The sequence below is a fragment of the Caulobacter sp. UC70_42 genome (assembly GCF_044056025.1).
In the GTDB taxonomy this organism is placed as follows: domain Bacteria; phylum Pseudomonadota; class Alphaproteobacteria; order Caulobacterales; family Caulobacteraceae; genus Caulobacter.
This window is the reverse complement of sequence record NZ_CP171994.1, coordinates 4115071-5010978: the sequence shown is the minus strand read 5'-3', so window position 1 is coordinate 5010978 and position 895908 is coordinate 4115071. Positions and strand designations below refer to the sequence as shown.

790 protein-coding genes, 10 tRNA genes and 117 pseudogenes (2 of these 917 cut by a window edge) are annotated in these 895908 nt (G+C 67.1%); 502 read left to right on the top strand and 415 right to left on the bottom strand.

From position 1 onward, the window contains the following. Positions 1 to 128, bottom strand: the start of a protein-coding gene (locus ACHMW8_RS25190) for a DegT/DnrJ/EryC1/StrS family aminotransferase (protein WP_395444148.1). The gene continues 1036 nt to the left of window position 1, outside the view; the window shows 128 of its 1164 coding nt (coding positions 1-128); its start codon is at positions 126 to 128; its stop codon lies off the left edge, out of view. Beyond that, the gene (locus ACHMW8_RS25185; RefSeq protein WP_395444147.1) at positions 118 to 1074 is read right to left on the bottom strand and encodes an NAD-dependent epimerase/dehydratase family protein; all 957 of its coding nucleotides are present in this window, start codon (positions 1072 to 1074) and stop codon (positions 118 to 120) included. Before ACHMW8_RS25185 ends, ACHMW8_RS25190 begins: the two co-directional genes overlap by 11 nt. Before the next feature lie 32 nt (positions 1075 to 1106). Between ACHMW8_RS25185 and ACHMW8_RS25180 the strand changes: the two genes are divergently transcribed. Next, on the top strand, positions 1107 to 2108 hold the full coding sequence (locus ACHMW8_RS25180) for a hypothetical protein (protein ID WP_395444146.1): 1002 nt from the start codon (positions 1107 to 1109) through the stop codon (positions 2106 to 2108). A gap of 95 nt (positions 2109 to 2203) precedes the next feature. Beyond that, the gene (locus ACHMW8_RS25175; RefSeq protein WP_395444145.1) at positions 2204 to 2746 is read left to right on the top strand and encodes a glycosyltransferase; all 543 of its coding nucleotides are present in this window, start codon (positions 2204 to 2206) and stop codon (positions 2744 to 2746) included. On the opposite strand, the gene ACHMW8_RS25170 is transcribed toward ACHMW8_RS25175, so the two are convergent. The 6 genes from ACHMW8_RS25170 to traA all read right to left on the bottom strand — a co-directional run bounded on the left by ACHMW8_RS25170 (position 2747) and on the right by traA (position 12085). After that, the gene (locus ACHMW8_RS25170) at positions 2747 to 3436 is read right to left on the bottom strand and encodes an acetyltransferase (protein WP_395444144.1); all 690 of its coding nucleotides are present in this window, start codon (positions 3434 to 3436) and stop codon (positions 2747 to 2749) included. It abuts the gene before it with no gap. Continuing rightward, entirely contained in the window at positions 3433 to 4272 is an 840-nt protein-coding gene (locus ACHMW8_RS25165; RefSeq protein WP_395444143.1) for a 3-keto-5-aminohexanoate cleavage protein, read from the bottom strand. Before ACHMW8_RS25165 ends, ACHMW8_RS25170 begins: the two co-directional genes overlap by 4 nt. Before the next feature lie 104 nt (positions 4273 to 4376). Further along, on the bottom strand, positions 4377 to 7592 hold the full coding sequence (locus ACHMW8_RS25160; RefSeq protein ID WP_395444142.1) for a hypothetical protein: 3216 nt from the start codon (positions 7590 to 7592) through the stop codon (positions 4377 to 4379). Positions 7593 to 8220: 628 nt separating this feature from the next. Next, a tRNA-Cys gene (locus ACHMW8_RS25155) sits at positions 8221 to 8294 on the bottom strand. Between the two features lie 245 nt (positions 8295 to 8539). Continuing rightward, a complete protein-coding gene (locus ACHMW8_RS25150; RefSeq protein WP_395444141.1) occupies positions 8540 to 9205 on the bottom strand; it encodes a DUF6118 family protein in 666 nt (221 codons plus the stop codon). Between the two features lie 9 nt (positions 9206 to 9214). Next, positions 9215 to 12085, bottom strand: a complete 2871-nt coding sequence (traA, locus tag ACHMW8_RS25145; protein ID WP_395444140.1) for a Ti-type conjugative transfer relaxase TraA — start codon at positions 12083 to 12085, stop codon at positions 9215 to 9217. 171 nt (positions 12086 to 12256) lie between these two features. Here traA and ACHMW8_RS25140 point away from each other — a divergent pair, with 171 nt between their 5' ends. Together ACHMW8_RS25140 and ACHMW8_RS25135 are read left to right on the top strand one after the other, a co-directional pair. Continuing rightward, positions 12257 to 12523, top strand: coding sequence for a conjugal transfer protein TraD (locus ACHMW8_RS25140; protein WP_395444139.1), 267 nt, complete (start codon positions 12257 to 12259; stop codon positions 12521 to 12523). A gap of 73 nt (positions 12524 to 12596) precedes the next feature. Continuing rightward, positions 12597 to 12827: a conjugal transfer protein TraD gene (locus ACHMW8_RS25135; RefSeq protein ID WP_395444138.1), complete on the top strand. Its 231-nt coding sequence runs from the start codon at positions 12597 to 12599 to the stop codon at positions 12825 to 12827. Between the two features lie 8 nt (positions 12828 to 12835). On the opposite strand, the gene ACHMW8_RS25130 is transcribed toward ACHMW8_RS25135, so the two are convergent. Further along, positions 12836 to 13276 carry a helix-turn-helix domain-containing protein gene (locus ACHMW8_RS25130; protein ID WP_395444137.1) on the bottom strand — a complete coding sequence of 147 codons (441 nt, stop codon included), beginning with the start codon at positions 13274 to 13276 and terminating at the stop codon, positions 12836 to 12838. A gap of 144 nt (positions 13277 to 13420) precedes the next feature. Here ACHMW8_RS25130 and ACHMW8_RS25125 point away from each other — a divergent pair, with 144 nt between their 5' ends. Beyond that, on the top strand, positions 13421 to 13669 hold the full coding sequence (locus ACHMW8_RS25125) for a hypothetical protein (protein WP_125159276.1): 249 nt from the start codon (positions 13421 to 13423) through the stop codon (positions 13667 to 13669). A gap of 290 nt (positions 13670 to 13959) precedes the next feature. Here ACHMW8_RS25125 and ACHMW8_RS25120 read toward each other — a convergent pair whose 3' ends face one another. Genes ACHMW8_RS25120 through ACHMW8_RS25105 form a run of 4 tightly spaced genes read right to left on the bottom strand, consistent with a single transcriptional unit; the run spans position 13960 to position 15392 of the window. Continuing rightward, positions 13960 to 14454 carry a hypothetical protein gene (locus ACHMW8_RS25120; RefSeq protein ID WP_395444136.1) on the bottom strand — a complete coding sequence of 165 codons (495 nt, stop codon included), beginning with the start codon at positions 14452 to 14454 and terminating at the stop codon, positions 13960 to 13962. After that, entirely contained in the window at positions 14444 to 14785 is a 342-nt protein-coding gene (locus tag ACHMW8_RS25115; RefSeq protein WP_395444135.1) for a sigma factor-like helix-turn-helix DNA-binding protein, read from the bottom strand. The genes ACHMW8_RS25120 and ACHMW8_RS25115 overlap by 11 nt, the downstream gene beginning before the upstream one ends. Next, complete coding sequence (locus ACHMW8_RS25110; protein ID WP_395444134.1) at positions 14785 to 15198, bottom strand: hypothetical protein; 414 nt, start codon at positions 15196 to 15198, stop codon at positions 14785 to 14787. Before ACHMW8_RS25110 ends, ACHMW8_RS25115 begins: the two co-directional genes overlap by 1 nt. A 41-nt stretch (positions 15199 to 15239) precedes the next feature. After that, positions 15240 to 15392 (bottom strand): hypothetical protein, encoded by a 153-nt coding sequence (locus ACHMW8_RS25105; protein ID WP_395444133.1) that lies wholly within the window; start codon positions 15390 to 15392, stop codon positions 15240 to 15242. Between the two features lie 15 nt (positions 15393 to 15407). Here ACHMW8_RS25105 and ACHMW8_RS25100 point away from each other — a divergent pair, with 15 nt between their 5' ends. The 3 genes from ACHMW8_RS25100 to ACHMW8_RS25090 all read left to right on the top strand — a co-directional run bounded on the left by ACHMW8_RS25100 (position 15408) and on the right by ACHMW8_RS25090 (position 16651). Then, positions 15408 to 16019, top strand: a complete 612-nt coding sequence (locus ACHMW8_RS25100; protein WP_395444132.1) for a hypothetical protein — start codon at positions 15408 to 15410, stop codon at positions 16017 to 16019. 201 nt (positions 16020 to 16220) lie between these two features. Continuing rightward, positions 16221 to 16421, top strand: coding sequence for an AlpA family phage regulatory protein (locus ACHMW8_RS25095; RefSeq protein ID WP_395444131.1), 201 nt, complete (start codon positions 16221 to 16223; stop codon positions 16419 to 16421). Further along, positions 16421 to 16651 carry a helix-turn-helix domain-containing protein gene (locus ACHMW8_RS25090; RefSeq protein ID WP_395444130.1) on the top strand — a complete coding sequence of 77 codons (231 nt, stop codon included), beginning with the start codon at positions 16421 to 16423 and terminating at the stop codon, positions 16649 to 16651. The genes ACHMW8_RS25095 and ACHMW8_RS25090 overlap by 1 nt, the downstream gene beginning before the upstream one ends. 38 nt (positions 16652 to 16689) lie before the next feature. On the opposite strand, the gene ACHMW8_RS25085 is transcribed toward ACHMW8_RS25090, so the two are convergent. The 6 genes from ACHMW8_RS25085 to ACHMW8_RS25060 all read right to left on the bottom strand — a co-directional run bounded on the left by ACHMW8_RS25085 (position 16690) and on the right by ACHMW8_RS25060 (position 21787). Then, positions 16690 to 18900 (bottom strand): hypothetical protein, encoded by a 2211-nt coding sequence (locus tag ACHMW8_RS25085; RefSeq protein WP_395444129.1) that lies wholly within the window; start codon positions 18898 to 18900, stop codon positions 16690 to 16692. Positions 18901 to 19315: 415 nt separating this feature from the next. Beyond that, entirely contained in the window at positions 19316 to 19552 is a 237-nt protein-coding gene (locus ACHMW8_RS25080; protein ID WP_395444128.1) for a type II toxin-antitoxin system RelE/ParE family toxin, read from the bottom strand. Positions 19553 to 19597: 45 nt separating this feature from the next. Further along, entirely contained in the window at positions 19598 to 19891 is a 294-nt protein-coding gene (locus ACHMW8_RS25075) for an antitoxin of toxin-antitoxin stability system (RefSeq protein ID WP_395444127.1), read from the bottom strand. A gap of 113 nt (positions 19892 to 20004) precedes the next feature. Then, positions 20005 to 20406 carry a type II toxin-antitoxin system VapC family toxin gene (locus tag ACHMW8_RS25070; protein ID WP_395444126.1) on the bottom strand — a complete coding sequence of 134 codons (402 nt, stop codon included), beginning with the start codon at positions 20404 to 20406 and terminating at the stop codon, positions 20005 to 20007. After that, the gene (vapB, locus tag ACHMW8_RS25065; RefSeq protein WP_395444125.1) at positions 20406 to 20627 is read right to left on the bottom strand and encodes a type II toxin-antitoxin system VapB family antitoxin; all 222 of its coding nucleotides are present in this window, start codon (positions 20625 to 20627) and stop codon (positions 20406 to 20408) included. The genes ACHMW8_RS25070 and vapB overlap by 1 nt, the downstream gene beginning before the upstream one ends. Positions 20628 to 20713: 86 nt before the next feature. Then, positions 20714 to 21787 (bottom strand): tyrosine-type recombinase/integrase, encoded by a 1074-nt coding sequence (locus ACHMW8_RS25060; RefSeq protein WP_395444124.1) that lies wholly within the window; start codon positions 21785 to 21787, stop codon positions 20714 to 20716. Between ACHMW8_RS25060 and ACHMW8_RS25055 the strand changes: the two genes are divergently transcribed. Both ACHMW8_RS25055 and ACHMW8_RS25050 read left to right on the top strand, forming a co-directional pair. Continuing rightward, positions 21759 to 22127 carry a helix-turn-helix domain-containing protein gene (locus ACHMW8_RS25055; protein ID WP_395446053.1) on the top strand — a complete coding sequence of 123 codons (369 nt, stop codon included), beginning with the start codon at positions 21759 to 21761 and terminating at the stop codon, positions 22125 to 22127. The genes ACHMW8_RS25060 and ACHMW8_RS25055 overlap by 29 nt on opposite strands. A 152-nt stretch (positions 22128 to 22279) precedes the next feature. Further along, the gene (locus ACHMW8_RS25050; RefSeq protein ID WP_395444123.1) at positions 22280 to 23509 is read left to right on the top strand and encodes an ATP-binding protein; all 1230 of its coding nucleotides are present in this window, start codon (positions 22280 to 22282) and stop codon (positions 23507 to 23509) included. A 1015-nt stretch (positions 23510 to 24524) separates the two neighbouring features. Here ACHMW8_RS25050 and ACHMW8_RS25045 read toward each other — a convergent pair. The 3 genes and pseudogenes from ACHMW8_RS25045 to ACHMW8_RS25035 all read right to left on the bottom strand — a co-directional run. Next, positions 24525 to 24824, bottom strand: a pseudogene (locus ACHMW8_RS25045) (IS3 family transposase); the annotation flags it as partial. A gap of 140 nt (positions 24825 to 24964) precedes the next feature. Next, complete coding sequence (locus ACHMW8_RS25040; protein ID WP_395444122.1) at positions 24965 to 26884, bottom strand: M61 family metallopeptidase; 1920 nt, start codon at positions 26882 to 26884, stop codon at positions 24965 to 24967. Between the two features lie 61 nt (positions 26885 to 26945). Continuing rightward, positions 26946 to 29759, bottom strand: coding sequence for a TonB-dependent receptor domain-containing protein (locus ACHMW8_RS25035; RefSeq protein WP_395444121.1), 2814 nt, complete (start codon positions 29757 to 29759; stop codon positions 26946 to 26948). A 305-nt stretch (positions 29760 to 30064) separates the two neighbouring features. Between ACHMW8_RS25035 and ACHMW8_RS25030 the strand changes: the two genes are divergently transcribed. The 6 genes from ACHMW8_RS25030 (at position 30065) to ACHMW8_RS25005 (ending at position 35056) form a co-directional block, all read left to right on the top strand. Continuing rightward, positions 30065 to 31048 (top strand): cyanophycinase, encoded by a 984-nt coding sequence (locus ACHMW8_RS25030; RefSeq protein ID WP_395444120.1) that lies wholly within the window; start codon positions 30065 to 30067, stop codon positions 31046 to 31048. 34 nt (positions 31049 to 31082) lie between these two features. Further along, entirely contained in the window at positions 31083 to 32099 is a 1017-nt protein-coding gene (locus ACHMW8_RS25025) for an isoaspartyl peptidase/L-asparaginase family protein (protein ID WP_395444119.1), read from the top strand. 26 nt (positions 32100 to 32125) lie between these two features. Beyond that, positions 32126 to 32575: an Lrp/AsnC family transcriptional regulator gene (locus ACHMW8_RS25020; RefSeq protein WP_125159260.1), complete on the top strand. Its 450-nt coding sequence runs from the start codon at positions 32126 to 32128 to the stop codon at positions 32573 to 32575. A gap of 101 nt (positions 32576 to 32676) precedes the next feature. Next, positions 32677 to 33030, top strand: coding sequence for an Lrp/AsnC ligand binding domain-containing protein (locus ACHMW8_RS25015; RefSeq protein WP_395444118.1), 354 nt, complete (start codon positions 32677 to 32679; stop codon positions 33028 to 33030). 14 nt (positions 33031 to 33044) lie between these two features. After that, the gene (locus ACHMW8_RS25010) at positions 33045 to 34070 is read left to right on the top strand and encodes a DUF1611 domain-containing protein (RefSeq protein ID WP_395444117.1); all 1026 of its coding nucleotides are present in this window, start codon (positions 33045 to 33047) and stop codon (positions 34068 to 34070) included. After that, positions 33989 to 35056 (top strand): dipeptide epimerase, encoded by a 1068-nt coding sequence (locus tag ACHMW8_RS25005; RefSeq protein WP_395444116.1) that lies wholly within the window; start codon positions 33989 to 33991, stop codon positions 35054 to 35056. Before ACHMW8_RS25010 ends, ACHMW8_RS25005 begins: the two co-directional genes overlap by 82 nt. Here the strand turns inward: ACHMW8_RS25005 and ACHMW8_RS25000 are convergent. After that, entirely contained in the window at positions 35053 to 35562 is a 510-nt protein-coding gene (locus tag ACHMW8_RS25000; protein ID WP_395444115.1) for an Lrp/AsnC family transcriptional regulator, read from the bottom strand. The genes ACHMW8_RS25005 and ACHMW8_RS25000 overlap by 4 nt on opposite strands. Before the next feature lie 165 nt (positions 35563 to 35727). Here ACHMW8_RS25000 and ACHMW8_RS24995 point away from each other — a divergent pair. From ACHMW8_RS24995 to alr, 3 genes and pseudogenes are all read left to right on the top strand, one after another. Beyond that, a pseudogene (locus ACHMW8_RS24995) lies at positions 35728 to 36450 on the top strand (amidohydrolase family protein); the annotation flags it as partial. Positions 36451 to 36535: 85 nt separating this feature from the next. Next, the gene (locus ACHMW8_RS24990; protein WP_395444114.1) at positions 36536 to 37264 is read left to right on the top strand and encodes an amidohydrolase family protein; all 729 of its coding nucleotides are present in this window, start codon (positions 36536 to 36538) and stop codon (positions 37262 to 37264) included. Positions 37265 to 37478: 214 nt separating this feature from the next. Next, a complete protein-coding gene (alr, locus tag ACHMW8_RS24985; RefSeq protein ID WP_395444113.1) occupies positions 37479 to 38711 on the top strand; it encodes an alanine racemase in 1233 nt (410 codons plus the stop codon). Positions 38712 to 38803: 92 nt separating this feature from the next. On the opposite strand, the gene ACHMW8_RS24980 is transcribed toward alr, so the two are convergent. From ACHMW8_RS24980 to ACHMW8_RS24955, 6 genes and pseudogenes are all read right to left on the bottom strand, one after another. Then, positions 38804 to 39493 carry a 2-oxoadipate dioxygenase/decarboxylase family protein gene (locus ACHMW8_RS24980; RefSeq protein WP_395446052.1) on the bottom strand — a complete coding sequence of 230 codons (690 nt, stop codon included), beginning with the start codon at positions 39491 to 39493 and terminating at the stop codon, positions 38804 to 38806. A 4-nt stretch (positions 39494 to 39497) separates the two neighbouring features. Further along, on the bottom strand, positions 39498 to 39821 hold the full coding sequence (locus ACHMW8_RS24975) for a hypothetical protein (RefSeq protein ID WP_395444112.1): 324 nt from the start codon (positions 39819 to 39821) through the stop codon (positions 39498 to 39500). A 12-nt stretch (positions 39822 to 39833) separates the two neighbouring features. Further along, positions 39834 to 41357, bottom strand: coding sequence for an aldehyde dehydrogenase family protein (locus tag ACHMW8_RS24970; RefSeq protein ID WP_395446051.1), 1524 nt, complete (start codon positions 41355 to 41357; stop codon positions 39834 to 39836). Next, positions 41354 to 41794 carry an FAD-linked oxidase C-terminal domain-containing protein gene (locus ACHMW8_RS24965; RefSeq protein ID WP_395446050.1) on the bottom strand — a complete coding sequence of 147 codons (441 nt, stop codon included), beginning with the start codon at positions 41792 to 41794 and terminating at the stop codon, positions 41354 to 41356. The genes ACHMW8_RS24970 and ACHMW8_RS24965 overlap by 4 nt, the downstream gene beginning before the upstream one ends. A 508-nt stretch (positions 41795 to 42302) precedes the next feature. Continuing rightward, positions 42303 to 42785, bottom strand: a pseudogene (locus ACHMW8_RS24960) (FAD-binding oxidoreductase); the annotation flags it as partial. Between the two features lies 1 nt (position 42786). After that, positions 42787 to 43887 carry a saccharopine dehydrogenase family protein gene (locus tag ACHMW8_RS24955; RefSeq protein WP_395444111.1) on the bottom strand — a complete coding sequence of 367 codons (1101 nt, stop codon included), beginning with the start codon at positions 43885 to 43887 and terminating at the stop codon, positions 42787 to 42789. Positions 43888 to 44007: 120 nt separating this feature from the next. On the opposite strand from ACHMW8_RS24955, the gene ACHMW8_RS24950 reads away from it, so the two are divergent. The 5 genes from ACHMW8_RS24950 (at position 44008) to ACHMW8_RS24930 (ending at position 50366) form a co-directional block, all read left to right on the top strand. Then, entirely contained in the window at positions 44008 to 44439 is a 432-nt protein-coding gene (locus ACHMW8_RS24950; protein WP_125159249.1) for an Lrp/AsnC family transcriptional regulator, read from the top strand. Positions 44440 to 44848: 409 nt separating this feature from the next. Then, a complete protein-coding gene (locus ACHMW8_RS24945) occupies positions 44849 to 46633 on the top strand; it encodes a methyl-accepting chemotaxis protein (RefSeq protein WP_125159248.1) in 1785 nt (594 codons plus the stop codon). Then, positions 46633 to 47088: a chemotaxis protein CheW gene (locus ACHMW8_RS24940; protein ID WP_125159247.1), complete on the top strand. Its 456-nt coding sequence runs from the start codon at positions 46633 to 46635 to the stop codon at positions 47086 to 47088. The genes ACHMW8_RS24945 and ACHMW8_RS24940 overlap by 1 nt, the downstream gene beginning before the upstream one ends. A 388-nt stretch (positions 47089 to 47476) precedes the next feature. After that, on the top strand, positions 47477 to 49876 hold the full coding sequence (locus tag ACHMW8_RS24935) for a TonB-dependent receptor plug domain-containing protein (RefSeq protein WP_395444110.1): 2400 nt from the start codon (positions 47477 to 47479) through the stop codon (positions 49874 to 49876). Then, entirely contained in the window at positions 49866 to 50366 is a 501-nt protein-coding gene (locus ACHMW8_RS24930) for a hypothetical protein (protein WP_395444109.1), read from the top strand. Before ACHMW8_RS24935 ends, ACHMW8_RS24930 begins: the two co-directional genes overlap by 11 nt. A gap of 166 nt (positions 50367 to 50532) precedes the next feature. Here the strand turns inward: ACHMW8_RS24930 and ACHMW8_RS24925 are convergent, their stop codons facing one another. Further along, complete coding sequence (locus ACHMW8_RS24925; protein ID WP_395444108.1) at positions 50533 to 51708, bottom strand: M28 family peptidase; 1176 nt, start codon at positions 51706 to 51708, stop codon at positions 50533 to 50535. 420 nt (positions 51709 to 52128) lie between these two features. Here ACHMW8_RS24925 and ACHMW8_RS24920 point away from each other — a divergent pair, with 420 nt between their 5' ends. The 4 genes from ACHMW8_RS24920 to ggt all read left to right on the top strand — a co-directional run bounded on the left by ACHMW8_RS24920 (position 52129) and on the right by ggt (position 58770). Then, positions 52129 to 52668: an RNA polymerase sigma factor gene (locus ACHMW8_RS24920; RefSeq protein ID WP_395444107.1), complete on the top strand. Its 540-nt coding sequence runs from the start codon at positions 52129 to 52131 to the stop codon at positions 52666 to 52668. Beyond that, entirely contained in the window at positions 52665 to 53678 is a 1014-nt protein-coding gene (locus ACHMW8_RS24915; protein WP_395444106.1) for a FecR family protein, read from the top strand. Before ACHMW8_RS24920 ends, ACHMW8_RS24915 begins: the two co-directional genes overlap by 4 nt. Positions 53679 to 53760: 82 nt before the next feature. Beyond that, a complete protein-coding gene (locus ACHMW8_RS24910) occupies positions 53761 to 56973 on the top strand; it encodes a TonB-dependent receptor (RefSeq protein ID WP_395444105.1) in 3213 nt (1070 codons plus the stop codon). A 111-nt stretch (positions 56974 to 57084) separates the two neighbouring features. Next, positions 57085 to 58770 (top strand): gamma-glutamyltransferase, encoded by a 1686-nt coding sequence (gene ggt / locus ACHMW8_RS24905; RefSeq protein WP_395444104.1) that lies wholly within the window; start codon positions 57085 to 57087, stop codon positions 58768 to 58770. Positions 58771 to 58855: 85 nt separating this feature from the next. Here the strand turns inward: ggt and ACHMW8_RS24900 are convergent. Then, positions 58856 to 59749 (bottom strand): annotated as a pseudogene (locus tag ACHMW8_RS24900) (beta-1,6-N-acetylglucosaminyltransferase); the annotation flags it as partial. Positions 59750 to 60466: 717 nt separating this feature from the next. Between ACHMW8_RS24900 and ACHMW8_RS24895 the strand changes: the two are divergent. Next, entirely contained in the window at positions 60467 to 60664 is a 198-nt protein-coding gene (locus ACHMW8_RS24895) for a hypothetical protein (protein ID WP_395446049.1), read from the top strand. An 86-nt stretch (positions 60665 to 60750) separates the two neighbouring features. Here the strand turns inward: ACHMW8_RS24895 and ACHMW8_RS24890 are convergent, their stop codons facing one another. Next, positions 60751 to 61215 (bottom strand): chemotaxis protein CheW, encoded by a 465-nt coding sequence (locus ACHMW8_RS24890; protein ID WP_395444103.1) that lies wholly within the window; start codon positions 61213 to 61215, stop codon positions 60751 to 60753. A gap of 24 nt (positions 61216 to 61239) precedes the next feature. Further along, entirely contained in the window at positions 61240 to 62748 is a 1509-nt protein-coding gene (locus ACHMW8_RS24885) for a methyl-accepting chemotaxis protein (protein ID WP_395444102.1), read from the bottom strand. 251 nt (positions 62749 to 62999) lie between these two features. Between ACHMW8_RS24885 and ACHMW8_RS24880 the strand changes: the two genes are divergently transcribed. The 8 genes and pseudogenes from ACHMW8_RS24880 to ACHMW8_RS24845 all read left to right on the top strand — a co-directional run bounded on the left by ACHMW8_RS24880 (position 63000) and on the right by ACHMW8_RS24845 (position 72609). After that, positions 63000 to 63386, top strand: coding sequence for a PAS domain-containing protein (locus ACHMW8_RS24880; RefSeq protein ID WP_158624746.1), 387 nt, complete (start codon positions 63000 to 63002; stop codon positions 63384 to 63386). 142 nt (positions 63387 to 63528) lie between these two features. Then, positions 63529 to 64800: a TetR family transcriptional regulator gene (locus tag ACHMW8_RS24875; protein WP_395444101.1), complete on the top strand. Its 1272-nt coding sequence runs from the start codon at positions 63529 to 63531 to the stop codon at positions 64798 to 64800. Between the two features lie 176 nt (positions 64801 to 64976). Then, positions 64977 to 67250 carry a TonB-dependent receptor gene (locus ACHMW8_RS24870; protein WP_395444100.1) on the top strand — a complete coding sequence of 758 codons (2274 nt, stop codon included), beginning with the start codon at positions 64977 to 64979 and terminating at the stop codon, positions 67248 to 67250. Positions 67251 to 67341: 91 nt separating this feature from the next. Next, a pseudogene (locus tag ACHMW8_RS24865) lies at positions 67342 to 68178 on the top strand (alkaline phosphatase D family protein); the annotation flags it as partial. A 91-nt stretch (positions 68179 to 68269) separates the two neighbouring features. After that, positions 68270 to 68950, top strand: coding sequence for an alkaline phosphatase D family protein (locus ACHMW8_RS24860; protein ID WP_395444099.1), 681 nt, complete (start codon positions 68270 to 68272; stop codon positions 68948 to 68950). Between the two features lie 8 nt (positions 68951 to 68958). Further along, positions 68959 to 70530 carry an alkaline phosphatase D family protein gene (locus ACHMW8_RS24855; protein ID WP_395444098.1) on the top strand — a complete coding sequence of 524 codons (1572 nt, stop codon included), beginning with the start codon at positions 68959 to 68961 and terminating at the stop codon, positions 70528 to 70530. A 78-nt stretch (positions 70531 to 70608) separates the two neighbouring features. Continuing rightward, the gene (locus tag ACHMW8_RS24850; protein WP_395444097.1) at positions 70609 to 71259 is read left to right on the top strand and encodes a TetR family transcriptional regulator; all 651 of its coding nucleotides are present in this window, start codon (positions 70609 to 70611) and stop codon (positions 71257 to 71259) included. A gap of 90 nt (positions 71260 to 71349) precedes the next feature. Next, complete coding sequence (locus ACHMW8_RS24845) at positions 71350 to 72609, top strand: acetyl-CoA C-acetyltransferase (RefSeq protein ID WP_395444096.1); 1260 nt, start codon at positions 71350 to 71352, stop codon at positions 72607 to 72609. Positions 72610 to 72716: 107 nt separating this feature from the next. On the opposite strand, the gene ACHMW8_RS24840 is transcribed toward ACHMW8_RS24845, so the two are convergent. The 3 genes and pseudogenes from ACHMW8_RS24840 to ACHMW8_RS24830 all read right to left on the bottom strand — a co-directional run bounded on the left by ACHMW8_RS24840 (position 72717) and on the right by ACHMW8_RS24830 (position 76700). Beyond that, positions 72717 to 73154 (bottom strand): MerR family transcriptional regulator, encoded by a 438-nt coding sequence (locus ACHMW8_RS24840; protein WP_395444095.1) that lies wholly within the window; start codon positions 73152 to 73154, stop codon positions 72717 to 72719. Continuing rightward, a pseudogene (locus ACHMW8_RS24835) lies at positions 73154 to 75152 on the bottom strand (acetyl-CoA carboxylase biotin carboxylase subunit). The gene ACHMW8_RS24840 and the pseudogene ACHMW8_RS24835 overlap by 1 nt, the downstream one beginning before the upstream one ends. 14 nt (positions 75153 to 75166) lie before the next feature. Further along, positions 75167 to 76700, bottom strand: a pseudogene (locus ACHMW8_RS24830) (acyl-CoA carboxylase subunit beta). Positions 76701 to 76885: 185 nt separating this feature from the next. On the opposite strand from ACHMW8_RS24830, the gene ACHMW8_RS24825 reads away from it, so the two are divergent. Next, positions 76886 to 78292 carry a short-chain fatty acyl-CoA regulator family protein gene (locus ACHMW8_RS24825; RefSeq protein ID WP_125157363.1) on the top strand — a complete coding sequence of 469 codons (1407 nt, stop codon included), beginning with the start codon at positions 76886 to 76888 and terminating at the stop codon, positions 78290 to 78292. Between the two features lie 77 nt (positions 78293 to 78369). Here the strand turns inward: ACHMW8_RS24825 and ACHMW8_RS24820 are convergent. The 4 genes and pseudogenes from ACHMW8_RS24820 to ACHMW8_RS24805 form a co-directional block, all read right to left on the bottom strand. Then, positions 78370 to 80615: pseudogene (locus ACHMW8_RS24820) on the bottom strand (TonB-dependent receptor domain-containing protein). Positions 80616 to 80712: 97 nt separating this feature from the next. Further along, complete coding sequence (locus ACHMW8_RS24815; RefSeq protein ID WP_125157365.1) at positions 80713 to 81237, bottom strand: DUF6702 family protein; 525 nt, start codon at positions 81235 to 81237, stop codon at positions 80713 to 80715. Continuing rightward, entirely contained in the window at positions 81234 to 83675 is a 2442-nt protein-coding gene (locus tag ACHMW8_RS24810; protein WP_395444094.1) for a M1 family metallopeptidase, read from the bottom strand. Before ACHMW8_RS24810 ends, ACHMW8_RS24815 begins: the two co-directional genes overlap by 4 nt. 83 nt (positions 83676 to 83758) lie before the next feature. Next, a complete protein-coding gene (locus ACHMW8_RS24805; protein ID WP_395444093.1) occupies positions 83759 to 85744 on the bottom strand; it encodes a TonB-dependent receptor in 1986 nt (661 codons plus the stop codon). A gap of 141 nt (positions 85745 to 85885) precedes the next feature. On the opposite strand from ACHMW8_RS24805, the gene ACHMW8_RS24800 reads away from it, so the two are divergent. Continuing rightward, the gene (locus ACHMW8_RS24800; RefSeq protein WP_395444092.1) at positions 85886 to 86947 is read left to right on the top strand and encodes a sterol desaturase family protein; all 1062 of its coding nucleotides are present in this window, start codon (positions 85886 to 85888) and stop codon (positions 86945 to 86947) included. Here the strand turns inward: ACHMW8_RS24800 and ACHMW8_RS24795 are convergent. Together ACHMW8_RS24795 and ACHMW8_RS24790 are read right to left on the bottom strand one after the other, a co-directional pair. Continuing rightward, positions 86944 to 87891 (bottom strand): UDP-glucuronic acid decarboxylase family protein, encoded by a 948-nt coding sequence (locus ACHMW8_RS24795; RefSeq protein ID WP_125157369.1) that lies wholly within the window; start codon positions 87889 to 87891, stop codon positions 86944 to 86946. The genes ACHMW8_RS24800 and ACHMW8_RS24795 overlap by 4 nt on opposite strands. Positions 87892 to 87953: 62 nt before the next feature. Then, the gene (locus tag ACHMW8_RS24790) at positions 87954 to 90263 is read right to left on the bottom strand and encodes an acyl-CoA dehydrogenase (RefSeq protein ID WP_395444091.1); all 2310 of its coding nucleotides are present in this window, start codon (positions 90261 to 90263) and stop codon (positions 87954 to 87956) included. A gap of 122 nt (positions 90264 to 90385) precedes the next feature. On the opposite strand from ACHMW8_RS24790, the pseudogene ACHMW8_RS24785 reads away from it, so the two are divergent. The 4 genes and pseudogenes from ACHMW8_RS24785 (at position 90386) to ACHMW8_RS24770 (ending at position 93871) form a co-directional block, all read left to right on the top strand. Beyond that, a pseudogene (locus tag ACHMW8_RS24785) lies at positions 90386 to 91367 on the top strand (ABC transporter ATP-binding protein). Between the two features lies 1 nt (position 91368). Beyond that, the gene (locus ACHMW8_RS24780; RefSeq protein ID WP_125157372.1) at positions 91369 to 92106 is read left to right on the top strand and encodes an ABC transporter permease; all 738 of its coding nucleotides are present in this window, start codon (positions 91369 to 91371) and stop codon (positions 92104 to 92106) included. A 2-nt stretch (positions 92107 to 92108) separates the two neighbouring features. After that, entirely contained in the window at positions 92109 to 93269 is a 1161-nt protein-coding gene (locus ACHMW8_RS24775) for a histidine kinase (protein WP_395446048.1), read from the top strand. Next, the gene (locus ACHMW8_RS24770; RefSeq protein ID WP_395444090.1) at positions 93266 to 93871 is read left to right on the top strand and encodes a response regulator transcription factor; all 606 of its coding nucleotides are present in this window, start codon (positions 93266 to 93268) and stop codon (positions 93869 to 93871) included. The genes ACHMW8_RS24775 and ACHMW8_RS24770 overlap by 4 nt, the downstream gene beginning before the upstream one ends. Here ACHMW8_RS24770 and ACHMW8_RS24765 read toward each other — a convergent pair. Both ACHMW8_RS24765 and ACHMW8_RS24760 read right to left on the bottom strand, forming a co-directional pair. Next, positions 93868 to 94809, bottom strand: coding sequence for a flippase-like domain-containing protein (locus ACHMW8_RS24765; protein WP_395444089.1), 942 nt, complete (start codon positions 94807 to 94809; stop codon positions 93868 to 93870). The genes ACHMW8_RS24770 and ACHMW8_RS24765 overlap by 4 nt on opposite strands. A 53-nt stretch (positions 94810 to 94862) precedes the next feature. Further along, positions 94863 to 96065, bottom strand: a complete 1203-nt coding sequence (locus ACHMW8_RS24760) for a glycosyltransferase family 1 protein (protein WP_233586606.1) — start codon at positions 96063 to 96065, stop codon at positions 94863 to 94865. A 353-nt stretch (positions 96066 to 96418) separates the two neighbouring features. Here ACHMW8_RS24760 and ACHMW8_RS24755 point away from each other — a divergent pair, with 353 nt between their 5' ends. Continuing rightward, a complete protein-coding gene (locus tag ACHMW8_RS24755; protein WP_125157376.1) occupies positions 96419 to 97183 on the top strand; it encodes an NTP transferase domain-containing protein in 765 nt (254 codons plus the stop codon). Here the strand turns inward: ACHMW8_RS24755 and ACHMW8_RS24750 are convergent. The 5 genes and pseudogenes from ACHMW8_RS24750 to ACHMW8_RS24730 all read right to left on the bottom strand — a co-directional run bounded on the left by ACHMW8_RS24750 (position 97180) and on the right by ACHMW8_RS24730 (position 101834). Further along, positions 97180 to 98064: a nucleotidyltransferase family protein gene (locus ACHMW8_RS24750; protein ID WP_395444088.1), complete on the bottom strand. Its 885-nt coding sequence runs from the start codon at positions 98062 to 98064 to the stop codon at positions 97180 to 97182. The genes ACHMW8_RS24755 and ACHMW8_RS24750 overlap by 4 nt on opposite strands. Next, positions 97968 to 99123: pseudogene (gene bcerS / locus ACHMW8_RS24745) on the bottom strand (ceramide synthase). Before bcerS ends, ACHMW8_RS24750 begins: the two are co-directional and overlap by 97 nt. Then, a pseudogene (locus tag ACHMW8_RS24740) lies at positions 99123 to 100183 on the bottom strand (LptF/LptG family permease). Before ACHMW8_RS24740 ends, bcerS begins: the two co-directional pseudogenes overlap by 1 nt. Continuing rightward, positions 100180 to 101400 (bottom strand): LptF/LptG family permease, encoded by a 1221-nt coding sequence (locus ACHMW8_RS24735; RefSeq protein WP_125157380.1) that lies wholly within the window; start codon positions 101398 to 101400, stop codon positions 100180 to 100182. The pseudogene ACHMW8_RS24740 and the gene ACHMW8_RS24735 overlap by 4 nt, the downstream one beginning before the upstream one ends. Further along, the gene (locus ACHMW8_RS24730; protein ID WP_395444087.1) at positions 101397 to 101834 is read right to left on the bottom strand and encodes an HIT family protein; all 438 of its coding nucleotides are present in this window, start codon (positions 101832 to 101834) and stop codon (positions 101397 to 101399) included. Before ACHMW8_RS24730 ends, ACHMW8_RS24735 begins: the two co-directional genes overlap by 4 nt. 62 nt (positions 101835 to 101896) lie before the next feature. Here ACHMW8_RS24730 and ACHMW8_RS24725 point away from each other — a divergent pair, with 62 nt between their 5' ends. Further along, the gene (locus tag ACHMW8_RS24725; RefSeq protein ID WP_395444086.1) at positions 101897 to 102394 is read left to right on the top strand and encodes a DUF2141 domain-containing protein; all 498 of its coding nucleotides are present in this window, start codon (positions 101897 to 101899) and stop codon (positions 102392 to 102394) included. Here the strand turns inward: ACHMW8_RS24725 and ACHMW8_RS24720 are convergent. After that, a complete protein-coding gene (locus ACHMW8_RS24720; RefSeq protein WP_395444085.1) occupies positions 102391 to 103305 on the bottom strand; it encodes a metallophosphoesterase family protein in 915 nt (304 codons plus the stop codon). The genes ACHMW8_RS24725 and ACHMW8_RS24720 overlap by 4 nt on opposite strands. Positions 103306 to 103394: 89 nt before the next feature. Here ACHMW8_RS24720 and ACHMW8_RS24715 point away from each other — a divergent pair. The 3 genes and pseudogenes from ACHMW8_RS24715 to ACHMW8_RS24705 all read left to right on the top strand — a co-directional run bounded on the left by ACHMW8_RS24715 (position 103395) and on the right by ACHMW8_RS24705 (position 106310). After that, a pseudogene (locus tag ACHMW8_RS24715) lies at positions 103395 to 104521 on the top strand (CDP-alcohol phosphatidyltransferase family protein). After that, complete coding sequence (locus ACHMW8_RS24710; RefSeq protein WP_125157385.1) at positions 104518 to 105432, top strand: diacylglycerol kinase family protein; 915 nt, start codon at positions 104518 to 104520, stop codon at positions 105430 to 105432. The pseudogene ACHMW8_RS24715 and the gene ACHMW8_RS24710 overlap by 4 nt, the downstream one beginning before the upstream one ends. Next, the gene (locus ACHMW8_RS24705; protein ID WP_395444084.1) at positions 105429 to 106310 is read left to right on the top strand and encodes a hypothetical protein; all 882 of its coding nucleotides are present in this window, start codon (positions 105429 to 105431) and stop codon (positions 106308 to 106310) included. The genes ACHMW8_RS24710 and ACHMW8_RS24705 overlap by 4 nt, the downstream gene beginning before the upstream one ends. A gap of 61 nt (positions 106311 to 106371) precedes the next feature. On the opposite strand, the gene spt is transcribed toward ACHMW8_RS24705, so the two are convergent. From spt to lptC, 7 genes and pseudogenes are all read right to left on the bottom strand, one after another. Then, positions 106372 to 107586 (bottom strand): serine palmitoyltransferase, encoded by a 1215-nt coding sequence (gene spt, locus ACHMW8_RS24700; RefSeq protein ID WP_125157387.1) that lies wholly within the window; start codon positions 107584 to 107586, stop codon positions 106372 to 106374. Positions 107587 to 107589: 3 nt separating this feature from the next. Continuing rightward, on the bottom strand, positions 107590 to 107841 hold the full coding sequence (locus ACHMW8_RS24695) for an acyl carrier protein (protein ID WP_013079816.1): 252 nt from the start codon (positions 107839 to 107841) through the stop codon (positions 107590 to 107592). A 77-nt stretch (positions 107842 to 107918) separates the two neighbouring features. Next, positions 107919 to 108862 (bottom strand): annotated as a pseudogene (cerR, locus tag ACHMW8_RS24690) (ceramide reductase). Next, positions 108855 to 110573, bottom strand: coding sequence for a fatty acyl-AMP ligase (locus tag ACHMW8_RS24685; RefSeq protein WP_395444083.1), 1719 nt, complete (start codon positions 110571 to 110573; stop codon positions 108855 to 108857). Before ACHMW8_RS24685 ends, cerR begins: the two are co-directional and overlap by 8 nt. Next, positions 110536 to 111915, bottom strand: coding sequence for a lipopolysaccharide biosynthesis protein (locus ACHMW8_RS24680; protein ID WP_395444082.1), 1380 nt, complete (start codon positions 111913 to 111915; stop codon positions 110536 to 110538). The genes ACHMW8_RS24685 and ACHMW8_RS24680 overlap by 38 nt, the downstream gene beginning before the upstream one ends. Then, entirely contained in the window at positions 111912 to 113039 is a 1128-nt protein-coding gene (locus tag ACHMW8_RS24675) for a glycerophosphotransferase (protein WP_395444081.1), read from the bottom strand. Before ACHMW8_RS24675 ends, ACHMW8_RS24680 begins: the two co-directional genes overlap by 4 nt. A gap of 1 nt (position 113040) precedes the next feature. After that, positions 113041 to 113673 carry an LPS export ABC transporter periplasmic protein LptC gene (lptC, locus tag ACHMW8_RS24670; RefSeq protein ID WP_395444080.1) on the bottom strand — a complete coding sequence of 211 codons (633 nt, stop codon included), beginning with the start codon at positions 113671 to 113673 and terminating at the stop codon, positions 113041 to 113043. Between the two features lie 266 nt (positions 113674 to 113939). Here lptC and ACHMW8_RS24665 point away from each other — a divergent pair, with 266 nt between their 5' ends. Beyond that, a complete protein-coding gene (locus ACHMW8_RS24665; RefSeq protein ID WP_395444079.1) occupies positions 113940 to 114224 on the top strand; it encodes a hypothetical protein in 285 nt (94 codons plus the stop codon). A 47-nt stretch (positions 114225 to 114271) separates the two neighbouring features. Here ACHMW8_RS24665 and ACHMW8_RS24660 read toward each other — a convergent pair whose 3' ends face one another. After that, positions 114272 to 115612 (bottom strand): DsbA family protein, encoded by a 1341-nt coding sequence (locus ACHMW8_RS24660; protein ID WP_395444078.1) that lies wholly within the window; start codon positions 115610 to 115612, stop codon positions 114272 to 114274. Positions 115613 to 115703: 91 nt separating this feature from the next. Between ACHMW8_RS24660 and ACHMW8_RS24655 the strand changes: the two genes are divergently transcribed. From ACHMW8_RS24655 to ACHMW8_RS24645, 3 genes and pseudogenes are all read left to right on the top strand, one after another. Then, the gene (locus tag ACHMW8_RS24655; RefSeq protein WP_395444077.1) at positions 115704 to 116537 is read left to right on the top strand and encodes a sulfatase-like hydrolase/transferase; all 834 of its coding nucleotides are present in this window, start codon (positions 115704 to 115706) and stop codon (positions 116535 to 116537) included. Positions 116538 to 116567: 30 nt separating this feature from the next. After that, positions 116568 to 117356: pseudogene (locus ACHMW8_RS24650) on the top strand (sulfatase-like hydrolase/transferase); the annotation flags it as partial. After that, positions 117344 to 118357, top strand: a complete 1014-nt coding sequence (locus ACHMW8_RS24645; protein WP_395444076.1) for a formylglycine-generating enzyme family protein — start codon at positions 117344 to 117346, stop codon at positions 118355 to 118357. The pseudogene ACHMW8_RS24650 and the gene ACHMW8_RS24645, both read left to right, overlap by 13 nt. On the opposite strand, the gene ACHMW8_RS24640 is transcribed toward ACHMW8_RS24645, so the two are convergent. After that, positions 118354 to 118770 carry a DUF1330 domain-containing protein gene (locus ACHMW8_RS24640; RefSeq protein WP_395444075.1) on the bottom strand — a complete coding sequence of 139 codons (417 nt, stop codon included), beginning with the start codon at positions 118768 to 118770 and terminating at the stop codon, positions 118354 to 118356. The genes ACHMW8_RS24645 and ACHMW8_RS24640 overlap by 4 nt on opposite strands. Continuing rightward, complete coding sequence (locus tag ACHMW8_RS24635) at positions 118767 to 119687, bottom strand: haloalkane dehalogenase (protein WP_395444074.1); 921 nt, start codon at positions 119685 to 119687, stop codon at positions 118767 to 118769. The genes ACHMW8_RS24640 and ACHMW8_RS24635 overlap by 4 nt, the downstream gene beginning before the upstream one ends. 89 nt (positions 119688 to 119776) lie before the next feature. Between ACHMW8_RS24635 and ACHMW8_RS24630 the strand changes: the two genes are divergently transcribed. From ACHMW8_RS24630 to egtB, 3 genes are all read left to right on the top strand, one after another. After that, positions 119777 to 120874, top strand: a complete 1098-nt coding sequence (locus ACHMW8_RS24630; protein WP_395444073.1) for an MBL fold metallo-hydrolase — start codon at positions 119777 to 119779, stop codon at positions 120872 to 120874. Positions 120875 to 120932: 58 nt separating this feature from the next. After that, entirely contained in the window at positions 120933 to 121562 is a 630-nt protein-coding gene (locus tag ACHMW8_RS24625; protein WP_125157398.1) for a TetR/AcrR family transcriptional regulator, read from the top strand. A 310-nt stretch (positions 121563 to 121872) separates the two neighbouring features. Further along, positions 121873 to 124038, top strand: coding sequence for an ergothioneine biosynthesis protein EgtB (gene egtB, locus ACHMW8_RS24620; protein WP_395444072.1), 2166 nt, complete (start codon positions 121873 to 121875; stop codon positions 124036 to 124038). A gap of 93 nt (positions 124039 to 124131) precedes the next feature. Here egtB and ACHMW8_RS24615 read toward each other — a convergent pair whose 3' ends face one another. Together ACHMW8_RS24615 and ACHMW8_RS24610 are read right to left on the bottom strand one after the other, a co-directional pair. Then, a complete protein-coding gene (locus tag ACHMW8_RS24615; protein ID WP_047413350.1) occupies positions 124132 to 124338 on the bottom strand; it encodes a general stress protein in 207 nt (68 codons plus the stop codon). A 40-nt stretch (positions 124339 to 124378) separates the two neighbouring features. Further along, a complete protein-coding gene (locus ACHMW8_RS24610) occupies positions 124379 to 124510 on the bottom strand; it encodes a hypothetical protein (protein ID WP_125157400.1) in 132 nt (43 codons plus the stop codon). 118 nt (positions 124511 to 124628) lie between these two features. Here ACHMW8_RS24610 and ACHMW8_RS24605 point away from each other — a divergent pair, with 118 nt between their 5' ends. Next, the gene (locus ACHMW8_RS24605) at positions 124629 to 125297 is read left to right on the top strand and encodes a DUF1345 domain-containing protein (RefSeq protein WP_125157401.1); all 669 of its coding nucleotides are present in this window, start codon (positions 124629 to 124631) and stop codon (positions 125295 to 125297) included. Here ACHMW8_RS24605 and ACHMW8_RS24600 read toward each other — a convergent pair. The 5 genes and pseudogenes from ACHMW8_RS24600 to ACHMW8_RS24580 form a co-directional block, all read right to left on the bottom strand. Further along, the gene (locus tag ACHMW8_RS24600; RefSeq protein WP_125157402.1) at positions 125294 to 126091 is read right to left on the bottom strand and encodes a hypothetical protein; all 798 of its coding nucleotides are present in this window, start codon (positions 126089 to 126091) and stop codon (positions 125294 to 125296) included. The genes ACHMW8_RS24605 and ACHMW8_RS24600 overlap by 4 nt on opposite strands. A 114-nt stretch (positions 126092 to 126205) precedes the next feature. Then, positions 126206 to 127627, bottom strand: a complete 1422-nt coding sequence (locus tag ACHMW8_RS24595; RefSeq protein ID WP_395444071.1) for an ATP-binding protein — start codon at positions 127625 to 127627, stop codon at positions 126206 to 126208. After that, positions 127624 to 128389 (bottom strand): annotated as a pseudogene (locus tag ACHMW8_RS24590) (response regulator). Before ACHMW8_RS24590 ends, ACHMW8_RS24595 begins: the two are co-directional and overlap by 4 nt. Before the next feature lie 166 nt (positions 128390 to 128555). Continuing rightward, positions 128556 to 129275, bottom strand: a complete 720-nt coding sequence (locus ACHMW8_RS24585; protein WP_125157405.1) for an MBL fold metallo-hydrolase — start codon at positions 129273 to 129275, stop codon at positions 128556 to 128558. Positions 129276 to 129350: 75 nt separating this feature from the next. Then, positions 129351 to 130967 (bottom strand): amino acid permease, encoded by a 1617-nt coding sequence (locus tag ACHMW8_RS24580; RefSeq protein ID WP_125157406.1) that lies wholly within the window; start codon positions 130965 to 130967, stop codon positions 129351 to 129353. A gap of 180 nt (positions 130968 to 131147) precedes the next feature. Here ACHMW8_RS24580 and hrpB point away from each other — a divergent pair. After that, positions 131148 to 133590 (top strand): annotated as a pseudogene (gene hrpB, locus ACHMW8_RS24575) (ATP-dependent helicase HrpB). Between the two features lie 118 nt (positions 133591 to 133708). Here hrpB and ACHMW8_RS24570 read toward each other — a convergent pair. From ACHMW8_RS24570 to ACHMW8_RS24560, 3 genes and pseudogenes are all read right to left on the bottom strand, one after another. Continuing rightward, positions 133709 to 134500, bottom strand: coding sequence for a TrmH family RNA methyltransferase (locus ACHMW8_RS24570; protein WP_395444070.1), 792 nt, complete (start codon positions 134498 to 134500; stop codon positions 133709 to 133711). A gap of 5 nt (positions 134501 to 134505) precedes the next feature. After that, positions 134506 to 135418, bottom strand: a pseudogene (locus ACHMW8_RS24565) (class I SAM-dependent methyltransferase). 17 nt (positions 135419 to 135435) lie between these two features. Next, positions 135436 to 135873, bottom strand: coding sequence for a hypothetical protein (locus ACHMW8_RS24560; RefSeq protein WP_395444069.1), 438 nt, complete (start codon positions 135871 to 135873; stop codon positions 135436 to 135438). 73 nt (positions 135874 to 135946) lie between these two features. Between ACHMW8_RS24560 and ACHMW8_RS24555 the strand changes: the two genes are divergently transcribed. Beyond that, on the top strand, positions 135947 to 137722 hold the full coding sequence (locus ACHMW8_RS24555) for a recombinase family protein (protein WP_395444068.1): 1776 nt from the start codon (positions 135947 to 135949) through the stop codon (positions 137720 to 137722). A gap of 413 nt (positions 137723 to 138135) precedes the next feature. On the opposite strand, the pseudogene ACHMW8_RS24550 reads toward ACHMW8_RS24555, so the two are convergent. After that, positions 138136 to 138536, bottom strand: a pseudogene (locus tag ACHMW8_RS24550) (MucR family transcriptional regulator); the annotation flags it as partial. 55 nt (positions 138537 to 138591) lie between these two features. On the opposite strand from ACHMW8_RS24550, the gene ACHMW8_RS24545 reads away from it, so the two are divergent. Further along, positions 138592 to 138834: a hypothetical protein gene (locus ACHMW8_RS24545; protein ID WP_395444067.1), complete on the top strand. Its 243-nt coding sequence runs from the start codon at positions 138592 to 138594 to the stop codon at positions 138832 to 138834. Between the two features lie 48 nt (positions 138835 to 138882). Continuing rightward, positions 138883 to 139227, top strand: coding sequence for a hypothetical protein (locus ACHMW8_RS24540; RefSeq protein ID WP_395444066.1), 345 nt, complete (start codon positions 138883 to 138885; stop codon positions 139225 to 139227). A 328-nt stretch (positions 139228 to 139555) separates the two neighbouring features. Here ACHMW8_RS24540 and ACHMW8_RS24535 read toward each other — a convergent pair whose 3' ends face one another. Continuing rightward, positions 139556 to 139852 (bottom strand): hypothetical protein, encoded by a 297-nt coding sequence (locus tag ACHMW8_RS24535; RefSeq protein WP_395444065.1) that lies wholly within the window; start codon positions 139850 to 139852, stop codon positions 139556 to 139558. 239 nt (positions 139853 to 140091) lie between these two features. Between ACHMW8_RS24535 and ACHMW8_RS24530 the strand changes: the two genes are divergently transcribed. After that, positions 140092 to 140658, top strand: coding sequence for a hypothetical protein (locus ACHMW8_RS24530; protein WP_395444064.1), 567 nt, complete (start codon positions 140092 to 140094; stop codon positions 140656 to 140658). Here the strand turns inward: ACHMW8_RS24530 and ACHMW8_RS24525 are convergent. The 16 genes from ACHMW8_RS24525 to ACHMW8_RS24450 all read right to left on the bottom strand — a co-directional run bounded on the left by ACHMW8_RS24525 (position 140655) and on the right by ACHMW8_RS24450 (position 157798). Further along, positions 140655 to 141689, bottom strand: a complete 1035-nt coding sequence (locus tag ACHMW8_RS24525) for a hypothetical protein (protein WP_395444063.1) — start codon at positions 141687 to 141689, stop codon at positions 140655 to 140657. The genes ACHMW8_RS24530 and ACHMW8_RS24525 overlap by 4 nt on opposite strands. Positions 141690 to 142386: 697 nt before the next feature. Further along, a complete protein-coding gene (locus tag ACHMW8_RS24520) occupies positions 142387 to 142914 on the bottom strand; it encodes a hypothetical protein (protein WP_395444062.1) in 528 nt (175 codons plus the stop codon). Between the two features lie 60 nt (positions 142915 to 142974). Further along, positions 142975 to 144146 (bottom strand): IS3 family transposase gene (locus ACHMW8_RS24515; protein WP_395443854.1). Its coding sequence is split into 2 segments (ribosomal slippage): positions 142975 to 143873 and positions 143873 to 144146, totalling 1173 coding nucleotides; the frame shifts between segments, so codons are not numbered across the junction. Beyond that, entirely contained in the window at positions 144094 to 145890 is a 1797-nt protein-coding gene (locus ACHMW8_RS24510; RefSeq protein ID WP_395444061.1) for a hypothetical protein, read from the bottom strand. The genes ACHMW8_RS24515 and ACHMW8_RS24510 overlap by 53 nt, the downstream gene beginning before the upstream one ends. Before the next feature lie 21 nt (positions 145891 to 145911). Beyond that, a complete protein-coding gene (locus ACHMW8_RS24505) occupies positions 145912 to 146142 on the bottom strand; it encodes a hypothetical protein (RefSeq protein WP_395444060.1) in 231 nt (76 codons plus the stop codon). A 1-nt stretch (position 146143) separates the two neighbouring features. Next, positions 146144 to 150043 (bottom strand): hypothetical protein, encoded by a 3900-nt coding sequence (locus ACHMW8_RS24500; protein WP_395444059.1) that lies wholly within the window; start codon positions 150041 to 150043, stop codon positions 146144 to 146146. Next, a complete protein-coding gene (locus ACHMW8_RS24495; RefSeq protein ID WP_395444058.1) occupies positions 150043 to 150486 on the bottom strand; it encodes a DUF6950 family protein in 444 nt (147 codons plus the stop codon). Before ACHMW8_RS24495 ends, ACHMW8_RS24500 begins: the two co-directional genes overlap by 1 nt. 32 nt (positions 150487 to 150518) lie before the next feature. Next, complete coding sequence (locus ACHMW8_RS24490) at positions 150519 to 151190, bottom strand: hypothetical protein (RefSeq protein ID WP_395444057.1); 672 nt, start codon at positions 151188 to 151190, stop codon at positions 150519 to 150521. Then, the gene (locus tag ACHMW8_RS24485; protein WP_395444056.1) at positions 151190 to 151774 is read right to left on the bottom strand and encodes a hypothetical protein; all 585 of its coding nucleotides are present in this window, start codon (positions 151772 to 151774) and stop codon (positions 151190 to 151192) included. The genes ACHMW8_RS24490 and ACHMW8_RS24485 overlap by 1 nt, the downstream gene beginning before the upstream one ends. Before the next feature lie 32 nt (positions 151775 to 151806). Then, a complete protein-coding gene (locus ACHMW8_RS24480) occupies positions 151807 to 154716 on the bottom strand; it encodes a tape measure protein (RefSeq protein ID WP_395444055.1) in 2910 nt (969 codons plus the stop codon). Between the two features lie 7 nt (positions 154717 to 154723). Beyond that, positions 154724 to 155377: a gene transfer agent family protein gene (locus tag ACHMW8_RS24475; RefSeq protein ID WP_395444054.1), complete on the bottom strand. Its 654-nt coding sequence runs from the start codon at positions 155375 to 155377 to the stop codon at positions 154724 to 154726. A 2-nt stretch (positions 155378 to 155379) separates the two neighbouring features. Then, positions 155380 to 155817, bottom strand: a complete 438-nt coding sequence (locus ACHMW8_RS24470) for a phage tail tube protein (protein ID WP_395444053.1) — start codon at positions 155815 to 155817, stop codon at positions 155380 to 155382. 48 nt (positions 155818 to 155865) lie between these two features. Continuing rightward, a complete protein-coding gene (locus tag ACHMW8_RS24465; protein WP_395444052.1) occupies positions 155866 to 156273 on the bottom strand; it encodes a DUF3168 domain-containing protein in 408 nt (135 codons plus the stop codon). Positions 156274 to 156276: 3 nt separating this feature from the next. Further along, on the bottom strand, positions 156277 to 156603 hold the full coding sequence (locus ACHMW8_RS24460; protein ID WP_395444051.1) for a hypothetical protein: 327 nt from the start codon (positions 156601 to 156603) through the stop codon (positions 156277 to 156279). A gap of 61 nt (positions 156604 to 156664) precedes the next feature. Then, the gene (locus ACHMW8_RS24455; RefSeq protein WP_395444050.1) at positions 156665 to 157015 is read right to left on the bottom strand and encodes a head-tail adaptor protein; all 351 of its coding nucleotides are present in this window, start codon (positions 157013 to 157015) and stop codon (positions 156665 to 156667) included. Between the two features lie 198 nt (positions 157016 to 157213). Then, a complete protein-coding gene (locus tag ACHMW8_RS24450; protein WP_395444049.1) occupies positions 157214 to 157798 on the bottom strand; it encodes a head-tail connector protein in 585 nt (194 codons plus the stop codon). Between the two features lie 36 nt (positions 157799 to 157834). Between ACHMW8_RS24450 and ACHMW8_RS24445 the strand changes: the two genes are divergently transcribed. Further along, entirely contained in the window at positions 157835 to 158278 is a 444-nt protein-coding gene (locus tag ACHMW8_RS24445) for a hypothetical protein (protein WP_395444048.1), read from the top strand. Between the two features lie 169 nt (positions 158279 to 158447). On the opposite strand, the gene ACHMW8_RS24440 is transcribed toward ACHMW8_RS24445, so the two are convergent. From ACHMW8_RS24440 to ACHMW8_RS24420, 5 genes are read right to left on the bottom strand one after another with little or no spacing between them, the layout of a single operon-like run. Then, positions 158448 to 159665, bottom strand: coding sequence for a phage major capsid protein (locus tag ACHMW8_RS24440; protein WP_395444047.1), 1218 nt, complete (start codon positions 159663 to 159665; stop codon positions 158448 to 158450). A gap of 54 nt (positions 159666 to 159719) precedes the next feature. After that, positions 159720 to 160490, bottom strand: coding sequence for an HK97 family phage prohead protease (locus ACHMW8_RS24435; protein ID WP_395444046.1), 771 nt, complete (start codon positions 160488 to 160490; stop codon positions 159720 to 159722). Continuing rightward, a complete protein-coding gene (locus tag ACHMW8_RS24430; protein ID WP_395444045.1) occupies positions 160487 to 161776 on the bottom strand; it encodes a phage portal protein in 1290 nt (429 codons plus the stop codon). Before ACHMW8_RS24430 ends, ACHMW8_RS24435 begins: the two co-directional genes overlap by 4 nt. Before the next feature lie 20 nt (positions 161777 to 161796). Continuing rightward, complete coding sequence (locus ACHMW8_RS24425) at positions 161797 to 163428, bottom strand: terminase large subunit (RefSeq protein WP_395444044.1); 1632 nt, start codon at positions 163426 to 163428, stop codon at positions 161797 to 161799. Between the two features lie 22 nt (positions 163429 to 163450). Then, entirely contained in the window at positions 163451 to 163777 is a 327-nt protein-coding gene (locus tag ACHMW8_RS24420; protein WP_395444043.1) for a phage terminase small subunit P27 family, read from the bottom strand. 264 nt (positions 163778 to 164041) lie between these two features. Here ACHMW8_RS24420 and ACHMW8_RS24415 point away from each other — a divergent pair, with 264 nt between their 5' ends. The 3 genes from ACHMW8_RS24415 to ACHMW8_RS24405 all read left to right on the top strand — a co-directional run bounded on the left by ACHMW8_RS24415 (position 164042) and on the right by ACHMW8_RS24405 (position 165755). Further along, positions 164042 to 164812 (top strand): hypothetical protein, encoded by a 771-nt coding sequence (locus ACHMW8_RS24415; RefSeq protein ID WP_395444042.1) that lies wholly within the window; start codon positions 164042 to 164044, stop codon positions 164810 to 164812. Between the two features lie 162 nt (positions 164813 to 164974). After that, complete coding sequence (locus ACHMW8_RS24410; RefSeq protein WP_395444041.1) at positions 164975 to 165415, top strand: hypothetical protein; 441 nt, start codon at positions 164975 to 164977, stop codon at positions 165413 to 165415. Continuing rightward, positions 165405 to 165755: a hypothetical protein gene (locus ACHMW8_RS24405; RefSeq protein ID WP_395444040.1), complete on the top strand. Its 351-nt coding sequence runs from the start codon at positions 165405 to 165407 to the stop codon at positions 165753 to 165755. Before ACHMW8_RS24410 ends, ACHMW8_RS24405 begins: the two co-directional genes overlap by 11 nt. Before the next feature lie 196 nt (positions 165756 to 165951). Here the strand turns inward: ACHMW8_RS24405 and ACHMW8_RS24400 are convergent, their stop codons facing one another. From ACHMW8_RS24400 to ACHMW8_RS24365, 8 genes are all read right to left on the bottom strand, one after another. Next, the gene (locus ACHMW8_RS24400) at positions 165952 to 166275 is read right to left on the bottom strand and encodes an HNH endonuclease signature motif containing protein (protein WP_395444039.1); all 324 of its coding nucleotides are present in this window, start codon (positions 166273 to 166275) and stop codon (positions 165952 to 165954) included. Between the two features lie 536 nt (positions 166276 to 166811). Beyond that, the gene (locus ACHMW8_RS24395; protein WP_395444038.1) at positions 166812 to 167555 is read right to left on the bottom strand and encodes a hypothetical protein; all 744 of its coding nucleotides are present in this window, start codon (positions 167553 to 167555) and stop codon (positions 166812 to 166814) included. A gap of 123 nt (positions 167556 to 167678) precedes the next feature. After that, the gene (locus ACHMW8_RS24390) at positions 167679 to 168176 is read right to left on the bottom strand and encodes a hypothetical protein (protein ID WP_395444037.1); all 498 of its coding nucleotides are present in this window, start codon (positions 168174 to 168176) and stop codon (positions 167679 to 167681) included. Continuing rightward, complete coding sequence (locus ACHMW8_RS24385) at positions 168176 to 168682, bottom strand: hypothetical protein (protein WP_395444036.1); 507 nt, start codon at positions 168680 to 168682, stop codon at positions 168176 to 168178. Before ACHMW8_RS24385 ends, ACHMW8_RS24390 begins: the two co-directional genes overlap by 1 nt. Before the next feature lie 60 nt (positions 168683 to 168742). Continuing rightward, positions 168743 to 168913 (bottom strand): hypothetical protein, encoded by a 171-nt coding sequence (locus ACHMW8_RS24380; RefSeq protein WP_395444035.1) that lies wholly within the window; start codon positions 168911 to 168913, stop codon positions 168743 to 168745. Then, positions 168910 to 169068, bottom strand: a complete 159-nt coding sequence (locus ACHMW8_RS24375; RefSeq protein ID WP_395444034.1) for a hypothetical protein — start codon at positions 169066 to 169068, stop codon at positions 168910 to 168912. Before ACHMW8_RS24375 ends, ACHMW8_RS24380 begins: the two co-directional genes overlap by 4 nt. A 400-nt stretch (positions 169069 to 169468) precedes the next feature. Further along, positions 169469 to 170050 (bottom strand): hypothetical protein, encoded by a 582-nt coding sequence (locus ACHMW8_RS24370; RefSeq protein ID WP_395444033.1) that lies wholly within the window; start codon positions 170048 to 170050, stop codon positions 169469 to 169471. Between the two features lie 87 nt (positions 170051 to 170137). Beyond that, positions 170138 to 170536: a hypothetical protein gene (locus tag ACHMW8_RS24365; RefSeq protein WP_395444032.1), complete on the bottom strand. Its 399-nt coding sequence runs from the start codon at positions 170534 to 170536 to the stop codon at positions 170138 to 170140. A 709-nt stretch (positions 170537 to 171245) separates the two neighbouring features. On the opposite strand from ACHMW8_RS24365, the gene ACHMW8_RS24360 reads away from it, so the two are divergent. The 3 genes from ACHMW8_RS24360 to ACHMW8_RS24350 all read left to right on the top strand — a co-directional run bounded on the left by ACHMW8_RS24360 (position 171246) and on the right by ACHMW8_RS24350 (position 173530). Next, positions 171246 to 171689 (top strand): surface-adhesin E family protein, encoded by a 444-nt coding sequence (locus ACHMW8_RS24360; RefSeq protein WP_395444031.1) that lies wholly within the window; start codon positions 171246 to 171248, stop codon positions 171687 to 171689. A gap of 5 nt (positions 171690 to 171694) precedes the next feature. Further along, positions 171695 to 172606 (top strand): restriction endonuclease, encoded by a 912-nt coding sequence (locus tag ACHMW8_RS24355; RefSeq protein WP_395444030.1) that lies wholly within the window; start codon positions 171695 to 171697, stop codon positions 172604 to 172606. A 135-nt stretch (positions 172607 to 172741) separates the two neighbouring features. Next, positions 172742 to 173530: a hypothetical protein gene (locus ACHMW8_RS24350; protein WP_395444029.1), complete on the top strand. Its 789-nt coding sequence runs from the start codon at positions 172742 to 172744 to the stop codon at positions 173528 to 173530. Between the two features lie 206 nt (positions 173531 to 173736). Here the strand turns inward: ACHMW8_RS24350 and ACHMW8_RS24345 are convergent, their stop codons facing one another. Next, a complete protein-coding gene (locus tag ACHMW8_RS24345) occupies positions 173737 to 173982 on the bottom strand; it encodes a hypothetical protein (protein ID WP_395444028.1) in 246 nt (81 codons plus the stop codon). A gap of 716 nt (positions 173983 to 174698) precedes the next feature. On the opposite strand from ACHMW8_RS24345, the gene ACHMW8_RS24340 reads away from it, so the two are divergent. Next, positions 174699 to 175223: a hypothetical protein gene (locus ACHMW8_RS24340; RefSeq protein WP_395444027.1), complete on the top strand. Its 525-nt coding sequence runs from the start codon at positions 174699 to 174701 to the stop codon at positions 175221 to 175223. Positions 175224 to 175393: 170 nt separating this feature from the next. Here ACHMW8_RS24340 and ACHMW8_RS24335 read toward each other — a convergent pair whose 3' ends face one another. Continuing rightward, positions 175394 to 175972: a D-Ala-D-Ala carboxypeptidase family metallohydrolase gene (locus tag ACHMW8_RS24335; RefSeq protein ID WP_395444026.1), complete on the bottom strand. Its 579-nt coding sequence runs from the start codon at positions 175970 to 175972 to the stop codon at positions 175394 to 175396. Between the two features lie 56 nt (positions 175973 to 176028). Between ACHMW8_RS24335 and ACHMW8_RS24330 the strand changes: the two genes are divergently transcribed. Beyond that, positions 176029 to 176331, top strand: coding sequence for a hypothetical protein (locus tag ACHMW8_RS24330; protein WP_395444025.1), 303 nt, complete (start codon positions 176029 to 176031; stop codon positions 176329 to 176331). Between the two features lie 127 nt (positions 176332 to 176458). Here ACHMW8_RS24330 and ACHMW8_RS24325 read toward each other — a convergent pair whose 3' ends face one another. Further along, positions 176459 to 176863, bottom strand: a complete 405-nt coding sequence (locus tag ACHMW8_RS24325) for a hypothetical protein (protein WP_395444024.1) — start codon at positions 176861 to 176863, stop codon at positions 176459 to 176461. Between the two features lie 179 nt (positions 176864 to 177042). Here ACHMW8_RS24325 and ACHMW8_RS24320 point away from each other — a divergent pair, with 179 nt between their 5' ends. Next, a complete protein-coding gene (locus ACHMW8_RS24320; RefSeq protein ID WP_395444023.1) occupies positions 177043 to 177306 on the top strand; it encodes a hypothetical protein in 264 nt (87 codons plus the stop codon). Here ACHMW8_RS24320 and ACHMW8_RS24315 read toward each other — a convergent pair. Then, a complete protein-coding gene (locus tag ACHMW8_RS24315) occupies positions 177303 to 177542 on the bottom strand; it encodes a hypothetical protein (RefSeq protein ID WP_395444022.1) in 240 nt (79 codons plus the stop codon). The two genes, ACHMW8_RS24320 and ACHMW8_RS24315, sit on opposite strands and share 4 nt — an antisense overlap. A 205-nt stretch (positions 177543 to 177747) precedes the next feature. Continuing rightward, positions 177748 to 178768 (bottom strand): annotated as a pseudogene (locus ACHMW8_RS24310) (glycosyltransferase); the annotation flags it as partial. A gap of 200 nt (positions 178769 to 178968) precedes the next feature. Between ACHMW8_RS24310 and ACHMW8_RS24305 the strand changes: the two are divergent. The 4 genes and pseudogenes from ACHMW8_RS24305 to ACHMW8_RS24290 all read left to right on the top strand — a co-directional run bounded on the left by ACHMW8_RS24305 (position 178969) and on the right by ACHMW8_RS24290 (position 182151). Beyond that, entirely contained in the window at positions 178969 to 179604 is a 636-nt protein-coding gene (locus tag ACHMW8_RS24305; RefSeq protein ID WP_125157413.1) for a TetR/AcrR family transcriptional regulator, read from the top strand. Between the two features lie 4 nt (positions 179605 to 179608). Beyond that, positions 179609 to 180416 (top strand): annotated as a pseudogene (locus ACHMW8_RS24300) (ABC transporter substrate-binding protein). Continuing rightward, positions 180359 to 181399 carry a FecCD family ABC transporter permease gene (locus ACHMW8_RS24295; RefSeq protein ID WP_395446047.1) on the top strand — a complete coding sequence of 347 codons (1041 nt, stop codon included), beginning with the start codon at positions 180359 to 180361 and terminating at the stop codon, positions 181397 to 181399. The pseudogene ACHMW8_RS24300 and the gene ACHMW8_RS24295 overlap by 58 nt, the downstream one beginning before the upstream one ends. After that, complete coding sequence (locus ACHMW8_RS24290; protein ID WP_395444021.1) at positions 181396 to 182151, top strand: ABC transporter ATP-binding protein; 756 nt, start codon at positions 181396 to 181398, stop codon at positions 182149 to 182151. The genes ACHMW8_RS24295 and ACHMW8_RS24290 overlap by 4 nt, the downstream gene beginning before the upstream one ends. On the opposite strand, the gene ACHMW8_RS24285 is transcribed toward ACHMW8_RS24290, so the two are convergent. After that, on the bottom strand, positions 182148 to 184250 hold the full coding sequence (locus ACHMW8_RS24285) for a transglycosylase SLT domain-containing protein (RefSeq protein ID WP_395444020.1): 2103 nt from the start codon (positions 184248 to 184250) through the stop codon (positions 182148 to 182150). The genes ACHMW8_RS24290 and ACHMW8_RS24285 overlap by 4 nt on opposite strands. A gap of 258 nt (positions 184251 to 184508) precedes the next feature. Between ACHMW8_RS24285 and dapA the strand changes: the two genes are divergently transcribed. Both dapA and smpB read left to right on the top strand, forming a co-directional pair. Next, entirely contained in the window at positions 184509 to 185393 is an 885-nt protein-coding gene (gene dapA, locus ACHMW8_RS24280; RefSeq protein ID WP_125157416.1) for a 4-hydroxy-tetrahydrodipicolinate synthase, read from the top strand. Then, on the top strand, positions 185393 to 185851 hold the full coding sequence (gene smpB, locus ACHMW8_RS24275; protein WP_125157417.1) for an SsrA-binding protein SmpB: 459 nt from the start codon (positions 185393 to 185395) through the stop codon (positions 185849 to 185851). Before dapA ends, smpB begins: the two co-directional genes overlap by 1 nt. Positions 185852 to 185920: 69 nt before the next feature. Here smpB and ACHMW8_RS24270 read toward each other — a convergent pair whose 3' ends face one another. The 5 genes from ACHMW8_RS24270 to ACHMW8_RS24250 form a co-directional block, all read right to left on the bottom strand. Continuing rightward, a complete protein-coding gene (locus ACHMW8_RS24270; RefSeq protein WP_125157418.1) occupies positions 185921 to 186037 on the bottom strand; it encodes a hypothetical protein in 117 nt (38 codons plus the stop codon). 227 nt (positions 186038 to 186264) lie between these two features. Then, a complete protein-coding gene (locus ACHMW8_RS24265; protein ID WP_125157419.1) occupies positions 186265 to 186459 on the bottom strand; it encodes a hypothetical protein in 195 nt (64 codons plus the stop codon). 161 nt (positions 186460 to 186620) lie between these two features. After that, complete coding sequence (locus ACHMW8_RS24260) at positions 186621 to 187619, bottom strand: DUF2891 domain-containing protein (RefSeq protein ID WP_395444019.1); 999 nt, start codon at positions 187617 to 187619, stop codon at positions 186621 to 186623. After that, positions 187616 to 188572, bottom strand: a complete 957-nt coding sequence (locus ACHMW8_RS24255; protein ID WP_395444018.1) for a DUF979 domain-containing protein — start codon at positions 188570 to 188572, stop codon at positions 187616 to 187618. Before ACHMW8_RS24255 ends, ACHMW8_RS24260 begins: the two co-directional genes overlap by 4 nt. Beyond that, the gene (locus ACHMW8_RS24250; protein ID WP_395444017.1) at positions 188569 to 189240 is read right to left on the bottom strand and encodes a DUF969 domain-containing protein; all 672 of its coding nucleotides are present in this window, start codon (positions 189238 to 189240) and stop codon (positions 188569 to 188571) included. Before ACHMW8_RS24250 ends, ACHMW8_RS24255 begins: the two co-directional genes overlap by 4 nt. Positions 189241 to 189387: 147 nt before the next feature. Between ACHMW8_RS24250 and ACHMW8_RS24245 the strand changes: the two genes are divergently transcribed. The 5 genes and pseudogenes from ACHMW8_RS24245 to ACHMW8_RS24225 all read left to right on the top strand — a co-directional run bounded on the left by ACHMW8_RS24245 (position 189388) and on the right by ACHMW8_RS24225 (position 197703). Continuing rightward, a complete protein-coding gene (locus ACHMW8_RS24245) occupies positions 189388 to 190164 on the top strand; it encodes a class II aldolase/adducin family protein (protein WP_125157423.1) in 777 nt (258 codons plus the stop codon). A gap of 98 nt (positions 190165 to 190262) precedes the next feature. Next, complete coding sequence (locus ACHMW8_RS24240) at positions 190263 to 190952, top strand: hypothetical protein (RefSeq protein WP_125157897.1); 690 nt, start codon at positions 190263 to 190265, stop codon at positions 190950 to 190952. A 114-nt stretch (positions 190953 to 191066) separates the two neighbouring features. After that, positions 191067 to 192180: pseudogene (locus tag ACHMW8_RS24235) on the top strand (efflux RND transporter periplasmic adaptor subunit). Next, positions 192180 to 195323, top strand: a complete 3144-nt coding sequence (locus ACHMW8_RS24230) for an efflux RND transporter permease subunit (RefSeq protein ID WP_125157424.1) — start codon at positions 192180 to 192182, stop codon at positions 195321 to 195323. The pseudogene ACHMW8_RS24235 and the gene ACHMW8_RS24230 overlap by 1 nt, the downstream one beginning before the upstream one ends. A 14-nt stretch (positions 195324 to 195337) precedes the next feature. Then, positions 195338 to 197703 (top strand): annotated as a pseudogene (locus ACHMW8_RS24225) (transketolase). On the opposite strand, the gene ACHMW8_RS24220 reads toward ACHMW8_RS24225, so the two are convergent. From ACHMW8_RS24220 to ACHMW8_RS24210, 3 genes are read right to left on the bottom strand one after another with little or no spacing between them, the layout of a single operon-like run. Beyond that, positions 197700 to 198089 carry a nuclear transport factor 2 family protein gene (locus tag ACHMW8_RS24220; RefSeq protein ID WP_395444016.1) on the bottom strand — a complete coding sequence of 130 codons (390 nt, stop codon included), beginning with the start codon at positions 198087 to 198089 and terminating at the stop codon, positions 197700 to 197702. The pseudogene ACHMW8_RS24225 and the gene ACHMW8_RS24220 overlap by 4 nt on opposite strands. Beyond that, positions 198086 to 198439: a nuclear transport factor 2 family protein gene (locus ACHMW8_RS24215; RefSeq protein ID WP_158624677.1), complete on the bottom strand. Its 354-nt coding sequence runs from the start codon at positions 198437 to 198439 to the stop codon at positions 198086 to 198088. Before ACHMW8_RS24215 ends, ACHMW8_RS24220 begins: the two co-directional genes overlap by 4 nt. A 32-nt stretch (positions 198440 to 198471) precedes the next feature. Further along, on the bottom strand, positions 198472 to 198981 hold the full coding sequence (locus tag ACHMW8_RS24210) for a c-type cytochrome (RefSeq protein ID WP_395444015.1): 510 nt from the start codon (positions 198979 to 198981) through the stop codon (positions 198472 to 198474). Positions 198982 to 199260: 279 nt separating this feature from the next. Between ACHMW8_RS24210 and ACHMW8_RS24205 the strand changes: the two genes are divergently transcribed. The 3 genes and pseudogenes from ACHMW8_RS24205 to ACHMW8_RS24195 all read left to right on the top strand — a co-directional run bounded on the left by ACHMW8_RS24205 (position 199261) and on the right by ACHMW8_RS24195 (position 200701). Beyond that, on the top strand, positions 199261 to 199758 hold the full coding sequence (locus ACHMW8_RS24205) for a GcrA family cell cycle regulator (RefSeq protein WP_125157429.1): 498 nt from the start codon (positions 199261 to 199263) through the stop codon (positions 199756 to 199758). Between the two features lie 65 nt (positions 199759 to 199823). Then, entirely contained in the window at positions 199824 to 200036 is a 213-nt protein-coding gene (locus tag ACHMW8_RS24200; protein ID WP_125157430.1) for a hypothetical protein, read from the top strand. Positions 200037 to 200172: 136 nt separating this feature from the next. Continuing rightward, positions 200173 to 200701, top strand: a pseudogene (locus ACHMW8_RS24195) (MarR family winged helix-turn-helix transcriptional regulator). Here ACHMW8_RS24195 and arfB read toward each other — a convergent pair. From arfB to ACHMW8_RS24175, 4 genes are all read right to left on the bottom strand, one after another. After that, positions 200698 to 201120 (bottom strand): alternative ribosome rescue aminoacyl-tRNA hydrolase ArfB, encoded by a 423-nt coding sequence (arfB, locus tag ACHMW8_RS24190; protein WP_395444014.1) that lies wholly within the window; start codon positions 201118 to 201120, stop codon positions 200698 to 200700. The pseudogene ACHMW8_RS24195 and the gene arfB sit on opposite strands and share 4 nt — an antisense overlap. Before the next feature lie 13 nt (positions 201121 to 201133). Further along, a complete protein-coding gene (locus ACHMW8_RS24185; RefSeq protein WP_125157433.1) occupies positions 201134 to 201595 on the bottom strand; it encodes a YaiI/YqxD family protein in 462 nt (153 codons plus the stop codon). 38 nt (positions 201596 to 201633) lie between these two features. Next, positions 201634 to 201708 (bottom strand) — tRNA-Thr (locus tag ACHMW8_RS24180). A gap of 61 nt (positions 201709 to 201769) precedes the next feature. Next, positions 201770 to 203293 carry an aldehyde dehydrogenase family protein gene (locus ACHMW8_RS24175; RefSeq protein WP_395444013.1) on the bottom strand — a complete coding sequence of 508 codons (1524 nt, stop codon included), beginning with the start codon at positions 203291 to 203293 and terminating at the stop codon, positions 201770 to 201772. Between the two features lie 96 nt (positions 203294 to 203389). On the opposite strand from ACHMW8_RS24175, the pseudogene folD reads away from it, so the two are divergent. The 3 genes and pseudogenes from folD to ACHMW8_RS24160 all read left to right on the top strand — a co-directional run bounded on the left by folD (position 203390) and on the right by ACHMW8_RS24160 (position 206064). Next, a pseudogene (folD, locus tag ACHMW8_RS24170) lies at positions 203390 to 204284 on the top strand (bifunctional methylenetetrahydrofolate dehydrogenase/methenyltetrahydrofolate cyclohydrolase FolD). Continuing rightward, a pseudogene (locus ACHMW8_RS24165) lies at positions 204284 to 204644 on the top strand (c-type cytochrome). Before folD ends, ACHMW8_RS24165 begins: the two co-directional pseudogenes overlap by 1 nt. A gap of 13 nt (positions 204645 to 204657) precedes the next feature. Continuing rightward, positions 204658 to 206064 (top strand): D-arabinono-1,4-lactone oxidase, encoded by a 1407-nt coding sequence (locus ACHMW8_RS24160; protein WP_395444012.1) that lies wholly within the window; start codon positions 204658 to 204660, stop codon positions 206062 to 206064. 57 nt (positions 206065 to 206121) lie between these two features. On the opposite strand, the gene ACHMW8_RS24155 is transcribed toward ACHMW8_RS24160, so the two are convergent. The 3 genes and pseudogenes from ACHMW8_RS24155 to ACHMW8_RS24145 form a co-directional block, all read right to left on the bottom strand. Continuing rightward, positions 206122 to 206610: an Hpt domain-containing protein gene (locus ACHMW8_RS24155; protein ID WP_125157438.1), complete on the bottom strand. Its 489-nt coding sequence runs from the start codon at positions 206608 to 206610 to the stop codon at positions 206122 to 206124. Positions 206611 to 206825: 215 nt separating this feature from the next. Continuing rightward, positions 206826 to 207608: an NAD kinase gene (locus tag ACHMW8_RS24150; protein ID WP_125157439.1), complete on the bottom strand. Its 783-nt coding sequence runs from the start codon at positions 207606 to 207608 to the stop codon at positions 206826 to 206828. A 56-nt stretch (positions 207609 to 207664) separates the two neighbouring features. After that, a pseudogene (locus ACHMW8_RS24145) lies at positions 207665 to 208754 on the bottom strand (DUF2336 domain-containing protein). 161 nt (positions 208755 to 208915) lie between these two features. On the opposite strand from ACHMW8_RS24145, the pseudogene glpK reads away from it, so the two are divergent. The 3 genes and pseudogenes from glpK to ACHMW8_RS24130 all read left to right on the top strand — a co-directional run bounded on the left by glpK (position 208916) and on the right by ACHMW8_RS24130 (position 212626). Further along, positions 208916 to 210405 (top strand): annotated as a pseudogene (glpK, locus tag ACHMW8_RS24140) (glycerol kinase GlpK). Between the two features lie 68 nt (positions 210406 to 210473). After that, positions 210474 to 211508: an SMP-30/gluconolactonase/LRE family protein gene (locus ACHMW8_RS24135; RefSeq protein ID WP_395444011.1), complete on the top strand. Its 1035-nt coding sequence runs from the start codon at positions 210474 to 210476 to the stop codon at positions 211506 to 211508. Beyond that, on the top strand, positions 211415 to 212626 hold the full coding sequence (locus ACHMW8_RS24130; RefSeq protein ID WP_395446046.1) for a Gfo/Idh/MocA family protein: 1212 nt from the start codon (positions 211415 to 211417) through the stop codon (positions 212624 to 212626). The genes ACHMW8_RS24135 and ACHMW8_RS24130 overlap by 94 nt, the downstream gene beginning before the upstream one ends. Here ACHMW8_RS24130 and ACHMW8_RS24125 read toward each other — a convergent pair. After that, positions 212623 to 213301, bottom strand: a pseudogene (locus tag ACHMW8_RS24125) (uracil-DNA glycosylase). The gene ACHMW8_RS24130 and the pseudogene ACHMW8_RS24125 overlap by 4 nt on opposite strands. Position 213302: 1 nt before the next feature. Continuing rightward, the gene (locus tag ACHMW8_RS24120; protein ID WP_125157445.1) at positions 213303 to 213899 is read right to left on the bottom strand and encodes an NYN domain-containing protein; all 597 of its coding nucleotides are present in this window, start codon (positions 213897 to 213899) and stop codon (positions 213303 to 213305) included. 48 nt (positions 213900 to 213947) lie between these two features. Here ACHMW8_RS24120 and folK point away from each other — a divergent pair. From folK to ACHMW8_RS24100, 4 genes and pseudogenes are all read left to right on the top strand, one after another. Then, positions 213948 to 214437: pseudogene (gene folK / locus ACHMW8_RS24115) on the top strand (2-amino-4-hydroxy-6-hydroxymethyldihydropteridine diphosphokinase). 134 nt (positions 214438 to 214571) lie between these two features. Further along, positions 214572 to 214931, top strand: coding sequence for a DNA-directed RNA polymerase subunit omega (gene rpoZ, locus ACHMW8_RS24110; protein WP_099577049.1), 360 nt, complete (start codon positions 214572 to 214574; stop codon positions 214929 to 214931). A 236-nt stretch (positions 214932 to 215167) separates the two neighbouring features. Then, positions 215168 to 217246 carry a bifunctional (p)ppGpp synthetase/guanosine-3',5'-bis(diphosphate) 3'-pyrophosphohydrolase gene (locus tag ACHMW8_RS24105; RefSeq protein WP_233586610.1) on the top strand — a complete coding sequence of 693 codons (2079 nt, stop codon included), beginning with the start codon at positions 215168 to 215170 and terminating at the stop codon, positions 217244 to 217246. A gap of 70 nt (positions 217247 to 217316) precedes the next feature. After that, a complete protein-coding gene (locus ACHMW8_RS24100) occupies positions 217317 to 218357 on the top strand; it encodes an alpha/beta hydrolase (protein WP_395444010.1) in 1041 nt (346 codons plus the stop codon). Here ACHMW8_RS24100 and ACHMW8_RS24095 read toward each other — a convergent pair. Continuing rightward, a pseudogene (locus ACHMW8_RS24095) lies at positions 218354 to 218763 on the bottom strand (NUDIX domain-containing protein). The gene ACHMW8_RS24100 and the pseudogene ACHMW8_RS24095 sit on opposite strands and share 4 nt — an antisense overlap. A gap of 81 nt (positions 218764 to 218844) precedes the next feature. Between ACHMW8_RS24095 and pyrE the strand changes: the two are divergent. After that, the gene (gene pyrE, locus ACHMW8_RS24090) at positions 218845 to 219426 is read left to right on the top strand and encodes an orotate phosphoribosyltransferase (protein WP_125157450.1); all 582 of its coding nucleotides are present in this window, start codon (positions 218845 to 218847) and stop codon (positions 219424 to 219426) included. A 6-nt stretch (positions 219427 to 219432) separates the two neighbouring features. On the opposite strand, the gene ACHMW8_RS24085 is transcribed toward pyrE, so the two are convergent. After that, positions 219433 to 221058, bottom strand: a complete 1626-nt coding sequence (locus ACHMW8_RS24085) for a M20 family metallopeptidase (RefSeq protein WP_395446045.1) — start codon at positions 221056 to 221058, stop codon at positions 219433 to 219435. A 162-nt stretch (positions 221059 to 221220) separates the two neighbouring features. Between ACHMW8_RS24085 and ACHMW8_RS24080 the strand changes: the two genes are divergently transcribed. The 10 genes and pseudogenes from ACHMW8_RS24080 (at position 221221) to ACHMW8_RS24035 (ending at position 231843) form a co-directional block, all read left to right on the top strand. Further along, on the top strand, positions 221221 to 222000 hold the full coding sequence (locus ACHMW8_RS24080) for a pyridoxine 5'-phosphate synthase (protein ID WP_395444009.1): 780 nt from the start codon (positions 221221 to 221223) through the stop codon (positions 221998 to 222000). A gap of 63 nt (positions 222001 to 222063) precedes the next feature. Next, on the top strand, positions 222064 to 222465 hold the full coding sequence (acpS, locus tag ACHMW8_RS24075; RefSeq protein ID WP_395444008.1) for a holo-ACP synthase: 402 nt from the start codon (positions 222064 to 222066) through the stop codon (positions 222463 to 222465). Positions 222466 to 222635: 170 nt separating this feature from the next. Continuing rightward, positions 222636 to 223481, top strand: coding sequence for a signal peptidase I (lepB, locus tag ACHMW8_RS24070; RefSeq protein ID WP_395444007.1), 846 nt, complete (start codon positions 222636 to 222638; stop codon positions 223479 to 223481). 9 nt (positions 223482 to 223490) lie between these two features. Next, a complete protein-coding gene (rnc, locus tag ACHMW8_RS24065) occupies positions 223491 to 224186 on the top strand; it encodes a ribonuclease III (protein ID WP_125157455.1) in 696 nt (231 codons plus the stop codon). 653 nt (positions 224187 to 224839) lie between these two features. Next, the gene (locus ACHMW8_RS24060) at positions 224840 to 225442 is read left to right on the top strand and encodes a DsbA family protein (protein ID WP_395444006.1); all 603 of its coding nucleotides are present in this window, start codon (positions 224840 to 224842) and stop codon (positions 225440 to 225442) included. A 49-nt stretch (positions 225443 to 225491) separates the two neighbouring features. Continuing rightward, positions 225492 to 226455, top strand: a pseudogene (era, locus tag ACHMW8_RS24055) (GTPase Era). After that, a complete protein-coding gene (locus tag ACHMW8_RS24050) occupies positions 226448 to 227299 on the top strand; it encodes an arylamine N-acetyltransferase (protein WP_395444005.1) in 852 nt (283 codons plus the stop codon). The pseudogene era and the gene ACHMW8_RS24050 overlap by 8 nt, the downstream one beginning before the upstream one ends. Then, the gene (gene recO, locus ACHMW8_RS24045) at positions 227296 to 228033 is read left to right on the top strand and encodes a DNA repair protein RecO (protein ID WP_199743468.1); all 738 of its coding nucleotides are present in this window, start codon (positions 227296 to 227298) and stop codon (positions 228031 to 228033) included. The genes ACHMW8_RS24050 and recO overlap by 4 nt, the downstream gene beginning before the upstream one ends. Positions 228034 to 228172: 139 nt before the next feature. After that, a complete protein-coding gene (gene parC, locus ACHMW8_RS24040) occupies positions 228173 to 230449 on the top strand; it encodes a DNA topoisomerase IV subunit A (RefSeq protein WP_395444004.1) in 2277 nt (758 codons plus the stop codon). Then, complete coding sequence (locus ACHMW8_RS24035; protein ID WP_395444003.1) at positions 230446 to 231843, top strand: serine hydrolase domain-containing protein; 1398 nt, start codon at positions 230446 to 230448, stop codon at positions 231841 to 231843. The genes parC and ACHMW8_RS24035 overlap by 4 nt, the downstream gene beginning before the upstream one ends. 70 nt (positions 231844 to 231913) lie before the next feature. Here the strand turns inward: ACHMW8_RS24035 and ACHMW8_RS24030 are convergent, their stop codons facing one another. Continuing rightward, a complete protein-coding gene (locus ACHMW8_RS24030; protein WP_395444002.1) occupies positions 231914 to 233020 on the bottom strand; it encodes a hypothetical protein in 1107 nt (368 codons plus the stop codon). Between the two features lie 534 nt (positions 233021 to 233554). Between ACHMW8_RS24030 and ACHMW8_RS24025 the strand changes: the two genes are divergently transcribed. Genes ACHMW8_RS24025 through ACHMW8_RS24010 form a run of 4 tightly spaced genes read left to right on the top strand, consistent with a single transcriptional unit; the run spans position 233555 to position 237600 of the window. Next, on the top strand, positions 233555 to 234877 hold the full coding sequence (locus tag ACHMW8_RS24025) for a serine hydrolase domain-containing protein (RefSeq protein WP_395444001.1): 1323 nt from the start codon (positions 233555 to 233557) through the stop codon (positions 234875 to 234877). 39 nt (positions 234878 to 234916) lie between these two features. Next, positions 234917 to 235879 (top strand): zinc-binding alcohol dehydrogenase family protein, encoded by a 963-nt coding sequence (locus ACHMW8_RS24020; protein ID WP_395444000.1) that lies wholly within the window; start codon positions 234917 to 234919, stop codon positions 235877 to 235879. A gap of 8 nt (positions 235880 to 235887) precedes the next feature. Continuing rightward, the gene (locus ACHMW8_RS24015) at positions 235888 to 236823 is read left to right on the top strand and encodes an NAD(P)H-dependent flavin oxidoreductase (RefSeq protein ID WP_395443999.1); all 936 of its coding nucleotides are present in this window, start codon (positions 235888 to 235890) and stop codon (positions 236821 to 236823) included. A 9-nt stretch (positions 236824 to 236832) separates the two neighbouring features. Beyond that, a complete protein-coding gene (locus ACHMW8_RS24010; RefSeq protein ID WP_395443998.1) occupies positions 236833 to 237600 on the top strand; it encodes an SDR family NAD(P)-dependent oxidoreductase in 768 nt (255 codons plus the stop codon). 139 nt (positions 237601 to 237739) lie between these two features. On the opposite strand, the gene ACHMW8_RS24005 is transcribed toward ACHMW8_RS24010, so the two are convergent. The 3 genes from ACHMW8_RS24005 to ACHMW8_RS23995 form a co-directional block, all read right to left on the bottom strand. Beyond that, entirely contained in the window at positions 237740 to 239164 is a 1425-nt protein-coding gene (locus ACHMW8_RS24005) for a methyl-accepting chemotaxis protein (RefSeq protein WP_395443997.1), read from the bottom strand. A gap of 218 nt (positions 239165 to 239382) precedes the next feature. Then, a complete protein-coding gene (locus ACHMW8_RS24000; RefSeq protein WP_395443996.1) occupies positions 239383 to 240222 on the bottom strand; it encodes an arginyltransferase in 840 nt (279 codons plus the stop codon). A gap of 101 nt (positions 240223 to 240323) precedes the next feature. Beyond that, positions 240324 to 241223 (bottom strand): flagellar motor protein MotB, encoded by a 900-nt coding sequence (locus tag ACHMW8_RS23995; RefSeq protein ID WP_125157467.1) that lies wholly within the window; start codon positions 241221 to 241223, stop codon positions 240324 to 240326. Positions 241224 to 241234: 11 nt separating this feature from the next. Here ACHMW8_RS23995 and ACHMW8_RS23990 point away from each other — a divergent pair, with 11 nt between their 5' ends. Next, the gene (locus ACHMW8_RS23990; RefSeq protein ID WP_395446044.1) at positions 241235 to 242191 is read left to right on the top strand and encodes an NAD(P)-dependent oxidoreductase; all 957 of its coding nucleotides are present in this window, start codon (positions 241235 to 241237) and stop codon (positions 242189 to 242191) included. Here the strand turns inward: ACHMW8_RS23990 and bioD are convergent. After that, positions 242180 to 242836, bottom strand: a complete 657-nt coding sequence (gene bioD, locus ACHMW8_RS23985; protein WP_395443995.1) for a dethiobiotin synthase — start codon at positions 242834 to 242836, stop codon at positions 242180 to 242182. The two genes, ACHMW8_RS23990 and bioD, sit on opposite strands and share 12 nt — an antisense overlap. Next, positions 242833 to 243976: pseudogene (bioF, locus tag ACHMW8_RS23980) on the bottom strand (8-amino-7-oxononanoate synthase). The gene bioD and the pseudogene bioF overlap by 4 nt, the downstream one beginning before the upstream one ends. A gap of 72 nt (positions 243977 to 244048) precedes the next feature. Here bioF and ACHMW8_RS23975 point away from each other — a divergent pair. Together ACHMW8_RS23975 and ACHMW8_RS23970 are read left to right on the top strand one after the other, a co-directional pair. After that, the gene (locus ACHMW8_RS23975) at positions 244049 to 245311 is read left to right on the top strand and encodes an adenosylmethionine--8-amino-7-oxononanoate transaminase (protein ID WP_395443994.1); all 1263 of its coding nucleotides are present in this window, start codon (positions 244049 to 244051) and stop codon (positions 245309 to 245311) included. Beyond that, positions 245308 to 246255 (top strand): annotated as a pseudogene (locus tag ACHMW8_RS23970) (DMT family transporter). The gene ACHMW8_RS23975 and the pseudogene ACHMW8_RS23970 overlap by 4 nt, the downstream one beginning before the upstream one ends. On the opposite strand, the gene ACHMW8_RS23965 reads toward ACHMW8_RS23970, so the two are convergent. Then, entirely contained in the window at positions 246245 to 246730 is a 486-nt protein-coding gene (locus ACHMW8_RS23965; RefSeq protein WP_395443993.1) for a hypothetical protein, read from the bottom strand. The pseudogene ACHMW8_RS23970 and the gene ACHMW8_RS23965 sit on opposite strands and share 11 nt — an antisense overlap. 43 nt (positions 246731 to 246773) lie before the next feature. Continuing rightward, positions 246774 to 247312: pseudogene (gene sodC, locus ACHMW8_RS23960) on the bottom strand (superoxide dismutase[Cu-Zn]). 124 nt (positions 247313 to 247436) lie between these two features. Between sodC and gyrA the strand changes: the two are divergent. The 6 genes and pseudogenes from gyrA (at position 247437) to ACHMW8_RS23930 (ending at position 253804) form a co-directional block, all read left to right on the top strand. After that, a pseudogene (gyrA, locus tag ACHMW8_RS23955) lies at positions 247437 to 250197 on the top strand (DNA gyrase subunit A). Between the two features lie 30 nt (positions 250198 to 250227). Next, positions 250228 to 250719 carry a pantetheine-phosphate adenylyltransferase gene (coaD, locus tag ACHMW8_RS23950; protein ID WP_125157476.1) on the top strand — a complete coding sequence of 164 codons (492 nt, stop codon included), beginning with the start codon at positions 250228 to 250230 and terminating at the stop codon, positions 250717 to 250719. A gap of 233 nt (positions 250720 to 250952) precedes the next feature. Beyond that, on the top strand, positions 250953 to 251453 hold the full coding sequence (locus tag ACHMW8_RS23945) for a glutathione S-transferase family protein (protein WP_395443992.1): 501 nt from the start codon (positions 250953 to 250955) through the stop codon (positions 251451 to 251453). A gap of 107 nt (positions 251454 to 251560) precedes the next feature. Continuing rightward, positions 251561 to 252391 carry a peptidylprolyl isomerase gene (locus ACHMW8_RS23940; protein ID WP_395443991.1) on the top strand — a complete coding sequence of 277 codons (831 nt, stop codon included), beginning with the start codon at positions 251561 to 251563 and terminating at the stop codon, positions 252389 to 252391. Between the two features lies 1 nt (position 252392). Next, positions 252393 to 253244, top strand: coding sequence for a peptidylprolyl isomerase (locus tag ACHMW8_RS23935; protein ID WP_395443990.1), 852 nt, complete (start codon positions 252393 to 252395; stop codon positions 253242 to 253244). Positions 253245 to 253336: 92 nt separating this feature from the next. Further along, positions 253337 to 253804 carry a peptidylprolyl isomerase gene (locus ACHMW8_RS23930; protein ID WP_125157480.1) on the top strand — a complete coding sequence of 156 codons (468 nt, stop codon included), beginning with the start codon at positions 253337 to 253339 and terminating at the stop codon, positions 253802 to 253804. A 53-nt stretch (positions 253805 to 253857) separates the two neighbouring features. On the opposite strand, the gene ACHMW8_RS23925 is transcribed toward ACHMW8_RS23930, so the two are convergent. Continuing rightward, on the bottom strand, positions 253858 to 254835 hold the full coding sequence (locus tag ACHMW8_RS23925; RefSeq protein WP_395443989.1) for an endonuclease/exonuclease/phosphatase family protein: 978 nt from the start codon (positions 254833 to 254835) through the stop codon (positions 253858 to 253860). A gap of 179 nt (positions 254836 to 255014) precedes the next feature. Between ACHMW8_RS23925 and queA the strand changes: the two genes are divergently transcribed. Continuing rightward, complete coding sequence (queA, locus tag ACHMW8_RS23920) at positions 255015 to 256112, top strand: tRNA preQ1(34) S-adenosylmethionine ribosyltransferase-isomerase QueA (RefSeq protein ID WP_395443988.1); 1098 nt, start codon at positions 255015 to 255017, stop codon at positions 256110 to 256112. A gap of 2 nt (positions 256113 to 256114) precedes the next feature. Continuing rightward, positions 256115 to 257230 (top strand): tRNA guanosine(34) transglycosylase Tgt, encoded by a 1116-nt coding sequence (gene tgt, locus ACHMW8_RS23915; RefSeq protein ID WP_395443987.1) that lies wholly within the window; start codon positions 256115 to 256117, stop codon positions 257228 to 257230. Here tgt and ACHMW8_RS23910 read toward each other — a convergent pair. Next, the gene (locus ACHMW8_RS23910; RefSeq protein WP_395443986.1) at positions 257227 to 257964 is read right to left on the bottom strand and encodes a hypothetical protein; all 738 of its coding nucleotides are present in this window, start codon (positions 257962 to 257964) and stop codon (positions 257227 to 257229) included. The genes tgt and ACHMW8_RS23910 overlap by 4 nt on opposite strands. 127 nt (positions 257965 to 258091) lie before the next feature. Here ACHMW8_RS23910 and ACHMW8_RS23905 point away from each other — a divergent pair. The 5 genes from ACHMW8_RS23905 to ACHMW8_RS23885 all read left to right on the top strand — a co-directional run bounded on the left by ACHMW8_RS23905 (position 258092) and on the right by ACHMW8_RS23885 (position 261655). Next, a tRNA-Lys gene (locus ACHMW8_RS23905) sits at positions 258092 to 258166 on the top strand. A 264-nt stretch (positions 258167 to 258430) separates the two neighbouring features. After that, on the top strand, positions 258431 to 259303 hold the full coding sequence (gene cysT / locus ACHMW8_RS23900) for a sulfate ABC transporter permease subunit CysT (RefSeq protein ID WP_125157901.1): 873 nt from the start codon (positions 258431 to 258433) through the stop codon (positions 259301 to 259303). Beyond that, complete coding sequence (gene cysW / locus ACHMW8_RS23895; protein WP_125157485.1) at positions 259303 to 260154, top strand: sulfate ABC transporter permease subunit CysW; 852 nt, start codon at positions 259303 to 259305, stop codon at positions 260152 to 260154. Before cysT ends, cysW begins: the two co-directional genes overlap by 1 nt. A 17-nt stretch (positions 260155 to 260171) precedes the next feature. Further along, a complete protein-coding gene (locus ACHMW8_RS23890; protein WP_125157486.1) occupies positions 260172 to 261191 on the top strand; it encodes a sulfate/molybdate ABC transporter ATP-binding protein in 1020 nt (339 codons plus the stop codon). A gap of 107 nt (positions 261192 to 261298) precedes the next feature. Next, a complete protein-coding gene (locus ACHMW8_RS23885) occupies positions 261299 to 261655 on the top strand; it encodes a PilZ domain-containing protein (RefSeq protein WP_125157487.1) in 357 nt (118 codons plus the stop codon). A gap of 4 nt (positions 261656 to 261659) precedes the next feature. Here the strand turns inward: ACHMW8_RS23885 and ACHMW8_RS23880 are convergent. From ACHMW8_RS23880 to ACHMW8_RS23870, 3 genes and pseudogenes are all read right to left on the bottom strand, one after another. Further along, positions 261660 to 262637, bottom strand: a pseudogene (locus ACHMW8_RS23880) (transglutaminase N-terminal domain-containing protein). 10 nt (positions 262638 to 262647) lie between these two features. Then, a complete protein-coding gene (locus tag ACHMW8_RS23875) occupies positions 262648 to 263595 on the bottom strand; it encodes an alpha-E domain-containing protein (protein ID WP_125157489.1) in 948 nt (315 codons plus the stop codon). Beyond that, complete coding sequence (locus ACHMW8_RS23870) at positions 263592 to 265115, bottom strand: circularly permuted type 2 ATP-grasp protein (protein WP_395443985.1); 1524 nt, start codon at positions 265113 to 265115, stop codon at positions 263592 to 263594. Before ACHMW8_RS23870 ends, ACHMW8_RS23875 begins: the two co-directional genes overlap by 4 nt. 260 nt (positions 265116 to 265375) lie before the next feature. Between ACHMW8_RS23870 and ACHMW8_RS23865 the strand changes: the two genes are divergently transcribed. The 7 genes and pseudogenes from ACHMW8_RS23865 to ACHMW8_RS23835 all read left to right on the top strand — a co-directional run bounded on the left by ACHMW8_RS23865 (position 265376) and on the right by ACHMW8_RS23835 (position 276997). Then, positions 265376 to 267160 carry an autotransporter assembly complex family protein gene (locus ACHMW8_RS23865; protein ID WP_125157491.1) on the top strand — a complete coding sequence of 595 codons (1785 nt, stop codon included), beginning with the start codon at positions 265376 to 265378 and terminating at the stop codon, positions 267158 to 267160. A 71-nt stretch (positions 267161 to 267231) separates the two neighbouring features. Beyond that, a pseudogene (locus ACHMW8_RS23860) lies at positions 267232 to 271363 on the top strand (translocation/assembly module TamB domain-containing protein). A gap of 102 nt (positions 271364 to 271465) precedes the next feature. Then, positions 271466 to 272710, top strand: a complete 1245-nt coding sequence (locus ACHMW8_RS23855) for a hydrolase (protein ID WP_395443984.1) — start codon at positions 271466 to 271468, stop codon at positions 272708 to 272710. Beyond that, positions 272711 to 273715: an arginine N-succinyltransferase gene (locus tag ACHMW8_RS23850; protein ID WP_125157494.1), complete on the top strand. Its 1005-nt coding sequence runs from the start codon at positions 272711 to 272713 to the stop codon at positions 273713 to 273715. Beyond that, positions 273712 to 275163: a succinylglutamate-semialdehyde dehydrogenase gene (astD, locus tag ACHMW8_RS23845; RefSeq protein WP_395443983.1), complete on the top strand. Its 1452-nt coding sequence runs from the start codon at positions 273712 to 273714 to the stop codon at positions 275161 to 275163. The genes ACHMW8_RS23850 and astD overlap by 4 nt, the downstream gene beginning before the upstream one ends. Continuing rightward, positions 275160 to 276500 (top strand): N-succinylarginine dihydrolase, encoded by a 1341-nt coding sequence (gene astB, locus ACHMW8_RS23840; RefSeq protein ID WP_395443982.1) that lies wholly within the window; start codon positions 275160 to 275162, stop codon positions 276498 to 276500. Before astD ends, astB begins: the two co-directional genes overlap by 4 nt. Next, a complete protein-coding gene (locus ACHMW8_RS23835) occupies positions 276497 to 276997 on the top strand; it encodes a GNAT family N-acetyltransferase (RefSeq protein WP_395443981.1) in 501 nt (166 codons plus the stop codon). Before astB ends, ACHMW8_RS23835 begins: the two co-directional genes overlap by 4 nt. Positions 276998 to 277155: 158 nt before the next feature. On the opposite strand, the gene ACHMW8_RS23830 is transcribed toward ACHMW8_RS23835, so the two are convergent. Next, on the bottom strand, positions 277156 to 277956 hold the full coding sequence (locus ACHMW8_RS23830; protein WP_395443980.1) for a LytTR family DNA-binding domain-containing protein: 801 nt from the start codon (positions 277954 to 277956) through the stop codon (positions 277156 to 277158). Positions 277957 to 278242: 286 nt separating this feature from the next. Between ACHMW8_RS23830 and ACHMW8_RS23825 the strand changes: the two genes are divergently transcribed. Further along, positions 278243 to 279310 carry an acyltransferase family protein gene (locus tag ACHMW8_RS23825; protein WP_395443979.1) on the top strand — a complete coding sequence of 356 codons (1068 nt, stop codon included), beginning with the start codon at positions 278243 to 278245 and terminating at the stop codon, positions 279308 to 279310. Here the strand turns inward: ACHMW8_RS23825 and phhA are convergent. Both phhA and hspQ read right to left on the bottom strand, forming a co-directional pair. Continuing rightward, positions 279265 to 280150, bottom strand: a pseudogene (gene phhA, locus ACHMW8_RS23820) (phenylalanine 4-monooxygenase). The gene ACHMW8_RS23825 and the pseudogene phhA sit on opposite strands and share 46 nt — an antisense overlap. Before the next feature lie 81 nt (positions 280151 to 280231). Beyond that, the gene (gene hspQ / locus ACHMW8_RS23815; RefSeq protein WP_125157501.1) at positions 280232 to 280561 is read right to left on the bottom strand and encodes a heat shock protein HspQ; all 330 of its coding nucleotides are present in this window, start codon (positions 280559 to 280561) and stop codon (positions 280232 to 280234) included. 163 nt (positions 280562 to 280724) lie between these two features. Between hspQ and ACHMW8_RS23810 the strand changes: the two genes are divergently transcribed. The 8 genes and pseudogenes from ACHMW8_RS23810 to ACHMW8_RS23775 all read left to right on the top strand — a co-directional run bounded on the left by ACHMW8_RS23810 (position 280725) and on the right by ACHMW8_RS23775 (position 290045). Further along, complete coding sequence (locus ACHMW8_RS23810) at positions 280725 to 281834, top strand: Ppx/GppA phosphatase family protein (protein ID WP_395443978.1); 1110 nt, start codon at positions 280725 to 280727, stop codon at positions 281832 to 281834. Then, a pseudogene (locus ACHMW8_RS23805) lies at positions 281831 to 282541 on the top strand (RlmE family RNA methyltransferase). The gene ACHMW8_RS23810 and the pseudogene ACHMW8_RS23805 overlap by 4 nt, the downstream one beginning before the upstream one ends. Further along, positions 282538 to 283584 (top strand): annotated as a pseudogene (locus ACHMW8_RS23800) (potassium channel family protein). The pseudogenes ACHMW8_RS23805 and ACHMW8_RS23800 overlap by 4 nt, the downstream one beginning before the upstream one ends. A 155-nt stretch (positions 283585 to 283739) precedes the next feature. Continuing rightward, positions 283740 to 285203, top strand: coding sequence for an IMP dehydrogenase (guaB, locus tag ACHMW8_RS23795; protein ID WP_125157505.1), 1464 nt, complete (start codon positions 283740 to 283742; stop codon positions 285201 to 285203). 3 nt (positions 285204 to 285206) lie between these two features. Continuing rightward, positions 285207 to 285602, top strand: a complete 396-nt coding sequence (locus tag ACHMW8_RS23790; protein ID WP_125157506.1) for an MAPEG family protein — start codon at positions 285207 to 285209, stop codon at positions 285600 to 285602. Continuing rightward, complete coding sequence (locus tag ACHMW8_RS23785) at positions 285602 to 286879, top strand: RsmB/NOP family class I SAM-dependent RNA methyltransferase (RefSeq protein ID WP_395443977.1); 1278 nt, start codon at positions 285602 to 285604, stop codon at positions 286877 to 286879. Before ACHMW8_RS23790 ends, ACHMW8_RS23785 begins: the two co-directional genes overlap by 1 nt. 30 nt (positions 286880 to 286909) lie before the next feature. After that, a complete protein-coding gene (gene guaA / locus ACHMW8_RS23780) occupies positions 286910 to 288472 on the top strand; it encodes a glutamine-hydrolyzing GMP synthase (protein WP_125157508.1) in 1563 nt (520 codons plus the stop codon). Positions 288473 to 288788: 316 nt separating this feature from the next. Beyond that, positions 288789 to 290045, top strand: a complete 1257-nt coding sequence (locus ACHMW8_RS23775) for a tyrosine-type recombinase/integrase (protein ID WP_395443976.1) — start codon at positions 288789 to 288791, stop codon at positions 290043 to 290045. A 221-nt stretch (positions 290046 to 290266) separates the two neighbouring features. Here the strand turns inward: ACHMW8_RS23775 and ACHMW8_RS23770 are convergent, their stop codons facing one another. The 7 genes from ACHMW8_RS23770 to ACHMW8_RS23740 form a co-directional block, all read right to left on the bottom strand. Continuing rightward, on the bottom strand, positions 290267 to 290566 hold the full coding sequence (locus tag ACHMW8_RS23770; protein WP_395443975.1) for a helix-turn-helix transcriptional regulator: 300 nt from the start codon (positions 290564 to 290566) through the stop codon (positions 290267 to 290269). 148 nt (positions 290567 to 290714) lie between these two features. After that, complete coding sequence (locus ACHMW8_RS23765; RefSeq protein ID WP_096054003.1) at positions 290715 to 290993, bottom strand: HU family DNA-binding protein; 279 nt, start codon at positions 290991 to 290993, stop codon at positions 290715 to 290717. Positions 290994 to 291096: 103 nt separating this feature from the next. Further along, the gene (locus tag ACHMW8_RS23760; RefSeq protein ID WP_395443974.1) at positions 291097 to 291516 is read right to left on the bottom strand and encodes a hypothetical protein; all 420 of its coding nucleotides are present in this window, start codon (positions 291514 to 291516) and stop codon (positions 291097 to 291099) included. Between the two features lie 188 nt (positions 291517 to 291704). Beyond that, the gene (locus ACHMW8_RS23755; protein ID WP_395443973.1) at positions 291705 to 291893 is read right to left on the bottom strand and encodes a hypothetical protein; all 189 of its coding nucleotides are present in this window, start codon (positions 291891 to 291893) and stop codon (positions 291705 to 291707) included. A 52-nt stretch (positions 291894 to 291945) separates the two neighbouring features. Further along, positions 291946 to 292593: an alpha-ketoglutarate-dependent dioxygenase AlkB gene (locus ACHMW8_RS23750; RefSeq protein WP_395443972.1), complete on the bottom strand. Its 648-nt coding sequence runs from the start codon at positions 292591 to 292593 to the stop codon at positions 291946 to 291948. Continuing rightward, positions 292590 to 292964 carry a hypothetical protein gene (locus ACHMW8_RS23745; RefSeq protein WP_395443971.1) on the bottom strand — a complete coding sequence of 125 codons (375 nt, stop codon included), beginning with the start codon at positions 292962 to 292964 and terminating at the stop codon, positions 292590 to 292592. Before ACHMW8_RS23745 ends, ACHMW8_RS23750 begins: the two co-directional genes overlap by 4 nt. Beyond that, a complete protein-coding gene (locus ACHMW8_RS23740; protein WP_395443970.1) occupies positions 292957 to 293277 on the bottom strand; it encodes a hypothetical protein in 321 nt (106 codons plus the stop codon). The genes ACHMW8_RS23745 and ACHMW8_RS23740 overlap by 8 nt, the downstream gene beginning before the upstream one ends. Before the next feature lie 159 nt (positions 293278 to 293436). Between ACHMW8_RS23740 and ACHMW8_RS23735 the strand changes: the two genes are divergently transcribed. Next, positions 293437 to 294537, top strand: a complete 1101-nt coding sequence (locus ACHMW8_RS23735; protein WP_395443969.1) for a hypothetical protein — start codon at positions 293437 to 293439, stop codon at positions 294535 to 294537. Positions 294538 to 294775: 238 nt separating this feature from the next. Here ACHMW8_RS23735 and ACHMW8_RS23730 read toward each other — a convergent pair whose 3' ends face one another. After that, positions 294776 to 295531, bottom strand: a complete 756-nt coding sequence (locus tag ACHMW8_RS23730) for a DNA-binding transcriptional regulator (RefSeq protein WP_096054009.1) — start codon at positions 295529 to 295531, stop codon at positions 294776 to 294778. Positions 295532 to 295904: 373 nt separating this feature from the next. Between ACHMW8_RS23730 and ACHMW8_RS23725 the strand changes: the two genes are divergently transcribed. The 3 genes from ACHMW8_RS23725 to ACHMW8_RS23715 all read left to right on the top strand — a co-directional run bounded on the left by ACHMW8_RS23725 (position 295905) and on the right by ACHMW8_RS23715 (position 299643). Then, entirely contained in the window at positions 295905 to 297011 is a 1107-nt protein-coding gene (locus tag ACHMW8_RS23725; protein WP_395443968.1) for an ArdC family protein, read from the top strand. Continuing rightward, on the top strand, positions 297008 to 297397 hold the full coding sequence (locus ACHMW8_RS23720) for a DUF2958 domain-containing protein (RefSeq protein ID WP_395443967.1): 390 nt from the start codon (positions 297008 to 297010) through the stop codon (positions 297395 to 297397). The genes ACHMW8_RS23725 and ACHMW8_RS23720 overlap by 4 nt, the downstream gene beginning before the upstream one ends. 140 nt (positions 297398 to 297537) lie before the next feature. After that, positions 297538 to 299643: a ParB/RepB/Spo0J family partition protein gene (locus ACHMW8_RS23715; RefSeq protein ID WP_395443966.1), complete on the top strand. Its 2106-nt coding sequence runs from the start codon at positions 297538 to 297540 to the stop codon at positions 299641 to 299643. 8 nt (positions 299644 to 299651) lie between these two features. On the opposite strand, the gene ACHMW8_RS23710 is transcribed toward ACHMW8_RS23715, so the two are convergent. Further along, complete coding sequence (locus ACHMW8_RS23710; protein ID WP_395443965.1) at positions 299652 to 299939, bottom strand: hypothetical protein; 288 nt, start codon at positions 299937 to 299939, stop codon at positions 299652 to 299654. Between the two features lie 261 nt (positions 299940 to 300200). Here ACHMW8_RS23710 and ACHMW8_RS23705 point away from each other — a divergent pair, with 261 nt between their 5' ends. Beyond that, entirely contained in the window at positions 300201 to 300527 is a 327-nt protein-coding gene (locus ACHMW8_RS23705) for a DUF736 family protein (RefSeq protein ID WP_096054013.1), read from the top strand. Between the two features lie 93 nt (positions 300528 to 300620). On the opposite strand, the gene ACHMW8_RS23700 is transcribed toward ACHMW8_RS23705, so the two are convergent. Then, the gene (locus ACHMW8_RS23700; protein WP_395443964.1) at positions 300621 to 300986 is read right to left on the bottom strand and encodes a hypothetical protein; all 366 of its coding nucleotides are present in this window, start codon (positions 300984 to 300986) and stop codon (positions 300621 to 300623) included. A 372-nt stretch (positions 300987 to 301358) separates the two neighbouring features. Here ACHMW8_RS23700 and ACHMW8_RS23695 point away from each other — a divergent pair, with 372 nt between their 5' ends. After that, positions 301359 to 301694, top strand: coding sequence for a DUF736 domain-containing protein (locus ACHMW8_RS23695; RefSeq protein WP_395443963.1), 336 nt, complete (start codon positions 301359 to 301361; stop codon positions 301692 to 301694). Positions 301695 to 301725: 31 nt separating this feature from the next. Here ACHMW8_RS23695 and ACHMW8_RS23690 read toward each other — a convergent pair whose 3' ends face one another. Beyond that, a complete protein-coding gene (locus ACHMW8_RS23690; protein WP_395443962.1) occupies positions 301726 to 302256 on the bottom strand; it encodes a helix-turn-helix domain-containing protein in 531 nt (176 codons plus the stop codon). Between the two features lie 323 nt (positions 302257 to 302579). Here ACHMW8_RS23690 and ACHMW8_RS23685 point away from each other — a divergent pair, with 323 nt between their 5' ends. The 3 genes from ACHMW8_RS23685 (at position 302580) to ACHMW8_RS23675 (ending at position 306100) form a co-directional block, all read left to right on the top strand. Continuing rightward, a complete protein-coding gene (locus ACHMW8_RS23685) occupies positions 302580 to 303137 on the top strand; it encodes a GntR family transcriptional regulator (protein WP_395443961.1) in 558 nt (185 codons plus the stop codon). 482 nt (positions 303138 to 303619) lie between these two features. Further along, positions 303620 to 304273: a lasso peptide biosynthesis B2 protein gene (locus ACHMW8_RS23680; RefSeq protein WP_395443960.1), complete on the top strand. Its 654-nt coding sequence runs from the start codon at positions 303620 to 303622 to the stop codon at positions 304271 to 304273. Next, positions 304274 to 306100 carry an asparagine synthase-related protein gene (locus ACHMW8_RS23675; protein WP_395443959.1) on the top strand — a complete coding sequence of 609 codons (1827 nt, stop codon included), beginning with the start codon at positions 304274 to 304276 and terminating at the stop codon, positions 306098 to 306100. On the opposite strand, the gene ACHMW8_RS23670 is transcribed toward ACHMW8_RS23675, so the two are convergent. The 5 genes from ACHMW8_RS23670 to ACHMW8_RS23650 form a co-directional block, all read right to left on the bottom strand. Next, on the bottom strand, positions 306097 to 306990 hold the full coding sequence (locus tag ACHMW8_RS23670) for an alpha/beta hydrolase family protein (protein ID WP_395443958.1): 894 nt from the start codon (positions 306988 to 306990) through the stop codon (positions 306097 to 306099). The two genes, ACHMW8_RS23675 and ACHMW8_RS23670, sit on opposite strands and share 4 nt — an antisense overlap. Then, positions 306941 to 308485, bottom strand: a complete 1545-nt coding sequence (locus ACHMW8_RS23665; protein ID WP_395443957.1) for a hypothetical protein — start codon at positions 308483 to 308485, stop codon at positions 306941 to 306943. The genes ACHMW8_RS23670 and ACHMW8_RS23665 overlap by 50 nt, the downstream gene beginning before the upstream one ends. Positions 308486 to 308524: 39 nt before the next feature. After that, the gene (locus ACHMW8_RS23660) at positions 308525 to 311533 is read right to left on the bottom strand and encodes a TonB-dependent receptor (RefSeq protein ID WP_395443956.1); all 3009 of its coding nucleotides are present in this window, start codon (positions 311531 to 311533) and stop codon (positions 308525 to 308527) included. A 141-nt stretch (positions 311534 to 311674) separates the two neighbouring features. Next, positions 311675 to 312673: a FecR family protein gene (locus tag ACHMW8_RS23655; RefSeq protein ID WP_395443955.1), complete on the bottom strand. Its 999-nt coding sequence runs from the start codon at positions 312671 to 312673 to the stop codon at positions 311675 to 311677. 13 nt (positions 312674 to 312686) lie between these two features. Next, complete coding sequence (locus ACHMW8_RS23650) at positions 312687 to 313190, bottom strand: RNA polymerase sigma factor (RefSeq protein ID WP_395443954.1); 504 nt, start codon at positions 313188 to 313190, stop codon at positions 312687 to 312689. A gap of 89 nt (positions 313191 to 313279) precedes the next feature. On the opposite strand from ACHMW8_RS23650, the gene ACHMW8_RS23645 reads away from it, so the two are divergent. From ACHMW8_RS23645 to ACHMW8_RS23615, 7 genes are all read left to right on the top strand, one after another. Beyond that, complete coding sequence (locus ACHMW8_RS23645) at positions 313280 to 313684, top strand: helix-turn-helix domain-containing protein (RefSeq protein WP_395446043.1); 405 nt, start codon at positions 313280 to 313282, stop codon at positions 313682 to 313684. Between the two features lie 168 nt (positions 313685 to 313852). Beyond that, the gene (locus tag ACHMW8_RS23640; RefSeq protein WP_395443953.1) at positions 313853 to 314077 is read left to right on the top strand and encodes a transcriptional regulator domain-containing protein; all 225 of its coding nucleotides are present in this window, start codon (positions 313853 to 313855) and stop codon (positions 314075 to 314077) included. A 40-nt stretch (positions 314078 to 314117) separates the two neighbouring features. After that, positions 314118 to 314492, top strand: a complete 375-nt coding sequence (locus ACHMW8_RS23635) for a hypothetical protein (RefSeq protein WP_395446085.1) — start codon at positions 314118 to 314120, stop codon at positions 314490 to 314492. Further along, a complete protein-coding gene (locus tag ACHMW8_RS23630) occupies positions 314422 to 314601 on the top strand; it encodes a DUF2285 domain-containing protein (protein ID WP_395443952.1) in 180 nt (59 codons plus the stop codon). Before ACHMW8_RS23635 ends, ACHMW8_RS23630 begins: the two co-directional genes overlap by 71 nt. A gap of 404 nt (positions 314602 to 315005) precedes the next feature. Beyond that, positions 315006 to 315485 carry a DUF2840 domain-containing protein gene (locus tag ACHMW8_RS23625; protein ID WP_395443951.1) on the top strand — a complete coding sequence of 160 codons (480 nt, stop codon included), beginning with the start codon at positions 315006 to 315008 and terminating at the stop codon, positions 315483 to 315485. After that, positions 315482 to 316000 carry a S26 family signal peptidase gene (locus tag ACHMW8_RS23620; protein WP_395443950.1) on the top strand — a complete coding sequence of 173 codons (519 nt, stop codon included), beginning with the start codon at positions 315482 to 315484 and terminating at the stop codon, positions 315998 to 316000. Before ACHMW8_RS23625 ends, ACHMW8_RS23620 begins: the two co-directional genes overlap by 4 nt. Further along, positions 315997 to 316827 carry a lytic transglycosylase domain-containing protein gene (locus tag ACHMW8_RS23615; RefSeq protein ID WP_395443949.1) on the top strand — a complete coding sequence of 277 codons (831 nt, stop codon included), beginning with the start codon at positions 315997 to 315999 and terminating at the stop codon, positions 316825 to 316827. The genes ACHMW8_RS23620 and ACHMW8_RS23615 overlap by 4 nt, the downstream gene beginning before the upstream one ends. 101 nt (positions 316828 to 316928) lie before the next feature. Here the strand turns inward: ACHMW8_RS23615 and tnpC (ACHMW8_RS23610) are convergent. From tnpC (ACHMW8_RS23610) to ACHMW8_RS23590, 5 genes and pseudogenes are all read right to left on the bottom strand, one after another. Beyond that, positions 316929 to 318455 (bottom strand): annotated as a pseudogene (gene tnpC / locus ACHMW8_RS23610) (IS66 family transposase). A 72-nt stretch (positions 318456 to 318527) separates the two neighbouring features. Then, positions 318528 to 318881: an IS66 family insertion sequence element accessory protein TnpB gene (gene tnpB / locus ACHMW8_RS23605; protein ID WP_395443819.1), complete on the bottom strand. Its 354-nt coding sequence runs from the start codon at positions 318879 to 318881 to the stop codon at positions 318528 to 318530. After that, positions 318878 to 319219, bottom strand: a pseudogene (locus tag ACHMW8_RS23600) (transposase); the annotation flags it as partial. The pseudogene ACHMW8_RS23600 and the gene tnpB (ACHMW8_RS23605), both read right to left, overlap by 4 nt. Before the next feature lie 171 nt (positions 319220 to 319390). Next, a pseudogene (tnpA, locus tag ACHMW8_RS23595) lies at positions 319391 to 319744 on the bottom strand (IS66 family insertion sequence element accessory protein TnpA); the annotation flags it as partial. A 211-nt stretch (positions 319745 to 319955) separates the two neighbouring features. After that, positions 319956 to 320390 carry a hypothetical protein gene (locus ACHMW8_RS23590; protein ID WP_395446084.1) on the bottom strand — a complete coding sequence of 145 codons (435 nt, stop codon included), beginning with the start codon at positions 320388 to 320390 and terminating at the stop codon, positions 319956 to 319958. Here ACHMW8_RS23590 and ACHMW8_RS23585 point away from each other — a divergent pair. From ACHMW8_RS23585 to ACHMW8_RS23570, 4 genes and pseudogenes are all read left to right on the top strand, one after another. Further along, a pseudogene (locus ACHMW8_RS23585) lies at positions 320322 to 320558 on the top strand (relaxase/mobilization nuclease domain-containing protein); the annotation flags it as partial. The gene ACHMW8_RS23590 and the pseudogene ACHMW8_RS23585 sit on opposite strands and share 69 nt — an antisense overlap. A gap of 178 nt (positions 320559 to 320736) precedes the next feature. Next, positions 320737 to 321651: pseudogene (locus ACHMW8_RS23580) on the top strand (DUF3363 domain-containing protein); the annotation flags it as partial. A 79-nt stretch (positions 321652 to 321730) separates the two neighbouring features. Beyond that, positions 321731 to 323701 (top strand): conjugal transfer protein TraG, encoded by a 1971-nt coding sequence (locus ACHMW8_RS23575; protein ID WP_395443948.1) that lies wholly within the window; start codon positions 321731 to 321733, stop codon positions 323699 to 323701. 48 nt (positions 323702 to 323749) lie between these two features. Next, on the top strand, positions 323750 to 324115 hold the full coding sequence (locus ACHMW8_RS23570) for a CopG family transcriptional regulator (protein WP_395443947.1): 366 nt from the start codon (positions 323750 to 323752) through the stop codon (positions 324113 to 324115). A gap of 113 nt (positions 324116 to 324228) precedes the next feature. Here ACHMW8_RS23570 and ACHMW8_RS23565 read toward each other — a convergent pair whose 3' ends face one another. The 8 genes from ACHMW8_RS23565 to ACHMW8_RS23530 form a co-directional block, all read right to left on the bottom strand. Further along, positions 324229 to 324666 carry a DUF6527 family protein gene (locus ACHMW8_RS23565; RefSeq protein WP_395443946.1) on the bottom strand — a complete coding sequence of 146 codons (438 nt, stop codon included), beginning with the start codon at positions 324664 to 324666 and terminating at the stop codon, positions 324229 to 324231. Beyond that, on the bottom strand, positions 324660 to 325325 hold the full coding sequence (locus tag ACHMW8_RS23560) for a ThiF family adenylyltransferase (protein ID WP_395443945.1): 666 nt from the start codon (positions 325323 to 325325) through the stop codon (positions 324660 to 324662). Before ACHMW8_RS23560 ends, ACHMW8_RS23565 begins: the two co-directional genes overlap by 7 nt. A 9-nt stretch (positions 325326 to 325334) precedes the next feature. Next, a complete protein-coding gene (locus ACHMW8_RS23555) occupies positions 325335 to 325838 on the bottom strand; it encodes a DUF6791 domain-containing protein (protein WP_395443944.1) in 504 nt (167 codons plus the stop codon). Continuing rightward, positions 325813 to 325977: a multiubiquitin domain-containing protein gene (locus tag ACHMW8_RS23550; RefSeq protein ID WP_395443943.1), complete on the bottom strand. Its 165-nt coding sequence runs from the start codon at positions 325975 to 325977 to the stop codon at positions 325813 to 325815. Before ACHMW8_RS23550 ends, ACHMW8_RS23555 begins: the two co-directional genes overlap by 26 nt. Then, positions 325923 to 326222, bottom strand: coding sequence for a hypothetical protein (locus tag ACHMW8_RS23545; RefSeq protein WP_395443942.1), 300 nt, complete (start codon positions 326220 to 326222; stop codon positions 325923 to 325925). The genes ACHMW8_RS23550 and ACHMW8_RS23545 overlap by 55 nt, the downstream gene beginning before the upstream one ends. 88 nt (positions 326223 to 326310) lie before the next feature. After that, complete coding sequence (locus ACHMW8_RS23540) at positions 326311 to 329706, bottom strand: UvrD-helicase domain-containing protein (RefSeq protein WP_395443941.1); 3396 nt, start codon at positions 329704 to 329706, stop codon at positions 326311 to 326313. Between the two features lies 1 nt (position 329707). Next, complete coding sequence (locus ACHMW8_RS23535) at positions 329708 to 330286, bottom strand: hypothetical protein (RefSeq protein WP_395443940.1); 579 nt, start codon at positions 330284 to 330286, stop codon at positions 329708 to 329710. Beyond that, positions 330283 to 331074, bottom strand: a complete 792-nt coding sequence (locus tag ACHMW8_RS23530) for a DNA-binding response regulator (RefSeq protein ID WP_395443939.1) — start codon at positions 331072 to 331074, stop codon at positions 330283 to 330285. Before ACHMW8_RS23530 ends, ACHMW8_RS23535 begins: the two co-directional genes overlap by 4 nt. A 520-nt stretch (positions 331075 to 331594) precedes the next feature. On the opposite strand from ACHMW8_RS23530, the pseudogene ACHMW8_RS23525 reads away from it, so the two are divergent. From ACHMW8_RS23525 to ACHMW8_RS23495, 7 genes and pseudogenes are all read left to right on the top strand, one after another. Next, a pseudogene (locus ACHMW8_RS23525) lies at positions 331595 to 331831 on the top strand (exonuclease SbcCD subunit D); the annotation flags it as partial. Positions 331832 to 331979: 148 nt separating this feature from the next. After that, positions 331980 to 332840, top strand: a complete 861-nt coding sequence (locus ACHMW8_RS23520) for an exonuclease SbcCD subunit D (protein WP_395443938.1) — start codon at positions 331980 to 331982, stop codon at positions 332838 to 332840. After that, positions 332837 to 335695, top strand: coding sequence for an AAA family ATPase (locus ACHMW8_RS23515; RefSeq protein ID WP_395443937.1), 2859 nt, complete (start codon positions 332837 to 332839; stop codon positions 335693 to 335695). The genes ACHMW8_RS23520 and ACHMW8_RS23515 overlap by 4 nt, the downstream gene beginning before the upstream one ends. Beyond that, positions 335685 to 336323, top strand: a complete 639-nt coding sequence (locus tag ACHMW8_RS23510; RefSeq protein ID WP_395443936.1) for an ATP-binding protein — start codon at positions 335685 to 335687, stop codon at positions 336321 to 336323. Before ACHMW8_RS23515 ends, ACHMW8_RS23510 begins: the two co-directional genes overlap by 11 nt. A gap of 12 nt (positions 336324 to 336335) precedes the next feature. Then, positions 336336 to 337382, top strand: a complete 1047-nt coding sequence (locus ACHMW8_RS23505) for a DUF4238 domain-containing protein (protein WP_395443935.1) — start codon at positions 336336 to 336338, stop codon at positions 337380 to 337382. 260 nt (positions 337383 to 337642) lie between these two features. Continuing rightward, entirely contained in the window at positions 337643 to 339094 is a 1452-nt protein-coding gene (locus ACHMW8_RS23500; RefSeq protein ID WP_395443934.1) for a helix-turn-helix domain-containing protein, read from the top strand. An 88-nt stretch (positions 339095 to 339182) separates the two neighbouring features. Next, entirely contained in the window at positions 339183 to 340109 is a 927-nt protein-coding gene (locus tag ACHMW8_RS23495; protein WP_395443933.1) for a hypothetical protein, read from the top strand. 255 nt (positions 340110 to 340364) lie between these two features. Here the strand turns inward: ACHMW8_RS23495 and ACHMW8_RS23490 are convergent, their stop codons facing one another. From ACHMW8_RS23490 to ACHMW8_RS23470, 5 genes and pseudogenes are all read right to left on the bottom strand, one after another. Then, positions 340365 to 340883 carry a pyridoxamine 5'-phosphate oxidase family protein gene (locus ACHMW8_RS23490; protein WP_395443932.1) on the bottom strand — a complete coding sequence of 173 codons (519 nt, stop codon included), beginning with the start codon at positions 340881 to 340883 and terminating at the stop codon, positions 340365 to 340367. A 10-nt stretch (positions 340884 to 340893) separates the two neighbouring features. Further along, positions 340894 to 343442: pseudogene (locus ACHMW8_RS23485) on the bottom strand (cation-translocating P-type ATPase). A 40-nt stretch (positions 343443 to 343482) separates the two neighbouring features. Continuing rightward, positions 343483 to 344331 carry a universal stress protein gene (locus ACHMW8_RS23480; protein ID WP_395443931.1) on the bottom strand — a complete coding sequence of 283 codons (849 nt, stop codon included), beginning with the start codon at positions 344329 to 344331 and terminating at the stop codon, positions 343483 to 343485. Between the two features lie 126 nt (positions 344332 to 344457). Further along, positions 344458 to 345015, bottom strand: a complete 558-nt coding sequence (locus ACHMW8_RS23475; RefSeq protein ID WP_395443930.1) for a cytochrome b/b6 domain-containing protein — start codon at positions 345013 to 345015, stop codon at positions 344458 to 344460. 286 nt (positions 345016 to 345301) lie between these two features. Then, positions 345302 to 345769 carry a ferritin family protein gene (locus ACHMW8_RS23470; protein WP_395443929.1) on the bottom strand — a complete coding sequence of 156 codons (468 nt, stop codon included), beginning with the start codon at positions 345767 to 345769 and terminating at the stop codon, positions 345302 to 345304. A 173-nt stretch (positions 345770 to 345942) separates the two neighbouring features. Between ACHMW8_RS23470 and ACHMW8_RS23465 the strand changes: the two genes are divergently transcribed. The 5 genes from ACHMW8_RS23465 (at position 345943) to ACHMW8_RS23445 (ending at position 349628) form a co-directional block, all read left to right on the top strand. After that, complete coding sequence (locus ACHMW8_RS23465; protein ID WP_395443928.1) at positions 345943 to 346221, top strand: PepSY domain-containing protein; 279 nt, start codon at positions 345943 to 345945, stop codon at positions 346219 to 346221. Between the two features lie 97 nt (positions 346222 to 346318). After that, entirely contained in the window at positions 346319 to 346843 is a 525-nt protein-coding gene (locus ACHMW8_RS23460) for a cytochrome b/b6 domain-containing protein (protein WP_395443927.1), read from the top strand. After that, positions 346824 to 347519 carry a response regulator transcription factor gene (locus ACHMW8_RS23455; RefSeq protein WP_395443926.1) on the top strand — a complete coding sequence of 232 codons (696 nt, stop codon included), beginning with the start codon at positions 346824 to 346826 and terminating at the stop codon, positions 347517 to 347519. Before ACHMW8_RS23460 ends, ACHMW8_RS23455 begins: the two co-directional genes overlap by 20 nt. Then, positions 347512 to 348936, top strand: coding sequence for a sensor histidine kinase (locus ACHMW8_RS23450; RefSeq protein WP_395443925.1), 1425 nt, complete (start codon positions 347512 to 347514; stop codon positions 348934 to 348936). Before ACHMW8_RS23455 ends, ACHMW8_RS23450 begins: the two co-directional genes overlap by 8 nt. After that, positions 348933 to 349628: a VIT family protein gene (locus ACHMW8_RS23445; RefSeq protein ID WP_395443924.1), complete on the top strand. Its 696-nt coding sequence runs from the start codon at positions 348933 to 348935 to the stop codon at positions 349626 to 349628. Before ACHMW8_RS23450 ends, ACHMW8_RS23445 begins: the two co-directional genes overlap by 4 nt. Before the next feature lie 23 nt (positions 349629 to 349651). Here ACHMW8_RS23445 and ACHMW8_RS23440 read toward each other — a convergent pair whose 3' ends face one another. The 8 genes from ACHMW8_RS23440 to ACHMW8_RS23405 all read right to left on the bottom strand — a co-directional run bounded on the left by ACHMW8_RS23440 (position 349652) and on the right by ACHMW8_RS23405 (position 357500). Beyond that, positions 349652 to 350296: an exopolysaccharide biosynthesis protein gene (locus ACHMW8_RS23440; RefSeq protein WP_395443923.1), complete on the bottom strand. Its 645-nt coding sequence runs from the start codon at positions 350294 to 350296 to the stop codon at positions 349652 to 349654. A 56-nt stretch (positions 350297 to 350352) separates the two neighbouring features. Further along, positions 350353 to 352653: a glycoside hydrolase family 65 protein gene (locus ACHMW8_RS23435; protein ID WP_395443922.1), complete on the bottom strand. Its 2301-nt coding sequence runs from the start codon at positions 352651 to 352653 to the stop codon at positions 350353 to 350355. Then, the gene (locus ACHMW8_RS23430) at positions 352650 to 353393 is read right to left on the bottom strand and encodes an HAD family hydrolase (protein WP_395443921.1); all 744 of its coding nucleotides are present in this window, start codon (positions 353391 to 353393) and stop codon (positions 352650 to 352652) included. Before ACHMW8_RS23430 ends, ACHMW8_RS23435 begins: the two co-directional genes overlap by 4 nt. A gap of 30 nt (positions 353394 to 353423) precedes the next feature. Then, positions 353424 to 353723: a hypothetical protein gene (locus ACHMW8_RS23425; RefSeq protein WP_395443920.1), complete on the bottom strand. Its 300-nt coding sequence runs from the start codon at positions 353721 to 353723 to the stop codon at positions 353424 to 353426. 619 nt (positions 353724 to 354342) lie between these two features. Next, complete coding sequence (locus tag ACHMW8_RS23420) at positions 354343 to 354729, bottom strand: DUF302 domain-containing protein (RefSeq protein ID WP_395443919.1); 387 nt, start codon at positions 354727 to 354729, stop codon at positions 354343 to 354345. Positions 354730 to 354758: 29 nt separating this feature from the next. Beyond that, a complete protein-coding gene (locus tag ACHMW8_RS23415) occupies positions 354759 to 355175 on the bottom strand; it encodes an OsmC family protein (RefSeq protein WP_395443918.1) in 417 nt (138 codons plus the stop codon). A gap of 324 nt (positions 355176 to 355499) precedes the next feature. Further along, complete coding sequence (locus tag ACHMW8_RS23410; RefSeq protein WP_395443917.1) at positions 355500 to 356282, bottom strand: phytanoyl-CoA dioxygenase family protein; 783 nt, start codon at positions 356280 to 356282, stop codon at positions 355500 to 355502. 327 nt (positions 356283 to 356609) lie between these two features. Further along, on the bottom strand, positions 356610 to 357500 hold the full coding sequence (locus ACHMW8_RS23405) for an FRG domain-containing protein (protein WP_395443916.1): 891 nt from the start codon (positions 357498 to 357500) through the stop codon (positions 356610 to 356612). Between the two features lie 360 nt (positions 357501 to 357860). Here ACHMW8_RS23405 and ACHMW8_RS23400 point away from each other — a divergent pair, with 360 nt between their 5' ends. Continuing rightward, complete coding sequence (locus ACHMW8_RS23400) at positions 357861 to 358364, top strand: hypothetical protein (protein ID WP_395443915.1); 504 nt, start codon at positions 357861 to 357863, stop codon at positions 358362 to 358364. 326 nt (positions 358365 to 358690) lie between these two features. Here ACHMW8_RS23400 and ACHMW8_RS23395 read toward each other — a convergent pair whose 3' ends face one another. After that, a complete protein-coding gene (locus ACHMW8_RS23395; protein ID WP_395443914.1) occupies positions 358691 to 359593 on the bottom strand; it encodes a LysR family transcriptional regulator in 903 nt (300 codons plus the stop codon). Positions 359594 to 359695: 102 nt separating this feature from the next. Here ACHMW8_RS23395 and ACHMW8_RS23390 point away from each other — a divergent pair, with 102 nt between their 5' ends. Both ACHMW8_RS23390 and ACHMW8_RS23385 read left to right on the top strand, forming a co-directional pair. After that, positions 359696 to 360433, top strand: coding sequence for an MFS transporter (locus ACHMW8_RS23390; protein ID WP_395443913.1), 738 nt, complete (start codon positions 359696 to 359698; stop codon positions 360431 to 360433). After that, positions 360384 to 360908, top strand: a complete 525-nt coding sequence (locus ACHMW8_RS23385; protein WP_395443912.1) for a hypothetical protein — start codon at positions 360384 to 360386, stop codon at positions 360906 to 360908. The genes ACHMW8_RS23390 and ACHMW8_RS23385 overlap by 50 nt, the downstream gene beginning before the upstream one ends. 14 nt (positions 360909 to 360922) lie before the next feature. Here the strand turns inward: ACHMW8_RS23385 and ACHMW8_RS23380 are convergent, their stop codons facing one another. Both ACHMW8_RS23380 and ACHMW8_RS23375 read right to left on the bottom strand, forming a co-directional pair. Beyond that, entirely contained in the window at positions 360923 to 361219 is a 297-nt protein-coding gene (locus ACHMW8_RS23380; RefSeq protein ID WP_395443911.1) for a hypothetical protein, read from the bottom strand. Between the two features lie 184 nt (positions 361220 to 361403). Beyond that, entirely contained in the window at positions 361404 to 362024 is a 621-nt protein-coding gene (locus ACHMW8_RS23375) for a TetR family transcriptional regulator (RefSeq protein WP_395443910.1), read from the bottom strand. 116 nt (positions 362025 to 362140) lie between these two features. Here ACHMW8_RS23375 and ACHMW8_RS23370 point away from each other — a divergent pair, with 116 nt between their 5' ends. The 6 genes from ACHMW8_RS23370 to ACHMW8_RS23345 all read left to right on the top strand — a co-directional run bounded on the left by ACHMW8_RS23370 (position 362141) and on the right by ACHMW8_RS23345 (position 367058). Beyond that, positions 362141 to 362527, top strand: a complete 387-nt coding sequence (locus tag ACHMW8_RS23370) for an NAD-dependent epimerase/dehydratase family protein (protein WP_395443909.1) — start codon at positions 362141 to 362143, stop codon at positions 362525 to 362527. After that, on the top strand, positions 362493 to 363122 hold the full coding sequence (locus tag ACHMW8_RS23365) for a hypothetical protein (protein WP_395443908.1): 630 nt from the start codon (positions 362493 to 362495) through the stop codon (positions 363120 to 363122). Before ACHMW8_RS23370 ends, ACHMW8_RS23365 begins: the two co-directional genes overlap by 35 nt. 174 nt (positions 363123 to 363296) lie before the next feature. After that, on the top strand, positions 363297 to 363923 hold the full coding sequence (locus ACHMW8_RS23360; RefSeq protein ID WP_395443907.1) for a site-specific integrase: 627 nt from the start codon (positions 363297 to 363299) through the stop codon (positions 363921 to 363923). A gap of 460 nt (positions 363924 to 364383) precedes the next feature. Further along, on the top strand, positions 364384 to 365616 hold the full coding sequence (locus ACHMW8_RS23355; RefSeq protein ID WP_395443906.1) for a DUF6119 family protein: 1233 nt from the start codon (positions 364384 to 364386) through the stop codon (positions 365614 to 365616). Beyond that, positions 365564 to 366166, top strand: coding sequence for a DUF6119 family protein (locus tag ACHMW8_RS23350; protein ID WP_395446042.1), 603 nt, complete (start codon positions 365564 to 365566; stop codon positions 366164 to 366166). Before ACHMW8_RS23355 ends, ACHMW8_RS23350 begins: the two co-directional genes overlap by 53 nt. Before the next feature lie 217 nt (positions 366167 to 366383). Next, positions 366384 to 367058 (top strand): hypothetical protein, encoded by a 675-nt coding sequence (locus ACHMW8_RS23345; protein ID WP_395443905.1) that lies wholly within the window; start codon positions 366384 to 366386, stop codon positions 367056 to 367058. Positions 367059 to 367175: 117 nt separating this feature from the next. Here the strand turns inward: ACHMW8_RS23345 and ACHMW8_RS23340 are convergent, their stop codons facing one another. Next, entirely contained in the window at positions 367176 to 367841 is a 666-nt protein-coding gene (locus ACHMW8_RS23340) for a hypothetical protein (RefSeq protein WP_395443904.1), read from the bottom strand. 191 nt (positions 367842 to 368032) lie between these two features. Between ACHMW8_RS23340 and ACHMW8_RS23335 the strand changes: the two are divergent. Together ACHMW8_RS23335 and ACHMW8_RS23330 are read left to right on the top strand one after the other, a co-directional pair. After that, positions 368033 to 368323, top strand: a pseudogene (locus tag ACHMW8_RS23335) (transcriptional regulator); the annotation flags it as partial. A 94-nt stretch (positions 368324 to 368417) separates the two neighbouring features. Next, positions 368418 to 370007 (top strand): hypothetical protein, encoded by a 1590-nt coding sequence (locus ACHMW8_RS23330; RefSeq protein WP_395446083.1) that lies wholly within the window; start codon positions 368418 to 368420, stop codon positions 370005 to 370007. Between the two features lie 155 nt (positions 370008 to 370162). On the opposite strand, the gene ACHMW8_RS23325 is transcribed toward ACHMW8_RS23330, so the two are convergent. Further along, positions 370163 to 370858 (bottom strand): superoxide dismutase, encoded by a 696-nt coding sequence (locus ACHMW8_RS23325; protein WP_395443903.1) that lies wholly within the window; start codon positions 370856 to 370858, stop codon positions 370163 to 370165. Between the two features lie 34 nt (positions 370859 to 370892). Continuing rightward, the gene (locus ACHMW8_RS23320) at positions 370893 to 371087 is read right to left on the bottom strand and encodes a hypothetical protein (protein ID WP_395443902.1); all 195 of its coding nucleotides are present in this window, start codon (positions 371085 to 371087) and stop codon (positions 370893 to 370895) included. Between the two features lie 35 nt (positions 371088 to 371122). On the opposite strand from ACHMW8_RS23320, the gene ACHMW8_RS23315 reads away from it, so the two are divergent. The 6 genes and pseudogenes from ACHMW8_RS23315 (at position 371123) to ACHMW8_RS23290 (ending at position 378824) form a co-directional block, all read left to right on the top strand. Further along, positions 371123 to 371398 (top strand): metal-sensing transcriptional repressor, encoded by a 276-nt coding sequence (locus tag ACHMW8_RS23315; RefSeq protein WP_395443901.1) that lies wholly within the window; start codon positions 371123 to 371125, stop codon positions 371396 to 371398. A gap of 7 nt (positions 371399 to 371405) precedes the next feature. Then, complete coding sequence (locus ACHMW8_RS23310; protein WP_395443900.1) at positions 371406 to 372524, top strand: nickel/cobalt efflux transporter; 1119 nt, start codon at positions 371406 to 371408, stop codon at positions 372522 to 372524. Between the two features lie 69 nt (positions 372525 to 372593). After that, positions 372594 to 373061, top strand: coding sequence for a hypothetical protein (locus ACHMW8_RS23305; protein ID WP_395443899.1), 468 nt, complete (start codon positions 372594 to 372596; stop codon positions 373059 to 373061). A 45-nt stretch (positions 373062 to 373106) separates the two neighbouring features. Next, positions 373107 to 374390 (top strand): TolC family protein, encoded by a 1284-nt coding sequence (locus tag ACHMW8_RS23300; RefSeq protein WP_395443898.1) that lies wholly within the window; start codon positions 373107 to 373109, stop codon positions 374388 to 374390. Next, positions 374387 to 375650 (top strand): annotated as a pseudogene (locus tag ACHMW8_RS23295) (efflux RND transporter periplasmic adaptor subunit). Before ACHMW8_RS23300 ends, ACHMW8_RS23295 begins: the two are co-directional and overlap by 4 nt. Positions 375651 to 375662: 12 nt before the next feature. Then, positions 375663 to 378824: pseudogene (locus tag ACHMW8_RS23290) on the top strand (efflux RND transporter permease subunit). Between the two features lie 695 nt (positions 378825 to 379519). Here the strand turns inward: ACHMW8_RS23290 and ACHMW8_RS23285 are convergent. Then, positions 379520 to 380066, bottom strand: a pseudogene (locus ACHMW8_RS23285) (MBL fold metallo-hydrolase); the annotation flags it as partial. A 73-nt stretch (positions 380067 to 380139) separates the two neighbouring features. Between ACHMW8_RS23285 and ACHMW8_RS23280 the strand changes: the two are divergent. The 5 genes from ACHMW8_RS23280 to lgt all read left to right on the top strand — a co-directional run bounded on the left by ACHMW8_RS23280 (position 380140) and on the right by lgt (position 383788). Beyond that, entirely contained in the window at positions 380140 to 380499 is a 360-nt protein-coding gene (locus ACHMW8_RS23280; protein ID WP_395443897.1) for an ArsR/SmtB family transcription factor, read from the top strand. Further along, positions 380468 to 381001, top strand: coding sequence for a rhodanese family protein (locus ACHMW8_RS23275; protein WP_395443896.1), 534 nt, complete (start codon positions 380468 to 380470; stop codon positions 380999 to 381001). Before ACHMW8_RS23280 ends, ACHMW8_RS23275 begins: the two co-directional genes overlap by 32 nt. Positions 381002 to 381005: 4 nt before the next feature. After that, entirely contained in the window at positions 381006 to 381776 is a 771-nt protein-coding gene (locus ACHMW8_RS23270) for a sulfite exporter TauE/SafE family protein (RefSeq protein WP_395443895.1), read from the top strand. A 738-nt stretch (positions 381777 to 382514) separates the two neighbouring features. Further along, on the top strand, positions 382515 to 382853 hold the full coding sequence (locus ACHMW8_RS23265; protein ID WP_395443894.1) for a hypothetical protein: 339 nt from the start codon (positions 382515 to 382517) through the stop codon (positions 382851 to 382853). Between the two features lie 101 nt (positions 382854 to 382954). After that, complete coding sequence (gene lgt / locus ACHMW8_RS23260; RefSeq protein WP_395443893.1) at positions 382955 to 383788, top strand: prolipoprotein diacylglyceryl transferase; 834 nt, start codon at positions 382955 to 382957, stop codon at positions 383786 to 383788. Between the two features lie 342 nt (positions 383789 to 384130). Here the strand turns inward: lgt and ACHMW8_RS23255 are convergent, their stop codons facing one another. Beyond that, positions 384131 to 384706 carry a hypothetical protein gene (locus ACHMW8_RS23255; protein ID WP_395443892.1) on the bottom strand — a complete coding sequence of 192 codons (576 nt, stop codon included), beginning with the start codon at positions 384704 to 384706 and terminating at the stop codon, positions 384131 to 384133. Between ACHMW8_RS23255 and ACHMW8_RS23250 the strand changes: the two genes are divergently transcribed. After that, on the top strand, positions 384696 to 385007 hold the full coding sequence (locus ACHMW8_RS23250; protein WP_395443891.1) for a winged helix-turn-helix domain-containing protein: 312 nt from the start codon (positions 384696 to 384698) through the stop codon (positions 385005 to 385007). The two genes, ACHMW8_RS23255 and ACHMW8_RS23250, sit on opposite strands and share 11 nt — an antisense overlap. 94 nt (positions 385008 to 385101) lie before the next feature. Here the strand turns inward: ACHMW8_RS23250 and ACHMW8_RS23245 are convergent, their stop codons facing one another. The 6 genes and pseudogenes from ACHMW8_RS23245 to ACHMW8_RS23220 all read right to left on the bottom strand — a co-directional run bounded on the left by ACHMW8_RS23245 (position 385102) and on the right by ACHMW8_RS23220 (position 390522). Further along, positions 385102 to 386862, bottom strand: coding sequence for a chloride channel protein (locus tag ACHMW8_RS23245; RefSeq protein WP_395443890.1), 1761 nt, complete (start codon positions 386860 to 386862; stop codon positions 385102 to 385104). Positions 386863 to 387384: 522 nt separating this feature from the next. After that, a complete protein-coding gene (locus ACHMW8_RS23240; protein ID WP_395443889.1) occupies positions 387385 to 387723 on the bottom strand; it encodes a hypothetical protein in 339 nt (112 codons plus the stop codon). Between the two features lie 10 nt (positions 387724 to 387733). Beyond that, positions 387734 to 388105 (bottom strand): TonB-dependent receptor domain-containing protein, encoded by a 372-nt coding sequence (locus ACHMW8_RS23235; protein ID WP_395446041.1) that lies wholly within the window; start codon positions 388103 to 388105, stop codon positions 387734 to 387736. Positions 388106 to 388226: 121 nt separating this feature from the next. Continuing rightward, positions 388227 to 388679 (bottom strand): annotated as a pseudogene (locus tag ACHMW8_RS23230) (TonB-dependent receptor); the annotation flags it as partial. Continuing rightward, positions 388627 to 389658: a TonB-dependent receptor plug domain-containing protein gene (locus ACHMW8_RS23225; protein WP_395446040.1), complete on the bottom strand. Its 1032-nt coding sequence runs from the start codon at positions 389656 to 389658 to the stop codon at positions 388627 to 388629. The gene ACHMW8_RS23225 and the pseudogene ACHMW8_RS23230, both read right to left, overlap by 53 nt. Before the next feature lie 321 nt (positions 389659 to 389979). Then, positions 389980 to 390522: a hypothetical protein gene (locus ACHMW8_RS23220; protein WP_395443888.1), complete on the bottom strand. Its 543-nt coding sequence runs from the start codon at positions 390520 to 390522 to the stop codon at positions 389980 to 389982. Positions 390523 to 390679: 157 nt separating this feature from the next. Between ACHMW8_RS23220 and ACHMW8_RS23215 the strand changes: the two genes are divergently transcribed. The 7 genes from ACHMW8_RS23215 (at position 390680) to pstB (ending at position 396461) form a co-directional block, all read left to right on the top strand. Beyond that, on the top strand, positions 390680 to 391159 hold the full coding sequence (locus ACHMW8_RS23215) for a DUF4118 domain-containing protein (RefSeq protein WP_395443887.1): 480 nt from the start codon (positions 390680 to 390682) through the stop codon (positions 391157 to 391159). A 16-nt stretch (positions 391160 to 391175) separates the two neighbouring features. Then, positions 391176 to 391673, top strand: a complete 498-nt coding sequence (locus tag ACHMW8_RS23210; RefSeq protein WP_395443886.1) for a hypothetical protein — start codon at positions 391176 to 391178, stop codon at positions 391671 to 391673. A 62-nt stretch (positions 391674 to 391735) separates the two neighbouring features. Further along, positions 391736 to 392635, top strand: coding sequence for a LysR family transcriptional regulator (locus ACHMW8_RS23205; protein ID WP_395443885.1), 900 nt, complete (start codon positions 391736 to 391738; stop codon positions 392633 to 392635). 92 nt (positions 392636 to 392727) lie between these two features. Beyond that, positions 392728 to 393771 (top strand): phosphate ABC transporter substrate-binding protein PstS, encoded by a 1044-nt coding sequence (pstS, locus tag ACHMW8_RS23200; RefSeq protein ID WP_395443884.1) that lies wholly within the window; start codon positions 392728 to 392730, stop codon positions 393769 to 393771. A 68-nt stretch (positions 393772 to 393839) separates the two neighbouring features. After that, positions 393840 to 394802, top strand: coding sequence for a phosphate ABC transporter permease subunit PstC (gene pstC, locus ACHMW8_RS23195; protein ID WP_395443883.1), 963 nt, complete (start codon positions 393840 to 393842; stop codon positions 394800 to 394802). 7 nt (positions 394803 to 394809) lie between these two features. Beyond that, positions 394810 to 395658, top strand: a complete 849-nt coding sequence (gene pstA, locus ACHMW8_RS23190) for a phosphate ABC transporter permease PstA (protein WP_395443882.1) — start codon at positions 394810 to 394812, stop codon at positions 395656 to 395658. Then, positions 395655 to 396461: a phosphate ABC transporter ATP-binding protein PstB gene (gene pstB, locus ACHMW8_RS23185; protein WP_395443881.1), complete on the top strand. Its 807-nt coding sequence runs from the start codon at positions 395655 to 395657 to the stop codon at positions 396459 to 396461. Before pstA ends, pstB begins: the two co-directional genes overlap by 4 nt. On the opposite strand, the gene ACHMW8_RS23180 is transcribed toward pstB, so the two are convergent. The 5 genes from ACHMW8_RS23180 to ACHMW8_RS23160 all read right to left on the bottom strand — a co-directional run bounded on the left by ACHMW8_RS23180 (position 396458) and on the right by ACHMW8_RS23160 (position 403062). Continuing rightward, on the bottom strand, positions 396458 to 398206 hold the full coding sequence (locus tag ACHMW8_RS23180; RefSeq protein WP_395443880.1) for a peptidoglycan D,D-transpeptidase FtsI family protein: 1749 nt from the start codon (positions 398204 to 398206) through the stop codon (positions 396458 to 396460). The genes pstB and ACHMW8_RS23180 overlap by 4 nt on opposite strands. 3 nt (positions 398207 to 398209) lie before the next feature. Then, positions 398210 to 399058: an alpha/beta fold hydrolase gene (locus ACHMW8_RS23175; RefSeq protein ID WP_395443879.1), complete on the bottom strand. Its 849-nt coding sequence runs from the start codon at positions 399056 to 399058 to the stop codon at positions 398210 to 398212. 203 nt (positions 399059 to 399261) lie between these two features. Beyond that, complete coding sequence (locus tag ACHMW8_RS23170; protein ID WP_395443878.1) at positions 399262 to 400491, bottom strand: D-alanyl-D-alanine carboxypeptidase; 1230 nt, start codon at positions 400489 to 400491, stop codon at positions 399262 to 399264. Positions 400492 to 400993: 502 nt separating this feature from the next. Beyond that, positions 400994 to 402340, bottom strand: a complete 1347-nt coding sequence (locus ACHMW8_RS23165; RefSeq protein ID WP_395443877.1) for an ATP-binding protein — start codon at positions 402338 to 402340, stop codon at positions 400994 to 400996. Between the two features lie 2 nt (positions 402341 to 402342). Further along, the gene (locus ACHMW8_RS23160) at positions 402343 to 403062 is read right to left on the bottom strand and encodes a response regulator (RefSeq protein ID WP_395443876.1); all 720 of its coding nucleotides are present in this window, start codon (positions 403060 to 403062) and stop codon (positions 402343 to 402345) included. Positions 403063 to 403217: 155 nt separating this feature from the next. Here ACHMW8_RS23160 and ACHMW8_RS23155 point away from each other — a divergent pair, with 155 nt between their 5' ends. The 3 genes from ACHMW8_RS23155 (at position 403218) to ACHMW8_RS23145 (ending at position 405054) form a co-directional block, all read left to right on the top strand. Next, entirely contained in the window at positions 403218 to 403625 is a 408-nt protein-coding gene (locus tag ACHMW8_RS23155; RefSeq protein ID WP_395443875.1) for a hypothetical protein, read from the top strand. Positions 403626 to 403828: 203 nt separating this feature from the next. After that, positions 403829 to 404122, top strand: coding sequence for an EF-hand domain-containing protein (locus tag ACHMW8_RS23150; RefSeq protein ID WP_395443874.1), 294 nt, complete (start codon positions 403829 to 403831; stop codon positions 404120 to 404122). Then, the gene (locus tag ACHMW8_RS23145) at positions 404119 to 405054 is read left to right on the top strand and encodes an alpha/beta hydrolase (protein ID WP_395443873.1); all 936 of its coding nucleotides are present in this window, start codon (positions 404119 to 404121) and stop codon (positions 405052 to 405054) included. The genes ACHMW8_RS23150 and ACHMW8_RS23145 overlap by 4 nt, the downstream gene beginning before the upstream one ends. 176 nt (positions 405055 to 405230) lie before the next feature. Here ACHMW8_RS23145 and ACHMW8_RS23140 read toward each other — a convergent pair whose 3' ends face one another. The 12 genes and pseudogenes from ACHMW8_RS23140 to ACHMW8_RS23085 form a co-directional block, all read right to left on the bottom strand. Further along, positions 405231 to 405878 (bottom strand): DsbA family oxidoreductase, encoded by a 648-nt coding sequence (locus ACHMW8_RS23140; protein ID WP_395443872.1) that lies wholly within the window; start codon positions 405876 to 405878, stop codon positions 405231 to 405233. 207 nt (positions 405879 to 406085) lie between these two features. Continuing rightward, on the bottom strand, positions 406086 to 406211 hold the full coding sequence (locus tag ACHMW8_RS23135; RefSeq protein ID WP_395443871.1) for a hypothetical protein: 126 nt from the start codon (positions 406209 to 406211) through the stop codon (positions 406086 to 406088). A 32-nt stretch (positions 406212 to 406243) separates the two neighbouring features. After that, the gene (locus ACHMW8_RS23130) at positions 406244 to 406570 is read right to left on the bottom strand and encodes a hypothetical protein (protein WP_395443870.1); all 327 of its coding nucleotides are present in this window, start codon (positions 406568 to 406570) and stop codon (positions 406244 to 406246) included. Then, the gene (locus tag ACHMW8_RS23125) at positions 406567 to 407340 is read right to left on the bottom strand and encodes an exodeoxyribonuclease III (protein ID WP_395443869.1); all 774 of its coding nucleotides are present in this window, start codon (positions 407338 to 407340) and stop codon (positions 406567 to 406569) included. Before ACHMW8_RS23125 ends, ACHMW8_RS23130 begins: the two co-directional genes overlap by 4 nt. Further along, a complete protein-coding gene (locus ACHMW8_RS23120) occupies positions 407337 to 407657 on the bottom strand; it encodes a DUF3606 domain-containing protein (RefSeq protein WP_395443868.1) in 321 nt (106 codons plus the stop codon). The genes ACHMW8_RS23125 and ACHMW8_RS23120 overlap by 4 nt, the downstream gene beginning before the upstream one ends. A gap of 638 nt (positions 407658 to 408295) precedes the next feature. After that, positions 408296 to 408880, bottom strand: coding sequence for an alpha-ketoglutarate-dependent dioxygenase AlkB (locus tag ACHMW8_RS23115; RefSeq protein WP_395443867.1), 585 nt, complete (start codon positions 408878 to 408880; stop codon positions 408296 to 408298). 8 nt (positions 408881 to 408888) lie between these two features. Next, the gene (locus ACHMW8_RS23110; protein ID WP_395443866.1) at positions 408889 to 412044 is read right to left on the bottom strand and encodes an error-prone DNA polymerase; all 3156 of its coding nucleotides are present in this window, start codon (positions 412042 to 412044) and stop codon (positions 408889 to 408891) included. Beyond that, complete coding sequence (locus tag ACHMW8_RS23105) at positions 412041 to 412292, bottom strand: DUF6504 family protein (protein ID WP_395443865.1); 252 nt, start codon at positions 412290 to 412292, stop codon at positions 412041 to 412043. Before ACHMW8_RS23105 ends, ACHMW8_RS23110 begins: the two co-directional genes overlap by 4 nt. Before the next feature lie 305 nt (positions 412293 to 412597). Beyond that, positions 412598 to 412786 (bottom strand): annotated as a pseudogene (locus ACHMW8_RS23100) (DNA polymerase Y family protein); the annotation flags it as partial. Next, the gene (locus tag ACHMW8_RS23095; RefSeq protein WP_395443864.1) at positions 412762 to 413424 is read right to left on the bottom strand and encodes a hypothetical protein; all 663 of its coding nucleotides are present in this window, start codon (positions 413422 to 413424) and stop codon (positions 412762 to 412764) included. The gene ACHMW8_RS23095 and the pseudogene ACHMW8_RS23100, both read right to left, overlap by 25 nt. Before the next feature lie 64 nt (positions 413425 to 413488). Next, positions 413489 to 413947 (bottom strand): ImuA family protein, encoded by a 459-nt coding sequence (locus ACHMW8_RS23090; RefSeq protein ID WP_395443863.1) that lies wholly within the window; start codon positions 413945 to 413947, stop codon positions 413489 to 413491. After that, entirely contained in the window at positions 413944 to 414189 is a 246-nt protein-coding gene (locus ACHMW8_RS23085) for a hypothetical protein (protein ID WP_395443862.1), read from the bottom strand. Before ACHMW8_RS23085 ends, ACHMW8_RS23090 begins: the two co-directional genes overlap by 4 nt. Positions 414190 to 414497: 308 nt before the next feature. On the opposite strand from ACHMW8_RS23085, the gene ACHMW8_RS23080 reads away from it, so the two are divergent. Beyond that, on the top strand, positions 414498 to 414710 hold the full coding sequence (locus ACHMW8_RS23080) for a hypothetical protein (protein WP_395443861.1): 213 nt from the start codon (positions 414498 to 414500) through the stop codon (positions 414708 to 414710). 205 nt (positions 414711 to 414915) lie between these two features. After that, on the top strand, positions 414916 to 415407 hold the full coding sequence (locus ACHMW8_RS23075) for a hypothetical protein (RefSeq protein ID WP_395443860.1): 492 nt from the start codon (positions 414916 to 414918) through the stop codon (positions 415405 to 415407). A 230-nt stretch (positions 415408 to 415637) separates the two neighbouring features. Here ACHMW8_RS23075 and ACHMW8_RS23070 read toward each other — a convergent pair whose 3' ends face one another. Then, complete coding sequence (locus ACHMW8_RS23070) at positions 415638 to 415808, bottom strand: DUF3885 domain-containing protein (RefSeq protein ID WP_395443859.1); 171 nt, start codon at positions 415806 to 415808, stop codon at positions 415638 to 415640. Between the two features lie 109 nt (positions 415809 to 415917). Here ACHMW8_RS23070 and ACHMW8_RS23065 point away from each other — a divergent pair, with 109 nt between their 5' ends. Continuing rightward, positions 415918 to 416946 carry an IS110 family transposase gene (locus ACHMW8_RS23065; RefSeq protein ID WP_395443856.1) on the top strand — a complete coding sequence of 343 codons (1029 nt, stop codon included), beginning with the start codon at positions 415918 to 415920 and terminating at the stop codon, positions 416944 to 416946. An 833-nt stretch (positions 416947 to 417779) separates the two neighbouring features. Here the strand turns inward: ACHMW8_RS23065 and dinB are convergent. Then, a complete protein-coding gene (gene dinB / locus ACHMW8_RS23060) occupies positions 417780 to 418850 on the bottom strand; it encodes a DNA polymerase IV (RefSeq protein ID WP_395443858.1) in 1071 nt (356 codons plus the stop codon). A 154-nt stretch (positions 418851 to 419004) separates the two neighbouring features. Between dinB and ACHMW8_RS23055 the strand changes: the two genes are divergently transcribed. Beyond that, positions 419005 to 419352, top strand: a complete 348-nt coding sequence (locus ACHMW8_RS23055; protein ID WP_395443857.1) for a hypothetical protein — start codon at positions 419005 to 419007, stop codon at positions 419350 to 419352. 408 nt (positions 419353 to 419760) lie between these two features. On the opposite strand, the gene ACHMW8_RS23050 is transcribed toward ACHMW8_RS23055, so the two are convergent. The 4 genes from ACHMW8_RS23050 to ACHMW8_RS23035 all read right to left on the bottom strand — a co-directional run bounded on the left by ACHMW8_RS23050 (position 419761) and on the right by ACHMW8_RS23035 (position 423606). Further along, positions 419761 to 420516 carry an SOS response-associated peptidase family protein gene (locus ACHMW8_RS23050; protein ID WP_395446039.1) on the bottom strand — a complete coding sequence of 252 codons (756 nt, stop codon included), beginning with the start codon at positions 420514 to 420516 and terminating at the stop codon, positions 419761 to 419763. Positions 420517 to 420785: 269 nt separating this feature from the next. After that, complete coding sequence (locus ACHMW8_RS23045; RefSeq protein WP_395443856.1) at positions 420786 to 421814, bottom strand: IS110 family transposase; 1029 nt, start codon at positions 421812 to 421814, stop codon at positions 420786 to 420788. A 348-nt stretch (positions 421815 to 422162) separates the two neighbouring features. Beyond that, complete coding sequence (locus ACHMW8_RS23040; protein WP_395443856.1) at positions 422163 to 423191, bottom strand: IS110 family transposase; 1029 nt, start codon at positions 423189 to 423191, stop codon at positions 422163 to 422165. Positions 423192 to 423345: 154 nt separating this feature from the next. Further along, complete coding sequence (locus ACHMW8_RS23035) at positions 423346 to 423606, bottom strand: hypothetical protein (RefSeq protein WP_395443855.1); 261 nt, start codon at positions 423604 to 423606, stop codon at positions 423346 to 423348. Positions 423607 to 423642: 36 nt separating this feature from the next. Here ACHMW8_RS23035 and ACHMW8_RS23030 point away from each other — a divergent pair. Further along, a protein-coding gene (locus ACHMW8_RS23030) for an IS3 family transposase (protein WP_395443854.1) occupies positions 423643 to 424814 on the top strand; the annotation gives its coding sequence in 2 pieces (ribosomal slippage) (positions 423643 to 423916 and positions 423916 to 424814; 1173 coding nt in all). A gap of 330 nt (positions 424815 to 425144) precedes the next feature. Here ACHMW8_RS23030 and ACHMW8_RS23025 read toward each other — a convergent pair. Then, positions 425145 to 425408 (bottom strand): DksA/TraR family C4-type zinc finger protein, encoded by a 264-nt coding sequence (locus ACHMW8_RS23025; RefSeq protein WP_395443853.1) that lies wholly within the window; start codon positions 425406 to 425408, stop codon positions 425145 to 425147. 203 nt (positions 425409 to 425611) lie between these two features. Between ACHMW8_RS23025 and ACHMW8_RS23020 the strand changes: the two genes are divergently transcribed. Continuing rightward, entirely contained in the window at positions 425612 to 425983 is a 372-nt protein-coding gene (locus ACHMW8_RS23020; RefSeq protein WP_395443852.1) for a hypothetical protein, read from the top strand. Here the strand turns inward: ACHMW8_RS23020 and ACHMW8_RS23015 are convergent. Beyond that, positions 425980 to 426156 carry a hypothetical protein gene (locus tag ACHMW8_RS23015; RefSeq protein ID WP_395443851.1) on the bottom strand — a complete coding sequence of 59 codons (177 nt, stop codon included), beginning with the start codon at positions 426154 to 426156 and terminating at the stop codon, positions 425980 to 425982. The genes ACHMW8_RS23020 and ACHMW8_RS23015 overlap by 4 nt on opposite strands. 68 nt (positions 426157 to 426224) lie before the next feature. After that, positions 426225 to 426629, bottom strand: a complete 405-nt coding sequence (locus ACHMW8_RS23010; protein ID WP_395443850.1) for a thermonuclease family protein — start codon at positions 426627 to 426629, stop codon at positions 426225 to 426227. Positions 426630 to 426934: 305 nt separating this feature from the next. Between ACHMW8_RS23010 and ACHMW8_RS23005 the strand changes: the two genes are divergently transcribed. From ACHMW8_RS23005 to ACHMW8_RS22995, 3 genes are all read left to right on the top strand, one after another. Beyond that, on the top strand, positions 426935 to 427981 hold the full coding sequence (locus ACHMW8_RS23005; protein ID WP_395443849.1) for an ArdC family protein: 1047 nt from the start codon (positions 426935 to 426937) through the stop codon (positions 427979 to 427981). Then, on the top strand, positions 427978 to 428415 hold the full coding sequence (locus ACHMW8_RS23000; protein ID WP_395443848.1) for a DUF2958 domain-containing protein: 438 nt from the start codon (positions 427978 to 427980) through the stop codon (positions 428413 to 428415). Before ACHMW8_RS23005 ends, ACHMW8_RS23000 begins: the two co-directional genes overlap by 4 nt. Positions 428416 to 428543: 128 nt before the next feature. Then, entirely contained in the window at positions 428544 to 430343 is a 1800-nt protein-coding gene (locus ACHMW8_RS22995; protein ID WP_395443847.1) for a ParB/RepB/Spo0J family partition protein, read from the top strand. A 263-nt stretch (positions 430344 to 430606) separates the two neighbouring features. Here the strand turns inward: ACHMW8_RS22995 and ACHMW8_RS22990 are convergent, their stop codons facing one another. The 4 genes and pseudogenes from ACHMW8_RS22990 to ACHMW8_RS22975 form a co-directional block, all read right to left on the bottom strand. Then, a complete protein-coding gene (locus ACHMW8_RS22990) occupies positions 430607 to 431896 on the bottom strand; it encodes an arsenic transporter (protein WP_395443846.1) in 1290 nt (429 codons plus the stop codon). Further along, entirely contained in the window at positions 431893 to 432306 is a 414-nt protein-coding gene (gene arsC / locus ACHMW8_RS22985) for an arsenate reductase (glutaredoxin) (RefSeq protein WP_395443845.1), read from the bottom strand. Before arsC ends, ACHMW8_RS22990 begins: the two co-directional genes overlap by 4 nt. Positions 432307 to 432337: 31 nt before the next feature. After that, complete coding sequence (locus tag ACHMW8_RS22980; protein WP_395443844.1) at positions 432338 to 432877, bottom strand: arsenate reductase ArsC; 540 nt, start codon at positions 432875 to 432877, stop codon at positions 432338 to 432340. Beyond that, positions 432874 to 433244 (bottom strand): annotated as a pseudogene (locus ACHMW8_RS22975) (ArsR/SmtB family transcription factor). Before ACHMW8_RS22975 ends, ACHMW8_RS22980 begins: the two are co-directional and overlap by 4 nt. Positions 433245 to 433300: 56 nt before the next feature. Between ACHMW8_RS22975 and arsH the strand changes: the two are divergent. After that, entirely contained in the window at positions 433301 to 434044 is a 744-nt protein-coding gene (arsH, locus tag ACHMW8_RS22970; RefSeq protein WP_395443843.1) for an arsenical resistance protein ArsH, read from the top strand. After that, complete coding sequence (locus tag ACHMW8_RS22965) at positions 434041 to 434550, top strand: arsinothricin resistance N-acetyltransferase ArsN1 family A (protein ID WP_395443842.1); 510 nt, start codon at positions 434041 to 434043, stop codon at positions 434548 to 434550. The genes arsH and ACHMW8_RS22965 overlap by 4 nt, the downstream gene beginning before the upstream one ends. 57 nt (positions 434551 to 434607) lie before the next feature. On the opposite strand, the gene ACHMW8_RS22960 is transcribed toward ACHMW8_RS22965, so the two are convergent. The 3 genes from ACHMW8_RS22960 to ACHMW8_RS22950 all read right to left on the bottom strand — a co-directional run bounded on the left by ACHMW8_RS22960 (position 434608) and on the right by ACHMW8_RS22950 (position 436022). Next, positions 434608 to 435168, bottom strand: coding sequence for a hypothetical protein (locus ACHMW8_RS22960; RefSeq protein WP_395443841.1), 561 nt, complete (start codon positions 435166 to 435168; stop codon positions 434608 to 434610). A 245-nt stretch (positions 435169 to 435413) separates the two neighbouring features. Next, positions 435414 to 435647 carry a hypothetical protein gene (locus ACHMW8_RS22955; protein WP_395443840.1) on the bottom strand — a complete coding sequence of 78 codons (234 nt, stop codon included), beginning with the start codon at positions 435645 to 435647 and terminating at the stop codon, positions 435414 to 435416. A 204-nt stretch (positions 435648 to 435851) separates the two neighbouring features. Then, positions 435852 to 436022 (bottom strand): hypothetical protein, encoded by a 171-nt coding sequence (locus ACHMW8_RS22950; RefSeq protein WP_395443839.1) that lies wholly within the window; start codon positions 436020 to 436022, stop codon positions 435852 to 435854. 420 nt (positions 436023 to 436442) lie between these two features. Here ACHMW8_RS22950 and ACHMW8_RS22945 point away from each other — a divergent pair, with 420 nt between their 5' ends. Continuing rightward, on the top strand, positions 436443 to 436766 hold the full coding sequence (locus ACHMW8_RS22945; RefSeq protein ID WP_395443838.1) for a DUF736 domain-containing protein: 324 nt from the start codon (positions 436443 to 436445) through the stop codon (positions 436764 to 436766). On the opposite strand, the gene ACHMW8_RS22940 is transcribed toward ACHMW8_RS22945, so the two are convergent. Together ACHMW8_RS22940 and ACHMW8_RS22935 are read right to left on the bottom strand one after the other, a co-directional pair. Then, the gene (locus tag ACHMW8_RS22940; protein ID WP_395443837.1) at positions 436763 to 436927 is read right to left on the bottom strand and encodes a hypothetical protein; all 165 of its coding nucleotides are present in this window, start codon (positions 436925 to 436927) and stop codon (positions 436763 to 436765) included. The genes ACHMW8_RS22945 and ACHMW8_RS22940 overlap by 4 nt on opposite strands. Before the next feature lie 67 nt (positions 436928 to 436994). Next, a complete protein-coding gene (locus ACHMW8_RS22935) occupies positions 436995 to 437357 on the bottom strand; it encodes a hypothetical protein (protein ID WP_395443836.1) in 363 nt (120 codons plus the stop codon). A 324-nt stretch (positions 437358 to 437681) separates the two neighbouring features. On the opposite strand from ACHMW8_RS22935, the gene ACHMW8_RS22930 reads away from it, so the two are divergent. Continuing rightward, entirely contained in the window at positions 437682 to 438026 is a 345-nt protein-coding gene (locus ACHMW8_RS22930; RefSeq protein ID WP_395443835.1) for a DUF736 domain-containing protein, read from the top strand. A 6-nt stretch (positions 438027 to 438032) separates the two neighbouring features. Here the strand turns inward: ACHMW8_RS22930 and ACHMW8_RS22925 are convergent, their stop codons facing one another. Then, positions 438033 to 438563: a helix-turn-helix domain-containing protein gene (locus tag ACHMW8_RS22925; RefSeq protein ID WP_395443834.1), complete on the bottom strand. Its 531-nt coding sequence runs from the start codon at positions 438561 to 438563 to the stop codon at positions 438033 to 438035. A gap of 418 nt (positions 438564 to 438981) precedes the next feature. On the opposite strand from ACHMW8_RS22925, the pseudogene ACHMW8_RS22920 reads away from it, so the two are divergent. Next, positions 438982 to 439078 (top strand): annotated as a pseudogene (locus ACHMW8_RS22920) (GntR family transcriptional regulator); the annotation flags it as partial. A gap of 1041 nt (positions 439079 to 440119) precedes the next feature. Here the strand turns inward: ACHMW8_RS22920 and ACHMW8_RS22915 are convergent. Then, the gene (locus ACHMW8_RS22915) at positions 440120 to 440299 is read right to left on the bottom strand and encodes a hypothetical protein (RefSeq protein WP_395443833.1); all 180 of its coding nucleotides are present in this window, start codon (positions 440297 to 440299) and stop codon (positions 440120 to 440122) included. A 60-nt stretch (positions 440300 to 440359) separates the two neighbouring features. On the opposite strand from ACHMW8_RS22915, the gene ACHMW8_RS22910 reads away from it, so the two are divergent. From ACHMW8_RS22910 to ACHMW8_RS22900, 3 genes are read left to right on the top strand one after another with little or no spacing between them, the layout of a single operon-like run. Then, a complete protein-coding gene (locus ACHMW8_RS22910) occupies positions 440360 to 440767 on the top strand; it encodes a lasso peptide biosynthesis B2 protein (protein ID WP_395443832.1) in 408 nt (135 codons plus the stop codon). A gap of 3 nt (positions 440768 to 440770) precedes the next feature. Continuing rightward, positions 440771 to 441322, top strand: coding sequence for a hypothetical protein (locus ACHMW8_RS22905; RefSeq protein ID WP_395443831.1), 552 nt, complete (start codon positions 440771 to 440773; stop codon positions 441320 to 441322). Next, positions 441319 to 442587, top strand: coding sequence for an asparagine synthase-related protein (locus ACHMW8_RS22900; protein ID WP_395443830.1), 1269 nt, complete (start codon positions 441319 to 441321; stop codon positions 442585 to 442587). The genes ACHMW8_RS22905 and ACHMW8_RS22900 overlap by 4 nt, the downstream gene beginning before the upstream one ends. Here ACHMW8_RS22900 and ACHMW8_RS22895 read toward each other — a convergent pair. The 5 genes and pseudogenes from ACHMW8_RS22895 to ACHMW8_RS22875 form a co-directional block, all read right to left on the bottom strand. Further along, positions 442512 to 444668 carry an alpha/beta hydrolase family protein gene (locus ACHMW8_RS22895; protein WP_395443829.1) on the bottom strand — a complete coding sequence of 719 codons (2157 nt, stop codon included), beginning with the start codon at positions 444666 to 444668 and terminating at the stop codon, positions 442512 to 442514. The two genes, ACHMW8_RS22900 and ACHMW8_RS22895, sit on opposite strands and share 76 nt — an antisense overlap. 330 nt (positions 444669 to 444998) lie before the next feature. Further along, entirely contained in the window at positions 444999 to 446132 is a 1134-nt protein-coding gene (locus ACHMW8_RS22890) for a TonB-dependent receptor domain-containing protein (RefSeq protein ID WP_395443828.1), read from the bottom strand. A 1120-nt stretch (positions 446133 to 447252) separates the two neighbouring features. After that, positions 447253 to 447807 (bottom strand): annotated as a pseudogene (locus ACHMW8_RS22885) (TonB-dependent receptor plug domain-containing protein); the annotation flags it as partial. Between the two features lie 323 nt (positions 447808 to 448130). Next, positions 448131 to 449129 carry a FecR family protein gene (locus ACHMW8_RS22880; RefSeq protein ID WP_395443827.1) on the bottom strand — a complete coding sequence of 333 codons (999 nt, stop codon included), beginning with the start codon at positions 449127 to 449129 and terminating at the stop codon, positions 448131 to 448133. A gap of 13 nt (positions 449130 to 449142) precedes the next feature. Then, positions 449143 to 449640 (bottom strand): RNA polymerase sigma factor, encoded by a 498-nt coding sequence (locus ACHMW8_RS22875; protein WP_395443826.1) that lies wholly within the window; start codon positions 449638 to 449640, stop codon positions 449143 to 449145. Between the two features lie 151 nt (positions 449641 to 449791). Here ACHMW8_RS22875 and ACHMW8_RS22870 point away from each other — a divergent pair, with 151 nt between their 5' ends. From ACHMW8_RS22870 to ACHMW8_RS22845, 6 genes and pseudogenes are all read left to right on the top strand, one after another. Next, complete coding sequence (locus ACHMW8_RS22870; RefSeq protein ID WP_395443825.1) at positions 449792 to 450130, top strand: helix-turn-helix domain-containing protein; 339 nt, start codon at positions 449792 to 449794, stop codon at positions 450128 to 450130. A 168-nt stretch (positions 450131 to 450298) separates the two neighbouring features. Further along, on the top strand, positions 450299 to 451042 hold the full coding sequence (locus ACHMW8_RS22865; RefSeq protein WP_395443824.1) for a DNA -binding domain-containing protein: 744 nt from the start codon (positions 450299 to 450301) through the stop codon (positions 451040 to 451042). A 44-nt stretch (positions 451043 to 451086) separates the two neighbouring features. After that, positions 451087 to 451452 (top strand): helix-turn-helix transcriptional regulator, encoded by a 366-nt coding sequence (locus tag ACHMW8_RS22860; RefSeq protein ID WP_395443823.1) that lies wholly within the window; start codon positions 451087 to 451089, stop codon positions 451450 to 451452. Next, positions 451442 to 451924, top strand: a complete 483-nt coding sequence (locus ACHMW8_RS22855; protein WP_395443822.1) for a DUF2840 domain-containing protein — start codon at positions 451442 to 451444, stop codon at positions 451922 to 451924. Before ACHMW8_RS22860 ends, ACHMW8_RS22855 begins: the two co-directional genes overlap by 11 nt. A gap of 32 nt (positions 451925 to 451956) precedes the next feature. After that, positions 451957 to 452439 (top strand): S26 family signal peptidase, encoded by a 483-nt coding sequence (locus ACHMW8_RS22850; protein WP_395443821.1) that lies wholly within the window; start codon positions 451957 to 451959, stop codon positions 452437 to 452439. Further along, a pseudogene (locus ACHMW8_RS22845) lies at positions 452436 to 453210 on the top strand (lytic transglycosylase domain-containing protein). The gene ACHMW8_RS22850 and the pseudogene ACHMW8_RS22845 overlap by 4 nt, the downstream one beginning before the upstream one ends. Positions 453211 to 453311: 101 nt before the next feature. Here the strand turns inward: ACHMW8_RS22845 and tnpC (ACHMW8_RS22840) are convergent. The 4 genes and pseudogenes from tnpC (ACHMW8_RS22840) to tnpA (ACHMW8_RS22825) form a co-directional block, all read right to left on the bottom strand. Next, positions 453312 to 454838 (bottom strand): IS66 family transposase, encoded by a 1527-nt coding sequence (gene tnpC / locus ACHMW8_RS22840; protein ID WP_395443820.1) that lies wholly within the window; start codon positions 454836 to 454838, stop codon positions 453312 to 453314. 72 nt (positions 454839 to 454910) lie between these two features. Beyond that, positions 454911 to 455264: an IS66 family insertion sequence element accessory protein TnpB gene (tnpB, locus tag ACHMW8_RS22835; RefSeq protein WP_395443819.1), complete on the bottom strand. Its 354-nt coding sequence runs from the start codon at positions 455262 to 455264 to the stop codon at positions 454911 to 454913. Then, a pseudogene (locus ACHMW8_RS22830) lies at positions 455261 to 455602 on the bottom strand (transposase); the annotation flags it as partial. The gene tnpB (ACHMW8_RS22835) and the pseudogene ACHMW8_RS22830, both read right to left, overlap by 4 nt. Positions 455603 to 455773: 171 nt before the next feature. Further along, positions 455774 to 456127: pseudogene (gene tnpA / locus ACHMW8_RS22825) on the bottom strand (IS66 family insertion sequence element accessory protein TnpA); the annotation flags it as partial. A gap of 252 nt (positions 456128 to 456379) precedes the next feature. On the opposite strand from tnpA (ACHMW8_RS22825), the gene ACHMW8_RS22820 reads away from it, so the two are divergent. From ACHMW8_RS22820 to ACHMW8_RS22810, 3 genes are read left to right on the top strand one after another with little or no spacing between them, the layout of a single operon-like run. Then, on the top strand, positions 456380 to 458092 hold the full coding sequence (locus ACHMW8_RS22820) for a relaxase/mobilization nuclease domain-containing protein (RefSeq protein WP_395443818.1): 1713 nt from the start codon (positions 456380 to 456382) through the stop codon (positions 458090 to 458092). A 12-nt stretch (positions 458093 to 458104) separates the two neighbouring features. After that, on the top strand, positions 458105 to 460072 hold the full coding sequence (locus tag ACHMW8_RS22815) for a conjugal transfer protein TraG (protein ID WP_395443817.1): 1968 nt from the start codon (positions 458105 to 458107) through the stop codon (positions 460070 to 460072). Further along, the gene (locus ACHMW8_RS22810) at positions 460069 to 460491 is read left to right on the top strand and encodes a ribbon-helix-helix protein, CopG family (RefSeq protein WP_395443816.1); all 423 of its coding nucleotides are present in this window, start codon (positions 460069 to 460071) and stop codon (positions 460489 to 460491) included. Before ACHMW8_RS22815 ends, ACHMW8_RS22810 begins: the two co-directional genes overlap by 4 nt. A gap of 23 nt (positions 460492 to 460514) precedes the next feature. Here the strand turns inward: ACHMW8_RS22810 and ACHMW8_RS22805 are convergent, their stop codons facing one another. The 7 genes from ACHMW8_RS22805 to ACHMW8_RS22775 form a co-directional block, all read right to left on the bottom strand. Next, positions 460515 to 461420 (bottom strand): NAD(P)/FAD-dependent oxidoreductase, encoded by a 906-nt coding sequence (locus ACHMW8_RS22805; RefSeq protein ID WP_395443815.1) that lies wholly within the window; start codon positions 461418 to 461420, stop codon positions 460515 to 460517. Next, positions 461413 to 461859: an RrF2 family transcriptional regulator gene (locus tag ACHMW8_RS22800; protein WP_395443814.1), complete on the bottom strand. Its 447-nt coding sequence runs from the start codon at positions 461857 to 461859 to the stop codon at positions 461413 to 461415. Before ACHMW8_RS22800 ends, ACHMW8_RS22805 begins: the two co-directional genes overlap by 8 nt. A gap of 306 nt (positions 461860 to 462165) precedes the next feature. Next, positions 462166 to 462942, bottom strand: a complete 777-nt coding sequence (locus ACHMW8_RS22795; protein WP_395443813.1) for an anti-sigma factor family protein — start codon at positions 462940 to 462942, stop codon at positions 462166 to 462168. Then, positions 462939 to 463466 (bottom strand): RNA polymerase sigma factor, encoded by a 528-nt coding sequence (locus ACHMW8_RS22790; RefSeq protein WP_395443812.1) that lies wholly within the window; start codon positions 463464 to 463466, stop codon positions 462939 to 462941. The genes ACHMW8_RS22795 and ACHMW8_RS22790 overlap by 4 nt, the downstream gene beginning before the upstream one ends. 20 nt (positions 463467 to 463486) lie before the next feature. After that, positions 463487 to 464935 carry a hypothetical protein gene (locus ACHMW8_RS22785; protein ID WP_395443811.1) on the bottom strand — a complete coding sequence of 483 codons (1449 nt, stop codon included), beginning with the start codon at positions 464933 to 464935 and terminating at the stop codon, positions 463487 to 463489. 1 nt (position 464936) lies between these two features. After that, entirely contained in the window at positions 464937 to 465341 is a 405-nt protein-coding gene (locus tag ACHMW8_RS22780) for a DUF305 domain-containing protein (protein ID WP_395443810.1), read from the bottom strand. Positions 465342 to 465649: 308 nt separating this feature from the next. Beyond that, positions 465650 to 466696, bottom strand: a complete 1047-nt coding sequence (locus tag ACHMW8_RS22775; RefSeq protein WP_395443809.1) for a YeiH family protein — start codon at positions 466694 to 466696, stop codon at positions 465650 to 465652. Positions 466697 to 466772: 76 nt separating this feature from the next. On the opposite strand from ACHMW8_RS22775, the gene ACHMW8_RS22770 reads away from it, so the two are divergent. The 10 genes and pseudogenes from ACHMW8_RS22770 to ACHMW8_RS22725 all read left to right on the top strand — a co-directional run bounded on the left by ACHMW8_RS22770 (position 466773) and on the right by ACHMW8_RS22725 (position 477134). Then, positions 466773 to 467648 (top strand): LysR substrate-binding domain-containing protein, encoded by an 876-nt coding sequence (locus tag ACHMW8_RS22770; protein WP_395443808.1) that lies wholly within the window; start codon positions 466773 to 466775, stop codon positions 467646 to 467648. A gap of 432 nt (positions 467649 to 468080) precedes the next feature. After that, positions 468081 to 469037 (top strand): P-type conjugative transfer ATPase TrbB, encoded by a 957-nt coding sequence (trbB, locus tag ACHMW8_RS22765; protein ID WP_395443807.1) that lies wholly within the window; start codon positions 468081 to 468083, stop codon positions 469035 to 469037. A 39-nt stretch (positions 469038 to 469076) separates the two neighbouring features. Next, positions 469077 to 469439, top strand: coding sequence for a TrbC/VirB2 family protein (locus ACHMW8_RS22760; protein WP_395443806.1), 363 nt, complete (start codon positions 469077 to 469079; stop codon positions 469437 to 469439). Continuing rightward, the gene (locus ACHMW8_RS22755; protein ID WP_395443805.1) at positions 469439 to 469705 is read left to right on the top strand and encodes a VirB3 family type IV secretion system protein; all 267 of its coding nucleotides are present in this window, start codon (positions 469439 to 469441) and stop codon (positions 469703 to 469705) included. Before ACHMW8_RS22760 ends, ACHMW8_RS22755 begins: the two co-directional genes overlap by 1 nt. A gap of 2 nt (positions 469706 to 469707) precedes the next feature. Next, positions 469708 to 472116, top strand: a pseudogene (gene trbE, locus ACHMW8_RS22750) (conjugal transfer protein TrbE); the annotation flags it as partial. A gap of 23 nt (positions 472117 to 472139) precedes the next feature. Beyond that, positions 472140 to 472845: pseudogene (trbJ, locus tag ACHMW8_RS22745) on the top strand (P-type conjugative transfer protein TrbJ). Between the two features lie 221 nt (positions 472846 to 473066). Further along, entirely contained in the window at positions 473067 to 474206 is a 1140-nt protein-coding gene (gene trbL / locus ACHMW8_RS22740; protein ID WP_395443804.1) for a P-type conjugative transfer protein TrbL, read from the top strand. 107 nt (positions 474207 to 474313) lie between these two features. Continuing rightward, positions 474314 to 475000, top strand: coding sequence for a conjugal transfer protein TrbF (trbF, locus tag ACHMW8_RS22735; RefSeq protein WP_395443803.1), 687 nt, complete (start codon positions 474314 to 474316; stop codon positions 474998 to 475000). A gap of 14 nt (positions 475001 to 475014) precedes the next feature. Beyond that, positions 475015 to 476913, top strand: a complete 1899-nt coding sequence (gene trbG / locus ACHMW8_RS22730; protein WP_395443802.1) for a P-type conjugative transfer protein TrbG — start codon at positions 475015 to 475017, stop codon at positions 476911 to 476913. Continuing rightward, entirely contained in the window at positions 476910 to 477134 is a 225-nt protein-coding gene (locus ACHMW8_RS22725) for a DUF2274 domain-containing protein (protein WP_395443801.1), read from the top strand. Before trbG (ACHMW8_RS22730) ends, ACHMW8_RS22725 begins: the two co-directional genes overlap by 4 nt. Positions 477135 to 477230: 96 nt before the next feature. Here ACHMW8_RS22725 and ACHMW8_RS22720 read toward each other — a convergent pair whose 3' ends face one another. Further along, positions 477231 to 477800, bottom strand: a complete 570-nt coding sequence (locus tag ACHMW8_RS22720; protein ID WP_395443800.1) for a hypothetical protein — start codon at positions 477798 to 477800, stop codon at positions 477231 to 477233. 92 nt (positions 477801 to 477892) lie between these two features. Further along, positions 477893 to 479092, bottom strand: coding sequence for an integrase (locus ACHMW8_RS22715; RefSeq protein ID WP_395443799.1), 1200 nt, complete (start codon positions 479090 to 479092; stop codon positions 477893 to 477895). Between ACHMW8_RS22715 and dusA the strand changes: the two genes are divergently transcribed. Then, positions 479042 to 480091 (top strand): tRNA dihydrouridine(20/20a) synthase DusA, encoded by a 1050-nt coding sequence (dusA, locus tag ACHMW8_RS22710; protein WP_395443798.1) that lies wholly within the window; start codon positions 479042 to 479044, stop codon positions 480089 to 480091. The two genes, ACHMW8_RS22715 and dusA, sit on opposite strands and share 51 nt — an antisense overlap. A gap of 15 nt (positions 480092 to 480106) precedes the next feature. On the opposite strand, the gene ACHMW8_RS22705 is transcribed toward dusA, so the two are convergent. Continuing rightward, positions 480107 to 480616 (bottom strand): TIGR02281 family clan AA aspartic protease, encoded by a 510-nt coding sequence (locus ACHMW8_RS22705; RefSeq protein WP_125158038.1) that lies wholly within the window; start codon positions 480614 to 480616, stop codon positions 480107 to 480109. A 337-nt stretch (positions 480617 to 480953) separates the two neighbouring features. Here ACHMW8_RS22705 and ACHMW8_RS22700 point away from each other — a divergent pair, with 337 nt between their 5' ends. Beyond that, positions 480954 to 481238, top strand: a complete 285-nt coding sequence (locus tag ACHMW8_RS22700; protein WP_395443797.1) for a hypothetical protein — start codon at positions 480954 to 480956, stop codon at positions 481236 to 481238. Between the two features lie 9 nt (positions 481239 to 481247). Here ACHMW8_RS22700 and ACHMW8_RS22695 read toward each other — a convergent pair whose 3' ends face one another. Continuing rightward, entirely contained in the window at positions 481248 to 481472 is a 225-nt protein-coding gene (locus tag ACHMW8_RS22695) for a DUF1289 domain-containing protein (protein WP_395446038.1), read from the bottom strand. A 105-nt stretch (positions 481473 to 481577) separates the two neighbouring features. Here ACHMW8_RS22695 and ACHMW8_RS22690 point away from each other — a divergent pair, with 105 nt between their 5' ends. The 5 genes and pseudogenes from ACHMW8_RS22690 (at position 481578) to ACHMW8_RS22670 (ending at position 485948) form a co-directional block, all read left to right on the top strand. Next, complete coding sequence (locus ACHMW8_RS22690; RefSeq protein ID WP_395443796.1) at positions 481578 to 482459, top strand: nicotinate-nucleotide--dimethylbenzimidazole phosphoribosyltransferase; 882 nt, start codon at positions 481578 to 481580, stop codon at positions 482457 to 482459. A 150-nt stretch (positions 482460 to 482609) separates the two neighbouring features. After that, positions 482610 to 483822, top strand: a pseudogene (locus tag ACHMW8_RS22685) (acyl-CoA dehydrogenase family protein); the annotation flags it as partial. Then, positions 483808 to 484290, top strand: coding sequence for an endonuclease domain-containing protein (locus ACHMW8_RS22680; protein WP_395446037.1), 483 nt, complete (start codon positions 483808 to 483810; stop codon positions 484288 to 484290). The pseudogene ACHMW8_RS22685 and the gene ACHMW8_RS22680, both read left to right, overlap by 15 nt. Positions 484291 to 484304: 14 nt before the next feature. Continuing rightward, positions 484305 to 485444 carry an acyl-CoA dehydrogenase family protein gene (locus tag ACHMW8_RS22675; protein ID WP_125158042.1) on the top strand — a complete coding sequence of 380 codons (1140 nt, stop codon included), beginning with the start codon at positions 484305 to 484307 and terminating at the stop codon, positions 485442 to 485444. Positions 485445 to 485810: 366 nt separating this feature from the next. Beyond that, entirely contained in the window at positions 485811 to 485948 is a 138-nt protein-coding gene (locus ACHMW8_RS22670) for a hypothetical protein (RefSeq protein WP_395446036.1), read from the top strand. 144 nt (positions 485949 to 486092) lie between these two features. On the opposite strand, the gene ACHMW8_RS22665 is transcribed toward ACHMW8_RS22670, so the two are convergent. Next, a complete protein-coding gene (locus ACHMW8_RS22665) occupies positions 486093 to 486407 on the bottom strand; it encodes a CC_3452 family protein (RefSeq protein WP_395443795.1) in 315 nt (104 codons plus the stop codon). Positions 486408 to 486507: 100 nt separating this feature from the next. Next, positions 486508 to 487116, bottom strand: a complete 609-nt coding sequence (locus tag ACHMW8_RS22660) for a TIGR00730 family Rossman fold protein (protein WP_395443794.1) — start codon at positions 487114 to 487116, stop codon at positions 486508 to 486510. 104 nt (positions 487117 to 487220) lie between these two features. On the opposite strand from ACHMW8_RS22660, the gene ACHMW8_RS22655 reads away from it, so the two are divergent. The 4 genes and pseudogenes from ACHMW8_RS22655 (at position 487221) to ACHMW8_RS22640 (ending at position 490344) form a co-directional block, all read left to right on the top strand. Continuing rightward, the gene (locus ACHMW8_RS22655; protein WP_395443793.1) at positions 487221 to 487643 is read left to right on the top strand and encodes a hypothetical protein; all 423 of its coding nucleotides are present in this window, start codon (positions 487221 to 487223) and stop codon (positions 487641 to 487643) included. A 173-nt stretch (positions 487644 to 487816) separates the two neighbouring features. Beyond that, a complete protein-coding gene (locus tag ACHMW8_RS22650) occupies positions 487817 to 487984 on the top strand; it encodes a hypothetical protein (protein ID WP_395443792.1) in 168 nt (55 codons plus the stop codon). Further along, a pseudogene (locus ACHMW8_RS22645) lies at positions 487915 to 489844 on the top strand (ABCB family ABC transporter ATP-binding protein/permease). The gene ACHMW8_RS22650 and the pseudogene ACHMW8_RS22645 overlap by 70 nt, the downstream one beginning before the upstream one ends. Positions 489845 to 489906: 62 nt before the next feature. Beyond that, positions 489907 to 490344 carry a VOC family protein gene (locus ACHMW8_RS22640; RefSeq protein ID WP_125158048.1) on the top strand — a complete coding sequence of 146 codons (438 nt, stop codon included), beginning with the start codon at positions 489907 to 489909 and terminating at the stop codon, positions 490342 to 490344. A 53-nt stretch (positions 490345 to 490397) separates the two neighbouring features. On the opposite strand, the gene ACHMW8_RS22635 is transcribed toward ACHMW8_RS22640, so the two are convergent. Further along, the gene (locus tag ACHMW8_RS22635; RefSeq protein WP_395443791.1) at positions 490398 to 490778 is read right to left on the bottom strand and encodes a hypothetical protein; all 381 of its coding nucleotides are present in this window, start codon (positions 490776 to 490778) and stop codon (positions 490398 to 490400) included. Positions 490779 to 490947: 169 nt separating this feature from the next. On the opposite strand from ACHMW8_RS22635, the gene ACHMW8_RS22630 reads away from it, so the two are divergent. The 3 genes from ACHMW8_RS22630 to ACHMW8_RS22620 all read left to right on the top strand — a co-directional run bounded on the left by ACHMW8_RS22630 (position 490948) and on the right by ACHMW8_RS22620 (position 492188). Beyond that, positions 490948 to 491652, top strand: coding sequence for a glutathione S-transferase N-terminal domain-containing protein (locus ACHMW8_RS22630; protein WP_395443790.1), 705 nt, complete (start codon positions 490948 to 490950; stop codon positions 491650 to 491652). Positions 491653 to 491881: 229 nt separating this feature from the next. Beyond that, a tRNA-Asn gene (locus tag ACHMW8_RS22625) sits at positions 491882 to 491956 on the top strand. Positions 491957 to 492113: 157 nt separating this feature from the next. Further along, a tRNA-Asn gene (locus ACHMW8_RS22620) sits at positions 492114 to 492188 on the top strand. Positions 492189 to 492273: 85 nt separating this feature from the next. Here ACHMW8_RS22620 and ACHMW8_RS22615 read toward each other — a convergent pair. The 3 genes and pseudogenes from ACHMW8_RS22615 to ACHMW8_RS22605 all read right to left on the bottom strand — a co-directional run bounded on the left by ACHMW8_RS22615 (position 492274) and on the right by ACHMW8_RS22605 (position 495807). Continuing rightward, the gene (locus ACHMW8_RS22615; RefSeq protein ID WP_125158051.1) at positions 492274 to 494436 is read right to left on the bottom strand and encodes an amylo-alpha-1,6-glucosidase; all 2163 of its coding nucleotides are present in this window, start codon (positions 494434 to 494436) and stop codon (positions 492274 to 492276) included. Positions 494437 to 494451: 15 nt separating this feature from the next. Continuing rightward, positions 494452 to 495526, bottom strand: a pseudogene (locus tag ACHMW8_RS22610) (glycosyltransferase family 4 protein). 101 nt (positions 495527 to 495627) lie between these two features. Further along, positions 495628 to 495807: a hypothetical protein gene (locus ACHMW8_RS22605; RefSeq protein WP_125158053.1), complete on the bottom strand. Its 180-nt coding sequence runs from the start codon at positions 495805 to 495807 to the stop codon at positions 495628 to 495630. A 294-nt stretch (positions 495808 to 496101) separates the two neighbouring features. On the opposite strand from ACHMW8_RS22605, the gene ACHMW8_RS22600 reads away from it, so the two are divergent. The 4 genes and pseudogenes from ACHMW8_RS22600 (at position 496102) to ACHMW8_RS22585 (ending at position 501759) form a co-directional block, all read left to right on the top strand. Continuing rightward, positions 496102 to 496674 carry a protein-L-isoaspartate O-methyltransferase gene (locus tag ACHMW8_RS22600; protein WP_395443789.1) on the top strand — a complete coding sequence of 191 codons (573 nt, stop codon included), beginning with the start codon at positions 496102 to 496104 and terminating at the stop codon, positions 496672 to 496674. Between the two features lie 128 nt (positions 496675 to 496802). Further along, positions 496803 to 498248: a TolC family outer membrane protein gene (locus ACHMW8_RS22595; protein WP_125158055.1), complete on the top strand. Its 1446-nt coding sequence runs from the start codon at positions 496803 to 496805 to the stop codon at positions 498246 to 498248. Between the two features lie 129 nt (positions 498249 to 498377). Continuing rightward, a complete protein-coding gene (locus tag ACHMW8_RS22590; RefSeq protein ID WP_395443788.1) occupies positions 498378 to 498911 on the top strand; it encodes a DUF2497 domain-containing protein in 534 nt (177 codons plus the stop codon). 125 nt (positions 498912 to 499036) lie between these two features. After that, positions 499037 to 501759 (top strand): annotated as a pseudogene (locus tag ACHMW8_RS22585) (valine--tRNA ligase). On the opposite strand, the gene ACHMW8_RS22580 reads toward ACHMW8_RS22585, so the two are convergent. Next, entirely contained in the window at positions 501756 to 502289 is a 534-nt protein-coding gene (locus ACHMW8_RS22580) for an HAD-IA family hydrolase (protein WP_395443787.1), read from the bottom strand. The pseudogene ACHMW8_RS22585 and the gene ACHMW8_RS22580 sit on opposite strands and share 4 nt — an antisense overlap. A 317-nt stretch (positions 502290 to 502606) precedes the next feature. Between ACHMW8_RS22580 and ACHMW8_RS22575 the strand changes: the two are divergent. Both ACHMW8_RS22575 and ACHMW8_RS22570 read left to right on the top strand, forming a co-directional pair. Then, a pseudogene (locus tag ACHMW8_RS22575) lies at positions 502607 to 504363 on the top strand (class I adenylate-forming enzyme family protein). A 19-nt stretch (positions 504364 to 504382) separates the two neighbouring features. Next, entirely contained in the window at positions 504383 to 504745 is a 363-nt protein-coding gene (locus tag ACHMW8_RS22570) for a DUF1801 domain-containing protein (RefSeq protein ID WP_395443786.1), read from the top strand. A gap of 15 nt (positions 504746 to 504760) precedes the next feature. Here ACHMW8_RS22570 and ACHMW8_RS22565 read toward each other — a convergent pair. After that, positions 504761 to 506249, bottom strand: a pseudogene (locus ACHMW8_RS22565) (amidase). Between the two features lie 147 nt (positions 506250 to 506396). On the opposite strand from ACHMW8_RS22565, the gene ACHMW8_RS22560 reads away from it, so the two are divergent. Continuing rightward, positions 506397 to 507128 (top strand): TlyA family RNA methyltransferase, encoded by a 732-nt coding sequence (locus tag ACHMW8_RS22560; protein ID WP_395443785.1) that lies wholly within the window; start codon positions 506397 to 506399, stop codon positions 507126 to 507128. A 77-nt stretch (positions 507129 to 507205) separates the two neighbouring features. On the opposite strand, the gene ACHMW8_RS22555 is transcribed toward ACHMW8_RS22560, so the two are convergent. Further along, entirely contained in the window at positions 507206 to 507835 is a 630-nt protein-coding gene (locus ACHMW8_RS22555; protein ID WP_395443784.1) for a hypothetical protein, read from the bottom strand. A 216-nt stretch (positions 507836 to 508051) separates the two neighbouring features. On the opposite strand from ACHMW8_RS22555, the gene ACHMW8_RS22550 reads away from it, so the two are divergent. The 5 genes and pseudogenes from ACHMW8_RS22550 to ACHMW8_RS22530 all read left to right on the top strand — a co-directional run bounded on the left by ACHMW8_RS22550 (position 508052) and on the right by ACHMW8_RS22530 (position 513152). After that, positions 508052 to 509299: a class I SAM-dependent RNA methyltransferase gene (locus ACHMW8_RS22550; RefSeq protein ID WP_395443783.1), complete on the top strand. Its 1248-nt coding sequence runs from the start codon at positions 508052 to 508054 to the stop codon at positions 509297 to 509299. 7 nt (positions 509300 to 509306) lie between these two features. Continuing rightward, positions 509307 to 510366: pseudogene (locus ACHMW8_RS22545) on the top strand (class I SAM-dependent methyltransferase). A 22-nt stretch (positions 510367 to 510388) separates the two neighbouring features. Then, positions 510389 to 511389, top strand: a pseudogene (locus ACHMW8_RS22540) (acyltransferase family protein). A 69-nt stretch (positions 511390 to 511458) separates the two neighbouring features. Further along, positions 511459 to 511839: a YciI family protein gene (locus ACHMW8_RS22535; protein ID WP_395443782.1), complete on the top strand. Its 381-nt coding sequence runs from the start codon at positions 511459 to 511461 to the stop codon at positions 511837 to 511839. Beyond that, positions 511836 to 513152: an RNA polymerase sigma factor gene (locus ACHMW8_RS22530; RefSeq protein WP_395443781.1), complete on the top strand. Its 1317-nt coding sequence runs from the start codon at positions 511836 to 511838 to the stop codon at positions 513150 to 513152. Before ACHMW8_RS22535 ends, ACHMW8_RS22530 begins: the two co-directional genes overlap by 4 nt. Here the strand turns inward: ACHMW8_RS22530 and ACHMW8_RS22525 are convergent, their stop codons facing one another. Next, positions 513153 to 513473 carry a hypothetical protein gene (locus ACHMW8_RS22525; protein WP_395443780.1) on the bottom strand — a complete coding sequence of 107 codons (321 nt, stop codon included), beginning with the start codon at positions 513471 to 513473 and terminating at the stop codon, positions 513153 to 513155. Further along, on the bottom strand, positions 513437 to 514381 hold the full coding sequence (locus ACHMW8_RS22520) for a hypothetical protein (protein WP_395443779.1): 945 nt from the start codon (positions 514379 to 514381) through the stop codon (positions 513437 to 513439). The genes ACHMW8_RS22525 and ACHMW8_RS22520 overlap by 37 nt, the downstream gene beginning before the upstream one ends. 139 nt (positions 514382 to 514520) lie before the next feature. Here ACHMW8_RS22520 and ACHMW8_RS22515 point away from each other — a divergent pair, with 139 nt between their 5' ends. Beyond that, entirely contained in the window at positions 514521 to 515603 is a 1083-nt protein-coding gene (locus ACHMW8_RS22515) for a PA0069 family radical SAM protein (RefSeq protein ID WP_395446035.1), read from the top strand. Positions 515604 to 515642: 39 nt separating this feature from the next. Next, positions 515643 to 516098, top strand: a complete 456-nt coding sequence (locus tag ACHMW8_RS22510; protein WP_125158070.1) for a cell wall biosynthesis glycosyltransferase — start codon at positions 515643 to 515645, stop codon at positions 516096 to 516098. Positions 516099 to 516148: 50 nt separating this feature from the next. On the opposite strand, the gene ACHMW8_RS22505 is transcribed toward ACHMW8_RS22510, so the two are convergent. Further along, positions 516149 to 517711, bottom strand: a complete 1563-nt coding sequence (locus ACHMW8_RS22505) for a lytic transglycosylase domain-containing protein (protein WP_395446034.1) — start codon at positions 517709 to 517711, stop codon at positions 516149 to 516151. Positions 517712 to 517840: 129 nt separating this feature from the next. Then, positions 517841 to 518662, bottom strand: a complete 822-nt coding sequence (locus ACHMW8_RS22500; protein ID WP_395443778.1) for a uracil-DNA glycosylase — start codon at positions 518660 to 518662, stop codon at positions 517841 to 517843. Positions 518663 to 518828: 166 nt separating this feature from the next. On the opposite strand from ACHMW8_RS22500, the pseudogene ACHMW8_RS22495 reads away from it, so the two are divergent. The 4 genes and pseudogenes from ACHMW8_RS22495 (at position 518829) to ACHMW8_RS22480 (ending at position 523934) form a co-directional block, all read left to right on the top strand. Continuing rightward, positions 518829 to 520503: pseudogene (locus ACHMW8_RS22495) on the top strand (electron transfer flavoprotein-ubiquinone oxidoreductase). A gap of 126 nt (positions 520504 to 520629) precedes the next feature. Further along, positions 520630 to 522360: pseudogene (locus ACHMW8_RS22490) on the top strand (tetratricopeptide repeat protein). A 41-nt stretch (positions 522361 to 522401) separates the two neighbouring features. Continuing rightward, the gene (locus ACHMW8_RS22485) at positions 522402 to 523274 is read left to right on the top strand and encodes a 4-(cytidine 5'-diphospho)-2-C-methyl-D-erythritol kinase (RefSeq protein ID WP_395443777.1); all 873 of its coding nucleotides are present in this window, start codon (positions 522402 to 522404) and stop codon (positions 523272 to 523274) included. A gap of 10 nt (positions 523275 to 523284) precedes the next feature. Continuing rightward, positions 523285 to 523934: pseudogene (locus ACHMW8_RS22480) on the top strand (peptidylprolyl isomerase). Here the strand turns inward: ACHMW8_RS22480 and ACHMW8_RS22475 are convergent. From ACHMW8_RS22475 to ACHMW8_RS22465, 3 genes and pseudogenes are all read right to left on the bottom strand, one after another. Further along, a complete protein-coding gene (locus tag ACHMW8_RS22475; protein WP_395443776.1) occupies positions 523931 to 524734 on the bottom strand; it encodes a lipid II flippase Amj family protein in 804 nt (267 codons plus the stop codon). The pseudogene ACHMW8_RS22480 and the gene ACHMW8_RS22475 overlap by 4 nt on opposite strands. A 105-nt stretch (positions 524735 to 524839) precedes the next feature. Beyond that, positions 524840 to 526369, bottom strand: a complete 1530-nt coding sequence (locus tag ACHMW8_RS22470) for an ammonium transporter (RefSeq protein WP_125158077.1) — start codon at positions 526367 to 526369, stop codon at positions 524840 to 524842. A gap of 26 nt (positions 526370 to 526395) precedes the next feature. Next, positions 526396 to 526735, bottom strand: a pseudogene (locus tag ACHMW8_RS22465) (P-II family nitrogen regulator). A gap of 324 nt (positions 526736 to 527059) precedes the next feature. On the opposite strand from ACHMW8_RS22465, the gene ACHMW8_RS22460 reads away from it, so the two are divergent. The 4 genes and pseudogenes from ACHMW8_RS22460 (at position 527060) to glyS (ending at position 531574) form a co-directional block, all read left to right on the top strand. Continuing rightward, positions 527060 to 527410 carry a DMT family protein gene (locus tag ACHMW8_RS22460; RefSeq protein WP_125158078.1) on the top strand — a complete coding sequence of 117 codons (351 nt, stop codon included), beginning with the start codon at positions 527060 to 527062 and terminating at the stop codon, positions 527408 to 527410. Positions 527411 to 527494: 84 nt separating this feature from the next. Further along, the gene (locus tag ACHMW8_RS22455; protein WP_395443775.1) at positions 527495 to 528397 is read left to right on the top strand and encodes a fasciclin domain-containing protein; all 903 of its coding nucleotides are present in this window, start codon (positions 527495 to 527497) and stop codon (positions 528395 to 528397) included. Positions 528398 to 528482: 85 nt separating this feature from the next. Then, positions 528483 to 529383: pseudogene (locus ACHMW8_RS22450) on the top strand (glycine--tRNA ligase subunit alpha). A gap of 6 nt (positions 529384 to 529389) precedes the next feature. Beyond that, positions 529390 to 531574: pseudogene (gene glyS / locus ACHMW8_RS22445) on the top strand (glycine--tRNA ligase subunit beta). Positions 531575 to 531629: 55 nt separating this feature from the next. Here the strand turns inward: glyS and ACHMW8_RS22440 are convergent. After that, positions 531630 to 532486: pseudogene (locus tag ACHMW8_RS22440) on the bottom strand (metal-dependent hydrolase). 73 nt (positions 532487 to 532559) lie between these two features. Between ACHMW8_RS22440 and ACHMW8_RS22435 the strand changes: the two are divergent. After that, positions 532560 to 533192, top strand: a complete 633-nt coding sequence (locus ACHMW8_RS22435) for a TetR/AcrR family transcriptional regulator (RefSeq protein WP_395443774.1) — start codon at positions 532560 to 532562, stop codon at positions 533190 to 533192. On the opposite strand, the gene ACHMW8_RS22430 is transcribed toward ACHMW8_RS22435, so the two are convergent. The 7 genes from ACHMW8_RS22430 to ACHMW8_RS22400 all read right to left on the bottom strand — a co-directional run bounded on the left by ACHMW8_RS22430 (position 533175) and on the right by ACHMW8_RS22400 (position 538777). Continuing rightward, on the bottom strand, positions 533175 to 533570 hold the full coding sequence (locus ACHMW8_RS22430; RefSeq protein ID WP_395446033.1) for an NUDIX domain-containing protein: 396 nt from the start codon (positions 533568 to 533570) through the stop codon (positions 533175 to 533177). The two genes, ACHMW8_RS22435 and ACHMW8_RS22430, sit on opposite strands and share 18 nt — an antisense overlap. A 47-nt stretch (positions 533571 to 533617) precedes the next feature. Then, a complete protein-coding gene (locus tag ACHMW8_RS22425; protein WP_395443773.1) occupies positions 533618 to 534718 on the bottom strand; it encodes a serine hydrolase domain-containing protein in 1101 nt (366 codons plus the stop codon). A 30-nt stretch (positions 534719 to 534748) separates the two neighbouring features. Beyond that, positions 534749 to 534925 (bottom strand): helix-turn-helix domain-containing protein, encoded by a 177-nt coding sequence (locus tag ACHMW8_RS22420; protein ID WP_395443772.1) that lies wholly within the window; start codon positions 534923 to 534925, stop codon positions 534749 to 534751. Then, positions 534925 to 535614 (bottom strand): AraC family transcriptional regulator, encoded by a 690-nt coding sequence (locus ACHMW8_RS22415; RefSeq protein WP_395443771.1) that lies wholly within the window; start codon positions 535612 to 535614, stop codon positions 534925 to 534927. The genes ACHMW8_RS22420 and ACHMW8_RS22415 overlap by 1 nt, the downstream gene beginning before the upstream one ends. Before the next feature lies 1 nt (position 535615). Then, positions 535616 to 536617 carry a porphobilinogen synthase gene (hemB, locus tag ACHMW8_RS22410; protein ID WP_395443770.1) on the bottom strand — a complete coding sequence of 334 codons (1002 nt, stop codon included), beginning with the start codon at positions 536615 to 536617 and terminating at the stop codon, positions 535616 to 535618. Between the two features lie 57 nt (positions 536618 to 536674). After that, positions 536675 to 538174, bottom strand: coding sequence for a flavin-containing monooxygenase (locus ACHMW8_RS22405; RefSeq protein ID WP_395443769.1), 1500 nt, complete (start codon positions 538172 to 538174; stop codon positions 536675 to 536677). Between the two features lie 138 nt (positions 538175 to 538312). After that, positions 538313 to 538777, bottom strand: coding sequence for a DUF2147 domain-containing protein (locus ACHMW8_RS22400; RefSeq protein WP_125158089.1), 465 nt, complete (start codon positions 538775 to 538777; stop codon positions 538313 to 538315). Between the two features lie 229 nt (positions 538778 to 539006). Between ACHMW8_RS22400 and ACHMW8_RS22395 the strand changes: the two genes are divergently transcribed. The 6 genes and pseudogenes from ACHMW8_RS22395 to hemA all read left to right on the top strand — a co-directional run bounded on the left by ACHMW8_RS22395 (position 539007) and on the right by hemA (position 545057). Then, positions 539007 to 540152, top strand: coding sequence for an isobutyryl-CoA dehydrogenase (locus ACHMW8_RS22395; protein ID WP_395443768.1), 1146 nt, complete (start codon positions 539007 to 539009; stop codon positions 540150 to 540152). 7 nt (positions 540153 to 540159) lie between these two features. Then, positions 540160 to 540760 (top strand): annotated as a pseudogene (locus ACHMW8_RS22390) (histidine phosphatase family protein). A 7-nt stretch (positions 540761 to 540767) separates the two neighbouring features. Next, positions 540768 to 541820 carry an enoyl-CoA hydratase/isomerase family protein gene (locus ACHMW8_RS22385; protein WP_395443767.1) on the top strand — a complete coding sequence of 351 codons (1053 nt, stop codon included), beginning with the start codon at positions 540768 to 540770 and terminating at the stop codon, positions 541818 to 541820. A gap of 56 nt (positions 541821 to 541876) precedes the next feature. Continuing rightward, on the top strand, positions 541877 to 542680 hold the full coding sequence (locus ACHMW8_RS22380; RefSeq protein WP_395443766.1) for a class I SAM-dependent methyltransferase: 804 nt from the start codon (positions 541877 to 541879) through the stop codon (positions 542678 to 542680). A 15-nt stretch (positions 542681 to 542695) separates the two neighbouring features. Then, complete coding sequence (gene mmsB / locus ACHMW8_RS22375) at positions 542696 to 543652, top strand: 3-hydroxyisobutyrate dehydrogenase (protein WP_395446032.1); 957 nt, start codon at positions 542696 to 542698, stop codon at positions 543650 to 543652. Between the two features lie 178 nt (positions 543653 to 543830). Further along, positions 543831 to 545057: a 5-aminolevulinate synthase gene (gene hemA, locus ACHMW8_RS22370; RefSeq protein ID WP_125158095.1), complete on the top strand. Its 1227-nt coding sequence runs from the start codon at positions 543831 to 543833 to the stop codon at positions 545055 to 545057. 185 nt (positions 545058 to 545242) lie between these two features. Here the strand turns inward: hemA and ACHMW8_RS22365 are convergent, their stop codons facing one another. Beyond that, complete coding sequence (locus ACHMW8_RS22365; protein ID WP_125158096.1) at positions 545243 to 545686, bottom strand: MucR family transcriptional regulator; 444 nt, start codon at positions 545684 to 545686, stop codon at positions 545243 to 545245. A gap of 165 nt (positions 545687 to 545851) precedes the next feature. Between ACHMW8_RS22365 and glyA the strand changes: the two genes are divergently transcribed. From glyA to ACHMW8_RS22330, 7 genes are all read left to right on the top strand, one after another. Next, positions 545852 to 547138 carry a serine hydroxymethyltransferase gene (gene glyA / locus ACHMW8_RS22360; RefSeq protein ID WP_395443765.1) on the top strand — a complete coding sequence of 429 codons (1287 nt, stop codon included), beginning with the start codon at positions 545852 to 545854 and terminating at the stop codon, positions 547136 to 547138. Positions 547139 to 547170: 32 nt separating this feature from the next. Continuing rightward, complete coding sequence (gene nrdR, locus ACHMW8_RS22355) at positions 547171 to 547644, top strand: transcriptional regulator NrdR (protein WP_125158098.1); 474 nt, start codon at positions 547171 to 547173, stop codon at positions 547642 to 547644. Positions 547645 to 547709: 65 nt separating this feature from the next. Beyond that, positions 547710 to 548174 carry a 6,7-dimethyl-8-ribityllumazine synthase gene (locus tag ACHMW8_RS22350; protein ID WP_125158099.1) on the top strand — a complete coding sequence of 155 codons (465 nt, stop codon included), beginning with the start codon at positions 547710 to 547712 and terminating at the stop codon, positions 548172 to 548174. Beyond that, positions 548171 to 548620 carry a transcription antitermination factor NusB gene (gene nusB, locus ACHMW8_RS22345; protein WP_125158100.1) on the top strand — a complete coding sequence of 150 codons (450 nt, stop codon included), beginning with the start codon at positions 548171 to 548173 and terminating at the stop codon, positions 548618 to 548620. The genes ACHMW8_RS22350 and nusB overlap by 4 nt, the downstream gene beginning before the upstream one ends. Continuing rightward, positions 548580 to 549641, top strand: a complete 1062-nt coding sequence (thiL, locus tag ACHMW8_RS22340) for a thiamine-phosphate kinase (RefSeq protein WP_125158101.1) — start codon at positions 548580 to 548582, stop codon at positions 549639 to 549641. The genes nusB and thiL overlap by 41 nt, the downstream gene beginning before the upstream one ends. Positions 549642 to 549694: 53 nt before the next feature. Next, positions 549695 to 550204 carry a flagellar basal body-associated FliL family protein gene (locus ACHMW8_RS22335; protein WP_125158102.1) on the top strand — a complete coding sequence of 170 codons (510 nt, stop codon included), beginning with the start codon at positions 549695 to 549697 and terminating at the stop codon, positions 550202 to 550204. 245 nt (positions 550205 to 550449) lie between these two features. After that, positions 550450 to 552585, top strand: a complete 2136-nt coding sequence (locus ACHMW8_RS22330; RefSeq protein ID WP_125158103.1) for a sodium-translocating pyrophosphatase — start codon at positions 550450 to 550452, stop codon at positions 552583 to 552585. A gap of 77 nt (positions 552586 to 552662) precedes the next feature. Here ACHMW8_RS22330 and ACHMW8_RS22325 read toward each other — a convergent pair whose 3' ends face one another. Further along, a complete protein-coding gene (locus ACHMW8_RS22325; RefSeq protein ID WP_199743510.1) occupies positions 552663 to 553196 on the bottom strand; it encodes a response regulator in 534 nt (177 codons plus the stop codon). 264 nt (positions 553197 to 553460) lie between these two features. Further along, positions 553461 to 553943, bottom strand: coding sequence for an outer membrane protein assembly factor BamE (locus tag ACHMW8_RS22320; protein WP_125158105.1), 483 nt, complete (start codon positions 553941 to 553943; stop codon positions 553461 to 553463). Between the two features lie 120 nt (positions 553944 to 554063). Between ACHMW8_RS22320 and ACHMW8_RS22315 the strand changes: the two genes are divergently transcribed. The 7 genes from ACHMW8_RS22315 to ACHMW8_RS22285 all read left to right on the top strand — a co-directional run bounded on the left by ACHMW8_RS22315 (position 554064) and on the right by ACHMW8_RS22285 (position 558329). Continuing rightward, positions 554064 to 554594, top strand: a complete 531-nt coding sequence (locus ACHMW8_RS22315; RefSeq protein WP_125158106.1) for a ubiquinol-cytochrome C chaperone family protein — start codon at positions 554064 to 554066, stop codon at positions 554592 to 554594. Then, positions 554579 to 555121: a DUF177 domain-containing protein gene (locus ACHMW8_RS22310; RefSeq protein ID WP_125158107.1), complete on the top strand. Its 543-nt coding sequence runs from the start codon at positions 554579 to 554581 to the stop codon at positions 555119 to 555121. The genes ACHMW8_RS22315 and ACHMW8_RS22310 overlap by 16 nt, the downstream gene beginning before the upstream one ends. An 87-nt stretch (positions 555122 to 555208) precedes the next feature. Then, positions 555209 to 556273: a phosphate acyltransferase PlsX gene (gene plsX / locus ACHMW8_RS22305; protein ID WP_395443764.1), complete on the top strand. Its 1065-nt coding sequence runs from the start codon at positions 555209 to 555211 to the stop codon at positions 556271 to 556273. Further along, positions 556270 to 557247 carry a beta-ketoacyl-ACP synthase III gene (locus tag ACHMW8_RS22300; RefSeq protein WP_125158109.1) on the top strand — a complete coding sequence of 326 codons (978 nt, stop codon included), beginning with the start codon at positions 556270 to 556272 and terminating at the stop codon, positions 557245 to 557247. Before plsX ends, ACHMW8_RS22300 begins: the two co-directional genes overlap by 4 nt. Before the next feature lie 199 nt (positions 557248 to 557446). Continuing rightward, positions 557447 to 557749, top strand: a complete 303-nt coding sequence (locus ACHMW8_RS22295; RefSeq protein WP_099578878.1) for an integration host factor subunit alpha — start codon at positions 557447 to 557449, stop codon at positions 557747 to 557749. A gap of 12 nt (positions 557750 to 557761) precedes the next feature. Further along, the gene (locus ACHMW8_RS22290) at positions 557762 to 558190 is read left to right on the top strand and encodes a MerR family transcriptional regulator (RefSeq protein WP_125158110.1); all 429 of its coding nucleotides are present in this window, start codon (positions 557762 to 557764) and stop codon (positions 558188 to 558190) included. A gap of 62 nt (positions 558191 to 558252) precedes the next feature. Next, positions 558253 to 558329, top strand: a tRNA-Pro gene (locus ACHMW8_RS22285). A 99-nt stretch (positions 558330 to 558428) separates the two neighbouring features. Here the strand turns inward: ACHMW8_RS22285 and ACHMW8_RS22280 are convergent. Both ACHMW8_RS22280 and ACHMW8_RS22275 read right to left on the bottom strand, forming a co-directional pair. Then, positions 558429 to 558668, bottom strand: a complete 240-nt coding sequence (locus ACHMW8_RS22280) for a DUF2842 domain-containing protein (protein ID WP_395446031.1) — start codon at positions 558666 to 558668, stop codon at positions 558429 to 558431. Positions 558669 to 558676: 8 nt separating this feature from the next. Continuing rightward, a complete protein-coding gene (locus ACHMW8_RS22275) occupies positions 558677 to 558928 on the bottom strand; it encodes a GlsB/YeaQ/YmgE family stress response membrane protein (RefSeq protein ID WP_125158111.1) in 252 nt (83 codons plus the stop codon). Positions 558929 to 559081: 153 nt separating this feature from the next. Between ACHMW8_RS22275 and ACHMW8_RS22270 the strand changes: the two are divergent. The 5 genes and pseudogenes from ACHMW8_RS22270 (at position 559082) to argC (ending at position 563939) form a co-directional block, all read left to right on the top strand. Then, a pseudogene (locus ACHMW8_RS22270) lies at positions 559082 to 560114 on the top strand (COX15/CtaA family protein). An 82-nt stretch (positions 560115 to 560196) separates the two neighbouring features. Beyond that, positions 560197 to 561741 (top strand): alkaline phosphatase, encoded by a 1545-nt coding sequence (locus ACHMW8_RS22265; RefSeq protein ID WP_395443763.1) that lies wholly within the window; start codon positions 560197 to 560199, stop codon positions 561739 to 561741. 182 nt (positions 561742 to 561923) lie between these two features. Further along, the gene (gene rplM, locus ACHMW8_RS22260; RefSeq protein ID WP_125158113.1) at positions 561924 to 562397 is read left to right on the top strand and encodes a 50S ribosomal protein L13; all 474 of its coding nucleotides are present in this window, start codon (positions 561924 to 561926) and stop codon (positions 562395 to 562397) included. Between the two features lie 3 nt (positions 562398 to 562400). Next, positions 562401 to 562874, top strand: coding sequence for a 30S ribosomal protein S9 (rpsI, locus tag ACHMW8_RS22255; RefSeq protein ID WP_125158114.1), 474 nt, complete (start codon positions 562401 to 562403; stop codon positions 562872 to 562874). Positions 562875 to 562985: 111 nt separating this feature from the next. Further along, positions 562986 to 563939 carry an N-acetyl-gamma-glutamyl-phosphate reductase gene (gene argC / locus ACHMW8_RS22250; protein WP_125158115.1) on the top strand — a complete coding sequence of 318 codons (954 nt, stop codon included), beginning with the start codon at positions 562986 to 562988 and terminating at the stop codon, positions 563937 to 563939. 6 nt (positions 563940 to 563945) lie between these two features. Here argC and ACHMW8_RS22245 read toward each other — a convergent pair whose 3' ends face one another. Together ACHMW8_RS22245 and ACHMW8_RS22240 are read right to left on the bottom strand one after the other, a co-directional pair. Beyond that, on the bottom strand, positions 563946 to 564578 hold the full coding sequence (locus ACHMW8_RS22245) for a DUF1287 domain-containing protein (RefSeq protein WP_125158116.1): 633 nt from the start codon (positions 564576 to 564578) through the stop codon (positions 563946 to 563948). A 101-nt stretch (positions 564579 to 564679) separates the two neighbouring features. Beyond that, positions 564680 to 566443: a class I poly(R)-hydroxyalkanoic acid synthase gene (locus tag ACHMW8_RS22240; protein WP_395446030.1), complete on the bottom strand. Its 1764-nt coding sequence runs from the start codon at positions 566441 to 566443 to the stop codon at positions 564680 to 564682. Positions 566444 to 566769: 326 nt separating this feature from the next. Here ACHMW8_RS22240 and ACHMW8_RS22235 point away from each other — a divergent pair, with 326 nt between their 5' ends. From ACHMW8_RS22235 to ACHMW8_RS22175, 13 genes and pseudogenes are all read left to right on the top strand, one after another. Next, positions 566770 to 567210 (top strand): hypothetical protein, encoded by a 441-nt coding sequence (locus ACHMW8_RS22235; protein WP_395443762.1) that lies wholly within the window; start codon positions 566770 to 566772, stop codon positions 567208 to 567210. Between the two features lie 109 nt (positions 567211 to 567319). Then, positions 567320 to 568540, top strand: a complete 1221-nt coding sequence (locus tag ACHMW8_RS22230; RefSeq protein WP_125158118.1) for an LL-diaminopimelate aminotransferase — start codon at positions 567320 to 567322, stop codon at positions 568538 to 568540. A 29-nt stretch (positions 568541 to 568569) separates the two neighbouring features. Further along, entirely contained in the window at positions 568570 to 569859 is a 1290-nt protein-coding gene (locus ACHMW8_RS22225; protein WP_395443761.1) for a homoserine dehydrogenase, read from the top strand. Between the two features lie 76 nt (positions 569860 to 569935). Continuing rightward, complete coding sequence (glpX, locus tag ACHMW8_RS22220) at positions 569936 to 570889, top strand: class II fructose-bisphosphatase (RefSeq protein ID WP_125158120.1); 954 nt, start codon at positions 569936 to 569938, stop codon at positions 570887 to 570889. Positions 570890 to 570951: 62 nt separating this feature from the next. Continuing rightward, positions 570952 to 571929: a class 1 fructose-bisphosphatase gene (locus ACHMW8_RS22215; RefSeq protein WP_125158121.1), complete on the top strand. Its 978-nt coding sequence runs from the start codon at positions 570952 to 570954 to the stop codon at positions 571927 to 571929. A 67-nt stretch (positions 571930 to 571996) separates the two neighbouring features. Continuing rightward, positions 571997 to 573827 (top strand): annotated as a pseudogene (gene recJ, locus ACHMW8_RS22210) (single-stranded-DNA-specific exonuclease RecJ). A gap of 134 nt (positions 573828 to 573961) precedes the next feature. Continuing rightward, positions 573962 to 574036, top strand: a tRNA-Glu gene (locus ACHMW8_RS22205). A gap of 45 nt (positions 574037 to 574081) precedes the next feature. Further along, positions 574082 to 574157, top strand: a tRNA-Glu gene (locus tag ACHMW8_RS22200). Between the two features lie 172 nt (positions 574158 to 574329). Beyond that, positions 574330 to 574919 (top strand): annotated as a pseudogene (cspD, locus tag ACHMW8_RS22195) (stationary phase survival cold shock domain protein CspD). Between the two features lie 120 nt (positions 574920 to 575039). Then, positions 575040 to 575468, top strand: coding sequence for a DUF192 domain-containing protein (locus ACHMW8_RS22190; protein WP_395446029.1), 429 nt, complete (start codon positions 575040 to 575042; stop codon positions 575466 to 575468). A gap of 65 nt (positions 575469 to 575533) precedes the next feature. Then, positions 575534 to 575610: transfer RNA gene (locus ACHMW8_RS22185), tRNA-Pro, on the top strand. Positions 575611 to 575650: 40 nt separating this feature from the next. Beyond that, on the top strand, positions 575651 to 575956 hold the full coding sequence (locus ACHMW8_RS22180) for an ETC complex I subunit (RefSeq protein WP_125158123.1): 306 nt from the start codon (positions 575651 to 575653) through the stop codon (positions 575954 to 575956). A 28-nt stretch (positions 575957 to 575984) separates the two neighbouring features. Further along, a tRNA-Arg gene (locus ACHMW8_RS22175) sits at positions 575985 to 576061 on the top strand. On the opposite strand, the gene ACHMW8_RS22170 is transcribed toward ACHMW8_RS22175, so the two are convergent. After that, positions 576020 to 577690, bottom strand: a complete 1671-nt coding sequence (locus ACHMW8_RS22170; RefSeq protein ID WP_395446028.1) for a recombinase family protein — start codon at positions 577688 to 577690, stop codon at positions 576020 to 576022. The genes ACHMW8_RS22175 and ACHMW8_RS22170 overlap by 42 nt on opposite strands. A gap of 373 nt (positions 577691 to 578063) precedes the next feature. On the opposite strand from ACHMW8_RS22170, the gene ACHMW8_RS22165 reads away from it, so the two are divergent. Further along, positions 578064 to 579056, top strand: a complete 993-nt coding sequence (locus tag ACHMW8_RS22165; protein WP_231737306.1) for a glycosyl hydrolase — start codon at positions 578064 to 578066, stop codon at positions 579054 to 579056. Here ACHMW8_RS22165 and ACHMW8_RS22160 read toward each other — a convergent pair. The 4 genes from ACHMW8_RS22160 to ACHMW8_RS22145 all read right to left on the bottom strand — a co-directional run bounded on the left by ACHMW8_RS22160 (position 579053) and on the right by ACHMW8_RS22145 (position 580975). Next, complete coding sequence (locus ACHMW8_RS22160) at positions 579053 to 579646, bottom strand: hypothetical protein (RefSeq protein ID WP_062093954.1); 594 nt, start codon at positions 579644 to 579646, stop codon at positions 579053 to 579055. The genes ACHMW8_RS22165 and ACHMW8_RS22160 overlap by 4 nt on opposite strands. 89 nt (positions 579647 to 579735) lie before the next feature. Beyond that, positions 579736 to 579939, bottom strand: a complete 204-nt coding sequence (locus ACHMW8_RS22155; RefSeq protein ID WP_062093955.1) for a hypothetical protein — start codon at positions 579937 to 579939, stop codon at positions 579736 to 579738. A gap of 240 nt (positions 579940 to 580179) precedes the next feature. Next, the gene (locus tag ACHMW8_RS22150) at positions 580180 to 580473 is read right to left on the bottom strand and encodes a hypothetical protein (RefSeq protein WP_062093956.1); all 294 of its coding nucleotides are present in this window, start codon (positions 580471 to 580473) and stop codon (positions 580180 to 580182) included. A gap of 106 nt (positions 580474 to 580579) precedes the next feature. Then, on the bottom strand, positions 580580 to 580975 hold the full coding sequence (locus ACHMW8_RS22145) for a hypothetical protein (RefSeq protein ID WP_395443760.1): 396 nt from the start codon (positions 580973 to 580975) through the stop codon (positions 580580 to 580582). 390 nt (positions 580976 to 581365) lie between these two features. Between ACHMW8_RS22145 and ACHMW8_RS22140 the strand changes: the two genes are divergently transcribed. From ACHMW8_RS22140 to ACHMW8_RS22125, 4 genes are all read left to right on the top strand, one after another. Next, entirely contained in the window at positions 581366 to 581740 is a 375-nt protein-coding gene (locus ACHMW8_RS22140) for an MmcQ/YjbR family DNA-binding protein (RefSeq protein WP_096033003.1), read from the top strand. A gap of 34 nt (positions 581741 to 581774) precedes the next feature. Continuing rightward, positions 581775 to 582893 (top strand): helix-turn-helix domain-containing protein, encoded by a 1119-nt coding sequence (locus tag ACHMW8_RS22135; protein ID WP_062094543.1) that lies wholly within the window; start codon positions 581775 to 581777, stop codon positions 582891 to 582893. 78 nt (positions 582894 to 582971) lie between these two features. After that, positions 582972 to 583283 (top strand): hypothetical protein, encoded by a 312-nt coding sequence (locus ACHMW8_RS22130; protein ID WP_125469919.1) that lies wholly within the window; start codon positions 582972 to 582974, stop codon positions 583281 to 583283. Between the two features lie 530 nt (positions 583284 to 583813). Then, complete coding sequence (locus ACHMW8_RS22125; protein WP_096034751.1) at positions 583814 to 584146, top strand: DUF3768 domain-containing protein; 333 nt, start codon at positions 583814 to 583816, stop codon at positions 584144 to 584146. Between the two features lie 138 nt (positions 584147 to 584284). On the opposite strand, the gene ACHMW8_RS22120 is transcribed toward ACHMW8_RS22125, so the two are convergent. Together ACHMW8_RS22120 and ACHMW8_RS22115 are read right to left on the bottom strand one after the other, a co-directional pair. Next, complete coding sequence (locus ACHMW8_RS22120; RefSeq protein ID WP_062093592.1) at positions 584285 to 585085, bottom strand: hypothetical protein; 801 nt, start codon at positions 585083 to 585085, stop codon at positions 584285 to 584287. Positions 585086 to 585087: 2 nt separating this feature from the next. Continuing rightward, positions 585088 to 585597: a helix-turn-helix domain-containing protein gene (locus ACHMW8_RS22115; RefSeq protein ID WP_062093593.1), complete on the bottom strand. Its 510-nt coding sequence runs from the start codon at positions 585595 to 585597 to the stop codon at positions 585088 to 585090. 339 nt (positions 585598 to 585936) lie between these two features. On the opposite strand from ACHMW8_RS22115, the gene ACHMW8_RS22110 reads away from it, so the two are divergent. Both ACHMW8_RS22110 and ACHMW8_RS22105 read left to right on the top strand, forming a co-directional pair. Next, positions 585937 to 586209, top strand: a complete 273-nt coding sequence (locus ACHMW8_RS22110) for a hypothetical protein (RefSeq protein ID WP_062093591.1) — start codon at positions 585937 to 585939, stop codon at positions 586207 to 586209. Positions 586210 to 586536: 327 nt separating this feature from the next. After that, a complete protein-coding gene (locus ACHMW8_RS22105) occupies positions 586537 to 588771 on the top strand; it encodes a ParB/RepB/Spo0J family partition protein (RefSeq protein ID WP_096033004.1) in 2235 nt (744 codons plus the stop codon). A 117-nt stretch (positions 588772 to 588888) separates the two neighbouring features. Here the strand turns inward: ACHMW8_RS22105 and ACHMW8_RS22100 are convergent, their stop codons facing one another. Further along, positions 588889 to 589308: a thermonuclease family protein gene (locus ACHMW8_RS22100; protein WP_096033005.1), complete on the bottom strand. Its 420-nt coding sequence runs from the start codon at positions 589306 to 589308 to the stop codon at positions 588889 to 588891. Positions 589309 to 589451: 143 nt separating this feature from the next. Here ACHMW8_RS22100 and ACHMW8_RS22095 point away from each other — a divergent pair, with 143 nt between their 5' ends. Both ACHMW8_RS22095 and ACHMW8_RS22090 read left to right on the top strand, forming a co-directional pair. Beyond that, positions 589452 to 589577: a hypothetical protein gene (locus ACHMW8_RS22095; RefSeq protein WP_272939022.1), complete on the top strand. Its 126-nt coding sequence runs from the start codon at positions 589452 to 589454 to the stop codon at positions 589575 to 589577. Between the two features lie 423 nt (positions 589578 to 590000). Next, positions 590001 to 590315 carry a DUF736 domain-containing protein gene (locus ACHMW8_RS22090; protein WP_096033006.1) on the top strand — a complete coding sequence of 105 codons (315 nt, stop codon included), beginning with the start codon at positions 590001 to 590003 and terminating at the stop codon, positions 590313 to 590315. 59 nt (positions 590316 to 590374) lie between these two features. Here the strand turns inward: ACHMW8_RS22090 and ACHMW8_RS22085 are convergent, their stop codons facing one another. Both ACHMW8_RS22085 and ACHMW8_RS22080 read right to left on the bottom strand, forming a co-directional pair. Next, on the bottom strand, positions 590375 to 591130 hold the full coding sequence (locus ACHMW8_RS22085) for a UPF0489 family protein (RefSeq protein ID WP_096033007.1): 756 nt from the start codon (positions 591128 to 591130) through the stop codon (positions 590375 to 590377). Beyond that, positions 591130 to 591492 (bottom strand): hypothetical protein, encoded by a 363-nt coding sequence (locus tag ACHMW8_RS22080; protein WP_096033008.1) that lies wholly within the window; start codon positions 591490 to 591492, stop codon positions 591130 to 591132. The genes ACHMW8_RS22085 and ACHMW8_RS22080 overlap by 1 nt, the downstream gene beginning before the upstream one ends. Before the next feature lie 345 nt (positions 591493 to 591837). On the opposite strand from ACHMW8_RS22080, the gene ACHMW8_RS22075 reads away from it, so the two are divergent. Beyond that, a complete protein-coding gene (locus ACHMW8_RS22075; protein WP_096033009.1) occupies positions 591838 to 592182 on the top strand; it encodes a DUF736 domain-containing protein in 345 nt (114 codons plus the stop codon). Here the strand turns inward: ACHMW8_RS22075 and ACHMW8_RS22070 are convergent. Then, positions 592179 to 592682 carry a helix-turn-helix transcriptional regulator gene (locus ACHMW8_RS22070; RefSeq protein ID WP_096033010.1) on the bottom strand — a complete coding sequence of 168 codons (504 nt, stop codon included), beginning with the start codon at positions 592680 to 592682 and terminating at the stop codon, positions 592179 to 592181. The genes ACHMW8_RS22075 and ACHMW8_RS22070 overlap by 4 nt on opposite strands. A 319-nt stretch (positions 592683 to 593001) precedes the next feature. Here ACHMW8_RS22070 and ACHMW8_RS22065 point away from each other — a divergent pair, with 319 nt between their 5' ends. The 4 genes from ACHMW8_RS22065 to ACHMW8_RS22050 all read left to right on the top strand — a co-directional run bounded on the left by ACHMW8_RS22065 (position 593002) and on the right by ACHMW8_RS22050 (position 596543). Continuing rightward, a complete protein-coding gene (locus tag ACHMW8_RS22065; protein WP_125469920.1) occupies positions 593002 to 593574 on the top strand; it encodes a GntR family transcriptional regulator in 573 nt (190 codons plus the stop codon). 287 nt (positions 593575 to 593861) lie between these two features. Continuing rightward, entirely contained in the window at positions 593862 to 594020 is a 159-nt protein-coding gene (locus ACHMW8_RS22060; protein ID WP_395443759.1) for a hypothetical protein, read from the top strand. A 50-nt stretch (positions 594021 to 594070) separates the two neighbouring features. Next, a complete protein-coding gene (locus ACHMW8_RS22055; protein ID WP_096033011.1) occupies positions 594071 to 594721 on the top strand; it encodes a lasso peptide biosynthesis B2 protein in 651 nt (216 codons plus the stop codon). 61 nt (positions 594722 to 594782) lie between these two features. Continuing rightward, positions 594783 to 596543 carry an asparagine synthase gene (locus ACHMW8_RS22050; RefSeq protein ID WP_164512725.1) on the top strand — a complete coding sequence of 587 codons (1761 nt, stop codon included), beginning with the start codon at positions 594783 to 594785 and terminating at the stop codon, positions 596541 to 596543. On the opposite strand, the gene ACHMW8_RS22045 is transcribed toward ACHMW8_RS22050, so the two are convergent. Further along, complete coding sequence (locus ACHMW8_RS22045) at positions 596456 to 597073, bottom strand: alpha/beta hydrolase family protein (protein WP_395446027.1); 618 nt, start codon at positions 597071 to 597073, stop codon at positions 596456 to 596458. The two genes, ACHMW8_RS22050 and ACHMW8_RS22045, sit on opposite strands and share 88 nt — an antisense overlap. Before the next feature lie 547 nt (positions 597074 to 597620). Here ACHMW8_RS22045 and ACHMW8_RS22040 point away from each other — a divergent pair. Next, complete coding sequence (locus ACHMW8_RS22040; protein ID WP_395443758.1) at positions 597621 to 598289, top strand: hypothetical protein; 669 nt, start codon at positions 597621 to 597623, stop codon at positions 598287 to 598289. A 626-nt stretch (positions 598290 to 598915) separates the two neighbouring features. Here ACHMW8_RS22040 and ACHMW8_RS22035 read toward each other — a convergent pair. The 3 genes from ACHMW8_RS22035 to ACHMW8_RS22025 all read right to left on the bottom strand — a co-directional run bounded on the left by ACHMW8_RS22035 (position 598916) and on the right by ACHMW8_RS22025 (position 603589). After that, positions 598916 to 601864, bottom strand: a complete 2949-nt coding sequence (locus ACHMW8_RS22035) for a TonB-dependent receptor (RefSeq protein WP_233279805.1) — start codon at positions 601862 to 601864, stop codon at positions 598916 to 598918. Positions 601865 to 602089: 225 nt separating this feature from the next. Continuing rightward, on the bottom strand, positions 602090 to 603076 hold the full coding sequence (locus ACHMW8_RS22030; protein ID WP_125469921.1) for a FecR family protein: 987 nt from the start codon (positions 603074 to 603076) through the stop codon (positions 602090 to 602092). A 6-nt stretch (positions 603077 to 603082) separates the two neighbouring features. Next, complete coding sequence (locus ACHMW8_RS22025) at positions 603083 to 603589, bottom strand: RNA polymerase sigma factor (protein WP_164512726.1); 507 nt, start codon at positions 603587 to 603589, stop codon at positions 603083 to 603085. A 146-nt stretch (positions 603590 to 603735) separates the two neighbouring features. Between ACHMW8_RS22025 and ACHMW8_RS22020 the strand changes: the two genes are divergently transcribed. From ACHMW8_RS22020 to ACHMW8_RS21995, 6 genes are all read left to right on the top strand, one after another. Then, positions 603736 to 604074, top strand: coding sequence for a helix-turn-helix domain-containing protein (locus ACHMW8_RS22020; protein WP_096033017.1), 339 nt, complete (start codon positions 603736 to 603738; stop codon positions 604072 to 604074). Positions 604075 to 604241: 167 nt separating this feature from the next. Next, on the top strand, positions 604242 to 604997 hold the full coding sequence (locus tag ACHMW8_RS22015) for a DUF2285 domain-containing protein (protein WP_233279806.1): 756 nt from the start codon (positions 604242 to 604244) through the stop codon (positions 604995 to 604997). A gap of 120 nt (positions 604998 to 605117) precedes the next feature. Further along, a complete protein-coding gene (locus ACHMW8_RS22010; protein ID WP_096033018.1) occupies positions 605118 to 605405 on the top strand; it encodes an AlpA family transcriptional regulator in 288 nt (95 codons plus the stop codon). Further along, a complete protein-coding gene (locus ACHMW8_RS22005) occupies positions 605402 to 605878 on the top strand; it encodes a DUF2840 domain-containing protein (RefSeq protein ID WP_096033019.1) in 477 nt (158 codons plus the stop codon). The genes ACHMW8_RS22010 and ACHMW8_RS22005 overlap by 4 nt, the downstream gene beginning before the upstream one ends. Further along, on the top strand, positions 605875 to 606387 hold the full coding sequence (locus tag ACHMW8_RS22000) for a S26 family signal peptidase (RefSeq protein ID WP_096033020.1): 513 nt from the start codon (positions 605875 to 605877) through the stop codon (positions 606385 to 606387). The genes ACHMW8_RS22005 and ACHMW8_RS22000 overlap by 4 nt, the downstream gene beginning before the upstream one ends. Before the next feature lies 1 nt (position 606388). Continuing rightward, positions 606389 to 607156 carry a lytic transglycosylase domain-containing protein gene (locus tag ACHMW8_RS21995; protein ID WP_205685772.1) on the top strand — a complete coding sequence of 256 codons (768 nt, stop codon included), beginning with the start codon at positions 606389 to 606391 and terminating at the stop codon, positions 607154 to 607156. Between the two features lie 20 nt (positions 607157 to 607176). Here ACHMW8_RS21995 and ACHMW8_RS21990 read toward each other — a convergent pair whose 3' ends face one another. From ACHMW8_RS21990 to tnpA (ACHMW8_RS21975), 4 genes are all read right to left on the bottom strand, one after another. After that, positions 607177 to 607383, bottom strand: a complete 207-nt coding sequence (locus ACHMW8_RS21990; protein ID WP_096033021.1) for a hypothetical protein — start codon at positions 607381 to 607383, stop codon at positions 607177 to 607179. A 65-nt stretch (positions 607384 to 607448) separates the two neighbouring features. Continuing rightward, a complete protein-coding gene (gene tnpC, locus ACHMW8_RS21985) occupies positions 607449 to 608975 on the bottom strand; it encodes an IS66 family transposase (RefSeq protein ID WP_062095310.1) in 1527 nt (508 codons plus the stop codon). Between the two features lie 72 nt (positions 608976 to 609047). After that, positions 609048 to 609401, bottom strand: a complete 354-nt coding sequence (gene tnpB / locus ACHMW8_RS21980; protein ID WP_062095312.1) for an IS66 family insertion sequence element accessory protein TnpB — start codon at positions 609399 to 609401, stop codon at positions 609048 to 609050. Beyond that, positions 609398 to 610264, bottom strand: a complete 867-nt coding sequence (gene tnpA, locus ACHMW8_RS21975) for an IS66 family insertion sequence element accessory protein TnpA (protein ID WP_062095314.1) — start codon at positions 610262 to 610264, stop codon at positions 609398 to 609400. The genes tnpB (ACHMW8_RS21980) and tnpA (ACHMW8_RS21975) overlap by 4 nt, the downstream gene beginning before the upstream one ends. Positions 610265 to 610515: 251 nt before the next feature. On the opposite strand from tnpA (ACHMW8_RS21975), the gene ACHMW8_RS21970 reads away from it, so the two are divergent. From ACHMW8_RS21970 to ACHMW8_RS21960, 3 genes and pseudogenes are all read left to right on the top strand, one after another. Beyond that, positions 610516 to 612216 (top strand): DUF3363 domain-containing protein, encoded by a 1701-nt coding sequence (locus ACHMW8_RS21970; RefSeq protein WP_096033022.1) that lies wholly within the window; start codon positions 610516 to 610518, stop codon positions 612214 to 612216. 16 nt (positions 612217 to 612232) lie between these two features. Then, a pseudogene (locus ACHMW8_RS21965) lies at positions 612233 to 614189 on the top strand (conjugal transfer protein TraG). Positions 614190 to 614196: 7 nt separating this feature from the next. Then, positions 614197 to 614604, top strand: coding sequence for a CopG family transcriptional regulator (locus ACHMW8_RS21960; protein WP_096033024.1), 408 nt, complete (start codon positions 614197 to 614199; stop codon positions 614602 to 614604). A gap of 44 nt (positions 614605 to 614648) precedes the next feature. Here the strand turns inward: ACHMW8_RS21960 and ACHMW8_RS21955 are convergent, their stop codons facing one another. From ACHMW8_RS21955 to ACHMW8_RS21945, 3 genes are read right to left on the bottom strand one after another with little or no spacing between them, the layout of a single operon-like run. Further along, a complete protein-coding gene (locus ACHMW8_RS21955; protein WP_395443757.1) occupies positions 614649 to 616268 on the bottom strand; it encodes a hypothetical protein in 1620 nt (539 codons plus the stop codon). 22 nt (positions 616269 to 616290) lie between these two features. After that, entirely contained in the window at positions 616291 to 617106 is an 816-nt protein-coding gene (locus ACHMW8_RS21950; protein WP_395443756.1) for an ATP-binding protein, read from the bottom strand. Further along, complete coding sequence (locus ACHMW8_RS21945; RefSeq protein ID WP_096033026.1) at positions 617103 to 617303, bottom strand: hypothetical protein; 201 nt, start codon at positions 617301 to 617303, stop codon at positions 617103 to 617105. The genes ACHMW8_RS21950 and ACHMW8_RS21945 overlap by 4 nt, the downstream gene beginning before the upstream one ends. 664 nt (positions 617304 to 617967) lie before the next feature. On the opposite strand from ACHMW8_RS21945, the gene ACHMW8_RS21940 reads away from it, so the two are divergent. The 24 genes and pseudogenes from ACHMW8_RS21940 to ACHMW8_RS21825 all read left to right on the top strand — a co-directional run bounded on the left by ACHMW8_RS21940 (position 617968) and on the right by ACHMW8_RS21825 (position 645803). After that, the gene (locus tag ACHMW8_RS21940) at positions 617968 to 619635 is read left to right on the top strand and encodes an AAA family ATPase (RefSeq protein WP_395443755.1); all 1668 of its coding nucleotides are present in this window, start codon (positions 617968 to 617970) and stop codon (positions 619633 to 619635) included. Then, positions 619632 to 620282 (top strand): 4Fe-4S single cluster domain-containing protein, encoded by a 651-nt coding sequence (locus tag ACHMW8_RS21935; RefSeq protein ID WP_096033027.1) that lies wholly within the window; start codon positions 619632 to 619634, stop codon positions 620280 to 620282. Before ACHMW8_RS21940 ends, ACHMW8_RS21935 begins: the two co-directional genes overlap by 4 nt. After that, positions 620279 to 626539, top strand: a complete 6261-nt coding sequence (locus ACHMW8_RS21930) for an AAA domain-containing protein (RefSeq protein WP_096033028.1) — start codon at positions 620279 to 620281, stop codon at positions 626537 to 626539. The genes ACHMW8_RS21935 and ACHMW8_RS21930 overlap by 4 nt, the downstream gene beginning before the upstream one ends. Beyond that, on the top strand, positions 626536 to 627891 hold the full coding sequence (locus ACHMW8_RS21925) for a hypothetical protein (protein WP_125469922.1): 1356 nt from the start codon (positions 626536 to 626538) through the stop codon (positions 627889 to 627891). Before ACHMW8_RS21930 ends, ACHMW8_RS21925 begins: the two co-directional genes overlap by 4 nt. Positions 627892 to 628222: 331 nt before the next feature. Next, positions 628223 to 629179: a P-type conjugative transfer ATPase TrbB gene (gene trbB, locus ACHMW8_RS21920; protein ID WP_096033030.1), complete on the top strand. Its 957-nt coding sequence runs from the start codon at positions 628223 to 628225 to the stop codon at positions 629177 to 629179. 87 nt (positions 629180 to 629266) lie between these two features. Continuing rightward, a complete protein-coding gene (locus ACHMW8_RS21915; protein ID WP_395446026.1) occupies positions 629267 to 629575 on the top strand; it encodes a TrbC/VirB2 family protein in 309 nt (102 codons plus the stop codon). Continuing rightward, positions 629575 to 629830 (top strand): annotated as a pseudogene (locus tag ACHMW8_RS21910) (VirB3 family type IV secretion system protein). The gene ACHMW8_RS21915 and the pseudogene ACHMW8_RS21910 overlap by 1 nt, the downstream one beginning before the upstream one ends. Before the next feature lie 3 nt (positions 629831 to 629833). After that, complete coding sequence (gene trbE, locus ACHMW8_RS21905) at positions 629834 to 632275, top strand: conjugal transfer protein TrbE (protein WP_096033032.1); 2442 nt, start codon at positions 629834 to 629836, stop codon at positions 632273 to 632275. After that, positions 632272 to 632975: pseudogene (trbJ, locus tag ACHMW8_RS21900) on the top strand (P-type conjugative transfer protein TrbJ). The gene trbE (ACHMW8_RS21905) and the pseudogene trbJ (ACHMW8_RS21900) overlap by 4 nt, the downstream one beginning before the upstream one ends. Continuing rightward, on the top strand, positions 632972 to 633202 hold the full coding sequence (gene trbK-alt / locus ACHMW8_RS21895) for a putative entry exclusion protein TrbK-alt (protein WP_096033034.1): 231 nt from the start codon (positions 632972 to 632974) through the stop codon (positions 633200 to 633202). The pseudogene trbJ (ACHMW8_RS21900) and the gene trbK-alt overlap by 4 nt, the downstream one beginning before the upstream one ends. Beyond that, positions 633199 to 634425: a P-type conjugative transfer protein TrbL gene (gene trbL / locus ACHMW8_RS21890; protein WP_096033035.1), complete on the top strand. Its 1227-nt coding sequence runs from the start codon at positions 633199 to 633201 to the stop codon at positions 634423 to 634425. Before trbK-alt ends, trbL (ACHMW8_RS21890) begins: the two co-directional genes overlap by 4 nt. 2 nt (positions 634426 to 634427) lie before the next feature. Further along, a complete protein-coding gene (gene trbF, locus ACHMW8_RS21885) occupies positions 634428 to 635114 on the top strand; it encodes a conjugal transfer protein TrbF (RefSeq protein ID WP_096033036.1) in 687 nt (228 codons plus the stop codon). Next, a complete protein-coding gene (gene trbG, locus ACHMW8_RS21880) occupies positions 635111 to 635872 on the top strand; it encodes a P-type conjugative transfer protein TrbG (RefSeq protein WP_096033037.1) in 762 nt (253 codons plus the stop codon). Before trbF (ACHMW8_RS21885) ends, trbG (ACHMW8_RS21880) begins: the two co-directional genes overlap by 4 nt. Then, positions 635869 to 636990 (top strand): TrbI/VirB10 family protein, encoded by a 1122-nt coding sequence (locus ACHMW8_RS21875; RefSeq protein ID WP_096033038.1) that lies wholly within the window; start codon positions 635869 to 635871, stop codon positions 636988 to 636990. Before trbG (ACHMW8_RS21880) ends, ACHMW8_RS21875 begins: the two co-directional genes overlap by 4 nt. Next, positions 636987 to 637208: a DUF2274 domain-containing protein gene (locus ACHMW8_RS21870; RefSeq protein ID WP_096033039.1), complete on the top strand. Its 222-nt coding sequence runs from the start codon at positions 636987 to 636989 to the stop codon at positions 637206 to 637208. The genes ACHMW8_RS21875 and ACHMW8_RS21870 overlap by 4 nt, the downstream gene beginning before the upstream one ends. Before the next feature lie 59 nt (positions 637209 to 637267). Then, the gene (locus tag ACHMW8_RS21865; protein WP_272939023.1) at positions 637268 to 637399 is read left to right on the top strand and encodes a hypothetical protein; all 132 of its coding nucleotides are present in this window, start codon (positions 637268 to 637270) and stop codon (positions 637397 to 637399) included. A 47-nt stretch (positions 637400 to 637446) separates the two neighbouring features. Beyond that, a complete protein-coding gene (locus tag ACHMW8_RS21860) occupies positions 637447 to 637815 on the top strand; it encodes a hypothetical protein (protein ID WP_125469923.1) in 369 nt (122 codons plus the stop codon). A 59-nt stretch (positions 637816 to 637874) separates the two neighbouring features. Then, on the top strand, positions 637875 to 639104 hold the full coding sequence (locus ACHMW8_RS21855) for a TolC family protein (protein WP_096033041.1): 1230 nt from the start codon (positions 637875 to 637877) through the stop codon (positions 639102 to 639104). Positions 639105 to 639115: 11 nt separating this feature from the next. After that, positions 639116 to 640294 carry an efflux RND transporter periplasmic adaptor subunit gene (locus ACHMW8_RS21850; RefSeq protein ID WP_096033042.1) on the top strand — a complete coding sequence of 393 codons (1179 nt, stop codon included), beginning with the start codon at positions 639116 to 639118 and terminating at the stop codon, positions 640292 to 640294. Continuing rightward, on the top strand, positions 640284 to 640703 hold the full coding sequence (locus ACHMW8_RS21845) for a hypothetical protein (protein ID WP_125469924.1): 420 nt from the start codon (positions 640284 to 640286) through the stop codon (positions 640701 to 640703). The genes ACHMW8_RS21850 and ACHMW8_RS21845 overlap by 11 nt, the downstream gene beginning before the upstream one ends. Next, positions 640700 to 643926 (top strand): annotated as a pseudogene (locus tag ACHMW8_RS21840) (efflux RND transporter permease subunit). The gene ACHMW8_RS21845 and the pseudogene ACHMW8_RS21840 overlap by 4 nt, the downstream one beginning before the upstream one ends. 10 nt (positions 643927 to 643936) lie before the next feature. Next, the gene (locus tag ACHMW8_RS21835; RefSeq protein WP_395443754.1) at positions 643937 to 644281 is read left to right on the top strand and encodes a DUF190 domain-containing protein; all 345 of its coding nucleotides are present in this window, start codon (positions 643937 to 643939) and stop codon (positions 644279 to 644281) included. A gap of 72 nt (positions 644282 to 644353) precedes the next feature. Next, a complete protein-coding gene (locus ACHMW8_RS21830; protein ID WP_062100017.1) occupies positions 644354 to 644830 on the top strand; it encodes an SRPBCC family protein in 477 nt (158 codons plus the stop codon). A gap of 79 nt (positions 644831 to 644909) precedes the next feature. After that, positions 644910 to 645803 (top strand): cation diffusion facilitator family transporter, encoded by an 894-nt coding sequence (locus ACHMW8_RS21825; RefSeq protein WP_062100016.1) that lies wholly within the window; start codon positions 644910 to 644912, stop codon positions 645801 to 645803. Positions 645804 to 645828: 25 nt separating this feature from the next. On the opposite strand, the gene ACHMW8_RS21820 is transcribed toward ACHMW8_RS21825, so the two are convergent. Both ACHMW8_RS21820 and ACHMW8_RS21815 read right to left on the bottom strand, forming a co-directional pair. Continuing rightward, the gene (locus ACHMW8_RS21820) at positions 645829 to 647763 is read right to left on the bottom strand and encodes a cytochrome c/FTR1 family iron permease (protein WP_096033045.1); all 1935 of its coding nucleotides are present in this window, start codon (positions 647761 to 647763) and stop codon (positions 645829 to 645831) included. 41 nt (positions 647764 to 647804) lie between these two features. Continuing rightward, positions 647805 to 648461: a cation transporter gene (locus tag ACHMW8_RS21815; RefSeq protein WP_062100000.1), complete on the bottom strand. Its 657-nt coding sequence runs from the start codon at positions 648459 to 648461 to the stop codon at positions 647805 to 647807. Positions 648462 to 648525: 64 nt separating this feature from the next. Between ACHMW8_RS21815 and ACHMW8_RS21810 the strand changes: the two genes are divergently transcribed. Then, positions 648526 to 648918, top strand: coding sequence for a helix-turn-helix domain-containing protein (locus ACHMW8_RS21810; RefSeq protein WP_062099999.1), 393 nt, complete (start codon positions 648526 to 648528; stop codon positions 648916 to 648918). Positions 648919 to 648925: 7 nt separating this feature from the next. On the opposite strand, the gene ACHMW8_RS21805 is transcribed toward ACHMW8_RS21810, so the two are convergent. Together ACHMW8_RS21805 and fliQ are read right to left on the bottom strand one after the other, a co-directional pair. After that, positions 648926 to 649618: a cytochrome c gene (locus tag ACHMW8_RS21805; protein ID WP_082749843.1), complete on the bottom strand. Its 693-nt coding sequence runs from the start codon at positions 649616 to 649618 to the stop codon at positions 648926 to 648928. Positions 649619 to 649694: 76 nt separating this feature from the next. Continuing rightward, entirely contained in the window at positions 649695 to 649958 is a 264-nt protein-coding gene (fliQ, locus tag ACHMW8_RS21800) for a flagellar biosynthesis protein FliQ (RefSeq protein ID WP_062099998.1), read from the bottom strand. A 316-nt stretch (positions 649959 to 650274) separates the two neighbouring features. Here fliQ and ACHMW8_RS21795 point away from each other — a divergent pair, with 316 nt between their 5' ends. From ACHMW8_RS21795 to ACHMW8_RS21765, 7 genes and pseudogenes are all read left to right on the top strand, one after another. Then, positions 650275 to 652386 carry a TonB-dependent receptor gene (locus tag ACHMW8_RS21795; protein ID WP_062099997.1) on the top strand — a complete coding sequence of 704 codons (2112 nt, stop codon included), beginning with the start codon at positions 650275 to 650277 and terminating at the stop codon, positions 652384 to 652386. Positions 652387 to 652470: 84 nt separating this feature from the next. Continuing rightward, the gene (locus ACHMW8_RS21790) at positions 652471 to 652941 is read left to right on the top strand and encodes a nuclear transport factor 2 family protein (protein WP_062099996.1); all 471 of its coding nucleotides are present in this window, start codon (positions 652471 to 652473) and stop codon (positions 652939 to 652941) included. 101 nt (positions 652942 to 653042) lie between these two features. Then, the gene (locus tag ACHMW8_RS21785; RefSeq protein WP_062099995.1) at positions 653043 to 653438 is read left to right on the top strand and encodes a response regulator; all 396 of its coding nucleotides are present in this window, start codon (positions 653043 to 653045) and stop codon (positions 653436 to 653438) included. Continuing rightward, a pseudogene (locus ACHMW8_RS21780) lies at positions 653435 to 655769 on the top strand (TonB-dependent receptor). The gene ACHMW8_RS21785 and the pseudogene ACHMW8_RS21780 overlap by 4 nt, the downstream one beginning before the upstream one ends. Positions 655770 to 655888: 119 nt before the next feature. After that, positions 655889 to 656080: pseudogene (locus ACHMW8_RS21775) on the top strand (response regulator); the annotation flags it as partial. A 280-nt stretch (positions 656081 to 656360) separates the two neighbouring features. After that, entirely contained in the window at positions 656361 to 656564 is a 204-nt protein-coding gene (locus ACHMW8_RS21770) for a winged helix-turn-helix domain-containing protein (RefSeq protein ID WP_395446025.1), read from the top strand. Continuing rightward, positions 656561 to 657916 (top strand): sensor histidine kinase, encoded by a 1356-nt coding sequence (locus ACHMW8_RS21765; RefSeq protein ID WP_395446024.1) that lies wholly within the window; start codon positions 656561 to 656563, stop codon positions 657914 to 657916. The genes ACHMW8_RS21770 and ACHMW8_RS21765 overlap by 4 nt, the downstream gene beginning before the upstream one ends. Here the strand turns inward: ACHMW8_RS21765 and ACHMW8_RS21760 are convergent. From ACHMW8_RS21760 to ACHMW8_RS21745, 4 genes and pseudogenes are all read right to left on the bottom strand, one after another. Beyond that, positions 657913 to 658527: pseudogene (locus ACHMW8_RS21760) on the bottom strand (cadmium resistance transporter). The gene ACHMW8_RS21765 and the pseudogene ACHMW8_RS21760 sit on opposite strands and share 4 nt — an antisense overlap. 54 nt (positions 658528 to 658581) lie before the next feature. Next, on the bottom strand, positions 658582 to 659700 hold the full coding sequence (locus tag ACHMW8_RS21755) for a glycosyltransferase (RefSeq protein WP_062099991.1): 1119 nt from the start codon (positions 659698 to 659700) through the stop codon (positions 658582 to 658584). Between the two features lie 21 nt (positions 659701 to 659721). Further along, positions 659722 to 660195 carry a DUF411 domain-containing protein gene (locus ACHMW8_RS21750; protein ID WP_062099990.1) on the bottom strand — a complete coding sequence of 158 codons (474 nt, stop codon included), beginning with the start codon at positions 660193 to 660195 and terminating at the stop codon, positions 659722 to 659724. Positions 660196 to 660208: 13 nt separating this feature from the next. After that, positions 660209 to 661381, bottom strand: coding sequence for an acyltransferase (locus tag ACHMW8_RS21745; RefSeq protein WP_062099989.1), 1173 nt, complete (start codon positions 661379 to 661381; stop codon positions 660209 to 660211). A gap of 186 nt (positions 661382 to 661567) precedes the next feature. On the opposite strand from ACHMW8_RS21745, the gene ACHMW8_RS21740 reads away from it, so the two are divergent. The 4 genes from ACHMW8_RS21740 (at position 661568) to ACHMW8_RS21725 (ending at position 663457) form a co-directional block, all read left to right on the top strand. Further along, a complete protein-coding gene (locus tag ACHMW8_RS21740; protein ID WP_062099988.1) occupies positions 661568 to 662032 on the top strand; it encodes a hypothetical protein in 465 nt (154 codons plus the stop codon). A 113-nt stretch (positions 662033 to 662145) separates the two neighbouring features. Next, positions 662146 to 662436 (top strand): hypothetical protein, encoded by a 291-nt coding sequence (locus ACHMW8_RS21735; RefSeq protein WP_062099987.1) that lies wholly within the window; start codon positions 662146 to 662148, stop codon positions 662434 to 662436. Positions 662437 to 662441: 5 nt separating this feature from the next. Beyond that, positions 662442 to 662873 (top strand): Spy/CpxP family protein refolding chaperone, encoded by a 432-nt coding sequence (locus ACHMW8_RS21730; protein WP_231737602.1) that lies wholly within the window; start codon positions 662442 to 662444, stop codon positions 662871 to 662873. A gap of 2 nt (positions 662874 to 662875) precedes the next feature. Continuing rightward, positions 662876 to 663457, top strand: a complete 582-nt coding sequence (locus ACHMW8_RS21725) for a sigma-70 family RNA polymerase sigma factor (RefSeq protein WP_337441947.1) — start codon at positions 662876 to 662878, stop codon at positions 663455 to 663457. Here the strand turns inward: ACHMW8_RS21725 and ACHMW8_RS21720 are convergent. Next, positions 663450 to 664694 (bottom strand): type II restriction endonuclease, encoded by a 1245-nt coding sequence (locus ACHMW8_RS21720; RefSeq protein ID WP_231737600.1) that lies wholly within the window; start codon positions 664692 to 664694, stop codon positions 663450 to 663452. The two genes, ACHMW8_RS21725 and ACHMW8_RS21720, sit on opposite strands and share 8 nt — an antisense overlap. Before the next feature lie 224 nt (positions 664695 to 664918). Between ACHMW8_RS21720 and ACHMW8_RS21715 the strand changes: the two genes are divergently transcribed. The 3 genes from ACHMW8_RS21715 to flgC all read left to right on the top strand — a co-directional run bounded on the left by ACHMW8_RS21715 (position 664919) and on the right by flgC (position 666916). Then, complete coding sequence (locus ACHMW8_RS21715; protein ID WP_062099983.1) at positions 664919 to 665827, top strand: NAD(P)/FAD-dependent oxidoreductase; 909 nt, start codon at positions 664919 to 664921, stop codon at positions 665825 to 665827. Positions 665828 to 665916: 89 nt separating this feature from the next. Continuing rightward, positions 665917 to 666408, top strand: coding sequence for a hypothetical protein (locus tag ACHMW8_RS21710; protein WP_062099982.1), 492 nt, complete (start codon positions 665917 to 665919; stop codon positions 666406 to 666408). A gap of 85 nt (positions 666409 to 666493) precedes the next feature. Continuing rightward, positions 666494 to 666916, top strand: a complete 423-nt coding sequence (flgC, locus tag ACHMW8_RS21705) for a flagellar basal body rod protein FlgC (protein ID WP_062099981.1) — start codon at positions 666494 to 666496, stop codon at positions 666914 to 666916. On the opposite strand, the gene cueR is transcribed toward flgC, so the two are convergent. Together cueR and ACHMW8_RS21695 are read right to left on the bottom strand one after the other, a co-directional pair. Further along, the gene (gene cueR, locus ACHMW8_RS21700; protein ID WP_062099980.1) at positions 666913 to 667362 is read right to left on the bottom strand and encodes a Cu(I)-responsive transcriptional regulator; all 450 of its coding nucleotides are present in this window, start codon (positions 667360 to 667362) and stop codon (positions 666913 to 666915) included. The two genes, flgC and cueR, sit on opposite strands and share 4 nt — an antisense overlap. Further along, positions 667359 to 669845 (bottom strand): heavy metal translocating P-type ATPase, encoded by a 2487-nt coding sequence (locus tag ACHMW8_RS21695; protein WP_062099979.1) that lies wholly within the window; start codon positions 669843 to 669845, stop codon positions 667359 to 667361. The genes cueR and ACHMW8_RS21695 overlap by 4 nt, the downstream gene beginning before the upstream one ends. A 160-nt stretch (positions 669846 to 670005) precedes the next feature. On the opposite strand from ACHMW8_RS21695, the gene ACHMW8_RS21690 reads away from it, so the two are divergent. After that, positions 670006 to 670260: a heavy-metal-associated domain-containing protein gene (locus tag ACHMW8_RS21690; RefSeq protein ID WP_062100005.1), complete on the top strand. Its 255-nt coding sequence runs from the start codon at positions 670006 to 670008 to the stop codon at positions 670258 to 670260. Positions 670261 to 670308: 48 nt separating this feature from the next. Here the strand turns inward: ACHMW8_RS21690 and ACHMW8_RS21685 are convergent. From ACHMW8_RS21685 to ACHMW8_RS21665, 5 genes and pseudogenes are all read right to left on the bottom strand, one after another. Continuing rightward, positions 670309 to 673433: pseudogene (locus ACHMW8_RS21685) on the bottom strand (efflux RND transporter permease subunit). Further along, positions 673430 to 674951, bottom strand: a pseudogene (locus ACHMW8_RS21680) (efflux RND transporter periplasmic adaptor subunit). The pseudogenes ACHMW8_RS21685 and ACHMW8_RS21680 overlap by 4 nt, the downstream one beginning before the upstream one ends. Further along, positions 674948 to 676174, bottom strand: coding sequence for a TolC family protein (locus ACHMW8_RS21675; protein WP_062099976.1), 1227 nt, complete (start codon positions 676172 to 676174; stop codon positions 674948 to 674950). The pseudogene ACHMW8_RS21680 and the gene ACHMW8_RS21675 overlap by 4 nt, the downstream one beginning before the upstream one ends. A gap of 78 nt (positions 676175 to 676252) precedes the next feature. Then, positions 676253 to 676513 (bottom strand): hypothetical protein, encoded by a 261-nt coding sequence (locus tag ACHMW8_RS21670; protein ID WP_062099975.1) that lies wholly within the window; start codon positions 676511 to 676513, stop codon positions 676253 to 676255. A gap of 84 nt (positions 676514 to 676597) precedes the next feature. Next, the gene (locus ACHMW8_RS21665) at positions 676598 to 677044 is read right to left on the bottom strand and encodes a hypothetical protein (RefSeq protein WP_096033048.1); all 447 of its coding nucleotides are present in this window, start codon (positions 677042 to 677044) and stop codon (positions 676598 to 676600) included. A gap of 84 nt (positions 677045 to 677128) precedes the next feature. Between ACHMW8_RS21665 and ACHMW8_RS21660 the strand changes: the two genes are divergently transcribed. The 8 genes from ACHMW8_RS21660 (at position 677129) to ACHMW8_RS21625 (ending at position 683896) form a co-directional block, all read left to right on the top strand. Beyond that, entirely contained in the window at positions 677129 to 677587 is a 459-nt protein-coding gene (locus ACHMW8_RS21660) for a DUF305 domain-containing protein (protein ID WP_062099973.1), read from the top strand. A 328-nt stretch (positions 677588 to 677915) separates the two neighbouring features. Next, positions 677916 to 678089: a hypothetical protein gene (locus ACHMW8_RS21655; protein ID WP_164512727.1), complete on the top strand. Its 174-nt coding sequence runs from the start codon at positions 677916 to 677918 to the stop codon at positions 678087 to 678089. Further along, complete coding sequence (locus ACHMW8_RS21650; protein WP_062099971.1) at positions 678089 to 678529, top strand: periplasmic heavy metal sensor; 441 nt, start codon at positions 678089 to 678091, stop codon at positions 678527 to 678529. The genes ACHMW8_RS21655 and ACHMW8_RS21650 overlap by 1 nt, the downstream gene beginning before the upstream one ends. Next, positions 678526 to 679098, top strand: coding sequence for an RNA polymerase sigma factor (locus ACHMW8_RS21645; RefSeq protein ID WP_062099970.1), 573 nt, complete (start codon positions 678526 to 678528; stop codon positions 679096 to 679098). Before ACHMW8_RS21650 ends, ACHMW8_RS21645 begins: the two co-directional genes overlap by 4 nt. A gap of 115 nt (positions 679099 to 679213) precedes the next feature. Continuing rightward, positions 679214 to 681094 carry a copper resistance system multicopper oxidase gene (locus ACHMW8_RS21640; protein WP_062099969.1) on the top strand — a complete coding sequence of 627 codons (1881 nt, stop codon included), beginning with the start codon at positions 679214 to 679216 and terminating at the stop codon, positions 681092 to 681094. Next, positions 681091 to 682362 carry a copper resistance protein B gene (locus ACHMW8_RS21635; RefSeq protein ID WP_062099968.1) on the top strand — a complete coding sequence of 424 codons (1272 nt, stop codon included), beginning with the start codon at positions 681091 to 681093 and terminating at the stop codon, positions 682360 to 682362. Before ACHMW8_RS21640 ends, ACHMW8_RS21635 begins: the two co-directional genes overlap by 4 nt. A 34-nt stretch (positions 682363 to 682396) precedes the next feature. Continuing rightward, a complete protein-coding gene (locus tag ACHMW8_RS21630) occupies positions 682397 to 682735 on the top strand; it encodes a copper-binding protein (protein WP_231737598.1) in 339 nt (112 codons plus the stop codon). A 57-nt stretch (positions 682736 to 682792) separates the two neighbouring features. Further along, on the top strand, positions 682793 to 683896 hold the full coding sequence (locus ACHMW8_RS21625) for an acyltransferase (protein WP_062099967.1): 1104 nt from the start codon (positions 682793 to 682795) through the stop codon (positions 683894 to 683896). Positions 683897 to 683923: 27 nt separating this feature from the next. Here ACHMW8_RS21625 and ACHMW8_RS21620 read toward each other — a convergent pair whose 3' ends face one another. From ACHMW8_RS21620 to ACHMW8_RS21575, 10 genes and pseudogenes are all read right to left on the bottom strand, one after another. After that, entirely contained in the window at positions 683924 to 684430 is a 507-nt protein-coding gene (locus ACHMW8_RS21620) for a cation transporter (protein ID WP_197425318.1), read from the bottom strand. Between the two features lie 318 nt (positions 684431 to 684748). Next, positions 684749 to 685678 carry a copper homeostasis membrane protein CopD gene (gene copD / locus ACHMW8_RS21615; RefSeq protein WP_062099966.1) on the bottom strand — a complete coding sequence of 310 codons (930 nt, stop codon included), beginning with the start codon at positions 685676 to 685678 and terminating at the stop codon, positions 684749 to 684751. A 2-nt stretch (positions 685679 to 685680) separates the two neighbouring features. Beyond that, the gene (copC, locus tag ACHMW8_RS21610; protein ID WP_395443753.1) at positions 685681 to 686040 is read right to left on the bottom strand and encodes a copper homeostasis periplasmic binding protein CopC; all 360 of its coding nucleotides are present in this window, start codon (positions 686038 to 686040) and stop codon (positions 685681 to 685683) included. Between the two features lie 116 nt (positions 686041 to 686156). Next, positions 686157 to 686909, bottom strand: a complete 753-nt coding sequence (gene hutC, locus ACHMW8_RS21605) for a histidine utilization repressor (RefSeq protein WP_062099964.1) — start codon at positions 686907 to 686909, stop codon at positions 686157 to 686159. Next, the gene (locus tag ACHMW8_RS21600; protein WP_062099963.1) at positions 686909 to 687625 is read right to left on the bottom strand and encodes a PepSY domain-containing protein; all 717 of its coding nucleotides are present in this window, start codon (positions 687623 to 687625) and stop codon (positions 686909 to 686911) included. The genes hutC and ACHMW8_RS21600 overlap by 1 nt, the downstream gene beginning before the upstream one ends. 4 nt (positions 687626 to 687629) lie before the next feature. Further along, positions 687630 to 688364: a hypothetical protein gene (locus ACHMW8_RS21595; RefSeq protein ID WP_395443752.1), complete on the bottom strand. Its 735-nt coding sequence runs from the start codon at positions 688362 to 688364 to the stop codon at positions 687630 to 687632. Positions 688365 to 688414: 50 nt separating this feature from the next. Further along, positions 688415 to 689125: a TonB-dependent receptor domain-containing protein gene (locus tag ACHMW8_RS21590; RefSeq protein WP_395443751.1), complete on the bottom strand. Its 711-nt coding sequence runs from the start codon at positions 689123 to 689125 to the stop codon at positions 688415 to 688417. Next, positions 689092 to 690936: a TonB-dependent receptor domain-containing protein gene (locus ACHMW8_RS21585; protein WP_395443750.1), complete on the bottom strand. Its 1845-nt coding sequence runs from the start codon at positions 690934 to 690936 to the stop codon at positions 689092 to 689094. The genes ACHMW8_RS21590 and ACHMW8_RS21585 overlap by 34 nt, the downstream gene beginning before the upstream one ends. A gap of 802 nt (positions 690937 to 691738) precedes the next feature. Beyond that, positions 691739 to 693827, bottom strand: a pseudogene (locus ACHMW8_RS21580) (copper-transporting P-type ATPase). A 215-nt stretch (positions 693828 to 694042) separates the two neighbouring features. Beyond that, positions 694043 to 694720: a hypothetical protein gene (locus ACHMW8_RS21575; RefSeq protein ID WP_062099959.1), complete on the bottom strand. Its 678-nt coding sequence runs from the start codon at positions 694718 to 694720 to the stop codon at positions 694043 to 694045. A gap of 461 nt (positions 694721 to 695181) precedes the next feature. Here ACHMW8_RS21575 and ACHMW8_RS21570 point away from each other — a divergent pair, with 461 nt between their 5' ends. The 8 genes and pseudogenes from ACHMW8_RS21570 to ACHMW8_RS21535 all read left to right on the top strand — a co-directional run bounded on the left by ACHMW8_RS21570 (position 695182) and on the right by ACHMW8_RS21535 (position 702433). Continuing rightward, positions 695182 to 695808, top strand: a complete 627-nt coding sequence (locus ACHMW8_RS21570) for a TonB-dependent receptor plug domain-containing protein (RefSeq protein ID WP_395443749.1) — start codon at positions 695182 to 695184, stop codon at positions 695806 to 695808. Between the two features lie 607 nt (positions 695809 to 696415). After that, positions 696416 to 697633 carry a TonB-dependent receptor domain-containing protein gene (locus tag ACHMW8_RS21565; protein ID WP_395443748.1) on the top strand — a complete coding sequence of 406 codons (1218 nt, stop codon included), beginning with the start codon at positions 696416 to 696418 and terminating at the stop codon, positions 697631 to 697633. Positions 697634 to 697658: 25 nt separating this feature from the next. Continuing rightward, on the top strand, positions 697659 to 698087 hold the full coding sequence (locus ACHMW8_RS21560) for a hypothetical protein (RefSeq protein ID WP_395443747.1): 429 nt from the start codon (positions 697659 to 697661) through the stop codon (positions 698085 to 698087). 34 nt (positions 698088 to 698121) lie between these two features. Next, positions 698122 to 698982 (top strand): DUF4198 domain-containing protein, encoded by an 861-nt coding sequence (locus tag ACHMW8_RS21555; RefSeq protein ID WP_395443746.1) that lies wholly within the window; start codon positions 698122 to 698124, stop codon positions 698980 to 698982. Between the two features lie 345 nt (positions 698983 to 699327). Next, a pseudogene (locus ACHMW8_RS21550) lies at positions 699328 to 699802 on the top strand (IS3 family transposase); the annotation flags it as partial. Positions 699803 to 699975: 173 nt separating this feature from the next. Then, positions 699976 to 700770, top strand: coding sequence for a VacJ family lipoprotein (locus tag ACHMW8_RS21545; protein WP_125158226.1), 795 nt, complete (start codon positions 699976 to 699978; stop codon positions 700768 to 700770). 6 nt (positions 700771 to 700776) lie between these two features. Beyond that, positions 700777 to 701448 carry a phospholipid-binding protein MlaC gene (locus ACHMW8_RS21540; protein ID WP_395443745.1) on the top strand — a complete coding sequence of 224 codons (672 nt, stop codon included), beginning with the start codon at positions 700777 to 700779 and terminating at the stop codon, positions 701446 to 701448. Then, on the top strand, positions 701384 to 702433 hold the full coding sequence (locus tag ACHMW8_RS21535) for a sensor histidine kinase (RefSeq protein WP_395443744.1): 1050 nt from the start codon (positions 701384 to 701386) through the stop codon (positions 702431 to 702433). Before ACHMW8_RS21540 ends, ACHMW8_RS21535 begins: the two co-directional genes overlap by 65 nt. Here the strand turns inward: ACHMW8_RS21535 and ACHMW8_RS21530 are convergent. The 7 genes and pseudogenes from ACHMW8_RS21530 to ACHMW8_RS21500 all read right to left on the bottom strand — a co-directional run bounded on the left by ACHMW8_RS21530 (position 702385) and on the right by ACHMW8_RS21500 (position 709813). Further along, positions 702385 to 703080 (bottom strand): response regulator transcription factor, encoded by a 696-nt coding sequence (locus ACHMW8_RS21530; protein ID WP_395443743.1) that lies wholly within the window; start codon positions 703078 to 703080, stop codon positions 702385 to 702387. The two genes, ACHMW8_RS21535 and ACHMW8_RS21530, sit on opposite strands and share 49 nt — an antisense overlap. 5 nt (positions 703081 to 703085) lie before the next feature. Then, on the bottom strand, positions 703086 to 703871 hold the full coding sequence (locus tag ACHMW8_RS21525) for a MipA/OmpV family protein (RefSeq protein WP_395443742.1): 786 nt from the start codon (positions 703869 to 703871) through the stop codon (positions 703086 to 703088). A 209-nt stretch (positions 703872 to 704080) separates the two neighbouring features. Beyond that, the gene (locus ACHMW8_RS21520) at positions 704081 to 704437 is read right to left on the bottom strand and encodes a hypothetical protein (RefSeq protein ID WP_125158231.1); all 357 of its coding nucleotides are present in this window, start codon (positions 704435 to 704437) and stop codon (positions 704081 to 704083) included. After that, positions 704434 to 704865, bottom strand: a complete 432-nt coding sequence (locus tag ACHMW8_RS21515; protein WP_395443741.1) for a TolC family protein — start codon at positions 704863 to 704865, stop codon at positions 704434 to 704436. Before ACHMW8_RS21515 ends, ACHMW8_RS21520 begins: the two co-directional genes overlap by 4 nt. Before the next feature lie 211 nt (positions 704866 to 705076). Beyond that, a pseudogene (locus tag ACHMW8_RS21510) lies at positions 705077 to 705691 on the bottom strand (TolC family protein); the annotation flags it as partial. 2 nt (positions 705692 to 705693) lie between these two features. After that, positions 705694 to 708774: an efflux RND transporter permease subunit gene (locus tag ACHMW8_RS21505; RefSeq protein ID WP_395443740.1), complete on the bottom strand. Its 3081-nt coding sequence runs from the start codon at positions 708772 to 708774 to the stop codon at positions 705694 to 705696. Position 708775: 1 nt separating this feature from the next. Further along, positions 708776 to 709813 (bottom strand): efflux RND transporter periplasmic adaptor subunit, encoded by a 1038-nt coding sequence (locus ACHMW8_RS21500; RefSeq protein WP_395443739.1) that lies wholly within the window; start codon positions 709811 to 709813, stop codon positions 708776 to 708778. Between the two features lie 148 nt (positions 709814 to 709961). Between ACHMW8_RS21500 and ACHMW8_RS21495 the strand changes: the two genes are divergently transcribed. The 14 genes from ACHMW8_RS21495 to ACHMW8_RS21430 all read left to right on the top strand — a co-directional run bounded on the left by ACHMW8_RS21495 (position 709962) and on the right by ACHMW8_RS21430 (position 724884). Further along, positions 709962 to 710615: a response regulator transcription factor gene (locus ACHMW8_RS21495; RefSeq protein WP_125158292.1), complete on the top strand. Its 654-nt coding sequence runs from the start codon at positions 709962 to 709964 to the stop codon at positions 710613 to 710615. Further along, positions 710615 to 711148 (top strand): hypothetical protein, encoded by a 534-nt coding sequence (locus tag ACHMW8_RS21490; protein ID WP_395443738.1) that lies wholly within the window; start codon positions 710615 to 710617, stop codon positions 711146 to 711148. The genes ACHMW8_RS21495 and ACHMW8_RS21490 overlap by 1 nt, the downstream gene beginning before the upstream one ends. Continuing rightward, positions 711091 to 711969: an ATP-binding protein gene (locus tag ACHMW8_RS21485; protein WP_395443737.1), complete on the top strand. Its 879-nt coding sequence runs from the start codon at positions 711091 to 711093 to the stop codon at positions 711967 to 711969. The genes ACHMW8_RS21490 and ACHMW8_RS21485 overlap by 58 nt, the downstream gene beginning before the upstream one ends. 150 nt (positions 711970 to 712119) lie before the next feature. Beyond that, complete coding sequence (locus ACHMW8_RS21480) at positions 712120 to 712593, top strand: Lrp/AsnC family transcriptional regulator (protein ID WP_395443736.1); 474 nt, start codon at positions 712120 to 712122, stop codon at positions 712591 to 712593. 144 nt (positions 712594 to 712737) lie between these two features. After that, positions 712738 to 714528: an amidohydrolase family protein gene (locus ACHMW8_RS21475; protein ID WP_395443735.1), complete on the top strand. Its 1791-nt coding sequence runs from the start codon at positions 712738 to 712740 to the stop codon at positions 714526 to 714528. Positions 714529 to 714969: 441 nt separating this feature from the next. Beyond that, complete coding sequence (locus ACHMW8_RS21470) at positions 714970 to 715281, top strand: TonB-dependent receptor plug domain-containing protein (RefSeq protein ID WP_395443734.1); 312 nt, start codon at positions 714970 to 714972, stop codon at positions 715279 to 715281. A gap of 90 nt (positions 715282 to 715371) precedes the next feature. Next, a complete protein-coding gene (locus ACHMW8_RS21465; RefSeq protein ID WP_395443733.1) occupies positions 715372 to 717918 on the top strand; it encodes a TonB-dependent receptor domain-containing protein in 2547 nt (848 codons plus the stop codon). Positions 717919 to 718123: 205 nt separating this feature from the next. Further along, a complete protein-coding gene (locus ACHMW8_RS21460) occupies positions 718124 to 719590 on the top strand; it encodes an amidohydrolase (protein ID WP_395443732.1) in 1467 nt (488 codons plus the stop codon). Then, positions 719587 to 720879 carry an amidohydrolase family protein gene (locus ACHMW8_RS21455; RefSeq protein ID WP_395443731.1) on the top strand — a complete coding sequence of 431 codons (1293 nt, stop codon included), beginning with the start codon at positions 719587 to 719589 and terminating at the stop codon, positions 720877 to 720879. Before ACHMW8_RS21460 ends, ACHMW8_RS21455 begins: the two co-directional genes overlap by 4 nt. A 338-nt stretch (positions 720880 to 721217) precedes the next feature. Next, positions 721218 to 721970 carry an amino acid ABC transporter substrate-binding protein gene (locus ACHMW8_RS21450; RefSeq protein WP_395443730.1) on the top strand — a complete coding sequence of 251 codons (753 nt, stop codon included), beginning with the start codon at positions 721218 to 721220 and terminating at the stop codon, positions 721968 to 721970. A gap of 20 nt (positions 721971 to 721990) precedes the next feature. Beyond that, a complete protein-coding gene (locus ACHMW8_RS21445) occupies positions 721991 to 722683 on the top strand; it encodes an ABC transporter permease subunit (RefSeq protein ID WP_395443729.1) in 693 nt (230 codons plus the stop codon). A 16-nt stretch (positions 722684 to 722699) separates the two neighbouring features. Then, positions 722700 to 723104, top strand: a complete 405-nt coding sequence (locus ACHMW8_RS21440; protein ID WP_395446023.1) for an ABC transporter permease subunit — start codon at positions 722700 to 722702, stop codon at positions 723102 to 723104. A 59-nt stretch (positions 723105 to 723163) separates the two neighbouring features. Continuing rightward, positions 723164 to 724150, top strand: a complete 987-nt coding sequence (locus tag ACHMW8_RS21435; RefSeq protein WP_395443728.1) for an amino acid ABC transporter permease — start codon at positions 723164 to 723166, stop codon at positions 724148 to 724150. 8 nt (positions 724151 to 724158) lie between these two features. After that, positions 724159 to 724884 carry an amino acid ABC transporter ATP-binding protein gene (locus ACHMW8_RS21430; protein ID WP_395446022.1) on the top strand — a complete coding sequence of 242 codons (726 nt, stop codon included), beginning with the start codon at positions 724159 to 724161 and terminating at the stop codon, positions 724882 to 724884. A 28-nt stretch (positions 724885 to 724912) separates the two neighbouring features. On the opposite strand, the gene ACHMW8_RS21425 is transcribed toward ACHMW8_RS21430, so the two are convergent. Next, positions 724913 to 725488 carry an RNA polymerase sigma factor gene (locus tag ACHMW8_RS21425; protein WP_395443727.1) on the bottom strand — a complete coding sequence of 192 codons (576 nt, stop codon included), beginning with the start codon at positions 725486 to 725488 and terminating at the stop codon, positions 724913 to 724915. A 643-nt stretch (positions 725489 to 726131) separates the two neighbouring features. Next, positions 726132 to 726338 carry a hypothetical protein gene (locus ACHMW8_RS21420; protein ID WP_395443726.1) on the bottom strand — a complete coding sequence of 69 codons (207 nt, stop codon included), beginning with the start codon at positions 726336 to 726338 and terminating at the stop codon, positions 726132 to 726134. A 56-nt stretch (positions 726339 to 726394) separates the two neighbouring features. Between ACHMW8_RS21420 and ACHMW8_RS21415 the strand changes: the two genes are divergently transcribed. Then, positions 726395 to 727234: a PLP-dependent cysteine synthase family protein gene (locus tag ACHMW8_RS21415; RefSeq protein WP_395443725.1), complete on the top strand. Its 840-nt coding sequence runs from the start codon at positions 726395 to 726397 to the stop codon at positions 727232 to 727234. Positions 727235 to 727471: 237 nt separating this feature from the next. Here ACHMW8_RS21415 and ACHMW8_RS21410 read toward each other — a convergent pair whose 3' ends face one another. Both ACHMW8_RS21410 and ACHMW8_RS21405 read right to left on the bottom strand, forming a co-directional pair. Then, positions 727472 to 728899, bottom strand: a complete 1428-nt coding sequence (locus ACHMW8_RS21410; RefSeq protein ID WP_395443724.1) for a Do family serine endopeptidase — start codon at positions 728897 to 728899, stop codon at positions 727472 to 727474. 188 nt (positions 728900 to 729087) lie between these two features. Continuing rightward, on the bottom strand, positions 729088 to 730503 hold the full coding sequence (locus ACHMW8_RS21405; protein WP_395443723.1) for a DUF2254 domain-containing protein: 1416 nt from the start codon (positions 730501 to 730503) through the stop codon (positions 729088 to 729090). Positions 730504 to 731119: 616 nt separating this feature from the next. Here ACHMW8_RS21405 and ACHMW8_RS21400 point away from each other — a divergent pair. Then, a complete protein-coding gene (locus ACHMW8_RS21400) occupies positions 731120 to 733270 on the top strand; it encodes a methyl-accepting chemotaxis protein (RefSeq protein ID WP_395443722.1) in 2151 nt (716 codons plus the stop codon). Positions 733271 to 733297: 27 nt separating this feature from the next. Here the strand turns inward: ACHMW8_RS21400 and ACHMW8_RS21395 are convergent, their stop codons facing one another. From ACHMW8_RS21395 to ACHMW8_RS21385, 3 genes and pseudogenes are all read right to left on the bottom strand, one after another. Then, the gene (locus ACHMW8_RS21395; RefSeq protein ID WP_395443721.1) at positions 733298 to 735064 is read right to left on the bottom strand and encodes a chloride channel protein; all 1767 of its coding nucleotides are present in this window, start codon (positions 735062 to 735064) and stop codon (positions 733298 to 733300) included. Positions 735065 to 735254: 190 nt separating this feature from the next. Continuing rightward, positions 735255 to 736007, bottom strand: coding sequence for a hypothetical protein (locus ACHMW8_RS21390; RefSeq protein ID WP_395443720.1), 753 nt, complete (start codon positions 736005 to 736007; stop codon positions 735255 to 735257). A gap of 8 nt (positions 736008 to 736015) precedes the next feature. After that, positions 736016 to 736961, bottom strand: a pseudogene (locus ACHMW8_RS21385) (MBL fold metallo-hydrolase). Positions 736962 to 737041: 80 nt separating this feature from the next. On the opposite strand from ACHMW8_RS21385, the gene ACHMW8_RS21380 reads away from it, so the two are divergent. Then, positions 737042 to 737815, top strand: coding sequence for a sulfite exporter TauE/SafE family protein (locus ACHMW8_RS21380; RefSeq protein WP_125158250.1), 774 nt, complete (start codon positions 737042 to 737044; stop codon positions 737813 to 737815). Positions 737816 to 737862: 47 nt separating this feature from the next. On the opposite strand, the gene ACHMW8_RS21375 is transcribed toward ACHMW8_RS21380, so the two are convergent. Beyond that, on the bottom strand, positions 737863 to 738792 hold the full coding sequence (locus tag ACHMW8_RS21375; protein ID WP_395443719.1) for a LysR family transcriptional regulator: 930 nt from the start codon (positions 738790 to 738792) through the stop codon (positions 737863 to 737865). 75 nt (positions 738793 to 738867) lie between these two features. Here ACHMW8_RS21375 and ACHMW8_RS21370 point away from each other — a divergent pair, with 75 nt between their 5' ends. Then, the gene (locus ACHMW8_RS21370; RefSeq protein WP_395443718.1) at positions 738868 to 739896 is read left to right on the top strand and encodes a YeiH family protein; all 1029 of its coding nucleotides are present in this window, start codon (positions 738868 to 738870) and stop codon (positions 739894 to 739896) included. On the opposite strand, the gene ACHMW8_RS21365 is transcribed toward ACHMW8_RS21370, so the two are convergent. The 3 genes from ACHMW8_RS21365 to ACHMW8_RS21355 form a co-directional block, all read right to left on the bottom strand. After that, positions 739883 to 741130, bottom strand: coding sequence for a mechanosensitive ion channel family protein (locus ACHMW8_RS21365; RefSeq protein WP_395443717.1), 1248 nt, complete (start codon positions 741128 to 741130; stop codon positions 739883 to 739885). The two genes, ACHMW8_RS21370 and ACHMW8_RS21365, sit on opposite strands and share 14 nt — an antisense overlap. Before the next feature lie 40 nt (positions 741131 to 741170). Then, positions 741171 to 741530: a hypothetical protein gene (locus ACHMW8_RS21360; RefSeq protein WP_395443716.1), complete on the bottom strand. Its 360-nt coding sequence runs from the start codon at positions 741528 to 741530 to the stop codon at positions 741171 to 741173. Between the two features lie 107 nt (positions 741531 to 741637). After that, the gene (locus tag ACHMW8_RS21355; RefSeq protein ID WP_395443715.1) at positions 741638 to 742933 is read right to left on the bottom strand and encodes an SLC13 family permease; all 1296 of its coding nucleotides are present in this window, start codon (positions 742931 to 742933) and stop codon (positions 741638 to 741640) included. Positions 742934 to 743026: 93 nt separating this feature from the next. On the opposite strand from ACHMW8_RS21355, the gene ACHMW8_RS21350 reads away from it, so the two are divergent. Next, positions 743027 to 743872: a hypothetical protein gene (locus tag ACHMW8_RS21350; RefSeq protein WP_125158256.1), complete on the top strand. Its 846-nt coding sequence runs from the start codon at positions 743027 to 743029 to the stop codon at positions 743870 to 743872. Positions 743873 to 743888: 16 nt separating this feature from the next. On the opposite strand, the gene ACHMW8_RS21345 is transcribed toward ACHMW8_RS21350, so the two are convergent. Continuing rightward, positions 743889 to 744386, bottom strand: a complete 498-nt coding sequence (locus tag ACHMW8_RS21345) for a MarR family transcriptional regulator (protein ID WP_233586768.1) — start codon at positions 744384 to 744386, stop codon at positions 743889 to 743891. 758 nt (positions 744387 to 745144) lie between these two features. Here ACHMW8_RS21345 and otsB point away from each other — a divergent pair. The 4 genes and pseudogenes from otsB to ACHMW8_RS21325 all read left to right on the top strand — a co-directional run. Beyond that, a pseudogene (gene otsB, locus ACHMW8_RS21340) lies at positions 745145 to 745843 on the top strand (trehalose-phosphatase); the annotation flags it as partial. 83 nt (positions 745844 to 745926) lie between these two features. Further along, positions 745927 to 747342 carry an alpha,alpha-trehalose-phosphate synthase (UDP-forming) gene (gene otsA, locus ACHMW8_RS21335; protein ID WP_395446021.1) on the top strand — a complete coding sequence of 472 codons (1416 nt, stop codon included), beginning with the start codon at positions 745927 to 745929 and terminating at the stop codon, positions 747340 to 747342. Positions 747343 to 747538: 196 nt separating this feature from the next. Continuing rightward, a complete protein-coding gene (locus ACHMW8_RS21330) occupies positions 747539 to 747835 on the top strand; it encodes a hypothetical protein (protein WP_395443714.1) in 297 nt (98 codons plus the stop codon). Between the two features lie 256 nt (positions 747836 to 748091). Then, positions 748092 to 749459, top strand: coding sequence for a chloride channel protein (locus tag ACHMW8_RS21325; protein WP_395443713.1), 1368 nt, complete (start codon positions 748092 to 748094; stop codon positions 749457 to 749459). Positions 749460 to 749472: 13 nt separating this feature from the next. On the opposite strand, the gene ACHMW8_RS21320 is transcribed toward ACHMW8_RS21325, so the two are convergent. Further along, positions 749473 to 751911: a membrane-bound PQQ-dependent dehydrogenase, glucose/quinate/shikimate family gene (locus ACHMW8_RS21320; RefSeq protein WP_395443712.1), complete on the bottom strand. Its 2439-nt coding sequence runs from the start codon at positions 751909 to 751911 to the stop codon at positions 749473 to 749475. A gap of 464 nt (positions 751912 to 752375) precedes the next feature. Here ACHMW8_RS21320 and nhaA point away from each other — a divergent pair, with 464 nt between their 5' ends. Next, on the top strand, positions 752376 to 753638 hold the full coding sequence (gene nhaA / locus ACHMW8_RS21315; RefSeq protein WP_395443711.1) for a Na+/H+ antiporter NhaA: 1263 nt from the start codon (positions 752376 to 752378) through the stop codon (positions 753636 to 753638). Positions 753639 to 753694: 56 nt separating this feature from the next. Next, positions 753695 to 754942 carry a cation:proton antiporter gene (locus tag ACHMW8_RS21310; RefSeq protein WP_395443710.1) on the top strand — a complete coding sequence of 416 codons (1248 nt, stop codon included), beginning with the start codon at positions 753695 to 753697 and terminating at the stop codon, positions 754940 to 754942. Positions 754943 to 755000: 58 nt separating this feature from the next. Here ACHMW8_RS21310 and ACHMW8_RS21305 read toward each other — a convergent pair whose 3' ends face one another. The 6 genes and pseudogenes from ACHMW8_RS21305 to ccoN (ACHMW8_RS21280) form a co-directional block, all read right to left on the bottom strand. Next, the gene (locus tag ACHMW8_RS21305) at positions 755001 to 755738 is read right to left on the bottom strand and encodes a hypothetical protein (RefSeq protein WP_395443709.1); all 738 of its coding nucleotides are present in this window, start codon (positions 755736 to 755738) and stop codon (positions 755001 to 755003) included. A 29-nt stretch (positions 755739 to 755767) separates the two neighbouring features. Beyond that, a pseudogene (gene ccoS / locus ACHMW8_RS21300) lies at positions 755768 to 755936 on the bottom strand (cbb3-type cytochrome oxidase assembly protein CcoS). Positions 755937 to 756034: 98 nt separating this feature from the next. Further along, positions 756035 to 756904, bottom strand: coding sequence for a cytochrome-c oxidase, cbb3-type subunit III (gene ccoP / locus ACHMW8_RS21295; RefSeq protein ID WP_395443683.1), 870 nt, complete (start codon positions 756902 to 756904; stop codon positions 756035 to 756037). Then, on the bottom strand, positions 756904 to 757071 hold the full coding sequence (locus ACHMW8_RS21290; protein ID WP_099578182.1) for a cbb3-type cytochrome c oxidase subunit 3: 168 nt from the start codon (positions 757069 to 757071) through the stop codon (positions 756904 to 756906). The genes ccoP (ACHMW8_RS21295) and ACHMW8_RS21290 overlap by 1 nt, the downstream gene beginning before the upstream one ends. Continuing rightward, positions 757068 to 757812: pseudogene (gene ccoO, locus ACHMW8_RS21285) on the bottom strand (cytochrome-c oxidase, cbb3-type subunit II). The gene ACHMW8_RS21290 and the pseudogene ccoO (ACHMW8_RS21285) overlap by 4 nt, the downstream one beginning before the upstream one ends. An 8-nt stretch (positions 757813 to 757820) precedes the next feature. Continuing rightward, on the bottom strand, positions 757821 to 759467 hold the full coding sequence (gene ccoN / locus ACHMW8_RS21280) for a cytochrome-c oxidase, cbb3-type subunit I (RefSeq protein ID WP_125159710.1): 1647 nt from the start codon (positions 759465 to 759467) through the stop codon (positions 757821 to 757823). Positions 759468 to 759856: 389 nt separating this feature from the next. Here ccoN (ACHMW8_RS21280) and ACHMW8_RS21275 point away from each other — a divergent pair, with 389 nt between their 5' ends. Then, positions 759857 to 760105 (top strand): hypothetical protein, encoded by a 249-nt coding sequence (locus ACHMW8_RS21275; RefSeq protein WP_158624755.1) that lies wholly within the window; start codon positions 759857 to 759859, stop codon positions 760103 to 760105. Here ACHMW8_RS21275 and ACHMW8_RS21270 read toward each other — a convergent pair. From ACHMW8_RS21270 to ACHMW8_RS21260, 3 genes and pseudogenes are all read right to left on the bottom strand, one after another. Further along, positions 760102 to 760437 carry a hypothetical protein gene (locus tag ACHMW8_RS21270; RefSeq protein WP_125159680.1) on the bottom strand — a complete coding sequence of 112 codons (336 nt, stop codon included), beginning with the start codon at positions 760435 to 760437 and terminating at the stop codon, positions 760102 to 760104. The two genes, ACHMW8_RS21275 and ACHMW8_RS21270, sit on opposite strands and share 4 nt — an antisense overlap. A 311-nt stretch (positions 760438 to 760748) precedes the next feature. Then, entirely contained in the window at positions 760749 to 761285 is a 537-nt protein-coding gene (locus ACHMW8_RS21265; protein WP_395443708.1) for a divalent metal cation transporter, read from the bottom strand. A 151-nt stretch (positions 761286 to 761436) separates the two neighbouring features. Continuing rightward, positions 761437 to 761877: pseudogene (locus tag ACHMW8_RS21260) on the bottom strand (divalent metal cation transporter); the annotation flags it as partial. 252 nt (positions 761878 to 762129) lie between these two features. On the opposite strand from ACHMW8_RS21260, the gene ACHMW8_RS21255 reads away from it, so the two are divergent. Beyond that, positions 762130 to 762576 (top strand): c-type cytochrome, encoded by a 447-nt coding sequence (locus ACHMW8_RS21255; protein ID WP_395443707.1) that lies wholly within the window; start codon positions 762130 to 762132, stop codon positions 762574 to 762576. Positions 762577 to 762795: 219 nt separating this feature from the next. After that, the gene (locus ACHMW8_RS21250; RefSeq protein ID WP_395443706.1) at positions 762796 to 763599 is read left to right on the top strand and encodes a universal stress protein; all 804 of its coding nucleotides are present in this window, start codon (positions 762796 to 762798) and stop codon (positions 763597 to 763599) included. A gap of 41 nt (positions 763600 to 763640) precedes the next feature. Here ACHMW8_RS21250 and ACHMW8_RS21245 read toward each other — a convergent pair whose 3' ends face one another. Beyond that, a complete protein-coding gene (locus ACHMW8_RS21245) occupies positions 763641 to 764498 on the bottom strand; it encodes a hypothetical protein (RefSeq protein WP_395443705.1) in 858 nt (285 codons plus the stop codon). Positions 764499 to 764769: 271 nt separating this feature from the next. Between ACHMW8_RS21245 and ACHMW8_RS21240 the strand changes: the two genes are divergently transcribed. After that, on the top strand, positions 764770 to 766941 hold the full coding sequence (locus ACHMW8_RS21240) for a copper-transporting P-type ATPase (protein WP_395443704.1): 2172 nt from the start codon (positions 764770 to 764772) through the stop codon (positions 766939 to 766941). A gap of 43 nt (positions 766942 to 766984) precedes the next feature. On the opposite strand, the gene ACHMW8_RS21235 is transcribed toward ACHMW8_RS21240, so the two are convergent. Next, positions 766985 to 769657, bottom strand: a complete 2673-nt coding sequence (locus ACHMW8_RS21235; RefSeq protein ID WP_395443703.1) for a GNAT family N-acetyltransferase — start codon at positions 769655 to 769657, stop codon at positions 766985 to 766987. A gap of 237 nt (positions 769658 to 769894) precedes the next feature. Here ACHMW8_RS21235 and ACHMW8_RS21230 point away from each other — a divergent pair, with 237 nt between their 5' ends. The 7 genes from ACHMW8_RS21230 to ACHMW8_RS21200 all read left to right on the top strand — a co-directional run bounded on the left by ACHMW8_RS21230 (position 769895) and on the right by ACHMW8_RS21200 (position 776167). Next, positions 769895 to 771535 carry a PAS domain S-box protein gene (locus ACHMW8_RS21230; RefSeq protein WP_395443702.1) on the top strand — a complete coding sequence of 547 codons (1641 nt, stop codon included), beginning with the start codon at positions 769895 to 769897 and terminating at the stop codon, positions 771533 to 771535. Continuing rightward, complete coding sequence (locus tag ACHMW8_RS21225) at positions 771532 to 771759, top strand: ATP-binding protein (protein ID WP_395443701.1); 228 nt, start codon at positions 771532 to 771534, stop codon at positions 771757 to 771759. Before ACHMW8_RS21230 ends, ACHMW8_RS21225 begins: the two co-directional genes overlap by 4 nt. After that, on the top strand, positions 771749 to 772372 hold the full coding sequence (locus ACHMW8_RS21220; RefSeq protein WP_125159687.1) for a response regulator transcription factor: 624 nt from the start codon (positions 771749 to 771751) through the stop codon (positions 772370 to 772372). Before ACHMW8_RS21225 ends, ACHMW8_RS21220 begins: the two co-directional genes overlap by 11 nt. Before the next feature lie 81 nt (positions 772373 to 772453). Then, the gene (locus ACHMW8_RS21215) at positions 772454 to 772873 is read left to right on the top strand and encodes a response regulator transcription factor (RefSeq protein ID WP_395443700.1); all 420 of its coding nucleotides are present in this window, start codon (positions 772454 to 772456) and stop codon (positions 772871 to 772873) included. Between the two features lie 160 nt (positions 772874 to 773033). Further along, positions 773034 to 774071, top strand: a complete 1038-nt coding sequence (gene adhP / locus ACHMW8_RS21210; protein WP_395443699.1) for an alcohol dehydrogenase AdhP — start codon at positions 773034 to 773036, stop codon at positions 774069 to 774071. Positions 774072 to 774275: 204 nt separating this feature from the next. Further along, positions 774276 to 774668, top strand: a complete 393-nt coding sequence (locus ACHMW8_RS21205; protein ID WP_395443698.1) for a c-type cytochrome — start codon at positions 774276 to 774278, stop codon at positions 774666 to 774668. 137 nt (positions 774669 to 774805) lie between these two features. Further along, a complete protein-coding gene (locus ACHMW8_RS21200; protein ID WP_395443697.1) occupies positions 774806 to 776167 on the top strand; it encodes a sensor histidine kinase in 1362 nt (453 codons plus the stop codon). A gap of 10 nt (positions 776168 to 776177) precedes the next feature. Here the strand turns inward: ACHMW8_RS21200 and ACHMW8_RS21195 are convergent, their stop codons facing one another. Together ACHMW8_RS21195 and ACHMW8_RS21190 are read right to left on the bottom strand one after the other, a co-directional pair. After that, positions 776178 to 776957 carry an LOG family protein gene (locus ACHMW8_RS21195; protein WP_395443696.1) on the bottom strand — a complete coding sequence of 260 codons (780 nt, stop codon included), beginning with the start codon at positions 776955 to 776957 and terminating at the stop codon, positions 776178 to 776180. Further along, entirely contained in the window at positions 776912 to 777562 is a 651-nt protein-coding gene (locus ACHMW8_RS21190) for an NAD(P)H-dependent oxidoreductase (RefSeq protein ID WP_395443695.1), read from the bottom strand. Before ACHMW8_RS21190 ends, ACHMW8_RS21195 begins: the two co-directional genes overlap by 46 nt. Positions 777563 to 777772: 210 nt before the next feature. On the opposite strand from ACHMW8_RS21190, the gene ACHMW8_RS21185 reads away from it, so the two are divergent. Then, positions 777773 to 778099: a hypothetical protein gene (locus ACHMW8_RS21185; RefSeq protein ID WP_125159693.1), complete on the top strand. Its 327-nt coding sequence runs from the start codon at positions 777773 to 777775 to the stop codon at positions 778097 to 778099. On the opposite strand, the gene ACHMW8_RS21180 is transcribed toward ACHMW8_RS21185, so the two are convergent. Both ACHMW8_RS21180 and ACHMW8_RS21175 read right to left on the bottom strand, forming a co-directional pair. Then, positions 778096 to 778572: an NUDIX domain-containing protein gene (locus tag ACHMW8_RS21180; protein ID WP_125159694.1), complete on the bottom strand. Its 477-nt coding sequence runs from the start codon at positions 778570 to 778572 to the stop codon at positions 778096 to 778098. The genes ACHMW8_RS21185 and ACHMW8_RS21180 overlap by 4 nt on opposite strands. Positions 778573 to 778649: 77 nt before the next feature. Then, on the bottom strand, positions 778650 to 779318 hold the full coding sequence (locus tag ACHMW8_RS21175) for a helix-turn-helix domain-containing protein (protein ID WP_125159695.1): 669 nt from the start codon (positions 779316 to 779318) through the stop codon (positions 778650 to 778652). A 234-nt stretch (positions 779319 to 779552) separates the two neighbouring features. Here ACHMW8_RS21175 and ACHMW8_RS21170 point away from each other — a divergent pair, with 234 nt between their 5' ends. The 6 genes from ACHMW8_RS21170 to ACHMW8_RS21145 all read left to right on the top strand — a co-directional run bounded on the left by ACHMW8_RS21170 (position 779553) and on the right by ACHMW8_RS21145 (position 782408). Next, complete coding sequence (locus ACHMW8_RS21170; protein ID WP_395443694.1) at positions 779553 to 780356, top strand: universal stress protein; 804 nt, start codon at positions 779553 to 779555, stop codon at positions 780354 to 780356. A 45-nt stretch (positions 780357 to 780401) separates the two neighbouring features. Beyond that, positions 780402 to 780890 carry a c-type cytochrome gene (locus tag ACHMW8_RS21165; RefSeq protein ID WP_395443693.1) on the top strand — a complete coding sequence of 163 codons (489 nt, stop codon included), beginning with the start codon at positions 780402 to 780404 and terminating at the stop codon, positions 780888 to 780890. Positions 780891 to 780962: 72 nt separating this feature from the next. Beyond that, the gene (locus ACHMW8_RS21160; protein ID WP_395443692.1) at positions 780963 to 781100 is read left to right on the top strand and encodes a hypothetical protein; all 138 of its coding nucleotides are present in this window, start codon (positions 780963 to 780965) and stop codon (positions 781098 to 781100) included. Then, positions 781097 to 781243, top strand: a complete 147-nt coding sequence (locus tag ACHMW8_RS21155) for a hypothetical protein (RefSeq protein ID WP_158624756.1) — start codon at positions 781097 to 781099, stop codon at positions 781241 to 781243. The genes ACHMW8_RS21160 and ACHMW8_RS21155 overlap by 4 nt, the downstream gene beginning before the upstream one ends. A gap of 11 nt (positions 781244 to 781254) precedes the next feature. Next, on the top strand, positions 781255 to 781812 hold the full coding sequence (locus ACHMW8_RS21150) for a hypothetical protein (protein WP_395443691.1): 558 nt from the start codon (positions 781255 to 781257) through the stop codon (positions 781810 to 781812). Positions 781813 to 781943: 131 nt separating this feature from the next. Beyond that, the gene (locus ACHMW8_RS21145; RefSeq protein WP_395443690.1) at positions 781944 to 782408 is read left to right on the top strand and encodes a hypothetical protein; all 465 of its coding nucleotides are present in this window, start codon (positions 781944 to 781946) and stop codon (positions 782406 to 782408) included. A gap of 24 nt (positions 782409 to 782432) precedes the next feature. Here ACHMW8_RS21145 and msrA read toward each other — a convergent pair whose 3' ends face one another. The 7 genes and pseudogenes from msrA to ACHMW8_RS21110 all read right to left on the bottom strand — a co-directional run bounded on the left by msrA (position 782433) and on the right by ACHMW8_RS21110 (position 788817). Next, on the bottom strand, positions 782433 to 782951 hold the full coding sequence (gene msrA, locus ACHMW8_RS21140) for a peptide-methionine (S)-S-oxide reductase MsrA (protein WP_125159699.1): 519 nt from the start codon (positions 782949 to 782951) through the stop codon (positions 782433 to 782435). A 142-nt stretch (positions 782952 to 783093) separates the two neighbouring features. Then, a complete protein-coding gene (locus ACHMW8_RS21135) occupies positions 783094 to 783753 on the bottom strand; it encodes a hypothetical protein (RefSeq protein WP_395446082.1) in 660 nt (219 codons plus the stop codon). 167 nt (positions 783754 to 783920) lie between these two features. Next, positions 783921 to 784091: pseudogene (locus tag ACHMW8_RS21130) on the bottom strand (hypothetical protein); the annotation flags it as partial. A gap of 198 nt (positions 784092 to 784289) precedes the next feature. After that, complete coding sequence (locus ACHMW8_RS21125) at positions 784290 to 786677, bottom strand: TonB-dependent receptor domain-containing protein (protein ID WP_395443689.1); 2388 nt, start codon at positions 786675 to 786677, stop codon at positions 784290 to 784292. A gap of 87 nt (positions 786678 to 786764) precedes the next feature. Next, entirely contained in the window at positions 786765 to 787721 is a 957-nt protein-coding gene (locus ACHMW8_RS21120) for a FecR family protein (protein WP_395443688.1), read from the bottom strand. Continuing rightward, positions 787690 to 788232: an RNA polymerase sigma factor gene (locus ACHMW8_RS21115; RefSeq protein WP_395443687.1), complete on the bottom strand. Its 543-nt coding sequence runs from the start codon at positions 788230 to 788232 to the stop codon at positions 787690 to 787692. Before ACHMW8_RS21115 ends, ACHMW8_RS21120 begins: the two co-directional genes overlap by 32 nt. Before the next feature lie 153 nt (positions 788233 to 788385). Next, positions 788386 to 788817 (bottom strand): sensor histidine kinase, encoded by a 432-nt coding sequence (locus tag ACHMW8_RS21110; protein ID WP_395443686.1) that lies wholly within the window; start codon positions 788815 to 788817, stop codon positions 788386 to 788388. Here ACHMW8_RS21110 and ACHMW8_RS21105 point away from each other — a divergent pair. Further along, entirely contained in the window at positions 788777 to 789910 is a 1134-nt protein-coding gene (locus ACHMW8_RS21105) for a hypothetical protein (RefSeq protein ID WP_395443685.1), read from the top strand. The two genes, ACHMW8_RS21110 and ACHMW8_RS21105, sit on opposite strands and share 41 nt — an antisense overlap. Here the strand turns inward: ACHMW8_RS21105 and ACHMW8_RS21100 are convergent. From ACHMW8_RS21100 to ACHMW8_RS21090, 3 genes are all read right to left on the bottom strand, one after another. Then, positions 789907 to 790314, bottom strand: coding sequence for a hypothetical protein (locus ACHMW8_RS21100; RefSeq protein ID WP_395443684.1), 408 nt, complete (start codon positions 790312 to 790314; stop codon positions 789907 to 789909). The genes ACHMW8_RS21105 and ACHMW8_RS21100 overlap by 4 nt on opposite strands. Then, entirely contained in the window at positions 790301 to 790984 is a 684-nt protein-coding gene (locus ACHMW8_RS21095) for a response regulator transcription factor (protein ID WP_125159705.1), read from the bottom strand. The genes ACHMW8_RS21100 and ACHMW8_RS21095 overlap by 14 nt, the downstream gene beginning before the upstream one ends. 230 nt (positions 790985 to 791214) lie before the next feature. Continuing rightward, a complete protein-coding gene (locus ACHMW8_RS21090; RefSeq protein ID WP_125159706.1) occupies positions 791215 to 791466 on the bottom strand; it encodes a hypothetical protein in 252 nt (83 codons plus the stop codon). A gap of 122 nt (positions 791467 to 791588) precedes the next feature. On the opposite strand from ACHMW8_RS21090, the gene ccoN (ACHMW8_RS21085) reads away from it, so the two are divergent. The 21 genes and pseudogenes from ccoN (ACHMW8_RS21085) (at position 791589) to ACHMW8_RS20985 (ending at position 818743) form a co-directional block, all read left to right on the top strand. Beyond that, positions 791589 to 793235, top strand: a complete 1647-nt coding sequence (ccoN, locus tag ACHMW8_RS21085; RefSeq protein WP_125159710.1) for a cytochrome-c oxidase, cbb3-type subunit I — start codon at positions 791589 to 791591, stop codon at positions 793233 to 793235. Between the two features lie 8 nt (positions 793236 to 793243). Continuing rightward, on the top strand, positions 793244 to 793987 hold the full coding sequence (ccoO, locus tag ACHMW8_RS21080; protein ID WP_125159711.1) for a cytochrome-c oxidase, cbb3-type subunit II: 744 nt from the start codon (positions 793244 to 793246) through the stop codon (positions 793985 to 793987). Continuing rightward, complete coding sequence (locus ACHMW8_RS21075; RefSeq protein WP_099578182.1) at positions 793984 to 794151, top strand: cbb3-type cytochrome c oxidase subunit 3; 168 nt, start codon at positions 793984 to 793986, stop codon at positions 794149 to 794151. The genes ccoO (ACHMW8_RS21080) and ACHMW8_RS21075 overlap by 4 nt, the downstream gene beginning before the upstream one ends. Then, entirely contained in the window at positions 794151 to 795020 is an 870-nt protein-coding gene (ccoP, locus tag ACHMW8_RS21070; protein WP_395443683.1) for a cytochrome-c oxidase, cbb3-type subunit III, read from the top strand. Before ACHMW8_RS21075 ends, ccoP (ACHMW8_RS21070) begins: the two co-directional genes overlap by 1 nt. A gap of 6 nt (positions 795021 to 795026) precedes the next feature. Further along, positions 795027 to 796519, top strand: a pseudogene (gene ccoG / locus ACHMW8_RS21065) (cytochrome c oxidase accessory protein CcoG). Continuing rightward, complete coding sequence (locus ACHMW8_RS21060) at positions 796516 to 797094, top strand: FixH family protein (RefSeq protein WP_395443682.1); 579 nt, start codon at positions 796516 to 796518, stop codon at positions 797092 to 797094. The pseudogene ccoG and the gene ACHMW8_RS21060 overlap by 4 nt, the downstream one beginning before the upstream one ends. Beyond that, a pseudogene (locus ACHMW8_RS21055) lies at positions 797018 to 799194 on the top strand (heavy metal translocating P-type ATPase). The gene ACHMW8_RS21060 and the pseudogene ACHMW8_RS21055 overlap by 77 nt, the downstream one beginning before the upstream one ends. Continuing rightward, the gene (ccoS, locus tag ACHMW8_RS21050) at positions 799191 to 799355 is read left to right on the top strand and encodes a cbb3-type cytochrome oxidase assembly protein CcoS (protein WP_125158300.1); all 165 of its coding nucleotides are present in this window, start codon (positions 799191 to 799193) and stop codon (positions 799353 to 799355) included. Before ACHMW8_RS21055 ends, ccoS (ACHMW8_RS21050) begins: the two are co-directional and overlap by 4 nt. A gap of 66 nt (positions 799356 to 799421) precedes the next feature. Further along, entirely contained in the window at positions 799422 to 800213 is a 792-nt protein-coding gene (locus ACHMW8_RS21045) for a helix-turn-helix domain-containing protein (RefSeq protein WP_125158301.1), read from the top strand. Next, positions 800210 to 801571, top strand: coding sequence for an oxygen-independent coproporphyrinogen III oxidase (hemN, locus tag ACHMW8_RS21040; RefSeq protein ID WP_395443681.1), 1362 nt, complete (start codon positions 800210 to 800212; stop codon positions 801569 to 801571). Before ACHMW8_RS21045 ends, hemN begins: the two co-directional genes overlap by 4 nt. 449 nt (positions 801572 to 802020) lie before the next feature. Beyond that, the gene (locus ACHMW8_RS21035) at positions 802021 to 803253 is read left to right on the top strand and encodes a TolC family protein (protein ID WP_395443680.1); all 1233 of its coding nucleotides are present in this window, start codon (positions 802021 to 802023) and stop codon (positions 803251 to 803253) included. After that, positions 803250 to 804398 (top strand): efflux RND transporter periplasmic adaptor subunit, encoded by a 1149-nt coding sequence (locus ACHMW8_RS21030; protein ID WP_395443679.1) that lies wholly within the window; start codon positions 803250 to 803252, stop codon positions 804396 to 804398. Before ACHMW8_RS21035 ends, ACHMW8_RS21030 begins: the two co-directional genes overlap by 4 nt. A 2-nt stretch (positions 804399 to 804400) precedes the next feature. After that, positions 804401 to 807572, top strand: a pseudogene (locus ACHMW8_RS21025) (efflux RND transporter permease subunit). Positions 807573 to 807646: 74 nt separating this feature from the next. Continuing rightward, positions 807647 to 808225 carry an ANTAR domain-containing response regulator gene (locus ACHMW8_RS21020; protein ID WP_395443678.1) on the top strand — a complete coding sequence of 193 codons (579 nt, stop codon included), beginning with the start codon at positions 807647 to 807649 and terminating at the stop codon, positions 808223 to 808225. Beyond that, complete coding sequence (locus ACHMW8_RS21015; protein ID WP_395443677.1) at positions 808222 to 809199, top strand: CmpA/NrtA family ABC transporter substrate-binding protein; 978 nt, start codon at positions 808222 to 808224, stop codon at positions 809197 to 809199. The genes ACHMW8_RS21020 and ACHMW8_RS21015 overlap by 4 nt, the downstream gene beginning before the upstream one ends. Positions 809200 to 809434: 235 nt before the next feature. Continuing rightward, positions 809435 to 810655, top strand: coding sequence for a NarK/NasA family nitrate transporter (locus tag ACHMW8_RS21010; RefSeq protein WP_125158308.1), 1221 nt, complete (start codon positions 809435 to 809437; stop codon positions 810653 to 810655). A gap of 30 nt (positions 810656 to 810685) precedes the next feature. Next, positions 810686 to 813152, top strand: a pseudogene (nirB, locus tag ACHMW8_RS21005) (nitrite reductase large subunit NirB). Continuing rightward, a pseudogene (gene nirD, locus ACHMW8_RS21000) lies at positions 813149 to 813500 on the top strand (nitrite reductase small subunit NirD). Before nirB ends, nirD begins: the two co-directional pseudogenes overlap by 4 nt. Before the next feature lie 4 nt (positions 813501 to 813504). Next, positions 813505 to 816186: pseudogene (locus ACHMW8_RS20995) on the top strand (molybdopterin-dependent oxidoreductase). Continuing rightward, positions 816176 to 816946: a uroporphyrinogen-III C-methyltransferase gene (gene cobA, locus ACHMW8_RS20990; protein ID WP_125158312.1), complete on the top strand. Its 771-nt coding sequence runs from the start codon at positions 816176 to 816178 to the stop codon at positions 816944 to 816946. The pseudogene ACHMW8_RS20995 and the gene cobA overlap by 11 nt, the downstream one beginning before the upstream one ends. Positions 816947 to 817067: 121 nt before the next feature. Continuing rightward, positions 817068 to 818743, top strand: a pseudogene (locus ACHMW8_RS20985) (alkaline phosphatase family protein). Between the two features lies 1 nt (position 818744). On the opposite strand, the pseudogene ACHMW8_RS20980 reads toward ACHMW8_RS20985, so the two are convergent. The 4 genes and pseudogenes from ACHMW8_RS20980 to ACHMW8_RS20965 all read right to left on the bottom strand — a co-directional run. Continuing rightward, positions 818745 to 820058 (bottom strand): annotated as a pseudogene (locus ACHMW8_RS20980) (sigma-54-dependent transcriptional regulator); the annotation flags it as partial. A gap of 32 nt (positions 820059 to 820090) precedes the next feature. Then, positions 820091 to 820423 (bottom strand): sensor histidine kinase, encoded by a 333-nt coding sequence (locus ACHMW8_RS20975; protein ID WP_395446020.1) that lies wholly within the window; start codon positions 820421 to 820423, stop codon positions 820091 to 820093. Positions 820424 to 820610: 187 nt separating this feature from the next. Continuing rightward, positions 820611 to 820787: pseudogene (locus ACHMW8_RS20970) on the bottom strand (hypothetical protein); the annotation flags it as partial. Positions 820788 to 821173: 386 nt separating this feature from the next. Continuing rightward, entirely contained in the window at positions 821174 to 821926 is a 753-nt protein-coding gene (locus tag ACHMW8_RS20965; RefSeq protein WP_395443676.1) for a cache domain-containing protein, read from the bottom strand. A gap of 231 nt (positions 821927 to 822157) precedes the next feature. Between ACHMW8_RS20965 and ACHMW8_RS20960 the strand changes: the two genes are divergently transcribed. The 6 genes from ACHMW8_RS20960 to ACHMW8_RS20935 all read left to right on the top strand — a co-directional run bounded on the left by ACHMW8_RS20960 (position 822158) and on the right by ACHMW8_RS20935 (position 828808). Next, positions 822158 to 823501 carry a dicarboxylate/amino acid:cation symporter gene (locus ACHMW8_RS20960; RefSeq protein WP_395443675.1) on the top strand — a complete coding sequence of 448 codons (1344 nt, stop codon included), beginning with the start codon at positions 822158 to 822160 and terminating at the stop codon, positions 823499 to 823501. Positions 823502 to 823559: 58 nt separating this feature from the next. Continuing rightward, positions 823560 to 824882 carry a TonB-dependent receptor gene (locus ACHMW8_RS20955; RefSeq protein WP_395443674.1) on the top strand — a complete coding sequence of 441 codons (1323 nt, stop codon included), beginning with the start codon at positions 823560 to 823562 and terminating at the stop codon, positions 824880 to 824882. Beyond that, positions 824779 to 826056 carry a TonB-dependent receptor domain-containing protein gene (locus tag ACHMW8_RS20950; RefSeq protein ID WP_395443673.1) on the top strand — a complete coding sequence of 426 codons (1278 nt, stop codon included), beginning with the start codon at positions 824779 to 824781 and terminating at the stop codon, positions 826054 to 826056. The genes ACHMW8_RS20955 and ACHMW8_RS20950 overlap by 104 nt, the downstream gene beginning before the upstream one ends. Before the next feature lie 654 nt (positions 826057 to 826710). Next, positions 826711 to 828054: a hypothetical protein gene (locus tag ACHMW8_RS20945; RefSeq protein WP_395443672.1), complete on the top strand. Its 1344-nt coding sequence runs from the start codon at positions 826711 to 826713 to the stop codon at positions 828052 to 828054. A gap of 128 nt (positions 828055 to 828182) precedes the next feature. Continuing rightward, positions 828183 to 828491, top strand: a complete 309-nt coding sequence (locus tag ACHMW8_RS20940) for a glutathione S-transferase N-terminal domain-containing protein (RefSeq protein ID WP_395443671.1) — start codon at positions 828183 to 828185, stop codon at positions 828489 to 828491. Further along, positions 828431 to 828808, top strand: coding sequence for a glutathione S-transferase family protein (locus ACHMW8_RS20935; protein WP_395443670.1), 378 nt, complete (start codon positions 828431 to 828433; stop codon positions 828806 to 828808). The genes ACHMW8_RS20940 and ACHMW8_RS20935 overlap by 61 nt, the downstream gene beginning before the upstream one ends. A gap of 5 nt (positions 828809 to 828813) precedes the next feature. Here the strand turns inward: ACHMW8_RS20935 and ACHMW8_RS20930 are convergent, their stop codons facing one another. After that, positions 828814 to 829833, bottom strand: coding sequence for a serine hydrolase domain-containing protein (locus ACHMW8_RS20930; protein WP_395443669.1), 1020 nt, complete (start codon positions 829831 to 829833; stop codon positions 828814 to 828816). A gap of 407 nt (positions 829834 to 830240) precedes the next feature. Here ACHMW8_RS20930 and ACHMW8_RS20925 point away from each other — a divergent pair, with 407 nt between their 5' ends. Both ACHMW8_RS20925 and ACHMW8_RS20920 read left to right on the top strand, forming a co-directional pair. After that, on the top strand, positions 830241 to 831524 hold the full coding sequence (locus ACHMW8_RS20925; RefSeq protein WP_158624730.1) for a M28 family peptidase: 1284 nt from the start codon (positions 830241 to 830243) through the stop codon (positions 831522 to 831524). Between the two features lie 108 nt (positions 831525 to 831632). Then, positions 831633 to 832331 carry an FABP family protein gene (locus tag ACHMW8_RS20920; protein WP_125158321.1) on the top strand — a complete coding sequence of 233 codons (699 nt, stop codon included), beginning with the start codon at positions 831633 to 831635 and terminating at the stop codon, positions 832329 to 832331. Positions 832332 to 832371: 40 nt separating this feature from the next. Here the strand turns inward: ACHMW8_RS20920 and ACHMW8_RS20915 are convergent, their stop codons facing one another. The 4 genes from ACHMW8_RS20915 to ACHMW8_RS20900 all read right to left on the bottom strand — a co-directional run bounded on the left by ACHMW8_RS20915 (position 832372) and on the right by ACHMW8_RS20900 (position 839853). Beyond that, positions 832372 to 832986 (bottom strand): FecR family protein, encoded by a 615-nt coding sequence (locus ACHMW8_RS20915; RefSeq protein WP_395443668.1) that lies wholly within the window; start codon positions 832984 to 832986, stop codon positions 832372 to 832374. A 356-nt stretch (positions 832987 to 833342) separates the two neighbouring features. After that, complete coding sequence (locus ACHMW8_RS20910) at positions 833343 to 833975, bottom strand: RNA polymerase sigma factor (protein ID WP_395443667.1); 633 nt, start codon at positions 833973 to 833975, stop codon at positions 833343 to 833345. Then, positions 833965 to 836886: a TonB-dependent receptor gene (locus tag ACHMW8_RS20905; protein ID WP_395443666.1), complete on the bottom strand. Its 2922-nt coding sequence runs from the start codon at positions 836884 to 836886 to the stop codon at positions 833965 to 833967. The genes ACHMW8_RS20910 and ACHMW8_RS20905 overlap by 11 nt, the downstream gene beginning before the upstream one ends. Before the next feature lie 252 nt (positions 836887 to 837138). After that, a complete protein-coding gene (locus ACHMW8_RS20900) occupies positions 837139 to 839853 on the bottom strand; it encodes a TonB-dependent receptor (protein WP_395443665.1) in 2715 nt (904 codons plus the stop codon). Between the two features lie 237 nt (positions 839854 to 840090). Here ACHMW8_RS20900 and ACHMW8_RS20895 point away from each other — a divergent pair, with 237 nt between their 5' ends. Then, positions 840091 to 841734 carry an NAD(P)/FAD-dependent oxidoreductase gene (locus ACHMW8_RS20895; RefSeq protein WP_395443664.1) on the top strand — a complete coding sequence of 548 codons (1644 nt, stop codon included), beginning with the start codon at positions 840091 to 840093 and terminating at the stop codon, positions 841732 to 841734. 23 nt (positions 841735 to 841757) lie between these two features. Here the strand turns inward: ACHMW8_RS20895 and ACHMW8_RS20890 are convergent, their stop codons facing one another. The 3 genes from ACHMW8_RS20890 to ACHMW8_RS20880 form a co-directional block, all read right to left on the bottom strand. Next, positions 841758 to 842837, bottom strand: coding sequence for an alkene reductase (locus ACHMW8_RS20890; protein ID WP_395443663.1), 1080 nt, complete (start codon positions 842835 to 842837; stop codon positions 841758 to 841760). Between the two features lie 124 nt (positions 842838 to 842961). Beyond that, the gene (locus ACHMW8_RS20885; protein WP_395443662.1) at positions 842962 to 844344 is read right to left on the bottom strand and encodes an FAD-containing oxidoreductase; all 1383 of its coding nucleotides are present in this window, start codon (positions 844342 to 844344) and stop codon (positions 842962 to 842964) included. Between the two features lie 2 nt (positions 844345 to 844346). Continuing rightward, positions 844347 to 844820, bottom strand: coding sequence for a DUF4126 family protein (locus ACHMW8_RS20880; protein WP_395443661.1), 474 nt, complete (start codon positions 844818 to 844820; stop codon positions 844347 to 844349). Positions 844821 to 845062: 242 nt separating this feature from the next. On the opposite strand from ACHMW8_RS20880, the gene ACHMW8_RS20875 reads away from it, so the two are divergent. Beyond that, positions 845063 to 845416 carry a GFA family protein gene (locus tag ACHMW8_RS20875; protein ID WP_395446019.1) on the top strand — a complete coding sequence of 118 codons (354 nt, stop codon included), beginning with the start codon at positions 845063 to 845065 and terminating at the stop codon, positions 845414 to 845416. On the opposite strand, the gene metC is transcribed toward ACHMW8_RS20875, so the two are convergent. Continuing rightward, positions 845413 to 846567 carry a cystathionine beta-lyase gene (gene metC / locus ACHMW8_RS20870; protein WP_395443660.1) on the bottom strand — a complete coding sequence of 385 codons (1155 nt, stop codon included), beginning with the start codon at positions 846565 to 846567 and terminating at the stop codon, positions 845413 to 845415. The genes ACHMW8_RS20875 and metC overlap by 4 nt on opposite strands. 42 nt (positions 846568 to 846609) lie before the next feature. Next, positions 846610 to 846687 (bottom strand): annotated as a pseudogene (locus ACHMW8_RS20865) (hypothetical protein); the annotation flags it as partial. A 218-nt stretch (positions 846688 to 846905) separates the two neighbouring features. Here ACHMW8_RS20865 and ACHMW8_RS20860 point away from each other — a divergent pair. Then, a complete protein-coding gene (locus ACHMW8_RS20860) occupies positions 846906 to 847214 on the top strand; it encodes a transporter substrate-binding domain-containing protein (protein ID WP_395443659.1) in 309 nt (102 codons plus the stop codon). Then, the gene (locus ACHMW8_RS20855; protein ID WP_395443658.1) at positions 847177 to 847812 is read left to right on the top strand and encodes a hypothetical protein; all 636 of its coding nucleotides are present in this window, start codon (positions 847177 to 847179) and stop codon (positions 847810 to 847812) included. The genes ACHMW8_RS20860 and ACHMW8_RS20855 overlap by 38 nt, the downstream gene beginning before the upstream one ends. Here the strand turns inward: ACHMW8_RS20855 and sseA are convergent. The 4 genes and pseudogenes from sseA to ACHMW8_RS20835 all read right to left on the bottom strand — a co-directional run bounded on the left by sseA (position 847809) and on the right by ACHMW8_RS20835 (position 852562). Next, complete coding sequence (gene sseA, locus ACHMW8_RS20850; protein WP_395443657.1) at positions 847809 to 848666, bottom strand: 3-mercaptopyruvate sulfurtransferase; 858 nt, start codon at positions 848664 to 848666, stop codon at positions 847809 to 847811. The genes ACHMW8_RS20855 and sseA overlap by 4 nt on opposite strands. 35 nt (positions 848667 to 848701) lie before the next feature. After that, a pseudogene (locus tag ACHMW8_RS20845) lies at positions 848702 to 849696 on the bottom strand (cysteine synthase A). Between the two features lie 147 nt (positions 849697 to 849843). Continuing rightward, positions 849844 to 851074, bottom strand: a pseudogene (locus ACHMW8_RS20840) (class I SAM-dependent methyltransferase). Positions 851075 to 851121: 47 nt separating this feature from the next. Next, positions 851122 to 852562, bottom strand: a pseudogene (locus ACHMW8_RS20835) (cryptochrome/photolyase family protein). A 96-nt stretch (positions 852563 to 852658) separates the two neighbouring features. On the opposite strand from ACHMW8_RS20835, the gene rfaD reads away from it, so the two are divergent. The 4 genes and pseudogenes from rfaD to ACHMW8_RS20815 all read left to right on the top strand — a co-directional run bounded on the left by rfaD (position 852659) and on the right by ACHMW8_RS20815 (position 857615). Next, on the top strand, positions 852659 to 853660 hold the full coding sequence (gene rfaD / locus ACHMW8_RS20830; protein WP_395443656.1) for an ADP-glyceromanno-heptose 6-epimerase: 1002 nt from the start codon (positions 852659 to 852661) through the stop codon (positions 853658 to 853660). Positions 853661 to 853746: 86 nt separating this feature from the next. Then, positions 853747 to 855212 (top strand): annotated as a pseudogene (locus ACHMW8_RS20825) (OB-fold domain-containing protein). Positions 855213 to 855223: 11 nt separating this feature from the next. Then, positions 855224 to 856426 (top strand): acetyl-CoA acetyltransferase, encoded by a 1203-nt coding sequence (locus ACHMW8_RS20820; protein ID WP_125158338.1) that lies wholly within the window; start codon positions 855224 to 855226, stop codon positions 856424 to 856426. 46 nt (positions 856427 to 856472) lie between these two features. After that, on the top strand, positions 856473 to 857615 hold the full coding sequence (locus tag ACHMW8_RS20815) for a DUF3089 domain-containing protein (protein ID WP_395443655.1): 1143 nt from the start codon (positions 856473 to 856475) through the stop codon (positions 857613 to 857615). Here the strand turns inward: ACHMW8_RS20815 and ACHMW8_RS20810 are convergent. Next, positions 857580 to 857960, bottom strand: coding sequence for a DUF6285 domain-containing protein (locus tag ACHMW8_RS20810; RefSeq protein ID WP_395443654.1), 381 nt, complete (start codon positions 857958 to 857960; stop codon positions 857580 to 857582). The two genes, ACHMW8_RS20815 and ACHMW8_RS20810, sit on opposite strands and share 36 nt — an antisense overlap. Then, entirely contained in the window at positions 857957 to 858688 is a 732-nt protein-coding gene (locus tag ACHMW8_RS20805) for a phosphotransferase family protein (RefSeq protein WP_395443653.1), read from the bottom strand. Before ACHMW8_RS20805 ends, ACHMW8_RS20810 begins: the two co-directional genes overlap by 4 nt. 354 nt (positions 858689 to 859042) lie before the next feature. On the opposite strand from ACHMW8_RS20805, the gene ACHMW8_RS20800 reads away from it, so the two are divergent. Continuing rightward, on the top strand, positions 859043 to 859987 hold the full coding sequence (locus ACHMW8_RS20800; protein ID WP_395443652.1) for a DUF808 domain-containing protein: 945 nt from the start codon (positions 859043 to 859045) through the stop codon (positions 859985 to 859987). A gap of 4 nt (positions 859988 to 859991) precedes the next feature. Here the strand turns inward: ACHMW8_RS20800 and recG are convergent. The 5 genes and pseudogenes from recG to tcyJ all read right to left on the bottom strand — a co-directional run bounded on the left by recG (position 859992) and on the right by tcyJ (position 864761). Then, a pseudogene (gene recG / locus ACHMW8_RS20795) lies at positions 859992 to 862089 on the bottom strand (ATP-dependent DNA helicase RecG). A 52-nt stretch (positions 862090 to 862141) separates the two neighbouring features. Beyond that, positions 862142 to 862444 (bottom strand): hypothetical protein, encoded by a 303-nt coding sequence (locus ACHMW8_RS20790; RefSeq protein ID WP_125158344.1) that lies wholly within the window; start codon positions 862442 to 862444, stop codon positions 862142 to 862144. Between the two features lie 131 nt (positions 862445 to 862575). Further along, positions 862576 to 863316: an amino acid ABC transporter ATP-binding protein gene (locus tag ACHMW8_RS20785; RefSeq protein WP_395443651.1), complete on the bottom strand. Its 741-nt coding sequence runs from the start codon at positions 863314 to 863316 to the stop codon at positions 862576 to 862578. Then, the gene (gene tcyL / locus ACHMW8_RS20780; protein WP_395443650.1) at positions 863313 to 863972 is read right to left on the bottom strand and encodes a cystine ABC transporter permease; all 660 of its coding nucleotides are present in this window, start codon (positions 863970 to 863972) and stop codon (positions 863313 to 863315) included. The genes ACHMW8_RS20785 and tcyL overlap by 4 nt, the downstream gene beginning before the upstream one ends. A gap of 3 nt (positions 863973 to 863975) precedes the next feature. Beyond that, positions 863976 to 864761: a cystine ABC transporter substrate-binding protein gene (gene tcyJ / locus ACHMW8_RS20775; RefSeq protein ID WP_395443649.1), complete on the bottom strand. Its 786-nt coding sequence runs from the start codon at positions 864759 to 864761 to the stop codon at positions 863976 to 863978. A 163-nt stretch (positions 864762 to 864924) separates the two neighbouring features. Between tcyJ and ACHMW8_RS20770 the strand changes: the two genes are divergently transcribed. Beyond that, a complete protein-coding gene (locus ACHMW8_RS20770; RefSeq protein WP_395443648.1) occupies positions 864925 to 866103 on the top strand; it encodes a M48 family metallopeptidase in 1179 nt (392 codons plus the stop codon). A 61-nt stretch (positions 866104 to 866164) separates the two neighbouring features. On the opposite strand, the gene ACHMW8_RS20765 is transcribed toward ACHMW8_RS20770, so the two are convergent. Further along, complete coding sequence (locus ACHMW8_RS20765) at positions 866165 to 867280, bottom strand: beta-ketoacyl-ACP synthase III (protein ID WP_395443647.1); 1116 nt, start codon at positions 867278 to 867280, stop codon at positions 866165 to 866167. A gap of 226 nt (positions 867281 to 867506) precedes the next feature. Here ACHMW8_RS20765 and ACHMW8_RS20760 point away from each other — a divergent pair, with 226 nt between their 5' ends. The 4 genes from ACHMW8_RS20760 (at position 867507) to ACHMW8_RS20745 (ending at position 870633) form a co-directional block, all read left to right on the top strand. Continuing rightward, the gene (locus tag ACHMW8_RS20760) at positions 867507 to 868040 is read left to right on the top strand and encodes a porin family protein (RefSeq protein ID WP_395443646.1); all 534 of its coding nucleotides are present in this window, start codon (positions 867507 to 867509) and stop codon (positions 868038 to 868040) included. A gap of 143 nt (positions 868041 to 868183) precedes the next feature. Beyond that, on the top strand, positions 868184 to 868567 hold the full coding sequence (locus ACHMW8_RS20755) for a hypothetical protein (RefSeq protein WP_395446018.1): 384 nt from the start codon (positions 868184 to 868186) through the stop codon (positions 868565 to 868567). Then, positions 868567 to 869484, top strand: a complete 918-nt coding sequence (locus ACHMW8_RS20750; RefSeq protein ID WP_395443645.1) for a sterol desaturase family protein — start codon at positions 868567 to 868569, stop codon at positions 869482 to 869484. The genes ACHMW8_RS20755 and ACHMW8_RS20750 overlap by 1 nt, the downstream gene beginning before the upstream one ends. A 69-nt stretch (positions 869485 to 869553) precedes the next feature. Then, a complete protein-coding gene (locus ACHMW8_RS20745) occupies positions 869554 to 870633 on the top strand; it encodes an alpha/beta hydrolase (protein ID WP_395443644.1) in 1080 nt (359 codons plus the stop codon). Here the strand turns inward: ACHMW8_RS20745 and ACHMW8_RS20740 are convergent. The 3 genes from ACHMW8_RS20740 to ACHMW8_RS20730 all read right to left on the bottom strand — a co-directional run bounded on the left by ACHMW8_RS20740 (position 870590) and on the right by ACHMW8_RS20730 (position 872782). Next, entirely contained in the window at positions 870590 to 871063 is a 474-nt protein-coding gene (locus ACHMW8_RS20740; RefSeq protein WP_395443643.1) for a hypothetical protein, read from the bottom strand. The genes ACHMW8_RS20745 and ACHMW8_RS20740 overlap by 44 nt on opposite strands. A gap of 83 nt (positions 871064 to 871146) precedes the next feature. Beyond that, positions 871147 to 872199: an NrtR DNA-binding winged helix domain-containing protein gene (locus tag ACHMW8_RS20735; RefSeq protein ID WP_395443642.1), complete on the bottom strand. Its 1053-nt coding sequence runs from the start codon at positions 872197 to 872199 to the stop codon at positions 871147 to 871149. Beyond that, positions 872138 to 872782, bottom strand: a complete 645-nt coding sequence (locus tag ACHMW8_RS20730) for a YfbR-like 5'-deoxynucleotidase (RefSeq protein WP_125158354.1) — start codon at positions 872780 to 872782, stop codon at positions 872138 to 872140. Before ACHMW8_RS20730 ends, ACHMW8_RS20735 begins: the two co-directional genes overlap by 62 nt. Before the next feature lie 105 nt (positions 872783 to 872887). On the opposite strand from ACHMW8_RS20730, the pseudogene ACHMW8_RS20725 reads away from it, so the two are divergent. Both ACHMW8_RS20725 and ACHMW8_RS20720 read left to right on the top strand, forming a co-directional pair. Beyond that, positions 872888 to 873701 (top strand): annotated as a pseudogene (locus tag ACHMW8_RS20725) (universal stress protein). A gap of 36 nt (positions 873702 to 873737) precedes the next feature. After that, entirely contained in the window at positions 873738 to 874115 is a 378-nt protein-coding gene (locus tag ACHMW8_RS20720; protein WP_395443641.1) for a hypothetical protein, read from the top strand. A gap of 6 nt (positions 874116 to 874121) precedes the next feature. Here ACHMW8_RS20720 and ACHMW8_RS20715 read toward each other — a convergent pair whose 3' ends face one another. The 5 genes from ACHMW8_RS20715 to ACHMW8_RS20695 form a co-directional block, all read right to left on the bottom strand. Continuing rightward, on the bottom strand, positions 874122 to 874952 hold the full coding sequence (locus ACHMW8_RS20715) for a hypothetical protein (protein WP_395443640.1): 831 nt from the start codon (positions 874950 to 874952) through the stop codon (positions 874122 to 874124). Between the two features lie 92 nt (positions 874953 to 875044). Continuing rightward, positions 875045 to 875914: a MoxR family ATPase gene (locus ACHMW8_RS20710; RefSeq protein ID WP_125158358.1), complete on the bottom strand. Its 870-nt coding sequence runs from the start codon at positions 875912 to 875914 to the stop codon at positions 875045 to 875047. 96 nt (positions 875915 to 876010) lie between these two features. Beyond that, on the bottom strand, positions 876011 to 876589 hold the full coding sequence (gene pseH, locus ACHMW8_RS20705; protein ID WP_233586871.1) for a UDP-4-amino-4,6-dideoxy-N-acetyl-beta-L-altrosamine N-acetyltransferase: 579 nt from the start codon (positions 876587 to 876589) through the stop codon (positions 876011 to 876013). Next, positions 876582 to 877301, bottom strand: coding sequence for a cytidylyltransferase domain-containing protein (locus ACHMW8_RS20700; protein ID WP_395443639.1), 720 nt, complete (start codon positions 877299 to 877301; stop codon positions 876582 to 876584). Before ACHMW8_RS20700 ends, pseH (ACHMW8_RS20705) begins: the two co-directional genes overlap by 8 nt. A 2-nt stretch (positions 877302 to 877303) precedes the next feature. Next, positions 877304 to 879094 (bottom strand): tetratricopeptide repeat protein, encoded by a 1791-nt coding sequence (locus ACHMW8_RS20695; protein WP_125158361.1) that lies wholly within the window; start codon positions 879092 to 879094, stop codon positions 877304 to 877306. A gap of 198 nt (positions 879095 to 879292) precedes the next feature. Here ACHMW8_RS20695 and flbT point away from each other — a divergent pair, with 198 nt between their 5' ends. The 12 genes and pseudogenes from flbT (at position 879293) to ACHMW8_RS20635 (ending at position 889993) form a co-directional block, all read left to right on the top strand. Beyond that, a complete protein-coding gene (flbT, locus tag ACHMW8_RS20690) occupies positions 879293 to 879718 on the top strand; it encodes a flagellar biosynthesis repressor FlbT (protein WP_125158362.1) in 426 nt (141 codons plus the stop codon). Beyond that, positions 879678 to 880040: a flagellar biosynthesis regulator FlaF gene (gene flaF, locus ACHMW8_RS20685; RefSeq protein WP_125158363.1), complete on the top strand. Its 363-nt coding sequence runs from the start codon at positions 879678 to 879680 to the stop codon at positions 880038 to 880040. The genes flbT and flaF overlap by 41 nt, the downstream gene beginning before the upstream one ends. Before the next feature lie 249 nt (positions 880041 to 880289). Beyond that, a pseudogene (locus tag ACHMW8_RS20680) lies at positions 880290 to 881115 on the top strand (flagellin). Between the two features lie 276 nt (positions 881116 to 881391). Next, positions 881392 to 882214 (top strand): annotated as a pseudogene (locus ACHMW8_RS20675) (flagellin). A gap of 110 nt (positions 882215 to 882324) precedes the next feature. Continuing rightward, a complete protein-coding gene (locus tag ACHMW8_RS20670; protein ID WP_395443638.1) occupies positions 882325 to 882672 on the top strand; it encodes a hypothetical protein in 348 nt (115 codons plus the stop codon). A gap of 176 nt (positions 882673 to 882848) precedes the next feature. Further along, the gene (locus ACHMW8_RS20665; RefSeq protein ID WP_125158367.1) at positions 882849 to 883685 is read left to right on the top strand and encodes a flagellin; all 837 of its coding nucleotides are present in this window, start codon (positions 882849 to 882851) and stop codon (positions 883683 to 883685) included. A 96-nt stretch (positions 883686 to 883781) separates the two neighbouring features. After that, positions 883782 to 884336: a UDP-4-amino-4,6-dideoxy-N-acetyl-beta-L-altrosamine N-acetyltransferase gene (gene pseH / locus ACHMW8_RS20660; protein WP_125158368.1), complete on the top strand. Its 555-nt coding sequence runs from the start codon at positions 883782 to 883784 to the stop codon at positions 884334 to 884336. A gap of 79 nt (positions 884337 to 884415) precedes the next feature. After that, positions 884416 to 887286, top strand: a complete 2871-nt coding sequence (locus tag ACHMW8_RS20655) for a hypothetical protein (RefSeq protein WP_395443637.1) — start codon at positions 884416 to 884418, stop codon at positions 887284 to 887286. Between the two features lie 59 nt (positions 887287 to 887345). Continuing rightward, positions 887346 to 888035, top strand: a complete 690-nt coding sequence (locus ACHMW8_RS20650; RefSeq protein ID WP_125158370.1) for a hypothetical protein — start codon at positions 887346 to 887348, stop codon at positions 888033 to 888035. Between the two features lie 20 nt (positions 888036 to 888055). Further along, entirely contained in the window at positions 888056 to 888448 is a 393-nt protein-coding gene (locus tag ACHMW8_RS20645) for a hypothetical protein (protein ID WP_125158371.1), read from the top strand. Between the two features lie 156 nt (positions 888449 to 888604). Beyond that, positions 888605 to 889120 (top strand): single-stranded DNA-binding protein, encoded by a 516-nt coding sequence (gene ssb, locus ACHMW8_RS20640; RefSeq protein ID WP_125158372.1) that lies wholly within the window; start codon positions 888605 to 888607, stop codon positions 889118 to 889120. 279 nt (positions 889121 to 889399) lie between these two features. Continuing rightward, positions 889400 to 889993 (top strand): hypothetical protein, encoded by a 594-nt coding sequence (locus tag ACHMW8_RS20635; protein WP_395443636.1) that lies wholly within the window; start codon positions 889400 to 889402, stop codon positions 889991 to 889993. Positions 889994 to 890352: 359 nt separating this feature from the next. Here ACHMW8_RS20635 and ACHMW8_RS20630 read toward each other — a convergent pair whose 3' ends face one another. After that, positions 890353 to 890889 carry a GNAT family N-acetyltransferase gene (locus ACHMW8_RS20630; protein ID WP_395443635.1) on the bottom strand — a complete coding sequence of 179 codons (537 nt, stop codon included), beginning with the start codon at positions 890887 to 890889 and terminating at the stop codon, positions 890353 to 890355. Positions 890890 to 891209: 320 nt separating this feature from the next. Here ACHMW8_RS20630 and ppdK point away from each other — a divergent pair. The 3 genes and pseudogenes from ppdK (at position 891210) to ACHMW8_RS20615 (ending at position 895467) form a co-directional block, all read left to right on the top strand. Then, a pseudogene (gene ppdK / locus ACHMW8_RS20625) lies at positions 891210 to 893896 on the top strand (pyruvate, phosphate dikinase). A gap of 186 nt (positions 893897 to 894082) precedes the next feature. Next, on the top strand, positions 894083 to 894541 hold the full coding sequence (locus tag ACHMW8_RS20620) for a heme-binding protein (RefSeq protein ID WP_395443634.1): 459 nt from the start codon (positions 894083 to 894085) through the stop codon (positions 894539 to 894541). An 11-nt stretch (positions 894542 to 894552) separates the two neighbouring features. Then, positions 894553 to 895467 (top strand): DUF4861 family protein, encoded by a 915-nt coding sequence (locus ACHMW8_RS20615; RefSeq protein ID WP_395443633.1) that lies wholly within the window; start codon positions 894553 to 894555, stop codon positions 895465 to 895467. A gap of 114 nt (positions 895468 to 895581) precedes the next feature. Here the strand turns inward: ACHMW8_RS20615 and wrbA are convergent, their stop codons facing one another. Then, positions 895582 to 895908: the 3' portion of an NAD(P)H:quinone oxidoreductase gene (gene wrbA, locus ACHMW8_RS20610; protein ID WP_125158377.1), read on the bottom strand. Its footprint extends 273 nt past the window's final position; 327 of the gene's 600 nt are visible here — the last part of the coding sequence; the start codon falls outside the window, past its right edge — the gene reads right to left on this strand; the stop codon is at positions 895582 to 895584.

The window sequence follows — 895908 nt, the reverse complement described above, 5'->3', positions numbered from 1 at the left end:
TCGAAGGCGCGCACTTGGCTGGCATTGGTCAGCCACCCCGAGCCAAGCAACTGGGCGACGGCGTCGAGGTCGAGATCCGGGAAGGTGGGCTGGGCCAGCCGCACGATCCGCTTGGGATCATCCGACATGGCTATGCTCTTGGCGCTGAACCTCGATCATAAGCGCCAAGCCGTCTTCCAGGGAGGTCCGTGGCGCCCAGCCGAAGTCGTCTCGCAACGCCTGGGTGTTGGGCTGCCGTCTCACGATGTCCTGGTAGCCATCATAGAGTTGGTCATAGGGAATGACATCGAGGCGCGAGGTGCTGCGGGCGAGGTGAATGATCTTGCGCGCCAGGTCCAGCACCGAGGTCTCTTCCTCCACGCCCACATTGTAGACGCCTCCCCGGTCCATGGGTGAGGTGATGATCGCCATCAGGGCCTCGACCACGTCGTCGACATAGCAGAAGCACCGCGTCTGGAGGCCGTCGCCGTGGATCACCAAGGGCTGGTCGGCCAGCGCCGCGGCGACGAACCCGTCCACCACGCGTCCGCGCAGGCCAGGCCCATAGGCGTTGAACAGGCGCACCACGGCGTATTTCAAACCAAGTTGTCGGCGCAGGGCGTCCAGATAGTGCTCGGCCGCCGCCTTGGCGCTGGAATAGCACCAACGCACGTTCGCAACCGGGCCAAGGATCCGATCGGCGTTCTCGCGCCAAGGCACGTTCGGATTGACGCCGTAGATCTCGGAGGTCGAGGCGAACAGAAGAGGGCGGTCGTGGCGCGCGCAGGCCTTGGCCACGTTGATGGACCCCAGCAGGTTGACGTCCATCGTTTCGAGCGGGTGGCTGCCGTAGCGCATGGGTTCAGCGATGCCGGCCAGATGGATCACGCGCTCGGCCTCGCCGATCAGCCGATCCGTCAGGGCGTCATCCAGGACGCTGCCCTGAACATAGACGAGCGCCGGATCGAACCCCGCGGGAGGGGCGGCGACGTCGAGGACCGTCACGGTCCATCCGACCTGCCGCATCTGCTCTACGAGGCGTCGACCGATGAACCCCGCTCCTCCGGTTACCAGCGCCTTCAAGAACGGACTCATTTCTCAGTGTTTACGGTCATTGGCTTATCAGCGTGGCGCTACGCCGTACAGCAAACGACGGTATCGAGGCTTTGGTGTTTGTCATCGGTGCGCTGGCGCCGGATAGATCAGGCATGGACGCAGACACGCGTGGGGAAAAGCTGCTGGGCGAGGCGTTCGATCGCGTGCGGCTGAGCCCGGAGGCCAGCGCCCCCTGGCATGGGCTTCTTCAGGCCTACGACGCCGTCGATGATCCCGCCCTTCGAGCACGCACGCAGAGAAAGGTCGCCGATCAAGCGCCCACAGACGGCGTCGCGGGTTTTCTGCGTGCGAGCTTCCTGAGCGGGCTTGAGGATGGCGACGCCTTCGCGGCAGAGGCCGGGGCGGCGCTCCAAGCCATTCGTCCCGTTGATCTGGACCGGCTGATGGCCTTCGCGGGCTATGAATGGGGGCGGGCGGTCGCGCGCGAAGGCGGCCGGGCGCGGTTCGCGCGGCGCCTCATCGCCACCCGATTGCCCGAACTCATGGTCCTGGCGGGTGAAGTCCTGACCGAAGACGCCGTGGACCTGCCGGTCAGGCCGATCGATGGCGTGAAGCGGGTGGCGCTGGTGACGCCTTTTCTCAGCTTCGCCGGCCATCCGCCGACGGTGCTGGCATTGAAGCAGGCCGGCCTGCTGCAGGCCGCCGGCTTGACCGTGAAGGCCTTCGCCTGCCAGGAGCCGTTGATTGCGGGAATGCGCGACTATCTGGGCAATCGCGGCGAAATCATCGCCGCGCCGCCGGATCTGCGGGACTTGGCCGCCCTGGCGCCGGCCGGGCTGACACTCAGCCTCGGTGACGCGGCGTTTCCCCTGCATCATCGCTGGCGCGAGACGTTGCGCGACATCGGCGAATTCGATCCGGATCTCATCCTGTTCGTCGGACTGTTTTCGCCCTTGATCGCGCCGCTGTACAAGGTTCGTCCCGTGCTGGGGCTGAGCATCCATGCCGTAACGCCGATGGCGCCGGTGGACGCCTGGCTGACCTCCGATCCGCATCTGGCGGATCGGGCCTGACGCCCTGGGGGAAAGCCCTGCCGCCAGCGTGGGGAATTCACCATCCCTTCCGGGTTTCGTTGAGGCCTCGCATCTGGTCCATCACGCGGGACCAGTTGGAGGTCGGACCAGACGACCTGGTCCTGGTCAGCGTCGGCGCCCGGCTCGACGCCGAGATCGGCGGCGAATGGGCCGCGCGCATGGTGGCCCTGATGGAAAGTCGGCCCGATATCGTCTGGGTGCTGGTCGGCGGCGGCGGCGCCTTGCCAAAGGCCCTGAGCGTTCTGCCCGAACACCGTATTCGCCGCGTCCCGCACCAGGACGACATCCGGGCTGTGCTTGCCTGCTGCGATGTCTTCGTCAATCCGGCCAGGCTGGGCGGCGGCTTCAGCGTGGCTGAGGCGATGGCCGAGGGGGTGGCGGTGTGCGCGCTGGCGGACTCGGACGGCGGCGACAAGCTGGGCGGCTATGCGGCTCGAGACCTGACCGCCTATTTCGAACAGCTTTCCGCTCTGCTGGACGATCCGGCGCGCCGGCGCGGCCTCGGGGTGTCTTTGCGCGCACGGTTCTTCGCGTCACTGGACCTGGATCGCTCGGGACCGTCGCTGGTGGCCGCTTGCCAGACGACACTCGATCGCTTCAGACAGAGAGTCGGCTGATCAGCCGGCGAGGGCGTCATTGGCCTTGAGGGTCTTGATGACCTTAGCCGGGATCCCGACCACCAACACATTCGGCGGAATATCGGACAGCGCCACGGCGCCGGCGCCGACGAAGGCGTTGTCGCCGATGATCACGCGCTCGATCACCGTCGCGCCGATGCCGATCGTGACGCCGCGCCCATAGACCGACAGGCCGCCGACATTGCTCCCGGGCTGAAGGCGCGAGAAAGCGCCGATCTGCGTGTCGTGCCCCACGGTGACGCCCCTGTTGATGAAGACGTGCGGGGCCAGGCGTGCGCCGGGTCCGATGACGCTGTTGGCGCCGACGAACACCCCGGGGCTCAGGCTTGCCAACGGCGAGACAAAGGCGGTGGGGTGGACCAGGGTCGCGAACGTCAGCCCGAAAAGACGTTCAAGCTTGCTGGCCAGCGCCGCGCGGGTGGGCGTCGTCGGGCCTAGGATATAAAGTTCGCCGTCCTGGGGCTGAAACTCGTCGAGATCCTCGACGCCCGGGTATTGGCCTAGGGGCGCGAGTGCGGCGATCCGCTCGGCGACGCTCTTGTCGCGCTCGCCGGTCTCTTCTGGCAGGTCGCGGACCACCTTGGCGATGTCGAGGCCATTGGCCAGAGCGCAGTCGAAGACGTCCGACAGAATGTTGCTGACGCCGAAGATCACCAGGCTCGGCTTCATGCGGCTCGTTCCAGATTCAGGCGCTTGCGCACCTGCGCCGGCGTGGCGATCGGTCGTCCGATGGCTGTAGCCACCGCCACGACGCGCTCGACCGTCTGGCTGTTGGTCGCCAACTGGGCGCGGTCGTCGTCCAGCCAGAGATTGTCTTCCAGTCCAACCCGAACCCCGTCGCCCATCATGACGCCCAGGCCATTAGCGCGGGTTTGGAAGCGTCCGATCCCGGCGAGGGACCAGACCGATTGCGGCGGCAGGTCCCGGACCAGGGTCCCGACATGGTTGAGATCCAGCTGCGCGCCAGACGGACTGCCCAGAAGGATGTTGAAGTAGAAGGGCGGCGCGATCAGGCCCTTGTCGATCAGGACCTTGGCGAAGTTGATCATGCCCAGGTCGAAGACCTCGAGCTCCGGCTTGACGCCGCGCTCCAGCATGATCCTGGCCAGCGCCATCACGGTGGCGGGCGGATTGATATTGGCTTCGCTGGCGAAGTTGATCGAGCCCAGGGTCAGGCTGGCCATGTCCGGTTTGGCGGGGCCTTCCAGGAAGAGGCTGGAGGCGCGTCGATCGATGTCGGGAGAGCGGCGGCCGCTGGTGGTGGTCACCACGACGATATCGGGGGCCTGCGCGCGGACCTGGGTGATGATCTCGGCGAAGATGGCGGGATCGTCACTGGCCGCGCCGTCCGCTCCGCGGGCGTGCAGGTGGGCCATGGAGGCGCCGAGCCGCGCGCAACGGCCGACATCGTCGGCGATGGCTTGCGGCGACAAGGGCAGGTGGGCCGACTGCGCCTGTGTGGAGGTCAGGCCGGTCGGCGCCAGATTGATAATTAAGGGCGTCATCAATCAGTGCCAGAGGCTTGAAATTGGGCGTTGGGAACCGCTTCAAAGGGAGCGCGGCGGGTCGAGGTTTTCGGCCCGCCGCGTCCAGCTTGAAGGCTCTGCGACTAGACCGTGAGGACGCCCGCGGCGAAGCTCGAGGTGGTCAGGCTTGGGCCACCGACCAGCTTGACCACGATGTCTATACCGGCATCGAACGTCGCGTTGGCGCTCGAGTCCTGAACGACGTAGGTATCGCCGCCGAACGTGAACCATTGCACGAGCGCCACACCGCTGCCGTCGCCGGCGGCGGCGGCGTCGAGATAGGCCGCCAGGCTGGCCTGACCGGTGACCTCAGCGCCCAGCGTCGTCGCAGTGGCGGCGCCGCCTTGAGCGGTGAGGCCCAGCTTGTCGCCGGTGCCGAAGCCGGTGATCGTCGTGAAGACCGTGTCACTGGCGACGTTGGCGGCCGTGACATTCACCACGTCATTGCCGGTACCCACATTGATCGTGTTCTGGCCGCCGTTCGCCGTGATGGTGTCGACGCCCGTGCCGCCGGTATAGGCGTTGTCGCCGAGGGCCGCGGCGAAGTTGACCGTGTTGGCGCCCGTGGTGGAGCCCTTGATCGTCGCGGAGCCGGCGAGGGCGCCTGACGTCCAGGAGAAGCCGCCCAGGGTGATGCCGCTGGCGTCGACCGTGGTCAGGGCCGTGCTGGTCGCCGTCAGAGTCAGGCCGGCGTTGCCGCTGGCGTTGATCGTCTGGACGGTGTTGCCCAGCCAGGTCACCGAGTCCTTAAACGACCCGGTGGGGGTGGTCTGGGTGTCAGCGGTGCTGACGTTGAGGATTTCGACACCGGTGGCGGTGATCCCGGTGGAGGCGAAGGAGACGCCAGCGGTCGAGCCGTCGGTCAGCTGCAGGTTGAAGGCGTCGGAACCGCCACCGAAGTTGCCGGCCCCGACCGTGTAGGCCGTGCCCGCGCCGTTCAGCACCAGGGTGTCACCCGACGAGAAGTTGTTGAGGGTCAGGCCGTTGCCACCGCTTGTGGTGACGTGATGGTAGGGACCGATGACAGCCAGATCGATCGTCTGGTTGGTCGAGCCGGTCAGGACCAGGCGCTCGAAGTTGGTGAAGGTGGTGGCGAAGACCCCCGAACCCGAGGCGGTAGCGGCCTGGGCGGCCGACATTTTCAGGACGTCTTGCGTGCCGCCGCCAGCATCAAAAGTGCCGCCGGTCACCGTCGGTACGGCGGTGATGTCCAGGCTGTCGTTGCCAAGGCCGAGGGTAAGGCCCTTGTTCGCCGCGGTTGCGGTGAGGACGACGGTGTCCACGCCCGAGCCGCCCGAGAAGGTGGCTTTGCTGGCGTCGATCGTCACGGTGTTGGCGCCGCTGGTGGCCGAGGCGTTCACCGAGGTGACGGTGGCGCCCGAGAGGTTGGCGGTGATGCCGGCGGCGCCGGTGACCGTCACCGTCTGCAGCGCGGTCGAGCCAGCCGTGCTGGTGAAGGTCAGCTTGCTGGACCCGCCGATGTTTAACGCAGTCATCCCACCGAAGGTGAGGTTGGCCAGAACCGAGTTCTCGCTCCCCGTCGTAACGTTCAGCGTGGTGTAGACGTCGGCGTCGTCCAGCGTGCCGCCGGTCGTGCCGCTGATGGTCAGGTTCAGCGTCTTGGTAAGATCGCCGCTGGCGAGGCTGCTGGAGTTGTCGATGATCAGGTTGCCGCTGGTGTGGGCGACGCTGAGGGACGACAGGGCGTTGTCTTGGATGCCGACGGTCGTGGCGCCATCGACGCTGATCGAGGTGATCGTGCTTTTGGTTGAGGCGCCGCTGCCATTCTTATCGATGATGGAGACGGTGTTGCCGTTGACGCCCGCCACTGAGCCGGAGGCGGTCGCCTTGGCGGGGTTGTGAACCGAGACCGACGTTGTCGTCGCGCCACCGTTGACCACGATCGTGCCGTAGGTTTGGGTGGTGGCGACAGCGTTGGTGGCGACCTGGGTGATGTCGACCGTCGTGCCGCCATTCACGGTAATGACGCCGGCGTTGCCTGTCACGCTCGACGTCCGGCTGACAACGATCGAACCCGTGGGCGCGACCGTGTTGCCAACCGTGACGTTACCGGTGGTCGCGCCGGTGGCCGTGATAGTGACGTTGCTCCCGCCGTCGACGGTGATGTTGCCGGAGGCCTGAGACGAGGCGGTGGTCGTGATCGCGACGCCGGCTGCGGCCGTGACGGTCGCTGCGCCGACGCTGGTCACGTTCAGAGCCGTGACGCCGGTCCAGGCGGCGGTGTTGGCCGTGACGCTATTGTCGCCTGTAACGTTGACGGTCTCGATCCCGGTCACCGTGACGACCGGCAGGGTCAGGGTCGCGCCGGCGCCACTGACGATGTTGAGGGTGTCGTTACCGGCGCCGCCGTTCAGGGTGTCGCCGGTGGTGAGCACCGCGAAGTGGCCGCCCAGGCCGTCGGCGTCATCGGCGTTGAAGGTGTCGTTGGCGGTCCCGCCGGCGAGGCTATCTGTGCCGGTTGTCAGCCGCAACGTGCGAGCCGAGTCCGCCGGGGCCGTGGGCGTCGTCGGGGTAAGCGGGACGTCTCGGTCGATCGCCTTGCCGGTGCCATGAGCGAACGTGTCGGCCGACGGCGCGTAGGTCTTGGTGATGTCGGTGCCGTAGACCGCCGTGCCCGTGGCCAGGGCGACCATGAAGTTGTCCGTGGCGGCGGCATAGAGCCCGATGTCCGCCTTGATCGCCGCGGCCATGACCAGGCCCGCCATCGCCGCTTTCACGGCCAGATCGATCTGGGTCGGCGTCGAGTTGGCGTTGATGACGCCGGCCGCGGCCACGGTCGCCTGGACGGCGGCCTTGGTGCTGATCAGGTAGGCGATGGCGGCGTCGACGTCGACGCCGGCCGTGGTGGCCATGGTCCGGCCGATAATGGTCTGATAGATCGAGGCGACATAGTCGGCGAAGCTCATCTCGCCATACTTGTTGGCGAACGCGAACGCGCCCTCTCCGACGACGCCCAAATTGGCGGCGAAATTAATGTAGCGGTTCTCGATATTGAAACCGCTGTAATAGGCGTCGTTGAGGTCGGTCGGATTGTAAGGTGAATTCACCAGGTAGCTCATGCCGACCTGAGTTGGGCTCCTGCCCGTGAAGAACTGGTAGCTCATTACGGCCAGAGCCGTGCTGTTGTCCGCGCCGTTGAGGATGTTGCTCAGGATCTGGCTGTCGCTGGCGCCGCCACCGGCCACGGCCATAAAGGTGGCGCGGACCTCTGGGGGCGGCACGACGCCCACATGAACGGCGGTATAAGCCTTAACGAGTTCCTCGGTCGTGTAGCTCATCTCGCCCTCCCAAGTTTTTCGGTTCGCCGTCGTCTCGGCGCACCTTTATGTTGCGCACTGTTACACCCGCCTGAACTTTTCAACAGCCTGATAAGTTTATTTCTCGCCCGCTGGTTGAGGCGAAATCGGGGATGGACACCGCGCAGCAAGTCCGCCCTCGCGGGTCGATCCATGCAGTATGAATGCGATTGCGTGGCCCAGCCGCTCACTATGGCGGGCTCGCGCCAGCACGGGGCTCATCGTATTGTGTCAAGACGCATCACATCGATCACTTGGCCTGGCGCGTGAGCGCGCTAAAGGCGCTCGATGGCGTCATTCTGGAGCGATCTTGAGGCGGTGGGCGTCCCGCAAGATGGCCCATGGGGCAAGCCGATGGCGGCGCCGTATGCGGTGGTCGTCTGGCCAGCGTCGTCGCGCCAAAGACGGTTCAGCGCGTTGGTGAAACGGGCCACGCAAGGGTGAACGAGACGGCGTCGCCCGTCGATCGATCCCGCTTGCCTGGCTCCAGGCCTCGATGAAGGCGCTTCAGGATAGGCCGAGTAACAGCCTTGAAAGGGGACTAACGCTGGTTGGCGAGCCGCAGGCGCATCTTGGTGAATACTGTAATCAAAAGTATTCGTGAGATATTTGGAGGCCCGGCCCGGAATCGAACCGGGGTGCACGGATTTGCAGTCCGCTGCGTAACCACTCCGCCACCGGGCCATCCGGGTCGACGACGCAAATCACGTCGGCGGGGAGGGCGTTCGATACAGGAGCGTCGGCGGGGCCGCAACTCAGAATTTCGCGCGATCGTCTCGTGGGCAAGGGGCGCCGAGCTCGATCGGTTGCTCAGCGCCTCCATCAGATGGGACTGATCATGCGCACCCCATAATTGCTACTTATCGTCATCGTTGTCAACCCGCTTAATTGCAGACTTTTGGTCCTCGGTGTCGCGGGGTGGCCCCGGCTCAGCGATGTCTCCGGTTCTCGGCTCCGCGCGAACCGAGCCTAGGCGCGCAACGCTCTTCGGCCCGCTCGTTGGTCTTGGCGGCGACCATCGCTTGCCAGCGCATCGGGTCCGCGACCTCCAGCATGCGCTCGCCGGCTGGCCAAGGGGCCATGCGGAGAACATGCGCCGCCATTTTTTCGGGCCAGGCCCACCGTTCCGGCGCGACCCGAGCCACCGCGCCAGGCAGCCAGGCGCCAAGAAGCAGGCCCGTGACAATCCCGGCGCAAGCTATCTGACCCAGGCGCCGGTTCTGATTGGTCAACAGGCGCGCGCCATCGATCCAACGCTCAAGATCGTTCGTCGCGCGGGCAAAGCGCTCCTGCGCCTGGTGCAAAGCCGCCCGGTCCTGCCGTCGAGCCGCTTCGCCCGCCGCCGCGATCCTTTGCGCCACTTCGGTAGGGCTCATCGCCAAGGCCGGGCTGACCAATATCTTCCCGAGCCGCCCGACGGCCAACGACACGCCTTTGGCAATTTCGCCGAGGGTTTCATTGTAGTCGGGCGCCGCCGCCCGCTCGGCCGCCAGACCTGCGATGGCGACATTGAGCAACGCCACCTCACGCCGAAGCGCCTCGAACGCTGCGACCGCCGGATCGGCCCGTTCTTCCGGTTCGACATCCTGATCCATCACCGTCTCCTACAAGCCAAGCCCACGGCCTCGGCCGAGGCCCAGGTATTGCGACAAGCCCTGACCCACGGTGCGCCCTATCTCGGAAGGCAGCCCAAGCTCGGCCCGTCGCCCGCGCAGCAGCGACTCCACCTGCGGATCGCGCGCCAGGCTCTTGGCCATCGCGCCCATGCTTTCCTTGACCTGCCGGGCGCCGGTCATGTCGCCTTCGAAGTGTAGTGCTGATCGCCGCCGCTCCAGGTCCTGCCAGCGTTCGACGAAGCGATCGGCGCGCAGACGCGGATCGGCGCGGACCTCGGCTTCAAGCTGCAGGACCCGGATCGCCCTTTGCGTACGGCCCGAAGCGGTCTCGCCGGCCAAGGCCGGGTCGCGGACATAGGCCCGCTCCAGATCCTTGGCCGCGTGCGGGCCGATCTTTGCCATCGCCTTGCGCGCCTGCTCCAGCGCCTGCCGCTGATGCGCGAGCACCGGCAAGCCGCGGTCGTGCATGCCCATGACGTCGCCCGCGGCGCGCGCATGGCGTTCGATCGCCCGGTTCTGGTCGAACTGACCGACCTCCCGGGCTGGCCCCGCCGGCTGACGCGCCGGACTGCTCGGCCTGAACCCGGCGAACATCCCGCGCTTGCGCTCCGGCGGCTCCTTGGGCCGCATCGACGTCGGCACATGAATGTCGCGCCGCTCGGCGAAATCGCTGGCCATGTCCTTGGCCCGCTCGCGCGATAGCACGCGGGTCAGCTTGCCAAGATCCTCAAACTCGTCGTGGCCGTAATGGATCTGGACGCTATCGCGATGGCGCGACAGGGCCACATAGGCGCCGTGCCGATCCATCCCCGGCGTGGCCAGCACGTGGGTGCGATCGACCGTGACGCCCTGGCTCTTGTGGATGGTGGCAGCATAGCCGTGATCGACCTGGGCGTAGTCCTTCAGGTCAAAGACGACAGATCGGCCCGCATCGAGCCGCACGGTCATTTGCGTGGGCGAGACCTGCTCGATCTCGCCGAGCATGCCGTTCTTCACGCCCAGCCCGCGATCGTTCTTCAAGAACATCAGTCGATCGCCGGTCGCGAACGACCGCTCGCCGCGCTCAGCCTTCACCGTCACGTCCTCGCCCAAGGCGCCGGCCTGACGCAACCGCTGGCGGGCGATCAGGTTGAGATCGCGCACCTCGTCATTGGTGTGGGTGAGGATGATCTGGCTCTTGCCGGGCTCGGCCACCCGCTCGCGGTCCCAACGCTCGACCAGATCCTCTCGCGCCTGGTCGCGGGTCTGCGCCGCATGGACCATGCCGCGCGCCTCGTAAGCTGCCAGGGCGTCGCCAGTCCGGCCCGTCGCCAGAAGCCGGGTGGCGTCGCGCTGCCAGTCATCATGCTGGCGGCGAACCTGGGTGATCTCGACATGGGAGTGACGCTCGGCGATCGACCGGAAGGCCGCGCCGGCCTCGATGGCCTGGAGCTGCTCGGGATCACCGACCAGCACCACCTTGGCCCCGGCCTTCTCGGCCGCCGACAACAGCCGCTCCATCTGCCGCGAGCCGATCATGCCGGCTTCGTCGATGACCAGCACGTCGCGCGCGTCGAGCAACTCGCGGTCTTTCGCCCACTGGTGCTCCAGGCTGGCGATGGTGCGCGAAGCGATGCCCGATCCACCCTCCAGGTTCTCGGCGGCGATGCCCGACAGCGACAGGCCCTGGACGCGATAGCCGGCGTCCTCCAAGGCCTCGCGCGCCACGCCCAGGAGCGCCGACTTGCCGGTGCCGGCGTAGCCGACGACGACGCCAAGATCCCGGCCCTCGGTGACGTGCTCGAACGCTGCCTTCTGTTCCCCGGAGAGGACGAGACCGCGCTGCTCGGCGCGCGCCAAGGCGCGACGCTGCTCCAGCTTACTGACGCCGTGCGCTCGGCGATCCGCCATCACTTCACCGGCGCGATGCAGCCGATCCTCGATGGCGATCATCTCGCGGCTGGTAAAGCGGTCCTGGCCGCGCCCGTCCTGGCCCAGCGCTACGATCTCGGGCGAGGTCTGCACCGCAATCATGGCGCGGTCGAACTGCTCCTTGCCGTCCGAATGTCGGTGGATGAACATCGCAAGATCGCGGCGGGTGAAGGTCGCCTGTTGCTTGGTGATGGCGTCCAGAGCAATGCGCGGATCGGCGATGATCCGCTCGCCATTGCCCCGCGCGATCTTGTGGTGCTCGTCGAGCCGATCGGCCTCCAGGCCCTCGTCAGCTCGACGTCCGGCGGCCGGTCCGATCTTGTGCTGCGGCTCAAGGTCGATGCCCTGGTGTTCCAGGCTTCGGCAGTCGATCCGCGCATCAATGTCGAGCTGGGCTAGCCGCTCGTTGACGTGGTCGGCCCACGCCTCCCGCCAGTGCTCGACCAGCTCGGTGCGGTTCCAATCGCGGACCTTGGCGCCGAAGCCGTCTTCGCCGACCTCGCGCCCAACCTCACGCATAGTCAGCATGACGTGGGCGTGGGGCTTGGCCAGGCCGTCCGGTCCGATGTCCCAATGCACATTGAGGTCGGCGACCATGCCGCGATCGACCATCTCGCGCTGCACGAAGTCGCGGGCCAGTTCAATCCCCTGGGCTTGGTCCATCTCGCGCGGAATGGCGAACTCGACCTCGCGGGAGAGCTGGGCGTCTTTGCGCTTCTCGCCGGCTTCGACCGCATTCCAAAGCGTCGCGCGGTCCGACAGATGCTCGGGCGCGCCGTCCGGCAATATGACTTCCGAATGGACGACGCCGCTCTTGTTGGTGAAGTCGTGGTCGCGATCCAGCCGCTCATCGTGCAGCCTCGAGGCCGAGCGATAGGCGGCCGAGGCCACGGCGCTGGCCCCGGTGGCGCGGCTGATGACTTTGACGCTGAAGTGGTAGATCGCCATGGCGACAGACCACTTACTGCCTTAAGCGCACGTCGGCACGACGTATAAGCGCGCCCTCCAAGATTAAAATCTCGGGAGGGACCGACCCGTCCCAGTGTGTTCCGGCGACATTACAGCATTCCGAGACCCGCTGTTTTATCCTGTGCGCATCCCGCCATCATGGAGACTGCGATGCGCAAACCTCGGGACTTTGATGCAGAACTGAAGACGCTGGAAGGCAAGGCCAGGACGCTGAAGGAGCGGAAGATCAAACAGCTCGGCGAATTGGTCATCGCTACCGGGGCCGACGCGCTGGATGTCGAGACCTTGGCGGGCGGGCTGCTTGGCCTGGTCGAGACGAAGGACGCGGCCCGCAAGGCGGAGTGGCGCAAACGCGGCGCGGGGTTCTTTCGCAGCGGCAGGGGTGAACCTCCGCGCGCTATTGGCGGCGACCAATGACGCGGCCCGGCGAACCACAGCGGCGCGACACAGGCTTGAGGCACAGCGGGCCAGGACGGATGCGCGGGCCTGGGTGGTGAAGCGGCGCGAGCGCACCCGCCACCTGATCGAGCTGGGCGGCCTGGTTCAGAAGGCCGGCCTCGTCGAGCTGACCCGCGACGATCGCGCCGCGCTCTACGGTGCATTCCTGACCCTGGCGATGATGCTACGGGGCGAAGATCGCGACCATACCCTGGCCCTCTGGCGGCGCGGCGGGAAGCGCGCGTTCGAGGCGGAGGCTCGCTCGGCCTTTGAAGACCGTTGAGCCTTGCCTCAGCCCTTTTCGCGGGTTTCGTCTTCGGCCATGGCGCGCACGAGATCGAGGACCTGGCGACGGACCCGGCCCCGGCCGATCTTCGGGAACATCTCGGCCAGTTCCAGGCCTTCGGGCGTGTTCAGGAACTCGGTGACGACGCGCTCGGCGGCGGCGCCGACCTCATCGACTTCGCTGGTCATGGGGTCGGGGAGTCCATCGAAGAAGTATGACACCGGGACCTGAAGCGTTTTGGCGATCTCATAGAGCTTGCTGGCGCTGACGCGATTGGCGCCGCGCTCGTACTTCTGAACCTGCTGGAAGGTGAGCCCCAGCGCACCCGCCAGCGCCTCCTGGCTGATACCCAGCATCTTGCGGCGCATCCGTACACGACCACCGACGTGGAGATCGACGACATTGGGCGTGCGGGTTTCAGGCGTATCGGTCACGAAAGTCTCCATCGCAGCGGTTGGCCGGCGAGGCGCCAACCGGAAAGGTTCTTGGCGGCGCAAGAAGATCCTGCGCGGTGGCTGTTCAAGGTCGTTCTCCAGTTACGCTAGCGCCCCTGGATTCGACGCCTTCGGATCAATCCGCCATGTTGAGGGATGCCCAAGTACGATCCCCTGTCGGGTCATCTGCGTCGCCAGCGTCAAGACGAACTCGAACTGACCTTCGCCGAGATCGAGCGCATCCTCGGCGCCATGCTCCCCAAGAGCGCGGCCCGCCAACAGTGGTGGGCCAACACCACCGATCCACACACCAGCCAAGTGCAGCGTAAGGCCTGGGGCGACGCTGGCTATGACGCCTTTCTTGTCACCGGTAAGGATCGCGTGCGCTTCAAGCGCGTGCGCTGAGCCGAACGCCCGGTCGGGCCTGTCCGCCGTGCCCCCGGACGGGAAGCCGCCGCCGACCTGCGCTCGGAGACAAGACGCCCTGGATCGCTTGGTGGAACAAGGGCCGGACGGGCTGGCGCGCGTCAAGGGGACGCCCTTCGGGCGTCTCGCGGAGCGACGGCGAAGCCGCCCTTGACCCGCACCATCCCGCCCGGCAGAGGCTCTCCAAGCGCTCCAGGGCGAGCACCGACCGTTGCGGTCCTGGCGCCCGCAGCTTGGGGTGGGCAAGACGGCCGCCGGGAGGGGCGCGGCTAGCGTTGGCAAACGGGCGCCCGGCAGTTTGGGCAGCGCGCGGTGCGCAGCTCGTCCATCGTCGCCTTGAAGAGGTCGTATCCGTCGCCCTGCTGATGGACCATGACTTGTAGCGCCACTTCCAGCTTGGCGGCGACGCCATGCATGTCGATGGCGCGCACAGCAGGAAGAGCCTCCAGCCACGCCTCGCGTTGCTCGAACAGCGGCTTTAGCTGCGCATCGATCGCGGCCATCTCTTCGGAGGGCAACATCTCTCCGCGCTCCTCTGGCGTCATGCGCTCCCATCGCTTCTGACGCACGAGGATTGCCTCCAGGTCCGACCAGCGCAGGCCAAGGCGATCGATCTCCGCGTCGAGCGCCATCCACTCAGCGCAGCGGGCGACGGCTGGGTCCGCGAGTGCGCCACCTCCGGCGCCGGCAGCGACCGGCGCGGCGCTGGCGGCGCCGATCACGACGCGCCGCGATACGGCGAAGGGGTCCTTGTCATCGGACATCGGGATGCTCCGCTTTGGACAGTTTGGATGGAGGACGGACACGCTCGATCAAGTCGACCGTGCGCGAGATCTCGAAGAGCGCGTCGGCCAAGTGCGTTTGGACGTCCGCGATGGAGAGATCGAGGTGGCGCGCGATCAGCGCGTAGTCGAGCGCCTTGATGTGGTTGAGCAGGAAGACGTCGCGCGTCTCGCGGCGAAGGCGTAGGACCGAATAGCTCATGACCTGCTGGCTTTCGTGCGGATCGAAGGTTCGGCCGCGCCACAGCCGGGGATGTCGGCAGCGCCACCACTGGCTGACGACAAACGGCCAAGGCAGGCGAAGGCGGGTCATCACGCTGCGCCTTCTCGACAATCATCCGCCTCGGCGGCCTCAACGACGGCGTCGATGAGCGCGCCGACAGTTTCGCAAGCCTCCACCCAACAGACCGATCTGATGGCGTGCGGCGACATCTCCGAGATGGCGTGGACGCTATAGTAAGGGCTGAGGCGCATGGCCAATTCGGGAAGCTTGGCGGGAGCGCCGATAAAGCCGGCGCGGCGCGCGAACCGCAGCGCTTTGACGAGATCGTGCCGGAGGTAGACGCGGTTCCAGTTGTCGCTGATCCCTCGGTCGAGCAGGTACGCTTTCAGCGCAAGTTCGATGGCGATGGCCAGGAAGTAGCGGCCGCCGTCGGGGTGGCGCGTCAGGATCGCCTCGGCCCCTTCGTGGAAGCCGGCCGCGTTACGGCGGAACGTACCCGCCAAGGGGCGGTCCGCGTCGTCGCGTCGTCGGGCAACACGGCGTGTCACTTGCCACCAGAGGATAAGGCCGCGAGGTCGCGGGCCGCGCGGGTGATCAGGCCGTGGGCTTGCGGATGGTCTTCCACGAAGATTAGGCGCGCCGCCACCGCCAGGTTGGCGACGACCGCCTCGATGCTCTTGGCTGGTTTCGGACGCATGGCCTTGAGGAGCGCGTGTCCCTCGACCTCCAGCAAATCGAGCCGCGCGTCGATCTCGGCGAGCCTAGCGCCCTCGGGGATTTCGGCCTGCTGGGCGGGCGTGAGTTTGTACCAGCTGTGGTGGGTGATCAGCCGGCCTTCCAGCGTGCCCCATTCAAGTTGAAGGCGGCGTTGTTCGGCGTCGATAGCGAGCCAGCGCCTACAGACCTGAATGGATCGATCTGGGAAACCGGGAACTTGGACTGGGCTAGGCGCCAACGGCGCTGCCGTTACTCCGGCGAGCATGCGTCGGCGAGAGACCTGGATATGCCCTCCACCGCCAGCCTGATCAGTTCGCGAACACCGAACGTGCATGGTTGCCTCCATAACCGATATCGCTTATATATAAGCGATATCGGTTATGTCAATTTTCCGACGATGACTGCTGTGATTGGGTTGGAAGGCCATGCGTCACCCGATAGGCATGAGCCTATGGGACGCCCCGCGCTTGGATTGAAGCAGACGACGGTCAGGTTGCCGGTGGAAACCGTGCGCCGTATCGAGGCGCTGCTAGGTCCTCACCAGCTTGCCGCCTTCATTCGCGAAGCCGTCGAGAACGAATTGCGGCGGCGCGAGGAGCGCAGCTAGTCCGGAACCCAGAACGAAATTGGCAGCGCCAAAGCGCAGCCAGCGTCATGCAGGTACGTTCTCACCTTCGCTAGAGGCGCCTAGGGCCTGTCTTTGTTTCCCAGAGTACGATCTGGCCCCGCGGGGCCTTGCCGCCAGCGGCGCGCGATCCAATTGTGGTCCATCGAATGCCTTCAGATCTCGTTCTGCGGAGCTAAAACGATGGCAGACCTCGACCGCATCGTCCGCCTCAAGACCGTGCTCGCGCGCACGGGCCTCAGTCGCTCAACGCTCTATCGGAAGATGGGCGAGGGCACCTTTCCTCGTCAGGTGCCGATCAGCGTCCACGGCGCCGGTTGGCGGGAGTTGGCGATCAACCTCTGGATCGCCGATCCGGCCGGATACCGGCCGGAGAAACTCTGATGAGCGCTTCTGATCATCCTCCTCCGCCACGAATGGCCTACCGCGTGCGCGAAGCCGCCGAGGTGTTGGCGATTAGCCGGAGCCGGTTCTACGAGCTCGTCGCGGCGGGCAAAATCCGGATTTTAAAGGAGGGCTCCAGAACCCTGGTGCGCCAAGCTGAGCTTGAGCGTTATTTGGATGATCTCGATGGTTCGTCACACGACAAGGGTCAAACGCTCAGTCGCCGGTGATATGTTCCGCCTGATCCTCGGACGGCTAGGCTTTGCGCTTAGCGCACCGGACGGGTCGTCTGGAAAAGGCTGAGCACCATGGCCGGCAGTCGGTTGGCGATCGACAACGCCTGTCCTAGCAAGCCCTGTTTGGCCTTGGCGGCTTCGAGACGCGCGGCCTCCTTGCCAAGGTCGGCGTCAATGAGACTGCCCAAGTTGATACGAGTCTGGTCGTAGATCTTGTCTTCCATCGCCTTGGCCGACGCGAACGCTTCGCTGCGGCCGGCGTAGTAGCGGGCCTGGACCAGCACGCGCGCCTTGGCAGCCTTGAGGGCCCTGAGCGCTTTGGCGGCCTGGTCGACTGTTGCGACCGAGGTCTTCTCCAACTGTAGGCCGGTAAGGCCCACGGTTCGCGTGTCCTTCTCGCGGATGGGCGTGCTGTCGCCGGTGATGCTGTCGAGGGTCTCGATCTTGGTCGCGATTTCCAGGCGCCGCGGGTCCTTTGCGAGCGGCGCGACCGTATTGCTAAATTGTCCGATCGTGATCGACTTGGTCTGCGAGGTACTCGGCGTGACGCCGTCCCAACCGCGCAGTTGGACTTCGTGGTTTTCCACGCTCGCCGCGCCGGCGGGGTCATGGGTGATCGCCGTGCGCGCCACGATCTCGGCTTGGCTGGCGCCGGACGCGACGTCGGGAATGCGAAAGTTGAAGGCTGACTGCGGAGCGGGAGCGTCCGACGAAAGGCCCGACAGACTTTTGCTGCCCAGCACCTGCTCGTGCCAGCCGCCAGCATCGTTCCATCGCAGCACGATGTCGGTATCGGCGTCATAGGTTTCGCCCGGAACGGTGCTTTGCGGCTGCAGCGTCCCGTAGACCCGGGCGCCGAGCTGGGCCGCTTCCAGGAACGACGAGGACGGATAGGTCGTGCCCGAGCCATTGACGGCCACTGTCGAGCCGGGCAGGACACTGGGGCCTCCAGCGCCGATCGTCGCGCCGCCGTCGTGTCGGGTGGTGACCTCTGCGCGAAGGCGGCCCACCGAGAAATCCTCGTTGGGCGCTGGATTGGGCAAGGTGATGCTGTAGGCCAGGTCCAGTGGCGGCGAAGCGGCGCCATAGGCGACAGAACTGGCGGCGACCGACGCCTTGTTGACCCAGGTCCCCAGCGAGGCGTCGAAGACGTCGTAGTAAATGGTCGCGTCGGCGCCCATCGCATCGATGCCAAGATCAAGGTCATCGAGCCGAAGTTTGCCGGAGATCACCGAGCCGGGTTCGGTGCCCCCGCTCACGGAAACCGAGGGGGTGGCGTCGTCGACGACCCTGATGACGCCAGCGCCGAGGTCATGAGCGACCTGAGCTTGAGGCGCGGCCGTCCAGTCGCGCTCGTTCCACTGAGTCAGAAGGTGAGGGACGCCCTCGGCCAGGAAGTCGCTGCGGGGGCCGCCATTGGCGACGAGGTCCTCCACCGGTTCTCCATCGGGAGAGGGATAGCGTCCAGAGTATTCCGCATAGATTTGGACGCTGGTGGCGGTGGTCGGGATGGAAGGCATCGTGGCCGTGGCGGCCGCGTCATAGATCGGCAGGCCTGGGCCCACGGTCGTAGAGGCCGGGATGGTGTGGCTGGCTAGAACCTGGTCGACGGGACCGCCGGCATCGAAGTACCGCAGCTTATAGGTGACCGTACCCTCGATCTTCTCGGACTGAAGACCAGAACCCGAAAAACCAAAATGGAGATCGATAGGGTCGCCCGCGACGGGCTCCTGATTTGTACGAAGCGGCGAACCCCATGAGATCGATTGCGCGTTCGTGGCATCCTCATAGACGGCGGGGCCATAGTCGAGGAAGTTGGACCCGTTGCTATTGAGCAGATTGATGCCGTCAAAAGTGGCTGAGCCGACGGTTCGATCAATCTGGCGCTTCAGCGCCTGGAACTGCTGATCGAGCGTAGCGCGCTGACGGTCCGACAGCGAGTTGTCCGCGGCCGCCAAGGCCAATTCGTTGAGCCGGTCGACGAGATCCGAGACTGCTTCTGTCGCCGCCAAAGTGACGTCGTTCAGGCCAATGGCATGATCGCGCGCACGACTGAGGGTTTCATACGAAGCCAGATCGCTCTTGGCGTGAACGGCCATCCCCCAAATGGCGCCGTCGTCCTTGGCCGAGGCGATATCAAGTCCTGTCGCCAATCGCTTCTGCACACTGTCCAACTCGCGCGCATTAGCGTTCAAAAGCTGAAGCGCCGCCTGCTGGTTGGTGTTGGTGTTAATCGAGACCATCTGCCGCCCGCACAACGTCCGCGAGAGCGCGCCCGTCGAATCAGCAAGGATCAGACCATCCAGGGTGGAGCTGGTCCACTCCGCGATGCCTGCAAATTGAGTGAAATTGCAGATGAGGGCGTCGGCTCTATCCCCGTGTTTGAGATATAACGCGTTGTTCCCGACACACTAGATTGTCAGTCTATGCCAGCCAGATGGCTTCGATGCCCAAGCAGATAGACGCCGCAAAGTCCCCTTGCCCCGAGGTCTTTACCTTTTAGTTCCCGCGATCTTGCGCGCTAAAGTGCATCGTCCTTTCCACCGTCGAGGCCTTGTTATCCATATCGTCATTCGGCCGCGCCTCGCGCCTTGGCTCGGGCGAGGGGGGCGTTCAGCGGTCCGATGGCGGGTGGGCCACGAAACTGATGCCGGCGATTTATCCACGCGGTGGCGGCCATTGCCGCGACGTATGGAGCAGCGCCAAGATCCACACGGTATCGCCCTCGACTTCATAGACGAGGCGATAGGAGTCATGGGGGAAGACTTCTCGCGTCCCCGCGACGAGGCCAGCCCGGCCCCTCATTGCGAATTCAGCAAGGGATGAGGCCGCCTCGGAAAACAGCTGATCCATGCGCAGGGCCGCCCGCGGGTTCTGAGCGGCGATATAGTCCATGATGTTCGAGGCGATCTAATCGGGCGGAAGCCGTCCAGCGGACGTTCATCTCTGCGCCTTAGCTGCCTTCTTCTCTAAGCCGAGGCGATGCGCCGCAAACTCCGCTTCGACTTCATCGTTTGACCAATCCAGGCCAGCGACGCGATCACGACGACCGGCTTCGACCTTGGCCCTCACGAAGGTTTCATGATCACGCGCTTGGCGTTGGCGTTGTACATAGTCGCGCATCAAATCACGCACGATCTGCGAGGCTGGCCGATGGGCGACCTGGGCTTCGGCGATGAAGGCGTCGCGCAACTCCGGCTCGAGCTTCATGGTGAACACGGCGTCCTTGCTCACGAGGCGATCTCCGGGCGGGTAATGAAAACGTATATACGTTGTCCACATGTCGAAAACCAGTCGTCCGCGCGCCTTGAAAGGCGCGTCTGGCTGGAATTCAATTGGACGCAAGCTCAGGTCAGCCAGTCCTCGCAGCGAAGGCCTTCCACGCGCTGGAACTCCGACAGATTGCCCGTGACGACGATCAGGCCGCGCGATCGTGCGTGGCCAGCGATCAGCACATCGTAGCCGCCGATCGGCTGGCCCATGCGTTCCAACGTCGCGCGGACATCAGCGGCGTGATCGGCGGCCGCGGCGTCGAAGGGCAGGACCTCCAGTTTCGCGCAAAAGCGCTCGACCTCTTGGCGGTTGTGCTCAGGGCGCGAGGATTTGGCCGCGCCGTGCAGCAGCTCGGTCAGGACCACCATAGAAATACACAAGGCGTCGGCGTTGAGATTGAAGCGCTCGCGCAAACCCGGCGGCCGATCCCTCAGGACGCGGATGCACAGGTTGGTGTCCAACAGATAGCGAAGCATTAGAAGGCCTCGCGCTCCGGGGCTTGCGGTTGATCGCGTTGGCCAAGGTCGACACCAGGCGCGGCGAAGAAGTCGTCCCACACCGCGTCTGATGGAACAATGACGCGACGATTGCCTTCTCGCAGCACCGTTACCGAGCGGACACCCTCAGGGAACGCCACGTCCTTTGGCAACCGAACGGCCTGGGTTCGGTTGGATTGAAACAGCGTGGTTTTCGTCATAGCGAAGCTCCGGATATACGCAGTGTATATCCCTGGCCAATGAAGTCCATCCTGTGCGGCCGCAGCGCCATCTTCGCGCCTGGCCATCAAGGCCCTTCCGGCAGCATGGCGACGCCGGCTGAAGATGGAAGGGGCAGAGGCGCGGGCGCGATCCGCCGCCGCGCCAGCGCCCTGGCGATCGCACCGCGATCGGCGTAGCGCTCCAGGCAGCCCAGGTTGCGAAAACTGTGCCCGGTGCAGAACGCGACCTCTTGCAGCGTCCAGCCGGCGGACAGCCGTTCGGTGACGAAGGTGCCGCGAAGATCGTGGAAGGTGAGATCGGTGATCCCGGCCTTGCGGCAATAGAAGCGCCAGGCGTTGCGAAATCCGCCATTCGAGGCCCAGGGCTGGCCATCCTGGCGCACGAGCACGAAGGCGCTGCAGCGAGGCGCCGTAGACAAGGCGCTGGCCAGCCTCGGCGTGATGGGGACGGCGACGTCCTGACGGGTCTTGGCCTGACGCAGACTGATCACATCGCCGTCGATGTCGCTCCAGCGCAGGGCCAGGAGATCGCTTTGCCGCTGCCCCGTCTCCAGCGCCATGATCATCGCCAGGCCAAGGCCCGGCGGCGCTGTGGCGACAAAGCGATCGACATCGTCCGGCTTCCAGACCTTGTAGCGACGATCACTGCGATAGAGCGGCGGAATGCCCGCGGCGCGATTGCGCTCGACGAGGCCGCGGCCCGCCGCCCAGCCGAGCAGGGCCTTGAGCACCTGGACGCCATAGTCGGCCCGGCGGGGGCTTTCGGCGCGGCGGTCGCGCCAGGCGAAGATCCGCTGGGCGGCGGACTTGTCGTCAAAGGCCGCCAGGGCCTCGCGGCCGAAGGCCAGGCGGATCCGCGCGAGCTGCTCGCGATAGTCGTCCTGGGTGCGGGCGGCCAGGCGCTTGAACTCCGGCGACTGCTGATAGCGCCAGATCAGATGAGCCAGGCTGTCGGCCTTGGGCTCGGCCCCGAGAAGGGCCTGATCGAGCCGGGCGGCGAAATCCCTGGCGTCCGGCGCGCCCAGGGGAATGTAGCGGCGGCCCCGCCGCAGATAGGCCTGGGCGAGGCCATCACCTTGGCGGGGGCGGGCGACGACCACGCCCTTGGGCATGGCGCTCGATCGGAAGGTCGCATTCATCCAGCAGCTCCAAATCGTCCTCTTGGCGCATGGATGCTACGTATCGTCATCATCGTCAATGCTACTTATTGTCTGTCGACGCAAAGTCATCATTTCCGAAGATGGCGCGATGAAAGCTTCGCCTTCCGCCCTTCGCCGCATCGTCGCTGACAACGTCCGCCGGCTTCGTCGAGATCTGGCGCTCAGTCAGGAGGATCTGGCCGGGCTGGCCCAGTTGCACCGAACCTATGTGGGAGCGATCGAGCGGGCCGAGCGCAACCTTTCGCTCGACAATATCGAGCGTTTGGCGCTGGCGCTGAAGGTGGAGCCGGCAAGTCTGCTGTCGAGCGCGGGGCGCTGATAGGCTTGAACACCCGCTGGGTTGTGCGCTGGCGGGCCGCAAGGGGTGAGCCCATGGTCCGTGCGAAAGGTCTGGCTGGAATTCAATTGGACGAAAGCGAAGTTTCAAATAGACCGTCTATGCCTTTCAATTATCCCAAATGAGTCTTTCAATTGGACCTGCTTCCTCGCCTTGCCGCCAACCGCGTTCGGGAAGCCCTGGCCGACACCCGCGTGGTGCTCCTGGCTGGTCCGCGCCAGTCGGGAAAGACCACCTTGGCCCAAGCCTTAGCGGGGGAAGGGCGCACCTATTTAACGTTGGATGACGCGACAACCCTGGCGGCGGCTCGGAGTGACCCGACCGGTCTCGTGCGGGGCCTTGAAACGGCGACCATCGACGAAGTTCAGCGCGCGCCGGATCTACTTTTGGCGATCAAGGAGGCTGTCGATCGGGACCGTCGACCCGGCAGGTTTCTGCTGACCGGCTCGGCCAATCTGATGACCTTGCCGCGCATCGCGGACTCTTTGGCCGGCCGGATGGAGACCATCCGCCTTTTGCCTTTGGCGCAGGCCGAAATCCACGGCGCGGTTCGACCAGGCTTTCTGACCGCGTTGTTTTCAGGACGCGTTCCAAGCGTCGGCGCGCCGCGCCTGGGAACGGATCTGGTCGAGACGGTTCTTGCCGGCGGCTATCCAGAGGCCTTGGCGCGGCGTAACTGGGCGCGCCGCCAGGATTGGCACCTCAACTATATCGAGGCGGTGATTGGACGGGACGTGCGCGATATCGCTCAGGTCGATCAGATGGATCGCATGCCTCGGCTCTTGCGGGCCCTTGCCGAGCATTCGGGCCAGTTGGTCAGCCACTCCGCGGTTGGCGCGGCGCTGAACCTCAATCATGTGACGACGCAGCGCTACACGGGCGTACTGGAGCAGCTGTTTCTGGTTCGCACTTTGCCGCCTTGGCGCAACAACGCGCTTAGTCGTCTCAGCAAGACGCCGAAGCTTCATTTTCTGGATTCAGGCCTCCTGGCCTCATTGCGGAATTTGACGCCTGAGCGGATCGCGGCCAATCGCACGCCGTTTGGCGCGGTGCTGGAAAGCTTCGTCTTCTCCGAGATCTTGAAGCTCACCTCATGGGATGAAGACCGCTACGTCCTCAGCCACTTTCGCGACAAGGCCATGGACGAGGTCGATATCGTGCTGGAAAATCGGGCCGGTCAAATCGTCGGATTGGAGATCAAGGCCTCTGGGACCGTACGCGCTGGCGATTTCAACGGCTTGCGCAAGCTGCGTGCGGCGGTCGGTGAGCGCTTTGCGTTTGGCGCGGTGCTTTACGACCATGATCAGCCGGTGCCTTTCGGCGAAGATTTGGCGGCTGTCCCGCTGTCGGCGCTTTGGGGGTGAGCCTGCGGGCGGAGCGCAACCTGTCGCTCGACAACATCGAGCGTCTGCCGCTGACCCTGAGGGGGGCGGGCGGTGCTGCTGTCTCCCGTTCGAGGGTAGAAAAAGGCCCGATTGAACGCGGCAAAATCGCCATGACCCGTCCAGGTCTGTCCGGCGTGATCGCTGCGCGACCACGCGCCGAGCGGGGGTCAAAGTGGGGGTTGAATTTTTAGGAAAAACGCTAAGTATTTGAAAGGCTTGCGGTCTGTCCGGCAAGTGCCCGGACTCCGTCTCCGCTGCGTAACCACTCCGCCACCGGGCCATCCGGGTCGACGACGCAAATCACGTCGGCGGGGAGGGCGTTCGATACAGGAGCCTCCAGGCGCTCGCAACTGTCAAATGCGGTTCAGCGCGGGCATAGGCCCTGCATCGTTATCGCCGTGGCATTGGAGCCTGTTCCGAGGTGGCGAAAGCAGGGAGAGGGCCGGCAGCACTCACTGAACGCCGCCGGCTAGGTGCTCGTCGGTGGGGTGACGAGAGGGGGGCGAAGGTATGTCGCGATGCGCCTTGAGGCAATGTTGATCACTTGAGCGCTTCAAGCTGCTGCGAGATTGGGGGATTACAGAGTTTGGTGCGGGCGGCCGGGATCGAACCGGCATAGCCTTGCGGCTGACGGATTTTCATACCACTTCGGCTTTCGCCGCCGCGGCGAGGCCGCGTTCGTGGTCTGGACTATCCCTTCGCCATGCCTCGACCGAGGTTTAGGCGCCGCCCGTCTAGTCTCTACACCTTCCCCCAAAAGGGGCTTGGCTCGGGATCGCCATTTCACAGGGTTCCCCGAATTTGAGCGGTTCTACGTCCTGGGTTTCCCCAAGCGCACTCAATCCTTGGCTTAAGTCCGTTGCGTCTACCAGTTCCGCCACGCCCGCTTAAAACCAACGCGAGCTATAGTCGGCCGGCCGCGGGGCGTCGAGCCTTTCGCGTGGCGCCGCCGGAGTGAACCGCCTCGGTTTTGACGGAGGCCTGATGGTTTGAGTCACGCCGCCATAGCGGAGAGCGTGAGCGCGGCATGGCCGGCGGCCTCGGCTTCGGCGGGCGGGATGTTGCCGATGGGCTCGAGGAGCCGGCGGCTGCTGCACCAGTCAACCCATTCGAGCGTGGCGTACTCGACGGCCTCTTAGGAGCGCCAAGGGCCGCGCCGGTGGATGACCTCCGCCTTGAGGCCGTTGATGATCCCGGCCAAGGCGTTGTCATAGCTGTCGCCGACGCTGCCGCCGGACGGCCCGATCCCGGCCTCGGCCAGCCGCTCGGCGTACTTGATACTGACGTATTGGGCGGATTCAACCGGTCGTCGCAACACCCTGATCGAGGAGGTTGCGACGACCGGTTGAATCCGCCTTGCGAGCCGCGCTGACCCTCGGCGGTCTGCTGGCCGCGTCGGACGTGTTCGGCGATGCGGGCGGCTGAAAGGCCCGTCTATCGGGGTGAGAGGATTTGCCCCAATCTGTCCGGTGTCTGTGTAAGGCGTTTCAGGCCCGGATACTTCAGGCCGAGGTGATAGGGAACTCGGACTAGGCGAACGCGGTCGTCGGCCTTGACGCTCAGCAGGATCGGTGATGCGCCTGGCTTGGCGGCGGCGGTGATCGCGGCCTTCAGGGCTTCGGGCGAGTAGGGTTTTCCCGCGACCTTGACGATCCGGGTTCCCGCGATGACGCCGGCCCGGTGGAGCGGGCCATCCCAGAGCGCTTCCTTGACCTGGCCGTCCCAGCCGATCTCCGCGCCCAAGGAGAAGGTCAGCAGGCTGGCCTCGGCGTCCTTCTCGTAGGCGGTGACATAGGCGGACGGCCGCGTCTCGAAGACCAGCCGCCAACCCGAGCGGGTAAGGCCGTCGAGCGGCGCGCGATCGTGTGCGTCCAGGCGGGCGTCGAGGAAGCCGGCCCAGTCGTAGGGCGCGACCGTGTTCAAGGCGGCCACGACGTCCTCGAAGTCATAGGTCGAAACGTTCATGTCGCCATCGTCCACGCCGAAGAAGGCGCGGGCGAAGTCGTCCAGCGACCTGGCGCCGTTGGTGCGCTCACGGATCAGGGTGTCGACGTCCAGCCAGAGGAGTTGGCCCTCCTCGTAATAGTCGAGCGCGCGCAGCCAGCTGGTCGAGCCCGTGCCGCCCGCCGAGTTCATGATGTAGGCGTTCGTCGTGTCCCGCAGGTTGCGCCAGCTGCGCCCCGGGGTGGCCTGGGCGTTGGCCGCGATCAGGGCCAGGCGCTGGCGCATCTGCTCGGGCGAATAGAGGCCCGACCGGGTCGCCAGGGTGTCGCCATAGTACTCGGTCAGGCCCTCATAGACCCAGAGCAGGCTGTTGCGCATCGGCGTGGTGTAGTCCGGCGTCCACAGGTCGGCCGGTCGGCGGTGCTTGCCGTTCCAGGCGTGGACATACTCGTGGGCCAGGATGTCCCGGCCGGTAAACGCCGTGTCCCAGGCCGTGAAATAGCCCGCCGAACTGTAGCCGTTCTCGCTGGACCTCTGATGTTCGGCGCCCAGATAGCCGACCGTGGGGTTCAGGCTGAGCAGAAAGTCGTAGTGATCGAAATTGCGCGCGCCGCCGAACAGCCTGTCCGCCTGCTGGACGAGGCGGCGATGGATCGCGACCTGGGCCGGGGTCGCCTTCAGATCCTTGGGCGCGTCGGCGAACACATTGAGCCGGACCGGGCGCGGCGATCCGGGATCGAGGTCGAAGCTGGCCTTGTGGCGGCCGGCGTAGACGGGCGAGTCCATCAGGGTTTCGAAGCTGGTGGCGGCGAACCGAGTCGTCGCGCCGGTGGTCTCCGCGCCGTCCAGGGCGGTGGCGAGGCTCCAGCCGGCGGGGACCGTCAGGGTCGGGCGGATGCGAATACGGCCGACCTCATAGCCGGCGGGATAGAGCGCGACGGCCGTCCATTTCAACAGGACCAGGTTCGGCGTCACCGCGATCCGCACCGGACCACCGGGCTGGGCCGTGGGCTGCTCCAGGCGGAGGGTCAGGGACTGGACCCCGGTCGGGACGTCCACGTGGAAGGCCGTCATCTCGACCGGATCGCGGCGCCAGGCCAGCCGCCGGCCGTCGTCGGCGGTGACCGTAAAGCCGCTCATCAGCACGATCTGGGCGCTGGGCGAATGCTCTCCGGGGATCCATTTGGGCAGGGACAGCACCAGCGGGCCAGGCGACACCGGAATGGTCTCGGTGACCTTGAACACCTTCCGCGTCGTATCACTGACGTCGACCTTCAGGTCGATGACGCCTGGATAGTCCACGGCCAGCGCCGCGGGGATAGGCGGCGAGGGCGAGGCGGGCCTGGGATCGCCCAGCGCCAATGACGCCGACATCGCCAGGCCCGCGGCCAATACTAGCTTCAGCATCATGCGGACGTCTCCACGCGAGAAGTCGCGGAGCGGCCGCACTGCGACCGCTCCGGTCCTGGCGTCACAGGCCGCTGGCGCCGCCGAACTTGTGGGTCAGCTGCAGGTAGTAGCTGCGTCCCGTCGAGGAGAACCACGAGGTGTCGTAGTACGGATACCCCGAATAGGTCGGATCGCGCGGCGGGTCCTTGTCCAGCAGGTTGTCGACGGCCAGGCTCAGACGCGTACGGTCGTTGATCTCGTACTGCACGGTGGCGTTGACCATGTAGGTCGCCTTGGTCCAGCCGTCCTCGGCGTAGTTGGGCACCCGGTCCAGGCGCTGGCCGTGCAGGCCGACGCTGAGGCCGTTGAGACGCCAGTTGATCGCCGCGCTGCTCTTGGTGCGCGGGATGTCGTAGCCGCTGTCGAAGGCCAGCTGGTTTTCGATGGGATCGCCCGGATACTGGCGGCTGGTGTGGTTGTGCACCCAGGTGTGGGCGATGCTGAAATCGAACGTACCCAGGCTGTCGGTCGGCCAGCGATAGTGGGCCGCCACGTCGATGCCGGTCGTCCGCTCGGTGGCGACATTGATCGGGTTGATCGTCACGGTGCTGATCGCGCCCGGATTGATGGCGGCGCTCAGCGGGTTGCGCTTCACGCGGGCCAGGGCGTCGACACAGGTCGGCGAGGTGATGCTGATGGCGGTGCCCGCCGAGGTCTGGCCGATCCGGCAGTCGGCTTCCTGCCGCAGGACGCTGTCCAGGCTCATGTCGAGCACGGCGTTGTTCAGCTGAACCCGGAAGTAGTCCACCGAGATGTCGAAGTTGCGGACCGGCGACCAGACCGCGCCGTAGTTGAACGACTTGGAGGTCTCCGGCTTCAGCTTGGCGTTGCCCAGGCGCACCTTGACCAGACCATCGTCGGCATAGCTGCAGTCTCCAATATCTTCGTCCGGCTCCTCGGTGCGGCAGCGGTAGTAGTCGGTGCCCGAGGGGTGGCTGATGCCTTCCTTGGCGAACACATAGTGCAGGTCGGGGGCGCGGAAGCCGGTGCCGTAGGCGCCCCGCAGCAGCAGGGTTTTCACCGGCCGCCACTCGACGCCGCCGTTATAGGTGAACTTGTCGATCGTGTTGCCGCCGTACTTGTAGCTGTCGTAGCGCCCGGCGGTGGACAGCTCGACGCTGCTCAGCAACGGCGCGCGGAACTCGTAGCCGACGCCCCAGTGGTCGCGGGAGCCCGAGCCGTCGGCGTCGCGCAGGCCGTAGTAGTAGTTGACCGTGGCTAGCGGATCGAGGCCCAGCTTGTAGGACTGATGGCCGTACTCGGCGACCGCGGCGAAGCCCACGGGGCCGGCGGGCAGGTGGAACAGTTCCGCCTGGTTGATCTGGAACGACACGCCCTGCTGACGCGCGACCGGCTTGTAGGTCGTGCGCGCGGTGATCGACTCGAACTCGGCCGTGGTCAGGGGCGTGTAGAGTTCGCGCGGGTCGGCGTTGAAGATCGGATAGCCGCTGTCGGCGTCGACGCCCAGCTGCGAGCCCAGGAAGAGCGCCGTGGCCTTCGAGGTCACCACCTTGGGCCAACTGATCGACGAGCGGTACTGGCTGAAATTGTAGAAGGCCTCGTAGTCCCAGCCGCCGCCCAGCGACCCCTTCACGCCCGGCGTGATGCTGAAGGTCTTGGAGACGTTCTTGATGAAGCCCTTGTTCAGTCCACCCATTTCCTCGGGCGTGAAGTTGCGGTGCCAGAGATCCAGCGCGCCGGTGAACTGGTTATAGAATATGCCGTCCTCGCTGCCGTTGGCGTCCTGGTACTCCCAGTTCAGGACGTCCTGGAACTGCCGGGTGCGGCTGTAGCCCGCCGAGATATCGGCGAAGAACGAGAGGGTGTCGCGCGGCGCGTAGTTCAGCGAGGCCACGACGTTGGCGCTCTTGCGCTCGCTGACGATCGTACCGTAACCGATCGAGCTGTAGCTGCCGCAATAGTAGCCGGGGCCGTAGTCGTCGAGATCGGCGTCATAGGCGCCCCAGCCGGGACGGCTGACATATTCGATGGACCCGCCGTTCAGCTTCGACAGCGCCTTGCAGGTGTTCGCGCCCGGATCGACATAGACGTCCTCCGACGGATCCATCCGCAGGAAGTCGCGACGGGCGATCGCCGTGCGGCTGCTGGGGCTGTCCTTGGTGCTGTCCTGGATATCGCGGTCATAGGCCCACATCGGGCGCTGATTGACGAACTCGCCGCCGATCACCAGGTCGAAGTTGTCCTTGGAATAGCCGCTCGAGATGTTGACGCGCTGGCTGGCGCCGCCGCCGTGCTCGTAGCCGCCGAGGGTCACGTCGACGGTTGTGCCGTCGACCTTCTTCTTCAGATTGAAGTTCACCACGCCCGAGATGGCGTCCGACCCGTAGACCGCCGAGGCGCTGCCGCTCAGCACTTCGATCCGGTCGATCATGCCCAGCGGGATCGACGAGGTGTCGGTGAAGGCGCTCTTGCCGTTGTAGGGCAGGGGGAAGTCGGCGATCCGACGACCGTTCACCAGCACCAGCGTGTGGTTGGGGCCCAGGCCGCGCAGGTCAACCTGCTGGGCGCCTGGGGTCCAGTCCATACCGCTGGACGACTGCTGGGTCTGGGTCTCGCCGCCGTTCTGGGTCAGCGAGCGCATGACGTCGGGGACGCTGTTGAAGCCCGCGGCCTTGATGCTGTCACTGGTGATGACCGTGACCGGGGCAGGGCCTTCCGTGGCGACTCGGGGAATGCGCGACCCCGTGACCACCAGCGCCTCGACGGCGTCGTCGTTCGCGCCGGCGGCCGGCGCGGTCTGGGCCATCGCCTGGCCGACGATCAAAAGGCCGGCCGCGCCCGCCAGCGCGCTGGCGCGAAGAAGCTGAGTCTTCATTGGTATTCCCCCTCTTTGTTGACGCCGACGGTCCTGTTTTGGGTGCTCCGCGCGCGGCGTTGCTGCGAGATTGAGCCCATTTGGATCGCGACTTTCCCAGATTGAAAGGCGGAAATGACAGATTGTCAAAATTTATGGACATATTGCTCGTAGCGTGCAGCAATTTGCCCGTCGCGCCTCGATAGTGGGCGGGATGACGATCCTGGGGGCGAAACGCCTCGCGGCGTGTCGCGAAAGCTGGCCGAGCGACTAGGCTCGGTTCGAACGGAGGAAGCCGGATGGTTCGATTTGCGCCCGCGATGGCCATGGTCGCGATGCTCATGGGCGTCGCCGCCGCGCAGGCGGCGACGCCGGCCGGTCCCGACGCCGTCGGCCCCGGCTACGAGTACTACGCCATCGGCGACGTGAACGCGCCGACGCCCGGCAAGACGGGGCCGTTGCTGGGCTTGTTCGGCGGCGGCGACTGGCCGGTCGAGGCTTTCCGGACCTTCGTCAAGCAGTCGGGCGGCGGTCACATCGTCGTGCTGCGCGCCCGCGGCGGCCGCGAGCTGCAGGACGAGATCTACAACGACGTCGGCGGCGCGGTCTCGGTCGAGACCCTGGTGATCCACAATGAAGACGCCGGCGAAGACCCCAAGCTGCTCGCCATCATAGCGCGCGCCGACGGCATCTTCTTCGGCGGCGGCGACCAGAGCAACTACGTGCGCGCCTGGAAGGGCACGGCGCTGAACAAGGCGCTGGACGCCCACGTCAAGGCGGGCAAGCCGATCGGCGGCACCAGCGCGGGCCTGGCGGTGCTGGGCGGCTATGTCTATGGCTGCCTGGATTCGATCAGCCTGACCTCGCCGGACGCGCTGAAGAACCCCACCGGGCCCAGCGTCACCCTGGTGCGCGACTTCCTGCACCTGCCGTATCTGTCCAAGGTCATCACCGACACCCACTTCGACAAGCGCGACCGCCAGGGGCGGCTGGTGACCTTCGTCGGGCGGCTGATCCAGGAGGAGAACGACACCACGATCACCGGTCTGGGCGTGGACGAGGCTGGCGCCATGCTGGTCGACGGGCAGGGCGTTGGCCGCTACTACGGCCCTGGCCATGCTTGGCTCGTGCGTCCGCTGAAGAAGCCGGCCACCATCATCGCCGGACAGCCGCTGACCTATACGTCGTTCCCGATCATCGGGCTGGGTCCTGACAGCACGCTCGACTTCAAGACCTTTGCTGTCACCAAGCCCGACTTCACCATCACCGCGCGCGTCGACAAGGGCGCGTTTGTCCGCAGCGACCGATAGTCCCGCCCAAATGTCCGTTACCACCGAGATCAAGATGACGCTTCAGACTCTCCGCCGCTTCACCGTTCTCGCCCTTTTCGGCGTCGCCCTTTCCACGCCGGCGCTGGCCGACGACGCGCCCAAATGGTCGCTGGCCGTGCACGGCGGCGCGGGCGTGCTCGAGCGCGGAGAGCTGACGCCCGAGAAGGACAAGGCCTTCCGCGCCGGGCTGGACGCGGCGCTCGAGGCGGGCGCCAAGGTCCTGAAAGCAGGCGGCTCCAGCCTCGACGCCGTCGAGGCGGCCGTACGGGTGCTGGAAGACAACCCCCTGTTCAACGCGGGCAAGGGCGCGGTCTTCACCGCCGAGGGGCGCAACGAACTGGACGCGGCGATCATGGACGGCGCCACCTTGAAGGCCGGGGCGGTCGCGGGCGTGACGCGCACGCGCAACCCCATCAGCCTGGCCCGCGCGGTCATGGAGAAGTCGCCCCATGTCCTGCTGGCCCGCGAGGGCGCGGACCAGTTCTCCAAGGAGAAGGGCCTGGAACAGGCGCCGCCGGAGTACTTCTATACCGAGGAGCGCTGGAAGCAGTTGCTGGCCTGGCGCAAGGATCACCAGGCCATGCTGGATCCCGCCCACCTGTTTGGCACGGTTGGCGCGGTCGCCCTGGATCAGGCCGGACACGTGGCCGCCGCCACCTCGACCGGCGGCATGACCGGCAAGCGCTGGGGGCGCATCGGCGACAGCCCGATCATCGGCGCGGGGACCTATGCGCGCGACGGAGACTGCGCGGTGTCGGCCACGGGATCGGGCGAATACTTCATTCGGGAGTCCGCCGCGCGTCAGGTCTGCGATCGCATCGCCTGGAAGGGCGAGACCGTACAGCAGGCCGCGGACGGAACCATGGCTTCGATCACCAAGATCGGGGGCGACGGCGGGCTGATCGCCATCGACGGCCAGGGACGGGCGGCGTTCGGCATGAACGACCTGGGCATGTATCGTGGCGCGATTTCCTCGGCGGCGCCCACGCCGCGGACGGCGATCTATGCCGACGAGCCGTCACCGCGTTGATTGGAACGCCAGCAGGGGGGCAGGGCTTGACGAAATCGGATGACCGGGGACTGAGCGACCTGGACCGGCGTCTGCTGGCCATGCTGCGGGAGGACTCCCGTCAGCCGGTGACCAAGCTGGCCGGCGACCTGGGACTGTCCCGCGCCAATGTCTACGCCCGCCTCAGCCGGCTGGAGGAGGAGGGAGTCATTGGCGGTTACACGGTGCGTCTCGGCGACCCCTACGACCGGCGGCTGATCCGCGCCCAGGTGATGATCAAGGCCCTGCTGAAGCACGGCAAGACCATCGAGGAGTCCCTCGCGGCCATCCCCGAGCTTTCGGCGCTCCATGCGATCAGCGGCGAGTACGACCTGATCGCGGTGGTCGAGGCCGAGACCGTCGGCGAACTCAACGCGCTGATCGACCGGATCGGCGAGATCGAGGGCATCGAGCGGACGACCTCGTCGATCCTGCTGGCGACGAAGGTCCTGCGTTAGGGACGCTCGCGGCGGTTTCTCCCGCCAGATCCGGCCAAGTCGGCGGTTTCCTGGGGGCGCGCCGGCATAAGCTGCCGCGTGAGCTTCAGCGGAGAAACGTCTTGAGCCTCCAGCGGATCGACACCGGACCCGGATTTCTGGGCGTGGCGGCCGACGCCGGTCATCACGATACCCTGCTGCGCGCCCACGTGATGTTGCGGCTGGCGCGGTGTGACATGGCCGAGGCCGAGCGCGCCCTGGCCGAGATCGCCGGCCTCACCGCCCTGCACCAGATTTCGGGTGACTATGACCTGGTCGCGGTGGTCGAGGCTCCCCACGCCGAGGCGTTGGACGCGCTGGTCTCCAGGATCGCGCGTCAGCGCGGCGTCAGCGCGGCCATGACCTCGCGCCTGCACCCGTCGGTCAGTCGTTCCCGCGCCCGCGCCTTCGCCCCCGCGACGCCCGCACCACGCTAATACGGGAGCATGCCGTGGACTTTCCCTATCCCAGCCTGCTGTTCCTGGCCGATGTCGATCGCGTCAGCGCCAAGACCGCCCTGGGCGTCGCCTATTGGAGGCCGGAGGCCTGCGTCGGCCAGCTTCGCCTGCAAGGCTGCGAGGTCGATCTGGGCTTGCCCGACATGACCCCGAGCGCGGCGAGGGCGGCGGGGGCGCGTTCGCTGCTGATCGGCGTGGCCAATGCCGGCGGCTTTATTCCTCCGCACTGGGAAGCCGTGCTGATCGAGGCGCTGGAAGCCGGATTGGACCTGATCTCGGGTCTTCACACCCGCTTGGCCAGCCTGCCGCGCGTTCGGGAGGCGGCCGAGCGACTGGGGCGGCGGTTGCTGGAGGCGCGCGAACCCGATCCCCGGTTCAATGTGGTCGGCGAGGGCGTCAAACGCGGCGGCCAGCGTCTGCTCACGGTCGGCACCGACTGCGCCGTGGGCAAGATGTACGCGGCCCTGGCTATCGCCAGGGAACTCAAGGCGCGCGGCGTGAGCGCCGATTTTCGCGCCACGGGCCAGACCGGCATCTTCATCGCCGGATCCGGCGCGCCGATCGACGCCATCGTCTCGGACTTCGTGGCTGGCGCGGCCGAGGTTCTCAGCCCGGCGGCGAGCGAGGATCATTGGGATATCATCGAGGGGCAGGGATCGCTGTTCCACCCGGCCTATGCGGGGGTCTCTCTGGGGCTGCTCCATGGCAGCCAACCGGACGCCCTGGTGGTCTGCCATGACGCCACGCGCACGGCGATCGACGGTCTGGAGGCCTTCCCCACGCCCAGCCTCGCCGAGGCGATCGAACTGAACCTGCGGCTCGCCCGACTGACCAATCCGGCGGTCCGCGTCGCGGGCGTCTGTATCAACACCTCGCGCCTGTCGACGGAGGCGGCGGCCAAGTCCTTGACCGAGACGGCCGCGGCTCTGAGCGTTCCGTGTTGCGATCCGGTGCGCACCGGCGTGTCGACGATCGTCGACACCCTGCTGACCAGATCGGCCCGGCGCGGCGCGGCCTGATGCGCCTGACCACGCGCGAGCGGGTTCACGCGCTGATCGAGCCGTTCGTCATCGCGCGGAAGACCTATACCGAGGCGCTCGTTGTCGAGGTCGAGATCGAGGCGGACGGTGTCATCGGTCGCGGCGAGGCGGCGGGCGTCGACTATCGCGGCGACACGCCCGACCGGATGCTGCGCCAGTTGCGAGAGGTCGCCGAGGGGCTGGATCGCGGCGAGACCCTGGACCGCGCCGTTCTGGCGGCCCGCCTGCCGCCTGGCGGCGCGCGGAACGCCGTCGACTGCGCGCTGTGGGATCTGGAGGCCAAGCGCTCGGGCGTGTCCGCCGCCGCGCGCGCGGGCCTGGCGCCGCTGCGCCCCGTCGAGACCTTTGTCACCCTGGGCATGGATACGCCGGCGGCCATGGGCGCCAAGGCCGCGCGCTGGGCCGAGCGCTACGGAGCGCTGAAGGTCAAGCTGGGCGACGCCGACGACATGGCGCGCCTGGACGCCATCCGTTCGGCCGCGCCGCGGGCGCGCCTGATCGCCGACGCCAACCAGGGCTGGACGCTGGCGCAACTGAATGACCGTGCTCCACGCATGGCGCGGATGGGTGTGGAACTGCTGGAGCAGCCGTTGCCGGTCGGCCGTGACGACGAGCTTCTCGACTATCGCGGCGCCGTGCCCCTGTGCGCCGACGAGTCGCTTGACGATCGGGCGGACCTTGACCGGGTCGTGGGACGCTACGCCTTCTGCAATATCAAGCTGGACAAGGCCGGAGGGCTGACCGAGGCGCTGGCCCTCGCCAAAGCCGCCCGGGAGCGCGGCTTGCGTCTGATGGTCGGCTGCATGGAGGGCACGTCGCTGGGGATCGCCCCGGCGCTGCTGCTGGCTCAGGGCTGCGAGATCGTCGATCTCGATTGCCCGATGCAGCTGGTCCGCGACGTCGACGGCGGCTTCGGCTACCGGGATGGCTGGCTGCGCCCGAACGGGCCGGACCTCTGGGGCTAGGCTTCGAGATCCTGCGCCGTCGCCAGCAGCGCGGCCAGATCCAGGCTCGCTTCGCCCTTCAGCTTCTTGGTGACCGGCAGGGTGACGTAGTCGAACGAGACGTTCAAAGTTTCGAGCAGGCGATCCATGATGGTCTGATAGTGCTCGATGCCAAAGGCGGCGACCGTCATCAGATAGTCGACGCCGCCGAGCACGGCCTGACAGGCTATGACGTTGGGTTGCGAGACGATCCCGGCCTCGAAGACCTTGGCCTTGGCGTAGGAATAGTCGGTCAGCTTGATCTGCACGACGAAGGTCGAGAGCTTGGCGAGGCGACCAAGATCGAGCTCGGCGTGGTAGCCCCGAATGATCCTGGATTTCTCCAGCTTCTTCATGCGTTCCCAGCAACGCGACGCGGAAAGCCCGACCTGGTCGCCCATCGCCGCCTTGGTCACCCGCCCCTCGCGATGCAGCAAGGCCAGGATCTTCAGATCGATGCGGTCGAGGTCCTTGCGCTGGTCGGTCATGGGCGGCCCTTGCTGATCGTCGTTCCAGCCTTAGCGCAAGCTCGGCGGTGAGGGTTAGCGCGAGCGCCCGATATTGGGAGAGCTCCGAGCGTCGACGGTGTCCGAAACGGCGGAAACCGCCGCCGCCGCCCGCTAGACTCGCCAGGTGCAAGAGAGGGCGGGCTGATGAAATCCTATCTGTTCAGATCGGTCCTTGGCGTAGCCGTCGCGGGGGTTCTGGGATCCGGCGCGTGGGCCTCGACGCTCATTGTCAACGCCAGGGTGATTGACGGCTCCGGAGCGCCGGCCCGTTCGGTCAGCGTCCGGATCGACGAGGATCGCATCGTCGCCGTCGGGCGGCTCAAGCCCGTTCGGGGCGAGGCCATTGTCGACGCCAAGGGGCTGACATTGGCGCCGGGTTTCATCGACGCCCACAGCCACCATGACCGGCAGGCCGAAAAAACGCCGGACATGACGGCCGTGACCGCCCAAGGCGTCACTACCATCGTGGTCGGGCAGGATGGGGAGTCCGCGCTTCCGCTGAAGCCGTATTTCGAGCAACTGGCGCGATCGCCGCTGGCTGTCAACGTCGCGTCCTACACCGGGCACGGCAGCCTGCGCGCGCGCGCCATGGGCCAGGACTACAAGCGCCCGGCGACACAGGCCGAGATCGCGCGCATGCAGGACGATCTCGCCGCCGATCTGCGCGCCGGTTCGCTGGGCCTGTCCACCGGGCTGGAATACGACCCCGGGATCTACGGAACGCCGGAAGAGGTGGTCGCCCTGGCCAAGACGGCCGCGGCCGGCGGCGGGCGCTATATCAGCCATATGCGCAGCGAGGACGTGAAGCTGGACGCGGCGATCGACGAGATCATCGCCATCGGACGCGAAGCCAAGCTGCCCGTGCAGATCTCACACCTGAAGATCGGCATCGTCGATCGCTGGGGGAGGCGCCAAGATCCTGGCCAAGCTGGACGCCGCCCGCGCCCAGGGCGTGGACATCATCGCCGACGTCTATCCCTACAGCTACTGGCAGAGCAATCTGTCGGTGCTGCTGCCGGAGCGGAACTTCGAGGATCGGGCCGCCGCGCGCTTCGCCCTGACCAAGCTGACCACGCCCGAGGGCCTGCGGATCGCCGTCTTCGCGCCGGACCCGTCGCTGGTCGGCAAGTCGATCGCCCAGATCGCGGCCGAGCGCCACGCGGATCCCATCGAGACCTATCTGGCGCTGACGCGCCAGTCGGAGGCCTATCGCGCCGCCCATCCGGAGGTCGAGCGCGTGGACGCCGTGATCGGCTCGGCCATGGCCGAGCCCGACATCGCCACCTTCATCGCCTGGAAGCACTCGGTGATCTGCTCCGATGGCATGACGCACGGCCTGCATCCCCGGGGCTTCGGGGCCTTCGCCAAGATCCTGCGCGTCTATGTTCGGGAACAGCGCCTGCTCACTCTGGAGGAGGCCGTGCACAAGATGTCGGCTCAGACCGCCGCCCAGCTTGGCCTGGCCGACCGGGGGACGATCGCGCCGGGTCTTCAGGCCGACCTGGTGCTGTTCGATCCCGCGCGCGTCGCCGACCGTTCGGACCTGGATCACCCCAACGCCCTGGCGACCGGCGTGAGCACCGTCTGGGTCAATGGCGTCGTGGTGTTCGACAAGGATGCCGCGACCGGAGCGCGGCCTGGCCAAGTCGTGCGCCGCGCCGGCTGGCGGCCGGTCGACTGAGAGCAAAGACCGGCACTAGTCCCGATTGAGCGGACTCCGCCGGCCTCGAAGTTTCCAGCGCGAAACCTCGTGGCCGAGCTGGGGCCATGACCATCCGCGCCGACCGTCGAACCCGATCCCGATGCGGTCAGGCCCAACGGCCCCAAGGCGCCTTTATCTGGAATTGGAGTGGAAATGATGCAGCGACGCGCATTTCTGGCGGCGGGAGCGAGTCTTGGCCGCGGCCTCCGCGACCCCAGGCTTCGCCGCGCCGGTCCTCTCCGCCGACAATTTCGGTCTCACGCTGGAGCAGGCCAGGCGACGTAACGGCTGGATCGAGATCGACGCCGCGGCGTTCGAGGCCAATATCGACGCCGTGAGGGCGGTCATCGGCTCGGTGCGGCTATGCGCGGTGATGAAGGCCGACGCCTATGGCAACGGCGTCGCCCTGCTGATGCCGTCCATCTTGAAGAAACAGATCGGCGAGCTGGCCATAGCCTCGAACGACGAGGCCAGGGTCGCGCGGCGGCTCGGCTATCGCGGCCGTCTGGTCCGCGTCCGCGCCGCGACGGCGGCGGAGATGGAGGATGGTGCTCCTTTCGCCGTCGAGGAGCTGATCGGCAACCCCGACGCGGCCGCGCATCTGCAGGCCTTGGCGAAAAAGTCCGGTCGGCGACGGTGGCCGGTGCATCTCGCGCTCAACAGCGGCGGCATGTCGCGCAACGGGATCGAGCTTTCGAGCGAGTACGGGAAGGCCGACGCCCGCGCTGTGCTGGGGTTCGACAGACTCGCGATCAAGGGCGCGATGACTTACTATCCGAGCGAGGAAGAAGCCGACATTCTCGGCCAACTCCATCTTTACCTGGAGGACCTTGCCTGGCTGCGATCGCGGGGACTGAGCACTGACGGCGTCCTGCGTCACACCGCCAACAGCTTCGCCACGCTCAAGCACCGGGAGACATGGCTCGACATGGTGCGGGTCGGGGGGCTGCTTTACGGCGATCCGGGCTCGGTGGCGGTCGATACCTATCGGCCGACCATGGCGATCAAGTCGCGTATCGCGGCGATCAATCACTACCCCGTCGGCCAGACCGTCAACTACGACCGCACCTATCGGCTCGAAAGGGAGAGCTGGCTCGCCAACATTCCGCTCGGCTATTCAGACGGCTATCGGCGCGGTTTCAGTCATGCCAATCGTCCGGAGTTTCCCGCCGAGGAGCGCAATCGAACACAGGTGCTGATCCGCGGTCGCCGCTTTCCCGTGGTGGGGCGCGTGACGATGAACACCATGATGGTCGACGTGACGGACGGGCGGGACCTGGTGCGTCCTGGCGACGAGGTCGTGCTGTTCGGCGCGCAGGGCGGCGAGAGGATCACGCAGGCCGAGTTCGAAGCCAATAGCTCCGCCTATGGTCCCGAGATGCTCGCCGTGCTGGGCGCCACGCTCCCGCGCGTACTCGGAGCCTAGGCCCATGGGAGCCGGTCTTCCGAGCCGCCGGAAACAGCCGAACGAACGCAGGCTATTTCACCCGCGATCGTGATCGGCGGGCAAGGCCGTGCTCATGCGACCCTGGTCATCTTGAAGATGCCTTGCGCATTGGCGCTGTCGAACCGCAGGTCCAGGCGTGTGGCGCCCGTGTCGTCGACGAAGGTGTCGCGGGTGATGAACTCGTGGAACGAGCCCGGCACGGCGCGGGTCTCTAGCCCCGCGTCGGTGACGAAGTCGCGCGAAACGGGCTGCGCCTTGAAGGCGGTCTGACGCACGCGCCCGGAGGCCGACACTTCCACGGCGTCCTTGATCGGCCGTCCCAACGCCTTCTGGGCGTCGGCGATGGCGTCGACATCGGGAACGCGGTCCGTGGCGTGGTTGAAGGCCTGGCCTTCGGTGGCGATCCACGCGGCTTCCGCCGACTCCGCCTTCAGCGCCTCGTAGTGTTCGAGCCGGACCGGACCGTGCGTGCGCGCGAAGGCGGCGACGAGTTCAGGCAAGGCGGCGCGGGCTTGGTCCAGATCGCATCCGCCCGCCGTGGAAAAGGCTTGCAGCGCGGCCTTGGCGGCGGAGCCCAGGGTGTCGGCGGAGGAATCGAACACCGCGTGGGCGATGACCTGGAAGGCCGGGGAGAAGCGCTCGACGTGAAGCTCGCTGACGAAGAACTGCGGGATCATGTCGGGCTTGTCCGCGTGGGCATAGGCGCGGCCGGTCATCTTCAGGCCGTCAAGCGGATAGACATCGGCGACCGCGTAGCCCAGCGGCTCAAGAATCCGGGCGAAGGCCTTGTGGCCGCCTGGCAGGGCGCCGGTCGGGGCCGGCGCCGAAATCGATCGTCCGCAAGGCGCCGTGGTCGAACAGGATCTTGTGACCCTCGGCGCGGCGGTCGGCGACATAGGCGGCGCCCATGGGAACCCGGTTCATGACGTCGTGAAACAGGACCGCAGTCAGAGCCATGGCGAAGACGGCGCGCGAGACCGGACCCTCGGTTTCGGCGCTGAGGGCGGGGTCGATCTCCAGGATATCCAGGATCGTGGCCGCGGCCTTCTGGCCCACGGCCGAGGCGACGAGCGTGGAGAGGTGAGACATGGTTTCAGGTCCTCAGACGTCGAAGGTCACGCCCTGCGCCAGCGGCAGGGTGGTCCCGTAGTTGATGGTGTTGGTGGCGCGGCGCATGTAGGCTTTCCAGCTGTCGGAACCGGCCTCGCGGCCGCCGCCGGTCTCCTTCTCGCCGCCGAACGCCCCGCCGATCTCGGCGCCCGAGGGGCCGATATTGACGTTGGCGATACCGCAATCGCTGCCCTCGGCGGATACGAACAGCTCGGCCTCGCGAATGTTCAGCGTGAAGATCGACGAGGACAGGCCCTGGGCCACGTCGTTCTGGGCGGCGATGGCGTCGCTCAGCTCCGCGTAGCGCATGACATAGAGGATCGGGGCGAAGGTCTCGTGCTTGACGATCTCGGCCTGGCGATCGATCTCGACCAGGGCGGGGGCCGCGTAGAAGGCGTCGGGCCCGGCCGCGCCGACGCGCGCCCCGCCGCTCACACGACCGCCGGCCGCGCGGGCCTGATCCAGCGCCGCCTGCATGGCGTCGAAGGCCGCCTCGTCGATCAGCGGCCCGACCAGCACGCCGGGCGCGCGCGGATCGCCGACGGGGACGGTCGAGTAGGCGGCTTTCAGCCGGGCGACGAATGTGTCGTAGACGCTCTCGTGCACGAACAGCCGGCGGAGCGTGGTGCAGCGCTGGCCGGCCGTGCCCATGGCGGCGAACGCCACGCCCCGAGCCGCCAGATCCAGGTCGGCGGAAGGCGCGATGATCGCCGCGTTGTTGCCGCCCAGTTCGAGCAGGGCGCGGGCGAAGCGGGCGGCGAGGCGCGGCCCGACCTGACGGCCCATCGCGGTCGAGCCGGTGGCCGAGACCAACGGAACCTTGGGATGATCGACGAGGACCTCTCCCAGCGCCCGTCCGCCGATCAGCAGTGTGGAGAGGCCCTCGGGCGCGTCCGGCCCAAACTTGGCGCGGGCCTTCTCGAACAGGGCCTGCACGGCCAGGGCGGTCAGCGGCGTCTTCTCGGATGGCTTCCAGACCACGGTGTCGCCGCAGACCAAGGCCAGGGCCGCGTTCCAGGACCAGACGGCGACGGGGAAGTTGAAGGCGCTGATCACGCCCACCACGCCCAGGGGGTGCCAGGTCTCCATCATTCGGTGCGACGGGCGCTCGGTCGCCAGGGTCAGACCGAACAGCTGGCGCGACAGGCCGGTGGCGTAGTCGCAGATGTCGATCATCTCCTGCACCTCGCCGAGGCCTTCCGAGGTGACCTTGCCGGCCTCCAGGGTGACCAGCGCGGCGAGGTCGGCCTTGGCGGCGCGCAGTTCCTCTCCCAACAGGCGGACCAGTTCGCCCCGGCGTGGCGCGGGAACCTTGCGCCAGGCCAGAAAGGCCTCGTGGGCGGCGTCGATCGTGACGGCGGCCTCGTCGACGGTATGTTCACGGAGGTTGGCGAGGGTCTCGCCGGTGACCGGCGAGCGGGCCTTCAGCGCGCCGGCGTCGAGGATGGCGGGGCTGACGCCCAGGCGTTCCAGCAAGGCGCGCGCGTCGGCGATGGCGGAGGGCAGTTTGCTCATAGGGATCCTGAAGGCGAAGACGTGGTGGGGGCGAGCCGGACGCTGGCCGACCCTTGTCCGAAGACGGCGGCCACGGCGGCGGAATAGTCCTGGATGGCGCGGGGCGTGAAGCGGTCGTAGGCGTCCTGAAAGGCGCGTCCCAGGCCGTGTTCGCCGCTGAAGCTGGCGCCGAAGCCGTCGATGGCGAGCGTCAGAACCGCCTCGCGCAAGGCCGCTCGGCGTTCGGGCGTGGTCGGACCGACGAGGTTGAAATGGATCCCCCCATCCGCAACGTGGCCGAAGTCGCAAAGGGCGTAGTCGGGGAAGTTCGCGTCGAGCATCGTCGTGGCCTCGGCCCGGAAACGGGCGAGGTCCCGCCGCCGGAAGCTGAGATCGAAGCCAACGACCGAACCGCTGGCGCGCAGTCCTTCGGATAGAGAGTGGCGCAAGGCCCACATTTTCGCCGCCGAGCCGAACAGGGCGTCCGTCAACGGACCGTCGTCCTGTTCCAGCAGGCGGCCGGCGATCAGCTGAAGGGTTTCGTTCGAGGGGTTCCTCGCCCCCGCGCGGCGCCCAAGAGCGGGTCAGTTCGACCAGGACGGCGTAGTCCGGCGTTCCGCCGGAGAAGGGGTTGGACAGGGAAGGAACATGAGCGATGGCGCGTTCCATCGCGGCCTTGGACATGCCCTCGAATGCGGTCAGCAGGGGGCCGGCCTCAGCCTCGAAGGCTGAGAGCAGAGAGAGAACGGCCTCCATGTCGCGCGGGATGAGCAGGGCGGCGGCCGTCTGCCGCGGGCGATGGTGGACCTCGATCGTGGCCTTGGTGATCACGCCAAACGCGCCGCAACCGCCGACGAACAGTTGCCGGAGCGCGATCGCGGCGTTGTCCTTGCGGAGGCCGTATGAAAGCGTCAGCACCGTGCCGGCGGGATCGGGAAGCACGACCTCCAGCCCAAGGACGTGGCGGCGCATGTCGCCATAGCGCAGGAAGCGCGCGCCGCCCGCGTTGGTGGCCGCCATGCCGCCCACGGTAGGATCGGCGCCGAGGTCGATCGGCAGGAACAGGCCATGAGGCTCGAGCGCGGCGTTCAGGGCCGAGAGGCGCACGCCAGCGCCGACCTCGGCGGTCCGATCGGCGACGTCGATCTCCAGCGGCGTGTTCAGGCGGTCCAGGGACAAGACCAGATGCGCGCCGCTGGAGTCCGGGGTCGAACCCTCGGCCAGGCCCGTGTTCGCCCCCTGCGGCACGAAAGGCAGGCCATGCCGCGCACAGTAGCCGACCACGGCCGAGACCTCGCTGGTGCTGGCGGGACGCAACACCGCCGCCGCCACGCCGGCGGCGTAGCGCGCGGGCGTCTCGTAGCGGGCGCGATCGGCCGGATCGCTCACCACGCCGGTGGGGCCGACCAGAGCCTCCAAGGCGGCCAGATGGGTGGCGAGATCTGACATGTCAGGCCGCGATATGTTCGACCTGCGGCGGGGCGTAGCGCCGGCCGAACCGGTTGGCCAGGAAATCGGCCAGGGCGACATCCTCTTGCCGCACGAAGCCGGTCGACGGCAGCTTGCCTTCGGCCAGAAGGTCCAGCACGGCGCAGATGCCGGCCGCGGTCGTGATCTGGATCGCGCTCCGGGGCCGGCCGCCGATCGGGGCGCCGTAGATCTTCTGGGCGTAGGTCTCCTGCATCAGGCGACCGCCGCGCAGACCGCTCACGCTGACGAACACGATCACCACGTCCTGCAGCGTGGCGGGCAAGGCGTTTTCCAGGATGTCCTTGAGCACCTCGCGCCGATCGCGCAGGCGCAGATCGTTCAGCAGCGCCTTCATGAAGGCCGCGTGGCCCGGATAGCGGATCGTGCGGTACGACAGGTTTCGCACCTTGCCTTCAAGCGTCTCGCACAGCGTGCCAAGACCCCCGGAGGTGTTGAAGGCTTCGTAGAGGACGCCGTCCAAGGCGAACTCCTCGCGATCCTCCAGCGGCTGGGTCTCGCGACGCACGCCGCCGACGATCGCTTCGCACGGCTCGCAATACTCGTTGATCAGGCCGTCGGTCGACCAGGTCAGGTTGTAGTTCAGCGCGTTGGACGGAAATTGCGGCAGGGCGCCGACACCCATCCGCACGTCGTAAAGTTCGTCGAACCGTCGCGCCAAATCGAAGGCCGCGATGGTGATGAAGCCTGGCGCCAGGCCGCACTGAGGAATGAACGCGCTCTTCGCGTCCTTGGCCAGGGCCTTGACCGCACGGGTGCTGGCGACGTCTTCGGTGAGATCCAGATAGCGGGCGCCGGCCGCCTTCGCGGCTCGGGCGATGGCGACGGTCAGATGGAAGGGCGCGGCGCTCAAGACCGCGAACTTGCCGGCCAGCAGCGCATTCAGGGCGACCTCGTCGGTGATATCGACAGCGACCTTTTTCACCGGGGCGCTGGTCTCCAGCCGCTCCAGCGCCTGGGCCGAGGCGTCCGCCACGGTCACGGCGTAGTCGCCGCACCCCGCCAGCATCTCGGCGATCATGGACCCGATCTTGCCGCCGCCGACGACCACAACCTCTTTCATGTCTTCCATTCTCCGATGAAGAGCGCGGATCCATGATGCCGGTCGCATAAACGATTTATAGTGGCGCTATCGTCGAAATGCAGGGAAAGTCCCGTCGAAACGAAGGGGAATTTCGGCAGAATGACGATCGACGCCGTTGACCAGAAATTGCTCGCCGCCCTGCGGGAAAATGGCCGCGCCTCGACCGCCGACCTGGCCCGGCGGGTCGGCCGATCGCGCACGACGGTTCAGAGCCGCATCGAGCGTCTCGAAAGAGACGGGATCATCATGGGGTACGCCGTCCGCCTGTCGCCGGACCACGAGCATGGCGCCGTGCGCGCGCATGTGATGATCAAGATCGCGCCCAAGGAAAGCCGAGCCGTGGAAGCGGCGCTGAGAGCCATTCGCGAAGTGCGGGTTCTGCATTCCGTGAGCGGCGACTTCGACATGATCGCGGTGGCGGCCACGACGTCGGTGGCGCGAATGGATGAGATCATCGACAGCATCGGCCATCTGCCGGGCGTCGAGCGCACGACCTCGTCGATAGTGCTGTCGACCAAGTTCGACCGATAGAGTCCGGAAGGGCTGATACCGCTCTGGATAAGCGCCGCGCAGACCCGAACGATGCGGACGCGGGCCTCCGCGTGGTCGGCGTAGCTGTTTGAGGCCGTCACAATCTGCTTGGGCCTAAAGATCCAGGATCCGAGCGACTTTTCGCGCAGGGGTTCGGCCGGCGCTGAGGTTTGGGTGGGCGATGTTTACAACTGGCGCGCTCGACCCATGAATCGCTCCACTTGTGATTACTTCAGCGCCGCCGCGCTGCGAAGTGCGCCAACAGTGTTTGCCTTGATGCTGCGTCATATTGTCCGTTTCGAGCTCCTGGGAGAACGCCGCAATCTATAATTAACGCGGGCGCGTGAGCTTGGCCTTAATTGCAGGAGCGTCGCCTCTACGCTCCGGGATCTTAAGAAGGCCTCGAACAATGCTGAAATCGCTCGCCCGGACGGGAAAGGCTCTCGAAGGGGCTCAGATCCTGGAAGCTCTGCGCGCCAATGTCATGGTCGCGGACGCCAAGCTCAACATCACCTATCTGAACACGGCGCTGACCGGGCTTTTGTCCGAAAACGAGGCCGATATCCGTAAGGAGCTGCCAAACTTCAGCGTCGCCAAGCTGGTCGGCGCCAACATCGATATATTCCACAAGAACCCCTCGCATCAGCGGGGGATGCTGGCCAAGCTGACCAAGCCGCACGCGGCGACCATTCGTGTCGGCAAGCTGGCGTTCGATCTTCTGGTCACCCCGTTGCGCGCGGGCGACAAGATCTCGGGGTACGTGGTCGAATGGGCTGACGCCAAGGAGCGTTTGCTGAACGTCGACTACACCGCCCAGATCGCCGCGATCAGCCGCTCTCAGGCGATGATCGCGTTCGAACTCGATGGCACGATCATCGACGCGAACGAAAACTTCCTCAAGACCATGGGCTATACCGCCGCCGAGGTTATCGGGCGCAAGCACAGCATGTTCGTGGAGCCGGCCTATCGCGACAGCCCCGACTACGTGAACTTCTGGAACAGCTTGAAGCGCGGCGAGTACAACGCCGCGGAGTTCAAGCGGGTCGGCAAGGGCGGCGCAAGCGTCACCATTCAAGGGTCTTACAACCCGATCCTCGACGACAAGGGCAATGTGGTGAAGATCGTCAAGTTCGCCACCGACGTCACCAAGCGCGTCGAGGCGGTGAACGAGATCGGCGAGGCCCTGACGGCGCTGGCGCACGGCGACCTGCAGCAGAGGATCGACAAGACGTTCATTCCCGAGCTGGATCAACTGCGCCTGGACTTCAATCGGGCGCTGCAGACCCTTCAGGGGACCATGCAGCAGGTCGGCCGCACCGCCGAGACCATCAAGGCCGGCACCGAGGAAATTCGCAGCTCGTCCGACGACCTTTCCAGGCGCACCGAGCAGCAGGCCGCCAGCCTTGAGGAAACAGCAGCCGCGCTCGACGAGATCACCGCCACGGTCAAGCGCGCAGCGGAGAACGCCAAGCAGGCTTCTACGGCCGCGTCGAGCACGCGCGGCGACGCCGAGAAGTCCGGCGCGGTCATGCGCGAGGCCGTCCAGGCCATGGGCGAGATCGAACAGAGCTCGAGCCAGATCACGCAGATCATCGGGGTGATCGACGAGATCGCCTTCCAGACCAATCTTCTGGCGCTCAATGCCGGGGTCGAGGCGGCGCGCGCCGGGGAGGCCGGTCGAGGGTTCGCGGTCGTCGCCCAGGAGGTGCGGGCGCTGGCCCAACGCAGCGCCGATGCGGCCAAGCAGATCAAGACCTTGATCGCGAGCAGCACCTCGCAGGTGGGGCGCGGCGTGAAACTGGTCGGCGACACCGGCCAGGCCCTGTCGCAGATCGTCGAAAAGGTCGCCCAGATCGACGCCTTGATCTCGGAGATCGCCACCTCGTCCCAAGAGCAGGCCGTCGGCCTCAACGAGGTCAACGCCGCGGTCAATCAGATGGATCAGGTCACCCAGCAGAACGCGGCCATGGTCGAAGAGGCCACCGCGGCGGCCCACTCCCTGCGCGAAGAGACGCTGGTGCTTGGGGACCTGATCGGCAAGTTCCAGTATGGCGGCGCCCATGCCGCGATAGCGTCGCCGGAGCGGGCGGCGCCCGTCCACGCCGCCCAGCAGAGGCCCAAGGCTTTCGCTCAAAGCCGGCCCGGCGCGATCGGCGCCACGGCCTTGAAGGTCGACAGCTGGGAGGAGTTTTGATGCAGGACGTGTTGGCCAACGGCCGGCTGGAGCTGATCTCCTTCGAGATCAGCGGTCAGGCGTTCTGTATCGACATCTCCGTCGTGCGGGAGATCCGAGGCTGGACGCCCGCGACGCCTATGCCCAACACCCCAGACTATATTCTCGGCGTCATCAATCTGCGCGGGGCGGTCATGCCCGTCTTTGACTTGCGGAGCCGTTTGGGTCTCGGGCGCACCGAGCCGTCGTCTCGCAACGTCATCGTCGTCGTCCAGTCGGCGAGCCGACTGGTGGGGCTGCTGGTGGACGCGGTGCAGGAAACGTTCATGGTCGACGCCGATGTGCTGCAGGCGCCGCCGGTGATGGCGTTGAACGCCGAGGCCTTTGTCGACGCGATCATCCCGCTGGAGGGCCGCATGTTGAGCCGCCTTGTGGTCACGGCTCTGATCCCTGGCGAGGCGGCCGCGGCGGCTTAGCCGGCCGATGCGATCGGAGCTTTCCCGGGTGTCGAAGCTGGGTTCGCTGGATGGCGTGTCCTGCCGCTGGTGGGCGACGCCAGGGCTACCGATCGCGTAAGCTTGGTCTCGGCGGTCTCGGCGATCGCTCGATCTCGACCTGGGAGCGGCGCAGGCAAGGCGCCGGCCACCTCCGCCGGTCCGCGTCTGATTTCCGCGAGTTCCTCAAGGTCCAGTCCTGGCCTTGGCCAGGCGCGCCGCGCGCACGCGATCGGCATTATCCGTCCGAAATGTTCACTCTGTAGGCGGTGAACACCGTCAATGGGCGACTCGCTTCCCGAGCCATTGATGGCGAATTTGTGGCGTACCAGCGTGGAGATTGTAGATCTTATACGGGAGCGGCGGGTTCATGTCTCAAGTGGGTGTGCTGAAGAGTTTCCGGTGGCGCCTTTTCGCCGGCGTGGCCCTCGCGGCGGGATCGGCCTTAAGTCTCGCCGCCAACCCGGCCGCCGCGGCCGGGCAGGCCGCGAGCCCGTCGCCGGAAGAAAGTCAGGTCGAAGAGGTGGTCGTCACCGGCTCGCGCATCGTGCGCAACGGCAACGAGGCTCCAACGCCGACAACCGTTCTGTCGGCGGCCGACATCCAGGAGCGCAACCCGACCAACATCGCCGACTACATCACCCAACTGCCCTCGATGGGCACGGGCAATACGCCACGCACGACGACGCTGTTCGCCAACGCCACCGGCGGCGCGAACCAATTGAGCGCCCGAGACTTGGGCGTCACGCGGACGCTGGTGCTGCTGGACGGCCGCCGCGTGGTGGGCTCGGGCATGTCGCCGGCCGTGGACGTCAACCTGCTGCCACAGAACCTGGTGCAGCGCGTTGATGTTGTGACGGGGGGAGCCTCGGCGGCCTACGGCTCCGACGCCGTCGCCGGCGTCGTCAACTTCATCCTCGACACCGGCTTCACCGGCCTCAAGGGCGGCGTCAATTTCAGCCAGACCGATCGCAGCGACGGCCGGATCGCCTCGGGCGACCTGGCCTATGGCCGCAAGTTCGCAGGCGGCCGCGGCCATCTGCTGCTGAGCGGAAACTACTATAAAGGCGATCGGATCGATTTCTACGACGACCCCCGCGACTGGTTCCAGCCGGGGCTTCGATTGATGAACAATCCCAACTGGACGGCGACGAACGGCCAGCCTGGACAGATCGTCCGCACCGACGCGGGCTACAACAGCACGCCGGGCGGCGTGATCGCGTCAGGGCCGCTGATGGGCATGGCCTTCGGTCCCGGCGGGACCGTCGGTTCCTTCGCTTTCGGCCCCATCCAGCAGGGCCAGGTGCAGGCCGGGGGCACGGTTGAGTCCATGCCGATCCGCGGGGCCCTGCTGCCCGACGACGAGCACTGGAGCATCTACGGTCGCGGCAGCTACGAGCTGACCGACAAGATCACCGCCATCTTCGAGGCCAGCTACGCCGGCAACGACACCGTCAACTGGTCGGCGGTCTACAACCGCCAGGGCTCCACCGCGATCACGATCAACAGAAGCAACCCGTTCCTGCCGGTGGTGACGCAACAGGCCATGGATCAGGCGGGCGTCACCTCGTTCCAGATGAACCGGCTGTTCTACGACATGATCAACACGCCGGGCTCCCACATCGGCGAGGCCGGCTACAATCGTCGGCAGGATCGGGTTCTGGCGGCGCTGGAGGGCCGCTTCCTCGAGAGCGGCCGCTGGCGGGCCTACTATCAGCACGGTCACAGCAAGGTCTGGTACACCCGCGACAACAACATCATCCTTGGACGGTTCAACCAGGCGATCGACGTCATCGCCAATCCCGCGACGGGCGGCGTGTCCGGCGTCGCGGCGGGGGCTCCGATCTGCCGCTCAACTCTGACCAATCCCACCAACGGCTGCGTTCCGATGAACCTGTTCGGCGAGGGATCCCTGGGCGCCGCGTCGATCGCCTGGGTCACGGGCGCCGCCGAGGGCCTGCGCACCCGCCAGGATCTCGACTTCAACCAGGACGTCTGGTCGATCGACGGCCAGTACAGTCCCTTCTCGACCTGGGCCGGTCCGGTCTCGATCGCCACGGGCTTCGAGTACCGCAAGGAGACCTTCTCCTCTACGGCCGACTCTTACTCCCTGCAGTCGCTCTGGAACGTCGGCAACTACAAGGGCGGCGCCAACGGCTACAACGTCAAGGAAGCCTTCGGCGAAATCCTCGTCCCGCTGCTCAAGGACGCCGTCGTGGCCAAGAGCCTTGAGTTCAACGGCGCGATCCGTCGGACCGACTACTCGACCAGCGGAAAGGTCACCACCTGGAAGGCGGGTCTGACCTGGGACATCAATAGCGATCTGCGCCTGCGCGGCACCCGCTCGCGCGACATCCGCGCGCCCAACCTGAACGATCTGTTCGCTCCCAGCAGCCAGTTCGTGAACGCCTATCTGGACCGGACTCAGGCCGGGAGCCCTCAGGTCCCCAACATCACCTTGAGCGGCGGCAATCCGAACCTGAAGCCGGAAATCGCCGACACCTGGACCGGCGGCGGCGTCTACCAGCCCCATTGGGCGCCTGGCCTCAGCCTGTCGGTGGACTGGTACAAGATCGATATCGCCGACGCCATCACGGCCGTCGGCGCCCAGCAGATCATCGACATGTGCTACGGCTTCAACCGGCCGCAGAACCCGGCGGCCTGCGAACTCGATCGTCAAGGCGCCGGGCGCGACCAACCTGGTCAACGCCACCATCTACACCAGCGGCATCAACGCCCAGACCGTCGCTGTCGAGGGCGTGGACTATGAAGTGGGCTACCGCACCACGCTCGACCGGTTCAGCAAGACGCTGCCCGGCGCGATCGGCTTCCGCCTGTTGGTCTCGCAGCGGCTGAAGGACGAGACCGTCCTGCCGGGCGACGTCGCGCCCCCGACCCTGGGCACCGTCGGGAGCCTCAAGTGGCGCGGCCTCCTGACGACGACCTATGTCGCCGGTCCGAGCCGCACGACCCTGACCACCCGCTATCTTGGCAAGGGCAGGATCACCAACCAGCCCGAAACCAGCCGCACCGGCATTCCGGAGGCCTATAACCACGTGGACGCGGTCTGGTACTTCGAGCTTGCCGAGAACTACGACATCACGGTCGCCGGCCGGAAGATCACGCTGTTCGCGGCGGTGGAAAACCTGTTCGACCGCGATCCGGAGCCGATCCCCAGCAGCGGCACCTCCTTTGGCACCAGCGCGCCCTACGATCTGCTGGGCCGCTCCTACCGCGCCGGGATGCGCTTCCGGTTCTAGGCGGCGCCATCAAGGCAAAAAGAGAACCCGCGCAGGCTGGCCTGCGCGGGTTCGGTTTTGTCTGGAGGGACCTATCAGCGACGCGGGGCGCGGCCGCCGAAGGTGACGATGCTGTCGACGCCGTCGGACGACAGAGACGACACGCCGAAGAAGGTGTCGTCGACGTTCACGCCCTTGAGCACGGTCTCGGTCGCGTCGGCCGGCAGGTCCCGATGCTCGGTCCAGTCCTGCTTGTCGTTGCGGCGCCAGTGCACCTGTAGCCCGCCGCGCCGGGAACGGCGGTCCAGGACACGGTCGTGTCGCTGCCCAAGGCGCCTCGCAGCAACACCTGTTCGGGCGCCGCAGGCGCGGCGGCCAGTCGCGCGATGGTCGCCACGTTGATCGCCGTCACCTTGGCCAGGTACGGGAAGTCCATCTTGTCGACGGTGTCGCCGTATTGAACTCCGTTCGCGGTCCGCAGGTCCTGGTGCTGCTGATTGTAGTTCTCCACGCCCACCGAGAAGCGAACGGCGGGATAGCCCAGCTTGAGGAAGGGCTCGTGGTCGCCGCCACGGCCAAAGCGGTCGGGCCGCCGGTCCACGAACACGTCCAGGCCGCCCTTGATGCTCTCCCCGACATGGTCGATCGCCTTGGCGAGCGCGCGGCTGGGACCGTCGTCCTCGCCGCCGTTGCCCCGGCGCACCAGCTGCGCGGAAACATCCTCGCTGGCCCGGATCCCCTCGGAGAACACCCGCACGCGATCATCCACGCGCGCGCCGTTCTGGCCGATCGTGTTGCCGACGATGTCGTTGTTCAGCACGGCGGTGACCTTCCAGCCGCGTTCCTTCGCCGTATCGGCCAGCAGGGTCCCGCCCAGCAGTCCCTGTTCCTCGCCCGACAGCGCCGCATAGATGATCGTGGCGTCGAACTGCTTACCTGACAACAGCCGCGCGGCCTCCAGCACCAGCGCCACGCCCGACGCGTCGTCGTTCGCACCGGGCGCGTCGCTGGTGAAGTTCATGACATCCGTCACGCGGCTGTCGATGTGACCCTGCACGATCACCACCCGGTTCGGATCGCGGCCGGGTTGGACGGCCAGGACGTCCACCACGTTCACGCCGTTGGGCGCACGGTCGTTGGTGAACACGCGCTCGATGGTTGAGACCTGGAGGCAGCCGCCGCAGCGGGCGCCGATCCGCTTCATCTCATCCGCATACCAGCGCCGCGCCGCGCCGATCCCGCGCGTCGGATGATCGGGGGCGGACAGCGTGTGCCGTGTCCCGAAACTCACCATCTTGGCGACGTCGGCCTTGAGCCGGGCCGGATCGGGCGCGGCCTGGGCGGAGGCGGCTGTGGGCAACAACAAAGCTGCCAGGACCATTGACGACAATCGCACGGTATTCCTTTCATTTTCCACTGAACCGGTCTGACCGTTCAAGGCAACACCGGCCAGGCGTCAGGGTCACCTGACCTATACGCCTCGCTCCTCGAATTCTCTCTGAATCGACCCATTGGGAGAACGGCGGTCAGGCCTGGCTATGGTTAGGGCAGAGTTGGGAGGGCGGCCTCCGCCGCGGTCCCTCGCCCCTCGGCGGGGGGCAGGCTCGCCGAGGGGCCGGAAGTCGGATCGATCGGCGGCCAAGCCGCCCGCGCCGGGGCCCGCCTCGAAAAATCTTGTTCAGCCGGTGAGGTAAGCCGATACGCGTGCGTCTACGACCTGGGGCGGCGCGAAGCGCTCGCCCATGACGGTGAGGCCGGGCGTTTGGAGAAGGCGGGACAGATCTTGGGAGACGGCGAGGCAGATCGGCGTGAGGCTGCCGCCCGGGACCGTTCGGCGCGCATCGAAGCGCTGAACCGACGGTATCGCATCCCGCTCCGCCGGTTCTTCGGCAGCCGCACGCGCCGCCCCGACGATATCGAGGATTTGGTGCAGGAGGTCTTCGTTCGGCTCATCGCCCGGGGCGGGCTCGAGGATGTCCGGGCCGAGGAAAACTACCTGTTCATGACCGCCGCCAACGTCTGGCGCGACTCCGGCCGAAAGGACATGTCCCGGCAGCGCAGCCGTCACGCCACGCTCGCCGATCATCATCATCCCGTCGATACGCTGTCGCCGGAAGTGGTGGCGGTCGGTCGCGAGGACCTTAGACGCGTGCTCGTCGCCATCCAGGAGCTTCCTCTGCGCACCCAGGCCATCTTCGCGCTGCAACGCTACGAAGAGCTCAGCTATTCAGAGATCGCCCGACGGCAGGGCATCTCCGTGAGCGCGGTCGAGAAGCACATGATGAAGGCGATCGCGCACCTCACCCGGCAGGCGTTCCGATGAGCATCTTTACCGCGCCGCGCATGGTCTCGGCCAAGCCGCCGGAAGACGCGGCGCAGGCCGCGGCCTGGTGGCTGAGCCTGAGGCATTCGCCACGCTGGTCTCCCGCGCGTCAGGCCGCGCTCGAGGCCTGGCTTGGTCAGAGTCAGACCCATCGCGTGGCCTTTGATCGCGCCCAGGAGGTCCTGGGACTAGCCGCCTCGCTGGCGGCCGATCCGGAGCTGCTGGCCGTGCGCGAGCGGGCGCTGTCGATGCCGCCGGAGCGCTCTGTTCCGCGCTTCGCCATCGCCGCGTGCCTGGTCGGCGCGCTGATGCTGGGCGTAGCGGTCGCGGCGACGACCTGGCTGCCGGGCTGGGGAAGGATGGAGCGGCACGAAAACGCTCACGGCGCGCGCTCGACCTTGAGACTGGCCGACGGCTCCAGGGTTGATCTCAACGGCGACAGCGCCATCGACGTGCGGATCACGGGGCGGCGACGCACCGTGCGCCTCCTCAAGGGCGAGGCCTGGTTCGACGTCGCCAGTGACAAGCGGCCCTTCAAGGTCGAGGTCGCCGGCCGGACGATCACCGACATCGGCACGTCGTTCGATGTCCGTCTGGTCGACCGCGCGGTCCGTGTCGCGGTCAGCGAGGGCAGGGTGGCCGTCGCCTCCGCCAGAAAGACGCCGACCGAAATCGGCGCAGGCGAGCTGCTGGTGGCCCATCCCAACGGCGAGGTGCAGGTCCGCCGCCTGGATGTCGCGACGCTGGGGGACTGGCGCTATGGGCGGGTGCAATTCTCCGGCGCGCCGCTGGCCGAAGCCGTGGCGGAGATGAACCGCTACAGCCCCAACCCGATCCGCATCGGCGATCCCTCGCTGAACGGACTGAAGGTCAGCGGGGTCTTCTTCACCGACGGCGCCAGTGGCTTCCTGAGCGCCCTGACCAGCCTCTATGGCGTCCAGGTGCGATCCATGGAGGGCGGCGAGCAGGTGATCGTCGCGGGCGAGGACGCTTCCACGAAAAAAATGTGACAGACGCGGTGAGGTGTTCGAGCCAACGGGCGTCTACGGCGTGGGGGCGAGGGGCCCCTCATTTTCGCCGTCGGGGGCTGTCATGCACGCATTCACTCTGAAGACCTGGGCCATGGTCGGTTCCGCGGCCGCGGCGCTCTGCGCCGGTCCGGCCTGGGCCCAAGCGCCTGGGACGCTGGAGTTCAACATCGCCCCGGCCAGCCTCGATGCGTCCTTGCGTCAGTTCGCCATCCAGAGTGGTCGCGAGGTCATCTTCAACCCTGACCTCGTGAGCGGTCGGCGAACGAACGGGCTTCAGGGCGCCCTGAAGCCGGACGACGGCCTTCGCCGCCTACTGGCCGGCTCTGGCCTTTCCTACCAGATCACCGGTCCGCGGACCTTTGTCGTCCAGAAGGCCGGCGCGACCTTGACCGCCGCGGCGCTTCGCCAGCCGATCGCCGTCCAGGGCCCGCCCGTCGCCCCCAGCCCCACGCTCGCGCCGCCGGCCGAGGAGCCCGCCCTCGTCAATGAGGTGGTAGTGATCGGCAGCCGCATCGCCGGGGCCAAGGTGACCGGCAATCTGCCCGTGTCGGTCCTCGACGCCGACCAGCTGCGCGCCCAGGGCGTGGTCAGCGCCGGGGAACTGATCGCCACCCTGCCGCAGGGCGGCGCCCAGGCCTTCAACAGCGGGGTCCAGGGGCCAAACAACGCCCGCGGCGACGTCTCCTCGGCCAACCTGCGCGGTTTGGGCTCGGGCAACACCCTGGTGCTGCTCGACGGACGCCGGATGACGCCACACCCGACCTCTCAGCAGGAAGGCGGCACGGTTCCGGTCCAGATCGTCAATCTGAACGCCATTCCCACCTCGGCGCTTCGTCGCGTCGAGGTCCTGCGCGACGGCGCCAGCGCCCTCTATGGCTCGGACGCCACCGCGGGCGTCCTGAACTTCGTCATCGACCGGCGCTTCACGGGCGCGGAGGTCTCCGCGCGTCTCGGCGGCGTCGAGAGCGGCAGCCTGCGGGAAAACGACGTCAACATGAAATGGGGCGCGGCCTTCAATGGCGGCGCCACGCACGTGGCCCTGTTCGGCGAAATCTACCACAACACCGACATGCCGGGGTCTGATCGCGACTACGCCGCGACCGACGACCTGAGCGGCCGGGTGTCGTCGACCTACGCCTCGCTGTTCAACCGCACCGTTTCGCAGTCGCCGTGGCTCACGGGCCGGGTGTCGACGCCGGTGACGGGGCTGGGCGCCAGCTTCACGACCTTCTTCATGCAGCCGTGCTCTTTCACCGGATCGCGCGCCCAGACCGCCACGCCGAACGTCTGCGTCAACGGCGGCTCCTCAACCCTGCCGTCGAGCCTGCGCTCCGACGAAGGGCCGCTGCGCACCATGGTTCCGCGCACGACGCGCGGCAGCGTGATGGCGACGGTGGACCACGACTTCGCGGGCGGCGTGTCGGCCTTTGGCGATCTGCTCTACTACAAGGCCAGCGCCTGGGCCGGTCGCGGCGGGTCAACCACCCTGACCGATGCGCCCCTGGTCGTGTCGCGCAACAACCCTTACAACCCCTTCGGCAGCGGGCCGGGGCGTCTGGCCAGCTACACCGGTCCGGCCCAGGACGTGACCATCGTCGGCTACGACGTCCTCGACGTCGGCATGCGCAACTTCGACGTCGACAACACGCAGATCCGCGCCGTCGCCGGCTTGCGCGGCCGGATCGGCGACTGGCGCTGGGACACCTCGGCGGTCTATTCGCGCGCCAAGACCGTCGACACCGAGCACAACCGGGTCAGCAACACCGCCCTGCAGGCGGCGCTGAGCAGCAGCGATCCCGCGACGGCCTACAATCCGTTCAATGGCGGCGATCCGGCCAATCTGCGGGTGGGCGACTCCACCTTGAATTCGGCCGCCGTGCTCGATCGCCTGCGCATCGACGTCACGCGCGACAGCCGCACCTCGCTGGCGATGTGGAGCGCGGGCCTGTCGAACCCGTCGGTGCTCACCATCGCCGGCCGCGACATCGGTCTGGCCTCGGGCGTTGAAGCGCGCCGCGAGACCTACGACGACTACCGCGATCCCCGCATCAACGGCACGATCAGCTATGTGACGGCGACGGGCGCGCGCACCAGTGACGTCATGGGCAACAGCCAGACCCTCGACACCCACGGCAAGCGCAACGTCTATTCGGCCTATGCCGAGCTGCAGAGCGCGATCATCCGTCCGTCGGACGGCGTGCCGCTGGTCCAGAGCTTCGACGTCCAGCTGGCGGCCCGCTACGAGCGCTATTCCGACACCAAGGACGAGGTGCTCAAGCCCAAGGTCGCGGCCAGCTGGGGCGTAACCGACTGGCTGAAGTTCCGCGCGTCCTACTCCGAGGCGTTCCGCGCGCCCAATCTCGAGCAGATCAACGCCGCGGCCGCCAACCGCGTGCAGCAGAACCAGCTGGACCTCTATGCCTGCGGTCTGGCCCAGGGCGCGAAGACGGTGGCGGCCATCAATCGCAGCAACTGCGCGGCCTATCGCTACGACGTCAGCGAGACCCGCTCGGGCAATGACCGGCTGAAGGCCGAGAACAGCAAATCCACCAGCGCCGGCGTGGTGCTCACGCCGGTGCGGAACCTGACCGTGACGCTCGACTGGTGGCGGATCAAGCAGACGGGCCTGGTGGGCGTGTTCTCGACCCAGGACCAGATCTATCTCGACGCCATCCGCCGCCTTGGGGGCGGGGAGGGCAATCCGCTCGTCACCCGTGACGCTTCCGGCAAGGTCACGAGCGTTCGGGCGATCTTCGAGAATCTGAATTCGCGCGAGGTCGAGGCCACCGACATCGGCGTGGCCTATCGCATCCCCACCGATCGCTACGGCGACTTCCGTCTCAACGCGGACGTCTCGATCTTCGGCCGCTTCTACCAGTCGCCGTCGGAAAGCGCCGCGGCGCTGCTGGCCGCCGGCCTCTCGACCACGTCGGGCGGTTCGCAGATCGGCCTCAACGGCAACCCGCGGTCTCGGGCGACGGCGAGCCTGGTCTGGGCCAAGGACGGTTGGCAGGTCACCGGCAGCGGAACCTATATCGACGGCATCTATGACACCTCGGCGTTGAACTTCCCGGTTTCGTCCTGGACGACGTTCAACACCGCCGTGCGCAAGAGCTTCGACGATGGGGCGCTGTCGGGCGGCTCGATCCGCGTGGGCGTCAACAACATCGCCGACAAGGACCCGCCGCTGGCCAACCAGCTGTTCGGCTACTTTACCAGCCTGTACAGCGCCCGGGGGCGGTTCTGGTACCTGGAAATGACCAAGTCCTTCTGATCCGGCGCGGCGACGTCGCGGGTTCACCTCCATTCGGTCATGAGGCTCTTGTGTTCAAACGTCTGATGCGCGCGATCAAGCCGGCCCTGTTGGGCTTGATCGCGATGGGGGGTGAGCTCCGCCGCTCTGGCCCATGGGACCGCCGCCGCTCCGGCGGCCAACGCCGCCAGCTACATCATCGAGTATGATGCGATCCACCATCCCGTCGTCGCCGCCGAGGGGATGGTGGTCAGCCAGAACGCCATCGCTTCCGATGTCGGTCGCGCCATCCTGGCCAAGGGCGGCAACGCCGTGGACGCCGCGGTCGCCACGGGTCTGGCCCTGGCGGTCACGCTGCCGCGCGCGGGCAATATCGGCGGTGGCGGCTTCATGCTCGTCTATCTGGCCGAGACCAAGCAGACCCTGGCGATCGAATATTACGGCGCGGCCCCGCGGGGGATCACGCCGACCCTGCTGACCGGCGCCAACGGCAAGCTCGATCCGGCCAAGCGCTATTCCTATCGCGGCGTCGCCGTGCCTGGCACCCCCGCCGGCTTCTATTTCGCCCAGCGCAAGTACGGCAAGCTGTCCTGGCGGGCGGTGGTCCAGCCCGCCGTGGACCTGGCCCGTCGGGGCGTCTTCGTCTCCGACGACATGGCCTATGCGTTCAGGGTCAAGGCGCCGGAACTGGTTCGCGACCCGGTGGCCGCGAGCACCGTCTATCGCCAGGGCCAGCCCTACGCGCGCGGCGAGCGCCTGGTGCAGAAGGACCTGGCCTGGTCGCTGGCGCAACTGCGTGATAAGGGCGCGGACGCCTTCTACCACGGCGAGGTCGGGCGCCGCATCGTGTCCGCCTCGGCGGCCAATGGCGGGGTCCTGACGGCCCAGGACCTGGCGGACTACCAGATCAAGGTCCAGGAGCCGCTCTGGACCACCTATCGCGGCGTCAAGATCGCCCTGATGCCGCCGCCGTCCGCGGGCGTTCTGCTCGGCGAGCTGCTGAATCTGATCGAGACCTTCCCGATGAAGGACCTGGGTCAGAACTCCTCCGACAGCCTCCACGTCCTGGCCGAGACCAGCAAGCTGATGTTCGCCGACCGCGCCCGCTACATGGGGGGATATCCGGACTATGTCGTGCCGACCCAGGGGCTTTTGTCCAAGGCCTACGCCAAGGACCGCGCCGCGGCGATCAGGATGGACGCGAGCCTGCCTTCGGTCAGTCTCAAGCCCGGCGATCCGGTCGGCTTCGCCAGCCGCGACACCACCCACTATTCAGTCGTCGACCGCTACGGCAACGCCGTCAGCAACACCTTTACCCTGGGCTCGGACTTCGGGGCGCACGTGATGGCCCCAGGCACCGGCTTCTTCCTCAACGACGCCGTGGCGAACTTCGCCTGGGACGCGGCCCAGGCCGCGGCCGAGCCCGCCAACGCGCCCGCGCCGGGAAAGCGCGTCATCTCCACGATCAGTCCGGTCATCGCCTTCAAGGACGGAAAGCCCTGGCTGCTGTCGGGCAGTCCGGGCGGAACCCGGATCATGCCGACGGTCGCTCAGGTGCTGGTCAACGTCATCGATCATGACCTGAACATCGCCGAGGCGACCGAACGGCCGCGCCTCTACCAGGACGACAAGGGCGGCCTTGAACTGGAGCCCGGGTTTCCGAGAGACATCGCCCGTCTACTCGAAGCCCGAGGCCATCGGGTCACAGAGGGGCTGACCATGGGCAGCGCGCAATCGATCCTGGTTGGCGATGGCTTGCTCCATGGCGGCGTCGACACGCGCCGCCCCGACGCCGCGGCCCTGGGCCTGGAGCCCTGAGGACGTCGCCGAGCCACACGCGTTCCCGCACCCGCGAAGCTGGAATATCGCGACTCCGAGTGAACACCCTTGATGGCTTGGGCGGTCAGGCCACCAACATCGCAAGCGGATCGGCGCCGACCGTCGGCGAGGGTTCGCTGACGGCGCGCTGGGTCCGCAAATGGGCTTCAAGGATGTCGAGGATCTCGCCATCGACCTCGGCGTCGAACTTGCGCGCGAAGAGGTCCGAGCTCGACGTCAGCCTGTCCGCGTCGGCCGTGGTGAATGTGCGGGGGCGCAGCTTGATATCTCCGTCGGGGACCCAGTCGATCATCCGCAGGTCGTCATTGACGATCTCGCCATGCATGGCGGTGTTCATCATCAAGGTCTGGAAGAAGCCCTCATCCGCGATGAAGGTGTTGCGATAGAAGGCCTTGTAGCGCTCGACCGACGGATCGTGGCAGACGAACGCGCAGAACGCCCGGCTGACGATCTTCCACTGGTTGCCGATATAGGGCGTGGCGTCGTTCAGGAAGAGCCGCGTGACCAGGCTGTCGATGATGCGGCCGCCCTGTTCGACCACGTGCCGGAGAACGCGGCCCATGGTTTCGGGCCGGATCGTGGCCTGGTCGAGCACGCGGATGAACTCCCGGCCCCGGTTGGCGTCGAGAAAAGCCCGGATGCGCGCCTGCGTCGCCAGCGGAAAATCCTGGCCGCTCAGATTGATGAAGTAGTCCCACCGGGCGTCCATCTCGAGTAGTCGGGCCATGCCCCGAAGCTCGGCGTCGACCAGGCTGTAGCCGCCCCACAGGGCGCGCCTGCTCTCCAGAACGGCGGCGTTTGGATAGGCGGCGAGGAACGCGCGCAGGTCGTTCTCCAGCTCCGGGCCGGCGTTCTTGTCGACATGAACGAGGTAGTGGTTGGCCGGATCGTGGATCGCCTTGAACAGCCGCTTGAACTGTTCGGGATAGCGATGGACCAGGATCAGGTAGGCGATTGTCGGCGGCGCGCGGCGAGGGGCTTGGATCAAGACCTGGCGCCTCGCGGGGCGTCACGATCGAAGGGGAGGGCGCGCGAGGGCTGGTCGCGGGTCGAGCGAAAATTCTCCAAGCCCTCGGGGTCAGAGGGACGAGTCCCGGGGTAGGTCTTCACGGCGTGGCCTTTCGTCGAGCGCGCCGATCCGCGGCGCTCGGTCGTCCCGCAAGCTGGCCGCTATTTCTTACGCGGGGCCAGGGTCAGGGAGAGAGTCGCCGGAGCGGCGGCGATCACCTTGGGCTTGGCGGTCTTGGGCTTGCGAACTTCACGATTGCCTTTGGACAAGAGCGTTTTCCTTTGAGGGGCTGTGGGGAGGCGGCCGTGCGCGCGGAAACCGGGTCAAGCCCGATCCACGGCGGTCGACGTGATCTTGATGACTGGAGAAGCGTGTCAGGGCGCCCCGGCTTCGGGGCCTTGGGACCATCCGCAAGGGGCAGGTCCGAATGGCGGGACTGCGCGCCTCGGCAAGACCTTTAGCACGGACGGCCGCGAGACGGGGAAAAGATTGCGTCTTGGGGAGCTATTGGCCCAGCGTCGCGCTATCTTGTCAAAGCCACGGATTACCCCGCGCCATGCGGAGCTCGTCGGCCCGAAAGGACGCCATGTCCACCCCCTCGAATACTCCGGTCCGCCCGCTCACGCGCGCGGTCTTTCAATGAACCCGTGGAGCGCCGTGTTGGCGATGCTTGGCGTGCGCCAGGTTTCGATGCGGGACGTGCGGGCCGAGGCCTTCTTCCTTGGCGGTCGCCACAAGGGAGAGATCCGGGAGGGCGCGCAGAAGGAGCTGCTCACGCCGGGCCTGCACCCCGATCGTGCGGCCCTCCTGCGGGCGGTCATCCGCGTGACGCCGCCGTCCACGATCGGTGGAGCGCGTCCATGACCGACGAAGAGGCGCGGGCGATGCGTCGCGAGGCTGAGCTCGACGTCTTCCCACGACCGCTCTGGATGATGGGCTGAAGCGCCGTCCTAGGCCGCGAGACGCTGGGCCGGCAGGAGTGCGCTGACGACCAGCCGGCTGAGCAAGCGATCCTCAATCGGGATGATGGCGTCGACGAAAAGCTCCGATGTCGTGGTTTCGATCTGCGGAGGCTCTTGCACCACGCTGGCGTCCACCTGGAAGGTCTCCTGCACGCCGTCGACGAGGACGCCAGCCAACTGTGCGCCGTGCTGGATAACGACGATGACGTGGCGCGAGGAGACCTCGGTCGCGCCTAAACCCAAGCGGCGGCGCAGATCGATGACGGGCATCACCGCGCCGCGAAGATTGATGACGCCCAGCATGTAGCTTGGCGTGTGCGGCATCTGCGTCGCCGGGGTCCAGCCCCCAATCTCTCTCACGCTGCGAATGTCGATGCAGAATTCCTGGCCGCCGATCTCAAAGGAGATCAGCTCCAGTTGCCCCGCGCTGGGCAGGCCGCTCTCGCTCGCCATCTGGCCGTCTCCCTGCAAGCGGGATCAGAATTCTTCCCACGACTGCGCCGCCGCCTGGGCGCCGCCGCCGGGACGCGCGAAGGCGGCGATCTTGGCCTGGGCCCGCCCCACGGGATTGGCCGCCGGCGCATGACGGCCTGGCTGGGCGCGTTCGATGCGCGCGGCGGGCGCGCCGGTCTGGAAGCGCGAGACCAACGAGGCCAGCTCGGCGGCCTCGGTCTTCAGGTTGGCGGCCGCGGCGGTGGCTTCCTCGACCATGGCGGCGTTCTGCTGGGTGACCTGATCCATCTGATTGACCGCGGTATTGACCTCATTGAGGCCGGTGGCCTGCTCCTGCGAAGACGTGGCGATTTCGGAGATCAGGACATCGATCTCGGCGATCTTGGTCACGATTCCGGTCAGCGCCTGGCCGGTGTCGCCGACGAGCTTCACGCCGCGCTCGACTTGAGCCGTGCTGCTGGCGATCAGGGTCTTGATCTCCTTGGCCGCTTCCGCCGACCGCTGGGCCAGAGCCCGGACTTCCTGGGCGACGACGGCGAAGCCGCGCCCGGCCTCACCCGCCCGAGCGGCTTCGACGCCGGCGTTCAAGGCCAGGAGGTTGGTCTGGAAAGCGATCTCGTCGATCACGCCGATGATCTGGGTGATCTGACCTGAGCTCTGCTCGATCTCGCCCATGGCGGCGACCGCGTCGCGCATGACCTCGCCCGAGCGGGCGGCGTCGGTTCGCGCGCCAGAAGCGGCGGCTGAAGCTTGCTTGGCTCCCTCCGCGCTCCGCTTGACGGTGGCCGTGATCTCGTCCAGGGCCGCCGCTGTCTCTTCCAGGCTGGCGGCCTGCTGCTCGGTGCGGCGCGACAGGTCGTCCGAAGCGCTGGAGATTTCGTCGGCCCCGGTGCGCAAGCCGCCGGTTGTCGCCGTGATCCCGCTCATAGCTTCGCGAAGGCTGTCGATCGCGGCGTTGAAGTCGTCCTTGATCTGCGCGTAGCGACCCAGAAATTGCGCGCTGATCCGAGCTGTCAGGTCGCCTTGCGCCATGCGCTTGAGGCTCTCGGCGAGATTGGCGACAACCTCCTCCTGCTCTTCCGCCGCGCGTCGCCGCTCGCCTTCGGAATGCATTCGCTCATTCTCGATCGCGGTGACGTCGGTGGCGAATTTGATGACCTTGTAGGGCTTGCCGTTCTCGTCGAGCACCGGGTTGTACGAGGCTTGAATCCAGCACTCGGCGCCCCCCTTGCCGATCCGCAGGAACTTGCGCGCGACGAATTGCCCGCTGTTGAGCTCATTCCAGAAGGCGCGATACTCGGCGCTTGCCGCTTCGGCCGGGGGCACGAAGATACTGTGGTGCTTTCCGACGACTTCCTCCGCCCGGTATCCCAGGGCGTTCAGAAAGTCGGCGTTGGCCCGAAGGATCGTTCCGTCGAGCGTAAACTCGATCACCGCCTGAGACCGATCCATGGCGGCGACCTGGGCCTTTAGCTCGCGCAGTTCGGCGGCCATGGCGGCTTGCTTGGTCTTGGCCGTATTCGAAAACAGCATGGCGGTTCGATTTCGCTCTGAGAACATCGTTGCTCGAACGTTGCCGCAAAACGCTAACGAGGCCCTAATAGCCAATCCAAACGGCGGTATGTCGCGGGCAAAACCTCCCCAAACCGAGCAATCACCGTAAAGCGCGACCATTAGTCACGGTTAATGGTTGATGAATTGCAATCTAGCCGATCCCATCTAGTTCACAGTCGCGGTGGGTGAGTTGAGTGCGTGGTGGCGTGAGTATGGGCCTAGAGGATTTGGTGGCGGCGCTGGCCGTCGATTCGGAGACGGCCGTGGTTGTCACGGATGGCGAGCTTTCGCATCCGGGGCCGACCATCCTGTACGTCAATGGCGCCTTCGAGCGCATGACGGGCTATCTGAGTTCGGAGCTATTGGGAAAAACGCCTCGACTGCTTCAGGGCGAGAGGACCAGCCTCGCGACACGCCGTGCGCTGGCGCGCGCGCTGCGAAAAGGGCAGCGGACCAAGGTCGCCTTGATCAACTATCGCAAGTCGGGCGAGGCCTATCGGTGCGAGGTCGAGGTCTTTCCGATCCTCGACAGGGATGGCGTGCTGGTCAACGCGGTGGCGCTGGAACGTGAAGTCAGGCGGCGACCGGGACGACGTTCCACGATGGGGGATCTCTAGAGCGCCTCAAGGGCGTGCTCCGGGGCGGGGCGGCCGTTGCGCAATGAGATCCGGCTGACGCCGTCGAGCAACGGTGAGCAGAATCGCGCAGCGCGCGCCGGAATCTGGCTTACATAGCGCGATGCCAGCACGATCAGACCCGATGGCCTTGGCCGCTCCAGATCGCGACGACGCGCGTGCGCGAGCGGTGGCGGCGGCCATGGACATCGTGGCGGGACACGGGCTGGCGGCGCTGTCTGTGCGCGACCTCGCCGCGGCGATCGGCAAGAGCACCACCGTCATCTTCAATCTCTTCCAGGCCAAGGCCGGGGTGGTGGGCGCCATGGTCGAAGCGGCGATGGAGGGGGATCTGGCGTTCCATGACGCCTTCCTGTCCCAGGTCGACGGACTGGTCCTGGATCAACGGACGATGGTCGACATAACCGCGCGCTACGTCCTGGCGCGGGCCGAACCCTCGGCGCGCTTCGCCCGGATCTGGGAAGAGGTTCTGATCGATCCCGAGGCCGCCCAGGCCGCGCGCGAACCACTGGCGCGCTGGCTGGCGATGCGGCGGAGCAAGCTGGACGGGCTGCTGGCCCGTGACGCGCGGCTGGAGCGGCTGGGCGCGGTCTATCTTCCCTATCTGCTGATGGAGGAGCTCTACGCCGCGGCCCTGGCGCGTCGGCTCGACTACGAACTGCTGCTGCGCGAGAGCCTGGAAGGGTTGATCGCCATGGCGTTCGGCGAGCCGTCCGGCGGCGAGGCCAAGGTCGCGCGATGGTTCACCGGCGCCCTGGTGCTGCCAGAGCCGCCCAGCAAGCGGTACGCGCCGGGATCGGTGAAGATGCGGTTGCTGGACATCGCCGCCGACCAGATTCTGGAGCGCGGCATCGGCGCGGTCACCAACCGCACCGTGACCCAGGCGGCCGGTGTCTCGACCTCGACCATCCTCTATCACTTCGCCGACATGCGTTCGTTTCTGGCCGAGGCGATCTGGCACAGCGTGTTTCGCGAGATCCCCGACTATCTGGACACCCGCAACCCGCGCGACCGCGAGCGGCCGACCGATCTTCAGGGGCTGGCGGCGCTGCTGGCGCCGACCTTGCGACCGGGATCGTCGGAAGACCCGGGCGACGCTGGCTTTTACGTCAAGTACGCCCGGCTGATCGCGCAGATCTGCCTGATCGCCCGGCGCGACGCCGCTTTCGAGAACATGGCCATGCTGCTGCGCGGCCCCGAGGGCGGGGGCACCTATGCGCGGCGCGAGGCCGTCTGGCCGCCAGCGTTCGACATGACCCGGCTCAGCGCCATGCGCTTCGCGATCTGGATCAAGGGCTCGGCCCTGTTGAGCGCGGCGCTCCCCGAGACCGAGGCCCAGGGGGCGGAGGCGCGGCTTGGCGCGGCCGCGCTGGCCCTTGTGCCCACGACGGTTTAGCGAGTCGAACGAACGATATTGTTCTGGTCGTTCAATCGACCGCACGCCCACCTAGGCGCGAGTGGGTGAGCGCCTTTGACTGGGTTTCATCAAAGCGACACGGGCCGCTCCTATATCCCCCAACTGTCGAACAACTGATTTTTCCGGACCGTTTGTCGTCGGGAAGAGGGGGCGTGATGCGTGTACTGTCTAAAGTGAAATTCGTGGCCCTGCTGATGGGAAGCGCCGCGATCTTCGCGGGGCCGGCCATGGCGGCCGACGCGGCCGACGCGGCCGCTCCGGCCGCGGACGAGGCCGGCTCCACTCGTCTGGACGAGGTCACGGTGACGGCGCGCCGCCGCGCCGAATCCGAGCAGAAGGTCGCCGCCGCCCTGACCGTGGTCAGCGGCTCCGAACTGGACCGCCGCAATATCCAGACCGTGAATGATCTGGAGAACAGCGTCCCGAACCTGGAGGTCACCAGCCAGCTGGGCGGCGGCCAGCCCCAGTTCCGCATCCGCGGCGTCGGCCTGACCGACTACGCCGCCAACAACACCGGCACTGTCGGCGTCTATGTCGACGAGGTGGCCTATCCGTACGGGTCGATGACCCAGGGCGCGCTGTTCGACGTGGCCCGGATCGAGGTGCTGCGCGGTCCGCAGGGCATCCTCTACGGTCGCAACACCACGGGCGGCGCGGTCAGCGTCATCACCAACGCCCCGACCCGGACGTTCGACGCGGGCCTGACCGCCTCGTACGGTCGCTTCGACGCCGCCCACATCGACGGCTTCGTGTCGGGTCCGCTGACCGAGACCCTGTCGGCCCGCCTGGCCATGACCACCGATCAAGGCGGCGCCTGGCAGTATCACCGCGACACCCATGAAAAGCTTGGCGACAAGGATCGCTGGGCCGCCCGCCTCAAGCTGGATTGGAAGCCGAGCGACGTCACCGAGATCGACGGCTCGCTGCGCTACAACCGCGACAAGTCCGACGGTCTGGGCCTGCGTCTGGTGACCCGCGCCTTCCAGTCGCACAACTACGCCCCGATCGGTAAGCTCTACCCGATCGACACCGACCCACGCATCACCGGCTGGGGCATCACGCCCTATTTCGCCAATCTGATCGGCGCCTCGACCAACGCCAAGCCGTTCCGCGACAACGAGGGCGTCGGCGCCAACATCCGCCTGCGCCATGACTTCGGCTGGGCCGCCCTGACGGCCGTGCTCGGCTACGAGACCTTCAAGCGCCGCGAGTTCAACGACTGGGACGCCACGGCCTCGAACGAAGCGGGCACCTTCTTCTTCAACGACATCGACACCCTGTCGCAGGAAGTGCGCCTGGCCTCGCCCGGCGACCAGCCGTTCCGCTGGCTGGCGGGCCTCTACCACTCCACGGAGTCGGTCGACGGCGGCTTCTATTCGGACTTCTCGGAAGCCTCGACGCTGAAGAACTGGTTCTCGACCACCTACAAACAGGACGTCGAGACCACCGGCGTCTTCTTCAACCTCGACTACGACCTGACCAGCCGCCTCACCCTGTCGGGCGGCCTGCGCTGGGAGGACGAGACCCGCGAACTGAAGGACTTCAAGACCGAGATCCTGGCCCCGATCTATTCGCTGCGGGCCAACACCAGCAAGGACCGCCACATGGGCGAATGGTCCGGCAAGGTCGGCGGCGAGTATCATTTCACCAAGGACGTGCTGGGCTATGCCAGCGTGGCGCGCGGCGTGAAGTCGGGCGGCTTCACCACCTATAACAGCGGCTTGCCCTCGCAGCTGGATCCGTTCGATCCGGAGAAGCTGATCGCCTACGAGGCGGGCCTGCGCTCGGAGTTCTTCGACCGCCGCCTGCGCGTCAACCTCGCGGCCTTCTATTACGACTATCGCGACCAGCAGCTGCAGGGCGTGCTCTACACCCAGACCGGCCGCGTCGGCCGGATCATCAACGTGCCCAAGTCGCACATTCAGGGCGGCGAGCTGGAGATCACCTGGAAGCCGACCGCGCGCCTGACGATCAGCCAGTCGCTGGGCTACAAGTACGGTCAGTACGACGAGTTCTTCTTCGTCAACGCCACCGCCACCGAGGCGGCCAAGGACCCGGTCACCGGCCAGTACAACACCATCGTCTACAGCGACCGCTCGGGCGAGCGCCTGCCGTTCCCGCGCACCGACTACAAGGGCGCCATCAGCTACGTGATGGATGTCGGCGCCTGGCAGGTCGAGGCCGAGACCAACTACAACTATCGCAGCGACATGTTCAGCACGTCGTCCAACTCGGTGATCGGCGACTACTGGCTGTTCAACGCCAGCCTCACGGCGCGTCCGGCCAACGGCAAGTACGCGGTCGGCGTCTGGGTCAACAACGCCGCCAACGACTATTTCGAAGAGACCCGCAACGCCTTCATCTCGGCGGCGACGGCTTCGCCGCACGAGCCGCGCACCTATGGCGTTCGGGTCAGCTGGCGCTATTGATCGACGGCCGCTTCCCCTTCGGCCATCGGCCTCGCCGCGGCGCACGCTTCGCGCCGCGGCGGGGTTTCCGCGTTCTGGATAGGAGCTTGTCATGACGGTCGATCGCAGGCGGGTGGTCGGGGCGGGTCTGGCCCTCGGCGCTGTCGCCTTGGCCTCCGGCGCCGAAGCGGGCGAGATCGCCTTCCGCCACGGCGTGGCCAGCGGCGAACCGGGCGCGGACCGGATGCTGCTGTGGACGCGGGTCACGGGCCTGGGCGAAGTCGATGGCCGCTGGCGGATCGCCACGGATCCGGCCATGCGCAAGGTCGTGGGAGAAGGGCGCTTCATCGCCCTGGCCGAGCGGGACTTCACGGTCAAGGTCGTGGCGCAGGGGCTGAAGCCCGCCACCGACTACTGGTACCAGTTCGAGGCCGGCGGCCAGCGCTCGCCGGTCGGCCGCACCCGCACCCTGCCGGTCGGGCGGCTGGACCATCTCGACCTCGTGGTCGCCTGCTGCGCCATGTACACCATGGGCTATTTCCAGGCCTATCGGGCCATCGCCGAGCGACCAAAGCTGGATGCGGTGCTGTTCGTCGGCGACTACATCTACGAATACGGCGCCTCCAACTATCCGGGTCTGGACACCCTGCGGCCGGCCGATCCGCCGCGCGACACCGTCACGCTCGAGGACTATCGCCGCCGCTTCGCCCAGGCCCGGACGGACGCCGATCTCCAGGCCGCCCATCAGCGCGCGCCGTGGATCTGCACCTGGGACGACCACGAGATCGCCAATGACGACTGGATGCACGGCGCCCAGCACCACGATCCGGCCAAGGACGGCGACTGGGAGGCCCGCAAGGCCGCCGCCGTCCGCGCCTATTACGAGTGGATGCCGATCCGCGATCCGGACCCGGCCGACCCCTACGCCATCCAGCGGGCGGTGGCGTTCGGCGACCTGGCCACCCTGATCGTGCCCGAGACCCGTCTCAAGGCCCGCGCGGCGCAGCTGGCCTTGCCGAAGGACCTGGATCGCTTGCCGGATGGGAGGCCCGACCTCGAACGGCTTCCGCCGCAAGATCGCCAACCCGGAACGCCGGATGCTGGGCCAGCAGCAGGTGGACTGGATCGCCGGCGAGATGCGCGGCTCGGTCGCCGCCGGCCGGCCCTGGGTGCTGCTGGGCAGCGCCACGGTGATGGCCGACTACGCCTATCCGGACATGAGCCGCTGGGCGCCGGCCTCTGGCGCCCTGAAGGGCTTCTTCGCGCTGACCAAGCTCGATTTGCCGCTGCTGAACCTCGACGCCTGGTCGGGCTACGCGGCGGAGCGGCAGAGGGTCTATGACGCCATCCGCGCCAGCGGGGCGCGCACGGTCGTGTTGTCGGGCGACAGCCACATGGCCTTCGTCAACGAACTGCACGACGAACAAGGGCGGGTGGCGGTGGAGCTGTCGACCAGCACCTTGACCGGTCCTTCCTTGGGCGTGGTCCTGGCCATGAAGGACGCCCCGTTCGGCGAGCGCGTGGCCGAGCGCAACCGCGACATCGTCTGGTGCGATCACCTGGCGATCGGCTTCGTCGCCGTCCATGTCACGCGCGAGGCGGTCGAGGCCAGCTTCGTCAGCGTCACCGATCCGCGCGTCGTCGGCTCGCCCACGCCGGTGCAACGCCGCGTGCGCGCCGTCGCCGAGGCCAAGGGCGTCGGCGCCTGGACCCAGCTCTAGGAGTCGTCATGTCTCCGCTTACCCTGAACCGCCGTGCGTTGCTGTCCGGCCTGGTCGTCGCCCCGGCCGTGCTGCGCTTCGGCCAGGCCCGGGCCGGCGGCGCCTATGTCTTCCCGCTCGGCGTGGCCAGTGGCGACCCGGCGCCCGACGGCATGGTGCTGTGGACCCGCCTGGCGACCGATCCCCTGGCCGCCGACGGCCTGGGCGGCATGGGCGCCGCTGTCCCCGTGCGTTGGGAAGTGGCCGCCGACGAGGCCTTCCGTCGCGTGGTCATGGCCGGCGACGCGATGGCCGAGCCCGCCGCCGCCCACAGCGTCCACGTCGAGGTCGCCGGCCTGCGTCCCGGCCGCCCGTACTGGTACCGGTTCACCGCGTTGGGCCAGCAGAGCCCGATCGGCCGCACCCGCACCGCTCCGGCCGCGAACGCCGACCTCGACCGCCTGCGCCTGGCCGTGGCGTCGTGCTCGCACTGGGAGCGCGGCTATTTCAGCGCCTATGGCCACATGGCCGACGAGGCCCCGGACCTGACCCTGTTCCTCGGCGACTACATCTACGAATATTCGATGGGCCCCGACCGCAAGGACCAGATCGTCCGCCCCTACGGCCTGGAAGAGGCCACGACCCTGGCCGGCTATCGCAACCGTTACGCCCTGCACCGCACGGACGCCGACCTGCAGCGCCTGCACCAGGTCGCGCCCTGCTTGGCCATCTGGGACGACCACGAGATCCAGGACGATTATTCCGGGATCTGGTCCAAGACGCCTGGCGTCTCGCCGAACGCCTTCCTGCGCCGCCGGGCGGCCGGCTACCAGGCGTTCTACGAGGCCATGCCGATCCGCCGGACGCGGCTGGACACGCGGCTGCAGATGCCGATCCATCGCCGGGTTCGCTACGGCAAGCTGGCCGAGTTCTTCATGCTGGACGGCCGCCAGTACCGTTCGCGCCAGCCCTGCTCGGAGGGCCCCAATGGCGGCAAGGGTCAGATCGTCGCCGACGCGGCCTGTCCCGACCGTCGCGATCCGGCCCGCACGTTCCTGGGCTTCGACCAGGAGCGCTGGCTGTATGACGGCCTGGCCAACACCCAGGCGCGCTGGACGGTGCTGGGGCAGGACCTGGTGATGGCCGGTCTGCGCTTCGGCGACGGCGGACCCGACACCAAGTTCTGGACCGACACCTGGGACGGCTTCCCCGCCGCCCGCGACCGCCTGGCCCAGGCGATCGCGACGCTGAAGCCGCGCAACCCCGTGGTGCTGAGCGGTGACTACCACTCCTTCTGGACCAACGACGTCAAGCTGAACGCGGACGATCCGGCCTCGGCCACGATCGCCACCGAGTTCGTCGGCACCTCGATCACCTCGTCGGGGCCGCCCTATGAAGGACTGATGGCGGCGATGCCCAACAACCCGCAGATCAAGTTCTTCGACAGCCGGGTGCGCGGCTACATGTCGATCGACGTGGAGCGAGACCGGATGACGACCCGCTACCGGGCGATCTCGGACGTACGCGACCCCCGCGCCACGGTCGCGACGCTCAACACCTGGGTCGTCGAGGATGGTCGGGCTGGTGCGGTGAAGGGGTGAAGCCCAACCTTCGACGAAGCCAACCTTATTGACGTTTCTAGTCAATCGATTAGCTAGGCCCGATGTCGAGGGGGGAGCATGGCGCGAACGCAAGCCAAGGATGCGGGTCTCGCGCGGCGAGATTCCCGGGCCGCTCTGTTCGACGCCACGGCGGCGCTGCTTTCCGAGCGATCCACGATCGAGGTCTCCCTGAGCGAGATCGCGCAGAGATCGGGCCTGAACTCGGCGCTCATCAAGTACTATTTCGGCGGCAAGGAGGGCCTGCTGCTGGCGCTGCTGGAGCGCGTGGCCGAGCGATCGATGGCCGATCTGGCCAACCTGGTCCGTATGGACATCTCCGCCGAGCAGAAGCTGCGCATCCATATCGGCGGCATCATCAACACCTACTACCGATCGCCCTATGTCAACCGACTGATCAACTACATGATCGTCCGGGGCGACAAGGCGTCCGGCGAGCGGGTGGCCAAGATCTTCGTCGAGCCCATGATCGCCGCCTATCGCGCTATCGTCGCCCAGGGCGTCGCCGAGGGGGCGTTCCGGCCGCTTGATCCGGGCATGCTGTATTACAGCGTCGTCGGGGCCTGCGAACACATCTTCTACGCCGGCTATTCATTGCCCACCACGTTGGGCCTGTCGGAGCTGACCGATCAGGTCCGCCAGCAGTACGTCCAGCACGTGGTCGACCTGGTTTTCCATGGCGTCCTGGGGCGGTCGGAGGCTGCGGGCTAGGCTGCCGCGGCCGTTACGCGGATCGCTTGACGGAAATTAATCGAACAATTAATCGCTAGAACAATAAATAGAACGCGGGAGGAGACGGCCATGGCCGAGGCGCTGATCATTGACGCCGTGCGCACGCCGCGCGGTATCGGCAAGGTCGGGAAGGGGGCTCTGGCCCATCTGCATCCGCAACATCTGGCGGCCACGGTTCTCAAGGCCATCGCCGAGCGCAACAAGCTCGACACCGCCGACGTCGACGACGTGATCTGGTCGACCTCCACGCAAAAGGGAAAACAGGGCGGTGACCTGGGCCGCATGGCGGCGCTGGACGCCGGCTATGACGTCAAGGCCTCGGGCATGACCCTGGACCGCTTCTGCGGCGGCGGCATCACCACCGTGAACCTCGCGGCGGCTCAGATCATGAGCGGCATGGAGGACCTGATCGTCGCCGGGGGCGTCGAGATGATGAGCCTGACCGCCGCCATGGCCGCCCAGGAGCAGGCGGCGGGCTTCCCGCCAGGCCTGATGGGCTCGGGCAACGAACACCTGGACATGCTGCATCCGCAGTCGCACCAGGGCGTCTGTGGCGACGCCATCGCCAGCATGGAAGGCATCACCCGCCAGGACCTCGACGCCCTGGGTCTGGAAAGTCAGAAGCGCGCCGCCCGCGCCATCGCCGAGGGGCGCTTTTCCAAGTCGATCGTCCCGGTGCTGAACCCCGAGGGCGGCGTCGCGTTGGACCACGACGAGTATCCGCGCCCCGATACGACCGCCGAGGGGCTGGCCCAACTGAAGCCGGCCTTCACGGCCATCGCCGACTATCCCTATGACGCGAAGGGCTCGACCTTTCGCGGGCAGATCAATCGCCGCTATCCCGACCTGAAGATCGAGGCCATGCACCACGCCGGCAATTCGTCGGGCGTCGTGGACGGCGCGGCGGCGGTGCTGCTGGCCTCGCCGGCCTATGCGCAAAAGCACGGCTTGAAGGCGCGGGCCCGCGTGGTGGCCATGGCCAACATGGGCGACGATCCGACCCTGATGCTGAACGCCCCCGTGCCGGCCGCCCGCAAGGTCCTGGCCAAGGCGGGCCTGAAGGTCGAGGACATCGATCTCTGGGAGATCAACGAAGCCTTCGCCGTCGTCGCCGAGAAGTTCATCCGCGACCTCAAGCTCGACCGGTCGAAGGTCAACGTCAACGGCGGCGCTATCGCCTTGGGCCACCCGATCGGCGCGACGGGCGCTATCCTGATCGGCACGGTGCTGGACGAGCTGGAGCGCACCGGCGGCCGCTACGGCCTGGTGACCATGTGCGCCGCCGGCGGCATGGCTCCGGCCATCATCATCGAGCGCCTCCAGGGCTGACAGGGAGCTCCGACGCTTCGGTCTTCGTCGCCGCAGGCGAAGATCGTCGTTCCGGGCGAGGCCTTCGCGAGGTCGCCGCGCGAGCGCATCGCTCCGGCGTGACCGGATCACGGCTTGGAGGGCGTGGCGGCCTCGGGGGAGGGGGCTTGCAGTCCGGCGATGGCCGGCGGCAGCGCCGCGTCGTCGGAAGCCATGCCCTCGGACAGAGCCGCCAGGCGCTGGATCTGTGCCTGTTGCTCGCGCAGCGCCTCGGTCAGCGCCGAACGCAAGGCGCGAACCTGCGCGTCGGGCTGATCGCGCAAGACCAGAATGGCGCGAATGGCGGCGACCGGCAGCCCGACGGCGCGCAGCGCGACGATGGCCTTCAATTGCTCGATGGTCGCGAGGTCGTAACCCCGAACATTGCGGGCCAGGCGATGAGATCGGATCAGGCCCTGATCCTGGTAGTAGCGCAACGTCCGCGCGGTGACGCCCAACCCGCGAGCGGCCTCGCCGATTTCGATCAGGCGCTTTGGCGCGTAGGGGCCACGAGCCAAGTAATTCATCAGACGAACTCCACCAGCACCTCGTCGGCGGCGACGGGATCGCCGGCCTTGGCGTTGACGGCCTTGACGACGCCGTCGCGTTCGGCGCGGATGATGTTCTGCATCTTCATGGCTTCCAGCACGCAGACGACCTCGCCCTCGCGGACCTGCTGGCCGGCGGCGACGTCCATGGAGACGACGAGACCCGGCATCGGCGAGAGCACCAGCCTGGAGGTGTCGGCGGCCTGCTTCTCGGGCAGCCTGTCGTGCAGTTCGGCGTTGCGCGGGGTCAGGACCAGCACCCGGGCCTTGGCGGCGCGGTGGCGGATGGTGAAGCCCTCGGCGGCCGGCGTGACCTGGACGGTGAAGGCCTTGCCGTTCAGGGCCGCCTTGAACACCGGCTTGCCCGGACGCCAGTCGATGTCGGTCAGGGTCAGGACGCGGCCCTCGTCGAGCAGGTCGACGGTGACGTCGCCGTTCTCGCCGGCCACCTTCACCCGGCGCTTGGCGGGACCGACGGCCACGACCCACTCGGCGCGCGGCGGACCGGCCAGGCCCGAGGCGTCGGACCGGGCCCGGGCGGCGTGGACCCGCTGCATGGCCGCGCCGACGGCGGTCAGGATGTCGATCTGCTCAGACGTCGGCTCGGTCCCGGCGAAGCCGTCGGCGAACTCGTCCTTGATGTAGTTGGTCGAGATCTTGCCGGACCGGAACCGGGCCTGGTCCATCACCGCGGCCAGGAACGGGATGTTCTGGGAGAGGCCCTCGATGTGGAAGTCCTCCAGCGCCCGGCCCATGCCGTCGATCGCCGCCAGGCGGGTCGGGGCCCAGGCGCACAGCTTGGAGATCATCGGGTCGTAGTACATCGAGATCTCGTCGCCCTCGCGCACGCCCGCGTCGTTACGGATGGTGTAGCCGTCCTTCTCGCCTTCCGCCGGCGGGGCGTAGCGGACCAGCCGCCCGATGCTGGGCAGGAACTTGCGGTAGGGGTCCTCGGCGTAGATGCGGCTCTCGATGGCCCAGCCGTTGATCGAGAGGTCCTTCTGCTCGAAGGCCATCTTCTGGCCGGCCGCGCTGAGGATCATCTGCTCGACCAAGTCGAGGCCCGTGATCAGCTCGGTGACCGGATGCTCGACCTGCAGGCGGGTGTTCATCTCCAGGAAGAAGAAGCTCTTGTCCTGGCCGGCGACGAACTCGACCGTGCCGGCCGAGTCATAGTTCACCGCCTTGGCCAGGGCCACGGCCTGGGCGCCCATGGCCGCGCGGGTGGCCTCGTCCAGCAGCGGCGACGGCGCCTCCTCGATGACCTTCTGGTTGCGGCGCTGGATCGAGCACTCGCGCTCGAACAGGTGGACGACGTTGCCGTGCTTGTCGCCCAGCACCTGGATCTCGATGTGGCGCGGGCTCTCGATGAACTTCTCGATGAAGATGCGGTCGTCGCCGAAGCTGGCCTTGGCCTCGGCCCGCACGGCCGGGAAGCCTTCCTCGAACGTCCTGGCGGCTCCAGGCCACGCGGATGCCCTTGCCGCCGCCCCCGGCCGAGGCCTTGATCATCACCGGATAGCCGATCTGCTCGGAGATCGTCACGGCCTCGGCCGTGTCGGCGATCTCGCCGATGTGGCCCGGCACGCAGGACACCCCCGCGGCCTGGGCGAACTTCTTGCTCTCGATCTTGTCGCCCATGGCCTGGATGGCGCCGGGATCGGGACCGATGAACACGATCCCCTCGTCGGCGCACCGCTGGGCGAAGCTGGCGTTCTCCGACAGGAAGCCGAAACCCGGATGCACGGCCTGCGCGCCCGTCTGCTGGCAGGCGGCGATGATCTTGTCGGCGACGAGATAGCTCTGATTGGCCGGCGAGGCGCCGATATGCACAGTCTCGTCGGCCATCTCCACGGCCAGCGACCCCGCGTCGGCGTCCGAATAGACCACCACCGTAGCGATCCCCAGCCGACGGCACGTCTTGATCACCCGAACCGCGATCTCGCCCCGGTTGGCGATCAGGATTTTGCTGAACATGGGTGGGTCCTGACCTAGAGCGGGATGTTGTCGTGTTTGCGCCAAGGGTTCGCCAGTTCCTTGCCCTTGAGGCTCTTGAGTTCCCCGCACGATGCGGCGACGGGTGCCGTGTGGCATGATGACGTCGTCGATGTAGCCGCGGCTGGCGGCGACGAACGGGTTGGCGAAGCGGTCCTTGTACTCGGCCTCGCGGGCGGCGAGCGCCTCGGGGTCCTTGGCCTCCTGGCGGAAGATGATCTCCACCGCCCCCTTGGCGCCCATCACCGCGATCTCGGCGGTCGGCCAGGCGTAGTTGAGGTCGCCGCGCAGGTGCTTGGAGCTCATCACGTCATAGGCCCCGCCATAGGCCTTGCGGGTGATGACGGTGATCTTCGGGACCGTGGCCTCGGCATAGGCGAAGAGCAGCTTGGCGCCATGCTTGATCAGGCCGCCGTACTCCTGCTTGGTCCCCGGCATGAAGCCCGGCACGTCGACCAGGGTGATGATCGGGATGTTGAAGGCGTCGCAGAACCGCACGAAGCGCGCGGCCTTGCGGCTGGAGTCGATGTCCAGCACCCCGGCCAGGACCTGCGGCTGGTTGGCCACCACGCCGACGGTCTCGCCGTCCATGCGGGCGAAGCCGACGACGATGTTCTTGGCCCATTCGCTGGAGATCTCGAAGAAGTCGGCCTCGTCGACGATCTTCAGGATCAGCTCCTTGATGTCGTAGGGCTTGGTCGGATCGGCCGGGACCAGGGTGTCGAGGCTGGCCTCCTCGCGATAGGGCTCGTCGAAGCTCTCGCGCTCGGGGGCGGGTTCGCGGTTGGACGAGGGCAGGAAGTCGACCAGGCGGCGCACCTGGGTCAGGGCTTCAAGATCGTTCTCGAACGCGCCCTCGGCCACGCCCGACTTGGCGGCGTGGACCCGGGCCCCGCCCAGTTCCTCGGCGGTGACCACCTCGTTGGTGACGGTCTTGACCACGTCGGGCCCGGTCACGAACATGTAGCTGGTGTCCTTGACCATGAAGATGAAGTCGGTGATCGCGGGCGAATAGACGTCGCCGCCGGCGCAGGGGCCCATGATCACGCTGATCTGCGGGATGACGCCGCTGGCCAGGGTGTTCTCCAGGAAGATGTCGGCATAGCCGGCCAGGCTGTCGACGCCCTCCTGAATGCGGGCCCCGCCGGCGTCGAACAGGCCGATGATCGGCGCGCCGACCTTCATGGCCTGGCGCTGGACCTTGACGATCTTGGCCGCGTGGGCGCCCGACAGGCTGCCGCCGAACACCGTGAAGTCCTTGGAGAAGACGTAGACGACCTTGCCGTTGATCGTGCCCCAGCCGGTGACCACCCCGTCGCCGGGGATCTTCTGGTCGGCCATGCCGAAGTCGGCGCTGCGGTGCTCGACGAACATGTCGAACTCCTCGAACGAGCCCTCGTCCAGCAGGAGGTCGATCCGCTCGCGCGCCGTCAGCTTGCCCTTGGCGTGCTGGGCGGCCACCCGCGCCTCCCCGCCGCCAGCCCTGGCCTGCTCGCGACGACGGTCGAGAATTTCAAGAATGTGCTGCAACTTGCACCCCGAGAAGGAAGATGGTCGCCTCTGGCGGGAAGGTGCGACCGAGACGTGAGCGGCGAGGCCATTCACAGATTGCAATTTGGCGAAGTTGAGAAAGTCGTCCAGACTGACCCTCGTAGTTTCGGGCGTTGGCGGAGGGGCTGTGATGGCGAATCCTGCAAAGTTGCAAAGTTGCGAAGGTGCGTGAGAAGCTTTTCATCGGTCCTCGGCTGAGGCTGCTGCGCCAGGCGCGGGCCTGGACGCTGGAGACCTGCGCCATCCGGCTGGGTCTGTCGCCAAGCTACCTTTCCCAGATTGAAGCCAATCAACGGCCGGTCACGGCGCGGGTGCTGATCGACGCCATGCGCGTGTTCGAGGTCGACGCCACGGCCCTGGACGCCGCCGATGATCAGCGTCTGATCGCCGACCTGCGCGAAGCGGTCGCCGATCCGGTCAGCGGCGGCGACCCGCCGGGCCTGGGCGAGATCAAGCAGGTCGTGACCAACGCCCCGCAGTTCGCGCGGACCTATCTGGCGCTGCATCGCGCCTACAGACAGCTGGACGAGCGCCTGAAGCAGACCGAGGAGGCCGTGTCGCTGGATGAGCGTGTCGTCGCCAGCGCCCTACTTCCCTATGAAGAGGTGCGCGACTTCTTCCACTACAAGGACAATTACGTTCACGCCCTGGATGTCGCCGCCGAAGCCCTGGCCGGTGAGCTGGGCCTGGAGGAGGGCGACGGCGAGCGGACCCTGGAGCGTCATCTGGCCCAGCGCCTGGGCGTGACGGTGGAGCGCTCGCGCGAGTTCGACCTCCTGCGCCGGTTCGAGCCGGAGACAGGGCGGTTGCTGCTGGGCGCGGCGCAGCCAGCGGCGACGCGCAGTTTCCAGATGGCCTACCAGATCGCGGCCATGACCCTGGCGGATGTCGTCGAAGCCGAGCTGAAGGCCGCGTCGTTCCGCAGCGAGAGCGCCGCCCGGGTCTGCCGCACCGGGCTGCTGAACTATGCCGCGGGCGCGCTGCTATTGCCCTATGGTCGCTTCCGCGAGGCCGCGCGGCGCGAGCGCCACGATGTCGAACAACTGAGCCTCATCTTCCAGACGAGCCTGGAGCAGGTGTTTCATCGCCTCAGCACCCTTCAGCGGCCGGGCGCGCGGGGCGTGCCGTTCTACTTCGTGCGGCTGGACCGCGCGGGCAACATCACCAAGCGCCACAGCGCCACCCGCTTTCAGTTCGCCCGGTTCGGCGGGACCTGTCCGATGTGGAACGTCCATGACGCCTTCAGCCGGCCCGACGCCTGGATGGTGCAACTGGCCGAGATGCCGGACGGGCTGCGCTATGTCTGCGTCGCCAAGGGCGTGGTGAAGTCTTCCGGCGCCTATCTGCAGGCCGATCGCCGCTACGCCCTGGGTCTGGGGTGCGAGGCGCAGTACGCCGATCAACTGGTCTATGCCGACGGCCTGGACCTGACGGGCCCCTCGGCGCCCATCGGCGTCAGTTGCCGGATCTGCGAGCGGACCGATTGTGCGCAGCGCGCGTTTCCGCCGGTCGATCGGGCTTTCGAGGTTCTCGAGAACGACCGCCGCTGGGTGCCCTTCTCGCTGAAGTGAGCGGACGGGCCGCCCTCCGCGACGGGCTTCGTCGAGGGGGCGGCTGACGTATCCTCCAGGGTGGAGGGGGCGAGAGGTTACATCGGTCCGACGCCGCCCGGGCTGGTCTGGAAGTCGAAGGCCGGTTCGCGGCGGCGGCGCGGGTCGCGGGCGCCGGTTCCGCCGAAATTGTAGGTGACGCCGACGAATATGGCCCGCAGGTCCAGGTCGAGGGCGCGGCGGTCCTTCAGGGCCGGCGTGTCGATGACCAGCTTGTCGCCGAAGGTCTTCAGCGCGTCCTGCACCGTCACCACGCCCAAGACGCGGTCGTTGAACTTGTGGCGATAGCCCAGCAGCAACATGCCGGTCGGTTCCTTGTAGCCTTGCGGCGTCAGGCGCTTGCCCGTGGCGAAGCCGCTGATCTGCAGGAAGTCCTTGGGTGTGGCCTGGACGTTCAGGGCCGCGTAGCCTGAGACGGTCCAGGCCGAGCGCTTGTCGGGGAAGCCGAGGTCGGTGGCGCCGATCTGGTTCCAGAAGGCGTTGCCGCTGATCGTGTACGAGATCTTGGGCGTCAGGCGGGCGTTGGCCACCAGTTCCAGGCCGCCGCTTCTGCTCTTGGCCAGGTTGGCCTTGGTGGTCAGCAGCACGCCGTCGCCGATGTCGCGGATCACGTCGGTGACGCCGTCGCGGGCCTCGCGATAGTAGAGCGTGCCCTGGTAGTAGTTGTAGCCCTTGCGCAGCTGGTAGCCGACCTCGAACGCGTCCGTGGTCTGCGGCTTCAGGCGCGGGTCGCCCTGACGGTAGTTATAGGGGTCCTGATAGATCCGATACGGGTTCAGGTCCTGAGCCGTCGGGCGCTGGATGCGGCGGCTATAGCTGGCGTTGACCTGGCGCGTGTCGTCGAGCTTGTACTGCACGTGCAGCGAGGGATAGGCGCGCAGGTAGTCGTAGCTGTCCTTCAGGTTCGACGTGACCTGGTTGGTGTCGACCGTGACCTCCTCGATCCGCAGGCCCGGCATGATCGTCAGGTCGCCGATCGGCCGGCTTACCGTGGCGTAGACCGCGTGGACGACCTGATCGTACTTGAACCGGTTGGTCAGGGCCGGATCGACGACCAGGGCGGCGCCCGTCGGCCGCGGGCGCCGTAGTTGTCATAGTCGTTGTTGTCGACCTGCAGCTCGTAGCCCGCCACAAGCTTGGCGCCGCCGGCCAGGGGGCGCTTGTATTCGGCCTTCAGGCGGCTCTGGACCAGTTCGTCGCCGATGCTGACGTGTTCGACATAGTTCGAGACGGCCGGCAGCTGGTTGAAGCCGTTGGCGTCGGTGATCTGGCGGTCGCGGGTGCGCTCGACGCTGGTGTGCAGCGTGAATTCGTGCTCGTCGCCGGAGAACTTGCGGCGCAGGTCGCCGGTCAGGCCCGCGACCGACTTCTTCATGTGGCCGTCGCTGAGGCGCTGGTAGCGAACGATGGGCGCCCGTTGACGTCCTTGCCCTCGTAGGACGAGCCGGCCTTGGAGTCGTAGGAGGTGTCGGTGTAGCGGGCCTCGGCGCTGAGGCGGGTCTGCTTGTCGAGGTCGTAGTCGACGCCGGCGCGGGCGTTATGCGACCGGCCGTGGCTGTTGAAGCCGATCTTCTGGCGGCTGTCGGCGTAGCGCCCGGTGACGGGATCCAGGCGCGAGCGGTCGTCCTCGATGGAACCCTTGGCCTTGTCGCGGCGCCAGCCGGCGTCGGCCGATAAGGTCAGTTTCTTGGTGTTGCGGGCCAGGCTGATGCTGGCGTTCTTGCGGCCTTCCGTGCCGACATTGGCGCGGACCGAACCGGTCGTGCCGACGCCGCGCTGCTGCTTGGTGATGAGGTTGATGATCCCGGCCGAGCCCTCGGGGCTGAAGGCGGCCGAGGGATTGGTCATCACCTCGACCCGCTCGAACTGGCTGGCGGGGATCTGCTGCAGCACCTGGCCGCGATTGTCGCCCTTGAACATGCCCGATGGCTTGCCGTCGATCATGATGGTGACGTTGGGGTCGCCGCGCAGGCTGACATTGCCCTGCACGTCGACCTGAACCGAGGGAACGTTGCGCAACACGTCGGCGACCGAGCCGGTCGTCGCCTGCAGGTCCTTGCCCAGGCTGTAGCTGCGACGGTCGATCGAGGTCTTGATATCCTGGGCCGAGGGGGCGGTGACGGTCACGCCCTGGACCTGGGTCGATGGCTCCTTCTTAGCCGGAACGGGCGTCGTCGCCGTGGGCGGAGTTCTGGGCGAAGGCGTCGGTCGCCAGCGCGGAAGCGCTGATCGCGGCCAGTCCCGTGGCGGCCAGAAGGGCGGCGCGGCGGGTCGTGAAGGTCATGGAAGGTCTCCTCTGTCGCGAGGACCTTGCCGGAACGACTCAAAGCGTTGCAGTGCCGGGCGTCAGGCGCGCGAGGTGACGTTTGTCATGTCGGGCCTCAGTTGGCCGCGTCGACCGCATCCAGCGTCTGGGGGAGGGCTGCTTCGGCGCCGTTGAACACCAGGGTGCGGGTCACGCCGAGGCGACGGATGTTCACCTGATTGACCTCGTCGCCATAGACGTCGGCGAACATGGCGGCCTTGACGGTCACGGCCGCGGCTACGTCGGCCGGTGCGATCTTGCCGGCATATTCGAAGCGGACCTCGTCCGCCCCGAGGGTCATGTCCTTAAGCGTGAGAGCGATCGGCGCTTCGTTCACGGCGACGCCGAAGTGTTCGAGCATGTAGGTCTTGAGGGCCTCGACCGCCTCGGGATCGTCGAGGCTGGCCTGGGCGTCCGGGGCGATCAGGGCCAGGGCCGGTTCGGCGTCGTGCGCCGGAATCCGATGGCTGACCCTGACCGCGCCGGTCTTGGCGTCGATCTCCACGACGCTCAGCGCGCCGTGGCCGCGATGCGCGGCCGCCGGGAGCGGGGCGAGCGCGAGGCCCGCCGCCGCGATAAGGGCGACCGCGCGCGCTATCACTTCGGACCTTCGTCCTTCTTGTCGCCGTCCTTCTTCGGATCGGGGGCCGGGAAGGTGCCCAGACCGCCGGGTTCCACCTTCAGATTGGCGTCCTTCATCCGGTTCGACGCGTCCGGGAACTTCATGATCTTCAGCGTCGTCGGCGTGATGGCGCCGTCATAGACGTTGTTGCCGCGATCGGCGTCGGCGGTTTCCCACAGCGGGTCGAGTTCGGCGCCCTTCAGCTCCTTGCCGGACACGTATTGCCACGTGACCTGCTTGGAGTTCTTGCGCCAGATTTCGGCCGGGATACGGACCGTTTCCGTCGTGCCGTCGGTGAAGTCCATTTTCAGGATCACCGGCATCACCAGGCCGCCGATATTCCGGAAGGTGAAGCGGTAGAGGTTGTCCTTGAAGTCCTGGGCGGCCAGCTCTTCCGGAGTCATGTCCTCGCGGGCCGACTTGGCCTTCTTGCGGGCGCTTTCGAACACGGTGAACTCGTCGGTCTGGTCATAGAAGTCGCGGACCTTGGGGTCGCGATCGATGACCGTCGGCGCCTTGTTGTTGGCGGTCGTGCGCGATTCCGGCTCCGTGCCCTGGCGAGCCTTGCGGACGGCGGCTTCGGCGTCCGGATCGCCGCTGTCGAGGCGGGCCTTGACGATCTTGTCCAGCGAGATGTCGACGTGGTCGGTCGAGTAGAACCAGCCGCGCCAGAACCAGTCGAGATCGATGCCCGACGACTTTTCCATGGTGCGGAAGAAGTCGTACGGCGTCGGGTGCTTGAAGCGCCAGCGGGTGGCGTACTCCTTGAACGCGCGGTCGAAGAGTTCGCGGCCCATCACCGTCTCACGCAGGATGACCAGGGCAGTGGCGGGCTTGGAGTAGCCGTTCGGACCGAACTGGATGACCGAGTCCGACTGGGTCATCAGCGGCACCTGGTCCTGGCTGACCATGTACTCGACGATGTCCTTGGGCTCGCCGCGCCGCGACGGGAACTTCTTGTCCCACTGCACCTCGGCCTGGAACTCGAGGAAGCTGTTGAGGCCCTCGTCCATCCAGGTCCACTGGCGCTCGTCCGAATTGACGATCATCGGGAAGTAGTTGTGGCCCACTTCGTGGATGACCACGCCGATCAGGCCGTATTTGGCGCGTTCGGTATAGGTGAGGGCGCCGGTCTTCTTGTCCTTCGTCGGCCGCGGGCCGTTGAAGGAGATCATCGGATATTCCATCCCGCCGACCGGGCCGTTGACCGACTGGGCCACCGGGTAGGGATAGGAGAAGGTGAAGTCCGAATAGACCTTGAGGGTGTGAGCGATCGACTTGGTCGAATAGGCGTCCCACAGCGGGCGCGCTTCCTTCGGGAAGAACGACATGGCCATGACCACCGGATGGGCGGCGTCGCCTTCCTGCTTCACGCCCAGGGCGTCCCAGACGAACTTGCGCGAGCTGGCCCAGCCGAAGTCGCGGACGTTGCTGGCCGAAAACACCCAGGTCTTCTCGGTCGTGGCCTTGCCCTTCTCGGCGGCCAGCGCCTCCTCGGGGGTGACGACATAGACCGGTTCGGCGGCGGTGCGGGCCTTGGTCAGGCGGTCGCGCTGGGCGGGGCTGAGCACGGCGGCGGGGTTCTGCAGCACGCCGGTGGCCGAAACCACGTGGTCGGACGGCACGGTCAGGGCGACGCGATAGTCGCCGAACTCCAGGGTGAATTCGCCCGAGCCGAGGAAGGCCTTGTTGTGCCAGCCTTCATAGTCCGAATAGACGGCCAGGCGCGGGAACCACTGGGCGCCCTCGTAGATGCAGTTGCCGTCCTCGCCCTTGCCGGTGAAGCACTCATAGCCGCTGCGGCCGCCGACGACCTTGTTCTCGACCATGGGCAGCGACCATTCGATGGTGATCTTGGTCTCGCCGCCATTGCCGCGCACGGCGGTGGGCAGGTCGACGCGCAGCAGGGTGTCGACGACGGTGAACTTCAGCGGACGGCCCGAGGCGTCCTTCACCGACTTGATGGTGAAGCCGCCTTCCCATTCCTTCATGCGCTGAATGCGGCGCACCTGGCCCAGGCTGATGGAGTCGCCCGAGACGGTCTCGGTGAGCTTGCTGATCGAGTCGCGCTTGTAGTCCTGGTCCAGCAACAGCCACAGATAGGGCAGGCTGTCCGGCGAGTTGTTCTTGTAGGTGATCGTCTCCTTGCCGGTCAGCAGCTTGGTGTCTTCGTTCAGGCGAACGGCGACATCGTAGTCGACCTTCTGCTGCCAGTAGCGATAGCCCGGCGCGCCCGCGGCGTTGCGGTAGTCAGTCGGCGTCGGCCAGTCCTCGCCCTCGAGCTGGCGGAACTTGTCGTCGAACGGCGCCTTGGTCTGCTTGATGGCGTCGGCGTGAGCGCCAGAAACGAACGACGTGGAAGCAAGCGCGGCGGCGAGCACGCCAGCCACGACGTAGCGAATAGAACGCTTGGACATTCAGCCCCTCAGAACCCTGACAAAACCCCGCGGAGACCTTGCCAGGGCTCGGGCGAAAATCACCCCATTTTCGCGTGAATGTGTCAGAAATTTATCTTGATGCCGGCGCGGACCGTGCGGGGCTCGACCGGGTGCAAGTGGATATCCTCCACGCCATCCGCCGGCTCGCCGGGCAGCCGCGAGGCATAGGCATAGGCGATGTCGTCCTTCTTGCTGTTGGTCAGGTTCAGAACCTCGACCATCAGACTGGCCTTGCCGAAATCCTGGACGAACAGCGCGTTGACCAGGCTGGTCGGCCGCGAGCGCACGGAATTGTCCTCGATTAGCGGCGCGGCGCCGAGGCGGCGCCAGGTCAGAGAGAGGGTCGAGGCCTGGCCCAGCTTCCAGCTGGCGCCGGCGCTCAGCACCGAACCGACGGCGTTGGGGATGCGGTCGCCATTCGTGAAGCGGGCGTGGGTTCCGGCGTAGGACGCCGTCAGGTTCAGATGAGCGGTTGGTCGCCAGTCGGCCAACAGCTCGATCCCCTTGCGTCGGGTCGCGCCGGCGGCCTCGGTAAAGCCGGCGTCGCCGACATAGACCAGCTCTGAATCGACGCGCAGCGCCCAGGCGGCCGCCGTCAGGGTCAGGCCCGCGCGCTTCCAGCGCAGGCCCAGCTCCGCGCCGTCGGACGGCGACAGCAGCGGCGCACGCTCGGCCGGATCGCCGGTGACCGGATCGACCGTGATCACCGCCCCGCGAGCATCGTTGGAATGGAAGCCGCGTCCGGCGTCGGCGTAGAGCTCGAAGGTCTTCGAAAGGCGCCAGGCCAGGGCCAGCTTGGGACTGACCAGCAGGTCGCTGACGTCGCCGGCGTTGCGGGGATCGCCGGCCTTGACGTCCGCGCCCATGGCGTCGGCGCGCAGGCCGAAGGTGGCGTCCAGCTTGCCGAAGGATCGAGAGGCCTCGCCCCACAGGGCCGTCGACCATTCGGTCAACGCGTCCTGGCGCACCGTCTCGCGACGGACGCGGGCGGTGGCGCGATAGAGGCCGACCTTGCCGATGTCGTCGATGCGGACCGAGGCGCCGGTGCGGGCGCTCCAGCCGTCCCCTAGCGTCCAGCGCTTGGTCAGCGCGCCGCCATAGATCCAGCGCTGGTCGACCTGCTCGAACTGGTCGCCATGGACCGGATCCTCGAGGAAGTAGGTGAAGTTCGAATAGAGATCGAGCCGGTAGCGCTGGACATAGACCACGCTGTCCAGGCCGCGCAGCAGGTCGCGGCGGCGGGCGGACAGGATGTAGCGCGAGGTGTTCCCGCCGTCGGTCTTGTCGACCGCGTCGAGATAGCCCAGCCGCCCATCCTCGACCGCGCGGCGCGGGATCTGGTCGGTGGCGTTCCAGTCGGCGTCGTAGGCCAGGGCGGTGATCGACCAGCCCCCGACGAGGGCGCGCCCGAGGAGGTTGATCTTCTTCAGGTCCTCCGGCGTCGACCAGGCGCCGCGCGCGGTCGAGACGTCGGCGGCGACCAGCACGTTCTGGCTCAGGGCCTTGGAGCCTACGGCGCGGTAGTAGTCGTTCTCGCCGACCCAGGCCTGCAGCCCGTCGCCGTGCAGGTGGTCGGCGGTCTCGAAGGCGACGGCGCCGGCGGTGGCGAAGTCGCCGTTCTCGGCGGAATAGGGTCCCTTCTTGAAGCCGATGTCGTGGACGAACTCCGGAGTCAGGACATTGAGGTCGAGATAACCCTGGCCGTGACCGTGGCTGGGCAGGTTCAGCGGCACGCCGTCCAGCGAGGCCGACAGGTCCGTGCCGTGGTCAAGGTTGAAGCCGCGCAGGAAATACTGGTTGGCCTTGCCTGCGCCCGAATGCTGGGTGGCGGCCAGGCCGGGCACGGCTTCGATCAACTCGCCCGGGCGCAGCAGCGGACGCACGGCGAAGTCGGCGTAGGCGATGCGGCCCTCGCTGGCGGACGTCGCGCGGCCGAAGTCGTTGGCGCGGCGACCCCAGACCGAGATCGCCTCGACCTCCTGGGCCTGGGCGAGAACCGGCGTCGAGGCGGCGGAAAGCAGGGCGATCAGAAACGCGGAACGGATCATGCCCGGCTGTTAGGCGAGCGGGACGCTTTGGACAAGTTCCGCCCGTCTCGACCGAACGTTGCGCCGCCACACCAAGTTTTAACGCGCCGCGTCATGAATGGCCGCCGAAAGTTCAGGGGAACGGGACGTTTGAAACCTGCAGTGCTGCAAGCCGCCGCCGAGATCGGCGTCGACACCCCGCCGCGTCAGGGCCTCGGCCGCGCCGCGCTGGTCGCGGGCTTTGTGGCCTATGCCGCCGTCGCGGGCGCGGCCTGGTGGCTGTCGCTGCGCCTGATCCCCGCCGAACTGAGCCTGACGATCCTGGGCAAGACCCTGCATACGGCGTCGGTTCACGACCATCTGAACAATGTCTTCCTGGTCTTTCTGCTGCTGCCGACGGCGCTGTGGATCGAGTGCGTGGTGGTGGGCTGGCGCGACAGCTCGCTACGCCAACTGCTGCTCGCCCGCACGCCGTCGCTGAACACCGACCTGGCGGTCTTCATCCTGGGGCAGGGCCACGTGCTCGACATCGTCGGCCGGGTGCTGATGCTGGGCGCCTCGATGATCTCGGGGGCTTGGCTGCATGATGCGATCGCCGCCCATACGGGGGTGAACCTGGGCCCGCCGCCGCTGCCGTTCGCGCTGCAACTGCCGCTCTATCTCGCGCTCTACAGCTTCTTCGACTACTGGACCCATCGGATCGACCACACCAAGTTCATGTGGCCGCTGCACCGTTATCACCACTCGGCCGAGGATTTTGGCGTGGTGACCTCGGTGCGCCAGCATCCGGTGACCTTCACCGCCACCTTCGTCGTCAACCTGCCGCTGGCCGTGCTGGGCGCGCCGGGCGAGGTGATGATCTACGTCAATGTGCTGGTCGTGGCCCTGGGCTTCATCATCCATTCCAAGATCGAGTCCGACTGGGGCTGGATCGGCCGTTGGCTGCTCCAGTCGCCGAACCATCACCGCGAGCACCACAAGCTGGACATGAGCCGGCCCACGGGCCACTTCGGCATCGCGCCGATCTGGGACCACCTGTTCGGCAGCTGGTACGAGGACAAGCCCGACCCGAAGCTGGCGATCGGCGTCGACACGCCCTACAGCCATGGCTTCTTCGTGCCGCGCGACATGCTGCGAGACTACGTCCACTTCTGGACGGGCTGGTTCGGCGGCCGCAATGATGGGCCGGACGCCGATCTGCGCTGGCTGGGCCGGAAGCGCTAAGCCGCCTTCAACAGCCCGTCGAAATACTCGATCGTCCGCATCAGGCCGACCTTCAGCGGGGCGGTCGGGGTCCAGTCCAGCACCTGCTTGGCCAGGGTGATGTCGGGCTGGCGCTGGCGCGGGTCGTCCGAGGGCAGGGGGCGGTGGACGAGATCCGACTTGCTGCCCGTGAGCTCCACGACCAGCTCCGCCAACTGTTTCATCGTGAACTCGACCGGGTTGCCCAGGTTGATCGGGCCGGTCACCTCGTCGCCGGTGTTCATCAGGCGGATCAGGCCGTCGACCAGGTCGTCGACATAGCAGAAAGAGCGCGTCTGGGCGCCGTCGCCATAGAGGGTGATGTCCTCGCCCTTCAGGGCCTGGACGATGAAGTTGGACACCACGCGCCCGTCGTTCGGATGCATGCGCGGGCCGTAGGTGTTGAAGATCCGCGCCACCTTGATGCGCAGCCTGTGCTGGCGCCAGTAGTCGAAGAACAGGGTCTCGGCGCAGCGCTTGCCCTCATCGTAGCACGAGCGGATGCCGATCGGATTGACGTTGCCCCAGTAGCTTTCGACCTGGGGGTGAATGGTTGGGTCGCCATACACTTCCGAGGTCGAAGCCTGCAGGATCTTGGCCTTCACCCGCTTGGCCAGGCCCAGCATGTTGATCGCCCCGTGGACGCTGGTCTTGGTCGTCTGCACGGGATCGAACTGGTAGTGCACCGGACTGGCCGGGCAGGCCAGGTTGTAGATCTGGTCGACCTCGACATAGAGCGGCATGGTCACGTCGTGGCGTAGCAGCTCGAAGCGCGGATTGGTCAGGTTCTGGGCCACGTTCTGGCGCGAGCCTGTGTAGTAGTTGTCCACGCAGAGCACTTCGGCCCCTGTCTCCAACAGTCGGTCGCACAGATGCGAGCCGACGAAGCCGGCGCCGCCGGTCACCAGGATTCTCTGCGTGTGCATGGACCGGCCGACCTTTCAGGGACTCAAGGAGAGTCGTCCCTGACGTTGTACCGCTCGGTTTTCTAGGCCGTCGAGCCCTCGCCGAAGGAGCGGGGCTCGGTGACGACCGAGGGCTCCGCGATGGGCTTTGGTCGCTTGGCGGGCTGGGCCGTTTCCACCGGACGGGGCGAGAGTTGCTCGGGCGCGAAGTCGTCGACCGCGATGACGGCCGCCACCGCTTGATCGGCGGCGTCGAGGGCGGCGATCTCATCCGGCGTCAGCAGGTTCTTGGCCAGGCCGTCCTTCCAGTGGCGGACGCCCTGGTCCTTCAGGCGGTCATGGATCGGCTGGGTGACCACCACGCGCTCGAAGGCGTCGATCAACTGACCGATCGCCTCGTCCTTGCCGCCGACATAGACGCCCTCGACCAGGCGGTCGCGGGTGGCGGACGGGTGCAGGATCAGGTCGGCGCAGGCGCGGGTGACGTGGTCCGACGGACCTCGGCGGCGGGCGCCAAACGGCAGCACAGCCGCGCGCAGCAGCCATGCCGCGAAGCGATTGGGCAGGTTGGCGAAGACCTCGTCCAGCCGCTGCTCGATCGTGGCGAAGGCCGTCTCGGCGCACCATTGCAGCAGCGGGAAGTCGGCGTCCGGTCGGCCGTCGTCCTCCCAGCGCTTCAGGGCGCCGGACAGGAAGTACATCTCGGAAAGAATGTCGCCCAGACGCGCCGACAGCATCTCCTTGCGCTTCAATTCGCCGCCCAGGGTCAGCAGGGCGATGTCCGAGGTCAGGGCGAAGGCGGCGCTGTAGCGGCCCAGCTTGCGGTAGAAGCGGGCGGCGCGGCCGGCGTCCGGCGCGGGCGCCAGGGCGCCGTCGGTCCAGGCGCGGGCCGTGGCGCGGATACCGTTGCGCAGGGCGTGGACGACATGTTTCCAGAACGTCTCGTCGAACTGCGCGAGGCCCCTGGCGTCGTCCTGATCGCCCAGGGCCAGGATCTCCTTCAGCATGTAGGGATGGGCGCGGATCGCGCCCTGGCCGAACACCATCAGGCTGCGGGTCAGGATGTTGGCGCCCTCGACCGTGATGCCGACCGGCAGGGCGCGGTACTGGCTGCCCATATAGTTGCGCGGGCCCTCCATGATCGCCTTGCCGCCGTGGACGTCCATCGCGTCGTTGACCACGACGCGCATCCGCTCGGTCGCGCCCGACTTCATCATCGCCGAGATCACCGACGGATGCCTGTCGAGGTCCAGGCCCGCGCAGGTCAGCCGCCTCGCGCCGTCGACCAGGTAGGCGTTGCCGGCGATGCGGGCCAGACGCTCCTGCACGCCCTCGAACTTGCCGATGGCGATGCCGAACTGGCTGCGCACCCGGGCATAGGCGCCGGTGGTCAGCGCGCTGTAGGCGGCCGCCGCACCGGCCATGGCGGGCAGGGAGATGCCGCGCCCGGCCGCCAGGGCGGTCATCAGCATCTTCCAGCCCTGGCCGGCGCGCTCGGCGCCGCCGATGATCAGGTCCAGCGGGATGAAGACGTCCTGGCCCCAGTTCGGACCGTTCTGGAAGGTCTGGAAGGCCGGCAGGTGGCGACGGCCGATACTGACCCCCGGCGTGTCAGTCGGCACCAGGGCGCAGGTGATGCCGATGTCCTCCTCGCCGCCCAGCAGGCGATCGGGGTCGCGCAGCTTGAAGGCCAGGCCCAGCACCGTGCAGACGGGGCCGAGGGTGATGTAACGCTTGTGCCAGTTCAGGCGGATGCCCAGGACGTTCTCGCCCTTCCACGTTCCGCGAACGACCACGCCCTCGTCGACCATGGCGCCGGCGTCGGAGCCGGCCTCAGGGCTGGTCAGGCCGAAGGCGGGGACTTCACGGCCGTCGGCGAGGCGCGGCAGCCAATAGTCCTGCTGTTCCTTCGTCCCGAACTTCACCAGCAGCTCGCCCGGGCCGAGCGAATTGGGCACCATCGCCGTCACCGCCGCCGAGGTCGAGCGGGTGGCGATCTTGCGGACGATCTCGGCGTGACCAAAGGCCGAGAAGCCCAGGCCTCCGAACGCTTTCGGGATGATCATGCCGAAGAACTTCTCGCGCTTCAGGAAGTCCCAGACCTCGGGCGGCAGATCGCGCGTCTCCCAGGTCATGCGCCAGTCGTCGAGCATGGCGCACAGCGTGTTCACGGGGCCATCGAAGAACGCCTGCTCCTCGGGGCTGAGCATCGGCTTGGGATAGGAGAGCAGCTCGTTCCAGTCCGGATCGCCGGTGAACAGGTTCGCGTCCCACCAGGTGTCGCCGGCCTCGATCGCGTCGCGCTCGGTTTCGGACAGGGCGGGCAGCACGCCCTTGGCCCACTGGTAGATCGGCCGGGTGATGGTGTCCCGACGGAAGGAAGAGCTGATCATGACGCTGCCTCTCGGATACTCGCTGTCAAAACGCGAGCGCGGCGAGGCGGCTCCGCGAAAACGCGGCCTTGGATGACTTAAGGGTGACGTTTGTCATGCGACGTCCGTGACGCGCGGCACTGATGGACCGCGTCGGGCGACGGCATGGTGGCTTCACAACGAGGGAGCCACCCATGTCATCCAGACCTTCCGAACCGATCGCGATGCTGCGCCAAGCGGTCAAGCGTCGCGGCGCCGCCTTGGCCCTGAACGGCCTGGATCTCGACATCCGTCCCGGTCAGTGCGTCGCCCTGCTGGGGCCGAACGGCGCCGGCAAGAGCACCAGCGTCGCCCTGCTGACAGGTCGCCTTCGTCCCGACGCGGGGACCGCCAGCCTGTTCGGCGGCGACCCGCGTGACGTCGCCGCCCGGGGCCGCATGGGGGTCATGCTGCAGGAAGCCGGTCTGCCGCGCACCCTGACGGTCCGCGAACAGGTCGAGCTGTTCCGGGGCTGACTATCGCCAGCCCCGTCCTCTGGACGAGACCCTCCGTCTGGCCGGTCTCGAGGGGCTGGAGCGTCGTCGATGCGGCGCGCTATCCGGCGGCCAGCAGCGCCGCGTGCAGTTCGCCCTGGCCATCGCCGGCCGCCCGGACTTCCTGGTGCTGGATGAGCCGACCACCGGCATGGACATCGACGCCCGTCGCGGTCTGTGGATCGCCGTCCGCGCCGAGATCGCCCGGGGCGCGGCCGTGCTGCTGACCACCCACCACCTGGACGAGGCCGAGGCCCTGGCCGATCGCATCGTGGTCATCGACCACGGCCAGGTTATCGCCGACGGCACGCCGGAAGCGATCAAGAGCCGTGTTTCGGGCGTAGCCATTCGCTGTCGCACGCGCCTGTCGGACGCCGAACTCTCGAACCTGGCCCGGGTCACCGGCGTCAGCCGCGATGGCGGCCGGGTCACGCTGCTGACCCCCTCGGCCCCCGCCACCCTGCGCGAACTGCTGGCCCGCGATGAGACTGTCGATGATCTGACCGTCGCCGGCGCCTCGCTGGAGGACGCCGTCACCCGTCTCGTGCAGGCCGGCGCGCCTGCCTCAACCCGTCAAGCCGAGGCCGCCTGAAATGCACACCCTGTCCGTCTACATCCGTGAAGCTCGCGCCCAGATCGTCTCCACCTGGCGCACCCCGCAGTTCATCATCCCCAGCGTGGCCCTGCCGCTGCTGTTCTACGGGATGATGGGCCTTGGTCTCAGCAAGGGGCGCGAGGAGATCGCCCATATGATGCTGGCCAACTACGTGATCTTCGCGTCCATCGCCCCGGCCATGTTCGGCTTCGGCGCCGCCGTGGCCGCCGAGCGCGAGGCCAAGCTGATCGAGCTGAAGCAGATCGCGCCGCTGCCCGCCGGCGGCTACCTGGCCGGTCGCCTGATCGCCGCCCTCGTTTTGGTCGGCGTCGCGATCGGCCTGCTCGGCGCCCTGGCCTGGTTGGGCGGCGTGAGGATGGTCCCGTGGCGCTGGGCCGCGACCCTGGGCTTGGGTCTGGCTTCGGCCATCCCGTTCGCCCTGATCGGCCTGAACGTCGGGCTGCGGTTCGGCTCGCAGGGCGCCACCGCCGTCGCCAACCTGTTGTTCCTGAGCCTCTGCCTGTTCGGCGGCCTGTGGGTCCCGCTCAGCATCATGCCGAAGTGGGCCGGCGACATCGCTGAGGTCACGCCGTCCTATCACCTGGGACAGCTGTCGCAGATGTTGTCGGGCATGCAACCGATGGCGGACGTCCCGCATCACCTCTCGATCCTGGCCGCGATCAGCATCGCCGCCATGATCGGCGCCTGGTCGGCCTGGCGGCGGCAAGCGGCTTGACCGTGACGAGCCCGCCGCGCGACATCGCCGCCATGGATCAGGGAACACGAGGCAAGGATGCGACCCCGGCGGCGACCGCCGGGGTTGGGATGCGGCGTAACGGAAGCCTGATCTTCCTGTCCTACCTGCCGTTCTACTTCATCTCCTGGCTCAATCACCGGCCCGGGACGCTGGAGCTGGTCGCCTCGATTGGCGGCCTGCTGGTCTTCATCGGCCTGTTCTGGGCCATCTGGAGAAACCGGGGCCGCCCGGCGCTGTGGCAGGTGCTGGCGATCTACGGCATCGGCCTGGCGCTTTCGCCGTTCAACGCCGGCTGGAGCGTCTACACGATCTACGCCATGTCGTTCGCCTCGCGCCTGCCGTCGCGGCGGATGTCGATCCGGGTGATGATCGCCCTGGAGATCGCGCTGCTGGCGGTGGGGCTGGCTTTCTACCGTCACGTCTGGCCGATCTGGGCCTCCGGCCTGCTGTTCGGCGGCATCACCGGCTTCGCCACGCTGATGCAGACGGATGTCGAACGGAAGAACCAGGAACTGGCCGTCGCCCACGAGGAGGTCCGAGCCCTGGCCACCACGGCCGAGCGCGAGCGGATTTCCCGCGACCTGCACGACCTCCTGGGCCACACCCTGACCCTGGTGGCCGTCAAGGCCGAACTGGCCGCTCGTCTGGTCACCCGCGACGCCGAGGCCGCCGAGCGAGAGATGCAGGCCGTCGCCGCCGCCGCCCGCGAGGCCCTCTCCGAGGTGCGCACGGCGGTGGTCGGGATGAGGGGCGCCTCCCTGGCGTTCGAGATCGACAAGGCCCGCCAGGCCCTGACCGCCGCCGACATCCAGGCCGAGATCTCGGCCCTGACCACCGATGGCTTTCCGGCCCAGGAGGCCGTGCTGGCCATGGCCCTGCGTGAAGGGGTGACCAACGTCATCCGTCACGCCGGGGCCAAGCGTTGCGACATCAGGCTCGAACCGAGCGCCAAGGCGCTCACGCTCACCATCGCCGACGATGGTTCTGGCGCCGGTCGGCTGGTCGAGGGTTCGGGCCTGAAAGGCATGCGCGCGCGCCTGGCCGCCATCGGCGGGGCGCTGGACATCAGGTCCGGCAAGACCGGGACCCGCCTCGTCGCCACCGCGCCCCTGAGCAGCGCGAATGGGGAGACCGCATCGTGATCCGCGTCGTCATCGCCGAAGACCAGAAGATGGTGCTGGGGGCGCTCAGCGCGCTGCTCGAGATGGAGGGCGACATCCAGGTCGTGGGCCGGGCTCCCGATGGCGCCGCCGCCCTGGAACTGGTCAGGGCCGAGAAGCCGGACGTGTTGATCTCCGACATCGAGATGCCCAGCCTGACCGGTATCGACGTCGCCGCCCGGCTGAAGGCCGAGGGCTCGACGACGCGGGTGCTGATCGTGACCACCTTCGGTCGGCCGGGCTATCTGCGCCGGGCCATGGAAGCGGGGGTGAGGGGCTATCTCCTCAAGGATGGCCCCAGCAGCGTGCTGGCCGCCGCCGTCCGCACCGTCGCCGCCGGTGGGCGGGCCATAGCGCCTGAGCTGTCCGAGGCGATCTGGGACGCCGAGCCCGATCCGTTGACCGACCGCGAGCGCGCGATCCTGCGTCTGGCCGAGGAGGGGCGTTCGAACAAGGAGATCGCCGACGTGCTGGACCTCTCGCCGGGCACGATCCGCAACTACCTGTCCGAAGCGGCCCAGAAGCTGGGCGCGGCCAACCGGGTCGAGGCCGGCCGGATCGCCCGCTCCAACGGCTGGCTTTAGGCCGTCACGGGTTCGGGGTCGGCCGCCGGCGCTCGCGTCGTCCGCCACAGCACCAGGCCGATCACGCCGAGCGTCAGCTCGCGCAGGCGGCGCAGCAGCGAAAGAGCCAGGGCCTGGTCTGGGGTCAGGCCCAGCGCGCCGCCCAGCAGCAGGTAGCCGCCTTCCTGCACGCCCAGCGCCCCGGGGATGGCGAAGCCGACGACCTTGGCCGTCTGAGCGAGGCCCTCGACGATCAGGGCCTGAAGGAGGGTGGGGTCGAGGCCCAGGGCCCACATCGAGACATAGGTTTCGAACGCGCCGGCGAGCCAGGCGGCCATGTGCCAGGCCCAGGAGGCGAACAGGTTTCCGCGCTGGCGGCCGATGAGGCGGAAGGCGTCGCCCAATTCGCCGGCTCGGCCGGCTATGGCGGTCCAGCGCTGCGAGAACTGACTCAGGCGCCGGTGCAGGCCGACCTTGTGGGCCAGATAGGCGCTCAACGCGACGCCCAGGACGATGGCGACCAGGGTCAGGCCGGCTTGCGCCAGACGTGGGTCGTGCAGCGTGGCGATGGCCACGAGCAGGCTGGCCAGGACGAACAGCACCAGACCCACCGTTCCGGCCAGGACATCGACGACGCAACTCGCCGTGGCCTCGGCCAGAGTCAGGCCGTTGCGGGCCGACAGCTTGGCCCGCACGACATCGCCGCCGACCTGGGCGACCGGAAGAAGGGCGTTGACCGCCTCCTTGATCAGGCGGACGCGGAACAGGAAGGTCAGGGGCGGGCGACGATCGGGCGGCAGCAGGACCTGCCAGCTCACGGTGGCCAGGAAGGTCACGGGCAGGTGGGCGGCAATGACGATCACCGCCTGCCAGCCGACCTGAGCCAGGATTTCGCGGACGGCGCCGACCCCGTGCGTCGCCAGCAGGATCGCCAGAAGGGCGATCCCGATCGTCAGCAACCAGCCTCGCCAAAGCGAAGGTTTGCCTTGCGCTTGCCCCCCCGTATCCGCCGTCATGCGGCGGAGCGCGCGCGTCGGTCGGCGGTCACGCCCAGTTCGCGATAGACGTCCAGCACCTCGCCGCAAATGGCGTTCCAGTCATAGCGGGCGCTGGTCCGGCGGGCGGCGCGGCCCAGGCGCACCCGGCGCAGGGGTTCGGAGATCAGGCTCTGGATCGCCGCGGCATAGGTCTGCGCGTCGGCGCTGGCGGCCAGTACGCCGTCCTGACCATCGGCGATCAGGGCGCTGGTGCTGGGCGCGCGGGGGCAGACCACGGCCAGGCCCGCGGCCATGCCCTCCAGGCTGGCGTTGCCGAAAGCTTCGGTCAGGCTGGGGTTGAACAGGATGTCAGCGCTGGAGACCGCGCGGCCCAGCGCGGCGCCGTCCAGGTGGCCGGTCAGGATAGCCTCGGGCAGGCGTTCTTCCACGAAGGCGCGGGCCGGGCCTTCGCCGATGATCAGGGGGCGGATCGGTTGACCGCGCAGCCGGACGAGCGTCTCGCAGAGGACGTCCAGGCCCTTCTCCATGACCAGGCGGCCCAGGAACGCGACGACGATCTCGTTGTCGTCGACACCCATCGAGCGACGCCAGTCCAGGTCGCGGCGCGCGGGCGAGAACCGATCACGGTCGACGCCCCGGCCCCAGACGCGCACGCGCTCGCCCAGGCCCTGCTCGCGAAGCAGCTCCGCGATCGGCGCGTTGGGGGCCAACACGCGGTCGCACCCGCGATAGAACCTGTCCAGATAGCGCTCGGCGGTGGGGCGTAGCCAATCGAGGCCGTAGTACGACAGGTAGGTCTCGAACCGGGTGTGCAGGCTGGCCACGACCGGCAGGCCCATCTTGCGGCCCCATTTTCCGGCCTGGTTACCCAGGAGGTCGGGCGCGGACAGATGGACGGCGGTCGGGCGGAAGTCGGCCAGGTCGGCGCGCAGCGCGCGGTTCAGGCCCAGCGCCAGGCGATACTCGCCGCGCCCCGGAATCGCGATCGATGGCGCGGACACCAGTTCACCGGCCGGTTCGAACGCTGGCGTATCGGTGGTGGGCGAGTAGACGCGAACCTCGGCGCCGTGACTGATCAGATAGGCGGACAGGCGGTTGAGGGCCTGGTTCGAGCCGTCACGCGTGTAATTGTAGTTCCCGGAAAACAGCGCCAGACGCAGGCCTTCGGCGGATTTTTCCTCTGCGGGCTGATGAAAAGGTCTTTCCGCGAGCAGCACGACGCCTCCGTTGGTTACATCTTCGAAGCCCCGCCCGCCTCCGAATATGACAATGGTCATATGGTGGAATGGTTCAGTTTCCGGAAGGGGCGAAAGACGTCCTTTTCCGTGCACGGTAGGTTCACTGTAGCGTCTGGGTTACACCTCCCAAGGCGTGTCCTTGGGAGCGCGGTCTTGGAAAAACGCGCGCGGGGGCTTGCGCCGCGACGCCATGATCGGCTTTTGGCGGTCCGCTCGGACTTGCCGTGGGGCTGGTTCGTGCTCAGTTATGCGCCCGGGGCCGCGAGGTGGGCGGTCCAACGATTCCTAAAGGGGCCGCCCCGCCCCGATTTCCAGCGAGATCCCGAAACGTCATGCAGCCGGTCAAGACCCTCATTCTCAGCGCCGGTCAGGGCAAGCGCCTGTCGCCCCTGACCGACGACCGGCCCAAGTGCCTGGTCGAGCTGGCCGGCCGTACGGTGCTGGAATGGCAGCTGCGCCACCTGCATCGGGCGGGCGTCACCGAGGCGGTGGTCGTCACCGGTTTCCGCGCCGATCTGGTCGAGGCCGAGGTCGCGCGCTTGCGGTTTCCGGGCATGAGCGTTCGTACGCTCTACAACCCCTTCTACAGCGTGACCGACAACCTCGCGACCTGCTGGCTGGCGCGCGAGGAGATGCGCGGCGGGCCGTTCATGATCCTCAATGGCGACACCCTGTTCGAGCCGGCCATCGCCGAGCGTCTGATCAGCGCGCCGGCCGCCCCGATCACCGTGACGGTCGATCGCAAGGCCGACGGCGTCTATGACAGCGACGACATGAAGGTCCTGACCGAGGGCGACGCCCTGCGCGCCATCGGAAAGACGATCACCGCGTACGATGCTGAATCGATCGGCTTCCTGCGCTTCGACGCCGAGGGCTCGGCCCTTTTCATCGAGACGCTGGAAAGGATCATGCGCACGCCGGAAGGCCTGAAGCGCTGGTATCTCAGCGTGATCAACGAGATCGCCCAGGCCCACGATGTGGTCCGCGTGCGCTCGATCCAGGGCCTGGAGTGGGCCGAGATGGACTTCCCCGAAGACCTGGTGCGCAACCGCGCCCTGACCGCCGAGTGGGCGGCGAAGGAAACGGTTTCGGCTTAGGCCTCGGCCGTGGTGGGCGAGGTCTCGCCCACCAGCTCGCGCACCAAGTCCAGATCCGACGGCTTGTCGACATCGACCGCCGCCAGGCCGTCGTGGGCGCGCACGGCGGCCGCCTTGACGTTGGCCAGCTTGCCTAGCTTCAGCACGGCCTCGTCCAGGGTCAGCCAGTTCAGCAGGTAGCGGATCAGGAAGCCGGGCCCCAGCATGGCGGCGATCTTCCAGGGCTGCTTGCGCAGCGCCTCGACCTTGCGCCAGACGTGGACGACGTTGAGAGCGTTCTCGTTACGCAGCAGGAAGAGATTGCAGCCCGAATAGCGGCCGTCCTGGAAGCGCAGATAGGTCCGCTTGGTCCGCGGCGCGGCGGCCCGCACGCGGTCCTCGGGGGCCAGCAGCACGGCGACGTCGGCCCAGTCCGGGGTATCGGCCAGGAACTGGGTGATCCACTCGGGCTTGAGCAGGGCGTGGTCGACCGTGGTCACCACCAACGGGAAGCCGAGCCGATGCGCGGCGTTCTCGACGCTCTGGCTGGGCCCCGCGGCGGTGGGCAGCACCACGACACTGGCGCCCGCCAAGGCCGTCTTGATCGCCTCGTCATTGGCCGCGACGCCGACGCTTTCGGGGCCGGCGGCCTCGATCGCACCCAGCACGCGGCTCAGCAGGGTCTTGCCCTCCAGCATGATCAGGGCCTTGTGGCCGACGCCGGCATAGGCGGCGACCGGATCGACCTCGCCGCCGCGCGAGCCGGCCAGGACCAGGACCTTGAAGCCGCCGCCAGGAGCCTGGTTCACAGTGCTTTCTCGTAGACGCGATAGGTCTTGTAGTGCGTGCCGCCGACGTTCTCGGCGATGTGGGTCATGGCCTTGTTGGCCTCCAGCACCCACGAGATCTCGTAGCGATTGTAGCCAAGGCTCATCGCCATATCGCGGCTGGCCTTCATCATCCAGAAGGGCAGCATGCGGCCACGCTGGGTGCTGGCGAACTTCCTCTTCACGCCCATCAGCGGGATGCGCGCCGACTTCACGCCCTTGACCTTCAGTCGCCAGAGGAGCTTGGCCCAGCCGAACGGCAAGAGCTTGCCGCCCAGGTCGGCGATGGCCTCGTTGATGTTGGGCAGGAAGACCACGACGCCGGCGGCCTCGCCGTCGATCTCGGCGAACCAGATCAGGCGCTTGTCGATCACTTGCTTGAGCGCCTTGCCCAGCTGAGCGGTCTCGGCCTCCGTGGTGGGGGTGAAGCCCCAGTTGTCCGACCACGCGTCGTTGAGGATGTCCGTCAGGGTCTGGACCTCCGCGTCGTAGCGCTTCATGTCCAGTTGGCGCAGCACGACTCCGGCGGGCAGGCCGCGCTTGACGCGGCGCTGGGCGATCTCGGGAATATCGCCGCTCTCGTCGGCGCGATAGGCGAACAGGTCCTGAGCCTTGGCGTAGCCCTGTTCCTCGAACGCGCTTGCCGGCATAGGCCGGGTCGTGGCCCATCAGGATCATCGGCGGGGTGTCGAAGCCCTCGACCAGCAGGCCGACTTCCTCGTTGATCGACAGGTTGAACGGGCCGACCGCGTGAGTGCGGCCACGCGCGCGCAGCCAGTCCTCGGCGGCGCGGAACAGCACCTCGAACACTGCCGAGTCGTCCTCGGCCGCGATCATGCCGAAGTGGCCGTCCAGGCGGCCCGGCGTCGGCTGCGGCGTCAGGTGGTCGATCTGGGCGCTGATCCGGCCCACGTCGCGACCGCCGCGCGTGGCCAGGAACAGCTGGACCTCGGCGTGGGCGAAGAAGGGATTGGTCTTGGGCGACAGGGCCTCCGCGCGCTCCATGAACAGCGGCGTGATCCAGTTGGGATCCTTGGCGTTCAGGCGGGCGGGCAGGGCGATGAAGCGCTTCAGCTCCCGGGGCGTCTTGACCGGAATGACCGTGAGGTCGGCGTTGGCGGAATCGAAAGGCATCACCCCTCCAGGGCCAGGAATGTGCGGATGGCGAGGGCGCCGAAGATCGCAGGCGCGGCCCAGACGGCCAGGAACGGGGCCAGCGCGCCGGATTCGCCCAGAGCGGTCAGCATGCCGTTGGCCACCAGGAAGAAGAGGCCCGCGCCCAGACCGGCGGTCAGCAGGACGGCCCCCTGGCCGCTGCGGAAATTGGCCAGGGCGACGGGCGCGCTCAGCAGCAGCATGACCAGCGTCACGAACGGGCCGGCGAAGGCCGCGTGGAAGTGGGTGCGGTAGAAGCTCTCGGGCCGGTCCGAGCTGCCGTTCTGCAAGGCCCGCTTGGCGGAGGCGGCGGTGGGCACGGCGTCGTCGCCGAACAGGCTCTGGACGTCGCGCGGCTTCAGCGCGGCGGGCCACGTGGTCGAGGCCGCGGTCGAGGTCTGGGCCAGGTCACCGGAGAAGCGGGTGGTTTTCGGCTGTTCCAGCGTCCAGCGATCGTTGGCGTAGAGGGCTTTCTGAGCCTCGACCTTCTCGACCAGGATGCCCTTGGGATCGCGGCGGAAGATGGTGACATTGTCCATCTCGCGGCCGTCGGCGGTGGCCGTGGCCCCGATGACCAGGTCGGACCCCGCGCGGAAGGTGCGCGGGGCGGGAACCTTGCGCTCCGCCACGGGGGTCGTGTTCTTCCACCAGTCGGCCAGGGCCGGATCGGCGCGGGCGCCAGGTATTGGCCGCAGAGAGCGTCCAGCAGCATCACGAAGATGGCCGCGGGCATGGCCATGCCGATGATGCGGTAACCCGAGACGCCCGTGGCGCGCATGGCGACGATGGCGCTTTCACGGGCCAGCTGCGAGAAGGCGAACAGGCCGCCGGCCAGCACGGCGATCGGGGCGATCTGCTCGAACAGGCGCGGCAGGCGCATGAAGGCGTAGTAGGCCACGCCCGACATCCCCAGGCCGCGGTCGAGGATGTCGTTGGTTACGTCCAGCAGATCCAGGATCTGCAGGATCGACATCAGGATCAGGGCCGCGCCGAGGATACGGGTGGCGACCGTCTTCAGGACGTAGAGCTGCAGTCTCATGCGGCTTGTCGCTTTTTCGGCAGGGGGAGGAGGCGGACGACGCGCGTGACCAGCTTGTTGATGCGGCGCACGGTGCGCGAGACCGGCGTGTCGCCCGGACGGGTGCGGCTGCCCATGAACAGCCAGACGCCGAGGCCCGCGAAGATCGCAAACGGAACCCAGATGGCTGGGATGGTCGGCAACTTGCCGGACGAGGCCATGCTCTGGCCCAGGAGCAGCGAATGCTGGAAGGCCAGCAGCAGGACGCCTGCCATGACAAGGCCCGGCGCGCGGTTGCCGCGCTTGGAGGCCAGGCCCAGCGGGAAGGCCAGCATCGGCAGGAACGGCAGGAACGCCGCGCGGGCCAGGCGGCCGTAGAGTTCGCTCAGCAGCGTGGCCTTGGGAACGATCGGATTGGGCAGTTTGGACTGTCTGTAGAGCTCGCCCAGGGTCAGCTCGCGCTCGTCGCCGCCTCGGGCGCGCAGCAGCACCGCCGCGGCGCTGAGGGGGGTCTGGGTGGTCAGGCTGCTGAAAGCCAGGTTGCGGTAGTCGCCAGCGGAGTCACGCGCGATACGGCGGCCGTCCTTTAGGTCCATGGTGATGGTCTTGCCGCCCGGATCCATCTTCAGGTCGGCCTGGGCGGCGGTGATGATCTCCTCCTGGCCGCGCGCGTCCAGGCGGCGGATGAAGACCCGCGTCAGGCGCTGGCCGGCGACGTCGGCGCTGTCGGCGGTCATCAGCGAGCCCTTGTCGTCGATGAAGGCCCCGCCCGCCAGGCGTCCGTTCCAGCCGGCGTTGATCGCCGCGTGCATCACCGCGCGATAGGCGTAGCGGCTATAGGGCTGCATGTAGCCGAACACGATCAGGCTGAAGACGCTGAGGAACAGGCCGACGGCCAGGAACGGCGCGGCGATGCGCTCCAGCGACTGGCCGCTGGCCAGCAGGGCGTCGATCTCAGAGCCGTCCGACAGCTTGGTGATGACGATGAACAACGCCACGAAGAACGCGACCGGCAGGGCCAGGCCCAGATAGTGCGGTACAAGGTTGGCGGCCAATTGGGCGACATAGCCGAAGCGGGCGCTGCTTTGAGACAGGGCGTCCAGCAGGCGCAGGACGCGCTCCAGCAGCAGCGCCACGACCGTGACGCCCAGGCACCCGACCAGCGGCCAGAACAGCAGGCGCAAGAGATAGCGGTCGATCAGCCTCACCGGGCCGATGGTCAATTCCTTGGCGCTCACGCTTGGACCCAAGCATCGGCGAAGCGCTGCGCCAGGCGCTCGACGCCCTCGCTCGAAAGCGCCACGGCGTTTCCCAGGGCCGGGGCGGCGGGCCAGCCGGCGTCGGGGAAGCTCTGTCCCTCGTGCTCGCGCGCGCCCTCATAGCGGGGCAGCACGTGGAAGTGGACGTCCTTGTCGACCATCATCAGCATCAGGTAGTTGATCTTCTCGTAGTCGACTTGCGCCTTCAGAAGGCGCTCAATGCCCGCCACGGCGACTTGCAGGTCGGCGAAGGCGGCGGGACTCACCTCGGAGAACGCCTGGACTGTTTCCTTGCACACCAGGACCAAAGACCCAAATGTCGGTTGCTTCGGACGGACCAGAATCAACCAGTGATCGGTCTCCGCGATCTTGGAGCCGGGATAGCCGAACGCCAGAGCTGTGGGATTGGTCATGAGAAAGCCGGAACTTCGGGCTGATGTCGCCCGCACGTAACAATAGGGATGCGGCGTTTTAGATGAAAGCATGTTCCGTTCTCGTCGGCGCGATGTTGTTGGCGTCCGCGACGGCGGGGATCGTTCGGGCCGAAGGCGTGGCTCGGCCCCTGACGGACAAGGAGTGCGTCGGCCGCAAGAGCGCCACGCGCCTGAACGTGCAGGTCGGGGCGTTGCGGTCGAACGCCGGCGAGGTGGTGATCACGGTCTATCCGGGCGATCCGAGCCGTTTCCTGGCCCCGCGCGGCAAGGTGGAGCGGGCGCGGGTCAGAACCTCTGCGCCGATGAGCCAGGCCTGTTTCTGGCTGCCGTCGCCCAGCGACGCCTATGCGGTGGAGGTCTATCACGACGCCAACGCCAACAAGGAGCTCGATCGCGGGCCGCAGGGCATGCCGCTCGAAGGCTACGGCTTTTCCAACGACGCCCCGACGAAGTTCGCCTTTCCCTCGTTCGACGCGGTGCGCTTCGGCGTGAAGACGGGCGAGACGACGATCCGGGTCAAGGTGCGCTACCCGCGCTAGGCGACATCGGCCAGGCTGTAGCGACCCAGCTCCGAAAGCCCGTCGCCGTCGGCCTCCACGCCTCGCACGACGATCCGGGCGTTGTGGCCGCCCTGGGGCTTGGCTTCGACCTCGATCACAAGCCAGCGGGCCGGCGAATGGCCGCCCCGTCCCGATGAGGCCGAGGGCACGCCCAGAACAGGGATCGCCGAGTCCCTTGGGCCTGGCACCGATCCGATGATTGTCTCGTGGGCATGGCCGTGCAGGACGAGGTCGGCGCCATGCTTGGCCAGTAGCGCGCGCAGGGCCTCCTGATCGTCCAGCGATTTGCGCTTCGACACCGCGCCCTTGTGCGGCGGGTGGTGCAGGACGACGAGGCGGAAGAGATCCTTGTAGGCCGGATCGGCCAGGGCCTTGTCCAACCGCTGAAGCTGATCCTCGCCCAGGCGGCCAGTGGCCAGGTGCGGCGCGGTCGGCACGGCCGAGCACAGATTGAAGATCGCCACGGGGCCGCGCACGCGCACCTGCGGGAATTGAACCTCGTCCGCGTCGCCCAGCCAGGGCGTCCAGGGCGCGAAGCGTTCGCCGCCGCCCGCGCCGGCCCGGCCTTTGTCGGAGAGGGCGTCGTGATTGCCGGGGCTGACGGTGCAGTCGCTAGCCGGTCCCAGGGATTCCAGCCACTTCGTCGCCGCCGCGATCTCCGTATGCGAAGCAAAGTTGGTGAGATCGCCGCTGATCACCACATGATCGGGGCCGGCGGCCTTCACGTCGGCGACCAGGGCCGCCAGCACTTCGGGCCGGTGGACCTTGCGCTTCTTGCGCCAGGCGATGCGGCTCAGCAGCCGCTTGGTGAAGACGTCCTTCCACCCGAACGCGCCTCGCGGCGGCGGCAGGTGGGGGTCGGAGAGGTGGGCGATGCGATATATGGACAAGACGGTTCGGGTCGTTCTGGTCGAAGCAGCCGAAGCTGCTTATCAATCGGCTCGAGATTCAAGGGGTATATCTGTCTTTGACCGGTGAAATGCAAAACGGAGCTGGCGCGGGGCCGCGCGCTCTGACCGTCGGTGAAAGCGGCGGGCGCATCTGGGGCATGACCTCGGCCGAGCGCCTGTCGCGCATCTATCGTCGCCTCGGATTGGTCGAGACGCCGGTCGTCGACCTCTCGAGCGCCGTCGTGGCGGTCGACGCGGGCTGGGTGTTCGATGAGTCGTTGATCAAGGCGCTGGCGGGCCGCGAGGGCGCGGTGCTGGTCGACGATTCCGGTCGCGCCGTCGCCGTCCATGCCCCGGCCGAGCTCGGCTATGCCGCCACCGAGGCTTTGGCGGCCGGGCAGGACCCTACCGGCCTGGATCCGCGCCTGACGCGCTTGACCGCGTTGGAACTGGGTTCAGCCTACAACAGCGCCCTGCGCAAGCGCGAGCCGCCGGTGCTGGAGCGCCTGACGCCGCAAACCGTGCGCGCCGTCGAGAAGCGCCTGTTCCAGGGCTCGTACAAGGGCGTCACAGACCTCGTCACCAAGTATGTCTGGCCCGCGCCGGCCCGTATCGTCACCCGCTGGGCCGCCATCGCCAAGATGACCCCCAACCAGGTGACCGGCATCGGCTTCCTGCTGGTGCTGGCGGCCATGTACCTGTTCTGGACCGGCCACTTCGGCTGGGGCCTGGTCTGCGCCTGGATCATGACCTTCCTCGACACCGTCGACGGCAAGCTGGCCCGGGTGACCCTGACCTCGTCCAAGTGGGGCAACGTCTTCGATCACGGCATCGACCTGCTGCACCCGCCGTTCTGGTGGTGGGCCTGGTTCGTCGGCGTCTACGCGATCGGCCAGGAGATCCCCTACGCGGGCCTGAGCCTGGCCATTGTCATCGCCGGCTATGTGCTGCAGCGCGTAGAGGAGGGGATCTTTCTCGCCCTCTTCAAGCTCGAGGTGCACGCTTGGCGCCCGTTCGACAGCTTCTTCCGCCTGATCACCGCGCGTCGGAACCCCAACCTGATCCTGCTGACGGCCTGCGCCCTCGCGGGCAGGCCGGACATCGGCTTCACCCTTGTGGCTATCTGGACCGCGGTGTGCTTGATCATGCACGCCGTTCAGATTCTCAGGGTCTGGCCGCGCCGAAGGGCTCAATCCAGTCTTGGCTGTCGAAATGACGCGCATCGGGGTTGTTCGCAATCCAAAGAGCCACGGCAACCGGGCGCATCCGCCCGGTCCGCCGCCCGAGGGCGTGCGGCTGGTCGAGCCCCTTGGCCGTGACGCCCTGAGAGCGGAACTCGAAAACTTCGCCCGCGAGGGCCTCGACCTGCTGATCATCGACGGCGGCGACGGCACGGTGCGCGACGTCATCAGCCTGCTGCCGCACACCTTCGGCGAGGATTTGCCGCTGCTGGCGGTGTTGCCGTCGGGCAAGACCAACGTCCTGGCCATCGACCTGGGGGCCCCCAGCGACTGGCGGTTGGAGGAAGTCCTGATCGCCGCCCGTCAGGCCGATCCGCGCATCAAGGAGCGGCCGCCGCTGCGGGTCAGCTGGGCCGACGGCCGGCCGTGCCTGCAGGGCTTCTTTTTCGGGGTCGGGGCCATGGTCAAGGCGACCAACCTGGCCCAGAAGGCCCACAAGGTCGGCTTCTTCCATAACTTGGCCGTGGCCGTGACCATCCTGAGCGCCACCCTGGGCGCGCTGTTCGGCGGGGCCAAGGACGAGTGGCGCGAGGGCGTGCCGGCCAGGCTGGCCATCGACGGCCAGGATCAACCGGGCGACGAGCGCTTCGCCATCGTGGCCACGGCCCTGAAGCGCCTGCCGTTCGGCCTCAAGCCCTTTGGCGCGCCGCGCGAGGGCCTGAAGCTCCTGGACGTCGACGCCCCGCCGCGACGGCTCATGAAAGCCCTGCCGATGGTGCTGAGCGGCAAGGCCGAACCGGCCCTGGAAGGCCTCGGCTATCGCCGCCGCGACCCGCGCCTGATCAGCCTGGCCGGCGGCGCGCCCTTCGTGCTGGACGGCGAGGTCTACGAAGGCGGCGACCTGACCATTGGCCTCGGGCCGTCCTTGCGGTTCCTCGTCGGATGAGCAGCCTTCGCGACCTCGTCGCGGCCGAGCTCTCCACGCCGACCCCCGCGCCGATCACCGCCTTCGCCGAGCGCCTGACGACGATCTTTCCGGGCGCCCAAGCCGTGCTGTTCTACGGCTCCATCCTGCGGACGGGCGATCTCTCGGGCGTGCTCGACTACTACGTCCTGACCGAGCGGCCGCCGGCCGGATGGCGCGGCCTCTTCACCCGCATCCTGTGGCCGGACGTCAGCTATCACGAGTTCGAGCACGAGGGGCGGGTTCTGCGAGCCAAGGTGGCCTCGATGACCCTGAACCAATTCCGCAGGGCCGCCAGCGGCGGGGGCCACGACACCACCATCTGGGCCCGCTTCGTGCAGCCCTGCGCGCTGATCTGGGCGGGGGAAGGCGCGCGCGAGACGGTGATCGACGCAGTGACCGACGCCTGCCGTACGGCGGCTCGCTACGCCCGCGCCCTGGGGCCGGTCGACGGGACGCCGCGCGACCTGTGGACCGCCTTGTTCCGCGAGACCTACAAGGCCGAACTGCGGGTCGAGAAGGCCGGCCGGGAGGTCTCGATCCTGACCTTCGACCCCCAGCGCTACGACCACGTCATGGAAGCCGTCTGGCGTGACGAGGGCCGGGCGATGGATGAGGCCGAGCGCGCCCGCGTGCGTCGCGACTGGCGGCCGCGCAAGCTGTTGGGCAAGCCGCTGAACGCCGCGCGGCTGATGAAGGCGTCCTTCACCTTCCAGGGCGCGGCGCGCTACGCCGCCTGGAAGATCGAGCGTCACACCGGCGTGCCCATCGAGGTCACGCCCTGGCGCGAGCGCCATCCCATCCTGGCCGCGCCCGCCGTGCTGCTGAAGGTCTGGAAGAGCCGTCGCAGGGCGGCTTGAAGCCACAAAAAAGGACGCCCGGGTGTAAGCCCGGGCGCCTTCGTTCAGCGATGCAGAAATCTTAGGCGCGAGCGCGCTTCAGAGGCTCGATGACGCCAAGGGCCGCGCCGATTTCGGCGAAGGCGCCCAGGACGGCGTCGATCTGCTCGTCGGTGTGGGCGGCGCTGACGCTGGCGCGCAGCAGCGGACGGCTGTCCGGCGTGGCGGGCGGCAGGGCCAGGTTCAGGTAGACGCCAGCCTGCAGCAGGGCGTTCCACATGGCGATGGCGCGTTCCTGGTCCGGAATGGTCGTGGCGACCACCGGGCTGGCCGTCGGGCCGGTGTGGAAGCCCATGGCGGTCAGGCCGTCGTACAAGCGCTTGGCGTTGCGGTTCAGGCGGTCGCGCAGCTCCGGCTGTTCGATCATGCGACGCAGGGCGGTGATGGTCGAGGCGACCACGGCCGGCGGCAGCGAGGCGGTGAACATGTACGGACGGCAGACGACGCGCATGACGTCGAAGTCGTCCAGGTTCGAGACGCAGAAGCCGCCGATGGCGCCCAGGCTCTTGGAGAAGGTGCCGACGATGAAGTCGACGTCGTCTTCCACGCCAGCCGCCTCGGCCAGGCCGCGGCCCGTCGCGCCCAGCACGCCCATCGAGTGGGCCTCGTCGACCAGCAGATAGCCGCCCAGCTCGCGCTTCACGGCGGCGATTTCCTTCAGCGGCGCGACGTCGCCGATCATCGAATAGACGCCTTCGACCACGATCAGGCGCTCGCCCGGCGCATCGCCCAGGCGACGCAGGCGCTTGGCCAGGTCCTCGGGGTCGTTGTGGCGGAAGCGGATGACCTCGGCGTGGCCCAGACGCGAGCCGTCATAGATCGAGGCGTGGCTGTCGGCGTCGAGGATCAGGTGGTCGCCGCGACCCACCAGGGTCGACAGCACGCCCAGATTGGCCTGGTAGCCGGTCGTGAAGACCATGGCGTGCTTGCGGCCGTAGAACTTGGCCAGTTCCTGCTCGAGCTCGACGTGCGCCTCGAACGAACCGTTGGCGATGCGGGAACCGGTGGTGCCCGTGCCGCGTTCCTGCACAGCTTTGACCGAAGCGGCGATCGCCTCCTCGTCGAAGGTCAGGCCCAGATAGTTGTTGGTGCCCAGCAGGATCGTCGGACGCCCCTCGACGACGCCTTCGGTCGGCGAGGTCACGGCGTCGAAGCGAACCTTGAACGGGTCGGCGCCGGCGCTCTGGATGGCCTTGTACGCATCGCGATAGGCCAGGTGCTTATCGAATAGCCCCATTAGTTAAGCCCTAGTCCGGAGATCATTGATCAGTTTGGAAAGGTCGCCGGCGGTCTCGACAGAGGCCAGGCGATCGAGAGGAATGGAGATGTCGAAGGTGTCTTCCAGCTCCATGATGATGTTCATCAGGGCCAGGGAGTCCACGGCGAGATCGCGACCGATATGCGACTCTGCACGAACCTCTACGGGTCGTCCCAGAACCTTGCTCGCCGCCACCCCGATCTCGCGCAAGCTGAGATCCGTAACCGTTTCCATTCTAAACCAAACCTCCGGGAGCCCCACCCGTGACACTACTGTAACGGCGAGTCTGTCAGATTTCCGCCATATTTGAACTAGGCGGCGACGTTTTTAGGTAACCACCCCTGTTCTCGATACCAAGCGACGGTGTGCAAGAAGCCGTCGATCAGGCCGAATACGCTGGGTACTCCCTCCGCCATCGGAGCGCTAGATAGGGACCAATCGTTGTGAAGCAACTCCCTGGCCTTGCCTAAACCGAACACCGAGGGGTTGTTTGAGGCGAAAGACCAAGCATCCGCTAGGGTTCCAGCCAGCAGGAGCGCGTTATCGGGCAACCTGACCAGTCGGGGCGCGCGGTTCATCACCCGGGCGGCGGCGGTCATGATTTCTGACCAAGTGTAACCGTCGCGCCGCACATCGGAGAGCTCTACAAGGCCCGAAACGGGCCTGCGGCAGAAGGCGACGAGCTTGGCCGCGGCGTCCTGGACGTGGATCATGGCGATCCGTGAGTCTGGCGACAGCACCGGCAGCACCGGGCTCTTGGCCGCCAGTTCGAACAGCGCCAGGGTCTCGGTGTCGCCCGGGCCATAGATGGCCGGCGGACGCACGATCAGGGCGCTGGGGCTGGTCTCGCGCACCGCGTCCTCGCCCGCGCGCTTGCTGGCGCCGTAGTTCGACAGACGCGGTTCGCGCGCGGCGAGGCTGGAGACCAGGATGAACCGGGCTCCGGCGGCCTGGGCGGCCTGGGCGGCGGCGCGGGCTCCGTCGCGATTGACCACGTTGAAGCCGTCCAGCGAGGCGGCCTTGATCAGGCCGGCCACGTGGATCACGACCTCGGCGCCCGGCACAGGCGGTCGAGCGCCCCGGGGGTCTTCAGGTCGCCGACGACAATCTCGACATCGAGATCGCGCCAGAGCGGATGGATCGGGTCGCGGCGGACAAGGACGCGGGGCGTCCAGCCGTCCTGGGCCAGGGCGCGGACCAGGTGACGGCCCAGGAAACCCGTGGCGCCGGTGACCGCGACGACGGATCTAGTCACCGTAAGCGCCGGCCAGGTACGCGGTCTTGGCCTTCGAGCGGCTCAGCTTGCCCGACGAGGTCTGGGGCAGCGCGTGGGCGCCGACCAGTTTCACCTTGGCCTCGACGCCGTGGCGGGTGCGCAGCAGGGTGGAGACCCGCTCGACCAGGGCGGCGCGGGTGTCGGCGTCGCCGCCGCGGGCCTGGACCAGCACCACGATCTGGTCTTCCGGCTCGGCGGGGATCGAGAAGGCGCAGACGTCGCCGCTGCGCAGACCGTCGATCTCGTGATCCGCCGTCCATTCAAGATCTTGCGGCCAGATGTTGCGGCCGTTGAGGATGATCAGGTCCTTGGCGCGGCCCGTGATGACGATCTCGCCCTCGATCTTGAAGCCGATGTCGCCGGTGTCCAGCCAGCCGTCGGCCGACAGCACGCGGGCGGTCTCTTCCGGATTGGCGAAGTAGCCGCTCATCACCGATGGGCCCTTGGCGAAGATACGGCCGACGCCGCGCTCGGGCAGGACGGCGCCGGCCTCGTCACGGACCTCCAGGAAGTGATCGGGCAGGGCGGGGCCGCAGCGGGCGAAGTCGCGGGCGCGGTCCGAGCCTTCCGGGGCGCCGACGGCCAGGTTGTCACGTTCCAGGCGCTCGACATCCAGGGTCTCGGCGCGCAGTCCCTTGCCCAGCGGGGCCATCGATAGGGCGAGGGTCGCCTCGGCCATGCCATAGCTGGCCACGAACGCCTTGGGCGAGAAGCCGGCCGGGCCGAACGCCTCGACGAAGGCCTTCAGCGGCGGCATGCGGATCATGTCGCCGCCCAGACCGGCGCTGCGCCAGTGGCTGAGGTCGTAGGCGTCGAGCGGCTGGCCCTGCACGCGGCGCGCACACAGCTCGTAGCCGAAGGTCGGGCTATAGGCGATCGTCGCCTTGTTGCGACCGATCAGGTCGATCCACAGCAGCGGACGGCGCACGAACGCGCCGGTCGGCAACAGGTCTACCGACATCTGGCAGCTGAGCGGGCTGAGCAGGAAGCCGATCAGGCCCATGTCGTGATACAGCGGCAGCCACGAGATGGCGCGGTCTTCCGGCCTGACCTGCAGGCCATCGCGGGTGATGGCCACGCAGTTGGCCATCAGGGCCTTGTGGCGGACCAGGACGCCCGTCGGCGTGCGGGTGCTGCCCGACGAGAACTGCAGATAGCAGGGATCTTCCGGGGTGATGGTCGGCAGCGCCGCGCCGCCGTCATCGGGCAGGTCGGCCAGGACGCCGGCGAATTCGAGGCCCGCGCGTTCGCCGATCTCGGCCACCCAGTCCTTCAGGCCGTTCGGGCCGATCAGGATCTTGGCCTTGGCCGACAGGGCCAGGTTCTTGATCTGCTCGATATAGGCCTCGCGGCCGCCCAGCGGGGTTGGCAGCGCCATCGGCGCGGGCAGCAGGCCCGCGTACTGGCAGGCGAAAAAGGCGCGCACGAAGTCGGCGTCGGTCTCGGCCAGCAGGGCCACGCTGTCGCCGACCTTGGCGCCCGTGGCCAACAGGCGTCGGGCCAGGACGAGCGCGTCCTCGCGCAGCTTGGCGTAGGGGATCGCCTCGACCAGTTCGCCGCGCAGCGAATACAGATTGACCCCGGTCTCGCCGGTCGCGGCGAAATCGAGGGCCTGGGTCAGGGTCGGGAAGTCGGCGAACCGGACAGTACGCTCAGACGCCGTGGGGGTGATCATAAGATAGTCTTTCATCGTCTTTGTCGGTGCGCGCGGAGCCTTCCTCCGCCGCGAGTCGGGCGAGCCTGTGACGCGCCATGAAATACATGCCCACGGCCATCGCCAAAGCGGACGCAACCAGAGCGGCGCCCGCGCCGGTCAGGCCGAAGGTCTTGATCAGCGGTCCGAGCGCCGCGAGGTAAGCGATAACAACCACGAGGCGTACGGCCAAGGCCGCGCCGGCGGCGCGCATGGACACGAGCATCGGCTCCAGAGGCAGGGACAAGATGGCGATGGCCGCCGCGGCCACCTGCCAGTTCATGACCCCCGCGGCCGCGCCGAACGCCTTGCCCATCACGACCTCGAGGATCCACCTGCCGGCGACCAGGCTGACCAGGAGCAGCGCGGCGGCCGCGCCGCCGCCGATCAGGCCGATCTGCAGCGCCAGCTTGGTCATGGCCTGCCGCCCGCCGGTGGCGCGCATCTTGGCCAGCTCGGGATAGAGGGCCGGGACCATCAGGCGCGCCGGCTTGGCCATGCCGTCGGCCACCTGCTTGCCGATCCGCCAGTAGGCCGCCTGGACCGGGCCCAGCATGGCGCCGACCACCAGGGTCAGCACGTGGGTGAATCCGACGTCGATCGTGCTCGAGAAGTTGGTGGCGATGGCGAAGCGCCAGACGCCCGGCAGGCCCCTTGAGGTCGGCCCCATCATCTTGAAGCCCTTCAGCAGGCCGCGCTGGTTCAGGTCCCAGGCCGCGATGGCGGCGATGTAGAAGAACGAGACGAAGGTGCCGGCCGCCCAGGCCGCCAGGAACCATTGAATCTCGGCGCCGGCCAGGGCGCAGATCCCGCAGCCGATCATCCGAACGAACGAACTCACCGCCTGTTGGCCCGCCAGGTAGCGGAAGCGATCGAACAGGCGGAGCAGGCCAACGCCCGTGGCCGAGGTCATCACCCCGATCGACAGGGCGTACAGCGCGCCATAGCCGCTCATGCCCGCCGGCCAGTTCAGTTCGCGCCAGAAGAACCAGGAGCCCAGCACGCCGAGAGCGACGCCCAGCATGCCGCTGATCAGGTCCAGCAGCAGCGACAGACGCAGCACCTGGTGAAACTTGGGTCGATCGTTCTCCAGGGCCGGTGTCGTGCCGTAGGTGATCAGGGTCTGCCACGACTGGAAGTGCGCCACCTCGCCCAGGAACTGCGCGAAGGCGTTGATCAGCACGACCACGCCCATCGCCTCCTTGCCCAGGCTCCGGGCGGTGAGGGCGATATAGGCCAGGCCGACGATGGCGTTGACGATCCGGCCGCTCAGCAGTTCGCCGGCGTTGCGCAGGACATGCTTCAGCGGGTTCGGGGGGGCGGGAGGCGCGTCGGTCATGCCTTGCGCTCCAGCTTGTCGACGATGGCGCGCGCGGCCCGGACCGAGCCCGGAACGTTCGTGATGTCGAACGTCTCCTCGATGCCCCACACCTGGGCTTCGCGATAGTTTTCGTGGGTGGCGAAGGCCTGGTCGAGCGCCTCGCCCAGCCGTTCGATGTTCTCCAGCACTGGCCCGTACAGCCAGTGATGGAAGCTGGGATCGCCGCACCAGGTTGCCTGGCTGGAATTGAGGAACAGGCACGGCTTGGGCGTGCGCAGGAACTCGTAGACCTGGCTGGAGACGTCCCCCAGATAGAGGTCGGCCGCCTTGGTGTAGGTCATGTCCGCCGCGGCCGGACCACCCAGGTCGACGTGGATGCGCGGATGCTCGGCGAAGGCCTTGAACGCGGCGCGCTCCTCGGTCGAGGCGGTCTCGAACAGGCGGATATGCGGCGCGAAGATCAGGTTGTAGCGGTCGTTGGCCGCGAAGAATTCCATCACCTGCCGGCCCCACTTGGGCCAGGAGCCCAGCGTGGCGTGGAAGTGCGGATTGTACAGCACCACCGGACCCGGCTGGTCGAACCGCGGGGCCGCGCGCTGGGGCAGATCATCGACCAGGTCGAACTTGGGGTAACCGACCATGACGCACGTGTCTTCGGTGACCCAGCCCTCCTGCAGCATGCGGTCGCGCTGCTTGCGGCCGGCCGCCATGACCAGGTCGAACAGCTTCAGGCGCGGCTCGAACGGGCCTTCCCGGTCGCCGGCGCCGTGCTGGGTGTAGACCAGCAGCGGGTGGCGCACGCCCAGCCGGCGAAGCAGGGCGGTGGTGCGTTCGGGGGTGATCACCGCGTCGTAGCGGGACAGGCGCCGGGCGTTGGCGATCAGCATCAGCGCCTTGGGCGGCGCGCCGCCGCCGCCGAAGCGGCGCAACCAGGCCGGAGGCAGCAGGACGAGCTCGATCGCGGCGCCGCCCAACTCGGCGAGCAGGCCGGAGACATAGTCGAGCAGCTCGGGCGTGGTCGCGGCGATCTCCACCTTGATGGCCGGCCAGCGCCTGGCCATGGCGACGGCCACCGACAGGCTGTGCCAGACCTGATGGTGTTGCGCGATGTAGAGAAAGCAGACGCGTTTGGCGGCGGCCACGTCAGCGCTGACGCTCCAGCCGGGTATGGACGCGGCCCTTCAGCACCACGCGGTCGCCCTTGTCGGTGACGTTGTAGGCGTTGGCCTGCGTGCTGCCCTTGGGGCCGCTGCCCGAGATGCCGGCGTCGCCGCTGACCTCGCCCGTCTTCATGTTGATCAAGGCGCGAGGGGCGTCGAAGTCATATCCCTCGGCGCTGGTGATCTTGACGTCGTCGGTCAGCAGCAGGGTGTTCTCGGCCTCGCGATAGAGGCCGATCTTGGCCACCGCCTGGCTGGGATTGGGCTGGCCGTAGCCACGCACCAGGACGGGCGAGACCAGGTGGACCAGATTCTCGTCCTTGGGGTCACGCTCGGCGCTCGCCGCGGTGATCAGGAACGGACGGCCGTCCTTGAGCACGCCGGTAAAGCGCGGCTTGTCCAGCACCAGGGGCGAGGCGGCGGTCTGGGTCTGCAGCTTGCTCGAGGCGAAGGTGTTCCACGACGCCTGGACGATCACGGCGACGGCGACGCCGATGGCGAACACGGCCAAGGCGAAGCGCAGCCGCCGGACCGGCTTGCGGCGGCGGTTGCGGGCGCGTTCAGCCGCGCTTTCGGTGGGAGGGACGGCGGAAACGCCATCGGTCTGGGTGAGCATTTGGGAGAATGGATAGTCCCACGTTGTCATTCGCCCAAGACCTTTGTTTTCCGGTGCGCGGTCCTGGCGCGGGTAAGCGCCGTGCAGATGGCGTCGGCGGACGTTGCGTCAAGTGCGTTGTCGGGGCGGCGAAGCCCGGGATGACAACCCGCCGGTGGCTGATGGGGATTGGATCGCGTCTCGCGCACGTCCGTTCTGGACCGCCTCCACGCTTAGAATCGCACTTCCGACATGGCGGCCGACCAGTCGGTGTTGGGTTTCGTGGTATGGCCGGCGTCGCCGACGCGGTGACGAACGTCTGCGGCTGGATCACGGCGTACGCGCTGCCGCAAAACCCGGCGCCCGCCGCCAAGATGATCGCCGCGTTGAATCACATCAGCGGCGGCCGGGGCGGACTGAACATCGTGGTCGAGGCCTGCAAGGTCGAGTTCGAGCAGATTGGCGCCTGGAACGATTCGCTGTTCCACGATGATCGGGCGCTCAGAATCTTGGACCTGAACACCGCGATCCTGACCAACTCGGCCAGTGTGGCCGCCGCCTGGAGCGCTTGAGATCCGCGGCCGGAGCGAGCTTGGCGAGTCGCGAAGGGGCCTTCGATCTATCCGGACGAACCGTTCGACGCATGGGCCTTTGTCGGCGCAGTCGCCGCGCGGAGATCGTCTTCCAGCATCCAGAGCCGGTCCTGGCCCCAGTGCGCCTGGCACCCCCGCACCCGGAAGGTTGGCGCGCCCCAGAGACCGGCGTCCAGCAGCGCGGCGCGGTTGACCTCGGCGCGGTCGCGCCAGCTGTCGTCGGCCAGGGCCGTCGCGGTCTGGGCGTCGTTGAGGCCAGCCCGGCGGGCGGCGGCGTAGAGGCCGCGATCCTCGGCCAGGGCCATGCCGTCGGCGAAGGCGGCCTTCAGGCCCGACTCGGCGAATTCCTCGCCCAGGCCAAGGTCGATCGCGTGGTGCAGCACCGCCAGCGCCCGCTCGGCGCCGGCCCCGACGGGATCGACGATCTTGCCGAAGGGCAGGCCCAGGCGCTCGGCTTCGCGCTTGCAGTCCAGGGTGATGTACAGGGTCTTCTCGCGGGGCACGGCCAGACCGCGCATCACCATCGGCAGGATCGGCCGCAGCTGCAGATCCGCGCCATGGGCCCGGGCCAGGTCGCGGATGCGCGGCAGGACCAGCCAGGAATAGGGACTGCGGAACGAGAACCAGGCCTCGATCGTCGGCCTGATCGCGCCGGGCGCCGCCAGCAGGGTCGGCTCCAGGGCTGGGCCCAGCCGCGGGGTTCCGGGTTCGCGATCGAGGCCGCGCGCCGCGAGCCGGGCCTCGAGGTGACCCAGGCGATCGACGCCCCAGAACCACTCGCCCTCGAAGTGGAACATGCCGCCCAGATAATGCCCCAGCTGCGTGCGTCGCCGCTGGCTGAAGGTCAGGAGGTCGTCGCAGAGGTCCGGGTCCTGGCCGCTGGCCCAGGCGGCCATGCCGGCCAGGGTCTTGGTGTCGCCCGACCACAGGGCGGCGCCGGCCGCCGAGGCGATCTCCTCGAACGCTCCGCGCTCGATCGCGTCAGCCAGAACAGTCTGTAACTGGCGCACGTCCTCGGCCGAGGGCAGTTGAGCGTCGGCGGGGAAGCCCATGCCCCTGGCCCGCGCCAGGCGGGCGGCGTCGCGCAGGCCGTAGGCGCGCAGGCGCTCGCGGTCGGGCGCGGCCGAGTCCTCCGGCGGCGGGACCAGATAGGGATCGATCTCGACGCCATAACGAGCGCGCAGGCGCGGCAGCATTTGCACGGCCAGGTGCGAATAGGGATCGTCGGCCTGGTGGAAATAGCGGACGGTCGGACTCTCCCCGCGAAGCTGGGCGGATGCGGCGGCCAGGTCGCGCGCCATTCGGCGACGCGCCGGGCTGGTCAGGGCGGTGGTCACGCTTCGCATGATCAGGGTGCGCATGGACATGGCGACGGCCTCCCAACTGTCGGGCGCATGACATCTAGCGGCACGGTGAATGTCAATATATGCTCCGACGAACGATAAGAGGGAGGCGCTCATGAAGGCCTGGAAGGTGTTCTCGGGGATTGTCGTGCTGCTGGTCGCGGCCGGCGCGGCGGCCTGGCATTTCCGCTTCGACCTGATCATCATGCTCGCGCGCGCCAAGCAGCCGAAGATCGAGGCCAATCACGCGGTGACCTGGGCGCAGGGCCCGGTCGCGCCGCCGGCGGGCCAGCGGCCGCCGAACGTGGTGTTCATCCTGGCCGACGACCTTGGCTACAACGACGTCACTCTGAATGGCGGCGGCGTCGCGAACGGCGCCGTGCCGACCCCGGCCATCGACTCGATCGCCCATCAGGGCGTCACCTTCGCCAACGGCTACAGCGGCAACGCCACCTGCGCCCCGTCGCGCGCGGCGATCATGACCGGCCGGTACGCCACCCGCTTCGGCTTCGAGTTCACGCCCACCCCCGTGGCCTTCTCGCGCGTCGTCGGCGGCCATCAAGGCGACTCGCTGCACCCCTCGCACTTCAACAAGGACGAGGTGAAGAACACGCCGAAGGACGACAGCACCGAGGCCGTGCCCTCGACCGAGATCACCATCGCCGAGGCGCTGAAGACCCGCGGCTATCATACCGTCCACCTGGGCAAGTGGCACCTTGGCGGGGTCAAGGGCTCACGGCCCGAGGACCAGGGCTTCGACGAGAGCCTGGGCTTCATGGCCGGCGCCTCTCTGTTCGCGCCGGTCGGCGACCCGTCCGTCGAGGAGTTCGCGCCAGGACTGGGATCCGATCGACAAGTTCCTGTGGGGCGCCCTGCCGTTCGCCGTGCAGTACAACGGCTCGAAGATGTTCCACCCGTCGACCTACATGACCGACTACCTGACGGATGAGGCGATCAAGTCGATCGACGCCAACAAGAACCGGCCGTTCTTCATGTACCTCGCCTACAACGCGGTCCACACGCCCTGCAGGCGCCCAAGGCCGACTACGACGCCCTGCCGCAGATCAAGGATCACCGCCTGCGCGTCTATGGCGCCATGGTCCGCAACCTGGACCGCAACATCGGCCGGGTGTTGCAGGCGCTGAAGGACAAGGGGCTGGACGACAACACCCTGGTGATCTTCACCTCCGACAACGGCGGCGCCAACTATATCGGCCTGCCCGACATCAACCGGCCGTATCGCGGCTGGAAGGCGACTTTCTTCGAAGGCGGCATCCACGTGCCGTTCCTGCTGCGCTGGCCGGGCCAACTGCCGGCGGGCGCGGTCTATCGCAGTCCGGTCGGCCACGTGGACATCTTCGCCACGGCCGCGGGCGCGGCCGGCGCGACTCCGCCGAAAGACCGCGTGATCGACGGCGTCGACCTCGTGCCGTTCGTCAAGGGCAAGGCCAGCGGCGACCCGCACAAGGCCATGTACTGGCGCTCGGGCCGCTACAAGACGGTGATGGCCGGCGGCTGGAAGCTGCAGGTGGCCCAGGAGCCGAACAAGGCCTGGCTGTTCGACCTCAACACCGACCCGACCGAGCGACACGACCTGTCAAAGACCCGGCCGGACAAGCTCAAGGAGATGCAGGCGACGCTGGCCCAACTGGACAGTCAGATGGTCAAGCCCGCCTGGCCCTCGCTGGTCTCGGGCGCCTTCTATATCGACCATCCGGGCGGCCAGAAGGCCAAGGCCAGCGACGAGTACGTTTATTGGGACAATTGAGGGCCGTTCCTTTCCTCATGCTCCTGGCGCTGGCGGGCTGCGGCAAGCCGGCGCCGAAGGCCTGCCTGACCGACCCACCCATCGCCGACCCCGCGCACCGCACGGCCGGCATGGTCCGCATCGCGGGCGGCGACTTCGCCATGGGCGCGGCGCCGCTGCGGCCGGAGGAGGGGCCTCCGCGGACGGTCAAGGTCGCGCCGTTCTGGATCGACCGCACGGAAGTCACCAACGCCGCCTTCGCGCGGTTCGTCGACGCCACGGGCTACCGCACCCTGGCCGAACGACCGCTCGATCCCGCGCGCTACGCCCAGCTGTCGGCGGCGCAGCGGCGTCCGGCCTCGCTCGTCTTCGTGGGGGCGAAGGGGGCGAGGTCGGACGATCCCTCGCAATGGTGGCGGGTCATTCCCGGCGCGGACTGGCGGCATCCGGAGGGACCGCGCTCGACGATCAAGGGCCGCGAGGCCTGGCCCGTGGTCCACATCGCCTGGGAGGACGCCATGGCCTACGCCCGGTGGCTGGGGCGCGATCTGCCGACCGAGGCCGAATGGGAATACGCCGCGCGCGGCGGCCTCGTGGGCAAACGCTATACCTGGGGCGACCAGCCGGCTGATCCGCGGCATCCGCGCGCCAATACCTGGCAGGGCGTCTTCCCGGCCCAGGATCTGGGCAGCGACGGCTACAAGGCGCGGGCTGCGCCGGTCGGCTGCTATCCGCCCGATGGCTATGGACTCGTCGACATGGCCGGCAATGTCTGGGAGTGGACCGGGGACTGGTTCAGGCCGGGCCTGGAGGTCGCCAGCGTCATCGAGGCCGGCGGTCCGCCCGAAATCCGCGCCCTCGACCCCGACGAGCCGAACACGCCCAAGCACGTGATAAAGGGCGGTTCGTTCCTGTGCGCCGACGACTACTGCTTCCGCTACCGCCCGGCGGCCCGCACATCCGGACCGCCAGACGGCGGGGCGTCTCACATCGGGTTCAGGACGGTTTACCGCGAGCCCTAGACGCCCGGACCCGGCTTGGTGCGGATGTTCAGCTGTCCCGCCAGGCCCGCCTTGCGGTGGTGTTCGATGGCGTGCATCTCTGGCGACAGGGCCATCTTCTGGAAGGCGGCCAGGGACGGGTATTCGGCCAGGGCCACGGCGTCCCACATTTCCTCGATCTCGCCGATCATCAGGCCGGTGACCGCTCCGCTATAGCGGATCTGGCCGCCCAGCGCCTTGACCAGCTTGGCGACCTCGACGCCATAGCGGTTATAGGCCTCGCGGCCGCTCAGCTCGGGCTCGGAGCCGTCCTCATAGGCGGCCTTCTCGCGGAACTTCAGCAGGTTGACCATCACGAACGGTCCGTCCTCGGCGCTGCCGAAGAACGCCTGGAACTGTTCGGGCGAGGGAAAGACGTGATTGACGACGTTCATTCGGCGAACTCCTTTCGCGGCAGGCTAGCGACAAGGCCATCGAGCAGGGTGGCGATCTCGCCGGGGCTGTCTTCCTGCACGAAGTGGCCGCCCTTCAGCGTGGTGTGGGCGGCGGTCTTGGCGCCCGGCACGCGGGACTGGAACACCGCCTCGCCGCCGCGGGTGATCGGGTCGGCGTCGCTGAAGGCGGTGATGAAGGGTTTGTCGAAGGTTTCCAGCACAGCCCACGCGGCCTTGTTCTCGGCCACCGAGGCGTGCTCGGGCGTGATCGGCACCAGGGCTGGAAAGATCCGCGCGCCTTCCTTGTAGGTCTCGTCGGGGAAGGGGGCGTCATAGGCCGCGCGCTCGGCGTCGGAGAGATCGCGCGCCGTGCCGCCGTTGAGGATGAAGCCGATCGGCAGTTCCGGAACGTTCTGGCTGAAGTTCAGCCAGGCCTCGAAACCCTCGCTCTTGCCCGAACCGACCGGCAGGCCCGTGTTGGAGACGACGACGGCGGCGAACCGCTCGGGGAAGGCCGCCACCAGGCGCAGGCCGATCAGCCCGCCCCAGTCCTGGCAGAACAGGACGATGTCGGTCAGTTCGTTGCGGACCAGCCAGTCGCTCATCCAGGCCACGTGCCGTTCATAGGTGTAGTCCTCGCGCGAGGCCGGCTTGTCCGAGCGGCCAAAGCCCACCAGGTCCGGCGCGATCGCCCGGCGCCCGCGCGCCGACAGGTCGGCGATGACCTTGCGGTACAGATAGGCCCAAGACGGCTCGCCATGCATCAGCAGGATCGGCCTCTGGTCCTTGGGGCCTTCGTCGACATGGTGGATGCGTAGCGGCGTGCCGTCGGCGTCGACCACCGGCGTGTAACGGGGCGCGTAGGGCCAGTCGACCAAGCCCTCGAACCGTTCGTCCGGCGTGCGCAACACGTCCATTCCGTTCTCCCTCGATACCGCCTTGCGGATTTCTATTGACACTATGAGTGCCATTATGACGCTACTGGGTCAAGTTCTGGGAGGAACATATGCGCAAGGTTTGGATCGGGTTGGGCGCCGTGGCGGGCGTCGTCGCCATCGCCCTGGGCCTGGCGTGGCTGTTCCGAGAACACATCGCCGAGGCGGGCATGCGCAGGCTCTATGAAACGGCCCTGGCGACCGATCCGCTGGCCGAACTGCCGGACGGTCTGCACGTCGGCCTCTGCGGCTCGGGCGCGCCGATGCCGGATCCGACGCGAGCGGGACCTTGCGTGGCGGTGGTGGCGGGCCAGGACCTGTTCGTCGTCGACTCCGGCTCGGGCTCGACCCGCAACCTGCTGCTGATGAACCTGCCGCCGCCCCGCCTGAGCGCGGCCTTCGTCACCCACTATCATTCCGACCACATCGCCGACCTGGGCGAGCTGATGCTGCAGCGCTGGGGCGGGGGGGCCGCGCACGCGCCGCTGCCGATCTACGGACCGACGGGCCTTGATCAGGTGGTGAAGGGCTTCCAGGACGCCTACACCCTGGATCGTGGCTACCGCGTCGCCCACCACGGCGAGGCCGTCATGCCGCCCTCGGGCTTTGGCGCGGTCACGCACGTCTTCACCGCCGATCCGAGCGGACCCGACGTGCTGGTGCTGGAAAAGCCGGGCCTGAAGGTCTGGGCCTTCCCGGTCAAGCACGACCCGGTCCATCCGGCCGTCGCCTATCGCTTCGAGTACAAGGGCCGCACCGCCGTGATCAGCGGCGACACCGGTCCGTCCGAGCGGCTGGTCAAGGCGGCCAAGGGCGTCGACCTGCTGGTCCACGAAGGCCTGTCGCCAAATCTCGTGGCGATCCAGAAGGATGTCGCCGAGAAGGCTGGGCGGACGAACTACGTCCACATCTTCCACGATATCCTAGACTACCACACCGCGCCCGAGACCGTGGCCGCGGAGGCCAAGGCGGCCGGGGTGAGGGAAGTATTGTTCTACCACATCATCCCGCCGCTGCCGGTCCGGGCGCTGGAAGGGCCGTTCCTGGGCCGCTCGCGCGCGATCTTCGGCGGACCGATGAAGGTTGGCCGCGACGGCGACTTCGCCAGCTTGCCGGCCGGCTCCACCGAGATCAAATGGTCCAACCGGCTCGACCTTCTGAAGCTTTAGGTGGTCGTCCGCGTTCCGCGGGTCTAAGCAAGGGCCATCAGTGGGAGGGCCCAGGGCCGTGAGTTCCGCCGCGCGCAATCTTCGTCCGGGAGCCGACGTCGCGTCCGAGACCGCGATCGATGGTCGCCGCAAGCGCTCTCAGGACAGCCGCGCCCGCATCGTCCAGGCCATGCTGGAGCTCGTGCGCGAAGGCGACGTCTCGCCGTCGGCCGAGCTGGTCGCCGCCCGCGCCGACGTCGGCCTTCGCACGGTCTTTCGCCACTTCAACGACCTCGACAGCTTGTATCGCGAGATGTCGGCGGTGATCGAGAGCGAGCTGATGGCCCTGGTCCATACGCCGTTCAAGGGCGAGAGCTGGCGCGAACGGGTGCTGGAGCTGGTCGAGCGTCGCGGCTGGGCCTACGAGAAGATCGCGCCGTTCAAGCGCGCCTCGGAAGTCCACCGCCACCAGTCACCGGCCCTGGCCGTCGACAACGCCAAGATGGTGCAGATCGCGCGTGAGATCCTGCGCGCCCAGCTGCCGCCCGAGCTGGCCAAGGACCGGGTGCGGTTCGAGGCCATGGACCTGCTGCTGAGCTTCGACGCCTGGCATCGGCTGCGCCGCGACCAGGACCTGTCGCCCAAGCGCGCCACCGAGGTGCTCCAGGGCGTTCTCGGCGGGCTGCTGGATGCGCCGATCGGCGACTGAAACCTCGGGGACGGAGGTAACGCCGGTCGAGGCTGCTCAATTCCCCGACCGGCAGGTCCGCCAGCCGTAAGGGGCGTGCTGGCGTCCTCCGTCTGGTAGACGTTCCCGGGGGGACTAACCCTCAAGTCTGGCCGCAAAAAAATCGTGTTGTTGGAGCGTGGCGTTCGGCTTGTGGAAGACCTGCTGCCATGAAGTGGCAACAGCGCGAGGCGCGCACGGTTGTCACGGCGAAGCGGAACACCGAAGTTCTCGGAACGTTGTCATCGACTTGGGCCTTGGCCCAGCGCCGCTTTAGCTCGCAGGAGCCACCATGATCCCGGACGAAATGCCCGTGACGGATCTCGCCGATGCTTCGGCGGATGTCCTGATCGACCTCTACCGCCGCGTGCGACGTCGCACCGAGGTTCTGGCCGCGCCGCTGTCGCCCGAGGACCAGTCGGCCCAGTCGATGCCCGACGCCAGCCCGACCAAGTGGCATCGGGGGCATACGACCTGGTTCTTCGAGACCTTCCTGTTGACGCCGTTCCTGGCCGGCTACGCGGTTCACGATCCGCGGTTCAGCTACATCTTCAATTCGTACTACGAAGCCGTCGGTCCCCGGCAGCCGCGGCCGCAGCGCGGTCTGCTGACCCGGCCGTCGGCCCAGGAGGTCAGCGCCTATCGCGCCCATGTCGACGCGGCCATGGTGCGCCTGCTGGCCGGTGCGCTGACGCCCGAGATCCGCGAGCGGCTGGAACTGGGCTTGAACCACGAGGAGCAGCATCAGGAGCTGATCCTGATGGATATCCTGCATCTGTTCGCCCAGTCGCCGCTCAGTCCAGCCTATCAGCCCGGCGCCGCGACCCCGCGTCCGGATCCGGGCCCGCAGCGCTTCCACCGCTTCGCCGGCGGCCTGGTCGAGATCGGGGCCTGCGAGAACGGCTTCGCGTTCGACAACGAGCGGCCTCGCCACAAGACCTATGTCGCGCCGTTCCGCCTGTCCGATCGCCTGGTGACCAATGGCGAGTGGCTGGCCTTCATCGAGGCCGGCGGCTACGGCCGCGCCGAGCTTTGGCTCTCCGAGGGCTGGGCAAAGGTCAACGAGGAAGGCTGGGAGGCTCCGGGTTACTGGCGCCGCGACGAGACCGGCGACTGGACCACCATGACGCTGCGCGGCCGTCATCCGGTCGATCCGAACGCACCCGTCGTGCATGTCAGCTATTACGAGGCCGCAGCCTACGCCGCCTGGGCCGGCCGCCGCCTGCCGACCGAGGCCGAATGGGAAGCCGCCGCCACGGCCACCGGCGCTCCGTCAGCGCTTCGCCAACTGTGCGGCGCGGCCTGGCAGTGGACCGCCAGCGCCTACAGCGCCTATCCGGGCTTCCGCCCCGGTCCGGGCGCGCTGGGCGAATACAACGGCAAGTTCATGGTCAGCCAGATGGTGCTGCGCGGCGGCTGCGAGGCCACCCCGCCCGGCCATTCGCGCGCGACCTATCGCAACTTCTTCCATCCGGGCAGCCGCTGGATGTTCGGTGGCGTGCGTCTGGCCGACGATGATCGCCTGAGCGAGGTCAAGCCGGGCGACCGTTTCCGCGACGAGGTCGTGGCCGGCCTGTCGGCCACGCCCAAGACCCTTTCGGCCAAATACTTCTATGACGCCGAGGGCTCGCGCCTGTTCGAGGCGATCTGCGAGCTCCCGGAGTACTACCTGACCCGCGCCGAGACGGCGCTGTTGCGCCGGATCGCGCCGGAACTGGCCGCTCGCATCCCCGACGACGCCGTGCTGGTGGAGTTCGGCAGCGGGGCCAGCACCAAGACCCGCATCGTGCTGGACGCGGCGCCTCAGATCGCCGTCTACGCGCCGATCGACATCAGCCCTTCGGCCCTCGATGAGGCCGCGGCGAGCCTGCGACAGGACTATCCGAGCCTGGCCGTCGCCCCGTTGGTCGATGACTTCACTCAGGCCATGACCCTGCCTGACGGCGCCAAGGGCCATACGCCCGTCGGCTTCTTCCCCGGCTCGACGATCGGCAACTTCGCGCCGGACGAGGCCGAGGCCCTGCTGCGTCAGGCTCGAGCCCTGTTGGGCGAGGGTTCGCTGTTCATCGTCGGGGCCGATGTGGCCAAGGATCCGGCCGTGCTGATCCCGGCCTATGACGACGCCCAGGGCGTGACCGCAGCGTTCAACCGCAATGTCCTGGTTCACATCAATCGCGAGCTGGGCGGCAACTTCGACCCCGCCGCCTTCGCGCACAAGGCGGTATGGAACGCCCGGGAGAGCCGCATCGAGATGCATCTGGAAAGTACGCGCGACCAGATCGTCATGGTCGGCGATTACGGCTTCCGGTTCGCCGCCGGCGAGACCATCCACACCGAGAATTCGTACAAGTATCCGTCCGAGGTCTTCGAAAATATCGCCCGCCGCGCCGGCTGGACCGTGACCCAGCGCTGGATCAGCGAGAGCCCGACCTTCGCGGTTTATGCGCTGACCGCCTGATTGGGCGATGGGGGCGCGCCATCCAGACACACGAAGACGCGCCGGTTTCGAGAAATCGAGACCGGCGCGTCAAGGTCGTTGGTCTATCGTCTTCTAAAGCGCGCGCTCGCCGGGGCGACCGCCGCGTGAAGAAGATCCGCCTTTTCGGCCGGCGTTGGCCGCCAGATCACGGTCCTTGGCGAAGCTGCGTTTCTCACTGGGCACGCTAGCTCCGCCCTTCCTGGCGATCTCACGGCGGCGTTCCGGGTCCATGGCGGCGAAACCGCGACGACCGCGGGGACGTTCGCTATCGGTGTCCATGTGGGGCTCCTAGTCTGGTCACAGGCGGCACGAGCAAGGATCAGGCGTCATAGGGACGGTCGTCCCCTGGATCGACCGGCGGCGAGGTTGGGGGCTCCTCGACGGGGACGACACCCGGCTCATACTCGGGCGGTTTGGGCTCGGGCGGGGGCGGGGCGTCTGGGTCGGTCACTGGCGTCGTTTCCTGCGCGTTCCGGTGAAGTAACCAGCGAAGACGCTTTCGGTTCACCGTGAGTTCGCACTAATTACGCCGCACAGGGACAAGCGCCCGTTCGAGGAGTCGCCGGAGAATGGCCCGCAAGCCCAAACAGTTGGTGAGCCGCGCCGCGTCGCACTGGCGTCTAGCCGCCGCCCAAGGCGTCGGGATCGCTGTGTGGCTGACGGCGAAATATTTGGGCGCGCCGCATGCCGCGCACCTTCTTCTGGGCTGGGACGCCGCGGCGGCCGTGTATCTGCTGACGACATGGACGCTTTTTCTGAAGGCCGACGAGGCCAAGGTGCGCTCGCGCGCCGCCCAGGAGGACGAGGGCGTCCCCATTCTGCTGCTGATCGTCCTGGCCGCCATCGCCGCCAGCCTGTGGGCGGTGGTCGACGCCATGATCGCGGCCAAACACGCCTCGGGCGACACAAAGGCCTTCGTGACCGCCTGCGCCGGCGCGACCCTGGTGCTGTCGTGGCTGGTGCTGCAGTCGGCCTTCGTTCTGCACTACGCCCACCGCAATTTCGGCGACGGGTCCGGCAAGCCGGGCATTGAGTTCCCAGGAGAACAACCGACCGGCTACATGGACTTCGCCTATCTGGCTTTCAGCGTCGGGGCCACGTTCCAGGTGTCGGACAACAGCATCCTGACCTCGAAGCTGCGCAAGCTGGTGACGGCCCACGCGGCCGCCGCCTATTTCTACAACACCGCCATCCTGGCGCTGGGGATCAACATCATCGCCAGCCTGGTCGGAAGCTAGCCGCGCCGGCCGCCGCCCGGACCGCCTCGGCCGCCGCCGCGTCCGCCCATCGGGCCGCCCTTGCCGCCGCCCGGACCCGCGCCGGGGCGCAGGCCGCCCTGGACCGGCGTCTTGGGCAGTTCGGCCAGCTTCAGCAGGCCGTCCTTGTCGGTGTCGAGCAGGGCGAAGCGGGTCTTGGCCGCCTTGGTCGCCTCGTCCTTGGTGATCCGTCGGTCGAAATTGCCGTCGGCGGCCATGACCGGCTCGGGTTCGGCGATCAGGCCGAACAGCGAGGCGCCTTGCAGGACGTTCGTCCTCTGCGGACGGCGGCGGCCGGGCGCCATGTCGTCGTCGCTCGGACCGTCTTGCTGACCCTCGGCAACGCCCAGGCCGCGCGGACCGCGCCGCATCCCGCCGGGGGCCGCGCCGCCGATGATCTCGGGCGCGATGTGTTGCTCGTAGGCCGCCACCTCGAACCCGTCGATGACGCCATTGTGGTCGGTGTCGACCACACCGAAGAAGCGCAGGGAGTCGGCCACGAACTCGTCGCGGCTCAGGGCGCCGTCATGGTTGGCGTCGGCGCCTTCGAACCAAACGGAGACTGGGTAGGGCGCGCCGGGCGGGGCGCGAAAGGGCTCGCCGGCCGGGCTGATGAACAGTTGCGGACCGGCCATCGGCGCGCCGTCTCCCTCGCCGGTCGGGCCGCCGCGTCCGCCAGGACCACGATGGCCTTCCGAACGTTCCGGCGGCGCGCTGGCGCAGGCGGCCAGGGTGGCGACGAGGACGGCCGTCAGGCCAAGCGAGCGAAATGTCATCCGGCAAATCTCCATCCAGCCAAGCTTTGAAGCCTGTTGGGATGTCGCCGTGATGTCAGGCGCGCGCTCGGCCTTGCGCCGCCGCAACAAAGCCGTCCGTTTCCGCCGTATTTGCTAGGCTGGAAGCCGCACGCTGGCCCGCAGGCCGCCACCTGGACGGTTGACCAGCATGACGTCGCCGCCGTGGGCGCGGGCCAGAGAGCGGACGACCGCCAGACCCAGCCCGTTGCCGCCCGTCTCGCGGTTGCGCGAGGGTTCGCCGCGATAGAAGGGCTCGAACACCCGCTCCAGCTCGCCTTGCGGCACGCCCGGACCGTCGTCGTCGATCTCGATGATCGCCATGCCGTCCTCGGCATAGACCCGTCCGCGGGCTCGCACACCGTATTTCAGGGCGTTCTCGACCAGATTGGCGACCAGGCGCTTGAGAGCCACCGGATCGCCCTCGATGACGGTCTTCTCGGTCCGTTCGACCGTGGCGTCGCCGCCTGTCTCGGCGGCCTCGTCGATGACGCTCTCGACCAGGGAGGACAGCTCGAGCTTGGTGCGTTCGGCTGGGCGCTGGGTGTCGCGCACGAAGCCCAGGGTGGCGGCGATCATCGCCTCCATCTGGTCGATGTCGGCGGCCAGCTTGGGCCGGATGTCGTCCGGCACGGCCTCGATGCGGAACTTCAGGCGGGTGAGGGGGGTGCGCAGATCGTGGGCGATGGCCCCGACCATGGCGGTGCGGTCCTCGACATAGCGGCGCAGGCGCTCCTGCATCATGTTGAAGGCCGTGGCGGCGGCGACCACCTCGCCCGAGCCGGAGATGCTCAGCGGCGGGGTGCGCGGATCCTTGCCCAGGCGCTCGGCGGCGTCGGCGAAGGCGGTGATCGGCTGGGCCAGGCGGCGGGCGAACAGCCAGGCCAGCGGCGTCACGGCGATCACCGACAGCAACAGGATCAGCAGCACGCGCTGCTGCCAGCTGTCGAAGCGGAAGGTCGGCTTGGGCTCGACCACCAGCCAGCGACCGTCGCTCTGGCGCACGCCCAGCTTGAAGTCGCCAAAGATCAGGGGCTCGTCGACGCCCTTGCCGCGCGCGCCTGGCGGACCACCAGGCCCCCCGGGGCCGCCGCCCTCGCGGGCGAACGGTTCGCGGGCGCCGGGACCGCGAGGAGGCTCATCGGGCTTGGGCGGCGTCACGGGCGTGCGGCGCACGAAGAAGCGCGGACCATTGTCGATCTGCAGCTCGATACGGTTCACCGGCACGTCGACGGCGCGGCTGATATCGGTCTTGAAGTCGACGCGGCGCGGCGTGTCCTGGCCCATCGGGTGCAGGGTGACGCGCTGTTTGATCACCAGCAGACGGCCGTCGCGCGGTTGCACCGGCTGGCCGGTCTTCAGGGCGCGCGCGATCTCGCTGGACCGATAGAACTCCGGCGGCGGCGGCGGCAGGGTGAAGATGACCGCGATCGCGATCAGCTGGGCCGCCACCAGGGTGACGATCACCAGCCCCAGGGCCTGGACGAACAGCGGCGCGCCGCGCCGGAAGAGGGTCATGGGGTGCGGACGACCTTGGCGGTGAACATATAGCCTTCGCTGCGGATGGTGCGGATCAGTTCGCTGCCGCCGCCGTCGTCCAGTTTCCGGCGCAGGCGGCTGATCTGGACGTCTATGGCGCGGTCATAGGCGTCGCTGTCGCGGCCGCGCGCCAGGTCCAGCAGCTGGTCGCGGGTCAGGACCCGCTGGGGCCGCTCGACGAAGGCGCGCAGCAACGAGAACTCGCCGCTGGACAGATTGACCACCACCGACTGCGGCGAGCGCAGTTCGCGCCGGACGAGGTCCAGGCGCCAGCCGGCGAACTCGCAGGCCGCGCCCATGGCGTCGTCGACCGCGCGCGGCTCCTGCCGGCGGCGCAGCACGGCGCGGGACGCGGGCCAGCAGCTCGCGCGGATTGCAGGGCTTGGGCAGATAGTCGTCGGCGCCCAGCTCCAGGCCGACGATTCGGTCGGTGTCCTCGCCCATGGCCGACAGCATGATGATCGCGGGGCCGTCACTGGTCGAGGACAGGCGGCGGCAGATGGCCAGGCCGTCCTCGCCGGGCAGCATGATGTCCAGCACGACGAGGTCGACCGGCCCGCGCGCCAGGACCTGCTCCATGGTGCGGGCGTCCTGGGCCGTCTCGACGGCGTAACCGTGGCGGCTGAGAAAATCGGAGACGACGTCGCGGATGCCGGGATCGTCGTCGACGATGAGGATGCGCGGCGCCGCCCCGCGCTGGGCGTCGGCGTCGCTCTGGGCGGTGCTTTGGACGTTTTCCATGCGATTTCCTGTCACGCCCCCGTCACGTTCAGATTTCACGGCTGAAACAGCGACGCAACCCGGTCATGCGATCCAATGTCGCACCGGCGGCGCGTCATCCCCCACCCGACGCGCCGGCGGCAAGAGATCCGGCCCGTCCTCCCCCCCTTGAACGGGTCGGATCTCCTCAGCCCGGCGAATGGTTCTTTGGAGCCTGGTAGGCCGCGCCTTGCGCCTGCATCGCCGCCACCACTCGATCGCCCACGAACGGATTGTTCCGCCGCTCGGCCCCGAAGGTCGACATCGGTCCATGGCCAGGCACGAACCGCACGTCCTCGCCCAGCGGCCAGAGCTTATGGGTGATCGAGTCGATCAGATCCTGGTGATTGCCCAGCGGGAAATCCGTCCGGCCGATCGAGCCCTGGAACAGCACGTCGCCGACCTGGGCGAATTTGGTGTCGCGATGGAAAAACACCACGTGCCCCGGCGTGTGACCCGGGCAGTGGAAGACCTCGAACTCGGTCTCGCCCAGCGTGACCTTGTCGCCGTCGTCCAGCCATCGGTCGGTGACGAAGATCCGCGCCTCGGGCATGCCGTACTGCTCGCCGGACTGCTGGATGCGGTCGATCCAGAACTGGTCGTCCTTGTGCGGGCCCTCGATCGGGACGCCCGTGCGGGCCTTCAGCTCGGCCGCGCCGCCAGCGTGGTCCATGTGACCGTGGGTGATCCAGATCTTCTCCAGGGTCAGGCCTTTATCGGCGATGGCCTTGAGCAGGCGGTCGACTTCGCCGCCCGGATCGATCACCGCGGCCTTCAGCGTCTTCGTGCACCAGACGATCGTGCAGTTCTGCTGCAGCGGCGTGACCGGGGCGATCACGGCGGCGATGGGCATGGACGCTTGGGTCATCGAGGCGACCTCCAAAAGAAAAGGGCGGGAGCCGAAGCGCCCGCCCTTCCTGACCTAAAGCCTAGCGGCCGAAGATCAAGAACGCTCTTCCTTCGAACCGGGGGCCGGAGCGCCCGGCATCGGGGCGACGCCCGTGGCCGGCGCGTTCGGATCCAGTTCCGGAACGTCGAACAGGCCGCGGCCGACGTGGCTCTTGCGGTAGCCGTAGGCGAAGTAGATCACCAGGCCCAGGGCGCCCCAGACGGGCAGCACCATCATCGCCTCGAACGGCAGGTTGAAGTACAGCACGGCGCAGCCGATCAGGGCGATCGGCGCGACGACCCAGACGAACGGGGTGCGGAACGGACGGTGACGGGTGGGATCCTTCTTGCGCAGGACCATCACCGCGATCGCCACCATGAAGAAGGCGAACAGCGTGCCCGAGTTCGAGATGTCGGCCAGCTGACCGACCGGGAAGAACGCGGCGGCCAGGGCCACGAACAGGCCCGTGAAGATGGTCACGATGTGAGGTGTCTTGAACTTGGGATGGATGGCGGCCAGCTTTTCCGGCAACAGGCCGTCGCGCGCCATGACGAAGAAGATCCGGGTCTGACCGTAGATCATCATCAGGATGACCGAGGGCAGGGCGAGGTTGGCCGCCAGGCCCAGCAGGTTGCCGACGAGCGGGAAGTTGATCTGGCGCAGCACATGGGCCAGGGCCTCGTTGGAGCAGACCAGCACCTCCTTGTTGGCGGGCAGGGCGCAGGCGGCGACGAAGGCGGCCGAGCCGGGCTGCACGGCCGAGCCGTCAGCGCCGAGCACGGGCTGAGCGCCCATGGCGCCGATCGCGCCGGCGGCGACCAGCAGATAGAAGATCGTGCAGATGGCCAGCGAGCCGATCAGGCCAATCGGGACGTTGCGCTGCGGGTTCTTGGTCTCCTCGGCGGCGGTCGACACCGCGTCGAAGCCCACATAGGCGAAGAAGATCGACGCGGCCGCGCCGACGATGCCCATGCCGGTGGTGCCGGCCGGGCCGAACCAACCGTTCGGGGCGAAGGGCGAGAAGTTGCCGGTCTTGAGGACCGGCAGGGCGAGGGCGATGAACACCGTCAGGGCGGTCACCTTGATGGCCACCAGGGCGGCGTTCACGGTGGCGCTTTCGGTCGTGCCGACGACCAGCAGGGACGTCACGGCCAGCGCCACGACGATGGCGGGCACATTGACGATGCCGTGGCTGAAGTCGGCGACCGGCATCCAGCCGTTCATCGACCACGCGGGGCCTTGCCTTAGGAGCTCGGGCCACTGGAAGCCGAGCGCGTTTTCAATCAAGCCGAGGAAGTATCCTGACCAACCGGCGGAGACGGCGCTGGCGGCGACCGCGTATTCCAGGATCAGCGCCCAGCCGACCATCCAGGCCAGCAGTTCGCCCATGACGGCGTACGAATAGGTGTAGGCCGAGCCCGAGACGGGCACCATCGAGGCCAGTTCGGAATAGCAGAGCGCGGCGAAGGCGCAGACGGCGCCGGCGATCACGAAGGACCACATCATGCCCGGGCCGGCCTTCTGGGCGGCGGCGGCGGTCAGAACGAAGATGCCCGTACCGATAATCGCGCCCACACCCAGCAGCGTCAGCTGCACGGGACCAAGCGAGCGGTGAAGGGATTTTTTCTCAGCCGTCGCTAGGATCGCATCAAGCGATTTTACGCGCCACATAGTTCCTCCTGATAGGCAAAACTCCCCCCGGGGGGTCGCCTTTAGAAAATTTTGCGGACCGTGACCCGTTTATGAGCATGGGGTCAAGGTCGAGCAACGGAAGCGCGTAAATGTTCTCCGCGAGCCTGGCTAGTCCAGGCCTGCTTGGCGACGGGGGCCGCGCCAGCTAAAGCGGGCGCGATGTTGCCCATTTTCGAGGCCCTTCCCGCGCTGAAAGGCGCCCTCGCCGAACGGGAGACCGCCGTTCTCGTCGCGCCGCCGGGCGCGGGCAAGACCACGGCCGTTCCTCTTGCGCTACTGGACGAGCCCTGGACGCAAGGCCGCAAGATCATCGTCCTGGAGCCTCGCCGCCTGGCCGCGCGCGCCGCCGCCGCGCGCATGGCCGCGAACCTCGGCGAATCCGTGGGCGAGACGGTCGGCTTCCGGGTGCGCCTGCAGTCCAAGGTCTCGGCCAGGACGCGGATCGAGGTCGTCACCGAAGGCGTCTTTACCCGGATGATTCTCGACGACCCGGGCCTGGACGGCGTCGCGGCCGTGCTGTTCGACGAGTTCCACGAACGCAGCCTGGACGCCGACCTTGGCCTGGCCTTCGCGCGCGACGTCCAGAGCGTGCTGCGCGACGACCTGCGCCTGCTGGTCATGTCGGCGACCCTCGATGGGGCGCGGATCTCGGCTCTGCTGGGCGAGGCGCCGGTGATCGAGAGCCAGGGACGGATGTTCCCGGTCGACACCCGGTATCTTGGCCGCGACGACCGTCAGCGCCTGGAGGAACGCGTCGGCCGCGCGGTCGAACGCGCCTTGGCGGAGGAGAGCGGCAGCGTGCTGGTTTTCCTGCCGGGCCAGGGCGAAATCCGCCGCGCCGAGAGCTGGTTGAACGAGCGCCTCCGTCGGCCGGATGTCGACGTCGCGCCGCTTTACGGCGCGCTGGAGCCGGCCGTGCAGGACCGCGCCATCGCCGCCGCGCCAGCGGGACGCCGCAAGGTGGTGCTGGCGACCTCGATCGCCGAGACCAGCCTGACCATCGAGGGCGTCCGGGTGGTCATCGACGCCGGCCTGGCCCGCGTGCCGCGCTACGATCCGGCCTCGGGCATCACCCGGCTGGACACCGTTCGCGTCAGCCGCGCCGCCGCCGACCAGCGCCGGGGCCGCGCCGGACGGACCGAGCCGGGCGTCTGCTACCGCCTTTGGGATCAGCCGGAGACCCGCTCGCTGCCGGCCTTCGCGCGTCCCGAGATTCTGGAGGCCGACCTGTCGCGCCTAGCCCTGGACCTGGCCCGCTGGGGCGCGCGCGACCCTTCTGGGCTCACATTTCTGGATCCCCCGCCCGCCGCCGCCTTCGCCGAAGCGCGAACCTTGCTGAACCGCATCCAGGCGCTGGACGGGCAGGGGGGATCTGACCGCTCACGGCAAGGCTCTGGCCGAGATGCCGCTGCCGCCCCGCCTGGCGCACATGGTCGTCCGCGCCGCCGCCTCGGGCCAGGCGCGAGAGGCCGCCGAGATCGCCGCCGTGCTGACCGAACAGGGTCTTGGCGGCAAGGACGTCGACCTGCGTCGGCGGCTGGAAAACCTGCATCGCGACCGCTCGCCGCGCGCCCGCGACGCCATGGCCCTGGTCGAGCGCTGGAGCCGTGCGGCGGGCAGAGCGTCTGGCGCGAAGGTGATGGAAACCGGCCTGATGCTAGCCGAGGCCTATCCCGAGCGGGTGGCCAAGGCGCGCGGCAAGCCGGGCGAGTTCCAGCTGGCCGGCGGGCGGGGGGTCTATCTCGAGCCGACCGATCCGTTGGCCCGCGAGCCTTGGCTGGCCGTGGGCGAGCTGGGCGGCGGTGACAGCCGCGACCGCATCCTGCTGGCCGCCGCCGTCGACGAGGCCGAGCTGCGCGAGACCTTCGCCGACCGGCTGCTGGCCGAGGATCGCCTGGAGACCACGGGCGGCAAGGTCCGCGCCAAACGCCTCCTGCGCCTAGGCCGCCTGGTGTTGGAAGAGCGCCTGATCGAGAACCCCGACCCGGCCATGATCTCCGGCGCGCTGATGGACCAGGTCCGCGCCGATGGTCTCTCCGGACTGCGCCTGGGGCATGGGATCGAGGGCTTCCGCAGCCGGGTCGCCTTCCTGCGCGCCTTGGATGGCGAAGCCTGGCCCGACCTTTCCGACGCCGCCCTGATCGCGCGTCTGGACGAATGGCTGGAGCCGCTGCTGCATGGCCGCTCGTCCCTGGCCAGCGTCGACGAGAACAGCCTGGACGGCGCGATCCGCGCGCTGGTTCCCTGGGACCTGCAGCAGAAGGTCGACGCCATGCTGCCGGCCCGCTTCAAGGCTCCGACCGGCACCACCGTGGCCATCGACTACGCCGCCGAGGCCGGCCCGCGCATCGACATCCGGGTGCAGGAGCTGTTCGGCCTGACCGAGCACCCCAGCATCGCCGGCGGCAAGGTCCCGCTGGTGCTGTCGCTGCTGTCGCCCGGCAACAAGCCGATCCAGATCACCCGCGACCTGCAGGGCTTCTGGAAGGGCTCGTGGCGCGAGGTGAAGATCGAGATGAAGGGTCGCTACCCTCGCCACGTCTGGCCCGATGACCCGGCGAACGCGGCGCCGACGACGCGGGCGAAGCCGCGGGGGACGTGAAGACTCGCCCCCCTCCGCGCTTCGCGCTCCTCCCCCGGAGGGGGAAGAAGGATCACCTTCCGCCCGCCTTTGGGGGCGGACGACCGCGAAGCGGTCAGGTGGGGGAGTATCGCTACTCCTACCCCGTCACCGTGTAGATCATGATCCCTGTGGCCACCGACAGGTTCAGGCTGTCGGCGCGGCCGCGCATGGGGATCTTGACGTTGACGTCGCAGGCGGCGGCCAGTTCGGGCGGCAGGCCCTGTTGTTCGTTGCCCATCAGGATCAGCGACGGCTTCACATAGTCGGCTGACTTGTGGTCGACGGTGGCGGTCAGCAGGGTGCCGACCACGCTGCCGGGCCAGGTTTCGCGCCAGGCCAGGAACTCGGGGATGGTGGCCTTGGCGATCTTCACGGCGAAGATCGAGCCCATGGTCGCCCGCACGCCCTCGACCGAATAGGGGTCGACGCAGTCGCCGACCAGAATCACACCGCCGCAGCCGGCCGCGTCGGCGGTGCGGATGACGGTGCCCAGATTGCCGGGATCGCGGACGGCCTGCATGGCCACCCAGCAGGGGGCGCTTTCGGGCACGATGGTCGATAGCGAGGTGAAGACTTGGCGGAAGACGGCGACGACCGCTTGGGGATTGTCGCGGCGCGAGACCTTCTCGAGGATTTCGCGATTGACCTCAATGACTTCGCCGCCAGCCTTCAGGCACGCGGCGACGGCCTTCTTCAGCATCGGATGGTCTGCGGCGTCCGGGCCGTACATGACGATCTTGGGCGCGTGGCCGCAGTCGATCGCCTCGATGACGATCTTCAGACCCTCGGCCAGGAACAGGCCGCTCTCTTCCCGCTCCTTGCGCATGTGCAGGGCGCGGACGGCCTTGACGGTGTTGTTGGTCAGGGAGGTGACGGTCTTGGCGTTCATGTCCCTTATCCCTCGGACGACCAGCGGGCGAAGAACGACAGGCCGATCTGGCGGTCGCCCTTCTCCTCGACCAGGGACAGCTCGCCCCAGTCGATGACGCCGCCGCGCCCCTCCAACTCCTGGGCCAGCAGGCCCGACATGGCCGCGCCCGACACGCGGGCGGCATAGGCGTTCATCAACAGGAACGAGGCGTCCTCGCTGAGCAGCTGTGCGCAGTCCCTGGTCAGGGCGGCCAGGTCCTCGAACAGCCGCCAGACTTCGCCATCGGCGCCACGCCCGAACTTGGGCGGGTCCAGGATGATGCCGTCGTACTTGTTGCCGCGTCTGACCTCGCGGGCCACGAACTTGCGGGCGTCCTCGACGATCCAGCGGATCGGCTTGTCGGCGAGGCCGGCGAAGGCGGCGTTCTCGCGGGCGAAGCCGACCGACTTCTTGGAAGCGTCGACATGGGTGACGGCCGCGCCGGCGGCGGCGCAGACCAGCGAGGCCACGCCGGTATAGCCGAACAGAATTCAGCACCTTGGGCTGAGGTCCCGAGCCTTTTGAGAGCGCGCGGACGCGTTCGTCCTGCCAGGCCCAGTTGGCGGCCTGTTCGGGAAAGAAGGCCAGGTGCCGGAAGGGCGTGAACTGGCCGTGGAACTTCGCTTCGCCCCAGGCCAGGTCGAACTTCTCGATCGGCTTGCCGTTGAAGCGCCAGCGACCGGCCTCGTCCTCGTCGGTGGGGTCGAAGACGGCGTCTGCGTTTTCCCAGACCCTGGCCGGCAGGCGCGGCTCCCAGAAGCACTGCGGCTCGGGACGCACGACCGTGTAGCGGCCATAGCGCTCCAGCTTCTTGCCGTGACCGCTGTCCAGCAGGGCGTAGTCGGCCCAGCCGGTGGTGCGCATGACGATGGGGGCGGGAGCAATCTTCGGAGCCATCGCCCGCCCATACCGCCTTACGGCCCCAAAGGTCCAGTGTGGTGGGGGCCCGAGTGGCCGCCGGAACGCGGGGCGTGCAGGGTCTTGTCCCAGCGATGCGGCGCCGTGACGAACTGGTAGAGCGCTTTCATTCCCGCCAGGCTCTGCAGCGGCCAATAGAACACCATGCCGAACAGATGCAGCGACTTGGGCCTCGCCCGCGTCCGCATGACTCCGCGCGCGCCGGCGATGGCGGACGCGCCCCAGCCCAGGGCGTAGAGCGTCAGGTCCGCCGACGCTATGGTGAGGCGGGCGTCCGGCCAGAAGTCGATCGCGGCCAGCACGACCATCGCCGCCATGATCGGGCCGTGCAGGTGCGAGGAGGCGACCGACTGAGCCAGGGTCAGCGCCAGGGCCACGGCGTTGCGCGGTTGGCCGGGGACGGGGCCGCGCAGGCAGACGGCGATGGTCTGCACTTGACTCCCCTATTTTCACACGGCATCCCGACGACAGTTCATCAAACGGTTGGGAGACTGGTGATGGATAGAAATGTCTACGAAAGCATACAGCTACGCGCGTTGGTCTTCGGGCCGTCAGCGTGAGGGGCATACCCTCAAACGACAGATAGAGGCGGCCCAGAAATACGCGGCTGACCACGACCTCGACCTCGATACGTCCATGGTCGATGACGCCGTTTCCGCTTACCGGGGCAAGAACCGGCTGAAAGGCGCGCTAGGTCGGTTCAAGGAGGCCATCGAGAAGGGACAAGTACCGGTCGGGAGCTATTTCCTGATCGACAGCTATGACCGGTTCTCGCGCGAGAAAACCAACATTGCGGTCCAATCGCTGCTGGAAATCGTGAACGCTGGCGTCAACGTCGTGACGCTATCAAACCAATACGTGTTCAGCCGGGACGGCGATGCGGTGACCAACCTTGTGTTGGCGACAGTCGAATTCGAACGGGCACACCGCGAAAGCGCAGAAAAGGGCCGAAAGGTCAAAGCGGCTCACGACGAAAGCAAGGACGTTGCCCGGAAGGGCGGTCGGAAGTGGACCCCGCTTGCGCCCGCTTGGATGAACGTCACGGTCGTCGGCACCGGCAAGGCCCGGACTCATCTTTACGAGCCCATCCCTGAGCGGGTCGACCTTGTTCAGGAGATGTTCGACAAGTTCGAGGCCGGGATGACGACGCGATCCATTGCGCGCGATTTCAACACCCGCAACCCTCCCGTTCCGACGAACTACCAGTATCAGCGCATGACCAAGCCTCAGCGTCTCAACGGAGACGACCGGGTTCGCAAAGACAAGGGGGAATGGTCGTCCGATACGATCACGACAGTTCTCGCGAACCGGGCCGTTCTTGGCGAGCATCAGCCGATGACAACCGACCCGAATTCGCCGCGTGGCCGTCGCACGGATGGTGAGCCGATCCCCGGCTACTACGGTAACCCGATCATCGACGAAGCCCAGTTCCTTCGGGTTCAGGCCATGCTCGCGGCCCGGAAGCGGGCACCGCGCGTCCGTGGGTCGCTGGAGTACAACAACCTGTTCATTCAGCTTGGCGTCTGCGGTGAATGCGGGAAGACGTTCAGCCTCCACAGCAATTGGAACTCTGACCCTCGCAAGCGGACGCCGCGTTTGCGGTGTGTGGCGGCTCAGTCGGGAGGTCGATGCACCAACAAGGGGCGGTTGCCTTACCCGCCCCTAGAAGCGGCGTTCCTGAGCCACGTGACGGATTTCGAAATCCCGAACGCCAAGCCGACGCTGAACGCTGACCAGCAGGAACTAGCGCTTGCCCGCCTCAAACACGACGACCTTGAGGCTCGATGCCGCAAGATGAGCCTCCAACTGTTCGAGGCCGACAGCGTGAACCCGTTCCTTCGCCAAACGCTGGACGAGAAAACCGCCGAAGTCGGCGCGCTCGCCGAGCGCATCAAGGAACTGGAAGCGCTCGTTGGATCAGCTTCGACCATGCCGAAGCCGACCGATCACGTCGCCAACATCGTCAGCCTTCGCGAACGTCTCGACGCGGCTGAAGGGGAGGCGAAGTACGCGCTGCGGGCGAACATCGCCCACAACATCCGGGCCGTGGTCGAGAAGATGATTTTCAACCCGGACGGCTCCGTCATGGTGTTCGTGAAGGGGCTGGAAGCCTTCTACCTGTTCAAGGACGGCGAGTTCATCGGCAAGGCGGACGACAAGGTGATGAGCCTCGTTCGTCGTGCGGCGGAAGCGGGTGGCCACAAGCCGGAAGACGTCATTCGTCGGACGAAGCGCGGGAGCACCGAGTTCATCCTTGGCCCGGCGAAACGCAAGACAGCCTAGACGAAAAAGCCCCCGGACCATGGGCAGGACCGGGGGCGGCAATTCTATAGGAGCGGATGTTTGAACCCGATGGCTTTCAGGTCCGATAGTATTTAGCCGCTGAGGCATTTGGTGATGTGGACCATGGCAGCTTGAACGTCCGGGTAGTCGGGACGGGTAGGGCCATCATAGACGAGCCAATTCACGACCATCTTGGCGCCTTCGATGTACGGGCGCCGTTCGTCAGCTTTCGGACCTGACTTCGGGTAGATTTCCGCCATACGAATTTGGTCGTCTATGTAGGCGTGCCACTCGCGCTTGGTGGTGAACGAACAAGCCTCGACGTCGGCCTTGATGCCCTTCGTCCAACTCATGGCTACTTGGCCTTCTTGGCCTTCGCAGGGGGCCGGTTCGGGTTTCCGAACGCCACCGCCGCGACCGCCTTTGCCTAGGCCGAGGCTCTTGGCCATGGCCGACCGCTGTTCCGAATAGGTCGGGGCAACCATGGGGTAGTCTTTAGACAGGCCCCATTTCGCCCGGTACTCGTCAACCGTCAGACCCATCGTTGTGAGGTGGCGCTTGAGCGTGCGGTAGGGTTTGCCGTCCTCGAACGAGATGAGGGCGTCAGGCGTGATCGACTTGCGGATTTGGGCGGCCGTTGCCTTAGGGTGTGCTTCGGCAGGCGCCGCAGCTTCCGGGCGCCGATCCCGGCGAGGGCGCCGTAGGTCGCCTTGATCAGGGCCGGGAGTTCGGTCACCGGCGTCGTGTTGTTGCCGACGTAGTTCGCTACAATCTCAGCGGTCAGTTCGATCAGGTGAGCGTTCTGTTCGGACATCGGCCGGACCTTTCCCAATGATTCTAAGGGTCAGAGTCTACGGCCTAAATAGCTGATGATCGAACTTATTAAGTCCTTCCTGAACGACCTCGCGACTACTCGCGACGGTGTATCTTTCGACCCGATCCGTGTTGGCGGGATGCTGACCGGTGTCGTTTTCCTTGGTCTCGCGACCTACCACGTCGTTGTTCTGCACCAGCCGTTTGACGCCCTGAACTTCGGTTCGGGCGCCGCCGCGCTGTTCGCGGGTATGGGCGCGGGCATCGGGCTCAAGCGGAACGACGAACCCGACGCCTAAGCGTCACAGTGATTCACGTGAATCATCGGCCGGGCTACATCAGCGGCGATGATGAGCGACAAGCGGCTGTTGAACCGCCTCCCCAAGACCATCGACCAGTTCGCCCGCCGGAAGATGCGGGGCAGCTACGACGGGGAGCGGAGCGCGTCTTACGTTCGGCTTGCCACCGACAGGACCGCGACGGTGACGCCGACCGTCCTCGTGGAGACGGCCGACCTAATTGAACTTCTAGTGGTCATTGAGGCGGCCAATTGGTCGGTGACCTTTGTGGCCAAGAAGGCGAAGCTGAATGGCTCCCGCCTTTGGTCGGCGACTGGCGCTGACATTCTCGCCGTCAGCGGCGTGACCCTCGACAATATCGAAGACGTCTCGACGTGGCTGGCGTTGCCGTAGCCGGTTTGGCCGCCTCGCAAGGCTAGGCTTCGATGTAGACGTTCCCGTGCGGACCGATGGCGAGATAGACGTTTGCCAGCTTGTCGCCGGTCGGGCGCCGTTCGGGCCGTCCGAGTTGTAGAGGGAATACCAACCGGGTTGATCGTCCGTGTTGCGGATGGCGACGTAATCCCCCTTGTCGAGTGGGACCCCCGCAGGATTCCCATTGGACAGCAGCAGTTGTTTCGGTTCGGGTTGATGCAGGTTCACCGACAGCAGTTGGCACACGACGACAGTCATAGCGTTCTCCGGTTGTGGAGTGTCTGTGCTAGACCTTGAGTGTTAAAAATTAGCCGACGTGACCGGGCAGAACGAGGGCAATCAGCGCGCCGACGACGGCTATCAAGATCAGGCCGACGAGACCGAACACGATGGTCTTCACAGGGCCGAAGTCGTCCTTGCTCACCTTGTCGTTCAGGTCGTCCCGGTTGGCCTTGGTGTCGAGTTCGGCGCGCATGGCGGCGACTTCAGATTTCTGGTCGGCGATGGCTTGTTTCAGGTGACCCATCTCCAACGTCTGGAGGTCAATCTTGCCTTCGATGCGGGCTAGTTGAACGGCCGTCTCCACGTTGCTCATATCGCTCATTGCAGCCCCGCCTTCACGGTCGGGACAGCCGGTGAGGCCGTGACGGTCGCGATGGCCATGGGAGCCACGTCGTTAGGGGCGTTGGGGGAAAACTTCTGCACTCAATCCTTACCGGCTACTCAGCCTACGCAATTTACTGAGCTTATTTAGGCTACGGGCTCGTTCGGCGGCGCCACGGCGCCGACCTCGCCCCTTGCTCCCGATCCCCCCTATATCTGTGGGGCAATAGGGGAGGTTGAATGACTGCAATCTACAGGTTCGTTGTGACCCATGACGACGGCATGGCGCCGTGCTCCCAAGACGGGGTTCTGTCGCTGGTCACGTGCAAGCCGAACATCCGGCTCAAGGCTGACGTCGGCGATTGGTTGATCGGGTACCGGCGCAAGAAACTAGGCGGGCTGACCTTCGTCGGTCAGGTCTCGAAGAAAATGGAGATCGGGGACTATCAGGAGAAATTCCCGGATCGCCGCGACGCCGTTTATCGCCGCGTCGGTCGTCGGCCCAACGGTCGAGAAATCCTCGAACCGCTGCGGGACGACTACCACGAGACCGAGAAGCTAAGGGGCCGGGATATCCGGGGCCGCTACTCTCTGATTTTCGACCGCTATTGGTATTGGGGATGCGACGGCGGCATAGCGCCTGAGTTCATCGCCGACATGGCTCACTATTGGATCGGCCACGCCCGAAAGGCGACCCCGACCCAAGTCCAACGGCTGACGGATTGGCTGACGTTCCCCGGCGGCCATTTGGGTGAGCCATGTACCCCGGACGTGATCAAGCGTCAGAACTGCGGAGGCGGCTGCTAGAGCCTCCGCATCGGCATAGAAGCGCCGACATTCATGGGCCGTCCGGGCTGTTGTCCGGGCGGCCCTTGTTTCGTCTCCGAAGGTGGCGGCGGGGCTATCGGGATCATCGGCTTGAAGTGCGCGCGGAAGTCCATGGCCGCGCCGAAGTAGGTCGCGGCACGGTCTTCAAGGTCTGGGTCGTCCTTGTGCATGAAGCCGCTGAACGGCGAGTTCAGGGCATGGGTCAGCAAGGCCTTCGCATCGGTCGGGCTCTTGCCCCAAAGCGGGCGATAGAACGCGCTGTAGGCGGCCCGACCTTCGTGGAAGAAGTTCCCGACGTTGAACACCGGCTTCCCCATTAGCACCGCGTAAAGGCCCATCTCCGTCGTGGTGCAGGCATAGACCCGTTCAGCCGCCATCAGGTAGGCGTCGCCGCTGGTGTTCGGCTGAACCACGCGGTGGTGACCGAACGACTGACACAGGTGGCCAATCAGACCATCGTCGCTGAACGGATGCGGCTTGATCACCAGTTCGTCGTCATCGTGCATCGCCCGCGACAGGGCCTCGAACGACACCATGTCCCGGAAGATGTTCGAGCCCGGTAGGAAGGCGACCGCCTTGGCCGTGGGCGTCGGCCCCTCGTTCAGTTTGTACTTGTCCAGCGTCCCGCGCTGGTGGCGCTGGGCTAGGATCGCCGACGCGGCGTCAAAGCCTTGGTTCGAACTGTCCAACGCCTTCTGAACTAGGCGGGCCGACACTTCCGCCGACATGGGGCTGACCAGCAGACCGGACCCAAGGAATTCGGTGTACGTGAATTCCGAGAAGTACGGTGGTTGCGAGCGGTTGACGTCGTAGCTCGCGGGCAACGGCGCCGCCGCCCGAACGATCTCTTCGACCGGCCGAAGTTGGGTCAGATGGGCGCCGCGCATGGCGGCGAACTCAGGCCCAATTTTCTTGTCGTGGATAGCGGCGTCCACCAGCAGTTCGCGCGCGAACGGAGGGGCGACCGTCACCATGTGGTGTCCCTCGTAGTGCTCTGCGAAGTCGTCCACGAACTCGTGTAGCTAGTCGTATAGCTACTAGAATAGGTCGTGGTGTAGTCCGTGTTCCGGTAGTTGTAGTAGTGGGTCGTGTAAGGAACTTGCCACTCCGTCGTCCAGTAACTCGTGTACCCCACTGACCACGACGTCGTGTAATACGAAGTGTAATTCACCGACGCTGACGTTCCACGCTGATAGTGGTTCGAACCCGACACCAAGGCGCTAGTCTGGGCCGTGTGGGTGATGTCCGTGTTGTAGTAACCGTCAATCACGAAGGTCGTATAGCTGTAGGTAGTATTGTAGTATGTGTCCCAACCCTCATCGAACTTGAAGGTCGTCCACCGCGAAGTTTCTTGCTGATAGGAAATCGTCGTGTTGTGGCCAAATGGACGTGTTCCCGGCGCCCACGAGTGCCACTCCGTCGTGTAGGACGAATAGTAGCTGTACGGGACGTCCCATTCCGTGACCCACCACGAGATGTAGGAAACCGGCGCGCTAGTCGTTCGCGAGGTCGTGTAAGACGCGGGTGCGCTCGTGCCGCGAGACGTCCAGCGGTAACCCGCTTCACTGACATATACGGCGGTCTGACGGGTGCCGGACCCACCCCATGTGACGGTTGTCGTGCGCGACGCCGGGGCGCTGGTCGTCCAACTCGTGAGGTAGGTAGTCGCGTGCATCCCGCCGCGACGAAGGTTGCGGGCGAGCGTCATTAGATGGTCGCCCCCGAGAAGAACACGTTGACCCGCGTCCCCTGATTTCGAGTCGCCATGGACAGGTGATTTTCAGCGCCGGTAGTGCTGATCAGCGTTGGGGCCGTGCCGCCGGGGAACTTGAACGTCGTCGTGTTCCACGTCACCGAGGACCCGCCCGCGCCGACCAAGATCAGGGTCCAAGACACCATGCCGGTCGGTACGTTCGTGATGCTGATGCTGGTGATGTTCGCGTTCCAAGAAACGGCGAACACCGAGCCCTGAGACAGGTCGAGCGTCAGGGCGCCGCCGCTGATGGTCGGAGTGACGACCTGTTGGCGGTCCGACTTGGTGAGGTCGCCGTCAGCGAGCTTCCCGGCGAGGGCGATGGCAACCGCGTTGCTGATCGGCTTGGACAGGTCGGACGTGTTGTCCACGTTGGGCAGGCCGACGTCGGTCTTGGTCAGTGTCGGCAGATTGGAAGCGCTCAGCTTCGCCGAAGCGTCGAGACCGGCGTAGCCGTTCGCCGCGCCCTTGGCCGACGTCAACTGATAGACGGTCGCGTTGGCGATGCTCAGGGTGATCTTCCCCCGAGAGAGTGGACGGGGTTAAGCCGCTCTACGTTCGGCCTCGGCGGGGCTGATATAGCCTAGAGCCGAGTGCAGGCGACGGGAATTGTAGAAGCCCTCGATATAGCCGAACAGATCGCGCCGGGCCTCGGCGCGGGTGGCGTAGATCCGATGATGGACGCGCTCGGTCTTGAGGGTGTGGAAGAAGCTCTCCATCGGGGCGTTATCCCAGCAGTCGCCCTTGCGGCTCATGGAGGGGGTGATGCCGGCTTGGGCCAGGGCCGAGCGATAGGCCTCGGCGGCATATTGAATGCCGCGATCCGAATGATGGATGAGGCCGGGCGCGGGCTTTTGGCGTGCGATGGCCATGGTCAGGGCTTCCAGGGCGATCTGGGTGTGCAGGGTGTCGCGCATCGACCAGCCGACGAGTTTGCGGGTGTGCATGTCGAGGACGCCGGCCAGGTAGAGCCAGCCTTCGCCAGTCGGGATGTAGGTGAGATCGGCCAGCCAGACCTGGCCTGGAGCCGCCGCCTGGAAGTTGCGGGCGAGCCTGTTGGGCGCGATCGGATAGCCATGGCGGCTGTCGGTGGTGCGGGTACGGCGAGGCAACGCGGCCAGGCCGCGCAAGCCCGCCCGGCGCATCAACCGCTCGACCCGCGAGCGCCCAACGCGGCGCCCATGACCGCGCAGGACGGCGTGGACGCGCGGCGAACCATAGGTCCCACAGCTCTCGGCATGGATCAGGCGGATGTCCTCGGTCAGCGCGCGATTGGCCGCCGCCCGCCGGCTCTCGGGCCTGACGCGCCAGGCATAGTAGCCGCTGGCCGACAGACCCAGGACCCGACACATCACCCGAACCGGCCAGGCGCCGCGGTGCTCATCGACGAACCCGAACTTCATCGGGAGGCCGCTCCGAAGATGAGCGCGGCTTTTTTTAGGATGTCGCGCTCCATCCGCAGATGGTCGTTCTCGCGACGCAGGCGGGCGTTCTCGGCGGCCAGATCAGACGGCGACGGGGCCGGCGCTTGCGTGTGGGCGCGCCGCGCCGGCCCCATCACCTGCGTCCCGTACTGCATCATCCATCGTCGCAGGACCGTCTCGTGCAGGCCCAACTCCCGGGCCACCATGCCGGCCGACAGGCCGCTGCTGGCGACACGGTCAACCGCTTCTCGTTTGAAGGTCTCCGGAAAGACCCGACGCTTCACGCTCATCAGACACTCCTCTCCAGCTCCGAAAAGCTAGCATGGGTGTCCACTCAAGCGAGGGAGGATCAATCTTGTCCCACGTCGAACCGTTCGACAGTAGCATGTCGCCAACCTGCCAATCGGTGATCCCGCTGACGTTGGTCGTGCCCGCCGTGCTGACCTTGTAGATTTGGCCCTTGTTAGAGGAGGCGGCGGCCGGGATCGTCGGGGAGTTCGTCGAAGCGTTCCAAACACCGACGTAGGAGAGGGCGCCTAGAACAGACGGATCGAACTGAGCGGCCTTGATCTTGCCGTTTCCGTCGAGGCCCGCGTAGCCGTTCGGCTGGTCTTTTTCGATACGAAGCTGATAGCTCGCGGCGTTCGAGACAGCCGCAGCTACGACCGCGCTGTTGGCCGCAGATGAGGCGGCGAGCCATGCCGAACTGTTGGCCGATTGAGCGCCGACGTTGGCGTTCTCAGCCGCGATAGCGCGGTTGGTCGAGAGGGTGGCGTTCGCTACGGCGATGGCTTCCGACGACGCGGCGCCTACGCGGGCTGTCCAAGCGCTTGTGTTGGCGGCAGCGGCCGAGGCCGCGTTCGCAGTCGCGTATCCGGCCTGAGTGACGGAGATGGTCGCGTTGCTAGTCGCGATGCCCGCCTGTGTCGCAGCCGTAGCAGCCGACGCCGCAGCAGCGACGGCGTTGCCGATGGCGATGGTCGCCTGAGTGGTCGCTACTACGGCGTTGCCGAGAGCGGTGGTCGCTGATCCGGCCGCCGCTGTTGCCGAGTTAGCGGCGGCGAGCTTGGAGGCGTTGGCGTTCGTGTTGGCGGTATCGGCCCCAACCTTCGCGGTCCAAGCTGAAGTGTTCGCCGTTTCAGCCCCGACGCGGGCGGTGTTCGCCCCTGCGTTGGCGGTGTCGGCCCCGGCCTTGGCTGTCCAAGCGAAGGTGTTGGCCGTGTCGGCGCCAGTCTTTGCCGAGTCAGCCCCGACCTTGGCCGACCATGCCGAGGTGTTCGCGGCGTCCGCGCCGGTCTTGGCCGTATCGGCACCAGCCTTGGCGGACCACGCTGAAGTGTTGGCGTTGTCGGCTCCGACCTTGGCCGTCCATGCGGAGGTGTTCGCCGTGGCCGCTGACGACGCCGATCCGGCCGACGCCGTGGCGTTCGCCTGAGCGGCAACGCGGGCGGCCTGAGCGTTGGTATTGGCGGTGTCCGCGCCGGTCTTGGCGCTGTCGGCCCCGACCTTGGCCGTCCAAGCGTTTGTGTTAGCTGTGGCGGCCGACGAAGCCGAACCGGCTGCGGCCGTAGAGTTGGCCTGAGCCCAAGCGACGTGCTGGGCGATGAGCGCGGTGTTGGCGTTGATGCTCGCCGCCGCCGAGACGGCGGTATTGGCCGCAGCCTGAGCCGTGGTCGCGGCGCTGTTCGCCCACGCGGCCGGGCCGAGAACCGGGTTCTGGAGAAGGGCCGGACACGGGGCGTAGGCGGTGACGCCGACGTCGTTCGTGAACGGGAACATGCCGTTGTTGAACGGGCCGTCCGTGACGCCACCCGCCCACCAATCACGAAGCTCCTTTTGCCAAACCCGTTGATTGGCGACGAAGCTGTTGACCGACGAAGCAAGCTGAGCGGGCGTGTAGGCGTCCCACTCGTCAACAAGGTCGGAGAGGGATGCCGAGAAGGCGTTCGCCGTGATGGCGTTGGCCTTGAATTGACCAATGAGGGTGACGAAGCCCGAGGCGAATTCGTCGTTCGAAATACTGGATGAAGCCATCCAGTATTTATTTGAACCTGCTTAGTCGGCCTTGGCTGGATACGCCGCGTCGAACTCTTCGACCGTCGTCGGGATATTCGGATCAATGCCCGAACAGATACCTTCGATGTCCGTCCCGGCCGTGAAACGAACTTGCGCGTCCGGGAACCGCGCGAGTTGAAATTCAACGTTGGCGTCGAGATAGGCGCGCGAGCCAAACATAAGTTGGAACCCGCCGCCGGGTCGGTAGATGATCACTGTTTCGTCGTTCATTTTACTTCTTCAATTCTGTTAGGCGGACATAGGTCCGGTTGGCGCGGACAGAGCCCGAGCCCGGCGTTGCTTGGTAGGTGACGCGGAAGGTGTGGGAGCCGTAGCCCGGATTGACGACGACAGGCGTTGTCGATCCAAGCTGACCCCAAGAGGGCGTGCAGTAGACGGCGCCCGCGTTGTAGACGCTGCTGTCGCAGTACAGGCGGTAGACCGCACCGGCTGGCGAACTCGTGCTCGTGCCGACCTCACAATAGACGTCGAGTGAAATCTTGCCGCCCTCGCAGAAGTACGAGAACGACAGGTGTTCCATCTCGGACGTCGAGAAGTAGACCTGACCGACGTATTCGTTGACGACGAGATTGGTGACGGCGCCGCCGACGATCTTGTCAGCGGTGATCGTTCCGGCCCCGATGTTCCGGGCCACAACGTTGTCCATGTACGTAACGCCGCTGATGACGGCGAACGGGACGGTCGGGTTGGCGCCGCTGGCGTCAACGACCCGCAGGCTCGACGCCATCAGGTCGATGGTCGAGGACGTGCTACCGTTGATCTTGATGCCGGTGAGCTTGTTGCCGTTCGCGGTGTTGGTGACCGCAAGGACGGCTTGAGCGCCGTTGCCGTTGGCGGACGACAGGGCGAGCGAAGCCGTTGAACTGGCGCTGTTGGCCGTCGTGCTGACGCTGGTGATCTGCGACGCGATGGACGAGCCGGGGCCGGTCTGGGCCGTGACCTGAGAACTGACCGACGCCGACAACTGCGAACCGGTCACTCGGTCGTTGATCTGCGATTGCAGCGACGTGACGGTTTGGGCGAGCGAGCCGTAACCGCTGACCGTGACCTTCGTGGAATCGAGGGCGAAGGCGGACCCGTTGTTGAGGGTCGCGCCCATCTGCTGGAGCGTGTTGACGGCCGACGAAGCGTTGGTGGACGCGCTGGTGGCCGTGGTCAGCAGGTAGCTAGACGAAGAGCCGTTGAACCGGTTCTCAATCAGGGCGTCGCGCGACGCCATCGATGTCGAGCTATCGACGTAGACCTTGTTGCGATCCAACAGGATCGCCGTGTTCCCGTTGAATTCCGCACCTAGTTTGCTGAGGAACGAAGACGTCGCGGCTTGCTGATTGGTCAGCGTCGAAAGCTGCTGTGTCGCGGTGCTGTTGTTGTTGGCGACGGTCGATTGAAGCGCCGTCAGGACCGAAGCGTTGGCCGCGACTGCGTTGGCGACGGTGTTGAACTGCTGGGTCGCTACGGCGGCGTTGTTCGCGACAATGCTGGCGAGCGCTACTCGTGCGTTCGCCTCCGCGCTGTCGGCGGTGGTCAGGGTCGCGAACTGCTGGTTGGCGTAGCTCGCGTTGTTGGCGACCGTGCTGGCCAGCGTCAGCCGGGCGCTCGATTCCGCCGCGATGGCATTGGCCGTCGTGGCGAATTGCTGGGTGACGGCCGCGTTGTTGTTGGCGACTGTCGAGCCGAGGCTAGTCAGGACCGAGGCGTTGGCAGCGAGGTTGCCCGCGACGGTGTTGAACTGCTGGGTGGCCTGAGCGACCGCGTTCGCCGTCTCGGACTGGAGCGCCGTGAACTTCGACGCCATCGAGACGCCGTTGCCGACCTGAACCTTGCTGGTGTCGAGAACGAACGTCGTCCCGTTCGCCGCCTTCACGCCGATCAGGTTGAGGGTCGAAACAGTGTCGTCGGTGCGGACCTGTTCGTTGCGAACGACCGTCCCGATTTCCTCGCCGTCGAGGAAGGTCAGGCGCTTGGTCTCGACCTCTTCCTGAGCGTCGGCCAAGACGTTCCGAATGGCCGCGTAGGCGAGTTCGTTGGTCGCGTTGGCGACCTCCCGCAACTCGTCACGCTTGGCGTAGCCCGCGCCAAGGGCTGCGCTTGTGTTGGCCTGAACGGCGGCTAGGTCGTTCGCAACCTGCGTGACCGTGTTGCCGTAATCCAAGACGATCTGAGGAACGTAGATGTCTTGGAACGGCGCCCAGACGGACGCGAACATCCAATCCGGGCGGCCGGTAATGGCGTTGCTGGTCCACGGGATTACGTGGTCACCGGGGATGACCGGACCGAGGACCAGCTTGTTCGAGGAAACGACGTCTCGAACCGTCCGGTACGAGATGGCGACCTGATACTGTTGGCCCGCGCTGACGCCCGTGACCTCAATCCGCGTCGTGGTCGTCGGGTACTCGGAATAGGCCGTCCAATCGGTTTCGCCGACCTTCCGATATTCAACGATGATGCTGGAGGCGTTCGGGTCGTCACATGCGCCGGTGACGACGATGGCCGGTTCCTTGACGCCGCTGATGCTGGTGACCGTTGTGCCCGTGATCGCCCATGCGACGTTCGCAGGGGCGGGCGGGTTGGACGGGTCGAAACCGCCAAGGGCAGGGGACGGCGGAGCGGTCTGCGACTGGCCAAGCGCGAAGGCGTGCTTGGCGTCGGTTTCAGCCCGAAGGTTCAGGGTGACTTGCAGCGAGGCCGGGTCGAGCGAACGACCGACGACGAGCATCTTTCGACCGTTCATCCCGAGGTCGGGGACGTTCGTCGTGATGCAGTCGCCAACCCGGACGTTCAGCAGGCGCGGTTTACAGGTCACCGTCGCGGTCAGGAACTCGCGGGTGTTTACGAGGTCGTAGGCGGCAAGCTGGTGCGCCTGAGCCGCGCCCTGAACGAGGGCGTACTGAACCTCAACCGAACGGGTCTCACCGGCGTCTTCGGTGACGTAGGTCGAGGCCGTGACCGTCTCACCGGCGATCACTTCCCAACCTTGGGACTCCGCACGGTAGCGGGGGACGATGGTGTTCTTCCGGTCGCGGAAGCCCGTCGTGTTGTTGATTTCGACGGTCCCAACGATGTCGTCGGCCCCGAGCGTGTAGACCGACGCCTTGGGCGCGTTCTGGATCACCGACAGTTGGGCGCCGCGTGCAGCAGCGACCGCGCCACCCGCTTGAAGAATGGCGTTCAGGACATTGAATTTGCTGTCGTCTGACGTGACGACGCCGCCAACTTTCCAGCCGTTCGCGTCGCAGACGTTCGCCATCGAGACGAAGGCCGGAAGGTCAATATCGTCGAAGCTGGCGCCGATGCCGCCGACGCGCTTCCCGTTCGACCAGATGCCGAGCGACCAGTTCAGACCGACGACGCCGGGGTTCTCGCTGAACTCGTAAGTGGACGGTTGGCCCCAACGGTGCGCGCCCGATCCGCCCGGCTGTGTGCTGTCCTTACGCGGGTCGTAGTGCTTGAGACCTGAGCCGACCCAAAGGTTCTTCGACGGGAGCCCGTTCGGGAAAACCTTCGTGTCGTAGGTGCAGAGCATCAGGGCGTGCGCGAGCCCAGTCAGTTTGTCGGCCGACCCGAGACCCGGAAGCGCAATGCCGCTGTAGTTGGTCGGGGAGCCGTCCGAGTCAGCGCCGCTCAGCCACCGTTGGCGCATCTTCCCGGCGTAGAGCCCGGAGCTTGGGGATGTGCCTGAGACGGTGGCGAGGCCGTAGTTCGGGTTCGTCCCAAAGCCGACGTCGTATTCAGCCGCCGAATAGCTCTCGATACCGGCGATGGGGCCGCCGCCCGACAAGACGGTGATCATCGCCAGTTCGGCGTTTTTCGAACCGTAGGTGTCGCGGTAGGTGAGGTAGCCGCCGGTCGCGGTGCGCCCCAACATGAAGGGCACGGGGGCGCTATCGCCCGCCGCCTTAAGCTGTAGCTGCTGACCGGTGCTTTCGAGCGCCTTTCCGGCTTTCTTGGCTTCGGCCGCCGCGCTCATGGCCATGCCGAGGGACAGAGCCGTCGCGCCGATCGTGGCCCATGTGCCGACCGTCAGACCGAGAACGACCGTAGACGTGACGGCGGTGACCGCTGCGGCGGTCGAGGCGAATGCTGCTGCAATCGCCGGGATGGCTTGAGGCATTAGGCGGCCTCCCCAGCGGGAGGGACACGCCATGCGTGGGAACAGACATGCGTCGGCGCCCAGCTACAGCGGCCGTTCGCGAAGCCAAGAACGCGGTCCTGACCAATGGCCACGCCAAGGGCGACCCAACCCTTGGCCTCGTCATCGGCTTCGGCCGGGATGCCTACGACGTCGCCCGGCAACGCCATCGCCGGAGGGATGGGCTCGAACCCGAGCTTTTCGAGATGTTCGGCGAAGCTGGCGATGCCCGCCCGCTTCATGGCCTTGAGGGCGTTCCGGCGCGTGCCGTAGCTGTCGATCTTGGCCAGCGGATCGGCGTGACCGAGCGCGCGGATGACGAACGCGGCGAGATGGGCGCAGTCGTTGGCGCCCCATTGGAATTCGGTGTCTAGGAAACGGTCGATTGTCGCCTGAGCGGCGGCAATTCTGGATACAAGCTGCATCCAGTATTTATTTGAGCCGTCCTAGAGCCCGATCAGAACCCGGCGTTTGGGTACATCCATTTGAGGATGACCGATGGGTTTTGGACTGCGACGGCCGCCGCCTGTGTTTCCGCGCCCCACATCGGGTCTTGAAGCGCGTCGTTATTCAGGCGAAGGCCAGTCTCGCCGGGGTGGATGGACTGATGCCAACGGTCGGTCAGACGGTCGCCCTCTTGAGCGACAAACATGCGCTCGAACGTGCTGGCCACGTCGAGTTCAACCATCCGGGCGTTGGTCTGAGCCGTGGTCTTCGCCGTGTCGAGACGACCACTGAACAGAAGCTCAGGGACGCCGATCACCGCGCCGGTTGTCTCGTTGACGATCCCGAACCAAATCTTGACCGGGGCGCCTTGGTAGAGCGGTTGGTTCAACTGTCCCACGGCCGCGCTCGTGGGCGGGAAGATGGTGACCGTCACGCGGGGCGCTTCGGTGGCCACGGCCTCGCTGACGGCGCTGATCGTGCCGAGCGTCCCGAAGGTGTCGTCCGAACCGCTGAAGGTTGTGCTGACGCCGTTGACGAAGAACGTCACGAAGCCTGAACCGTCGATCAGGTTGACCGTGTAAGCAGGGTAGGGGCCGGACGCTGGTAGAGCGATCTGGACGGCCGTGAAGACCCGGATGGCCTGCGACTGGAGGCCGGTATCAAGGGAAGCATCAAGGGCCATTACGCGGCCTCGCTGATGCTGAAGGTCAGGCCGATGGCCTGAGACAGTCCGACCGACCATCCTTGCGACGTGTCGGCCAAGAACCCTTCGATTTGAGGGTTGGCGAACTCAGCGGCGTCACCCGAGGTCATCGGCGTTCGGAGCATCGGGAAGACGGTCAGCGTCGCGGCGCCACCGGCGGCCGTGGCCGCAGCGGTCGCCATGTGCAGGTATCGCTTCCCGCCGTGGACGATGCTGAAAAGCTGACCCGAACGGATGGCGTATCCGTTGGTGAAGCCGGTCAGGGTGAGCGTCGTGCCCGACCCGCTGACGACGGTCGGATTGCCCGGAGACCCGATTGCGAGGCCGGGCTGTTGGACCGGGCAGGTGACCTTGTTGGAAAGGCCCTGCAGTAGTGCCGCGACGACGCTGGCGCCCTGCGTGTAGCTGAGCTTGCGGGTGTTGACCGTCAGGGTGAAGCGGTCGCCTAGACGGCTGATGCGCTGGACCGGCCCGCCGAACTGCGGCGTGGCGTTCGTGGCCGACGAAACGAGCTTGAGTTCTTGGGCTTCGTGCTGCGGAAGGGAAGGAATTGAAATCGTCACCGACTATTTAGGACGGCGACGATTTCCTTGATTTACAGGCGGTTACGGCCCGTTCTCACGCTGTCCTGAGCCGATGCTTGGCGGGACGTCTGAACGGCCTGCACCATGCCCTTGTACACTTCCTCTTTGACCCAACCGGCCATGACGGCGCCGTCCGCGTGGATGACCGGCGCATAGTTGTTCACGACGGTCGAATTGCCCGATCCGGTCGGAGTCTGGAGCGCCCGTTTCAGCAGGTTGTTCGGGGCGACCTGAGCGCCACGGGGCATCGCCACCAGTTCGGGACCGGCCTCGCCGACGATGGACAGGCCGCCGCCGAAGTAGTTCGTGCCCGCCGCGTTCTTGGCCACGCTGACGTTCGCGATCTTGCCGAAGCCGGGGAAGATGTTCCCGAGGGCTTTGAAGATCAGCATTTTGACGGCGATCTTCACGAGGTCGGCGATGATCGCCTTTGCCGTGTCGGCGAAGGCGGCCTTGAGCGACTTGGCGCCGGTCACCGCGTCGGCGATGCCGTCCGCTAGACCGTTCAGGCCGTTGGCGGCGACGCCCTGTAGCTTCTGGGTCGTGACCTCTGCGTCGGTCCCGAGGTTCTTCAACCACGTGGACCACGACGGCAGTTCGTCGCCCTGAGAAGTTACTAGGTCTTTCCGTTCGCCCGCCTGATTGTCGTTGAACACCGACTGGCGCGCGGCAACGCGAGCGTCGATTTCGTCCTTGGTTAGGCCAAGCTTTTTGAGGTCGAGGCGAAGCTGATCCTGCTGAGCCACAAACGACAGCTTGTCCGCTTCCTGACGCTTGGCCAGCGCGGCGGCTTCGTAGGATTGCTTGTCCTTGATCGTGGCCGCGTGGCTGGCCAGCGAGCGAAGGTCGTCCTCTTGAACCCGAAGACCCTCAAGCTTGGTGTCGAGGTCGCGGGCCGTGACTTCGCGGGTCTGCTGGTCGAGATCGCGCTGATAGGCGGCGTCCTCAGCTTGAACCTTGAGATTGTAGGCTTTTTTGTACTTGCCCTTAGCAATCTCAGCGTCGGGGCCGGAAAGCTGCTTGTCCTCAACGGCCTCGTCGAGCTTCCGAACGTGTTGGTCGTATTCGTCCTTGAGGGACGTGAGGGCGGCCTGATGCTGTTCCTCGCGCGTGTAGGCGAGGCCACGGGTCGCGTTCCGAAGATCGGTCTCAGCCGCTTCAATCGCGGTGTCGCCACGACGTTCGCGTCCGGCGGCGCCCTTGTCGGGTTTGGTCGTTCCCGGCGTCGGCTTGGGGATGTACTCCACAAGCTTCCGGTTTTGCTCCGCATAGAAATCTTTCCACGCGGCGGCGTTCGCCTCCTCGGCGGTGGTTAGGTCTTTGCGTTTCTGGGTGACATCGGCGCTGTCCTTGACCGGGCCTTGTTGGGGCGCGGTCATGCCCGGCGAATAGATGTTGGTCGAGAACTCGCGACCCACCGTTGCGCGGGCGAGATTCTGACGAGCGTGGATCACGTCGGCCCCGGTCTTGCCGGTGTTTTTCAGCAGTTCTTCAAGGCGTGCGGCCTTGGTCGCCGCCGCCTCCCGATAACGGGCGTCCGCGAGCTTGTTGGCTTCCTTGGTGAGGTTGGCCGTGTGCTGGAGAGCGTCCTTTTCCGCCGACGTCAGGTCACCGGTCGCGACGCGGGCGGCGTGGCTGGCCTTTGCGGCTTCGGCCTTGGCGGCGCGGGCGGCCTCAAGACGACCTTGGAATTGGCGTTCAGCTTCCGCCGCCTCCATGGACTTCGCGGCGAACAGGCCAAGGGCGGCCGTGACGGCGACGATGGCGAGACCGACGCCCGTGGACGACATGAGGCCACGCATCGCCATCGCGGCGGTTTCGGTCGCGACGGTCGTCCCGCGCATCGAGGCGGCCATTGTGACTTGGAAGGCGGCGAGACGAGCCGAAGCCACACCGGCGCCGATGGCTTCAGCCGTGTAGGTCCCGAGGGCGATCCCGGCCCGACCAATGGCGGGCGCCATGCTGACGGCGAAGATGCCGCCAAGGACGATCAGCGACTTACCGAGAATGTCGAGGTTTTGGCTCAGCCACGTCAGCGCGCCCGTCAGTTTCTGGGTCGCGCCGTAGGTCTGGTCTACTGTCGAGATGCCCTTGATTAGGGCCGTCTGGACGTTCTGCATCGCCTGTTCGACGGTCAGGCTGGCCTTGGCCGCCTTGCCTTCCAACGAGCCAAGACCGGCTTCGATCAGCTTGGCGAACTCAGCCGAGGACAGGCCGCCCTTGAGCACGTCCGCGCGCATCTTGGCGACCGAACCGCCGTATTTCTCCGACGCACCGGCGGCGGCTTGGAGGAGCGGCAAAAGCCCCTCGTTGATGCTGTTGAACTCCTCGGCGCGGACCGTGCCGGAGGCGAGGGCCTGAGACAGTTGCAACAGGGCGCCGGAAGCTTCTTCAGCCGATCCGCCGGACACGCGAACGGCTGCGGCCACGGCGTCGGTGATCGTGAGGACACCGGACGACGAGAGGCCGAGTTCCTTGGCCGATTGGCTGACGCGGCCATAAAGCTGACCGAGAGGTTCGAGCGCGGCGCCGTTCTTGAGCGCGGCGGCGTAGAGGTGGTCCTGAACCTCGGCGAGCTTGACGCCCTCAAGGCCCGCGACCTTCAGGTTGTTGGTGAAGCGGTTGTAGGTGTCGGCCGCGCCGATGGCGGCGTTGCCCGCGAACGCGGCTGCTAGGGCAGGGGCGAGTTTGGCGAGTTCAGCCGTGGCGCCGGTGACGCCCGACGACATGGATTTCTGAAGGGCGCCGCCAATGTCGGCCTTTTGCCAAGCCGACTTGGCTGAAGCGGCCTGACGGTTCTGATCAGAAGCAATCCGCTCAGCGGCCTTGCTGCTAATCTTCTGCATTCGAGCAACTTCGCGCTCGAAATCAATGATGTTAGCTTTGTATCGGGTCTCTATTGTATCAAGGACGGTGGCCATCCAGTATTTAGGATGGCGTCACCTTGTCCTTGTTCATTGCTAGGAACTCTTCCATCGACAGAACGCGGGTTGCTTGTTCGCTGCGTTCTTCGTGGGCGGCTACGAGACGTTCAAACTCGTCATCATCAACCGGTTCGTCCTTTTCATCGGGCTGACCGCCATTGGCGAGCATCCATCCCGACCGGACGCATGAGAATTCATAGAGGCTCATCGCCTTCACTTCGGCGGGCGTGTAACCGGCGACCCCTCCGAACTGGAAATAGCTAGACCACTTTATGTGGCGCTTTCCGTCGTCGGGGTCTGTTGCTCCCCCCGGCTCGTCATCCCCGACTTCGGGGAGGTCGTCAGGAACGCCCACCATGGCCGCGTACAGGGCCTCAAGGGCTACGGCCTGATAGTCGATAAGATAGCCGGACTGAACGGCTCGTTCGGTCAGCCTTTTGGCCTGCTGCGGGTGCAATCCGCCGCCGATCAGGCCAAGTCGGATGGTCTCAATGATGTCTTGAGGAAACCAAGCACCCTCCGAAAGGCGAGACAGAATTACCGGAGGCCCGCTGTCGCGAACCTCCGATAGTTCAATCAACTCGCCGATGCGTAGGCAAAGATCATAGTCGTCATCATGAATGAAGCGGGTGATCTTCGCTGAGCGAGTACCCTTCATGCTTAGACCGTCGTCACCGTGACGGCGCCAGCTTGCTCAAGGGTGATTTGAGCTTGAACCGACTGCTGACGTTCACCGGTGATGTTGAACGAGGTCATGACGAACGGGCCGGTGACGGTCGTGTTCGCGTAGCTGATCTTACAGTTACGGACGGCGGCGTTGCCGGTGGCCCACGCGGTGTAGAAACCGCTGTCGGCCTTCGCGAACGTGCCATTGCCGTCAACTTTCGTGTCGAACGAGGCGACGCGGCGGACGGTCTGAGCCGGGGCGGACAGGTCGTTCAGGTCAACAAGCTCGTCATCCACGGTTTTCGTGCTGAACGAAAGCGCCGTGGACTTGTTGAACACCATCGACTGAGCGTAGAGCGTGGCGTTAGCTTGGTCTTGAACCTTCACGACCATCGTGTAGCCGAGAACAGGATCAATGATATTTGCAGGCATATTGTGAACTCCGAAGTTTAATTGTTCGGAGTTATTTATCTGTGGGCGTTAGGTGGGCTGGCGCTCGACCATGTATCTGAATGAGCAGTCGGCTTGTTCTGTTGTTCCCGTCGCGCCGGTGTCGTCGTATTCTTTGTGGATGCGCACGCTCTCGAAATGGAATTCGAAGGCCTTAAACCCGACGATCTCAATGGGACGGTAGAGGGCGCCGAAGATCGCGTTCACCACGGCCTTCAGGCTGTCCATGTCGGCCGCGAAGGCTGAGACCTCTACGTTGACCTCGAACATTTCGCCGCCCTCTTCGTGGGCGCCTAGAACGTGGTCCTGACCGAACTCGATGTAGGGCAGGGGCGTCTTCGCCGGGACGCGCAAGAAGATGCGACCGCCTGCGGCGTCCACGGCGGAAAGTGCCGAGTAAACGGCGTCTTGGATCGAAAGGGATGGCTCAAGCTGCATCCGTTATTTACCACGGAGCACTTGGCGGACGGCCCGGATGAGGGCGGCTCGATACTTTCGGCGCATGATCCGAACGAGCGGGAAGAAGAACTTGGTCGGCGGTGTCCGCGATCCGTCCTTATTTCGGTGGCCGAACTCCAAGGGCGCCGCATACGGGAAGGCCTCCGAACCGATGGAAATGACCTTCTCGAACCCGTTGGCCCCGGTCTTCACACGGATCGACGAGACGATGTGACCGCGATAGGGCGAGCCTTTCGGGACCGTGATCGCCAGCCGGGCCGCGTGCTGGGTCGCGATGCGCTCGTTGACGGCTAGGATCGCCTCGCGCATGGCCGCAGGCTGACGGGCAAGGGTTGCTTCGAAGGCCGCCTGACGCTCGAACGCCGACCGCCTAGCCACTGGCCTTCACCGTCATGGTCAGGAAGCGACCGCGTTCGTCGAGATTGGCCGCCCAAACGATGTTGAAGACCGCGCCGGTGCGCTCGTTGGTCACGCGCCAGTCGGCCGCCGGGGCGGTCAGCACCGACGACAGGCGAACGGTCATATCGAAGGTGTTCACGCCGGTCAGGCGAGCGGCGCGGACCTCTTCGCCGCCCTTGGTCGGGCTGATCTTCGCCGGGACGCCGGAGGCAACGACGCGCCACGTCTCAACGAACCCGCCGCGACCATTGGGCTCGCGATCGGGGCGTTCGATCTTCACGCGCTCGCGCAACTCGCCTGCGCCCGGCGGACGGAACGCCATTAAGCGTCGTCCTCAGCGTCATCGAGTTCGTAATCAGCGTAGCCGAGTGCAACGGCGCGTTCCGCGCACTCGTCAGCAACCTCAACAGTCTCGCCCGCAAGGTAGGCGTAGGTTAGTTGGGTGTGATCCTTGGGGACGTAATCGTAATCCCGAATAAAAGTCACAAGTTTCATGGCGATAATATTTATCGCCGGGCAATCAGCCGAAGGTCGTGACCCGGTAGCGGCTCAGGATCGCTTCGACGCCCATGGGGAGTTCGAACGGCGTCACGGAAAGCTCTGTCCCAACGACCGCTTCACGGTTCCGATAGTAGTGGCCGACCGTCAGCAGAATGGCCGCCTGTAGGTCCGCCGGGATCGTCTCGAACCCGGCCGTGAAGGTGACCGTTACCGCGAACGGCGCGGCCATCGTAGAGGGCCAGCTACCGCCGACCGGACGGGCGACCGTGCCTGTGGCGACGTCCACGATGTAGGCGGCCGGGTCTAGCGTCTGGGTGACGCCTGCGGTGTCCCGGTAGGTGATCGCCGCGACGCCGGTGACCGGACGGAGCGGGATGACGATGCAGCCGCAGGGGAAGCCCTCAAGGGTCAGCTTGTAGGTCGCTGGGCGGAGAGGGATGCCGACCCCCGTGGGGCCTTCCACGGCCGCCGTAGCGGCCTCCAGATACAGGGCAATCAGGTCGTCATCGTCGTCGTGGCCGACGCCGAGGTGTTGCTTCACGCGGTCGAGTTCGAGAACAGGTTCAGTCGGGGCGGCGACTAGGCTGGTGCGGTCAAAGTACATCCACTATTTAGGAATTGACGCGGGGAGGCCTTCGGTATGGCTGGTGAAGCTGGTCTTGAACTCAGGAAGACAATTCGGGCGCACGACGATAAGTTTGACTATTTCCTTCTCGCGGCGGCTGGCGCTTCAATCGCCTATGCGATGAACCAAGTGAAAGGCATGGCTCTCTCTTGGTCCCAGATTTGCTTGGGTGTCGCCGTTCTCAGTTGGGGGCTGAGCTTCTATTTCGGATGTGAGCGGTTGGCCTATGTTCGTGGCTCGCTCGCCATCAATATTCAGATGAACGACGCCTTCCACGACAAGAGGTTTACTCTCGCTGATCGCCATTTTCTGCGGGATAAAGGTGAGATTGCGTTCAATAAAGCCGATGGCATGGCGGCCGTTCGGCGCAAGCTTCAATATGGCTTGCTGATCTTTGGGGGCATTTCCTACATCTGTTGGCAAGTGAACGAGATGTATTGGAAGGCAGTGAACACCTAAAGAAAAACCCCGGCCGAAGCCGGGGTTCATCTTACTCAACGATGGCGCAGCGAGGCCTTTTCCATCGATCGGGTCTCGCGCACCAAAGTAGCTGTTCCAGCGGCAAGGGCGCGAATTGCGTCCTCGCCGACCAGAACCTTACCAGTAGCCTTATCTTGGGCTTGGATCATTACTTGACCTTCAGGCCCTTGATAGCGCGCGAGTCCATCAGGTCGCCGTCGAAGCGAATGAAGGCCAAGAACGCGACCTGACCGGAGTCGGCGAAGCGTTCGTTCAGGCGCTTGATGACGACGTTGTTGACGCGACGAGCCTGATACTTCTTGAAATCACCGAAGACGACCGGAACGTTGCCAGTGGCAATGCTCGCCATGTCTTGGTTGATGGCGTACTTGTAGCCGAAGATCGTCGGGGCGGCGCCCTGAACAGTACCCGGTTGCCAAATGTAGTTGCCGTTGTTGTCCTTCTTCTTCTTCAGGTCCAGCAGCGTAGCGTCGTTGAACATGAAGCCGACGCCCGGATTGCCACGGTAAGCCGGGTCAACTTCGTGTGACAGGTTCAGGATGTCGTCGGTGGCGATGACGGCGTTGGCGGTCGTCAGCAGCGACGGAGTACCAACGGCGGTGATCAGGCCGTTCGGGGCGCTCGTGCCCGTGCCAACGGTCAGTTGGTAGTTCACCAGACGGCCCAGACGCTCGGCGATGGCGTCGGTCAGGATGCTCTCGATGCTGATTTCAGCGTCGTTCAGCAGTTCATCCGATACAAGGATGATGTCCGACGTGCCCTTGTAGGCGTCGAGGTCGATGGTCGAGAAGGTGACCGAGGCGTTCGATTGCAGGGCAGTCGCTTCGCCGATCATTCGGCCCTTGTTGGCCGTGTCGTCCATCTTCGGCCACGTCAGCTTCGCGCCCGTGCCGGTGTTCAGGTACGAGATGACCGAGTCATCGTTCATCGGACCAAAGGCCTTTTGAGCCTTGATCAGGTTGGCTTGGAACTGAGCCGGGACCAGATAGCCACCAGCCGAGTTCGTGCCGACGTTCTGGTCGCGGAATTCGCGACCGCTTTCCGGCAGTTCGTGACCGCGCATGGCGGCTTCGAAAACGGCGGCGTGGCGCTCTTCCTTGGTCTTGGCGCCGGTGGCGGCGGCCGAACGGTCTTCGACCTCGCGGCGCGGATCGGCGGCGTTCAGAGTGGCGTCGCGCTCTTCAATCGAGCGCAGCATTTCGGCGCGCTTTTGCAGGGCTTCCGATTGGGCGAAGGCGCGGTTGGCCTGTTCGTCCAGTTCACGAGCGCGACCTTCGTCGGTCTTGTCCGTGATTTGGTTCAGAAGGTCGCGGGCTTCGTGCGCCGCTTGGATGCTCTGGGTGAGCAAGTCCTTGTGGTTAGACATTGATGAAATAACTCCGAGTTAGAAAGTCTCGGAGTTATTTATCTTCAGGTAATACTAGGCCGCCGGAAGGCCCCGGATGTGCTGTTCAATCGCCTTCAACATCAGGGATCGCTTGATATTCAGGGCGACGTTCTCTTTTGCTACATTCGGATTTTGGGCGGTGACCGATGTCAAAAGCGTCGTTGCTGATTGACCGGTGAAACGCGAGTCAACGAAGTCGTCTCGAACACCCATCGGCTTCTCGTCGTCGAAATAGATTTTCGCCGGGTCGAGGGTGATCGGCGCGCAACGAGCCTCTTCGGCCTTGAAAGCCTCCAGAGACCGCAGGGCCGCCGTCGTGTCGGGATAGGCCGGGCTGATCACCGGCGAGACCTCGAACAGGTCCACGTCGATCAGCGTGCGTTCGGCAACGCCATCGTCGCGGCGGACCCACGAGTCCTTCACGACGCGGAAGCCGAACGACATTTGAAGATCGCCGTCGCGAGCGGCGTCCAGTTGCGCCGGGGTGAAGCGCGTGGTGTCCAACTCAAACGCCAGACCTTCGGTGTCCGACGTCAGCTTGAGCTTGCCGCCACGGGTCGAGCCGAGGGGTTGGCTGCTGTCGTGCGACCACAGTCCATGGATGTTCAGTTCACCGGCCGCAGCAGCGTCGAGCGAACGGGCGAGGGCGCCGGGTGCGACGCGCTCAATGAAGCCGCCGAGGTCGTGGCTGTCACGGTTATAGACGATGGCGTGACCGGCGAGCTTGTCACCGGCGACGCCAGCGGCGCGAGCCTCCGGGGCTACGGTTGGGGTGAACGAAAACGAGCGATATTCGATAGTCATTGGTCTTCCTCGCCCGACGCGGCCGGGTCTTGGTCGGGGTTGGGTTGGGTCGGAGCGGACGGGGCGACTTGCTTCCCCGCGTCGGTCAGCGGGACGGTCGCGCCTTGGATCAGCAGACGGTCGCCGCCCGGCTTGGCCGGAAGGTTCAGGTAGCCGCGAGCTTCATCGGGCGTGTAGATGCCGCCGAACACGCCGGTCCGAAGGCCTTCCATCTGGGTCTTGAAATCACCGCGTAGCAGGCCAGCAAGGTTGAACTCAGCGTAGTTCGTGGACTTTCGGCCGAAAAGCTTCGCGTTCAGTTCTTCCTCAATCATCTTTAGCCATTGCGTGAGCGTGTGCTTCACGAACGCCAAGTCCTGATGTTCACTGTTGTTGAATGTGCCGCCCGTCAGGTCTTTCAAGAACGACGGCGGGATGTTCCAAATGCGCGCAACTTCCGTGATCTGGAATTTGCGAGCGTCGATTAGTTGAAGGTCGGTGTGATTGAGACCCAGCGTCTCAACTTCAACCTCCTTCGGAATGGCTTCGCCGGACCGTGACCGCTTCCCGCCCGTGTAGAGCTTGGCGTTCAATTCAGCGGCGGCGCGGTCGAAAGCCGCCGGGTTCTGCGCCGGAATCTTGAACAGGGTCGTCGGCACGCCGCCGTTAGCGAAGTTGTTCGCGGCGAAGCGTTCGGCCGCGATGGTCAGGCCGATGCTGTTGCGGTGCTGTTGGATGGGGTTGATGTGGCTGATGCCGTCGCCCGCAGGCATCCAAACGAAGTCGAGGACTTCACCGGCGGCGAACACGTCCACGGCGCCGCTCTTGCGTTTGCGCTCGTAGACTAGGCGGCTGTCTACGCGCTTGATGGTCAGCGTCGAGAGGTCGAGCGGCCACAAATTCATGGGCCGGTTGGCGCGGTTGCGCTCGATCCAGACGACAGCCCGGCCCTCAAGCATGAGGCGGGTCATCAACCATTTGCGGAACTGGAAAGACGTCAGAAGGTCGTCGTTCACCGTCCCGGTCAGGAGCGGATACACCGGGTCGCCATCGGCTTTGACCGGACCGTCATCGCCGTGGCGGTAGACGTGAAGGGGCAGGGAGGCGACTGCACCCGAGACGAAGTTGACCGCATCCCAGATAGCCGGGACGCCAAGCGCCGTGCGCTCGTTGACGTCTTCGTCTGTAAAGCCCTTGAAAGTGTCGCCGAACGCCAGACGGAAAGCGTTCTCGTCTGTCAGTGAAACCGAAGGGTTCTCAAGACTGTTGGAGCGGGTTTCGCCTCCGAAAATTCCAAATAGTGCCATCGACTATTTAGGAAGATCGGTCATGCGGCCCGATTACTGCCGAACAAGCTAAACGTCGGATCATCCCACAAAGACCGTTCGGGACCGGCCTGACGGTCCTGCGACTTGAGGCCAAGGGCCATGGCCAGCGCCACGGCACCGTCCACGCGCATTCGGACCTTCGTCTTGTCGATCTTCCGGTTACCGGCCGGATCGCTGACGCTGACCGCGTTCAGGACGTTCCACGTCTGTATTGGATTGCCGTCATGCTGAAGCTCGCCCTGAAGGACGGCGTGTTCAAAAGCGTTGACCGCGATCCCCATGGACGTGAAGCCCTGACCCCACGGGACTAGGCGGATGCCGGGGCCTTCTCCTTCTTGGGCGACAACGCCGATGTCAGACAGGCAACGGAGCAATTCGCCGATGTAGGCGCGGTCATAGGCGACGCCGACGACCGGGTTCCTGTCGTTGATTTCCCGGATGCGATGGGCGACCCACTTAGGGTCAACCGACCGCCCCGGCGTGGCGGTCAGCCATCCTTGCTTGCGCCAAATGTCGTAGTGCTGACGGTCCCGGTCGCTGTGGTCGCGTAGGTGATCCTCCGGTTTGAAGAAATTGGCTTTGGCCCGCGACTGCTGGCCAGCCGACACCGCCACGAGGGCGGTCAGGTCGGTTCTCAACGACATGTCGAGACCAAGATAGACCTGTTCGCCGGGCTCGAAATCCCACGTGTCCGACAGGCTGAACCGGGGCGCGTCCGTGATGGTCGGTCCGCAAGCTCGCCAGTCCGTCGCCGCGATCAGGGACGAATGGAGGGGGACACGCTGGTTGAGGTACAGAAGGCGAAACTGTTGCTCGAACGACGGAAGGCGCACCGCTTCCTTCGCCATCGCGACCAATTCGTCACGGTCGCGGAATTCACCAAGGGCCGGGTTCGCCGCAAGCCAAGCGGCTTCGTCCATCAGGTCACAACCTTCGGGCGCCGAGTGCAGCGCCACGACACGAGTTGGGTCGTCATCCGCGCTGTCGATCATCTCGGACAGGACGTGTGTCGGGTCGTCGTTCTGGGTGCTGGTGACCATCAGCAGCGGCTCGGAGCGGGCACCTTGGGAGGTCGCCAACGTGTCGAACAGTTCGCGCGATCGGCTCTGAGCAAGCTCGTCGTAGAGGATCAGGGAAGGGTTCAGGCCGTGTTGACGGCCCGCATCGCTCGACAAGGCGCGGAAGACCGATCCGGCGGCCTTGATGTCGCTGCGGGTCACGTAGACGGTCTTTGTGCCGCGAACGACCTTGAGGACGGCTCTTAGCGCGGGCTCTGCGTTGATGAACCGTTCGATGGCTTTGAAGACGATACCAGCCTGAACGCGGTCATTCGCGGCGCTGTAGATTTCACCGTTAGGTTCCGACTCCGGGCCGATCAGGTGGCAAAGGATTAGCGCTGCGGCGAGTTCGGTCTTACCGTTCTTGCGGGCAACGGAATAAACAGCGCGTCGGACGACACGCTTTCCGGTGATCTTCGAATGAGGCGCGTAGACCTTGTAAATGAAATCACGCTGGAAGGGCCGAAGTTTAAGCTTCTGGCCCGTACCGTCGCCGATCATGACGGTCAGTTGTTCAACGAACGCAATTACGCGCTCGGCGCGCTGGTTCTTGTATTCAATTTCGTTACTCACCGAGTATTTACCCGGTGAGGGCTTAGTTGAAGTTGAAGGTGCTCTTTGGAGATTCTTCCGGCGGTGCGTTGATCGCCTGACGCGCTAGAGGGTCTAGACCCAGACGGGCGCCGAGGCTGGCCATCAGCCGGGCCTTGTCGGACTGGATCGCAACCCACGGAGAAACGGCGAGGGCACCAGTTCCGCGAACCATGACGACGGGCTGGGTCTGGAGCGCTTCCGAGGCCATGGCGTGCATGGCCACGGCCTCGCAATATGCGGTCAGAAGGTTCTCGTCGGCGGCTGTCCAGACGCCAGCGGGCATTGAGCCCGCAAGGCGCTTCCACACGACGGCGGCGGCCTTGGTCATTGTTTTCGGCGGGGAAGGGAGGCCCGTGGCAACGGGTTCAGCCTTGTTGATGGCGCGCTTGCCGGGGTTGCCCTCCAGCTTCTTTATGGCGCTTGGTTTTGACGGTCTTCCTGCTGGCATGTCGCAGGTATTTAGGCGGGCTCCCCAAGGTGGCGCCTATGGCATAGCTTCTCGCTATGAGCGCGACCACCACTAGACCCGCTGACGCCGCTACGCCTGAGAAGGTCGTGGTCGTGACCCCGAAGAATTCCGACGCCGCTCCCTGTGACCGTCGGCAAGCCCGTCACCGTGGCGGTCACACAGATGCCGCCTGACGATCACCTGACGGACTGGGTGAATATCGGGGTGTCGGGCACGGTCGGCTTGGTCGCGGCGCTGCTGGGCGCCTACATCGGCTACCGGCTTACGAAGAAATCAAACGACGACACCCGACAGCGCGAGGAGCGCGAGAAGAACGAACACGCTGTGTTCGTGATGACGCAGAAACTGGGCAAGATTTACTCCCGTCTCACCGTCATCAATGAGTCTGTCGTCAACGCGGCTATGAAATCTGAGAATGAGAACCAAAAGTACATCTTCATAAATGCCAGACCCGCAGCGAATAAGCTGGCGGAGGTCCATTTCACTACGGACGAACTTTGGCGTACCAGCCGCATTGCTGGCCTAGAATTCACAAATGACGTCAGCATTCTCGACGAGCAATTCAATTCAACGCTAAGTCTACTCGAACGATACGAGCGAGAGCGCAGGCTGGTCATTGAGCGTCTTGAGGCTCACGGCGAGGCGACCGATGGTGGATTTGAATTTGATTGGGAAAGTCCTGAGATCGCTAAGGCCGCGCCGCATCTTGAGGCGCTTGATGCACTGATTGCCAATATGATCGAGAATACCGAAGCTGACCGCCCGCGCGCAAGGAAGGCGATTATTGATCTTCATAAGGGCGCGGGGCGTTACCTCAAGCGTCAACACTTGATCGTTGTAAATGATCTTGAGGGTAAGCCTGAGACCATCAAGGCCATCGACGGCGAGCCTTAGAGGCTAGGTCTGATATGTTTGGAGTGCTTGATGGCGCTTGGTTTAGATGGACGTCCTGCGGGCATATCGCAGGTATTTAGACGGGGCCGCCTATGGTTTAGCTTCGGCGTATGACGACTCCAGCGACCCAAGCCAAGCCGCCCCGCTGTTCAGCCGCAACAGTTGCCAGCCGCGCCAGCGACAACCGGTCAGCCCATCAAGGTCATCGTCGAGAAAGTCCCCGACGACAAACACGACTACGGGGCGGACCTGATCACGGGAAGCATTGGTATCGCAGGCGCGCTCATCGGCGCTTGGGCGGGCGCCATGGTCACGGCGGCAATCGCGCGGAAGCAAAAGCAGGGCGAAGAAAGGGAGCGCGACGACATGGCGATGGTCTCGCTATTCCGCGTGATCACTAAAGCCTACACATTCACAACGGGGTACGTAGCCGATGTGAATACAGCGGTGGCCGCCCACAAAGAAGGAAAAGCACAATTCGTGTCAGCCGCGCTCCAGCCATACGCGAATTACCCGAACAGGGTGACTATTACCGGCGAAGAAATTTACAGAGCTAAGCGAGTTCGGGGGCTACCAATTTTCGAATATGGTCGTGGACCTTGATGACCGCTTTAACGCCATTCTCGAAATGGCCACGATGTATCGAACGCTTCGTACGCAAGCGATGTCGCTGTTGAAAGTCGAGAGCAATAACGGAACTGCCGTCGTTGGTTCTGCGGACAAGGAAAACGAAGCGCTCATAAAGGCTGAGTTCGCTTCATTGGATAATATGATTGGTCAATCGTTGGAAATATCCGACGACCTTCGAAAGGACGCCTATCACGCGATGATCCGGTGCGTTGAATGTATTGTGGAATATTTTCAACGTGACCAGAAGATTGAAACGGTTGACCTCGACGGCAAACCGCAAGTCATCGAACTCAAGGCTACCCCTAAAAAATAGGTCTGAATTTCGCGGGCGCGTGCGTTGTGGAGAGTGCCGGTGTCCGGCCGAACGTCCGGGAGCTTCGACCCTACCCCGGCCGGGGTCGTCCGCCGGTCGAGGGGGGGGGGGGATGAGCGCGGCCCGGCAGAGAAGGGGAAGAACTCGCCGGGCCGGTCAGGTCATGCGCGGACCCGACATACCTATTTAGCCTAGATCAGGCTGCGCGGTTCCATTCGCCAAACACTTCCTGAGCTTTGGCCTGATATGCCGCTGAGGCTTCCTCAATGGTCGCGAATGTTCGGTTGAGGACGAACTCGCCGTTGAACCAAAGTTGGGCGCGGTAGCGGTCCTTGACTTGAGTTACACCTTTGACGCCGAGCTTATTGCTCTTGTGCATGCGTCTGTTGATCATGTTTTGTTGGCGAGTAGCTGGGCGAAGGTTGACTAGCCGGTTGTCGGATCGGTCGCCGTTGATGTGGTCAATCTCGTGCTCTGGCCACTCGCCGTGGGTCAGCAGCCATGCGAGTCTATGAGCCATGTATGGCTTCTTGTTGATGGTAATGCTGAGGTATCCGCTACCTCTATCAACGCCAATGGGTCTATTGAAGTGTAATGAATAGACGTGTCCGGTGTCGGGATCGTATCTATATCGCTCCGCTACCTGATCTTTCGTCAGGTCTGTGCTAAATGTAATCATGCAAGTATTTACACTTGCAATGCGACTACTTAACTGCGGCGTTTATTTGCTGGATGGCTAGGGTCTAACGGAAAGCCCGCAGCGTCACACATGTCGTGGTAGCCACGGTTCTCGACCTGTTGCTTGGCCGTGTCGTGGCAAGGTTTGCATAGGGATTGGAGTCCGCCGGACCAGAATAGTTCGTAGTCACCGCGATGCGGCGTCACGTGGTCGGCAACATTGGCCTCGGTAATCCGGCCTGCGGCGTCACAGAAACGGCAGAGAGGTTCGGCCTGTAGCTGGGCGGAACGGCGACCTTTCGGCCCTTTCCAAGCCGCCCAATGATACCACTTACGATATTCTTGCGCTTCGCTACTTCGTTGATCCACGAAGCATATTTATTGGATTGCAGTGTCTATTTTAAGGAAAGTGGCCTCGACTATAACGACTTCGGAAATGATGTTCAGAAATGCCGCAACGATTTTGCTGCGTCGATCTATCCGTTCGATCCATTCCTTACAAAATCGACGATAGTAAATCTCGTGACCATTTTTCCATCTTGCCGACATCTCGTGATTATGAGTGGCGAGCAAACCGGATATCGTCAGGCGGTGAAGTGCAATGTCATCAAACGGCTGGTGGTGATGAATGCTGTTTCGTGCCCGCAATTCGCTATCAAAAGTTTTTTCGAACTGTTTAATGATGTGTCCAACGTTCATCCCCGTGTTCGGATACATCTTTTTATGTAGGGTCAGAAAGCGCTTCAGGCGTTCTTTCATCATGTAGACGGAGCCGAAATACATCTCCAATACATTGCGAGCATGTTCGACGCGCGTTACCGGCAACCCGCCGAACGGAAAACGGCGCAGGTAGAATTGGCTCTGAGAGAGTGCGGTGAGTGTCTGACTAAGGTTGAACCACGCAATTACGAGTTCGTGCTGTCGTTCAGTCTCTGCATCGAGAACGAATTCTTCAACTTCGGTTGGGTCATGCCATGGTTCATCAAAAGCAAGCGTTGAAACTAGCTGCTTGCGCTTGAATTCGTGAAACTCTGGCGTGAATATTTTGTCGATCCAAGTGGTTATGGAGTCTAGGAGGAGGTCGGTAGCCTCTTTCTCCTTTTTGGTTTCGGTGAGTGCCATGCACTCACCTTAGCCGTGTTCGTGCCGGTGGAAAGTGGCCACCAATTTGCGCTCGCTATCGAGCCCCAGCAGCCCGAAGCATCGCGTATGCGGTGCGGATGACGGCTTTCCAGAATAGGCGGCTCATTTCTCACCATCCTTCCAGCCCTGACCGGCGATGCGGAGGATGCGGGCGACGATAGGGTTTTCTAGCGGGTTCGGATCGACCCACTTGAGGGCCTGAGCCTCGGGAGGCATCGCGGCGACGATCCGTCGAGCGTCGCGCCCACGGCGGGACTTCTCGACGACGACCGTCAGGTTGACCTCGGCGAACAGGCGCTTGGCCGTGTCGTGGAGCACGTGGCCGGGCGACAGGAACGCGGCGCCCAAGGCCGTCACCGGCAACGACAGGCCGCCGACGTCCACGTTCTTATTCGCCAGTTCCGACAGCTTGGCGCCGACTAGCTGGTCACGGATCGACGCGAGTGTGTTGGTGTTACGCGGACGCGGGTGGAACGCTTCACATTCGGTCCGAAGGCCGCGCACCAGCGACGTGATGGCCGCAGCCTTCTCTTGGCGCGTCGAGCCGGGTAGTTCGCCGAATACCTTGGCGATCAGGTCGGGGGTGATCTGGACGGTCATTATGCGTCCTCCCCAGCCAGAACTTCGGCAACGACGGCCGCGCTGATCCACCACTTGCGATCTTGGGCGGTGTTCATGAGCGTGTAGGTCTCGCCGTCGAACGAGAGGCCGTTCGCCGTCTCGATGTGCGCCACGGTCAGTTCATCGGCGTCGTTCTCGACGATGGCCAGATAGGCGGCCTTTACCTGTTCGAGGGTGTGCTCGCTGCCATCGTCACCGGCGGCTTCGTCATCGGCCAAGGCCTCTAGAAGCTGCGTGAGGACGCTGCGGATGTTCGAGACCTCCAGCGCCAGCGCGGCGACGCTCTGGGCTTCCTTGAGGGCTTCAACGTCGCGCTTGATGGCGGCGACTTCCGTCGAGCAAACGCTAACGGAGATGTTCAGCTTCTTGGTCAGGTCATCGCCCTGTTCGGCAACGAGCTTTTCCAGAGCGTTAAGGCGTTGGGAAATCGTCGCGAACGCATTGTTGCGGGCGATAGTCTCTGTGTTGATCTGCTGAACGATCACGCTCAGCTTTTCGTCGGTGGTCTTAGTGTCCATGTGTCCTTTTGTTGTTGGTCCAGAGGGTTAGTTGTTTTGATCCGTGCGGATCATGTTCAGCATCTTCTCGCCCATGTTCGGCTGATTGGCGGCGAACCATTCAACGACGAATTCCGCCATGCCGGTTGGATCATCGCGAAAGCCGTGAACGGCGTCGAAAAGCATCGCCTTCACGGCGGTCAGGTCGGGCGGGCTCATTCTCCGACCTCCCAGACGATCAGGGCGACGTTCGCGGCGGCCAAGGCGGTGAGCCCGGCGAAGGCCAGCGTGGCGACGGCGCCGAACACGAAGTTGGCGACGTGGACGGTTTGGAAGAACGAGGCTTCCGCGACGCCGAGGGCGACCGTAGCCAAAGCTGCGAAAATGACCGTGTCGCGGAAGTGTCCTGCGATGGTCTTGAGTTTATTTGTGTCTAGTATTTTCATCATAATTGATCCTGAATGCCGCTATAATAATATTTAGCGGTCTGGATCAATATTAATATACGCACTTTACCATTTATCTTCGTTCTTCAGTCGATGATTATAGTCATAGACTGTCTCGTGGTATTCTCTAGCGGTCTCAAGGTACTTTCTGAAGCCTTCGACGGTTTCCATGTCAAAGCCGATCATCCAAAAATCGAGATCGTCCCATTCCAGAGGTTCGATATCGTCGCGCTGATTACGAGCGAAGGGCAGTAGAGATGTGGCGGCGACGTAGAGGATGAGGCTGCGGAGCAATAATTGAAGTGATGCTTCGAGAAATAGGGCGTTCTCAGGCGAGAGGGTGGCGGTTGAAATCTGCTGAAGCCACTTCTGAACATGGGCGCACCTCTCGGCGACCATCTTGTTCTCTGTGGATGCGATCATTTCTTTGATCGCGGCTGAGGCCGTGGCGGGGATTTGCGGCCAAACAGTCTCGTCCATGACTGTCGTTCGTTCCTTCCGGGTCGGTCCTGCGGATGACGGACACTGCCGAAATGACTTCTTGCGCATAGGTTTGGATCGCCGCGAGAGCGTGGGCGAAAGCCGTTCGGGCGGCCATCTCTTGGCGGGCTAGTCGCCTTTCTTCGCGCTCATGGCTGCGGCGATTGTTGTCCAGCGCGACCAGCACGCCGACAGTCGTCGCCAACGCTGACGCGAACGTCAGGTACTTGGTCAGGCTCATCAGGATGATGGTCACGGCGTAGAGGCCGAAGGGTAGGGCGATAAGCCCTAGGGCTCCGGTCCGCCACGGATGACGCTTGGCCCATGCGCTGACCGGCGCGAGCTTCTTGCGGTTCAAGAAGATGGCCGTGGCAACGGCGCCAAGAATGGTGAAGGTGATCGCCCCGGCAGTCGTGGCGTGGCCGGGCACAGCCTTGTCGCCGGTCGTGCCGTCGATCCATTCGCCGAACCACGAGAGGCGTTCCCAGATGAAGACGGGGAATAGGTCGGGTCGGGATCATTTCGCCGCTCGCTTGCCGGGGCCGGGACCCAGCAGGACGCGGGACAGGTCGTCCGCCGGGACCTGAGCCTTGCTTTGGGCGACGTCCCTGCGCATGGCGCGCATCAGGTCGATGATGGTGGCTTCGCCCTCAGGTGTCAGGGTCGTGGCCCCGGCTCGCTCGAACGCGGCGAGCGCCAGCACGACCTTTTCTGACCCATATATGCAGATGCGGGTTTTTGCGTCGGCCACGAGCGCGAGGCTTTCGCTCGAACGGCTCTGAGCTAGGGCGGCGAATCCTCGGAAGAAATCGGCGTAGGCCTGAGCGCGCTGGACGACGAGTTGCTTCCGCGTCTCCAAGCTGCGGCCAAAGGCGTATTGCAGCGCCGCGCCGATGACGGCGCCGATCAGCGGCAAAAAGGCGAGGGCGATAGTCTGCGTCGGAGTCATGGCTGACGGTCGCAGGCTTGGCCGTAACAGGCAAGAAACGGCCCAAATAAGAATAGCCCAGAGGCCCGGCCGAGCCCCTGAGCTATTCGCTGTACAGGTGGCCCTTTCTCCTACTTCCGCCCTGATGAGAGGCGATGTCGGCGCGGGCTGGCCACAGACCGCTTATGGCGCGACGCGAGGCGCTTGTAAACGGCTTTTCTGTGTATAGACGTAGGAATGTGCATGGCGCACATCGCTGTCAAAAGTTTTGACACGGAAAACGGGGTTGAATCACGAGTTTGACGATGTCGTCATTCTTGGCGTTGTGTGTCAGCAATCATGACAGAAGCTATGACGAAGCCGTCAGTCACGTCAGTAGGACTTACATAAGCTCAATCATAGAAGCCACTACTAACTTAATCGTCTGTCCAACGAAGGTTCAAAGGTTCACTGTCGTAGGTGGACGCAGGCTTAATCGCCTAGTTGGTCAAAGAGCCATCGTAGTTGGTAACGAAGGTCAGCTTGAAGGTGGTTGAAGCGTCGTTGTCGGTATTGAAGCTGACCCTTATGAGAAGGTCAGGACTAAGGGGCGGAACGAATGAAGCTGAGGATGTTGGCCGTCACGTTGGCGACGGCTCTGGTTGCAACGTCGGCGTCGGCTGAGGCCCTGTATGTCTCTCGGATGGACCTCGGGCGAATGACCCTCATTGACCGCGACAGCATCCGTTGGAAGGACGGGATGCCGACCGTCACGCAAATTGAATTCCGTGGGACGCCTTTCCCGAAGGGAGACGGTCGCTACATTCGGGAAGACATCACCCTCTATGAATACGACTGCAAGGCGGCGCGCTATCGTACTCGCGGGTGGTCATATCGGACGTTCACCGGCGAAATCATCGACCAGAGTGACTTTGTCTCCGACTGGAACAACGTCGTTCCCGATAGCTACGGCTTCCACGACCGGGAGCTAGTTTGCTTCAACCGGGATCGCCTCGACGCAAATGGCGAGGGTTCCGCTTTCACTGGCACGCTGAACGCGGCGAGGGATCGCTATTACGAATGGTTGGGCGGCGAGCTTTATCGGGTTCAAGAGGATCGTGACGCGAAGGTAGCGTCTGAGCACGCCGCTGGAACGAAGTAGGGACCATGGATAAACGTCAGGGCATCCCGTTTCAGAATTTCGTCGGGGTCATCACGAAGACGTTCGGTGGCCAACCCGGCGTCACGGTCGAAGTCGGGAAGCTGGTCCCGGACAAAACGACCGGTCGCGTCCGGGACTTCGATATTGTGATTACGTCCAAGGTCGGGCCGCACACGATGACCACGGCCATCGAATGCAAGGACAAGGGGCGGCCAATCGACACCCCGGCAATCGAAGCGTTTTCCAAAAAATGCGAACGCCACGGCTTCACGACGAAGGTCATGGTGTCGTCCAGCGGCTTCACGAAAACGGCTCAAGAGGTCGCCAAGGACGAACGCGTCACGCTGATGACCTTGAAGGAAGCTGAGGGCTTCAAATGGCTGGCCACGCCGACCATCAGCAAGCGTTGGCGGAAGTTTGAGCCGTTGAACATCGGCTTTAACATCCGCCCGGACGATGTGCCGAAGGTGGTCATGCCGTTCACGGCCTATGACGAAGACGGTGAGGCCATCACCTACGAACAGTTCCAAGTGTCCATTGAGGCGGCTCTACCGAGCTACATCGTGCTCCCTGAAGGGATGCAGACCGAACACATCCTGATCGAAGGCCCGTTCACTCTGATCGACGCCACCGGCGCCAAGTTCGCCGCCGCAGATGCAATGTGCGTCGCCAGCTACGAATGGCAAGAAACGCAAATCCAGTGGGAGACCCATGAATATTCGGGTGATGGAGCCCGGTTCGAGGTGGCCAGCGTCAACGCCAATGTCTTCGGATCGGAGTCGCGGATCGTTCTGCGCACTCAGGAAGACGGACAGCTAGGCGTCTTCTTTGTCGGTGACGGAAAGGCTGAGTGGGTTCCTTCCGAGGTCGCGGACCCGGCCGCTATCCCGCAGTTGATGAAACCGTCCGACCCATAGTCCGCCCCCCAAAGTCAATAAATCAAATATATGGAGTTTATAAGTCCGGGTGGGCGATAAATAGAAATCAGAACGACGCGGTGGAAGGCTTAGTTCTCACGGGTTTCAAAGATCACGCCGAGTCAGTGCGTGTGTATGCGGCTCCAAAATGAAAGGTGTCTTCCACCGCTTTTCATTTTGGAGCCATTTTTCATGCTTGATCTAAACGAATTCGAACATCACCTAAGACTAATCGCCTCTGACCGTCCGCTGATGGACTCTTTCAAGGCGTCGAACCCCGGCCTCATCGGCCTCTTCAAGAGCTTCACTCAGGACGTCCCGGCGAACGTGGCTCAGGCCGCGCCCTTGCCGAGTATCGAGTCCATGACGGCCATCCAAGTCGCGCTGTTCGACAATGGCGAGCCCGAGAAGCTGTCTCGGGGCCGTCCAGCGACGAAGGCCCGCTACGTCGCCTCGCTGGAGGTCTGGACGGCCCCGGCGGATCGCGTCCGCACCCACAAGGTCGGCGACTATCAACGGAAGGCTCTCGCAGCCCTGTATGGCCCCGCTGAGACCCTGAACCGTCTCGACACGTGGGCGAACCCCAAGAAAGTCCGGCACACTCTATCGCCCGCCTACGTGGCCGAACTGCGGGCGATCTGCGAACAAGCTGACCCGGACGACCTGATTGGCCTTCTCTATGTGAAGGTCGAGGGGACCGTTTATCAGGAACGCCAGTTCGTCTATCTGCCCGGCGGCCTGCGAGGCGAACGAACGGCCATGGTCCTTGTCGTTGGTGACGAGAACTACCTGTTGCCGACCTTCTCCCGTTTCGCCCCTGACGGTGAGACGGAGCATCGCGGAAACGTCATCCTGCAATCGCGGGCGGATCGCGTCGGCTTCTCCCATTCGTGGGCGACCCCGGACCACGGCGCGGCGTCCTGAAATGCGCCTGCGGCTTCAAACGGGCGTTTGCCAATTCTCTAGTATACTAGGGAAAATCATACTAATTAAACTATAGTATACTAGAGAATTGGTCTCGCAAGACGACGGCACTTCGTGCGTTTCGCCCTATGGGCGACTACAGGGCTCGTTCCTCGCCCTGAAAATACTATGGTTTTTGCGCTGCGCTCGTTTTGGAAGCCAAATTCCTAGACTAGAGAATTGGCATCGCTTCGCTCGCCCAAGGCCAGAGAACTCGCTTTGCTCGTTCCCTGACCTTCTAGAAAACTAGCCGCGACGAGCCCCGCCGCCCGATCCGACCGCGCGCCGATAACGCCGGTGTTATCTATCCAATTGTTTTCCCTAAATATTTCATGCGTTTCTATGTCGCCAACATCACCGACGAGGGCGTTCGGGTCGTCGGAGCCGGTATTCGCGGTGAACTGTTGACCCATGACGAGTTCGCCGAAAGGTCTGTAGCCAATTGGGTCGAGTGGAAGTCGGGGAAGGGGAACACCTTCGTCCTGCGATCTGAAGACCCTTACACAGACACCCTCATCCAAACTCGCTTTCAACTACGATAACCGTGGCCTTTGGGTAACACCTACCCCTGATCGACCGGAAAAATGTCGCCCGAACGCTTTTTTCTCAGGGCGGCCGTTACTCGACATTACTCAACGACATGACTCTAAAAGTTCTCAAGGGTGCATAAATTCATTCGTGTAGTGTCGTGTAACGATCCGCAAAATATGCGCCTCATGCGGCGAGGTCATTACTCAAGCGTAGCGGCTTGTGATCGTGTTGACTGCCGGGGAAAGTTCCAACATCGCTTTGGTCGTTCCTGTTTTTCTCCCGACCGTCAGGAACAGTTTCCTCGCAAGCGGAGGCCGGATGATGCGTAACTTTCATCTGGCCTCCAAAACTACGTGATTATTCTATCAGAAGGCTCCGCTATGACCGATCCCATCCGCGAACAAGTCCATGCCCTCGTGAAAGCGAACCCTCATGTCCCCCTTGAGCGGTTGCTCGTCGAGATCATGGATGTTTATCGAGCCCGTGGAGAAAGCTTGGTTCGATCCGCGCGGGCGAAGGCCGTGTGGGCGGCGCGAAAGGCCTCTTCACAACCTCAGACGGTTTCGGCACCGTAAAAGTAGAGGTTGAGGAAAGCGCGATGAAAGTCCTGATGATTGCTGCGGCTGTCGCCGCGCTGGCCACGGGAGCCGTTGCGGCCGAGACGAAGGTCACGGCCTCGAACGGCGTGAAGGTCTCCGTCAACGCGGACCAGTTCGCGGCCCGGACGGCTTACACGTCGCCCAAGGCGATCTTCCAAGCCGAGGGCGAGAAGATACAGGACAGCGAGGCGTTTGCCGCCAAGGTGCGGAACGCCGACGACATGTCCGCCCTGACCATTCAAGGGCGCATCCGCTACGCCAATCGCTGGCGCTACTACAGGAACGCCGTGTTCAAAGGCGGCGATCCGGCACCCGTGGAGATCACCGGTCGCGACGTGGCGACCTGCATGACGTCCACGTGCATTTTCAACGAGCGCTTCGTCATCGACATCACGCCTGAGCAAATCGCCAAATACGCCGAGGGCGGCAACTTGTCCGTACAGTTCCGCAGCGAAACGGGTCAGGTCGCCGTCATGACGATCCCTGTCAGCTATCTAGAGGCTGTCCAAGAGGTCGCCCGATGAGTGACGAAGAATTTGAGCGCCGGGTTATGGACGTTGTGTACAAGGCGTTCCGGGACGGGAAGCTTGACCCGGCCTGTCTCAGCGAGAAAATGCGGGAGGAATTCGAGCTTATGACGGCGTTGGATTCCAGATGTCCGAAGAATTGAACGCACGGTTGCGGGCTATCCATTTTAGATTGTATCGTCTGTTATTCGATGACCCGGCGAAACTGACCCCAGAGGGACGAGAAATCTACGAATTGCTATCCGCGTTAGATGGTTGTCCAGAAAAACGGACTGTGGATACGTTAGGCCCGATATGAAAAAGCCCCGGACCTCCGGGGCTTTCTTCTTCGAGACGATCCCCGGAAGGTACTTGCCGCCGCGCATCGTCAGGACTTGGCGTCGGCCACGGGGGTTGCACGAGATATGGACCCACGTTCCTTCGAAAATCAGTTGGTCGAACTTGATCTTGCTCGCGGCGATGGCCTTTGCGATCTGGCGACAATCGCCGAAGGCCGGACAGACGAAATCGACCGCATAACCCTTCACGTGGTCGCTCGTCGCCGATCCGCCCACGGCCTTGTTCACGGCTGGGGAGCGGTAGCCGCTGTTGACCCTGATGGGATGGCCTAGCAGGGCTCGAACCTCTTCCATCATGGCCGCAGCCTTGCGGAGGTTCAGGAATTCGGCACCCGGCGGGTTGTTGGCGAGACCGGTCTTGGTGACCGTCAGTTCGGCGAGGGTGAAGTTTGGTGAGAGGTTCGGCACCGCCTATTTAGGAAGAGCCCCGAGGACCAATCCCGGCGGTGAGGTAGAGGGGCAAGATGTCGGCGAAGTGGGATCAGAACGCGATGTTCGCGGCCATGGTGGCTCGAACGGAGCGCAACCTTTCGGACGCCGACCGGCGCGAGGATTGGGCGTCGTGGCATCAAGGGCAGGCCGGGGCCTATCTCGCGCTTCAAGACATCCGGTACCTGCGCACGGCCGACACCTTTCGAGACAGGATTGAAGCCCTGCGCAACGGTAAGCCCAAGAACATCAACATGCGGGTCGCTAAGGACCCGGCCGCGTATGCGCAGGGCTGGGAAGTCGGGTTGGACGAAGCCGAACAGGATTTCTTGAGCTAGGCCCCAAGGGGCGGCCCGCCGTTCTCACGCGACGGGCCTATCACCGACCGTTCTCAAGCGCCCGGTGACGCCCGACGATCCCGCAGCCGGGCAGGGCGCGCAATACCCGAAAAATCGGGGGTATCGCTCAGCCCTTTTTCTTGTCTGGGTTCAGGTCGCGGTCGCCATAGGGGAAGCGAAGGAACGCCTCGTGTCGCTTCCATGCCTTGTGGAGAAGCTGAACCTGCGGGTCTTCGGGCGGGTCGCTCATCGGCAGGACCACGGCGTTTGGCGCATGGCTGATGTGGAAGGTCTGTTTGGTCCCGCAGACCTCGCACGGGGGATGACGGCCGTGCAGCGAGAACAGCGGGTTCTTGGCTTCGACGAGCTTGGCGAGGTTCACCGGCTCCCATGTGTTGCACCGGCCGCAGCGTCGAAACACGCGCGCCTGAGTGAGCACCTGTTGCGCCAACATGCTCCCTACGTCGAACGACCATCGCTTGATCATGCCAGCCATAGCATCACCAATGTTCGCTGATTGTTCTGGTTTCAAGCTGGACTTCTGGCGACCGTCCACAGATAGGGTACGGCCATGCTTCAAAGTGGTGGAAACGGACGGCGCCAACGTAGGCGCGTGGGTAGCTCGCTGACCCTGATGGGGTGGGGCGCTATCGCCCTGAGCGCTTTCCTGCTGGCGCTGATCACCGTGGCGACGGTGAAGGGCTACTATTGATGGCGAAGGACGAGTTCGCCGCGCTCATGAATGACCCGCTATTCAAGCGGCTGAGCAAGATCGCTCAGGAGGTCTATGAGGGCCGTGCGGACCCCGAGACGGCTAGGGCGTGGTTCGAGCTTCGTGCGGCCATTAGAGCGGCCGTGGAGGGCATGAACGACATGCTGGAGGGCATCAGGCCCAAAGATCGTTCGACCGTCCTGCGGCGCTGGATTGAGGAATTCGTTGACGAGCGGATGCCGCCTGAACCGGTCCTGCACTAGCGAGCACGATCCGAGAGGAAGGCCCCCAGAGCCGCAAAAGGGTTCGTAGACGCGGGCGCCTTGAGCGCACCGACCACGACCATTAGCGCCAGCAGGACGACGACGGCCAAGGCGATGATGAACGCACGGTCCACGGCGGCTTTGCCGATACCATCGACCTTCGGCGGCCATGCCGAGAACGTCAGGCGGTCAGAGATTTCCTCGACCGGCGGTTTGATCTTTTTCGGAAGGGTCATCGGGTTTCCTCACCAAAATTAGGTGCGAAACCACTTGGAGTATGAGGGGGCGTTCTGTCGTCCCGGTCAAGAGGCTCGTGTTGTGTCTACATGTAACGCGACGAAGTTATTGATATTGATAGAAAATTACCGGCGTGGGCTGTTGATGGGTTGTGGATAAGTGATTTCGGGCGGCTTGCGTCCGCTGCGTAAAATACCTCTTGCAGGTCTGCATGTGTCCCTTGATCCAGCGCGCCCGCTGCGGGAGCCATTGTCCCCCAGGTGGTCGGAGCCGTCTCCCAGGTGGGCCGGTCGATCACGCCGAGCCGGTAGCCGGCGGCGGCCAGGCGAAAGCCGATGTCGGCGTCCTCGGTCACGTTGTACGGGTCCCACCCGCCCTGGTCGCGCAGGATGGCGGTCCTGAAGTGGTTGCTGGTGCCGCCCAGCGGAAAGGGCAGGCCCCATCGGACCAGGGCCGGCAGCAGCACCTCGAAATGGGCGGCGTATTCCAACCGGAACTGCGAGGGCAGGAACAGCGAAAAGCCGGGGTCCTCGATCCTCAAGGGGGCCTGCAGGCAGGCCAGGTTCATGTCCGACGCGGCGAAGCGGGCGGCGGCTTCCCGAAGTTGGCCGGCGTCGGGCATGTCCTCGGCGTCGTAGATCACCACCAGCTCGCCGCGCGCCCGTTCGAGGGCGTGGTTGCAGGCGCGCGGCTTGGTCTGGGGCGTTCCGCGCGGGACGACCAGCACCTGGATGAACGCGGGGAGCGACAGGGACCGGACCGCGGCCAGGGTCAGGTCGTCGTCAGCCTCCAGCACGATCAGGGCCTGCAGGCGCTCGCGCGGATAGTCCAGCGCCTGAAGACTCTGGACCAGTTCGACGACCACCTCGGCCTCGCGATAGAGTGGGCAGATGATCGTGTAGGTCGGCAGGTCCGCGTCGGCCAGCGGCGGGGCGACGGTCGGCGGCAATGGCGTGCAGGCCGCGGCCAGACGGGTCAACGCGCCGAGCAGGAAGACGGCGAAGAATAGATGGTGCGCTACTATCAATGCGGCATGCGGGCTCAGCGCCACGCCGATCGCCGTCAGCAGGCCGGCCAGGCCAATGCAGGCCGCCTGGCCCCGGGACAGTGTCTGGTGCGCGCCGTCGCGCCCGATCGAGGCGTCTACTCGCTCGATCCACTCAACGGACACAGGTCCGCATGCCGGCGCGAGCACCGGTTCAAGCCGTCTGTCTTCGCGCGCCATGGATGCCCCTGGATACGCTGTTCGCCCCAACGGCGCAGATAAACGAATCTCAACCTTAAAGTGTCAAATGGTAAAAATGCTCGTTTTGGGATGTTGTTTCGCGCGCGCGAGGCCGGTTTCTCCTTCCACGCACGTTCTTGCGACGACTGGGTGATTCCCGTTTAGTGTCGGTCGGAGGAAACGCAGGGAAAGCCAAGTCCGTGACGGTCGTTCTGAAGAAGCCTCACAAGTCCGCCCGAAAGCCCAAGGGCGACGGGCACTTGCGTCGGGGCGAGATCCTGGCGGCGGCCGAGACGATCTTCATCGCCGAAGGGTATTCGGGCGCGACGATCCGCAAGATCGCTGACGCCGTGGGGGTGTCGTCCACCGCGCTCTATATGCACTTCCGCGACAAGGACCAGATTTTGTTGGAGATCAGCAATGACGCCATCGAGCGTTTGCTGGAACTCAACACGGAAATCGCGGCCCAACCGATCGATCCGGTCTCGCGCGTGCGGGTGATGATGGAGGCGTACATGAAGTTCGCCCTCGACAATCCCAATACGTACCAGCTGGTGTTCTGCAGCAGCGGTGATCTTGTCTCTCAGGACAAGATCACCGACGTGCTGGCGCTGGGCGACCGCTGCTTCGAGAAGTTCAGCGAGCCGGTGCATCAGATCGCCGCCCAGGGGCGCCTGCGCGCGGGCTCGGCGGTGCAGGCCGCCGAAGTGCTGTGGAGCGGCTGTCATGGCCTGGTGTCGCTGCTGATCACCAAGCCTTCGCGTAACTGGTCCGATGCTGATCAGCTGATGAAGATCATGCTGGACGGTCTGCTGTACGGCCTGGTCACGGACTGAGTTCATGAACGCCGCCAAGGCCCTGTGCGCGCTTCTGGCGGCGATGGCGCTTGTCCCAGAGGCGGCGACCGCGGGGCCGCGCGTGATGTCGTTGGACTCCTGCGCCGATCAGTATGTGCTGGCCTTGGCGCCGCGCGAGACCATCGTCGGCCTGTCGCATCGCGCCGTCTCGCCCGACAGCTACATGCGCGCTTCAGCCAAAGGCCTTCCGCTGAGGCGGGCGACTTTCGAGAGCCTGGTGGCCGCCAAGCCCGATGTCGTGGTGCGCCTGTGGGGAGGCGACGCGCGCCTCTCCAAGGCCTTGCTGGGCAAGGGCGTGACGACCGTGGCGCTCGACGACGCGTCCGACTTCGCCGGCGTGCGCGCCAATATCCGCAAGGTCGCGGCCGCCTTGGAGCGTCGGCCGCAGGGCGAGGCGCTGGTCGCGACGATGGACGCCAAGCTGGCCCGCGCGGCCGAGGCGGGACGGGGGCGCTCGGCGCTTTACCTGACTCCCGGCGGCTACACGGCGGGGTCCAGCACCCTGATCGACGCCATGCTGAAGGCCGCCGGCTATTCGAACGCCACGACTTCTCCCTACTTCGCGCCGGTGTCGCTGGAGCGAATGGTGATGACCCCGCCGGCCGCTGTGGTGCTCGGGTTATTCGACATGGCTCGCGCCGGCTCCGATCGCTGGGGGACCGGGACGTCATGCGGCGCTGCAGGGCGCGATCAGGACCCGGACGGTGGCGTCGCTGCCGGCGGCGGTGGTCGGCTGCGGCGCCTGGTTCGCGGCCGACGGCTCGCTCGCCCTGGCCGAGGCGGCGCGATGAGCCTGGCGCGGCTGTGTCTCCTGATGCTCGTCTGCCTGGCGCTGGCGGCGGTCCTGGCCGTGTCTTTGGGCGAGACGCCGTTCACTCTGGCGCAATACGCCCAGGCGCTGAGCCATCCGGCCTCGCCGCCGGGCGAGGTGCTGTGGACCATCCGCGCGCCGCGCGTGGCCGTCGCCGCCCTGATCGGCGCGGCTCTGGGTCTGTCGGGCGCGACCATGCAAGGACTGCTGCGCAATCCGCTGGCCGATCCGGGCGTGCTGGGCGTGTCGGCGGTGTCGGGCCTGGGCGCGGCCGTCGCCATCTCCGCGGGCCTGGCCGTGCTGCCGGGCGCGATCGAGCTCTCGGCCCTGGCCGGGGCCCTGGTCGCCGGCGCCATGGTCGTGGCGCTGGCCGCGCGGTTTCGCGAGCCCGAGGCGCTGATCCTGTTCGGCGTGGCTTTATCGGCGTTCGGCGGGGCCCTGACGGCGCTGGTGTTCAACCTCTCGCCCTCGCCGGTGGCGACGGCCGAGATCCTGGCCTGGCTGATGGGCTCGGTCGAGAACCGGGATTGGCATGACGCCTTGCGGGCGCTGGTTCCGATGGTGATTGGCGCCGCGCTCTGCATCCGGGCCGGGAAGGGACTGCGGATGCTGACCCTGGGCGAGGAGGCCGCGCGGATGTCGGGCCTGCCGATGGCGCGCTTGCGAATCCATGCCGTGGCCGGCTCGGCCCTGCTGACCGGCGCGGGCGTGGCGGCGGCGGGGGTCATCGGCTTCGTCGGCCTGGCCGCCCCGCACCTGGTGCGGGCCCTGGTCAGGGACGACCCCAAGCGCATCCTGTGGCCCTCGGCCCTGGCCGGGGCGCTGCTGCTGGTGCTGGCCGATCTGGCCGCCCGTCTGATCCCGACCGAGCAGGAATTGAAGCTGGGCGTCGTCACCGCCCTGTTCGGCGCGCCGGCTTTCGCCCTGCTGGCCTGGCGGGCCTCGCGGAGCTGGCGGTCGTGAGCGCGCTCTGGACCCTGAGCGCGGTCACCGCCCGGCAAGGCCGCAAGACGGTGCTGGAGGCCGCGTCCCTGACCGTCACGGCTGGCGAGGTGGTCGGCGTTGTCGGCCCCAACGGCGCGGGCAAGACCAGCCTGCTACGGGCGGGCCTGGGGCTGCTGCCGCTGAGCGTCGGCGAGGCGCGGCTTTCGGGGCGCATCCTGGCCGAACTGAAGCCCGACGCGCGCGCCAAGCTGGTCGGTTACCTACCGCAGGACCGCCGCGTGGCCTGGAACCTGCCTGCGCGGATGGTCGCGGCCCTGGGCGCGACCGACCTCGCCGACGAGGCCGCCGACGCCTTGGCGATCGATTGCCTGGCCCGCGTCGGTGCGGCCGACCTGGCCGATCGCGGCGTGCTGGACATGTCCGGCGGCGAACGGGCCAGGGTGCTGCTGGCGCGCCTTCTGGCCACCCGCGCGCCGCTGCTCATCGCCGACGAGCCGGTGGCGGGCCTGGATCCCGACGCCCAACTGCTGACGCTCGATCTGCTGCGCGCCGAAGCGTCGAAAGGCGCTGGGGTGGTGGTGACGCTGCACGACCTGGGGCTGGCCGCGCGGTCGTGCGATCGCATCGTCGTCGTCGATCATGGCCGGCTCGTCGCCGACGGGCCGCCGCGCGAGGCGCTGTCGCGGGCCATTCTTAGCCGGGTGTTCCGGCTGGACGGCGAACTGATCGAGACCCAGGCCGGGCCGGTTCTGGCGGCCCGGCGCGCCTAAGGCTGGGTGACCGCGGTATCCGCCGAAGCCACCGACGGCGAATAGACATAGCCGCCGCGCTTCAGGTCAGACGACAGGGTCAGCGGGCTGACACCGCCATTCAGGCGGGCGCGGTAGACCATGGTCGTCTCCAGGGTCCGCATCACGTAGTTGCGGGTCTCGGAGAACGGGATGCACTCGATGAAGTCGAGCGGGTCGGTGCTGGCGCCGCGCGGGTCGCCGCACAGGCCCGCCCACTGGGCCGGACGGCCGGGACCGGCGTTATAGGCCGCCGCGGCCATGATGTACGAGCCGCTGAAACTGCGGACCATGTCGCCCAGATACACCGACCCCAGGCGCATGTTGTACGGCGCGTCCGACAGGCGATCGAGGCTGTGGGCCTCGCCCAGCTTGCGCGCGACGATCGAGGCGGTGGCCGGCATCAGCTGCATCATGCCGCGCGCGCCGACGCCCGAACGGGCCGACGGGTCGAAATTGCTTTCCTGGCGCGAGATTGAATAGACAAAAGCCGTTTCGGCCGCGCCCGGACCCGGCGTGAAATGGTGGTCCAGCAGCGGATAGCCGCGCTCGGTCAGGATGAAGCCGCGCTGGGCGGCCGTGCGCACGGCGCGCATGGCCAGGTCCTGGTCGCCATAGCCGCGGGCGAAGTCGACCAGCAGGGCGCTTTCCTCGGCGTTGGGCAGGGTGTCGTCGATGTAGAGCACGAGGCTGCGGAACTGATCGCGTGCGCCGATGTCGGCCAGGATCCGGGCGGCGCGGATCTGCTCGCGGCCGTAGAAGCGGGCGCGGTCGGCCTGGGTGATGACCGGGTCGCGGTCAAGGCGCAGCTCCTTCAGCCCCGCCTTCTCGGCGGCCAGTTGCCCGTAGAAGGTCGTGATGTAGCGCGCGCCCTCGGCGTAGAAGGCCTGTGCGGCGATCGGGTCGCCCTGCGCCTCGGCGGCGCGGCCCTGCCAGTAGAGGGCGCGGCCGCGCGTGATCGGCGAGGCGCCGACGGCGGCGATCTGGGCGAAGTGGGCGGCGGCCGCGTCCGGGTTCTTCAGGCGGGTCAGGGCGATCCAGCCGGCGTAGAACTCGCTCTCGGCGATGTCGGCCGGGGCCAGGGCCTGGGTGTTGTCGGCGGCGGCGTAGGCGGCGGCGCTGTTGCCCGACTTCAGCGCCGAGACGATCAGCTGCTTGCGTTCCTTCCAGATGGCGGTCGAGGCCTCCTCGGTCGGCGGGACCGGGAAGTTGACCACCATCGGCAGGGCCAGGGTGTCCATGCCGGCGCGGCGCAGATAGGCCGCACGCTCGAACACCACGCCAGGCGAGGTCTGCTGGTCGGGCGTCAGGTTGTTGTAGAGCGTGTTGGCGTTCGCCGCGTTCGAGCGATAGGCCATCCGCACCCGGGCCATGGCCGCCTGCGTATCGGACAGCATGGCGACCAGCTCGCGCGTGGCCGGACCCTGTTGGCCGTATAGCATGATATCGGCGCGGCGATTGTAGTCGTCAGGCGTCAGCATGGCGCCGAAGCGGGCGATCATGCCGCGCTGGGCGTCGGCCTCGAACACCTTGTCGCGGAAGGTTCGTCGGATCAGGTTGGCGGCGTCCTGGTTCTTGCCGGTCGCTTGATAAGCCGAGGCCAGCGCCATGGCGCCCTCGGCCGTCGCCGGCTGGGCGCCGCCGAACCAGGCGATGACGCGGGCCGGATCCAGACCCGAGGTCGACAGGGCCTTCTCGGCGGCGGCGTCGCGCCGCGCGCCCCGCGGCCAGCCGGCCAGGTCGCGACGGGCGGCGTCCAGCTCGAAGAAGCTCATCGCCTCGGCGTTGCTGTCGACCAACTGCCACTGAGCGATTTTTTTGGCGATCGGGTCCTGCAGGCTGTCCATGGCCATGCGCGCGCCGGAGATGTCGCCGCGCTTGGCGGCGGCCAGGGCGCTCTGCAGGTTGGCGCTATCGGTGTCGGACAGCGCGCCGGGGACGGCGGTCGGCGGGGTGGTGATCAGGCCGGGCTGGCTCGCATACGAGGTCGCATAGCCGGACGTCGTCTGGGCGTCCGCGGCCCCGACCACGGCCACGATGCAAGCTCCCCCGAGCAGAATCCGACGCACCACTGAAGCCAAGACGCTCTCCATCAACCGGCCCCGAAGAGCCTTGTACTCGAATACTCTGCCTGCCCCTATGCGACGATTCAGGCCTCAATAGGGTTTAAAGTCCGGTTCCAAGGGCTTGACCGCGCAGGCTTCGCCCCTCAAATCCGCACCTGCTCCCAACGAACCGCATGGCGCGCCATTGCGGGACGATGGGGCAGGGACATATTGTCCGCCCCCATCGTCCTGCCGCAACACACGCGGCGCCATCCTCACGGCAATTTGCAAGTCATGGTCCAGTCTCACTTCAAGGGCGTCATTCCGGCCCTCGTCACGCCGTTCCGCGACGGTGAGGTGGACGAAAAAGCGTTCGTGTCGCTGGTCGAACGCCAGATCGCCGGCGGCGTGCACGGCTTGGTGCCGGTCGGCACCACGGGCGAGACCTCGACCCTGTCGCATGACGAGCACAAGCGCGTCGTCGAACTGTGCGTGAAGACCGCCGCCGGCCGCGTGCCGGTGATCGCGGGCGCGGGCAGCAACTCGACCGACGAGGCCATCGAGCTGGCCGCTCACGCCAAGACCGTCGGCGCCGACGCGGCCCTGGTGGTCACGCCCTACTACAATCGCCCGAGCCAGGAGGGGATGTATCAGCACTACAAGGCGATCAACGACGCCGTGGAACTGCCGATCTTCGTCTACAACGTGCCGGGCCGCACTGGCGTCGACATCTCCAACGAGACCCTGGCCCGCCTCGCCAAGCTGCCCAATATCGTCGGCGTCAAGGACGCCACTGGCGACCTGAGCCGCATCAGCATGCAGCGTCTGCTGTGCGGCCCCGACTGGGTGCTGCTGACCGGCGACGACCCCTCGGCCCTCGGCTACATGGCCCATGGCGGCCACGGCGTGATCTCGGTCACCTCGAACGTCGCGCCCGAAGCCTGCGCCGCCTTCATGAACGCCTGCATGCAGGGTCAGTGGGAGACGGGTCTCTACTGGCAGGACCGCCTGGTGCGTCTGCACAAGGCTCTGTTCCTGGATTCCTCGCCGGCCCCGACCAAGTTCGCCCTGGCCCAGCTGGGGCTCTGCGCCGAGGACGTTCGCCTGCCGATCGTCGCCTGCGCCGAAGCCGTTCGTCCGACGATCCTGGAGGCCATGCGCGAGGCCGGTCTGCGGTAATGACCAAGCCGATCGCGGAAAACCGGCGCGCCCGGTACGACTACTTCATCGAAGAGACCTTCGAGGCCGGCATCATGCTGACCGGCACCGAGGTCAAGTCGCTGCGCGTCGGCCGGGCCAATATCGCCGAGTCCTACGCCTCGGTGGAAGGGCGTGAGATCAAGCTGATCAACGCCGATATTCCGCCTTACGGCCACGCCAATCGCTTCAACCACGAGCCGCGCCGGCACCGGAAGCTGCTGCTGCATCGCAAGCAGATCGACAAGTTGATCGGCGCCGTGCAGCGCGACGGCCGGACGATGATTCCGCTGAAGCTCTACTGGAACGACAAGGGCCTGGCCAAGCTGGAGATCGGCCTGGCCAAGGGCAAGAAGAACCACGACAAGCGCGAGACCGAGGCGGCCCGCGACTGGGCGCGCGACAAGGCGCGCCTGATGAAGGGCGACCGGGGCGACTGATCGCTTCCAACTGTTTGATCATAGGGGCTGTTTGTCGCCCTCAGATGGTTTCATCCAAAGGGGGCAGGTCTAGGGCAGGCCCATCGCGGCGAAGCCGATGGCGAGGCCCAGCGCGAAGGCGCTCGCGCTGATAATCAGGAAGATCCTGACCTCTGTTCGCAGGTGGTTGCGTGTCGTCTGGACCATTGAATGGCTCCGCGAGCCGCGCCGCCGAAGGCGCGACAAATCAGTCCCCGATCAAGGTGATAGCCCCTGACAGGGTTTGAACATTGTCCAGGATCACAAAACTCGCCCGAACGAGCCTCAGCGCGCTTTGAGCTAGCCGTCCACGCACAATCGCTGTCCGTGTTCCTCGCCAGAGATCGACAGGCCGGGCGCTATCCGGCCACGATCCGGCAAGTTGCGTCGCGCGCTCAGGCTACCGCCGGCAATTCGTAGACCCGTGATCGCACGCCGCGTTCGAACAGGGCCCCGCATATGGCGAGGGCCTGCTTGTAGGCGGTTTCGACGTTGTCAAAGTGGCCGGCTAGGCGACCGTCTTCGGTAACGACCCAACCTTCGGAGACATGGGCGATTTCTATACGCGGGCACTGCGCGACGTCGGGCATGACGACGAGCTCCTCGGACTAGAATCGCGCCCCCAGAACACGAGCGCGCGAACATCCTTACCGCGAACCCGGTTCCTTGCATTGTCAAGGATTGTAAACCGTATGCGGACATTCGTGCAAGTGAGATAATCGCCTTGGTTGTGTCGTCGCGTTCGCCGACTTCAGCCGTTCTCCAACGCCAGCAGGGCGAAGGTCGCCAGCCAGTGCTCGCCCATATAGTCGCCGGCGATATGGGGGATGGCCGCCGCCAGGTGGTTGAGGGCCGCGTTGATGGCCAGGGGCTTGGCGGGATCCTCTTCAGGCATGGCCGCGGCGAGCAGCCGCCAGCACCAGGCGCGCGACAGGTTCAGGCCGTCCAGATGGGCGATCTTGCCGTCGCTGCGGTCACTGACCCGGGCCGGCGAGAACAGCGTGACCGGTTGCTTGTTGGCCAGGTTGGGCAGGAAGCGTGGGAACCATGTGTCGAAACTCTCGCGCGGCAGCAGGCGGCGCATGGCCTCCGCCTCGATCAGGGCGGGCGAAAGGAAGTCGTCGCCGGACGGCTCCCAGCCCTGGCAGGCGGCGTCCTGGCCGTACCAGAGCAGGGCGCGGTTCTGCAGCAGGTCGAAGAAGCCCTGGTCATCGGTCATCACCGCGTATTCGGTCGCAAGAACGAGCGCGAAGGCGGTGTTGAAATGGGTGCCGGCGCGAACCGGATAGTCGGCGATCGGCAGGAAGCTCTCGAACCGCTGGCGGAACGCGGCGGCCAATGGCGCATGCGCGGCCGCCCATGGGCGATCCTTGTGGCGCAGCAGTTCGGCCTGCAGCATCAGGCTCCAGGCCCAGCCATAGGGGCGTTCGAAGCCCCGGCTTTCGGGGCGGGCCAGATAGGCGGTCTCGACGCCGACCTTCTCGGTCGTGAAGGCGTCGTCGAACAGGGTGATGATCGTTTCGGCCTCGGGCATCTCCGGGCGCAGGCGCAGCAGGGTCGCCAGCAGCCAGTAGCCGTGCACGCAGGAGTGCCAGTCGAAGCTGCCGTAGAAGATCGGATGCAGGTCTCGCGGCGAGCGGACGTCGCCCGCGTCGGCCATCACGTGGTCCAGCTTGTTCGGGTACTCGCGGGTGAGGTGGCCCAGGGCGATCTTGGCGAAGCGCGAGGCGGTGGAGCGGGCGAGGCTCATTTGTGAAAGGCCAGGGCGTTCATCAGGACCACATTGACGACCAGCATCAGGACCGCGGTCGGCGCCTGGGCGCGGATCACGGCGTAGCGGTCCTTCAACTGCAGCAGCGCGGCCGGCACAAGGTTGAAATTGGCGGCCAGCGGGGTGAGCAGCGTGCCGCAGAAGCCCGACAGCATGCCGATGGCGCAGACCACGGCCGGATCGCCGCCAAAACGGCCGATGACCAGGGGCAGGGCGATGCCGCCGGTCATGACGGGGAAGGCGGCGAAGGCGTTGCCCATCATCACCGTGAACACGGCCATGCCCAGACAGTAGGCGGCGACGGCGGCGAAGCGGCTGTCGACCGGGGTGATCATCACCGCCAGCTCGCCGATGGTCTTGCCGACGCCGGCGAGCGCGAAGACCGCGCCCAGGGCCGCCAGCATCTGAGGCAGCAGAGCGGCCCAGCCGACCAGATCCATCAGCCGGCGACCCTCCTGCAGGGGCGCGGCGGCCGGCTGGCGGAACATCACCTGGGCCAAGATCGCCGCGACCAGGGCGGCCAGGGCCAGCGAGACCAGCGTCGCCTGCTTGGGATCGACCAGCGGCGCGCCCTGCACCGTCAGGCGCTTGAACACCAGGGTCCCGACCAGCACCAGCACGGGGATGACCAGGGCGGGGATGAACAGACGCGCGCCGTAGGTCGCCGCCAGGGTCTCGCGCTCGGCGGGCGAGGTGGTCCTCGGCGCGCCGACGCCCAACTGGCCGGTCCCGGCGATCAGGGCCAGGGCCAGCGCCAGGACGCCGTTGCCCAGATCGCCAAAATAATCGCCGAACAGGAAGCTCAGCGCGAAGAGACCCCAGAAGGCGGCGTTGCCGAAGCGCTTGCGGTTCTCGCGGTCGAGGGCGCTGAACACGGCGAAGGCGCCGAACATCAGGCCGGCCAGCAGATAGACGAGCGGCAGGCCGATCATTGCTCGGCCTCCGACCCGGAACGCGCCTTGGACAGCGCGCGGTCGAACAGCAGCAGCCGCGCGCCATGGATGAAGAAGGCGGCGATCGCCGTCGGGATGGCCCACATCGACAGATGCAGCGGCTCGACCGTGATCCCGCTCTGGTCCAGGAAGCCGACGATCAGCAGGATCGAGCCGATGGCCAGGAAGATGTCCTCGCCGAAGAACAGGCCGACATTGTCCGTGGCCGCGCTCATCGCCTTGACCTTCTCGCGGCGGTCATCGGACAGCGGCTCGGACGCCGCCTCCGCCATCGGGGCGAGCAGCGGGCGGACGGTCTGGGCCTGGCCGGCGATCGACACCAGGCCCAGGGCCGCGCTCAGCTGGCGCAGGATCAGGTAGACCAGCAGGATCCGCCCGGCGCTGGCGGCGCGGATCGAACGGATGGTGACGCGGGCCTTCTCCTGCAGGCCGGCCCGTTCCAGCAGGCCGATAGCCGGCAGCACCAGCCAGGCGACCGTGACATAGCGGTTGGTGTTGAAGGCCTTGCCGAAGGCGGCCAGCACCTCCAACGGCGCGAGACCGGCCGCCAGCCCCGAGGTCAGGGCGGCGACGACGACGACCATCAGCGGATTGAAGCGCAGGGCGAAGCCCAGCACGATCACCGCCACGCCCAGCAGCGTCAGCATCCGTCTCGATTCCCCCGTGTTCGCGGCGACGGTCCGGCGCCGGCGCGCGGTTGGCAAGCGAAGAGGGCTTGATCGCGGCTCTTGACGGCTATCCGTCCCGGCGCGAGGCTCTAACTCAACAATGATAACCTATATGGGAGGCCCACCATGGCCGACGGTGCTCTGCCGATTTCATCCTTGAAGGGCAAGGTCAGCGACGCGGAATGGCAAGCGCGCGTCGATCTGGCCGCCCTCTATCGTCTCGTGGCCCTGCATGGCTGGGACGACATGATCTTCACGCATATCTCGGCCCGAGTGCCTGGCCCCGAGCATCATTTCCTGATCAATCCGTACGGCATGTTCTTCGGCGAGATGACCGCCTCGTGCCTGGTCAAGGTCGACCTGGACGGCAACGTCGTCGACAAGACGCCCTATTTCATCAATCCGGCGGGCTTCACGATCCATTCGGCCATCCACGCGGCGCGCGAGGACGCCCAGTTCGTCATGCACCTGCACAGCGACCAGGGCGTGGCGGTGTCGGCGCATGCCGAAGGCCTGCTACCGCTGAGCCAGCACGCGCTAATCGTCTTGCCTCAGCTCGCCTATCACGACTATGAAGGCATTGCTCTCAACTTGGACGAGCGGGAACGGCTGGTGGCCGATCTGGGCGAGACCAAGAGGCTTATGATGCTGCGCAACCACGGCACGCTGTCGGTGGGGAGCTCGGCGGCCGAGTGCTGGTTGGGGATGTTCTTCCTGGAGCGGGCGTGCGCGCAGCAGGTAATGGCTCTATCGATCGGTCGCGACAACGTCCTCCTGGCGCCCGAAGCGGCCCAGGCGGAGGTCCGCAAGCAGACCGGCATGGGCATGGGCATGATCGGCGGCCTGGCCTGGCCGGGTTGTCTGCGAAAACTGGACCGCGAGCTGCCCGGCTACGCGGATTAGGCGCTTATTCCGTATTCACGAGAGCCGCCGTGGTCCTGGCGATCGCGGCGGCTTTTTCGTGCCTGATGGCCAGCGTCACGCGGGCGGGGGCTTGGCCGATGGCGCCCGGCCGCACCCAGGCGATCACCAAGTACGAGCGGTCCGACGCCAAGCAAGGTTACGGCCCGGACGCTGTTCTCGTCGACATCGACCCTCGCCGCGACGAGAGCTTGTCGGTGTTCGTCGAGCACGGCCTGACGCCGCGCCTGACCCTGCAGGCCAAGGCCGGCGTCACGCGCGGCCATGACCGGTGGGCGGGCTACTCCGGACGCGGACCGATCGAGCTGGGTCTGCGCTGGGCGGCCCATCGCGACGACCGTTCGTCCCTGGCCCTCTATGTGGGCGCGGGCGAGGCGGGGGCGGGACGCAACGCCGGCTACGCCGCGCCTGGGCAGGGCAGTCTGGATCTGGAAGCGCGGGTGCTCTACGGCCGTTCGGCCGCTTGGAAGGGCAGGGAAGTGTTCGTCGACCTGGAGGCCGCGCGGCTGCGGCGTCAGGGCCTTGCCGACGAAACGCGCATCGACGCCACGCTAGGCGTCAGGCCCGCGAAAAACTGGCTGATCCTGGCCCAGACCTATGCCGGTCAGGCCGATCGCAATCCGGTCCGCTCACGCTGGGTGAAGAGCGAGCTGTCCGTCGTCCGCGCGTTCGGGGACTGGAGTATTCAGGCCGGCTGGCGTGACACGCCCCTAGGGCGCGAGACCTCCCGGGATCGCGGGCTCGTCCTCGCCGTGTGGCGGAAGCTATAGGTTGTTTCGGGATTGCAACAGTCGGTCATCCGGCTGTCACTGGACGCCGCTTTAGGCTGCGGTCATATCTTCGCCGAATTTCGCCGACTCCTCCCGGCGTGCTGGAGCCGTTTCTTGATCCGTAGGCATTTCTTCCTCGTGGCGGCCCTGATCGCCGTCGTCCTGATGCTTGTGGTCGGGGGGCTGAAGCTGGCCTTCGGCGCCAAGGACGCCAGTCAGGCCGGCGGCGCGGGCGGTCGTGCCACCAGCGTCTCGCAGATGGTGGTTGGCGAGCGTCCGTTCACTGATCGTATCGAGGTGCTGGGCGTGGCCAAGGGGCGGCAGTCGGTGACGATCACCTCCAATACGCCAGAACTGATCACCGCCGTGCATTTTTCGGACGGCGAGACGGTGCGCAAGGGCCAGGTGCTGGTCGAGCTGAAGGCCGACCAGGAAGACGCCGGCGTTTCGGAAGCCAGGGCTCGCCTGGCCCAGGCCGAGCGTGACTACACCCGCTGGAAGACCCTGGCCGACAAGGGCATCGCCCCGCGCGCCACGGCCGAGCAGTACCTGTCGGCGCTCGACGTCGCCAGGGCTTCGGTCGGCACCGCCCAGGCCCAGAAGCTGGACCGCGTGTTGCGCGCGCCGTTCTCGGGTCGCGTCGGCATCTCGGACGTCGCGCCGGGCATGCTGATCGCCGCCGGCACGCCGATCGTCAGCCTGGACGACGCCTCGGTCATTCGTGTCGATTTCTCGGTTCCGGACCGCTACCTGCGGACCCTGCGCGTCGGCCTGCCGATCGCCGCGCGTCCCGACGCCCTGCCGGGCGAGACCTTCCAGGGCAAGATCGCCCAGATCGACACCCGCATCGATCCCGCTACCCGCGCCATCAAGGCCCGCGCCGAGTTTCCGAACGCTGGCGCTCGCCTGAAGCCCGGCATGCTGGTCAAGGTCTCCATCGACCAGGGCGTGCGCGACGGCGTGGCCGTGCCGGAGGCGGCCGTGCAGTTCGAAGGGACACAGGCCTCGGTCTACCGCATCGCCAAGGGCCCGAAGGGCATGATCGCCCGCCGCACCGAGGTCGACACCGGCATCAGCGAGGGCGGCTTTATCGAGATCCGCGCGGGCCTGAAGACGGGTGACAAGATCGTCGCCGACGGCCTCAACCGCATCCAGGACGGCGCCCGATCGGCGGCGGCCAGGGTGGCAAAAGGGCGAAAAGGGCGGCGCCGACCGCAAGGCCGGCTGATGCTGTCCGACCTTTCCGTCCGTCGTCCCGTATTCGCCGCCGTCGCGGCGATCATCCTCTGCGTCATCGGCCTGGCGGCCTATACCTCGCTGCCGATCCGCGAGCTGCCCAGCGTCGATCCGCCCGTCGTGTCGGTCTCGACCACCTATCGCGGCGCTTCGGCCGAAGTCATCGAGGAGCGCATCACTCAGGTGATCGAGCGCCAGGTGGCCGGCATCCAGGGCATCGATCGCGTGAACTCCAGCAGCCGCGACGGCCGCTCGCAGATCACCATCACGTTCAACCTCGACCGCGACCTCGACGCGGCCGCCAACGACGTGCGCGACGCCGTCAGCCGGGTGACCGCCAACCTGCCCGACCAGGCCGACCCGCCGCAGATCGCCAAGGCCAACGCCGACGCCTCGCCGATCATCATCCTGAACCTGACCTCGACCACGCTGGATCCGCTTCAGCTGGCCGACTATGCCGACCGCTATCTGGTCGAGCGGATGTCGACCATCGACGGGGTGGCCCAGGCCAACCTGTTCGGGGCCAAGATCTACGCCATGCGGATCTGGCTGGACGCCAACCAGATGGCCGCCCGCGGCGTGTCGGTGGACGACGTCGAGAACGCCCTGAACGCCCAGAACCTGGAGCTGCCCGCCGGCTCGCTGGAGAGCGCGTCCAAGGACTTCACGATCCGCGTGGCCCGCAGCTACGCCAAGCCCGAGGACTTCGCCCGCCTGCCGTTGCGGCCCGCCGACGCATCCGGATTCGTGTTGCGCCTGGGCGACGTGGCCCGCATCGAGGAGGGCGCGGACGAGCGCCGACGCCTGTTCCGCGGCAACGGCGTGGACCAGGTCGGCATCGGCCTGACCCGTCAGTCCCAGGCCAACGACGTCGCCATTTCCGAGGCCGTCCGCAAGGAGGTCGCCACGATCAACGAAAGCCTGCCGCCCGGCACCAAGATGGTCGTGGCGGTGGACAACTCGGTGTTCACGGCCGAGGCCATCCACGAAGTGTGGATCACCATGGCCCTGTCGATCAGCCTGGTCGTGCTGGTCAACCTGATCTTCCTGGGCAGCTGGCGTTCGGCGCTGATCCCCTCGGTCGTCGCGCCGATCTGCATCCTGTCGACCTTCATCGTGCTGGCGCCGCTGGGCTTCTCGCTGAACCTGCTGACCCTGTTGGCCCTGGTGCTGGCCGTCGGCCTGGTCGTCGATGACGCCATCGTCGTGGTCGAGAACATCCAGCGTCGCGTGGACGAGGGCGAGCCCGCCCTGGTCGCCGCCGAGCGCGGCACCCGGCAGGTGTTCTTCGCGGTCGTGGCCACGACCATCGTGCTGATCTCGGTGTTCGCGCCGTTGATGTTCCTGCCCGGCTATATCGGCCGCCTGTTCGTCGAGCTGGCCGTGGCCATCGCCGCCGCCGTCGCCTTCTCGGCCCTCTTGGCTCTGACGCTCTCGCCGATGATGGCCTCCAAGCTGCTGAAGCCGGCCCACGGCGAAGGCTGGCTGGCCAAGCGCGTCGACCGGGCCATGGACGCCCTGAAGAACTCGTACCGCGCCTCGCTGGAAAGCATACTGGGCGGTTGGTCGGCGGCGATCGCCGGCGTGATGGTGCTCGTCCTGGCGGGCTTCGCGGGTCTGCTGTTCGTCAGCCTGCCCAAGGAACTGGTGCCGCCGGAAGACCGCGGCCGGGTCGATGTGGCCATCAATGGACCGGAAGGCGCGGGCTACGACTATACGGTGGGGATCGGTCTGAACGTCGAGAAGATCGTCGACAGATATCGGCGCGAAGGCGTGGCCGAGCGCGTGCTGCTGACCGTCCCCCGTTTTGGCGGCACCTCGTTCAACAGCGGCAGCAGCGTCATTGTCATGAAGCCCTGGGGCGAGCGCCAGAAGACCGCCGACCAGGTGGCGGCCGAGCTGAACAAGGACCTCTCGAAGGTGACCAGCGTGCGGGCCATCGCCAGCGTGCGCGGTCCCTTCCAGCGTGGGGGCGGCGGTGGCGGGGGCGGCGGCACCAATGTCGACCTGATCGCCGTCGGCAACGACTATGTCCAGTTGGCCGAGTGGCTGAAGCCGATCCTGGCCGACGCGCAGGGCAATCCAGGCTTCGCGCGTCCGCGCCTTGACTACGAGCCGACCTCGCCGCGCCTATCGGTGCAGATCGACCAGGACAAGGCCGCCACCCTCGGCGTCTCGGCCCAGTCGATCGGCCGGGCGCTGGAGACCATGTTCGGCTCGCGCAAGGCCACCACCTACATCAAGAACGGCCAGGAATACGACGTCATCCTGCAGACCAATCTCGATCAGCGTCGCAGCGTCGCGGACCTGAACCAGCTGCAGGTGCGAACCAATTCCGGCGCGCTGGTGCCGCTGTCGACCGTGGTGACCACGCAGCTGCGTGGCGATACCCCGGACCGTCCGCGCGTCGACCGGCTGCGCTCCGTCACCCTGACTACCCAGCTGAACCCCGGCTACACCGTCGAGGACGCCGTGCGCTTCCTGCGGGAGGAGGCCGACCAGCGCCCGACGCCCGGGATCAGCATCAAGTGGGGCGGCCAGGCCAAGGACTATCTGGAAGGCTCGGGCGGCATCGCCGTCGCTTTCGGCTTGGCTCTGCTGCTGGTGTTCCTGGTGCTGGCGGCGCAGTTCGAGAGCTGGATCCACCCGGCGGTGATCATGCTGACCGTGCCGCTGGCGGCGCTGGGCGGCCTGTTCGGCCTGCTGGTCATGGGCTCGACCATCAACACCTACAGCCAGATCGGTCTGATCATCCTGATCGGCATCGCCACCAAGAACGGCATCCTGATCGTCGAGTTCGCCAACCAGCTGCGCGACGAGGGCCTGACCGTGCGCGAGGCGGTGATCGAGGCGGCGGCCCTGCGCCTACGTCCGATCATCATGACCTCGATCTCGGCGGCCATGGGCGCCCTGCCGCTGATGCTGTGGGCGGGCGCCGGCGCGGGCAGTCGCAAGACGATCGGTGCGGTGATCTTCACCGGCTCGATCTTCGCGACCATGCTGACGTTGTTCATCGTCCCGGTTTTCTATGACCTTCTGGCGCGCTTCACGAAGTCGCCGGAGTGGACGGCCCGGCAGATCGAAGAGTATGAAGCCCGGGAAAAGAGCGGTGAGGGGCAAACCTCACCGGCATAAACCGGTGAGGAAGCATGGCTGACGGCTCTCTGACGGCGAAGCGGCAGGAAATCGCTCTGCTGCGCCGTCTCGAGGAACGGATTCTCTGGTTGGCGGCGTGGACCATCCACAACGCCAACCACATCCGCGAAAGCCGCGACGGCCTGAAGGTCGGCGGCCACCAGGCGTCCAGCGCTTCGTTGGCCACCATCATGACCGCCCTCTACATGAAGGCGCTGCGACCGCAGGACCGCGTGGCGGTCAAGCCGCACGCCAGTCCGGTCTTCCACGCTATCCAGCACCTGTTCGGCCGCCAGAGCCTGGACAACCTGAAGCGCTTCCGGGCGCTGGGCGGGGCTCAGTCCTACCCCTCGCGCACCAAGGACGTGGACGACGTCGACTTCTCGACGGGTTCGGTCGGCCTGGGCGTGGCCATGACCGCCTTCGCCTCGCTGGCCCAGGACTATCTGGCCGCGCGCGGCTCGGTGAAGCCGGAGAAGATGGGGCGGATGATCTCGCTGCTGGGCGACGCCGAGCTGGACGAGGGCAATATCTACGAGGCCCTGATCGAGGCCTGCAAGCACGACATCCGCAACACCTGGTGGATCGTCGACTACAACCGCCAGAGCCTGGACGCGACCACCCAGGACCGGATGTTCACCCGCTATGGCGAGATCTTCGAGGCTGCCGGCTGGACGGTCGAGACGCTGAAATGGTCCAAGCGCCAGCGCGAGGCCTTCGCCAAGCCGGGCGGGGAAGAGACTGCGCGCGTGGATCGAGACCGCGCCCAACGACCTGTTCTCGGCCCTGACCTACCAGGGCGGCGCGGCCTGGCGCGAACGGCTGAACGCCGACCTCGCCGACAGCCCCGAGGCCCTGGCCCTGATCGCCGGCTACAAGGATGTCGATCTGGCCGAGCTGATGACCGAGCTGGGCGGTCACTGCCTGGAGACCCTGCTGGAGGCCTTCGAGAAGGCCGGGCTGGACGACCGGCCACGCTTCTTCATCGCCTATACGGTCAAGGGGCTGCGCCTGCCGTTCCAAGGCCACAAGGACAACCATGCCGGCCTGATGACCCCGGCCCAGATCGCCGAGCTGCGCGAGCGCCTCGGCGTCGTCGAGGGCGAGGAGTGGGATGCGCTGTCGGGTCTCTCGGCCGCCGAGCGCACGGCGCTGAAGGGCCTTGTCGCCCGCGCCCCGTTCGCCGCCGAGGTCGAGCGCAACCACGTCGCGCCGACGATCCAGACGCCGACCGCCGACGAACTGCTGGCGGCCGTGACCGGGGGCAAGACCGATGGCGAGCAATCGACCCAGGCCGCCTTCGGCAAGGTGATGTTCGAGATCGCCGCCCGCAAGGACGAGTTCGCCGGACACGTCGTCACCACCTCGCCGGACGTGACGGTGTCGACCAATCTGGGCGGCTTCGTGAACCGCCGGGGCGTGTTCCAGCGCCGCGCCCACGAAGACGTCTTCAAGCGCCGCCGCATTCCGTCGGCCCAGGTCTGGTCCAAGGCCGAGACCGGGCAGCACGTCGAGCTGGGCATCGCCGAGAACAACCTGTTCATCGCCCTGGCCGCCCTGGGCCTGACCGGCCCGCTGTTCGGCGAGCGCCTGTTCCCGGTCGGCACGCTCTACGACCCCTTCATCGCCCGCGGCCTCGATGCCCTGAACTACGCCTGCTACCAGGACGCCCGCTTCCTGCTGGTCGCCACGCCGTCGGGCCTGACGCTCGCGCCCGAGGGCGGGGCGCACCAGTCGATCAACGCCCCGGTCATCGGCATGGCCCAGCCAGGTCTCGACACCTACGAGCCAGCCTTCGCCGACGAGACGGCGGTGCTGATGGCTCACGCCTTCGAACGCATCCAGGCCAAGGACGGCGCGTCGACCTATCTGCGTCTGTCGACCCGCGCCATCGCCCAGCCCAAGCGGACGGACGACGCCTGGCGCCAGGGCGTGGTCGACGGAGCCTATTGGCTGAAAACGCCGGCGCCCGGCGCGCGCCTGGCTCTCGTCTATAGCGGCGCCCTGGCGCCCGAGGCCCTGGCGGCCTTCGAGGCCCTGGCCGACGACGTGCCGGAAGCTGGCTTGCTGGCCGTGACCTCGGCGGATGTGCTGCACCGCGACTGGACCGCCTCGGGCCGCGCCCGCTGGACGGGGGAGCGGCGCCGGACGTCGACCATCGAGACTTCTGCTGGCGCCGCTGGATCGCGACGCCGGCCTGGTCACCCTGCCCGACGGCGCGCCGCTGGCCCTGTCCTGGCTGGGCTCGGTGCGCGGGCAGCGCGTGCGCGCCCTGGGCCTGGAAACCTTCGGCCAGTCGGGCGACCTGCCGGATCTCTACAGCAAGTACCGCCTGGACGCCGAGGCCATCCTCGACGCCTGCGCGGACCTGCTGATCTAGAATCCGGCGACGATCGTCATCCCGCTGAGCAGCCCGTCCTTGAAGTGATAGGTCAGGGCCGCGCGCGTGTCGGTCCAGATGCGCCCGTCGGGACTTTCCACCGAGTACTGAGCCTCGATCGCCAGGCTGTTCGGGGTTTCGTCGAGGATCCGGATAAGCTGGACGTTCGCCAGGATGGTCGCGAACATGCGGGCGAAGTGGCCGAGGACGGCTTCCTTGCCGACGAGCGGCTTCTCGTCGTTGTCCAGCGTGTCGGGCCAGACGATGTCGTCGTGGAACAGCGGGCGCAGGCGTGACAGGTCGCGCGCGTTGAAGGCCTCGAAAGCCTCGTTCAGCGTCGCTTCAAGCGCGTGCGGCTTGGCGACGCCATTTTCGTCCGGCGTCATGGACCTGGATCCGTGTCCCCTTTGGGAACGATATCCATGCGCCGGATCAGGCCGTCGCGAAGCGTGTAACAATGCCGCACACAGAGGTCCGACCATAGCTGGCCGGTGCGGTTCCAGATCACCTGGTTGGCGTCGACCACGATGCGGCCGTCGTCGGCGACGCTCACCTCGACCGGGGTGATCTCCACGCGGATCGCGGCGTCGTTGTAGGCCCAATAGTCGCGCACCTGCTCGGGGCTTGTCAGCCATCCGCCGCGCGTCACGTCCGGCCACTCCAGCCGAGGCGAGACCAAGGCGCGGAAGGCCTCGAAGTCGCGCCTTCCGTTGGCGTCGTAGAGGCGCTGGATCAACGCCTCCACCTCTGGCGGGGCCGGGCGCATCGCTATGGCGCGGGCTTGTAGCCCGTCTCGACCTTCAGATAGGCGATCAGGTCGATGCGGTCCTTGGGGTCGTGCAGGCCCGCGAAGGTCATCTTGGTGCCCGGCATGAAGCCGCGCGGGTCGGTCAGCCATTTGTCCAGGTGCTCGGCGTCCCAGATGAAGCCGGCGTTCTTGACCGCTTCCGAATAGGTGTAGCCGGGCTTGGAGCCGGCCTTGCGGCCGAACACGCCATAAAGGTTGGGGCCGGTCAGGTCCGGGCCGCCCTCGGTGGCGGTGTGGCAGGATCGGCAGAAGGCGAACTTGCTCTGGCCATTCGACAGGTCGCCGGTGTTGTAGGGCGCGGGGAGGGCGGCCAGAGCCGCGGCCTTGGCCGCGTCGGTCGGCGGCGCGGCGGCGGCCGGAGCGTCCGCGGGCGCCGAGGCCGGCGCCTCGGCGGAACTGCCGCCGTCCCTCGAGCAGGCCGCAACGGCGATGCAGAGCGCCGCGATAGCGGCCAGTTTCTCGATGCGCATGATAATCCCCGACTGACGTTTCGCCGCAGGTCCTGCGACGGCGCGACGCATTCCAAACCCTTATAAAATCAGGGCCGTGGCTCTGTCACGGAACAATGTTCCTTAAGGCCAGCTTGAGCACGCCCCTGCGACAATTGTCGGTATCTACGTGATTCTTTTTGGGAAAAGTGAAATCGCAAACCGTGGGTCTGCACATAAACGTTTGACGTGCGTTAACCATAAAATCTACCAATTTCCTCACGGAGCGGGCTGGCTCCGGGCTGGGCTGGGAACAAGATCATGGACTGGAGCGAAGAACGCACCGCGACACTGAAGAAGCTCTGGCTTGAGGGCCTCAGCGCGAGCCAGGTGGCGCGCCAGCTGGGCGGCGTCAGCCGCAGCGCGGTGATCGGCAAGGTGCATCGCCTGGGTATCACCGTCCGCGAAACGCCCGTCCGTCCGCGGACGACCGTCCGGTCCCCGTCGCGGATCGCGGTCCGTCGCCCGACCCGCGAGACCACGGCCGCGCCCCACATCGCCCCGCGCTTCGAACGCACCGAGGAAGACCTGCTGCCGACCTCGGGCATCCTGGAGCTGGGCGCCCACTCGTGCCGCTGGCCGATCGGCAATCCGGAAGGCGACGACTTCGGCTTCTGCGGCCGTCCCAAGCTGACCGCCCGAGGCTCCTATTGCGAACAGCACAACGCCGGCGCCTTCCGCCGCCTGGGCGGCGGGCAAGCCGTCGAGGCCTGGGCCCTCAAGGGTCTCAAGGAGCGCGTGCGGCCTAGCCAGGTGTAGGGCTGGTCTGGTCCCTTTTTTCCGTCGACTTTTCTTTCTCCCTCGAGATCGCCGAGCAGAACCCCATGAACATGGTCCTCATCGAGAACGCCGCCGGCAGCAGCCAAGTGATCACCATCATCGAGGAGTTCGCCGGCCACTCGGTCTCGCGCGATCTCAACCCCGGCGACCACGCCAGCATCCCGGTCACCCAGTTCAAGTCGATCACCGTCCGCGAGACCTATCCCGATGACTGGCTGACGCGCGGCGTGAGCCGAAATCGCGCCGCCGCGGCGTGAAATTCCCGTCTAAATTGAAAGAGATGACCCCGCGAAGCCATTCGCGGGGTTTTTCGTTTGCCCCATGGGGCCGCGGATTGCGTGGCCGTTAACCTTGTGAGACACAGAGCGCCGTTTTGTGGGGCGGAAAACGAAGATGTACGAGGGGGATGAGCGCGCCGACGTGGTTCAGGACCACGCACTGCCGTTGCCGAGCTATCTGAGCTATCTTCTCTATCAGACCGAACAGCATCGCCGCGCCATGGCGACCGATCTCCTGGCCCGGCACGGCCTGACGTTCGCCAAGTGGGTGGCGATGATCTCGCTGCGCCGGTTCGGTAATCTCTCCATGACCCGGCTGGCCAAGCTGGCGGCCACCGACCGCACGACCCTGACGCGTTCTATAGACGGCCTGATCACCGACGGCCTGGTGGAGCGCAAGGCTTCGTCCGCCGACCGCCGCATCGTGGTCATCTGCCTGACCGACACGGGTCGCACGCTGCTCGAGAAAATCCGCGCCGAGATCCGTCCGCTGAACCGCGACATCTGCGCCAATCTGACCACGGAAGAGCAGGCGGCCATGACCCGCTACCTGCAGAAGATTGCTGTCGGGCCTGATCGTCGAGCCGGACTGGAAGCAGGACGTGATCGCGTTCAGCACCCCGGCTCCGCCGGAAACGGCTTAGTCGTCGAACTTCACCCGTCCGCGGCCCGACTTCACCGTCCCGCGCTTGGCCTTGCCGTCCAGCCGCTTGAGCTTGCTGGAATAGGTCGGCTTGGTCGGCCTGCGGGGCTTGGGCTTCTCGGTGGCGCGGCGGATCAGGTCGACGAGGCGCTCCTGGGCGTCCTGGCGGTTCATCTCCTGCGAGCGCGAGCCCTGCGAGAACAGGATCAGTACTCCGTCCTGGGTCAGGCGGCTGCCGGCCAGGGTCTCCAGCCGCGCCTTGACGTCCTCGGGCAGGGACGGGGAGTTCCTGACGTCGAACCGCAGCTCGATCGCCGTGCTGGTCTTGTTGACGTGCTGGCCGCCCGGACGGGAGGCGCGGGCAGCCCTCCAGACCAGCTCGTCCTCGTCGATCCGCAGCCAGGACGTGATCTCGATCATCGCGGCCGCTGGATCATTGGGGCGCCGCCTTCTTGGCCTTGACCACCAGCTGATCCAGCGCCTGGAGGAACCGCGAGCGGTCAGCGTTGGCGAAGGCGGCGGGACCCTTGGTGACCTCGCCCATCGAGCGCAGGTGCTCGCCGATCGAGCGCGAGGCCAGGGCCGAGCCGATCATGTCGGCCGAGAACACCCGGCCGTTCGGGGCCACGGCCGCGCCGCCGGCCTTCAGCACGCGGTCGGCCAGCGGGATGTCGTTGGTCACCACCACGTCGCCGGGACCGCAGCGCTCGGCGATCCAGTCGTCGGCGACGTCGGGACCGGCGTCGACCACGATCTGCTCGATCACCGGCGTCATCGGCACGCGGATCCAGCTGTTGGACACCACGAAGGTCTTGAAGCCGTGGCGGGCGGCGACCTTGTAGGCCTCGTCCTTCACGGGGCAGGCGTCGGCGTCGATGAAGAGGAGGGCGGTCATCGACCTGAAGCCTACCGGAAAGGGGACCTGAAGGAGAGTGGTGCCGGATGCAGGGATCGAACCCGCGACCTTCGGTTTACAAAACCGCTGCACTACCGCTGTGCTAATCCGGCGTGGGTCCGTGACCCGAGGTCAGGGCTTATGCCGTCTGCGCGCGCGGACGGCAAGGGCGTGCTACAGATCGAACCGCACCCCCTGGGCCAGCGGCAGGGCGCCGGAATAGTTCACCGTCGCCGTTTGTCGGCGCATGTACTGCTTCCAGCTGTCAGAGCCGCTTTCGCGGCCGCCGCCGGTCTCCTTCTCACCGCCGAACGCGCCGCCGATCTCGGCGCCCGAGGGGCCGATATTGACGTTGGCGATGCCGCAGTCGCTGCCCGCGGCCGACAGGAAGCCCTCGGCCTCGCGGACGTCGTTGGTCATGACGCAGGACGAGAGCCCCTGGGGGACGTCGTTCTGGATTGCGATGGCTTCCTCGAAATCCGCATAGGGCGCGACGTGCAGCAGCGGTGCGAAGGTCTCGCGCTGCATGCAGGCGGTCGCGGCTGGCAGGCGGGCCAGCGCGGGACGGACATAGTAGGCGTCCGGAAACTCGTCGATCAGCAGGCGCTCGCCGCCGGCGACTGTCCCGCCCTCGGCGCGGACCTGGTTCATGGCCTCGACGAAGGCGTCGTAGGCGGCCTTGTCGATCAGCGGGCCGAGCAGTGTCGCGGGCTGGCGCGGGTCGCCGACAGGCAGGCGCTGGAAGGCGGTCTCGACCGCGTCGGCGACCTTGTCGACCAGGCTTTCGTGGACGATCAGCCGGCGCAGGGAGGTGCAGCGCTGGCCCGCCGTGCCCGCCGCGGAGAAAACGATGGCGCGCAGGGCCAGCGACAGATCCGCCGAGGGCGTGACGATCATGGCGTTGTTGCCGCCCAGCTCCAGGATCGAGCGGCCGAACCGCTCGGCGACCATCGGCGCCACGGCGCGGCCCATGCGGGTCGAGCCGGTGGCGCCGACCAGGGCGATGCGCGGGTCGCGGGCCAGGCGCTCGCCGGCGTCGCGGCCGCCCAGAACGACGGCGCAGAGCCCGTCCGGCGCATCCTCGAACCGGGCCAGGGCGCGCTCCAGGACGGCATGGGTCGCGAGGGCCGTTAGGGGCGTCTTCTCGGACGGCTTCCAGATCACCGGATCGCCGCAGACCAGGGCCAGGCACGCGTTCCAGGCCCAGACGGCGACCGGGAAGTTGAAGGCGCTGATCACCGCCACCGGTCCCAGAGGATGCCAGCTCTCGCGCATGGCGTGGCCGGGACGTTCGGAGGCGATCGTCAGACCGTGCAGCTGGCGCGACAGGCCGACGGCGAAGTCGCAGATGTCGATCATCTCCTGAACCTCGCCGGCCGCCTCGGAGGCGATCTTGCCGGCTTCCAGCGTGACCAGGGCGGCCAGGTCCGCCTTGGCGGCGCGCAGTTCCTCGCCCAGCAACCGCACCAGTTCGCCGCGGCGCGGGGCCGGGACGACGCGCCAGGCGGCGAAGGCGTGGCAGGCGGCCGAGACCTTGCTCCCGATCTCGCGGGCGTCGTCGAACGCCACATGGGTCATGACCTGGCCGTCGATCGGGCTACGCACGGGGTGGCCGGCGTCGGCGGGAAGCGCGGGAACGCCCAGCTTGGCCAGCAGTTCGCGGGCGTGGGCGGCGGGAGTTGGAAAAGACTGGGTCATGGCCGGAGCACACGCCGGGGCCGAACCTTGGTCAAGCCCTTGGCGTTGCGAGTCTCGCCTCCAGCGTTTAGGGACGGGCCAGGCAGGAGAAGCACCATGGCGCAGGGCAAACTCATCGACGGCAAGGCGTTCGCGGCCGATCTGCGGGCGAAGATCGCCGTGGAGGTCGCCGAGTTGAAGGCCAAGCACGGGATCACCCCGGGCCTGGCCGTGGTGCTGGTCGGCGAGGACCCGGCTAGCCAGGTCTATGTCCGCAACAAGGGCGAACAGACCCTGGCGGCGGGCATGCATTCCGAGACCGTCCGCCTGCCGGCCGAGGTCAGCCAGGACGACCTGCTGGCCGTGGTCGCCAGGCTGAACGCCGACCCGAAGATCCACGGCGTGCTGGTCCAGTTCCCGGTGCCGGACCACATCAGCCAGATGGACGTCGTGGCGGCCCTGTCGCCGGACAAGGATGTCGACGGCCTGACCGTGACCAACGCCGGCCGCTTGGCCAGCGGCCTGCCGGCCCTGACGCCCTGCACGCCGCTGGGCTGCATGATGCTGCTGAAGGACGTGGTCGGTGATCTGACCGGCAAGAACGCCGTGGTCATCGGCCGCTCGAACCTGATGGGCAAGCCGATGGCCCAGATGCTGCTGGCCGCCGACTGCACGGTGACCATCGCTCACTCGCGGTCGAAGGACCTGCCGGGCATCGTCCGCCAGGCCGATATCGTGGTCGCCGCCGTCGGCCGGGCCGAGATGGTCAAGGCCGACTGGATCAAGCCGGGGGGCGGTGGTCATCGACGTCGGCATCACCCGCTATCCGGCCCGCGATCCGGAAGCCGCCGCGGCGGGCAAGACCCGGCTTGTCGGCGACGTCGCCTTCGACGAGGTGCGCGCGGTCGCCGGCGCGATCACGCCGGTTCCCGGGGGCGTGGGGCCCATGACCATCGCCTGCCTGCTGGCCAACACCGTGACGGCGGCCAAGCGCCTGTCGGGGATCGCCTGATGCGCCGCCTGGCGCTGCTGGCCGCGCTGGGCCTGACCTTGGCGGCTTGCGGCGCCAGGACCCCGCCGCCGCCGACGCCGGAGCAGGCCCTGGCCCTGCGCCCGGCCGACGCGCGCCTGTCGAGCCTGTACGAGACGTCTTGCCACGCCTGCCACGCCGTCCCCGGCACGGGCGCGCCGCTGGTCCACGACCGCGCCGCCTGGGATGTCCGCTGGAAGCAGGGCGAGGCGACGCTGCTGGACCACGCCGTCCAGGGCTACAACGCCATGCCGGCGACGGGGCAGTGCGCGACTTGCACCCCGGCCGATTTCCAGGCCCTCAGTACGATTCATGGCGGGGCGCGAAGACTCCGCGAAATAGAGGCGGGGAAGCCATGATCTCGAGGCGCGGAGCCCTGATCGCGGGTGGAACGGGCGTGGCGGTGGTCGCCGGCGGCGGTGTCGCCGCCTACAAGGTCGCCACCGGAGACAAGCCCGAGCCGCCGTCGCCGCCCTCGGTCGACGCCCAGGGCAAGCTGCTGTGGCGCAACTGGTCGGGCCTGCAGCACGCCTATCCCGCCGCCCGCCTGGCTCCCAAGGACGAGGGCGAGCTGGCCACCACGCTGAAGGTCGCCCAGGCGCCGATCCGGCCCGTCGGCGCGGGCCACTCGTTCACCGCCCTGGCCCCGACCAACGGCACGCTGATTTCGCTGGATTCGCTGTCGGGCGTGATCGGCTGGGAAGGCGACGAGGCGATCGTCCGCGCCGGCACGCGGCTGGGCGCCCTAGGGCCCATGCTGGCCGAGAAGAGGCGGGCGCTGCCCAACCTGCCCGACATCAACAAGCAGTCGCTGGGCGGGGCGCTGAGCACCGCCACCCACGGCACGGGCGCCGGGATCCAGGCCATGCACGGCAGCGTCACGGGGCTGCGGCTGGTCACGCCTTCCGGCGAGGTCATCGAGGCCGACGCGACCCGGAACCCCGAGGTGTTCCAGGCCGCCCGCGTCTCGCTGGGGGCGTTGGGCGTCATCACTCAGGTGCGGATCAAGACCAGCGCCAACCGCCGCCTGCGTCGCCGCGTCTGGCTGGAGCCTCTGGAGGATGCGCTCGCCAAGGCCGAGGCGCGCTGGGCCCAGCACCGCAATTTCGAGTTCTACGCCGTACCGTTCACGGGTCTGGCGGCCAATATCAGCCATGACGAGACCGACGATCCGGCCCTGCCGCGCGGTCCGGACCAGGACACCGAGTTCCTTCAGGCGCTGCGGGGGCTGCGCAACCTGCTGGGCTTCGCCACGCCGCTGCGCAAGGCCGCCGCCCACGCGCTGCTGTCGACCGCCAAGCCCGAGACCGCCGTCGACGAGGGCTGGAAGCTGCTGTCGACCGAGCGGCCGGTGCGTTTCAACGAGATGGAATTCCACCTGCCCGTGGAGCACCAGCTGAAGGCGCTCGAAGAGGTGGTTCGCACCATCGAGAAGGAGCGCCCGGACGTCTTCTTCCCGATCGAGGCGCGTCGTATCGCGCCGGACGACGCCTGGCTGTCGCCGTTCCAGGGCGGCGCGCGCGGCTCGGTGGCCGTGCACGCCTATTACCGCGACGACTTCACGTTCCTGTACGAGCTGATTGAACCGATCTTCCGCCGCTACGATGGCCGACCGCACTGGGGCAAGCTGCACACGCTGAACGGCGGCCAGCTGGAGGCGATCTATCCGCGCTGGAAGGACTTCCTGGCGGTCAGGCGGGAGCTGGATCCGGACGGCCGGATGCTCAATCCGTATCTCAAGGGCCTGTTCGGCCTTAGCTAGGTCTTGGTCTGGCGGGCCTGTTCGCCGTTTCGGACGGGGGGCCGAAACGGACGGGGCTTAAGCCGCGGCGGTCCCGAGATATTCGGCCACGCGGGCTTCCAGCTCGGTCACCAGGGCCTTGCCGACCGGGTGGGTGTCGACTTTGATGTCGTCGCGCACGCAGGCCTTGATCGCGTCGATATGGGCGTCGACCAGGAACATCGGCGCCGACAGGCGGGTGTCCGGATCGTCGATCAGCTTGCAGAGCGACGCGGCCAGGCGGGTGATCAGCGGGAATTCGTAGGTGGCGCCCAGGCCTTTCAGGTCATGAGCGCGCAGATAGAGGGTCTCGACCGTCTGGGCGTTGAGGCCCTCGGTGCGGACGCCCTGGCGGGCGGCCTCCAGCTTGACGATCTCGTCGTTCAGCCATTGGGCGAAGTTGCCGGACAGGCTCTTCAGAGCCGCCTCGGCCTTGGCGATGGCGGCCATGTCGATGCCGCCCCGACCGCCCACCTTGAGCTTGAGCATGTTCGGCACCTGGATCACTTCAGCGGTCTTATTCGTCACGGGCGCCTCTCCCGGCGGCGGATAGTTGGGTATCCACTAACATAGCAGGCGTTAATATTGGATGAGACGAAACTTTCTGCGACCCAACGTCTCACGCCCTTGAGCCTGTCCATTTTCTGATGAACATCAGAAATGGATGAACAGGCTCAATCTCTAGAGTTGGAGCGTGGCGGGCGCCGAAACCGGCATCCGCTTTCGGCTGCCACGCGCCAGACTTAGGCAGAGAACTGCTCGGCCAGAACTCTTTCCTCGAGGCTGCGGCCGGCGTCGAAGAGCATCGACAGCGAAGTGCCGCGGTCCTCGGATATGTGCACCTCCAGGACGTCGCGCACCTCGAAGTTGTCGGCCACGGCGCTGACCGGCCGTTTGTCGGCTTCCAGGATTTCGAACGTCACCCGCGCCGACTGCGGCAGAAGGGCGCCGCGCCAGCGGCGGGGGCGGAAGGCGGAAATGGGCGTCAGGGCCAGGACCTGGCCGTCGATCGGGATGATCGGGCCGTGGGCCGAGAGGTTGTAGGCCGTCGAGCCGGCGGGGGTGGCCAGCAGAGCGCCGTCGCAAACCAGCTCGCCCATCCGCACCTTGCCGTCGATCGAGATGCGCAGCTTGGCGGTCTGGCGCGTCTGGCGCAGCAGCGAGACCTCGTTGATGGCCAAGGCGCGGTGCTGTTTCCGGTTCGAATCGATGGCGACCATGGCTAGTGGATGGATGACGGCCCGCTCGGCGGCGTTGATCCGCTCCAGCAGGCTGTCCTCGCTGTACTCGTTCATCAGGAAACCGACCGAGCCGCGGTTCATGCCGTAGATCGGCGTCTGGGTGGCGATCGCCTCGTGCAGGGTCTCCAGCATGAAGCCGTCGCCCCCCAGCGCCACGATGACCTGGGCGTTCTGGTCGCCGACATCGCCATAGCGGGCCATCAGCCGTTCCCGCGCCTCCTGAGCTTCGGGGCGGTCGCTGGCCTTGAAAGACAGGCGAGTCACGAAGGGTTGCGCTTGGTACATGCGGCCAAGTGGCGGGAAGCCCGCGAGCTTGTCAAACGACCGATGAGACCGCCGCGTCAGACCTGGCCGACGGCCTGGCGGAAGGCCATGCCGGCGATATCCGGCGTGAAGGGGCCAAAGGCGCTGGCGGCGCGGCGGACGCCCTCTTCACCGCCGCCGGGACGACCGCCATTCAGCTGGCGGACGTGCTCCAGGATGGTCGGGAAAACGCTGCGGTCGATGCCCACGGCCGAGCAGGCCAGGGCCAGAAGCTCGGGGCGACCGCTGTCGATGGCGCGGCGGATCTGAGGGGGCTCGAACTTGCCCAGGCGCGCCAAGGCCATGACGAACAGTTGCAGCCGGCCCTCGCGCAGCACGCGTAGCAGGTAGCCGGGTCGCAGCTGGCCGGCGGAATCCAGCTTCTCGATCAGCGAGCGCTCCATCTCCTCGCGATCCTCGTCGACCTCGACCGGGCCGACGTCCTCGCCCGGCGGATTCGCCGCGATGGGCCGCGTGCAGAGCCTCGTCGACGGCGGCCTGCATCTTGGTCGGATCCAGCTGGAACCGCGTCGTCAGGGCGTCGCGCAGGGCGCGGCCAACCAGCAGATAGAGCTGCTCGGCCAGATCGGCGGAGAGCTTCGGGTGCTGGGCCAGGGGCGAGCGCAGGGCGACGACCTCGCGCGAGCGGTTCACCAGCCGGCTCATGGCGTCCGGTGAGATGTGGGCGGTGTCGTTCGCGGCCAGGGCGGTCAGCACGGCCGGCTCGTCGCGGCTGATGATCGCCTCGACCACCTGCGCCTGCAGGTGCGGACGGCGCGCGATCTCGATCTGGTGCTCCAGCGTCGCCTGAACCAGCAGCCGGATCAGGTCGTGATCCTGCAGCACCGGGCTGCGGGCGATGATCGGGCGGGCGATGTCGATCTCGTCCAGCGCCATGATGTTGATCAGGGCCGAGGGGGCCCAGTCGGCGTCGGCCAGGCGCTCGGACAGCCGGTGGCGGATGTCGCGCTCGGCCTCGACCACCAGGGTCATGAAGATGGAATTGAGCAGGGCCTGGATGTCGGGATGGGTCGGCTCGCCGCTGGCCTGACCGGCCTCGCAGAGGTCGATGATCCCGGTGAGCAGGCGTTCACGATCGCCAGGCTCGCGACTGCGGGCCAGCTTCATGAGCGATGCGATCTCGACGGCTTGGATGGCCCGCCTCCTTCGAATCCGGAAGACCCGATCAGGATGACCTTGCGGCCCCCAAATGAAAACATGCTTAAACAGGCCAAGGACGCCGACGCGCCACATCGCGTCGAGATGTCGCAAGCTCGAGCGGAGGATATGTGACTCAAGACCTGATCCTGGCCCTGGACCAGGGCACGACCAGCACCCGGGCCATCCTGTTCGACCGCGCCGGCCAGTCCCTGGGCGAGGCCTCGCGCCCGCTGCGCCAGAGCTATCCGCGCGACGGCTGGGTCGAGCACGACGCCGAGGAGATCTACGCCGCGTGCCTGGCGGTGTTGCGTGAGGTGGCCGAGGCCTCGGGCCGGACGGACGCCATCGCCGCCATCGGCATCACCAACCAGCGCGAGACGGTGGTGGTCTGGGATCGCGCCACCGGCCGTCCGATCCATCCCGCGATCGTCTGGCAGGACCGCCGCACGGCCGAGGTCTGCGCCGCGCTGAAGACGGCGGGCCACGAGCCGCGCGTCACCGAAGTCACGGGGCTTCTTCTGGATCCCTATTTTTCGGCCACCAAGATCGCCTGGATCCTCGACAGGGTTCCGGGCGCGCGGGCCCGGGCCGAGGCGGGCGGCTTGCTGTGCGGCACCATGGACTGCTGGGTGATCTGGCGGCTGACGGGCGGGGCGGTCCACGCGACCGACGCCACCAACGCCTCGCGCACCCTGCTGTTCGACATCGGCGCCCAGGACTGGTCGCCCGAGATGCTGGACCTGTTCAAGGTCCCCGCGCCGCTGCTGCCCAAGGTGCTGGACTGTGTCGACGACTATGGCGAGACGAGCGCCGAGCTGCTGGGGCGCCCGTTCAGATCCGCGGCGTGGCCGGCGACCAGCAGGCCGCGCTGATGGGGCAGGGCTGCGTTGCGCCGGGCCAGATGAAGGCCACCTACGGCACCGGCTGCTTCATGCTGATCAACACCGGCGAGGCGCGGCCGATCTCGCGTTCGCGCCTGCTGACCACCGTGGCGGCGCGCGTCGGCGGCAAGACGACCTACGCCCTGGAAGGCTCGATCTTCGTGGCCGGGGCGGCGATCCAGTGGCTGGGCGAGGGGCTGGGCGTCACCGGCGGCCCGCGCGCGGCCGAGGCCCTGGCGCGGGCGGCCAAGGCCGACCACGGCGTCGTGGTGGTGCCGGCCTTCACCGGCCTGGGAGCGCCCTGGTGGGACGCCAAGGCGCGCGGCGGGATCTTCGGCCTGACCCGCGACGCCGGCCTGCCGGAGATCGCCGCGGCGACCTTCGATGCGTGCGCCCTGCAGAGCCGCGACCTGATCGAGGCCATGCGCGCCGACGCGCCCTCGGCTTTCGGGGAAGCCGCGCAGATGCGCATCGACGGTGGCATGTCCAAGAGCGCCTGGTTCTCGCAGCGACTGGCCGACCTGACCGGAATGTCGGTGCGGCGCGCCAGCTACCAGGAGACCACGGCGCTGGGCGCGGCCCTGTTCGCGGGCGTGGGGGCGGGGCTCTACGCCTCGGTCGAGGAGGCCGCCGAGGCCAGCCCGGCCGCCGAGACCCTGTCGCCGTCGATCAAGGAGCACGCGCGCGAAGCGGCCTACGCCCGCTGGCTGGACGCGGTGCCCAGGGTGAGACTTTAGTCGAACCTTGGTTGCGGTAACATCGACGTCGCCCCATAACGATCTGACAAGAAGAAGCGGAGATCGCCATGACCACCCGTCGCGCCGTGCTGGGCGCAGGAGCCGCCCTGATCGCTGGCGGGCAGGCCCTGGCCGCTTCGCCCGCCTATCCGAAGATCGGCAAGATCCGCCGCCTTTCGCCGGAGCTGGACGCGATCCTCGACGTCAATGCGCCGATCGAGCAGATCGCCGATGGCGTCACCTGGGCCGAGGGGCCGGCCTGGCACTGGGAGAGCAAGTCCCTGCTGTTCTCGGACGTGCCCGGCAACGTCATGTATCGCTGGGCCCCCAAGACCGGAAAGACGGTGTTCCTGCAGCCGTCCGGCTATGACGGTCCGCCGACCAAGATCTTCCGCGAGGCCGGCTCGAACGGCGCGATCATCACCCTGGCCGGCGAGCTCGTGATCGCCGACTGCGGCAATCGCGGCGTCGCCAAGGTGGATCTCGCGACCAAGCAGAAGACGGTCCTGGCCAGCACGTACAAGGGCAAGAAATTCAACAGTCCCAACGATCTGGTCGAGGTCCGCGACGGTCCGCTGAAAGGTTCGCTCTATTTCACCGATCCGCCCTATGGCCTGGAGGGGCTGGACGCCTCGCCGGCCAAGGAGCTGTCGTTCAACGGCGTCTACCTGCTGCGGCCCAATGGCGAGGTGGCGCTGATCGACGACACGCTGTCGTTCCCCAACGGCGTGGGCCTGTCGCCGGACGGAAAGCGGCTTTACGTCTCGATCTCGGACCCCAAGCGGCCGGTGATCATGGCCTACGAGCTTGGCGGGGACGGCCTGCCCAAGTCGTCAAAAGTGTTCTTCGACGCTTCCGAGCTGCTGAAGGCCGGTGGGCCGGGCCTGCCGGACGGCATGAAGGTCGACGCCAAGGGCAACCTGTTCGCCAGCGGGCCGGGCGGGATCATGATCCTGACGCCGGAGGCCAAGCTGCTGGGCGTCGTCGAGACCGGCGGTCCGGCCGCCAACTGCGCGTTCGGCGAGGACGGCAAGACGCTGTTCCTGACCTCCAATCACATTGTGGCGCGCGTGCGCACCAAGACTTCCGGCCTGGCCTGGTAGGAGAGAGCGACATGGACGAGATCAGCAAGCGGACATTCCTGGCGGCTGGTCTCGCCGCCACTCTGCCCCTGAGCGCCCCATCTCTCGAGGCCAGGGCGGCGGAGCCCGGCCGCAAGCTGGGCTATGCGATCCTGGGGCTGGGCTACTACGCCACCCAGATCATCATGCCGCGCTTCGCCGAGTGCGAGCATTCGAAGCTGGTGGCCCTGGTCAGCGGCACGCCGGAGAAGCTGACCAAGTTCGGCGAGCAGTACGGCATTCCCGAAAGCCATCGCTACAGCTACGAGACCTTCGACAGGATCGCCGACAATCCCGACGTCGACATCGTCTACGTCATCACGCCCAACAGCCTGCACCGCGTCTTCACCGAGCGGGCGGCCAAGGCGGGCAAGCACGTGATGTGCGAGAAGCCGATGGCGACGACGTCAGCTGACGCCGAGGCTATGATCGCCGCGTGCAAGAAGGCCGGCCGCAAGCTGATGATCGGCTATCGCAGCCGGTTCCAGGCCCACAATATCGAGGCGATCAAGCTGGCGCGGGAAGGGGCCTTCGGGCCGGTGCGGACGGTGACGACCGACCACGGTTTCACGATCGGCGACCCGACCCAGTGGCGGCTGAAGCGGGCGCTGTCCGGCGGCGGCAGCCTGATGGACATCGGAATCTACAGCCTGAACGCCGCCCGCTACCTGACGGGCGAGGAGCCCGTGGCCGTCAACGCCATGGAGTCCACGGACCGTTCCGACATCCGCTTCAAGGAGGTGGAGGACATCATCAGCTTCCAGCTGCTGTTCCCGTCGGGCGCGGTGGCCAACTGCTTTTCCACCTACAGCACCAATTTCAACCGCTATCGCGTCAGCGGTCCCAAGGGCTGGGTCGAACTGGAGCCGGCCACCAGCTACCAGGGCCAGACGATGCGAGCGCAACTGAACCGCCAGACGGGCCCGCGCGAGCCCGCCGCGCAGCCGAAGAACCAGTTCTCCGCTCAGCTGGACCACCTGTCGGAATGCATCTTCACCGGCCGCGAGCCGATCGTCCCCGGCGAGGAGGGCCTCAAGGACATGCGCCTGATCGAGGCCGTCTACCGCGCGGCCCGCGAGGGGCGCACGGTGAAGGTCTAGGCGGTCTCGTCCAGATAGGCCTTAACCCGCGCGAACAGGTCCTCGAACATCGGCGTCGTCAGGCGGCCGGTGTTCGTGTTGAGCCGTGAGCAGTGATAGCTGTTGAAGATCCGGTAGGGACCGGCCTGGAACTCCGAGCCATGGCCGGGAACGCCCGCCGAAGCCTTCAGGCCCAGGGCCTTCAGCACATTGCGCCGCGAGACGTCGCCCAGGGTGACGATGGCCCTCAGATTGGGGAACATCTCCAGCCGCGCGGTGAGGAACGGGCGGCAGTTGTTCTCTTCCGAGGTCTCGGGCTTGTTGCCGGGCGGCGCGCAGCGGACGGCGTTGGTCACGGCCGCGCCGACCAGCTGGAGCGAAGTCATCGGGGCGCGCCTCGAACTTGCCGGTGGCGAAGCCGAACTTGATCATCGTGTCGTAGAGCAGGGTCCCGGCGTAGTCGCCGGTGAACGGCCGGCCGGTGCGGTTGGCGCCCTTGCGGCCGGGGGCCAGGCCCGCGACCAGCAGGCGCGCGTCCTTGTCGCCGAACGAGGGGGCGGGACCGTTGAACCAGTCGGGATAGAGGTCCTGGTTCTCGCGGCGATAGGCCACCAGGCGCGGGCACAGCGGGCAGTCGCGTGGCGGTTCGGCGGGGTTGGGGACCGTCTCGCCGACGATGTTGGAACGCTGGCTCATCTCAGTACTCGTCGTCGGCTTCGCGTTCGGCCGGGGTGCGGTTGTCCGAGACCGGACGCGGCTGGACCCGCTGCGGGCGGCCGATGATGCTGCCGAGGTCGGCGAGGTCGACGAAGTTGTCGGCCTGGCGGCGCAGGTCGTCGCTGGTCATCGGCGGCTGGCTCTTCATGGTCGAGACCACGGTGACCCGGCGGCCCTTGCGCTGGACGGCCTCGACCACGGCGCGGAAATCGCCGTCGCCGGAGAACAGCACCAGATGGTCGGCGGTTTCGGCGATCTGCAACATGTCGACCGCGATCTCGATGTCCATGTCGCCGCGCCAGCGCTTGCGGCCCTGGCTGTCGGTGAACTCGCGGGCCGGCTTGGTCACCAGGGTGAAGCCGTTGTAGTCCAGCCAGTCCACGAGGGGGCGGATCGGCGAATAATCGTCGTTCTCGGCGATCGCGGTATAGTAGTAGGCTCGGATCAGGACGCCGCGCTTTCTGAACTCGTCGAGCAGCTTGCGGTAGTCGATGTCGAAGCCCAGAGCCCTGGCGGCGGAATAGAGATTGGCCCCGTCGATGAACAGCGCCAGGCGGTCGGTCGGATAGAAGGTCACGATAATCCCTTGAAAAATCAGGTCGCTCGAAATGACTTGGACGAGGCCGTGATCGTGGCGCTCGGCAGCAATCTGCCCGGACCCTATACGAGTTCGCGAGGCGCTGTTGGAAGCCGCGCTGGCCGCCTTGCCGGAGGTCGGGTTGACCGTGGTGACGCGCTCGACCTGGTGGGCCTCGGCGGCCTGGCCCGATCCGGCCGGACCCGACTATCTGAACGGCGTGGCCATCGTCGCCACCGATCTGTCCCCGGCCGACACCCTGACGGCGCTGCACACGATCGAGGAACGCTTCGGAAGGACGAGGGGAAAGGCCAACGCCCCGCGAACCCTGGACCTGGATCTCATCGCCCACGGCCGGACGGTCCTGGACGGCGACCTCGTCGTGCCGCATCCACGCGCCCAAGACCGGCTGTTCGTGATGGGACCGCTGGCCGAGCTGGCCTCGGCCTGGGTGCATCCGGTGAGCGGTGAGTCGGCCTTCCGCCTGGCGGCCAACGCCAGCGTCGGGCGCGACGCGCGCTCCACCAAGTCCGTCTAGCGCCTACGGGGTGGACATTGACGAGCGAAGCGGGCATAAGCGCCCGCTCGCAAAAGCTGACATTCATGCGCGACATTGCTTGTCGCCGCACGGAAGCCTATTTTGCGATAGCTAATCGGCAGCCCGAGGAACTCATGGCCCGCGTCACCGTCGAAGATTGCGTCGAGAAGGTTCCGAACCGCTTCTCGCTGGTTCTGCTCTCCGCGCACCGCGCCCGCGCCATCTCGGCCGGCGCCGCCCTGATGGTCGACCGCGACAACGACAAGAACCCTGTCGTCGCCCTGCGCGAGATCGCCGACGACGTGATCGATCACGAAGGCCTGAAGGAGCACCTCATCAGCACGCTGCAACGCGTCGATGAGCACACCGAGGCCGAGGAAGAGGCCGAGACCCTGGCCCTGCTGGCCGATCCGAGCCACATGCAGATGAGCGAACTGGAACTGGTCCGCGCGCTGCAGAGCGACCGTGACGGCGGTCAGGAGGAGCGGTACTGAGCCCCGAAGGCGCAGACCCTCTAACCCTGCAGGCGGTCACGCCGACCGCTCTGTCCGAACGCGCGCCCGATGTCGAATCGGGCGCGTCTTCGACTCAAGCTCCCGCCGCGGCGGTCGAGCCGCCGGCGCCCAAGCCGCGCCCCAAGTTTCTTCGCCAGTACGAGCTGATCGAGCGGGTCCACGCCTACGACCCGACGGCCGACGAGGCGCTGCTGAACCGCGCCTATGTCTACGCCATGCGGATGCACGGCTCGCAGACCCGGGCCAGCGGCGACCCCTACTACGCCCATCCGATCGAGGTGGCGGGCATTCTCACCGAATACCGGCTGGACACCGCCACCATCGTCACGGCGCTCCTGCACGACGTGATCGAGGACACCCCGGTCACCAAGGAAGAGATCGCCAAGCTGTTCGGCGACGAGATCGCCGAGCTGGTCGAGGGCGTCACCAAGCTCAGCAAGCTCGAGCTGCAGGCCGAACACATGCGGCAGGCTGAGAACCTGCGCAAATTCATCCTGGCCATCTCCAAGGACGTGCGCGTCCTGCTGGTCAAGCTGGCCGACCGTCTGCACAACATGCGGACGCTGCACTTCATCAAGAACCAGGCGAAGCGCGAGCGGATCGCCCGCGAGACGCGCGACATCTACGCGCCGCTGGCCCGCAACATCGGCTGTCATCGCATCTGCGTGGAGCTGGAGGAGCTGTCCTTCCAGCACACCAACCCGGTGGCGCGCGACGCCATCATCCGCCGCCTGGACGCGCTGCGCGAAGAGCAGGGCGGGGCGGTGGCCCTGGTCAGCCAGGAGATCGCCGCGCGCCTGGAATCGTCGAACATGCCGGCCCGCGTCTTCGGTCGCGAGAAGTCGCCCTATTCGATCTGGCGCAAGCTGCAGCGCAAGTCGATCGGCTTCTCGCAGATGTCGGACATCTACGCCTTCCGCGTGATCGTCGACAGCGAGGAAGACTGCTACCGCGCCCTGGGCGTGGTGCACCGGGCCTGGTCCAGCGTGCCCGACCGCTTCAAGGACTACATCTCGACGCCGAAGCGGAACAACTACCGCTCGCTGCACACCACGGTCGTGGGCCCGCGCGGGATGCGGATCGAGATGCAGATCCGCACCGAGGCCATGGACCGGGTCAACGAAGAGGGCGTCGCCGCCCACTTCCGCTACAAGGACGCCTCGTACGGGCTCGACCTGGAAGGCATGGAAGCCGCCGGCGGCCGCGACCCGCTGGCCAACCTGCGCCAACTGGTCCAGGTGCTGGAGCACGGCGGGGACTCCGAGGAACTGGTCGAGCACGCCAAGCTCGAGATGTTCCTCGACCAGGTTTTCGTCTTCACCCCCAAGGGCAAGCTGGTCAGCCTGCCGCGGGGCGCGATGCCGCTGGACTTCGCCTACGCCGTCCACACCAGCGTCGGCGACACCTGTATCGGCGTGAAGATCAACGGCGAGCTGAAGCCGCTGCGCACGCCGCTGGTCAATGGCGACGTGGTCGAGGTGGTGCGGGGCTCCAAGCCGGTTGTACCGCCGGACTGGCGCTCGCTGACGGTCACGGGCCGGGCGAGATCCGCCATCCGGCGTCATATCCGCCAGACCGAGAAGGAAGAGTTCCTGCGCCTGGGCAAGGCGTCGCTGGAGCAGGTCTTCGAGCGCGCGGGCAAGAAGCTGAAGGACGTCTCGCTGCGGCCGATCCTGGAGCGCTTCGCCCTGGAGAGCGACGAGGCGCTGTTCGACGCCGTCGGGCGGGGTCGGGTTTCGCCCAGCCAGGTGCTGGAGACGGCCTATCCGGGCATGAAGGACTCCGATCGGGAGGCCGCCACGGCCCGCCGCAAGATCGAAGGCGGCCAGGACGCGACGCTCTATGTGCGCGGCGGCGGCCTGACCCCGGGCGTTTCCCTGCACTTCGCCCACTGCTGCAGCCCTGTGCCGGGCGACCGCATCGTCGGCATCCTGCGCGAGGACGGTGAGGGCCTTGACGTCCACACCATCGACTGCCCGCGCCTGGCCGAATACGAGGACCGCGAGGAGCTGTGGCGCGACCTGAACTGGACGCCCGAGGCCGAGCGCTCGACCATCTCGCTGACCCGGCTGCACGCCACCATCCAGAACGCGCCCGGCGTGCTGGGCCTGGTCTGCACGATCATCGGCGAGGCCGGCGGCAACATCGTCAATTTGCGGATGCACCATCGGCAGAGCGACTTCTTCGACACCGACATCGATGTCGAGGTCCGCGACGCCAAGCACCTGACCAACATTCAGGCCGCCCTGCGCGCCTGTCCGTCGGTAGAGACCGTGGACCGGACAAGGGGCTAAGCTCCAGGCTGAATGGTTGCGAAATTCCCGTTAAGGGCGCATCGTCCTGGCCAAGGCCGGGGAGGCGACCATGGGTGCTGTGCGCGTCTATTTCGCGACCAATCGCAATGAGCAGCCCGACAACAAGAAGCTGGTCTTCGGACCGCGCTTCAATCCCGACGGGGTGGCGGCGCTGCGGTTCGGCTATGTCGATTTCCCAGAGGGCGTCGAGACGCTGCAGGGCGGGTCGGTCGTCGTCTATCCGGACGTGAAAGGCGAGACCGACGTGGCCAAGACCGGCGGCGGCCGGTTCCTGGACGACATTCGCAAGGCGATGCTGAACGGCCAGGACACCCTGGTTTTCATCCACGGCTTCAACGTCACCTTCAACGGCGCGATCGAGGCGGGCGCGCGGCTGGCGCGCGACGTGCGGATCCGGGCCGGGGCGACCGACGACGGCCGGCCGGTGAACGTGGTGGTGTTCAGCTGGCCCTCGGACGGCGAGGCCGTGCCGTTCATGTCCTACTACAGCGACCGCGAGGACGCGCGGGCGTCCGGCCCCGCTCTGGCGCGGACCTATCTGAAACTGCGCGACTTCCTGGAGCAGCTGCGCAACGCGGATCGCTGTGATCGCAGCATCCACCTGATGGCCCACAGCATGGGCGCCTACGTCCTGCGCCAGGGCCTGCAGGCGGCGCTCGCCAAGGACCCCGACGGCTTGGTCCGCATCTTCGACCAGATCCTCCTGGCCGCCCCCGACGAGGACGACGACACTTTCGAGCAGGACAGCAAGCTGAAGCCCCTGCCGAGGATCGGGCGTCAGGTGACGGTCTATTTCAACCCATCCGATCGGGCGCTGGTCATCTCGGACAAGACCAAGGGCAATCCTGACCGCCTCGGGTCGGACGGCCCCCGGCTGATCGACATGCTGCCCAAGAAGGTGGTGCTGGTCGATTGCCGCAACGTGGCTGGCGACGCCGACGCCTTGGTCCAGCACAGCTACTATGCGCGCAGCCGCGCCATGACCTTCGATATCGGCGCGGTGCTGGCGGGCATGGACGCCGAGGCGATCGGCAACCGGGACTATGTGCTGCCGCTGCGGGCGTGGCGGATCGTCAAGGAGCTGGCTTAGCGCCCCCGAAGCGCCGCCACCGCGTCGCGCGTGCCCGCCGTCATCGGCGAGGGCAGGGCGTCCAGGGCGAACCAGCCCCATTCGTGGATGGCGTGGGCCTCTTGGATCGCCGGCTCGCCCTCGAAGCTTTCGACCGCGTAGGTGATGGCCACCCAGTGATAGTCGGGGGCGACCATGTCGGTGACGGCCAGGACGCGGCCGGCCTTGATGGTGATCCCCAGTTCCTCGTGGATCTCGCGTTCGGCGCAGACGTGGGCGGCCTCGCCCCAGTCCAGCTTGCCGCCGGGCACGCCCCAGTGATCGGCCTCGGGATTCTTCGACCCGCTTGACCAGCAGCAGCCGGCCCTGGCTGTTCGAGGATGGCCGCGCCGCAGCCGACGCGAGGACGTTGCACTTCTTCGGTCATGCGCGCCGTAAAGCCTGAAACGGCGCGGTCAGGCAAGCCGGCGTTTGAAGACTCGCCCGCTTGGTTCTATAGGCAGCGCTCATGACCAACGATGACGTCCTCGACGAATTCCGCGCCGCAGGGGCTCTGCGCGAAGGCCACTTCGTGCTGTCCAGCGGCCTGCACAGCCCGGTCTTCCTGCAGAAGAACCTGGTGTTCATGCGCCCCGAGCGCTGCGAGCGGCTCTGCAAGGCCCTGGCGGAGAAGATCCTCGCCACGGTCGGCGCGGTCGACGTCGCTGTCTCGCCGGCCGTCGGCGGCATCATCCCCGGCTATGAGACCGCCCGTCACCTGAACGTGCCGTCGATCTATGTCGAGCGCGAGGGCGGCAGCTTCAAGTTCCGCCGCGGCTTCCACCTGGAGCCCGGCCAGAAGGTCGTGATGGTCGAGGACATCGTCACCACCGGCCTGTCGTCGCGCGAATGCATCCAGGCCATCCAGGAGGCTGGCGGCGACGTCGTGGCCGCCGCCTGCATCGTCGACCGCTCGGGCGGCAAGGTCGATGTCGGCGTGCCGCTCATCTCGCTGTGCAGCCTGGAAGTTCCGGCCTATCCGGCCGACGCCCTGCCGCCGGAGCTGGCCGCGATCCCCATCGAGGATCCCGGCAGCCGCCGGCTGCGGTAGAGCGGTCTAGTCGGCCGCCTTGGCCGGCGGCGGCGTCAGCTGCTTGACCGGCCAGGCGATGCCCAACTGCTCCAGATAGGTCCCGTACTTGTCGGGGTCGTAGTAGTACTTCTTCATCTCGGGCCGATAGGTCGCCATGATATTGGCGTTGATCTGGGTCTGCGGCTTGTCCGTCGCCGACAGCATCGGCACGTACTTCTGCGTCTTGGTCTGGACGTCGGTGAAGTAGGTCTTGGCTTCGGCCAGCAGCTTGGGCTGGGTCAAGAGATCCAGCGCCGTCATCGCCACCACCTTCGATCCGGCGACCACGCCCTTGTGGGCGATCGGCGTGGCCATCGAGATGGCGTTGGCCCAGTGGTGGCCCGGCAGGTCCGGGATGTTCGACGGATAGTTGATCGTGATCGTGGGCATGATCCACGAGATGTCGCCGATGTCGTCCGAGCCGCCGCTTTCCGGCTTTTCCTCCGGGGGCTTGAGGCCCTTCAGCTTGACGTCGAGGCCGTCCTGCTTGGTCGAGCCGACGTTCTTCTGCACGGCCTTGGCGAAGGCCTGCTCGTCGTCGGTCCACTTGGGCAGGCCGACGGCGTCGATGTTCTTCTGGGCCGCCTCGGCGATCGGCTTGTTGAAGTGGCGCGGGGCGGCCGTGCCGACGATGGCGTAGTCCATCTTCGTGTCGGTCATGTCGGCCGCCGCCTTGGCGATCCGGTTGCCGATGTCCCAGTTCTTCTTGATCGCGTCGAAGGTCTGTTCGCGGAAATAGTACCAGACGGTGGCCTCGGACGGCACGACGTTGGGCTGGTCGCCGCCGTCGGTGATCACATAGTGCGAGCGCTGCTCGGGCTTGAGATGCTCGCGGCGCATGTTCCAGCCCATGTCCATCAGCTCGACGGCGTCGAGAGCGCTGCGGCCACGCCACGGCGCGCCGGCCGAGTGGGCGGACTCGCCATGGAAATTGTACTTGATCGAGACCAGGCCCGTGCCCGAGGGCTGACCCCAGGCGGTCTGCAGGTTCGAGCCGACGTGGGTGAAGATGGTGGCGTCGACGCCTTTGAACACGCCGTCGCGGACCATATAGGCCTTGCCGGCCACCAGCTCCTCGGCGACGCCGGGCCACAGGACCAGGGTCCCGGCGATGTTCTGCTTGGTCATCACGTCCTTGACCGCCAGGGCGGCGACGACGTTCAGGGCCTGGCCGGAGTTGTGGCCCTCGCCGTGGCCCGGCGCGCCGGGAACGATCGGATCATGCCAGGGCACGCCCGGCTTCTGCGAGGCCTTGGGGATGCAGTCGATGTCGCTGCCGAAGGCGATGGTCGGGCCGCCGCTCCCGTTCGTCCAGGTCGCGGTCCAGGCCGTCGGGATGCCCGAGACGCCGCGCTTGATGGTGAAGCCGTTCTGCTCCAGCACCTTGGTGATGTAGGCCGAGGTCTCGACCTCCTGGAAACCCAGCTCGCCGAACGAGAAGATCTCGTCGTTCATCACCTGGGCCAGCTTGGCGCGGCTCTCGACGCCCGCCACCGCCTCGGCCTTCAGGCTCTTGAGCTTGCCGGCCGAAATGTCGGCGGCGCTCGCCCCACTCGCCAAGGTGATCGCCAGAACGCCCGCCGTCGCGGCCAGCCAGGTCTTGTTCGAAATCATCACGCCCCTCCCAAAGGTAGAGCGTATACGATTAGGCGCCGGCGCGGCTTTGTCCATGCGCCAGCCCTGGCGCCGGCCCGCGAAATTCCCACCTGCACAGGCGGGCGGCTGGGCTTATAGAACTCCAGCCGAGTCCTCGGGTTTCGACGGGAAGAGCGGATGAGCTTGCGACTTGGCGTCAATATCGACCACGTGGCCACGATCCGGAACGCGCGCGGCTCGTCCTATCCCGAGCCCGTGCGCGCGGCCGAATTGGCCCTGGCCGCCGGCGCCGACGGCATCACCGCCCACCTGCGCGAGGATCGCCGCCACATCAGCGACGCCGACATCGCCGTGCTGACCGACCTCTGCCACAAGCGCGGCAAGCCGTTGAACTTCGAAATGGCCGTGACCGACGAGATGGTCGGCATCGCCATCGGCGCACGCCCGCACGCCGCCTGCCTGGTGCCCGAGCGCCGCGAGGAGGTCACCACCGAGGGCGGCCTGGATGTGATCAAGGGCCAGAACCGCATCGCCGACGCCACCGCCCGCCTGCGCACCGTCGGGGCGCGGGTGTCGCTCTTCATCGAGCCCGATCCCGACCAGATCCGCGCCTCGGCCGCCGCCGGCGCCCAGGTCATCGAGCTGCACACCGGCGCCTATTGCGACGCCTATCGCGAGGGCCGCCTTGAGCGCGCCGAAGCCATTCTCGAGCGGCTGAAGGCCGGCGCGGCCCTGGCCGCGAGCCTCGGGCTCGAAGTCCACGCCGGCCACGGCATCGACTACGCCACCGTCAAGCCGATCGCCGCGATCCCGGAGATCGCCGAGCTGAACATCGGCCACTTCCTGATCGGCGAGGCGATCTTCGTCGGCCTGCCGCAGGCCATCCAGCGGATGCGCCTGCTTATGGACGCTGCTCGGGTCGAGCATCCCGTGAAAGTGGAGGCCGGTTTTGCGTAAGGATGCTCGACAGCTAGAAGATGCCGAGCGCGAAACGCGCTCGGTGGAAGCGGAGCAGGCGGCGTGATCATCGGCATCGGCTCGGACCTCTGTGATATCCGCCGCATCGAGAAGTCACTGGAACGCTTCGGCGAGCGCTTCACCAACAAGGTCTTCACCGAGATCGAGCGCAAGCGGTCCGAGCGCAAGCCCGACCGGGCTTCCAGCTACGCCAAGCGGTTCGCGGCCAAGGAGGCCTGCTCCAAGGCCCTGGGCACGGGCCTCAAGCGCGGCGTGCATCTGGCCGGCATGGGCGTGGTCAACCTGCCGTCCGGCAAGCCGACCATGGCCCTGACGGGCGGCGCGCTGGAAAGGCTGAAGGAACTGACCCCAGAGGGCATGGAGGCGGTGATCCACCTCTCCCTGACCGACGACCATCCCTACGCCCAGGCCTTCGTGATCATCGAGGCCCTCCCCAAGGCCTGAGAACTCGCGTGGCGCCCGAGAGCGTTTGACGAGACGGCCCAACCGTCGCCATGAAGTGCGGCTAACGGCCCCGCCACTTGCCCCTCCAACTCTTGCTCATGGGGGCAAGCCCGTCTAGCAAAGCCGAACCGGTTCGCCGGCCAATCATCTTCGAAGAGCTCCGCGCCCGCATGACCGACGCCGCCGACGACCTTACGCCGCCCGAAGAGAAGGGCGTCGTCGCCGAGTTCATCGAGATCATCAAGACCGTCGCCTACGCCCTGGGCATCGCCCTCGTGCTGCGGGTCCTTCTGTTCCAGCCCTTCACCATTCCGTCGGCCTCGATGGAGCCCAACCTCTATCAGGGCGACTACATCATCGTGTCGAAGTTCAGCTACGGCTGGAGCAAGCACTCGATCCCGTTCAGCCCGCCGATCATCAAGGGCCGCATCCTGGGGCGCGCGCCGACGCGCGGCGACATCATCGTCTTCAAGCTGCCGCGCGACAACCGCACTGACTACATCAAGCGCCTGATCGGTCTGCCGGGCGACAAGGTCCAGATCCGCGGCGGCCAGGTGTTCATCAACGGCAAGGCCCTGCCGCGCAAGGAACAGGCCCCGGCCCTGGTCGACACCGGCTACGGCTTCACTCAGCAGGTGCAGCGCTTCCAGGAGACCAACCCGGAAGGCCGCCAGTACAACACCCAGGACTTCGGCCCCGACAGCCGCGGCGACAACACCGGCGTCTACACCGTGCCGGCCGGCTGCTACTTCTTCATGGGCGACAACCGCGACAACTCGGCCGACAGCCGCTTCGACCCGGGCGTCTCGCCTTACGCGGAGAGCGCCTGCAAGTGGGACTACGAGCTGGACCAGTATATCGGTGACGAGATCGGCGTCGGCTTCGTGCCCGCCGAGAACCTGGTCGGCCGCGCTCAGATCATCCTGCTGTCGTGGAACGCCGAGGCCAGCCTGTTCAAGCCCTGGACGTGGTTCCTGAACGCCCGTCCCAGCCGCTTCTTCCACGTGCTGAAGTGATGCAGAACCATGGATAGACGGGTCGCCGCCGTCGGCGACCTCGAGCGCCGGATCGGCCATCGGTTCAACGACCGCGAACTGCTCGAACGCGCCTTGACGCACGCCAGCGTCGGGGATGGGGCCAAGAAGGTCCGCGACAACGAGGTGCTGGAGTTCATCGGCGACCGGGTGCTGGGCCTGTTGGCCGCCGAGGCCCTGGCCGATCGCTTCCCGAAGGCCAAGGAGGGCGAGCTGGCTCCGCGCCTGAACGCCCTGGTCAGCCGCGAGACCTGCGCCCGCGTCGCGCGCCTGGCCGAACTGGGCCCGGCCCTGCGTCTGTCGGCCTCGTCCAGCAAGATCGGCGGCCGCGAGACCGACTCGATCCTGGCCGGCGCCACCGAAGCCCTGATGGCCGCCCTCTACCAGGACGGCGGCCTGGACGCGGCCCGCAAGGTGTTCCTCGACCTGTGGGCCGACGAGTTCGACAAGGCCGGCGAGGGCCGTCCGCGCGACCCAAAGACCGCGCTGCAGGAATGGGCCCAGGGCAAGGGCCGCCCGCTGCCGACCTACCGCGTCCTGGACCGTACGGGACCCGACCACGCGCCGGTGTTCACGGTCGAGGCGGTGGTGGTCGGGGTGGATCCGGCTATCGCCAAAGGCAAGTCCCGGCAGGAGGCCGAGAAGGCCGCCGCCAAGGCGTTGCTGGAGCGCGAAGGGGCGGGGTAACGAACCCCTCTAGAGGGGATTGGGCGGCGTCTATCCTCGGAATTCGCGGGATCGAACCCAGTGAAATCAACCACTTCCTACTTTTACGCGCCCCTGAATGATCCGCGTTGAATCCGCCGCGATACTCAATGCGTCCCCGTCGCGGGGGAGGGCGTTTGGATCCGGCCCAATACGGCGGCGGGGGTAGGTTGAGCGGGGCCGCTGGCGGTTCCTGGAGGTGTCGTCAGGTCGTGCGGCTTACTCTTTAGGAGCGCGTACGGGTGACGGGATCGTTGGGATCAAAGCCGACAGCGGAGCGACAGGGCGGTGATCGTACAAGCCGCCTATCGTGGATCGTCGGGGTCGAGACGGATGTAGCCGATCGACTTGGTCCGCGCCCGTCCGGGGGTAAACGGGGACCCGAGCAGACAACGCTCACGCCTCCCGACCTCACGGGCAAGAACAGCCTGGCGGAGCGGTCAGCGAGCCGAAACACAACAAACCTCACGGTCTCCGGGTTCGCCCGGCCGCTCCGTCGCCTCCCCACACGCCTTCAGCGGCCGCGCCGCGTGAAGCCGCGGCGCTGTGCGTCCTTCCAAGCCCGCACCTTGACCGCCGTCACGCCGAGCCCCTTTCATGCCGTCTCGCGTCCGCGATTCCCGGAGACCTTCCCCATGCGCCATCTCGCCGTCGCCTTGCTGCTGACCCTCGGCCTGGCCGCCTGCGGCAAGGGCCAGTCCTATCAGGCGTTGCCCAACGACATGAGCCTGGGAAACAAGGACGCCAAGGTGACGGTGGTCGAGTACGCCTCGGTCGGCTGCCCGATCTGCGCGCGCTGGGACCAGGAGGTCTTCCCGGCCTTCAAGGCCAAGTACATCGACAGCGGCAAGGTCCACTACGTGTTCCGCGAGATGCTGGTGGGTGGCGGCTCTGAAGTCACCGTGGCTTCGGCCGGGTTCCTGCTGGCCCGCTGCGCTGGCAAGGACAAGTACTTCCAGGTCAATGAAGCGATCTTCGCCAGCCAGCCGGGCGTCTTCGAGACGCCGCGCGAGACCCTGTTGGACATCGCCAAGTCGGTCGGCATGAACGAGGAGCAGTTCAACACGTGCGTCACCGACGAGGCGGCGATCAAGGCCCTGAACGCGCGGGTCGAGAAGAACGCCAAGGCGCACGACATCAACGCCACCCCGACCTTCGAGATCAACGGTCGCAAGATGGAGCCGGGCTACCACGCCCTGGCCGAGATCGACGCGGCGATCGAGAACGCCGGGCGCTGATCGGCCGTTCGCTACCCCCGGGGGGCCATTGGTGCTACACGCACGCGCAATGACTGACACCACCCCCCAAGCACCCGCCCAGACTCGCGCCGGTTTCGTGGCGATCATCGGCGCGCCGAACGCCGGCAAGTCCACCCTGGTCAACCACATGGTCGGGGCCAAGGTCTCGATCGTGACCCAGAAGGTCCAGACCACCCGCTTCCCCGTGCGCGGCGTCGCCATCGAGGGCGACACCCAGATCGTGCTCGTCGACACCCCCGGGATCTTCAGCCCGCGCCGCCGCCTGGACCGCGCCATGGTCCGCTCGGCCTGGGCCGGCTCGGAAGACGCCGAGGCCACCGTCCACCTGGTCGATGTGCAGGCCGAGTTGGCCAGCCGCGCCGACAAGGCCACGCCGGGCGAGTTCCGCTCGGCCCAGGACGTCCAGACCATCATCGAGGGGCTGAAGGCCGCCAATCGCAAGGTCATCCTGGCCCTGAACAAGATCGACGGCGTCAAGCGCGACACCCTGCTGGCCGTGGCCAAGGACTTCTTCGACACCGGCGTCTATTCGGACGTCTTCATGATCAGCGCCACGACCGGCGCGGGCGTTCGAGGACCTGACCGCCAAGCTCGTTTCGATGATGCCGGAGGGGCCCTGGCTCTATCCGGAGGACCAGACCGCCGATCTGCCGGCCCGCCTGCTGGCCGCCGAGATCACCCGCGAGAAGGTCTATCTGCGCGTCCACGAGGAGCTGCCTTACGCGACCACCGTCGAAACGACCGCCTTCGAGGAGCGCAAGGACGGCAGCGTCCGCATCGAGCAGACCATCCTGGTCGAGCGCGAGGGCCAGCGGATCATCGTGATCGGCAAGGGCGGCCAGACCTTGAAATGGATCGGCCAGGCTTCGCGCGAGGAGCTGTGCGAGATCCTCGATCGCAAGGTTCACCTGTTCCTTCACGTGAAGGTCAAGGAGAACTGGGCCGAGGAGCGGGGGCTGTTCAGCGATATCGGACTGGATTTCGATGTTTGACGCGCCCGCGTTGACCGTCGATCTGGACGCCTATTTCCGGCGCATCGGCTATGACGGTCCGCGCGCGCCGACCTTGGCGACCTTGCGCGCCATCACGCTGAAACACCCGGACGCCATTCCGTTCGAGAATCTCGACGTTCTGCTCGGGCGCGGAATCAGCATCGTCCCGGCCGACATCGACGCCAAGCTGATCGGCGCCGGGCGGGGCGGCTACTGCTACGAGCAGAACGGCCTCCTCAAGCGCGTGCTGACCGCGCTCGGCTTCCAGGTCGAGGGCCTGATGGCCCGCGTGCAGTGGATGCAGGCCGAGGGCGCGCCGGCCCGGCCACGCTCGCACATGGTGCTGGGCGTCTCGATCGATGGCGAAACCTGGCTGGCCGACAGCGGCTTTGGCGGCTGCGTGCTGACCGGGCCGCTGCGGCTGTTCTCGGGCGACGTGCAGGACACGCCGCACGGCGCGTTCCGCATCGTCGATGTCGAGCACGGCGGGGTGGCCGAACGCCAGGTTCAGGCCAATCTCTCGGGCAAGTGGGCGCCGCTCTACCAGGTGGCCAAGGGCGCCTGGGCCGACATCGACTACGAGCAGGTCAATTTCTACACCTACACGCATCCGAGTTCGCACTTCACCTGGAGCATGACGGTGGGCCGCTCGACGCCGACCGCCCGTTACGCCCTGAAGAACAACCGCTTCACCCATCGCGACGTCACCGGCGCCGTGGTCGAGCAGCGGGATCTCTCGGCCGACGAACTGGAAGCGACCCTGCGCGACGTGATCGGCCTGCCGGTCGCGCCGGACTGGACGCCGGTGCTGGAAAAGGTCGTGGCCTGGGGGACGCCGGCTTGAGCCAGGAATGGGAGGACGAAGCCTACGTCCTCTCGGCCCGCTCGCACGGCGAGACGGGGGCCATCGTCGAGCTCCTGACCCAGGATCGCGGCAAGTTCGCCGCCCACGTGGCGGGCGCGGCCTCGCGGCGGATGAAGCCGTTCCTGCAACCCGGCGCCCGGGTCATCGCCCGCTATCGCGCCCGGGTCGCGGACCAGCTGGGCTCGGCGACCCTGGAGCCGATGGGCGAGGGGCCTTCCAGCCTGTTCGACGACCGCCTGGCGCTGGCGGGCCTGTCCGCCGCCGCCTCGGTCGCCGCCTCGGCCCTGCCGGAGCGAGAGGCCCATCCCGGCGCCTTTCACGCGCTGGAAGCCCTGATCCGCGTGCTGGAAATCCCCGACATCTGGCCGGCGGTCTATGTGCGCTACGAGGCGGGCCTCTTGCAGGAGCTGGGCTTTGGCCTGGATCTCTCCAAGTGCGCGGCCACCGGAAGCTTCGACGATCTGGTCTATGTCAGCCCGCGCACCGGTCGCGCCGTCAGCCGAGGGGCCGGCGCGCCGTATCATGACAAGCTGCTGCCGCTGCCGCCGTTCATGCTGTCCTCGCAGGGCGGCCTGGCCGAGGGCGACGTGAAGGCGGGCCTGGACATCACCGGCCACTTTCTCGAACAGTTCGTCTTCGGTCCGCTGAACCGGCCGCTTCCCGCGCCGCGGATGTGGCTGATCGACCGACTGACCGAAGCGGGGCGACTGTGAGCGCCGCTCCGACGCTTTCCGCGCATTCGGTCGCCATCCGCCCTGGAAGCCGGAAAACCGGGGATCGTTCAGGCCTAACCGGTCGAATCATCGCGGCGATATCTGCTAGGATCGTTGCCCGGAGTAACGAATCCCCTCGATGAACAAGCCTGTCCTTCCTCCCGGCGGTCCCGACGACGGCGACCGCATCCTCAACGAGCCGCTGACGGAAGCCCTGTCGCGCCGCTATCTGGCCTATGCGCTCTCGACCATCGGTTCGCGAGCGCTGCCCGACGTCCGCGACGGCCTAAAGCCCGTGCACCGTCGCGTGCTGTACGCGATGAGCAACATGCGCCTGAACCCCGACGCCGCGGCGCGCAAATGCGCCAAGGTGGTCGGCGAGGTCATGGGTAACTTCCACCCGCACGGCGACCAGTCGATCTACGACGCCCTGGTCCGTCTGGCCCAGGACTTCGCCCAGCGCATCCCGCTGGTCGAGGGGCAGGGGAATTTCGGCAATATCGACGGCGATAACGCCGCGGCCATGCGCTACACCGAGTGCAAGATGACGGAAGCGGCGACGCTTCTGCTGGACGGCATCGACGAGGACGCGGTCGACTTCAAGCCGACCTATGACGGCCAGGACGAGGAGCCTCTGGTCCTGCCGTCGGGCTTCCCGAACCTGTTGGCCAACGGCTCGTCGGGCATCGCGGTCGGCATGGCCACCTCGATTCCGCCGCACAACGCCGCCGAGTTGATCGACGCCTGCCAACTGCTGCTGGCCAATCCCGACGCGACGACCGAGGACATCCTGGAAAAGGTGCCGGGGCCGGACTTCCCGACCGGCGGCGTCATCGTCGAACCGCGCGCGTCCTTGCTTGAGACCTACGAGACCGGTCGCGGCGGCGTGCGCATCCGCGCCAAGTGGGAAAAGGAAGACACGGGTCGCGGCACCTACCAGATCGTCGTCACCGAGATTCCGTACCAGGTGAAGAAGTCGGATCTGGTCGAGCAGCTGGCCGACCTGATCGACAGCAAGAAGGCCGCCCTGCTGGGCGACGTCCGCGACGAGAGCGCCGAGGACATCCGTCTGGTCCTCGAGCCTAAGTCCAAGAACGTCGAGCCCGAAGTGCTGATGGAGAGCCTGTTCAAGCTCTCGGCGCTGGAGGCCCGCTTCCCGGTCAACATCAACGTGCTGGACGCGCGGGGCACGCCGGGCGTGATGGGCATCAAGCAGGCGCTGATGGCCTTCCTGGCCCACCGCCGCGAGGTGCTTACCCGCCGGGCCCGTCACCGCCTGGCCAAGATCGAAGCCCGTCTGCACATCCTGGACGGTCTGCTGATCGCCTATCTGAACCTCGACGAGGTCATTCGGATCGTCCGCTATGAGGACAAGCCGAAGGAAAAGCTGATCGAGACCTTCGGGCTCTCGGAGATCCAGGCCGACGCCATCCTCAACACCCGCCTGCGCCAACTGGCCAAGCTGGAGGAGATGGAGATCCGCCGCGAGCACGCCGAGCTGGTCGAGGAACGCGACGGCATCCTGGCCATGCTGGCCAGCGAAACCAAGCAGTGGAAGCTGGTCGGCGTGGGCCTGTCGGAAGTCCGCGCCACCCTGTTGAAGATCAAGCACCCGCTGGACAAGCCGCGCCCGACGGGCGTGAAGGGCCGCTCGATCTTCGCCGACGCTCCGGTCGTCGACGCCGACGCCGCCATCGAAGCGATGATCGTCCGCGAGCCGATCACGATCATCCTGTCGGAGCGCGGCTGGATCCGCGCCGCCAAGGGCAAGATCGACGATCCGTCCGAGCTGAAGTTCAAGGAAGGCGACAAGCTGGGCTTCCTGGTCCCGGCCGAGACCACCGACAAGCTGCTGATCTTCTCCAGCGATGGCCGCTTCTTCACCCTGGGCTGCGACAAGCTTCCCAGCGCGCGGGGCCATGGCGAGCCGGTGCGGATGATGATCGAGCTGGACGACAAGGTGAGGATCATCGACGTCTTCCCGTTCAAGGCCGGTCGCAAACGCATTCTGGCCTCGAAGCTGGGCTACGGCTTCCTGATGCCCGAGGAAGAAGCGCTCGCGAATCGCAAGGCCGGCAAGCAGGTCCTGAACGTCGACGCCGCCGGCGCGGCGTTCTGCCTGGAAGCCGTGGGCGACCAGTTCGCGGTGATCGGCGACAACGGCAAGATCCTGATTTTCCCGATCGAGGAACTGCCGGAAATGCCGCGCGGCAAGGGCGTGAAGCTGCAGGCCTACCGCGAGGGCGGCTTGCGCGACGGCCTGTCGTTCAACGCCGAGACCGGGGCCTACTGGATCGACACCGCCGGCCGGCGCCGCGACTGGGCGGAATGGAAGGAATGGATCGGTCGCCGGGCCGGAGCTGGCAAGCTCGCGCCCAAGGGCTTCGCGACCAACAAGCGGTTCAGGCCGAAATGAGCAGGGGACGGCTGCGTCGCCGCGCGCTGAGCTTGCTGGCCAGCGTCTTCGGTTGCGCGGCCGTCGCCGCGACTCCGGCCCTGGCCCTGCCCAAAGGCAAGCCGGAGGAGCAGGGCTTCAGCGCCGAACGGCTCAAGAAGCTCGACGAGCACATGCAGGCCATGGTCGACCGCGGCCAGATCGCCGGCGGCGTGACCCTGCTGGCCCGCCACGGCCGGGTCGTCCATGCCAGGGCCTTCGGCCATCGCGCCCTGGGCGGCGATCCGATGCCGATCAACGCCATCTTCCGCATTCGCTCGGAAACCAAGCCGGTCACCGGCGTGGCGATGATGATCCTGTACGAACAGGGTCTGTGGAACCTCGACGACCCGATTAGCAAGTTCGTGCCGGAGTTCGCCAATCTCCGCATCGCCACGGGCGTCGACGCGGCGGGCGAGCCCATCCTGGCGCCGATCACCCGCCCGCCGACCATGCGCGAGCTGATGACCCACACGGCCGGCTTCGCCTACGGTATCGCCGACGATCCCAGCAGTCCGGCCGACCAGGCCTACTACCGCGCCGGCGTGTTGCAGTCCGGCTCGCTGAGCGAACTGGTTCAGAAGGTCTCGGGCCTGCCGCTGTTCTCCGAGCCAGGGCGATTGTGGCGCTACAGCGTGGCGGCCGACATCCAGGGCTACATCGTCGAGAAACTGTCGGGCGAGACCCTGCCGGTCTTCATGGAAGAGCACATCTTCGCGCCGTTGAAGATGAAGGACACCGCCTTCTACGTGCCGGCCCAGAAGCAGCCCCGCCTGGCTGCGCTCTATGACGGAGATCCGGCGACGGGCGCGCTGGCGCCAGCCATGGAAGGCGCGTGGCGTGACGTCAGCAAGCCGCCGGCCGCGCCGCTGGGCGGGGGCGGCCTCGTCTCGACCGCCGGCGACTTCGCCCGCTTCGCCCAGATGATCCTGAACAAGGGCGTGCTGGACGGCGTGCGGATCTTGCGTCCGGAGACCGTGGCGCTGATGACCCAGAACCATCTGCCGCCCGGCTTCGTGGTCACGACCAACGGCACGACGGGCGTGCTCAATCCCGGACCCAAGCCGTTCCCGTTCGCCGCCGGCATGGGCTACGGCATCGACATGGCCGTGGCCGTCGATCCGGCCGCCTCGGGCGCGCCGGTCGGGCCGGGGACGGTCAGCTGGGGCGGCAGCGCCGGAACCTGGTTCTGGATCGATCCGGCCAACGACCTGTTCTTCGTCGGCATGATCCAGCGTCTGGGCGGGGTGGGGCCGGGCCTCGACGCCCAGTCTCGGACCCTCGTCTATCAGGCGATCGAACGGCCGCCGCTCGTGGCCGCGCCCTCCGGTCAGCAGCCGGCCAAGCCGGGTGTCAGGACAACCGCGGCGCGGTAGCCTGGAAAAAAGAAAACTCCCCCCGCCGTCCGGCGAGGGGAGCTCCGTCACGACCTGGGGGGCTGAATTCCTAGGCCGCGAACAGGATGTCGGCGAGCTCGCTGGCCTTGCCGACGGTCAGGCCGGTGACGCCGGCCAGCTTGATCAGGCCGTCGCCCGCATCGACCCCGGCCATGCCGTTCTGGTGGAAGACATAGGTGTCGCCATTCCACTCGAAGACGGTGTTGCTATTGGCGGCCGTGAGGCCGGCATAGGCGGTCAGGGCGTCGTCGAAGGTGGCGGTGGCGACGAAGTAGAGCTGCTTCTTCTCGCCCGCGCCGACCGAGCCCGCGAACGTCAGGGAATCGAAGCCCTTCTGGAAATCCTCGATCACGGCGATGTCCGTGGCCTTGCCGTTCGCCAGGTGCAGCCCGGCGAATGAGCCGAGGTCGACATTGTCGTAGCCGTCACCGGTAGTGACCCGACCGTCGAATTTCTCGAGGAAGATGGTGTCGTTGCCGGTTCCGGCGTCGATCAGGCCGCACATCACGCCGTTGTCGACGAAGATCGTGTCGTTGCCCCCGCCTGTCCGGATGTGACGGCCGGCGTCGAGGCCGCCCGGCCCATCGGTGATGATCGGCTTGATCACATCATTGCCGTCGCTGGCCAGGAGGTGGGTGTTGTCGTCCGGTTCGCGGTTGTAGGCGTCGACGTTCCAGTCGTGGGCGAAACGCGCGTTTTCGCCGGGTCGTCCCGGATCGTCGGGGCCGCCGGCCGCGTGGTCGCCGCCCTCGCCATAGACCGAGAAGAAGACCGACAGGGCGTTCACCTTGCCGTCCAACGCGACGTCGGCAAGGAAAGCGCGGACGGCGTCCGCATAGGGGCCTTGGTTGCTGTTCATGGCCTCGGCCATCAGCGCGCCGACCATGGCCGCGCGTGTCCCGACGCCGTTGCCGCCGTCGCCGCCCAACTCGGCGAAATATTCGCCCCGCGTGTAGGTCCCCCCGCGACCGTTCGGCACCTCTGCGTCGAGATAGGTCAGGATCTCATCATAGGTGCGCTCGACGCCGAAAAGCTTCAGATAGGCTTTCTGGAACGTCGAAAACATCGTTCCGTTCTCGCCGTAGGTCTTGATGAAGGTCTCGCGACCTTCGCCGACCTTGGCTAGGTTGACCGCGAAGTTGATGTAGCGGTTCACAAGATTGAACTGGGCGTAGTAGGCACTGTTCAGGTTGTTCGGATTTCCCGCCGACCGGCGAGATCAGGTAGTCCAGCCCCGGCGCGCCCAGGCTCATGTCGGTAAGGAAGCCATAGACCATCACCGCCACCTGGGTGGTCGCCTTGGCGCTGTCCTGGATCCAGCGCACGGCGGACTCGTAGCTCCACAGGTCGCCGACCATGCCGCCTCGCGCGGCGTCGATGCCTTGCGCCATCAGAGTCAGTTGGGTCGAGGCCGAGGCGGGGAGGTCTGCCTGCGTCGGCAGGCGGTGGATGTTGCGGTAGATCGTGATCAGGTTGTCCAGAGTGGCCATGGCCCGTGTCGCCTTGAATATCGTAATCCCTCGTGCAGTAAAAAATATACATGAACGACGTTCGGACAACCGGGTTCTTCATGAAATAAGCTTAACCTTGGCCGCGAGGGAGCGCCTGTCATCCGGACGTCGAAAAAGCGGGTTTCAACGCGGAGGCGCCCGCTCTAAGGTCGTGTCAAACATCTGTTCGGGAGGGCGCCTTGGCGTTTCGGAAGTTCATCGCGGCCGCGCTGGTCGCGACGCTGCTCGGCGGCGGCTCCACCGCGACGCTGGCTGCTCCGGTCGCGTCCAGCGCGCCCGCCATCGTCCCCGCCACGCCGGAAAGCGTCGGCTTTTCGGCCGAAGGCCTGAAAAAGCTGGACGCCCACATGCAGAGCTTGGTCGACACCGGCCACCTGCCGGGCGTCACAACCATGCTGGTCCGTCACGGCAAGGTCGTGAACTACGAGGTTCACGGCAAGAAGGGCTTCGATGGCCCGCCGATGACCAAGGACACGGTCTTCCGCATCTATTCGCAGTCCAAGCCCGTGACGGGCGTGGCCATGATGATCCTCTTCGAAGAGGGCAAGTGGAAACTGGACGACCCGGTCAGCAAGTACATCCCCGAGTTCGCCTCGCTGCGCGTCTTCAAGGGCGTCAATCCCGACGGTTCGTTCGACACCGTCCCGGCCGACCGCCCGCCGACCATGCGCGAACTCATGAGCCACTCGGGCGGCTTCGCCTATGGCTTGGTTCCCGACAACCCCATCGACAAGGCCTATGTCTCGACCGGCGTCCTGAGCGCCAAGTCGCGCGAGGAGTTCGTCCAGAAGGTCGCCGCCCTGCCGCTGGTGGCCCAGCCGGGCGCGCGCTGGAAGTACAGCGTCTCGGTCGATATCCAGGGCCTGATCATCGAGAAGCTGACCGGCATGTCGCTGGGCGACTTCATGCAGCAGCGGATCTTCGGACCCCTGAAGATGGTCGATACCGCTTTCTGGCTTCCGCCGGAGAAGATGGATCGTCTGGCTTCGCTCTATCTTTGGGGACCCAAGGAACAGAAGCTGGTTCCGGCGACCGGATTCATGGTGCTGGACATCACCAAGCCGCCGGTCGCGGCCTCGGGCGGCGGCGGCCTGGTCTCGACCAACGCCGACTACGCCCGCTTCGCCCAGATGCTGCTGAATGGCGGGGAACTCGAAGGCAAGCGCATCATCAAGCCGGAGACCGTGAAGCTGATGCGCACCAACATGCTCAGCGACACGATCATGAATTCCAATGATCCGCCGTTCAATACGGCCGCGGGCAAGGGCTTCGGACTCGATTTCGCGGTGGTGCTGGATAGCGCCAAGGCGGGGCCGTACGGGCAGGGGACCTATAGCTGGGGCGGCGCCGCCGGCACCTGGTTCTGGATCGACCCGACCAACGACCTCTTCTTTCTGGGCATGATCCACATCCTCAACAAGGGCGGCGATCCGGCCATCAAGGACATCGACGACGACAGCGCCAAGCTGGTCTACGACGCCCTGATCGATCCCAAGAAATAGCGCCCGACACGGGCCAACAAGAACAACAGGGAGAACGCCATGAAGGCCGCCGTCTACTACGAGACCGGAGCGCCGGACGTCTTTCGCTACGAGGACGTGCCCGACCCCGTCTGCCATCCGCAGGGCGTGGTGATCCGCGTCGAGGCCGTCAGCATCGAGGGCGGCGACACCCTCAATCGCGGCGGCGGCCAGATGGCGGGCAGCCCGCACATCGTCGGCTACCAGGCCGCAGGCGAGATCATCGAGGTCGGCGCAGAGGTCTCTCACCTGAAGGTCGGCCAGAAGGTGGTCACCGTGAACGCCTTCGGTTCGCACGCCGAGCTGCGCGCCGTTCCGGCCCGCAACGCCTGGCCGATCCCGGACGGCTTCGACATCCAGAAGGCCTCGGCCATTCCGGTGCCGTTCGGCACGGCGCACGAGTGCCTGTTCGGCGCGGGCCTTCTGAAGGCGGGCGAAACCGTCCTGGTCCAGGCCGGGGCGGGCGCCGTGGGCCTGGCCGCCATCCAGCTGGCCAAACAGGCCGGCGCGACGGTGCTGGCCTCGGCCTCCAGCGACGAGCGACTGGAGCGCCTGAAGGCCTTCGGCATGGATCACGGCGTCAACTACCGCCGTGACGACCTCGTCGAGCAGGTGATGAAGCTGACCGGCGGCAACGGCGTCGACCTGGTGGTCGACCCCGTCGGCGGCGCGACCCTGCAGGGCAGCCTTGGCGCCCTGGGCTATCGCGGCCGGATCTCGCTGGTCGGCAATGCCGGGCGCGAGCCGATGAAGGTGGACGTGTCGTCGCTGATGGGCGGAAATCGCTCGCTGACCGGCGTCTTCCTCGGCGCGGAGATCATGACCGACCGTGTCCACGACATGATCCAGGAAATGATCGATCGGGCCGCCAAGGGCGAGCTCGAGGTCGTGATCGACAGGACCTTCCCGTTGTCCGAGGCCGCCGCCGCCCACGCCTATATTGAAAGCCGCCAGGCTGTCGGCCGCGTGCTGTTGATCCCCTGATGACCAGAATGACCAACCGTGTCCTGGCCCACACGGGCGCGAAGTATCCGATCATCCAGGCCCCGATGGGCTGGATCGCTCGCTATCCCCTGGCGTCGGCGGTCTCCAGGGCCGGCGGGCTTGGCGTCATCGAGACCTCTTCCGGCGAGACCGAAAACTGCAAGGCCGAGATCACCAAGATGGCCGCCAGCGGCCTGCCGTTCGGGGTGAACCTGCCGATCCTGTTCCTGCGCGACGACGCCATGCTGCGCTTTGTCTGCGAGAGCGGGGTCAAGTTCGTCACCACCTCGGCCGGCAGCCCGGCCAAGTTCGTCGGCCCGCTGAAGGACGCCGGCATCGTCGTCTATCACGCCGTCCCCACCGTTGACGCGGCGGTCAAGTGCGTCGAGGCGGGCGTCGACGGCCTGGTGGTCGAGGGCGCCGAGGGCGGCGGCTTCAAGAACCCGGAGGAGGTGTCCACCCTCGTCCTGCTGCAAGCGATCCGCGCGCGGGTCGACGTGCCCATTGTCGCCGCCGGCGGCATCTGCGATGGGCGCGGCATGGCGGCGGCCTTCGCCCTGGGCGCCGAGGCGGTCCAGATGGGCACTCGCTTCGTCAGTTCGGCCGAGAGCCCGGTCCACGCCAACTACAAGGCGGCGATCACCGGGGCCAAGGAGACCGGCACCTGGGTCCTGAACAAGAAGGCCAGCCCCTGCATCCGGGCCATCAAGTCGGAGCTGACCAAGGAAATCCATGAGGCCGGCGTCATGCCGCCCGACGTGCTGAAGAACATCCTCGACGTCTATTTCGGCGGCGACATGGAGGCCGCGCCCGCCTTGGCCGGCCAGACCGTGGGTCTGATCGACGAGGTCAAGACCGCCCAGCAGATCATCGACGAGACCGTCGCCCAATTCCACGACATCACTGGCCGGCTGGGGGCTTTGGCCGCCAGCCGCGCCTTCTAGGAGCTAAAAATGCAAGACCTGTTTTCCCTCGAAGGCCGCGTGGCCCTGGTCACCGGCGGTTCGCGCGGCATCGGCGCGATGATCGTCAAGGGCTTCCTGACCTACGGCGCCAAGCGCGTCTACATCACCGCCCGCAAGGCCGCCGCCTGCGACGCCGCCGCCGAAGAGCTGAGCCAGTACGGCGAGTGCGTCTCGTTGCCGGGCGATATCTCGACCATGGAAGGCATTCAGGGCCTGGCCGATCGGATCAAGGAGCGCGAGGACAAGCTCGACATCCTGGTCAACAACGCCGGCGCGGCCTGGGGCGCGGCCTTCGACGAATTCCCGGAAAGCGGCTGGGACAAGACCGTCGACCTCAACATGAAGACGCCGTTCTTCCTGACCCAGGCCTTGATCGGCCAACTCCGGGCGGCGGCTCAGGATCGGGTGGCCAAGGTCATCAATATCGCCTCGATCGACGGTCAGTCGGTGACCAAGGACGAGACCTATCCCTACGGCGCGTCCAAGGCTGGCCTGCTGCACATGACCAAGCGCATGGCCCTGCGCCTGGCGGCCGACAACATCGCCGTCAGCTGCATCGCCCCGGGGGCCTTCGCCTCGGACATGAACAAGGTCGCCCGAGACCACGCCGACGCGGTGTCGAAGGCCATCCCGGCCGGCCGTATCGGCTCGGAAGAAGACATGGCCGGCGCGGCCATCTATCTGGCCTCGCGGGCGGGGGACTACGTTATGGGCGGCGCTGTCACGGTGGACGGCGGGGTCAGCTTCGCCCGGTAAGGAGACCGCCAGTCGGAAACACTCCAGGCAGGTCGTCCTTGCCGAGGTGAAACAGCGCGACGGGACCTGGGAGCCGGGCCGGCTCCCAGGTCCCGGGAGAGCCTCCGCGAGGCTTCCGGGATAGGGCGTTGGCGGGAGGTCAGGCCGCCCGGCTGACTGACAGGGTCTGGTCGTCTCCAACACGGAAACGGCCGACCAGTCGCGTCAGTTCATTGGCCTCGCCGCGCAGGTTGCTGGCCGCGGCGGTGGCTTCCTCGACCATGGCGGCGTTTTGCTGGGTGACCTGGTCCATCTGATTGACCGCAGTGTTGACCTGGTTGAGACCGGTGGCCTGTTCGCGCGACGAGCGGGCGATTTCGGTGATCTGGTCGGTGATCTCGCTCACCTTGCCCACGATGCCGCTGAGAGCCTCGCCAGTCTGGCCGACCAGCTTCACGCCGCGCTCGACCTGGGCGGTGCTGCTGGCGATCAGTGTCTTGATCTCCTTGGCGGCGTCGGCCGAGCGTTGAGCCAGGGCCCGCACCTCTTGGGCCACGACCGCGAAGCCCCGACCAGCCTCGCCGGCCCGAGCCGCTTCGACCCCGGCGTTCAGGGCCAGAAGGTTGGTCTGGAAGGCGATCTCGTCGATGACGCCGATGATCTGGGTGATCTGGCCCGAGCTCTGTTCGATCTCGCCCATGGCCGCCACCGCGTCGCGCACCACTTCGCCCGACCGCTCGGCGTCGATTTTCGCCGAGGTGGCCGCGTTCGAGGCCTGGATGGCGCCCTCCGCGCTGCGATTGACCGTCGAGGTGATTTGGTCGAGGGCTGCGGCGGTCTCCTCCAGGCTGGCGGCCTGTTGTTCCGTGCGATGCGACAGGTCGTCAGAGGCGCTGGCGATTTCGGCCGAGCCCCCGCGGATGGAGTCGGCGGTCGAGGCGATATTGACGAGCGCGTCGCGCAGCCGGCTCACGGAGTGATTGAAGTTGTCCTTGACCGGCTGGGCCTTGGCCGAGAAGGGCGCATCGATCCTGTGGGTCAGGTCTCCCTCGGCCAGGGCCTTCAGGCCGTCCGCCAGGGCGTCCAGCGCGATCTGGTTCTCGGCGGCTTCGTCGCGCGCCTTTTGCTCGATCAGCGTCTGCTCGTGAATATCGGTCAGCGAGCCGCATGCGCGGATCAGACCACTTTCCGTGTGAATGCACCCACCGGTGGCGCGGTACCAGCGATAGACGCCCTGCCGGGTCATCAGGCGATAGGTGACATTGTATCGCGCGGCGCCGGTCTTGTCGGTCAGGTGGGCGGCGAAGGCGGCGAACGTGGGTTCTACATCGTCGGGGTGCAGCTTGTCCGACCAGGAGCGGCAGACATTCGGAAAGTCGGCCTCGCTGGTGTAGCCGATCAGCCGGCGAAATTCCGGCGACCAGGTCCAGACGCTGTTGGGGTGCAGGGCGTCGGCGTCATGCAGCACGGCTTCCCAGAGGCCGATGCCACAGGCCTGATCCAGCAGTTCGGATCGTTCCTTCAGGTCCGCCAGTTGCTTTTTGAGACGATCGATCTCGCCCGTCTTGCGTTCCGAAAAAAACATAATCCACATCCCCCTAACTGTCGCCGCGTTCGTCGAAGCGTGTGACTAGATTTGGGGATGAAACGGTTTCTTGGGTGTTAACCAAGGTGTAGATTCAATTCCTCTGACCGCGCCTTTTAAGGGTGTTCGCCCTATTCGCGCGGTTCTCCTTCCGCGCGCCCTAAGGTTACTGATCTTTTGGGAGAATGCGCGTCTCGAGGTGTTCTAGAGACAGGCCATCATGGCATGTCGTCCAGCAAAGCTGGCTCGGCGTCGCTGAGGTCCAGGTCGCAGGTGTCGTGCGAGTTGGGTCGCGAGCTAGGCGGACGAGCCCCGCGCTCGCGGGCCGACATCAGCGACCAACCGCCAGGCTTGAGGATCTCCAGCGGCGAGAAGCGCGCCTTGTAGGCCATCTTCTCGCTGCCTGGGACCCAGTAGCCCAGATAGACATAGGGGAGGCCGCCCTGCTGAGCTTGGACAATATGGTCCAGGATGACGAAAGAGCCCAGGCTCCGGCGGTCGAGATCGGGATTGTAGAAGCTGTAGACCAGCGACAGGCCGTCGGCGAGCACGTCGACCAGCACGCAGGCGATCAGGTCGCCCGGGCCGCGGTCCTGGGACTTGCGACGATATTCGATCAGGTGGGTGCGGACCGCGGTGTCCTCGACCATGGCCACGTAGTCGGGCCAGGTCATCTCGGCCATGCCGCCATCGGCGTGGCGAGCCAGCAGATAGCGGCGCAGCAGTTCGAACTGCTCCAGCGTCGCCTCGGCCTCGACCAGGTGGCGCTCGAGGTCGTCGTTGCGGTTCAGGACCTTTCGCTCCGAACGCGACAGCACGTAGTCGGCGGCGGGCGCGCGCGCCGACTGGCAGGCGCGGCAGGTCTCGCAAGCGGGACGGTAGGCGATGTTCTGCGAGCGACGGAAGCCGACCTGAGTCAGGCTGTCATTGACCGTCGGGCCGTCGGACAGGGGCAGGTGGGCGAAAACCTTGCGCTCCTCGCGGCCGGGCAGGTACGGGCAAGGCGTGGGCGCCGTCAGAAAAAACCGAAGCTGTCGCGTCGGAAAATGCTGCGTCACGTTAGGCCCTGTCCCCTTCAGCGTGTCTGCCGCCCATAACGGGATTAGGGAGCATAGCGTTCAGTTGCGCAAGCTTCACGAAGCGCTCGCGCGTCGAACGGTCACAGGTTATCCGGTAGCACCGGCTTTTCACGCAGCAGGATGATCGAGATCCGTCGGTTGCCCGCCAAGGTCGGGTCATCGGCGTACAGCGGTTCCGAATTGGCCTTGCCCGACACTTGGTAGATCCGGTCGTCGTCGACTCCGGCGCCGCGCAGCACCTGGCGCGAGGCGTCGGCGCGGGCCGCCGAGAGCGCCCAATCGCCGTCCTGCTTCTTGCCATAGGCGTTGGCGCTGGTGTGGCCCGAAATGGTCACGCGGTTGGGCAGCTGGTTGATCACCTTGGCCACCGCGCGCAGCAGGATCTTGGCGCGATCGTTCGGCTCGCGGGAGTTCTCCTTGAACATCGACCGGCCTTCCTGGTCGACCAGCTGGATACGCAGGCCTTCCGGGGTCTGGTCGATCATGATCTGTTTCGACAGCTCAGCCAGTTCCGGCATGTCCTGCAACGATTGGCGCAAGGATTGGGCGGCCGAGGCGAAGGCGTCCTGTTCCTTCTTGGCCAGGGCGTCGCGCAGGGCCTGTTCGCTGGCGGAGGCGAGTGAGGCCTGTTCCGAGCTCTGGCCATCCTTGCTGACATTATCTGGAGCTTCGGGAGCCATTTGCTGGATGACCGACATCTTGCCATCGGCCTTGGCGCCGTCGTCGCCCAGCGACGTGCCGCCCAGGATGCCGCCCGACCCGCTGGTCGTGGACGAGATCGAGGCCGGCGCGAAATAGTCGGCGATGCCCTGCTTCTGCTCCGGGCTGGTCGTGTTCAGCAGCCACATCAGCAGGAAGAAGGCCATCATGGCCGTCACGAAGTCGGCATAAGCGACCTTCCAGGCGCCGCCATGGTGACCATGACCGCCGCCCTTCTTGACCTTCTTGATGATGATCGGCTGTTCGCTGTTGACCGCCATCGTGCTTAAGCCTGCTTAACCATGCCCCGCAACCTGCCCAAAGGACGTTAAGATGGGGTTGCCGAAGGTGTCGCCGGGCGCGTAATCCCGGGCTCTCTAAAGGGAGCAGCGGCATGAAGACGGCGTTTATCGGCCTGGGCGTGATGGGCTTTCCGATGGCGGGTCACCTGAAGGCCGCCGGCCATGAGGTCGCCGTCTATAATCGCACCGCTGAAAAGGCCCGAAAATGGGCCGAAAGGCACGGCGGCGTGGCCTTCGACACCATTTCCGAGGCCGTGGCCGGCGCCGAAATCGTGCTGCTGTGCGTCGGCAATGACGACGACGTCCGCGACGTCGTGGCGCAGGCCCTGCCGGCCTTGGCGAAGGGCGCGACGGTCGTCGACCACACCACCACCTCGGCCAAGGTCGCCCGCGAGATGGCCGAACTGCTCGCGACGCACGGCTGCGCCTTCGTCGACGCTCCTGTGTCGGGCGGCCAGGCGGGAGCTGAGAACGGCCAGCTGACCATCATGGTCGGCGCGGACCAGGCGTCCTACGATCACGTGCTGCCGGTGATCGAGGTCTACGCCAAGGCCGTGCGTCGGATGGGCGAGGTCGGTTCGGGTCAGTTGACCAAGATGTGCAACCAGATCGCCATCGCCGGCGTCGTCCAGGGCGTGGCCGAGGCGCTGCACTTCGCCAAGCGGTCGGGCCTGCCGACCGAGGACGTGCTGGCCGCGATCTCCAAGGGCGCGGCCCAGTCTTGGCAGATGGAGAACCGCTGGCCGACCATGGCGCAGGGCAAGTTCGATTTCGGTTTCGCGGTCGACTGGATGCGCAAGGACCTCGGCATCGCCCTGGACGAGGCCCGCTCGAACGGCGCCCAGCTGCCGGCTACGGCCCTGATCGACCAGTTCTACGCCGAGGTGCAGGCCATGGGCGGCAATCGCTGGGACACCTCCAGCCTGGTCGCGCGGCTAGAGAAGTAGGGCCGCGAGTTTCGCCGCGCTCCAGTCCGGATCGCGGGGAGCGACGACGATCGGCGTCTTGCGCTCGAAGATCCGCAGCATCTCGACGGTCTGATCGAGGTCGGGGGCGTCGAGGCTCTCGCTGACGACGATCGCGGCGGTTGTCAGACCCCGCGCCCGCAGAACCTCTAGCGCTGTCAGCAGGTGGCTGGCCGTGCCGAGATAGCTGCCGGCGACCAGCAGAACGGGCAGGGTCAGCGCCGTCATCAGGTCGAGATTGGTGGCGTCGTCGGTCATCGGCGACATCACGCCGCCGGCGCCTTCGATCAGGGCGAGATCGACATTGCGGCCCTCAAGCCAGGTCCGGCAGTCGGCGACCAGGTCAACCATGGCCAGGGTCTGGCCCTCCAGCCGAGCGGCGAGGTTCGGGGCCAGGGGCGCGCGATAGCGGCGGGGCGAGATCTCGGCCCAGCCCTCGGGGCGGCCCATGGCGGTGGCGAGACGGGCGGGATCGCTGGTTTCCGGCGCGTCGGGATCGAAGCCGCTGACCACAGGCTTGAAGGCGTCGACGCTCAGGCCGCGCGCCTGGGCGGCGCGGAGCAGGGCGCTGGCGATGTGAGTCTTGCCCAGATCGGTGCCGGTTCCGGCGACGAAGAAACGCTTCATCGCAGCGCCGCAACGGCGTCGGCCAGGCGCATGACGTCCGCGTCGGCGTGCTCGGCGCTGAAGGCCACGCGCAGGCGAGCCGTGCCCTCGGGCACCGTCGGCGGACGTATGGCGACGACCAGGAACCCTTGCGCCTCCAGCGCGGCCGAGGCGGCGAGGGCCGTGCCGGCCTCACCCATGATCACAGGCACGATGGGGCTCTGGGCGTCGGGCAGGCCCAGGCGCTGAGTGAATAGGCGCGCCTTGGCCAATGGCCGCTCGGTCAGTTCGGGCTCGGCTTCGATGAGGTCCAGCGCCGCCAGGGCCGCGGCGGCCGAGGCTGGCGGCAGGCCGGTGGCGTAGACCAGGGTGCGGGCGCGGGTCTTCAGCAGGTCGATCACCGCCTGGGAGCCGCAGACATAGCCGCCGTACGAGCCCAGGGCCTTTGACAGGGTGCCCATCTGCAAGGGGATGTCGGCGTCAGGGAACAGGGCGGCTGAGCCTTGGCCTTGCGCCAGCACCCCGACCCCGTGGGCGTCGTCGCTCAGCAGCCAGGCGTCGTGCTCGGCGCAGAGCGCGGACAGCCGGTCAAGCGGCGCGATGTCGCCGTCCATCGAGAAGACGCCGTCGGTGGCCACCAGGGCATGGCGGGCCATCGGGCGTTCTGCTTTCAGCAGGCGCGCCAGGTCCTCGAACGTCGTTGTGGGCGAACTTGACGATCCTGGCGCCCGAGAGCTGCGCGCCGCTCCAGATGCAGGCGTGGGCCAGGGCGTCGACGAAGACCGCGTCGCCGGGACCGACAAGGGTCGGGATCGTGCCGGCATTGGCCAGATAGCCCGAGCCGAACACGCAGGCCGCCTCGGTTCCCTTCAGTCGGGCCAGGCGCTTTTCCAGATCACTCAGCAGCGGATGATCGCCGGTCACCAGGCGTGAGGCCGCCGCGCCCGCGCCGTAGTTCAGCGCCGCTTCGGCCGCCGCCGCGCGAACGACATGATGGTGCGACAGGCCCAGATAGTCGTTGCACGAGAACGAGATCAGCCGCTTGCCGTCGCGCTCGACCACGGCGCCGTCATGGCGGCGGGTGGGCTTGAGGCGGCGGCGCAGGCTCTTGGCGTCCAGGGCCGCCAGCTTCTCGCCGGCGAAGGCGTCAAGGCTCTGCATGTCGTTTCCCTTTGCCGTGGCTGGTGGGCGGGAATAGGCAGAGCGCCCCGAGTTCCGCAAACGGAAACCGTCATGTCCGATCCAGCCTGGCTGACCGCTGGCGCGCCGCACGTTTGGCGTCCGTACTGCCAGATGAAGACGGCGCGCCCGCCGCTGCCGGTCGTGGCGACGCGGGGCTCGCGGTTGATCCTGGCCGATGGGCGAGAGCTGGTCGACGGCCTGGCTTCCTGGTGGACGGCCTGTCACGGCTACAACCATCCGCATATCGCCGACGCCTTGCGGGCGCAGGTCGAGGCCATGCCGCATGTGATGTTCGGAGGTCTGGCGCATGAGCCGGCCTATCGCCTGGCGGCGCGGCTGGCGAAGATGCTGCCAGGCGACCTGGACCACGTGTTTTTCGCCGAGAGCGGCTCGGTCTCGGTCGAGATCGCCATGAAGATGGCCCTGCAGTTCCAGATCAATCGCGGGATCGAAGGACGCACGAAGTTCCTGGCCTTCCGGGGCGGCTATCATGGCGACACCCTGGCGACGATGACGGTCTGCGACCCGGAGGAGGGGATGCACAGCCTGTTCGCCGGCGTCATGCCCGAACAGGTGATCGCCGACCTGCCGCGCGATGCGGCGAGCGAGGCGGCGCTCGACGCGTTGCTGACCGGGCGCGGCCACGAGATCGCGGCGATCCTGATCGAGCCGCTGGTCCAGGGCGCGGGCGGCATGCTGCTGCATTCGCCGGAGGTGCTGCGAACCTTGCGCCGTCTCGCGGACAAGCATGGCGCACTGCTGATTTTCGACGAGATCTTCACGGGCTTCGGTCGCACCGGAACCCTGTTCGCCATGCAGGCAGCGGGGATCGAGCCCGATATCGTCACCCTGTCCAAGGCCCTGACCGGCGGAACCCTGCCGTTGTCGGCGGCCGTGGCCTCGCGCAAGGTGTTCGAGGCCTTCTGGTCCGATGATCCGGGCGCGGCCCTGATGCACGGTCCGACCTACATGGCCAATCCGCTGGCCTGCGCGGCGGCCAACGCCGCGCTGGACCTGTTCGAGGATGGGTCCTGGGCGGCCAATGTGGCGCGGGTTTCCGCAGCCCTGGCCGACGGGCTGGAGCCTTGCCGGGCGGGACGGGGCGTCGTCGATATCCGAACCCTCGGGGCGATCGGCGTCGTCGAGTTCGATGCGCCCGTGGCGGTGGGCGCGCTTTGCGCGCGCTTCGCCGAGCTGGGCGTCTGGATCCGGCCGATGGGCAAGGTCGTCTATCTCACGCCGGCCTTCAACACGCCGGACGAGGATCTCGAGCGGTTGACCGCGGCCATCCGCCAGGTGGTCGGCGTTTATTGACCCGGAGGGCCTGGTCTGGTCCAAGCCCCTCATGTCCTCCAAGTCGTCTCCACTGACCGGTCTGGAATACCTCGCGATATTGGGGATCATCCTGACCTGGGGGATCAATAACGCCGCCGCCAAGGTGGCGACGCACTATCTGCCGCCGATGCTGATGGGCGGGCTGAGGTTCGCCTCGGCTCTGGCCTTCCTGTTCCCGTTCATCAGGCCGCCGTTTCCCGAGCCGAGGAAGCTGCTGACCATCGTACTGCTGACCGGGCCGATCCATTTTCGGCGTGATCTATATCGCCTTCAGCATGGCCGATGCTCTGAGCCCGCTCGTGGTTGCCAGTCAGCTTTGGATCCCGTTCACCGCCATCTTCGCCTGGCGGATGCTCGGCGAGACGATGCGAGCGCCGGCGGTTGTCGGATTGGTGGTCGCCTTCGTCGGCGTGGCGTGGATCAGCCTGGACCCGCACGGAGCGCGCGACCTGCCGGCGATCCTGCTGATTGTCTTCGCCAGCGCCTGTTGGGCCGTGGCCACGGTGCTGGTGCGCAAGACGCCCGGCATCAAGCCGCTGAAGCTGCAGGGCATGACGGCGCTGGTCGCCGCGCCGGTGCTGCTGACCATGTCGGCCGTGTTCGAGACAAACCAGGTCGAGAAGATGCAGGCCGCCCCGCCGATCGCCTGGCTGTGCGTGCTGTTCGCCGGCGTGGTCTCGACCATCGGGGCCAGCGCCCTGCTGTTCTGGCTGGTCCAGCGCCGCGAGGCCGGGCGGGTGACGCCTTACTTCCTGCTTACACCGCTGGTCTCCTGCACGATCGGCGTGCTGCTCCTGGGCGACAGGCTGACGGCTCAGTTGCTGATCGGCGGCGGCGCGACCATGGTCGGCGTGGCGCTGGTGGCCCTGACCGAAAAGCGCGCCAAGGCCGCCGAGGCGGTGGCCGAGACCGCTAACCCTTAGGCGGCGGACATTCGACGGTGGGTTCGCGCCGGAGGAGGGCGGGCGTCGCCGCCAGTTCGCTTTGACCGCCGTCGTCGGCGTAGACGCCCGTCAGCAGCTTGCCGCTGACCCCTAGGGGCTGGCCAGCTTTGGTCTGAATCAGGAAGAGGCCGTCGAGGTCGTCCAGATGCTCGACGCCAACGAAGCCCGCGCCGACCGTGGCGTAGCCTTTGATCCTGTCACCCGCGCCCTCGACGATCCAGCCGGGCGGCTTGTTGCAGAGCGAGACGATCTCGGCGCCGGTCAGTTGAAGCTCGAAGGACTGGAGGTTCTGGTCGCCGCTCGTTGGCTTCCAGGCGAGCGAGACGAGTTCCGTCGACTGAGGACTGACAGCCGGCCTTTCTGGCGGCTTGGCGTCCTTAGGCGTCTTGGCGTCGTGGCAGGCGGCCGTCGCGGCCAGCAGAACGGCGAGAAGCGACAGCCGCCAGGTACGCATGGGATCCCCGCCACGAACAGAACCGTGGCGGGAACCTAGAGCCTTACTTGAACACGCCGCAAGCGGCGCGCGCGCCGGCGCCGCCGATCGGCTGGCTCTTGTGGTCGTCGGGGCTGGCGTGGACGACGATCGACGAGCCGTCGGCGTCCAGCAGGGCGGGACGGCCGCCCGCGCCCTTCAGCGACACCAGGGTCGAATAGGCCTCGGCCGTGGCCGAACCGTCAGCGCCGGCGAAGACGTTGGGCAGGTCGCCACTGTCGTTGGCCTCGGGGTTCAGCAGGCCGTGGATGGTGGTGGCGGCGGTGTGGACGTGGGCGCCCGGCCGACTTGAAGTCCGGCGCGCCGCAGTCACCCTTTTCGTGGAAGTGCACCGCGTGCCAGCCCGGCGTCAGGCCCTTCAGTTCCAGCTTCAGCAGCACCCCATGAGGGGCCTCGGTCAGCGTGACCACGCCGGCGTCCTTGCCGTCGCCAGTCTTCACCACGGCGGTCGCGGAGGTCTGGGCCCAAGCGGCGCCGGCGCCGGGACGAAGCGGCGATCAGAGCGGCGAGGGCGAGCGTGGTCGCGGTGGGGAGGCGGATCATGCGTTTTTCCTTCGGATTCAAGCAAACGGACGGGATGCAGCGGCCGGAAAGGTGGCGCCTTCCCCATCCGAATGCTAACTGTTTTCGACGGTTCCGTGTCCGATTCTGACGGCGAAAAATCCCCTTGAGCGACGATCAAAACACTCTCCCCCCTGATGCTCCGGGCGGGGACGTAGCGCCCATCAACATCGAGGACGAACTGCGTCGTTCGTATCTCGACTACGCGATGAGCGTGATCGTCAGCCGCGCCTTGCCAGACGCGCGCGATGGTCTGAAGCCAGTGCACCGGCGGGTGCTGTTCTCGATGCACGAGCAGGGCCAGACACCTGAGCGTCCGTACGTCAAATCGGCCCGCGTGGTCGGTGACGTGATGGGTAAGTATCACCCGCACGGCGACGCCTCGATCTACTTCACCCTGGTCCGCATGACCCAGTCGTTCTCGATGGGCCTGGTGCTGATCGACGGTCAGGGCAACTTCGGCTCGGTCGACGGCGATATGCCGGCCGCCATGCGTTACACGGAATGCCGCATGGCCCCGCCGGCCATGTCGCTGCTGGCCGATCTGGACAAGGACACGGTCGACTTCGCCGACAACTACGACGGCAAGGAGCAGGAACCGACCGTCCTGCCGTCGCGGATCCCGAACCTGCTGGTCAATGGCGCGGGCGGCATCGCCGTCGGCATGGCGACCAACATCCCGCCGCACAACCTCGGCGAAATCATCGACGCCTGCCTGCTGCTGATCGACGAGCCGGACGTCACCACCGACCAACTGCTGGACCTGGTGCCCGGTCCCGACTTCCCGACTGGCGGCGAGATCATCGGCCGCGCGGGTCCGCGCCAGGCGCTGCTGACGGGCCGCGGCTCGGTCATCATGCGCGGCGTGGCCGCCGTCGATGAGATCCGCGCCGGTCGCGAAGCCATCGTCATCACCGAGATCCCGTATCAGGTGAACAAGGCCAACCTGGTCGAGCACATCGCCGAACTGGTCCGCGAAAAGAAGATCGAGGGCGTCGCCGACATCCGCGACGAGTTCGAACCGCGACGGCATGCGCATCGTGGTCGAGCTGAAGCGCGACGCCTCGGGCGAGGTGATCCTGAACCAGCTGTACCGCTTCACGGCGTTGCAGAGCTCGTTCGGCGTCAACATGCTGGCTCTGAACCGGGGCCGGCCCGAGCAGATGGGCCTGCACAAGCTGCTGCAGCTGTTCGTGACGTTCCGCGAGGAAGTCGTCGTCCGCCGGACCAAGTTCGAACTGGGCAAGGCTCGTGATCGCGGCCACGTGCTGGTCGGCCTGACCATCGCCGTCGCCAACATCGACGAGTTCATCCACATCATCCGCTCGTCCAAGGACCCGACCGAGGCCCGCGAGCGCCTGGTGGCCAAGTCCTGGCCGGCCGGCGACATGCTGCCGCTGGTCGAACTGATCGCGGATCCTCGCACCTGCAGGAAGACGGCGGCCTGATCCGCCTGACCGACGAGCAGGCCCGCGCCATCCTGGCCCTGACCCTGTCGCGCCTGACGGGCCTGGGTCGCGACGAGATCGGCAGCGAAGCGGCCGCCCTGGCCGACGCCATCCGCGGCTATCTCGATCTGCTGTCCGACCGCGCCAACATCATGGCCGTGGTCCGCGAGGAACTGGTCGAGGTTCGCGAGAAGTTCGCCATTCCGCGCCGCTGCCAGATCGTCGACGGCGACGCCGACATGGAAGACGAGGACCTGATCGTCCGCGAGGACATGGTCATCACCGTCACCATGAGCGGCTACGTCAAGCGCACGCCGTTGGCCAACTACCGCACGCAGCATCGGGGCGGCAAAGGCAAGTCGGGCATGGCGACCAAGACCGAGGACGCCGTCACCCGTGTGTTCTCGGCCTCGACCCACGCGCCGCTGCTGTTCTTCACCTCGGGCGGCAAGGTCTACAAGATGAAGGTGTGGCGCCTGCCGCAAGGCGCCGCCAACTCGCGCGGCAAGGCGTTCGTCAATCTGCTGCCGATCGAGCCGGGCGAGACGATCACCTCGATCCTGACCCTGCCGGAGGACGAGGCCACCTGGGGCGGCCTGGACGTGATGTTCGCCACCCGCTCGGGCAGCGTGCGTCGCAACAAGCTCAGCGATTTCGTGGATGTCCGCCGCAACGGCAAGATCGCCATGAAGCTGGACGAAGGCGACGGCATCGTCGGCGTCGCCGTCTGCAACAGCGATCAGGACGTGCTGCTGACCACGGCGGCCGGCCGCTGCATTCGCTTCTCGGTCGACGAGGTGCGGGTGTTCGCCAGCCGCGATTCGACCGGCGTTCGCGGCGTGAGGCTGGCCGAGGGCGACACGGTCATCTCGATGGCCGTCCTGCGTAGCGTCGACGCCACGCCGGCCGAACGCGCCGCCTATCTCAAGCACCAGCGCGCCATGCTGCGCGCCACGGACGGCGACGAGGGCGAAGACGCCTCGGCGCCTGTTGAGGAGGGCGAGGACGAGGTCGGGGAAGCCTCCCTGACGCCGGAACGCATCGCCGAACTGGGCGCGGCCGAAGAGATCCTGCTGCACCGTGTCGTCCGAAGGCTTCGGCAAGCGCACCAGCGCCTACGACTTCCGCCGCACGGGCCGTGGCGGCCAGGGTCTGGCGGCGCAGGATCTCAGCAAGCGTGGCGGCCGTCTGGTGGGTTCGTTCCCGGTCGACGATAGCGACCAGATCCTGCTGGTGACCGACCAGGGCCAGCTCATCCGGGTGCCGGTCTCGCAAATTCGTGTTGCAGCGCGGAATACTCAGGGCGTAACCATCTTCCGCACCGCGCAGGACGAGCATGTCGTCAGCGTCGAACGCCTCGCCGATTCCGGCGGAGACGACAACCAGGGCGAGGACAGCGGGGCGGACGAGACCCCGTAAACCCTCGAACCCTTAGAGGAAGGGGGCTGCATGCGGGTTGGGCTTTATCCGGGGACTTTCGATCCGGTCACCAACGGTCACCTCGACATCATCGGTCGGGCCGTGAAGCTGGTCGACAAGCTGGTGATCGGCGTGGCGGTGAACATCGGCAAGGGGCCGCTGTTCTCGCTGGATGAGCGGGTCGCCATTCTTGAGAAGGAAACGGCCCACCTGACCAAGATCGCCCAGATCGAGGTTCGGCCGTTCGAGAGCCTGCTGATGCACTTCGCTCGCGACGTGCATGCTCAGATGATCGTGCGCGGCCTGCGGGCCGTGGCCGACTTCGAATACGAATTCCAGATGACGGCGATGAACCAGCAGCTGGATCGCGAGATCGAGACGGTCTTCCTGATGGCCGATCCGCGCCACCAGGCGATCGCCTCGCGCCTGGTCAAGGAGATCGCGGCCCTGGGCGGCGATATCACCAAGTTCGTGCCGGCAGGCGTCGCCGAGCAACTGCTGGCCAAGGTTGGCAGGGCCTGATCGAAGATTTTTCGACCGGGCGGCGTCGGAACGCCGCCCGGTCGTTCGTTCTTCGGGACAGCGACAGCCCGGAGGCCGCTTCATGAGCCCGACCATCACCGCCTTCAAGCAATCGCCCGATCGCGGCCGCGGTTTGGCGCGGGACATGGCCGTCCGCTGGGCGCTGGAGGAAGTGGGTCAGCCCCTACGACGTTCGCCTGGTCGCCTTCTCCGAAATGAAGGCCCCCGCGCACTTGGCGTTGCAGCCGTTCGGCCAGATCCCGACCTATGAGCACGGCGACCTGGTTCTGTTCGAGTCCGGCGCCATCGTTTTCCACATCGCCGAGCGCCATGCCGGCTTGCTGCCGGGCGACGCCAACGCTCGGGCGCGAGCGCTGACCTGGATGTTCGCCGCCGTCAGCACCGTTCAGCCGCCGATCGTGGAATTCGGCATGGCCACGATCCTGGAGCGTGACAAGCCCTGGTTCGCGGCGCGTCAACCGATGCTGGAGCAGTCGGTCCGCGCGCGGTTGGATCAACTGGCCGAGCGCCTGGGCGACGCGGACTGGCTGGACGGCGACTTCAGCGCCGGCGACCTGATGATGGTCGTGGTGTTGCGTCGGCTGGGCTCCTCCGGGATCTTGGGGGACTATCCGAGCCTTTCGGCCTATGTTGCGCGCGCCGAGGCTCGCCCGGCTTTCCGACGCGCCTTCAACGATCAACTGGCGGTCTTCAAGGCCGCATCGGAAGCGTAGCCGTCGCCCCGTTCCAGCCGGAATCGTGCGGTTGAAAGGTCGTCGCACTTGTCGGGGCGACCGTGGCGTTCTACGCCGACGCCCGACTATTCTGTTCGGGGATTTCCATGAAGCTCGCCATGACCGCCGCCGCCCTGGCGCTTGTCGCTACGACGGCCACGGCTCAGACCGCCTCTCCTGCGGGCTCGGACTGGCGCACGCCTGATCCGAACAACGTCGTTGTCGTCGAGACCAACAAGGGCCGGATCATCGCCGAACTGGATCCTGTCGCCGCGCCCAACCATGTCGAGCGCGTGCGCGGCCTGGTGAAGAGCGGGTTCTATGACGGCCTGACCTTCTTCCGGGTCATCGGCGACTTCATGGCTCAGACCGGCGACCCGAAGAACACCGGCGAGGGCGGTTCGGACCTGCCCAACCTGACGGCCGAGTTCACCTTCCGCCGTGGCATGGACCTGCCGCTGAGCGCGGGCTTCAAGGTCGGCAGCAGCGAGCTCGGCTGGATCGGCGCAATGCCGATGACCAGTCAGAACTCGGCCTTGGCCGTAATGACCGCGGATCGCAAGGTGGCCAGCTGGGGCAATTTCTGCTCGGGCGTGCTGGGCATGGCCCGCGCCGGCGATCCCAACAGCGCCAACAGCCAGTTCTTCTTCATGCGCCAGCCCAATGCCTCGCTGGACAAGACCTACACCGCCTTCGGTCGCGTGCTGTCGGGTCTGGACGTCGTGCGCAACATCAAAACCGGCGAGCCCGTGCCCGATCCGCAGGACAAGATGATCAGCGTGAAGATGCTGGCCGATCTGCCAGCCGACAAGCGTCCCTCGATCCAGGTGATGGATACCCGCGGCGCCGCCTTCAAGGCTCTGGTGACCAAGCGCCAGGCCGAGATGGGCCCCAGCTTCACCAATTGCGACGTCGACGTCCCCGTGCAAATTAAGTGACATGATCTTCTCGCGCGCGCTCCTGGCCGGGCTCTGCCTGGCGGTCATCACCGGTCCTGCCCTCGCGGCGACGCCCTCGACCCCGGCCAAGCCCTCCGAGCAGGACTGGCGGACGCCGGCTCCAGACACGGTGATGGTGATCGACACCAACAAGGGGCGGGTGCTGGTCGAGCTGATCCCGGATGTCGCGCCCAATCACGTGGCGCGGCTCCAGGACCTGACCCGCGCGGGCGTTTATGACGGTCGCACCTTTTTCCGGGTCATCGACAGGTTCATGGCCCAGACGGGCGATCCGACCAATACGGGCGAAGGCGGCTCCGACAAGCCAAACCTCAAGGCCGAGTTCACCTTCCGACGCGGCGCCGAGACGCCATTCGTGGCCATGGCCGCGCCGGCCGGCCTGGAGGTCGGCTACCTGAAATCATTGCCGGTCGTCAGTCAGGCCTGGACCTGGAGCGACATGACCGCCGATAAGAAGGTCTCGGCCTGGGGAACCTACTGCCCCGGCGTGATCGGTATGGCCCGCGACGAGGACAACAACTCGGCCAACAGCCAGTTCTTCCTGATGCGCCAGCCCTATCCGTCGCTGGACAAACGCTACACCGCCTTTGGCCGCGTGATCAGCGGGCTGGACGCCGTACGCGCCATCAAGACCGGCGAGCCCGTTCCGGCCCCGCAGGACCAGATGCAAAAGGTTCGTCTGCTGTCGGACATTCCCGAAAGCCAGCGTCCGAAGGTGCGGGTAATCGACCCGAAGGGCGCCTGGTTCGCCGCCGAAACCCAGCGCCTTCGTAAGCTGAAAGGCGCCGATTTCTCGGTCTGCGATCTCGATCTTCCGGTCGAGGTTCGCTGAGACCGAACGGTTTCGGGCCTCAACTTGGTTCACACGGGGGCGTGAACCGCGCTAGAAGCGCGTTCACAACACTTGTCACCCAAGGGAAGACCATGTCGGCCGATCTCGAAAACACCCTGATCCTGACCCTCGAGAGCGGTCCGGTCACGATCAAGCTTCGTCCCGATCTGGCTCCAGGCCACGTGGCGCGGATCAAGGAACTGGTGCGCGAAGGTTTCTATGACGGCGTCGTCTTCCACCGCGTGATCCCGGGCTTCATGGCCCAAGGCGGCGATCCGTCGGGCACCGGCCGCGGCGGTTCGGACAAGCCGGACCTGAAAGCCGAGTTCAACGACGAGCCGCACGTGCGTGGCGTGGTGTCGATGGCCCGCACCCCGAACCCGGACTCGGCCAACAGCCAGTTCTTCATCGTGTTCGACGACGCCACCTTCCTGGACAAGCAATACACCGTCTGGGGCCAGGTGACCGAGGGCATGGAACATGTCGACGCCCTGCCGAAGGGCGAGCCGCCGCGCGCGCCGGGCAAGATCATCAGCGCCAAGATCGCCGCCGACGCCTAAGCGTTCGCGCGCATTGATCTGGAAACGGCCTCGGACTTGGTCCGGGGCCGTTTCTATTTGCGGCGCAGCGTCACGACCATCGGCCGGTGGTCCGAGCCTAGCGACGGACCGCGCTCGACGCTGACCGCGTGCCACTCGCTGCCGGCATAGACGTGGTCGATTGGCAGGAAAGGGGCGGGGGCGGCCATCACGCGTGAGAACTTGCCGGCTGGCCACGAGGGCAGGGCGCGGGTCCAGCGGCGCAGGCCCAGCGCCTTGTCCTGGCGCTTGAGGGTCCACGACCAGGGCGTGGAGTTGAAATCGCCGGTCAGGATGGTGCTCTTCTGCCCGAACGGCGCCAGGGTTTGGGCCAGCTTGCGGCTCTGGGCCTGTTGAAGGCCGGCCGGCAGGGGCCAGGTATAGTGGGTGGCGACGACGGTGAAGGCGCCCTTGGGATCGGCCAGGGTCGCCCAGGCGCCGGCCAGATAGGGCTGCGGCGTCGGCATGCCGCCGCGCGCGATCATCTTCTTGCGCGAGAAGATCCAGGTCTCGCAGCGGGTGATCTTGTCACAGGAGGCGAACGGATAGGCGTCACGCAGGCCCTTCACGATCGGCCAGGAGTCGCCGCCGCCTTCCTCGATCTGCACGACATCGGCGTCCTGCGACAGGATCCAGGCCAGGCTCTTCTCGGGCGTGCGGTTGTCGTGCCAGACGTTGAACTGAATGATCTTCAGGTCGCTGGCGGCGGGCGTCGTCGGCTTGAAGCGCCAGGCGGCCCAGTATTCCGGCAGCATCAGAACGGCGCAGGCCAGGATCGTCGTCGCGCCCAGCCCGACCATCACCCAGCGCTCGCCGCCGCGCGCGAAGACGCCGCCCAGCGCCAGCGCGCCGACGCCCATCATCAGCCACAGCGGGGCGACGTGGGTGAAGGCGTCCAGCCGATCGCTCCAGGCTCCGCCCAGGCAGGCGATAGCCAGCCCCGCGCCGACCAGGCCCAGCATCAGGGCCGTGCCGCGAACAAGGAGACTCAGGAGCTGGACGATCAGGCGCATGCGCCGCCCATACCATGCCTTCCGTAAAGGATGCGTCGCCTTGCGCGCCGGACGGCGGAAGAAGTTGAGGTTGCGGCTCCGCTGAGCGGGTTATCGTGGCGCGGAGTGTCACCTGCTTGCCATCGATCGAGGACCTATGTCTTGACGTCCTTGGCCCATCGTGCGCTTGAAGCCCGCCCATGCGCCTTTCCGACTTCGATTTCGACCTACCCGAGGATCATATCGCCCTGCGCCCGGCCGAGCCGCGCGACGCCGCGCGCCTGCTGGTGGTCCGTCCGGGGGAAGAACTCGCCGACCACATTGTCCGCGAATTGCCCGACTTCCTGCGCCCGGGCGACGCCCTGGTGTTCAATGATACGCGCGTGATCCCCGCGCGCCTGTCCGGCCTGCGCGAGGGCCGCACGACCGGCGGGGCGGACGGCACGCCCGTGGCCGTCGAGGCGACCCTGCACCGCCGCGTCTCGCCCAGCCACTGGAGCGCCTTCATGCGCCCGGGCAAGCGGCTGAAGGTCGGCGACCGTGTGGCGTTCGGTTCTCGTGAAGACCGCGCCTGCGAGGGTGATCGGCTCGATGCCACCGTTGCCGAAAAGCACGAGGGCGGCGAGATCGTACTGGCCTTCGACGTCTCCGGTCCGGACCTCGATGCCGGCATCGCCAGGCACGGCGACATGCCGCTGCCGCCCTATATCGCCGCCAAGCGGGGCGAGGACGAGCGCGATCGCGCCGACTACCAGACCATCTACGCCCGCGAGGACGGGTCGGTGGCCGCACCGACCGCCGGCCTGCACTTCACGCCGCGGTTGCTCGAAGCTCTGAAGGCCAAGGGCGTCTCCCTGCACTTCGTGACGCTGCGCGTCGGCGCGGGGACCTTCCTGCCGGTCAAGACCGACGACGTTTCCGAGCACAAGATGCACGCCGAGTTCGGCGAGGTGAGCGCCCAGGTCGCCGACGCCCTGAACACCGTCCGCGCCGCTGGCGGCCGCATCGTCTGCGTCGGCACCACGTCCCTGCGCCTGCTGGAGAGCGCCACGGGCGAAGACGGGATCGTGCGGCCGTTCGCCGACGAGACGGCCATCTTCATTACGCCCGGCTATCGCTTCCGCGCCGCCGACGTGCTGATGACCAATTTCCACCTGCCCAAGTCGACCCTGTTCATGCTGGTCAGCGCCTTCGCCGGATCGGCGACCATGCGCGCGGCCTACGAACACGCCATATCGACGGGCTACCGCTTCTATTCCTACGGGGATGGCAGCCTATTGTTCAGGAACGAGACTTGAGCATGGCGTTTCCCTTCGAGATCAAAGCCACCGAAGGCAAGGCCCGTACCGGCGTCCTGAAGACCCCGCGCGGCGACATCCGCACGCCGGCCTTCATGCCCGTGGGCACTGCCGCCACCGTGAAGGCCCTCACCGTTGACCAGGTTAAGGACACCGGGGCGGACATCATCCTGGGCAATACCTACCACCTGATGCTGCGACCATCGGCCGAGCGGGTGGCGCGCCTGGGCGGGCTGCACAAGTTCATGCGCTGGGACAAGCCGATCCTGACCGACAGCGGCGGCTTCCAGGTCATGTCGCTGTCTGGGATCAGCAAGCTGACCGAGGAGGCGGTGACCTTCTCCAGCCACGTCGACGGCTCCAAGCACGTGCTGACCCCTGAACGCTCGATCGAGATCCAGGCCGATCTGCTCGGCAGCGACATCGTCATGCAGTTGGACGAGTGCGTCGCCTGGCCGGCCGAGGAAGCGAGGGCGCGCAAGGGCATGGAACTGTCCGCCCGCTGGGCCCAGCGCTCGAAGGACGCCTTCGGGACGCGCGACAGCCAGGTGCTGTTCGGCATCCAGCAGGGCTCGACGTTCGAGAATCTGCGCCGCGAGTCTTCCGATCGCCTGCGGGAGATCGGCTTCGACGGCTATGCCATCGGTGGTCTGGCGGTGGGCGAGGGGCACGAGGCGATGTGCGATGTGCTGGACTACGCGCCAGGCCTGCTGCCCGAGGATCGTCCGCGCTACCTGATGGGCGTCGGCAAGCCGATCGACCTGGTCGAGGCCGTGGCGCGCGGCGTAGACATGTTCGACTGCGTGCTGCCGACCCGCTCGGGCCGTCACGGCCAGGCCTGGACCTGGGACGGGCCGATCAATCTGAAGAACGCCAAGTTCGCCGAGGATGAGACGCCGCTGGATCCGGACAGCGACTGCCCGGCCAGCCGCGACTACTCGAAGGCGTATCTGCGCCACCTGTTCAAGGCCGAGGAGATCCTGGGACAGGTGCTGCTGTCCTGGCACAACATCGCCTTCTTCCAGGCGCTGACGGCGGCGATGCGCGCGGCGATCGCCGAAGGGCGGTTCGAACAATTCCGCCGCGACTTCCGCGCCCGGCACCTGAACGAAGGCTAGTCCCTCGGTCCCTGAGGCACTGTCGGCGCCTCCTCCTTCACGATCGGGAAACGGGGCTTGCGCGGGCCGTAGGGATCGCGTGGCGGCGGCATGCCCGGGTCGACGACCACGGGGGCGGCCGGCGGCTTATGCTGCGGCGTAGCCGGCGGATTGCAGCCGCGCGCCTCGCCCAGACCCTTCAGATAGGCCCGGCGGACATTGCCAGAGGTGATGGCGCTCTGCACTAGACGGTCGTGCCGCTCGGCCCCGGTCAGCTTCCGCACCCAGCCGCGCATCGGGATCATGTCCTGGGCGGTGCTGGCGAGCGCGCCGAGCGCCGCCTGACCAGCCGCCCTGCGTCCGCGATCCATCAGATCCTCGCCGTCGACCGGTGGATTACGATCGATATCCTCGCCCAGGGCGGTGTCGAGCGGCGCGACCAGGGCGATCAGGCTCACGCAGTCGGCGCGAGCGGGGCGCTGATAGGGATCGTCCATCGCCTCCAGCAGCACGCGCGGGATCTTGGTGCGGACGATGTTCACATCGCGCAGCGGCGCGCTCATCGCGCCCGAGATGCCCTCCCGGTTCGCCTCGGAGGTCGACTTGATTCGTCCGTCGTCGACCGGCTCGACCGGGGTTTCCTGCTGTGGGGGAGCCGCGCCTAGCAGCGGCGGCGTTTCTTGTCGCTGGCGCGCGCCGGCCGTTCCAGCCAGCGCCGCGCCGCAAAAGACCGCCAAAAGCAAGGTTCCACGCATGACTCACCCTAACCCGCTCACAGCTTTGCCGTCATCCACCGGAAAAACGGCGAAACCATGCTTGCGACCGCGAAGACCCCCGACTATGGTCCGCGCCGCTTCCACCGGTCCCCGCCGGATCGTGAGCGGGCCGGTAGCTCAGTGGTAGAGCATTCGACTTTTAATCGAATGGTCGTGGGTTCGAACCCCACCCGGCCTACCAATTCAAGCTTCTGATGTTCTGGAGCTTTCGTCGCGCGCAAGGCGCGGATTCCTGACAATCTCGGCCTTTCGCTCATGCGGACCTGTGGTTCGCGCGCCAGTTTTTCTCCACGTCCATGCCCGCTTTTCTCGTTTGCCCTATTGTCGAGGTAGAGATTTAAGCGGCCTAGTTTCAACGACGTCGCGGGACCCGGATGGGGCTCTGCGCGTTCAGCCTTTGCCTAGAGCCATGTGGCGAGCCCGGACCCTGGACGACGATCAGACGATGACCGCCGAGACCGCCGCCCGCCGGCCGCCCGCGCCGCCGAGCAAGCGGACATTGTTCCGGCGACGGTCCGCCATTCCGGGCTTCGGCCTGACCATGGGCGTGACGTTGACCGTGCTGTCTCTGATCGTCCTGATTCCGTTGAGCGCCGTTGTGCTGAAGGCCGCGCAACAGTCGCCAGCCGAGTTCTGGGCCGTGGCGACGTCGCAGCGGTCATTGGCCGCCTATCGCCTGAGCTTCGGCGCGGCGTTCGTAGCGGCGGTGATCAACGGCGTGTTCGGCGTGCTGACCGCCTGGGCGCTGGTGCGCTATGACTTTCCGGGCAAGACTTTGGTCAACGCCTTGGTCGATCTGCCGTTCGCCCTGCCAACCGCCGTGGCCGGCATAGCCCTGGCGACGCTCTACGCGCCGACCGGCTGGGTCGGGCAGTTCCTGACGCCCCTGGGCATAAAGGCGGCCTACAACCCGGTGGGCGTGACCATCGCCCTGATCTTCATCGGCCTGCCGTTCGTGGTCCGAACCATAGAGCCGGTTCTGCGCGACGCCGCCGAGGACGTGGAAGAGGCTGCCGCCAGCCTGGGCGCCAACCGGATCGACACCATCCTGAGGATCGTCCTTCCGGCCTTGGCCCCCGCGTGGCTGACGGGCTTCGCCATGGCCTTCGCGCGTGGTGTCGGGGAGTACGGTTCGGTGATCTTCATCGCCGGCAACATGCCCTACAAGTCCGAGATCGCGCCGCTGCTGATCATCATCCAGTTGGAGCAGTTCGAGTACGCGCGCGCCGCCACGATCGCGGTGGTGATGCTGACGGTCTCGTTCACGATGCTCTTGGTCATCAACGCCATTCAGGCCTGGGCGCGGAGGTTCGACTGATGGCGGCCGCTTCCCACCGTCGCGCCACCGAGGATCCGCTCTGGGCCAAGGTCCTGGTGATCGGGACGGTCATGGCCTTCCTGGCCCTCGTTCTGATCCTGCCGCTGGCCGCCGTGTTCGCCGAGGCCCTGCGTAAGGGTCTCGACGCGGCGCTGCTCGCGATCAACAACGCCGACGCCCTGGCGGCCGTGAAGCTGACCCTGATCACCGCGGCGATCGCCGTGCCGTTCAACGCCGCCTTCGGCTTGTGCGCGAGCTGGGCGATCGCCAAGCACGACTTCAAGGGCAAGCCGCTGCTGATCACGCTGATCGACCTGCCGTTCTCGGTGTCGCCAGTGGTGGCGGGTCTTATCTACGTGCTGATCTTCGGTCTGCAGGGCTGGTTTGGCGACTATCTTGTCGACAACGACATCAAGATCATCTTCGCCGTGCCCGGCATCGTGCTGGCGACCGTCTTCGTCACCTTCCCCTTCGTAGCCCGCGAGCTGATCCCACTAATGCAGGAGCAGGGGACCGCGGAGGAGGAAGCCGCCGTGTCCATGGGAGCGAGCGGGTTGACGACCTTCTGGCGGGTGACCGCGCCGAACGTCCGCTGGGGGCTGATGTACGGCGTGCTGCTGTGCAACGCCCGCGCCATGGGCGAGTTTGGCGCGGTATCGGTGGTCAGTGGCCACATTCGCGGCCTCACCAACACCATGCCGCTGCACGTCGAGATCCTCTACAACGAGTACGATTTCGTCGGCGCCTTCGCCGTCGCGGCCTTGCTTTGCCTGCTGGCCGTGGTGACCCTGGTGCTGAAGACGGCGCTGGAAATCGTCCAACCCGGCGTGCGCGGGCGCGGCGGACACTGAACGGACCTAGCAGTCAAATGACCATCTCCATCCGCTCCGTCGACAAGCAGTTCGGTCGTTATCCGGCCCTGAGCAAGGTCGATCTCGAGATCGCCGACGGCGAACTTCTGGCGCTGCTGGGACCTTCGGGCTCGGGCAAGACCACGCTGCTGCGGACGATCGCCGGCCTGGAGTTCCCCGACGCCGGCCAAGTGCTGTTCGATGGCGAGGACGTGACCTTCGCTTCGGCGGCCGATCGCCGCGTGGGTTTCGTCTTCCAGCAGTACGCGCTGTTCAAGCATATGACCGTGGCCAAGAACATCGCGTTCGGCCTGGACGTGCGGAAGGGCAAGGACAAGCCGTCCAAGGCCGAGATCGCCCAACGGGTCGAGGATCTGCTGAAGCTGGTCGAGCTGGACGGCCTGGGGAAGCGCTACCCCTCGCAGCTTTCGGGTGGTCAGCGCCAGCGCGTGGCCCTGTCGCGAGCCCTCGCGGTGCAGCCTAGCGTGCTATTGCTCGACGAGCCGTTCGGCGCTCTGGACGCCACGGTCCGCAAGTCGCTGCGCAAGGAACTGCGCCGCGTCCACGACGCCACGGGCGTCACCACCATCTTCGTGACCCACGACCAGGAGGAGGCGTTGGAGCTGGCCGATCGCGTGGCCATCCTGAACAAGGGTTCGATCGAGCAGATCGGCACGCCCGATCAGGTCCACGACCAGCCCGAAACGGCCTTCGTCTGCGGCTTCGTCGGCGAGGCCAACTGCTTCGAGGGGCAGGTCGGCGGCGGTGAATTCAAGGCCGGCGCGCTGCGCCTGCCGGCCGGCGGCGTTCGCGACGGCTCGGCCACGGCCTATGTCCGGCCGCACGACTTCGTGCTGGATGATGGCGGCTTCGCGGTGAGGGTCGACCGCGCCCATGTGCAGGGCGCCCTGACCACGGTGAACGCCACCGCCGCCGATGGTCGCCCCATCGAGATCAGCGCCTCTCGCGCGGAAGCGCCCCGGTTCCAGGGCACGGTGAAGATCGCCGCCCGCAAGGCCCACGTTTACGCTGCCTAAGTTTATACCCGTTACACAGGGATCGGACGAACGGCGTTCAAGGTTGGCGCGTGGAACCGTCGTTCGCGCTAAGGTCGTCGACGACTCGACGGGAGTTCTAAGGTCGCATGGTCATGGTCGAGCCCTCGGGCGCTGAACGCCGCGCGCATCCTCGGATGCCGGCGGCGCGCAAGATCTACATCGTCGACGATCCGCGCTCGTGGAAATGCTCGCTGCTGGACGTGGCCGAGAAGGGCGCGCGACTGTCGACGGCCGGCATCGCCTCGCCGCCGGACAAGTTCATCTTCGTCGACGCCGGCGGGCGCCGGGTGCATCTGGCGCATGTCGTCTGGCGTTCGGGCGCCGAGGTGGGCGTGCAGTTTCTGCAGACCGAGCGCATGGGGCCTCGCGCGGGCGGCGCGGCCGGCGCTCTCGATATCGCCCGCCGGTTCGCGGCCAACCTGCCGCCGGAGATCCTTCAGTAGGGCGCTATTGCTGCTGTTGCTGTTGTTGGTGAAGTTCTTCCCTCAACGCCGCGTCGGGTCGGCGACGCCCGCCGGCGAAGCTCGGGCGGGCCATGCGCAGGAATTCCGGCTCGGCAAGGGCGGCCCTCGCGCGGCGGACCGTGACCCCCACGGCCAGCTGGCTCTCCGCATCCCCCTTGTAGACCCCGCGTGAGGGGGTGACGTCGGCATAGTCGCGGCCGACCGCCACGCCGACATGGCGTTCGCTGGTCATCATGTTGTTAGTCGGGTCCAGGCCCACCCAGCGCAGGCTGGGCAGGAACACCTCGACCCACGCGTGGGTGGCGTCCGGGGTCGGAACGGTCGCCGGCGTCGCGATCGGTGAACAGGTAGCCGGACACGTAGCGAGCCGGTATGCCCCACTCGCGGCAGATGGCCAGCATGATATGCGCGAAGTCCTGACAGACCCGCGCCCGGCGCTCAGGGCCAGGTCGATCGGGCTGTCGGCGTCGGTGACGCCCGGTTGGTATTCGAACGCCCTGTAGATGGTTTCGGACAGCGTGCGGACCGCTGTCAGCGGGTCCTTGCGCCTTAGGGTGTCCAGGTTGTGCTCGTAAATGAAGGTCCGCAGGGCTTCCGTGGTCCGGACAAAGCCATGGGGGCGCAGGAAGTCGAAGCATTCGCCACGCACGAATTCGCTGCGCAGGCGGTCCCACTCGCCCATGTCCAGATAGTCTGGACGCTCGCCGGTCGGCTCTGTCTCGACGGCCGAGCGGGCGACGATGGTCAGCTTGTCGTGGGGCTGGGGCACGTCGAAGTGGTAGACGGCGTTGCCGAAGCTGTCGGCGTACGAGAACACCTGGGCGGCCGGCTCCAGGTCCAGCTCGAAGCTGACTAGGCGCTGGCGGGCGGTCTTCTGAGGCTGCATCCACAGCTCCATCAGGCTTTCCCGCACGGGCTTCTCATAGTGGTACTGGGTGACGTGGCGGATTTCGAGCAGCACGGGTTCGGTCCTATGCGGGCAAGCGCGTTTCGAGCGGATAGGCCACGAAGGTCTCGTAGATCGCTTCGTGGATGCGCGCGCATTCGTTGACGACGGTGGTCAGCAGCGGTCCGGCCCCGACGGCTTCCAGCTCGTCGACATCGGCGAACTGCAGGCGGGCCTTGAGGCGACCCGCGAGGCGTTCGGGACCCGGCCGCTCGCCGATGAAGGCGTTGCGGGCCATGGCCGAAAGGTGCTGTTCGATCTGGGCGGTGGCGAAGCGGATCGAGCGCGGGAAGTCCTCGTCGAAGACCAGGAATTCGAGGATGTGCCGCGGTTCGATCTCGGCGGTGTAGACCCGCAGATAGGGCTCCAGCGCGCAGGCCATCCGAAGCACGCTGACCAGGGCCACGTGGTCGTCGACGTGGCCGTGCACGGGGCTCTCGGCGAAGCACACTTCGAGCAGGCGCGAGACCAGCTGCGCGCGCTCCATATAGATGCCCAGCATCATGAACCGCCAGCTCTCGCCATGGCTCATGGTGGTGTCGGCTGCGCCCTTGAACAGGTGCAAGTCGGCGATGACGTCGTGCAGGAAGTTGGCCGAGCCGTCCGAGAATTCCTTGGCGGCCTTGTCGTCCGTGACCTTCAGATAGAGCAGGTTCAGGCGCTCCCAGGTCTCGGTGGTGATCTGGTCGCGGACCTGGCGGGCGTTCTCGCGCGCCCGGGCCAGGGACGAGACCACCGAATTGGTGTCGCTGCGATCCAGGACCAGGGCCTCGGCGGCCTCGAAAGAGCCGACGTCCACGCCGTCGGCGGGATCGCCCACCGCGGCCATGGCGATCCGCACCGCGTGGGCGCCGGAGTCGGTCTGATCCAGGGTTGCGTTCAACATGACGCTGGAGAGGCGCGAAAGGTGCTCGGCCCGTTCGATGTATCGACCCAGCCAGTAGAGGCTGTCAGCCACGCGCGCGAGCATCATGGGCGGGCGCTCCCATTGCCGTGGCCATTGGTCTGGCTGTTCTCCTCGGCCAGAACCCAGGTGTCCTTGGAGCCGCCGCCCTGGCTGGAATTGACCACCAGCGAGCCTCGCTTCAACGCCACGCGGGTGAGGGCGCCGGGCGTGACGATGGTCTTCTCGCCCGACAGGATGAAGGGGCGCAGGTCGACGTGACGGGGCTCGATGCGGCCGTCCACCAGGCAGGGCGCGGTCGACAGCTGGATGGTCGGCTGGGCGATGTAGTTGTCCGGATCGGCCTTGATCGCCTGGGCGAACTCCTCGCGCTCCTTCTGGCTGGCGTGCGGGCCGACCAGCATGCCGTAGCCGCCCGAGGCGCCCACCGCCTTGACCACGTACTTGTCGAGATTGTCGAGCACGTGACCCAGCTGGCGCGGTTCGCGGCAGAGGAAGGTCTCGATATTGGGCAGGATGGCGTCCTCGCCCAGATAGTAGCGGATGATGTCGGGAACATAGGCGTAGACGGCCTTGTCGTCGGCGACGCCGGTGCCCGGCGCGTTGCAGATCACCACATTGCCGGCGCGATAGGCGTTGAACAGACCGGCCGCGCCCAGCGAGCTGTCGCGCCGGAAGGTGAGGGGATCGATGAAGTCGTCATCGACCCGACGATAGATCACGTCCACCCGGCGGATGCCGGTCGTGGTGCGCATGTAGACCATGTTCTCGTGCACCACGAGGTCACGGCCCTCGACCAGCGGCACGCCCATCAGCCGAGCCAGATAGGCGTGCTCGTAATAGGCGCTGTTATAGACTCCGGGCGTCAGCACCACGACCTGCGGGTCGCCGCGCCAGTCCGCGGCCATGCTCTTCAGCGTGGCCAGCAGCAGGTCGGGGTAGCGCTCGACCGGCCGCACGCCAGCGGCCCGATAGGTGCCGGGGAAGGTCCGCTTGGCCGCGTCGCGATTGGCCAGCATGTACGAGACGCCGGACGGGACCCGAAGATTGTCCTCCAGCACCGCGAACTGGCCGTCCTGGCAGCGGATCAGGTCGCTGCCGCAGACATTGGCGTAGGCCTTGTGCGGCACATAGACGTGCTGCATCTCGCGGCGATACGACGGCGCGCCCAGCACGAGCTCGCGCGGAACCACGCCGTCCATCAGGATCTGCTGGTCGCCATAGATATCGGCCAGGAACAGGTTCAGCGCCTGCAGCCGCTGGGCCAGGCCTGCCTCGATCTTCGACCATTCCGCCGCCGGGATGATGCGTGGGAACAGGTCAGTCGGCATGACCCGCTCGGTGGTGTTGTCGGCTCCATAGACGGTGAAGGTGATGCCCTGGAGCAGGAACGAACGTTCCAGCGTCCGCTGACGCCCCGCCAGTTCCTCGGCGCCGAGGGTCGACATGCGGCCATGCAGCGGATCGTAGTGCGGCCGGACCTCGCCTTCGGGCGTGAACATCTCGTCGTAGGCGATCCCCGGCAGGTACGCCGCCTCCGTCATCGGCAGGGTCGGTGCGTCCACGAGGGTTTGGGTCTTCGCCGCCACGCTTTTATCCACGTTTCTCATAACCTTGGGCGCGGACCGGTGAGCCCGCGCCGTCCCCGACTCTAGAGTGTAGCGACCACCATGCGCGCCGGATTCGACGTCCGCCGCGTGGATGCGCATGACTGCTTATCATTTCGGGCGCCATTCGCCCGCTTTGAGAAGCGCCGCTCGGGCAAGGTTCGTTGCATTTCCTGTCGTGACAGCGGCGCCACCCCGGACTACAGCAGGGCCCGGGGGGCGCTTCGCGCGGGGAACGTGATTTGGTGCTTGGGCGGACTACCCTCGCGTTGACGGCGGCGACTTGGCTTATCGCCTCGGCTGCGCTTGCCGACGAGCCGATGGCCCAGATTCAAGGTGTCGAAGACAGATACCTGCGTGACGCCATCCAGCGCGCCCTCACCCAATCCAAGACGTCGGCCCAAAGCCGGGCCGAAGCCCGTCGACGCGCCCGCCAGGCTGGCGAGGACGCCATCGCCGTCCTGAGGGCCGAGGGCTACTACGGCTACACCGTCGAGCCCGATGTCCTGGACGGCGAGCCGCCGCGCGCCGTGGTCAAGATCACGCCCGGTCCCGTGTTCCTGATCGCCGACCCGCGGATCGACTGGTCCGGTGCGCCGCCGGATGAAGGCACCCGGCAGCGCGCCGCCGCCGCCATGCGCCTGACCGAGGGCGAGCCCGGCCGTTCCGCGGATGTCGTGGGCGCCGAGGGGCGTGTCGTCGCCCAGGTCGCCAAGCTCGGCTATGCCGACGCGGCCGCCGAGCCGCGCGAGGTCATTGTCGACCACGCCGACCACACGGTCCGGCCGGCCTTCAAGATCGCGGCCGGTGAACTGGTCCATCTCGACGGCATCGAGCTTGTGACCAAGGGGCGCACCAACGCCGCCTGGGTTGGCCGCTTGGCTCCCTGGGTGTCTGGCGACGTCTACGATCCAGAGGACGTGGCCGAACTGGAGCGCCGTCTGCGCGACACCAGCGTCTATGATTCGATCTCGGTCTCGCTGGCGGGGACGGACAAGGCCACGGCTGAGGGCTATCGCCCCGTCGTTGTCACCCTGGCGGATCGCAAGTCGCGCACCATCGAACTGGGCGCCGGCTATTCGACCAGCGAAGGCGCGGGCATCGACGCGCGCTGGATCCGTTACAACCGGTTGAAGCGCGCCGACACCACGACCTACGCCCTAAGATTCGCCAAACTGGAGCAGCGCCTGGGGGCCGAGATCTCGTTGCCGCACTGGCGGCGGCCTCAGCAGACGCTAAAGCTGAACAGCGCCATATTCCGCAACGACACCGACGCCTACAACGAAACCGGCGCCACGGTCGGTGTGGACCTGACCAAGCGACGGCAGACGACCGCCTATCGCACCTTCGGCGTCTCGCTGGATATCTCCCAGACCAAGGAGCAGGTGAACCGAAACGGCCTGGTGGCGGGTCGCAAGCTGAATCTGGCGACCTTCGCGGGCTTGGCGGCCTATGCCTGGGACTTCTCGGACAACATTCTGGATCCCAAGCGCGGCTGGCGTCTGGAGGCCCGGGGCGAGCCGACCTACGTGGTCGGCGACACGACCGTTCCCTACCTGAAGCTGGCCACCCAGGGCTCGGCCTATATCCCGTTCGGTCGGCAGGCCAGCACCGTGATCGCCGGCCGTGTGAAGCTGGGCGCCATTGTCGGTGGCGGCGTCCAGGACGTTCCGGCTTCGCGGCGTTTCTATGCCGGCGGCGGCGGCTCGGTGCGAGGCTATTCCTACCAGGCCATCGGGCCACGCCTGACCGACAACACCCCGCAGGGCGGCATCTCGCTGGTCGAGACCTCTGTCGAGCTGCGCCAGAAGATCACCTCGAAATGGAGCGGCGTGGTCTTTATCGACACCGGCGCCATCGGCACGCACAATACGCCGCAACGCGAGGACTTCCGGGCTGGCGCTGGTCTTGGCGTCCGCTATGACCTGGGTTTTGGCCCTATTCGCGCCGACGTCGCCGTGCCCATGGGGCGCCGCAAGGGCGATCCCGCCTTCCAAGTCTATCTCAGCATCGGTCAAAGCTTTTGAGCACGGAGCGCGACAAGCCTGACCTGGCGGAGACCGTCGCCAACGCCGCCGAGGCCACCGGCGAGGCCGCCGTGAAGGTCTCTAAGAAGATCGGCTGGGGCGGCGCGGTGCTGATCGCCGCGGCGATCCTGGCCGGCATCCTGATCGTCATGGCTGGAGGCCTGCGCCTGGCCCCGATCACGCCGCAGGGCCGGATGTTCCTGGAGGCTCGCGCGTCGGGACTCAAGCTGGGCCGCATCGGCAGGCTGCATATCGAAGGCCTGTCGGGCGACATCTGGAAGAGCTTTGGCGTCAGCCGTCTGACCATCTCCGACGAGAAGGGGATCTGGCTGGAGGCGCACGACCTGCGAGTGGCCTGGCGGCCCACCGAGCTCTTCGGCCGCCGTTTCCACGCCGAGAGCATCGATGCGCGGGATGTCATCGTCCTGCGTCGTCCGACGATGGAGCCCAAGGGGCCGAAGTCCAGCGCCGCGCCGGTGTCGGTCGATCTCGACGCCTTCCGGTTCCGGCTGATCACCCGCCCGGCCTTCAGCGGCAAGGATGGCGACTTCGACGTCGCGGGCGCCTACGAAATGGCGCGACAAGGGGGACAGAAGGGCAAGCTGGGCGTGGCCTCGCGCCTCCATGTCGGGGATCACCTGAACCTCGATTTCGACCTGGGGCGCTCCAAGAGCCTGCGCCTGGTCGCCGACGCGACCGAGGCCAATGGGGGGCGCGATCGCCGGCGCGCTGGGCCTGCCGGCGGATCGAACCTTCGATCTCAAGGCCAAGGCCGATGGCACGACCAGCCGAGCGGCGTTCAACGTCACGGCGCGTTCGGGCCAGACGACGCCGCTTGAGGCTAAGGGCGCCTGGACAGAGCAGGGCGGTTCGGCGGGAGGCCGCATCGATCTCACGGCCTCGACCTTGACCAAACGTCTGGCCCAGATGTTCGGGCCGGAAGCCAACTTCACGATCGATGGCAGGAAGACGGCCCAGGACGGCCTGTCGGACCTGAGCCTGGCGATCATCGCTCAAAACCTGACCCTGCGTGGCCATGGCCTGGCGGACCTCGCCAAGAAGCGGACCGGTCCGGACGGCGTCGCCTTCAGCGCCCAGGTCGGCGCCCTGAAGCGGATCGTCACCATCCCGCAGATGGGGCGCGGTCTCGCCGACGGCGTCTTCCGGCTGGAGGAGGGCGGCTTCTCGGTCGAGGGCGATGTCGACGTCGCCGACCTGGAACTGCTGGGTTACCATCTCAAGCGCGCCAAGGGACCAGCCAAGGTGCGCTGGGCCAAGGGCGAGCTGGAGATCAGGGCTGCGGCGACCTCGTCGGGCGGCGGCGGCACGGGCATTCTGGCCCTGCTCGGCCCCAGCCCCAAGGCGACGTTCGAGGGCGCGCGGATCAAGGGTGGCCGCTTCCTGATCAAATCGGCCCGCATCGATGCTCCGAACCTCATCGTCACCGGCAAGGGCGAACGCGGCCCGCTGGGCGGCCTGTCGTTTGATGGCGACATGAAGGTGGCCAGCATGGGCCCAGTGCGGCCGGGCGCGAAGGGTTCGGTCACCGCCAAATGGACGGCCAACAGCTTCGCCAACCGGCCCTGGAGCTTCACGGTCGACGGTCGCGCGGCGGGTTTCGCCACTGGCTATCCCGAGATCGACCGCCTGCTGGGCGCAACGCCCCGCCTGAACGGCAAGGCCAGCTGGAACGACGGCGTCCTGGCCGTCGCGGACGCCAAGCTGGAGGGGACCAACGCCAGCTTGCAGTCCTCCGGAAAGATGACGGTCGCCAAGGCCCTGGAACTCGACTTCAAGCTGGATTGGACCGCGACGGGTCCGTTCCGCGCCGGTCCGGTCGAGGTCGCCGGCAAGGCGGCGGGGGACGGCCACGTCGGCGGCACACTGGCCGCCCCGAAGGCCGAGCTGAACGCCGACTTCGACCGCATTGACCTGCCCATGTTGCCCCTGACCAAGGCGCATCTGACCCTGACCTTCGCGCGTGGCCCCAACGCCACCGATGGTGTCGCGGCGCTGCAAGCCGACAGTGGCTATGGTCCGGCGCGCGGCCGCACGGCCTTCCGCTTCTCGCCGGGCGGCATCGAACTGAGCGAACTGGACGTCGACGCCGGGCGCGCCAAGGCCAAGGGGGCGATGAGCCTGCGTGACGGCCTGCCGGCCACGGCCGACCTGACCGTCGCCATTGGCCCGGGCGCCTTCCTGCCTCAGGGCCAGGTCAGGGGGGCGGCCAAGCTGGTCGACGCGCCCGGTGGCGGCGGCGCCAGCGCGACCCTGGACCTGACCGCCGAGGACGTCGCGACCGGAGCCTGGAGGGTCCGTTCGGCGCGCATCAAGGCAGACGGCCCGCTGGCGCGCCTGCCGCTGTCGATCGATGCGCGCGGCGAGGCTCCCGGTGGCCGCTGGCGCATCGGCGGCACGGGGGACCTGGCGCAGAACGGCAAGATCTACGACCTCAGCCTCGACGCCGCCGGCCGCATGGGCCGCACCGAGGTCAAGACCCGCGAGACGGCCAAGGTGCGATTTGGCGATGGCCCGACCCAGGCTCGCCTACGCTTGGCCATCGACAAGGGGCGCGCCGATATCGACGCCGACCTGGGCGGCGCCACGGCGATGCTGAAGGCGGAACTGGCCGGCGTGGCGATCACCGCCTTCAACCCCGATCTCGACGGCGACATCGACGGCTCCTTCAATCTGCGCGGCCAGGGCGAGACCCTGGGCGGCGACTTCACCATGCGGCTGTCGAACGCCCGCGAGCGCGGCGCGAAGATCGAACAGTCGCTCAACGCCAAGGTCCATGGCGATCTGACCGACAGCCACCTGACCATTGTCGCCGACGGCGACAACAGCCAGGGCCTGAAGGCCGACGCCAACCTCGTCCTGCCGGTCGAGGCCTCGGCCCGGCCGCTGCGCCTGGTGATCGACAAGAAGCGCGGCGTGCAGGGGCAATTCTCGGCCAAGGGCGAGATCAAGCCGCTGTGGAACCTGCTGATGGGCGCCGACCGCTCGCTGTCGGGGCGCATCAATCTGCAGGGCAGCATCGGCGGCACGCTCGCCGATCCGCGCCTGCTGGGCTCGGCGACCCTGGACAATGGCGGCTTCGAGGACGGCCAGACTGGCCTGCGCCTGCGCAACGTCGTCCTTCGAACGGCTCTGGCCGACAACGCCATCGACGTCAGTCAGGCCATCGGCGAGGACGGGCAGGGCGGTACAATCTCCGGTCAGGGGCGGATCAGCCTGGCGCGCGACGGCGTCGGCAACTTCAAGCTGGACATGAAGAGCTTCCGCCTGATCGACAACGATCTGGCCTCCGCCGTCGCCAGCGGGCAGGCCGCGGTGAACCGCTCGGCCGACGGCAAGATCAAGCTGACGGGCGCGGTGACCCTCGACCGCGCCGACGTCTCGGCCCAGAGCAAGACGCCGGTCGGCGTCGTGGCCATGGACGTCATCGAGCGCAACCGCCCGCAGGACCTGGACCAGGGCCTGCAGCGCCGCCCGACCACCGGCGGCATGATCCTGGACCTGGACCTGAAAGCGCCGCGCCGGGTGTTCGTGCGCGGTCGCGGCCTGGATGTCGAGTTGTCGCTGGACGCCCACGTTGGCGGCACGTCCCTGGCCCCGCAACTCTCGGGCGTGGCGCGCATGGTGCGGGGCGAGTACGACTTCGCCGGCAAGCGGTTCGAATTCGACGACGACGGCGTGGTCTATCTGTCCAGCCAGTTGGACCGCATCCGCCTGGACCTGTCGGCGACCCGCGAGGATACGTCCCTGACGGCGGTGGTTCGCATTCAGGGCACGGCGGCCAAGCCCGAGATCACCCTGACCTCCAAGCCCGAGCTCCCCAGCGACGAGGTGCTCAGCCAGGTGCTGTTCGGCGCCTCGGCCGCGCAGCTGTCACCGATCGAGGCCGCACAGCTGGCGTCCGCGCTCGCCTCGCTGGCGGGCGGCGGCGGCTTCGACGTGATCGGCAACCTGCGCAGCTTCGCGCGCCTCGATCGACTGGCGTTCGCCGAGAGCGCCACGGGCATGACGGTGTCGGGCGGCAAGTACGTGACCGACGATGTCTATGTCGAGATCATCGGCGGCGGCCGGGAGGGACCCGCCGCTCAGGTCGAATGGCGTATCCGCCGGACGCTGTCGCTGGTTTCTCGCATTGGCGGCCAAAACGACGCCAAGCTTTCCGTTCGCTGGCGAAAGGACTACTAAGCAAGCAAGGCTGTTGCGCGGGTGACCGGTTTCCTCTGTTCGAGGTGACAACGTTTTACCCGCGGCCCTTGGTTATCGTGACTGAGGGAGGGCCGTCTTTTCATGCGACTCAATTCAGAAGATCGCGCGGTTCTGGATCACATCGCGCGCGATGGCGGTCTGATCGTCGACCGCGCCGTGGACTGGTGCGCCATCAACTCCGGCAGCCGGCATCTGGCCGGGCTGGAGCGCCAGAGGCAAATCCTGCTCGATGCGGCCGCGCGCCTGCCCGCCGCGCCGATCGAGATACCGCTATCGCCCTCGCGCGAGATCGCCGCCGACGGCCGCGAGACCGAGTTTCACCACCCGCCATCCCTGGCTGTCGTGGTGCGTCCCGAGGCCCCGGTCCAGGTCGTGCTGACCGGTCACTACGACACCGTCTACCCCGAAACGAGTCCGTTCCAGGTCGTGCGAACGCGTCCCGATGGCGCGCTGCACGGTCCGGGCATCGCCGACATGAAGGGCGGCATCTCGGTCATGCTGGCGGCGCTGGAGGGGTTCGAAGCCCACCCTGCTTCGCGCAATATCGGCTACCGCGTGCTGCTGTCGCCGGACGAGGAGATTGGCTCGATCGCCTCCGGGCCCGCGCTGGCGGATTTCGCGCGGCGCGGTCATGTCGGCCTGACCTATGAGCCGGCTCTCGCCGACGGGGCCCTGGCCTCGGCTCGCAAGGGCTCGGGCAACTTCCACATCGTCATCCACGGCCGCGCGGCCCATGCCGGCCGCGACTTCGCCGCTGGCCGCAACGCCATCATCGGCGCGGCGCGCGTGGCCGAGAAGCTGCACAGGCTGAACGGCCATCGCGACGGCGTCACGGTCAATGTCGCGCGCATCGACGGCGGCGCGCCGCTGAACATGGTGCCGGACGTGGCGGTGGTCCGCTTCAACGTCCGCTTCCCTGAAGCGCAGGCCGCCGCCTGGTTCGAGGGCGAGGTGGCCCGCATCGTCGGCGAGATTGGCGACGACCTGCACGCGCACCTGCATGGCATGATCACCCGCGGCGCCAAGCCGTTCAACGCCGCCCAGCAGCAGCTCTTCGGGGCGGTGAAGGACGTCGGCGCGCTGCTCGGACAGGACATCGTCTGGAAGCCATCCGGCGGCGTCTGCGAGGGCAACAACCTATTCGCTTCGGGGTTGCCGAACGTCGACACCCTGGGCGTGCGGGGCGGCGACATTCATAGCGAGGCCGAGCACGCCTTTCCCGAGAGCTTCGTCGAGCGCGCCCAGCTCTCGGCCCTGATCCTGATGAAACTGGCCAGCGGCGAGATCGACGCCAGGGCGATCCACGCGGCCATGGGGAGTATCTGAATGCTTGTCGTCCGTCCCGCCGGCCCCGCCGACTTCGACGCCCTGATGGAGCTGGCCGTCTTGTCCGGTCGCGGCTTCACCAGCCTGCCCGAGGATGAGCCGACCCTGCGTGCGCGCCTGGCGCTGTCGGAGGCCAGCTTCCAGTCCGGTGTCGCCCCGCCCGAGGCCTGGTACACCTTGATGCTGGAGGACCTGGAGGCCAATGACGTGATCGGCGTCGCTGGGGTCAAGGCGGGGGTGGGGCTGAAGCGGCCGCACTTTTCGTTCCGGGTGGTCACCCTGGCCCAGTCGTCGCCGACCCTGGAGAAGCGCTTCGATCACCGGGCCCTGGTGCTGGTCAATGAATGCGCCGGATGGTCGGAGGTCGGTTCGCTGTTCCTGCGGCCCGAGCGCCGCAAGGGCGGGGCGGGGCGCCTGCTCGCCCAGTCGCGCTACATGCTGATCGGCCTTGAGCCCCAGCGTTTCGCCGAGATGGTGCTGGCCGAGCTGCGCGGCTGGTTCGACGAGGATGGCGGTTGCCCGTTCTGGGAGCACGTGGCCAGCAAGTTCTTCCGCCTGGAGTTCGACGAGGCCGACATGATGAGCGCCTCGACCGACGGCCAGTTCATCCTCGACCTGGCGCCGCGTCATCCGATCTACGCCGAGCTGCTGCCCAAGGAGGCCAGCGAGGTGCTGGGCCGCGTCCACCGGGAAGGCGAGGCGGCGCGGGCCATGCTGGAGACCGAGGGCTTTCGCTATCAGGGCCTGATCGACATCTTCGACGCCGGGCCAACCGTCGCCGCGCGGCGCGACGACATCAAGACGGTCCGCGAGGCGCGCAGCCTGTGGGTGAAGATCGGCGAGGACGCCTTCGGCGAGGAGGCCCTGATCTCCACTGGCGCGCTTGCCCGGTTCCGGGCGGTGCGAGCGCCTGCGCTGATCGACGGCGAGACCGCGATCCTGGGGCGGGAGACGGCGCAAGCCTTGGGCGTGCATGAAGGCGACATGGTGCGGGTGAAGGCATGAGCGGCTTGTTCATCGACGGGAAGTGGCGTTCGGGGCGCGGTCCGGAGCTAGTCTCGACCGACCCGGCGACCGGCGAGGCGGTATGGCGCGAAGCGGCCGCCAATGAGGCCGACGTCGCCGAGGCTGTGGCCGCGGCGCACCGGGCCTTCCCCGCCTGGGCCGATCAGCCGCGCGAGGCGCGCATAGCTGTCCTTCGCCGCTACAAGGAGATCCTGGTCGAGCGCGCCGCCGCCTTCGCCGAGGCCCTGAGCCGCGAGACTGGCAAGGCTCTTTGGGAAACGAAGGCCGAACTGGGCTCGATGGCCGGCAAGGTCGACCTGTCGATCAAGGCCTATGACGAGCGCACGGGCGTCACCGAGAACGCCATGCCGTTCGGCCGCGCCGTGCTGCGCCATCGGGCCCATGGCGTCATGGCGGTGTTGGGACCGTTCAACTTTCCCGGCCACCTGCCCAACGGCCATATCGTGCCGGCGCTGCTGGCGGGCGACACCGTGGTGTTCAAGCCGTCGGAAGAGACCCCCCTGGCCGGTCAGCTGATGGTCGAGGCTTTCGAGGCGGCTGGCGCGCCGGCGGGCGTCGTCAATCTCGTTCAAGGGGGGCGGGAGACCGGCCAGGCGCTGATCAACCAGGAGATCGATGGCCTGCTGTTCACGGGCTCGGCCGCCGCTGGAACCTTCTTCCGCCGCCACTTCGCCGACCGACCCGATGTGATCCTGGCCCTTGAGCTTGGCGGCAACAATCCGCTGGTGGTCTGGGACGCGGATGACCCGGAGGCCGTCGCGGCGCTGGTCGTGCAGTCGGCCTTCATCACCACGGGCCAGCGCTGTTCGTGCGCCCGGCGTCTGATCTTGCCGGACGACGCCTTCGGCCGGAAGGTGATCGAGGCGACAGCGGTCCTGGCCGACCGGCTCTCGATCGGACCTTGGAACGGGGAAGGCGAAGCGTTCATGGGGCCGCTGATCTCGGCTCGCGCCGCCGAGGCCGCTCGCGCCATCGCTGACACCATGGGCGGCGAGCGCATCCGTTCTCTAAGGTCGGTCGAGGGGCTCAGCGAGGCCTTCGTGACGCCTGGGATCGTCGACGTCACCGGCGTTGACACGCCCGACGAGGAGCTATTCGCGCCGTGGCTGCAGGTGCGCCGCGTGGCCACCTACGACGAGGCGCTGAAAGCCGCCAACGCCACACGCTATGGTCTGTCGGCGGGGCTTATCTCCAACGAGTCAAAGCGTTGGGATCAGTTCCTGAACCGAATTCGCGCCGGGGTGGTGAACTGGAACCGGCCGACGACAGGCGCGGCGGGTTCGATGCCGTTCGGCGGCCTGGGCGCCTCCGGCAACCACCGGCCCAGCGCCTATTACGCCGCCGACTACTGCGCCTATCCGGTCGCCAGTTTCGAGGCGCCGTCCATCACTGACACCTTGAAGGACATCAAGGGGCTGCGCGGATGAGCAGCGCGGTCGAGGCCAATTGCGACGGCCTGGTCGGGCCGACCCACTCCTACGTCGGTCTCTCGCCGGGTAACCTGGCCAGCCAGAAGAACGCCGGCGAGGTATCGAACCCTCAGGGCGCGGCGCTGGAAGGGCTTGGCAAGATGCGCCGCCTGGCGGATCTGGGCATCCCGCAGTTCGTGTTGCCGCCGCATGAGCGACCGGCTGTAAGCCTCTTGAAGTCGCTGGGCTTTTCCGGTTCGGAAGCGGCGGTGATTGAGCAGGCTTGGAAGGACGCGCCGGCGCTGGCCGCCGCCGCCTGTTCGGCCTCGCCGATGTGGGCCGCCAACGCCGCTACGGTGACCCCCAGCGCCGATACGGCCGACGGCCGAGTCCACTTCACGCCGGCCAATCTGCTGACCAACCTGCATCGCAGCCTGGAAGGTCCGCAGACCACGCGCGCCCTGCGTCGTCTGTTTCCCGACGAAGCCCGCTTCGCCGTCCACGACCCGCTGCCGGCCCAGCCGCACTTCGCCGACGAAGGCGCGGCAAACCATGTCCGGCTTTGCGCCGATCATGGCGCGCCGGGCGTCAACCTGTTCGTCTGGGGGCGCGAGGCCTGGGGCCATTGGGACGGCAAGTTCCCGGCCCGCCAAACTCGCGAGGCCTTCGAGGCCATCCAGCGTCGTCACGGCGCGGCGCGGTCGGTGTTTCCGCGGCAGGGCCGCGCGGCGATCGAGGGCGGGGCGTTCCACAACGACGTGGTCTGCGTCGGGACGCGGGAGTGCCTGTTCTTCCACGAACGCGCCTTCGAGGACCGCGCCGGGATGGAGCGAGCGGTTCGCGCCGCCGCCGAGGGCCTGTTCGAGCCGGCCTTCGTCGAGGTCTCGGAGGCTGACCTGCCGATGGCCGATCTCGTGGCCAGCTATCTGTTCAATTCGCAGCTGCTGGTGATTCCGGGCGAGGGCCGTCTGGTGCTGCTGGCCCCGGCCGAGACGCGCGACAACCCGCGCGCTTTCGCGGTGGCTGAGAGCCTGGCTTCTTCCAACGGTCCGATCGGGCGTGTGGAGTATGTCGATGTGCGCCAGAGCATGCGCAACGGCGGCGGACCGGCCTGCCTGCGTTTGCGGGTGGTCCTGACCGACGCCGAGTTGGCGGGGACCAATTCCGCTCAGCGGTTCACGCCGGGTTTGCACGCCGTCTTGGCCGACTGGGTGCGGCGCCGCTATCGCGATCGCCTGGCGCCGGCGGACCTGGCCGATCCCGACCTGCTGATCGAGAGCCGGGAGGCTCTGGACGAACTCAGCCAGATCCTGGACCTTGGCGGAGACTTCTATCCATTCCAGAGGGCGTCATGAGCGTCACTATCCGGCAGGCGAGCCTCGACGACCTTTCCGGGATCTTGGCCACGCACAAGGCCGCGGCGGTTCAGCCGGGGCGGCTGGCGCGCACGCCCGAGGAAATCACGGAGGCCTATGTTCGCGGCGTGATCGAGACGCCAGGCGGCGTTTGTCTCGTGGCGGTCGATCAGGAGGGGAGCATCTGCGGCGAGATCCATGCGCGCCGTGAGCATATCGCGCTCTTCGCCCACGTGCTGGGCGGGGTGACGGTCGCGGTCCAGCCGGATCACCAAGGACGGGGCATCGGCTCCAAGCTCTTCATGGCCCTGATCGCCGAGGCGCGCACCATGAGTCCTCCGGTGCTGCGCATCGAGCTGGCGGCCGGGGCGGGCAATCCGGACGCCATCCGGCTCTACGAGCGCCTGGGCTTTCAGCAGGAGGGGCGTCAGGCCAAGCGCGGTCTCTACCCCGACGGCCGCTTCGAGGACGATATCCTGATGGGGATGCTGCTCTAGTGTGCTGGATTTGAAGTTCGCCCGCACTTTGATTAGGCTCTGAGCGAACTTCAAATCCAAAAAAAGCACACTAGAAACATAAGCTTACTAGTGTCCTTGTCGATTCCGAAGTTCGTCGGAGTTTGCCACAAGCGCTTGCGAACTTCGGAATCGGGACACTAGCGCCGTAGCGCCGCCAAGGCCTCGGGGAAGCGCCGCGACAGCGGAGCCTCCAGGCCATCGAGCTCGACGGCGTAGTCGCCAGAGCCTTCCGGCTTTAGACCCGTCACGCGGGCCGTGTTGACCAGCCAGGACTTGTGGGTGCGCACGAAGCCCCGCGGGGCCAGTTCCTCCAGCACGGCGCTCAGCGACGAGCGCATCAGTGGTCGTCGGTCGTGGGCGAGGACGAATTCAACATAGTTGCCCGCCGAACGCACGGCCAGGATCTCGGCGACGGGAACGCGGATCAGCCGCGCGCCCGCCTGTATGTCGAACGTGGCGGGCGGGGCGGGGACATAAGCCTCCGGGGGCCTCTGGGCGCTGCGCCGCAGAGCCAGCCAGTAGATGATCGTCGCCAGGCCGTACGACATCATGTCCTTGCGGAACTCGTACGGGAACTCGGTCGAGATCGGGCCGAAGTCGTAGCCCTCGTGCAGGATCACCGCGTGACCGAGTTTGCGCAGAGCCACGAAACTGGAGACGTGCAGGACCGAATAGACGAACACGGCGACGACGTGCGCTGGGACGGCCTGCCACCAGCGCGGCTGCTTGCGCACCATCCAGAGGGCCATGGCCGCCGGAATGCCGAAGATGACCATGGTGACCAGCGCGCTGCTCACCTCCCAGATCGCCGGCCTGATCACGCCCAGTCTAGGCGCGTCGTGCTGGATGGTCAGGACGTTGACCACCGTGATCGCCGCGATCAGACAGGCTCCAAGAATCCAGGCGCGGGTTAGCCACAGGCGTTCTTCGCCGATCATCCCGAAAAGCCCGCCGCTGGTCCCTGAAGCCTTTCCGGTCGTCCCAGCCAGCGACCGCTGATCCCCGGACGCTTGGCTGGCCGGGGCGCGCTGCGTCAGGTCCTTGGCATCGCTTTTCAAGCCGGACGCCTCTTCATGACCACGACAGTCCTACCCCTCGACCGGCGCTACGACCTCGACTGGATTCGGGTCGGCGCGTTCTTCCTGCTGATCCTCTACCACACCGGCATGTTTTACGTGCCGTGGGAATGGCATGTGAAGTCGCCGCACATCGTTCGAGGGCCTGATGCCCTTCATGCTGCTGACCAATCCCTGGCGGCTGACCCTGCTGTTCCTGGTCTCGGGCGCGGCGACGCGGTTCATGGCCGACAAGACATCGGTCGGGAAACTGACCTGGGCGCGGATCGCACGGCTGCTGCCGCCGCTGCTGTTCGCCATGTTCGTGATCGTGCCACCGCAGTCCTACTACCAGGTGGTCGAGTACATCGCCTTGCATCCGAACAGCGGTCTGACGGTCCACAACTTCTGGATCCGCTACGCCACGGCCTCGGGACACTGGTGCGGGACCGACGGCGAGTGCCTGACCACACCGACCTGGAACCACATGTGGTTCGTGGCCTATCTGCTCTTCTACACCCTGGTCCTGGCCGTCATGCTGCTGGTCTGGAAGAAGGCAGGCCAGCACATCCAGAAGGCCGCCGAGTGGACGCTGAAGGGCGTGGGTCTGTTCGCCTGGCCGATCCTGTTCCTGGGGATGCTGCGCGCCACGCTCTACGCCAAGTATGGCGAGACCCACGCCCTGGTCGGCGACCACTATGTCCACGCCGTCTCGTTCAGCGCCTTCCTGCTGGGCTTCGGCCTCGCCAAGTCCGAGGTTCTGCGCGATCGCCTGACCGCCATGCGCTGGCTGGCTCTGGCGCTGGCTGTCGCCGCCTGGGCGGGCTGGAGCGTCTATGTCTGGACCTATCGCAGCGACACGGCCGTCCCGCCGCCGCAACTGAAGCTGCTGATGCGTTTCGTCTTCGCCGCCGATACCTGGTGCGCCATCGTCGCTATCCTGGGCTTCGGCGCGAAGCACCTGACCAACAAGGGCGGACCGGCGCTGCGCTACCTGACCCTGGGCGTTTTCCCGTTCTACCTGGTGCACCAGACCCTGATCGTGGTCATGGCCTACCATCTGGCGAAGCTTGGCCTGCCCCAGGGGCTGGAGGGCGCGATCCTGGTCGTGGCGACCTTCGCTGGCTGCTTCGCCACCTACGAGATCGTCCGGCGCATCCCCGGCGTGCGGATTCTGTTCGGCCTGAAAGGTCAGCCGGCTGGAGCAGAGGCCAAGCGCCCGCCGGCCTTCGCATAGGCCTGAGTGCCGCGCGTGATGACGGTGTCGCCGGGGAGGATCTCGGCGACACCGATTTCGCTGGCCCCCGCCAGGCGCTCATAAAGGGCGCTGAAGTCGCGCAGCGTCACCTCCTGCAGGGTCTGGATCGAGTCGATCACGAAATAGGCCTGCTGGAAGTCGTCGATCCGGTAATTGGTGCGCATCACACGTTCCAGGTCGAAACCGATGCGGTTGGGCGAAGGATCGTCCAGGGCGAAGATCGACTCCGCGCGCGACGAGACGATGCCGGCCCCGTAGATCCGTAGCCCAGCGGGTGTCTTCATCAGGCCAAACTCCACCGTGTACCAGTAGAGGCGGGCGAGGTTGGTCAGGCGCCCCAGTCCCACCGCGCGCTGGCCGCCTTGGCCATAGGCCTGCATGTAGTCGGCGAAGACCGGGTCGGTCAGCATCGGCACGTGGCCGAAGACATCGTGGAAGATGTCCGGCTCCTGCAGATAGTCCAACTCGTGGGGCTTGCGGATGAATTGGCCGGCCGGGAAGCGCCGATTGGCTAGGTGATCGAAGAACACGTCGTCGGGCACCAGGCCTGGCACGGCGACCACGCTCCAACCGGTCAGGCGTTGGAGTTCCTCGTTGATGCGATTGAAGTCGGGAATGCCGGTGCGGTGCAGGTCCAGCGCGTCGAGACCGCGCATGAACGCGTCGCAGGCGCGGCCGTGCAACATGTCGGCCTGGCGCTCGTACAGGGTGATCCAGACGTCGTGCTCGGCCGGGGAATAGGTTTCCCAGCCCTGATCGATCGTCCAGTCGGGGCGAGCGCCCGGGGGGCGGTCCGTTGCTAAAGCCATCTCCGCTCATGGAGAGACGCTACGCCCGGATTTTCGCAAATGCTGTTCGGAGTTTGCGCCGAAAGCGGGGTTCGGCGGAGAAACCTTGTTCTCAGTGCGAGATCCGGGGACGAAGCTTGTAAAGCCCGTGATCGAAGGACTCGAAGATCACCGCGGTCTGGGGGTGCCCTACGGGCTCGCCGCTATCGTCGGGCAGCAAGTTCTGCTCGGACACATAGGCGACGTAGCTGTTGTCCTCGTTCTCGGCCAGCAGGTGATAGAAGGGCTGGTCCTTGGTCGGCCGGATGTCTTCCGGGATGGACTGCCACCATTCCTCGGTATTGGCGAACACAGGGTCGACGTCGAACACCACGCCCCGGAACGGGAAGATGCGGTGCCTGACGACCTGTCCGATCGCGAATTTGGCGAGTCTCGAGTTCATGGCGTTAAGGATAGCCGGGCGGACCTGACTGAATCCTGAACGTAGAGGTCAGAACGCGGAACACAAGCGGGCGCCTTTCGAGAGGCGAGCGCCGTGCTATGGTCAACTCGAAGTGAGGCTTCGCGACCGTTCGCGAAGGCCTGCGAGACAGGTAGTAGAGACCATGTCGGAGGCGCCGCGCGCGCCCGGCGCGCCACACGGCCGGCGCCGGAGGTCTCAGGAGGAGTCCGTCGCTTGCTACGCGGCGCTCGACCTGGGGACCAACAACTGCCGCCTTCTGGTGGCCACGCCCACGCCGCGCGGGTTCCGCGTCGTCGAGGCCTATTCCCGCATCGTGCGTCTTGGCGAAGGGCTGTCGCAGACCGGCCAGCTGTCCGAGGCGGCCATGGAGCGCTCGCTGGCGGCCCTGAAGGTCTGCGCCGAGAAGATCCGTCGTCGCAAGGCGATCCGCGTGAAGGCCGTGGCCACCCAGGCCTGTCGGGGTGCGACCAATGGCCCCGACTTCGTCCGGCGCGTGCAGGAAGAGACCGGCCTCAAGCTGCACATCATCAGCCCGCGCGAGGAGGCCCAGCTTTCGGTCGCCGGCTGCATGAGCCTGTTCGACCGCGCACAGGACGCGGCCCTGGTGGTCGATGTCGGCGGCGGCTCGACGGAGCTGTCCTGGGTCGATCTGAAGGGCGGCGGTCTCGACGCCAAGCCGCGCCAGTTCGCCGCCTGGAAGCTGCCGATCAAGGCCTGGCTGTCGATCCCCGTCGGCGTCGTCACCCTGGCCGAGCGCTTCCCCGAGGGCGAGCGCGCCGAGGAAGGCTGGTTTCGGGCCATGGTCGAAGACGTCAAGGCCCGGATCGAGGCCTTCCCGCACGCCGAGCCGATGCGCGAGATCTTCGCGGAGGGCAGGGCGCACCTGATCGGCACGTCCGGGGCGATCACCAGCCTGGCGGGCCTGCATCTGGGCCTGCCGCGCTACGACCGCAACATCGTCGATGGCCTCTGGATGGATCGCGCCGACTGCGACGCGGCGTCCGAACGCCTGCAGGGGCTGACGGCGGCCGAGCGGGCCCTGGAGCCGTGCATCGGCGCGGATCGGGCCGATCTCGTCCTCGCCGGCGCGGCCATTCTCCAGGCCGTTCAGGAGCTGTGGCCATGTTCGCGCGTGCGTGTCGCCGACCGAGGGCTTAGAGAGGGGCTTCTGATGTCCCTGATGTCCGACCAGCAGAAGCGCCCGCGTCGGCGTCGTCGCGGCGGATCGTCCAAGAAGCCGGTAGCCGCATGAGCGATGAAGAGCCTCCCGCAAGCGCATGGTCAAGCCGCCGGCCGGAGGCACCGAAGGCGGCCGCGCCAAGCCCGCGCGCCTGAAGACCGCCTATGGTCGCACGCCCAGCCAGCAGGCCTGGCTGGAGCGCCAGATCAACGATCCGTTCTCGGCCAAGGCCCGCGCCTTGGGCTATCGCAGCCGCGCGGCCTTCAAGATCAGCGAGATCGACGACAAGTTCCGCTTCTTCCACAAGGGCGCGAAGGTCATCGACCTGGGCTGCGCGCCGGGGCGGCTGGCTGCAGATCGCCGTCGAGCGCGGGGTGACTCAACTGGCGGGAATCGATCTTCTGCCCGTCGACCCGGTGGCGCCGGCCCACATCCTGGAGATGGACTTCACCGCCGACGACGCGCCGGGCAAGCTTCTGGAGCTGCTGGACGGCCCGCCGGACATCGTGCTCTCCGACATGGCGCCCAACACCGTCGGCCACCGCGAGACCGATCACCTGCGCATCGTCGGCCTGATCGAGATCGCGGCGGAGTTCGCCATCGACGTGCTGAAGCCGGGCGGCGCTTTCGTCGCCAAGGCCTTCCAGGGCGGCGAGACCGCCGAGGTCATTGGTCGCCTCAAGCGCCACTTCGACAAGGTCCAGCACTTCAAGCCCAAGGCCAGCCGCGCCGACAGCTCGGAGGTCTTCCTGGTCGCGACGGGGTTCAAGGGACGGTGAACGGCCAGAGCGGCGTGATTGAGAAGCTGATCGCGCGGCCCTTCCGCAATCTGGGTCTGGCGGTAGTTTTCGTCCTGATCGTCGCCGCGTGCGCGATATTGGCCTACATGCGAGCGGGCTGGTCGTTCGATGAAGCCCTCTACATGGTGACCCTGACCATCTTCACGGTGGGTTATGGCGAGGTCAGGCCGATCAACACTGATTACTTGCACGGCGTCACCATGGCCACGATGGTGTTCGGATGCACCGGAAGTCATTATCGTCACCGGCGCCCTGGTTCAGGCCCTGACCCAATCGCAACTCGAACATTTCTTTGGAAAGCGCGTGGAACGCGACATCGACAAGCTGGAGGGTCACATCGTCATCTGCGGCTTCGGTCGCATTGGGCTGATGCTGGCCAGCGAACTGAGCGCCGCGGGCGAGACTTTCGTGATCGTGGAGCGCGACGAAGAGCGCTGCCGCGAGGCGAGGGCGTTGGACTTCCTCTGTCGCCACGCCGACGCCACCGACGAGGACGTGCTGCGGGCCATGCATGTGGAGCGGGCCAAGGTCCTGGCGACCGTGCTGCCCGACGACGCGGCCAACGTCTACATCACCCTGTCGGCGCGCAGCCTGAATCCAAGCTGGAGATCATCGCCCGCGGGGAGCGGCCAAGCACCGAGCGCAAGCTGATCCAGGCGGGCGCGGACAAGGTGGTTATGCCGGCCCATATCGGCGCCGAGCGGATCGCCGAGATCATCCTCTACCCCCGGCTGGCCAATTTCCTGCGCGAGGGACGGTCCGACACGCGCGCGCGCGAGGAGGACCTCGCCGCGCTCGGTCTGGACCTCAGCGTGGTCACCGCCCCGGCGTCGTTCGCGGCGCGCCGCGTAACGGTCGGCGATTTCGAACGACGGGGGGGAGGCCTGCTCGTCGTCCGCCTCGATCGAAGCGATGGCCGGGTCATCGATGGGCCAAAGCCCGACGAGGTGATTCACGCTGGCGATGGCGTGGCGGTCGTCTCGAAGCTGGGGCGGCTGGGACTGCCGACGATGGAAACCTGACATCGACGACGTCCTGGGGCGCCAGATGCCTCGTTGGGCGGGTCTGGCGCGAGGGTTCGCCCGACCTTGGAAAAAATGATCCCCATTTCGCCTTCGCGGCGGGTCGACAACGCCCGGCCTCACGGCTATATCCGCGCCGCAAAATGGAGACTCCGATGGAGATTCGCGAAGGGCTTACCTTCGACGACGTTTTGCTCGAACCCGGCCCGTCCGACGTCATGCCCACCCAGGTGACGACCGAGACCCGGTTCACGCGTGAAATCAGTCTGAACATTCCGCTTGTGTCCGCGGCCATGGACACGGTGACCGAAAGCCGCCTCGCCATCGCCATGGCGCAGGCCGGCGGTCTGGGCATCCTGCACCGCAACCTCACCAACGAGGAGCAGGCGGATCAGGTGCGCGAGGTCAAGCGCTACGAAAGCGGCATGGTCATCAATCCGCTGACCATCCATCCCGACACCACCCTGGCCGAGATCCGCGAGATCACGGCCCGCCGCAAGATCTCGGGTTTCCCCGTGGTGGAGCGCGGCACGGGCAAGCTGGTCGGCATCGTCACCAATCGCGATATGCGCTTCGAGGGCGACGCCAATGTCCCGGCCTCGGCGATCATGACCCGTGAGGGCCTGATCACGGTGGGCGAGGGCGTCGACCAGATCGAAGCGCGCGAGTTGCTTCGCAAGCACAAGATCGAACGCCTGATCGTCGTCGACGAGGCCTATCGCGCCGTCGGCCTGATCACGGTGAAGGACATCGAGAAGGCCCAGGCTCACCCCCTGGCCGCCAAGGACGACAAGGGCCGCCTGCTGGTCGGCGCGGCCTCGACCGTCGGCGACGCCGGTTTCGAGCGCTCGATGGGTCTGGTGGATGCTGGCGTCGACGTCGTCGTCATCGACACGGCCCACGGCCACTCCAGCCAGGTCGCCCAGGCTGTCAGCCGCCTGAAGCGCGAAGCCAACCGCGTCCAGATCGTCGCCGGCAACATCGCCACCTATGACGCCGCCCGCGCCCTGATCGACGCCGGCGCCGACGCGGTGAAGGTCGGTATCGGCCCCGGCTCGATCTGCACCACCCGCATCGTCGCGGGCGTGGGCGTGCCGCAGCTGACCGCCATCATGGAAGCCGTGCGCGCCGGTCGCGAGAGCAACACCCCGATCATCGCCGACGGCGGCATCAAGTACTCGGGCGATCTGGCCAAGGCCATCGCGGCCGGGGCCTCGACCGCCATGATGGGCTCCATGTTCGCCGGCACCGAAGAGGCGCCGGGCGAGGTGTTCCTGTACCAGGGCCGCTCGTACAAGAGCTATCGCGGCATGGGGTCTGTGGGCGCCATGGCTCGCGGCTCGGCCGACCGGTACTTCCAGAAGGAAGTGACGGACAGCTTCAAGCTGGTGCCGGAAGGCATCGAGGGGCAGACCCCGTTCAAGGGCCCGATCTCGCCGGTTCTGCACCAGCTGGTCGGCGGCCTTCGCGCGGCCATGGGCTATGTCGGCGCGCCGACCATCCCCGAGCTGCAGGCGCGCGCCAAGTTCGTGCGCATCACGGGCGCGGGCCTGCGTGAAAGCCACGTTCACGACGTGATGATCACGCGCGAAGCCCCGAACTATCCGAGCGCGGTCTAGGCGATGCGGATGGCCTTCGAGCTGCAGATGCTGGCGGCGGCGGTCCTGATCGGGATCGTCCACCTTTTGTGGGCGGCCGTGGCCGCCCAGCCCCAGCGCGGCTTGAAGTGGAACGCGGGTCCCCGTGACGAGCCGGTCGTGCTGACCGGCGTCGCGGGGCGTCTGGAACGCGCCTTCGCCAATTTCCGCGAGACGTTTCCGTTCTTCGCGGCCCTGGTGTTAGTCGACTATCTGGGCGGCCGCCTGGGCGAGCTCACCTCGGTGGGCGCGCTGATCTATGTGGCGGCCCGGGCCGTCTATATTCCGCTCTATGCCTTCGGCGTGCCCTATGTGCGCAGCTTGACCTGGGTCGCCTCGATGGTCGGGATCTTGATGCTGCTCGCGGCCCTGGTGGTCTGATGCGCGACGGCGGACGGGTTTCGGCGGCGATCGAGGTTTTGACCGAGATCGAGACACGGCATTTCCCCTCGAAAATGGCCTTGAAGCGCTGGGGCGAGACGGCGCGGTACGCCGGTTCGAAGGACCGCGCCTTCGTCTCGGGCCTGGTGCTGGACGCCCTGCGCCGCAAGCGTTCGCTGGGTTGGATGATGGGCGACGTTAGCGCGCGAGGCGTCGTGCTGGGCGTGCTGGCCTTCGTCTGGAACTGGACGCCGGAGCGGATCGCCGAGGCCGCCTCGGAGGAACACGGCTTCGGTGCGTTGACCGACGCCGAGCGAGAGCGCCTCGCGAACCCGGTTTCGCTGGACGGCGCCCCAGCGCCGGTCGCTGGCGACTATCCCGACTGGCTGGAGCCGCGCCTGGTCCGGGCTTTCGGCGCCGACCAGGCCGTCGAGATGCGGGCGCTGTCCGAGCGCGCGCCGGTCGACTTGCGGGTCAACACGCTGAAGACCGACGCCGAGCGCGCCGCCAAGGCCCTGGCCCCCATCCACGCCACGCCGGCGGGGATCCTGCCAAACGCCTTCCGCATCCCGCCTCCGGCCGCCGCAGACCGCACGCCATCGGTGGAAGCCGTGCCGGCCTTCTCCAAGGGCTGGTTCGAGGTGCAGGACCTGGGCTCGCAGATCGCCGCCGCCGTGGCCGGCGAGGTCAAGGGCAAGCAGGTGCTAGACTTCTGCGCCGGCGGGGGCGGCAAGACGCTCGCGCTCGCCGCCGCTATGGGCAACACCGGCCAGATCTTCGCCCACGACAGCGACGCTCGCCGCCTGGCCGACTGTATCCGGCGCGGCCAGAGGGCAGGGGTCCGCAACCTGCAGATCCGCTCGCCGATCGAAGCCACGCCGTTGAAGGGCCTGGAAGGCAAGATCGACGTTGTGTTCGTCGACGCCCCCTGCACCGGCGCTGGCACCTGGCGTCGCCATCCCGACGCCAAGTGGCGCCTGTCGCCGGACCAGCTGGCCAAGCGCCAGATCGAGCAGGACAGCGTGCTGGAGGACGCCTCGACCTTCGTGAAGGCTGGCGGCCGCATGGTGTACGTGACCTGCTCGCTGCTGACCGATGAGAACGAGGACCGCGTCGCCGGATTCCTCGAGCGCCACCCGGAATTCACCGTAAAGCCGATCGCTCTGGAGGGCGTCGAGCACGTCACGCCCGAAGGCTATCTGCGCCTGACTCCTTACCGCGCCGGAACGGACGGCTTCTTCGCCGCCGTGCTGGAGCGATCCTCGTATACGCCCTGATCCGCCCGATAGACCGCTGGAGACCCGCCGATGACCACCGAAACCCACCACCAGCGCGTCCTGATCGTCGACTTCGGCAGCCAGGTGACCCAGCTGATCGCGCGCCGGGTGCGCGAGGCCGGCGTCTATTGCGAGATCCATCCGTTCGACAAGGCCGAGGATCTGGTCGACGGCTACAAGCCGTCGGCCATCATCCTGTCGGGCGGCCCCGCCAGCGTGCTGGAGGATGACAGCCCCCGCATCGGCAAGAAACTCTTCGAGCTGGGCGTGCCGCTCATGGCGGTCTGCTACGGCCAGCAGTTGCTGTGCGACGTGATGGGCGGCCGGGTCGAGGGCGGACATGCCGGCGAGTTCGGCCGCGCCGAACTGACCATCGGCAAGGTCAGCCCGCTATTCCAGGGTCTGGCCGACATCGGCGGGCTGGAAACCGTCTGGATGAGCCATGGCGACCGTGTCACCGCCATCCCCGAAGGTTTCGAGGTCATCGCCACCTCGACCGGCGCGCCATTCGCGGCGATCGCCAATGACGAGAAGAAGATCTACGCCGTGCAGTTCCACCCCGAGGTGGTCCACACGGTCAACGGCGCCAAGATCTACCGCAACTTCCTGTTCAACATCGCCGGCCTTAAGGGCGACTGGACCATGGCGGCCTTCCGTCAGGAGATGGTCCAGAAGATCCGCGACCAGGTCGGGACCGGCAAGGTGATCTGCGGCCTGTCGGGCGGCGTCGACAGCTCGGTGGCCGCCGTCCTGATCCACGAGGCGATCGGCGACCAGCTGACCTGCGTGTTCGTCGACACGGGCCTCTTGCGCAAGAACGAGGCCGAGCAGGTCGTGACGCTCTTCCGCGACCATTACAACATCCCGCTGGTCCACGTGGACGCCGGCGAGCTGTTCCTGGGCGAACTGGCCGGCGTCACTGACCCGGAGACCAAGCGCAAAACCATCGGCCGTCTGTTCATCGACGTCTTCGACAAGGAAGCCGCCAAGATCGACGGCGCACAGTTCCTGGCCCAGGGCACGCTCTATCCTGATGTCGTCGAAAGCGTCTCGGCCCGGGGCGGCCCCTCGGCGGTGATCAAGAGCCACCACAATGTTGGGGGCCTGCCGGACTACATGAAGCTGAAGCTGGTCGAGCCGCTGCGCGAGCTGTTCAAGGACGAGGTTCGCGCCCTGGGCGTCGAGCTGGGTCTGGCCCCGGCCTTCGTGGGGCGCCATCCGTTCCCCGGTCCGGGCCTGGCCATCCGCATCCCCGGCGAGATCACGCCCGAGAAGGTCAAGGTCCTGCAGGACGCCGACGCCATCTATCTGGAGGAGATCCGCAACGCCGGTCTCTACGACCAGATCTGGCAGGCCTTCGCCGTGCTGCTGCCGGTGAAGACCGTCGGCGTCATGGGCGACGCCCGCACCTATGAGAACGTCCTGGCCCTGCGCGCCGTCACCTCGACCGATGGCATGACCGCCGACTTTTTCGAATTCCCCTGGCCGATCCTGGGCAAGACCGCCACGCGGATCATCAATGAAGTCCGAGGCGTCAACCGGGTGGTCTACGACGTGACCAGCAAGCCGCCCGGCACGATTGAGTGGGAATGATTCAGGGCCTTTCGGGGACCTTCGCGGACCATCGCGAATATCGGTTAAGTCATTGAAATAATAAGTGTTCTGGCTCTCTAACGATCGGCGACGATCGAGGGGAGCCAGTTCAAATTTCGTGCGATTGACGGTACGCCCGCGACCTTGCTCGCGAGGGCGAGCGGCTGATACCGTCAGGCAAGTCAGGCCTGACGGTATTTTTTCTCACATCAAGCCCCTGAATTTCCTCAGAAAAGGCGCTCCCGACATGCCGTTTTTGGCGTGACGGTATTTTGCGGCCTTTTCGTCGGTTTTCGGGGCAAGAAGGAGGCCGTTCATGCTCACCGATGCCGCACTCAAGTTTTTGAAACCAAAGAAGAAACCGTACAAGGTCGCGGACCGTGACGGTATTTACGTCGTGGTCTCTCCCGCCGGCTCCATCACCTTCCGGCTCGACTACCGGATCAACAACCGCCGGGAGACCCTGACGCTAGGTCGCTACGGGCGCGATGGCGTCAGTCTGCTCAAAGCGCGCGAGCTTGGGATGGAAGCTCGGCGCAGGGTGCGAGAAGGGGTCTCGCCGGCGATCGAAAAGCAGCGTGACAAGGCGCGCATCAAGGCGGCCAAGACCTTCGCCGATTTCGGGCGCAAGTGGATCGAGGAAGGCCGCATGGCCGACAGCACTCGCGCGATGCGCCGCGCGATCTACGAGCGCGACGTCGAGCCGGCCTTCAAGAACCGGATGCTGTCCGAGATCGAACCGGGCGATGTTCGCGCGCTCTGCCAACTGGTGAAGGATCGCGGGGCGCCCGCGACCGCCATCCACATCCGAGATCAGATCAACCTGATCTTCGCCTTCGCGCGCCTGCACGGCGAGAAGGTGGAAAACCCCGCCAAGGACGTTAGCCCGTCGTCGATCTGGTCTTTCACGCCGCGCGAGCGTGCGTTGTCGCCTAAGGAGATCCGGCTGCTCTATCCGCTCCTTGAGCAGGTCCCGACCTTGCCGACGATCCGGCTTGGCATGAAGCTCATCCTGCTGACCCTGGTGCGCAAGAGCGAGCTGCAGGACGCCACCTGGGACGAGGTCGACTTCGTCAACGCGATCTGGAGCATTCCCGCTGCCCGGATGAAGGCCAGCCGGGCCCACAACATCTACCTGTCGACCCAGGCCCTCGACATCATGATCGCGCTGAAGACCTGCGCAGGCAACTCGCCGTACCTTCTGCCTTCGCGCTATGAGGCCGATCAGCCCATGTCGCGGGCTACGTTCAACCGCGTGACCATGAGCATTGCCGAGCGGGCCAAGGCGCAGGGGCTCCCGCTCGCGCCGTTCACGGTCCACGACCTGCGCCGGACGGGCTCGACCCTGCTCAACGAGATCGGGTTCGAAAGCGACTGGATCGAGAAGTGCCTGGCCCACGTCGATCGGCGAACCTCCCGTCGCGTCTACAATGTCGCCGAGTACGCCCAGCAGCGCCGGCACATGCTTCAGGAGTGGGCGGACATGATCGACGCCTGGGTGCGGGGCGAGCGGCATGTCCCGACCTTGAAACCGGCGGACATTCAGGGGGTCACCCTGGATCCACGGGCCTGAACGCCGCCCGCGACCCTCTCGGTGTAAACGAGACGCTCTACCGGCTGATCAACCGGCTCGGCGCCGACCGTTCAGTAGGGCAGTCAGGTCCAGGTCGGCGCACGCCCGCCACGACGGTGACCCCTTCGGCGGCCTCGCCACCGCGCCGGGTCAGGACTGCGCTCCGGCCTGGCCCCAGCCCGAGGCGTCATCCCCGAGAGCTGTCGTGCCGTGCTGCTCGACTATCGGTTCCTGACCGGTCGGGTCTTGCGGTCGCGGACATCGGGCAGGGGCGCGCGCTCTTGGATCCCTTCCTGAGCTTGCCGCTTGCGCTCGGCCAGCCAGGTCTCGACCTCCGCCAGATCCCAGACGACGCAGCGGCGGGTCAGGGCGAAGCGGCGGGGGAATTCGCCGCGCCGCTCCATCTCGTAGATGGTCGTGTCGGCCAGCGGGACGATCTTGTGGAGCTGGGCGCGGCGGATCGCACGCAGGGGCGGTCCGTCGGCGGTCCGGGCTTTGTCAGGGGATGGCGTTTGGGTCATGGCGTCCTCACGCCGTGACCCTGCTGCGCCGCCGATAGAGCGCGCAACCGACAAGCGGCCATCGGCGCGGGCCGGAAATCAAAGGCAACAAGACGGCGGGGCGGCGCGACCGCGGTCCGTTCGGGACCTGGCTCGCGCCGCCGTATCGTCAGCCGTTGACGGCGTCCTTCAGCTGCTTGGCGGCCGTGAAGGCGACCTTCTTGCTGGCGGCGATCTCGATCGTGCCGCCCGTGGCCGGGTTGCGGCCGGTGCGCGCTGGCTTGGCCTGGACCTTGAACTTGCCAAAGCCCGGGATCGAGACTTCCTCGCCCTTCACGGCGGCGTCGGTCAGCGCCTTGAAGACGCCGTCGATCATGGCCTTGGCCTGGGTCTTGGTGAGCTTGGGCTCGGCGGCCACGGCGGCGTCGACGAGGTCTGAAACGTTCATGGAAAAGCTCCTGCGGTATTGGGCCGGCCAAACTGGCCGCGCGGCGCTGGCTTGTCATCCCTGTATTGGACGCGCCCGCGGGGGCGGCGACTGGCGCTCAGCCTCAGTCCTGGCCCAATGGGCGTCCGCCGTAGATCGCGGCCGGATCGGCGCCGTCGCGGATCGCGATGCGATTGCGAATGCCCTGGGCCATCTTCTCGTCGAGCTTGGGCGCGTTCCAGCGGGTCGCGCCGCCCAGCTGGATCGGCTGGTCGGGGAAGCTGAGGAAGGTGAAGACGCGATTGGTCACCTCGATCATCCAGGCCTTCATCTCGGCGTCGGAAATTCGCGAGGCTTCAAGATAGGGGATCTCGCCCGTCGGGGTGACGATCTTCACGTCGCTGAAGTCGCCGGCGGGGCTGAGCACCTCGCGGCCGGCGTGCCAATCCTCGATCTTGGTGTTGCGCACGCAGGTCTCCACAAGGGCCAGCGTCGCGCGGGCCAGGGCCCGGCGTTCGGTTTCAGTCCACGGAGCCTCGGTCATGCGCGATCCTCTTCAGGGACGATCTGTTGTCCGCCAGGGCCGATCGGAGGTCAAAGGTCGCGACAGGGTTGGGCGCCTCGCGCGGAACACGCGCGACTGGGCCTACGTCGCCATGCGCGGCGCGAATGGTCGCCGACGAGCCCCTCCGGGTCTCGTCCCATGCGGGTGACGATCCCCGGGCGCGGACTTCAGGCCTGGATCGGTTGGAAGTTGCCGGGGTCCAGGCCTTCGCGGATGCCGCGCACATAGAGGCCCTCGGCGTGATGACGCGCGAAATCCTCCACCTCGTAGACCTGGCCGTTGAAGATCCCCAGGTGCGGAAGGTCGGGGCCGGTGCGCATCACCGGCTGGCCTGGCTCGAAGGCGTGCTCGATCATAAGAGGTCTCCCGTCTTGGTCGCCGGCACTGTCGGGGCGGCGGCGGCGCGGTTCAAAACACGTGTTCGTCAGCGGCGTTGGCGCGAGTTCGCGCGGGCGTGGGCACGGTGCGGAACGTCACCGAGTAGCGCAGGGCCTCTACCGGCGGGATGCTATGCTGCCATTGGCTGCGCGAGGGTCCGCTCATCAGATAGGCCGAGCGCGGCTCAGCCTCGATCGAGGCCCGGTCCCAGGCTTGGCCTGACCGACGACGCAAGCGGAAGGTGCAGGGCGACAGCAGCGAGACCCCGGCGATGGCGATGGCCGGCGGCCGGTCGCGATGCCAGCCGATCCCCGCGCCTGGCGCGTATTCGGTGACCAGGGCGTGGGCGAAGGTGTTGCGAGCAAATCCGGTGAAGGCCGCGACTTTGTCCAGCAGCGGAGCGAGGAAATCGGGCAGGGGCTCGCCGGTCTCCACCAGCGCGCCGTCCGGTCCGCGTCGCCAGCCAAACCCAGCGACCCGCCTATGGCCCAGATAGCCTTTGTGCTCGTAGGGCTGGAAATCCAGGTCCGCGAACCGCGCGACCAAGGCTTGCTCCTCGGCCGGGGTGATCAACTCGGTCTGGTGACGAAAACCCTCCGGCAGGGGCGTCTTGGGGGCGATCGGCAGGTCAAAGAGACTGGGCTGGAAATCGATTGCGCGGGACGAGCGGGCGGTCACAGGCCGACCTGTTCGGGCAGAACCCCGGCGTCGAGCAGCATCGTCACCAGATGAGCTCGCTGTGCCGCAGGCGCGTCGGCTTGAGCATCCTGATAGCCGCCCTGCATCAGGCGCAGGATCGGCCAATGACCGCCGCAGCCGCGCTGGGGCCAGAACACTCCGGCCTGGACCTGGGCGATGGTACGGGCCAGGCGCTTGCGCAGGGGCTGGCCGAGAAACTCGCGACGTCCCCAGGTCCGCTCCATGCCGCAGTACTGGCAACGGAACTGGACGTCCCAGCCACGCTCCAGGCAATCGACCAGGCGCGTGGCGGCCATGGCCGGCTGCAATCGGGCGGCCTTGCGCCGGTCGCTCTCGCTAGGTTCAGGCATCGGCCGGCGGCTCCACCTGCCGCACCGCTCGCCACCACGGCCATTGGTGGCCGCCGCCGCGCTCGGTTTTCTCGACCTCGAACCAGGCCACGTCGCCGTCGAAGTCCGGCACATGTTGCGGATCGACATAGTCGGCGCGGCTGCTGAGGCCCCGATCCGTGTGCAGGAGGAAATGTAGCGTGCGACGGGTTTGCGTCGAACCATAGCCCTCGGTGACCGCGATCCGCGTCAAGCGGGCGATGATCTTCTGATAGACCCGCGGCGGTCGCGGGACGTGTGGGCGCGCGCGCGGATCGGCGCGTTTGGGCGGCATGATAGGGCTCCAGATGTTCCCTAATTGTTCTCATTTATCCTGGGCGGGAGTCAATCATCCGCAGGTTGGCCGGGCGCTGTTCAAGCTGTCGCTGACGCTACGTCGTTGGAATAAGCGACACGGCCCCGATATTAGTCGGAAGGGGGCAGACAGATCATCATGGCCAAGAACGAAGACATGGCCGCCGATCCGTTTTTCGGCGGCCTGGAGAATACCGAGTGGAACGCCTGCATTGGCACGCAGGCCACCGAGGAGAACTACGTCGACGGCTACATCGAAGCCGCGATCGAACTGGCGAGCGCGGTGATCGACAAGAACCTCGTCGGCAGCCGCGACACCCTGGCGATGCCAATCCTCTACAACGCGCGCCACGGTCTGGAACTGTCGCTCAAATACGCGATCGGCCAGCTGGTGGACCAAGGCGTTTTGCCGTCCAGACACGAGGTGAACCATGATGTGATGTCCCACTGGCGGTTGCTGGACCGGGCCCAACTGGGCGACGAGGCCCTATGCAAGATCGTGCGGGCTCTTGGGCCGTTCGTGACCAGCCTGGCGCAGATCGACGACGACGGGCAGGCGCTGCGCTACCCGGAGGATCGGGAGGGCAACAAAAGCCTGGAGGACCGCTCGCTCGCTAACATCGTCCGGATGCGCAACGGCGTGACGATCATGGGCAAAATCCTTGAGCAGATGAAGTACCGGATCAAGGACCTCGGTGAGGAGCGGGCGACTGGCAGTTATACGGCCGAGTGTTCTCGCAAGGACCTGCTGGCGATCGCCGACATGCTTCCGCCCGCCAGTGAGTGGGGAGAGGCGCCGTTCCTGGTCGCCAAGGCCGCGGTGATGGAGCGTTTCTCGATCGGCAGCCGTAAGTTTTCCGCCGCCGCCGACGTGATCAAGAAAAGCCCGGAGATGCGCCTGAAGATCGGACTTCAAAGCGATCTGGCCTATCTGACCGACGCCCACGCGGTGTTCGCTATCGAGCAGTGGGCGCTACGCCATCCGCCGAAGGCGCCTGGTAACCCGCTGGGCCTGGATTATTTCGCCAGTCGTGCTCAGCTGAGGACGATGCTGGACAGGACGGACGTGGCCGGACCGGTGAATGACGCGATCATCGCGACACTGTCGCCAGATGAGATCGCCGACCTAGCGACGATTTTCCAGATCGGCCGGGAAAAGTGGTTCGGGGAGCACTACGCCGAAGATTTGGAGCGCACGCGAAACGCCACGCCCTGGGCGACAGCCTCTGGGAGCCGGTGAACTATCTCACCGAAAAGACCAATCTTCGCGACGCGGTCGTTCGCGGCATGACCATTCTGGGGCGACCAGACTTGGCGGCGAAGATTGCGGCCATTCCGCAATGACGACGCCTTGGTACGGCTGGCGCGCCGGCCGCGCCGCCTAGGGCGAGCAGGGCACGACCGCGGCGACGCGCCTGCAGCCAATCATCTCAAGCGCAAGGGTGGACCCTTGGCCGGCGCCTTGCAGACCCATAGGTCTAACGGCGGTCAGGGCGCTTCCAGGCGACCTCGATCTGGCCCGCGTCGAACAGCACTTCCTCGGCGATCTCGCCCAGCACCATTTCGATGGTGTCCGTGCACCGTTCGGTGTCGGCCAGGACGTCGAGCGCGCTGAACGAAATGACCTTGATGCCGCGCGCCAAGAGCGCGTTCTCGGCCTGCACTTTCTCTGGAAGGCGCTCGCCCGGCCGGTGAATATCGATGAACACCGCCAACTGCTTGGCGACATTGTCGAAGCGGGTCTCAAATCCGATCGTCGGGCGCGCGGCCTGGAAGTCGGGGCGAAAAGCGAAGGTCGTGTGCCAGCCGCTCTTTGGCCGCTGAGACCAATCATCGTAAAGCTGGGTCCACTGATAGCCGTCGCTGACGTGGATCATGTGCGCCAAGATCAGCATTTCGGCTGGTGTGGCGTCGTCGCGCAGCGCGCGCGCAAAGTCGTCCTCGTGTCGCGCGACCTCGTCATCGCCCAAGAGCTGGAAGCGGCGCGTGGCCGCCTCGCGAATGTCGGCGGGGGTCGAGTCGGGCCCGATCGGCGTGGGAAGCCGCCAGGGCTCAAGCTTGCGCTCGATCGCCGCCAGCACAAGACGAAGGAGGGGCGGGGGTTGGCGTCGACCAGCTTCCCAATCTTCGATGGTGCGCACCGCGCCGCCGATCCTATCGGCGAGGTCCAGACGGCTCAACTGGTGCGCTTCCCGAAAGGCTTTCACGTCGTCGCCGGTGATTTCGTCCACCATGTATGCCTCCACGCATAGTGTATTGTGACCACGCATTGCGTGGAGTGTCCATGCCTTCGTAAGGCTCTCGTTGGGACGTTGAGGATTGCTGGCGAGACGCCATCGTCACGGCGGGCCGCTGGCCCGCTTAAGGCCATCGCGCTGCGCGCGATGACTCTCTTGAAGATCCTTTCTCCAAAAAGGGGTGTGGGCGACGCGCCCTTCTAGGCCCGCCACGGACGGCGGCAACCGGCCTTCGGCCGGTCCTCCACTGCGTTGCGGCCCTTCGGGTGCCGCCGCCCGCTGCGGCGGGCCTCTCCGGTCGCTCATCGCCGCCCACCCCCCTTTCCGGCGAAAGGACGCGGGGTTTTGGGGCGGGGATGGAGGCCACCTCATGCGCTCTTCCCGGAAAGGCCGTCAGGGAACGGTCAAGCTTGCGTCAAGGACGTCCGCCGTCGGTTCGGCGGCCCGGCCGGGGGGCGCTGCCCCGGCCTGCGGCGGGGAGGGGGACGGTTCGTCCGACCCGGATGAAACCCGCCGAGCGGGCGAGCCGGAGCGTTCGCGCGCCAGCCTCTATGACGAAGTCACCGGCCGGATCATCGGCGAACTGGAGGCCGGGCGCCTGCCCTGGGTCAAGCCGTGGGGCAAGGTCGGCGGGACCGGGCCGGGCCTGCCGCGCAACGCGACCACGGGGCGCAGCTATTCGGGGGTGAATATCCTGCTCTTGTGGGGCGCGGTCATCGAGCATGGCTACGAAACCCAAGGCTGGCTGACCTTCCGCCAAGCCCAGAAGGCGGGGGGACAGGTGCGGCGGGGCGAACGCGGGACCACCGTGGTTTTCGCCGACAAGTTCACCCCCAAGGCCGAGCAGGAACGAGCCGCGCGCGACGGCGACGCGCCCGGCGCCGTGCCCTTCCTCAAGCGCTTCACCGTCTTCAATGTCGATCAATGCGAGGGCCTGGAGACCTTGGCGGCGGCGCCCGCGCCCTTGCCCGAGCGTCAGGTCATCCCCCACGTCGAGGCCTTGATCGCCGCGACACGGGCGGATTTCCGGATCGGCGGCCATGAGGCCTATTACGCCCCGGCCCTGGACTATGTCCGCGTGCCGCCGCAACCGGCCTTCCGCCAGCAGATCGACTATTACCGCACCGCCCTGCATGAGCTGTCGCACTGGACGGGCCATCCCTCGCGCCTGAACCGCGACCAGTCGGGGCGCTTCGGGTCCAAGCCCTACGGTTTCGAGGAACTGGTCGCCGAACTGTCGGCCGCCTTCGCCTGCGCCGCCCTGGGCGTGGTCCCCACCGTGCGCCATGCCGACTACCTGGGCGCATGGCTGGCGATCCTGAAGGAGGACAACCGCGCGATCTTCCGCGCCGCCTCAAAAGCCAGCAAGGCGGCCGACTACCTGCTGGCCTTCGCCCCCGACCGGGCGGGCGAGGGCCAAGGCAGGGATGAGGGCGAGGCGCGGGACACCGCGCCGGTTTCGGAGGTCGCGGCATGAAAACGCCGCTGATCCCCGACGCGGTCATGGCCCAGCTGATCGCCAATGGCGCGGCCGAGGAGGAACGCGACCCGGTCCCGCCGCTCAAGCTCTTCAACCCGGTTGGACCGGGGCGCTGGCTGATCACCGAGATCATGGCCGACGCCGACACCCTGTTTGGCCTGTGCGACCTGGACCAGGGCTTTCCCGAGCTGGGCTACGTCAGTCTCGACGAGATCGAGGCCGTCGCCCTGCCGCACGGCTTTCGGATCGAGCGCGACCGTTTCTTTGTCGGTCGCGTCCCGCTGTCGATGTGGGCGCAGCTTGCCCGTCGCCTGGGCTCGATTTTCGCGGCCGAGGGCATGGTCCGCCTGATGTCCCATCACGCCAAGGACGGCCCGTCCTGAACCGGTTTTCGCCCTTCCGCGCGCCGGGTCCGCCCGGCGTCGGACGACCGCGCCGATCCCGGCGCATCCCCGGTCCCGCCCTTCGCCTTGGACAGCATCACGGGCGGGACCGGTTCACCCCTGAAAACAGGAGCCGACCCATGAGACTCTCCCACGCCGACCCGCGCAAGCTGGTCATCTCACCGCTCAACATGCACCATGACGAGCCCGCGCCCGACGTCTCCGACATCATCGGATCGGTGCGCCAGCACGGCGTCCTGGAAACCCTCCTCGTGCGCGAGACCTTCCAGGACGGCGTCTTGGTCCCCGAGCATTTCGAGGTGGTGGCCGGGCGGCGGCGCTGCTTCGCCGCCCAGGCCGTGGCGGGCGAGGGGATCGACATCGATCCCGTCCCCATCGGCATCCTGGAGGCGGGCGACGACGCCGCCGCCCTGGAAATCTCGCTGATCGAGAACATGGCCCGCCTGCCGCCCAACGAGGTGGCCTGCTGGGAAACCTTCGTGAAGTTGATCCGCGAAGGCCGCACGCCCCAGGACTTGGCCGCCACCTTCGGCAAGACCGAGGTGGTCATTCACCGGGTTCTGGCCCTGGGCAACCTCTTGCCGCGCATCCGCAAGCTCTATCGCAAGGAGGCCATCGACGTGGCCACGGTCCGCCAACTGACCCTGGCCAGCAAGAGCCAGCAGAAGGACTGGCTCAAGCTCTACGACGATCCGGGCCAGCGCGAACCGCGCGGCGCCAGCCTCAAGGCGTGGCTGTTCGGCGGCGAGGCGATCCCGACCAGCTTGGCGCTCTTCGCCCTGGACGACTATCCCGGCGCGATCATCGCCGACCTGTTCGGCGAGGAGGCCTACTTCACCGACGCGGCGCTGTTCTGGACTCACCAGAACCAGGCCGTGGCCGCCAAGGCCGAGGCCTTGCGGGCCGAAGGCTGGAGCGACGTCGAGGTGCTGGAGGTCGGCCAGATGTTCCATGGCTACCAACACGTCGCCACTTCCAAAGCCAAAGGCGGCAAGGCCTTCATCGCCGTCAGCCGCCGGGGCGAGGTCACGGTGCATGAAGGCTGGCTGACGGCCAAGGAGGCCCGCCGGGCCGAGGCCGCCGAGCGGGCCGCCACGCGCGGCGACGGCAAGGAGGGTTCCGCCGCCAGCGGCGAGGCGCCCAAGGCCGAGCGCTCGGAGGTCACCGCCAACCAGCAGGCCTATATCGACCTGCACCGGCGGGCCGCCGTGCGCGCGGTGCTCACCGACCATCTGGACGTCGCCTTGAGGCTGCTGGTCGCCCACGCCGTGGCCGGGTCCCGCTACTGGCGCGTGGAGACCGATCCGTTGGGCGCCGGGTCTCAGATGGCCGCCGACAGTCTCAAGACCGGCCCCGGCGAGACGATCTTCGCGGCCAAGCAGTCGCAAGTCCTTCGGCTTCTGGGTCTGACGGCGGCTGGCGACGTGGTCGGTCGGGGGCACGCGGGCGGCGCGGCGGCGGTGTTCGCCCGGCTTCTGTCGCTCACCGACGCCGAGGTCCTGGCCGTCGCGGCGGTGGTCATTGGCGAGACCCTGGCGGCCGGGAGCGCCGAGGTCGAGGCGGCGGGGACCTATCTCCAGGTCGACATGGGCGACTTCTGGAGGCCCGACGAGTCCTTCTTTGACGGCATCAAGGACCGCGAGACCGTCAACGCCATGCTGAGGGAGGTGGGCGGCAAGAAGGTCGCCGACGGCAATGTGAGCGAGAAGGTCCGCACCCAGAAGGGCATCTTGCGCGACTTCCTGGCCGGGACCAATGACCGGCCCAAGGTCGAGCGCTGGACGCCCCGCTGGCTGACCTTCCCCGCCCAGGCCTATACCCGCAGGCCCTTCGCCACGGCCCAGAGGTCCAAGGCCGTGGCCCCGCTATTGCGCCGCGTGCGCCCGCCCCAGGACGAGGCGGGCGCTCCGGGAGACCGTCGCGCCCGAGGCGGTCGCGCGCCAGACCCGCGCGGCGGCTCCGGGGGACGCCGAGGCCTTCGCCGCCGAGTAGCCCGGCGGCTTGTCGAACCCGCCTTCAGGCCCCCGCGCTCGCGCGGGGGCTTTTCTTTTGGGCCTTTGGCGGGACGAGACGGGGCGGGGCGCGGGCCTGTGCGCGGCGTGAACCCAGGCCTGGCCTTGCCCTTTCCTTGCCGCGCCAAAGCCCCCGCGCCTCGCGGCGCCGGGGACGGAGAGCCCCCGTCCTCGGGGTTCCAGACCAGGGCGAAGACGTCGTCGTCGTCCTGAGCGGCGGCCTAGCCCAGCATGACCGTGACGGCGCCAGGGCCAAGGTCGGGGTGGGCCAGGAGCCAGCCGACAAGGTCTCGACCCGAGATCTGGCCGACGTTGAGCCAACCGCCCCCAGGTCCATGCCGTTCGAATAGACGCGGCGGCCGGGATGGGCGGGCGAGGCGCTTGTCCGGGGCCGGCGGGGTCTCGACGCCCGCGCGCAAGCGGGTGGTGCGCAGCCGACCCTTGAAGACACCGGTTGGACGCCGCGCGCGACGTCGCCCAGAGGCCATGACGGCGTCCTTGCCCGTCATCCGTCGTTTGTCGATCCCCGGACTATGGCTTGATCCCTATGGGCGGCCGCCCCGCCCACAAACCCTCGCGTCCGGCTTTTTTCCCCGCCGCCTTCGAAGAAGGACGCCTCCTCGCGGCGCTGCGCTTCAAAAAAGACCGTGCGCTCGGGTCCTTCGCTGGCGCTGCGGCCCTGCCGGGTTGGGGGCGGCGCGGCTCGCCCATCACGGGGCGCCTGTCGCCGGGGATCGGCCCCGACGGATCACAGGACAAGGAACACCATCATGGCTTCTCTGGGCAACGTCACTCGCGGCGCCGAAACCGGCGCCTTCAAGGGCGAGCTGCGCACCACCCGCTTCCGCGCCGACATCGAGATCGTGCCGGCGCCGGACAAGCCCTCGGCCGCCCATCCCGACTACCGCGTCTATTCGAACGGCGTGGACCTGGGGGCCGGTTGGCTCAACGTCGGCCAGATCTCGGGCCGCGAATATATCGGCCTGACCCTGGCCCACCCCGACCTTGGCCCGCGCGCCATCAAGGTGACGCTGGGCCGGGCCGCCGGCCAGGACGACGACGACGTCTTCGCCCTGATCTGGAACCCCGAGGACTAAGGGTTCGCCGCCCCCGCGCCGCAAGGCGCGGGGGCTTTGGCGCGTCGGGGAAAGGGCAAGGCCAGGCCCCAAACCGGAGGCCGACCGGATCGATCAGGCCGCGTGGCCGGCGGCGGGCGCGGCCGGCTCGGCGAGCGCCTCGCTCTCCTCAAGCAAGGCGTAGCGGATCGGCGGCCAGGTCGCGCCCGGCTCGACCTCGCCGGGCGTCTGCTGCGATCCGGCCAGGTGGACCAGCAATTCATTCATCCCGTTGGAAACCGCGTGCGCCCAGGCGGCGTGGCCGCAGCCGGCCTGGCGGCTGATGTCCTGGGCCAGGTCCAGGCAGAAGATCGTGCGCCCGCCGTCAGGATCGCGGCGGGCGAAGGCGAACAGGCCGCCGCCGCGCACGAAGCGGCCATCATGGTGGTAGAGGCTCATGAACTGGACGCCGCCGATCACCACGCTGTCGTCCGTCGTCATGCCGCGTCTCCCAAGGCGCCTGAGGAATAAGAACAAAAATAGAACGAACTTGCGCCGCGAGTCGAATCCGTTCGGCGCCGAGCCTAGGGCAGGGCGCCGATTCTTCCCCACAGGGTCTCTCTGATCGATCGTGTTTCCCTGTGGATTGAGGGCCTCAACGCCTTGATCCACAACGGTTTGGCGCGATCCGGACAGACGCCCCCACCGCCCGCCAGGCGTCGTTGAAAAGGTCCGCGCAGGCCAGACCGGCCAAGCGTCTCGTCCCCCCGGGCGCGGCCGGTCGCGGCGGCCCGGCCCGACGGTCTCCCCCCGCCGTCGCCCGGGCCGCCGTTCCTGGCGCTTCCCCCTGGCACGGCGGGCCGGAGCATCATCATGTCGGTCATTGGTCATTTCCGCCGCGAGGGCGACGGGTTCACCGGGCGCATCGCGACCCTGGCGCTGGACGTCACCCTGCGGCTGGCGCCGGCGACGCGGGTCTCCGCCAAGGGGCCAGATTACATCGCCCTGGTCGGAGAGAACGAGGTTGGGGCCGCCTGGAGGGCCAGCGACGCCAGCGGCGCGCTTTTGAACGTCAAGCTGGACGATCCCACCTGGCCTGAGCCGGCCAATGTCCGGCTGATGGCCGCCGAGAACGGCGTCCTGCCGATGACCTGGATCCGCAAGAGCGAGAACCCCGACAAGCCGGCGACACCTCCACCGCCGGAATAGAGCCCAAGGATGCGGTCGCGCGCCGGATCGGCTAGCGACCGCGCGCCTTGCCGTCATCGTCATCGGGCGCATCGTCGCCGGGATCGTCCGGCGCCTCGTATGTCTCGTTGATGGCGCGCTCGATATAGTCTTCCGCCGAGGCGTCCTGTCGCGCGAAGAGCTTGAGCACCTCGTCGCGAATGAACCGGAAGCCCGTCACCAACAGGCCCGCCGGCACCCGCGACAGGCGCGGCCCGACCTCGGTGAAGAGGTCGCGCATCACGATGAAGAACGCGGTCGCCATCTTGTTGTCGATCAGCAGCAAGGCCAGGTCCGGCCAGTTGAAATAGATGGCCAGCAGGATGGCGACCGCGTCCGACCGGGTGGCCTTGGCGAACAGGCGGACCTTGTTGAAATCGAACGCGCGGCGGCCCGCTTCGAAGTCCTGGTAGGTCCGCAGCGACACGCCCATGCCGACGGCGACCTGCGCTCCGGTCATGTTCCGCTCCTTGCGGATGGCCTTGACGATCTGGGACAGCAGTCTCGCCTGACGCGCCAAAGGCGCTTTGGGGGAGGCGGCCATGATACGCTCCGGACCGAGAACAACTACAGGTACAGTAACCTCGCAAACGGTAGCGCTCGCAACCGTTTTGCGCGCATCGCTTGATCTGCGGTCGGACAGATTGCACCTGCAAGTCTTGCGATCGAAAAGCCCGCGCCAGCTTTGCGGCGTGATGTGCAACGATCCGGGAAATCGTGCGCAACGATCAGGGAGCTGCGTCCCGAAGTGTTGCCGGTCGATTCGACTATCCACAGGGATTGACGCACGCCGACGGTCCGATCCTCTCCAGACATCGACGCGGCGCACGGCAGGCCGAAGACTCTCGGCTTTGCCGGAGAGACCGCATGGGCCGAGATCGTGATCCGTTTGACCGCGCCTTGGAGGCGCTGCGCCAGCGCGTTTCCCAGAGCATTCTCCCGCAAGGGGCGGCGCTGCCGGTCAACGCCCTGGCCGCCGAGCTTGGCGTCAGTTCGACCCCGGTGCGCGAGGCCCTGGCTCGGTTGGCCGGGGAAGGCCTCGTGATCAGGACCTCGTCCGGCTATGCGACGCTCACCTGGGATCGGGGCGATCTTGCCGCGCTCTACGGTCTGGCCGGTCTGCTCGCGGAAGCGGTGCTCTCAACCCTCGTCCTTGAGCCTGACCAGCCGCCGCCGACCTTGGACGAGGCTTTGCGGGGCGGTGGAAGCGTTACGCGCGAGGAATACGCGCGCGTCGAGGCGCAACTGGCGCCGTTTGGCGCAGCCGAGCGAGAGGTCCTGGGCCAGGACGATCGCATGGCGCTGGAGCGGGCGATCGCCGAGCGCCAACCGGCTCGAACCCTGGGGGCCATGGCGCGCCGATACTACCGCCGGCGCGCTCGGCGGGCAGGGGACATCCTACGCCGCGCCCTCGGCGTCGGCTGATCAAATATAGATTTGAATATACGACCTGCGGGGCGCGCAATTGGGTTGCCGCAACTTGCGGCTGTCACCAGCCTAAGGAGGTCTTCATGACCCGCTCCACCATCCGGCTGATCCGCTTCGGCTCGGCCAAGACCCTGACCCTCGCCGGCAACGGGGAGCAATATCCCGAAGCCCAGGACGTCAGCATCCGCTACGACCTGTAGGGCGTCCCGGCCGGCGCCCCTCGGGGCGCCGGCCCTCCTCCTCTCATCCTTCAACCTTCAGCGCGCCACGCCTCGTCGCTCGCGTCGCGGCGTCGCGCCCGCACGGGACCTTTCAACATGCCTCGTCTCCTCCGCATTGGCTCGGCCAAGACGCTCACACTGGGTTCGGACATGGGCGACACGCCCGAGCCGCAGGATGTCACCCAGCGCTACTTCGCCGGCTGATCGAGCAAGGCCAGCGACGCCCGATCGTCGCTGGCTCCTCGGAGTTCCAGCGCGATGAAGCACTTTCTTCCCGATCACGTGCATGCCGTGGCGATCGACGCCGACGTCGTCTTTCTCGACACGGTCGCCGACGTCTATTTCTGCCTGGCGGGGGCGGGCGAGCTGCTGGCCGTCCGCGCCGACGGCGTGGTGATGGCGGACGAGCCCAAGGCTGCTGCGCCCCTGGTCGAGGCCGGCCTGTTGTCGACCGTCGGCGGCGCGCGGGCGCGAGCCGTTCCGCCGCCTGCGATGCGCAGCCTGTCGATCAGCGCAAGCGGGGCGACGCCGGGACGAGCGATCAAGGCGCTGAGCGCCAACGCGCGCGCCGCGCGCGCCGTCGCCGACCTGACCTTCGCCGAGATCCTGGCCATGGCCGCCCACGTCCCAGCCGACCCGGCCAGCGCCGATCGGCCGGCGCGCGCCACGCGGCTGGAGGCGGACGCGGCGCGGTTCGCGCGGCTCGCGCCCTGGCTGCCCCATAGCGGGGTTTGCCTGATGCGCAGCCTGCAGCTGCTGCTCTATTTGCGCGCCCTGGGCCACGCGCCCGCCTGGGTGTTTGGGGTGCGCACCTGGCCCTTCAAGGCCCATTGCTGGCTTCAGTCGGGCGATGTCGTGCTGGACGACCATCTCGAACACGTCCGGGCCTTCGTCCCGATCATGGCGATCTAGATGCGCGACTTCCTGGTCATCGCGACCCTTGGCGATACGGACGACCAAGATCGGCTGGCGATGCGCGATCGCCTGGTGGCGAGCGGAGACTGGCGGGCGGTGGCCGAGCGCCATCGCCTGTGCGTCCTGTTGGAGAGCGCCGAGCCCCCGGCCTATCGCCATCTTCCCGTCGTGGCCGGGGCCCTGATCGGCGACGTGTACGACGCGCGCGCGGCGCGCGATGGCGTGGGCGCGGACTTTCGCGCACAATCCCTGGCCGGGCTTTCACCCCGCCAGGCCGCTGGCCATCTGGTGTCGGCGGGGTTTGGCCGCTACCTGGCCGTCTTCACCGAGGGGCCGCGCGTCCAGGTCCTGCGTGATCCCATGGGAACCCAGGAGGCCCTGGCTTGGACGCGTGACGGTCTTGGCTTTGTCGGCTCACGCCTACCGCGCGATCGGACGCTCTGGCCCACGGACTTGGCCATTGACTGGTCGGCGATCGCCAAGATCCTTCGCCACAAGATCCTGGCCCACCATCTGTCGCCGCTGGTGGGTGTCTCGTCCATCGAGCCGGGCGTGTTGCTCGACCCCTGGCGCGCGGATGCGGATGGCGTCTTGCGCGGCGAGAAGCTCTGGGCGCCGGCCTGGTTCGCAGCCCAGGCAGGGCGCGGCAAGCCGCGCCGTCGCTGGCGAGATCCGGCCACCCTGGCCCAGGTTATCGACGGCGTCACGGCCGCCTACGCCCAGGGCCGCCAGCAGATCCTCTGCGAGATCTCCGGCGGACTGGACTCGGCGATCGTCGCCGCCAGTCTCAAGCGCTCCGGGGCAGGCGTCGTCTATGCCCTCAATCATAGCTGGCCTCAGGTCGAGGCCGACGAGCGGGTCTTCGCCCAGGCTGCAGCGGACACCCTGGGGGCGCCGCTGACCATCGTCGACCGTGACCTGCTGATCCTGGACGCCGCCAAGCTCGCGCGCGCGGCGGGCGGTCCGCGTCCCAACTTCCTGGCCGGCGATCCGGACCATGACGCCGACCTCGCCGTCCGACTGGCCGCCGCCGCCACGCCGGGGCAGGCCGCCGCGCTGTTCACGGGACGCGGCGGGGACGCGGTCTTCTACCAAATGCCCGCCCCGGAACTGGCGCTCGATCTCATCGGCGCGAGACCCAGCGCCTCGCCGCGCCTGAAGGGTTTGGCCAGCCTCGCCGCCCGGCGCGGGACCACCGTGTGGCGCTTGATCAAGGAGGCCCGCGAGCGACAGAGGCGGGGCCTCCTCTCGCCGCCGGCCTCGCCCCTCTTGGCGCCGGGCGTGGCCGACATGCCGGTTGTGTGGCACCCGTGGCTCGACGACTTGCAAGACGTCAGTCCGGCCAAGCGCATCCAGCTTCGCGCCATCGTCAACTCGCTCACCGCCTTTGGCGAGAGCGAGCGCCATCGGGTCGCCGACATCCTCGATCCCCTGATGGCCCAACCCGTCGTCGAAACCTGCCTGCTGACGCCCGCCACGCTCCTGGCCGTCGGGGACACCGATCGGCCGTTCGCGCGGCGGGCGTTCGAAGGGCGGCTGCCGGCATCGATCCAGCAGCGGCGGGGCAAGGGCGACCTGTCGGTGTTCTTCTCGCGCAGCCTGGCCGCCAGCGCCCCGTTCCTGAAGGCCTATCTGGGAGACGGCCGCCTTGCCCAGCGAGGTCTGCTGAACCGCGAGGTGATCGACGCCACGCTCGACGCCGACCACCTGATCTGGCGCGACGCCACGCCCGACCTCTTCGTCGCCATGGCGCTCGAAGCCTGGGTGCGGCGATGGGAGGACATCCTGTCCGACGCCCAGGCCGAGGTGCTGGCCGCCGTCTAGGGCGCCAGGCCCGGGCCGATCGTATCGCGCAGGAACGACGACACCCGCGCGTGCATGTCCCGGATGTTGCCGGGAGAAAGCTGCACGTGCGTCTCGCCGCGATAGATCGCCAGGACCGCGTCCTTGTTCTGGCGAAAGAGCGCCGCGAACAACGCCTCTGGTTGGCCGACGTCATTGTCGAGGTCGCCATAGATCATTAGGACCGGCGCGACGATGCGGTCGGCGTGGAGCAGGGGGCTGTTGCGCAGGTAGCGTTCGGGATCGGACCACGGCGGACCGCCCATTCGGGTCTGCCCCGTCTCCAGCCACGACACCGCCCCGCCGATCGTCGGCCCAAAATCGGGCGCTGCGTAGATCGCCGGAGGCTGGCGGCCATAGGCGCTGATCAGGTCCGTCGTCGCCGACGCGGAAATGATCGCCTTGAAGCGCGGGCTCTGGGTTGCCGCCACCACGACCGCGTAACCGCCGTAGCTGTGCCCATAGAGGGCCAACCGATCGACGTCGATCGGCGCCGCGCCGGCCGCCGCGTCCACGGCCGCCAGGATCTGGTCGGCCAGGCCATCGACCGGGTCCTTCGCCTGGCGATAGGGCAGGGCCGGGACCAGCACCGCATAGCCCTGGCCCGCTAGGATTTGGGCGTTGGGGGTGAAAGTCGAGGCGGGCGGCGTTTGCCCGGCCGGCGGGGCGTCGAGCGGCTGACCCGGATAGGGCAGCACGACGAGCGGGGCCTTGTGCTGCGTGCTCGCGCCGGGGGGCATGTAGAGCCAGCTGGTGAGGGTTTCACCGTCGATCCCCTTGTATGTGACGGGCTGGGCGACCGCGAAATCGATCGCGGCCAGGCTAGCATTGGCGGTGAGAACCGCCTGCCGCCCGCCGTCGCGGGCCTCCATCTCGACGGCCTCGACCCCATGGTCGTCGCGCGCCACCGTAACCCGCAGGCCGCGCCGTGGAGCCAGGGCGACGAGAGTCTCTCCGGGGCGGAGCGGCGCCGAACCGCTCGCCCGCCAAGGTCGTAAGGCTCGCACCGCCGCCATCGACCAGCACGGCGGCCTGGAGCCGCGGCGTGGCATAGGGGCTGCGATCGCCTGCATCTGTGGCCCGGATGATGCGCGGCTGAGCGGTCTTGGGGAGCCGCCGCGCGCTGTGCGCGCCGACCCGCCAGAGCCGGCCGTCCGCCTGCATCAGCAGCGTGCGCCCGTCTGCCGCCAGCAGTTGGGCAGAGCCTGGAAGGTCCTTGGTTACGTTGACCGGGCCGGTCTTTGTGATGCGCCACCAGTCGTCCCGCTGGCCCGAGACCAGCCGGACCACGGGGGCATCCCCCAACCAGGTCCCGCGCGCCAAGGCGCCCTTGAACCGCGTGCCGTCCATGGCGGGCGTGAGGCCGGGCGGCGCGAGCGCCTCGGCGCGGCCATCGGGGGCGACCTGATAGTATCGCCCCTCCCGCCAGGGCGTGTTGGCCGTGCGGGCGAAGACCAGGAGGTGATCGCCGGACGGCGCCCAGGACAGCAGGCGCGTAATGACATCGCCGTCGGGCAAGGGGGCGTGTTTGGCGCCCGTCTCAAGATCGACGACGACCAGGCGCCTGCGGCGAACGCTCTCGTCCGCCCGCGCCAGTTCCTGGCGGGGCGCCAGGTCCTCGCCCTCGGCCAAGGCCGCCACGCTCGCGCCCTGAGGCGAAACCTCCAGGTCGATCACGGTCTCATCGGCGAGGACCGTCCGCCGCCCGCTCTCCAGGTCGATGCTGAGCAACGCGCCGACCGGTCCCTTGGCGCGCAGCCCCAGCCAACGGCCGCTGCCGAAGGCGGAGACCGCCGCGCCCCCTTTGGCGGCGGTCTCCCACATCGGCGGGAGCCGCGATTGCGCAAGCCAGCCGTAGCCGAAGAAGCTGTCGAGGGCTTCAGGTCGCCGCGTGGCGACGATCAGCCGCCGATCGTCTCGCCAGGCCAGGGTGCGGCCGACCATGGGAAGGCGTGGTGTGACCCCAAGCCAGGTGACCTGCCCGGACTTGAGCGTCACCACGCCCACATCGACCTCATGACCGGCGATCCTGTAAACCGCCAGCTTCTCGCCATTCGGCGACAGGCTGGCGGGGACATAGCCCGCCGTCGCGTCGCCGAAGTCGAGGGATCGCTCCGCGCCCTTGTTGGCGAGGTCGAAGACATGCACGCGGCTAAGGCCGAGGATGGTGTCGGCGTCCATATCGTAGCGCCGGGCGCTGTCCCATCGCGCGAACTTTTGCACGATGAGCCAACGCTGCTGGCTGTCGATCTGCACCGAGCCGAAGCGCTCTTGGGCGAGCAAGTCCGACACGGTGAAAGGGCGAGCGGCCGAGGGAAGGGGGACGGACAGCACGCAGCCGACCGCCAGCGCCGCGAAGCGTCGCATGGGGAACTCCAATTTTCGAAAGGGAAGGAGAGGCCTGGGCTACCAGGCCTTGGTCAGCTGGAGCGACACCGTGCGGCCGATCGGATCGGCGTTGGTCGGGTCGTAGCCGATGGCCAGCGGGTTGTCGTAGAAGGGCGGATCGGCGTCGAACACGTTCTGCACAGACAGGGACCAGTTGATCCCGGCCCGGCCGAGCACCCCGGTCTTGGGCGACAGCCGCACCTGCAAGTCCGCCGTCGTCCACGGCTTGATCTGACGCCCCGTTTCGACCGCGTGGGTGTCGCCCAGATAGTTCAGGCCTGCGGTGACGCCCAGGACACCGTGGGTCCAGTTGGCCGAGGCGCGGACCCGAAGATCCGCCGGATAGCCGGCCATGCCCGCAAGCTCGACCACCGTTGAGGTCGGCGTCACCCTGCGCTTGTAGTGCATCAACCAGGAGAGCGACCCGTCGAACGACAGCGGGTCGCCCAGCAGGGTCGTCGCGTACGAGCCCTGGAAATCCAGGCCGCGCACCATCAGGCTGCCGGTGTTGACCGGGCGCGCCTCGATGATCGCCCGGTAGGTCGAGATGTCGTAGAATGTGGTCTGGACGCCGTGGGGGTCGTTGACCAGGGCGGTGACCCGCGCCAGGTCAGCCGCATTGGCCGCCGGGTTCACGAAGCTGACGAACGGCGTCAGTTCCGTCGAGGTCAGGGCGTTGACGATGTTGTCGAGCGCGGGCGAGGCGATCCGGTTCTTGAACCGCGTCTCATACAAGGTGCCCGACAGCTTGAGACCGGGAACCTGATGCGGGGTGAAGTCGAGCGTGGTGGCCCAAGACCTGGCGGTCTCCGGCTTCAGGTCAGGATTTCCGCCACTATAGAACAGCACCGGGACGTTGCCGCCATTGTAGGGGATGAGGGTCGGCGAGATGTTGTAGGGGGCGGCCAGTTCGGGCAGCGAGGGTCCGCGAAACGATGTTCCCCAGCTGAGTTTGACGTTGAGGTCCTTCGTTGGTCCCCAGATGACTCCAACCTTCGGGTTGGCCGTGGAGCCGGCGTCGTCGTAGTGCTCGAAGCGACCGGCGAGCGACAGCTCAAGGCGTTGCAGGCCGGGCCGGGCGTTGACGGCGCTGACGAACGGGGCGTTGAGCTCGGCGTAGGCGCTGGTGACGGTGCGGTGATAAATCCGCGACGCCCGCGCCGTGGGCGCATAGCCGCTGGTCCAGGTCCAGCCGCCGGTCCGCAGACCCTCGCGCCGGGCCTGGCCGCCGAGCGCCAGCCGCAACGGGCCGCCGGGCAAGTCAAGAAGCGGCCCGTCCAGCGCCAGGTTGACCGAGTTGGTTTCCCCGCGCTGCTTGGTCACGTCGCGACCCGAGAGGATGAAGTCGAGCACCGCCTTGGGGTTCGACCCGGTCCCGCGAAAGGGATTGAAATAGCCGTCCCGCGCCGCGCTGAAGCTGGTCAGCGGACTGTCGGCCGCCAATGCCGCCGCCTCGTTGAGGAAGGTCGTGTTCAGCAGGTTGCTCTGCGGCGCGAAGGACAGCTCCTGGGCATAGGCCCCGTAGACGTTGCCGGCCCAGCCGTCGGGAAGACGGACATCAGCCCCGAGGCTGAGGGCCAGGCTCTCGGTGTGGCCGTCGATCACCAGGCCGCCGGCCTCGTTCATGAACGAATAGGCGATCCGCTCGGACGCCAGGCCGGTGGGCGAAACGTAGTACGGATTGGCCTTGGTGACGGTCAGGTTGGTGAGGGGCGCGGAACTGACGCTCGTATAGTCGCGTCGTCCGATCCGCGCGTCGGCCGACAAGGTGACGGCGTCACCGAGGTCCTGACTGATCGCGGCAATGAGGCTGTGGCGCGACTGTTTGGGCAGAACCCAGAAGCTGGCGCGCTGGTTTTCGAAGTTCATCGAGCCGGCGACAAAGTCGCTGGGCTTCAAGCCGACCCCATCCTGCCCAGCCAGAATGGCGTAGGCGGGCACGTAACTCCCCGCCGCATTGAGCCGTAGGATGTTGCCCGGCTGGCTATAGGTGTTGCGACGGCGGTCGGTCCCGCCGAGCGGGCGAAGGTCGGCGTAGCCGACATAGGGCCTATCCAGGGCGGTCAGCTCGCTGTGATGGTAGTACTCGTAAGCCGCCATGACGTGGCCGGTCGACCAGCGTTTGCCCAGCGCCTGTCCGAACTGGTAGCGGCTGTAGCCGCCCTCGGTGGCGACACCGCCCGACGCGCGAAACTCGCCGCCGTCCAGATCCTTGCGCAGGCGCACATTGACCACGCCGCCGACAGCATCCGAGCCATAGAGGGCCGAGGCGCCGTCCAGCAGGATCTCGACGCGCTCCAGCGCGATCATCGGGATCGCCGACACGTCGGCGAAATCCCCGCGAGACCCAGCGCCGGCCATGCGCCGGCCATCGACCAGAACCAGGGTGGCGTTCGCGCCCAGGCCCCGAAGATTGACCCCGGTTCCCCGGCCCGCGTTGGCGCCGATGGTGTCGGCTCCCGTCGAGCTGCTGTCTTCGCTATAGGTCCCGCCAAAGGCCTGGGGCAGGTCGGTCAGGGCGTCGGCGACGCTGGCGTAACCCGCGCGGTCGATTTCGTCGCGGCTCATCAGAACGACGGGCGAGGCGCTGTCCTTGACGCCGCGAATGTGAGAGCCGACGACCACTTCCTCGACCAGGGTCGCTTCGTTCTGACCGCCGTCCGCGATGGTCAGCGCCGACGACGTCGTCTCCTGGCCGCCATCGTCGGCGCCAAGACCGACGCGAAGCGGGCGCAACACCAGCACGCCGGGCCGAACCTGTTGCACGGAGATCCGGCTGCCTGAAACCAGCCGCTCAGCCGCTTCCCGCGCGGTGAACCGGCCCTGCAGGGCTGGAGCGTTCAGACCAGCGACGAGCTCGGTCTCGAACAGGATCTTGACGTCGGCCTGGGTCGCCAACGCCACGAGCGACTTTTGAACCGGCCCGGCGGGTAAGGCTACAGAGACCACCGGATCGGCGGCCAGGGCGCTGGACGGCGCGGCCGCCGCCACCAGAACGGCCACGCAGGCGCCGCTAAACAAACTCACGAAGGCAGGCTTCATCTCTCAAATTCCCCCCGCCATCGGCGGGCGCGCTCGAGATGATGCGCCGTGGCCCCGTCGATGGATCGCGGGTGAGACGACCGAGATGACGTCGCAGGACAGCGTCCTCGTGAAAAATTTATGACGTCAGCCGGATGTGGGTCCTTGAGGTTGCAATTCCAGATCGCCGTTCGACTTCTGGACGCTCTTTAGATCGAAAATCGACGAGACCGCGGCGATGAAGTCTCCATGGTCGCCGGCCGGGAAGACGCCGGTGACCAGCCGGTCGGCCGGGACGCCCGGCGCCAGGATGATCTTGTCGCGGCTGTAGCGGTTCAGTTCGGCGACCGCCTCCGACAGGGGTACGCCCTGGAAGGTGAGGTTCCCCGTCGTCCAACTTGTGGCGGAGGGGGTGTCGACAGCGGTCGGCGCCACCGCTTCGGTGGCCGCGCGCGGCAAGGCCAAGGATTGGCCAGCCTTCAGCCGCCAGGGTGCTGGCCGCACGGCGGGGTCGGAGACCTCGACACTGCCTTGCACGAGCACGACCCGGACATCCTGGCCGATCTTCCTGACATCGAAACGTGTGCCCAAGGCGCGCACCTGGGTGTCGCCGGCCGAGACGATGAAGGGCCGCTGAGCGTTGTGCGCGACCTGGAAGAGGGCTTGACCGCGCAGGAGTTCGATGCGGCGCTGGCCGGCCGAATAACGAACGCGCACGGCGCTGTCGGTGTTTAGCTGGACGCGTGACCCGTCTTCGAGCGTGGCGCTGAACGTCTCGCCCACGCGCGTCGAGTAGGTCGGCATGCGTAGGGCCAAAACGCCGAGCGTCGCGACCAGGCAAGCAGCCGCCAGTCCGCCAACCAGCCACCGTGGACGTCGCGCCAGGGGAGAATAGCGTTTGCGGCGTGTGGCGCCGCGCTGAAGCGCCTCGGCCGCGGCCTGGCGCATGTCGGGGTCGTCCCGCATCGTCGCCATGGCGCGCTTGATGTCTTCCAGCCGTTCGTACTCGGCGCGATTTTCGGGATCCGCCCGCCAAGTTGAGAACGCTTCCAGCTCCTCGGTCTCGTGCGGAGGCGTGTCCAAGCGGTCCAGCCAGTCCGCCGCTTCGCGCGTCGTGCGCGCGGAACTCTTACGGTCTTTGATCATGACGAGCGCCGCCCTAGTCCCGCATGGCCGCCGCCACCCGAAGTGTGGCTCGGCGCATCCGTTCCTTTACAGTGCGCTCGGTGAGTCCCAGCTGCAACGCGCTCTCCCGATGCGTCAGGCCGTTGATGTGGCTCAACACGAAAACATCGCGCAACTCTGGCGGTAGGGCCAGCACGATCTGCTTGAGGATCAACTGATACTCTTGCGGCGCGACCGTGGACGAGAAGGTCAGGGCGCTGCTGTAGGCGATGTGATCGGACTCGCGCTTCTGCCGGCGAAACTGGTCGGTCGCCAGATTGTTGGCGACGTTGAGCAGGAAGGCTTTCGGGTGGCGGACCTTGCCCTCGGCCTCGTGAGCGGCGGTGCGCAGATAGGCCTCGTGGGCCAGGTCGTCAGCCATGTCGCCATAGCGCTTGCGAAGCGTGCGGCGGAACCACGTGTCATAGCGCCGGAACAGCGCATCGACGGCCACCGCGAGAGTGGCGCGCGCGGGCGCAGGGGGGAAGAAGCCATCCATTGGACGATCCACTAGAGATTGCCCCACAGAATCTCTCATCTAATTTAACATTGAAAGGCAAAACTGCTTCGTTGATAACATTCAGAGATATGTGCGCTGGAGTGACCTTCGCTCACCATTGCCTCGTAGTTTTCGACGGGGTGCGGTTGGGGCGTATGGCCACGTTACAAGAGCAGGTTGGCGCGTTAGTTCGCCACCATCGTGTGCGCTCCGGCTTATCGCAGCAGGAGGTGGCCGACCGTATCGGTCGGACCAACGTTCAACTGAGCCGCATCGAGAACGGTAAGTCTGCGCCCGAGTTTGAAAGTCTGTCGCTTCTGGCAGATGCGCTCGGCGTTGAAGTGCGGGATTTGTTCGAGCTTGGCGATTTCGCGGCCCGTGAAGGGCGGGAAGATCCGCTCGTAGATATCATCAGTTTGCTTTCGCCGTTGACAGACGGCGAGCTTCAAAATGTTCGCGATCTGATCGCCATCGCCTTGAAGATGCGGAAATAGCGCCACGCATTTCTGCGCAACAATTCGGGCGTCCTCAGGTTCTTCGTCGCCGGACTGCTCCAAAATCGTTGCGCCAAGGTCCTTGCTCGCTCGCACATTGAGCGTCAGCGAGATGGCAAACTCCACCTTTTTGATGCGCCGTCAAAACCCCTCTGCCGCCAATGTGGCATGGCCACACCGAAAGCCACGTCGGGCTCGGATTGGCCGTCGGGCGGTGGTCGCGACGGTGGTTGGCGCGCGCTTCTTTCTCTGACCGTGCCCAGCATGTGCTGGGAGTTCTTGCGCCGAAATCAGACGTATCAAGAGCATTTCAGGACCCTAAGACACGGCGCGGCGACTTCTGGATCGTCGCTGGGGCCTCGCCGCGCCAGCCGACCCCGGACTTCCCTCTGAAGAGGCGCGTGTCGTTTGGCGCGCCGACGTCGCGCCTGCCTTGGTCGTGCCGATGGAAGAGCGATCATTCGGCCGAGCGAAGGCGTTGCCTGACAGCGTCGATGGTCCCGTTGCCGCCGAGGACGGGCGTTACCTTCGATTGCCGAGCGGCCTGCAAGTCCAACTTCGCGGCGATGCGACGCCCACCGGTCCGCTGGTGGTCGTCCTGTCGTACGACAGCGATTTCAACCTGCGTGTTCGCGCGGTCGATGCCTTGCGCCGCGCGGAAACGACGGACACGCCGCCGAGATCTCGCTTCTCAATCGAGCAGCGCGCGCGTCTGGCCCGCACACTCTTCGCGCTCGATGCGTCACTTCGGGCGCAAAAGCTACCGCCAGATCGCTACCGGTCTATTCGGCGAGGACAGCGGCGCTGAGGACGACTTCAAGGCCTCGCCCCGGCGCGACGTCACCATCCGTCTCGTAAGACGCGGCAAGGCCCTCATGGCGGGCGGCTATTTGAAATTGCTGCGAGCGGGCTTCTGAGGGTGGCGAAGACAACCCGGCGCCGCCTTCGCCATCCCTGATCCTGCCGATCGGGCGCCAGGCTTTTCCTCGACCGCCGCCCGATGTCCGGGGCTTGCCGGCGGTTCCGTGAGGATCAAGAGCATGTCGCCGAACGAGCTTTCGGCCGCCCAGCGCCTGTTGGTGGCGCCCGAGGCGGCCAAAACACCTCCGCATCTCGGAGCGGACGCTGGCCAAGCATCGCTGCTATGGCACCGGTCCGGTCTACCGCAAGAACGGCGGACGGATCGTCTACACACTCGCCGATCTGGAGGCGTGGTCGCGCCGTGGCGAGCGGCGCTCGACCAGCGACCAGGCCGCCGTGGTGACGCCGCCGGCCAAGCAGCACGCCGCCCTTGCGCCGGCCTACGCGCGGCGCCACGGCGATGACTGAGCGTCCGACAACCAACGTCACCCGCGTGGAACTGGTCTTCCTCAAGGAGCGGATCGAGCGCTGGATCCGGTTTGGCCGGCCGATCGACGAGCAGGTCCATGATCGTCGGCGGCGCGCGGTGATGTTCGCGCCCGGCGCGATCTTCGCCTTCGTGCGGTGGAGAGCCGGGGACTACGGTACGGTCGATTCCCGCATCGCCATCCTGCAGGCCGTCGCGCCGGGAGCGCCGTTCACCACCTATCCAGAGGTGTCGCCGGGCGCGGAAATTCTGCTCGACGTGGCGGGCTGGACCAGGGTCCAGAGCGTGCTCGAAGCCATTGATGGCGTGGAGCGGGTCGGCGTCCGGCCGGACCTCGCGGCGCCAGACTATTGGCGCCATGTGGGCGCGCGCGTGGGTGTCGGCCTGCCGCCGCGGGTCTATTCGCGACATCGTCATCGCGCCTGGCTGCTGCGGCGGATGTTCCTGTCATGAGCGCCGACCGAAAGCTTCCTCTCATCGCGGTCGCCGCCACCGGATGTCTGTTGATCGGCATGGGAGGAGGCGATCGCTTCGCGCCCCGCCTGTTGTTCAACACTACTGCCAGCGCCCCCTTGGGCTTCTATCTCCTGCGTCCTGGAGCGCTCGTGGTCGGCGAGTGGGTGGCCATCAAGCCGCCGCCGGACCTGGCGCGATGGTTGGCGATCCGTCGCTATCTCCCCCTGAACGTGCCGCTGCTCAAACAGGTGGCCGCGCTCCCTGGGCAGGACGTCTGCGGACGGGGCGGCGTCCTGTCGATCGACGGCGAGCTGGTGGCGCGCGCGCGGCCGAGTGATCGGCGGGGCAGGGCGCTGACCCCATTCCAGGGATGCCGCCGTCTTGTCGCCGGCGAGATCATGCTCGTCAATGCGCAGCCCGATAGCCTCGACAGCCGCTACTTCGGGCCTCTTCCGCTCGTTGGGATCGTCGGTCGGGCGCGCCCGCTGTGGACGTGGGAGGCGCGGAGATGAGGCGGCCCTCCATCCTTTCCTTGTTCGGTCGGTTTGCCGGTCCTTTCCTCGTCCCGGTCAAGATCATGTCAGCGGCCGGGCGCGGGCGGGGTCAAGGGCGGCCGGCAGGCCGGCGCGTCTCGCGCCTTGCCCTTGACGCCGACAAGCCCGGCCGCACGGTTGTTGCGACCGAGACGACAGGGAAAACCCCGCGCGCTTTGCGCGCGTCCGCAGCCTTGATTGCGGCCTTCAGCATCTTGGCCTCAGGCGCATCCGCCTCCGCGCGACAGGCAGCCGCTCCCACTGGGCTCCAGGCCGAGTTCGGCTCTCCGATCGCGCAGGCCGTGTCGGAGGCGGCGTTGCGTTTTGGGCTGCCCGAAGCCTGGATCTACGCGGTGATGCGCCAGGAAAGCGGCGGTCGAGCCGACGCGGTATCGCCCAAGGGCGCGATGGGCCTGCTGCAACTGATGCCGGCGACGTGGCGTGAACTGACGCTGGAACTTGGCCTCGGAAACGACCCCTACGATGTTCGGGCCAATGTTTTGGCTGGCGCAGCCTACCTGCGCCGCATGTATGACCGGTTTGGATCGCCGGGCTTCCTGGCCGCCTACAATGCTGGCCCCCAGCGCTACACCGACCACCTGACTGGCGCGCAGCCCTTGCCGCTGGAGACCAGAATTTATGTCCAGCGGGTGGCGCTCTTGCTGCTCGGACAGTCCAGCACGCATCGGCCTGCTAGTGCGATGGACCCGCGCGGCGCGAGCCTCTTCGTTCGGTCCGGTCATTTGGACGAGGGGCTGCCGGGGCAGGGCGGTGAGCAATCTCCGCACATGGGTCTGTGGCCATGATCATGCGCGGCTGGCGGGAAGTTGACGCAGGCGTGGGCGTTGAAAAGAGGGGCTGGAAGGGTGCTGGGGCAGGCTGTATGCGTCCGGCCGCTGCACGTCCGTCAGGTGTTGACGTGATTTCCGCTCTTCCAGGCCCAGGGCAGCAGCTCGTTCGAGGCGGTTGACGGGGTGCCCATCGACCATGCGCTCCAGCACATCGCGCAGATAGGCGAAGGGCTCGACGCCGTTCATCTTGGCGGTCTCGATCAGCGAACCGACCACGGCCCAGCGGTCGCCGCCGCCGTCCGAACCGGCGAACAGGTGGTTCTTGCGGCCCAGGGCGATGGGGCGGATCGCGCGCTCGACGGGGTTGTTGTCCAGATCGATACGCCCATCGCTGAGGAACAAGCTGAGCGCGTCCCACCGGCCCAGGGCGTAGCGGATGGCCTCGGCCAGCGCGCCGCGTGGCGGCACGCGAGCCAGCTGACGTTCGAACCAGGTGCGCAAGGCGTCCACCAGCGGACGGGAAAACTCCTGACGCGCCGCCCGCCGAAGCGCCGCCGACTGACCGCGCACCTGGGCTTCGATGGCGTAAAGCTCGCCGATCCGGCGCAACGCCTCGACGCCCACGGGCGCCTTGGTGGACTCGGCGATCTCATAGAACTTGCGCCGGGCATGCGCCCAACAGGCCGCCAGCTTGACGTCGCCGGACGCCGTCAACGCCTCGAAGCCGGCATAGCCATCGACCTGGAGAACGCCCTTGAAGCGGCCCAGATGGGCGGCCGGGCGCTCGCCCTTCCGGTCCGGCGCATAGACATAGACCGTGCCCGGCGGCTCGGGTCCGCCCAGGGTCGATCATCACGCGTGTAGGCCCAAAGCCGCCCGGTCTTGGTCCGGCCCCGGCCAGGATCGAGCACCGGGATCGGCGTGTCGTCGGCGAACAGATGGCTGCTGGCGAACAGGTTGGCCGACAGCTTTTCGTGCAGGGCTTCAAGCCACCAGCAGGCCCCGCCGACCCAGCCGGCCAGCGTCGAGCGCTCCAGATCCACGCCGTGCCGAGCGAAGATCTTGGACTGGCGATAGAGCGGGGTGTGGTCGCAATACTTGCTGACCAGCACCTGGGCCAGCAGCGCCGGCGTGGCCAGGCCGCCGTCGATCGGCCGCTCCGGCGCCGGCGCCTGGACGACCGTCGCGCAGGCCCGGCAGGCGTACTTGGGGCGCACGATCCGGATCACCCGCATCTGCGCCGGGACCCAGTCCAGCATCTCGCTGACGCTCTCGCCGATGCTGTGCAGGGCGCCGCCGCAGGCGCAGACCGGGCTGTCGATGTCGATCAACCGGTCTTCGCGCGGCAGATGGTCGGGGAGCGATTTGCGCTTGGGCTGAGCCTTCGCGGGCGCCGGCAGGATGTCGGGCCGGCGCGCTTCGGCGGCGGCCAGATCGGTCTCGACATCCTCCAGGGCCAGCGCCAGTTGATCAGCGTCCAGGCGCTCGGAGCGGCGTCCAAATTGGGCGCGCTGGAGCTGCTTGATGATGGCTTTGAGCCGCTCGATCTCGCCGTCCCGCTCACCGACGAAGCCGGCCATTTCGCGCACCAGCTGGTGCAGCAAGGCCGTGTCGGTAGGCAGGTTTTCGAGATCCAGCCGCATGCCCAATTCTACTATTTTCGGAGTCCGCGACCAAGCATTTTCCCCTTATCCGGCGGGGGTTTTGACGCTATTTCAGCCGGCGATGGCGGGCCGCCAGGTGCGCTCTGGGAAGCGCCAGTCGATGCCTTCGATCAGCATGGCGAGTTGCGCGGGCGAGAGCACCACGGAACCTCCCGGCGTGGTGATGTGCGGCCAGATGAAGCGCCCGCGTTGCAGCCGCTTGGTGAACAGGCACAGGCCCGTTCCATCCCAATAGAGCAGCTTGATGGTGTCGGCCTTTCGTCCTCGGAAGGCGAACAGATGGCCCGAGAACGGGTCCTCCTTCAGCACTTCCTGCACCAGCATCGACAGGCCATTGAAGCCTTTGCGCATGTCGGTGTGGCCCAGCGCCAGATGCACCTTCACGCCGGATGGGATGATCATCATCGGGCCGCCTCCCGCTGCGCCACGTACCGCCGAACCTCGTCTGGATCGCTCCCAGGCGGCGCGAAGACCCTGCGTCCGTCGCCAAGATCGACGGCCACCGTGCCCTCGGGGATGGGCAAGGGAATGCCCGCCGTGAGTGCCTGGCCCGCCGCTTTCAGGCCATCGCCAACCAGCCGAACGCGAGCCAGCCGGGCGCGCTCGTCCTGGCCAAGCCCCATCTGCGCGCGCCACCGGAACACCATGCTGGTGACCACGCCGTGGTTCCTGGCCACCGCGCTGACCGTGGCGCCGGGAAGCTGCGTCTCGGCGACGATGGCGCGCCTTTGCTCGTCGCTGAACGTCCGGCGACTGCTTCGGCCGTCATCGTCGCAGAGGGTTCTGGTCGCGCCCGTCAAGCCGGATTCCAGCGCCGGGGCCTTAGCACTAGTGCTTCGTCTGGGGCCCACATACGGGCGGGCGCTGGGATGAACGAGCTCTCTCCAATCGATCCCAAGGGGATCTTCGTCCAGGCGTTGGCGCCACTGACGCAGCGACGAGGGCGTCAGGCGATGGGCGCTGGCGTACTCCGCAGCGGTCAGCCCGCTCCACAGGTGGGCCTCGACGTGCATGGCCCAGAACGCCTGCACGGCCCTGTTACGGACCTCGCTGGTGGAGCGTCGCGGCGGAGGCTTTCGCTTGCTCAAAGGCTTGTGCTGCAAGGCGTCGGCGTCACCGATCTTCTTCAGCCAGTTGCCGAAGACGGCCGGCTTGAGCTGGTGTTCGCCGCAGTATGCCGCGCGCGACAGACCGCTCAGCCGCCACGCCTCGATGTGGACCGCCCAGTAGGTTTTCAGTCCTCGGTTTTGGTAACGCTTCGACGCCACGGCCGACCTCCCTCGATAATCAGGAGCCCGACATGGTTCGCCTCATGGAAGGAGAACAAGAGTGCAACAACCGAACGCAAACGGCAGGCTTAGTCCTAGGGCCAGATAAAAGGACAGGGACCTTTGGGTCCCATGTCATTGATGGTGTTGAGGATTTGCAGGAACCTGGCCAAGGGCGCAGGTTCCTGTCCGGACAGATTGTTCAGATTCATCAGAGGTTTGACCGGGACCTTTGGGTCAGAGCGGCCTCATGAAGCGGGAAAACGATTTTCGCCTCCGGATCGGCCGGCCCCGCGATCGGGGCGCCGGAGCTGGAGGCAACGTTCGAGGCTTCGTCGGCGAGGTCCTGACCGCCGCCCGTCGTTCGGGTCTTGGAACGCTGGACCATGGCGCGCGCGGCCGCGCCGGGCGGTTCGGCCGCGGCGCTGGAGCGCGGGGGCGCCTGGCGTCCCGGCGCGTGATCATCAAGGCCCGCATCGTCCAGCACCGGGGCGCGCGCTATCGCGCGGCGCCGATGAAGATGCACCTGAGCTACCTGCGTCGGCAGGGCGCCACGCGCGATGGCGAGCGGGCTGAGATGTTCGATCGCGACGGCATCGCCGATCATGACGCGTTCGCCAAGCGGTGCGAGGAGGATCGCCATCATTTCCGCTTCATCGTCTCACCCGAGGACGCGGCCCGACTGGAGGACCTGCGGGCCACCACCCGCCAACTGATGGAGCGCGCCGAGCGGGAGCTGGGCACGCGCCTGGACTGGATCGCTGTCGATCACTGGAACACCGATCACCCTCACGTCCATGTCCTGGTCCGTGGCGTCGCCGATGACGGACGCGACCTGGTCATCAATCCCGAGTTCATGAAGCATGGCTTTCGGGAATTGGCGGAAGCCCTGGTGTCGCTGGAGCTTGGACCCAGGACGGAAGCGGAGATCGCCGCCAGTCTCAATCGCGAGATGACCGCCGATCGCTGGACCCAACTCGACCGACGGCTTCGTGATCTGGCGGGGGAAGCGGGCGTCGTTGATCTGCGGCCCGACGCCGAACGCCCGAAAAGCGGGCGACCTTCGCTTGGTCGGACGCGTCCAGCATCTCGAACGGCTCGGGTTGGCCGAGGCCCATTCGCCGGGCCAGTGGCGGTTGCCGGAAGATCTGGAGACGCAATTGCGCGCACTGGGTATCCGCGGCGACATCATCAAGACGCTGCACGCCACGATGCGAGGACAAGATCGCGATCCAAACGCCATTGTCATCGAGGGCCGTGAGCTCGCCGCGCCTGTGGTCGGGAAACTAGCCGACCGGGGCCTTCACGACGAACTGACCGGCCAGGCCTATGTGGTCGTTGATGCGGTCGATGGCCGGATCCACCACTTCCGGCTCGGCGACCTGATCCAGACGGGCGACACCCCGATAGGCGGCCTGGTGGAGGTTCGATCGCGGGCGCTGGACGATGGCTCCGCGCGCTTGGAGTTGATCCACCGATCGGACCTGGATCTGGCTGGCCAGGTCAAGGCATCGGGGGCGACTTGGCTAGATCGGCAGATGGTTGCACGGGATCCGCAGGTGCTCGCCCAGGCGGGTTTCGGCCTGGAAGCGCGCGCCGCGCTCGGTCAACGGCGGGCGCACCTGGAGAAGCTTGGCCTGGCCAGCCGGCAGAACGGGACGTTGACGCCGGCGCGCGATCTCATCGGGACCTTGCGCAGCCGGGAGCTGGCGAGGGTGGCGGCCAACATCCGGGCAGAGACGGGGGCGACATTAGTCGAGACGGGGAAGGGCGACATAGTCGCCGGCCTCTACAGCCGGCGGCTGGATCTGGTCTCGGGCCGCTTCGCGATGATCGAGGACGGTCTGGGGTTTCAGCTGGTGCCGTGGACGCGGTCGCTCGACGCCCAGCTTGGACGAGAGGTGAGGGGAATGATGTCGCCCAGCGGCGGCATGGACTGGTCGCTGGGCAAGAAGCGCGGGCTTGGACTTCTGAGAGGTGCAAGCAATGAACGGTACGAAAATCCTGTGGGGCCAGATCCTGCTGATCGGGGCCCTAGCGCTGGGCGGGATTTGGGCCGCCACCCAATGGGTCGCCTGGCAACTGGCCTACCAGCCAGGCTTGGGGCCACCCTGGTTTCGGCTCGGCCCCTGGCCGCTGTATCCGCCGCCAGCCTTCTTCTTTTGGTGGTTTGTCTATGACGCCTATGCGCCGTCGGTGTTCGTGCGCGGCGCATTCATCGCTGCCTCGGGCGCCATGATCGGCGTCGCCGTGGCGATCGTCATGTCGGTCTGGCGCGCGCGGGAAGCCAAGAAGGTGACGACCTATGGTTCGGCGCGGTGGGCGGATACCGCCGACATCAAGGTCGCTGGCCTGCTTGGTGACGACGGGGTGATGCTGGGCCGGCACGGCGACCATTACCTCCGCCACAGTGGACCTGAGCACGTCCTATGCTTTGCGCCCACGCGGAGCGGCAAAGGAGTGGGCCTCGTCGTGCCTAGCCTCCTGGTCTGGCCGGGCTCTGCTGTGATCCACGACATCAAGGGCGAGAACTGGACGTTGACCGCCGGAGCGCGCGCCAAGTTCGGCCACGTCCTGCGGTTCGATCCGACGGACGCTTCCAGCAGCGCCTACAACCCCCTGCTGGAGGTGCGGCGCGGGCCGACCGAGGTCCGCGACGTTCAGAATATCGCCGACATATTGGTCGACCCAGAAGGTGCGCTCGAGCGCCGAAATCACTGGGAGAAAACCTCCCACAGCCTGCTCGTCGGCGTGATCCTGCACGTACTCTACGCCGAACCCGACAAGACGCTAGCCGGGGTGGCCAACTTCCTGGCCGATCCGTCCCGGCCGATCGAGACCACCCTGCGTGGGATGATGACGACGCGCCATCTCGGCGACAGCGTCCATCCCGTCGTGGCCAGCGCCGCGCGCGAGCTACTGAACAAGAGCGACAATGAACGCAGCGGCGTGCTTTCGACCGCGATGAGCTTCCTGGGGCTCTACCGTGATCCCGTCGTCGCCGAGGTCACCTCGCGCTGCGACTGGCGCATCGCCGACCTGGTGGAGTCGGACAAGCCGGTCAGCCTCTACCTCGTCGTCCCGCCGTCCGACATCAGTCGCACCAAGCCGCTGATCCGGTTGGTGCTTAACCAGATCGGTCGGCGATTGACCGAGGGGCTAGAGGCCTCGCGCAACCGTCGCCCGCTGCTGCTGATGCTTGACGAGTTTCCCGCGCTGGGCCGGCTGGATTTCTTCGAGGCCGCCTTGGCCTTCATGGCCGGGTACAGGATCAAGGCCTTCCTGATCGCGCAAAGTTTGAACCAGATTGAGCGCGCATACGGGCCCAACCATTCGATCTTGGACAATTGTCACGTCCGCGTGGCGTTCGCGACCAACGACGAGCGCACCGCGCGCCGGATCAGCGACACGCTGGGCACCGCGACGGAGATGAGGGCGATGGCAAATTATGCGGGCCATCGGCTGTCTCCCTGGCTTGGACACTTGATGGTCTCGCGCCAGGAAACCGCGCGTCCGCTGCTCACGCCCGGCGAGGTCATGCAACTGCCGCCGCACGAAGCCGTCGTCCTGGTGGCCGGCGCGCCGCCGATCCGGGCGACCAAGATCCGCTACTATGCCGATCCACGTCTCGCTGGCCGGGTCTGTGTGCTGGACACCGCGGCGGGCGTCCCGAGCGCGCACGTTGCCGCCGATTGGAGTGGTGCTGTCTCGGCGATGGCCACGACCACAGCGGGGCGCTCGACGGCGCAAGACGATGGGGGGCTGAAGCGAGAACCCGACCTGGACGGTCCCGAAACCCAGCCCCCGCAGGACAGGGATGATGACGTCAATCTGGACGAGGATGAGGAAGGTGACGAAGCCCAGCAGGGGCGAGAACTGCAGCGCCAGTTTACGGGCGCGGCGCGCCAGGCGGCGCTGGATCGTGACGATGGCATCCCGCTGGGGGACGACGCATGAAGATCCCCACCAAGGTGTTCCTGACCAGCGACACCATCCGCGTCTTGGATGACCGCGCCCGCCGGACGAAACGGCAGAAGTCGGAAATCGTCCGGGCAGCCGTTCGAGGCCTATCTGTCGCCCGACAGCGCCGAGGCCGGGGAGGCGGCATTGTTTCGCCGACTCGATCGGATGTCGCGCCAGCTTGATCGGCTGGAGCGCGACGTCACGATCGCGAACGAGGCGATCGGGCTTTTCGTGAAAACCTGGCTGAAGGTTACGCCGGCGATGTCGGCGGTCGAAGACCGAGCAGCCAGCGCGAAGGGGCAGGAACGCTATGCGGCGTTCATCGACCTGCTATCGCGACGGATTTCTGAAGGACGCTTACTGCGTGGGGAGGTGCTAAGCGACGTCGCCGGAGAGGAGCAATCCTGACTCTTCTCAGACCTTGGGAAGGTCCGCTCTGGGGCGCCAGGTCGGCGTCGGCACGAGCCAACGGAGGCTCGCGGTCGACGCCCTTCAAATGTGAACGCCGACCGCGCCTCGGATCATTCAATCCAAGCCTTGAGTTTAGCCCAGATCGACTGTTTACGAACCGGCGTCGGCTGCGGCACAGCTGCCGTCGCCGACTGAGATCCATCTTTATCGAACATTTCTACACGAGCCGCCCTATCGTGGGCGAGCCCGACAGCGATCTGCTCATCCGACCACGGCCCGGCGTCAATGACCTTGCCGTTGCGGATCACGTAGTGCGACCGGCAATTCTGGAGCCAGTTGCCCACCGATGGATTGAGAGAGACGGTCTCGCCATCGAAGGTCATTTTCCACTGCGCCGGAGAGAAGGGCGTGACGACCTCCTCTCCGCACCCACAGCAGCACAGATGGGACGCGGTGGCATACTCCATCGACACATATAGCAAGCCGGGTTCCAGAACGTCCGGCAGGTGCCGAACGAAGTGATGCTCAAGTCTATGATGCTTCAGCATGCCTGGTCTCCGTTGAGCAGCATGTTGCCGTCGGTGGTGTAGGTGCTGTGATGTTCCTGCTCCAGGTCACGATAGAAGCCGCGCAGCTTCTTCCACTTGATCACCGCCATGACCGCGTTCAGGGCGTTCAAGTCCGCCACCTGGATGTTGGTCGCATAGATGTCCTGGCCCTGGTCATCACTGAAATCGATGCGCCCGCCGTGGACGTGCTCACGCTTCTCCGGCGTGCTGGTCGTCACGCGCAGGATGCCGCCCAGGGACCCGTCATCAAGCTGAAGGCCCATACCGACATCGACGAACGAGGCGCCGATTTCCTCAAGCTTGGCGATGACGGTCTTCTTGGACGGGCCGTCGTCGATGCAGATAAACGCGAAGGTCACGCCGTCCAGGAGGTGGACGTTCGAGGCGTCGATCGCGACGGCGTGTGGGACGATCCCTTTTCGCATGCGCGCGTAGATGGCCGCCCAGTAGTGTGCCTTGAGCGGGGCTTCGCGCAACTCGTCCAGAGACGGCGCGCCGGGCGCGCGAAACGCATTGTGAGACAGGAAGTCGTCCGGATCGAACAGCCGGATTTCCTGCGAGGGCGTCTTGGCGACCAAGTCCAGGACGTAGCCGCCGGTGCCTCCGAGCCCGATGATGGCGACCCGATCCTGGGCCAAGCGCTCCGTTCAGGCGCCGATACCCGCCCGGCCCGACGCGGTGTCCATATAGTTGAACACCGAGTTTTCTTCTTCGTCCGGCACGGCGTTGCCCCGCGCCGACACTCCGGGCGACAGCGTCGTAGCCGGGCCAGAGATGACCGCGACGTAGGTCGTCATCTTGTGGTGATAGTCGCGGTAGCCCCCCTCGGGCTTGTTGGAGAAGCCGTGGCGGACGATCACGCCGTGACCGAGGTCCGTCGGATTGTCCTGGTGACGAAGGGCTTCGATCGGCCGCCCGTCGATGTTGCAGGGAAACTCGCCGATCCAGTGCATAACGTGGGTTTCGGGCGGTTGGGTCTGATCCCCGGCCAAGTTCAGCGTGGAGACAAGCGTCCCGCGCTTCAGCTCCCTCTTGGCATTGAGGTAGGGCACCTCGCGCAAGACCAAGAGATTACCCTTGATCTGCACGAGGTAGCCCTCCGCGCGGAGGAGCTTCAAGTCGACGCTACGAGCGAACGGTGCGGGTGACATTGAAGATCGTCCCATTCTTGACTTCAACCTTGCCGCCCGGGCCCAGCTCGCCGGCGTGCGGATGCGACGCCGCCTTGCGGTAGGTCATGGAGTAGACGGTGTTCTGGTCGGCGGCGCCGCCCGGGAAGGCCAGTTGCACGACCTGCTCGAAGGTCGCGACGTGACCGTGAATCTCGCGGGACGCGAGTTGACGATGATCTCGGTGTTGCGGTGCGCGAGCGCCTCTTCGATCTCGTGCTCGGCCTTGTGGATTTCGTCTTCGGCGCGGTGTTCGGCCTTGTGGGCCTGCTCAAGGTCGCGTTCCGCCTCCTTCAGGTGTTCGAGCGCGTGCTCCACCTTGGTGTCGATATCGGGCGGTTCGGCGTCGTTGCGCGGGGTGTTCATAGTTCAAATCCTTCGTTTCATGACCAGCCTCTTGGGCTTCACAGGGTCAATCGACGCGAAGGAGGGTGACCGGTAAGGCGGTCAGAACTTAATTTCGAGGGCGCCGGCGGAGACCGGGCCGCAGATGAAAAAGGCGGGACAACCCGGGCAGGTCCGCTCTGAGGGCACGGCTTTGAAAGCGCCCGCTCGGATTGCCGAAAGGTAGTCTGAGAGGGTTTGCCGGCGGTTCTTCAATACCGTCGGCGTCAGGCTGAGGGCGGTGACCGCCCTGTCTGAAAGATGGACTAGCTCGACCCTGGTCGCCAGGCCGTGTTGTTGAGCGGCCATCAAAAGAGCGGCGGCTCCCACGTCGGAAGTCCTCCTTCGACCGGATCCGGCCGGTGCGCACGCGCCGGAAAACGTGGGCTCCGTCGGCCGCGACCAGGACATCTTCTGCTCGGAATACGATTTCATCGCCGTCGAGGGTGAGCCGGATGGCAGTGGGCGCGACGGCCTGAGCGCCCGCGCGGCTCGAACGGAAGTATTTGATCATTTCGACTGCCGCAGCCTGCAGCTCGGGAAGCACGCCGCAGTCCTTCAATCCATGATCCAGGCACGCGCTAGCGACATGTCTAGCCAGCTCTGCGTCATCCGCGATATCCACTTTGCCGGCGACTACGGCCTGGGTGACCGACCGCACGGCTTCATGCATCAGTGTGTAGACCGTCTCGGATCGCCTTCCCCCGACCTGGAGCACATGGGTGTAGAAAAACCGGCGCGGGCAAGGGTCGTAGAGCGATAACTGGGACGCGGTGAACTGCAGCCTTCCGCTGGCCCTAAGGTCGATGGCCTGGTCTTCCGGTTTGGGCGGGAGAGATCGAGCCGGCGTGATGGACCTGCGCCGCAGGTATGCCCCCAGTCTGTCCAGGAACGGAGAGAGGGGGCGTGTTGTGTTGTTGGACTTATGGGTGACGGCGTAGAGGAAGAGCCGATCTCTCGCGCGAGACGCGGCGACATAGAACAAGCATTCCCGTTCCTCAGCGTCGCCCGCGCGAAAGACGGTCAGGGCATCGCCCTCGCCGCCGGCGACCATGCCATCTGGCGGCAGGCAGGCTGGCGACTTTGCGTTGCCGGGTAGGGTGTCCTGGTTCAGCCCCGGCAGGTGGACGACCGGAAACTCCAGGCCCTTCGCGCCGTGTACGGTCATCAGTCGAACCGCGTCCAGGCTCTGGGCGGCGGCGGGCAACTGTCGAAGATCGCGGTCGTCGCCGATCCGCACCAGCCGGCGCACCCGATCCAGAAGTCGCCGCACCGGCCAGCCCCGTCCTGAAGGTTGGACCCGCAGGAAATTCATGAATTGCCAGATGGCGATCCCGCGCGATCGATCAGACACCGACTCGGCCGTGGCGATGTCCGCAGCGATCCTAGTCCGGTCGAGCATTAGGGAGGCCAGCACATCCCACGGCGCCGAGGTCTCCGTGAACCCGGCGAGCGCCCCGCGCAGCCTCGTCCAAGCGACTTGCCCAGGCGGACTCAAGATGTTGGGATCGATTGTCGACCAGCCGCCAGGAACTTCGTCGTCTTCGGCGCCTCGCAAGTCCTCGATGACCGCCGCGACATCACTCAAGGACAACTCGAACTGCGCTAGGGCACCGACGCGGACGATCCCCATCGCGCGTGCGTCGACGAGCAGCGACAGGATCGCGAGCAGGTCCTTGACCTCAGGCCGTTCGAACAGGCTGCCGAGGAAGAGGACCGGTATGCCTAGCCGCTCCAAATCCCGGCCGATCGAGGACAGGCGTTCGTTGCCGGTGCACAATACCGCCTGGTCCCGGTATTTGTAGCCCGTGGCGCGCATGGCTTCGATCGCCTCGGCGATGGCGACCACCTGGTTGTCCGCCTGCGGGACCGCGTGCAACTCGACGGGATAGCCTAGGGCACCGCGTTCCGCGCCCAGCGCGACGTCGCCGTCCGACACCTTCATGGCGGTCGCGAATGCGGAAAAGGCATCGACCACTTCCTTCGAGGACCGATAGTTGCGTTTCAGCCGGCCGCGTTCTCCGCCCTTAAAATCCTCTTTGCCGAACCGGGCGGTGTTGAACGACGACGCTCCGCGAAACCGATAGATGGATTGCTTCGCATCACCGACGACCCACAGATTGTGGCCGTTCGGGCAGATCGCCTCGATGAGCCGAACGCTGCTTCGGTTGACGTCCTGATATTCGTCGACGAGCACGTGGTCGTAGGCACCCTGGATAGTCGCCCGAACCGCAGCGTCGCTTTCAAGCAATCGCACTGGAACCGACACGAGGTCCCCAAAGTCGATGCAGTTGGCCTGGCGCTTCAGGCGCTCATAGGCGTCATAGACCGCAGCGACCTCGGCCGCCTTTTCCCCGGCTACGATCTCATCGGCCGTCACGGCTTTCGCGCGCATGGCCGCCGCGAGCAGCGCATATTCGGCCGCATCCACGACTTCGTCCTTGGCGCGCGAGATGGCGGAGAGGATATCGGCGATGTTGCGGGTCGGATCGTACAGGTCCTGATAGTGCTTCAGCGGAAGTCGCGGAAATTCTTGTTCCAGCAGCTCGACCGCTTCGGTGCGGTCCATCATCCGCGGAGCCTTCGGCAAGCCGAGCTGAGGGCTGAAGCGTCGAACAATGTCCAAGCCGAAGGCGTGGAAAGTGCCCATCCACATGGCCGCCGCCGCCGTTGAATTTTTGCGCGCTACGCGCTCCGCCATCTCCCCAGCGGCCTTGTTGGAGAAGGTCAGGACGAGGATTCGCCGGGGGTCGACACCGTCGGCCAGGAGGCCTTCGATCCGGCCGGTGAGGGTCTGGGTCTTCCCCGTGCCTGGCCCCGCTTCCAGCAGGTAGGCTTTCCCGCGGTGCTTCGCGGCCTGGGCCTGTAGATCATTCAAAGGGCGCTCGACATGCGGCTTCTCCGCGTCGATCGTCTCGATCGGAAGCAAGAGCGCATCGAGCAGTTGCTGCGACACCACATCGAATGGCGCGCCCATCTGAGCGGCGATCTGCGACGCCGACAAGCCGCTGTCGATGTGCAGGCGCCGCACGAGGGCGCGCGGCAGCAGAAACTCGCGAGCGAACAGGTCCATCTGAACCTCGCGGCGCTGATGGCGGCCATAGTCCACCACGCGGTCGAAACCCACCGGTGAGGGCTCGGACGGGCGAACCGGATCGACCTCGGTGACAGTGACAGGCCCGCTCGCATCACCGAGTTCGACGTGGCCGAGCTCGTGAGCGACCAGGAACGCCTGATCGAAGTCCGAACCGATGTTTTCGTGGATGATCAGACCGTCGGCGGGGACATAGGTCGCTCGCCCGCCATCGAGAATTCCGGAACTGGGATTGGCCTTCTCCACGTCGAGCCCACGGCGCTTGGCTTCAGCTAGGACGAACGCATAGGGTTGGCGGGGGTCATGGCCAATCGAGGCGGCCTGCTCATGAAGATCGGCGGCCCGGCGACGGCCGAGTTCGGCGGCGTCCATGTCAGTTCTCGTCCGCCAGAAGGCGAGCCCTGTCGCTCTCGGAGACGCCCGCGTCGATCAGGACTCGCTCAAACGCAAGCTGCGTGGCCGCACCAGGCTGACCGTCGGCCCGGTAACTCCGCGCCAGCGAGTTCGCAGGTGGCGGGATCATCCAGGCCAAGAAATCATCGACCGAGACCGCGAGCGCTGCGGCGAGACGCCGTAGGAACGCTTCCGGCACGGTGGCGGGCTGAATGCGGCGCTCGCGGAAGGACGTTAGGATCTGGCGGGGAACGGCAAGTTCAAGTGCGATTTCACGGCTTCGCGTCGGAGACAACGCCGCAAAGGGATCAGTCGCGTGGTGAGGCAGCGCCGCCGCGTGCTTGATCCAGGCTGCGTCAATCTTGGCGACGTCCGCGGGTGAGAGCTCAGTATCGACTGGCTGATCGGCTCGCAGCAGCTCACGAGAAAGGTCGATCAGATCCCCCGCGAATTGTGGATATGCCGTCAGATACCGGTCAAGTGTGGCCTTGGCATCGGTCTCTTCCACGGCGAAGGCATCAAGGACATCTTCCAGCTGCGTAGTACGCTCATCGGTCATTGATCTTCTCCTTCGACCAGAGCTTTCCGAAGCGCCTTCATCGCGCGATCGCGATAGTTCCAGATCGTCTTGGGCGTCTTCCCCAACACCTTACAGATCGTGACGACGTTCGGATCCTCCGAGTGAATTTGATACTCAAGCATAAGCATTTGAATGGTCCTGCTTTGTTCTGATGGCAGGGCCTCTATCGCCGCGTCCAACCGCAACCGGAAAGCCTCGTCATCAAATTCTAGCCCTTCGAAGGGATTGAGACTTCCAGCGGCCTGCTCCATCTCCGGGCTGAGCTCGCCGTTGTCGTCGTCGTAGCTGATCGGCTGGCTGCGGTTGTCGTCACGCCAGACTTGCTTCTGGGCGTCCAATCGCAGACGCTTGAGCGCCATGTCGAAACGGATTTCGAAGAAGTCCAAGCGGTCGTCATAGGTTTGGCGATCGCCCGCCAGCATCTCGATGAACCGCCCGTAGGCCTTGTCGCGAATCCGCTCATTCGTCAGCGAGCTCGTCTCACCGTCGGCCGAGGCTGCCGCAGGAAGCGCACGGAGCACTCGGGCGGACAGAACTTTGTAAAGGCGTTCAAACCAGGCGTTTGAGTTGTCGGCGCGGCTGGCGCGGACAAGGTGCAGCAGGCATTCGCTTGGGACATACCCCGGATCACTTCGAGAGTGGATTTGAGAACGCGCCAGGATTTCATCGCGCGAGAGCTGCCCCAGGATCGAGAGTTGGGCTTCGGTGGCGGGCGTCCGGTTGTAGAGGGCACCGTCCGGCTTTTGTTTCCTGAGCGCTGCCGCCAAGTTGTCCTCCAACCTTTTCACAGTTCCGGCGCCTTGCGTCGAAATGCGCGTTATGCGTGTTCTTGTAACCTCTAGCATGGCGCTGAGCGATCCCTGCCTGTCAGGTAATCGATGCGCCCAATGCCAACCGGTAACAGCGACATGAAAGTATTTTGCGCCAAGCCGCCGCCAACGTTCATGGCTGGCGAAGGTCGTGTCCGCATTCTGACCCAAGGCCAATCCGAGTAGGCAGCCAGTTAGGGTGGTGGTGATCCCAAAATCCTACGTCCGGAATTGTCGCAGCAACGTCCCAGTTTCGAGGCTAACAAGGAGCTGCCCATGCACATCGCCCGCCCGCCCATTGCCTCCCACCGCAATTCAGTCGCCGAGTCGCTTCGGGTTGAATTGACTCCTAGCGCGCTCCTCTACCTGGCCCGGGCGTCCAGCGCCGTCCCAGCACGGTCGGCGCGCCGGCTTCGGTGACAACCTTTGGTAGCGCCCATGCGTCCGCGACAGTAAGGTCACGCTCGGGAGGGTCCAAATGGACTTCAAGTTCCTTCACGCTGCGGACATTCACTTGGACAGCCCCTTACGGGGTCTGTCGCAGTACGAAGGGGTGCCCGCCGACCTCGTGCGGACCGCGACCCGCGGCGCCTTGGACAATCTCGTAGCCTTTGCCATCGATGAGGCGGTCGCCTTCGTCATCATCGCAGGAGACCTCTATGACGGGGACTGGGAGGCCTTCGCGACCGGCCTCTATTTCTGCGCGGCTATGGGGCGGCTAGCACAGGCGGGTATTGAGGTCTTCGTCGTCTACGGCAACCACGACGCGGACTTCTCATCTCACGCGCCAGCTTCCGCTTCCGCAGAACGTCAACGTTTTTGCGGCCGGCAAGCCGCAGTCACTACGTCATGCGGCGACCGCCGTGGTGCTGCACGGCCAGAGCTACAAGACCCGCGATCCTGGGGATCTGGCGACAGGCTATCCGGCGGCCGAAGCCGGTACTTTCAATATCGGCGTTCTGCACACCGCCCTGACCGGCGATCGCGGGCACGCGCCCTATGCGCCGTGCCATCCTGATCAACTGGCCGCGAAGGGCTATCAGTATTGGGCGCTGGGTCACGTCCATAGCTTCGAACGGGTTCGGACGGACCCCGACATCGTCTTCCCCGGCAACCTTCAGGGTCGCAACATCCGCGAGACAGGACCGAAGGGCGCCGCTCTGGTCCAGGTCGTAGAGGGTCGCGTCGAGGCGGTAGATCACGTCGCCCTCGACGTGGTGCGCTGGGCGCTCGTGGATGTCGACCTCAAGGGCGTCGCGGAGGAGGCAGCTGTGCATGCGCATATCCACGAGGCACTCGCCACCGCGCTTGCGGGCGAGGCGGACGGCCGTCCGCTGATGACGCGGGTGCGGTCGAGCGGCGAGACGCCGCTTCACGACACCTTCGTCGACGCGCGCAACGCATGGCGCGAAGCTGTCCGCGCCATCGCCACCAGTTTGTCGGAGGACATCTGGATCGAGAAGGTGGTGATCGCCACCGCGCCGCCGGCAAATGCGCGTGCGCTGAGCGACGAGTTCGAGGTCGTGTTGTCCCAGCTCACGGACGATCCGGGGACGGCGGGCGCGCTGAGCTTGGACCTGGCGGAGTTCCTGGCCAAGGCACCTGCGGAACTCGACGCCGAGACGGATGTGCTGAGAGATGCCCGCGCCGGGCAACTGAGCGCGGTGCTCCGTGATGCCGCCCTGGCGCTTCGATCCCGGCTCCAGGGGGGAGAGCCGGCGTGAGGTTCTCCGAACTCCAGCTCATCCGCTATGGCCGGTTCGAGGACTGCAGCCTGACCTTTGCGCCGGCCGCCGGGTGCGACCTGCAGATCATCCTGGGGCCTAACGAGGCCGGCAAATCCACCACGCTGGAAGCCGTGAGCGACCTGCTGTTCGGCTTTGGCGCCCGCACCCGCTTCGGCTTCCGGTTCGACCAGCGGCTGCTCAGGGTCGGTGCTGTCCTGGAGACCGCGGACGGCGCGCTCGATCTTCGCCGCAAGAAGGGAAGGATCGACACCTTGCTCGGTCCGGACGAGCAGCCCATCGCCGACACGCAATTGTCGGTGCATCTGGCGGGCCAGACGCGTGAAAGCTTCGAGCGGATGTTTGGCCTGGACCATGCCCGCTTGCGAGAGGGCGGCAAGGCCATCCTAGCCGCCAAGGACAGTATCGGGGCGGCGATCTTCGCCGCCGGCTCGGGAATGGTCCAGGTTTCCAAGGTCTGCGATGCGCTGGAGGCCGAGGCCAAGGCGATCTGGACGCGCACAGCCGGCGAGAGCCGTCGCTACACGGCCGCCGCTGCCGCGTACCAAGCCGCGAAGTCCGCCCTGAAAGAGGCCGAGGTCCGACCTGGTGTCTGGAGTAAGGCGCGCCGCGAACTTGACGCCGCCGAAGCAGCACTCCAGACCTTGAAGGATGCTCGCGCCGAGATCGCTCTAACGCAACGAACAGTCCAACGCCGGCGGGTCGTGCTGCCCGCCTTGACGCGCCGGGCCCTTGTGCTGCAGGCCCTGGTGGACCTGGGCGAAACCGCCGACCTAAGCGCGGACGGCGCGCAGCGCTGCGCCGAGGCACTCGACGCCGCCCAGACGGCGGGAACCGAACGGGCGCTGGGCCAAGCGGAGGCCATCCGTCTGGAACGGGAACTTGAGGATACGCGGCCGGCCGCCGAACGGCTAGCGGTGGCACCTGAGGCCGACAGTCTTCGCGAGCTGAAGGGTGTTGTCGACCAGGGAGCGGCAGAGCAGGCTACGCTGCAGGCTCAGCTCGAAAGTGGCGCAACCCGCATCCGTATTGCGCTTGGCGAGATCGGCTGGTCTGACGCGCCCATGGACGCCTTGACCGCTCGGCTGCCCGGGCGCCCCCTTGTTGCGGAGTTGCGTGACCTGATCGAACGCCGTAGCGGCGTCGACGAGCGCCTGCGGGCCACGCGCGAGGCGGTGCGAGACGCGGAGCGGGCCGTAGCCCGGCTCGAAGAACGGCTGCGCGGCCTGCCGCCGACGCCGGACGTCCGGGGATTACAGGATCTCCTGCGGACATTGGGCGACGGCAGGTCACAGAGCCTGGAACAGGCTACGGCGAACCATGAGGAAATGGAACGGCTGCTCCGCGCTCGGGTGGGAGTGTTGACGCCATGGACCGGCGACGTTGCGGCGCTTCGCCAAATGATTGTTCCGGCGAACGAGGACGTCGATCATGCGTTGGGCCACATCGATCGGGCACGGGCGAAACTCGAGGCCGAGACGCAGGCCTGTGTTCGGGATGCGGAGCGGCAGGCGACACTTAACCTGGACCGCCGCCAAGCAACGCTCGCGCATCCGTTGCCAAGCCTTGAGACGCTCGTTGCGGCGCGCGCGGAGCGCGACGAGGCCTGGGCGCCTCTGCGGGGCCAGCTGCGGGGTGAGACACCGCGCGAAGACATGTCCGTCGAGGCCGATGTCTTTGAGCGAACCGTGTCGGAGACAGACCGGCTCGCTGATGAGCGGTTCGCCGGCGCGGAGCACGCTGGCAGCTTGGCAACCCTCGAACGCGACATCGAACGGGCGGACCTGCAACTCAGCCAGGCGCAGGCGCGTCGGGGTGCCGCTGTGGAGGACCTGACAGCGGCGACCGACGCCTTCGCCATCCTGGTGCGCGGGCTCGGGATCCCGTTGTCCCCGGAGGCGTATGAGGGCTGGGTCAATGCCCGCGCCGACGCGCTGCAGGCGGCCGATGCCCTGGACCTGGCCCGGCAAGATTTAGAGGCCGAGCAAGACGCCGCATCTGGGGCCCGAAGCGCTCTGCTTGCCGCGCTTTCGCCGATGGAGGTCCCGGACGATGCTGTGAGCCTGCCGCAACTGCTCGCCCGCGCGCAAGAGAAGGTCGACGCCGCCGCCGAGCTCAGCGCGCAGGCGCGCGAACTGCGCGGCGAACTGAACGGCGCCACGGAGGCCGTGGATCGTACAGTGGCCCAGGCCGCGAGCGCGACCGAGACGGACGTGGAGTGGGCGGCGGCTTGGGCTCCGGCGCTACAACGTGCAGGCCTTGCGGCCGAAGCAAGCGTCGCCGGCGTCCGGGTTCGCCTGGACCTTATCGAGGGACTGCGCACCGACCTTAGCGATCAATTAGAGCTGGAAACCCAGCTTGCTGCGATCACCAAGAGTCGGACGGCGTTTGAGACTCGGATCAGGGCCGCAGCCGAACGGGCCGGAATTTCGGAAGCTTCCACTCCCGGACAGACCTACGCCGCCCTGCAGGCCGCTACCCGCGAGGAGGCGGCCAAGGCTGAGCGGGCGGAAACCTTGGAGCGTGCGCTGGAGGTAGCGCGCAGCAGGGTCCGCGAGGCGGACGCTCTGCGGAGCACGGCGGAATCCGCGCTCGCGCCTCTTCTCGCCATGGCACCCGACGCCGAGCTCCCGACGCTCCGTGCAGTCCTTGGTCGCGCGACGGAGGGCACTCGGCTGAAGGCCGAGATTGAGGCGCTTGGGGCGGAATTGCTGAAAGCTGGTGAAGGGCGCGATCTCGTCGCGCTGACCGATGAAGCGGCGGGTGCCGATCCGGATGTTCTGGCTGCCGAGGCGCAAGGCCTTTCGGATCGCCACGAGTTCCTTGAGCGCTGAGATTGAGGCGCAAAGTCGCCTGTGCACGGCGGCTGAACTGGCCTTCAAGGCGCTCGACGATCGGCCGGATGCCGCGATCGCCGCATTCGAGATGGCCGAGGCGCGCAGTGAGATGGCCTTCCAGGCGGAACTCTATGTTCGGAAGCGGGCGGAAGTTCGCCTGCTGCGGGCCACCGTCGAACGCTATCGGGCCGAGAAACAAGGGCCTTTGCTGACGCGAGCGTCCCATCTCTTCATGACGCTCACTCTCGGCGCATTCTCTCGGTTGATGGTCGAGTTTGACGACGACACCCCGCGGCTGGCCGGCGTCCGGGCCGATGAGGTCACGATCGTTCCGGTCGAAGGAATGAGCGAGGGCACGGTGGACCAGCTATTCCTGGCGCTCAGAATCGCCGCTGTCGAGGACACGGTGGCCCAGGGCGTACAGCTACCCTTCCTGGCCGACGATCTCTTCATCAACTTCGATGACGAGCGCGCCGAAGCTGGATTCCGCGTCCTGGCAGAGCTGGGTCAGAAAACCCAAGTCATGTTCTTCACCCACCACGCTCATCTGGCGGCTGTCGCCGAGCGCGCGCTCAAGCCGGCCAAAGTCGCCGTCTGCCAGCTCGATCGGTTCCCGAACGCCTGAGGAAAATTCAGAATGCGGGCCCCGGCCGCCAATCCACGAGAGCCGCGACGCCATCACTATGTGCCGCGGCTGCTGATGAAACGCTTCGCGGTCGAACGTCGCCCAGGGCAGTTCCAGATTCAGGCATTCGACAAATCCAACGACCGTGTGTTCGCGACGGCCATTGAGAACATCGCCGTGGAGTCTGACTTCAACGCGCTGGAGCGCGACGGCGTGCGCGTGTCGCTTGAAGCCGGCATGGGCAAGATTGAGAGCGCTGCCGCCGAGCCGATCGCGCGGATTGTCCAGGGGGGCACCCTGGTGGGCATGACGATGGAGGACCGCGCGGCGATTGATCTCTTTTGCGCGCTCCAGTTTGCGCGGGGCACGGGCATGCGGGCCCAATTTTCTGCTCTGGCGGAGGGCGTAGAGGCCCGCGCGCGCGCGATTGTCGGAGCAGACGCGCGGCTGGATCTCGTTGGGGACGCCGAGGGCATGAAGGCTGCGGCGCTCCAACTGATCGTAGGGTCGCTGCTGGAGTTCACCGGCCGCTTCAACGACAAGGATCTCCTGCTTCTTCAGGCGATCGAAGGCGAGGATTTCTTGCTAGGCGACAATCCTGTCGCCATGCAGAATGCCCGACAGTTCGGTCCCTATGGCAATATCGGCCTAGGCGTGCCGGGGATCGAGATTTACATGCCGATCAGCAGCCGATTTTCGTTGGCCTATTGGTGTCCCACCCTTTTGCACCAGATGCGCGAAGGCGCGGCTCTCGCGGATCAACGCCTGCTCCAGGCGCGCGCCATGAGCGTCGTGGGACAGGGGGTGACACGGGCAGCGGCGCTGGCCGCACTTCCAGAAATCGAGGCTCTCCGCGCCAGGCTGCGGCGAATTCCCGATGGTCACCTGGCTGGTGCGGCAGTCGCCGCCGACGCCGGCAACGTCACGCGCTTAAACTCGCTTCAGGTTCGCTGGGCCGAGCGCTTCGTAATGAGCCGCGACGGCGGTTTCGACATCGCCCGCCGGATGATCGCGGACGACTCGGCGTTCCGGCAAGGTATGCGGCCCCGCCTTGACTAGTCGCGAATATGGTCGCGGACGCGCGTGAGCGCCAAGATCTGGATGAGCTTGTTGAGGTGGATCTGGACAATCCGCGAGAAGCACTGAACGTCCAGTTCCTGATGACAGGCCAACGTCAGCTTATGGCGCCTTACTCATCTTCAGGGCCTCGTGACGGCTAGAGTCGCGCATGGCGAGCGGTCAAGCTAGACTGCGCGAAAACCGCCGAGGGACGAATGGGGCGTAGTGTATCCGACGACGAGATTGGCCTCATCAGGGCCATGCTCGCCCGCGACATGAAAAACCGGGACATCCAGTTCTATTTCAATCGCCAAGATCGGCCGGTCAATTCGGGGCGCATCACCGGTATCCGACAGGACGGCTATGGGGCTGGCATCCCGGCCGCGAGCGACGAGGCGCTGGACGCCTTTCTAGCCAAGTTCAAGGCCGGACCTATTCAGGGGCCGGGCGGACCGGTGGCTCCGCCCACCGACGAAGGGCGGATCGGGGCGCTCTTCTCGAAAAAAAAGGACAATGAGTGGCGGTTGACCTCAGGGGAGACCGACGAGATCGAGTGCAAACGCGAGGTCGACGTCAAGAAACTAGCGCCGGTGGTGAGGGCGGTTGCCGGCATGGCCAACAACAAGGGCGGAGTGATCCTGCTGGGCGTGGAGGACAAATCTGGCAGGGTCGTAGGCCTAGCCAATGATGATTTTGCCAAGCTGGATCTTGTCAAGTTGACCCTCGCGGTGAAGGCCCACCTCCAGCCAACACCTAGCTTTCGCAAGGGAGTGATTGAGGTCGGAGGGCTGCAGGTCGGCTATGTCTGCGTCGAGCCGCTTATTGATAAGCCGGTCATCGTCCACCGGCCCGGCGACCGACTTGACGATGGGGCGATCCTGTTTCGCTATCCCGCTGAGAGCGCGCCGATCAAGTTCGGGGATCTTCGCACGTTGCTGGACGCGCGCGACGCCAAACGATTGCGCGCCCTGGTCGATGTGACCCGTAAGATCGCCGAAATCGGCGTGGAAAATTCCGCCGTCCTCAATGTCGCCGACGGGTCCTTGGAGGTCGCAGGGCGCCCGATGCAGATCGATCAGGCCCTCGTCGATCAGATCAACTTCATCAAGGAAGGCCAGTTTGACGAAGTAGCTGGCGCGCCCACCCTGAAGCTACTAGGCGAGATCACTGCCGCCGGCGGAGAGAAGGTCCCTGGCGGGCGCCGGTTGATTACCGACGAGGACGTACTGCGCAACTTCCTGGATCAGGAGCCGGTTCTCGTCCCCTTCGAATACATCCGTTTTGCGGTAGCCGGCACCAACCGCGACTGGGTTCCGATCTTCTATTTTGGCAACCAGGCCAAGCTGTCCCGTGCCGAGATGGCCGGTCTATTGGAAGGAGTTGCCACCACTAAACTCAAGGCGAAGGCCAAAATGATTGACCGCGCGCTGGGCAAGCAATCAGCGCTGGCTAAGCATACCGGCACGCCAGCTAAGCTCCTGGCGGCGATCTTGGCCGGTGATCGGGAGGTGCCCGCAGACGCCAAGGCGGCCGGCAATATCGCCCTAGCCCTCCAGGGGATCCCGGCCGAGGGCGCGCCATCAAAGGAAGAAATGCTAGCTCTGCTCAAGGTTTGCGTGACGACACTGGTGGAGGTCGGCGAAGTAGCGGCCATGAGCAGCGTCTATCGCGCTGCTGGGCGGCTGGACGAGGTCTACTTCGCACCCGCCTAGTAGGTCAGGTGAGGGTGCGTCTTGTTTCCGGAGCGCTCGTTGGGTGCGCTAATGGCGCAAATACAGGTTCTTGCTTTGAGGAAAAGCGATGTCGAAGCCCCAATCACGGCTGCCGCCGACGACAAAGCCTAAGCAGGACATCGCGTTCGTTTTTCGGTCCTACCAGGGGCTTCGCCAGCAGCTCGGCGACATCGATAGCTTGGCCGCGGCTATTGTCATCGCGACGCGGGACCTGAGGGCGGCCGCATTGGGCGAAGCAAACGAACAGTACCACTTGGTTGATCGCGCCGCAGTGCATGGCGTCAGCACGCGCTACGTGGATTTCCAGCGGCTGGAGCCGCGAACGGTTCAACTGCTCCTAGTCGGCGTTTTTCAGCAGGTTGAGGCCTTCCTCGAGGAAATTCGGGAGGAGCAGAAGTTGTTTGGCCGAACTCTTCCTGACAAACGTGACGGAGAGACGGTGTTCGATTATGCGCTCCGGTCTCTGCCAGGCGGTACACTCGCCAATCAGCAGCGCCTCGGTAAGGAACGAATTGATCTCCTCGACTACTATAGGTTAGTCCGAAACGCCTTCGCCCACTCAGGCGATGAGCAAAGGCTCGCGCGCGCATTCGCTGACGTCGAAGTCCATCAGGCGCTGGTGGAGAAAGAATACGGCCTCAAGGCACCCAACACCGCGGAGGCCCTGACCCACGACGACTATCTGCTGGCGACCCGCCTGACAAAGTACTTGGCGACTGACATTTGCCGCATTGCGGGGCCGAACGGGGCCCCGGAGATCATCGGGATGATGGTCAACGGTGAATTCAATGACGACCCTATCGCCGTCATCGCGAAGCGCCGCACGAACGAGCCGCGAGCCCGAAAGGCCATTAGTCTCTGGCTCTATAGTCATTTCGTTTACGATGTTGGCGATCATCCCGGTGTTCTGGACGCGATCATGACCTGGTCAGCGACCTTGCCGACGTGGCGAGAGCGCCACCGTGCCCGACGGAAGGCCGAGGGACGGATATAACAGGGAGCAGACCGTCCGACCGTCAGAGGCGGGTTGGAAATAGGCGAGGCGGGCATGGTTGCTGAATGTCTGGAGTCTGGAGGGGCCCCAACTTCCGCATCTGGCGCCGCCCGGACCGCCTCGCGGTCCGAGAAAGCAGACAAGGCGAAGGTCTGTTCAGGGGGTGAGCGGACGTTGTGTTCTGGGCAATCAACGGCGAAGCTCCGCCATGGCTTCATACACGTTTCGCCAAGCAGGAATGTGGCGACGCAAGGTTCACCGGGGATTGATGGCGTCCGTTCTCTGGATTTTCCAACTCTCGACCACGCTTAGAACCTCGCGACGGCCGGGTGGAATCGCATAGTCCACCAGGGTCATGATCCGAGGCTCGGCCTGCAGCAGGACGACGCTGCTGGCGCCTGGGTGCGGGATGAAGCCTGACTCGGGCGGTAACGCCTGGATGGTCTTATTCAGGCGCTCTATCAGCTCGAAATCGCGAACCTCGGTGACATGGGCCGCCATCGAAAGGCTGAAGGGGCTCGCCGCGCCGCCGCCGATTGCGATCGAGACCCGAGGGTCCCGGGTGATGTTGGCGAATTTCTGACTGTCCGTGGCGACCACGAAATAGAGCGCGTGCTCGCGCCGGAAGTAGTTGACCAGCGTGACTTGGGGCCAACCGTCGGGGCGGTTCGTCGCGAGGGCCATCAGATGGCGGCCGTCGAGGACGGCGAGGATGCGCGCCTGGAGGCCGGCTTGGTCGGCGCTCTGAGCAGGCTCGGCAGATGAGAGGGGCATGATGCTGTTCCTATTGCAGGTGAATAGCGGTCACTGTTGGTCCTTTGGAGGGGCGCTGGCCCAGACGCCGGGCCAGTCCAAACCAGCCGCCGCTGACGATGGCGACTAGCAGGGCGCTAGCCAGCTGGCCCGGCGAGGGCGGCGCGACCTTGAAGATCGTGTCCAGCGTCGGCACGGCGAAGATCAGGGCCAGGAAGCCGGATGCCGCCGCGGCGATGATCCAGTAGATCCGGCGATGCGGTGCGAACAGTCGGCCTCCTGAGGAGGACGCGTCGGTTAGGGCGAGGATCAGGTTGCCGGTGACCAGGGTGAGGAAGGCCGCGCCCCGCGCCTGACTTTCCGGATGATGGGCGAGCGCGAAGAGATAGATCCCGAGCACGCCGGCCAGCACGCCAGCCCCTGCAGCAGGGCCAGGCCAAGCTGGCGGGGTCCGAACAGCGGCTCGTCATGCCGTCTGGGAGGGTGCTTCATCGCGTCGGCCCCGCCGGGTTCGGCCTCGAACACCATCGCGCAGACCGGATCGATGATCAGTTCCAGAAACACCACGTGCATGGGGTAGAGTAGGGGGGGCAGGCCCATGACGATCGGTATCAGCGCCACGCCCGCGATGGGAACGTGGATGGCGGTGATATAGACCAGCGCCTTGCGCAGATTGACGAAGATCCGTCGGCCCAGCCGGACGCCGCCGACGATCGAGGCGAAGCTGTCGTCGAGAATGACCAGGTCGGCGGCTTCACGGGCCACGTCGGTGCCCTTCCGACCCATGGCGAGGCCGATATGCGCTGCTTCAAGGGCGGGCGCGTCATTGACGCCGTCCCCGGTCATGGCGACGACCTGGCCGCCGGCCTTGAGAGCTTGGACGATCCGCAGCTTCTGCTCGGGCATGATGCGGGCGAAGACTCGCGTCCGTCCAAGTCGCTCCGCCAGCGCGGCGTCGTCCAGGGCGGCGATCTCGTCGCCGAGCAATACATCGCCCGAGGTATCCAGGCCGGCCGTCTTGGCGATGGCCAGGGCAGTGGCGGGATGATCGCCGGTGATCATCAGCACGGAGATCCCGGCTTCTCGCGCCTCCTTCAGGGCGGCGGGCACATCTGGCCGCACGGGATCGAGGAAACCGACCAGCCCGGCAAACGCGAACGGCGCCTGCGCGGGGTCATCCGGGAAGGCGGTCTTCGTCCGGCAGGCGGCCACGCCCAGGACACGCAGGCCCTGGACGGCGAAGGCCTCGACGACGGAGGTCAAGCGCTCGACCTGGTCATCGCGCATGCGGCAAAGTCTGAAGATCGCCTCGGGCGCGCCCTTGGCGGCGGCCTGCCACTGGCCTCCGGGCGTTGGCCAGACCTGGATCATGGCCATCATTTCGGGCCGAAGCGGCCAGGTCTTGGCGGGCTCGCTCGCGGCAGGGGGAGAGACCGTGTCGGGTGGTGCCAGGAGCGCGCGAACGGCCTTGTCCATCGGATCGACCGGGCGGACGGCGCAGGCCAGCCCGGCGATCTCCAGCAGTTGCGCCGCTCCGCCGCTAGGCGCGGTATCCGGTTCGACGAGGCAGTCGCCGTCTTCCGTCCACAGGCGCGCGACCCGCATCTTGTTTTCGGTGAGGGTGCCTGTCTTATCGACGCAGAGGAAAGAGGCGCCGCCCAGCGCCTCGATCGCGGCGCTACGACGGACCAGCACCTTTTGCTTGGCCAGCCGCCCGGCGCCGAGCGCCAGGAAGACGGCCAGCACCATGGGAAACTCTTCGGGGATCAGGGCGATGGCCACCGTGATGCCGGCCAGGATACCGCCAACCCAGTCCTGCCGCAGCAAGCCATAGGCGATGGCAACCACAGCGCAGAAGGCGATCGCCAGCCCTCCTAGTAGGGTGACGAGGCGCCCCGCAGTCTTCTGCAGCGGGGTGGGTTCCTGAACGATGGCGGCCAGGGAGACGCCGATGCGACCCAGCGCCGTCTGAGGCCCGGTTTTGCCAATCTGTGCCACGGCCTGGCCGCGAACAATCAGCGTCCCCGAGAACAGATAGGGGCTGGTCTCCGCGCCGGGCTGGGTCTCGGCGTCGGCCGCTTCGTCTTCGATCAACGGCCGCTTGGACACCGGCGCGGATTCGCCGGTCAGGGCGGATTCATCGACGCTCAAGACGTCGCCGGCGACCAGGGCACCGTCGGCGGGCAGGCGCTCGCCTTCGCCGACCAGAACAATGTCGCCAGGCACCAGATCGCGAGCGGCCAGGCGAACTTCGATCCCGTCGCGGATCACACGGGCATGCGGTTGGGAGAGATCACGCAGGGCCGAAAGCGCACGCTCGCTGCGCGCCTCTTGCAGGACGACCAGTCCGATGGTGGCGATGGCCCCAGCCATCAAGAACAGGCCTTCGCCCAGGTCGCCCAGCACCAGATAGAGGCCCGCGGCCCCGATCAGCAGCAGGAACATCGGCTCGCGCAGGGTGTCGAGAATGATGCGCGCCAAGCCTCGGCCGGAGGCCTGGGGCAGGGCGTTGGGGCCGAACCGCGACAGCCGGCGCTCGGCCTCGGCCTTTGTCAGTCCGCTGAGGCCGTCGCGCGCCATGAGGCTGATCCGTTCCGCCGGCGCTCGCCGGCCCTGGAGGTCAATGCGAGAGAAGGGTGGGACAGGGAACGCGCGTCAGAATGTGCTGGGTCGCGCCGCCGAGCAGGAACTCGCGGGCGCGGGAATGACCGTAGGCGCCCATCACAAGAAGGCCAGGCTTAGTACGGTCGAGATAGCGATCGAAGGCGGCCGCGATGGTCCCGCCGTCCGCATCCACTTCATCCAGCGTCGTGCTGACACCATTGGCTTGAAGATGGCGTTGAGCGTCGGCTCCGACCGTGGCGGCAAGGCCCGGCTTTTCGTTCATCACGGTCAGGATCCGCACGGACTTGGCGCGGACCAGGAGCGGTAGGGCGTCCGCTAGGGCGCGGGCGGCGTTGCGGCTGCCGTCCCAGGCGATCACCACCTCGCCCGGCCCTTGGATCAAGGCCGCCGCCGTGCCCGCCTTGAAGGTCAGGACCGGTCGCCCGGATCCGAAGACCACGCTCTGAGCGACCTCCAACTGGCCGTCGGAGCCGCCGATCCTCGGCAACAGGCACAGATCGTAGGTCCTGGCGATCTTGGCCACTTCGTCGGCGGCGTCGTAGTGATTGGCCTTGGCGCACACGGCGGCCTGATAGACGCCCGCCTTGATGGCCGCCTCGGTGAAGTGCGCCAGCCTGTCCTGGCATGCCCTGCGGCTGCGCGCCTCTTCAGCGGTCGCCATATCGCTGAGCCCGATAAGGTAGTCGGCCAAGCGATTGCTATGCACCGGGATCTCGATTTCCAGCGCCAAGGCCGTCAGCTTGCCACCCAGGCTGGCCGCCAGGCGGACAGCCTCGTTGATCGCCGCGTCCGGCGTGGGTGTTGGATAGGTGTCGATGTACAGCAGGAGGTCATGAAAAGGCATTCGAGTTGCTCCTGAAATCGAACCGTCGTGACCGTCTCACCCCGCCTTCAAGATCGCTTTGCGCGAGATCATCTTCTTTGCGGCGGCGCGCGGGGCGCAGCGCGCGATCTGGCGCGCCCTTGAGGGTCATTTCGGCGGTGACTTGGGCGCGCCCAGGATCATGAAGCGGGCCAGGGGACGCTTGAAGAGCAGCAGGTAGGTGACGTGACCCGCCACCAGAAGCATCAGGCCGTTGCCGAACAGTTCGTGGATTTCACCGAGCGGACTTTCCTCGCCCCCCTCATCCTCTTCGCCACCCTCGTGTTCGCCGCGCGTTTCCACTTGCGCCGCGACCGGTCCGGATGCGGGACTTGAGGCGGACTTGAGGGTTCGCCCACGATCCATCGCGATGCCCGTCCCGGTCACCCCGATCAGGCAGACCGCGATGCCGAGCAGCAGGACCCGACTGATCGCCGGATGGGTGAAGGCGTTGTCGAGCTTTAGGCCATGGATCTGCGGGTAGAACCGCATGAGGCCCAGTTGCGGCGCACCCGTTAGCGCCATGATCACGCGCACCAGGATCACAACCGCGACGCCATAGCCCAGCCAGGCATGAACAGCGCCCCATTCGGTGCTGAAATAGGCCGCCAGCACCAGGATGGCGAGCACGGCGTGGTAGGCCCGAAGGCGCGTCATGACCGGCATGGCCAGCCCTTTCTCGGTGTTGAGGTCGCGGTACGATCGCGCCAAGGACCACAGGCGGCGCGTAGTCTTTGAGGCTGTCGGGAAGGCGATGCGTCGGCGGCCGGATCCTGTCCGAACGCCGCCAACGGTCTGCCAGTGATCAGACCCCTTTCGGGTCCGACCGCCTGGCGATCTCGCATGAGATCGCCGTCTGGAATGGCCGCCTAGATAACGTCAATTCGCCGCGGCGCGGGACGTTCCGCGCCAAGCGGCCGCCTCGGCCAGAATCTGGCCGAGGCGCTTGGCGTTACTTGCCGGCCAGCTGGTCGTGAGCGGCCTTGTAGCGGGCATAGTGGTCGCCCTCGTCGGCGGCGATCTGGCGAAAGAGTGCGGCGGTCTTCAGGTCGCCGGCCTTCTGCGCCTGGTCGGCGAAACCGATATACATGGTCTTGTTCTCGTATTTCTCGCCGGCCATGGCGTCGAGCAGGTTGGCGGCGTTGGTTCCGTCCAGCTTCAGGGCGTCGGCCTCACGCGCGAAATGCTCGTTGGCTTCGACATTGGCCGAGTCCTCGAACAGCTTGGCCAGGGCTTCATTGCCGCCTTCGCGGGCGACCTCGGCGTAGCGACGGTACTTGAGGTTGGCGAAGGCCTCGCCGTGCATGGCGGCCTGCAGGTTCTCGCGGGTCTGGGGCGACAGAGTGTCGGCGGCGAGGGCCTGACCGGTCGAGACGATGGCGGCCAGCGCGGCGGCGGCCAGAAGCTTGGTTAGGGTCATGGGAAGTCTCCGAGGGCGCGCGGTTCGCGCTCCACAAACCTCCTCCCGCGGCCTGACGAAAACCTGACAGGCCAGGCGATCGTAGAAATTGGCGTCCGTCAGGTTTTCGTCAGCCGCTGCGGTCAGCCTGGCGATCAAGGAGCGCCCGCTCCGGATTTCAACGGAGAAAGTCCATGCGCAAATTCTTGATCTCGGCGACCATCGCCGCCGCCACCCTGTCCATCGCCGGCGCCGCCGTCGCTGGCCCCAAATGCACGACCGAGCCCAAGGCCAAGTGGCTGACCGAGGCCCAGATGAAGGCCAAGATCGCAGCCCTGGGCTACACCAAGATCAAGACCTTCCAGGTCAGCGGCAGCTGCTACGAGATCTATGGGACGAACAAGGCCGGCAAGAAGGCCGAGGTCTATTTCAACCCGGTCTCCGGCGCGATCGTCCAGGACAACGAGGACTAGACGCCGATGTCGCCTCAAACCTCGGGCGACGCCGTTCCGATCTCCAACGCCTTGGCGCCGCCGCCCCCGGCGCGCGTCAAGGTTTGGGGATCCGCTCGTGCGCCTCTTCCATTGGACACTGGCTCTCGGCTGCATCGCCAACCTGACCGTCCTGCGGGAGGTCAAGACGGTCCACCGCTATGTCGGCTATGTCGTGCTGGCCGCCGTCGTCATCCGCCTGGTCTGGGGCTTCATCGGCACGCGCCATGCCCGCTTCGCCGACTTCGCGCCCGGTCCGCGCCGCCTATTGGCCTATCTGGTCGCCCTGTCGCGTGGCCGGGAGCCACGCTATGTCGGGCACAATCCGGCAGGCGGGGTGATGATGCTGGCCTTGATGGGCCTTGTCATGACGTGCGGCGTCACGGGCTGGATGATGGGGCTGGACGCCTTCTGGGGCGAGCGGTGGCTTGAAACCCTGCACGAAGGCGCGGCGAATGTGATCTTGGTCATGGCGATCGTCCACGTTCTGGCGGCGCTTGTCGAAAGCTGGCGTCACCGTGAGAACCTGGTCCTGTCGATGATCAACGGTTTCAAGCGGGCGCCGAAGGGAAGCGACGTCTGCCATGCGCCTGCTGCTGATTGAGGACAATGCGCGCCTGGGCGAGTTGATCGTCGAAGGGCTCGAGCGAGAGGGCTTCGTCATCGACTGGCGCGAGACGCTGGAAGAGGGCCTGGAGGCGCGGGGACTGGCGGCCTATGACCTGATCCTGCTGGACTTGGGCCTGCCGGACGGTGATGGCTTGGATTTGGTCCGGCGATTGCGCCGTGATCGAGATGTCGTGCCGATCCTGATCCTGACCGCGCGTGGCGGCCTGGGCGACAAGATCGCCGGGCTCGACGTCGGCGCCGACGACTATCTGGTCAAGCCCTTCGACATCGCCGAGCTGGCGGCGCGTTGCCGAGCTCTCCTGCGACGGCCCGGCGCCTGCCTGGGCGTCGTCCTGAGCGCGGGCAATGTCGCCTTGGACACCGCCGGCCGGAGCCTTCAGGTCGCCGGCGTCAGCGTCGCCATCACCCCCCGGGAGCTGGCCTTGCTGGAGCACCTGTTGCGGCGGGCGGGTCAGGTCGTCCCCAAGGCCAGCCTGGAAGACCAGCTCTACGCCATGGATGCGGAAGTGACGCCCAATGCCCTTGAGGTAGCCGTGTCGCGCCTGCGCAAGCGTCTCGCCAGCGCCGGGGCGGACGTCATTCTGCGAACCGCCCACGGTGTCGGCTACGTCCTGCTGACGTCATCTCATGCGGCTTCCGCAAATGGCTGACGCCACATCCGGCGGACCTCGCCGGCAAAGTCTGTTCACACAGATCGCCCTGCGGCTGACCCTGCTGGCCCTGGTCTTCGCCCTGCTCGATGTGGCGATCGTCGTGCCGATGTACGCCAACGATGAGCAGGCGCTGGCCGAGGATTTCATCGCTCAGCAGGCGCAACGCGCCGATCGCCTGTTGGCCGGCGGGCCCAATCCGCAGGAGGCTTCGGCCGCCTTGGCCGAGTTGGCCAAGCCCGCCGGGGTGAGCGTCTGGCGGGTCGAGGTGTTTGACGCCGGGCAACGCCTGGTGGGCAAGGTCGGGGATCTGGCTGGCGCCTCAAAGGTGCCGTCGGCGGGCATGCTGGACTGGACCCAGCGCGAGACCACCTCTCAAGGTACGCGAATTTTTGGGGTTCAGCGGTTTGAGGGCCAGGCTGGGCCCCGCTGGATCGCGATCACCGCGCAGGCCCGTGGAAATCGGCTCTACTGGCCGGTGATCGGCCAGGAACTGGTCGAGCATGTCGCCCTGCCGCTCATTCCGCTGACGCTGCTCTTGCTACTGTTCAACGTCCAGGTCGTCGGCCGCCTTCTCAAGCCGCTGTCGCTGGCGGCTCGTCAGGTCGACGCCCTGGATCCCAGCCGCATGGACGCCAGGCTGTCCGAGCCGGACGCCTCGCGGGAGGTCGCCGCCCTGGTCGGCGCGGTCAATCGAGCGCTGGATCGTTTGCAACAAGCGATGGGCCTGCTGAAGGGCTTCACCGCAGACGCGGCCCACGAATTGCGCACTCCGCTTTCGGTTCTGCGGCTGCGGATCGAAGGGCTGCCCGATAGTCCCGGCAAGGCGCGCCTGGCCCAAGAGGTGGAGTCGATGACCCGCCTGGTCAACCAGATGCTGGACCTCGCCCAGGCCGACGCCTTGGAACTGACCGATGCGCAGGACATCGACCTGGCCGCCCTGGCGGCGCAGGTCGTCGGACAGATCGCGCCCCAAGCCTTCGCGGCCGGCCACGACGTCCGCCTGAATGATCTGGGAAGCGCTCGGCTGCGTGGCCATCCGGACGCCCTGGCCAGAGCGCTGCGGAACCTGATCGAGAACGCGATCCGTCATGCCAATCCTGAAGGGCCGATCGAGGTCACCGTCGGTCCCGGGGCGCGCCTGTCGGTGCGCGATCATGGCTCCGGCCTTGCGAGTGAGGACATCGACAGGATTTTCGATCGCTTCTGGCGAAAGTCCCGGGCCGCCGAGGGCGGGGCGGGGCTGGGCCTTGGCATTGTCCGCAGTCTTGTCGAGGCCCACGGCGGCGTCGTGACCGCCCAGAACGCCGACGGCGGCGGCGCGCTCTTCACCTGTGTCTTTGCCGACTCTGACCTGGGCGCGACCCCGGCGCGTTGGCCTCGCGATCTTACCCCCTTCGAAGGACGATCCTCATGAGCCGCCTGCACAGCGAACGACATCTGGTGGCCCGGATCGGCTGGCTGCGCGCCGCGGTTCTCGGCGCCAATGACGGCATCGTCTCGACCGCCAGCCTCATCGTCGGCGTGGCCGCCGCCAATCCTGACAAGGGCGCGATCCTGCTGGCCGGCGCGGCAGGCTTGGTGGCGGGCGCGATGTCGATGGCGGCCGGCGAATATGTCTCGGTCTCGTCCCAGTCAGACACCGAAAAGGCCGACCTGGCCCGTGAACGCGCCGAGCTGGCCGCCGATCCGGACGCCGAACTGGATGAACTGGCCGGGCTCTATGTCGCCCGAGGCGTCGCTCCGGAGGTCGCGCGGCAGGTCGCAGAGCAGTTGATGGCCAAGGACGCGATCGGCGCCCATGCCCGCGACGAGCTGGGCATTTCTGCCCACACGACGGCCCGCCCGATCCAGGCCGCCCTGACCTCGGCGGCGACGTTCACGGTGGGGGCGGCCTTGCCGCTGGCGATCGTGCTCTTGGTTCCCGCCGCCTGGCTGACAGTCACCGTCGCGCTGGCCGCGCTGTCTTGCCTGGCCGTGCTCGGGGCTGTCGGCGCGGGGGCGGGCGGCGCCGGCGTCTGGCGGTCCGTGGTGCGGGTGACGTTCTGGGGCGCGGCGGCGATGGCTTTGACCGCAGGGATCGGCCGGCTGTTTGGCGCGGTTGTCTAGCACCAGGGGAAGGCCGACCGCACCTAACCTAGATGTCGCCAGCCGATCAGTGCGCCGGCCACCATGAGGGCGAGGATGAGGCCGCAGGCGATCGTCAGCAACCAGCCCGCCAGCAGGGCCAGGCCGTCGCGCTGAATGAGCCCCGCCGCGAAGGCGCCGATCCCCAGGCCCGCGGCCGTATGGGCGATGGGCGTCGGCAGCATGAGGGCCATCGACAGGCCCATGCAGCCCGCGGCGACCAGGCGTGCGTGCCAGGGATGCAGCAAGGCGTCGAACCGTGGGCGCGAAGCTGTCTCCAGGCGCTCCACCGTGCTGGCGGCCCGACCGAGGACGATCGTGGCGCGCGCGCGTCCAAGGCTCAGTCGGCTCAGGGCCTTGGGCAGCCAAGGGCGGGCGCGTCGGATCAACAACTGGGTCGAAATCAAAAGAAGTGGAGCGCCGAGCACCGCCGAGGCCAGCGGCGGCAATAGGGTCGCGGGCAGGGCGAGGATCAGCAGCACGCTGCCGAAGGATCGCTCGCCCAAACCGTCCATCAGGTCGGCGATCGACAGGCGTTCGCGCCCCGCGAGAGAGAGGCGGATCAGCATGACGGAAAGACGCTCGCCCGCCACAGGGCTGTCAGGCGAATTGGGCGGTGAGGTTGGGTCGAGGTCGGCGACGGTGATCACGGGCCTCCTGAGTTGCGATGGTGTCATCAGCTCGACGACACCAGGCGGCTGACGCCTCAAGCAGCTTGTTGGGGATCGCAGGTGTCGGCGGCGAGATTGACCAGCAAGGGTCCAGCTGCATCAAGCTCATAGCGGTCGCCTTCCACCCAAACAGCCATGGGTCGCCCGGTCTCGAGCGTCGCCTCGAGCCGATGCACGGACCTGTCGATTACGATCCTGATCTGGCGGCCGCGCCATTGCACAGGAAAGTTCAGGCTCCGCCATCCGGCGGGCAGGCGGGGTTCGAACGACAGGCCGTCGTCGCGCAGGCTCAGGCCCGCCAGACCCAGGACCGCGATCATCCATACGCCGCCCTGCGCGGCGATGTGAATGCCGCCGGCGATGGCCACGTGGGTGTCGGTCAGGTCGATGGCGGAAGACTGGCGCAGATAGGCCAGGGCCTTGTCGGCCTGCCCCAGCCGCGCCGCCACCACCCCGTGCAGAGCGCGGCTGAGCGAGCTGCCGTGACCACACCGTGGCTCGTAATAGGAGAAGTTGGTCTGGACGGCCTCTCTCGCGAAAGTCTCCGGCAGTAGGGCCAGCAGCGCCACGACATCGGCCTGCTTTATGACTTGGGATGCGGCGATGCGCGCCCGGCCGAGCACGACGTCCATCGGCACCGACCGCGCCGCATAGGCGGCAAGATCGATATCCTCCAGATACAGGAAACCCTCGAACTGAGCGATCAGGCCGGTTGTCTCGTCGATGCCGGTGGCCATGGCGTCGGCCGCCCGGGCCCAGGCTGCCAGCTCGGCCGCCGTCAGACCCAGGTGGCCCGACAGTCGTGTCCAGACCGCCGGCCATCGCGCCGCGAGCAGGGCCGCGACCTCGAGCGCGCGCCGGATGTTCCAGCGCGCCATCTGATTGGTGAAGGCGTTGTCGTCGACACCCTCGTGATATTCGTCGGGCCCGATGACTTCACGGATGTGATGGAGGCCGTCGGCGCCGGGTGTTGCCCGGCTGGCCCAGAAGCGCCCCGTCTCCAGCAGGATTTCCGCCCCAGCGTCGCATAGGAACACCGCGTCGCCCGTCACTTGCCAGTATTGCCAGACCGCATAGGCGACATCGGCGCTGATATGTTGTTCCTGCCGGCCGGTCAGGATATCGACCACGCGCCGATCGGGACCGACCAGTTGCTCGGGGGTGGCTTCCTCGCCCGTGTCGGCCGATTCCCAGGCATAGAGCGCGCCGCGCCAGCCCATGGCGGCCGCCTTGCCGCGCGCCGCATCCAGGGTGTGAAAGCGGTACATCAGCAGCGCCCGGGCCGCGGCCGGCCATGTGAAGGTGTAGAAGGGCAGCAGGAAGATCTCGGTGTCCCAGAACGTGTGACCCAGGTAGTCGTCGCCGGTCAGGGCGCGAGCGCCGATCGACACGTGTTCGTCGTCCGGATTGACCGCGCCATTGAGGTGATAGAGCGCGAACCTCAGCGCCTTTTGAGCGTCTGGATCGCCTTCCACCCGCACATCGCTCGCCGCCCAGCGCTGCGCCCAGGCCTTGGCATGCGCGGACACCAGTTGCGTGGGGCCGTCCCGCCAGGCTGCGGCAAGATCCGATCGCGCGCCTTGGCCAAGATCGCGGCCTGGGGCGTCGGCGCGCGCGAAGGCGACGATGCGCGTGAACTCGACGCACTGCCCAGGATGGGCCTTCCAGCGCCAGCGCCAATGAAAGGGATCCAGCGCTTGCCCTTCAACCTCGCATCCGTCGATGGTCAGGGAGGCGCGGGAGGCGACCGCCAGGCCTTTGGCCGAATGCCGGGTGCGCCAGACGGCCAAGTCTTGTTCTCGCGCCGTGGAGATCAATCCCAGATCGAGGCCTTCAAACGCGGCCTCAAGCACCATGTCCGTCACGCCGGCGTCGATTATCAGCCGCAGCGTCTGGAGTCCGATATGGCGCTGGCTGAGGGACACTAGGCGCAGCGACCGCACACTGAGGTGAAGTTCATCGGCCTCGACGTATCGGCACTCCGTCGAAACGAGCCCCCGCCGCAGGTCCAGAATCGTCCGATGGTCGGAGATCTCATCGGGGGCGTGGGCGACGGGCCCCGACGATGTCGCGAGGCGAATACGCAACCAGTCGGGCCCTGGCGCGCGTGCCGATATCGAGTGGGGCTGGGACGCGGTGTCGAAGAGGCCCGCGACATAGGTGCAGCCCGGCGCGATACGCCCCTCGCCGCGCGTCAAGGCGCGCACGCCCCGTATGCCCAGGAAGCCGTTGGAGATCGTCAGGCGGGTTTCCCGACTGCTCTGGCGAAGGGGGTCGTACCCCGTTTCGGTCAGTAGCCAGGCGGGATCGGCCGTCGGCTCAAAAAGGTCGTTCACGCCAGGATGTCCGATGCCGGATGGAGAAGGTGGAGCTGACCCTGCCGAAGGGCGAAGGGATCAATTTGGTCGAGGCTGGTCACCACCAGATGGGCGCCGGCCGCGCGTAGCGCTGCACCGTCGCCATGTCGCGCCAGACCCAACGCCGTCATGCCCGCGGACCGAGCGGCGATGATCCCCGCCGTGGCGTCCTCGATCACCAGGCATTGCTGATCGGCCAAGCCCAATTCGCGCGCCGCGATGCGGAATATCTCTGGATCCGGCTTGCCATGTTGCAGGTCACGACCGCAGACCTTTACACTGAAGGTGCTGGCGAGGCTCTTGCCATCGGTTCGCCGGACCGCCTCCAACATGGCTGCGGCATTCTTAGAAGCTGACGCCACGGCCATCGGAAATCCGAGCGCCAGGCTCGCGGCGACGAACCGCAGAGCGTCCGGGAAGGCGGTGACCCCGCTTTCGGCGATCAGTGCTTCCAGACACCTTTGCTTGGCCTGCGCGTAGGCCAGCACCTGATTGTTCGAATGCGGCGCGCCAAGGGCTTCAAGGGTCGCACGCGCGCCGTCAAGCCGGGATCGCCCCGCGACATACGTCTGGTAAAAGGCTGTTGTGAATCGCGTCCCGGCCGCAGGATCGCTCAGAGCGTCGCGCCACGCTCTTTCATGGGGCGAGTCCAGCAGGACGCCATCGACGTCGAAGATAAGCGCACACAGCGAGCCGCGTGGCGGCGACAGCGTCAGCACGGTCTGGTCCGCTTCCGATCCGGTCGGCCTTCAGGGCGCTTGCGCGTTGAGCCGTCCGCAATCGGAGGGGCACGCCTCTTCGGGGCTATTGATGGCAGGGCAGGTGGCCAGTCGATCAGGTGCGGCCGCCAGCCACGCCGAGCAATCTGTCGAAAGGCCACTGAAGACCAATTGCTCATCGCGCCAAACGCTGACGCGGTCGGCGCTAAGATGCTCGCCCAGCAACCGCAACGCCTCGAGGGAGGCGGCGGCGTCCCCCTCTCGTTCGATTGCAAAGAAGACCGGCGCCACGCCGGACGCCTTGAACGGAAAGACCGTGTAAGAGGACATGAAGGCTCCCGCGTCGAAAGACGGGAGCGTGGGGCGCTAGGCCCTGTCTCTCAGCCATCGGGCGTCCAGAGAACCTAGCCGACGATGTAGTCACCCTGCGCCTCGCGGTAACCAATGTCGAATCTCATCGATCACCTTGCGCTTGGCCCGATCCGGAGGCGCCGATTGGCCAATGCCGGGCCGCGCTTGAAGGAGGCGCTATCTGATCCAACGCTGATCCACGGCTCGCGGACCGAGCGGCTGTTCGAGGCGACGCTCTAACGCCAGGGATTGATGAACGGGTCTGCGCCGTCATGTATGGCATTCCCGCGAGTCACGAGATCCCCGCCACTACGGCTAGCCACCCTTTGCGGCGGGTCGTTTGGTCCGTTAAATTGCCAGCGGCAATACATAGTTCTCCGCAGCATCCGTATCTGCGCGCGACTTCACCTAGCGAACGTCTAGTCCTGGAGCTAAGCCAATGTCCGTTGATGGCGCGTTGGCGGTGCTCCCCATAGAGCAGCACACGGTCAGGCTTTGGGACCTGCCAAAGGACTGGAACCGCCATTACGCCGTTGCGCGCTAGTTACGCCTAAAACCATTGGCACCATCCTTGTCGTCATAGCTCTGGCGGTTTCGCCTACAGGCTGGAAATCGCCGCGTGGAGCTTGTCGGCGACCGTCCGAGCCGCGTCCTTTAGGCCCGCGTTGTCGATCGCCTGCATGGACGCGACGGGATCGATAGCGGAGACCTCTGTGCGCCCATCATCTCCCTCTTGCACCACGACATTGCAGGGCAGCATGGTGCCCACATTGGCCTCCAGCTTCAGCGCTTCATACGCCAGCCCCGGGTTGCATGCGCCCAGGATCAGGTAGCGACGGAAGTCCACGCCGATCTTGGCCTTCAAGGTCTTCTGGATATCGATCTCCGTGATGACGCCAAAGCCTTCCTTCGCAAGGGCCTCGCGAGTCCGTGTGACTGCCTCGTCGAATGCAACGTTGAGGCTCTTGGAAAATACGTAGGTCATGTGCGCCTCCCGGGCGACTAGACGGGGCTTCAGGCTGCGGCTTGGACCACGCTGCGGCGAATGACGCCTTCCAAGACGGTCGCCGCTGCGACCGTGTTCGAGATCGTCCCATATTTGCGGACATTGCGATGCAAGAGTTCCAGGCGACCATCATCCTCGTCTGTATCGACGATCAACTCATAGTCCACGCGCTGGATGAGGGGCGGCGCGTCCTGGCGCACCGCCTTGATCCGAACCTCTACACCACGAAGCTTAAAGTTAAGGAGCGGGGTGACCCGCTCGATACCCTTGATCATGCAGGCTGCGATCGAGGCCAGGAACAGTTCCGCAGGATTGAACGCATCCCGGCGGCCAGCGACATCCGTGTCCAGGACAAGGCTCGCATCCTTGGCTAGCGCCAGGCTCCCGTGGCCGTCGATGCGCTCTACGGTGACGCTGTAGTTCATTTGAGCCTTGGCAGCACAGTTGGCGCTTCGATAGGGCATCAGCGACTTAGGCTTCGTGCTGCTGAAGTGAGTAGGGGCCTCCGATGGGAAAGCATTGATCTGCCTCAAGCCGGCCCCAAGCTATTCGCCTGGCGAGCAGGATCGTTTAGGTGTGGGCGTAGCCATCGGCGCCTTCGGCTGAATGTCCGAACTCTGGAGCCAAGCCAACGGCCGCTTATGGCGCAGCTCCGCCGCAGTCGGAAACACCCTTGCATTCGTATCGATGAACTTTGTTGCTGGAACGATGGCGGGCGGCTTTGTCAGCCGCCCGCTTTCAGCTTGCGCTCAATCTGTCCCGCTCAGCGCCGCCGAAATGGCTCGACCGACCGGAAAGGCTGGGTCCAAGGGAACAGCGGACTCGAGCGGCGGTTGGGCGATGAAGCGAACCTGTGCGCCTCGATGCGGCTGAGCCGCGTGCACCAAGAACGGGTGGCACAAATAGACCGTGCCCGCAGGTCCCGTCGCGGCGACCTCACGCCGATGCGCTGACTCCTCGAAGCCGGTGGCCGCCAATTCTCCCAGTGTCAGGCCCATCTCGCCTGCCGGGGCTAGGCGTCGGGCGATGTCGTGGTGCGAGCCGGCTCGGATGCGGGTTGGAGCGTCTTCAGGTCCGACATCGGAAAACAAGAACAGCACCAGGAGCGCCCGCCCGCGCGAGACGATATTGGCGCGCCACTGCAGGAAGTCGGGGTTTTCGGTCCCGAAGCTGACGTCGATGTGCCAGCCCGCGTCGCCGGGGTCTTTCGACGAAGGGAAGCGGATCGGGAAGGTCCCAAGCGCTCCCATCGGCCGCCAACGGCCAGGTCCGACCAGTTGGTCGAAAGCCGCCGCCAAAACGGGAGAGCTGGCAGCTTCCCTAAACGGTCGCTCGGCGTGCATGCCGAGTCGGATCACCGGCTCGGTCCAGGTCGCCGGATCCTCGGGATCGCAGCCTGTCTCGCGCCACAGGATGGCGCGACCGGCTTCGGCCAATTGAGGTGAAAACGCCTCATCGAGACGGACGAAACCGTCGCGAACGAATTGCTCGATATCCGCGGCGCGGAGCGGGCGGGATTGATGATTGGTCATGATGGGGGCAACGCAAATTGAGCGGCCGTCGAATGCGACGGCCGTTTACAAAGGGCAGGGCGCGAGGTTCGCGCCAGCGAACCCGTCCGCGAAGGACGGACGCGTTCAGCCCAGCGGAAAGCGCGTGCGGATCATCATCATGGCTGAGAGTTTATCGCCGGGTCGTGCGATCGGCAATCTAGGAGCCCTTCAAGGCCAGCCGAAGGTCCGGTTCTCGGCCGGGAGCCAAAGGCAGCTTCTGGCGCCATGCTGAATCGTCGGTTCGGTGCAGACTGACTTTTCGCTGACCTTGGGAGGGGAAGGTCATCGACGAGGTATTCGGCCCATCTAGGATAATAACTTTGAGGCCGCATCACCCGTCGACAAACTGCCGGTGATGTAGCGAGCGGCGCGATCGATCTCGGGAAACATTGTCTTTTCGTTGATCCCGAGCTTGTCGAGTTCGGCCAATATTGGGCGCTTGGCGTCGGCCTCGACGATGAGCCGGTCAACAGTGATTCCATCAGGATTGTCGTCGTGGATCTCCTCGGTCAGGCCAAAGACGAAGAAGGCGCCGGCTTGGGCCAGAATGCGTTTATTGTTTTGCTTAGGCTTGACCAGAAACACGCCGTCCAAGTCCGACGGCTCGATCTCGCTGAGAAAGCCGTTCTTGTCCTGCCGGATGAAATGCAGGAGGCGCTTGATCGGGGTGGTCTCGTTGAAGGCCACGAGCGCTTCGCTCGTCTTGATCTTGCTTTTGTAGTCCCAGGACAGCCGCGCCAGGTTCGTCAAGCAACTGACGGTGTCGCTGTCGAAATATCGCATCCTGGCCCTGTCCACCTGAAGGGTGATCACGTGGCCATCCATTTCCCGCGTCCTGGCGACGGGTTTGCCATTTACCCTGACCGGCACGCGCTTCTTGACGATTTCGCAGGCGAAGTAGAGCGCCACCAGAGGATTGAGCGAGACGTCCAGAAGGCGCGTGGGCAGAGTGTAATGCTGCATCCGCACTAGGATCTCCAGCGCGCTGGTGTCGCCATGAAAGTCCTCTGGATGGGCAGCGATCAGTTCGCGCAGCAGTATGTGCTCATTGCGACGAGTCAGCTGGGTTCGAAAGATCGATGGCTCCAGTCCGTATTCGACAAAGCCATGGCCACGATAGGTGGTTACCACCTCGCTGGCGGATGTTCGGTTCAGAATGATGTCGATGAACTGACCTACCGAGGTGATCGAAGTCACGTCGCGCCCCCTGCGTGCATTCGGATCAAGTCGTAGAGTCTTTACTCAGGGTTGTCAGGTGCCAGAGCGTTGCGGCTTGGTTGGTGGCGTTCGGCGGCAGCGTTAGGGAGGGTCTGGAATCTGGAGTGGTCCAAGGTTGGCTCTTGGCGTCGAGCGGACATCGTAAAGGCAGGGCAATGTAGTCCTGCCAGCCTGCGTCCGCGACGGGCGAACTTCATCCCTAGGTATAGGTGGTCAATTTTCGATCGAGGCTAAACCAACCTTAACGCGAGGGGGGATAGCTTGGCCTAAGCTCGCCGTCTTTACAGGCACAGTTTGTGGGCAGGCGGCCTAAATCAGCGAGATAGGATCGAGGAATAGATGTCCAAATACCGCGAGACCGACCTGGGCCAGCGAATGAAGCCGGACAGCTTTTTCGAAGACCTGATATCGGACAGAACGCCTTTTGCTGCCGGCACGAGCCGCGAGGTTTATGAGGTCCCTGACGACGCCAGCGTTGTCATCAAGAAGGCCAAACACCAGTTTCCGGGCTCTAACATGGCTGAGTGGTTTGTCTGGTCTGGTGTCAGGCAGACTCCCCTCGAGCCGCTGTTCGCGGAGATCCTGCTGATTAGCGCGAGCTGCAAATACATCATGATGGCGCGCCTCGACCCCATCACCCAGGGCGATCATGCCAACATACCGCCAATGCCCATCTGGCTAAACGACCGAAAGCCGGACGCCTTTGGTAAACTCGGGGATCGCATCAAGGCGATGGATTACGGCGTGTTGAACTATCCCGAGCTTTTCGTACAGACCGTCGAACCACTACCCATGCAGGTCGCCGCCAAGAATAATCGTGAACGCGGCATCTCTGGAGGGTGAACCGGCAAGTAGGCTGCCTGCCGGCCAAACCTTTCGGCCGCGCTTGAGCGTTCTGTCCGCTCGACGCTACAGACGATTGAAGGTCCAAGGTTATCCAGCGCATACGTCCGTCACAATTTCGGCTAAGGGGTGTCAACGGACGCCCGCCGGAAGAGGTTAGTCCGTCCTAAGCACTAGGCGACCGAAGGTCTGGTTACTGAAGGTGGGCCAAGGTCCGCTGCTGGCGCACGACCGACCAGGCGAACACGGAGGCCGCCTGTTACGAGCGGACCTTCCGAACGACAGGGAAGGGTGGGGGCGGACGTTCTAGCCTTGTCGGCAAGGCGTCAGTCGATCTTCAGCCGTTCCGCAAAGAGCGAGACCATGGCCTCCACTTTGGGGCTCGAAAGCCGCTCGACGGGCCAGACTAGATTGAGCGTCAGGCCCTCGACGGCGTAGTCCGGCAGCAACTCGACCAACTCACCAGACCGCAGCGCATCACCGACAAGCCACGTCGCGAGTTGCGCGACGCCAAAGCCGGCCTTGACCGCTTGTACCTGCGCTTCTGCGCTGCCCAACACAACGCGGGGCTCGACAGCGCGGTGTTCGACGCCACGTTTGCCGCCAAAGCGCCATGGGGAAACGAGGCCATCGCCGCGCCCGTAAAGAACGCCCGCCAAGTTCGTCAGGTCGTCTGGCGTCTGCGGTGTCGAACGCTCCGCGAGATAGTTCGGCGCGGCGCAGAACACCAGGCGCTCGGCGCCTAGGTCGCGGTGGCCCAGACCATCGGACCACACTGCCGGCCCCCCGATCCGCACCGCCAAATCGACCCCTTCCGCCAGGATGTCGATGAAGCGGTCGGTGAAGGTGACGTTGGGTCGGACCGCCGGATAGCGCTCACAGTAGTCGAGGAGAAGCGGCAGGACCCGCGCACGCCCGAAAGCCACGGGAAGGTCGAGCTTGATGCGGCCCACTGGCACGATGTGATGCGACAGGACCGCCTCGGCCTCCGACAGCTTGTCGAGCACACCAAGACAAGCGGCGTAGAAGGCCTCCCCCGCATCGGTCAGCTTGAGACTGCGGGTCGTTCGATGGAAGAGGCGCCCGCCCACGCGGTCCTCCAACCGGGCCACGGCCTTGCTGACGGCCGAGGTGGTGAGGTTCAGTCGCTGAGCCGCAGCGGTGAAACTGCCGAGGTCGGCTGAGACCACAAAGGTTTCGATGCCTTTGAGACGTTCGGACGGCGCCATGTCACGCTCATTGTGGACTAAAATTCCACAATCTGATGAAAAACGACCGCAGGCAATGAAAGCCTGTCAATGATAGCCAGCGGGCTCTGCAAGGAGCTCAACATGCCCCCCATCACCGCCGATGCTTCCGTAATCCGAACGCGCCATGGGGCGCTATCGGTGACGTTGCTGGCCATCTCGGCCTTCGTTATCGTGACCACTGAATTTCTGATCGTCGGTCTGCTGCCCGCATTGGCCCGAGACCTGGGCGTCTCCATCCCCACGGCCGGCATGCTTGTGACCTTGTTCGCTTTCGCCGTGATGCTCTTTGGGCCGATCCTAACCGGGCTCGTCTCGCACTTCGACCGCAAACGACTGTTCATCGTCCTGTTGGCGGTTTTCGCCGGCTCCAACGCCCTTGCGGCGGCGGCGCCAAACATTTTGGTGCTGGCCGTTGCGCGTTTCCTGCCCGCACTCGCTTTGCCTATCTTCTGGGGAACGGCCAGCGAGACCGCAGCCGAGATCGCTGGGCCGGACAAGGCGAGCAAGGCCGTCGCCAACGTCTATATGGGCATCGCTGGCGCCATGGTGTTCGGCATTCCGCTGGGCACGCTGGGGGGGCGCTGCGCTCGGCTGGCGCGGCGCATTCTGGGGTTTGGCGGTGCTTTCGGCGCTGATGGCGGCTCTCCTCGCGTGGGCCATGCCCGCTTTGGCCCGCCCCAAGCGCCTGGCTTTGGGGCACCAGCTGAAGATCCTAGGCTCGCCCCTGTTTCTGGCCAACATCGGTCTGTCGGTTCTGGTGTTCACTGCGATGTTCACCGCCTACACCTATCTGGCGGATATCTTGGAGACGGTCGCTAGCATCCCGACGCAGCACGTCGGTTGGTGGCTGATGGGCTTTGGCGCTGTGGGCCTCATCGGCAACGACCTTGGCGGGCGAATGGTCGCCAACAATCCGCTTCGCGCCACTTCCCGGGCCGCTGCCGTCCTGGCGGTCGGGATGGCCGTGACCGTTCCGCTCGCCCCGCATGCGGCGGGGCTGATCGTCGCCCTGGCGGTCTGGGGTTTGGCCAACACCGCGCTCTATCCCATCTGCCAGATCCGCGTGATGCGGACCGCCAGCCACGCCCAAGCCTTGGCCGGTACGCTGAACGTCTCCATGGCCAATGCCGGCATCGGCCTGGGCGCGATCATCGGCGGGGCGGTCATTAAGTCTCTAGGCATCGCGAATCTCGGCTTTGTCGCCGCTGGGATTGCTGTCCTCGCTAGCGTGGTCGCCATGCTGATTTCCCGCTTTAGTCCAGGGGCTGATGGAACCTTCCCGACGTCCGACTAGGGTGGGGAGGCGAACTAGTCCCTAATTCCAACAAAGTAGTAGTGTTGCTCACGCGAAGTTCGCGGCTCCCAGTTTGAGGGGATGGAGATCGCTTGAAGCGCTAGCTCGAATTCGATGCGTTCGCCCGACCACGGGAGGCCGAACCAAAGCTCCACTGCTCCTTGTTGGACAAGGGCCTTTAGCGCCCCGCTCCTCATGCGGAAATCAGCTGGAACGCCTGCCGAATTGAACGCCCAGTCGATCTCCCAGAGGCCGTACCAATCGTCATCGACAGTGCCGAGAAGCACTTGTTTGAGCTGTTCCAGGTCCATTCGCGAACCTACCACGGACCGTCTGCTATGGGTCGGGTGCGGAAATTGGCACCGACGCCCCGAACCGGACATTCAACTACTGCCCCCAAGCAGACCTCGCGAGGATCTATGATGTGGTTGTCGGACATTCAGGCCAAAAGTTTCTGCGATGTGCGGGCTCAAAAGTCATGCCAAGCCGAACCGCCTAGGCCGGTGGGCGGTAGTCCATTCCTGCTCGGAACGCGCGTGACAGCGTCGCCACCGTAGCGCCCAACATCGTCTCGATCGGCGCGTCGGCCACGATGAGCTGTGCGACAAAAGCCGGATGAATATAGCCGGTCACGGCGTCTCGAACGACACCTGAGGCGATGTCAATGTCATCCACCTTCCATTCGCCGCGTTCGACCGCTTGAGCGATGAGGCGGGCGATAAGCGTGGTCATGCGCTCGGCATAGGCGGCTATCATGTCCGGGCGCTCAACCAGAATGCGTCGATAAAGGTCGTGGATCTCGCGATCGCCTACGAAACGCTCGCGCTTCCGTCGGTGCAGGTTGAGAAGCATGGCCAGTAACCGTTCGGCAGCAGGGCCATCGGCTTCAATATGTGCGGCGGCCAGGGCCTCCTCATCGCGCATCGCTTCATCGACGATCGCGTCCATGATCGCGCTCTTGGACCGAAACAGGCGGTAAAGCGCCGCGTGGCTCACTCCCAGAGCGCGCCCTATGTCCACCATGTTCGTCTTGGTCTCGCCGAACCGGCGCACCTGTGCTTTCGCCGCCTCCAGGATCGACGAGGTTGAAAGCGGATGGGCTGGCGAGGACGACATTTCCGCCTTCTAGGGGGCGACTGAACGTCGCGCAACAGGATCGTGATTACAGATTACGTATGTTGTAATTTAATTTTCTTCGGAGCATATAGGCCGTCGTTCGAAAGGAGATACCTATGGCGGTCGCATTCATAACCGGAGGCACCGGCTTGCTGGGCGGGAGGCTGGTGGAGACACTTCTCCGCGAGGGCTGGACAGTCAGAGCGTTGCATCGCTCGACCAAGGATGCAGACCGCCTGCGCGCGCTCGGCGCCGAACCGGTTCAGGGTGATCTCGCCGACGTCGCCGCGTTTCGCGGCGGGTTGAACGGCGCGGATGTGGTGTTCCATTGCGCCGCTCTCTTCACGATGTGGGCGCCGCCGGCCGAATTCGAGCGTGCGAACGTGCAAGGAACGCGCGACCTGCTCGCCGTCGCATCGGCCGCGGGGGTCAAGCGCTTCGTCCAGATCGGGGCCGTCGGGGATCGTAATGGGCAAGCGACGGGCGATGAACGGCGTTGCTGAAGACGCGCCGCTCGCCTATCCAGCCTGGGCGCCTTATCTGGCCAGCAAGGCGCGGGCGGCGAACTTGGTGATTGACGCCGATACGTCCGGCGGCATGCGAACGACTGTGATCCTGCCGCCGCTGATCTGGGGGCCGGGCATGCCCATGCTGGACGGCGTCGCCGCAGATGTCGCTGCGGGCCGCTTCGCGTGGCCGGGCGGCGGGAGGCAGATCATGTCGACGGCGCATATCGACAACGTCTGTCATTGCGCCATCCTCGCGGCCGCGCGATCTCCCGGCGGGCGGGTCTATTTCGTCACCGACGGCGAAGACCGCACAATGCGTGATGTCATGTCCACATTGCTCGCCAGTCGTGGCGTAAAGGTGAACGCTCGCGACATCCCGGTCGGGACGGCATGGCTACTCGCCACCTTGATGGAAGGCGTTTGGCGAACATTCCGTCTGAAGGGGCAGCCGCCGCTCACGCGTCAGATGCTGCGCATGGTGGGCTACGATTTCACGATCTCGGACCGCCGCGCCCGTTCAGAACTTGGTTATGCGCCGGTGGTGACCTGGCAAGAAGGCGTGACGGCGATGCGATCAGCCTCGGTTTGAGCCAGCATATGCCCAAAACGCAAGATGAGGGTCCAGCGCGACGCTTAAGGCCGCTCAGGGTCGGAACGGAAATTCGGCCACCGCCTGAGACCAGACATTACGACGTTGAGCACTTGAAGGCCGAAAACGGGTGTAGAATGCAGAGGAGGGACATTGGCACGCTGGAGGCGTGACATGGCTCAGTTCGACCTTTTTCTTTCCCCCAAGCAACCCTGGAACCATCGCCGCCTCATCGGCCCCAAGCCGCCCTTTAAACCCAAACATGTTTGGGGGATCAGGCAGCAATTGAAGGCCACCGGGCGCGTGCGGGACCTCGCGCTATTCAACTGTGCGATCGATGCGAAGCTTCGCGGATGCGATCTGGTCAAGCTGCGGATTTGCGACGTCGCTCCAGGCGGTTCGTTGCGCGCACGCGCCACGATCATCCAGCAGAAGACGGGCCAGCCCGTGCCGTTCGAGATTACCGAGCCGACCAGAGACTCCTTGGCGACTTGGTTGCAGCACCGCGGTCGCCGAACTGATGACTGGCTCTTTCCAAGCCGTTCCAGGCCTGGCGAGCACATCACGACCAGGCAATATGCTCGGCTCGTAAATCACTGGGTTGCGATGATCGACCTAGAGCCCTGCGCGTACGGCACGCACAGCCTGCGCAGAACTAAGGTGGCGCTGATTTACAAGAAGACGGGCAATCTGCGAGCCTGCCAACTTCTGCTTGGTCATCGAAAGCTGGAAAGCACCGTGCGCTATCTCGGAATCGAGGTGGACGATGCATTGGAGATGTCAGAGCAGATCGACCTTTGACGTCGCTTTACGGCTTGGATGTGGTCGTCGGTAGGGGCGGACTGTTGTTCTAGCCACTCCCGCGCCCTTCCTAGAAAATACTCCGTCAGCGCGGCCCGTCTATCTGGGGGGCTAAGATGCTGCGCTTCAAGGTCGGCGGCGAACCGCTCTGCGCGTAGACAGCTGGCCAACCCTGCGATGTCGTTGTTGATGCCCATCTGCTCCTGCGCCAAGCAATGTCGGCGGGGTGTGACGATGTCCAGCGGCCCATGGCGTACACCGTGTGCAGCCCTGAACATATCACCCAGGAAGACGCGGCGTCAGCCGAAAGGGAACGTCGTGTTCCTGGAACGATGCCAAGGTCTGGTTATGGCGCGACGCCGGCCCTAATTCGCGCAAAGGCCCTTCAGCATCCATTGCCCGCAGTGGCTAAGGCTTAGACGATCTCGCGGTTCGAGAAACTTCCCTCTTCGGATATCTATTGCTACGCTTGGTTGGGCGTGGGCAGGGGTGCAACCGAGATGGAGAAGAAGCAGCTGACATCGCGCAGATCTCCTTCTACCTGGCGAAGGAGGACGCGACCTTCGACTCCGTGATCGATCCCGAAGCGGGGCTGGGTGCCCGCCAGGCACTAGTTTTCCACGAGTTCGAGGTGGAAGGCGTTGCCTGTCGCTTCATCTATTTCGAGACGCTGACCACCAAAACCAATCCGCCTTGGCTGGACTTCGTGAACGAGCAACTGGAGGCGAATATCGCCTTCCGATCGCCAAGCCGAGCTGCGAACGGGTTGCTTCTGGTCCGCGTCGATGGCCGCGTTCTTGCGGCCGCCTTCGGGCGCAGTGCTTCATCCCACTTGGAGCGTCGGGCCTTGGAGCTCGATTTCGGGATCAAGACCGCCATGAACATGTGCGGAAATGAGGAAATCCGGCAGACGAAGAGCCAGTCGACGGCGATCACAACAACCCATATCGACCGTCAGGTCTCAAAGCCGTCCGACACTTTTGTCTTTGGCCTCTCGGAGGCCGAGGACCTCAGTTACATCTCGGCCCATCTGAAGGGGGACAAGCGCGTGACCCTGCAGGGCCGTGACAGCCTCACCTATAAGGTGATCGGTAAGGAGAAGCTGAGCTGGCCGCGCCTGGTCAAGGAATGCCGCACCTTCGTGGCAATGTATGGTGCCAAAGACTACGTCGATCTGTTCCCAAACTATCGCAATCTTCAACCTGCCACCGACGAACAGCGGGATATATTGAATGCAGCGCTTATCGAGGCGCTCAAGGCGGGCGATTTCACCAAGCTAACACTCACCATCCCGGAGTTTCTTGCCGATGACGAGTTCAGCTTCGCCTATTCCAACCGGTCGCAGCGCAGCAACGACGTCTACGCCTATCTCGACGTCGGCCAACTCCAACTGGAGCTGAAGCTCGACGAGATCACTGTCGAACGTCTCCAGGCCCGCTGGATATATGCATACTCGCCGGAAGCAGACCGAATCCTCGAGCACCGTCGGTGGCGGCTCTTCAATTGCCTTGGCCACGAGCAGGCGCTGGACGGCCGCTATTTCATTCTCAGCGATGGCCGTTGGCTGCAATTCGACGACGACTTCTACCGCGACATCGTCACCTTCACGGCTAAGCGTCTGCGCGTCGAGCCCTGCGAAGATCTCTTCAAGGGGATCGACATCAGCGACGACACCACCAAGAAGAAATCTTGAAGGCAAGTTCAACGAAGAGGCCGTTCGGCGTCGTCCGTCCTGTGTCCTCTTTGATCGGGCGAAGCTCAAGATCGGTGCGGGTCTGAAGAACAAGGAGTTCTGCGACATCCTCGACCTTCAGGACGATGGCGTCGTCCGGATCGTGAATGTGAAGCAGTTCAAGGACGCTTCTTCCATCAACTACCTCTTCGCCCAGTCAAAGTTCTATTGTGAGGCCTTCCTGCACGACGAGGTCTTCCTGGGTGATATTAGGGGGCATATTGCGGCGAGCGCTTCCGGTTCCAAGGACCGCTACCTCGAATATATCAAGGACACGGTCGAACAGGTGCGCGGCGATGCGTACAGCGTTTGCCTTTGGCTGCTCTACAACGCGAAGGACGGCGAGCCGACGAAGGATGATATTCCGCTCATCTCGCAATACGAACTCAAGCTCATGCACGACCACCTAAAACGGGTCTGCAAGTTCAACGACATCATCATGCGGTTCGTGCCCGTCGTGACGAAACAGTACACCACCCGGAAGACGCCTGATCCGAGGCGCGCTTCCTGACACAACCCGTTTTCCCCGGCGACGTCCGGTTCTGGCATCGCCTGAACGTCCCTATCCACCGTTGATGGCTTCGGCCGAAGGTCCGGAATTTGGAGATATTCCAAGGGCAGCTTCTGGCGCTGCCTGAACGCTCAGGCGGACTGACCGATGACGGCGAGGGTGGATAGTTGCCGTTGCATGCGGCACCTTCCCGAAAGTTCATCAGATGAGGCAGGCCATGATCTGGAGTTCATCAAAGCCATTGGTGGGAATTCTCAGCGCGTTCGCCTTGGCCGTCCTGGCGCCAATGACGGCCCACGCCCAAGCGACGTCGCGAATTTGTTCTGGTCAGGCCGGAGAGACGCCGGGACCAGCCTGTCTGGTCGCGCACCAAGACCTTGGGGCGCTGCCAACGACCCCGCTTTATTGGAACATTTATACCTTCCCCGACGTGCAGGCCGCCGAACGCGCCAAGCCGGTGCATGGGGCGGTCGTACAGGCCTTCGGCCAGGTTTGGATGTTCGATCTGGGCGGCAAGGGGCGCCAGTACGAAGGCGGACGCCAAGTCGCCGATGTCGGTCCGATCCCGGTCGGGGCCGCTAAGGGCGACTTCAGCGCCGAATACCTGAAATCAACCTTCGCACCCGGGATGACGGCGCCAGTGCATGTGCATTCCGGCCCCGAGGCGTTCTACGCGATCAGCGGAGGGAGCTGCCTAGAGACACCCGATGGCGTTCAGGTCGCCCGAGGCGCGGGACATTCGTTGATGGTGCGGCAGGGGCCGCCGATGTTGTTGATGGCGATTGGCCTGGAGGCGCGACAAGGCTTCGCATTGATCCTGCATGGAGAAGGCAGTTCCCCCACGACGCTAACCTCGGCTTGGACACCCAAAGGTCTGTGTCCGAAAGAGTGACGGTTGCCAGCGACCGATCCGGGCGCTCCTGACGGTCTGCTTAGGATCGTGCAATGCCGATTGAGGGGAATCTGAAGGTCGTTTTCCGGACCGAAGCCAGCGTCCCTTAGTGGCGTATCAGTGACCCCCTAGCAGGCTGGCGGTCCAGGCCATGACTGGCGGACTGAAGGAGACCGGACCGATCAGGATCTGGGTCAGGCAGATCGTGCCCCCGCCCCAGAAATAAGCGGGGTGCACCCGCCGCGTCGTCACCAGGTCATAGATCACGCCGGCCGTCACATAGATCATCATCGCTCCGAACACGGCCCATCCGCCCCACGGCCCAAGCAATGGCATCGGCAGAATCCTGCCCCACGCCGGGGACATCACCATGATTGTGCCGCACAGCATCAGCCGCCGGTGCCATTCGGGCGAGCGCCGCAGCGCCACGGCCGCCGCGGTCAGTCCGAAGAAGCTCAGCACCCCCATGATGTCGACCATCAGGAAGATGTTGGGCGGAAAGAACGGCGGGACCGCCCCCCGCCTCACGCATCCGACCGTGACCGCGATGCCGGTGATGACCATCAGCACCGCCAGCACCACCCCGAACCCTCCAAGCCGGCGGTGCAGCGAGACAGACCCGGAGACCACCAGCCCGCTCTGCAGAACGAAGAAAAGGATCCACGCCATGAAGACGCCGGCGTGGACGTGCACCAGCGGCGGCAGGCTGGCGACGTCGAAATGATAGCGGGAGGCGTTCAAGGTGAAGCCGAAGATCACGGTCGCCGCGATCACCAGCGCCATGACCAGAAAGAACCTTCGGCTTCCTCGCGCTGTCCGCCAGGGGCCCGATATCGTTTCTGCCGTCATCGCGTTCACTCCCGTTCCATTGACGGCGGCGAGAGTTCGCGGGAGGACACGCACTGGCGAAAGGACGCCAGCCTGACGGCAAGCCGATTTCTTCCTGACATCGGGCGGTGCTACCGAGAATTGCCATGACACCACTCGCCGACCAGGACGATCTGACGCTGGGCTCCATGAGCCTGCGTCCGTCGACGTGCGAACTGGTGCACCCAGCGGGCGTCGAGACCGTCGAGCCCCAGGTCATGCGGGTCTTGCTGGCCCTCGCGCGTCAGCTTGGCCGCGTCCTTTCGCGGGACACGATCGTCGATCAGGCCTGGGGTGGGCGCGCCGTCAGCGAAGATGCGATCAATCGGGTCCTGTCGCGCATACGCCGCCTCTCGACGGTCAGCGGCGCCTTTCGTCTAAGCACCGTGCGCAAGGTCGGTTACCGTCTGGACCTAACCGCCGCCGAGGGCCGGGACGACGATCCCGAGCGCGCCGGGGCCAGACATCGCCGCCTTCGCGACCCGGCGGCGGATGGGTCTGATCGTCGCTCTTCTGGCGCTGGTCGCCGTCCTGTCGGCAGGTGGAGCGATCCTGCTGGCCCGGGTCACTCCGGACCCCTCGTCCACGAGGCAGGGCGTCGCGCAGGGACCAAGCATCTCCCTGAACCTGAGCGCGCAGGACCCGATCGACGCCGCCGCGACAGGCGCACTCGATCGCCAGATTCGCGAAACCCTGTCCCACATGCAGGGGCTGAGGCTGATCACGGGACGCGCAACCGCCTCAGCGCCCACCGACCTGGTCGTCGAAGGCGTTGTCGGCCATGGCGATCAGAAGCCGGTGATCGACTTGACGCTCAGCGATGGGCGATCGGGTGTTCGCATCTGGAGCGCGCGGTTTGACGGTCGAGCGGCTGACGATCCAACCGCCGAGGAACGCGCCGTCTCTGCCGTCGCTCGCTTCCTCGCCGTTCGGCTTGGCGATGGCCTCGCCGGTCAGGCGGCGGCGCGCGAGCCCATGGATCCTGAGGTCGATCGCCTGGTCGCCCGAGCGCGCCGTTCCTACGCCGCCTCCAACGAAGCCCGGCATCAACGGAATTGGCCGCTGTCTGTCCGGCTGGCGCAGAGCGCCGACGCCGACGCCGCGAAGGCCCTGACGATCGAACCCAACTCAGCCGGCGCCCTGATGGTCCGCTACCAGGCCGATAACGGCCCTCAGTATCCTCGACCCAACGAGACCCAAGCCGAATTTCAATCCCGGCTAAAGCGCGCCGCCGGCTATCTGTCGCGAGCGGTCGCCGCCGATCCGGACGATCCGGAAGTGCTGGTCGCGGCGGGTGAGGACTATCGCCAGAGCCTGCGCTGGGGCGACGCCCAACGGCTGCTGGAACGCGCCATCGCCATCGATCCCAACTCGCCGGACGCCAACACCTGGTACGCCTATCATCTCGGCCTGATGGGCCGTTGCGAAGAGGGTCTGAAGCACGCGCGCGTTGCGGCCGGCCTGGCGCCCGGCGACACCTGGCGCCAGCTGGCCATTCCCCGCTTGCTGCATTGCGCCGGTCGCCGCGCCGAGGCTGGGGACGTCTATCGCGCCCTTCAGGTTCGCGACCCCGGCAATGTCTTCCTGCTTCGTGAAATTTACCTGATGCGCTTGGGGGAACGGAACGCCCGGGCTCTTCGTGCCCTGGCCGTCTTCACCCGTGACGATCTCTGGCGCGGCGTTCCGCCCCCGCCCGTCGCCGCCATGATCGTCCGGACCGAAGCCGGCGCCGACGCGCTTGAGGGGCGTCCACAGGCCTTCCTGCGCCTCACCGATGCGGACCGAACGCTCTACGCCGCAGCCCCGCCGGACGCTCGCAAGTTCGGCCGAACCCAAGGCGACTCCTGGTTCGTGCTGGCGCTCGAATATGCCGAGGCCGGCGCCTCTGACCGAGCCTTGGAGGCGTTGCGCGAAGCCGTGGATCGGGGGTCGCTCTACCTGCCCTGGGCGCTGCCCCATGGCCCGACCGAGTTCCCGCCCTCTGTCAGCGGCACGCTAGCCTATTCCGCACTATGGAAATCGTCTCCGGGATTGGCCGATTTGATGAAGCGACGTGCGGAGGCGGCACGAAAGCCGGACTGACACTAAGTCGCCGGTTGAAGGTCGAGTTTCTGGCGTGGGCCTTGAGTTCCGCTCATGGCGCGTATCGGGCTGGCGTCCGCTCTACGGCGCTGGAGAAGCCGCCAGTCTAATCGTCAGGGGAGGGAGCAGGAGCGTAATCAGACCGTCCGTGCCATCTATCCCGTTGCCTTTTCAAACAACTTGTCGGCGTTGGCCCAGTTGATCGTTGCCATGAACGCGTCGACATAGGCGCCAGCCTTCGCGCCATAGTCCATGTGATAGGCATGTTCGTACATGTCGAGCGCCAAGATAGGCGTGCCGCCTGCGAGCGTCATAGTGTGGTCCGCCGCCCAGGTGTTGACTAGACGATTGTCTCGATGGCTCCAGGTCAGCAAGACCCAGCCTGATCCGCCGCCCAACGCTTTGCCCATGGCGGCGAACTCGGCGCGCCAACCCGCGTCGCCGCCGAAGTCCCTCTCAATGGTGGCTGCTAGCGCCGCGCCCGGCCGACCGGCGGCGCCCAGGCCCGCGAAATAGAGTTCGTGTAGGATCATCGAATTCCAGGCGATCAATTCCTCACGCTTCAGGCCATTTATCAAGAAGCCGGGCGCTGTGGACGGCTCCAGGCTGGCCAGCTGACCTTCGATGGCGCCGATGCGCTTAACCGCGCCTACATAGTTGTTGTCGTGGTGGCTGATCAGAAGTTTTTCCGACAAGCCAACGATGGCTTTCGGGTCGAAGGGTAGCGGTATGGGCACGAAGGTCGCCGGAACGGTCTGCGCCGCCGCCGCCAATGGAGCTATGCCAAGCGCCGTCGCGACGGCGGTGGCCGCAGCAAACACCTGACGGCGATCAAGGTTGGGAGACGTCATTTTTAGTTTCCTTCGGGGTCAAGGTTGGTGGGAGTCAGGCGCCAAGGCCGTGAAGGACCAGGGCGACGACGACACAGGCAGCCAGGGTCTTGATGACCCCGATGTGAAAGCGAAACAGCAGCAGACCGGTTATGAAGCGCTTTGCGTGCTCCAGGCGCTCGATGAGCGGCGCCGCGACGAAAACCCAGAGAACGCATGGCGGGTAGGTCACCCTCCAGAAAGGAACCATTGCATGATCCCCTCCTGGGGGATAGGACCTTGCTCATGGCCCACGTCGTCCACGAAACCCATCCTGAGATTATCAATCGCCTGAAGCGCGCCGAAGGGCACCTTCGCAAGACCATCGCGATGATCGAAGCGGGACGAACCTGTCTGGACCTGGCGCAGCAGCTCCACGCCATCGAGAAGGCCGTGGCCGCCGCCAAGAAGACGCTGATCCACGATCATATCGATCACTGTCTGGCTCACGCCGCCGACGACGAGCCGCGCGACGCGGCCAAGGCAATGGATGAGCTGAAGCAGATCACCAAGTACCTCTGAGGCGCAGATGACTTCCCTTGCCGATCTTCTCGCCCAAGGCGCCGGGCACGCCTGGCTGTTCATCCCCTCGGCCCTGCTGCTGGGCGCGCTTCATGGCCTGGAGCCGGGCCACTCCAAGACCATGATGGCCGCCTTCATCGTCGCGGTGCGCGGCACGGTCTGGCAGGCGATCTTGCTTGGCCTATCGGCGACCGCGTCCCACACCCTGATCGTCTGGGTGATCGGCCTGACGGGCCTCTATTTCGGGCGCAACCTCGACCTGAACACCGCTGAGCCCTGGTTCCAGCTGGCCTCAGCGGCGATCATCATCGCCGTCGCCCTATGGATAGTCTGGCGCACCTGGCGTGAGGGCCGCGCGCAGGCCAACGAAAACGACCATGACCATCACGATCATGGTCACGACGACGAGGTCAGGCGCATCGACACTGGCCACGGCGTCGTCGCCCTGGCGATCTTCGAGGACGGCGTGCCGCCGTGCTTCCGGGTCACAGCCGAGCGCGGCCCGGTTCCGCGCGCCAGCGAGCTGACCGTCACCACCACACGCCCCGACGGCGCGGTGCAGGCCTTCGCCTTCATCGACAAGGGCGCCTTCCTGGAATCGACCGATGCGATCCCCGAGCCGCACTCGTTCGAGGCGCGGCTGTCGATAGCCCACGGTTCCCACGGCCACGACTTCGATGTGGTCTTCGCCGAGCATGACCACGGACATGACCATGGCGGCCTCGACGAAACCGATCCTGGCTACCAGGACGCTCATGAACGCGCCCACGCTAACGATATCAAAAAGCGCTTCGCCGGTCGCGACGTCACCACGGGCCAGATCATCCTCTTTGGCCTGACCGGGGGCCTGATCCCCTGTCCGGCCGCGATCACAGTGCTGCTCCTCTGCCTTCAGCTCAAGCAAGTCGCCCTGGGCGCGACCCTGGTGCTGTGCTTCTCGATCGGCCTGGCCATCACCATGGTCACCGTGGGTGTGGTGGCCGCCATCGGCGTGCGCCATGCCGAAAAGCGTTTCGCCGGGGCGTTCTCGACTTTCGCCCGTCGAGCGCCCTATGCCTCCGGCGCGCTGATCACCGTGGTGGGCCTGATCCTGGCGTGGCAAGCCGTGAACGCGATCCTGCGGTAGCCGTGACGCATTGATCTAAGCCGAGCTTGCGACGACTATGTCGTCGCTCACGGCTGCTTCGAGGGACTCTTGCTTCAGCATCTGAACAATCGGCTTGGGAAAGGCGTGACGGCTCTAGCCGTGATGCTGATCAGCATGCTCGTGGTTCAGGCGCCGGTCGCGATGGTGGATAGAGCCTTGCACGCCAGCGGCCAGGCCCACGTGGCCAATGCCTTCGCCGGCCCTCTTGCGGTCGATCTGTCGGATCATGATCACGACCACGATCATGACCATCAGGCGGCCCTGGATCACCACGATGACGACGCGAGCGATATGGCGTTGCTTTGGGTTGATGACGATCGTGATCCGTCCCCCTCGCAGGGCGCGCACCACCACCACGATGGCCCTTCGTTGTTGGGGCTCGTGACAGACATGGCGATGGCGAGCCCATGGGCCGCCTCCGCTGCACCTTGGCCTGGCGGTGGCGCTTCGCTCGCCAGCGCCGAGCCCTCTCCGCAGAAACGCCCTCCCAAGGCCAGCCTCGAACACGTCGCCTGACCGACGCGGCCCTGCGCCGCGCCTGCCTCCGTTCGAGAGAAATCCATGTCCAGTCCTATCCACGGTCGCTTCGCGCGATCCTGGCTACTCGCGTCGGCGTTCGCCGTCGCGTTGCCGCTCGCCACCTTGCCCTTGGCGGCGCAAGCCCAATCCATGGCCCTGAACCAGGCGCTCGCCCGAGCCGCTCAGGCCGACCCCACCCGACCAGCTGTCGAGGCTCGCCTGAGGGCAGCCGACGCGGGCGCCCGGCAAGCCGGCGTTCGCACCAATCCCGTCGTCGGCGTCGAGCTGGAAGATCTGACCGGAACCGGTCCCTATTCCCTCGTCGATCGCACCCAGGCGACGGTCTACTACCAGCAAAGCCTTGAACGCGGCGGCAAGCGCGAGGCCCGCACCGCCTTGGCCCGCAAGGAAATCGATCTGGTCCGTTTGCGCCACGAGACCAAGGTGCTGGATCTCTTCAAGGAGGTCGAGCTTGCGTGGGTCGAAACCCTGGCGGCGGAGGCCCAAGTTCTGCTGGCGCGAACACGCCTGGACATCGCCGAGCGCGCCCAAGCCGAAGTCGATCGCCGCGTGAAGGTCGCCCGCGACCCGCTGTTCGCCGGAGCCCGGGCCGACGCTCAAGTCGCCGAGGCTAAAATCTCCCTGTCGCAAGCCCAGATGACAGCCGACACCGCCCGGCGGACCTTGGCCGGCTATTGGAACGGCGGTGTCGATTTCCAGATCGACCCGGCCGTGCTGGAGGACACCTCCACCGCCCAGGACATCGCTGGCGAGGCTTCCCCCGTGGACTTGGCTCTGCTCGACGCCGAGCGCCAGACCGCGACGGCCAGGGTTCGCGTCGAAGAAACCAAGGCGGTCCAGGACCCAACCTGGCGTGCTGGTCTGCGCTACCTCAACGAAGGCCGTGACATGGCCGTCGTGGTCGGGGGATCGATCCCCCTAGCCCGCTACGACACCAATCGCGGCGCCATCGAGCGCGCCCAGGCCGAACGCACGGCGGCGGACGCCGACCTGTTCAGCGGCAAGGTTCTGCGCGAGCGGCAGATCGCCAGGCTTCAGGCCGATCTCGCCGCACGGGCCAGCGAGGCTCAGCGCATCCAGGCCGAGGTGCTGCCCGCCGCCGAGCGCACCGTCGCCCTGGTCCGCGACGGCTTCAACCGGGGCGGCTTCAGCTATCTCGACGTTATCGAGGCCCAGAGGGTCTTGATCGAGGCCAGAAGCCGACGCCTCAACGCCCTCAAGGCTTTCCACACCGACCGCGCCCAGCTGGCTCGCCTGACCGGCCGCCACGCCGCCCTCATTCCCGCTTCGGAGACTGTCCGATGAACCGCGATTACACCCGGCGCGCCTCGGTGCGCCTTGCCCTGCTGATGGCTTCGAGCCTGGTGTTTACAGCCTGCGGTGATGGCGCCAAGCCCGCCGCCGAGACCGAAGGCCATGCCGCCAAGGCCGGCGACTACGAACGCGGCCCTCATCGTGGCCGCATGTTGCGCGACGGTGATCTGGCCATCGAGATGACCATCTTCGAGGATGGCGTCGAACCGGAGTTCCACGTCTATGCCTATCGCAAGGACAAGCCGGTCGATCCAAACCAGGTCCAGCTGTCGGTCGAACTGACCCGCCTCGGCGGCAAGGTCGATCGGTTCAGCTTCGCGCCGCAAGAGGACTATCTGCGCGGCGCCGGCGTGGTGCATGAACCCCACTCTTTCGACGTCAAGGTGCGCGCCAGCCAGGGCGGCCAGAGCCATCAATGGACCTATCCGTCCTACGAAGGCCGAACGACGATCAGCGCGCAGGCCGCCAAGGCCGGCGGGGTGAAGACCGAGATCGCCGGCGGCGCTGATGTCGCCGAGTTGGTGGATATGGCGGGCCGTGTGGAGATCACGCCCGAGGGTAAGGGCGAGGTTCGCGCTTGGTATCCGGGACGGGTGATGACCCTGCGCGGCGAGTTGGGAACCCAGGTCCGCAAAGGTCAGTTGCTGGCGCGCGTGGAGTTCGAGCGAGAGCCTTCAGACCTATTCGATCTTCGCACCGATCAGCGGGATCATCGTCGAGAAGAACATCAATGTCGGTGACGTGGCCGGCGAGCGGGCGATCTTCGTGATCGCCGATCCGACCAAGCTGCACGCCGAGTTCTTCGTCTATCCGCGCGACGCCGAGAAGGTGCGCGTCGGCCAACCGGTGCAGGTGCGTAGCCTGTCGGGCGACACCAAGCTGATGGCGCGGGTCGAAGCCGTCCTGCCGACAGCGGACTTGGCCAGCCAGACCCTTCTGGCGCACGTCCACCTACCCGAGGGATCGGCGGCCTTCCGACCGGGCATGGGCGTCGAAGGATCTTTCCAGGTGGCATCGACCCGCGTGCCGCTGGCGGTTCGCACCAAGGCCCTGCAGCGCTTCCGCGACTTCACCGTCGTCTTCGCCAAGGTGGGCGACACCTACGAGGTGCGGATGCTGGAGCTGGGCCGCCAGACGCCCGAATGGACCGAGGTTCTGGGCGGGCTTGAGCCTGGAGCCGAATATGTCGCCGACGGGGCCTTCCTGATCCGCGCGGACATCGAAAAGTCCGGCGCGAGCCACGACCACTAGGAGCGCGACCCCATGCTTGACCGCATCATCGCGCTGTCGATCCGCTTTCGCTGGATCGTCCTGGCGCTCGTCATCGGTTCGTCGATCGTCGGCGTCTGGAGTTTCCAGCGCCTGCCTATCGACGCCACCCCTGACATCACCAACGTCCAGGTGCAGATCAACACCGAGGCTCCCGGCTTTTCGCCCCTTGAGGCCGAGCAACGCATCACCTTCCCGATCGAGACCGCCATCGCCGGCCTGCCGGGGCTGGAATACACCCGCTCGGTGTCGCGCTATGGCCTCAGCCAGGTCACCGTCGTTTTCAAGGACGGGACCGACATCTATTTCGCCCGCCAGCTGGTCAATGAACGGCTGCAGGCCGCCGCGCCCAACTGCCCCCCAGCCTGACACCCGAGCTTGGTCCGATCTCCACGGGCCTAGGCGAAATCTTCATGTACACGGTTCGAGGCCAAGCCGGGCGCGCGTCGTCCGGATGGCAAGGCCTACACGCCCGAAGACCTGCGCACCCTTCAGGACTGGGTGATCCGGCCACAGTTGCGCAACACGCCTGGCGTTACCGAGGTCAACACCATCGGTGGCTTCGAGCGGCAGTACCACGTCACGCCCTGGCCTGAACGGCTGTCGGCCTATGGCCTGACCATGGCGGATGTCACCGAGGCCCTGGCCAAGAACAACAGCAATGTCGGGGCCGGCTATATCGAGCGTTACGGCGAGCAATACCTGATCCGTGTTCCGGGTCAGGCGAGCGGCGTCAAGGACCTTCGCGGGACCATCATCACCAATCGCGGCGGCGCGCCGATCCGTATTGGCGATGTCGCCGACGTGGGCCTGGGTGAGGAGCTTCGCACCGGGGCGGCTACCGAGAACGGCAAGGAGGTGGTGCTGGGCACCGTCTTCATGCTGGTCGGCGAAAACAGCCGCACGGTCGCCCGCGCGGCAGCCGAGCGTCTGGAGCAAGCCGCCAAGGCCCTGCCGGCCGGCGTCGTCGCCGAGGCGGTCTATGACCGCACCGAACTGGTCGATCGCGCCATCCGCACGGTCGAGAAGAACCTGGTCGAAGGCGCGCTGCTGGTCATCGTCGTGCTCTTCCTGCTGCTGGGCAACATCCGCGCAGCGCTGATCACGGCGGCTATCATCCCGTTCTCGATGCTGCTGACCATCACCGGCATGGTGCAGAGCCGGGTGTCGGGCAATCTGATGAGCCTGGGCGCCCTGGACTTTGGTCTGATCGTCGACGGCGCGGTGATTATCGTCGAAAACTGCCTGCGCCGGTTTGGCGAGGCCCAGCATCGCTTGGGCCGCCTGCTCAGCAAGGACGAGCGCTTCGCTTTGACCGCCAGCGCGGCCGGCGAGGTGATCAAGCCCTCGCTGTTCGGCGTGCTGATCATCACCCTGGTGTATGTGCCGATCTTCGCCCTGACCGGGATCGAGGGAAAGATGTTCCACCCGATGGCGATCACGGTCGTCATCGCCCTGACCGCGGCCCTGGTGCTGTCCTTAACCTTCGTGCCCGCCGCCGTGGCGCTCTTCGTCACCGGCAAGGTCGAGGAGAAGGAAAGCCGCGTGATGCGCGGAGCCCGCCGGCTCTATGAGCCAGCCCTGGCCATGGCCCTGCGCCTGCGCGTCGCCTTCGTGGCCGGCGCCGTGGTGCTGGTCGTGATCGCTGGCTTTGCCGCCAATCGGATGGGTTCGGAGTTCGTGCCCAATCTCGACGAAGGCGACATCGCCATGCACGCCCTGCGCATCCCCGGCACCAGCCTCTCCCAGGCCGTTCGCATGCAGACGGCCTTGGAGGCGCGGATCAAGCAGATGCCGGAGGTCGAGCGCGTGGTGGCCAAGATCGGCACCGCCGAGGTGGCCACCGATCCCATGCCGCCCTCGGTCGCTGACACCTTCATCATGCTGAAGGACCGCAGGGACTGGCCCGATCCGCGCAAGCCGCGCGCCAAGCTCGTGGCCGAACTCCAGGCCGCCGTCGCCACCATCCCCGGCAACAATTACGAGTTCACTCAGCCGATCCAGATGCGGTTCAACGAACTGCTGTCCGGGGTTCGCGCCGACGTCGCCGTCAAGGTGTTCGGCGACGACCTCGACCAGCTTCTGGAAATCGGCAAACGCGTCGGGACCGTGGTCGAAGGGATCGAGGGCGCTCAGGACGTCGGGGTCGAACAGGTGACCGGCCTGCCGGTCTTGCAGATCACCCCCGACCGCGCCGCCCTGGCGCGCCTGGGCCTGAACGTGCAGGACTTGCAGGAGGTCGTCGCCACCTCGATCGGCGGCGCGGTCGTCGGCCAGGTGTTCGAGGGTGATCGGCGCTTCGACATCGTGGTCCGTCTGCCCGAGGCGATACGCGGCGATGTCGATGGCGTCGGGCGACTTCGTGTTCCGCTGCCGGCGAGCGCCGACGGCGCGCGCGGCTTCGTGCCCCTCCAGGACGTCGCCAAGGTCGAGACGGTCATCGGCCCCAACCAGATCAGCCGCGAAGACGGCAAGCGCCGCGTGGTCGTCACCGCCAATGTGCGGGGCCGGGACCTGGGCTCCTTCATCGCCGAGGTGCAGCAGAAGGTCGGCGCCGAGGTCGAGATCCCGACAGGCTACTGGATCAGCTATGGCGGCACGTTCGAGCAGCTGATCTCGGCGGCGAAACGGCTTCAGCTGGTCGTGCCCGCCGCCCTGCTGCTGATCTTCGGCCTGCTATTCGCCCTTTTCCGCTCCGTGAAGGATGCCGCCATCGTCTTCTCCGGCGTGCCTCTGGCCTTGACCGGCGGGGTCGCGGCGCTGATCCTGCGCGGGCTGCCGCTGTCGATCTCGGCGGGCATCGGGTTCATCGCCTTGTCCGGCGTGGCCGTGCTCAATGGGGTGGTCATGGTCAGTTTCATCCGCAGCTTGCTCGCCGAGGGCCGGTCGATGGACGAGGCGATCTCCGAGGGCGCTCTGACCCGGCTGCGGCCGGTGCTGATGACTGCTCTGGTCGCCAGCCTGGGCTTCGTGCCGATGGCCTTCAATGTCGGGGCCGGCGCCGAGGTGCAGCGACCGCTGGCCACCGTGGTCATCGGCGGGATCATTTCCTCGACCTTACTGACCCTGCTGGTCCTGCCCGCCCTCTACCGACTTGCGGGGGGCGCGCAGGCAGGGCAGCGGACATCGCCCCGGGGCGAGGCTAACGGGGCATAGGCTTAAAGGTCGGGACTCCCTGAGCGATCGGTCTTTTTGGGGGAAGCGCTATTGTGGGGCTTCGCCCAAACAAGTGCAGCGACTGGCCAATAGCGCCAGAGCGAATGGTTGTGCCCACTCGAGGGCCTCAAAGGGTCCGGCGAGGCTATCTTCACCTCCGGTCAAAAGTCCGGTCTCTGGAAGTGTGACAAGGTCCGGTTCTGGCGCCACCAAGACCGCGCCAAGCCTAAGCGAAACGCTCCAGAAAGCGGACGCATTGATGGGCTGAGAAGGGCGCCGGTTCGCTCCGGAGTAGGACCGACGAGATAAGGCGAAGACTGGGCGTCTGGGCGCGACCGCGGGTTGGGGAACAGCGCTCGCCCACCGAGGCGCTGGCTGGCGCCGGTCTATCGGCTCACGGGCAAACGCAAGAACACGTTGCCCGCGGCCGTGGGGTCCGGGAGGGCTCCGGCCCGCACGTTCACCTGCAGCGCGGGCAGGATAAGGGTGGGAGACGACAGAGTCGCGTCCCGGGCTTGGCGCATGGCCACGAAAGCCGCTTCGTCGACCTTACCGCCGACGTGGATGTTCTCCGCTCTCTGCTCGGCGACCGTGGTCTCCCAGCGATAGTCCGACCTGCCCGGCGGCAGATAGTCGTGACCGACGAAGATCCGCGTCTGCGGCGGAAGAGTCAGGACCTTCTGGATCGAGCGGTAGAGGGCGCCTGCGTCGCCGCCGGGGAAATCGGCTCGGGCGGTGCCGTAGTCAGGCATGAACAAGGTGTCGCCGACGAAGGCGGCGTCCCCGACCAGATAGGTCAGGCAGGCTGGCGTGTGGCCAGGCGTGTGCAGGGCGCCGACTCTCAATTGGCCCAGGGGCAGGGTGTCGCCCTCGTTCATCAGCACGTCGAACACCGCGCCGTCGGCGGCGGCGTCGATCTCGAACAGCGGGATGAAGGTCTTCTGCACCTCGAACGATGCGCGCCCCGATCACGATCTTCGCACCTGTCTTGCGGCGGATGTAATCGGCGGCTGACAGGTGGTCGGCGTGGGCGTGGGTCTCCAGGACATAGGTCAGTGTCAGGCCCTCAGTCTTGACGGCGTCGAGTAGGGCGTCGGCTGAACTGGTCGACAGCCGCGCGGCCTTGGGCTCGAAGTCCAGCACCGGGTCGATGATCGCCGCCTGGCCCGTAGCCGGGTCGCTAACCAAATAGCTGGCGGTGAAGGTTGCCCTGTCGAAAAACGCATGAACCTTGGGTCGCATGGCCGGAGCCTCCTATGAGTACGGCCTTCGTATAAGGACTTGCTAAATTAGCGCAAGCTAATATAAGTCGTTCATGTTTGATCTCTCGCGTTTTGATGTCAGTCAGTTCGAGGCCAGCGCTGCGGCAGCCGCCAAGCTACTGCGCGCCCTGGGCAATGAGCGCCGGCTGATGATCCTGTGCCAGCTCGCCGATGGCGAACGGTCGGTGGGGCAAATCCAGCCCCTGGTCGGCTTGTCGCAATCGGCGCTCTCGCAGCACCTGGCGGTGTTGCGCGACGAGGGGGTCGTGGCCGCGCGCCGCGTAGCCCAAACCGTCTGGTACCGGATCGCCGACCCCGCCGCCCTTAAGGTGGTGGGCACGCTCGCGGAGATCTTCTGCCCTCCAGCGGAGAACGCCGACCATGACCGCCCGACTGATCCCTCTGAAGCCTGACGACGCCGCCGAGCGACTAGCTGCTCGCCGCGCCATCCTGATCGACATCCGCGAGTCCGACGAATTCGCGCGACGACACGCGCGGGGGGCATTGTCGCGCCCGCTGTCGACCCTGGACACTCAAGGCCTTGGCCTGCCCGACGCGCGCGAGGTGATCTTCACCTGCCGTTCGGGCCAGCGCACCGGCGCGCACGGCGAGCGGCTAGCTGGGGCCTGTGGGCCGGCCGCCTTTGTCCTGGAAGGGGGACTGGACGCCTGGGGCGCGGCGGGCCTGCCGCTCAAGATCGACGCCAAGGCGCCGTTGGAGATGATGCGTCAGGTCCAGATCGGCGCTGGCCTGCTGGTGTTGCTGGGTGTGGCGCTGGGCCTGGCCGTCTCCCCGCTTTTCCTGGGGATCGCCGGCTTCGTGGGCGCGGGCCTGACGTTCGCCGGGGCCACGGGCTTCTGCGGCATGGCCCGCCTCCTGGCTCTCGCGCCCTGGAACCGGCCCAAGGCGGCGTGAAATCATGGACGCGAGCCTGCTTTTGGCCGTGCTCAGTGGGGCGCTGGTCGCCCTCCTGCTGACGCTCTTTGGCGGCGGCGGCTCGGTGCTGGCCACGCCGCTGCTGCTCTATGTCGTCGGGGTACGGGACGCCCATGTGGCCATTGGCACCTCGGCCGCCGCCGTCGCGGTCAATGCCGCCGCGGGCCTGGCCGCCCAGGCCAAGGCCGGCCGCGTCAAGTGGCCCTGCGCGCTGACCTTCGGCGCGCCTGGACTGGTCGGTTCGCTGGTGGGCGCGCAGCTGGCCAAGACCCTGCCGGGCGCCCAGCTTCTGGCCTGGTTCGCCCTGGCCATGGCTGTGGTTGGCCTGTCGATGTTTCGCGCGCCGCGATCGCCCGGCGATCCGGATGTTCGCATCGATCCCGCCAAGGCCGCGCGCCTTGTTCCCGTCGGCGCCGCCACGGGGTTGGCGGCTGGGTTTTTCGGCATCGGCGGCGGCTTCCTGATCGCGCCGGGATTGATGGCGGCCACGGGCATGACCTTGGCCAACGCCGCGGCCTCGTCCCTGGTCTCTGTCGCTCTGTTTGGCGCGGCGACCAGCGTCAGCTACGCCGCCTCGGGCCTGGTGGATGGTCGGCTGTTCCTGGCCCTAGTGGCCGGCGGGGCCGTCGGCGTCCTGGTTGGCGCCCGCCTGGCGCCGCGTCTGACGGGCCGGGTCTTGCTGGCGCGGCGTCTGTTCGCGGCCATGGTGGTGGTGACGTCAGCCTACGTTTTTTGGAAGGCCCTGGGGGCCTAGAAGGCGCTGCTTGCTCTTTTACGGGGGCTATGGTCGACGACGAGCCTCTTTACGTAAAGCACCGCGCGGTCTTGATCCCCACGGGGCGAGTTCTGACGGCGCACGCCACCTCTGGATCCCGCGCGAAGGGCCCTGGTCCGGCCGCGAGCTGATTTCGAAGATTTCGTCGCCGCGCGGTCGCAGGCTCAGGACCACGTGACTGCGGGCTCATTGTCTTAGCGCTCCATAACGGCCTGCTCGACGAGGCGGGCGACGACAGGCCTAAAGTCTCGTGGTAGGTTTTGGCCGTCGGCCAGAGCCGACTTGCGCGACCGCGAGAACTGCGGAGGGAGAACGCGCCATGAAGCAACGGCCATGGAGCGGCGTTCCCGTTCAGGTCATCGTCATTGCGCTGATCGCGGTATGCGGTCTGATTAGCATCGGCATAGGACTTTGACGCTCCGCCGGCGCCTCGACAGCGGGATAGCGAGGAAACCGCCTGAGCCCACAGACAGCGGTTTGCTGGAGGGGTCTTGAGCGAGCGTCGACGAGGCCGCCGCGCGCGGCGGCCGAGGCCGGCGGCTAGATGCCGCGCTCCCAGGATCCTGACATCGTAAGGCGACGCCCTGTGCTCAACCACTGCTCCAAGACGATCGGGCTAACACGGTCCTTCGGCGTCCTGAGGCGCTCAGGGCCGCGCCCGCGGCGCGGGCTTCGACCGAGCACCGCGCCCACCGCCCATTGCGCCGCCGGCCTCGGATGAAACTCCCGCGCCTGGTCCTGAGATTGGCCTGCATCAGCGCCCTGGCGATGATCGGCGCGATCGCCATCAGCGTCATGACACACGACGCCTGGCTGTTGGTCGGCCACATGATCGGCGCGCTCAGCGCGGTGATCGCCGCAGGCGCGGTCCTGGCGCTGGGCGTGGCGGCGATGCGCGGCCTGGCGCGCGGACTCCCGCCGCCGCCGTCCGCCGGCCCCATGGAGTCCTATGAACAGGGCCAGTTTGGTCTGGACGCGGCCGATCCGGCCCAGTTCACGCCAGCGGCAGCGCCGTCGGATCAATCGCCTCCATCCACACTCCCTGGCACGCCTTAGGCGGGCCTCTCGAGGGCGAATATCCAGCCTTCATTCCGACAACGACCCTTCATAAGGGACGGACGTGCGGGTGTCTGGTTCGTCCGCCAGGAGCCGCCGTCTTGCCGTTTCCCGACTTCGATCCCGTCGCCCTGCACCTTGGGCCCATCTCGATCCACTGGTACGCCCTGGCCTATATCGGCGGAATTCTGCTGGGCTGGCGCTACGTGCTGGCCCTTCGCAACGACACCCGGCTTTGGGGCGAGGTCCCAGCGCCACTCACTAGCGCCCAGGTCGATGATTTGGCGTTGTGGATGACGGCCGGCGTGATCCTGGGCGGTCGGCTCGGCTACGTCCTGTTCTACGAGCCCCGGGTGATTTGGACCGAGCCGCTTGAGATCCTGCGGGTGTGGCGCGGGGGCATGTCGTTTCACGGCGGATTGATCGGCGTCAGTGTGGCCCTGGGGATTTTCGCGCGCCGGCAAGGTGTGAATCTGCTGCATCTAGGCGATCTGGTCGCCCCCGCCGTACCGATCGGCCTGCTGCTGGGACGCCTGGCCAACTTCATCAATGGCGAACTCTGGGGCCGGACGACGAGCGTTCCCTGGGGTGTGGTGTTCTGCAATCGCCGTCTCATGGCGGCCGGAGGCGGCGCCTGCGCGGCCGGCTGGTCGCCGCGCCACCCCAGCCAAATCTACGAGGCACTTCTGGAAGGCGTGATCCTGTTTCTGATCCTGCGCGTCGCGACGCACCGGGGCCGGGCGCTCGAGCGCAGAGGTCTGGTCAGCGGCCTCTTCTTGGTCGGTTATGGGGCGTTTCGCATCGTGCTGGAAACCGTGCGCAATCCGGATTTGGGCATGCCCAGTTTCCCGTGGGGCTTGACCATGGGGATGATGTTGTCGGCGCCGCTGATCCTGGCCGGCCTGGTCTTGATCGTGCGTGATCGCGCCAATTAGGCTCGCCGGCTGGAGAAGGCCGAACTTTTTCCCAGGCCCTCGGGCCGCAACGCTTGGCAGGGGCCGCCGACGCCGGGCGACCAGCGGAGCCGCGCGTTAAAAGCCGCGGTCAAGCCCGCGTGGTCGCGCGACCGGTCGTCGCCGCAGCACGGTCTCAGTCGCCAAGGCGGGGCGCGCCGCTGGCTGGTCATACGCTGTTCCATGGGCCCGGAGGGCGTGCTGCGGGACTTGCGGGCAAGGCGCTTTCTCGCGCTTCTCAGCAAGGGCGTGAACCAACGACACGGTCGACGTCCTGATCCAAGACCCATCTCCTTGCCGCGTGTGAGCGTGGGGTCAAATTTGTCACTTTGCCGTCAGCGAGAAGACCGGATCGATCGTCGATAATCCAATCTGTGTCCGTCCGGATGCTGAACGGCGGCGAGGGTGACGCTGCGGGCAGCTCCGCCAGTCGACGGTCGAGATCCAGTCCGCCGCAAAACTCGACCCTGCCGGCGTCGCCCGGCTGAGCGCAGGAAAGGGGCCCCCGACGCCATGAAGATCCTGCTCGTCGAAAGTGAATCCAACCCTGTCGCTTATCTCCGAAAGGGCTTGATCGAGCAGGGCTACGACGTGGATTTCGCCAGCGACGGCGATCCCGGCCTGCTGCGGGGCCAGATCTTGGACTACGATGTCATCATCCTTGATGTCCCGACCGAGAGTTTCCTCGCGGCCGCGCAGCCAGCGCACCCGCGTGAGAACCGCCAGACCCCGATCATCATGGCCATGACCGGCGGACGCCTCACCGATCACTATAGCTTGGAGGCCCTTGGCTTCGAGCCAGGCCAGCTTCTGGTTATGCCGACATCCTTCCTCGAACCTGCTGGCGCGCCTGCAGGCGATCAGCCAACGCGGCGTTACGATGGCGCCTTTGATCCTCATCGACGATCTGGAGCTGGACATGCTGTCGCGGCGTGCGCGCCGGGCCGGCAAACCGCTTGACCTTACCGCCAAAGAGTTCGCCCTCCTGGCCATCTTGGCCCAGGGCCAGTCGCGGATCTTATCGAAGGGCACGATAGCCGAGTTGGCCTGGGGTATTGGTTTCGACTCCAACACCAAGGTCGTCGAAACAGCGATCAACCGACTGTCCGTCAAGATCGATGGCCCGGGTCAGAACAAGCTGCTGCATACGGTTCGTGGGATGGGCTATGCGCTCGCCCACCGGCCGGGCGAGCGTTCCTGAGACATCTGGGCCGCCAGGCCGTGATCCTTGCGGTCCAGACCGGCCGGCCGCCCCTGGCTTGGGGCGCGTTATGAAAAGCGCGCCAACGCGCCGGCTAGATCTCACCGGTCAGGTCACGCCGAACCTTTTCAAGTTCTTCGGCGTAGCGCCGCGTGGCATGGGCTTCCGACACCAGGCCGATCACCCGCCGGTCGGCATCGACCACGGCCAACTCATCGGCCTCGGTATTGTCGAACGCGCGCATGACCTCCTTGATCGACTGATCCGGCGTCAGGGCCGCCTCCGGATTGACGGCCAGCACCGAGACGGGGCGATCGTCGCCGTCCAGATCGGCATAGGCCAGGGCGGTGACGATCACTCCGGCGTAACGTTCGGCCTCATCGACCATCACGACCCGGCGGGTCGAACCCAGCGGGAAGCGACGGCGAAACTCCGCCAGGCTCGTCGCTGCCGGGGTCGTCTGGACATCCTTGCGCATCATCCGACCGGCGGTCAGCGGCCGAAGCCAGCTGACGTCGTGGGCGCTGCGGATGGTCTCGCCGCGCAAGTGCAGTCGCCAGGTCGAGAACGAGTAGCCGAAGGTTTCGCGCACGATGGTGCTGGCGATCAGCGAGGCGACCAGGGCCGCGGCCGTCACCGAAAAGTCCCGCGTCGCCTCCAGGACCAGGAACGACATGGTCAGCGGCCCGCCGACCACGGCCACCGCCAAGGCCGCCATGCCGACCAGCGCCGCCACCGTCGGGTCTAGCCCCGGCAGCCACGGGATCAGCACCGACAAGGCCGAAAAGATCTGGCCGAGCAAGGCGCCCAGGAACAACGAGGCGAAGAAGAGACCGCCCCGAAAGCCAAAGCTCAAGGACAGCACCGAGGCCAGGGCCTTCAGCGCCGCGAGCATCAGGAGAGTCTTCAAGCTCAGCACCGAGATCAGGTCCAGGGTCAGAGCCCCATGACCGGAAGACAAGGTCTGAGGGGTGATGAGCGCCAAACCCGCCAGAGCCAGCCCTCCGGCGGCCGGGCGCCAGCCGCGCGCCAGACCGCTGCGGGCCACGCCGCGCTCGGCGACGGCCACAAGCCGCATCAAGCCAATACCGGCGGCCGCGCAAGCCAGGCCAAGGAGCGCGTAGAGCCCGTAGTCGAGCCAGGACTGAACGGCCGGTGTCGTGGTTCTCAGGAGGTAAGGAATGGCGCCCATCCGGCCGGCCACAAGCGCCGCGGCCAGGGCGGCGGCGGCCACCGGCGCCAAGTTGGCGACGGTGTAGGCGCCAATGACGATCTCGAAAGCGTAGAAGGCGCCGGTGAGGGGAGCGCCGAAGGCCGCGGCGATGGCCGCGCCCGCGCCGGCCCCGACCAGAGTGCGCATGTCGGCGCGGCGCAGGTTGAGCTTCTGGCCGGCGAACGAGGCCACGGCCGCCCCAGCCTGGGCGTAGGCCGCCTCCAGGCCCACCGAGGCTCCAAAGCCGTTGGAGATCAGAGTTTGCAGACAGATGAAGGCGCTGTCCTTGAGCGACAGGCGTCCGCCGTGCAGGGCGTTAGCCTCGACCGGGTCAACGGCGGGGCGCGGTCGAAAACGCATCCAGGCCCAGGTCAAAAGGCCTAGTAGCGCGCCCCCCATCGGAATCGCCAGGGTCCGCCAGGGAGCGACGACATCTTGCGCGCTGAGCCGTTCGTCCGGGTTGATGCCGAACAGCAGGCCCTGCAGGCCATGGGCGAGCTTTGCTTGCAACACCGCCAACGCCCCGGCCGCGACGCCGATCAGGACAGCCGATGCGATCAACCACAGTTCGCTGGACCGGGTACGGCGGCGCAGCCAGCCCAGCCAGCGCGTCGAGGATGGGGCGGGCAAGGCAAGCGGCATGACGGGCTCGAAACAAGGGATCAGCAAACGCGCGCCGTGCTTTGGCGCTGGCTTGGTTACACAGCTTGTCAACCTACGCAACCAGCGTAAGTTTCCCTAACGGACCGCTGGGCGGTGTTGGAAGACCTCTTCAATGAGGCAGGGAGGACAGGATGAAGCGGAGGGATCGTCCCGACCGTCCAGATGGCACGTTTGGCCTGTCTGATGCGTTGACCCTGGCGTTGTTGGCGGCGCTGGTCGGCGCCCTAATCGCTGGCTCTGGAATATTCTGAAACCGAGATTTCGCGGTCGGGATCTTTCGGACAACGAAAACTGGGCCGGAAGCGCGCGAACCTCTCCAAAGGCATAGCCCGGCGAACTGGGCGTCCGATTGGCGACATTCGACCCCGCGCCGCGCGGCCTACACGGCGAATTTGTCAATCGCGGCGGCCAAGCATCGCGCCGGACATAGCGAAAGGGCCCGGTGTCGGGATGACGCCGGGCCCTTGGCCATGTCCTGGTCGGGCCTTAGCCCGGGTCGGGCTAGTACTTCACGCGCAGCTCAACACCGACGGTGCGCGGCGGGTTCAGGTTGCCGTAGTCCCCGATCGTGCCGCGGTTGGCGGCCGAGATGCGGTAGATGTGCGTCTCGTCGAGCAGGTTGCGGCTCCACAGCGACAGGGTCGCCGAGGTGCTGCCGTTGTTCATGTTGATGCCGGCCAGAGCAATGCTGCCGTTGACGATGAAGCTGGAGTCCGTCTTCACCGCGACGCTCTGGACCAGCTTGCCGGTCGGCGAGACGTCGGCGAATTCCGACTGGAAGGCGTACTGGGCGTCAGCGTAGTTGGCGTCCAGGTGAGCCCGGAAGGTCATGTCGCCCATCACCGGGGTCTCATAATCGACAAAGGCCGAGGCGGCGTTCGGCGGCGTATAGACGACGTTGACCGGGAAGGGCGAGCCTTGCGGGACGTCGGCGTTGCCGGCGAAGGGGGAACGGAGCGGCGGGGATCTTCACGTCGGTATAGGCGTAAGACAGGCCCACCGTCATGCCTTGGGTGACCTTGGCGGTGATGTCGGCTTCGAAGCCCTTGATCTTCGAGGTGCCCGGGGCGTTTCGCGTCTCTTCGGTGTGCGCGCCTTGGGTCGGGCTGCCGGGAGTGGTGTCGACGGCGTCGAAGTCGATCTGGGTGCCGTCGCGATCCATGGCGTAGGCGGCCAGGTTCACGCGCAGGCGGTTTTCCAGAAGGTCCATCTTGGCGCCGATTTCGTACGACTTGACCTTCTCGGCGTCGAACGCCTGGAAGGTCGCCGAGCGGTCGTTCGGCGCCGCCGGCGCGGTAGCCGGTCGAGTACTTGGCGTACAGATTGACGCCGTCAGCCGCGTCGTACGACACGTTCACCAGAGGGTCGAAGCGGCCCTTGTCGTAGGTGAACGCGAAGTTCGTGGCCTTGCCGTTGACGACGTAAAGTGTGCCGTCGCGCTTGTCCTTCGTGTAACGGCCACCGGCGGTCAGGTGCAGTTTGTCCATCGAGGCCGGCGTAAAGGTGCCTTGGCCGTAGGCGGCGTAGCTCTCGGCGTCGGCTTGGCTGGCGCGGATGATGAAACGAGTGCCGTATTCCCAGCCCGCCGTCGTGGCCCCGGCCTTCGAGGTGCCGTACGACGAGCGGATCGAATAGGCCGTGCCGTCGGCGTTCCACTGGTTGGTAATCGGCGAAGCGGCCGATTCTTTGACGTGTTCCTTGAAGTAGTAAAGGCCAGCGACGTAGTTGAACGTGTCGCCGAAGTTACCGACGGCCTGGAATTCCTGGCTGTACTGGTTCTGATAAAGGTCCGACAGGCTGTAGCGACCAAAGGTGGTGTTCGGCGCGAAAACGTTGCGGCTTTCGATGCCCGAGTTGTCCCACTGGTTCGGCGCCGACGGCGCGGACGGCCGTGATCGAGCGCAGTTCCAGGTCCGGCGAGACCTTGTACTTCAGGGTGGCCGAAGCGCCGCCGGTCTCATCAAGGCTGGGCTGCTGCACGGTGCCAATGTCGGAGACCGACTGGCGATCGGTGTGAACCTTCACCAGCGGAGCGAGCGGGTTGATCGTTCCGGCCGGCGCCGCGGCCACGGCCGTGACCTCAGCCAGGGTGCGGACGCGCTTGCCGTACGGGTTGTAGCTCAGCAGCTGGCTGAAGAAGGGGGTATTGTAATCCTTGGCGTAGTCGACGGACACCTGGGCGCTGAACCGGTCGTTCGGATTGTACAGCGCGGTGACGCGGCCGCCCTTGCGGTCGTACTGGTTCCAACCAGCTTGGCCGTTCATCGGGTTCTTGGTGGTCGGATCCTGGTGCTGGACCAGCGCATCCACCTTCACCGAAACGCCCGAGAATTCTTGGAAGTCCTGGTGCAGCTCCATGTTGTAGGAGCCATAGGTGCCGACGCCGGCGACGACGCGGCCGCCGAACTGGCCGGTGGGGGCCTTGGTCACGATGCTGAGGGCGCCGCCTTCGGTGTTACGGCCAAACAGCGTGCCTTGCGGACCGCGCAGGACTTCGATGCGCTCGACGTCAAACAGCGCGGCATTCAGGCCGTGCTGGCGGCCCAGATAGACGCCGTCGATATAGACGCCCACGCCCTGGTCGCGGGCGGTCTGGTTGGCGTCGAACGGAACGATGCCGCGGATGCCGACGGTCAGGGCCGACTGACGGGCTTCGAAAGTGGCCACGCGGAGAGACGGGATAACGCCGTCTTGCAGGCTGAGCAGGCTCTGATCGTGGCGCTGTTCCATGGTGAGCGCGCTCATCACCGAAACCGCGATCGGGGTCTTCTGCAGGTTGGTTTCGGTTTTGGTGGCCGTGATGATGACTTGTTCCAGCGACGTCGAGTCGCTGGCGGGCGTGGCGGCGGCGGGCTCAGCAGCGCTGGCCGGACCCCGAAACGGCCACGACGAGGCAGGCGCTCGCCACGGTGGACATCAGATACTTCATAGGAAAGTCCCCTTTTTCTCGGGGGGCGCACTAAGGTTCGCAGCTTGGCGCTGCGCTTCCGACCTTGCCCCACATTCCGGGGGGTTTAAGGAGCCTTCATGACAGAAGAGATTCTGTTACATGACAGTTTAATTTAACTAACCGAAACGCGTCGTTCGTTACGGAAATTAACGTTGCGAGTAGGCGCGGCGGGTCAGCTCGCCGACCTCGTCAGCATGCGCCATGAGCACGCCTTCGATGCATTTGGGCGAACGACGGAAGATCAGGCCAATTCGGCGCGGCGAAAGACCCGCCCGCGACAGGCGACGAATCTCGGCGACGTCTTCATCGGAAAGCGTCTCGAGATTGGCCGAGGCGCCTCGCCGAGGCGCGGATTTCTCGGTGTCGGCGAAGATCTGACCTAGCCAGTCCATGAGCAGGCGCTCAGCGCGAGTCGCGCCGATTTCGACAACTTCTCCTGTCTCGTCAAACGTTTCCAGCACGACGCCGCGCGATAGAAGTTTCGAGAAGAGCGTGGTCAAGTCCCTTGCGGGTCCGTGAAACATGTTCAGCGACGAGACGCAGACACGATCGCCGGATCCTAAGGTGTCCAGCCGCTCGCTGACCCGGCGACGCGCCGCGTCTGTCGGGCTTTCCTCGATCGTGTAGTCGTCGGGCCGCAAGGCCATGAACTCGCAGCACTTGGGCTTCCAGCGACGGGAACCCGTCACCAAGCTGAACATAGGCAAGACGCATGGCTCAAGGCTGAAGGAGGTGAGTGTTGCAAGTCAAGGAAAACTTACAGTGCCTAGCCGTGTCCATCAGCTGACACGAAATCGTTGCGCGTTTGTCGTAGTAAGGCGGGCGGCCAGCGTTGGAGGGGTGAAGTTGCGTCAATTGCGATTGGGCCTGGCGGAGCGGTACGCGGGCGCCGGTGCGCTGGTTCTGGCCGGTCTGGCGATCCGCTGGGGGCTGGATCCGATTTTCGCCTCCAACCACGCCTACACGGTCTTCTATCCGGTCGTCATCCTGAGCGCCTACTTTCTCGGCGCGAGGCCCGCGGTTGTGGCTACTGCCTTGTCGGCGGCGATCGCCTATGGCCGATTCGCTCGGCCGGCCTTCCAGATCAAGGCCGACCTGGATTCCCTGACCAGCCTGCTGTTCTTCGTCATGACCGCCAGCGTGGCGATCTACTTCATCACCGGCATGGCGAAGGCCGTGGCCGAGAAGACCCTCGCCCAAGCCAAGGCCGAGCGCCTGGCCCAATCCCACGCCACGTTATTTGGCGAGCTGAACGAGCGCGTCACCAATCACCTGCAACTGGTGGCGGCGCTGCTGCAGCCTGCAGGCCAGGGACGAGCCCGATAAAGCCGTGGCTCGAGCGTTGGCCGAGGCCTCGGCGCGCACCATGCTGATCTCCAAAACCCACCGGAGCCTGGCCGGGGAGGCGGGCGAGTTGCTCGACTTCGACGCCTTCGCCCGGCAGTTGCTCGACGCCACCCTTTCGGCCCGCAAACATCCGCCGGTGCGCATCGAGTTCGAGGACGGCGGCCTGTGGCTATCTTCGGAGCAGGCCACCTCGGTCGCCATTGTTCTGCTGGAGTGTTTGAACCTGCGCCTCGCTGGCGAGGATCCTGGTCTGATGCGCATCGCGCTGCGCGGTGACAAGGGCATGGGCAAACTGAGGATCACCGAGGTCGAGAGCGACCTGCCTTCGGTTGCTGTCGCGCGCGGCAGCGTCTCGCTGATAGAGGCGATGGTCGAGCAGCTGCGCGGTCGCTTCAGTTCCCGCACTCACGACGAGGGGCGCGTTTCGGAACTGACCTTTCCGTTGGAGGCGGGCGCCTATGGTTTTCGCGCTGGACCCGCGACCGTCCATTGATAGCCGTCAACCGGTCGGTGGTTTAGTGTAAGTTCAACTCCCCAAAGTAGCGTCGCGAGCTGATGTCAGAACGGTCTCCGCCCTTCACCGCCCTACGCGCCGTCGAGGCCGCCAGTCGCCACCGCAGCTTTACCGCCGCAGCGCGCGAGCTGCACATCACCCATAGCGCCGTCAGCCAGTCGATCCGCCGGCTTGAGACCGAGCTGGGCGCGCGGTTGTTCGAGCGCAGGGGCGGGGCCATGGAGCCGTCCGAGGCCGCTTTACGCCTCGCCCAGACCTATTCCGAGGCCGAGGAGGCGTTGAGCCGCACCCTGCGCGAAATCCTTGGCCCGCAGGGCGCCAGGGCCCTGTCCGTGGTGATGCCGGCAATGTTTGGACGCCAGTGGTTCGCGAGTAAGATCGGGCGTCTTAGCGAGGCGCTGCCCGACGTCGAGGTGCAGGTTAGGACGCAGGCCGACGATCCTGAAGCCGACATACGCCTCGTCTGGTCGTCCGTGGGAGGCGCCGGCAGCGACGGCCAAAGCCTGTGCGAATTGGTTCATCTGCCGCTGTGCGCGCCCCACCAGGCCAGCCGTTTCGATTCGGTCGCCGCGATCGTCGCCGCGCCGCTAATCGCCGACAGCGCCGGGGGCTGGAGCGCCTGGGCGGCCCGCTGGACCCCCGGGGTCAAGCCGCCGCGGGCCGATGTCTTCGATGACACCACCATGGCGCTGGAAGCGGCGATCCAAGGCGGCGGTGTGGTGCTGTCAAACGTCTTCGCCGCCGAGGCCTATCTGTCCTCAGGTCGGCTTACGGCGGTGGGCTTCGAGGCTCCCAGCGGTGAATGGCTTGACGTCCAGACCCGATCCGAGCCGGGCGTCGCCGACGCGGCCGAACGTTTCATGCTTTGGCTACGTCTGGAAATCCGTCGCAGCCAGGCGCTTGGTCACGGCCCGGCGAAGCGAAGCGCGGCAAAATCGTAAGATTAACTTACGTAAAGTCGCATTACTGTTATATTTTCCAACTAGGTGCTGTGTCCAAGGCCGCCGCTGGCTGGCGTCCGTGGAGATCAACCATGCTGGCGAAAGTCTCGGCCGCTGTCTTCGGAACGGCCCTCATGGCCGGTACGCTCGCTCATGCGGGTGATATTTCGGGCGCTGGCGCCACCTTCCCCGCGCCGGTCTACGCCAAGTGGGCCGAGACCTATAAGGCCCAGACGGGCACGGGCCTGAACTACCAGGCTATCGGCTCGGGCGGCGGTATCAAGCAGATCAAGGCCAAGACCGTGGCCTTCGGCGCGTCGGACAAGCCGCTGAAGCTGGAGGAGCTTAATGGCGCGGGCCTGATGCAGTTCCCCACGGTGATGGGCGGCGTGGTTCCGGTCGTGAACCTGCCGGGCGTCAATCCCGGCCAACTGCACCTGACCGGCGCGGTCCTGGCCGACATCTATATGGGCGCGATCACCAAGTGGAACGACCCGCGCATCGCTAACGCCAACAAGGGCGTCAAGCTGCCGGCACTGCCGATCACGGTCGTCCACCGCTCGGACGGTTCGGGCACCTCGTTCTTGTTCACTTCTTATCTGTCGATGAAGAGCCCAGCCTGGCAGTCGAAGGTCGGCGCCAGCGACTCCGTACAATGGCCGGTGGGCTTGGGCGGCAAGGGCAATGATGGCGTCTCGGCCTTCGTCAAGCAGACGATCGGCGCGATCGGCTATGTCGAATACGCCTACGCCAAGCAGAACAAGGCCACCTATGTCCTGGTGCAAAACAAGGATGGTCAGTACCCGGCCCCCGTCGCCGCCAACTTCGCCGCCGCCGCCAGCCACGCCGACTGGGCCAAGGCTCCGGGCAACTACCTGCTGCTGCTGGACGAACCGGGCGCCAAGTCCTGGCCGATCACCGGCGCGACCTTCATCCTGGTCTACAAGAAGCAGGACAACGCGGCCCAAGGCGCCGACGTCCTGAAGTTCTTTGACTGGGCCTACAAGACCGGCGACGGCGCGGCCGGCGCGCTCGACTACGTACCCATGCCCGCCTCCGTGAAGACCATGATGCGCAAGCAGTGGTCGGCGATGATCAAAGGGCCGGACGGCAAGCCCGTCTACGTTTCAAAGTAGGCGTCAGGCGTCGATTTTCTGCTGGGCGGGAGACCTGCGCTCCCGCCCGTTTTCCACTCGCGGAACCCATGGCCGACATTCCCCTGACCGCGCCAAGGCCGGCCAAGACCGCCTCTCGGGGCGCCTGGTTCGACCCGATCTTCCAGTTCGCCTGCCTGTCAGCCGCCACCTTGTTGCTGGCGGCCCTGGGCGGGATCGTCGTTTCCCTGGCGATCGGCGGCTGGCCGGCCCTGCACAAGTTTGGCCTGGGCTTCTTCACCAGCACCACCTGGAACCCGGTGACCGAGGTCTATGGCGCGGCCGGACCGATCGCCGGCACCCTCATCACCTCGGCCCTGGCTCTGGCCTTGGCCCTGCCGATCGCCTTGGGCGTCTCGGTGTTCCTCGTCGAGTTCTGCCCCAAGCGCCTGGCCCAGCCGATCGCCATCGCCGTGGAGCTGCTGGCCGGCATTCCCTCGATCGTCTACGGCATGTGGGGCCTCTTTGTGCTGGCCCCCTGGTTTGCTCTGCACGTCCAGTTGCCGCTGATGATGAATATCCCGGCCGGCTCGATCTGGGAGAAGGTGTTCTACGGCGTGCCCAACGGCGCCAACATCTTCACCGCCTCCCTGATTTTGGGGGTGATGATCCTGCCCTACATGGCGGCGGTGTTCCGCGAGCTCTTTCTCACTGTGCCGGCCCAGGTGCGCGAGAGCGCCTACGGCATCGGCTGCACGCCCTTCGAAGTCATCCGCTCGGTGACCATCCCCTATGTGCGCAGCGGCATGGTCGGGGTTGTCATGCTGGGGCTTGGCCGAGCGCTCGGCGAGACCATGGCGGTGACCTTCATCATCGGCAACGCCCACGGCCTGCCCCAATCATTGTTCGACAGTGGCTCGACCCTGGCTTCGACCATCGCCAACGAGTTCACCGAAGCCACCGGCGACATGCACACCGCGGCGCTCACGGCGCTTGGCCTGGTGCTGTTTGTCATCGCCTTCGGCGTGCTGGCCATCGCCCGGGCGCTTCTGCTGCGCCAGCGTCAGGACTGAGGCGGCCATGACCTTCGATCGACGCGCCCGGCGCAAGGCCGCCAACACCCTCTTCGTCGGGCTATGCGGCCTGGCCACGCTCGTGGCCCTCAGCGCGCTTGGCCTGATCATGTGGTCGCTGCTCAAGCAGGGCTTGGGCGGGATCCATCTCGACGTCTTCACCCGCGACACCCCCGCGCCCGGCTCGCTGGGCGGCCTGCGCAACGCTATCGTCGGTTCGATCATGATGTGCGCGGTGGCCATGGTCATCGCGGTGGTGGTTGGGATCCTGGCCGGCACCTGGCTGGCCGAATACGGCGGCGAGACGCCCTACGGTCACGTGGTGCGCTTCCTCAACGACGTGCTCTTGTCCGCGCCGTCCATCCTCGTGGGCCTGTTCGTCTATGAGCTCGTGGTGCGGCCGTTCCACGGTTTTTCAGGCCTGGCCGGCGGCGTGGCGCTGGCGCTGATCGCCGCGCCCGTGGTCACCCGCACGACCGAGGACATCTTGCGTCTGCAACCCAACGCCCTGCGCGAGGCGGGGGTCGCCTTGGGCGCGGCGCGGTGGGTGACCATCCGCAAGATCATCTGGCGCGGCGCGGGGGGAGGGCTGCTCACCGGCGGCCTGCTGGCCTTCGCCCGGATCAGCGGCGAGACCGCGCCGCTGCTGTTCACCGCTCTCAACAACCAGTTCTTCGCCCTGGACCTGACCAAGCCCACGGCCAGCCTGCCGGCGGTGATCTTCCAATACGCGCTTAGCGCCTATGACGACTGGCGCGCCCTGGCCTGGGCCGGGGCTTTGCTCATCGCCCTCACCGTGCTCTCGATCAACATCATCGGCCGCGTGATCATCGCGCGGGGGAACGCCCGTCCATGACCAAGCCCGTCCAAGCCGACGCCCTGACGCACATTCTCGAGCCGGCCGCCGACAGCGTCGCCCTACGCGCCAAGGGCCTGGACTTCTTCTATGGCAAGACCCAGGCGCTGTTCGGCGTCGACCTGCCCATCGTGCGCAATCAGGTCACCGCCCTGATCGGTCCTTCCGGTTGCGGCAAGTCCACCCTGCTGCGGACCTTCAACCGGATGTACGACCTCTATCCGGGCCAGCGCGCGACGGGCACCATCGACCACGAGGGCGAGAACCTGCTGGCGGTCAAGGACATCGCCAAGCTGCGCTCGCGTATCGGCATGGTGTTCCAAAAGCCCACGCCCTTTCCGATGTCGATCTACGACAACGTCGCCTTCGGCGTGCGGCTCTATGAGCGCAAGAGCCGCAAGGACATGGACCTGGTGGTCGAAAAGGCCCTGCGCCGGGCGGCCCTGTGGGACGAGGTTAAAGACAAGCTCCACGCCTCGGGCCTGTCCTTGTCGGGCGGCCAGCAGCAACGCCTGTGCGTGGCGCGCGGCATCGCCGTCGAGCCGGAGATCCTGCTTCTGGATGAGCCAGCCTCTGCCCTGGATCCGATCTCGACCGCCAAGCTGGAACAGACGATTGGCGAGCTAAAGAGCGACTTCACCATCGTCATCGTGACCCACAACCTGGGGCAGGCCGCGCGGATCTCCGACAACACCGGCTTCATGTACCTGGGCCGGATGGTGGAATTTGCCGCCACCTCGGACATGTTCATGAAACCGGTGGCCCAGGAGACCCAGGACTATATCGGCGGGCGGTTCGGCTAGCCCGGCGAGGTCGAGCCGTCGCCAGCGGGCAGGGCCTCGAAGGTCACCGGCGGTCGGCGCGGCACGTTCAGGAAGGGGGCGATGCGGGCGATCACCCGCCCCGCTGTCGGAGCGGCGGTCCAACCGCCGGTGGCGAACCCGAACGTCTCGGGTGTGGCATGGGGCTCATCAAGCATGATCAAGACGACGTAGCGATCATCGCTCAGCGCGCCATCCGTGGGGAAGACCGCGGCAAAGGATGAAACCAGCTTGTGCCGGTCGTAGTGGCCGTCGATGACCTTTTCCTGTGATCCGGTCTTGCCGCCGACCCGGTAGCCAGAGACCCGAGCCTTGCCACCGGTGCCTTGAAGAACGTTGAGCCGCATCAGGTTCAACATGGTGCGAGACGTCGCCGCGGAGATCACGCGCCGGCCGTTCGGCGCGCTTGCGCGCGGCGCGATGGTCAGCGGCACATAGTCGCCGCCGTTGAGCACCGTGTCCATGCCCGCGGCGATGGCCAAAGGGCTGACAGAGATCGCCGAGCCGAACGCCATCGAAGCGACCGCATTGTCCGTGAACGTCCGGGGAAGGATCGGCCTGGCCGACCCTGGCAGTTGGACGGGTGCGGCGTCCAGCAAGCCGAGTCCCGCTAGATAGTCGCGCATGCGATCAGCGCCCACCATCAGCCCCAGGCGCGCCGCGCCGATATTGGACGAATGGGTGAAGACCTTCCACAGGGGCAGGACGGCGTTGTCCTTGTCGTAATCATGGATCGTCTGGCGACCGATGGTCAGGGGCGCGCGGGCGTCGAACGGCGTGTCGATGGTCGCCAGCCCCGCATCCAGGCCCATGGCCAGGGTGAACACCTTGAAAATTGAACCGGGCTCATAGACCGAGGTGACGGCGTGATCGATCCGCGCCTGTCGCGGCCCGGCGCCAGGTGCAGCGGGATCCAAGGCCGGCCAACTCGACAGCGCCAGGATCTCCCCGGTATGGACATTGGTGACCACGCCCACGGCGCCCAGCGCCGAGAACCGTGTAGCCGCCGCGCTCAACTCGCTGTCGAGCGCGGCCTGCACGCGCAGATCCATCGACAGGGGCGTGGCGTCGCCTTCGGCGCGCCCCACGAGCTGACGGTCGAGCGCGCGCTCGGCGCCGGCCAGGCCCTCGCCACCACGCTGGGTAAACCCCACAAGATGTCCCGCGACGGGGCCGGCTGGATAGACCCGGCGGACCTCGGGCTCGAAGGAAACGCCCGGCAGACCAAGGTCATCGATCGCCGCCTTCTGCTGAGGCGACAGGTCGCCGATGAGATACTGCCGATGGTCGCCGCCAACCGCGGCGGCCAGTCGAGCCGGGGTTAGACCCGGCGCCAGCGCCGGCAAACGCGCGCGAACCTCGCCTGGGTCCCAGTTCAGTTGCGGGTCATAGTAGAGACCATAGACCGGCAGATCGGTCGCCAGGAGCGATCCGCGGCGATCGACCAGATCGCCCCGGCCCTGAGCGGCGAAAAGGGCGGTCGAACGCGGAGCGGGCGAGGGCCAGAGGGCTGCACTGACAGCGCCGATCGCCAGTCCGAGGAAGCCCAACCCCAGCACACAGGCGACCGCGAGGATCCGCAGACGGGTGTCATTGGCCAGGCCGCGCGCGCGCCGCGCATGCTCGAACCCATGTTCAATTCGCCAGATGGCGGCCAAGGCGGCGGTGCGGAGCCGCGATGTCTCGGCGAGGGGGCGGTTGCGGCGATGCGGCTCGCGCGTGCTCATGGCCTAGGACCTGTATCGGGCGGGCGTGCAGGTCATCGCCGGTGAGGCCTGGGCCTGGCGCTCGATCGCCTCACGTTCCAGCCAGCGGGCGGCGGCCAGCACATAGGCCCGGTCCCGGCCCAGCGGCGAGACGTGGCTGGCGCCGACCGCGTCCAGCACCCAACCGCGACAGGCCCGGTGAGCCGGGGCCACCTGGGCGGCGCGCCAGGCTTTAGCGAGGGGGCCGTCAGGCGCATCGGCCGCGACGATCGCGGCGACCGGAATACTGTCTGGCGGCGGACCGTCCGCGCGGATCTGCGCCAAGCTCGGCAGGATTTGGCGAACCTCTTGGCGGGCGTTTTCCAGGTGGCGCGCCGACAGGAGGGCGTGGCGTTTGCGCCGCGCGGCCTGACCCTGGAGGCCGAAGGCGTCGACGATCCGGCCTACGACCAGCTTGGCCAAGCCCATACGCTGGACCACGACCGCCACATCGGCCAGCCGTTCCTCGCCCGTGATGGCCGACAGCGTCAGGGGATTGTCCAGATCATCGGTTCCGACGCCATCGACATAGCCCAGGCCCGTCGTGCGCTCGGGAAACAACGAGGCGAAGGCTTCGGCATAGAGCGCGCCGTTCGAATGGCCGATAATCACCACGGGGCCGTTCTCGCCCAGCCGGTCCAAAAGCACCGCCAGGTCGCGGGCGATGGTCTCCGCTGTGGGGACGGTGGCGCGGTCCGGCGAGGCCCCAAGGCCCAGGCGGTCATAAGCGCAGACCCGTCCGTCCTTCGCGAGCGCCTTTTCGATCTGAGCCCAATCGGCGGAGGTGCCGTAGGCTCCGGCTTCCAGGATGATCGTTGGACGTGTCGATCGCACGCCTCGGCAATCGACAAACGGCATGGGTTGAGATGGCAGGGCTCGCGCCGCGCCGTCGATTTGACCCGCGCGGGCCAGGGCGGGCCCATGCCACGCGGCGGCGGCGATCAGCAATCCGGCGATGGTCCGCCACAAGGTGCGGGCAGAACCTCGCTGGCGAGCTGGCCATATCGCGTCGCTTGCTGTGACCATGATCGGCACGCCTAGGGGTTGGAGGTGACCATGCAGCGATCGCCCTCGGCGGTCAGAAGGGCGCAAGCGGCCTTGGCTTGTCCGGCCGAGACGCTGGCGAACCGCGCCTGGTAAAGACCGTCGATCCTTTCCAGTTGCTCGGGCGCGTCGCCAAAATGGCGTGGATGGCGGTCGCGCACGTCCCGCAGGCGAGCCTGACCACGATCGGCCGAACTGAAAGCCCCCACTTGAATCCACCATTTTGGCGGGGCCGAGGACGAGGGGATCTGGTCGCCGAGCGTGGCTTGCGCGCGCGGCTCCGGGGCCGGCTCTGCCTTGGCCCGATCCAAGCTTGGATGGACCGTCAAGGGCGCGTAGTCGGCATCGAGCAGGGAGGCGACCTTAACCTCCAGGCCCGCGTCGCGCACCGTCAGGCTCGCGAAACTGGCGCGCATCAGGTCTCGCATGAAAAGATCGCGTCCGCGCGCGGTTCGCCCGCCGAGGACGACGGCGATGATGCGGTGGCCGTCGCGCGCGCCGGACGTCAGCAGGTTGAATCCCGAGGCGTTGGTGAATCCTGTTTTGAAGCCGTCGATGCCGGGCCGGCGCAGCAGGGCGTTGTGACCTGGGATCAGGCGCCCGCGGAAGGTCGTCTGTTCTTGATCGAACACCCGGTAGTCGTCGGGATGGTCCCGCAGAAAGGCGCGGGCCAGGATCGCCAGGTCGCGGGCGGTGCTGACATGGCCTGGATCGGGCAGCCCCGAGGCGTTGCGAAACACCGTGTGGTTCATGCCGAGCGCCTTGGCCCGCGCGGTCATCTGACGAGCGAACGCCCCTTCGTTGCCTGCGAGGGTCTCGCCTAGCGCTGTAGCCACATCGTTGGCGGACTTGACGACCAGGATATTGATCGCCTCCTGCACGGTCAGCCGTTGGCCGGCCGGCAGGCCCAGTTTCGAGGGCGGCCTGGCCGCGGCGCGCGGCGAGATGATGACCGGGTCACTGAGCTTGAGGTCGCCGCGATCAAGGGCGTCGAACGCAAGATAGAGGGTCATGACCTTGGTCAGGGACGCCGGGTAGCGCTGCGCGTCGGCGTCGCGGGCGTAAAGGACCTCGCCCGTTGTCGCGTCCAGGGCGATCGCCGCGAACCGCTTCGAATCCAGCCGCGTCGCCGCGCCGGCGCTGGGCGAGAGGACGATCGAGATGCTCAGCACCAGGCCAAAGACGGCGATCCACAGGGGGAGGGGAAGCTGACTGTTACGCACGAAATCCGTAGCCGCCGTTGGCGGTCCCTGACACTGAGGCCGGCGAGCCGACGGCGTTGACGATGTGGACAAAGGGTTAACCGCGCCTGAACCGCACGGCCCGTGCTGCCGTAAATAGGCGCTGGCCCGAGGCCTGGGCCGGAACGACTGCCCCCCGCGGCGTTGAGATCAAGTCCATGTCCGGCTGAGCTTGCGCACCCTGCGCGGCGCGAGGTCGGGCGGATCCTCTCGCGGGGCGCTCGCTCATCGTCACCGCCTTGCGCGCGGCGCCGTCTGGCTTGTGTCGCTTGCCGAAGGGCGGGTGGGGATGGCGTCTAGGCTATTGCGGGGGCAACTTGCCCTGCGCGCGGCCGAAGAACACGGGTCGCCGGTTCGGACCCCGACGCGACTGGGTCTAGGATCGAGGTTCCTCAGCCCGCGGCAGGGCCTGGCCGGCGTCTTTCTAGACGAGTTGCGCGGCGTGGTTGCCGCTTCATCGCCAGCAAGGGGCGTGGGAGAAAGCCTAGTCCGGCGCGCTCGATGGCAACCGGAGCGTGGCCGCCAGGCCGCCTTGCGGGCGATTAGCCATCATCAGCTCACCGCCCTGGCCCCGGGCCAGGGCCTGGACAATCGACAGGCCAAGGCCGGCCCCGCCCGTGCTGCGGTTGCGAGAGGCTTCGCCCCGTTCGAATGGCTCGGTGAGGGTGGCCAGCGCTTCGGGCGGCAGGCCCGGTCCATCGTCGAGCACCGTGATCTCGACCTGGCGGTCCCGGTGACCCACCTCGAGCGTGACCGCCCCGCCGTAGCGGATGGCGTTGTCGATCAGGTTGTCGAGCATCCGTCGCAGAGCCAGTGGCGCCGCCCAGACGGTCGCCGCGACGCCTGGCGCGAAGACGATCGTCTGTCCCATCTCGCGGCGCAGGGCCACCAGAGCTTCGAGTTCGCCGCGAAGGTCGATCGATCGGGCGCCGTCGCCACGCCCCGCGTCCTGCCGCGCGAACAGCAGGGTGTCATCCAGCAGCTGGGCCATCTCCGCCAGGTCGGCCCCGGCCTTGGCCCGCTGGGTTTCGTCGGCGATGAACTCGGCCCGCAAGGTCAGGCGCGTCAGATAGGTGCGCAGATCGTGGGCGATGGCCGCCAGCATCCGGGTGCGCTCCTCCATCAGGCCGCGAATCCGACCCTGCAGCGTGTTGAATGCCGCCGACAATTCGCGCAGCTCGCGCGGACCGCGAAGGGGCAGGGGCTTAGCGTCCAGGCCATCGCCGAACCGCGCCACGGCGTGGGCCAGCAGGCTGACGGGGCGGGTGGTCTGCCGCACGGCCAGGACCAGCATGAGCAACGTGACCCCCAGGAGGGCGGCGGCGGCCAGCGCGACACGGCCGAAGAACCGCCGGGCGGTCTCGGGCGCGCGCCGGCGCAGGACCAACACCTCGCCGTCGACCAGGCGCACCGACAGCCGCAGGGCGTGGCGGCCGGGCAGGGCGCCCTCCCGAAGCCTGCCGCCGCGCCGGATGTCGATCCGCAAAGGGCGATCGCCCAGAGCCAAACGATAGGCCTGGTAGCCGGGGTCACGGTCGTCGGCGATCCGGGCGCGGGGCCGCAACGGAGGAAAGTCCGGCTCCAGGGTCGTGCGGATCACGCCGGTATCGAGCGCTATGATGACCTTGGCCCGAGCCCAGGGCGGGGTGGCCTCCACCGCCTCGACGATCGCTCGGGCCTCGGCAGGGCGAGGCAGCTGATAGAAGCGCACGCCACCTTCGCCGCCGCCCTGCGGCCAGACCAGAAGGGCCGCGCCGACCGACAGCATCATCGCCAGGCCGGCCAGCAGGATCGCCGTCATGCGCGTGGAGAGGTTGTCGGCCAGCAACATGGTCAGAGCCGCTCGACCGCGACGCTGAACAGGTAGCCGCCGCCGCGCACGGTCTTGATCAAGCTCGCGCCCCCGGCGCCGGCGCCGAGCTTGCGGCGCAGGCGACTGAGCAGCACGTCGACGGCGCGGTCGAACGGCTCGGCGCTGCGCCCTCGCGTCCAGTCTAGCAACTGGTCGCGGCTGAGCACCCGCTGGGCGTGACGCAGGAAGGCCATCAGCAGATCGTGCTCGCCGCCGGTCAGGACCACGGCCTGGCCATCGGGATCGGTCAGGTCGCGGCTGGCGGTGTCCAGCCGCCAGCCGGCGAAACCCAGCGTCTCGGCCGGTGGGGCGCTGGTCACGCGGTGGATCTCGCGCGTGCGGCGCAGGATCGCCTTCACCCGGGCCAACAGCTCGCGTGGATTGTAGGGCTTGGGCAAGTAGTCGTCGGCCCCGATCTCCAGGCCGATCACCCGGTCTATATCGTCGCCCTTGGCGGTGACCATCAGGATCGCGACCTCGCCGGCCGCCCGCAGCCGCCGGCAGACCGATAACCCGTCCTCGCCCGGCATCATGATGTCCAGCAACACCAGGTCCACCCGGCGGCGGGCGACCAGGCGATCGAACGCCGACGCATCCTCGCAGCCCACGGCCTCATAGCCTTCGCGGCGCAGCAGCCCCAGGGTCAGGTCCCGGATTTCGGCGTCGTCTTCCACGACCGCGATCAGCGTGTTGTCGGCCATGACCCGCCAAATGCCCCAAGCCCGGTCCCGGCGAAAGCCGCGACCACGCCCGTTTACACTTCGACACAGTTCGTTGGACGCGCGCAAACCGGCGATTGCCCGGCCGTGGTCAGGTGGCGGTGTCGAGGGACACCGACCTATTCCACGGAGCCATCATGCGTAAAACTTCCATTCTAGCCGCCGGCCTCTCCTCTCTGGGGGTGCTGGCCGCGATGATCGCGGTTCCCGCCCAGGCCGGTCAGCACGGCCGTCTCGTCAACGTGCAGGGCGCCCGCGGCCACGGCTATGTTCACAGCCGTGACGTCAGCCGCCAGCCGGGCGCCCTGTCGGTATCGCGCGGGACCCAGACCAATTCGGGCCGCGGCATCGCCAGCAATCGCAGCGCCAGCTGGGGCGAGGGCGCTTATCACGGTGGCGCGACGCGCACCTTCAACAACGGCGCCGCGGCCACCCGCAGCACCAATGTCGTCGACAACCACGACGGGACGGTCAGCTACGACCATTCCCGGACCGGTTACGACGGCGCGACGCGTTCGGTCAGCGGCACGGTGAGCCGCCCCTGATGATCCGTTCCTGATCGAACCCGTCTCGGCCCGCGGCGCATCCTTTCAAAGCGCTGCGGGCCGTCCGCCTTTGGAGTAGACCATGAAGTTTCTCGTCCTGTCGGCCGCCCTGGCCTTGGTTTTCACCAGCGCCCAGGCGGCCTCGCGCACACTTGGCGCGGCGCTGGAGAAGGCAGACGCCAACCACGACGGCTACGTCACCCGTGCTGAATTCAGCGACTTCTCGATCGGCCCAGTTCGAACGCCTGGACCGCAACGGCGATGGCGTGGTGACACTCTCGGAGTTTCCGCGCCTGGCCAAGTCGAGCCGTCCCAAGGCCAAGGCGCTCAAGGCGGTCATTACCCATGCCGACCAGGACGGTGACGGTCGCGTCACCCGCCCGGAATTCGTCGACGGACCGGCTCCGCTGTTCGACCGCGCCGACCGCGACCATGATGGCCGCCTGTCGCGTGATGAGGTCGCCGCCGTCCGCGACCAGCTCGAGGGCCTCAAATGAAGACCTTGCCCCTCAAGATCGCGGTGATCACCTTGGCGGCTTTGGCCTTCACGGGCGCTGGCGCCGTCGAGGCCGCCCAGCTTGGGCTGGGAATGGGCGGACAATTGCGCCAGCGCCTTATGGAAAAGAAGGCAGAGGAGGAACGCCCGATTGATCTGCAGGCCATCCTGCCCGGCGCTCGCAAGCGGACCGACGCCTATGGGACCGACGCCGCCCAGCGTCTGGACGTCTACATCCCGCCGGGCGCGCGCAACGCGCCCATCCTGGTCATGGTGCATGGCGGCGCCTGGATGATCGGGGACAAGGCCAATACCGGCTCGGTCGAGAACAAGCTGAGGCACTGGCTGACGCGCGGCTGGATCGTCGTCAGCGTCAACTACCGGATGCTGCCCGACGCTATGGCCTACGAGCAGGCCCAGGACGTGGCTGAAGCGGTGCAATGGGTCCAGGGCTATGCCGAAGACTGGGGCGGCGATCCGAGCAAGGTGATCCTGATGGGGCACTCGGCCGGCGCCCATCTGGTCGCTCTGATCTCCGCGCGCCCCGACATGGTCGGCAAGGCGTGGGCGGGGACGGTGGTGCTGGATTCTGCCGCCATGCAGGTCTCGGCGACCATGGCGGGACGCCATCCGCGCTTCTACGACGAGGCCTTCGGCGCCGACCCGGCCTACTGGGCCAAGGCCTCGCCGATGGATCAGTGGACGCCGAGGGCCGTGCCGATGATGCTCGTGTGTTCGACGCGTCGTCCGGACGAGCCGTGTGACGACGCGCGCCGATTCCAGGCCAAGGCGCGGGCGGCGGGGCGCGACATGCCCGTTCTGCCCCAGAACCTGACCCATGCCGACGTGAATCGTACCCTGGGCTCGCCAAGCGCCTATACCGACGCGGTGGACGCCTATATCGCCGAGCGGCTTGGTCGGCTTAGTCGCTAGGGCCCGCGACGTCACGCTTAACCCAGCGTACGGGAGGGTTGCTGCACATCTGTTGCCGCCAATCTCCAACGGCCTTGGCCGCCAATCTAAGCTGGCGAGCGAATTCTGGCTGTGCGGGTGATTGCCCATCAGGCGATGATCGCGCGGATGGCTTGCGTGGCGAGGCCTAAGCCGGGTCAGGCCTCGGCGGCGATTTGACGGAGCGCCTGTTCGAAGTATTCGGCCGGCTGGCCGCCCGAGATCAGATAGCGGTCGTTGATCACCACGGCCGGCACCGAGCTGATCCCCGCCGCCTGCCAGACGCGTTCGGCCTCGCGCACCTCCTCGGTGTAGCGGCCCGAGGTCAGCACCTCGTGGGCCGCGTGCGGGTCCAGGCCCGCCTTCATCGCCGCGCGCACCAGCACCTCAAAGTCGGCGGGACTGTCGTTGTCGGTGAAATAGGCGTCGAACAGGGCGCGCTTGAGCGCCTTCTGGTCGCCGACCAATCCCGCCCAGTGCAGCAGGCGGTGGGCATCGAAGGTGTTGTAGATGCGGCTGTTCTCGTCGGTGGCCATGGTGAAGCCCACGGATGCGGCCCGGTCATGGATGGCTTGGCGGTTGGCCGCCGACTGCTCCCGCGTCGCCCCGTACTTCTGGGCCACGTGCTCGACGATGTTCTGGCCCTCGGGCGGCATGTTCGGGTTCAGCTCAAAGGGCTGGAAATGGATCTGCGCCTCGACCAGGTCTCCAACCCGCTCGAGCGCGGCCTCCAGCCCGCCAAGACCCACCACGCACCAGGGGCAGGAAACGTCGGAGACGAAGTCGATCTTCAGGGGCTTGGTCATCGGGCGATCCATGCGGCGGGAACGCAGATATAGGCGCGCGGAGGGAGATTGCATCGGCCGGGGCGCGGTCGCCGACATGATGGGCAGCGCCCGCGAGCAATTTGAGCGGTCAGCACGGGCAGTCCTCGAGCGGCCAAGTTGCCGACTGAACGGCGAGGTGGTCACGGTCGAGACCGGCGCGGGCCAAGTGCATCTGTTCTGGACGCGCTAGGCGCGGGGCAGGGCGCTCAAGGCGGCGAAAGCCAGGCCGGCGGCGAGCAGGGCGGCGACGAACACACCGGTCCAGCCGGCGGGCGTCAGGAGACGAGCAGTGGGGCGTTGGCGTGAGGGCATGGCGTCAAGGTAGGGCTGCGCGCACGGCGGCGCTAGGCGTCACCATGACGCGCGAACCATTCTGCGTAGGCGGTGGTCCTGGCCATGTGGCGATTGAGGTCCGGCGCGCCATCGGTCCACCAGACCGGACCGCGTTCACCCAGGCCGACCTTGGCGGCGTCGACTTGAGCGCGCGCTTGGGCCAGAGCGGTTGGGTCATCGCGGGCCAGGGCCGTGCGCACGGCGCGGCGGGCGTCCATCAATACGTCGACCAACGCTTGGCGGCGCTGCGGAGAGAGGTCGGGATTGCTGGTGCGCCACAACCGCCCGCGCACGACGAGGTAGCGGCCATCCGGCGTGACGGGCGGCGGGGGCTTCATCGCTCGAGCTGGATCCAGGCCGGGGCGTGGTCGCTGGCGCCGTCCAGGCCCCGCACCCAGCGATCGACCCCGGCGTCGACGAGCTGATCCGCTAGGTCCGGCGACAGCAGTAGGTGGTCGATGCGCAGGCCTTTGTCCTTGGGCCAGCGCTCGCGCAGATACGACCAGTAGGTCCATGGCGGGTCTTGCGGATGGATGGCGTGCAGGGCGTCGGTCCAGCCTTGCGCGAGCAGGCGCTGGAACGCGGCGCGGCTTTCGGGGCGGAGCAGGGCGTCGCCGCCGTACGAGTGCTTGGCGTAGATGTCGGCCTCGGTGGGGACGACGTTGTAGTCGCCGGCCAACACGACGGGCGCGCCGCTGGCCAACAGGCCCTGGGCGTGCGCGAGGAGCGCCTCGAACCAGGCCAGCTTGTAGTCGAACTTGGGGCCGGGAAGAGGATTGCCGTTGGGCAGGTAGAGGCAACCGATCAGCACGCCGTTCACCGCCGCCTCGATATAGCGGCTCTGGGTCGGGTCCGGCTCACCGGGTAGGGCGTTGCGGGTCAGGACCGGGGTCATGCCGCGCGCCAGGATCGCCACGCCGTTCCAGGTCCGCTGTCCCTTCCAGACCGCGCCATAACCCATTTGCTCCAGCGCTTCGGCCGGGAAGCGGCCTTGCTCGGCCTTCAGTTCCTGGAGACACACGACATCGGGCTGGGCCTCGTCGAGCCACTCGATCAGCGGGTCGAAACGGCTTAGCACATTGTTGATGTTGAGGGTCGCGATCCTCAATCGGCCGCGCCGCGCGCGGAGCGCAGCCGCATCGCCACGGCTTCGCTGTCGGGTCCCACCGCAATCACCGCGTTTCGGACCGCCTCGGGAGTCACGCCCAGTCGGTCGGCGCAGCGCTGGAGCGCGGCGGGATCATCCTGATCGATCGCCTCGACATGACCCTGGTCGGCCTTGGCGGCGGCGGCTTCCAGGCGCTTGGCCGTGTCGCGGGCCGCGCCGGGCGTTATCGACATGCTCGCCGGGCCCGGACCCATTACCGTCACCTCGCCGTCCACGGCGCTGACGTGGCTGGGATCGTCGTAGACGTCTTTGACCATGGCGATGTCCTCCTCCACGTCTGCTCAACCCGCCGCGTCGGGCGCGCGTTCCTTGGCCAACAGGGTGGGGCGCCGGGAACAGGTTGGCGGGCCTGCGGATTCGTCTTTCGAAAGGGAGACTTAGCGCCATGTCCAAACGTGAACTGATCGAGCCGACCTCAGGCGACAAGCGCCAGGCGCGCCGCGATGACGAGGGGCTTGGTCGTCATCCCGATCGCCGGACCGCGACGCCGATCTTGCCGTCTCCACGGTGAAGCGACGCAGATCGCCTTGCCGCTGCAAAGCCTCCAAGCGCCCGTGAGGACGCCTCGCGGGTTGCGCGACCGGGCTCTACGTCGCCGGCAAGCCGGCGCCGCCGAGCCTTGCGCCTCGGCTCAAGGCTCGGCCCTAGCGGGTCACCATCCCTGGCGCGGGGCCGGGCCGTCGGCCCGGACACGACCGGCGCGAAGAACACGCTGATTTTGGTCGAAGGCGAAGCGGAATAGCGGGCGAAAGCCACACAACCGCCCACGGCCAGAAGCCGGCGGGCGGGCGTCCTGTCGCCGTTGTGGACGCCCTTGGCGACCCCATATCCGACGGATGTCGAAGACAGGCGCGCGTCTCACCGACCAGGCTGGATTGCTCGACGACAAGCCGGTCTAGCGCCGAACCGTTCGGAACGTCACCGAATATCGCATTGCTTCGACCGCCGGGATGGAGTGCTGCCAGTCGCTGCGTGCTGGCCCGCTCATCAGGTAGGCCGAGCGGGGCTCGGCGACGATGGTGGCGCGCTCCCAGCGATCGCCGGACTTACGCCGAAGTCGAAAGTGGCAGGGTGAGACGAGCGATACGCCGGCGATGGCCACGGCTGGCGGCCGGTCGCGGTGCCAGCCGATCCCCGCGCCCGGCGAATATTCCGTCACCAGGGCATGACGGAAGGTGTCCTGCGCCAAGCCGGTGAACGCCGCGACCTTGGTCAGCAGAGGCGCCAGCAGGTCTGGGATCGGCTCGCCGGTCTCGACCATTCGGCCGGCGTCGTCCTGGCGCCAGCCAAAGCCGGCGATGCGGCGGTTGCCGAAGTAGCCCAGATGCTCATAGGGCTTGAACGGAAGGTCTTGGAAGCTGGCGACCAGGTCGCGTTCTTCCTCTGCGCTGATCAGCCCGGCTTGGTAGCGGAAGCCTTCGGGCAGGGGCGTCTTCGGCGCGATCGGCAGGTCAAAAAGCGACGGCTGGGCGTCCATCATCGGGTCCTTCAGCAGAAGTTGCGGCTTCGGCGCGCCCAGGCCAGATCGCCGCCGTCGGCGCCGCGATCCTGCAAGTTGGCCATGAGCGGCGTGAGGTCATGGAGCTGGTGGGCGACCAGGTGGACGACATCGCCCTCGCGCTGGATGCGCCCATCGACCCCGATCAGGTGCGCGCCGATGGCGATGCGGCGCTGCTTTTCATAGAGCGTCTTCCAGATCACCAGGTTGGACACCCCGGTCTCGTCCTCGATGGTCATGAACATCACGCCCTTGGCGGTGCCGGGCATCTGGCGCACCAGCACCAGGCCGGCAGTCTTGATGAAGCGGCCGTCGCGGGCGCTGGCGGCGACCTGGCAAGGCACGCGCTTGAGGCCGTCCAGGTCCTGGCGCAGCAGCGCGAGCGGATGGCGGCGTAGCGACAAGCCGACATGGCTGTAGTCCTCGATGATCTCGCGGCCCTCGGTCATCGCTTTCAAGGCGGGATCTGGCTCATTGAGGTCGGAGACGTCCGATTGGTCGAACAGCGGCAAAGCGACATCGCGCAGGCCCTTGATGGCCCAGCCCGCCTCGCGGCGTGCCAGGCCAAGGCTGGGTCCGAACGCATCGGCTTCGGCCAGGCGGGTCAGGGCGCCGGTCCCGACCTGGGCGCGCCGCCACAGGTCGGCGATCGAGGAAAAGGGGTCGTCGGCGCGGGCCAGCACCAGGCGCGCGGCGTCATACTGGGCAAGCTTGCCGACCATGCGCAAACCCAGGCGCATCGCCAGCGCGCCGCTTGGCTTTTCCTCTAGGGTGCAGTCCCAGCGCGAGGCGTTGACGCAGATGGGGCGCACCTCCACCCCATGCTCGATGGCGTCGCGCACGATCTGGGCCGGCTGGTAAAAACCCATCGGCTGGCTGTTGAGCAGGGCCGCGCAGAAGACGTCCGGGTGGTGGCATTTGAGCCAGGATGAGGCGTAGGCCAGGAGCGCGAAGCTGGCGGCATGGCTTTCCGGAAAGCCGTAGGATCCAAACCCCTCCAGCTGGCTGAAGGTCTGCTCAGCGAACTCCAGGGGGTAGCCGCGCTCGACCATGCCGCCGACCAACTTGGTCTTGAAGTGGCTGACCCCGCCGGTGAATTTGAAGGTGGCCATGGCGCGGCGCAGCTGGTCGGCCTCGCCGGGCGTGAAGCCGGCGCATTCGATTGCCACCCGCATGGCCTGCTCCTGGAAGAGCGGTACGCCCAGGGTCTTGCCCAGGACCTTCTCCAGCTCGGGCTTGGGATAGCTCACCGGCTCCTTACCCTCGCGACGGCGAAGATAGGGATGGACCATGTCGCCCTGGATGGGGCCTGGCCGCACGATCGCCACCTCGATGACGAGGTCGTAGAAGCTGCGCGGCTTGAGGCGCGGCAGCATGGCCATCTGCGCGCGGCTTTCGATCTGAAAGACCCCGAGCGTGTCGGCCCGGCGGATCATCGCATAGGTGCGTGGATCCTCCGGCGGGATGGTCGCCAGTTCGAGCCCGACCCCCTTGTGGTCGCCCAGCAGATCCAGGCCCCGCTTGAGGCAGGTCAACATGCCCAGCGCCAGACAATCGACCTTCATGAACTTCAGTTCGTCGATGTCGTCCTTGTCCCATTCGATGATCTGGCGGTCCTTCATCCGCGCCGGCTCGATAGGCACGAGCTCATCGAGGCGGTCGTGGGTCAGGACAAAGCCGCCGGGGTGTTGGGAAAACTGCCGGGGCGTGTTGAGGAGCTGCTGAGCCAGTTCCAGCGTCAGGCGCAGACGGCGGTCGGAGAGATCCAGGCCCATGTCGCGGGCGTGTCTTTCCTCGATGTCCTCGCGGCTGAAGCTCCAGATCTGGCTAGACAGGCCCTTGGTCATGTCCTCGGGCAGGCCAAGCACCTTGCCCACGTCGCGCACGGCCCCGCGCGGCCGGAACCGATGCACGACCGCGACGATGGCGCTGCGATGACGGCCATAGGTCTCGAACACCCACTGCATGACCGCCTCTCGCCGGCCGTGCTCGAAGTCGACGTCGATGTCGGGCGGCTCGTCGCGCTCGGCGCTGACGAAGCGCTCGAAGAGGAGATCGTTGCGCTCGGGATCGATGGAAGTGATGCCCAGCACGTAGCAGACGGCTGAATTGGCGGCCGAGCCACGGCCCTGGCAAAGGATGTCCTGGCTGCGCGCATAGGCGACAATCGAGTTCACCGTCAGGAAATAGGGCGCGTAGCCGAGGCTTCCGATCAGCTTCAGTTCGTGGTTGAGAATGCGCCGGACCTCGGTCGTCACCCCATCGGGAAAGCGCCGCGCCGCGCCGTCCCAGGTCAGGCGCTCAAGGGTCTCTTGCGCGGTCTCGCCGTCTTGGGCGACCTCGCGCGGATACTGGTAGCTGAGCTCGCTGAGCGAGAACCGGCAGCGTCGGGCGATGGCCACGGACGCGGCGACGGCGGCGCGGTGGCGCGCGAAACGACGCTGGACTTCGGCCGGCGCGAGCAGATGCCGGTCGGCATGCCGATCACGCTTGAAACCGACGTCGTCGATGGTCGTGTGCTCACGAATACAGGTGACGACGTCCTGCAGCAGGCGCCGGTCCTTGTCATGAAAGAGGACGCGGTTGGTGACCACCGGCGTGACGCCGGCCGCAAGGGCCAGACGCTCCAGCGCGTAGAGCCGCATGGCGTCGCCAGGCCGGCGGCGCAGCGTCAGAGCCATGTGGGCGTCGGTCCCGAAGATGGCGGCAAGGCGAAACAGCTGCTGGGCGCAGGCGTCATCCGCTTGATCAGGGACCAGAATGGCGATCAGGCCCTCGGCGTGGGCGGCCAGGTCCTGCAGGTCGAGGTCACATGCCCCCTTGCCCCCTCGAGCCTTGCCCAGGGTGAGAAGCCGGCAGAGGCGCCCATACGCGGCCCTGTCGGTCGGCAAGACCACGATGGTCGTATCGTCGCGCAGGACCAACTCGCAGCCGACGATCAGGCGGACCCCGGTCGACTTGGCCGCCACGTGGGCCTGCACCATGCCTGCCAAGCTATTACGGTCGCAGAGGGCCAAGGCGCGATAGCCCAGGCGCGCGGCCTCGTCGAAGAGTTCGGCGGGCGAGGAGGTCCCACGCAGCAGTGAGAAATGCGAAGCGCATTGCAGTTCGACGTAGTCGCCAAGGTCTTGGGTTGGATCCTTCATCCAAACACCCCGGCCATGAACCAGCGTTGGCTGCCCGTCGCGGCGTCTTCGCCATCGCCGTCGCGAAAGATCCAATAGCGCTCGCCGCCTTCGTCCTCGACCTGGAAGTAGTCGCGTGACCGGGCCAGTTCCGCGTCGGCCTTCCACCACTCGCCAAACACCCGCTCGGGGCCGTCGGCGCAACGCACGCGCCGGCGCACGCCGCGCCAGGTGAACGAGGCCGGCGGCTGGTCGGGCAGGAGCGCCACTGTGTCGATCGGCTCGGGCGGGAGAAGAAGCGGGTCGGGCGCGGCCAGTCGACGGGCCAGGAAAAGGCGCCAGGCTGTTCGAGCGCCGGCGTCTTGCGCACGCTTCGTTCGGGCAGGTCGCTGTCAGCGCTGACCAGGCGGTATACGTGCTCGGCGCCCAGACGGTTGGCCAAGGTGTCGATCAAGCCGGAAAGGTCGGCGCCGCGCCGCCGGCCGGTCAGCGCTTCGTCCTGCTTGTAGGCCAAGGGTTCGACCCCCGGCGCGGCCAGGACCATCTTGTCGACCCCAAAGCCCGGATCGACCTGCTCCAGTTTCTCGCAGAGGAGCTTGGCCAGGCGCGCGGCGTCGCGCGAGGGCGCGGCCAGCCCCACGCGCACGGTCTCGATGCGGTTATCGACGCGGAAGAAGAAGGCGTCGATCGCCTTGGCGCCGAGGCTTGCCGCTTCCAGGGCCGCGCAGAGCTCGACGGTCAGTTCGCCCAGAAAGCGCGCCATGGTCTCGGGCGCCCCGATCGGCTCGGCGAAGATCTTGGCGGTTCGCAGGGTCTCGGGCGCAAACACCGGCTCGATCGGCTCGCACGCTCGGCCGAACGCCTGATCAAGCCGTCGGATGGGCTCGAGGCCAAAGCGATGGGCCAACGGACCTTTTGGCGTGGCCTCGAGTTCACCGATGGTGTCGAAACCCGGCTTGGCCAGCGCCTGCACGAGGTCGGACGGCAGGCGCAGCGCCGCGACAGACAGGGGATGGAGCTCTCGGCCCAACGCGCCTTGCGGCAGGACGAAGATCGATCGCGCGTTATAGCGGGCCAGGGCATGGGCGCCGCCCAACTGTCGGCGATGGCGACCTTGGCGACCAGCCCGACCTTGGCGAGCCGATCGCGGATGTCGATCGCCATCTTCTCCTCGCCGCCGAAGAGATGGGAGCAACCCGTGGCGTCGATGACCAGGCCATCGGGCGGGTCTGCCGCCACGCTCGGCGAATATAGCCGCTGGGCCCAGAGCGCCAGGCGCTGCAAGGCCGCCAGATCGCCCTCCGCATCAAGGTCATGCAGGACAAGACACGGAACCAAGGCGGTGGCGTGGGCCACGGCCTGACCGATCCGCAGGCCCGCTTTGGCGGCGGCCAGGTTCATGTGCGCCACCGCGCGCCGGCGTCCCACCCGTCCGACCATCACGACCGGCGTATCGGGCGCGGTGTCAGGCGACGGCGCGCTCCTGCCGGTGGTCTTTTGGACCTGCGTCCGGGCCAGCCGGTCGGTGGGCCAGCGGGGCAGGAAGACGGAGATGACCCTTTGCGTCACAGGCTTCTAACTCGATGTCGAAGGCGTCGCCGGCGCGGCAGCGGAGAAGTTCGAGAAACCAGCGGGGACGGCCCACGCCGGGAACAGGCAGCGGAGATGAGGGCAGGGGCGACACGCGCCAGCGTGTCTCGGCCGCCGTCGGTTGACCAAGGTCGGCGGCGTCGGCCACGCGCCGCCATCGTCTGACGGCAATGGCCAGTTGGCCGCTCTTCTCGGCCGCCAGCTGCAGCCTGCGCGAGGCGGTCATGGAGAGCTTGCCGACCTCGCCGACCACACCCGCCAGGCCTGGCCATCGCAGGCCTTCCTCCATCGCCGCCAATACCCCGGCCTCGTCGCCCGCGTCGGCGAAGATCACCCGCTCCGGGGCAGGCCAGCCTGGGCCAGAGAGGGAGCGAAGAGATCGGCTTGGCGACGACACCACAGGACCTCGCCTTGAGCCCGCGCCAGAATGCCCGCCGCGAAACGGGCCGCCGCGGCCCCATGCAAAGCTTCGTCGGCGCCGCCGGCCACCTCATGCAAGGCGCCCAGCGCCAGGCCGCCGCCCGGCAGGCGCGCGTCCAAGGGCGCGATGCCGAACGGCAGCACAGCGCGGGTCACCCGATCCTGCGCTTCGAGAGCGCGAACCTTGCGGCGGAGCGCGTCGAGCGCGGCGGGAGCGGGGTGAGGGGACATGCTGACAAAACGACCGTGTTCCATCTTTGTTCTATCGTCGCCGCGAGAGTCAACGACCCCCGGGTGCGACTCCAGCGCGCGCCAAGGCCAAGATTCCATGTGGGGCAAGGGTTTGAGCGGACTCGGAATTTTTCGACCGCGACCGAACCTGACGTAAGCGTGGCTGGACGGCGTCGGCCTCTGGTCGCTAAGCTTTCTGATGCCCGCCAGGGTGGCGTCGGGAGGCCGGGGTCATGGACGATGATGACAAGCCAGCGCCGCGCCCGCTCTTGCGGGAATGGCAGGGCTGGGTCGCCTGCGTGCTGGGTTCGGTGATGCCGACGGCGATGCTGACCAGCGTCATTCAGATGATCGACGGCAAGATCGAGCCCTGGTTCGGGCCGGGCCTTTTCATTGCCCTCTTCACGCTAGCGGTTCTGGCCATGCGGCCCTGGACCCTGCGCTAGATAAAGGACGCAAGCACTGGACCGCCAGGGCCAGACATCTTGGTCACTCAGCGCCACGCCGATGGTCGCCCTAAGCGGACATTGGTGACTTCTGAGAAGGGGGGGGAACGGACTGTCTGTCAAAAGGCCGCCATCATGTTTAAAAAACGCGGGACGCGAGCCAAGGCCAAGGTTACGTGACACTAACGCAGGGTGGGGTCCGCCGATGTTTTCGAAAACGCCGCAAGACATTTTCCAGTGGGCGGCCGCTGTTGCTACCCTTGTCACGGTCTTCGCGGGTCTGATCGCTGGCTTCGCTTCAGGTGCGCTCAAACGCTTTAGCTTCGCTGGCATCACTATAGAAGGTGGGGTGACCCCTGAGCTGATTGCCGAATTCAAGAAGGCATCTGCCGCATCGGGCTCCCAAGAGGAAAAGCCGTTCGAGGTTGTGGCGCTTTCCAACTACTACAACCATGCTCTTCTACGGGCGAATGTGAGTTTTTGGTTCAGTATAGTATTTGCCTCTATAGGCTTTTGCGTAATCATATTCGCCTTCGCAACCCATGACCGAGCCGACCTGTGGGGCACCGTTGTTAAGGCCGCTAGCGGCACTGTGATCGATGCAGTCGCCAGCTTGTTCTTCGTCCAATCGACAAATGCGCAGAAGTCCATGTCTGACTTCTTCGAGAAACTTCGCCTTGACAGGCTGAATGCTTAGGCACGCAGTCTCATATCCGAGATCGAAAACATAGAGCGGCGAGATCAACTGAGGGCTCAGTTGGTGCTCAAGTACGCCGCGATAGACAAGCTGCTGATTGGTTAGTGGATTTGTAGGTCCGCTGAGGGTCGGGTGCGGAAATGAGGTCCGCGCCTGAGACCGGACCTTAGGCGCCATTCCGGAAAGCGGACGGGGCGAAGGTCTGTTCGGGGTGGTTGTCGGACGTTGCGTCAGCCTTCGAACGCCTCGGTCATCCTGGGGCGATCGTAGTCTAGGAGCCACTTGTCGAACCGCTGGTAAAGTCCAGATGTCGTTTCCTTGGCGATAGAGGTGATGTCCATGCCTCGGTCGTCATAGGCATTGACCGACACGCCTCGCTCCAGGTCGACAAGTTTAGACATGACGGGCGCTTGCGGCATGACGCCGATGTCATGTGTTGGTGTGGACGGCCTCTCATCCCAACGGTTTGATGGCGCTTAGCGTCAACAAGCCAGTCGAGAGGAGAGCAACATGGTTACACCAGTGCGTATCGGCATGGACACGGCTAAGTCCGTGTTCCAGCTCCACGGAGTGGATGAGAACGAGATTGTAGTTCTGCGGCGCCAGCTCCGGCGCGCCGACATGATCCGCTACTTCGAAAAGCTTCCGCCGGCCCTTGTCGCCATCGAGTCCTGCGGCAGTTCCCACCATTGGGCGCGGCTCCTGGAGTCATTCGGCCACGAGGTGAAGCTGATCCCGCCGCAGTACGTGAAGCCGTACGTTAAGCGCGGGAAGAACGACGCGGCCGACGCCGAAGCGCTCTGCGAGGCCGTCACCAGGCCGACGATGCGCTTCGTGCCTGTAAAGTCCAAGGAGCGTCAGGCGGCCTGCATGTTGATGACCGTGCGCGAACGCCTGGTCATGGTGAAGTCGCAGCTCAGCAACTCTTTCCGGAGCTATGCGGCGGAGTTTGGGATCGTGGGCCCGTCCGGCCGGCAGAACGTCAACGGTCTGATCGCGCGTGTCCTCGAAGATGACACGCTGCCGGAACTGGCCCGCGAGCTGTTCCACTTCCAGGCCAAGGAGTACGCCGCAGTCGAGGCGCGCCTGGCGGAGATCGACGCGAAGCTAATGAAGTGGCACCGCGCTGACGAGCTGAGCCGGCGCATCGCCACCATTCCCGGCGTCGGTCCTATTGGCTCGACGATGCTGAGCATGAAAGCGCCGCCGGCGGAGACCTTCGGCTCCGGGCGCGACTTCGCGGCCTGGCTTGGTCTCACGCCGCGAGACCATTCGACGGGCGGTCGATCAAGGCTCGGCGGGATCACCAAGGCCGGAGATCCATCGATCCGGTCAACGCTGATCGTCGGGGCCACAGCGCTGCTGCGCCATGTGCGCCTCGGGCATACAAAGCCATCGCCATGGCTGGCCAAGCTCATGGAGCGGAAGCCGCCCAAGCTGGTCGCGGTAGCGATGGCCAACAAGTTCGCCAGGATCGCTTGGCGGCTGATGGTGTCGGGCGGAGTATACACCCGACCCGCAGCGCTGAACCCGACCTGATCTGAGACCGGCGCCCGGAAGCCAACGAGGCTGCACCCGGACCGCCCAGGAGACTTGCACGAACGAATAGATGGAAATGACCGATCGGTCGGTACGCGCGACATTCCGAAGATTGCACTGGCACCCAGATGTCGCCAATGTGTTTGGAGCGCGAGTAGCGAACACCATCTTGGCCAGCGAGGTTTCCTCGCGCAAACAGGCCGGACATCTGATAGCAAGCGATTAGGTCAGATAGTCTACGCGTTCACTGCAAGCGGGGGGCCGTCCACATCTGCAATCTGGTTCCAGAGCAAGATGTCGGCTTGATCCCAAGTCAGCTGTACAGCGCGATGGAGCCAAGGTTTAGCCTCGTCGTCGCTCGCCTCCTCCGGCCAGCGATAACCGCTCCAAGTCGCTAGATTCGACTCGGTTGGCACTCCCATCTCCTCTAGGTGTCCGAAGGCGGTACCCTTGTTCCAGCCTCGCCACTTCGCTCCTATTTCTCGTTTGGGATCAGGATAGGCCGCGATGACACCAATCAAGTTGTCTGTCGGGAGAGCTGCCCGGGCTAGGACGCGTGCACGATCGTAGCTGCTCGTGAACATGGTCACGTAGGAGTCACCCTGGTTCAGCTCAAATCTGAGCCGATATGGCGAGGCCCACAGTCCACGCTCCCAGTCAGGTCCAAAAGATAAGCTCATCGTTGTTCTATAGGTGGCGTGAGTAAGGTCAGCAAAGGGTCGAAAGCGGAAATGGCGCGCTGCCCGTCAGCGGTCCTTAGCCCCTTCCGTCGCCGTGGCGCTGAGTGACCACGTGTCTGGCGAAGGCCGTCCAAGGTGCTGGCGACCTCTAACCTAGACGGGCAGGACGGCCTGCACGGCCGGCGGGGCGCCGGCGAAGTTCGAAACGGTCACGCCGAGCAGCCGCACGCCCCTCCGAAGGGGATAGACCGACCGGACGAGGTCTTGTGCGAGACCGCGCAGGGTGGCGGCGTCGGAGATAGCGCTTGGGAGCGAGCGTCGGCGCGTCGCCTGCTCGAAGTCGGCATACTTGATCTTGACCGTGGCGGTGCGACCAAAGGCTTGCGCCTTGCCGCACCAGGCAAAGACCTTGTCGGCCAGGGCGGCGACCTCGGCTTCGATCCGCGCGGTATCGAGCAGATCGGTCTCGAAGGTGGTCTCCGAGCCAGACGACTTGCGCTCGCGATCGGGATTGACCGGCCGGTCATCGATGCCGCGTGCGATATCGTAGAACCACGGACCCGACCGACCGAAATGATGGACCAAGTACTCCAATGATTGCCGATGCAGGTCCTCGCCGGTCTCGATCTTTAAGCGCTTCATCTTGTCTTCAGTGACCTGGCCGACGCCGTAGAAGCGGCCAATCGGTAGGGTGGCGACGAATGCCTGACCCTTGCCAGGCGCGACGAGGAACTGGCCGTTGGGCTTGTTCTGGTCCGACGCCATCTTGGCTAGAAACTTGTTGTACGAGATCCCCGCCGACGCGGTCAGACCCGTCTCGGCGGCGATGCGCTGGCGAATAAGTCTGGCGGTTTCAGTGGCGCTGCCCACGCTGGCCAGATCAGCACTGACATCGAGATAGGCTTCGTCGAGCGACAGCGGCTCTATCAGATCGGTGTAGTCGGCGAAGATGCCGTGGATCTGGCGCGAGACGGCGCGATAGACCTCGAACCGATGCGGGACGAAGACGAGCTGCGGGCACTTTCGCAGGGCCGTCGACGACGGCATCGCCGAACGCACCCCGAACTTGCGGGCCTCATAACTGGCCGCGGCGATCACCCCGCGCGCGGCCGGCGAGCCGACCACCACCGGCTTGCCGCGCAGGCTTGGATCATCGCGTTGTTCGACCGACGCATAGAAGGCGTCCATGTCGATATGGATGATTTTGCGGGGCGGCGACTCCATGTCCCCAGCTATTTAGCACTCTGTGAACGAAACGGGAACTTTCTCCTTGAGCGAGCGACCGCAATAGCGTGAAACCAAAAGGACCGCGACGCCGCGCCACAAAGGAAGGCGTGGCGGAAACGGTCCATCCTAGGTCGTCATCGGAGTGCTGGTCGTGTCGCGTATCGAGGGTGAGTTCCTGACCCTGGCCTTGGAGATCGGCTTGGCCGAAACCATCGCCGAGACCCTCAAGGACGTTGAGCGGGCGATCGTCGACCTGCCGGACACCCAAAGCGCCCATCGCCATCGCCGACGGCTCGAGGAGCAGCGCGCCTCGCTTCGCAATCCGACCTTGCGCAACAGCGCGGCCTTGGTGGTTTCGATGTGCGCCAAGAATCCGGCTTTGACGGGCACGATCCGTCGCGCGTTCGCCGATCTCGCCGAACGCCATCCTGACCTCGCCTGGTTCTATGTTCAGTTGCCAGCGGCCACGGTAGACGAGACGCTGCGCCGGGCGAGCTAGGCGTGCGCTCGGCGAGCGCGGTTTAGCACCTCTAAGGCACGGCCACGGATTTGCGCAGAGGAGAGCGGAGATTGTCTCAGGCGCCCGACAAGCCGATTTCGACGCTCAAGCGCCCGCCCGATGCGCTCATGCGACGCTTCCATCTGGGCCAGATCGGCGCCGATACGGTCAGGACGTTCCTCACTAAAGGCTACTCGCTGGCTATCTGCTGCCGCGAATGCCCGCGACTGATCGAATGGACGCCACAGGACTTGGTGGAGAAATTCGGCGATCGGACCCACGTGAAGATCGCCGACATCGCCGCGCGGCTTTCCTGCAGCGGTGAGGAAGGGTGCGGGTGCAAGGACATCGCCGTCTTCCCCACCTTTACGATGGTCCCTGGTCGTGGACCCCGCCTGACGCTGAGCGCTAGGCTGGAACCACCTCGTCGCTCTTGCCGCCGAAGGCGACGATCTTCAGGCGGTTGGACAAAGGGCGTTGAAGCTTGGCGACCTCTGGCCAAGGCGCATCGCTCATCCAGAGGTCCCATTCCTCGGGCTCGGTCAGGATCACCGGCATAGCCTTGGAATGGTAGGTCTTCACCGGCTCGGCCGAGTCCGTCGTCAGGAAGCCATAGGCGACAATGTCCTCCCAGCCCTTGCTCTTCATCCGCACGCAGGCATGCGGCGTCCAGATGCCGGCGAAGAAGGCGGTAGGACGGGTCTCGTCGAGGGCGAACCAGATGTTCTTTCGGGTCTTCTCGTGGTCCTGGTCGGGTTCGGCGAACGATGTGAACGGCACAAGGCATCGGCTGCCGGCGCCCAGCCACGGCGCCCAGTGGGTGTTTATCTTGCCGGTCTTCTGGCTGACCGTGTTGCGGACGTTCGTCGTACCCTTGTCGGGCTCCATCTTCAGTAGCTCGTCGAAATCGAACTCCGTGCCCTTGGCGCGCAGCTTGTTGGCTCGCTCCGTGGCGGCCTCGAACAAGGCTTGTCTCGACGACGGCATGCCCCACCGCGCGTCGCGCATTACCCGCGCGCCATCCTCGCCATGAGTGATGATCGGCGCGGCGTAGTCCGGATAGATCCCGGGCATCGGCGGCTGATTGTTATTGAGGTCGGTCATCGCCCGCGCCAGGGCGGCGACTTCGGCGCGCGCCTTCATCAGGGCATAGAGATTGCAGATGTGGACGGCCCCCCGCTTGCAGTGAACGCGTAGACTATCTGACCTAATCGCTTGCTATCAGATGTCCGGCCTGTTTGCGCGAGGAAACCTCGCTGGCCAAGATGGTGTTCGCTACTCGCGCTCCAAACACATTGGCGACATCTGGGTGCCAGTGCAATCTTCGGAATGTCGCGCGTACCGACCGATCGGTCATTTCCATCTATTCGTTCGTGCAAGTCTCCTGGGCGGTCCGGGTGCAGCCTCGTTGGCTTCCGGGCGCCGGTCTCAGATCAGGTCGGGTTCAGCGCTGCGGGTCGGGTGTATACTCCGCCCGACACCATCAGCCGCCAAGCGATCCTGGCGAACTTGTTGGCCATCGCTACCGCGACCAGCTTGGGCGGCTTCCGCTCCATGAGCTTGGCCAGCCATGGCGATGGCTTTGTATGCCCGAGGCGCACATGGCGCAGCAGCGCTGTGGCCCCGACGATCAGCGTTGACCGGATCGATGGATCTCCGGCCTTGGTGATCCCGCCGAGCCTTGATCGACCGCCCGTCGAATGGTCTCGCGGCGTGAGACCAAGCCAGGCCGCGAAGTCGCGCCCGGAGCCGAAGGTCTCCGCCGGCGGCGCTTTCATGCTCAGCATCGTCGAGCCAATAGGACCGACGCCGGGAATGGTGGCGATGCGCCGGCTCAGCTCGTCAGCGCGGTGCCACTTCATTAGCTTCGCGTCGATCTCCGCCAGGCGCGCCTCGACTGCGGCGTACTCCTTGGCCTGGAAGTGGAACAGCTCGCGGGCCAGTTCCGGCAGCGTGTCATCTTCGAGGACACGCGCGATCAGACCGTTGACGTTCTGCCGGCCGGACGGGCCCACGATCCCAAACTCCGCCGCATAGCTCCGGAAAGAGTTGCTGAGCTGCGACTTCACCATGACCAGGCGTTCGCGCACGGTCATCAACATGCAGGCCGCCTGACGCTCCTTGGACTTTACAGGCACGAAGCGCATCGTCGGCCTGGTGACGGCCTCGCAGAGCGCTTCGGCGTCGGCCGCGTCGTTCTTCCCGCGCTTAACGTACGGCTTCACGTACTGCGGCGGGATCAGCTTCACCTCGTGGCCGAATGACTCCAGGAGCCGCGCCCAATGGTGGGAACTGCCGCAGGACTCGATGGCGACAAGGGCCGGCGGAAGCTTTTCGAAGTAGCGGATCATGTCGGCGCGCCGGAGCTGGCGCCGCAGAACTACAATCTCGTTCTCATCCACTCCGTGGAGCTGGAACACGGACTTAGCCGTGTCCATGCCGATACGCACTGGTGTAACCATGTTGCTCTCCTCTCGACTGGCTTGTTGACGCTAAGCGCCATCAAACCGTTGGGATGAGAGGCCGTCCACACCAACAGATGTGGACGGCCCCCCGCTTGCAGTGAACGCGTAGACTATCTGACCTAATCGCTTGCTATCAGATGTCCGGCCTGTTTGCGCGAGGAAACCTCGCTGGCCAAGATGGTGTTCGCTACTCGCGCTCCAAACACATTGGCGACATCTGGGTGCCAGTGCAATCTTCGGAATGTCGCGCGTACCGACCGATCGGTCATTTCCATCTATTCGTTCGTGCAAGTCTCCTGGGCGGTCCGGGTGCAGCCTCGTTGGCTTCCGGGCGCCGGTCTCAGATCAGGTCGGGTTCAGCGCTGCGGGTCGGGTGTATACTCCGCCCGACACCATCAGCCGCCAAGCGATCCTGGCGAACTTGTTGGCCATCGCTACCGCGACCAGCTTGGGCGGCTTCCGCTCCATGAGCTTGGCCAGCCATGGCGATGGCTTTGTATGCCCGAGGCGCACATGGCGCAGCAGCGCTGTGGCCCCGACGATCAGCGTTGACCGGATCGATGGATCTCCGGCCTTGGTGATCCCGCCGAGCCTTGATCGACCGCCCGTCGAATGGTCTCGCGGCGTGAGACCAAGCCAGGCCGCGAAGTCGCGCCCGGAGCCGAAGGTCTCCGCCGGCGGCGCTTTCATGCTCAGCATCGTCGAGCCAATAGGACCGACGCCGGGAATGGTGGCGATGCGCCGGCTCAGCTCGTCAGCGCGGTGCCACTTCATTAGCTTCGCGTCGATCTCCGCCAGGCGCGCCTCGACTGCGGCGTACTCCTTGGCCTGGAAGTGGAACAGCTCGCGGGCCAGTTCCGGCAGCGTGTCATCTTCGAGGACACGCGCGATCAGACCGTTGACGTTCTGCCGGCCGGACGGGCCCACGATCCCAAACTCCGCCGCATAGCTCCGGAAAGAGTTGCTGAGCTGCGACTTCACCATGACCAGGCGTTCGCGCACGGTCATCAACATGCAGGCCGCCTGACGCTCCTTGGACTTTACAGGCACGAAGCGCATCGTCGGCCTGGTGACGGCCTCGCAGAGCGCTTCGGCGTCGGCCGCGTCGTTCTTCCCGCGCTTAACGTACGGCTTCACGTACTGCGGCGGGATCAGCTTCACCTCGTGGCCGAATGACTCCAGGAGCCGCGCCCAATGGTGGGAACTGCCGCAGGACTCGATGGCGACAAGGGCCGGCGGAAGCTTTTCGAAGTAGCGGATCATGTCGGCGCGCCGGAGCTGGCGCCGCAGAACTACAATCTCGTTCTCATCCACTCCGTGGAGCTGGAACACGGACTTAGCCGTGTCCATGCCGATACGCACTGGTGTAACCATGTTGCTCTCCTCTCGACTGGCTTGTTGACGCTAAGCGCCATCAAACCGTTGGGATGAGAGGCCGTCCACACCAACACATCTATCGAAGGCTCCTGGCGACGGTTCCTGACGCTATCGATGGCGCGAGCGCCTGAAAAGCGCCCTCAGCGAATGGCTATGCGGCCTTGAGCCAGACCCGCGCGTGCCACCAGCCCAAGGGCGCGGCCTCGGGATCGCCCAACCCGTCAAAGAACGTCTCCACGTACTCGGCGCGCGGATGGTTCAGCACCGCCCGGGGCAACGCGCCTTCTCCGTGAAGCTCGACTTCCGGCGGCCGATCGGGCCGCACCGGATCGAGCAAGGGCTCTTCGCGCTCTTCATCGTCCAGCCAGACGAGGACACGGCCGCCCTGATCCTCCCTCGCTTGAGTGGACACCCATGCTAGCTTTTCGGAGCTGGAGAGGAGTGTCTGATGAGCGTGAAGCGTCGGGTCTTTCCGGAGACCTTCAAACGAGAAGCGGTTGACCGTGTCGCCAGCAGCGGCCTGTCGGCCGGCATGGTGGCCCGGGAGTTGGGCCTGCACGAGACGGTCCTGCGACGATGGATGATGCAGTACGGGACGCAGGTGATGGGGCCGGCGCGGCGCGCCCACACGCAAGCGCCGGCCCCGTCGCCGTCTGATCTGGCCGCCGAGAACGCCCGCCTGCGTCGCGAGAACGACCATCTGCGGATGGAGCGCGACATCCTAAAAAAAGCCGCGCTCATCTTCGGAGCGGCCTCCCGATGAAGTTCGGGTTCGTCGATGAGCACCGCGGCGCCTGGCCGGTTCGGGTGATGTGTCGGGTCCTGGGTCTGTCGGCCAGCGGCTACTATGCCTGGCGCGTCAGGCCCGAGAGCCGGCGGGCGGCGGCCAATCGCGCGCTGACCGAGGACATCCGCCTGATCCATGCCGAGAGCTGTGGGACCTATGGTTCGCCGCGCGTCCACGCCGTCCTGCGCGGTCATGGGCGCCGCGTTGGGCGCTCGCGGGTCGAGCGGTTGATGCGCCGGGCGGGCTTGCGCGGCCTGGCCGCGTTGCCTCGCCGTACCCGCACCACCGACAGCCGCCATGGCTATCCGATCGCGCCCAACAGGCTCGCCCGCAACTTCCAGGCGGCGGCTCCAGGCCAGGTCTGGCTGGCCGATCTCACCTACATCCCGACTGGCGAAGGCTGGCTCTACCTGGCCGGCGTCCTCGACATGCACACCCGCAAACTCGTCGGCTGGTCGATGCGCGACACCCTGCACACCCAGATCGCCCTGGAAGCCCTGACCATGGCCATCGCACGCCAAAAGCCCGCGCCCGGCCTCATCCATCATTCGGATCGCGGCATTCAATATGCCGCCGAGGCCTATCGCTCGGCCCTGGCCCAAGCCGGCATCACCCCCTCCATGAGCCGCAAGGGCGACTGCTGGGATAACGCCCCGATGGAGAGCTTCTTCCACACCCTCAAGACCGAGCGCGTCCATCATCGGATCTACGCCACCCGCGCCGAGGCCCGGCGCGATCTGTTCGGCTATATCGAGGGCTTCTACAATTCCCGTCGCCTGCACTCGGCTCTAGGCTATATCAGCCCCGCCGAGGCCGAACGTAGAGCGGCTTAACCCCGTCCACTCTCTCGGGGGAAGATCACCCTGACCGACGCCCAAGTGCATGGTGGCTGGGAGGGTTTGGAGATAGCCGGGCTCGCCGATGAGCTCCACGGCGATCAGCGACCTGGCGGCGGCGAGACGTTCACGGGTCATGGGAGCAGCCTTGATCATCTAGTGAAGCGGCGGCGAGTCAAAAGACGCAACGCATAGGGAGGGCCCAAGGCGCCAAGTCCTCGAGCCCGGCTCCAGGTATCGCCGCCGCGTTTTGAGATGCGGCGGGTCAGTACCGAGCCCATGAGCACCGCGCGGCCACTAGAGCGCGCCATCCTCAATCATGCTGGTTCAGCGCAGTTGGCTGTCCTTGCTGCCGCGCCGATTGATGTTGCTGAAGACCACCTGGCTGTCGCGACCGGTCTGGCACGCGATGCACGTGCGACAGCCGGGGAGGGCGCGCCGTCTGGCTTCAGGAATGTCCTCGCCGCACTCGATGCAGAACAGCAGGCTCTCGCCGGCGGGAAGGCGGGCCCGTGCATTGAGAACCCCGTCGGTCACCGTGTCTTCGATCTGGTCGAGAACGCCCCCGTCGTGTGTCCAGCCGCCTGCCATTCCCGTCTGTAACTCCTGTGTCTTGTCAGGGTCTTAGATAGGAAATCCAAATGCGCAATCCAGGTCGGGCGAGACGCGTGGGACGGGTCAGATTGTCGCGACGCGGCGGTCGCGCAGGGCTACGTCCGTGATTGGCGCGTCCGAGGCAGACCTTTGCGCCAACGGCGACTCGCTTTTCCATCGCGCCGTAAGAGGCGGACAAGATGACGTCGGACGAATTTGAAATCCTGGTGCGGGGCCTTGGCGGCAACGTCGTGACCCGCCCTGTCCTCGACACGGTCCAATTTCATGTCGGGGGCAAGGCGATCGCGACCGTCAATTGGCCGGCGCGGGGCTGGGCGGCGATCAAACTTGATCCGCGTGACCAGCCTTGGGCCATGGCCCTGAGCCCGGGGCTGTCTTCCGAGCCGGGGCGCAGACGCAACGCCGGGATCGTGCTGGCGCGTCTGGCCAGTCTTGAAGCCGATGTCGCCGCCGAGCTGCTCGCGGCCGCCTGGCGTTATGGCCAGCGGAGGCTCGCGCCCGCCATGCGGCGATCGGCTTTCGCACCGAGCGCGTCGGCCAGGGCCGCCTAGGCTGAGTCGTTGGCCGGCTGATAAGCCAGGCGCATGTCGCGGATCTGCTCAATGAGCTCGATGGCTTTGGCCCCGACCCGATACCATTGGGCCGCGCGATCGGGTGTGACCGCTTCGCTGATCGCGGCGGTGACGTCCGCGTCAAGGCGTTCGAGGGTCTTGTCGAGGTCCATCAGATCACCGATGACGCGGGCCTGATAAAGAGGCCATGGCGGTGGTCGGACCGCAATTTCGGTAAGGCTCAAGGCGCCGGAGCGGCGCTCCACAGCCCGCGCCGCGCGTTGCGCGCCTCGTTTTCGAAGCGTCCATAAGCGCCCTTGCTGTAGCGCCGGTACTCCTTGGCGAAGCCGCTGCGGATCAGGGCGGCGTTGAGGTCAGGGCTGTGGCTGGACCAGCACTTGCCGACATAGCGGCCATAACGATCACGATTGACGAACCGGCAGGCGACCCGGCCGCGCGTAAGGTCGAACAGGGTCTGCCGGGCCTCGTCGGCGAAGGGCTGAGCGGCTCTTTTGCCCCAACGGACCTCGGGCGCATCGACGCCGAAGAGCCGCACGCTTTCAGTCCCGCAGCGCAGGGTGTCGCCGTCATGCACGGGCGGGTCGTCGCAGGCGATTAGGGCGGCGAGGGTCAGAGCCAGGAGCATTCGAGTTCGTCTATCCCGCTTCGCGCCGTGCGCTAAGAGGCGCTCACGACGTTTCCCATAAGGCCAGCGCGCTGGCGCGCGCTGACTTTCTTTCTTTTCCTTTCTCCAAAAAGGGGGGTGGGCGACGCGTCCTTCTAGGCCCGCCGCGGACGGCGGCAAGCCGGCCCTGCGGGCCGTCTCCTCCACTGGCGTTCCGGCCCTTCGGGTGCCGCCGCCCGCTCAACCGGGCCTCTTCGGTCGCTCTTCGCCGCCCACCCCCCTTTCCGGGGAAAGGATGTGGGCTTGGGGCGGTGAGGAGGACAGCCATGAGCACTTCCCGCCAACGCCGCGCGTCGGCAAAGCCCGGCTCGGTCCGGCCCGCCAAGGCGCCGCGCGAGCCCCGCGTTAGTCTCTACGACGAGGTCACCGGCGCCATCATCAGCCAGCTGGAGGCCGGGGCCGCGCCCTGGGTCAGGCCCTGGCGCAAGGGCGTGGGGGCCGCGCCCGGCCTGCCGCGCAACGCCACCACCGGACGGGCCTATTCGGGTGTCAACATCCTCCTGCTGTGGGGCGCGCTGATCGAGCGCGGCTATGGTCGTCAGGCATGGCTGACCTTCCGGCAGGCCCAAAAGGCGGGCGGGCAGGTGATGAAGGGAGAACGCGGCACGACCTTGGTCTTCGCCGATCGCTTCACGCCCAAGGCCGAGGCCGAACGCGCGGCCAAGGCGGGCGAGGCGCCGGGAAGCGTGCTCTTCCTCAAACCCTTCACCGTCTTCAACATCGCCCAGTGCGAGGGCTTGGACGCCCTGGCGCCGGAAGGACCGCCACCGCCCGAGCGCGAGATCATCCCCCACGTCGAGGCGCTGATCCTGGCCACGGGCGCGGATTTCCGCATCGGGGGAGACGAGGCCTATTACGCCCCCGGACCCGATTACGTCCGCGTGCCGCCGCAACCGGCCTTTACCCATCAAATCGACTACTACCGCACGGCCTTGCACGAGTTGTCCCACTGGACAGGCCACCGCTCGCGCCTGGACCGCGACCAGACTGGCCGGTTCGGCTCCAAGGCCTACGGCTTCGAGGAGCTGGTGGCCGAGCTGTCGGCGGCGTTTTCCTGCGCCGCCCTGGGCGTGTCGCCCACCGTGCGCCATGCCGACTATCTCGGCGCGTGGCTGGCCATCCTCAAGGAGGACAATCGCGCCATCTTCCGCGCCGCCGCCAAGGCCAGCAAGGCGGCCGACTTCCTGCTGGCCTTCGACCCGCGTCGCACGGACCTCGCGCCGGGCGCGCAGACGGCGGACCCCGACGTCGGCGACGCCGAGACGGCGGACCCTGCTTGCGGGGCGCTCGCCAGCCTGGAGGCGGTGGCATGAACCCGCGCGTCCCCAAGACAGGCGACCTGATCCCCCCCAACCTGATCCCTAGGGACCTGATGTCCCGGCTGATCGCCAACGGCATGAACCTGAATGAGGCCGAGGGGCGAACCTGGGACCCGGTCCCGGTCCTCAAACTCTTCAACCCGGTCGGGCCGGGCCGCTGGCTTATCACCGAGATCGCCCAGGACGCCGATAGCCTCTTTGGCCTCTGCGACCTCGACCAGGGCTGTCCCGAACTTGGCTATGTCAGCCTCGACGAGCTTGAGGCGATCAGGCTGCCCTTCCGCGCCCGCATCCTGCGCGACCCGCATTTTGTCGGTCACGTGCCGATCTCGCGCTGGGCCGCGCTCGCGCGCCGCTTCGGCTCGATCGCGACCGCAGAAGGCGCCGTTCAAGTCCTGATGTCGGTCCCGAGAGGCCGCCCGAACTGATCCCGCCATCTGGCCGCCGGACCTTGGTCCGGCGGCGGCCAGCGCCCGCCCTTGCGCGCGCCCGGCCGCGTGGATCAAGCCTCAAAGCCCACGCGGCCGGTTCACCCCAGCGCGAACGGAGACCTCCCATGCGCGTCACCCATGCCGACCCCCGCAACCTCACTCTGTCCAAGCTCAACATGCACTATGGCGAGCCGGACCCCGACTGCTCCGACATCCTCGGCTCGATCCGCCAGAAGGGCGTCCTGGTGCCGCTCATCGTCCAGGAGACCTTCAGCGACGGCGCCATCGTGCCCGGCCACTACGGCGTGGTGGCCGGACGCCGCCGCTGGCTGGCGACCCTGTCCGTCATCGCCGAGGGGATCGACGTCGACGACTTCAACGTCGTCGTGCTCGATCCTGACGACGACGCCGCCGCCATCGAGGCCTCGCTGCTGGAGAACATCGCGCGCCTGCCGCCGGGCGAGGTGGCCCAGTGGGAGCGGTTCGTTCAGCTCATCCGGCTTGGCCGGACCCCGGAGGAGCTTGGCGTCACCTTCGGCCTCTCCGACGTGGTCGTGCGGCGCATCCTGGCGCTGGGCAATCTGATCCCGCGTGTGCGCAAACTGTACCGCCGCGAGGAAATCGACGTGGCCACCACCCGTCAGCTGACCCTGGCGACCAAGGCCCAGCAGAAGGCCTGGCTCGACCTCTTCGATGACCCGGCCCAGCGCGAGCCGCGCGGCGCTAACCTCAAGGCCTGGCTGTTCGGCGGCGAAGCCATCCCTGCCTCGCGGGCGCTCTTCAAGCTCGACGACTATCCCGGCGCGATCATCGGCGACCTCTTCGGCGAAGACAGCTATTTCACCGACCCGGCGCTCTTCTGGCGTTTCCAGAACGAGGCCATCGCCGCCCAGGCCGAGGCGCTGAAGGCGCAGGGCTGGACCGATGTCGAGGTGATGGAAGCTGGGTCCTATTTCGCCAGCTACAACCATGTGCGCACGCCCAAGGACAAGGGCGGCAAGGTCTTCATCAGCGTCACCCACCACGGCGCGGTGGAGGTGCATGAAGGTTGGCTGACGGCCAAGGAGGCTCGCCGCGCCGAGGCCGCCGCCAAGTCCGGCCAGGACGGGCAGGCGGGCGGCGAGGCGGGCGGGGAGGGCGCCAAGTCCGAGCGGGCCGAGGTCACCCTGGCCCAGCAGACCTATATCGACCTGCACCGCCGCGCGGCCGTCCGCGCCGTCCTCACCGAGCATCTCGACGTGGCCTTGCGCCTGATGGTGGCCCACGTCCTGGCCGGGTCTCGCTACTGGCGCGTGGAGAGCGATCCGCTGGGCGCGGGCTCGCAACTGGCCGCCGACAGCCTCGCCGCCAGCGCCGCCGAGACCAAGTTCGCCGCCGAACGCTTGCGAGTGCTCAAGCTCCTGGGCGCCAGCGGCGACGGTGAGGTCGTCTCGCGCGGCTATGCGGGCGGGGTCTCGGCGGTCTTCGCCAAACTCCTGTCCCTACCGGACCCCGACGTCCTGGCCATCGCCGCCGTCGTCATGGGCGAGACCCTGGCGGCGGGCTCCATCGAGGTCGAGGCGGCCGGGACCTATCTGGAGGTGGACATGGGAGCCTTCTGGACCCCGGACGATGCGTTCTTCGACGGCATCAAGGATCGCGAGGCGATCAACGCCATGCTGCGCGAGGTCGGCGGCAAGAAGGTCGCCGATGGCAATGTCACCGAGAAGGTGCGGACCCAGAAAGCCATCTTGCGCGACTTCCTCGACGGCACGGGCGACCGGCCCAAGGTCGAGAAGTGGACGCCGCGCTGGCTGACCTTCCCGGCGGGCGCCTACACCAGAAGGCCGTTCCCGCCCGCGCAGCGGGCCAAGGTCGTGGCCCCGCTGCTCAAGCGGGTGCGGGCGCTGGAGGTGACGTCCGGCGCCGACCAGCCCGCCGCGTGAACCGGCAAGGTCTGCGTTCGATGGCCGGACGGGCATGCTCGTCCGGCTTTCCTTATGCTTGGCCTGCAGCCTAATCCTCGGTGCGCGCTCAAGATCCACTCTTGGCGAGCTTAGGGCTTCTCGCGCTGGAGCGCCCTAGCCCAATTCCACATTCAGCCCAGACGTCGTTCGAATCGTGTTCGGGGCACCTATGTCAGGAGTTTCCCGCAGTTTCCTGAAGGTGCCTTCTGTTTCCCTCAGTGGTCGGAAGTTGGCGGCCGGCGCTATCGCCCGAGCGTCAGTCGCAGAGCCAAAGCCGCCAACGTGATCAACAAGATCGGCGTCGTCAGCACGATGCCGACCTTGAAGTAGTAACCCCAAGAGATCTTGATCCCTTTGGCGCTCAGCACGTGCAGCCAAAGCAGCGTCGCCAGTGATCCAATCGGCGTGATCTTGGGGCCGAGATCGCTGCCAATGACATTGGCGTAGATCATCGCCTCTTTCACGGCGCCTGTGGCGCCGCTGGCGTCGATTGACAGGGCACCGACCAGGACGGTGGGCATGTTGTTCATCACCGATGACAACAGCGCCGTCAGGATGCCGGTCCCGAAAGCTGCGCCCCACACCCCGCCCTTGGCGAAGTGATTGAGCAGACCCGCGACCTGATCGGTGAGGCCAGCGTTCCGCAGGCCATAGACAACCAAGTACATGCCCAACGAGAAGATCACGACCTGCCAGGGCGCGCCCTTGAGCACCTTGCGGGTGCTGATGACGTGGCCACGGCCGGCGACGGCCAGAAGCACCACGGCGCCGACCGCCGCTGTCGCGCTGACCGGCACGCCCAGCGGCTCCAGGGCGAAGAATCCGATCAGCAGCAGGGCCAGCACGAGAAAACCCGCCTTGAAGGTCGCCTGGTCCTTGATGGCCTCGCGCGGCGGTTTCAGTTGACCGGCGGCATAGGCGGCGGGGATGTCGCGCCGGAAATAGAGCAGCAGCGCGCCGAGCGTGGCGGCGATGGCCGCGAGGTCGACCGGGATCATCACCGAGGCGTAACGGGCGAAGCCAATTTTGAAGAAGTCGGCAGAGACGATGTTGACGAGGTTGGACACCACCAGCGGTAAGCTGGCCATGTCCGCAATGAACCCCGCCGCCATAACGAAGGCCAGGGTTGCCTTGTCCTTGAAGCCCAGGGCCATCAGCATGGCGATGACGATCGGCGTCAGGATCAAGGCCGCTCCATCGTTGGCGAACAGCGACGACACCGCCGCCCCCAGCAGGACGATCGAGGCGAACAGCAACCGCCCCTTGCCGCCACCCCAGCGCGCGACGTGCAAGGCCGCCCACTCGAAGAATCCCGCCTCGTCGAGTAGCAAGCTGATGATGATGACGGCGACGAAGGCGCCGGTGGCGTTCCAGACGATCTGCCAGACCGTGGCGATATCGCCGAGATGGACGACGCCGGTGGCGAGGGCCAGCACGGCGCCGATAGTCGCGCTCCAGCCGATGCTGAGACCCTTGGGCTGCCAAATGACCAGGGTGATCGTGAGCAGGAAGATCAGGAGCGCGAGGATCACAGGACGACGACTTCGCCGTCTTCCTTGGTGAAGCTCGCTGGCTTGCGGTCGAGGAGATCGAGCACGACCTCCGATGGGCGGCAGAGCCTGACGCCCTTGGGCGTGACCACGATCGGGCGATTGACCAGGATGGGGTGGGCGACCATGGCGTCGAGGATTTGTTCCTCGGTCGCCGTCCCGCCCAGCAGGCCCAACTCGGCGGCGGGCGTGCCCTTCTCGCGCATCAACTGGCGGAAGGTCAGTCCCGCCTCGCTGGCCAATTCCCGCAGTTGATCGTGGCTCCAGCCGGCCTTCAGATATTCGATGATCTTGGGCGTGTAACCGGCCGCCTCGACCATCGCCACGACGTTGCGTGAGGTGCCGCAGGCAGGGTTGTGGAAGATGACGATCGGGAAATCGGCGTCAGACATGGCTCACCAAGGAAAAGCAAAGCGATAGGGATCAGGCGACCGAGGAGTCGGGCGCTTTTGACTGGCCGATCTCGTCGAGACGGCGTTGCAGCGAAAGGCGGTCCAGCGACGCCATCGGTAGCGCGCAGAAAAGGGTGATGCGGCTGTTGAGCTGGCGATAGGCGTCGGCGAATGCCAAGGCGATTTCCGCTTCGGTCCCTTCGGTCGAGCCGGGATTAGGAATACCCCAGTGGGCGGTCATCGGCTGGCCCGGCCAGATCGGGCAGACCTCGCCGGCGGCGTTGTCGCAAACGGTGAACACGAAATCGAGGTCGGGGGCGTCCGGATTGTTGAGGATCGCGAACTCGTCCCAGGCCTTGGACCGCAGGTGGTCGGTCTTGTAGTTCAGGTGTTGCAGGAGGCTGATCGCTCGGGGATCGAGAACGCCGCTTGGTGTCGAGCCAGCCGAGAAGGCCTTGAAGCGCCCGGCGCCGACCCGGTTCATGATCGACTCGGCCATGACCGAGCGCGCCGAGTTGTGGGTGCAGAGAAAGAGGACGTTGAGCGGGCGGTGGCGGGTGTCGTCGGTCATGCCGTCTCCAGTTCGGTAAGGCAGGTTCCATCGCAGTCGGCAGCCTTGGCGACGATGTCGCTCAAGGGCGCGCAGATCTCGGGGCGCCGTTGCAGCAGTCTTCCATCAGGAAGCCGAGCAAGCCGGTCATGGCCGCGTAGTTGGCGCAGTAGATGATCGAGCGGCCTTCGCGGCGCGAGGTGATCAGGCCCGCGTGCGACAACACGTTGAGGTTCGCCGAAAGGCTATTGGGCAACATGGCCAGTCGCCGCGCGATTTCGCCCGCCGCGATGCCGGTCGGGCCGGCCTTGACCAGCAGGCGGAAGATCGCCAGTCGCCCCTCATGGCCGAGGGCGGACAGGCTTGCGGCGGCGGCTTTCGATTCCATATTTCCAATATGCTGGAAATATGAGACGGATCAATGACAATTGTTGGAGTAGCTTGATGACCGAGTTTCCCGCTTTGCAGCCGCAGTTCCTGGCGCCGACCGACCAGGCCAAGCTGGAGGTGAAGGCCCCGTCCACCCACCCGCCGCGTATTCTGCTGCTCTATGGCTCGCTGCGGGAGCGCTCGTTCAGCCGGCTGCTGACGCAGGAGGCCGCGCGCATCCTCCAGGCCCTGGGCTGCGAGACCCGGATTTTCGATCCTCGCGATCTACCGCTCCCTGACGCTACCGGGCCTGACCATCCCAAGGTCCAGGAGCTTCGGGCGCTGTCGCTTTGGTCGGAGGGCCAGGTCTGGTGCAGCCCCGAACGACACGGCGCGATCTCGGGCATCATGAAGTCCCAGATCGACTGGATTCCGCTGGAGATCGGCAGTGTCCGGCCGACCCAGGGCCGGACCTTGGCGGTGATGCAGGTTAGCGGCGGGTCGCAGTCGTTCAACGCGGTCAACGCCCTGCGCCTGCTGGGGCGTTGGATGCGGATGATCACCATCCCCAACCAGTCGTCAGTGGCCATGGCCTACAAGGAGTTTGGCGACGACGACCGCATGAAGCCGTCCGCCTACTACGACCGCGTCGTCGATGTCATGGAGGAACTGGTGAAGTTCACGCTGCTGACCCGCGACCGCGCCGCTTACCTTGTCGATCGCTACAGCGAGCGGAAAGCCGATGGACGAATTGCTGAGCACGTCGAACTTGGCGCGGCGGCGATGAACCACGAAACGCAGAAGGCCGAAACGGTATGACCAAGCCCGAACTGACAACGCGGACCGCCACGGTCGCCGACGCGCCCGCGATCGTCGAAATCTACAACGAGGGGATCGCGGATCGGATCGCCACCTTCGAGACGTCGCCGCGCGCCGTCGATCAGATCCTGGGTTGGTTCGATGATCGCCACCCCATCGTTGTCGTCTTGGACGAGGGCGGCCAGATCGCTGGCTACGCCGCCACGTTCTCCTACGCCGACCGTTGCTGCTACGCCGGCATCGCCGAGTTCTCGGTCTATGTGCGACGGGCCAATCGTGGTCAAGGCGTGGGCGCTGTGGCCATGACGGCGTTGATCGAGGAGGCGGCAAAGGCTGGGTTCTGGAAGCTGCTGTCCCGCGTCTTCGTCGAGAACAAGGCCAGTCTGGCGCTGCTGCGGTCGGTCGGTTTCCGCGAGGTAGGTGTTCATGAGAAGCACGGCAAGCTGGACGGCGTCTGGCGTGATGTAGTCGCCGTCGAGAAGGTGCTGGAAGCCAATCTCGCCTAGGCCAAAAGGCAAGGCGCCCGCCTCCAAAGAGGCGGGCGTCCCGTCTAACCTCGTCGCCTAGATCAGCAGCAAGGGCCGCCGTTGCAGCAAGCCGCGCCAAGGGCGCAGCAGGCTTGAACGGCTTTGGTCACGGCATCCGGTGCGGCGGCGTAGGCGGCCGTGGCGGAAGCCAGCAGCATGAAGGCTGCGGTCGAGAAGATGCGTTTCATGGTAATTTTCCGATTTCAGATTGATGGGATTTGCGTCTGAACTCGGTGTCACCGGGGCGGGGGAAAGCTCCGGGGCCAATACGCGCCCTGGCAGCCGTAAGAAGATCATCGGCGCAATAGGCGCGGAGCCGATCTCAGCCGGGCCGATGATCAAAGCTTCAGGCGCGACAATGACCTGACAGGCGATCACACACGCCTCGGGGCACAGCGTTTTCTTGCTCTGGTCATGGCAGGGCATGTCCTCGCAGCAATCGCTCCTGGGCATGGCGGCGACGGAAGGCATGGCCGGCGCGGCGAATAGCAGGAGAGCGCTCAGGAGCATCAGCCCCCGCGCCCACCAGTTCGATCCTGTCGCCCTTCGCGCCATGCCCTTGTTGTACCTTCCTCGCGAGCCAAGGGAAGCGATCATGAGCTCGTAAGGGAGAGGCGATCATTGCGGCAATCGTATCAGCGCCGCAGTTTTCCGGCGGCCAGGAGTTTCCCGGGCTTTTCCTTTGATTGCCGCAGGGAGGCGTTGACGGCGTCCGACTTGCGCTTCAGATCGCCAGCGCCCACTCACAGTTCTCACAGGCGTCCGTATCAGCGCCGCGGTCACATCCAGGCGGCTTCTGACGATGCGGCGCCTTGCCGGCGGCCCGGTCGGCCGATTTGGGCTTAGCCGTTCGAGAGGCGGAAGCGCTTTGGCTCTGACCAGGCCGAGGTGTCGGGTGCGATGATCTCGAAGCCCCGAGTTCGGAGCCGTTCGATCGCCGTCTCGTCCAACTCGCTGATCCGCAAAAGGTCGTCCCAGCAGCGATAGGGCCGCCAGAACGCGATCGTGCGCGCCAGCAGCGGGTCCAAGCCCGCGTCGGCGATGTCGTGCGGGCTGGCGCTGTTGAGGTCAGGCATCGGATTGAAGAGCTCTCCGAGGGTTCGCGCGGTTCCTCGCTCTTGTTGATCCTGATGACCTGTGACCTGAAAGCTTCAGCGCGCCCTGGCGGATAGACCGCCGCCCGCGCCCTCGGGCCTTGGCCATGGCGTCTGCCGCCTCAAGGATCTCGCCCCCGCGCCGGGTGGCGCGAGGGCGGATTTGAAGGCTTCGGCCTCCGGGTTTCAGATCAGGGCGAGGACGTCGTCGTCGTCCGAACCGGCGGTCCAGCCCGGCTGGCGCTCGACGACGTGGGAGCCATCGTCGGCATGGGAGAGGTTCAGGGTCACGGCCTCGTCGGCGCGGGCCTGACCGACATTGATCCAGCCAGCGCCCAGGCCGACCCCGTCGGCCACGACCCGATGGTCGGGACGTCGGCGACGGGCCTGTCGCGAGACCCGCTGACATCGAGATCGACATCGATGCGCATCGCCTTGAGCAGGCCCTGGAAGGCGCGGGCTTGCGAGCGGACGACAGCGCCAAGCTCGCCATGGCGGCTTGCCTTTTGCCTGTTCCACCCGAGGTCGATTTCCGAGCTGTGTGTGAACCCTATGGGGCGTCAAGTCCGGCCCGAACCGCCGTTCCGTAAGCTTTTTCCCCGCCGCCGCCCTGCGGTCGGCGCCTCCTCGCGGACGCTGCGCTCCAAAAACCTTCCGGCCCGTCAGTCCTTCGCTGCGCTGCGGCCCTTAAAGGGTCAGCCGGCCTCTTAGCCACCCCATGCGGCGGGTCCACGCTCGGGGATCGGCCCCGGGCGGAACAGGAAAAAGGCATACACCATGGCAACGCTTGGCACCGTCACCCGCTCGCAAACCGGCGCCTTCAAGGGCACGCTCAAGACGATGCGCATCCACGCCGACATCGACATCATCCCGGTCCGCGAAAAGCCCGTCGCCAACTTCCCCGACTATCGGGTCGTGTCCAACGGGGTCGAACTGGGCGCGGGCTGGATCAACGTCGGTCAGGTCAGCGGCAACGAGTACGTGACCCTGAACCTTTCCCACCCCGACGTTGGCCCCAGCGTCATCAAGTGCCAGCTGGGCCGGGCCGCCGGCCAGGACGACGACGACGTCTTCGCCCTGATCTGGAACCCAGAGGCCTAAGACCTCAGATCCGCCCTCGCGCCACCCGGCGCGGGGGCGAGATCCTTGGCGCGGCAGACGCCATGGCCAAGGCCCAAGGGCGCGGGCGGCGGCGAAACGCAGGGGGCGGCGGCCAGCGCGCTGGCCCCGTCCATCACGGCCAGGACGCCGGGCATGGCCATGAAGCGCGCGCCGCGCGCAAAAGCGTGAAGGGCGCGCGCGCACGCGACTTGCCGAGCTTTGCGCTGCTCACGCCGCCCGCCCTTCGAACGCGACGACGACGCCGTCGCTATCGCCTGTCTGGGGGAAGTCAAAGCGCAGCGGCGGCGCCTCGATCCGCGCGCCTTCCGGCACGAGCGGCGCGCGCGCTGCGGAAAGATGCACCAGCACTTCGTTCATCCCCTGGGAGATGGCATGGCTCCAAATTTGGTGATCGGGGCCGGCGACGCGGCTGATGTCCTGCGCCTCTTCAAGGCAGAAGATCGTGCGCCCGCCGTCGGCGTCGCGACGCGAGAACGCAAAGCGCCCCGCGCCGCGCGCGAAGCGTCCATCGTGGTGATTCAGGCTGATGAACCACCGCCCCTCGATCATCACCGTCCCGCCCATATCCATGGACAGCCCTCCCGATTCCCGTTCCTCGGAGGGTAGGGAGACTTTCCGATTCTTTCCCAGAGGCTGTCTTTCGGGGGCGGAGATTTCCGGTGGATTGAGCGATGAAAGCCTTTGCGCGACAAGGGTTTGCGCGGTCCGGACGGACGCCTCCAAACGCCCGCCGGGCGTCCAGGATCAGGTCCGCGAAGCCTGGTCCTGTCGCTGCTCCCCACCAGCGTCAGGGCCGCGGCGGCCCGGCCATAGCGCGATCCTCCCCCCATCGCCCGGCCGGGCCGCCATCTGGCGCCCACCAAGTGGAGACGGCGGGCTTTCGGAGATCCCAAGATGTCGGTCATCGGTCATTTCCGTCGCGAAGGCGACGGGTTCGTCGGGCGCGTGGCGACCCTGGCGCTGGACGCGGCGCTGAAGCTGGTTCCGGCCACGCGCGGCAACGCCAGGGGGCCGGACTACCTGGTCATGCTCGGTGAGAACGAAGTTGGCGCCGCCTGGCGCGCCAGTGACGCCAGCGGCGCGCTGCTCAACGTCAAGCTCGACGATCCGGCCTGGTCCGAGCCCGTCAATGTTCGGCTGATGGCGGCCGAGGACGGCGCCTTGCCGCTGACCTGGATCCGCCGGGCCGAGGACAAGGACAAGCCCGGTGACAAGGCCGCGCCGCCACTGCCCGACTAGAACGGATCAGCTGTCGTCCTCGTCATCGCGCGAAGGCTCCTCATAGGTCTTGGCGATGGCGCGGGCGATGTAATCGTCGATGCTGGCGTCCTGCCGCTCGAAGTGCTTGCGGATCTGCTCTTCGATGTGGCGGAATCCAGCGACCCACAGGGCGGCGGGCACGCGCGACAGTCTGGGCCCGAACGCCGTGTGGAGGTCTCGGGTCAGCACAAAGAACGCCGTCGCCATCTTGTTATCCATCAGCAGCAGCGGCAGTTCAGGCCAGTTGTACTGCACCCCCAGATGGATGGCGTTGGCGTCGGTGTTCGTCGCCTTGGCGAACAAGCGCACCTTGTTGAAGTCGTAGGCCCGCGTCCCGCGCTCGAAGTCGGAGTAGGTCCTGATCGGCATCGCCATGGCCGCGGCGACGTCCTCCTGCGACATGCCGCGCTCCTTGCGGAGCATCTCGAGGATCTTGGAGAGCAGGCGCCCCTGACGAGCCAGGGCCGTCTTCGGAGCGGCGGCCTTTGACTTGGCGGCCTTGGTTTTGGCGGCCATCGGTTACTCCACGCCACATAATCAACCTGAAGGCTAGTAGTCCGACAATTACGTGCGACCGCAACCATTTTGGCGTGTGTCGGCCGTCCGACGGCTGAGCGAGCCGCTTCAAACCCGACTTTTCATGGGGCCTTTGGTCTTTGCGCCGAAAAGCTGCGTGAGGACCGGCAAGATATTGCCTTTTACCGGCAGCATTTCAGCGGCCCCTGTTTGGAAGGTTGCGCGTTCCTCGGACTGTCCACAGCCCAATCGGCCGAGGCGTCCAGCGGGGTGCGATCTTGTTGGACGCGGGCCGGGCGGCGGCACGAGGCTCCAAGGTCAAACCTGGAGACTTGGCGGTGGGCAGAGACCGCGACCCTTTCGAAAGATCCTTGCAAGCCTTGCGCGCGCAAGTCACCGACGCGGGCCCCCTTCAAGGGCGCCTTTGCCGGTCAACGCGATCGCCGCAAGGCTTGGGGTAAGCCCCACGCCCGTGCGCGAAGCCTTGTCTCGTCTGGCGGGTGAGGGTCTCGTCGCTCATACGCCCGCCGGCTATGCGGGCGTGATCCATGACGCAGCCTCGCTGGCGGGTGTCTACGGCCTGGCCGGCATTCTTGGCTTGGCGCTGGTGCGCTCGCGCGAGCCGATCGCGCCAGCGGGGGAGGGACCTGTCGAGATGCTTCTGAGCCTTGCCGCGCAAGCCGACAACCTCGCCTTGGGCGCGGAGTTCCGGCGCGTCCTGGCGCAGATCGCGCCGTTTGCCCATGCCGAACACGCCTGCCTTTCGCCCGAAAGCTGGCCACCCGAAGCTGGCGAGATCGCCGAGCGCGTCCGGCGCTACTTCGCAAGGCGCGTGCGCCGCAGCGGCGCGATCCTGGGGGCGGCGATCGCCGCGCATCTCGGACCGCAACTATAGATTTGAAAATAGATCGGCGCGGGCCGCTCGATGGGGGGCCGCAATCACGCGGCGAACCCGCATCCAAAAGGAGATTGCGATGCGCACCACCTTCAAACTGATCGCGCTCGGTTCGGCCAAGACCCTGACCCTGGCCGGCGACATCGAGCTCGTGCCTGAAGACATGACCGGCAAGCTCTACTCGGGCGTTTGACGGCGTCGGCGAACAGGCGCCGAAACGCGCCCGTCGCCCGTTCCTCAAACGCCCTTGATTGGAGAAGCGTCCATGATCGTTCGACGGATCGATCTCGGCTCTTCGAAAGCCGCCACGTGGCATGGCGACCGCCTGATCCGCGAGGCGTCACTGGCCCCGGGCGCGACCTTGCGTCGTCGGCCGAGGGGCGCCGGGCTCGGCAAATATAGATTTGAATATAGTTCTCGGCCGTCGCCTCCTTGAGTTGTCGTCGCATTCCGCGATCGATCCAAAGAGGAGAGACCATCATGACCCAACGCCTGATCCGCGTCGGCTCGGCCAAGAAGCTGACCGAAGGCTCCGACGGCCAGACCTCGGAAATCGTGCTGCCGCGCGAATTCCAGAACGCCTGACCCGGTCGCCGGCGGGGTGCGCTCGCCCCCGCCGGCGGTTGGCCTTCGCCCACGGAGATTAAGCGTGTGTCTTCATCTACCTGAGCCCGTCCACGCCACGATCATCGATGATGACCTGGTCTTCCTCGACATCGACGCGGACGCCTATTTCTGCCTCCCACTTCCACCGGGCCTGGCCCGGCTGGACGGTAGCCGGATCGACACGGAAGACGACTTGCTCGCGCAGGAGCTGGTGGCGGCGGGCTTGGCAGAGCATGGAACGCTCGAAAGCCTACGCGCTCGACCGCCTCGCTCGCCCACACGCACGGCACGGCAAATGCTTGAGAGCCAGGAGGGCGGAAAGGCCCGTATTCGCGGCAAACATTTTCTGGCCCTGGCGCCGGCCGTTCGCGCGGCGCTGACGTCTCGCAGCCGCACCTTCCGCCAGCTGGTCCAGGACCACGCGGGCGCCAAGCCGAGCGAAGCCGGGGTGGATCTGCCCGCGCTCCTCGCCGACCTCGCCGTCTGGCGACGGATATCGCCCTGGCTTCCGCTCGACGGGGCGTGCCTCTTTCGCAGCGGCATGCTGGCCGCGTTCCTGGGCACCCTGGGTCACCGGACGACCTGGGTGTTCGGCGTTCGCACCTGGCCCTTCCAGGCCCATTGCTGGCTTCAGGTCGAGGACGTCGCGCTCGACGACGAGGCCGAACGACTCTGCGCCTTCAAGCCTCTCCTAGGCGTTTGAGCGATGGCTTACTTGGCCCTCACTCATCCTGGCGGCGTCAGCGCCGCGCCTTTCGACGACATGGTCCTGGACCTTGAGATGCGCGGGTGGCGCAAAGCGGCGGCCGCCTACGGCTTGGCGGTCCTGGTCAGGGATGCGGCCGCGCCGCAGGTCCAGACCCTGGGCGACTGGAGGGGCGCGGTAGGTGTTCTTGTCGGCGAAGTGTTCGATCGCCGTGCCCTCGACGAGGGGGAGGCGCGCCGCCTTGATCTCGGACCGCTCAGCCACACGGCCAACGAGGAGCCACGCGCCATCGCGCCGCTGTTGGCCGAGCAGGCCTTCGGCGACTATGTCGGCGTGGTGCGTGAGCGTCATGGCGGCGGGGCCGTTGTCTTCTCCGATCCACTGGGCGGGCGACCCGCCTTCGCGTGGTTTCGAGATGGCGTGACCATCATCGGAGACGAGCCGCCCGAGGGCCGCGCGGCGCCCATCGGGCTCAAGATCGACTGGCCTGGCGTCGCGGCCTTGATGAGTGACCCCCGCCGAATGGGCGCGCGCCCCTGCTGCAGGGCGTGACCTGGATTACCCCCGGCGTCTGCCGGCACGGACCGCGGCTGGCGCGCGAGGAGGTCGTCTGGACGCCGGCGTCCCGCGCCCGTCGCGGGCCACGTCGTGGCGACGAGCAAGCCCTGCGGCGCGCCGTGGACGGCGCGCTGCGGGCATTCCTGATCGATCGCCAGAGCGTACTCTGCGAGATCTCCGGAGGGTTGGATTCGGCGATCGTGGCAAACAGCTTACGCGCGGTTGGCCGGCCCGCCGACGCGGCCCTGAACTTCTATCGCGGTCAGGCCGAAGCTGATGAGCGCGTCTACGCCCAGGCGGCCGCTGATCTGGCCGGAACCCCGCTGCGTTGCGTCGAACGTCAGTTGCTCGGTCTTTCGGTCGAGAGGCTGATGTCGGGCGCGGCCGCCTTCAGGCCCAACTTCGAGATCCTGGACACCGACTTCGACGATCTGGCGCTCGAAGCGATCGCCCAGATCGGGGCCGACATCACGTTCACGGGTCACGGCGGCGACGTCGTCTTCTACCAACTATCGGCGGCGGACCTGGCGGGCGACCTGCTGCGCGGCGCGCCCTGCGAAGGCAACCGTCTGACGCGTCTGGCGGAGGTCGCGCGGCGAACGCGGCGCTCGGTCTGGAGCCTTGTCGCCCAGGCCGTGCGCGGCAGGCCAAGCCGCGCCGTGGCGGAGCTGATGACCGTGCCCAAGATCCTCGCGCCGCCACGCTCCGAGGGCGATTGGCATCCCTGGGTAAACGACCTCAAGGGCATCGCGCCAGCCAAGGCCGCGCAGATCCGAGGCCTGGCCCTGACGCAGGGACTGTTCGCCCACACGCGCAGAGGCGCAGCGGCCCGTCTCTGTCACCCGCTGCTCAGTCAGCCGGTCGTTGAAGCGTGCCTGGAAACCTCGACGCCGATCTTGAGCCAGGGGGAGGGCGAGCGAAGCTTCGCGCGGCGCGTCTTTCGAGACCGGCTGCCCGAGATGATCTTCGCTCGCCGCTCCAAGGGCGACATCACCGTGTTCCTCGGCCGCACCCTGGCCAAGAACGTCCCCATGCTGCGGGACTTTCTCCTGGACGGACGTCTGGTCGAACAGGGCGTTCTAAAACGCCAAGACCTCGAGGCCGTCTTGAGCCCCGAGGTCCTGATCTTCCGCAATGCCTATTCCGAAGTGCTGACCGCGACCGTCCTTGAGGCTTTTGTCCGCTATTGGGAGGGCCGCGACGCGGTGGCCTCGGACATCGGCGCCGTGAGCGGCGTTGCGGCCGAGAGCGCGGCCTGAAGGAAAGAGAACGATCGACGGTAGACGTCGCGGACATTGCCAGGGGATTGAACCACGTGACCTTCGCCCTTGTAGGTCAGCAACTCGACCGGCTTTCCTTGTCGGTAGAGGGCCGCGAACATCCCCATCGACTTTTCCGGATCGTAGTCAAAGTCGCCCTGGATCAGAAGCACCGGGGCGGTGATCCTGTCGGCCTGCAGCAAGGGACTGGCGTCGACGTAGCGCTGCACCTGCTGCCACGGCGGACCGGCCAAGCGCGCCTGGCCGGTCTCGGACCACCCGAACATCGTCGATGGCAGGAACTGAGTCTCCGGGACCGCGATCGCGGCGGGACCTTGAGAACCCCAGTAGGAAAAGAGGTTGGTGGCTCCCGACGAGGCGATCACCGCCTTGAAGCGGGGTGACTGGGTCGCGGCTACCAACGCGCCATAGCCGCCGTAGCTGTGGCCCCACACGGCGAGTCTGGTCTTCGAAAGGCCGGGGTCGGCCGCCAGGGCTGCGTCCACGGCCGTCAGCATGGCGTCGGCCATGCCGACTTGCGGCGCCGCGTCAGCGGGTATCGGCATGCTGGGGACGAGCACGGCATAGCCTGCTGCGACCATGAGACGGATATTGGTGGTGAAGGCCCGTCCATCGCCGGAGGCCGACGAAGGCGGTGCGAGATAGTTGCTGCCGGGGTAGGGCACCACGATCACGGCGCGGTCGTCGCCGGGACCGTGGTTGGCGGGGGTGTAGAGCCAGCTTGTGACCTGCTCGCCGCGCGGCGTTCGATGGACGATGGGGCGAGGCGGCTGAAGGTCGACGGCCGCGAGAGCCGGATTGACCGTCATCAGGGCGCGAGCGGCAAGCCCATCGCGCAGCAGGCTTAGAGTCGCAACGCCTTGCGGGGTCTTCGAGAGGACCAGACTCGCCCCGTCGCGCGACAGCGCCAGCAGGGTCGCTCCGGACGGCGTGGCCGAGCTCGGACCCCAGAGGCCCGTCGCGCTGAGCGTTCGCACGCCTCGCGCCGTCTCGATCTGAAGACCCTGAGGAAGGTCGCCCGAAAGCGCCGGCGGGGTGACGATCCTGTGCGACGGATCGACTACCGGGCGGGTTGGGCCATTTCCAAGGCGCAGCAAGCCATCCTTTGTCCGGACCAAGAAGCCCCCAGGCGACGGCGCGACGCGACGTGCGCCTTCGACCTTAAGCGCCCCAGTAAGCGGTTGGATCTGGGCGCCAACACGCCACCACTTCACCTGCTCTTCCTGATCGTGCTGAGCGAGGACCGCCGGCGCGCCATCCACCCAGCCGGCGTCGGCCTGCAAGGTCGGTGTCGTGCCCCCGACCACGTTCAGGGTGGCCGGGGCGAGATCGGTCGAGAGCTTGGTGGACCTGCCATCAAGGTCCACACGCCAATAGCGGATGTCTCGCCAGTCACCCGACTTGGCCTCGTCTGGACGGGCGGTGATCAGCACCGCTCGACCGTCGGGCGCCCAACTCATCAGCGTCGAGGCCATGTCGCAGTGCGCGCAGCCGGTGATGGTCCGCCCGGTGATCAGATTGACCAGAACCAGGCGTCGCCGGCGGTCGAAGAGACCGTTTTGGGCCAAGGAGGCTGGATCCATGGCGACCGGTTCCTGCGCCGAGATCACCGAGGCCGTCCCGCCGCCAGGCGCGATGGCCAGCTCCATGAATGGCCCCCGGGCCAAAACTCGCTGTGCTCCGGTCGACACATCAAAAGCAATCAGGTCAACGTCCGGCCAAGCGGGATTTTGCGACGCTCCGGGGCCGCCAGCCAGAACGGTGACGCTGGGCTCGCCCGCTTGCGCGGCCGCCCAGGCCGACGTTGTGCGCGCCTGCGTTTGCCAGATCTTGTTCAGCCACATGGAGGGCGTCTGTGGCGTCGTCGTCAGCGCGACGACCTCGTCATTGTTGCGCCAGCGGGCGAGGCTGGCCGCCCACTCCAGTTCGACCCCGCGTCCCAACCAGCGTACCGCGCCCGTAGAGAGGTCGGCCACGCCCAGCTCGTTGGTATGGTCGACGAGGCGATAGACGATCAAGCGTCGGCCGTCGGGCGAGAGGGCGCCGAGGCTTTCGCCCACGCCCTCGGGCGACGACAGCAGCCGACGGGGTGGTCCGCCAGCCTTGCCGTCGACGACGTAAAGGCGGCCGGTGCGTTGAAGGGTGAAGGAACTCCATGTCCCAGCGGCCGGCCGCCGTCAGGGGACCTTGAACCTCGAAGACGACGTTGCGGCCGTCTCCAGAGAACACGGCCTTGCCGAAGTTCTGCACCGCGAGCAGATTGTCCACCGTGTAGGGCCGAAGCGCGGCGGAGGGTTCCGCCGCGACCGGCATGGCCAGCGCACAGGCAAGCGCCAGCCCTGCGAGTTCTCGCATGACTTGAAACTCCGAAGTCTTTGGAGGGTGACGGCCTACCAGGCCTTGGTCAGCTGCAGCGCGATCACGCGCCCGTTGGGATCATAGTTGGCCGCGTCGAAGCCCACGATCTGCGGTGCGTCGTAGAAGGGCGGATCCTTGTCGAAGACGTTCTGGACCGTGAGCGTGACGGCCGACCCTCTCCAGGGACCCGTGCGAGCGTTCGGCGACCAGCGCACCTGTAGGTCAGCGGTGATGAGCGTCGGCATCCGGCGGGCATCGTTCGTGCGCAGATCGCCGATGTGATTGATCGTCATGGTCGAGGCGAAGGAACCATGAGACCAGGTGGCGGACGCGCGAGCCCGTAGATCGGCCGGGAAGCCCGCCATGCCGGCCAGTTCGACCGATGTCGAGGTCGGTGTCACCTCGCGCTTGTAGTGCAGCAGCCAGGAGAGGTTGCCGTTCAAATCGATCCGGTCGGCGCCGAGATCGACGCGATACCCGCCCTGGAAATCCAGGCCTTCGACCGTGAAGGCGCCGGCGTTGACGTAGCGAGCATCGCCGATCGCGCGATAGGCCTCGGCGGGGTAGAGCGCCTGGGACGACGCCGAGGCAAGCGCCAGATAGGTCTTCACCAGGGCCAGGTCGGCCGGATTGGTGGCGGGGGCGATGAAGGTGCGGAAGGGCGCCAAGTCGCTCGCCGTCAGGATGGTCGAAAGATAACTGACCGCCGGCCGGCCAATTCGCCCTTCGAACGCGGTGCGAAATAGCGTTCCCGAGAGCGTGAGCTCTGGATGGCTGGCGGGCGTGAAGTCAAAACCGCCGGTCCACGACTTCGCGGTCTCAGGCATGAGGCCGGGATTTCCGCCCGAAAGGATGAGCGTCAGCGTCGTCTTGGATCCGTTGACCAGGTTCACGGGTGAGGCGCCGGGCACGTCGGTGAGCTGGCCGATCGAAGGCGCGCGGAAAGACTCGCCGTAGGTGGCCCGGAAGGTCAGATCGTCGACGGGCGCCCAGGCCAGCCCCGAACTTGGGAACGGTCGCCGCGACGCCGCCGCCGTAGTCCTCTCGACGAACGGCCGCCGAGAGCTCGAGCTTCGCCAGGCCGGGCTTTCGAAACTCGCCGCCGAAGAGCGGCAGGCGCGCTTCGGCGAACACCGCCTTGACGGTGCGCTCGCCCCGCCGCGCAAGCGTTGGGGTGGGGGTCAGAGACGAGGCGGTGCTCACCCCGCTGGTCTTCAGGAACTCGCGACGCGCCTGGGCGCCGACGGCCAGTCGAAGGGCGCCGGCCGGAAGGTTGAACAGCGCGCCGTCCGCCGTGGCGTTGACGATGTCGAGCTTGCCGAGCGTGCGGCGCTTGTCCCAGCCGGAGACGACGAAATCGAGCACCGCCTGGGCGTTGCGACCTTGCCCGATGTACGGATTGAAGAAGCCGTCGCGCGCAGCGCTATAGCCGCTTAGAGGGCTGTCGGCGGTGTTGCCGAGCGCTTCATTGAGGGCCGCCGAGTTGAGCAGGCCGGTGTTGCCGCCGCGCGTCAGCTCTTCACCGTGTCCGCCATAGGCGTCCAGGCGCCAGCCTTTGGGCAGATCGACCTTGGCGCCGAGCGAGACGTTGCGGCTCTGGACACGTCCCTTGCTCACCACTGGGCCGGTTTCGTTCTGGAACGAGTACCCGATCACGTTCGAGGCCGCGCCATTGGGCGAGACAAAATGGGGATTGGCCCGGCTCACGGTCATCGCCGTCAGGGGCGCGAAGTTGCGGTGCTCGTACCGGCGATTGCTGTAGCGCAGCTCGGCATTGAGGCTCACCCTTGATCCCACCTCCTGCGTCGCCGAGGCGTAAAGGCCCGTGCGCTCTTGCGTCGGCAGGATGTCGGAGATCGCATTGATGTTGGTGTAGTTCACTTGGCCGGCCAAGAAGGATGACGGCGTCAGGCCCGTTCCGTTTTGGCCGGCGGGAATGGCATAGGCGGGTTGGTTGTTGATCAGGACGTTGCCGGGCTGACTGTAGAACAGCCGATGATCGACGCCTCCGAAAGGGCGCAGATCCGCATTGGCCGCGTAGGCGCGATCGCGGCCGGGCAGATGGCTCGTGCGTTGGTATTCCGCGCTCAGGAGCACAGAGCCCGTCCGCCAGGCGCCGCCATAGGTCTGGGCGAGCTGGCGTTGCGCAAGACCGCCCTGGGTGGCGCCGCCAATCCGCGCTCGCGTTTCCATGCCCTGCCAGCGGTCGCGCATCACCACATTGACGACGCCGCCGACGGCGTCCGAGCCGTAAACGGCCGAGGCGCCGTCGAGCAGGACATCGACGCGCTCGACCGCCGCCAAAGGCAGGCTCGAAATATCGGCGAAGTCCGCCATGATGCCCGCGCCCGCCATCCGACGACCGTTGACCATGACCAGCGTTGCGTCGGCGCCGAGCCCGCGCAGGTTCACGCCCGTGGCGCGCCCCGCGTTGGTGCCGGTGCTGTCGGCGCCGACCCCGCCCGCTCGATCGCTCGCCGTGCCCGAGAACGTTTGAGGCAGCGCGGCCAGGGCGTCTGCTATCGTGGCGAAGCCGCCGCGATCGATGCTGTCGCGTCCCACGGTGATGACAGGGGAGGCGACATTTCTGACGCCGCGAATGTGCGAGCCCACGACGATCTCTTCGACCGTGACGGCCTCTTTGGCGTCAGCGGTGAGCGGCGGGTCCGCAGCGACCGGGTCGCGGACGCGGTCGCTGCTCTGGTTGTTGACGGGCGTGCGCATCGAGCGGAGCACGATCACGCCGGGCCGCACCTGCTGCACGACGACGTTGCTGCCGCCGAGCAGCTTTTCCAGAGCTTCGCGCGCCGTGAAACGGCCTTGCAGCGCCGGCGCCTGCATCCCGGCGACGATATCGCTTTCGAAGAGGATCTTGATGTTGGCTTGCGAAGCCAGAGCGATCAGCGACTTCTGCATCGGCCCGGCCGGCACCGAAAGCGTGACCTGGGTTTCTTGCGACCACGCGCAGGCCGGCGCTGTCGCGGCGACCAGCACGCAGGTGGAGACTGAACTCAACAAACAAAGCGACGTACGCGTCATCTCACTCTTTCCCCCTCCACCCTGCGGGGCGCCTCAGGGCGAGACGCCGAACGGCCGCGGGTGGTGTGCGGGAGAGACGGTGGGGAGGACGCCGAGGGACATCCGCCCGTGAAAAAATTATGACGCTAACTCGCTCGGCGCACCTTAGGTTGCAATTCGACGTCGCCGTTCGATTTGGCGACGCGATCAAGCCCGAAAAGGGTGGTCACGGCATCGACGAAATCCGTCGTGTCACTCGATGAGAAGACGCCGTTGACGACGCGGTTGGCGTCGACACCGTCGGCCAAGACGATCTTGCGGCGGCTGTAGCGATTGAGCTCGGCCACGGCTGCGGACAAAGGAACGTCCTGGAACGTGACGTCGCCAGTCGTCCAGCTGCTGGAGGCCTTGGCGTCCACCGCGACGGGCTTGGCGGCAGCGACGGAGCGCGGTGAAAGCGCCAAGGCCTGCCCGGGAACGAGCCGCCACGTGGCGCTCGGTTTGTCCCGGTCCGTCACGACGATGCTGCCTTGGGTGAGCGTGACGCGCACCCCGTCGGCCGTGCGCCGCACTTCGAACTTCGTGCCCAAGGCGCGGGTCTCAGTGTCGCCGGCCGCCACGATGAACGGGCGCGCCGCGTTATGAGCAACGTCGAAGAAGGCTTGGCCGCGCACGAGTTCGACGCGTCGCTCGCCTTTGCTGTAGCGGATCCGGACGCGGCTGTCGGTATTCAGCGTCACGCGAGAGCCGTCGTCGAGGCGTGCACTGAAAGTCTCCCCGACGCCGGTCGAATAGGACGGCGGGCGGAAGACCAACGTCGCTGAAACGCCGCCGATCAGCGCGGCCGCCAGCGCGGCCCCCAACACGAAGTACCCTCTTCGCCCGCGTCCAATGAAGTGAACCTTCGGCTTGGTCGTGCCGGTCATGGCGCTCGCCGCGACCGCCTCGATGTCCGGATCATTGGCCAGCAAGCGCAAGGATTGGCTTAGATCTTCCAGTCGCTCGTAGGCGGCTCTGTTCTCGGGGACGGCGCGCCAGGCGGAGAATGCTTCGATATCGCCGTCTGGAAGCTTGTCGTCGTTCAAGCGCGTCAACCAGTCGGCCGCCTCACGCGTCGAGCGCGGAATTTCCCGTTGATCGGTCATATCCTGTGCCGCCTCAGTCCCGCGCCGCTTGCGTGATGACCAGTGCTTGGCGCACGCGATCCTTCACCGTTCTCACCTTCCATCCTTTGAGCGCGGCGACATCTTCGTAGCTCAAGCCCTTGATCTTCGTCAGTACGAGAGCATCGCGCAACTCAGACGGGAGAGCTAGTACGATATCTTTGAGGACCAGCAGGTCTTCGGTCGTCAGCGCCGTCGAACGCGTTTGCATGAGCAACGCATCCGCGTGACCCTGGCGTTCGCGCCGTTCGCGGCGCGCCCGATCGACGGCGAGATTGTTGGCGACCGCAAGCAAGAAAGCCTTGGGATGACGCACTTGGGAAGAGGCGTCCTGGGCAGCGGTTTTGATAATGGCTTCTTGGGCTAGATCCTCGGCTTCGTCGCCATAGCGGATGCGTAGCCTGTTCCTAAGCCAATCCCCGTACTGGCGAACAAGCGCTTCGGCAGCGCTCATCACGTCCGAGGGTGTGGCTGGTGGGACAAAGCCATCCATGGGGTATTCCACTTCTGATTGCCCCACAGAATCCTACAGAAAATACACCTTGAAAAGGTGTATTTGATTTTAAATACACCTTTATGCGGCCTGTCCGCTCCCGCGTCGCCGTTGAACATCACTCGCCTGAGTACGATGGGCTTCGGGGCGGATGGCGACAGTCGAAGAACAGTTCAGAGATCTGCTTCGCCAACACCGGAAACGTGCTGGCTTGAGCCAAGCTCAATTGGCGGAATTGATCGAACGTCAGACGAACGCGATCCAACGTCTCGAAAGTGGGGAGGCGTCCCCGACGCTTGAAATGCTCGAGCGTCTAGCGACTGCCCTCAAAATCGAAATCCGGGATTTCTTCGGCGTGGGGCACTACGCGGTGCGTGCCGGTCGAACCGATCCTTTAAGCACTATCTTCAAGCAGGTCGTCGGCCTCGATGACGAGGATCTGGAAAAGCTCAGTGAGCTGATCACAGCGGCGCTGAAAATGCGCAAGTGATGCTGCATCTAAACCGGCAGCGCCATGAAGTCGGGCGCGCAATCTTTGGCGACAAACTTCAAATTGCTTGCGCCTCAGTCGGGTGATTGCTGCCGATCGGGGCCTCCACTCTGCTCGCGGAGCGGCTTCTGAGTGCATACAGCGTAGGCTTCTGGCGGCATCAACTTTATGGCCGCGCCGCTCGCCAATCCGGGACCGGTTGGGTCGCCGGGCGCGGGCTTCGGCGGCGGCTGGCGCTCATTCCTCGGCCTCCCGGTGCCGGCGCTGTGCTGGGAATTCCTGCGCCGCAATCCGAGCTATCGCGAAGACTTTGCTCGCGCGGTGCGCCTGGGAAGCGCCATTGACAGGCGATGGGGCTTGTCAGCCGCAGCCGATCCTGAGCTGTCCGCCGACGAGGGGAGGGTGGTCTGGCGTGCTGACGTGGCGCCGGGCATCGTTGTACCGATGGAGCGCGCTACCTTCGGATCGGCGCGACGTTCTCCACTAGCGCGTCTTTCGCCGATCATAGGAGATGATGGCGCGCACGTTCGTCTGCCAAGCGGTCTTCAGGTGCAATTGCGTGACGGCGCGACGTCGGCGGGTCCGTTGGTCGTTGTCCTCTCGTATGACGCGGACTTCCGTCTTCGGGTGAGGGCCGTTGATGCCCTACGCCGCGCCGATACGACCGAGACACCGCCCCGATCGCGCTTGTCATCCGTTCAGCAGGAGCGTCTCGCTCGCGCTTTGGGCGCGCTTGATGGTGTTCAGAGCCATCGCAGTTATCGCGAGATCGCCGCGCAGCTTTTCGGCGATATCGGGGACTTGGCGGCCTTCAAGACCTCGTCGGTCCGCGACGTGACGATCCGCCTAGTGCGGCGCGGGCGGGCCTTGATGGCGGGCGGATACCTCAAGCTACTTCGGGGAGGCTTCTGAGGGGTGGCGAATAAAGGCCTGCCCGGTCTTCGCCATCCTCCAGCGTGGACGTGCTGAGCCACGGTTTCCCCGAGCCGCCGTTCCTTGCCTGGACCTTCCCGGCGGTTGTCGAGGACCGCCGCATGTCGAATTCCGTTGAAGAGGGCGTCGAACGCCTGCTGCTGGCCCCTGAGGCCGCAAAGATCCTGCGTCTGACCGTCAGCACCTTGGCCAAGCACCGTGTCTACGGAACGGGGCCCCTTTACCGGAAGAATGGAGGTCGGGTCGTCTACGCCTTGGCCGATCTGCAGGCCTGGTCGCGTCGTGGCCTTCGGCGCTCCACCAGCGACAGAGACGCCGTCGCGATGTCGCCGGCTAAGCCTCACGCGGCCATCGCGCCTGCTTATCGGGACGCGTCCGATGAGCACTGAGGGCGCATCGACCACGCTGACGCGCGTCGACCTGCTCTTCCTCAAGGATCGCATCGAGCGATGGATCCGGTTCGGCAAGCCGGTGTCGGAGGTCGATCACGATCGTCGTCGGCGTACGGTGGGGTTCGCGCCAGGAGCAGTGTTTTGCTTCGTGCGCTGGCGCGCCGGTGAATACGGAACGGTGCAGTCGCGGATCGCCGTGCTGCGCGCGTTTACGCCTGGAACGCCCTTCACGATCTATCCGGAGGTCGCGCCGGGCGCTGAAATCCTGCTCAACATTGCGGGCTGGTCGAAGGTCCAACAGGTTCTTGAGGCGATCGACGGCGTGGAGCGCGGTGGCTTCGCGCCGGAACACGTGGCGCCAGACTACTGGCGTCACGTTGGCGCGCGGGTTGCCGTTGGACTGCCGCCACGCACCTATGATCGAGCGCGACACCGCGCGTGGTTGGTGCGCCGGAGTCTCTTCGCGTGAGCCGCCCCCGATCCGCCCCCGCGCTGGTCGCTGTGCTCGGCGGCCTCATCGCGATTGTCACGGCTCGCGCTGATCGCGCGCCGCGTCTCCTCCTCAATACCACCGCGAGTGCGCCCGAAGGCTTCTACTGGGTTACGCCAGGGCGCTTCGCCATCGGCGACCTGGTCGCCGTTCGACCGCCACCGCCGCTGGCAAGGTGGATGGCCAAGCGCGGCTACCTGCCCGCCAATGTTCCGCTGCTGAAGGTCTTCGCGGCTGGGCCGGGGCAACAGGTCTGCGGCACGACCGAGGGCCTTTTCATTGACGGGCAGTGGCTCGCTCGCGCCAAATATAGCGACCGCTTGGGACGGCCACTCCCGGCCTATCGCGGCTGCAAATCCATCGCCGTCGACGAAATCCTGATCGTCAACGGGCGCGCTCCGGACAGCCTCGACAGCCGGTACTTCGGCCCGATCCCCGCCCGAGGCGTGATCGGGAGGGCGCGTCCGGTTTTGACTTGGGGCGCGCGGCCATGAGCTTTGCGTCCATCCTTTCCCTGTTCGGTTGGTCTTCCGGTCCTTTCCCCGTCCCGGTCGAGACCACGTCGGCGGTCGCGCGCAGGCGCGGTCAAGGGCGGCCGCCAGGCCGGCGCGGGACGCGCCTTGCCCTTGGCGGCGCCGAGCACGGCCGCAAGATGTTTAAGATCGAGGTGGCCGGAAAATCTTCGCGCGCGCAGTGCGCGACCGTCGCTCTCTCCTTCTTGATAGTCGGGCTTGCCCACGGCCAGTCCGTCGCGGCGGAGGACATACGGCGCGATCAGATCATCGCCGCGGCGATCGACGAAGCGGCTGGCCGGTTCAGTCTTCCTGGATCCTGGATCAGGATCGTCATGGACCAGGAGAGCGGCGGTCGAACGCGCGCGGTCTCGGCCAAGGGCGCGATGGGGCTGATGCAGCTGATGCCCGCGACGTGGCGAGATATCAACAATGAGCTGGCCCTGGGAGATGACCCTTTTCGAGCCCCGCGCCAATATCCTGGCAGGTTCGGCCTATCTGCGCCGGATGTACGATCGTTACGGGGCGCCTGGCTTCCTGGCGGCCTACAATGCCGGTCCCGCGCGCTATGAGCGGTATCTGGCGGGCACGGCTTCCCTGCCCATCGAGACCCAGAACTATGTCTGGCGCCTTGCCCCTCGGCTGGGGAATGGCGGTGCTCCTCCGGTTTCGCTTCAGGCTCCTGACTGGCGTAGCTCGGCTCTCTTCATATCGCCGGGCGCTAGCGTAGCGTGGCGGGGTGTCGGGCCATGACGCGCGGGGTCAGGGGCCTGGTCAACTTTGGCGAAGGAATGTGGGCGACGGGGCAGGGAGCGTCCGTCCTGGGTCGTATGCGTCCGGCTGCTGCACGTCCGTCAGGTGTTGACGTGATTTCCGCTCTTCCAGGCCCAGGGCAGCAGCTCGTCGAGGCGGTTGACGGGGTGGCCATCGACCATGCGTTCGAGCACATCGCGCAGGTAGGCGAAGGGCTCGACGCCGTTCATCTTGGCGGTCTCGATCAGCGAACCGACCACGGCCCAGCGGTCGCCGCCGCCGTCCGAACCTGCGAACAGGTGGTTCTTGCGGCCGAGAGCAATGGGCCGGATCGCGCGTTCGACGGGGTTGTTGTCCAGGTCGATGCGGCCGTCGCTGAGGAACAGGCTGAGCGCGTCCCAGCGACCAAGGGCGTAGCGGATGGCCTCAGCCAGGGCGCCGCGCGGCGGCACGCGGGCCAGCTGACGTTCGAACCAGATGCGCAAAGCGTCCACCAGCGGACGGGAAGACTCCTGACGCGCCGCCCGCCGCAGCGCCGCCGACTGGCCGCGCACCTGGGCTTCGATGGCGTAAAGCTCGCCGATCCGGCGGAGCGCTTCGACGGCCACGGGCGCCTTGGTGGACTCCGCGATCTCATAAAACTTGCGCCGGGCATGCGCCCAACAGGCCGCCAGCTTGACGTCGCCGGACGCGGTCAGCGGCTCAAAGCCGGCATAGCCATCGACCTGGAGGACACCCTTGAACCGGCCCAGATGGGCGGCCGGGCGCTCACCCTTCCGGTCCGGCGCATAGACATAGACCGTGCCCGGCGGCTCGGGTCCGCCCCACGGTCGATCATCACGCGTGTAAGCCCAGAGCCGCCCGGTCTTGGTCCGGCCCCGGCCAGGATCCAGCACCGGGATCGGCGTGTCGTCGGCGAACAGATGGCTGCTGGCGAACAGGTTGGCCGACAGCCTGTCGTGCAGGGCTTGGAGCCACCAGCAGGCCCCGCCGACCCAGCCGGCCAGCGTCGAGCGCTCCAGATCCACGCCGTGCCGAGCGAAGATCTTGGACTGGCGATAGAGCGGGGTGTGGTCGCAATACTTGCTGACCAGCACCTGGGCCAGCAGCGCCGGCGTGGCCAAGCCGCCGTCGATCGGCCGCTCCGGCGCCGGTGCCTGGACGACCGTTGCGCAGGCCCGGCAGGCGTATTTGGGGCGCACGATCCGGATCACCCGCATCTGCGCCGGGACCCAGTCCAGCATCTCGCTGACGCTCTCGCCGATGCTGTGCAGGGTGCCGCCGCAGGCGCAGACCGGGCTGTCGATGTCGATCAACCGGTCTTCGCGCGGCAGGTGGTCGGGGAGCGGTTTGCGCTTGGGCTGGGTCTTCGCGGGCGCCGGCAGGATGTCGGGCCGGCGCGCTTCGGCGGCGGCCAGATCGGTCTCGACATCCTCCAGGGCCAGCGCCAGTTGATAAGCGTCCAGGCGCTCGGAACGGCGTCCAAATTGCGCGCGCTGGAGCTGCTTGATGATGGCTTTGAGCCGGTCGATCTCGCCGTCCCGCTCACCGACGAAGCCGGCCATTTCGCGCACCAGCTGGTGCAGCAAGGCCGTGTCGGTAGGCAGGTTTTCGAGATCCAGCCGCATGCCCGATTCTACTATTTTCGGAGTCCGCGACCAAGCATTTTCCCCTTATCCAATAGGGGTTTTGACGCTGTTTCAGCCGGCGATGGCAGGCCGCCAGGTGCGCTCCGGGAACCGCCAGTCGATGCCTTCGATCAGCATGGCGAGCTGCGCGGGCGAGAGCACCACCGAGCCGCCTGGCGTGGTGATGTGCGGCCAGATGAAGCGCCCGCGTTGCAGCCGCTTGGTGAACAGGCACAGGCCCGTTCCGTCCCAGTAGAGCAGCTTGATGGTGTCGGCCTTTCGTCCCCGGAAGGCGAACAGGTGGCCCGAGAACGGGTCCTCCTTCAGCACCTCCTGCACCAGCATCGACAGGCCATTGAAGCCTTTGCGCATATCGGTGTGGCCCAGCGCCAGATGCACCTTCACGCCGGATGGGATGATCATCATCGGGCCGCCTCCCGCTGCGCCACGTACCGCCGAACCTCGTCTGGATCGCTCCCGGGCGGCGCGAAGACCCTGCGTCCGTCGCCAAGATCGACGGCCACCGCGCCCTCGGGGATGGGCAAGGGAATGCCCGCCGTGAGAGCCTGGCCCGCCGCTTTCCGGCCATCGCCAACCAGCCGGACACGAGCCAGCCGGGCGCGCTCGTCCTGGCCAAGCCCCATCTGCGCGCGCCATCGGAACACCATGCTGGTGACCACGCCGTGGTTCCTGGCCACCGCGCTGACCGTGGCGCCGGGAAGCTGCGTCTCGGCGACGATGGCGCGCCTTTGCTCGTCGCTGAACGTCCGGCGACTGCTCCGGCCGTCACCGTCGCAAAGGGTTCTAGTCGCGCCCGTCAAGCCGGATTCCAACGCTGGGGACTTAGCACTAGTGCTTCGTCTGGGGCCCACATACGGGCGGGCGCTGGGATGAACGAGCTCTCGCCAATCGATCCCAAGGGGGTCTTCGTCCAGGCGTTGACGCCACTGACGCAGCGACGAGGTCGTCAGCCGATGGGCGCTGGCGTACTCCGCAGCGCTCAGTCCGCTCCACAGGTGGGCCTCGACGTGCATGGCCCAGAACGCCTGCACGGCCCTGTTACGGACCTCGCTGGTGGAGCGTCGCGGCGGAGGCTTTCGCTTGCTCAAAGGCTTGTGCTGCAAGGCGTCGGCGTCACCGATCTTCTTCAGCCAGTTGCCGAAGACGGCCGGCTTGAGCCGGTGCTCGCCGCAGTATGCCGCGCGCGACAGACCGCTCAGCCGCCACGCCTCGATGTGGATCGCCCAATAGGTTCGCAGCCCTCGGTTTTGGTAGCGCTTCGACGCCACGGCCGACCTCCCTCGATAATCAGGAGCCCGACATGGTTCGCCTCATGGAAGGAGAACAAGAGTGCAACAACCGAACGCAAACCCTGGGTCATCGGCTAAGGCAAGATAAAAGCACAGGGACCATTTGGCCCTATGCGATTGATGATGTTGGAGATTTTCAGGAACCCCCAGGGCTTTCACAGCCCTTCAACCGGCGAAATCCCAATGAAATCAGCGGTCTTTTAGGGACCAGAGCGCCGAAGGCCCTAGGCCATGACGCGTGACGACGATTTCGAGCCGAAGCTTGGTCGTCTCGGTGGCAAGCGCGCCAAGGCGCCTCGGCAGATCCGCAGCTTCTCTTCGGAGGTGTCGGCCGCGACACGCCGATCAGGGCTTGGCACTCTGGACTTGGGACCGAAATCTCGCGTGCGGTCGTTCGGTCGAGGTCGTTCAGTCCCGCCGTCGCACTCGAGTCGCCGGGTAGTCATCAAGGCCCGGATCGTGCGTCACCAAGGCGCGCGCTTCCGGGCGGCAAGTGTCGGCACACATCTCTATTACCTGCGACGCGGCGGGTCGGGACGGGATGGTCGGGCGAGCGAGGCCTTCGATCGTGACGGCGCCGCCGATCACGGGGCTTTCGCCGCGCGGTCCGAGCCAGACCGGCATCACTTCCGTTTCATCGTGTCGCCCGAGGACGCCGAGCAGCTGAGCGACCTAGGGGCAACCACCCGTGACTTGATGGCCCAGATGGAGCGGGACCTGGGGACGCGGCTAGACTGGGTCGCGGTCGATCACTGGAACACGGACAACCCGCACGTCCATATCCTCGTTCGCGGTGTCGCCGAGGACGGTTCGGATCTGGTGATCGATCGCGACTACATCGCGCGAGGGCTGCGAGAGCGCGCCCAGCTGCTGGTTACCCAAGAACTTGGCCCGCGCTCCGCGCTCGAGATCGGCGCGGCCGCAGATCGGGAGGTCTCGGCCGAGCGCTGGACCGGGCTTGATCGCCGCATCGTTTCCAGTCTCGGGGAAACCGGTGAGGTCGACCTTCGTCCTCGTCGCTACGAGGGCGATGACGATCGCCGCCGCCTCGTCGGCCGCCTTCAGGTCCTGCAGCGGTACGGGTTTGCCGACGAGAGAGCGCCTGGCCGCTGGCAGGTTGTCGAAGACCTCGAGCCGCGCCTGCGAGAACTCGCCCTGCGAGGGGACATCATCAAATCCCTGCATCGTGCGATGGGCGAGGGCGAACGTGATCCCGCGAGCCTGATCATTGAAGGTGATTGCCTGGCGTCACCGGTCACTGGGCGTGTCGTTGAGCGGGGTCTCCACGACGAGCTCAATGGCCAGGCCTACGTGATCGTCGACGGCGTCGACGGGCGTCTCCATCACTTCCGGTTCGCGACCCTTCACGCGACAGGCGATACGCCGGCTGGCGGACTCTTGGAAATCCGAGCTTTCGATAGCCAAGGCGCCCCGGGGCTCCAGGTTATTCATCGATCGGACCTGTCGATCGATCGCCAGATCTCCGCCGACGGCGCAACCTGGCTCGACCGCCAGCTGGTCGTCAAAGAACCCACCAGCCTTGCCTCTCACGGGTTCGGCGCTGAGGTGCGATCCGCTCTCGATCGTCGGCGCGACCATCTTGTGTCGGAGGGGAGGGGGCGGATCGTCGACGGCCAATTCAAGGCCAACGGCAACCTCATCGGATCGCTTCGGCAAGGCGAACTCGATCGGGTTGAAGCACAATTTCGAAAGACCAGTGGCGGCGTTGTTCGGGCTGGAGAAGGCGAACCCTTGACGGGCGTCTACGCCCGCCGACTCGACCTCGCCTCGGGTCGCTTTGCGATGATCGACGATGGCCTGGGGTTTCAGCTCGTCCCGTGGACGAAGGCGCTGGATGCCAAACTTGGACAGGAGGTGACGGGCACAATCACGAAGGCTGGGGTGGAGTGGTCGCTGGGGAAAAAGCGCGGGCTCGGACTGTGATGGTGCAAGCAAATGACCGGCACGAAGATCCTCTGGGGTCAGATCCTTCTCGTGGGGGCTTTGGCCCTCGGAGGTATCTGGCTCGCCACCCAATGGACCGCCTGGCAACTCGACTATCAGCCACGGCTTGGACCGCCTTGGTTTGAGATCGGCGACCAGCCGATATACCCACCCCCAGCCTTCTTCGTCTGGTGGTTCATCTACGAAGCTTATGCGCCCGCGGTGTTCTTGCGGGGCGCATTCCTGGCGGCCGGAGGGTCTCTCGCCGGCGTAGCGGCCGCCATCGCGCTGTCGATCTGGCGCGCGCGCGAGGCCAAGTCGGTGACCACTTATGGCTCGGCGCGATGGGCGACGCGGCGCGAGGTGCTTGCCGCAGGCCTGCTCGGCGCCAGCGGCGTCATGCTGGGACGGCTGGGGGAAGACTACCTTCGCCATGCCGGCCCTGAGCACGTCTTGTGCTTTGCCCCCACCCGTAGCGGCAAGGGGGTCGGCTTGGTCGTGCCTACGTTGCTCACTTGGCCGGCCTCCGCTGTGGTTCACGATATCAAAGGGGAGAACTGGCAGCTCACCGCTGGGGCCCGGGCCGCGTTCGGCCATGTGCTGAAGTTCGACCCTACCGACGCGACCAGCGACGCCTACAACCCCCTTCTGGAAATCCGTCCCGGCCCGACCGAGGTGCGCGACACGCAGAACGTGGCCGATATCCTGGTCGACCCGGAAGGTGCGCTTGAGCGCCGAAATCACTGGGAAAAAACGTCTCACAGCCTGCTCGTCGGGGTCATTCTCCACGTGCTGTACGCGGAGGCCGACAAGACCCTGGCCGGCGTCTCCAACTTCCTCGCCGATCCGTCCCGGACGATCGAGACGACGCTTCGGGTGATGATGTCCACCCGCCACCTCGGCGACCGAGTGCATCCCGTCGTCGCGAGCGCCGCCCGGGAGCTTTTGAATAAGAGCGACAATGAGCGGAGCGGCGTCCTTTCCACGGCAATGAGTTTCCTTGGTCTCTACCGAGATCCCGTCGTCGCGGCGGTGACCTCGCATTGCGACTGGCGGATCGATGACCTGGTCGAAGCGGACAAGCCCGTCAGCCTCTATCTTGTGGTCCCGCCGTCGGACATCAGCAGAACCAAGCCGCTGATCCGGTTGTTGCTGAACCAAATAGGCCGGCGGCTGACCGAGGGGCTTGAGGCGGCCCATGGGCGGCGACAGCTCCTTCTGATGCTCGACGAGTTTCCGGCCCTCGGGCGTCTCGACTTCTTTGAGCAGTCGCTCGCCTTCATGGCAGGCTATGGCATCCGCTCATTTCTGATCGCCCAGTCGCTGAATCAGATCGAGAAGGCCTACGGGCCCAACAATTCGATCCTCGACAACTGCCATGTCCGCGTGGCGTTCGCGACCAACGACGAGAGAACCGCCAAGCGCATTAGCGACAGTCTCGGCACCGCCACCGAGATGCGGGCGATGAAGAATTACGCGGGGCATCGGCTCTCGCCGTGGCTCGGTCACCTGATGGTCTCTCGCCAAGAGACGGCTCGAGCGCTGCTTACGCCGGGTGAGATCATGCAACTGCCGGCGCACGAAGCGATCATCTTTGCTGGCGCGACGCCGCCAATCCGTGCGCGCAAAATCCGCTACTACACCGACCAAAGATTGGCTGGGCGCGTGCGCAAGCTCGCTGCCGATTATCCGCGGTTTCGGTCTCCGGCGGTGTCGCCCTGGGGGGCGATCCTTAACTCGGACGCCATCGCCCATGCCTCGCTTGCAGGATCGCTGGATGAAGGCGGCCTGAAACAAGAGCCAGTGCTCGCGGATCATGAGCATCGATCCCCGGCGCCTATCGATACGGCGGTTGGGGAAGACGTCGATGTCGACGGTGATGACCAGCAGGGAAGTGAGGTGCAGCGCCGTTTCGCCGGTGTAGCCCGACAGGCAGCGATGGACCACGACGACGGCATCCCGCTGGGGGATGACCTGTGAAGGTCGCGACCAAGGTCTTCCTCCCGCCCGAGACCATCCGAAAGCTGGACGCGTTGAGCCGTCGGACTGGCCGCGGGAAATCCGAAATCGCGCGGGCCGCAATCGAGTCGTACCTATCGCCGGACTCCGCCGAGGCGGCCGAGGGAGTGCTCACCCGGCGCCTAGACCGGCTGTCGCGGCAGATGGACCGACATGAGCGGGATCTCACGATAGCGACCGAGGCCGTTGCCATGTTCATCAGGACTTGGCTCAAGGTCACACCGGCAATGTCTTCCGCCGAAGATCGTGCAGCTACGGCGAAGGGGCAGGAGCGCTATGCCGCCTTCGTGGAGCGGCTGGCACACCGAATTTCCGGAGGCAGATTGCTCAGGATGGAAGTGTTAGCCGACGTTTCTAGTGACGAGACCTGGCGCACCTAGCCCCTTGGAAGGCTGACAGGACTTTAGGCGGCCAGCGCATCGCGGATCAGCGATTGGTGGGCGCCGACACCAGCCAGAACCCCATCGGCCGAGGCTAGGGTGGCGTTTTGCATGGGGCGTGCGGCGTCTCCGGCCGCGTAAACGCCGGGCACGGTCGTGGCTTTCCAGGCGTCGGTTCGGATGATCGGTCCCAGCGGCCCTTCGTCGAATTCACAACCGATCATTTGGGCTAAAGGGCTGGCCATGCGCTGGGCGGGCGCGACAAAGAGGCCGTTCAGCGCGACCGTGCGTCCGTCGGCCAAGGCCACGGCCTCGAGGTCGGGCGCGCTGCCCAGCAGGGCGACGACGGGGGTCCGCTCAATGCTCACCCCACGGGCGTCCAGCAGCGCGCGCTGTTCATGATCCGGTTCGAACATGCCCTGGGTGAACAGCGTCGTTGGACCCCAGTCGGGTATCATCGCGGCCTGATGGGCCGACATCGGATGTCCCGCCATCACGCCCAAAGGCCGATCGCGGTGCTCATAGCCATGGCAGTAGGGACAGTGCAGAACGCTGGCGCCCCAGCGTTCCTTCAAGCCCGCAACCTCCGGCAAAATATCGACGACTCCGGTGGCCAGGACGAGCCGCCGCGCTTTGATGACGCGACCGCCGGCCATGGCCAGTTTGAAGCCAACCTGGAGCGCCTCGGCGTCCAGAACCTCTCCGTGGATAAAATCCACCGTCGGATAGGCGGTGACCTGACAGGTCGCCTCTCGCACGATCTGTCCCGGAGCTTTGCCATCCTGGCCCAGGAAGCCGTGCGAGGCGTCGGCGAAGCGGTTGCGGGGCAGACCCGCGTCGACGAGCAGAATTCGACGACGCGCGCGGGCCAGTTGCATGGCCGCGGAGAGCCCAGCGAAGCTGCCGCCCACGACGATAGCGTCAAACATGGTGATGGTCCTTGGGGATGGGAATTTTGGTGATGTCGACGCCGCCGAACAGGTCGGCCAGCGACACAGTCGCCAGCCGCTTTGTTAACAAGGCGCGCGCTTCCACGACCGCCTCGTCGAGCGCCGCGTTGACGGCCTGTTCAATCAGGCACCCCGGCGATTCCTCGGCCTTGCCCAGAGCGATGATGGGCTCGTCCAGCGCTTCCTGAACGTCTGCAAGGCTAATCTGCGATAGCGGCCGACCCAGCCTCCAGCCACCGCCGTGTCCCTTTGTCGAGACAACGATCCCGGCCTCGCGAAGGCCCGCGAAGGTGCGCCGGATGACAACCGGATTGGTCCCGGCGCAGGCCGCCATCTCCTCGGAGGTCATCGATGTTGGACGTTGAGCCATGTGCAGGAGCACGTGGAGGGCGACGGACAGGCGGCTATCACGTTTCATGTAATATTATTTGTTACGTGAGTGGCCGCGCCGCAAGGGGCGCCGACGAATTATCGCCTGGCCCGCTGGGAGGGCGCGGCCACCCTAGGGCTCATGGCCAGGCAATGGCCGATTGAGCTCGGCCGCGGAATGCGGCGAAGGAGGCGCCAAACGTCTAGTTCCTGGAGCTCCGCCAACGTCGGTTACTGGCGCGACCTAGTCGGCGGTCCCCTCTCTTCGAACAGTAGGCCCGGGGGAGCGCCCGGCTCTACGGCGACGAAGTGCTGCGAAACAGCGTTGGGCGCTCACAAACTTGAACGCTAGAGGTCACGCGATGGCTTCGACTTGCCGACGCACCTCGTCCGCTAAGGGATGCAGCGATTCAGATCTTGTGGGCGCAACGAGGCTGTAGCCGATGCCGTCGCTTGCCCAAGAGACGCCGTCCAAGCCGCCATTGGTCTGTTCCGACATGCGGGTGTTCTTCTCCACCTTCATCGGCCGGACCATGACCGCCAGCCGCTCGCCTTGAGCGTCGTCATAGATGAACATGGCCGCAGGCCCGTGCGGGGTCGTCACCAGGCGTCCGCCGATGAAGCGATAGCCAGCCGACTGCAGATCGGGAACCGCGACCGGACTGCGCAGGCGGTTGGACACCCAGCGGACGAGGTCGGCCTTCTGCGCCGACCCCATCTCGACAGGCCGGTGCAGGTCGGACGCATAGACGCGGTAGTTGTCGGCGGCCTCGTGGGCCAGCGCGCCGACGCCGTTCATGGGCGGGGTCAGCACCCCGTGCGCCATCCAGCCCCCAAGGCCGCCCACGCATAGCAGCATCGTTGCGGCGATCGCGGGCCGCCAAGCGCTTAGTCTGGCGCGCCGGGCCTCAGCCAGGGCGCGTATCCCCAGTTCCGGAGGAATGGGCTCCTCGGCGATCGGCGCCAGGACCGCGCGGAGGGCCGCGCGCTGTGCGACATAGCCGTCGATCCGGCGCGCCACCTCGGGATGGAGTCGGAGATACTCGCGGACCTCGTCGCCGCGCCCAGCGTCCAGCGCCTGGTCGACATAGGCTTGCAGGTCGTCTTCGCTGATCGGGTGTGACGCGCTCATTTGATCCTCCGCAGGTGTGGGCGCTGGGCGGGGTGGGCCGCATCGACGGCGATGAGTTGGGCCAGGCGCTCGCGGGCCCGGGACAGTCGCGACATGACCGTGCCGATCGGCACGCCCAGAACCTCGGCGGCCTGGGCGTAGGTCAGATCCTCGACGCCGACCAGCAGGATCACCGCCCGATAGTCGGGGCTGAGCTCGGCCAGGGCGCGCAGCAGGTCGGCGTGCTGCATGCCGTCCAACTGGCTGGCCGGCTCCGAAAGCGCCGCCTCGGCCACGCCGTCGATCGCCAGATGCCGACCTCGCCGCTGAACCCGTCGCCAGCGGCTGATCGCCAGGTTGTGGAGGATCGAGAACAGCCAGCTGCGCGCGTCGCTGGCCTTGCGCCGCTGGCCCCAGCGGTCAACGGCGCGTTCCAGACAGTCCTGAACCAGATCGTCGGCCTCCGATGCGTCGCGCACCAGGGACCACGCATAGCGCCGCAGACTGGGGATCAACGGTTCTATCAGGCGGATCATGTCATCCATGGCGACGCTCCGCCGAAGGCTTATGGGACCTGGACTTGGACCGGCGCGCCCGGTCCGGCCGCCCCGCCGGTCGCGATCACCAGATAGCGCCGTTGATCGGGCTGGCTGGCTTGCACGAGCTGGCGGATCGGGCCGATGGCGTTGACGATCGCCGAGCCTGCCGGATTGGTCATGAAGTTGGCCAGCGGCTGCAGCGTGCCGCCTCCGTCGGCCTGGGTCGACAGCGCCAGCACATAGGGGGACTCGGGGGCAAGGCCCGTGGCCGAGGCCTGCACGACCTGGATCAGGCCCTGGTCGAACAGGCTGACGCTGGTCGGCATGGAGCCGGCCGGGCCGCCGACGGTCGCCAGGGTCAGGTGTGCGGCCTGTCCAGCCACGCCCAGCGGCTGAAGGTTCTGGGTTCCCGGGCCTTCAGGGACGGCGTTGGGCACATAGGTCAGGGCCTGCGGGGCCTGGCCGATCGGCACGTTGGCGATCACCTTGTGGCTGGCCGTGTCGATTACCGCCAGCTCGTCGGCGTTCTCGAGGCCGACATAGACGCGCGTGCCGTCCCCCGACGGCCAGATCCCGTGCGGGAGCTTGCCGACCGGGATGGTCGCGACCTTGCTGAAGTCGTCGGTGCGGAACACCTGGACCTGGTTGAGACCGCCGATGGTCACATAGGCGAATTGTCCCTTGGCGCTGCGGACGAAATTGACGTGGTTGGTGATCGGACCGGTGTCGATGACCTTGAGGATGTTGAATGGCGGCCGGGCGTTGAAGGCCACCGCCTTGCCCACGTCCTTCAGCGTGAACCACACCTGCTGACCGTCCGGCGAGGCGGCGATATTGGGGCAGAAGGGGCTGGGCTGGACCACCTTGGCGACGATCTTGTGGTCGGCGACGCTGATCACGTCCGTCTCGGGATTGAACGACGAGCAGACATAGCCGTACTGGCCGTCCGGCGAGAAGATGGTCATGCCCGGGCCGGCCGGGGTGATGATCCGGGCCTTCTCCTCGAACGTCGCGCCATCCAGGACAGCCAGATAGTTCTCGCCACGCACCGTGACCCACACCTCCTTGCCGTCGGGCGTGAAGAAGGCCTCGTGCGGCGAGCGGCCGACATAGGTGGTGTGCTTGACCGCGTTGGTGGCGGTGTCGATGAAGGTCACCGAATTGGAGCCGATCGAGACCACGGCCAGGGTCTTGTGGTCGGGCGAGAAGCCCATGCCGTGGACCAGCACCTGGCCCTTGTAGAGCGGACTGAAATTGCCCGGCGACGGATCGCCCAGTCGGATCACGCCCAGGAGCTTGTTGTCGACCGGATCGGTGACCGAGACGGTGTTGGAGAATTGCTCGGCGGCGTAGACGCGATCGCGGTGACTGATGGCGATGTCGGCGTCGCTGGCCTTGCCGGGAGCCTGGCCGGCCCAGGCGGCGGCGCAGAGGGCGCTGGCGGAAAGCGACAGCATGAAGGAGGCGGTTTTCATCTCAGTGATCCTGGGCGGGAGCGTCGTGGTGATGAGGCGCGGACGGCGATGAGGGGGGAGCGGCGGGCGCTGGCGCGGTGGGCGCGGCGTAGGCTGGCGGCAACGGGTCGCCCAGCGCCAGGCGCATGGCGGCGATCTCCTGCTGCTGCTCGACGATGATCTCCTGGGCCACCCGACGCAGTTGCTCGTTCTTGCCGTAGCGCAGCTCGGCGATCGCCATGTCGATGCCCCCCTGGTGGTGAGGGATCATCATCTCGACGAAGTCGCGGTCGACGTCGCCGGTCGGCTTGACGTCCATGGCGATCATCATCTTGCTCATGGCCGCGTCGTTCTCGGCCTTGAAGCCGTCGGCCGGGGTGCTGGCCGCCAGCGGCGCGGCGCAGCCCAGGCTGGCGGCGATCAGCACGGGAGCCCAGATTTTCTTCGAAGAGCGTACTGCAGGGGACAAGGGACGTTCTCCAGCTTCGGCGCGCACGGCGCCTTGGTGAAGGTGAGACGCTGGCCGTCGGCGATTATTCCCCCTCTCGGAAATCATTCTTCGTTCCGAGCGTTGCGAGATCCTCTGTTGAACCGGCGGCCTTAGTGACTCAACACTACCCTAGGTGTCGTTCTCTTGGGGCGGACCAAGTTTCGTTTCGGGCGGGTCCGCGCCTTTACAGACCTGCAAGTCGCCAGGTTGAGCGTGGGTCCGCCGGACGGACAGCCGGTGGGGGATCACAAGGCGGTAGGTGCTAGCTGAGCTTCAACAGGTGCAACATAGCCAGCGCGGTTAGACCCAAGACGGCGAGCGAGGCGGTCACCACCAAGATGACGCGCGGCCCCGCCGCGCGAACGCTGCGAAGATCGACTCCAAGTCCGAAGTCCAGCCATGGCCACAATGGTCAAGCCGAGGCTGGCCTTCTGAGCCGGGAGGATCCAGGCGTGTGGCAGCAATCCTGCTGAGTTCAGGCTCGCCAACACCAGAAATCCGACGATAAACAGCGGCAGCAAGTGCAGCGGATCAATCCGTTTGAGCGGTAGGGCGACGCTGTCCGCGGATTTGGGTCCCAGCAGGGCAAGACCCGTGACGATCGGCCCTAACATCAAAACCCTCACCAACTTGACCAAGGTCCCAATCTGGACGGCGGCCGAACCCATTGGTCCCGCCGCGGCGAGGACCTGAGGCACCGCGTACACCGTCAGCCCGGCCAACACCCCGCCGGCCATCGGCGAGAGACCCAGTAGATGCGCCGCCGGTGGAAGGCCGATGACCACCACCACGCCAAGCACGGCCGTGAAGGCGATCGCAGTCGCCACGTCATCGCCGTCAGCGTCGATCACCGGCGCGACGGCGGCGATTGCGGAGTTGCCACAGATCGCGTTTCCGCAAGCGACCAGCACCGCCATCTTGGTCGGCAGTCCCAGCAGCCGACCGAGCAAGAAGCTTGTCGCAATCGCCAGGAAAACGGTCCCGACGATGGAGAACATCAGGGGCGCGCCCACGGCGGCCATGGCGCCGAAGCTCACTGTCGCCCCCATCAGGATGATCGCCAGCTCCAGCATCGTCTTGGCGGCGAAGTGGATTCCAGGATCAAACGCCCTCGGCGGCGTCCAGATCGTCCGCACCAGCGCGCCCGACAGGATCGCCAGCACCAGGGGTTCGAGCCAGGAACGACCCAAAAGGCGCGTCTCCGCCTCCTCAAGTAGGACCGCGCCAACGGAGACGACAACGGTGAGCGCCAGGCCCGGCCCGGCCGCCCTGAGTTTGTTCAAAGCTTCCATGCGCAGAACGGTGCGCCTACGCAGATCACAAATCCAATCGATTGGTTTTTGTCATAGCATAAGCGATGCTTATGGAATGACGCTTGAACAGCTTCGAATCTTCGTGGCGGCGGCTGAGCTGCTGAGCATGACACGGGCGGCCGAACGGTTGAATCTGACCCAGCCGGCCGTCAGCGCCGCCATCGCCGCGCTGGAGGCGCGTTATGCGACGCGGCTCTTCGATCGTATTGGTCGGCGCCTGACGCTGACGGAGGCTGGACGCCTGTTCATGCCCGAAGCCGTCGCCGTGCTGGCTCGCGCCGACTCGGCCCGCTTGGTGCTCGACGAACTCTCCGGTCTTCTCAAGGGCGAGATCCGCATCGCCGCGAGCCAGACGGTGGCCAGCTTCTGGCTTCCCGCCAGGATGGCGCGTTTCGTCACGGCCACGCCGCACATTCAGCTGAAGCTTTTCGTCGGCAATACGAGCCAGGCGGCCGCCCGTGTCCTGAGCGGAGAGGCCGATCTTGCGTTCGTTGAGGGCGATGTCGAAGACGACCTCCTCGCGGTGGAACCGATCGGGGGGGATCGAATCGGTCTCTTTGTCGGGCCGGGCCACCCGTTCGCGGAGCGCTCGTTCACGCGAAAGGATCTCGAGGCTGCTGCCTGGGTCATGCGCGACCAAGGGTCAGGCACACGGGATCATGTGGAGGCGGGTCTGCGCCAGTCCGGCGTGACACCAGAAAACCTCCGCATCGTCCTAGAGCTCCCGTCGAATGAAGCCGCTCTGGAAGCCGTCGAAGGCGGACAGTTGGTGACTGCCGTCTCGGAGCTCTCGGCCGCGTGCAGAGTGGGTGCCGGTGCGGTCCGACAGCTGGACTGGCCGCTCAGTCCCAGAGCCTTCACCATGCTTCGTCACCGCGCACGGACGATCAGCCGCGCGGTAGCGGCGTTCAAGGCGTCGCTCTCGACCTAGGGGCAAGGCGTGTCGCTCAGCGCCATCGCACGGTCGATCGATGCCTCACAATCGTTGTCGCGCGGCGCGGAAAATCTGCCAGGCTGAAGCCGTGTCGTGATGCAGGTCGACGTCAATCGGTTCAGCGCCGATCTGCTGGCCTTAATCTTCGGCTGAGGCGCCGCCACCCACGGGCGTCGCGCAGCCCACAGTTTTCGCACGTCGAGAGCGCGTGGCACGAGCTCCGCAACGGGCGACCCTGGCCGATCAAGTGAACGTCTTCCTTCTGGAGGCGCGCCAATCTCTGCAGATGGCGCAATCAGGCCATGAAAATCTCAAGAGACTTGTCTGAATCGTTCTCTACGGCGCCGACCAGTTCTCTCTACGGACCTACTGTTGAAAACGCCCTGAACCCGGTCCCCTTAGTCGTCCCCGAAGCCCACGGGGTCGATCATGGACCAGTCCAAAACCGCCGAAATCTCCCGTAGCGAGCGCATGCTGCGCTCGGCGCTGGGACCGTTGCTCCTGGCCCGGCTCGATGACCCGGCCGTCGGCGAGCTGATGGTCAATCCCGACGGCCGGGTGTGGGTCGAACGCTTCGACGTCGGCCTCGTCGACACCGAACTGCTGATCTCCGCTGCCGATGCCGAGCGCGTCATGCGCCTGGTGGCTCATCATGTCGGCGCCGAAGTCCACGCTGGCCGGCCGCGCCTGTCGGCCGAGCTCCCCGGCACGGGTGAGCGGTTCGAGGGGCAAATGCCGCCGGTGGTGACCGCGCCAACCTTCGCGATCCGCAAGCCCGCGCGGGAGCTCTTCACGCTCGACGACTATGTCCGCAGCGGCGTGATGGACGCATCGCAGGCGCTGGTCCTGTGGGACGCTGTGCGTGAGCGGCGCAACATCCTCGTCGTCGGCCAGACTTCCAGCGGCAAGACGACGCTGGTCAACGCGCTGCTGGAGAAGGTCGCCCAGACTAATGATCGGGTGATCGTCTGCGAGGATCTGCGCGAGCTGCAGTGCGCCGCGCCAAACCTCGTGACCCTGCGCACGATCGAAGGTGTCGTCACCCTGACCGACCTCGTGCGCTCTACCCTGCGACTGCGCCCCGACCGGATCATCATCGGGGAGGTGAGGGGACCTGAGGCACTCGACCTGGTGAAGGCCTGGGGCACGGGTCATCCGGGTGGCATCGGCACGCTTCACGCGGGCTCGGCGCTGGGCGCGCTGCTGCGTCTGGAACAACTGATCCAGGAGGCGGTGGTCACGGTCCCGCGCGGCCTGATCGCCGAAACCATCGACCTGATCGCGGTCCTCGCCGGCCGCGGCCGACAGAGACGTCTCATTGAACTTTCACGCCTGGAGGGCGTGGCGCCGACGGCGCCTACCAGCTCAGCACTGCCTGAGAACTAGCCCCCCAAAGCCCCTGAAAATCTGAAGGAGATCGGTCTCGTGTCCACGAGCCTTGCCCAGCCGCGCGCCTATGGCGCCCGGCAACCGCTTCCGTGCGTCCGCCGCTGGCTTTTCGCCGGCCCCACCGCGGCTTTCGTCCTGCTCTCGGCCAAGGCCTACGCGGCCGGATCGTCGATGCCCTGGGAAGAGCCGCTCGAGCAGATCCTCGAGTCGATCGAAGGCCCCGTGGCCAAGATCATCGCGGTCATCATCATCATCATGACGGGCCTGGCCCTGGCCTTCGGCGACAGCACCGGCGGCACGCGCCGGCTGATCCAGATCGTCTTCGGCCTCTCGATCGCGTTCGCCGCGTCGAGCTTCTTCCTGTCTTTCTTCTCGTTCGGCGGCGGGGCCGTCGTCTGATGGCCGGCGATCGCGCGATGAGCTTCGCCGCACCCGTCCACCGAGCCCTCACCGAACCGGTGCTGCTGGCCGGCGCGCCGCGCGCGATCGCCCTGGTCAACGGAACGATCGCGGCAAGCCTGGGCGTCGGCCTGCGGCTTTGGTTGATCGGTCTTGTCGTCTGGATCGTCGGTCACGCCCTGGCCGTCTGGGCGGCGCGTCACGATCCCCTGATCGCCGAGGTCGGTCGCCGGCACGTGCGCATCCCAGCGCATCTGGAGGTCTGAGCATGCTCGACCTTCGTGAGTTCCCTCGCCGTCCCTCCAGTCTCTGCGATTACCTCCCCTGGGCTGCCATGGTCGCCCCCGGGGTGGTCCTTAGCAAGGACGGCGCCTTCCAGCGCACCGCCGTATTTCGTGGCCCCGATCTTGAGTCGGTGGGCGACGCCGAGGTTGCCGCCGTCGCCGCACGGCTGAACAGCGCGCTGCGGCGGTTTGGTTCGGGGTGGGCCCTGACCATTGAGGCGCGCCGCGACCCGGCCTTGGCCTACCCCGACAGCGAATTCCCCGATCCCGTCTCCGCGCTCGTCGATGCGGAACGGCGCGCGGCGTTCCTTGAGGAGGGCGCGCATTTCGAGAGCCGCTATTACCTGACGCTCGTATACTTGGCGCCGGGCGAGCAGACCAAAACTCTCACGCGGTTCTTCATCGAAGGTCGCGGCGGCGACGGGCTGGACTGGCGCGCCGGACTCGCCGGGTTCATCGACCGAACCAATAGACTGCTGGCGCTGATCGAAGGCCTGACGCCGCAGGCGGCGTGGCTGGATGACGCCCAGACGCTCGCCTTCCTGCATGGCGCTGTCACCACGAGCCGCCAGGCCGTGGCCGTCCCGCAGACGCCGCAACAGCTCGACGCCCTCCTGGCGACCCAGCCGCTCGACGGCGGACTGTCTCCGCGTCTGGGCGCGTCCCACCTTCGCGTCCTGACGCTGACCGGCTTTCCGTCCGCGACGACGCCCGGACTGCTGGACGAGCTCAACCGGCTGGCCTTTGCCTATCGGTGGACGACGCGGGCGATCTGCCTGGACAAGGTTGAGGCCCAGAGCCTGCTGGCCAAGATCCGTCGGCAATGGTTTTCCAAGCGAAAGTCGGTGATGGCCCTCCTTCAGGAGGCCCTGACCCAACAGCCCTCGGCGCTGGTCGACAACGACGCGACCAACAAGGCCGGCGACGCCGATCTCGCATTGCAGGACCTTGGCGGCGACACCGTCGCCTACGCCTATGTGACCACCTCCCTTGTGGTCTGGGACGAGACTCCACCAAGGCCGACGCCAAATTGGCTCTGGCCGAAAAGGTCATCACCGGGCGCGACTTCACCGTCATCCGCGAGCGCGTCGGCGCCGTGGAGGCGTGGCTTGGATCGCTCCCGGGCCAAGTCTACGCCAACGTCCGTCAGCCGCCGCTCTCGACGCTGAACCTTGCGCACATCGCACCGTTGTCGGCGGTGTGGGCCGGTCCTGAGCGTAACGCCCATCTGAAGGGGCCGCCGCTTCTGATGGGCCGCACCGAAGGTTCCACGCCATTTCGGTTGTCACTGCATGTCGGCGACGTCGGCCACACCGCCATCGTGGGGCCGACGGGCGCGGGCAAGAGCACGTTGCTGGCCCTGATGGCCCTGCAGTTTCGGCGCTACCCCGGCGCACGGCTTTTCGCCTTCGACTTCGGCGCTTCGATTCGCGCGGCCGTACTCGGCATGGGCGGCAGTTTCCACGATCTGGGCGGCGCCCTTCGGGAAACCGATCGCCCGGCCGTCGAATCTCCAGCCGCTCGCGGCGATCGACGACGAGAGCGAACGAACCTGGGCGGCCGGATGGCTGGCCGCCATCCTGTCGCGCGAAGGCGTCGTCGTGACGCCGGCCGTCCGCGAGCATCTCTGGTCGGCTCTGGCGAGCTTGGCTAGCGCGCCAATCGCTGAGCGGACGCTCACGGAACTCGGGGCGCTGCTGGCTAGCCGAGAGCTCAAACAAGCCTTGGCGCCGTACTGCCTGGGCGGGCCATGGGGGCGGCTTCTCGACGCCGACCACGAGATCCTCGCGGACAATGCGGTCGAAGCCTTCGAGACCGAAGGCCTGCTTGGCACGGCCGCCGCGCCAGCGGTGCTCGCCTACCTCTTTCACCGCATCGAGCGTCGCCTGGACGGTGCTCCGACCCTGATCCTGGTCGACGAGGCGTGGTTGGCTCTGGCCGACGAGGCGTTCGGGCCCCAGCTGCAGACCTGGCTCGGCACGGTGCGCAAGAAGAACGGCTCGGTCGTGTTGACCACGCTGTCGCTGGTGCAGATCGAGCAGAGCCCGATCGCCCACGCGATCATAGAACTCTGTTTGACCCGTATCTTCCTGCCCAACGCCTGGGCTTTGGATCCGGTCGGATCCGCGGCGTACCGACGCTTTGGCTTCAACGATCGTCAGATCGAGCTGATCGCGCGGGCCGTTCCCAAGCGCGACTACTACGTCCAGTCGCCCGCCGGCGAGCGCCTGATTGAGCTTGGCCTGGGTCCCGTGGGCCTGGCTTTCGCGGGCGCGTCCTCCAAAGCCGACCAAGCGCGCATTGGCGAGATCCTCGCCACTGGCTCGCCGTCTGACTTCGCCGCCGGCTGGCTGCGCTCCCGCGGGCTGGCCTGGGCCGCCGATCTCCTTCCCCCACCACACCAGAGAGCTGACTCATGCGCGTTTGTCGCCGTCGTCTCATGCTGGGCGCCGTTCTGGCGCTGGCCGCTCCGGCCGGCTCCGCCTTGGCCCAGTTCACGGTCTTCGACCCCACCAACTACGCCTCGAATGTCCTTCAGGCCGCTCGGGCCTTGGAGCAGATCAACCACCAGATCAGCTCGCTGGCAGAACGAGGCGCAGATGCTGATCGGCCAGGCCAAGAACCTGGCGAGCCTGCCGTACTCGTCGCTCTCGGTCCTTAGGGCCCAGGTGGACCGCACCCGTGAGCTTCTCGGACAGGCCCAGCATCTGGCCTACGACGTCGCGTCGATCCAGCAAGCCTTCACCGCCAGCTATGGCGCGGCCCCGCTTGGCGCAACGAACGCTGATCTGGTGGCCCGGGCCGACGCGCGCTGGTCAACGTCCGTGGCAGGCTTTCAAGACGCCCTGAAAGTCCAGGCGGGCGTGGTTGGCGGCTTGGACGCCAGCGCCGACCAGCTGTCGGCTCTGGTGTCGGCAAGCCAGGGCGCTGGTGGCGCGCTGCAAGCGGCGCAGGCCGGCAACCAGCTTCTGGCGCTTCAGGCCCAGCAGTTGGCCCAGGTCACCGCCCTTCTGGCCGCGCAAGGGCGAGCCGATGCGTTTGAGGCGGCGGATCGCGCTGCCACCCGCGCGGACGCCAAGGCGCGGTTCTCGCGCTTCATCGGAAGCTCGAAGACGCCGTGACCCGATCCCTCGCTTGGGGGATCGCACTCATCACCTTGCTTGGGGCCGCTGTCTTGGCGGGCGGAAAGTCCCAGGCGCCAACCGCCCTGGGCGCTCAAGGCTCGCAGGGCCAGCATGATCTTGAACGCTGCCGGGGCCTTGGTGAGGCGGCAGGCCAGGATCCGAGCTGCCCGGGCGGCTTGGGCCGCCGCGCGCGCACGCTTCTTCGGGCGGGCCGCGTCATGAACGACGTCGGCGTCATCGACACCTTCTTTGCGACCTTCAATCGCTACATCGACAGCGGCTTTGGCCTGCTGAGCGGTGAGGTCGCGGCGCTCGCCAACATCCTGGTGGCCATCGACATCACCTTGGCCGCGCTGATGTGGAGCATGTCCTCGGGCGAGGACGTCCTGGCTAGGCTGATCCGCAAGGTTCTGTACGTCGGCTTCTTCGCCTTCCTGATCGGCAACTTCCATAGCCTGTCGACCATCGTCCTGGAGAGCTTCTCGGGCCTTGGCCTCAAGGCGTCCGGGGCAGGGGTCTCGGCCGACGATCTCTTGCGCCCGGGCAAATTGGCGGCGCTCGGGATATCGGCGGGCAAACCGTTACTCGAAGCCGCCGCGGAGCTGTCGGGCTTTCCCGGCTTCTTCGAAAACCTCGTCCAGATCCTGGTCCTCCTCGTCGCCTTCCTGCTCGTGATCGTCGCCTTCTTCGTGATGGCCGTTCAGATCTTCGTGGTCCTGATCGAGTTCAAACTGACCACGCTCGCCGGCTTTGTGTTGGTGCCCTTCGGTCTCTTCGGCCGCACCGCATTCCTGGCAGAAAAGGTCCTAGGCGCGATCATCGCCACCGGCGTCAAGGTGCTGGTGTTGGCCGTCGTGGTCGGCATCGGCTCGACGCTCTTCGACCAGTTCGTCTCGGCCTGGGAGGGCGGGCAACCCACCCTCGAACAGGTGCTGGCCCTCATGCTGGCGGCAGTGACGCTGCTAGGCCTGTCGATCTTCTGCCCAAGCATCGCGTCGGGTCTCGTCAGCGGCGCGCCGCAACTGGGCGCTGGCGCGGCGGTCGGAACGGGCCTGGCGATCGGCGGTATGGCCGTGGCCGGCGTGGCCGCCACACAGATGGCCGTTGGCGGGGGCGCAAGCCTGGCCAGTTCGACGGCGGCCGCTGGCGGACGCATGGGCGGTCCCCCGGCTGGCGGCGGTCCAAGCCCTGGCGGCGCCCGAGCGGAGGCGGCCCGAGCCCGGCGCCCGGTGGCGGTCCTCACGGCGCGAGCGCCCCCCACGGTTCGGCCAATCAAGGCGGTTCGACCGGCAGCAGCTCCGGTGGCGGCTCAGGCGGGGAGGGCGGCTCCACGCCGCCGGCTTGGGCGCGCGATCTGAAGAAGCGGCAGGAGCTGGCTCAAGGTGCGGGCTTGGCCGCCCACGCCCTGGCCAGCGGCGACGACCACAGCGCGGGCGCTTCCCCATCCCTTTCGGAGACCTGACAGATGAACCCGTTCAAGGGCTCGCCGAGGCTCGGCGTCACGCCCCCACCCGAAACGCCCTATCAGAAGTACGGCCAGGCGTTTGACCTCGGCATCGGCGCGGCGCGGGCGCAGGCGGCCAATTGGCGATTGATGGCGCTGGGGCTGCTCGGCCTGTCAGGCGCTCTCGCCGGCGCGCTGGCCTGGCTCTCCGTCCAGGGGACGGTGACGCCTTGGGTGGTCGAAGTCGACCGCCTCGGACAGACCCAGGTCGCGGGCCCGGCTGAGCGTGGCTATGCGCCGACCGATGAGCAGGTGCGCGCGGCCCTTGCTCGTCTCATCAAGGATGTGCGCTCGATTTCCACCGACGGGGTGATGGTCGGTCAGGCCTGGGATCAAGCCTACGCCATGGTCGACGGTGACGCCGCGCGCTTCATCACCGACTACGCCAACGCCATCGATCTCAAGAATCAGGTCGGCAAGACGCAGGTGGCTGTCGACGTCGGCAGCGTCCTGCGCGCCTCGCCCAAGAGCTTTCGGGCGGCTTGGACCGAGCGGCGCTACGTCAACGGGCAGCTGCAGGCCACCGAGCACTGGTCGGCGATCCTGACCGTGGAACTGCGCCGGCCCCGCACGGATCGCGAGATCCTCGCCAATGGCCTGGGCGTGCGTGTCACGGCCATCAACTGGGCTCGGGAGTTCGGCGCATGAGGCGGGCTCTTGTCTTGGCGGGCGCGGTGCTCGCGCTGTCAACGCACAGTGAGGCGCTTCCCTTAGCCCGGATCGTCAGCGCGCCACAGGCTGCCGCGCCGCTTGAGTTTCCGTTCGAGGCGCGTGGCGTCTACCGGATCGTCACCACGCCGGGCCGTATAACCGATATCGCCCTGGAGCCGGGCGAACGCCTTGTTGACACCAATCCGATCGCCGCCGGCGACACGGCGCGCTGGGTCATCGGCGATACCAGCAGCGGGGAGGGCGCCGCCCGGCGTATCCACGTCCTGATCAAGCCGACGACGACGAGCGTGGCCACCAATCTCGTGATCAACACCGATCGTCGCACTTACTTCATCGACGTCCGCGCCTCGGCGCGGGCCTACCTGACGCAGGTCTCCTGGCGGTATCCCGAAGCTTCTAAGCTGGTCCTGGTCGTAGCGGCTCCGATTGCCACCGCGCCAGCTGCGCCGCGGCTGAACTTTGCCTACGCGGTGAAGGGACCCAGGGCGCTGCGGCCCTTGCAGGTCTTCGACGACGGGACGCGCATCGTAATGGTGTTCGGCGACCGTCTAAGGCTGGTGGACCTACCACCGCTCTACCGCGTCGGCCCGGACGGCAAGGCCGCCGAACTCATCAACTATCGCGTCGAGGGACGCAGCCTCGTCGTCGATCGGTTGTTCGACCGGGCCGAGCTTCGTCTGGGCGCTAAGCGTTCGGCTGGGCGCCTGCGGGATCGAGCGGACGGGCGCCGTGTCGGAGGCGGTCCGATGAGCGCCGAGATCGACAAGGAGCAGAGGGAGCTCACTGAGGCCTTGCGCCTGCGCGGGCCCACCGCGCCGGTTACGCGCGTTTCGCGCAAGGCGCTGATCGTCGTGGGCGGCGTCCTGTCAGCGAGCCTTGGCGGCGCTATCGTGTGGTCGACCCTGGATCGACCTACGCGAAGCCGGCCCGAACCGCCGCCGGCCACAAGCGGTGCCCCGCCCGAGACTGTGTCGAGCCTTCCCAAAGACTACCTGCACCGTGACGAGGTCCCGGTGCTTGGACCGCCGCTGCCGGGCGACCTTGGACGTCCGATCCTGAAAGCTTCGGAGCGAGGACGGGCGTTCGAAAGTTCAGCTCCGGCTCCGCCGGCCGATATCACGACCGGTTCGCTCCCGCCGCCGATGGCCGCCCTGCCGCGGCGAGGTCAGATCGGGCGGGAGCAGACCAACGCCCGCGCCAGCGCGATCTTCATCACAGCCATCGCTCGCGAGGATCACTCTCCGACATCCGCGATGGCCGCCAGCGTGCCTGATGATCCTCGGCTGACAAGTCCCGAGCGTCTCCAGGCGCCCGTCTCGCCTTACATCCTTCAAGCAGGCGCGATCATTCCCGCGGCCTTGATCACAGGACTCCGCTCCGACGCCCAAGGCGTTGCGCTGGCGCAGGTCACCCAGGATGTTCATGACAGCCTGGGCGGTGGGTTCCTCTTGATCCCGGCCGGCGCGCGCCTGATCGGTGAGTACGCGCCGGTAATCGGCGCTGGCCAGCAGAGGTTGGCTGTGGCCTGGAGCAGGCTCATCCTACCGTCCGGGCGCTCGATCGTCCTCGACAAGGTCGCCGCGAGCGACCCTCAGGGCATGGCGGGGCTGCAGGATGGCGTCGACCGCCATTGGCGTGAGGTTTGGGCCGCAGCCGCGCTCAGCACTGTCTTGTCCGTTGGATCCGAAGCCGGCGCTTCCGATGAGAGCGATGTCGCTCGGGCCGTGCGTCGCGGGGCCAGCCAGGCGGTGAGTGACGTCGGACAGCAGGTCGTTGGTCGAAGCCTCACCCGGCTTCCAACCCTGACGGTTCGGCCAGGCGCGCCGCTACGTGTCGTGCTGGCGCGCGATCTGGTGCTCGAGCCCTATAAAGCGGAGGCGTTGAGATGAGCCGGCTGAAGATCACGGCGATCGAAGACGACACACCAGTCAAGATGACCCTGGACGTGCCGGCGTCCATCCACCGCGACCTCGTCGAGTACGCCAAGCTGATGTCCGCCGAAAACGGTGGAAAGGCGGTAGAGGCCGCGAAGGTCGCGCCCGAAATGATGCGCCGGTTCATGGCTTCGGACCGCGGGTTTGTTCGCGGCCGCAAGCCACGCGGCGCTTAGGTCGCTGAACATTGAGATCAAGTTGACCGCCGCACCGCCAGCCGGTGCGGCGGCATTTTAAATGTCGCCGTTTTCGATTTCGAGTTCGCTCAACTCCTACTCCGCGGATTGAAGTTGATCGGCGGCTGCCAGGAGGGCTTCGCGCGCTTGGCGCACCCAGGCCGCATCGACGTTGGCGGCGAGCCCCAACTGCCTCAGATCGTCAGGACGAACTTCGAGCGCGCTGGTAGTCGCTGGAAGCGGGGTCTGAGGCGAGGTGTCAGGCCACAGCGGAAAGCGGGCGAAGGCTTCTTCCTGCGATAACCCATTGCGGACGGCGGCGCGGCGCTGGGCCGTCCGTTGCAGCGCGCCGTCATGTTCGGGTCGATTCCAGCGGCCCGCCGCGTAGAGGACCAAGAGATCAGTCGGGTCGCTCATGAAGGTGTAGACCCGGTTGACCGCCTCGATCATCAGCCCACGCATCTCGTCGTCGGAAATGCGCGAAGCTTCGTTCCAAGGGATTTCGCCTTCGGCGTCGCGGATGACGACATCACTGAAGTCGCCAGTCGCTGTGACAGGGCCTCGTCCAGCGTGGATGTCTTCAATCCGCGTGTAGCGAAAGCAGGTCTCGACAAGCGCCAAAGCGAAAAGCGCCTTGGACTCTTCCAGCCGGTCGTTCTTGGACATGGGCGATCCTAGTGATGGGCTCGGCCTGATCCTAGCAAGGGGCTGCGTCTTTGGCAGGCTAGGATGCCCCGCTTTCTCACTTGGGCTTACGATCAGGCCGCAGATCGGCGGGCCAGGATCGCATGGAGATGCTCGGCCTTCAGGTGCGTGTAGCGCTTGAGCATCTTCCAGTCCTTATGACCGGTGATGAGCGCGACCTCGGGAATCTGGAGGCCGGCCTCGAACAGCCGGCTTGTTCCCTCATGGCGCATGTCGTGGAAGGTCAGATCCTCGATCTCCAAATCGTTGGCCGCGCGGTAGAAGGCCATGCCCGCCGACTTCCCGTTGTAGGCGAAGATCCGGTTGCTCTCGTTCGACCGGAAAGCGCGCTGTTCCTCGATCAGCTCGATAGGGTCGTAGCCCGACAGGTCCACAAGCGGGATACGTTGATCGTTGCCGTACTTTGAGCGCGGATCCTTGCGGTCCTTGATCAGCAAGGTCTTAGCGTGGGGATTGTAGTCCTCCCACGTCACCCGGCAAATTTCGTCTTGGCGCATTGCGGTGGCGATCGCGAACCGGATGATGCGGCTCATCGGGATCGTCAACCTGCTGTTGGCGTCGAAGTAAGCGAACAGCCTTTCCAACTCGTCCTCGGTTGGGCGGCGATCGCGCTCCTGGCTCTTGCCGATCAAGCCCAGGTGCTTCAGCGCCAAACGCGCCTGCTCGACCGGCTCAACGGTCGTCTCGATCTCATGGACGGCGTTGGCGTGTTCCAGGACGGTCTTGATGTAGCCGACGTACATGCCGAGCGTCACAGGCCCAGTGCCGCCCTTTGCGCGAAGCCGACCAAACTCGATGACCGTCTTGCGATCGAGTTCGGCATACTTCTTTCCGCCAAGACCCATTCGGAGGAGCTTCAGAGCTTCGAGTTTGGTGCGCCCGATGGGCTTGGCGACGTCGTTCAGGTCTTCGATGTGCAGATCAATCAGGTGCCCGAAGGTTGTTTTGTCGGCGATGCGGGTGGTTTTGGGCGCCTTGCCCTGGTCGATGGTCCGCTCGGCTTCCGTGGCCCAACGACGCGCGTCCTCGCGGTACGCGAAGGTCTCGCCTATATAGCGACCCTTCCGGCGTACCTGGGCTCTCCAGGAGCCCGATGGGAGTCTCGTGAACGTGGCCAATTTCGTGTGCTCTGTGTGTGCACTCAGGGAGGAAACTACGGGAACAAACGGCGAAAACGTGTGCAATTTTAGGAACGTTTCGGCATGACCGAACTCGTTGAAACTACGAAAAAAATGCAGCAATTTCAAGCGCATAGATTTTCTTGTGCACCTATGATGGACTGGACCGATCGGCACTGCCGGTCGCTGCATCGGGTCCTGTCGCGCCGCGCGCTGCTCTATACCGAGATGGTGACCAGCGGGGCCGTCGTACATGGCGATCGCGAAAAGCTGCTGGGCTATGACCCCGCGCAGCACCCGGTGGCGCTGCAGCTGGGCGGATCGGATCCGGCCGAGCTGGCCCAGGCGGCGCGGATCGCCGAGGATTACGGCTATGACGAGATCAATCTGAACGTCGGCTGCCCATCGGATCGCGTGCAGAGCGGCCGGTTCGGGGCCTGCCTGATGCGCGAGCCCGACCTGGTGGCCGAGTGCATGGCGGCGATCAAGGGCGCGGTGAAGGTCCCCGCCACGGTCAAGTGCCGGATCGGCGTCGACGACCAGGACCCCGAGGAGGCGCTGTTCACCCTGGTCGACCGCAGCGCCGCGGCGGGGATCGAGGGCTTCGTGGTCCACGCGCGCAAGGCCTGGCTGAAAGGTCTGTCGCCGAAGGAGAACCGGGACATCCCGCCGCTGGACTATGAGCTGGTCTACCGCCTCAAGCGCGAGCGGCCGAACCTGACCATCGCCATCAATGGCGGCGTGTCCGGCGTCGATGCGGCGCTGGAGCATCTGGCCAACGGCGTCGACGGGGTGATGCTGGGGCGCGCGGCCTATCATGAGGCCGGCCTGCTGGGTGAGGTCGATCGGCGGGTGTTCGGCCTGGATGTCGCCGATGTCGACAGTTTCGAGGCGGTCGAGCGCTACAAGCCGTATCTGGCCCGCGAGCTGGCGGCGGGGACGCATCTGGCGGCGATGAGCCGGCACATGCTGGGCCTGTTCCACGGCCTGCCGGGCGCGCGGGCGTGGCGGCGCATCCTCACGGTCGAGGGCGTCAAGGCCGGCGCGGGCCTGGATGTCGTGGATCGGGCGCTGGACGCCGTGCGTCTGGCGCGGGCGGCGCGCGAGGAGCGGGCGGAAGTTCCGGCGGCCTAGGTCCGGGTCCTGGTCTTAAGGATGCAGGATCAGCGAGGTCGGCGTCGCTTCGAAGCGCGACAGGCGGCCCAGATAGCTCATGCCCAGCAGCGAGTTCTCGAGGCCCTTCTCGATGACCAGGGCGTCGACGTCGCGGACCTTGGCGCCGGCGATGGCGACGGTGGCCAGCTTGACCGAGGCGGCGCGGGTGCGGCCGTCGGCGGTGATGACGTTGTAGTCGTAGTTCAGCTTGCTGGTGTCGATGCCCAGGCGCTGGGCGTCGGCCATGCTGAGCGAGACGGCGGTGGCGCCGGTGTCGACCAGGAAGCGGACGGCCTTGCCGTCCACCGAGCCCTGGGCCCAGAAGTGGCCGTCGCGGTCCTTGGTCAACTGAGCCGCGCCGCCTTCGGCGCCGCCGAGCGTGGCCGCCGCGGCCGAGGGGGCGCGCAGCTCCGGATGGCGCAGATCGTCGAGCGAGACGACGGCCTTGGCCGCCCCCACCGCCGAGAGGGCCCCCACGAGTGCGATCGCCGCGAACCTCAACATAAAGACACCCTGCCGTCTCGGCTTTGAGACCGCTTCTGCGGCCGTTGCCTAGATCATTACCGGGCAGGCGTTTTCAAGGCGTGAATCGACAAGGCGATTTTCACGTCATGGTTACCAATGTCGTAACAAGTATATCTCTGTACTGAATATCGCCTGCATTACATCGATTTAATATTAAACATTACGTCGACGTAATGCTTTTCATGTCTTGGAATTAACTTCGGAAAGCTTTCGCTTGGCGCTATCTCTCCCGGCCATAGAACAAATGGCTAAAGAGGGATTATCGCCATGAAAGCCGTCCTTATCGCGCTCGTCGCCGCTGGCTCCATCGCGGGCGTTGCTCACGCCGGCGCCGACCGACAAGCAGTTCGTCGAAGCCTCGCGCTGCAGCGCCCTGGCGGCCTCGGAAAACCTGGGCAAGCTGGACACCTCGGCCGTCGACGCCTTCCTGCGCAATTCGGCCGCCGAGCAGAAGCAGTCGACCCGCATCGAGGCCGTCACCAAGATGAACAACGCCCGCAAGAAGGCCGACTCCGCCAATGGCAACGCTAAGCTGAAGCTGATCGCCGAGCGTGATCAGGTCTGCGCGCCGTTCATCGGCGCGGCCCAGGCCTCGCGCTAAGGCCCTACGTCAAGGCCGGGTCCCGGAGGCCGCCATCAGGGCGATCATCGGATCCGGACGGTCGGGGAGGGCGGTCATGATGGCCGCCCTTTCCGCGTCGGTGAGTCTGGCCCATCCGGCGATCTCCGACAGGGTCCGCCGACATCCCAGGCAATAGCCGCTGGCGCCGTCGACCGCGCAGACCTTCACGCAGGGCGTGGCGATCGGGCGGGGCGGCTTGGCGGGCGCGCTCATGGGGGCGTCGGTGCTCATCGGTTTCAGCATCCCCGCTCTGGCGGCGGCGCGCAAGCGTGGCCCTCGGGGGTTGCTTTGGCCGTGGACGGGTTTAAGTCCGCGACCATGACCGCTTCTCCCTTCGCCGACATCCGCCAGCTCGCCATCTCGCCGCCCGCGCCGGGCCCGTCTCCGACGCTTGAGCAGGGCGGACGCCTGGCCGAGATCGCCGTCTGGCTGACCGCGTGGAGCGGCAAGACCCCGCCGGTCGTGAACCGTCCGGTGGTGGCGCTTTATGCGGGCGCGCGCCAGGGCGTGGGACCGCGCGGCTACGCCCGCGACCGTCTGGAAGCCATCGCCTCGGGTGGGGCCACCGTCTCGCGCCTGGCCGGCGCGCAGGGCGCGGGCCTGGAAGCCTTTGACCTCGCCATCGACCGCCCGTCGCCGGACTTCATCGACAAGCCCTCGATGAGCGAGAAGGAGGCCGCCGCCACCATGGCCTTCGGCATGGAGGCCCTGGCCAAGCAGCCCGACCTGTTGATTCCCGGCGTCATCGTCGCCGAGGCCGCCCGCACCGCCGCCGCCATTTGCCTGGCCCTGTTCGGCGGCGAGGCCTCCGACTGGAGCGATGATCCCGCGCCGGTGGCCGCCGCCGTCGCCCGGGCCCGGGAGGAGGGCATGGGCTCCGACCCGCTGGAGATCCTGCGTCAGCTCGGCGGGCGCGAAACCGCCGCCGTCGCCGGCGCCATCCTGGCCGCGCGTGTCCAGAAGGTGCCGGTGCTGCTGGACGGCTACGCCGCCTGCGCCGCCGCCGCCATCGTCCGCGCCGTCGAGCCGGGCGCCATCGACCACTGTCTGGCCGCCCACGTCAGTCCGACCAAGGGGCACGCGCGCCTGCTCGAAATCCTCGACAAGCGGCCGCTTCTGGCGCTCGATACTGTCGACGAGGAAGGGGTTGGCGGCGCCTCGGCCCTGGCGCTCGTCAAGCTGGCCTGCGAGGTGCGTTAGGCTGGATTTCCGGGCGTTAGGTGAACGCGGATAACATTCACTTCCGTTGACGCTAACGTCATCTTTCCAAACGTCCGTTCGACATCTATCGTGGCGCCTGAAACGCAATAACGGCCTCCCTCAGAGGGGCCGATTGAACGGGAGCCCGCCATGAATCTGGACTTCTCGCCCGAGGACCTCGCCTTCCGCGACGAGGTTCGCGCCTTCATCGCCGAGAACTATCCGGCGGGCCTGCGGGAAAAGCAGGAAGAGGGGGAGGAGATGGCCAAGGAGGACTTCCTCTCCTGGCACCGCACCCTCGCCAAGAAGGGCTGGGTCGCCCCGGCCTGGCCGGAGAAATACGGCGGTCCGGGCTGGACCTCGGTGCAGCGCTATATCTGGTCGGAGGAGACCGCCCGCGCCGACTGCGTGCCGATCCTGCCGTTCGGCATCAACATGGTCGGCCCGGTGATCTACACGTTCGGCACGCCCGAGCAGAAGGAACGCTTCCTGCCGCCGACCCTGTCGGGCGACATCTGGTGGTCGCAAGGCTACAGCGAGCCGGGGCGCGGGCTCGGACCTCGCCAGCCTGAAGACCAAGGCCGAGCGCTTCACCGGCGATGACGGCAAGGAATACTACCTGGTCAACGGCCAGAAGACCTGGACCACCCTGGCCCAGCACGGCGACTGGATCTTCTGTCTGGTTCGCACCGACCCGAACGCCAAGATCCAGGAAGGCATCTCGTTCCTGCTGATCGACATGAAGTCGCCGGGCGTGACCGTGCGGCCGATCATCACCCTGGGCGGCGAGCACGAGGTCAACGAAGTCTGGCTCGAGAACGTCAAGGTGCCGGTCGAGAACCGCATCTACGAGGAAAACAAGGGCTGGACCTGCGCCAAGTTCCTGCTGGCCCACGAGCGTAGCGGCATCGCCGGCGTCGCCCGTTCCAAGCGCGGCATCGAGCGCATCCGCCAGATCGCCTCGGTCGAGCTGTCGGACGACGGCGACGCCCTGATCAAGGATCCGATGTTCAAGCGCAAGGTCGCCGAGCTGGAGATCGACCTGACGGCCCTGGAATACACCGAGCTGCGCACCCTGGCCGGCGAAGCGGCCGGCAAGGGCCCCGGTCCGGAGTCGAGCGTGCTGAAGATCAAGGGCACCGAGATCCAGCAACGGATCACCGAGCTGGTGCTGGAAGCCGCTGGCCACTACGGCGCGCCGTACTTCCGCGGCTTCCCGAAGGACGGCGACAACGCCCATCCGATCGGCCCCGACTTCGCCCACCGCGCCGCGCCGACCTATTTCAACGTCCGCAAGACGTCGATCTATGGCGGCTCCAACGAGATCCAGCGCAACATCATCGCCAAGATGGTGCTGGGGCTCTCGAGTTCAACCAAGCACCCCTCCCCCTTGCGGGGAGGGGCCGGGGCGGGGGTGTCAGCACGAACGCCAGGCGCTTTGCACCATTCCGACCGAGCCGACCGCTCGGCCAAGAGAATGCGTGGCGAACCGACCTTTGCGGAAAAGCTGTTCTGGAAAGCGCTGAGGAAGGCCGAGATCCCTGGATCCCACTTTCGTCGCCAAGCGCCTTTCGGTCCCTACATCGTGGACTTTGTCTGCCACCATCATCGGCTGATCGTCGAGGTAGATGGCGCAGTTCACGACCTGGAACACGTGGCCGCCCGCGACGCCGAACGCCAAGCTTGGCTGGAGGGTCGCGGGTACCGGGTGATCCGGGTTCCCAACTCTCAAGCCATCAACGACCCGTATTCGGCAATCGAACAGATCCTGGCGCTCGTCGCTGGCGCCCCCACCCCTAACCCCTCCCCGCAAGGGGGAGGGGGACCATAAGAGGAAACCGCCTCATGGATTTCAACTTCACCGAAGAGCAGTCGATGGTCCGCGACACGGTCGCGAGCTTCCTGCAGGACAAGTACGACTTCGAGACCCGCCGCAAGATTGTCAGCTCCGACGCTGGCTGGCGCGCCGATTACTGGAAGGCCTTCGCCGAGGAGCTGGGCATCCTGGGCGCTTCGTTCAGCGAGGAATTGGGCGGCCTGGGCGGCGGTCCGATCGACAACATGATCATCATGGAGGAGTTCGGTAAGGCGCTGGTCATCGAGCCCTATCTGGGCACGGTGGTGATCGGCGGCGGCTTCATGAAGCACTCGGGCTATGCCGGCGCGGCCTCGGTGATCGAGGGCATCGTCGGAGGGACCACGACCATCGCCTTCGCCTATGCCGAACCGCAGGCGCGCTATACCTGGCAGGACCTGAAGACGACGGCCAAGAAGGACGGCTCGGGCTGGGTCCTGAACGGCCACAAGGCCGTGGTGGTCGGCGCGCCGTTCGCCAGCCACCTGATCGTCACGGCGCGCACCGGCGGCGCCCAGCGCGACGCCGGCGGCGTGGGTGTGTTCCTGATCGACAAGAGCCTGCCGGGCGTCGTCACCCGCGACTATCCGACCGTCGACGGCAACCGCGCCTCGGAAGTCTATTTCGAGAACGTCTCGGTCCCGGCCGACGCCCTGATCTCGGAGAGCGGCCTGGACCTGGTCAACCAGGTGATCGACGAGGCCACCGCCGCCGTCGGCGCCGAGGCCGTGGGCGTGCTGCGCAAGCTGCACGAGGGCACGCTGGACTACGCCAAGCAGCGCAAGCAGTTCGGCACGGCCATCGCCAACTTCCAGGTGCTGCAGCACCGGATGGTCGACATGTTCATCGAGGTCGAGCAGTCGGTGTCGATGACCTACATGGCCACCATCAAGGTCGAGGAGAGCGCCGCCGAGCGCGCCAAGGCCGTCTCGGCCATGAAGGTCCGCATCGGCCGCGCCTGCAAGTTCGTGGGCCAGAACGCCATCCAGATCCATGGCGGCATGGGCATGACCGACGAACTGGCGATCGGCCACTACTTCAAGCGCGCCACCCTGATCGAGGGCCTGTTCGGCTCGGTCGATCATCACCTGAAGCGCTACGAATCGCTGTCGTTCGACGCCGCGGCGTAAGCCTGGGGCGGCGACGCCCACGGACGATCGATCCAACCCAGGGAAATCGCCTGCGTCACGCCGACGCGGGCGATTTTTTTTTAGGCGCCCGCCCGTTCGGCGCGCGACATTCTGGAAAACGGCCTCGCGGCGTTAATCCTTGTCCGCAAAGGCTTTATGCGCAAGGCGCCGCGCTATAATCATCTGTATAAGGACTAAATGTAACGTGCCGAAACCAGGTTTGTCCGCACGCTGATATGATCCTTATACGGATAAAAATAACTTGCGAACGCCGCTATTGAGACCACCTTTGTCGTCGACGCGCTGACGACTAGGAGGGTGAGAGCCCCTGTAAGCCGCGCGCGTCTCCTGGTCCAACGGCTATGTCTGGGAGACGCCGCCATGAACGTATCGAAGATGAACCACGCCATGTTCTCGTTCGCCCTGATGGGCGGCATGCTGGTGGGAGGCCGGCCCAGTTCGAAGCCGCCCAGGTCGTCGTCCGCGAAGTCTGGACGGAAGTAACCGCTTGAAGCGTCGGCGCGTGACGGTCGCCGAAACGGGCGTCCGCTTCAGGCGGTCACGCGCGCAAAGGGTCCTACACCCCAAGAAAAAGGCCTCCGCCATCGATTGGCGGAGGCCTTTGCTTTCGACGCCCCGTGAAGCGCTTCAGCTCTTCTTGGCGGCCGTGTTGCAGTCGGCGAGGCCGGCTTCGTCCAGCGTCTTGCCGCGATAGCTGAACGCGGTCAGTTCGCCCACCTGGCCGGCCAGGCGGCGGCAGGCGCGAGCGATCGGCAGCGACGGCACGGTGAGCGCGCTGCAGGCGTCGTCCTTGCAGCGCCAGACCGATCCTTCGTGGATGAACTGCTCGGTGGTGGCGGCGGTCTTCAGCTTCAGCGAGGCGCTCTGGGTGTCGGCGGCGTTGGCCGAACCCGCGAACATCAGGGCGCAGGCCGTCAGGCCCGCGAAAACAGCGGTACGCATATCCTTGGTCTCCTATCCCCGCGCCGGATGGGAGTTCCGACGCACGAGCGCGCCGTTCGGCGAACAGCGGCTCAAGCCTATAGTGCGTTTCTTTTGAAAACTAAGTCAATGGGCGAAGCGTCGCCGGTGCGCCGGTCAGGTAGGTTTCCTGGTCCCAGGCCAGCAGGGCCGGGGTGACGTCCTCGGCCTTCTCGACCGAACGCCAGGCGTCGGCCAGGGCGGGCGGGGTCAGGCGCGCTTCGATCGTGTGTTGGATCAGCGCAAAGAACGGATCCCAGAAGCCGCCGGGGTTATGGAACACGATTGGCTTCTGGTGAAGATCTAAACGACGCCAAGATAGCAATTCGACGATTTCTTCAAGCGTGCCGATGCCGCCCGGCAGCACGACGAACGCGTCCGCTTGTTCGAACATCATCATCTTGCGTTCGTGCATGTTGTCGACGATCACCGTCTCGACATCGTCGAACGGCTGCTCGCGGCCGCGCAGGAAGTCCGGGATGACGCCCAGCACCTTGCCGCCGGCCGAATGCGCGCCGCGCGCCGAGGCGCCCATCAGCCCCACGCCGCCGCCGCCATAGATCAGTTTCAGCCCCGCGCGCGCGAAGCTTTCTCCGATGGTGAAGGCGTCGGCGATATAGCGGGGATCGGCGTCGTTGGATGATCCGCAATAGACGCAGACGGAGCCCAGGCGGCTAGACTCATTGGGCATCGTCGTCCACTCCACAAAAAGGCGCGCGGTTTCGCGCGCCCGTTCCTATCTGAGGCCGCATGATCAGGATACGCCTCCGGGCTTTCAAGTCGCCGATCCTCGCCGTGAGTGCGACCGCTCTGCTGCTGGTGGCCTGCGAACCGGGAGCGCCGGTGGCGTCCAAGACGGCGGCCGACAAGCCCGACAGCGCCGAGGCGGGCTATCTGGCCCCGCCAACCCTGGAGGCCGCGCGTCGTGTCGCCAACGGCATCGCCCTCTCGGGCCACGGGGCGCCCGGACGCCGACCTGCGCCTGGGGCGCCGACGGGCGAGGTGGTGATGGGCAAGGTCGACGCCCTGGGACAGTGGAGCGTGACCGTGCCCAACGCGCCCGGCGTTCGCCTGTTTGGCCTCTCGTCCATCCAGGACGGCCGCACCGTCCAGGCCGAGGGCTATGTGATGGTCGGCGACGGCGGCGAGGTCGCGCTGCTGCGGGCCGGGCGGGCGCGCGTCGCCTGGCCGCCGAATCCAGTTCGCCGCGCATTCTGACCGTTGATGTCGACCGTGAGGGCGGGGCGGTCGTCTCAGGAGTCGCCAGCCCCGGCGCGGGCCTGAACGTCCGCGTCGACCGCGTCACGCGCGGCGGCGCCCGCACCGAGGACGATGGCCGTTTCAATATCTCGCTGACCGACGCGCTGACGCCGGGCGTCCACGACATCCAGGTGGCCGGGGAGGGCGGCGAGACCGCCATCGCCGTGGCGGTCTCGCCGGCCGCGCCTCTGGTCAATGGTCCCGTCCGCGCGGATCGCACGGCGGCCGGCTGGCGGGTCGACTGGATGACGCCGGGCGGCGGCATCCAGACCACCTATCTGATTGGCGGCGCCTCGTGAGGGGCATGGGCGGGCCGCCGTCGGCCGGTCGCGCCGCGGTCTCGGGCGGAATCGCCAAGGCTGACCAGCCGGTCCGCTTCTGGCGGGCCATGGGCGACCTTGTGCGACTGGTGCTGCGCTCGGAGGCGCCGGGCCTGCGCTGGCGCGTGACCGTGGCCCTGCTGCTGACCCTGTCCGGCAAGGCGCTGGGCGTGCTGGCCCCCCTGATGCTGGGCAAGGCGGTCAACCAGCTGTCGGCCGGGCAAGGCGCCGCGGTGGCCGTCACCTGGGCCTTCGCGGGCCTGGCGGGCGGCTGGGCCCTGGTGCGCTTCATCTCGGCCGCCGCGCCCCAGGCGCGCGACGCGGTGTTCACGCCCGTGGCCCAGGCCGCCCAGAACCGCGCGGCGGTCGAAACCTTCTCCCACGCCCTGTCGCTGTCGATCGACTTTCACCAGTCCAAACGGACTGGCGCGCTGTCGCGGACGATCGATCGCGGCGCGCGATCGATGGACTTTCTGCTGCGGGGCCTGGTGTTCAACGTCGCCCCGACCGGCGTCGAGCTGATCATGGCCGCCATCGTCCTGGCCAAGGCCTATGACTGGCGGTTCGCGGCCGTGGCCCTGCTGACGGTGGCCGTCTACGGCTATGCGACCTTCGCCATTTCGGACTGGCGGATCGGCCATCGCCGGGTGCTGAACGAGGCCGACGCCGAGGCCGCCGGCCGGGCCGTCGACGCCCTGCTGAACTACGAGACCGTCAAGTCGTTCGGCGGCGAGACGCGGGCCGTGGAGGGCTATGGCAAGGCGCTGGACATCTATGGCCAGGCCCAGATCAAGGCCACCAACTCGCTGAACCTGCTGAACATCGTCCAGTCGGCGGTGATGAGCCTGGGGCTCGGGGCCATGGCCGTGCTGGCGGGCGCGCAGGCCGCCGCGGGCAAGATCGGCCCGGGCGACGTCACCGCCGCCGTTCTGATCCTGATCAACCTCTACGCCCCGCTGAACATCCTGGGCTTCGCCTATCGCGAGATCCGCCAGTCGCTGATCGACATGGAAGCGATGCTGGAGCTGCGTCGCCAGACGGCCGACGTCGCGGATGCGCCCAACGCTCATGACCTGCCGCCTTGCGCCGACCAACGCGGCGGCGCCGTGGCCTTCGAGAATGTCTCGTTCCGTCATGGCGCGCGCTCCGAAGGCCTCTCCGACGTGTCCCTGACCGTCGCGCCGGGGACCACCGTGGCCATTGTCGGGCCCTCGGGCGCGGGCAAGACCACCCTGGTGCGCCTGGCCCTGCGAATGATCGATCCCCAGGCGGGCCGCGTCGCCCTGGACGGCCACGACCTGCGCGACCTCAAGCAGGCCTCCCTGCGCCGCGCCGTGGCCCTGGTCCCGCAGGACGTGGCGCTGTTCAACGACACCCTGGCGTCGAATATCGCCTTCGCCCGTCCGGGCGCGAGCAAGGCCGAGGTATGGGCGGCGGCGGAGGCCGCGGAGCTCGGCGAATTCCATCCGCAACCTGCCCGAGGGCATGGACACCAAGGTCGGCGAGCGCGGCCTCAAGCTGTCCGGCGGCGAGCGCCAGCGCGTGGGCATCGCCCGGGCCCTGCTGGCCGAGCCGCGCGTGCTGATTCTGGACGAGGCCACCAGCGCGCTGGACAGCCGCACCGAGGCGGCGATCCAGGCGACCCTGCGCAAGGCCCGGGCGGGGCGCACGACCCTGGTCGTGGCCCACCGCCTCTCGACGATCGCCGACGCCGACGAGATCGTGGTCCTGCGGCGGGGCAAGATCGTCGAACGCGGCCGTCACGAGGCCCTGTTGGAGGCCGGCGGCGAATACGCCGCCCTGTGGCGTCGCCAGACCCGCGAGCGAGAGCCCGTTTAGTGGATTTCTCCGGTCCCGCCGGGGGGCTATACCGACATCGGTTTCTCTGAAGGAGCTTCGCCTTGCGCTATCTGCACACCATGGTCCGCGTCCGCGATCTGGACGCCTCGCTGCGGTTCTATTGCGAAGGCCTGGGGCTCCAGGAAGCCTACCGCATGGAGAACGAGAAGGGGCGCTTCACCCTGGTCTTCCTGGCCGCGCCCGAGGACGTCGAGTTGGCCAAGGAGCGCAAGGCTCCGCTGGTCGAGCTGACGTACAACTGGGACGACGAGGAGTATCTGGGCGGCCGCAACTTCGGTCACCTGGCCTATCGCGTCGACGACATCTACGAGACCTGCCAGCGTCTGATGGACATGGGCGTGACGATCAACCGCCCGCCGCGCGACGGCCATATGGCGTTCGTGCGTTCGCCGGACGGCATTTCGATCGAGCTGCTGCAGGACGGCAATCTGCCCGCCGCCGAACCGTGGGCCTCGATGCCCAACACGGGCGCCTGGTAGGTCCTAGAGCCCTTTTCGATCCGATGGCCGCTTCGCGCTTATCGGAAAATGCTCTAGGGCCGGGGGCGGGCCATTTCTTCCAGTCGCCGGCGCGGCGCGTCGGCGATGCCCGCCCACAGGATGCGGGCCAGCTCCACGCGATAGGCGGTGGCGTAGCCGGTGATGAATGTCGCCGCCAGGCCGTCCAGCATCGCGCGGCTGAGGTCCTTGCGGGCCAGGATGGCCTTGCGGTCGACCGGCGCCTCGGTGTCGGAGGCCGCGACGCGCTTGTCGAGCGCGATCGCCGCGTGGACGGCCAGGTTCACCAGGGCCGGCAACTGGCTGATGTCGCCGCGAGGCCTGGCATGGACGCCGTTCTTCGACCCTGCTTCGAAATCGAGCGCTCCCGTCACACGCGCCAGAGTGGCCGGCCAATGATCGTCCGCGGTGGTCATGATGTCGTTTTCGCCCCCCCGAGCGCCTCTCGCACCTCGGATAGCGATGTTCGCGCTCGGATCAAATGGCCCGATGCGTCGCTTCCTCGTTTTGGGGGGCTCTGGAAAACCGGGGCGGACGCCCCAAATGCAACCGGCGCCGTTACGAGCGCCGTGAACGAGGTTTCCGATGTCGGATCTGTCCGCCTTTCCAATCACCCAGCGCTGGCCGGCGCAGCATCCCGACCGTATCCAGCTCTATTCGTTGCCGACGCCCAACGGGGTGAAGGTCTCGATCATGCTGGAGGAGACGGGTCTGGCCTATGAGCCGCATCTGATCGACATCGGCGCCAACGAGACCTGGGTCCCCGAGTATCTGTCGCTGAATCCGAACGGGAAGATTCCGGCGATCATCGATCCCGACGGTCCGGGCGGCAAGCCGCTTGGCCTGTTCGAGAGCGGCGCGATCCTGGTTTACCTGGCCGAGAAGACCGGCAAGTTCCTGCCCGCCGATCCGGCGGCCCGCTATGAAACCCTGCAGTGGGTGATGTTCCAGATGGCCGCGATCGGCCCGATGTTCGGCCAGTTGGGCTTCTTCCACCGTTTCGCCGGCAAGGACTACGAGGACAAGCGCCCGCGCGATCGCTACGTCGCCGAGAGCAAGCGCCTGCTGGGCGTGCTGGAGGATCGCCTGGCGACCCGCGCCTGGATCATGGGCGACGAGTACACCATCGCCGACATCGCCACCCTGGGCTGGGTGCGCAACCTCGTGGGCTTCTACGGGGCGGGCGAGTTGGTCGACTGGGCGTCGCTCAAGCACGCGCCGCGCTGGCTGGAGGCCGGGCTGGCCCGTCCGGCCGTGCGGCGCGGCCTGGAGATCCCCAAGCGTCCCTAGGCGGGCTCTCGGTCGCGAGGGTGCGAACTCCTGCGACCAAATGGCCGGGGTGTTAAGAATTAAGATCTCGTTCACCATAAAGTCCGAGTTTCGGGGTGTCTTCTTTGAAGGCGCCCACCATCACTGACTTTCAACAGCCCGGCCGCAAGCCGGGCTGCTTTTTGAAATTCGGCGCTTGCATCGGCGAGGGGAGGCGGCTATCACGCGGCCTCTTCTGAGAGCGACCTGTTCCGCGGTAGCTCAGTGGTAGAGCAGCCGGCTGTTAACCGGCTGGTCGTAGGTTCGAATCCTACCCGCGGAGCCACTCTTTCTTCTGTTCGCTCGGAAGCTTCCGACAAAATCAGCTTGGCGTTTCGCAACGCTGCGGTCGCGCGCCTCGAGCCCAAGACGCGTCGAAGTCATCGCTTGCATCGAACTCGAAGCGAAGGCTATCACCCGGCCTCTTCTGAAGAGCGACCTGTTCCGCGGTAGCTCAGTGGTAGAGCAGCCGGCTGTTAACCGGCTGGTCGTAGGTTCGAATCCTACCCGCGGAGCCACTCTTTCCAGACTTGCGATCGGCGATGTTCGGTCCTGGCAAGTCGACGCCGTCGACGAAGACTTCCATAAAGCTCAAACCAAGTCTCAATCCCACGAGGGTTTTGACCGGATGATCAGCGGCACGTCGCCTTCGGTGCGCACGGCGACGCGTTCGCCCTGGCGTTCGAAGATCAGGTCGACGGTGAGGGCGCCGACGCGCAGTCGTTCCACGGCCAGACGGTCTATGCCGATCGGCAGGCGCGGATCCACCAGGACGATCTGGCCGCGATTGGCGTCGATGGTGATCCCCAGGCACGCCTGCAGCATCATGAACACCGAACCCGCCGCCCAGGCCTGGGGCAGGCAGGCGACCGGATAGGCTACGGGCGGCTCGCCGGGCGAGCGCGGGAAGCCGCAGAACAGTTCGGGCAGGCGCATCCCCATGCGGCTGGCGGTCTCGAACAGGTCGGCCGTCAGGTTCACCACGCCGTCGCGCTCGCCATAGCGCGACAGGCCCATGACGCACAGCGCCGTGTCGTGCGGCCAGACCGATCCATTGTGGTAGCTGATCGGATTGAAGCGGGCCTCGCCGGTGGCCAGGGTCCGCACGCCCCAGCCGGAGTTGAAGCTGGCCGACAGCAACTGGTCGCTGACCTTGCGGGCCCGTTCAGGCGAGGGCAGGCCACAGAACAGCAGGTGGCCCGGATTGGACGACAGCGTCCGGCACAGCTGGCCCTGGCCGTCGACGGCGATGCCGTAGAAGCCGCGCTCCTCCATCCAGAACAGCGTCTCGACCTTCTCGCGCAGCGTCTCGGCCTTTTGCCGCCAGATGGCGGCCTGGCCGATCTCGCCCCGGCGTTCGGCCAGCCGGGCCATGCCGCGATAGGCGGCGAAGGCGTAGCCCTGCACCTCGACGAGGGCGATGGGCCCCGTGGGATAGCGGCCGTCGGTGTGGAAGACGGAATCCTCGCTGTCCTTCCAGCCCTGGTTGGACAGGCCGCTGTCCTGGCCGCGCGCGTAGTCGATCAGGCCGTCGCCGTCGCTGTCGCCGTCGTTCTCGATCCAGCGCATGGCCTTCTCGAGCGCGGGCCACAGTTCCTCGATGAGACTGTCGTCGCCGGTCCGCTCCTGATAGGCGCCGGCCAGGGCCACGAACAGCGGCGTGGTGTCGACCCCGCCGTAGTATCGGCCAAACGGCACCTCGCCCAACGCGGGCATCTCGCCCTTGCGGGTTTCGTGCATGATCTTGCCGGGCGCGCTGTCGCGGAACGTCGAGCGCTCATTGGCCTGGTGGGCGGCGAGATAGCGCAGCACGCCCTTGGCGAGCGACGGCTCGAACCACAGAATCTGCCAGGCCGTGATGATCGCGTCGCGCCCGAAGGCGGTCGAGAACCAGGGGATGCCGGCATACGGATAGGGGCCGGTCTCCATCTTGGTGGTCAGCAGGGCCAGATCCGCTCGCGATTTGCCCAGCCACTCGTTGAACAGGCGGCCCGAACTGTTCAGGCGCGCGCCATGACGGCGGCGGGCGCGCATGTCCCAGCGGGCCCGCGCGGCGGCGTCGCGGAACCGCTCGCGGCTGGGAATATGGCCATCGACCACGCCGATCTCGATATAGAGGTCGGTCTGGCCCTCGGCGTGCAGCGAGAACATGAACTCGGCCTTGTGGGCCGAAAGGCGGAACGGTGCGTCCGAGAACGCGATGAACGAGGTGCGCTCGACGTCGTCGAGGCCGAGATAGCTGTAGGCCACCCGCCGGCCATCGACCCGCGGCGGGCCCTTGGTCCCGCGCTTGGCGCGATGGCTGCCGCGCACCTCGAACATGTCGCGGAAATCGGCGTCGAACTCGATGGTCATCGGCAGCAGCACGGTGTCGCGGCTGTAGTTGACGCAGCGGATGCGCTCGAACAGGCGCTCGCCCCACAGGAAGCGCTTGCGCTCGATGTGCAGCACGCCGGGCGGACCCATGCGCTCGCCGGGATAGGGCAGGGCCTGGTTGGTGCTGTTGCAGGTGAAGAAGACGTTGTCGTGAGCGACCGCCGCCGATAGCAGCGATGGCATGCGGCCGCCCAGGGTCAGCCGGTACAGCGACAGGATGCGGGTGTCGTTGTGGAACAGCCCGTCGCCCTGGCCGGCGATGTCCCCGAACTCATCGGCGACGAGAAAGGTGTCCTTGTCCTTGAGCGCATAGAGATTCTGCGGCGCGCGGACCTCCGCCGTCACGCCGTAGTCGACCGGCGCCTCCATGGCCGGTGCAAGACTCTCCATGGCCCCTCCTTCAATTCATGCGCTAGCCGCCATATCGACCAAGGACGGGTAGATGGCCGCGCCATCACATAGCCGCTCGTAGAGGGCGACATAGCGGCGGGCCATCGCCTCGGACGAGAACCGTTCCTCGAAACGCGCGCGGACACGCTTTCGATCCAGGTTTTCGACCTTGAGAATGGCGTCGGCGGCCTGGTCGTCATTCTCGACGATGAAGCCGGTCAGGCCGTCCTCGATGACCTCGGGCACCGAGCCGCAGCGATAGGCCACGACGGGCGTGCCGCAGGCCATGGCCTCGATCATCACCAGGCCGAAGGGCTCGGGCCAGTCGATCGGGAAGAGCAGGGCGTCGGCGCCGCCCAGGAAGGCCGATTTGTCGCTGTCGCCGATTTCGCCGACGAACTCGATCAAGGGCTCGCCGCGCATCATCGGCGCGATGACGTCGTCGAAATAGGCGCGGTCGGCGGAGTCGACCTTGGCGGCGATCTTCAGGCGTTTGCCCAGGCGCTTGGCCAGGTTGATGGCGCGGTCGGGGCGCTTCTCGGGCGAGATGCGGCCCAGGAAGGCCAGGTAGCCCTGGCTCTTCTCGGAGAAGGCGTAGATGTCGGCGTTCATGCCGTGGTGCACCGTGCCGGCCCAGTTGGCGAAGGGCAGGGGGCGGCGCTGGTCGTCGCTGATCGAGACCAGCGGGAACTGGGGCCAGCGCTTGTAGACGGCCGGCAGGTCCTTCAGGTCCAGGCGCCCGTGCAGCGTGGTCAGGGTGTTCTCGGCCCGGTCGGCGAAGAACGGGAACTGCACCATGTCGGTATGGAAGTGGACGATGTCGAACTGGTCGGCCAAGGCGCGGACTTCGGCCAGTTGGGTCAGGTGGGAGGCGAGATCCGACTTGAGCGGCGCGGGGTCCAGGCGGATGGCCTGGTCACGAACGGCGATCAACCGAGCCTTGGTCTGGGCCTCGGCGCTGGCGAACAGGGTGACCTCGTGACCCCAGGTCGACCAGGGCGTCGGTGAGGTGGGCGACAACGCGTTCCGTGCCGCCGTAAAGACGCGGCGGAACAGCTTCGTAGAGGGGGGTGACCTGGGCGATCTTCATGGCGCGGACCTTGACGGGGAGGGAACTGGAACGCGGCGCGGGTCCGCCACAGATCAGTTCCGATCGCCGCTATTGGTTCCAAAGCTCGCCCTCTTGCGGCCTCAATGCTGCTGGGCGCGGCGTTGCAATTGCTCCTGACGCTCGCGCTCCTGCCGCAAGGCGCGCTGGCGCCGACGATAGCGTCCATAGAGCTTGCGGCCGATCGAGGTCAGCCGCGGCAGGAAATAGATCACGATCAGAGCGCAGATCGTCGCCACGATCACAACGGGCGCACTCAACATGGTGGTTTCCTATGAAGCCTAAGGTTCAGGCTTCCTCCCCATACGGCGGGCGAACCGCCGAGAGCCGCTTATTTACCATGCGGCGAAGCTGATCAATCGAGGTTACGTGACAGTCGCCGTCATAGGCGCCGATGACCGCCTTTTGATCTTTGGAAGCATATCTCCACAAGGCGATGACGCTTTTAAGGCGCTTACCGGGCGATGGGCGAACGCGCGCGGCCTCCGATCGCATTGCGTTTCGGCCGGGCGCGGACCTATAAGCCTGCTCGAAAGTCCAGTCCTTCGAGGGATTCCATGAGCACCGACTTCGCCGCCGCGCGGCTGAACATGGTCGAGAGCCAGATTCGCACCGCCGACGTCACCGACCTGCCGCTGCAGGACGCCCTGCGGGTGGTGGCGCGCGAGAGCGTCGTGCCGGCTTCGAAGGCCTATCTGGCCTATGCCGACGCCGACATCGAATACGCGCCCGGCCGCTGGTTGCTGCGCCCGCGAGAGGTCGGCAAGCTGCTGCAGGCCCTCAAGCCTCGCGAGGGCGAGAAGGCCCTGGCCATCGCCGCGCCCTACGCCGCGATCGTGCTTGAGACCATGGGCCTGGCCGTCACCCGCCTGGAGGGCGACGACCTGAAGGCCGTGCCGGCCGGCTCCTACGACGTGATCATCTGCGAAGGCGCCGTCGCCGCGGCGCCCAAGGCCTGGCGGGACGCCCTGGCCATCGGCGGCCGTCTGGGCGTTGTCGAGCGCACGGGTCCGGTCGGTCGCGCCGCCATCTATCTGCGCGCCGAGGACGGCGTGGGCCGTCGCCAGGCCTTCGACGCCTCGCCGCCGATGCTGGCCGGTTTCGAGGTCGAGGCCGGTTTCAGCTTCTAGACACCCTTGGGCGGTAGCCTGCCGCAACGTCTGCGTGAAAAAAGCTTAACTAGCGGCTTCTGGCGGCTGGACTTACACGCGGTCATATTGTGGCGAGCGCGCTTCGCGGGGATTGGGGATAGAATTTGATGTCGAACCGTCGACGGGCCGGGCTGCTGGCCGCCGCTTGCTGCGCCAGTCTGCTGGCCGGCGCGTTTTCCACCGCTCACGCTGACACCCTGGCCGATGCGATCGCCCTGGCCTATCAGACCAATCCGACGCTGCAGCAGCAGCGCGCCAGCGCTCGCATCACCGACGAGGGGGTCGTGCAGGCCAAGACGGGCTTCCGCCCGACGGTCGGCGCCGTGCTCGACGTGACTGGCGCGGACCTCAACCCGGCCGGTTCCGGCCCGAACGTCAAGTCCTCGGGCAGCAGCGCCACGGTCTCGGTGACCCAGCCGCTGTACACCGGCGGCCGCGCCAGCGCGACGCTGAGCGCCGCCGAGGCCGACGTGCTGTCGGCCCGCGAAAGCCTGCGCTCGGTCGAACAGAGCGTACTGGTCAACGTCGTTCAGGCCTATGTCGATGTCCGCCGCGACCAGGAACGCCTGCGCATCGCCAAGGAAAACGTCGCGGTGCTGCAGCGCCAGCTCGACGAATCCAACGCCCGCTTCGAAGTGGGCGAGATCACCCGCACCGATGTGGCCCAGTCGCAGGCGCGCCTGGCGGCCGCCAAGGCAGGCCTGTCGGGCGCCCAGGCCCAACTCGAGGTCAGCCGCGCCGGTTACGCCGCCATCGTCGGTCAGACGGCGGGCGACCTGGCGCCGGAGCCGACCCTGGCCGGCCTGCTGCCCGCCTCGGTCGATCAGGCCTTCGAGGCCGCCCAGACGACCAATCCGGGCGTGACCTCGGCCCAGTACAACGAAGAGGCCGCCGCCGCCCGTGTCGCGGTGGCCAAGGCCGGCTATCGCCCGACGATCTCGGCCCGCGCCGGCCTCGGCTTCGACGCCGGTCGCAGCGCTGGCGTCGGCAGCCAGTTCGACGACTATTCGCGCACCGTCTCGGGTTCGGTCACCGCCTCGGTGCCGATCTTCACCGGCGGCCTGACGACCTCGCAGGTTCGCGCCGCCACTGAACGCGAGAACGCCGCCCGCAGCGCCACCGAAAGCGCCAAGCGCACCGCGATCCAGCAGGTCTCGAACGCCTGGAGCAACCTCCTGGCCTCGCGCGCCCAGCTGGGTTCGAACGAGGAACAGGTGCGCGCCACCCGCATCGCCTTCGAAGGCGTGCGCCAGGAGCAGCAGGTCGGCCTGCGCACCACGCTGGACGTGTTGAACGCCCAGCTGGAGCTGTCGAACGCCGAGCTGGCCCTGGTCAGCGCGCGCCGCGACGAATACGTGGCCAGCGCCGTCGTCCTGCAGGCCATGGGCCAACTGGACGTCAACAAGCTGTCGACCGGCGCGACGCCCTACGATCCCAAGGCCTCCTACAACCGCGTGACGCACGGCGTGGGCTGGGTGCCGTGGGAGCCGGTGGTTCAGGCGATCGACAAGGTCGGCGCGCCTTCCACCAAGTCGCGGGCGGGCTCGAAGTAGGCTTCCCGCCGCGTCGATTCCGCTCAGGCGTGGACTTACGCTTGCTTAACACGCGTAAGTCTGCACCATCGCGGCCAAGCGCGTCCTAGGGCGCGCAAGGATTCGTACCCTTTACGACGGCCCCCGCACATGTCCGATCAGAGCTCTCAAGAACCGACGATGGAGGAGATCCTCGCCTCCATCCGACGCATCATCTCGGAGGATGACGCGCCGGCGGAGCCTGCGGCCGAGGCCGCGCCGCCTCCGCCGCCGGAGCCCGAACCCGAGCCCGTCGATGACGACATCCTCGAGCTGACCGATCCGATCGTTTCGGAACCGGAGCCCGAGCTGCCGCCGCTGGAAACGGTTGGCGACATCGACGTTTATTCGCCGCCGGAGCCCGCGCCCGAGCCCGCCTATACCCCGCCGCCCTCGGCGCCGGTGTTCAATCGCGACGAAGTGGCCGACAATCTGGTCGGTGACCATGCCGCCTCGGCCGCCGCCAGCGCCTTTGGCAGCCTGAGCTCGGCGCTACTGATGCCCAAGGACGGGCGCACGCTAGAAGACGTCGTACGCGAACTGCTGCGCCCGCTGCTTAAAGAGTGGCTGGACCAGAACCTGCCGCGCATCGTCGAGACCAAGGTCGAGGAAGAAGTACAGCGCATCGCCCGCGGTCGCGGCTAAACGCACTCGATTTTCGAAATATCGAGGCGGTCGCCGCGGCGGCCGCCTTTTTCGTTGTGAATTACCCCACAAATCCAGGCCCGCCGGTTTCCCGCGCGGGCCGCAGATGGCATATCCGCTCCGCCATGCTTGAAAAGACCTTCGATCCCAAGTCCGTCGAACCCCGCCTGTACGCCGCCTGGGAGGCCTCCGGGGCCTTCAAGCCGAGCGAGGATCCGAACGCCGAGCCGTTCGTCATCGTGATCCCGCCGCCGAACGTGACGGGCTCGCTGCACATCGGCCACGCGCTGAACAACACGCTGCAGGACGTGCTGACCCGCTTCCACCGCATGCGCGGCAAGGCCGCCCTGTGGCTGCCGGGCACCGATCACGCGGGCATCGCCACCCAGATGGTGGTCGAGCGCCAACTGGCCGCCGCCGGCAATATCGGTCGCCGCGACATGGGCCGCGAGGCCTTCGTCGCCAAGGTCTGGGAATGGAAGGCCGAGAGCGGCGGGACCATCACCAACCAACTGCGTCGCCTGGGCGCCAGCTGCGACTGGTCGCGCGAGCGTTTCACCCTGGACGAGGGCCTGTCGGCCGCCGTCCGCAAGGTGTTCGTCCAGCTCTACAAGCAGAACCTGCTCTATCGCGACAAGCGCCTCGTCAACTGGGACCCGCAGTTCCAGACCGCCATCTCCGACCTGGAGGTCGAGCAGAAGGAGGTCGACGGCGCCTATTGGCACTTCGCCTATCCGCTGGCCGACGGTGTGACCTATCAGCACCCGATCGCCTTCGATGACGACGGCAAGCCGACCGAGTTCGAGACCCGCGACTACATCGTCGTGGCCACGACCCGTCCGGAGACCATGCTGGGCGACACCGGCGTCGCGGTCCATCCGGATGACGAACGCTACAAGGGCCTTGTCGGCAAGTTCGTGACCCTGCCGATCGTCGGCCGCCGCATCCCGATCGTCGCCGACGACTACGCCGACCCGACCAAGGGCTCGGGCGCGGTGAAGATCACCCCGGCCCACGACTTCAACGACTTCCAGGTCGGCAAGCGCGCCGGCCTGGAAGCGATCAACATCCTGACCGCCGAAGCCAAGCTGAACGACTCGGTTCCGGCCGAATTCGTCGGCATGGACCGCTTCGTCGCGCGCAAGGCCATCGTCGCTCGCGCCGAGGAAGAGGGCTGGCTGAAGGAGATCGAGAAGACCCGGCACATGGTCCCGCACGGCGACCGTTCGGGCGTGGTCATCGAGCCGTTCCTGACCGACCAGTGGTATGTCGACGCCAAGACCCTGGCCCAGCCGGCCCTGAAGGCGGTGGAAGAGGGCCAGACGGTCTTCGAACCCAGGCACTGGGAAAAAGACCTACTTCGAATGGCTGCGGAACATCGAGCCGTGGTGCGTCTCGCGCCAGCTCTGGTGGGGCCACCGCATCCCGGCCTGGTTTCGGGCCGGAAGGCTCGATCTTCGTCGAGGAAACCGAGGAAGCCGCCTACGCCGCCGCCAAGGCCCAGTTCGGCGAGAACGTCGTCCTGAGCCAGGACGAGGACGTCCTGGACACCTGGTTCAGCTCGGCCCTGTGGCCGTTCTCGACCCTGGGCTGGCCGGAAAAGACCGCCGACCTGGCCAAGTTCTATCCGACCAGCACTCTGGTCACCGGCTTCGACATCATCTTCTTCTGGGTCGCCCGGATGATGATGATGGGCATCCACTTCATGGGCGAAGTTCCGTTCAAGCAGGTGTTCATCAACGCCCTCGTCCGTGACGAGAAGGGCGCCAAGATGAGCAAGTCCAAGGGTAACGTGATGGATCCGCTGATCCTGATCGACGAGCTGGGCTGCGACGCGGTGCGCTTCACCATGACCGCGATGTCGGGCCAGGCGCGCGACATCAAGCTCTCCAAGCAACGCATCGAGGGCTATCGCAACTTCGGCACCAAGCTGTGGAACGCCTCGCGCTTCGCCCAGATGAACGAATGCGTCCGTATCGAGGGCTTCGATCCTTCGACCGTGCAGCAGCCGATCAACAAGTGGATCCGCGGCGAGACGGTCAAGACCGTCGCCGAGGTCACCCGCGCCCTGGAAGCCCCGGCCTTCGACGAGGCCGCCGGCGCCCTGTACCGCTTCGTCTGGAACGTGTTCTGCGACTGGTACCTGGAACTGGCCAAGCCGATCCTGAACGGCGATGACGCCGCGGCCAAGGCCGAGACCCGTGCCATGGCCGCCTGGACGCTGGACGTGATTTTGAAGCTGCTGCACCCGGTGATGCCGTTCATCACCGAGGAGCTGTGGGAGAAGACCGCCAAGTTCGGCCCCGCCCGCGACTCCATGCTGATCTCGGCCCGGTGGCCCGAACTGCCGGAGAGCTGGATCGACGCCGAGGCCGAGGCCGAGATCGGCTGGCTGGTCGAGACCGTCGGCGAGATCCGCTCGATCCGCGCCGAGATGAACGTGCCGCCCTCGGCCAAGCCGGCGCTCAGCGTCGTCGGCGCGGGCGCCGAGACCAAGGCCCGGCTGGCCCGTCACCGCGACCTTCTGCTGACCCTGGCGCGCCTCGACAGCGTCCGGGAAGTCGAGGCGGCTCCGGCCGGTTCCGTGCCGATCGTGATGGGCGAGGCCACCGGCGCCCTGGCCATCGCCGACTTCATCGACCTGACGGCCGAGAAGGCGCGTCTGACCAAGGAAATCTCCGGTCACGCCGGCGAGATCGAGAAGGTCAACAAGAAGCTCGGCAATCCCGACTTCCTCGCCCGCGCCAAGGAAGAGGTCGTCGAGGAAAACCGCGAACGCTTGGCCGAGGCCGAGGCCGCCAAGGCCAAGCTCCAAGCGGCGCTGAGCCGGCTGGAGTCGGTAGGCTAGAAGCTGAGCGCGCCTTCGGGTGTGACCCTCAATGGACCATAGCTGGAGACGCCCGGATGCGGCGTCTCCAGCGGATGGCTGTGGGTGGCGGTGATCACCACGATGCTGGCTCCGGCCGCCTCGGCCGCGGCGATGCCCGCAGGAGCATCCTCGAACACCAGGCAGGCTTCGATCGGATGGCCCAGGCGCTGGGCCGCCAGCAGGAAGCAGTCCGGCGCCGGCTTGCCGCGCTCGACGTCCTCGGCGGTGACCAGCACGGCGGGGAGGGGCAGGCCCGCCGCCATCAACCGCACCGTGGCCAGTTCGCGTGGGGCCGAGGTGACGACGGCCCAGCGATCGGCGGGCAGGGCGCTGAGGAAGGCGACCGCGCCCTCGATGGCGTCGATGCCCTCAACGTCGGCGATCTCGCCCTCCATCAGCGCCAGGACCTCGGCCGCCTCGTCGACATCGGGGATGTTGAAGCTACGCACTGTCTCGATCGCCCGCCGACCGTGGATTTGCTTCAGCACCGCCTCGAACATCCAGTCCATGCTTGCGCGCCCAGGCGCCCCAGACCCGCTCGGCGGCGACGATCGAGGTCAGGACCGTACCATCCATATCGAACAGGAAGGCGGCGAATTCGCGATCGGGAAAGAGCGGGGATTCGGCCAAGGCGGCGCTCCGGTTTCTGGAAATGACGCTAGGTCATCGGCTTTCCAGCGCGCGCTGTCCAGGCTGGGGCGGAGCGTCTAGGTTATCAATGTTCTCCTAGGATCAAACGGACGTTTGCATCCGGCTTGCGGCTGTGCTCTCTGGTCGGCGAACGCGCTCGATCAAACAGGGCGCGACACCTAACCGGGAGAGTAGAATGAGCCAGGCCGCCCCCGTCACCGCGTCCGTTCCGTGGCCAGCGATGTCCGTCCAACAGGCGTACGCCCTGATCACTCAGCCCGGGACCCCCGGCGAGATGGAGGAGATCGAGATCCGGGGCGTGAAGACCCGGGTCTGGAAGAACGCGCCGCCGACCCTGCGCGACACCCTGCTGATGGGGCGCACGCACGGCGACAAGATCTTCATGGTCCATGAGGATGAGCGCGTCAGTTTCGAGGCCTTCTATCGGGCCGTCACCGTGTTCGCGGCGGAGCTGGCGGCCAAGGGCGTTCAGAAGGGCGACCGGGTCGCCATCGTCATGCGCAACCTGCCCGAATGGCCCGTGGCCTTCTATGCCGGCCTGTCCCTGGGCGCGATCGTCACGCCGCTGAACGCATGGTGGACCGGCGCGGAGCTGGAATATGGCCTGCTCGATTCCGGCGCGTCGGTCCTCGTGGTCGATGTCGAACGCTATGAGCGCCTGACCGAACACCTGCACAACTGCCCCGAGCTGCGCAATGTCTATGTCAGCCGCTCTCCCGAGGAGATCAGCCACCCGGCCGTGATCCACCTCGAGGCGGTGATCGGCGGTCCCAACGACTGGGCGGGGCTGGAGGAAAAGCCGCTATCGACCACGCCCCTGGCGGCGGACGACGACGCGACGATCTTCTACACCTCCGGCACCACGGGAAAGCCCAAGGGCGCCATCGGCACCCATCGCAACATCAACAGCAACATCTTCGCCGCCGCCGCCGCCAGCGCGCGCAGTTTCCTGCGCCGCGGCGAGGCCCCCCCCGAGCCCGATCCCAGCCTGCCACAGAAGGGCGCGCTGATTTCCGTGCCGTTCTTCCACGCCACGGGCTGTTTCGCGGTGCTGAACCCCTCGCTGTTCGGCGGCGCCAGCTGGCCATGATCCGCAAGTGGGATCCCGACAAGGCCATGCAGCTGATCCAGGACGAGCGCCTGACCTCAATGGGCGGCGTGCCCACGATCGCCTGGCAGATCATCGAGCATCCCAACCGCGATAAGTACGACCTTTCGTCCATCGAGGCCGTGGCCTATGGCGGCGCGCCCTCGGCCCCGGAACTGGTCCGCAAGATCAAGGAAGTCTGGCCCAAGGCGGCGCCCGGCAACGGCTGGGGCATGACCGAGACCTCGGCCACCGCAACGTCCAATTCGGCCGAGGACTATGAGAACCGCCCCGACTCGTGCGGCCCCGCCGTGCCGGTCACCGACCTGAAGATCATGACCGTGGAGGCTCCCTATCGCGAGCTGCCGATCGGTGAGGTCGGGGAACTGTGGTGCAAGGGCCCGCAGGTCGTGCGCGGCTACTGGAACAAGCCGGAGGCCACCAGCCAGACCTTCGTCGACGGTTGGGTGCGTACGGGCGACCTGGCGCGCCTCGACGCCGAGGGCTTCTGCTTCATCATCGACCGGGCCAAGGACATGCTGATCCGCGGCGGCGAGAACATCTACTGCATCGAGGTCGAGAACTGCCTCTACGACCACCCGGCGGTGATGGACGCGGCCTTGGTCGGCATCCCGCACAAGACCCTGGGCGAGGAGCCGGCGGCCGTGGTCACCCTGAAGCCCGGGGCGCAGGCCGACGAAGCCGAGCTGCGCGCCTTCGTCGCTGATCGTCTCGCTGCTTTCAAGGTGCCGGTGAAGATCGTCTTCTGGCACGAGACCTTGCCGCGCAACGCCAATGGCAAGATCATGAAGAACGAACTGAAGAAGGTGTTCGTCGAGGGGTAGCCCCCTGGGAGAAGCGCGGATGGTCCAGTCCAGGGCGACGACGGTTGATGACTTCATGGAGGAGGTCGCGCCCGAGCGCCGCCCGGCGCTGGACCGCCTGCGCGCCATGTGCATTGAGCGTTTCGGTGCGGACATGGAGCGGATGGCGTTCGGCATGCCGGCTTATGGCGATCCGAAGACCCCTTTCTTCGCGTTCAACAGCCAGAAGCAGTATATTGCTCTCTATGCGGGCAAGGCGGCGCTGGATGCGGTCCAGGAGCGCATGGCCGGTGTCGATCGTGGCGGCGGCTGCGCGCGCTGGAGGAAGCCCGAGAAGATGGACTTCGAGCTGATCGCGGACATTCTGGACCACATACGGGCCAGCGGGCGGGGCGGCTGCTGACCGCCCCGCGTGAGGTTACAGGCTCACCGGCGGCTTGCGGTGGGCCCAGGGCTGGGCGTCCTCCAGCTGATAGGCCAGCTGGAACAGCAGCGCCTCGCCGCCCGCGCGGCCGGCCAGCTGGACGCCCACCGGCAAGCCGTCCGGCGTCCAATGCAGAGGCACGCTCATCGACGGCGCGCCGGCGACGTTCTGGACCGGGGTGTAACCGACATAGGTCATCAGCCGCGCCTGCAGTTCCTGGAACGGGACCCAGCCGGCGACATAGCCCAGCTCGACCGGGGGCTTGCCCAGCACCGGCGAGAGGATGACGTCGTACTTCGTCAGCCAGGCGTCATAGGCCTTGGTGTTGGCGTTCAGGCGCTCGATGGCGGCGGGCAAGGCGCCTTGCGGCAGCTGACCGACCAACTCGGCCATGCCCAGGCTGAACGGCTCCAGTACGCTGGAATCGGGCTTGTGGCCGATGGCCTTGCCGATTCCGGCGACCAGTTCGGCCGCGCCGCTGGCCCATAACACGGTGAAATCCTGGCCGAACTGGCCGCCGTCCATGGGCCAGGTCGTCGGCTCGACCTTGTGACCCAGGCTCTCCAGCAGCTTGGCGGCGTTGTTGACGGCGGTCTGCACCTCGGGATCGGGCGTGACGCCCGTGCCGGTGACCATGACCAGCCCGATCTTCAGCTTCTTCTTCAGCGGTTCGGAGATCACGCCGATCGGCTTGAACACCGCGTCGCCGCCCGTGCGTTCGGTGGCGGCGAACAGGGCGGCCGAGTCGCGGACGCTGTGCGACACGCAGTGCGAGACCGAGATGTCGAGGCCGCGCGACACCGGACGGCCCTGCAACATGCGGCCCCGCGAGGGTTTCAGGCCGAAAAGGCCGCAGTTGCTGGCCGGAATGCGGGATCGAGCCGCCCCCGTCGGTGGCGTGGGCGAGCGGGATCATGCCCGAGGCCACAGCCGCCGCCGCGCCGCCCGAGGAGCCGCCGGACGAGCGGGCCGTGTTCCAGGGATTGCGCGTCGGCTGAAAGCCCATCGGCTCGGTGGTCGGCAGGAAGCCGTACTCCGGCGTCGCCGACTTGCCGATCACCACGAAGCCGGCTGCGTCGAAAGCGTCGACATATGGGGTCTGGGTGGTTTCGGGCGGGGCGCGCAGACCGCTGCGCGAGCCGTTGCGGGTGGGCAGGCCCTTATAGGGGTCCAGGTCCTTGACCATGAACGGCACGCCCGCGAACGGACCCGACAGCTGGCCGGCCTTGGCCTTGGCGAGGGCCCGGTCGAAGTCCGAGGTGACGATCGCGCCGACCTGAGGCTGCAGGGCCTCGGCCTTGCGGATGGCGTCCTCGACCACCTCGGCGACGCTGACCTCCTTGCGACGGATGCGGCCAGCCATCTCGGTGGCGTCGGGAGTCCAGGGCGCGGGTGCGGACATCGATTTGGGCTTAGCCTCCACTGAAGATGCGGCCGCCACGGCGGCGGATGCGGCCAGCAGGCCGCGACGGGTGAATCGCATCGGTTTCTCTCCCCCGAAGCGTGGTCTCGCCACGCCCAGTCAAATGGCCAGCGTCTGATGCGCCGGTGATCGGCGTTCAGTTGAACCCGAAGAGACCTGGGCCGCAAGCCCGTGCTAGACGGCGGTCTGAACTTTCGAGGAGGCCGCGTGGCCCGCAAGCGTATCGATCTGTTGCTCGTCGAACGGGGCGTCGTCGACAGCCGCGCCAAGGCCCGCGCGGCTGTCGAGGCCGGGCTGGTCACGGTCAACGGCAAGGTGATCACCAAGCCGGCCGATACCGTCGACCAGCACGCCGAGATCGTCGCCGAGGCGGCCCATCCTTGGGTCGGGCGCGGGGCGTTGAAACTCGTCCACGCGCTGGACCTGTGGCCGATCGTCGTGGAAGGGCGCGTCGCGCTCGACGTCGGCGCGTCGACGGGCGGGTTCACCGAGGTCTTGCTGTCGCGCGGCGCGGAGAAGGTGTTCGCGGTCGATGTGGGCCGCGATCAACTTCACGCCAAGCTGAGGGGCGACCCTCGTGTCGTCGACTTGTCGGGCGTCGACGCCCGGGCGCTGGACGAGACGGTGATCCCGACGGCGCCGATGCTGGTGGTCAGCGATGTCAGCTTCATCGCCCTGACCAAGGCCCTGCCGATGGCGCTGGACTTGGCGGGGCCGGGCGCGGACCTGGTGGCGCTGATCAAGCCGCAGTTCGAGGCGGGCCGCGACTTCGTCGGCAAGGGCGGGCTGGTCAAGGATCCCGAGATCATCGCCCGCTGCGAGCGCGAGGTCGTCGCATTCCTCGAGGCTTCGGGCTGGTCGGTGAAGGGCCTGAGCGAAAGCCCGATCACCGGCGGCGACGGCCAGGTCGAGCGGCTGGTCTGGGCGACCAAGGCCTGAAACGAAATCGGCCGCCCCATTTTCCACTAAAGGAGGAGGGGCGGCCGATCGTCTTCCACACAAGCTAGGTCGGTGACTTAGTCGACGACCTGGTACTTGCCGTTGCCGTCCGGGCAGACGCGCACGAAGCGCTTCTGGACGCGGCCGTCCGGCAGGTAGATCGGGCTCTCGGCCAGCGTGCAGCCGTTGACGTCGGCCCGACCGCCGACGCGGTCGTTCACGCGGTAGCCTTCGCGATGCTCATACGATCGCTCGTAGTAGCTGTCGCGCTGGGCGTCACGACGGACCTGATCGTAGGGAACCGGGCGGTAATCGTCGTCATAACCGTCGTTGTAGGCGCGCGGCGGCGGGGGAGGCGGCGGCGGGGCGATGTTGCTGCCCGGGGTGCAAGCCGCAGAGGACTTGCCGGCCATGCCGCCGACCACAGCGCCCAGCAGGCCGCCGACGACCGAGCCGTCGGTGCGGTGACCGCGGGCGGCGATGCCGCTGCCCAGCGCCATGCCGATCGCGCCGCCAGCGAGGGCCCCGCCGGTGGTGCGGTTGGTCGTCGAGCGCTGGCATTGGTCGTAATAGTAGCCCTGATTGTTGTACGCCCCGCCGTAGCTCGAGCCATAGGGCGTCGCGCCGTAGGATTGGGCCGAAGCCAGGGTCGGCGTCAGCACGCCGCAGACGAGGGCGGCGGTGACGCCCAGAACGGTCTTGATCATCGGAGTCCTGCGCGTTGAGGCGGTCATGGTCATGAGAGAGCTTGTCTTTTTGTGGGCGTCCGGCTCGCGCCGGGCCGCCGAGGCCCATCCGTTGATATAGGGTGTGACATGGCCAACATGAACGATCGCTGACGGGGCTATTCAGCTTCACCGCTATCGCACTGAAAATCGTTCGCGGGCCGCGCTCAAGCCCCGGTTTTAGGGTATGGACGCGCGATGCAAGACATGACGATCACCGCCATCGGCGCGCAAGGCGACGGGCTCTCTCGGTTCGACGACGGCAAGCCGGCCTTCGTGCCCCTGACTCTGCCGGGGGAAACCGTTCGTGCGCGAATGGACGGTTCGCGCGGCGAGGTCGTCGAGATCCTGACGGCCAGCAACGACCGCGTGGCGCCGCCCTGCAAGCACTTCGGCCATTGCGGGGGCTGCGCCCTGCAGCACTGGGCGGCAGGCCCCTATCTCGGTTGGAAGGCCGAACAGATCCGTATCCAGCTGTCGATGGAAGGCCTGGAGACCGAAATCCTGCCGACCTTCGCCGCGCCGCCGGCCTCGCGCCGCCGCGTGGCGCTGCACGCCCGCAGGGGCGCCAAGGGGCAGGGCGCCTTGCTGGGCTTCAAGGAGCGTCGCTCGTGGAGCCTGGTGACGATCGAAGAGTGCCCGGTCACCGATCCGCGCCTGGTGGCGGCGTTCCCGGCCCTGGCGCGTCTGGCCGAGCCGTTCCTGGAGCACCCGAAGTCGGCCCCGACCCTGCACGTCACCCTGACCGCCACAGGCCTCGACATCGACGTCACCGGGGTGGAGCGCAAGAGCGGCGGACTGTCGGCCGACGCCCGCATGCGCGCGGCCATGGCGGCCAGCGAGGGCGACTTCGCCCGAGTGACCCTGGCCGGCGAGACCGTCTATGGCGCGCGCCAGCCGATGGTGAAGCTGGGCCCCGCCGTGGTCGCCCTGCCGCCCGGCGGCTTCCTCCAGGCTGTGCCGGCCGCCGAGCGCGCCATGGTGGAATTCGCGGTCGCCCAGGTCCAGGGCGCGGCGCGCATCGCCGATCTCTATTGCGGTGTCGGAACCTTCACCTTCCGCCTGGCCGAGGTCGGCGCTGTCTACGCCGCCGAGATGAGCCCGCCGGCCATCGCCGCCCTGAAGTTCGCGCTCGGCGCGGCGTCGGGCCTGAAGCCGATCACCGCCGAGGCTCGCGACCTGGTCAAACGCCCCGTGCTGAGCACCGAACTGGCCAAGACCGACGTCGTGGTCATCGACCCGCCGCGCGCCGGGGCCGCCGAGCAGACGGTCGAGATCGCCAAGTCCAAGGTCGCCAAGGTGGTCAGCGTCTCGTGCAACCCCGGCACCTTCGCCAAGGACGCCCGCGCCCTGGTCGACGCCGGCTTCCGCCTTGAGAAGGTGCTGCCCGTGGACCAGTTCGTCTGGTCGCCCCATATTGAACTGGTCGGAGTCTTCACGCGCTGAGGCCAGCATGGATGAGCGGCGGACAAGAACGGCCTTCGCGGTCGACGCGGTAGGTCAGCGCGCGAGGGCGGCGGTCAAGGCGGCCTGGTGGACGGCGACGGGCTCGCTGGCCCGCTCCATGACCCGACCGACCCGGGGCGAGCAGGCGTGCAGCTTCGAACCGACTTCCGCGCCGCCGGACAAGGGATCCTTGCGTCGCGCCTATCTGGAGGCGTTCGAGAAGGACGCCCGCGATGTCGCCGCGGGCCTCTATCCCGCCGTCGAGGACGGTCCCGTCCGCCCTTCGGCCGCCGTGCGCGAGGCCGCCGACTTCATCGCCGACGCTTTCGAGGTCGACCGGAGGCGCCGTCGCGGCGACGGCGTCGAGGTGCGCGATGAGGTCAATAGTCTAGGCTATCCAATCTACTATCGGCAGAACTTCCACTACCAGTCGGGTGGCTGGTTCACCGAGGCGAGCGCGCGTCGCTACGACGCCCAGGTCGAGGCTCTTTTCTCCGGCACGGCCGGGGCCATGCGCCGGCGAGGCCTGTCGCTGCTGGCGAAACACTGGCGCGGCCGAGATCACCGTGACGCGAAAATCCTCGAACGCGGCGTGCGGTTCGGGCGCCTTCCTCAAGGACCTTAAGGCGGCGTTCCCGCGCGCGGCGATCGCGGGGCTGGATCTCTCCGAGGCCTATCTGGCGCGGGCCCGCAAGCGCGCCGGCGTCGGCGGCATCAAGGCCAACGCCGAAACCCTGCCGATCGCGGATTCGTCTTTGGACGCCGTCAGTTGCGTCTATCTCTTCCACGAGCTGCCGCCGCGGGTGCGGCCCGTCGTGGCGGCCAGCCTGGCGCGGGCCCTGAAGCCCGGCGGCGTGCTGGTCTTCGTCGACTCCGTGCAGCCCTCGGACACGCCGGACCTGGCGCGCCTGCTGGAAGCCTTCCCAGTCTATTTCCATGAGCCTTACTACGGCAGCTACGCGCAGACCGATCTGGCGGCCTTGTTCGCCGAGGTGGGCCTGAAGCCGATCGGCGAGGACCGCGCCTTCCTGACCAAGGCCTTGCTGCTGGAGAAACCCCTCAGCTAAGCAAGGATGGGGGGACGGCGTTTTGCAGGCTTACGAGTCGGGACGACGGTACGAGGCGCTGGACGGCCTGCGCGGCGTCGCGGCCGTGGGCGTCATGCTCTATCACATCGGCGGCTGGACCGGCCGGCCCTGGCTGGTCGGCCACGGCTACCTGGCCGTCGACTTCTTCTCTGCCTGTCCGGCTTCGTGCTGGCCCACGCCTATGGCCGGCGCGAGATCGGCTGGTGGGGCTTCCTGCGCCAGCGGCTGGTCCGGCTGTGGCCGCTGATCGCCCTGACCATGCTGGCCGGGGCGACGGTGATCATCCAGCATCGCGAGCGCGTGCCGGAGTGGCTGGTCCTGGGCCTGCTCATGATCCCGCGTCTATGGGCCGAGGAGCCGGGCTTCGCGCCGATTTTCCCTTTGAATCCGCCGGCTTGGTCGCTGTTCTTCGAGTTGGCGGTCGGAGCGCTGTGGTTCGCGATCCGGCGGCTGGGCGTCATGGGGCACGTGCTGATGATCGTGCTGCTGATCCCGGTCATGGCCTATATCGCCCACGGCATGGGCGGCGTGCTGACCGGCTGGGACCGGGCGACCTTCCTGATCAGTTTTCTGCGGACGGTGTTCTCGTTCCTGCTGGGCTGGGGCTGCTATCGGATCCAGCCGTTCACCGGCTTCACGGCGCCCCCTTGGCTGCTGGCCCTGATCCTGGCCGCGGTCCTGTGCTTCCCGTGGACGCCGCTGAACTGGCTCTACGACTATGTCTGCATGAGCCTGGTCTTCCCGCTGATCGTGCTGGCCGGGCGGCGGGACCCGGAGGGCCTCCAGGGGAGGCTGGCCCGCATCTCCGGCGCGATCTCTTATCCCCTCTACGCGCTGCATTGGCTGGGCTGGGAACTGATGCTGCGGCTGTTCAGGGCTCTGGGCGGCCAGGGGTACCCGCTGGCCTTCGCGGCGGTGGCGGTCCCGGTGATCCTGGCCTTCGCCTGGGCGGTGCTGAAGCTCTACGACGAGCCGGTCCGCCGCCGGCTGCGGCGCCTCTAGAAATTTCTGGGCCGTTTGTCGGATGCGGGCATAGTTCGCCGTCCTAGGGATCGGAAGCGAGGATCGCCCATGCTGTACGCCATACTCTGCTACAACCAGGAAGACGTGATCTGCGGTTGGTCCAAGGCGCACGAGGACGGCGTCATGGAGAAGCTGGGCGTCGTTCAGGAGAAGCTGGCGCGCGAAGGCCGCCTCGGCCCCGTCGCCCGCCTGATGCCGACCACGGCCGCCACCACCCTGCGCAAGGATCGCGAGCCGCCGCTGGTGCTGGATGGCCCGTTCGCCGAGACCAAGGAGCAGTTGCTGGGCTTCTACGTCGTCGACTGCGACAGCCTGGACGGCGCGCTCGACATCGCCAAGGACCTGGGCAAGGTCAATCCCGGCGGCTCCTATGAGATCCGCCCGATCGCGCTGTTCAACCCGGCTAGTCCGGAGTTCGCCGGGACGTGACCGAGCTGGGCTGGATCGAGGGCGCGATCGCCGCCGCTCGGCCCCAGGCCATGGCGGCGCTGCTGCGCTACTTCCGGGACATGGACGCGGCCGAAGAGGCGTTTCAGGACGCCTGTCTGCGCGCCCTGAAGACCTGGCCCAAGAATGGTCCGCCTCGCGATCCGACCGCGTGGCTGATCATGGTCGGCCGCAACGCCGCCATCGACGCCGTCCGCAAGATCAGCCGCCACACGGTCCTGCCGCCGGAGGAGCTGCTGTCCGACCTGGAGGACGCCGAGGCGCGGGCCGCCGAGCGGCTGGATGGCTCGCACTATCGCGACGACGTCCTGCGGCTGTTGTTCATCTGCTGCCACCCGGACTTGCCGGCCACCCAGCAGATCGCTCTCGCCTTGCGCGTCGTTTCGGGCCTTTCGGTTCGTGAGATCGCCCGCGCCTTCGTCGTGACCGAGGCGGCCATGGAACAGCGCATCACGCGCGCCAAGGCCCGTATCGGGGCTGGAGACGCGGCGTTCGAGACCCCAGGACCCATCGAGCGCGCCGAGCGCTTCGCGGCCGTGGCGGCCATGCTCTATCTCGTCTTCAACGAGGGCTATTCGGCCAGCGGCCAGGCGGTCGAGGCCAAAGGGGAACTGTGCGACGAGGCCATCCGCCTGGCGCGCCTGCTGCTGCGACTGTTCCCGTCCGAGCCGGAGATGATGGGTCTGACCGCGCTATTCTTGCTGCAGCACGCCCGTTCGGAGGCGCGCTTCGCCGCCGACGGCGCGGCGATCCTGCTGGAGGATCAGGATCGAAGCCTCTGGAATCGCAAGATGATCGGGGAGGGGCTCGCCTTGATCGACAAGGCGATGCTGAAGCGCGATCCGGGGCCCTACCAGGTCCAGGCCGCCATCGCCGCCCTGCACGCCCGCGCCGCGCGGCCGGAAGACACCGACTGGGCGGGCATTGACGCGCTCTACGCCACGCTGGAGATCATGCGGCCCTCGCCGGTGATCACCCTGAACCGCGCGGTGGCGACAGCGAGGGTTCGGGGACCCGCGGCGGCGCTGGAGATGATCGAGCCTCTCGGCGCGCGGCTGGACGGCTATTTCCACTATCACGGCGCGCGGGGCGCCTTCCTGCTGCAGGCCGGTCGCAAGGCCGAGGCGCGGCGGGCTTTCGATCGCGCGATTTCGCTGGCCAGCACCGCGGCCGAGGCCGCCAACATCCGCCAGTATCTGGACCGCGTCGCCGTCGAGGCGGAGGCATCGGTGGTCAGCAAGGACTTCGAGGCGGGGCTGTCCCACATCAAGGCCGAGGCCGAAGAGCCCTCCTGATTACGCCACGCGGATCTCTCCGGTGTCGATCTGCGACCAGTCGTGAAGCGGCAGGTGCAGCGATGGGCACGCGGTGGTCGGTGTCGGCGCTTCCAGCAAATCGGTGATCGCCGGCCCGCTGAGGAACGGCGCGCGCAGATCGACACAGGCGTTCAGTTCGCGGCGCGTGCGCAATTCGCTGATCCCTTGCCAGATGCGCTTGCGCGCATAGAGAGGCGCGTCGCGCAGGAATCGCGTCGCGGCCGAGAGGCGCACGCTCTCGCTGCCTTCCGGAAGGATCAGCGTCACCGAGCTGGCGAAGTCGGCCGGCAGATCCTCCACCTGGAACGCCGGGTCCGAGACACGCATGTCCAGACGCGCGAAGTGCGGCTTGAGATAGGCCTGGATCGTCTGCATCGCCGAGAACGATGGCGCGCGGGGCGTATCGTAGACGGCCGCCGCCAGCCGTTGCCGAGCGGTGCGGGGAGGGCCTCGAGGTGCGGCAGCAGAGCGTCGCGGGCGCGGGGCTTGATCAGGGTCGAGAAGCAGATCGGAAAGAACAGCACGCCGGACTCCTGGCGTCCCAGGATGTCCTTGGCGCTCTCCAGGATCGGGATGTCATGGTCGGCTTCACGGCCATGGACGGCGGGCGCTGGGGTGTCGAAGTCGAGCGAGGTGGGCGTAGCGTCCTCGCGCCATAGGGCGACATTGCCGACGAAGAGTTCGCGTGGCGAATGATAGACGCCGCGATAGGCGATGCGGGTCTTCGCTCCAGGCTCGAGCTCGCCCAGGGTCTCGACCGGCGGCTCGCCCACGACCGGACCGCCGGGCGGCGCCAACGATACAACGCCGTCGGGCGTGATGCGGCAGACCCGTCCGATCGCCTCGCCCAGGTCGTCGGCGTCCAGCATCGCCTTCAATTGCTGAGGCGGCATGCCGGCGAAGCGCATCACCTCGGCCTTGTCGCCCTCCAGCATCAGCAACGAAACCTCACCGTCGCTGGTCTGGCCGAACAGCTTGGTCTGAAGCGCCCGGGCCAGGGCCTGCAGCTCGCGCGGGTCCAGCAGGATGGCGCGAGGGTCGGCCAGGACGAACGAGAACGGCGCGACCAGGCCATAGCGGCGCGGCCAGAGCCACGTGGTCTCAAGATACGCCCCAGCGACCTTGGCCACGATGCCGGCCATGGTTTCGGTATCGGCGAACATCAGCGTGTCGCCGACCATGATCTTGAGACAAGCGAGCGCGGTCATGGAGCCATGCTAGGCGCGCCAGGTTATCGCCACGCTAGGACCGCCAGCGACTTACTGTCGCATGGCGAGCATGGGGCGCGGCTTCCCTTCCTGCATAATGTTCTTGTTATGTTCTGACGATTTCAGCATATTCGCCGCCATGGCCGAGACAGCGAAACTGGGGCCCGCGTCGCGCGGGCGGGGCGCGAAATCCAATCGAACCGGACGTTTTGAGTCTCAGACGCGAGAGACGTTCGACGACGGCTGGAGCGAAGACGACGCGCCTGGGCAGTTGAAGACCGAGCTGCAGCCGATGAAGTCGCGGACCATCATCGCCCGCAACCAGAGCCCCGACGTCGGCTTCGACCGCTCGATCAACCCGTACCGCGGCTGCAGCCATGGCTGCATCTACTGCTACGCGCGGCCCAATCATGCGTATCTGGGCCTGTCGCCGGGCCTGGATTTCGAGAGCAAGATCTTCTTCAAGCCGCACGCGGGCGAGTTGCTGGAGAAGGAGCTCGCCAAGGCCTCGTACAAGCCGGCGACGATCCACATTGGCGGCGACACCGATCCCTACCAGCCCGACGAGAAGCAACTTCGGGTGACGCGACAGATCATCGAGGTGCTGGAGCGCGTCAGCCATCCCTTCACGATCATCACCAAGTCGGCCCTGATCCTGCGCGATCTCGACGTGCTGAGCCGGATGGCCGAGCGAAAACTGACCCGGGTGGCGATCTCGATCACGACCCTGGATCGCAAGCTGGCCCGCAGCATGGAGCCGCGCGCGGCCACGCCGGGCAAGCGGATCGAGGCGGTGCGCCGGCTGACCGAGGCCGGCGTGCCGGTGACGGTGATGTTCGCCCCGGCCATTCCGGGCTTGAACGACCATGAATGCGAGGCGGTGCTGGAGGCGGCGGCCAAGGCCGGCGCGCGCGGCGCGGGCTATGTCGCCCTGCGCCTGCCGCGCGAGATCGCCCAACTGTTCCAGGAGTGGCTGGAGACCGACCATCCAGATCGGGCCAGGAAGGTGATGTCGCTGGTGCGCCAGATCCGCAAGGGCGAGACCTACAGCGCCAGCTGGGGCGAACGGATGGTCGGCGACGGGCCGGTGGCCGAGGTGCTGCGCCAGCGCTTCCATCTGGCGGTCAAGAAGTTCGGCCTGGATCAGCCATGGACGCCGCTGGACGCCACCCAGTTCACCCCGCCAAGCAAGCCAAGCGCGCAGATGGACTTGTTTGGGTAAAGGGCTTGACCCTGCGTGGCGCTCTGGCCAAGCAAGGCCATGATCTCCGTCATCCTCGTCGCCTCCGAAGACCTGCAAGGGTTGGCCGCCCAGATGACCATGCTGGTGCCCGCCGCCGTGGACGGGCTGGTCAAGGAGGTGGTGCTGGTCTCCGGCGGCGAACCGGGTGTCGAGGCCCTGGCCGAGGACAGTGGAGCGCGGCTGGTGACGACTTCGGGCGATCGCCTGGCGGCGGGCGCCGCGGTGGTTCGTGGCGACTGGATTCTGACCCTGCGCGCGGCGCCGGTTCTCCGCGAAGGTTGGCGCGAGCCGGTCGAGAAGCATGTGACGGGCGGGGCGGGGGCTCCCGCGGTTCTGACCGCTCCGGGCGGCCTGCTCGGCAAGCTTGCGCCGCGCCTGCATGGCGTCCTGGTTCGACGGCTGGACTGGCCCGCGAGCGGCGGTGACGAGAAGACCTTGGCGAAGACGCTGCGAGCCAGGCGGCTGGCCTATTAGGGACGTCCCGTCCGCGTGGGGCGCAGCCTGAGCGGAGATGAGCGTGCTGGCTAGGGTTGGACCTGCGCGAGCTGGGTCATCAGCTGGTCAATAGAGGTCGGGGCGGCGACCTGCGGGTCGAGGCGGAAGTCGACCGTCCGCGCGCCGCTGGCCACGGCGTCCAGGGTCTTGTTTTCCGCGCCCATCAGCCGGCGATAGGTCCAGTAGCTGGCCATCACCTTCTCGACGTAGTTGCGGGTCTCCTTGAACGGCAGGCTCTCGATCAGCAGCAGGGTGTCGCAGTCGGCGCCCAGCTGGGCCGCCGTGCGGTTCAAGGTCGCCGGCCCGCCGTTATAGGCCGCGACGGCGCGCAGCAGGTCGGGGCTCTTGACGCCGCGGTTCATCAGCCAGGTGAAATAGTCCTGCCCGGCCCGCAGGTTGTAGGCGGGATCGAACAGCGGGCTGTTGTCGGCCAGCAGCTTGTCATCGCCCACGACGTCGGCGGCTGAGCTCGGGCGCACCTGCATCAGGCCCATGGCGCCGGCGGCCGAGACGGCCATCGGGTCGAAGCGGCTCTCCTGGCGCACCAGGGCGTAGACCATGGCCTTGTCGATGGTGAAGCCGCCGACCGGATCCAGCGGCGGCAGGGGATAGTCCTCGCCGCCGACCCGGCGCACCGGGCGGCCAGCGTTCAGCGGGGCGTTGGCGTTGAGCGCCAGGGCCAGGGCCGTCCAGTCGTCGCGAAGCTCTTGGGTTTCAGCCAGAGACAAGCCCGCGCGAAGCTCCATGCCCGCCTCGCGCCAACGGCCGACCTGGGCCAGGGCGGTGGCGCGACGGGCGCGCGGGTCGTTCCTTACGAGCTGTTCCAGCGAAGCCGTGTCGGGACCGACATAGCTGGCGCGGGTCAGCAGGCTGGCGATCGGATCGTAGTTATCTTCGGCGATGGGAGCGCCGGCCATGGCCAGCTGCCGTACGGCGATCATGCCGTAGAAGGTGTGCGGCGAGCGAGCGGCCTCGTTCAGCAGGGTCAGGGCGTCGCGGCCGTGGCCGGCCTGGCTCGCCACGCGGGCGGCCCAGAAGGCGCCGGCGGCGCGCAGCCACTCGTCCTCGTGCTGGTCGTGGGCGACCTGCTCGAAATAGGCCTGTGCGGCGCGATAGTCGCCCAGGCGATAGGCCGAGAGGCCCGCGATCCAGGTCTCGCCGCCGGCCACGGCCAGGCTTAGGGCTTTCTGGACGTCGCCGGAATAATAGGCCTCGCGAGCGGCGCGGCCCTTGTCGGCGGGGGGCGGGGCGGTCTCGTCGCCGATGAACAGTTCGGGAACCGGCGCGGCGGCGACCCGCCTGCCGGCCGGCTTGCGCTTGACGGCCAGGGCGTAGACGCGGTCGGCGCCGGCCTCGTCGGCATAGGCGCGCAGCCAACGGGTCAGGTCGTCGTAGCTGGCCGAAAAGCGAGTGGGGTGCATGATCTTGGCGAAGGCCAGGCGGCCGGCCAGGCTGCGATCATGGGCGTTGGCGAAGGCCGCGGCGGCGGCGTCGAAATCACCGCGATCGGTGGCGGCGAAGGCGGCGCGATAGGCGCGGACATCCTCCGGCGACAAAGGCTCAAGGGCGCCCGCCCGCGCGACGCCTCCCATGGGTAGGAACGCCGCCGCGCACAGGAAGAGGGCCGACAACACGGCCAAGAGGCGAGTCCAAATCCGCAAAAACCGTTCCGCGCTCCCCCGCAGGCGCACGTCCCCCGTTCCGACTGGTCGAACGCAGTTCTAGTGCGGGCGGTCGGGGCGATCAAGTCGCTCGGTCAGCGTGAGAAGGTCCTGCCAGGCCTTCTTCTTCTGGGCGGGGGTGCGCAGAAGGAAGGCCGGGTGCAGGGTCGGTATGGCCGGAAGCTCGATGGACTTGTCCTCGGAGGTCCATTCGAACCAGCGGCCGCGCATCGACAGGATGCCTTCCTCGCGCTTCAGCATGGCCTTGGCGGAGGCTCCGCCAGCCAGCAGCAGCATCTTCGGCTTCACCAGGGCGATGGCGCGTTCGACGAAGGGCGCGCAGGTCGCCTGTTCCTGGGGCGTCGGCGTACGGTTGCCGGGCGGACGCCAGAAGACGGTGTTGGTGATGAAGACCCGGCCCTCCAGGCCGGCGGCCTTCAACATGCGGTCCAGCAGCTTGCCCGCGCGGCCGACGAACGGCTGGCCTTGGGCGTCCTCGTCGGCGCCGGGGCCTTCGCCGATGATCATCAGCGGCGCGTCGCCGACCCCGCGCGAGAACACGGCCTGCTTGGCGCCCTGGGTCTTCAGCGCGCAGCCGTCGAAGGCGGCGATGGCGGCGGCCAGGCTCTCGAGGTCGTCGCAGGCGGCCGCGGCGGCCTTGGCGGCGGCGATGGCCGCGCCGACATCGGGACCGCGCGCCAGGGCCAGGCCCGGACGGGCGACCGGCGGCGGGGGAGGCGTCGGCTGGCTGCGGGCCCGGAGCATCGCCGCGCCCTCGGCCAGGCGATCGATCGGCGCGTCGGCGTACGAGACCTCGACGCCCGCGTCAGCCCAGAAGGCCAGCAGGCTTTCGATGGCGCGTTGATCGACGGCGAGGCTCATGCGACCGTCTTAGCGCGGATTGTTCAAGGTCTCCACGCTGCGATGCAGCAAAAAAGCGGAGCGGAGTGCTTGACCACCGCCGCGTCACGTTCGGATAAGCTGTGATTCAAACAGTCATAAGACGGGCGGCCCCGAGAACGAGGGTTGGGCCCGATCGGGAGACCTTATGAGCGAAGATCTCGAACGCGAGTCGATGGAATACGACGTCGTCATCGTCGGCGGCGGTCCCGCCGGGCTCTCCGCGGCGATCCGTCTGAAGCAGCTGGCCGCCAAGGCGGGGACCGAAATCTCGGTGGCCCTGCTGGAAAAGGGCTCCGAGGTCGGCGCCCACATCCTGTCAGGCGCGGTGATCGATCCCAAGGGTCTGGCCGAACTCTTCCCCAATTGGAAGGAAGAGGGCGCGCCGCTGGAGACGCCGGTCACAAAGGACCGCTTCAAGCTGCTGGGGCCGCAGGGCGAGCTGTCCCTGCCGATGTTCGCCATGCCGCCGTTCATGCACAACCACGGTTGCTACATCGCCTCGCTGGGCAACCTCACGCGCTGGCTGGCCGGCAAGGCCGAAGAGCTGGGCGTCGAGATCTATCCGGGCTTCGCCGCCTCGGATCTGGTCTGGAACGAGGATGGCTCGGTCAAGGGCGTGGTCGTCGGCGTGGTCGGCATCGCCAAGGACGGCCACCACAAGCCGGACTATCAGCCGGGCATGGAGCTGCACGGCAAGTATGTCTTCATCGCCGAGGGCGTGCGGGGCTCGCTGGCCAAGCAACTGATCGAGAAGTTCGACCTCTCGGCCGGCAAGTCGCCGCAGAAGTACGGCATCGGCATCAAGGAGCTGTGGCAGGTCCCGCCCGAAAAGCATCAGCCGGGCCTGGCCGAGCACACCACCGGCTGGCCGCTGGACAACCAGACGGGCGGCGGCAGCTTCATGTATCACTTCGGGGACAACTACGTGGCCATCGGCTACGTCGTGCACCTCAACTACAAGAACCCGTGGATCTCGCCCTTCGACGAGTTCCAGCGCTTCAAGCAGCATCCGGGGGTGAAGCCCTATCTGGAAGGCGGCAAGCGCATCGCCTACGGCGCGCGGGCCATCACCGAGGGCGGCTACCAGTCGGTGCCGAAGCTGACCTTCCCGGGCGGCGTGCTGATCGGCTGCTCGGCCGGCTTCGTCAATGTGCCGCGCATCAAGGGCAGCCACAACGCCGTCAAGACCGGCATGATGGCCGCCGAGGCCGCCTATGAGGCCGTTCAGGCCGGTCGCGCCAGCGATGAACTTGCGGGCTACCAGACCGCCTACGACAACTCGTGGGTCGCCAAGGAGCTGAAGGTCGTCCGCAACGCCAAGCCGATGCTGGGCAAGTTCGGCACCGCCCTGGGCGGCGCGGTCAGCATGTTCGACATGTGGTGCACGCACCTTCTGGGCGGCTTCTCGTTCTTCGGCACCATGAAGCACGAGAAGACCGACGCGGCCTCGAACCGGTCTGGCCAAGGACTATCAGCCGATCGTCTATCCCAAGCCCGACGGCGTGATCAGCTTCGACAAGCTTTCCTCGGTGTTCCTCTCGGCGACCAACCACGAGGAAGACCAGCCCGCCCACCTGAAGCTGAAGGACCCGTCGATCCCGATCTCGGTCAATCTGCCCAAGTACGGCGAACCGGCGCGCCTCTACTGCCCGGCCGGCGTCTACGAGGTGCTCTACAACGAGCAGGGCCAGGACCCGCGCTTCCAGATCAACGCCCAGAACTGCGTCCACTGCAAAACCTGCGACATCAAGGATCCCTCGCAGAACATCGTCTGGACCACGCCGGAAGGCGGCGGCGGACCGAACTATCCGAACATGTAACTTTGTTGGGCGCGTGACGGCCGCCGAAACCGGCATCCACTTTCGGCTGTCACGCTTGCCGCCTCCCGGCCCTCGGCCGGGAGGCTTTTTCTTGCGAGCGACCTCGAAACCGCCGAGGGTGGCGGGATGACGCATTTCAAAGTTCTCCTCGCCTGCGTTTCCGTTTCGGCCCTGGCGGCCTGCGCTCAGGGACCCAGCACGGTCACGCTGCGAGGCCCGGTGGCGGGCTCGCCGCTGTTCGACACCCGCTCCTCGTACGGCCAGTTCCTGGCGGGCCAGGCGGCGCTCCGCGACGGCAGGTCGAAGGAGGCGGCCACCTATTTCGGCACGGCCGCGGTGCTGGGCGAGGACCCCGGCGTGATCGGCGAGCGTTCGTTCTCGGCCCTGCTGCTGGCCGGTGAGATCACCCGCGCCGCAGCGGCGGCGCCGATCGGTCCGGACGCCGCCGAGGCCGTCCAGCGCATGGGCGTGCTGACCCGCGTGGTCGAGGCGCTGGCCACCAACAAGGGCAAGGACGCCCGGGCGCTGTTGAAGGCCGATCCGCCGGGCTTCCCGCACCAGCAGGCCGCCGCGCTGCTGGCCCCGTGGGCTGCGGCGGCGGCCGGCGACAACGAGGGCGCGATCGTTCAGCCGACCCTGCGCAACGAGAGGCTGGTGCAGTATTTCGGCCAGCAGGGCCAGGCGCGCCTCTATGAGCGCGCCAAGCGCTACGACGAGGCGGAGACCGACTACAAGGCCCTGACCGGCAACGTCGCCACGGCCAGCATCTTCACCTTGGACTATGGGGCGTTCCTGGAGCGCCGCAAGCGTCACGAAGACGCCGTGGCCCTGTACGACACGGCCCTTCGCGCGGCGCCCAACGACACGGGCCTGCTGCGGGCGCGCGCCCGCGCCGCCGCCAAGGGCGCGCCCCCCCGATGCCGACCCTGCGCCAGGGCGCGGCCGAGGGGCTGGTGGCCTGCGCCGCCACCTTCGCCGGCGAGCGCCAGGCCCAGTTCGCCCTGGCCTATCTGCGTCTGGCCCTGCGCCTGGATCCGGCCCGCGATGAAGCCTGGATCCTGGTCGGGGACCTGTTGAACCAGGGCGACGATCCGCAGGGCGCGATCGAGGCCTATGGCCACGTGCCGGCCGGCGCGCCGCAATACGCCTCGGCCCAGAGCAAGATCGCCTGGGCCTGGAACGAGCTCGGCGACAAGGCCAAGGCGCTGGACGTGGCCCGCGCCGCCGCCACGACCGCGCCCAACGACCGTGACGCCCAGCTGGCCCTGGCCGACCTGCTGCGGGCCGGCGGCCAGTGGAACGAGTCGGTGGCGGTGCTGGACAAGGTGGTCGAGCGCGAGAGCGCCACCCCCGACTGGCGCGTGCTCTATCTGCGCGCCGTCTCTCTGGAACAGGCCAAGCGCTGGCCCGAGGCCGAGCGCGACCTGCAGGCGGCCCTGAAGATCAACCCCAACGAGCCGGAACTGCTGAACTTCCTCGGCTACAGCTGGATCGACCGCAACGAGCACCTCGCCGAGGCCTTGGCCATGGTCCAGAAGGCCGTCGCCGCCCGCCCGCAGTCGGGCGCCAGTGCTCGACAGTCTCGGTTGGGCCTATTACCGCCTGGGCGACTACAAGACCGCCGTCGAGAAGCTGGAGGGCGCGGTTGAGCTTGAGCCCGGCGATCCGGACGTCAACGGCCACCTGGGCGACGCCTACTGGCGGATCGGCCGCAAGACCGAGGCCAAGTTCCAGTGGCAGCGCGTGCTGAGCCTGGAGCCGGACGACAAGCAGAAGGCCGAGTCTGAAGCCAAGCTGAAGAACGGCCTGGCCGCGACCGGCGCGCCGGCGACCGCGTCGACGGTGGCCCACAACTAGGCTATCGGGCTGTCTTCCTTCACTGCGGAGTCCGAGAGATCATGCGGCTTTCCGCCTTCGCCCCGGCCAAGGTCAATCTGTTCCTGCACGTGGGCGGGCCGGACGCTGAGGGCTATCACCCGATCTCCAGCCTGATGGTCTTCGCCGATGTCGGCGACCAGGTGATGATCCAGCCCGCCGACGCCCCGGATTTCGAGACCTCGGGCCCGTTCGGCGGCGCGATCCCCGCCGATGGCGAAAACCTGGTGGTTCGCGCCGCGCGCGCTTTCCACGCCAGGCTGGGCGGGCCGATCCCGCCGTATCGCCTGATCCTCGAGAAGCACCTGCCGATCGCCGCCGGCCTGGGCGGCGGCTCTAGCGACGCCGGCGCGGCCCTGAAGCTTCTGCGCGACGCCCTGGCCCCGAACCTGTCCGACGACGACCTGGAGCCGCTGGCCGCCAGCCTGGGCGCGGACGGCGCGGCCTGCCTGCTCGCCAGGGCCCTGATGGCCGAGGGGCGAGGGGAGATCCTGTCGCCGGCCCCGACCTTGCCAGAGCTGCACGCGGTGCTGGTCAATCCCGGCGCGCCGTCGCCGACCGGAGCGGTCTATCGCGCCTATGACGCCGCCGTGCATCCGGACGGCGCGACGGCGCCCTTTCTGCCGTCCGACCTGGAAAGCGTCGAGGAAGTCGCCGGCTGGTTGGCCGTGGCCACCCGCAACGACCTGGAGGCGCCGGCCGTGGCGCTGGAGCCGCGCATCGGCGAGGTGCTGGACGCCTTGCGGGACGAGCCCGAGAGCCTGCTGGTCCGGATGTCGGGCTCGGGCGCGACCTGTTTCGCCCTCTGCGCCGGCGACATCGAGGCCGAGGGTCTGGTCGACCGTCTCGAGTCGATGCGACCGGACTGGTGGGTGCGGCGTTGCCGCCTGAGCTAAGGAAATGGACATGAAGCGCCGTGACGTTCTCGCCGCCCTCGGTCTAAGTCCCATTTGGGGCCTCGCCGCCGCGCCGGGGCTGGCCGACGCCCAGATCCTGAACCTGGCGCCGACGCCGATCGTGCCCGGCGCCGGCGACGTCGTGGTCAGCCTGGACACCAGCCTGGGCGCCATCGTCATCGCCCTGAAGGCCCGGCAGGCGCCGCTGACCACGGCCAACTTCCTGCGGTATGTCGATGGCAAGCTCTATGACGGGGCCAGCTTCTGGCGGGCCGCCAAGGCGCCAGGCTCGACCACCTACGGCCTGATCGAAGGCGGCCTGGCCGGCGATCCGAAGAAGGTGCTGAAACCCGTCGCCCACGAACCGACCACTCAGACGGGTCTCCGCCATGTCGACGGCACGCTGTCCCTGGCGCGGCGCGAGCCCGGCAGCGGCGACAGCGACTTCTTCATCTGCGCCGGTGACGCCCCGTACCTGGACGCCAACCCCGCCGCCGAGGGGACAATCTGGGCTTCGCCGCCTTCGGTCAGGTGGTCAAGGGCATGGAGATCGTCCGCGAGATCCTGAACCTGCCGACGCCCGGCGTGGCGATCAATCCGGTGATGAAGGGGCAGATGCTCGACCCGGTCGTGCCGATCGTCACGGCGCGGCGGCTCTAGATCAGCCGGGCCAGGACCACGACGGCGCTGGCGGCCGGGACCAACAGAAATTGGGCCAGCACAGTGCCCGCCACGCGGCTGCCGGCGAACCAGACCACGGCGCGCCGGAAGGCCGACTCGCTGATCCGGCCATCCATGACGTCGTCGGTCATGATCGACAGGGCCGGATCGATCAGCACGAACAGCAGGATCGTGGCCACGCCGTTGATCACCGACGACAGGCTCACGGCCGTGACTCGGAACTGCGGGTCCAGATAGCCGGCGTAGAGCGACGCGAAGACCCCGACAGTCAGCAGGGCCTGGGCCAGGACGTTCAGCACGATCACCCGGGCGGGGACGTCGATCCTCTGCTTCAGCCCGTCGAGGTGGTGGGGCGAGGGCAGGGCGACCGCGTCGCGGATATAGCCAACACCGCCCTTGGCGAAAGCATGCATCAGGAGCTTGGGCACGGAGCGGTGGATCTGGAAGTGGGCGACCGCTCGGGTGAACAGGCGCTGGGCGGTCGGGATCGCCAGCGCCCCGACAATCGCCGCCAGGCTGGCGCTGGCCATAAGCCATTGGAAGTCCGCCAGCAGGTTCTGACCCGCGCCGTGGAGCAGGTCGCTTTCGATCCGCTTGGATAGGAACGGACCCTGGAAGGCGTTCGAGGCGCGCGATAGCAGGACGAGGACGTTGAACAGGGCGAACGACATGGCGATCCGCCGCGTGCGGACGCCGGCGATGCGCACGGCGTAGGCCAGGGCCCCGATCAGGTGGATCACGAAGGTCAGGACGCAAAGCAGAAACAGTTGGGCGTCCACGACGATCTCCAGGGCGGCGGGCGCGGAGCTTGGCTGATGCGCGCCCAAAGAGAAAGGGCGCGGAGATCGCTCTCCGCGCCCTTCGACTTGGAACCTAGGCCAGCCTTAGCTGTGGTAGGCGCGTTCGCCGTGTTCCGAGATGTCCAGGCCTTCCTCTTCGGCTTCCGGCGAAGCCTTCAGGCCGATGACCAGCTTGATCACGAAGAAGACGATCAGCGAGGCGACCAGCGACCACACGACCGTGACGCAGACGCCCTTCAGCTGGGCCATCACTTGGGTGCCGAGGCTGTAGACGGCGTTGTCGCAGGTCGAGATGTCGCCGTCCTTGGCGCAGCTCGTGTAGTCGACGATGCCGGCGCCGCCCCAGGCGGGGTTGACCAGCAGGCCGGTGCCGATGGCGCCGACGATGCCGCCGATGCCGTGGATGCCGAAGGCGTCCAGGCTGTCGTCGTACTTCAGGGCGTTCTTCACGACCGAGCAGAAGAAGATGCAGATCGGCGAGACGACGAGGCCCAGGATCACCGAACCCATCGGACCGGCGAAGCCGGCGGCCGGGGTGACGGCGACGAGGCCGGCGACGATGCCCGAGGCCAGGCCCAGGGCCGACGGCTTCTTGCGGGTGACCCACTCGACGACGATCCACGACAGGCCGGCGGCGGCGGTGGCCACGAAGGTGTTGATCATGGCCAGCGAGGCGTAGCCGTTCGATTCCAGGTTCGAGCCGGCGTTGAAGCCGAACCAGCCCACCCACAGCAGGCCGGCGCCGACCAGGGTCAGGGTCAGGGAGTGCGGAGGCATCGGCTCCTTGCCGTAGCCTTGACGCTTGCCGAGGATCAGGGCGCCCACGAGGGCGGCGATACCGGCGTTGATGTGGACGACGGTGCCGCCGGCGAAGTCGAGAGCGCCGAAGCTCCAGATCAGGCCCGACTTGACCGGAGCGGTCGGAGCCAGGGCGATCGCGTCAGGACCCGGCCACCACCAGACCATGTGCGCCATCGGATAGTACGACAGCAGCGGCCACAGGACGGCGAAGGCGACGATGGCGGCGAACTTCATGCGCTCGACCAGCGAACCGACCACGAGGGCGGCGGTGATGGCCGCGAAGGTCGACTGGAACGAGATGAAGGTGAACTCGGGGATCACCACGCCGGTCGAGAAGGTCGCGACGTTGCTGGCCGGGGTCACGTCCTTCAGGAACAGGCGTCCCAGGCCGCCGACGAAGCTGTCCCAGCTGCCGCCGTCGGTGAAGGCGAAGCTGTAGCCCCACAGGACCCAGGCGACGAAGCCGATCAGGGCGACGGTCGAGACCTGCATCATGACCGACAGCATGTTCTTGGCGCGCACCAGGCCGCCGTAGAACAGCGCCAGACCCGGGATGATCATCAGCAGGACCAGCAGCGAGGACGTCAGCATCCACGCGTTGTCACCCTTGTCGTTCTTGTCGACGATGGTGGGCGCGGCGGCCGGAGCGGGGGCGGGCGTGGCGGCGGGCGCGGCCTCGGCGGGCGCGGCGGCCGTCATGGCGGCGGCCGGCGCGGGCGCGGCCTCCTGGGCGAAGGCGGTGGCGCCCAGCGGAGCCCCCGCCAGCGTCGCGGCGAGCAAAAGCCCGGCCAGCGGTTTGAAGGTGAGTTTCATCGTCGGTATCCCCTTTTCCCGATGCGTTACAGAGCGGCCGAGCCGGTTTCGCCGGTGCGGATGCGGACGGCTTCTTCGACGTTCAGCACGAAGATCTTGCCGTCGCCGATCTTGCCGGTGGCCGCGGCGGCCTTGACCGCCTCGAACGGCCTTGGCGGCGGACGCGTCGTCCACGACCGCTTCCAGCTTCACTTTCGGCACGAAATTCACCTGGTATTCGGCGCCCCGGTAGATCTCGGTCTGCCCCTTCTGACGGCCGTAGCCCTTCACTTCCGACACCGTCAGACCTTCGACGCCGGCGGCGACGAGCGCTTCGCGCACCTCGTCCAGCTTGAAGGGTTTGACGACCGCTATGATCAGTTTCATCCGCCTTGCTCCGATCCCGTTGAGCCACGGGCTTGCTTTGCTTGGTTGTTCGGAAGCGTTCTCGCCCCCGGTGCGATCACCGCCGACGCCGCCATCACGCGCTGCATCGTTCCCCGGCTTGGCCACGCTATCGGCGACGGTTCCATGACGGGTGGAGCGGGCAAGGTTTTGGAAAGGAAATGGGCAAGGCGCCCAAAATATAGGCGCGCAGCGCTGCCACTGCGTCAGAAACCGGCGATTCGACCTGTCGGTAAGTTCTGGCTCGGACGGGCCGGCTTGTCCTAGGTTGGCGGAATCCCCAACGCCCCGCTTCGGAGCCCGCCCATGTCGCCGCTGGTCATGAAGATCGCTCCCTGGCTGTTGCTGGTCATGTCGAACGTCTTCATGACCTTCGCCTGGTACGGCCACCTGAAGGGCAAGCCGATGGCCTTGCCCGTAGCGATCATCTCCAGCTGGCTGATCGCCCTGCCCGAATACTTGCTGGCGGTGCCGGCCAATCGGATCGGGCACGCCGTGTATTCGACAGCGGAGTTGAAGGTCGGTCAGGAGTTCATCACCCTGATGGTCTTCATGCTGTTCTCGTATTTCTATCTCGGCGAAGCGATCAAGTGGTCGACCGTCGCTGGATTTGGCCTGATCGTCGCCGGCGTAGCGGTCATATTCTATTTCCGGTGACGCTTTCCGTGATCACGTGCCCGTGATCACGGAACCGACTCCCCGGTCCGGGCGTACTCCGCTCGAACCGAGAGGAACTCGATCATGATCACTCAGCGTCTCCTGACCGCCGCCGCCGCGGTCGCCCTGATGACCGGCTTCGCCCACGCCCAGGACGCGACGGCGCCCGCCGCGCCAGCGCCGGCCGCGTCCTCGCCCGTCGTCGCCAAGGGCGATCTGATCCAGACCGCCGAGGCCTCGGGTCAGTTCAACACCTTCCTGAAGGCTGTCGGGGCCGTGAACCTGACCAGCGTTCTGAAGACCAACCAGAACCTGACCCTGTTCGCCCCGACCGACGCGGCCTTCGCCGCCTTGCCGGCCGGTGAGCTGGACAAGCTGATGCTGCCCGAGAACGGGCCGATGCTGCAGAAGGTGCTGACCTATCACCTGATCAACGCCAAGGTGGACTCCACCAAGATCAAGGGCGCCAAGGGCGAGGTGAAGAGCGTCGAGGGCTCGCCGCTGCTGCTGGACGGCTCGGGCGCGGCCCCCATGGTCGACACCGCCACCATCACCCAGACCGATGTGATGGCCACCAACGGCGTGCTGCACGTGGTGGACAAGGTCCTGATCCCGAAGGACGTCCCGGGGCTGCAGTCCGCCGCCGCGGCGACGGACGCCAATGCGACGATGCAAGTCGCCGCCAACGAGCAGCAGGCGCCGGCCGGCCAGGCCATGACGCCGGCCCCGGCCGCCCCGACCGACATGGCCTCCGACCCGGCCGCGAGCCCCGCCATGCCGGCGGCCACGGCGGCGCCGGACGCCGGGGTCAACACCTCGGGTGTCGTGCCGGTGTCTTCGCAATCGCCGGAGGCCCAGGCTTCGCTGAAGGCCGGCGACGCCAATGTCGTCTCCAACCCGCCGGTCGCCGACACCAAGGCCAACCGCGCCAAGTACGGCGCCCGGAGTTCGAACGCCGGCAAGCACACCGTGCCGAAGGGCAACTAAAGCCCTTACCGTTCCGGACATCGCTTGAAGCACCGGTCGGCGGGCCCTATGGTCCGCCGACTTTTTTCTAGGCCTGCTTCGATTGATGTCGCGCGAAAAACCCAAGTCCTTCCAAAGCCTGATCCTGACGCTCCATGACTATTGGAGCCGGCAGGGTTGCATCATCCTGCAGCCGCATGACGTGGAAGTGGGGGCGGGAACCCTGCACCCGGCCACGGTGCTGCGCGCCCTGGGCCCCAAGCCGTGGAACGCGGCCTATGTGCAGCCCTCGGCGCCGTCCGGGCGACGGGCGCTATGGCGAAAACCCCAACCGCCTGCAGCACTATTACCAGTACCAGGTGATCCTGAAGCCGAACCCCGAGAACATGCAGGACCTGTATCTGGGTTCGCTGGAAGCGATCGGTCTGGACCTCCGCACCCACGACATCCGCTTCGTCGAGGACGACTGGGAGAACCCGACCGTCGGGGCCTGGGGCCTGGGCTGGGAAGTCTGGTGCGACGGCATGGAAGTGTCGCAGTACACCTACTTCCAGCAGGTCGGCGGCCTGGACGTCTCGCCGGTGGCCGGCGAGCTAACCTACGGCCTGGAACGTCTGGCCATGTACGTGTTCGGGGTCGACAACGTCTACGACCTGCCGTTCAACGATCCGGACTCGCCGCTGGGCGCGACCACCTATGGCGACGTGTTCCTGGAGAACGAACGCCAGCAGTCGGAAGCCAACTTCCACGGCTATGACGTCGCGGTGCTCAAGCAGCAGTTCGAGCAGATGGAAGAGCAGGTGCCGCTGATGCTGGCCCGTTCTTATCAGAACAAGGCTCTGGTCCTGCCCGCCTACGACATGGTCCTGAAGGCCAGCCACCTCTTCAACCTGATGAACGCCCGCGGCGCGATCGCCGTCGCCGAGCGCGCCAGCTACATCGGCCGCATCCGCGACCTGTGTAAGCAGTGCGCCAGCGCCTGGGTCGATCAGCAGGAAGCCGCGTAAAGTCTGATGCCCCAACTTCTCCTCGAACTGTTCTCGGAAGAGATCCCCGCCCGCATGCAGGCCCAGGCCGCCAAGGACCTGGAGCGCATGGCGCGCGAGCACCTGGCCGCCGCCGGCTTCCTGCCCGAGGCCCTGAAGACCTTCGCCGGCCCGCGCCGCCTGACCCTGGTGGCCGAAGGCCTGCCGCTGGCCCAGGCCGACCGCAAGGAAGAGCTGAAAGGCCCGCGCGTCGGCGCGCCGCCTCAGGCCATGGAAGGCTTCCTGCGCAAGGCGGGCCTGACCCAGGACCAGCTGGTCGAGCGCGACGGCGTCTACATGGCCTTCATCGAGAAGAAGGGCCGTCCGACGCCGGAGATCGTCGCCGAGATGGTCGAGGCCATCGTCCGCGGCTTCCCTTGGCCCAAGTCGATGGTCTGGGGGACCAAGAAGCTGCGCTGGGTGCGTCCGCTGAAGCGCATCCTCTGCGTGCTGGACCGCGAGATCGTGCCGTTCGCCATCGAGGGCATCCCGAGCGGCGACGTCACCGAAGGCCACCGCTTCATGGGCGACGCCAAGCCGTTCGTGGCGCGGGACTTCGATGAATATGCCGCCGGTCTGGAAGCCCACTACGTCGTGCTCGACGTTCGAGGAGCGCAAGCAGCGCATCCTCGAAGGCTGCAAGACCCTGTGCTTCGCGCGCCACCTCGAACTGGTCGAGGATCAGGGTCTGTTGGAGGAAGTCGCGGGCCTGGCCGAATGGCCGACGCCGGTGCTGGGCGACATGGATCCGGTGTTCCTGAGCTTGCCGCCCGAGGTGATCCGCACCTCGATGCGCACGCACCAGAAGTACTTCGCCGTCCGCAAGGCCGGCGAGCAGGGCCTGGCGCCGCACTTCATCACCATCGCCAACATCCAGGCGGCCGACGGCGGCGCGGTGATCGCGGCCGGCAACGCCAAGGTGCTGTCCTCGCGCCTGTCCGACGCCCGCTTCTTCTGGGACGAGGACGTCAAGGTCGGCTTTACGCCATGGCTGGAAAAGCTGAACGGCGTCACCTTCCACGCCAAGCTCGGGACCATGGCCCAGCGGGTCGAGCGCATCGTCGCCCTGGCCGGCGAGATCGCTGAGGTGATCGGCGCCGACGTCGCCAAGACCACGGAAGCCGCGCGTCTGGCCAAGGCGGATCTCGCCTCGCAGATGGTCGGCGAGTTCCCCGAGCTGCAGGGGATCATGGGCGGCTATTACGCCCGAACGTTCGGGATGGACGGCGAGATCGCCGACGCCGTGCGCGACCACTACAAGCCGCAGGGGCCGGGCGACTCCGTCCCGACCGCACCGGTGAGCGTGGCGGTGGCGCTGGCGGATAAGCTGGATACGTTGGTCGGCTTCTTCGCGATCGACGAGAAGCCAACGGGCAGCAAGGATCCTTATGCGCTGCGCCGCGCGGCGTTGGGCGTGATCCGGATTGTTCTGGAGAATGGGCTGCGAATCTCGCTGCAGGGCGTTACCAAGCTTGCTGCCGTTGCCTGCCTTTGGGCTTCCGAGGTTGCTAGCCCTCCCTTTGATAGCGATTGGCGCGCCGCTTTGACTGATGTCTGGGAACGTATCGGTCGCGGATACGCAGCAAATAGGAATTTGGCCGCCGACACTTACAATGAAAGTGAACTCACAGATCGCATAGCGTGGGTCGAAGCGTCATCGCGTGATTTGATCGCCTTCTTCGCTGACCGCCTGAAGGTCACCCTCCGCGACCAGGGCAAGCGCCACGACCTCGTCGACGCCGTCTTCGCCCTGGGCGACGACGATCTGGCGCGCATCGTCGCGCGGGTCGAGGCTCTGGACGGCTTCCTGAAGACCGACGACGGCAAGAACCTGCTGGCCGGCTACAAGCGCGCCTCCAACATCCTTAAGGCCGAGGAGAAGAAGGGCGCTCTGCCGACGGGCGCGCCGCAGGAGCCGGCTGCCGACAGCGCCGCCGAGGTGGGCCTCTACAACGCCCTGCGCCTGCTGGACAAACCGCTGAAGGACGCCCTGGCCAAGGAGGACTTCACCGGCGCCATGACCCAGCTGGCCGAGCTGCGCGGCCCGGTCGACGCCTATCTGGACGGGGTCTTCGTCAACGAGCCCGAACACCGCGACAACCGCCTGAAGACCCTGGCCGCCGTCCGCGACGCCATGGGCCAGGTGGCGGACTTCGGCCTGATCGCGGGCTGATCCAAGCCATAGTCCAAACGGAAACGGCGGCCTTTCGGGCCGCCGTTTTTTGTGTCTAGGCCGCCGCCGCGTCGAACTCGGCCTTCCAGCCGGCGAAGGCGGCGCGGTCGTCCTGGTCCCACGGATGGAAGCCGGGGCGGTACCAGGCGAAATAGGTCTTCCAGCCGCGGCGGAACAGGCCGGGCTTGCCCACACGAACGCATTGACCGCCTTCAGCGCCGCCTTGGGCGAATAGCCGTCGGCCTCCAGCAAGCGCGCGGCGTAGCGGCTGATGTTGCGGGTGAACATGAGGGTCACGAAGAACATCGCGATGCAGCGCCGCAGGTAGCGGCGCATCGGCGGCCAGTCCTTGGTGGCGACCATGAAGACGTCATAGGCGACCGCCTTGTGCTCGGTCTCCTCCATGGCGTGCCAGCGCCACAGCTTCTCGACTTCGGGATGGGCCTTGTCGAACAGGTCCTGATGGCGCGCGTGCGTCTCGGCCATCATCGCCGTGAAGTGCTCCAGCGCGATGGTCGACAGCAGCATGGCCATCTGGCCGCGCTCGCGGGCCATCTTCACGCGGCCCCGCACCGTCTCCTCGATCTCGGCGACCGGATAGCGGTCGCGGTCGATCAGACTGTTCAGCTGATGGTGCTCGCGCGAGTGGATGGCTTCCTGGGCGATGAAGTTCCTGGCGTCGTCCAGCAGCTTGCCGGTCAGCAGGTGGCGGTAGTTGCGCACCGCGTCCATGAACAGGCGCTCGCCGTCCGGGAAGGTCAGGGACAGGGCGTTGAACACCGCCGTGCCGACGGGATCGCCGCCCAGCCAGTGGCCCTTCTGGGCGTCGGCGAGGTCGAAGCGGATGTCGCGCGGGGTGACGTCCAGGTCGGCCGGGGTCGTCTTGCCTTGCGGGGTTTGGGTCTCGGTCATGGCGTTGTGCGCTCCACCGGATTAGGGCTTGTTCAGCCTGTGTTGTGACGCACTCTGAGTTATACTGACAAAAATGTCAATAGAGACGCCCGCCTCCCTCGACGCCCCGAAGACGCGCGTGCGCCGCACGCCCGAAGCCGCGCGCGAGAACATCCTCGCCGCCGCCGAGGTTCTGCTGGTCGAACAGGGCCCGCAGGCCATCAAGCTGGCCGATATCGCCAAGGCCGCCGGGGTGGTGCACGCCAATGTCATCCACCACTTCGGCTCGATCGCCGGGGTCGAGGCGGCGCTGATGGAGCGGATGATCCGTCAACTGGCCGACAAGATCATCGTCGGCTTCAACGCCCAGGGCGCCTCGCCGGGCTTCGGGGCCCAGGCCCTGTTCGACGCCTTCGAGGCCAAGGGCGCGGCGCGGCTGGCGGCCTGGCTGGAGCTGACCGGCGAGGGGCGGCGGATGACCCTGGTGCGCGAGGTCGTCGACGCGGTGGTTCAGACCCGATTGGCGCGCGAGGTCGGCGTCGAGCGGGAGAAGATCATCGACTTCATCCTGCTGAACATCATCCTGGCGATCGGGGTTGGGCTGTTCGGGCCGACGCTGAGCGAGCTTCTGGGGCGGCCGTCGGGTCGGGCGCGCGAACTGGCGCTGGAGCTGGTCGTCGGGCGGATCACCGCCATCCGGGACGATAGGTTAGGTCCGGGCCAATAGAGCCGGCAGAACGGCCTGGGTCAGCAGGGGCGCCAGGCGCAGGTCGCCCGGCGCGGCCGGGTCGATCCACACCAGTTCCTCGATCTCGGCCCGCGCGGCGATCGCGCCCTCGACCGTGGCGAGATAGGTCGCCGACTGGACGGTGAAGCCGGCTTCGTTGGCGGCCGGCGCGGAGAAGCATCCCAGCAGCTCGGCCTGGACTAGCCGGCAGCCCAGCTCTTCGTCCAGTTCGCGGGCCAGGGTGGTCAGGTCGTCCTCGCCGGCGTCGCGCTTGCCGCCGGGCTTCATGAAGGCGGTCGTGCCGCGCTTGCGGACCAGCAGCATGCGGCCACGCTCGTCGTGGATCACGGCGGTGACGATGTCGAGGACGCGGCTCATCCCGTCAGGATAACCGCGCACTCGATTCTTTTCCGGTCTTCTTGTCGCTACTTCTCGACCGCCGCCAGGATGTGCTCGGTCAGCAGCTTCTCGGCGATGACGTGCGGCTGACGGACACCGAAGTTCGTCGTGGTGATCACCGCCACCAGATCGAGATCCGGTACGACGGCGACTTTTTGCCCGCCCGTGCCGCTCATCACCCAGGCCTTGTGGCCGGCGCCATCTGAGCCTGGGAAGGTCTGCAACCAGATCAGATAGCCGTAGTCGGTGTTCTCGCGGGCATTGGCGTGCGGCGCGACGGCCGCCTTGACGAAGTCGGCGGGCAGCACCGGCTTGCCCTCCCACTGACCGCCATTGGCGTAGAGCTGGCCCAGCTTCAGCAGGTCGCGGCTGCGCAGGCCCAGGCCGCCGCCGCCCATGGCCAGGCCCTTGGGCGATATCTGCCAGTGTGGGGCCTCGATGCCGAGCGGCTTGAACAGCACCTCGTCGGCGAAGGCGGGCAGGGGCTTCTTCACGGCGTTCTGGACGACCTGACCCAGGGTCACGACCCCGGCGGTGCAGTAGCTGAAGCTGCGGCCATAGGGCGAAGCCTCGGGCTTGGGCATCCAGTCCGGGAAGCCGCGCACCGGCAGGTCGAGATAGAAGCCGACCCAGTCCTCGATCAGGTACATCCGCTCCTCGTTGCCGCGCGAGAACTCGTTGTCGTCATCGCACTCGGCGATCGAGCTCATGGTCAGCAGGTCCTCGACCGTGACCTTGTCCTTGCGCGGATCGGGATTGGCGACCGGCGGGCGGTCCTTCAGGTAGGCCTTGATCGGCGCGTGGACGCTCGGTAGCGCCCCGCGCGCGATCGCGGCGCCGGCCAGCATGGCGGTGACGGTCTTGGTGGTGGAGCGCGTGTTGCGGCGCGCCTCGGGGCCGCCGTCCTTCTGACCCTCGTCATAATAGGCCTCGAACACCAGCTTGCCGTGGCGGGCGATCAGGACGCTGGTGATCTGCTGGAACTGGCCGGCCTTGATGGCGGCCGACATCGCGTCGAGCTTGGCGGCGGAAAGGCCTTCGGCGGCGGGCGCGGCCGTGGGCCAGTCGGCGGCCTGGGCTGAGAGCGGGGACAAGACAAGAGCGGCGGCGAACGCGAAGGCTTTCAAGGCGGGAACTCCAAAAGGAACCTTTGCCGTCTAGGCCGCGCCGGCCGTCTCGTCTTGGACGCTTGAAACCTCGGGCCGGCGACCGCACAGCCGGGCGAACTCGCCAGGCGTGACGCCATAGGCCTTGAGGAACTGGCGATTGAGGTGGCTCTGGTCGCAGAAGCCGGAGGCCAGGGCGATCTCGCCGATCGGGTCGCGGCCGCGCATCAGCAGGTCGGCGGCGCGCTCCAGCCGTCGCGCGCGCGCAGCCGGTCGCCCGGCGCCGCGCCCAGCCAGCGGCGATAGCCGCGCGCCAGGTGGACCGGATGCACCCCGGCGATCTCGGCCAGATCCGCGACGCTGATCGGCTGGTCGAACGCATCGGCCAGATAGGTCTCGGCGCGGTCCAGCCATGGGGGGCGCTTGTCGCCGTCCGAGGCCGGCGTCAGCGCCTGGGCGGCCAGTTCGAGGCTGAGGCCCTCCAGCGACAGCGTCTCGGCGTCGCGGGCCAGCAGCGAGCGGGTCAGGCGCAGGGCCGCGCGGCGGGCGGCGGGACCGGTCAGCCGCAGAGCGTCGATCGCCGCGCCGCGTCCGGCGTTGGCCAGGGCGCGCCAGTCCGAAGGGCCGAAGCTGACGGCCAGGAAATAGCCGCCGATATCCACGAAGCGGTCGCGGTGGACGACGCCGGGCGGGTTGAAGACCAGCACCGGCCCCTCGGTTTCGGGGCCGGCGGCGGTGGTGATGTAGTGGCCATGGGTGGCCAGCACGAAATGGGCGTCGTCGTGGCTGTGTTCGTCGACGTGCTCGGCGCGTTTCGTCGCTTCCAAATGCGCGAGGCGGACGCCTGGCAGTTGGCGCTCGACCGTTGGCGCGCCATAGAACCGGCCTTGGCTGAAGGCGGTTCTCGGCGAAGCCATCCTAACCCAGCTTCTCGGCGGCCCAGGGGGCGAAATAGGTGATGATCCCGGCCGCGCCGGCGCGCTTGAACGCGGTCAGGCTTTCCAGGATGGCGCGGTCGTGGTCGATCCAGCCGTTCTGGGCGGCGGCCATGATCATCGCGTACTCGCCCGACACCTGGAAGGCGTAGGTGGGCATGCGGAACTCGTCGACCAGGCGCCGGACGATGTCGAGATAGGGCATGCCCGGCTTGACCATGACCATGTCGGCGCCCTCGGCGATGTCGAGCGCGACCTCGCGGATGGCTTCCTCGGTGTTGGCCGGATCCATCTGGTAGGTCTTCTTGTCACCCTGACCACCAGCCAGCTTGGCCGAGCCGATGGCGTCGCGGTACGGGCCGTAGAAGGCCGAAGCGTACTTGGCGGCATAGGACATGATCATCGTGTCCTGGAAGTTCGCGCCTTCCAGCGCCGCGCGCAGCTTGCCGATGCGGCCGTCCATCATGTCGGAGGGCGCCAGGATGTCGGCGCCGGCCTCGGCTTGCATCAGGCCCTGCTCGATCAGGCGCTCGATGGTCGGGTCGTTGAGGATCTTGCCGCCCTCGACCACGCCGTCATGGCCGTGGTCGGTGAACGGATCCAGGGCGACGTCGCACATGATGCCGACCTCGGGAGCGGCGTCCTTCATGGCCTTGACGGCGCGGGGGATGACGCCGTCGGGATCGGCGGCGATCGAGCCGGTCGCGTCTTTCCGCGAGCCGTCGATGTGCGGGAAGATGGCGATGGCGGGGATGCCGAGATCGCGGGCCCGGACGGCGGCCTTGGCGGCTTCCTTGACGGAGAGGCGCTCGACGCCCGGCATCGAGGCGACGGGGATCGTTCCTTCGCCCTCGTGCACCACCATCGACCAGATCAGGTCGGACGGTCGGACCTCGGTCTCGCGGACGAGGCGGCGGGTCCAGTCGGCCTGGCGCACGCGGCGCAGGCGGGAAGCGGGGTAGGGGGCGAGGGGCGGAACGGTCATGGCGTTGATTTGGACCGCGCCGCCTCTCTAGGCAAGTTCATGGGGCCCTTAAGAGGCTCAAGAATAGCGGAAGGCCGGATCGTCCAGGTCTAGGGTCGGGAAGAGATCCTTCTCGGTCCAGTAGTCCTGGGTGTGTCGCCACTCCGGCTTGTCGCCGGCCTTGGGCAGCAGATGCATGTTCCGCATCAGGTAGCCGGGATTGAAGTCCTCGGGATCGATCCATTCGCCGATCTTCATGTCCGCGTCCTGCGGCCGCAGGGCGACCTCGACCTGCCGCGCGCCTCTCGCCTCCATGTGCGCCAGCAGGCGGCAGACGAAATCGCCGATCATGTCGGCGCGCAAGGTCCAGCTGGCCCGGAAATAGCCGAAGACCCAGACCAGGTTCGGCAGGCCGGTGAACATCATGCCGCGGTAGGTGACCGTCTTGGCGAAGTCGAGCGGCTTGCCGTCCACGGCGAACGCGATGTCGCCCAGGACGCTGAGGTCGAAGCCCGTCGCTGTGACGATGACGTCCGCGTCCAGCGTCTCGCCGGACTTGAGCAGCAGGCCTGTCTCGGTGAAGCGTTCGATCTCGTCGGTCACCACCGAGGCCTTGCCGGAGGCGATGCCCTGGAAGAGATCGCCGTCCGGCACGAAGGCGATGCGCTGCCGCCAGGGACGATAGCGCGGCGTGAAATGGGTCTTGATGTCGAAGTCCGGACCCAGGAAGGCCTTCACGCCCTCCAGCAGCTCGGCCTTGACCACCTCGGGCTCCTCGACCGAGCGCCGCGTGAATTCGTTCTGGTCGAACAGCACCTTGCGGCGGACGATCTCGTGGATCCAGGTCTCGTCGATTTCCAGCTGGCGCAGGACGTTGGCCAGTTCGTTCTCGTTGCGGCCGGGCACGAAGTAGGTGGGCGAGCGCTGCAGCACGGTGACATGGGCGCAGTCGCCGGCGATGTTGGGAACCAGGGTCGCGGCCGTCGCGCCAGAGCCGATCACCACCACCCGCTTGGTCTTCAAGTCGAGGTCGTCGGGCCAGGTTTGCGGATGCACGATCCGGCCCTTGTAGTCCGACATGCCGGGCCAGTCGGGCGTATAGCCTACCGCGTGCCGGTAATAGCCCTGGCACATCCACAGGAAGTTGGTGGTGTAGCGCTCCGCGCCGTCGGGACCGGCCACCTCGAGCGTCCAGAGCTTGTCCGCGGACGACCAGCTGGCCGAGATGATCCGTCGCCGATAGCGGATGTGGCGCGCCAGATCGTTCTCGGCGATCACCTCGCCCATGTAGTCGAGAATTTCCGCGGCGGTGGCGATCGGCGGGCCGACCCAGGGCTTGAAGCGATAGCCGAAGGTGTAGAGGTCGCTGTCCGACCGGATGCCGGGATAGGTGTGCGTAAGCCAGGTGCCGCCAAAACTCTCGAGCGCCTCCAGCACCGTGAAGGTCGTCCCCGGTCGTTGCGCGCCGAGGTGATAGGCGCTTCCGATCCCGGAAATGCCCGCGCCGACGATGATCACGTCGAAATGCTGCACAGCCGCGCCTGGCGCGGTCTTCGAAAGCGTCGCCGCCTCGGTCATGCCGTTCCTCCCGTGTCGGCCGACAGGCGGCCAAGTTGCCCGGCGTCTCTTCGGACGCCTGAGTTATCAACGTACACTTAGAGGGTGCTGCGCCGTTTGCGCTGAATCAAGCGGCGTTTGCGCGTTCGGGTGAAAAGGTCAGGGCGCGGCGCGCGAGGCCAGCACCGACGGGCTGTCGATGCGGGTCCACAGCTGCGACTTGCAGAGGAAGTTGCCGATCACGCAGCCCTTGGCGCGCATGGTCTTGGGGTCGATGATGTCGGCCGACCCCACCAGGGTGACCTTCAGGGTCGGAACCCAGACGCGGCCTTTTAGCGAGCCGTTGTTCTGGGCTTCGAAGTCACGCAGCAGCTGCTTGCCGATCAGGGTGTCCGTGCCCGATTTGCGCGCGTCGGCCTCGGCCTTGGCGCTGGCCCACACCACGACGCCGCAGGTGCTGGGGCCGCAGTCCTTGATTTCCAGGTGCACGGTGTTGTGCGGGTTACGCCACACGCCGTAGCTGCGCGAGATATCGCCGCCCTCGGCCGCATAGACCGGGACCGTGGCCGCGGCCATTCCCAGGGCCGCGACAAGAGCGGCGAGTGCAAGTTTCACGAAGCGCATAATCGTCGATGCAAATGTTATTGTTGAGAACGCCCAAACTCGAGATCGGCATTTGGGCCGAAAGGCGATGGTTATCAAGGGGGTGCGACGCCTGAGCCGCTACACACCGTGTAACGGAGGATTTCAGGCCACACTTGGAGGCCCGCGCGACACGCGTTGACAGCCGGCGCACGGCGCGGCAGGTCAGCGGCCAAGAAGGTGAGGGCGGCTTTGCCCCGAACGGGAGGAAGTGAGCATGGATTTCGCGCTGAGCGAGGATCAGGTCGCAATCCAGGACGCTGCTCGCGCGTTCGCCGAAGGACAGCTTGCCCCTTTCTCGGCCGAGTGGGACGAGAAGAAGCATTTCCCGGTCGAGACCCTGCGCCAAGCCGCCGAGCTGGGCTTCGCCGGCATCTATGTGAACGAGGATGTCGGAGGAAGCGGTCTTTCGCGCCTCGACGCCTCGATCATCTTCGAGGCGCTGAGCTACGGGGATGTGCCCACTGCCGCCTATTTGACCATCCACAACATGGCGTCGTGGATGATCGACCGCTTCGGCTCCGATGATCTGCGCAAGCGCTACCTGCCGCGCCTGACGACCATGCAGCTGATCGCCAGCTACTGCCTGACCGAGCCGGGCTCGGGCTCGGACGCGGCCAACATGCGCACGAGCGCCAAGCTGGATGGCGACCACTACGTCCTGAACGGCGGCAAGGCCTTCATCTCGGGCGGCGGCGTGTCGGATGTCTATGTCGTCATGGCCCGCACGGGCGGCGAGGGCGCCAAGGGCGTCTCGGCCTTCGTGGTGGAGAAGGGGACCGAGGGGCTCAGCTTCGGCGCCAACGAACGCAAGATGGGCTGGAACGCCCAGCCGACCGCCCAGGTCAATTTCGACAACTGCCGCGTGCCGGTCGAGAACCGCATCGGCCAGGAAGGCGAGGGCTTTCGCTTCGCCATGATGGGTCTGGACGGCGGGCGGCTGAACATCGCCTCGTGCTCGCTGGGCGGGGCGCAGTTCGCCCTCGACACGGCCAAGGCCTATATGGAGACCCGCAATCAGTTCGGCAAAGCGCTGAAGGACTTCCAGGCCTTGCAGTTCAAGCTGGCCGACATGGCCACCGAGCTGGAGGCCGCCCGACTGATGGTGCGCCGGGCCGCCCACGCTCTGGACAGTCGCCACCCCGAGGCGACCAAGCTGTGCGCCATGGCCAAACGGTTCGCCACCGACGCCGGCTTCCAGGTGGCCAATGACGCCTTGCAGCTGCATGGCGGCTACGGCTACCTCCAAGACTATCCGCTGGAGCGCATCGTGCGCGACCTGCGGGTGCACCAGATCCTGGAAGGGACCAACGAGATCATGCGCGTCATCATCGCCCGCGAGATGTTCCGCCAATGAGCCGCGGATGATCTATCTCTGTCGCCACGGCCAGACCTTCCACAATCGGGAGGGGCGCCTGCAGGGACGGTCGGAGTTCGGACCTGACGCCGTTGGGCCGGGCCCAGGCGGGCGCCATGGGCGAGTTGTTGTTCGATCTGGTCCGCCGCGACCCGCCGGCCGATTGGCGCATCGTCGCCAGCCCGCTGCGTCGGGCGCGGGACACGGCCGAGACGATCGGCGCGCGTCTGGGCCTGCCGGTCGCGACCGACGAGCGCCTGGTCGAGATCGACGTCGGCGAATGGTCCAACCGATTGCGCGAAGAGGTGAGGGGCGAAAACCCGCATCTGCACGGCGACGACGCCTGGGGCTTCCATGCGCCGGGCGGCGAGACCTATGAGGCCATGATGGCCCGGATCACCCACTGGCTGGACGAACAGGCCAGTGAGCCCGAGCGCCGGCTGATCGTGGTCAGCCACGGCGTCGCGGGCCGGCTGCTGCGCGGCGCCTATGCCGGCCTGTCACGCGCTGAGACCCTGGCCCAGGACATTCCGCAAGACGCCGTCTATCGGTTGATGGCTGGCCAGATCGACCGCTTCGACTGCGCGCCCATCGCCGAACACGCCTAGGACTCCCATGACCGACCAACCCGAAGTCCTGATCCGCGTCGAGAAGAACGTCGGCCGCATCACGCTCAATCGCCCCAAGGCCCTGCACGCCCTGACGCTCTCCATGTGCGAGACCATGATCGGCGCCTTGCTGGACTGGCGGGAGGATCCCGAGATCTACATGGTGCTGATCGACCATTCGGGCGAACGCGGCTTCTGCGCGGGCGGCGACATCCGCATGCTGGCCGACAGCGGGGCCAAGGACGGCGTCGAGGCGCGGCGGTTCTTCCACACCGAGTATCAGCTGAACCACCTGCTGTTCACCTACGACACGCCTGTCGTGGCGGTGATGGATGGCATCGTCATGGGGGGCGGTGTCGGCATTTCGATGCCGGCCCACGTGCGGATCGCCACGGAGCGGACGACCTTCGCCATGCCCGAGACCGGCATCGGCCTGTTCCCGGACGTCGGGGGCGGCTGGTACCTGCCGCGCCTGCCGGGCAAGGCGGGGCTGTGGCTGGCCCTGACCGGCGCGCGGATCAAGGGCGCGGACTGCATGCGTCTGGGAATCGCCACTCACTTCGTCGAGTTCGGAGCCATCGAGGGGCTCAAGAAGGCGATCATCGCCGACCCGCGCCGGATCGACGAGACCCTGAAGAAATATCGCGCCGACGCCGGCAAGGCCGCGTTGCTGGGCTTCGAACAGGATCTCAACCGTCTGTTCGTCGGCGAGACCGTCGAGGAGATCGTGGAGTTCCTGACCCTCGACTCCAGCGACTGGGGCAAGGCCCAGCTGGCCGTGATGCGGACCAAGTCGCCGCAGACGATGAAGGTGGCCTTCGAGCAGCTGAAGCGCGGCGCGGCCATGACCGACTTCGCCGACAACATGGTCATGGAGTACCGGATCGGTTCGCGAGTGGTGATGAAGCACGACTTCATCGAAGGCGTCCGGGCCGTGATCGTCGACAAGGACAACGCCCCGAAGTGGAATCCCGAGACCCTCGAGGGGGTTACGGACGCCATGCTGGAGGAGATTTTCGCTCCGCTTCCCCGCGGGGAAGAATGGAGGCCGCTGACGTAGCCGTCACGCTAGGCTAGGGTCGCGAAATAAGAACACGTCGGTTCGGAAGGATAGCCATGCGTAAGCCGCTTCTCAGTCTCGTCGCCGTGCTGGGCCTCGCGGCCTGCGCCACCCAGCCGATGATGGGACCGCCCCCGCCGCCGCCTTCGGGCCCGGTGGCCGCGGCCATCTCGCCGAACATCGCCGCCGCGCTCAGCGATCCGTCGCGGCCGGCCGCCGACATGGTCCGAGACGCCAACCGGCATCCGGGCGAGGTTCTGACCTTCGCCGGGGTGCGCCCGGGCGCGAAGGTCGCCGATCTGATCCCCGGCGGCGGCTACTTCACCCGCATCCTGGCCAAGTCGGTCGGTCCCAGGGGCGTGGTCTATGCCTACGTTCCCGACGAGCTGACCAAGCTGGCCAATCGCGAGCCGGCGGTGAACGCCATCGCCCGTGATCCGGCCTATTCGAACGTGAAGGTGATCCTGAACACGCTGCCCAACTTCTCCACGCCGGAGAGGCTGGATCTGGTGTTCACCGCCCAGAACTATCACGACATGCACGACAAGTTCATGGGGCCGGCCGACCTGTCGGTCGTGAACCGCCAGATCTTCAGGGCCCTGAAGCCGGGCGGCGTCTACCTGGTCATCGACCACTCGGCCGAGGCCGGCTCGGGCCTGCGCGACACCGAGACCCTGCACCGCATCGACTCGGCGGTGGTGAGGTCCGAGGTCACGGCCGCCGGCTTCATCTTCGAGGGCGAGAGCCGCGTGCTGAAGGATCCGGCCGACTCCCGCAAGGCCAACGTCTACGACCCTTCGATCCGCGGGAAGACCGACCAGTTCGTCTACAAGTTCCGCAAGCCGGCCACGGCGCGCTGACCGAAAAGCGTCGGGATCCTCAATGATAAGAGCCGCGCCCATGAGGCGCGGTTCGCATTTTCCGGGAGCTTCACAATGACCCGCATCGCCTTCATCGGTCTGGGCAATATGGGGGGCGGCATGGCCGCCAATCAGGCCAAGGCCGGCCACGAGGTCCACGCCTTCGACCTGTCGGCGGCGGCGGTCGAGCGGGCGGTGGCGGCCGGCTGTCGGGCGGCCGGCTCGGTCGCCGAGGCGGTGGCCGACGCCGAGGTGGTGATCACCATGTTGCCGGCCGGTCCGCACGTGCGCGCCGTCTATGGCGATCAGGTGCTGAACAGCGCGCCCAAGTCCGCCTTGCTGATCGACAGCTCGACGATCGACGTCGAGAGCGCCCGCGCCGTCGCCGGGCAGGCGGCCGAGGCGGGTTTCCGCTTCGCCGACGCGCCGGTGTCAGGCGGAATCATGGCCGCCGAGGCGGGCGCGCTGGCCTTCATGGTTGGCTGCGCGGCCGTGGACTTTCCGGCCATCGAGGCGGCGCTGGAACCGATGTCGCGCGTGACCATCCACGCCGGCGACCACGGGGCGGGGCAGGCGGCCAAGATCTGCAACAACATGCTGCTGGGCGTGTCGATGCTGGGAACCTGCGAAGCCTTCGCCCTGGCCGAGAAGTTGGGCCTGGACGCCGATCGCTTCTTCGAGATCGCCAGCAAGTCGTCTGGCCAGTGCTGGTCGGTGACCAGCTATTGCCCGGTCCCGGGCGTGGGGCCCCAGACCCCGGCCGACCGTCACTACGAGGGCGGTTTCGCCTCGGCCATGATGCTGAAGGACCTGAAGCTGGCCCAGGAGGCCGCCGCCAAGGCCGGGGCCAGCACGCCGATGGGCGCGCAGGCCGAGGCGCTGTACGCCCTGTTCGACGGCAACGGCTTCGGCGGCAAGGACTTCTCGGCCATCATCCAGTTGCTCCGGGGAAAGCTGACGGAGCTTGGATGAATCGTCGAACAGGCCGCGTTCGAGACGGTGTTCATTGACGAAGTCGATGCGGCCAATCGCCCAATTCAATTTTCTAGGTAAAAGTCCCTAGATGGACACTGACGGCGCTTGGTGCGAAAAGCCGAGCCATGAATTAAGGGGACCTCCGGACCATCTGGCCGGTGGTTTAGAGACCGACATGGACTACAAAGCCGCGTTCCGCAGCGCCGTCGAACAGATCCGTGAAGAGGGCCGTTACCGGGTCTTCGCCGACTTGAAGCGACAGCGTGGACAGTTCCCCCGCGCCACCTGGACCCGCCAGGACGGCTCTGAACGCGAAGTCGTGGTCTGGTGCAGCAACGACTATCTCGGCCAGGGGCAGAACCCCGTCGTCATGGACGCCATGAAGGCCGCCGTCGACGCGCACGGCTCGGGCTCGGGCGGCACCCGCAACATCTCGGGCACCAACCACGACCACGTCCTGCTGGAAGCCGAGCTGGCCGACCTGCACGGCAAGGAAGGCGCGCTGCTGTTCACCTCGGGCTACGTCTCGAACGAGGCCAGCCTGTCGGTGGTGCAGAAGATTCTGCCCGGCCTGATCATCTTCTCGGACGAGTTGAACCACGCCTCGATGATCGCCGGCATCCGCAACGGCGGCGGTCCGCGCAAGGTGTTCCGCCACAACGATCTGGCGCATCTGGAAGAGCTGCTGGCGGCCGCCCCGGCCGACGCGCCCAAGATGGTCGCGTTCGAGAGCGTGTATTCGATGGACGGCGACATCGCCGACATCCGCGCCACGGCGGCCCTGGCCAAGAAATATGGCGCCATGACCTATCTGGACGAGGTCCACGCGGTCGGCATGTACGGCCCGCGCGGCGGCGGCGTCGCCGAGCGCGACGGCCTGATGGGCGAGATCGACATCATCGAGGGCACCCTGGGCAAGGCCTTCGGCGTCATGGGCGGCTACATCACCGGCGACGCCGAGGTGATCGACGCCATCCGTCTGATGGCTTCGGGTTTCATCTTCACGACCTCTCTGCCGCCCGCCTTGGTGGCCGGCGCCCTGGCCAGCGTCCGCTGGCTGAAGCAGCACCCCGAAGTGCGCGAGATCCATCAGGAGCGCGCCGCGACCCTGAAGGCCATGTTCAAGGCCGCCGGTCTGCCGGTCATGGAGAACGAAAGCCACATCGTTCCGGTGCTGGTCGGCGACCCCGTCCACACCAAGATGATCAGCGACATGCTGCTGGCCGATCACGGCGTCTATGTGCAGCCGATCAACTATCCGACGGTTCCGCGCGGCACCGAGCGTCTGCGCTTCACCCCGACGCCGTTCCACACCGACGACATGATGCGCAAGCTGGTCTCGGCCATGGAAAAGCTGTGGGCGCATTGCAATGTCGCCCGCATGGGCGGCTACGCGGCGTAGAGCCTGTCCGTTTCGGACGTCCATCCGAAACGGATAAACAGGCTCTATCTCAAACATTTTGAACGTGGCCTTCGCCACGTTCAGGGGACAGCACGCACTTCAACCTCGACCGAACAGCACATCGTCGAAACGAAAAACGCCGCCGGAGTCCGGCGGCGTTCGCGTGCCTGGACGGCGAGGGGCGGTCAGCTTCCGCGCCGCACGCCTTTGCCCAGGCCGATCTTCTTGGCGAAGTCCGAGCGGCGGGCCGCATAGGCCGGCGCCACCATCGGATAGTCGGGCGGAAGGCCCCACTTGCGACGGTATTCCTCGGGGCTCATGTCGTAGTGCGAGCGCAGATAGCGCTTGAGCATCTTGAGCTTCTTGCCGTCCTCCAGGCAGATGATGAAGTCGTGCTGCACCGAACGGCCCACCGGGACCGCCGGTTTGGCCTTTTCGGCCGGTTGCGGAGCTTCGCCGCCGTTGCCCAGCGAGGCGAGCGCGTGATGGACCGTGCGGATCAGCTCCGGAATGGCCGTCTGAGAGACTGTGTTCTGACCTACATAAGCCGCCACGATCTCGGCGCTGAGCCCCAGGATATCGACGTTGTTGTCGTTCGTCGTGTCCGTGCCGCCGCCCTGAGACGCCATGAGATACCCCATTCCCGTTGTTGTCGTTGGAACTCCGCAGGGGTTGAGCACCGCCCTGCAGGACGGCAACGCACAAAGCAGGATGCGGTTCCGAGATTGATCGCCGCGCCCATCCCGTTAAAGAGGGCGCCTCTGCCGACTCCCCCAGAACGCCCGGAGAGCGAAATGACCCAAGCCAACACCAGCGCCTTTTTCGGCGCGGACCTCGCCACCGCGGACAAGGACATCTTCGACCGCATCGGTCGCGAGCTGGACCGTCAGCAGAACCAGATCGAGCTGATCGCCTCGGAGAACATCGTCTCGAAGGCGGTGTTGGAGGCCCAGGGCTCCATCCTGACCAACAAGTACGCCGAGGGTTACCCGGGCAAGCGCTACTACGGCGGCTGTGAATATGTCGACGAGATCGAAACGATCGCGATCGAGCGCGCCAAGTCGCTGTTCGGCGCGGGCTTCGCCAACGTCCAGCCACACTCGGGCTCGCAGGCCAACCAGTCGGTCTTCATGGCCCTGCTGCAGCCCGGCGACAGCTTCCTGGGCATGGACCTGGCCGCCGGCGGCCACCTGACCCACGGCTCGCCCGCCAACCAGTCGGGCAAGTGGTTCAAGCCGGTGTCCTACACCGTGCGCCAGCAGGATCAGCTGATCGACTACGACAACGTCGCCGAGGTGGCCGAGCGCGAGAAGCCCAAGCTGATCATCGCCGGCGGCAGCGCCTATAGCCGCGAAATCGACTTCGCCCGCTTCCGCCAGATCGCCGACAGCGTCGGCGCCTATCTGATGGTCGACATGGCCCACTTCGCGGGCCTGGTGGCCGGCGGCGTGTTCCCCAGCCCGGTCCCTCACGCCCACGTCGTCACCACCACCACCCACAAGACCCTGCGCGGCCCGCGCGGCGGCATGGTGCTGACCAACGACGAAGCGATCATCAAGAAGGTCAACTCGGCCGTTTTCCCGGGTCTGCAAGGCGGTCCGCTGGAGCATGTGATCGCCGCCAAGGCCGTGGCCTTCGGCGAGGCGCTGCAGCCGGCGTTCAAGGACTATGCCCGGCAGATCATCGCCAACGCCAAGGCGCTGTCGGAAGCCCTGCTGAAGTCGGGCGTCAACATCGTCTCGGGCGGCACTGACAGCCACCTGATGCTGGTGGATCTGCGTCCCAAGGGCGTGACCGGCCGCGACGCCGAGCACAGCCTCGAGCGCGCGCACATGACCTGCAACAAGAACGGCGTGCCGTTCGACACCGCGCCGTTCACGATCACCTCGGGCATCCGCCTGGGAACGCCGGCCGGCACCACCCGCGGCTTCAAGGAAGCCGAATTCACTCGCGTGGGCGAACTGATCGGCGAGGTCGTCAACGGCCTGGCCGCCAATGGCCCGGAAGGCAACGCCGAGGTCGAGGCCAAGGTCCGCGAGGAAGTGCTGGCCTTGACGGCCCGCTTCCCGATCTACAACTAATATGGTCTAGGCGCCGCGGGAGGGGCCACATCATGCGCTGCCCCTTCTGCGGACACGCCGAAAGCCAGGTCAAGGACAGCCGCCCGTCGGAAGACGGCGCGGCCATCCGCCGCCGCCGCATGTGCCCCGAGTGCGGCGGTCGCTTCACCACGTTCGAGCGGGTGCAGCTGCGCGAGCTGATCATCCTGAAGCGTTCGGGCCGGCGCTCGCCGTTCGATCGCGACAAGCTGGTGCGCTCGATCGCCCTGGCCACCCAGAAGCGGCCCGTCGAAGGCGAGCGTGTCGAGCGCATGATCAACGGCATCGTCCGGCAGCTGGAAAGCATGGGCGAGACCGAGCTTCCGTCCTCGACGGTGGGTGAAATGGTCATGAAGGCGTTGAAATCGCTCGATGACGTCGCCTATGTCCGCTACGCCTCCGTCTATCGGGATTTCAAGGAAACCAGCGACTTCGCCAAGTTCCTGACCGAAGAAGGTCTGAGCGACAGCGTCGAAGAAGAGCTATAGTCCGTTAATCCCTGATGTGTGTTTGTGTGCGCGCGGCAAGCGCGGCCGTGGAGATTCGAAGCTAGATGGTTGAAGACAACATCCGCTTGCTGATCGTGGAGGGCCGAAGCCATTCGGGACTCTCCGACGAGCTGCTGCGCGGAGCCGTGCAGGCGATCGAGGCCCAGGGCGCGGAATACGACGTGATCACGGTCTCCAGCCCCCTGCAGATCCCGACGGTCATCGCCATGGCCGAGGAGGCCGGTCACCGCCCCGTGGGCGTGCGCTACGACGGCTATGTCGCTCTGGGCGCGGTCATCCGGGGCGAGACCTATCATTTCGAACTGGTCGCCAACGAAACCGCTCGTGGCCTGCAGGACCTGGGCATCGGCCGGCGGCTGGCGATCGGCTTCGGCGTCCTGGCCGTCGACGACGAGGCCCAGGCCTGGACCCGCGCGCGGGTCAGCGAAGGCGACCGCGGCGGTTCGGCCGCCAAGGCCTGCCTCGAGACCATCGCCCTAAAGCGTCAACTGCTGGGACAGGCCCGATGAGCGGCAACCGCATCCAACCGCGCTCGGTGGCGCGTCTCGCCGCCGTCCAGGCCCTCTACCAGATGGAAGTCTCGGGCGCGGGCGTCGACGCCGTCGTCCGCGAGTTCGGCGAGCACCGCTTCGACCGCGACGTCGAGGGCGAGCGTCTGGCCGCCGCCGACGAAACCTTCTTCGCCGAGCTGGCCAAGGGCGTGGTCGCCAACCAGTCGAAGATCGACCAGGGCATCGTCAAGCGCCTGGCCTCGGGCTGGCGCCTCGAGCGCCTGGACGCCACGGCCCGCGCCGTGCTGCGCGCCGGCGCCTACGAATTGATGTACCGGCCGGACGTTCCGACCGAAGTCGTCATCAATGAATATGTCGAGATCGCTAAATCCTTTTTTGAGGGTCCCGAGTCAGGCTTCATCAATGGCGCCCTCGACGCGATCGCCCGTGATGCACGAGACTGACGAAGACGACTGGTTCGCCGATGACGACGCCGCGCCCGCTGCGGCGGAGGCGCCCCCGACGGAATTCGACCACATCGCGCGCCTGCTGCGCCCCCTGACGCGGGGCGACCCGGCGGCGCTGGACCTGCTGGACGACGCGGCCGTGCTGCCGTCGCGTCCCGGTTATGACCTGGTGATCACCAAGGACGCCATGGTGGCCGGCGTTCACTTCCTGGCCGATGAGGCCCTGGACGTCGTCGCGCGGAAGCTGCTGCGCACCAATCTGTCCGATCTGGCGGCCAAGGCGGCCGAACCCTATGGCTATTTCCTGGCCGTGGGCTGGCCTTCGGGCTCCGACGTCATTTCGCGGGAGACCTTCGCGCGGGGGCTGGCCGAGGACGGCGCGCTGTTCGACATATCGCTGCTGGGCGGCGACACGGTCACGACCTCCGGCCCGCTGGTGGTTTCGGCCACGCTGCTGGGCTGGGTTCCCGAGGGCGGCGCCATCCTGCGACGCGGCGCCAAGCCTGGCGACCGCCTGATGGTCTCTGGCACGATCGGCGATGGCTGGCTGGGTCTCCTGGCCCAGTGGGGCGAAGTGATCGACGCCGACGGCGCCATGCTGCGCCGTTATCGCCAGCCCGAGCCGCGCGTCACCCTGCGCGAGGCCATGCGCGTCCACGCCAAGGCCGCCGCCGACGTCTCCGACGGTCTGCTGGCCGACAGCGCCCATATCGCCAAGGCCAGCGGCTGCCGCGTGCGGGTCGACCTGGAGCGCCTGCCGCTGTCGCCGGGCGGCCAGGCCTGGCTGGATCAGCAGCCCGAGCAGGTCGAAGGTCGCATCTCGCTGGCGTCCGGCGGCGACGACTACGAAATCGTCTGCGCCGTCGATCCCAGCGAGGCCTGGAACTTCCGCGTCGCCGCCGCCGCGGCCGGCGTGAAGGTCAGCGAGATCGGCGAGTTCGTGGAAGGCGAGGGGGTTTCGGCCTACTATAAGGGCCGCGACGTCACGCCCTCGCGCCTGGGCTGGCTGCACGGCTGATCCCGCGAAGCGGTTAGGTCAATCTCAAGCCCTGTCGGCTATGAACCATGGCCATGACCGATCTTGTCACGCCCTCGCGCCGTCTCCTGCTCGCCGCGGCCTTCGCCGCCCCCTTCGCCATCGGGGCCGCGCCGGCCTTCGCCAGCAGCGGCAAGAAGGACGAGAAGAAGGAGGGCGAGGGCCAAGCGCTCGACCCCACCTACAAGCTGGGCTCCATGACCATCCCGATCATCGCCAATGGCCGGATCGTGAACTACGTCTTCGTCGCCATGACCTTGAAGCTGAAGGAGGGCGCCGACGCCGCGGCCCTGAAGGATCAGGAGCCGATGCTGCGGGACGCCATCGTACGCGCCGCCTACAAGACGCCGTTCACGCGCGCCGACAGCTGGAAGGAAGTCGACGGTCCGCGCCTGACCAGCTTCGTTCTGAGCCAATGCGGCGTACTGATGGGCAAGGGCAAGGTCGCCTCGGTCGAGATCGTCAAGCAGATCCCCCGCCAGCAGCTGATGCCGCCCAAGCCCGGCGCCGTTAAGCCGGCCGGCCAGGGCGATCTGAACCCCTGATTCCAGGTCCAGCGCCAAGCTTTGCCGCTGAAAAGGCTTGCGCCGACGCGGGTTGCGCGCCCCCCGACCATCTGACAGTCTCTTTCGCATGACGCCGTTCGGCTGTCATTTTGGGAGCATCGAGGGGGCACGAGGCCAAAGGCCCGCCCGTCGATCCGGGCGGCGGTTTGACGTGCGTCATTACCTCCAGCCGCCGGGACCGGCATCCCCCTCGTGATTGGAAGCGCGAAGGGGCGAAGAACCTAATGAGTCTTTGGCTTTATCTGGCCATCGGGGCCGGGCTGCTGGCGGTGCTGTACGGCGCCGTGCAAACGGCCAGTCTGATGCGGGCGTCGCCCGGCAATGCGCGGATGCAGGAGATCGCCGCGGCGATCCAGGAGGGGGCTCAAGCCTACCTGCGCCGGCAATACCTCACTATCTCGGTCGTCGGCGCGGTCATTCTCGTCGCCGTCTACCTGCTGATCGGCCAATGGGCCGCCTTGGGCTTCCTCGTCGGCGCCGTGCTTTCGGGCGCGGCCGGCTTCGCGGGGATGCTGATCTCGGTCCGCGCCAACGTCCGCACGGCCCAGGCCGCTTCCGAGGGGCTGGCCAGGGGGCTGTCGCTGGCCTTCACCTCCGGCGCCATCACCGGCATGCTGGTGGCTGGCTTCGCGCTGCTGGGCGTGGCCGGCTACTATTGGGTGCTGACGGGCCCGTTGGGCCTTGAGCCGACCGGCCGCGGCGTCGTCGACGCCCTGGTGGCCCTGGGCTTCGGCGCCTCGCTGATCTCGATCTTCGCCCGTCTGGGCGGCGGCATCTTCACCAAGGGCGCCGACGTGGGCGGCGACCTCGTGGGCAAGGTGGAAGCCGGCATCCCGGAAGATGATCCGCGCAACGCCGCCACCATCGCCGACAACGTGGGCGACAATGTCGGCGACTGCGCCGGCATGGCCGCCGACCTGTTCGAGACCTATGCGGTGACCACCGTCGCCACCATGGTTCTGGCCGCCATCTTCTTCCGCGGCACGGAGGCCGTGGGCGCGATGATGCTGCTGCCGCTGGCCATCTGCGCGGTCTGCATCGTCACCTCGATCGTCGGCGCGTTCTTCGTGCGCCTGGGCAAGAGCCAGAACATCATGGGGGCCCTCTACAAGGGCCTGATCGTGACCGGGCTGCTGTCGATTCCCGCCGTCTGGTACGTGCTGCACGACCTGATCCCGGCCCCGGTCGTGACGGACGCGCGCACCTATACGGCCGACGGGCTGTTCTATTGCGGTCTGGTCGGTCTGGCGGTCACCGCCGCCATCGTCATGATCACCGAGTATTACACCGGCACGAACTTCCGCCCGGTGAAGTCGGTGGCGCAGGCGTCGGTCTCGGGCCACGGCACCAACGTGATCCAGGGTCTGGCCATGTCGCTGGAAGCCACGGCCCTGCCGGCTCTGACCATCATCGTCGGCATCGTGGTGACCTACAATCTGGCGGGCCTGTTCGGCATCGCCATCGCCACCACGACCATGCTGTCGCTGGCCGGCTTCATCGTCGCCCTGGACGCCTTCGGTCCGGTCACCGACAACGCCGGCGGCATCGCCGAGATGGCCGGTCTGCCGCCCGAAGTCCGCGTCACCACCGACGCCCTGGACGCCGTGGGCAACACCACCAAGGCCGTCACCAAGGGCTACGCGATCGGTTCGGCCGGCCTGGGCGCCCTGGTGCTGTTCGCCGCCTATACCGAGGATTTGAAGTTCTTCTCGGCCAATGCGACGCCGGGCAGCTTCTTCGACGGCATGGGGCCGGTGACCTTCGACCTGTCCAATCCCTACGTCGTGGTCGGCCTGCTGTTCGGCGGTCTGCTGCCCTTCCTGTTCGGCGGCATGGCGATGACCGCCGTCGGCCGCGCGGCCGAGTCGGTCGTCGCCGAGGTGCGCCGTCAGTTCCGCGAGAACCCGGGCATCATGACCGGCGAGGTCAAGCCAGAATACGGCAAGGCCGTGGACATCCTGACCAAGGCGGCGATTCGCGAGATGATCGTGCCCAGCCTGCTGCCGGTGGTTTCGCCGGTGGTGCTGTTCTTCGTGATCAAGGCCATCGCCGGCAAGGTCGACGCGTTCGCCTCGCTGGGCGCCATGCTGATGGGCGTGATCGTCACCGGCCTGTTCGTCGCCATTTCGATGACCAGCGGCGGCGGCGCCTGGGACAACGCCAAGAAGGTCATCGAGGAGGGCTTCACCGATAAGAACGGCGTCCTGCACACCAAGGGCGGCGACACCCACAAGGCCGCCGTCACCGGCGACACCGTCGGCGACCCCTACAAGGACACCTCGGGTCCGGCCGTGAACCCGATGATCAAGATCACCAACATCGTGGCCCTGCTGCTGCTGGCGGTGCTGGCCCACGGCTGATCTTTCGAGAGCGGCCTGAAACTGGAACGCCCCGGAGTTTTCTCCGGGGCGTTTTGTTTTTTTGGAGCCGGCGGACCCTAGTAGACGTCCTCGGGATCCATCTGGGACAAGGCGTCCGTTATCTCGACCGCGCGGCGCTCGACGCCGGAGAATTCGTGGTCGATCCGGCGGCGACGACAGGGGCCGAAATAGGCACTGGCCCGTACGAACGGGCGGGGATTGTTCACGATCTCGTTGATCCGGTGCATGACCCCGCGCGCCGTCAGCGGCTTGGCCAGGAACTCGGTCACTCCAGCCATGCGCGCGGCGGTCAGCGTGCGCTGGGTGGCGTGGCCGGTCATCATGATGATCGGCACGTACGGATTGGGGCTGGCGCTCGAGGTGCGGATCCAGCGGATGAAGGCCAGGCCGTCGACCGGATGCATTATCAGGTCGGTGAAGACGATGTCGATTTCCTGGGTCTGAAAGATCTTGAGCGCATCGAGGCCGTCGCTGGCCTCGCGGATCCTGCGAACGCCCGCGGCCTTGAGCATTTCGCCCACGAGCTTGCGCATGTTCGCGTTGTCGTCGACCAGAAGCACCGATACGTCACGAAGGTCCATGCCCTCCACAGTGCGTCTCCCACCGCCGCCGTGAATTCGTTCGCGCCACAACTTGAGCGGCTTGAGTCGATCGTGACCCGTTTTGGGTTTATGAAGTGTTTAGGAGGCGGGTGTTCGGCTGAATTAAGACGGTGAATATCGAATTCACAGTAAATCGCCTGGATTTACTCGTCTCGCTGACAGTGGTGCGCGCGGAGGTGTAACCGGCGCACGAAAAAAGCCGCCCACCTTGCAGCGGACGGCTTTTCTGATCTGTCGAGTTGTCGACTTGGTCTATCGACCCCCCGGACGCTGGCCCGGCGCCTCGTCGTCCTGCGGGAGCATGCCGCCGCGACCGACGTTGCCGAGCAGCTGTTCGAGGATGGTCATCTCGCGACCGCGGGTCGGAGTCTCACGGCCGTTGTAGGCGATGACCTTGCCGTCCTTCAGCGTATAGGTGTTCACCGAGGCGACCTTCTCGTCGGCCGGGTTGAACTTGATGGCCACGACGTCGCGCTTGATCACGCGCGGCATGTAGAAGGCCACGCGGTCGGTCGTCTGCGAGATGTAGTACCAGGTGTTGTTGTCGAAGGTCGAAACCGCCGACGGCGAACCCAGCTTTTCCATCAGGGTCGACTTGCTGTCCTCGCCGACCTTCATGTCGGCGGGCTTGGCCTCGATGGCCTGAAAGCCGGAGTAGCTGGTCAGCGGCGTACAGGCGGACGTGGCGATCGCCAGGCCCAGAACGACGGCGGCGAAAACGGCGGGGCGAGACATCAAGGCTCCGAACCGGAAAAATGCAGACTTTGACCTATCGCCCGCGGGAGCTTAGTTCAATGCCCGCGTGAAAGCGGACCCCGCGTCTAGCGGGATGTCGCGGCGAAATCGAGGCGTTTCATGTTTCTGGACAGGTGGCTCAAGCCCAGGCCCGCCAAGGCGGCGGGAGCCAAGCTCTATGCTGGCGCAGTGGCTCAGGCGCGGTCCGCGACCTTTTATCGTGACTTCGGCGTCCGCGACTCGATGGAGGGCCGTTTCGAACTCTTCAGCCTGCACGTGATCTTTCTGATCGAGCGACTGAAGGGGCAGGGCGACGCCGCGGCCGAGACCTCGCAGGCGGTTTTCGACTCGTATGTGAAGGGGCTGGACGACGCCTTTCGCGAGATTGGCGTGTCGGACACGGCGGTCGGCAAGAAGATGAAGAAGCTGGCGGGCGCCTTCTACGGCCGGCTGAAGGCCTATGATGAAGCCGTCGCCACCCTGCCGGATCTCGCGGGCATGACCGGCTTCCTGGCCCGCACCGCGTTCGAGGAGCGCGGCGAGGGCGACATCGCGGCCTTGGCCGCCTATGTGATCAAGACGCGCGAAGCCCTGGCGGAACAGCCGCTGGAAAGCTTGCTGCAAGGAGACGTGACGTGGCCGAACCCGTGACCGCGCCCTGGCCGTGTGAAATTCCGTTGGCCCAGGTCGACCGTGGCGCCGTCAAGCTGCGGCTGGAACCCTCGGCCGACCAGCGCAAGGCGATCGCCAAGCAACTGGGCCTGGTCAGCCTGGAAGACCTGAGCGCCGAGGTGTTTCTGACCTCGTGGCTGGACGGGGCCGAGATCTCGGGCGTCTTGCGCGCGCGCGTGGTCCAGACCTGCAGCGCGACGGCCGACGATTTCGAAACGCCGATCGATGCGCGCTTCGATCTGCGGGTGCTGCCGGCCAACAGCAAGAACGCGCCTCAGGACGAGGACAGCGGCGACCTGGGCCTGGATCCCGACGCCGACGACCCGCCGGATGTGCTGGACGGCGAGAAGATCGACGTCTCGGGTTACGTGATCGAGCACTTGGCCCTGGAGCTGGATCCGTTCCCCCGCAAGCCGGGCGCGGTGTTCGTCCAGCCGCCCGAGCCGGTCGAACTTTCCCCGTTCGCGGCGCTCAAGGGTCTCAAATCGACGGATGATCAGGGCTAAACCCCTCGACTCGCCCGCTTGCGTGATATTCACGCGGATGTATCGTCCGCCGCCCGGCGAGACGCCTCTCGGAGCTCACAGCGCCACGTGTCCCAATCCGTAGTCATCTCGGTTGACGCCATGGGCGGCGACCACGGCCCCTCCATCGTCGTGCCCGGCGTCGCTCAGGCGGCTCAGGCGCTGCCGGGGGTGCGGTTCCTGCTGCATGGCGAGGGCGCGAAGATCGAGGCCGAGCTGGCCAAGCACCCCGCCGCCAGAAGCGTGAGCGAGGTGCGCCACACCGACAAGGCCATCAGCATGGACGAAAAGCCCGCCCAGGCCATGCGCCGGGGCAAGGGCTCGTCGATGTGGAACACCATCGAGTCTCTGCGCGAGAACGAGGCCCAGGCCTGCGTCTCGGCCGGCAACACCGGCGCCCTGATGGCCATCTCCAAGCTGATCCTGCGCATGGGCGCGGATCTGGAGCGCCCGGCCATCGTCGCCAACTGGCCGACCTTGAAGGGCGTCACCGCGGTGCTGGACGTGGGCGCCAATGTCGAGAGCGACGCGGCCCAGCTGGTCGAGTTCGCCATCATGGGCGCGGCCTTCCATCACGCCGTGCACGGCTCCAAGCGCCCGACCGTGGGTCTGCTCAACGTCGGCTCCGAGGATCAGAAGGGCCACGAGGAGGTGCGCGAAGCGCACGCCATCCTGCGCGAGGCCAAGCTTGATTTCGACTATCATGGCTTCGTCGAGGGCACCGACATCGCCTACGGCACCGTGGATGTGGTCGTCACGGACGGCTTCACCGGCAATGTCGCCCTGAAGACGGCGGAAGGCCTGGCGCGGTTCTTCTCGAACGAGATCAAGACGACCCTGACTTCGGGTCCGATGGCCATGCTGGGCGCCCTGATCGCCTCGGGCGCGCTGAAGAAGATGCGCGCGCGCCTCGATCCGGGGCGGGTCAACGGCGGCCCGCTGCTGGGCTTGAACGGCATCGTGGTCAAGAGCCACGGCGGCGCGGACGCCAACGGCTTCGCCTCGGCCCTGCGGGTCGCCACCAACCTCGCGCGCAGCGACTTCCGCGCCGAGATCGACAGAAATCTGAAGCGTCTGACCGCCGTGGCGGCCAAGAGCGAAGCCCCGGAGCAGGGGCAGGGAGCGGCCGAGTGAGCGTAACTCGCAGTGCAGTAACTGGCGTCGGCGCGTATCTGCCGCCGAAGGTCGTGACCAATGACGATCTGGCCAAGTTCGTCGACACCAGCGACGCCTGGATCATCGAGCGCACCGGCATCCGCCAGCGACATCAGGCCGCCGACGACCAGCCGGTCTCGGACCTGGCCGTCGAGGCCGCCAAGGAGGCCCTGGCGGCCGCCGGCAAGTCCGCGGCCGACGTCGACCTGATCATCGTGGCCACGACCACGGCCGACCTGACGTTTCCCGCTGTCGCCACCATCGTTCAGCGCAAGCTGGGCGCGCCGGTCGGCATCGCCTTCGACGTCCAGGCCGTCTGCTCGGGCTTCGTCTACGCCCTGAGCGTCGCCGACGGCTTCGTCGCGCGCGGCCACGCCAAGTGCGCCCTGGTGATCGGCGCCGAGACCATGACCCGCCTGATGGACTGGAGCGATCGCGGCACCTGCGTGCTGTTCGGCGACGGCGCCGGCGCGGTCGTCCTCGAGCCGAAGGAAGGCGAGGGGACCACCGGCGACCAAGGCCTGCTGGGCTTCGCCCTGCGCGCCGACGGGACCAAGCAGGACCTGCTCTATGTCGACGGCGGCGTCTCGACGACCGGCACGGTCGGCAAGCTGCGGATGCTGGGCAACCAGGTCTTCAAGCACGCCGTGGTCAACATCTCCGAGGCGATCCACGCGGCCGCCGCCAATGCCGGCGTCGCGGTGGCGGACGTCGACTGGTTCATCCCGCACCAGGCCAACCAGCGCATCCTCGCCGGCGTCGCCCACCGTTGCGGCATCGACGAGGAAAAGGTGATCTCGACGGTCGCGACCCACGCCAACACCTCGGCCGCCTCGATCCCGCTGGCCCTCGCGCACGGCGTGAAGGATGGCCGAATCAAGAAGGGCGACCTGCTGCTGCTGGAAGCCATGGGGGGCGGCCTGACCTGGGGAGCCTGCGTTCTGCGCCTTTAAAGCGCAGCTTGCGCGATCTTCCCGTCGGGCATGAACTCCTGACGTTGAGCCTTTGACTTCATGCGGTAATCGCGGCATGAGGTCATCGGTGAATTTGGGCGCGGTCCGTTGAGGGCGGTCGCGGCATACCCAGGTTCGCCGCGAGTGCTCCATCGGCGGTGGTCTGTCTGACCGCCAAGATACGCGTGAAGGGGGTTGCATGAAGGGCGCTACTTTGACCCGGGCCGACCTGTGCGAGGCGGTCCACGAAGAGGTCGGATTGACCCGTCAGGACTGCGCCGGTCTGGTCGAGCGGACCCTGGATCTGGTGGCCGAGGCGCTCGAAGAGGGCGAGACGGTCAAACTTTCCGGTTTCGGCGTCTTCCAGGTCCGCGCCAAGCGCGCCCGCATGGGGCGCAATCCCAAGACCGGCGAGCCGGCCGAGATCGAACCCCGTCGGGTGATCGGCTTCCGCGCCTCCCAGGTCATGAAGGCGCGAATCGATCGCGCCTTGGGCGACTAGGGAATCAATGCGGTGGCGAAGGGGCCGAACGCCTTCCGCACGATTTCAGAGGCCGCCGACGAGCTGGGCGTGCCGCAGCACGTGCTGCGCTTCTGGGAGACCAAGTTCTCCTTCATCCGTCCTATGAAACGGGCTGGCGGGCGGCGCTTCTATCGCCCGCAGGACGTGGCCGTGCTGAACGGCGTCCGCACCTTGCTGCACAGCGAAGGTCTCACCATCAAGGGCGTGCAGAAGCTGCATCGCGATCAGGGTCTGGCCCAGGTGATCGCCGCCGGCATCGGCTCGAATGGTTCGGCCAGCCTTGATCCTGATTTCGACTACGCCGCGCCCGAGACGCCCGCCAAGCGCCTGGACAGCGGCGCGCGCGACCGCCTGGCCTTCGCGCTGGACGATCTGACCGCCATCAAATCGCGGCTAGACGGACTTCTAACCCGAGCCTGATTTTCGTCCGAAATCGCTGTTGCCCAATGGGGGAGCGGCGCCTATAAGAGCGCCTCTTCCGTCGGAGCGTGGCGCAGCCTGGTAGCGCACTTGACTGGGGGTCAAGGGGTCGCAGGTTCAAATCCTGTCGCTCCGACCATTTCCTTAGGGAAACCCTTTTCCTTCGGGAATGGGGCGGAAGACGAAAGGCCGCCCTTCGGGGCGGCCTTTTTCATTTCAGGATCAACGCCGGCCCCAGCTATCTTTGGCCGACGTCGAGCGGCTTGTCGGCCTTGCCCATCCACGAGATCAGCGGGATCACCGGCAGCACCCAGCCCATGCCCAGGACCACGAAATAGACCAGGTGCACGAAGCGGTTCTGCGGCAGGTGGTCGTAGAGGCTGGTGAAGGCCCAGATCCAGGCGAACAGGACAGCCATCACGGCGAACGCGCCGATCAGCTTGCGCAGTCTCGCGGGTATCTGGCGGTCCGGCTTCATGGGAGCGCTCACGCGGTTCTCCGGAAAAGGCCGAGCACGGCCAGGAACAGGATCGCGCCCACGCTGGAGACGATCAGCTCGCCGACGAAGCCGGCCAGGTGCAGATCGATGCGCGAGGCGATGAAGGCTCCGATGAACGAGCCGATCACGCCGATCAAGAGCTTGATGAACAACGAGTGGTGGCGACCCAGCACGATGTCGGCGATCCAGCCGGCTAGGATGCCGATCACCGCCGCCGCGAATACGCCCATGCCGCTCATTGTTTTCTCCGTCCCGCCTCGCCCAAGACGCCCGTTTCTCGCACGAACCCGCGGCGCCGTCATGCCGAGCCACAGAAACATTGATGCGGGCAAGCGTCGGGCGTAGGGAGGTCTCGCCGCATTTCGGCCCAGTAGTGACGCTTTTCAGGCCCCATGACGTCCTTCCTGCGTTCCGACCGTTCGCGCCCCGTCGCGATCTGGCTTTTCATCGTCGCCGCCATGGTGTTCGCCATGGTCGTCGTGGGCGGCGCGACCCGCCTGACCGACTCGGGCCTTTCGATCACCCAGTGGAAGCCGATCATGGGCGCGCTGCCGCCCCTGTCCGAGCAGGCCTGGCGCGAGAGCTTCGAGCTCTACAAGAAGATCCCCCAGTTCCAGCTCGTGAACCCGGACATGACCCTGGAGGGTTACAAGGGCATCTTCTGGTGGGAGTGGGCGCACCGGCTGCTGGGGCGGACCGTGGGCGTGGCCTTCGCCATCCCGTTCGCCGTCTTCCTGATCCGCCGCGACATCCCGCGCCGCCTGATCTGGCGCTGCGCCGTCATGCTGGGGTTGGGCGGCCTGCAAGGTGTGGTGGGCTGGTGGATGGTGTCGAGCGGCCTCTCCGAGCGCGTCTCGGTCGCGCCCGAGCGGCTGATGACCCACCTGGGCCTGGCGCTGGCCCTGTTCGTCGTCTTGATCTGGACCGCGCTCGACGCCTGGAATGGCTCGCCGCGCGTCGAGGAGCGCTCCGCCTGGCGCGGCTGGGCGCTGGCCTTCCTGGGCGCGGTGTTTTTCCAGAAGTCTGCTGGGCGCGCTGGTCGCCGGCAACGACGCGGGCCTCGTCTATAACGACTGGCCGCTGATGAACGGCGGCTTTTTCCCCGCCGAATATCTGGGCAAGGGTCTGTGGGGCACGCTGGCGCACAGCCAGGGCGCCGTACAACTGCACCACCGGCTGACGGCCTACGCCCTGTTCGCGGCCGGCCTGGCGATCGCCTTCCTGGCGCAGCGGGATCGTCCGTTGGCGCCGGGCAGCAAGGCCGCGGCGGTGGCCGTGGCGATCGTCGTCACCTTGCAGGCGGGACTGGGGATCTGGACGCTGATGGCCAGCGTGCCGATCGCTTTGGGCGTGCTGCACCAGGCGGGCGCGGCCGTGCTGCTGGCGACGGCGACCGTCTTCGCGTGGCGGGTGCGCAGGCCCTGAATTTTGAGGGACTGAAACAATGTCCCGCAACAACTGTCACACGCAGGGCGCAAATCGGGCCGATTCCTCATGGAGCTTGGCCTTGATCCGCCCCCTTGTTCTCGCGCTGGTCGCGTCCGTCGCCTTTCCCGCTCTAGCGTTCGCCCAAACGCCGAACGCCGCCGTCAGCGCCGCGGACGCCTATTACAAGGCCGGCGAAGCCGCCCTGGCCAGGCAGATCGCCGTGGTCCCGAACACGGGCAAGGCCAAGAACGTCATCCTGTTTCTGGGCGACGGCATGGGCATTTCGACGGTCACGGCCGGCCGCATCTATGACGGCCAGCTGAAGGGCGTCGATGGCGAGTCCAATTCGCTGGCCTTCGAGAAGCTGTCCTATTCGGCGCTCTCCAAGACCTACAGCCATGACACCCAGGTCACCGACAGCGCCGCCGGTATCACCGCGATCATGACCGGCGTGAAGACCCGCAACAAGATCATCGGCCTGACCGGCGCGGCGATTGGCGAGAAGTGCGAAACCGAGAAGGGCAATGGCGTCGACACCCTGGCCGAGCTGGCCAAGGCGCGCGGCAAGGCCGCCGGCGTCGTCACCACCACCCGCGTCACCCACGCCACCCCGGCCGGCGCCTACGCCCACACCGCCTATCGCGACTGGGAAGGCGACGGCGACATGCCGGTCGAGGCCCTGCAGGCCGGCTGCAAGGACATCGCCCGCCAGCTGGTCGAAGCGCCCGACAACCTGCGCCTGGACGTCGTCATGGGCGGTGGCCGCTCGCGCTTCCTCCCCGACGACAAGGACGGCAAGCGCGCCGACGGCCGGGACCTGACGGCCGAGTGGCTGAAGGCGGAAGGTCCGGGCTCGTCCTACGTGACCAGCGTCGACCAGTTGAAGGCCATTCCGGCCGACACCAGGCACGTGCTGGGCCTCTTCGCGCCCGAGCACCTGCCGTACGAGGTGGAGCGCGCGGTGCTGGGGCAGGGCGTCCCGACCCTGGCCGAGATGGCGACCTCCGCCGTCGACGTGCTGTCCAAGAACCCGAACGGCTACTTCCTGCTGGTCGAAGGCGGCAAGATCGACATGGGCAGCCATCTGGGCAACGCCAAGCGCACGCTCAGCGAGACGGTCGAATTCTCCAAGGCCATCGCCGCGGTGCTGGCCAAGGTGGACCTGAAGGACACCCTGGTTGTCGTCACCGCCGACCACAGCCATGGCCTGGTGATCTCGGGCTACGCCGCCCGCAATTCGCCGATCCTGGGCATGGCCGGCAACGAGGGCGACCCCGCCATCGCCGGCGACGGCAAGGCCTATACGACCCTGATGTTCGCCACCGGCCCTGGCGGCCCGACGGGGAACGACACGCGCAACGACCCGGCCAAGGAAGACCTGGACGACGTCGACTATCACCAGCAGGCCACGGTGAACCTGGGCAGCGCCGCCCACGCCGGCGAGGACGTGGGGGTGTTCGCCGATGGCCCGCAGGCCTTCCTGCTGCGCGGCGTGGTCGAGGAGAGCTACATCTTCCAGGTCATGCGCCACGCCTTCGGCTTCGACGCCCCGGCGACCGCGCCCGCCGCCGCCCCGTCGGCCGAGGCGCCCAAGACCAAGAAATCGTGGTTCAAGCGCGGCTAGGGGAGATTGCGTGATGCGGTATCTGGATACCGTATCACGCAAACCTTTGTAAAATAAGGGTTTGTGTACTTTCTTTCTTCCGCATTGTTGACAGCGTGCGAACCCTCCCGTACATGCCGCGCCTCACACGGACGAAACCGGATTTCTCGGGGTCGGACGCCTAGAAATTACGGATCAATCCCATGCAAAAGATCACGGCTTCGTTGAAGCCGGCCGAGGTCGAGAAGAAGTGGATCGTGGTCGACGCCCAGGACGCCGTTGTCGGCCGTCTGGCGACGTTCATCGCCATGCGTCTTCGCGGCAAGCACCGTCCTGACTACACCCCGCACGTCGATTGCGGCGACTTCGTCGTCGTCATCAACGCCGACAAGGTGAAGTTCACCGGCAAGAAGCTGGACGACAAGGTCTACTATCGCCACACCGGTCACCCGGGCGGCGTCAAGGAAACCACCCCGCGCAAGGTGCTGGGCGGCAAGTTCCCGGAACGCGTCCTGGAGAAGGCCGTCGAGCGCATGCTGCCGAAGGAGAGCCCGCTGGCTCGCAAGCAGCTGACGCACCTGCTCATCTACAACAACGGCGAGCACCCGCACCAAGCGCAAAGCCCCGAAGTCATCGACTTCGCGGCCCGCAACGCCAAGAACACCCGGAGCCTCTAAGCCATGACCGACGCACAAGGCTTTGAAGCGCTGGCCAGCCTGTCCAGCAACCCGGAAGCTGCTGCTCCGGCCGAACCGAAGATCGACGCCCAAGGCCGCTCTTACGCGACCGGCAAGCGCAAGAACGCGATCGCTCGCGTCTGGATCAAGCCGGGCAAGGGGTCGATCACGATCAACGGTCGTGACCAGGAAGTCTACTTCGCCCGTCCGGTGCTGCGCATGATGATCGCCCAGCCGCTGGAAGTGACCGACCGTCTGGGTCAATTCGACGTCATCGTGACCGTCGAAGGCTCGGGTCTGTCGGGTCAAGCCGGCGCCATCCGTCACGGCCTGTCCAAGGCCCTGACCTACTACGAGCCCGGCCTGCGCCCGGTCCTGAAGCCGCACGGCTTCCTGACCCGCGACAGCCGCGTCGTCGAGCGTAAGAAGTACGGCAAGGCCAAGGCCCGCCGCAGCTTCCAGTTCTCGAAGCGCTAATCGCGACGATTACGTCTTACGGGAAGGGGCGCTTCGGTCAGGCCGAAGCGCCCCTTTTCATTTCTGTCTCTGTTTTCTGCTTCTCTGGCTCGAGCCAGGATCGGAGTCCGCATGACCAGCGCCCCCAAGGTCTTCATCGATGGCGAAGCCGGCACCACCGGCCTGCAGATCCGCGAGCGCCTGATCGGCCGCACCGACCTGCAGCTGGTTTCGATCGATCCCGACAAGCGCAAGGACGCCGACGCCCGCGCCGAGATGCTGAACGGCGCCGACGCCGTGATCCTGTGCCTGCCCGACGACGCGGCCAAGGAGGCCGTGGCGCTGGTCACCAATCCGAACACGGTGATCATCGACGCCTCCACCGCCTATCGCACCGCCGAGGGCTGGGCCTACGGCTTCCCCGAGCTCGACAAGGAGCAGCGCGGCAAGATCGCCAAGTCCAAGCGCATCTCCAACCCGGGCTGCTATCCGACCGGCGCCATCGCCCTGACGCGGCCGCTGGTCAGCGCCGGCGTCCTGCCGCCGGAACTACCGGTCTCGTACAACGCCGTTTCGGGCTACAGCGGCGGCGGCAAGGCGATGATCGCCGAGTTCGAGGACGAGAGCGCCGCCAATTTCACCAAGGTCCCTTACCGGATCTACGGCCTGTCGATGGCCCACAAGCACGTGCCTGAAATGCAGATGCACGGCGGCCTGCTGAGCCGGCCGATCTTCATGCCGGCCGTGGGGCGCTATCTGCAGGGCATGATCGTCGAGATGCCGCTGCACTTCTCGACCCTGAATGGCGCGCCGTCGCTGGGCGATATCCACGCCGCCCTTCACAAGCACTACAAGGGGGAGAAATTCGTCGAGGTCGCCTCGCTCGAGGAAGCCAAGAGCCTGACGACCCTGGATCCGGAAGGCCTGAACGGCACCAATCGCCTGAAGCTGTTCGTGTTCGGCTCCGACAGCAGCGGTCAGGCGCGTCTGGTGGCGTTGCTGGACAATCTGGGCAAGGGCGCTTCGGGCGCGGCCGTCCAGAACATGAACATCGCGCTAGGCCTCAAGGAAGACGCCGGTCTCTGATCGGCGTCACACCCGCCAGCGATAGTGCCCGGCGGGCTTGTGCAGCTTGAACATCCAGAGCGGCTCCTCGCGGACGCCCTCGCCGATATTGTGCGTTACGCGGACATGCTGCGGGCCGTCGACCACGACGCCGAGGTGCGGGCGCCCGCCAGCCAGCCGCCAGGTCAGGACGTCGCCGGGCAGCGGTGACTCGAACCCATCGCCGCCGAAGGGGCGCCGCGCGGGCAGGGGCAGGCTGGCGCCCCGCCGCGTCAGGAAGGTCTCCAGGTTCAGCACCCGCCGGTGGTCGATATTGGCGTCCGGCTTGGTCAGGCCCCATTCGCGGCGCGACGGATAGGCCGAGAAGGCCTTCAGCATGTCCTCGTGCACCTGCTTCTGCAGATCGATGTCCCAGGCGTCGCGGGCGGCGCGGACCAAGACGTCGGAGCAGACGCCGCTGGTGCGCAGCACGTCGCCGTTCGGATAGCCGATATTGCGGTAGCTGGGGTCGTAGTCGACCGTGACCCCGACCTGCTGGCGGGCCGCCGCGGCCAGCTTGCGGCCGGCGTCGGGAATCAGCGCGTGACTGACCTGGCTCGCCGCCGCGAAGGGCGCGACGACGGCCATTCCCAGAACGGTGCGGCGATCCAGCGTGAGCATGGCGGGGAAGCTTCGCCACGATCGCGGCGGCATTTGGGCGAACGTGGGTCTTGGGCGCCTCTGTCGTCAGTCAAAACACAGCTTACCGACGACCCGCGTCCTTAGTAATCCGACCGGACCATCACGAACGATCCCGGCGCGTCCTCCAGCGGCTTCAGAGGGCCCTTGGTCGGGTCACGGGCCGGAACCTGATCGCCCGAGCGCGCCTTCAGCCAAGCCGCCCAGTGCGGCCACCAGGAGCCCGGATGCTCCTGGGCGCCGGCGATCCAGGCGTTGACGTCGCCGGGCAGGTTCTCGTTGGTCCAGTGCTGGTACTTCTTGGCGTCCGGATGGTTGATCACGCCTGCGATATGGCCCGACCCCGCCATGGTGAAGGTCACGGGCCCGCCGAACGCCTTGGCTCCGCGATAGACGCTGCGATAGGGCGCGATGTGGTCGTCCTTGGACGACTGGACGTAGATGGGGATCTTCACCTTCGACAGGTCCAAGCGTTCGCCGCCCAGCGACAGCTTGCCGGTCGTCAGGGCGTTGTCCTTGTAGAAGTTGCGCAGATAGAACAGGTGCAGGGCCTTGGGCATCCGCGTCTGGTCGGCGTTCCAGAACAGAAGGTCGAAGGGGCGCGGCTCCTTGCCCATCAGGTAGTTGCTGACGAAGAACGACCAGATCAGGTCGTTGCCGCGCAGGGCGTTGAACGTGTCGGCCATCGACTGGCTGGGCAGGAAGCCGCCGGCCTGGTCCATCTGCTGCTCGATCGACTGCAGCCACTCTTCGTTGGTGAACAGCAGAAGGTCGCCGGCCTCGGCGAAGTCCTGCTGGGCGGCGAAGAAGGTGGCCGAATTGATCCGCTTGTCGCCCCGCGCGGCCATGTGGGCCAGGGCGACCGACAGCAGGGTGCCGCCGATGCAGTAGCCGACCGTGTTGACCCGATCGACGCCGCACTGGGTCATGACCTGCTGAGTGGCGTCGTAGATGCCTTCGAGCATGTAGTCCTCGAAGGTCTTGGCCGCGAGCTTCTGGTCCGGATTGACCCACGAGGCGACGAACACCGTGAAGCCCTGGCCGGTCAGCCAGCGGATCATCGAGTTCTCGGGCCGCAGGTCCATGATGTAGAACTTGTTGATCCACGGCGGGAAGATCAGCAGCGGGATCTCGCAGACCGTTTCGGTGGTCGGATCGAACTGCAGCAGTTGCAGGATGTCGTTCTGGTAGACGACCTTGCCGGGCGCCGTGGCGACGTTCTCGCCGACCTTGAACTTGGCCAGATCCGTCTGGCTGATCGCCAGCTGGCCGCCGCCGCGCTCCAGATCGGCGGCGAAGTTCTCCATGCCGCGCACCAGACTTTGGCCCTGGGTCTGCACCACCTCGCGCAGGGCTGCGGGATTGGAGATCAGGAAGTTCGACGGCGAGAAGGCGTCGGTCAGCATCTTGGTGAAGAACTCGACGCGGCGCTTGGTGGCGGGATCGACGCCCTCGACCTCGGCGATCAGGCCGTTCAGCCAGTTCGACGACAGCAGGTAGGACTGCTTCATCAGGTCGAACATCGGGTTGGACGCCCAGTCCGGGTCGTTGAAGCGCTTGTCGCCGGCGGCGGGGGCGACAACGGGCGCGACCGCCTCGCCGGCGGCGCGGCGGGCCGTCGACTGCCAGAGATCCATGTATTGGCTGAAGAGGTCGGCCTGGGCCCGCATCAGCCGGTCGGGCTGGGCGGCCAAGCGGGTCATCACCTCGTTCAGGGCGGGCGCGACATGAAACGGGTCGGGGGTGAGGGCGGCGGGGCGGTCGGCCTGGCGCAGCGCGGCTTCGGCGATCGCGCCCTGGGCGGTGACGGCGGCGCGGGCCAGATTGGCCGACAGGGTCTCGACCATCTTCAACTGGTCGGCGGAGAGCACCTTTTCGAACGGCGGGAAGGGGGGGGAGCCTGGCCGCCCTGGAAGCCCTCCGAAGTCTTGCCAGCCGATTCGGCCTTGGGCGGCGCCTCGGGAGCCGCTGGCCTGGACTTGGCCTTGTTTGTCTTCGGCGCGGCCTTGGCCTTGGGGGGGGCGATCTCGTCCTTGGGGGAAGCTTTCTTCCGGGCCTTGGGAGCCGCCTTCGCCGTGGCCATGAGGTTTCCTCCGCGTGCTATTGTCTTGTTCGCGAAAAGCGGCGCCGAACGCCTTTCGCTCGCCGCGATCATCGCATAAGACCAGAACCAATGAACGGCGAAACCCGCAAAATCGTACGTGTCGCTCTGATCGTCGGCCTGACGGCCGGCGTGGCCGCGTGCGCGACGCCGTTCTCGACCGCCAAGGTCGATCCCAGCTCGCCGATCGCCGCCCGCGCCACCGCCGCGGCCAAGGCCAAGGGCGAGCGCCGCAAGTTCTCGGACATCCCGGCGATCCCCACGGACGTGCCGACCGCCGACCAGGTGCGCGCGGCCGTGGTGCAGCAGCAACGCGCCGGCGACGCCCTGACGGCGGCCACCGCGCCCAGCACCTGGGAGCTCAAGGACAGCGAGACCTACGCGGCCAAGGCCCGTCGCGACGCCAAGCCGCCCGCCTTCGAGGCGCCGACCGACGCCGACCGCGCCGCCACCGAAGCCTTCGCCCGCGACGCACGCGGCCGAGCTAGCGCGCCTCCGTCCCAGCCGAAATAGGCCGACGGAGGCATAATCTCCCTTGAACTGGCTTGGCGTGGCCCCGCTCGGGGTCTATCCATGCCCGACTTTTCGCTCCCAGAGCGCCGACGCGGCGCATAGAGCCCCCATGAGCACCGATTTTCACCGTATCCGCCGCCTGCCGCCGTACGTCTTCGAAGAGGTCAACAAGATCAAGGCGCGCCTCCGCGCCGAGGGGACCGATATCATCGACTTCGGCATGGGCAATCCTGACATGCCCACGCCCCAGCATATCGTCGACAAGCTGATCGAGACGGCGCGCGACCCCAAGGCGGGGCGCTATTCCGCGTCCAAGGGCATCCCCGGCCTTCGCAAGGCCATGGCCAACTATTACGGTCGCCGCTTCGGCGTGAAGCTGAACCCCGACACCGAGGTGATCGCCACGCTCGGGTCCAAGGAGGGCTTCGCCAACCTGGCCCAGGCCCTGACCGGTCCCGGCGACGTGATCATCTGTCCGAACCCGGCCTATCCGATCCACGCCTTCGGCTTCATCATGGCGGGCGGCATCATCCGCCACGTGCCGGCCCTGTCGCCGGAGGAGTACCTCTCCAACATCAGCCGCGCGGTGAAGCACTCGGTGCCGCCGCCCAGCGTGCTGATCCTGTCCTATCCGTCGAACCCGACCGCCCAATGGGTGGATCTGGATTTCTACAAGGACGCCGTGGCGCTGGCCAAGAAGCACGACCTGCTGGTGATCAGCGACGTGGCCTATGGCGAGATCTATTTCGAGAACAATCCGCCCCCGTCGATCCTGCAGGTGGATGGAGCCAAGGACATCGCGGTCGAGGTCAACTCGCTGTCGAAGACCTACGCCATGGCCGGCTGGCGCGTGGGCATGGTGGTCGGCAACGCTCGCATCTGCGCGGCTCTGGCTCGCGTGAAGTCGTACCTGGACTATGGCGCCTATACCCCGGTGCAGGTGGCCGCGGCCACGGCGCTCAACGGGCCCCAGGATTGCGTCGATGAGATCCGCGGCATCTACAAGAGCCGCCGCGACACCTTGATCAAGTCGATGAAGGGCGCCGGCTGGGACATCCCCAACCCGCCGGCCTCGATGTTCGCCTGGGCCAAGATCCCCGAGGCCTATCGCGAGGCCGGCTCCATGCTCTTCTCGCGCCTGCTGATCGAGGAGGCCGGCGTCGCCGTCGCCCCCGGCATCGGCTTTGGCGAGTACGGCGAGGGTTATGTGCGGATCGGCCTGGTCGAGAACGAGCACCGCATCCGTCAGGCCGCGCGCAACGTGAAGAAATTCATCGCCAACGCCGACTCCATCCTGGCCAAGGCTCACAACAAGATGGAACAGGCCTGAGGGCTGGTTTCGACTCCAAGGATTCGAAGATGACGAAAAAGACCTGGCGCGTCGGCGTCGCGGGCCTTGGCACCGTCGGCGGCGGACTTCTGCAGTTCCTGGTCGAGCGCCCGGATTTCGCGCCGGCCGGCGACCGGGCGGTGGTCACCGCCGTTTCGGCCCGCAACAAGACCCGCGCGCGTCCGGTCGATATCTCGACCCTGGCCTGGTTCGACGATCCGGTGGCCTTGGCCGCCTCGCCGGACGTGGATCTCTTCGTCGAGCTGATCGGCGGCAGCGACGGCCCGGCCAAGGCCGCGGTCGAGACCGCGCTGAAGGCCGGCAAGCCCGTGGTCACGGCCAACAAGGCCCTGATCGCCGTGCACGGCGCCGAACTGGCCGCCCTGGCCGAGGCCCAAGGCGTGCCGCTGCTGTTCGAGGCGGCCGTCATGGGCGGCACCCCGGCGGTGAAGATGCTGCGCGAGGCCATGGTCGGTGACGACGTCGTCTCCGTCGCGGGCATCCTCAACGGCACCTGCAACTTCATCCTGACCGAGATGGAGAAAACCGGCCGCTCGTTCGCCGACGTGCTGCGCGAAGCCCAAGGCCTGGGCTATGCCGAGGCTGATCCGACCACGGACGTCGGCGGTTTCGACGCTGGCCACAAGATCAGCATTCTGGCCGCCCTGGCCTTCGGCTGCGCCCCGAACTTCGAGGCCGCCGAGATCGAGGGCATCAGCGATGTCGAGCTGCTCGACATCAAGCTGGCCAAGGATCTGGGCTATCGCATCAAGCTGGTCGCCAGCGCCGCCAAGACCGCCGACGGCGTGGCCGTGAAGGTGCATCCGTCGCTGACCCCGCTGGATCATCCGCTGGCCCAGGCGGGCGGCGCGCTCAACGCGCTGTTCATCGAAGGCAAGCGCATCGGCCGGATCTTCATCCAGGGGCCGGGCGCGGGCGCGGGCCCCACCGCGGCCGCCGTGGCCGCCGACATCGCCGACGTGATGACCAGGGCCGTCCGCCCTGTGTTCCAGGCGCCGGCCGGCGCTCTGGCCCCGTTCATCGCCATCGATCCGGCCCGCGCGGTGGGCAAGGCGTATCTGCGAATCATGGCCAAGGATCAGCCCGGCGTGATCGCCGCCATCTCCGAAACTCTGGCCGAATGCGGTGTTTCGATCGATAGTTTCCTGCAAAAGCCTGTCGAAGGAGCGGGCGGCGTGCCGATCGTGCTCGTTACCCATGCGACGCCGGAATCGAACCTTCTGGATGCGATTAGCCGCATCGAAAAATTGCAGACCGTGCTAGAGCGTCCCCGCCTTTTGCGCGTCGCGCGCATCTAAACGACCGAGAAAACTCGGCGTCGAAGGCGACATTGGGAACAAGGCCACCTCTATCCGGGGCGGTTGGGAGAGACGGATGAGTTCGAACACCCTGGACCGCTCGCTGGTCCTGGACGCCGTTCGCGTAACCGAAGCCGCCGCCATCGCCTCGTGGACGATGCTGGGTCGTGGCGACGAGATGGCCGCCGACCAGGCCGCCGTCGACGCGATGCGCAACGCCTTGAACACGCTGGATATCGATGGCGAGATCGTCATCGGCGAAGGCGAGCGTGACGAGGCGCCGATGCTGTACATCGGGGAGAAGGTCGGCACGGGTAAGGGCCCCAAGATCGACATCGCCCTGGATCCGTTGGAAGGCACGACCCTGGCCGCCAAGGCCCAACCCAACGCTCTGACGGTGATGGCCTGGGCGCCCAAGGGCACGCTTCTGAACGCGCCCGACACCTATATGGACAAGATCGCCTGCGGTCCGGGGCTGCCCGCCGGGGTGATCGACCTGGACCGCTCGCCGGCCGAGAACATCAAGGCGATCGCCGACGCCAAGGGCGTGGCGGAGACCGAGATCACCGTCTGCGTCCTGGATCGTCCGCGTCACGCCGACATCATCGCCAAGGTCCGCGCGGCCGGCGCGCGCATCCATCTGATCACTGACGGCGACGTGGCCGGGGTGATCAACACCACCGATCCTTCGACCGGCATCGACCTCTATCTGGGCTCGGGCGGCGCGCCGGAAGGCGTCCTGGCCTGCGCGGCGCTGAAGTGCGTTGGCGGGCAGTTCCAGGGCCGTCTGCTGTTCCGCAACGCCGACGAGCGCGCCCGCGCCGCTCGGTGGGGCGTGACCGATCTCGACAAGAAGTACGACCTGCACGAGATCGTCCGGGACGAGGCGATCTTCGCCGCCACCGGCGTGACGCGTGGCGGGCTGCTGGATGGCGTCGTCTTCCGCGACGGCTGCGTCCATACCCACACCCTGGTGATGAACTCCGCGACGGGCACCGTCCGCGAGGTCCGCATGAAGCGGAAGGTCTGAGACCTTTCTGTCATGGCCGTCTTGTAGGGCGGCCTTTCTGCTTTCGGTTTCGAGGATACGAGATGACCGCCTTCGTCGACCTGGCCGCCCGGCTCGCGGCCGAGCCGGCCGACGCCGCCCTCAAGGACGTCGTCCAGACGATCGCCGCCACGTGCGCGCGGATCAGCCGCGTGGTCGCCAGCGGCGCGCTGTCGGGCAGCCTGGGCGCGGCCGGCAGCACCAACGTCCAGGATGAGGAGCAGAAGAAGCTCGACGTCATCACCAACGACATGCTCAGCGACGCCCTGAAGGGCTGCGCCGCCGTCGCGGGCCTGGCCTCGGAAGAGCTGGAAGAGGTCGAGCCGACCGGCCGTGTCGGCGGCTATCTGGTGACCTTCGACCCGCTGGACGGTTCCAGCAATATCGACGTCAACGTCTCGGTCGGGACGATCTTCTCGGTGCTGCCCGCGCCAGCCGGCCATGCGCCGACCGAGGCCGATTTCCTGCAGGCCGGTCGCGGGCAGGTCGCCGCCGGCTATGCCGTCTACGGTCCGCAGACCATGCTGGTCCTGACCTTGTCGGGCGGTGTCGACGGCTTCACGCTCAGCGCCGACGGTCAGTGGCTGCTGACCCATCCGAGTCTGGCGATCAAGGCCGATACGGCCGAGTTCGCGATCAACATGTCCAACCAGCGCCACTGGGCGCCGCCGGTGCGCCGCTATATCGACGGCTGCCTGGCGGGCAAGGATGGTCCCCGGGGCAAGAACTTCAACATGCGCTGGGTGGCCTCGATGGTCGCAGACGTCCATCGCATCCTGATGCGCGGCGGCATCTTCATGTACCCGTGGGACGCTCGCGAACCGGCCAAGCCGGGCAAGCTTCGCCTGATGTACGAGGCCAACCCGATGAGCCTGCTGATCGAGCGGGCGGGCGGCAAGTCGACCGAGGGCCTGGCCGACATCCTCGACATCCAGCCGACCAAGCTGCACCAGCGCGTGCCGGTGGTGCTGGGTTCGGCCAACGAGGTCGAGGCGGTGCGCCGCGAGATGCAAGCGGGCTGACCCACGTCCGGGACTGTCGTCGCCGCGCCGCATGGTCCGAATCCGCGTGACCAGCTATTCTCCAGCGATGCCCGCCGATGGTGTCACCGATATTTCCGCCAGCGCCTCGCCTGGCGCCTTTCTGGGCGTCGAACGCTCGCTCAGCGGCCGCGCCTGGCGCGAAAGACCGGCCGACATGGCCGTCGTGCGCGACATCCAGCAGCGTCACGGCCTGAGCGAGCCCCTGGCCCGCGCCCTGGTCTCGCGTGGCGTCTCACTGGAGCAGGCCGAGCACTATCTACGCCCGACCCTGAAGGCGCTGTTCCCGGATCCGTCCAGCTTCACCGACATGGACCGGGCCGCCGAGATCCTGATCGACGCCCTGGAGCGAGGCCGGCCGACCATGGTCTTCGCCGACTACGATGTCGACGGGGCCACCAGCGCCGCCCAGCTCGTCCGTTGGTTCCGCTACATGGGCGTCGAACTGCCCATCTACATTCCCGACCGCCTGACCGAGGGTTATGGCCCCAGCCCGGCGGCGTTCAAGACGATTCGCGACGGCGGAGCCGAGCTGGTCGTGACCCTGGACTGCGGCGCGGCCGCCTATGACGCCATCGCCAGCGCCGCCGAAATTGGCCTGGAGGTCGTGGTCATCGACCACCATCTGATGCGCGAAGATCCGCCGGCCGCCGCCGCGGTGGTTAACCCCAACCGTCCCGGGTGCCAGAGCGGGCAGGGGGTCTTGGCCGCCGCCGGGGTCACCTTCGTCCTGCTGGCCGCCCCTGAATCGCGAGGCCCGCAAGCGCGGCCTGTTCTCCGACGATCGTCCGCAGCCGGACCTGCGTCAGTGGTTGGATCTCGTCGCTCTGGGCGAGGTCTGCGATGTCACCCAGCTGGTCGGCTTCAACCGCGCCCTGACGGCGCTGGGCCTGCGGACCATGGGGGCGTGGGCCAATCCCGGACTGAAGGCCTTGTTCGAGGTCGGAAAGGGCTCGGGCGAGCCGTCCGTGTTCCACGCCGGATTCATCCTGGGGCCTCGTATCAACGCCGGCGGCCGTATCGGGCGCTCGGACCTCGGCGCCATGTTGCTGTCGACCGACGATCCTCTGGAGGCCGCCGCTCTGGCCGAGGAGCTGGACGGGCTCAACACCGAGCGCAAGGCCGTCGAGGCCGCCGTGGTCGAGGAGGCCGCCGCCATGCTGGAGCGCGGTAACTTCAACACCGATGCGCCCGTCATCGTGGTGGCCGGCGAGGACTGGCATCCGGGCGTCATCGGCATCGTCGCGGGCCGCCTGCGCGAGCGTTATCGCAAGCCGGTGGTGGTGATCGGCGTCGACCGCGCCGCCAATGTCGGCAAGGGCTCGGGCCGTTCGCAGCCCGGCGTCAATCTGGGCCGGGCCATTCAGGCCGCCTTCGAGGCGGGGCTGCTGATGGCCGGCGGCGGCCACGCCATGGCCGCCGGCCTGTCGATTCGTCCCGAGATGATCCCCGAGTTCCGCGCCTTCCTGGAGGAACACCTGGCTGGCGAGATGGAGGCCGTGGGCGTCGAATCGGTCGAGATCGACGCCTTGGTTCAACCGCGCGCGGCGAATCGGGCGCTGCTCGACGACTTCCAGCGCCTGGCGCCGTTCGGGCCCGGCAATCCCGAGCCGATGTTCGCCCTGACTCAGGTGCGGCCCGACCGGGTCTCGGCCCTCAAGGGAGGGCACGTGCGCATGGACCTCGTCGGACCGACCGGCGACCGTATCAAGGCCATCAGCTGGCGCAGCGCCGAGACGCCGCTGGGCCAGCGTCTGTTGGCGGGCGGCGGCGCGCTGGACGTCGTCGGCAAGCTGAAACCGGACGATTATATGGGCCGAAACGGCGTCCAGCTGGAGATCGAGGACGCCCACGATCCCAGAGCGCGGTACGCGCTCTAGGCTGCGGGAGGTCGAGCGAAACTGTGTTTGGCTCGACGGCGTGGACGGACTGAAAGTCGGACCGAAAAAATGACTTTCGGCGGCTTGCGCGCCCCCAAGGTCGCGGCTATACACCCGCTTCCTCGCGGGGCCGTGGTCCCTTCGTCTATCGGTTAGGACGCCAGATTTTCAATCTGGAGAGAGGGGTTCGACTCCCCTAGGGACTGCCACCCGCGAGGCTATATATCGGCTATGTTCCGCTTCGGCGGCGATGTGGTCCCTTCGTCTATCGGTTAGGACGCCAGATTTTCAATCTGGAGAGAGGGGTTCGAACTCCCCTAGGGACTGCCACTTTCGGCTGTATTTCAGAATTGTTTCTGTGTTGTTTCTGCGACGAAATGTCGCGGAACGCCTTTGTGCGCCCTTTTGACGTGATTTCGTCATTGACGGCTCTCCTCACGCGAGAACACTGTTCTCGTAGTGCTCGCTCCGATGGGCTGATTGGGCGAGCCAGAGGGGTGGGATGTCTGGTTTCGATTTTGAGGACGCTGCGGCGCACGAAGAGTTCGTGCGCATCAGCGGGAAGGTGAAGTGGTTCGACGCCGGCAAGGGTTACGGGTTCATCGTACCGGATGATCCGGGCCAGACCGGGCTTAAGGACGTGCTTCTGCATGTGACGTCGCTGCGCAACTGCGGGCGCGAAACCGCCATGGAGGGGGCGGTGATCGTGTGCGACGTGGTGCGAAGGCCCAAGGGCTGGCAGGTCAGCGAGGTCGTCAATCTCGACGAAAGTAACGCCGCGGCGCCGATCGAGCGGCAGCGGCGGACCTTCGCCGACGGGCCGACGCGTCGCGATCCCCTGCGGGAAGGCCATGGGCGCCACGCCCTGGAACCCGAAGGGCCGGCCGAGCACGCCAAGGTCAAGTGGTTCAACCGCACCAAGGGCTACGGCTTCGTGATCCGCGACGCCGAACCTGGGGACATCTTCGTGCATATCGAGACGCTCCGGCGGGGCGGGCTTGGGATCTGCAGCCGGGCGACGATGTCCTGGTGCGGTTCGCGCGGGGCCCCAAGGGCTTGGTGGTCGCGGAAATCACCGCCGGCGACGCCTGACTTTAGGGGCCTCGCTTTCGCCATCTTGGGGGGAAGGCTAGTCTCGACCGAGATTGGCTTTTCCCGAGGTGATGCGTGGCGGAACGGATGATCGGAAGGCGGGCGCTGCTCGCCGGGCTGATGCTGGGCGTCAGCGCGGGCGCCAACGCTTGGGCCGCGCCTGGGAGTAAGCTGGAGACGGTGGAAATCGTCACCCTGCGCGGTCGCCAACGCTTCCAGGTCGAGATCGCCGCCACCCGCGCCCAGCAGGAGCGGGGGCTGATGTTCCGCAAGAGCCTGGCGCCCGACCGCGGGATGCTCTTCACCTACGCCAAGCCCCAGCGCGTGGCCTACTGGATGAAGAACACCCTGATTCCGCTCGACATCATCTACATCGCGCCGAATGGCAGGATCCTGTCGATCGCCCGCAACGCCCGGCCGCACGACGAGACGCCGCTCGCCTCGGGCGGCCTGGTTCTGGGCGTTCTGGAGCTGGCGGGCGGTCGCGCGGCGCAGCTGGGCATCCTGCCCGGCGACCGCGTTCTGCATCGAATCTTCCCGAAGGGGTGAATTGCGGCGTCCGGATCGTTGATCCGCGCTTCGAACCCCTGTAGAGCACCCGCCTGCCGATGTTTCGGAGCGTAGCGCAGTCTGGTAGCGCGCCTGGTTTGGGACCAGGATGTCGCAGGTTCAAATCCTGCCGCTCCGACCATCGGCAAGGTATTCTCGGTAAGGTACTCTGGGAGAGGTCCATGCTGGCCCGCATCTATCGCCCCGCCAAGAACGCCATGCAGTCCGGCAAGGCCAAGACCAAGGACTGGGTGCTGGAGTTCGAGCCGGCCTCGGCCCGCAAGCCCGACCCGCTGATGGGCTGGACCACGTCCAGCGACATGAACGGCCAGATCCGCCTGACCTTCGAGACGCGTGACGAGGCGGTGGCCTACGCCCAGCGCCACGAGATCGCCTTCCAGCTCTTCGAACCGAAGACCCCCAAGCGGATCATCAAGGCCTATGCCGACAACTTCGCCGCCAACCGCAAGCAGCCCTGGACCCACTAGGGCCGCCGCGGATCCGGCCGGCCAGCGCGCGCCCTTAGCTCAGCTGGATAGAGCACTCGCCTTCTAAGCGAGCGGTCGCTGGTTCGAATCCAGCAGGGCGCGCCACCCTGGTGCAAAACCCGGCAGCGCTAACGCCGCCGATTGTACGCCATTGTTGCTCGCCAGGGTTCGGAGCAATTCCACCCTTGAGCCACAGATCCTCGCCTCATGCGGGGACAGCAATTCCACCTTCTGGGCAACGGCCCGGATGAGATCCCGGCGATAGGCGCCGGCTTCGTCCCTGAACATTTCCCGCGTCGCTTCAGAGAACCGGCGCAGCAAGTCCGGCGTCAGCGCGGGCGTGATCCCGTCGATGGCCTTAGCCGCGCGCTGGGCGTCGCCGTCGGCTTTGTCGCGCTGGGCCTTCAGGGTTGTGACCCGTTGCTTGAGCGATGGATCGCCTGGATCGATGATCCCTTGCTCGATCGAAAGGTAGAGACGCTGAAGCCGCTGGTCGGCTTCGGTGGCGCGCTTGCGCAGGTCGGCGACGTGCCGATGCCGGCGTTCAATCCACTCCGACCGGCGGTCGATGATGTTGTCCATCATCGTGGCCAGTCGTTCGGGATTGAGCAGACGGTTCTCCAGGTGGTCGATCACCGAGGCGTCCAGCAGATCCATCCGCACGGCCATGCCTTCGCAACCGACCGGACCCTGACGCGCGTTGGTGCAGCAGGTGTAGTAGCGATAGGCGCCGCCCTTGCCGGTCCGCAGCGTCATCGCCTTGCCGCAGAGCCCGCAAAAGCAGATGCCGCCCAGCAGGATCGAGCTGTTCACGAAGCGTGGGGCCATGGCCCTGGGATTGCGCAGCGACATGGCGCGCTGCACGGCCTCGAACGTGTCGCGCTCGATCAGCGGCGGCACGGCCATCACGACATGCTCGGTGTCGTCCTTGGGTTCCTGGCTGGCCCAGTTGCGGCTGTTGAAGACGTGCTCGCCGATATAAGTCGTCCGCGTCAGGGTATGGTGGACGGTGCCTACGCCCCATCGGCCGCCGCCGCGCGTGGTGATGCCCTTGTCGTTGAGATAGGTGGCGATCGACTTCAAACCCATGGGGCCGCTGTTTTCGACACCGTGCAGCGCCAGGCGGAAGATCTGGCGCACGGTCTCGGCGCCGATGGGGTCGATCTCGAGCTTCTTCTTGATCCGCTCACCGCGTTGTTCGGCCGTGATGACCCGATAGCCGAGCGGCGGGTGGGAGCCGTTCCAGAAGCCCTGGCGCGCGTTTTCCTTCATCGCGCGCAAGGTGTGCTTGGCGTTCTCGCGCGATTGGTACTCGTCGAAGAGGTTCATCATCTGGCGCACCATGATCCCCATCGGATCGTCGCCAACCTCCTGGGTGATCGAGACGATGCGGACCCCGTTTTTGGCCAGCTTGCGGGCGTAGAACTCGAAGAGGAACTGGTCACGGAAGAAGCGCGAGAACGAGTGGACCAGGATGACGTTGAACGGCGGCGGCTTGGCGGTCGCCGTGTCGATCATCTGCTGGAACGCCGGGCGGCGGTCGTCGGTGGCCGAGTTGCCCGGTTCGACAAACTCTTCGGCGACGGGCCAGCCCTTGGCCTGGCAGTAGGCTCGAAGTTGTCGGCCCTGATCGGGAATGGAAAGGTCGCTTTCGGCCTGCCGGCCGGTCGAGACCCGGAGATAAAGCGCCGCGCTCGGTGCGGTGGGCGGGGGAGGTGTCTTACGCTTGGCCATCGTTTTCCCTGTGGATCAGGGCAGGGGTCCGAGCAGTTCGGCCAGCACCTTCTCCAAATACGCCTCGGTGATCCGCAACTCCGCTTCGGAGATCGGCACCACGTCGGGCCAATCGTCGGAAACAGAGGGAAGCCGGATCACCCTGCGTTTGGGTGAGACGTTCGGACGGGCAGGGGTTGGTAGTTCCGGAGACAAATAATCGTAGAGGTCGCCCACGGCGCTACGGTTCAGCTTGGGCTTTCGGCGGGACATGACGCATGGACGCGCCAGCTGGGCGCATGGAACAAGAGGCGGCGCGGTCGGGGCGTAGAGAGACTGGCGATCGGCGGAAATCGGCGGGGCGTCGCGATCGACGTCGTGTGAGAGGGTGGCGATGAGCGGGCAGAGCACGCGAAGGGCGGCGATGACGGCGGGTCTGGCGTTCGCGATGGCGCCGGGCATGGCGCGGTCCACGCCGTCGTCGCGTCAGCTGAGCAATCCGAACGCATCGGCCGAAGCTCGGGCGCTTTATACTCTGCTCTGGCGGTTCTACGGCCGAAAGACCCTGACCGGTCAGCAAGAGGGCGTGGCGAGGCCCGACGTCGAGTTGGACTATATCGAGAAGGCAACGGGTCGGTTGCCGGCGATACTGGGCCTGGACTACATCGAGCCGCGCCTGAACGCCGGGGTCAATGATCGCGCCACGGCCTGGAGCCGTTCTGGCGGCATCGTCACGATCTGCTGGCACTGGGGGGCGCCGGACATCGGTCCGGGCTACGAGAATTCCAAGAAGGACTTCGACCTCACCGCGGCCCTGCAGCCCGGCACGGCCCAGAACCTGGCTCTGCATCGTGATCTTGCGCGAATCGGTGATCTGCTGACCGAGCTTCGCGATCACAAGGTGCCTGTGCTGTGGCGACCGCTTCATGAGTTCAGCGGCGACTGGTTCTGGTGGGGCAAGCACGGCCCGGCCGCGTTCAAGGCGCTCTGGGCGCTGATGTACGACGAGTTCACCCATCGCCGCGGTCTCGACAACCTGATCTGGGTGGCGGGCTGGGCCGGGCAGAACGTCGATCCAGCCTGGCATCCTGGGCGCGGCCAGGTCGATATCGCCGGCGCCGACATCTACGCTGACGACCACGGCGCGCTGGCGCCGATGTTCGGAGCGATGAAGGCTATCGTCGGCGACACTATCCCGATCTGCCTGCACGAGAACGGGCCGATCCCGGATCCGGCGCTTCTTGGTCCGCAGGCCGACTGGCTCTGGTTCATGACCTGGCACACGCGCTGGCTGATGGATCCTGGCCAGAACGATCCGGAGCGGCTGAAGGCGTTCTATGCGTCGGACCGCTATCTGACGAAGGACGAGTTGAGGTCCGGCGTCTAGATCTCGTCGTGGCTCTGGAGCGCCAGCTTGGCTTTTCGGTCCGCCACGGCGGCCAGTGAGCGGGTCAGGTAGTCTTCCGTCGAATGATCCGGCGAGCTGTGGGCGGGGTCCAACTTCCGTTCTGTTCGAAGGGTATGGGCGACGCCTAGCGCCTGAAGGCCCAGCTTCAGGGCGGTTTCGGCGATGAGCTGGGAATGGTCCCACTGGTCGGCGAATTCGGCGTCAGCGGTGATCTCGGCGCCGGCGTCCGAGCGGGCGACGCGAAAATGCAGGACCTTGGTGGCCAGCTTCGTGCCCAGCGCCTGCCAGGCGATATCGTCGGGATAGTCCTTGAGCGCCGGCAGCCGTGTCGCCAGCTCGCCCGCGCCACCGCGCGAAGAGCGATGGGTATCGTGATCGCCATAGACGCTCGCGCAGTCGCCCGCGAACTCCTCCAGCAGCAGCGCCAGGCGCAGCGCCGAGAACGCCGCCGTCTTGTCGTTGGCCATCTTCTCGCGCAACCACGGCGCGCCCTGGGCGATCAGGCCGCTGATGACGCCGCCGATGACCGATGAGCCCAGGATCAGGCCGATGATGGTTTTGGTGTCCATGGCCGCACCCTAGCCAGGCTGTTGCGCGACGGCCAATGGAGCAGCGACCGCCCCAAGTTCGCCCATGATCGGTAAGTCGGAGCCAAGGGTCATGGCCGGGTCTCCACAGCAGCCGGCCTGTCCTTGATGTGTTGAAGCGCCGTCGTGATATCGGGCTTGAAGAACCACAGGACCAACGCGATCACCGCCAGAACTCCAATAATGCCCAGGCCTTGACCGCTGACTTCGAGCGGCCAGGCGCGCACAGTGATGGCGTGCGCCGGTTTGTCGTCTTTGGATTGTTGGGAGGTCATCGACACAGCCTTTCATTTAAGGAAACGAAAGACCGAAGGTTTTGTCGGGCTGTTCCGGGGGCGCGTCAAACGGAAAACTTGCGTCCGATTCCGGATATTTCTCTTGAATCGCGCACGCCGGTCTCGTGGCGCCGGAATTGTCCCTCGTCCCCGCTCTCGACCTTGTGCGTTTCGACCACCGTTACATTCAGCTTCCCAGGTCGAGCCGCTTCGGTCTTGCGGTGGTCGGTGGCGCGGGGGTCAAGCCTGGGGTGGCTCGACCTGACGCACCGCGCGCCAGTAGGACCAGGGCTTGGCGATCACCAGCTCGATCAGGAACCAGGCCTCATCGCCCTCGAACGGCGGCACCTGCTCGGGATCGATGAAGCTGACGCTGGAGCGCCGGTTCTTGCGGCCGCCGGGAAAGGTGAAATGCAGGGTGCGGCGGACGAGCTTGCCGTCGATGACATCCTGGCAGGTCCGGCGCGTGAGCTTCTCGATGGCCTGGCGGTGGATGCGGGGCGCCTTGGGCGAGGCGGGCTGGGCTTGCAGCATGGCGAGATCCGGACGCAGGGGCTCGATCCCGGCGAAGGACGATCCGCCGAGGCAAGCGATGGGGTTGTGTGTTCTTTAAATGTTCTCGTTTCGCCAGGGCGGCGCGTCAATCGTCCGCAAGTCGAGCCGACGACGACGTCCACAGGCCGCGCACAGTTTTCCGGCCAGGTTGGGCGTAGGGGCTAGTGTCGCGGGCGCCGGCCAAGGCGATGACCCGGCGCAGGCAGGCGTGACCGGGCGCCAGGCGATGGGCCAGCGGCAACAGGGCGGCCAGGACCCGCGCGTCCTGGCCGCAGAGTTCGGCGGTCAGGTGCGCGATCAGCGGCAGATCCGGTTCAGCGAGGCGACGGCGTTGCTCTGTCAGCCGAGTTAGGTACCGGGCGCCGCCGTAGCGTGGATAGCTGGCGATGACCGCGTCGACCTCCTGCGCCAGGTCGGCGAGGCGCCGCCCGACCCCCGCGGCGTGGGCCGCCCGGATGAAGGTCTCCAGATCCTTGGACATCGGCGAGGCTCTAGGTGGCTCCGGCTTAAGGCCAAGTTTCCGCAACGGCAGCGTTTGCCGAAATCGGGACCAGCGACCTGGATGGTGAGCCACCGGCGGGCACGCTCGGTCCCGCCGCGCGCCCTGGCGGGCGCCGCCTCCGCTCGCGGCTCCTACGGGCGCGCCCCTGCGGGCCGGCCTTGGCCGGCCGCCGGCGGCTCGGCGCCGCTTCCCGACCGCGCTTTGCGCGGTCTCCTTGCAGTCTCCATTGTCATGGGCGCTCGCTGTCGCGCGCGCGCAGGGCCGACGGCGCTCGACCCTGGCGACCGTTTCTGACGCAGAGCGCCGTCAGCTTTGCGACCAGGACGCGACTCATGGCCATGAAGGGCGTCGCTCCGTGCGAGGATGGTTATGACGCCTGAAGCCTTCTCCGATCTCGCCTGCCGCCTGGGCTCCGGTGTTCAGGTCCGTCCGATCCTCGACGCGGTTCAATTCCGGATCGGCGACAAGGCTTTCGCGACGTTGGGATGGCCCGCGGCGGGCTGGGCGGTGATCAAACTCAGCCGCAAGGACCAGGCCCGCGTCCTGGGTCGCAGTGACGCGGTCACCGTCGAGCCAGGCCGGCGGCGCAACACCGGCGTGACCCTGGTGCGGCTGCAGGGCGTGGACGAGGACCTGATGGCCGAGATGCTGGTCGCCGCGTTCGGCGAGGTCTACCGCCAGGCTGGGCGGGGGCGGGGGCGGCGGACCGGCGAAGAGGGTGTTGTCCTGGCCGGGCGGGGATAGGCGCGGCGCAGGTCACGCAGCACAGGGGGATGGCATGATCGAACGGACCCTGGACGACATCGACGCGGCGGATCTGGCTCGTCTGATCGAAGCTGGACGACCTGAAGGTCGGCGGCTCGACTACAAGCTGACGCTACCTGGACGGGGCGACGCCGACACCAAGGAGTTCCTGGCCGACATCACCGCCCTGGCCAATACCGATGGCGGCGATCTGATCTACGGCATGCGTGACGTTGAAGGCGTCGCCGCGGAACTGGTGGGCCTGCCGACCGAGGGTCTGGATGGCGAGATCCTGCGGCTGGAGAGCCTGGTGCGCGATGGCATGGATCCGCGCGTGCCACGGGTGCGCTTCCACGTAACGCCGTTGGAAGGTGATCGCGTGGCGCTGATCGCTCGGGTCGGGGCGAGCCTGGTGGCGCCGCATCGCGTCACCCTCAAGGGCACGAGCCGCTTCTTCGCGCGAAACAGCCGGGGGAAATACGAGATGGACACCGGTGAGCTGCGTCTGGCCTTTGCGGCCTCGGACCAGACGCCCCGCAAGCTGCGCGACCTGCACACAGCGGCGGTTCAGGCGATCTCTGGCGAGAACATGCCTTGTCGGCTGGAGGCTGGTCCGGCCTTGGTCCTGACCCTGGCGCCCCTGTCGATCCTACGCGAACCCCGCGATCTGGCGGAAAATGCGCTGCTGCCGCCGCTGCACGGTCGGGGTTACGACATGGCGGTGGGGCTCGATGGGGTGATCGCCTTCGTTCCCCTCGGGCACACTGAGGAGGCGACCACCGGCTGGGCTGTGAACCATCGTCGCGGCTACATCGATGTGGCGACGGTCATCGGCGCCACGCGGGAGGGGCAGGGGCGCGTCTGGCCTCAGCGCTTTCGTGAGGCCCTGTTCGGGACCGTGCGCCATGGCCTGACGCGGCTCCGGAATCATGGGGTCGAGGGCCCCTGGACACTCATGGCCACGGTGTTGGGCGTGCGCGACTTCATGTTGATCGGTGGCTACGACTTCTCCGCCGGACCCGCCTTCCAGAATATCGCCTATCTGGGCGAGGTCCTGGACGACACGCTGGCGAATGACAGCCTCGAACCCCTGTGGGCTGCGTTCCTGCGCTTATTCGGGGTCGAGGATCCACGGATGTGGAAGGTCGACTAGCTGGGCGGTTCGACTTGGTGCTCGTGAGCGCGCTGTCCTCGGCAGGGCGCTGGGCGGCTAGGCGACGGGCGTCTTGGAGTGAAGCCCAAGACGCCCTTCAGTACCTTAGCAGACCACGGCGAGGCCTCCGCTATTGCAGAGGATCAACGCTTGGTCGCCCACAACGAACATGTGGAAGCCTCGGCGACGGACCTCGGCCTCCAGCAGCGCCATAGAAGCGTGGAAATTGACCCAGCCGATATTGCGGCGGACGAGCCCGCCGTTGCGAGCTTGTCGAGAGCGGAAAATTTGTTGAATGAATGGATTATACAATCTATTTTGTCCTTATTGATTTCAGTTCATTTGATTTCTTTCTCAGCCGTCGGTTTGAAGGGCGCTGAAAACGGGTAGAGGAATTCCAACCGTACCTATATACTATCACATAACTTGCCCCTTGTCAAGCTTGGTTAACGCCGTTCGCCGAGTTGGCGTTCGCTCGATCAGGCGTGGGAACGGGCCAGATAGGGTTCCGCCCGGCGCTTTCGCGCCGGGCTTCCCCCTCTACGGAGAGCGACCGGCGGGCACGCTCGGTCCCGCGGCTTTCGCCGCTCCCTCGGGCGCGCCCCTTCGGGCGGCTGGCGCCGCCGCCGGCCGCTCGACGCCGCTTCCCGCCCGCGCCGGACGCGGGCTCCTTGCAGGCTTCATCTTTGCTCAGGGCGCCGGCCTGGCGGCCGGCCGCGTGCTGGGGCTCTGCCCCTAGCGCACTTCGGATCGGCTTCCGCCCAGCTTCGGGCGTGAGACGGCGATCGGGCATCCGGACAGGCGCGCCCTGCAGCCGGGTCCCCGCGAAGCCGCCCCTCCGTTTGCCCCCGGTCTCGCCGACGGGCGCCGGGTTCGAGCGCGCCTTTTGCGCTCGAACCCGTCAGCCCAAGGAGGCTTTCATGACCGAGGAAGACCACGCCGCCGCCATCGCGGCCCTGAACGACGCCTGCCGCGCCGAGCCCGGCGCGGGCTGGACCCTGACCCCTGGGGTGCGAACCCTGCCCGAGGCCAAGCTGGCCCAGGCCCTGGCCGGGGTCACCGCCTTCGCTGACTTTTCCGAGGACAACGACCCCCACGGCGAGCGCGACTTCGGCGCCTTCGAGGTCGGGGGCGCGCGCCTGTTCTGGAAGATCGACTACTACGACCTCGACCTCTGTATGGCCTCGCCCGATCCGGCCGACCCGGCCGTGACCAAGCGGGTCCTGACCCTGATGCTGGCCGAGGAATACTGACGGGGCCGGGGCTGGGGCGGCCTGGCCGCCCCGGTCTTGGGTGACTAGGGCAGGGGGCTTACGGCAGCGCTTGGCGCCGCGCGCCGCCGCTTTGGGCGGCGGCGCGTCGGGTCATTGGCGCGCAGGTCGGGCGGGGCCTTAGCCCCCGTGGAGCATCGTCCACACCTTCCAGCCGCCGGTCACCACGGTCAGGACGGGCGCGGCGATCGTGCAGACCAGCACCACCGGGTTGCTCTTCAGCCATTGCACCAGGCCGCCAGCGGCGCCGATGCGGTCGGCCAGCGAGGCCTCGGTCTTCAGAGTGTCTTCGTTGGCCTTGGTCGCCACCGCGTACATCAGGTCGACGCGATTGTGCAGGGAGCGGTCGACCACTTCGAAGTCGCCGCGCTCCAGCGCCGCGGCCTGTTCGGCGCCATCGACCAGGTGCTTGGTGACCAGCCGGTTGCGCTCGGCCAGGCTCCGCAGGCGGTTGTCCCGCGCCGCGTAGTTGTCGCCATAGAGATCGATCATCCGAGCGGCCAGGTCGACGCGAAGCGCCTCGGGGATCTTGACCGGCCGGCCACCGAGCTGGCGATAGCGGTTTTCCAACGCGGCGAAGCCAAAGGTGGAGTCGCGCATGTTCCAGTGCAGCCAGTGCGTCGCGGCCAAATGGCTGCTGACGAAGGCGTAGAAGGCCTTGAACATCTCGCGCTCGGCCTGGTCGAGTTCCTGCGGGGTGGCCTTGGCCGGTTCCACGCCCGCTCGACGCAGCATGGTGCTCATCTCGAAGCTCTGGGTGGCCCCACTGCCCAGGTTGCGCGCGGCGATCGCGGTGACGCGACGGTCGGGCTTTTCGAACCCCTCGCAGGCATAGTGAACCACGAAGGCGTGGGCGCGGGAGGCCATGGAGCGGGCGATTTCTTCGCGCGCGGCGGTCCGGCGGGTCAGGGTCGTGGTCATGCTCAGGCTTCCTTCGACGTCGCCTTCTTGGGCGCGCTGTTACGCACGGCCCGGCTACGATCGCGTTCGGCCTGATCGGCCGCGGCCTTCAGCGCCTTGGCCGCCGCTTCGAGACGGGCGACCAGCGGCGTCAGATCGTAGCGGTTGGAGGTCTGGCCGCCGTGCGCCCGGTGACGGGCTTCCGAAACGATCAGGCCGCCGTCCACCAGCTTCTTGATCGACCGCTGGATGGTCTTCTCAGAAACGCCGAGCAGCTTGGCCAGCTTGGCCTTGGAGGGCCAGGGCATGTCCCCCGGCTTCCACCAGAGATCGATCAGGATGACGAGCACGGCCAGCTCGCTGGCCTGGATGCCGAGGCTGGGCAGGCTGCGGAGCATCACCGAGGGCACGACCGCGAAGCCGGTGTCGAGGCTGGACTTCCATTTCTGCCGCAGGATCTTTTCGACCTCGGCCTTGGGCAGGCGCGGGGCCAGTTGAATGATATTGTTGTCGTCTTCGTCTTCGTCAGACATCGAGGTCTCCAAAAAAGCAGTTGCCTTGGACACCAAGATGCGGAAGATCATCTCGTAATTCCAGGGCTCCGCCGTTATTTGGCCGGGTCAGATATGTCCCTGGGGGTGAGCCATCCATGTCTCCCCGCCCTGGACGCCGATGTCCCCCGAATCATGATCCGTGAGCCAGTATCCCCGGGCGAACGATCCCCATGATACCCGAACCCCGGGTCAATTTGACCTGGGGGTGCGGCTTAAAACGATTGTTTGATCTTTACCTTGGGGCGCGCGGGACGCGCCTTTCGTCGCGGTCCGTCAAAATGCGACTTACGTGGCGCCCAGAACGGCTATGCTGCGCCTATGGCCACGCTCACTTCCTTCACCTTCGTCTGCCTGGCCGCCAACCAGGTCGCCACCCATGTCGATGTCCAGGACCTGGAAGAGGTCGGTGTTCGGCCACATGCCCGCCAACTCCTGCGCGACCATGCCAGCGCCGACGCCGTCGAAGTCTGGCGGGACGAGCGGGTCTGGGAAGTGATCGGGCGCGATGGGGTGCGAGCCATCGCCGGCGGCCGTGATACGGTCGATCCGGCTTTGGGCAACACGCTGTCCGTGGACGCCGGCCAGGCCTGATCGCGACCACGCGCGCCGGGCAGGCCGGGTAGGGCCACCCCAACATCGTCTTCCAAAACTTCTGGCTTGTCGCGATCGCAAGCGAGCGCGGTTTGTCATGACGGCCGCCCTGAAGGGCGGCCGCGTGCTGGGGCTCTGCCCCTAGCGCACTTCGGATCGGCTTCCGCCCAGCTTCGGGCGTGAGGCGGCGATCGGGCATCCGGGCAGGCGCGCCCTGCAGCCGGGTCCCCGCGAAGCCGCCCCTCCGTTTGCCCCCCGGTCTCGCCGACGGGCGCCGGGTTCGAGCGCGCCTTTTGCGCTCGAACCCGTCAGCCCAAGGAGGCTAAAATGACCACCTCACAGACCGCCGCCGTCGCTCAGCACGGCCAAGTTCAAGACATCGCCCTCAACCGCCTGAAGGCCTCGCCCAAGAATGTCCGGCGCGTGGGCCATCCGGCCGAGGTGATCGAGGAGCGCGCCGCCTCGATCAAGGCCAAGGGCGTCATCCAGCCGCTCGTGGTCGAGCCCGAGACCAAGGACGGCCAAGCGACCGGCTACTACCTCGTCAGCGTCGGGGAAGGACGTCGTCAGGCCCTGCGCCTGCTGGCCAAGCGCAAGGTGCTGTCCAGGACCGCGCCCGTCCGCTGCGTGGTGGATACGGTCAACGACCCGGCCGAGGTGTCCCTGGACGAGAACATCAGCCGCGAGTCCATGCACCCGGCCGACCAGTACGAGGCCTTCAAGGACTTGGCCGAGCGCAAGGGCTGGAGCGCCGAGGAGATCAGCGCCCGGTTCGGCCCCAGCCCCGAGACCGTGCGTCAGCGCCTGCGCCTGGGCGCGGTGGCTCCGGCCTTGCTCGATATCTACCGCGAGGGCGGGCTGAACCTGGAGCAGATCGTGGCCTTCGCGGTCAATCCCGATCCTGAACGCCAGATGCAGGTCTATGCCCAGCTGCCGGAACACCAGCGCGAACCGCGCGCCATCCGCCGGGCGATGACCGACGCCAAGGTCGCCGCCACCGAGCGCCGGGCCGTCTTCGTCGGCCTGGACGCCTATGTGGCTGCGGGCGGGCCGGTCCTGCGCGACCTCTTCACCCAGGAGGGCGAGGGCTGGCTGGAAGATGTCGTGCTGCTGGACCGGCTGGTGGCCGAAAAGCTGTCGGCGATCGCGGAGGCGGTGCGCGATGACGAGGGCTGGAAGTGGAGCGAGGCCTATCTCGACTTCCCCCACGGCCTGGGCTGCTCGCGCGTCTTTGAACGCCGTCGGCAGCGGTCGGCCGAGGATCGGGAGGCGATTGCCGCCCTGTATGACGAGGACAACGCCCTGACCGAGCAGTGGGCCGAGATCGACCCGCCGCCGCCCGAGGTCGCCGCGCGCTTCGAAGAGATCGAAGCGGCCCTCGAAGCCTACGGCGACGACGTCGCCTTCGACCCCGAGGAAAAGGCCCGTGCGGGCGTCGTCGTCTGGCTGCCCTCGGACGGCGAGGCCCGGATCGAACGCGGCTTCGTTCGGGTCGAAGACGAGCTTGCCCCCGAGCCCGACCCTGAGCCCGAAGCGGAGGACGAGGCCGACGAGGGCATCGGGGACGACGACGATCAGGACGATGAGGCCGACGAAGCCCGCGCCGATGCGTCCGAGGTGGAGGAGGAGATCGTGCCTGACGCGACCGCCCCGCTTTCGCCGCGCATCCAGGGCGACCTGACCGCTCATCGCAGCGCGGCCTTGCGCTGCGTCCTGGCCGAGAACCCCGACATGGCCCTGGTCGCCCTGGTCCACGTCCTGGCCCTGCGGGTGTTCGGGCGGGGGTCTCCGATCCCGTCCTGCCTGGACGTGCGGATGGGCTCGCGCACGCTGCCCAACGACGGGGAGGGGATCGAAGACAGCCGCGCGGGTCTGGCCAACGCCGAGCGCCACGCGGCCTGGGCGCGGCAAATGCCCGAGGACCCGACCCGGTACTGGAGTTTCATCGTCGAGCTGGACGGCGACAGCCGCCTGTCGCTGCTGGCCCACTGCCTGAGCCTGACGGTGGACGCGGTGCATAACTGGGAGCGCCGCCCCGGCGTCTGGCTGCACGCCGACCAGTTGGCGGCGGCGCTGGACCTGGACATGCGCGACTGGTGGAGCCCGACGCGTCGCCGCTACCTGGACGCCGTCACCAAGGCGCACATCCTGGGCGCGGTCGCCGAGGCCTCCAAGCCTGAGGACGCCCTGCGCATGGCCAAGCTGAAGAAGGAGCAGATGATCGAGATCGCCGAACCCGCGCTGGTCGCGGCCCGGTGGTTGCCGCCGCTGCTGCGCAACCCGCTGGCGGTCGGTGTCGAGCAGCCGCGCGAGACGGCCGACCCGGCGGGCGCGTTGGGCGACGGCGAGGCCATCGAGGGCGAGAGCGCCGACCCCGCGCTGGCGCAATCGGCTCTTGGCGAGGCGACGTCCGAGGACGAGGCCCTGTCGGTCGCCCTCGGCGCGCCCGAGATCGACGACCAGCCGCCGCTCTCGGCTCTTGGCGAGGCGGTGTCCGACATGGCCGCGCCGAGCGATGAGGACGAGGCCGAAGTGGCGGCCATGCTGACGGCGGCCGAGTAGGGGGCGGGCGGCCTTCGGGCCGCCCGACTTCGGGCGCACGGGCCTTGGACGGGCGGCCGATCCTTTGGGATCGGCCGCCTTTTCTTGTATTCGGAGCCTGTGATCCCGTCCCGGGCGCTAGCGCGCCCGCCGAGGCGCAGCGCCTGGCGCCCAAGCGCCGCGACCAGCCGCGCGCGCTTGGGCTTCCGGCTCCGCATAGGCGCCTTTGCTGTAGGCGCGCCACTCGGTGGCTAGCCCTGACCGGATCATGGCCGCGTTGATGTCGGGTGTCTGGCTCGACCAGCAGCGGGCGACCTGTCGGCCATACCGGTCCTGGTCGACGACCCGACAGCCGACGCGGCCGCGCGTCAGGCTGATCAGCAGGTCCCGCGCCTCATAGGAAAGCGGCTCGGCGGGGGTCTTGCCGCGCCGCACCTCAGGCGCATCGACGCCGAACAGGCGGATGCGGTCGGCGCCACACCGTAGGGTGTCGCCGTCGTGGACCGTCGGCGCGGTGCAGGCGATCAGGCCAGCGGCGAGGAGGGCGAGGGCGGTCATGGCGCGGGTATAGCCCGGAACGATCGCAGCGCCAGCACATGGGCGCGAGACGTTTCGCGCTGATCGGGCGATGGTCGCCCGGCCGATGGGCGGGCGTTCGGGCCGTCAGTCGTCGCGTGCCTGGGCCGCGACCAGACCAGGGTGTGGACGCCATCGATCTGGACCAGGGCGGCGTTGATCGCGTCGGCCAGGCCGATGTCGTCCCGCTTGAGCAAGGCATGCTCAGTCCCGACCTTGCTGGTCTCTTCCAGATGGCCCCGAACGCCTAGCCGACGGCGAATACCCGATAGTCGAGGTCGCATTCGCCGGATGTCTCGACCGGGCGGATGGTCACGGACTTGACCCTGAGGCGGCGGGCGCGGCTCGAGCCGGTGAACGAACCGTCCGCATGGAGCGCGACGGCGCCTCGGGCGCCATCCTGATCTCTCCGGGATCTTCCAGGCCACGCCGGACACGGCCTCTCAAGGGCTTGATCTGGCTGGATCCGGTCCTCCTCCGCAACCGGCGGCGGCGCCTTTCTTCCCCAGGCGGCGCGCCGCCTTTCCTCGCGAGACAAGAAACTTGCCGCCTTCGGTCCTGCGCCAGGCTTCGGGAGCGCCGCGCGCGGCGCCCTGCGGGGACGACTTCGGTCCAGCCGGACGATCGCCATCGAGGCCGCGATCGGCGCGGCCCGAAAGATCGGAGAGACCAAAATGGCTACCCTCGGCACCTTCACGCTCCATGCGGACGGTTCGTTCACCGGCTCGATCCGCACCCTGAGCCTCAACGTCAAGTCCGTGACCATCCGCCCGGTCGAGAAGACCGGCGAACGCGGCCCCGACTATCGGGTGTTCGCCGTCGGCTACGAGTTCGGGGCCGGTTGGAAGAAGACCAGCAAGGACGAGAAGGAGTACGTCTCGCTCAAGTTCGACGACATCGGCTTCGCCGACGCGATCAACGCCGCCCTGGTCCAGATCGATGGCGTCCACACCCTGGTCTGGTCGCGGCCCCAGGCGCGCAACGACTGACGGCCCGGCCGCTCCGCCCATCGGCGGGGCGGCCATCGCCCGATTGAGCGCGGGCCAAACTAGAGAAGTTTGAACGTCAGCCCCATCGTCGCGCACATCCGCTCGGCGATCGCTTCGGCTTGCGGCCAGCCGTCCGTCAAGCCGTCGGTGGCGGTCAAGGCGATCGTCACGACCGCCAGCTTCCCATCGGCGTTCAGGCGCGCGATCGCCTCGGCCAGCCGATCCACATAGTCATCGGCCAGGAACCGCACGCAGGTGTCTTCCTCCGTACAGAAGAAGTAGTCGATGTCGACATTGACGATCCACGGCTTGTCCTGCTGGCGGATGTCGTCCTCGAAGCAGATGAGGAGGTCCCAAGGCTCGACCTCGGCATACGGATGCTGCGCTGGCATGTCGCCATCGCGATGGGTCGCGAAGATCAGGGGCGATACCGCTAGGCCGTTCAAATCCAGATGAATTGGCAGGTAGTTGTCCCAGCGGAACACCTTGATCGGCGCCCTGACGCCCGATCCAGCGGGCGGCGAATAGGTCAGCGCCAGATACTGATCGATGCCCATGGTGACGCCGTTCGGCACCGCCGCGACACAGGATCGAAGATCGCTTTCGAAAACATCCGGATGCCGGTCGATGTGGTAGAGGCCGTGGTTCTCGCCCTGGCGAACGTGCTGCGCCCAGCACCAGGCGGCGGCGCGGTGATTGTCCATGACGTAGACGTTGCCGGTCTTCCAAAGGAAGTTCAGCCCCGTCTGGCCCGTCGGGTTTCGTCCTTTGAAAGGCACGATCCACGGCGAGACGGATGAGGGAAGCGAGGTCATCAGCCCACCCGCGTCAACGCATGGCCGTCGAACTCCGCGGTGTCCTCGATCTCGTCTGGGTGCAACGCCCACCGGATGGGCGGGCACGCGACCTCGGCGGCCAGTTCGCCAGCCTTCTGCTGCGATCCGGCCAGATGAACGAGGATTTCGTTCATGCCCTGGCTGATGGCGTAGTCCCAACGGGGGTGGGACACCGTCGCCGCGCGGCTGATCTCCTGGGCCAGTTCGAAATGCAGGATGGTGTGGCCGCCATCGGGATCGCGTCGGCCAAAGGCGAACAGGCCGGCGCCGCGCACCATGCGCCCGTCGTGGTGCCACAGACTCATGAACGCCACGCCGTCGATTTCAACGTCCCGGTCCATCGGCCCGCTCCTGAGAATTGAGAACAATATGAGAACATATTGCCCGGCGGGAGTCGATCCCATCCAGCGACCGAGCTTCCCGGATTCGCCGATTCTGCGACAGAGCCTGTCTTTGTACGACGCGCGCGCCGACCGTCTTGAGCCGCCCAAGGCCTTGCGTGACAACGGTTTTCGCGGATGACGCAAGAGGCTCCCAACCGCCCCCCGAGCCCGTCTTCGCGCTCCCGCAGCTTGTCGTCGGCCGTGCCGGCGAGGAGCGGAGGCGGCGGCCCATCCTGGCGTTCTCCCCCCACGCCATCGGGTCGCCGCCTCATCGTTTTCCCTGGTGGGCGAAGAGCATCGAACATGAGCACGATCGGATACTTCCGTCGCGAAGGCGACGGTTTCAGCGGCCGTCTGGCCACCTTGGCGCTGGCCATCGACCTGACCCTGGTCCCGGCCGACAAGTTCTCCAGCAAGGCGCCCGACTACCAGGCGATGGTCGGCCAGGCCGAGGTTGGCGTCGGATGGAAGCTGAGCGATGCGTCGGGCGCGCTGCTCAGCCTGAAGCTCGACGATCCGACCTGGGCCGAGCCGATCAACGCGCGGCTGATGGCGGCCGAGGACGGGGCGTTCCCGTTGGTGTGGATCCGCCGGGCCGATCCGCCGACCCCGGCCGCCGCGCCGGCGCCAACACCGCCGCCGGCCTAGTCGTCCTCGGCGTCCGGATCCGTCTTCGGACCCGCGTAGATGTCCGCCCACGCCCGGTCGAGATAGCTCTCGGCACTGGCCGCGTGGCGATCCAACCAGTCCTTGATGTCTTCGGTGATGCGACGCATGCCGCCAAGGAGCAGGGCGGGCGGCACGATATTGAGCTGCTCGCCCACCGCGTCGCGAAGCTCGCAAAGCGTGATCCAGAACGTCATCGGCAACTTGCTGTCCAGGGTCAACAGCGCGATGTCGGGCATGCCGAAGAACAGGGCCAGCAGGATGCCGACGGGGTCCGAGCGGGTCGCCTTCGAGAACAGCCTGATCTTGTGCAGGTCCAGATCACCACGGCCAGCCTCGAAGTCCTGATAGGTCCGCAAGGCGATGCCCATCCCTTCGGCGACCTCGCGGGCCTTCATGCGTCGTTCGTTTCGCACCAGCTTGAGCGTCTGGGACAGAACCTGGGCCTGGCGCGCAAGCGGCGCCGTCGGCGAGCCTGGCATGCGACGCTCCGAACAAAATCAACAACCTTAGATCACATTAGCCCCGCAAATCTCGTCAACACTATATTCTGCCCAAAGAGGATCAGATTTGCCGAGGACGCGCTTAGCGGGTGCGGAAGCCCCGAGGCGGCTCACCGTCGTGGCATTCGCGCGGCGTTTGAGGTCGCGCTGCGCGGCGAATGGGGATTTTTGTTCGCAATAGCCGCGCAAAACGCACGTCGGGTCCTTGCAGCGGCCCTGCCACGCGGCGTTCAAACTCCAAGCCTCGACGTCGGCCCAGCCGGTCTTTCAGACTCCGCGGCTCGCCAAGGAGCCAAGCGTGGGCCGCGACCGCGATCCCTTCGATCGAACCATGGACGCGCTGCGCCAACGGCTGGAAGCGGCGGGGCCGCTCCAGGGTCGTCCACTCGCCATCAACGCCCTGGCCTCGCAGCTGGGCGTCAGCCAGACTCCCGTGCGCGAGGTGCTGGCGCGGTTGGCCGGGGAGGGCCTGGTCGTGCGCACGCCGTCCGGCTACGCCGGCATCACCTACGACGCCGCCCGCGTGGTCGAACTCTATGACCTCTGCCGGCTTCTGGTCCTGACCGGTCTGGCGCGGGGCGCCCCACCGACCGCCGAGGGCGACGAGGGCGCCTTCTCGCTGCTTAGGCGCATCGTCGCGACCGGGGGGCCCGTGCTCGGCGAAGCCTTCGACCGGGCGCAGGGGGCGCTCGCGCCGCTCCAGGTCGCGGAGATGCGTATCTGCGGGGGTGACGATCTGGCTGGCCGGCTGATCGTCGAAGGCCTACGGACCGGCGCGGCTGAAGCCGCGCGCGCGGTCCGGCGGCACTATGGGCGGCGCATCGCTCGCAGTCGCGAGATCCTGGCTGCGGCCTTGCTTTCGGAATCTTGAATATAGCTTTGAATATACTCGGAAAACCGCGCTCGATGGAGGGGCCGCGATCCCGCGGTGAACCCTGAGGAGACGACCATGTCGATCCAACTGCTGCGTCTCGGCGACGCCAAGGCCCTGACCCAAGCCGGCGGTCTGCCGATCCAGCCGGAAGACGGCTCGCCCACCCGCTACGACGGCGTGGGCTGAGCGCGGACCGGCGACCGCCCGCGCTCGCGGCGGTCGCCAATCCCGCGGACGTGGCGGGGGCGAATATAGGTTTGAATATACGAGACCCCGCCCGTCCCATGGAGATCGCCGCAACGGTGCGGCGCTTGCTGGAGGGATCATCCATGCCCAGGCTCTACACTCTGATCCGCGTGGGTCAGGCTTCGCGCAAGACGTGCTCGGGTGGCGGAACGCTGCTGCTCGAGGAGAACATGATCTTCCACTACGACCCCGTCTAAGACCCGGCGCCGCCGGCCCGGTCGGCGGCGCCCTCGTCCGCGAGCCCGTCATGCGCCTTCGCCTTACCGACGACGTCCACGGCGTCATGATCGACGACGACGCCGTCTTTCTCGACGTCGCCGCCAACGCCTATTTCTGTCTACCGGCCATCGGGAGCATCATGCGCTTGGCGGGTGGCGACATCGACACCACCGAGGCCGTGCTGGCCGATAGCCTCTGCGCGGCAGGTCTGGCCGAGCGCGATGGTCGAACCAGACGGGAGGATGAGCCCGCGCCGCCGCGCCGCCCGCCGCCGCCGCCACGTTGGACGGCGCGCGCCCTGGTCGCCGGTCGCGACGGACGCTTCAGCCGCAAGCATGGCCAGGCGCTGTTCGCGGGGTGGTGGCGAGCGGCGCGGCCCCGGGCGTTCCGCGCGCTGCTGCCGCCGGTCGGCCCGCCGGCCATGTCGCCCAGCCCCGCCATGCTGGACGACATCGCGGTGTTTCGGCGCATGGCGCCATGGCTGCCCTTCGACGGGGCGTGTCTGTTTCGGAGCGGCTTTCTCCTTGGCTATTTGGAGACCCTGGGGCACCGGGTCGACTGGGTGTTCGGCGTGCGGACCTGGCCCTTTCGGGCCCATTGCTGGCTGCAGGCCGGCGACGTCGCCCTCGACGACGAGGCCGAGCGCCTGATCGCCTATCATCCGATCATGGTGCGCTGAGATGGCCTGGCTGTTTGTCGTCCATCCGCCTGGCTTACCGAGCGCGGCCGCCGAGTCGATCGTGGACCGTCTCGTCGAAAGCGGCTGGACGAAGGCGTTCGGGGCGTTCTGTCTGACCGTCCTGGTCCATGGCCGCGCGCCCCCGGCGATCACGCCGCTGGTCGGAGGCGCCGGCGTCGGCGGGGTCATTGTCGGTCGGATCTTCGATCGCGCCGCGACGGACCGGGGCGCGGTGACCGCCCCAGGACTGGATCACCTGATCGACCAGGATCCGCTCGATGCCTGCGCCGCCCTGGTCGACCGGGCCTGGGGAAGCTACGTGGCGGTGTTGGCGGGGCGTCGACAGCAGCCGCCGACGGTGCTGCGCGATCCATCCGGCGCGATGGAGGCCTACATCTGGCGCCGGGATGAGGTGACCTTCATCGGGTCCCAGATGCCCGAGGGGACTGAGCCGAAAGAGCTGGCCATCGACTGGCGACGGTTGGCCGATGTACTGGCTTCGCCCGCCCGCGGCGCGGGCCTCACCCCCCTGATAGGCGTGCGCTCCGTCGAGCCGGGGACCTGTCGCCAGGGTTGGGATGGCGCACGAGAGCATGTTCTCTGGGACCCGGCGAGTCTGGTGCGCGCGGCCGGACGCGGTCGCGGAGCGGACGCCGACGAGATGCGCGCCTGTGTCGAGGCCTGCGTCGCCGCCCATGCGTCCGGCGCCGAGCGGATCCTCTGCGAGATCTCCGGCGGACTGGACTCGGCGATCGTCGCTGGAACCCTGGCGGCGGTGGGGCATGCGCCCAGCCAGGCGGTGAACTTCTTCCGCGCCCAACCCGAGGCCGACGAACGGCTGTACGCCCAGGCCGCCGCCGATCGCCTGGGCGTACCGCTCCGCACCGTTGCACGCACCGTGACACCGCTCGGCCCGTCGGCCTTCGAATTGAGCTCCACGGCGTTGCGACCCAACTTCAACGCCACCGATCCGGGCTATGACGAGGGGCTGTGCGCGGCGCTTGAAGACGCTCGGGCCGACGTGCTGTTCACCGGCCATGGCGGGGACGTCGTCTTCCTGCAGGTGGGCGCTGCGGCCCTGTCGCGCGAACTCCTGGCCGGCCGCCCGTGCTCGGGTTCGCGGATCACGGCGCTGGCGGATGTCGGCCGCCGCGTGCGGCGATCGATCTGGAGCTTGGCCTGGGAAGCGATCACCACGCGACCCAGCCGATGGACCCGCGACGCCGTCGAGCGGCCGAGCCTGGTGGCGGTCAAGCCGAACCCGGCCGTCCATCCCTGGATCGCCGATTTGCACGGCGTTCCACCGGCCAAGCAGGCCCAGGTCCACGGCCTGGTCATGGGGCTGATCCTGATGGGCGCCACCCGCCGCGCCGAGATCGCGCGCCTGGCTCATCCGCTATTGAGCCAGCCGGTGATCGAGCTGTGTCTCTCCATTCCGGCCCCGATCCTGTGCTCAGGCGAGATGGACCGTAGCCTGGCGCGAACCGCTTTTGCCGATCGCCTGCCGACCAGCATCATCGAGCGCCGCTCCAAGGGCGACATCAGCGTCTTTCTTGGACGCACCCTGGCCGCCAGCATCGACTTCTTCCGGCCGTTGCTGCTGGAGGGGCGGCTCGTGGCCGAAGGGTTGCTGGACCGCGCTGCCGTCGATGCGGCCCTGTCGCCCGAGGCGATGATCTGGAAGGACTCCACGGTCGACATCCTGGCGGCGGCGACCCTGGAGACCTGGCTGCGTCACTGGGAGGGCCGGATCTCCGCGGCCCGTTCGGCCCTGGCCGAGGCGGGCATCACCGCGTCAAGGAAGGCGAAGGCCCGGGCATAGAGATCCCTGACATTGTCCGGGGCCAGGATGATGTGGCTCTCGCCACGATAGATCACCAGCTCGGCGTCTTTTCCCTGGCGACGCAGGCTGCTGAACAGCGCCATCGCCTGGATCGGGTTGAAGTCCAGGTCGCCGTAGAACATCAGCACCGGCGCGGTCAGCTTGTCAGTCTGGTAGCGCGGGCTATTGCGGATGTAGCGATCCAGGGCCGTCCAGGGCAGGCCGTTGACGCGGGCCTGGCCGGTCTCCGTGTAAGCTTGGGAGGCGGGCGCGGTGAAGAACATCGCCGGATCGGCGATGGCGGCCAGGTTCTGTTCGCCATGCACCGCCACGAAGTCCGTGATCGGCGCCGCGGCGATGACCGCCGAAAACCGCGCGGACTGGGTGGCGGCCATCAAGACGCCCCAGCCGCCGAAGCTGCTGTTCCACAAGGCCGGCCGCGCCGTGGCCAGACCGGGCTGCTGCGCGCCCGCCGCATCCACCGCGATCAGGATCGCGTCGGCTAGGCCCGGCGCGGGCTCCTGGTCCATGGGCATGGGCAGGCTGGGCACCAGAACCGCGTAGCCGGCCCCGACGATCACCGGCACGGAGGTGTCGAGCCGGGTCGAACTCGGGGCGACGATCCGCGGGCGGGGCGGGATAGGCGTATCCAGGATAAGGCGCCACGACCAGCGGGCGATGATCGCCGGGCTTATGGTCGGGTGGCAGATAGAGCCAGCTCGTCAGGGCTTCTCCACGCAGACCTGTGTGATGAATGGGGATCGGCGGGCGCGTCGAGATCTCGGCCAGCCATGGATTGAGGGTCAGGACCGGGCGGTCTGCGCCGGAGGGGCCGCGCACGCTAAGATCGGTGACGCCGTCGTCCCGGTGATGCGTCACCGCCGCCCAGCCGCCGCGCGAAGCCACCGCCAGAGGCGTGGCTCCGTCCTCTATGGATGGGCCTGGATGATCTTCGCCACCGACCGACACGACGCAGCCGCCGGAGGGGAATGACAGGAGGGCCACGTCTGCGGCCTCCCCCCTCAGGGGTGGATTGACGCTGATCTTGGCTGCGGCGCCGGCCGCCAGGCTGATCCCATGGCTGGTAAGGCGGAAGAGGCCGTCGGCCGTGGCGATCAGGACGCCGTCCTGGTCCTTGACCAGGGCGCGGCCACGAGGCGCGGGGATCCTGGCGGTCAGGTTGACCGGCCCCCGCGACGTGACGCGCCACCAGTCGAGGCGCTGGCTGGGGGGCTCGCGCGCCAGGACGAGGGCGTCGCGGCCCACCCAGGCGACGTCGCCCTGGGGCTGGGTCTCGATGCCGGCCTGGGTGGCGACCTGGCCGGGGATGAGGGTCTTGGACAGCAGCTCGGCGGGGCCGGCCATGCTGAACCTCCAGTAGCGGTAGTCGCCAAGGTCCGTGCCCTCCGTCCTGGCCAGGGCCAGCAGCGACTTGCCGTCCGACGACCAGCGCCAGGGCAGCTTGGAGAGGTCGCAGGCCGGGCAGGGCCTGACCTGGCGGCCGGTCGCCAGGTCGACCAGCGACAGGCGGCGTCGGCGATTGGGATTGGCGGTCGACGCTGGCTGGTCGGGCGGGAGAACGAGGCGCTCTTCTTCGCTGATGACGGCCGCCGTCGCGCCATTCGGCGCCACCGTCAGGGCGGAGAAGGGGCCGCGCGCCAGGGCGCGCACCTTCCCGGTAGCCGGCGCGAAGGCGAAAAGCTCGTTCGCCTCAAGCTGGGGATTGAGGGCCTCGAAGCGGCCTGAGCCATAGACCGCGCCGGAAAAGGCGCCGCGTCGGGCCGCAGCCCAGGCTTCGGTGAGCTTGACCTGGGTGTGCCAGCCGAAACTGAGCATCGGCGAGGACACCGGATCGCGCGCGATCGCGATCACCTCGTCCTCGCCGCGCCAGCGGGCGTTCCCGGCGAAGAGTTCAGGCTCGACACTGACTCCCGACCAGGCCACCGCGCCCGTGGCCAGGGTGACGACCCCCATCTCTCGTCGTCGGTTTTTCATCCGATAGACAATCACCTGCGCCCCGGAAGGCGAGAACTGGCCAAACGTGTCTCCACCCGCAGGATCGGGGTCCAGCAATGGCCGCACTCCGCCGGCGCCTTGCAGGTCCAGGACCAGCAGTCGGCTCGTCATGTCGCCGGTCAGCAGATCGTTCTCGAAGGTCGGCGCGGTCTTCCAGCCGCCCAACCGCTCGACGACCAGCCAGCGGCCGTCGGGCGAGAAGGCGACCCGGCCCAGGCTCTCCAGGGAAAGGAGATCCTCGAACGGTGTACGGGCGGGCCTGGGCGGCGCCGGCGACGAGCGCGCAGGCGGCCGCGATCCCTGCGAAGGTTCGCATGGAAGGTTTCCTGAAAACGGGTGGAGACGGGGGTGGAGGCCTACCAGGCCTTGGTCAGCTGCAGGGCGACGACGCGCCCGTTCGGCTCGTAGTTGGCCGGGTCATAGCCGACGCCGTACGGGGAGTCGTAGAACGGCGGATCCTTGTCGAAGAGATTCTGGACGCTCAGCGCCGCGACCACCCCCTTCAGGGCTCCGCCGCGCGCCGGGACGGTCCACTGCAGCACCGCGTCGAAGGTGGTCTGCGCCGAGATGTGGCCGCCGGTGGTGGTGTCGAGACCGCCGACATAGTTGGCCGCGCCGGTCAGGGCCCAGGCTCCGTGCGTCCAGGTGGCGGCCATTCGACCGCGCAGGTCGGCGGGGTTCTCGGCCGTGCCCGCCAGCTCGACGGCCTGCGAGGCCTGGGTCGTCTTGCGCTGGTAGGACAGCAGCCACGAGATGCTGCCGGTCAGCGTCAGCGGATCGCCCAGGGCCGTCGTGCCCCAGGCGCCGTTGAGATCAATGCCACGCACCCGAAACGCGCCGGTGTTGACGTAGCGCGCATCGGCGATGGCCCGATAGGCGGCCGCCGGATAGAGCCCTTGGACGGACGCGCTGCCCAGGGTCAGCAGCGTCTTGATCTGGGCCAGGTCGGCCGGATTGTTGATCGGGTCGATGAACTGGCGGAACGGCGCCAGGTCCGGCGCGGTCAGCACCGTGGAGAGGTTGTTGACCGCCGGCTGGCCGATCCGCTGCTTGAAGTTGGTGTCGAAATAGGTGGCCGACAGCCGCAGCTCCGGATGGTCGGGTGAGGCGTATTCGACCCCGCTAGTCCATGAGACCGCGCGTTCGGGCAGCAGGTCGGGATTGCCGCCGTACTTGAGCAGGGTCAGCAGGGTGGTTCCGTTGCCGGCGGCGACATTGACCGGGGTGACACGCTGCGGATCGGTCAGTTCGCCCAGCGACGGCGCGCGGAACGACTTGCCGTAGGTGGCCTTGATGTTCAAGGCGCGCGTTGGCCCCCAGACCAGGCCGAACTTGGGCACCGTGCTGGTGTCGCCGCCCTCGTAGTGCTCTCGGCGCACCGCCGCCGAGAAATCCAGACGCTCCAGGCCGGGGCGATGGAACGCCTCGCCAAACACCGGGACCCGCGCTTCGGCAAAGAGGGCGCTGACCGTACGGTCGCCATAGCGCGAGAAGCCGGTCAGGGGGACGGGCCCGTTGATCACGTTGATGCCGACCGTCTTCAGTGTCTCGGTCCGCAGCTGGGCGCCGAGCGCCAGCCGCACCGACCCGGCCGGCAGCCGCCACAGCGGGCCATCGGCGGTCGCGCTGATGGTCTCCAGCCGACCGACCGTGCGCCGCTGCTCATAGCCGGAGGTGACGAAATCGAGCACCGCCTGCCGATTGCGTCCCGTCCCCACGAACGGGTTGAAGTAGCCGTCGACGCTGGCCTTGTAGGCCGTGGCCGGATTGTCGGCCGTGTTGCCCAGGGCCTCGTTGAGGAAGGCGGTGTTGATTTCGTTGGTCGACCGCGTCAGCGCCAGTTCTTCGGCATGCAGCCCATAGGCGTCGAGCCGCCACTGGGCCGGCAGATCGACCTTGGCGCCGATCGACAGGCCTCGGCTCTGCACGTCGCCGGTTGATTTGAGGCCGCCGGTCTCGTTGATGAACGAGTAGGCGACGTAGTGCGAACTCGCGCCGGTCGGCGAGACGAAATACGGATTGGCGCTGGTCACCGTCAGCGTCGTCTGCGGCGCGATGCTGAAGGTGGTGTAGCGACGATCGCTATAGCGGGCGTCAGCGGTCAGGGTGATGTGCGAGCCGATGTCCTGGTTCAGGGCGACGTACAGGCTGCCGCGTTCCTGGGTCGGCAGCAGCGACATGGTCTGGCGGTAGTTGAGCATGTTCTTCGTGCCGGCCACGAAGTCCGAGGGCTTGAGCGCGACGCCATTCTGGCCGGGCGGGACCGCGTAGGTCGGCACCAGCGAGAAGGTCACCGGATCGATGGTCAGGATGGTGCCGGCGTAGAAGTTGCGGTGATCCGTGCCGCCCAGCGCGCGCAGGTCGGCGTTGGCGGCGTAGCTGCGGGCGGTGCCGGCCAACATGTCCCGGCGCTGGTACTCGGCCGACAATAGCAGCGAGCCGGTGCTCCAGTCGTGGCCGTAGGTCTGGGCGATCTGGCGCTGGCCCAGGTCCCCGTGCGTCGAGCCGCCGATCCGTAGCCGCGTCTCAGCGCCCTCGAAGCGCTCGCGCAGCACGACGTTGACGACCCCGCCGACCGCGTCCGAACCATAGAGCGCCGAGGCGCCGTCCAGCAGGATCTCGACGCGCGCCACCGCCGCCATCGGGATGGCCGAAACATCGGCGAAGTCGCCCATCAGGCCAGCGCCGGCCATGCGCTTGCCGTTGATCAGCACCAGGGTGGCGTCCGCGCCGAGGCCGCGCAGGTTGATGCCCGTGGCCCGGCTGCCGTTGGTCGTGGTCGGATCCGCGCCCGTGCTGCCGGTGTCGTCGCTGGTCGTGCCGCCGAACGCCTGGGGCTGGGCGTTCAGCGCGTCGGCGACGGTGGCGTAGCCGGCCCGGTCGAGTTCGTCGCGATTGAGGACGATGACAGGCGAGGGGCCGTCCTTCACGCCGCGGATGTGGCTGCCCACCACGATCTCGGCCACCTGGTTGGGCTCGACGTCTCCCGGCGGCGAGCGAGGCTGGAGCGGCGGGGGCGCTGTTTCGACGGAAGCCGGCGTCTGCGGGCGCGCCGCGGCGGTGGGCGTGATTGCGGCGCCATGGCCCGCGCGCAGCACCAACACGCCAGGTCCAGCCGCCTGGACGTCCAGGTCGGCGCCGCGCAGGAGTTGGCCCAGAGCCTGCCGGGGCGTGAACCGCCCCTTCAGGGCTGGGACGTTCCGTCCGGCGACCAGATCGCTGGAAAAGAAGATTTTGATCTTCGCCTGGTCGGCCAGGACGATGAGCGCACGGCCCAGCGCGCCGGCGGGCGTGTCCACCGACACGACCGCTTCATCAGCTGGCGGCGCCGCCGCCTGTGCTGACGCTGTGGTTACGACCAGCGCCGACAAAGCCGACCCAAGCAACAAACTCGCACCCAACTGTCGCATACGACTCCCCCCATATCCGGCGGGCGTCGTCACTTGTTGACGCGCTTTGGCCGCCGGCTGTTTGGGGGAGACGACCGAGGGCGCGTGGTCGGGTAGTTGGCCTGTGAAAAAAATGTGACGTCAACTGGAAGTTGATTTTGCCGCGATAATTATCTGCCCGTTCTCGGGCTTGGACGCGCGCAGGCCGTAGGCCAGGGTCACGGCGTTGATGAAATCGTTGACGTCACCGGTCTCGAACCGGCCGGAAACGCGCCGGCTCGCCGGCACGCCCGCGCCCAGCACCAGCTTGGTTTTGCTGTAGCGATTGATCTCGGCTACCGCGTCACGCAGGGGCACGTCTTCGAAGATCAGGCGGCCCTCGCGCCAGCTCGTCAGCGCGGTGACATCGACGCTGGTTGGATGCGCCGATCGCGGATCCGCGCCAAGGGCGATGCCCTGGCCTGGCTCCAGGGTCCATTTTCGGTCGTCGTCGCGCACGGCGACGCGGCCTTCGGCGAGCACGACGCGAACCAGGTTAGAGCCGTCGGCGCGCACGTCGAACTGCGTGCCCACCGCGCGGACCTCCGTGGAGCCCGAAGAGACCAGGAACGGCCTGGTGGTGTCGTGGGCGACCTCGAAGAAGGCCTGGCCTCGGACCAGTTCGACGTGACGCTCACCCTTGGTGAAGCGCACGCGCACGCGGCTGTCGGTGTTGAGGCTGAGGCGCGAGCCGTCTTCCAGCCGGACCACGGTCATCTGGCCGACATCGGTGTCGAACGTCCTGGGCGCCCTGAGCAGGATCGTGACGCCGGCCACGCACGCGGCCGCCGTCATCAGGCCCCCGATCGAGAAGGCGACGACCTTCCGACGACTTTCGCGCCTCCGCTTGGTGGCGCCGCGATCGAGCGCGGCGCGCGCCGCCGCGGCCATGTCCGGGTCGCCCCGCAGCTCTCGAACCGCGCGGCCGATGTCCTCCATGCGCTTGTAGGCCGCATCGTTTCGCGGATCCCGGCGCCAGGCGTAGAACGCCTCCAGGTCCTCGGTCTCGACGGGCGTCCTGCTCAGTCGTGCGTACCAGTCGGCCGCCTCACGTTCAGCTTGGCGGTCTTCTTGCCGTTCTGCGATCATGGTCACCTAGTCCCGCATCGCCGACGAAGTGTGCTCCAAGGCCTTGCGCATCCGATGATGAACCGTGGTCACCGGAATGCCCAGCAACCGCGAAATCTCCTGGTAAGTCAGACCCTCAATGTGGCTCAGAACGAAAACATCGCGCAACTTGGGCGGGAGAGAAAGGACGATCTCCTTTAGGGTGATCGCGTATTCCTGCGTGGGCTCCAGAGAAACCTGACCGAGCGCGGCCTCGCCGGTCTCTTCGCCCAGGTCGCGCTTGGCCCGACGCAGCTGATCGCGCGCCAGATTGTCGGCGATCTGCGCCAGCAGCGCCTTTGGACTGCGGATCTTTTGCTGCACCTGGTAGGGCGCGGCGCGCAGGTAGGTTTCCTGTGCGACGTCGTCGGCGATCATCGCGCCATAGCGCTTATGCAGGCGTCGGCGCAGCCACGCGTCGTAGCGGCGGAAGAGGGTGTCGAGCGCATTGGCCAGTTCCGACGAACTGGCGGGGATAGGCGAAGATCCGTCCACGGGGTGATCCAACCGGAGATTGCCCCACAGAATCCTACACAAAAAGAAGCTTGAAAAGATTGTTATTGAGAAAGGATGCGGTTCTGGGCGCTGTGTGGCCCGTGAGTGGTCGCTGAACATTCCTGCTCAATTGATGGGTTGGGTGTATGGCGAGTCTGGAGGAGCAGGTTGGAGCGCTGGTGCGTCATCACCGGAAGCTCGCCGGTCTGACCCAGGCGCAACTTGCCGAGCGGATCAGTCGGCAAACCGGCACGGTTACCCGCATTGAAAATGGCGAAGCCGCACCCAGCTTCGAAACACTTTCTAGCCTAGCGACGGCGCTCGAAGTGGAAGTGCGGGACTTCTTTGGAGCTGGCGTTCACGCGAGCGCGGCCGGGCGGAATGATCCGATGATAGGCATCATTGCGAAGTTATCGTCTCTCGAAGCGGATGAACTAAAGGTAGTCAGCGAGCTGATTGGCGTGGCGTTAAAATTGAAAAATTAGCCTGAGCCCATCTTCGTACTTATACGCAGCTGCTGTTGAATAAGAGCGCAGCGTTCTTGTTACTGAACTCAGATTGACCGCGTTCTTGTAGCGGTACAGTCGCGCCGCTTCACAAATCTCAAAGGCCAAGCTGTCGCTGGAAGCGGTGCTTCTGGCGCCATGTTGCCATGGCCACGGTCAGCGCTCCTTCGGCGGCTGGACGGCCGCCCGGCGGAGGGGCCGGTGGCGGCTGGCGGCGCCTGATCGATCTCAGCGCGCCGGCCTTTGCCTGGGAGTTCCTGCGCCGCAACCCCGGCTATCAGGACGATTGGCGTCGTGAGCGTGGCTTCGTCGCCTCTGCGATTGATCCGCGCTGGGGCCTCCGGTTTGCCGCCGATCCCGCGCTTCCCGCCGACGAGGCCGAGGTGTTCTGGCGCGGGGACGTGGCGCCGGGCATCGTCCTGCCCATGGCCGTGACGGAAGGCGCGAGCCCGCGGTCCAGGCCTCGGAGGTGGCCGTCAGGCGTCTTTCGGCGCGCCGATGACGGACTTCACGTGCGGCTTTCGGAGCACCTGCAGCTGATCCTGCCGAAGGAGGCCCGCGGCGATGAGCCGTTGTCCGTGCTGCTGGCCTACGACGCCGATCTGGGCCTTCGGGTGCGGGCGGTCGACGCGCTGGAACGCTTTAGTCGAGGCCGCCCGCCGCCCGGTTCGCGCCTTTCAGCGGCGCAGCGCGCGCGCCTGGCGCGCAGCGTCGTGGCCCTGGACGGCGCCTTGCGGGGGCAGAGCTATCGGGCCATCGCCGACGACCTCTTCGGGACTGAGCGCCTGGACGCCGAAGCCTGGCGCACCGCTTCGCTCCGAGGCGTGACGATTCGCCTGGTGCGCGCCGGTAAGGCCCTGATGAACGGCGGCTACCTCGATCTTCTGCGCCGGGGTCTGTGATCGCGGGGGAGGGGTGTCGGAAATCGCGCCCCCCGCCTTCGTCATCCCTGAGGGCGCCATTCACCCGCCAGCGTGTCCGAAAGACGCCGCCCGTATCCCGGCGTCGCCGAGGACACGATCATGGGTATCGACGATCGCGCCGCGCCGCCCAGGCACCTTCGAACGCCTGAGGCGGCGCGTTTTCTGGGTCTCTCCGACCGCACGCTGGAGAAGCACCGCTCCTACGGAACCGGTCCCGTCTACCGCAAGATCGGCGGGCGGGTGGTCTACACGCTGGAAGACCTGCAGGCCTGGGCTCAGCGCGGTGAGCGGCGCTCGACGAGCGATACCGACGTCGACGTGATCCCACCGGCCAAGCGCAGCGCCGCGATCTCGCCGGCCTATCGGCTTCGGGACGACGAGCGATGAGCGCGGCGCCGACCGCCTCGACCTGGGTCGATCTCTTCTGGTTGGAGGGCCAGATCGAGCGCTGGCTGCGGTTTGGGAGAGCCGCCGAGGAGCGCATCGTCGATCGCCGCAACCGCCTGGTCGGTTTCCGGCCCGGCGCGGTGTTCGCCCTGGTGCGATGGCGCGCGGGTGAATACGGCACGGTGGAATCGCGCATCGCCATCCTGCAGGCGGTCGCCCCCGGCCAGGCCTTCACCAGCCATCCCTTCGTGGCGCCGGGCGCGGAGATCCTGCTGCGGCTGGCGGGCTGGTCACGTGTTCGGGCGGCGCTGGACGCGATCGACATGATCGAACGCGGCGGGTTCCGGCCGGAAGATGTGGCGCCAGACCACTGGCGCCATGTCGGCGCCCGCCTGACGGTGGGCCTGCCGCCACGTCTGTATGACCGCACCCGCCATCGCGCCTGGTCCCTCCGTCGGAGGCTCGGGCGATGAGCCGCGACCGGTCCTTGGTCCTGGCGCTCGCCGCCGTCGGCGCGGCGGCGCTGGTCGCGCCGTCCGTCCTGTCCGCCGGCAAGCGGGTGGTGTTCAACACTACGGCCAGCGCACCGATCGGCTTCTATTGGCTGGAGCACCGCGCGCCGGCGATCGGCGACCTGGCCGTCGTTCGGCCGCCGGCGGCCCTGGCCGCGTGGATGGCTCGGCGGCGGTATCTGCCCTTGAACGTACCGCTGCTGAAGGGTGTGGTGGCGACGGCGGGAACGCAGGTCTGTGTCGTCGACGAGCGGGTGTTCGTGGCGGGCCGCATCGTCGCTGTGGCGCGGACCAGGGACCGCTGGGGGCGGCCGCTGACGCCCTGGCGCGGCTGTCGCCGCCTCGCGGCCGATGAAGTCTTCCTGTTGAACCTAGCGGCGCCGGCAAGCCTGGACAGCCGCTATTTCGGACCGCTGCGCCGCCAAGACATCGTTGGTCCCGCGCGCCCGCTGTGGACCTGGGAGCGCTAGGTTGGCCGCGCCTGTTCTTTCCTTGTTCGGTCGGTTTGCCTGGCCTTTCCTCGTCCCGGCCAAGACCGCGTCGGCGACCGAGCGCAGCCGCGGTCGAGGGCGGCTCCTTGGCCGGCGCGCGCAGCGCGCTCCCCTCGACGGCGGCGAGCACGGGCGCAAGCTGTCGTCCACCGGGACGATGGCAAGACCTCCGCGCGCGAAGCGCGCGTCCTTGCTGGTCTTAGGGCTTGTGGGTCTGGCTCTGGTCTTGGGAGGAGGGCGCGCGGCATCGGCGACGCCGGAGCGTTCACGGGGCGCCATCGAGGCGGCAGTGAAGGAAGCCGCCGCACGGTTTGATCTTCCCAAGGCCGGGTTGCTGGCGGTGATCGAGGCTGAGAGCGGCGGCGCGCCCGGCGCTGTGTCGGCCAAGGGCGCCATGGGCCTGATGCAACTCATGCCCGCGACCTGGCGCGAGATTCGCGAGCAGCTCGCCCTGGGCGATGACCCCTTCGATCCGCGCGACAATGTGCTGGCCGGCGCATTCTATCTGCGTCGACTGCACGACCGGTTCGGGTTCGAGGGGGGACTGGCCGCCTACAACGCCGGGCCCCAGCGCTACCTTGAACATCTGACGACGGGTCGTGCTTTACCCGCAGAGACGCGCGCCTATGTCGCCGCGATCCGGCGCCGGCTCGCCTTAGGTCCTGCCGATCCCGCTCCGCCCGTGCGTGATTGGCGCGCGGCCCCGCTGTTCGTCCTGCCCATCGTCGCGGCGGAGGGCGCGCAATGAGGCGGACCAGAACGTGCGGATCAGGGGGCGGTCGTTTGCGCCCAGGCGATCACGGCCTCGGCCCGCTCGATCGCGGCCTTCAGGCCATCGCTCTGCCAGGTGTCGACCGATCCATCGTCGGCCACCGCATGGTCGTAGGCGTCGTGCGCGCGGGTTGTCAGATCGCGCAGGGCGTCCAGCGCCTCGACCAGCAGTGCGGCGTGATCGCTGTTTTCCGGAAGGCGCATGAACGAAAGGATCCGGTCCTGGGGGGCGCTTTTGAAGGCGTAAGCGTCCGGCCGCTGCACGTCGGTCAGGTGTTGACGTGATTTCCGCTCTTCCAGGCCCAGGGCAGCAGCTCGTCGAGGCGGTTGACGGGGTGGCCGTCGACCATGCGCTCGAGCACATCGCGCAGGTAGGCGAAGGGCTCGACGCCGTTCATCTTGGCGGTCTCGATCAGCGATCCGACCACGGCCCAGCGGTCGCCGCCGCCGTCCGAGCCGGCGAACAGGTGGTTCTTGCGGCCCAGGGCGATAGGCCGGATCGCGCGCTCGACGGGGTTGTTGTCGAGGTCGATGCGGCCATCGGTGAGGAACAGGCTGAGGGCGTCCCAGCGGCCCAGGGCGTAGCGAATGGCCTCGGCCAGGGCGCCGCGCGGCGGCACGCGGGTGAGCTGACGTTCGAACCAGGCGTGCAGGGCATCGACCAACGGACGGGAAGACTCCTGACGCGCCGCCCGTCGCAGCGCCGCCGACTGGCCGCGCACCTGGGCTTCGATGGCGTAGAGCTCGCCGATCCGGCGCAACGCCTCGACGGCCACGGGCGCCTTGGTGGACTCGGCGATCTCATAGAACTTGCGCCGAGTGTGCGCCCAACAGGCCGCCAGCTTGACGTCCCCGGACGCCGTCAGCGGTTCGAAGCCGGCATAGCCATCGACCTGGAGAACGCCCTTGAACCGGCCCAGATGGGCGGCCGGGCGCTCGCCCTTTCGGTCCGGCGCATAGACATAGACCGTGCCCGGCGGCTCGGGTCCGCCCCAGGGTCGATCATCACGGGTGTAGGCCCAGAGGCGCCCGGTTTTGGTCCGGCCCCGGCCAGGATCCAGCACCGGGATCGGCGTATCGTCGGCGAACAGATGGCCGCTGGCGAACAGGTTTTCGGCCAGCCTGTCGTGCAGGGCTTGCAGCCACCAACAGGCTCCGCCGACCCAGCCGGCCAGTGTCGAGCGTTCCAGATCCACGCCATGCCGAGCAAAGATCTTGGACTGCCGATAGAGCGGGGTGTGGTCGCAGTATTTGCTGACCAGCACCTGGGCCAGCAACGCTGGCGTGGCCAGGCCGCCGTCGATCGGTCGCTCCGGCGCCGGCGCCTGGACCACCGTGGCGCAGGCCCGGCAGGCATACTTGGGGCGCACGATCCGGATCACCCGCATCTGCGCGGGGACCCAGTCCAGCATCTCGCTGACGCTCTCGCCGATGCTGTGCAGCGCGCCACCGCAGGCGCAGACCGGGCTGGCGATATCGATCAACCGGTCTTCGCGCGGCAGGTGGTCGGGGAGCGATTTGCGCTTGGGCTGAGCCCTCGCGGGCGCCGGCAGGATGTCGGGCCGGCGCGCTTCGGCGGCGGCCAGATCGGTCTCGACATCCTCCAGGGCCAGCGCCAGTTGATCGGCGTCCAGGCGCTCGGACCGGCGGCCAAACTGGGCGCGCTGGAGCTGCTTGATGATGGCTTTGAGCCGCTCGATCTCGCCGTCCCGCTCACCGACGAAGCCAGCCATTTCGCGCACCAACTGATGCAGCAAGGCCGTGTCGGTAGGCAGGTTTTCGAGATCCAGCCGCATGCCCGATTCTACTATTTTCGGAGTCCGCGACCAAGCACTTTCCCCTTATTTGACAGGGGTTTTGGCGTGGTTTCAGCCGGCGATGGCGGGCCTCCAGGTGCGCTCTGGGAACCGCCAGTCGATGCCTTCGATCAGCATGGCCAGTTGTGCGGGCGTGAGCACGACGCAGCCGCCTGGCGTGGTGATATGGGGCCAGATGAAGCGCCCGCGTTGCAGTCGCTTGGTGAACAGGCACAGCCCCGTTCCGTCCCAGTAGAGCAGCTTGATGGTGTCGGCCTTTCGTCCCCGGAAGGCGAACAAGTGGCCCGAGAACGGGTCTTCCTTCAGCAGGTCTTGCACCAGCATCGACAGGCCGTCGAAGCCCTTGCGCATATCGGTTTGACCCAGCGCCAGATGCACCTTCACGCCGGAGGGGATGATCATCATCGCGCCGCCTCCCGCTGGGCCACGTACCGTCGGACCTCGTCCGGATCGCTCCCGGGCGGCGCGAAGACCCGGCGTCCGTCGCCAAGATCGACCGCCACCGCGCCTTCGGGAATGGGCAAGGGGATGCCCGCCGTGGGCGCCTGGCCCGCTGCCTTGAGGCCTTCGCCAACCAGGCGAACGCGAGCCAGCCGGGCGCGCTGGTCCTGGCCAAGGCCCATCTGGGCGCGCCACCGGAACACCATGCTGGTGACCACGCCGTGCTTCCTGGCCACCGCGCTGACCGTGGCGCCGGGCGCCTGTGTCTCGGCGACGATGGCGCGCCTTTGCTCGTCGTTGAACGTCCGGCGGCTACTCCGACCATCACCGTCGCGGACGGTCCTGGTCGCGCCCGTCAAGCCGGATTCCGGCGTCCGGGCCTTAGCACTAGTGCTTCGTCTGGGGCCCACATACGGGCGGGCGCTGGGATGAACGAGCTCTCGCCAATCGATCCCAAGGGGGTCTTCGTCCAGGCGTTGACGCCACTGACGCAGCGACGACGGTGTCAGTCGATGGGCGCTGGCGTACTCTGCGGCGCTCAGTCCGCTCCACAGTTGGGCCTCGACGTGCATGGCCCAGAACGCCTGCACGGCCCTGTTGCGGACCTCGCTGGCGGAGCGTCGCGGCGGAGGCTTTCGCTTGCTCGAAGGCTTGTGCTGCAAGGCGTCGGCGTCACCGATCTTCTTCAGCCAACTGCTGAAGACGCCGGGTTTGAGCTGGTGCTCGCCGCAGTACGCCGCGCGCGACAGACCGCTCAGCCGCCAGGCCTCGATGTGGACCGCCCAGTAGGTCCGCAGTCCTCGGTTTTGGTAGCGCTTCGACGCCACGGCCGACCTCCCTCGATCATCAGGAGCCCGACATGGTTCGTCTCATGGAAGGAGAACAAGAGTGCAACAACCGAACGCAAACTTGAAGGCGAAGAGGATGGCAAGATTAAAGGGCCGGGACCTTCGGCCGGCAAGATGTTGGTGGATAAGGGAAATTTCCAGGACCCCGTTTTAGGGGCTGGTCCCGGTCTTCATCGCTTTCTTCAGAAAATCAGCGGCTTATCCGGGACCTTTCGTCTTCGGAGGCGTCGATGAGCGCCGAGGACGAGTTTTTCGTCCGCCTGGGACGGATCGGCGATCGCGGCGCCTCTGCGGCCCTGGGGCGGGGCTTTGTCGGGGAGGTCCTGGGCGCGGCCCGGCGGAGCGGACAGGGCGTGCTGGACGGTGGCGGCCGCGGCGGGCGTCGCCGTATCGGGCGCGGCGGCGTGCGCCGGTCCGCTCGCGCCGCCGGCCGGCGCGTCGTGGTCAAGACGCGGATCGTGCGGCACAAGGGCGACCGATACCGCGCCGCGCCGTTGGCCCGACATATGCGCTACCTACGGCGCGAGGGCGTTACGCGCGATGGCCGTCCGGCCGAGATGTTCGATCGCGACGGCGTCGCCGACCACGACGCCTTCGCCCAGCGGTGTGAGGACGATCGTCATCATTTCCGCTTCATCGTCTCCCCGCAGGACGCTGACCGCCTGGAGGACCTGCAGGCCTATACCCGGGACCTGATGGTCCAGGCCGAGAAGGATCTCTGCACGCGGTTGGATTGGATCGCGGTCGATCACTGGAACACCGACAATCCTCACGTCCACGTGCTGGTTCGCGGCCGAGCCGAGGACGGCGCCGATCTCGTCATCGACAGCGACTACCTGACCAAGGGCCTGCGGGAAGCGGCCGAGCGCCTGGTCACCCTGGAGCTGGGGCCAAGGTCGCAAGCGGAGATCAACGCGGCGTTGGACCGCGAGGTGACCGCCGATCGCTGGACCAGTCTGGACCGACAGCTGCGCGACCTGCGCGACGAAGCCGGGCGCATCGATCTGCGTCCCGGGCCAGAGGGGCCGACCGCGCCGCGGCATCTGGGACGCATCGAGCATCTGGAACGGCTCGGGCTGGCCGAGGGCCGGGGCGGTGTCTGGCGAACGCCGGCGGATCTGGAACAGCAGCTTCGGGCCCTGGCGCTACGCGGCGACATCATCAAGACCATGCACGCGGCGACGCGGGGCGAGCTGCGAGATCCAGCCCACTACGTCCTGCATCCAGAAGCGCCGGACCAACCCGTGGTCGGCCGTCTTGTCGATCGTGGGCTCCACGACGAGCTGAGCGGCCAGGCCTATGTGGTCGTCGATGGCCTAGATGGCCGGCTTCATCACTTCCGCTGCGCCGACCTGGAGCGGACCGGCGACACGCGCCTGGGCGGGCTCGTCGAGGTTCGCGGGATCGCTCGTGAAGGTGGCGCGCCCCGCGTCGACCTGGTCCACCGGTCCGACCTGTCGCTGCGGGCTCAGATCACGGCCCACGGCGCGACCTGGCTCGATCGCCGGCTGGTGTCGTCCGAGCCGGCGCCGATCGCCGGAGCCTTCGGACGCGAGGTTCGTGGGGCGCTGGAGGCGCGCCGACAGGAACTGATCAAAAGAGGCATGGCCGACGAGACGGGGCGGCCGGTCTCGGATCTGCTTGGCAAGCTGCGGCGCGAGGAACTGTCGCGCACGCGGATCGCGCTTTCGCAGGAGACGGGCCTTGCCGCGCGCGACGCCGCGCCGGGCGACACGGTGTCGGGCGTCTATAGGCGGCGGATGGACCTGGCCTCTGGCCGGTTCGCGATGATCGATGATGGGTTGGGCTTCCAGCTCGTGCCCTGGACGCGGGCCCTCGAAAGCCACCGGGACGAGATGGTCAAGGGAGTGATGACGCCCGGCGGTGGGGTCGATTGGGCGCTCGGACGCAAGCGGGGGCTGGGACTTTGACGCGGAGGAATTTCCTATGAGCGGCACGAAGGTTCTGTGGGGCCAGGTCCTGGTCGTCTTCCTGTTGACGCTGGCCGGCGTCTGGACGGCGACCGAATGGACGGCCTGGCGGCTAGGCTTCCAGGTCGGGCTCGGGCCGCCATGGTTCCATTTCCGCGACTGGCCGATCTATCCACCGCCGGCCTTCTTCTTCTGGTGGTTCGTCTACGATGCCTACGCGCCCGATATCTTCGCGCGCGGTGCGTTCGTGGCGGCGGGCGGTGCGCTGAGCGCCGTCGCCGTGGCGATGGGCATGTCGATCTGGCGCGCGCGCGAGGCGGCGAAGGTGACCACCTACGGCTCTGCGCGCTGGGCGCTGACGGACGAAGTTCGGCGCGCGGGCCTGCTCGGCGAGGACGGCCTGATGCTGGGCAGCCTGGACGGTCACTACCTGCGTCACGACGGCGCCGAACACGTCCTGTGCTTTGCGCCGACGCGCTCAGGCAAGGGTGTGGGTCTTGTCGTGCCGACCCTGCTGACCTGGCCCGGCTCGGCGATTGTCCATGATATCAAGGGTGAGAACTGGACATTGACGGCCGCCTGCCGCGCGCGCATCGGACCGGTGCTGCGGTTCGATCCGACCGACAGTCGCTCGAGCGCCTACAATCCTTTGCTGGAGGTCCGGCGGGGCGAGACCGAGGTCCGGGACGTCCAGAATATCGCCGACATCCTGGTCGACCCAGAAGGCGCCCTAGAGCGGCGCAATCACTGGGAGAAGACCAGCCAGCTCGCTGCTGGTCGGGGTCATCCTGCACGTCCTCTATGCCGAGGCCGACAAGACCTTGGCCGGAGTGGCCAACTTCCTGTCGGATCCCAGCCGGCCGGTCGAGACGACCCTGCGGGTGATGATGTCGACGCGGCATCTTGGCGACCGGCCTCACCCCGTCGTCGCCAGCGCGGCCCGTGAGGTCCTGAACAAGTCAGACAATGAGCGGTCGGGCGTGCTCTCCACGGCGATGAGCTTCCTGGGCCTCTACCGCGATCCAGTGGTGGCCGCCGTCACATCGCGCTGCGATTGGCGTATCGACGATCTGGTCGGGCAGGGCAGGCCGGTCAGCCTCTATCTGGTAGTCCCGCCGTCCGACATCAGCCGGACCAAGCCGCTGATCCGGATGATCCTCAACCAGATCGGTCGGCGCCTGACCGAGGGGCTGGAGACCGCCCAGGACCGCCAGGAGCTGCTGTTGATGCTGGATGAACTCCCCGCGCTTGGCCGACTCGACTTCTTCGAGCAGTCGGTGGCGTTTATGGCGGGTTACCGCATCCGCTGCTTTTTGATCGCCCAGAGCCTCAACCAGATCGTCAAAGCTTACGGCGAGAACAACTCCATCCTCAACAACTGCCATGTCCGCGTCTCGTTCGCCACGAACGACGAACGCACCGCGCGGCGGATCAGCGACAGCCTGGGCACCGCCACCGAGATGCGGGCGATGAAGAACTACGCCGGGCACCGCTTGTCGCCGTGGCTCGGCCACCTGATGGTCAGTCGGCAGGAGACCGCCCGTCCGTTGCTGACCCCTGGCGAGGTGATGCAGCTCCCGGCCGACCAGGCGGTGGTCCAGGTGTCGGGCCTGGCGCCCATCCGGGCGGGGAAGATCCGCTACTACGCCGACCGTCGGCTGGCCGAACGGGTTGAACCGCCACCGCGGGAGTTGTCGCCGATCTCGGCGGGCGCGACGAATGTCTGGACCGAGATTGTCGACGCGGCCAGCGGCAAGGCCGCATCCGGGGCCGGCGCCGATGAGGGCGGACTGAAGCTCGAACCGGAACTGCCGGGCCTTAACGCCGAATTGCCGCCAACAGCCGGCGATGAGGCTCCGTGGTCCGACGTCGACGAAGGCGGCGACGAGACCCAGCAGGCCGAACAGGCGCGGCGCTTCAGGTCGGCGGCGCGGCAGGCCGCTCTGGATCCTGACGACGGTATCCCGCTGTGAGGTCGTCATGAAGGTGCAGACCAAGGTCTTCCTGAGCCGGGACCTGTCGTTGTCGCTGGACGCGGCGGCGCGACGGATGCGGCGCTCGAAGTCAGAGATCATGCAGGCGGCGTTGGCGTCGTTCCTGTCGGCCGATGGCGACGAGGCCCAGGAAGCGGCTGTCGTGCGGCGGCTTGATCGGATGGGGCGTGAGCTGGAGCGGATCCAGCGCGACGTCACGATCTCGAACGAGGCGGTGGCGCTGTTCGTGAGGGCATGGCTGACGGCAACGCCCGTGCTGGCTGAGGCAGACCAGAGGGCGCAGTCGGCCAAGGGGCAGGAGCGGTACGTTGGGTTCCTTGAGGCGCTAGGGCGACGGCTGGAAGCAGGCAAGTTGTTGAGGACGGAAATCCCTGAAGAGCGCGCGGTCGTCTAGTTCAGCCTAGGATACAAGGACCTGGTGGCTGCAATCGCTCGCGCCTACTTCTTGGCGTTCAAGTTGATGTTTGAAGCGCCGCAGTCGCACCTCAACTCCTGCTTCGTGCCGAAAGTCGGGGTGATTGAAAGCATTGCGCTGCAGGATGTGCAGGAAAACTGATCGGTAAAAGTTCGATAGGCTGCGACCACAGGCATGAAGTCGGCCTTTTGCATATCCGCCCACGGGTTCCAATGGATGCTGGCGTTGACCTGCCACTGATCGAGCTTCGCGGCTTGCTCGGCGGCTTTGAACACCTCATGCCGCGTGGTGATCACCGCGACCTTGTCCTGCTGGTTCCACGAGTTCGCGGCCTCCTTGCCCTTCTTGAAGGCCTCGCTCATTGCCGACGTGGCGCCGATGATCAAATCGCCGAAAACGAAATTGCCGTCGCCCTTGAACTCCGCCTTTCCACGTAACCTGTGGGCGGCCTCACCCGCGAAATACTCAAGATGCCGGCGCAGGATGCCGGCGGCCACGCTGATCTCGTTCTTCTGAACGTGGCCGTCGATCTCATCCCAGACGCTGTCCTTGGTCCATTGAGCAGGCCCGACATCCACGCTCCAGGTTTTGAAATGGACGAAGCGCTTGTTCTTGATGAGACCCTCGGAGACCATGTGCTTAAGCCACACGTCATCGTGCGTGGTGAAGATGAACTGAGTGTCAGGGAAGCGTGTCTTGAGCAGCGCGCAGACCTCGCGACGGTGTCCTCGGTCTACGGACATCAGTACGTCGTCGAGAACGGCGAAGGAAAATCCTGTCCCAAGCAGGTGCTGCATGAGCGCTAGATAGAGGCAAAGGCCCATACCATCCTGGTGCCCTTCGCTGTGGTAGGCGCCGGGCGGGAAGCCGCCACGTCCGTAAAAATCGACGTCGAAGCCCAGCTTCCCCAAAGAGGGGATGAGCTTTGCCGTAAAGCCGCTTTCGTCGTCCTTGTTGATCTCTCGATAGAGTTCGGAAAAGGCCTCCTGGACGTCCTTGTAAATGCCTTCGAGCGCCGTGGTAGTGGAGGCGCCGAACACCTCGTAGACTTTTACGGCGCGCGTGGCCTGGGCCTTGGAAGTGGCAAGACTTTTCTGAGCTTTACGATATGCGCTGAGACGTTCCTGAGCGATCGTCAGGAACTGTTTGGCCGTGTCCGTCAGGCTAGCATCAGGAATGGCCTCCACCGCGGCTTCCAGGGCGGACACCGCCTCAGTCAACGTGGAACTGCCATAGCTGGCTTTGAGAACGGCCAGCGTGTCGGCCAGCGGCAGTAGCTTGTCGATCTGCACATAGCGGCCGGCCAAAGTTTGCTTGAACGTCAACAAAGGGGCGGTGTCGACAACGGGCTTCAACTGCGCACCGTAAGCGATGACCGTGGCGAGGGCTGTCCCGGCCGCGTGAATCGCGGCGGTGATCGGCTTGGTCGCCTCGGCGATTTTCTTCCGGCGCGCCGTTACATCTGCGAGATGGTCAAGCTTCGCCTTTAGGTGGGCGGTGAAGTGATCTGGTTCAAACGGCGTGTCGCACACCGGACACCGCTCATCGTCGTACATCTCCAGCGCCGTATTGATCAGAGTCTCTCGCTTGACGCCGTCCGCGCTGGCTGGATCACCCGCAAGCCCTTCGAGTTCGGGGAGCAACGCCTCCAGCTGGCCGGCAAAATCAGCGGAACTCCAAACCCGCCAGTTGCTCCTTCATCGCCGCGATGTCGGCCTTTGCCTGAGCCTTTGGCACCGAATGTGCGGCCAGCCCGCCGCTGGCTGATTGCATGCCGTCGTCGAGCGCGGTCGTCGCAGCTAGGTCGGTGAGAGGCGCGAGACCGAGCGTTGCGCGATGCGGGTTTACCGCCTGCAGCACGGCCGTCTTCGTGAAGTCCGATATTTGCAGCGCAGTGAGCAAGGCGGTGCGGGCGTCAGCCGCAACCCGCTCCAACGGGTCCACGGCTTTGGAAGCGGCGTTCTGGATCTTCAATAGGACGCCACGCAGCTTCTCGACGTCTTCGAGGCGAAGCAGCGCCTGCACCTCCTTGGCGCGATCACCGGGCTTCGAAATTACGTATCGGATCAGCTCTCGACGCGAGAGGACGAACTCGGGATGCAGACTGACCGCCTGGAGGGCGGCGAGGATATCCGGATCGGACGGGGTAACCTTGGGAGAGCCCGCCGCCTTCACAGTGCGCAGGATCGTCGCCTTCTTACCGGCTAGGGTCGGGAAGCTGACTTCCAACTCGACCGACGCCTGCTCGGGTTTGTTGCGAAAGTCGACGTGCGGCCCATGTTTCGGTACCGAAAGATCGCCAGTACCCTGGCCCGAGAGTCTCGAGATGTTGCCGGTCAGCGCGAACTCGATCGCATCGACGATGCCACTCTTGCCTGTGCCATTGGGGCCGCAGGCGGCGAAGTTCTCGCCGCCGAGCGCCAATTCCAGGTCAATGATCCCCCGGAACTTTTGAATGCGAATACGTTCGATCCGGATCATGGGGCGTCCGGAAAGATCGCGGCCCGGATCGCGGGCTCGGCGAACACGCCGTCCTCAATCACGACCTTTTTCAAGGTAGACGCTACGTCCTCGAACCCTTCGTTCTTGGCCAAGTCTTCCAAGAATGCACCGAGCACCGCTTTCGAGACGGTGGCGACCGGCTGCGGCGCTCCTTTTTCCTCGGACTGCTCGCTCATGACTGCTTCTCCCTGAACCGAGGGTAGCAAACTTGAGAGTTGAGGCAATGGTGGAGCTTAGAGGTTGAGTTGTCCCGGGTACACCGCGAGCGTCGCTCCCGCCGTTGTCTTCTTCTCTGGGGCGACACAGCCAAGGCTCATGCGGTGGAGGCTCGTCTGGGCAGCGTCGGCGCCATCTGTGTCACGCCCTTTGGCTCGACCTTGGACGGTTGGATTGCAGTCAACGGTCCAACGCCGGTCAATTGCGAGGCTTTGATCGCTGGGCCGAGCGAAACCTAGATCAACATGCCTATAGGCAACTCAAGGACGGCGTGAACAGCCTTGCCGCCGATTGTGCGACCCGCCGATTGGCGCTCTGACGAAGGGGGCGGTTCGCGGATGCCCTGGCCTGGGTTGCTGCTCGCTGGGATACTTCACCTTGGCGGGAACATTGGCCATCACAAAACTTGGCGTGGACGGGTGGCGCGCTATGCTCGTGGACCGGAGTAGGGGGCGATACTTTTGCACGACGATGATCCGCGGCCCCGCTGGCTGAAGGACCTCAGCAGGTTCCTGCCGCTCAAGAGCCAGTTCGTCCTGAGCGGCAATGTCCGTGATCTGCAGTTGATGCGCGTGGGCGAATTCTTTCACTGCCGGTCCGCTACAGGCCACGCTTGCGGATAGCTTGGCCCAGGCGGGCTATGCCGATGTCATAAACTTCAACCTCGTCGACGGCTTCTCGGTCATCAGTCAAGGCGCGTCTGGCGGTCGCGACCCCAACGCTGTGCTGGGGCTCTTAGGGCTGACCGCGAGCCAGGGCCGGGCGGCGGCGGGCATCGACGCCCTCGGCGCGGCGCTGGAGCGCCTCGTCGGACTAGAGGGCGAGCCGGTGGCGCTCGTGATTGATTTTGCTTCCCGCCTGGCGGTCAGGCCCGAGGCCCTGTCGCCGGTCGAGCATCATCTCTTCTCACGCGCCCTGGTGCTGGCCCAGGCCGCCAGCGCTCGGCCGGTTGGAGCCGAACGCTCCCCTTTGTTCAATACGATCCTCTGGGTCGTCGATAAGGAAGGCGACCTGCCTGACTGGCTGACCATCAACAATCCCCGACTGCGACATATTCCGATCGCCACGCCCGACCGGGCCGTTCGCCGCGCGATCGCGCCGCAGCTGCTGCGTGGGTTGTCGGGCGGACGGGATCAGGCGCCCCAGGTGCTCGCGGCGGCTGAGGATGAGCTGGTCGACGGCACCGAAGGCCTTCTGCTGATGGACCTGAGCGCTATCACCCAGTTGGCCCGCGCCGAGGGCGTGCGGGTGGAAAACATCGGCGATGCTATCCGCCGCTATAAGGTCGGCGTCACCGAGGATGCCTGGAAGAAGATCGAACCGGACAAGATCCGGGGGGGCGAGGCTTTCATCGCGCGCCGGGTGATCGGCCAGGAGCACGCCGTCACCCACATGCTGGATATCGTCAAGCGCGCGGCCACCGGCCTTTCAGGCAGCAAGCGCAGCGGGCGTCCGCGCGGCGTGGCCTTCTTGGCCGGACCGACCGGTGTGGGCAAGACGGAGCTGGCCAAGTCCGTGACGGAACTGCTGTTCGGTGACGAGACCGCCTACATCCGCTTCGACATGTCCGAGTTCAGCGCCGAGCACGCCGATCAGCGCCTGATCGGCGCGCCGCCCGGCTACGTCGGATACGATGTCGGGGGGGAGCTGACCAACGCCGTGCGCGAGCGCCCCTTCAGCGTCGTGCTGTTCGACGAGATCGAAAAGGCCCATCCCAGAATCCTCGACAAGTTCCTGCAAATCCTCGACGACGGGGTGCTCACCTCGGGGCGGGGCGACAAGGTCTACTTCTCGGAGGCTCTGATTGTCTTCACCTCGAACCTTGGCGTCTACCGCGCTGACGAGAGCGGCGGCCGGGTGGCCAATGTCGGTCCCGGGGACCCCTTTGAGCAGGTTCAAGCGCGGCTGCGTTCGGAAATCGAGGTCCACTTCAAGCAAGTCCTCAATCGGCCTGAGATCCTCAATCGGATCGGGGAGAATATCATCGTCTTCGATTTCATCCGCTCCGAGATCGGAACGCGGATCTTCGAGGCGATGGTGGCCGGCGTACTGGCCGACGCGGCCGCCGTCGGGCATGTGGTGTCGCTATCGCCGAAGGCCCAGGACCGGCTTCTGACACTTTGCACCGCCGACCTTTCCAATGGCGGGCGCGGCATCCGCAACATGATCGAGGCCCATCTGATCAATCCCCTGGCGCGGGCGCTCTTCGACGCCGGACGTCCCGGACCTTTCGTGATCGCCGATGTCGTGGACGGACCGGTTTCGACCCTGGTCCTGAAGGATGGCGCGTGAGCACGGTCAGGATTTCGCGACTTCATTTCCCGGTCACCACGCTGGGACCTGGACGGCGCGTGGGCCTCTGGTTTCAGGGCTGTTCGATACGCTGTCCGGGCTGCATTTCGCCCGACACCTGGGACGTTGATGTTGTCGCGCCGGTCGCGGTCGACGCTGTCTTGGAGGCGATCGAGCCGTGGACGAGTGAGGCTGACGGCCTGACGGTTTCGGGCGGCGAACCCTTCGATCAGCCCGACGCGCTGGCGACGCTGCTGACGGGATGGCGCGCGCGCCACGGCGGCACGGTGCTGGTATTCACCGGCTATGAGCGCGACCAGGTCGAACCCTGGCTAGCGGAACATCCGGATCTCATTGACGCGCTGGTCAGCGGTCCCTTCGACCTCCACGCCGACCAGACCCTGGCGCTGCGCGGTAGCGACAACCAGATGCTCCACCGCCTGACGCCGGCCGGGGCGATCTTCTCGGTCTTCGAGCGGCCAGCAGACAGCGCCGACCGGCGGCTGGACTTGATGTTCGACGAAGAGGGCGGCGCCTGGTTCGCCGGGATCCCGGCGCGTGGCGATTTTCAGCGGTTCCGACAGGCCATGCGGCGAAGCGGACATCGCGTTGACATGACGGCTCGAACCGCGGGGGCGGGGGAATGATCAAGTTTTGTCCAAGCTGTCATAGCGAGCGGCCGGCCAGCGAGTTCTTCTGCGAAGGGGGGCTGGAGGGCGGCCAGGAGTGCGGATGGGATCTCAGCAATGCGCCGCTGCGTCCAGCAGGGTGGCGTCCGACCGATACAGCTGCACCGCCGCCGGTCCAGGTCCAGACGCTTTGCCAGAACGGGCACGGGCTCGATCCGGGCGACCTGATTTGTCCAGTCTGTGGCGCTGACCCAGTCGAGGAGCTGGGCGGGACCGGCGCGGCGGGACACGCGGCCGAGGCCCTCGCTGCCGACGCGGAGGACGCAGTCGTCCGCGAGGTCGACGCGATCCACGACTGGATTCTGGAGCGCCGCTTTTCCCAGAGCGCCGCGCGAGAGCGTTTCATCGGCCGGCGCGAAGGCGACGACCGTCAGGCGGTGGTTACCCTCTATACAGCCGGCTACGAGCCGGACCCGGAGGTGCAAGATCTCTTGAGGACGCTGCCGCGAGACCACGTGCCGGAGATCATCGAGACCGGTCACTGGGAAGGTCGCGCCTACGAGGTGACCGAGGACCTGCAGGGGGGCACCCTGGCGGACCTCGGCCTACTACGCGATGACGTCGACACGCTGTCTACCGTGCTGTTGGAAGTGGGCGGCGCCTTGCATTCGCTGCATGAGCATGGCCTGCGCCACCGAGACATTCGCCCGAGCGCCTTGCTGGTCAGGTCCAGGGAGCCTCTCGATCTTGTGGTCACCAGCTTTGGCTCGGCCCGGCTCTCGGAGTTCGATCTGGACGTGGTCTCGCCGTTGGAGACCAGCCGTTACATGGCGCCTGAGGCGTTAGCGGGCGGGGTGGCCGCCGCTAGCGACTGGTGGAGCCTGGGTATGGTTCTGCTGGAGCAGGTCACACGCGGCGCGTGCTTCGCTGGCGCCGACGACCAATCGTTCCTGATCCAGGTCCTGACCAACGGCGCGCCGATTCCCGAAGGCCTTGATCCGCGGGTAGAGGGTCTGCTGCGCGGCCTCCTGGCCCGGGATCGCCACGAACGCTGGGGCTGGCCCCAGACGCAACTGTGGCTGGCGGGAGAGACGCCGCCAGCGCCAATCTCCTCTCTGCCGTCAGGGCACACGGCGGGGCGACGCGCCCTTGCCCTGGGCCGAAAATCCTACGCCGCCCCAACGGAATTCGCGCTCGCGGCCGCTCAGGCGAACGTCTGGGACGAAGCCCGTGGACTTCTGATCGGCGGGGCCTTGGCCACCTGGGCCCAGGACGCCGACCTCGATCCGGCCTTGCAGGCGGAGCTGCGCAATCTGGCCAATCTCGACGGCGCGTCCGAGGATCTGCGCCTGGGCCTGGCGTTGAAAGCCCTCAATCCCGCCATGCCGCTGATTTGCCGGGGGGAGATCGTCACGCCCGGCTGGCTGCTCGACAATCCTGAGGCTGGATACGCTCTGATCTCGGGGCCCGCGCCCGAACTGCTGCAACGCAAGGGCGCCGAACCCTGGCTACACCAGCTGCGGGTTCGCGCCGGCGCCGTGCGGGAGAAGGCTCGGCAGATGGACGTCGTCCTCAGCGAGCCCGAGCTGGAGATCCATCTGTTGTCCACCTCGCGGGCTCACTTGGCCGCCCAGTGGGCTGAGCGGCGCCGCGTGCTGCCCGATACCGATCATCCCGGGCTTGTCGCCATCCTCGAGCGCCGCCAGACGACGGACGAGGACTTCATCCTTTTGTTGAGCGCCGATGTCGGTCAGTTCCGTACAGCCGACGCCATTCTCGCCGAGGCTGCCGAGCATGCCAGGCGAGCGGGGCTGGACAGCTTCGATCCTGACCAGGCCGCCGCTTGGCTGGATCATCCCCGCCGCGAGGTTTACGCCGAGATCGAGAGCCGGCTGGAAGGCTTCGCCCGTTGTGGCGTTGAGCGCCTGGACGATTGGGCCGACCAGTTTCGGCTGGAGCGCCGTCTGCCTATCGCCAAAGCGCTGGCGTTACTGGGCTTGCCCTGGGACGTATGGGTCGCGCCCCCGAAGCAGGCCTATGTCTCCACCATCCTGGACTTCTTCTCGCGTCGCCTGACGGGCGGGGTGATGCGCGGACCGCTGTCGCGCATGGTCGTGGGCAAGACCGGGGCCAAGCTCGACCTAGTAGAACTGGGCAGCGAGCGTAGGACCGCCGCTGGTCTCCTGGATCATCTGCTGCTGCGCAACGAGCAGCCCATTGACATCGACCCCGAGGTCCTGACCAACGACCCCAAGCTCGAACGTCGACTGCGCCTTCTGCATAGCCATGCCACGCTCTATCGGCGGGACACGGGTATTGATGGCCTCTATCTCGGCTTTCCGTTCCTGCTGCTCCAGGAAGCTAAGCCAAACGTCAAGCCGCGCATCGCCCCAGTGCTGCTCTGGCCGGTCAAGGTGCAGCCCGAGCTGGGCGCGCGGGGACGTATCAGCCTGACCTTCGATCGCGATCGCGAGGAGGTGCGGCTCAATCCAGCGCTGGACGCCATCCTTGGGCCGGACGCGGCGCGTCGCTGGGACGAGGCCGCGCGGGAGTTGCTCGGACGTGCGAGCCTGAGCGCCGCCGACGTCATGGATGGCCTGGGTGAGTTGGCGCGCTCGATTGGGGCGCGGACCTTGACGGCCTTGCCCAACAAGGACGTCAAGCTGGCCCAGGGCCAGGACCAACTCATCTGCAGCGGCGTGCTCTTCCACCTAGCCTATCTGGGTCAGGCGGTGATGGAGGACTTGCGGCACCTTAAGGGCATCCCGCCGGTCGGATCTGCCCTGGAGACGGTCCTGCGAATTGGCGACCCGCCTGAAAGGGCGACGCCGCCCCATCCGCCGGAACTGGATCGCTACTTCACCGCCGCCAGTGATCCCTCACAGGAGATGGCGGTGCTCGAAGCCAGGGAAGGGGCTGGGCTGCTGGTCGAAGGTCCGCCAGGCACTGGCAAGAGCCAGACCATCGTCAACATGGTGTCCGATGCGATCGGCCGCGGACGCAGTCTGCTGATCGTTTGCCAAAAGCAGGCCGCGCTCGAGGTCGTGCGCAAGCGCCTTGACGCCGAAGGCCTCGGCGAGCGCATGGTGATGATCAACGACGTCAATAAGGATCGGCGTGCCGTCCTGACGGCCGTCCGCACCCAACTGGAAGAGCTGTGGGGCCAGGGACCCGGCTCGGGTCTCTGGCGTCTGCAACGGCCGCAGATCGCCGCCCGCATCGAGGCCCATGAGCGCGATCTCAACGCCCACCACGGGGCCCTGCATGCCGACGACCAAGCCACGGGCCTGAGCTATCGTCTTATTGTCGGAGACTTGATTGGCTATGACGCCGGGCCACGCCCGGCAGTGAGCGCGCCGGGCCTGCGATCTGTGGTCGCGGACCTGAACGCGGGCGCGGTGGCCTCGTTGGAAGAGGCGTGCGGTCCGTTGGCGCGCCTATGGTTGCCCGCGCGATACGAGGGCAACCCCCTGGCGGCGACCACGGCTTTTAGTCCCGACGAGGAGACGATCAAGGCGTTCGAGGCAGACTTCACCGCGTTTCTGCAGAACGAGGGCGCGCGCCAGACCGTTTTGGAACGGACGGTGGGCGCGCTGGCGATGGATGATCCGGCGCCGTTCCAGGCCTGGATGGGGCAGCATGCCGCCAGCTTGCGGGCGCTGTCTCCGGCAGAGCGTGAAGCTGTGCAGCGCTGGTCGCCGCGTCTGCGGCCCGACGTGGACGCTCGTTCGGCCCTCGATCTGGGCGAGCTGGACGCCATCACCGAGGGGCTGGCCGCCTTGCCCACCCGCGACCTCGCCCCGCCGTTAGTCGCCGTGGCGGTGACCTTGAGCGACCACGAGCTGTCCGAACTCCTGGATCTGCTAGAGGCGCTGGACCAGCCCGCAGGATTTTGGGCGCGCCTGTCGCCAGCGCGATGGAGCCGTCAGCGTCGGCTAAAGGCGTTCCTGCGGCGACATGCGCTGGAGCCGACGCTACGTCCGCTGGAGACCATCCGCGCTGAGAAGGATTTGCGGCCGTGGCGGCGACGCCTGGAGGCTATCCACCGGGCCCTCGTCGAGCCGGACGCCGGGATCGGCGCGCTGGCGCGCCCCGACCTCTTGGACTTGGCCAAGGGTCTGCGCGGTCGGGTGGCGAATACGGCCGACCACCTGCGGCGCGTCGTGGCCCACCCGGCAGCCGATCTTGCCTTCCACGTCGTTGAGCAAGGTAGCCTAGACGCCCTGGAGGGTTTCTTCGATCAGCATGAACGCGCCTATGCGCGCCATGAGGCCCGCGGCCTGAGCTTGGGGGCTTTGGCTAACCTAGCGCCTTGGTTCGAGCCGGCGTGGCTGGAGGCGCGCAGCAACGCTATCGCCGCCAACGAGGGTAATGGCCAGGCCATTGCCGCGATCGCGTCCGTCCTCGACGTCACGGCCGCCTATCAGCGTTTCCGGCCCCGTGCGTTACTGCTCGAGGCGCAGGCGCTGGCCGTCTTCGCTGTTCTACGTGGCAGCGCGAGCGCCTTCGAGGCCCTGGCCCTGAAGGATCTCGACGATGAAATTCGGCGTACGATCGGACGCGAGGCGCGGTTGGCCTGGAAGGCGCGCCTTGAGACACGTCATCCAACCTTGTTGCTGGAAGCGGCCGAACTGAATTCCAAGATCAACGCCCTGCGCTTGGCGGACGGAGAAATGCGTCGGCTGAACGGGCGGCTGCTGATCGAGGGCGTGAACATGGATCGCATCGGCCAGCCCAAGGATTGGGAGGCGATCACGCGCTTGACGGGCATTCGGGCAAGGCGCTTGCGGGAGTTCATCGACCAGGGGGCGGATCTTGGCCTAATGGCGTTGCGGCCGATTTGGCTGATGAACCCAGATGTGGCCAGCCGCGTCCTGCCGTTGAAGAAGGCTCTGTTCGACACGGTGATCTACGACGAGGCCTCGCAGATGCCCGTCGAGTACGCGCTTCCCAGCCTGTTCCGAAGCGGCAAGCTGATCGTCAGCGGCGATGAGAAGCAGATGCCGCCCACCAACTTCTTCAACAGCAAGGTGGAGAACGACGAGGCTGGACTTTACGAGGGGGAGGAAGCCGACGACGACGCCGATGAGGAGGCGCGAGAGGAAGTCGCCGAAACCTGGAACCGTCGAGAGATCAAGGACTGCCCCGATCTGTTGGCCCTGGCCAAGACGGTGCTACCGGCCACGACGCTGCAAATCCACTACCGGTCAATCTACCGCGAACTCGTCGAGTTCTCGAACGCGGCCTTCTACGGCAAGCGCCTGAGCGTGCCTGCGCGCCACCCTGACGCTGAGATCAAGCGCGTGCGGCCGATCACCCTCATCCGGACCGACGGCGTCTACGAAGATCAGGTCAATGAAGCCGAAGCCCGCAGGGTGGTCGATATCTTGGCCAAGGTCTGGAAGCGCGAGCCGCATGCTCGTCGGTCCATCGGCGTGGTGTCTTTTAACCGCAAGCAGGCCGATCTCATCGACGAGATGATCGAGACCCGCGCCGAGACCGATCTCGAGTTCCGCCAAGCGCTGGCCCAGGAGCGTGACCGGGTTGAGGGTGGGGAAGACATGGGCTTCTTCGTCAAAAACGTGGAGAACGTCCAGGGCGACGAGCGCGATGTCATCATCTTCTCGTCGACCTTCGGCCGAAACGCCCAAGGCACCTTCCGGCGCAACTTCGGGGTCTTGGGGCAGGGCGGGGGAGAGCGCCGCCTCAACGTCGCCGTCACCCGCGCACGCGAAGCGGTGGTCATGGTCACGTCCATGCCGATCGCCGAAATTTCCGACTTCCTGGGAACCCGGCGCGCGGCTCAGACGCCTCGTGATTTCCTGCAGGCCTACTTGGAGTACGCGCGCATGATGTCGAGCGGTGAGCTGGACAACGCACGCGGCCTGCTAGGGCGCTTGACCGAACGGCCAGACGAGCGGCGCGGGGCCATGGCGTCAGATCTCGACGGCTTCGAGGCCGCCGTCGCTGAGTACGTCACCTCGCTGGGGTGGACGCCGCATCGGGTGCGCGATAGCGGCGCCTTTGGCCTGGACTTCGCCCTGGAGAACCCAAAGACCGGCCTTTACGGGCTGGGCATCGAGTGCGATGCGCCGCGTCATGCACTTCTGGCTGGGGCGCGGGCGCGAGAACTCTGGCGGCCGTCCGTCCTGGGGCGTTCGATCGGACAGGTTCATCGGGTCTCTTGCCAAGGATGGCTGCGGGCGCCGGATCGAGAGAAGGCGCGCCTACGCGAGGCCATTGCCCTGTCCCTGGGCGAAAGGGGGGCGGCATGAGCGGGCCAAAGGTCGTTCGGATCGTCACGCGTGAGGAAATCCTCGCCCGGTGCGCGGAACTACTCGCGCGAGCTGCTGCGGCTCTGGCTGAGTGGGAGCGGGTGGGCGCGCGGAATGATGCGGTCGTGCCGGAAGATATCGAGCTGGCGCGTGGGCGTCATCAACGTTTGCGCGCCTTGCTGACGCAGGATCGTCTGGACGACCTCCAAAAGCAGGTCCCTCAGGAGATCGCCTTCCTACAGGCCGACCAGCAGGAGCGGCTGGCCAAGGCGGCAGCGGCCGCCGCCGCCGCGCGCTCGATGGAGCAACGGCGCGCCGAGGCGGCCAAGAGCCTTTTGTCGGCCCTGCAGCGCACAGGAGCTCAATTGGAGCCCGGCTTGATCGAGGCTCTCCAGCGGGCCGCCGCCGGCAAGGATGCTGGCGACGCGCTGGCTAAGGGCTTTGCTCTGCTTAGCGCTGCGCTGTCCGGACCGGTCGCCGACACCTCGGCGCTGATCGCCCGCTACAAGGCCGGCCTCGAACCGGATGACCGTGATTTCGCCGGCTGGCTGGCCCAGCAACCCCGAACTGGCAGTGACCTAGTGGACCGGCTGGCCGTGGCGATTGCTGAGCTGCGCGGGCTCGATGCATCGGACGAGGCGCAGGCCTTGGATGAGCGACTTCGCGCCGCTGCGGACGAGGCCGATCCAGCGCGTCATGGTCTCCTGTTGGATGGCCTGCAGGTGGCGCTGTCGCGGGCCCTGGTCGTTCACCGCGGGCGGAGAGCGGAAATTTCGGCCCTGCATCTAGAGTTGGCCGAGTTGGCCACGCACGATGGCGGACTCGCCGCAGCGCTGGGCGCACGCGTGGAAGCGGCCGAACACGATGGCGCGTCGATCGAGGCCCTGGCGAACGAGGTCAAGGCGGCGTTGGAAACCGTGCGGCGCGATCTCGCTGCGGTCGCTCGCCGGGCGGCAGTTCTCGAAAGCCTGGCCGGCCTAGGCTACGAGGTCAACGAAGGGCTCGCCACCTCCTGGGTGTCCCAGGGGCGGGTGGTCGTGCGCCGCCCTGACCGACCTGGCTATGGCGTCGAACTGGCGGGCGAGGCAGGCGCTGGCCGCGTCCAGATGCGCCCGGTCGCGCTGGATGCGGCGGCGGGCGGCCCGGACGTTTCGCGCGATCGCGACGCCGAGACCCTTTGGTGCGGCGATGTCGAGGCGCTGAAGGGCAAGCTGGCGCGCCTGGGCGGCGAACTAGTGATCGAGAAGGCCCTTCCGATCGGCGCTACCCCGGTTAAGCGCGTCGGCCCGTCGGAGCTGCCCGCGTCCGTGGACGTCGAGGTGGCGGCCTCGCGTTTGCGCACAATAGATTAGTTTGCGACGGGCTGAGGGGGCGCGAAGGTCCCGAATGCAATGGTCCACGCGTCGTCGCTGACGAAATGTCCGCACATGCCACAGAGCCGTCTGCTTCGGCCCGTCGTTCGGCGACACTGCGCGACTTGCGTATAGCGACCGGACGCTTCCCGAGCGCCGGTAACGGCTGGCTATCGGATCGGCGCGCGGTGCGAGCCGCAAGCCGTGGAATGACGCAGGGCCGCCGTCTCCCTGCCTTTGCCGCCGATTGTACGACGCGCCGATTTGGCTGTTGAGCCGGGGCCAAACCGCGTCTTCTTAGTCATCCCCGTGAGATCAACGGGGATTGGCCATGCAGCCTTCCGACAACGACACCGCCCTCGAACGTAGCCGCCGCATGCTGCGCACCGCCCTGGGATCGCTGGTCCTGGCGCGACTGGAAGACCCCGGCGTGGCCGAGGTCATGCTCAATCCCGATGGTCAGGTCTGGATCGACCGCTTTGACCAGGGCTTGGTCGACGCGGACCTGACGATCGCGCCTTCCGACGGCGAGCGGATCATCCGCCTGGTTGCTCACCACGTCGGTGTCGAGGTCCATGCGGGCCAGCCGCGCCTGGCGGCCGAGCTGCCGGGAACCGGCGAGCGCTTCCAGGGCCTGCTGCCGCCGCTGGTCGCCGCCCCGGCCTTTTCCATCCGCAAGCCCGCCAGCCGCGTGTTCGGCCTGGACGACTACGTCCGGGGCGGCGTGATGAGCCAGGGCGAGGCCAGAGCGCTGCAAGGCGCGGTCGTCGCGCGCGCCAACATCCTGGTGGTCGGCCCCACCTCCAGTGGCAAGACCACCCTGGTCAACGCCCTGCTGGCTGAGGTCGCCGAGGCTGACGACCGCGTCGTCCTGATCGAGGACCTGCGCGAGCTGCAATGCCCGGCCCGCAATCTCGTCCCCCTGCGCACCGCCGATGATCTCGGGGTCGGTCTGGGCGATCTCGTGCGCGCGGCGCTGCGCCTGCGGCCTGACCGCATCGTGGTCGGCGAGGTTCGTGGGGCCGAGGCGCTGGACCTGGTCAAGGCCTGGGGCACCGGTCACCCCGGCGGCGTGGGGACCCTGCATGCCGGCTCGGCCATGGGCGCGCTGCTGCGCCTGGAGCAGCTGATCCAGGAAGCGGTCGTGACCGTGCCCCGCGGTCTGATCGCCGACACCATCGATGTCATCGCCGTCCTCTCCGGCCGCGGTCGACAGCGACGGCTCGTCGAGCTGGCCCGCCTGACGGGCCTGGGCCCCGACGGCGCCTACCGGCTCGAGCCGGTCTAAGCCGCCCCTCCCAAACCCCCGAAAACCTGGAGCTTTACGATGTCTGCTTCGCAGCATTCCCTTCGCGCGCGCCTGCTCGCCGGCACGATGTTCGACCGGCTGGGGCACCTGACCCTGGCCGCCGGCGTCGCCCTGGCCGCCAGCCCGGTCCGGGCGGCCGGATCCTCCATGCCGTGGGAGGAACCCCTTCAGCAGATCCTGGAGTCGGTCCAGGGACCGGTCGCCAAGATCATCGCGGTCATCATCATCATCATGACCGGCCTGACCCTGGCCTTCGGTGAGACGTCCGGGGGCGCGCGGCGGCTGATCCAGATCGTCTTTGGTCTGTCGATCGCGTTCGCCGCCTCCAGCTTCTTCCTGAGCTTCTTCTCGTTCGGCGGCGGGGTGCTGGTCTGATGGCCGGTCCCTATGCCGCGCCCGTCCACCGCGCCCTTGTCGAGCCGATGCTGCTGGGCGGCGCGCCGCGCGCCCTGGCCCTGGCCAACGGCACGGTGGCCGCGGCCCTGGCGCTGGGCCTGCGCCTCTGGGTGCTGGGGGCGATCGTCTGGTTCGTCGCCCACGTGCTGTCGGTCTGGGCCGCGCGCCACGACCCCCAGTTCGTTCGAGGTCGGCCGCCGCCATGTGCGGCTGCCGGCTCGGCTGGAGGTCTGAGCCATGCTCGACCTGCGTGAATACCAGCGTCGGCCGGCCGGGCTGTGCGACTTCCTGCCGTGGGCGGCCCTGGTCGCGTCCGGCGTCGTTCTGAACAAGGACGGCAGCTTCCAGCGCACCGCCGGGTTTCGTGGGCCCGACCTCGACAGCGCCACCGAGGTCGAGACCGGCGTCGCGGCCGCGCGCCTCAACAGCGCCCTGCGCCGGCTGGGGTCGGGCTGGGCGGTGTTCGTCGAGGCCCGGCGCGATCCCAGCGACGGCTACCCCGCCAGCGCCTTCGCCGATCCGGTCTCGGCCCTGGTCGACGAGGAGCGCAAGGCCAGCTTCGCCGCCGACGGCGACCACTTCGAGAGCCGCTACTTCCTGACACTGCTCTACCAGCCGCCGGTCGAGCGGGCAGGGCGCCTGGAAGCGGCCTTCATCGAAGGACGGTCTGGGCGGGGGCTCGACTGGCGCGCCGAGCTGGCCGGCTTCGTCGATCGCACCGATCGCCTGCTGGGTCTGCTGGAGGCTTTGATGCCCCAGGTGGCCTGGCTCGATGACGCCGCGACCCTGAGCTTCCTGCACGGCGCCGTCACCACCACCCGCCAGCAGGTGGCCGCGCCCGAAACGCCCATGCAGCTGGACGCGCTGCTGGCGACCCAGGGCCTGGTGGGCGGCCTGGAGCCCCAGCTGGGCGGTGCGCATCTGCGCGTGCTGACCCTGACGGGTTTTCCCGTCGCCACCGCGCCCGGCCTGCTCGACGAGCTGAACCGGCTTCCCATCACCTATCGCTGGACCACCCGGGCGATCTGCCTGGACAAGACTGCGGCCAACGGCGTGTTGGCCAAGATCCGTCGCCAGTGGTTCGCCAAGCGCAAGTCGGTTCTGGCGCTGCTGCGCGAGGCCCTGACCCAGGAGCCCTCGGCCCTGGTCGACAACGACGCGGCCAACAAGGCGGCCGAGGCCGACCAGGCCCTGCAGGATCTCGGCGGCGACGCCGTCGCCTACGCCTACGTCACCGCCAGCCTGGTCGTCTGGGACGAGGATCCCGTACGCGCCGACGCCAAGCTGGCCTTGGCCGAGAAGGTCATCCAGGGCCGCGACCTGACGGTGATGCGCGAGCGGGCCAACGCCGTGGAGGCCTGGCTCGGGACACTGCCGGGTCACGTCTACGCCAATGTCCGTCAGCCGCTGCTGTCGACCCTCAATTTGGTCCACCTGGCGCCGGTCAGCGCCGTCTGGGCCGGCAGCGAGCGCAACGTCCATCTCGATGGTCCGCCGCTCCTGATGGCGACGGCCGCCGGATCGACGCCGTTTCGCCTGTCCCTGCATGTCGGGGACGTTGGCCACAGCCTGGTGGTCGGGCCGACGGGGGCGGGCAAGAGCGTGCTGCTGGCCATGCTGGCCCTGCAGTTTCGCCGCTACCCCGGCGCCCGGGTCTTCGCCTTCGACCATGGCGGTTCGATCCGCGCGGCCGTGCTGGGCATGGGCGGCGCCTTCCACGACCTGGGCGGGGTGCTCGCCGACACGGGAACGGCCGTGGCGCTTCAGCCGCTGGCCCGGATCGATCGTCGCGGCGAGCGGGTCTGGGCGGTCGGCTGGCTGTCGGCGATCCTGGTACGCGCCGGCGTGGCCATCACGCCCGAGGTTCGCGCTCATCTGTGGTCGGCGCTGACCAGCCTGGCGGGCGCGCCGCTGGCCGAGCGGACCCTCACCGGGCTGAGCGCGCTGCTGGCCTCGCCGCCGCTGAAGCGGGCATTGGAGCCCTATGTGCTGGGCGGCCCGTTCGGCGCCCTGCTGGACGCTGAAGGCGAGGCCCTGGGCGAGGACCGCATCCAGGCCTTCGAAACCGAAGGCCTGGTGGGAACGGCGGCGGCCGCGCCGGTGCTGGCCTACCTCTTCCATCGGATCGAGACGCGGCTGGATGGTTCGCCGACCCTGATCCTGGTCGACGAGGGCTGGCTGGCGCTGGACGATCCGGCCTTCGGCGACCAGCTGCGCAAATGGCTCAAGACCCTGCGCAAGAAGAACGGCGCGGTCGTCTTCGCCACCCAGTCGCTGGCCGATGTCGAGGCCAGCAGCATCGCCGCCTCGCTGATCGAGCTCTGCCCGAGCCGGATCTTCCTGCCCAACGCCCACGGCGCCGAACCCCAGGGTGCGGCCTTCTACCGGCGCTTCGGGCTGAACGAGCGCCAGATCGCGCTGATCGCCCATGCCGTCCCCAAGCGCGACTACTACCTGCAATCACCGCTCGGCGGTCGCCTGTTCGAGCTGGGCCTGGGTCCTGTCGCCCTGGCCTTCGCCGCGGCCTCGTCCAAGGCCGAGCAAGCCGCGATCACCGAGACGCTGAACGCCGTGGGGACGGCGGATTTCGCGCGCGCCTGGCTTGGCCGGCGCGGACTGCCTTGGGCCGCCGAGCTGCTGGGGCCTTCGCCTTCCTTCCTCCCGGAGACATCGTCATGACCGTCCACCGCCGCGGCTTCGTCGCCGCGCTGGGCCTGGGGCTGGCCGTCGCGCCGCTCGCCCACGCCCAGTTCACCGTCTTCGACCCCAGCAACTACGCTCAGAACGTGCTGACGGCCGCGCGCACGCTGGAGAGCGTCAACAACCAGATCCGGTCGCTGCAGAACGAAGCCGAGATGCTGATCGGCCAGGCCAGGAGCCTGGCGAACCTGCCGTTCTCGTCCCTGGCCGCGCTGCAGGCCCAGCTGGCCGAGACCCGCCGGCTTCTGTCTGAAGCCCAGGGCATCGCCTACGACGTCGCCCAGATCCAGACCAGCTTTCGCCAGTCCTACGCGCCCCCACCGGACCGGTGGATGGCGCGACCCTGTCGGCGCGGGCCGATGCACGCTGGGATGCGGCGGTGGCCGGCCTGCAGGATGCCCTGAAGGTCCAGGCCGGCGTCGTCGGGGGGCTGGGCGACAGCGCCGGTCAGATCAGCCAGCTGGTTGAGGCCAGCCAGGGGGCGGTCGGTGGCCTGCAGGCCGCCCAGGCGGGCAACCAGCTCCTGGCCCTGCAATCGCAGCAGCTGGCCCAGCTCCTGGCCCTGACCGCCGCCCAAGGACGAGCCCAGGCGTTGGAGGCGGCCGATCGTGCGGCCGCGCGCGCCGACGCCAAGGCGCGGTTCTCCAAGTTCATGGGTCGCGAAGGGCCGGGCCAATGATCCGCGCCCTCGCCATGGCCCTGGCCGTGTGGATCGGGCTGATCGCCATCGTCCTGGCCGCGCGTCACGAGGGGCCCGCCCCGAGCAAGCCGGCGGTCACCGACCCGACGCGCAACACCGATCTGGCCCGTTGCCGCGCGATCGGCGAGGGCGCGGCCCATGACCCGGCCTGCAAGGCCGCCTGGTCCAAGGCCCGGGCCCGCTTCTTCGGGAGGGACGCCTCATGAGCGACCTCTCCGTCGTCGACCAGTTCTTCGACACCTTCAACCGCTACATCGACAGCGGCTTTGGCCTGGTACACGGCGAGGTGTCGTTCCTATCGGCCACGCTGGTGGCCATCGACGTGACCCTGGCGGCCCTGATGTGGTCCTGGTCCACGGGCGAGGACATCCTGGCCCGCCTGGTGCGCAAGACGCTCTACGTCGGGTTCTTCGCCTTCATCATCGGCAATTTCCAGCGCCTGGCGACCATCGTCCTGACCAGCTTCGCCGGCCTTGGCCTCAAGGCTTCCGGGGCGGGGATGTCGGCGGAGGATCTGCTGCGCCCGGGCAAGCTGGCCCTGACCGGGTTCTCCGCGGCCATGCCGTTCCTGCAGGCGGCCTCCGACCTGACCGGCTTTCCGGCCTTCTTCGAGAACCTGGTTCAGGCCGTCGTGCTGCTGGTCGGCTGGGTCCTGGTGCTGCTGGCGTTCTTCATCATGGCCGTGCAGCTCTTCGTCACGCTGATCGAGTTCAAGCTGGTGACCCTGGCCGGCTTCGTGCTCGTCCCGTTCGGGCTGTTCGGCAAGACCGCCTTCCTGGCCGAGCGCGTGCTGGGCGGCGTCGCCGCCACCGGCGTCAAGGTCCTGGTCCTGGCGGTCATCGTCGGCATCGGCTCGACCCTCTTCGAGACCTTCCGCCAGCAAGCCGGCGGCGAAGCCCCGACCCTCGTCGACGTGGCCACCATGGTGCTGGCCTCCCTGGTGCTGCTGGGCCTTTCGATCTTCAGTCCCTCGGTCGCCTCGGGACTGCTGTCGGGCGCGCCGCAGCTGGGCGCCGGCGCGGCGGTCGGAACCGGCCTGGTGGTCGGCGGCCTGGCCATGGCCGGCGCGGGCGCGGCGAGCCTGGCGTTCGGGGCTTCGGCCAGCGGCGCGGCCGCGGCGGGGGCGGGCGGTTCTGGCCTCGGCGGCGGACCGGCGGGCGGTGCGCCGACAGGCGGTCCGCCAACGCCGCCGCCGGCTGGACCGTCCTCGGGCGGCGCGGCGTCCCCATCGCCGATGGCCACCAAGGCGACCGCCAGCGAGCCGGACCAGGGCGGCGGCCAGCCTCCGAGCAGCGCGGGCGAACCGGCCTGGGCGCGGGCGCTGAAGGCCAAGCAGGCGCTGGGACACGGCGCGGGTCTGGCTGTCCACGCCGCCGGCTCGGGTGACCATCACGGCGGCGGGGCCGCCTTCAATCTCTCGGAGGACTGACCATGAACCCGTTCAAGGGAACGGCGCGCTATGGCGCGACCCCCGCGCCGGAGACGCCCTATCAGCGCGCCGGCCAGGCTTGGGACCAGCGGATCGGCTCGGCGCGCGTCCAGGCCGCCAACTGGCGATACGCGGCCCTGGCCCTGCTGATGGCCAACACCGCCTTGTCGGGCAGCCTGGCGTGGCTGGCGGCGCGCGGTTCCATCACGCCCTGGGTGGTCCAGGTCGACAAGCTGGGCGAGCCGCAGGTGGTCGCGCCCGCCGCGCTCGGCGCCAAGCCCACCGACGCGGCCGTCGCCTGGGCGCTGTCGCGGTTCATCGTCGACGTGCGCACCCGGTCTATCGATCCGGTGCTCATGCGCCAGGCCTGGCTGCGCGCCTACGATTTCGTCCAGGGCGACGGGGCGGTCGCGCTCTCGGACTATGCCCGCCGCGTCGCCCCGTTCGCCGAGGCCGCGCGCGCCCAGGTCATGGTGGACGTCACCAATGTCGTGCGCGCCTCGCCCACCAGCTTCCGCGTGACCTGGACCGAGCAGCGCTTCGCGGCCGGCGAACGGGTCGGCGTCGAGCGCTGGGTCGCCGTGCTGGGCGTGTCGATCGCGACACCCCGGACCCCCGAGGGGCTGCGGGCCAATCCCTTGGGCGTGCGGGTCACCGCGATCGCCTGGAGCAAGGAGTTCGGCGCATGAAGGGCCTGGCCATGTTTGCGACCCTGGGCCTGCTGGCCGGCGTTGCGCGCGCGCAGGACGCGCGCCTGGCGACGCCTGCCGCGACCCGCGACTACGATTTCGCCGACCAAGCCGTCTTTCCGCTGGTGGCCATGCCCGGACGGATCACCGACATCGTGCTGGAGCCGGGCGAGGTCCTGACCGGGCCCATCGCCGCGGGCGACACGGCGCGCTGGATCATCGCCGACACCGCCAGCGGAGCAGGGGCCGCGCGCCGGGTCCATGTGCTGGTCAAGCCGACGGCCGCGCCGTTGGCCACCAACTTGCTCATCATGTCCGACCGCCGCACCTACCATCTGGAACTGCGCGCCAGCGCCAGGACCTGGTTCTCGCAAGTGGGCTGGCGCTATCCGGTCGCGGCGCCGGTGCTCGTCCTGGCCCCGCCGGCGCCCGCCACGCCGCTCTCCATTCCAGACCCGGCCGACACGACCTTCACCTACCGGATCGACGGCGATCGGGTGAAGTGGCGGCCCGAGCGCGTGTTCGACGACGGGCGACGAACCTATGTCGCGTTCGCGCGGACGACGGATCTCACCGCTCTGCCGCCCCTCTACCGGATCGGCGAGGACGGCAAGACCGGCGACCTGATCGACTACCACGTTCAAGCGCGAACCCTGATCGTCGATGGTCTCGTCGATCGCGCTGAGCTGCGCCTGGGAACGGGGCGAAGGGCCAGGGCGGTCCAGATCCACCGCGACGGTAAGGAGGCGGTGCGATGAGCCAGGACACCACGCCTGAACCGAAGGCCGCCGCGTCCATGCGGCTGCGGAGCGACCCGCCCGCCGTCGCGCGCCTGTCGCGCAAGGCCTTGGCGATCGGCGCCGGTGTGCTGTCAGCTATGCTGGCGGGCGCCCTGTTCTGGTCGCTGGCCGAGCACCACAAGGTCGTCGCGCCAACGCCTCGAGAGACCGGACCCGTGGCCCCGCCGGAAGGCGTGACCGATCAGCCCCGCGACTACAGGACCCTAGGCGCGCTCAAGCTTGGCCCGCCCTTGCCCGGTGATCTTGGTCGCCCGATCGTCAAGGCCGCGGCGCGTCCCGGCGCCGTCGCCGACCCGTCGCCGCCGTTGGCCACACCGGCGCCCGCGCCTGCCTCCACAACGTCGCGCCGCGTGACGGGATCGCCCGCGACGGCCAGTCTGACAACGTCTCTATTTTTCGGCGCTTCGGGAGAGCGGCGGAGCGAGCCGGCGCCGGCCGCCGCCAGCGCCAAGGGGGCCGATCCGCGCACCACGAGTCCCGAGCGGCTGGTCGCCCCGGCCTCGACCCATATCCTGCTGGCCGGAACCATCCTTCCCGGCGCCCTGGTCACCGGTCTTCGCTCGGATGCGCCGGGCCTGGCGATCGGCCAGGTGACCCGTGACGTCTTCGACAGCCTGGGACACGGCGTTCGTCTGGTCCCGGCCGGGGCCCGCCTGATCGGCAGCTACGACACCGATGTCGCCGCCGGCGCCGCCCGGCTCAGGATCAAATGGACGCGGCTGATCCTGCCCAACGGACGCTCGATCGTGCTCGACGATCTGCCGGCGGCCGATGCCCAGGGGTTTGCGGGCCTGCAGGATGGCGTCGATCGCCACGGGCGGGCCGTGCCGGGCGCAGCCGCCCTCAGCACCGTCCTGGCGCTGGGCGCCGAAGCCGGCGCCAGCGGCGATGACGGCGCCCTGGAGCAGGCCTTGCGGCGCGGCGGCGCGCGGGCGGTCTCGGATGTCGGCCAGCAAGCGGTGTCCAAGACCCTGGCGCTGGCGCCAGTGTTGACCGTACGGCCCGGCGCGACCCTGACGGTGCTGCTCTCGCGCGACCTGATCCTGGAACCCTACGAGGAGAGGACGATCCCATGAGCAAGTTGAAGCTGGGTCCGATCGAGGACGATACGCCGGTGAAGCTGGCCCTGGAGCTGCCGGCCGCCCTGCATCGCGACCTGGTCGACTACGCCAAGGTGCTGGCCGCCGAGACCGGCGGCAAGACGGTCGAACCGGCAAAGCTGGTCGCCCCGATGCTGGCCCGGTTCATGGCCACGGATCGAGCCTTCGTACGCGGGCGAACGAACCGGCGTTAGCACGGTTCGAAGGTTTTGGACTTGATGGGGCGCCGGCGGCGCCCCAGCCGATGGGACCGATGAAGCGCATCGACCAGGTCGTTCGCGAGGCTGACGCGGCTCGCGCCTCGTTGAGCCAATGTCGGCAGAGCGCCGTCGGCCAATGCCTGGTCATCAAGGCTCTGGCGCCGGTCGGACCGTCCGCGCCGTGACTATGTAACACATTCTCATCTGGCCCGGGCCAAGCTATAGGCGGATCATGGCTTGGACAGCGACATGGCTGAAGACGGTGTCGGGTGCGCTCTGCGCGCTCGTGCTGATCGCCTTCACGGTCGTTCCCGCCGTCGATTCCGTCCTCTGCGGCTTTGAAGACGCGCCGGCCGCCAGCGCCCAGCTGGCCGTCGGCGAGGTCGTGGCGAGCAGCGATCACGACGACCGCGACCAGACGGGCAAGGTCGGCGGCGAAGCCTGTGCTCACGGCCATTGCCATCACGCTTTCTCCGCCACGCCGCCGGTCGGTCCGGTGGTGACGGCCGCCCTGGAGCGTCCGCTGGTCTTGGCGCCCGAGTCGAGCGGCTTGCCGCCTTCCAACCAGCCTGACGGCCTGAAAGAACCTCCCCGCGCCTGACGAGCCCGCGCCTTCGCGCGCGTGATCCGCCTCGTCAGCAACGTAATCTGGGACTTTCCATGTTTTCCCGACATGCCCGGCCCGCCGTCATCGGCGCGGTCCTGGCGCTCGCTGGCCTGGGCGCGCCTCTGCGCGTCCTGGCCGAGCCGCTCACCCTGGCCGACGCCCTGGCGCGCGCCCAGGCTCAATCTCCCTTGGTGACCGCAGCCCAGGCTCAGGTCGCCGCCGCCCAAGGCCGCGCCCGTCAAGCCGGTCTCCCGCCCAATCCCGAAGCCGGTCTCCAATCGGAGAATCTCGCCGGTTCGGGCCAGTACGGCGATTTTGCTTCGGCCGAGACCACGCTCTCGGTCAGCCAGCGCCTGGAACTGGGCGGCAAGCGGCGCGCGCGCCAGGCGGCTGCGGCCGCCGAAGTCGACGCCGCGCGTATCGGCTTTTCGATCGCTCGGGCCGACCTGGGCCAAGAGGTCGCGGTCCGTTACGCCGAGGCCCTGGCGAGCGATGATCGCCTGATCCTGGCCCGCGAAACGGCGGAGCGGGCCGGGGGGCTCTCCAAGGTCGCCGGCACGCTGGTCGAGGCCGGGCGCGAACCGCCGCTGCGCGCCCTGCGGGCCGAAGCCGCCAGCCGGGAGGCCGACGCCGCGGTGATCGCCGCCCAGGCCCAGGCCGCAGCCGCCCACCGGGCGCTCGTGACCCTCTGGGGCGGGACCGACGAAACCGTCGATCTGGTCGTCACGTCGGCCGCGGCGCCGGTGGCCGGCGCGATGGTCGATCCGGGCAATACCCTGGATGTGCGCCTGGCGCGCGCCGAGCGCCGGACCGCCGAGGCCGTGATCGATCGCGAGCGTGCCGCCGGCCGTCCGGACGTCACCGTCCAGGCCGGGGTACGCCGGTTCGAGCAGACCGGCGACAGCGCCCTGATCGTCGGGGTTTCCGCGCCGATCCCGGTGTTCAACCGCAATCAGGGCGCGGTGGCGGCCGCGCGGGCCGACGCCACGGCGGCCGAGGCCAAGGAGCGATTGGTCCTGGCCGGGTCGGTGCGGGCGCTTCGCGACGCCCAGGCCTCGCTGGTTGCGGCCAATGCGCGGCTGGAAGCGCTGGAGGGCAAGATCGTGCCCCAAGCGCAGACCGCCGTGGATCTGGCCCGGCGCGGCTTCGAAGCGGGCAAGTTCTCCTTGCTCGATGTCCTCGACGCCCAGACGGCCCTGACGACCGCCCGTAACGACCTCATCGCCGCGCGCCTCGAGCGCGCCAAGGCGCTGGCCGCGCTCGAACGCGCCGCCGCCCAATAGGAACCCTCACCATGAAGTCCAACGATAGAAAGACCCTGCTGACGGCCGTGGCGGTCAGCAGCCTGCTGGCCGCGGGCGTCGGCGCGCTGGTCGGCAAGACGATGTTGTCCTCGCCGCCCAAGGAAGCGCTCGCCGTCGAGGCCAAGGAAGACCATGCCGGCGAAAAGCCCCATGTGGGCATGAGCGCCGAGCGTATCGCCGCCGACGGCATCCAGGTCCTGGCCCTGGCCGAGGGGGGGCTCGACGCCGCCGTTCCGGCCCAGGCGACGGTGGTGGCCACACCCCATGGCGCGGCCACCTTGGCCGCGCGGGCCGACGGCGCGATCGTGCGGATCAACAAACGCCTAGGCGACCCCGTGGCGGCGGGCGAGGTGATCGCCTCGATCGAAAGTCGAGACGCCGCCGCGATCAGCGCCGAGCGCAGCACCGCGGCCGCCAAGGCCGCCGCCGCGCGGCAGGCCCTGGCCCGAGAGCGCAAGCTGTTCGACGCCCGCATCACCGCCCGCCAGGATCTGGAGGGCGCCCAGGCCGAAGCCGCCATCGCCGAGGCTGAACTGCGTCGCGCCAACAGCGCAGGCGCGGCCGCCGGCGTCAGCGGCAACGGTCGCACCCTGGCCGTGACCAGCCCGATCTCCGGACGCGTCACCGCCGCCAACGCCACACTCGGCGCCTATGTGACGGCCGGCTCGGAACTCTTCCGGGTGGCCGATCCGGAGCGCGTGGAGATCCAGGCCGCGCTTCCCGCCGCGGATGTCCAGCGCGTCAGGCCAGGCGATCTGGCCGTCGTCGAGACCGCCAGCGGCCCTGTGTCGGCCTCCGTGCGCAGCGTCACGCCAGGTCTGGACGCCGAGAGCCGTTCGGCCACGGCGGTGCTGGTCCTGACCGGACCGGCGCCGAGTCTCACCCCCGGCCAGGCCCTGCGCGCCCACATCACCCCGCGGGGCGGCGCGGTCGCGGCCAGCGGCCGGTTCGCCGCGCCGGACGAGGCTGTGCAATCGCTCAACGGCGCCGATGTCGTCTTCATCCGCACCAAGGACGGCTTCGAGCCGCGCCCGGTACGTGTGGGGCGGCGCGGCGGCGGCCAGGTCGAGATCGTCGCGGGCGTGCGCGCCGGCGAGCAGATCGCCGGCAAGGGCGCCTTCCTGCTGAAGGCCGAACTCGGCAAGGGGGAGGCCAGCCATGAGGACTAAGGCCCTGCTAGCCGTGACCACGGCCCTGCTGAGCGCGGTCGCCGGTTCGGTGCTCGCCTCGCCCCCGCCCCCGATCGAGCGGCTCGACGGCCGCGGCGTCCGGATCCTGACGGCGACCGCCCGCGACAGCGACCAGGGCCTGCGGGTCTTTGGCCTGGTCCGGCGCGACGGATCTGTTGGCCCGCTACCCGCGACCGCCCATCTCGACATCAGCGCTTTCGACCATGACGGTCGGATGATGGCCACCGTGCCGACACGTTGGGCGAGCCTGACCGCCAGTCTGCGGCATCGCGATCCTTCCCGCTTTGAGGCGGTGATCCCGACGGTGAACCTGCTGCGCGTCGGCAAGGTCCAGGTGCGCTACCAGGCCAAGGCCCACGCGGCCGAAGGTGCGGAGGGCGCGCGATGATCGGCCGTATCCTCGACCTTTCGGTCCGCCTGCGCTGGGCCGTCATTGCTCTCGTCGCGCTGGTCGCGGCCCTGGGCGTCTACAACCTCGTGCGCCTGCCCATCGATGCGGTGCCCGACATCACCAACAAGCAGGTGCAGATCAACACCGTCGCCGGGACCCTGGCCCCGGCTGAGGTGGAAAAATTGGTCACTTTCCCGGTCGAAACGGCCATGGCCGGCATCCCGGGCCTGGAGTCGACCCGGTCGATCTCGCGCAACGGCTTCTCCCAGGTCACCATCGTCTTTAAGGAAAACACCGACGTCTATTTCGCCCGCCAGCAGGTGGCCGAACGTCTGACCGGCGTGCGCCAAAGCCTGCCGGTCGGGGCCGAGCCGGCCATGGGGCCGATCTCGTCTGGCCTGGGCGAGGTCCTGATGTGGACCGTGGCCTTCGAGCATCCAGGCGGCAAGGGCGCTCAGCGCCATGAGGGAGCTCCCGGCTGGCAGGGCGATGGCGCCTATCTGACCGCCACCGGCGAGCGCCTGGCCGATCCGACCGCCCAGGCGGCCTATCTGCGCGAGGTGCAGGACTGGATCGTGCGGCCACAGATGCGCTCGGTCGCGGGTGTGGCCGGCGTCGACTCCATCGGCGGCTTCGAAAAGCAGTTCGTCGTCCAGCCGGATCCGACCCGGATGGCCGCCTACGGGGTGTCGTTCAACGATCTGGCCAAGGCGCTGGAAGCCGCCAACCTGGCGGTCGGCGCGGGCTTCGTCGAGCGGGGCGGGGAGGCCTTCCTGGTCCGCGCCGACGCGCGCGTGCGCACGGTTGACGAAATCGCCAACGCCACCGTGGCCGCCCGCGAGGGGGTCTCGGTGCGCGTGCGCGACGTCGCCGTGGTCAAGGTCGGCGGCGCCCTGCGCACCGGCGCGGCCTCGGAGAACGGCGAGGAGGTGGTGATCGGCACGGTGCTGATGTTGACAGGCGAAAACAGCCGCACCGTCGCTGGCGCCTCGGCCGAAAAGCTGGCCGAGGTCGCCAAGAGCCTGCCGCCAGGCGTGAAGGTCCAGGTGGTCTACGACCGCTCCAAGCTGGTCGGGGCGACCATCAAGACCGTCGAGAAGAACCTGGTCGAAGGCGCGATGCTGGTCATCGTCGTGCTCTTCCTGCTCCTGGGCAACTTCCGCGCCGCCCTGATCACCGCCCTGGTCATCCCGCTCTCCATGCTGATGACCGCCATCGGCATGAACCGGCTGGGCGTCTCGGGCAACCTGATGAGTCTCGGCGCGCTGGACTTTGGCCTGATCGTCGACGGCGCGGTGATCATCGTCGAGAACGCCTTGCGGCGTCTGGCCGAGCGCCAGCACCACGAAGGCCGTCTTTTGACCCTGACCGAACGGCTGTCGGAGACCCGCGAGGCGGCCCGTGAAATGATCGCCCCCACCGTCTACGGCCAGGCGATCATCCTCCTGGTCTACGCCCCGCTGCTGACCTTCACCGGCGTCGAGGGCAAGACCTTCTCGCCGATGGCCATCACGGTGATGCTGGCCCTGGCCGCGGCCTTCGTGCTGTCGCTGACCTTCATCCCGGCCATGATCGCGCTCGTCATCCGCGGCAAGGTCGCCGAGAAGGAAGTCGCGCCGGTCCGCTGGACCAAGGCCCGCTACGCGCCGCTGCTGAGCAAGGTCGTGGCCCGGCCGCTGCCGGTGATCCTGGCCTCGGTCGGCATCTTCGCCGCCGCGGCGGTGACCTTCGCGTTCCTGGGCCGGGAGTTCACGCCCCAGTTGGACGAGAAGGACATCGCCGTCCAGGCCCTGCGGATCCCCTCAACCTCGCTGGAACAGTCGCTGCGCATGCAGCGGCGGATCGAGCGCGTGGTCGCCACCTTCCCCGAAGTGGCCTTCGTCTATTCCAAGACCGGCACGGCCGAGGTGGCCAGCGACCCGATGCCGCCCAACGCGGCCGACGCCTTCGTCATCCTCAAGCCGCAGAAGGACTGGCCCAACAAGAACGAGACCAAGGCGCAGCTGATCGAACGCATCGAAAAGAAGCTCGAAGGGCTCACAGGCAACGCCTACGAGTTCAGCCAGCCGATCCAGATGCGGTTCAACGAACTGATCGCCGGGGTGCGCGGCGATGTCGCCGTCAAGGTCTATGGCGATGACCTGGACGCCATGACCAAGACCGCCGAGGAGATCGCCACGGTCCTGCGATCGGTGAAGGGGGCGGCGGACGTCAAGGTCGAGCAGACCTCGGGCTTCCCGACCCTGGATGTCCAGCTCGATCGCGACGCTATCGGCCGCTATGGCCTGACGGTCGAGGAGGTCGCCGACACCCTGGCCGTGGCCATGGGCGGTCGCGAAGCGGGCCTGGTCTTCCAGGGCGATCGCCGCTTCGACGTGGTGGTCCGCCTGCCGGACGCCAGCCGCAACGACTTGGATGCCGTCGGCGCCCTGCCGGTCATGCTGCCGGCCGGCGTCGGCGCGCGCGCGGCGGTCCCGCTGCGCGATGTGGCCAAGTTCTCCTATTCGGAAGGCCTCAACCAGGTCAGCCGCGAGAACGGCAAGCGCCGGGTGGTTGTCCAGGCCAACGTCCGGGCGCCGATCTTGGCTCCTTCGTTACTCAGGCCCAGGACAAGGTCGGCGCGCAGGTCAAGCCGCCGGCCGGCTCCTGGCTGGTCTGGGGCGGGCAGTTCGAGAACCTCAAGGCCGCCCAGGCGCGCCTGGCGCTCGTCGTGCCGCTTTGCTTCCTGCTGATCTTCGGCCTGCTGTTCATGGCCCTAGGCGGGGTCGCGCCGGCTGCGGCGGTGTTTTCGGCCATTCCGTTGGCCCTGGCCGGCGGGGTGTTCGCCCTGGCCCTGCGCGGCATTCCGTTCTCGGTCTCGGCGGCGGTCGGCTTCATCGCCTTGTCGGGCGTGGCGGTCCTCAACGGCCTGGTGATGATGACCGCCATCCGCCAGCGCCTGGCCTCCGGCCTGGCGTTGGAGGCGGCGATCATCGACGGGGCCATGGAGCGGCTGCGTCCGGTGATGATGACCGGTCTGGTCGCCTCGCTCGGCTTCGTGCCCATGGCCCTGGCCACCGGGACCGGGGCGGAGGTCCAGCGGCCGCTGGCCACGGTCGTCATCGGCGGCCTGATCACCGCCACGGCGCTCACCCTGTTCGTCCTGCCGGCCATCTGCCGCTTCGTCCTGCGCGCTCCGGTGCGTGGGGCCGCGGCGGCTCCGGTTCAATCCCAAGCTTGAGGAGGTGGCCATGCAAGTCGGGCAAGCCCTGCTGCTACGGATCTACACCGATGAGAACGCCATGCTCGGCGACCGGCGCTACTACGAGGCGCTGGTCGATCGGGCCCGTGGCGCGGGCCTGGCCGGCGCCACGGTGTTGCGCGGCCTGAGGGGTTTTGGGGCCTCCAGCGTCATGCACGGCGAGCGCGGCTTCGATCTGGCGCGAAACCTGCCGGTCGTGGTCGAGATCGTCGACGAGGAGCCCGAGCTTCGCCCCTTCATCGCCATGCTCGAACAGGGTGACGAGATCGGTCTGGTCACCCTCGAGAAGGTCGAGGTGGTCCGCTACGGCGGCCATCGCGTCCACTACGTCTGACTTGCCGGGCCGGCGTGTCGGGTCTCCCTGACGCGCCGGCCCGGAACTCCATGTCTCGAGCCGGAGGTGGCCATGACCATCATCGTCAGCGTCGAAACCGACATCCGCGCCCCAGTGGCCAGGGTCTGGGCCAGCCTGGTCGATTTCGACCATTGGTCCGACTGGCATCCCCATCGCCGAGTGCTCGGCAAGGCCGAGCCGGGCGCGCGCGTCCAGCACCTGGTGGCCAGCGCCCATCCACTGCGCCGCAAGACGCCGGCCTTGATCGACATCCTCGAGCCGGAGGTCTGCCTCAGCTTCCGGTTCGGGCGTTGGCTGACCGGCTACAGCCATGAACGCTTGCGCCTGGAGCCGACGGCCAAGGGCGCGCGGCTGATCCAGGTCGCCGAGGTCGCCGACTGGACCGCCCCTCTGAACGGTGGGCGCGCCCGCTATGAAGCCTCGGTGCGGCAGGCCTACAGCGAGGTCGCCACGGCGCTGGAGCGTCATCTGGGCGTGGCCCGCGCGCCCAAGCCGCGTGGCGGCGCGCGCCTTCGCAGCCGCCTCTAGGGCGGTCCCATCCTGGCGCTGGTGCTTTGGCCCCCCGGGGCCTGGCCATCGCCCAAACCCCTCTTTCGGAGATCGTCGCATGGGAGCAGGACACGACCACGGCGCCAGCAACGCCAACGCCAAGACCCTCGGGATCGCGCTCGGCCTGACCACGACCTTTCTGGTGGCCGAGGTGGTCGCCGGTCTGGTCTTCAACAGCCTGGCGCTGTTGTCGGACGCCGCGCACATGTTCACCGACGCCGCCGCCCTGGCCATCGCCCTGGCGGCCATCCGGGTGGGCCGGCGCAAGCCGACCGACAGTTTCACTTTCGGCTATCGGCGCTTCGAGATCCTGGCGGCGGCCTTCAACGCCATCCTGCTGTTCGCCGTGGCCCTCTATGTGCTGGTCGAGGGGATCAAGCGTATCGTCGATCCCGAACCCGTCCAGTCGACCGGCATGCTGATCGTGGCGGTGCTGGGCCTGATCATCAACCTGATCGCCATGCGTCTGCTCAGTTCCCACAAGGACAAGAGCCTCAACGTTAAAGGCGCCTATCTGGAGGTCTGGGCCGATATGCTCGGCTCGCTCGGCGTCATCGCCGGGGCCATCATCATCCGCCTGACCGGCTGGCGGTTCGTCGACCCGATCGTGGCCATCGGCATCGGGCTATGGGTGCTTCCGCGCACCTGGATCCTGCTGAAGGACACCACCCGAATCCTGCTGGAAGGCGCGCCGCCGGGGCTGACCCTGGCGGCCGTGCGCAAGGCCATCACCCAGACGCCCGGCGTCGCCGGCGCCCATGAGTTGCACGTCTGGACCACTGGGGCGGACGAGGCCATTTGCACCGTCCACATCGTCCTGGCCGATGGCGCGGACGGCGAGGCTGTGCGCCAGGCCGTGGCCACGCGGCTGGAGGCCGACTACGACCTGCACCACGTGACTATCCAGACCGAGGCCCACAACTGTCAGGACGGGGCGGGCGGACACGCCTGAGCGGCGGCCCGCCGCTTGCGTGGCCTCAGGTCGTCGACGGCTTGGCCCGCCGGCCCCACCAGAAGCCGGCGGCCAGGGCCATGATCGTCAGCGCCTGGGCCAAGAGCCCCTCGACGGTGGGATAAAGGCCCAGCAACTCGACGCGCGGCGTGTGCAGCGGGTGCAGGTCGATCAGGCCCGCCTCCTGCAGGGCCGCCACGCCCTTGCCGGCCAGGACCACCGACAGCAGGGCCATCAGGCCGGCGCTGTAGGCGAAGAACTGGCCGATCGGCAGGCGCTTGCTGAAGTTCAGCATCAGCCAGGCGATCGCCGCCAGGATGACGACCGCCGTGGCGACCCCAGCCAGCATCGCCGCGCCGCCGCCCTGGCTCCACAGCGCCGTCATGAAGAGGATGGTCTCGAACACCTCGCGATAGACCACCAGGAAGGCCAGGCCGAACAGGAACCAGGCCGATTGCTTGGACAGCGCCTTGGACAGCTTCTCACGGATATAGACCTGCCAGGCGTCGGCCTGGGACTTGCCGTGCATCCAGATGCCGACCGAGATCAGCACGACGGCGGCGATCAGCGAACCAAAGCCCTCGGTCAGTTCGCGGCTGGCCCCACTGATCGAGATCAGATAGGTCGCCGCCGCCCAGGTCAGGCCGCCGGCCGCCAGGGCCGCGATCCAGCCGCCATGGACATAGGGCAGGACGTCGGCGCGGTCGGCCTTGCGCAGGAAGGCCAGCATGGCCACCACGATCAGCAGCGCTTCGAGGCCCTCGCGCAGCAGGATGGTCAGGGCGCCGGCGAAGCTGGAGGCGCTGCTGGCCTTTTCCGGGGCGAGCGCTTGGGCGGCCGCGCCGAACAGGGCGTCCAGCCGTTCGATCTGGCCGCGCACCTCGCCGATCGGCGCGCCCCGGCCGATGGCGCCGCGCACCTCGCCCATGGCCCCTTCGATCCGCTGCATCAGCGCCGCGTCCCGCGCCCGCAGGGCCGGTTCGACCGGCTCGAAGCCGTCGAGATAGGCCGCCAGCGCCAGGTCGGCGGCCTTACGGTGTTCGCCCGCGGTGTAGGCCGCCAGGCTGAGGTCGAGCTTGCGCCGGGCGATGTCCAGCGTGCCGGTGGTGGCCTGGACCACGACCTCGGGATGGCGGCGCAGATAGGCGGTCAAGGCGCGGGCCTTGGGTTCGCCGATCGCCGCGGCCAGGGCCGCCGGGGTCGTCTGGGTCAGGGCCTGCAGGTTGGCAAAGCGCGCCCGCACGGCCGGGTCGCTGTTCCACAAGGTCTCGCCGGTCTTGGCCTCGGCGTCGGTGAAGGCAAAGCGCCCGACATAGAAAGCCAGGTCCCAGCGATCGTCGCTGGGCAGGTGGGCGTAGCTGGCCATGGCCGTGCCATCCAGGCCTTGCTGGATGACCTGGTAGAGGCCAAAGGCGCTGCGCTGGCGGGCGCGCTGGGCGTCGGCAAAGGCAATCGGCGGTGGATCCAGGCCCGCGGCGTTGGGACCATTGGCGCGGCCGTCGGCCCCATGGCAGGCCGCGCACTGCTCGGCATAGAGCGCCGCGCCGCGCGCCAGGTCCGGCGCCCGCGTAGGGGCCAGGGGCGTGGGGTAGGCGGCCAGCAGATCGGCGGCCAGGCAGTGGGCCTGGCCCGCCACCAGGGCCGGATCCTTCTTGCCAGCGATCGAAGCTTGCAGGACCTCGGCCTCGCCCAGCAGGGCCGGCTGCACGGCGCTCGCGGGGAGCTTGGCGATCCGGTCGCGGATCTGGGCCCCGAATTCGTTCATCTCGGCATATTCGGACGCGCTGACGACCTTGCCGTCCTTCACAGCCCCGGGATAGTCGACGGCGACATAGTCGAGAAGCCGCCAGACGGTCTGGGCCGGCGTGGCTTCCTGGGCTTGGGCCGGAGCCAGGGTGAGGACCGCCCCGAGCAAGGCGACGACCAGGCTGGTCAGGGTGGGTTTGAGAGCGCCAATCATTATCATTCCAATAGTCTGTTCGGGCCGGGCGGGCGATGGGTCTAGGGAGCGGTGAGGGCGGCGCGTTGCTCGTCGCGCGCCTGGCGCGCGATCTGAACGGCGGAGGAGAGGAAGATCCAGGCCAGGACGAGGCCGGCGATCAGGTCGGGCCAGCGCGATCCGGTCAGCCAGACCAGGCCGCCGGTGGCAGCCACCGCCAGGCACTGGATCAGGTCGTTGCGGGTGCAGAGCCAGACCGAGCGGACATTGGCGTCGCCGTCGCGAAAACGCACCAGCAGGGCGGCGGCGACCAGATTGGCCAGCGCGCCCACCAGGCCGAGCACGGAGATGATCTCGCCGGAGGGGGCGGCCCCACGCCAGGCGCGCCAGATCGCGATGGCGGCGACCGATAGGGCCACCGCGCCCAGGCTTAGGCCTTTGAACCGCGCCGCGCCCGTACGGACCTTCACCGACTTGCCGATCGCCCACAGGCTTATGGCGTAGGTGGCGCTATCGGCCAGGAAGTCCAGGGCGTTGGCCGACAGGGACGCCGAGCCCTCGATCATCCCGCCGACCAGGACGATGGCGAAGCCCAGCAGGTTGATGGCGATGACCAAGGTCAGGGCGCGGCGATAGGCGGGGGAGGTCCCGTCGAACTTGGCGGGGCTGCCGCAGCCGCAGGAGGCGGGGAGGGGACTGGTGTCGCGCGCGGTGCTCATCGGATCCTTGTGCATCCTCTAGTCACTAGAGGATCAAGCCGATAGAGCTTGGCCAGGAGCGCCCATGACCCTTTCGATCGGACAGGTGGCCAAGGCCGCCGAGGTGAAGATCCCGACCATCCGCTTCTACGAGGAGATCGGGCTGTTGCCCGCGCCCCGGCGCGCGGCCAACGATCGGCGGATCTACGAGCCCGCGATCGTCGAACGCCTGGCCTTCGTGCGCCACGCTCGCCAGCTGGGGTTCCCGCTGGAGGCGGTGCGCGCCCTGCTGGACCTTTCGGACCATCCGGACCGATCGTGCGGCGACGCCAATCGCCTGGCCGCCGAGCAGTTGCAGGCGGTGGAGGCCAAGATCGCGCGCCTGGAAGGGCTGCGGACCGAGTTGGCGCGCCTGGTCGCGACGGGCTGCGAAGGCCCGGCCGCCGACTGCCGGGTGATCGAGGCCCTGGCCGGCTAGGCGCGGATCAGGGTTCACGGCCGACCGGGACCTTGGACGGCGCCGGCGTCGTCATGCCCGGCATGTCCTTCATGTCCGGCACGGCCTTCATGTCCTTCATTCCGGGCATGCCCTTCATGTCGCCGCCCTCTTTCATCACCGCGTCGTGGTCGGCCGGCGCGTTCTGAGTGGCGGCAAGGTACTGCTCGGGCGACATCGACGGCAGCTGTCGCACGAAGGCGACCATGTCCCACACCAGGGCGTCGCTATGGGTGCGGCCCCAGGCCGGCATGGCGGTCATCTTGATACCGTGCTTGATCACCCAGAACTGCTCGCCAGGGGGCCGCCCGGTGGTGCGCCAAAGTTCCGCCGCCTGCGGATAGAGCCCCCAACTCATCTCGGTCTTTTCCAGGCCCGGACCCAGATGGCAGCCGCTGCACATCTGCGTATAGAGCCCCGCGCCGCTGGCGATACGCTTGGGATCGCTCAGATTGTCGGGCGGCTGGATGCTGGCGGCCCGGACACTGATCGAACGGTTTCGCAGGGTCTCCAGCAGGGCGTAGACCGGCCGGGTGTGGGGCGCGTCAGCGCCGATGTTGTAGACGCCCAGGCCGATGGTGACGCCGGCGATCAGCGCCGCCAGGAGGGCGGCGACCCCCAGCACCAGGGCGATGCCAAGATGGGTGCGCGGGTGCGCGAGGTTCCAGCCGAACAACTTCATGGTCTATCCCTCCCTATGGGACATGGTCTCGGTGAGACGCGTTCTTGTCGGTGGCGCGCCTGAGCGCGGGCGGGCGCTAGAGGCCGGCGATGCGCTTGGCGATCTGGACCATGAAGGCCTTCATCAGCGCGGCCATCATCGGCAGGAAGATCAGCAGGGCCACGAAGATCGCGACGATCTTGGGCGCATAGACCAGGGTTTGTTCCTGGATCTGGGTCAGCGCCTGGAAGAGCCCGATGACCACGCCGACCACCAGGCCGACGATCAGCACCGGCGCGGAAATCTGGATGGTCAGCCAGATCGCCTCGCGCGCCACGTCCAGGACCTCGGCCCCGCTCACCGGGGGCGCTCGGGGCCGCGCGGGGCGGACTGGGCGATAGGCGCTTCATCGACAAACCCATCCTGAACCGAAGTCGCGGGCATCTGCCTTGCTCCGGGAAAACCGCCGCGGCGCAAGGCGCCGCTGCCTTGCCTTACGCAGCGGGGGAAGACTTCCCTCATCGGGCGCGTAGGATTGCGTTCGCGCCGCCGCAACCCGGCCGTCGCTCGCGAAAACGGCAGACTAGAACGTCGTTCACCGACCGTGATCGCGGGCTTGAGGGGCCGCGGGCGGCTAGCGCGTACCCCAGACAGAAACCGCTTTTTTGGGGATTTTCGTGAAAGCCAATCGTCAAGGCCTGGGGGGCGCGTCGGCGCTCGCCCTGACCCTAGCGCTCGCCTCTGTTCCGGGCAGCGCCTGGGCCCAAGCCCAAACCCAAGCGCCCGCGGCGCTCGAAGAGATCGTCGTCACCGCCGAGCGACGCGAGACCAACCTGCAGGACACGCCCGTGGCGGTGACCGCCATCACCGGCGACACGCTCCGGGCCCTGGGCGCGGCCACCATCGAGGACCTTCAGGTCTTCACGCCCGGGATCACCATCACCAACGACTCCATGGCCATCATCAACATCCGGGGCATCGGCACCTCGGCCTTCGGCGTGGCCACCGATCCCAGCTCGACCGTCCACTATGACGGCGTCTACATCCCGCGGCCGACCACCAGCTACCAGGACATGTTCGACGTCGAGCGCATCGAGCTGCTGCGGGGGCCGCAAGGGGTCCTGTTTGGCCGCAACTCGGCGGGCGGCACGCTGAACATCACCTCCCAGGCGCCGACCGCCACCCTGCAGGGCGTCGTCAGCGCCACCCTGGGCAACTACGACCGCCGCACCTTCAGCGGCACGGTGTCGGGGCCGCTCGGCGAGCGAGTGCGGGGCCGGCTGACCGTGATGAAGAACGATCGCGACGGGATCTATTCCAATCCCAAGACCGGCGAGGACTACCAGAACATCAATCGCGCCGCGGTCCGGGGCACGCTGTCCTTCCTGGTCAGCGACCAGCTGGACGTGGTGTTGCGCGCCGACTACGGCCGCGACCGCGAGACCGGCTATCCCTCGCTGCGCGCCAGCTATCCGGCCGCCTTCGCCCTGGCGGGCGCGACCATCCCGCGCGGCCGCGACGAGCTGATCCTCGACACCCGGCCGCGCAACAATGTCGAGAACGGCGGGGTTTCGGCCACGGCGACCTATGTCACCGCGCCGTTGACCTTCAAGTCGATCACCGCCTTGCGGGCCAGCACGGTCGATCAGGTTCTCGACGTCGACGCCACCAATCTCTTCCTGCGCAACATCACCCTGTGGGAGCGCTCGCGCTCGTTCACCCAGGAGCTGCAGGTCAGCAACAACGACGCCGAACGCCTGGAATGGATCGCCGGCGCCTTCTACCTGCGTGAAAAGGCCCGCGACCAGCTGCAGATCCTCGAGCCCGGGCGTCAGCTTGCCCTGCCGGAGAACAATGTCACCGACGCCGCGGCGCTCTATGGCCAGGCGACCTATCGGGTCATGGACCGCACGCGCCTGACCGCGGGCCTGCGCTACAGCTATGAGCGCAAGAATTTTGCCTATCGCGCCAAGGTCGGCGGCGTCGATGCGGGCGGGGAGGCGGCCAAGGCCTCCTGGCGCGCCTGGACGCCCAAACTCGGCGTGCAGTACGACGTCAGCGACGACGTGATGGCCTATGCCTCGGTGACGCGGGGCTTCAAGTCGGGCGGCTTCCAGCTGGGCGATGGACGTCCGTTCCGCCCCGAATACATCTGGAGCTACGAAGGCGGCGTCAAATCCATGCTGTGGGACCGGCGCGTGCGCGCCAATCTCAGCGTCTTCTACTACGACTACACCGACCTGCAGGTGGTCGAGTACATCAACGGGGTGGCGACCACCACCAACGCCGGCAAGGCCACGCTCAAGGGCGGGGAGCTGGAGATCGTCGCCCGCCCGGTCGCGGGCCTGGATCTGACCGCCACCGCCGCCTATCTCGACGCCCAGTACGACCGCTATTTCGACCAGGGCGTCAGCCTGGCCGGCTACACGCTGCCCAATGCGCCCAAGTGGAACCTGACCTTCGCGGCGGCCTATCGCTTCGAGTTCGCCGACGGCCACAGCCTGACCCTGCGTGGCGACGTGGGCTGGCGCGATCGGGTCTATTTCAAGCCCAACAATCTGCGGCAGTTCTCCGAGGACCCCAACACCCTGGTCAATGCACGCGCCACCTTCGCGCCGGCAGGCGGCGTCTGGGAGATGTCGATCTTCGCCCGCAACCTGACCGACGCGCGATACGCCACCTACAAGACGGTCGGCACGGATGCGACCGGGGTTTCCAACCCGGCACTGCCGCTCTCCGTCTTTGGGGAGCCGCGTCAGTACGGCGTGCAGATGCTGCGACGCTTCTGATGGCGGCGGCCTGCGCCGCGTCCTCCCACCAGCCCGCGAGGACGTCGGTCGCAGGTTTTCCATGTTCAATTTCGGGGAATAGTCATGAAATCCATGTTCCTGGCGGCCAGCCTGGCCGCCGCCTTCGCCCTGCCCACGAGCGCCGGCGCGCAAACCCGCGATCCGTCCGCCGAGGTTCGCGCCGTGGTCGATCAGTTCACTCAGGCGCTGTCGCAGAAGGACGCCGCGCGCATGGGGCCGCTGTTTTCCAAGGACAGCATCGTCATCGAGGGCGGGCGGCTGGAAGGCTCATTCGAGACCTATCTCCACCATCACCTTGGTCCCGAGCTGGCCGAGTTCGACAGCTTTACCGTGAAGGACCGCAAGGTCAGCGTCCGCCAAGCCGGCGATGTGGCCTGGGCCTATGAGACCTATGGCTATGAGGTTCGGCTGAAGGGCAAGCCCATGCCGCTCTCGCGCCTGGGCGCGACCACCGCGGTCCTGGTCAAGACCGACGGGGCCTGGCGGATCGTCCAGCTGCACATCTCGTCCAAAGCGCCGCCCGCCAAGAAGTAGCGGCCAGGACGCCGTCGTCGGCGAGGGCAAAGGGCCAAGCCTGCGTATCCCCTAGAAAGCCGCAAGGCGTGTGGGGCAAGTCCGTGGGGCAAAAGCTTATTGTGGTCGCCGACGATGATCCCGCCTGCCGGGGTCTGATGGCCGAGATCTTGACCGACGCGGGCTATGCCTGCGTCGAGGCCGAGTGCGGACGCAGCGCGCTGGCCTTGATAGACCTGCGGCCGGACCTCCTGCTGACCGACCTCTTCATGCCCGACCTGGACGGCATCGAGATCATTCTCAAGGCCAAGCAGACCTGGCCCGGCGTGCGCATCGCCGCCATCAGCGGCGGCATCGGCGCCTTCGACCCCATGGTGCTGCTGCGCATGGCCGCCATCCTGGGGGCCGACGTGGCTCTACCCAAGCCCTTCTCGGTTGACCAGCTGCTGACATGCGTCGCCCAGGCGCTCGCGGCCGAGCGCCCTAGCGCCGATCCAGGCGCACAGGATGTGCGATGAAACGCCCAGACTTCTCCGCCCGATTGCGCGAACTATACAAGTTGCGAAGCTTGTTTCGCCGCGACTGGACTTCTCCGTCGGCTGACGACAAACGCCACCTACAATTAATTCGCAGTCGCAACTGCAAAGTGTGGGGCTTGTCCGTCATGCGCATCCAGAACCTTCCTCGTCTTGCTCTGCTGCTCACCGTCAGCGGGACCGCGCTCATCGCTTCGGCGGCGTGGGCTCAATCCTCCAGCCCGGCCACGCGCGCCCAGGAGGCCACCGAACTGAGCGGTGTGACGATCACCGGCCAGACCGAAAGCCGCCAGGGCTACAAGGTCAGCAAGACCCTGTCGGCGATGAAGACCGACACCGCCCTGATCGACACGCCCCAGTCGGTCAGCATCGTCTCGCTCAAGCAAATCCAGGATCAGGCGGCCGGCGGGATCGGCGACGCCATCCGCTACCTGCCCGGCGTGTTCTCCGCTCAGGGCGAGGGCAACCGCGAGACCTTGGTGTTCCGCGGTAACGCCTCCACCGGCGACTTCTTCGTCGATGGCGTCCGCGACGACATTCAGACCTACCGTGATCTCTACAACATCGAGCGCCTGGAGATCTTCCGCGGCCCCAACGCCATGATCTTTGGTCGTGGCGGCGTCGGTGGGGTGGTCAACCGCGTGACCAAGATGGCCGACTGGCAGCGCGTGCGCGAGGTGCAGCTGGAAGCCGGCAGCTTCAATCACAAGCGCGTTCAGTTCAACCTGGGCGACGGCGTCGACGACAAGCTCGCCCTGCGCCTGGCCGGTGTCTACCAGAACAGCGACAGCTATCGCGACGGCGTGTCCCTGGAGCGCTGGGGCTTCAATCCGACGGCGGCCCTGCGGCTGACGCCCGACACCCTCGTCCAGCTCGGCTACGAGCACTTCGAGGATGACCGCATCGCCGATCGCGGCGTGCCGGCCCGCTATCTGCCGGCCGGCGCGACCCGCCCGGTGACGCCGCTGCGCACGCCGCGCGACGTCTTCTTCGGCGATCCGGCCGCCAGCCCGACTTGGACCAATACCGACGCCCTGACCCTGTTCGTCGCCCACCAGATCAGCGAGCGGGTGTCGATCCGCAACCGGACCCGCTACGCCGACTATGACAAGTTCTACCAGAACGTCTTCACCGGCGCGGTCAACGCCGCCGAAACCGCGGTTCCGATCTCGGCCTACAACAACCGCACCCAGCGCAAGAACCTGATCAACCAGACCGACCTGAATGCCGATCTGATGCTCGGTGGCGTGACGCACAAGCTCCTGGTCGGGGCCGAGTTCGGACGCCAGGAGACCAGCAACCTGCGCCTGGAAGGCCGGTTCGCGGGTGGGGCGACCACCGTCACCGTCCCGGTCACCGCGCCGACCATCAACCAACCGATCAGTTGGGTCGCGATCGCCAGCAGCGGCGACAACGCCGGGGTCACCAAGCTGGCGGCCGTCTATGCCCAGGATCAGATCGCGCTGGGCGAAAAGGTCGAGCTGGTCCTGGGCCTGCGCTACGAACGCTTCAACACCAAGGTCACCGACCGCCGCACGGTCGGCTTCCCGGTGGGCCAGCAGCGCGATTTCGACGTCACCGACACCCTGTGGTCGCCGCGCGTGGGGGTGATCTACAAGCCCGCGGCCAACGCCTCGCTCTATGCCAGCTTCTCCAAGACCTATCTGCCGCGCGGCGGCGAGCAACTGACCAGCCTGTCGATCAGCAACCAGAACCTGGATCCCGAGCAGTTCAAGAACTACGAGCTGGGGGCCAAGTGGGACGTCCTGCCGGGACTCAACCTGGCCGCGGCGGTGTTCCAGCTCGATCGCAGCAACGTCCTGGCCCTCAGCGACCCCAACAACGCCGCCTCGCCGACGGTGCCGATCGGCCGCCAGCGCACCAAGGGCGTGGAGCTGAGCGCGACCGGCCAGATCAGCGACCGGGTGAGTCTCGGCGGGCGCCTATACCTATTCGGACGGGACCTTCCGCGACAACGTGTCGGGCACGGTCAAGGCCGGCAACCAGCTGGCCAACATGCCCAAGACCAGCGCCTCGCTGTGGAGTCGCTTCGAGGCCACCGATCGGCTCGGTCTGGCCGCGGGCGTCGTCTACCAGGGTCGGCGTTTCGCCTCGAGCGACAACCTCGTGGTCATGCCCAGCTACACGCGGGTCGACGCAGCCGCCTACTTCAAGATCAACGACAAGCTGAAGGCGCAGGTCAATGCCGAGAACCTTCTTGGGGCGCGCTACTACCCGTTCGCCCAGAGCAACTCCAACCTCACCCCCGGCTCCCCGACGGCGGTGAAGGTGGGCCTGTCCGCCAGCTTCTGACCCCGCGGGGCGACGGACAAGACCGACCGGTTCGACGCCGACCAGAGCCCCGCGCTCTGGTCGGCGTCAGCTTGAGGCCGGGCGCGCATCGGGGCGCGCGCCTGAAGGATACCAAGACCATGAGAATCCTCATCGCCGAGGATGACGACGAGACCGCCGACCATCTGGCGCAGGCCTTGCGCGCCGTGGGCCATGGCGTCTCACGCACCGACAACGGCGTGCAAGCCTTGCTGATGGCCATGAACGAGGTCTTCGACGTCCTGATCCTGGACCGGATGCTGCCGGGCATGGATGGCCTGCAGGTCGTGAAGATGCTGCGGGCGGGCGGGGTGAGCACCCCCGCCCTGATGCTGACGGCCATGAGTTCGGATCGCCGATCGTGTCGAGGCGCTGGAGAACGGGGCCGACGACTATCTGATCAAGCCCTACGCTTTCTCCGAACTGCACGCGCGCTTGAACCTGATCGCGCGCCGGGCCAGCGTGGCCCGGCCCGAAAAGGCGCTGGTGGTGCTGGACCTGGAACTGGACCTGCAAAGACGCGTCGTGCGGCGCGGCGGCAAGCGCTTGGACCTGCAGCCGCGCGAGATCACGATGCTGGAGGTGCTGATGCGCAACCCCCATCGTTTCATGACCCGCGCCATGCTCCTCGAAGCGGTCTGGGAGCTTGGCTTCAATCCACGCACCAACATCGTCGAGACCCACATCAGCCGCCTGCGCGCCAAGCTGAACGCCGGCTTCGCCACCGACGCGATCATCACTCAGCGCGGGTCGGGCTACATGATCCGCAGCGAATGATCCGGCTCTTTCCTCGATCGACCAGGGGCCTTGTCCTTCTGATCGCCGGGTTGCTGTCGCTGGCCACCCTGATCCTGGGCCTGATCGTCTATCGCGTCTCGCACGAGGCGCTCGAACGTCAGCTCCGCCACCGCGTCCTGGTGCAGACCCAAGGGCTGCTGGCGGCGCGGCGAGGCGGCGGCCCCTCCGCGCTGGTCGCGGCGATCGGATTGCGCGAAGCAGAGGGGCGAGGCGAGGGGATGGGCTACATCTTGGTGGGCGCGCGGGGCGAGCGCCTAGCCGGCGCCCTGCGTGCTTCGCCGCCGGAGCCGGGGTGGCTGGAACATCTCGACTTCGAGGACGGTGGCGGCGCGCGCGGCGTCGCCCAGGCCCTGACCACGGCCTTGCCGGGAGGCGGCCGGCTGGTGGTCGCCGCCGACCGCGCGCCGGTCGACGCCGCGGATCTGGCACTGCTCAAGGTCTTCGCTGCGGCGCTTTCGATCACGCTGCTGCTGGGCGTGGGCGGGGCCGGATTTCTCGGGGCGATCATTCAGCGACGCCTGGCCCAGATCAGCGCCGCGGCCCAGGCGATCGTCGACGGCGATCTGACCCGCCGCATGCCGCGCGACCCGGCGTCCCAGGAGTTCGACGCGCTGGCCGCCACTCTCAACCACATGCTCGACCGCATGCAGGTGCTGATGGAAACCCTGCAGCAGGTCTCCAGCGACATTGCCCATGACCTGCGCACGCCGCTGACCCGCCTTCATGGGGTTCTGGAGACGGCGCTAGGCCAGCCCGCCGGTGACGGCGACCAGGGCGCCCGGCTAGCCCTGATGCGCGCTTCAGCCCACGCCGAGGAGATCCTCGACCTCTTCGCCGCGCTTCTGAGGATCGCCGAGATCGAAAGCCTGGAGGTTCGGGCTGGATTCCAACATGTCGATCTGTCGGGCCTGGTGGAGCGCTGCCTCGAACGCTCTGCGTCCGGATGTCGAGGCCGCGGGCTATGTCCTGCGCGCGCGCATCGACCCGGCCTGGCGGTCGAAGGCGACAAGCACCTCCTGTCCCAACTGCTCGTCAACCTGATCGAAAACGCCGCTCGCCACACGCCCCTGGGCACGCTCATCGTCGTGTCACTGGCCGCGACGGCCTCCGATGCGGTCCTTTGCGTTCGCGACAATGGTCCAGGCATCACGGCCGACAAGCATGAGGTCGTGCTGCGGCGGTTCTCGCGGCTGGAGCAGAGCCGTCACAAGCCAGGTCACGGCCTGGGCCTGACGCTGGCTGGCGCGGTGGCGCGCGCCCACGTCTCGACTTTGCGCTTGGAGGACGCCAGGCCGGGTCTGGCGGTGTCCCTGACCCTGTCGCGCGCCTAGAGCAAGGCTCCGGCCATGAGCCTGAAGCTCCCAGCCTCATGGAGGATGAGCGCGCCGATCGCGATCAGCACGAAGGGCAGGACGATGTGTCCGAATTTGCGGATCGGAGCGCCGATCGTGCGGTGATTGACCAGCCAGAAGGCCAGCAGGCACCAGATCGCGGTCATGGCCAGGAAAGCAGCGGCAGTGATGACGATCTGGCCGGCGGTGCGGGTGGCGAAAAACGGCGCTTAGACACCCAGATTGTCGCCGCCATTGGCGATGGTCACCGCCGCGACGGCGATGATCTTGCCCAGCCCCGACGCGCCGGTCCGATCGGGAATCTCGTCTTGGGCCGCATCGATAGGCTTGCGCAGGTCGAACAGCTTCTTGAGGCCCAGGGCGAGGGGGATCAGGCCTAGCAAGCCCACATAGGGCGGCGCCAGGACGAGCGAGACCAGCGCCGCCAGAACGCTGGCGCCAACGAGAACCGCCATGCCCAGGTATTGGCCCACCACCACTTGGCGCGGTCGAAATCGCCGGTCGGAGAAGAAGCCGACCAGAACGAAAATATCGTCGACATTGGTGACGGCGAACAACGGAACCGCAAGGGCGAGAGTGGCGAAATCCATGGACTGACCTGGGCGACTGGCTTTGAACGAGGGTTGCTGGCGCGGATGCGGCGGCTAACGGGCGGCGGTGCTGGCGCGGGGCGCACCAAGGCCGGCCACGCCGACACCGGCGGCCCGGATCGCGGCCAGGCCATTGGTCGCGAAGGCTGACCGCGAATAGCGGGCCATCACCCAGGCGCGCCCCTCCTGGCCGCACTCAAAGGCCCATTGCGGCGCTTTGGCAAGGTTCTCCAACGCCCCGGCCAACGCTTCGACGTCGCCATAGTCGACCAACACGCCGCCGCCCGAGGCCCTGATGCTGTTTGCCATTTCGCCGACCGGGCTGGCGATCACGGGCAGGCCCGCGCACATCGCCTCGTGGGCGGCGATGCCGAAGCCTTCATGGTGGGAGGGCTGCACATAGCCATTGAGCAGGGCCAGGAACGGGCCAGGCGCGACGAAGCCGACGAACCAGACATTGGTCAGCTTCAGCTCGGCGACACGGCGCTGCAGGTCCGCCCGCGCGGGGCCATCCCCGGCGATCAGCACTTGGAGCGTTCTGGCCCGGGCCGGCGAGGTATCGCGCAGGCGGGCCAAGGCCTCGATCAGCACGTCATAACCCTTGTTGGGATGCAGTCGCCCTAGGCTGCCGATCGTGAACTTGCCGCTGTCGGCCGCCTTGGCCACGGGGGCCTCGGGATCGGCTTGGAAGATCGGCCAGATGCTGATCTGGTCCTGGTCGATGTTCAGCACGCGCTTGCCGAACGCCGCGACGGTGTCGGAGTCGGCGATCCAGTGACGGGTCAGCGATACGGTCGCGCGCATGATCATCGCGTTGACCGGCTTCAGCCAGGCGTTATGCAGCCAGCTGACCACAGGGATTCCTTGCAGCCGGCCGACCAGCTGGCCGGTGACGGTCGCATGGCTCAGCGAAGTCCAGATCAGGTCCGGCGCCATGGTCTTGACGATGCGGTTGAGCCGCAGCGCGGTGCGTACGAAGCGGCGCTTGGCGCCGCCGATGACCGCATAGGGCGTCCCCGTCGCCTCCAGCACTGGGCGGGCCAAGCCATCGCGCTCCATCAGCGAGACTACGAAGACCTCATGGCCCGCGGCCCGCAGGACCGCCAGGATCCGTGGCAGCGGCAGCGCGCCGCCGCCGCCGTCCAGCGAGTTGATCACGTAGCAGATCTTCATCGCGACATCCCCCCGACCACGCTAGGTCCGGTGCCGGGCGAAGACCGCCGTCTTGCCGGTGCGGTCCAGCACCAGCAGGGTGTCGAACGGATCGCGCTGGCCGCCCGGCATTTCCATGCCGGGCGAGCCCAGCGGCATGCCCGGGACGGTCAGGCCCAGGCCCTTGGGTCTTTCCTTCAGGAAGCGCGCGACGTCGGTCGGCGGCACATGGCCCTCGAAGACGAAACCGTCGATGACACCGGTGTGGCACGAGGCCAGTTGGGGCGTGATCCCATAGCGCGCCTGGATCGGATAGAGATCGTCCATCTCCATCACCGTGGCCTTGAAGCCGGCCTTCTCCATCTGGGTCAGCCAGGCGGTGCAGCAGGCGCAGATCGGCGTCTTGTAGAGAACGAACCGTCCGGGCGGCGCGGCCTGGGCGCAGCCGGCGAGGAGGAGCGCCGCGCCGGCGGCGAGCAGGGCCCGGCGGTCAGGCGGGGAAGCGAACTTAGCCATGTCTGGACTCATTTCAGTGGGAATCAGGAGAGGTGGCCTTGGCGTGGCGGGCGACCGAGGCGGGCCAGAGCCGGTCGGTCTCTCGTCGCAGCTTGCCGCGCACGGGCGCTTCGAAGCGGTGGTGGATGATGAGCGCGGCGGCCGTGCTGAGGACCAGCAGGCACGCCACCTCCCAGGCGCCGAGCAGATAGGTGCTGGAACGGCCCGTCAGGATCGAGACCACGCCCTTCCAGCCGATCAGCACGGGCATGTGCAGCAGATAGAGCGCGTAGGATGCTTCGCCGGCGACCAGCATCCAGGGGTGCGACAGAAGGCGATCGGCGCGCGCCGTCGACAGCACGGCCAGCGCCAGGATCACCGGACCGGCGGCGAGGACCACCAGGCGGTCGTCGGCCTTGAAGTGCATCAACAGCAATAGCGTCGTCGCCGACAGCCAGCCTGCCGCGAGCGCCTGGACCCGCGTCGGTCGCAAGCCTTGGCCCAGCCGATAAAGGGCGATGCCGTAGATGAATTCCGGTGCTATCCGCAGGACCCCGAGATTGGCTTGGGCGTGGACCACGGTCTGACCGAACATCGCCTGATAGCTCAGCTCCGCGCCCACGAAGACGAGCGCCGACAGGCTCAGCAGCCGCCAGGGACGCTGGGCGAGCGCGACGCCGATCCAGGCGAAGGCCGGGAAGGCCAGGTAAGCGAACCATTCCGCCGACAACGACCAGGACGGACCGTTCCAATCCGCTACGAAGGTCTGAGGAAGCCAGGCCTGGACCAGCAGCACGGTGGCGGCCAGGCCCAGGGGATTATAGAGGCCGCGGTCAAACTCTGCGCCGACCAGGATCGCCAGGCCGACCATCACCAGCACGAAGGCCAGCACCAGCAGATGGGTCGGATAGATCCGCGCGATGCGGGCGACCAGGAACCGTCGATAGTCCAGCGTCCCCTCGGCTAGGGGCTGGCGATAGGCATGGGTCAGGACGAAGCCCGACAGGATGAAGAAGATGTCGACGCCGTACTGGGCGCGGTTGAACAGGCCGGTCCAGGCCGAGGCGTTCCACGACCACTGCAGCTGATAGTGGAAGAGCACCACGCCCAGGGCCAGGAGGAAGCGTACCGAAGTCAGCGCCGGCAGGGCGTCGGGAAAGGCCCCCCTGGCCGCCTCGGGTGCTGTTCCTGACCTGTCCTGACGCATCTGACCCCGCTCGATCCTTGGCCGGTATACGCGCCGGGGCGGGGCCAGCCCTCAGATGGGCAAGGACGTCTTCGGGGCGGCCGCGAGCGGATCGACCAAGGCGTCGCCAGGGTGAGGGCTGAGCGGCGGTCCTGCGTACTGCTTGGCGTGGATCGCGCCGCGGCGGCGACAAGCGGGACATTGGACATGAGGTCGCAAGGACTGCGCATCGGGCGCCTGGCGGGCTTGGCCGGGCTGGCGCTGTGGCCGGCGACAGGCCATGCCGCGCCGACGGACTATCGCTTCGAGCCGATCGCGTCTGTGGTGGCGCGCGGCGTGGCCGTACAGCTGCAGGTTCGGGTCTGGCGGCTGGACAATCGCCTGGTTCCGCAGGTCCAATTCAGCAATCTGCAAGTCGATCGCTCGCCGGAGGGGCAGGCGGATGGGGCCTTGCCCGCCTTCTTCGCCCCCAGCCTGGACTACGGGGTCTACACCTTCCGCGCGGACCTGCCGACCGACGGAACCTGGGCGCTGAAGTTCACCGCCAAGATTCCTGGCGAAGCCCAGCCCGTCGCCGCCAGCGTTACCTTCAAGGTCGTCGGACGGTTGACGCCGCCCCAGGGCGCGGGCGCGCCGACATCCTCGCCGACACCGCTCCCGAACCGCCGTTAGCCGTCCACCCGGCAAGGGTCTCGACCCGAGCTTCTGAAGATCGCGCAAGCGTCGCAGGGGGCGCGCCGCCCTGACGCGTATCCGCTTTGGGGAGAGCTTGAAGGATCCTGCACATGACCGAGCCTTTGGATGAGCTGATCGGGCGCCTGGCGGCCCGCCCGGCCGACAGGTCGCTGGACGGCCTGGAGGCCGAAGTCGGCCGGGGGATCGCCGCGTTGCGGCGTGAGGCTCTGGTCCAGGCGGCCATGGCCCCCGTCCAGATCGCCTCGGTAGTGCTGGCCCTGGCCATGGGCCTGACCGCTGGCAGCGCCCTGGCCGCCTCCACGGTCGAGCCTCAACGCGACTACGGTCTGTTCGCGAGCGCGGCGCGGCTGGCCCCGTCCAGCCTGCTGGAGGGGCGTTAGTGGGCATGGTCCGCAGCACGGCCCTGACCTTGTGCCTGTCGCTGGTCGTGGCCTTGCTGGGCGTGTGGACCGGCGCGCAGCTGATCACCCTGGGCGCGCGTCCACCGGCGCTTCATGAGCTGGTTCATCACGGACTGCGTCTCAGCGCCGCTCAGAAGCAGCGCATCGCCGACATCGAAAGCGATCACGAAACCCGCCGACTGAAGCTCGAAGCGGAGATGCGCACGGCCAATATCGAGCTGGCCCAGGCCATCCAGGAGACGCACGCCTATACCCCCAAGGTACAGCGGGCGATCGACCGGGTGCATGAGGCCATGGGGGCGCTGCAGAAGGAAACCATCGTCCACACGGTGGGCATGCGCCGGGAGCTGACACCCCAGCAAGCCGCCCGGTTCGATCAGGCCGTCGTGCGATCCCTGACCGAAGATGCGCGCTGACCGTGGACAGCCAAGCGTCCGACAACGCACTCGCCGAACGGGCGGCGGCTGGCGACGATCAGGCCTTCGCCGTCCTGGTGCGCCGCCACAAGGAGCGGCTCTATCGTCTGCTGCGCCGTTACACCGACGACGCCGATGAGGCTTATGAGGCGGTGCATGAGGCCTTCATCGCCGCCTGGGGCGCGCTGAAGCGCTACGATCCCGACCGCTCGTTCGGCGCCTGGCTGCGCACCATCGCCATCAACAAGGCTCGCGACCGCGGACGGCGCATGATGGTGCGCAGGCTGGTGTTCGGCGCGCGCGGCCTGGACGACGCAGAGGCGCTGGCGACCCCCGATCCGGCCGCCAGCGCCGAAACCGGCGTGCTGCAGGACGAGGCGGCCGCGCGCCTGGGCCGCGCCATCGCCAGGCTGCCCTCGGCGCTGAAGGCGGCGCTGCTGCTGACGGCCTTCGAAGGCATGAGCCAGCAGGAGGCCGCCGACGTCCTGAAGGTCTCGGTCAAGACGATCGAGACCCGAGTCTATCGGGCGCGCAAGCTGCTAGGCAAGGATCTGGCCCTCGACCGGTCGGCGCCGATCAGGTGAGGCGGTGGGACACCTTCTCCAGGGCGGCGATCCCCGCGCCGAACTGGCCGATGGCGTCGCGATGCTTCTCCAGGGCGCTGTAGGGCAGGTAGCGGACGCTGAGATCGGCGATGCGGCTGAAGGCGGGCCGGGCGATCTGGGCGCGGACATCGGTCTCACGCTTGTCGGGCGCGACCAGGAACAGGCTGTGCAGGCCGCTGGTCTCTCCGCCTAGGGCTAGGTCCAGCATCCGCACGATACCCGAATAGATCGACGTGGTGTGCTCGACCTCGAAGGGGGCGACGATAGCGCCGGCCGCGTCCAGCCATAGCACGTCGATCAGGCGCACCGCCTCGGCGCCGGGGCGGCCCTCAAGCTCGGCCGGAAGCCTTGGCAGGCATTGGTCGCCCAGCCGGCCCGTCCCATAGGCGCGGCCGCGATCGTTCTGAGCGATCCAGACCTGATAGCCCAGCGCCAGCCCCAGATCGCGCAACCAGCCCTGGATCTGGGTATGGGTCCGGTCGTCGGCTTCGGCCGGCGTCGAGGTGGCGGCTTGCGAGCGGACCTTGGCCAGGTCGGCGACGAAGGCCTGGCGGGCTGCTTCGTCGTCGGCGCGCGGCGGCGGCGCATAGAGGCCCATGCCCAGATCGAAGCAGAAAGCGGCGACCGCGCCCAGGTCGTTGGATAGCAGGTCGCGATGGCGCTGGTTGAAGGCGATCAGGCCTTGGCGCATGGCCAGGTACTGGTCCCAGCGCCCCAGCTTCACATTGGCCCCGGTCAGGGCGTTGTAGCCCCGGACAATGGCGGTGTTGAACGGCGGGGCGATGGTCGGGTGCAGGAAATAGAGGATGTTGGCGACCGCCGGTCCCAGGCCCTTGATCTTCAGCGCGTCGATGCGATGGATCTCGGCCAGAACGTGCTCTTCGGTGTCGCAGCAGACGCAGGCGTCCAGCAGGCGGCCAAAGGCCCGCTGGTTGTCGGGGTTCTCATAGATGTCGGGGATGCGCAGCTTGGGCTTCCACAGAAAGGCGTGGTCGGCGCCTTTGAACACCTGCCGCTGCTCGGCGATCGAGTGGACGACGGTCTCCAGCGATGAGCCGCGATAGGTCACGCCAAACCGGTTGGTCTCGATCTCGGCGGCGACCTGCTGGACGCCGCGCCGGATCGACCTGAAGTTCTTCAGCCGGTCTTCCCACAGAAACCAGCCGCGATAGGCGCCGCGTGGATCGTCCCGCCAGCGGCCCAACAGCTCCCGCATCAAAGCATCCGACACTTAAGGCCCCTCCTGGCCGCCTTGAATCGGCGTGGCGGCGCTTGGCCAGCAAAGCGCTTTGGACCCAGCGGCGCCAGACCCATTCTGTGCGCCCGCGTTGTGCCCGGGGCCAGGCGCGAGGGCGCCAGGCGGCGGCTGCGTATATCCAGCGCGGACGCTGCGCTCGCGCCGGGCCGCCCGATCCTGACCTCTGACCCGGATGCTGCCCGATGTCCGACCCCGTCGACTGCGTGATCATCGGAGCTGGCCCCGCGGGCCTGGTCGCCGCGCTCTATTTGCTCCGGTTTCGACGCACCGTGCTGATCGCCGAACGCGGCGGCAGCCGCGTGGCGATGATCCCGCGCAGTCACAACTACCCGGGCTTTCCCGAGGGGATCGGCGGCCTGGACCTCCTGCGGCGCCTGCAACGCCAGATGCTGCCCTACGGCAAGCCCGAGTGGGGCGGGGAGGTGCTGGCGCTGGAGGCTCAGGCGCGCGACTGGCGGGTCATCTTCAAGGGGCAGGTGGTGCGGGCGCGCACCGTGCTGGTCGCCACCGGGGTGCGCGACCGCTGGCCCCAACTGCTCGACGCCCAGGCGGCTGTGCAGCAAGGGGTCCTGCGGTTCTGCCCGATCTGCGACGGCTTCGAGGCGATCAACAAGAGGGTTGCGGTGATCGGCGATGGCGACCATGCCGCCCGCGAAGCGCTCTTCCTGCGCGCCTACAGCGCCTCGGTCACCCTGCTCAGCGACGGGCGCGAACTCTCCGCGACGATGGCGGCCGACTTGCGCCAAGCCGGCGTGGCGCTCGAGGCGACGCAGCCAGGATCCGTGCGCTTCGCCGGTGGTGTGGTCCGGGCGAGCGACGCCCACGGGCGCGAGCTGGCGCCCTTCGACGCCATCTACGGCGCGCTGGGCGTGGAGCCTCAGACACGGCTTCTGGCGTCGCTTGATCTGGCGCTGGATGCGGGCGGCTGCGCGATCGTCGACGGGCATCAGAAGACCTCTCGCCCAGGTCTCTACGCGGCCGGCGACGTGGTGCGAGGGCTCAACCAGATCAGCGTCGCCGTCGGCGAGGCGGCGATCGCCGCAACCGCCATCCACAACCTCCTTCGCGAGCAGGCCGCCGATTTGGCCTGATCCTTCGGCGGAGGTGACGGGCGAGGGGTAACGCCTTGGCTCGCGTACACAGAGTCGAAGGCCCATTCGTTCTGGGAGGCGATTTAAGCATGGCTTGGCGTTCACGGCGCCCCGATCGGCGCTCAACGGCGCGCGGGACCGGTCTGTCGCCCAACGCCTGGCTCTTCGGCGCGGCGGCGGTGCTGATGGCCAGCACGACCCTGGCTCAGCTCATGCCGGTTTTGGCCGCGGCCCAGGAACCGGCGCACATCGATCGCGTCGACGCGCCGCCCGTCACCATCCTGACGACCACGACCTTGCCGACGCCCAAGGGGCTTTGGGTGCTGGGCAAGGTCACCAGCAGCATCCATGCCGCCGCGCCGCCGCTGACGGCGCATCTGGATGTCACCGCTTTCGACGGCGGTGGCGCGATCCTGGCCAGGGCCGTCACCCATTGGAGCGGTCTGCTGCCGCCCGGCAAAGACGCCCAGCCGGCTCGCTATGATGTCCTGCTCAAGGGTGTCTCGGACGCGGCCGTGGCGCGCTTGGAAGTGCGCTACAGCGCCATGGACCATGCGGCCGAACCCGATCTCGCGCCATGAGCGTCAGACCTTTCGACGTCTGGCCGCTGGTTCCGGCCGCCGCCGGCCTGGGCGGCGCGCGTCTTTCCACCGCCAGGAGGTGACGATGAGCAAGATCGGCCATGGAGATGGGGGCGGGGCGGCGATCGCCGCCTCGGCCTTGCGCGCCCAGCAGGGCCGCATGCGGGTGATCGCCGAGAACATGGCCAACGCCAATTCGACGGGATCGACGCCAGGCGCGGAGCCCTATCGCCGCCAGATCCCGGTCTTCGAGGTCAAGGACCTCGGCGAGGGACAGGGCGTGGAGATGAGCCGCGTGCGGCCAGATCCGTCGCCCTTTCCCAAGGCTTATGAGCCTGGCCATCCGGCGGCGGATGCGGCCGGCTATGTCCTGACCCCCAATGTCAACGGTCTGGCCGAGGGGCTGGACATGAAGCAGGCGATGCGGGCCTACGAGGCCAATCTCAACGTCCTGGAGAACCTGGACGCGATGGAAAAGAGCACCCTGTCCTTGCTCGACAAGACCTAGTCGCGCCCACGCCTGCGGCCGTGGGCGGCCTGCTTGGGACGCGCCGATGTCGGCTCGCTTCCGCCGGTCAAATCCGCCAGGATCGGACACTCGGGCCGGTCGTCTCCGGCGCAGCAATGGGACAGGTGCCGCAGGGTGTCGGCCATGGCCTGCATTTCGGCGATCCGCGTATCGAGCGCGGCCACGTGCTTGTCGGCAATGGCCTTGACCTCGCGGCTGGGCCGGCCCCGGTCGCGCCAGAGCGAGAGAAGCCCGGTGATCTCCTCCATTGAAAAGCCCAGGCTGCGCGCCCGCTTGATGAAGCGCAGCTCGTTGACCTCCCGCGCGTCATATTCGCGATAGTTGGCGTCGGTCCGACTGACCGGCCGCACCAGGCCGATCTCGTCGTAGTAGCGGATCATCTTGGCGGTGACGCCGGATGCGCGCGCGGCCTGACCGATGTTCATGCGGGTGTTCCTTCCAGGCTGGCGGCGTCCTTGAAGCCGCGCAGGCGCAGCGCGTTGGCCAGGACGCTGACGCTCGACAGCGCCATGGCGCCGGCCGCGACCATAGGCGAAAGCAGTAGGCCAAACAGCGGATAGAGCGCGCCTGCCGCCACGGGGATGAGTACGGCGTTGTAGCCGAACGCCCAGATCAGATTCTGGCGGATGTTGGCCAGCACCGCTCGGCTTAGAGCCCGGGCCGTGGCCACCGCGCGCGGATCGCCGCGCATCAATACGACATCGGCGCTCTCGATGGCGATGTCCGAGCCGCCGCCCATGGCCAGGCCAATGTCGGCCGCGGCCAGGGCGGGCGCGTCGTTGATCCCGTCGCCGACGAAGGCCACCCGTCCGAACTGGGCCTTCAAGGCCTCGACGGCGGCGATCTTGCCATCGGGCAACACCTCAGCAACCACCTCGTCCAGGCCCAGGCGATCGGCCACGGCTCGGGCGGTGACGGCGTTGTCGCCGGTGACCAGGGCCACCTTCAGGCCCTGGGCTTGAAGCGCCCGCACCGCCGCCAGACTGGTCGGGCGGATCGGGTCGGCCACCGCCAGCAGGCCGGCCAGCACGCCGTCGATGGCGACATAGAGCGGGGTCTTTGCCTCGCCGGCCAACCGCTCGGCCTCTGGCGCGAAGGCCTCGACCGCAATGGCCAGGCTGGCCATGAAGCGATCGGCTCCGATCTGGACCCGCCGGCCGCCAACAACGGCTTGGGCGCCGTGTCCGACCGCGGCTTCGAAGCCTTCGGCTGTGTCGATGTCCAGGCCCTTGGCGCGGGCCGCATCGATCACGGCCAGGGCGATGGGGTGCTCGGACTGGGCCTCGACAGCGGCCGCCAGCGCCAGGACCGTTTCGGCCTGATAGCCAGGCGCGGGCTGCAGGTCGGTGAGCGCCGGGTGACCCAGGGTCAGGGTGCCGGTCTTGTCGAACGCCACGACCTGAACGTCGGCCAATCCTTGCAGGGCCTCGCCGCGCCGGAACAGCACGCCCAGTTCGGCGGCCTTGCCGGTTCCGACCATGATCGAGGTCGGGGTGGCCAGGCCCATGGCGCAGGGACAGGCGATGATCAGCACAGCCACGGCGTTGACGAGGGCGAAGCTCAGGGCCGGGGAGGCGCCGAAAACCAGCCAGGCGACGAAGGTCAGCAAGGCCGCGGCCATCACCGCCGGCACGAACCAGCCGGTGATGCGATCGACCAGGGCCTGGATCGGCAGCTTGGCGCCCTGGGCGCTTTCGACCATGCGGACGATCTGGGCCAGCATGGTGGCCGCGCCGACCTTGTCGGCGCGGAACCGCAAGGTGCCGTTCTTGTTGAGCGTGCCGCCAGTGACACTGGCTCCGGCGCTCTTCTCCACGGGGATCGGCTCGCCCGTCAGCATCGACTCGTCGACAAACGAGGCGCCGTCGAGGACCTGTCCGTCGACGGGCAGGCGCTCGCCGGGCCGGACCAGGACGATGTCGCCGACCCGGACCTCGCCGATGGCGACGTCCAGGATCACGCCTTGGCGCTCGACCCGGGCGGTCTTGGCCTGCAAGGTCATCAGCCGCTTGATCGCTTCGCTGGTGCGGCCCTTGGCCTGGGCCTCGAACAGTCGGCCCACCAGCACCAGGGTGACGATGACCGCGGCGGCCTCGTAATAGACCTGGTCGGCGCCGGCTGGCAGCCAAGCCGGAGCGAAGGTGGCCACCGCCGAGAACAAGAATGCGGCGCTGGCCCCCAGCACGACCAGGGCGTTCATGTCGGGCGCACCGCGCAGCAGGCCCGGAACGCCCTTGCGATAGAAGCGCAAGCCCGGACCCAGCAGCACAGCGGCGGCGAGCAGGAAGCTGGCCGGCCGCCAGATCGCATCGGGCAGATAGGTCATCAGCCAGGCATGTGCGCCGGGCACGAAGTGGCGGCTCATTTCGACGATGAACAGCGGCAAGGTGGCGGCCGCGGCCAGCGCCACGTCGCGCTTGAGGCCCTTGATCTCGTGTTCGCGAGCCTGCTGCTGGCGGTCGGCGTTCTCGGCCGAGGCGGTTGGGGCGATGTGGGCCGAATAGCCCGACGCGGCGATGGCGCCGATCAGCCCGGCGGGTTCGAGGCCTTCAAGAACGGTCACGCTGGCGCGCTCGGTGGCCAGATTGACCGTGGCGTCGAGCACACCCGGAACACTGGCGAGCGCGCGTTCGACCCGACCCACGCAACTGGCGCAGGTCATGCCCTCGATCACCAGGTCCATTGTCCTGGAGAGCGGCTCGTATCCGGCCTTGCGGATGGCGTCGACGACGGCCTTTGTCTGACCGCCCTCGCTGAACCGGACCTGGGCGCGTTCGGTCGCCAGGTTGACGGCGGCCGCGCTGACGCCGGGAACGGCGGCGATGGCCGTCTCCACCCGGCGCACGCAGCTGGCGCAAGTCATCCCCAGCACAGGAATATCGATCGGATCGAAGGTCGGAGCGGGCATTGGCGGCTTTCCTGCAAAGGGTGCCCGATCCTGATGATCCTTCCCATCATGGTAAGGTCAAGCCGTTGTCGAAGATCGTCGATCCAGAGACGGCGCCCTTGACCTTCCCATGGTGGGAAGCCCCATGTACCGCAACGAAGCCGATCACAAGGAGACTTCCATGCTTCGTTTCGCCGTCGAGGACATCAGCTGCGGCCACTGCGCCAAGGCCATCACCGAGGCCCTGGTCGCGCTGGACCCCAAGGCTCGGGTCCAGGTCGATCTGTCGGCCAAGCAAGTCGCCGTGGACACCGAGGCCAGGCCCGAGCCGGTAGCGGCCGCCATCACCGCGGCCGGTTACACACCCGTGCCCATCGCGATGGCCGCGGCCGGTGGCGGGCCGGCGCCAGTCAAGGGCTGCTGCGGCCGCGGTTAGGTCGATCCGGGACGCGTCGCCAGACCGCGACGCGTGCCTTTTTGCGCTTTATCGTCGCGCTGTCCGTCGACGCAGCAGCAGATAGCCGGCCGGGATTACGAACATCGACAGCAGCGGCGCGCTCAGCATGCCGCCAATCATCGGCGCGGCGATGCGGCTCATCACCTCGGCGCCCGCGCCGTGGCCCAGCAGGATGGGCATGAGACCCGCAAGGATCACCGCCACGGTCATGGCCTTGGGCCGCACCCGCAGCAGGGCGCCGTCACGCACCGCCTGGGCGACCTGATCCGTCGTTGGATCCGGAGGCAGCGCGTCGAGCGCGTGCTTGAGATAGATCAGCATCACCACGCCGAACTCGGCGGCGACCCCCGCCAGGGCGATGAACCCAACGCCGGTGGCGACCGACTGGTGGTAGCCGAGCAGGTAGAGCGTCCAGATTCCGCCGGTCAGGGCGAACGGCAGGGTGGCCATGATCAGTCCCGCCTCATCGAAGCGGCGGAAGATCGCGTAGAGCAGCACGAAGATGATCAGCAGAGTGGCCGGCACGACGATCTTCAGGCGGTCGGCAGCGCGCTGCAGATACTCGAACTGGCCCGAATAGGAGAGGCTGACGCCGGGCGGCGTTCGGACCTCGCGTGCCACCGCCTTCTGCAGGTCGGTGACGACCGAGGTCAGATCGCGGTCGCGGACATCGACATAGACCCAGGTGGTGGGACGGCCGTTCTCGGTCTTCAGCATCGGCGGGCCATCGGTGACGCGGACATCGGCCACGGTTCCCAGCGTGATCTGCTGACCGCTGGGCGTCAGCATCGGCAAGGTTCGCAGGCCGTCCAGGCTATCGCGCAACTCGCGCGGGTAGCGGACGCTGATTGGATAGCGGGCCAGGCCCTCCACCGTCTCGCCGATGGTCTCGCCGCCGATGGCGCTGGAGACGATCGACTGGACGTCGGCGATATTGAGGCCGTAGCGAGCCGCCGCGGTCCGATCGATGGTCACGTCGATATAGCGGCCGCCCGTCAGGCGCTCGGCCAGGGCGGAGCTGACACCCGGCACGGTCTTGGCCACGGTTTCGATCCGCCGAGCCACGTCGTCGAGTTGGGCGAGATCCGCGCCCGAGACCTTCACCCCGATCGGGCTCTTGATCCCCGTGGCCAGCATGTCGATGCGGTTGCGGATCGGTGGAACCCAGACATTGGTCAGGCCTGGGACGCGGACGGTCCGGTCCAGCTCCGCCACCAGCTTGTCGGGTGTCATGCCCGGCCGCCATTGGTTGCGAGGCTTGAGGCGGATAGTGGTTTCGAACATTTCCAGCGGCGCGGGATCGGTGGCGCTCTCAGCGCGGCCGGCCTTGCCGAACACACTCTCGACCTCGGGCACGGTCTTGATCAGCCGATCGGTCTGCTGGAGCAGGGCGCCGGCCTTGGCCGCGGAAAGACCGGGCAGGGCCGAAGGCATGTAGAGCAGGTCGCCCTCGTCCATCGCCGGCATGAACTCGCCGCCCAGTCGCGACAGCGGCCAGGCCGTGGTCAGCAGGGCGACGGCGGCCACGATCAGCGTCAGGCGGGGCTTGGCCAGCACCGCGTCGAGCGTGGGACGATAGAGCGCCGTCAGGGTCCGGTTGATCGGGTTGGAGGCTTCGTTGGGGATGCGGCCCCGGATCAGCCAGCCCATCAGCACCGGGACCAGGGTCACCGACAGGATCGCCGCGCCGGCCATGGCGTAGGTCTTGGTCAGGGCCAAGGGGCGGAACAGGCGTCCTTCCTGGGCCTGCAAGGTGAAGACGGGGATGAACGACAGGGTGATGATCAGAAGGCTGAAGAACAGCGCCGGCCCCACCTCGACCGCGGCCTCGGTGATGATGCGCCAGCGTTCGGCCGGAGCCAGGTCCTGGTCGGGGTGTGCGTGCGCCCACCGTTCGAGGTGCTTGTGGGCGTTCTCGATCATCACCACGGCGGCGTCGACCATGGCGCCGATGGCGATGGCCACGCCGCCCAGCGACATGATGTTGGCGTCGACGCCCTGGCTCTTCATCACCAGGAAGGCCGCCAGCACGCCCAGCGGCAGGGTGACGATCGCCACCAGGGCCGAGCGCAGGTGGCCCAGGAAGAGGGCGCAGACCAAGGCCACGACCAGGAATTCCTCGACCAGCTTGCTCGAGAGGTTGTGGACGGCGCGGTCGATCAGGCCCGAGCGGTCATAGGTGGTGACCACCTCGACGCCTGGCGGCAGGCTGTGTTTCAGCGTCTCCAGCTTGGTCTTCACGGCGGCGATCACCGCGCGTGCGTTCTCGCCGGAGCGGATCACCACGACGCCGCCGGCGACCTCGCCCTGGCCGTTCAGCTCGGCGACGCCTCGGCGCATCTCGGGGCCGACCTGGACGGTGGCGACATCGCCGATGGTGACGGGCGTCCCTCCGACGCCGGTGCGCAAGGGAGCGGCGCGGAAGTCGTTCGAGGCTTTTCAGGTAGCCGCCGGCGCGGACCATATATTCGGCCTCGCCCAGTTCCAGCACCGAGCCGCCGGCCTCGCCGTTGGCGGCCTTGAGCGCCTCGAACGACCTGCTGGTGGGTGACGCCGTAGCCGGCCAGCTTGGCCGGATCGACGACCACCTGGTACTGCCGAACCATGCCGCCGATCGGCGCGACCTCGGCCACGCCCGGCACGCCCTTCAGCTCATAGCGCAGGAACCAGTCCTGCAGGCCGCGCAGCTGCGACAAGTCATGGCCGTCGCGCCGGTCGACCAGGGCGTATTCGAACACCCAGCCTACGCCGGTGGCGTCGGGGCCCAGGGACGGCTTGGCGCTGGCCGGCAGGCGCGACTGGACCTGGTTGAGATATTCCAGCACCCGCGACCGCGCCCAGTAGAGGTCGGTCGCGTCGTCGAAGATGACGTAGACGAAGCTGTCGCCGAAGAACGAGTAGCCGCGCACGGTCTTAGCCCCGGGGACCGACAGCATGGTGCTGGCCAGCGGATAGGTGACCTGGTTTTCGACCAGCTGCGGCGCCTGGCCAGGATAGCTCGTGCGGATGATCACCTGGGTGTCGGAGAGATCGGGTAGCGCGTCGATCGAGGTCGAGCGCACCGCGAAGCCGCCGGCCACGACCAGGATCAGGGCCGCCAGCAAGACAAAGAAGCGATTGGCGACCGACCAGCGGATGACGGCGGCGATCATCGGGCCGTCTCCATCTTGGCGATGCGCCGCACCGTCGCGCCCCGCGCGGTCTGCTCGAAGGCGAAGGTGACCTGATCGCCGGCCTTCAGGCCTTGCAGTTGGCGGGCGTCAGCGCTGAAGGTCATGGTCATGGCCGGCCAGCCTATGGCTGGGACCGGGCCGTGCGAGATGGTCACACCGTCCTTGTCGATCATCTCGATGCGGCCCTCGGCGCTGGGAAGCAGGGGCGACGTCGGAGCGACTTTGGACGTCGGGGGCATCGCCATGCTGGGCATTGGCGACATCGCCGGTTGCGCGGGCAGGGGGCGAACCTGGAGACCGGAAAGGCTGGCCTCGGAGTTCGACCAGGAACTGGCCCGACGCGACGACGGACTGTCCGGCGTTCAAGCCCGCCAGGATCTCGGTTTGGCCGCCGGCTTCCTCGCCAGTGCGCACCTCGACGGCCTGGTAGCGGCCATTGCCGCTGGCCAGCATCACGACGGCCCGCCGGCCGGTGCGGATCACCGCCTCGGATGGGATGAGCAGGGCTGATTTGTCGGCGGCGGCAAAGGTGACGGTGGCGAAAAGGCCAGGTCGTAGGCGGCCCTGTGGGTTGGCCAGCTCAATGCGGGCCTGGACCGTGCGACTGTCGCCCTGGACCTGAGGCAAGATCGCCTGAACGCGGCCATCGAACCGCTCTCCTGGCCAGGCGGTGAAGGTGACGCCCGCCGATTGACCCGATCGCAGCTTGCCGGCCAGGGCCTCGGGGACGGCGGCTGTCACCCACACACGGCCCACGCCGTTGATCTCGGCCAGGGTCTGGCCCATGGCCACCGTCATGCCAGCGCGGACGTCCAGGCGCGTGATGACGCCGCCACTCGGCGTCGGGATGGTGATGATGGTTCTGGGGCGACCATCGCGCTCGACGGCCTGGACCAGGCCTTCGGACATGCCCAGCAGCTTCAGGCGTTGACGCGCGGCCGAGATCAGCGCGGGATCACCCGATCGGCGCACCGCCAAGTACTCGGCCTGAGCGCCGCCCCAGTCCGGGACCAGGATGTCGGCCAATGGCGCGCCGGCGGCGATCACGTCGCCGGGCGCGCGGGCATTGACCTTCTGGACGAAGCCGCCCGCGCGCGCCTGCACCACGGCGACATCGCGCTGATTGAATTCGACGGTCCCGGGAACGCTAAGACCGCCGGGCAAGCGGCCCTCGCGCACCTGGACCGTGCGGAGGCCAAGGTTCTGGGCGGCGCCGGCGTCGATCCGAACGGCGCCATCTTCCGCACCCTTCTCGTCGGCGTATTTAGGGAGCAACTGCATGTCCATGAACGGCGACTTGCCAGGCTTGTCGAAGTGCTGGCCCGGGACCATCGGGTCGTACCAGTAGAGCGGCTTGCGCGCGTCGGCGTTGGTCGGCGCGGCAGCCATGGGCTGGGCGGTCAAGCGCGCCAGGCCATAACCGCCAGCGCCGGCGACCAGGACGAGCGTGGCGGCGCTGGCCGCGATGACCGGCGTGCGGGAACGGGCGGAGGTCATTGGTCGGATCCGTAGGTGAGGGTCAGGCGCGCGGCGTCGACGGCGACGGCCGCCTCGCGGTCGAGGGCGGTCAGCTGGGCGTTGGCCAAGTCCGCGAAGGCGTCGAGGACATCGGAGAGGCCGGTTGTCCCAGCGCCGTAGGCGGCGGTCTCCAGCTCGGCCCGCTGCTTGGCCAAGGGGACGAGCCGGTCGCGGGCGCGGAGCCACTGGTCATGGTGCATGACGTGATCGGCCAGATCCGAGTCGAGCTGGGCGCGTAAGGTCCGTCGCGTATCCTCGCGCTGGGCCTCGGCGCGGCCCAGGTCGGCGGCGCGGGCGGCGATCATCGGGTCCTGACGCGTGTGTTTCCAGAGGGGCAGGGAGACTGTGACGCCGGCCGAGACCATGTCGCCGAACATCGGGTCGCGTCGCTGATAAGCAACGTCCCAGCCCCAGTCGGGCGAAGTCTCGGCCTTGGCCAGGCGCGTTCCGGCGCGGGCTTCGCCGACGGCGGCGTCGCGGATGGCCAGGGACGGATGGCGGTCCAATCCGGCACGCAGGACTGCTGGGTCGATTTCGACTGGTGGCGGCGCTCCGGCGGTCGATGGATCATCTTCGCCGGTCCAGCGGGCCAACTGAGCCAAGGCGCGAACCTCGCTGGCCTGGACCTCGGCTCGCTGATCTTCCAGAGCCGCCCGCGCCGCCTGAACCGCCAAGGCTTGCGCGGGACGGCTCTTGCCCGAGGCGACCGCCGATGGCGCGGCGGACCATAGCGGTTCGAGCTGGGCGAGAATGGCGTCGATCGCCGCGAGGCGGCGATGGGCGTAGTCGGCCTCGATCCAGGCGATGGCGGCGGCCGTGCGGACTTGGCGAGCTTCCAGGACGGCCTCGGCGCTGGCGGTGGCCACCCCAGCCTCGGCGCGTTCGACCCGGGCGGCGCGCTTGCGGCTATTGGGGACGTCCTGGGCGTAGCCGACGCGGCCCATGGTCATCTCGTCGGCGCCGAGGCGGCCGGCGAGCGGCCCCGAGACCGGAAAGTTGTCGATCCCCAGCGCCAGCGTCGGATCGGGCAGGGCGCCGGCCGGGCCGACCTCGGCCTTGGCCGCGTCGATCTTCAGCGCCGAGGCCTTGAGGCTGGGCGCCGAGCGCGCGGCCGCGTCCAGGGCCTGGGCATAGGTGAGGGGGCTGGCGTTCGCGGACGGCGCGACCAGCACGGCCGCCGCGCACAAGAGGGCAAGGCGCATCACGCGCTCCCGTATTTGCGATGTCGAGGAAAGGACGCGTCGACGGCGGACCGCCAACGCGTCCCGGACGTCAGGTCGTTAGGCCGACTTGTCCATGCAGTGTTCCCGCATGGCCGAACCGCCCTTCATCATCGGGCAGTCGCACGGCGCTTGAGCCATGTCCGTCGCGCGCGGGACCTGGATCGTCCGACGGAACACGTCGTGCGGGTTCGGTGACGGCGGGGCGACGCGCAGGACGTAGTCCTTGGCGGGCGCCGGCATGTCGGCGGCCTGAGCCGCAGCGGCCAGGGTGAGCGACAGCGCGCCAGCGCCGATCGCCAGGATCATCTTGGAGGTCATCGACCTTCTCCATACCGATTGAAAGCCCGTCCAAGGCGCGACGGGCGAGCGCTGGTCATGGGCGTCCGACGTGCGGACGCGCGTTCAGGCCAGGCTTATCGGTGGGATGAAGGGAGGCGACGGATCGAGGCCGTCATGGTCGCGCTCTGCGATCTGGAAGGAGACGTCGGCGAAGTGGGCGATGGCAGCGAAAGCCAAGGTGGCGGGCGGGGGGATCGCCGCCGTGCCGCAACCCATCTTGCCGATGCAATCGGGCGTCATTTTCTTGCAGGGCGCGGGGGCCGGTGTCTTGGCCGGCGTCTGGGCCTTGCCGACGTCCATGGCCATGGGCGCCTCGCCCATGCCCGGCATGTCGGCGCAGTCCATCATCGACAGGGGCGCCGCCGCGGGCGGTGCGTCTGGCGTCATCGGCATGGCGCGCACGCTGGTCTGGCCGACGAAGCCGGCCAGGGCCAAGACCATAAGGATGAGGCGCGCGATGCTCCACATGGTGTTCTGAATACGCCGGCTGGCGGTCAAACAAAAGAGCATGGCCACGCTTAAGGGGCTGAGGGAAGCGCTCGCGCGCGCCGTATCCCGAAGATCCCTCAAACCGCGCCTGACGGAGCGACGCCTATGGATCATTCCCACGACAAGCATGGACCCTATCTTCGCCTGGCGGTGATGACCGTCCTGTCATTCATCGCCATGTACATCCTGATGTACGCCATGGTCGACAAGGCCTCGAGCATCCACCCCAGCCTAAACCAGGCCTACATGGCCGGGCTGATGACCGCACCGATGATCGTCCTGGAACTGGCCCTGATGGGGATGATGTATCCAAAGGCCGGCCTCAACCGGGCCCTGATCGCCACCAGCCTGGCGATCGGGATTTTGTGTTTTGCCGCTATTCGCCAGCAATGGCTGATCGGCGACCGCGAGTTCCTGCGCTCGATGATCCCTCACCATTCCGGCGCGATCCTGATGTGCGGCAAGGCCCCGATCCGCGATCCGGAAATCCGCACCCTTTGCGCCGGCATCATCGAGGGCCAGAAGAAGGAGATCGACCAGATGAGCACCATGCTGGCCCGCTGAACCGACGGTCTCCAGGGTTTGACGCCGCGGATCGAGGGCGCGCCCCCTCGGTCCGCCGCGCTACCGCCCGAGCGATCCCCCCCTACGGACAAGACAACTGCGCGCCCCATTTGTCGCTAAGATGCTAGGTCACGGCGCCAAAGGGTCCTTAAGTGAGGGGGACCGCGCGCCGCTTGCGTATAGTGAGACTTCAAGGTCAGGGGATCGACCCATGAGCGATGAGCTCGATCAAATGTTGGAGGTGCTGAGGCGATCGCCGACAGCATCGTTGCATGGCCTCGAAGGCCAGATCTGGGCGCGCATCGATAGCGCCCGGGACGCTCGCCGAATGTCCAGCGCGCTTCTGCCCGTGCGCGCGGCCTGCGTGATCGCCGCCTTGGGTGTTGGCCTGGCGGGGGGCACCTTCACCGCCGTGGCGGCCGCGCGCGAGCCGGCGGAAATCTCGGCCTTCTCGGTGGACGCACACCTGGCGCCCTCGACCCTGCTGGGCGGCGGTCGCTGATGCTCAAGATCACCCGTGGCCTGATCCTCACCGTCATCCTGGCGTTCCTGGCCGGCGCGGCCGGGGCCTGGATCGGTTCCTGCGGTCTGCTGCCCACGCGCCGCCCGGTCTCGCTGCACGAGATGGTCCACCACGAACTGAAGCTGTCAGCGGACCAGGACCGCCAGCTCGACGTGCTCGAGCAGGATTTTTCAGTGCGTCGCAAGGCTCGCGAAGCCGAGCTGAGGGCCGCCAACGCCCAGCTGGCTGCCGCCATCCAGGAACGGCACGAATATTCGCCTGAGGTCCAGGCCGCCGTTGAACGCTTCCACGCCGCCATGGGCGCCCTGCAACTGGAAACCGTCCAGCACGTTCTGGCGATGCGTAAGGTGCTGACTCCCGAGCAGGCGGAGAAGTTCGATCGCCGCGTCACCCAGGCTCTCACGAACGAAGCGCCGTGACCGAAGGGCTCGGCGAAGCGGAGGACGCCGTCCTCGCGCGGCGGGCCGCGGCTGGCGACGAGCCGGCATTCAGCCAGCTGATGCGCCGCCACAAAGGAACGTTGCACGCCTTTGCCCGCCGTCACGTCGGCGACCAGGAAGCCGCACGCGATGTCGTTCAGGACAGTTTCGTGGCCGCCTGGAAGGCGCTCGACCGCTACGATCCGGCTCGGCCGTTTTCGACCTGGCTGCGGGCCATCGCCCTCAACAAATGCCGCGACCATGGCCGCCGCCTGGTCGTGCGCCGCTTGATCCTGGGCGAACGCTCGATCGATGCGCCCGGTACGCCCGACTATGCCGACGAGGGGCTGGATCCCGAGGCACAAACCGAACGCGCCCAGCAACTGTCGCGGCTGGAAGCGGCGATTTCCCGCCTGCCGGTTCAGCTCAAGGAGCCGCTGATCCTGACCTATCTGGAAGGCTACTCCCAACAGGAAGCCGCCGACCTCCTGGGCGTCAGCGCCAAGACCATCGAGACCCGGGCCTATCGGGCGCGCAAGCGCCTGGCCGAATGGATTGCGCCGGGCTGATACTTTTTCGACGCGCCGGTGAGGGCCGAGCCCCCGCGCTGCGTAATCCCCGTCAAGACCGCGCCACAGCCCCTTCGGGCTTCTCCGGCGGCGGACCTTCGACCAAAGGGTTATCATGCTTCGATCCGATGCGGCTCTAGACCGCCGTCGCTTACTTCAGGGCCTGTGCCTGCTGGGCGGCGGGGCCGCGCTTTCCGGGCTGCTGCCCAGCTGGGCTAAGGCGGCTGAAGCCGGTCGCTCGCCCCCCGCGCTCTCGGGTTCGGAAATCAAGCTGACGATCGGCCACACGCCGTTCCGGGTGGATGGCGTCGAAGGCCATGCCGTCACCATCAACGGCACCGTGCCCGGCCCGCTGATCCGTCTGAAGGAGGGCCAGCGCGTCAAGCTTTCGGTGCAGAACACCCTGGACGAGGAGACCTCGATCCACTGGCACGGCCTGCTGGTGCCTTTCGAGATGGACGGCGTGCCTGGCGTGAGCTTCCCGGGCATCAAGCCGGGCGAGACCTTCACCTACGAGTTCACGGTCAAGCAGTCGGGCACCTACTGGTATCACAGTCACTCGGGTCTGCAGGAACAGATGGGTCACTATGGGCCGATCATCATTGATCCGGCCGGCGAGGATCCGATCACCTTCGATCGCGAGCACGTGGTGGTGCTGTCCGATCACAGCCGCCTGCACCCCCACACCATCTTCAAGAAGATGAAGCAGCAGAGTGGGGCCTTCAACTATCAGCGCCAGACCGTGGCGGGCCTGCTAGCCGGCCGCGACCAGACCTTCGCCGAGCGGAGGGAGTGGGCCAAGATGCTGATGGACCCCACCGACATCTCCGACGTCACCGCCGCGGCCTACACCTTCCTGATCAACGGCCACGGCCCCAAGGACAACTGGACGGCCCTGTTCTCGCCCGGCGAGCGCGTGCGGCTGCGGTTCATCAACGCCGCGGCCCAGTCGGTCTTCAACGTTCGCATCCCGGGCCTGCGCATGACCGTGGTGGCCGCCGATGGCCTGCCGGTGCGACCGGTCGAGATCGATGAGTTCCAGATCGGCAACGCCGAGACCTACGACGTCATCGTTCAGCCGCGCGAGGACAAGGCCTTCACCATCGTCTCGGAGTCGGTCGACCGTTCGGGCCTGGGGCGCGCCACCCTGGCGCCGCGCCTGGGCATGAGCGCCGAGGTTCCGCCGCTGCGGAGCCGTCCATTGGCCAACATGCGCGACATGGGCATGGACATGGGGTCCATGGACATGGGCGGCATGAAGATGGACGGCATGGACATGGGCGGCAAGGCGATGCCGGGCATGGACATGAGCGGCATGGATCACGCGGCCATGGGCCACGGCGCCATGCCGGCGGTCAAGCCCGCGCCGGGCATGGCGGCGCCGCGCGTGCGCGGCTCCGACGCGATGGGCGACATGTCGGGCATGGGCGGCATGGACATGTCGATGCGCAACCCGCTGAACGCGCCGGGGGTCAAGCTCGGCCCCGGCGTGCAGACGATCTCGCCGATGCCGGCCGATCGCACCGGTGAGCCGGGCCAGGGCCTGGAAAGCGTCGGGCACCGGGTGCTGGTCTATCAGGACCTTGTCGCCCTGGAGCCCAACCCTGACACCCGCGCGCCCAGCCGATCGATGGAAATCCACCTGACCGGCAACATGGAACGGTTCATGTGGGGTTTCGACGGGCGCAAGTTCAGCGAAGGGCCGCCGCCCTACACCTTCCGCAACGGCGAGCGCGTGCGCGTCACCCTGGTGAACGACACCATGATGGCCCACCCCATTCACCTGCACGGTCACTTCTTCGAGCTGACCTTCGGGCCACGCGGCTACCTGCCGCGCAAGCACACCGTGATCGTCCTGCCGGGCGGCAAGGTCAGCTTCGACTTCACCGCCGAAACCGGTGACTGGGCCTTCCACTGCCACATGCTCTACCACATGCACGCCGGGATGTTTCAGGTCTTCAGCGTGCGCGACGCCCAAGGGGAGGCCGCGCGATGAAGGTTTCGGTTCTGGCTCTTCTGCCCGTTCTCTGGGCTGGCCCGGTGCTGGCCCAGCAAGGCGGCCACGACATGTCGACCATGGGCGGCATGAAGATGGACGATATGAAGCCGGCCGCTTCGGCGCCGGTCGCCAAGAAGAAGGCCCCCGCCAAGAAAGCCGCGCCGGTCGCCAAGAAAAGGGCGCCGGCCAAGAAGCCGGCCGCCAAGGCGGCCGACCCTCATGCCGGGCACGACATGTCCGGGATGAGCGGCATGAGCGGCATGGCCCCCGCCGCGCCGGCGGCCAAGCCGGCCGATCCGCACGCTGGCCATGACATGTCGGGCATGGGCGACATGAAGATGGACGCGGCCAAGCCCGCCGCCGCCCCGATGGCCGGCCACGACATGTCGACCATGGGCGACATGAAGATGGACGGTATGGCGCCGGCCGACGCCAAGCCCGGCGCGGCGATGGCGATGCCCGCTGGCCATGACATGTCCGCGATGAGCGGCGGGCAGGGCGGCATGGAGATGGGCGCGCCTCCGGTCGCCGAGCACGAGACGCCCCCGCCGCCCCCGCCGGTCGATTACCTGGCCGACAAGGTCTTCGATCCGGGCGCGATGGTCCGGGCGCGCAAGGTGCTGGCCGGTGAACACGGCGGCGCCCAGGTCTCGCAGGTGATGGCCAGCATCCTGGAGCGCCAGGTTCGCTCCGGCGCGGACGGTTATCGCTGGGAAGGCGAGGCCTGGTTCGGCGGCGACATCAATCGCTTCGTCGTCAAGACCGAGGGTGAAGGCGACCGCAAGGGCGTCGACGCTGGCGAAGTACAGCTTCTCTATTCACGCGCCATGGCGCCCTATACCGACCTGCAGTTCGGCCTGCGCCAGGATGTGGAGCCCAAGTCGCGCACCTATCTGACGGCCGGCTTCCAGACCCTGCTGCCCTATTGGGTGGAGGCCAGCGGCGCGGTCTTCCTGTCCAACAAGGGAAACCTGCTGGCGCGGGTCGAAGGCGCCTACGATCTGCGCTTGACCCAGCGCTTGCTGCTGCAGCCTCGCGCCGAGCTCAACTTCGCCGCCCAGAACATCCCCGAAACCGAAACGGGTTCGGGTCTGTCGACGGCCGAGCTGGGGCTTCGCCTGCGCTACGAAATCCGCCGCGAGTTCGCGCCCTATATCGGCGTCTCCTACGAGCGCTCGGTCGGCAAGACCGCCGATCTGGCGCGCGCGGCCGGACGCGACGTCAGCGACACCAGCTTCGTCGTCGGCCTGCGGGCCTGGTTCTAGGCCCTTCTTCTTTGCCCCTCTCAAGGAGACTCCCATGAAACGCATGATGTCCTTGCTCGCCTTCGCCGCCCTGGCCGCGAGCGTGCAACCCGCCGGCGCCCAGATGGCCGGCATGAGCGACCAGCATGCCGGTCACGGCGACCACGCCATGCCGGCCGCCGCGCCGGTCGAAGCCACCGGCGTGATCCGCGCCATCGACGCCAAGGCCGCCAGCGTCACTCTGGCCCACGAAGCCATCCCAGCGCTGAAGTGGCCGGCCATGACCATGGCCTTCAAGGTCTCCGACCCGGCCCTGCTCAAGGGGATGGCTGTCGGGACCAAGGTCCGCTTCCAGCTGCAGGGCAAGACCATCGTCGGCCTGAAGGCGCTCTAGTCGCCGCCACGGGGCCGGCGATCAACGCCGGCCCCGTCACGATTCTCGGGGGGGGTCATGTATCCAACGGACATCCGTCCGCTCACGTCGCTACGGATCTGCGCGGCGCTCTGGGTGCTCGTCTATCATTTTCGCGATCACCTGACGCTGGGCCTGGATCGCTACGGCCTGATCGCCAAGGGCTATTTGGGCGTCGATCTCTTCTTCATCCTCTCGGGCTTCATCCTCAGCCACGTCTATACCCGGGCGGTGGCCGAGAAGCGCTTCAAGTACGGCTCCTTCCTGTGGGCGCGCCTGGCTCGGGTCTATCCGGTCCATCTGGTCACGCTGGCCGCCACCTTGGCCATCTGGATGCTGGCCGTGAAACTGGGGGCGACCTTCGACCCCGTGGCGTTCGACCTGCGATCCTTGCCCCAACACCTGCTGCTGATCCATGCCTGGGGCACGACGCCCACCGTGCAGTGGAACTTCCCCTCCTGGTCGATCTCGGCCGAGTGGTTCGCTTATCTGGGCTTTCCACTGGCGGCGATGGCGTCGCTGGCCCTGCGCGCGCGACCGCGCTTGCTGGTGGGCCTGGCGCTGCTGCTGTTCGCCGCGATGTTCCTGAGCGCCAAGCGCCATGGCGTGCTCTTCACCGACATGACCGCCCAGATCGGCGCGATCCGGATCATCCCCAGCTTCCTGATGGGGGCTGCGCTGCATCGCCTCGGATCCTCGGTGACCTTGCCGGCCGGCTGGGCAGGGCCAGGGGCGCTGATCGCCACGGCCTGGATCGTGGTGGCCGCCACCCTGCGCCTGAGCGATCTCTACATCTGGCCGGCCCTGGCGCTCGTCATCTTCTGTCTGGCCGAGACCGCCAAGCAAGGTCGCGCCGGGCTGATGACCGCGCCGGCGATGGTCTATCTGGGCGAGGTGTCCTACGCGGTCTACATGACCCACCTGCCGGTCGACATCGCCTATTTCCACGCCCTGGTTCGCGTGGCTCCCAATCTCTCCGGCATCGGCGCGTTCGTGGGTTGGCTTGGCGTCTTTGTCGTCTGCCTGGCGGTGTCGGTGGCGGCCTATCATCTGGTCGAGCGACCGGCGCGCGACTGGCTGCGCGCCCACGATCCCTTCGCGCGGCGTCCGCTGCCCGAGCCGCGGCGAGAGCCGCTAATCTGATCGTCGCCAGACGGCCGGGCCGCGACCCTAGGGTTGGGCGCCGGCCGTGTCCTTCTCGCCCTTGGCCGCGGCCAGGACTTCGCGCGCCGCATCGATGTTCATCGCCGCGATGCCCAGGCCAACGACAATATCGGGCCAGGGCGAGCGCGTGAGGGCTGTCGCGCCGCCAGCGGCGATGATCGCCACATTGGCGATGGTGTCATTGCGCGCCGACAGGAAGGCGGCCTTGGCCAGGCTTCCGGCATGGTGGCGATGGCGGGCCAACAGGAAAGCGCAGAAGAGATTGATCGCCAGCGCGCCCGCTCCCGTCAGCGACAGCAGGTCCGCGGCGGGCGTGACCGGCGCGCCGAGCTTGCGCCACAGCGTCCATAGAAACGCCAGGGCCGGAGCCAGGATGATCAGCGCCAGCAGGCGCCCGAGCCGGGCGCGGTTGGCGATCGACCAGCCCAGACCGATGAAGATCAGCAGATTGACGGCGGCGTCCTCGAAGAAGTCGACCGCGTCGGCCAGCAGCGAGGCCGACTGGATCCGCATGGCCACCGCGAACTAAACGCCGAAATAGGCCAGGTTGAGCGCCGCGACGATCAGGACGGCGCGCGCCAACGGGCTTGAAATCTTCATGGACTTTCCCCGATGTTGAACAGGCTCAAGGCCGCCCGAAGGCGGCCTTGATGACGACGGCCTGCACGCCGCCTGGTAGGGTCTGGCCTAGTCGCGTCAAGCGCCCTGGTCCGATCGGATCGGCAGGGCGCCCACGCGGGAGAGCGAAGGATCGCCGAGGGACGTCTTAAGGGGTGACGACGTCCCTCGGCGTCCCGGCGTGACTGCCCGGCGTCGCCGGGGGACGGGCGCCTACTGGGACACGATGGGCGCAAGGCGCCCCAGCCAGGCTACCAGCGCCAAGACAGTCAGCGCCGCGCCGGCCTCAATCACGAGGCTGCGCTTGAGTTCGGCCACCGCCGCTGGCGCCCGTTCCGGAGCCTCCAGCGCCGCATTGAGCGCCGGGGTGAGCCGGAAGCGGTTGGCCGCAGCCAGGAGCAGCATGGCTCCGAACGCCGCCAGCTTCACCAGCAAAAGACGACCGTAAAGGGTCGAGAACAGGCCGCCCAACCCGTCCGGACCGACCAGGAACCAGCTGTTGACCAGCCCCGTGGCCAGGAGGACGGCGACCAGACCCGAGCCGATGCCGGAGAAGCCGGCCAGAGCCACGTGAAAGGCCGTGAGCTGGTCGCGGTCGGGTTCACCCCGACGTGCGGCCAGGCCGATGAAGAAGGCGATGGCGCCGATCCAGATGGCCGCGGCCACCAGATGCAGGATATCGGCGACCAGATGGAGCAGGGCGCCGGACCCTTCGGTGGCCGCCCCATGGCCCATCCAGGCGAAGCTGGCGGTGGCGATCGCGCCCAGAAGGGCGGCGACGAACCAGGAAGCCGCGCCGGGCCGCAGCGTCAGAAGGATCAGGGCGGCCAGCAAGGCGACGACCGCGCGGATGGCCGAGGAGGGACCCATGGCCATGTCGGTCAGCACCGAGCTGAGCGTCTGCAAGTTCAGGGCGTCGGCCAGCGAACCGGCGACGACCGCGGTCTGGGCGATCAGGCCCATCACCGTCGTCAGCAGCAGGGCGACGGCCGACCCACACAGGATGCGTCGGGGCCAGCCCAGCGTTGCAGCGCTGGAGGGCCCCTGAGCGGGGAGTGCGTAGAGCGCAAAAGCCGCGCCGCCCATTAGGACGAAGCCCGCCGTATATTGCGCCCACCGCAGCAGGACGACCGCCGTTTCCATGCTTACTTCACCGTGAAGGCGACGACGCCGTCCATGCGGTGACCATCTTCACCGGCGGCGGCGCGCCAGGTGATCTTGTAGCCGCCCGGCATCAGCTTGCCCTGCGGCGTGCCGCTGATCGACTTGCGATCCTTGGAGACGGTGGTCTTTACCGGCACCTTCATGCCGTCGGCCATGGCCAGCTCGAAGCTCGAAAAGGCCGGAGCCAGCTTCTCGTTGAAGGTCAGGGTGATGGTCTTGGGCGCGGCGACGGTGGCGGCGGCGGTCGGGTTCGACGACACCAGCTTGGCGTGAGCGCTGGCTTGGCCGGCGGCCAGGGCCGAGACGGCCATGACGGTGAGGAGGAGAGCGCGAACTTTCATGGAATCCAGTCCTAGAGAGGAGGTTGCGTAAGGCCATACGCGGCCCCGGCTTCGGCCCCTCGTCCCGGTTCTGGCTTTTTTGTCGCAGGAACCGGATCGCGCCGGCTCGGGTCCTATCAGGGCAGGGGCGCGGTCGGCGTGAAGCGGGCGACCAGATCGAAGGCGTCGCCGGGGAAGAGCAGGCTGACATGGGTGACACCCGCGCCCAGACGCCAGGTACGGCGGTCCAGGCGTAGGCACGCACCGGCCTGATCGGTCTCGAGCGCTTGGGCCACGGCCTTGGTCGGGCGCACGGCGCTGATGCGATGTTCGGCCTCGGTCCAGGGCACGGTGCGCAGCAGCCAGGTGCCCGGCGGCATGAGTGAGAACTCCACCCCTTGCGCCTCGGGCACGGCGTCCAGGCTGATCAGGCGCTCCTCCAGGGCGAAGGGGCGCTCGTTGGCGCTGTGCAGGCAGCGCAGTAGCAGAACCTCGCAGGTCTCGGGCAGGTCGAACTCGAGGGCTTCGCGCCGGGTGACGGGCCGCGTGCGGCGACTGAGCAGCCGATAGGCGTAGGTCTGGCCCCGGGCGCGCACCTCGGCCTGGATGTCGGGAATGTTGAGCACCGCCGAATGGATCCTGGGTCGCGAGACGAAGCTGCCCATCCGCTTGCGGCGGATGATGAGGCCGCCATCGACCAGCTTGGACAACGCCTTGCTGACGGTCATCCGCGAGCAGCCGTAGCGCCGCATCAGCTCGTGTTCAGCCGGGATGCGGTGACCCGGCGGCCAGGCGCCCGAGACGATCTTGTCGGCGATGTCGGCCTTGATGCGCCCGTGCAGGCTTTCGCCCGGCGGACCAAGGGCCGGAGCGCTGTCAGGGGCCGCCATCAGCGGCCCCGCAGTTTATCGATGGGATCCAGGACATAGGCGAAGTCCTGCCGGCGGAAGCTGCGGACCAGCAGGATGAAACCGCTCAAGGCCAGCCAGACGCAGCCGGTCGCCACGGTGACGATCAGGGGATGGTTGAACCCCGCGCCGTTGGGATAATCCATGATGTGGATCATCCAGAAGAGGTTCCAGGTCCGCGTGGTGTCATTGACCCGGTGATGGATGGCGCCGGTGCGGGGATCGACAAACAAGGTCGTGTGATCAGGATCGGCGAAGGCCACGCGCCAGACCGGCAGGGTCACGCCGCGGACCTCGCCGCTGACCTTCTCGACCTTCTCGACCGACGCCACCGCGCCCGAACCGGCGTAGCCGGCTTGCGCAAGGGCCTGGGCGCGCGGGGCGTCGATCGTCACCGGCGCGCCCGTGGCCGCGTCGAACAGGCGAAGATCCAGCGGCGTCTCGACCTCATAGACATAGTGCTCGCCGAGCGGGCGCAACCGCGCGCGCAGGATGGGCGCGTCCAGCGACTGGGCCAGGCTGGCCAGCCGGATGGGCGACAGCGGCTGAGACAGCGCGGGCGGGGCGCGTTCGCTGTCCTCGGCGGCGACCTTCTTGGCGTCCAGCATGGCCATCATGGCCCCGCTGATTGACCAGAGCAGGAACTGCAGGCCCAGGATCAGGCCAAACCACTTGTGCAGGGTGCGGATCAGGAACACGAGGTCACCCTTGGGCGGGCTTGCGCACGCGGCGCTTGCGACGGAAGCTGTAGAGCAGGAGCCAGGCTCCGGTGAGCGAGGTGGCCACGGCCATCCAGGCCGCCACCCGCAGAAGCAGGTTGTTGACGTCGACCCGCGCCTCGTAATCCATGATGTGGAACATCCAGACGAAGTCGAACATCCGCCAAAGGTCGTGACGCTTGGCCACCAGCTCGCCGGTCTGAGGGGAGATGTAGAGCGTTGGGCGCCAGCGCCCGGCGAACTCCACACGCCAGATCGGAGCCGGGCGGCCCTTGATCTCGCTGGGGATGACGCTGAGCAGCTCGGTGCGCACGATCTTGCCGGGGCCAGCGAAGTGCCGCCGCGCCCGATCCTGCGCGGCCGCCTGGTCCAGGGGCGACATCTGAGCCCCGGACCGGGCGTCTACGAGCACGCGCTTCTTGCCCTCGCCGACGACGAAGACCGGCTGGCCCAGCTGGCTGTCGAGTTTGATCGTGCTGGCGGCCGCGTAGCGCGCCAGGATCTCGGCGGGGTCGCGCAGGCTCGCCGGATCGATCGGCAGGACGGGCGCGGGGCGCACCAGGGCGTCGCCATGGATGATGTCGATGTGGACGGCGGTCATGTAGAGGCCGCTCAGCATCCAGAAGAGCGCCTGGACGCCGATGATCAGCGCCAGCCATTTGTGGGTTTTGCGGGCCCAGGCCGGCCAGCGGATCGTGGATTTCTTAGCGGTCGCCATGAACGAAACGTCGCCGGCCAGGCGCAGGGCCTGGCCGGCTTCCCCCTTGTTTAGTCGAAGTGGTAGGTGAGCTTGAGGTAACCGCGACGACCCAGCAGGTCGTAGGTCATGGTGTCGGTGTTGCCGTCGGTCCAACTCTTGATGAACGGCGCCTTCTTGTCGAAGAGGTTGTCGACGCCGACCGTCAGGCCCGCGCGCGTTCCCAGCCGGTGGGCGAACTGGGCGTTGTGGTAGAAGACGTTGGATGTGCGGTAGCCGATGTCCTTGGACGCGGCGTTGAAGTCGGTGGCCTTGCCGATCATCTGCACCGAGTAATTGGCAGACCAGTGATCGCTGCGCAGCGAGGCGTTGGCGCTCGAGCGCCAGTGCGGATAGCCGCCGTTGCCGCCGCCGATAAAGCCGTCGAAGACGATCGGACTGGCGCCCAGGAACGGGGTGATCACGTACTTGTCCAGATAGGTGGTGTTCCAGTCGATGCTGGCGTCCAGCCCTCGGACATCGAAGTCGTAACGCACGCCGATATCGACGCCGCGCATCTGCTCGCGGCCCGCGTTGGAAGGCTGCGAGGACAGGAAGTTGATCTCGCCGGTCAGGGTGCTGCGGGTAAAGTTGGCCGGGCCGCAGAACGGGTGGCTGAGATTGGTCGAGGCGTAGCAGACCGCCAGCTTGGTGGAGCCGGGGATCGAGCGGATGGCGTCGGTGATCTTGATGTCGAAATAGTCGACCGTCACCGACAGGCCCGGAACGAAGGTCGGCTGCAACACCCCGCCGACCGTGAAAGTCTGGCGCTTTCCGGCGACAGGTTGGCGTTGCCGCCGACGGTGGTCAGCACCGTGTTGCCCAGCTGCACATAGTTGGCCGGCACGCCGCTGGCGCGGCAGTTGGCGACCAGTGTGGCGTTGGTGCTGCTGGAATAGCGGCTGCAGGGATCGGTGGTGGTCAGATTGCCTTCGGCCACGCCCCCGAAGAGTTCCGGGACGCTGGGAATGCGGAAGCCGGTGCCGTAGGTGGCCCGAAGGCGCAGGCCCTCGATGACGCCCCAGTTGACGCCGAGCTTGTAGGTCTCGTTGGAGCCGAAGAGATTGTAGTCGGAATAGCGCACCGCGCCGTTGAGTTCGAGGGTGCGCACCAGGGGCAGGTTGGCCAGTAGTGGCGCGGACAGCTCGACATAGGCTTCCTTGGTGGAGACCTGGCCGGAGATCGGGTCCTGCTGGTTGGTGTTGGCGATGCCCAGCACGGTCAAGGCGTCAGGGTCGCGCCAGCCCTTCTCTTCGCGATAGACCACACCGGCGGCGATGGCGAGCTTGCCGGCGGGCAGGGTCAGCAGGGAGCCCGAGACGTCGGCGGTGACGCTGCGCTGCTCGTTGCCGCCCGTGTCGCGCGAATTGTAGAGGATGTACTTCAGCGCCGCCGGCGTCAGGTCGCCCGCGCCCAGATAGTCGGCGCAGGGGATGGCCGCGCCGGGCGTGGTGCTGCACACCGCCGGATTGATCGAGTTGGCCACCCGCTCAAGATTGGCGATGTTGGTCATGCCATCGACGCCGGTGTTGCGGCCCCAGTTGGCCGCCGCCTCCCAGGTCCAGTCGCCGCCCAGCTCGCCGCGGGCGCCGCCCACGAAGCGATAGGTGTCGACGTTCTGGGAGAAAATGCGCGCGCCGGGTTCGGCCAGACGACGCTGCACCAGGGTGATGTTCTGGCCCGTCGGATTGGTCGGGTTGGACGCCGCGATCGCCAGGTTGCGCAAGGTGCCGGGGCTGGCGATCTGCCGGCTCTGGCGATGCGTGAAGAAGGCCTCGCCAAACAGCGTCACGCTGTCGGTCAGCTTGTAGTCGGCCAGGAAGGCGGTGCTGAAGCGCTGGATCGGGCTGACGGCGTTGAGGAAGGGGTTGGAGTTGAAGTTGTGCTTGGCGGCGCTGTATGGCTCGTAGAAGTTCCCGTTACCGCCTGGGGTCTGGTTGAAGTTGATCTGCTGGCCGTTGGGCAGCACCGCCCGCCCGCCGATCGTGGAGGCCGACGACAAGCAGGTCAGCACGCCGCCGACCTCGCCCAGGCCGCACGGGGCGCGGCTGGCCAGGTTGACCGCCTCGGTCTTCTGCCAGGTGATCGCGGCGGTCACCGAGCCGCGCTCGCTGTGCATGCCCCAAAGTCCGTCGATGGCGTATTCTGCCCCATCGCCTTCATCGGCGACGCCGTACTTGCCCGTGACCGTAAGGCCCTCGACATTGGTGCGCGTGACGATGTTGACGACGCCGGCAACCGCATCGGCGCCATAGATGGCCGAGGCCCCGTCCTTCAGGACGTCGATCCGGCCGATAATCGCGGTGGGGATCATGTTCAGGTCTGGTGCGCTGTTGGCGCCGGTGCCGCCGTTGACCACCCGGCGGCCGTTGATCAAGGTCAGCGTCCGGTTGATCCCCAGACCGCGCAGATTGACCTGGGCGGTGCCATAACCGTTACCCGTCCAGTAGGCGTTGGTCTGGTTGCCCGCGTTGCCGGCCGACGACGGCAGGCGCTGGAGCAGGGTCTCGACATTGTTGACGCCAGACCGTTCGACCTGCTCCTGCGAGATCACCGTCGCGGGACCGACCCCGCTGATGTCCTGACGTTTGATCCGGGTGCCGGTGACGACAACTTCCTCGAACGCTGCTGGCCTCCTGGGCTTGCGCGGCCCATGCGCTGAAAGACGCCGTGGCCATGGCGCCGGCCAATAGCATCCGCTTGAACTGCCGGTTCATCGAGTGATCCCCCTCGTGTGTGTCCAATCCCGCCCCGACCAGGGCGTCTTGAGGGGCATGCTCGGGAACCGCTGGCCGCAGCGTCAAGCTATGTATATACATATGAGCGCGTTTGGACGGGTAAGTTCGTGCGCGTTAGCGCGCTCTCGAGGCGGAAACGCGCATGAAAATTACCGAATTATGGAAACTGGTGTCGAATTTCAGAATATTTCCGTCACGTAACGGTTATTTTTCGGAAATCCAATTATTCGATCGGCCAGTTGGCCTGCGCCTATAATTTCAGTGCCTGATGATCGGAGTCTAATCGTTCAATGCAGCGATGATTGATCAATATCGATTCGACAATCTTATACTGAAGATTCAAATATTTGATCAATTCTGAAAAATACTGGCCATATAAATTAGACGTGACATATCGAGCGTCGAACTAATTCAACGCTTAGTCGAGCTTATATTCAAATGAGCGTGGGGGGCGGACCTTGTGGGCGCCGCCGTCATCCACGCTCTTCAGCGGGGATACGCAGCGCGTGCGAATGCCCCTCAAAAAAATCGCAAGCCACGTTTTGGAGCCGGGAAGCCGTTCATAAGCGGCGTCTCGACCGAGGCATGCAGCGCCTCTGAGCGACCGCGTCCGTCCGCTCAGAGGCGGATCGCGCGCAGCCTCAGGGCGTTGCCAATGACGCTCACCGACGAGAGCGCCATGGCCGCTGCTGCGATGGCCGGAGACAGCAGCCAGCCAAAGGCCGGATAGAGCACGCCCGCGGCGATGGGGATGCCGGCGACGTTGTAGGCGAAGGCGAAGAACAGGTTCTGGCGGATATTGCCCATCACCGCGCGCGACAGCCGGCGAGCCTTGACCAGACCCTCCAGGTCGCCATGCAGCAGGGTCACCCCCGCGCTTTCGATGGCCACGTCCGAGCCCGCGCCCATAGCGACCCCGACCTCGGCGGCGGCCAGGGCAGGGGCGTCATTGACCCCATCGCCGGCCATGGCGACCTTGCGGCCTTCGCGACGGAGGCGTTCGACGACTTCAGCCTTCTCGTGCGGCAGGACGTCGGCCTCGACCTCCTCGATGCCCAACTTGGCGGCCACGGCTTGGGCAGTCGTGCGGTTGTCGCCCGTCAGCATGACGACCCGGATCCCGTCGGCCTTCAGCGTCTCGACCGCCTTGGCCGTCGTGGGCTTGATCGGGTCGGCGATGGCCAGGACCGCGGCCGGACGCGCGTCGATGGCGACATAGATCGCCGTGGCGCCGTCCTGGCGCAGGGTTTCGGCGATGTCCGACAGCGCGCCGGGCGCCAGGCCTTGTTCATCCAGGAACCGCGCCGAGCCGATGACGACGGCGCGGCCGTCGACCTTGCCGATCACGCCCTTGCCCAGCGGGGAGTCAAAGCCTTGCGGGTGGCTGAGCGGCAGTTCCTTGGCCGCCGCAGCACGCAGGATCGCATCGCCCAAGGGGTGTTCACTGGCGCGCTCTAGGCTGGCGGCCAGGCGCAGGACCTCATCCTGGGCAAAGCCCTCGACCACATGGATCGCGGTGACCGCCGGCCGTCCTTCGGTCAGGGTGCCGGTCTTGTCGACCACCAGGGTGTCGATGGTTTCGAAACGCTCCAGCGCCTCGGCGTTCTTGATCAGCACGCCGGCCCGCGCGCCGCGTCCAACCCCGACCATGATCGAGATCGGCGTGGCCAGGCCCAGAGCGCAGGGGCAGGCGATGATCAGCACCGAGACCGCCGCCACCAGCGCGAAGGCCAGGCGCGGGGGCGGGCCGATCAACGCCCAGACCAGGAAGGCGGCCACGGCCGCAGCGATCACCGCCGGGACGAACCAGCTCGAGACCCGGTCGGCCATGCGCTGGATCGGCGCGCGGCTGCGCTGGGCCTGGGCCACCATGGCGACGATCTGGGCCAGCAGCGTGTCGGAGCCGACCTTGTCGGCGATCATCAGGAACGAACCGGTCTTGTTGAGCGAACCGCCGATGACGGTGTCGCCCGGCTTCTTGGCCACCGGCATGGACTCGCCGGTGACCGAGAGACTCATCGACCTGGGCCTCGCCCATCAGCACCCGGCCATCGACCGGGACCTTCTCGCCGGGCCGGACCTGGAGGTTGAAGCCTGGCTGGATCTCCTCGACCGGGATCTCGAAGTCCTCGCCGTCGAACGAACGGCGCGCGGTCTTTGGCGTCAGGTCCAGCAGCGCCCGAATGGCGCCCGAAGTGTTCTCGCGAGCCCGCAATTCCAGAACCTGGCCCAAGAGCACCAAGACGGTGATGACCGACGCGGCCTCGAAATAGATCGGGGTGGAGCCGTCGGCGCCGCGGAAAGCCGGCGGAAAGACCTGCGGCGCCAAGGTGGCGGCGATGCTGTAGCTCCAGGCCACCCCGATGCCCATGGCGATCAGGGTGAACATGTTGAGCTGACGGGTCAGGATCGACCGCGCGCCGCGCTCGAAGAACGGCCAGCCGCAGCCGAGAACCACCGCGGTGGCCAGCACGAGCTGAATCCAGGCCGACACGCCGGGCGGCAGGTGCAGGAGCATCAGGCCCATGTGCGGCCCCATCTCCAGGGCGAACACCGGCAGGGTCAGAACCACCGCGATCCAGAAGCGCCACGTCATGTCCCGCAGTTCGGGATTGGGCTGGGACTGGGCGGTGACCGTGACCGGCTCGAGCGCCATGCCGCAGATCGGACAGGCGCCCGGCGCATCCCGGCGGATCTCGGGGTGCATGGGGCAGGTATGGACGAGGCCTTCGCGTCGGGGCGCGGGCGTGGAGGTCTGCTGCGCACCACGGCCATGGCCGTGGTGCTCGTGCGAATGCTCGTTCACGATCGTTCGCTCTCACCGCTATCAATACTGCGTGTCGATACGCGCCGGTGGGCGGGACCCCTCATGTGTAGCTGCAGAAAATGCTCGCGGCCGATCGCCGAAGGCGTGTCGTCGGATCAGGCGGCGCGCAGGGTGGTGTCTGGTGGGCAGGCGTCCTCGTCCTGGTCGGGCCAGGCGGTGCGGCGCGCCAATCCTGGCGTCAGGAACAGGAGTGGCAGCTTGAAGGCCAAGAGTTCGCCATGGACGAAGCCATCGACCAGGTGCTCCCACCAGTTGGGCGGGCGACGACCATGGTCGCGCAGCCATCCATCGTACGGCGCCCAATGGCTGGGCTCGTCCTGCTCGATCACCCGAAAGATCTTGGTCAGGGTGCTGTCGTCCCGCACCGCGGCGTTGCGCAGGAGGTCCTCAACCTGACGATGGCCCCGCTTTTCTGTCAGGGAAATGATCCGGCAGAGCCGTTCGAACAGGTCGTCGCGGCCGATCAGCTCGGGGGGCAGATCGTCAATCGGCGAGCCGAACATGATCTCGACGAAGCGATCGATGTGCCCGAAGGCGCGGTCCAGATCGAGCGGCATCACGCCTCGGCGTTCGAACCACCGGCGGAACATCAGATAGTGTTTGCGCTCGTCGGCGCGATGGCGCTCGACCAGCCCGATCAGCGCCTGGTCGTCAGGCCAGCTTGAACGGATCGCGGTGAGCATGCGGTCGATCGCCGTGTATCCGCGATGTTCATTGTAGAGGTAGATCGAGCAGAGGACGTCGAGAAAACGACGCCTGAAACGGTCGCCCATCGGGCCATCTCCCCAAGGTTCGGCGCGCTCTATCCCGACGGCGGCGGGCCTGAACCTTGGCTATAACGGTCCGGGCGCGACGCTGTTCCGAGCACCGTCGGGGCAAGATCGTGGCTGCGCATCCTGATCACCGATACGAGGCGCGGGTGAGCCATGGGTCTGGTCGTCCGGGTTCGATCGCCATCCATCAGCGTCGCCGAAAAGGCGGCCGCGGCTTCCGCGGACCGCTGCCTGTTTGATCAGACATGGCCAGAAAAAACGGAAATTTTAGGCGCCCGATCCTGCAAAAGCAGGGCGGCTTTTAGCGGGGAAACACGGTCTGAGGGGTGAGCTATCGCCACTGCGTACGCGATACAGGGGGCCGCAATTTGGCCCAAATCCAGATCGTGAGAACAGCATTTTCGGCCAACAACACTTTTCGTTGCCGACTTTTCAGCACCTCCGTCATCGCCGGCCTGGCGATGGTCGGCGCCGCCAGCCTGATGGCGGCTCCCGCCGTCGCCCAGACGCAGGATGAGCCCGCCCAGATCGACGAAGTCATCGTCACCGGCTCCCGCATCGCCCGGAAGGACTACGCCGCCAACAGCCCGATCGTCACCGTCACCCAGGAAGATTTCCAGGCGACCGGCTCGATCAACATCGAGACCCTGATCAACGACCTGCCGCAGTTCACGCCGGCGGCGAACGCAGCATCCAACAACCCCAACTCCGGCGGCCAGGCGAACGTGCAGCTGCGCGGCTTGGGGACGGTGCGCACCCTGGTCCTGCTCAACGGTCGCCGCGTGGTGCCGTCCAACGCTTCCTCCGTGGTCGACCTGAACCTACTGCCCACGCCTCTGATCTCATCCATCGAGACGATCACCGGCGGGGCTTCGTCGACCTACGGCTCGGACGCCGTGGCGGGCGTTCTGAACTTCCTGGTCAACGACAAGTTCGAAGGCGTGCAGCTGGATCTGCAGTATGGCCAGTCGAGCCGCAACGACGCGGCCACCACCGCCGTCAGCCTGACGATGGGCGGCCCCGATCGCCGACGGGCGGGGCAGGGCGGCGCTGTCGCTAAGCTATTCGGAGCGCGACAGCGTCTTTAACGCCGCGCGCCGTTCGCCCTCGATTTCGGGTTTCGCGGGCACCTCACCGCTGGGCTCCACGGTCTTCGACGCCACCAACCTGCCAAGCGCCGCGGCCATCACGGCGGCGATTCCGGGCGCGGCCCGGGCAACACCTTCGGTTTCAACAACAACGGCACGCTGTTCGCCTACCAGGGCGCACGTGACTACATCAGCCCCGGCGGTATCGACTACGAGGGCTTCCGCATGCCCGGGCCGCTGCAGCAGACCGATTTCACCTACAACACCGGTCCGCAGAACTACCTGATCATTCCGCAGACCCGCTACAACATCTACGGCGCGGCAAGCTACGAGATCAATTCGGCGATCAAAGCCTATGCCGACTTCATGTTCTCGCAGTACGAAAGCGGCAACCTGCTCGCGCCCAATCCCGCCACCGGGCCCACGACCGGCTTCCGCGTTCCCTCAACCAACCCCTTCATCTCGGCCGAGCTGCGCGGTGTGCTCAACTCCCGGCCCGACCCGACCGGGTCGTTCCGCCTCGAACAAGCGCTTCAACATCCTGGGTCCGCGCCAGCAGACCGAGAACTACAGCGTCTTCCAGGTCACCACGGGGCTTCGCGGCGACTTGAAGGGCCTGGGCGACTGGACCTACGACGCCTACTTCTCGTATGGCCGCGTCGACGATGGCACCACCTACACCGGCTATCTGTCGCGCTCGGCCACGCAGCGTCTGCTGGACGCCAGTGACGGCGGCAATTCTCTCTGCGCGGGCGGCTTTAATCCGTTCGGCGAGACGAAGCTGAGCGCCTCGTGCATCAACTACATCAGCCGCATCGCCAAAAACACGACGGTCAATGACCAGCGCGTCTTCGAGGCCAACGTCCAGGGCGGCGTCTTCGATCTGCCGGCTGGGCAGGTCCGTCTCGCTCTGGGCGGCACCTACCGCGAGCAGAACTACAAGCTCGTCCCGGACGCCTTGCTGCTGGCCACCTTCACGCTCAACGGCGTCACCGGCCCTGAACTGGCGGGCAACTCGGCCCAGCCCCTGGCCGGTTCGGACAGCGTCTACGAAGGCTATGGCGAAATCCTGATCCCGCTGTTGCGGGACCTGCCGTTCGTCCACCGCCTGGAGACCAACCTCGGCTATCGGGTCTCCAAGTACAACTCCATCGGCGGCGTCCAGTCGTACAAGGCCGACGCCAGCTGGGAGATCGTCGAGCGCCTTCGCGTGCGCGGCGGTATCCAGCGCGCGGTCCGCGCGCCATCCATCGGTGAACTGTTCGGTCCGCAGAACCTGTCCTTCCCGTCGATCGGCGTGCCGGTGTCCTCGAACGGGCGCTCGGCAATTCTCGGGCGATCCTTGCGACGTTCGCGGCTCCTATCGCGCGCCGGGCGCGACGGGCGCAGCTTCGGTTCGAAACCTCTGTCTGGCGCAGAACGTGCCGGGGCAGGTGATCGACGGCTTCACCTTCTCCAACTCCCAGGTCTCGGGTCTGACGGGCGGCAATCCCAACCTGCGCGAAGAGACCGCGAACTCGTTCACGGTCGGCGTCTCGTGGCAGTCGCAGTTCGCCAACCCCTGGCTTGGCCACCTGTCGGGTCGATCGACTACTACGACATCAGCATCAAGCAGGTGGTCGGCACCGTGTCGGTGACCAACAGCTGCGGCGCTGCTTCAATCAGGACGGGGTCTCCAACCCGACCTACGACCAGAACAACTTCTTCTGCCAGCTGTTCAGCCGCGACCCCAACTCGGGCCAGATCATCAACACCTTCGAGACCAACGCCAATCTCGGCACGCTCAAGACCACCGGCATCGACTTCCAGGTCGACTGGCGTCTGAACCTGGTCGACCTCGGCGCGCCTGATTGGGGGACGCTGGCTTTCAACGTCACGGGCAACAAGCTGCAGAGTGGCAGCGCCAGGACATCCCGGGCGGCGCCTTCACCGATCGCAAGGGCACCATCTCCAACTCCTTCGGCCTGACGCTGCCGGAATGGAAGGTGCTGACATCGGCCAACTGGATCTACGGCCCGGTGAACCTTGGCGCGCGGTGGCGCTACCAGGGCGCGGTCGAGAATTTCAATAATCGCGCCCAAGCCATTGATGCCGTGAACTACTTCGACCTCAACGGTTCGTGGAAGGTCAATGGCGCGATCTCGCTCCGCGGTGGCGTGAACAACCTCACCGACCAGCAGCCTCCGGTCTACACGCCGGCCATCTCGGCCAACACCGATCCGTCGACGTACGACCTGATCGGGCGGCGCTTCTATGTCGGCCTGACGGCCAAGTTCTAATCGCAAGACCTTCAGATAAATCAGGAATATCGAAATGTGTGGTAAGTTCTCTCTCATCCCGAGCAAGGTGCAGGCGCGTCTGGTCGGGGCCTGTCTGGCGGCGCTCTTCGCGTCCAGCGCCTCGGCGCATGACTTCTTCATCATGCCCGCCAAGTTCAAGGTCGAACGCGGCGCGCCACTGATGGTCGACGTCACGATCGGCAGCAGCTTTCCTGGCCTGACCAACCCGGTGCCGCCTGAGCGCATCGCCGAGCTTCGCGTCGTCGGCGGCCCTCAGTCGGTCTTCGAGGTCGAAGGGCCCGGCTCCAAGTCGCTGAAGACCCACTTCAAGGGTGATACGCCGGGGCTGGCGATCCTCTCCGCCCGCGCCGTAGCCAGGGAGGTGGAATACCCGGAAGAGCGGATCGCCGGGATCATGGAGGAGTATCAAGTCGAGCCGGCGGCGGTGAAGGCCGTCGAGGCGCTGCCGCGCCCGCGTGTCCTAAAGGCCCTGTCGACCCGCTTCGCCAAGTCCTTCGTCTGCGTCGAACGGTGCGACGGCGGGAGCGACCCGATGCGGCCGTTGGGCCATAGCGTCGAGTTCATCGCGACCGATGCTTCGGCGAAGAGCTTCACCCTGCTGAGCAAGGGAGCTCCGCTGGCGAACTATCCGGTGATCATCGCCAAGCCGGACGGCGTCCGTAGCCATCTGCACACCTCGGCCCAAGGAACGATCGATCTTCCTGGGGACGTGAGTGGCCCGATGATGCTGTTCGCCGCGGTGATGAAGCCGCCCGCTGAAGCCGGTGGACGCTTCACGATGGACCTCGCGTCGCTGACGCTAGTCAAGAACTCAGTGGGTAGGGCTCCCGGCGGGGATCAAGCTTCGCCGGGAGCTACCGACTTCCAGTCATAAGGCAGCGGCGGACCCTTCGGCGGCCGGATCAGATATCTTTGGCCAGCCTAGCCCGCGATGTCCGACGGCCGCGTTTGCAGCCCTTGTCGCTCCGTGGAAGCCGTTGGAGTACAATAGCGTACGCATATTGATCGGCTTCATCCGACAAGGGGCGCCAAGCCGGCTTATCCTGAGGTTTTGCGGTTTCTAAGAGCTTGAACGGTAAGGATAAATCGGCGGTTCGAAGCCTTCTGAACGGCTGTAGCGTAATGCGCTTGCGAAGGTAAGCTTGACCGCAGCTCGCTTGTCTTCGAGATGCTCTGAAGACCAAAAATTCCATGATCCTCCCTCGTTTGAGTGGACACCGAGACGGTCCTACGACGATGGATGATGCAGTACGGGGCGAGGGCGACGGGGTCGGCGCGGCGGCCCCCCACGCAAGCGCCGGCCCCGTCGCCGTCTGATCTGGCCTCAGAGAACGCCCGGCTGCGTCGTGAGAACGACCATCTGCGGATGGAGCGCGACATCCTGAAAAAAGCCGCGCTCATCTTCGGAGCGGCCTCCCGATGAAGTTCGGGTTCGTCGATGAGCACCGCGGCGCCTGGCCGGTTCGGATGATGTGTCGGATCCTGGGTCTGTCAGCCAGCGGCGACTACGCCTGGCGCGTCAGGCCCGAGAGCCGGCGGGCGGCGGCCAATCGCGCGCTGATCGAGGACATCCGCCTGATCCATGCCGAGAGCTGCGGGACCTATGGCGCCCGCGCGTCCATGCCGTCCTGCGCGGCCATGGTCGCCGCGCCGGATTGCGCGGCCCGGCCGCGCTGCCCCGCCGAGGCCGAACGCAGAGCGGCTTAACCCCGTCCACTTTCTCGGGGGAGGATCACAGTTCGTGGAGGCGCGTCAACGTCAGTTCATGGCGCCATCCCGCACACTGCGGATGGGACGTCTCACACAGAAAGCTTCAAGCAAGTTACGGCGGCCATAGGGCTGGGCATCCTTCCTGGAGCCCAACGTCATGACCAAGTCGTTCTCCGCCGCCCGTCGCCTGGGCTTAATCGCCAGCCTGACCTTGGCATACGCCGCGCCGCACCACGCTCTGGCGAAAGCCCTCCCTGAACGCCCGCTTGAATTGACGCGGGAAGTCGGTCCCCTCGCACACGATCCATGGGAAGGGCTCAACCGAAAGACCTTCAAATTCAATCAGGGCCTCGACCGCGTCCTGATCGGGCCGATCGGACGGGGGTACATGAAGGTGACGCCGCGTGTCGTTCGCGGCCGGGTGTCCTCGTTCGTGGCCAACCTGGCCGAGCCGCGCACCGCCATCAACGATCTGGCCCAGGGTCGCCCGCGCGCGGCCGGCGTGACGGCCTCGCGCTTTCTGATCAACACGACGGTTGGGGGGCTTGGCCTGTTCGACGTCGGCGGTAAGCTGGGCCTGGAAGGCCACCAAGGTGATTTCGGCCAGACCCTGGGACGTTACGGCGCCGGTTCGGGGCGTTATCTGGTCCTGCCGCTGATGGGGCCGACCACCTTGCGAGACGGCGTCGGCCAGTTGGTAGACATGATGACTGATCCCGTCGCCATGGCGACGGCTGGCGGTCCGAAAATGTTCGGCCCCATCCGCTCTGGCGCCACCATGCTCGACGGACGCGCCAACGCCGACGGCTTTCTTCGCGCCCTGGACGACGCGGCGGATCCCTATGCGATGATGCGGTCCGCCTACCTGCAGAATCGAGCGGATATGGTTCGTCAGGCTCGCGGCGGCGCCCAGGTGCTGCCAGACTTCGACGCGGCCAAGATCGAGCCCTGAACGCGCATGACCTATCGCTTCAGTCCTTGGCGCGTTCTCATGGAATGCGCGCTGCCCGCCCCATGGCCGGTCCTCGTCGGCCAGCAGGACGCCGAAGTCTTCGTGTCCGAAGTCGTACGGGATCTTTTGCGCATCATGGCCGATGCGACTTTAAGTCCGCCCAGGCGGGCGGCGGCTTTCGCTGCGGTCCTGGGGCGCGTAGCAGACGTCGGACGCGTCACGGATCTGCTCCTGGGCGATCGAGCTTGCCGGCTGACCCCAGCGCGGAGGCAGCGCTTCGCAGCGGCGCTCGCCTCCTATGTCGGGCGCGCCTATGACGGCCGCCTGCGGAGCGGGTCGGCCGAGGATTTCACCCTGCTGGGATCGACCGCTGCCAAGCTTGACGAGGCCGTTGTCCGCTTCACGATCCGGGACGCCCGGGCCTTCGCGCCGATCCAGATGTCCTGGCGCGTCTTGCGATCGGTGGGCGGATGGCGGTTGATCGACCTGGAGTACCGCGGGATTTGGCTGGTCGACGCGCACCGGTCGAGGGGACGCCAGCGCAAGGGGGAACATGTCGATGCCGCGCCGGGTCTTGATGCGTCTACATCGAACACTGGGCGGCCCGTCGCTGATGCGGATGCTCGTGCCGCTGGTCCTGCTGGCGGTCGCCGCCACGATCCTGTTCGCCATGGCTAACGGCGACACGCCCGAAGAGCACGCCATGTCGCTGCTGCAGCGCATGCGGCCCGCGCGCCTGTGGGCTGAGACCGCCGACAGCGCAACGGAGATCCTGCTGCTGGTGAGCCTGATGATGGTCGGCGTCTATCTGACCCTGCATATCGGCCTTCGGCCTCTGCGGCGCCTGTCAAGGCTGGCCGGCGACATCGGTCCCGCGACCATAGACGCCCGTCTGCCGGTCGAGAGTGCGCCACGCGAGGTCGCCCCGCTGGTCGAGGCCTTCAACGCCGCTCTCGATCGGCTGGAGACCGGTCTGCGCGCGCAGCGGGATTTCTCGGCCAACGCCGCCCACGAGCTCCGCACGCCGCTGGCGACGCTGCGGGCCCAGGTCGAGAGCCTGCTCGAGCCGGGCGAGCGCCAGGCGGCCAGCGAGGAGTTCGAGCGGCTGGGTCGACTGATCGCCCAGCTCCTCGCATTGGCCGAGGCCGAGGGCGGCGCCTTGGGCGCCGATACGCGCTTCGACCTGGTCGCGCTGTCGCAAGACGTGGCCAGCGATATGGCCAGCTTCATCCTGTCCAGCGGTCGGACGCTCAGCTTCGACAGCGCGGTCCAGGCGCTCTCGCTCGACGGCCAGGTCGGGCTTGTGGAGACGGCTCTGCGCAATCTGCTTGAGAACGCCGTCCGCCATACGCCCCCCGGCGCGGAGATCCTCGTGGCGGTCACCGCCGACGGCGTGGTGCGGGTCAGCGACGATGGGCCCGGCGTGCCGGCCCAGATCCGGGACCGGGTGTTCGAACGCTTCAATCGCGGGAATCCGAGCGGGGCTGGCGCTGGCCTGGGCCTGTCGATCGTGCGCCAGATCATGGAGCGGCACGGCGGCGCGGCGCGGTTGGCTTCCGTCGAGCGCGGCGCGTGTTTCGAGCTCGACTTCCGGCCGCAAGGCCATCGCGGCGATCAGTCGGTCGCGCCGGTTCCTGCGGGCGGTAACCGGACGGCCATGTAGCCCAGGCCCCGAAGGGCGCGGATCGTCACGTCGGCGCCCAGCTCGGCCATCTTCCGGCGCACGCGATGGACGTGCACCTGGATGGAGTTGTCGGTGTAGTCCTGGTCCAGGCTGTGCAGGCTGTCGCCCAGCTGAGCCTTGGTCACAACACGGTCGGGATGGCGCAGGAAGCGTTCCAGCACGATGCTTTCGCCCCGCGACAGCGGCAGGCGCGCTTCGCCGACGCAGATCTCCCGCGCGCCCTGGTCGTACTCAATATCGCCGTAGCGCAGGACGTCGGCCGTCAGGTCCGGTCGACGTCCCAGCGCGCGCAGACGCGCCACCAGTTCTTCGATGGCGAAGGGCTTGATCAGATAGTCGTCGGCGCCGCGCTCCAGCCCCTGAACCCGCTGGTCGATGCTGCCCAGGGCGGTCAGCATCAGGACCGGCGTGCGCAGGCCGGCGGCGCGGGCCTGGGCCAGGAGGTCCAGCCCGTTTTCGCGACCCAGCATGATGTCGAGGATCACCACGTCGTAGGTCACGCTACGCCAGGCGTGCCAGCCGTCTTCCAGCGTGTCGAAGAGGTCGACCGTGAAGCCGGCCTTGACCAGCGACCGGGTGGTCGCTTCGCCAAGCCGAACATTGTCCTCGATCAGCAGGACGCGCATGGTTGTCAGAAGCTGTACAGGAGGGCGAAGACGAGTTGGCCCTGATTGGCGGAGCCTTCGCGGGCGACTATGGGGCTGTCGGCCGCACTGTCAACGAGCCGGCTATAACCGCCGCGCGCCAGGGCGCTCCAGCGATCGCTGATCTGGTAACGCAGGCTGGCGCCGACATCCACGGACTCAACCCCTCCCTTGGCGGCGTAGGGCGTCAAGCCGCTGGCCGCAGCCTCGGTCGCCGAGACGCCGTAATAGGTCCGCATGTACTTGCGGTCGGCCCAGGTCGCCGAAGCGTCCACACCTAGGCTCCAGCGGTCGGTCAATTGACGGTCGTAAGCGACCTCGAAGCGCGCCAGCTTGCCTTCGTGGACCTTGCCGGTGTCGGTCAGGGCCTCGATTCCGACCGCCAAGCCGTCCTGCCCGACGTCGAAGCGCTTGCGGATGAACACGCCGGCGTTCACGGCGGCGTCGATCTCGCCCAGACGGCGCACGGTCAGGTTCTTGATGTCATCGTCGCGGCCGCGTTCATAGGCGATCACCGGGCCAGCTTCCAGAAACCCGCCAGGCACGAGATTGACGCGCAGCGAGGGGCCTTCCAGCGCCACGTAGTAATCGCCTCGGTCATAGCGCAGGGCGACGAAGGGCAGGGGCTTGAACTCATAGTCCTTTGAGCCCTTGAACTCGGGGCGATAGACGCCGGCCGCGCCCAGGGACAGGCGCAAGCCATCGCCATCCTGGGCGCGCGCGGCGCTGGCCGCCGGAAGGATCAGGCAAAGGGTCAGAAGGGGGAGCTTCATCTTACTCAGGTCCGACAAGTCCGCTTTCGTGCGGCGGTCGGGCTATGAGAGCTCAAGCTTACATGGAGCTTTCAGTCGCACGCTTTGCGCGAGGGGCGGCAGGTCCTCCGTCTTCCAGATCGCTTTTGGCGCGTCCACAGGCGCCAACGGCGGCGACTACCTCTTGCGGGACGTTGGCCTATCCCATGAGCGATGCCGATGGAGCCAAGTCACCGTTGGCGTAGCGTCCATTGCGCGGTGTTGGACGCGATGTCGGGCGGTAGATCGATACGCAACGCCCGGCACTGACGCGCCCTGCCAGGGTCAAAGCGCGGCGCGGCGACCACACCGCTCCAAATCGGTTCGCCGTCGCCGCTCCGCGCCAAGACCGATAGCTGGCGTATGGCTGGGGCCGGCCGCCTGCGGCACAGCCAACCTCGTATGGCGTCGCCTTGGTCGGGCCGGCTTTCGATGCGGAGGTCGCTCAAGGTGAACGCGCCGGTCCCAAGATCGCCGACGATTGTTCCGCCGCGCGGCGATGGCGGGGAAATGGCCAGCGCGATGGCGAGGCCGATCACCGCCGTCATCTTGGTTCCTTCTCTTCGGACAACCAGAGTTCGTGGGCGTCCAGAGCCAGACGCAGCAAGGCGGCTTGAGCGGCCGCCCGGGCGGCGACTTCCGCCCGCCGAGCGTCGAACAGTTGTCGGCGAGCGGACAGAAGATCGGTGAGGTCACGCTCCCCCAGCGCGTAGGCGCGCTGGACACGATCGGCGGCCTGGGCGGCGGCGGCGGTCGCTTCGTTCACGCGCGCCCAACCCAAAAGACCGGCGCGGGCCTTGGCCACGTCGTTGCGTCCTTCGGCTTCGACGTCGCGCACCACCATGCGATAGCGCGCTTCGGCCGCGGAAGCCGACGCGGCTTGGCGCTCGGCCGTGGCGGATCGCCCGCCGCTTCCGAACGGAATGCTGAGCGTCAAGCCGGCGCCCGTCTCGCTCCCCCCGCGCTCGTTGAACACTCGAAGGCCGAGGGTGGGGATCGGGGCGCTGGTCGAGCTTGGCGCGGCGCGCCAGGGCGGCGGCGCGGTCGGCCAGAGCCTTGGCGATGGTGATCTCGTGACTGCGCGCGACGATGACGGGGATCCAGGCGTCGAGCGGCCGGGTGGGGGCGACGGGCTCGACCAGCACCGGCGCACGCGCCGGGGCCAGGCCGGGGTAGAGCATGTCCAGCGCCGATCGCGCCGCCTCGGCGCGGCCAAGGGTTTCGGCCAGAGCCGCCTCCGCGCGGGCCAGAGCGGCCTGCGCCAGGTCCAACTCCAGCAGCGAGGCGTCCTTCAACTCGACCCGCCGGAGCAGGGCCGCGACTTCCCGCTCTTCGACCGCTATCTCGTCGCGGTCGACCAGGATGCGCGCCTCGGCCTCCAGCCACTCGATCCACAGGCCCGCCAGACGCAGGGAAGCTTGGTGGCGGGCGTCGTCGACACCGTCGCGGGCGGCCAGGGCGCCGGCCGCGCCGGCGTTCAGGTCCAGGGCGCGCTTGCCGGGAGTCCGGATCGCGCGGCTGGCCTGTAGCGACCATTCGGTGAACTGGCCTTCGCCTCGGATACGCCGACGGTCGCTGGAGACGCCCAGCAAGGTCTCATAGGGACCGGCGGCCAAGCCGCGCTGTTCGGCCTCCGCGCCGCGCAGCACGGCCTGGGCTTCTCCGAGTTCGGGCGCGGCCTCCAGCGCCAAAAGGATGTGCGCGTCGCTGGGCAGGAAGTTCGGGCGACTCCAACCGGTGTCGGCGGCGCTCGCCGAGGACGACAGGGCCAAGGCGGCGGCCAGGAGGAGAGGGGCGTTCACGGTCAGGCCTCCAGCACCGCGGCCCCGCGCTCGACGCCGAACCGGCGATAGAGGATGGGCAGCAGGATCAGGGTCAGCAGGGTCGAGGTGATGAGACCGCCGACCACGACGATGGCGAGCGGTCGCTGGATTTCCGAGCCGGGGCCGGTGGCGGTGAGCAGCGGCGCGAGGCCCAGCGCGGTGATGCTGGCGGTCATCAACACCGGGCGCAGGCGTCGGCGGGCGCCCTCGGTGACGGCGGTGGCGACGTCGCGCCCCCGCTGGACCAGCTCGTTGAAGTGCGAGACCAGCACCAGGCCATTGAGAACCGCGATGCCGAGCAGGGCGATCAGGCCCACCGAGGCAGGCACCGACAGATATTCGCCGGAGACCCACAGGGCTACGATACCGCCGATCATCGCGAAGGGGATGTTGGCCAGGATCAACAGCGACTGCCGCGTGGACTTCAGGCTGATGAACAGGACCAGGAAGATCAGGCCCAGCGCCATGGGCACCACGACGCCGAGACGGGCGGCCGCGCGCTTCTGGTTTTCGAACTGACCGCCCCAGGCGATGCGATAGCCCGGCGGCAGGGGCACGTCGCGGGCGACATTGGCCTGGGCTTCCTTGACGAAACCGACCAGGTCGCGGCCTTGGACATAGGCCTGGATGACGGCGAAGCGCGAAGCGTTCTCGCGATCGATCTTCACCGGCCCCTGGCGACGGGCGATGCGGGCGACGTCGCCGGCCCGCAGCACGCCGCCGTCAGGCGTGGCGATCTGGGCCTGTTCGAAGAGCACCGGATCTTCCCGCAGCGCTTGCGGGCCGCGCACCAGGATCGGCGTACGCTTGCCAGGCTCGAACACCACGCCGGCCGGCGCGCCCTCCAGCTGAGCGCGGAGTTCTTGTTGCAACGCCTGGGCCGACAGGCCGGCCCGCACGGCCGCGGCGCGGTCGATGTCGAGCTGCAGATAGGTCACGCTGTCGCCGGCGACGGAGTAGACATCGGAAGCCCCCCGGGTCTTCTTCAGCGTTTCCTCGATCCGGCCAGCCAGATCGCCCAGCGTCTGAAGGTCTGGTCCGAAGACCTTGACGGCCAGGTCGCCGCGGCTGCCAGTGAGCATTTCCGAGACCCGCATCTCGATCGGCTGGGTGAAGGTGGCCTCCACCCCCGGGAACTGGGCGGCGACCTTGCGGATCTCCTCGATCAGCCAAGCCTTGTCCTTCTTGCGCCACTCCTTGCGATCGGCCAGGACAAGGAAGCTGTCGGTCTCGTTCAGGCCCATCGGGTCGAGGCCCAGCTCGTCGGAGCCGACACGGGCGACGATCCGCTTCACTTCAGGCGTCTTCGCAAGGATCGCGCGCTGCACGGCCATGTCCTGCCTGGCGCTGGTCTCGAGGTTGATCGAGGGCAGCTTGGCCAGCTGCATCAGGATCGCGCCCTCATCCATGGTCGGCATGAAGCTCTTGCCGATCAGGACATAGGCGATCGCCGCCAGGACCATGCCGCCGCCCGCCGCCGCGAAGACGGGCTTTGGGCGGGCGAGGGCGCGGGCCAGCTGCCGTTCGTAGAACGGACCGATCCTGCGCATGATCCAGGACTCTTTGTGCGGGTGGGCCTTCAAGAGCAGCGAGGCCAGGACCGGAATCACCGTGAACGACAGCAGGAGCGACGAGCCCAGGGCGAAGACGATCGTCAGGGCCACCGGCGCGAACAGCTTGCCCTCCAGGCCCTGGAGACTGAGCAACGGCAGGAAGACCAAGCAGATGATCAGCACGCCCGAGGTGACCGGCGCGGCGACCTCGGCGACGGCCTCGTAGATCACATGCAGACGTCGCGAGCCGGTGAGGCTGGGATTGTCGAGCCGCTCTACGGTGTTCTCGACCACGACGACGGCGGCGTCGACCAGCATGCCGATAGCGATGGCCAGGCCGCCCAGGCTCATCAGATTGGCCGAAAGGCCGAAGGTCCGCATCAGCAGGAAAGTGGTCAGCGCCGCCAGCGGCAGGGTCACCGCCACGACCGTCGCGGCCCGCAGGTCGCCGAGGAACAGGAGCAGAAGGATCACCACCAGGACGGTGGCCTCGACCAGGGCCTCGTTGACCGTTCCGGTTGCGCGTTCGATCAGGTCGGAGCGATTGTAAAACGGATGGATCTTCACGCCGTGCGGCAGTGAAGGCTGGATTTCCGCCAGGCGCGCCTCGACCGCCTTGACCACGGCCTTGGCGTCTGCGCCGCGCAGGGCGATGACGATGGCCTCGGCTGCCTCGCCCCGGCCGTCCTGGGTGACGGCGCCATAGCGGGTCAGGGCCCCTTCGCTGACCTCGGCCAGATCGCCAAGCCGCACCGTCCCGCCGCCCGGCAATGGCACGGCCGTGTCGCGCAGATCATCGAGACTGGTGATCGCGCCGGCTACGCGTACGACGAGGGCTTCCTCGCCCTCGCCAAGCCGTCCAGAACCATCGTTGCGGTTGGAGGCGGGGATCGCGTCGACGATCGCCTGGGCGGTCAGACCGGAGGCGGCCAGGGCGGCGGGATCGGGCGAGACCTCGAAGGTCCTGGCGCGACCGCCCAGCACATTGACGTCAGCGACACCGGGCAGGCCGCGCAGGGCCGGACGAATGGTCCAGTCCAGCAGGGTCCGCTTCTGTTCGAGCGTCAGCCCTTCGCCTTCCAGGGTGAACATGAAGATGTCGGACAGGGGCGTGGAAATCGGCGATAGGCCGCCACTGACGCCAGCGGGCAGGGCGCCCATGGCGTTGGACAGGCGTTCGGCCGTCTGCTGGCGGGCCCAGTAGACGTCCGTGCCGGGTGCGAAGTCGATCGTTAGGTCGGCGATGGCGTACTTGGCCGTCGACCGCAGCATGGCCTGCTTGGGGATGCCCAGCAGCTCCATCTCTAGCGGCGTGATGACCTGGCTCTCGACCTCCTCGGGCGTCATGCCCGGCGCCTTCAGGATGATCTTGACCTGGGTGGGCGAGATGTCGGGAAAGGCGTCGACGGGCAATTTCAGGAATGCGTTGATCCCCAGGCCGACCAGGGCGATCGCCAGTATCGCGGCCAGCAGGCGCTGCGAGAGCGCGAAGGCGATGAGTTTACGCATCCTACCGCCCCAGCGCCGACTTCAACTGCGACGCGCCCGAAGCCGCGACGCGCGCGCCGTTTGGAAGTCCAGTGACGACCGCTTCGGCGCCCGCCGCGCCCACCACCCCGACCGATCGCGCTTCATAGCCGCCGCCGGTCTTGACGAAGACGCGCGCGCCGGCGCTGTCTCGCACCAGCGCGCTGCGCGGAATGGCCTGAGCGCCGGCCGGCGCGGAACTCAAGAGCGTGATGCTGACGGTCTGGCCGGGCCTCAGGCTAGCGGTCGAAGCCAGCTCCGCCCGTAAGGGCAGGGACCGGGTCCTCGGGTCGATGCTGGCGCCCAGGGCGACGATGCGACCGGCGGTGTCGCCGACCCGCACAGGATAGCCGACCTTCAGCTTGCGGGCGATCTCGGGCGAGACCCGCGCCTCGACCCAAAGGCGGTCGGCGCGGTCCAGCGTCACGGCGGGGGCCATGGCCTCCAGGCCGCCGCCGGGCTGGGCGGTGATGGCGGCCACGCGTCCGGCGGCGGGCGCGCGTAGGACGTATTCGCCGCCGGCCGTGCCGGCGCCGGATAAAAGACGGCGACGCTCATTGACCATGGCTCGGGCCTGGGCGAGGCGGGCCTGGGCTTCCTCGGCGCGAGCGCCGGCGATCACGCCTTCGCTCGCGAGCTGCTGGAGCCGACGTGCGGCCGCCTCGGCGGCCCGAAGTTCGGCTTGGCTCTGGACGAGTTCGGAGGACACCGACAGCGCGTCGCGGCTGAACAGGGTCGCCAGCGCCGCGCCCGCCTTGACGGATTGGCCCTCGAGCACGTGGACTCGCACCACCGTGCCGGCGAACGGCGCGGCCACCACGCGGCGGTCGTTCAACGGCGGGGTGACCGCGCCGGGCAGGGCGGCCAAGGGTGCGCCCGACGCCGGCTTGGCGGTGGCCAGGACAATGCCCATGGCCTTTTCCTGCGCCACGCTCAAGGTCAGGGGGGCCGCGGCGAGCGCCGGCGTGGTCGAGAAGGCGAGGGCGAGCGCGGCGGCGAGCATGGGGCGGGCGGGGGGCATCGGTTCCTCGGGAGGCTTGAACCGGCCCCTGATGCTCCGTCAGTCTGAAGCCCGCCTGAAGCGAAGCTGAAACGAACCTGACAGCGCCTAGTCAGGTTCGTTTCAGCTGCCGATGCTATTGAGCGTCGCAAGCCAAGGGAGTCGCGCCATTCGCGTCCTGCTCGTCGAGGATGATCCCGAAATCGCCCGCCGCCTCGCCGCGGCGTTGGCGCAGGCGAGCTTCGTCGTCGAGCACGCCGGCGATGGCGAGACCGGCTTGCTCTTGGGCCAGACCAACGACTTCGATGCGGTGGTGCTGGATCTTGGCTTGCCGCGCCTGTCGGGCCTGGAAGTGTTAAAACAATGGCGCTGCGAAGGCCGCGACATGCCGGTGCTGGTGCTGACGGCCCGTGACGCCTGGACCGACCGCGTCAACGGGCTCAACGCCGGCGCCGACGACTATCTGGGCAAGCCGTTCCAGAACGCCGAGGTCGTCGCGCGTCTTCGAGCCTTGACGCGGCGCTCGGCGGGGCGCTCGTCGCCGGTGATGCGACGCGGTGACATCGTGCTGGATCCCGAGGCGGGAACCGTCCAGCGGGGCGACCAGGCCGTCGAGCTGACCGCCCGCGAGCTGAAGGTCCTGGCCTATCTGATGCACCGCGCCGGCCGCGTCGTGTCGCAAGGCGAACTGATCGATCACGTCTACAGTCTGGACGAGACGCGGGAGTCGAATACGATCGAGGTCTATGTTGCGCGTTTGCGCAAGAAGCTTGGCAAGGATGCGATCCGAACCATTCGCGGTCTGGGATACAAGTTCTCCTGATGCGCCGGCTCTGGACCAGTTTTCGAACCCGTCTGATCGTTGGCGCCGCCCTCTGGATCATCGCGGGTCTTACCGTCAGCGGCTTCCTGCTCTCCGAGCTCTTCAAGGCGCATGTGACTCAGCAGTTCGACGACGAACTGCACGGCCACGCCGCCGAACTGGCGGTCCTGGTCGGGGTCGCGCCCGACGGCAAGCTCTTCCTGCACCGCCGGCTGAGCGACCCTCGGTTTCTGCCCAAGGACTCTGGCTTCTACTGGCGGGTCGAGGCTCCGGGTGGTCAGGCGATTGCGTCGCCATCGCTGGCTGGGCGCACCTTGCCTTTGACGGGACCGCCACCGGACACCGGCGTCGAACGACATGTCTTTGTCGCCGGACCCTCGGGCGCCTGCGTTTGGTTGAACGTTCGGTCGCCGCGGCGCACGGGCCTCCGTTACGCTTGGGCATTGGCGTTGATCAGCGTCTTCTCGACGAGGTCTTGGGACGTTTCAACTGGACCCTCTTCCTGTCGTTGGCGATCGTCGCGTCTGGCCTGATCGTCGCGGCGATGCTGCAGGTTTGGTTTGGCCTGCGTCCACTCACCCGCATGCGGCACGCGCTGTCGGCGGTCCGAATGGGCCAGGCCAGCCGCCTGCCCGAGGACCTTCCCAGCGAAGTGCGCCCGCTGGCGAAGGATCTCAACGCGCTGCTGGAAGGCAATCTGGAAATGCTGCGCCGCGCGCGCACCCAGGCGGGCAATCTGGCCCACGCGCTCAAGACGCCGCTGGCCATTTTGACGGACGAGGCCGAACGCCTGGCCGCCGCCGGTCAGCGGGAGGCCGCCGATGTCATCGAACTGCAGTGCGAGCGGATGCGACGCCAGATCGATTATCAGATCGCACGCGCGCGGGCCGCGGCGCTCAAGCGATCACCCGGGCTGGCCGCCGACATTCGGACCACCCTGGAACCGGTCATGGCGGCCATGTCGCGCCTGCACGGACGAAGGGATGTTGCGTTCAGCGTCGGCTATGACGCCGAAGCGCGTGTCGCCGTCGACGCTCAGGACCTTGGAGAGATTCTCGGCAACGTGCTCGACAACGCCGGCAAGTGGGCCAGAACGCGCGTGGACGTCTCCGTGCGTCGCCACGGCGACAGCGCCGAGATCATCGTCGACGATGATGGTCCCGGCTTGCCGCCCGAGAGCTATGAGCACGTCTTCGGCCTGGGGGAACGGCTCGACGAGCACATCGCGGGGCACGGCCTGGGTCTGTCGATCGTCCGCGACCTTGTGGGTCTCTATGGAGGACATGTCGCCCTGGACGCCGCGCCGCTCGGCGGACTGCGCTTGATCCTTACCCTGCCGGCCATCCACGCCTAGGCCTTGACCGGCGTCGGTCCGCGCTCAAGGGCTGCGTGCCGCGTGTGCGATATCCCGCCGTCTGTGAGATTTGGTGGTCAAAGTCCTGGACTTTGTCATCAAAGTTGCAAGATGGTTTGGTTGAGCGGCGGCGGATTGGGAGAATTTGATTTGGCCACGGACGGCGGATTGGACCGCATCGACCGGCGCATTCTGGAGATCGTCCAGGAAGACGCCTCGCTGACCGTCAACGAACTGGCCGAGGCGGTCTCCCTCTCCCAGAACGCCTGCTGGCGGCGCCTCAAGCGGCTCGAGGACGAAGGCTATATCCTCAAACGGGTGGCGCTGGTCGATCCCGTCAAGCTCGGCTCGGCGATGGTGGTCTTCGTCACCGTCCGCGCCGCCGAACACAGCGACGAGTGGCTGGCCGCCTTCGCCGGCGCGGTGCGCACCATTCCCGAAGTGGTGGAGTTCTATCGGATGAGCGGCGAGGTCGACTATCTGCTCAAGCTTCGCGTCAAGGACATCGCCGCCTATGACGGCGTCTACCGGCGCCTGATTAAGGCCGTGCGTCTGCTCGATATCAGCTCGGCCTTCGCCATGGAGGAAATGAAGTTCACCACCTCGGTGCCGATCGCGCTCTGACGGACTTGTCGTTTGAGGGGGGCTCGACGTCGCCCTCAAAAAAAGTTGTCCGACCTTGAGTTTTCCGATGGGGCGGCGACAGCGGGCTGCGTCTTAGAGAACTAGCGCCGGGGCGCCGGTTGAACGAGCAGCGAGCACAGAGCGATGGCGAACAAACACTATGGCCGGGCGTGGCGGGTGGCGGCCGCGGTTTCGGCCTCGGTTCTGGCCTTGCAGGCGGCCCAGGCGGCTGAGCGGCCCGCGGCGGCGATCGCCATCGTCGGGGCGACGGTCTTCGACGCGACGGGCGCCTTGCCCCGCAAGGCCACGGTCATCATCCGCGATGGGCGCATCGCCGAGGTCGGGCCGACCGTCAAGGTTCCGCGCGGGGCCCGTGTGATCGACGCCAAGGGCGAGGCCCTGCTGCCGGGCTTCTTCGATCTCCACACCCATTGGACCGGTGGCGGCGTTCCAGCGACCACCCCGCAGATCGCCACGGCTTACGTCTCGGCCGGGGTGACCACGGTCAATGACTTCAACGCCGCGCCGGAGTCGTTCGCGCCCCGCCGCCAGTGGCTCTCGACCCTGGTCGCGCCGCACGTCAATTTCGCCGCGCGCGTCAGCACCCCTGGCGGTCACGGCGCCGACTGGGCCGATACGGCCACCACCAAATGGGTCAACACCCCCGAGGCGGCCCGGGCCGCGATTCAGTCCCTGGCGCCTTACAAGCCCGACCTGATCAAGGCCTTCACCGACGGCTGGCGCTATGGCGCCTCGCCCGACAACACCAGCATGGACGGCTGGACGCTGAGCGCGCTGGTCGAAGAAGCCCATAAGGCCAATCTGAAGGTCTTCACCCACACCGTGACCGTCGAGCGCGGGGCGGTAGCGGGGCGCGCGGGCGTCGACGTCATCACCCACAGCCTGCAGGATCGCTTGCTGGACGACGAGGCGCTGGCGGCGATCAAGGCCGGCGGCACGGCCGACACTCCGACCCTGGCGGTTTATGAGCCGGTCAAGCCCGGCGGACCGGCGCGCGATCCGGCCGACCCGAAGAACCGCCAGAGCTTTCGCAAGTTTGACTACGCCCTAGCCAACGCCAAGCGCCTCCACGACGCGGGAGTGAGCCTTGGCCTGGGCACGGACGCGGGCATGCCTGGCGCTCCGCACGGCCAAGCCACCCTGCACGAAATGGAACTCCTGGTTCGTGCGGGCCTTACCCCCAGCCAAGCCCTCGTCGCCGGCACCGCCGCCAGCGCCAAGCTGATGAACCTGCAGGCTGATCGCGGCACCATCGAGCCGGGCAAGCGCGCCGATCTGGTGCTGATCAAGGGCGAGCCCTGGACGAACATCGCCGACGTGCGCAAGACCGACCGCGTCCTGATCGACGGCAAGCTCGTCTTTGGCCCAGGCGCTCCGCCGATGAGCGCCAACGCCGCCACCAGCATGCCAGCCATCCCGGCCAAGGCCCTGATCGACGACTTCGAGCGCGCCGATGGCCGCTCGAGCCTGGACACCTTGCGCACCGACGATCCCGACGGCGGCATGGATCGCTCCGTCGAAATCAGCCAGGTTATCTCGCGAGGCTCGCAAGGACGCGCACTGTCGATCGCTGCGCGCATGGCGATGAAGGCCAAGCCCAACGCCGGGGTGATCATCCCCCTGACCCGGGGCTCCATCCAGCCGGTCGACGCCAACGCCTTCAAGGGCGTGCGCTTCGAGGCGCGCGGCGACGGTGTCTACGCGCTGGGCGTCACCACCGTCTCCGGGCGCTGGTCCGCGCCGTTCGAGGCCGGGGCGGACTGGCGTGTTGTCGAGATACCGTTCTCGGCCCTCAAGGTCGCGCGCGGCGCGGACGGGTGGACTGGGACCAACCTGACCGAGGTTGAGTTCATGGGCGCGCGCAAGGGCGGCGAGAAGCTCTGGATCGAGATCGACAACGTCAGCTTCTACTGACGCGCGGCCACGACCAGGCCAGCGCGAGCGCAGGGTCAGGTCAAGTCGCCATGGGCTCAGTTTCCCTGGCGCCGTCCCGCCAAAAACTGCCGCGCCCATAAAATCCTATCAGATTAGTGGGGGTTGTGAGCCGGCCGGCGCCCGGTTCTCGGGCGATGGGCGCCCAGCCTCCAGGCAACATCCGTGAGGGCGATTTAATCGCCCGATCCAGGTGGGGCAGCGGCGGCGGCTTACGTCTCAGAGCCTGTCGATCGAGAACGGCGCAAGCCTGCCGGCGGCGAAGCCAAGGACCAGAGGGGGTCAAGATGAACCAGCACACAACCCGCCGTATGCGGACGATTCTGATGGCCAGCGCGGCCGCCTTTCTGGGCGCGGCCGCGGCCCACGCTCAGACCCAAGCCACGCCGCCCGCCGAGCAGGAACTCGGCCACGGTCGAGGAAGTGATCGTCGTCGGCAGCCAGATCGCCGGCTCCAAGGTCACCGCCGCCGTGCCGGTCACGGTGGTTGACGCCGCCCAGATCGCCACCACCGGCGCGGTCTCGGGCGATGACCTGCTGCGCTCTGTGCCGCAGATGGGCAATGTCACGTTCAACAGCACCAACGGCGCCACCAGCAGCAACTTCGCGCGCGGCGACGTCGGTTCGATCAACCTGCGCGACCTGGGCGTGGGCAACACCCTGGTCCTGCTCAATGGCCGGCGCGTCGCCACTTGGCCGGGCACCCAGGCCGACTCCAACCTCGCCCCGTCCTGACCACCAATTCCAACACCCTGCCGGTGTCGGGCATCCAGCGTCTTGAGGTGCTGCGCGACGGGGCCGTCGGCCCTCTATGGCGCGGACGCGGTGGCCGGGGTGCTCAACACGGTCCTTCGCGACGATCTGGACGGCGGAACCGTCAGCGTGCGCTATGGCGGCGCCGAGGGCACGGGGCTGCGCGACTTCAATCTCAACTTCGCCATCGGCCACAATTTCAAGGAAGGCCGCGGCAACATCACACTGTCGGGCGAATACGCCTATCGTAGCGCCCTGAAGTCGACCGACCTCGACTACACCGCCAGCGGTGACAAGCGCCCGCTTTTCGCGGACACCAGCTTCGCCGGCTCCAACACCCTGGATCGTCGCAGCACCCTCAGCCCCTGGGCCGATCTGACCGTGGTCGGCCAGACCGGCGCGGTCCGCCAAGGCACGACCAATCTGACGACCGCCGCCGGCGTCTTCCATATCCAGCCCACCGCCGACGGCTCCTGCGCCTCGGTCCTGGCCAACGGCATCTGCATCGGCACGGGCACGCGCGCCACCTCGGGGGCCGCGCGCGACACCCGCTCGGACGGTCAGGCGACCTATGGCCTGTCGGTCATGCCCAAGCTGCGCCGGACGAACCTGTTCTCGACCTGGCGCTATGAGCTGACCGACAACGTCACCGCCTATGGTGAGCTGGGCTACTACTTCTCCAAGACCCACAGCGTTCAGGACTCGGTCTTCACCATCGGCTCGACCAAGATCACGGTCCCGACCTCCAACTATTGGAACCCCTTCGGCCCGACCACCTTCGCCGACGGCACGGTCAATCCCAATCGCCTGGCCAACCTGAATATTCCCACCTCCGGCCGCGCGGTGACCCTGACCAACTACCGGTTTGGCGACCTGGGTCCGACCAATGTCGACGTCAAGGGCAAGCAGGTCCGCGTCCTGGGCGGGCTGAAGGGCGATGCCTATGGCTTCCGCTGGGACAGCGCGCTGCTCTACACCGAGGCTGGCGTAACCGACGTCCAGGACGGCGTCAGCTCCACGGCCCTGCAAAAGCAGTTGGCCCTGTCGACTCCCGACGCCTACAACCCCTTCAACGGCGGTAGCGTCAGCAACCCGACCGGCGCCGACACTACTCCCAGCAGCAAGGCCGCGCTCGACGCCATCCGCGTCAAGACCTACCTGAAGGGTCGCTCGACCCTGGCCCAGTGGGACTTCAAGGTCTCCAAGGCCGATCTGATCGCTCTGCCGGCCGGCGACCTTGGCCTGGCGGCCGGTGTCGAACTGCGCCGCGAGACGATCAGCGACAACCGCGACGCCCGCGTCGACGGCTCCATCAAGTTCACGGATGCGGTGACCGGCGAAGTCCAGACGTCCGACCTCTTCGGCGTCAGCCCGACCCCCGACTCCAAAGGGTCGCGCAAGGTCGCCTCGGCCTATGCCGAACTGGCCGTGCCGATCATCTCGCCCGACATGAACGTGCCGCTGGTGCGCAATGTCGAGATGCAGCTGGCTGGCCGCTACGAGCACTACAGCGACTTTGGCGACGTGGCCAAGCCGAAGGTGGCCCTGGCCTGGGACCTGGTCGACGGCGTCCGCGTCCGCGGCTCCTACTCCAAGGGCTTCCGCGCGCCGAACCTGCTGCAGGTCAATTCCGCGATCGTCACCCGCGGCAACACCCGCACCGACTACATCTTCTGCGAAGCCGACCTGCGGGCCGGCCGGATCAGCACCTTCAGCGCCTGCTCGGCCTCGATCGTCGCCACCGCCCAACGCGCCGGCAATCCCGATCTGAAGGCCGAAACCTCCGAAAGCCAGTCGATCGGTCTCGTGCTGCAGCCGAAGTTCATTCCGTCGGAGCTGGGCCGCTTCACCCTGACCGTCGATGTCTGGGACACCAAGCAGAACGGCATCATCGGGGTGTTCGGCGAGGGCAACGCCCTGATCCTCGACTACCTGCTGCGGGTCCAGGGATCGAGCAACCCCAACGTGATCCGCCTGGCGCCGACCGCCGACGATATCGCCCGCACCAACGGCACGGGCCTCGCCGCCGTCGGACAGGTCACCTACGTCAAGGACCAGTACCAGAACCTCAACCCGCAGGATGTTCGGGGCCTGGACGTCAGCCTGAACTGGCGTCTGCACGGAACGCGGTTCGGGGATTTCGACGCCGACATCAATGTCGCCCACTTCAACAAGTTCTACCGCCAGCCTTCGGCCGAGATCGCCGAACTGCTCGCCGCCCGTCAGGCCGGCAAGATCAACGCAGGGACCTCGATCACCGGCGGCGGCGATCTGCTCCGCCAGAACGGCACGCCCAAGACCAAGGTCTCGGCCTCGCTGACCTGGCGCTACGAGCAACTGACCGTCGGGGCCTTCACCAAATACATCTCGTCGATGGACGATACGAGCCTGTTGGCCACCGACGGCACGCCCTGGCAGGTGGAGTCGCAGGTCACCGGCAACCTCTATGGCCAGTGGACGGTCGCCACCGGCCGGTTCGACGGCGCCAAGCTGCGGCTCGGGGTCAACAACATCACCGACGAGAACCCGCCGCTGTCGTCGGGGACCTACGGCTATCTGGGCGCGGTGTACCAACCCTACGCCCGCTACTGGTACTTCAGCCTCAGCAAGTCCTTCTAGGTTCGAGGCGGATCATGACGCCTCGGCGGGCCCTCAGGCTCGTCGGGCGCGCTCCGGACAGGACGCTTTCTCCCCAGGGGGCGTGCGGAGCGCATGACCGCACCGACCCGCCGGGCGCTTTCTGCCCAGAAGCGCCCGGCGGGGACCGCTTTTTCCCGCGTTGGCCGCCGGCCCGGTTGGAGCCGGACAGGTTCAGGAGACCCTCGTGTTGCAACAATCCAGACCCGTCCGGGACGTCCAGGCGCGTCGCCGCGCGCCCTGGCTCGCCGCTTCTGCGGTCCTGCTGCTGACGGCCTGCGCCGCTGCGCCCAAGCCGCAAGCCCCCGCCGCTGCCCCGCGTCCGGCCGCCCCGCCGCCCAAGGGGCTTGTCCCGGCCCGCGATCCCTATCCCAGCACCTACGCCCCTCCGGCTTCGGGTCTGGTGGCGATCGTCAACGCCAATATCTACACCGGGACCGGGCAGAAGATCCTCGGCGGCATGGTGGTGTTCGACGCGGGCAAGATCGTTGCGGTCGGCCAAAGCGCGGCCCCGCCGCCCGGGGCCAAGGTGATCGACGCGAAGGGGCGCTGGGTCACGCCGGGCCTGATCGACGCGCACTCTCACCTCGGCGTCTTTCCCGCGCCGGCCGTCACCGGCCAGATCGACGTCAACGAGAATATCGATCCCAACACCGGCTACGTCTGGGCGGAACATAGCGTCTGGCCCCAGGACGCCGGCTTCGAACGCGCGCGGGCCGGCGGGGTGACGAGCCTGCTGATCCTGCCCGGCTCGGCCAACCTGTTTGGGGGCCGCTCGGTCGCCCTCAAGAATGTTCCGGCCGTCACCGTCCAGGGCATGAAGTTTCCCGGCGCGCCGTACGGCCTGAAGATGGCCTGCGGCGAAAACCCCAAGGGCCGCTATGGCGCGCGCGGCCGCACCCCCGCCACCCGTATGGGCAATGTCGCCGGCTATCGCCGCGGCTGGATCGAGGCGGCCGACTACGGCAAGCGCTGGAGCGCCTACGACAAGAAGGCCGCGAAGGGGGAGGGGGGGGACCCGCCCAAGCGCGACCTGACCCTGGAGACCCTTTCGGGCGCCCTGGACGGCGATCTGCTGGTGCAGAACCACTGCTACCGCGCCGACGAGATGGCCAATCTGATCGATGTCTCGCACGAGTTCGGCTACCACATCACCGCCTTCCACCACGCGGTCGAGGCCTACAAGATCGCGCCCTTGCTGGCCCGCGAGCACATCTGCGCGGCCGTCTGGTCGGGCCGCTGGGGCTTCAAGATGGAGGCCTATGACGGCATCGAGGAGAACGCGGCCCTGCTGACCAAGGCCGGGGTGTGCGTCTCCCTGCATTCGGACGATCCCAACATCATCCAGCGCCTCAACCGCGAGGCCGCCGTGGCCCAGGCGGCGGGCCGCCGCGCCGGCATCGACATTCCCGACGCCGAAGCCATCCAGTGGATTACGCTCAACTCGGCCAAGATCATGGGCGTGGCCGACCGCACCGGCTCTCTGGAGCCGGGCAAGATGGCGGACATCGTCCTGTGGAGCGCCGATCCCTTGAGCATCTACGCCGTCGCCGACCAGGTGTTCATCGACGGCGTCCTTCAGTTCGACCGCAAGGCGCCGCGGCGCCCCTCCGATTTCGAGCTGGGCCAGAACCGCGGAGATCTCACCCAATGAAGCCCTTCAGCACCTTCCTGGCCGGGCTTATGGCCGCCTCGGCGATCGCCGCGCCGGCCCTGGCCGGACCGGCCACCGCCATCGTCCACGCCCGCCTGCTGACCATGGGGCCGGCCGGCGAGATCGCCGATGGCGCGGTCATCATCCGTGACGGCAAGATCGTCGCGGTGGGCGCCGACCTGACCCCGCCTGCCGGGGCGACCGTCATCGACGCCAAGGGCGCGGTGGTCACGCCAGGTCTCTTCGCCGCCAACACCGTGCTGGGCGTGCGCGAGGTCAATTCGGTCAAGGGCACGGACGACGCCAAGAGCGCCTCGTCCGAACTCGGCGCGGCCTTCGAGCCGCAATACGGCCTCAACCCGGAAACGACCCTGGTCCCGATCGCCCGCCTGGGCGGAGTGACCCGGGCGATCGTCGTGCCCGCCCCGGGCGGGGACGGCGAGGGCGGCGGCGGCGATGACGGCGGCGGATCCCTGTTCGCCGGTCAGGCCTTCGCCATCCGCCTGGCGGGAGACCTCCTTTTCAAGCCGCGGCTGGCGGTGGCGATGTCGTTCGGCGAGAACGGGGCTGGCGGCTCGCGCGGCGCCGAAATCGGCCTGCTGCGCGCGCGGCTCGACGAGGTGCGCTTCTACAAGCAAAACCGCGCCGCCTATGACCGCGGCGAGACCCGAGCTCTGGCTCTTTCGCGGGAGGATCTCGAAGCCCTGATCCCCGTGGTCGAGGGACGCGAGCCTTTGCTGGTGACGGTCCATCGCGCGTCCGACATTCGGCAGGTCCTGGCCTTCGCGCGCGAGCAGCGTCTTCGCGTCATCCTGAACGGCGCCGAGGAAGGCTGGCGCGTCGCCGCCGACATCGCCGCCGCCAAGGTCCCGGTGATCCTCAACGCCACCGCCGACCTGCCGCGCAACTTCGAGATCGTCGGGGCCAGCCTTGAGAACGCCGCGCGGCTGCGCGCGGCGGGCGTCGAGATCGCCATCGTCAGCCCCGATCCGGCCCACCGCGTGCGCGAACTGCGCTACGAGGCCGGCTCGGCGGTCGCGCAGGGTCTCCCGTACGGCGCGGCCCTGGAGGCCATCACCGTGGCTCCGGCGCGGATCTTCGGCCTGGCCGATCAGCTGGGCTCGCTCCAGCCGGGCCGCGTGGCCGACCTGGTCGTCTGGGACGGCGATCCTCTGGAGCCGCGCACCCTGCCCACCGCGATCTATATCGATGGGATCGTCCAGCCCCTGCGCTCGCGCGCCCTCGACCTGCGCGACCGCTACGAGACCGGCGATGGCGCGTCGCGCTAGAGCTTTCGCCGTCTGCGCGGCCTTGAGCCTGCTCACCGCCTGCGGCGATCCCGGCAGCGCCGTCGATGGCCCGCCGCCCAAGGCGGTCGGGGTCGAGGGCGCGCCGGCGGTCCTCGGCGCGGCCGGGGCCGGGCAGGGGCGAACCCTGGCCGCCGTCCGGGCTCGCGGCTATCTGGTCTGCGGCGTCCAGCAAGGCCTGATCGGCTTCGCCTATGCCGACAACACCGGCCGCTGGCGAGGCTTCGACACCGACTTCTGCCGGGCGACGGCCGCGGCCATCTTCGGCCGCGTCGACGCCGCGCGCTTCGTGCCGACCTCCTCGAACCGAGCGCCTGACGGTGCTGCAGGCCGGGGAGGCGGACGTCCTGTGGCGCAACACCTCGGCGACCTTCTCGCGCGACGCCAAGTTCGACTTCGCCGGCGTCAACTACTACGACGGCCAGGCCTTCATGGTGCGCCGGGCGCTGGGGGTGACGCACGCGGCCCAGCTCAACGGCGCGCGTGTCTGCATCCAGACCGGCTCGACCAGCGAGCTGAACCTCACCGACTATTTCCGCGCCCACAAGCTCACCTACGAGCCGGTGGTCTTCGACACCGAAGACAAGGCCCGCGCCGCCTACGGTCGCGAGCAGTGCGACGTCTACACCGCCGACCTCTCCAACCTGGCCGCCGCCCGCGCCACCCTGGCCAAGCCCGACGACCATCTGATCCTGCCCGAGGTGATCTCCAAGGAGCCGCTGGGGCCGGTCGTCCGCCAGGGCGACGACGGCTGGGGCAATGTCGTGCGCTGGACGCTCAACGCCATGATCCTGGCCGAGGAACTGGGCGTGACCTCGGCCAATGTTGACGCTCAGCGACAGCATGCCGACAATCCCGAGATCCGCCGCCTGCTCGGCGCCGAGCCCGGCTATGGGGCGATGATCGGCCTGTCCGACGACTTCGCCTACCAACTGATCAAGCAGGTCGGCAATTACGGCGAGGTCTTCGATCGTAATCTTGGCGCGGCCACGCCCTTGAAGATCGAACGCGGCCTCAACGGCCTTTGGAGCGCCCAGCCGGCTGGCCTGATCTACGCACCGCCGATGCGATGAGCCGACCGCCCGTTTCTCTCATGACCCCTGCGCGCCTGGCGGGTTGGGCCTGGCAAGCCCTGGCTCTGGTCGGCCTTGGCCTCGTCCTGGTCATGGCCGCGCGCACCGGCGCGGCCAACCTGCGCGCCAGCGGCCTGGCCTCGGGCTTCGACTTCCTGAACCGGGCCGCCGGGTTCGACATCGCCGAGTCCGCCATCCCCTATTCGCCGCGCGCCAGCAATGCGCGGGTCTTCGCCGTCGGCATGGTCAACACCTTGAGGGTGACCGCCCTGGCCGGCCTGTTCGCCACCGCCCTGGGCGTCGGATTCGGCGTGGCCTTGCGGGCTCGCGCGCCATGGATGCGCGGCCTGGCGCGGGCCTATGTCGAGCTGACTCGCAACATGCCGCTGCCGATCCTGCTGCTGGTGCTCTACAGCCTCCTGGCCATGGCTCCGCCGCCGCGCGAGGCCATCGAGCTTGGCGGCCTGGGCTTTGTCAGCAATCGTGGGCTCTATCTGCCGCGTATCGAGTGGCGCTGGGGTTCTGGGACGGCCTTGGCCGGCGCCGGCCTGGCCCTGGCCGCGCTGGTCGGGATCTGGCGCGCCGCGCCCACGCGCCGCGTCGCCATGGCGCTGAGCATCAGCTGGCTCGGATTTTGCGGACTTGGGCTGGTGCTCTCGGTATCGGGCCTGAAATCTTCCGCGCCCGCAGGGCTTTGGTTTCGTCGGCGGTAGCGTCCTTTCCCCGCCGCTGCTGGCCCTGGTCGCGGCGCTGTCGCTCTATAGCGGCGGCTACATCGCCGAGGTCGTCCGCGGCGGGCTGGCGGCGGTGGACGCCGGCCAGGTCGAGGCCGCCCAGGCGCTGGGCCTGTCGCCGATCCAGGCTCTGCGCTGGGTGACCTTGCCCCAGGCCTTGCGCGTGGCCGCTCCGCCCCTGGCCAGCCAATATCTGAACCTGGCCAAGAACGCCTCGCTGGCGATCGTCGTCGGTTATCCGGATCTGGTGGCGTTGTTCGGCGGCACCGTCCTCAACCAGACCGGCCAGGCGGTCGAGACTCTAAGCATGATCCTGGGCTTCTATCTGGTCCTGAGCCTGTCGCTGAGCGGGCTGATCAATCTGTGGGCCGCGCGTCAGGCGCGATGGGCGGTGCGATGAGCGCCTGTGCCTTTCCGAGCCTCCCGACGCGCGCGCGCCGGTCATGGACCGCCTGGGCGGTGGGGCTCGCCGTGGCCCTGGCGGCGCTTGTTCTCGCCGCGCCGGCGCTGCGATGGCTCTTCTGGGATGCGACCTGGGTCGGGCAAAGCCGGGCCGCCTGCGGTACCGCCGGCGCCTGCTGGGCGATGATCACCGCCCGCGCGCCGCAGATCCTTCTGGGCTTCTATCCGGCCGGTCATGGCTGGCGTGTGGGCCTGGCTGTGGCGATGCTGGCCGTGGGCCTGGCTCCCCTGGCCTGGCGGCGCCGGGCGGGGCTGACCATGCTCACCGCGCCCATCGGCGCGCTGGCTTGCCTGGCCTTGATGGGCGGAGCCGGCATTCTGCCCAGTGTGCCCAGCGCCTATTGGGGCGGCTTGGCGCTGAACCTGATCGTGGGCGCGGTCAGCGCCATCTTCGCCCTGCCGATCGGCATCCTCCTGGGCCTAGCCCGACGCAGCACCTTGCCAGTCATCCGCATCCTGGCCAGCGCCTATGTCGAGGCGGTGCGAGCCGCGCCCCTGATCGTGGTGCTGTTCGCCGCCGCCGTGCTCGTCCCGCTGCTCATTCCGCCCCAGTGGAGCCTCGACAAGCTGACCCGCGCGATCGTCGCCATCACCTTTTTCGAGGCCGCCTACATGGCCGAAGCCGTGCGGGGCGGGCTGATGGCCGTGCCCCAGGGGCAACGCGAGGCCGCGCGCGCCCTTGGCCTGAAGAGCTGGCAGGTCCTGGTCTTTGTCGTGCTGCCCCAGGCGCTTCGCACAGCGACGCCGGCCCTGGTCAACAGTTTCATCGGCCTGCTCAAGGACACCAGCCTGATCTATGTGATCGGCGTGCTCGACATCACCGGCGTCCTGCGAAACGCCGTCAGCGACTACGCCTGGCAGGGGCTGGAGCCGGAGGCCTACATCTTCGTCGGCCTGACCTTCTGGCTGCTCTGCTTCGGCCTCTCGCGTTGGTCGGCGGCCTTGGAAAGGCGGGCCGCGCGCGCCCAAGGAGCCCCCTCATGAGCCAGCCCATGATCGAGATCGCCGACCTGCAGAAATGGTACGGCGACCAGCACGTGTTGCGCGGCGTGGACCTGTCGGTGCGGTCAGGCGAGCGCATCGTGGTGCTGGGACCATCCGGCTCGGGAAAATCGACTCTGATCCGCACGGTCAATGGCCTGGAGCCTCACCAGGGCGGGACGATCCGGGTCGACGGCCACGACCTGGACGCCCGCGGCCAGGCCGGGGCGGCCGCGCGCCGCGCGACGGGCATGGTGTTTCAGGCCTTCAACCTCTTTCCGCATCTGAGCATCCTGGACAACTGCACCTTGGCGCCGATCCGCGTGGCGGGCCTGGCGCGCGCCGAGGCCGAGACCCAGGCGATGGCCCTGCTCGAGCGTGTGCGCATTGCCGATCATGCACGGAAGTTTCCGATCCAGCTGTCGGGAGGCCAGCAGCAGCGCGCGGCGATCGCCCGGGCTCTGGCCATGGCGCCCAAGGTCATGCTGTTCGACGAGCCGACCTCGGCGCTGGATCCGGAAATGGTCGGCGAGGTGCTGGATGTGATGTGCGGCCTGGCCGAGTCCGGCATGACCATGATGGTCGTCACCCACGAGATGCAGTTCGCCCGCGATGTCGCTGATCGGGTGATCTTCGTGGATGAGGGACGGATCATCGAGTCCGGCCCGCCCGCCAGCTTCTTCGCCGATCCGCGCGAGGCGCGGACCCGCGCGTTCCTGGGGCGGCTTCGCGCCTAGCCCTTGGGGGCGTGGTCCAGCGCGGCGATCAGCTTAGGGCTGGGGCCGCGCTCATGGCCAGGCGACGCCCCCGGGCGCCCGCGCCCCAGCCATCCGTGATCGGATCATCGCGGTCGTGGAGCTGGACCGACAGTGTGTTGAGCGCCCGGGTGATGTGCTTTTCGACGGCGCTGGTGGAGATGCCGTGGCTTGCGGCCACCTGCTTGAGGCTCTGGCCCTCCAGGCGCACGGCCAGGAAGATTTCGCGCGTCCTCTGAGGCAGGAGCGCCAGGGCCGCCCGGGCCGCCCGCACCTCCTCGCGCGCCTGCAGGATGCGGATCGGCGAAAGGTCGTCGCGAGGATGGGTTTCGGGCGACAGCTCGCAATGGTGATGGACGCAGCGCGAACGGTTGCGCCGGTAGAGATCCACCAGGGTCGAGCGGACCACCTGGTAGAAGTAGCGCTTGGGAAAGCGGATGTCCCAGCGGGCGTCGCGGGTATGAAGCTTCAGCATCACGTCCTGCACGACGTCGTCGATCTCGCCTCTGTCGAGCCGTTTGGACAGATAGCTCTTCAATTCCGGCACATAGCGCCAAAAGTAATCGGCGGGGCTCTTGATGAGCAAAGTGTCGAGCTCGGTCCTCGTAGAAATATAGTCGGACGCCAGCTGAGCCCCTAAAGCAGATTGCGACACCTTGTAACGCCCCCAGTCACGCGACCTATTGTCTTACTAATCTCAGAGTTGTCTTTATCTGTTGTTCGGCGCGGAGGCGTGGCCTGCGGTCTTGCTGACGCCTCTGCGAACCTTGTTCGTCACTGAACTGTTTCATAGAGGCGGCTGTGGTGTCATCCCAAACTGGATCGCTAGAAACTCCATCTGGTGGACAAAATTCCAATATTCCCGATCTGTATGGGTTTTTGTTCGGGCTTGTCGGTCGTAGGTGGGAATCTGTCTGGCTGTGTTCCGCCAGGCGTTTGAGCTGCGACCGATACCTCAAGTCTCGTTCTTATTGGCGTCGATCGCGTGGGATAAAACTATCGCGCTTCGGTCATTTCCTGGGAAATTTTGGGAAGACATTTGGCGCGGCGCTAGGCAGGTTCTGCGGCCTTGATCGAGGGTCTTGGCATGAGCGTTGCCCACCAAGCTGATTTGGCGCCGTCGGCGCCCAGGCCAGGGCGCTCGGGTCGCGGCCGTAGCGGGCGGCGGACCGTACCGGTTTGGCGCGGCCTGGCCGGTCAAGCCTGACGCTTTCAGGCGGGCCGTTCCGCTACGACAACAACAAAGGTCTTGTCATGCTTGCCAGTTCGATCGGCGCGGCCGACACGCGGCGTTTCGCCAAGGCGCCGAACGCGCCCGCAAGGGGTTGCGACCAGGCGATCGCCGCGCTTTCGGCCATGTCGGGTCTTGTCGGGCGCACGCCGCTACTGGCGATCGACCTGCTGTGGCGGGGCCGACCCGCGACGGTCTTCGCCAAGGCTGAGCTCTATAACCTCACCGGCAGCATCAAGGACCGGATGGCCTGCAGCATCATTGGCGCGGCCTACGAGCGTCGCGAGCTGGCGCCGGGGCAGGAGATCGTTCGAGGCCACCAGCGGCAACGCCGGCATCGCCCTGGCCGCGCTCGGCCAGGCGCTCGGTCACCCGGTGACCATCTTCATGCCCGACTGGATCAGCCTGGAGCGCCGCGCCCTGCTGACAAGCCATGGCGCGACCGTGCGCCTGGTGTCGAAGGCCGAGGGCGGCTTCATCGGATCTGTGCGCATGGCCGAGGCCTACGCCAGCGCCAGGGGCGCGTTCCTGTCGCGCCAGTTCGCCAACGATGACAACTGGCGGGCGCACTATCATGGCACGGCCGAGGAGTTGCTGACCCAGATGGCCGCCGAAGGCCTTGAGCCCGACGCTTTCGTCGCCGGCGTGGGGACCGGCGGAACGGTGATGGGGTTCGCGCGGCTGTTTCGCGACCGGCGGCTGGCCGCCAGCGTCCATCCGGTCGAGCCGGCCGAGTCGCCGACCCTCTCCACCGGTCACAAGGTCGGGGCCCACCGCATCCAGGGCGTTTCCGACGAGTTCATTCCCGACATCGTCAAGCTCAACGAACTGGGGCCGGTGATCGCCGTGCATGACGGCGACGCCATCCTGATGGCTCAGAAGGTCGCTCGGCAACTGGGTTTGGGCGTGGGCATTTCAAGCGGCGCCGACCTGATCGCCGCGATCAAGGTTCTGGAGGGCGGCCGGCCCGACGCCAGGGTCGCGACCGTGCTTTGCGACAATCACGCCCGCTATCTCTCCACCGCCCTGGCCCAGGAAGAGCCCATGCGACCCGAGTATTTGAGCCAGCACGTCGAACTGGTCGGCTGGCGGGCGCTATAGGCGGGCAGGGCGGCGGCGCCGTCCGCCGGTTTGGCGAGGTCGCCGTGCCGGGAGAGCCGGGGAGCGACGGTGATCGCGCGCATCATGTCTCCCGAGGCTGGGCCGCGACGCTCGGGCCTTGCGAAGTCCGACGCGCCGCCGCCCAAAAACCGCTCAACAAGTATCGCTTCGTGAGGCATTGCGTTCGGCGTCGCGCCAGCGGCCCGTATGCCTCGGCGGGGAGGAGCGCCTCGGAGTCTAGGGGGAGATCGTGACGGGGACGAAGAGGGACCGACCCTCGCGTAGAATCCGCAGGAGCACCGCCTGACGACCATGCTGGCGCGCTTCATCGACGGCGGCTCGCAAGTCCGCCTGGCTCGACAGGTTGCGGCCCGACGCGCGGGTGATGACGTCGCCGGCCCGCAAGCCTCTGTCGGCCGCGTCGCTCCCGGGCGCGACCCGCTCGATCAACAGGCCGCCGAAATCGGCCTGCAGCCCCAGGCGACGCCGGGCGTCCGGGTCGAGCGGTCGAACCGAAAGGCCCAGCACCGCCTCGCTCTTGGCGGACGGCTGTCCCGGCGTGGTCTCGGAGGGGCGCAGGCCGGCCACGAGATCCAGCTGAAGCGTACGGCCTCCACGCAACACGTCCAGGCGGAGGCGCTCGCCCGGTCGGGCCTGTCCCACGCGACGGGTCAGATCGGCGTTGGACTCCAAGGTCTGACCGTTCAGGGCCAACACCGCATCGCCCGCCTTGACGCCGGCCTTGTCGGCCGGCCCACCGGGCGTCACCTCCGCGACCAGCGCTCCCTTGCGGCCTTGCGCGCCGAGACTTTCGGCGATGTCGGGAGTGAGATCCTGGATCGTGGCGCCGATGAAGCCGCGCGTGATGCTTCCCGAGGCGATCAACTGCTTGGTGATCCGGTCGGCCAGGTCAGCGGGTATGGCGAAGCCAATGCCGACCGAGCCGCCGGAGGGCGAGAAGATCGCGGTATTGACTCCGATCACCCGGCCCCAGATGTCGAAGGTCGGGCCGCCAGAATTACCGCGATTGATCGACGCGTCGATCTGAAGGTAGTCGACATAGGCTGCGCCAATGTCGCGACCGTCCGCCGACACGATGCCCGAGGTGGCCGTGCCGCCCAGGCCAAAGGGGTTGCCCACCGCGATGACCCAGTCGCCGACGCGCGGGCGGGCGGAGGCCTCGAAACTGACATGAGCGAAGCCGTCGCCCTCGACCTTGAGCACGGCCAGGTCGGTCAAGGCGTCCCGGCCAACGACGCGCGCGTCCAGCTCACGCCCGTCGTTGAGGCGCACGCTGACCTTGGTGGCGTTCTCGATGACGTGATTGTTGGTGACGAGATAGCCGCTGGCCGAGATGAAGAACCCCGAGCCGGCGATCCTGGCGTCGGGAAGCTTGCGCCCGTCGTCCGGGGCGCCAAAGCGGAAGGGAAACGGAAGTTCGGGGAAGCCTTGGGGGATGTCGGTCGGCGGCGTCGCGGGCCGCCGTGCTTCGATGGACACCACCGCCGGGGCCACGCGCTGGATGATATCGGCGAAACTGCCGGGCGCGGCGGCGGGCTGGGCGGGCGGAATTTGCGCGGCGGCCTGGCGCGGAAGGACCGGCGCGGCGGCCAGGACGACCATCAGGGCGGCGGAAAGGGCTGTGCTCTTCTTTGATGGGTTCATGACTCGATCATTGAACGTCAAGGGTGGTGAGGGGCAGAGCCGGTCCCGGCCGGCCGCGGGCTTGGAGGCCTTCGGCCGCTTCCAGAGGCCGCCGACCATGCCGGTGACCAGACGCCTCGCCCCGGATAGGTCACGAAGCGCGGCCTGTCTCGTAAAAACATCGTGAGGCGATGTAACTCTCGCGGAAGCTAGCCGATTCCCCCGAGCCAGGCCGCGCTGTCGCGCAGGCGACGCTTATAATCGGGTTCGGCCAAGGCCGCCCGCAGTTGGGCTGCCCGCAGGATCACCTGTTCGAGATTGAACCCGGCCAGGCGGGGGCGCGCCAGATCCACGAGCCTTTCGCCGTGGTCGCCGATGAGTCTCAGCCGGCCGGGATCATCGCAGCCGAGCGACACCGCGCCGAGCGCCCGGATGAATCCGAGCGCGGCGACCATGTCCCCGGCGCAGTATTGGGCCAGGGCTCCGAAGCCGCGCTCCATGTAGGTCTCGAAGGTCACGGGATGGGTGATCACCCGCAGCGCGCCATCGGCGTCCATTCTGAGGGGGGACGGCAATTGACGTCGCGCCAGATCAGAGCAGGCCGCCCCCAGCCAGTCCAGGCAGGTCAAGGCCGTGAACGGGTCGTTGACGCCTGGCGACAAGGCGCGGCCAGCGATCTCGACGAGTTCGTCGATCAGAAACCGCAGATCCTGCAGCGCCGTGCGCCTGGAGCCGACGGCGAAGGCTTTGGTCACCGACGCGGCGCTGGCTTCATCGTAGCGCTCCGGCGGCCAGGCCTCCACGATCGTGCGACCTTCCTGGATGAAATCGCCCGGCTGATGCTGCAGCCGCAGCACCAGGTCGTGTTCACGGGCGAACGCCATCAAGGCCTCGTCCTCCACCACCTGCAGGTAGCCGGTGCTCGGGGCGGCGATCAGGGCCCGGTTGGCGGCGTCTGCGGCGCTGGCGTCCAGCCGGAACGCGGTGGGAATGGGTGGCGGCTCGTCGTCGCCGGCTCGATCAGGAGCGGCGGCGCCGATGAAGTCGGGATAGCGGCGTCCGATGCCCGCGAGCAGGCGGTCGCCCACGTCCTCGACGACCCGGTTGATATGCAACTGACGCGGCACGTGATGAATGAAGAAGATCAGCACAGCGATCGAGCAGAGCGCCAGGGCCACGCCGACCAGAAGGGCGAGGTTGGGGACGAAGCCGCCTTGGGCGCCCGCCTCGTCGGCCGAGCGGATCGTCCGTAGGATCAGCAGACAATAGACGAAGGTCGCGATGAAGGTGCCCAGCGTGACCTGGTTGCCTCGATCGCTCATGAAGTTGCTGAGCAGTCGGGGGCCATACTGGCCCGAGGCGTAAACGACCGCGGCGATGGTCACCGAAAACACCGTCCCGGCCACGGTGATCATCGAACTGCTGATCACCGACAACACCTGTCGCGCGCCATTGGGACGCGCAGCGTAGAGCCAGGGCAAGCCGTCCATCCAGCCTGACACGGCGTGGGTGTCGGCGAAGATCATGCCGGCGGCCAGAGCGATGGCGGCCAGCACCATGATCGAGGGCAAGAACCAGTAGCTGCCCTGCAGATCGTCGGCCAGCTTGAGCAAGGTGGATCTCATCGGTCGGGCTCCTCGGCGAGCACGCTCGGCGCCGAGGAAGGCAACGCTTGGAGCGGCAAGATGCTGCACGCTTCGTCTGGCGACTGGCGACTGGCGACTGGCGACTGGTGCCGCGGGCGAGCTTGGGGTTTTGGGGGAGCGACCGAGGTTCGGCCTGGTCGGCCATGTGCGGCCTCGACCCTCATCTTCGCGAGGGGCGATCGGCGGTCCGTCCAAGACCCTTGAAGCCGTTCTCAAGGATGAAGCGCTGTTAAGAGGCGGGATAGGTGTCGCAGTGCTAACCGACGCGTTCACTGTCTCTATTGAGGGTGGTGTTTCACCTTGGGCATGATGTCGCGCCCCAATTTACGGTAAATCGGAATTCTATAAGGCAGATTATTTGAAGATTCTGGTATTATCTCAATTTTATCGCTGTAATCTATATGGCAACATTCTCTCTTCTGCAGCATATGTATTGATCGATCGATAGACTTTCGGGTTCTGAAAGTAGCTCAATATTGACTCCACTTTATCGTGTGCGTCAAACGGTCGCTATCGCTTTGATTTAACGGTTGCGGTGCATTTGAGCCTTAAGGTTAACCCCCGACGCGAATGGGATCCGGAGGGAGTCGGGGCGATGTTGATCAAGCATCGGATGCTTGCGGCCGTGATGGCGCCGCTTCTTGTTCTATCGGTTCTGAGCGCCGGAATCTGTGTCGGTCTTGGCGAGCGGTACCTGTCCGCGGGCGCGGCCGTGCGGTCGATCGCCTTGGCTGGCCCCATCAATGCGGCGGTCGATGCGCTCCAGGTCGAACGGGGCGTGACCTCGGGCATGATGGGCGCCGTCGATCGTTCCGCTTTCGTGGGCAAGGTTTCCAAGGCGCGCGCGGCGAGCGACGCGGCGCTTGCGGCGCTTGACGACATTCGCGGGACCGGCGCGCGCGACGGCCGGATGGGGGAGGCTCTGGACGCGGCCTGGGCCCGCATCGAGGCCCTGAAGACGCTGCGCGCCAAGGCCGACGCGCCGGACGGCGATCGCGCGGCGGTCGTCGGCGACTATAGCCGCGCGATCGATGGCCTGATCGGTTCGGCCGAGAAGATCGATGTCGCCAATCTCGGCGGCGAGACGTCGGATGCGGCGAACGCCTATTCGGCCCTGATGCGGGCCAAGGAGGCGGCCGGGCAGGAGCGGGCGGCCGGGGCCGCGGGCTTCGCCGGGGACCGCTTCGCGCCCGGCGTCTTGTCCAAGATGCGCGCCCTCGAAGGCGAGCAGAAGGGTTGGCTGGGAGACGCCTGCCGCGAGCGCCCGCCGCTGTGCGACGCGGTCAAGGCGGTGGAAGCCAGCCCTGTCGGCTTGAAGGTCGTCGCGATGCGCGATCAGGCCCTCGCGGCCGTTCGCGACGGCGCCAAGGCTCCGGTAACGGGACCGGCCTGGTTCGACGCGGCCACCGCGCGCATCGCCCGCTATGGCGAGATACTGAAATCCGAAAACGAGGCTCTGCAGGCGATGGCCCATGAGGCGGGCCGGCGCGCGCTCTACGCCCTGGTCGCGGCGGTCGCGCTGACGGTGGCGGGGGGCGCGGTGATCCTGTTCGTCTGCCACCAGGTCTGCGCCAGCATCCTCAAGCCCCTGGGCGAGCAGACGGGCGCCATGCGCCAGATGGCGAACGGCGAGATCGAGATCGAGATTCCCGGCAAGGCGCGGCGCGACGAGTTCGCGGCCATGGCCTCGGCCCTGACCGTGTTCCAGGCCAACGAGCGCGCCCGGCGAGAGGGCGAGGCCCAGCGCGAGCGTGAACGCGTCGAGGCCGACCAGGCCATGGAACGTGCCCGTCGTCAGGCCCAGGCCGCCATCGAGGCGGCGGTCAACAGCGCGTTCGGCGGGGCGCTCAAGCGCCTCGCGCAGGGCGACCTGAGCAGCCGGGTCGACGGGGAGGTGCCTGACGCCTTCCGTCCGCTGCAGGCTGACTTCAATAGCGCCGCCGAGTCGCTCCGCGCGACCATGAGCGGGCTGATCGCTGTTTCCGGAGGGGTCAGCTCGGCGTCCGGGGAGATCCGCTCGGCGGCCGACGACCTGTCGCGGCGCACGGAGCTGCAGGCCGCCTCGCTGGAGGAAGCCGCCGCGGCGCTGCACGAGGTGAGCCAGTCGGTTACGACCGCCGCGGCCGCCGCGGGCGCGGTGCGCGACTATCTGGGCGAGATGCGTGGCGTGGCCACCAGCGCGCGCGACATCGTTCAGGAGACCTCGGCGGCGGTGTCGGGCATCGAGCGCTCGGCCAACCAGATCGGCTCGATCGTCGGGGTCATCGACGAGATCGCCTTCCAGACCAACCTGCTGGCTCTGAACGCCGGGGTCGAGGCGGCCCGGGCCGGCGAGAGCGGCAAGGGCTTCGCGGTGGTCGCCCAGGAAGTCCGCGCCTTGGCTCAACGTTCGGCCGAGGCTGCAAAGGAGATCAAGGCGCTGATCCAGGACAGCAACGCCCAGGTCCAGAACGGCGTCGAGAAGTCGGCTGCTTCCGGCCAGGCTCTGGAGGAGATCGTCGAGCGCGTTGGTGCATTGGTCGAGCGCATCAGCGAGATCGCCGCCTCGTCGCGCGAACAGTCGGCCAGCCTCGGCCAGGTGACCGAGGCGATCAGCGAACTGGACGGCGTCACCCAGCAGAACGCGGCGATGGTCGAGGAAGCGACGGCCGCGGCCAACACCCTGGCGCGCGAGGCGCGCGGCATGAGCGAGATGATGTCCGCCTTCGTCCTCGACAGATCCGATGAGCAGCGGGAGGCAGCCTGAGGCGAATGCGCGCGCCGGTGACGACAACTAGGCTTCGCCGGTCAGGTCTCGCCGAACCTTTTCGAGCTCCTCGGCGTAGCGCCGCGTGGCGTGGGCCTCCGACACCAGGCCGATCACCCGCCGTTCGGCGTCGACCACGGCCAGCTCATCGGCCTCGGTGCTGTCGAACGCCCGCATCACTTCCTTGATCGACTGGTCCGGCGTCAGGGCCGCGTCGGGATTGACCGCCAGCACCGAGACCGGTCGCTCGTCGCCGCCCGGATCGGCGTAGGCCAGGGCCGTGACGATCACTCCGGCATAGTGTTCGGCCTCGTCGATCATAACCACCCGCCGTGTCGAGCCCAGGGGAAAGCGGCGGCGAAACTCGGCCAAGGTCGTTGTCGACGCCGTGGTCTGGACGTCCTTGCGCATCATCCGCCCCGCCGTCAGGGGGCGCAGCCAGCTGACGTCATGGGCGCTGCGGATGGTTTCGCCGCGCAGGTGCAGTCGCCAGGTCGAGAAGGAATAGCCGAAGGTTTCGCGCACGATGGTGCTGGCGATCAGCGAGGCCACGAGCGCGGCGGCCGTCACCGTGAAATCGCCCGTCGCCTCCAGGACGAGAAATGACATGGTGAAAGGCCCTCCGACCACCGCCACGGCCAAGGCCGCCATGCCGACCAAGGCCGCGACGGTGGGATCAAGTCCGGGCAGCCAGGGGGCCGCCACCGATAGAGCCGAGACCGTCTGACCGATCAGGGCGCCCAGAAACAGCGAGGCGAAGAAGAGCCCGCCCCGAAAGCCAAAGCTCAAGGACAGCACCGAGGCCAGGGCCTTGAGGGCCACGAGCATCAGCAGGGTCTTGAGGCCAAGATCGGAGATCAGGTCCAGATGTAGCGCTCCGTGTCCGGAGGACAGGATCTGGGGCGTGATCATCGCCAGGCCCGCTAGCGCCAAGCCCCCCGCGGCGGGCCGCCATCCCCGCGGCAGACCGCTGCGGACCACGCCACGTTCGGCCAGGGCCACCAGGCGCATCAAGCCGATCCCCGCCGCCGCGCAGACCAGGCCCAAAAGCGCGTAGAGGCCATAGTCGAGCCAGGATTGAACCGCTGGCGTGGTGGTTTTCAGCAGGTAGGGGATGGCGCCCATGCGACTCGCCACCAGGGCCGCAGCCAAGGCGGCGGCTGCGACCGGCGCCAGATTGGCGACCGTGTAGGCTCCGATGACGATCTCGAAGGCGTAGAAGGCGCCGGTGAGGGGCGCGCCGAACGCCGCGGCGATGGCCGCGCCGGCCCCCGCGCCCACAAGGGTGCGCATGTCGGCGCGCCGCAGGTTGAGCTTCTGGCCGGCGAATGACGCGACCGCCGCCCCGGCCTGCGCATAGGCCGCCTCGAGCCCCACCGAGGCGCCAAAGCCGTTGGAAATCAGGGTCTGGACGCAGATGAAGGCGCTGTCCTTGAGGGACAGGCGTCCGCCATGCAACGCGTTGGCCTCGACCGGGTCGACCGCCGGGCGCGGCCGGTAGGTCATCCAGGCCCAGGTCAGCAGGCCAAGCAGCAGGCCGCCCAACGGAATCGACAGCACGCGCCAGGGCGCTATGGCGCTCTGGGCGCTCAGGCGCTCACCCAGATTGATGCCGAACAACAGTCCTTGCAGGCCGTGGGCGAGCTTGGCTTGCAACACGGCCAGAGCCCCCGCCGCGACGCCGATCAGGACAGCCACCGCGATCAGCCACAGTTCGCTCGACCGCGTGCGCCGACGTAGCCATGCCAGCCAACGGGCCGTGGAGGGGGCAGGCAAGGACAGCGGCAGGGGCATAACGGGCTCGCGAAAACGATGGATCGGCGAGACCCAAGCCAGGACCCGTAGCCAGCGCAAGTTCCAGTGGCGTACTGCCTAGACGGTGCGAGAAGACCTCGTCAATCAAGCCGGGTAAGGAACGGCGCGACCAAGCAATTGGGCGCGGCCGAGCCCGACGGTCGAGGCGTCGATCGTCAGGCCTCGATTGTCATGGGCGCGCGCCCACCGTGATCTTCCACTCGAACATACCGGCGTTGGCCGTCTTGGCGTCCATGGCGACCACGCGCAGAACATAGCGCCCCGGCGCAAGCTTCGGCGTGGTCGCGGCGTACTCGCCGGTGCGGCCGGTGAAGGCCAGAGGTATGTCGGCGGCGAGACGGCCCTTCCGTGTCAATCGGGCCTGGACCGTATAGTTGGCCGCGTCCCAGAGACCGCCGCTTTCGATGGGACAGCCGCACATCAGGGCGACCTTCGCCGTCAGAGTCACCTCACCGTCGACCGAGGTGCTGGCGCTTGGTTCGACGACAAGCCCGGGCAAGGTGAGGATCCAACCGTCGCCCAGGACATCGTGACCCGGAATGATCCAGAGGCTGGAGGCGACCCGGATCGCGGATCCCGGCTTGCCCATGGGACCCTCGGCCTCTGCCCGCACCAGGGTCGGGGCCTTCAGATCCAGCACCGCCTCGAAGCCGGCGGTCGCCGCATCGGTCACGCCGTCCCCGCGCGTCCTGGGCGCGCGCATGATCCGCTGGGTGTCGCCCGTACCGCCCCTGGTCAGGCCCCTGGCCAGAACCGCGCCGGTTCGCGTGTCCTTCAGCGTGATCGCCACCCCGCCCATATGATCGCCGATGAACTTGGCGTCGAGCGCTTGGGCCCGAACCATGACGCGGGTCGGCTCGGCCTGGACGGCCATTGGCGCGGTGAGGAGAAGCGCAGCGGTCAGGGCGAGAAGTTTGGGCATGGCGCGGGTCACACGGCGTTGAGAGGGATCTTCAGATAGCGCACGCCATTGTCTTCCGGCTCGGGAAAGTGGCCGCCGCGCATGTTGACCTGCACCGAGGGCAGGATCAGCCGGGGCATGTCCAGGGTTCGGTCACGGGCCTCACGCAGGGCCACGAACTCGGCCTGGGCGACGCCCTGGTGGACATGGACATTGTCATGGCGCTGGGCGCCGATCGTGGTTTCCCAGGCGAAGACCTCGCGGCCCGGGGCCTTGTAGTCATGGCACAGGAAGACCCGCGTCGCGTCGGGGAGCGCCAGCAGGCGTTGGATGGACGAAAACAGTGTCGCCGCGTCCCCGCCGGGGAAGTCGCAGCGGGCGGTCCCGTAGTCGGGCATGAAGAGGGTGTCGCCCACGAACACGGCGTCGCCGATCACATAGGCCATGCAGGCGGGCGTATGGCCTGGCACATGCAGGGCCAGGCCTTGCAGCGCTCCGATCGAAAAGCGCTCTCCGTCGTGGAACAGGTGGTCGAACTGGCGGCCATCGCGCGCGAACCGCGGACCCGCATTGAACAGGTCTCCGAACGTCTCCTGAACTTGGACGATCTTCTCCCCGATCGCCAGGCGGCCGCCCAAGGCGTTCTGCAGAAAAAGGGGCGGCCGACAGATGGTCGGCGTGGGCGTGGGTCTCCAACTGCCAGGCGACCTCCAGCCCTTGGTCGCGGACATAGGCGATCACGGCGTCGGCTGAGTCGTGCGCCGTGCGGCCCGACGCGGGATCATAGTCCAAGACGCTGTCGATAATGGCGCACGCCGACGAGGCGGGATCACGAACGACATAGCTGACCGTGAAGGTCGCCTCGTCGAAGAAGGCTCGCACCTGCGGCCGCGAGGCGTGCGCGCCCAGCGCCTGTTCGATGATCGAGGTCGCCTCGGCCAAGGCGGTGTCGGGCGGCGAAATCGGTTGGGGCATTAAGGACCTCCGGGCTCCGGTATCGACAAACCATTTATATGCGAATATATGAATATACAAGTCTCGTCGAGTTGGCGCACATGTCCTTGTTCATGATCGTATCGGCACTGCTGAGCGGCGCGCTCGTCGGCGCGCTGCTGGGCCTGTTCGGCGGCGGCGGCTCGGTGCTGGCGACGCCGCTCTTGCTTTATGTCGTCGGCATCCGTGATCCGCACGTGGCCATCGGCACCTCGGCCGCGGCGGTGGCGGTCAACGCCGGTCTCAACCTGGTGGGTCATGGCCGGGGAGGGCGGGTCAAATGGCCCTGCGCGAGCGTGTTCGCCGGCGCGGGCCTGATCGGTTCGTTCCTGGGCTCGACCCTGGCCAAGGCGATCGATGGTCAGCGGCTGCTGCTGGGGTTCGCCTTGGCGATGGCGGCGATCGCGCTGTCGATGATGCGTCGCCCCAAGTCTCAGGGCGATCCCCTGGTCCATATAACGCCTGGCCTGATGCTGAAGCTGACGCCGCTGGGCCTGCTGACAGGGCTGGCCGCCGGGTTCTTCGGGATCGGCGGGGGATTTCTGATCGTGCCAGGGCTGATGGCGGCGACCGGCATGACCTTGGCCAACGCCACGGCCTCTTCGTTGCTGTCGGTGTCGCTGTTTGGCGCGGCCACTTCGCTGAACTACGCCGCCTCGGGCCTGATCAACTGGCCCGTCGCGGGACTTTTCATCCTGGGCGGCCTGGCGGGCGGCGCCGTTGGCGTGCGTGGCGCGGCCCTGCTGGCGGCCCACGCCCTGCCGGCGCGCAGGCTGTTCGCCAGCCTGGTGCTGGCGGTCGCGGCCTATGTCGCCTGGAATGCTCTGCGCGGCTGAGCGCCGGGCGGCGTCGAGAGCGTGATCGCGCCGGCGCTCCGGTGAGCTCAGGTGTCATTGGAGGTCGACCTGAGCTCGTCTGGCCCCTCCAGCGCCGCCGGCTGGGGTTGCAGCGCGACGATGAACGCGGCCACCGCCCGACTGGTCGAGCGCGCTCGATGCGTCAGTCTCTTGAAGCGCCGAGGGGGCAACGGCCAAGGCAGTTGCGCGATCGCGCCCGCACGTAGCCGATGCGCGGCCGCCAACTCGGAGACGGCCGTCACCAGTTCGGTTTGCTCGACCGCTTCCAGAGCCGCCTCGTTGGACGGCAATTCCAGGCAGATTCGCAGGCGATCTGGCCGAACGCCGGACTGGGCCAGTCCCGCGGTCAGGTGGTCCCGGGTTCCTGAGCCCTGGTCGCGCATCACCCACATGGCGGCTTCGAGATCCTCTCGGGTCGGCTGCCGCTCGACCAACGGATGGTCCGGCGAGACAAAGAGACCGATCCGATCGCCGCCAACCTCCTCGCCGCGGAGCAAGGCCTCTTCGATGTCGCCTTCGACGAAGGCTAGGTCGGCCTGGCCCTGCAAGACCATGGCGGCGGCCTGGGCGGAGTTGCCGACCGTCAGGCTCAATTGAATGTTGGGCGATTGGGTCGCGAACCTGGCCATACGGGGCGGCAGCCAGAAACTGGCCACCGTTTGGCTCGCGGCGATCCGCACCTCACCGCGCGCCAGGCCTGACAGGTCGTCAAGCAACTGGCGTGCCCGCCCGGCCTGGTCGAGCACAGCGGAGGCCTGCGGCAGGAACAGGCGGCCCGCCTCGGTGAGCTCCAGGCGCCGGCCGACCCGGTCGAAAAGCCGCGCGGCGTAACGTTCTTCAAGTGTGGCGATGGCCGCGCTGACCGCTGGTTGCGACAGATGCAGCCGTTCCGCGGCGCGGGTCATGCTGAGCATCTCGCCGGCGGTAACGAAGATCCGAAGCTGCTCCAAGGTCATATCATAAGCATTGCTTATGCTATTTCAAAAATCAATCGATTGGAGTTTTGATCGCCAAGCGCCGAGGTTTGGGCCATGCTCATCTCGCGCCAAGCCAAGTCCCTTGTTCCCGGTCTCCTGCTCAGCGGCCTCGTCGCCGCGGGCGCCCTCATGCTGGAGAAAATTGAGGTTCGCTTGTCCGGCCGAGCCTGGCTGGAGGCTCTGGTCCTGGCGATCTTGATCGGCGCGGTGGTGCGCACGTGCTGTGGGGCCTCGCGCCGCGCCGCGCCCGGCATTCACTTCGCCGCCAAGACCCTTCTGGAGCTGGCCGTCGTCCTGATGGGAGCGGCGGTCAGTTTCAAGACCCTCTCTTCAGTGGGCGCGCCTCTGGTGCTCGCGATCGTCGCCACCGTGGTCCTGGCGATCGCGACGAGCTTCCTGATCGGGCGCGCGATGGGGCTGCCGCTCAAAATGGCCACCTTGGTCGCGTGCGGAAACGCGATCTGCGGCAATTCGGCGATCGCCGCCGTCGCCCCGGTTATCGAAGCCGAGGACGAAGATGTCGCCACGGCCATCGCCTTCACCGCCGTTCTTGGCGTGGCCGTGGTCATCGCCTTGCCAATTCTGGCCCATGCCCTGGGCTTTTCTCCGGCGGCGGGCGGAGCCTTGGCCGGACTGACGGTCTATGCGGTTCCGCAGGTCTTGGCCGCCGCGGCGCCGTTGGGGCAGGTCGCCGTGCAGTTGGGGACCCTGGTCAAGCTTGTCCGGGTTCTGATGTTAGGCCCGGTGGTCACGGTCCTGTCGATCGTGATGGCCCGCGAAAACCAGAGGACCGACTTGGCGAGGCCCGGGTTGAGCCCCGCGCACCTGCTGCCACCGTTCATCCTGGGCTTTCTGGCCTTGGCCGGCCTCAACTCCGCCGGGTTGCTGCCCTCGGGCCTGACGGCTCGCGCCCACGAGGTCAGCCTTGGGCTGACGATCCTGGCGATGGCGGCGTTGGGCCTGGGCGTGGATCTACGCGATCTTCGCGCCGCCGGCCCGCGCGTGGTGTTCGTCGTCACGGCCTCGCTGGCGGTCCTGACGCTGATGGCCGTCACGATGGTCAAGATCGTCAATATCGCCTGATCGAGAAGGGCCGCGCGCCCCCAGTTGAGCCGCGCGACCGGCCGCCATCCAGAGGTTCAACTGGCCGTGGCGGGCGCGCGCGCCAACTCCGCGACCTGACGTTCGGGCAGCACCACCTGCAGGTGCGGGAAGGGAATCTCCACCCGGCCTCGTCGAAGGCCAGCTTGATGCGGCGATTATATTCGCGCCCGACATTCCATTGCTGCAGCGGCTGGGTCTTGATCCGCGCCTTCAGCACCACGCCGCTATCGGCGAGGCTGTCGACGCCGACAACCTCGATGGGTTCGAGGATCTTGTCGGCGAAGTCGGGATCGGATTTCAGGCGAGCGCCGACCCGCTTCATGATCGCTAGGGCGGCGTCCAGGTCGGATCCATAGGACACCTGCAGATCGAACACATAGTAGGAGAAGCTCTTGGTCAGGTTATGCAGGACCTGGGCCTCGCTGTAGGGAAACACGTGCACCGTGCCGTCGAAGTCCCGCAGGCGGATGGTGCGTAGAGTCATCTGCTCGACCAGCCCGCCGCTGTCGCCGATGCGGATGATGTCGCCGACCGAAACGATGTCCTCCACGATCAGGAAGATGCCGGTCAAGAAGTCCTTGACCAGGGTCTGGGCGCCAAAGCCAAGCGCGACGCCGACGACCCCGGCTCCGGCGAGAAGGGGGCCGATCTTCACGCCCAGTTCGCTCAGGGCCATCAGGATCGCCACGATGACGATGGCGGTTTGAGCCACGCCCCTCAGCAGCGGTGCGAGCGTGGCCAACTGGGCGCGGCGGCGCGGTTCCGCGGAATGGTCGGCGAAGCCCTCCATGCTCCGGCCGATCGCCAGGCTGACCAGTTCGAACACCGCCACCGTCGCGACCAGCAAGAGGCCGAGCCGGACCACGCCGGCCAACATCCGCGCGCCGAGCGGCGTCGCGGTCCACGTCAGCAGGTTAAAGCCCCAGATGTCGGCCACGACCAGGACGGCGGCCAGGCTGGCCAACGCCTGGACGATCCAACCCGCCAGCCGCGCCAGGCGGTTGGCGCGCACGGTCAGCTCGGCGTCGGCTGGGCCAGGGAGGCGGTGGGCGCCGACCCTGGCGATGCGCTTGGCCAAACCTCCGGCCCCGATCGCCAGCCCGACGACGACCAGGGTCAGGGCCAGGTTGAGCGCCCAGGCCAGGGCGCTGAGCTTGGCGAAATGGGACAGCAGGCCGGTCAAGGCCGCCAGGATGCGTTCGCTGGCCGTCATCGGGTGCGGGTCTCCTCGGTGAAGGTCTGGGGTAGAGGGATCAAGCCGGCGCGAACGCTTTGGACAGCGCCTGGCGCACGCGCGCCACCTGCTCGTCCGGCGCGCGCCATCCCACCGTTTCGACGGCGGAGTGGGCGGTCTCGTCCAGCATCATCGAACGGACGCCCCAATTGTCCTGCAGGGTCTGAGCCAGTTGCTCGGCGCTGCGCTGGCCGGTGGTCTGGCTGGCCAGCAGCGCCACGGTGGGGTGTGTGTGGGCGGTCACCGCCAAGGCCAGCCCCGCGGTGGTGAAGGGGCCGATGACGTTGACCCGCGCCTCATCGAGGGCGGCCATCAATCTTATGGCGCGGCCCTCGTCATCACAGATCAGAAGAATGGTCTCGTTGATGTGATCGTCCATGATCCCTCCAGCCGGTTGCTTCCGGAAAGATCGTAGAGCGATCTAATTGGGCGTGGGAACACGATGGGCTGACAATCTTGTGAGGCTTTGGCGGGGAACCTTATTGGTCAGAACGGAAAGAACATCGGGATCACCGCCAAGCCCACGGCCCAGGTGATCAGATTGAGCGGCGCGCCGATCCGTACGAAATCCAGATAGCGATAGCCGCCCATCTGATAGACCAAGACATTGGTCTGGTAGCCGAACGGCGTGGCGAAGGCGGCGCTGGCGGCCATCATCACCGCCACCAGGAAGGGGCGGGCGCTGACCCCCAGGCTCTCGGCCAAGGCCACGGCGATCGGCGTCAAGAGCACAGCCACCGCCGCGTTCGACAAAATCTCCGTCAGCAGCAAGGTCGCGCCATAGATGAGGGCCAGGGCGTAGAGCGGCCCCAGTTGCCGCAGCCAGCCGACCAGCGCGTCGGTGGCCAGCGCCGCGAGGCCCGTGACCTCCATCGACAGGCCCACCACGACCATGCCGGCGATGAGCAGGAGAATCTCGGGCCGCAAGCCCTTATAGGCGTTGTCGACGCTGATCATGCCGGTGACCACCAGCAGCACGGCCCCCGCGAACGCCGCCGCCGCGATCGGCAGCAGGCCCAGGGCCGCGACCGTGACGACCAGAACGAAGACGCCCAAGGCCGCGCCGGCCCGCAAGGGATCGAACGGCGCGTCGACCGGATAGAGGGCGGGGTCTTCCCCGGTTGGAGGATTGATCGACGCGAGCGGAACGGGAGCTTCCTGTTCGGTGGGCGAGGTCGACAGCAGCCGAGGGCCGAACACCACCATGTAGACACCGCCGACCGCGGCGATGATCAAGGCCACGGGCGTGACCTCGAACAGGCTGAACGTGGGCTGGCCGGCGTTGCGCGCCATGTCGTTGACCAGAAGATTGGTCGAGGTGCCGATGAGCGTGCAGGCCCCGCCGAGGATCGTGGCGTAGGACAGCGGGATCAGGAACCGCTTGGGCGACAGGCTGATCGACCGGGCCACGTCGCGCACCACTGGCGCGCCCAGAACCACGATCGGCGTGTTGTTCAAGAACGCCGAGGCGAGGCCGCACAGCACGATCACCAGCCAGAGGCCCGCCGCGCCCAGGCGGGAGCACAGGCGAGTCGCTCCCCGGATGACCAGGCCCAGCAGGCCCGACAGCTCCATGGCGTAGGCGATGACGAACAACGACGCCAAGGCCAGGATAGCGGGACTGGCGAAGGCGGCCTGGACCTCGACCGGGCGCACCGTCCGCGTGCCCAGGAGCACCGCGGCCCCCGCCAGGGCCACGACGTCCGACCGTAGCTTGCCGTGAATGAGGCCAGCCACGACCGCGGCCAAGACCGCCAGGGCGATGATCTGACCCGGCGTCATGGCCGATGCGCGAACCGGGCGGGACGAGCGTCAGGCGCGAACCGGAGCGAAGGCGATTGCAATCTGGACCTTGTCTTCTGCTAGGCTCGAGCCATGAGCGACAATAGACAGAGGTCCCCGGACCGCAAGTTCGCCCTGATCGCGCCGCTCGCCATCGGCGCGGCGGCGATCGTGGTTCTGGTCCTGGTGCTGACGCGCCCGGCGCCCGCGCCGCCTGCTGTGGAGGCGCCGCCGCCGCCGGTGGTCGCCGCGCCGCCAGCCAAGGTTGCTCCGGTCGCCGTGGCGTCGCGCGCTGATCTGATCCTGGCGGCGGCCAAGGCCGCGGACGCCTATGCCTCGGGTGTTTCAAGCGGCGGCGCGGATCTCGTCGGGCGGCGGTTTTCCGTGCGTCTGGCGTTCGGTTGCGCCGGTCCGGTCGCCGATCCAGGCCCCGCCCAGGCCTACTACCAGGTCGACGCCAAGGCTTCGTCCCTGCGCCTGGTCGCCCGACCCTCGACCTGGACGGACCTGCCGCTGGTTCGCGCCGCGCCCACGCCGGCGGGCACCGAGACGGTCGAGGGGTTCTGGGTCCCGCGTCCCTGGTTGACGGGCGACCAGTGCCCCAAGCGGCGCGAGGTCGCGCCGCCCGCCACGCCCACGCCGGTCGAGCAACCGAGCCTTGGCCTGGCGGTGCTGCATGGTCAGGACGCCGCGCGGACAGAGCGCCGGGGCCAACGCGCCTACGAGCATGTCCTGAAGCTGCCCCCCGAGAGCACGGCCCAGGGCAGGGTGTTCGAACTGGTCCTGGAAGGACGGATTTCGGGCTTCGCCGATGGCGCGGCGGCCCATTGCTGGAGCGAGTCGGCCGAACATCGGCCCGTCTGCCTCTATGCGGTGGAGCTCGACCGTGTCGCGTTCGAGGACGCGGACGGAGCGGTCCTGGCCGATTGGCCGCGATAGGCGTGCTGGGCGTCCTTTAGGGCGCTGGCGGCGCGGCGCGGTGGGCCGCCTCGATTATTTCGGCCAGGATGTCGGCGCCTTGGCGCAGCTGGCCAAGGTTGCGGCGGGAAATGGTTTCCAGGATGTCCGCGCCGCGTGGCCGCAGCGCCAGCACCACCCGGCGTCGATCCGCCTCGTCGTCACGGCGGGACACCAGGTCCCGTTCGATCAGGCGCGCCACCAGTTCGACGGCGCTGTGATTCTTGATCAGCAGGCTTTGGGCCAGGTCGCCGATCGAGATCGGATCGGGGCCGCGATGGGCCTTGATGGCGAGCAAGGCCTGATGCTGTTGACTGGTCAGGCCATGGGCCCGAGCCCCTTCCTCGCTGAACGCCAGGAATTGCCGGATCGCCCTGCGAAACTCCCCCAGGGCTTGATAGTCATCCGGGGTCAGGGGCTGGCCTCGGTCGATGTCCACGCCGACCTCGGCATGGGTGTCGACGGTGGCGGGAGAGGGCTGGGCGGGCGAAGTCACGGGCAAGGTCCTGGCGCGCGAAACACTCGCATCGCTGCTCGCTTTCTAGCATGCCCGCCGAGTCGCGGGAGGGGCGGATGGCGCGCTCGATTTGACATCGCATCGTGGCACGATATTTATGAACCATGACTGATCGCATACCTGAACGCGGTTCGGTCGCGGGGGCGCCGATGCGAGCCTTTAGGGTCTGGTTCGGATCGGCGTTTCGGGGCAGAGGCCTGATGATCGCCTTGATCGGGGCCGCTCTGATGGCGGCCGCGGGCGCTTGGGCTGGCGCGCGGCTTGGCCTGGACGAGCTGGAAATGCGGCCGCCGCGCGGACCGCATCAGCGCGTGCCGCCCGGGCTAGGCGGTAAAGCCAGCGTCACTATCCCGTGAGCCGTCCCCCCATCCGTCGTTCCGCCTGTTAGGCTGTGGCTGGCCCCGCGCGTGCGTCGGGGCTCGTCACGCTTTCGTCGCACCGTGCGACAGGATCGCCGCTTCGAGCGGCTGATCCTTCATCGTTGGAGAACCACCGCGCCGCGCACGGCGCTCGCATCCACAAGGGGCCTGTCATGCCATCATCGATCTCGCCGGGCGAACCACGCCTTCCGCTCGCCCGCCGCCGCGCGCCATCGCGCCCCGCCGGCCAGTCGCCCAAGCCCTAGCGCCTTTTCGATCGCTCGGCGCGCTCGCCGCGCGCCGCCTCTTGAGCCGCCGCCGGGATCCACCGGCGCGTCGGCGTCCTTGCGTCCGAATTTGACGATTCCGGCGCCTGCCATGGAGTCCGCCATGACGGCCCAGATCATAACCTTTCCCGACCTTCTGCCCCCGCCGCCGCCGCTAAACCCGACAGGATGCGCGTTATTTCTCGATCTTGACGGCGTGCTGGCGCCGATCGTCGAGCGCCCCCAGGATGTCGGACCCGACCCGCGACGGACCCTCATCCTGCGCCGCCTGGCCGAGCGCCTGCAGCGGCGCCTCGCCATCGTCAGCGGGCGAACCGTCGCCGAGGTCTCGGCGATCACCGAGGACGCCGTCGCGGCTGTCGCCGGCGTCCATGGTCTGCAAAGACGTACGGTGCTGGGCGACGAAGTCGCCGCGCTCCCAGACGCCGATCTGGCCGACGCGACGGCCGTGTTCAGGGCCTTGGCCCGGGCCCAACCGCTTCTGCAGGTCGAAGAGAAAGGCTTGAGCGTGGCGCTGCACTACCGCGCCTGTCCAAGCGCTTGCGAGGCGGTGCGCGAGGCCGCGCGGCGCTTGGAAGCGGCCACCGGCCTGATCCTGCAAGAAGGCGATATGGTCGCTGAACTGCGAACGGCTGGCGCGGACAAGGGGCAGGCGGTCCAGGCCTTCCTGGCCGAATGGCCGTTCCAGGGCGCGCGGCCGATCTTCGTGGGCGATGACCTCACCGATGAGGACGGCTTCATGGCCGCCGAGGCCGCGGGCGGTTACGGCGTGCTGGTCGGGCCCACCAGCCGGCAGACCCTGGCGCGCCATCGTCTGCCAGACGTTCCCGCCGTCCTCGACTGGCTGGAGGCGGCCATTCCCGGAGGCGTCGCATCAGCCGGCTCATCGTGGTCTCCAACCGGGTCAATCCGCCCAGCGATGAAGGGGTTGGCACGGCTGGCGGCCTGGCGATGGCCCTGGCGGCGGCGCTGCGGGAATATTCCGGTGTCTGGTTCGGCTGGAGCGGCGAGACCGTCGAGACCTTCACCGGCCAGATCTCGATGCAGAAGGTCGGCGGGGTCACCGTGGCGCTGGTCGATCTGGAAGAGCAGGACCGCGAGGAATATTACGACGGTTACGCCAACCGCACGCTTTGGCCGATCTTTCATTCGCGCACCGATCTGGCCGCCTATGAGCGCTCGTTCGGCGAGGGCTATCAGCGGGTCAATCGCCGGTTCGCCGAGACGCTGGCGCCGCTGATCGGGCCCGGCGACCGGGTGTGGATCCATGACTACCACCTGATCCCCCTGGCCCAGGAACTGCGTCGTCTGGGCGTGGCCAATCGGATCGGCTTCTTCCTGCACATCCCCTGGCCGAGCCGGCGGCTGCTGACCACCTTGCCCCAGCACCGCGAACTGGTGGAATCGCTGCTGGCCTACGACCTGGTCGGCTTTCAGACCCGCGACGCCCTGGAGGCGTTCAGCGACTATGTCGAACGCGATCTGGACCTGACGATCGTGGGCGGCGTCATCGCGGCCGAGGGCCGCTCCACCCGGATCGGGGCCTTTCCGATCGGCATCGAGGGCGAGGCCTTCGCGGACCTGGCGCGTGGCGAGACGGCGCGGGCGGCGTTCGATCGGGTGCGGCTGAGCCAGGCGGGGCGCAAGATGATCCTGGGCGTCGACCGGCTCGACTACTCCAAGGGTCTGGAGGAGCGTTTCCTGGCCTATGAGCAGTTGCTGGCGGACCATCCTGATTGGGCCGAGAGGGTGTTCCTGCTGCAGATCGCCACGCCCAGCCGGGACGCGGTGGAGGCCTACCAGGAAATCCGCGCCCGCCTCGACGGCGTGTCGGGGCGCATCAACGGCGCCTACGCCACGGTCGACTGGGTCCCGATCCGCTACGTCAACCGCGCCCATCGCCGTGACGAGCTGGCGGGCATTTATCGCGCCGCCCACGTCGGCCTGGTCACGCCCCTGCGCGACGGCATGAACCTGGTGGCCAAGGAATACGTCGCCGCCCAAGACCCTGATGATCCCGGCGTCCTGGTGCTTTCACGCTACGCTGGGGCGGCCGAGCAGATGGAGGACGCCCTGATCATCAATCCGTTCAGCCGTGAGGAAACCTCGGAGGCGCTCGGCCAGGCCCTGGCCATGCCGCGCGCCGAGCGGATCGCGCGTTGGCGGCGACTGATGGACGGGGTGTCGCGCGACGACGTGGCGGCCTGGCGGGACACCTATGTCGCCGCGCTCGACCTGGAAGGGGCCGATGGCGAACACGAGCACGGCGACAGTCGAAAAGTATCGTGATACGATATTATGTTAGTCTGCATCTGGAGCGGCGGCCGCCAGCGTCGCCAAGGGGGGCTCATGAGGCGAAGGCGGAACGGTGGAGTTCCGATCGAGGTGATTCTCGTGGCCTTGGCCGCCTTGGGTTGCCTGGCGGCGATGTCGCTGCGCCTGACCGGATAGGGGCGCTGCGGGACAGGATTGGAGTGGAGGTAGCATGACCCATCTCGATTGGGAGGATGCGCTCGAAATCGTCGTGGGCTTCCTGGAAGCGCCGCCCTCGGGCGACACCGAGGCGGGCAAACGATTCGACCAGGCGCTGTTTCGCGTACTAGCCGGCGCACCGGGGGCCGATCACGATGGAGCGATGCCGGTGGACGCCGCGGCGGGGCTCGACCCCAGCTTGCGCGAGCGCCTGGACGAGCTGGCGCGGCGGCGCGCCCACGCCAATCCGTTCGGTGATCACCCCGACGGGATCGGACCCACCTTGGGAATGGATCTGAGCGGCTCATAGGCCGGACGGGTTGCGCATCTCGCCAAGAGGGCCACAGACCGCGGCGAGGGGAGTGGGAAGAGATGCGTGGCGATCCTCATCAAGACCTCGTCGTCCCTCATAGACCTGGTGACTTGACCCCGACGCCCGGCGCCCTGAGGGCGTAAACATCGTAAGGCGATGCAATCGTCGCCAACGCTCTTTCCTCGCGCCAGGCAGCGAAACGTCCGTGTCAAAATCCTCGCCGCTTGAAAGGCTCGATCGTCAGCGCAAGCTCGTGAGCCTGCGCGCCCGTCGCTCGCTGAGAACCGGCGCGGTTGTGGCCGCGGCCGTCGTGGCCGGCGCCGCGGCCGTCGGATTCGCCAAGCTCTGCGATGCGGCCATGTCCGCTCATGCTCATCTCGTCGCGGCCTGGCCTTGGCTTGGTCCCGCGCTCCTGATCGTGGGTCTGCCGCTTTGCGTCTGGCTGATGCATCGCCTGGCCCCCGCCGCCGCTGGCAGCGGCATTCCTCAGGTGATCGCCGCCGGCGAAATCGGCCGGGGACGGGGTCTCGACGGCGAGAAGATCCATGATGACCGCGTGTCCATGCGCACCGCCTTGGTCAAGGTCGCGCTGGCGGCCTTGCTGCTGGTCTGCGGCGGCTCGATCGGACGCGAAGGTCCCACCGTCCAGGTGGTCGCCGCGGTGATGGTGTTTCTGACCAGCTGGCTGCGGGGAGGGCCTGGACGGCGCACCCTGCTGATCGCCGGCGGCGCGGCGGGCGTCTCGGCCGCGTTCAACACGCCCATCGCGGGAATCGTCTTCGCCGTCGAGGAACTGGCCCGCGGTTTCGACAAGCGCGCCAACACGGTGGTCATCCTGGCTGTGGTGTCGGCGGGGGTGGCGGCCTACGCGCTCGGCGGCAACTACGCCTATTTCGGTGATATGTCGGGGGCGGCCGGGTGGAAGGCCTGGTTCAGCGCGGCGCTGATCGGCGTGGTTTCGGGGCTGGTCGGAGGCCTCTTCTCGCGGTTGATGGCCGCCATCCTGGTTGGCGACAATCCCGTAAAACGGTGGAAGGACGCCCGACCCGTGCGCTTCGCCGCCATCTGTGGCGTGGTGGCGGCCGCCGCGGCGGTCCTGAGCGGCGGGGTCACCTACGGCGCGGGTTATACGGAGGCCAAGTCGCTGTTGTTTGGCCGCTTCGCCTCGGGCTGGGATCTGGCGGCCGGCAAATGGCTGGCGACGCTTTCGGCGGCGGCCAGCGGCGCGCCAGGCGGGATCTTCGCGCCCTCTCTGGCCACGGGGGCGGGGATAGGGGCTCTGTTCGCCCACCTGGCGCCGTGGGCCGGCGGTCGCGAAGCCGTCACCCTGGGCATGGCCGGCTATCTGGCCGGCGTCGTCCAGGCGCCGCTGACCAGCGCGGTGATCCTGATGGAGATGACCCGCGATCCGGGCCTGGTCGGGCCGCTTTTGCTTTGCACCCTCATCGCCCGACGTTGCTCCGAAGCGGTGGCGCCGACTCCGCTCTACCATGCCCTGGCGCGCGCCTGGACGCGGCCGCGGCGCCGCGTCGCGCGGGCCAGTTCGCAAGGCGGTCAGGCCCCGCCCGCTGGAGACGGCGCGGCATCGAGCCTTATGCACTTGGCGCGAAGGCTCCTGTAGCCTGCTCTACGGTTCATCGGTTGGCGCCCTTCGCGCTCGAGGGCGCCGGACCGGGCAGGGCGTAGGCGACGAGGGCGTCGCCGATCGGCGTCTCCATGAAGTGATGCCCGCCCGCCATGATCACCACGTACTGCTTGCCATCGACCGCGTAGGTCATCGGCGTGGCCTGGCCGCCGGCCGGCAGGACGTCCTGCCAAAGGGTGCGGCCGCTCTTCAGGTCGATCGCCCGAATGAGGTTGTCGGTGGTCGCGGCGATGAAGACCACCCCGCCCGCCGTGACGACCGCTCCGCCGTTATTGGGCGTGCCGATGGTCATCGGCAGGCGGGATGGGATCCCGAACGGACCGTTGGTGCGCGCCGTCCCCAGGGGGCGGTCCCAAAGCGTCTTGCCGCTGAGCAGGTCGATGGCCCGCAACCCGCCATAGGGCGGCTGCTTGCACAAAAGGCCCGTGACCGGCAGGCGCCAACCGGCGTTGACGTCGATGGCGTAGGGCGTGCCGGCCTGCGGATCGCCGGCGCCCTCGGCGCTCTTCTTCAGGCTGCCGCCGCGTTCCTGGCCGCGCGGCGCCCAGCCTTCGCGATCGGCTTGCCTGCGCGGGATCAGGCGGTTGTAGTTGGGCATGTCGTTGTAGTTGGCGACGATCAGGCCGCGTACCGGGTCGACGGCGACGCCGCCCCAGTCGGAACCGCCGTTGTAGCCGGGATACTCGACATAGCGGCTTTTCGTTTCTGGCGGCGTATAGAAGCCCTTGTAGGTCGCCAACCGATATTGAATCCGGCAGATCATCTGGTCGATCGGCGACATGCCCCACATCGACCGTTCAGTGAGATCGGGTTTACGAAGGGTGTGATAGAGCGAGAACGGCTGGGTGGCCGAACGTTCTTGGGGCTCGACGCCGCCCGTGGGCACGCGCCGCTCCTCCACTCCGGTCAGGGGCGCGCCCGTACGCCTGTTCAGGACATAGATGTCGCCTTGCTTGCTGGGGAGGATCAGGGCGGGAACCGGGCCCTGGCGCGTCGGGAAATCCACCAGAGTGGCCTGCGATCCGAGATCATAGTCCCAGACGTCGTTATGGACCGCTTGGAAGGACCAGACTTTCCGCCCCGTCATCGCGTCCAGGGCCACCAGCGAGGTGGAATTGGCCTTTTCGCGCGAGGTGCGCAGACCGCTCCAATAGTCCACCGCCGCGTTGCCCAGCGGCAGGTAGACCAAGCCTAGCGCCTCGTCGGCCGTCGCCGTCGTCCACATGTTTGGGGTGCCGCGCGTGTAGGTCTCGCCTGGCGGCGGCGCGCCCGTCCGATCGGGCCGCGCCATGTCCCAGGCCCAGACCAGCTTGCCGGTGACGGCGTCATAGCCCTGGATCACGCCGGAGGGGGCGTCGCGCTTTTGGCCATCGAGCACCTGATGGCCCGTGACCACCACGCCGCGCACGATGGTGGGCGCCGAGGTGATGGAGAACATGCCGGGTACGTTCTGGCCGATCCCTTGGGTCGTATCGACCTGACCGCCGAACCCGAAGTCCGGGCATGGGCGTCCCGTGGCCGCGTCTACCGCGATCAGCCGCGCATCCAGCGTGCCTTCGATGATCCGAGTGGCGCAGACGTCGCCGTAATGAGCGGTGGGAACGGCGTAGTAGGCCACCCCGCGGCACGCGGCGGTATAGGGGATGTGGATGTCGGCCACCTTGGGGTCGAAGCGCCAGCGTGTCTTCCCGGTGGCCGCGTCGAGCGCCATCAGAACGTTCTTGGGCGTACAGAGATAGAGGCTGGCGCCGACTTTCAGGGGCGTGGTCTCCGCGCCGTACCGTGCGCGGGCCTCCGCCGTGGCCGGCAAGTCGCCCGTGTGGACCAGCCAGGCCCGCTCAAGCCGGCCTGCGTTAGCCGGGGTGATCTGCGCCAAGGTCGAGTAGCGCTGGGCGCCATAGGTCCCGCCATAGGCGGGCCAGTCGGCGCCGGCCGCCGCCGCCGTCAAGGGCGCTGGACCGAGCGTCGGCGCGCCCGGGGCGGGGGGGCGGCCGGCCAGGAGCACGGCGATGACCAGCACACCCATCAGCGCGCTGGCGCCAAGGGCCAGGCCGAGGCTTGCCCGCCGAGGCGCGCGGTCCCGCGTCAGGTCGGGGACGCAGGCGGCCACCAGCAGCAGTAGAATGAAGGGCCCAAACAGTCTCGGAATCAGCGCCCAGCCGTTGAGGCCCGATTTCCATAGGGCCCACGGCCAGGTCGCGGCGAAGACGCCCACATAGACCCAGGCGCCCAGGACGCGCCGACGGACCATCAGCGCGCCCGAGGCGATCAGGCCCAAACCCGCCAGGAGGTAGTAAGGCGATCCCCGCACCAGCGCGAGCCAAAGGCCTCCCGCCGCCAGGATCGCGCCGATCAACACCAGGAGGACACCGACGGTTCGTGCGAACCAGGCGTGGCCTTGGGACGAGATTTTCGGGGCGTCGGTCATGGGATGTCTCGGTTGGAATCGAGGCGCGGATGGGGGCGCGAGCGGTCGCTGGGCGACCCCGCGGCAAGACAATGCTTGAGGCCACGCAATGGCGCTAAAAAATATCGCTACACGATGCAATCGTGTTTCGCGTCGGCCCCACGGAGGCGTCAGGCTAGCGCGGCGGCGCCGCGCCGCGCCAAAACCGGCGCCCAGGCGCCGGTTTTGCTTGACCTGGGCGGGGCTTGCGACAAGTTTCCGACCAGACATCAGGTCGCGTTCGCGGCCAGGCCGCGCCTTCGGGCGAATACGGTCCGGCGTCCGTCGATAACCTGACGCCACGACAGCTCGATCCATTCTGGAGGCCGCCGTGGCAGAAGCCCTGACGTTTGCACGACCGATCCCCAAGGCCTTGCTGGCCCTTGGCCGCCGCCCTCGGGGCGGAGGCGCGGCGCCGTCATTTCTGATTTGGAGGGCCTAGCGCCATGACCCATTCCCAGCGGGGCCGCGTTCGTCCCATGTCGGCGCTGCGCGCCTTTCTTCAGCACGAAGCTTCGGGCGGCTATGTACTGATGGCCGCCGCCGCCTTGGCGCTTGTCGTCGCCAACACGCCCTTGGCGGGCGCCTATTTTTCGGTGCTCGGCCATCACCTGGGCTTTTCGTTGGGCCCGGTCTCGCTCGACGAAAGCGTGATGCATTGGATTAACGACGGACTGATGGCCGTCTTCTTCCTGCTGGTCGGACTGGAGATCAAACGCGAGGTCCTTGACGGACAGCTTTCGCGGCCGTCGCGCATCGTCCTGCCGGGTCTCGCCGCCCTGGGCGGGGTCGCCGCGCCGGCCCTGATCTATCTGGCCTTCAACGCCGCCAATCCCGACACGCGCGCGGGATGGGCCATCCCCTCGGCGACCGACATCGCCTTCGCGCTGGGCGTTTTGGCCCTGCTGGGCGATCGCGTGCCCACCTCGCTGAAGATCTTCCTGACCGCCATCGCCATCATGGACGATCTGGCGGCCATCGTGATCATCGCCATCTTCTACACCGCCCAGCTTCACCTGGGCGCCTTGGCCGTGTCGGCGGCTATCCTGCTGGGTCTGGTGCTTCTCAATCGGCGAGGCGTGACGGCGCTTTGGCCCTATCTGCTGGGGGGGCTTCTTCTGTGGTTCTTCGTTCTTGAGTCGGGCGTGCACGCCACCCTGGCCGGAGTGGCCCTGGCCATGGTCATCCCGCTGCGCAAGAGCCCCGCCTGTCCCGACGACGTGACCTCGCCGTTGCATCGGCTCGAGCACGCCCTCCACAAGCCAGTGGCGTTCGTGATTGTCCCGCTGTTTGGCTTCGCCAATGCTGGCCTGTCCTTCACGGGCGTCAGCCTGGCCAATCTGATGGACCCGGTTCCGCTCGGCGTGGCCCTCGGGCTTTTCTTCGGCAAGCAATTGGGGGTGTTTCTCACCGCCTGGGCGATCGTGCGGCTGGGCTGGGCCGACATGCCCAAATACGCTTCGACCGGTCAGCTCTACGGCGTTTCGGTGCTTTGCGGCATTGGCTTCACCATGAGCCTGTTCATTGGCAACCTGGCTTTTCGGCAAGCCCATCTGATCGACGAGACGAAAATCGGCGTGCTCGCCGGGTCTCTGGTTTCGGCTCTGCTCGGCCTGCTGATCTTGCGCGCGTCCAAGTCCGACGTCCCCGAAGCGGCTCAAACCCAGGCCGTGGCCTCGGAGGATGAAGCGAGACTGGAAGCGGGATGAGACCTGAGGCTCAGATCGCGACCCTCTTCCAAAGACCCTAGATTCACGAGGCTTCCATGACCGCCTTCGATCTCGCCGCGATCTTCCTGGCCTTGGTGGGCCTGGTCGGCTGGTTGAATGTCCGGTTCTTCCGCCTGCCGACCGCTACGGCGATGGTCCTGGCCGGTCTGGCTGGCGCAGGCCTGCTGCTCGCCGCGCGGGCCTGGATTCCCGGGCCCAACGCCGCGGGACAGCTTGTCAGCGTCATCGCGGCGATGGATTTTCCCAAGACCGTGTTGGGCTACATGCTGGCCTTTCTGCTGTTTGCGGGCGCGATGCAGGTCAGTTTGGCCGAGCTTCGCAAGCGGCTGCTCGCCATTGGCAGTCTCGCCACGGTTGGCGTGCTGGCCTCGACCCTGATCGTTGGCGGCGGCCTCTGGCTGACCGCGAATCTTCTGGACCTGCCGCTGACGCCGCCTTGGGCGTTCGTTTTCGGCGCGCTGATCAGCCCGACCGATCCGATCGCCGTCCTGGCGGCGGTGCGACAGGGCAGTCTGTCGAAGACCCTCGAAGCGGTTCTCCAGGGCGAAGCCTTGTTCAACGACGGGATCGGCATTGTGGTGTTCACCGCCGCGGTCGCCATCGCCAGTGGGGGCGGAGAGCTTCATCCCGGGCATGCGATCGGCCAGGTCGCCATCGAGGCGGTTGGGGGGCTGACGCTGGGCTTGTCCGCGTCCCTTGTGGTCATCGCCGGGATGAGAGCCATTGACGACTACGCCGTCGAGGTCGGGCTCTCTATTGCGCTGGCGGTCGGCGTCTACGCCCTGGCCGACGCGCTGCATGTGAGCGGCCCGATCGCGGTGGTCGTCGCGGGCCTGATGGTCGGCAATCTGGGCATGCGCACGGCGATGAGCGACATGACACAGCGCCACGTCCATGGCTTTTGGACCCTGATCGACGAGATCCTCAACGCCTTGCTCTTCCTGCTGCTGGGCCTGGAGCTGGTGGTGGTGCCGTTCGAGTCCAAGATGGTGGGGCTGTGGGGGGCGGCCATCCTGCTGGTGGTCGTCGCGCGGTTGATCGTCGTCGCGCCCTGGGGCGCCTTCTTCCGGCGCCGTGAACAGCAACGCGGCGCCAGTCTGCTCCTGGGCTGGGGTGGCCTCCATGGGGCCTTGTCCTTGGCGCTGGCCCTTACCCTGCCTCAGGGCGAGGCCCGGACCTTGATCCTGTCGACGACCTTCGCGGTGGTCATTTTCTCGGTGCTCGCTCAGGGCCTTACGTTTGGACCGCTGGCGGCGAGGTTCGCCGCGCGAAAGGCGGGGTGACCGACTCCGTTTCGTTCTCGGCGGCGGGGGGATTTTGTCGTACTGGCGCGAACCGCGCTCAAGCGCCGAGGACGATGGGGGTGTGCGTCCCGGACTGGTCGAGGCCGTTCGCGGCGGGATCGTTTCCGGGCAGGGTGAAGAGGCCGGCGCCGGCGTCGTGATAGCCGGCGCGTTCGAGACAGGCGCGAACCTCGCGCGCCGACTGGGCCGCGCCAGGAACCTCGGCCGTTTCGGCGCCAGCGGATGGCCGCAGGACGTCGGGCGTCGAGCGAACGATTTGGCGAATATCCGCCAGCGCGCCGCCCGTCAGATCGAAGGCGACCGGCAACTCGACCTCCAGCGTGGGGATATGGGCGTCCCGCAGGGCTGCTATCGCTCGGGCCAGGGTCTCAAGCTCGGGCCGGTCGCCGTGGGCGCCCTCCGCGGCGGGCGGTGAAACGCGGAGCCGCGCGCGGCCGACGCCGTGGAACGCCGCGGCGCTCGCCCACGCGCGGGACCAGGCCGAAAGGTCGATTTCGGCGGAGATGATCGCGCCCGGCGCGAAGCGAAAGACATGTCGCAAGGCTTCGAAGAGCCGGACCATGCCGTCGCGGGTCAGGCGGTTGGCCGCGCCGCTCAGGAGCACGCCGCGCGCGCGCCGCGGAGGAGGAAGAGCCGCCTCCAGCTGGATCAGCTCCTCGATCAAGGCGTCGACGCGCAGGTCGGCCGCCTCGGGCGTGGGCATGGTCTCGGCCGGCAGGCGCACGACGAGGTCGGCGGTCAGGCCGGTGTCGCGCGCGGTGAGGACGTCGAGCATGGGGATACTCCCTTTGGCCGGCCAGCGGGTCAGTGCGGATCGGCGGGCGGCTTGTCGTCGAGGTGATCGTAGAGGATGCGGGCGGCGTCGCCCTTGGGGTCGTCGTACTGACCCGAGCGCATGGTCCAGAAGAAAGCCAGCAGACCGATGGCGCGCAAGCCCGATCGACGCGGGGGCCAGGAAGAGAATGATGTTCATCGACAACACCCTTTCCGGCCGGCCCGTGCGGCGGCGGAGACGGCTGTTGTGTTTTGTGTTTTGGGTTTGGTGTTGTCGATGAGGGTTGGCATGGCCGGTTATTGTCCGGCGGCGTTGGCGTGGACGTAGACGGCGATGGCCTTGATGGTTTCGGGGCTGAGGCGTCCGGCCCAGGTGGGCATGACGCCGCCGTTCCCGGCGAAGATCTGGCCGCGGATGGCGGCGCGGTCGGCGCCGTAGAGCCATTCGCTGTCGGTGAGGTTGGGGGCGCCGACGGCCTGGTCGCCCTTGCCTTCCAGGCCGTGGCAGGCCACGCACTGGGTGTCGAAGATCGGCTTGGCGCGGGCGATGGCCCCGGCGTCGGCCGGACGGTTCGACAGGTGGACGACATATTCGGTCAGGTCGTCGATCTGCTCGGGCTTGAGCAGCTCGTCGCGGCCGAAGGCGGGCATCTGCGACATCCGCGCCCCGTCCGCGCCGGTGCGCACGCCGTGGGTGATGGTGTACTGGATGTCCTCCAGCTTGCCGCCCCACAGCCAGACGTCATCGCGCAGGTTGGGATAGCCCTTGCCGCCGGTGCCGCCGATGCCGTGGCAGGTGGCGCAGTTGTCGCCGAACACCGACTGGCCCACCTGCTGGGCGTAGGCCTGCAGCTTGGGATCCTTCTCGATCTGCTCGAGGCTGGCGGTGCGCAGCTGGGCCGCGCCCGCGCCGCGCTGGACGTCCAGGGCCTTGAGCTCCTGGCCCACGGCGGCCCGGTCGGACTGATGCAGCAGGCCCTTGGTGTAGCCATGCACGCCCGGCCAGGCCGGCATCAGCACCCAGTAGCCGATCGAGAAGGCGATGCAGCCGTACCAGACCCACAGCCACCAGCGCGGCAGCGGGTTGTCCAGTTCGCGGATGCCGTCCCACTCATGGCCGGTGGTCTCGACGCCGGTGACGTCGTCGGTCTTGCGTTCGGAAGCCATCAGGAGAGCTCCTCGTCATCCAGCGGCATGCGCGCGGCGTGTTGGAATTCGGCCTTCTTGGAAGGCCGCAGGGCATAGGCGACGCCAGCCAGGAAGATCAGGCCGAAGTAGATCAGCCCGCCCTGCTGGGCGAAGCGCGCCACGGTTTCGTAGGAGAGCTGGCTCATCGCTGGTTCTCCGGGGCCTGGGCCTTGTAGGACTTGAAGTCGACCTGGGTCCCGAGCATCTGCAGATAGGCCACCAGGGCGTCCATCTCGGTGATCCTGTCGGGATCGCCGTCGAAGTCGCGGTTGGCCACCTTGGCCCCGTAGCGGCCGCGCAGGGCCACCGCGTCGGTCGAGTACGGATCGGCCTGGGCCTCCAGGTCCTTCCTGGCGTTGGTCAGCTGGTCGGCCGTGTAGGGCACGCCCTCGGTGCGCAGCACCTTCATCCGGTCGACGATGTCGCCATAGTCCAGGTCCTTCTCGGCCAGGAACTTGTAGGGCGGCATCACCGACTCCGGCACCACCGAGCGCGGGTCGATCAGGTGGTCGCGGTGCCAGGCGTCGGAGTACTTGCCCCCCGACCCGGGCCAGGTCGGGCCCGGTCCTCTTGGACCCCCACTGGAACGGGTGGTCGTACATGCTCTCGGCGGCCAGGCTGTAGTGGCCATAACGCTCGACCTCGTCGCGCAGCGGGCGGATCATCTGCGAGTGGCACAGATAGCAGCCCTCGCGGACATAGATGTCGCGGCCGTTCAGTTCCAGCGGCGTGTAGGGCCGTACGCCCTGCACCTTCTCGATGGTGCCCTGCAGCCAGAACAGCGGGGCGATCTCGACCAGCCCCCCGATCGAGACGACGATGAGGATGCCGACGACGAGCAGCAGCGAATGCCGCTCGAACTTGGCGTGATGCTTCCAGACGGACATGGGCGGCCTCAGGCGATCGCGGTGGCGGGAGCGGCCGTTTCGTCGGCCGGCTCGGCGGAGGGCGAAGCGATCGTCTTCCAGATGTTGACGATCATGATCAGGGCCCCGGACAGGTACATCAGGCCCCCGACGGCGCGGATGACGTTCTCGATGTGCTTGGCCGAGACGGTCTCGATGAAGCTGTAGGCCAGGAAGCCCTGGGGCGTGTAGGCGCGCCACATCAGGCCTTCCATGATGCCCGACACCCACATCGCGGCGATGTAGAGCAGGATGCCGGTGGTCGCGATCCAGAAGTGCCACTCGATCAGCTTGGTCGAGTACATCTCCTTCTTCTTCCACAGCCACGGCACCAGGCAGTAGACCGCCCCGAAGCTGATGAAGCCCACCCAGCCCAGCGCGCCCGAATGCACGTGGCCGATGGTCCAGTCGGTGTAGTGGCTCAGCGCGTTGACCGCGCGGATCGACATCACCGGACCTTCGAAGGTGCTCATGCCGTAGAAGGCGATCGACACCACCATCATCCGCACCACCGGGTCGGTGCGCAGCTTGTCCCACGCCCCCGACAGCGTCATCAGGCCGTTGATCATGCCGCCCCAGGACGGCATCCACAGCATGATCGAGAAGGTCATGCCCAGGGTCTGGGCCCACTGCGGCAGGGCCGTGTAGTGCAGGTGGTGCGGGCCGGCCCAGATGTAGATGAAGATCAGCGCCCAGAAGTGCACGATCGACAGGCGGTAGCTGTAGACCGGACGCTCCACGCGCTTGGGCACGAAGTAGTACATCATGGCCAGGAAGCCGGCGGTCAGGAAGAAGCCGACGGCGTTGTGGCCGTACCACCACTGCACCAGCGCATCCTGCACGCCCGAGAAGACGCCATAGGACTTGTGGTTCAGCAGACCCACCGGAATGGCGGCGTTGTTGACCAGGTGCAGCAGGGCGATGGTGACGATGAAGGCCAGGTAGAACCAGTTGGCCACGTAGATGTGGGGTTCCTTGCGCTTCCAGATCGTGCCCAGGAACACCAGCAGATAGGCGACCCAGACGATGGTCAGCCACAGGTCGGTGTACCACTCCGGCTCGGCGTATTCCTTGCCCTGGGTCGCGCCCATCAGATAGCCGGTCGCGGCCAGCACGATGAACAGCTGATAGCCCCAGAACACGAACCACGGCGCGATGCCGCCCGCCAGCTTGGCCTTGCAGGTGCGCTGCACGACCCAGAACGACGTGGCGATCAGCGCGTTGCCCCCGAAGGCGAAGATCACCGCCGAGGTGTGCAGCGGCCGCAGCCGGCCAAAGTTCAGCCAGCCCGCTTCCGGAAAATAGAAGATCGTCGGCCACGACAGCTGGGCGGCGATCACCACCCCCACCAGCAGACCCGCCGCCGCCCAGAACATCGTGGCGATCACACCCGCCTTGATGACGTTGTCGCTATAGCGGTCGGGATGCTCCACCAGCGTGCCGCCCGACAACCCCGCGTTCAGAACGAACGCGGCGATCACCCCCGCCAGCGCGATGGTCTCGGCCTGCAGCCGGAAGATCGGATCCTGGGTCAGTCCCGCGCCGAGGATCGCCAGGAACGCGCCTACGGCCGAAACGATCAGTAAAGCGCCCGAACCCGCAGGGGGCCTGGCGTAAGTATGAGACGGGGCGGACATGCAGACTCCCTGCGGCGAACCTAAACCCCTCCTCTCACGCACCGCATGCCCAGGCTTTGATCGCCGTCAATGCCAAGCTCGGTGATCCCCACCATGGTGACGATCCATTCCTGGGAGAGCTTCATGTCGACCAAGCTCGTGACGCCGCCAAGGTCGCTTGCTCCAATCGCCGGCGCCGCAGCGCTCGTCGCCTGGAGCGCGGCCTTGTTCCAGGCCCTGCCGCGTCTCATGGCAGGGCCGCTCTGTAGCGCGCGATCCGACCCGTTCTCGTTCGCCGGACATTGCCCCGCCTGTTTCGTGGCCGTGGGTCTGACCCTGGTCTTTCTGGCGAGCCTGACGAGTCCGGCGCTATTGGCGCGCGCGATCCCGATTGGGCGGCCTTCGCGGCGATGACCCAGGAGGTCGGCGCGGCTGGCCTGAACATCCCGTCCTTCAACGGCGACGATGTCACGCTGGCCTTCGCTGGAGCCTACCTGCCGCTGTGCCGCGCCTTGCGCGAGGCCGGCGCGATCGATCCGCACGCCCTGGCGGTCCGCATCCTGGCGCGGCTTGGGCCGGAGCGCGAGGCCTCGTGGGCGGTGCTGGCGATCTCACTGGCCCACGTGCTGATCCAAGAGACCGAAACGTCGCGCGGCTAGGTCTGGCCGCGCGCCTGATCGTCCTGCCGGCCGCCCTGGATCACGCGCAGCGCCACGTCCTTGGCGGCGTCGAACGAGGACGCCGAAAGCACGATGGTCTCCTCGGGCCGGGGGCGACGCAGAACGGCTTGCAGGGCGGCGATCAGCGCCGCGCTCGAACTGACTTCCCCCGCTGGCGCGTAGAGCCCCATGGTGTCGGCGAGCTTGCCGCGATCGAGGACCCCCGCCGCTTCGAGTTCATCGCACAGCGGCAGGTAGGTCGCGGCCATCAGCTTGACCAGGTCGCTCGCGCTGAACGTCAGCGCGCCTGGCCGGTCCTCGGAACCGCTCATGTCTTCAACCTTCCTGCTGGCGCCGCGGCCGATCGAATCGAAAACTCATCTCTCGCCTTCGGCCGCCAGTGATGCGGGCAGAATCGATTTCATAGGCCAAATCGCCCCCTAGGAGCGATGCTTCTATTTCTCATTTTGAGTATTGAACCGGAATCTGTACTTTTATTATCCGGTTGCAAATTTCGATCCGTGGCGCAGATCGCATCAAATATATGGGTGAAGAGATTTAGGTAAAAGCGCTGGGGATAGATACCTCGGCCTGATTTTTGGGGGCTCTGAAGGCGGCGGGAAGAGCGGCTCGGCTTCGCTCGCTAGCGGCCCCAGGTCGCCAGCAGGCCCACCGCCGCGGCGGTCATCACCAAGGTCGCGAGCCACCCGACGACTTTCAGTCCCGGGTGAAGCTTGAACGAGCCCATGACTGCGCGGCGGCTGGACATGTGCATCATCAAGGCCATGATCGGAACGGCGACGATCCCGTTGATCACCGCGCTCCAGAAAAGCGCCTTGATGGGGTCGATGGGGCTGAAGTTGAGCGCCGCGCCGATCAGCGTGGCCACCGCGATGGCGCCGTAGAACGCCTTGGCGCGTCTGGGTTTTCTGGCCAGGCCCACGTGCCAGCCGAACGTCTCGCCCAGGGCGTAGGCCGAGGAGCCGGCCAGCACGGGCAAGGCCAGCAGACCGGTGCCGATGATCCCCAGGGCGAAGACGAAGAACGCCAGCGGGCCGGCGATGGGCCGCAAGGCTTCGGCCGCCTGGGCCGAGGTCTGGATGTCGCTGACCCCGTGGGCGTGCAAGGTCGCCGCCGTGGTCAAGATGATGAACAGGGCCACGGCGTTGGAGATCGCCATGCCGACATAGGTGTCGATGCGGATGCGTCGAAACTCCGCCGGGCGCCTGATCCGGCGCTCTCAGAAGCGGCTTGGCGTCGACACGCTCCCTGACCTCCTCGACTTCCTCTTCGGCCTGCCAGAAGAAAAGGTAGGGACTGATCGTCGTTCCCAGCAGCGCGACGATGGCCGTCAGATAGTCGGCGTTGAAGGTCACGCTCGGCATGACGAGGCTGCGCGCCACCGTCGGCCAGGGAATCTGGACGACGAACGCCACGCCGACATAGGCGAACAGCGACAGGGTCAGCCACTTGAGGACGGACACGTAGCGGGAATAGCGCGAGAAGACCTCGAGAAGTACCGAGACCAGGCCGAAGAGGGCGACATAGAGCAGGGCGGGCCCGCCGATCAGCAGCTTCAGAGCCGCGGCCATGGCGCCCAGGTCCGCTCCGAGATTGATGACATTGGCGCTGACCACCAGAAGGACCACGGCATAGACCATGCCGCCCGGATAGTGGCGCTTGAGGTTGCCTGCGATTCCTCGTCCGGTGACCCGGCCGATTCTGGCGCTGATCTCCTGGATCGCGCACATCAGAGGCCAGCTGAACAGCATCACCCAGGTCAGGCCGAAGCCGAATTGCGCGCCCGCCTGCGAATAGGTGGCGATGCCGCTGGGATCATCATCCGAGGCTCCCGTGATCAACCCCGGACCGAGGACCCGCAGGAGCCTGGGCCGTTCGGGCTGCTTGACGGCGGCGTGATCAACGGCGTCGATCATCAGGTCCTCGTGATATTGATCAGGATCAGGGCGGGCCCTTATCCTATGGTCAGGCTTGTGTCTTGAATGTGGGCTCGGAGCTTGGTCATGAACGTCGACGCGATGCACGTCCAGGTCCCCCGGAACCCGACGCCTTGCGCACGCCGCACCTTTCGGATTTCAGTTCCTCTGGGCTTACGCCTACTTCCGCTGGTCCTCAGCGGGGCCGTGGTCGCCGCGCCCGCGGCGGCCAGCCCGCCCGACCCTGTCGCCCGAGGCCAGGCCATCGTCGAGCGCGACTGCGCCGGCTGTCACGCGGTGGGCCGGACCGGCGACAGTCCCAATCCTCAAGCCCCGCGCTTTCGCCAACTGCATGAACGGTATGATGTCGAGGCGCTGAGCGAGGCTTTGACCGAGGGCTTGACGGTCGGTCACGGACCGATGCCCGAATGGTCGTTTGGGCCGGCCGACAACGCCGCGATCCTGGCCTATCTGAAGAGCCTCGAGGCGCCGACCAAGGGCAAGGCCAAGCCGGCCGCCTCACGGATCCCGTGAAAACGTCCCGCCAGCGCGTGGCTTCGCTCAAGAATATCTGACCTGGACAAAGGAAATCTCCGGGGCTGGGCGAAGAAAATATGGGTCGCGCGGCGGCCCGTTTTGACCGGCGTCAATCGTCCGGCCGGCGCCCGCCGGGGCTCCGTACAAATGCGGATGACGGCGCGACGAGGCGCTCGCTAGCGTGATCTCCAGGCGCTCTTGCCGGCCTTGGAGGCGATGATGAAGAACGTTCTGCTTTTCGTGCACCAGGACGAAGGCCAGGAAGCCCGCCTGCAGGCGGCCCTGGATGCGACGCGAGCCCTGAAGGGCCACCTGACCTGTATCGACGTAACTCCTATCACCGTGGTCGCCGGCGACGACGGCGGTCAGGCCCAGGCGCTGCTCTTGGTGGAGGAGCACAAGCTTGAGACGGCCAATCGCGTGGCCCTGACCGCCCGACTGACCCAAGAAGGCCTGCCGTGGGACTGGATCGAGAGCACGGGCGACGTCGCCAGCTGCGTCCTGGACGCGGCGGGCTTGGCAGATCTGATCGTCATCAACTGCAAGCGCGACACCTTCATGCAGATCGAGCCGCGGGCGATCGCCAGCTCGACGGTGATGGGCGCGCGTTGCCCGGTCTTGGCCGTGCCCGACGCCGCGCGGGGCTTCGACGCCGGCGGTCACGCCGTCGTGGCGTGGGACGGCTCGGCCTCGGCCATGGGGGCGTTGCGCGCGGCTACGCCCCTTCTGCGCCTGGCCGGATCGGTGACCATTTTCAACGCCGACGACGGCGGCAAGGGCGCGCCTGAGGAGGCCGCCGCAGCCTATCTGTCGCGCCACGGCGTCCACGCCTCCATCGAACGGACCTCGGCCCACGGCCAGCGCGCCGATGCGGCGATCCTCAAGGCCTGCGCCGACCAGCACGCCAGCTACTGCGTGATGGGCGCCTATGGCCAGGGTCGGCTGCGCGAGGACCTGTTCGGCGGCGTCACCCGCGGCATGCTTTCCGCGGCCCGCCTGCCGCTCGTCCTTGGCCGCTGAAGCACGAAGGCCGCGCCGGGCCGTGATCGCTCGGCGCGCGCTTAGTGTGCTAGGAACAGGTTCAGCGTCCGGCCGTGGACGATCAGCGACTTGGTGACGCCGCCCAGGACATCTTCGCGAAGGCGCGAGTGTTCGAAAGCGCCGGCCACCAGCAGACCCGCGTCCCAGGATCGCGCCTGGCGAACCAGGCCATCGTATCGGCTGAGGCCATCACGGGACTCGACCTCGATCTCGCTTACGCCGTGGCGACGAAGATAGGCGACCAGTCGTTCGGGCGCGGCGATAACCCGCTCGCTGGCGCGCAGATGGGCCGGATCCTGGAGAATGACCACGCGTGTAGCGGCCTTGAGGAGTGGCATGGCGGCGCGTACGGCGCGCGCGGCCGCCGGACTGCCGTTCCAGGCGATGGCCGCGCCGAGGCCCAACTCTCCGCGCGCTCCGCTGATCACCAGGACCGGAACCTGGGCGCGAAGGAGAGCGTCGGTCATCAGTCCGCTCCAGGATCCCAGGGCCTGCAGCGTCATGCGGCCAACGACCACCAGATCGGCGAACGGCGCGAGGGCCGATAGGTCCAGTGCGTGCGCCGACTGCTCCTCGACAAAGACGATGCGGCCGGCGTCCGATTCGACGCCCGGGCTCGATTGTCCGGTCACCTCACGGGCCATGGCCTCGACGCCGCGACGCAGCTCCGCCTGCGCGTTCTGGGCGGCCTCTCGCGATGCGGGCGGTACGCCAAGGCCGTTTGGATCCTGGGCGGCGTTTCCGAACATCGCCAGGGGAGGGGCCAGGACCACACTGACCTGCCCATGGGCGGTGCGCGCCAGTTCGGCGGCGGAAGCAAGCGTCAGGGCGTCGTCGTCGGCGCCGGTGAGAACGGTCAGGATGCTGGCGTAGCTCACGGCGAGATCCTCATGCCATGCTGCGAGTTTGGGGCCGCGCGCTGGCGCGCCCTTGCGCCAAATCAAGTTCCTCCGCATCGTCAGGCGCCGACGCAGTCGTCTACGGGACATTGCGGATGCCGCGCCGGCGCATGCGCGCGTCAACATCACCCGCGCCTGTCGGCTGAGCCATGCGGCCGCATCGCGGGCGTCCGGTCACGGCGGCGCGAAACCTATGGAAGACGCGGCTCCGTCGAGACCTCGACGCGGCCCGCGCGGCGAGGTCGACGGAATGAACGCCCACGAGCCAGACGCGACCGACAGCTCGCTCGCGCCGGCGACGCCGCCTGGCGCGCTGGTCTTCACCTGTCCCATGCATCCCCAGGTGCGCCAGGCCGGCCCCGGGCTTTGCCCGTTCTGCGGCATGGCGCTCGAGCCGGTCTCCGCTTTGGGCGATCAGCCGCCCAATGCCGAACTGGCCGACATGACGCGGCGCTTCTGGATAGGCCTTTGTCTGACCCTGCCGGTCTTCACACTGGAGATGGGCGCCCACCTGATGGGTCACCATCGGTGGGTCGCGCCGATGGTTTCCAATCTGATCCAGTTCGCTCTGTCGACGCCCGTGGTGCTGTGGGCCGGCTGGCCGTTCTGGGTTCGCGGCTGGCGGTCGGTGGTCAGCGGTCGGCTCAACATGTTCACCCTGATCGCCATGGGGGTGGGCGTCGCCTACGGCGAGAGCCTCGTCGGCCTGTTCGCGCCTCGGCTGCTGCCGTCGGGCGCGCGCGACGCCATGGGCGCGACGCCCGTCTATTTCGAGGCCGCCGCGGTGATAACTGTCCTGGCTCTGCTGGGCCAGGTCCTGGAGCTTCGCGCGCGCGAGCGCACGTCGGGGGCCATCCGGGCTCTGCTTGACCTGGCGCCCAAGACGGCGCGCCGGGTCAAGGCGGACGGGAGCGACGAGACCGTGACCCTGGACCTCGTGTCGGTCGGCGATCGCCTGAGGGTTCGTCCGGGCGAGAAGATTCCGGTCGACGGCGTGCTGGTCGAAGGCCGCGTGACGATTGATGAGTCGCTGGTCACCGGCGAGTCCATGCCGGTCACCAAGGCCGCCGGTGACACGGTGGTCGCCGGCGCGATCAACCGGACCGGCGCCTTCGTCATGCGCGCCGAAAAGGTCGGGTCTCAAACCCTGCTCGCGCGGATCGTGCAGATGGTCGAGCAGGCCCAGCGCAGCCGGGCGCCGGTGCAGCGGACGGCCGACCGGATCTCGGCCTGGTTCGTGCCGGCGGTCATCGGCCTCGCGCTCGCAGCCGCCGCGGCCTGGATGGCTTTCGGACCTCAACCCCGTCTCGGCTATGCCCTGATGGCGGCGGTTTCGGTGTTGATCATCGCCTGTCCCTGCGCGCTCGGGCTGGCGACCCCGATATCGATCATGGTCGGGATCGGCCGCGGCGCGCGCCTGGGCGTGCTGATCAAGGACGCCGAGGCGCTGGAGCGGCTAGAGAAGATCGACACCCTGGTCGTCGACAAGACCGGAACCCTCACCGAGGGGCGTCCGGCGGTGACGGCCCTTGAACCCGCCGAGGGTTTCGACGAGGCGCGGCTGCTGCGCCTGGCCGCGAGCCTGGAGCGCGGAAGCGAACATCCGCTGGCCGAGGCCATCCTGACCATGGCGCACCATCGCGGCCTGGCTCTGTCGGAGCCCGCGCAGGTCAACTCGCCGGTGGGCCTGGGCGTGCTGGGCCTGGTCGATGGCCAGCGCGTGGCGGTCGGCGGGCCCCGGCTCATGGCCCAGGAAGGCGTCGAGGCGGCGCCGCTCGCGGCGCGGGCCGAGGCGCTGCGTCGCGGCGGCGCGACGGCGGTGTTCGTCGCCGTCGATGGGCGGCTGGCTGGCGTGCTGGGGATCGCCGATCCGATCAAGGCGACGACTCCCGCGGCCCTGGCGGCCTTGGCGGCCGACGGCGTGCGCGTGGTCGTGGTGACGGGAGACAACCGCACTACGGCGCTGGCCGTGGCCGAGCGGCTGGGCCTTAGGGAGGTCGAGGCCGACGTCTCGCCGCAGGACAAGGTGAAGGTGGTGGCGCGCTTACGGGCGCAGGGACGTCTGGTGGCCATGGCCGGCGATGGCGTCGACGATGCGCCGGCTCTGGCGGCCGCCGAGGTTGGGGTGGCGATGGGGGCGGGCGCCGACGTCGCTATTGAAAGCGCGGGGGTGACCCTGGTGCAGGGCGACCTGCAAGGCATCGTCAGGGCCAAGCGACTGTCCCGGGCGGTCATGCGAAATATCCGCCAGAACCTGGTGTTCGCCTTCGCCTACAATCTCGCCGGCGTGCCGATCGCCGCGGGCGTGCTCTACCCCGCGTTCGGCATAACGCTGTCGCCGGCGATCGCGGCGCTGGCCATGGCGCTGTCGTCGGTGAGCGTGGTGGCCAACGCCTTGCGCCTGCGTGGGGCGCGGCTCTGACCGGCGCTTTGCTCGAGCATGAGGGCCGCGCCCGGACCGCTGCCTAGGCCAGCGGCGTCAGGTGACGCTCGACCATGCGCAGGCTCATGTCCTCGGGGCAGGCGCGCACCGAAAAGCCCATCTCAGCTTCGAGCCGCAGAGCCGCCCCGTTCTCGGCGCTCTCCAGGGATTCGATGGTCTCCACGCCATGGGCGCGCGCGTAGGTCAGGGTGTGGTCCATCAGCGTCCAGCCCAAGCCGCGTCCCTTGAGATCCGAACGCACCGAAACGGCGATCTCGGCGCGCGAGGGATCCGCGCCCTTGGCTAGCATGGAGACGGCCAGGATGGTCTCGGTCCCGGGCTCCAGGGCGAGGAAGGTCATCGTCCGCGCGTAGTCGATCTGGGTCATCAGCGCGAGGCGGTCATGGTCGACGACATGGATGCCGGTGAGGAACCGCATCCGAAGGTCTTCGGGCGTCAGCTGGGCAAAGAAAGCCGCCAGGGCCGCTTCATCGTCCGGCCGGACCGGGCGCACGTGGAAGGCCAGGCCCGATCGGGTGGAAAGATCGCGCGTCCAGTCGGTCGGCGGCGGCGCGATGACCAAGCGTGACGGCGGGCTGGAAAACGGGCTGATGACCATGCGCGCGTCGAGGGCGAGGACGCCGTCGGGTCCGACGCGCAGGGGATTGATGTCCAGCTCAAGCACATCCGGAAAATCCACCACCAGCGCCGAGAGCGCCGCGATCGTGCGCGCCAGGCCCTCGATGTCGGCGGCGGGGACATCGCGATAGCCGGCCAGCAGGCGGCTGATGCGGGTTCTGGCGATCATGTCGCGGGCCTGGGCGTCATTCAACGGCGGCAGGCCCAGAGCCTTGTCGTTCAAGATCTCCACCGCCGTACCGCCAGCGCCCACCATCAGCACCGGACCAAAGATGGGATCGGTGGTCAGCCCGACGATCACCTCGAGGCCGCAGGGCGGGGCGATCGACTCGACGGCGAAGCCGCTCAAGTGCGCATGCGGCGCGCGCGCGGCGATGGTCTCGCGCATGGCTCGGGCCGCATTCGTGGCCGCGCGCACCGTGGGCAGGTCGAGCGCGACGCCGCCGACGTCGGACTTGTGCGAGATGTCGGGCGAGACGATCTTGATCGCATAGGGCGGCGCCAGGATATGGCAGGCTTCTTCGACCGCCTCGATCGAAGGGGCGAAGCGGGTCGGTATGACGGGCACGCCATAGGCGGCCAAAACCGTCTTGGCTTCGACTTCGTTGAGCAAGGTGCGGCCCGCTTCGCGCGCATTGGCGAAGATCAGTCGCACAGCCGTGCGATCGCCCACGATGTCCGTCCGCGTCACCGGCGCGTTGGTCAGGGCCAGGCGGGCGCGGCCAGCGGCCAGCAGGTAGCCGAACCCGCGCGCCGCCGCCTCGGGATTGTCGAACAGCGGCACGGCCGCCTTGGCGAAGAGATCGCGAACGGCGGCGGCGTTGGCGTCGCCCAGCCAGCACGCCAGGACCGGCTTGAGCACGCCGCGTCGTCGGGCCTTGGCCACCACGTCGGCCACCGCTTCGGCGATGTCCTCAGGGGTGGAGACCGCGGTCGGACAGTTCATGACCAGAACGGCGTCGACGCCCGGATCGGCCAGCACGGTCTCGAGCGCCGCCGTGTAGCGGTCGGCATGGGCGTCGCCGAGCAGATCGATCGGGTCGGCATGCGACCAGCCAGCCGGCATATGGGCTTCGAGCGACGCGATCGTCTCGGGCGCCAGCGCCGCCAGGCGGGCGCCGACGCCGTCGAGCGCGTCGACGGTCAGCACGCCGGCCCCGCCGCCGTTGGTGACGATGGCCAGACGATCGCCGGCGCGCGCACGGGTGGAGCCGAGCACGGCCGCGGCGTCGAAGAGATCCTCGAGTGTCTCGACCATGACGATCCCGGCTCGCGCGAAGGCGCAGGCGTGAACGTCGTAGGCCCCGGCCAGGGCGCCGGTGTGCGAGCGCGCGGCCATGCCGGCCGCGGCGGTGCGACCGGCCTTGATGGCGATGACCGGCTTGTTGCGCGCGGCGGCCCGCGCCGCCGACATGAACTTGGCCGCGTGGGTGACGCCTTCGATATAGAGCAGGATGGCGTCGGTGTGCGGATCGGCGTTGAAGAGGTCGATCAGGTCCGCGAGGTCGGCGTCGGCCATGTCGCCGGCCGAGACCACTCCGGAGAAGCCGATCCGCCGGGCGCGCGCCCAGTCGAGCATCGCGGTGATCAACGCGCCGCTCTGGGAGATGAACGCCAGACGCCCGGGCGTGGCGTCGCCGCGCGTGAACGAGGCGTTGAGCCTGGCGTGCGGCGCGAGAAGCCCTAGGCCATTGGGGCCCACTATCCGCAGGCCAGAAGCCTTGGCGGCCGCCAGCATCGCCGGCCGCAGGCCGTTCTCCTCGGTCAGTCCAGCGGTGATCACCATGGCGATCCTGACGCCGCGCTCGCCCAATCCGGCGATGACGTCCGGCACGGTTCGCGCGGGAGAGGCCACTACCGCCAGGTCGATGTCGGTCGGCAGATCGGCCAAATCGGTCCAGCATTTGACGCCGTCGAGCGCCAGCGGGCGCGGATTGACGACGTGGATCGCTCCGGCGAAGCCGCCGTTGATCAGGTTGCTGACCACGACCGCGCCGACGCTGCCGGGACGGTCGGAGCCGCCGACGACCACGACGGCCGAAGGGGAGAGCAGGGCGGACAGGGCGTGTTGGGACATCGTGAGCCTCGGCTTTGACGCGCCGAAAGGACCGCTTCCCCGCCGACGCCGCCATCCGTAGAATCCACAGGGACGCGCGAAGCCGAGCTTACGAAAAGAGCTTGGCTATGGCGCGGTCGGACGTTCGGCTCTACTTTGCCCGGCGGAATAGGATGCATACTGGCGGTAGAGTGGCGTGGGTGCGGCAGCATGAACCTTGAGCAGGCAAGAGTTGAGTCGCCCCGCGCGTCTTTCGCCTTGTCCGAACCGCTGTCGGCCCCCGCGCGCTATGGCTTGGCGGTCGGCGCCGTGGCGGTCGCGGCCCTGGTTCGCCTGGCGCTGGAGCCTTGGCTTGAGCATCGCTCGCCCTATCTGATGTTCACCGCTTCGGTGGTTTTGGCCGCCGCCTTCGGTGGTCTGCGGCCCGCGCTCCTGGCCAGCGCCCTAAGTCTGGTCGTGGGTCTCCTTTTCGTGGGCGAGGGATGGCGCGGGCCGCTCACCGATGGCCTGACGTTCGCGCTCGTGTCCGCCGCCTTGATCCTGGTCGGCGGAGAGATCGATCGCCTGCGCTTGCGGTCGGCCGCGAGCGAGCGCGAGGCCCAGGAAAGGGCCGCCGCGGCCGGACGCGTCGCCCACGAACTCAACCTGCTGATCGATGGCGCGGCCGAGTACGCCATCTACATGCTCGATCCGGAGGGGCGTGTGTTGATCTGGAATTCGGGCGGAGAGCGGCTCAAGGGATGGCGCGAAGCCGAGGTGCTCGGACAGCCGGCGGCGATGTTCTATCCGGCCGACGCGCGCGCTGCCGGCAAGCCGGAGGCCGACCTTGGCCGGGCGCGGGCGTTGGGCAAGTTCGAGGAAGAAGACTGGCGTCTGCGCAAGGACGGTTCGGAGTTCCTCGCCCACGTATCCATCACGACGCTCTATGACGAGGCCGGTAGACTGCAAGGCTATGGCAAGGTGGTGCGCGACGTCACAGGCCATAGAGCCAGCGAGCGGGCTCTGCGGGCCAGCACCAACCACCTCAAGTCCATCCTTTCCACGGTGCCCGATGCGATGATCGTCATCGACGAGGCCGGGAGGATCCTGTCGTTCTCCAGCGCCGCCGAGCGCCTGTTCGGCTATGCCGAGGCCGAGATCGTCGGGGAGAACGTGAGCAAGCTGATGCCCGAGCCCGACCGCGGACACCATGACGAATACCTGCATCGCTATGTAGATACGGGCGAGCGCAAGATCATCGGCATCGGACGGGTGGTGGTGGGGCAGCGCCGCGATGGGGGAACCTTTCCCATGGAGCTGTCGGTCGGCGAGGCGCGGGGCGACGGGCAGCGCGTGTTCACCGGCTTTATCCGTGATCTGACCGAACCCCATCGCACCCAGGCCCGCCTCGACGAACTCCAGGCCGAGTTGATCCACGTCGCCCGCGTCAGCGCCATGGGAACGATGGCCTCGACCCTGGCCCACGAGCTGAACCAGCCGATCACGGCGGTGGCGAACTATGTCGAGGCGGTGCGCGATCTGCTCGAGCGGCCCGACCCCGAAGACCTGCCGATGATCCGCGAGGCCCTGACGGACGCCGCCGGCCAGGCCATCAGGGCGGGCCATATCGTTCGGCGTCTGCGTGACTTCGTGGCCCGGGGCGAGGTCGAAAAATCGATCGAGGACCTTCATGGCCTCGTCGACGAGGCTTTGGCCCTGGGGTTGATGGGCGCGCGGGAATCCGGTCTGGCCGTCAGCGTAGATCTCGATCCCGCCGCCAGCCTGGTGCTGGTCGACAAGGTCCAGATCCAACAGGTGCTGATCAATCTGGCGCGCAACGCCGCCGAGGCCACGGCGGGACGCGCCGATCGCCGGATCTGGGTGTCTAGCCGTGTCGAGGCGGGGGGCTCGTGCGCGTGACGGTCGCCGACACAGGGGCGGGGGTTTCGCCCAGCGTTTCCGAACAGCTCTTCACCGCCTTCGTCAGCACCAAGTCCGATGGGATGGGGTTGGGGCTGTCGATCTGTCGAACCATTGTCGAGGCCCATGGCGGCCGTATCTGGTTCGAGCCCCGCCAAGGCGGCGGAACGCAGTTTCACTTTACCCTTGTGCGCGCCGATCCGGAGGCGATTGATGTCCGATAAACGCATGATCCATATCGTCGATGACGACGACGCCATTCGCCGTTCGGCCAGCTTCATGCTGAAGACGTCCGGATTTTCCGTGACGGCGCACGAGTCCGGCGTGGCCTTTCTGCGGGAGGTGCGCCACCTGCAGCCAGGCTGCGTGCTGCTGGATGTCCGCATGCCCGAGATCGATGGCCTGGAAGTCCAGGCCACGCTGAACGAACGGGGCATCGCCATGCCCGTCGTCGTGCTGACCGGCCACGGGGATATCAGTGTGGCGGTCCGCGCGATGAAGGCCGGCGCCGTCGACTTCATCGAAAAGCCGTTCGAGAAGACGACGCTCCTGGCCGCGATCGAGACCGCCTTCGAGCGCCTGGCCGACGTCGAGGGACGATTGGCCCGGTCGATGGAGGCCAGCGTCGCCATTGCGGGTCTGAGCGGGCGCGAGCAGGAGGTCCTCAAGGGCTTGGCGCAGGGCTTGCCCAACAAGACCATCGCCTTCGACCTTGGCATTTCGCCGCGCACCGTGGAGGTCCACCGCGCCAATCTGATGACCAAGCTGAAGGCGCGCAGCCTCTCCGAGGCGCTGCGCATCGCCTTCGCCGCCGGCTTGGCCGAGCCGGAGGCCTAGGAAGTTTACGTAGCGACGTGATCGCGAGCGGATGCGAAGCCTGATCCGAGTCGAATTTCCGATCAGTCTTCAGACGCCGCCATGACCGCTTCCCCGACCTCTGACGTTTCGAGCCCGCCACGCCTCCTGCTCGTGGAGGATGACGCGGCCGTGCGCCGGGCGTTGCAGCTTCTTCTGCGCGCCAGGGGATATGATGTTCGGGCCTATGCCGCCGGATCGGCGTTGCTGGCCGATCTCGACGCCCAGAAGCAGGCCGTGGTCCTGATCGCCGACATGAAGATGCCCGAGGTCGACGGGGTCATGCTGTTGCGCGCTCTGCGGTCCGGGGGGTGGCGGGGGCCAGCCCTCTTGATCACCGGCTTTCCCACCCCTCAGGTGCGCGCTGACGCGATGGCGGCGGGCTATGCCCGCGTGCTCGAAAAACCTCTCATCGAGCATGCGCTGGCCGACGCGGTCGATCGTCTGGTCGCCGCCGGCGGCGATGGCGCGACTACGTACTAATCCCAACTGCGTCTCGGGAGCCTCCGGCCTATCGGAAGGATCGTGCGCCAAGCGATTTCCTTCGAAGACGCCGAGGCTCCGGGAGACACCTGACATGGCCAAGTCCGATCTTCTTTCACCTCAAGCCGCTTCGACCCTGGGCGGAGCGCGAAGCCCCCTGATGAAAGCCGCTGTGGTCCGAGCCTTTGGTCAGGCCCTGACGATCGAGAGCCTCGACCGTCCAAAGCCCGGTCACGGGCAGGTTCTGGTCAAGATCGGCGCCTGCGGCGTCTGTCACACTGATCTGCACGCCGCCAACGGCGACTGGCCGATCAAGCCCTCGCCGCCCTTCGTGCCGGGCCACGAGGGCGCGGGCGAGATCGTCGAGATCGGCGAGGGCGTCAGCCATCTCAAGGTCGGCGACCGGGTCGGCGTGCCGTGGCTGCATTCGGCCTGCGGTCAATGCGACGCCTGCCTGGCCGGCTGGGAAACCCTGTGCCCGGACCAGCAGAACACCGGCTACTCGGTCAACGGCGGCTTCGCCGAATACGCTCTGGCCGAGGCCGACTATGTCGCGCGTCTGCCCGACAACATCGATCTGGTCGAGATCGCGCCGGTGCTGTGCGCCGGGGTCACGGTCTACAAGGGCCTGAAGATGACCGAGGCCAAGCCGGGCGATTGGGTGGCGATCAGCGGCGTCGGCGGCTTGGGCCACATGGCGGTTCAATATGCGGTGGCCATGGGCCTGAAGGTCGCGGCCATCGATATCGACGACGACAAGCTGGCCCTGGCCACGCGGCTAGGCGCGAGCCTGGTCGCCAACGCCCGGGACGCCAACGCCGTCGCCCAGATGAAGGCGCGCATGGGCGGGGCGCACGGCGTTCTGGTCACGGCGGTGTCGTTGCCGGCGTTCAGTCAGGCGCAAGGCCTGGCGCGACGCGGCGGCACGGTCGTGCTGGTCGGCCTTCCGCCCGGCGATTTTCCGCTGTCGGTCTTCGACACCGTCCTGAACGCCATCACCGTGCGCGGCTCGATCGTCGGCACGCGACTGGACCTCAAGGAGGCCTTGGCCTTCGCCGCCGACGGGCGGGTGCGCGCGACCGTCGCGACGGCCCGGCTGGAAGACATCAATGCGGTTCTGGATGACATGCGCCAGGGCAAGATCGAAGGCCGCATTGTGCTGGACTTTTCCGCCAAGACCATCGGCGATGAAGGCTAGTCCCGCGCCGAGGCCGACGACCCGGTTGATCTTGACCGTGCTCGCGATCGCGCTTCCCGTGCGCCGCTGGCTGGTCCGGCGAACGCCCCAAGGGTTGGGGGCAAGGCTCTGGCCAGGATCGCGTCGGCTAAGTCGGGGCGATGGTGGTTGGGGACCGACTTGAGAGGGGTGAACGGGCGACAGGCTCGCATCCGGGTCAAGGCCATGCTCGCCGTTGTGGCTCTGGGCGCCTGCGCGGCCGAACCCAAGACCAGCAGTCAAGGCCGGGAAATCCTCGGCGCGCGCGATCGCGGCGAGGCGACGGCCAGGAGCCATTGCGCCAGCTGCCATTTCACGGGTCAGGACGGCGTGGGTGCGCGCGTGGATGCGCCGTCCTTCGGCGAGATCGCCGTGGGCTATCGAGACCTGCGGATCGACTGGGAGCTGGAGACCATCAGCCAGGTGGGCCACTACGCCATGCCCGCCAAGCCGCTATCGCCGGGTCAGATCGCCGATTTGACGGCCTATATCCGAAGTCTGGACCATCAAGATCGCGACGACCTGGAGAACGGTCCGGGTCCGGACAGACCGGGCAGTCATGTGCGGCGCATACCTTGACCCCGCCGCCCTGGTGGTCGGCTGGTCGCAAGATTGTCGTCCGTCGGCGAAGGCTTCGGCGAAGCTTGAGCTGAGTCAAAGCCCGGCGTCCCGCGCGAGGGCTGGATAACGAGGGACGCGCGCGGGGGAAATCGGCGATGACGCTTAAGCTCTGGCTCCATCCCGAAAGGACCGCCATCCGGCCGACCTCGCCGCTGGCCTATCTCATCGCCGTCGCCAGCATCGCCCTGGCGACGGGCCTGCGGCACGTCCTGGCGCCGTGGATTACTGGCGCTCAGTTCATCACCTTCTTTCCTGCGATCATGCTCACGGTGTTTCTGTGCGGCGCTCGCGCGGGCCTCCTCACGGTCGCCTTGGGCGCGCTCGCGGCCCGGTTCGTATCGGGACCGCCCGCGCCCACGCCGCGTGATGATGTCGCCCTGGCGATGTTCATCGCGGTCGGTTTGCTCGATGTCTTGGTCCTCTCGGCGCTGCTGCGATCCAATGCCGCCCTCAAGCAGACGCTGGGCCACCTCCGCCGAGCCAACCAGGACCTGATGGCCAGCGAAGCGCGGTTTGGCGACCTTCTGGAATCAGCGGCCGACGCCATGGTGATCGTGGATCGGGGCGGCGTCATCGTCCGCGTCAATGGTCAGACGGAGCGCCTCTTCGGCTTCTCACGCCGCGATCTCGTCGGCCAGCCCGTGGAGCGGCTGATTCCCGACTCCCATCGTGTGTCCCACGCCCGGTTCGTCCGCGACTACATGGCTTCGCCGCAACTTCGCGAAATGGGGCGCGGCGGTGAGCTGCAAGGCCAGACCGCGAGCGGCGCAGCCTTTCCCGTCGAGGTCAGCCTCAACCCCCTGCGCAATAGCGATGCGGGCCTGGTCTGCGCCGTCATTCGCGACATCAGCCTGCGCAAGGCCGCCGAGGATCGCCAGACTCTGCTGATCCACGAGCTCAATCACCGCGTGAAGAACACCCTGGCGACGGTGCAATCGATCGCGCGCCAGACCTTGAAGTCGACGGGTGATCCGGCGGCCTTCTGCGAAGCCTTCACCGCTCGTCTGGTCGCGCTCTCTCAGAGCCACGACGTCCTGACGCGCAACGACTGGACCGGAGCGACTTTGTCGGAGGTGTTGCTCGAGCAGTTGCGGCCCTATCGACGTGACCACGTCGTTCGGTTCGAGCTCTCTGGCCCCCCTGTCAGCCTCGCACCGCGCGCGGCCCTGGCGCTGGGCATGGTGTTTGGCGAGCTCAGCACCAACGCGGCCAGGTATGGAGCGCTGTCGAACGACGAGGGGTGTCTTCTGGTCGAGTGGCGCTGGCTCGACGAGCCGGGCAAGCCGACCGTGGCTGTCACCTGGCGCGAGGTCGGCGGGCCACCCGTCGCCCCACCAAGCCAACACGGGTTCGGCGAGCGGTTGATTCAGCGCAGCCTGTCCCACGAGCTCGGCGGCTCGGCCGTTCTGACCTATGGAGCTGAAGGATTGGTCTGCGACCTGAGATTCGCGCCTTAGGGAGGGTTGCTCAAGATGTCGTCTCCGGCGTCCGCAAGCCGCCTTCCAGCAACCGCGACCAGACGGTCTCGGCGTCATCGGCGAAGGCCAGCAGCGCCAGATCGGCTCGATCGATCATGCCGGCCTCGACAAGCGCCTCGAAATTGATCACCGCGCGCCAAAAGGCCTCGTCGAACAGGATGATCGGGACGGGCGGGGCCTTGTGAGTCTGACGCAGCGTCAGAAGTTCGAACAGCTCGTCGAACGTCCCAAAGCCGCCGGGGAAAACCACGAGCGCCCTGGCGCGCATCGCCAGGTGCATCTTGCGCATGGCGAAGTAGTGGAAGCGGAACGTCAGCGCCGGCGTGCAGTAGGGATTGGGTTGCTGCTCGCGGGGCAGGGTGATGTTGAAGCCGATCGACGGTGCGCCAACCTCGAAAGCGCCCTGGTTGGCGGCGGCCATCAGGCCGGGGCCGCCGCCCGTGGCGATGACGTTCTCGAAGACGCCTTGGCGCGGGCTCAGAGCGCCGCCGCGTTCCGAGGCGATCTGGCCGAGCCGCCGCGCCTGCTCGAACCAGAAGGCCTGGCGGCCCGGCCCATCGGCGCGCACGCGCGCGCTGCCGAACACCACGATCGTCGTGGCCACGCCGAAGGCGCGCAAGGCTTCGTCAGCCTTGGCGAACTCGAGCAGGAAGCGCACGCCGCGCATGGAGTCGCCGAGCAGGAAGTCCTGGTCGAGCGCGGCCAAGCGATAGGCCGGCGCATTCAACTGGGCGGCGTTGCTGGGCGGCGGTTGCGAAGCGTCGTCCATCGCGTCAGGCCACGGCGGGCCCGAAGAGCTCGTCCAGGCGCGTGCGCACCTGCTCGAGCACGTCGGCGCCGGAACTCGTCGGTCATGTTCGACACCACGCCGCCGAAGTGCTTGTGATCGAGGACGCGGAGGCCGCAGACGCCTTGGAGATGGATGTCGAACACCGTCATCAGCGCCTTGAGCGCGCCGGTGTGGTTGACCCAGTCATCGGGCGCGCCGGAGGTCGAGAACGACAAAAGGCTCTTGCCCGTCAACAGCGCTTCGGTCCCGCCGGCGCCAGGCGCGTACCCGAAACCCATGCCGAAGACGCGGTCGACATAGCCCTTGAGAATGGCGGGCGGGGCGTTGAACCAGAACGGATAGACGAAGATGAAGCTCTTGACCGCGCTCAGCCGGCGCCGCTCGGCCACGACGTCGGGCGCGGGGGTCACGCCGTGCGGCGTAGGCATTTCCTCGGCCTGCAGGCGCGGGTCGAAGTCCATCGCATAGAGGTCGTGCAACTGGGCCTCATGCCCGCCCGCGCGAAGGTGTTCGACACAGGTGCGCGCCAGCGCCGCGCAGAAGCTGGTCGGTTTGGGGTGGGCGAGCACGACGGCGTGCAGCATGGCGAGCCTCCAGTCTTTCGAGGCCTCCAGACTAAGGTCATCGCGCCGAGGAGAATTGATCCAAGTCAGGCCTTTTACGGCGCGAGGGGCGGCTCGAGGTCGCGCGATCCCCTGCGAAATTGGGCGTGCCGTTCGGGGTTTGACACAGGTCAAGCGGGTCCACGCTCATCCGGCGATGGTGGCGCTCGGCACACCCACAGGAGTTTAGACATGCGAAAGCCCCTTGCCCTCGCTGACGACCTCGGACACCAGGGCGGCAAAGCCTTCGCCAAGGTCGGCGAACATCTGCGCGCGTTGAAGGCCCAGCTCGGCGACAAGACGGGTGACGCGCTTTCGTCCACGTCGCTGGCTCTCGGTCACGCGGCCTTGGAGCTTGTCGGTGAGGTGGAAGAGAAACTCGACGCCGTGGCCGATGGCGCCCGACGCCAGATTCGCCGCCATCCGGACGAGGCGGCCGCGACCGCGGCCCTGGCGGTGGTCCTCGCCGCTGGCGTCGCGGGACTTGTCACCTACGGACTGATGCGCCGGCGCGACTAGCCTGCTCTACTGGCCGCGGCGATCCGCGCCGCGGCCTCGATCAATATGGGCCGTTGGCCTGGCAGAATCTTGCGCAGGGCGGTGGGCAGGTCGAAATAGGCGACGGCGTCGATCTCCGGCGCGTCGACCCACTGTCCCGAACGCGGGGGCCATTCCAGGCGGAAGGTCTGGCTGGCGAACCGCTCAAGGTCGAGATCGGCCCTGGCCAGCCAGGGAATAATCATCTTGCCGCGATAGGCGCGGCGAGGCGTCAGGGCCTCCAGTGGACCGTTCAGGGCCAGCCCTGTCTCTTCCTGAAACTCACGACGCGCGGCGGTCATCGCCATTTCGCCGGGCTCGATCAGCCCTTTTGGGATCGACCAAGTCCCGTCATCGCGGCTGCGCCAGTAGGGACCGCCGGGATGCCCGAGCAGGAAGACGGGGGTGTCGACGAGACCACCCCAAACCAGAACGCCGGCGGCTTGCTGCACCATGACTTTACCTTGAAATCATGGGCTCGGGACGACGAAACGGCGAGCGGAGGCGCGGGCGTTGGAGCCTCCAAGCGACGTTAGGGCGCGGCGCGGGCGGCCAGCCTGGCGGGGGAGGCGACGCGGAAGCGACGGCAGCCCTCCAGGGCGATGAGGCCTTCGCTCTGCAGCTGGCTGAACATGCGCGAGACGGTCTCGATGCTCAGGCCCAGGTGATCGGCGATGTCCTGGCGGCTCATCGCCAACTCGCTCCAGACCGACCGCTGTCGCTTGGCCACGTCGGACAGGAAGCCGGCGACCTTCTCCAAGGCGCTCTTGCGGGCCAGGAGCATCATGTGCTCGTGCGCCCGTTCCAGCTCCGAGCCGGTGGCCTGCCAGATGGCCCGTTCCAGGCCGTGGCCGGCCTCACCGCGATGGCGCATGGTCGAGCGCCGGGCGACCAGGACGCGGGTGGGACCCAGCGCCTCGGCCGAGGACAGGTGCGCGGGCCCGGTCTCCAGGCCGAAAAGATCGCCCGGATAATAGAAGCCGGCGATCTGGCGGCGGCCGTCGCTGGTCAGGCGCGAGGCGCGCACCGCGCCGCTCTGGACCTGATAGACGAGATCGGTCTCCTCGCCCTGGGCGTAGATCTCCTCGTCGCTGGCGTAGGCGATGCTGACGCCCATGTCGCCGAACATGTCGGCCATGGGCGGATAAAGCGACGTCATCGCTGGAGCGGCGGCGGATCTCGGTAAGGCGTGCATCGACATCGTGGCTCTCCCTGCGGCGCGATGACAGGGATAGTGCCGCACGCCCCAACCACACCATTGGGAACAATACTTAGAATTGGGCGCTCGCTGTTCTGTAGGCCGATAGACAAAAGTTCCGGCATGTCCGAACTAGCTGCGATGGACACGCGTGCGCGCCAGCATCCGTATAATCCCTCATATCGACCATGTTTCCGCTTTTCTAGCCTTGGCGCCATTGGTCAAATGGAGGCGGCGATGAAGACGGTGCTGTTGCTGGTGCATGCCGACGCCGGTCAGGAGGCCCGTCTCCAAGCGGCGCTCGATCTGACCCGCGCGCTCGAAGGGCGCCTGATCTGCGTTGACGTCACGCCCATTCCCGACTTCGCGGGCGATATCGGCGGCGCGGCGCAGGCGATGATCCTGGAAGAGGAGCGCGAGGCCGAGACGATCAATCGGACCGCTCTGGAAGCGCGTCTGGCTGGCGAGGGCGTCGCCTGGGACTGGATCGACGCGACGGGCGACTTTACCCAATGCCTGATGCGCCAAGCCGGGCTGGCCGACGTTATTGTTGTCAACTGCAAGCGGGACACGATGATGGGGGCGGATCCCCGCGGCGTGGTGGCCTCTGTCGTGAGTCAGGCCAGTTGTCCCGTGGTCGCCGTTCCGGACGACGCACGCGGCTTCAACCCCAATCTTCCGGCCTTGGTCGCATGGGATGGTTCGGAGCCATGCATGGCGGCCCTGCGCGCCAGTGTTCCGCTGCTGCGCTTGGCGCGCTCGGTCACCTTGTTCGTTGTCGAAGATGGCGCGACCCGGGTCCCGCCCGTCGAGGCGGCGGCCGCCTATCTGTCTCGTCACGATATCCACGCGACGATCGAGCAGGTCGCCGCGGACGGCGCCACGCCCGACGCGCTGATCCTGACCGCCTGCGAGGCCGCCGGGGTGGGCTATTGCGTGATGGGCGCCTTCGGCCACGGCCGGCTGCGCGAAGAGCTTTTCGGCGGGGTGACCCGTCGCATGCTCGACGCCGCCGAGCTGCCCCTGGTGTTGGAGCGCTAAGCGCCGTTCGCCGCACGGTTCTTTTTTCCAGTGAGGGAGGCGAGCATGCCTGCGGGATGTTCAGATGCGCGGCGGGGCGCGAGCCTGTCGTTCGCCACGGCGTTCTTGGTCTTGTGCGCCTGGGGCGCACCGATCTCGTCCTCAAGAGCCCAGCCCGCGCCCGCCCCCTCGGGCGACCAGATCAACGGTCAGCGTCTGGCGCAGCGCTATTGCGGGCAGTGTCACGCTGTTACGCAAGGCGCGAGCCCGCTACCGGACGCGCCGCCATTCCCGCGTCTGTTCACCCGTTACCGACCGGGCCGTCTCGACGCGATCCTCGCCGAGGGCATGCTCGCCCCCAGTCAGCCGCCGGAAGAGGGCTCGCCACCAAGTCATCCCCGCATGCCGATGGCCAAGCTGGACGATGATCAGATCGCCGATCTCAAGGCCTATCTGCGCGGCTTGGATCCGCGTGTCGGCTCACGTCCCGCGCCCTGCCACGGCTGCGGGGAAGGGCGATCCGGAGGCGCGAACCGCGTTCATCCGGGCATCTGAAGGCGCGATTGCGCGACATCAAATTCCGCGCGCCCGATCGCGCGAGACTGTCGACATTCGGAGGTTTGGACCATGGACATGCTGCAGACGACCTTCCTCCTTCTCGACATCCTCGGCCTCGCCGCCCTGGTCATGATCGCGAGCACGATTCTGTTGATCGCGACGGCGGGCGAGGGGCCTGTCATGCGACGCGATCGGAGACGGCCATGAAGCCGACGCCCCGCGGACCGTGGGTGGCGATCCTGGCCCTCGCGGCGGTCATCGGCGTGGCGTCGCTCGGCAGCTGCCACAACCTCGATCGCCTGCGCCACCCCAACCATGAGCCGGTGATCACGCCGGGCGCCGGACATTAGGAGACGGTTCGATGGTCGCTTTCGGGATCCGACGGCCGCTTCATAAGGCCCTGACGCGTGATCGCGCGGCGCCGTTCGTCAGGTCGCCCGCTGGCGGCGGGGCGCTGCGCTGGATCTTCCCCGTACTGTGCCTGGCCGCGCCCTTCCTTGGCGAGGTGGCGGTGATCTATCTGCCCAGCTGCCTGCTGTTCGGCGCCGTGCTGGGCATTTGGGGCGCGCACCGAACCGGAGCGGTGTGGTCTGTGATGATCTGGAGCCTCGTCACCGGTATATTCGGCGCCCTGTTGGCCTTCGTCGAGGTTCAGGTCGTCCCGGACTTGCGGATTCTGGCCTTGGTCACCGCGCTGATCCAGGCCCTGGCGCTTCTCGCGATCGGCGCGCCAGCCACGATCTCGGGATGGCCCGCGCGCGGCATGGTTCTAGCCAGCCTCGCCGGACCGCTCGCCTTGGCGTTGCTGGCGTTGCGCGGCGCTCCGGCTTGGGCGGCCTTGGCCGCCACCCTGGCCGTCGCGCTCGACCTGGCGGGGTTGCCTTTGGCGTTGATGGCGCGCCGCCGCGCGCGGCCGTGAGCCGCCGGCGGCCGTCTCCACGACTCGTCCTGACCGCCGCGGTGTTGATCGCGTTGGTCGCCGTGGGTTGGCCGCTCGTAGCGGAACGCGACGTTCCTCGCATCTCGAACCCCGAAACCTCGCTTTCGCCTGTGCTGCGCGCCCAGACTTGGGCGACCTGGCGACGGCTGCAGGCGATCATCGCGCCCTGCAACGCGGCGGTGGAGGTGGTGGCCCGAGCAACGCCGCCGCCGTCCAGCCCGATCATCCCGTCACCGCCGGTGCGACAGGCTCAGGAGGCTTGTCGCGCCGCAGGTCTTGCCCTGTTGTCGCTGCGCGCCCCGCCCGCCGCCGATGACGCGACACGCGCGGCGTTCGACGCAGCCATCGAGCGTTGCCAGAGCGTCTATCTCGTCGAGGGCAACGCCCACGCCCGCCTCGCGCGGGCCCTGGAGCGGGCCGCTTCCGCGACCTCGCCCGACCGGCCAGACTTGCTCGACGCCTGGTCCGGCGTGCAGGAAGCTAATATCGACGCCCTGGGGTGCGCGAGCGCCTTTATCAGCGTCGCGCGGCGGGCGGGAACGCCGCTTGACGGCTTCGATCCGGAGGCCTCGTGAGCGCGTTCGCGCAGCGCTCGAAGACTAGCTCGCGGCGCTTTCACGCCGCGGCAGGCGCCAGCCCGGGCGGATGAAGTGGCAGGTATAGCCGTTCGGGATACGCTCCAGGTAGTCCTGGTGCTCGGGCTCGGCTTCCCAGAAGTCACCGGCGGGCTCGACCTCGGTCACGGCCTTGCCGGGCCACAGGCCCGAGGCGTCGACATCGGCGATGGTCTCGAGCGCCACGCGCCGTTGGTCTTCGGACATGTAGAAGATCGCCGAGCGATAGCTGCGGCCAAGATCGTTGCCTTGCCGGTTCAGCGTCGTCGGATCGTGAATCTGGAAGAAGAACTCCAGAAGCTGGCGATAGCTGATCAAGGCCGGATCGAACTGGATCTCGATGGCCTCGGCGTGGTCGCCATGATTGCGGTAGGTGGCGTTGGGCGTATCGCCGCCGGAATAGCCGACGCGGGTGGCGATGACGCCCGGATAGCGGCGCAGCAGATCCTGGACGCCCCAGAAGCATCCGCCGGCCAGGATGGCGGTTTCGAGCTTGGCGTCCATGGCGAAATTCCTTCAAGAGCTGCGAGCGTCGCGCCTGACGCGACGCCCTAGCAAGTGGGGATGGATGCGGAGATGTCCAGGATCGGCCTCTCCGCGGCGGTTCAGCCGGCCATGGCAGGGCGGATTTTCGGCGGCGTGCGGGTCAACCGTCAGCCCGGCCAGCCGGCCACGGACCCGACCGCGAAATCACGCGGTCGCCCTCGTCGCGATTGTCGGTGACGATCACGCGATAGCTGGCCCCGCCCGGGGCGACGCGGATCACGACGTGGCCGCCGCGCGCGGCCAAGCGGTCGGTTAGCCACTTGTGAGTCAGTTCGTTGGCAGGCGAGAGGCCGGTGGCGAAGACGTCGCGCGGGCCGCGATAGAGGCGCGGGCTCAGCATCCGCTCCAGAGTGTCGGTGCTGGGGTGCGCCGCGTGCCAGCCGGGGATGATCCAGGTGCGCGGTTTCAGGGCGCGCACGACGTCGGCGCCCGTGGCGTCGAACATGCCGTGATGAGCGGCGACGGCCACATCGACCTGACCAGCGACCTGGGCGGCGCGCGTTTCGACATCGCGCCAGGGCAGGGTTCCGTCGAAGCTGTTGCTGGTCAGGTCTCCCGCCGCGAAATAGCCGAAGTCGCCGTAGCGCAGGCGAATGGCGGCCGAACAGGCGTTTTCGTCGGGGATGTCATCCTTGGGGAGGGTATCGATCGGTGGGAACAGGCGGCGGGTTTCGGTCCCGCGACCACGCCAGACCTCGCCATTGGCCGCCAGATTGCGGATCTCCGCGCCCGGGAGCGCGAACTGGTCGGCGGCGCCCACGCGGAACCGCTCGACCCGGCCTCCGGCCGAACCCGCTCGCGGACGAAAGCGATATAGGCCTTGGCGAACGGCGCGTCCCAGACGGCGGGATAGGCGTAGTCGGGATAGCCGCGATCGACCAGGGCGCCGATCGGCAACAGGGCTGCGACATCGTACAGGCCATCGATGTGGTCCGGATGCAGGTGGCTGACCAGGACGGCGTCAAGCTTCGGCTCGCCCGTGGCGGCCAGATGCCGGAGGGCGTAACGGCCGATCCACTCGCCGGCGCGACGGTCCGGACCTGGACGGATCTCCAAGCTGGCCGGCGGCGGCGTGCTGGAGGCCCCAGCGTCGATCATAAGGCTGGACCCGTCCGGCCCGATGATCAGCGTCGAGTCGCCCCGGCCTGTGGCGATGTGGTGGATATCCAGCCCGCCGCGCCGCCAGGGGCGCAGCGGCTGGCCGACGGCGTCGTCCTCGGGCAAGGGCGCGGCGGCGGCCAGAGCGCCCGCGCCGAGCAGCAGGCCGCGACGGGTGAAACGGGCGGTCGCCACTGCCTAGAACTTCGCCGACAGCATGACGCCGACCGTGCGCGGTTCGCCCAGATATTCGGCCAGCACGCCCTGGGTGGACGGGGTCAGCAGGTAATCGACATCGCCCAGGTTCTTGGCCCAGGCCGTCAACGCCCAACGGTCGTCCTGGCTCTCATAGCCCAGCGACAGGTTGGTCAGGGCATAGCTGTCGATGTGCAGGTTCGGATCCTTGGTGGCGCCGGTATAGTAGCCGTCGGTATAGGCCCAGCTCAGCGCGCCGGTGACATAGCCCTTGCCGTTCAGCGGGATGCGGACGTCGGCGGCCAGGGCGCCCTTGTTTCGCGGCGACGAGCCCAGCGGATGGCCGGTGTTCACCGCCCCGCCCGGAATGACGAAGTTGTCGTAGACCGTGTCGAGCAGTCCGTAGTTCGCCATCAGGTTCAGCCAGGGCAGCGGCCGCCACGTCACTTCCAGTTCCGCGCCCTTCACCGTGGCCTGGCCGGCGTTGGTGATGGTCAGGACACGGGTCAGGTTGTTGAAGAACAGCTCCTGCTTGTCCTTGTAGTCCATGTGGAAGACCGACGCGTTGATCCGCAGGGTGTCGGCCAGCCACTGGGACTTCACGCCCAGCTCGTAGTTGGTGACGGTCTCGGGTTCGAACGGCTGGGTCAGGGCCGAGATCACCGCCGCGTCGGTGTTGAAGCCGCCGGCCGTGTAGCCGCGCGTGACGCTGCCATAGACCTTGAGGTCCTCGCGCGGCGTCCAACTCAGCACCGCGCGGGGCGTCACCTCGCTCCAGTCGGCCTTCAGGCCGTGAGCGGTGAAACTGCCGGTCGCGGGGCGGACGAAGTCGGTGCGGACGAGGTCGGCGGTCTTCTCGTCGTGGGTGTAGCGCGCGCCCAGGGTCAGGTCGAAGGTGGCTGGCAGATGGACCGTGCCATCCACGAAGGCGGCGTAGCTCCTGGTTTTCACCGCTTGGTCCGTCAGGACGTCTGAGGAGGCCACGCCGGTGACGGCGGCCAAGCCGCGCGTGCGCAGCTGGCGCTTGGCGTCCTCGTCGGCGAAATAGACGCCGGCCACCAGGTCGCCGCGCTCCCACTTCGGGCTGGCCCAGCGGATCTCCTGCGAGAACAGGCCGACATCGTCGACGTCGCGATTGACCGACTGGGTGTTGGTTCCGGTCAGGAAGGCGTAGCCGACGCCGGTGCCCGAATAGTCCTCGCCCGACTGCGACCAGCGATAGCCGGTGACGGAGGTGACTTGGCCGACCGGCGCGTTCCAGTAGACCCGCCCCGAGGCGCCCCACTGGTTTCGCGCGAAGTCCTGATTGTAGCCAAGCTCGGACGTGCGGCGGTCGCCGTCCGAACCGGCCGCCTTGGACGACAGGGTGCGGCCGCCATTGTGGTCCTGCGCGTAGTCTGCGCCCAGCAGCACCTCGACGTCGTCGTTGGCGCGCAGACGGGCCTGGGCGCGGAGGCTGCGGCTGTCGAGATCGTCTTGCTCGCGCCCGGTCAGGCGGTCCTTGCCATAGCCGTCGTGCTGTTTGAGCGAACCGGCCAGGCGCAGGGCGACCGTCTCGCCGACGGGGATGTCCACACGGCCGTCGACCTGCTTAAGGTCATAGTCGCCGCCGCCGATCCGCACCGAGCCCGCCGTGTCGCCAAACGCCGGCTTGCCGGTGTCCAGCACGATGGCCCCGCCGGTGACGTTGCGGCCGAACAGCGTGCCTTGCGGCCCCTTCAACACCTGCACCGAGTTCAGGCCGTAGAGCTCGAAGGTCGCGGCGCTGTTGCGGGGGATGAACAGGTCGTCGATGACCACGGCCACCGGCTTGTTGGCGCCGATCTGGGTGAAGGTGTTGGTCGCGCCTCGAATGGCGATGGTCGGGCTGGACTGGCTGAACGACGACACCAGCAGGCCCGGCGTCAAGCGCGAGATGTCTCGCAGAGTTTCCAGGCGATAGGTCTCGACGGCGCGGCTCGAGAAGGCCGTCAACGAAATCGGCACCCCCTGGGCGGCTTCCTCGCGCTTCTGGGCGGTGACGATGATGGTGTCCAGCGCGGTGGGCTCGGCGGCCACATCGCCCGTGGCGCTGGCAGGACGCGCCACGCGCAGTGTGATGACGCGACCGTCGTCGGCCGCGATCTCCAGGCCGGTTCCGGCGATCAGCTTCCGCAGCGCCTCGTGCAGGTCCATCTGGCCGTCGATGGCCACGGTGCGCACGCCCTTCAGCTGCGCGGCCGGGGCGAAGATCTGCACGCCGGCCTGCCGGGCGAACTGCGGGATGGCGCTGACCGCGTCCTGCGCGGGCACCTTAAAGGTCCGCTGCTGGGCCGATGCCGGGCCGCCGATGCACAGCGCCAGGGCGGCCACGCCGCCGGCCAGAATCGCTTTCGTCTTGTTCAAAGCCATGTCGCCCCTCTCGCGCGCCCGTCGCGGCGCGATTTCCGAGGCCAAGAGACGTCGCGGCGACGTCTCCGCCATGTGTCTCGAAACTTTTTACGTAGGACGCCGGCCCAGGCGAACGGTGCGCCCCTCGATATCCAGCCGCGCGCCGAAGGCCTGCGAGGCCGATCGCGCGAAGCTGACCGGGTCGTTGGCCGCGAAGAGACCGCTGATCGGTTCCTGGGCCAGGGTCGGGTCTTCGATGATCAGCCGCATGTCGCTATAGCGAGCGAACTCGCGGGCGGCCTGAGCCATGGTCTCTCCCTCGAAGGCGATCTTGCCCTCTCGCCAGGCCAGTCGCCGCACCAGCGCCGCCGGCGCGACCGTCTCGACCTGGGTCTGCCTGGGGGAGGCGTCCATCTGCTGGTTGGCGCCGAGTTGCAGGCGGCCGCGACGGTCTGTGACGCTGATCCGACCCTCGCGCACCACCACCGACACCGGCTCGCCGGCGATCGCCTTGACGACGAAGGCGGCGGTGGTCGCCATGACGGACAGGGCGTCCGCCGAGACGACGAACGGCTGCTCGCCCTTGGCTACCTCGAACAGAGCCTCGCCGCGAACGAGTTCGACCCTGCGCTGGCGGACGCGGATCTTGCTGTCGGTGTTGAGGGTGATGGCCGAGCCGTCCTCAAGCGGGATCAGACGGACCTCGCCCCGCTGGGACGCATAGGCGCGAGAGCCGTAGCTGGACACGCCCAGCGCCCCGACCCCGGCGACCAGACCGGCGGCCACCGCGCCGCCGCCCCAGCCGATCAGGTTCCGGCGCGATGGCCGAACGGCGGACTTGGCCTTGAATGGCGCGGGATCGAATTGCGGGCCCAGCGCGCGGGCGGCGTCGCTGCCGTCGTACAGCGCCTGGGCGCGGGCCAGGGCGCCGAGCCGGCGCGGATCGCCGGAGAGCCAGGTTTCAAGCTCGGCGTTGTCGGCGGTCGACAAGGGGCCGCGATCGATGCGTCCGGCCCAAGCCGCCGCCGCGTCGTCAACCGCCCGACTTGTCTCTCGCTCCGCCATCAAGGCCACTCGTTCCCGTGTCGTCGTTCCTAGATGCGCCGAGCGCGCGTTTTCCGCCACGTCCAAAGCGATCGATCAACAGGCGGATGCCCTTGACGATGTGCTTTTCAACCGTGTTTTCGGACACGCCCATGCGCGCGGCGATCTCGCGCTGCGAGAGGCCCTGCACGCGGCGCAGGATGAACGCCTCCTGGGTCTTCTTGGGCATCTCGGCGATGGCTTCGGCCAGCCGATGCAGCTCGTCGCGGTCGATCAGCACCTGCTCGGGCGAGGCCATCTCCGCGGGCAGGTCCAGGCGCTCCAGATCGGCGACGGCGCGTATCGAGACGATACGACTGCGCTGCACGTGGCGCACCAGCAGCGAATAGGCGACCTGGAAGAGATAGGCCTTGGGATTCTCGGACGTCCTCGACGCTCTCCTTGGAGACCAGGATCGTATAGGCCTCCTGAATGACGTCGTCGGCGTCCAGGCCGGGCGCGAGCCGGCGGTTAAGCCAGCCGCGCAGGACATGCTCGTGCGGCAGGATGTTGCGCGCGAACCATCGGGACCGTTCGGGTGTGATCGCAGGCATGGCTCGGGGCGCGACTTTCCAGACGGGGATTGAGAGACGACGATCGGCGACGCGGCAAGCGGCCATGGGTCGTCCATCCTGCTTTGCTGCTGCTAACCGTCTTTCGTGACAGTCTTTCGCACCGGCAGCATCAGGAGCAGGCAGGCGCCGGCCGGGGCGGGCTCCCAGATGACCCGGCCGCCGATCGCCTCGGCGCGGCGTCGCTGGTTGGCCAATCCCCGGCCGGTGACGGGCAGGGCCGGATCGAAGCCGCGACCGTCGTCCCGCACGCGCACCAGCACGTGGCCGTCCTCGGTCCGCACCGACAGCGCGACCTCGCGGGCCTCGGCGTGCTTGAGGATATTGGCGAAGGTCTCCTGCAGGATGCGCAGGATGTGCAGCGCGTGGCGCTGGTCCAGCCATTCCAGGGGCGGGACCTCGCCGGCGTCCCAGGTCAGCTTCAGGCCGCTGGCCTCGAGCCGCGGCTGCAGGCGGAAGCGCAGGGTGGCCAGCAGCAGGAGCAGATCGGTCTCGACCGGCTCCATAGAGTTCGATGGTCAGCTTCAGGTCGTCGATGCAGCCGCGCAGCAGGGCGACGGCGTCCAGGTCGGCGGCGCGATCGCCCTCGAAGGCCCGCAGAGCGGTGACCAGGGTCGAGCCCAGGCCGTCGTGCATGTCCTGCATCAGCCGTTGGCGTTCCTGGTGCAGCAGCTCGCGGTTCTCGATCTCGCGCAGCCGCTGGTGGCTGGCGGTCAGCTCGGCTTCGCGCTGGGTCAGGCGTCGCGCCAGATCGGCCTTGGCGCGGGTGGCCGTCTCCAGCGCCTCGATATAGCGGCTGAACATGATGTACCAGAACAGCACCGTGAACCCGACGCCGGTGAAGTTGCTGATGAACACGCTCTCGATGCTGACGATGTTCTGCTGCAGCGCCAGGTCGTAGACGCCCGAGAGCACGGTGACGAAGCACCAGACCGACAGCAGCAGAGCGTCGCGCGACCTGAACCGGATCGACTGGCGCACGCCGTTGAAGGCCACGATCAGCCCGAGGATCAGGAGGTTGGCGTAGACAGGCGCCGAGAGCAGGGTGGGGTCCAGAAGGCCGGGCAGGGTGGCGATCGTCCAGAACCCGCCGTTGAGCAGCGCCACGCCCGTCAGCAGCGGCTGGCGCCGGCCGTGCAGCTCGGTGACGAACAGGTGCAGCACCACGATCATCCAGTAGGGCGAGATCACGGTGATCCAGCCGAACCAGGCGTCGGAAACGACGAGCGGATGCACGCCGACGAAGGTGTGCAGCATCCGCAGGAAGACCACGACGGAAGTCATGAAGTAGAGCAGGTAGATCGGCTCGCCGCGGCGGCTGAGCCAGACGAACAGGGCGAAGACGCCCGTCGCCAGGAACGCGAAAGACGAGAACGACGACAGCTGGACCTGCAGAATCTCTCGAATGGCGTAGCGCGGCGCCAGTTGACGATAATTGCCGATCCAGACCGACGAGAACGCCCCGCCGATGCCGCGCACATGCTGCAGTCGGACGTCCAGCGTCCGGGGCGGATGCGAGACCTCGGTGCGCGGCAGGCTGATCAGCAGAGGCTCGTTGGAGCCGTTCCATTGCAGATTGGCGTGCGACTGATGGATTAGCTGACCGTCGGCATAGATCGCCAGCGTGCCGTCGGACTTCCAGCGCGGCACATAGAGATAGAGCTGGCGGCCGTCGTCGGGCAGGGGGGGACCTGCAGCGAAAACCAGGTGACGCGCGTGGCGATCCGCTGGGGCGCGGTTTCGGCTGTTGGCGCCCAGAGCGGCGCCGGCGCGTGGGGCATGACCACCGTTCGGCCGCTGGCCTGGAGGTTCGACGGAACGGTCGCCGGCGGCGGCTGGTAGCCCACCGTATCGGCGATCGTCATGCGCGCGGCGGTGATTCGCTCGCCGCCGGCGCGCGATTCGATGACGAAGGCGACCGCCAGGGCCAGAAGTCCCGCCAGGATCCAGGCCGCCCATGGAAACCACGGGCGTGCGGTCACCGACGGCCTAGAGGAGACCATGGGCGCGGGCCTCGAACACCGCCTCCGTCTTGGAGCGCACCTCCAGCTTGGCGTAGATGCGGCGCACGAAGGTCAGCACGGTGTTGCGAGACACGCCCATCAGCTCGGCGATCTCGTCGAACGAGAAGCCGCGGGTGATCAGCTGCAGCGTTTCCTTTTCGCGTTCGGACAGGCTGGGGACGCTGCTCCTTTCGACGGTCTCGGCTTCTTGGGCCGGACGTTCGTCGGGCCGGAAGCGCATCAGCACCTGGCGGGCGATTCGGGGGCTGATCGGACTGCCGCCGCCGTGCAGCACCCGGATGTCCTCGGCGATGGTCGGCAGGGGGCTGTCCTTGAGCAGATAGCCGCTGGCCCCGGCCTCGATCGAGGCGATGACGTGGCGCTCGTCGGCGAAGGTGGTCGCCACCATGATGGCGCAGGCGGGCCAGCGGGCGTGGGCTTCGCGGATGACGTCGACGCCCGAGCCGTCGGGAAGTCCCAGATCCACGACCAGCACGTCGGCCGGCCGTCCCGCCAGAAGGGCACGCGCTTCGGTCGCCGTGGCGGCCACGCTAGCGATCGACAGGTCGGGCGCGGCGGCCAGGGCGGTGCGAAAGGCGTCCTGGAAGGCGGCGTCGTCCTCGACCAGGACGACCTGGAGCGGCGTCGACGACGCGGCCTCGATGCTCATCCTGACGCCCCTGTTCCTCGCGCCCGTTCCTCGCGCAATGGCTCGCGGCGCAAGCCATCGCAGACCTGGCCTCGTCCGTCGTCATCACATCTTGCGACATGAGCGAGATTGCTCCGCTCCGCTCCGCCCGGCAACTAGGCCATGTCGAAAGCGTCGCGGGAAGCGACCGTCGATCAGCGCGGTGGGGCGCGAAGGGCGAGGGCGCCGATACGACCGGCGCTCCTCGCCGATCAGCCTCGAGCGAGGCGTCGGAGGGGGGCGGCTTTTGGTCGCGCCAGCGCCAGGCTGACCCCGAAGGCGAGGGTCAGGGCCGCCGCGACGTAGCAGGCCGGGCAATGGCCAGCCAGGGACCAGGCGTCCTGGCTGCTGCTGCACAGCGGCCCCGCCAGCAGGCGCGGCAAGGCCTGAGCCAGGGCGATCGTCCACGCGACCAGAGCGGTCGCGCCGACGATCGGGACGATGAAACGAGACTTGGCCGACATGAAACTCTCCGGAAGCGCCGGCGGACAATCGTCCCGGATCCGGCTTCAGGCTTTGATACGTATCAAAGCCTGGGCATGCGGTGCGTGAGAGGAGGGGTTTAGGTTCGCCGCAGGGAGTCTGCATGTCCGCCCCGTCTCATACTTACGCCAGGCCCCCTGCGGGTTCGGGCGCTTTACTGATCGTTTCGGCCGTAGGCGCGTTCCTGGCGATCCTCGGCGCGGGACTGACCCAGGATCCGATCTTCCGGCTGCAGGCCGAGACCATCGCGCTGGCGGGGGTGATCGCCGCGTTCGTTCTGAACGCGGGGTTGTCGGGCGGCACGCTGGTGGAGCATCCCGACCGCTATAGCGACAACGTCATCAAGGCGGGTGTGATCGCCACGATGTTCTGGGCGGCGGCGGGTCTGCTGGTGGGGGTGGTGATCGCCGCCCAGCTGTCGTGGCCGACGATCTTCTATTTTCCGGAAGCGGGCTGGCTGAACTTTGGCCGGCTGCGGCCGCTGCACACCTCGGCGGTGATCTTCGCCTTCGGGGGCAACGCGCTGATCGCCACGTCGTTCTGGGTCGTGCAGCGCACCTGCAAGGCCAAGCTGGCGGGCGGCATCGCGCCGTGGTTCGTGTTCTGGGGCTATCAGCTGTTCATCGTGCTGGCCGCGACCGGCTATCTGATGGGCGCGACCCAGGGCAAGGAATACGCCGAGCCGGAGTGGTACACCGACCTGTGGCTGACCATCGTCTGGGTCGCCTATCTGCTGGTGTTCCTGGGCACGATCTGGAAGCGCAAGGAACCCCACATCTACGTGGCCAACTGGTTCTACCTGGCCTTCATCGTCACCATCGCCCTGCTGCACCTGGTCAACAACGCCGCCATTCCGGTGGGTCTGCTGAACCACAAGTCCTATGGCGTCTTCTCGGGCGTGCAGGATGCGCTGGTGCAGTGGTGGTACGGCCACAACGCCGTCGGCTTCTTCCTGACCGCCGGCTTCCTGGCCATGATGTACTACTTCGTGCCCAAGCGCGTGGAGCGTCCGGTCTACAGCTACCGCCTGTCGATCGTGCACTTCTGGGCGCTGATCTTCATCTACATCTGGGCCGGCCCGCACCACCTGCACTACACGGCCCTGCCGCAGTGGGCCCAGACCCTGGGCATGACCTTCTCGATCATGCTGTGGATGCCGTCCTGGGGCGGCATGATCAACGGCCTGATGACGCTGTCGGGGGCGTGGGACAAGCTGCGCACCGACCCGGTGGTGCGGATGATGGTGGTGTCGATCGCCTTCTACGGCATGAGCACCTTCGAAGGTCCGGTGATGTCGATCCGCGCGGTCAACGCGCTGAGCCACTACACCGACTGGACCATCGGCCACGTGCATTCGGGCGCGCTGGGCTGGGTGGGCTTCATCAGCTTCGGGGCGGTCTACTGCCTGGTGCCGTGGCTGTGGAAGAAGAAGGAGATGTACTCGACCAAGCTGATCGAGTGGCACTTCTGGATCGCGACCACCGGCATCCTGCTCTACATCGCCGCGATGTGGGTGTCGGGCATCATGGAAGGCCTGATGTGGCGCGCCTACACGCCCCAGGGCTTCCTGGCCTACAGCTTCATCGAGACCGTCTCGGCCAAGCACATCGAGAACGTCATCCGCGCCGTCGGGGGCCTGATGTACCTGTCCGGGGCCCTGATCATGATCGTCAACATCTGGAAGACGATCGCTTCGCCCTCCGCCGAGCCGGCCGACGAAACGGCCGCTCCCGCCACCGCGATCGCCTGAGGCCGCCCATGTCCGTCTGGAAGCATCACGCCAAGTTCGAGCGGCATTCGCTGCTGCTCGTCGTCGGCATCCTCATCGTCGTCTCGATCGGGGGGCTGGTCGAGATCGCCCCGCTGTTCTGGCTGCAGGGCACCATCGAGAAGGTGCAGGGCGTACGGCCCTACACGCCGCTGGAACTGAACGGCCGCGACATCTATGTCCGCGAGGGCTGCTATCTGTGCCACTCGCAGATGATCCGCCCGCTGCGCGACGAGGTCGAGCGTTATGGCCACTACAGCCTGGCCGCCGAGAGCATGTACGACCACCCGTTCCAGTGGGGGTCCAAGAGGACCGGGCCCGACCTGGCCCGGGTCGGGGGCAAGTACTCCGACGCCTGGCACCGCGACCACCTGATCGACCCGCGCTCGGTGGTGCCGGAGTCGGTGATGCCGCCCTACAAGTTCCTGGCCGAGAAGGACCTGGACTATGGCGACATCGTCGACCGGATGAAGGTGCTGCGCACCGAGGGCGTGCCCTACACGGCCGACCAGCTGACCAACGCCAGGAAGGACCTGGAGGCCCAGGCCGATCCGTACTCGACCGACGCGGTGGCCCTGCGCGGCCGCTACGGGGCCAAGGTGGCCAACCGCGACTTCGACGGCGATCCCGACAGGATCACCGAGATGGACGCCCTGGTGGCCTATCTGCAGATGCTCGGGACCCAGGTCGACTTCAAGTCCTACAAGGCCCAGGCCCCGGAGAACCAGCGATGAGCCAGCTCTCCTACGAAACCGTGGCGCGCTTCGCCCAGCAGGGCGGGCTGATCTACTTCGGCCTGATCTTCCTGGCTGGCGTCGCCTATGCCCTGCGGCCTTCCAAGAAGGCCGAATTCCAACACGCCGCGCGCATGCCGCTGGATGACGAGGAGCTCTCCTGATGGCTTCCGAACGCAAGACCGACGACGTCACCGGCGTCGAGACCACCGGCCATGAGTGGGACGGCATCCGCGAACTGGACAACCCGCTGCCGCGCTGGTGGCTGTGGGTCTGGTACGGCTGCATCGCCTTCTCGATCGGCTACTGGGTGCTGATGCCGGCCTGGCCGGGCGTGCATGGCTACACCAAGGGCCTGCTGCATCAGTCCGACCGGGCCGCCGTGGGCCAGGAGCTCAAGGCCCTGGACGTCCAGCGCGGCGCGGGCGCGGCCCAGCTGCGCACCGCCAGCCTCGAGCAGATCGAGAAGGATCCCAAGCTGCAGGCCTACGCCCAGCAGGTGGGCCAGTCGGTGTTCGGCGACAACTGCGCCACCTGCCACGGCATCGGCGGCACCGGCGGCAAGGGCTATCCCAACCTGCGCGATGACGTCTGGCTGTGGGGCGGCAAGCTGGAGGACATCCAGTACACCATCACCCACGGCGTGCGCACCGGCGCGGACGGGGCGCGGATGTCGCAGATGCCCGCCTTCGGCCGCGACGAGCTGCTCAAGCCCGAGCAGATCGACGACCTGACCGAATATGTCGTCCACCTGTCGAACCGTCCGGCCGACGCCGGGGCCATCGCCCGCGCCAAGCCGATCTTCGACACCCAGTGCGTGGCCTGCCACGGCCTGGAAGGCAAGGGCGACCAGGCCGTCGGCGCCCCCAACCTCACCGACAGCGAATGGCTCTACGGCGCCGACCGCGCCGCCATCCGCGGCCAGATCTTCGCCGGGAACGGCGGCGTCATGCCCACCTGGGCCGGACGCCTCAGCCCCGAAACCATCAAGGCCATCGCCGTCTACGTCCACGCCAACGCCGCCGGACAATAACCGGCCATGCCAACCCTCATCGACAACACCAAACCCAAAACACAAAACACAACAGCCGTCTCCGCCGCCGCACGGGCCAAGGGCAGGGGGGCGCCCAAGGGCGATGGCCTCTACAAACCGCGCGAGCCGATCTATCCCAAGCTGGCCCACGGGACGTGGCGCAGGGTGAAGTGGGCGCTGCTCATCGCCACCCTGTCGGTCTACTACGTCACCCCGTGGATCCGCTGGCGCCGGCCAGAGGGCTTCCCGCAGCAGGCCGCGCTGGTCGACTTCACCGGCGGCCGCTTCTACTTCTTCAATATCCAGCTGTGGCCGCAGGACGTCCACATCATCACCGGGCTGATGGTCGCCGGCGCCCTGGTCCTGTTCCTGGTCACGGCGCTGTTCGGCCGGCTGTGGTGCGGCTACACCTGTCCGCAGACCGTCTGGACCGACCTGTTCATCGTCGTCGAACGCCTGTTCGAGGGCGACCGCAACGCCCGCATGCGTCTGGACGCCGCGCCGATGTCGTTCGACAAGCTCTGGCGCAAGGCGGGCAAGCACCTGACCTGGATTGGCATCGCCTTCGGCACCGGCGGGGCGTGGATCTTCTATTTCCATGACGCCCCGACCCTGATCCGCACCTTCTGGATCGGCCAGGCCCCGGCCACTGCCTATGTCTCCTGCGCCTTGCTGACGGTGACCACCTACGCCTTCGCCGGTTGGATGCGCGAACAGGTCTGCACCTATATGTGCCCATGGCCTCGCATCCAGGGCGCCATGCTGGACCAACACTCGCTGCAGGTGACCTATCTGCGCGATCGCGGCGAGCCGCGCGGCGCGCACAAGAAGGGCGAGGACTGGGCGGGGCGCGGCGACTGCATCGATTGTCACCAGTGCGTCGTCGTCTGTCCGATGGGCATCGACATCCGCGACGGCAGTCAGTTGGAGTGCATCAACTGCGGCCTCTGCGTCGACGCCTGCGATGAGATCATGACCAAGCTGGCGCGACCCACGGGCCTCATCGCCTACGACACCGACGCGGCCGTCGCCGCCCGCGCCTGCGGGCGTAAGGCGACCTACAAGCCCGTGCGCTCGCGGACGATCTACTACGCCCTGGCCCTGACGGTGGTCGGCGGCCTGACGCTGGCTGCGTTGATCAGCCGCCCCAAGGCCGACCTCCACGTCATCCGCGACCGCAACCCGATCTTCGTGCGCATGCATGATGGCGCGGTGCGGGACGGCTATACGCTGAAGATCACAAACCGGACCTTCTTCGACCGCCGGTTCGAGATCGCGTTCGACGGCGTCGCCGGCGCGCGCCTCAGCCAGCCGGGCGCCCGGGCGCCGTCAGCGTCACCGTCCCGGCGGACCAGGTCGCCTCGGTGCGGGTCTTCGTCACCGCGCCGCCCGAAGCCGGACTCGCGGCCAGCACGCCAGTCCGCTTCATCGCCCGCGCCGGCGACGTCCAAGCCGACGCCAAGACCGTCTTCCTCTCCGGAGCCGCGAACCCGCAATGACCGCCGCCTCGTCCCCCGAGATCGCCCAGTCCAAGGCCGTCAAGCCTATCACCGGCTGGCACGTCCTGATCGCCGTCGTGGCGTTCTTCGCCGTCGTGATCGGCGTCGATACGCTGTTCATGATCAAGGCCTACGGCACCTTCTCGGGCGAGGTCGCCTCCAACCCCTACGAGGCGGGCCTGGCCTTCAACAAGACCCTGGCCCAGCGCCAGCGAGAGGCGGCCCTGGGCTGGGCCGCCTCGGTCGAGAAGGCCGACGGCGGGACGGTGGTGGTGCGCCTCGTCGACAAGACCGGCGCGCCGCTGGACCGCCTTTCCGTGACTGGCGTCCTTGAGCGGCCGGCCACCGAGACCGGCCGCCGACTCTTGACTTCAAGCCGCTGGGCGACGGCCGCTATCAGGCCCGCGCGCGGCTCGACGGCGCCTGGGACCTGCGGGCCACGGCGCGCAACAGCCGCGACGTCTTCGAGCTGGAAACACGTCTGCTGGAGCCCGCCAAATGAACGCCAGCCTGACCGTGGATCGCGATCTGGAAGCCTTCGTTCGCCGCGACGAGGCGGGGCGAGGGCGGCTTGAATTGCTGGTCAGCGGCGCTCGCTGCGCCGCCTGTATCCGCAAGATCGAGACCGCTGTCGCCGGCGTGCCGGGCGTCGCCGGCGCCCGCCTGAACCTGACGACGGGCAAGCTGGCCGTCGAACTCGCCGGGCGCGAGGCGAATCCGGAACGCGTCGTCGAGACGGTCCGAGGGCCTGGGCTACCGCGCCTGTCTGTTCGATCCGGCCGAGGCTGTCGCCGCGATCGATCGCGAAGGCCGCGAACTGGCCATCGCGCTGGGAGTCGCCGGCTTCGGGGCCGGCAACGTGATGATGTTCACGGTCCCGGCCTGGGCGGGCCTGTTCGGCCAGGAGCTGACGCCGGCGACCCTGACCTTGATGTACTGGATGGCTGCGATCGTCGCCACGCCCTGCGCCCTGTTCGCGGGGCGGCCGTTCTTTCGCTCGGCCTGGGCGTCTCTGAAGCGCGGCAAGGCGAATATGGACGTGCCGATCTCGATCGGTGTGATCCTGACCCTGATTGTCAGCTTCTCCGAGACCATGCTGCGCGGCCAGCATGCCTATTTCGACGCCGCCGTCACCCTGCTGTTCCTGCTCCTGATCGGGCGCTACCTGGATCACCGCCTACGCGCCAACGCCCGTTCTGCGGCGCGCGACCTGTTGGCCCTGCAAACTCCGGTGGCCGTGCGCCTGTCGGGCGAGGCCGAGCACGGCGTGCCCGTCGCCGATATCGTCGTCGGGGACCGGCTTGTCGTGGCGCCCGGCGATCGCGTACCCGTCGACGGTGTGGTCGAGGCCGGCCGCTCGGAGATCGACAACGCCCTGATCACCGGCGAAACGGCCTTGGCGCCGGTCACGGTCGGGGCGCGACTGCACGCCGGCGCGCTGAACCTCTCCGGCCGCCTGGTCATGACCGCCACGGCGCGAAGCGAGGACTCCACCTTGGCCGCCATCGCCCGTCTGATGGAGGCCGGGGCCCAGACCCGCTCGGCCTATGTCCGCCTGGCCGACAAGGCCGCCGCGCTGTACGTGCCGGTCGTCCACACCGTCGCGGCCGCGACCTTCATCGGCGGCTGGGCTCTGGGCCTGGGTCCGCGCGAGGCGCTGCTGCGAGCAGCGGCGGTGTTGATCGTCACGTGCCCCTGCGCCCTGGGGCTGGCCGCGCCGGCCGTGCAGATCGCCGCCAGCAGCCGCCTCTTCCGCAAGGGCGTGCTGGTCAAGTCCGGGGCGGCCCTGGAGCGCCTCGCCGAGGTCGACCACGTCATCTTCGACAAGACCGGCGTGCTGACCGAAGGCTGCCCTCGGCTCGTTGACGCGCCGACCCATCTGGTCGCCCTGGCCGCGCCGCTGGCCCGCGCCTCGCGCCATCCCCTGGCCAAGGCCCTGGCCGCGCAAGCCGGCGCCGGCCCCGTCGCCGCCGAATGCGTCGAGACGGCCGGGCAGGGCGTGGAGGGCCTGATCGACGGTCGCCGCGCGCGCCTGGGCCGCGCGGCCTTCGTCGGCGTCAAGGATGGCGACGCGCGCGAGACCGAGCTGTGGTTCGGCTTCGAAGGCGACGTGAAGAATTCGCTTCGTGTTCGAGGACCAGCCGCGCGCGGACGCGTCCGAGGCCATCGCGCGACTTCGCCAAATGGGTTTGTCCGTCGAGATTCTGTCGGGCGACCTCGCTGGCCCGGTGCGCGACATCGCTCGCGCGGTCGGCGTCGAGGATTGGCGCGCGGGCCTGACGCCTTTCGACAAGGCCGCGATCGTCGACGACCTCAAGGCGCGGGGCCACAAGGTGCTGATGGTCGGCGACGGCCTCAACGACGCCGCCGCCCTGGCTCGGGCGCATGCTTCGATGGCCCCTGGCGCGGCGGTCGACGCCGCCCAGAACGCGGCGGACCTGGTCTTCACCGGCGAGGCTCTTGGCGCGGCGCCCGAGGCGATCGACACCGCGCGGTCGGCCCGCTGTCGGGCGCTGCAGAATTTCGGCTTCTCGGCCGTCTATAATGTCGTGGCCATGCCCGCGGCGATGGCGGGCTTGGTCAATCCGTTCATCGCGGCCCTGGCCATGTCGGGCTCGTCGATCGTTGTGTTGCTGAACGCCGCCAGGCCTCGTTTGCGATGGCCCGGCCGATGAACATCATCCTGTTCCTGGCGCCGGCGTCGATCGGCCTCGGCGCCTTGGGTCTGCTGGCCTTCTTCTGGACGATGCGCTCAGGCCAGTACGACGACCCCAAGGGCGATGCGGCCCGCATCCTCTACGACCATCTCGACGACAAGCCGCCGGCGGAGGATTGACGCCGATCAAGGTTCGCGATCGTCGAACACGGCAAGACGGGTTCACTTCATCGTGGAAGGGCCCGCATGTCCCTCGACACCGCCGACCTGATTCGTGTCCGCAAGCTGCCCTTGTTGGACGCCGCCTCCGCAGACAGCTTCGCCCAGCTGACGCGTGACGCCGTGCTGCAGAGCGTTTCGCGCCGCACCGCCCTGACGCTCGAGGGCGAGGTCAGTCCCAGCCTTTCGATCCTGATGGAAGGCTCGGTGGCTCTGGAGAGCGGACGGGACGGACAGGGCGCGACCCTGGCCTTGCTGGAACCCTTGTCCACCGTGATGTTGGCCTCGGTCGTGCTGGACGCGCCGGCCTTGGTGACGGCCTGGGCCGCGCCGCGCAGCGAGGTGCTGACGATTCCTGGCGCGGCGCTGCGCCTGGCCGCCCGGACCGATCCCGCCCTGGCCTTCGCGATCTCCGAGGAGCTTTCCGGTTGCTACAGCGGCGTCGTTCGCGCCCTGAAGAACCAGCGGCTGCGCGGCACGCTGGAGCGCCTGGCCAACTATCTGCTGACCCAGCACCGGCGCCAGAACGGCGCCACCCGCCTGACCTTGCCCAGTCGCAAACGGGTCCTGGCCTCGCTGCTGGGCATGACCCCCGAGAACCTGTCGCGCGGCTTCGCCAGTCTGGCGCCATTGGGGGTCGAGGTCGACGGTCCGATCGTCACGCTGCGCCGGCCTGGCGATCTCGCTTTGCTCGCGGCCGCCGATAGCTCGATCGACAATCACGCCCCCTTCGACGCCGCCCGGCCCGGCCAGGCCGACCGAGAGCGTCGCCGCTTCAAAGCTCTTGATTTCCCGGTCCCCGAGGACGCCCGCCCATGACCGCCACGATCCTGCCCGCCGCCCAACGCTCGCACGCCGAGCGCAACCTGCCACGCTATACCAGCTATCCGACGGCCCTGGCCTTCGACAGCGCCCATGCGAGTCACGCGGAAGGCTGGTATGGGGCGACAAGGCCGGATGACCGGCTGTCGGTCTATGTCCACGTGCCATTCTGCCGCCGCCTGTGCTGGTACTGCGGCTGCCACACCTCGATCGCGCCGACCTACGACCGTGTGGGGAGCTATCTCGACGTGCTCCGGCGCGAGATCGATCTGGTCGCCGGGCGACTGGGCGAGCACGACGGGCTGGCGCACCTGCACTTCGGCGGCGGCAGTCCCAACGCGCTGCGGCCCGAAGATTTCGTCGACCTGACGGCTCGACTGGCGCGCGCCTTCCGCCTGCGGCCTGGCGCCGAGATCGCCGCAGAGCTTGATCCTGGCATGTTGTCGCAGGGCTTCATCGCGGCGGTCGGCGAAGCGGGCGTGACCCGCGTCAGCCTGGGCGTCCAGACCTTCGATCCGAACGTTCAGGCCCTGGTCAACCGCGTCCAGCCTTATGAGCAAGTCGCGCGGGCGGTCGAGGGGTTGCGCGACGTGGGCGTCGGCGGCCTGAACTTCGACCTGATGTACGGTCTGCCCGGCCAGACGCCCGACAATGTCTACGCCTCCGCCCGAGAGGCCGTCGCCCTGCGGCCCGACCGGATCGCGGTGTTCGGCTACGCCCACGTGCCGTGGATGAAGAAGCACCAGGTGATGATCCGCGAAGCCGACCTCGCCGATCTCGATGGACGCTGGCTGCAGGCCGATGCGGCCGATGCGGCCCTGGTCGAGGCCGGCTATGTACGGATCGGCCTCGATCACTACGCCTTGCCCGACGACGCGCTCAGCCATGCGGCCGCGGAGGGGCGGATGCGGCGCAATTTCCAGGGTTATACCGACGACGCGGCGGCGGTGCTCATTCCCATTGGACCGTCCTCCATCGGTCAGTTCCGCGAGGGTTTCGTTCAGAACCATGTGCCGAGCGACCAGTGGGCGGCCCGCATCGCCCAGGGCGAACTGCCGCTGAACCGCGCCTTGGCTATCGGTGACGAGGATCGCCTGCGCGCGCTCGTGATCGAGCGGCTGATGTGCGACCTTTCCGTCGACGTCGAGGCGATCTGCCGGGATCAAGGGATGTCCAGCGACCTGCTCGCCGAGAGCCTGGACGCCGTCGACGCCCTGGCCTTGGCCGGACTTTGCCGCCGCGACGGCGCGGTGATCACGATCCCCGAGACCGCGCGACGCCTGATGCGGGTGGTCGCCGCCGCGTTCGACGCGCGTCTGCCCAAGGCGACCGAGCGACACGCCAAGGCCGTGTGATTATGTAACGCGTTCTCAAATTCGCGCCTCGGCGCTATGAGAGCGGTCATGCGGCGCAAGACGACATGGTGGCGGAACTTGGGAGGCCTTCTGGCCGCCTGTCTGCTGTCCCTGCTCGTCGCCGCGCCAATGACCAGCGCCGCGGCTTGCCTCTGCGCAGGGGACGGGGTCGCGCCGACCGTCGGCCAAGCGTTACAGCCCGACCACGGGCAGGACAGCGCGCCGTGCAAGGCGGCTTGTTGCCTGGGTGGTCACTGCCATCACGCGGGACCCGCGCTCGACGCCCCCGTTTCGAGCGTCGCCGCGCCGGCCCTCGCGGGCGCTCGTCACGCTATTACGCCGGTCCACGCCCTGCCGTCGCTGACGGTCTCCGCTCTCGATCGCCCACCTCGCGGCTGACGGCCCGCGCGCTTTAGCGCGCCGTCGTCATATCATCGCGAGGAATTTTCATGTCATCGAACCGATGGCCGCCGCGCGCGGCCTGGGCGTTCGCCGCTTGCGGCGCGCTCCATGGCGTGGCCGCGGCCCAGACCGCGCCGCCGCTGGAAACCCTGTTGCGCGAGGCCGCCGCGCCTCGCCTGATCGTCGTTGATGCCGAAATGCGCGCCGCAGAGGGGCGCGCCCAACAGGCCCGGGCCCGGCCCAATCCGACCCTGGACCTGCAGGTCGAGAACGTCGGCGGAAGCGGGCCTTATCATGACTTTGAGGCCGCCGAGACGACCTTGTCGATCGGCCAGGTCCTGGAACTGGGCGGCAAGCGCGGCGCGCGGACGGCCACGGCCCGGGCCGAGTTCGACACGGCGCGGTCGCGCGCCGTACTCGGTCGTGTCGCCTACGCCCGCGATCTGGTCGTGGCCTATGCGACCGCGGAGGCGGCGAGCGAACGGCTTGCCGCCGCCAGGGAGAGCCATGAACTGGCCGAGGCCGACGCCCGGGCGGCGCAGTTGTTGGTCGACAATGGCAAGGAAGCCGAACTACGAGCCTTACAGGCGCGCGCGGCGGTCTCGGTCGCGCAAGCCGAGGTCTCGCGGGCCGAGGCTGAATTGGGCGGCGCGCTGGCGCGGCTGGGGGCCCTGACCGGCGGCGAGCGGACCTTCACCGCCGTGACGCCCGGCGCGCTGGATAGGGTCTGGCCGGCCTCGTCATCGAATAAGGCCCCGACCGTCGCCGTCGCCGAGGCCGAACAGCGGGTCGCGACGCGAAAGCTCGACTTGGAACATCGCCGCGCCACGCCCGACGTCACCGTCAATTTCGGCGTTCGACGCCTGGCCGGCGAGGACGCCACGGCCGCCGTCGCCGGCTTCTCGCTGCCCTTGCCGCTGTTCGACCGCAACCGAGGCGCGGTGAACGCGGCGCGGGCCGAGGCCGACGCGGCGCGTGCCAGACTGCTCATGGCCCAGGCCGAGGCGATCGCCGACCGCCGCGGCGCCGAGGGCGAGGCCGGCGCGGCCGAGCGGTCCGCCGCCGCCGCCCGTGAGGGTCAGGTCGTCGCCCGCGAAGCCTATCGCCTCGCCCGCCTGGGCTACGAGGCCGGCAAGCTGCCGCTAATCGAACTTCTCGCCGCTCGCCGCGACCTCGTCTCCGCCCGGCAACGCGCCATCGAGGCGCGGCTGGCGCGCGTCAAGGCGCTGGCGGACCTCGCCCAGGCCAACGGACAGATCGCTTTCGAGGACACCCAATGACCGACCGCAAATGGATTCTCGCCGGTGCGGCCACGGCGCTAGTCGCCGCTATCGGCCTCGGCTTTGGCGCAGGCCGGCTGACCGACAAGGTTCCGGCTGACGCGCCGGCCCACGAGAAGGAAGAAGGAGCCCCGCACGAAGAGGGCTTCGTGGCGCTGTCCGTCGCCGACGCCGCCAGGGCCGGCGTGCTGACCACCACGGTCGGACGCGGCGGCGGTTCCGAGCTGGTTCTGCCCGGCCGGGTGGCCCTGGCCGTCAACGCCTCGGCCGCTCTGGGCGCGCCCGTGTCGGGGGCGGTCGAACGCGTCCACGTCGCCGCCGGTGATCGCGTGGCCGCGGGCGCGGCGATCGCCACCCTACGCAGCGCGGAGGGGGCTGGCGCACGGGCCAGCGTCGACGCCGCCGCCGCCGGTGCGCACGCCGCCCAGGCCGCCGCGGCCAGGGACCGTCGCCTGTTCGAGGCGGGGGTTGTCGCCCGGCAGGACTGGGAAGCCAGTCAGGCCGCCGCCGACAAGGCCCGGGCCGAGCTACGCGCCGCCCGCGCCCAGGTCGCCGCTCAGGGCGCGCCCAGCGCCAGCGGCCTAGCGATCCTGCGCGCGCCGATCGCCGGGATCGTCACGCGGATCGACGCCCGGGTCGGCGGCTTTCTGACCCAAGGCGACCTCGTCGCCGAGATCGCCGACCAGAGCCAGGTCGAATACGTCTTCGACGCGCCGCCGGCCTCGGCCGGCGCCATCCATGTCGGCGACACGATCCAGGTTCAAAGGCCGGAAGGCGGGGAGGCCAGCGCACGCATCGTCGCCGTCGCTCCCAGCGCGGTTGGCGCTGGCGCCGCGGTCGTGCGCGCCAGGCCGACCGCGCCCGCGCCGCCGATCGGCGCGATCGTCTCGGCCCGGATGATCCTGGCCAAGGGGCAGGGCGGTCTGACGGTCCCGGCCGAGGCCGTCCAGACCCTGGACGGTCGCACCGTCGTGTTCGTCGTCGAGCCCAAGGGCTTCCGCGCCACGCCCGTCGTGACCGGTCGCACCGCCGCCGGTTCCATCGAGATCCTGAAAGGCCTCGAGGGCGGCGAGACCCTCGCCGGCAAGGGCGCTTTCCGCCTGAAAGCCGAACTGGGCAAGGGCGAGGCGGGGCACGAGGACTGATCATGCTGAACCGTCTCATCGACCTTTCGGTCCGCTTCCGCTGGATCGTCGTTCTGCTGGCCGTGGCGCTGTTCGCGTTCGGCCTGCAGCAGCTGTCGCGCCTGCCGATCGACGCCGTGCCCGACATCACCAACCGCCAGGTGCAGATCAACACCATCGCGCCGGCCCTCGGCCCAGAGGAGGTGGAGCGGCAGGTAACCTTCCCCTTGGAGACGGCCCTGGCCGGAACGCCTGGCCTGGTCGAGACCCGCTCGCTGTCGCGGCACGGCTTCTCGCAAATCACCGCCGTGTTCACCGACAGGACCGACCTCTATTTCGCGCGCGCCCTGATCAACGAGCGCCTGCAGGCGGCCCGCGCCAACCTGCCCGACGGTCTGGAACCCAGCATGGGCCCGCCCGTCACCGGGCTGGGCGAGGTCTATATCTGGACCGTCGAGTTCAAGGGCGCTCCGGCGCGACCCGGGGTCTCCTATGTCACGCCCGAGGGCGAGACGCTGCGGACCGATATCGAGAAGGCCACCTATCTGCGCACCGTCCAGGATTGGATCGTCGCGCCGCAGTTGAAGACCCTGAACGGCGTCGCTGGCGTCGACGTGCTGGGCGGCTACGTCAAGGAGTACGCGGTTCATCCCGATCCGGCCAAGCTGGCCGCGCGCGGGATCAGTCTGCCGCAACTGGTCGAGGCTCTGGAGCACGCCAACCGCATCGCCGGGGCCGGCTATGTCCAGCGCGGCGGCGAGGCCTACATCGTCCGCACCGATGCGCGGGTGAAGAGCCTGGCCGAACTGGCCGACACCCCGATCGGCCGTCGCGGCGGCGCGGTCGTCAAGGTCTCGGACGTCGCCACGGTCGCCATCGGTCATGCCCCGCGCCTGGGCTCGGCCAGCGAGAACGGCCGTGAGGTGGTGATAGGCACGGCCCTGATGCTGGTCGGCGAGAACAGCCGCACCGTCGCCGCCCGGGTCGACGAGCGCCTCAAGGCCATCGCGCCCAGCCTGCCGCCAGAAGTAATCATCAAGCCCGTGCTGGACCGCACCCGGCTGGTCGACGCCACGATCCGCACGGTCGAGCACAACCTGACGGTCGGGGCCCTGCTGGTCATCGCGGTGCTGTTCCTGGCCCTGGGCAACTTCCGCGCCGCCTTGATCACGGCGCTGGTCATCCCACTTTCGTTCCTGATCGCCGCCATCGCCATGCGGCGGTTCGGAATCAGCGGCAATCTGATGAGCCTTGGGGCGCTGGACTTCGGCCTGATCGTCGACGGCGCCGTGGTGGTGATCGAGAACACGCTGGGACGCCTGGCTCAGCGCCGCGACGCCGAAGGACGCGCCCTGACCGCCGCCGAGCGCCTGTCGATCGCCATCGACGCGGCCAAGGAGATGGCCCGTCCCGCCGCCTTCGGTCAGGCGATCATCCTGCTGGTCTACGCTCCGCTGCTGACCTTCGAGGGCGTCGAGGGCAAGATGTTCACCCCGATGGCCGCCACGGTGATGTTCGCTCTGGCCGGCGCCTTCGTGCTGTCCCTGACCCTGGTCCCGGCCCTGACCGCCCTGGCGGTGCGCGAGCCGAAAGGTCACGGCGAGACCAAGGCCATGACCGTCGTCCGCACGCGCTTTGAGCCGGTGCTGCGCGCGGCCGTGGCGCGTCCGAAGGCGGTGGCCGGCGGCGCGATCCTGGCGCTGGCGCTCGGCGTCATCGCCTTCTTCGCCCTTGGTCGGGAGTTCGCCCCGACGCTCGATGAAGGCGATCTGCTGGTCCAGGCCAGTCGCGTCCCCTCGATCTCGCTGGAAGAAAGCCAGGCCATGCAGTTCGAGGTCGAGAAGGTGCTTTCGGCCCAGCCCGAGGTCGCCCTGGTCTTCACCCGCACCGGCACCGCCGAGATCGCCTCCGACCCGATGCCGCCCAGCGCCTCGGACACCTTCGTGATCCTGAAGCCGCGCAAGGAGTGGCCCGATCCGAGCCTGCCGAAGGCCAAGCTGGTCGAGCGGATGGAGGGCGACCTCGGCAAGCTGATCGGCAACGCCTATGAGTTCACGCAACCGATCCAGATGCGCTTCAACGAGCTGATCGCCGGCGTGCGATCGGACGTGGCGGTCAAGGTCTATGGCGACGACTTCGCGGCCATGAGCCGGACCGCCGACCAGGTCGCGGCGACGCTGCGCAAGGTCCCCGGCGCGGCGGATGTGAAGGTCGAGCAGATCTCCGGCCAACCGACGATCACCGCCAGTGTCGACCGTACGGCCGCCGCCGCCTTGGGCGTCCACGCCAGCGACGCGGCCGACGCCCTCGAGATCGGCCTTGGGGGACGCGAGGCCGGCCACATCCTGGAGGGCGACCGCCGCTTCGACGTGGTCGTGCGGCTGGACGACGCCTCACGCGCCGATCCGGCCGTGATGGGGCAACTGCCGGTCGTGTCAGAAAGCGGAGAAGGCTCGACGGCGATCCCGCTGTCCAGCATCGCCCGCTTCGACACCGCCGAGGGGCCCAACCAGGTCAGCCGCGAGAACGGCAAGCGGCGGATCGTGGTTCAGGCCAATGTCAGGGGCCGCGACCTGGGCGGCTTCGTCGCCGACGCCCAGGCCGCCGTGGCGCATGAGATCAAGCCAAGCCCGGGCTCCTGGCTCGAATGGGGCGGTCAGTTCCAGAAATCTGGAGCGGGCCAGCGCGCGACTGGCGATTATCGTGCCGATGGTGTTCCTGGTCATCGCCGTGCTGCTTTTCTTCGCCCTCGGCTCGGCGACGGAGGCGGTGCTTGTCTTCGGCTGCGTGCCCCTGGCCCTGGTTGGCGGGGCCCTGGCGTTGCTGTTGCGAGGAATGCCGTTCTCGATCTCTGCTGCGGTCGGCTTCATCGCCGTTTCGGGCGTCGCGACCTTGAACGGCCTTGTCCTGATGCAGAGCATCAAACAGCGGATGGAAGGCGCGCGCGACATCGCCGCCGCCGTGATCGATGGCGCGGTCGGCCGCCTACGGGCGGTGCTGACCACGGCACTGGTGGCCATTCTGGGCTTCATTCCGATGGCCTTGGCGATCGGCCCTGGGGCCGAGGTCCAAAAGCCCCTGGCCACCGTGGTGGTCGGCGGGCTGCTGACCTCGACCGTGCTGACCCTGCTGGTGCTGCCGAGCTTTTACGTCTGGCTGACCCGGCGTCGCTCGGGCCCGGCGCCCTCGATCTAGGCAGATTGCCCAAAAGGAGATCAGAACCGCCGACGAGGCTCCTCAAGGCGCCGCTAAAGGCCTAGGCGGTCGATATGCGCGTCCTCGTCATCGACCCCGATCACGCCCGGGCGGCCCTCGTGGCCGCCGGGCTTCAGGGCGTCGAGCCGGCGGAGGTGCGTCACACGACCCTCTACGATGAGGCGGAGGTCCTGGCCTTCGCGCCCGACGTGGTGGTGATCGCGGCGGAAAGCCCCGATCGCGACACGCTCGAAAGCCTGCGCGAGGCCACCGAAGGCGCGCCGCGTCCAGTCGTGATGTTTGTCGACCGCTCCGAGCCTGGGCTGGCGGAGCAAGCCGTGCGGGCCGGGGTGGCGGCCTATGTGGTCGATGGGCTGGCGCCGGGCCGGGTGCGCTCGATCCTCGACGTGGCCATGAGCCGTTTCGCCCTGACCCAGCAACTGCGCGGCGACCTGGCCAAGGCCAAGGCGGATCTGGAATCCCGCAAGGTCGTCGACCGGGCCAAGGGCCTGCTGATGAAGGAGCGCGGCCTGGACGAGGACGGCGCCTATCGCCTGCTGCGCAAGCTGGCCATGGACCGGGGCAAGCCTATCGGCGTCGTGGCCGCGGACCTGCTGGCCTTCGCCGGCGTGCTGCGGGGAGACGTCTCGTGAGCGGCCTTTCCGAACTGCGGCTGGGGTTCATTCCGCTGACCGACTGCGCGCCGCTGGCCGTGGCCGCGACGCTGGGCTTCTTCGAGGACGAGGGGTTGGCCGTCGAACTGGTCCGCGAGGCCTCGTGGGCGACGATCCGCGACAAGGTCGCCGTCGGGGCGCTGGATGGGGCGCACATGCTGGCGCCGATGGCGTTGGCCGCCGGGAGCGCGATCCTGGCGCCGCTGGCCCTGAACCGGAACGGCGCCGCCATCACGGTCTCGGCGGCGCTGGCCGGAACGATCGGGCTGAAGGGCGAGGGGCTGGCGGAGGTCGTCGCGGCGCGGCGGGCGAGCGGGCGGGGGACGCTGACCTTCGCCATGGTCTTCCCGGAGTCGATGCACAACTACCTGCTGCGCGACTGGCTGGCGGCGGCGGGGATCGATCCCGACCGCGATGTGCGCCTGGTGGTGATCCCGCCGCCGCGCATGGTCGAGCGGATGCGAGCCGGCGAGGTCGACGGCTTCTGCGTCGGCGCGCCCTGGAACGCGGTGGCGGAAGCCGAGGGACTTGGTCGCATCCTGGTCACGGCCTCGCAATTGCTGCCGGGCGGACCGGACAAGGTGCTGGGCGTTCCGGCGACGCTGGCCGAGCAACGGCCCGACGACCTTCGCGCCTGCCTGCGGGCCGTGATCCGCGGCGCGGCCTGGGCCGATGACCCCGTCAACCGCGAAGACCTGATCGCCATCCTGGCGCGTCCCGATGTCGTCGGCGCCGCGCCAGCCGCCATCGCTCGGGCCTTGGCGAACGAGATCGTCTTCCACCGCGACGGAGCCAGCTTGCCGCGCCGCGAAGACGGCCTGTGGATGGCGTCCCGAATGGTCCGCTGGGGCCAACTGCGCGCTGGCGTCGACCTCGACGCCCTGGTCGATCGGGTCTACCGGCCCGACCTCTACCGTGATGCGGCGGAGATTTCGGGACATCTTCTCGCCTGATCTGCACGCTTCGTGAGCGCCGCCGACGCCGCGCCGCTCAGCAAACGTGCGCAGCAACAAACCTCGGCATCGCGACGCGGCATCGGCGTGACAGCCGCGTGAAGCTGGGTCTCATCTAGTCTCAAGGCCTCCGAACAACGGCGTTCGCGGCTGCCAGAGGACCGCTCGGATGCGGTCGAACCGTCCGGGACGACGACGTCCCGCTCTCGCAGACACGCAAACATCCGAGGCCGTCATGATCTCCCGCGACTTTTTGAAGGCCGGCCATGCGCCGACCCTGTTCGCAGCGTTCCTGTATTTCGATCTCAGCTTCATGGTCTGGGTGATCCTGGGGCCGCTGGGCGTCGCCATCGCCAAGGACTTCCATCTCGACCCGGCCCAGAAGGGCCTGATGGTCGCGATCCCCGTTCTCGCCGGGGCCGTGCTGCGCCTGGTGAATGGCGTGCTGGTCGACCGGATCGGTCCCAAGAAGACCGGCATGGTCGGTCAGATGATCGTCCTGACGGGCCTGGTGCTGGCCTGGGCGATCGGCATCCACAACTACCATCAGGTGCTGGCCCTGGGCGTGATCCTGGGCGTGGCCGGCGCCTCGTTCGCCGTGGCCCTGCCGCTGGCCTCGCGCTGGTATCCGCAGGAACATCAGGGCCTGGCCCTGGGCATCGCCGGCGCCGGCAACTCGGGTACGGCCCTGGCGGCCCTGTTCGCGCCGGCTCTGGCCAAGGCGTTCGGCTGGCAGGCCGTGATCGGCCTGGCCGCCATCCCCCTGGCCGTAGCGTTCGTGGTCTACATGCTGCTGGCCAAGGACGCGCCCGAGCAGCCCGCCCCGAAGAAGCTGGCCGAATATCTCGACGTCTTGAAGGTCCCGGACGCCTGGTGGCTGATGCTGCTGTACGCGGTGACCTTCGGCGGCTTCGTGGGCCTGGCCTCGTCGCTGACCATGTACTTCAACTCCGAATACGGCCTGGACCCGGTCGTCGCCGGCTTCTTCACCGCCGCCTGCGTCTTCGCCGGCTCTTTCATCCGTCCGGTGGGCGGGGCGCTGGCCGACAGGTTCGGCGGCGTGCGCACTCTGAGCTTCGTCTATGTCCTGGCCGCGATCGGCCTGACGACCGCCAGCTTCCAGCTGCCCTCGGCCTATGTCGCCCTGGCCGTGCTGATGTTCTCGATGCTGGCCCTGGGCGCGGGCAACGGGGCGGTGTTCCAGCTGGCGCCGCAGCGCTTCCGCAAGGAGATCGGCGTCATGACCGGCCTGATCGGCATGACCGGCGGCCTCGGCGGCTTCTACCTGGCGTCCACCCTGGGTCTGGCCAAGAAGATGACCGGTTCCTACCAGTCCGGCTTCATCGGCTTCGCCCTGCTGGCGCTGTTCGCCCTGGTGGCCCTGTTCAGCCTCAAGGCGCGCTGGCGGGCGATCTGGCCGACCCTGCACGGCGACGCCGCGACCGTCCGCGTCTGATCCTGTTCCTCCGACAAGCGAGATAGACCCATGACGAAAGAACGTCTGGTCGTCATCGGCAACGGCATGGCCGGCTGCCGGGCGGTCGAGGAAGTGCTGAAGCGCGACCCCGCCCGCTACGACGTCACCATCTTCGGCGCCGAGCCGCGGGTGAACTACAATCGCATCATGCTCTCGCCGGTGCTGGCGGGCGAGAAGACCTTCGATGACATCGTCATCAACGACGAGGCCTGGTACCGCGACAACGCCATCACCCTGCACGCCGGCCGCGCCGTCACGGCGGTCGACCTGGAAGGCCGCAAGGTGGCCGCCGAGGGCGGTCTGGAGGTCGGCTATGACAAGCTGATCCTGGCCACCGGCTCGGACCCGTTCCGCCTGCCGCTGCCGGGTTCGGACCTCAAGGGCGTCGTCACCTTCCGCGACCTCGACGACGTCGAGGCCATGGTCGAGGCTTCGGGCAAGCCGGGCGCCCGCGCCGTGGTCATCGGCGGCGGCCTGCTGGGCCTGGAAGCCGCCTACGGCCTGGCCCGGCGCGGCATGGCCGCCACGGTCGTCCATCTGATGGATGTCCTGATGGAGCGCCAGCTGGACGAGAGCGCCGGCTACCTGCTGCGCGAGGCCTTGGCCGAACGCGGCGTCGAGACGGTGCTGGGCGCGCATTCCGAGGAGATCGTCGGCAGGGACGGCAAGGTCGCCGGTCTCAAGCTGAAGGATGGTCGCGTCCTGCCGTGCGACCTGCTGGTCATGGCCGTCGGCATCCGCCCGAACGCCGCCCTCGCCAAGGCCGCCGGTTTGCAGGTCAATCGCGGCGTGATCGTCGACGACGCCATGCGCGCGTCCGATCCGGCGGTGTTCGCCGTGGGCGAATGCGTCGAGCACCGCGGCAATTGCTATGGCCTGGTCGCGCCCATCTGGGACATGTGCCGAGCCCTGGCCGAGGCGCTGACGGACGGCGAGGGCGCCTATGCCGGCTCGGTGCTGTCGACCCGCCTGAAGGTCTCGGGCGTCGACGTCTTCTCGGCCGGCAAGTTCGCTGGCGGCGAGGGCTGCGAAGACATCGTGTTCCGCGACGCCGCGCGGGGCGTCTACAAGCGGGTGGTCATCGAGAACGGCAAGGTCGCCGGCGCGGTGCTGTTCGGCGACGCGGCCGACGGCGGCTGGTACTTCGACCTGATGCGGGCCGGGACCGACGTCGCCGAGATCCGCGAGACCCTGATATTCGGGCAAGCGATCACGGAGGGCCTCTCGGGCCTGGACCCTAGCGCGGCCGTTGCGGCCATGCCCGACACGCAGGAAATCTGCGGCTGCAACGGCGTCTGCAAGGGTGCGATCACGGGCGCGATCACGGCACAGGGCCTGACCACGCTGGACGACGTCCGGGCGGTGACCAAGGCCTCGGCTTCGTGCGGGTCCTGCACGCCGCTGGTCGAGCAGGTCATCCGCCTGACCCTCGGCGACGGCTTCAAGGCCCAGGCTGGCCCTAAGCCGATGTGCAAGTGCACGCATCATCCGCATGGCGACGTGCGCAAGGCGATCGTCGAGTTCGAGCTGAAGTCCATGCCCGCCGTCTTCCAGGCCATGGAGTGGACCACGCCCGACGGCTGCGCCTCATGCCGGCCGGCCCTGAACTACTACCTGCTGTGCGCCTGGCCGGGCGAATACGTCGACGATAGCCAGTCGCGCTTCATCAACGAGCGCGTCCACGCCAATATCCAGAAGGACGGGACCTATTCGGTCGTGCCGCGCATGTGGGGCGGCATGACCAGCCCCGCCGAGCTGCGGGCCATCGCCGACGTCGCCGACAAGTACGCCATTCCGGCGGTCAAGGTGACGGGCGGCCAGCGCATCGACCTCTTGGGCGTCAGGAAGGACGACCTCCCGGCGGTGTGGGCCGACCTCAACGCCGCCGGCATGGTCAGCGGTCACGCCTACGCCAAGGGGCTGCGCACGGTGAAGACCTGCGTTGGTTCCGACTGGTGCCGCTTCGGCACCCAGGACTCCACGGGCCTCGGGATCAAGCTCGAGAAGTTCATGTGGGGTTCGTGGGCGCCGGCCAAGGTCAAGCTGGCCGTGTCGGGCTGTCCCCGCAACTGCGCGGAGTCGACCTGCAAGGACATCGGGGTGATCTGCGTCGACAGCGGCTACGAGATCCACGTCGGCGGCGCGGCCGGCCTGCACATCCAGGGCACGCAACTGCTGACCAAGGTTCCGACCGAGGCCGCGGCGATCGCGGTGATCGCCGCGGTCATGCAGATGTACCGCGAGGGCGGCTGGTACCTGGAGCGGATCTACAAGTGGATGGCCCGCGTGGGCCTCGAACACGATCCGCGCGGCCACGGTCGACGACCTCGACAGCCGCATGGCGCTCTACGACCGCTTCGTGGTCTCGCAGGAGACTGCCCAGATCGACCCGTGGGCCGAGCGCGCCAGCGGCGGGGTGGCGGCCGGCGAGTTCAAGCCGATGGCGACCCTTCCCTTGGAGATGGCGGCCGAATGACCCTGCAAGCCCATATCGATCCGCACTGGCGAGACGTCGGCGCTGTGACGGACATCCCCGAGCGCGGCGCGCGTCGGGTGGCCACCGCCCAGGGCGACGTCGCCGTGTTCCGCACCGGCGACGGTCACGTCTTCGCCCTGGTCGACCGCTGTCCCGCACAAGCACGGCCCCTTGAGCCAAGGCATCGTTCACGGCCACGGCGTGACCTGTCCGCTGCACAGCTGGGTCATCGACCTGGCGACCGGTCAGCCCACGGGCGCCGACGCCGGCAAGGGCTGCGCGCCGGTCGTGCCGGTTCTGGTTCGGGACGGTCGGGTCCTGCTGGCCCAGCCCGTCATGGCGGACTGAGCGCATGGCCGACGGCTCCACGGCGCTGAAGACCGTCAAGACCACCTGCGCCTATTGCGGGGTCGGCTGCGGGGTGACGGGCGCGGTCGGGCAGGGGCGTTCGGTGTCAGTCGCCGGCGACGTCCTCCACCCGGCCAACCTCGGCTGGCTGTGCTCCAAGGGCTCGGCCCTGGGGGCGACCGTCGGGCTGGAAGGCCGGCTGCTGGAGCCGACGATCAACGGCAAGGCCGCGACCTGGACCGAGGCTACCGCACTGGTCGCGAAAAGGTTCAGGGACACCATCGCCCGCCACGGTCGCGACAGAGTGGCCTTCTACGTCTCGGGGCAGCTGCTGACCGAGGACTACTACGTCGCCAACAAGCTGATGAAGGGTTTCATCGGCTCCGGCAATATCGACACCAACAGCCGCCTGTGCATGGCCTCGGCCGTGGCCGCCCACAAGCAGGCCTTCGGCGCCGACCTGGTCCCAGGCTGCTACGAGGACCTCGATCTGGCGGACCTCGTCGTGTTCAGCGGCCACAACGCCGCCTGGACCCATCCGGTGCTGTTCCGCCGCATGGAGGCGGCGAGGGCGCGCGGCCAGAAGCACGTCGTCATCGACCCGCGCCGCACCGACACCGCCGAGGGCGCGGACCTGCACCTGGCGATCGCCCCTCAGAGCGACGTCCGCCTGTGGAATGGCCTGCTGGCCGACCTGATCCGGCGCGGCGCGATCGATCGCGGCTACATCACCCGACATGTGAACAATTTCGAGCAAGTCACGGCCAAGCTTGCCGAAGGCGACCAGTCTTCAAGCGCCGTCGCAGCGGACTGCGGCGTGGCCGAGGTCGATCTGCTGACCTTCTACGATCTGTTCGCCGCCAACCCGCGGACGGTCAGTCTGTTCTCGATGGGGGCGAACCAGTCGGCCCAAGGCGTGGCCAAGGGCCTCTCGATCATCAACGCCCACCTGGCGACGGGTCGGATCGGCAAGCCCGGCGCGTGCCCGTTCTCGATCACCGGCCAGCCCAACGCCATGGGCGGGCGCGAGACGGGCGGCATGGCCAACACCCTGGCCGGTCACATGGACTTCGCGCCGGAAGACCGTGACCGGGTAGCCCGTTTCTGGGGCGCGCCCGACACGGCGCGCGCGCCGGGCCTGAAGGCTGTCGAGATGTTCGAGGCGGTCCGCGACGGGCGGATCCAAGCCATCTGGGTGATGGCCACCAATCCGGCCGTCAGCCTGCCTGACAGCGGCGCGATCCGCGAGGCCCTGGCCGCGTGCCCGTTCGTGGTGGTCTCCGACTGCGTGGAGACCGACACCACCGCCTTCGCCGACGTCAAGCTGCCGGCTCTGGCCTGGGGCGAGAAGGACGGAACGGTCACCAATTCCGAGCGTCGGATGTCGCGCCAGCGGGCTCTGTTCCCGGCGCCAGGCCAGGCGCGCGCCGACTGGAAGATCGTGGCCGACGTCGCCACGGCCATGGGCTTCGACGGCTTCGGCTGGGCCAGCAACGCCAGTGTTTTTCGTGAATGGGCCCGTTTGACGGCCTACGAGAACGACGGTCGACTTCTGAACTTATCCGGCCTTTCGGCTTTGAGGCCAGAGGCTTACAATGAACTTCTACCGATCCAATGGCCCGTGAAGGCCGATGGCAAGGACACGCCGCGGCTGTTCGTCGACGGTCGCTTCCAGACCCCCGACGGCCGCGCCCGGATGGTTCCGGTCGAGCCGAAGGGACCGGCCGAGGCTACCGGCGACGCGTTCCCGATGTCGCTGAACACCGGCCGCATCCGCGACCAGTGGCACACCATGACCCGCACCGGCCTGGCGCCGGACCTCTGCCGTCACGCGCCCGAGCCCTATGTCGAGATCCATCCGGACGACGCCTTGGCTCTGGGCGTGAAGGACGGCGCCCTGGCGCGGGTGACGACGGCGCGCGCCGAGGCTGTCGCCGTCGCCAAGGTCAGCGACCGCCAGCGGCGCGGCAGCGTGTTCATGCCCATGCACTGGACGGACGCCTTCGCGCCGTCGGGTCGGGCCAACGCCCTGGTCGCGCCCAACGTCGACCCCACCTCTGGCCAGCCGGAGTTCAAGCACACGCCCGCCCGGATCCGCCCCTATCGCGAGACCTGGAAGGGCTTCTTTCTGAGCCGATCCGTCCTGACGTCCCCGGTCGGGACGGATCTTGTCTGGCGGCGTATTCCCCAGGACGCCTGCCAGCAGCACGAGTTCGCCGGCCGGGGCGACGCTGTCGAGCGCGACGCCCTCCGCAAGGCCCTGACCAAGGGCTTGGCCGGCGAACTCGTCACCTATGAGGACCCCGCCACCGGCGCGCGCCGCCAGGCCTGGGGTCGAGAACGGGCGTCTGGTCGCCGTCCTCTACATGACCGCCACCGGCCGCCTGCCGCCGCGCGACTGGCTGGCCGAGTTGTTCGCCGAGGAGACCCTCTCGCCCGAGGCGCGCTCGGCCCTGCTGTTCGGCCGCCGGCCCGGCGCGTCGGTCGACAGCGGGCCGATCGTGTGCGCCTGCCTGAAGGTCGGCGCCAAGGCGGTCGACGCGGCCATCGCCGCCGGGTGGACACCCCGGACGCCGTCGGCGCGGTCACGGGGGCGGGGACCAACTGCGGATCCTGCCGTCCTGAAATAGCACGCATGATCAAAACCTTCGCCGTTACTCCTAAGGAGCCCGCCCATGTCGGTTGAGATCAAGCTCGGCAAGGTGCTGCTGGTCGGCGCCGGTCCGGGGCCAGTGGATCTGATGACCGTCCGCGCCGTCCGCGCCGTCGAGAGCGCCCAGGCGCTACTCTATGACGCGCTGTGCTCGGAAGAGGCCATCGCCCTGGCGCCCGCCGGCTGCGTGCGAATCCAGACCGGCAAGCGCGCGGGCAAGCCCAGCATGAAGCAGGACGAGATCAACCGCCTGATGCTGCGCCTGGCGCGCAAGGGCCTGAAGGTTGTCCGGCTAAAGGGCGGTGATCCCTCCATTTTCGGTCGGGTCGGAGAGGAGGCTGCGTTCCTGAAAGGCTTCGGGGTCGAGACCGAGGTCGTGCCCGGCGTCACCGCCGCCTGCGCCGCCGCCGCCCAGTTCGGCTTTCCGCTGACCCACCGCGGCGAGGCGCGCCGGGTGGTCTTCACCACCGCGCGGCTGGAGGCCGGCAAGTTGTCGGGCGACTGGAGCGCCGCCGCCGATCCCGAGGCGACCTTGGCGGTCTATATGGGCGGCGCGGTGGCGGGCGACCTCGCCCGAGGGATGATCGAAGCCGGCCGGCCCGCCGACACGCCCGCCGTCGCCATCGAGAAGGCTGGCGGCGCCGAAGCCCGGCTCTATCCGGCCACCTTGGCGACGCTGGCGGAACGCATCGCCGAGGCCGGCGACGGGCCGCTGCTGATCGTCGTCGGCGAGGTCGCCGCCTTCGCAACCGCCAATTCGATGTCACAGGTCGAGCGCAGGGCCTTCGGCTGAAAGTCGCCGCGATGTTCGAAATATCATCTGACAGCTGACAAAAGTGGCCCGTATCGCACGGGCTCCGTTTCCGGCCTTGCAAGGACGATAGGTTCGCGCGAAATCGCTGCGAATGAAGAAGATGCTTACCTGCGGCCTCGCCGCCGCCGCCGTGTCGATGGGCTTTGCCGCCCAGGCGTCCACCCTTTCCGCCAAGCCGGATCCAAGGTTGGTCGTGGTCATCTCGATCGATCAGTTCAGCGCCAACCTCTACGCCCAGCACCGGCCGGAGTTCACAGGTGGGCTCAAGACGCTGAGCAGCGGCGTGATCTATCCGAACGGCTACCAGTCGCACGCCTTCACCGAGACCTGCCCGGGGCACTCGACCCTGTTGACGGGCAAACATCCGGAACAAGACCGGCATCAGCGCCAACGACTGGTACGACCTCTCCACCGGCAAGACGGTCTACTGCCTGGCCGATCCCAACGCGACGCCGGCCGACAATCCCAAGGGCCGGGCCGTGTCGCCGGTCAATCTGGTCGCCACCACCTATGGCGACTGGCTGAAGGCCGTGTCGCCGAAAAGCCGGGTCTTCGGCGTGTCGGGCAAGGATCGCGGGGCGATCACCATGTCGGGCCATCAGGCCGACGGGCAGTTCTGGTATCAGCCGGGCTTCGGTTTCACGACCTGGGTCGCCCAGGGCCAGACGGCGGAAGAGCGCTTGAAGCCGGTCGCCGCCTTCAACGCCAGGCTGGCGGCGGACCTCAAGAAACACCCTTACGTCTGGGACTACGACAGGAAGTTGGTCGGCGGTTCGGCCAAACGCTGCCAGGCGCTGGAGGCCGACTACGAAACTGGCGGCCGCAAATGGCGCGCCGCCCTGCCGATTCCGGTAGCGACCGACGAGGCCGGCCGGCAACGGGATCTCTACGCCAGCCCCTATACGGACCAGGTGACCCTGGAGCTGGCCCAGACCCTGCGCGAGACCTACGCCCTGGGCGATGGGCCGCAGGTCGACGTGCTGACGGTCAGCCTGTCGGCCACCGACTTCATCGGCCACCGCTGGGGCACGCGCGGTCCGGAGATGTGCGACCAGATCGCCCGCCTCGAACGACCGCCTGGGCGCGTTCCTCAAAAGCCTGGACAAGGTCAAGGGCGGGGTTCTGGTCGTGCTGGCCGCCGACCATGGCGGCGCCGACTTCGCCGAACGCCTGCATGACGAGGGCTACGACATCGAGCGCGTGATCGGCAAGCCGTGGGTCGCCGGGCTGAACGCCCAGCTGCGCAAGGATCTAAACCTGTCGTGGGATCCGTTGATCGCCGACGGCGGCATCGACCAGATCTATGTCGTCGGACCGGATCGCAAGGCGCCCTCGATCACCGACCGCGCCCGCATTACGACCGCGGCCCTGGCCTTGATCCAGCGTGAACCGGCCGTGGCCGAGGCCTTCGATTCCAACGCCATCCTGACCCTGGCGCCGGCTCCGGCCGACGCCGCGATCGAAGAACTGTCGGTGGCCGAGCGCGTGCGTCGCAGCGTCTATCCGGGCCGGGTCGGGGATATACTGATCGCCTTCAAGCCCAACCGCGTGCCGGCCACGGCGGGGGCGACCTACGTCTCGACCCACGGCAGCCCGTGGGACTACGACCGTCGCGTGCCGATCCTGTTCTGGTGGAAGGGCGCGACGCCGCACGAGCGGGTGCTGCCGCTGGACACGGTCGACATCGCCCCAACCATCGCCGCTGTCACAGGCGTCAAGGCGCCGGCCGACATCGACGGCGTCTGCCGGCCGCTGGTCTACGGCCAAGGCTGCTAGGCTAGCGCTGCCGGCGACGGTGGCGGGCCAGGTCGATGCCGTGACGCTCGATCTTGTCGTAGAAGGTCTTGCGTGGAATGCGCAGGATTTCCAGCGCCTTGCGGACATCGCCTTCACCGGCCGTCAGGGCTTCCTCGATCAGATGCGCCTCGTAGGTCGCCACCCGCGCCGGTAGCGGCGGCGGGGGCTGGGCCGGCAAATCGCCGCCCTGGTCCGCCAAGCCAAGCGCCACGCGCTGGGCGTAGTGGCTGAGCTCGCGGACGTTGCCGGGCCAGTCGTGATTGTAGAGCCGCCAGCGGATCGCGTCGTCGATCTTCGGCAACTCGCCCTGGAGCCGTTCACAGGCCCTGGCCAGGAAGTGGGCGAACAGCAGTGGCACGTCCTCGCGTCGCTCGCGCAGCGGTGGGATTCGGATACGCACGACGTCCAGGCGGTGGAACAGGTCCTCGCGGAAGGCGCCGGCCGCGACGGCGTCCGACAGGTCCGACTTGGCGGCGGCGACGATGCGCAGATCGAGGGTCTGGGCGCGGTTGGAGCCCATTGGCGTGACTTCTCGTTCTTCCAGCACCCGCAGGAACTTGCCCTGCGCCTCCGGCGCGAGGGTCTCGATCTCGTCGAGGAACAGGGTGCCGCGATCAGCCTGCTGGATGCGGCCGGCGCGCTGACGCACGGCGCCGCTGAAGGCGCCCAGTTCGTGGCCGAAAAGCTCGCTATCCAGGGCCGCGGCGGGCAGGGCGGCGCAGTCGACGGCGACGAATTCGCGGTCGCGACGGCGACCCCAGGCGTGCAGGGCGCGAGCGGCCAACTCCTTGCCGACCCCGGTCTCGCCCTCCAGCAGCACGTCCACATCGGCGTTCGCCAGCTGTCTTAGCGTCGCGCGCAGTCGCTCCATGACCGCCGTCTGGCCGATCAGGGGCCAATCGCCCTGGGCCTCGACGGCCAGGGTGCGCAGGGTGCGGTTCTCCAGCACCAGCCGACGCTTCTCCATCGCGCGGCGGATGCTGCTGACCAGACGATCGGGGGCGTAGGGCTTGGCCACGAAGTCGTAGACCCCGTCATGCAGGGCCTCAACCGCCTCGGCGACGTCGGCGTGGCCAGTGATCAGGATGACCGGCAGATCTTCGTCCTGGGCCTTGAGGCGACGGAACAGCTGGCGGCCGTCAAGGCCTGGCATACGGATGTCGCTGACCACCACACCCGGGAAGCCGGCCGGCAGGGCGGCCAGGGCCGCCTCGGCGGCGGCGAAGGCCATGACTTCGAACCCGGCGAGTTGCAAGGTCTGGACATTGGCGTCGCGCAGCACCTCGTCGTCGTCGATGAAGGCCACTTGGTTGACGGGAACAAGCATCAGGAACGCGCCTTGGGGAGGGACATCACGAAGCGGGCGCCGCCGGGGGCGGGCTCCAGGGAAAGCTCGCCGCCGAACTCGGCGACGATGTCGCGGCTGATCACCAGGCCGAGGCCGAGGCCGCGCGGCTTGGTGGTCGCGAAGGGGGTGAACAGGCTCTTGGCGGCCTCGGGGGCGACTCCGGGGCCATTGTCGGCGACCACGATCCGCACCTGCGCGCGTTTGACCGCGACCTGGACCCGGATCTCCGGATTGGTCGCGCCCTCCAGCGCCTCCAGAGCGTTCTGCAGCAGGTTGACCAGCACCTGTTCCAGCCGGAAACGCTCGGCCATCACCCGGGCGGCCTCGTCCGCCTCGTCGCGGATCACCCGGACGTTCTGCTGACGCACGCGTGGGCCGACCAGCAGTAGGGGCGCCATCGATGGCGTCGCGCACGGTCACCGGCGCGGCGGGCGCGCTGGACTTGCGGGCGAAGGCGCGCAGTTCGTCGGTGATCAGGCCGATGCGTTCGGTGAGACCAGCGATAAGGCCGAGATTGGCCTTGGCGGTCTTGTCGTCGGCCCGGTCCAGGAAGGCGGCGGCGTTGTCGGCATAGGCGCGGATGGCGGCGACCGGTTGGTTGATCTCGTGGGCCACGCCCGCGGCGATCTGGCCTAGGGTGGCCAGCTTGTTCGACTGCACCAACTCGTCCTGCATGAGGTGGACGTGAGCCTCGGCGCGGCGGCGTTCCTCGATCTCGACGACCAGGCGCTGGTTGGTCTCGCGCAGTTCGGTGGTGCGCTCGGCGACGCGGGCCTCCAGTTCCAGCCGGGCGGTCTCCTGGCGGGCGGCGCGGAGGCTGGCCTGACCACGCCAGCGCAGGAGGGCGAGGGCGATACCGCACACGACCAGACCGACCAGCAGGGCGATGGCTCGCGCCCCGGCGACGGCGGCCCGCAAGGTTTCGCCCACCGGCGTGAAGGTGAAGACGGTCCAATTGGCGGCGCCCAGGTCGGCGCTGGCGGCCATGAAGCGCGTGTCGCCGTCCGCCGCCGCCGTGGTCAGGACAGGCGATCGGCCGGCGACGGGCGCGGGCGCGGCCTTCAGCACCGAGAACCGGGGCGTCGCCGAAGCGGTGCTCGGTGTGCAGTTGTTCCTGCTCGGCGCGGGGCAGGCGCGTGAGGGTCGAGAACCGCCAGGCTGGGATAGAGGTCACCAGGATCACGCCGCGCGGATCGGCGACGAAGGCCGGCTCGGCGGCCGACCATTCGGCCTCCAGCGCCTCGAACTCGACCTTCACAACCACCACGCCCAGCATGCCCTCGCGCCCCTCGAACGCGGCGGGACATGAACAGGCCCGGCCTCCGACTGACCGTGCCGAGGGCGAAGAGTTCGGCCACGCCCTTGGCGCTGGCCTCCTTGAAGTAGGGGCGGAAGCTATAGTCGGAGCCGACGAAGCTGGTCGGTTCTCGCCAGTTGCTGGCGGCGATGGTCTTGCCCTTGGCGTTCAGCACATAGATCACGGCCGCGCGCGTGCCGCCGCTCAGGGTTTCCAGCTTGCGGTTCAGGGCGTCGATGCCGCGCGGATCGGCCGAGCGCAGGGTCTCGGCCACGTCCGGGTCCTGAGCCAGCACGAAGGGCAGGGAGCGGTGCTTGGCCAGTTCGCTGCGCAGCACGGCCGCGTGCAGGGTGGCGGAGGTCTGGGCCTGACGCGCCAGGTCGGCCTCGGCCCGCCGTTCGGCGACCGCGCCCGCGAAGCCGACGACCGCCGCCAGGATGATCACGCTCACCGCGAAATAGGCGGCCCAGCGGCGAACGATCGGGTCGGCGAGATTCGGCGGCCGCATGGTCGTCATCAACGCGTTTCCAGGATTTGTGTGGATTCTCGCACAAATACCGGATTGGCTGTAGGGATTTTCGCAGTCGGTGGCGCTGTTAGCGTCGTCTCCGAATAAGAAATATTGTGTTGAAGCAATGTCTTATGGCTTTTCTTCAGGCCGCTTGCGCGGGCTTCCGCCTGAAAGGATCGTCTATCCAGGCGCCCTGGCAAAGGGGCGCGGGTGGAAACGCGGCTCCAAGAGGCGACAGTGAAGACGATCCAACCGGCCGCGCCCGCGCGAGCCTCTGAACGATCCCGGCCGTTCTTCCAGCACCTTTATTTCCAAGTGCTGCTCGCCATCGTCCTGGGCGGCGCCATCGGCCACTACTATCCGGAGATCGGCCAGTCGCTGAAGCCTCTGGGCGACGCCTTCATCAAGCTGGTGAAGATGGTCATCGCCCCGGTGATCTTCCTGACTGTGGTGACCGGCATCGCCGGCATGCGGGACCTGGAAAAGGTCGGCCGCGTGGCCATCAAGGCGCTGATCTATTTCCTGATCTTCTCGACCCTGGCCCTGATCGTCGGGTTGATCGTCGCCAATGTCGTCCAGCCGGGCGCGGGCATGAACATCGATCCCGCCACCTTGAAGACCGACAAGGTCGCCGAATACGCCGCCAAGGCGCACGACCAGAGCATCGTCGGCTTCCTGTTGCACATCATCCCGGACACCGTGGTCGGCGCCTTCGCCGAGGGCGAGATCCTGCAGGTGCTGTTGATCTCGATCCTGTTCGGCCTGTCGCTGACCCTAGTCGGCGAGCCGGCTCGCCCCGTGGTCGACTTCCTGGAGCTGGTGGCCCAGGCCTTCTTCAAGTTCGTGCACATCGTCATGAAGGCCGCCCCGCTGGGAGCCTTCGGCGCCTTCGCCTTCACGATCGGCAAGTACGGCATCGCCTCGGTCGCCAACCTGGCCATGCTGGTCGGCACCTTCTACCTGACCTCGGCGCTGTTCGTGATCGTGGTGCTGGGCGCGGTGGGTATCGCCAACGGCTTCTCGATCTTCAGCCTGATCCGCTACCTGAAGGCCGAACTGCTGCTGGTGCTGGGCACCAGTTCGTCGGAAGCCGCGCTGCCCAGCCTGATCGAGAAGCTGGAGAAGGCTGGTTGCCCGAAGTCGGTCGTCGGCCTCGTCGTCCCGCTCGGCTATTCGTTCAATCTGGACGGCACCAACATCTACATGACCCTGGCGGCGCTGTTCATCGCCCAGGCCACCGGCGTTCACCTGTCATGGGAGCAGCAGGCGCTGCTGCTGGGCGTGGCCATGCTGAGCTCGAAGGGCGCGGCGGGCGTGACCGGCGCGGGCTTCATCACCCTGGCCGCGACCCTGTCGGTGGTCCCCTCCGTTCCGGTGGCCGGCATGGCCCTGATCCTGGGCGTCGACCGCTTCATGTCGGAGTGCCGGGCCCTGACCAACTTCACCGGCAACGCGGTGGCGGCGATCGTCGTCTCGCGCTGGGAGCGCGGCCTGGACGTCGCGGCCCTAGGGTCGGCCTTGAATCCGAAGAAACACCCGCCCGACACGAGCGGTCCCGTCCCGGACGCCGCGCGTCCATAGGGCCGGCGGATCCAACTCCAGAGCCTACTCAGAACAAAGAAACTTGGGGAGCTAAATCGTGACGCACCAAACCCTCCGCGGCCATCGCCGCCGCCTCGTCCGCGGCGTGGCCCTGGCCAGCCTGCTCGCCGCCACGGCCGCCGCCGCCCAGGAAGCGACCGACGCCACCAAGGTCGAGGAAGTCGTCGTGGTGGGCAGCCAGATCAAGGGCGCCAAGACCACGGCGGCGCTGCCGGTCACGGTGCTGGACAACAACCAGATCGCCGCCACCGGCGCGGTGTCGGGCGATGACCTGTTCCGCTCGATCCCGCAGATGGGCGACGTCTTCATCAATCCCAGCAACGCCCCGCAGACCAGCAACTCCACGCGTGGCGACGTCAATTCGATCAACCTGCGCAGCCTGGGCGTCGGCAACACCCTGGTGCTGCTGAACGGCCGTCGCCTGGTCTCGCATCCGACCAGTCAGTCGTCGGGCACCGTGCCGCTGCTGGGCTACAACGCCAACGCCATCCCGACCTCGAACCTGGATCGCCTGGAAGTGCTGCGCGACGGCGCCGCCGCGATCTACGGCGCGGACGCCGTGGCCGGCGTGGTCAATACGGTGCTACGGACCGACTTCGACGGTCTGACCGTCGACGCCCAGTACGGCTGGGCCGAGGGCACGCACCGCAAGGAATACACCAGCAACATCTTCGCCGGCCGCAACTTCGCCGAAGGCCGGGGCAATATCTCGCTGAACGGCAACTTCACCTGGCGCACGGCCCAGCGTCCGAGCGACCGGCCCTATACCGCGACCCAGGACCTGCGCTCTCTATTCGCCGGCTATCCGGAGTACGCCGCCAGCGCCGCGCCGGACAATCGCGGCAACCAGAACTCGTTCGCCAACTTCACGGTGTTCGGCGGCCCCGGCGTCATCCGCCAGGGAACGACGGCTTTGACCTCGGCGGCCGGCGCGACCCACGTGCAGCCCAACACCATCGCCGGCTGCGCCACACAGTTCGGCGCCGGCCTGTGCCTGGGCACGGGCAACCTGGCCACCGGCAGCACGGCCAACGCCTACCGTTACAACGCGGTGCAGAACGACGCGACGACCATCGCGCCGGAGATCGAGCGCCAGAACGTCTTCCTGAACGGCCACTACGACATCGGCGACACCCTGACGGCCTATGGCGAGATCGGCCTCTATCACGCCACGTCGGAGGGCCTGACGACCCAGGGCACCAGCCTGGTGGCGATCGGGGTCCCGGCCAGCAACTACTGGAATCCGTTTTGGCCCGGTGACCTTCGCCGACGGTACGGTCAATCCCAACCGCTTGCCGAACCTGACCAACGTGCCGGCCGCCGGCCTGCCGGTGACCTTCACCAACTACCGCTTCAATGACCTGGGACCGAGCAAGGTCGAGGTCGAGAACTACCAGACCCGCTTCCTGGGCGGCCTGAAGGGCGAGACGTGGGGCTGGTCGTGGGACTCGGCGCTGCTCTATTCCAAGGCCGACGCCAAGGACGAGAGCGACGGCATCGACAGCAAGAAGCTGGCCGCCCAGCTGGCTCTGTCCACGCCCGACGCCTACAACCCGTTCAACGGCGGCTGCCTGGACGGCGCGGGTGGTCGTGACTGCACGCCCAGCTCCAAGGCCGCGCTGGACGCCATCCGCTTCCGCCTCAAGCGCCATTCGACCACCACCCTGACCCTGGCCGACTTCAAGGTGTCCAAGCCGGACCTGCTGACCATCTGGTCGGGCGATGTCGGCGTCGCCGCCGGCGTCGAGTTCCGTCACGAGACCCAACAGGACCGCCGCGACCCGCAGCTGGACGGTCGTACGCCCTTCACCGACCCGGTGACGGGCAACACCAGCAACAGCAACGTCACCGGCGTCAACGACACGCCCAGCACCAAGGGTTCGCGCGACGTCGGCTCGGCCTTCGTCGAGTTCGCCCTGCCGCTTGTCTCGCCGGAGATGAACATCCCGCTGGTTCGCCGTATCGATGTCCAGCTGGCCGGCCGCTACGAGAATTACAGCGACTTCGGTTCGGTCGCGAAGCCCAAGGTGGCCTTCGCCTGGGATGTGGTCGACGGCGTCCGTTTCCGCGGCTCCTGGCAGAAGGGCTTTCGCGCCCCGAACCTGGAGACGACCAATCCGTTCGCCTATTCGCGGACCAACACCGTCACCGACTATTACCGCTGCGAGGCCGACCTGCGGGCCGGCCGCATCTCGACCTTCAGCGCCTGCACGCGCGGAGTAGGCATCCGCTTCACCACGGCCGGCAACCCCAACCTGAAGGCCGAGGAGAGCGAGAGCTATTCGGTGGGCGTCGTGCTGCCAGCCGACCTTCATTCCGGAGCAGTTCGGCCGCTTCACGATCACTGTCGATCGCTGGCAGATCAAGCAGCAGGGCATTGTCGGCACGTTGGGCTCGACCAACGCCGCCGTGCAGGACTATCTGTTCCGCCTGACGGGCACGACCAACGCCAACGTCATCCGCGCCGCCCCGACGGTGGACGACATCGCCTTTTTCAACGGCACGGGCCTGACCCCGGTCGGCCAGATCCTTGAGATCCGCGACCAGTTCAAGAACCTGCAGCCCCAGACCGTCAGCGGCATCGACTTCGGCCTGAACTGGACGCTGCGCACCGACAAGCTGGGTCGCTTCAGCGCCAATGTCGATGGCACCTACATGGACAAGTTCTCGCAGGAACTGGCCCCGCCGATCGCCGATCTGTTCGCCGCCCGCGCGGCCGGGACGATCAACCCGGCCACGCCGCTGACCGATCCGGGCGACCTGCTGAAGCGCAACGGCAAGCCGAAGTGGAAGTGGAGCGGCACGGGCACCTGGCGCGGCGGTCCGGTCCAGATCGGCGCCTCGGTGATCTATACCGGCGCGGTGCTGGACACCGACCTGCTGTCGACCACCGGGGAGCCCTGGCGCGTAGAGCCTCTGACCACGGTCAACCTCTATGGCCAGTACCGCTTCGAGCGGAAGGGTTGGGCCAACGACACCCGCATCCGCGTCGGGGCGCGCAACCTGTTCGACAAGGATCCGCCGCTGGCGTCTTCGGGCTACATCGGCTCGCTCTACAACCCCTATGCCCGCTACTGGTACATGAGCGTCAGCAAGTCGTTCTGAGGCTCAGCGCACCGGCCGCTCCAACATTCTCCCAGGAGCGGCCGGTTCTCCTTCGTATTTGCGTGACGAGGTTTTCGCCGGTGATGAAGCTGTCCCCCAAGCTCTCGGGCGCCGCTCTGGCTTTTGGCCTGGCGATGTCCGCCACGGCCGCCTGCGCCGAAGCGCCCGCCGCAAAGACCTGTCCCGATGGCCTGCCGGGCGAGACCAAATGTATGGCCGGCCAGGACATGAATGGCGCCTACTATTGGATCGCTATTCCAAAGGCTTGGAACGGGACGCTCGTTCTACATACCCATGGCGGGCCACGCTTGAAGAAGCCCAAGCCCGACGACGCGATCGAGGATCTGCAGCGCTTCGCCGTCACCGTCGCAGAGGGCTACGCCTGGGCCGGCTCCAACTATCGCCGCGAAGGCTACGGCGTCCGCTCGGCCGCCGAGGACAGCGACAACCTGCGCAAGTTGTTCTGGGAAAACTACGGCCGGCCCAAGCGCACCATTCTGCACGGCCAGTCCTGGGGCGGGAATGTCGCGGCCAAGACCGCCGAGCTCTACAGCAAGGACGCCGACGGCAGTCTCGTCTACGATGGCGTCATCCTCACCAGCGGCGTGGTCTCGGGCGGCACGCGCGCCTATGACTTCCGCGCCGATCTGCGGGCCGTCTACCAGTACTATTGCGGCAACCATCCGGAAAAGGGCGAGGCCCAGTATCCGTTGTGGCAGGGACAGCCGGTCGGCTCGAAGCTGACCAACAAGGAGCTCGACGAGCGGGTCAACGCCTGCACCGGCGTCGACCTGCCGGCGGGCCAGCGCACGGTGCAGCAGCGGCGCAACCTCGCCAATATCCTGGCGGTGACCAGGATCCCCGAGCGCACCCTGGGCAGCCACCTCTCCTGGGCGACCTTCACCTTTGCCGACATGGTCAACAAGCGGCTGGGCGGAAAGAACCCCTTCACCAACATCGGCGTGGTCTACAAGGGTTCCGACGACGACAAGGCGCTGAACAAGGGCGTGATCCGCTTCAAGGCCGATCCGGAAGGCGTGCGCAGGCTGGCCGACGACAGCGACCTGACCGGCAAGCTGCCGGTTCCGACCCTGACGATGCACGCCATCGACGATCCGACCGCCTTCGTCGAACTGGAACAGGTGTTCCATGACACCGTCGCCAAGGCTGGCAAGAGCGACCTGCTGGTCCAGTCGTTCACCGACGAGCACGAGCATTCCAAGCTGGCCACGCCCGAATACGCGGCCTTGCTGCGGGCTATGACGGCCTGGATCGAGCTGGGAACCAAGCCCAGCCCCGCGACCCTGGCCGTCGGCTGCGCCGAGGCCGTGAAGACCTATGGCGAGGCCTGCCACTTCCAGGTCGACTACAAGGTCCCGGCTCTGTCGACCCGCAGCTATCCGCGCGCCAAGCCGGGTCTGAAATAGGGCGCGGTGGCTGGCGAGCTTGCCGTGGGGCTGGCGGCCAATCTCAATTCCTGTTGTACGATCGCCGGAACGAGATTGCCCACAGCGCCCGCGGGCGGCCGCTGTGGGGCCAGGCGAGGGGGGCCCCGGTGATCGAACTCTACCACTGCCATGACGCGCGATCGTTCCGAGCCCTTTGGGCGCTGGAGGAGATGGGGCTGGCCTATCGCCTGCACCTGTTGCCGTTCCCGCCACGCTTCCTGGCGCCCGAGTACCTGGCGCAAAATCCGCTGGGCACGATCCCGCTGTTGATCGATGCGGAGACGCGAATGACCGAGTCGGCCGCGATCCGCAGTATCTCGCGACACGCCATGGCCCCACGCCGCTGGCGGTCGGCGTGGACGAGCCGGACTACGGCTTGTGGCTGGACTGGATGCATCGCGGCGAGGCGACGCTGACGTTCCCGCAGACGATCGTGCTGCGCTACACCCAGCTGGAGCCCGAGGAGCGCCGGGTGAAGCAGGCGGCCGACGACTACGCCCAGTGGTTCCTGTCGCGCCTGCGCCATGTGACCCGCGCCCTGGCCGACCGCGAATGGCTGTGCGCCGGACGGTTCACCATGGCCGACGTCTGCGTGGGCTACGCCCTGCTGCTGGCCCATACGGTCGGACTGGATCACAAGTTCAGCCCGGAAGTCGCGGCCTATTGGGAGCGACTCTCCGCGCGGCCGGCGTTTCTGGCCGCCAAGGCGGCGCAGAACGTCAAGGCGGCTTGAGGTCGTCAGCCCAGCGCCTTCGACAGGCGCAGCCACAGCTGCTGGTCGAAATCCTGGTCGGCCGCGGCCTGACCCATGCGGACAACGACCAGCTTGCGGCTGGGGCTGACATACAGGCGACGGTCGAGCGCTCCGAACGCAGCGACCGTATCGGCGGGCGCGGCGGGAATGAGCGGCCCCGGCGTGGCGCGTCCGGTCGCTCGGATGGTCTCCGAGCCGCCGTTCAGCCACCACAGCCGGCCATAGGCGGGGTTGGTCGCCGAGCGGACGAACATGGCCTTGAGGCTTGCTTCGGAGACGATCCGCTTGCCGTCGGCCGCCTTGCCGCCGTCAAGCACGATCTGGCCGAACCGGGCGACGTCGCGTGGGCAGGTGACCAGACCCGTGGCGTTGCCGACGCTGGCGAAGGCGGTGGGCCGTTGGCGCCAGGCGGTGTCGACCATCCCGGCCGGCGCGGTCAGCCAGTCGCGGGTGATGGTCTCGAGCGGCAGCTTGGCGGCGGCGGCCACGACGCGTTTGGTTTCCGCATAGACCGGGGTGTTATAGAAAAATCGCGTCCCCGCCGGAGCGACGAAGGCCAGCTTCTCGTCCAGGCCCGAGGCCATGGTCAGCAGATGGATCACGCGGATCGCCGCTTCCTGCTCGGGCGAAGCCTTGGACCACCCCGCGCCGATATAGTGGGCGACCGGCTTGTCGACATCGATCAGGCCCTTGTCGATGGCGATGGCGATCAGCATCGAGACGAAGCTCTTCTGCTGCGAGGCGACATCCTCCAGCAAGGCGCCGTCGTTTGTCGTTCCGTAGGTGAAGCTGGCCCGAAACTGGCCCGCGTCGGCCGGCAGGGGCCAGTTCTTTTCGACCAGTGTCTCGCCGTTCTGGACCACCAGGAAGCCGGTGGTGTTCTGCTCGCCCAGATAGTCGAGCACCGGCCGCAGGGCCGTGGACGGCGCGGCGGCGAGGGCTGGCGAGGCCGCGAGAAGCCCCGCGCTGGCCAGAATGGTCCGGCGTGAAATCGCGAATGGCATGAGTCGCCTCCCATGAATTGGCAGGCCCTTGTCGGCCGGGCCGTGTATGAAGTCAGGCGCAACAAGGAAGAGCCCCGGAGCTTGCTTGTCCTGCATGGCCATCTTGGCGCCGGAAGCGGGGGCGAAGCGGAAGCCGTGCTCGATCATCGCGGATGATGAACTTCATTTCGCGCGAGCATCAACAAAAATTGTTGAACAATATTGTTGACGAGGTTGAACGCACGCGTGTGTCCTCGAGGTCAACGGCGCGGCGATCACGGCGTCGAGGGAGGGGATCATGCCAGGCCTGTTCATGGTCGCCGCGCCGCCGCGATTCGCCGGCGACAATGCGCCTTGGCCCTCGCCATGGTTCGCCGACGCGCCGTCGAGGCGCACATCATCCACGGTTGACGGGAACGGAGAACGGCATGGGCGCGTCGCGTCGGGATCTTCTGGTGGGCGCCCTGGGCGTCGGCGCTCTGGCGGCTGCGCCGGGGGCTCAAGCGGCGGCCGCCAAATTCGACGCCGCCTGGCTGCAGATGGTGCTGGAGCGCTTCGCCGGCTTTGGGGGCAAGGCCTCGGGCGGCGCGGGCGACAACGCCAGCGGCGATTGGCTGGAAAAGGAGCTGACCGCGCTCGGCTATCGCTGCGAGCGACAGGCCTTCGAGGTCCCGTACGCAGATGTGCGCCAGGCGACGCTGGTCGCCGGCGGACGACGCGCCGAGGTCTTCCCGCAGGCGACCGTCAGGACGACGGCCGTCGGGGGACTGACCGCGCCCCTCAAGTCGTCCGCCATGCCGGGGAGCCTTGATGGAGCCATCGCGCTGGTCGTGCTGCCGTACAGCCGGTGGGTCAGCATGGCCCAACCGGTCATCCGCGCCGCTCTGAAGGACGCCTTTGATCGCGGCGCGGCGGCGGCCGTGGTCGTGACCACGGGGCCGACAGGCGAGGTGATCGGCCTGAATGTCAGCCCGTCGGAACCCGGCTTCCAGAAGCCAGTCGTCCTGCTGGCCCCCAAGGACGCCCCTCCATTCGTCGCGGCCGCCAAGGCGGGCGCGACCGTGACCCTGACGGTCGACGCCGAGGTCGGCCGGCGACCGGCCTACAACCTGATCGCCCGTCTCGATCGCGGCGCGGCCAAGACCTTGATCGTCACCACGCCGCGTTCGGGCTGGTTCACCTGCGCGGCCGAGCGAGGGGCGGGAGTGGCGATCTGGCTGTCGCTGGCCCTTGGCCTGGCGGCGGCCAAGCCCAAGGTCAATCTGGAATTCGCCGCCACCAGCGGCCACGAATACATCTATCTGGGCGGGGAGCGCTATCTGGAGCACCACGCGCCCAAGCCCGCCGACACCCACGCCTGGGTCCACATCGGCGCAAGCGCCGCCGCGCGCGACTGGCATGAACTGGGCGCCCTGCGGCCTTTACCCAGCGCCGACGCCCAGCGTGTGCTGACCGCGACGCCGGACTTGCTGGAACGGACCCGCCGAGCCTTCCACGGCATCACCGGTCTTGAGGCCACCTACGAGGCCAACAAGGCCAATGCCGGCGGCGAACTCGTCAATGTGATCGAGGCCGGCTACGTGTCGGCCATCGGCCTCTATGGCGGCCATCGCTACTTCCATACCGCCGGCGACGATATGCGTTGCGTGTCGGGGGAACTGGTCGAGCCGGTCGCCGCGGCGTTCCGAGCCGTGATCGACGCCACCTTCTGAACGGCAAATCCGGGCTCAGTCGCCGGTGAACGCACAAGTGGAGGTTCTTCGGCTTGACCGGCGCGCCTGGGCCGCTAGAGCCGAGGTCAAGCGTCACCGGAGGCCGGCATGATCAATTTTCCCGACGACATCTTCACCGAGCCCTCGGACGTGGATCCGGACACCTTGGCCAATCTGGGTCCGCTGCGTCCGCTGGCTGGCGTATGGGAGGGACTGAAGGGCGTCGATCTGAACCCGAAGGCCGAAGGCCCCGAACGGCGCGACTTTCTCGAGCGCATCGAGATGCAGCCGATCGACCCGCAGGCCAACGGCCCGCAGCTGTTCTACGGCCTGCGCTATCATGTCCACATCGTCGCCTCGGATGAGGAGACCAGCTTTCACGACCAGGTCGGTTATTGGCTGTACGAGCCGGCGACGGGCCTGATCCTGCAGACCCTGGCCATTCCGCGCGGCCAGGTTGCCCTGGCCGCCGGGCGCGCGGCCGAGGATGGTTCAGGACTGGTCGTTCGCGCCGAGCGGGGCGGGCCGGGCTACGGCATCTGTTCGACCGACTTCCTGGAGTGGGCGTTCCGGACGGATTCCTACGAATTGGACGTCCGCTTCGAGGCCGACGGCGGGTGGTCCTACACCTCAACCACCATGCTGCAGGTCCGCGGCCGCACGGCGCCGTTCCGTCATGTCGACCGCAACGCCCTGACCAAGGTCGCCGAGCCGCGGCCCAATCCCTTGATGCGCATCACCACCGGCGAGGCGACGCGAAGCCAGGCCCACGGCTTCATTGCAATCGGTGAGCCGGTCGAAAGCTAGCTCAGAGCCGCGACGATAGCTTGGGCGACGGCGCGCGGGGCTAGGTTGTCGGTCCCCGCGCCCCTTCGGGCGAGGTCTGGCGCGGCGAGAGATAGACCTTGCGGCCGTCCGGGTCGGTCCGCATGTCCAGCAGGGCGGCGATCATCGCCAGGGACTCGGCGGGGCGGTCCAGCTTGAACCGGCCACTGACCTTCAGCTCGCCCAGCGCCGCGTCGTGCAACGCCACGCTCTGGAGCGTGTAGCGGTTGAGGCGGGCGATCACGTATTTCAGCGGCAGGGCGTCGGCGTCCAGCCAGTCCGAACGCCAGGCCTGGTAGCTGTCGGGGCCCAGGCGGCCCTGGACCGGCGCGCGGTCGGCGGCCAGCATCAGCCACTCGCCCTTGCCGACGCGGCGTTCGGCGCCATCGCGATTGACCCGCACCACGCCGTCGAACACGCGGACCTGGACGGCGTCGCTGACCAGTTCGACCTCGAAGGTGGTGCCGACGGCGGTCACCTGGGTGTCGCCGGCCTGGACCCGGAAGGGTCGCTTGGCGTCCTCGGCGACGTCGAACACCGCGTCGCCCTTGTTCAGCGCCACGTCGCGGGCGGCGCGGCTGTAGCGCACCGAGACGCCGGTGTCGGCGGCCAGGGTGATCACGGACTTGTCGCTCATCCGATGCTCGGCGCGCGCGCGCCACCGGGGTGGCCAGGTCGATCGGCCCTTCGCTCAGGTACGGACGCATCAGCACCGTGACCGACAGCCCCACGACCATGGCGACGCCGGCGGCGATCAAGCCCATGCGCAGGTGTCGCCTCTTGGCGGGCGCGGCGCGGACGCGCTCGGCGGCGTCCAGCAGGGCGGTGTCGCGCTGGGTGTCACGCATCAGGGCGAAGGCGGCCGCGCGGCTGGGCGCGCTGGCCAGCCAGGCTTCAAGCTCGGCTCGCTCGGCTTGCGTCAGGTCGGGCAGGCGATCGGCCCAGTCGGCCGCGATCTCCAAGTCCTCGTCGGATGGCGGGCGCCAGTTGTCGTTAGCGCGCATCCTGGCGGCTCCCTTCTCGCGCGGCGTTGACCGCCGCGTCCTGCATCGCGTCGGCCAGTTCGGTCATGGCCCGCACGAGGTGTTTCTTGACGGCCTCCACATTGATCCGAAGATCGTCGGCGATGGCTTGTCTGGACTGGCCGTCGAGGTGACGGCGGATGAAGATGTCGCGGCGCAGCGGCGAGAGGCGATTCAGCGCCTTCTCGAAGACCGCGGCGCGTTGTTTGTGCTCCAGCACCGCGTCGGGCAGCGGCAGGTCGCAGCCGAAGTCCTCGTCGCCGATCGGCTCCTCGCGCCGGTCGCGGCGCGCCTGGGCGTAGATCAGCGAATCCGCCACCCGGTAGGCATAGGCCAGCGGTTGGGTGATCTCCTGCTTTCGCGCCTGGCGCAACACCATCAGGAGGGTCTCCTGCAGGATGTCCTCTGCGCGCGCCGGGTCCTTGGACCGCCGCACGATATAGGCCGCGAGCTTGCGTTCGTGAGGCCGCAGCGCCGCGAGGACGTCCTTCATGGCGCTTCCAGTCGGCATGGTCGTGCACGCGTCCATGGAGGGGAGAGGCGCGAGCCGGGCGAACGGGGACAGAAAATGTTTCGGAATCGGAATTCGCCCGTCAAAACTCATAGGTCACACCCAGGGTGAAGGTGCGGCCGCTGACCGTGCGGGCGGTCAGGCGTTTCTCGGTGATATCGGTGTATTGGGTGATCGGCGCATCCGTGAGATTGACACCTTCCAGCACGATCCGCAGGCCGCCGGCCGTATTGTAGTGGGCGGCGAAGTCGATGTTGTTCGACGCCTTGTAGCCCGAGCCGATCGAGCCTGGACTGCCCGCGCCGTCCAGATAGCCCGAGCGATAGGCCGACGAGACCCGCGCGCCCCACCGCGCGGTCTCGTAGTAAAGCGTCGCGTTCGAGGTCCATTTCGACAGCTGGAACAGGTCCAGGGCTATCGAGCGGTCCTCGATCAGTACGTTCGAGCGGCCGGCGGCGTGGGTGACATTGCCGACGAAGCCCAGCTGATCGAACGGGGCGGGCAGGAAGGTGAAGTCGCGCTGCCAGGCCAACTCGACGCCCTTGATCGAGGCCCCATCGCCGTTCACCGGCCGCACGAAGGTGTAGACCGTGTCGGGGCCGTTGCCGGGCGCCAGGAACGCCAGCGGATAGCCGGTCGAGCCATAGCGCACCGCGCTGGTCGCCGTGGTGATGAACGAGTCCATCCGCTTGTAGAACAGGCTGACGGCGAAATAGCCGCCGCGGCCCGGGTAGACCTCCAGCGCGCCCTCGACCGCGTCGGCCAGGAACGGGCGCAGGTTTGGATTGCCGGCCGAGATGGTCCCGCCGAACGGGGCCGAATTGACATTGCCGGCCGCGCGCAGGTCCGAGAGGCTGGGCCGGCTGATGTTGCGGTTGGCCGAGACGCGGGCGACGACGCGCGGCGACAGGTCGACCGCCAGGTTCAGGGCGGGCAACACGCCATCGTAATGGCTCTGGATCGAGGCCGGCTCCAGCTTGGTCCCGGTATTGACCATGCCAGCCGAGGTCAGGTCGGTGGCGTAGTAGCGGACGCCGAAATCTCCGCGCCACGTCTTGTCGCCCACCGCGCTTTTGACTCGCGCCATCAGATAGGCGGCCCAGGTCTTCTCGCTGAGGGAATAGTGCGAGCCGGGCATGTCGTCGGCCTCGGTCAGGTCGCGGTTGATGGCCAGGCGCGCGAAGGTCGCGTCGATGTCGCCGACGATGTAGGGGCGCAGCGATTTTTCGAAGACCAGTTCCTTGACCGCCTGCGGCGCGGGACCCCCGGTCGGGTAGTCCGCCCGGCCGCGGCGGGTGTAGCCGTCGTTGTGGAACGACTTGTACTGGGCGCCGCCTTCGATCGTCAGGGCCGGCGCGGCTTGGTAGTCGAAGTCGAGGCGTCCGGTGGTGAACTGGTTGACGACCTGGTCCTCGCGCGTGTCGGCCCGCATCAGGCTCCACTGGGTGGGATCGGCCGGGTCGAAGCCATAGCGGCTGTTCGCGGCCGCATCGCCGCCGCGCAGGTCGTAGGCGAAGGCCTTGTCGCTGGCCTGCAGGAAGATCTTGTCGAAGACCGGTCCTTCGAAGTCCGACTTCGAGTAGCCGGCCGCGCCGCGCAGGCGCAGGCGGTCGCTGACCTGGATCTCGCCATTGATCGCGCTCTGCAGGAAGACCGTCGTGTCCTCCGAGCGCTTATGCTCGCTGCGTAGATCGACGCCGCCGGAATAGTCGGCGTAGACGAGACTGTCGCCCCGGATCTCGGCGGCGCGCAGGCGCTGGGTTCCCTTGACATCGCCGGTCAGCGGATTGTCGCCGGCCGCCGCCAGGGAGAACTCGTCGCGATCGTTGGAGAGCCGGCCGTAAAGCAGATCCGCGCCCAGCCTCATCCGATCGCCGGGTTGATATTGCAGGGATAGGGTGACCCCCAGCCGCTCGCGATGGTCGAACCAGGTCGAATAGCTCTCGGCCATGGGCGCGACGACTCGGTCGGGACCGGTGGCCAGCAGGCGATCGGCCACGTCGCGCGCCACGTCCGGCCCGATATTGGCCGCGCCGAAGGTCACCGGCGACCAGCCCCAGTTGCGATAGCCGTACTCGTTGGCGTCGTTCTCGCTGTAGGCCAACGAGATCAGCGCCCCGACGTCGCCCCAACGCCGCGAGGCCAGGGCCGCGATCCGCGGGCTGACCACGCCGGTGGCGCTGTTGTTCAACGCCTTGGCCGAGAAGGCCAGCTTGTCGTCTGGATAGTCGAAGGGCTTGGCCGTGCGTAGCTCGACCGTACCGCCTATGCCGCCTTCATCCTGGTCGACCGCGTAGGACTTCCAGACCGTGACCCTGTTGAAGAGCTCGCTGGCGAAGATCGAATAGTCGAAGGCCCGGGTGCGGCTGACCGAGCCGCGATTGTCCATGCCCGAGGCCGTCGAGGCCGAGACCTCCATGCCGTTCAGCTGGGCGCGGGTGAAGTCCGGGCCCAGGCCGCGCAGCGCGATCTGGCGGCCCTCGCCGGTGTCGCGCGAGATGGTCATGCCGGGTACGCGCTGCAGGGACTCGGCGAGATTGAGGTCGGGGAAGGCGGCGATGTCCTCGGCCAGGATCACCTCCTGGGCGCCGGCGGCCCGTCGTTTCAGGTCGCGGGCGTGCAGCAGGGTTTCGCGAAAGCCCGTGACGATGACCTGGTCGACCTCGGTCGGCGCCTCGGATGGCGGGGCGTAGCGGGGCGCGGCGGTGACCGAAGAGGGCGGCGTGGGGGCCGCTTCGCGCAGGACATAGCCGCCTCCGGCCGCCACGGCGCGCAGGTTTTGACCGTCGATCAACCGGTTCAACGCCTGCTCTGGCGTCAGCAGGCCGCGCACGCCCCGGCTGATGCGGCGGCGGATGTCGGCCAGGGTCATGACCGGTACGTCGGCCTGATGAGAAAAGGCGTTGAGGGCCTGAGAAAGATCGCCGCCTGGGATCTCGAAGCGCTTCGGTGTCTCGGCTCGCACCGGCGCCACGGCGGCCAGGGCCAGCATCGATCCGGCCATCACTGGACCTGATCGCGACAGCCAGGCGCGCCGTCCCGCCATAAGGGTCCTCACAACGGCGGCCCGTAAAAGCTTCGGGCGCCCGCGCGAACCCCTACAAAGGACGCATGTCACTAATTTGAAGGTTCTGTGGACGGATCTGTCCGAGCGCCGCGGCGTGGCCCAGCGGCAACGCCTGGCGGGCCTGCCGCAAAAAAGAGGGCCGCCATCCGGGAGGACGGCGGCCCAGTTCAAGGGGGCTCTTGGAAGGGCTTAGAACTCGTAGGTCGCGCCGATCAGGATGGTGCGACCGCTGCTGACGTTCACCGTCGTCCGCTTGGCGGCGATGTCGGTGAACTGGATGCTGTGCTCGTTGGAGAGGTTGATGCCTTCCAGCGTCAGCTTCAGCTTCGGCAGCACGTTATAGTGGGCGGCGAAGTCGATATTGTTGGTCGCCTTGTAGCCGTCGCCGATGTTGCCGTTGCCGCCGGCGCCGGTCAGGTACTTGTCCCGATAGGCGGTCGACAGGCGCATGCCCCAGGCATCCGTCTCGTAGTAAATGGTAGCGTTGGCCGAGTACTTCGACAGCTGGAACAGCGGCAGGGTCACCGACTGGCCGCTGATGATCACCGGCGAGGAGCCGTCGGCATAGGTGCCGTTGGCCACGACGCCCAGGTGGTTGAACGGGGCGGGCAGGAAGTCGAAGTCACGCTGGAACGAGGCTTCCAGGCCCTGGATGTCGGCGCCGGGGCCGTTCACCGGGCGGCTGACATTGTACAGGATCGAGCCATCCTGGCCCGGCAGCAGGAACGACAGCGGGAAGCCCGTTTGCGAATAGGGCATGATGCTGGTCTGCGACGTGATGAACGACTTCAGCTTCTTGTAGAAGACGCCGATCGTGAAAGACCCGACCTTGCCGTCGTAGAACTCCAGCGAGCCTTCGATCGAGTCCGAGGTGAACGGCGTCAGGTTCGGGTTGCCGGTGCTGATCGTGCCGCCGAACGGGGCGGTGGTCAGCGAACCGGCGGCGGCCAGGTCGCCCAGGGCCGGGCGGCTGATGTCGCGGTTGGCGCTGAAGCGGGCGACCATGCCTTCGTTGACATCGACGGCCACGTTCAGGGCCGGCAGCCAGCCGTTATACTTGTGCTTGATCGACACCGGCTGGAGGCTGGTCCCGGTGTTCAGGGTGCCGTCCGAGCTCAGGTCGGTCGAATAGTAGCGCACGCCGGCGTTGGCCCGCACGCCCTTACCCAGGATCTCGGTGTTCAGGTCGTACTGCAGATAGGCCGCCTTGGTCTCCTCGGTCACAGTGAAGGCCGTGCCCGGGGTGGCGAACTTCGCGCCCTGGGCTTCCAGGTCACGCGTCTGGCCGATCTGGGCGTAGACCGGATCGACGTCGCCGACGATGTAGGCGCCCAGCGACTTGAACGGCAGGACCAGCTTGAGATTGTCCGGGATTTTGGTGTTGGCCGGGACGTTCCTGAACTGCTTGTCGCCCCACTGAGCGCCGTAGTTCTTGAACTTCTTGTACGAGACGCCGCCCTTCAGGGAGGAGATCTCGTTGGCCGCGAAGGCGACGTCGAACTTGGCGTTGGTGTATTCCGAGGAGATCTTGTTCTCCTGAGTGTCCATGCGCATCAGGTCCCACTTGGCCGGGTCGGTCAGGCCGGCGCCGTAGGTGTTGACCGGCATGCTCGGACGGTCGTCGAAGCTGAAGGCGTAGTTCTTGGATTCCAGGAACACCTTGTCGAAGACCGGCAGGGCGTAGTCCGACTTCGAGTAGCCGATCAGGCCCGACAGCAGCAGTTTGTCGGTGGCCTGGTACGAGCCGCTCAGACCCAGCTGGTAGAACTTGGTCTTGTCTTCCTCGCGGTTGAACTCGCTGCGGATGTCGACGCCGGTGTAGCTGGAGGCGATCAGGGTGTCGCCCTGGATCACCGCCGTCTGCATCACCTGCGTGCCGGTGATGTTGCCGGTCAGGCTGTTGACGCCCGAAGTGGCCAGCGAGAAGTTCTGGCGGCTGTTTTCCAGCTGGCTGTACAGGCCGTCGAAGGCCAGCTTCAGCTTGTCGCCCGGTTCGTACTGCAGGGCCACCGTCGCGCCCAGGCGCTTGCGGCGGTCGAACCAGGTCGAATAGGTGTTGGCCTGCGGGGCGAAGACGGTCGCGGTGGCGGCCGTCAGGCGCGCGGCGTCGGCGGCGTTGACCCCCGAGCCGATATTGCCCGGATTTGCGCGGATCCGACCCCAGTTGTAGCTGCGATAGCCGAACTCGTTGGAGTCGGTCTCGCCATAGGCGATCGAGGCCAGGGCGCCGAAATCACCCCAGCGGTTCGAGATCAGGCCGACCACGCGCGGTGTGATCTTGTCGTCGGCGTTGCTGTTGCGCTGACCCTTGGCCGACAGCACGGCCTTGAAGCCCGGATAGTCGAACGGCTTGGCGGTCGCCAGCTGCACGGTGCCGCCGATGCCGCCTTCGTCCTGCTCGGAGGCGTAGGACTTCTGCACCGTCACGCGGTTGAACAGTTCCGAGGCGAACAGGCTGAAATCGAAGGCGCGCGAGCGGCTGACGCCGCCGCGGTTGTCCATGCCCGAGGCGGTGTTGCCCAGCACTTCCATGCCGTTCAGCTGGGTGCGCGTGAAGTCTGGCCCCAGGCCTCGCAAGGTGATCTGACGGCCTTCGCCGCTGTCACGCGAGATGGTGACGCCCGGCACGCGCTGCAGCGATTCCGCCAGGTTCAGGTCGGGGAAGGCGGCGATGTCTTCGGAAACGATCACGTCGACGGCGCCGACGGCCTTACGCTTGAGGTCGCGCGCGTGCAGCAGGCTGTCGCGGAAACCGGTGACGACGATGGCGTCGACTTCCGAGACGTCGCCAGACGCGGCGGCTGGGGCCGGCGCTTCAGCGGCGCGCGCCTGGGCGGCGACACTCAGCACGGCGACGGTCAGCGCCGTCGTGGTCAGAAGGTTGAACTTGGTGACTTTGAGCATGGCCCCGATCCCTTGCGGTTTCCGCTTGAGCGATGACGGGACGGAGAGGCTTCCCCGCCGGTCGTCTGGCGGGGAGAGGCGGCCGGGGCCTCGACGGGGACAGTTTTCGGAGCCGGAATTTTGTGAAGTGTTTGCGACGGTTGGGCTGGTTCATCCTTGTCCTGACGGCTTTGCGCGGCGCGCGGACGATGCGCGTCGCGATGGCGCGCCGGCCCGCTTTTGGCTAAGACGCCCGCCATGCTGCGTATTTCGGAACTGAAGCTGCCGCTCGGCCATCCGCCGGAAGCGATGAAGCCCGCCATCATCGAACGGCTCGGGATCGGGGCCGACGACTTGGTCAGCTTCGAGATCGCTCGCCGCGCCCATGACGCGCGCCGCAAGTCGGCGATCCTGATGGTCTATTCGGTCGATGTGGCGCTACGCGACGAGGCCGCCGTCCTGGCGCGCTTCGCGGGCGACCACCACGTGCGCGTCACACCCGACACCGAGTACCGCTTCGTGGCCAAGGCGCCGGAAGGCTTCGAAGGTCCGCGTCCGGTGGTGATCGGCGCAGGCCCCTGTGGCCTGTTCGCCGGCCTGATCCTGGCCCAGATGGGCCTGAAGCCGATCATCGTCGATCGCGGCAAGGTCGTGCGCGAGCGGACCAAGGACACCTGGGGCCTGTGGCGCAGGAGCGAACTGAACCCGGAGTCGAACGTCCAGTTCGGCGAAGGCGGGGCGGGGACCTTCTCGGACGGCAAGCTCTACAGCCAGATCAAGGACCCGCGCTTCCTGGGCCGCAAGGTGCTGGAAGAGTTCGTCAGGGCCGGCGCGCCCGAAGAGATCCTGACCGAGGCCCATCCCCACATCGGCACTTTCCGCCTGGTGCACATGGTTGAGCAGATGCGTGCTCTCATCGAGAGCCTGGGCGGTGAATACCGCTGGCGGCACAAGGTCGAGGACTTCGACATCGAGGTCCGCGCCGACGGTTCGCGCCAACTGAAGGGGTTGCACATCGCCGGTGGAGGCTACCTCCCGGCTCGCCATGTGGTCATGGCCCTCGGCCACAGCGCGCGCGACACCTTCGAGGTCCTGTACGAACGCGGCGTCCATATCGAGGCCAAGCCGTTCTCGATCGGCGTGCGCATCGAGCATCCGCAGTCGTGGATGGACAAGGCGCGCTTCGGCGCCTGCGCGGGTCACCCCGACCTGGGCGCGGCCGACTACAGCCTCTCCCACCACTGCAAGAACGGCCGCACCGTTTACAGCTTCTGCATGTGCCCGGGCGGCACGGTGGTGGCGGCGACTTCGGAGCCCGGCCGCGTGGTGACCAACGGCATGAGCCAGTATTCGCGCAACGAACGGAACGCCAATTCCGGCTTCGTGGTCGGCATCGACCCCGAACGCGACTATCCGGGCCATCCGCTGGCCGGGATCGCGTTCCAGCGCAAATGGGAGAGCCTGGCCTATGTGGCGGGCGGGTCCAGCTATCAGGCGCCAGGCCAGAAGGTCGGCGACTTCATGGCGGGCCGGCCGTCGACCGAGCTGGGCGAGGTGGTCCCGTCCTACAAGCCGGGCGTTACCCTGACGGACCTGTCGGCCTGCCTTCCAGACTTCGTGATCGAGGCCATGCGCGAGGCGCTGCCGGTCTTCGGCCGCCAGATCGCCGGTTACGACCACCCCGACGTGCTCCTGACGGGCGTCGAGACCCGGACGTCCTCACCGATCCGGATCACCCGGGGCAAGGACTTCCAGAGCCTGAACACCGCCGGCCTGTTCCCAGCCGGTGAGGGCGCGGGCTATGCCGGCGGCATCCTCTCGGCGGCGGTGGATGGCATCAAGGTCGCCGAGGCGGTGGCGCGGGCCTATATGGCCGAGGGGCTGATCCCCGCGACGACCTGAAGCCATCGCGAGGATCGCATCGATTACTCGGCCGGTTCGCTGACCTGGGCCAGCGTCGGATAGTCGGTGTAGCCCCGGGCGCCGTTGTCGAAGCCGTAGAAGGTGGTGGGATCGGGCGCATTGAGCGGCGCGCCCTTCTTCAGGCGCTCCACCAGATCCGGGTTGGCGATATAGGCCTTGCCGAAGGCGATGGCGTCGGCCTTGCCGGCCGCGATGGCGGCGTTGGCGCTGGCCAGATCGAACTTCTCATTGGCGATGTAGACACCGCCGAAAGCCGCCTTCAGCGCCGGACCCAGGCTGTCGGACGCCTCGTGCTCGCGGGCCGAGATGAAGGCGATCTTGCGCTCGCCCAGGGCCTTGGCGACATAGCCGAAGGTGGCCGGCAGGTTGCTGTCGCCCATCGAGTGGCTGTCGGCGCGCGGGGCCAGATGGACGCCCACGCGGTCGGCGCCGAACACCGAGATCGCCGCGTCGGTCGCTTCCAGCAGCAGGCGAGCACGGTTTTCGATCGAACCGCCATATTGGTCGGTGCGCTGGTTCGAACCGTCCTGCAGGAACTGGTCGAGCAGGTAGCCATTGGCGCCGTGCAGCTGCACGCCGTCGAAGCCGGCGTCCTTGGCGTTCTGGGCGGCTTGGCGGAAGGCTTCGACGACACCGCCGACTTCCTCGGTCGTCAGGGCGCGCGGAGTCGGGTAGGGGCGCTCGGGGCGCAGCAGGCTGACATGGCCCTTGGCGGCGATGGCGCTGGGGCCGACCGGCGGTTCGCCGTGCAGGTGTTCGGGGTCGGAGATGCGCCCGACGTGCCAGATCTGCATGAAGATGCGGCCGCCCTTGTCATGCACGGCCTTGGTCACCTGCTTCCAGGCTTCCGTTTGTTCCTTCGACCAGATGCCCGGGACGCCGGCATAGCCGACGCCTTGCGGGCTCACAGGCACGCCCTCGGTGATCAGCAGACCGGCGGAGGCGCGCTGGGCGTAGTACTCAGCCATCAGGGCGTTGGGGATGTTGGTCGGACCAGCGCGCAGGCGGGTCAGCGGCGCCATAACCACGCGGTTGGGCAATTCAAGCGCGCCGACGCGCAGCGGGTCGAACAGGGTAGGCATAGGAGACTTGTCCCTCGAGCGGGGCGCCGACCCTCCGTCGGCGTCTGCGAAGCTAGGTGGGGACCGCGTTTTCTATCGCAACCGCAACAGTCTCGATTTCGTCTGAAAGCCGCGCGGTGAAAATCTAAAGCGGCTTCAGCTCCTGGAGCATGGTCGGAACCAGCTCCGATACCGTGGGGTGGATGTGCACCGCCCGCGAGATGACCGTGTAGGGCGCCTTGGCGTACATCAGGTCCAGCATGCCGTGGACGACTTCATCGCCGTTCAGGCCCAGGATCGCCGCGCCGAGGATTTGCTTGGTCTCGGCGTCGACCACCACTTTCATGAAGCCTTGGGTCTCACCCTTTTCGACCGCGCGGCCTACGCGGGTCATCGGACGCTGGCCGACCAGCAGCGGGCGGCCGCTGGCCTTGGCTTCCGCCTCGGTCATGCCCACACGGCCCAGGGGCGGGTCGATGAACAGGCCGTAGCAGGTGATGCGGTCGCTGACCTTGCGCGGATCGTCATCAAGCAGGTTCGCGGCGATGATCTCGAAATCGTTGTAGGCGGTGTGGGTGAAGGCGCCCTTGCCGTTGCAGTCGCCCATCGCCCAGATCCCCGGGACATTGGTCTTCAGTTGATCGTCGACCACGACATAGCCGCGCTTGTCGGTCGCGATCCCGGCGGCCTCCAGTCCCAGGTCGTCGGTATTGGGCTTGCGGCCCACCGCCAGCAGCACGTGCGAGCCCGTCACCTGCGGCGCGCCGGTCTCGCAGGTGACGTGGACGCAGTAGCCTTCGGGGCAGGTACTGAAGCTGATGCACTCGGCGTTGAGGCGGACGGCGACACCTTCGGCCTCCAGGATTTCGCGGACCGTGTCAGAGATCTCCGGGTCCTCGCGGCCGATCAGGCGTGGGCCCATCTCGACCACCGTCACCTGGCTGCCGAACCGGCGGAACATCTGGGCGAATTCCAGCCCGATATAGCTGCCGCCAACGATGACCAGATGTTCTGGCAGCGTATCGAGCTGCATCATCCCGACATTGGTCAGGTAGTCGATGTCGCCGATCCCCGGCATGTCCGGCGCGTTGGCCCGGCCGCCGACATTCAGGAAAATCTTCGGCGCGGTCAGCAGACGCTCGCCCACGCGGACCGTGTCGGCGCTCTCGAAGCGGGCATGGCCCTGGAGGACCGTGACGCCCTTCATCCCGCGCAGCCATTTTTCGACATTGCCGCGGGCGTTGCGGACCACGGTCTGCTGGCGGTCCTTGACCCGCTTCATGTCGACGCCGACCTCGCCCTGGAGGACAACGCCGTAGTCCGCCGCGCGGCGAGCGAGATGCGCGGCGTAGGCGCTGGCGACCAGGGTCTTGGTCGGCATGCAGCCTGTATTGACGCAGGTGCCGCCGAAGTCCTTGCGCTCGACCATCGCCACGGTCCAGCCCGCTGCGCTGAGGCGACCGGCCAGGGAGGGGCCGGCCTGACCGGCCCCGATGATGATGGCGTCGAAGGTTTCGGCGGCGGCCATGGTCAGATCGCAGTCTTGGCCAGGAAGAAGATCGCGAAGGCGCCGACAACGGCGACGACGTCCTCGATGATCGCGGCCGGCTTGTCCTTGCCGAACCGGGCCGCCAGGCGGCCGCGGAAGTCGGCGCCGACGAATGTGCCGATCACCGCGCCGACCGCGCCGATGACCATGCCGCGCAGCCAGTGGGTGCCGGGCATCATCAGGGCCGCGCCGGCGAAGGCGCCGGTGAGCACGCGGGCGATGAACTGGTGCGGAACCTTGCGGCTCGGCGTCTTGGGATGCTGGTCGGCGATCAGCTCCAGAGCGGCCAGGGCGCTGAGGACCAGGACCGGGATCAGCCCGCCCAGCCAGGCCAGCGGATAGCCGGCCAGGGGCAACCAGCCCAGACGGGCGGCCCAGGCGGCGGCGGCGGGCGCGGTCATGGCGCGCAGGCCGGCGATCATGCCGATCAGCAACGCGAACACGTAGAGCAACATGAAAAGACTTCCCCTCACAACGAGACGCCGAGACTGGCTTGCCTTGCAACCTGACCGCAAGAGCGAAGGCGGCGATTGCACCTTCCAATCGCGTTTGGCGTCATCGCGACATCGATACTGACGGCAGGCTGTCAGCAGGAGGGGCCTAGAACCGTGTCCAACGAACGGGACACGAGGAACGAAGATGCTCAAGATTTCACACCGGCAGCTGCCACTGCGGCGCCGTCCGCTACGAAGCCGAGATCGACCTGCAGGCGGGAACCGGCCGTTGCAATTGCTCGATCTGCGCCAAGACCCGCAGCTGGGGCGCCTTGATGAAACCGGAGGCCTTCCGCCTGCTCGCCGGCGAGGACCGCCTGGGGACCTACAGGTTCGGCACGATGAGCGGCGATCACTGCTTCTGCGCGACGTGCGGCGTGCGCGTGTTCGGGCGCGCCGATGTCGAGCAGCTGGGCGGCAAGGTGGTCTCGATCCAGGTCGCCACGCTGGACGACACGAGGCCCGAGGAACTGGCGGCCGCGCCGATCAACTACGGCAACGGCCGTGACAATCTCTGGTGGGAGCAGCCTAGCGAAGCTGAGATGCGCTACCTCTAGGCCGAGCCGAGCGCCTCGAACCCGCGGTCGAGGTCGATCTTCAGGTCCTCGATGGCTTCGAGGCCGATGTGCAGGCGCAGCAGCGGCCCCTCCAGACCGACCGGGACCGAGCGGTTCTTCAGCTGTGGATCGCAGTGGATGGCCAGGCTCTCGTAGCCGCCCCAGGAAAAGCCCAGGCCGAACAGCTTCAGCGCGTCGAGGAAGGCGTGGACGGCGCGCTGGCTGCACGGCTTGAGCACTACGCCGAACAGGCCGCAGGCGCCGGTGAAGTCGCGCTTCCAGAGCGCGTGGCCCGGATCGCCGGGCAGGGCGGGATGCAGCACGCGCGCCACCTCGGGACGGTCTTGCAGCCAGCGGGCGATGACCAGGCCGTTCTCATGGTGACGCGGCAGGCGAGTGGTCAAGGTCCGCAGGCCCCGCAGCATGGTGTAGGCGTCGTCCGGCGAAACCGACCAGCCGATGTCCCACATGGCGTCGCCCAGCGCGTTGCCGATGTCGACATCCATGGTCGTGGCCGAGCCCATGAAGCAGTCCGAGTGGCCGCCGACATATTTGGTCAGGGCCTGGACGCTGATCGTCACACCGTGCGCCAGGGGTTTGAAGTAGAGGCCGGCAGCCCAGGTGTTGTCGATCAGGGTGATGATGCCCCGGTCGTTGGCGGCCTTGGCGATGGCCGGCACGTCCTGCATCTCGAAAGTCAGGGAGCCTGGGGCTTCAAGCAGGATCATCCGGGTCCTGGGCGTCGTCAGCGCCATCAGCCCGTCGGCGTCCAGCGCTGGGTCGTAGTAGGTGGTGGCGACGCCGAAGCGGGTCAGAACACGATCGCAGAAGCGGCGCGTGGGCTTGTAGGCGCTATCGACCACCAGGATCTCGTCGCCGGCCTTCAGCACCGCCAGCATGGCGCCGGTGATCGCCGCCAGGCCCGAGGGATAGAGGGTGACATCCGGCGACCCTTCGAGCTCGGCCAAGGCCTTCTGCAAGGCGGCCGGCGACGACAGGCCCGTGATGCCGTAGGTGACCTGGTCGTCGTCGTAGAGTGACGCGGCGTTGGGCAGCAGCACCGTCGAGGCGCGTTGGATCGGCGGATTGACCGTGCGCGCGAGGGCGGTCGGTTCGGAGCCCTTGCGGATCAGGCGGGTTTCTTCATCCATGGCGGGGACTTCTCGGCGACGCGGCGGTACGGTTGTGGTTTAGAGCGTGGCAGCCAAAAGTGTGAGCGGTTTTGGCGTCTGCCACGCTCTAAGCGTAAGAGATAGAGCCTGCTCAGGCAGGCTCTAGCGCCGCGCGCGCGACGGTTCAAGGAGTGATCGAGTGTCGGTGCGTTTTGGCGTAGTGGTCTTGTCGATGCTCGCGCTCGCCGGGTGCGATCGGCGCGAATCCGCCGCCCGAGCCGCGTCCCGCTGAACACGCGCCGCCGCTGGCCGTCAAACCCGCCGCGCCCAGCAAGACCCTGAAGGCCATCAAGGCGCGGGGAGAGTTGCGTTGCGGCGTGAACCCCGGGCTGCCGGGCTTTGCCTTCCGCGACAATGGCGGACACTGGCGCGGCTTCAACGTCGATTTCTGCCGCGCCCTGGCCGCGGCCGTGCTGGGCAAGCCCGACAAGGTGACCTTCGTGCCGCTGGGCAACGAGGAGCGGATCACGGCTCTGCGAACCGGCAAGGTCGACGTCCTGTGGCGCAACACGTCCTGGACCTTCTCGCGCGACACCGGCGACCAGCTGGACATGGCGGCGATCTCCTATTTCGACGGCCAGGGATTTCATGGTCCGCCGCGGCCTGAACCTGACCAGCGCCGTTGAGCTGAACACGGCCAAGATCTGCGTCCAGAGCGGCGCCACCTCGGCCCAGAACCTGGAGGACTTCTTCCGCGCGCGCGGCATCGCCTACACGGCCATGGCGTTCGACAGCGAGGAGCAGGCCCGAGCGGCCTATCAGGCCGACAGGTGCGACGCCGTCAGCGCCGACATTTCCGCGCTCGCGGCGGCGCGGTCGGTGCTGAATGATCCGGGCGCCCACGTGATCCTGCCCGACGCCATCTCCAAGGAACCGCTCGGCCCGCTGGTTCGCCAGGACGATCCGGCCTGGACCGACATCGTCCGATGGACCTTTTACGCCCTGGTTCTGGCCGAGGAGCACGGGGTGACCAAGGCCAACGCCAAGGACATGAAGACCGGCGCCGATCCAGAGGCGCGGCGGCTGCTGGGCGAGGGCGGGTTCGGCGCCATGCTGGGCCTGGACGCCGACTGGGCCTACCGCGCGATTATCGCGGGAGGAAGTTACGGCGAAATCTTCGACCGGGAGATCGGCGGCGGCTCCGCGCTGAAACTGGACCGCGGCCTCAACGCGCTGTGGAACGCGCCCAAGCCGGGCCTGCTGTACGCCCCGCCGCTGCGCTAAGCCGCCGGGCCGGTGACCACGGGCGTGTCCGCCAGGCCGCCCCATTCCGTCCACGAGCCGTCATAGACTGCCGAACGCGGCTTGCCGAGGCGGGCCAGGGCCAGGGCCACGACCGAGGCGGTGATGCCCGAGCCGCACGTCGAGGTGATGGGCTTATTGATATCGACGCCAGCGGCCTCGAAAACCGTCTTCAACTGGTCGGCCGGCAGCATGGTCCCATCGGCGGCCAGCAGGGCCGAGAGCGGGATGTTGCGGGCCCCAGGCATGTGGCCGCCGCGCAGACCGGCGCGGGGCTCGGGATCCTTGCCCTCGAAGCGGCCGGCGGCGCGGGCGTCGATGATCTGCTCGCGACCGGTCGCGACGATTTCCCGCATCTGCTCCAGCGAGCGGTAGATGTCGGCCTGGTAGCGCGGGGTGAAGTGTCGCTCCTGCGGCATGGCGGGGCCGTCCTCGACCGGGCGGCCTTCAGCGAGCCACTTGGGCAAGCCGCCGTCCAGCACGACGACGTCCTCATGGCCCATGGCGCGGAAGTGCCACCAGGCGCGAGCGGCCGGCAGGATGCCGCTGCTGTCATAGACGACGATCCGGGAACCATCGCCCAGGCCCAGTTTCCTCACCCGCGAGGCGAACTTCACCGCCGTCGGGATCATGTGCGGCAGGTCCGAGGTCTCGTCGGAGATGTCGTCGATGTCGAAGAACACCGCCCCCGGGATGTGGGCGGCCAGGAACTCCTTGCCTGGATCGCGCTGGGCGGCCGGCATGTGCCACGAGGCGTCGACCACGCGCACGTCCGGCGCGTCGAGGTGCTCGGCCAGCCAGGCGGTGGAGACCAGCGGATCGGACGGGATGGCCATGGAACGCCTCCTAGACTTCAGACTCGGCGGCGAGTTTACATCCAAGGCGGCGTCGGCAAGCCCTTTTCCTTCAGGAACTCGGGATTGAACAGCTTGGACTGATAGCGCGAGCCGTGGTCGCACAGGATGGTCACGATGGTGTGGCCAGGACCCAGTTCGCGCGCCAGCTTGATCGCGCCGACGACGTTCACGCCCGACGAGCCGCCCAGGCACAGGCCCTCGTGCTGGACGAGATCGTACAGCACCTCCAGCATCTCCGCGTCAGTGACGCGGTAGGGGTGGTCGATGACCAGATCCTTCAGGTTGGCGGTGATGCGACCTTGGCCGATGCCCTCGCTGATCGAGGTTCCCTCCGATTTCAGCTCGCCGTCCTTGTACCAGGCGTACAGCGCCGCGCCGTAGGGGTCGGCCAGGCCTATCTTCACATCGGGCTTGCGCTCGCGCAGGGCCTGAGCGACGCCGGCCAAGGTGCCGCCCGAGCCGACCGCGCAGATGAAGCCATCCACTTCGCCGCCGGTCTGGTCGAAGATTTCCGGGCCGGTCGTGCGATAGTGGGCCTCGCGGTTGGCGACATTGTCGAACTGGTTGGCCCAGACGGCGCGAGTTCCTCGGCCAACCGCCCGGAATAGCGGACATAGTTGTCGGGATTGGAGTAGGGGACGGCGTCCACCTCGACCAACTCCGCGCCGAGCAGACGGATGGCGTCCTTCTTTTCCTGGCTTTGGGTGCGCGGGATGACGATCGTGGTCCTGTAGCCGAGGGCCGAGGCGACCATGGCCAGGCCGATGCCTGTATTGCCGGCCGTGCCCTCGACGATGCGGCCGCCGGGCTTCAGCAGGCCCTTGGCTTCCGCGTCACGAATGATGCCCAGGGCCGCGCGGTCCTTGACCGACTGACCGGGGTTCATGAACTCGGCCTTGCCCAGGATCTCGCAACCCGTGGCCTCGCTGGCGCCGTTCAGCCGGATCAGCGGGGTGTTTCCGATGGCGTCCAGTACGCTCGAAAGGGGGACGCTGGGCAGGGCGGTCATGGTCGGCCTTGGGAGGATCTTTCGGATCGCTGGTAGATCGTGCGGCGACCGCTCGGCGCAACCCCAGTTTTCCTGAGGGCGCATAAGCCCAGCCATCAAATCTCAAACTTGACCATGACTTGCGCTGATATCCACAGTCTGTGGATATCAGCCCCGGCTCAGGCCCAACTGGATGACATTGGTCCGCTCGGTGCGGAATCCGGCTTCGCAATAGCTGAGATAGAAGCGCCAGAGCCGCCGAAAGCGCTCGTCGAAGCCGTCCTTGCGGATGTCGCTCCAAGCGCCTTCGAACCGCCGCGCCCACTCGGCCAGGGTGTCGGCATAGTTCTGGCCGAAGCGCTTGAGGTCGCTCCATTCAAGACCCGCGCGCTCGGTCTCTTCCTTGAGGCGCGCCTCGCTGGGCAGCATGCCGCCCGGGAAGATGTAGCGCTGGATGAAGTCGGTGCGTCCGCGATAGCTGGCGAACAGCTCATCGCGGATGGTGATGATCTGCAGGCCGGCGCGGCCGCCGGGCTTCAACACCTCGCGGATCTTGCCGAAATACGACGGCCAGTATTCCTCGCCGACCGCCTCGAACATCTCGATCGAGGCCACAGCGTCGAATTGACCCCGGACGTCACGATAGTCGATCAGCTGGATGTCGGCCTTTTCGGCCAGTCCCCGGTCGAACAGGCGCTTGCGGGCGAAGTCGTACTGGGCCTGGGAGATGGTGATGCCGGTGACCTTGGCCCCGACCTCCTTCGCCGCGAACTCGGCGAATCCGCCCCAGCCGCAGCCTATCTCCAGCACGTGCTTGTCGGGTGAGAGGTCGATGGTCCGGGCCAGGGCCGCGTACTTGGCGGTCTGCGCCTCGGGCAGGGACTGGTTGGGCCGCTCATAGAGGGCCGAGGAATAGGTCATGCTGGGGTCCAGCCAGCGCGAATAGAACGCGTTGCCCAGGTCGTAGTGGGCATGGATGTTCCGCCTCGAGCCGTCGCGGCTGTTGCGGTGAAACAGATGATAGAGGGCGTTGACCATCCGCATCACCGCGTTGCCCTCCACCAGCGCCGACAGCCTGTCGAAGTTCAGCGAGAACGCCTCCAGCACCGTCGACAGGTCGGGTGTTTCCCATTCGCCCGCCATGAAGCCTTCGGCGAAGCCGATGTCGCCGGACGAAGAAGGCGCGGCGGATGAAGTTGTAATCGTGGATCCGGATCGTGGCGTCCGGACCGGGCAGGCGGCCTCGGACGGTCAGCGGCGCGCCGGTCGGCAGGATGAAGGTGACCGAACCGGTCTCCCAGTTCGTCGCCGCCACGCGAAGGGCGGTGCGAAAGGCGGCCGGGGCGGCCTTCAGGTCGGGGTGGTTCCAGAGCGTCGTATCCAAGGCGTGGCCTCGCATCCGGTTGCGCGTTCATTAACGCCGTTAACGACCGGCTCGTAAACCCGCTACAGACCGCGATAGGCCTCCATGGCCTTCTCGCGCGCCTGGGCGTGGTCGACAATTGGTCTCGAATAGAGACGTTTTGCCGCCGCTGGCAGATGCAAGGCTCGAGTCCATGGCTTGTGGATAACTTCGTCGGGAACGCTTTTCAGTTCCGGAACCCAGCGCCGGACATAGACCCCGCGCGGATCGAACTTCTCGCCTTGGGCGATGGGATTGAAGATCCGGAAGTAGGGCGAGGCGTCCGCGCCGCTGCCAGCCACCCACTGCCAGTTGCCCACATTATTGGCCAGGTCGGCGTCCACCAGGGTGTCCCAGAACCAGGCCTCGCCCTCGCGCCAGTCGATCAGCAGGTGCTTGACCAGGAACGAGGCGACGATCATGCGCACGCGGTTGTGCATGAAGCCCGTGGCCCACAGCTCGCGCATGCCGGCGTCGACGATCGGATAGCCGGTTTCGCCCCTGGTCCAGGCCTCGAAGAAGACGGGGTTCGATTTCCATGGGAAGGCGTCGAATTCAGGCCGGAACCCGCTGGTCGGCAGGTTCGGCCAGTGGAACAGGATCGAATGGTTGAACTCGCGCCAGCCGACCTCGGAGAGGAACTTCTCGATCTCTCCGACGGGAGCGCCGCGATGCTCGACGGCGTCGCGGGCGGCCAGCCAGACCTGGCGCGGGCCGATCTCGCCGAAGTGCAGGTGCGGCGACAGGCGCGAAGTCGCTTCGACGCTGGGCAGGTCGCGCTGCTCGCCATAGCCGTCGACCGGGCCGGAGAGAAAGTCGTCCAGCCGTTTCAACGCGCCGGCTTCCCCGGGAGACCACAGGTCGAAGCCCTTCGACCAGTCGGGCTTGGTCGGATGCAGATTCCAGTCGGAGAGACTTTCGCTGCATGGGAGATGTTCGGGTGATTTCAGGTGTTTGGGCCCAGGTTCTACGGTGACCTGGCTTAGAGGCTCGCGGGCGGCGCGCCAGTAGGGGGTGAACACCTTGTAGGGCTGTTTGGCGCCGTTGCTCACCGTCCAAGGCTCATTCAGCAAGCTGGCGTTGAAGCTCTGGCAATCGACGCCGGCGTCCTTCAGGCGGGTCTTGATCGCGGTGTCGCGGTTGATGCTGACCGGGTCGTAGAGCCGGTTCCATAGCACGCAGGTCGCGCCGGTATGGGCGATCACGTCGTCCAGAACTTCGGCCGCCACGCCCTTGCGAAGCACCAGTCCATTGCCAAGCTTCTCAAGGCTTTCGGCGAGGCTCTTCAGAGACTTGTCCAGCCACCACAGCGAGGCCGCGCCCCTGGTGCGGAGACCTGGAGTTCTCGTCCAGGATATAGAGCGGTATCACCGGCCGGCCGCTGTCCGCGGCATGGCGCAGAGCCGGATTGTCGGCTAACCGCAGGTCGTTGCGGAACCAGACGATGACGGGGCCCTGATCCGTGTCTTTCCGCACTTGCCTCACCCCGCCCGAAAGGTCACCTCTTGGGCGCCTGAAATCCCTGTCCGCTGGAAGAGTTGCCTTGAGTCAGCCGAAAGCCGTAGTCCAGAAAGCAGCCCGATGAGCCGTCGTATCGTCCTGGTGACCGGCGGCGCGGGCTTCATCGGCTCCAACATCGTCGCGCGTCTGTGCGAGGATCCTGCGTTGGACGTGGTGGTCTGCGATCGCCTGCGCGATGCAGCCAGCGGCAAGTGGCGCAACATCGCCAAGCACCCGATCGCCGACTTCGTCGCGCCCGAGCAGCTGTTCGACTGGCTGGCCAGGCGCGGCGCGGAGGTCGAACTGATCGTCCACATGGGCGCCGTCTCGTCGACGACAGAGGCCGACGCCGACAAGATCGTGCAGTCCAACTTTGTGCTGTCGCGCGACCTCTGGGACTGGTGCGCGCAACACGGCAAGCGCCTGATCTACGCCTCGTCGGCGGCGACCTATGGCGATGGCTCGCTGGGCTTCGAGGGCAAGGATGATCTGGCCTCGCTGCAGGCCCTGCGACCGTTGAACGCCTATGGCTGGTCCAAGGCCCTGTTCGACATCTACGCCGTGCGCGAGGCCCATCGCGGTCACTCCCCAGCTCAGTGGGCGGGCCTGAAGTTCTTCAACGTCTATGGCCCGAACGAGGAGCACAAGGACGGCATGAAGTCGGTCGTGGCCCAGATCTGGCCGCGCGTCGCCGCGGGCGAAGGGGTCCGGCTCTTCAAGTCGCACCACCCGGACTACGAAGACGGCGGGCAGTTGCGCGATTTCGTCTATGTCCGGGACGCGGTCGACGTGATCGCCTGGTTGGCCAGGAACCCGACCGTCAACGGCGTCTTCAACCTGGGCTCCGGCCACGCGCGCTCGTTCCGGGATCTCGCCGTCGCCACCTTCGAGGCGGTGAACCGCGAGCCGGACATCACCTATATCGACATGCCCGAGGTGCTGCGCGGCAAGTACCAGTACTACACCCAGGCCGATATGAGCCGCCTGCGGGCGGCGGGCTACGATGCGCCGATGACCTCTCTGGAGGATGGCGTGGCCGACTACGTGGCGGGCTACCTGAATACCGACGATCCGTATCGCTGACGTCAGGGCACGGTTGCCGGCCGTGGCGACGCGCGTAGGCTGAGCCCCGAGATCGAGGCGCGAACCTCGACATCAGGGAGTTCGTCATGGCCGGCATCGCCGCCTGGGCGCCTATGCGCCGCGCCTGCGTCTGAGCCGCAAGGCGGTGACCGAGGCCAATGCCTGGGTCGCCCCGAACCTGAAGGCCAAGGGCAAGGGCGAACGCTCGATGGCCAACTGGGACGAGGACGCCCTGACCATGGCGGTCGAGGCGGCCCGCGACGCCCTGGGGCCAGGCGACGACCGTTCCCATATCGACAGCCTCTATTTCGCCTCGACGACCGCGCCCTTCGCTGACCGGCTGAACGCGGGAATCGTCTCGGCGGCCCTGACCCTGGAGAAGTCGATCACCGCCAGCGACGTGACCGGTTCGCAGCGTTGCGGCCTGACGGCGCTGGGCCAGGCGCTGGCGAGCGGTGGAACCTCTCTGGTCGCAGTCGGCGAGCGCCGCAGGGCCCGCGCCGTCTCGACCCAGGAACTGGACTTCGGCGACGGCGCGGCGGCGTTCGTGATCACCGACGGTCCCGGCGCGGCCGAGCTGCTGGGACGGGGGTCGGTTACCGACGACTTCGTCGACCACTTCCGCGGCGCCGACGGCGGCTTCGACTATTACTGGGAGGAGCGCTGGATCCGCGACGAGGGCGTCGTCAAGCTGGTCCCCCCGGCGATCCGCAAGGCGCTTGAGGTTGCGGGTCTAAAGCCCTCGGACATCGATCATTTCTGCTTTCCGTCGACCTTTTCCGGCATGGCCGCGACCGTCGCCAAGGCCGTGGGGATCAAGCCCGAGGCTGTTCGCGACAATCTCGCCGCCGTGATGGGCGAGGCCGGCTGCGCGCACGGGCCGATCATGCTGGCTCACGCGCTGGAGGACGCCAAGGCCGGTGAGGTGATCCTGGTCGCCCAGTTCGGCCAGGGCGCCGAGGCGCTGGTGTTCCGCGCCACCGGCGCGGGGCAGCGTCCGACCCGGGGCGTGACCGGCTCGCTGGCTGATCGAGAAGTCGAAGCCAACTACCTGAAATTCCTGACCTTCAACGGCCTTGTCGAATGGGATAAGGGCATGCGGGCCGAGAAGGACAACAAGACGGCCCTGACCACCCTCTACCGCAACGAGGACATGATCCTGGGTCTGGTCGGCGGCCGCTGCCGCGAGACCGGAGTCGTGCAGTTCCCCCGCACCCGTATCTCGGTCGCGCCGAATAACCCGGCCGTCGACACCCAGGAGCCGTATCGCTTCGCCGAGCGGTGCGCGAGCGTTCTGAGCTATTCGGCGGATTACCTTACCTTTTCCATGGCTCCGCCGAACCACTACGGCATGATTGTCTTCGAGGGCGGCGGGCGGATCATGATGGACATCACCGACGTTTCGCCGGGCGATGTCGAGACCGGCCTGCCGGTGCGGATGGTGTTCCGCGTCAAGGAGGTCGACGAGAAGCGCGGCTTCGTCCGCTACTTCTGGAAAGCCGCGCCCGACCGCGCCGCCATCGCTGCCCAAACCTCTCAAGCCGCCGAATAAGGGAGACCGTCATGCCGCAAGGTATCCGGGACAAGGTCGCCATCCTCGGGATGGGCTGCAGCAAGTTCGGCGAGCGCTGGGACGCCGGGCCCGACGACCTGATGGTCGAGGCCTATCTGGAGGCCATGCAGGACGCCGGCGTCGAGCCGACCCAGCTGGACGCGGCCTGGTTCTCGACGCACATCGACGAGATCGGTTCGGGCAAGGGCGGCACGCCGCTGTCGATCGCCCTGCGCCTGCCCAACATCGCCGTGACCCGGGTCGAGAACTTCTGCGCTTCGGGCTCGGAAGCCTTCCGGGGCGCGGTCTACGCCGTGGCGGCGGGCGCGGCCGACATTGCCCTGGCCGTCGGCGTCGAGAAACTGAAGGACACCGGCTACGGCGGCCTGCCGGTCGCCAATCCTGGCACGCTCAGCCCTCAGGTCATGCCCAACGGCTCGGCGCCGGGCAACTTCGCCCAGCTGGCCAGCGCCTATCGCGCCAAGCACGGCGTCTCCAAGGACGACCTGAAGCGCGCGATCGCCCACGTCTCGGTCAAGAGCCACGTCAACGGCTCCAAGAATCCCAAGGCCCATCTGCGCAAGCCGATCACCGCCGAGCAGGCCTTGAACGCGCCCATGATCGCCGAGCCGCTGGGCCTGTTCGACTGCTGCGGCGTGTCCGACGGCGCGGCGGCGGCGATCGTCACCACGCCCGAGATCGCGCGGGCCCTTGGCAAGCGCGATCTTGTCACCGTCAAGGCCCTGCAGCTTTCGGTCTCGAACGGCTACGAGAGCCAGTACAACGGGTGGGACGGCAGCCACTTCCACACCGCCCGTATCGCCGCCGGCAAAGCCTACAAGGAGGCTGGCATCGAGCGGCCGCGCGAGCAGATCTCGATGATGGAGGTGCACGACTGCTTCTCGATCACCGAGCTGGTGACGATGGAAGACCTGTTCATCTCGGCGGAGGGCCAAGGCTGGCGCGACGTGCTGGACGGCTTCTACGACGCCGACGGCGGCATACCCTGCCAGATCGATGGCGGCCTCAAATGCTTCGGCCATCCGATCGGCGCCTCGGGCCTGCGGATGCTCTACGAGATGTATCTGCAACTGCAGGGCCGGGCAGGTGAACGGCAACTGGCCAATCCGGTCTTCGGCATGACCCACAACCTGGGCGGCGCGCCGGCCAGCAACGTCTGCTCCGTGGCGATCATCGGTCAGGAAGGGGCGTAAGGAAAAGGGGCTTAAAGCCGCCTTGGCCTTGGTGTAACCCAGAGCTATGGGCGGTACGTTCAAAGGCTTCAAACGCTGGATCTTCGCGGGGCTGGCGCTGTTCCTGGCGCTGTTCCTGACGGCGGCCTTCGTGTTCCGTTACGACATTCTCAGCAACGCCCTGGACCCCAAGGTCCCATTCCTGACCTACCGTCCGCCGCCGGCCCCGGACTATGGCAAGCCCTCGTCCTGGGCGCTGCTGCCCGGCGCGGCCCACGCCAACCAGCCGGTCGACGTGTTCTTCCTCCACCCGACCACCTTCGACGGCGGCCGCGACTGGAACGGCGGCATCGACCAGCCCAAGGCCCAGCGGTTCCTGTCGCGGGTGGTGATTCCCAACTATGCCGGGCCGTTCGACCGCGTGGGCCGGGTGTTCGCGCCGCGCTACCGCCAGGCCAGCCTCTACACCTATCTGACCCTGCGCGACGACGCCCGCGATGCGCGTCGCTTCGCCTATGGCGATGTCCGGCTGGCCTTCAAGACCTATCTGTCGCGCTACGGCGAGGCGCGTCCGTTCATCATCGTCGGGGTGGAGCAGGGCGGCTCCCTGGCCGCGCGCCTGCTGCGCGAGGAGATCGCCACCGATCCAGACCTCAAGCGCCGCCTCGTCGCCGCCTATCTGATCGAGACGGTGGCCCCCGCCGATGAATACGGACCGAAGGCGGCGATCCCGGCCTGCGAACACAAGGGCGAGACCGGCTGCGTCGCGGCCTGGGCCTCGGCTCAGGAGGGAGACTTCCGCGCCGTCCAGGAACTGACCGGCCGCTCGCTGGTCTGGGACGGGGCCGACCAACTGGTCAATCTCGAGCACCGCGCGCCGCTATGCTTCAATCCGCTGCTGGGCGGGACCGGCCTGGAGCGCGCCCCGGCCAAGCTGAACCTCGGGGCGGCCAACGCCACGGGCCTGGATTGGGGCGCGCGGCCGCCCTTCCTGCAACGACAGGTCTCGGCGCGCTGCGAGAACGGCCTGCTGCGCACCAGCAAGCCCAAGTCCAGCGCCCTGCGCGACAGCGGCTCTTGGGCCGATCGGCGCAAGGTCGACGCGTTCAATCTGTTCTACGCCGACCTTGAGGCCGACGCCCTGGCGCGCTCGGCGACGATGATCGGTCGCTCGCTAGCCGCCGCTCCCGCCGTCCCGCAAGGCCGCTAGGCCGCCATAGCTGGGCTGGTCGATGGCGATCTGGCCGATCGCCGTGGCCCGGAGGTGCGCCAGCAGGGCGGGATCGAGTGGATCGAGCGCGCCCTCGCGCAGGGCTTCGCAGAGCCTGGCGTTGAGCATGGCGAAGTCGCCAACTGCCCCGAGAAGGGCGCTGAGCCGATCGACGGCCTCGGCTTCCAGCGTTGCGCCCTGTTCGGCTTCACGCGCCAAGGTGGCGCGGGCGTTGTCGGCGACGCGGGCCAGGAAGGCTTGGCGCGCATCGCCTGGAAGGACGGCCTCTGCGTTGAAGGCGGCGACAGCCTCGGCCAGTTCGGCGGCGGTAGGATGGCTGATCAAGAAAGCATGCCCATCGGGGCCTCCATCAGCGTCACCAGATCGATCTCGGCCTCGCTGGTTCGTCTGCCGATCATGGCGCGCTCGATCGAGCGGTCCTGGCCGGTGGCGAAGCTGGAATACATCATCAGACACATGACCCCCCATTTGAGCGAGCCCAGGGCTTGCCAGAACCGCACCCGGTCCAACGAAATTTCGCCGCCATGGCCAGCCAGCAGGTCGGCATAGTCGCCAAAGCCGCCGACAGGCTTCCGCCATTCGCCAAAGCGCCAGGAATTGACGCAGATCCAGCCGAGGTCTTCGGCCGGGTCGCCCAGATGGGCCAGCTCCCAGTCCAGCACGCCGACCAGACCGCCCGTCGGGTGGATCATCAGATTGCCATTGCGAAAGTCGCCGTGAACCAGCACCGGCCGTTCGGGCGGCGGAGGTGCGATGGACTCAAGCCAGCGGAACGCCGCCTCCAGGATTGGTCGCTGGGCGCCCAACTGGTGATAGATCTCCTCGTACCGAGCCAGTTCGCCGCGCGCGTCGGAGGTGGCCAGGTCTGGCAGGCCCGCGGTCGGCACGGCGTGGATCCGCGCAAGCACCTCGCCGCAGCGGCGAGCCAAGCCGGGCCGAACCCCGGCGAAGGCCTCGTCGCGGACGATCCTCCGGCCCAAGGTCTCGCCCTCCAGCCGGCGCATGACATAGGCCTCACCAAGGCCGTCCCTGGGCGCGCAGACCCGGACCACGCGGGGCGTCGGCGCCCGGCCTGTTCAGCCGCGCGGATCAGGGCGGCCTCGGAGGCCAGGGACAGGGCGGTCTCGCGCATCGCCGCGCCGTCCGGCCGCCTGCGCAGGATCAGCGGCGTCCCATCGTCGAGATCGAAGGCCCAGGTTTCCAGGCTCGCGCCGCCGGACAAGCGGCGGGCGTTGACCGCTTCGGTCGCGGTCGGCGACAGGCGGGGAGCGAGGCGATCGAGAGCTGCGGCGACGTCCATGGAACGAGCTTCCAGCTTTCACCTTACGTCACGCAAGAGGCCCGCATCTTTACGGCGAGCCCGGCGCGCCTTACGCAACGAGGCTCAACTTCGCTCAGGATGTTCCATGCCTTCCGGTCTCGCCGCGCTGCTCGATGACGTCGCGGCCATCACCAAGCTCGCCGCCGCCTCGTTGGACGATGTCGGAGCCGCCGCGGGCAAGGCCGGGTCGAAGGCCGTGGGCGTGGTGGTCGACGACGCCGCGGTGACGCCGGGTTACGCCATGGGCTTCACGCCCGATCGCGAGTTGCCGATCGTCTGGAAGATCGCCGTCGGTTCGCTGCGCAACAAGCTGATCTTCCTGCTGCCGGGCGCCCTTTTGCTATCGGCCTTCGCGCCCTGGGCCGTGACGCCGATCCTGATGGTCGGCGGGGCCTATCTGGCCTTCGAGGCCACCGAGAAGATCCTGGAGGCCTTCACGCCCGAAGCCGAGGGCGAGGCGATCGAGGACCTGGCGCTCAGCGCGCCCGAACTTGAGAAGCAGAAGGTCGACGGCGCGATCCGCACCGACCTGATCCTGTCCGGCGAGATCATGGCCATAGCCCTGGCCGAAGTCGCACATCTGGGTCTGGCGATGCAGGCGGCGGCGCTGGCCATCGTCGGCGTGCTGCTGACGGTCGTGGTCTATGGCGCGGTGGCGCTGATCGTGAAGATGGACGACATGGGCCTGCACCTGTCGCGCCGCGAGGCCAAGGGCGTGCGGAGCTTTGGCCGGGGCCTGGTCAAGGCCATGCCGGTGACCATGGAGGCGCTGACCGTGATCGGCACCGCGGCCATGCTGTGGGTCGGCGGCGGTATCATCGTCCACGGCCTGGAGAAGTTCCACCTGACCCCGATCCCGCACTGGGTCGAGGGCTTCTCGCATTGGGCGCACGGTGTCCCGGGCATCGGCGCGGTGACGGGCTGGCTGGCCTTCGCCCTCGGCTCGGCCGTGGTGGGCCTGGCGATCGGCGGCGTCCTGGCTGGTGTCATGCACCTCTGGCATCACCGCAAGGGCGCGGCGGCGCACTAGCCGCCTAGCCCGCCTCGTTCAGCGGCGAGGCCGGCTTCCAGTCGAACAGTTCCTGCATCGTGCGCAGCGCCTGGCCGCGCGGCGAGGTCAGGTCCGGGTCGCGGGCGAGGATCAGCCGGGCGTCGTCGGCGGCCACGGCAATCAGGTCGCGGTGCGCCACGGGGTCGGCCAGGCGATAGGCCGGAAAGCCGCTCTGCTTGAGCCCCAGCGGGTCGCCGCCGCCGCGCAGCTCCAGGTCCTTCTCGGCGATCTCGAAGCCATCGTCGCTGCGGCGCAGGATGTTCGAGGCGCTTTTGGGCCACCTCGGACAGCGGCGGATCATAGAGCAGCACGCACGAGCTCTCGCGTGTGCCACGGCCGACGCGGCCGCGTAGCTGGTGCAGTTGGGCCAGACCGAAGCGGTCCGCGTGCTCGATGACCATGATGCTGGCGTTGGGGACATTGACCCCGACCTCGACCACGGTGGTGGCGACCAGAACGCTGACCTCGCCTTCGACGAAGCGCTGCATGACCGCGTCCTTCTCGGCGGCCGGCATCTGGCCGTGGACCAAGCCGACGTTGGGCAAGTGGCGGGCGAGGTCGACGGCGCGGTCCTCGGCGGCGCGCAGATCGACCTTGTCGGACTCCGAGACCAGCGGGCAGATCCAGAAAGCCTGGGCGCCGCCGGCGATGGCGCCGCGCAGGCGCTCGACGATCTCGGGCACGCGCGGAGTCGGCGCGGCGCGGGTGGCGACCGGCGTGCGGCCCGGTGGCTTCTCGTCGATGCGGGAAACGTCGAGGTCGCCGAAGACGGTCAGCTCCAGCGTGCGCGGGATCGGCGTGGCCGACATGGCCAGCAGGTGGACGCCCCAATCTTCATTGGAGGGCCCCTTGTCCTGCAGGCGTCGGCGCTCATTGACGCCGAAGCGGTGCTGCTCATCGATGATCGTCAGGGCCAGGCGGTCGAAGACGACGTCGTCCTGGAACAGGGCGTGGGTGCCGACGGCGACGTGGTGGGTTCCGTCCGCCAGGCCCAGAAGCTTGGCCGAACGGCTCGCGCCCTTGTCGCGGCCGGTCAGCAGGATCACCGACAGGCCCAGCGCCTGCAGCGGCGCGGCGATGGTCTCGTAGTGCTGGCGGGCCAGGATCTCGGTTGGAGCCATCAGGGCCGACTGGAAGCCGGCGCTGGCCGCGTCGGCCATGGCCAGCATGGCTACGACCGTTTTGCCCGAGCCGACGTCACCCTGCAGCAATCGGCTCATCCGCTCGCCGGAGGCGAGGTCGCCGCGAATCTCCGAGAGCGAGCGGATCTGGGCGCCGGTCAGCTTGAACGGGAGGGCCTTCTCGGCGGCTTCTGACAGCGGTCCGGACGGGATGCGCGGGCCCGGTGTCGCGCGGCGCGAGGCCTTGCGCTGGGCCAGGGCCAGCTGGTGCGCCAGCAACTCGTCATAGGCCAGGCGCCGGCGTGGCCGGGCCAGCGGCGAGAGGTCCGCTTCGCTGGCGGGCGCGTGCGCCGCCGCCAGGGCCTGGCGCCAGCCCGGCAGTTTCTCGCGCTCGCGCCAGGCGGCGTCCTGCCACTCGGGGAGTTCGGGCGCGCGACTCAAGGCTTCCAGGGCGAACTTGCGGAAGGTGCGCGAGGGCAGGCCGTGAGTGGCCGGATAGACGGTCTCGATCTCGGGAATGTCGCCGGCGCGCTCGGCGTCGACGATGTAGTCCGGGTGGGCGATCTGCAGTTCCGAGGCGTATCCGTCGGGCCGTTCCACCTTTCCGCTGACCGCACGGCGCGCGCCCTTGGGGTGCTGGCGCTCCAGGTGCGGGCCGTGGCCCTTGAACCAGATCAGGGTAAGAAAGCCGGTCCCATCCCAGGCGCGGATCTTCCAGGGCTGGCCCAGGCGGCTTGGCGGCTGATGCTGGTCGATGGTGACGATGAAGGTCTGGACTTGGCCCTCGACGGCCTGGTCGACGGTGGTCATCGAGCGCCGGATCAGGCCCGTCGGCGCGGTGAACAGCACGTCGCGCACGATCGGGCCGGCCAGCTTCTCGACCAGCGGCGCGACGCGCGGGCCCACGCCCTTGAGCGTGGACACCGGGCTGAACAGGGGGAAGAGAATCTCCGGACGCATTGGGCGGAACAATATGCCGGTCGCGCGCCCGGAGGCAGCCCCTCGTGGCCGATCAGTCGGCCTGGTTCATCACGGGCTGAAGCGCGATCACGAGATCGGAATACTCATCCGCCCGCGAGGCGCCCGACACGTTCAGGCGGGTGTAGAGCCAGGTCGCGCCATGGCGGGCATAGGCTTCCGACCAGCGGGTCTTGGCGTCGATCAGGTTGTTGGCCTCACCGGCGAAAACCACAGCGCCCTTGGCGTCGACATAGACGTAGTTGCCGGCGATCGTAGTCGCCGGGTCGCCGTTCTCGGCCAGCTTGTAGCGGTAGACGGCGCCCGAGGCGCCCTTGAGTTCGATGTAAGGCTTCACGCTGTCCTCGCCATAAAAGCCACCCGGCGTAGGGCTTTGGATTTAATCGTTAATCGCGCGCCTGAGCAGCGAGGCCGCCTACGCAATTCGCCTGACGCGCTAGCAGGACGTGAAGTGTCCCCTGGGCCAAATTATGGCTGGAGGACACCCGACCTGGCCAGGAACTTGCGGGTCCGCTCTTCGCGCGGGGAGGCAAGCAACTGACGGGAGGGTCCTTGCTCCACGATCACGCCGCCGTCCATGAAAATCGTCCGGTCCGCGACATCTCGGGCGAAGTCCATCTGGTGGGTGACGATGACCATGGTCCTTTTCTCGACGGCCAGATCGCGGATCACGGCCAGCACCTCGCCGACCAGTTCGGGGTCGAGGGCCGAGGTCGGCTCGTCGAACAGGATGACCTCAGGATCCATGGCCAGGGCGCGGGCGATGGCGCAGCGCTGCTGCTGGCCTCCGGACAGGGCGGCGGGATAGGCGTCGGCCCGGCCGCCCAGGCCGACCTTTTCCAGCAAGGCCAGGCCGCGCGCGCGCGCCTTGGCGGGATCCTCCTTGCGGACGACCACAGGCCCTTCGATGACGTTCTCGAGCGCCGTCCTGTGCGGAAACAGATTGAAGCTCTGGAAGACGAAGCCGACCCGGCCGTTCAGCGCCCTGGCCAGCGGGATCTTGCCGCCCACCGTCACGCCCGCGATGGTCAGGTCGCCGCCGTTCAGCGGCTCCAGGCCCGCCAGGCAGCGCAGCAGGGTGCTTTTGCCCGAGCCGCTGGGGCCGATGATCGCCACCACCTCGCCGGGAGCGACGGTCAGGTCTACGCCCGCCAGGACGGGCGTTTCGCCGAAGCTCTTTCTCAAGCCTCTGGCGTCGATCGCGCTCATCGGCGGCCCTCCGCGGCGCGGCGTTCCAACCGGCCCTGCACGGCCGCCAGCACGGTGGAGAGGATCCAGTAGATGGCCGCCGCGGCCAGGTACATGGTGAAGATCTCGTAGGTCCGGGCGGTAATCAGCTGAGCCTGACGGAATAGCTCCGGCACCTGGATGGTGGCGGCCAGGGAGGTGTCCTTGACCAGACCGATGAAGCTGTTCGAAAGCGGCGCCACGGCGGTGCGGGCGGCCTGGGGCAGTATTACCCGGCGCAGGGTCTGGCCGCGGCTCATGCCGAGCACGCTGGCGGCTTCCCATTGGCCCTTGTCGACGGCGTCGATGGCGCTGCGCAGGATCTCGCAGGAATAGGCCGCGACGTTCAGCGAGAAGCCGATGCCGGCGGCCGCCAGGGCGGGCATTTCGACGCCGAACTGAGGCAGGCCGTAGTAGATCAGAAAGAGCTGCACCAGCAGCGGCGTGCCCCGGAAGGCCGAGACATAGATCGCCGCTGGCCAACGCAGCACGGGTGATCGCGACAGGCGCATCAGGGCCAGGCCAAAGCCCAGCACGACCCCGATCCCCATGCCGATGACGCTGAGCAGGACGGTGTAGCCGGCGCCCTTCAACAGCAGGGGCGCGGATTGGCGCAGCAGATCCAGACCCGTGTCCATGGCCTAGTGCGTCACGTCCATGCCGAACCACTGCCGCGAGATCGCCGACAGCTTGCCGCTGGCGCGCAGGGCCTCGATGGCCTGGTCGATGATCACCTTCAGGGCCGGGTCCTTCTTCATCGCCACGCCCGAGCCCTGGGCGGCGAACGGCGGGCCCGAGGCGACGAACTCCGGCGAGCTCTTGACGAAGTCGGCGGCGACCAGGCGGTCGTTCAGCACCGCGTCGATGCGGCCGGCGCGCAGGTCCTGGTACTTGGTGGGATCGTCGTCATAGGTGCGGATGTCGGCCTTTGGCACGTTGGTCCGCGCCCATTGCTCGTAATTGGTTCCGAGGCCGACGCCGACCTTCTTGCCGGAAAGATCCTCGGGCTTGTCCAGGCCGGGCTTGTCCTTGAGCTTGATGATCTGGATGCCCGAGACGGTGTAGGGCTCGGAGAAGTCATACTTGGCTTGGCGCTCGGGCGTGATGGTGATTTGGTTGATCACCACGTCGACGCGGCCCGATTCCAGCGCGCCCAACAGGCCCGCGAACGGAGCGGGCCGGAAATCGGGCTTCAGGCCCAGCTGCGCGGCCAGGGCCTTGGCGAAGTCGACCTCGAAGCCGGCCAGCTGGCCGTTCTTGTCCTGGAAATTGAACGGCGGATAGGTGCCCTCCAGGCCGATGCGCAGGGTCCCCGAGGCCTTGATCCTGTCCCAGGCGCTGGCGCCAGCGTCCGGTTTCTCGCCGCAGGCGGCGAGCAGGGCGAGGCCGAGACCGGACAGGACGGCGCGGCGGGCAGGGAATCGCATCGGACGAACCTTTGGGCGAAACAATCTGTCGCAGTTCTATACGGGCGAGCGCGCTTCGCCAGCCCGAACATGGCGAAGCTGGCGCGACCTGACCGCGAATTAAGCTGACGTGGACACGGACTCGGGGCCTGCTGCTCGGTTCATCCTGGTGAGGGGGAACATCATGGCGCAATTCGATCCGGCGGCCGCCACGGCCGCCTATCTGGCGCAGCTGCCACCGGAGGCGCACGTCAAGGCGCAGCACTACACCCAAGGCGGCCACTGGCTGCTGCTGTGGGGCTTCATCGTCTCGGTGCTGGCGGCCTGGATCATCATCCGCACCGGCGTGCTGACCAAGGTCGAGCAAGGTCTCGAGCGCAAGAAGGGGCGGCCGTTCCTGGCCAGCTTAGTGGTCGCCGTCGTCTTTGTCGCCTTCACGTGGCTGCTGGAGCTGCCCTGGTCGGTCTATTCCAATTGGTGGCGGCAGAAGCAGTATGGGCTGACAAGCCAGGCCTTCGGCGGCTGGCTGACCGAGAACCTGATGGGCACGGCGATCTCTGTCGTGTTCACCGCGCTGTTTCTGGCGCTGCTGTACGTGCTGATCCGACGGGCGCGGACTCTGTGGTGGCTGTGGGCCGGCGGGCTCACGGCGGGCTTCATCATCTTCGGCATGTTGATCGCGCCGATCTATGTCGAGCCGCTGTTCAACAAATACACGCCCGCGCCGCCCGGAGCCGTCCGCGACGAGGTGGTGGCTATGGCCAAGTCGGTCGGCGTCCCGAGCGACAAGATCTTCGTCTACGACGGCTCCAAGCAGTCCAACGCCTATACCGCCAACGTCTCGGGCCTGGGCGGCTCGGCGCGGGTGGCGATGAGCGACGTGATGTTCAAGAAGGGCGCTGACATCGCCGAGGTGCGCGGCGTCGTCGGTCACGAGATGGGCCACTACGCCCACCAGCACAGCCTGTGGATCACGGGCGTCTTCTCCGTGCTGGCGGTCATCGCCTTCCTTATCGTCGACCGAACCTTTCCGTGGTTCGCGCGGGCGCTGAACGCCAAGGGCGTGACCGGAGTCGCCGATCCGGCCGGCCTGCCCGTGCTGGCGGTGATCATGGCCGTGCTGGGCCTGATCGGCGGCCCGATCACCAACACCTTGGTCCGCGAGGTCGAGAGCGACGCCGACCGCTACAGCCTGGTGAACTTCAACGAGCCCGACGGCCTGGCCAAGGCGTTGGTCAAGACGATCGAGTACCGCGCCGCCACGCCCTCCAAGCTTGAAGAGGTGCTGTTCTATGACCATCCGGCCGTTGGCGTCCGCATCCGCCGCGCCATGGACTGGAAGGCGACACACCCGAAGCCTTGAGGCGCGAAAAAGCCCCGCGCCCTGTGGGCGCGGGGCTCCATTTCGTTGGGGCTAAGCGCGCTCAGCGCTTGCGGACGAACACCGTCCCGGCCGAATAGCCGGCGCCGAAGCTGCAGATCAGGCCCGTCTCGCCCGCCGCGAAGTCGTCGTTGGCGGTGTGGAAGGCGATGATCGAGCCGGCCGAGCTGGTGTTGGCGTACTCGTCGAGAATGATGACGTTCTCGCCCGGCGCGGGATCGCGGCCCAGCACCTTGCGGCCGATCATCTCGTTCATGTTGATGTTGGCCTGGTGCAGCCACAGGCGCTTCAGCGTCGCGGGATCGATACCGAGATCCGCCGCGTGTTCGACAATCATCTCGCTGACCATCGGCACGACCTCGCGGAACACCTTGCGGCCTTCTTGGACGAACAGCTTGTCCTTGGCGCCGATCCCTTCGGGCGCGGCGCGGTTGAGGAAGCCGAAGTTGTTGCGGATGTTGTTCGAGAACTGGGTCTTCAGGCGCGCGCCCAGGATTTCCCAGCCATCGGTCGCCTGGTCGGCGTTTTCGACGATCACGGCCGTCGCGACGTCGCCGAAGATGAAGTGGCTGTCGCGGTCCTTGAAGTTCAGGTGGCCCGAGCAGATCTCCGGATTGACCATCAGCACGGCCTTGGCGCTGCCGGTGGTCACGAAGTCGGCGGCGGTCTTGATGCCGAAGGTGGCCGACGAGCAGGCCACGTTCATGTCGAAGGCGAAGCCCTCGATCCCCAGGGCCTGCTGGATCTCAATGGCCATGGCCGGGTAGGGGCGCTGCATGTTCGAGGCGGCGCAGATCACCGCGCCGATCTCGCTGACCGGTTTGCCCCAGCGCTCGATCGCCTGCTTGGCCGCCTCGACCGCCATCTCGGCCAGGATCGACAGCGCCTCATTCGGACGCTCGGGAATGACCGGGCGCATGATTTCGGGGTCGACGATTCCCGACTTGTTCATCACGAACCGCGATTTGATGCCCGAGGCCTTCTCGATGAACTCGGGCGACGACGGCGCCAGGGCGACCACATCGCCGGCCGCGATGGCGTCGGCGTTTGCGGTGTTGAACCGCTCGACGAAGGTGTTGAAGGCCTCGACCAGTTCGGCGTTCGAAATTGAAAAAGGTGGGGTGAACAACCCCGTGGCGGCGATGACGGCTTGCGGCAAGACGACGGTCCCGATGATGCGCGCGGGCCTCTTACGGACCCGCGTTCTGACGCTTGTTTGACTCGTAGATAGCACGGATGGGGCGGCCGTCATCACCGTGGCTTTTAAGTCACGACACGGAATGGCCTCGAACGCGGCCGTGAACCGCCGCATGGCCGCCGCGTTATCCGCTTAGCACAAGCTGGCTGTGGGAGCTGAAGACTAAGCGTAGAATTGGAGTACAAGAATGAAGACTCTCATCACCGCCACCATGATCGCCGGTTCGGTTCTCGCGATCCCGATGTTTGCCCAAGCTCAGAATTCGACCGAGGTCTATGGTTCGTTGAACTATGGCCAAACTCGGACGCGCGGCGCTGACACCGGCGCTATTCAAGGGCGTGTGGGCGCCAAGCTTACGCCCAATTTCGGTGTCGAGGCCGAGGCGGCCGGCGGCGTCGACGGCGATACGGTCTATACGCCGGGCGGTCCGGCCTCGGTGAAGATGGAACACCAGGTCGCGGGCTACGCCGTCGGCTACCTGCCGGTGACCCCGAACCTCGATCTGCTGGCCCGCGCCGGCTATGGCACGACAAAGTTCAAGACCAACAATCCGGCCGCCGCGAGCTTCGACGGCAGCCACGACAGTTGGAACTATGGCGTCGGCGCCGAATACAAGTTCGACGACAAGAACGGCCTCCGCGCCGACTGGACCAAGTCCGAATATACCAAGAGCGATCTGAGCTCGAACACCCTCTCGGTGGGTTACGTCCGCCGCTTCTAGGGCCGAGCGGTCCTCTTGACCTGAAGGACGGCGCGCCTCTCGCGGGGCGCGCCGTTTGCGTTCCGGCGATCTCGTGACGGCTTGACGACGGCCCGATGCTCGGCAATCTGAACGGTAATAAGTTGCGGGGGGATGCGTCGGTCTTGGACAAGGCGCTGTTGATTCAGCTGGGCGGTTCGATCGCCGCCGTGGCTCTGCTGGTGGCGTTCGCGGCGTGGATGGGGGTGGCGAGGGCGACCCCGCCGCTCGATCCAGACGCCGCCCGCGCGCTGGTCGCGCTCGAATTTCCCGATCACAAACCCAGCGCCGTGTGGATCGCGGCCGACGGCGCGGGGGTCATCGCCCGCGAAGGGGATCTGGCGCTCGTGCTCTACCGGCGCGGCGACAGCTATGTCGCCCGCGATCTGCCCTGGAGCGTGATCGCCGGCCTGAAGCCGACGAATGGACGTCTGCCTGTGCGCCTGGGCGACGCCCATCCCGTGTTCGCCGTCAATGACGACGCCTGGCCGCCGAAGGAGCTCGCCTGATGCTGAAAGCCCCTTTCGACCCCGTCCAGTTGGCTATCCCGTTCTTCGTGCTGGCCATCGTCCTGGAAATCCTGGTCGGTCGCTTCGGCAAGGCAAAGGCCAACTACGAAACGCGCGACACGGCCGTCTCGCTGTCGATGGGCTTCGGCAGCACCGTGGCCGGCCTGCTGTTCGGCGGGGTGGTGTTCGCCACGACCGTGTGGGTCTGGCATCATCGTATTTTCACCATCCCGATGACCGCCGTCTGGGCGTGGGTCGCCGTCTTCCTGCTCGAGGACTTGACCTACTACTGGTTCCACCGCCTGTCGCATGAGCGGCGCGTCTGGTGGGCCAGCCACGTCAACCACCACACCTCTACCCACTATAACCTTTCGACTGCGCTGCGGCAGACCTGGACCGGCGGGGTCGCCGGCACCTGGCTGTTGTGGCTGCCGCTGTCGTTCCTCGGCTTCCCGCCGGCCATGGTGGCGATCCAGAAGGGCGTCAGCCTTGTCTACCAGTTCTGGATCCACACCGAGGCGATCAAGCGCATGCCGCGCTGGTTCGAGGCGGTCTTCAACACGCCCTCGCATCACCGCGTTCACCACGCCCGCAACGCCCGCTATCTGGACGCCAACTACGCCGGCATCCTGATCATCTGGGACCGCCTGTTCGGCACCTTCGTGCCCGAGACAGACGAGGAGCCCTGCCGCTACGGGACGGTGAAGAACCTCGGCAACTTCAACCTGTTGCACAACGTCTTCCACGAGTGGATCGGCATCGGCAAGGACGTGGCGGGTTCCAAGTCGCCTCGCGAAGCCCTGGGCTACGTGTTCGGCCCGCCTGGCTGGAGCCCCGACGGCTCGCGCGACACTTCCCATACGCTGAAGGCCAAATGGCGGGCGCGGTTGGAGGCGGAAGGCTCTCCGCCGCAATAAAGCCTCACTGTCGCGGGCTGATCTGGAGTTGAGTGGCGTTCCTCCCCGAATTTCGCACGGAGAGCCCTGATGCCCCGGCTAGGCTTGCTGCTGGCGGCCCTGTTCGTCGTCGTGACGGCCCCGGCCGCGTGGGCTGACGGTCAGGTCCGCGACCTGACGCTCGCGTCCAAGGCCTTCGACGGCGCCAAGATCGGTCTTGGCGGCGAGCGGCGCGTGAAGGTCTATCTGCCGGACGGCTACGAGACATCCGGGCGGCGTTATCCGGTCGTCTACTACCTGCACAACCTGTTCGAGGACGAGCGGACCGCGTTCGATCGCGACGGCCTTGGACGATTGCTGGACCAGGCGATCGCGGCTCGGGTCGTTCCGCCGGTCATCGTGGTCGCGGCCGACTTCAGCACCCCGTTGGGCAGCTCGATCTACACCAGTTCGCCGGTCACCGGCCGCTGGGACGATTTCCTGGCCGTCGAGCTGGTCGGCTGGACCGACCGGAATTTTCGCACCGTGGCCAAGCGTGAGGCGAGGGGGCTGGCCGGCGATCGGATGGGCGGCTACGGCGCGATGGCCATGGGCATGCGTCACGCCGACGTGTTCGGCGCCGTCTATGCGCTGCATCCGGTCGGCGCGGGGCTTGGCTTGCAGCCGATGTGGTCGCGGCCCAATTTCGAGCTCCTGCAGAACGCCAAATCGCTGGACGATCTGAAGCGCGACCCGTTCTCGCAACTGTTCACCGCCATTTACCAGGCGCACCTGCCCAATCCGGACAAGCCGCCGCTTTACGCCGATCTTCCGGCGCGCAAGGTCGACGGCCGGATCGAGGTTGATGCGGCGATGGCGAGAAAACTGACCGACAGCTTTCTGTTGGATCACCAGGCGCCGCGCTATGCCGAGAATCTGCGGACTCTGCGCGGTCTGAAGTTCGACTGGGGGCGAGATGACCCCAATCCGGACCACGTCATATCGAATCAGGCTCTTTCGCGCCTGCTGACGGAATTTGGGGTGCCGCACGAGGCCGAGGAATATGTTGGCGGCTGGGGCGACCGAACCTGGGGCGAGACCGGGCGAGTCTACACCGCCATGCTGCCTTTCTTCGCGCGCACCCTGGTCACCGACCAGGGGGAGCCTGGCGAACCGTCACGTCGACCGTGATCCGGCGCACGGCGCCGTCGGGGGAAGCGCCTTGCAGCATCAGCCGGTCATGACCGACATAACCGGCGGCGGCTGTGTAGTAGGCCTGGTGACCGGGCACCTTGTGGGCGTTGCAGGCCGAGCGGGGATTGGCTGGCGGGAACGCGGCGAAATAAGGTTCGTCCCTTATCGTCGCCAAGCCGTGCGCCGGCGGTTCCAGCAGGGTCAGGGTCGCGCCGGGCTCGTGAACCGAGCAGTCGGGATCGATGGCGGTGTTGGCCCAGACGCGGATGGGAGTGCTGCCGACGGCGGCCTTGGCGATGTGCAGCTTCTGATAGCCGGAGGCCGGTTCGACATGAGCGACCGTGACCTGGTAGCGCGCCGTTTGCGCTGACACGCCCGTCGCGACCGTGGCGCTGGCGATCGCCAGCATGAACAGCTTGAACCGCATGACCGACTATCTCCCTGACGTCGATGGCGGAAGGCTGGGCGTGGTTCGTTGCGCCGTGATTGCGGGGCGGAAACGGTTGCGCCTCAATCCCGCAGGAGGGGCAGCGACAATCCCATCGCCTGGCGGGTCTCCAGCATTTCCCGGCGGAAGCGGAACAGCTCGGCCGGGCGGCCGCCGGTCTCGGCGTTGAGGCGTCCCAGACCCTCGACCAGCTCTTCGCGCTCGACGACGCGGCGGAAGTTCTGCTTGTGCAGCGGCACGCCGGCGATGGCCTCGACCGTGCGCTGCAGCGTCGAGAGGGTGAACTCCTCGGGCGTCAGCTCGAACACCACGGGGCGGTATTTGATCTTGCCGCGCAGGCGCGAGAGGCCCGTCGCCAGGATCCGTCTGTGATCCGAGATCATCGGCTCGCCCAAGGCCGCCGACAGGGCCTGAGGCTCGGCCGGGTCGTGCCCCTCGGCGCGGGCGACGTCGCGGGCGGCTTCCGGGGCGAGACCGGCTTCGTAGAGCAGCTCGTAGCGCTCCAGCACACGTTCCTCGTTCCACGGCGCGCCGTCCAGGGCGAAGGCCAGGCGGGCGCGCGACCACTTGGCGGCGTCGTCGGCGGCCCAGCGTTTCAGGGCTGGGGCGATGGCTTCGTCGAGCAGGGCGGGGCGGCCGTTGCGCCAGTCTTCCCATGGAAAGAAGCGGGTCCACGGAGCCCAGGCGGTGTCGGGGGCGTCGGTGTCGACCGCCTTGGGCGTCAGGCCCAGATAGCCGACCGAGACCACGCGCGCCGCGCCGGCCCCGACCTCGGCGCGCGGGGCGTCGCGGCCCTTGTCGCCGAAGGTGTAGAGCTGTTCGACATAGCCCAGCTGAAACCGGGTCTGGGCGGTCACGAAGGCTCGAAGGCCCAGCTCGAAGGTGCGGTGCGCCTCCGGATCGAACGGACCGAACGGCAGACCCGAGAGCGGCGAGGCGATATCGGTGATCGCGTCATGCGGTCGCACGGTCAGGACGACGGCCTCGCCGTCGCGGATCGCGACGACCACCGCCGACAGGCCGATGACGACCGAGGTGCTCATGCGGGGGCGCTCACTCTGTCTCGAACGCCGCACCCGGAGCGGACTCGAAGCCGGCCGCCCGCGATAGCACATGGAAGCGCTGAACGTAGCGGGCCTGAGCCTCGAACGGCGGCTGCGGCGTGATCGTCAAATCGTAGCCAGCCGGCGGCGCGCCGAAGATCGCCAGGGACTCCGCATGCTCGAAGCCCGCCAGTTGGGTAGCCTCGAAGAAGGCGCAGGCGCGGTCAGCCTGCTTGATCAGTTTCTTGATCGGGGCGGGGGTCTTCACCGGCAAGCCGAAGCGGATGTGGATGGCGTCTTCCAGCCTAGCCTCGAAATCCTTGTAGCTCACCCCCAGCGCCGCCTTGAACGGGCTGATCATGTCGCCAATCACGTATTCGCTGGCGTCATGCAGCAGAGCGGCGAGGCGCCAGCGCGGTTCCAGGTCGGGCTTGATGTGCGCGGCGATCTCCTCGACCACCAGGCTGTGCTGGGCCACCGAGAAGCCGTGGTCGCCGACGGTCTGGCCATTCCATCGCGCGACGCGGGCGAGGCCGTGGGCGATATCCTCGATCTCGATATCCATCGGCGACGGATCGAGCAGGTCGAGCCGACGTCCGGAAAGCATTCTTTGCCAGGCACGGGGCGGTCCGCCCCTATGCAGCCCTTTGGCCACGAGATCGTTCCTTACGGTGAAGGTGGTTGACTGGCCTATCGATTGAGAAAGATCAATGTGGCCGTCGTCGTCATCTGTGGAAATGCCCTTGAAGGGAGTTCGATCATGAGTTGGGCGAGAATCATGGTCCCGCTGGCCGGGACTCCGAACGACAAGGGCGTGTTGACCGCCGCCGCGACCCTGGCGGGTGCGTTTCAGGCCGAGCTGGCTTGCGTCCACGCCCCGGCCGACATGGCCGACCTGATGCCCTGGATGGGCGAAGGGTTCATGGGCGGGGTGCAGGTTACGGCGCTTGAAAGCCTGAAGGAGGCCGCCCAGGAAGGCGCGCGCGCCTGCGGCAAGCTGGCGGCCGAGACCGGCTATCCGCGCACGCGGGTGATCAGCCTGGAGTCGCCGGTCTGGGCCGGCCTGGCCATGGAAGGCCGCCTTTCGGACGTCATCGTGTTCGACGACGCCTCGGCGCGCGGCAAGGGGCCGCTGGCGGAATCGTTCCAGCAACTGGTGGCCGACGAGCAGCGCCCGACGCTGGTCGCCCGCCCGGGTTTCACGGTCGACGGCGTGGCTCTGGTCGCCTGGGACGGCGGCAAGGAGGCTAGCCGCGCCGTGCGTACGGCCATGCCGTTGCTGCAGAAAAGCCAGCTCGGTGATCGTCGCCGGCGCGCCGAACGCCTCGTCGCGGGCCTTCGAACTGGAGCGTCTGGTCGAGTTCTTGGGCGCTCGCGGCGTCAAGGCGACCGTCAAGATTCTGGATGGGGGTAACGACGCGGCCGGCCTGCTGCTGGGCGCGGCCAAGGACACCGGCGCGAACCTCCTGGTCGCCGGGGCGTTTGGTCATCCAAGGCTGCAGGAGTTCATTTTCGGGGGCACCACCCGTACGCTGCTGAACAGCGACGGGCCTTCCCTGTTCCTGTCGCACTAAGACGCTGAAATTTTCTCAGAAGAAAGGAGGCCTCGAATGTCTCTGTCACGCATCATCATGCGCCTTGCGCGCAATCCTGGCACCGAATTCGCCGGCGGCGACGACCACCGCGGCTACGCCCTGACCGCGCCTCTGACCGAGGATGGACACATCGACGAGGGCGAATACGCCAAGGTCAAGGGCGCGTGCAGCGTGCGTCGCTTCGCGCCCGACGAGGACGCTGTGGACGGCCGCCTGAACAGGCGCGGGACACGCTGGTTCTTTGACTACGACGACCAGGATAGCGCCGACGACGAGCCGCTGCACCGCCTTGGCGAACACCGCTTCGCCCTTGGCGAATATGTCACCGTCACCGACGAGGACGGTCGTCCGCTGACCTACAAGGTCATGGAGGTCGCGCCCGTCGAGTCGTAGGAGGCCTTAGCCTCCCACGTTGTGGCGGACCAGGGCCTTCATGTCCTTGAACAGGTCGTGGTCGTCGGTGTCGCGGGTCTTGGCCTTGACGACGGCGACGGCCAGCGGGCCGCCCTTGGGTCCCCGCGCCTCATAGCCGGCCAGGCGATAGCCCTTGGGCGCCTTGTCATTGGCCAGGATAAGGGTCGAACGCACGGAATCGTTGCCGCCCTTCTTGGCGCGGATTTCCGCGCCATGGTCGTTGGCCTTTATGGTGACGTCGCCCTCGTGATCGTCCTCGGCCTGGATATTGACCGAACCATGGGCGTCGTCGCCCTTGAAGTTGACGTTCTTGTTGACCTTCACCTCGGCGGCGCCGCCGTCGCTGTTGATGGTCAGATGACCGATGCGGATGTCCGCGCCGTTGTCGCTGGCGTCGATCTTGACGCCCGGCAGGTTGATGCTGGTGTGGTTCTTTCCCATGCCCTTGTGCTCGGGCGGCTTCGGTGGGGCCGGCGGCAGCGGCATGACGCCCTTCAGCTCGGTCTCGATCGGGGCGAGGGCGGCTTCCGCGTCGCCGCCGTTCAGCTTGATGAGGCGCAGGTCGACGTTAGCTTCGGCCGAGGCATAGGCGCACGACTGCCCGTCGCCGGCCTTGGACACGAGACTCAGACTCCCCTGTCTGTCTGGGCAGTCGAGGCGGTCGATGACGCGGAGCGGCTCGCGACGGCCCAGCTTGCGCTCGGCGTGCTCGGTCGTGGTGGTCTCGGTGCGCTGGCAGGCGACGAGGGCGGTCGCGCCAACGCCGATCATCAGCGCCGTGGCCAGCCATTTCGCCCGCGATTTCGAATAACGCATGAGTTGTGGGTCTTCCCTGATTTGGCGGGAAGTTGGGCGCGCGCCGGGCGCGCGTCCAGTGAAATCCAAGTAACGAGCAATTGGTCGCAGGCCTATTGGCCCGGACGCGCGCCCGAACCCTCGCGGCGGGCCAGGAAGGCCAGGCGTTCGAACAGGTGCACGTCCTGCTCGTTCTTGAGCAATGCGCCATGCAAGGGCGGGATCAGCTTGGTCGGATCCTTCTCGCGCAGAACTTGATCATCGATGTCCTCGACCAGCAGCAGCTTCAGCCAGTCCAGCAGCTCCGAGGTCGACGGCTTTTTCTTCAGGCCCGGCACCTTGCGCATGTCGTAGAAGATGCGCAGCGCTTCCGACACGAGCTTCTGCTTGATGCCCGGGAAGTGCACGTCGACGATGGCCTGCATCGTCGCCTCCTCGGGGAAGCGGATGTAGTGGAAGAAGCAGCGGCGCAGGAACGCGTCCGGCAGCTCCTTCTCGTTGTTCGAGGTAATGATGATGATCGGCCGGACCTTGGCCTTGATCGTCTCGTTGGTCTCGTAGACGTAGAATTCGTTGCGATCGAGCTCCTGCAGGAGATCGTTGGGAAACTCGATGTCGGCCTTGTCGATCTCGTCGATCAGCAGCACCGGGCGCTGTTCGCTCTCGAACGCCTCCCAGAGTTTGCCCTTCTTGATGTAATTCTTGACGTCCTTGACGCGCTCATCGCCCAGCTGGCTATCGCGCAGGCGACTGACGGCGTCGTACTCGTAGAGGCCTTGCTGGGCCTTGGTGGTCGACTTGATATGCCAGGTGATCAGCGGAGCATTGAGGGCCTTGGCGACCTCGTAGGCCAGCACGGTCTTGCCGGTGCCGGGTTCGCCCTTGATCAGCAGGGGACGCTCCAGAGCGACCGAGGCGTTCACCGCGACCTTGAGGTCGTCGGTCGCCACGTAATCGGAAGTCCCCTCGAAACGCTCGCTCATGCCCATCTCCGCCAGTCGGTTCGAACAGTTGTTCAAAACGAGCTGATCAAACTACCGGCGCTTACGCGCTTGGCAAGTGCCCGTGGCGGAAGGCGGTCAGAGCGGCATGTCGAGCGCGGCCTCGGCGAAGCCCTTGGCCGCCAACCGGGCGCGCAGATGCGCCCGATGATCGCGCCAGTCCTCGGCCAGCAGGCCCAGGCCAACGACGTCGACAGGCCGGCCCTGTTTGACCACATGAGCGCGGAACAAGGCCTCGCGCTGGAAGCCGCTCGCGAGGTGGGAGGCGAGGGCGGCCTGGTTGGTGGCCAGTACTTCGGACCACAGCTTGCGCAACCCCAGAACCTGGAAGGCATGGTCGGCGACCTTGAACTCGGTGAAGCCGCCGAGGCCCAGGCCGCGCGCGCGCTCCTCGGCCAGGTATCGGGCTATGACGCCTCGGCCCTGGCGCGAATCGATTTCGACCAGACTGGTCAGGCCCACGGGGGCGTCCTCCAGCAGAACGACCCAGTCGCGCCGACGCGGATGGCCGACCAGGGTGTCGAACCAGCGATCGTGTTCCTCGCGCGTGATCAGATGGTCGGAATACATGAAGGCCGCGACCTGCGGGCTGTTGCGCCAGGCTAGCAACCGGTCGCGATCGCCTTCTTCGACCGGCCGCAGAACGACGTCAGGCACGACGGTCGCCTCCCAGCATCGCCAGGTCTGGGCGGCCGTGAACGAAGCCACGTACGGCGTCGGACGTGAAGTGCGGGTCGTCGGCATACAGGGCGTCATAGACTGCGCGCACGAACTCCAAGTCGTCGGGCCGATCGACGGTCCAACGCACCGCGCCCTCGTCGGCCGTCTGGGCGTAGCTTGCCAGGCGGAAGCGATCCGGGTTGCGGTAGAGATAGGGGGTCACATGCTCGCGATCGTGCGGATCGCAGGTCTCGGCGGCGGCGCGGCGAAGGGCGGCGGCCGTCATCACCTCGACGTCCAGACCTTTCGGAAAGCTGCGCGGCTCGGCGACGTTGGAGGCGTAGTCCGCGCCGCTGTCCGCGAACCGCGCGATCGTTGCGTCAATCACCTCGGGATCGGCCAGCGGGCAGTCGGCGGTCAGGCGGACCACGGTTCGCGCGGGGCCGAAGGCGTCCAGCGCGCCGATGAAGCGGCCCAGCACATCGTCCAGGTCGCCGCGGTGGATGGGGATCCCCGCCGCCGCCAGAATCTCGACGAGGGGATCGTCGTCGGCCCTGGCCGAGGTCGCCACCACGATGCGCTCCAGCTTGCGGGCGCGGCGCAGGCGCTCGATCTGTCGGAGGATCATCGGCGCTCCGGCCAACGGCGCCAGCACCTTGCCGGGCAGGCGGGTTGAGGACATCCGCGCTTGCAGGATGGCGAGCACCATGGCTAGCCAGCGACCTTTTCACGCAGGGCTTGGGCGACCTCGGCCATCACCGGGGCCCATTGGCCGAGCTCTGGCGGCGAAAAGACGCGCGCCTGCGGATACCAGGGATAGGCATCGGTCCCGAGCTTGGTCCACACCGCCGGGGCGGTGAGCATCCAGATCGGCGCGCCCACCGCGCCCGCCAGGTTGGTGGTGGCGTTGGAAAAGCCGATGATCAGGTCGACCGCGCCGCACAGGGCGGTCAGGTCGTCCAGATCCTGCTTCAGGTCGATGCCGGGCGGATTCCAGATTTCGACGCCGAACCGCTCCTTGGCCAGGGCGATTTCTTCCTCGCAATCGCCGTACTGCAGATTGACGAGCGTGACGCCCGGCGTCTTCAGCACCGGTTCCCAGAGCTGGAACGGCGAGAACTGGCGGGCCCGGTCGCCCTTCAGGCTCAGGCTCTTCCACAACAGGCCGACCTTGGGCGAGGGGCCCAACTTGTCGAGCTCGGCCTTCCAGTAGGCGACTCGCTCCGGATCGGGCGTCAGGAAGGATTTTCGGTTCGGGAAGGCCTCGACGGTGTTGCGCAGGTGGCGAAGGAAGTCGCCCAGCGGCGCCCAGCAATCGAAGCGATCCCAGTCCTGGACGTATGGCGCGGTGCGGTAGACGCGGCCTTCGTGCTTCATGGTCCGGTGGGCGCTGACCTCGACACCGGGGTACGAACGCTCGATCAGCGATTTCAGGCGATGCTCGACCACCAGGGTCATCTTGCCGTCCGGCCCCAGCATCTCGAGGATGTCGGGCAGCATGTTGGAGAACATGACTTCGTCGCCCAGGCCCTGTTCGGCGACGACGAGGACGGTCTTGCCCTTCAGATCCTCGCCCGCCCAACGGGCCGCGGGGATATGGAAGAGGGGGGCGTCGGCGATTTCCGGGAAGAAGCGGGCCTCGTAGGCCTGCCAGCCCTCGGCGACACGGCCCAGCGCCAGCAGGAGCGTGGCGCGGGCGAATTCCATGACCACCAGATCGATGGGATCGCTCGACGACTGCATGGCGGCCTCGCCATCAACCAGCGCGCCGGCGATGTCGCCGAGATCGGCCTTGGCGTAGGCGCGGTTGTGCAGGGCCTTGCTGTGCGTGGGCGCCAGGCGCAGGGCCTCGTCGAAGAAGACGAGCGAGCCGGCGGGGTCGCCCATGTTGCAGAGTATGGTGCCCAGGGTGTTCCAGAGGCCGGCGGATTCGGGATGGATAGCCAGGGCGACCTTCAGCACATCGATCGCTTCGGCTTCACGGTTCAGTTCGCGCAGAGCGCAGGCCAGATTGTTGGCGCCTTCGACATCGTTGGGCCGGGCCAGGCGGAAGTGGGCGAAGAACTTGGCGGCGAACTCGACCATGTTCATGCGGAAGGCTAGGCGTCCCAGGTCGCCGGCGACCGGGCCGTGGTCGGGCAGGAGGGACAGCGCCGCCTCATAGCAGTTCAGGGAGGAGGCGAAGTCGCCCTGCTTTTCACGGGCGATGGCCAGGATGTGCCAGGCCAGGCCCAGTTGCTCGTCCTTCTTCAGCAGCTTCAGAGCCAGCTTGTCGGCCTTGGCGAAATCCTGCTTGTGGACGGCCTCGATCGCCTGGGCGATGATCTTGCCGTTCTCGGCGTTCTTCATTTGCTGCGCCGAGCGCTTCAGGCGCTCGAGGGCTTCGGCCGAGGCCGAATCGCCCATGGCCGTGATGATCTGGCCAGGCTGGATGGGGACCGCGCCCGTGACATCGGTCTGGGCCATGGCGGCGGACGCTTCGAGGGCGCTTTTACTGGACATGGCGAACCGACCTTGGGACTCTGCTATTAACCATGTTTTGAGGGGCTATGCTTAATTGAGTCCTAAGCCGCGTCTTACGGTCGCAAGACCGGGTGAATTGCGGCAAGACGGCGTTAACACGTCTTCGCCTAGCTTCCCCCACGAGCCGTCATGTCGACGGAACCGGGCGAAGCAGCGTCAACGAAGGAGCGGCCTTAAGTGCCTTTGAAGCTGTCGCTGAAGCCCGGCGAAAAGTTCGTTCTCAACGGCGCCGTGGTCCAGAATGGGGATCGGCGCGGGGTTCTGGTGCTCCAGAACAAGGCCTCCGTCCTCCGCGAGAAGGACATCATGCAGCCGGACCAGGTCACGACGCCCGCGCGTCGGATCTATTTCCCGGTGATGATGATGTACCTCGACGAGGCCGCAGCCGAGAAGTTCTTCGAGGACTTCGCGGGTCGCCTTAACGAATTCATGGGAGTTGTACGCAATCCTGTGGTTCTGCAGGACTGTATCGCCATTTCGAAGCACGTGATGGCGCGTGAGTACTACAAGGCTCTGATGTTGAGCCGTAAGTTGATTGAATACGAAGACGAGAGGTTGGGGCATGTCTCTTCGGGCGTATCAGCAGGCGGCGACGCGGGCTGAGAATCCCCGTGAAATGGAGTACCGCCTGTTCGGTCAGGTGACGCGCGCCCTCATGGACGCGTCCCGGGCCCCGGCGGACGACATTTCCACGCGGATCGACGCATTGGATTGGAATCGCAAGGTCTGGTCGGCCTTGGCGACCGACTGTTCCTTGCCTGAAAACCAACTGCCGAAAGAGCTTCGGGCCAGCATCATTTCGCTGAGTCTGTGGGTCGGTCGTCACTCCAGCGCCGTGATGCGCAAAGAGGAGGACTTCGAGCCCCTGATCGAGATCAACCGCATGATGATGCAGGGCCTGTCCGCGCGCGCTGACGCCGCCTGATTCTTCGGTTTCCGCAAGGCTGAACGTCTTGCCTACCTGCTTCGGAAAAACCTGCCGCCCGGCGAATCCTGCATTCGCCGGGCGGTTTCGTTTTTGGCCCTAGTGGCGAGCTAAATTCAATAAAATCAATATTTTAGACATTGTCCTCGATCTCGGTTCGGTTGGCCCGCCGCTTGCGATGGCTCGTGCGGGGCAAAACGCCCGACCGGCAATACGCCGGGCAAATCCCACCAAAACGGTAGGTATCAAATGCTGAACTCGATCAACACCAACCCGGGCGCCCTTCTTGCGCTCCAAAACCTGAACGCAACCAACACGGAGCTCGCCACTACCCAGAGCCGTATCAACACCGGCAAGAAGGTTGGAACCGCCAAGGACAATGGCGCGATCTGGTCGATGGCCAAGATGCAAAGCGCGAGCTCAAGCTCGTTGAACGCCGTGAAGGATTCGCTCCAGCGCGGTCAGTCGACGATCGATGTTGCTCTCGCGGCAGGCGACACCATCACCGATCTGCTCACGAAGATGAAGGAAAAGGCCCTGGCCGCTTCCGACACCTCGCTGAACACCGCCTCGTTCAACGCGCTGAAGTCGGACTTCGAGACGCTCCGTGGCCAAATCGAAAAGGCCGCGGCAAACGCGAAGTTCAATGGCGTCAGCCTGGCGGACGGCACGACAGCCCAGATCAGCTTCCTGGCCAACGCGGACGGGGGCAACTTCACGGTCCAGGCGCAAAACCTGGGTCTTGTGGGTCTTGGTCTGGTGACCGGCAGCAACACCTTCACCTCGGCATCGACGGCCAAGTCGATGATCGATGTCATGTCGAAGGCGTTGCAAACGGCGACGAAACAAACTGTCTTCCCTGGGCACGTCCTCGACCGGTCTGGATACTCACCTGACCTTCGTGGGCAAGCTGCAGGACAGCCTGGACGCCGGCGTGGGCAACCTCGTCGACGCGGACCTGGCGAAGGAAAGCGCCAAGCTGCAGTCGCTGCAAACCAAACAGCAACTGGGTGTCCAAGCGCTCTCGATCGCCAATCAGAGCCCGCAGACGATCCTGTCGCTGTTCAAGGGGTGAGCCCGATACGCCGGACGGCCGTCAAAAGCCGTCCGGCGCCTCTTTCCTGTTGGGTGCGCATTATGTGCCCGGCAATAATTTCCCATGAACGAAAACCCCCGGCAGAAATTGCCGGGGGTTTTCGTTATTAACAGACCTATAACGCAATAATTTCAGCGGCTTATGTGGGGCTTGCCGCTAGGTAGTTTTGGCCCGGCAATTGCTACAGACCTTTTCGAGCAAAATGCTCCCGGCAGCCAAAATGGCGTCGGATACCTTGAAAAGGAACCTACTCGTATGCCGCTGAATAGCATCAATACGAATTCTGGCGCTCTGATCGCCCTGCAGAACCTGAACACCACCAACAGCGAACTCGGCGTCACTCAGCAACGCATCAACACCGGCAAGAAGGTCGGTAACGCCAAGGACAACGGCGCCATCTGGGCCATGTCCAAGATTCAGAACGCGACCTCGTCGTCCCTGAACTCGGTGAAGGACTGGCTAGCGCGGCCAGTCGACGATCGACGTGGCCCTGGCCGCCGGCGACACCATCACCGACCTGCTCAGCAAGATGAAGGAAAAGGCCCTGGCCGCTTCCGACACTTCGCTGAACACCGCTTCGTTCAACGCCCTGTTGTCGGACTTCACCTCGCTGCGCGAACAGGTCCAGAAGGCCGCCGACAACGCCAAGTTCAACGGCGCCAGCCTGGCCGACGGCAAGGTCACGGACATGACCTTCCTGGCCAACTCGGACGGCACGGGCTTCACCGTGAAGGCCCAGACCCTGGGCCTGGCCGGTCTCGGCCTGGTGACCGGGAGCAACACCTTCACTTCGGCCAGCTCGGCCAAGTCGATGATCGCCACGATCGACAAGGCCATCGGCACGGCCACCAACAAGCTGGCCTCGCTGGGCACCAGCTCTGTCGGCCTCGACACCCACCTGACCTTCGTCGGCAAGCTGCAGGACAGCCTGGACGCCGGCGTCGGCAACCTGGTGGACGCCGACCTAGCCAAGGAAAGCGCCAAGCTGCAGTCGCTGCAGACCAAGCAACAGCTGGGTGTGCAGGCGCTGTCGATCGCCAACCAGTCCACGTCGTCGATCCTGAGCCTGTTCCGCTAAGGAACGGGGCGGAGGCGGGCTCGCGTGGTCCGCCTCCGCCATTCCTGGTGATCGACGAACAAGGAGAGAAGCAAGAGAGGAGGGCCGGCTCGCAAGTCGGTGGCTAGAAAATGGAACCCAAGGCCGCTTTGTCGGCGATCAGAGACTTCGTCGCCTCAACCGTCCCCGCAACGAACGCCCCGGATCCGTCCGAGGGCGCCAATGTCGTTTCGGCTCCGGCTGAAGCTCCGGCTGTCCAGCCGATCGAGCACGAGCAGGCTCCTCCGGTCGAGGCTGGCCCGCAGCCGGGCGATCTTCGCCTGGTGATCGAGCAGGACGGCGACTCTGGCGAGTATGTCTACAAGACCGTGGACCGCCGTACGGGCGAGACGCTGCAGCAGTTTCCGCGCGAGCAGATCCTGAAGCTGCGCGAGGAAGCCACCTACGCGTCGGGCGACGTCTTCGACGGAAAGGCCTGAGCGAAACGCCGGGCGGCGTGGCGGGTGCGACCGCGGGTCGCATGCGTAAATGGACATGGTTTATAAGCGTTAACCATAATCTTACTTTTCTGGCCCCAATTTGGGCGGCGACCAGATCGCTCGCCGAATCGCGCGCGATCGCAACCAACGGCAAAATCGCCGATCGGAGGCCGCGCATGACGCTGAGCGTCAACACGAACCAGCCCGCGCTGATCGCGCTGCAGAACCTGAACCGCACCAACGACGACATGCAGGCGGTGCAGACCCGGATCAATACGGGTGAAGCCATCTCGACCGCCAAGGACAACGCGGCGGTCTGGTCGATCGCGCAGGAGCAGCGCGGCGACATGAGCGCGCTCAGCGCCGTCAAGATGAGCCTGGATCGCGCGACCTCGATCGCCGACGTGGCCCTGGCCGCCGGCGACTCGATCTCGGACCTTCTGAAGCTGTTGCGCGAGAAGGTGGTGGCCGCCAAGGACACCTCGCTGACCACGTCCTCGCGGACCTCGCTGAACGCCGACTTCCAGGGCCTGCTCAAGAACCTCGACCAGGTGGTCAAGAGCGCCGTGTTCGACGGCGCCAACCTGCTGGACGGCAGCCAGGCCGCCGACATGCAGTTCCTGGCCGACGCCGACGCGGCCCAGGCCATTACGCTGTCGCTGCAGAACCTGTCGTTGGGCGGCACGATCAACACCCTGACGGCGACCGACGACATTCTGACGCCGGCCAACGCCGATGCGGTGTTCCAGCGCCTTGAAGCGTCCATGACCGCGATCAATCAGGCGGTCGGCAACATCGGCACGCAGGCCAAGCAGATCGATGCCCACAGCAGCTTCGTGGGCAAGCTGAACGACGTGCTGGAGACGGGTGTGGGCAACCTGGTCGACGCCGACCTCGCCAAGGAAAGCGCTCGCTTGCAGGCCTTGCAGGTCAAGCAACAGCTCGGCGCTCAGGCGCTGTCGATCGCCAACAGCGCGCCGCAGATCATCCTGTCGCTGTTCAAGGGCGGGTAAGGCCTCCGCAGCGCGACGACACCTCAAAGGCTCCTAGGTCCCGCCGCATCGGCGAGTTAAGGTTTCACGAGGCGAACCGGGGATTCGGCGGCGGGCATGATCGAACTTCGCGACTTACGGGATGAGGACGAGGCGATCCTCTTTCAGTGGCGCTCCGAACCGGAGGTCGACCGCTGGATGTCCGACGCTGAACTGCCCAGCCGCGAGGCTCACGCGGCGTGGTTCAACGCCCTGAGGACCGATCCCGATCTGCGCGGCTGGATGATCACCCGGGCTGGCGCGCCCATGGGGCTGATCACCCTGTCGGGGCTGAGCAGCCATCACCGCCGCGCCAGTCTGCATTGGTTCCTCGGTTCGGCCGAGGCCCGGGGCAGGGGCGTCGGCCGCGCCGCCCAGGTGCTGGGGCTGGATCTGGCCTTCGGCGAGCTGGGCCTGCACAAGGTGTTCGCCGAGGTCATGGCCGACAACGACGCGGCCCTGAAGGCTCAGTCCGCCGCCGGTTTCCGCCGCGAGGGCTATCTGCGCGGCCACGTGCTGAAGGGCGGCGAGGCGCGCGACGTCGTGCTGCTGGGCATATTGGCCTCGGAGTGGGCGGAGTTGCGCGAGGGCGCCCGCCGGGCGCTGTCCGACGCCAACCTTATCGCCGCTTAAGTCCAATCGTTAAGGAGTCGTCAGCGATCGTCTGGCAAAGGTGCAGGCGGGACGTTCTGCGCCCCGATTGGAACAGGTCGTGATCAGCTTCGATTCCAGTATCCTGCTAAGCTACTATCAGGCCCGCGCGGGCGTGACGGGGGCCGCCGCGTCTGGAACGTCCACGACCACGGCGTCGGGCGGCAAGAAGGCTGTCGTGCCGAACGCGCCCTGGTTGGGCAACGCGCCCGCGGCCAGTGAGCAGGTCCGTTCGGCGCTGAATGGCCGCAAGTTCGTCGACGAGGGCGCCAACGCCTCCAGCCTCAAGGGCGTGAGTCCCGACTACAAGAAACTGTTCGCCTCGTACCAGGCGCTCAGCACCATGTCGGCCCTGATCACCCAGGCCGGACAGAAGGGCCAGACCGACGGCGAGATCAAGCGCCTGCAGACCGCCTTGACGCGCGGCCTGGGCGAGGTCACCAGCTATGTCCAGGGATTGTCTCTGGATCAGATGCGCCTCACCACCGGCGCGGCGATGACCAGCGACAAGGCCACGGCCGGGGTTCCCAAGAACACCACCACCTATACGACCGACACGCTGTTCAGCGGTCAGGCCGACGCCGAGGTGCCGCGATTCCAGGGCGACGTCTCGTTCGGCGTCGCGGTCAAGAGTTTCGGCGTCACCACCAATATCACCATGGATCTGGCCGATATGGGCTCGACGCCCCGGACCATGTCCAATGTTGTCAGCTACATGAACGGCAAGCTGAAGGCGGCCGGGTTCAACACCAGCTTCGCGGTCCAGCGCACGGCGGGCCAGGAGCGCACGGTCCAGGTTGGCGGCAAGCCCGTGACCCTGCCGGCCACCGGCGACGACTTCGCCCTGAAGATCAATGGCGACATCGCCGAGCAGGTGACCTTCAGCGCCCCGACGACCGCCCCGGCGGTCTATGTCACGACCAAGGCTGGCGATCCGGATCCCGACAAGGATTCGAAGACCGACGACGCCAAGTACGAAAACACCCTGACCAAGTACAGCGCGGCCGGGACCGGGGGCGGCGCCAACGCCGGCGCGCCAGGCGGCAAGGTATTTACCGAGACCCTGCAGGGCACGATCAACAGCGTCCGCAAGTCGGTGACCGGCGCGGACGGCTCAGTCTACATGCTCGCGGATGTCGACACCGAGGTCGACGGCAAGCTCGACCTGAACGGCCAGCCGATCAAGGGCGACAGCGACGTCGCCTTGCTCAAGTACGACAGCGCCGGCCATCTGCTCTACGCCCGCACCCTGGGCGCGACCGACGAGGCCACCGGCCTGTCCCTGGCTGTCGGCGACGACGGCAGCGTCGCCGTCGCCGGTTCGGTCACCGGCCGCCTGAATGGCGCGGTCAACGGTCCGATCAACAGCGGCGACACCGGCGCGACCAGCGACAGCTTCGTCACCCGCTACGACTCCAAGGGCGACGAGCAGTGGACCGTGCGCCGTGGTGGTCTGCAGGACGACGAGGCCACGGCCCTGGCGTTCGGCTCGGATGGCGTCCTCTATGTCGGCGGCCGTAGTAAGTCGGATCTGCCGGGCGCTGTGGGAACGGACCCCAGCGGCGGCTACGACGCCTATTTAACGGCTTTCGCCACCAACAGCGCCGGCAAGCCCCAGGCGCTGTTCACCCAGAAATTCGGCACGACCGAGAACGACAGCGTCTCGGACATCGTCGTCAACGGCTCGCAGGTTATCGTCGGTTCCAAGGAGAACGGTTCGGCGACGCTGCGCAGCTTCGACGTCTCGGCCAACGTCGTGACCGAGAATGTCAGCAAGCTGGACCAGTACGGCGCCTATCAGACCGTTCCGGTCACCTACACCAAGAGCGCCACGGTCACGGTCGGCGCCAAGCGCGATCTCGGTTCGCTGAAGGGCGGCGATCTGGTCGGGCTGAAGATCGACGGCGGCCAGCTCTATGTCGGCGGCTCCACGGCCAACAACGTTATGTCGATCAATGGCGCGACGACCGCGCCGTCGGGCGGCATGGACGCCTTCGTCGGCCGCATGTCGCTGGACCTCTCCAACAACAGCGCCGATGCGCTGACCTATTACGGCGGCACGGGCGACGAGACGGTCACCGGCTTCGACGTGTCGAACGGCACGGCGTGGCTGGTCGGCTCGGCCGGCGCGAACCTGGACGGTCAGGGAACGGTCGGGACCAAGGACGGCTACGTCGCCCAGGTCAATGTCGGCACGGGCAATGTCGACTGGAGCCAGCGCCTGACCGGCAAGGACGGCTATGCCACGCCGACCTCGGTGGCGGTCGCCAAGACCGGCGCCTCGTCGCTGGACGCCCTGGGCCTGCCCGCCGGGACCATGAGTTACACCCAGTCCGACCGGATCGTCTCGGCGACCGCGGCTCGGGCCGGCGACACGTTCCAGATCCGCACCCGAGAGCGCGGCAACCTCACCTCGATCACCATCGAGGCCAACGACACGCTCGAAACCCTGGCCGACAAGATCAAGCGCGCTTCGGGCTTCCGCGCCAAGGTCGAGACCGTCACCAGCGGCGACAAACGGGTTCTGAAGATCAGCCCGGCCTCCAACACCTCGACGATCGAGATCGTGGCGGGCAAGGGCGGCACGGACGTGCTCAGCGCCCTGGGTCTTGCCGGCGGCGTCGTGCGCGCCACCAAGACGGAGGACGGCAAGACGGTGTCGGCCGACGGCAGCGGTCCGGTCTACGGCCTCAGCCTGCCGCCCGAGCTGGACCTGACCTCCGAAGCGGGGCGCAAGAACGCCAGCATGGTCATCCAGCGGGCGATGTCGTCGGTCCGCAGCGCCTATCGCGAGATCGCCGACACGGCCATGGGCGTAAAGAGCGACAGTTCGAAAAGCGCCGGCAAGACCGATGGCGCGGTGCCGGCCTACCTGACCAGCCAGCTGGCCAACTATCAGGCGGCCCTGAACCGCCTCACGGGCGGCGGCTAAGCCCCATATTCTGGTCCGCCGAGCTTGAAAGCGTCATCGACGCGTCGTAGCCAGGGGCCATGGACTTTCTGCAAGATCGCCGAACCCTCATCTTCGCTGGCGGCGGCGCGCTCGCGCTGCTGGCCGGTCTGGGCATCGCCGTGGCCCTGATGTCGGGACACGACAAGAAGCCGGACGAGGCTCCGCCAGCCTCGCGGGGCGGTCTGATCGTCGAGACCGGACGTGACGACGACAGCAAGCTGGATCCCGCACGGCCGCTGCGCTGCTTCGTGGGCGGGACCTTCGTCGGCGAGATCACCCTGGCCGAATGCGCCAAGAAAAACGGCGTCGCCACGGGCGCGCTGGATGTCGGCGTCGACGAGACGGGCGCGCTGGCCGCCGCCGATCAGGCCGGCACGGTCCTGACCCCGCTGCCCCCGACCCCGACCGTCTCCGCGCCCGCCGCGACCCCGACGTCCCCCGCGACGACGCCGACCTCCTCGGCCAACACCGCGGCCAGCACGCCGCTCGGCGCCTGCTGGCGCTACGCCGGCAATGAGTGGCGACGCCTGCCCGGCGAGATCACCCTCAACGCCTGCGCCCAGCAACTGTTCGGCGGCCGTTGCGAGAAGGTCGGCGGCGCCACCTACGGCCGCTGGGGCGAGGAAACGTTGCGCCTGGTGCCGGGCCGCGTCGAGATCTCGTCCGACAACCGCAGCTTCCACACCGCGTTCGACCAGGGCGCCAACTGCTCTATCCCGAACGGCTGATAGGTTTATAAGTGTAATCCATGAGCAAGACCGTCCTCGCCGCCGCCGCCATTCTGACCGTTTCCAGTCTCGCGCTCGCGGGTTGCGAGAAGCAGACCAAGGCGCCGTTCGAGCAGGGCGTCTGCTTCCAGGTGGCGACCAACAAGGACGGCACGTTGCGCTACAACCCGGTGGCCCGGAACGTGCCGCAGATGGAAGAGTGCGCCGCCACCCTGGAAGGCGTGCGCATGCGTTTCGTGCGCATGGGTCAGTCCAACAGCGCAGGCATGGTCGGCGCCTACCAAGGCTCGTTCATCTTCCTCGAGAAGGAAGGCATCTATGTCGGCCAGACCTATGAGGGGCCGCGCTTCATGTCGCTGGTCCGCACCGGCGACGGCCGCCTGGCCGTGCCGGGCGCGATCCGTCGCCAGTAACCCCGGGGCGGGAGCGGGGCGGTCCGTCCGTCCACAGCCGTCTTTCTCGTCCACAAGAACGTTACAAGAACAAAACTTGCGCGCGCCGTAAGCTCTCGTTAACGTCTCGCCTCAGATTCCGGCGCGAGGGTCGCCGGGCGTGAACAAGGGCGAGCGATGGCTGGCAGCGTCAACAAGGTCATTCTGGTGGGCAACCTCGGGGCCGATCCCGAGATCCGCAGCCTCGGTTCGGGCGACCGCGTCGCCAATCTCCGCATCGCCACCTCCGAGACCTGGCGCGACCGCAACAGCGGCGAGCGCAAGGAAAAGACCGAGTGGCACCGCGTCGTGATCTTCAACGACAACCTGGTGAAGGTCGCCGAGCAGTACCTGCGCAAGGGATCGACGGTCTATATCGAGGGCGCCATCCAGACCCGCAAGTGGACCGACAACACCGGCGCCGAGAAGTATTCGACCGAGATCGTGCTGCAGAAGTTCCGCGGCGAACTGACCATGCTGGGCGGTCGCGGCGACAGCGCCGGCGCCTCGTCCGGCGGTGGCGGCGGTGACGAGTACGGCGGCGGCTATTCGGGCGGCGGCGGCTCCAGCTTCGGTGGCGGCGGCCAGCGCAGCCAACCCAGCGGCCCGCGCGAGAGCTTCTCGGCCGACCTGGACGACGAAATCCCGTTCTAGGGAACAGTGGAAGGCCGACGGCGGCCGCCAGAGCTGTCGACGGGGCCTCCACGGGGGCGAGCGGCGGGTGACCCGGAGGCGGTCGCCCGCCGCTTACGTTTCAGCTGCGCAATAAACTTGCTCTCAGTCAGAGGTTGTGTTGTCCTTCCTGCATCTTAGGAGGATGCGCGATGCGACAAGGGCTTCTCGGGATGGGCGTGGCGGTTTTGCTGGTGGCGACTGCGTCGGCGGTGTCCGCGCAGCAGTTTCCGGGTGTCGCCGATGGCACGATGGTGGGCGATGCGCGGCGAGAAGTCTAGCGCCTACGTCGACATGGCGCGGATCCGGAGCGGCCCGACGGGCGGCGCGCGCGAGGGGGTGTGTCCGCTGGTCCGAGGCGCTTCGGCGGAGGTGAACGCCTATGTCGCTTCACGGCTGCGCCAGGTCGCCAAGGAGGTCGGTGCGGAATATGCGCACCAAGCCTGCGAGCCCAACGTGGTCGTGCTATTCACCGCCGACCCGGAGCAACTGCTGAGTGAGGCCTCTCGCACCAAACGGTTCAACTACAGTGGCGTCTCGAACCGAAAGGCCCAGCAGTTCAAGGCTAGCACCCAGCCGGTCCGCTGGATGCACGGCAGTGCAACGCCGGGCATGAAGACGCGGGATGCGCGGCCCTACAACGCCCTGGTCGTGGTCGACGCCAGCAAGGCCGCCGATGTGAAGATCTCGGCGCTGGCCGACTATGTGAGCATGGTCTCGCTGGCCGATGTTCAAACCCGCGCGGCGCCGGACCACTCGATCATCAACCTCTTTGATAACGCCAAGGGCGCAGCGCCCCAGGCCATGACCGACGCCGACCGCGCTTATCTCCGCGCCGTCTATCGCGCGCGCTAATCGCGGGACGGATGCGGGCTCTGCTGGTCGCCTTCGCTGTTCCGGCGGCGCAGGACGAACCTATGCCCGACCATGGCTGGCGCGGGCAAGGAGGTCGATACCTGTGCCCGCTCGCGGCTGCACGAGCGGCGGCCGACATCGGTTGAAGTTCGAGGGCCGTAATGTGGCGGTATCCGCCCCGACGCCACCCAGCCCGATCAGGCCTCGATCCTGAACCTGTTCGCGGAACCGGGAGGACCCAAGCGCATGACGGCCTCCGACCAGGCCTATCTTCGAGTTCTCTACAAGCTGAAGACCGACCGCGTCGCGCCCGATCAACTGAGCGCCCTGGCCTCGGCCATGGCCACCGAACTCGAGCGCTAGTCCAGCAGAGCCCCAGGCTTGGCCCAGCGATAGCGCACGACATCGACCTCCCGGCCGCCGGGCGCGGTCTCGCGATAGCGCGTGGTCTCCACGCCGCCCTTGCGGAGGTAGAAGCCGAGCGCGGCTTGGTTGGGGGCATAGACCTCCAGGTGCAGCGGCGCGCCGGCGTGGTCCTCGATCAGCCATCGCGCCACCTCGGCCAGCAGGGCTGAGCCCAGGCCATGGCCCTTGCGCTCGGGCGCAACGTGCAGATTGTCGAGCAGGGCGCCCAAGGCCGGGTTCAGTCGGAACGAGGCGTAGGCCAGACCGACCGGCTCATCGTCCTCCATGGCCGCCAGGATCAGGTCGGTCGCCGGATCGAAGGTCTCGAACCGAGCCCGCCAGACAACTCGCGAGACGTCGAACAGCGCATGGTCGAGATAGGCGTCGCCATAGAGGCCGCGATAGGCGATCTGGCGGCTGCGCGTGTGCAGGTCGGCGAGGGCGTCCGCCTCATTTCGGGACGCGCCGAGTCGGACGATGTGTGGTTCCATGCACGCCATGGAAGCGTTCCGCGCGTTGAAGGCAAGCCGCCGCGTTCTTCCGGTTTCTGTCCAAGTCGCGGATTCGCGGCGCAATTGCTCGAAACCTCGCCAACTCGTCCAGACGGACAACGTTGTCATTAGAATTATTTACCGAATTCTCTTGTGAACCCATGGAACGCGAAGCGCCAGTGGACGCGTTCTTGGCCTAGGTGCTACTGAGACGCCCGGATATTGCACTGCGGGATCACGATTAAGCAGCGCTGTTCCAGGGTGAGACGACCCCCTAAAGAGGGGCGCGGCCTTCTTCACTGATCGCAGGGTGAGAACATATGCCGGTTGAGACATTGACCAAGGCCCGTTGGGTTTATGCATTCGGCGGAGGCGGCGCGGATGGCGACGCCTCGATGAAGAACCTGCTTGGGGGAAGGGCGCCAATCTCGCTGAGATGTCGTCTCTGGGCCTGCCGGTGCCGCCGGGCTTCACGATCACCACCGAAGCCTGCGTCCACTACTATTCCAACGGCAAGCAGTATCCGGCCGAGCTGACCGAGCAGGTCGCCGCCGGCCTGGCCAGGGTCGAGGAACTGACCGGCAAAAAGTTTGGCGACGTCGCCAACCCGCTGCTGGTCTCGGTGCGCTCGGGCGCGCGAGCCTCGATGCCGGGCATGATGGACACGGTGCTGAACCTGGGCCTCAACGACGAAACCGTCGAGGGCCTGGCCAAGCTGTCGGGCGACCGCCGCTTCGCCTATGACAGCTATCGCCGCTTTATCCAGATGTACTCGAACGTCGTGCTCAACCTCGAGCACCACATGTTCGAGGAGATCCTGGACGATCACAAGGAGCGCCTGGACGTCAACGTCGACACCGGCCTCACCGCCGAGGACTGGGCCCAGGTCATCAAGGACTACAAGGCCGCCGTTCAGGATCACCTGGGCAAGCCCTTTCCGCAGGACGCTCAGGAGCAGCTGTGGGGCGCCGTCGGCGCCGTGTTCGCCAGCTGGATGAACGACCGCGCCAAGTTCTATCGCCGCATGCACGACATCCCCGAGAGCTGGGGCACGGCCGTGAACATCCAGTCGATGGTGTTCGGCAACATGGGTGACACCTCGGCGACGGGCGTGGCCTTCACCCGCAATCCGTCGAACGGCGACAACCGCCTCTATGGCGAGTTCCTGATCAACGCCCAGGGCGAGGACGTGGTCGCGGGCATCCGCACCCCGCAGTCCCTGACCAAGGCCGCGCGCGAGGAGATGGGCGACGTCGCGCCGTCGATGGAAGAGGCGATGCCGGAGGTGTTCGCCCAGTTCAAGTCGGTGGTGGAGACGCTGGAGCGTCACTATCGCGACATGCAGGACATCGAGTTCACCGTCGAGCGCGGCGTGCTCTACATGCTGCAGACCCGCAACGGCAAGCGCACCGCCAAGGCCGCGCTGAAGACGGCGGTCGACATGGCCGCCGAGGGCGTGATCAGCAAGGAAGAGGCCGTGGGCCGCGTCGAACCGGCCTCGCTGGACCAGTTGCTGCATCCGACCATCGATCCGACCGCTCACCGCGACGTGATCACCACCGGCCTGCCGGCCTCGCCCGGCGCGGCGACCGGCAAGGTGGTGTTCGACAGTGACGCGGCCGAAAAGGCCGCCGCCGCCGGCGAGAGCGTCATCCTGGTGCGCGAGGAGACGTCGCCGGAAGACATCCATGGCATGCACGCCGCGCGCGGCATCATCACGGCCCGGGGCGGCATGACCAGCCACGCCGCCGTCGTGGCGCGCGGCATGGGCCGTCCCTGCGTCTCCGGCGCCGGCGACGTGTCGATCTTCCCCAAGGAAGGCCTGTTCCGGGCCCGTGGGCGCGAGTTCAAGGTCGGCGAAGTGATCACCATCGACGGCTCGACCGGCGAGATCCTGGCCGGCGCGCCCAAGATGATCGAACCCGAGCTGACCGGCGACTTCGCCACCCTGATGGGCTGGGCCGATCAGGTCCGTCGCCTGAAGGTGCGCGCCAACGCCGAAACGCCGCTGGACGCCAAGACCGCTCGCCAGTTCGGCGCGGAGGGCATCGGTCTCTGCCGCACCGAGCACATGTTCTTCGACGACACCCGGATCGCCGCCGTGCGCGAGATGATCCTGGCCGACGATGAAAAGGGCCGCCGCGCGGCCCTGGCCAAGATCGCACCGTTCCAGAAGGCCGACTTCGTCGAGTTGTTCACGATCATGGAAGGCCTGCCGGTCACGATCCGTCTCTTGGATCCGCCGCTGCACGAGTTCCTGCCGCACACCGAGGAAGACGTGGAAGCCGTGGCCGCGGCCACGGGCCTGGACGCCGCGAAGCTGATGCGACGCGCCAAGGAGCTGCACGAAACCAACCCGATGCTGGGCCACCGCGGCTGCCGCCTGGGCGTCTCGTATCCCGAGATCTACGAGATGCAGGTCCGCGCCATTATCGAGGCGGCCTGCGAGATCGCCAAGTCGGGCAAGGCCGCGCCCGTTCCCGAGATCATGCACCCGCTGGTCGCCAAGGGCGAGGAGATGAAGTACCTGCGCGACCTGACCGACCGTGTCGCCAAGGCGGTGCTGGAAGAGCAGGGTGTCGACCTGAAGTATACGGTCGGCACCATGATCGAGCTGCCCCGCGCCGCTCTGCGGGCTGGTGACCTGGCCGCCAACGCCGAGTTCTTCAGCTTCGGCACCAACGACCTGACCCAGACGACGTTCGGCATTAGCCGCGACGACGCCGGCAAGTTCCTGGGCGCCTATATCGACAAGGGCATCTTCGAGAAGGACCCCTTCGTCAGCCTCGACCAGGAAGGCGTGGGCGACCTGATCCGCATCGCCGCCGAGCGCGGACGCGCGGCCCGTCCCGACGTCAAGCTGGGCATCTGTGGGGAGCATGGTGGTGACCCGGCCTCGATCGCCTTCTGCGAGACGGTCGGCCTGGACTACGTATCGTGCTCGCCCTACCGCGTGCCGATCGCGCGCCTGGCGGCGGCTCAGGCGGCTCTGGCCAACAAAAAATAACGTCTCGGGGTGTGATCAAAAGGGGGCTCGGCGCTTGATAGCGCCGGGCCCTTTTTTGTTCGGGAGACGGGCTGGGAATAACATGGCCCTTCCGCGGCGCGTATGGACTATCCAATCCGATATTTTGGCTAGACCAATTTTCGCTGAGCGCTATATCCGGAAGCGAGACTTCTGGGAGGAAGCACGATGTTGGCGATCCTGGCTCTAGCCGCCGGTATGGCGACCGCGCCCGAACCCGGCCCTCTCACGCTTTCAACCGCCATCGACCTGGCCAAGGCCGCGGTCGACGGCTGCGCCGCGAAGAGCGCGCACGTCTCCGCCGCCGTGGTCGACGCGAAAGGCGATCCTCTGGTCGTGCTGCGCGACGAGCGGAGTCCCAAGCCGCCGATCGCCGCGCCGCGCAAGGCCAACGCCGCCGTGGTCTTCGACCAGCCCGGCAGCGTCATGGAGCTCCGTGAAAAGGCCGATCCGGACTTTGCCGCCAGGATCGCCGCCGACCCCGACCACCTGAACCCTCACGCCGGCTCGCTGCCGCTGCACGTCGGCGCCACGGTCGTCGGCGGCCTGGCGATAGCCGACACCACCCACGAGGTCGCCGACCAGTGCGCCCGCGCCGCCCTGGCCAAGTTCCCGCAGTTCCATTGAGAGCGTCCGAGATGAAGAAGCGCCTGATCCTCGCCGCCGTTCTGGCCGTGTCCGTGGGCACGGTTCACGCCCAGGAGCACGCTCCGGCCAAGCCGCTGGAGAAGCCCGACGCGGAGGGCCAGAAGCCGCGCGCCGCGGTCGTGCTGGCTCCGTACCGCTTCAACGACATCCTCTGGGAGAACGACCGCACGGCGCACCGGATCTACAGCCGCGACCTGGAGAAGGCCGAGCCGCCCTCGACCTCTGGCATCGACGCCTGGGGCAAGAGCGTGCGCTGGCCCTATATGGACCGCCAGCTGAAAACCGGCGACCAGCACGCCAACCACGGCGAGGGTCTGGATTTCTACGACGTCGGCGCCGGTCGTGGTGCCGGCGGCCTGGGCGTCTGGCGGGACAACAAGCTGTGGACCTCGCGCAACTGGTCCAGCTGGAAGATGATCCAGAACGGCCCGGACGTGGCCAGGTTCAGCGTCGACTACGCCCCGTGGCCGGTCGATGTGGACCGCAAGGTCTGGGAGACGCGGACCTTTACCTTGCCGTTGGGGACCAATTTCACGCGCATGGTCTCGACCATCAGCTCCGACAAGCCTGGCCCGCTGGTGGTCGGCATCGGCATCAGCAAACGCAAGCGCGCCAGCGGCTCGGGCGTGTTCAGGAAGGACCTAGCGCCGGGCCGGGTGACGTTCTGGGAGCCGGCGGACCCTGAAAAGGGCTCGATGGCCATCGCCCTGATGGTCGACCCCAAATCGGTCGTCGAGGTGCGCCAGGACTTCGACAACTATCTGGTTCTGATCAAGGTCGAGCCAGGCAAGCCGTTCGTCTACTACATGGGCGCGGCCTGGGATAAGGGCCTGGACTTCCATACGCCGGCCGAGTGGGACGCGTATGTGACCGCCGCGAAGGCGGACTTCGATCCAAACCACTAGGCCAAAACGAAAACCGTCCCGAGGTGGGGAGCCTCGGGACAGTCGTTGGCCGTCCGCCTTGGGGGAGGGGGGCGCGGACGGCGGCTGCGGCTTTTGGATCCCTTGGGGAGAGGATCAGCCGTGCAGTTTCAGAGCGGTCTCGGCGATTTTGCGGCCTTGGTAGCGAGCGCCGGTCAGTTCGTTTTCGCTAGGCTGACGCGAACCGTCGCCGCCGGCGATGGTGGTGGCGCCGTAGGGGCTGCCGCCGGTGACCTCATCCAGCGTCATCTGGCCGGCGTGACCGTAGTCCATGCCCACGATCACCATGCCGAAGTGCAGCAGGTTGGTGATGATCGAGAACAGGGTGGTCTCCTGACCGCCGTGCTGCGTCGCCGTCGAGGTGAAAGCGCCGCCGACCTTGCCGTGCAGGGCGCCGCGTGCCCACAGGCCGCCAGCCTGGTC

Excerpts from the sequence above, each read along its gene's own strand:
- ACHMW8_RS20885 (WP_395443662.1), bottom strand. The coding sequence starts at position 844,344 with ATGGCCGCCGCCGAAACCTTCGACGCCATCATCATCGGGGCCGGTCAG.
- trbB (WP_096033030.1), top strand. The coding sequence starts at position 628,223 with ATGCAGCCTTCCGACAACGACACCGCCCTCGAACGTAGCCGCCGCATG.
- ACHMW8_RS21735 (WP_062099987.1), top strand. The coding sequence starts at position 662,146 with ATGACCGAGCCTTTGGATGAGCTGATCGGGCGCCTGGCGGCCCGCCCG.
- tnpC (WP_062095310.1), bottom strand. The coding sequence starts at position 608,975 with ATGCGGCTGGATCTCGAAAACCTGCCTACCGACACGGCCTTGCTGCAT.
- ACHMW8_RS22460 (WP_125158078.1), top strand. The coding sequence starts at position 527,060 with ATGTCGCCGCTGGTCATGAAGATCGCTCCCTGGCTGTTGCTGGTCATG.
- ACHMW8_RS23255 (WP_395443892.1), bottom strand. The coding sequence starts at position 384,706 with ATGAGGATCAAAGGCGCCATCGTAACGCCGCGTTGGCTGATCGCCTGC.
- ACHMW8_RS24695 (WP_013079816.1), bottom strand. The coding sequence starts at position 107,841 with ATGGAAACGGTTACGGATCTCAGCTTGCGCGAGATCGGGGTGGCGGCG.
- ACHMW8_RS24050 (WP_395444005.1), top strand. The coding sequence starts at position 226,448 with ATGTTTGACGCGCCCGCGTTGACCGTCGATCTGGACGCCTATTTCCGG.
- ACHMW8_RS24680 (WP_395444082.1), bottom strand. The coding sequence starts at position 111,915 with ATGACCGACGCGCCTCCCGCCCCCCCGAACCCGCTGAAGCATGTCCTG.
- ACHMW8_RS22635 (WP_395443791.1), bottom strand. The coding sequence starts at position 490,778 with ATGACCACCGCGGACGATCATTGGCCGGCCACTCTGGCGCGTGTGACG.
- ACHMW8_RS23710 (WP_395443965.1), bottom strand. The coding sequence starts at position 299,939 with ATGACGGGCAAGGACGCCGTCATGGCCTCTGGGCGACGTCGCGCGCGG.
- ACHMW8_RS23300 (WP_395443898.1), top strand. The coding sequence starts at position 373,107 with ATGTCCAGTCCTATCCACGGTCGCTTCGCGCGATCCTGGCTACTCGCG.
- hemB (WP_395443770.1), bottom strand. The coding sequence starts at position 536,617 with ATGACCGTTCCGCCCCTCGCCCCCTACCCCGCTTCCCGCCTGCGCCGC.
- ACHMW8_RS21695 (WP_062099979.1), bottom strand. The coding sequence starts at position 669,845 with ATGCCCGCTCCGACCTTCGATCCGATCGATATTCCTGTGCTGGGGATG.
- ACHMW8_RS22665 (WP_395443795.1), bottom strand. The coding sequence starts at position 486,407 with ATGCGTACCGCTGTTTTCGCGGGCCTGACGGCCTGCGCCCTGATGTTC.
- ACHMW8_RS23475 (WP_395443930.1), bottom strand. The coding sequence starts at position 345,015 with ATGCCGGTCATGACGCGCCTTCGGGCCTACCACGCCGTGCTCGCCATC.
- ACHMW8_RS24445 (WP_395444048.1), top strand. The coding sequence starts at position 157,835 with ATGGCTGGTGAAGCTGGTCTTGAACTCAGGAAGACAATTCGGGCGCAC.
- tcyJ (WP_395443649.1), bottom strand. The coding sequence starts at position 864,761 with ATGCGATTCCCTGCCCGCCGCGCCGTCCTGTCCGGTCTCGGCCTCGCC.
- pstB (WP_395443881.1), top strand. The coding sequence starts at position 395,655 with ATGACCAAGCCCGTCCAAGCCGACGCCCTGACGCACATTCTCGAGCCG.
- ACHMW8_RS23505 (WP_395443935.1), top strand. The coding sequence starts at position 336,336 with ATGCGGGCCCCGGCCGCCAATCCACGAGAGCCGCGACGCCATCACTAT.
- ACHMW8_RS24845 (WP_395444096.1), top strand. The coding sequence starts at position 71,350 with ATGGCCGAGGCGCTGATCATTGACGCCGTGCGCACGCCGCGCGGTATC.
- rpoZ (WP_099577049.1), top strand. The coding sequence starts at position 214,572 with ATGGCCCGCGTCACCGTCGAAGATTGCGTCGAGAAGGTTCCGAACCGC.
- ACHMW8_RS21205 (WP_395443698.1), top strand. The coding sequence starts at position 774,276 with ATGCTCGCCGTTGTGGCTCTGGGCGCCTGCGCGGCCGAACCCAAGACC.
- ACHMW8_RS21525 (WP_395443742.1), bottom strand. The coding sequence starts at position 703,871 with ATGAAGCTCCCCCTTCTGACCCTTTGCCTGATCCTTCCGGCGGCCAGC.
- ACHMW8_RS23400 (WP_395443915.1), top strand. The coding sequence starts at position 357,861 with ATGTCCAAATACCGCGAGACCGACCTGGGCCAGCGAATGAAGCCGGAC.
- cueR (WP_062099980.1), bottom strand. The coding sequence starts at position 667,362 with ATGAACATCGGTCAGGCCGCGCGCGCATCCGGCGTCACCGCCAAGATG.
- ACHMW8_RS23995 (WP_125157467.1), bottom strand. The coding sequence starts at position 241,223 with ATGGCGGTCAACAGCGAACAGCCGATCATCATCAAGAAGGTCAAGAAG.
- sseA (WP_395443657.1), bottom strand. The coding sequence starts at position 848,666 with ATGGCCATCCCGTCCGATCCGCTGGTCTCCACCGCCTGGCTGGCCGAG.
- ACHMW8_RS22790 (WP_395443812.1), bottom strand. The coding sequence starts at position 463,466 with ATGGATGACATGATCCGCCTGATAGAACCGTTGATCCCCAGTCTGCGG.
- ACHMW8_RS21125 (WP_395443689.1), bottom strand. The coding sequence starts at position 786,677 with ATGGCTTTGAACAAGACGAAAGCGATTCTGGCCGGCGGCGTGGCCGCC.
- trbB (WP_395443807.1), top strand. The coding sequence starts at position 468,081 with ATGGACCAGTCCAAAACCGCCGAAATCTCCCGTAGCGAGCGCATGCTG.
- ACHMW8_RS23855 (WP_395443984.1), top strand. The coding sequence starts at position 271,466 with ATGCGACTCAATTCAGAAGATCGCGCGGTTCTGGATCACATCGCGCGC.
- ACHMW8_RS21950 (WP_395443756.1), bottom strand. The coding sequence starts at position 617,106 with ATGATCCGGATCGAACGTATTCGCATTCAAAAGTTCCGGGGGATCATT.
- ACHMW8_RS25070 (WP_395444126.1), bottom strand. The coding sequence starts at position 20,406 with ATGCTTCGCTATCTGTTGGACACCAACCTGTGCATCCGCGTCCTGAGG.
- ACHMW8_RS22295 (WP_099578878.1), top strand. The coding sequence starts at position 557,447 with ATGAAGGGCGCTACTTTGACCCGGGCCGACCTGTGCGAGGCGGTCCAC.
- ACHMW8_RS24250 (WP_395444017.1), bottom strand. The coding sequence starts at position 189,240 with ATGCTGACGCTGCTGGGCGTGGCGGTGATCGTGCTGGGCTTCGCCCTG.
- ACHMW8_RS22515 (WP_395446035.1), top strand. The coding sequence starts at position 514,521 with ATGGCCGAGACAGCGAAACTGGGGCCCGCGTCGCGCGGGCGGGGCGCG.
- ACHMW8_RS21035 (WP_395443680.1), top strand. The coding sequence starts at position 802,021 with ATGTCATCGAACCGATGGCCGCCGCGCGCGGCCTGGGCGTTCGCCGCT.
- ACHMW8_RS24350 (WP_395444029.1), top strand. The coding sequence starts at position 172,742 with ATGCGGCTCCAAAATGAAAGGTGTCTTCCACCGCTTTTCATTTTGGAG.
- ACHMW8_RS21445 (WP_395443729.1), top strand. The coding sequence starts at position 721,991 with ATGACCCCTGCGCGCCTGGCGGGTTGGGCCTGGCAAGCCCTGGCTCTG.
- ACHMW8_RS22070 (WP_096033010.1), bottom strand. The coding sequence starts at position 592,682 with ATGCCAGGCTCGCCGACGGCGCCGCTTGCGCGCCAGGCCCAGGTTCTG.
- tcyL (WP_395443650.1), bottom strand. The coding sequence starts at position 863,972 with ATGGACACGGGTCTGGATCTGCTGCGCCAATCCGCGCCCCTGCTGTTG.
- ACHMW8_RS22600 (WP_395443789.1), top strand. The coding sequence starts at position 496,102 with ATGAGCACCGACTTCGCCGCCGCGCGGCTGAACATGGTCGAGAGCCAG.
- ACHMW8_RS21365 (WP_395443717.1), bottom strand. The coding sequence starts at position 741,130 with ATGACGGCCAGCGAACGCATCCTGGCGGCCTTGACCGGCCTGCTGTCC.
- ACHMW8_RS22020 (WP_096033017.1), top strand. The coding sequence starts at position 603,736 with ATGGCGAGTCTGGAGGAGCAGGTTGGAGCGCTGGTGCGTCATCACCGG.
- bioD (WP_395443995.1), bottom strand. The coding sequence starts at position 242,836 with ATGAAGCGTTTCTTCGTCGCCGGAACCGGCACCGATCTGGGCAAGACT.
- ACHMW8_RS25130 (WP_395444137.1), bottom strand. The coding sequence starts at position 13,276 with ATGGAGACTTTCGTGACCGATACGCCTGAAACCCGCACGCCCAATGTC.
- ACHMW8_RS23810 (WP_395443978.1), top strand. The coding sequence starts at position 280,725 with ATGTCGGAGGCGCCGCGCGCGCCCGGCGCGCCACACGGCCGGCGCCGG.
- ACHMW8_RS23675 (WP_395443959.1), top strand. The coding sequence starts at position 304,274 with ATGCGCGACTTCCTGGTCATCGCGACCCTTGGCGATACGGACGACCAA.
- ACHMW8_RS24355 (WP_395444030.1), top strand. The coding sequence starts at position 171,695 with ATGGATAAACGTCAGGGCATCCCGTTTCAGAATTTCGTCGGGGTCATC.
- tgt (WP_395443987.1), top strand. The coding sequence starts at position 256,115 with ATGGCGTTTCCCTTCGAGATCAAAGCCACCGAAGGCAAGGCCCGTACC.
- ACHMW8_RS23925 (WP_395443989.1), bottom strand. The coding sequence starts at position 254,835 with ATGCGCCTGATCGTCCAGCTCCTGAGTCTCCTTGTTCGCGGCACGGCC.
- pyrE (WP_125157450.1), top strand. The coding sequence starts at position 218,845 with ATGACCAACGATGACGTCCTCGACGAATTCCGCGCCGCAGGGGCTCTG.
- ACHMW8_RS22170 (WP_395446028.1), bottom strand. The coding sequence starts at position 577,690 with ATGGCCAAGCGTAAGACACCTCCCCCGCCCACCGCACCGAGCGCGGCG.
- ACHMW8_RS23020 (WP_395443852.1), top strand. The coding sequence starts at position 425,612 with ATGACGTCGGACGAATTTGAAATCCTGGTGCGGGGCCTTGGCGGCAAC.
- ACHMW8_RS20890 (WP_395443663.1), bottom strand. The coding sequence starts at position 842,837 with ATGCCTACCCTGTTCGACCCGCTGCGCGTCGGCGCGCTTGAATTGCCC.
- ACHMW8_RS21820 (WP_096033045.1), bottom strand. The coding sequence starts at position 647,763 with ATGATTGGCGCTCTCAAACCCACCCTGACCAGCCTGGTCGTCGCCTTG.
- ACHMW8_RS24725 (WP_395444086.1), top strand. The coding sequence starts at position 101,897 with ATGAAAGCATGTTCCGTTCTCGTCGGCGCGATGTTGTTGGCGTCCGCG.
- ACHMW8_RS21290 (WP_099578182.1), bottom strand. The coding sequence starts at position 757,071 with ATGAGCCAGCTCTCCTACGAAACCGTGGCGCGCTTCGCCCAGCAGGGC.
- ACHMW8_RS21545 (WP_125158226.1), top strand. The coding sequence starts at position 699,976 with ATGACCAAGTCGTTCTCCGCCGCCCGTCGCCTGGGCTTAATCGCCAGC.
- rplM (WP_125158113.1), top strand. The coding sequence starts at position 561,924 with ATGCAAAAGATCACGGCTTCGTTGAAGCCGGCCGAGGTCGAGAAGAAG.
- ACHMW8_RS23390 (WP_395443913.1), top strand. The coding sequence starts at position 359,696 with ATGCCCCCCATCACCGCCGATGCTTCCGTAATCCGAACGCGCCATGGG.
- ACHMW8_RS20745 (WP_395443644.1), top strand. The coding sequence starts at position 869,554 with ATGCCCCGGCTAGGCTTGCTGCTGGCGGCCCTGTTCGTCGTCGTGACG.
- nusB (WP_125158100.1), top strand. The coding sequence starts at position 548,171 with ATGAGCGGCAACCGCATCCAACCGCGCTCGGTGGCGCGTCTCGCCGCC.
- ACHMW8_RS23740 (WP_395443970.1), bottom strand. The coding sequence starts at position 293,277 with ATGCCGCCCAAACGCGCCGATCCGCGCGCGCGCCCACACGTCCCGCGA.
- ACHMW8_RS21635 (WP_062099968.1), top strand. The coding sequence starts at position 681,091 with ATGAAGGTTTCGGTTCTGGCTCTTCTGCCCGTTCTCTGGGCTGGCCCG.
- ACHMW8_RS20975 (WP_395446020.1), bottom strand. The coding sequence starts at position 820,423 with ATGGCCGAGCGTTTCCGGCTGGAACAGGTGCTGGTCAACCTGCTGCAG.
- ACHMW8_RS21030 (WP_395443679.1), top strand. The coding sequence starts at position 803,250 with ATGACCGACCGCAAATGGATTCTCGCCGGTGCGGCCACGGCGCTAGTC.
- ACHMW8_RS24400 (WP_395444039.1), bottom strand. The coding sequence starts at position 166,275 with ATGGCTCATAGACTCGCATGGCTGCTGACCCACGGCGAGTGGCCAGAG.
- ACHMW8_RS23655 (WP_395443955.1), bottom strand. The coding sequence starts at position 312,673 with ATGATCAAAGACCGTAAGAGTTCCGCGCGCACGACGCGCGAAGCGGCG.
- ACHMW8_RS20615 (WP_395443633.1), top strand. The coding sequence starts at position 894,553 with ATGAAGAAGCGCCTGATCCTCGCCGCCGTTCTGGCCGTGTCCGTGGGC.
- ACHMW8_RS25120 (WP_395444136.1), bottom strand. The coding sequence starts at position 14,454 with ATGTCCGATGACAAGGACCCCTTCGCCGTATCGCGGCGCGTCGTGATC.
- ACHMW8_RS20900 (WP_395443665.1), bottom strand. The coding sequence starts at position 839,853 with ATGCTCAAAGTCACCAAGTTCAACCTTCTGACCACGACGGCGCTGACC.
- ACHMW8_RS23315 (WP_395443901.1), top strand. The coding sequence starts at position 371,123 with ATGGCCCACGTCGTCCACGAAACCCATCCTGAGATTATCAATCGCCTG.
- ACHMW8_RS25115 (WP_395444135.1), bottom strand. The coding sequence starts at position 14,785 with ATGACCCGCCTTCGCCTGCCTTGGCCGTTTGTCGTCAGCCAGTGGTGG.
- ACHMW8_RS22125 (WP_096034751.1), top strand. The coding sequence starts at position 583,814 with ATGACCGAGGAAGACCACGCCGCCGCCATCGCGGCCCTGAACGACGCC.
- hutC (WP_062099964.1), bottom strand. The coding sequence starts at position 686,909 with ATGGCGGCCCCTGACAGCGCTCCGGCCCTTGGTCCGCCGGGCGAAAGC.
- ACHMW8_RS21395 (WP_395443721.1), bottom strand. The coding sequence starts at position 735,064 with ATGCCCCTGCCGCTGTCCTTGCCTGCCCCCTCCACGGCCCGTTGGCTG.
- ACHMW8_RS24635 (WP_395444074.1), bottom strand. The coding sequence starts at position 119,687 with ATGGACGTGTTGCGCACGCCGGACGAACGGTTCGAGGGCTTGGTCGAC.
- ACHMW8_RS22075 (WP_096033009.1), top strand. The coding sequence starts at position 591,838 with ATGAGCACGATCGGATACTTCCGTCGCGAAGGCGACGGTTTCAGCGGC.
- ACHMW8_RS23010 (WP_395443850.1), bottom strand. The coding sequence starts at position 426,629 with ATGCTCCTGGCTCTGACCCTCGCCGCCCTAATCGCCTGCGACGACCCG.
- tnpB (WP_395443819.1), bottom strand. The coding sequence starts at position 455,264 with ATGATGATCATCCCATCCGGCGTGAAGGTGCATCTGGCGCTGGGCCAC.
- ACHMW8_RS22870 (WP_395443825.1), top strand. The coding sequence starts at position 449,792 with ATGGCGACAGTCGAAGAACAGTTCAGAGATCTGCTTCGCCAACACCGG.
- ACHMW8_RS20895 (WP_395443664.1), top strand. The coding sequence starts at position 840,091 with ATGCTGCGTATTTCGGAACTGAAGCTGCCGCTCGGCCATCCGCCGGAA.
- ACHMW8_RS21240 (WP_395443704.1), top strand. The coding sequence starts at position 764,770 with ATGAACGCCCACGAGCCAGACGCGACCGACAGCTCGCTCGCGCCGGCG.
- ACHMW8_RS24260 (WP_395444019.1), bottom strand. The coding sequence starts at position 187,619 with ATGAGCCTCGCCCGCTCCACCGCCTCGCGCTTCGCCAAGATCGCCCTG.
- ACHMW8_RS20620 (WP_395443634.1), top strand. The coding sequence starts at position 894,083 with ATGTTGGCGATCCTGGCTCTAGCCGCCGGTATGGCGACCGCGCCCGAA.
- ACHMW8_RS23470 (WP_395443929.1), bottom strand. The coding sequence starts at position 345,769 with ATGACCCTAACCAAGCTTCTGGCCGCCGCCGCGCTGGCCGCCATCGTC.
- ACHMW8_RS23965 (WP_395443993.1), bottom strand. The coding sequence starts at position 246,730 with ATGCGTACCTGGCGGCTGTCGCTTCTCGCCGTTCTGCTGGCCGCGACG.
- ACHMW8_RS23775 (WP_395443976.1), top strand. The coding sequence starts at position 288,789 with ATGCTCACCGATGCCGCACTCAAGTTTTTGAAACCAAAGAAGAAACCG.
- ACHMW8_RS24730 (WP_395444087.1), bottom strand. The coding sequence starts at position 101,834 with ATGACCAATCCCACAGCTCTGGCGTTCGGCTATCCCGGCTCCAAGATC.
- ACHMW8_RS22190 (WP_395446029.1), top strand. The coding sequence starts at position 575,040 with ATGCTGGGCGTCAGCGCGGGCGCCAACGCTTGGGCCGCGCCTGGGAGT.
- ACHMW8_RS24540 (WP_395444066.1), top strand. The coding sequence starts at position 138,883 with ATGATGAGCGACAAGCGGCTGTTGAACCGCCTCCCCAAGACCATCGAC.
- ACHMW8_RS21475 (WP_395443735.1), top strand. The coding sequence starts at position 712,738 with ATGGCGAACAAACACTATGGCCGGGCGTGGCGGGTGGCGGCCGCGGTT.
- ACHMW8_RS21870 (WP_096033039.1), top strand. The coding sequence starts at position 636,987 with ATGAGCAAGTTGAAGCTGGGTCCGATCGAGGACGATACGCCGGTGAAG.
- ACHMW8_RS20920 (WP_125158321.1), top strand. The coding sequence starts at position 831,633 with ATGATCAATTTTCCCGACGACATCTTCACCGAGCCCTCGGACGTGGAT.
- ACHMW8_RS21220 (WP_125159687.1), top strand. The coding sequence starts at position 771,749 with ATGTCCGATAAACGCATGATCCATATCGTCGATGACGACGACGCCATT.
- ACHMW8_RS21110 (WP_395443686.1), bottom strand. The coding sequence starts at position 788,817 with ATGGAGCCGGTCGAGACCGATCTGCTCCTGCTGCTGGCCACCCTGCGC.
- ACHMW8_RS22100 (WP_096033005.1), bottom strand. The coding sequence starts at position 589,308 with ATGACCGCCCTCGCCCTCCTCGCCGCTGGCCTGATCGCCTGCACCGCG.
- ACHMW8_RS23205 (WP_395443885.1), top strand. The coding sequence starts at position 391,736 with ATGTCAGAACGGTCTCCGCCCTTCACCGCCCTACGCGCCGTCGAGGCC.
- ACHMW8_RS24500 (WP_395444059.1), bottom strand. The coding sequence starts at position 150,043 with ATGCCTCAAGCCATCCCGGCGATTGCAGCAGCATTCGCCTCGACCGCC.
- ACHMW8_RS20645 (WP_125158371.1), top strand. The coding sequence starts at position 888,056 with ATGAGCAAGACCGTCCTCGCCGCCGCCGCCATTCTGACCGTTTCCAGT.
- ACHMW8_RS22280 (WP_395446031.1), bottom strand. The coding sequence starts at position 558,668 with ATGAAGCCGGACCGCCAGATACCCGCGAGACTGCGCAAGCTGATCGGC.
- ACHMW8_RS21715 (WP_062099983.1), top strand. The coding sequence starts at position 664,919 with ATGTCCGACCCCGTCGACTGCGTGATCATCGGAGCTGGCCCCGCGGGC.
- ACHMW8_RS23500 (WP_395443934.1), top strand. The coding sequence starts at position 337,643 with ATGCTCGCCCGCGACATGAAAAACCGGGACATCCAGTTCTATTTCAAT.
- ACHMW8_RS21945 (WP_096033026.1), bottom strand. The coding sequence starts at position 617,303 with ATGAGCGAGCAGTCCGAGGAAAAAGGAGCGCCGCAGCCGGTCGCCACC.
- ACHMW8_RS23495 (WP_395443933.1), top strand. The coding sequence starts at position 339,183 with ATGTCGAAGCCCCAATCACGGCTGCCGCCGACGACAAAGCCTAAGCAG.
- ACHMW8_RS24175 (WP_395444013.1), bottom strand. The coding sequence starts at position 203,293 with ATGACCCAGTCTTTTCCAACTCCCGCCGCCCACGCCCGCGAACTGCTG.
- ACHMW8_RS22160 (WP_062093954.1), bottom strand. The coding sequence starts at position 579,646 with ATGGACACCAAAACCATCATCGGCCTGATCCTGGGCTCATCGGTCATC.
- ACHMW8_RS20915 (WP_395443668.1), bottom strand. The coding sequence starts at position 832,986 with ATGAGCGACAAGTCCGTGATCACCCTGGCCGCCGACACCGGCGTCTCG.
- ACHMW8_RS24230 (WP_125157424.1), top strand. The coding sequence starts at position 192,180 with ATGCTGTCCGACCTTTCCGTCCGTCGTCCCGTATTCGCCGCCGTCGCG.
- ACHMW8_RS21745 (WP_062099989.1), bottom strand. The coding sequence starts at position 661,381 with ATGCGTCAGGACAGGTCAGGAACAGCACCCGAGGCGGCCAGGGGGGCC.
- ACHMW8_RS22795 (WP_395443813.1), bottom strand. The coding sequence starts at position 462,942 with ATGAGCGCGTCACACCCGATCAGCGAAGACGACCTGCAAGCCTATGTC.
- ACHMW8_RS21400 (WP_395443722.1), top strand. The coding sequence starts at position 731,120 with ATGTTGATCAAGCATCGGATGCTTGCGGCCGTGATGGCGCCGCTTCTT.
- ACHMW8_RS22110 (WP_062093591.1), top strand. The coding sequence starts at position 585,937 with ATGGCCACGCTCACTTCCTTCACCTTCGTCTGCCTGGCCGCCAACCAG.
- ACHMW8_RS20785 (WP_395443651.1), bottom strand. The coding sequence starts at position 863,316 with ATGAGCGCGATCGACGCCAGAGGCTTGAGAAAGAGCTTCGGCGAAACG.
- ACHMW8_RS24430 (WP_395444045.1), bottom strand. The coding sequence starts at position 161,776 with ATGGCACTATTTGGAATTTTCGGAGGCGAAACCCGCTCCAACAGTCTT.
- ACHMW8_RS20630 (WP_395443635.1), bottom strand. The coding sequence starts at position 890,889 with ATGGAACCACACATCGTCCGACTCGGCGCGTCCCGAAATGAGGCGGAC.
- ACHMW8_RS21010 (WP_125158308.1), top strand. The coding sequence starts at position 809,435 with ATGATCTCCCGCGACTTTTTGAAGGCCGGCCATGCGCCGACCCTGTTC.
- ccoP (WP_395443683.1), bottom strand. The coding sequence starts at position 756,904 with ATGGCTTCCGAACGCAAGACCGACGACGTCACCGGCGTCGAGACCACC.
- ACHMW8_RS21380 (WP_125158250.1), top strand. The coding sequence starts at position 737,042 with ATGTCCTTGTTCATGATCGTATCGGCACTGCTGAGCGGCGCGCTCGTC.
- msrA (WP_125159699.1), bottom strand. The coding sequence starts at position 782,951 with ATGGACGCCAAGCTCGAAACCGCCATCCTGGCCGGCGGATGCTTCTGG.
- ACHMW8_RS23065 (WP_395443856.1), top strand. The coding sequence starts at position 415,918 with ATGGTTACACCAGTGCGTATCGGCATGGACACGGCTAAGTCCGTGTTC.
- ACHMW8_RS23685 (WP_395443961.1), top strand. The coding sequence starts at position 302,580 with ATGGGCCGAGATCGTGATCCGTTTGACCGCGCCTTGGAGGCGCTGCGC.
- ACHMW8_RS21720 (WP_231737600.1), bottom strand. The coding sequence starts at position 664,694 with ATGCGGGAGCTGTTGGGCCGCTGGCGGGACGATCCACGCGGCGCCTAT.
- ACHMW8_RS22615 (WP_125158051.1), bottom strand. The coding sequence starts at position 494,436 with ATGGAGAGTCTTGCACCGGCCATGGAGGCGCCGGTCGACTACGGCGTG.
- ACHMW8_RS21675 (WP_062099976.1), bottom strand. The coding sequence starts at position 676,174 with ATGCGCCTTGCCCTCTTGTGCGCGGCGGCCGTGCTGGTCGCGCCGTCC.
- ACHMW8_RS22005 (WP_096033019.1), top strand. The coding sequence starts at position 605,402 with ATGAGCGCGGCGCCGACCGCCTCGACCTGGGTCGATCTCTTCTGGTTG.
- ACHMW8_RS24505 (WP_395444060.1), bottom strand. The coding sequence starts at position 146,142 with ATGAACGACGAAACAGTGATCATCTACCGACCCGGCGGCGGGTTCCAA.
- ACHMW8_RS23145 (WP_395443873.1), top strand. The coding sequence starts at position 404,119 with ATGAAGACCTTGCCCCTCAAGATCGCGGTGATCACCTTGGCGGCTTTG.
- ACHMW8_RS22905 (WP_395443831.1), top strand. The coding sequence starts at position 440,771 with ATGGCTTACTTGGCCCTCACTCATCCTGGCGGCGTCAGCGCCGCGCCT.
- ACHMW8_RS21020 (WP_395443678.1), top strand. The coding sequence starts at position 807,647 with ATGCGCGTCCTCGTCATCGACCCCGATCACGCCCGGGCGGCCCTCGTG.
- ACHMW8_RS22060 (WP_395443759.1), top strand. The coding sequence starts at position 593,862 with ATGGAGATCGCCGCAACGGTGCGGCGCTTGCTGGAGGGATCATCCATG.
- ACHMW8_RS21835 (WP_395443754.1), top strand. The coding sequence starts at position 643,937 with ATGCAAGTCGGGCAAGCCCTGCTGCTACGGATCTACACCGATGAGAAC.
- ACHMW8_RS23270 (WP_395443895.1), top strand. The coding sequence starts at position 381,006 with ATGGACGCGAGCCTGCTTTTGGCCGTGCTCAGTGGGGCGCTGGTCGCC.
- ACHMW8_RS22755 (WP_395443805.1), top strand. The coding sequence starts at position 469,439 with ATGGCCGGCGATCGCGCGATGAGCTTCGCCGCACCCGTCCACCGAGCC.
- ACHMW8_RS23940 (WP_395443991.1), top strand. The coding sequence starts at position 251,561 with ATGAAGCTCGCCATGACCGCCGCCGCCCTGGCGCTTGTCGCTACGACG.
- trbF (WP_096033036.1), top strand. The coding sequence starts at position 634,428 with ATGAACCCGTTCAAGGGAACGGCGCGCTATGGCGCGACCCCCGCGCCG.
- arfB (WP_395444014.1), bottom strand. The coding sequence starts at position 201,120 with ATGATCGAGATCACGTCCTGGCTGCGGATCGACGAGGACGAGCTGGTC.
- ACHMW8_RS23770 (WP_395443975.1), bottom strand. The coding sequence starts at position 290,566 with ATGACCCAAACGCCATCCCCTGACAAAGCCCGGACCGCCGACGGACCG.
- ACHMW8_RS21730 (WP_231737602.1), top strand. The coding sequence starts at position 662,442 with ATGGTCCGCAGCACGGCCCTGACCTTGTGCCTGTCGCTGGTCGTGGCC.
- ccoN (WP_125159710.1), top strand. The coding sequence starts at position 791,589 with ATGTCCGCCCCGTCTCATACTTACGCCAGGCCCCCTGCGGGTTCGGGC.
- egtB (WP_395444072.1), top strand. The coding sequence starts at position 121,873 with ATGATCCCGGACGAAATGCCCGTGACGGATCTCGCCGATGCTTCGGCG.
- ACHMW8_RS24970 (WP_395446051.1), bottom strand. The coding sequence starts at position 41,357 with ATGAGCAAACTGCCCTCCGCCATCGCCGACGCGCGCGCCTTGCTGGAA.
- ACHMW8_RS23410 (WP_395443917.1), bottom strand. The coding sequence starts at position 356,282 with ATGACCAATCATCAATCCCGCCCGCTCCGCGCCGCGGATATCGAGCAA.
- ACHMW8_RS24660 (WP_395444078.1), bottom strand. The coding sequence starts at position 115,612 with ATGTCCATGCGCACCCTGATCATGCGAAGCGTGACCACCGCCCTGACC.
- ACHMW8_RS22400 (WP_125158089.1), bottom strand. The coding sequence starts at position 538,777 with ATGCGCTTCGTGAAACTTGCACTCGCCGCTCTTGTCGCGGCCCTGGGA.
- ccoP (WP_395443683.1), top strand. The coding sequence starts at position 794,151 with ATGGCTTCCGAACGCAAGACCGACGACGTCACCGGCGTCGAGACCACC.
- ACHMW8_RS24790 (WP_395444091.1), bottom strand. The coding sequence starts at position 90,263 with ATGATCAGCTCTTCCTTCCGTCGGGACACCATCACCCGGCCGATCTAC.
- ACHMW8_RS22240 (WP_395446030.1), bottom strand. The coding sequence starts at position 566,443 with ATGGTCGAGACCCTGTCGGCCAATCTGGCCCGCGCCGCCGTCACCGCC.
- ACHMW8_RS23700 (WP_395443964.1), bottom strand. The coding sequence starts at position 300,986 with ATGACGACGGACGACAGCGTGGTGATCGGCGGCGTCCAGTTCATGAGC.
- ACHMW8_RS23395 (WP_395443914.1), bottom strand. The coding sequence starts at position 359,593 with ATGGCGCCGTCCGAACGTCTCAAAGGCATCGAAACCTTTGTGGTCTCA.
- ACHMW8_RS24395 (WP_395444038.1), bottom strand. The coding sequence starts at position 167,555 with ATGGCACTCACCGAAACCAAAAAGGAGAAAGAGGCTACCGACCTCCTC.
- ACHMW8_RS24910 (WP_395444105.1), top strand. The coding sequence starts at position 53,761 with ATGCACGCATTCACTCTGAAGACCTGGGCCATGGTCGGTTCCGCGGCC.
- ACHMW8_RS25035 (WP_395444121.1), bottom strand. The coding sequence starts at position 29,759 with ATGAAGACTCAGCTTCTTCGCGCCAGCGCGCTGGCGGGCGCGGCCGGC.
- ACHMW8_RS24150 (WP_125157439.1), bottom strand. The coding sequence starts at position 207,608 with ATGTACCAAGCGCAACCCTTCGTGACTCGCCTGTCTTTCAAGGCCAGC.
- ACHMW8_RS24010 (WP_395443998.1), top strand. The coding sequence starts at position 236,833 with ATGCAAGACCTGTTTTCCCTCGAAGGCCGCGTGGCCCTGGTCACCGGC.
- ACHMW8_RS20665 (WP_125158367.1), top strand. The coding sequence starts at position 882,849 with ATGACGCTGAGCGTCAACACGAACCAGCCCGCGCTGATCGCGCTGCAG.
- ACHMW8_RS24435 (WP_395444046.1), bottom strand. The coding sequence starts at position 160,490 with ATGACTATCGAATATCGCTCGTTTTCGTTCACCCCAACCGTAGCCCCG.
- nhaA (WP_395443711.1), top strand. The coding sequence starts at position 752,376 with ATGACCCATTCCCAGCGGGGCCGCGTTCGTCCCATGTCGGCGCTGCGC.
- ACHMW8_RS24080 (WP_395444009.1), top strand. The coding sequence starts at position 221,221 with ATGAGCTTGCGACTTGGCGTCAATATCGACCACGTGGCCACGATCCGG.
- ACHMW8_RS23490 (WP_395443932.1), bottom strand. The coding sequence starts at position 340,883 with ATGCCCCTCTCATCTGCCGAGCCTGCTCAGAGCGCCGACCAAGCCGGC.
- ACHMW8_RS23665 (WP_395443957.1), bottom strand. The coding sequence starts at position 308,485 with ATGCGACGCTTCGCGGCGCTGGCGGTCGGCTGCGTGCTGTCCGTCCCC.
- ACHMW8_RS21170 (WP_395443694.1), top strand. The coding sequence starts at position 779,553 with ATGAAGACGGTGCTGTTGCTGGTGCATGCCGACGCCGGTCAGGAGGCC.
- ACHMW8_RS22430 (WP_395446033.1), bottom strand. The coding sequence starts at position 533,570 with ATGAGCCGCGTCCTCGACATCGTCACCGCCGTGATCCACGACGAGCGT.
- ACHMW8_RS23415 (WP_395443918.1), bottom strand. The coding sequence starts at position 355,175 with ATGAACTACAGCGTCACCGTAGAGCGCATCGACGGCCACGGGAGCCTG.
- ACHMW8_RS21630 (WP_231737598.1), top strand. The coding sequence starts at position 682,397 with ATGAAACGCATGATGTCCTTGCTCGCCTTCGCCGCCCTGGCCGCGAGC.
- ACHMW8_RS23890 (WP_125157486.1), top strand. The coding sequence starts at position 260,172 with ATGACCATCTCCATCCGCTCCGTCGACAAGCAGTTCGGTCGTTATCCG.
- ACHMW8_RS21075 (WP_099578182.1), top strand. The coding sequence starts at position 793,984 with ATGAGCCAGCTCTCCTACGAAACCGTGGCGCGCTTCGCCCAGCAGGGC.
- ACHMW8_RS21530 (WP_395443743.1), bottom strand. The coding sequence starts at position 703,080 with ATGCGCGTCCTGCTGATCGAGGACAATGTTCGGCTTGGCGAAGCGACC.
- ACHMW8_RS23885 (WP_125157487.1), top strand. The coding sequence starts at position 261,299 with ATGGTCATGGTCGAGCCCTCGGGCGCTGAACGCCGCGCGCATCCTCGG.
- metC (WP_395443660.1), bottom strand. The coding sequence starts at position 846,567 with ATGGATGAAGAAACCCGCCTGATCCGCAAGGGCTCCGAACCGACCGCC.
- ACHMW8_RS24035 (WP_395444003.1), top strand. The coding sequence starts at position 230,446 with ATGAGCAGGGGACGGCTGCGTCGCCGCGCGCTGAGCTTGCTGGCCAGC.
- ACHMW8_RS24935 (WP_395444110.1), top strand. The coding sequence starts at position 47,477 with ATGTCTCAAGTGGGTGTGCTGAAGAGTTTCCGGTGGCGCCTTTTCGCC.
- lptC (WP_395444080.1), bottom strand. The coding sequence starts at position 113,673 with ATGCTCACCCAGACCGATGGCGTTTCCGCCGTCCCTCCCACCGAAAGC.
- ACHMW8_RS22030 (WP_125469921.1), bottom strand. The coding sequence starts at position 603,076 with ATGATCGCAGAACGGCAAGAAGACCGCCAAGCTGAACGTGAGGCGGCC.
- ACHMW8_RS25025 (WP_395444119.1), top strand. The coding sequence starts at position 31,083 with ATGACGCTTCAGACTCTCCGCCGCTTCACCGTTCTCGCCCTTTTCGGC.
- ACHMW8_RS23735 (WP_395443969.1), top strand. The coding sequence starts at position 293,437 with ATGGCCAAGAACGAAGACATGGCCGCCGATCCGTTTTTCGGCGGCCTG.
- flaF (WP_125158363.1), top strand. The coding sequence starts at position 879,678 with ATGTCTCTTCGGGCGTATCAGCAGGCGGCGACGCGGGCTGAGAATCCC.
- ACHMW8_RS24205 (WP_125157429.1), top strand. The coding sequence starts at position 199,261 with ATGGACTGGAGCGAAGAACGCACCGCGACACTGAAGAAGCTCTGGCTT.
- ACHMW8_RS21810 (WP_062099999.1), top strand. The coding sequence starts at position 648,526 with ATGACCCTTTCGATCGGACAGGTGGCCAAGGCCGCCGAGGTGAAGATC.
- ACHMW8_RS20700 (WP_395443639.1), bottom strand. The coding sequence starts at position 877,301 with ATGGTGCTCGCCATCCTGCAAGCGCGGATGTCCTCAACCCGCCTGCCC.
- ACHMW8_RS25030 (WP_395444120.1), top strand. The coding sequence starts at position 30,065 with ATGGTCGCGATGCTCATGGGCGTCGCCGCCGCGCAGGCGGCGACGCCG.
- ACHMW8_RS21490 (WP_395443738.1), top strand. The coding sequence starts at position 710,615 with ATGCGCCGGCTCTGGACCAGTTTTCGAACCCGTCTGATCGTTGGCGCC.
- ACHMW8_RS21850 (WP_096033042.1), top strand. The coding sequence starts at position 639,116 with ATGAAGTCCAACGATAGAAAGACCCTGCTGACGGCCGTGGCGGTCAGC.
- ACHMW8_RS20715 (WP_395443640.1), bottom strand. The coding sequence starts at position 874,952 with ATGCGTTATTCGAAATCGCGGGCGAAATGGCTGGCCACGGCGCTGATG.
- ACHMW8_RS21090 (WP_125159706.1), bottom strand. The coding sequence starts at position 791,466 with ATGTCGGCCAAGTCTCGTTTCATCGTCCCGATCGTCGGCGCGACCGCT.
- ACHMW8_RS24380 (WP_395444035.1), bottom strand. The coding sequence starts at position 168,913 with ATGAGCCCGCCCGACCTGACCGCCGTGAAGGCGATGCTTTTCGACGCC.
- pstA (WP_395443882.1), top strand. The coding sequence starts at position 394,810 with ATGACCTTCGATCGACGCGCCCGGCGCAAGGCCGCCAACACCCTCTTC.
- ACHMW8_RS25060 (WP_395444124.1), bottom strand. The coding sequence starts at position 21,787 with ATGAATGCGACCTTCCGATCGAGCGCCATGCCCAAGGGCGTGGTCGTC.
- arsH (WP_395443843.1), top strand. The coding sequence starts at position 433,301 with ATGACCGAGTTTCCCGCTTTGCAGCCGCAGTTCCTGGCGCCGACCGAC.
- ACHMW8_RS24585 (WP_125157405.1), bottom strand. The coding sequence starts at position 129,275 with ATGACCCAAGCGTCCATGCCCATCGCCGCCGTGATCGCCCCGGTCACG.
- ACHMW8_RS23650 (WP_395443954.1), bottom strand. The coding sequence starts at position 313,190 with ATGGATGGCTTCTTCCCCCCTGCGCCCGCGCGCGCCACTCTCGCGGTG.
- ACHMW8_RS21185 (WP_125159693.1), top strand. The coding sequence starts at position 777,773 with ATGCGAAAGCCCCTTGCCCTCGCTGACGACCTCGGACACCAGGGCGGC.
- ACHMW8_RS23680 (WP_395443960.1), top strand. The coding sequence starts at position 303,620 with ATGAAGCACTTTCTTCCCGATCACGTGCATGCCGTGGCGATCGACGCC.
- ACHMW8_RS22135 (WP_062094543.1), top strand. The coding sequence starts at position 581,775 with ATGATCGAACGGACCCTGGACGACATCGACGCGGCGGATCTGGCTCGT.
- ACHMW8_RS23825 (WP_395443979.1), top strand. The coding sequence starts at position 278,243 with ATGCCCTTCATGCTGCTGACCAATCCCTGGCGGCTGACCCTGCTGTTC.
- ACHMW8_RS24200 (WP_125157430.1), top strand. The coding sequence starts at position 199,824 with ATGAACATGGTCCTCATCGAGAACGCCGCCGGCAGCAGCCAAGTGATC.
- ACHMW8_RS20670 (WP_395443638.1), top strand. The coding sequence starts at position 882,325 with ATGGAACCCAAGGCCGCTTTGTCGGCGATCAGAGACTTCGTCGCCTCA.
- ACHMW8_RS22570 (WP_395443786.1), top strand. The coding sequence starts at position 504,383 with ATGGTCCAGTCCAGGGCGACGACGGTTGATGACTTCATGGAGGAGGTC.
- ACHMW8_RS20930 (WP_395443669.1), bottom strand. The coding sequence starts at position 829,833 with ATGCCATTCGCGATTTCACGCCGGACCATTCTGGCCAGCGCGGGGCTT.
- ACHMW8_RS23590 (WP_395446084.1), bottom strand. The coding sequence starts at position 320,390 with ATGATGGCGATCCTCCTCGCACCGCTTGGCGAACGCGTCATGATCGGC.
- ACHMW8_RS23075 (WP_395443860.1), top strand. The coding sequence starts at position 414,916 with ATGTTTTCGAAAACGCCGCAAGACATTTTCCAGTGGGCGGCCGCTGTT.
- ACHMW8_RS21405 (WP_395443723.1), bottom strand. The coding sequence starts at position 730,503 with ATGAGATCCACCTTGCTCAAGCTGGCCGACGATCTGCAGGGCAGCTAC.
- ACHMW8_RS23695 (WP_395443963.1), top strand. The coding sequence starts at position 301,359 with ATGTCGGTCATTGGTCATTTCCGCCGCGAGGGCGACGGGTTCACCGGG.
- thiL (WP_125158101.1), top strand. The coding sequence starts at position 548,580 with ATGGCGCCCTCGACGCGATCGCCCGTGATGCACGAGACTGACGAAGAC.
- ACHMW8_RS22955 (WP_395443840.1), bottom strand. The coding sequence starts at position 435,647 with ATGCCTGACCTCAACAGCGCCAGCCCGCACGACATCGCCGACGCGGGC.
- ACHMW8_RS23975 (WP_395443994.1), top strand. The coding sequence starts at position 244,049 with ATGTCCGATCCAGCCTGGCTGACCGCTGGCGCGCCGCACGTTTGGCGT.
- ACHMW8_RS21215 (WP_395443700.1), top strand. The coding sequence starts at position 772,454 with ATGACCGCTTCCCCGACCTCTGACGTTTCGAGCCCGCCACGCCTCCTG.
- ACHMW8_RS21915 (WP_395446026.1), top strand. The coding sequence starts at position 629,267 with ATGTTCGACCGGCTGGGGCACCTGACCCTGGCCGCCGGCGTCGCCCTG.
- ACHMW8_RS23280 (WP_395443897.1), top strand. The coding sequence starts at position 380,140 with ATGTTTGATCTCTCGCGTTTTGATGTCAGTCAGTTCGAGGCCAGCGCT.
- ACHMW8_RS24315 (WP_395444022.1), bottom strand. The coding sequence starts at position 177,542 with ATGACCCTTCCGAAAAAGATCAAACCGCCGGTCGAGGAAATCTCTGAC.
- ACHMW8_RS23310 (WP_395443900.1), top strand. The coding sequence starts at position 371,406 with ATGACTTCCCTTGCCGATCTTCTCGCCCAAGGCGCCGGGCACGCCTGG.
- ACHMW8_RS24665 (WP_395444079.1), top strand. The coding sequence starts at position 113,940 with ATGGCCGGCGTCGCCGACGCGGTGACGAACGTCTGCGGCTGGATCACG.
- ACHMW8_RS21265 (WP_395443708.1), bottom strand. The coding sequence starts at position 761,285 with ATGGCGATCTCCAACGCCGTGGCCCTGTTCATCATCTTGACCACGGCG.
- ACHMW8_RS24455 (WP_395444050.1), bottom strand. The coding sequence starts at position 157,015 with ATGGCGTTCCGTCCGCCGGGCGCAGGCGAGTTGCGCGAGCGCGTGAAG.
- ACHMW8_RS21375 (WP_395443719.1), bottom strand. The coding sequence starts at position 738,792 with ATGACCTTGGAGCAGCTTCGGATCTTCGTTACCGCCGGCGAGATGCTC.
- ACHMW8_RS24580 (WP_125157406.1), bottom strand. The coding sequence starts at position 130,967 with ATGTGGCGCGTAAAATCGCTTGATGCGATCCTAGCGACGGCTGAGAAA.
- ACHMW8_RS20905 (WP_395443666.1), bottom strand. The coding sequence starts at position 836,886 with ATGGCCGGATCGATGCTGGCCCTGGCCGCCGTGGCGCCGGTGCGAGCC.
- ACHMW8_RS21970 (WP_096033022.1), top strand. The coding sequence starts at position 610,516 with ATGAGCGCCGAGGACGAGTTTTTCGTCCGCCTGGGACGGATCGGCGAT.
- ACHMW8_RS22930 (WP_395443835.1), top strand. The coding sequence starts at position 437,682 with ATGTCGGTCATCGGTCATTTCCGTCGCGAAGGCGACGGGTTCGTCGGG.
- ACHMW8_RS22690 (WP_395443796.1), top strand. The coding sequence starts at position 481,578 with ATGACCGCTTCTCCCTTCGCCGACATCCGCCAGCTCGCCATCTCGCCG.
- ACHMW8_RS21190 (WP_395443695.1), bottom strand. The coding sequence starts at position 777,562 with ATGCTGCACGCCGTCGTGCTCGCCCACCCCAAACCGACCAGCTTCTGC.
- ACHMW8_RS22470 (WP_125158077.1), bottom strand. The coding sequence starts at position 526,369 with ATGAAACTCACCTTCAAACCGCTGGCCGGGCTTTTGCTCGCCGCGACG.
- ACHMW8_RS22935 (WP_395443836.1), bottom strand. The coding sequence starts at position 437,357 with ATGGATATGGGCGGGACGGTGATGATCGAGGGGCGGTGGTTCATCAGC.
- dinB (WP_395443858.1), bottom strand. The coding sequence starts at position 418,850 with ATGGAGTCGCCGCCCCGCAAAATCATCCATATCGACATGGACGCCTTC.
- ACHMW8_RS24100 (WP_395444010.1), top strand. The coding sequence starts at position 217,317 with ATGGGTGCTGTGCGCGTCTATTTCGCGACCAATCGCAATGAGCAGCCC.
- pstS (WP_395443884.1), top strand. The coding sequence starts at position 392,728 with ATGCTGGCGAAAGTCTCGGCCGCTGTCTTCGGAACGGCCCTCATGGCC.
- ACHMW8_RS21825 (WP_062100016.1), top strand. The coding sequence starts at position 644,910 with ATGGGAGCAGGACACGACCACGGCGCCAGCAACGCCAACGCCAAGACC.
- ACHMW8_RS20735 (WP_395443642.1), bottom strand. The coding sequence starts at position 872,199 with ATGTGCTATCGCGGGCGGCCGGCTTCGAGTCCGCTCCGGGTGCGGCGT.
- ACHMW8_RS24210 (WP_395444015.1), bottom strand. The coding sequence starts at position 198,981 with ATGCGCATCGAGAAACTGGCCGCTATCGCGGCGCTCTGCATCGCCGTT.
- ACHMW8_RS22915 (WP_395443833.1), bottom strand. The coding sequence starts at position 440,299 with ATGCTCTGCCAAGCCCGCCGCCACCAGCTCCTGCGCGAGCAAGTCGTC.
- ACHMW8_RS24245 (WP_125157423.1), top strand. The coding sequence starts at position 189,388 with ATGGCCGACGGTGCTCTGCCGATTTCATCCTTGAAGGGCAAGGTCAGC.
- ACHMW8_RS23835 (WP_395443981.1), top strand. The coding sequence starts at position 276,497 with ATGAGCGTCACTATCCGGCAGGCGAGCCTCGACGACCTTTCCGGGATC.
- ACHMW8_RS22225 (WP_395443761.1), top strand. The coding sequence starts at position 568,570 with ATGACGAAAAAGACCTGGCGCGTCGGCGTCGCGGGCCTTGGCACCGTC.
- ACHMW8_RS21310 (WP_395443710.1), top strand. The coding sequence starts at position 753,695 with ATGACCGCCTTCGATCTCGCCGCGATCTTCCTGGCCTTGGTGGGCCTG.
- hemN (WP_395443681.1), top strand. The coding sequence starts at position 800,210 with ATGACCGCCACGATCCTGCCCGCCGCCCAACGCTCGCACGCCGAGCGC.
- ACHMW8_RS23325 (WP_395443903.1), bottom strand. The coding sequence starts at position 370,858 with ATGACGTCTCCCAACCTTGATCGCCGTCAGGTGTTTGCTGCGGCCACC.
- ccoO (WP_125159711.1), top strand. The coding sequence starts at position 793,244 with ATGTCCGTCTGGAAGCATCACGCCAAGTTCGAGCGGCATTCGCTGCTG.
- ACHMW8_RS24710 (WP_125157385.1), top strand. The coding sequence starts at position 104,518 with ATGACGCGCATCGGGGTTGTTCGCAATCCAAAGAGCCACGGCAACCGG.
- ACHMW8_RS20710 (WP_125158358.1), bottom strand. The coding sequence starts at position 875,914 with ATGAGCGAGCGTTTCGAGGGGACTTCCGATTACGTGGCGACCGACGAC.
- ACHMW8_RS22215 (WP_125158121.1), top strand. The coding sequence starts at position 570,952 with ATGACCGCCTTCGTCGACCTGGCCGCCCGGCTCGCGGCCGAGCCGGCC.
- ACHMW8_RS21595 (WP_395443752.1), bottom strand. The coding sequence starts at position 688,364 with ATGGCGACCGCTAAGAAATCCACGATCCGCTGGCCGGCCTGGGCCCGC.
- argC (WP_125158115.1), top strand. The coding sequence starts at position 562,986 with ATGACCAGCGCCCCCAAGGTCTTCATCGATGGCGAAGCCGGCACCACC.
- ACHMW8_RS20880 (WP_395443661.1), bottom strand. The coding sequence starts at position 844,820 with ATGTTGCTCTACGTGTTCGCGTTGCTGATCGGCATGATCGCCGGCCTG.
- ACHMW8_RS23745 (WP_395443971.1), bottom strand. The coding sequence starts at position 292,964 with ATGCCTGAACCTAGCGAGAGCGACCGGCGCAAGGCCGCCCGATTGCAG.
- ACHMW8_RS24340 (WP_395444027.1), top strand. The coding sequence starts at position 174,699 with ATGAAAGTCCTGATGATTGCTGCGGCTGTCGCCGCGCTGGCCACGGGA.
- ACHMW8_RS24885 (WP_395444102.1), bottom strand. The coding sequence starts at position 62,748 with ATGCTGTTTTCGAATACGGCCAAGACCAAGCAAGCCGCCATGGCCGCC.
- smpB (WP_125157417.1), top strand. The coding sequence starts at position 185,393 with ATGACCAAGCCGATCGCGGAAAACCGGCGCGCCCGGTACGACTACTTC.
- ACHMW8_RS23165 (WP_395443877.1), bottom strand. The coding sequence starts at position 402,340 with ATGTTGCTGGCCGACAACCTCTCCACGCGCATGACGGCGATCCTGCTG.
- ACHMW8_RS22720 (WP_395443800.1), bottom strand. The coding sequence starts at position 477,800 with ATGTCCAAGAACGACCGGCTGGAAGAGTCCAAGGCGCTTTTCGCTTTG.
- ACHMW8_RS22385 (WP_395443767.1), top strand. The coding sequence starts at position 540,768 with ATGACCGACCAACCCGAAGTCCTGATCCGCGTCGAGAAGAACGTCGGC.
- ACHMW8_RS21520 (WP_125158231.1), bottom strand. The coding sequence starts at position 704,437 with ATGACGGCGGTGATCGGCCTCGCCATCGCGCTGGCCATTTCCCCGCCA.
- ACHMW8_RS21570 (WP_395443749.1), top strand. The coding sequence starts at position 695,182 with ATGGTCGGCGCCGCCAGCCTGATGGCGGCTCCCGCCGTCGCCCAGACG.
- ACHMW8_RS24015 (WP_395443999.1), top strand. The coding sequence starts at position 235,888 with ATGACCAACCGTGTCCTGGCCCACACGGGCGCGAAGTATCCGATCATC.
- ACHMW8_RS20800 (WP_395443652.1), top strand. The coding sequence starts at position 859,043 with ATGCCTTCCGGTCTCGCCGCGCTGCTCGATGACGTCGCGGCCATCACC.
- ACHMW8_RS24705 (WP_395444084.1), top strand. The coding sequence starts at position 105,429 with ATGAGCAGCCTTCGCGACCTCGTCGCGGCCGAGCTCTCCACGCCGACC.
- ACHMW8_RS25160 (WP_395444142.1), bottom strand. The coding sequence starts at position 7,592 with ATGAGCTACACGACCGAGGAACTCGTTAAGGCTTATACCGCCGTTCAT.
- ACHMW8_RS22435 (WP_395443774.1), top strand. The coding sequence starts at position 532,560 with ATGTCAATAGAGACGCCCGCCTCCCTCGACGCCCCGAAGACGCGCGTG.
- ACHMW8_RS23760 (WP_395443974.1), bottom strand. The coding sequence starts at position 291,516 with ATGACCGAGGCTCCGTGGACTGAAACCGAACGCCGGGCCCTGGCCCGC.
- ACHMW8_RS22590 (WP_395443788.1), top strand. The coding sequence starts at position 498,378 with ATGTCCGATCAGAGCTCTCAAGAACCGACGATGGAGGAGATCCTCGCC.
- ACHMW8_RS21670 (WP_062099975.1), bottom strand. The coding sequence starts at position 676,513 with ATGACCTCCAAGATGATCCTGGCGATCGGCGCTGGCGCGCTGTCGCTC.
- ACHMW8_RS23040 (WP_395443856.1), bottom strand. The coding sequence starts at position 423,191 with ATGGTTACACCAGTGCGTATCGGCATGGACACGGCTAAGTCCGTGTTC.
- ACHMW8_RS21165 (WP_395443693.1), top strand. The coding sequence starts at position 780,402 with ATGCCTGCGGGATGTTCAGATGCGCGGCGGGGCGCGAGCCTGTCGTTC.
- ACHMW8_RS24600 (WP_125157402.1), bottom strand. The coding sequence starts at position 126,091 with ATGACATTTCGCTCGCTTGGCCTGACGGCCGTCCTCGTCGCCACCCTG.
- ACHMW8_RS23720 (WP_395443967.1), top strand. The coding sequence starts at position 297,008 with ATGAAAACGCCGCTGATCCCCGACGCGGTCATGGCCCAGCTGATCGCC.
- ACHMW8_RS24465 (WP_395444052.1), bottom strand. The coding sequence starts at position 156,273 with ATGCAGCTTGAGCCATCCCTTTCGATCCAAGACGCCGTTTACTCGGCA.
- ACHMW8_RS23340 (WP_395443904.1), bottom strand. The coding sequence starts at position 367,841 with ATGGCGCTGGTGATCGCGGCGACCGTGATCTTCGGCTTCACCTTGAAC.
- trbL (WP_395443804.1), top strand. The coding sequence starts at position 473,067 with ATGAACGACGTCGGCGTCATCGACACCTTCTTTGCGACCTTCAATCGC.
- ACHMW8_RS24510 (WP_395444061.1), bottom strand. The coding sequence starts at position 145,890 with ATGGCTTCATCCAGTATTTCGAACGACGAATTCGCCTCGGGCTTCGTC.
- ACHMW8_RS23570 (WP_395443947.1), top strand. The coding sequence starts at position 323,750 with ATGACCGCGCCCGCCGGACGAAACGGCAGAAGTCGGAAATCGTCCGGG.
- ACHMW8_RS23935 (WP_395443990.1), top strand. The coding sequence starts at position 252,393 with ATGATCTTCTCGCGCGCGCTCCTGGCCGGGCTCTGCCTGGCGGTCATC.
- ACHMW8_RS24860 (WP_395444099.1), top strand. The coding sequence starts at position 68,270 with ATGGGAGGCCCGACCTCGAACGGCTTCCGCCGCAAGATCGCCAACCCG.
- ACHMW8_RS20760 (WP_395443646.1), top strand. The coding sequence starts at position 867,507 with ATGAAGACTCTCATCACCGCCACCATGATCGCCGGTTCGGTTCTCGCG.
- ACHMW8_RS22115 (WP_062093593.1), bottom strand. The coding sequence starts at position 585,597 with ATGTCTGACGAAGACGAAGACGACAACAATATCATTCAACTGGCCCCG.
- ACHMW8_RS22775 (WP_395443809.1), bottom strand. The coding sequence starts at position 466,696 with ATGGAAGCTTTGAACAAACTCAGGGCGGCCGGGCCGGGCCTGGCGCTC.
- ACHMW8_RS24320 (WP_395444023.1), top strand. The coding sequence starts at position 177,043 with ATGGCGAAGGACGAGTTCGCCGCGCTCATGAATGACCCGCTATTCAAG.
- ACHMW8_RS21875 (WP_096033038.1), top strand. The coding sequence starts at position 635,869 with ATGAGCCAGGACACCACGCCTGAACCGAAGGCCGCCGCGTCCATGCGG.
- ACHMW8_RS24780 (WP_125157372.1), top strand. The coding sequence starts at position 91,369 with ATGCACACCCTGTCCGTCTACATCCGTGAAGCTCGCGCCCAGATCGTC.
- ACHMW8_RS23555 (WP_395443944.1), bottom strand. The coding sequence starts at position 325,838 with ATGTCACCCGCACCGTTCGCTCGTAGCGTCGACTTGAAGCTCCTCCGC.
- ACHMW8_RS22815 (WP_395443817.1), top strand. The coding sequence starts at position 458,105 with ATGACCGGCACGAAGATCCTCTGGGGTCAGATCCTTCTCGTGGGGGCT.
- hspQ (WP_125157501.1), bottom strand. The coding sequence starts at position 280,561 with ATGAACTCGAGACTCGCCAAATTCGCGATCGGACAGGTCGTCAGGCAC.
- guaB (WP_125157505.1), top strand. The coding sequence starts at position 283,740 with ATGGAGATTCGCGAAGGGCTTACCTTCGACGACGTTTTGCTCGAACCC.
- ACHMW8_RS23670 (WP_395443958.1), bottom strand. The coding sequence starts at position 306,990 with ATGGAGGCCCGCGACGGCGGGCGGCAGGCGGTTCTCACCGCCAATGCT.
- ACHMW8_RS23245 (WP_395443890.1), bottom strand. The coding sequence starts at position 386,862 with ATGCCGCTTGCCTTGCCCGCCCCATCCTCGACGCGCTGGCTGGGCTGG.
- ACHMW8_RS24840 (WP_395444095.1), bottom strand. The coding sequence starts at position 73,154 with ATGAATTACTTGGCTCGTGGCCCCTACGCGCCAAAGCGCCTGATCGAA.
- ACHMW8_RS22660 (WP_395443794.1), bottom strand. The coding sequence starts at position 487,116 with ATGCCCAATGAGTCTAGCCGCCTGGGCTCCGTCTGCGTCTATTGCGGA.
- ACHMW8_RS22405 (WP_395443769.1), bottom strand. The coding sequence starts at position 538,174 with ATGACCGAGGCGGCGACGCTTTCGAAGACCGCGCCAGGCGCGGCTGTG.
- ACHMW8_RS22045 (WP_395446027.1), bottom strand. The coding sequence starts at position 597,073 with ATGGACCAGGAGCCCGCGCCGGGCCTAGCCGACGCGATCCTGATCGCG.
- coaD (WP_125157476.1), top strand. The coding sequence starts at position 250,228 with ATGCGGGTTGGGCTTTATCCGGGGACTTTCGATCCGGTCACCAACGGT.
- ACHMW8_RS24480 (WP_395444055.1), bottom strand. The coding sequence starts at position 154,716 with ATGGCCACCGTCCTTGATACAATAGAGACCCGATACAAAGCTAACATC.
- ACHMW8_RS23045 (WP_395443856.1), bottom strand. The coding sequence starts at position 421,814 with ATGGTTACACCAGTGCGTATCGGCATGGACACGGCTAAGTCCGTGTTC.
- ACHMW8_RS23445 (WP_395443924.1), top strand. The coding sequence starts at position 348,933 with ATGAGCCGCCTGCACAGCGAACGACATCTGGTGGCCCGGATCGGCTGG.
- ACHMW8_RS24535 (WP_395444065.1), bottom strand. The coding sequence starts at position 139,852 with ATGAGCGATATGAGCAACGTGGAGACGGCCGTTCAACTAGCCCGCATC.
- ACHMW8_RS21390 (WP_395443720.1), bottom strand. The coding sequence starts at position 736,007 with ATGCCCAAACTTCTCGCCCTGACCGCTGCGCTTCTCCTCACCGCGCCA.
- ACHMW8_RS22485 (WP_395443777.1), top strand. The coding sequence starts at position 522,402 with ATGCGGCTTTCCGCCTTCGCCCCGGCCAAGGTCAATCTGTTCCTGCAC.
- ACHMW8_RS22595 (WP_125158055.1), top strand. The coding sequence starts at position 496,803 with ATGTCGAACCGTCGACGGGCCGGGCTGCTGGCCGCCGCTTGCTGCGCC.
- ACHMW8_RS21175 (WP_125159695.1), bottom strand. The coding sequence starts at position 779,318 with ATGTCGATGCACGCCTTACCGAGATCCGCCGCCGCTCCAGCGATGACG.
- ACHMW8_RS21330 (WP_395443714.1), top strand. The coding sequence starts at position 747,539 with ATGACCCATCTCGATTGGGAGGATGCGCTCGAAATCGTCGTGGGCTTC.
- ACHMW8_RS22140 (WP_096033003.1), top strand. The coding sequence starts at position 581,366 with ATGACGCCTGAAGCCTTCTCCGATCTCGCCTGCCGCCTGGGCTCCGGT.
- ACHMW8_RS22675 (WP_125158042.1), top strand. The coding sequence starts at position 484,305 with ATGGATTTCAACTTCACCGAAGAGCAGTCGATGGTCCGCGACACGGTC.
- ACHMW8_RS21750 (WP_062099990.1), bottom strand. The coding sequence starts at position 660,195 with ATGGCTAAGTTCGCTTCCCCGCCTGACCGCCGGGCCCTGCTCGCCGCC.
- ACHMW8_RS23630 (WP_395443952.1), top strand. The coding sequence starts at position 314,422 with ATGCGTCACTTCGGGCGCAAAAGCTACCGCCAGATCGCTACCGGTCTA.
- tnpB (WP_062095312.1), bottom strand. The coding sequence starts at position 609,401 with ATGATGATCATCCCCTCCGGCGTGAAGGTGCATCTGGCGCTGGGTCAA.
- ACHMW8_RS23385 (WP_395443912.1), top strand. The coding sequence starts at position 360,384 with ATGTTCACCGCCTACACCTATCTGGCGGATATCTTGGAGACGGTCGCT.
- ACHMW8_RS24605 (WP_125157401.1), top strand. The coding sequence starts at position 124,629 with ATGGCCCGCAAGCCCAAACAGTTGGTGAGCCGCGCCGCGTCGCACTGG.
- ACHMW8_RS24490 (WP_395444057.1), bottom strand. The coding sequence starts at position 151,190 with ATGGCCCTTGATGCTTCCCTTGATACCGGCCTCCAGTCGCAGGCCATC.
- lepB (WP_395444007.1), top strand. The coding sequence starts at position 222,636 with ATGACCGACGCCGCCGACGACCTTACGCCGCCCGAAGAGAAGGGCGTC.
- ACHMW8_RS21060 (WP_395443682.1), top strand. The coding sequence starts at position 796,516 with ATGACCGCCGCCTCGTCCCCCGAGATCGCCCAGTCCAAGGCCGTCAAG.
- ACHMW8_RS23095 (WP_395443864.1), bottom strand. The coding sequence starts at position 413,424 with ATGAACCTGGCCGCCGCCAAAGCGGGCCTGCGGATCGGTCAGGCCGTG.
- ACHMW8_RS24810 (WP_395444094.1), bottom strand. The coding sequence starts at position 83,675 with ATGTCCAAGCGTTCTATTCGCTACGTCGTGGCTGGCGTGCTCGCCGCC.
- ACHMW8_RS21150 (WP_395443691.1), top strand. The coding sequence starts at position 781,255 with ATGGTCGCTTTCGGGATCCGACGGCCGCTTCATAAGGCCCTGACGCGT.
- ACHMW8_RS21925 (WP_125469922.1), top strand. The coding sequence starts at position 626,536 with ATGAGCGGGCCAAAGGTCGTTCGGATCGTCACGCGTGAGGAAATCCTC.
- ACHMW8_RS25000 (WP_395444115.1), bottom strand. The coding sequence starts at position 35,562 with ATGACCGACCAGCGCAAGGACCTCGACCGCATCGATCTGAAGATCCTG.
- ACHMW8_RS23320 (WP_395443902.1), bottom strand. The coding sequence starts at position 371,087 with ATGGTTCCTTTCTGGAGGGTGACCTACCCGCCATGCGTTCTCTGGGTT.
- ACHMW8_RS24895 (WP_395446049.1), top strand. The coding sequence starts at position 60,467 with ATGCTTGGCGTGCGCCAGGTTTCGATGCGGGACGTGCGGGCCGAGGCC.
- ACHMW8_RS21160 (WP_395443692.1), top strand. The coding sequence starts at position 780,963 with ATGGACATGCTGCAGACGACCTTCCTCCTTCTCGACATCCTCGGCCTC.
- ACHMW8_RS24265 (WP_125157419.1), bottom strand. The coding sequence starts at position 186,459 with ATGCCCGACGTCGCGCAGTGCCCGCGTATAGAAATCGCCCATGTCTCC.
- ACHMW8_RS22555 (WP_395443784.1), bottom strand. The coding sequence starts at position 507,835 with ATGATCAAGACCGTTCTGGGCGTCACCGCCGCCCTCGTCTGCGGCGTG.
- ACHMW8_RS25095 (WP_395444131.1), top strand. The coding sequence starts at position 16,221 with ATGGCAGACCTCGACCGCATCGTCCGCCTCAAGACCGTGCTCGCGCGC.
- ccoS (WP_125158300.1), top strand. The coding sequence starts at position 799,191 with ATGAACATCATCCTGTTCCTGGCGCCGGCGTCGATCGGCCTCGGCGCC.
- ACHMW8_RS23715 (WP_395443966.1), top strand. The coding sequence starts at position 297,538 with ATGAGACTCTCCCACGCCGACCCGCGCAAGCTGGTCATCTCACCGCTC.
- ACHMW8_RS21860 (WP_125469923.1), top strand. The coding sequence starts at position 637,447 with ATGGCTTGGACAGCGACATGGCTGAAGACGGTGTCGGGTGCGCTCTGC.
- ACHMW8_RS25170 (WP_395444144.1), bottom strand. The coding sequence starts at position 3,436 with ATGAAGCCGAGCCTGGTGATCTTCGGCGTCAGCAACATTCTGTCGGAC.
- ACHMW8_RS22230 (WP_125158118.1), top strand. The coding sequence starts at position 567,320 with ATGAGCACCGATTTTCACCGTATCCGCCGCCTGCCGCCGTACGTCTTC.
- ACHMW8_RS22000 (WP_096033020.1), top strand. The coding sequence starts at position 605,875 with ATGAGCCGCGACCGGTCCTTGGTCCTGGCGCTCGCCGCCGTCGGCGCG.
- astB (WP_395443982.1), top strand. The coding sequence starts at position 275,160 with ATGAGCAGCGCGGTCGAGGCCAATTGCGACGGCCTGGTCGGGCCGACC.
- ACHMW8_RS24220 (WP_395444016.1), bottom strand. The coding sequence starts at position 198,089 with ATGACGCCGGACGAAAATGGCGTCGCCAAGCCGCACGCGCTTGAAGCG.
- ACHMW8_RS22855 (WP_395443822.1), top strand. The coding sequence starts at position 451,442 with ATGAGCACTGAGGGCGCATCGACCACGCTGACGCGCGTCGACCTGCTC.
- ACHMW8_RS21655 (WP_164512727.1), top strand. The coding sequence starts at position 677,916 with ATGTCCAGCGCGCTTCTGCCCGTGCGCGCGGCCTGCGTGATCGCCGCC.
- parC (WP_395444004.1), top strand. The coding sequence starts at position 228,173 with ATGAACAAGCCTGTCCTTCCTCCCGGCGGTCCCGACGACGGCGACCGC.
- ACHMW8_RS21305 (WP_395443709.1), bottom strand. The coding sequence starts at position 755,738 with ATGCTCGACGTCCTCACCGCGCGCGACACCGGCCTGACCGCCGACCTC.
- ACHMW8_RS22335 (WP_125158102.1), top strand. The coding sequence starts at position 549,695 with ATGACCGATCTTGTCACGCCCTCGCGCCGTCTCCTGCTCGCCGCGGCC.
- ACHMW8_RS21120 (WP_395443688.1), bottom strand. The coding sequence starts at position 787,721 with ATGGCGGAGCGAGAGACAAGTCGGGCGGTTGACGACGCGGCGGCGGCT.
- ACHMW8_RS21535 (WP_395443744.1), top strand. The coding sequence starts at position 701,384 with ATGCGGATGCTCGTGCCGCTGGTCCTGCTGGCGGTCGCCGCCACGATC.
- ACHMW8_RS22150 (WP_062093956.1), bottom strand. The coding sequence starts at position 580,473 with ATGCTGCAAGCCCAGCCCGCCTCGCCCAAGGCGCCCCGCATCCACCGC.
- ACHMW8_RS22965 (WP_395443842.1), top strand. The coding sequence starts at position 434,041 with ATGACCAAGCCCGAACTGACAACGCGGACCGCCACGGTCGCCGACGCG.
- cobA (WP_125158312.1), top strand. The coding sequence starts at position 816,176 with ATGTCGGTTGAGATCAAGCTCGGCAAGGTGCTGCTGGTCGGCGCCGGT.
- ACHMW8_RS20720 (WP_395443641.1), top strand. The coding sequence starts at position 873,738 with ATGTCTCTGTCACGCATCATCATGCGCCTTGCGCGCAATCCTGGCACC.
- ACHMW8_RS21370 (WP_395443718.1), top strand. The coding sequence starts at position 738,868 with ATGCTCATCTCGCGCCAAGCCAAGTCCCTTGTTCCCGGTCTCCTGCTC.
- rfaD (WP_395443656.1), top strand. The coding sequence starts at position 852,659 with ATGAGCCGTCGTATCGTCCTGGTGACCGGCGGCGCGGGCTTCATCGGC.
- ACHMW8_RS24975 (WP_395444112.1), bottom strand. The coding sequence starts at position 39,821 with ATGTCTCACCTCTCCACGCTCGTCGCCTCGGCCGTGGGCCAGAAGGCC.
- ACHMW8_RS20965 (WP_395443676.1), bottom strand. The coding sequence starts at position 821,926 with ATGACGACCATGCGGCCGCCGAATCTCGCCGACCCGATCGTTCGCCGC.
- ACHMW8_RS21960 (WP_096033024.1), top strand. The coding sequence starts at position 614,197 with ATGAAGGTGCAGACCAAGGTCTTCCTGAGCCGGGACCTGTCGTTGTCG.
- ACHMW8_RS23875 (WP_125157489.1), bottom strand. The coding sequence starts at position 263,595 with ATGATGCTCGCGCGCGTGGCTGACAGCCTCTACTGGCTGGGTCGATAC.
- ACHMW8_RS24945 (WP_125159248.1), top strand. The coding sequence starts at position 44,849 with ATGCTGAAATCGCTCGCCCGGACGGGAAAGGCTCTCGAAGGGGCTCAG.
- ACHMW8_RS24450 (WP_395444049.1), bottom strand. The coding sequence starts at position 157,798 with ATGTACTTTGACCGCACCAGCCTAGTCGCCGCCCCGACTGAACCTGTT.
- ACHMW8_RS20635 (WP_395443636.1), top strand. The coding sequence starts at position 889,400 with ATGCGCGGCGAGAAGTCTAGCGCCTACGTCGACATGGCGCGGATCCGG.
- ACHMW8_RS23725 (WP_395443968.1), top strand. The coding sequence starts at position 295,905 with ATGCGCTCTTCCCGGAAAGGCCGTCAGGGAACGGTCAAGCTTGCGTCA.
- ACHMW8_RS21770 (WP_395446025.1), top strand. The coding sequence starts at position 656,361 with ATGCTGGAGGTGCTGATGCGCAACCCCCATCGTTTCATGACCCGCGCC.
- trbE (WP_096033032.1), top strand. The coding sequence starts at position 629,834 with ATGCTCGACCTGCGTGAATACCAGCGTCGGCCGGCCGGGCTGTGCGAC.
- ACHMW8_RS20770 (WP_395443648.1), top strand. The coding sequence starts at position 864,925 with ATGGCGCAATTCGATCCGGCGGCCGCCACGGCCGCCTATCTGGCGCAG.
- ACHMW8_RS22605 (WP_125158053.1), bottom strand. The coding sequence starts at position 495,807 with ATGTTGAGTGCGCCCGTTGTGATCGTGGCGACGATCTGCGCTCTGATC.
- ACHMW8_RS21855 (WP_096033041.1), top strand. The coding sequence starts at position 637,875 with ATGTTTTCCCGACATGCCCGGCCCGCCGTCATCGGCGCGGTCCTGGCG.
- ACHMW8_RS24915 (WP_395444106.1), top strand. The coding sequence starts at position 52,665 with ATGAGCATCTTTACCGCGCCGCGCATGGTCTCGGCCAAGCCGCCGGAA.
- cysW (WP_125157485.1), top strand. The coding sequence starts at position 259,303 with ATGGCGGCCGCTTCCCACCGTCGCGCCACCGAGGATCCGCTCTGGGCC.
- ACHMW8_RS23345 (WP_395443905.1), top strand. The coding sequence starts at position 366,384 with ATGATCTGGAGTTCATCAAAGCCATTGGTGGGAATTCTCAGCGCGTTC.
- ACHMW8_RS23640 (WP_395443953.1), top strand. The coding sequence starts at position 313,853 with ATGGCCACACCGAAAGCCACGTCGGGCTCGGATTGGCCGTCGGGCGGT.
- ACHMW8_RS23135 (WP_395443871.1), bottom strand. The coding sequence starts at position 406,211 with ATGCCCTCACGCCAACGCCCCACTGCTCGTCTCCTGACGCCCGCCGGC.
- ACHMW8_RS24875 (WP_395444101.1), top strand. The coding sequence starts at position 63,529 with ATGGCCTTGGCCGCTCCAGATCGCGACGACGCGCGTGCGCGAGCGGTG.
- ACHMW8_RS21180 (WP_125159694.1), bottom strand. The coding sequence starts at position 778,572 with ATGGTGCAGCAAGCCGCCGGCGTTCTGGTTTGGGGTGGTCTCGTCGAC.
- ACHMW8_RS22330 (WP_125158103.1), top strand. The coding sequence starts at position 550,450 with ATGAGTCTTTGGCTTTATCTGGCCATCGGGGCCGGGCTGCTGGCGGTG.
- ACHMW8_RS22510 (WP_125158070.1), top strand. The coding sequence starts at position 515,643 with ATGATCTCCGTCATCCTCGTCGCCTCCGAAGACCTGCAAGGGTTGGCC.
- ACHMW8_RS22875 (WP_395443826.1), bottom strand. The coding sequence starts at position 449,640 with ATGGATGGCTTTGTCCCACCAGCCACACCCTCGGACGTGATGAGCGCT.
- ACHMW8_RS21095 (WP_125159705.1), bottom strand. The coding sequence starts at position 790,984 with ATGAGCATCGAGGCCGCGTCGTCGACGCCGCTCCAGGTCGTCCTGGTC.
- ACHMW8_RS23765 (WP_096054003.1), bottom strand. The coding sequence starts at position 290,993 with ATGAACGTTTCAGACCTCGTCGACGCCGCCGTGGCCGCCGAGCCCAAG.
- astD (WP_395443983.1), top strand. The coding sequence starts at position 273,712 with ATGAGCGGCTTGTTCATCGACGGGAAGTGGCGTTCGGGGCGCGGTCCG.
- ACHMW8_RS24940 (WP_125159247.1), top strand. The coding sequence starts at position 46,633 with ATGCAGGACGTGTTGGCCAACGGCCGGCTGGAGCTGATCTCCTTCGAG.
- ACHMW8_RS23370 (WP_395443909.1), top strand. The coding sequence starts at position 362,141 with ATGGCGGTCGCATTCATAACCGGAGGCACCGGCTTGCTGGGCGGGAGG.
- ACHMW8_RS25185 (WP_395444147.1), bottom strand. The coding sequence starts at position 1,074 with ATGAGTCCGTTCTTGAAGGCGCTGGTAACCGGAGGAGCGGGGTTCATC.
- ACHMW8_RS20855 (WP_395443658.1), top strand. The coding sequence starts at position 847,177 with ATGGTCCGCCGCGGCCTGAACCTGACCAGCGCCGTTGAGCTGAACACG.
- ACHMW8_RS25125 (WP_125159276.1), top strand. The coding sequence starts at position 13,421 with ATGCCCAAGTACGATCCCCTGTCGGGTCATCTGCGTCGCCAGCGTCAA.
- ACHMW8_RS25140 (WP_395444139.1), top strand. The coding sequence starts at position 12,257 with ATGCGCAAACCTCGGGACTTTGATGCAGAACTGAAGACGCTGGAAGGC.
- ACHMW8_RS22995 (WP_395443847.1), top strand. The coding sequence starts at position 428,544 with ATGCGCGTCACCCATGCCGACCCCCGCAACCTCACTCTGTCCAAGCTC.
- ACHMW8_RS20945 (WP_395443672.1), top strand. The coding sequence starts at position 826,711 with ATGAAGCTGTCCCCCAAGCTCTCGGGCGCCGCTCTGGCTTTTGGCCTG.
- ACHMW8_RS22820 (WP_395443818.1), top strand. The coding sequence starts at position 456,380 with ATGACGCGTGACGACGATTTCGAGCCGAAGCTTGGTCGTCTCGGTGGC.
- ACHMW8_RS23850 (WP_125157494.1), top strand. The coding sequence starts at position 272,711 with ATGCTTGTCGTCCGTCCCGCCGGCCCCGCCGACTTCGACGCCCTGATG.
- ACHMW8_RS22505 (WP_395446034.1), bottom strand. The coding sequence starts at position 517,711 with ATGGGAGGCGTCGCGCGGGCGGGCGCCCTTGAGCCTTTGTCGCCGGAG.
- ACHMW8_RS22040 (WP_395443758.1), top strand. The coding sequence starts at position 597,621 with ATGGCTGGTAAGGCGGAAGAGGCCGTCGGCCGTGGCGATCAGGACGCC.
- ACHMW8_RS23420 (WP_395443919.1), bottom strand. The coding sequence starts at position 354,729 with ATGACCTACGTATTTTCCAAGAGCCTCAACGTTGCATTCGACGAGGCA.
- ACHMW8_RS23565 (WP_395443946.1), bottom strand. The coding sequence starts at position 324,666 with ATGCTGAAGCATCATAGACTTGAGCATCACTTCGTTCGGCACCTGCCG.
- glpX (WP_125158120.1), top strand. The coding sequence starts at position 569,936 with ATGAGTTCGAACACCCTGGACCGCTCGCTGGTCCTGGACGCCGTTCGC.
- ACHMW8_RS21805 (WP_082749843.1), bottom strand. The coding sequence starts at position 649,618 with ATGAAGTTGTTCGGCTGGAACCTCGCGCACCCGCGCACCCATCTTGGC.
- ACHMW8_RS21665 (WP_096033048.1), bottom strand. The coding sequence starts at position 677,044 with ATGCTCTTTTGTTTGACCGCCAGCCGGCGTATTCAGAACACCATGTGG.
- ACHMW8_RS21115 (WP_395443687.1), bottom strand. The coding sequence starts at position 788,232 with ATGTCCTGCGCGGCTGGCTTAACCGCCGGCTCGCGCCCGGCCTGGACG.
- arsC (WP_395443845.1), bottom strand. The coding sequence starts at position 432,306 with ATGTCTGACGCCGATTTCCCGATCGTCATCTTCCACAACCCTGCCTGC.
- ACHMW8_RS24805 (WP_395444093.1), bottom strand. The coding sequence starts at position 85,744 with ATGATCCGTTCCGCGTTTCTGATCGCCCTGCTTTCCGCCGCCTCGACG.
- copD (WP_062099966.1), bottom strand. The coding sequence starts at position 685,678 with ATGGAAACGGCGGTCGTCCTGCTGCGGTGGGCGCAATATACGGCGGGC.
- ACHMW8_RS22680 (WP_395446037.1), top strand. The coding sequence starts at position 483,808 with ATGGTGCTGGGGCTCTCGAGTTCAACCAAGCACCCCTCCCCCTTGCGG.
- trbL (WP_096033035.1), top strand. The coding sequence starts at position 633,199 with ATGAGCGACCTCTCCGTCGTCGACCAGTTCTTCGACACCTTCAACCGC.
- ACHMW8_RS24955 (WP_395444111.1), bottom strand. The coding sequence starts at position 43,887 with ATGAAAGAGGTTGTGGTCGTCGGCGGCGGCAAGATCGGGTCCATGATC.
- ACHMW8_RS20910 (WP_395443667.1), bottom strand. The coding sequence starts at position 833,975 with ATGAGTTTTGACGGGCGAATTCCGATTCCGAAACATTTTCTGTCCCCG.
- ACHMW8_RS23615 (WP_395443949.1), top strand. The coding sequence starts at position 315,997 with ATGAGGCGGCCCTCCATCCTTTCCTTGTTCGGTCGGTTTGCCGGTCCT.
- ACHMW8_RS24160 (WP_395444012.1), top strand. The coding sequence starts at position 204,658 with ATGATCTCGAGGCGCGGAGCCCTGATCGCGGGTGGAACGGGCGTGGCG.
- ACHMW8_RS23360 (WP_395443907.1), top strand. The coding sequence starts at position 363,297 with ATGGCTCAGTTCGACCTTTTTCTTTCCCCCAAGCAACCCTGGAACCAT.
- ACHMW8_RS24020 (WP_395444000.1), top strand. The coding sequence starts at position 234,917 with ATGAAGGCCGCCGTCTACTACGAGACCGGAGCGCCGGACGTCTTTCGC.
- ACHMW8_RS23545 (WP_395443942.1), bottom strand. The coding sequence starts at position 326,222 with ATGAACACCCCGCGCAACGACGCCGAACCGCCCGATATCGACACCAAG.
- ACHMW8_RS20820 (WP_125158338.1), top strand. The coding sequence starts at position 855,224 with ATGCCGCAAGGTATCCGGGACAAGGTCGCCATCCTCGGGATGGGCTGC.
- ACHMW8_RS24555 (WP_395444068.1), top strand. The coding sequence starts at position 135,947 with ATGTCTACGAAAGCATACAGCTACGCGCGTTGGTCTTCGGGCCGTCAG.
- trbG (WP_096033037.1), top strand. The coding sequence starts at position 635,111 with ATGAAGGGCCTGGCCATGTTTGCGACCCTGGGCCTGCTGGCCGGCGTT.
- ACHMW8_RS20925 (WP_158624730.1), top strand. The coding sequence starts at position 830,241 with ATGGGCGCGTCGCGTCGGGATCTTCTGGTGGGCGCCCTGGGCGTCGGC.
- cysT (WP_125157901.1), top strand. The coding sequence starts at position 258,431 with ATGACCGCCGAGACCGCCGCCCGCCGGCCGCCCGCGCCGCCGAGCAAG.
- ACHMW8_RS23025 (WP_395443853.1), bottom strand. The coding sequence starts at position 425,408 with ATGGCAGGCGGCTGGACACACGACGGGGGCGTTCTCGACCAGATCGAA.
- ACHMW8_RS20650 (WP_125158370.1), top strand. The coding sequence starts at position 887,346 with ATGGACTTTCTGCAAGATCGCCGAACCCTCATCTTCGCTGGCGGCGGC.
- ssb (WP_125158372.1), top strand. The coding sequence starts at position 888,605 with ATGGCTGGCAGCGTCAACAAGGTCATTCTGGTGGGCAACCTCGGGGCC.
- ACHMW8_RS21275 (WP_158624755.1), top strand. The coding sequence starts at position 759,857 with ATGACCCAGGAGGTCGGCGCGGCTGGCCTGAACATCCCGTCCTTCAAC.
- ACHMW8_RS25055 (WP_395446053.1), top strand. The coding sequence starts at position 21,759 with ATGGCGCTCGATCGGAAGGTCGCATTCATCCAGCAGCTCCAAATCGTC.
- ACHMW8_RS23425 (WP_395443920.1), bottom strand. The coding sequence starts at position 353,723 with ATGTCCTCTTACACGGTCTTTCCGTTCAAGGCGTCCGGCGTGGCGCCG.
- ACHMW8_RS21410 (WP_395443724.1), bottom strand. The coding sequence starts at position 728,899 with ATGAACCCATCAAAGAAGAGCACAGCCCTTTCCGCCGCCCTGATGGTC.
- ACHMW8_RS24685 (WP_395444083.1), bottom strand. The coding sequence starts at position 110,573 with ATGAAAGACTATCTTATGATCACCCCCACGGCGTCTGAGCGTACTGTC.
- ACHMW8_RS23730 (WP_096054009.1), bottom strand. The coding sequence starts at position 295,531 with ATGGTGGACGAAATCACCGGCGACGACGTGAAAGCCTTTCGGGAAGCG.
- ACHMW8_RS21930 (WP_096033028.1), top strand. The coding sequence starts at position 620,279 with ATGATCAAGTTTTGTCCAAGCTGTCATAGCGAGCGGCCGGCCAGCGAG.
- ACHMW8_RS22925 (WP_395443834.1), bottom strand. The coding sequence starts at position 438,563 with ATGGCCGCCAAAACCAAGGCCGCCAAGTCAAAGGCCGCCGCTCCGAAG.
- ACHMW8_RS22520 (WP_395443779.1), bottom strand. The coding sequence starts at position 514,381 with ATGACCGCGCTCGCTTGTCTCAAGATCATGGTCGGCGACACGCTGATG.
- ACHMW8_RS24795 (WP_125157369.1), bottom strand. The coding sequence starts at position 87,891 with ATGCACACGCAGAGAATCCTGGTGACCGGCGGCGCCGGCTTCGTCGGC.
- ACHMW8_RS22940 (WP_395443837.1), bottom strand. The coding sequence starts at position 436,927 with ATGGCCATGCCCGGCGTCCTGGCCGTGATGGACGGGGCCAGCGCGCTG.
- ACHMW8_RS25165 (WP_395444143.1), bottom strand. The coding sequence starts at position 4,272 with ATGACGCCCTTAATTATCAATCTGGCGCCGACCGGCCTGACCTCCACA.
- ACHMW8_RS23455 (WP_395443926.1), top strand. The coding sequence starts at position 346,824 with ATGCGCCTGCTGCTGATTGAGGACAATGCGCGCCTGGGCGAGTTGATC.
- ACHMW8_RS23790 (WP_125157506.1), top strand. The coding sequence starts at position 285,207 with ATGCGGATGGCCTTCGAGCTGCAGATGCTGGCGGCGGCGGTCCTGATC.
- ACHMW8_RS22630 (WP_395443790.1), top strand. The coding sequence starts at position 490,948 with ATGTCGGATCTGTCCGCCTTTCCAATCACCCAGCGCTGGCCGGCGCAG.
- tnpC (WP_395443820.1), bottom strand. The coding sequence starts at position 454,838 with ATGCGGCTGGATCTCGAAAACCTGCCTACCGACACGGCCTTGCTGCAC.
- ACHMW8_RS22550 (WP_395443783.1), top strand. The coding sequence starts at position 508,052 with ATGCAAGACATGACGATCACCGCCATCGGCGCGCAAGGCGACGGGCTC.
- ACHMW8_RS24390 (WP_395444037.1), bottom strand. The coding sequence starts at position 168,176 with ATGACCGTCCAGATCACCCCCGACCTGATCGCCAAGGTATTCGGCGAA.
- ACHMW8_RS22960 (WP_395443841.1), bottom strand. The coding sequence starts at position 435,168 with ATGATCGCTTCCCTTGGCTCGCGAGGAAGGTACAACAAGGGCATGGCG.
- ACHMW8_RS24640 (WP_395444075.1), bottom strand. The coding sequence starts at position 118,770 with ATGAACGTCGTCAATCACGTCTTTCCCTCGCCCGAACAGTTCCAGGCG.
- pseH (WP_125158368.1), top strand. The coding sequence starts at position 883,782 with ATGATCGAACTTCGCGACTTACGGGATGAGGACGAGGCGATCCTCTTT.
- ACHMW8_RS24420 (WP_395444043.1), bottom strand. The coding sequence starts at position 163,777 with ATGACCAAGGCCGCCGCCGTCGTGTGGAAGCGCCTTGCGGGCTCAATG.
- ACHMW8_RS24330 (WP_395444025.1), top strand. The coding sequence starts at position 176,029 with ATGTCGGCGAAGTGGGATCAGAACGCGATGTTCGCGGCCATGGTGGCT.
- ACHMW8_RS25040 (WP_395444122.1), bottom strand. The coding sequence starts at position 26,884 with ATGATGCTGAAGCTAGTATTGGCCGCGGGCCTGGCGATGTCGGCGTCA.
- ACHMW8_RS21155 (WP_158624756.1), top strand. The coding sequence starts at position 781,097 with ATGAAGCCGACGCCCCGCGGACCGTGGGTGGCGATCCTGGCCCTCGCG.
- ACHMW8_RS21555 (WP_395443746.1), top strand. The coding sequence starts at position 698,122 with ATGTGTGGTAAGTTCTCTCTCATCCCGAGCAAGGTGCAGGCGCGTCTG.
- ACHMW8_RS21270 (WP_125159680.1), bottom strand. The coding sequence starts at position 760,437 with ATGAGCGGTTCCGAGGACCGGCCAGGCGCGCTGACGTTCAGCGCGAGC.
- ACHMW8_RS21625 (WP_062099967.1), top strand. The coding sequence starts at position 682,793 with ATGTATCCAACGGACATCCGTCCGCTCACGTCGCTACGGATCTGCGCG.
- ACHMW8_RS23910 (WP_395443986.1), bottom strand. The coding sequence starts at position 257,964 with ATGCGTGGAACCTTGCTTTTGGCGGTCTTTTGCGGCGCGGCGCTGGCT.
- ACHMW8_RS22880 (WP_395443827.1), bottom strand. The coding sequence starts at position 449,129 with ATGACCGATCAACGGGAAATTCCGCGCTCGACGCGTGAGGCGGCCGAC.
- ACHMW8_RS23275 (WP_395443896.1), top strand. The coding sequence starts at position 380,468 with ATGACCGCCCGACTGATCCCTCTGAAGCCTGACGACGCCGCCGAGCGA.
- ACHMW8_RS22245 (WP_125158116.1), bottom strand. The coding sequence starts at position 564,578 with ATGCTCACGCTGGATCGCCGCACCGTTCTGGGAATGGCCGTCGTCGCG.
- ACHMW8_RS21255 (WP_395443707.1), top strand. The coding sequence starts at position 762,130 with ATGAACGTCGACGCGATGCACGTCCAGGTCCCCCGGAACCCGACGCCT.
- ACHMW8_RS21350 (WP_125158256.1), top strand. The coding sequence starts at position 743,027 with ATGAGCGACAATAGACAGAGGTCCCCGGACCGCAAGTTCGCCCTGATC.
- ACHMW8_RS21790 (WP_062099996.1), top strand. The coding sequence starts at position 652,471 with ATGAAATCCATGTTCCTGGCGGCCAGCCTGGCCGCCGCCTTCGCCCTG.
- ACHMW8_RS24890 (WP_395444103.1), bottom strand. The coding sequence starts at position 61,215 with ATGGCGAGCGAGAGCGGCCTGCCCAGCGCGGGGCAACTGGAGCTGATC.
- ACHMW8_RS24060 (WP_395444006.1), top strand. The coding sequence starts at position 224,840 with ATGCGCCATCTCGCCGTCGCCTTGCTGCTGACCCTCGGCCTGGCCGCC.
- ACHMW8_RS22580 (WP_395443787.1), bottom strand. The coding sequence starts at position 502,289 with ATGGACTGGATGTTCGAGGCGGTGCTGAAGCAAATCCACGGTCGGCGG.
- ACHMW8_RS24240 (WP_125157897.1), top strand. The coding sequence starts at position 190,263 with ATGGCGCCCGGCCGCACCCAGGCGATCACCAAGTACGAGCGGTCCGAC.
- ACHMW8_RS24545 (WP_395444067.1), top strand. The coding sequence starts at position 138,592 with ATGATCGAACTTATTAAGTCCTTCCTGAACGACCTCGCGACTACTCGC.
- ACHMW8_RS23070 (WP_395443859.1), bottom strand. The coding sequence starts at position 415,808 with ATGTCTAAACTTGTCGACCTGGAGCGAGGCGTGTCGGTCAATGCCTAT.
- ACHMW8_RS23450 (WP_395443925.1), top strand. The coding sequence starts at position 347,512 with ATGGCTGACGCCACATCCGGCGGACCTCGCCGGCAAAGTCTGTTCACA.
- ACHMW8_RS22085 (WP_096033007.1), bottom strand. The coding sequence starts at position 591,130 with ATGACCTCGCTTCCCTCATCCGTCTCGCCGTGGATCGTGCCTTTCAAA.
- ACHMW8_RS21355 (WP_395443715.1), bottom strand. The coding sequence starts at position 742,933 with ATGACGCCGGGTCAGATCATCGCCCTGGCGGTCTTGGCCGCGGTCGTG.
- ACHMW8_RS20740 (WP_395443643.1), bottom strand. The coding sequence starts at position 871,063 with ATGCGGTTCAAGCTGTTCATGCTGGCGATCGCCAGCGCCACGGTCGCG.
- ACHMW8_RS22055 (WP_096033011.1), top strand. The coding sequence starts at position 594,071 with ATGCGCCTTCGCCTTACCGACGACGTCCACGGCGTCATGATCGACGAC.
- ACHMW8_RS23535 (WP_395443940.1), bottom strand. The coding sequence starts at position 330,286 with ATGACCGATGAGCGTACTACGCAGCTGGAAGATGTCCTTGATGCCTTC.
- ACHMW8_RS21505 (WP_395443740.1), bottom strand. The coding sequence starts at position 708,774 with ATGCGTAAACTCATCGCCTTCGCGCTCTCGCAGCGCCTGCTGGCCGCG.
- ACHMW8_RS22705 (WP_125158038.1), bottom strand. The coding sequence starts at position 480,616 with ATGTTGAGGTTCGCGGCGATCGCACTCGTGGGGGCCCTCTCGGCGGTG.
- ACHMW8_RS25150 (WP_395444141.1), bottom strand. The coding sequence starts at position 9,205 with ATGGATCAGGATGTCGAACCGGAAGAACGGGCCGATCCGGCGGTCGCA.
- ACHMW8_RS23365 (WP_395443908.1), top strand. The coding sequence starts at position 362,493 with ATGGGCAAGCGACGGGCGATGAACGGCGTTGCTGAAGACGCGCCGCTC.
- tnpB (WP_395443819.1), bottom strand. The coding sequence starts at position 318,881 with ATGATGATCATCCCATCCGGCGTGAAGGTGCATCTGGCGCTGGGCCAC.
- ACHMW8_RS20750 (WP_395443645.1), top strand. The coding sequence starts at position 868,567 with ATGCTGAAAGCCCCTTTCGACCCCGTCCAGTTGGCTATCCCGTTCTTC.
- ACHMW8_RS24360 (WP_395444031.1), top strand. The coding sequence starts at position 171,246 with ATGACCCTCATTGACCGCGACAGCATCCGTTGGAAGGACGGGATGCCG.
- ACHMW8_RS21500 (WP_395443739.1), bottom strand. The coding sequence starts at position 709,813 with ATGCCCCCCGCCCGCCCCATGCTCGCCGCCGCGCTCGCCCTCGCCTTC.
- ACHMW8_RS22380 (WP_395443766.1), top strand. The coding sequence starts at position 541,877 with ATGCGTAAGCCGCTTCTCAGTCTCGTCGCCGTGCTGGGCCTCGCGGCC.
- ACHMW8_RS24655 (WP_395444077.1), top strand. The coding sequence starts at position 115,704 with ATGAAGGCCTGGAAGGTGTTCTCGGGGATTGTCGTGCTGCTGGTCGCG.
- ACHMW8_RS25080 (WP_395444128.1), bottom strand. The coding sequence starts at position 19,552 with ATGGACTATATCGCCGCTCAGAACCCGCGGGCGGCCCTGCGCATGGAT.
- ACHMW8_RS23375 (WP_395443910.1), bottom strand. The coding sequence starts at position 362,024 with ATGTCGTCCTCGCCAGCCCATCCGCTTTCAACCTCGTCGATCCTGGAG.
- ACHMW8_RS21455 (WP_395443731.1), top strand. The coding sequence starts at position 719,587 with ATGAAGCCCTTCAGCACCTTCCTGGCCGGGCTTATGGCCGCCTCGGCG.
- glyA (WP_395443765.1), top strand. The coding sequence starts at position 545,852 with ATGACCCAAGCCAACACCAGCGCCTTTTTCGGCGCGGACCTCGCCACC.
- ACHMW8_RS23015 (WP_395443851.1), bottom strand. The coding sequence starts at position 426,156 with ATGGACCTCGACAAGACCCTCGAACGCCTTGACGCGGACGTCACCGCC.
- nrdR (WP_125158098.1), top strand. The coding sequence starts at position 547,171 with ATGCGCTGCCCCTTCTGCGGACACGCCGAAAGCCAGGTCAAGGACAGC.
- ACHMW8_RS22080 (WP_096033008.1), bottom strand. The coding sequence starts at position 591,492 with ATGGACCGGGACGTTGAAATCGACGGCGTGGCGTTCATGAGTCTGTGG.
- ACHMW8_RS23000 (WP_395443848.1), top strand. The coding sequence starts at position 427,978 with ATGAACCCGCGCGTCCCCAAGACAGGCGACCTGATCCCCCCCAACCTG.
- pstC (WP_395443883.1), top strand. The coding sequence starts at position 393,840 with ATGGCCGACATTCCCCTGACCGCGCCAAGGCCGGCCAAGACCGCCTCT.
- ACHMW8_RS21620 (WP_197425318.1), bottom strand. The coding sequence starts at position 684,430 with ATGCGGATCCAGTCGGCCTCGCTGCTGGCCGACGCGGTCGACTTCTTC.
- ACHMW8_RS23120 (WP_395443868.1), bottom strand. The coding sequence starts at position 407,657 with ATGGTCAAAGACGTCTACGACGATCCCAGCCACGTCAGCGCCGTGGAC.
- ACHMW8_RS22945 (WP_395443838.1), top strand. The coding sequence starts at position 436,443 with ATGGCAACGCTTGGCACCGTCACCCGCTCGCAAACCGGCGCCTTCAAG.
- adhP (WP_395443699.1), top strand. The coding sequence starts at position 773,034 with ATGAAAGCCGCTGTGGTCCGAGCCTTTGGTCAGGCCCTGACGATCGAG.
- ACHMW8_RS21540 (WP_395443745.1), top strand. The coding sequence starts at position 700,777 with ATGACCTATCGCTTCAGTCCTTGGCGCGTTCTCATGGAATGCGCGCTG.
- ACHMW8_RS22415 (WP_395443771.1), bottom strand. The coding sequence starts at position 535,614 with ATGGCTTCGCCGAGAACCGCCTTCAGCCAAGGCCGGTTCTATGGCGCG.
- ACHMW8_RS21830 (WP_062100017.1), top strand. The coding sequence starts at position 644,354 with ATGACCATCATCGTCAGCGTCGAAACCGACATCCGCGCCCCAGTGGCC.
- ACHMW8_RS21195 (WP_395443696.1), bottom strand. The coding sequence starts at position 776,957 with ATGGACGACGCTTCGCAACCGCCGCCCAGCAACGCCGCCCAGTTGAAT.
- ACHMW8_RS23785 (WP_395443977.1), top strand. The coding sequence starts at position 285,602 with ATGCGCGACGGCGGACGGGTTTCGGCGGCGATCGAGGTTTTGACCGAG.
- ACHMW8_RS21765 (WP_395446024.1), top strand. The coding sequence starts at position 656,561 with ATGATCCGGCTCTTTCCTCGATCGACCAGGGGCCTTGTCCTTCTGATC.
- ACHMW8_RS21690 (WP_062100005.1), top strand. The coding sequence starts at position 670,006 with ATGCTTCGTTTCGCCGTCGAGGACATCAGCTGCGGCCACTGCGCCAAG.
- ACHMW8_RS23575 (WP_395443948.1), top strand. The coding sequence starts at position 321,731 with ATGAACGGTACGAAAATCCTGTGGGGCCAGATCCTGCTGATCGGGGCC.
- ACHMW8_RS22275 (WP_125158111.1), bottom strand. The coding sequence starts at position 558,928 with ATGAGCGGCATGGGCGTATTCGCGGCGGCGGTGATCGGCATCCTAGCC.
- ACHMW8_RS24965 (WP_395446050.1), bottom strand. The coding sequence starts at position 41,794 with ATGTGGGCCTTGCGCCACTCTCTATCCGAAGGACTGCGCGCCAGCGGT.
- ACHMW8_RS25085 (WP_395444129.1), bottom strand. The coding sequence starts at position 18,900 with ATGGTCTCGATTAACACCAACACCAACCAGCAGGCGGCGCTTCAGCTT.
- ACHMW8_RS23930 (WP_125157480.1), top strand. The coding sequence starts at position 253,337 with ATGTCGGCCGATCTCGAAAACACCCTGATCCTGACCCTCGAGAGCGGT.
- guaA (WP_125157508.1), top strand. The coding sequence starts at position 286,910 with ATGACCACCGAAACCCACCACCAGCGCGTCCTGATCGTCGACTTCGGC.
- ACHMW8_RS24005 (WP_395443997.1), bottom strand. The coding sequence starts at position 239,164 with ATGTTTTTTTCGGAACGCAAGACGGGCGAGATCGATCGTCTCAAAAAG.
- ACHMW8_RS23620 (WP_395443950.1), top strand. The coding sequence starts at position 315,482 with ATGAGCGCCGACCGAAAGCTTCCTCTCATCGCGGTCGCCGCCACCGGA.
- ACHMW8_RS22535 (WP_395443782.1), top strand. The coding sequence starts at position 511,459 with ATGCTGTACGCCATACTCTGCTACAACCAGGAAGACGTGATCTGCGGT.
- ACHMW8_RS23155 (WP_395443875.1), top strand. The coding sequence starts at position 403,218 with ATGCGTAAAACTTCCATTCTAGCCGCCGGCCTCTCCTCTCTGGGGGTG.
- ACHMW8_RS22180 (WP_125158123.1), top strand. The coding sequence starts at position 575,651 with ATGCTGGCCCGCATCTATCGCCCCGCCAAGAACGCCATGCAGTCCGGC.
- ACHMW8_RS25105 (WP_395444133.1), bottom strand. The coding sequence starts at position 15,392 with ATGCGTCCGAAACCAGCCAAGAGCATCGAGGCGGTCGTCGCCAACCTG.
- ACHMW8_RS22455 (WP_395443775.1), top strand. The coding sequence starts at position 527,495 with ATGATCACTCAGCGTCTCCTGACCGCCGCCGCCGCGGTCGCCCTGATG.
- ACHMW8_RS22015 (WP_233279806.1), top strand. The coding sequence starts at position 604,242 with ATGGCCACGGTCAGCGCTCCTTCGGCGGCTGGACGGCCGCCCGGCGGA.
- dusA (WP_395443798.1), top strand. The coding sequence starts at position 479,042 with ATGACCGAACTCGTTGAAACTACGAAAAAAATGCAGCAATTTCAAGCG.
- ACHMW8_RS22350 (WP_125158099.1), top strand. The coding sequence starts at position 547,710 with ATGGTTGAAGACAACATCCGCTTGCTGATCGTGGAGGGCCGAAGCCAT.
- ACHMW8_RS23180 (WP_395443880.1), bottom strand. The coding sequence starts at position 398,206 with ATGAGCACGCGCGAGCCGCATCGCCGCAACCGCCCCCTCGCCGAGACA.
- ACHMW8_RS23465 (WP_395443928.1), top strand. The coding sequence starts at position 345,943 with ATGCGCAAATTCTTGATCTCGGCGACCATCGCCGCCGCCACCCTGTCC.
- ACHMW8_RS24870 (WP_395444100.1), top strand. The coding sequence starts at position 64,977 with ATGCGTGTACTGTCTAAAGTGAAATTCGTGGCCCTGCTGATGGGAAGC.
- ACHMW8_RS22910 (WP_395443832.1), top strand. The coding sequence starts at position 440,360 with ATGCTTGAGAGCCAGGAGGGCGGAAAGGCCCGTATTCGCGGCAAACAT.
- ACHMW8_RS24755 (WP_125157376.1), top strand. The coding sequence starts at position 96,419 with ATGCAGCCGGTCAAGACCCTCATTCTCAGCGCCGGTCAGGGCAAGCGC.
- ACHMW8_RS21990 (WP_096033021.1), bottom strand. The coding sequence starts at position 607,383 with ATGCGCCTTCCGGAAAACAGCGATCACGCCGCACTGCTGGTCGAGGCG.
- ACHMW8_RS21815 (WP_062100000.1), bottom strand. The coding sequence starts at position 648,461 with ATGAGCACCGCGCGCGACACCAGTCCCCTCCCCGCCTCCTGCGGCTGC.
- ACHMW8_RS23115 (WP_395443867.1), bottom strand. The coding sequence starts at position 408,880 with ATGATGGACGCCCAGCCGTCGCTTTTTGACCTGCCGATCGCGCCGAAG.
- ACHMW8_RS22725 (WP_395443801.1), top strand. The coding sequence starts at position 476,910 with ATGAGCCGGCTGAAGATCACGGCGATCGAAGACGACACACCAGTCAAG.
- ACHMW8_RS21640 (WP_062099969.1), top strand. The coding sequence starts at position 679,214 with ATGCTTCGATCCGATGCGGCTCTAGACCGCCGTCGCTTACTTCAGGGC.
- ACHMW8_RS21200 (WP_395443697.1), top strand. The coding sequence starts at position 774,806 with ATGACGCTTAAGCTCTGGCTCCATCCCGAAAGGACCGCCATCCGGCCG.
- ACHMW8_RS22865 (WP_395443824.1), top strand. The coding sequence starts at position 450,299 with ATGGCCGCGCCGCTCGCCAATCCGGGACCGGTTGGGTCGCCGGGCGCG.
- queA (WP_395443988.1), top strand. The coding sequence starts at position 255,015 with ATGCGCCTTTCCGACTTCGATTTCGACCTACCCGAGGATCATATCGCC.
- ACHMW8_RS21100 (WP_395443684.1), bottom strand. The coding sequence starts at position 790,314 with ATGGTCTCCTCTAGGCCGTCGGTGACCGCACGCCCGTGGTTTCCATGG.
- trbF (WP_395443803.1), top strand. The coding sequence starts at position 474,314 with ATGAACCCGTTCAAGGGCTCGCCGAGGCTCGGCGTCACGCCCCCACCC.
- ACHMW8_RS22500 (WP_395443778.1), bottom strand. The coding sequence starts at position 518,662 with ATGAGCCTCGCCGTCGATCAACGCGCCATCGAAAGCCTGCTGGCCTTC.
- ACHMW8_RS20695 (WP_125158361.1), bottom strand. The coding sequence starts at position 879,094 with ATGTCCAGTAAAAGCGCCCTCGAAGCGTCCGCCGCCATGGCCCAGACC.
- ACHMW8_RS23330 (WP_395446083.1), top strand. The coding sequence starts at position 368,418 with ATGGGTCTGATCGTCGCTCTTCTGGCGCTGGTCGCCGTCCTGTCGGCA.
- ACHMW8_RS23005 (WP_395443849.1), top strand. The coding sequence starts at position 426,935 with ATGAGCACTTCCCGCCAACGCCGCGCGTCGGCAAAGCCCGGCTCGGTC.
- ACHMW8_RS21575 (WP_062099959.1), bottom strand. The coding sequence starts at position 694,720 with ATGGGCGACCGTTTCAGGCGTCGTTTTCTCGACGTCCTCTGCTCGATC.
- ACHMW8_RS24855 (WP_395444098.1), top strand. The coding sequence starts at position 68,959 with ATGTCTCCGCTTACCCTGAACCGCCGTGCGTTGCTGTCCGGCCTGGTC.
- ACHMW8_RS23690 (WP_395443962.1), bottom strand. The coding sequence starts at position 302,256 with ATGGCCGCCTCCCCCAAAGCGCCTTTGGCGCGTCAGGCGAGACTGCTG.
- ACHMW8_RS23130 (WP_395443870.1), bottom strand. The coding sequence starts at position 406,570 with ATGAAGCCCCCGCCGCCCGTCACGCCGGATGGCCGCTACCTCGTCGTG.
- ACHMW8_RS23645 (WP_395446043.1), top strand. The coding sequence starts at position 313,280 with ATGTGCGCTGGAGTGACCTTCGCTCACCATTGCCTCGTAGTTTTCGAC.
- ACHMW8_RS21740 (WP_062099988.1), top strand. The coding sequence starts at position 661,568 with ATGAGGTCGCAAGGACTGCGCATCGGGCGCCTGGCGGGCTTGGCCGGG.
- ACHMW8_RS23160 (WP_395443876.1), bottom strand. The coding sequence starts at position 403,062 with ATGGCCGACAACACGCTGATCGCGGTCGTGGAAGACGACGCCGAAATC.
- ACHMW8_RS24630 (WP_395444073.1), top strand. The coding sequence starts at position 119,777 with ATGCGCAAGGTTTGGATCGGGTTGGGCGCCGTGGCGGGCGTCGTCGCC.
- ACHMW8_RS22105 (WP_096033004.1), top strand. The coding sequence starts at position 586,537 with ATGACCACCTCACAGACCGCCGCCGTCGCTCAGCACGGCCAAGTTCAA.
- ACHMW8_RS22235 (WP_395443762.1), top strand. The coding sequence starts at position 566,770 with ATGAACGGCGAAACCCGCAAAATCGTACGTGTCGCTCTGATCGTCGGC.
- ACHMW8_RS22420 (WP_395443772.1), bottom strand. The coding sequence starts at position 534,925 with ATGCGCGGCCGCGACCCGATCGGCGAGATCGCCCTGGCCTCCGGCTTC.
- ACHMW8_RS22145 (WP_395443760.1), bottom strand. The coding sequence starts at position 580,975 with ATGTCCAAGGATCTGGAGACCTTCATCCGGGCGGCCCACGCCGCGGGG.
- ACHMW8_RS22980 (WP_395443844.1), bottom strand. The coding sequence starts at position 432,877 with ATGACCGACGACACCCGCCACCGCCCGCTCAACGTCCTCTTTCTCTGC.
- ACHMW8_RS22120 (WP_062093592.1), bottom strand. The coding sequence starts at position 585,085 with ATGACCACGACCCTGACCCGCCGGACCGCCGCGCGCGAAGAAATCGCC.
- ACHMW8_RS23480 (WP_395443931.1), bottom strand. The coding sequence starts at position 344,331 with ATGCCTTTTCATGACCTCCTGCTGTACATCGACACCTATCCAACACCC.
- copC (WP_395443753.1), bottom strand. The coding sequence starts at position 686,040 with ATGAAAGTTCGCGCTCTCCTCCTCACCGTCATGGCCGTCTCGGCCCTG.
- ACHMW8_RS23080 (WP_395443861.1), top strand. The coding sequence starts at position 414,498 with ATGGACGATGATGACAAGCCAGCGCCGCGCCCGCTCTTGCGGGAATGG.
- ACHMW8_RS21755 (WP_062099991.1), bottom strand. The coding sequence starts at position 659,700 with ATGAAGATCTGCTACGTGATCAACTCGCTGGACGGCGGCGGCGGCGCG.
- ACHMW8_RS23540 (WP_395443941.1), bottom strand. The coding sequence starts at position 329,706 with ATGGACGCCGCCGAACTCGGCCGTCGCCGGGCCGCCGATCTTCATGAG.
- ACHMW8_RS21045 (WP_125158301.1), top strand. The coding sequence starts at position 799,422 with ATGTCCCTCGACACCGCCGACCTGATTCGTGTCCGCAAGCTGCCCTTG.
- spt (WP_125157387.1), bottom strand. The coding sequence starts at position 107,586 with ATGGGGCTATTCGATAAGCACCTGGCCTATCGCGATGCGTACAAGGCC.
- ACHMW8_RS24850 (WP_395444097.1), top strand. The coding sequence starts at position 70,609 with ATGGCGCGAACGCAAGCCAAGGATGCGGGTCTCGCGCGGCGAGATTCC.
- vapB (WP_395444125.1), bottom strand. The coding sequence starts at position 20,627 with ATGACGAAAACCACGCTGTTTCAATCCAACCGAACCCAGGCCGTTCGG.
- ACHMW8_RS24185 (WP_125157433.1), bottom strand. The coding sequence starts at position 201,595 with ATGACCGCCCTCCTCTTCATCGACGCCGACGCCTGCCCCGTGAAGGAC.
- ACHMW8_RS23755 (WP_395443973.1), bottom strand. The coding sequence starts at position 291,893 with ATGATCGAGCACGCCTTCGAGCCAGGCCAGCCGGTGATGCGCACCGGC.
- ACHMW8_RS24475 (WP_395444054.1), bottom strand. The coding sequence starts at position 155,377 with ATGAAGGGTACTCGCTCAGCGAAGATCACCCGCTTCATTCATGATGAC.
- ACHMW8_RS23110 (WP_395443866.1), bottom strand. The coding sequence starts at position 412,044 with ATGAAGGATCCAACCCAAGACCTTGGCGACTACGTCGAACTGCAATGC.
- ACHMW8_RS24440 (WP_395444047.1), bottom strand. The coding sequence starts at position 159,665 with ATGTCTAACCACAAGGACTTGCTCACCCAGAGCATCCAAGCGGCGCAC.
- ACHMW8_RS24950 (WP_125159249.1), top strand. The coding sequence starts at position 44,008 with ATGACGATCGACGCCGTTGACCAGAAATTGCTCGCCGCCCTGCGGGAA.
- ACHMW8_RS22715 (WP_395443799.1), bottom strand. The coding sequence starts at position 479,092 with ATGCGCTTGAAATTGCTGCATTTTTTTCGTAGTTTCAACGAGTTCGGT.
- ACHMW8_RS22010 (WP_096033018.1), top strand. The coding sequence starts at position 605,118 with ATGGGTATCGACGATCGCGCCGCGCCGCCCAGGCACCTTCGAACGCCT.
- ACHMW8_RS25090 (WP_395444130.1), top strand. The coding sequence starts at position 16,421 with ATGAGCGCTTCTGATCATCCTCCTCCGCCACGAATGGCCTACCGCGTG.
- ACHMW8_RS22785 (WP_395443811.1), bottom strand. The coding sequence starts at position 464,935 with ATGAAAACCGCCTCCTTCATGCTGTCGCTTTCCGCCAGCGCCCTCTGC.
- ACHMW8_RS22320 (WP_125158105.1), bottom strand. The coding sequence starts at position 553,943 with ATGTCTCGCCCCGCCGTTTTCGCCGCCGTCGTTCTGGGCCTGGCGATC.
- ACHMW8_RS24270 (WP_125157418.1), bottom strand. The coding sequence starts at position 186,037 with ATGGTCCAGACGACACGCAACCACCTGCGAACAGAGGTCAGGATCTTC.
- ACHMW8_RS22800 (WP_395443814.1), bottom strand. The coding sequence starts at position 461,859 with ATGAAACGTGATAGCCGCCTGTCCGTCGCCCTCCACGTGCTCCTGCAC.
- ACHMW8_RS24470 (WP_395444053.1), bottom strand. The coding sequence starts at position 155,817 with ATGCCTGCAAATATCATTGATCCTGTTCTCGGCTACACGATGGTCGTG.
- ACHMW8_RS22315 (WP_125158106.1), top strand. The coding sequence starts at position 554,064 with ATGTTTCTGGACAGGTGGCTCAAGCCCAGGCCCGCCAAGGCGGCGGGA.
- traA (WP_395444140.1), bottom strand. The coding sequence starts at position 12,085 with ATGGCGATCTACCACTTCAGCGTCAAAGTCATCAGCCGCGCCACCGGG.
- ACHMW8_RS24135 (WP_395444011.1), top strand. The coding sequence starts at position 210,474 with ATGACCACCCGTCGCGCCGTGCTGGGCGCAGGAGCCGCCCTGATCGCT.
- ACHMW8_RS23625 (WP_395443951.1), top strand. The coding sequence starts at position 315,006 with ATGACTGAGCGTCCGACAACCAACGTCACCCGCGTGGAACTGGTCTTC.
- ACHMW8_RS23265 (WP_395443894.1), top strand. The coding sequence starts at position 382,515 with ATGAAACTCCCGCGCCTGGTCCTGAGATTGGCCTGCATCAGCGCCCTG.
- ACHMW8_RS24345 (WP_395444028.1), bottom strand. The coding sequence starts at position 173,982 with ATGGGTCAACAGTTCACCGCGAATACCGGCTCCGACGACCCGAACGCC.
- ACHMW8_RS22155 (WP_062093955.1), bottom strand. The coding sequence starts at position 579,939 with ATGACCTCCCAACAATCCAAAGACGACAAACCGGCGCACGCCATCACT.
- ACHMW8_RS22770 (WP_395443808.1), top strand. The coding sequence starts at position 466,773 with ATGACGCTTGAACAGCTTCGAATCTTCGTGGCGGCGGCTGAGCTGCTG.
- ACHMW8_RS21320 (WP_395443712.1), bottom strand. The coding sequence starts at position 751,911 with ATGACCGACGCCCCGAAAATCTCGTCCCAAGGCCACGCCTGGTTCGCA.
- trbK-alt (WP_096033034.1), top strand. The coding sequence starts at position 632,972 with ATGATCCGCGCCCTCGCCATGGCCCTGGCCGTGTGGATCGGGCTGATC.
- ACHMW8_RS21845 (WP_125469924.1), top strand. The coding sequence starts at position 640,284 with ATGAGGACTAAGGCCCTGCTAGCCGTGACCACGGCCCTGCTGAGCGCG.
- ACHMW8_RS22695 (WP_395446038.1), bottom strand. The coding sequence starts at position 481,472 with ATGAGCGCGCCCGCCAAGCCGCCCCGCCCGATCGCCACGCCCTGCGTG.
- ACHMW8_RS22805 (WP_395443815.1), bottom strand. The coding sequence starts at position 461,420 with ATGTTTGACGCTATCGTCGTGGGCGGCAGCTTCGCTGGGCTCTCCGCG.
- ACHMW8_RS23830 (WP_395443980.1), bottom strand. The coding sequence starts at position 277,956 with ATGATCGGCGAAGAACGCCTGTGGCTAACCCGCGCCTGGATTCTTGGA.
- flgC (WP_062099981.1), top strand. The coding sequence starts at position 666,494 with ATGAGCAAGATCGGCCATGGAGATGGGGGCGGGGCGGCGATCGCCGCC.
- ACHMW8_RS24570 (WP_395444070.1), bottom strand. The coding sequence starts at position 134,500 with ATGAACGCCAAGACCGTCACCTCCCTGACCAACAACACCGTCAAGGCC.
- ACHMW8_RS24495 (WP_395444058.1), bottom strand. The coding sequence starts at position 150,486 with ATGCAGCTTGTATCCAGAATTGCCGCCGCTCAGGCGACAATCGACCGT.
- ACHMW8_RS21660 (WP_062099973.1), top strand. The coding sequence starts at position 677,129 with ATGGATCATTCCCACGACAAGCATGGACCCTATCTTCGCCTGGCGGTG.
- ACHMW8_RS22365 (WP_125158096.1), bottom strand. The coding sequence starts at position 545,686 with ATGGCGTCTCAGGGCGGCGGCACGGACACGACGAACGACAACAACGTC.
- ACHMW8_RS21650 (WP_062099971.1), top strand. The coding sequence starts at position 678,089 with ATGCTCAAGATCACCCGTGGCCTGATCCTCACCGTCATCCTGGCGTTC.
- ACHMW8_RS24255 (WP_395444018.1), bottom strand. The coding sequence starts at position 188,572 with ATGATCGGCCTGCCGCTCGTCTATCTGCTGGCCGGCCTGATGTTCGGC.
- ACHMW8_RS23140 (WP_395443872.1), bottom strand. The coding sequence starts at position 405,878 with ATGACCAAGCCCCTGAAGATCGACTTCGTCTCCGACGTTTCCTGCCCC.
- ACHMW8_RS24105 (WP_233586610.1), top strand. The coding sequence starts at position 215,168 with ATGCGGATGCACGGCTCGCAGACCCGGGCCAGCGGCGACCCCTACTAC.
- ACHMW8_RS20815 (WP_395443655.1), top strand. The coding sequence starts at position 856,473 with ATGGGCGGTACGTTCAAAGGCTTCAAACGCTGGATCTTCGCGGGGCTG.
- ACHMW8_RS24460 (WP_395444051.1), bottom strand. The coding sequence starts at position 156,603 with ATGCGCGAGGCGATCCTAGCCGTCAACGAGCGCATCGCGACCCAGCAC.
- rpsI (WP_125158114.1), top strand. The coding sequence starts at position 562,401 with ATGACCGACGCACAAGGCTTTGAAGCGCTGGCCAGCCTGTCCAGCAAC.
- rnc (WP_125157455.1), top strand. The coding sequence starts at position 223,491 with ATGGATAGACGGGTCGCCGCCGTCGGCGACCTCGAGCGCCGGATCGGC.
- ACHMW8_RS23705 (WP_096054013.1), top strand. The coding sequence starts at position 300,201 with ATGGCTTCTCTGGGCAACGTCACTCGCGGCGCCGAAACCGGCGCCTTC.
- ACHMW8_RS24595 (WP_395444071.1), bottom strand. The coding sequence starts at position 127,627 with ATGACCCTCTTCCGGCGCGGCGCGCCGCTGTTCGTCCAGGCCCTGGGG.
- ACHMW8_RS22165 (WP_231737306.1), top strand. The coding sequence starts at position 578,064 with ATGAGCGGGCAGAGCACGCGAAGGGCGGCGATGACGGCGGGTCTGGCG.
- ACHMW8_RS21360 (WP_395443716.1), bottom strand. The coding sequence starts at position 741,530 with ATGGACGATCACATCAACGAGACCATTCTTCTGATCTGTGATGACGAG.
- ACHMW8_RS22090 (WP_096033006.1), top strand. The coding sequence starts at position 590,001 with ATGGCTACCCTCGGCACCTTCACGCTCCATGCGGACGGTTCGTTCACC.
- ACHMW8_RS24615 (WP_047413350.1), bottom strand. The coding sequence starts at position 124,338 with ATGGACACCGATAGCGAACGTCCCCGCGGTCGTCGCGGTTTCGCCGCC.
- dapA (WP_125157416.1), top strand. The coding sequence starts at position 184,509 with ATGGTCCAGTCTCACTTCAAGGGCGTCATTCCGGCCCTCGTCACGCCG.
- hemA (WP_125158095.1), top strand. The coding sequence starts at position 543,831 with ATGGACTACAAAGCCGCGTTCCGCAGCGCCGTCGAACAGATCCGTGAA.
- ACHMW8_RS23240 (WP_395443889.1), bottom strand. The coding sequence starts at position 387,723 with ATGGGCGACATGACCTTCCGGGCTCACCTGGACGCCAACTACGCTGAC.
- ACHMW8_RS21235 (WP_395443703.1), bottom strand. The coding sequence starts at position 769,657 with ATGTCCCAACACGCCCTGTCCGCCCTGCTCTCCCCTTCGGCCGTCGTG.
- ACHMW8_RS21250 (WP_395443706.1), top strand. The coding sequence starts at position 762,796 with ATGATGAAGAACGTTCTGCTTTTCGTGCACCAGGACGAAGGCCAGGAA.
- ACHMW8_RS21710 (WP_062099982.1), top strand. The coding sequence starts at position 665,917 with ATGGCTTGGCGTTCACGGCGCCCCGATCGGCGCTCAACGGCGCGCGGG.
- ACHMW8_RS21865 (WP_272939023.1), top strand. The coding sequence starts at position 637,268 with ATGAAGCGCATCGACCAGGTCGTTCGCGAGGCTGACGCGGCTCGCGCC.
- ACHMW8_RS21430 (WP_395446022.1), top strand. The coding sequence starts at position 724,159 with ATGATCGAGATCGCCGACCTGCAGAAATGGTACGGCGACCAGCACGTG.
- ccoN (WP_125159710.1), bottom strand. The coding sequence starts at position 759,467 with ATGTCCGCCCCGTCTCATACTTACGCCAGGCCCCCTGCGGGTTCGGGC.
- ACHMW8_RS23380 (WP_395443911.1), bottom strand. The coding sequence starts at position 361,219 with ATGGACCTGGAACAGCTCAAACAAGTGCTTCTCGGCACTGTCGATGAC.
- ACHMW8_RS24530 (WP_395444064.1), top strand. The coding sequence starts at position 140,092 with ATGACTGCAATCTACAGGTTCGTTGTGACCCATGACGACGGCATGGCG.